804 protein-coding genes, 11 tRNA genes, 21 pseudogenes and 3 riboswitches (2 of these 839 running past the window's edge) are annotated in these 909,239 nt (G+C 69.8%); of the genes and pseudogenes, 393 read left to right on the top strand and 443 right to left on the bottom strand.

Going from position 1 to position 909,239, the window contains the following annotated elements; translation table 11 throughout:
- Together M2165_RS20545 and M2165_RS20540 are read right to left on the bottom strand one after the other, a co-directional pair.
- Positions 1-206, bottom strand: the 5' portion of a protein-coding gene (locus M2165_RS20545; RefSeq protein ID WP_280816433.1) for an SMI1/KNR4 family protein. 1,516 nt of this gene lie to the left of the window's left edge; the window shows 206 of its 1,722 coding nt (coding positions 1-206); the start codon lies at positions 204-206; the stop codon falls past the left edge of the window.
- Between the two features lie 384 nt (positions 207-590).
- Positions 591-848 (bottom strand): TIGR04438 family Trp-rich protein, encoded by a 258-nt coding sequence (locus tag M2165_RS20540; RefSeq protein ID WP_280816432.1) that lies wholly within the window; start codon positions 846-848, stop codon positions 591-593.
- Positions 849-952: 104 nt separating this feature from the next.
- On the opposite strand from M2165_RS20540, the gene M2165_RS20535 reads away from it, so the two are divergent.
- Positions 953-1,258: a c-type cytochrome gene (locus M2165_RS20535; RefSeq protein ID WP_280816431.1), complete on the top strand. Its 306-nt coding sequence runs from the start codon at positions 953-955 to the stop codon at positions 1,256-1,258.
- A 45-nt stretch (positions 1,259-1,303) separates the two neighbouring features.
- Here M2165_RS20535 and M2165_RS20530 read toward each other — a convergent pair whose 3' ends face one another.
- Complete coding sequence (locus tag M2165_RS20530) at positions 1,304-1,804, bottom strand: LapA family protein (protein ID WP_280816430.1); 501 nt, start codon at positions 1,802-1,804, stop codon at positions 1,304-1,306.
- A gap of 139 nt (positions 1,805-1,943) precedes the next feature.
- Positions 1,944-3,944 (bottom strand): acetate--CoA ligase, encoded by a 2,001-nt coding sequence (acs, locus tag M2165_RS20525; protein ID WP_280816429.1) that lies wholly within the window; start codon positions 3,942-3,944, stop codon positions 1,944-1,946.
- A gap of 154 nt (positions 3,945-4,098) precedes the next feature.
- On the opposite strand from acs, the gene M2165_RS20520 reads away from it, so the two are divergent.
- Positions 4,099-4,731 carry a YqhA family protein gene (locus M2165_RS20520; protein ID WP_280816428.1) on the top strand — a complete coding sequence of 211 codons (633 nt, stop codon included), beginning with the start codon at positions 4,099-4,101 and terminating at the stop codon, positions 4,729-4,731.
- Positions 4,732-4,750: 19 nt separating this feature from the next.
- Here the strand turns inward: M2165_RS20520 and M2165_RS20515 are convergent, their stop codons facing one another.
- Complete coding sequence (locus tag M2165_RS20515; RefSeq protein ID WP_280816427.1) at positions 4,751-5,668, bottom strand: LysR family transcriptional regulator; 918 nt, start codon at positions 5,666-5,668, stop codon at positions 4,751-4,753.
- A gap of 110 nt (positions 5,669-5,778) precedes the next feature.
- Between M2165_RS20515 and M2165_RS20510 the strand changes: the two genes are divergently transcribed.
- Entirely contained in the window at positions 5,779-6,396 is a 618-nt protein-coding gene (locus M2165_RS20510) for an NAD(P)-dependent oxidoreductase (RefSeq protein ID WP_280816426.1), read from the top strand.
- A 138-nt stretch (positions 6,397-6,534) separates the two neighbouring features.
- Here the strand turns inward: M2165_RS20510 and fumC are convergent, their stop codons facing one another.
- Positions 6,535-7,932, bottom strand: coding sequence for a class II fumarate hydratase (gene fumC, locus M2165_RS20505; protein ID WP_280816425.1), 1,398 nt, complete (start codon positions 7,930-7,932; stop codon positions 6,535-6,537).
- 402 nt (positions 7,933-8,334) lie between these two features.
- Between fumC and proV the strand changes: the two genes are divergently transcribed.
- The 7 genes from proV to M2165_RS20470 all read left to right on the top strand — a co-directional run bounded on the left by proV (position 8,335) and on the right by M2165_RS20470 (position 17,320).
- Positions 8,335-9,588 carry a glycine betaine/L-proline ABC transporter ATP-binding protein ProV gene (gene proV, locus M2165_RS20500; RefSeq protein WP_280816424.1) on the top strand — a complete coding sequence of 418 codons (1,254 nt, stop codon included), beginning with the start codon at positions 8,335-8,337 and terminating at the stop codon, positions 9,586-9,588.
- Between the two features lie 26 nt (positions 9,589-9,614).
- The gene (gene proW / locus M2165_RS20495; protein WP_280816423.1) at positions 9,615-10,766 is read left to right on the top strand and encodes a glycine betaine/L-proline ABC transporter permease ProW; all 1,152 of its coding nucleotides are present in this window, start codon (positions 9,615-9,617) and stop codon (positions 10,764-10,766) included.
- A gap of 17 nt (positions 10,767-10,783) precedes the next feature.
- Positions 10,784-11,797, top strand: a complete 1,014-nt coding sequence (gene proX / locus M2165_RS20490; protein WP_280816422.1) for a glycine betaine/L-proline ABC transporter substrate-binding protein ProX — start codon at positions 10,784-10,786, stop codon at positions 11,795-11,797.
- An 81-nt stretch (positions 11,798-11,878) separates the two neighbouring features.
- On the top strand, positions 11,879-13,432 hold the full coding sequence (locus M2165_RS20485) for a fumarate hydratase (protein ID WP_280816421.1): 1,554 nt from the start codon (positions 11,879-11,881) through the stop codon (positions 13,430-13,432).
- 2 nt (positions 13,433-13,434) lie between these two features.
- Positions 13,435-14,250: a glutamate racemase gene (gene murI, locus M2165_RS20480; protein ID WP_280816420.1), complete on the top strand. Its 816-nt coding sequence runs from the start codon at positions 13,435-13,437 to the stop codon at positions 14,248-14,250.
- A gap of 1 nt (position 14,251) precedes the next feature.
- Complete coding sequence (locus M2165_RS20475) at positions 14,252-15,025, top strand: hypothetical protein (RefSeq protein WP_280816419.1); 774 nt, start codon at positions 14,252-14,254, stop codon at positions 15,023-15,025.
- 81 nt (positions 15,026-15,106) lie between these two features.
- The gene (locus tag M2165_RS20470; RefSeq protein WP_280816418.1) at positions 15,107-17,320 is read left to right on the top strand and encodes an Ig-like domain-containing protein; all 2,214 of its coding nucleotides are present in this window, start codon (positions 15,107-15,109) and stop codon (positions 17,318-17,320) included.
- A 6-nt stretch (positions 17,321-17,326) separates the two neighbouring features.
- On the opposite strand, the gene M2165_RS20465 is transcribed toward M2165_RS20470, so the two are convergent.
- The 12 genes from M2165_RS20465 to M2165_RS20410 all read right to left on the bottom strand — a co-directional run bounded on the left by M2165_RS20465 (position 17,327) and on the right by M2165_RS20410 (position 30,439).
- Positions 17,327-18,634 (bottom strand): MFS transporter, encoded by a 1,308-nt coding sequence (locus M2165_RS20465; RefSeq protein ID WP_280816417.1) that lies wholly within the window; start codon positions 18,632-18,634, stop codon positions 17,327-17,329.
- 65 nt (positions 18,635-18,699) lie between these two features.
- On the bottom strand, positions 18,700-19,326 hold the full coding sequence (locus tag M2165_RS20460) for a DUF6806 family protein (RefSeq protein ID WP_280816416.1): 627 nt from the start codon (positions 19,324-19,326) through the stop codon (positions 18,700-18,702).
- Positions 19,327-19,348: 22 nt separating this feature from the next.
- Positions 19,349-19,440 (bottom strand) — tRNA-Leu (locus M2165_RS20455).
- 101 nt (positions 19,441-19,541) lie between these two features.
- Positions 19,542-19,615: transfer RNA gene (locus tag M2165_RS20450), tRNA-Cys, on the bottom strand.
- A 58-nt stretch (positions 19,616-19,673) separates the two neighbouring features.
- Positions 19,674-19,749 (bottom strand) — tRNA-Gly (locus M2165_RS20445).
- Between the two features lie 55 nt (positions 19,750-19,804).
- Positions 19,805-22,243, bottom strand: coding sequence for an endopeptidase La (lon, locus tag M2165_RS20440; protein ID WP_280816415.1), 2,439 nt, complete (start codon positions 22,241-22,243; stop codon positions 19,805-19,807).
- 122 nt (positions 22,244-22,365) lie between these two features.
- Complete coding sequence (gene clpX / locus M2165_RS20435) at positions 22,366-23,631, bottom strand: ATP-dependent Clp protease ATP-binding subunit ClpX (protein ID WP_280816414.1); 1,266 nt, start codon at positions 23,629-23,631, stop codon at positions 22,366-22,368.
- Between the two features lie 111 nt (positions 23,632-23,742).
- Entirely contained in the window at positions 23,743-24,351 is a 609-nt protein-coding gene (gene clpP / locus M2165_RS20430) for an ATP-dependent Clp endopeptidase proteolytic subunit ClpP (RefSeq protein WP_280816413.1), read from the bottom strand.
- A 114-nt stretch (positions 24,352-24,465) separates the two neighbouring features.
- Positions 24,466-25,782, bottom strand: coding sequence for a trigger factor (gene tig, locus M2165_RS20425; protein WP_280816412.1), 1,317 nt, complete (start codon positions 25,780-25,782; stop codon positions 24,466-24,468).
- Between the two features lie 26 nt (positions 25,783-25,808).
- A tRNA-Leu gene (locus M2165_RS20420) sits at positions 25,809-25,895 on the bottom strand.
- 150 nt (positions 25,896-26,045) lie between these two features.
- Positions 26,046-29,246, bottom strand: coding sequence for an efflux RND transporter permease subunit (locus M2165_RS20415; protein WP_280816411.1), 3,201 nt, complete (start codon positions 29,244-29,246; stop codon positions 26,046-26,048).
- Entirely contained in the window at positions 29,243-30,439 is a 1,197-nt protein-coding gene (locus M2165_RS20410; RefSeq protein WP_280816410.1) for an efflux RND transporter periplasmic adaptor subunit, read from the bottom strand. The genes M2165_RS20415 and M2165_RS20410 overlap by 4 nt, the downstream gene beginning before the upstream one ends.
- A 96-nt stretch (positions 30,440-30,535) precedes the next feature.
- Between M2165_RS20410 and hpnC the strand changes: the two genes are divergently transcribed.
- Genes hpnC through M2165_RS20385 form a run of 5 tightly spaced genes read left to right on the top strand, consistent with a single transcriptional unit; the run spans position 30,536 to position 34,280 of the window.
- Positions 30,536-31,492, top strand: coding sequence for a squalene synthase HpnC (hpnC, locus tag M2165_RS20405; RefSeq protein WP_280816409.1), 957 nt, complete (start codon positions 30,536-30,538; stop codon positions 31,490-31,492).
- A complete protein-coding gene (gene hpnD / locus M2165_RS20400) occupies positions 31,489-32,328 on the top strand; it encodes a presqualene diphosphate synthase HpnD (protein WP_280816408.1) in 840 nt (279 codons plus the stop codon). Before hpnC ends, hpnD begins: the two co-directional genes overlap by 4 nt.
- A gap of 43 nt (positions 32,329-32,371) precedes the next feature.
- On the top strand, positions 32,372-33,628 hold the full coding sequence (hpnE, locus tag M2165_RS20395) for a hydroxysqualene dehydroxylase HpnE (RefSeq protein WP_280816407.1): 1,257 nt from the start codon (positions 32,372-32,374) through the stop codon (positions 33,626-33,628).
- A complete protein-coding gene (locus M2165_RS20390; protein WP_280816406.1) occupies positions 33,625-33,927 on the top strand; it encodes a hypothetical protein in 303 nt (100 codons plus the stop codon). Before hpnE ends, M2165_RS20390 begins: the two co-directional genes overlap by 4 nt.
- A gap of 47 nt (positions 33,928-33,974) precedes the next feature.
- The gene (locus tag M2165_RS20385) at positions 33,975-34,280 is read left to right on the top strand and encodes an NIPSNAP family protein (RefSeq protein ID WP_280816405.1); all 306 of its coding nucleotides are present in this window, start codon (positions 33,975-33,977) and stop codon (positions 34,278-34,280) included.
- 3 nt (positions 34,281-34,283) lie between these two features.
- On the opposite strand, the gene M2165_RS20380 is transcribed toward M2165_RS20385, so the two are convergent.
- Positions 34,284-35,015 carry an HAD-IA family hydrolase gene (locus tag M2165_RS20380; protein WP_280816404.1) on the bottom strand — a complete coding sequence of 244 codons (732 nt, stop codon included), beginning with the start codon at positions 35,013-35,015 and terminating at the stop codon, positions 34,284-34,286.
- Positions 35,016-35,030: 15 nt separating this feature from the next.
- Between M2165_RS20380 and hemH the strand changes: the two genes are divergently transcribed.
- Positions 35,031-36,080: a ferrochelatase gene (gene hemH, locus M2165_RS20375; RefSeq protein ID WP_280816403.1), complete on the top strand. Its 1,050-nt coding sequence runs from the start codon at positions 35,031-35,033 to the stop codon at positions 36,078-36,080.
- Here hemH and M2165_RS20370 read toward each other — a convergent pair.
- From M2165_RS20370 to M2165_RS20330, 9 genes are all read right to left on the bottom strand, one after another.
- Positions 36,062-36,568, bottom strand: a complete 507-nt coding sequence (locus M2165_RS20370) for a DUF1993 domain-containing protein (RefSeq protein WP_280816402.1) — start codon at positions 36,566-36,568, stop codon at positions 36,062-36,064. The genes hemH and M2165_RS20370 overlap by 19 nt on opposite strands.
- 53 nt (positions 36,569-36,621) lie before the next feature.
- Positions 36,622-37,494: an alpha/beta hydrolase gene (locus tag M2165_RS20365; RefSeq protein WP_280816401.1), complete on the bottom strand. Its 873-nt coding sequence runs from the start codon at positions 37,492-37,494 to the stop codon at positions 36,622-36,624.
- Complete coding sequence (locus M2165_RS20360) at positions 37,491-38,555, bottom strand: branched-chain amino acid ABC transporter permease (protein WP_280816400.1); 1,065 nt, start codon at positions 38,553-38,555, stop codon at positions 37,491-37,493. Before M2165_RS20360 ends, M2165_RS20365 begins: the two co-directional genes overlap by 4 nt.
- Positions 38,556-38,706: 151 nt before the next feature.
- A complete protein-coding gene (locus tag M2165_RS20355; protein ID WP_280816399.1) occupies positions 38,707-39,690 on the bottom strand; it encodes a branched-chain amino acid ABC transporter permease in 984 nt (327 codons plus the stop codon).
- Positions 39,687-40,418 (bottom strand): ABC transporter ATP-binding protein, encoded by a 732-nt coding sequence (locus tag M2165_RS20350; protein ID WP_280816398.1) that lies wholly within the window; start codon positions 40,416-40,418, stop codon positions 39,687-39,689. Before M2165_RS20350 ends, M2165_RS20355 begins: the two co-directional genes overlap by 4 nt.
- On the bottom strand, positions 40,415-41,179 hold the full coding sequence (locus tag M2165_RS20345; protein ID WP_280816397.1) for an ABC transporter ATP-binding protein: 765 nt from the start codon (positions 41,177-41,179) through the stop codon (positions 40,415-40,417). Before M2165_RS20345 ends, M2165_RS20350 begins: the two co-directional genes overlap by 4 nt.
- Before the next feature lie 40 nt (positions 41,180-41,219).
- Positions 41,220-42,674 carry a PHB depolymerase family esterase gene (locus M2165_RS20340; protein WP_280816396.1) on the bottom strand — a complete coding sequence of 485 codons (1,455 nt, stop codon included), beginning with the start codon at positions 42,672-42,674 and terminating at the stop codon, positions 41,220-41,222.
- A gap of 119 nt (positions 42,675-42,793) precedes the next feature.
- Positions 42,794-43,978, bottom strand: coding sequence for a substrate-binding domain-containing protein (locus M2165_RS20335; protein ID WP_280816395.1), 1,185 nt, complete (start codon positions 43,976-43,978; stop codon positions 42,794-42,796).
- A 302-nt stretch (positions 43,979-44,280) separates the two neighbouring features.
- On the bottom strand, positions 44,281-45,816 hold the full coding sequence (locus M2165_RS20330; RefSeq protein ID WP_280816394.1) for a sigma 54-interacting transcriptional regulator: 1,536 nt from the start codon (positions 45,814-45,816) through the stop codon (positions 44,281-44,283).
- 152 nt (positions 45,817-45,968) lie between these two features.
- Here M2165_RS20330 and M2165_RS20325 point away from each other — a divergent pair, with 152 nt between their 5' ends.
- Genes M2165_RS20325 through M2165_RS20310 form a run of 4 tightly spaced genes read left to right on the top strand, consistent with a single transcriptional unit; the run spans position 45,969 to position 52,550 of the window.
- Entirely contained in the window at positions 45,969-46,700 is a 732-nt protein-coding gene (locus M2165_RS20325; protein WP_280816393.1) for a CerR family C-terminal domain-containing protein, read from the top strand.
- The gene (locus M2165_RS20320) at positions 46,697-48,217 is read left to right on the top strand and encodes an efflux transporter outer membrane subunit (RefSeq protein WP_280816392.1); all 1,521 of its coding nucleotides are present in this window, start codon (positions 46,697-46,699) and stop codon (positions 48,215-48,217) included. The genes M2165_RS20325 and M2165_RS20320 overlap by 4 nt, the downstream gene beginning before the upstream one ends.
- A complete protein-coding gene (locus tag M2165_RS20315) occupies positions 48,214-49,440 on the top strand; it encodes an efflux RND transporter periplasmic adaptor subunit (protein WP_280816391.1) in 1,227 nt (408 codons plus the stop codon). Before M2165_RS20320 ends, M2165_RS20315 begins: the two co-directional genes overlap by 4 nt.
- The gene (locus M2165_RS20310; protein ID WP_280816390.1) at positions 49,437-52,550 is read left to right on the top strand and encodes an efflux RND transporter permease subunit; all 3,114 of its coding nucleotides are present in this window, start codon (positions 49,437-49,439) and stop codon (positions 52,548-52,550) included. Before M2165_RS20315 ends, M2165_RS20310 begins: the two co-directional genes overlap by 4 nt.
- A 601-nt stretch (positions 52,551-53,151) precedes the next feature.
- Here the strand turns inward: M2165_RS20310 and M2165_RS20305 are convergent.
- The 3 genes from M2165_RS20305 to M2165_RS20295 form a co-directional block, all read right to left on the bottom strand.
- Complete coding sequence (locus M2165_RS20305; protein ID WP_280816389.1) at positions 53,152-54,666, bottom strand: tripartite tricarboxylate transporter permease; 1,515 nt, start codon at positions 54,664-54,666, stop codon at positions 53,152-53,154.
- Positions 54,667-54,678: 12 nt separating this feature from the next.
- A complete protein-coding gene (locus tag M2165_RS20300) occupies positions 54,679-55,215 on the bottom strand; it encodes a tripartite tricarboxylate transporter TctB family protein (protein WP_280816388.1) in 537 nt (178 codons plus the stop codon).
- A 132-nt stretch (positions 55,216-55,347) separates the two neighbouring features.
- A complete protein-coding gene (locus tag M2165_RS20295) occupies positions 55,348-56,307 on the bottom strand; it encodes a tripartite tricarboxylate transporter substrate binding protein (protein ID WP_280816387.1) in 960 nt (319 codons plus the stop codon).
- Between the two features lie 125 nt (positions 56,308-56,432).
- Between M2165_RS20295 and M2165_RS20290 the strand changes: the two genes are divergently transcribed.
- Genes M2165_RS20290 through M2165_RS20275 form a run of 4 tightly spaced genes read left to right on the top strand, consistent with a single transcriptional unit; the run spans position 56,433 to position 59,889 of the window.
- The gene (locus M2165_RS20290; protein ID WP_280816386.1) at positions 56,433-57,119 is read left to right on the top strand and encodes a response regulator transcription factor; all 687 of its coding nucleotides are present in this window, start codon (positions 56,433-56,435) and stop codon (positions 57,117-57,119) included.
- 31 nt (positions 57,120-57,150) lie between these two features.
- Positions 57,151-58,587, top strand: coding sequence for a sensor histidine kinase N-terminal domain-containing protein (locus tag M2165_RS20285; protein ID WP_280816385.1), 1,437 nt, complete (start codon positions 57,151-57,153; stop codon positions 58,585-58,587).
- 2 nt (positions 58,588-58,589) lie between these two features.
- Complete coding sequence (locus tag M2165_RS20280; RefSeq protein WP_280816384.1) at positions 58,590-59,024, top strand: RNA-binding S4 domain-containing protein; 435 nt, start codon at positions 58,590-58,592, stop codon at positions 59,022-59,024.
- Between the two features lie 58 nt (positions 59,025-59,082).
- On the top strand, positions 59,083-59,889 hold the full coding sequence (locus M2165_RS20275; protein ID WP_280816383.1) for a PPK2 family polyphosphate kinase: 807 nt from the start codon (positions 59,083-59,085) through the stop codon (positions 59,887-59,889).
- A 9-nt stretch (positions 59,890-59,898) separates the two neighbouring features.
- Here the strand turns inward: M2165_RS20275 and M2165_RS20270 are convergent, their stop codons facing one another.
- On the bottom strand, positions 59,899-60,567 hold the full coding sequence (locus M2165_RS20270) for a hypothetical protein (protein WP_280816382.1): 669 nt from the start codon (positions 60,565-60,567) through the stop codon (positions 59,899-59,901).
- A gap of 129 nt (positions 60,568-60,696) precedes the next feature.
- Between M2165_RS20270 and M2165_RS20265 the strand changes: the two genes are divergently transcribed.
- Entirely contained in the window at positions 60,697-62,520 is a 1,824-nt protein-coding gene (locus tag M2165_RS20265; protein ID WP_280816381.1) for an ABC transporter ATP-binding protein, read from the top strand.
- Here M2165_RS20265 and M2165_RS20260 read toward each other — a convergent pair.
- Entirely contained in the window at positions 62,515-63,627 is a 1,113-nt protein-coding gene (locus M2165_RS20260) for a substrate-binding domain-containing protein (RefSeq protein WP_280816380.1), read from the bottom strand. The two genes, M2165_RS20265 and M2165_RS20260, sit on opposite strands and share 6 nt — an antisense overlap.
- A 123-nt stretch (positions 63,628-63,750) precedes the next feature.
- Between M2165_RS20260 and M2165_RS20255 the strand changes: the two genes are divergently transcribed.
- The 5 genes from M2165_RS20255 (at position 63,751) to M2165_RS20235 (ending at position 69,937) form a co-directional block, all read left to right on the top strand.
- Complete coding sequence (locus M2165_RS20255) at positions 63,751-64,233, top strand: formate dehydrogenase subunit gamma (protein WP_280816379.1); 483 nt, start codon at positions 63,751-63,753, stop codon at positions 64,231-64,233.
- On the top strand, positions 64,230-65,792 hold the full coding sequence (locus M2165_RS20250) for a formate dehydrogenase beta subunit (protein WP_280816378.1): 1,563 nt from the start codon (positions 64,230-64,232) through the stop codon (positions 65,790-65,792). Before M2165_RS20255 ends, M2165_RS20250 begins: the two co-directional genes overlap by 4 nt.
- 167 nt (positions 65,793-65,959) lie before the next feature.
- Positions 65,960-68,842 carry a formate dehydrogenase subunit alpha gene (fdhF, locus tag M2165_RS20245; protein ID WP_280816376.1) on the top strand — a complete coding sequence of 961 codons (2,883 nt, stop codon included), beginning with the start codon at positions 65,960-65,962 and terminating at the stop codon, positions 68,840-68,842.
- The gene (gene fdhD / locus M2165_RS20240; RefSeq protein WP_280816375.1) at positions 68,839-69,693 is read left to right on the top strand and encodes a formate dehydrogenase accessory sulfurtransferase FdhD; all 855 of its coding nucleotides are present in this window, start codon (positions 68,839-68,841) and stop codon (positions 69,691-69,693) included. The genes fdhF and fdhD overlap by 4 nt, the downstream gene beginning before the upstream one ends.
- 19 nt (positions 69,694-69,712) lie before the next feature.
- Positions 69,713-69,937 carry a formate dehydrogenase subunit delta gene (locus M2165_RS20235; protein ID WP_280816374.1) on the top strand — a complete coding sequence of 75 codons (225 nt, stop codon included), beginning with the start codon at positions 69,713-69,715 and terminating at the stop codon, positions 69,935-69,937.
- A 53-nt stretch (positions 69,938-69,990) separates the two neighbouring features.
- Here the strand turns inward: M2165_RS20235 and pqqE are convergent, their stop codons facing one another.
- The 6 genes from pqqE to M2165_RS20205 form a co-directional block, all read right to left on the bottom strand.
- A complete protein-coding gene (gene pqqE / locus M2165_RS20230; protein ID WP_280816373.1) occupies positions 69,991-71,145 on the bottom strand; it encodes a pyrroloquinoline quinone biosynthesis protein PqqE in 1,155 nt (384 codons plus the stop codon).
- A gap of 56 nt (positions 71,146-71,201) precedes the next feature.
- Complete coding sequence (gene pqqD / locus M2165_RS20225) at positions 71,202-71,486, bottom strand: pyrroloquinoline quinone biosynthesis peptide chaperone PqqD (RefSeq protein WP_280816372.1); 285 nt, start codon at positions 71,484-71,486, stop codon at positions 71,202-71,204.
- Positions 71,483-72,235: a pyrroloquinoline-quinone synthase PqqC gene (gene pqqC, locus M2165_RS20220; protein WP_280816371.1), complete on the bottom strand. Its 753-nt coding sequence runs from the start codon at positions 72,233-72,235 to the stop codon at positions 71,483-71,485. Before pqqC ends, pqqD begins: the two co-directional genes overlap by 4 nt.
- Positions 72,236-72,245: 10 nt before the next feature.
- Positions 72,246-73,169 (bottom strand): pyrroloquinoline quinone biosynthesis protein PqqB, encoded by a 924-nt coding sequence (gene pqqB / locus M2165_RS20215; RefSeq protein WP_280816370.1) that lies wholly within the window; start codon positions 73,167-73,169, stop codon positions 72,246-72,248.
- A gap of 78 nt (positions 73,170-73,247) precedes the next feature.
- The gene (gene pqqA, locus M2165_RS20210) at positions 73,248-73,322 is read right to left on the bottom strand and encodes a pyrroloquinoline quinone precursor peptide PqqA (RefSeq protein ID WP_280817586.1); all 75 of its coding nucleotides are present in this window, start codon (positions 73,320-73,322) and stop codon (positions 73,248-73,250) included.
- 223 nt (positions 73,323-73,545) lie between these two features.
- Entirely contained in the window at positions 73,546-74,298 is a 753-nt protein-coding gene (locus M2165_RS20205) for a hypothetical protein (protein ID WP_280816369.1), read from the bottom strand.
- Here M2165_RS20205 and M2165_RS20200 point away from each other — a divergent pair.
- Both M2165_RS20200 and M2165_RS20195 read left to right on the top strand, forming a co-directional pair.
- Positions 74,273-75,400: a cation:proton antiporter gene (locus tag M2165_RS20200; protein ID WP_280816368.1), complete on the top strand. Its 1,128-nt coding sequence runs from the start codon at positions 74,273-74,275 to the stop codon at positions 75,398-75,400. The two genes, M2165_RS20205 and M2165_RS20200, sit on opposite strands and share 26 nt — an antisense overlap.
- A gap of 31 nt (positions 75,401-75,431) precedes the next feature.
- Positions 75,432-76,397, top strand: a complete 966-nt coding sequence (locus M2165_RS20195; protein WP_280816367.1) for a LysR substrate-binding domain-containing protein — start codon at positions 75,432-75,434, stop codon at positions 76,395-76,397.
- 12 nt (positions 76,398-76,409) lie between these two features.
- Here M2165_RS20195 and M2165_RS20190 read toward each other — a convergent pair whose 3' ends face one another.
- Complete coding sequence (locus tag M2165_RS20190) at positions 76,410-77,402, bottom strand: tripartite tricarboxylate transporter substrate binding protein (RefSeq protein WP_280816366.1); 993 nt, start codon at positions 77,400-77,402, stop codon at positions 76,410-76,412.
- A gap of 64 nt (positions 77,403-77,466) precedes the next feature.
- Positions 77,467-79,302 carry a CocE/NonD family hydrolase gene (locus tag M2165_RS20185; RefSeq protein ID WP_280816365.1) on the bottom strand — a complete coding sequence of 612 codons (1,836 nt, stop codon included), beginning with the start codon at positions 79,300-79,302 and terminating at the stop codon, positions 77,467-77,469.
- Positions 79,303-79,473: 171 nt separating this feature from the next.
- On the opposite strand from M2165_RS20185, the gene M2165_RS20180 reads away from it, so the two are divergent.
- Genes M2165_RS20180 through M2165_RS20170 form a run of 3 tightly spaced genes read left to right on the top strand, consistent with a single transcriptional unit; the run spans position 79,474 to position 82,522 of the window.
- A complete protein-coding gene (locus M2165_RS20180; protein ID WP_280816364.1) occupies positions 79,474-80,490 on the top strand; it encodes an alpha/beta fold hydrolase in 1,017 nt (338 codons plus the stop codon).
- A complete protein-coding gene (locus M2165_RS20175; RefSeq protein WP_280816363.1) occupies positions 80,487-81,869 on the top strand; it encodes an ATP-binding protein in 1,383 nt (460 codons plus the stop codon). The genes M2165_RS20180 and M2165_RS20175 overlap by 4 nt, the downstream gene beginning before the upstream one ends.
- 23 nt (positions 81,870-81,892) lie before the next feature.
- Positions 81,893-82,522: a response regulator gene (locus M2165_RS20170; RefSeq protein WP_280817585.1), complete on the top strand. Its 630-nt coding sequence runs from the start codon at positions 81,893-81,895 to the stop codon at positions 82,520-82,522.
- Here the strand turns inward: M2165_RS20170 and pabB are convergent.
- The 8 genes from pabB to cysS form a co-directional block, all read right to left on the bottom strand.
- Positions 82,446-84,410 carry an aminodeoxychorismate synthase component I gene (pabB, locus tag M2165_RS20165; protein WP_280816362.1) on the bottom strand — a complete coding sequence of 655 codons (1,965 nt, stop codon included), beginning with the start codon at positions 84,408-84,410 and terminating at the stop codon, positions 82,446-82,448. The two genes, M2165_RS20170 and pabB, sit on opposite strands and share 77 nt — an antisense overlap.
- A gap of 119 nt (positions 84,411-84,529) precedes the next feature.
- A complete protein-coding gene (locus tag M2165_RS20160; RefSeq protein ID WP_280816361.1) occupies positions 84,530-85,165 on the bottom strand; it encodes a winged helix-turn-helix domain-containing protein in 636 nt (211 codons plus the stop codon).
- 504 nt (positions 85,166-85,669) lie between these two features.
- A tRNA-Ser gene (locus M2165_RS20155) sits at positions 85,670-85,762 on the bottom strand.
- Positions 85,763-85,788: 26 nt separating this feature from the next.
- Complete coding sequence (locus M2165_RS20150) at positions 85,789-87,057, bottom strand: aspartate kinase (protein WP_280816360.1); 1,269 nt, start codon at positions 87,055-87,057, stop codon at positions 85,789-85,791.
- 75 nt (positions 87,058-87,132) lie between these two features.
- Positions 87,133-88,110 (bottom strand): tRNA lysidine(34) synthetase TilS, encoded by a 978-nt coding sequence (gene tilS, locus M2165_RS20145; RefSeq protein WP_280816359.1) that lies wholly within the window; start codon positions 88,108-88,110, stop codon positions 87,133-87,135.
- 21 nt (positions 88,111-88,131) lie between these two features.
- Positions 88,132-89,112, bottom strand: coding sequence for an acetyl-CoA carboxylase carboxyltransferase subunit alpha (locus M2165_RS20140; protein ID WP_280816358.1), 981 nt, complete (start codon positions 89,110-89,112; stop codon positions 88,132-88,134).
- An 18-nt stretch (positions 89,113-89,130) separates the two neighbouring features.
- Positions 89,131-89,781, bottom strand: coding sequence for a DNA-3-methyladenine glycosylase 2 family protein (locus tag M2165_RS20135; protein WP_280816357.1), 651 nt, complete (start codon positions 89,779-89,781; stop codon positions 89,131-89,133).
- Between the two features lie 17 nt (positions 89,782-89,798).
- Positions 89,799-91,175, bottom strand: coding sequence for a cysteine--tRNA ligase (gene cysS, locus M2165_RS20130; protein ID WP_280816355.1), 1,377 nt, complete (start codon positions 91,173-91,175; stop codon positions 89,799-89,801).
- A gap of 194 nt (positions 91,176-91,369) precedes the next feature.
- On the opposite strand from cysS, the gene M2165_RS20125 reads away from it, so the two are divergent.
- From M2165_RS20125 to M2165_RS20105, 5 genes are all read left to right on the top strand, one after another.
- Positions 91,370-91,963 carry a tetratricopeptide repeat protein gene (locus M2165_RS20125; RefSeq protein ID WP_280816353.1) on the top strand — a complete coding sequence of 198 codons (594 nt, stop codon included), beginning with the start codon at positions 91,370-91,372 and terminating at the stop codon, positions 91,961-91,963.
- Positions 91,964-92,037: 74 nt separating this feature from the next.
- Complete coding sequence (locus M2165_RS20120; RefSeq protein WP_280816352.1) at positions 92,038-92,637, top strand: peptidylprolyl isomerase; 600 nt, start codon at positions 92,038-92,040, stop codon at positions 92,635-92,637.
- Positions 92,638-92,666: 29 nt separating this feature from the next.
- Entirely contained in the window at positions 92,667-93,179 is a 513-nt protein-coding gene (locus M2165_RS20115; RefSeq protein ID WP_280816351.1) for a peptidylprolyl isomerase, read from the top strand.
- Positions 93,180-93,214: 35 nt separating this feature from the next.
- Entirely contained in the window at positions 93,215-93,985 is a 771-nt protein-coding gene (locus M2165_RS20110) for a UDP-2,3-diacylglucosamine diphosphatase (protein WP_280816350.1), read from the top strand.
- A gap of 14 nt (positions 93,986-93,999) precedes the next feature.
- Entirely contained in the window at positions 94,000-94,794 is a 795-nt protein-coding gene (locus tag M2165_RS20105; RefSeq protein ID WP_280816349.1) for a zinc-dependent peptidase, read from the top strand.
- A gap of 81 nt (positions 94,795-94,875) precedes the next feature.
- Here the strand turns inward: M2165_RS20105 and M2165_RS20100 are convergent, their stop codons facing one another.
- Together M2165_RS20100 and M2165_RS20095 are read right to left on the bottom strand one after the other, a co-directional pair.
- Positions 94,876-97,743 carry a DUF349 domain-containing protein gene (locus M2165_RS20100; RefSeq protein ID WP_280816348.1) on the bottom strand — a complete coding sequence of 956 codons (2,868 nt, stop codon included), beginning with the start codon at positions 97,741-97,743 and terminating at the stop codon, positions 94,876-94,878.
- A gap of 157 nt (positions 97,744-97,900) precedes the next feature.
- Positions 97,901-101,725, bottom strand: coding sequence for a DUF748 domain-containing protein (locus tag M2165_RS20095; protein ID WP_280816347.1), 3,825 nt, complete (start codon positions 101,723-101,725; stop codon positions 97,901-97,903).
- Between the two features lie 581 nt (positions 101,726-102,306).
- On the opposite strand from M2165_RS20095, the gene M2165_RS20090 reads away from it, so the two are divergent.
- From M2165_RS20090 to nrdR, 3 genes are all read left to right on the top strand, one after another.
- Positions 102,307-103,164 carry a lytic transglycosylase domain-containing protein gene (locus M2165_RS20090; protein ID WP_280816346.1) on the top strand — a complete coding sequence of 286 codons (858 nt, stop codon included), beginning with the start codon at positions 102,307-102,309 and terminating at the stop codon, positions 103,162-103,164.
- A 41-nt stretch (positions 103,165-103,205) separates the two neighbouring features.
- Positions 103,206-103,332, top strand: a riboswitch (ZMP/ZTP riboswitch).
- 41 nt (positions 103,333-103,373) lie between these two features.
- Positions 103,374-104,618, top strand: a complete 1,245-nt coding sequence (gene glyA / locus M2165_RS20085) for a serine hydroxymethyltransferase (protein ID WP_280816345.1) — start codon at positions 103,374-103,376, stop codon at positions 104,616-104,618.
- Between the two features lie 34 nt (positions 104,619-104,652).
- Positions 104,653-105,096: a transcriptional regulator NrdR gene (nrdR, locus tag M2165_RS20080; RefSeq protein WP_057594475.1), complete on the top strand. Its 444-nt coding sequence runs from the start codon at positions 104,653-104,655 to the stop codon at positions 105,094-105,096.
- Positions 105,097-105,111: 15 nt separating this feature from the next.
- On the opposite strand, the gene M2165_RS20075 is transcribed toward nrdR, so the two are convergent.
- The 6 genes from M2165_RS20075 to M2165_RS20050 form a co-directional block, all read right to left on the bottom strand.
- Positions 105,112-105,573, bottom strand: coding sequence for a type IV pilin protein (locus M2165_RS20075; RefSeq protein WP_280816342.1), 462 nt, complete (start codon positions 105,571-105,573; stop codon positions 105,112-105,114).
- Positions 105,574-105,591: 18 nt separating this feature from the next.
- Entirely contained in the window at positions 105,592-108,750 is a 3,159-nt protein-coding gene (locus M2165_RS20070) for a PilC/PilY family type IV pilus protein (protein WP_280816341.1), read from the bottom strand.
- A 260-nt stretch (positions 108,751-109,010) separates the two neighbouring features.
- The gene (locus M2165_RS20065) at positions 109,011-109,703 is read right to left on the bottom strand and encodes a PilX N-terminal domain-containing pilus assembly protein (RefSeq protein ID WP_280816340.1); all 693 of its coding nucleotides are present in this window, start codon (positions 109,701-109,703) and stop codon (positions 109,011-109,013) included.
- Positions 109,700-110,503, bottom strand: a complete 804-nt coding sequence (locus M2165_RS20060) for a PilW family protein (RefSeq protein ID WP_280816339.1) — start codon at positions 110,501-110,503, stop codon at positions 109,700-109,702. Before M2165_RS20060 ends, M2165_RS20065 begins: the two co-directional genes overlap by 4 nt.
- Positions 110,500-111,039 carry a type IV pilus modification protein PilV gene (gene pilV / locus M2165_RS20055; protein ID WP_280816338.1) on the bottom strand — a complete coding sequence of 180 codons (540 nt, stop codon included), beginning with the start codon at positions 111,037-111,039 and terminating at the stop codon, positions 110,500-110,502. The genes M2165_RS20060 and pilV overlap by 4 nt, the downstream gene beginning before the upstream one ends.
- The gene (locus M2165_RS20050) at positions 111,024-111,560 is read right to left on the bottom strand and encodes a GspH/FimT family pseudopilin (protein WP_280816337.1); all 537 of its coding nucleotides are present in this window, start codon (positions 111,558-111,560) and stop codon (positions 111,024-111,026) included. Before M2165_RS20050 ends, pilV begins: the two co-directional genes overlap by 16 nt.
- A gap of 203 nt (positions 111,561-111,763) precedes the next feature.
- On the opposite strand from M2165_RS20050, the gene ribD reads away from it, so the two are divergent.
- The 10 genes from ribD to tolA are packed head-to-tail and all read left to right on the top strand — an operon-like array spanning position 111,764 to position 119,568.
- Positions 111,764-112,882, top strand: coding sequence for a bifunctional diaminohydroxyphosphoribosylaminopyrimidine deaminase/5-amino-6-(5-phosphoribosylamino)uracil reductase RibD (gene ribD, locus M2165_RS20045; protein WP_280816336.1), 1,119 nt, complete (start codon positions 111,764-111,766; stop codon positions 112,880-112,882).
- Positions 112,883-112,936: 54 nt separating this feature from the next.
- Positions 112,937-113,602 (top strand): riboflavin synthase, encoded by a 666-nt coding sequence (locus M2165_RS20040; protein WP_280816335.1) that lies wholly within the window; start codon positions 112,937-112,939, stop codon positions 113,600-113,602.
- Positions 113,599-114,756: a bifunctional 3,4-dihydroxy-2-butanone-4-phosphate synthase/GTP cyclohydrolase II gene (gene ribBA, locus M2165_RS20035; protein ID WP_280816334.1), complete on the top strand. Its 1,158-nt coding sequence runs from the start codon at positions 113,599-113,601 to the stop codon at positions 114,754-114,756. The genes M2165_RS20040 and ribBA overlap by 4 nt, the downstream gene beginning before the upstream one ends.
- 15 nt (positions 114,757-114,771) lie before the next feature.
- On the top strand, positions 114,772-115,233 hold the full coding sequence (gene ribH, locus M2165_RS20030) for a 6,7-dimethyl-8-ribityllumazine synthase (protein ID WP_280816333.1): 462 nt from the start codon (positions 114,772-114,774) through the stop codon (positions 115,231-115,233).
- Positions 115,230-115,775, top strand: coding sequence for a transcription antitermination factor NusB (nusB, locus tag M2165_RS20025; protein WP_280816332.1), 546 nt, complete (start codon positions 115,230-115,232; stop codon positions 115,773-115,775). Before ribH ends, nusB begins: the two co-directional genes overlap by 4 nt.
- 52 nt (positions 115,776-115,827) lie before the next feature.
- Positions 115,828-117,015: a pyridoxal phosphate-dependent aminotransferase gene (locus M2165_RS20020; protein WP_280816331.1), complete on the top strand. Its 1,188-nt coding sequence runs from the start codon at positions 115,828-115,830 to the stop codon at positions 117,013-117,015.
- Entirely contained in the window at positions 117,012-117,449 is a 438-nt protein-coding gene (gene ybgC, locus M2165_RS20015) for a tol-pal system-associated acyl-CoA thioesterase (protein WP_280816330.1), read from the top strand. Before M2165_RS20020 ends, ybgC begins: the two co-directional genes overlap by 4 nt.
- A 16-nt stretch (positions 117,450-117,465) precedes the next feature.
- Positions 117,466-118,185: a protein TolQ gene (gene tolQ / locus M2165_RS20010; protein WP_280816329.1), complete on the top strand. Its 720-nt coding sequence runs from the start codon at positions 117,466-117,468 to the stop codon at positions 118,183-118,185.
- Between the two features lie 15 nt (positions 118,186-118,200).
- Positions 118,201-118,638 (top strand): biopolymer transporter ExbD, encoded by a 438-nt coding sequence (locus M2165_RS20005; protein ID WP_280816328.1) that lies wholly within the window; start codon positions 118,201-118,203, stop codon positions 118,636-118,638.
- Positions 118,639-118,641: 3 nt separating this feature from the next.
- Complete coding sequence (tolA, locus tag M2165_RS20000) at positions 118,642-119,568, top strand: cell envelope integrity protein TolA (protein WP_280816327.1); 927 nt, start codon at positions 118,642-118,644, stop codon at positions 119,566-119,568.
- A gap of 60 nt (positions 119,569-119,628) precedes the next feature.
- On the opposite strand, the gene dnaE is transcribed toward tolA, so the two are convergent.
- On the bottom strand, positions 119,629-123,147 hold the full coding sequence (dnaE, locus tag M2165_RS19995) for a DNA polymerase III subunit alpha (protein WP_280816326.1): 3,519 nt from the start codon (positions 123,145-123,147) through the stop codon (positions 119,629-119,631).
- 92 nt (positions 123,148-123,239) lie between these two features.
- Here dnaE and M2165_RS19990 point away from each other — a divergent pair, with 92 nt between their 5' ends.
- On the top strand, positions 123,240-124,028 hold the full coding sequence (locus M2165_RS19990) for a sulfurtransferase (protein WP_280816325.1): 789 nt from the start codon (positions 123,240-123,242) through the stop codon (positions 124,026-124,028).
- Positions 124,029-124,035: 7 nt separating this feature from the next.
- On the opposite strand, the gene M2165_RS19985 is transcribed toward M2165_RS19990, so the two are convergent.
- From M2165_RS19985 to M2165_RS19970, 4 genes are all read right to left on the bottom strand, one after another.
- Positions 124,036-124,968, bottom strand: a complete 933-nt coding sequence (locus tag M2165_RS19985) for a pirin family protein (protein ID WP_280816324.1) — start codon at positions 124,966-124,968, stop codon at positions 124,036-124,038.
- A 25-nt stretch (positions 124,969-124,993) separates the two neighbouring features.
- On the bottom strand, positions 124,994-125,545 hold the full coding sequence (locus M2165_RS19980) for a flavodoxin family protein (protein WP_280816323.1): 552 nt from the start codon (positions 125,543-125,545) through the stop codon (positions 124,994-124,996).
- 43 nt (positions 125,546-125,588) lie between these two features.
- The gene (locus M2165_RS19975) at positions 125,589-126,029 is read right to left on the bottom strand and encodes a DoxX family protein (protein ID WP_280816322.1); all 441 of its coding nucleotides are present in this window, start codon (positions 126,027-126,029) and stop codon (positions 125,589-125,591) included.
- 92 nt (positions 126,030-126,121) lie between these two features.
- Positions 126,122-126,823 carry a pirin family protein gene (locus tag M2165_RS19970; protein WP_280816321.1) on the bottom strand — a complete coding sequence of 234 codons (702 nt, stop codon included), beginning with the start codon at positions 126,821-126,823 and terminating at the stop codon, positions 126,122-126,124.
- Positions 126,824-126,994: 171 nt separating this feature from the next.
- Here M2165_RS19970 and M2165_RS19965 point away from each other — a divergent pair, with 171 nt between their 5' ends.
- The 5 genes from M2165_RS19965 to M2165_RS19945 all read left to right on the top strand — a co-directional run bounded on the left by M2165_RS19965 (position 126,995) and on the right by M2165_RS19945 (position 132,088).
- Positions 126,995-127,948, top strand: a complete 954-nt coding sequence (locus tag M2165_RS19965; RefSeq protein ID WP_280816320.1) for a LysR family transcriptional regulator — start codon at positions 126,995-126,997, stop codon at positions 127,946-127,948.
- Positions 127,949-128,035: 87 nt separating this feature from the next.
- Positions 128,036-129,118, top strand: coding sequence for an FAD-dependent oxidoreductase (locus tag M2165_RS19960; protein ID WP_280816319.1), 1,083 nt, complete (start codon positions 128,036-128,038; stop codon positions 129,116-129,118).
- A gap of 15 nt (positions 129,119-129,133) precedes the next feature.
- Positions 129,134-130,051 carry a tRNA glutamyl-Q(34) synthetase GluQRS gene (gene gluQRS / locus M2165_RS19955; protein WP_280816318.1) on the top strand — a complete coding sequence of 306 codons (918 nt, stop codon included), beginning with the start codon at positions 129,134-129,136 and terminating at the stop codon, positions 130,049-130,051.
- Positions 130,048-130,782, top strand: a complete 735-nt coding sequence (gene trmB, locus M2165_RS19950) for a tRNA (guanosine(46)-N7)-methyltransferase TrmB (protein WP_280816317.1) — start codon at positions 130,048-130,050, stop codon at positions 130,780-130,782. The genes gluQRS and trmB overlap by 4 nt, the downstream gene beginning before the upstream one ends.
- Before the next feature lie 148 nt (positions 130,783-130,930).
- Positions 130,931-132,088 (top strand): ABC transporter substrate-binding protein, encoded by a 1,158-nt coding sequence (locus M2165_RS19945; protein ID WP_280816316.1) that lies wholly within the window; start codon positions 130,931-130,933, stop codon positions 132,086-132,088.
- Between the two features lie 7 nt (positions 132,089-132,095).
- On the opposite strand, the gene M2165_RS19940 is transcribed toward M2165_RS19945, so the two are convergent.
- A complete protein-coding gene (locus M2165_RS19940; RefSeq protein WP_280816315.1) occupies positions 132,096-132,815 on the bottom strand; it encodes a Crp/Fnr family transcriptional regulator in 720 nt (239 codons plus the stop codon).
- Between the two features lie 124 nt (positions 132,816-132,939).
- Between M2165_RS19940 and M2165_RS19935 the strand changes: the two genes are divergently transcribed.
- The 4 genes from M2165_RS19935 (at position 132,940) to M2165_RS19920 (ending at position 137,864) form a co-directional block, all read left to right on the top strand.
- The gene (locus M2165_RS19935; protein WP_280816314.1) at positions 132,940-133,530 is read left to right on the top strand and encodes an HD domain-containing protein; all 591 of its coding nucleotides are present in this window, start codon (positions 132,940-132,942) and stop codon (positions 133,528-133,530) included.
- Positions 133,531-133,685: 155 nt separating this feature from the next.
- Positions 133,686-134,453, top strand: coding sequence for a class II aldolase/adducin family protein (locus M2165_RS19930; protein ID WP_280816313.1), 768 nt, complete (start codon positions 133,686-133,688; stop codon positions 134,451-134,453).
- A gap of 64 nt (positions 134,454-134,517) precedes the next feature.
- On the top strand, positions 134,518-135,435 hold the full coding sequence (locus M2165_RS19925; RefSeq protein ID WP_280816312.1) for a bile acid:sodium symporter family protein: 918 nt from the start codon (positions 134,518-134,520) through the stop codon (positions 135,433-135,435).
- A 170-nt stretch (positions 135,436-135,605) separates the two neighbouring features.
- Positions 135,606-137,864, top strand: a complete 2,259-nt coding sequence (locus tag M2165_RS19920) for a glycoside hydrolase family 3 N-terminal domain-containing protein (protein WP_280816311.1) — start codon at positions 135,606-135,608, stop codon at positions 137,862-137,864.
- A 272-nt stretch (positions 137,865-138,136) separates the two neighbouring features.
- Here M2165_RS19920 and M2165_RS19915 read toward each other — a convergent pair whose 3' ends face one another.
- The 8 genes and pseudogenes from M2165_RS19915 to urtA all read right to left on the bottom strand — a co-directional run bounded on the left by M2165_RS19915 (position 138,137) and on the right by urtA (position 145,252).
- Positions 138,137-138,487 carry an alpha/beta hydrolase gene (locus M2165_RS19915; RefSeq protein WP_280816310.1) on the bottom strand — a complete coding sequence of 117 codons (351 nt, stop codon included), beginning with the start codon at positions 138,485-138,487 and terminating at the stop codon, positions 138,137-138,139.
- A 130-nt stretch (positions 138,488-138,617) separates the two neighbouring features.
- Positions 138,618-138,971, bottom strand: coding sequence for a zinc ribbon domain-containing protein (locus tag M2165_RS19910; RefSeq protein WP_280816309.1), 354 nt, complete (start codon positions 138,969-138,971; stop codon positions 138,618-138,620).
- 13 nt (positions 138,972-138,984) lie between these two features.
- Positions 138,985-140,217, bottom strand: a complete 1,233-nt coding sequence (fmdA, locus tag M2165_RS19905) for a formamidase (RefSeq protein ID WP_280816308.1) — start codon at positions 140,215-140,217, stop codon at positions 138,985-138,987.
- Between the two features lie 45 nt (positions 140,218-140,262).
- Positions 140,263-140,952, bottom strand: coding sequence for an urea ABC transporter ATP-binding subunit UrtE (urtE, locus tag M2165_RS19900; protein ID WP_280816307.1), 690 nt, complete (start codon positions 140,950-140,952; stop codon positions 140,263-140,265).
- Positions 140,953-140,967: 15 nt separating this feature from the next.
- On the bottom strand, positions 140,968-141,711 hold the full coding sequence (urtD, locus tag M2165_RS19895; RefSeq protein ID WP_280816305.1) for an urea ABC transporter ATP-binding protein UrtD: 744 nt from the start codon (positions 141,709-141,711) through the stop codon (positions 140,968-140,970).
- A gap of 16 nt (positions 141,712-141,727) precedes the next feature.
- Positions 141,728-142,909, bottom strand: coding sequence for an urea ABC transporter permease subunit UrtC (gene urtC / locus M2165_RS19890; RefSeq protein ID WP_280816304.1), 1,182 nt, complete (start codon positions 142,907-142,909; stop codon positions 141,728-141,730).
- Between the two features lie 28 nt (positions 142,910-142,937).
- Positions 142,938-143,852, bottom strand: coding sequence for an urea ABC transporter permease subunit UrtB (gene urtB, locus M2165_RS19885; RefSeq protein ID WP_280816303.1), 915 nt, complete (start codon positions 143,850-143,852; stop codon positions 142,938-142,940).
- Positions 143,853-143,985: 133 nt separating this feature from the next.
- A pseudogene (urtA, locus tag M2165_RS19880) lies at positions 143,986-145,252 on the bottom strand (urea ABC transporter substrate-binding protein).
- Positions 145,253-145,498: 246 nt separating this feature from the next.
- Between urtA and M2165_RS19875 the strand changes: the two are divergent.
- Complete coding sequence (locus M2165_RS19875; protein WP_280816302.1) at positions 145,499-148,888, top strand: ATP-binding protein; 3,390 nt, start codon at positions 145,499-145,501, stop codon at positions 148,886-148,888.
- Positions 148,866-149,777, top strand: a complete 912-nt coding sequence (locus tag M2165_RS19870) for a response regulator transcription factor (protein WP_280816301.1) — start codon at positions 148,866-148,868, stop codon at positions 149,775-149,777. Before M2165_RS19875 ends, M2165_RS19870 begins: the two co-directional genes overlap by 23 nt.
- A 13-nt stretch (positions 149,778-149,790) precedes the next feature.
- Here the strand turns inward: M2165_RS19870 and M2165_RS19865 are convergent, their stop codons facing one another.
- Complete coding sequence (locus tag M2165_RS19865) at positions 149,791-150,237, bottom strand: hypothetical protein (RefSeq protein WP_280816300.1); 447 nt, start codon at positions 150,235-150,237, stop codon at positions 149,791-149,793.
- A 188-nt stretch (positions 150,238-150,425) separates the two neighbouring features.
- Between M2165_RS19865 and M2165_RS19860 the strand changes: the two genes are divergently transcribed.
- Complete coding sequence (locus tag M2165_RS19860) at positions 150,426-151,244, top strand: substrate-binding domain-containing protein (protein WP_280816299.1); 819 nt, start codon at positions 150,426-150,428, stop codon at positions 151,242-151,244.
- 18 nt (positions 151,245-151,262) lie between these two features.
- Here M2165_RS19860 and M2165_RS19855 read toward each other — a convergent pair whose 3' ends face one another.
- The 9 genes from M2165_RS19855 to alaS form a co-directional block, all read right to left on the bottom strand.
- Positions 151,263-153,458, bottom strand: coding sequence for a response regulator (locus tag M2165_RS19855; RefSeq protein ID WP_280816298.1), 2,196 nt, complete (start codon positions 153,456-153,458; stop codon positions 151,263-151,265).
- Positions 153,451-153,909 (bottom strand): response regulator, encoded by a 459-nt coding sequence (locus tag M2165_RS19850; RefSeq protein WP_280816297.1) that lies wholly within the window; start codon positions 153,907-153,909, stop codon positions 153,451-153,453. Before M2165_RS19850 ends, M2165_RS19855 begins: the two co-directional genes overlap by 8 nt.
- On the bottom strand, positions 153,902-156,178 hold the full coding sequence (locus M2165_RS19845; protein WP_280816296.1) for an ATP-binding protein: 2,277 nt from the start codon (positions 156,176-156,178) through the stop codon (positions 153,902-153,904). Before M2165_RS19845 ends, M2165_RS19850 begins: the two co-directional genes overlap by 8 nt.
- A 9-nt stretch (positions 156,179-156,187) precedes the next feature.
- Positions 156,188-156,805: a biliverdin-producing heme oxygenase gene (locus tag M2165_RS19840; protein ID WP_280816294.1), complete on the bottom strand. Its 618-nt coding sequence runs from the start codon at positions 156,803-156,805 to the stop codon at positions 156,188-156,190.
- A 119-nt stretch (positions 156,806-156,924) separates the two neighbouring features.
- Positions 156,925-157,359 (bottom strand): hypothetical protein, encoded by a 435-nt coding sequence (locus M2165_RS19835; RefSeq protein WP_280816293.1) that lies wholly within the window; start codon positions 157,357-157,359, stop codon positions 156,925-156,927.
- A gap of 11 nt (positions 157,360-157,370) precedes the next feature.
- Positions 157,371-159,584 (bottom strand): M1 family metallopeptidase, encoded by a 2,214-nt coding sequence (locus M2165_RS19830; RefSeq protein WP_280816292.1) that lies wholly within the window; start codon positions 159,582-159,584, stop codon positions 157,371-157,373.
- Positions 159,585-160,275: 691 nt separating this feature from the next.
- Positions 160,276-160,770, bottom strand: a complete 495-nt coding sequence (locus M2165_RS19825) for a pentapeptide repeat-containing protein (RefSeq protein ID WP_280816291.1) — start codon at positions 160,768-160,770, stop codon at positions 160,276-160,278.
- A gap of 161 nt (positions 160,771-160,931) precedes the next feature.
- Entirely contained in the window at positions 160,932-161,948 is a 1,017-nt protein-coding gene (locus tag M2165_RS19820) for a 2-dehydropantoate 2-reductase (RefSeq protein WP_280816290.1), read from the bottom strand.
- A gap of 24 nt (positions 161,949-161,972) precedes the next feature.
- Complete coding sequence (gene alaS, locus M2165_RS19815) at positions 161,973-164,597, bottom strand: alanine--tRNA ligase (RefSeq protein WP_280816289.1); 2,625 nt, start codon at positions 164,595-164,597, stop codon at positions 161,973-161,975.
- A gap of 246 nt (positions 164,598-164,843) precedes the next feature.
- On the opposite strand from alaS, the gene M2165_RS19810 reads away from it, so the two are divergent.
- From M2165_RS19810 to M2165_RS19795, 4 genes are all read left to right on the top strand, one after another.
- Entirely contained in the window at positions 164,844-165,665 is an 822-nt protein-coding gene (locus M2165_RS19810; RefSeq protein ID WP_280816288.1) for a ferritin-like domain-containing protein, read from the top strand.
- A gap of 103 nt (positions 165,666-165,768) precedes the next feature.
- On the top strand, positions 165,769-166,167 hold the full coding sequence (locus tag M2165_RS19805) for a hypothetical protein (RefSeq protein ID WP_280816287.1): 399 nt from the start codon (positions 165,769-165,771) through the stop codon (positions 166,165-166,167).
- 196 nt (positions 166,168-166,363) lie between these two features.
- A complete protein-coding gene (locus tag M2165_RS19800) occupies positions 166,364-166,894 on the top strand; it encodes a hypothetical protein (RefSeq protein WP_280816286.1) in 531 nt (176 codons plus the stop codon).
- Between the two features lie 88 nt (positions 166,895-166,982).
- Positions 166,983-167,498: a DUF1579 family protein gene (locus tag M2165_RS19795; RefSeq protein ID WP_280816285.1), complete on the top strand. Its 516-nt coding sequence runs from the start codon at positions 166,983-166,985 to the stop codon at positions 167,496-167,498.
- 184 nt (positions 167,499-167,682) lie between these two features.
- On the opposite strand, the gene M2165_RS19790 is transcribed toward M2165_RS19795, so the two are convergent.
- Positions 167,683-167,919, bottom strand: coding sequence for a hypothetical protein (locus tag M2165_RS19790; protein WP_280816284.1), 237 nt, complete (start codon positions 167,917-167,919; stop codon positions 167,683-167,685).
- 482 nt (positions 167,920-168,401) lie between these two features.
- On the opposite strand from M2165_RS19790, the gene M2165_RS19785 reads away from it, so the two are divergent.
- Both M2165_RS19785 and M2165_RS19780 read left to right on the top strand, forming a co-directional pair.
- Positions 168,402-168,475, top strand: a tRNA-Gly gene (locus tag M2165_RS19785).
- 161 nt (positions 168,476-168,636) lie between these two features.
- A complete protein-coding gene (locus M2165_RS19780; protein ID WP_280816283.1) occupies positions 168,637-169,062 on the top strand; it encodes a GFA family protein in 426 nt (141 codons plus the stop codon).
- Positions 169,063-169,081: 19 nt separating this feature from the next.
- Here M2165_RS19780 and M2165_RS19775 read toward each other — a convergent pair whose 3' ends face one another.
- Together M2165_RS19775 and M2165_RS19770 are read right to left on the bottom strand one after the other, a co-directional pair.
- Entirely contained in the window at positions 169,082-169,849 is a 768-nt protein-coding gene (locus M2165_RS19775) for a TIGR04325 family methyltransferase (RefSeq protein ID WP_280816282.1), read from the bottom strand.
- Between the two features lie 30 nt (positions 169,850-169,879).
- Positions 169,880-170,779 (bottom strand): class I SAM-dependent methyltransferase, encoded by a 900-nt coding sequence (locus M2165_RS19770; protein WP_280816281.1) that lies wholly within the window; start codon positions 170,777-170,779, stop codon positions 169,880-169,882.
- A gap of 821 nt (positions 170,780-171,600) precedes the next feature.
- Between M2165_RS19770 and M2165_RS19765 the strand changes: the two genes are divergently transcribed.
- The 21 genes and pseudogenes from M2165_RS19765 to M2165_RS19660 all read left to right on the top strand — a co-directional run bounded on the left by M2165_RS19765 (position 171,601) and on the right by M2165_RS19660 (position 204,698).
- Positions 171,601-178,794 carry a polyketide synthase gene (locus tag M2165_RS19765; protein WP_280816279.1) on the top strand — a complete coding sequence of 2,398 codons (7,194 nt, stop codon included), beginning with the start codon at positions 171,601-171,603 and terminating at the stop codon, positions 178,792-178,794.
- Positions 178,791-181,199, top strand: a pseudogene (locus M2165_RS19760) (condensation domain-containing protein); the annotation flags it as partial. The gene M2165_RS19765 and the pseudogene M2165_RS19760, both read left to right, overlap by 4 nt.
- 223 nt (positions 181,200-181,422) lie before the next feature.
- Complete coding sequence (locus M2165_RS19750) at positions 181,423-183,786, top strand: condensation domain-containing protein (protein ID WP_280816278.1); 2,364 nt, start codon at positions 181,423-181,425, stop codon at positions 183,784-183,786.
- A 5-nt stretch (positions 183,787-183,791) separates the two neighbouring features.
- On the top strand, positions 183,792-184,508 hold the full coding sequence (locus tag M2165_RS19745) for a 4'-phosphopantetheinyl transferase superfamily protein (protein WP_280817584.1): 717 nt from the start codon (positions 183,792-183,794) through the stop codon (positions 184,506-184,508).
- Entirely contained in the window at positions 184,505-185,335 is an 831-nt protein-coding gene (locus tag M2165_RS19740; protein ID WP_280816277.1) for an alpha/beta fold hydrolase, read from the top strand. The genes M2165_RS19745 and M2165_RS19740 overlap by 4 nt, the downstream gene beginning before the upstream one ends.
- Entirely contained in the window at positions 185,328-186,257 is a 930-nt protein-coding gene (locus M2165_RS19735) for a hypothetical protein (protein WP_280816276.1), read from the top strand. Before M2165_RS19740 ends, M2165_RS19735 begins: the two co-directional genes overlap by 8 nt.
- Before the next feature lie 27 nt (positions 186,258-186,284).
- Positions 186,285-187,502, top strand: a complete 1,218-nt coding sequence (locus M2165_RS19730; RefSeq protein WP_280816275.1) for a polysaccharide biosynthesis/export family protein — start codon at positions 186,285-186,287, stop codon at positions 187,500-187,502.
- Positions 187,503-187,528: 26 nt separating this feature from the next.
- Entirely contained in the window at positions 187,529-189,820 is a 2,292-nt protein-coding gene (locus M2165_RS19725) for a polysaccharide biosynthesis tyrosine autokinase (RefSeq protein ID WP_280816274.1), read from the top strand.
- Positions 189,817-190,482 (top strand): sugar transferase, encoded by a 666-nt coding sequence (locus M2165_RS19720; protein WP_280816273.1) that lies wholly within the window; start codon positions 189,817-189,819, stop codon positions 190,480-190,482. The genes M2165_RS19725 and M2165_RS19720 overlap by 4 nt, the downstream gene beginning before the upstream one ends.
- Before the next feature lie 44 nt (positions 190,483-190,526).
- Positions 190,527-191,504: a GDP-L-fucose synthase gene (locus M2165_RS19715; RefSeq protein WP_280816272.1), complete on the top strand. Its 978-nt coding sequence runs from the start codon at positions 190,527-190,529 to the stop codon at positions 191,502-191,504.
- Positions 191,505-191,537: 33 nt separating this feature from the next.
- Positions 191,538-192,857, top strand: coding sequence for a hypothetical protein (locus M2165_RS19710; RefSeq protein ID WP_280816271.1), 1,320 nt, complete (start codon positions 191,538-191,540; stop codon positions 192,855-192,857).
- A gap of 8 nt (positions 192,858-192,865) precedes the next feature.
- Entirely contained in the window at positions 192,866-193,942 is a 1,077-nt protein-coding gene (locus M2165_RS19705; RefSeq protein ID WP_280816270.1) for a glycosyltransferase, read from the top strand.
- Complete coding sequence (locus M2165_RS19700) at positions 193,939-194,898, top strand: hypothetical protein (RefSeq protein WP_280816269.1); 960 nt, start codon at positions 193,939-193,941, stop codon at positions 194,896-194,898. Before M2165_RS19705 ends, M2165_RS19700 begins: the two co-directional genes overlap by 4 nt.
- Positions 194,899-194,923: 25 nt before the next feature.
- Entirely contained in the window at positions 194,924-195,859 is a 936-nt protein-coding gene (locus M2165_RS19695) for a hypothetical protein (RefSeq protein ID WP_280816268.1), read from the top strand.
- Positions 195,860-195,862: 3 nt separating this feature from the next.
- A complete protein-coding gene (locus M2165_RS19690) occupies positions 195,863-197,152 on the top strand; it encodes a polysaccharide biosynthesis protein (protein WP_280816267.1) in 1,290 nt (429 codons plus the stop codon).
- Positions 197,149-198,378 (top strand): glycosyltransferase WbuB, encoded by a 1,230-nt coding sequence (locus M2165_RS19685; RefSeq protein WP_280816266.1) that lies wholly within the window; start codon positions 197,149-197,151, stop codon positions 198,376-198,378. The genes M2165_RS19690 and M2165_RS19685 overlap by 4 nt, the downstream gene beginning before the upstream one ends.
- Before the next feature lie 90 nt (positions 198,379-198,468).
- A complete protein-coding gene (locus tag M2165_RS19680; RefSeq protein ID WP_280816265.1) occupies positions 198,469-199,260 on the top strand; it encodes a response regulator transcription factor in 792 nt (263 codons plus the stop codon).
- Between the two features lie 31 nt (positions 199,261-199,291).
- On the top strand, positions 199,292-200,800 hold the full coding sequence (locus M2165_RS19675) for a mannose-1-phosphate guanylyltransferase/mannose-6-phosphate isomerase (protein WP_280816264.1): 1,509 nt from the start codon (positions 199,292-199,294) through the stop codon (positions 200,798-200,800).
- 1,024 nt (positions 200,801-201,824) lie between these two features.
- Positions 201,825-203,591, top strand: coding sequence for a hypothetical protein (locus M2165_RS19670; RefSeq protein WP_280816263.1), 1,767 nt, complete (start codon positions 201,825-201,827; stop codon positions 203,589-203,591).
- A 252-nt stretch (positions 203,592-203,843) separates the two neighbouring features.
- The gene (locus M2165_RS19665) at positions 203,844-204,083 is read left to right on the top strand and encodes a hypothetical protein (RefSeq protein ID WP_280816262.1); all 240 of its coding nucleotides are present in this window, start codon (positions 203,844-203,846) and stop codon (positions 204,081-204,083) included.
- Between the two features lie 123 nt (positions 204,084-204,206).
- A complete protein-coding gene (locus M2165_RS19660) occupies positions 204,207-204,698 on the top strand; it encodes a 2'-5' RNA ligase family protein (RefSeq protein ID WP_280816261.1) in 492 nt (163 codons plus the stop codon).
- A 12-nt stretch (positions 204,699-204,710) separates the two neighbouring features.
- On the opposite strand, the gene M2165_RS19655 is transcribed toward M2165_RS19660, so the two are convergent.
- Positions 204,711-205,706 (bottom strand): NADP-dependent oxidoreductase, encoded by a 996-nt coding sequence (locus tag M2165_RS19655; RefSeq protein ID WP_280816260.1) that lies wholly within the window; start codon positions 205,704-205,706, stop codon positions 204,711-204,713.
- 141 nt (positions 205,707-205,847) lie between these two features.
- Between M2165_RS19655 and M2165_RS19650 the strand changes: the two genes are divergently transcribed.
- Together M2165_RS19650 and M2165_RS19645 are read left to right on the top strand one after the other, a co-directional pair.
- A complete protein-coding gene (locus tag M2165_RS19650) occupies positions 205,848-206,624 on the top strand; it encodes a helix-turn-helix domain-containing protein (protein ID WP_280816259.1) in 777 nt (258 codons plus the stop codon).
- A 154-nt stretch (positions 206,625-206,778) separates the two neighbouring features.
- Complete coding sequence (locus tag M2165_RS19645; RefSeq protein ID WP_280816258.1) at positions 206,779-207,657, top strand: arginase family protein; 879 nt, start codon at positions 206,779-206,781, stop codon at positions 207,655-207,657.
- 12 nt (positions 207,658-207,669) lie between these two features.
- On the opposite strand, the gene M2165_RS19640 is transcribed toward M2165_RS19645, so the two are convergent.
- From M2165_RS19640 to M2165_RS19620, 5 genes are all read right to left on the bottom strand, one after another.
- Positions 207,670-208,611, bottom strand: coding sequence for a hypothetical protein (locus M2165_RS19640; protein WP_280816257.1), 942 nt, complete (start codon positions 208,609-208,611; stop codon positions 207,670-207,672).
- A 79-nt stretch (positions 208,612-208,690) separates the two neighbouring features.
- Positions 208,691-212,053, bottom strand: a complete 3,363-nt coding sequence (locus tag M2165_RS19635; protein ID WP_280816256.1) for an error-prone DNA polymerase — start codon at positions 212,051-212,053, stop codon at positions 208,691-208,693.
- Positions 212,046-213,437, bottom strand: coding sequence for a DNA polymerase Y family protein (locus M2165_RS19630; RefSeq protein ID WP_280816255.1), 1,392 nt, complete (start codon positions 213,435-213,437; stop codon positions 212,046-212,048). The genes M2165_RS19635 and M2165_RS19630 overlap by 8 nt, the downstream gene beginning before the upstream one ends.
- The gene (imuA, locus tag M2165_RS19625; protein ID WP_280816254.1) at positions 213,406-214,233 is read right to left on the bottom strand and encodes a translesion DNA synthesis-associated protein ImuA; all 828 of its coding nucleotides are present in this window, start codon (positions 214,231-214,233) and stop codon (positions 213,406-213,408) included. The genes M2165_RS19630 and imuA overlap by 32 nt, the downstream gene beginning before the upstream one ends.
- Before the next feature lie 114 nt (positions 214,234-214,347).
- Complete coding sequence (locus M2165_RS19620) at positions 214,348-214,932, bottom strand: DUF308 domain-containing protein (RefSeq protein WP_280816253.1); 585 nt, start codon at positions 214,930-214,932, stop codon at positions 214,348-214,350.
- A gap of 106 nt (positions 214,933-215,038) precedes the next feature.
- Here M2165_RS19620 and M2165_RS19615 point away from each other — a divergent pair, with 106 nt between their 5' ends.
- Together M2165_RS19615 and M2165_RS19610 are read left to right on the top strand one after the other, a co-directional pair.
- Positions 215,039-216,511: an HD domain-containing phosphohydrolase gene (locus M2165_RS19615; protein ID WP_280816252.1), complete on the top strand. Its 1,473-nt coding sequence runs from the start codon at positions 215,039-215,041 to the stop codon at positions 216,509-216,511.
- Positions 216,512-216,579: 68 nt separating this feature from the next.
- Positions 216,580-217,552, top strand: a pseudogene (locus M2165_RS19610) (aldo/keto reductase).
- A 13-nt stretch (positions 217,553-217,565) separates the two neighbouring features.
- Here the strand turns inward: M2165_RS19610 and M2165_RS19605 are convergent.
- The 7 genes from M2165_RS19605 to M2165_RS19575 all read right to left on the bottom strand — a co-directional run bounded on the left by M2165_RS19605 (position 217,566) and on the right by M2165_RS19575 (position 225,734).
- Positions 217,566-218,531: a tripartite tricarboxylate transporter substrate binding protein gene (locus tag M2165_RS19605; RefSeq protein ID WP_280816251.1), complete on the bottom strand. Its 966-nt coding sequence runs from the start codon at positions 218,529-218,531 to the stop codon at positions 217,566-217,568.
- Positions 218,532-218,544: 13 nt separating this feature from the next.
- Positions 218,545-219,672 (bottom strand): porin, encoded by a 1,128-nt coding sequence (locus M2165_RS19600; RefSeq protein WP_280816250.1) that lies wholly within the window; start codon positions 219,670-219,672, stop codon positions 218,545-218,547.
- 113 nt (positions 219,673-219,785) lie between these two features.
- Positions 219,786-221,474: a dihydroxy-acid dehydratase gene (ilvD, locus tag M2165_RS19595; protein ID WP_280816249.1), complete on the bottom strand. Its 1,689-nt coding sequence runs from the start codon at positions 221,472-221,474 to the stop codon at positions 219,786-219,788.
- Positions 221,471-221,923, bottom strand: a complete 453-nt coding sequence (locus tag M2165_RS19590; protein WP_280816248.1) for a DUF126 domain-containing protein — start codon at positions 221,921-221,923, stop codon at positions 221,471-221,473. Before M2165_RS19590 ends, ilvD begins: the two co-directional genes overlap by 4 nt.
- Positions 221,924-222,044: 121 nt before the next feature.
- Positions 222,045-223,340 carry an aconitase X catalytic domain-containing protein gene (locus M2165_RS19585; protein ID WP_280816246.1) on the bottom strand — a complete coding sequence of 432 codons (1,296 nt, stop codon included), beginning with the start codon at positions 223,338-223,340 and terminating at the stop codon, positions 222,045-222,047.
- A gap of 55 nt (positions 223,341-223,395) precedes the next feature.
- A complete protein-coding gene (locus M2165_RS19580) occupies positions 223,396-224,241 on the bottom strand; it encodes an IclR family transcriptional regulator (RefSeq protein ID WP_280816245.1) in 846 nt (281 codons plus the stop codon).
- Positions 224,242-224,282: 41 nt separating this feature from the next.
- Positions 224,283-225,734, bottom strand: a complete 1,452-nt coding sequence (locus tag M2165_RS19575) for an FAD-dependent oxidoreductase (RefSeq protein ID WP_280816244.1) — start codon at positions 225,732-225,734, stop codon at positions 224,283-224,285.
- A 154-nt stretch (positions 225,735-225,888) separates the two neighbouring features.
- Between M2165_RS19575 and M2165_RS19570 the strand changes: the two genes are divergently transcribed.
- Together M2165_RS19570 and M2165_RS19565 are read left to right on the top strand one after the other, a co-directional pair.
- The gene (locus M2165_RS19570) at positions 225,889-226,884 is read left to right on the top strand and encodes a tripartite tricarboxylate transporter substrate binding protein (protein ID WP_280816243.1); all 996 of its coding nucleotides are present in this window, start codon (positions 225,889-225,891) and stop codon (positions 226,882-226,884) included.
- Complete coding sequence (locus M2165_RS19565; protein ID WP_280816242.1) at positions 226,881-227,870, top strand: tripartite tricarboxylate transporter substrate binding protein; 990 nt, start codon at positions 226,881-226,883, stop codon at positions 227,868-227,870. The genes M2165_RS19570 and M2165_RS19565 overlap by 4 nt, the downstream gene beginning before the upstream one ends.
- A 3-nt stretch (positions 227,871-227,873) precedes the next feature.
- Here M2165_RS19565 and M2165_RS19560 read toward each other — a convergent pair whose 3' ends face one another.
- Together M2165_RS19560 and M2165_RS19555 are read right to left on the bottom strand one after the other, a co-directional pair.
- Complete coding sequence (locus tag M2165_RS19560) at positions 227,874-228,761, bottom strand: alpha/beta fold hydrolase (RefSeq protein WP_280816241.1); 888 nt, start codon at positions 228,759-228,761, stop codon at positions 227,874-227,876.
- A gap of 23 nt (positions 228,762-228,784) precedes the next feature.
- Entirely contained in the window at positions 228,785-229,618 is an 834-nt protein-coding gene (locus tag M2165_RS19555; protein WP_280816240.1) for a class III extradiol ring-cleavage dioxygenase, read from the bottom strand.
- A gap of 102 nt (positions 229,619-229,720) precedes the next feature.
- Between M2165_RS19555 and M2165_RS19550 the strand changes: the two genes are divergently transcribed.
- The 8 genes from M2165_RS19550 to M2165_RS19515 all read left to right on the top strand — a co-directional run bounded on the left by M2165_RS19550 (position 229,721) and on the right by M2165_RS19515 (position 238,804).
- On the top strand, positions 229,721-230,626 hold the full coding sequence (locus tag M2165_RS19550) for a LysR family transcriptional regulator (protein WP_280816239.1): 906 nt from the start codon (positions 229,721-229,723) through the stop codon (positions 230,624-230,626).
- A 71-nt stretch (positions 230,627-230,697) separates the two neighbouring features.
- On the top strand, positions 230,698-232,563 hold the full coding sequence (locus tag M2165_RS19545; protein ID WP_280817583.1) for an ABC transporter ATP-binding protein: 1,866 nt from the start codon (positions 230,698-230,700) through the stop codon (positions 232,561-232,563).
- 373 nt (positions 232,564-232,936) lie between these two features.
- The gene (locus tag M2165_RS19540; protein WP_280816238.1) at positions 232,937-234,331 is read left to right on the top strand and encodes a DUF2868 domain-containing protein; all 1,395 of its coding nucleotides are present in this window, start codon (positions 232,937-232,939) and stop codon (positions 234,329-234,331) included.
- Positions 234,328-235,749 (top strand): GTPase/DUF3482 domain-containing protein, encoded by a 1,422-nt coding sequence (locus M2165_RS19535; RefSeq protein WP_280816237.1) that lies wholly within the window; start codon positions 234,328-234,330, stop codon positions 235,747-235,749. The genes M2165_RS19540 and M2165_RS19535 overlap by 4 nt, the downstream gene beginning before the upstream one ends.
- Before the next feature lie 129 nt (positions 235,750-235,878).
- Complete coding sequence (locus M2165_RS19530) at positions 235,879-236,238, top strand: hypothetical protein (protein ID WP_280816236.1); 360 nt, start codon at positions 235,879-235,881, stop codon at positions 236,236-236,238.
- A gap of 93 nt (positions 236,239-236,331) precedes the next feature.
- Positions 236,332-236,952 carry a hemolysin III family protein gene (locus M2165_RS19525; protein ID WP_280816235.1) on the top strand — a complete coding sequence of 207 codons (621 nt, stop codon included), beginning with the start codon at positions 236,332-236,334 and terminating at the stop codon, positions 236,950-236,952.
- A gap of 94 nt (positions 236,953-237,046) precedes the next feature.
- A complete protein-coding gene (locus M2165_RS19520) occupies positions 237,047-237,487 on the top strand; it encodes a helix-turn-helix transcriptional regulator (protein ID WP_280816234.1) in 441 nt (146 codons plus the stop codon).
- A gap of 15 nt (positions 237,488-237,502) precedes the next feature.
- Complete coding sequence (locus M2165_RS19515) at positions 237,503-238,804, top strand: UDP-N-acetylglucosamine 1-carboxyvinyltransferase (RefSeq protein WP_280816233.1); 1,302 nt, start codon at positions 237,503-237,505, stop codon at positions 238,802-238,804.
- A 33-nt stretch (positions 238,805-238,837) separates the two neighbouring features.
- Here the strand turns inward: M2165_RS19515 and bla are convergent, their stop codons facing one another.
- Positions 238,838-239,731: a class A beta-lactamase gene (bla, locus tag M2165_RS19510; protein WP_280816232.1), complete on the bottom strand. Its 894-nt coding sequence runs from the start codon at positions 239,729-239,731 to the stop codon at positions 238,838-238,840.
- Between the two features lie 214 nt (positions 239,732-239,945).
- Here bla and M2165_RS19505 point away from each other — a divergent pair, with 214 nt between their 5' ends.
- From M2165_RS19505 to M2165_RS19485, 5 genes are read left to right on the top strand one after another with little or no spacing between them, the layout of a single operon-like run.
- The gene (locus M2165_RS19505; protein WP_280816231.1) at positions 239,946-240,584 is read left to right on the top strand and encodes a CDP-alcohol phosphatidyltransferase family protein; all 639 of its coding nucleotides are present in this window, start codon (positions 239,946-239,948) and stop codon (positions 240,582-240,584) included.
- Between the two features lie 23 nt (positions 240,585-240,607).
- A complete protein-coding gene (locus tag M2165_RS19500; protein WP_280816230.1) occupies positions 240,608-241,189 on the top strand; it encodes a glutathione S-transferase family protein in 582 nt (193 codons plus the stop codon).
- Between the two features lie 16 nt (positions 241,190-241,205).
- Positions 241,206-241,856 (top strand): histidine phosphatase family protein, encoded by a 651-nt coding sequence (locus M2165_RS19495; RefSeq protein ID WP_280816229.1) that lies wholly within the window; start codon positions 241,206-241,208, stop codon positions 241,854-241,856.
- 55 nt (positions 241,857-241,911) lie between these two features.
- Entirely contained in the window at positions 241,912-242,874 is a 963-nt protein-coding gene (locus tag M2165_RS19490; RefSeq protein WP_280816228.1) for a DnaJ C-terminal domain-containing protein, read from the top strand.
- Positions 242,871-243,185, top strand: coding sequence for a chaperone modulator CbpM (locus tag M2165_RS19485; RefSeq protein ID WP_280817582.1), 315 nt, complete (start codon positions 242,871-242,873; stop codon positions 243,183-243,185). Before M2165_RS19490 ends, M2165_RS19485 begins: the two co-directional genes overlap by 4 nt.
- A 12-nt stretch (positions 243,186-243,197) precedes the next feature.
- Here the strand turns inward: M2165_RS19485 and M2165_RS19480 are convergent, their stop codons facing one another.
- From M2165_RS19480 to M2165_RS19445, 8 genes are all read right to left on the bottom strand, one after another.
- Positions 243,198-243,872 carry a DUF2894 domain-containing protein gene (locus M2165_RS19480; RefSeq protein WP_280816227.1) on the bottom strand — a complete coding sequence of 225 codons (675 nt, stop codon included), beginning with the start codon at positions 243,870-243,872 and terminating at the stop codon, positions 243,198-243,200.
- A complete protein-coding gene (locus tag M2165_RS19475) occupies positions 243,847-244,530 on the bottom strand; it encodes an OmpA family protein (protein WP_280817581.1) in 684 nt (227 codons plus the stop codon). The genes M2165_RS19480 and M2165_RS19475 overlap by 26 nt, the downstream gene beginning before the upstream one ends.
- Before the next feature lie 2 nt (positions 244,531-244,532).
- Positions 244,533-246,629, bottom strand: coding sequence for a DUF802 domain-containing protein (locus M2165_RS19470; protein ID WP_280816226.1), 2,097 nt, complete (start codon positions 246,627-246,629; stop codon positions 244,533-244,535).
- On the bottom strand, positions 246,622-247,353 hold the full coding sequence (locus M2165_RS19465; protein WP_280817580.1) for a DUF3348 domain-containing protein: 732 nt from the start codon (positions 247,351-247,353) through the stop codon (positions 246,622-246,624). Before M2165_RS19465 ends, M2165_RS19470 begins: the two co-directional genes overlap by 8 nt.
- 210 nt (positions 247,354-247,563) lie before the next feature.
- Complete coding sequence (locus M2165_RS19460) at positions 247,564-247,905, bottom strand: alpha/beta hydrolase (RefSeq protein ID WP_280816225.1); 342 nt, start codon at positions 247,903-247,905, stop codon at positions 247,564-247,566.
- A 255-nt stretch (positions 247,906-248,160) separates the two neighbouring features.
- Positions 248,161-249,615, bottom strand: coding sequence for a bifunctional 2-methylcitrate dehydratase/aconitate hydratase (locus tag M2165_RS19455; protein WP_280816224.1), 1,455 nt, complete (start codon positions 249,613-249,615; stop codon positions 248,161-248,163).
- 45 nt (positions 249,616-249,660) lie between these two features.
- Complete coding sequence (gene prpC / locus M2165_RS19450) at positions 249,661-250,818, bottom strand: 2-methylcitrate synthase (RefSeq protein WP_280816223.1); 1,158 nt, start codon at positions 250,816-250,818, stop codon at positions 249,661-249,663.
- On the bottom strand, positions 250,815-251,228 hold the full coding sequence (locus tag M2165_RS19445) for a hotdog domain-containing protein (protein WP_280816222.1): 414 nt from the start codon (positions 251,226-251,228) through the stop codon (positions 250,815-250,817). The genes prpC and M2165_RS19445 overlap by 4 nt, the downstream gene beginning before the upstream one ends.
- Before the next feature lie 119 nt (positions 251,229-251,347).
- On the opposite strand from M2165_RS19445, the gene M2165_RS19440 reads away from it, so the two are divergent.
- Positions 251,348-252,853 carry a short-chain fatty acyl-CoA regulator family protein gene (locus M2165_RS19440; RefSeq protein ID WP_280816221.1) on the top strand — a complete coding sequence of 502 codons (1,506 nt, stop codon included), beginning with the start codon at positions 251,348-251,350 and terminating at the stop codon, positions 252,851-252,853.
- On the opposite strand, the gene M2165_RS19435 is transcribed toward M2165_RS19440, so the two are convergent.
- Both M2165_RS19435 and metE read right to left on the bottom strand, forming a co-directional pair.
- Entirely contained in the window at positions 252,795-253,652 is an 858-nt protein-coding gene (locus M2165_RS19435; RefSeq protein ID WP_280816220.1) for a hypothetical protein, read from the bottom strand. The genes M2165_RS19440 and M2165_RS19435 overlap by 59 nt on opposite strands.
- Before the next feature lie 42 nt (positions 253,653-253,694).
- Entirely contained in the window at positions 253,695-256,031 is a 2,337-nt protein-coding gene (metE, locus tag M2165_RS19430) for a 5-methyltetrahydropteroyltriglutamate--homocysteine S-methyltransferase (RefSeq protein ID WP_280816219.1), read from the bottom strand.
- Between the two features lie 101 nt (positions 256,032-256,132).
- On the opposite strand from metE, the gene M2165_RS19425 reads away from it, so the two are divergent.
- Both M2165_RS19425 and M2165_RS19420 read left to right on the top strand, forming a co-directional pair.
- On the top strand, positions 256,133-257,059 hold the full coding sequence (locus tag M2165_RS19425) for a LysR family transcriptional regulator (RefSeq protein WP_280816218.1): 927 nt from the start codon (positions 256,133-256,135) through the stop codon (positions 257,057-257,059).
- Between the two features lie 58 nt (positions 257,060-257,117).
- Complete coding sequence (locus M2165_RS19420; protein WP_280816217.1) at positions 257,118-257,558, top strand: hypothetical protein; 441 nt, start codon at positions 257,118-257,120, stop codon at positions 257,556-257,558.
- Between the two features lie 115 nt (positions 257,559-257,673).
- On the opposite strand, the gene mmsB is transcribed toward M2165_RS19420, so the two are convergent.
- The 4 genes from mmsB to M2165_RS19400 all read right to left on the bottom strand — a co-directional run bounded on the left by mmsB (position 257,674) and on the right by M2165_RS19400 (position 262,819).
- Complete coding sequence (mmsB, locus tag M2165_RS19415; RefSeq protein ID WP_280816216.1) at positions 257,674-258,567, bottom strand: 3-hydroxyisobutyrate dehydrogenase; 894 nt, start codon at positions 258,565-258,567, stop codon at positions 257,674-257,676.
- A gap of 148 nt (positions 258,568-258,715) precedes the next feature.
- Complete coding sequence (locus M2165_RS19410) at positions 258,716-259,834, bottom strand: enoyl-CoA hydratase/isomerase family protein (RefSeq protein ID WP_280816215.1); 1,119 nt, start codon at positions 259,832-259,834, stop codon at positions 258,716-258,718.
- A 153-nt stretch (positions 259,835-259,987) separates the two neighbouring features.
- A complete protein-coding gene (locus tag M2165_RS19405) occupies positions 259,988-261,142 on the bottom strand; it encodes an acyl-CoA dehydrogenase family protein (protein WP_280816214.1) in 1,155 nt (384 codons plus the stop codon).
- Between the two features lie 153 nt (positions 261,143-261,295).
- Entirely contained in the window at positions 261,296-262,819 is a 1,524-nt protein-coding gene (locus M2165_RS19400; protein ID WP_280816213.1) for a CoA-acylating methylmalonate-semialdehyde dehydrogenase, read from the bottom strand.
- A 239-nt stretch (positions 262,820-263,058) separates the two neighbouring features.
- Here M2165_RS19400 and M2165_RS19395 point away from each other — a divergent pair, with 239 nt between their 5' ends.
- Positions 263,059-264,021 carry a LysR family transcriptional regulator gene (locus M2165_RS19395; RefSeq protein WP_280816212.1) on the top strand — a complete coding sequence of 321 codons (963 nt, stop codon included), beginning with the start codon at positions 263,059-263,061 and terminating at the stop codon, positions 264,019-264,021.
- A gap of 96 nt (positions 264,022-264,117) precedes the next feature.
- On the opposite strand, the gene M2165_RS19390 is transcribed toward M2165_RS19395, so the two are convergent.
- Positions 264,118-264,756: a 3-oxoacid CoA-transferase subunit B gene (locus M2165_RS19390; RefSeq protein ID WP_280816211.1), complete on the bottom strand. Its 639-nt coding sequence runs from the start codon at positions 264,754-264,756 to the stop codon at positions 264,118-264,120.
- Between the two features lies 1 nt (position 264,757).
- Complete coding sequence (locus tag M2165_RS19385; RefSeq protein ID WP_280816210.1) at positions 264,758-265,564, bottom strand: CoA transferase subunit A; 807 nt, start codon at positions 265,562-265,564, stop codon at positions 264,758-264,760.
- Positions 265,565-265,672: 108 nt separating this feature from the next.
- On the opposite strand from M2165_RS19385, the gene M2165_RS19380 reads away from it, so the two are divergent.
- Both M2165_RS19380 and M2165_RS19375 read left to right on the top strand, forming a co-directional pair.
- Positions 265,673-266,239, top strand: a complete 567-nt coding sequence (locus M2165_RS19380) for a LuxR C-terminal-related transcriptional regulator (RefSeq protein ID WP_280817579.1) — start codon at positions 265,673-265,675, stop codon at positions 266,237-266,239.
- Positions 266,240-266,363: 124 nt separating this feature from the next.
- Positions 266,364-266,510, top strand: a complete 147-nt coding sequence (locus M2165_RS19375) for a hypothetical protein (RefSeq protein WP_280816209.1) — start codon at positions 266,364-266,366, stop codon at positions 266,508-266,510.
- A gap of 7 nt (positions 266,511-266,517) precedes the next feature.
- Here the strand turns inward: M2165_RS19375 and M2165_RS19370 are convergent, their stop codons facing one another.
- The 4 genes from M2165_RS19370 to M2165_RS19355 are packed head-to-tail and all read right to left on the bottom strand — an operon-like array spanning position 266,518 to position 270,072.
- Complete coding sequence (locus M2165_RS19370; RefSeq protein ID WP_280816208.1) at positions 266,518-267,483, bottom strand: tripartite tricarboxylate transporter substrate binding protein; 966 nt, start codon at positions 267,481-267,483, stop codon at positions 266,518-266,520.
- A gap of 50 nt (positions 267,484-267,533) precedes the next feature.
- Positions 267,534-267,914: a VOC family protein gene (locus M2165_RS19365; protein WP_280816207.1), complete on the bottom strand. Its 381-nt coding sequence runs from the start codon at positions 267,912-267,914 to the stop codon at positions 267,534-267,536.
- Complete coding sequence (locus M2165_RS19360; RefSeq protein WP_280816206.1) at positions 267,911-268,897, bottom strand: hydroxymethylglutaryl-CoA lyase; 987 nt, start codon at positions 268,895-268,897, stop codon at positions 267,911-267,913. Before M2165_RS19360 ends, M2165_RS19365 begins: the two co-directional genes overlap by 4 nt.
- On the bottom strand, positions 268,894-270,072 hold the full coding sequence (locus M2165_RS19355; protein ID WP_280816205.1) for a CoA transferase: 1,179 nt from the start codon (positions 270,070-270,072) through the stop codon (positions 268,894-268,896). The genes M2165_RS19360 and M2165_RS19355 overlap by 4 nt, the downstream gene beginning before the upstream one ends.
- A 120-nt stretch (positions 270,073-270,192) precedes the next feature.
- Here M2165_RS19355 and M2165_RS19350 point away from each other — a divergent pair, with 120 nt between their 5' ends.
- On the top strand, positions 270,193-271,110 hold the full coding sequence (locus M2165_RS19350) for a LysR family transcriptional regulator (RefSeq protein WP_280816204.1): 918 nt from the start codon (positions 270,193-270,195) through the stop codon (positions 271,108-271,110).
- 15 nt (positions 271,111-271,125) lie between these two features.
- On the opposite strand, the gene M2165_RS19345 is transcribed toward M2165_RS19350, so the two are convergent.
- Complete coding sequence (locus tag M2165_RS19345) at positions 271,126-272,070, bottom strand: LysR family transcriptional regulator (protein WP_280816203.1); 945 nt, start codon at positions 272,068-272,070, stop codon at positions 271,126-271,128.
- A gap of 105 nt (positions 272,071-272,175) precedes the next feature.
- Here M2165_RS19345 and M2165_RS19340 point away from each other — a divergent pair, with 105 nt between their 5' ends.
- From M2165_RS19340 to M2165_RS19330, 3 genes are all read left to right on the top strand, one after another.
- Entirely contained in the window at positions 272,176-273,702 is a 1,527-nt protein-coding gene (locus M2165_RS19340; RefSeq protein ID WP_280816202.1) for a CoA-acylating methylmalonate-semialdehyde dehydrogenase, read from the top strand.
- Positions 273,703-273,802: 100 nt separating this feature from the next.
- Positions 273,803-274,645 carry a class I SAM-dependent methyltransferase gene (locus M2165_RS19335; RefSeq protein ID WP_280816201.1) on the top strand — a complete coding sequence of 281 codons (843 nt, stop codon included), beginning with the start codon at positions 273,803-273,805 and terminating at the stop codon, positions 274,643-274,645.
- A 241-nt stretch (positions 274,646-274,886) separates the two neighbouring features.
- The gene (locus tag M2165_RS19330; RefSeq protein ID WP_280816200.1) at positions 274,887-276,485 is read left to right on the top strand and encodes a glucan biosynthesis protein D; all 1,599 of its coding nucleotides are present in this window, start codon (positions 274,887-274,889) and stop codon (positions 276,483-276,485) included.
- On the opposite strand, the gene M2165_RS19325 is transcribed toward M2165_RS19330, so the two are convergent.
- Positions 276,486-277,403, bottom strand: a complete 918-nt coding sequence (locus M2165_RS19325; protein WP_280816199.1) for a LysR family transcriptional regulator — start codon at positions 277,401-277,403, stop codon at positions 276,486-276,488. It lies immediately after the preceding gene.
- A 130-nt stretch (positions 277,404-277,533) separates the two neighbouring features.
- On the opposite strand from M2165_RS19325, the gene M2165_RS19320 reads away from it, so the two are divergent.
- Positions 277,534-278,289 carry a glucose 1-dehydrogenase gene (locus M2165_RS19320; RefSeq protein WP_280816198.1) on the top strand — a complete coding sequence of 252 codons (756 nt, stop codon included), beginning with the start codon at positions 277,534-277,536 and terminating at the stop codon, positions 278,287-278,289.
- Positions 278,290-278,306: 17 nt separating this feature from the next.
- Here the strand turns inward: M2165_RS19320 and M2165_RS19315 are convergent, their stop codons facing one another.
- On the bottom strand, positions 278,307-278,675 hold the full coding sequence (locus tag M2165_RS19315; protein ID WP_348541053.1) for an FKBP-type peptidyl-prolyl cis-trans isomerase: 369 nt from the start codon (positions 278,673-278,675) through the stop codon (positions 278,307-278,309).
- A 160-nt stretch (positions 278,676-278,835) separates the two neighbouring features.
- Between M2165_RS19315 and eat the strand changes: the two genes are divergently transcribed.
- Genes eat through M2165_RS19295 form a run of 4 tightly spaced genes read left to right on the top strand, consistent with a single transcriptional unit; the run spans position 278,836 to position 283,062 of the window.
- Positions 278,836-280,260, top strand: a complete 1,425-nt coding sequence (gene eat, locus M2165_RS19310; RefSeq protein ID WP_280816197.1) for an ethanolamine permease — start codon at positions 278,836-278,838, stop codon at positions 280,258-280,260.
- Between the two features lie 6 nt (positions 280,261-280,266).
- Positions 280,267-281,661, top strand: a complete 1,395-nt coding sequence (locus tag M2165_RS19305; RefSeq protein WP_280816196.1) for an ethanolamine ammonia-lyase subunit EutB — start codon at positions 280,267-280,269, stop codon at positions 281,659-281,661.
- Entirely contained in the window at positions 281,658-282,443 is a 786-nt protein-coding gene (gene eutC / locus M2165_RS19300; RefSeq protein WP_280816195.1) for an ethanolamine ammonia-lyase subunit EutC, read from the top strand. Before M2165_RS19305 ends, eutC begins: the two co-directional genes overlap by 4 nt.
- A gap of 40 nt (positions 282,444-282,483) precedes the next feature.
- Positions 282,484-283,062, top strand: coding sequence for a peroxidase-related enzyme (locus M2165_RS19295; protein ID WP_280816194.1), 579 nt, complete (start codon positions 282,484-282,486; stop codon positions 283,060-283,062).
- 1 nt (position 283,063) lies between these two features.
- Here M2165_RS19295 and M2165_RS19290 read toward each other — a convergent pair whose 3' ends face one another.
- The 3 genes from M2165_RS19290 to M2165_RS19280 form a co-directional block, all read right to left on the bottom strand.
- Positions 283,064-284,815 (bottom strand): phosphoethanolamine--lipid A transferase, encoded by a 1,752-nt coding sequence (locus M2165_RS19290; protein WP_280816193.1) that lies wholly within the window; start codon positions 284,813-284,815, stop codon positions 283,064-283,066.
- Between the two features lie 77 nt (positions 284,816-284,892).
- Positions 284,893-285,465: a phosphatase PAP2 family protein gene (locus M2165_RS19285; RefSeq protein WP_280816192.1), complete on the bottom strand. Its 573-nt coding sequence runs from the start codon at positions 285,463-285,465 to the stop codon at positions 284,893-284,895.
- A complete protein-coding gene (locus tag M2165_RS19280) occupies positions 285,452-286,123 on the bottom strand; it encodes a phosphatase PAP2 family protein (protein ID WP_280816191.1) in 672 nt (223 codons plus the stop codon). Before M2165_RS19280 ends, M2165_RS19285 begins: the two co-directional genes overlap by 14 nt.
- 218 nt (positions 286,124-286,341) lie before the next feature.
- Between M2165_RS19280 and M2165_RS19275 the strand changes: the two genes are divergently transcribed.
- The gene (locus M2165_RS19275; RefSeq protein ID WP_280816190.1) at positions 286,342-287,016 is read left to right on the top strand and encodes a response regulator transcription factor; all 675 of its coding nucleotides are present in this window, start codon (positions 286,342-286,344) and stop codon (positions 287,014-287,016) included.
- Positions 287,013-288,362, top strand: a complete 1,350-nt coding sequence (locus tag M2165_RS19270; protein WP_280816189.1) for an ATP-binding protein — start codon at positions 287,013-287,015, stop codon at positions 288,360-288,362. The genes M2165_RS19275 and M2165_RS19270 overlap by 4 nt, the downstream gene beginning before the upstream one ends.
- Before the next feature lie 24 nt (positions 288,363-288,386).
- Here M2165_RS19270 and M2165_RS19265 read toward each other — a convergent pair whose 3' ends face one another.
- From M2165_RS19265 to M2165_RS19255, 3 genes are read right to left on the bottom strand one after another with little or no spacing between them, the layout of a single operon-like run.
- Complete coding sequence (locus M2165_RS19265) at positions 288,387-288,809, bottom strand: thioesterase family protein (RefSeq protein ID WP_280816188.1); 423 nt, start codon at positions 288,807-288,809, stop codon at positions 288,387-288,389.
- Positions 288,806-289,687, bottom strand: a complete 882-nt coding sequence (locus M2165_RS19260) for a DMT family transporter (RefSeq protein WP_280817577.1) — start codon at positions 289,685-289,687, stop codon at positions 288,806-288,808. Before M2165_RS19260 ends, M2165_RS19265 begins: the two co-directional genes overlap by 4 nt.
- A gap of 20 nt (positions 289,688-289,707) precedes the next feature.
- Positions 289,708-290,490: an SDR family oxidoreductase gene (locus tag M2165_RS19255; RefSeq protein WP_280816187.1), complete on the bottom strand. Its 783-nt coding sequence runs from the start codon at positions 290,488-290,490 to the stop codon at positions 289,708-289,710.
- Between the two features lie 106 nt (positions 290,491-290,596).
- On the opposite strand from M2165_RS19255, the gene M2165_RS19250 reads away from it, so the two are divergent.
- The 14 genes from M2165_RS19250 to gcvP all read left to right on the top strand — a co-directional run bounded on the left by M2165_RS19250 (position 290,597) and on the right by gcvP (position 307,974).
- Positions 290,597-292,300, top strand: coding sequence for an electron transfer flavoprotein-ubiquinone oxidoreductase (locus tag M2165_RS19250; protein ID WP_280816186.1), 1,704 nt, complete (start codon positions 290,597-290,599; stop codon positions 292,298-292,300).
- Between the two features lie 408 nt (positions 292,301-292,708).
- Positions 292,709-293,239 carry a spore coat U domain-containing protein gene (locus M2165_RS19245; RefSeq protein ID WP_280816185.1) on the top strand — a complete coding sequence of 177 codons (531 nt, stop codon included), beginning with the start codon at positions 292,709-292,711 and terminating at the stop codon, positions 293,237-293,239.
- Positions 293,240-293,255: 16 nt separating this feature from the next.
- Positions 293,256-293,972, top strand: coding sequence for a molecular chaperone (locus tag M2165_RS19240; RefSeq protein WP_280816184.1), 717 nt, complete (start codon positions 293,256-293,258; stop codon positions 293,970-293,972).
- Between the two features lie 154 nt (positions 293,973-294,126).
- Positions 294,127-296,421 carry a fimbria/pilus outer membrane usher protein gene (locus tag M2165_RS19235; protein WP_280816183.1) on the top strand — a complete coding sequence of 765 codons (2,295 nt, stop codon included), beginning with the start codon at positions 294,127-294,129 and terminating at the stop codon, positions 296,419-296,421.
- Complete coding sequence (locus tag M2165_RS19230) at positions 296,393-297,403, top strand: spore coat U domain-containing protein (RefSeq protein ID WP_280816182.1); 1,011 nt, start codon at positions 296,393-296,395, stop codon at positions 297,401-297,403. Before M2165_RS19235 ends, M2165_RS19230 begins: the two co-directional genes overlap by 29 nt.
- A gap of 70 nt (positions 297,404-297,473) precedes the next feature.
- The gene (gene denD, locus M2165_RS19225) at positions 297,474-298,490 is read left to right on the top strand and encodes a D-erythronate dehydrogenase (protein ID WP_280816181.1); all 1,017 of its coding nucleotides are present in this window, start codon (positions 297,474-297,476) and stop codon (positions 298,488-298,490) included.
- 70 nt (positions 298,491-298,560) lie between these two features.
- Positions 298,561-299,532: a TRAP transporter substrate-binding protein gene (locus M2165_RS19220; protein WP_280816180.1), complete on the top strand. Its 972-nt coding sequence runs from the start codon at positions 298,561-298,563 to the stop codon at positions 299,530-299,532.
- 85 nt (positions 299,533-299,617) lie between these two features.
- Complete coding sequence (locus M2165_RS19215) at positions 299,618-300,112, top strand: TRAP transporter small permease subunit (protein ID WP_280816179.1); 495 nt, start codon at positions 299,618-299,620, stop codon at positions 300,110-300,112.
- The gene (locus tag M2165_RS19210; RefSeq protein WP_280816178.1) at positions 300,109-301,386 is read left to right on the top strand and encodes a TRAP transporter large permease; all 1,278 of its coding nucleotides are present in this window, start codon (positions 300,109-300,111) and stop codon (positions 301,384-301,386) included. The genes M2165_RS19215 and M2165_RS19210 overlap by 4 nt, the downstream gene beginning before the upstream one ends.
- Before the next feature lie 86 nt (positions 301,387-301,472).
- Positions 301,473-302,354 carry a DUF4019 domain-containing protein gene (locus M2165_RS19205; RefSeq protein WP_280816177.1) on the top strand — a complete coding sequence of 294 codons (882 nt, stop codon included), beginning with the start codon at positions 301,473-301,475 and terminating at the stop codon, positions 302,352-302,354.
- A 110-nt stretch (positions 302,355-302,464) separates the two neighbouring features.
- On the top strand, positions 302,465-303,010 hold the full coding sequence (locus tag M2165_RS19200) for a hypothetical protein (protein WP_280816176.1): 546 nt from the start codon (positions 302,465-302,467) through the stop codon (positions 303,008-303,010).
- Between the two features lie 51 nt (positions 303,011-303,061).
- A riboswitch (glycine riboswitch) is annotated at positions 303,062-303,152 on the top strand.
- A 12-nt stretch (positions 303,153-303,164) separates the two neighbouring features.
- A riboswitch (glycine riboswitch) is annotated at positions 303,165-303,277 on the top strand.
- 48 nt (positions 303,278-303,325) lie between these two features.
- Complete coding sequence (gene gcvT / locus M2165_RS19195; RefSeq protein WP_280816175.1) at positions 303,326-304,495, top strand: glycine cleavage system aminomethyltransferase GcvT; 1,170 nt, start codon at positions 303,326-303,328, stop codon at positions 304,493-304,495.
- 51 nt (positions 304,496-304,546) lie between these two features.
- On the top strand, positions 304,547-304,918 hold the full coding sequence (gene gcvH, locus M2165_RS19190; RefSeq protein WP_126182265.1) for a glycine cleavage system protein GcvH: 372 nt from the start codon (positions 304,547-304,549) through the stop codon (positions 304,916-304,918).
- 158 nt (positions 304,919-305,076) lie between these two features.
- Entirely contained in the window at positions 305,077-307,974 is a 2,898-nt protein-coding gene (gcvP, locus tag M2165_RS19185; protein ID WP_280816174.1) for an aminomethyl-transferring glycine dehydrogenase, read from the top strand.
- On the opposite strand, the gene M2165_RS19180 is transcribed toward gcvP, so the two are convergent.
- The 15 genes and pseudogenes from M2165_RS19180 to M2165_RS19110 all read right to left on the bottom strand — a co-directional run bounded on the left by M2165_RS19180 (position 307,975) and on the right by M2165_RS19110 (position 322,316).
- Positions 307,975-308,223 carry a hypothetical protein gene (locus tag M2165_RS19180; protein WP_280816173.1) on the bottom strand — a complete coding sequence of 83 codons (249 nt, stop codon included), beginning with the start codon at positions 308,221-308,223 and terminating at the stop codon, positions 307,975-307,977.
- Between the two features lie 142 nt (positions 308,224-308,365).
- Positions 308,366-309,316 carry a DUF3014 domain-containing protein gene (locus tag M2165_RS19175; RefSeq protein WP_280816172.1) on the bottom strand — a complete coding sequence of 317 codons (951 nt, stop codon included), beginning with the start codon at positions 309,314-309,316 and terminating at the stop codon, positions 308,366-308,368.
- 135 nt (positions 309,317-309,451) lie between these two features.
- Positions 309,452-310,132, bottom strand: coding sequence for a dienelactone hydrolase family protein (locus M2165_RS19170; protein WP_280816171.1), 681 nt, complete (start codon positions 310,130-310,132; stop codon positions 309,452-309,454).
- Positions 310,133-310,142: 10 nt separating this feature from the next.
- The gene (locus M2165_RS19165) at positions 310,143-311,186 is read right to left on the bottom strand and encodes a nitronate monooxygenase (protein ID WP_280816170.1); all 1,044 of its coding nucleotides are present in this window, start codon (positions 311,184-311,186) and stop codon (positions 310,143-310,145) included.
- Between the two features lie 55 nt (positions 311,187-311,241).
- Positions 311,242-311,856, bottom strand: coding sequence for a Pr6Pr family membrane protein (locus M2165_RS19160; RefSeq protein WP_280816169.1), 615 nt, complete (start codon positions 311,854-311,856; stop codon positions 311,242-311,244).
- 204 nt (positions 311,857-312,060) lie between these two features.
- Positions 312,061-312,447, bottom strand: a complete 387-nt coding sequence (locus M2165_RS19155; RefSeq protein WP_280816168.1) for a hypothetical protein — start codon at positions 312,445-312,447, stop codon at positions 312,061-312,063.
- A gap of 77 nt (positions 312,448-312,524) precedes the next feature.
- Positions 312,525-313,199, bottom strand: coding sequence for a DsbA family oxidoreductase (locus M2165_RS19150; protein ID WP_280816167.1), 675 nt, complete (start codon positions 313,197-313,199; stop codon positions 312,525-312,527).
- A gap of 46 nt (positions 313,200-313,245) precedes the next feature.
- A complete protein-coding gene (locus M2165_RS19145) occupies positions 313,246-314,655 on the bottom strand; it encodes an MFS transporter (RefSeq protein ID WP_280816166.1) in 1,410 nt (469 codons plus the stop codon).
- 42 nt (positions 314,656-314,697) lie between these two features.
- A pseudogene (locus tag M2165_RS19140) lies at positions 314,698-316,579 on the bottom strand (TIM barrel protein).
- A gap of 142 nt (positions 316,580-316,721) precedes the next feature.
- A complete protein-coding gene (locus tag M2165_RS19135; protein WP_280816165.1) occupies positions 316,722-317,486 on the bottom strand; it encodes an alpha/beta fold hydrolase in 765 nt (254 codons plus the stop codon).
- Positions 317,483-318,718, bottom strand: a complete 1,236-nt coding sequence (locus M2165_RS19130) for a multidrug effflux MFS transporter (RefSeq protein ID WP_280816164.1) — start codon at positions 318,716-318,718, stop codon at positions 317,483-317,485. The genes M2165_RS19135 and M2165_RS19130 overlap by 4 nt, the downstream gene beginning before the upstream one ends.
- The gene (locus M2165_RS19125; RefSeq protein WP_280816163.1) at positions 318,715-319,143 is read right to left on the bottom strand and encodes a carboxymuconolactone decarboxylase family protein; all 429 of its coding nucleotides are present in this window, start codon (positions 319,141-319,143) and stop codon (positions 318,715-318,717) included. The genes M2165_RS19130 and M2165_RS19125 overlap by 4 nt, the downstream gene beginning before the upstream one ends.
- Positions 319,140-320,353 (bottom strand): annotated as a pseudogene (pcaB, locus tag M2165_RS19120) (3-carboxy-cis,cis-muconate cycloisomerase). Before pcaB ends, M2165_RS19125 begins: the two are co-directional and overlap by 4 nt.
- A 168-nt stretch (positions 320,354-320,521) precedes the next feature.
- On the bottom strand, positions 320,522-321,355 hold the full coding sequence (locus tag M2165_RS19115) for a shikimate dehydrogenase (protein ID WP_280816162.1): 834 nt from the start codon (positions 321,353-321,355) through the stop codon (positions 320,522-320,524).
- A gap of 37 nt (positions 321,356-321,392) precedes the next feature.
- Positions 321,393-322,316: a shikimate dehydrogenase gene (locus tag M2165_RS19110; RefSeq protein WP_280816161.1), complete on the bottom strand. Its 924-nt coding sequence runs from the start codon at positions 322,314-322,316 to the stop codon at positions 321,393-321,395.
- A gap of 150 nt (positions 322,317-322,466) precedes the next feature.
- Between M2165_RS19110 and M2165_RS19105 the strand changes: the two genes are divergently transcribed.
- From M2165_RS19105 to M2165_RS19085, 5 genes are all read left to right on the top strand, one after another.
- Entirely contained in the window at positions 322,467-323,261 is a 795-nt protein-coding gene (locus tag M2165_RS19105; RefSeq protein ID WP_280816160.1) for an IclR family transcriptional regulator C-terminal domain-containing protein, read from the top strand.
- Positions 323,262-323,328: 67 nt separating this feature from the next.
- Positions 323,329-324,348, top strand: coding sequence for a tripartite tricarboxylate transporter substrate binding protein (locus tag M2165_RS19100; protein ID WP_280816159.1), 1,020 nt, complete (start codon positions 323,329-323,331; stop codon positions 324,346-324,348).
- Positions 324,349-324,514: 166 nt separating this feature from the next.
- Positions 324,515-325,186: a response regulator gene (locus M2165_RS19095; RefSeq protein WP_280816158.1), complete on the top strand. Its 672-nt coding sequence runs from the start codon at positions 324,515-324,517 to the stop codon at positions 325,184-325,186.
- Between the two features lie 12 nt (positions 325,187-325,198).
- Complete coding sequence (locus M2165_RS19090) at positions 325,199-326,617, top strand: sensor histidine kinase (RefSeq protein ID WP_280816157.1); 1,419 nt, start codon at positions 325,199-325,201, stop codon at positions 326,615-326,617.
- Positions 326,618-326,639: 22 nt separating this feature from the next.
- Positions 326,640-327,659 (top strand): tripartite tricarboxylate transporter substrate-binding protein, encoded by a 1,020-nt coding sequence (locus tag M2165_RS19085; RefSeq protein WP_280816156.1) that lies wholly within the window; start codon positions 326,640-326,642, stop codon positions 327,657-327,659.
- A gap of 3 nt (positions 327,660-327,662) precedes the next feature.
- Here M2165_RS19085 and M2165_RS19080 read toward each other — a convergent pair whose 3' ends face one another.
- From M2165_RS19080 to M2165_RS18925, 32 genes are all read right to left on the bottom strand, one after another.
- Positions 327,663-328,667: a hypothetical protein gene (locus M2165_RS19080; protein WP_280816155.1), complete on the bottom strand. Its 1,005-nt coding sequence runs from the start codon at positions 328,665-328,667 to the stop codon at positions 327,663-327,665.
- A gap of 238 nt (positions 328,668-328,905) precedes the next feature.
- On the bottom strand, positions 328,906-330,135 hold the full coding sequence (locus M2165_RS19075) for an ROK family transcriptional regulator (RefSeq protein WP_280816154.1): 1,230 nt from the start codon (positions 330,133-330,135) through the stop codon (positions 328,906-328,908).
- Positions 330,128-330,925, bottom strand: coding sequence for an ATP-binding cassette domain-containing protein (locus M2165_RS19070; RefSeq protein WP_280816153.1), 798 nt, complete (start codon positions 330,923-330,925; stop codon positions 330,128-330,130). The genes M2165_RS19075 and M2165_RS19070 overlap by 8 nt, the downstream gene beginning before the upstream one ends.
- On the bottom strand, positions 330,925-331,887 hold the full coding sequence (locus tag M2165_RS19065; RefSeq protein ID WP_280816152.1) for an ABC transporter permease: 963 nt from the start codon (positions 331,885-331,887) through the stop codon (positions 330,925-330,927). The genes M2165_RS19070 and M2165_RS19065 overlap by 1 nt, the downstream gene beginning before the upstream one ends.
- A 32-nt stretch (positions 331,888-331,919) precedes the next feature.
- On the bottom strand, positions 331,920-332,930 hold the full coding sequence (locus M2165_RS19060; protein ID WP_280816151.1) for a sugar ABC transporter substrate-binding protein: 1,011 nt from the start codon (positions 332,928-332,930) through the stop codon (positions 331,920-331,922).
- Positions 332,931-333,138: 208 nt separating this feature from the next.
- A complete protein-coding gene (locus M2165_RS19055) occupies positions 333,139-333,474 on the bottom strand; it encodes a hypothetical protein (RefSeq protein WP_280816150.1) in 336 nt (111 codons plus the stop codon).
- A 77-nt stretch (positions 333,475-333,551) separates the two neighbouring features.
- On the bottom strand, positions 333,552-333,920 hold the full coding sequence (locus tag M2165_RS19050; protein ID WP_280816149.1) for a hypothetical protein: 369 nt from the start codon (positions 333,918-333,920) through the stop codon (positions 333,552-333,554).
- 169 nt (positions 333,921-334,089) lie between these two features.
- A complete protein-coding gene (locus M2165_RS19045) occupies positions 334,090-334,482 on the bottom strand; it encodes a hypothetical protein (RefSeq protein ID WP_280816148.1) in 393 nt (130 codons plus the stop codon).
- A 152-nt stretch (positions 334,483-334,634) separates the two neighbouring features.
- Positions 334,635-334,895, bottom strand: a complete 261-nt coding sequence (locus tag M2165_RS19040) for a hypothetical protein (protein WP_280816147.1) — start codon at positions 334,893-334,895, stop codon at positions 334,635-334,637.
- A 100-nt stretch (positions 334,896-334,995) separates the two neighbouring features.
- Positions 334,996-335,478 (bottom strand): hypothetical protein, encoded by a 483-nt coding sequence (locus M2165_RS19035; protein WP_280816146.1) that lies wholly within the window; start codon positions 335,476-335,478, stop codon positions 334,996-334,998.
- A 36-nt stretch (positions 335,479-335,514) separates the two neighbouring features.
- On the bottom strand, positions 335,515-336,015 hold the full coding sequence (locus M2165_RS19030) for a hypothetical protein (RefSeq protein ID WP_280816145.1): 501 nt from the start codon (positions 336,013-336,015) through the stop codon (positions 335,515-335,517).
- A gap of 289 nt (positions 336,016-336,304) precedes the next feature.
- Positions 336,305-336,664: a hypothetical protein gene (locus M2165_RS19025; protein WP_280816144.1), complete on the bottom strand. Its 360-nt coding sequence runs from the start codon at positions 336,662-336,664 to the stop codon at positions 336,305-336,307.
- Between the two features lie 47 nt (positions 336,665-336,711).
- Complete coding sequence (locus M2165_RS19020) at positions 336,712-337,032, bottom strand: hypothetical protein (protein ID WP_280816143.1); 321 nt, start codon at positions 337,030-337,032, stop codon at positions 336,712-336,714.
- A 23-nt stretch (positions 337,033-337,055) separates the two neighbouring features.
- A complete protein-coding gene (locus M2165_RS19015; protein WP_280816142.1) occupies positions 337,056-337,526 on the bottom strand; it encodes a hypothetical protein in 471 nt (156 codons plus the stop codon).
- Positions 337,523-342,232, bottom strand: coding sequence for an RHS repeat-associated core domain-containing protein (locus M2165_RS19010; protein WP_280816141.1), 4,710 nt, complete (start codon positions 342,230-342,232; stop codon positions 337,523-337,525). Before M2165_RS19010 ends, M2165_RS19015 begins: the two co-directional genes overlap by 4 nt.
- A gap of 18 nt (positions 342,233-342,250) precedes the next feature.
- Positions 342,251-343,216 carry a hypothetical protein gene (locus M2165_RS19005; RefSeq protein WP_280816140.1) on the bottom strand — a complete coding sequence of 322 codons (966 nt, stop codon included), beginning with the start codon at positions 343,214-343,216 and terminating at the stop codon, positions 342,251-342,253.
- Between the two features lie 83 nt (positions 343,217-343,299).
- Complete coding sequence (locus tag M2165_RS19000; RefSeq protein ID WP_280816139.1) at positions 343,300-348,024, bottom strand: RHS repeat-associated core domain-containing protein; 4,725 nt, start codon at positions 348,022-348,024, stop codon at positions 343,300-343,302.
- 15 nt (positions 348,025-348,039) lie between these two features.
- Positions 348,040-348,534, bottom strand: a complete 495-nt coding sequence (locus M2165_RS18995) for a pentapeptide repeat-containing protein (protein ID WP_280816138.1) — start codon at positions 348,532-348,534, stop codon at positions 348,040-348,042.
- Between the two features lie 16 nt (positions 348,535-348,550).
- Entirely contained in the window at positions 348,551-351,568 is a 3,018-nt protein-coding gene (gene tssI, locus M2165_RS18990; protein WP_280816137.1) for a type VI secretion system tip protein TssI/VgrG, read from the bottom strand.
- A gap of 329 nt (positions 351,569-351,897) precedes the next feature.
- Positions 351,898-354,081 (bottom strand): LamG-like jellyroll fold domain-containing protein, encoded by a 2,184-nt coding sequence (locus tag M2165_RS18985; RefSeq protein WP_280816136.1) that lies wholly within the window; start codon positions 354,079-354,081, stop codon positions 351,898-351,900.
- 143 nt (positions 354,082-354,224) lie between these two features.
- Entirely contained in the window at positions 354,225-355,400 is a 1,176-nt protein-coding gene (locus M2165_RS18980) for an MFS transporter (protein WP_280816135.1), read from the bottom strand.
- A 17-nt stretch (positions 355,401-355,417) separates the two neighbouring features.
- The gene (gene aroC / locus M2165_RS18975) at positions 355,418-356,539 is read right to left on the bottom strand and encodes a chorismate synthase (protein ID WP_280816134.1); all 1,122 of its coding nucleotides are present in this window, start codon (positions 356,537-356,539) and stop codon (positions 355,418-355,420) included.
- A 33-nt stretch (positions 356,540-356,572) separates the two neighbouring features.
- On the bottom strand, positions 356,573-356,764 hold the full coding sequence (locus M2165_RS18970) for a hypothetical protein (protein ID WP_280816133.1): 192 nt from the start codon (positions 356,762-356,764) through the stop codon (positions 356,573-356,575).
- Positions 356,765-356,829: 65 nt separating this feature from the next.
- Positions 356,830-357,291 (bottom strand): SRPBCC domain-containing protein, encoded by a 462-nt coding sequence (locus M2165_RS18965; protein ID WP_280816132.1) that lies wholly within the window; start codon positions 357,289-357,291, stop codon positions 356,830-356,832.
- Positions 357,180-357,629, bottom strand: a complete 450-nt coding sequence (locus M2165_RS18960; protein WP_280816131.1) for a metalloregulator ArsR/SmtB family transcription factor — start codon at positions 357,627-357,629, stop codon at positions 357,180-357,182. Before M2165_RS18960 ends, M2165_RS18965 begins: the two co-directional genes overlap by 112 nt.
- Positions 357,630-357,686: 57 nt before the next feature.
- Positions 357,687-358,802, bottom strand: a complete 1,116-nt coding sequence (locus M2165_RS18955) for an acyltransferase (protein WP_280817576.1) — start codon at positions 358,800-358,802, stop codon at positions 357,687-357,689.
- Positions 358,803-358,852: 50 nt separating this feature from the next.
- A complete protein-coding gene (locus tag M2165_RS18950) occupies positions 358,853-359,815 on the bottom strand; it encodes a nitronate monooxygenase family protein (RefSeq protein ID WP_280816130.1) in 963 nt (320 codons plus the stop codon).
- A gap of 162 nt (positions 359,816-359,977) precedes the next feature.
- Positions 359,978-361,768: an acyl-CoA dehydrogenase gene (locus M2165_RS18945; RefSeq protein WP_280816129.1), complete on the bottom strand. Its 1,791-nt coding sequence runs from the start codon at positions 361,766-361,768 to the stop codon at positions 359,978-359,980.
- 73 nt (positions 361,769-361,841) lie between these two features.
- Positions 361,842-362,774, bottom strand: coding sequence for an electron transfer flavoprotein subunit alpha/FixB family protein (locus M2165_RS18940; RefSeq protein WP_280816128.1), 933 nt, complete (start codon positions 362,772-362,774; stop codon positions 361,842-361,844).
- A 147-nt stretch (positions 362,775-362,921) separates the two neighbouring features.
- Positions 362,922-363,671, bottom strand: coding sequence for an electron transfer flavoprotein subunit beta/FixA family protein (locus M2165_RS18935; RefSeq protein WP_280816127.1), 750 nt, complete (start codon positions 363,669-363,671; stop codon positions 362,922-362,924).
- Positions 363,672-363,809: 138 nt separating this feature from the next.
- Entirely contained in the window at positions 363,810-365,090 is a 1,281-nt protein-coding gene (locus M2165_RS18930; protein ID WP_280816126.1) for a mechanosensitive ion channel domain-containing protein, read from the bottom strand.
- A 41-nt stretch (positions 365,091-365,131) separates the two neighbouring features.
- Positions 365,132-366,085, bottom strand: coding sequence for a histone deacetylase family protein (locus M2165_RS18925; RefSeq protein WP_280816125.1), 954 nt, complete (start codon positions 366,083-366,085; stop codon positions 365,132-365,134).
- Positions 366,086-366,156: 71 nt separating this feature from the next.
- On the opposite strand from M2165_RS18925, the pseudogene M2165_RS18920 reads away from it, so the two are divergent.
- From M2165_RS18920 to M2165_RS18900, 5 genes and pseudogenes are all read left to right on the top strand, one after another.
- Positions 366,157-367,078, top strand: a pseudogene (locus M2165_RS18920) (MoxR family ATPase).
- 10 nt (positions 367,079-367,088) lie between these two features.
- Positions 367,089-368,060 carry a DUF58 domain-containing protein gene (locus M2165_RS18915; protein WP_280816124.1) on the top strand — a complete coding sequence of 324 codons (972 nt, stop codon included), beginning with the start codon at positions 367,089-367,091 and terminating at the stop codon, positions 368,058-368,060.
- Positions 368,057-370,075 carry a DUF3488 and transglutaminase-like domain-containing protein gene (locus M2165_RS18910; RefSeq protein WP_280817575.1) on the top strand — a complete coding sequence of 673 codons (2,019 nt, stop codon included), beginning with the start codon at positions 368,057-368,059 and terminating at the stop codon, positions 370,073-370,075. The genes M2165_RS18915 and M2165_RS18910 overlap by 4 nt, the downstream gene beginning before the upstream one ends.
- Before the next feature lie 46 nt (positions 370,076-370,121).
- The gene (gene mltB, locus M2165_RS18905) at positions 370,122-371,222 is read left to right on the top strand and encodes a lytic murein transglycosylase B (protein ID WP_280816123.1); all 1,101 of its coding nucleotides are present in this window, start codon (positions 370,122-370,124) and stop codon (positions 371,220-371,222) included.
- A gap of 16 nt (positions 371,223-371,238) precedes the next feature.
- Positions 371,239-371,874, top strand: a complete 636-nt coding sequence (locus tag M2165_RS18900) for an N-methyl-D-aspartate receptor NMDAR2C subunit (protein WP_280816122.1) — start codon at positions 371,239-371,241, stop codon at positions 371,872-371,874.
- A 7-nt stretch (positions 371,875-371,881) separates the two neighbouring features.
- Here the strand turns inward: M2165_RS18900 and M2165_RS18895 are convergent, their stop codons facing one another.
- The 16 genes from M2165_RS18895 to glpD form a co-directional block, all read right to left on the bottom strand.
- Complete coding sequence (locus M2165_RS18895; RefSeq protein ID WP_280816121.1) at positions 371,882-372,391, bottom strand: hypothetical protein; 510 nt, start codon at positions 372,389-372,391, stop codon at positions 371,882-371,884.
- Positions 372,388-373,470 carry a beta-ketoacyl synthase N-terminal-like domain-containing protein gene (locus tag M2165_RS18890; RefSeq protein WP_280816120.1) on the bottom strand — a complete coding sequence of 361 codons (1,083 nt, stop codon included), beginning with the start codon at positions 373,468-373,470 and terminating at the stop codon, positions 372,388-372,390. Before M2165_RS18890 ends, M2165_RS18895 begins: the two co-directional genes overlap by 4 nt.
- On the bottom strand, positions 373,467-373,742 hold the full coding sequence (locus M2165_RS18885) for a phosphopantetheine-binding protein (RefSeq protein ID WP_280816119.1): 276 nt from the start codon (positions 373,740-373,742) through the stop codon (positions 373,467-373,469). The genes M2165_RS18890 and M2165_RS18885 overlap by 4 nt, the downstream gene beginning before the upstream one ends.
- Positions 373,739-374,896 carry an ABC transporter permease gene (locus M2165_RS18880; RefSeq protein ID WP_280816118.1) on the bottom strand — a complete coding sequence of 386 codons (1,158 nt, stop codon included), beginning with the start codon at positions 374,894-374,896 and terminating at the stop codon, positions 373,739-373,741. Before M2165_RS18880 ends, M2165_RS18885 begins: the two co-directional genes overlap by 4 nt.
- Before the next feature lie 5 nt (positions 374,897-374,901).
- Entirely contained in the window at positions 374,902-375,768 is an 867-nt protein-coding gene (locus tag M2165_RS18875; RefSeq protein WP_280816116.1) for an ABC transporter ATP-binding protein, read from the bottom strand.
- A 376-nt stretch (positions 375,769-376,144) separates the two neighbouring features.
- A complete protein-coding gene (locus M2165_RS18870; protein WP_280816115.1) occupies positions 376,145-377,125 on the bottom strand; it encodes a BtrH N-terminal domain-containing protein in 981 nt (326 codons plus the stop codon).
- Entirely contained in the window at positions 377,122-377,517 is a 396-nt protein-coding gene (locus tag M2165_RS18865) for a hypothetical protein (protein WP_280816114.1), read from the bottom strand. The genes M2165_RS18870 and M2165_RS18865 overlap by 4 nt, the downstream gene beginning before the upstream one ends.
- 2 nt (positions 377,518-377,519) lie before the next feature.
- Positions 377,520-378,656 (bottom strand): beta-ketoacyl-ACP synthase III, encoded by a 1,137-nt coding sequence (locus M2165_RS18860; protein WP_280816113.1) that lies wholly within the window; start codon positions 378,654-378,656, stop codon positions 377,520-377,522.
- The gene (locus M2165_RS18855) at positions 378,646-379,626 is read right to left on the bottom strand and encodes a dialkylrecorsinol condensing enzyme (protein ID WP_280816112.1); all 981 of its coding nucleotides are present in this window, start codon (positions 379,624-379,626) and stop codon (positions 378,646-378,648) included. The genes M2165_RS18860 and M2165_RS18855 overlap by 11 nt, the downstream gene beginning before the upstream one ends.
- A gap of 204 nt (positions 379,627-379,830) precedes the next feature.
- Positions 379,831-381,561, bottom strand: a complete 1,731-nt coding sequence (locus tag M2165_RS18850; RefSeq protein WP_280817574.1) for an ABC transporter substrate-binding protein — start codon at positions 381,559-381,561, stop codon at positions 379,831-379,833.
- 102 nt (positions 381,562-381,663) lie between these two features.
- Positions 381,664-381,972: a DUF2160 domain-containing protein gene (locus M2165_RS18845; RefSeq protein WP_280816111.1), complete on the bottom strand. Its 309-nt coding sequence runs from the start codon at positions 381,970-381,972 to the stop codon at positions 381,664-381,666.
- A gap of 134 nt (positions 381,973-382,106) precedes the next feature.
- Positions 382,107-382,919: a carbohydrate ABC transporter permease gene (locus M2165_RS18840; protein WP_280816110.1), complete on the bottom strand. Its 813-nt coding sequence runs from the start codon at positions 382,917-382,919 to the stop codon at positions 382,107-382,109.
- Positions 382,920-383,208: 289 nt separating this feature from the next.
- Positions 383,209-384,099 carry a sugar ABC transporter permease gene (locus M2165_RS18835; protein ID WP_280816109.1) on the bottom strand — a complete coding sequence of 297 codons (891 nt, stop codon included), beginning with the start codon at positions 384,097-384,099 and terminating at the stop codon, positions 383,209-383,211.
- Positions 384,096-385,166 (bottom strand): ABC transporter ATP-binding protein, encoded by a 1,071-nt coding sequence (locus M2165_RS18830; protein ID WP_280816108.1) that lies wholly within the window; start codon positions 385,164-385,166, stop codon positions 384,096-384,098. The genes M2165_RS18835 and M2165_RS18830 overlap by 4 nt, the downstream gene beginning before the upstream one ends.
- 2 nt (positions 385,167-385,168) lie before the next feature.
- Positions 385,169-386,242 (bottom strand): ABC transporter ATP-binding protein, encoded by a 1,074-nt coding sequence (locus M2165_RS18825; RefSeq protein ID WP_280816107.1) that lies wholly within the window; start codon positions 386,240-386,242, stop codon positions 385,169-385,171.
- Complete coding sequence (gene glpD, locus M2165_RS18820; protein ID WP_280816106.1) at positions 386,242-387,918, bottom strand: glycerol-3-phosphate dehydrogenase; 1,677 nt, start codon at positions 387,916-387,918, stop codon at positions 386,242-386,244. The genes M2165_RS18825 and glpD overlap by 1 nt, the downstream gene beginning before the upstream one ends.
- Before the next feature lie 122 nt (positions 387,919-388,040).
- On the opposite strand from glpD, the gene M2165_RS18815 reads away from it, so the two are divergent.
- Positions 388,041-388,808, top strand: a complete 768-nt coding sequence (locus M2165_RS18815; protein ID WP_280816105.1) for a DeoR/GlpR family DNA-binding transcription regulator — start codon at positions 388,041-388,043, stop codon at positions 388,806-388,808.
- Between the two features lie 154 nt (positions 388,809-388,962).
- On the top strand, positions 388,963-390,462 hold the full coding sequence (gene glpK / locus M2165_RS18810) for a glycerol kinase GlpK (protein ID WP_280816104.1): 1,500 nt from the start codon (positions 388,963-388,965) through the stop codon (positions 390,460-390,462).
- A gap of 28 nt (positions 390,463-390,490) precedes the next feature.
- Here glpK and M2165_RS18805 read toward each other — a convergent pair whose 3' ends face one another.
- The 6 genes from M2165_RS18805 to M2165_RS18780 all read right to left on the bottom strand — a co-directional run bounded on the left by M2165_RS18805 (position 390,491) and on the right by M2165_RS18780 (position 397,630).
- Positions 390,491-390,946, bottom strand: coding sequence for an SH3 domain-containing protein (locus M2165_RS18805; protein WP_280816103.1), 456 nt, complete (start codon positions 390,944-390,946; stop codon positions 390,491-390,493).
- Between the two features lie 211 nt (positions 390,947-391,157).
- Positions 391,158-391,685, bottom strand: coding sequence for a 2OG-Fe(II) oxygenase (locus M2165_RS18800; protein ID WP_280816102.1), 528 nt, complete (start codon positions 391,683-391,685; stop codon positions 391,158-391,160).
- A gap of 34 nt (positions 391,686-391,719) precedes the next feature.
- Positions 391,720-392,676: an alpha-E domain-containing protein gene (locus M2165_RS18795; RefSeq protein ID WP_280816101.1), complete on the bottom strand. Its 957-nt coding sequence runs from the start codon at positions 392,674-392,676 to the stop codon at positions 391,720-391,722.
- A 27-nt stretch (positions 392,677-392,703) separates the two neighbouring features.
- Entirely contained in the window at positions 392,704-394,203 is a 1,500-nt protein-coding gene (locus M2165_RS18790; RefSeq protein WP_280816100.1) for a circularly permuted type 2 ATP-grasp protein, read from the bottom strand.
- Positions 394,204-394,271: 68 nt separating this feature from the next.
- On the bottom strand, positions 394,272-396,683 hold the full coding sequence (locus M2165_RS18785; RefSeq protein ID WP_280816099.1) for a DNA internalization-related competence protein ComEC/Rec2: 2,412 nt from the start codon (positions 396,681-396,683) through the stop codon (positions 394,272-394,274).
- Between the two features lie 86 nt (positions 396,684-396,769).
- Positions 396,770-397,630 (bottom strand): LysR substrate-binding domain-containing protein, encoded by an 861-nt coding sequence (locus M2165_RS18780; RefSeq protein ID WP_280816098.1) that lies wholly within the window; start codon positions 397,628-397,630, stop codon positions 396,770-396,772.
- Positions 397,631-397,800: 170 nt separating this feature from the next.
- Here M2165_RS18780 and M2165_RS18775 point away from each other — a divergent pair, with 170 nt between their 5' ends.
- From M2165_RS18775 to M2165_RS18740, 8 genes are all read left to right on the top strand, one after another.
- On the top strand, positions 397,801-398,391 hold the full coding sequence (locus M2165_RS18775; protein ID WP_280816097.1) for a cysteine dioxygenase family protein: 591 nt from the start codon (positions 397,801-397,803) through the stop codon (positions 398,389-398,391).
- A complete protein-coding gene (locus M2165_RS18770) occupies positions 398,388-399,986 on the top strand; it encodes a rhodanese-like domain-containing protein (RefSeq protein ID WP_280816096.1) in 1,599 nt (532 codons plus the stop codon). Before M2165_RS18775 ends, M2165_RS18770 begins: the two co-directional genes overlap by 4 nt.
- Complete coding sequence (gene metC / locus M2165_RS18765; protein ID WP_280816095.1) at positions 399,983-401,173, top strand: cystathionine beta-lyase; 1,191 nt, start codon at positions 399,983-399,985, stop codon at positions 401,171-401,173. Before M2165_RS18770 ends, metC begins: the two co-directional genes overlap by 4 nt.
- Positions 401,174-401,244: 71 nt before the next feature.
- Positions 401,245-402,228 (top strand): tripartite tricarboxylate transporter substrate binding protein, encoded by a 984-nt coding sequence (locus tag M2165_RS18760; RefSeq protein ID WP_280816094.1) that lies wholly within the window; start codon positions 401,245-401,247, stop codon positions 402,226-402,228.
- A gap of 100 nt (positions 402,229-402,328) precedes the next feature.
- On the top strand, positions 402,329-405,820 hold the full coding sequence (locus M2165_RS18755; protein WP_280816093.1) for a transglutaminase family protein: 3,492 nt from the start codon (positions 402,329-402,331) through the stop codon (positions 405,818-405,820).
- Positions 405,821-405,996: 176 nt separating this feature from the next.
- The gene (locus M2165_RS18750; protein WP_280816092.1) at positions 405,997-408,597 is read left to right on the top strand and encodes a circularly permuted type 2 ATP-grasp protein; all 2,601 of its coding nucleotides are present in this window, start codon (positions 405,997-405,999) and stop codon (positions 408,595-408,597) included.
- 6 nt (positions 408,598-408,603) lie between these two features.
- Positions 408,604-409,578 (top strand): transglutaminase family protein, encoded by a 975-nt coding sequence (locus M2165_RS18745; RefSeq protein WP_280816091.1) that lies wholly within the window; start codon positions 408,604-408,606, stop codon positions 409,576-409,578.
- On the top strand, positions 409,575-410,033 hold the full coding sequence (locus M2165_RS18740) for a RidA family protein (protein WP_280816090.1): 459 nt from the start codon (positions 409,575-409,577) through the stop codon (positions 410,031-410,033). Before M2165_RS18745 ends, M2165_RS18740 begins: the two co-directional genes overlap by 4 nt.
- A gap of 41 nt (positions 410,034-410,074) precedes the next feature.
- On the opposite strand, the gene M2165_RS18735 is transcribed toward M2165_RS18740, so the two are convergent.
- The 6 genes and pseudogenes from M2165_RS18735 to M2165_RS18710 form a co-directional block, all read right to left on the bottom strand.
- Positions 410,075-412,444: a phospholipase C, phosphocholine-specific gene (locus M2165_RS18735; RefSeq protein ID WP_280816089.1), complete on the bottom strand. Its 2,370-nt coding sequence runs from the start codon at positions 412,442-412,444 to the stop codon at positions 410,075-410,077.
- A 28-nt stretch (positions 412,445-412,472) separates the two neighbouring features.
- Complete coding sequence (locus M2165_RS18730) at positions 412,473-412,670, bottom strand: hypothetical protein (RefSeq protein ID WP_280816088.1); 198 nt, start codon at positions 412,668-412,670, stop codon at positions 412,473-412,475.
- A 155-nt stretch (positions 412,671-412,825) separates the two neighbouring features.
- Positions 412,826-414,449 (bottom strand): annotated as a pseudogene (locus M2165_RS18725) (GMC family oxidoreductase N-terminal domain-containing protein).
- 16 nt (positions 414,450-414,465) lie between these two features.
- Entirely contained in the window at positions 414,466-415,479 is a 1,014-nt protein-coding gene (locus tag M2165_RS18720) for an ABC transporter substrate-binding protein (RefSeq protein WP_280816087.1), read from the bottom strand.
- A 34-nt stretch (positions 415,480-415,513) separates the two neighbouring features.
- Positions 415,514-416,335 (bottom strand): ABC transporter ATP-binding protein, encoded by an 822-nt coding sequence (locus M2165_RS18715; RefSeq protein ID WP_280816086.1) that lies wholly within the window; start codon positions 416,333-416,335, stop codon positions 415,514-415,516.
- On the bottom strand, positions 416,332-417,111 hold the full coding sequence (locus M2165_RS18710) for an ABC transporter permease (RefSeq protein ID WP_280816085.1): 780 nt from the start codon (positions 417,109-417,111) through the stop codon (positions 416,332-416,334). The genes M2165_RS18715 and M2165_RS18710 overlap by 4 nt, the downstream gene beginning before the upstream one ends.
- Before the next feature lie 127 nt (positions 417,112-417,238).
- Here M2165_RS18710 and M2165_RS18705 point away from each other — a divergent pair, with 127 nt between their 5' ends.
- Both M2165_RS18705 and M2165_RS18700 read left to right on the top strand, forming a co-directional pair.
- Positions 417,239-417,973 (top strand): GntR family transcriptional regulator, encoded by a 735-nt coding sequence (locus M2165_RS18705; RefSeq protein WP_280816084.1) that lies wholly within the window; start codon positions 417,239-417,241, stop codon positions 417,971-417,973.
- On the top strand, positions 417,970-419,151 hold the full coding sequence (locus M2165_RS18700; protein ID WP_280816083.1) for a mandelate racemase/muconate lactonizing enzyme family protein: 1,182 nt from the start codon (positions 417,970-417,972) through the stop codon (positions 419,149-419,151). The genes M2165_RS18705 and M2165_RS18700 overlap by 4 nt, the downstream gene beginning before the upstream one ends.
- Positions 419,152-419,162: 11 nt before the next feature.
- On the opposite strand, the gene M2165_RS18695 is transcribed toward M2165_RS18700, so the two are convergent.
- The 9 genes from M2165_RS18695 to M2165_RS18655 all read right to left on the bottom strand — a co-directional run bounded on the left by M2165_RS18695 (position 419,163) and on the right by M2165_RS18655 (position 427,211).
- Complete coding sequence (locus M2165_RS18695; protein WP_280816082.1) at positions 419,163-420,065, bottom strand: NAD(P)-dependent oxidoreductase; 903 nt, start codon at positions 420,063-420,065, stop codon at positions 419,163-419,165.
- Between the two features lie 39 nt (positions 420,066-420,104).
- Positions 420,105-421,130, bottom strand: coding sequence for a LacI family DNA-binding transcriptional regulator (locus M2165_RS18690; RefSeq protein ID WP_280816081.1), 1,026 nt, complete (start codon positions 421,128-421,130; stop codon positions 420,105-420,107).
- Between the two features lie 136 nt (positions 421,131-421,266).
- Positions 421,267-422,253, bottom strand: coding sequence for a D-glycerate dehydrogenase (locus tag M2165_RS18685; protein ID WP_280816080.1), 987 nt, complete (start codon positions 422,251-422,253; stop codon positions 421,267-421,269).
- A gap of 2 nt (positions 422,254-422,255) precedes the next feature.
- Positions 422,256-423,209 carry a sugar kinase gene (locus M2165_RS18680; RefSeq protein WP_280816079.1) on the bottom strand — a complete coding sequence of 318 codons (954 nt, stop codon included), beginning with the start codon at positions 423,207-423,209 and terminating at the stop codon, positions 422,256-422,258.
- The gene (locus tag M2165_RS18675; RefSeq protein ID WP_280816078.1) at positions 423,206-423,961 is read right to left on the bottom strand and encodes a TIM barrel protein; all 756 of its coding nucleotides are present in this window, start codon (positions 423,959-423,961) and stop codon (positions 423,206-423,208) included. Before M2165_RS18675 ends, M2165_RS18680 begins: the two co-directional genes overlap by 4 nt.
- Positions 423,962-424,717 (bottom strand): amino acid ABC transporter ATP-binding protein, encoded by a 756-nt coding sequence (locus tag M2165_RS18670; protein WP_280816077.1) that lies wholly within the window; start codon positions 424,715-424,717, stop codon positions 423,962-423,964. It lies immediately after the preceding gene.
- Between the two features lie 157 nt (positions 424,718-424,874).
- A complete protein-coding gene (locus M2165_RS18665; protein WP_280816076.1) occupies positions 424,875-425,672 on the bottom strand; it encodes a transporter substrate-binding domain-containing protein in 798 nt (265 codons plus the stop codon).
- A gap of 54 nt (positions 425,673-425,726) precedes the next feature.
- Positions 425,727-426,380, bottom strand: coding sequence for an amino acid ABC transporter permease (locus M2165_RS18660; RefSeq protein WP_280816075.1), 654 nt, complete (start codon positions 426,378-426,380; stop codon positions 425,727-425,729).
- Between the two features lie 159 nt (positions 426,381-426,539).
- Complete coding sequence (locus M2165_RS18655) at positions 426,540-427,211, bottom strand: amino acid ABC transporter permease (RefSeq protein WP_280816074.1); 672 nt, start codon at positions 427,209-427,211, stop codon at positions 426,540-426,542.
- A gap of 157 nt (positions 427,212-427,368) precedes the next feature.
- On the opposite strand from M2165_RS18655, the gene M2165_RS18650 reads away from it, so the two are divergent.
- A complete protein-coding gene (locus M2165_RS18650) occupies positions 427,369-428,106 on the top strand; it encodes a metallophosphoesterase family protein (protein ID WP_280816073.1) in 738 nt (245 codons plus the stop codon).
- Between the two features lie 6 nt (positions 428,107-428,112).
- Here M2165_RS18650 and M2165_RS18645 read toward each other — a convergent pair whose 3' ends face one another.
- Positions 428,113-428,649 (bottom strand): cysteine hydrolase family protein, encoded by a 537-nt coding sequence (locus M2165_RS18645; protein ID WP_280816072.1) that lies wholly within the window; start codon positions 428,647-428,649, stop codon positions 428,113-428,115.
- A 33-nt stretch (positions 428,650-428,682) separates the two neighbouring features.
- Positions 428,683-430,281: a hypothetical protein gene (locus tag M2165_RS18640; protein WP_280816071.1), complete on the bottom strand. Its 1,599-nt coding sequence runs from the start codon at positions 430,279-430,281 to the stop codon at positions 428,683-428,685.
- Between the two features lie 215 nt (positions 430,282-430,496).
- Here M2165_RS18640 and M2165_RS18635 point away from each other — a divergent pair, with 215 nt between their 5' ends.
- Entirely contained in the window at positions 430,497-431,618 is a 1,122-nt protein-coding gene (locus M2165_RS18635) for an MBL fold metallo-hydrolase (protein WP_280816070.1), read from the top strand.
- A 9-nt stretch (positions 431,619-431,627) separates the two neighbouring features.
- Here the strand turns inward: M2165_RS18635 and M2165_RS18630 are convergent, their stop codons facing one another.
- From M2165_RS18630 to M2165_RS18590, 9 genes are all read right to left on the bottom strand, one after another.
- Entirely contained in the window at positions 431,628-432,527 is a 900-nt protein-coding gene (locus M2165_RS18630) for an NADP-dependent oxidoreductase (protein WP_280816069.1), read from the bottom strand.
- Positions 432,528-432,646: 119 nt separating this feature from the next.
- Positions 432,647-433,528, bottom strand: coding sequence for an IclR family transcriptional regulator (locus tag M2165_RS18625; RefSeq protein WP_280816068.1), 882 nt, complete (start codon positions 433,526-433,528; stop codon positions 432,647-432,649).
- Positions 433,525-434,511, bottom strand: a complete 987-nt coding sequence (locus M2165_RS18620) for a nitronate monooxygenase family protein (RefSeq protein ID WP_280816067.1) — start codon at positions 434,509-434,511, stop codon at positions 433,525-433,527. The genes M2165_RS18625 and M2165_RS18620 overlap by 4 nt, the downstream gene beginning before the upstream one ends.
- Positions 434,512-434,514: 3 nt before the next feature.
- Positions 434,515-435,138 (bottom strand): 2-hydroxychromene-2-carboxylate isomerase, encoded by a 624-nt coding sequence (locus M2165_RS18615; RefSeq protein WP_280816066.1) that lies wholly within the window; start codon positions 435,136-435,138, stop codon positions 434,515-434,517.
- A 2-nt stretch (positions 435,139-435,140) separates the two neighbouring features.
- The gene (locus M2165_RS18610; protein ID WP_280816065.1) at positions 435,141-435,869 is read right to left on the bottom strand and encodes an SDR family oxidoreductase; all 729 of its coding nucleotides are present in this window, start codon (positions 435,867-435,869) and stop codon (positions 435,141-435,143) included.
- Between the two features lie 244 nt (positions 435,870-436,113).
- A complete protein-coding gene (locus tag M2165_RS18605) occupies positions 436,114-436,302 on the bottom strand; it encodes a hypothetical protein (RefSeq protein ID WP_280816064.1) in 189 nt (62 codons plus the stop codon).
- Positions 436,302-438,686 carry a DNA topoisomerase IV subunit A gene (gene parC, locus M2165_RS18600; protein ID WP_280816063.1) on the bottom strand — a complete coding sequence of 795 codons (2,385 nt, stop codon included), beginning with the start codon at positions 438,684-438,686 and terminating at the stop codon, positions 436,302-436,304. Before parC ends, M2165_RS18605 begins: the two co-directional genes overlap by 1 nt.
- A gap of 60 nt (positions 438,687-438,746) precedes the next feature.
- Complete coding sequence (locus M2165_RS18595; RefSeq protein WP_280816062.1) at positions 438,747-439,640, bottom strand: lytic transglycosylase domain-containing protein; 894 nt, start codon at positions 439,638-439,640, stop codon at positions 438,747-438,749.
- An 11-nt stretch (positions 439,641-439,651) separates the two neighbouring features.
- Positions 439,652-441,640, bottom strand: a complete 1,989-nt coding sequence (locus tag M2165_RS18590) for a DNA topoisomerase IV subunit B (protein WP_280816061.1) — start codon at positions 441,638-441,640, stop codon at positions 439,652-439,654.
- 167 nt (positions 441,641-441,807) lie between these two features.
- Between M2165_RS18590 and M2165_RS18585 the strand changes: the two genes are divergently transcribed.
- From M2165_RS18585 to M2165_RS18560, 6 genes are all read left to right on the top strand, one after another.
- Positions 441,808-443,034 carry an MFS transporter gene (locus tag M2165_RS18585; RefSeq protein WP_280816060.1) on the top strand — a complete coding sequence of 409 codons (1,227 nt, stop codon included), beginning with the start codon at positions 441,808-441,810 and terminating at the stop codon, positions 443,032-443,034.
- Positions 443,035-443,054: 20 nt separating this feature from the next.
- Positions 443,055-443,195, top strand: coding sequence for a hypothetical protein (locus M2165_RS18580; protein WP_280816059.1), 141 nt, complete (start codon positions 443,055-443,057; stop codon positions 443,193-443,195).
- 16 nt (positions 443,196-443,211) lie between these two features.
- On the top strand, positions 443,212-443,781 hold the full coding sequence (locus M2165_RS18575; protein WP_280816058.1) for a class I SAM-dependent methyltransferase: 570 nt from the start codon (positions 443,212-443,214) through the stop codon (positions 443,779-443,781).
- Between the two features lie 77 nt (positions 443,782-443,858).
- Positions 443,859-444,749: a 4-hydroxy-tetrahydrodipicolinate synthase gene (dapA, locus tag M2165_RS18570; RefSeq protein ID WP_280816057.1), complete on the top strand. Its 891-nt coding sequence runs from the start codon at positions 443,859-443,861 to the stop codon at positions 444,747-444,749.
- Between the two features lie 156 nt (positions 444,750-444,905).
- Positions 444,906-445,988 (top strand): outer membrane protein assembly factor BamC, encoded by a 1,083-nt coding sequence (bamC, locus tag M2165_RS18565; protein WP_280817573.1) that lies wholly within the window; start codon positions 444,906-444,908, stop codon positions 445,986-445,988.
- 5 nt (positions 445,989-445,993) lie between these two features.
- Positions 445,994-446,770: an MBL fold metallo-hydrolase gene (locus M2165_RS18560; RefSeq protein WP_280816056.1), complete on the top strand. Its 777-nt coding sequence runs from the start codon at positions 445,994-445,996 to the stop codon at positions 446,768-446,770.
- A gap of 113 nt (positions 446,771-446,883) precedes the next feature.
- Here M2165_RS18560 and M2165_RS18555 read toward each other — a convergent pair whose 3' ends face one another.
- From M2165_RS18555 to M2165_RS18545, 3 genes are all read right to left on the bottom strand, one after another.
- Positions 446,884-447,162, bottom strand: a complete 279-nt coding sequence (locus tag M2165_RS18555) for a hypothetical protein (RefSeq protein WP_280816055.1) — start codon at positions 447,160-447,162, stop codon at positions 446,884-446,886.
- 93 nt (positions 447,163-447,255) lie between these two features.
- On the bottom strand, positions 447,256-447,771 hold the full coding sequence (locus M2165_RS18550; protein WP_280816054.1) for a hypothetical protein: 516 nt from the start codon (positions 447,769-447,771) through the stop codon (positions 447,256-447,258).
- Complete coding sequence (locus M2165_RS18545) at positions 447,761-448,900, bottom strand: cupin domain-containing protein (protein ID WP_280816053.1); 1,140 nt, start codon at positions 448,898-448,900, stop codon at positions 447,761-447,763. The genes M2165_RS18550 and M2165_RS18545 overlap by 11 nt, the downstream gene beginning before the upstream one ends.
- A 14-nt stretch (positions 448,901-448,914) precedes the next feature.
- Here M2165_RS18545 and M2165_RS18540 point away from each other — a divergent pair, with 14 nt between their 5' ends.
- The gene (locus M2165_RS18540) at positions 448,915-449,439 is read left to right on the top strand and encodes a peptidylprolyl isomerase (protein ID WP_280816052.1); all 525 of its coding nucleotides are present in this window, start codon (positions 448,915-448,917) and stop codon (positions 449,437-449,439) included.
- Positions 449,440-449,517: 78 nt separating this feature from the next.
- On the opposite strand, the gene M2165_RS18535 is transcribed toward M2165_RS18540, so the two are convergent.
- The 4 genes from M2165_RS18535 to coaBC form a co-directional block, all read right to left on the bottom strand.
- Positions 449,518-450,018 (bottom strand): hypothetical protein, encoded by a 501-nt coding sequence (locus M2165_RS18535; RefSeq protein WP_280816051.1) that lies wholly within the window; start codon positions 450,016-450,018, stop codon positions 449,518-449,520.
- 169 nt (positions 450,019-450,187) lie between these two features.
- A complete protein-coding gene (gene dut, locus M2165_RS18530; RefSeq protein WP_280816050.1) occupies positions 450,188-450,634 on the bottom strand; it encodes a dUTP diphosphatase in 447 nt (148 codons plus the stop codon).
- Positions 450,635-451,114 carry a hypothetical protein gene (locus tag M2165_RS18525; protein ID WP_280816049.1) on the bottom strand — a complete coding sequence of 160 codons (480 nt, stop codon included), beginning with the start codon at positions 451,112-451,114 and terminating at the stop codon, positions 450,635-450,637.
- Positions 451,111-452,337: a bifunctional phosphopantothenoylcysteine decarboxylase/phosphopantothenate--cysteine ligase CoaBC gene (gene coaBC, locus M2165_RS18520; RefSeq protein ID WP_280816048.1), complete on the bottom strand. Its 1,227-nt coding sequence runs from the start codon at positions 452,335-452,337 to the stop codon at positions 451,111-451,113. Before coaBC ends, M2165_RS18525 begins: the two co-directional genes overlap by 4 nt.
- Positions 452,338-452,514: 177 nt before the next feature.
- Between coaBC and M2165_RS18515 the strand changes: the two genes are divergently transcribed.
- The 8 genes from M2165_RS18515 to M2165_RS18480 are packed head-to-tail and all read left to right on the top strand — an operon-like array spanning position 452,515 to position 459,369.
- Positions 452,515-454,194 (top strand): CTP synthase, encoded by a 1,680-nt coding sequence (locus tag M2165_RS18515; protein ID WP_280816047.1) that lies wholly within the window; start codon positions 452,515-452,517, stop codon positions 454,192-454,194.
- Between the two features lie 49 nt (positions 454,195-454,243).
- Complete coding sequence (kdsA, locus tag M2165_RS18510; RefSeq protein ID WP_280816046.1) at positions 454,244-455,101, top strand: 3-deoxy-8-phosphooctulonate synthase; 858 nt, start codon at positions 454,244-454,246, stop codon at positions 455,099-455,101.
- Positions 455,098-455,388, top strand: coding sequence for a DUF1330 domain-containing protein (locus M2165_RS18505; protein WP_280816045.1), 291 nt, complete (start codon positions 455,098-455,100; stop codon positions 455,386-455,388). The genes kdsA and M2165_RS18505 overlap by 4 nt, the downstream gene beginning before the upstream one ends.
- 47 nt (positions 455,389-455,435) lie before the next feature.
- On the top strand, positions 455,436-456,719 hold the full coding sequence (gene eno, locus M2165_RS18500; protein ID WP_280816044.1) for a phosphopyruvate hydratase: 1,284 nt from the start codon (positions 455,436-455,438) through the stop codon (positions 456,717-456,719).
- A gap of 21 nt (positions 456,720-456,740) precedes the next feature.
- The gene (ftsB, locus tag M2165_RS18495; protein WP_280816043.1) at positions 456,741-457,019 is read left to right on the top strand and encodes a cell division protein FtsB; all 279 of its coding nucleotides are present in this window, start codon (positions 456,741-456,743) and stop codon (positions 457,017-457,019) included.
- Positions 457,020-457,079: 60 nt separating this feature from the next.
- The gene (gene pnuC, locus M2165_RS18490; protein ID WP_280816042.1) at positions 457,080-457,700 is read left to right on the top strand and encodes a nicotinamide riboside transporter PnuC; all 621 of its coding nucleotides are present in this window, start codon (positions 457,080-457,082) and stop codon (positions 457,698-457,700) included.
- Positions 457,697-458,398 carry an ATP-binding protein gene (locus M2165_RS18485; RefSeq protein ID WP_280816041.1) on the top strand — a complete coding sequence of 234 codons (702 nt, stop codon included), beginning with the start codon at positions 457,697-457,699 and terminating at the stop codon, positions 458,396-458,398. Before pnuC ends, M2165_RS18485 begins: the two co-directional genes overlap by 4 nt.
- Positions 458,398-459,369 carry a hypothetical protein gene (locus tag M2165_RS18480; RefSeq protein ID WP_280816040.1) on the top strand — a complete coding sequence of 324 codons (972 nt, stop codon included), beginning with the start codon at positions 458,398-458,400 and terminating at the stop codon, positions 459,367-459,369. The genes M2165_RS18485 and M2165_RS18480 overlap by 1 nt, the downstream gene beginning before the upstream one ends.
- Positions 459,370-459,388: 19 nt before the next feature.
- Here M2165_RS18480 and M2165_RS18475 read toward each other — a convergent pair whose 3' ends face one another.
- Entirely contained in the window at positions 459,389-459,760 is a 372-nt protein-coding gene (locus tag M2165_RS18475) for an AraC family transcriptional regulator (RefSeq protein WP_280816039.1), read from the bottom strand.
- Between the two features lie 622 nt (positions 459,761-460,382).
- On the opposite strand from M2165_RS18475, the gene M2165_RS18470 reads away from it, so the two are divergent.
- Together M2165_RS18470 and M2165_RS18465 are read left to right on the top strand one after the other, a co-directional pair.
- Positions 460,383-461,171, top strand: coding sequence for an SDR family oxidoreductase (locus tag M2165_RS18470; protein WP_280816038.1), 789 nt, complete (start codon positions 460,383-460,385; stop codon positions 461,169-461,171).
- Positions 461,172-461,203: 32 nt separating this feature from the next.
- On the top strand, positions 461,204-462,067 hold the full coding sequence (locus M2165_RS18465; RefSeq protein WP_280816037.1) for an NAD(P)-binding domain-containing protein: 864 nt from the start codon (positions 461,204-461,206) through the stop codon (positions 462,065-462,067).
- A 12-nt stretch (positions 462,068-462,079) separates the two neighbouring features.
- On the opposite strand, the gene M2165_RS18460 is transcribed toward M2165_RS18465, so the two are convergent.
- Positions 462,080-463,078, bottom strand: coding sequence for an Hsp33 family molecular chaperone HslO (locus M2165_RS18460; protein WP_280816036.1), 999 nt, complete (start codon positions 463,076-463,078; stop codon positions 462,080-462,082).
- Between the two features lie 120 nt (positions 463,079-463,198).
- Positions 463,199-463,723, bottom strand: a complete 525-nt coding sequence (locus M2165_RS18455) for a gamma carbonic anhydrase family protein (RefSeq protein ID WP_280816035.1) — start codon at positions 463,721-463,723, stop codon at positions 463,199-463,201.
- A gap of 39 nt (positions 463,724-463,762) precedes the next feature.
- On the opposite strand from M2165_RS18455, the gene M2165_RS18450 reads away from it, so the two are divergent.
- On the top strand, positions 463,763-464,578 hold the full coding sequence (locus M2165_RS18450; RefSeq protein ID WP_280816034.1) for a ferritin-like domain-containing protein: 816 nt from the start codon (positions 463,763-463,765) through the stop codon (positions 464,576-464,578).
- Here the strand turns inward: M2165_RS18450 and M2165_RS18445 are convergent.
- The 7 genes from M2165_RS18445 to M2165_RS18415 form a co-directional block, all read right to left on the bottom strand.
- Positions 464,575-465,048: a MaoC family dehydratase gene (locus M2165_RS18445; RefSeq protein ID WP_280816033.1), complete on the bottom strand. Its 474-nt coding sequence runs from the start codon at positions 465,046-465,048 to the stop codon at positions 464,575-464,577. The two genes, M2165_RS18450 and M2165_RS18445, sit on opposite strands and share 4 nt — an antisense overlap.
- Before the next feature lie 37 nt (positions 465,049-465,085).
- Positions 465,086-466,219, bottom strand: a complete 1,134-nt coding sequence (locus tag M2165_RS18440; RefSeq protein WP_280816032.1) for a thiolase family protein — start codon at positions 466,217-466,219, stop codon at positions 465,086-465,088.
- Positions 466,220-466,311: 92 nt separating this feature from the next.
- Positions 466,312-466,911, bottom strand: a complete 600-nt coding sequence (locus tag M2165_RS18435) for a TetR/AcrR family transcriptional regulator (protein WP_280816031.1) — start codon at positions 466,909-466,911, stop codon at positions 466,312-466,314.
- Positions 466,912-466,956: 45 nt separating this feature from the next.
- On the bottom strand, positions 466,957-467,976 hold the full coding sequence (locus M2165_RS18430; RefSeq protein ID WP_280816030.1) for a tripartite tricarboxylate transporter substrate binding protein: 1,020 nt from the start codon (positions 467,974-467,976) through the stop codon (positions 466,957-466,959).
- Positions 467,973-468,770, bottom strand: coding sequence for a DUF72 domain-containing protein (locus M2165_RS18425; protein WP_280816028.1), 798 nt, complete (start codon positions 468,768-468,770; stop codon positions 467,973-467,975). Before M2165_RS18425 ends, M2165_RS18430 begins: the two co-directional genes overlap by 4 nt.
- Positions 468,771-468,796: 26 nt before the next feature.
- Positions 468,797-469,714: a site-specific tyrosine recombinase XerD gene (gene xerD, locus M2165_RS18420; RefSeq protein ID WP_280816027.1), complete on the bottom strand. Its 918-nt coding sequence runs from the start codon at positions 469,712-469,714 to the stop codon at positions 468,797-468,799.
- A gap of 83 nt (positions 469,715-469,797) precedes the next feature.
- Positions 469,798-470,772 carry a tripartite tricarboxylate transporter substrate binding protein BugE gene (locus M2165_RS18415; protein WP_280816026.1) on the bottom strand — a complete coding sequence of 325 codons (975 nt, stop codon included), beginning with the start codon at positions 470,770-470,772 and terminating at the stop codon, positions 469,798-469,800.
- A 103-nt stretch (positions 470,773-470,875) separates the two neighbouring features.
- Here M2165_RS18415 and M2165_RS18410 point away from each other — a divergent pair, with 103 nt between their 5' ends.
- Positions 470,876-471,793, top strand: a complete 918-nt coding sequence (locus M2165_RS18410) for an AEC family transporter (RefSeq protein WP_280816024.1) — start codon at positions 470,876-470,878, stop codon at positions 471,791-471,793.
- Here M2165_RS18410 and queG read toward each other — a convergent pair.
- Positions 471,741-472,871, bottom strand: coding sequence for a tRNA epoxyqueuosine(34) reductase QueG (queG, locus tag M2165_RS18405; RefSeq protein ID WP_280816023.1), 1,131 nt, complete (start codon positions 472,869-472,871; stop codon positions 471,741-471,743). The genes M2165_RS18410 and queG overlap by 53 nt on opposite strands.
- On the opposite strand from queG, the gene tsaE reads away from it, so the two are divergent.
- The 3 genes from tsaE (at position 472,857) to M2165_RS18390 (ending at position 475,360) form a co-directional block, all read left to right on the top strand.
- Positions 472,857-473,369, top strand: coding sequence for a tRNA (adenosine(37)-N6)-threonylcarbamoyltransferase complex ATPase subunit type 1 TsaE (gene tsaE, locus M2165_RS18400; protein WP_280816022.1), 513 nt, complete (start codon positions 472,857-472,859; stop codon positions 473,367-473,369). The two genes, queG and tsaE, sit on opposite strands and share 15 nt — an antisense overlap.
- Complete coding sequence (locus tag M2165_RS18395; protein ID WP_280816021.1) at positions 473,366-474,943, top strand: N-acetylmuramoyl-L-alanine amidase; 1,578 nt, start codon at positions 473,366-473,368, stop codon at positions 474,941-474,943. Before tsaE ends, M2165_RS18395 begins: the two co-directional genes overlap by 4 nt.
- Before the next feature lie 132 nt (positions 474,944-475,075).
- Entirely contained in the window at positions 475,076-475,360 is a 285-nt protein-coding gene (locus M2165_RS18390) for a glycine zipper domain-containing protein (RefSeq protein WP_280816020.1), read from the top strand.
- 66 nt (positions 475,361-475,426) lie between these two features.
- Here the strand turns inward: M2165_RS18390 and M2165_RS18385 are convergent, their stop codons facing one another.
- Positions 475,427-476,095 (bottom strand): DedA family protein, encoded by a 669-nt coding sequence (locus M2165_RS18385; RefSeq protein WP_280816019.1) that lies wholly within the window; start codon positions 476,093-476,095, stop codon positions 475,427-475,429.
- Between the two features lie 61 nt (positions 476,096-476,156).
- Between M2165_RS18385 and M2165_RS18380 the strand changes: the two genes are divergently transcribed.
- The 5 genes from M2165_RS18380 (at position 476,157) to M2165_RS18360 (ending at position 481,302) form a co-directional block, all read left to right on the top strand.
- On the top strand, positions 476,157-477,374 hold the full coding sequence (locus M2165_RS18380; RefSeq protein ID WP_280816018.1) for a dienelactone hydrolase family protein: 1,218 nt from the start codon (positions 476,157-476,159) through the stop codon (positions 477,372-477,374).
- 46 nt (positions 477,375-477,420) lie between these two features.
- The gene (mutL, locus tag M2165_RS18375) at positions 477,421-479,340 is read left to right on the top strand and encodes a DNA mismatch repair endonuclease MutL (RefSeq protein WP_280816017.1); all 1,920 of its coding nucleotides are present in this window, start codon (positions 477,421-477,423) and stop codon (positions 479,338-479,340) included.
- 192 nt (positions 479,341-479,532) lie between these two features.
- On the top strand, positions 479,533-480,495 hold the full coding sequence (locus tag M2165_RS18370; protein ID WP_280816016.1) for an alpha/beta fold hydrolase: 963 nt from the start codon (positions 479,533-479,535) through the stop codon (positions 480,493-480,495).
- A 103-nt stretch (positions 480,496-480,598) separates the two neighbouring features.
- Entirely contained in the window at positions 480,599-480,862 is a 264-nt protein-coding gene (locus M2165_RS18365) for a type II toxin-antitoxin system Phd/YefM family antitoxin (protein WP_280816015.1), read from the top strand.
- A 29-nt stretch (positions 480,863-480,891) separates the two neighbouring features.
- The gene (locus M2165_RS18360; RefSeq protein WP_280816014.1) at positions 480,892-481,302 is read left to right on the top strand and encodes a type II toxin-antitoxin system VapC family toxin; all 411 of its coding nucleotides are present in this window, start codon (positions 480,892-480,894) and stop codon (positions 481,300-481,302) included.
- A gap of 24 nt (positions 481,303-481,326) precedes the next feature.
- On the opposite strand, the gene M2165_RS18355 is transcribed toward M2165_RS18360, so the two are convergent.
- Genes M2165_RS18355 through M2165_RS18345 form a run of 3 tightly spaced genes read right to left on the bottom strand, consistent with a single transcriptional unit; the run spans position 481,327 to position 484,453 of the window.
- Positions 481,327-483,576 (bottom strand): xanthine dehydrogenase family protein molybdopterin-binding subunit, encoded by a 2,250-nt coding sequence (locus M2165_RS18355; protein ID WP_280816013.1) that lies wholly within the window; start codon positions 483,574-483,576, stop codon positions 481,327-481,329.
- A 13-nt stretch (positions 483,577-483,589) separates the two neighbouring features.
- A complete protein-coding gene (locus tag M2165_RS18350) occupies positions 483,590-484,063 on the bottom strand; it encodes a 2Fe-2S iron-sulfur cluster-binding protein (RefSeq protein WP_280816012.1) in 474 nt (157 codons plus the stop codon).
- Positions 484,064-484,108: 45 nt separating this feature from the next.
- Positions 484,109-484,453 (bottom strand): c-type cytochrome, encoded by a 345-nt coding sequence (locus M2165_RS18345; protein WP_280816011.1) that lies wholly within the window; start codon positions 484,451-484,453, stop codon positions 484,109-484,111.
- 208 nt (positions 484,454-484,661) lie between these two features.
- Here M2165_RS18345 and M2165_RS18340 point away from each other — a divergent pair, with 208 nt between their 5' ends.
- The 3 genes from M2165_RS18340 to M2165_RS18330 all read left to right on the top strand — a co-directional run bounded on the left by M2165_RS18340 (position 484,662) and on the right by M2165_RS18330 (position 487,385).
- A complete protein-coding gene (locus M2165_RS18340) occupies positions 484,662-485,579 on the top strand; it encodes an AraC family transcriptional regulator (RefSeq protein WP_280816010.1) in 918 nt (305 codons plus the stop codon).
- Positions 485,580-485,745: 166 nt separating this feature from the next.
- Positions 485,746-486,735 (top strand): tRNA (adenosine(37)-N6)-dimethylallyltransferase MiaA, encoded by a 990-nt coding sequence (gene miaA / locus M2165_RS18335; RefSeq protein ID WP_280816009.1) that lies wholly within the window; start codon positions 485,746-485,748, stop codon positions 486,733-486,735.
- Positions 486,732-487,385, top strand: a complete 654-nt coding sequence (locus M2165_RS18330) for an ABC transporter ATP-binding protein (RefSeq protein WP_280816008.1) — start codon at positions 486,732-486,734, stop codon at positions 487,383-487,385. The genes miaA and M2165_RS18330 overlap by 4 nt, the downstream gene beginning before the upstream one ends.
- A 6-nt stretch (positions 487,386-487,391) precedes the next feature.
- On the opposite strand, the gene M2165_RS18325 is transcribed toward M2165_RS18330, so the two are convergent.
- Positions 487,392-488,357: a threo-3-hydroxy-L-aspartate ammonia-lyase gene (locus M2165_RS18325; protein WP_280816007.1), complete on the bottom strand. Its 966-nt coding sequence runs from the start codon at positions 488,355-488,357 to the stop codon at positions 487,392-487,394.
- 112 nt (positions 488,358-488,469) lie between these two features.
- On the opposite strand from M2165_RS18325, the gene M2165_RS18320 reads away from it, so the two are divergent.
- The 6 genes from M2165_RS18320 to M2165_RS18295 all read left to right on the top strand — a co-directional run bounded on the left by M2165_RS18320 (position 488,470) and on the right by M2165_RS18295 (position 495,855).
- The gene (locus M2165_RS18320) at positions 488,470-489,201 is read left to right on the top strand and encodes a GntR family transcriptional regulator (RefSeq protein WP_280816006.1); all 732 of its coding nucleotides are present in this window, start codon (positions 488,470-488,472) and stop codon (positions 489,199-489,201) included.
- Entirely contained in the window at positions 489,198-490,073 is an 876-nt protein-coding gene (locus M2165_RS18315; protein ID WP_280816005.1) for a phytanoyl-CoA dioxygenase family protein, read from the top strand. The genes M2165_RS18320 and M2165_RS18315 overlap by 4 nt, the downstream gene beginning before the upstream one ends.
- A 3-nt stretch (positions 490,074-490,076) precedes the next feature.
- Complete coding sequence (locus tag M2165_RS18310; RefSeq protein ID WP_280816004.1) at positions 490,077-491,438, top strand: Gfo/Idh/MocA family oxidoreductase; 1,362 nt, start codon at positions 490,077-490,079, stop codon at positions 491,436-491,438.
- A gap of 168 nt (positions 491,439-491,606) precedes the next feature.
- The gene (locus tag M2165_RS18305) at positions 491,607-491,969 is read left to right on the top strand and encodes a YciI family protein (RefSeq protein WP_280816003.1); all 363 of its coding nucleotides are present in this window, start codon (positions 491,607-491,609) and stop codon (positions 491,967-491,969) included.
- 14 nt (positions 491,970-491,983) lie between these two features.
- Positions 491,984-493,216 carry a DUF6596 domain-containing protein gene (locus M2165_RS18300; protein ID WP_280816002.1) on the top strand — a complete coding sequence of 411 codons (1,233 nt, stop codon included), beginning with the start codon at positions 491,984-491,986 and terminating at the stop codon, positions 493,214-493,216.
- 41 nt (positions 493,217-493,257) lie between these two features.
- Positions 493,258-495,855 carry an ABC transporter permease gene (locus M2165_RS18295; RefSeq protein ID WP_280816001.1) on the top strand — a complete coding sequence of 866 codons (2,598 nt, stop codon included), beginning with the start codon at positions 493,258-493,260 and terminating at the stop codon, positions 495,853-495,855.
- 12 nt (positions 495,856-495,867) lie between these two features.
- Here the strand turns inward: M2165_RS18295 and M2165_RS18290 are convergent.
- Positions 495,868-498,376: pseudogene (locus M2165_RS18290) on the bottom strand (penicillin acylase family protein).
- Positions 498,377-498,553: 177 nt separating this feature from the next.
- Here M2165_RS18290 and M2165_RS18285 point away from each other — a divergent pair.
- The 4 genes from M2165_RS18285 to M2165_RS18270 all read left to right on the top strand — a co-directional run bounded on the left by M2165_RS18285 (position 498,554) and on the right by M2165_RS18270 (position 503,123).
- Positions 498,554-499,579, top strand: a complete 1,026-nt coding sequence (locus M2165_RS18285) for a PLP-dependent cysteine synthase family protein (protein ID WP_280817572.1) — start codon at positions 498,554-498,556, stop codon at positions 499,577-499,579.
- Between the two features lie 7 nt (positions 499,580-499,586).
- A complete protein-coding gene (locus M2165_RS18280) occupies positions 499,587-500,672 on the top strand; it encodes a carotenoid 1,2-hydratase (RefSeq protein WP_280816000.1) in 1,086 nt (361 codons plus the stop codon).
- 89 nt (positions 500,673-500,761) lie between these two features.
- Complete coding sequence (locus M2165_RS18275) at positions 500,762-501,223, top strand: hypothetical protein (protein ID WP_280815999.1); 462 nt, start codon at positions 500,762-500,764, stop codon at positions 501,221-501,223.
- 79 nt (positions 501,224-501,302) lie between these two features.
- A complete protein-coding gene (locus tag M2165_RS18270) occupies positions 501,303-503,123 on the top strand; it encodes a bifunctional metallophosphatase/5'-nucleotidase (protein ID WP_280815998.1) in 1,821 nt (606 codons plus the stop codon).
- 20 nt (positions 503,124-503,143) lie between these two features.
- Here M2165_RS18270 and M2165_RS18265 read toward each other — a convergent pair whose 3' ends face one another.
- The 5 genes from M2165_RS18265 to M2165_RS18245 form a co-directional block, all read right to left on the bottom strand.
- Positions 503,144-504,124: a branched-chain amino acid ABC transporter permease gene (locus M2165_RS18265; RefSeq protein WP_280815997.1), complete on the bottom strand. Its 981-nt coding sequence runs from the start codon at positions 504,122-504,124 to the stop codon at positions 503,144-503,146.
- A gap of 16 nt (positions 504,125-504,140) precedes the next feature.
- Entirely contained in the window at positions 504,141-505,016 is an 876-nt protein-coding gene (locus M2165_RS18260) for a branched-chain amino acid ABC transporter permease (RefSeq protein ID WP_280815996.1), read from the bottom strand.
- 157 nt (positions 505,017-505,173) lie between these two features.
- On the bottom strand, positions 505,174-506,370 hold the full coding sequence (locus M2165_RS18255; protein WP_280815995.1) for an ABC transporter substrate-binding protein: 1,197 nt from the start codon (positions 506,368-506,370) through the stop codon (positions 505,174-505,176).
- 57 nt (positions 506,371-506,427) lie between these two features.
- Positions 506,428-507,138, bottom strand: coding sequence for an ABC transporter ATP-binding protein (locus M2165_RS18250; protein WP_280815994.1), 711 nt, complete (start codon positions 507,136-507,138; stop codon positions 506,428-506,430).
- Entirely contained in the window at positions 507,138-507,908 is a 771-nt protein-coding gene (locus M2165_RS18245; protein ID WP_280815993.1) for an ABC transporter ATP-binding protein, read from the bottom strand. Before M2165_RS18245 ends, M2165_RS18250 begins: the two co-directional genes overlap by 1 nt.
- A gap of 248 nt (positions 507,909-508,156) precedes the next feature.
- Here M2165_RS18245 and M2165_RS18240 point away from each other — a divergent pair, with 248 nt between their 5' ends.
- A complete protein-coding gene (locus M2165_RS18240) occupies positions 508,157-509,359 on the top strand; it encodes an AGE family epimerase/isomerase (protein WP_280815992.1) in 1,203 nt (400 codons plus the stop codon).
- Positions 509,360-509,505: 146 nt separating this feature from the next.
- Here M2165_RS18240 and M2165_RS18235 read toward each other — a convergent pair whose 3' ends face one another.
- From M2165_RS18235 to M2165_RS18220, 4 genes and pseudogenes are all read right to left on the bottom strand, one after another.
- The gene (locus M2165_RS18235) at positions 509,506-511,068 is read right to left on the bottom strand and encodes a DHA2 family efflux MFS transporter permease subunit (RefSeq protein ID WP_280815991.1); all 1,563 of its coding nucleotides are present in this window, start codon (positions 511,066-511,068) and stop codon (positions 509,506-509,508) included.
- Positions 511,069-511,101: 33 nt separating this feature from the next.
- Entirely contained in the window at positions 511,102-512,421 is a 1,320-nt protein-coding gene (locus tag M2165_RS18230; RefSeq protein ID WP_280815990.1) for an efflux RND transporter periplasmic adaptor subunit, read from the bottom strand.
- Between the two features lie 40 nt (positions 512,422-512,461).
- Positions 512,462-513,947, bottom strand: a pseudogene (locus M2165_RS18225) (efflux transporter outer membrane subunit).
- Positions 513,944-514,474 (bottom strand): MarR family transcriptional regulator, encoded by a 531-nt coding sequence (locus M2165_RS18220; protein ID WP_280815989.1) that lies wholly within the window; start codon positions 514,472-514,474, stop codon positions 513,944-513,946. The pseudogene M2165_RS18225 and the gene M2165_RS18220 overlap by 4 nt, the downstream one beginning before the upstream one ends.
- Positions 514,475-514,554: 80 nt before the next feature.
- On the opposite strand from M2165_RS18220, the gene M2165_RS18215 reads away from it, so the two are divergent.
- Positions 514,555-516,339, top strand: a complete 1,785-nt coding sequence (locus tag M2165_RS18215) for an ABC transporter transmembrane domain-containing protein (RefSeq protein WP_280815988.1) — start codon at positions 514,555-514,557, stop codon at positions 516,337-516,339.
- Between the two features lie 126 nt (positions 516,340-516,465).
- Here M2165_RS18215 and M2165_RS18210 read toward each other — a convergent pair whose 3' ends face one another.
- The 25 genes and pseudogenes from M2165_RS18210 to M2165_RS18090 all read right to left on the bottom strand — a co-directional run bounded on the left by M2165_RS18210 (position 516,466) and on the right by M2165_RS18090 (position 540,416).
- Entirely contained in the window at positions 516,466-516,924 is a 459-nt protein-coding gene (locus M2165_RS18210; RefSeq protein WP_280815987.1) for a DUF1178 family protein, read from the bottom strand.
- 7 nt (positions 516,925-516,931) lie between these two features.
- On the bottom strand, positions 516,932-517,540 hold the full coding sequence (locus M2165_RS18205; RefSeq protein WP_280815986.1) for an NUDIX hydrolase: 609 nt from the start codon (positions 517,538-517,540) through the stop codon (positions 516,932-516,934).
- A gap of 117 nt (positions 517,541-517,657) precedes the next feature.
- Entirely contained in the window at positions 517,658-517,963 is a 306-nt protein-coding gene (locus M2165_RS18200) for a DUF2818 family protein (protein ID WP_280815985.1), read from the bottom strand.
- Between the two features lie 15 nt (positions 517,964-517,978).
- Positions 517,979-519,466 carry an NADH-quinone oxidoreductase subunit NuoN gene (gene nuoN, locus M2165_RS18195; protein WP_280815984.1) on the bottom strand — a complete coding sequence of 496 codons (1,488 nt, stop codon included), beginning with the start codon at positions 519,464-519,466 and terminating at the stop codon, positions 517,979-517,981.
- A 28-nt stretch (positions 519,467-519,494) separates the two neighbouring features.
- Complete coding sequence (locus tag M2165_RS18190) at positions 519,495-520,970, bottom strand: NADH-quinone oxidoreductase subunit M (protein WP_280815983.1); 1,476 nt, start codon at positions 520,968-520,970, stop codon at positions 519,495-519,497.
- Between the two features lie 25 nt (positions 520,971-520,995).
- Positions 520,996-523,026, bottom strand: coding sequence for an NADH-quinone oxidoreductase subunit L (gene nuoL / locus M2165_RS18185; protein WP_280815982.1), 2,031 nt, complete (start codon positions 523,024-523,026; stop codon positions 520,996-520,998).
- Positions 523,027-523,041: 15 nt separating this feature from the next.
- On the bottom strand, positions 523,042-523,350 hold the full coding sequence (gene nuoK / locus M2165_RS18180) for an NADH-quinone oxidoreductase subunit NuoK (RefSeq protein ID WP_280815981.1): 309 nt from the start codon (positions 523,348-523,350) through the stop codon (positions 523,042-523,044).
- Entirely contained in the window at positions 523,347-524,006 is a 660-nt protein-coding gene (locus M2165_RS18175) for an NADH-quinone oxidoreductase subunit J (protein ID WP_280815980.1), read from the bottom strand. The genes nuoK and M2165_RS18175 overlap by 4 nt, the downstream gene beginning before the upstream one ends.
- A 35-nt stretch (positions 524,007-524,041) precedes the next feature.
- Entirely contained in the window at positions 524,042-524,563 is a 522-nt protein-coding gene (gene nuoI, locus M2165_RS18170; protein WP_280815979.1) for an NADH-quinone oxidoreductase subunit NuoI, read from the bottom strand.
- Positions 524,564-524,580: 17 nt separating this feature from the next.
- On the bottom strand, positions 524,581-525,657 hold the full coding sequence (nuoH, locus tag M2165_RS18165) for an NADH-quinone oxidoreductase subunit NuoH (RefSeq protein WP_280815978.1): 1,077 nt from the start codon (positions 525,655-525,657) through the stop codon (positions 524,581-524,583).
- The gene (gene nuoG, locus M2165_RS18160; protein ID WP_280815977.1) at positions 525,654-527,819 is read right to left on the bottom strand and encodes an NADH-quinone oxidoreductase subunit NuoG; all 2,166 of its coding nucleotides are present in this window, start codon (positions 527,817-527,819) and stop codon (positions 525,654-525,656) included. The genes nuoH and nuoG overlap by 4 nt, the downstream gene beginning before the upstream one ends.
- A gap of 17 nt (positions 527,820-527,836) precedes the next feature.
- Positions 527,837-529,177: an NADH-quinone oxidoreductase subunit NuoF gene (gene nuoF, locus M2165_RS18155; RefSeq protein ID WP_280815976.1), complete on the bottom strand. Its 1,341-nt coding sequence runs from the start codon at positions 529,175-529,177 to the stop codon at positions 527,837-527,839.
- The gene (locus tag M2165_RS18150; RefSeq protein WP_280815975.1) at positions 529,177-529,722 is read right to left on the bottom strand and encodes an NAD(P)H-dependent oxidoreductase subunit E; all 546 of its coding nucleotides are present in this window, start codon (positions 529,720-529,722) and stop codon (positions 529,177-529,179) included. Before M2165_RS18150 ends, nuoF begins: the two co-directional genes overlap by 1 nt.
- 10 nt (positions 529,723-529,732) lie before the next feature.
- A complete protein-coding gene (locus M2165_RS18145) occupies positions 529,733-530,986 on the bottom strand; it encodes an NADH-quinone oxidoreductase subunit D (RefSeq protein WP_280815974.1) in 1,254 nt (417 codons plus the stop codon).
- Positions 530,987-530,991: 5 nt separating this feature from the next.
- Entirely contained in the window at positions 530,992-531,603 is a 612-nt protein-coding gene (locus M2165_RS18140) for an NADH-quinone oxidoreductase subunit C (RefSeq protein ID WP_280815973.1), read from the bottom strand.
- A gap of 12 nt (positions 531,604-531,615) precedes the next feature.
- Entirely contained in the window at positions 531,616-532,095 is a 480-nt protein-coding gene (locus M2165_RS18135) for an NADH-quinone oxidoreductase subunit B family protein (protein ID WP_280815972.1), read from the bottom strand.
- 15 nt (positions 532,096-532,110) lie between these two features.
- A complete protein-coding gene (locus tag M2165_RS18130; protein WP_012748607.1) occupies positions 532,111-532,470 on the bottom strand; it encodes an NADH-quinone oxidoreductase subunit A in 360 nt (119 codons plus the stop codon).
- Between the two features lie 66 nt (positions 532,471-532,536).
- Positions 532,537-532,621: transfer RNA gene (locus M2165_RS18125), tRNA-Leu, on the bottom strand.
- Between the two features lie 118 nt (positions 532,622-532,739).
- Entirely contained in the window at positions 532,740-533,144 is a 405-nt protein-coding gene (gene secG, locus M2165_RS18120) for a preprotein translocase subunit SecG (RefSeq protein WP_280815971.1), read from the bottom strand.
- 37 nt (positions 533,145-533,181) lie between these two features.
- Positions 533,182-533,949 carry a triose-phosphate isomerase gene (gene tpiA / locus M2165_RS18115; protein ID WP_280815970.1) on the bottom strand — a complete coding sequence of 256 codons (768 nt, stop codon included), beginning with the start codon at positions 533,947-533,949 and terminating at the stop codon, positions 533,182-533,184.
- 23 nt (positions 533,950-533,972) lie between these two features.
- On the bottom strand, positions 533,973-534,971 hold the full coding sequence (locus tag M2165_RS18110) for an NAD(P)H-quinone oxidoreductase (RefSeq protein WP_280815969.1): 999 nt from the start codon (positions 534,969-534,971) through the stop codon (positions 533,973-533,975).
- 95 nt (positions 534,972-535,066) lie between these two features.
- Entirely contained in the window at positions 535,067-537,370 is a 2,304-nt protein-coding gene (pnp, locus tag M2165_RS18105; protein WP_280815968.1) for a polyribonucleotide nucleotidyltransferase, read from the bottom strand.
- A gap of 216 nt (positions 537,371-537,586) precedes the next feature.
- Positions 537,587-537,854: pseudogene (gene rpsO, locus M2165_RS18100) on the bottom strand (30S ribosomal protein S15).
- Between the two features lie 90 nt (positions 537,855-537,944).
- Positions 537,945-539,123 carry a pyridoxal phosphate-dependent aminotransferase gene (locus tag M2165_RS18095; RefSeq protein WP_280815967.1) on the bottom strand — a complete coding sequence of 393 codons (1,179 nt, stop codon included), beginning with the start codon at positions 539,121-539,123 and terminating at the stop codon, positions 537,945-537,947.
- 12 nt (positions 539,124-539,135) lie between these two features.
- Complete coding sequence (locus M2165_RS18090; RefSeq protein ID WP_280815966.1) at positions 539,136-540,416, bottom strand: branched-chain amino acid ABC transporter substrate-binding protein; 1,281 nt, start codon at positions 540,414-540,416, stop codon at positions 539,136-539,138.
- Positions 540,417-540,541: 125 nt separating this feature from the next.
- Here M2165_RS18090 and M2165_RS18085 point away from each other — a divergent pair, with 125 nt between their 5' ends.
- Together M2165_RS18085 and M2165_RS18080 are read left to right on the top strand one after the other, a co-directional pair.
- Positions 540,542-540,913: an Hsp20/alpha crystallin family protein gene (locus M2165_RS18085; RefSeq protein ID WP_280815965.1), complete on the top strand. Its 372-nt coding sequence runs from the start codon at positions 540,542-540,544 to the stop codon at positions 540,911-540,913.
- A gap of 205 nt (positions 540,914-541,118) precedes the next feature.
- Positions 541,119-541,874 carry an alpha/beta hydrolase-fold protein gene (locus M2165_RS18080; RefSeq protein ID WP_280815964.1) on the top strand — a complete coding sequence of 252 codons (756 nt, stop codon included), beginning with the start codon at positions 541,119-541,121 and terminating at the stop codon, positions 541,872-541,874.
- On the opposite strand, the gene tsaD is transcribed toward M2165_RS18080, so the two are convergent.
- A complete protein-coding gene (gene tsaD / locus M2165_RS18075) occupies positions 541,813-542,871 on the bottom strand; it encodes a tRNA (adenosine(37)-N6)-threonylcarbamoyltransferase complex transferase subunit TsaD (RefSeq protein WP_280815963.1) in 1,059 nt (352 codons plus the stop codon). The genes M2165_RS18080 and tsaD overlap by 62 nt on opposite strands.
- Positions 542,872-543,076: 205 nt before the next feature.
- Here tsaD and M2165_RS18070 point away from each other — a divergent pair, with 205 nt between their 5' ends.
- The 4 genes from M2165_RS18070 to M2165_RS18055 all read left to right on the top strand — a co-directional run bounded on the left by M2165_RS18070 (position 543,077) and on the right by M2165_RS18055 (position 547,749).
- A complete protein-coding gene (locus M2165_RS18070) occupies positions 543,077-544,354 on the top strand; it encodes a nitrate regulatory protein (protein WP_280815962.1) in 1,278 nt (425 codons plus the stop codon).
- A 338-nt stretch (positions 544,355-544,692) separates the two neighbouring features.
- Positions 544,693-545,937 carry a CmpA/NrtA family ABC transporter substrate-binding protein gene (locus tag M2165_RS18065; protein WP_280815961.1) on the top strand — a complete coding sequence of 415 codons (1,245 nt, stop codon included), beginning with the start codon at positions 544,693-544,695 and terminating at the stop codon, positions 545,935-545,937.
- Between the two features lie 10 nt (positions 545,938-545,947).
- Positions 545,948-546,910, top strand: coding sequence for a nitrate ABC transporter permease (gene ntrB / locus M2165_RS18060; RefSeq protein ID WP_280815960.1), 963 nt, complete (start codon positions 545,948-545,950; stop codon positions 546,908-546,910).
- Between the two features lie 32 nt (positions 546,911-546,942).
- Positions 546,943-547,749, top strand: coding sequence for an ABC transporter ATP-binding protein (locus M2165_RS18055; RefSeq protein ID WP_280815959.1), 807 nt, complete (start codon positions 546,943-546,945; stop codon positions 547,747-547,749).
- A 40-nt stretch (positions 547,750-547,789) separates the two neighbouring features.
- On the opposite strand, the gene M2165_RS18050 is transcribed toward M2165_RS18055, so the two are convergent.
- The gene (locus tag M2165_RS18050) at positions 547,790-549,076 is read right to left on the bottom strand and encodes an ANTAR domain-containing protein (protein ID WP_280815958.1); all 1,287 of its coding nucleotides are present in this window, start codon (positions 549,074-549,076) and stop codon (positions 547,790-547,792) included.
- Between the two features lie 278 nt (positions 549,077-549,354).
- Here M2165_RS18050 and M2165_RS18045 point away from each other — a divergent pair, with 278 nt between their 5' ends.
- On the top strand, positions 549,355-550,620 hold the full coding sequence (locus M2165_RS18045) for an MFS transporter (RefSeq protein ID WP_280815957.1): 1,266 nt from the start codon (positions 549,355-549,357) through the stop codon (positions 550,618-550,620).
- Between the two features lie 17 nt (positions 550,621-550,637).
- On the opposite strand, the gene M2165_RS18040 is transcribed toward M2165_RS18045, so the two are convergent.
- Positions 550,638-552,338 (bottom strand): bifunctional protein-serine/threonine kinase/phosphatase, encoded by a 1,701-nt coding sequence (locus M2165_RS18040; protein ID WP_280815956.1) that lies wholly within the window; start codon positions 552,336-552,338, stop codon positions 550,638-550,640.
- Positions 552,339-552,392: 54 nt separating this feature from the next.
- On the opposite strand from M2165_RS18040, the gene nirB reads away from it, so the two are divergent.
- The 11 genes and pseudogenes from nirB (at position 552,393) to M2165_RS17985 (ending at position 564,525) form a co-directional block, all read left to right on the top strand.
- Positions 552,393-554,858, top strand: coding sequence for a nitrite reductase large subunit NirB (gene nirB, locus M2165_RS18035; RefSeq protein ID WP_280815955.1), 2,466 nt, complete (start codon positions 552,393-552,395; stop codon positions 554,856-554,858).
- Between the two features lie 19 nt (positions 554,859-554,877).
- Complete coding sequence (gene nirD, locus M2165_RS18030; protein WP_280815954.1) at positions 554,878-555,333, top strand: nitrite reductase small subunit NirD; 456 nt, start codon at positions 554,878-554,880, stop codon at positions 555,331-555,333.
- A 20-nt stretch (positions 555,334-555,353) separates the two neighbouring features.
- The gene (locus M2165_RS18025) at positions 555,354-558,149 is read left to right on the top strand and encodes a nitrate reductase (protein ID WP_280815953.1); all 2,796 of its coding nucleotides are present in this window, start codon (positions 555,354-555,356) and stop codon (positions 558,147-558,149) included.
- 47 nt (positions 558,150-558,196) lie between these two features.
- Positions 558,197-559,102 (top strand): DNA-binding protein YbiB, encoded by a 906-nt coding sequence (gene ybiB, locus M2165_RS18020; protein ID WP_280815952.1) that lies wholly within the window; start codon positions 558,197-558,199, stop codon positions 559,100-559,102.
- On the top strand, positions 559,099-559,914 hold the full coding sequence (gene cobA / locus M2165_RS18015) for a uroporphyrinogen-III C-methyltransferase (RefSeq protein ID WP_280815951.1): 816 nt from the start codon (positions 559,099-559,101) through the stop codon (positions 559,912-559,914). Before ybiB ends, cobA begins: the two co-directional genes overlap by 4 nt.
- Positions 559,915-560,011: 97 nt before the next feature.
- Positions 560,012-561,138, top strand: a pseudogene (locus M2165_RS18010) (sterol desaturase family protein).
- The gene (locus M2165_RS18005; protein ID WP_280815950.1) at positions 561,135-561,926 is read left to right on the top strand and encodes a YaeF family permuted papain-like enzyme; all 792 of its coding nucleotides are present in this window, start codon (positions 561,135-561,137) and stop codon (positions 561,924-561,926) included. Before M2165_RS18010 ends, M2165_RS18005 begins: the two are co-directional and overlap by 4 nt.
- A gap of 5 nt (positions 561,927-561,931) precedes the next feature.
- Entirely contained in the window at positions 561,932-563,164 is a 1,233-nt protein-coding gene (locus M2165_RS18000) for an NAD(P)/FAD-dependent oxidoreductase (RefSeq protein WP_280815949.1), read from the top strand.
- A gap of 129 nt (positions 563,165-563,293) precedes the next feature.
- Positions 563,294-563,506 (top strand): 30S ribosomal protein S21, encoded by a 213-nt coding sequence (rpsU, locus tag M2165_RS17995; RefSeq protein ID WP_007833691.1) that lies wholly within the window; start codon positions 563,294-563,296, stop codon positions 563,504-563,506.
- Between the two features lie 96 nt (positions 563,507-563,602).
- Complete coding sequence (locus tag M2165_RS17990; protein ID WP_280815948.1) at positions 563,603-564,052, top strand: GatB/YqeY domain-containing protein; 450 nt, start codon at positions 563,603-563,605, stop codon at positions 564,050-564,052.
- Entirely contained in the window at positions 564,052-564,525 is a 474-nt protein-coding gene (locus M2165_RS17985; RefSeq protein WP_280815947.1) for an NUDIX domain-containing protein, read from the top strand. The genes M2165_RS17990 and M2165_RS17985 overlap by 1 nt, the downstream gene beginning before the upstream one ends.
- A 23-nt stretch (positions 564,526-564,548) precedes the next feature.
- On the opposite strand, the gene M2165_RS17980 is transcribed toward M2165_RS17985, so the two are convergent.
- A complete protein-coding gene (locus tag M2165_RS17980; RefSeq protein ID WP_280817571.1) occupies positions 564,549-565,307 on the bottom strand; it encodes a sulfite exporter TauE/SafE family protein in 759 nt (252 codons plus the stop codon).
- Between the two features lie 104 nt (positions 565,308-565,411).
- Between M2165_RS17980 and M2165_RS17975 the strand changes: the two genes are divergently transcribed.
- Positions 565,412-566,419, top strand: a complete 1,008-nt coding sequence (locus M2165_RS17975) for a LysR family transcriptional regulator (protein WP_280815945.1) — start codon at positions 565,412-565,414, stop codon at positions 566,417-566,419.
- Here M2165_RS17975 and M2165_RS17970 read toward each other — a convergent pair.
- Together M2165_RS17970 and M2165_RS17965 are read right to left on the bottom strand one after the other, a co-directional pair.
- Positions 566,331-566,897, bottom strand: coding sequence for a nucleoside 2-deoxyribosyltransferase (locus M2165_RS17970; RefSeq protein WP_280815944.1), 567 nt, complete (start codon positions 566,895-566,897; stop codon positions 566,331-566,333). The two genes, M2165_RS17975 and M2165_RS17970, sit on opposite strands and share 89 nt — an antisense overlap.
- Positions 566,894-567,793: an AraC family transcriptional regulator gene (locus tag M2165_RS17965; protein WP_280817570.1), complete on the bottom strand. Its 900-nt coding sequence runs from the start codon at positions 567,791-567,793 to the stop codon at positions 566,894-566,896. Before M2165_RS17965 ends, M2165_RS17970 begins: the two co-directional genes overlap by 4 nt.
- A gap of 179 nt (positions 567,794-567,972) precedes the next feature.
- Here M2165_RS17965 and M2165_RS17960 point away from each other — a divergent pair, with 179 nt between their 5' ends.
- Complete coding sequence (locus tag M2165_RS17960) at positions 567,973-568,770, top strand: fumarylacetoacetate hydrolase family protein (RefSeq protein WP_280815943.1); 798 nt, start codon at positions 567,973-567,975, stop codon at positions 568,768-568,770.
- Positions 568,771-568,777: 7 nt separating this feature from the next.
- On the opposite strand, the gene pmbA is transcribed toward M2165_RS17960, so the two are convergent.
- Positions 568,778-570,148, bottom strand: a complete 1,371-nt coding sequence (gene pmbA / locus M2165_RS17955; protein WP_280815942.1) for a metalloprotease PmbA — start codon at positions 570,146-570,148, stop codon at positions 568,778-568,780.
- 97 nt (positions 570,149-570,245) lie between these two features.
- Here pmbA and yjgA point away from each other — a divergent pair, with 97 nt between their 5' ends.
- The 3 genes from yjgA (at position 570,246) to M2165_RS17940 (ending at position 572,300) form a co-directional block, all read left to right on the top strand.
- Positions 570,246-570,902, top strand: coding sequence for a ribosome biogenesis factor YjgA (yjgA, locus tag M2165_RS17950; protein WP_280815941.1), 657 nt, complete (start codon positions 570,246-570,248; stop codon positions 570,900-570,902).
- The gene (gene mog, locus M2165_RS17945; protein WP_280815940.1) at positions 570,899-571,522 is read left to right on the top strand and encodes a molybdopterin adenylyltransferase; all 624 of its coding nucleotides are present in this window, start codon (positions 570,899-570,901) and stop codon (positions 571,520-571,522) included. Before yjgA ends, mog begins: the two co-directional genes overlap by 4 nt.
- Positions 571,523-571,628: 106 nt before the next feature.
- A complete protein-coding gene (locus M2165_RS17940; protein ID WP_280815939.1) occupies positions 571,629-572,300 on the top strand; it encodes a winged helix-turn-helix domain-containing protein in 672 nt (223 codons plus the stop codon).
- Here M2165_RS17940 and M2165_RS17935 read toward each other — a convergent pair.
- Together M2165_RS17935 and M2165_RS17930 are read right to left on the bottom strand one after the other, a co-directional pair.
- On the bottom strand, positions 572,276-573,538 hold the full coding sequence (locus M2165_RS17935) for a cation:proton antiporter (RefSeq protein WP_280815938.1): 1,263 nt from the start codon (positions 573,536-573,538) through the stop codon (positions 572,276-572,278). The two genes, M2165_RS17940 and M2165_RS17935, sit on opposite strands and share 25 nt — an antisense overlap.
- Positions 573,539-573,697: 159 nt before the next feature.
- Positions 573,698-575,959, bottom strand: coding sequence for a heavy metal translocating P-type ATPase (locus tag M2165_RS17930; RefSeq protein ID WP_280815937.1), 2,262 nt, complete (start codon positions 575,957-575,959; stop codon positions 573,698-573,700).
- A 72-nt stretch (positions 575,960-576,031) separates the two neighbouring features.
- Between M2165_RS17930 and cadR the strand changes: the two genes are divergently transcribed.
- The gene (cadR, locus tag M2165_RS17925) at positions 576,032-576,502 is read left to right on the top strand and encodes a Cd(II)/Pb(II)-responsive transcriptional regulator (protein WP_280815936.1); all 471 of its coding nucleotides are present in this window, start codon (positions 576,032-576,034) and stop codon (positions 576,500-576,502) included.
- A 15-nt stretch (positions 576,503-576,517) separates the two neighbouring features.
- Here cadR and cysE read toward each other — a convergent pair whose 3' ends face one another.
- Both cysE and M2165_RS17915 read right to left on the bottom strand, forming a co-directional pair.
- Positions 576,518-577,309, bottom strand: coding sequence for a serine O-acetyltransferase (gene cysE, locus M2165_RS17920; protein ID WP_280817569.1), 792 nt, complete (start codon positions 577,307-577,309; stop codon positions 576,518-576,520).
- Between the two features lie 19 nt (positions 577,310-577,328).
- Positions 577,329-578,087, bottom strand: a complete 759-nt coding sequence (locus tag M2165_RS17915; RefSeq protein ID WP_280815935.1) for an RNA methyltransferase — start codon at positions 578,085-578,087, stop codon at positions 577,329-577,331.
- A 119-nt stretch (positions 578,088-578,206) separates the two neighbouring features.
- On the opposite strand from M2165_RS17915, the gene M2165_RS17910 reads away from it, so the two are divergent.
- From M2165_RS17910 to M2165_RS17900, 3 genes are read left to right on the top strand one after another with little or no spacing between them, the layout of a single operon-like run.
- Positions 578,207-579,265, top strand: a complete 1,059-nt coding sequence (locus M2165_RS17910) for an inositol monophosphatase family protein (RefSeq protein WP_280815934.1) — start codon at positions 578,207-578,209, stop codon at positions 579,263-579,265.
- Positions 579,265-581,514, top strand: a complete 2,250-nt coding sequence (locus M2165_RS17905; protein WP_280815933.1) for an FUSC family membrane protein — start codon at positions 579,265-579,267, stop codon at positions 581,512-581,514. Before M2165_RS17910 ends, M2165_RS17905 begins: the two co-directional genes overlap by 1 nt.
- Positions 581,514-582,608 (top strand): mechanosensitive ion channel domain-containing protein, encoded by a 1,095-nt coding sequence (locus M2165_RS17900; protein WP_280815932.1) that lies wholly within the window; start codon positions 581,514-581,516, stop codon positions 582,606-582,608. The genes M2165_RS17905 and M2165_RS17900 overlap by 1 nt, the downstream gene beginning before the upstream one ends.
- Here the strand turns inward: M2165_RS17900 and M2165_RS17895 are convergent.
- Positions 582,584-583,831 carry a DUF418 domain-containing protein gene (locus M2165_RS17895; protein WP_280815931.1) on the bottom strand — a complete coding sequence of 416 codons (1,248 nt, stop codon included), beginning with the start codon at positions 583,829-583,831 and terminating at the stop codon, positions 582,584-582,586. The two genes, M2165_RS17900 and M2165_RS17895, sit on opposite strands and share 25 nt — an antisense overlap.
- 17 nt (positions 583,832-583,848) lie before the next feature.
- Positions 583,849-584,784 (bottom strand): pca operon transcription factor PcaQ, encoded by a 936-nt coding sequence (gene pcaQ, locus M2165_RS17890; RefSeq protein WP_280815930.1) that lies wholly within the window; start codon positions 584,782-584,784, stop codon positions 583,849-583,851.
- Positions 584,785-584,913: 129 nt separating this feature from the next.
- Between pcaQ and M2165_RS17885 the strand changes: the two genes are divergently transcribed.
- Positions 584,914-585,948 carry a tripartite tricarboxylate transporter substrate binding protein gene (locus tag M2165_RS17885; protein WP_280815929.1) on the top strand — a complete coding sequence of 345 codons (1,035 nt, stop codon included), beginning with the start codon at positions 584,914-584,916 and terminating at the stop codon, positions 585,946-585,948.
- On the opposite strand, the gene M2165_RS17880 is transcribed toward M2165_RS17885, so the two are convergent.
- The gene (locus tag M2165_RS17880; RefSeq protein ID WP_280815928.1) at positions 585,920-586,447 is read right to left on the bottom strand and encodes a MarR family transcriptional regulator; all 528 of its coding nucleotides are present in this window, start codon (positions 586,445-586,447) and stop codon (positions 585,920-585,922) included. The two genes, M2165_RS17885 and M2165_RS17880, sit on opposite strands and share 29 nt — an antisense overlap.
- Positions 586,448-586,541: 94 nt before the next feature.
- Between M2165_RS17880 and M2165_RS17875 the strand changes: the two genes are divergently transcribed.
- From M2165_RS17875 to M2165_RS17820, 12 genes and pseudogenes are all read left to right on the top strand, one after another.
- Positions 586,542-587,537 (top strand): tripartite tricarboxylate transporter substrate binding protein, encoded by a 996-nt coding sequence (locus M2165_RS17875; RefSeq protein ID WP_280815927.1) that lies wholly within the window; start codon positions 586,542-586,544, stop codon positions 587,535-587,537.
- 29 nt (positions 587,538-587,566) lie between these two features.
- On the top strand, positions 587,567-588,553 hold the full coding sequence (locus tag M2165_RS17870) for a Bug family tripartite tricarboxylate transporter substrate binding protein (protein ID WP_280815926.1): 987 nt from the start codon (positions 587,567-587,569) through the stop codon (positions 588,551-588,553).
- Positions 588,554-588,692: 139 nt separating this feature from the next.
- Positions 588,693-590,009: a sulfatase-like hydrolase/transferase gene (locus M2165_RS17865; RefSeq protein WP_280815925.1), complete on the top strand. Its 1,317-nt coding sequence runs from the start codon at positions 588,693-588,695 to the stop codon at positions 590,007-590,009.
- A 70-nt stretch (positions 590,010-590,079) separates the two neighbouring features.
- Positions 590,080-590,640, top strand: coding sequence for a hypothetical protein (locus M2165_RS17860; protein WP_280815923.1), 561 nt, complete (start codon positions 590,080-590,082; stop codon positions 590,638-590,640).
- The gene (locus tag M2165_RS17855; protein WP_280815922.1) at positions 590,637-591,827 is read left to right on the top strand and encodes a PrsW family glutamic-type intramembrane protease; all 1,191 of its coding nucleotides are present in this window, start codon (positions 590,637-590,639) and stop codon (positions 591,825-591,827) included. The genes M2165_RS17860 and M2165_RS17855 overlap by 4 nt, the downstream gene beginning before the upstream one ends.
- Positions 591,828-591,920: 93 nt before the next feature.
- Positions 591,921-592,496 (top strand): PadR family transcriptional regulator, encoded by a 576-nt coding sequence (locus M2165_RS17850; RefSeq protein ID WP_280815921.1) that lies wholly within the window; start codon positions 591,921-591,923, stop codon positions 592,494-592,496.
- Between the two features lie 25 nt (positions 592,497-592,521).
- Complete coding sequence (locus M2165_RS17845; protein ID WP_280815920.1) at positions 592,522-593,343, top strand: siderophore-interacting protein; 822 nt, start codon at positions 592,522-592,524, stop codon at positions 593,341-593,343.
- 171 nt (positions 593,344-593,514) lie between these two features.
- Positions 593,515-593,850, top strand: coding sequence for a type II toxin-antitoxin system RelE/ParE family toxin (locus M2165_RS17840; RefSeq protein ID WP_280815919.1), 336 nt, complete (start codon positions 593,515-593,517; stop codon positions 593,848-593,850).
- Positions 593,851-593,852: 2 nt separating this feature from the next.
- Positions 593,853-594,185: an XRE family transcriptional regulator gene (locus M2165_RS17835; RefSeq protein ID WP_280815918.1), complete on the top strand. Its 333-nt coding sequence runs from the start codon at positions 593,853-593,855 to the stop codon at positions 594,183-594,185.
- Between the two features lie 86 nt (positions 594,186-594,271).
- Positions 594,272-596,869: a DNA mismatch repair protein MutS gene (mutS, locus tag M2165_RS17830; RefSeq protein ID WP_280817568.1), complete on the top strand. Its 2,598-nt coding sequence runs from the start codon at positions 594,272-594,274 to the stop codon at positions 596,867-596,869.
- Positions 596,870-596,897: 28 nt separating this feature from the next.
- The gene (locus M2165_RS17825) at positions 596,898-597,737 is read left to right on the top strand and encodes a proteasome-type protease (protein WP_280815917.1); all 840 of its coding nucleotides are present in this window, start codon (positions 596,898-596,900) and stop codon (positions 597,735-597,737) included.
- 4 nt (positions 597,738-597,741) lie between these two features.
- Positions 597,742-598,552, top strand: a pseudogene (locus M2165_RS17820) (alpha/beta hydrolase).
- Here the strand turns inward: M2165_RS17820 and M2165_RS17815 are convergent.
- Positions 598,535-599,062, bottom strand: a complete 528-nt coding sequence (locus M2165_RS17815; RefSeq protein WP_280815916.1) for an MOSC domain-containing protein — start codon at positions 599,060-599,062, stop codon at positions 598,535-598,537. The pseudogene M2165_RS17820 and the gene M2165_RS17815 overlap by 18 nt on opposite strands.
- Positions 599,063-599,211: 149 nt before the next feature.
- Between M2165_RS17815 and M2165_RS17810 the strand changes: the two genes are divergently transcribed.
- On the top strand, positions 599,212-599,877 hold the full coding sequence (locus M2165_RS17810) for a response regulator transcription factor (protein ID WP_280815915.1): 666 nt from the start codon (positions 599,212-599,214) through the stop codon (positions 599,875-599,877).
- Between the two features lie 10 nt (positions 599,878-599,887).
- On the opposite strand, the gene M2165_RS17805 is transcribed toward M2165_RS17810, so the two are convergent.
- Together M2165_RS17805 and M2165_RS17800 are read right to left on the bottom strand one after the other, a co-directional pair.
- Positions 599,888-602,236 (bottom strand): cytochrome P450/oxidoreductase, encoded by a 2,349-nt coding sequence (locus M2165_RS17805; RefSeq protein WP_280815914.1) that lies wholly within the window; start codon positions 602,234-602,236, stop codon positions 599,888-599,890.
- 23 nt (positions 602,237-602,259) lie between these two features.
- Positions 602,260-603,231 (bottom strand): tripartite tricarboxylate transporter substrate binding protein, encoded by a 972-nt coding sequence (locus tag M2165_RS17800; RefSeq protein WP_280815913.1) that lies wholly within the window; start codon positions 603,229-603,231, stop codon positions 602,260-602,262.
- Between the two features lie 113 nt (positions 603,232-603,344).
- On the opposite strand from M2165_RS17800, the gene M2165_RS17795 reads away from it, so the two are divergent.
- Positions 603,345-604,169, top strand: a complete 825-nt coding sequence (locus M2165_RS17795) for an IclR family transcriptional regulator (protein WP_280815912.1) — start codon at positions 603,345-603,347, stop codon at positions 604,167-604,169.
- 21 nt (positions 604,170-604,190) lie between these two features.
- Here the strand turns inward: M2165_RS17795 and M2165_RS17790 are convergent, their stop codons facing one another.
- The 4 genes from M2165_RS17790 to M2165_RS17775 all read right to left on the bottom strand — a co-directional run bounded on the left by M2165_RS17790 (position 604,191) and on the right by M2165_RS17775 (position 608,073).
- On the bottom strand, positions 604,191-605,015 hold the full coding sequence (locus M2165_RS17790) for an undecaprenyl-diphosphate phosphatase (protein WP_280815911.1): 825 nt from the start codon (positions 605,013-605,015) through the stop codon (positions 604,191-604,193).
- Between the two features lie 81 nt (positions 605,016-605,096).
- Positions 605,097-605,753 carry an aspartate/glutamate racemase family protein gene (locus tag M2165_RS17785; protein WP_280815910.1) on the bottom strand — a complete coding sequence of 219 codons (657 nt, stop codon included), beginning with the start codon at positions 605,751-605,753 and terminating at the stop codon, positions 605,097-605,099.
- 16 nt (positions 605,754-605,769) lie between these two features.
- Positions 605,770-606,690, bottom strand: a complete 921-nt coding sequence (locus tag M2165_RS17780; protein WP_280815909.1) for a transporter substrate-binding domain-containing protein — start codon at positions 606,688-606,690, stop codon at positions 605,770-605,772.
- Positions 606,691-606,738: 48 nt separating this feature from the next.
- Positions 606,739-608,073 carry an aspartate aminotransferase family protein gene (locus tag M2165_RS17775; RefSeq protein ID WP_280815908.1) on the bottom strand — a complete coding sequence of 445 codons (1,335 nt, stop codon included), beginning with the start codon at positions 608,071-608,073 and terminating at the stop codon, positions 606,739-606,741.
- A gap of 138 nt (positions 608,074-608,211) precedes the next feature.
- Between M2165_RS17775 and M2165_RS17770 the strand changes: the two genes are divergently transcribed.
- Together M2165_RS17770 and M2165_RS17765 are read left to right on the top strand one after the other, a co-directional pair.
- Positions 608,212-609,075, top strand: coding sequence for a MurR/RpiR family transcriptional regulator (locus M2165_RS17770; RefSeq protein ID WP_280815907.1), 864 nt, complete (start codon positions 608,212-608,214; stop codon positions 609,073-609,075).
- A gap of 92 nt (positions 609,076-609,167) precedes the next feature.
- Positions 609,168-609,533, top strand: coding sequence for an SPW repeat protein (locus M2165_RS17765; protein WP_280815906.1), 366 nt, complete (start codon positions 609,168-609,170; stop codon positions 609,531-609,533).
- Positions 609,534-609,647: 114 nt separating this feature from the next.
- Here M2165_RS17765 and M2165_RS17760 read toward each other — a convergent pair whose 3' ends face one another.
- The 4 genes from M2165_RS17760 to M2165_RS17745 are packed head-to-tail and all read right to left on the bottom strand — an operon-like array spanning position 609,648 to position 618,799.
- The gene (locus M2165_RS17760) at positions 609,648-611,129 is read right to left on the bottom strand and encodes an efflux transporter outer membrane subunit (protein ID WP_280815905.1); all 1,482 of its coding nucleotides are present in this window, start codon (positions 611,127-611,129) and stop codon (positions 609,648-609,650) included.
- Between the two features lie 5 nt (positions 611,130-611,134).
- Complete coding sequence (locus M2165_RS17755) at positions 611,135-614,377, bottom strand: efflux RND transporter permease subunit (protein WP_280815904.1); 3,243 nt, start codon at positions 614,375-614,377, stop codon at positions 611,135-611,137.
- Entirely contained in the window at positions 614,374-617,481 is a 3,108-nt protein-coding gene (locus M2165_RS17750) for an efflux RND transporter permease subunit (protein ID WP_280815903.1), read from the bottom strand. The genes M2165_RS17755 and M2165_RS17750 overlap by 4 nt, the downstream gene beginning before the upstream one ends.
- Positions 617,482-617,485: 4 nt before the next feature.
- Positions 617,486-618,799, bottom strand: a complete 1,314-nt coding sequence (locus tag M2165_RS17745; RefSeq protein WP_280815902.1) for an efflux RND transporter periplasmic adaptor subunit — start codon at positions 618,797-618,799, stop codon at positions 617,486-617,488.
- Positions 618,800-619,019: 220 nt separating this feature from the next.
- Here M2165_RS17745 and M2165_RS17740 point away from each other — a divergent pair, with 220 nt between their 5' ends.
- Genes M2165_RS17740 through M2165_RS17725 form a run of 4 tightly spaced genes read left to right on the top strand, consistent with a single transcriptional unit; the run spans position 619,020 to position 621,849 of the window.
- A complete protein-coding gene (locus tag M2165_RS17740; RefSeq protein ID WP_280815901.1) occupies positions 619,020-619,541 on the top strand; it encodes a DUF6622 family protein in 522 nt (173 codons plus the stop codon).
- A 54-nt stretch (positions 619,542-619,595) separates the two neighbouring features.
- The gene (locus M2165_RS17735; RefSeq protein WP_280815900.1) at positions 619,596-619,895 is read left to right on the top strand and encodes a 2TM domain-containing protein; all 300 of its coding nucleotides are present in this window, start codon (positions 619,596-619,598) and stop codon (positions 619,893-619,895) included.
- The gene (locus M2165_RS17730) at positions 619,892-620,992 is read left to right on the top strand and encodes a histidine kinase (protein ID WP_280815899.1); all 1,101 of its coding nucleotides are present in this window, start codon (positions 619,892-619,894) and stop codon (positions 620,990-620,992) included. Before M2165_RS17735 ends, M2165_RS17730 begins: the two co-directional genes overlap by 4 nt.
- Positions 620,989-621,849 (top strand): LytTR family DNA-binding domain-containing protein, encoded by an 861-nt coding sequence (locus M2165_RS17725; RefSeq protein ID WP_280815898.1) that lies wholly within the window; start codon positions 620,989-620,991, stop codon positions 621,847-621,849. Before M2165_RS17730 ends, M2165_RS17725 begins: the two co-directional genes overlap by 4 nt.
- Positions 621,850-621,956: 107 nt before the next feature.
- Here the strand turns inward: M2165_RS17725 and M2165_RS17720 are convergent, their stop codons facing one another.
- Entirely contained in the window at positions 621,957-622,292 is a 336-nt protein-coding gene (locus tag M2165_RS17720) for a hypothetical protein (RefSeq protein ID WP_280815897.1), read from the bottom strand.
- Between the two features lie 132 nt (positions 622,293-622,424).
- Between M2165_RS17720 and M2165_RS17715 the strand changes: the two genes are divergently transcribed.
- Together M2165_RS17715 and M2165_RS17710 are read left to right on the top strand one after the other, a co-directional pair.
- Positions 622,425-624,242 carry a glutamine--tRNA ligase/YqeY domain fusion protein gene (locus M2165_RS17715; RefSeq protein WP_280815896.1) on the top strand — a complete coding sequence of 606 codons (1,818 nt, stop codon included), beginning with the start codon at positions 622,425-622,427 and terminating at the stop codon, positions 624,240-624,242.
- On the top strand, positions 624,239-625,129 hold the full coding sequence (locus tag M2165_RS17710) for a M23 family metallopeptidase (RefSeq protein ID WP_280815895.1): 891 nt from the start codon (positions 624,239-624,241) through the stop codon (positions 625,127-625,129). Before M2165_RS17715 ends, M2165_RS17710 begins: the two co-directional genes overlap by 4 nt.
- A 24-nt stretch (positions 625,130-625,153) precedes the next feature.
- Here the strand turns inward: M2165_RS17710 and M2165_RS17705 are convergent, their stop codons facing one another.
- Both M2165_RS17705 and M2165_RS17700 read right to left on the bottom strand, forming a co-directional pair.
- The gene (locus M2165_RS17705; protein ID WP_280815894.1) at positions 625,154-626,092 is read right to left on the bottom strand and encodes a succinylglutamate desuccinylase/aspartoacylase family protein; all 939 of its coding nucleotides are present in this window, start codon (positions 626,090-626,092) and stop codon (positions 625,154-625,156) included.
- Positions 626,093-626,196: 104 nt separating this feature from the next.
- Positions 626,197-627,249: a GNAT family N-acetyltransferase gene (locus tag M2165_RS17700; protein WP_280815893.1), complete on the bottom strand. Its 1,053-nt coding sequence runs from the start codon at positions 627,247-627,249 to the stop codon at positions 626,197-626,199.
- A 187-nt stretch (positions 627,250-627,436) separates the two neighbouring features.
- On the opposite strand from M2165_RS17700, the gene M2165_RS17695 reads away from it, so the two are divergent.
- Positions 627,437-627,796, top strand: a complete 360-nt coding sequence (locus tag M2165_RS17695; protein WP_280815892.1) for a hypothetical protein — start codon at positions 627,437-627,439, stop codon at positions 627,794-627,796.
- Between the two features lie 18 nt (positions 627,797-627,814).
- On the opposite strand, the gene M2165_RS17690 is transcribed toward M2165_RS17695, so the two are convergent.
- A complete protein-coding gene (locus tag M2165_RS17690) occupies positions 627,815-629,017 on the bottom strand; it encodes an ammonium transporter (protein ID WP_280815891.1) in 1,203 nt (400 codons plus the stop codon).
- A gap of 206 nt (positions 629,018-629,223) precedes the next feature.
- A complete protein-coding gene (locus M2165_RS17685) occupies positions 629,224-630,120 on the bottom strand; it encodes a LytTR family DNA-binding domain-containing protein (protein WP_280815890.1) in 897 nt (298 codons plus the stop codon).
- A gap of 151 nt (positions 630,121-630,271) precedes the next feature.
- Between M2165_RS17685 and M2165_RS17680 the strand changes: the two genes are divergently transcribed.
- Positions 630,272-631,498, top strand: a complete 1,227-nt coding sequence (locus M2165_RS17680; protein ID WP_280815889.1) for an acyltransferase family protein — start codon at positions 630,272-630,274, stop codon at positions 631,496-631,498.
- Here the strand turns inward: M2165_RS17680 and M2165_RS17675 are convergent.
- Entirely contained in the window at positions 631,422-631,853 is a 432-nt protein-coding gene (locus M2165_RS17675) for a PaaI family thioesterase (protein ID WP_280815888.1), read from the bottom strand. The two genes, M2165_RS17680 and M2165_RS17675, sit on opposite strands and share 77 nt — an antisense overlap.
- Before the next feature lie 211 nt (positions 631,854-632,064).
- Here M2165_RS17675 and M2165_RS17670 point away from each other — a divergent pair, with 211 nt between their 5' ends.
- Entirely contained in the window at positions 632,065-633,729 is a 1,665-nt protein-coding gene (locus M2165_RS17670; RefSeq protein WP_280815887.1) for a mucoidy inhibitor MuiA family protein, read from the top strand.
- A gap of 18 nt (positions 633,730-633,747) precedes the next feature.
- Here the strand turns inward: M2165_RS17670 and M2165_RS17665 are convergent, their stop codons facing one another.
- The 7 genes and pseudogenes from M2165_RS17665 to ylqF all read right to left on the bottom strand — a co-directional run bounded on the left by M2165_RS17665 (position 633,748) and on the right by ylqF (position 640,950).
- On the bottom strand, positions 633,748-635,931 hold the full coding sequence (locus tag M2165_RS17665; protein ID WP_280815886.1) for a TonB-dependent receptor: 2,184 nt from the start codon (positions 635,929-635,931) through the stop codon (positions 633,748-633,750).
- A 46-nt stretch (positions 635,932-635,977) separates the two neighbouring features.
- Positions 635,978-636,259, bottom strand: coding sequence for a DUF3526 domain-containing protein (locus M2165_RS17660; protein ID WP_280817567.1), 282 nt, complete (start codon positions 636,257-636,259; stop codon positions 635,978-635,980).
- A 343-nt stretch (positions 636,260-636,602) separates the two neighbouring features.
- Positions 636,603-637,388, bottom strand: a pseudogene (locus M2165_RS17655) (ABC transporter permease); the annotation flags it as partial.
- A 76-nt stretch (positions 637,389-637,464) separates the two neighbouring features.
- Positions 637,465-638,871: an ABC transporter permease subunit gene (locus M2165_RS17650; RefSeq protein WP_280817566.1), complete on the bottom strand. Its 1,407-nt coding sequence runs from the start codon at positions 638,869-638,871 to the stop codon at positions 637,465-637,467.
- A 13-nt stretch (positions 638,872-638,884) separates the two neighbouring features.
- A complete protein-coding gene (locus M2165_RS17645; RefSeq protein ID WP_280815885.1) occupies positions 638,885-639,592 on the bottom strand; it encodes an ABC transporter ATP-binding protein in 708 nt (235 codons plus the stop codon).
- Between the two features lie 110 nt (positions 639,593-639,702).
- On the bottom strand, positions 639,703-639,867 hold the full coding sequence (locus M2165_RS17640; RefSeq protein ID WP_280815884.1) for a hypothetical protein: 165 nt from the start codon (positions 639,865-639,867) through the stop codon (positions 639,703-639,705).
- 114 nt (positions 639,868-639,981) lie between these two features.
- Complete coding sequence (gene ylqF, locus M2165_RS17635; protein WP_280815883.1) at positions 639,982-640,950, bottom strand: ribosome biogenesis GTPase YlqF; 969 nt, start codon at positions 640,948-640,950, stop codon at positions 639,982-639,984.
- Positions 640,951-641,109: 159 nt separating this feature from the next.
- Between ylqF and bamE the strand changes: the two genes are divergently transcribed.
- From bamE to M2165_RS17620, 3 genes are all read left to right on the top strand, one after another.
- Complete coding sequence (bamE, locus tag M2165_RS17630) at positions 641,110-641,709, top strand: outer membrane protein assembly factor BamE (protein WP_280815882.1); 600 nt, start codon at positions 641,110-641,112, stop codon at positions 641,707-641,709.
- Positions 641,710-641,845: 136 nt separating this feature from the next.
- On the top strand, positions 641,846-642,274 hold the full coding sequence (locus M2165_RS17625; RefSeq protein ID WP_280815881.1) for a CBS domain-containing protein: 429 nt from the start codon (positions 641,846-641,848) through the stop codon (positions 642,272-642,274).
- Between the two features lie 101 nt (positions 642,275-642,375).
- Entirely contained in the window at positions 642,376-642,738 is a 363-nt protein-coding gene (locus M2165_RS17620; RefSeq protein WP_280815880.1) for an HPF/RaiA family ribosome-associated protein, read from the top strand.
- Here M2165_RS17620 and M2165_RS17615 read toward each other — a convergent pair.
- The 6 genes from M2165_RS17615 to M2165_RS17590 all read right to left on the bottom strand — a co-directional run bounded on the left by M2165_RS17615 (position 642,725) and on the right by M2165_RS17590 (position 647,709).
- Complete coding sequence (locus M2165_RS17615; RefSeq protein WP_280815879.1) at positions 642,725-643,207, bottom strand: MerR family transcriptional regulator; 483 nt, start codon at positions 643,205-643,207, stop codon at positions 642,725-642,727. The two genes, M2165_RS17620 and M2165_RS17615, sit on opposite strands and share 14 nt — an antisense overlap.
- On the bottom strand, positions 643,197-643,625 hold the full coding sequence (locus M2165_RS17610) for a nuclear transport factor 2 family protein (protein WP_280815878.1): 429 nt from the start codon (positions 643,623-643,625) through the stop codon (positions 643,197-643,199). The genes M2165_RS17615 and M2165_RS17610 overlap by 11 nt, the downstream gene beginning before the upstream one ends.
- A gap of 113 nt (positions 643,626-643,738) precedes the next feature.
- Complete coding sequence (locus tag M2165_RS17605) at positions 643,739-644,668, bottom strand: SDR family NAD(P)-dependent oxidoreductase (RefSeq protein ID WP_280815877.1); 930 nt, start codon at positions 644,666-644,668, stop codon at positions 643,739-643,741.
- A 116-nt stretch (positions 644,669-644,784) separates the two neighbouring features.
- Positions 644,785-645,165, bottom strand: a complete 381-nt coding sequence (locus M2165_RS17600; protein ID WP_280815876.1) for a response regulator transcription factor — start codon at positions 645,163-645,165, stop codon at positions 644,785-644,787.
- Positions 645,166-645,354: 189 nt separating this feature from the next.
- The gene (gshA, locus tag M2165_RS17595) at positions 645,355-646,911 is read right to left on the bottom strand and encodes a glutamate--cysteine ligase (RefSeq protein ID WP_280815875.1); all 1,557 of its coding nucleotides are present in this window, start codon (positions 646,909-646,911) and stop codon (positions 645,355-645,357) included.
- Between the two features lie 132 nt (positions 646,912-647,043).
- On the bottom strand, positions 647,044-647,709 hold the full coding sequence (locus M2165_RS17590) for a dienelactone hydrolase family protein (protein ID WP_280815874.1): 666 nt from the start codon (positions 647,707-647,709) through the stop codon (positions 647,044-647,046).
- 120 nt (positions 647,710-647,829) lie between these two features.
- Here M2165_RS17590 and M2165_RS17585 point away from each other — a divergent pair, with 120 nt between their 5' ends.
- The 6 genes from M2165_RS17585 to M2165_RS17560 all read left to right on the top strand — a co-directional run bounded on the left by M2165_RS17585 (position 647,830) and on the right by M2165_RS17560 (position 653,078).
- Positions 647,830-648,294, top strand: a complete 465-nt coding sequence (locus tag M2165_RS17585) for a transcriptional repressor (protein ID WP_280815873.1) — start codon at positions 647,830-647,832, stop codon at positions 648,292-648,294.
- Between the two features lie 37 nt (positions 648,295-648,331).
- Entirely contained in the window at positions 648,332-648,988 is a 657-nt protein-coding gene (locus tag M2165_RS17580; protein WP_280815872.1) for a glutathione S-transferase, read from the top strand.
- A gap of 59 nt (positions 648,989-649,047) precedes the next feature.
- On the top strand, positions 649,048-649,986 hold the full coding sequence (locus M2165_RS17575) for a LysR family transcriptional regulator (RefSeq protein ID WP_280815871.1): 939 nt from the start codon (positions 649,048-649,050) through the stop codon (positions 649,984-649,986).
- Between the two features lie 68 nt (positions 649,987-650,054).
- Complete coding sequence (locus tag M2165_RS17570; RefSeq protein ID WP_280815870.1) at positions 650,055-651,041, top strand: tripartite tricarboxylate transporter substrate binding protein; 987 nt, start codon at positions 650,055-650,057, stop codon at positions 651,039-651,041.
- Between the two features lie 37 nt (positions 651,042-651,078).
- Positions 651,079-652,302 carry a CoA transferase gene (locus M2165_RS17565; RefSeq protein ID WP_280815869.1) on the top strand — a complete coding sequence of 408 codons (1,224 nt, stop codon included), beginning with the start codon at positions 651,079-651,081 and terminating at the stop codon, positions 652,300-652,302.
- Positions 652,299-653,078 carry an enoyl-CoA hydratase/isomerase family protein gene (locus M2165_RS17560; protein WP_280815868.1) on the top strand — a complete coding sequence of 260 codons (780 nt, stop codon included), beginning with the start codon at positions 652,299-652,301 and terminating at the stop codon, positions 653,076-653,078. The genes M2165_RS17565 and M2165_RS17560 overlap by 4 nt, the downstream gene beginning before the upstream one ends.
- Here M2165_RS17560 and M2165_RS17555 read toward each other — a convergent pair.
- The gene (locus M2165_RS17555) at positions 653,041-653,979 is read right to left on the bottom strand and encodes a LysR substrate-binding domain-containing protein (protein WP_280815867.1); all 939 of its coding nucleotides are present in this window, start codon (positions 653,977-653,979) and stop codon (positions 653,041-653,043) included. The two genes, M2165_RS17560 and M2165_RS17555, sit on opposite strands and share 38 nt — an antisense overlap.
- 124 nt (positions 653,980-654,103) lie before the next feature.
- Between M2165_RS17555 and M2165_RS17550 the strand changes: the two genes are divergently transcribed.
- Positions 654,104-655,423, top strand: a complete 1,320-nt coding sequence (locus M2165_RS17550) for an MFS transporter (RefSeq protein ID WP_280815866.1) — start codon at positions 654,104-654,106, stop codon at positions 655,421-655,423.
- A 31-nt stretch (positions 655,424-655,454) separates the two neighbouring features.
- Entirely contained in the window at positions 655,455-656,558 is a 1,104-nt protein-coding gene (locus M2165_RS17545) for a M14 family metallopeptidase (RefSeq protein ID WP_280815865.1), read from the top strand.
- Here M2165_RS17545 and M2165_RS17540 read toward each other — a convergent pair.
- The 3 genes from M2165_RS17540 to M2165_RS17530 form a co-directional block, all read right to left on the bottom strand.
- Positions 656,468-657,496 (bottom strand): enoyl-CoA hydratase/isomerase family protein, encoded by a 1,029-nt coding sequence (locus M2165_RS17540; RefSeq protein ID WP_280815864.1) that lies wholly within the window; start codon positions 657,494-657,496, stop codon positions 656,468-656,470. The two genes, M2165_RS17545 and M2165_RS17540, sit on opposite strands and share 91 nt — an antisense overlap.
- Before the next feature lie 79 nt (positions 657,497-657,575).
- Positions 657,576-658,025, bottom strand: a complete 450-nt coding sequence (locus M2165_RS17535; RefSeq protein WP_280815863.1) for a hypothetical protein — start codon at positions 658,023-658,025, stop codon at positions 657,576-657,578.
- A gap of 50 nt (positions 658,026-658,075) precedes the next feature.
- On the bottom strand, positions 658,076-658,348 hold the full coding sequence (locus M2165_RS17530) for a DUF2164 domain-containing protein (RefSeq protein WP_280815862.1): 273 nt from the start codon (positions 658,346-658,348) through the stop codon (positions 658,076-658,078).
- Positions 658,349-658,451: 103 nt separating this feature from the next.
- Here M2165_RS17530 and M2165_RS17525 point away from each other — a divergent pair, with 103 nt between their 5' ends.
- Positions 658,452-658,661, top strand: coding sequence for a hypothetical protein (locus tag M2165_RS17525; protein ID WP_280815861.1), 210 nt, complete (start codon positions 658,452-658,454; stop codon positions 658,659-658,661).
- 13 nt (positions 658,662-658,674) lie between these two features.
- Here the strand turns inward: M2165_RS17525 and M2165_RS17520 are convergent, their stop codons facing one another.
- Both M2165_RS17520 and M2165_RS17515 read right to left on the bottom strand, forming a co-directional pair.
- Complete coding sequence (locus tag M2165_RS17520) at positions 658,675-659,574, bottom strand: DUF808 domain-containing protein (protein WP_280815860.1); 900 nt, start codon at positions 659,572-659,574, stop codon at positions 658,675-658,677.
- Positions 659,575-659,662: 88 nt separating this feature from the next.
- Positions 659,663-660,181, bottom strand: coding sequence for a GNAT family N-acetyltransferase (locus M2165_RS17515; RefSeq protein WP_280815859.1), 519 nt, complete (start codon positions 660,179-660,181; stop codon positions 659,663-659,665).
- Positions 660,182-660,272: 91 nt separating this feature from the next.
- Here M2165_RS17515 and M2165_RS17510 point away from each other — a divergent pair, with 91 nt between their 5' ends.
- Genes M2165_RS17510 through M2165_RS17500 form a run of 3 tightly spaced genes read left to right on the top strand, consistent with a single transcriptional unit; the run spans position 660,273 to position 660,975 of the window.
- Positions 660,273-660,419 carry a hypothetical protein gene (locus M2165_RS17510; RefSeq protein WP_280815858.1) on the top strand — a complete coding sequence of 49 codons (147 nt, stop codon included), beginning with the start codon at positions 660,273-660,275 and terminating at the stop codon, positions 660,417-660,419.
- Entirely contained in the window at positions 660,416-660,697 is a 282-nt protein-coding gene (locus M2165_RS17505; RefSeq protein ID WP_280815857.1) for a VF530 family protein, read from the top strand. Before M2165_RS17510 ends, M2165_RS17505 begins: the two co-directional genes overlap by 4 nt.
- Positions 660,694-660,975 (top strand): 2Fe-2S iron-sulfur cluster-binding protein, encoded by a 282-nt coding sequence (locus tag M2165_RS17500; protein ID WP_280815856.1) that lies wholly within the window; start codon positions 660,694-660,696, stop codon positions 660,973-660,975. The genes M2165_RS17505 and M2165_RS17500 overlap by 4 nt, the downstream gene beginning before the upstream one ends.
- A 15-nt stretch (positions 660,976-660,990) precedes the next feature.
- On the opposite strand, the pseudogene M2165_RS17495 reads toward M2165_RS17500, so the two are convergent.
- Positions 660,991-662,191: pseudogene (locus tag M2165_RS17495) on the bottom strand (MFS transporter).
- Positions 662,192-662,357: 166 nt separating this feature from the next.
- Here M2165_RS17495 and M2165_RS17490 point away from each other — a divergent pair.
- Positions 662,358-663,035, top strand: coding sequence for an RluA family pseudouridine synthase (locus M2165_RS17490; protein ID WP_280815855.1), 678 nt, complete (start codon positions 662,358-662,360; stop codon positions 663,033-663,035).
- Here the strand turns inward: M2165_RS17490 and M2165_RS17485 are convergent.
- The 5 genes from M2165_RS17485 to egtB form a co-directional block, all read right to left on the bottom strand.
- Positions 663,019-663,462 (bottom strand): universal stress protein, encoded by a 444-nt coding sequence (locus tag M2165_RS17485; RefSeq protein ID WP_015866434.1) that lies wholly within the window; start codon positions 663,460-663,462, stop codon positions 663,019-663,021. The two genes, M2165_RS17490 and M2165_RS17485, sit on opposite strands and share 17 nt — an antisense overlap.
- Before the next feature lie 110 nt (positions 663,463-663,572).
- Positions 663,573-664,322 (bottom strand): 2OG-Fe dioxygenase family protein, encoded by a 750-nt coding sequence (locus tag M2165_RS17480; RefSeq protein WP_280815854.1) that lies wholly within the window; start codon positions 664,320-664,322, stop codon positions 663,573-663,575.
- Positions 664,319-664,603: a DUF427 domain-containing protein gene (locus M2165_RS17475; RefSeq protein ID WP_280815853.1), complete on the bottom strand. Its 285-nt coding sequence runs from the start codon at positions 664,601-664,603 to the stop codon at positions 664,319-664,321. Before M2165_RS17475 ends, M2165_RS17480 begins: the two co-directional genes overlap by 4 nt.
- Before the next feature lie 106 nt (positions 664,604-664,709).
- A complete protein-coding gene (egtD, locus tag M2165_RS17470) occupies positions 664,710-665,741 on the bottom strand; it encodes an L-histidine N(alpha)-methyltransferase (RefSeq protein WP_280815852.1) in 1,032 nt (343 codons plus the stop codon).
- Between the two features lie 2 nt (positions 665,742-665,743).
- Positions 665,744-667,009 carry an ergothioneine biosynthesis protein EgtB gene (egtB, locus tag M2165_RS17465; RefSeq protein ID WP_280815851.1) on the bottom strand — a complete coding sequence of 422 codons (1,266 nt, stop codon included), beginning with the start codon at positions 667,007-667,009 and terminating at the stop codon, positions 665,744-665,746.
- 175 nt (positions 667,010-667,184) lie between these two features.
- On the opposite strand from egtB, the gene M2165_RS17460 reads away from it, so the two are divergent.
- Complete coding sequence (locus tag M2165_RS17460; protein ID WP_280815850.1) at positions 667,185-668,531, top strand: NAD(P)/FAD-dependent oxidoreductase; 1,347 nt, start codon at positions 667,185-667,187, stop codon at positions 668,529-668,531.
- Positions 668,532-668,541: 10 nt separating this feature from the next.
- Here the strand turns inward: M2165_RS17460 and M2165_RS17455 are convergent, their stop codons facing one another.
- Both M2165_RS17455 and M2165_RS17450 read right to left on the bottom strand, forming a co-directional pair.
- On the bottom strand, positions 668,542-669,063 hold the full coding sequence (locus M2165_RS17455) for a thermonuclease family protein (RefSeq protein WP_280815849.1): 522 nt from the start codon (positions 669,061-669,063) through the stop codon (positions 668,542-668,544).
- An 82-nt stretch (positions 669,064-669,145) separates the two neighbouring features.
- Positions 669,146-670,846: a long-chain fatty acid--CoA ligase gene (locus tag M2165_RS17450; RefSeq protein ID WP_280815848.1), complete on the bottom strand. Its 1,701-nt coding sequence runs from the start codon at positions 670,844-670,846 to the stop codon at positions 669,146-669,148.
- Between the two features lie 175 nt (positions 670,847-671,021).
- On the opposite strand from M2165_RS17450, the gene M2165_RS17445 reads away from it, so the two are divergent.
- The 6 genes from M2165_RS17445 (at position 671,022) to M2165_RS17420 (ending at position 675,766) form a co-directional block, all read left to right on the top strand.
- Positions 671,022-672,002 carry a tripartite tricarboxylate transporter substrate binding protein gene (locus M2165_RS17445; RefSeq protein WP_280815847.1) on the top strand — a complete coding sequence of 327 codons (981 nt, stop codon included), beginning with the start codon at positions 671,022-671,024 and terminating at the stop codon, positions 672,000-672,002.
- Between the two features lie 100 nt (positions 672,003-672,102).
- Positions 672,103-672,861, top strand: a complete 759-nt coding sequence (locus M2165_RS17440) for a GntR family transcriptional regulator (RefSeq protein WP_280815846.1) — start codon at positions 672,103-672,105, stop codon at positions 672,859-672,861.
- Positions 672,858-673,664 (top strand): transporter substrate-binding domain-containing protein, encoded by an 807-nt coding sequence (locus M2165_RS17435; RefSeq protein ID WP_280815845.1) that lies wholly within the window; start codon positions 672,858-672,860, stop codon positions 673,662-673,664. Before M2165_RS17440 ends, M2165_RS17435 begins: the two co-directional genes overlap by 4 nt.
- Before the next feature lie 12 nt (positions 673,665-673,676).
- Positions 673,677-674,333 carry an amino acid ABC transporter permease gene (locus tag M2165_RS17430; RefSeq protein WP_280815844.1) on the top strand — a complete coding sequence of 219 codons (657 nt, stop codon included), beginning with the start codon at positions 673,677-673,679 and terminating at the stop codon, positions 674,331-674,333.
- 10 nt (positions 674,334-674,343) lie between these two features.
- Complete coding sequence (locus M2165_RS17425) at positions 674,344-674,997, top strand: amino acid ABC transporter permease (protein WP_280815843.1); 654 nt, start codon at positions 674,344-674,346, stop codon at positions 674,995-674,997.
- Positions 674,981-675,766 carry an amino acid ABC transporter ATP-binding protein gene (locus M2165_RS17420; protein WP_280815842.1) on the top strand — a complete coding sequence of 262 codons (786 nt, stop codon included), beginning with the start codon at positions 674,981-674,983 and terminating at the stop codon, positions 675,764-675,766. Before M2165_RS17425 ends, M2165_RS17420 begins: the two co-directional genes overlap by 17 nt.
- A 27-nt stretch (positions 675,767-675,793) precedes the next feature.
- Here M2165_RS17420 and M2165_RS17415 read toward each other — a convergent pair whose 3' ends face one another.
- Positions 675,794-676,753 carry a DUF72 domain-containing protein gene (locus M2165_RS17415; RefSeq protein WP_280815841.1) on the bottom strand — a complete coding sequence of 320 codons (960 nt, stop codon included), beginning with the start codon at positions 676,751-676,753 and terminating at the stop codon, positions 675,794-675,796.
- 122 nt (positions 676,754-676,875) lie between these two features.
- On the opposite strand from M2165_RS17415, the gene M2165_RS17410 reads away from it, so the two are divergent.
- The 4 genes from M2165_RS17410 to M2165_RS17395 are packed head-to-tail and all read left to right on the top strand — an operon-like array spanning position 676,876 to position 679,241.
- Positions 676,876-677,457: a DUF1439 domain-containing protein gene (locus M2165_RS17410; RefSeq protein WP_280815840.1), complete on the top strand. Its 582-nt coding sequence runs from the start codon at positions 676,876-676,878 to the stop codon at positions 677,455-677,457.
- Positions 677,454-678,470 (top strand): glycerophosphodiester phosphodiesterase, encoded by a 1,017-nt coding sequence (locus tag M2165_RS17405; RefSeq protein WP_280815839.1) that lies wholly within the window; start codon positions 677,454-677,456, stop codon positions 678,468-678,470. The genes M2165_RS17410 and M2165_RS17405 overlap by 4 nt, the downstream gene beginning before the upstream one ends.
- On the top strand, positions 678,467-678,763 hold the full coding sequence (locus tag M2165_RS17400) for a hypothetical protein (protein ID WP_280815838.1): 297 nt from the start codon (positions 678,467-678,469) through the stop codon (positions 678,761-678,763). The genes M2165_RS17405 and M2165_RS17400 overlap by 4 nt, the downstream gene beginning before the upstream one ends.
- A 1-nt stretch (position 678,764) precedes the next feature.
- Entirely contained in the window at positions 678,765-679,241 is a 477-nt protein-coding gene (locus M2165_RS17395) for a DUF411 domain-containing protein (RefSeq protein WP_280815837.1), read from the top strand.
- Positions 679,242-679,253: 12 nt separating this feature from the next.
- Here the strand turns inward: M2165_RS17395 and M2165_RS17390 are convergent, their stop codons facing one another.
- Positions 679,254-680,546, bottom strand: coding sequence for an FAD-dependent oxidoreductase (locus M2165_RS17390; RefSeq protein ID WP_280815836.1), 1,293 nt, complete (start codon positions 680,544-680,546; stop codon positions 679,254-679,256).
- A 96-nt stretch (positions 680,547-680,642) separates the two neighbouring features.
- Between M2165_RS17390 and M2165_RS17385 the strand changes: the two genes are divergently transcribed.
- Genes M2165_RS17385 through M2165_RS17370 form a run of 4 tightly spaced genes read left to right on the top strand, consistent with a single transcriptional unit; the run spans position 680,643 to position 684,013 of the window.
- Positions 680,643-681,695: a P1 family peptidase gene (locus M2165_RS17385; protein WP_280815835.1), complete on the top strand. Its 1,053-nt coding sequence runs from the start codon at positions 680,643-680,645 to the stop codon at positions 681,693-681,695.
- A 6-nt stretch (positions 681,696-681,701) separates the two neighbouring features.
- Positions 681,702-683,096, top strand: a complete 1,395-nt coding sequence (locus M2165_RS17380) for a TAXI family TRAP transporter solute-binding subunit (RefSeq protein WP_280815834.1) — start codon at positions 681,702-681,704, stop codon at positions 683,094-683,096.
- Between the two features lie 34 nt (positions 683,097-683,130).
- Positions 683,131-683,631, top strand: coding sequence for a MerR family transcriptional regulator (locus tag M2165_RS17375; RefSeq protein ID WP_280815833.1), 501 nt, complete (start codon positions 683,131-683,133; stop codon positions 683,629-683,631).
- Positions 683,546-684,013, top strand: a complete 468-nt coding sequence (locus tag M2165_RS17370) for a carboxymuconolactone decarboxylase family protein (protein WP_280815832.1) — start codon at positions 683,546-683,548, stop codon at positions 684,011-684,013. The genes M2165_RS17375 and M2165_RS17370 overlap by 86 nt, the downstream gene beginning before the upstream one ends.
- Positions 684,014-684,149: 136 nt before the next feature.
- Here the strand turns inward: M2165_RS17370 and ettA are convergent.
- Positions 684,150-685,812 (bottom strand): annotated as a pseudogene (gene ettA, locus M2165_RS17365) (energy-dependent translational throttle protein EttA).
- Positions 685,813-686,143: 331 nt separating this feature from the next.
- Between ettA and M2165_RS17360 the strand changes: the two are divergent.
- Together M2165_RS17360 and M2165_RS17355 are read left to right on the top strand one after the other, a co-directional pair.
- A complete protein-coding gene (locus tag M2165_RS17360) occupies positions 686,144-686,923 on the top strand; it encodes an SGNH/GDSL hydrolase family protein (RefSeq protein WP_280815831.1) in 780 nt (259 codons plus the stop codon).
- Positions 686,924-687,158: 235 nt separating this feature from the next.
- On the top strand, positions 687,159-688,934 hold the full coding sequence (locus tag M2165_RS17355; protein ID WP_280815830.1) for a DEAD/DEAH box helicase: 1,776 nt from the start codon (positions 687,159-687,161) through the stop codon (positions 688,932-688,934).
- A gap of 112 nt (positions 688,935-689,046) precedes the next feature.
- On the opposite strand, the gene M2165_RS17350 is transcribed toward M2165_RS17355, so the two are convergent.
- On the bottom strand, positions 689,047-689,478 hold the full coding sequence (locus M2165_RS17350) for a hypothetical protein (RefSeq protein ID WP_280815829.1): 432 nt from the start codon (positions 689,476-689,478) through the stop codon (positions 689,047-689,049).
- Positions 689,479-689,657: 179 nt separating this feature from the next.
- Here M2165_RS17350 and M2165_RS17345 point away from each other — a divergent pair, with 179 nt between their 5' ends.
- Positions 689,658-690,671 (top strand): endonuclease/exonuclease/phosphatase family protein, encoded by a 1,014-nt coding sequence (locus M2165_RS17345; RefSeq protein WP_280815828.1) that lies wholly within the window; start codon positions 689,658-689,660, stop codon positions 690,669-690,671.
- 142 nt (positions 690,672-690,813) lie between these two features.
- Here M2165_RS17345 and M2165_RS17340 read toward each other — a convergent pair whose 3' ends face one another.
- The 5 genes from M2165_RS17340 to M2165_RS17320 all read right to left on the bottom strand — a co-directional run bounded on the left by M2165_RS17340 (position 690,814) and on the right by M2165_RS17320 (position 695,794).
- Positions 690,814-692,010, bottom strand: a complete 1,197-nt coding sequence (locus tag M2165_RS17340) for a mandelate racemase/muconate lactonizing enzyme family protein (protein WP_280815827.1) — start codon at positions 692,008-692,010, stop codon at positions 690,814-690,816.
- Positions 692,011-692,093: 83 nt separating this feature from the next.
- Positions 692,094-693,104, bottom strand: coding sequence for a TRAP transporter substrate-binding protein (locus M2165_RS17335; protein WP_280815826.1), 1,011 nt, complete (start codon positions 693,102-693,104; stop codon positions 692,094-692,096).
- 54 nt (positions 693,105-693,158) lie between these two features.
- Positions 693,159-694,460: a TRAP transporter large permease subunit gene (locus M2165_RS17330; RefSeq protein ID WP_280815825.1), complete on the bottom strand. Its 1,302-nt coding sequence runs from the start codon at positions 694,458-694,460 to the stop codon at positions 693,159-693,161.
- Complete coding sequence (locus M2165_RS17325; protein ID WP_280815824.1) at positions 694,457-695,002, bottom strand: TRAP transporter small permease; 546 nt, start codon at positions 695,000-695,002, stop codon at positions 694,457-694,459. Before M2165_RS17325 ends, M2165_RS17330 begins: the two co-directional genes overlap by 4 nt.
- 42 nt (positions 695,003-695,044) lie before the next feature.
- Positions 695,045-695,794 carry a FadR/GntR family transcriptional regulator gene (locus M2165_RS17320; protein WP_280815823.1) on the bottom strand — a complete coding sequence of 250 codons (750 nt, stop codon included), beginning with the start codon at positions 695,792-695,794 and terminating at the stop codon, positions 695,045-695,047.
- Between the two features lie 158 nt (positions 695,795-695,952).
- Here M2165_RS17320 and M2165_RS17315 point away from each other — a divergent pair, with 158 nt between their 5' ends.
- From M2165_RS17315 to M2165_RS17295, 5 genes and pseudogenes are all read left to right on the top strand, one after another.
- A complete protein-coding gene (locus M2165_RS17315; protein WP_280815822.1) occupies positions 695,953-697,692 on the top strand; it encodes an IlvD/Edd family dehydratase in 1,740 nt (579 codons plus the stop codon).
- A gap of 2 nt (positions 697,693-697,694) precedes the next feature.
- Positions 697,695-698,609: a 2-dehydro-3-deoxygalactonokinase gene (locus tag M2165_RS17310; protein ID WP_280817565.1), complete on the top strand. Its 915-nt coding sequence runs from the start codon at positions 697,695-697,697 to the stop codon at positions 698,607-698,609.
- Positions 698,606-699,248, top strand: a pseudogene (locus tag M2165_RS17305) (2-dehydro-3-deoxy-6-phosphogalactonate aldolase). The gene M2165_RS17310 and the pseudogene M2165_RS17305 overlap by 4 nt, the downstream one beginning before the upstream one ends.
- Positions 699,249-699,288: 40 nt before the next feature.
- Positions 699,289-700,023 carry an aldolase gene (locus M2165_RS17300; RefSeq protein ID WP_280815821.1) on the top strand — a complete coding sequence of 245 codons (735 nt, stop codon included), beginning with the start codon at positions 699,289-699,291 and terminating at the stop codon, positions 700,021-700,023.
- Positions 700,024-700,135: 112 nt separating this feature from the next.
- A complete protein-coding gene (locus M2165_RS17295; RefSeq protein WP_280815820.1) occupies positions 700,136-700,453 on the top strand; it encodes a hypothetical protein in 318 nt (105 codons plus the stop codon).
- On the opposite strand, the gene M2165_RS17290 is transcribed toward M2165_RS17295, so the two are convergent.
- The 4 genes from M2165_RS17290 to M2165_RS17275 all read right to left on the bottom strand — a co-directional run bounded on the left by M2165_RS17290 (position 700,447) and on the right by M2165_RS17275 (position 704,475).
- Positions 700,447-701,154 (bottom strand): SDR family oxidoreductase, encoded by a 708-nt coding sequence (locus tag M2165_RS17290; RefSeq protein ID WP_280815819.1) that lies wholly within the window; start codon positions 701,152-701,154, stop codon positions 700,447-700,449. The two genes, M2165_RS17295 and M2165_RS17290, sit on opposite strands and share 7 nt — an antisense overlap.
- Positions 701,155-701,233: 79 nt before the next feature.
- Entirely contained in the window at positions 701,234-702,655 is a 1,422-nt protein-coding gene (locus tag M2165_RS17285) for an MATE family efflux transporter (RefSeq protein ID WP_280815818.1), read from the bottom strand.
- 26 nt (positions 702,656-702,681) lie between these two features.
- Complete coding sequence (locus tag M2165_RS17280) at positions 702,682-704,001, bottom strand: MFS transporter (RefSeq protein WP_280815817.1); 1,320 nt, start codon at positions 703,999-704,001, stop codon at positions 702,682-702,684.
- 15 nt (positions 704,002-704,016) lie between these two features.
- Positions 704,017-704,475 carry a MarR family winged helix-turn-helix transcriptional regulator gene (locus M2165_RS17275; protein ID WP_280815816.1) on the bottom strand — a complete coding sequence of 153 codons (459 nt, stop codon included), beginning with the start codon at positions 704,473-704,475 and terminating at the stop codon, positions 704,017-704,019.
- Between the two features lie 74 nt (positions 704,476-704,549).
- Here M2165_RS17275 and M2165_RS17270 point away from each other — a divergent pair, with 74 nt between their 5' ends.
- From M2165_RS17270 to gloA, 7 genes are all read left to right on the top strand, one after another.
- Positions 704,550-705,098 (top strand): PaaI family thioesterase, encoded by a 549-nt coding sequence (locus M2165_RS17270; RefSeq protein ID WP_280815815.1) that lies wholly within the window; start codon positions 704,550-704,552, stop codon positions 705,096-705,098.
- A gap of 13 nt (positions 705,099-705,111) precedes the next feature.
- A complete protein-coding gene (locus M2165_RS17265) occupies positions 705,112-705,807 on the top strand; it encodes a nitroreductase (RefSeq protein ID WP_280815814.1) in 696 nt (231 codons plus the stop codon).
- Positions 705,808-705,931: 124 nt separating this feature from the next.
- Entirely contained in the window at positions 705,932-706,993 is a 1,062-nt protein-coding gene (locus M2165_RS17260; RefSeq protein ID WP_280815813.1) for a Fe(3+) ABC transporter substrate-binding protein, read from the top strand.
- A 53-nt stretch (positions 706,994-707,046) separates the two neighbouring features.
- The gene (locus M2165_RS17255; RefSeq protein WP_280817564.1) at positions 707,047-708,654 is read left to right on the top strand and encodes an iron ABC transporter permease; all 1,608 of its coding nucleotides are present in this window, start codon (positions 707,047-707,049) and stop codon (positions 708,652-708,654) included.
- Positions 708,651-709,340, top strand: a complete 690-nt coding sequence (locus M2165_RS17250) for an ABC transporter ATP-binding protein (RefSeq protein ID WP_280815812.1) — start codon at positions 708,651-708,653, stop codon at positions 709,338-709,340. Before M2165_RS17255 ends, M2165_RS17250 begins: the two co-directional genes overlap by 4 nt.
- Before the next feature lie 104 nt (positions 709,341-709,444).
- A complete protein-coding gene (locus M2165_RS17245) occupies positions 709,445-710,137 on the top strand; it encodes a glutathione S-transferase family protein (RefSeq protein WP_280815811.1) in 693 nt (230 codons plus the stop codon).
- Positions 710,138-710,172: 35 nt separating this feature from the next.
- Positions 710,173-710,586, top strand: coding sequence for a lactoylglutathione lyase (gene gloA / locus M2165_RS17240; RefSeq protein ID WP_280815810.1), 414 nt, complete (start codon positions 710,173-710,175; stop codon positions 710,584-710,586).
- A gap of 31 nt (positions 710,587-710,617) precedes the next feature.
- On the opposite strand, the gene M2165_RS17235 is transcribed toward gloA, so the two are convergent.
- The 4 genes from M2165_RS17235 to M2165_RS17220 form a co-directional block, all read right to left on the bottom strand.
- Positions 710,618-711,349 carry a haloacid dehalogenase type II gene (locus M2165_RS17235; RefSeq protein WP_280815809.1) on the bottom strand — a complete coding sequence of 244 codons (732 nt, stop codon included), beginning with the start codon at positions 711,347-711,349 and terminating at the stop codon, positions 710,618-710,620.
- Between the two features lie 2 nt (positions 711,350-711,351).
- On the bottom strand, positions 711,352-711,993 hold the full coding sequence (gene eda / locus M2165_RS17230; protein ID WP_280815808.1) for a bifunctional 4-hydroxy-2-oxoglutarate aldolase/2-dehydro-3-deoxy-phosphogluconate aldolase: 642 nt from the start codon (positions 711,991-711,993) through the stop codon (positions 711,352-711,354).
- Positions 711,984-713,837 carry a phosphogluconate dehydratase gene (gene edd / locus M2165_RS17225; protein WP_280815807.1) on the bottom strand — a complete coding sequence of 618 codons (1,854 nt, stop codon included), beginning with the start codon at positions 713,835-713,837 and terminating at the stop codon, positions 711,984-711,986. Before edd ends, eda begins: the two co-directional genes overlap by 10 nt.
- 150 nt (positions 713,838-713,987) lie before the next feature.
- Positions 713,988-714,539 (bottom strand): OmpA family protein, encoded by a 552-nt coding sequence (locus tag M2165_RS17220; protein WP_280815806.1) that lies wholly within the window; start codon positions 714,537-714,539, stop codon positions 713,988-713,990.
- 132 nt (positions 714,540-714,671) lie between these two features.
- Here M2165_RS17220 and M2165_RS17215 point away from each other — a divergent pair, with 132 nt between their 5' ends.
- Positions 714,672-715,382, top strand: a complete 711-nt coding sequence (locus M2165_RS17215; protein WP_280815805.1) for a gamma-glutamylcyclotransferase — start codon at positions 714,672-714,674, stop codon at positions 715,380-715,382.
- Positions 715,379-715,921, top strand: a complete 543-nt coding sequence (locus M2165_RS17210; protein WP_280815804.1) for a superoxide dismutase family protein — start codon at positions 715,379-715,381, stop codon at positions 715,919-715,921. The genes M2165_RS17215 and M2165_RS17210 overlap by 4 nt, the downstream gene beginning before the upstream one ends.
- Here the strand turns inward: M2165_RS17210 and M2165_RS17205 are convergent.
- A complete protein-coding gene (locus tag M2165_RS17205) occupies positions 715,908-716,501 on the bottom strand; it encodes an NTP transferase domain-containing protein (RefSeq protein ID WP_280815803.1) in 594 nt (197 codons plus the stop codon). The genes M2165_RS17210 and M2165_RS17205 overlap by 14 nt on opposite strands.
- 56 nt (positions 716,502-716,557) lie before the next feature.
- Between M2165_RS17205 and pdxH the strand changes: the two genes are divergently transcribed.
- Complete coding sequence (pdxH, locus tag M2165_RS17200) at positions 716,558-717,211, top strand: pyridoxamine 5'-phosphate oxidase (RefSeq protein WP_280815802.1); 654 nt, start codon at positions 716,558-716,560, stop codon at positions 717,209-717,211.
- Between the two features lie 6 nt (positions 717,212-717,217).
- Here the strand turns inward: pdxH and M2165_RS17195 are convergent, their stop codons facing one another.
- Positions 717,218-718,423 (bottom strand): OmpA family protein, encoded by a 1,206-nt coding sequence (locus M2165_RS17195; protein ID WP_280815801.1) that lies wholly within the window; start codon positions 718,421-718,423, stop codon positions 717,218-717,220.
- A 24-nt stretch (positions 718,424-718,447) separates the two neighbouring features.
- Between M2165_RS17195 and M2165_RS17190 the strand changes: the two genes are divergently transcribed.
- Positions 718,448-718,789, top strand: a complete 342-nt coding sequence (locus M2165_RS17190; RefSeq protein WP_280815800.1) for a hypothetical protein — start codon at positions 718,448-718,450, stop codon at positions 718,787-718,789.
- A gap of 117 nt (positions 718,790-718,906) precedes the next feature.
- Here M2165_RS17190 and M2165_RS17185 read toward each other — a convergent pair whose 3' ends face one another.
- The 4 genes from M2165_RS17185 to msrA all read right to left on the bottom strand — a co-directional run bounded on the left by M2165_RS17185 (position 718,907) and on the right by msrA (position 723,061).
- Positions 718,907-719,857, bottom strand: a complete 951-nt coding sequence (locus M2165_RS17185) for an AEC family transporter (protein ID WP_280815799.1) — start codon at positions 719,855-719,857, stop codon at positions 718,907-718,909.
- Positions 719,858-719,897: 40 nt separating this feature from the next.
- On the bottom strand, positions 719,898-722,003 hold the full coding sequence (locus M2165_RS17180) for a TonB-dependent receptor (protein WP_280815798.1): 2,106 nt from the start codon (positions 722,001-722,003) through the stop codon (positions 719,898-719,900).
- A 76-nt stretch (positions 722,004-722,079) separates the two neighbouring features.
- On the bottom strand, positions 722,080-722,481 hold the full coding sequence (locus M2165_RS17175) for a hypothetical protein (RefSeq protein WP_280815797.1): 402 nt from the start codon (positions 722,479-722,481) through the stop codon (positions 722,080-722,082).
- A gap of 19 nt (positions 722,482-722,500) precedes the next feature.
- Entirely contained in the window at positions 722,501-723,061 is a 561-nt protein-coding gene (gene msrA / locus M2165_RS17170; RefSeq protein ID WP_280815796.1) for a peptide-methionine (S)-S-oxide reductase MsrA, read from the bottom strand.
- Between the two features lie 99 nt (positions 723,062-723,160).
- On the opposite strand from msrA, the gene M2165_RS17165 reads away from it, so the two are divergent.
- From M2165_RS17165 to M2165_RS17150, 4 genes are read left to right on the top strand one after another with little or no spacing between them, the layout of a single operon-like run.
- On the top strand, positions 723,161-723,841 hold the full coding sequence (locus M2165_RS17165) for a TetR/AcrR family transcriptional regulator (RefSeq protein ID WP_280815795.1): 681 nt from the start codon (positions 723,161-723,163) through the stop codon (positions 723,839-723,841).
- Positions 723,842-723,893: 52 nt separating this feature from the next.
- Entirely contained in the window at positions 723,894-724,571 is a 678-nt protein-coding gene (locus tag M2165_RS17160) for a protein-L-isoaspartate O-methyltransferase (protein WP_280815794.1), read from the top strand.
- Between the two features lie 11 nt (positions 724,572-724,582).
- Positions 724,583-724,921 carry a rhodanese-like domain-containing protein gene (locus M2165_RS17155; RefSeq protein ID WP_280815793.1) on the top strand — a complete coding sequence of 113 codons (339 nt, stop codon included), beginning with the start codon at positions 724,583-724,585 and terminating at the stop codon, positions 724,919-724,921.
- A gap of 43 nt (positions 724,922-724,964) precedes the next feature.
- The gene (locus M2165_RS17150) at positions 724,965-726,503 is read left to right on the top strand and encodes a TolC family outer membrane protein (protein WP_280815792.1); all 1,539 of its coding nucleotides are present in this window, start codon (positions 724,965-724,967) and stop codon (positions 726,501-726,503) included.
- 12 nt (positions 726,504-726,515) lie between these two features.
- On the opposite strand, the gene M2165_RS17145 is transcribed toward M2165_RS17150, so the two are convergent.
- The gene (locus M2165_RS17145) at positions 726,516-727,895 is read right to left on the bottom strand and encodes a 3-deoxy-D-manno-octulosonic acid transferase (RefSeq protein ID WP_280817563.1); all 1,380 of its coding nucleotides are present in this window, start codon (positions 727,893-727,895) and stop codon (positions 726,516-726,518) included.
- Positions 727,896-727,909: 14 nt separating this feature from the next.
- Positions 727,910-729,292, bottom strand: a complete 1,383-nt coding sequence (locus M2165_RS17140; RefSeq protein WP_280815791.1) for a phosphomannomutase/phosphoglucomutase — start codon at positions 729,290-729,292, stop codon at positions 727,910-727,912.
- 112 nt (positions 729,293-729,404) lie between these two features.
- Between M2165_RS17140 and M2165_RS17135 the strand changes: the two genes are divergently transcribed.
- The 3 genes from M2165_RS17135 to M2165_RS17125 are packed head-to-tail and all read left to right on the top strand — an operon-like array spanning position 729,405 to position 732,517.
- The gene (locus M2165_RS17135) at positions 729,405-730,985 is read left to right on the top strand and encodes an Ada metal-binding domain-containing protein (protein ID WP_280815790.1); all 1,581 of its coding nucleotides are present in this window, start codon (positions 729,405-729,407) and stop codon (positions 730,983-730,985) included.
- A 6-nt stretch (positions 730,986-730,991) separates the two neighbouring features.
- Entirely contained in the window at positions 730,992-731,534 is a 543-nt protein-coding gene (locus M2165_RS17130; protein WP_280815789.1) for a methylated-DNA--[protein]-cysteine S-methyltransferase, read from the top strand.
- A complete protein-coding gene (locus M2165_RS17125) occupies positions 731,531-732,517 on the top strand; it encodes a DMT family transporter (RefSeq protein WP_280815788.1) in 987 nt (328 codons plus the stop codon). Before M2165_RS17130 ends, M2165_RS17125 begins: the two co-directional genes overlap by 4 nt.
- Here the strand turns inward: M2165_RS17125 and M2165_RS17120 are convergent.
- Entirely contained in the window at positions 732,492-733,145 is a 654-nt protein-coding gene (locus tag M2165_RS17120; RefSeq protein ID WP_280815787.1) for a DUF1345 domain-containing protein, read from the bottom strand. The two genes, M2165_RS17125 and M2165_RS17120, sit on opposite strands and share 26 nt — an antisense overlap.
- Positions 733,146-733,371: 226 nt before the next feature.
- Between M2165_RS17120 and M2165_RS17115 the strand changes: the two genes are divergently transcribed.
- From M2165_RS17115 to M2165_RS17095, 5 genes are all read left to right on the top strand, one after another.
- Positions 733,372-734,214 carry a hypothetical protein gene (locus tag M2165_RS17115; RefSeq protein ID WP_280815786.1) on the top strand — a complete coding sequence of 281 codons (843 nt, stop codon included), beginning with the start codon at positions 733,372-733,374 and terminating at the stop codon, positions 734,212-734,214.
- Between the two features lie 97 nt (positions 734,215-734,311).
- Positions 734,312-735,163 (top strand): PhnD/SsuA/transferrin family substrate-binding protein, encoded by an 852-nt coding sequence (locus tag M2165_RS17110; protein ID WP_280815785.1) that lies wholly within the window; start codon positions 734,312-734,314, stop codon positions 735,161-735,163.
- Between the two features lie 63 nt (positions 735,164-735,226).
- The gene (locus M2165_RS17105) at positions 735,227-735,931 is read left to right on the top strand and encodes a glutathione S-transferase N-terminal domain-containing protein (RefSeq protein WP_280815784.1); all 705 of its coding nucleotides are present in this window, start codon (positions 735,227-735,229) and stop codon (positions 735,929-735,931) included.
- A gap of 232 nt (positions 735,932-736,163) precedes the next feature.
- Positions 736,164-736,781 (top strand): RNA polymerase sigma factor, encoded by a 618-nt coding sequence (locus M2165_RS17100; protein ID WP_280815783.1) that lies wholly within the window; start codon positions 736,164-736,166, stop codon positions 736,779-736,781.
- Positions 736,782-736,794: 13 nt separating this feature from the next.
- On the top strand, positions 736,795-737,010 hold the full coding sequence (locus tag M2165_RS17095; RefSeq protein ID WP_280815782.1) for an iron dicitrate transport regulator FecR: 216 nt from the start codon (positions 736,795-736,797) through the stop codon (positions 737,008-737,010).
- Between the two features lie 23 nt (positions 737,011-737,033).
- Here the strand turns inward: M2165_RS17095 and M2165_RS17090 are convergent, their stop codons facing one another.
- A complete protein-coding gene (locus M2165_RS17090) occupies positions 737,034-737,273 on the bottom strand; it encodes a hypothetical protein (RefSeq protein ID WP_280815781.1) in 240 nt (79 codons plus the stop codon).
- A gap of 9 nt (positions 737,274-737,282) precedes the next feature.
- Positions 737,283-738,975: pseudogene (locus M2165_RS17085) on the bottom strand (cyclic peptide export ABC transporter).
- Between the two features lie 161 nt (positions 738,976-739,136).
- Between M2165_RS17085 and fhuF the strand changes: the two are divergent.
- The 7 genes and pseudogenes from fhuF to M2165_RS17050 all read left to right on the top strand — a co-directional run bounded on the left by fhuF (position 739,137) and on the right by M2165_RS17050 (position 746,731).
- A complete protein-coding gene (gene fhuF / locus M2165_RS17080; RefSeq protein WP_280815780.1) occupies positions 739,137-739,877 on the top strand; it encodes a siderophore-iron reductase FhuF in 741 nt (246 codons plus the stop codon).
- Positions 739,878-739,926: 49 nt separating this feature from the next.
- Positions 739,927-740,778 carry a formyltransferase family protein gene (locus tag M2165_RS17075; RefSeq protein WP_280815779.1) on the top strand — a complete coding sequence of 284 codons (852 nt, stop codon included), beginning with the start codon at positions 739,927-739,929 and terminating at the stop codon, positions 740,776-740,778.
- Positions 740,775-741,815, top strand: a complete 1,041-nt coding sequence (locus M2165_RS17070) for a GNAT family N-acetyltransferase (RefSeq protein ID WP_280815778.1) — start codon at positions 740,775-740,777, stop codon at positions 741,813-741,815. The genes M2165_RS17075 and M2165_RS17070 overlap by 4 nt, the downstream gene beginning before the upstream one ends.
- A gap of 12 nt (positions 741,816-741,827) precedes the next feature.
- Complete coding sequence (locus M2165_RS17065) at positions 741,828-743,153, top strand: lysine N(6)-hydroxylase/L-ornithine N(5)-oxygenase family protein (RefSeq protein ID WP_280815777.1); 1,326 nt, start codon at positions 741,828-741,830, stop codon at positions 743,151-743,153.
- A gap of 183 nt (positions 743,154-743,336) precedes the next feature.
- Positions 743,337-743,699, top strand: a pseudogene (locus M2165_RS17060) (TonB-dependent receptor plug domain-containing protein); the annotation flags it as partial.
- Positions 743,700-743,745: 46 nt separating this feature from the next.
- Positions 743,746-745,545: a TonB-dependent siderophore receptor gene (locus M2165_RS17055; protein ID WP_280815776.1), complete on the top strand. Its 1,800-nt coding sequence runs from the start codon at positions 743,746-743,748 to the stop codon at positions 745,543-745,545.
- A 502-nt stretch (positions 745,546-746,047) separates the two neighbouring features.
- On the top strand, positions 746,048-746,731 hold the full coding sequence (locus tag M2165_RS17050; RefSeq protein ID WP_280815775.1) for a hypothetical protein: 684 nt from the start codon (positions 746,048-746,050) through the stop codon (positions 746,729-746,731).
- Positions 746,732-746,893: 162 nt separating this feature from the next.
- Here the strand turns inward: M2165_RS17050 and M2165_RS17045 are convergent, their stop codons facing one another.
- The 10 genes from M2165_RS17045 to M2165_RS17000 all read right to left on the bottom strand — a co-directional run bounded on the left by M2165_RS17045 (position 746,894) and on the right by M2165_RS17000 (position 774,622).
- On the bottom strand, positions 746,894-750,979 hold the full coding sequence (locus M2165_RS17045; RefSeq protein WP_280815774.1) for an amino acid adenylation domain-containing protein: 4,086 nt from the start codon (positions 750,977-750,979) through the stop codon (positions 746,894-746,896).
- A complete protein-coding gene (locus M2165_RS17040; protein WP_280815773.1) occupies positions 750,979-758,826 on the bottom strand; it encodes a non-ribosomal peptide synthetase in 7,848 nt (2,615 codons plus the stop codon). Before M2165_RS17040 ends, M2165_RS17045 begins: the two co-directional genes overlap by 1 nt.
- On the bottom strand, positions 758,826-762,170 hold the full coding sequence (locus tag M2165_RS17035; protein ID WP_280815772.1) for an amino acid adenylation domain-containing protein: 3,345 nt from the start codon (positions 762,168-762,170) through the stop codon (positions 758,826-758,828). The genes M2165_RS17040 and M2165_RS17035 overlap by 1 nt, the downstream gene beginning before the upstream one ends.
- Positions 762,167-766,747, bottom strand: a complete 4,581-nt coding sequence (locus M2165_RS17030) for a type I polyketide synthase (RefSeq protein ID WP_280815771.1) — start codon at positions 766,745-766,747, stop codon at positions 762,167-762,169. Before M2165_RS17030 ends, M2165_RS17035 begins: the two co-directional genes overlap by 4 nt.
- A complete protein-coding gene (locus M2165_RS17025; protein WP_280815770.1) occupies positions 766,747-772,029 on the bottom strand; it encodes a non-ribosomal peptide synthetase in 5,283 nt (1,760 codons plus the stop codon). Before M2165_RS17025 ends, M2165_RS17030 begins: the two co-directional genes overlap by 1 nt.
- Positions 772,026-772,721: a 4'-phosphopantetheinyl transferase superfamily protein gene (locus tag M2165_RS17020; protein WP_280815769.1), complete on the bottom strand. Its 696-nt coding sequence runs from the start codon at positions 772,719-772,721 to the stop codon at positions 772,026-772,028. The genes M2165_RS17025 and M2165_RS17020 overlap by 4 nt, the downstream gene beginning before the upstream one ends.
- Entirely contained in the window at positions 772,696-773,439 is a 744-nt protein-coding gene (locus M2165_RS17015) for an alpha/beta fold hydrolase (protein WP_280815768.1), read from the bottom strand. Before M2165_RS17015 ends, M2165_RS17020 begins: the two co-directional genes overlap by 26 nt.
- A 5-nt stretch (positions 773,440-773,444) precedes the next feature.
- Positions 773,445-773,696 carry an MbtH family NRPS accessory protein gene (locus M2165_RS17010; RefSeq protein WP_280815767.1) on the bottom strand — a complete coding sequence of 84 codons (252 nt, stop codon included), beginning with the start codon at positions 773,694-773,696 and terminating at the stop codon, positions 773,445-773,447.
- Between the two features lie 83 nt (positions 773,697-773,779).
- Positions 773,780-773,986: a DUF4880 domain-containing protein gene (locus tag M2165_RS17005; RefSeq protein WP_280815766.1), complete on the bottom strand. Its 207-nt coding sequence runs from the start codon at positions 773,984-773,986 to the stop codon at positions 773,780-773,782.
- Positions 773,987-774,073: 87 nt separating this feature from the next.
- Positions 774,074-774,622: a sigma-70 family RNA polymerase sigma factor gene (locus tag M2165_RS17000; protein ID WP_280815765.1), complete on the bottom strand. Its 549-nt coding sequence runs from the start codon at positions 774,620-774,622 to the stop codon at positions 774,074-774,076.
- A gap of 341 nt (positions 774,623-774,963) precedes the next feature.
- On the opposite strand from M2165_RS17000, the gene M2165_RS16995 reads away from it, so the two are divergent.
- Positions 774,964-775,797: a plasmid replication/partition related protein gene (locus tag M2165_RS16995; protein ID WP_280815764.1), complete on the top strand. Its 834-nt coding sequence runs from the start codon at positions 774,964-774,966 to the stop codon at positions 775,795-775,797.
- Between the two features lie 6 nt (positions 775,798-775,803).
- Here M2165_RS16995 and M2165_RS16990 read toward each other — a convergent pair whose 3' ends face one another.
- Positions 775,804-776,388: a YSC84-related protein gene (locus M2165_RS16990; RefSeq protein WP_280815763.1), complete on the bottom strand. Its 585-nt coding sequence runs from the start codon at positions 776,386-776,388 to the stop codon at positions 775,804-775,806.
- Positions 776,389-776,630: 242 nt separating this feature from the next.
- On the opposite strand from M2165_RS16990, the gene M2165_RS16985 reads away from it, so the two are divergent.
- The 5 genes from M2165_RS16985 (at position 776,631) to M2165_RS16965 (ending at position 791,510) form a co-directional block, all read left to right on the top strand.
- Positions 776,631-777,770 (top strand): phosphatase PAP2 family protein, encoded by a 1,140-nt coding sequence (locus M2165_RS16985; RefSeq protein WP_280815762.1) that lies wholly within the window; start codon positions 776,631-776,633, stop codon positions 777,768-777,770.
- A gap of 247 nt (positions 777,771-778,017) precedes the next feature.
- On the top strand, positions 778,018-778,644 hold the full coding sequence (locus tag M2165_RS16980) for a hypothetical protein (RefSeq protein ID WP_280815761.1): 627 nt from the start codon (positions 778,018-778,020) through the stop codon (positions 778,642-778,644).
- 81 nt (positions 778,645-778,725) lie between these two features.
- A complete protein-coding gene (locus M2165_RS16975; RefSeq protein ID WP_280817562.1) occupies positions 778,726-781,623 on the top strand; it encodes a hypothetical protein in 2,898 nt (965 codons plus the stop codon).
- A gap of 150 nt (positions 781,624-781,773) precedes the next feature.
- Positions 781,774-788,904, top strand: coding sequence for a DUF11 domain-containing protein (locus tag M2165_RS16970; RefSeq protein ID WP_280815760.1), 7,131 nt, complete (start codon positions 781,774-781,776; stop codon positions 788,902-788,904).
- Positions 788,901-791,510: a hypothetical protein gene (locus M2165_RS16965; protein ID WP_280815759.1), complete on the top strand. Its 2,610-nt coding sequence runs from the start codon at positions 788,901-788,903 to the stop codon at positions 791,508-791,510. Before M2165_RS16970 ends, M2165_RS16965 begins: the two co-directional genes overlap by 4 nt.
- 272 nt (positions 791,511-791,782) lie before the next feature.
- Here M2165_RS16965 and M2165_RS16960 read toward each other — a convergent pair whose 3' ends face one another.
- The 11 genes and pseudogenes from M2165_RS16960 to folC form a co-directional block, all read right to left on the bottom strand.
- Positions 791,783-793,546 (bottom strand): reverse transcriptase domain-containing protein, encoded by a 1,764-nt coding sequence (locus M2165_RS16960; protein WP_280815758.1) that lies wholly within the window; start codon positions 793,544-793,546, stop codon positions 791,783-791,785.
- A 351-nt stretch (positions 793,547-793,897) separates the two neighbouring features.
- Positions 793,898-794,866 carry a hypothetical protein gene (locus M2165_RS16955; RefSeq protein WP_280815757.1) on the bottom strand — a complete coding sequence of 323 codons (969 nt, stop codon included), beginning with the start codon at positions 794,864-794,866 and terminating at the stop codon, positions 793,898-793,900.
- 272 nt (positions 794,867-795,138) lie between these two features.
- A tRNA-Asp gene (locus M2165_RS16950) sits at positions 795,139-795,215 on the bottom strand.
- Positions 795,216-795,284: 69 nt separating this feature from the next.
- Positions 795,285-795,360: transfer RNA gene (locus tag M2165_RS16945), tRNA-Glu, on the bottom strand.
- 48 nt (positions 795,361-795,408) lie between these two features.
- Positions 795,409-795,484 (bottom strand) — tRNA-Ala (locus M2165_RS16940).
- 73 nt (positions 795,485-795,557) lie between these two features.
- On the bottom strand, positions 795,558-796,949 hold the full coding sequence (gltX, locus tag M2165_RS16935; protein ID WP_280815756.1) for a glutamate--tRNA ligase: 1,392 nt from the start codon (positions 796,947-796,949) through the stop codon (positions 795,558-795,560).
- A 10-nt stretch (positions 796,950-796,959) separates the two neighbouring features.
- Positions 796,960-798,190, bottom strand: a pseudogene (locus M2165_RS16930) (O-succinylhomoserine sulfhydrylase).
- 7 nt (positions 798,191-798,197) lie between these two features.
- On the bottom strand, positions 798,198-799,700 hold the full coding sequence (gene purF, locus M2165_RS16925) for an amidophosphoribosyltransferase (protein WP_280815755.1): 1,503 nt from the start codon (positions 799,698-799,700) through the stop codon (positions 798,198-798,200).
- A gap of 12 nt (positions 799,701-799,712) precedes the next feature.
- Positions 799,713-800,198, bottom strand: a complete 486-nt coding sequence (locus M2165_RS16920) for a CvpA family protein (RefSeq protein WP_280815754.1) — start codon at positions 800,196-800,198, stop codon at positions 799,713-799,715.
- Between the two features lie 21 nt (positions 800,199-800,219).
- Positions 800,220-801,095 carry an SPOR domain-containing protein gene (locus tag M2165_RS16915; protein WP_280815753.1) on the bottom strand — a complete coding sequence of 292 codons (876 nt, stop codon included), beginning with the start codon at positions 801,093-801,095 and terminating at the stop codon, positions 800,220-800,222.
- A 59-nt stretch (positions 801,096-801,154) separates the two neighbouring features.
- A complete protein-coding gene (gene folC / locus M2165_RS16910; RefSeq protein ID WP_280815752.1) occupies positions 801,155-802,462 on the bottom strand; it encodes a bifunctional tetrahydrofolate synthase/dihydrofolate synthase in 1,308 nt (435 codons plus the stop codon).
- 36 nt (positions 802,463-802,498) lie between these two features.
- Here folC and M2165_RS16905 point away from each other — a divergent pair, with 36 nt between their 5' ends.
- The 4 genes from M2165_RS16905 to argG all read left to right on the top strand — a co-directional run bounded on the left by M2165_RS16905 (position 802,499) and on the right by argG (position 805,294).
- The gene (locus tag M2165_RS16905) at positions 802,499-802,852 is read left to right on the top strand and encodes an ArsC family reductase (RefSeq protein WP_280815751.1); all 354 of its coding nucleotides are present in this window, start codon (positions 802,499-802,501) and stop codon (positions 802,850-802,852) included.
- Between the two features lie 57 nt (positions 802,853-802,909).
- Positions 802,910-803,521 (top strand): hypothetical protein, encoded by a 612-nt coding sequence (locus M2165_RS16900; RefSeq protein ID WP_280815750.1) that lies wholly within the window; start codon positions 802,910-802,912, stop codon positions 803,519-803,521.
- A gap of 84 nt (positions 803,522-803,605) precedes the next feature.
- Complete coding sequence (locus M2165_RS16895; RefSeq protein WP_280815749.1) at positions 803,606-803,932, top strand: pyrimidine/purine nucleoside phosphorylase; 327 nt, start codon at positions 803,606-803,608, stop codon at positions 803,930-803,932.
- A gap of 21 nt (positions 803,933-803,953) precedes the next feature.
- On the top strand, positions 803,954-805,294 hold the full coding sequence (argG, locus tag M2165_RS16890; RefSeq protein WP_280815748.1) for an argininosuccinate synthase: 1,341 nt from the start codon (positions 803,954-803,956) through the stop codon (positions 805,292-805,294).
- 74 nt (positions 805,295-805,368) lie between these two features.
- Here argG and M2165_RS16885 read toward each other — a convergent pair whose 3' ends face one another.
- Together M2165_RS16885 and murB are read right to left on the bottom strand one after the other, a co-directional pair.
- Positions 805,369-806,208: a hypothetical protein gene (locus M2165_RS16885; protein WP_280815747.1), complete on the bottom strand. Its 840-nt coding sequence runs from the start codon at positions 806,206-806,208 to the stop codon at positions 805,369-805,371.
- A gap of 4 nt (positions 806,209-806,212) precedes the next feature.
- On the bottom strand, positions 806,213-807,265 hold the full coding sequence (murB, locus tag M2165_RS16880) for a UDP-N-acetylmuramate dehydrogenase (protein WP_280815746.1): 1,053 nt from the start codon (positions 807,263-807,265) through the stop codon (positions 806,213-806,215).
- A 46-nt stretch (positions 807,266-807,311) separates the two neighbouring features.
- Here murB and M2165_RS16875 point away from each other — a divergent pair, with 46 nt between their 5' ends.
- Both M2165_RS16875 and M2165_RS16870 read left to right on the top strand, forming a co-directional pair.
- Positions 807,312-807,797 (top strand): YajQ family cyclic di-GMP-binding protein, encoded by a 486-nt coding sequence (locus tag M2165_RS16875; RefSeq protein WP_176667230.1) that lies wholly within the window; start codon positions 807,312-807,314, stop codon positions 807,795-807,797.
- A 103-nt stretch (positions 807,798-807,900) separates the two neighbouring features.
- Positions 807,901-808,545, top strand: coding sequence for a retropepsin-like aspartic protease (locus M2165_RS16870; protein WP_280815745.1), 645 nt, complete (start codon positions 807,901-807,903; stop codon positions 808,543-808,545).
- A gap of 10 nt (positions 808,546-808,555) precedes the next feature.
- Here M2165_RS16870 and M2165_RS16865 read toward each other — a convergent pair whose 3' ends face one another.
- The 4 genes from M2165_RS16865 to M2165_RS16850 all read right to left on the bottom strand — a co-directional run bounded on the left by M2165_RS16865 (position 808,556) and on the right by M2165_RS16850 (position 811,221).
- Positions 808,556-808,909, bottom strand: a complete 354-nt coding sequence (locus M2165_RS16865) for a RidA family protein (protein ID WP_280815744.1) — start codon at positions 808,907-808,909, stop codon at positions 808,556-808,558.
- Between the two features lie 17 nt (positions 808,910-808,926).
- Positions 808,927-809,562 (bottom strand): glycerol-3-phosphate 1-O-acyltransferase PlsY, encoded by a 636-nt coding sequence (gene plsY, locus M2165_RS16860; RefSeq protein WP_280815743.1) that lies wholly within the window; start codon positions 809,560-809,562, stop codon positions 808,927-808,929.
- A gap of 70 nt (positions 809,563-809,632) precedes the next feature.
- Positions 809,633-810,127 carry an aminoacyl-tRNA deacylase gene (locus tag M2165_RS16855; protein ID WP_280815742.1) on the bottom strand — a complete coding sequence of 165 codons (495 nt, stop codon included), beginning with the start codon at positions 810,125-810,127 and terminating at the stop codon, positions 809,633-809,635.
- A 32-nt stretch (positions 810,128-810,159) separates the two neighbouring features.
- Entirely contained in the window at positions 810,160-811,221 is a 1,062-nt protein-coding gene (locus tag M2165_RS16850) for an aldo/keto reductase (protein ID WP_280815741.1), read from the bottom strand.
- Between the two features lie 64 nt (positions 811,222-811,285).
- Between M2165_RS16850 and M2165_RS16845 the strand changes: the two genes are divergently transcribed.
- Complete coding sequence (locus M2165_RS16845; protein ID WP_280815740.1) at positions 811,286-812,212, top strand: alpha/beta hydrolase; 927 nt, start codon at positions 811,286-811,288, stop codon at positions 812,210-812,212.
- On the opposite strand, the gene M2165_RS16840 is transcribed toward M2165_RS16845, so the two are convergent.
- Genes M2165_RS16840 through M2165_RS16825 form a run of 4 tightly spaced genes read right to left on the bottom strand, consistent with a single transcriptional unit; the run spans position 812,209 to position 815,353 of the window.
- Positions 812,209-812,913: an amino acid racemase gene (locus tag M2165_RS16840; RefSeq protein ID WP_280815739.1), complete on the bottom strand. Its 705-nt coding sequence runs from the start codon at positions 812,911-812,913 to the stop codon at positions 812,209-812,211. The genes M2165_RS16845 and M2165_RS16840 overlap by 4 nt on opposite strands.
- 46 nt (positions 812,914-812,959) lie before the next feature.
- Positions 812,960-813,781, bottom strand: a complete 822-nt coding sequence (locus M2165_RS16835) for a MetQ/NlpA family ABC transporter substrate-binding protein (protein ID WP_280815738.1) — start codon at positions 813,779-813,781, stop codon at positions 812,960-812,962.
- A gap of 41 nt (positions 813,782-813,822) precedes the next feature.
- Entirely contained in the window at positions 813,823-814,485 is a 663-nt protein-coding gene (locus tag M2165_RS16830; protein ID WP_280815737.1) for a methionine ABC transporter permease, read from the bottom strand.
- Positions 814,478-815,353, bottom strand: coding sequence for an ATP-binding cassette domain-containing protein (locus M2165_RS16825; RefSeq protein WP_280815736.1), 876 nt, complete (start codon positions 815,351-815,353; stop codon positions 814,478-814,480). Before M2165_RS16825 ends, M2165_RS16830 begins: the two co-directional genes overlap by 8 nt.
- Positions 815,354-815,601: 248 nt before the next feature.
- Here M2165_RS16825 and M2165_RS16820 point away from each other — a divergent pair, with 248 nt between their 5' ends.
- The 7 genes from M2165_RS16820 (at position 815,602) to M2165_RS16790 (ending at position 823,208) form a co-directional block, all read left to right on the top strand.
- A complete protein-coding gene (locus tag M2165_RS16820; protein WP_280815735.1) occupies positions 815,602-816,420 on the top strand; it encodes a MetQ/NlpA family ABC transporter substrate-binding protein in 819 nt (272 codons plus the stop codon).
- Between the two features lie 108 nt (positions 816,421-816,528).
- A protein-coding gene (gene prfB / locus M2165_RS16815; protein ID WP_280815734.1) for a peptide chain release factor 2 occupies positions 816,529-817,633 on the top strand; the annotation gives its coding sequence in 2 pieces (ribosomal slippage) (positions 816,529-816,609 and positions 816,611-817,633; 1,104 coding nt in all).
- Positions 817,633-818,307, top strand: coding sequence for an HAD family phosphatase (locus tag M2165_RS16810; protein WP_280815733.1), 675 nt, complete (start codon positions 817,633-817,635; stop codon positions 818,305-818,307). Before prfB ends, M2165_RS16810 begins: the two co-directional genes overlap by 1 nt.
- The gene (gene pepN, locus M2165_RS16805) at positions 818,291-820,987 is read left to right on the top strand and encodes an aminopeptidase N (protein ID WP_280815732.1); all 2,697 of its coding nucleotides are present in this window, start codon (positions 818,291-818,293) and stop codon (positions 820,985-820,987) included. Before M2165_RS16810 ends, pepN begins: the two co-directional genes overlap by 17 nt.
- Before the next feature lie 22 nt (positions 820,988-821,009).
- Positions 821,010-822,026 (top strand): class 1 fructose-bisphosphatase, encoded by a 1,017-nt coding sequence (locus tag M2165_RS16800; RefSeq protein ID WP_280815731.1) that lies wholly within the window; start codon positions 821,010-821,012, stop codon positions 822,024-822,026.
- A gap of 25 nt (positions 822,027-822,051) precedes the next feature.
- A tRNA-Thr gene (locus M2165_RS16795) sits at positions 822,052-822,127 on the top strand.
- 115 nt (positions 822,128-822,242) lie between these two features.
- Positions 822,243-823,208 (top strand): bifunctional enoyl-CoA hydratase/phosphate acetyltransferase, encoded by a 966-nt coding sequence (locus M2165_RS16790; protein WP_280815730.1) that lies wholly within the window; start codon positions 822,243-822,245, stop codon positions 823,206-823,208.
- A gap of 3 nt (positions 823,209-823,211) precedes the next feature.
- On the opposite strand, the gene M2165_RS16785 is transcribed toward M2165_RS16790, so the two are convergent.
- From M2165_RS16785 to M2165_RS16775, 3 genes are all read right to left on the bottom strand, one after another.
- On the bottom strand, positions 823,212-824,132 hold the full coding sequence (locus M2165_RS16785; RefSeq protein WP_280815729.1) for an NAD(P)-dependent oxidoreductase: 921 nt from the start codon (positions 824,130-824,132) through the stop codon (positions 823,212-823,214).
- An 86-nt stretch (positions 824,133-824,218) separates the two neighbouring features.
- Positions 824,219-824,536: a hypothetical protein gene (locus tag M2165_RS16780; RefSeq protein ID WP_280815728.1), complete on the bottom strand. Its 318-nt coding sequence runs from the start codon at positions 824,534-824,536 to the stop codon at positions 824,219-824,221.
- Positions 824,533-825,195, bottom strand: coding sequence for an alpha/beta hydrolase (locus tag M2165_RS16775; RefSeq protein ID WP_280815727.1), 663 nt, complete (start codon positions 825,193-825,195; stop codon positions 824,533-824,535). The genes M2165_RS16780 and M2165_RS16775 overlap by 4 nt, the downstream gene beginning before the upstream one ends.
- 108 nt (positions 825,196-825,303) lie before the next feature.
- Here M2165_RS16775 and M2165_RS16770 point away from each other — a divergent pair, with 108 nt between their 5' ends.
- Positions 825,304-826,233, top strand: a complete 930-nt coding sequence (locus tag M2165_RS16770) for an SMP-30/gluconolactonase/LRE family protein (RefSeq protein ID WP_280815726.1) — start codon at positions 825,304-825,306, stop codon at positions 826,231-826,233.
- Positions 826,234-826,237: 4 nt separating this feature from the next.
- Here M2165_RS16770 and M2165_RS16765 read toward each other — a convergent pair whose 3' ends face one another.
- The 3 genes and pseudogenes from M2165_RS16765 to M2165_RS16755 form a co-directional block, all read right to left on the bottom strand.
- Positions 826,238-827,170, bottom strand: coding sequence for a DmsC/YnfH family molybdoenzyme membrane anchor subunit (locus M2165_RS16765; RefSeq protein WP_280815725.1), 933 nt, complete (start codon positions 827,168-827,170; stop codon positions 826,238-826,240).
- Positions 827,171-827,174: 4 nt separating this feature from the next.
- The gene (locus M2165_RS16760) at positions 827,175-827,987 is read right to left on the bottom strand and encodes a 4Fe-4S dicluster domain-containing protein (protein ID WP_280817561.1); all 813 of its coding nucleotides are present in this window, start codon (positions 827,985-827,987) and stop codon (positions 827,175-827,177) included.
- 47 nt (positions 827,988-828,034) lie between these two features.
- A pseudogene (locus M2165_RS16755) lies at positions 828,035-830,975 on the bottom strand (molybdopterin oxidoreductase family protein).
- A gap of 89 nt (positions 830,976-831,064) precedes the next feature.
- Between M2165_RS16755 and M2165_RS16750 the strand changes: the two are divergent.
- Positions 831,065-832,000 (top strand): LysR family transcriptional regulator, encoded by a 936-nt coding sequence (locus M2165_RS16750; RefSeq protein ID WP_280815724.1) that lies wholly within the window; start codon positions 831,065-831,067, stop codon positions 831,998-832,000.
- A gap of 9 nt (positions 832,001-832,009) precedes the next feature.
- Here the strand turns inward: M2165_RS16750 and M2165_RS16745 are convergent, their stop codons facing one another.
- The gene (locus M2165_RS16745) at positions 832,010-832,789 is read right to left on the bottom strand and encodes a GntR family transcriptional regulator (RefSeq protein WP_280815723.1); all 780 of its coding nucleotides are present in this window, start codon (positions 832,787-832,789) and stop codon (positions 832,010-832,012) included.
- A gap of 117 nt (positions 832,790-832,906) precedes the next feature.
- Between M2165_RS16745 and M2165_RS16740 the strand changes: the two genes are divergently transcribed.
- Genes M2165_RS16740 through M2165_RS16720 form a run of 5 tightly spaced genes read left to right on the top strand, consistent with a single transcriptional unit; the run spans position 832,907 to position 837,392 of the window.
- Entirely contained in the window at positions 832,907-833,188 is a 282-nt protein-coding gene (locus M2165_RS16740) for a UxaA family hydrolase (protein WP_280815722.1), read from the top strand.
- A gap of 54 nt (positions 833,189-833,242) precedes the next feature.
- The gene (locus M2165_RS16735) at positions 833,243-834,418 is read left to right on the top strand and encodes a UxaA family hydrolase (RefSeq protein ID WP_280815721.1); all 1,176 of its coding nucleotides are present in this window, start codon (positions 833,243-833,245) and stop codon (positions 834,416-834,418) included.
- Between the two features lie 15 nt (positions 834,419-834,433).
- The gene (locus M2165_RS16730; RefSeq protein WP_280815720.1) at positions 834,434-835,363 is read left to right on the top strand and encodes a hydroxyacid dehydrogenase; all 930 of its coding nucleotides are present in this window, start codon (positions 834,434-834,436) and stop codon (positions 835,361-835,363) included.
- Positions 835,360-836,370, top strand: a complete 1,011-nt coding sequence (locus M2165_RS16725) for an Ldh family oxidoreductase (protein ID WP_280815719.1) — start codon at positions 835,360-835,362, stop codon at positions 836,368-836,370. The genes M2165_RS16730 and M2165_RS16725 overlap by 4 nt, the downstream gene beginning before the upstream one ends.
- A gap of 26 nt (positions 836,371-836,396) precedes the next feature.
- Entirely contained in the window at positions 836,397-837,392 is a 996-nt protein-coding gene (locus M2165_RS16720) for a tripartite tricarboxylate transporter substrate binding protein (protein WP_280815718.1), read from the top strand.
- Here the strand turns inward: M2165_RS16720 and M2165_RS16715 are convergent.
- Positions 837,380-838,585: an acetate/propionate family kinase gene (locus tag M2165_RS16715; protein WP_280815717.1), complete on the bottom strand. Its 1,206-nt coding sequence runs from the start codon at positions 838,583-838,585 to the stop codon at positions 837,380-837,382. The two genes, M2165_RS16720 and M2165_RS16715, sit on opposite strands and share 13 nt — an antisense overlap.
- A gap of 4 nt (positions 838,586-838,589) precedes the next feature.
- Entirely contained in the window at positions 838,590-840,413 is a 1,824-nt protein-coding gene (gene xsc, locus M2165_RS16710; protein ID WP_280815716.1) for a sulfoacetaldehyde acetyltransferase, read from the bottom strand.
- A gap of 171 nt (positions 840,414-840,584) precedes the next feature.
- On the opposite strand from xsc, the gene M2165_RS16705 reads away from it, so the two are divergent.
- The 9 genes and pseudogenes from M2165_RS16705 (at position 840,585) to M2165_RS16665 (ending at position 850,880) form a co-directional block, all read left to right on the top strand.
- A complete protein-coding gene (locus M2165_RS16705; protein WP_280815715.1) occupies positions 840,585-841,406 on the top strand; it encodes an IclR family transcriptional regulator in 822 nt (273 codons plus the stop codon).
- A 38-nt stretch (positions 841,407-841,444) separates the two neighbouring features.
- Positions 841,445-842,392 carry an AAA family ATPase gene (locus M2165_RS16700; protein ID WP_280815714.1) on the top strand — a complete coding sequence of 316 codons (948 nt, stop codon included), beginning with the start codon at positions 841,445-841,447 and terminating at the stop codon, positions 842,390-842,392.
- Positions 842,389-844,113 carry a cobalt chelatase gene (locus tag M2165_RS16695; RefSeq protein WP_280815713.1) on the top strand — a complete coding sequence of 575 codons (1,725 nt, stop codon included), beginning with the start codon at positions 842,389-842,391 and terminating at the stop codon, positions 844,111-844,113. Before M2165_RS16700 ends, M2165_RS16695 begins: the two co-directional genes overlap by 4 nt.
- A gap of 135 nt (positions 844,114-844,248) precedes the next feature.
- Positions 844,249-845,049: an IclR family transcriptional regulator gene (locus M2165_RS16690; protein WP_280815712.1), complete on the top strand. Its 801-nt coding sequence runs from the start codon at positions 844,249-844,251 to the stop codon at positions 845,047-845,049.
- Positions 845,046-846,039, top strand: a pseudogene (locus M2165_RS16685) (tripartite tricarboxylate transporter substrate binding protein). The gene M2165_RS16690 and the pseudogene M2165_RS16685 overlap by 4 nt, the downstream one beginning before the upstream one ends.
- Before the next feature lie 17 nt (positions 846,040-846,056).
- Positions 846,057-847,499: an aldehyde dehydrogenase family protein gene (locus tag M2165_RS16680; protein WP_280815711.1), complete on the top strand. Its 1,443-nt coding sequence runs from the start codon at positions 846,057-846,059 to the stop codon at positions 847,497-847,499.
- 2 nt (positions 847,500-847,501) lie between these two features.
- Positions 847,502-849,025, top strand: coding sequence for an AMP-binding protein (locus M2165_RS16675; RefSeq protein WP_280817560.1), 1,524 nt, complete (start codon positions 847,502-847,504; stop codon positions 849,023-849,025).
- The gene (locus M2165_RS16670; RefSeq protein WP_280815710.1) at positions 849,022-849,822 is read left to right on the top strand and encodes a sulfite exporter TauE/SafE family protein; all 801 of its coding nucleotides are present in this window, start codon (positions 849,022-849,024) and stop codon (positions 849,820-849,822) included. The genes M2165_RS16675 and M2165_RS16670 overlap by 4 nt, the downstream gene beginning before the upstream one ends.
- Before the next feature lie 164 nt (positions 849,823-849,986).
- Positions 849,987-850,880, top strand: coding sequence for a DUF2272 domain-containing protein (locus M2165_RS16665; RefSeq protein WP_280815709.1), 894 nt, complete (start codon positions 849,987-849,989; stop codon positions 850,878-850,880).
- Between the two features lie 16 nt (positions 850,881-850,896).
- On the opposite strand, the gene M2165_RS16660 is transcribed toward M2165_RS16665, so the two are convergent.
- The 3 genes from M2165_RS16660 to M2165_RS16650 form a co-directional block, all read right to left on the bottom strand.
- On the bottom strand, positions 850,897-851,217 hold the full coding sequence (locus M2165_RS16660; RefSeq protein WP_280815708.1) for a type II toxin-antitoxin system RelE/ParE family toxin: 321 nt from the start codon (positions 851,215-851,217) through the stop codon (positions 850,897-850,899).
- A complete protein-coding gene (locus M2165_RS16655; RefSeq protein WP_280815707.1) occupies positions 851,214-851,489 on the bottom strand; it encodes a type II toxin-antitoxin system Phd/YefM family antitoxin in 276 nt (91 codons plus the stop codon). Before M2165_RS16655 ends, M2165_RS16660 begins: the two co-directional genes overlap by 4 nt.
- 65 nt (positions 851,490-851,554) lie before the next feature.
- Positions 851,555-852,367, bottom strand: a complete 813-nt coding sequence (locus M2165_RS16650) for an IclR family transcriptional regulator (protein WP_280815706.1) — start codon at positions 852,365-852,367, stop codon at positions 851,555-851,557.
- A 99-nt stretch (positions 852,368-852,466) separates the two neighbouring features.
- Between M2165_RS16650 and M2165_RS16645 the strand changes: the two genes are divergently transcribed.
- Together M2165_RS16645 and M2165_RS16640 are read left to right on the top strand one after the other, a co-directional pair.
- Positions 852,467-854,113, top strand: a complete 1,647-nt coding sequence (locus tag M2165_RS16645) for a choline dehydrogenase (RefSeq protein ID WP_280815705.1) — start codon at positions 852,467-852,469, stop codon at positions 854,111-854,113.
- A gap of 61 nt (positions 854,114-854,174) precedes the next feature.
- Entirely contained in the window at positions 854,175-855,500 is a 1,326-nt protein-coding gene (locus M2165_RS16640) for an MFS transporter (protein WP_280815704.1), read from the top strand.
- Between the two features lie 15 nt (positions 855,501-855,515).
- On the opposite strand, the gene M2165_RS16635 is transcribed toward M2165_RS16640, so the two are convergent.
- From M2165_RS16635 to M2165_RS16625, 3 genes are read right to left on the bottom strand one after another with little or no spacing between them, the layout of a single operon-like run.
- Entirely contained in the window at positions 855,516-856,793 is a 1,278-nt protein-coding gene (locus M2165_RS16635; RefSeq protein ID WP_280815703.1) for a cyclopropane-fatty-acyl-phospholipid synthase family protein, read from the bottom strand.
- A complete protein-coding gene (locus tag M2165_RS16630; RefSeq protein WP_280815702.1) occupies positions 856,790-857,587 on the bottom strand; it encodes a DUF1365 family protein in 798 nt (265 codons plus the stop codon). Before M2165_RS16630 ends, M2165_RS16635 begins: the two co-directional genes overlap by 4 nt.
- A complete protein-coding gene (locus M2165_RS16625; protein ID WP_280815701.1) occupies positions 857,584-858,963 on the bottom strand; it encodes an FAD-dependent oxidoreductase in 1,380 nt (459 codons plus the stop codon). Before M2165_RS16625 ends, M2165_RS16630 begins: the two co-directional genes overlap by 4 nt.
- 116 nt (positions 858,964-859,079) lie before the next feature.
- Between M2165_RS16625 and M2165_RS16620 the strand changes: the two genes are divergently transcribed.
- Positions 859,080-859,745, top strand: coding sequence for a sigma-70 family RNA polymerase sigma factor (locus M2165_RS16620; RefSeq protein WP_280815700.1), 666 nt, complete (start codon positions 859,080-859,082; stop codon positions 859,743-859,745).
- Positions 859,742-860,404: a ChrR family anti-sigma-E factor gene (locus tag M2165_RS16615; protein ID WP_280815699.1), complete on the top strand. Its 663-nt coding sequence runs from the start codon at positions 859,742-859,744 to the stop codon at positions 860,402-860,404. The genes M2165_RS16620 and M2165_RS16615 overlap by 4 nt, the downstream gene beginning before the upstream one ends.
- Before the next feature lie 82 nt (positions 860,405-860,486).
- On the opposite strand, the gene M2165_RS16610 is transcribed toward M2165_RS16615, so the two are convergent.
- The 8 genes from M2165_RS16610 to M2165_RS16575 all read right to left on the bottom strand — a co-directional run bounded on the left by M2165_RS16610 (position 860,487) and on the right by M2165_RS16575 (position 865,702).
- Positions 860,487-861,002: a hypothetical protein gene (locus tag M2165_RS16610; protein WP_280815698.1), complete on the bottom strand. Its 516-nt coding sequence runs from the start codon at positions 861,000-861,002 to the stop codon at positions 860,487-860,489.
- Between the two features lie 53 nt (positions 861,003-861,055).
- Positions 861,056-861,463 carry a hypothetical protein gene (locus tag M2165_RS16605; protein WP_280815697.1) on the bottom strand — a complete coding sequence of 136 codons (408 nt, stop codon included), beginning with the start codon at positions 861,461-861,463 and terminating at the stop codon, positions 861,056-861,058.
- Positions 861,464-861,835: 372 nt separating this feature from the next.
- Positions 861,836-862,237 (bottom strand): DUF2845 domain-containing protein, encoded by a 402-nt coding sequence (locus tag M2165_RS16600; protein WP_280815696.1) that lies wholly within the window; start codon positions 862,235-862,237, stop codon positions 861,836-861,838.
- A 110-nt stretch (positions 862,238-862,347) separates the two neighbouring features.
- The gene (locus tag M2165_RS16595) at positions 862,348-862,773 is read right to left on the bottom strand and encodes a DUF2177 family protein (RefSeq protein WP_280815695.1); all 426 of its coding nucleotides are present in this window, start codon (positions 862,771-862,773) and stop codon (positions 862,348-862,350) included.
- A gap of 68 nt (positions 862,774-862,841) precedes the next feature.
- Entirely contained in the window at positions 862,842-863,474 is a 633-nt protein-coding gene (locus M2165_RS16590) for a DUF6134 family protein (protein ID WP_280815694.1), read from the bottom strand.
- Positions 863,471-864,277 (bottom strand): DUF1295 domain-containing protein, encoded by an 807-nt coding sequence (locus M2165_RS16585; RefSeq protein WP_280815693.1) that lies wholly within the window; start codon positions 864,275-864,277, stop codon positions 863,471-863,473. Before M2165_RS16585 ends, M2165_RS16590 begins: the two co-directional genes overlap by 4 nt.
- Entirely contained in the window at positions 864,270-864,884 is a 615-nt protein-coding gene (locus M2165_RS16580; protein WP_280815692.1) for a DUF2878 domain-containing protein, read from the bottom strand. The genes M2165_RS16585 and M2165_RS16580 overlap by 8 nt, the downstream gene beginning before the upstream one ends.
- Positions 864,881-865,702, bottom strand: a complete 822-nt coding sequence (locus tag M2165_RS16575) for a cyclopropane-fatty-acyl-phospholipid synthase family protein (RefSeq protein WP_348541052.1) — start codon at positions 865,700-865,702, stop codon at positions 864,881-864,883. Before M2165_RS16575 ends, M2165_RS16580 begins: the two co-directional genes overlap by 4 nt.
- A 335-nt stretch (positions 865,703-866,037) precedes the next feature.
- Between M2165_RS16575 and M2165_RS16570 the strand changes: the two genes are divergently transcribed.
- Positions 866,038-867,036, top strand: coding sequence for a LysR family transcriptional regulator (locus M2165_RS16570; protein ID WP_280815691.1), 999 nt, complete (start codon positions 866,038-866,040; stop codon positions 867,034-867,036).
- 9 nt (positions 867,037-867,045) lie between these two features.
- On the top strand, positions 867,046-867,477 hold the full coding sequence (locus M2165_RS16565) for a hypothetical protein (RefSeq protein WP_280815690.1): 432 nt from the start codon (positions 867,046-867,048) through the stop codon (positions 867,475-867,477).
- 16 nt (positions 867,478-867,493) lie between these two features.
- On the opposite strand, the gene M2165_RS16560 is transcribed toward M2165_RS16565, so the two are convergent.
- The 4 genes from M2165_RS16560 to M2165_RS16545 all read right to left on the bottom strand — a co-directional run bounded on the left by M2165_RS16560 (position 867,494) and on the right by M2165_RS16545 (position 871,864).
- Entirely contained in the window at positions 867,494-868,384 is an 891-nt protein-coding gene (locus M2165_RS16560; protein ID WP_280815689.1) for an ABC transporter permease subunit, read from the bottom strand.
- Positions 868,377-869,165, bottom strand: coding sequence for an ATP-binding cassette domain-containing protein (locus tag M2165_RS16555; protein ID WP_280815688.1), 789 nt, complete (start codon positions 869,163-869,165; stop codon positions 868,377-868,379). The genes M2165_RS16560 and M2165_RS16555 overlap by 8 nt, the downstream gene beginning before the upstream one ends.
- A 5-nt stretch (positions 869,166-869,170) precedes the next feature.
- Positions 869,171-870,187 carry a taurine ABC transporter substrate-binding protein gene (tauA, locus tag M2165_RS16550; protein WP_280815687.1) on the bottom strand — a complete coding sequence of 339 codons (1,017 nt, stop codon included), beginning with the start codon at positions 870,185-870,187 and terminating at the stop codon, positions 869,171-869,173.
- Between the two features lie 156 nt (positions 870,188-870,343).
- Positions 870,344-871,864: a PLP-dependent aminotransferase family protein gene (locus M2165_RS16545; protein WP_280815686.1), complete on the bottom strand. Its 1,521-nt coding sequence runs from the start codon at positions 871,862-871,864 to the stop codon at positions 870,344-870,346.
- 124 nt (positions 871,865-871,988) lie between these two features.
- Here M2165_RS16545 and M2165_RS16540 point away from each other — a divergent pair, with 124 nt between their 5' ends.
- The 10 genes from M2165_RS16540 (at position 871,989) to M2165_RS16495 (ending at position 883,017) form a co-directional block, all read left to right on the top strand.
- Positions 871,989-872,411 carry a nuclear transport factor 2 family protein gene (locus M2165_RS16540; RefSeq protein WP_280815685.1) on the top strand — a complete coding sequence of 141 codons (423 nt, stop codon included), beginning with the start codon at positions 871,989-871,991 and terminating at the stop codon, positions 872,409-872,411.
- A gap of 22 nt (positions 872,412-872,433) precedes the next feature.
- Entirely contained in the window at positions 872,434-873,882 is a 1,449-nt protein-coding gene (locus tag M2165_RS16535) for an FAD-dependent oxidoreductase (protein ID WP_280817559.1), read from the top strand.
- 214 nt (positions 873,883-874,096) lie between these two features.
- Positions 874,097-875,689, top strand: a complete 1,593-nt coding sequence (locus tag M2165_RS16530; protein ID WP_280815684.1) for an ABC transporter substrate-binding protein — start codon at positions 874,097-874,099, stop codon at positions 875,687-875,689.
- Positions 875,686-876,654, top strand: a complete 969-nt coding sequence (locus tag M2165_RS16525; RefSeq protein WP_280815683.1) for an ABC transporter permease — start codon at positions 875,686-875,688, stop codon at positions 876,652-876,654. Before M2165_RS16530 ends, M2165_RS16525 begins: the two co-directional genes overlap by 4 nt.
- On the top strand, positions 876,651-877,532 hold the full coding sequence (locus tag M2165_RS16520) for an ABC transporter permease (protein WP_280815682.1): 882 nt from the start codon (positions 876,651-876,653) through the stop codon (positions 877,530-877,532). Before M2165_RS16525 ends, M2165_RS16520 begins: the two co-directional genes overlap by 4 nt.
- Positions 877,532-878,578 (top strand): ABC transporter ATP-binding protein, encoded by a 1,047-nt coding sequence (locus M2165_RS16515; RefSeq protein ID WP_280815681.1) that lies wholly within the window; start codon positions 877,532-877,534, stop codon positions 878,576-878,578. Before M2165_RS16520 ends, M2165_RS16515 begins: the two co-directional genes overlap by 1 nt.
- Before the next feature lie 14 nt (positions 878,579-878,592).
- A complete protein-coding gene (locus M2165_RS16510; RefSeq protein ID WP_280817558.1) occupies positions 878,593-879,645 on the top strand; it encodes an oligopeptide/dipeptide ABC transporter ATP-binding protein in 1,053 nt (350 codons plus the stop codon).
- A gap of 32 nt (positions 879,646-879,677) precedes the next feature.
- Positions 879,678-881,342 (top strand): amidohydrolase, encoded by a 1,665-nt coding sequence (locus M2165_RS16505; RefSeq protein ID WP_280815680.1) that lies wholly within the window; start codon positions 879,678-879,680, stop codon positions 881,340-881,342.
- Positions 881,343-881,499: 157 nt separating this feature from the next.
- Positions 881,500-882,471, top strand: coding sequence for a GTP-binding protein (locus M2165_RS16500; RefSeq protein WP_280815679.1), 972 nt, complete (start codon positions 881,500-881,502; stop codon positions 882,469-882,471).
- Positions 882,472-882,549: 78 nt separating this feature from the next.
- Positions 882,550-883,017: a GNAT family N-acetyltransferase gene (locus M2165_RS16495; RefSeq protein ID WP_280815677.1), complete on the top strand. Its 468-nt coding sequence runs from the start codon at positions 882,550-882,552 to the stop codon at positions 883,015-883,017.
- A 36-nt stretch (positions 883,018-883,053) separates the two neighbouring features.
- Here the strand turns inward: M2165_RS16495 and M2165_RS16490 are convergent, their stop codons facing one another.
- Positions 883,054-883,410: a hypothetical protein gene (locus M2165_RS16490; RefSeq protein WP_280815676.1), complete on the bottom strand. Its 357-nt coding sequence runs from the start codon at positions 883,408-883,410 to the stop codon at positions 883,054-883,056.
- Between the two features lie 260 nt (positions 883,411-883,670).
- Here M2165_RS16490 and M2165_RS16485 point away from each other — a divergent pair, with 260 nt between their 5' ends.
- The 4 genes from M2165_RS16485 (at position 883,671) to M2165_RS16470 (ending at position 888,307) form a co-directional block, all read left to right on the top strand.
- Positions 883,671-884,552, top strand: a complete 882-nt coding sequence (locus M2165_RS16485; RefSeq protein WP_280815675.1) for an ESPR domain-containing protein — start codon at positions 883,671-883,673, stop codon at positions 884,550-884,552.
- Between the two features lie 17 nt (positions 884,553-884,569).
- Entirely contained in the window at positions 884,570-886,831 is a 2,262-nt protein-coding gene (locus M2165_RS16480; RefSeq protein WP_280815674.1) for an autotransporter outer membrane beta-barrel domain-containing protein, read from the top strand.
- A 76-nt stretch (positions 886,832-886,907) separates the two neighbouring features.
- Positions 886,908-887,657, top strand: coding sequence for an ABC transporter substrate-binding protein (locus M2165_RS16475; protein ID WP_280815673.1), 750 nt, complete (start codon positions 886,908-886,910; stop codon positions 887,655-887,657).
- 5 nt (positions 887,658-887,662) lie between these two features.
- Positions 887,663-888,307: a hypothetical protein gene (locus M2165_RS16470; protein ID WP_280815672.1), complete on the top strand. Its 645-nt coding sequence runs from the start codon at positions 887,663-887,665 to the stop codon at positions 888,305-888,307.
- Between the two features lie 18 nt (positions 888,308-888,325).
- Here M2165_RS16470 and M2165_RS16465 read toward each other — a convergent pair whose 3' ends face one another.
- Genes M2165_RS16465 through M2165_RS16445 form a run of 5 tightly spaced genes read right to left on the bottom strand, consistent with a single transcriptional unit; the run spans position 888,326 to position 893,656 of the window.
- Entirely contained in the window at positions 888,326-888,964 is a 639-nt protein-coding gene (locus tag M2165_RS16465) for a heme-binding beta-barrel domain-containing protein (RefSeq protein WP_280815671.1), read from the bottom strand.
- A gap of 35 nt (positions 888,965-888,999) precedes the next feature.
- Positions 889,000-890,355, bottom strand: coding sequence for an adenylosuccinate synthetase (locus tag M2165_RS16460; RefSeq protein WP_280815670.1), 1,356 nt, complete (start codon positions 890,353-890,355; stop codon positions 889,000-889,002).
- A 7-nt stretch (positions 890,356-890,362) separates the two neighbouring features.
- Positions 890,363-891,340, bottom strand: coding sequence for a VWA domain-containing protein (locus M2165_RS16455; protein WP_280815669.1), 978 nt, complete (start codon positions 891,338-891,340; stop codon positions 890,363-890,365).
- Positions 891,341-891,376: 36 nt separating this feature from the next.
- Positions 891,377-892,354: a protein kinase family protein gene (locus tag M2165_RS16450; protein ID WP_280815668.1), complete on the bottom strand. Its 978-nt coding sequence runs from the start codon at positions 892,352-892,354 to the stop codon at positions 891,377-891,379.
- A gap of 3 nt (positions 892,355-892,357) precedes the next feature.
- Positions 892,358-893,656, bottom strand: a complete 1,299-nt coding sequence (locus M2165_RS16445; protein WP_280815667.1) for a hemolysin family protein — start codon at positions 893,654-893,656, stop codon at positions 892,358-892,360.
- Between the two features lie 23 nt (positions 893,657-893,679).
- Between M2165_RS16445 and M2165_RS16440 the strand changes: the two genes are divergently transcribed.
- On the top strand, positions 893,680-894,525 hold the full coding sequence (locus M2165_RS16440) for a symmetrical bis(5'-nucleosyl)-tetraphosphatase (protein ID WP_280815665.1): 846 nt from the start codon (positions 893,680-893,682) through the stop codon (positions 894,523-894,525).
- A 15-nt stretch (positions 894,526-894,540) separates the two neighbouring features.
- Here M2165_RS16440 and M2165_RS16435 read toward each other — a convergent pair whose 3' ends face one another.
- From M2165_RS16435 to M2165_RS16400, 8 genes are all read right to left on the bottom strand, one after another.
- Positions 894,541-895,512, bottom strand: a complete 972-nt coding sequence (locus M2165_RS16435; RefSeq protein WP_280815664.1) for an ABC transporter substrate-binding protein — start codon at positions 895,510-895,512, stop codon at positions 894,541-894,543.
- Positions 895,513-895,538: 26 nt separating this feature from the next.
- Complete coding sequence (locus M2165_RS16430; RefSeq protein WP_280815663.1) at positions 895,539-896,711, bottom strand: c-type cytochrome; 1,173 nt, start codon at positions 896,709-896,711, stop codon at positions 895,539-895,541.
- Positions 896,698-897,480: an ABC transporter ATP-binding protein gene (locus tag M2165_RS16425; protein ID WP_280815662.1), complete on the bottom strand. Its 783-nt coding sequence runs from the start codon at positions 897,478-897,480 to the stop codon at positions 896,698-896,700. Before M2165_RS16425 ends, M2165_RS16430 begins: the two co-directional genes overlap by 14 nt.
- Positions 897,474-898,556 (bottom strand): ABC transporter permease subunit, encoded by a 1,083-nt coding sequence (locus M2165_RS16420; RefSeq protein WP_280815661.1) that lies wholly within the window; start codon positions 898,554-898,556, stop codon positions 897,474-897,476. Before M2165_RS16420 ends, M2165_RS16425 begins: the two co-directional genes overlap by 7 nt.
- Before the next feature lie 2 nt (positions 898,557-898,558).
- Positions 898,559-899,560, bottom strand: coding sequence for an ABC transporter substrate-binding protein (locus M2165_RS16415; protein ID WP_280815660.1), 1,002 nt, complete (start codon positions 899,558-899,560; stop codon positions 898,559-898,561).
- A 28-nt stretch (positions 899,561-899,588) separates the two neighbouring features.
- Complete coding sequence (locus M2165_RS16410; protein ID WP_280815659.1) at positions 899,589-900,407, bottom strand: class II aldolase/adducin family protein; 819 nt, start codon at positions 900,405-900,407, stop codon at positions 899,589-899,591.
- A gap of 144 nt (positions 900,408-900,551) precedes the next feature.
- Positions 900,552-901,664: an LLM class flavin-dependent oxidoreductase gene (locus M2165_RS16405; protein ID WP_280815658.1), complete on the bottom strand. Its 1,113-nt coding sequence runs from the start codon at positions 901,662-901,664 to the stop codon at positions 900,552-900,554.
- A 41-nt stretch (positions 901,665-901,705) separates the two neighbouring features.
- Positions 901,706-902,719, bottom strand: coding sequence for an ABC transporter substrate-binding protein (locus M2165_RS16400; RefSeq protein WP_280815657.1), 1,014 nt, complete (start codon positions 902,717-902,719; stop codon positions 901,706-901,708).
- Positions 902,720-902,862: 143 nt separating this feature from the next.
- Here M2165_RS16400 and M2165_RS16395 point away from each other — a divergent pair, with 143 nt between their 5' ends.
- Genes M2165_RS16395 through M2165_RS16380 form a run of 4 tightly spaced genes read left to right on the top strand, consistent with a single transcriptional unit; the run spans position 902,863 to position 907,329 of the window.
- Positions 902,863-904,110 carry an acyl-CoA dehydrogenase family protein gene (locus M2165_RS16395; protein WP_280815656.1) on the top strand — a complete coding sequence of 416 codons (1,248 nt, stop codon included), beginning with the start codon at positions 902,863-902,865 and terminating at the stop codon, positions 904,108-904,110.
- Positions 904,107-905,099: an ABC transporter substrate-binding protein gene (locus M2165_RS16390; RefSeq protein WP_280815655.1), complete on the top strand. Its 993-nt coding sequence runs from the start codon at positions 904,107-904,109 to the stop codon at positions 905,097-905,099. The genes M2165_RS16395 and M2165_RS16390 overlap by 4 nt, the downstream gene beginning before the upstream one ends.
- Entirely contained in the window at positions 905,096-905,698 is a 603-nt protein-coding gene (locus tag M2165_RS16385; RefSeq protein ID WP_280815654.1) for a cysteine dioxygenase, read from the top strand. Before M2165_RS16390 ends, M2165_RS16385 begins: the two co-directional genes overlap by 4 nt.
- A complete protein-coding gene (locus tag M2165_RS16380) occupies positions 905,695-907,329 on the top strand; it encodes a rhodanese-related sulfurtransferase (RefSeq protein WP_280815653.1) in 1,635 nt (544 codons plus the stop codon). The genes M2165_RS16385 and M2165_RS16380 overlap by 4 nt, the downstream gene beginning before the upstream one ends.
- Before the next feature lie 39 nt (positions 907,330-907,368).
- On the opposite strand, the gene M2165_RS16375 is transcribed toward M2165_RS16380, so the two are convergent.
- Complete coding sequence (locus tag M2165_RS16375) at positions 907,369-908,370, bottom strand: FecR domain-containing protein (RefSeq protein WP_280815652.1); 1,002 nt, start codon at positions 908,368-908,370, stop codon at positions 907,369-907,371.
- Positions 908,367-908,924, bottom strand: a complete 558-nt coding sequence (locus tag M2165_RS16370; protein ID WP_280815651.1) for a sigma-70 family RNA polymerase sigma factor — start codon at positions 908,922-908,924, stop codon at positions 908,367-908,369. The genes M2165_RS16375 and M2165_RS16370 overlap by 4 nt, the downstream gene beginning before the upstream one ends.
- A 195-nt stretch (positions 908,925-909,119) precedes the next feature.
- On the opposite strand from M2165_RS16370, the gene M2165_RS16365 reads away from it, so the two are divergent.
- Positions 909,120-909,239: the beginning of a TonB-dependent receptor gene (locus tag M2165_RS16365; RefSeq protein WP_280815650.1), read on the top strand. It continues 2,373 nt past the right edge of the window; only the first 120 of its 2,493 coding nucleotides appear in the window; the start codon lies at positions 909,120-909,122; its stop codon lies beyond the right edge, outside the window.

Raw genomic sequence — 909,239 nt, 5'->3', positions numbered from 1 at the left:
GCGGGAATCTCGCCGGCCCGCCGAGCGAGTTTGCTGGCGCTGACTGCCTGCCACGCACGAACCACCGCGAAAAGCAACATCGCGAGCGCGATCGTCCAAGGCGATCGCCGCACCGCACCAGCCATCGCGGCTGCCAGCGCAATCGCCAGATCCGCCACAAGACGCCGGTTGCCCGCAGAAGCGAGCGCAGGCCACGCTGGTGACATGAATATTCCTCCCTGAATCGCTGATTGCGATCGCCGGCTAATTCTTGTTGGCGACCGATCCGCGATTTTCCCTCAGCTATGCATGGACAAAAATTGCATTGCGAGGGGATGCAGCGCCATTCTTAACATCTCTCCACCTGGATGCGCGAGAACAGCTGCATCGTCACGGCCACGCCGCGGCGACCGAGCAGCAGCGGGCGGGCATGCTCGGCTTCACCCCAGGAAAAGGGCGTGCTCAGACATGCGTGATGCCATTGGGGATGATCGCGATCGGCGGCACTCGGCTCGGCAGCCACGTGCCCGAAGCTGAGGTCCGAAAACCGCCCTGGCCGTGAATGTCTTCCTGGTCAGGCGTTTCGTCGCTGCTGCCGACCCGGTCTGCGGTCAGCGGCGCGGCCGCTGACCGCCCTTGCTGCCCGGCAGGCCCATGTTGCTGCGCTGGCGGTCGATGCGGGCCTGGCGGCGCGCCTCTTCGCGCTCGACGACCTTGCGCTTCGTGTAGCCCGACCAGTCGGCCCAGGCCCACCACGCCACGGCCATCGCGAAAGGCGAGAGCACGATCCACCAGCTCCATTCGGCGACCATGCCGATCTCGAAATACTTCAGGGCCACGCCCAGCAGGCCCAACAGCAGAAACAACATCGCGAGTCCCTCCGGTTCTGTCGGCAACGCATCCGGACTCTGTGCACGGCGCTACCTACAATCGCGTTGCATCGAATGTAACCCAGCCATTACGAAACAACCCCATGAAAAGACTTCTGTCGTTCGCGCTTCTGGGCCTTGGCCTTGCGGCGCCCGCTTTCGCAGACCTGGCGCTCGCCACGTCGAAGAACTGCATGAGCTGCCACGCGGTGGACCGCAAGGTGCTCGGCCCCTCCTTCAAGGACGTGGCGGCCAAGTACAAGGGCAATGCCGGCGCGGCCGACATGCTGGCGGCCAAGATCATCAAGGGGGGGTCGGGGGTCTGGGGGCCGGTGCCGATGCCGGCGAACAACCAGGTCAGCGAAGCGGATGCGAAGAAGCTCGCCGCCTGGGTGCTGACGACGAAGTAGCCGCCGCCCCGAACCAAGCGCGTCCGGCGCCCGCCCGGACGCGCGTCAGACGCGCGGGTCGATGTCGGTGGGCAGCGGCCGGCGCTCGATGCGGTCCTCGAGCTGGCCGATGTGCGCCGCCACGATGTTGTCGGATTGCTCCGAGCGCTGGCGGATCACGTTCTCGACCTGCCCCAGCCGTGCGAGCAGCGCCGCGTGGTTCTCGGCGTTCTGCGCCATGTGCTTGTTTTCCTGCGCTTCGAGGAAATTGCGCAGCTCGGTGAAGCGCGAGGCCTCGGCCTTGTCGGCGAGATCGCGCTGAACCTGCATCTCGCGGTTGTGGCGCTTGGCATCCATCATCACCGTGCTGTGCAGGTACAGCACATAGACGAGGAAGAACACGCCCAGTGCCGCCGTGAGCCCCAGCATCACCAGGCCGAGCGGCGCGGACAGCGTCATGAAGCCGAGCGACATCGGCACGGGCGCCGACAAGGTGCCCCAGTTGAGCGCGGCCAGCGCCGCGATCAGCAGCAGAACGGCAAAAACGAAAGCAGATCTCACGCCCATTTTGGCGCCTCCTTGGCAAAGATCGAACACGATGAACGCGCCCGCGCGGAGGCGCAGGGCGACCCGCCGGTTGTACCTCAGGCCAGGGGCCCCGAGCGGCCCCGCTTCCTAGTAAAGCCGATGTCCTACAGATCGAAAATCAGTTGGTCTGTGACAACTGTTCCAGAATCGCGGGATTTTCGAGGGTCGAGGTGTCCTGGGTGATCGCCTCGCCCTTGGCGATGCTGCGCAGCAGGCGGCGCATGATCTTGCCGCTGCGCGTCTTGGGCAGGTTCTCGCCGAAGCGGATGTCCTTCGGCTTGGCGATCGGCCCGATCTCCTTGGCCACCCAGTTGCGCAGCTCGTTGGCGATCTGCTTGGCCTCCTCGCCGGTCGGGCGCGCGCGCTTGAGCACCACGAAGGCGCACACCGCTTCGCCCGTCACGTCGTCGGGCCGGCCGACCACGGCGGCCTCGGCCACGAGGTCGGTCTTGGACACCAGCGCCGACTCGATCTCCATCGTGCCGAGCCGGTGGCCGGAAACGTTGAGCACGTCGTCGATCCGGCCGGTGATGCGGAAGTAGCCGCGGTCGGCGCTGCGCACCGCGCCGTCGCCGGCGAGGTAGATCGTGCCGCCCATCTCCTCGGGGAAATAGCTCTTCTTGAAGCGTTCGGGGTCGTTCCAGATCGTGCGGATCATCGAAGGCCAGGGCCGCTTGATGACCAGCATGCCGCCCGCGCCGTTCGGTAGGTCCTTGCCGGTCTCGTCGACGATCGCGGCCATGATGCCCGGCAGCGGCAGGGTGCAGGAGCCCGGCACCAGCGGCGTGGCGCCCGGCAGTGGCGTGATCACGTGGCCGCCAGTCTCGGTCTGCCAGAAGGTGTCGACGATCGGGCACTGCTCGTTGCCGATGTTCCGGTGGTACCACATCCACGCTTCGGGATTGATCGGCTCGCCGACCGAGCCGAGGATGCGCAGGCTCGAGAGGTTCCAGTTCCTCGGATGCACCTTCTCGTCGCTTTCGGCCGCCTTGATGAGCGAACGGATCGCGGTCGGCGCGGTGTAGAACACCGTCACGCCGTGCTTCTCGATCATCTGCCAGAAGCGGCCTGCATGCGGGAAGGTGGGAATGCCCTCGAACACCACCTGCGTGGCGCCGGCCGCGAGCGGCCCGTAGGCCACGTAGGTGTGGCCGGTGATCCAGCCGATGTCGGCGGTGCACCAGAACACGTCTTCCGGGCGGATGTCGAAGGTCCATTCCATCGTCATCTTCGCCCACAGCAGATAGCCGCCGGTGGCGTGCTGCACGCCCTTGGGCTTGCCGGTGGAACCCGAGGTGTAGAGGATGAAGAGCGGATGCTCGGCATTCACCGGCTCGGGGGCGCATTCGGTCGACTGCCCCTGCAGCGCTTCCGCAAAGGTCTTGTCGCGGCCTTCGACGCGGTTCCATGCGGTCGCGGTGCGCTCGTAGACGAACACGGTCTTGATCGACTCGCAGCCGCCGAGCGCGATGCCGTCGTCGACGATCGCCTTGAGCGGCAGTTCCTTGCCGCCGCGCAGCTGGTAGTTGGCGGTGATCACGGCCACCGCGCCGGCGTCGATGATCCGCTCCTGCAGCGCCTTGGCCGAGAAGCCGCCGAACACCACGCTGTGCGTGGCGCCGATGCGCGCGCAGGCCTGCATCGCGACCACGCCCTCGACGGTCATCGGCATGTAGATGATGACGCGGTCGCCCTTGCGGATGCCCGCGGCCTTGAGCGCGTTGGCGAACTGGCTCACGCGGGAAAGCAGTTCCCTGTAGCTCACCTGGGTGACGCTGCCGTCGTCGGCTTCGAAGATGATGGCGGTCTTGTTCTCGACCGGCGTGCCGATGTGCTTGTCGAGGCAGTTGGCGCTGGCGTTGAGTTCGCCGTCGCCGAACCACTGGTAGAACGGCGCGTTCGATTCGTCGAGCGTCCGGGTGAAGGGCCGGGTCCACTTCAGGTGGCTCCGGGCCTGGCGGCTCCAGAAGCCTTCGAAATCCTGTTCCGCTTCCTTGCACAGCGCCTCGTAGGCGGCCATGCCGGCAATGCGGGCGCCGGCGGTGGCGCGGGAATCGGGGGGGAACACGCGGTTCTCCACCAGAACGGATTCGATGTTCTTCGATGCGCTGCTGCTCATTCGCTTGTCTCCTGGATAGGTGCGGCCGTAATGTCGGCGGGCCCACTTACGGATCACTGACGTGACGGCCAGGTTGCGATGTTAGTTCTCAGGGTTATCACGAGTCGGACGCGGGGACACCCTAGAATCGCCGGTCGTTTCCAATCGACCTCCGATGTCCGCTCCCGAATCCTTCGATCCCCCGACCACGCCCGTTCCCGGCCGAGGCTCGCCGCTTCGCCCGCTGCCCAAGCTGATCTTCGCGAGCCGCTGGCTGCAGCTGCCGCTGTACCTGGGCCTGATCGTGGCGCAGGCCGTCTATGTGGTGCACTTCCTCGTCGAACTGCTGCACCTCGTCGAAGCGGCCTTCGGCAGCAAGGACGCGCTGCAGGCGCTGATCACGAGCATCGGCTACAAGACCACCGCGCCCGTCACCTCGCTCAACGAGACCGTGATCATGCTGGTGGTGCTGGCGCTGATCGACGTGGTGATGATCTCCAACCTGCTGATCATGGTGATCGTGGGCGGCTACGAGACCTTCGTGAGCCGCATGGACCTAGAAGGCCACCGCGACCAGCCCGAGTGGCTGAGCCACGTGAACGCCTCGGTGCTCAAGGTCAAGCTGGCCACCGCGATCATCGGCATCAGCTCGATCCATCTGCTCAAGACCTTCATCAACGCCGACAACTACACCGACCGCGTGCTGATCGCGCAGACGGTGATCCACATCGCCTTCCTGCTCTCGGCCATGGCCATCGCGTACACCGACCGCCTGATGGGGCCCGCGCCGCACGGCGGCAAGCACTGAGGGCGAACCCGGCGCCGCCTCAACCCGCGTGCGGCAGGTCCCACGCGGGCTGGTCGGCGAAGCGTTCCGCGAGAAAGTCGAGCATCGTGCGCAGCGTGGCCGGCATGTGCTTGCGCGAGGCGTAGACCGCATAGATGCCCACCACCTGCGGCTCGCAATCCTCGAAGAGCCGCACCAGTTCCCCTCGCTGCAAGAGCGGTGCGGCCAGGTAGGTCGGCAGCATCGCAATGCCAGCACCGGCCCTGGCCAGGCACATCAGGGTGGCCGCATCGTTGGCCGAGACATTGCCGCCGACCGCCACCGATACGGGCTCCCCGGTCGCGCCGCGCGTGAAGTTCCAGAGGCTGCGGCCGAAGTAGAAATGCGTGAGGCAGTTGCGCTGCGCCAGCTCCTCCACGGCCAGCGGCCGTCCGTGCAGCCCCAGGTAGTCGGGTGACGCGCACACCACCGAGTGGCAGTCGCTGAGCCGGCGCGCGATCAGGTTCGGATCGATCTCCGCAGCCACGCGGATGGCGAGGTCGATGCGCTCGTCGACGAGGTTGACCGCGCGGTCCAGCAGCACCAGGTCGACCGCCACGCCGGGGTGAATTCGCACGTAGTCGGCCACCGCATCGGCCAGCTGGGCCTGCGCGAACGAGGTGCTGGCCGTGATGCGCAGCTGCCCGCGCGGCGCCTCGGCGGGATGGCGCACCGCGGCCTGCATGTCGCCCGCGAGTTCGAGCACCTGCCGGCAGCGCGGCAGCAGCTCCTCGCCGGCGGCCGTGAGGCTCAGGCGGCGTGTCGTGCGGTGCAGCAGCCGGGCGCCGGTCCATTGTTCGAGCTCGGCCACGTAGCGCGTGACCACCGGCCGCGACATGTCGAGCTTGTCGGCCGCGGCTGAGAGGCTGCCCGCGTCGACCACGGCCACGAACACTCGCATTGCGTTCAATCGGTCCATTCGACCGATTCTAGAAACAAACACGCGCGAATCCTGGGGTATTTCTTTCAAAACCAGAAACCTAAGATGCGTGGCGTTCCCTTCCACACTTCTTTGTTCTGGAGTCACTCATGAGCCACATCGCCATCATCGGCGCCACCGGACGGGCCGGCAGCCGCCTGCTCGAGGAAGCGCTTCGCCGCGGCCACACCGTCACCGCCATCGCGCGCAAAGCGAGCGCCAAGCTCGCGGGACGTCCCAACGTCCAGGCGGTCGACCTCGACGTGCTCGACGGCGCGGCGCTCGAAAAAGCCGTGGCAGGCCACGACGCGGTGTTCAGCGCGGCGCATTTCGCGACCGTGCCGCCCGCCGCCATCATCGAACCCGTCAAGCGCGCGGGCGTGAAGCGCCTGCTCGTGGTGGGCGGCGCCGGCAGCCTGTTCGCGGCGCCCGGCCTCAAGGTGATCGACACGCCCGACTTCCCCGACGCCTACCGCGCCGAAGCGTCCGCCGGCGGCGTGTTCCTCGAGGCGCTGCGCAACGAAAAGGACCTGGACTGGACCTTCCTCTCGCCCTCGGCCGAGTTCGTCGAAGGCGAGCGCACCGGCAAGTTCCGCCTCGGCAAGGACGACCTGCTCGTGAGCGAACAAGGCCGCAGCTGGATCACTTTCGAGGATTACGCGATCGCGTTCATCGACGAGCTGGAAAAGCCGGCCCATTCACGCCAGCGCTACACCATCGGGTACTGAACGCGGGATCGGGCAGCCGAACGCAGAACGAAGATAAAAAGAGACGCAGAAGTCGCAGAAGAAACCGGAAACAAGATTTGGTTTTCCTTCTGCGACCTCTGCGAAATCTTCGCGCCCTCTGCGTTCGGTCGTCCGTCTTCAGCGGCCCGTCATGTTCTCCGGCACCACCCACTGGTCGAACTGTTCGGCCGTGAGGTGCCCCGAGGCGATCGCCGCCTCGCGCAGGCTGGTGCCTTCCTTGTGCGCCTTCTTCGCGATGAAGGCCGCCTTGTCGTAGCCGATGTGGGTGTTGAGCGCGGTCACGAGCATCAGCGAGCGCTGCACGAGCTCGGTGATGCGCTCGCGGTTCGGCTCGATGCCCACGGCGCAGTGGTCGTTGAAGCTCACCATGCCGTCGGCCAGCAGGCGCACGCTCTGCAGGAAGTTGTGCGCCACCATCGGGCGGAACACGTTCAGCTCGAAGTTGCCCGAGGCGCCGCCGATGTTGATCGCCACGTCGTTGCCGAACACCTGCGCGGCCAGCATGGTGACGGCTTCGCTCTGCGTCGGGTTGACCTTGCCGGGCATGATCGAGGAGCCCGGTTCGTTCTCGGGAATGCTGAGTTCGCCGATGCCGCTGCGCGGGCCGCTCGCGAGCCAGCGCACGTCGTTGGCGATCTTGGTCATGCTCGCGGCCAGCGTCTTGAGCGCGCCGTGCGCATGCACCAGCGCATCGACGCTCGCCATCGCCTCGAACTTGTTCGGCGCGGTCAGGAACGGCAGGCCCGTGAGCTTCGCGAGTTCGGCCGCCACCTGCTCCGCATAGCCCTTGGGCGCGTTGAGGCCGGTGCCCACGGCCGTGCCGCCGAGCGCCAGTTCGCACAGGTGTGGCAGCGCGGCGCGCACATGCGCCTCGCCATGCGCGAGCTGCGCCACGTAGCCCGAGAATTCCTGGCCCAGCGTGAGTGGCGTCGCATCCTGCAGGTGGGTGCGGCCAATCTTCACGATGTCGGCGAAGTCTTTCGATTTCTGCTCCAGCGTGCCGCGCAGCCTGGCGATCGCGGGCAGCAGCCGGTGCGTGATTGCCTCGACGGCCGCCACGTGCATCGCGGTCGGGAACACGTCGTTGCTCGACTGGCTGCGGTTCACGTCGTCATTGGGATGCACCAGGCGCCCTTCCCCGCGCTCGCCGCCGAGCAGCTCGCTCGCGCGGTTGGCCAGCACCTCGTTGACGTTCATGTTGGTCTGGGTGCCCGAGCCGGTCTGCCACACGACCAGCGGGAACTCGTCGGCATGCCGGCCGGCGATGACCTCGTCGGCGGCCGCGACGATGGCCTGCGTCTTCTTCTCGTCCTGCAGGCCGAGGGCATGGTTCACCACCGCCGAGGCGCGCTTCACCTGCGCCAGCGCCTTGATGATCTCGCGCGGCTGGCGCTCGCCAGAGATGTCGAAGTTCTGCAGCGAGCGCTGCGTCTGCGCGCCCCACAGCTTGTCGGCCGGCACGTCGATCGGTCCGAAGGTGTCGCGCTCGGCACGGGTCTTGGGGGATGTGGTCATGTCAGGAAGCTCCGCTGTCTTGGTGGGGTGAGTATCCGTCAATAAGAATAGCTCGCATTTGAAGAAGCCCTTTTCCAAGCCCACCGCCCTCGAAACAGTGCGGGTTGACCTTCTTCATGCTCAAAAGTTATAATCGAGGGCTTCAGTCGATCAACAACGCCATGTTGATCGCCCCTGCACTACTCGCGGATCTTCGAATCCCGTCGCGGCGCAGGGCTCTGGTGCCGGGCCCAGCCCGGCCATCGGCCGGATCGTTCCGGCCCCCTTGCCAAGCCACGCACATCGAGCGGGCGCCCTGAACCGGCGCCGCGCTGGCCTCCTGCTTCCAAAGGACCGATGGCGTGGCCGCAGCCGCCCCTGGGGCGGCGCCCGTGTCCAACCTTCGCACAAGGAGCCCCGGCTATGGCCAAAGCAATTCTCATCGACCATGTCTTCAAGGTGTTCGGCGACGCGCCCGAGCAGGCGCTCGAACTGGCGCGCCAGGGTCTCTCGAAAAAGGAGATCCTCGCGCGCACCGGCCAGTCGATCGGCGTGTTCGACGCCACCTTCGAGATCCAGGCCGGCGAGATCTTCGTGATCATGGGCCTTTCGGGCTCCGGCAAGTCGACGCTGGTGCGCCTGCTGAACCGGCTCATCGAGCCGACCGCGGGGCGCATCGTGATCGACGGCGCCGACATCAACGAACATTCCGACGCCCGACTGCGCGCGCTGCGCCGCAAGGACATCAGCATGGTGTTCCAGTCCTTCGCGCTGATGCCGCACATGACGGTGCGCGAGAACACCGCCTTCGGCCTCGAGCTTTCGGGCACCAGCAAGAAGGAGCGCCTCGCGCAGGCGGACCTCGCGCTCGCGCAGGTCGGCCTCGCGGGTTGGGGCGACAGCTACCCCGACGAGCTCTCGGGCGGCATGCAGCAGCGCGTGGGCCTGGCGCGCGCGCTGGCTTCCGACCCGTCGATCCTGCTGATGGACGAGGCCTTCTCGGCGCTCGATCCGATCATCCGCACCGAGATGCAGTCGGAACTGCTGCGGCTGCAGCAACAGCAGCGCCGCACCATCGTCTTCATCTCGCACGACCTCGACGAGGCGATGCGCATCGGCGACCGCATCGCGATCATGAAGGACGGCCACGTGATCCAGGTCGGCACGCCCGACGAGATCCTGCGCAGCCCCGCCGACGACTACGTGCGCAGCTTCGTGCGCGGCGTGGACGCGGCGGCCGTGTTCAAGGCCGCGGACATCGCGCGCAAGTCGCTCACCGTCGTCAGCGAGCATCCCGAACGCGGCGCGCGCGCGGCGCTGCAGCTGCTCGAGGACCAGGACCGCGACTTCGCCTACGTGGTCAGCCCGAACAAGCGCTTCCTCGGCGTGGTCTCGGCCGACACGCTGCGCAGCGCGCTCGACGGCCGCTCGGGTCCGCTCGGCCTGCAGCACGCCTTTCTCGGCGACCTGCCTTCGATCGATGCCGACGCGCCCGTCGCCGGGCTCATCGGCACGCTCGCCCAGGCGCCCTGCGCGCTGCCGGTGGTGGCGGCGGACGGCCGCTTCTGCGGCGCGATCAGCAAGACCACGCTGCTGAGGTTCCTCGACCGCGACACGCCGCCGATCGAACCCGCCCTGCCCCACGCCGCCCCCGCGCTCGCCGCCGAAGCGCACTGACTGCACATCTGGAGAAAACCGAACCGATGAACGACAACGCACTCCCCTCCGAACTGGGCCACGACGCCATCGCTGCTGCCGTCTACACCGACCCGTGGCAGGCACTCTCCGCCGCACCCGATGCCTCGGCCACGAGCGCCTGGCTCGACGCACCGGCCCAGGGGGCCGCCGCTGCCACCACGAATGCCGCCGATCCCGCCACCACGGGTCTTGCACTGCACCGCCTGTGGGACGGCTCGCTGCCGGTCGAAGCCTGGATCAACCAGGGCCTCGGCTGGGTGGTCGAGCACTTCCGCCCCTTCTTCCAGACCGTGCGGCTGCCGATCGACGGCACGCTGAACTGGGTGCAGGGCCTGCTCACCGGCCTGCCCACGCTGGCGATGATCGCGCTCGTGGGCCTGCTGGCTTGGCAGTTCGCGGGCCGTGCCTTGGCGATCGGCACCACCGTCGCGCTGCTGCTGGTGGCCATGCTCGGCATCTGGCCCGAGGCGATGGTCACGCTGTCGCTGGTGCTGACCTCGCTGGTGTTCTGCATGCTGATCGGCCTGCCGCTCGGCGTGCTGCTGGCCAGCAGCGACCGCGCCCAGCGCGTGATGCGCCCGGTGCTCGACGCGATGCAGACCACGCCCGCCTTCGTCTACCTGGTGCCGGTGGTGATGCTGTTCGGCATCGGCAACGTGCCGGGCGTGATCGTGACCATCATCTTCGCGCTGGCGCCGCTGGTGCGCCTGACCAACCTGGGCCTGCGCCAGGTGCGCCCCGACCTCATCGAAGCCGCGCGCGCCTATGGCGCCTCGCCGTGGCAGATGCTCGTGAAGGTGCAGCTGCCGCTCGCCATGCCGTCGATCATGGCGGGCATCAACCAGGCGCTGATGCTGTCGCTCTCGATGGTGGTGATCGCCTCGATGATCGCGGTCGGCGGCCTGGGGCAGATGGTGCTGCGCGGCATCGGGCGGCTCGACATGGGCCTGGCGACCGTCGGCGGCCTGGGCATCGTGCTGCTGGCCATTTCGCTCGACCGCTTGACGCAGGCCATGGGCCGCTCGCGCCGTGCCGCCGGCCGCCGCTGGTGGCACACCGGCCCGGCAGGCCTGGTGCTGCGCCTGCTGCAGCACGCCGTGGCGCCGGGCCGACCGGCGGACGAACCGGCGCCCGCCCTGTCGACCCAGGCGCAATGAGAAGGAAGGGAACACGCATGACAAAGCTCACGACCCGTCTCTTCGCACGCGGCCTGCTCGCCCTCGCCTTCGCCACCACGGCCCTCGCCGCCCTGGCGGCCGACGACCTCCCCGGCCAGGGCGTGACCGTGCGGCCGCTCAAGAGCTCGCTCGCCGAAGAGGCTTTCCAGACGCTGCTCGTGATGCGCGGGCTCGAGAAGCTCGGCTACACCGTGGAGCCGATGCGCGACCTCGAACCCGCCACCGAGCACCTGGCCATCGCCAACGGCGACGCCACCTTCATGGCCCACCACTGGAGCCTGCTGCATGCCGACTTCTACCGGAACAGCGGCGGCGACGCGAAGCTGTGGCGCGAGGGCGTGTACTCGGAAGGCGCGGTGCAGGGCTATCTGATCGACCGCAAGACCGCCGAGCAGTACGGCATCACCAACATCGCGCAGCTCAGAGACCCCGCCATCGCCCGACTGTTCGATGCGGACGGCGACGGCAAGGCCGACCTCACAGGCTGCAATCCCGGCTGGGGCTGCGAACTGGCGATCGAGAACCACCTCACCGCCTACCACCTGCGCGACACCGTCACCCACAAGCAGGGCAGCTACGCCGCGCTGATGGCCGACACCATCGCGCGCTTCAAACAGGACAAGCCAGTCCTCTACTACACCTGGACGCCCTACTGGGTCAGCGCGGTGCTGCGCCCTGGCGCGGACGTGGTGTGGCTGCAGGTGCCCTTCTCGTCCTCGCAGGACGGCGGGAACGTCGACACGCAGTTGCCGAACGGCCGGAACTACGGCTTCCTCGCGAACGAAGAACGGATCGTGGCCAACCGCGCCTTCATCGAAAAGAACCCGGCCGCGGCGAAGCTGTTCGAGCTGATGAAGCTGCCGATCGGCGACATCAACGCCCAGAACCTGCGCATGAGCCAGGGCGCCAGTTCGCCGCAGGACGTGGCGCGCCACGCGGACGGCTGGATCCGGGCGCACCAGCAGCTCTTCGACGGCTGGATCGCCGAGGCGCGGGCCGCGGCGCGGTAGCGTCCGCCCCGGTCCGGCGGGGGCTGGCGGCGGCTGAGATAATCGGGGAGCGTTTCCACACTCCAAAAGCACTCCCCCACCATGACGACCACGATCCAGCAGGCCGACCTGATCGAATCGATCAGCGCCGCGCTGCAGTACATCAGCTACTACCACCCCGCCGACTACATCGCCCACCTCGCCAAGGCCTACGAGCGCGAGCAGAGCCCGGCCGCCAAGGACGCGATCGCGCAGATCCTGACCAACAGCAAGATGAGCGCCACGGGCCACCGCCCGATCTGCCAGGACACCGGCATCGTCAACGTGTTCCTCAAGGTGGGCATGGACGTGCGCTGGGGCGGCTTCACCGGCAGCCTCGACGACGCGATCAACGAAGGCGTGCGCCGCGGCTACAACCATCCGGACAACACGCTGCGCGCCTCGGTCGTGGCCGATCCGCAGTTCGAGCGCAAGAACACCAAGGACAACACGCCCGCGGTGATCTTCACCGAGATCGTGCCCGGCAACACGGTGGAAGTGACGGTCGCGGCCAAGGGCGGCGGCAGCGAGAACAAGAGCAAGCTCGTGATGCTGAACCCCGGCGACAGCGTGGTCGACTGGGTGCTCAAGACCGTGCCGACCATGGGCGCCGGCTGGTGCCCGCCGGGCATGCTGGGCATCGGCATCGGCGGCACCGCAGAGAAGGCGGCGCTGATGGCCAAGGAAAGCCTGATGGACGACCTCGACATGCACGAGCTGCAGGCCAAGGCCGCGCGCAAGGAGCCGCTCTCCAAGGTCGAGGAACTGCGCCTGGAGCTCTACGAGAAGGTCAATGCGCTCGGCATCGGCGCGCAGGGCCTGGGCGGCCTGTCGACCGTGCTCGACATCAAGATCAAGATGTACCCCACGCACGCGGCCAGCAAGCCGGTGGCGATGATCCCGAACTGCGCCGCGACGCGCCATGCGCACTTCGTGCTCGACGGCAGCGGCGCGGTGTACCTCGACCCGCCCTCGCTCGACCTGTGGCCCGAGGTGAACTGGGCGCCCGACGAGAAGAAGAGCAAGCGCGTCGACCTCGACCGCCTCACGCCCGCCGAGGTCGCGAGCTGGAAGCCTGGCGACACCCTGCTGCTCAACGGCAAGATGCTCACCGGCCGCGACGCGGCGCACAAGCGCATCCAGGGCATGCTGGCCAAGGGCGAGAAGCTGCCGGTCGACTTCACGAACCGCGTCATCTACTACGTCGGCCCCGTCGACCCGGTGGGCGACGAGGCCGTGGGCCCGGCGGGCCCGACCACGGCCACGCGCATGGACGGCTTCACCGAGATGATGCTGGCCCAGACCGGCCTGATCGCGATGATCGGCAAGGCCGAGCGCGGCCCCGTCGCGATCGAGGCGATCAAGAAGCACAAGAGCGCCTACCTCATGGCCGTGGGCGGCGCCGCCTACCTCGTGAGCAAGGCGATCAAGACCGCCAAGGTGGTGGGCTTCGAGGACCTCGGCATGGAAGCCATCTACGAATTCGACGTGGTCGACATGCCGGTGACGGTGGCGGTCGACGCCGGCGGCACCAGCGCGCACATCACCGGCCCGGCCGAGTGGCAGAAGCGCATCGCCAGCGGCGAGTTCAAGACCATCATGATGGAAGAAGCCTGAGCTTGAACCCCGTCGGCGTCTTCGACAGCGGGGTCGGCGGGCTCAGCGTGCTGGCCGCGCTGCGCGCGGAGCTGCCGCACGAGCGCTTCGTCTATTTCGCCGACACCGCATTCGCGCCCTACGGCGAGCGCGGCGATGCCTACGTGATCGAGCGCTCGCGCGCCGTGACCGGCCAGCTGATCCGCGAACACGGCATCAAGGCGCTGGTGGTGGCCTGCAACACGGCCACCACGGCGGCGATCCACCTGCTGCGCGCCGAGCATCCCGCGCTGCCGATCGTGGGCCTGGAGCCCGCGCTCAAGCCGGCAGTGGCGGCAAGCCGCACCGGGCACATCGCGGTGCTCGCCACGCGCGGGACGCTCGCCAGCGCCAAGTACGCCGCCCTGCGCGAGACCTTCGCCGGCGCCGCGACGGTGCGGCCGGTGCCCTGCGACGGCCTCGTGAAGGCGATCGAAGGCTTCGACGCCGCGGCCATCGAAACCCTCTGCGCGCGCTACATGGCCGAGGCCGGCCCGTTTGGAACGGGTGCCGGCGAGGTCGACACGGTGGTGCTCGGCTGCACGCACTATCCGCTCGTGCAGCATGTGCTTCAGCGCCATGCGCCATCGGCGCTGCGCTTCATCGACACCGGTGCCGCCGTGGCGCTGCAGACGCGCCGCGTGCTCTCAGCCCTCAGCCGGCTGGCGGCGGATGGCGACGACGGCGCGCTGCTGCTCGCGGGCAGCGGCGACCTGGCCGCGCTCGAGGCCGCGGCCGCGCACTGGCTGCCGCCGCAGGCGCGGCCCATCGCCGTGCCTGCGGCAACGATTCCCGGCTGAGATGCTGCGTCGCATCCTGATGCTCCTGCTGGGCGTGGCGGCCGCGGGCGCCGGCCATGCCGCCTGCGAAAGCGGCCTCGCCGAGCGCATGCATGCCAAGCTGTACCCGAACCGGGCGCTCGACGAGCGGCTGGCCGCCTGCAAGCCCTGGCCGGCCTTCCCCGACCGCAGCATCGTGGTGCTGCCGATACGGCACGAGACCAGCAGTGCCGGCGCCAAGGTGTTCGACCTCGAGCTGCTGCTGATCCAGCGCCCCGACAACGGCAACACCGAGCGCGACACCGTCATCGGCCGCATCTTTCAGCCCGAAGCGCTCGACGAGGACAGCGCCACCGCGATCCAGGACATCCGCATCGACACCTCGCGCTACGTGCTCGCGGCCGGCACGCGCGCCTTCGGCCTGCGCGTGCGCTACCGCGGCACCGCACCGGGCAGCTCGGTCGCGATCGAGACCTTGCGGCTCTACGTGCCGCAGGGCGGCAAGCTGCGCCAGGTGCTGCAGGAGATCGAGCTCGACCACGACAGCGGCGAGTGGGACCACAGCTGCACCGGCCGCTTCGAGAAGCTGCGCTCGATGCTGTCGGTGGCGAAGTCGACGAGCAACGGCTGGCACGACCTGCAGCTGTCGCGCACCCGCGTGCAGAGCCGTGCGCAGCTGCAGGAGGACCAGAGCTGCACCGAGAAGCCGCTGCCCGCGCGCTTCGACACCGTGACGCTTCGCTACGACGGCGAGCGCTACCGGGTGCCCAGGTCCTTGCGCGAACAGGTGCCCTGAGCGGCGCGCCGGCGCCGGTCTTCACGGCGCTGTCATACCAAAGCATCAGCATGCGCGGTTTGTTTGCAACCACCGCGCACCATGAACCCGACCCCGACCGCCGCCCTTCCCTTCAAGCCGCTGCTGCTCGCCAGCGCCCTCGGCGTTCTGCTGGCCGCGTGCGGCGGCGGCAGCGGAGGTGGCGGTGCCTTCTTCGCGCCGATCGCGCCGCCGGTCGCCGCTGCGCCGGTGCCGCCAGCGGCCGAGCCGCCCGCCACGGAACCGCCGGCCACGGAGCCCGACCCGCTCGTATCGAAGGCGCAGTTCACCCCAAACGCCGGCACCACCGAAGGCTCGTCCGACGCCTCCACCGCCATCGCACTGCCCGGCGGCTACATGATCGTGGCCGATGACGAGGCCAACGTGCTGCGCGTCTACCCGCGCGCCGGCGGCGCGGCGGTCAACGAGTGGAGCTACAAGCTCAATGGCCCCAAGCTCGCGAAGGAGCTCGACCTCGAAGCCGGCACCCGCGTGGGCGACACGCTCTACTTCACCGGCTCGAACAGCAACAAGAAGGACGGCGCCGACACGCCCGACCGTTCGCATCTGTTCGCGGTGAAGGTCGTCGGCACCGGCGCCGCGACCGTCTTCAGCTACATCGGCCAGTTCTCGCTGCTCGAAAGCCAGCTGGTGGCCTGGGACAGCGGCAACGTCCACGGCCTGGGCGCCAACCACTTCGGCTTCGCGGCATCGGCCGGCGCGGGCGTGGCGCCCGAGCAGGTCAACGGCTTCTCGATCGAAGGCATGGCCACCGCACCGGGCGACGGCGCGCTCTGGCTGGGCTTCCGTGCGCCGCAGGTCGGCGGCGCAGCCCGCACGCACGCGCTGATCGTGCCGGTGCAGAACTACGCCGCGCTGGTCGCGGGCACCGAGACGCAGGCAAGCTTCGGCGCGCCGATCGAGATCGATCTCGGCGGCCGCGGCATCCGCTCGATCGACAAGGGCAGCGACGGCCGCTACCTCATCGTCGCCGGCCCCGCGGGTCCGGCGAGCGAACTGGTCGACCGCAACTTCGCCCTCTTCGCCTGGAGCGGTCGTGCGGGCGAAGCGCCCGTGGAGCTGTCGAACGACCTGGACAGCCTGCGCAAGGCCACGGGCGGCAGCTTCGAGTCGGCCGTCGAGGTGCCCGGCCCCGTGGCCGCGGGCACGGAGGTGCAATTGCTGCTCGACAACGGCGACACCAAATGGGACGGCGCCACCGTGTCGAAGGATCTTCCGCCCGCGGACCAGAAATTCGAAGGCTTCGTCGTGCGGCTCGGCCAGCCCCTGGCCGACACCGCCGGCCCGAAGCTGAAGCTCGCCACGCCCGCGGCCGGTCGCGTGGGCGTGAACACCGACGCACCGATCGTGCTGAGCCTCAACGAAGCCGTTCGCCTCGGCACCGGCCACATCGTGTTGCACAAGGCCGATGGCAGCGTGGTCGAGACCTTCAACGCAGCCAGCACGGCAGCCCGGGTCCGGCTCGCCTTCAACGTGCTCACGCTGCTGCCGAGCGCCAGGCTCGAGAACGGGACCGGCTACTACCTCACGGTCGATGCCAATGCGATCGTCGATGCGGCCGGCAATGCCTACGCGGGCATCTCGGACCCGAGCCAATTGAGCTTCGTGACGGCCGCCGGACCGACGGCGCTGGCCGCGGGCGACCTGCTCTTCATGGCAGGCAATGCCGAAGCGCCGGATGCCTTCGCCTTCGTGCTGCTCAAGGCCGTGAACGGCGGAACGCAGGTGATGTTCACCGACCGCGACCGCAAGGCGGGCACGCTCGAATTCAGCGGCCTCACGAACGAGTCTGCCTACGTCTGGACCGCCGATCAGAACCTGCCGGCCGGCACCATCGTGACGATCCAGACCGACGTCACCGGCAATCCCGTCGCCGACAAGGGCACCACGCTCGGCGCGCCGGGCGGTGTCGGCAAGTCCGAAACGATCTATGCCTTCACGGGCGGCGCCATCGCCGGACTCGACAACGGCAAGGCCGGTGAGATCACCTCGGTCGGCAACTTCCTCGCGAGCCTCACGCTCGGCGGCCCCGCCGGCACCATTCCCGATGCGGTCACCAGCGCCGGCACCGGCTTCTCGTTCACCGTGTCCCCTGCCAATCAGACCAACGCGATCTACACCGGCTCGCTCGACCGCTCGGACCTCGCGGCCTTCGCGGCGCGCGTGAAGGACCCGGCCAACTGGACCGTGCGCTATGCACCGGCCGCCGGCTGGCCCTTGACCAACGACAGCCTGTTCGGCGACCGGCAGCCCTGACCTGCGTCAGCGGCTGCGCAGCGCGGCCTCGCGGCCGCGCGCCATGTCGATCGGCAGCAGCAGCAGGAGCCCGGCGACGAACAGTGCCGCGGTCGACAGGATCGCGATGCGCTGGTTGCCGCCCGTGGCCCAGGTGATGGCGCCGAACATCAGCGGGCCGACGATGCTCGCCAACCGCGTCGCGAAGGTCCAGAGGCCGAAGAACTCGGCCAGCTGCCGCGGCGGTGCGAGATAGCCCGTCATCGCGCGGCCGGCCGACTGGCTCGAGCCCATGGACAAGCCGGCGATCGCGGCCGCCCACCAGAAGGCGCCCTTGGTCGTGGCCGCTGCGGCGATCACGCACACCGCGATCCAGGCCACCAGCGTGCCGGCGAGAGAGATCTTGTGGCCGATGCGGTCCTGCAGGTAGCCGAAGCCGAAGGCGCCGAGCGCGGCCGCGAGGTTGAGCACGAAGATCAGCACCATGGTCTCGCTCGCCACGAAGCCGATCACCTGCTCGGCATAGATCGCCGCCAGCGCGATCGCCACCGCCACGCCGCCCTGGTAGCAGACGGTGCAGATCAGCAGCTGCATGAAGTCGCGGTAGCCGCGCGCCTCCCGCAGCGTGGCGCGCAACTGCAGCCATGCGCCTTGGGCGCGCCGCGCGGGCTGGGGCCGCGCGCGCTCGGGCAGCAGCACGAAGGTCGCGCAGGCGGCGCTGCCGTAGATCGCGGCCGTGATCAGCATCGTGACCGGCACGAAATGCGACGCCGGCAGACCCTTCGCCTGTGCCGACAGCACATAGGCCAGGCACAGACCGAGCGCGAGCATCCCGCCGATGTAGCCGAAGCCCCAGCCCCATCCGCTGACCTTGCCCATGCCCTCGGCCGTCGCGAGCTCGGGCAGGAAGGCGCCGGTGAGCGACTCGCCGTAGGAATAGAAGGTGTTCGAGACGATGACCAGTGCCATCGCGAGCGCCACGCCCGTTGGCCCGGCGAATCCTGGCGTCAGCGCCAGCGCCGCGGTGGCCGCCACGCAGCCCGCCGTCACGGTGACGAGCACGCGCTTCTTCGCCGCGCGCGCGTCGGCCCAGGCGCCGATCGCGGGCATCGAGAGCATCACGATCGCATAGGAGATGCTGAGCGCGGCCGTCCATGCGAAGGTCGCCCACGGTGCGCCCTTGGCGATGCCGCCGACGAAGTACGCGGCGAACACCGCCGTGATCACCACGGTGGTGTAGCCGGAGTTGGCGAAGTCGTACATCGCCCAGCCGAACACCTCGCGCTTGCGCACGCCGGTGTTGAGGGCGGAGGAAGGAAAGAGCTGGAGGGTCATGCGGCCATCGTGAATGCGCCGCATGGCAGGCGTGTTGCGCGCCCGCCGGTGCGGACGCGAAGGGATCAGTGCAGGTGGCGCGGACGGCGGCCGCCGCCGTGACCGCCGCTGCTGCCGCCGGTGCCGCGCGGACGCTTGCCGATCTCGAGCGAATTCACGAGCGCATCGAAGCGGTCGCTGAAGAGGCGGTCGATCTCCGACACCACGCCGCCGAGCTCGGCGCCGTCGAAGTGGCGCTCCATGAGGTTGACGACGTCTTCCACGAGCAGGTCGCGCTGCACCTGCATGATCGCGGCCGGATTGGGACCGACGAACAGCATCAGGAAGTCGTCGCGCGATTCCTCTTCGGGGTCGCTCTCTTCCTCGTCGAAATCGGTGTCGTAGAAGGTGACCTCGATCGCAGCGCCGCGCTCCGACAGTTCGTTGAGCCCCATGCACATCTCGTCGAGCGCCTGGCGGAAGTCTTCGTCGCCCGCGACGGTCCAGCAGATCTGGAGCATGTGTTCCTTCTGCTCGAAGCGGATGCCCGGCTCTTCTTCATAGCTGCTCGTGGCGCCATCGGCCAGCGACTTGGCGCCCGCGTAGACCCACAGCGGCTTGAGTGCTTCCTGGATCTGCTCGAAGCTGACGTCGGAGCGCAGCGGCACGTCGCCGTGCACATGGATTTCGAATGGAGCGTTGTAACGAGGCATGGTGTGCTCCCTTGTCTAAATGTGGTGCCCGGAACGGGGGTCGAACCCGTATGCCCCGATTAAGGAAGCGGCGGATTTTAAGTCCGATGTGTCTACCAATTTCACCATCCGGGCTTCGGGTTGGACATCGACGATAACCCAAACGAAAACAGCCCCGGCAACGCAGGTTGGCGGGGCGATTTTTCGATAGGGGTGGATCAAGCTGAGCAGGAGGATGGAGGCGCGATCCGGAGTCGAACCGGACTAGACGGATTTGCAATCCGTTGCATAACCGCTTTGCTATCGCGCCACGCTGCTAAAACCGAACTTGCGAAAAAAAGGGAAGCAGTGCTTCCCTTTTTCAAAACTGGAGCGGGAAAAGAGTCTCGAACTCTCGACCTCAACCTTGGCAAGGTTGCGCTCTACCAACTGAGCTATTCCCGCGTTTCGAGCCTCGAATTATAGAACACTTTTTCGAGGCTCTGCAAGTTCTGCAGGCTCAATGTTTGACCGAACCTTCCGAGGCCTGCGACTCGCGCTGCTTCGCGAGCTCGGCCACCGCCGCGGCCGAAGCGGCGACCTCCTCGTCGGAGAGCGGCTCGGGCATCTTCTCGAGCGCGATCTCGAGCACCTTGTCGATCCACTTGACCGGAACGATCTCGAGCCCGTTCTTCACGTTCTCGGGAATGTCCTGCAGGTCCTTGGCGTTCTCCTCGGGAATCAGCACGGTTTTGATGCCGCCGCGCAGCGCGGCCAGCAGCTTCTCCTTGAGGCCGCCGATGGCCGTGACCTCGCCGCGCAGCGTGATCTCGCCCGTCATCGCGACGTCGCTGCGCACCGGAATGCCCGTGAGCGCCGACACGAAGGCGGTCGTCATCGCGGCACCGGCGCTCGGGCCGTCCTTGGGCGTGGCGCCGTCGGGCACGTGGATATGGATGTCGCGCTTCTCGAACACCTCGTCCTTGATGCCCAGGCGCCGTGCGCGGCTGCGCACCACGGTGCGCGCGGCCTCGACCGATTCCTTCATCACGTCGCCGAGCGAGCCGGTGCGGCTGATCACGCCCTTGCCGGGCATCGTCACCGCCTCGATGGTGAGCAGATCGCCGCCGACCTCGGTCCACGCGAGGCCGACCACCTGGCCGACCTGGCTCTGCTTCTCGGCCAGGCCGAAGCTGTACTTGCGCACGCCCAGGAATTCGTTGAGGTTCGCACCGTCCACCAAGACCTGCGGCGTCAGCTGCTTGAGCAGCAGGCCCTTCACCACCTTGCGGCAGATCTTCGACAGCTCGCGCTCGAGCGAACGCACGCCCGCCTCGCGGGTGTAGTAGCGCACGATGTCGCGCACGGCCTCTTCAGTGACGAGCAGTTCGTCGGCCTTCACGCCGTTGTTCGTCATCTGCTTGGGCAGCAGGTACTTGATCGCGATGTTGGTCTTCTCGTCCTCGGTATAGCCCGAGAGGCGGATGACCTCCATCCGGTCGAGCAGCGCCGGCGGGATGTTCATCGAGTTCGAGGTCGCGACGAACATCACGTCGCTCAGGTCGAAGTCGACCTCGACGTAGTGGTCGCCGAAGGTGTGGTTCTGCTCGGGGTCGAGCACCTCGAGCAGCGCGCTCGACGGATCGCCGCGGAAGTCGGTGCCGAGCTTGTCGATCTCGTCGAGCAGGAACAGCGGATTGCGCGTGCCGATCTTGCTCAGGCCCTGCAGCACCTTGCCCGGCAGCGCGCCGATGTAGGTGCGGCGATGGCCGCGGATCTCGGCCTCGTCGCGCATGCCGCCGAGCGCCATGCGGGTGTACTTGCGGCCGGTCGCCTTGGCGATCGACTGGCCGAGCGAGGTCTTGCCCACGCCCGGCGGGCCCACGAGGCACAGGATCGGCGCCTTGACCTTGTCGACGCGCTGCTGCACCGCGAGGTACTCGAGGATGCGGTCCTTGACCTTCTCGAGGCCGTAGTGGTCGGCATTGAGCACCGCCTCGGCGTTGGCGAGGTCGTGCTTGATCTTGGTGCGCTTGCTCCAGGGCAGGCCGACGAGCACGTCGATGTAGTTGCGCACCACGGTGGCCTCGGCCGACATGGGCGACATCAGCTTGAGCTTCTTGAGCTCGCCCTCGGCCTTCTTGAGCGCTTCCTTGGGCATCTTGGCGAGCTTGATCTTCTTCTCGATCTCCTCGATGTCCGCGCCCTCTTCGCCTTCGCCGAGCTCCTTCTGGATCGCCTTGACCTGCTCGTTGAGGTAGAAGTCGCGCTGGTTCTTTTCCATCTGGCGCTTCACGCGGCCGCGGATCTTCTTGTCGACGTTGAGGATGTCGACTTCGCGCTCGAGCTGCCCGAACAGGTTCTCGAGCCGCGCCTTCACGTCGTCGAGGTCGAGCACCGCCTGCTTGTTGTCGAGCTTGAGCGGCAGGTGCGCGGCGATGGTGTCGGCCAGGCGGCCCGGGTCGTCGATGCTGGAGATCGAGGTCAGGATCTCGGGCGGGATCTTCTTGTTGAGCTTCACGTACTGGTCGAACTGCTGCATCACCGCGCGGCGCAGCGCCTCGACCTCGGTGCCCTTCTCGCCGCCCCCGGGCATCGCCACCGGCGTGACGTTGGCGGTGAAATGGGTCTCGCCGTCGTCGATGCGGTTCACGCGGGCGCGCTGCTGGCCCTCGACCAGCACCTTCACGGTGCCGTCGGGCAGCTTGAGCATCTGCAGGATGGTCGACACGCAGCCGACCTCGAACATGTCCTCGACCGAGGGCTCATCCTTGGCGGCGGCCTTCTGGGCCACCAGCATGATGCGGCGCTCGGCTTCCATGGCCAGTTCGAGCGCCTTGATGCTCTTGGGGCGCCCCACGAACAGCGGGATCACCATGTGGGGAAAGACGACGACGTCGCGCAGCGGCAACAGCGGCAGGTCGATCGCTTCGGCGGGCAGAGGGGTATGACCGGACATGAATATCCTTTGATTGATCAAGCAAAGATGGATGGGCGGGCGGGCATTTCAAGCCCGCGCGCCCGGTCTTTGTCGAAGGCGCCGGGAGCCTTGCTGGATGGAAGCGCCGGCGCCGCGCTCACTCAGGCCTTCTTGGCCGCCTCGCGGTACACGAGCAGCGGCGGCTTGTTTTCATCGATTGTGGATTCTTCGACCACAACCTTGTCGACGTTGGTGGCATTCGGCAGCTCGAACATGGTGTCGATCAGCGACTGCTCGAGGATCGAGCGCAGGCCGCGCGCGCCGGTCTTGCGGGCCAGCGCCTTGCGCGCGATGGCCTTGAGCGCCGCAGGACGGATCTCCAGGTCGACGCCTTCCATCTGCAGCAGCTTGGTGAACTGCTTGACCACCGCGTTCTTGGGTTCGGTCAGGATCTGCACCAGCGCGTCTTCCGTGAGCTCGGCGAGCGAGGCCACCACGGGCATGCGGCCGACGAGTTCGGGGATCAGGCCGAACTTGATCAGGTCTTCGGGCTCGACCTCGCGGAACACCTCGGTGACGCTGCGCTGCGCCTTGCTCTTGACCGAGGCACCGAAGCCGATGCCCGAGGCTTCGGTGCGGTTCTCGATGACCTTCTCGAGCCCGGCGAAGGCGCCGCCGCAGATGAACAGGATGTTGGTCGTGTCGATCTGCAGGAAGTCCTGGTTCGGATGCTTGCGCCCGCCCTGCGGCGGCACGCTCGCCATCGTGCCCTCGATGAGCTTCAGCAGCGCCTGCTGCACGCCCTCGCCCGACACGTCGCGCGTGATCGAGGGGTTGTCGGACTTGCGCGAGATCTTGTCGATCTCGTCGATGTAGACGATGCCGCGCTGCGCGCGCTCGACCTCGTAGTTGCAGCTCTGCAGCAGCTTCTGGATGATGTTCTCGACGTCCTCGCCCACGTAGCCGGCCTCGGTCAGCGTGGTGGCGTCGGCCATCACGAAGGGCACGTCGAGCATGCGCGCGAGCGTTTGCGCGAGCAGCGTCTTGCCGGAGCCCGTGGGGCCGATCAGCAGGATGTTGCTCTTGCTGAGTTCGACGTCGTCGCCCTTGGCCTTGTCCTTGTGGCGCAGGCGCTTGTAGTGGTTGTAGACGGCCACCGACAGCATGCGCTTGGCCGGCTCCTGGCCGATCACGTAGTTGTCGAGGTTGGTCTTGATCTCGAGCGGCGTCGGCAGGTCGCTGCGCGCCTCGCGCGACTCCTCACCGGCGGGGAGTTCGTCGCGGATGATCTCGTTGCACAGGTCGATGCACTCGTCGCAGATGAAGACCGAAGGGCCCGCGATCAGCTTCTTGACCTCATGCTGGCTCTTGCCGCAGAACGAGCAATAAAGCGTTTTTTCGCTGGAGGAGCCTTTTTTCTCGGCCATGGACAGATGCCTCGTTACAGGGTAGGGACAATGATAACTAAACAAAAACGGCGTTTCCCGTGGGGAAAACGCCGTTTTTGCCTTTTGGCGCCACCGGCGCCGCAGCCGGAATCAACCGCGCTTCGCGATGACCTGGTCGACCAGGCCGTATTCCTTGGCTTCGTCGGCGGTCAGGAAGTAGTCGCGCTCGGTGTCGGCCTTGACCTTTTCCAGCGGCTGGCCGGTGCGTTCGGCCAGGATCCGGTTCATCTGGTCCTTGGTGCGCAGGATGTCCCGGGCATGGATCTCGATGTCGGTCGCCTGGCCGCGCGCGCCGCCGAGCACCTGGTGGATCATGATCTTCGAGTTGGGCAGCGAGAAGCGCTTGCCCTTCTCGCCGGCCGCCAGCAGGAAGGCGCCCATGCTGGCCGCGAAGCCGATGCACATGGTCGATACGTCGGGTTTGATGAACTGCATGGTGTCGTAGATCGCCATGCCGGCGCTCACGCTGCCGCCGGGCGAGTTGATGTAGAACGAAATGTCCTTGTCCGGGTTCTCGCTCTCGAGGAACAGCAGCTGCGCAACCACGAGGTTGGCCGTCTGGTCGTTCACCTCGCCCACCAGAAAGATGATGCGTTCCTTGAGGAGACGCGAGTAGATGTCATACGACCGCTCGCCGCGGCCCGACTGCTCGATGACCATCGGGATCATGCCGAGGTTCTGGATGTCCTGTGCGCTCATGAAATTGCTCTCCGGGAAAGGATTCGTTCGTGTGGGTTTTCGACTGTACGCCTGAGTGAAATGGGGCTCGTGCCGCAAAGCACAAGCCCCATTCGCATAGCGGGCGGCGGCGGATCAGCCCTGCTGCTGCGCCATCAGTTCGTCGAAGGTCACCGACTTTTCCTTGACCTTGGCCTTGCCGAGCACGAAGTCGGTCACGTTGTTCTCGATGACGACGGCCTCGACCTCGGCCAGGCGGTTGTTGTCGCTGAAGTACCAGCGCACCACGTCGGCCGGGCGCTCGTAGCTGGCGGCGAGTTCGTCGACGTGGGCCTTGATCTGCTCGGGCTTGGCCTGCAGGTTGTTGGCACGCACGAGTTCGGCCACGACCAGGCCCAGGCGCACGCGGCGCTCGGCTTGCGGACGGAACACTTCCTCGGGGATCGGCGCCTTGTCGGCGTCCTTGATGCCGCGCTGCTTCAGCTCGGCGCGGGCGCCTTCGACCATGCGGTTCACTTCGGCATGCACGCTGGCGTTCGGGAGGTCGAGCTCGGCGTTGGCGACCAGGGCGTCCATCACGGCGTTCTTGTTGCGCGCGAGCAGGCGGAACTTGACTTCGCGCTCGAGGTTCTTCTTGATGTCGGCGCGCAGGCCTTCGACCGTGGCGTCGGGGATGCCGAGCGACTTGGCGAGCTGTTCGTTGACTTCGGGCAGGTGCGAGGCTTCGATCTTCTTCACGGTGACCATGAAGTCGGCCTGCTTGCCGGCCACGTCCTTGCCGTGGTAGTCGGCCGGGAACGACAGCGGGAAGGTGCGGCTGTCGCCGGACTTCATGCCGCGCACGGCGTCTTCGAATTCCTTAAGCATCTGGCCTTCGCCGACCACGAACTGGAAGTCCTCGGCCTTGCCGCCCTGGAACGGCTCGCCGTCGATCTTGCCCTCGAAGTCCACCGTCACGCGGTCGCCGTCCTGGGCCACGGCGTCCTGCGCGCGCTGTGCGAAGGTGCGGCGCTGCTTGCGCAGGATCTCGAGCGTCTTGTCGATGGCCTCGTCGCCCACTTCGGCCGAGAGCTTCTCGACCTCGGCATTCGACAGGTCGTTGATCTTGACTTCAGGGAACACCTCGAACACCGCGTCGAAGGCGAGCTGGCCTTCGGGCGACTCTTCCTTCTCGGTGATGCGCGGCTGACCGGCCACGCGCAGCTTGGCTTCGTTGGCGGCCTGGGAGAAGGCTTCGCCGACCTTGTCGTTCATGACCTCGTAGTGCACCGAGTAGCCGTAGCGCTGGGCGACCACGTTCATCGGCACCTTGCCGGGCCGGAAACCATCCATCTTGACGGTGCGCGCGAGCTTCTTGAGGCGCGAATCGACTTCGGACTGGATGAGGCCGACCGGCAGGGTCAGCGTGATCTTGCGCTCGAGCTTCTCGAGGGTTTCAACGGTCACGGTCATGGTGTCTTCCTTGTGAGGGGTGTGGCTGGTGCGCGGGGCCGGACTCGAACCGGCACGTTCTTGCGAACGTCAGGACCTAAACCTGGTGCGTCTACCAATTTCGCCACCCGCGCTATTGCCATTTTTCAGGTGAATGCAAAAGCGGACGGCCTTCCGGCGCCGCGGGATGCCCGCTGGCCGAAGACCGTCCGCTTGAAATCGGTCAACCGCGTATTTTAGTCGCAAAGTTCGGGCCTTCCGGCCGCGAACCGTGCGGGCTTTCTTCAGGCCGGCTGCGAATGCAGCGGCGCGCTGGGCGCGGCGTCCGGGTCCGCATCCGCGGGCGACCCGGGTTCGCGCTTCACCCGGAACGCCGCCGCATACATCGCCGGCAGCGCGAGCAGCGTCAGCACGGTGGCAACGATCAGCCCGCCCATGATGGCCACCGCCATCGGTCCCCAGAACACGCTGCGCGAGAGCGGGATCATCGCGAGCACCGCCGCCGCCGCGGTCAGCACGATCGGCCGCAGCCGGCGCACCGCCGACTCGACGATCGCGTTCCAGGCCGGCACGCCGGCCGCGCGGTCGTGCTCGATCTGGTCGATCAGGATCACCGCGTTGCGCTGGATCATGCCCATGAGCGCGATCACGCCCAGCAACGCCACGAAGCCGAACGGCCGGTTCAGCAGCAGCAGCGCGCCCGCCACGCCGGCGATGCCCATCGGCCCGGTGATGAACACCAGCAGCGAGCGGCTGAAGCTGTGCAGCTGCAGCATCAGCAGCGTGAACACCAGGAACAGCATGATCGGCACGCCCGCGACGATCGAGGCCGAGCCCTTGCTGCTTTCCTCGACCGCGCCGGCCACCTCGATGCGGTAGACGCCCTGCCCGGCCGCATGCCAGCCGGCCTCGAGCTTGCGCAGTTCGGGCAGCAGCTGCTCGGTCACGGTGGCGCCCTGCAGGCCCTCGACCACGTCGCCCTGCACCGTGATCGCGTAGTTGCGGTTCTCGCGCCACATCACGCCGGGCTCCCAGGTGAACACCGGGCGCGCGATCTGCGTGAGCGGGATCGAACGGCCCGAGGCCGTGGGCAGGTATGCGTTACCGATGTCCGAGATCGCCTCGCGCTCGTCCGCCGACTGGCGCAGCACGATATCGATCAGCAGGTCGTTCTCGCGGTACTGCCCGACGGTGGTGCCCGAGAACATCGTGCGCGAGGCCTGCGCGATGGCCTGGCTGGTCACGCCGAGCGCGCGCGCCTTGGCCTGGTCGATCTCGAGCCGGATCACCTTGACCGATTCGTTCCAGTTGTCGTTCACGCCGCGCATGTTGGCGTTCTCGCGCAGCACGGCCTTGACCTCGTCGGCATGCGTGCGCAGTTGGGCCGGGTCGGTGCCGATCACGCGGAACTGCACCGGGTACGGCACCGGCGGCCCGTTGGGCAGCAGCTTCACGCGGCCGCGCACCTCGGGGAACTCCTGCGCGAGCATCGCGGGCAGCGAGATGCGCAGCTTCTCGCGCACCTTCAGGTCGCTCGCGAGCACGATGAACTGCGACACGTTGCTCTGCGGGAACACCTGGTCCAGCGGCAGGTAGAAGCGCGGCACGCCCGAGCCGACCCAACTGCTGACCGTCTTCACGCCCGCCTGCTGCATCATGCGCTGCTCGACCCGCTTGGCGACCTCTTCGTTGGCCGCGAACGAGGTGCCTTCGGGGAACCAGATGTCCACGAGGATCTCGGGCCGGCTCGAATCGGGGAAGAACTGCTGCTGCACCTTGCCCATGCCGACGATGCCGAGCGCGAAGATCAGGACCGTGGCGCCGATGGTCATCCAGCGGTGCTGCACGCACCAGTCCACGGTACGGCGGAAACGGTTGTAGAACGGGGTGTCGAACAGCTCGTGCGGCGGCGCGTCCGGGTCGTGCGGCTTCACCTTGAGCAGCAGCGTGCCGAGGTAGGGCACGAAGTACACCGAGACGATCCACGAGAGCACGAGCGCGATCACCGTCACCGCGAAGATCGCGAAGGTGTATTCGCCCGTCACCGACTTCGCGATGCCGATCGGCAGAAAGCCCGCGGCCGTGATCAGCGTACCGGTCAGCATCGGCTTGGCCGTGACGTCGTAGGCGAAGGTGGCGGCGCGCACCTTGTCGTAGCCCTCCTCCATCTTCCGCACCATCATCTCGACCGCGATGATCGCGTCGTCCACCAGCAGGCCGAGCGCGATGATCAGCGAGCCGAGCGATATCTTGTGCAGGCCGATGCCGAAGTAGTTCATGGCCAGGAAGGTCACGGCCAGCACCAGCGGGATCGTGATCGCCACCACCAGGCCGGGCCGCATGTCGATGTACCAGCCGAAGCGCCCGCCCTTGTGCAGCCCGAGCGAGATGATGCTCACCGCCAGCACGATCGCCACCGCCTCGATCAGCACGCCGACGAATTCGTTGACCGAACTGGCCACCGCCACCGGCTGGTCCTGCACCTGCGCGAGCTTGACGCCCGCGGGCAGCTGCTGGTCGATCTGCACGGTCGCGGCACGCAGTGCCTCGCCGAGCGCGATGATGTCGCCGCCCTTGGCCATCGAGACCCCGAGCGCGATCACTTCCTTGCCCTGGTGGCGCACCTTGACCGCGGGCGGATCGACGTAGCCACGGCGGATCTCGGCGATGTCGCCGAGCCGCAATTGATTGCCCGAGCTGCCGCGGATCGGCATCTCGCGCAGTTGCTCGACGCTCGTGAACTGGCCGCCCACGCGCACCTGCACCACGTCGAGCGGCGACTGGATCGCGCCCGCGCTCTCCACCGCGTTCTGCGAGCCGAGCTGCTGCAGCACCGCGTTGAAGTCGAGCCCGAGCTGCGCCAGGCGCTTCTGCGAGATCTCGATGTAGACCTTCTCGTCCTGCACGCCGAACTGCTCGACCTTGGCCACGTCCTTCACGCGCAGCAACTGCTGGCGCACGTCGTCGGCCATGGACTTGAGCTCGGCGTAGCTGAAGCCCTCGCTCTCGAGGGCGTAGATCACGCCGTAGACGTCGCCGAACTCGTCATTGAAGAACGGCCCCTGCACGCCCGGCGGCAGCGTGGCGCGCATGTCGCCGATCTTCTTGCGCACCGTGTACCAGACGTTCGCCACCTCGCCGGGCTTGGACGAGTCCTTGATGTTGAAGATGATCTGCGACTCGCCCGGCTTGGAATAGCTGCGGATCTTGTCCGCATAGGGCGCCTCCTGCAGCGTGCGCTCGAGCTTGTCGGTCACCTGCTCGGCCACCTGCTGCGCGGTCGCGCCGGGCCAGTAGGTGCGCACCACCATCGCGCGGAAGGTGAAGGGCGGATCCTCGTCCTGCCCGAGCTGGAAATAGGCGAAGGTGCCCAGCACCATCAGCACCACCATCAGGTAGCGCGTGAGCGGCGCGTGGTCCAGCGCCCATTTGGAGAGATTGAAGCCTGCGGGCTTGCCGTTGGTGGTGGCCGCGGGCTGCGTCATTTGGCGGCACCTGCTGCGGCTTCCTTCTTCGTCGCGGCGACCGGCACCGCGGGCTGCTGCACAGGCGCCTTCGCGTTGGCGGCCATGGCGGCCGCCTCCTTCGACTGGTAGATCGTGACCTTCTGGCCCGGCGAGAGCACGTGCACGCCGGCGGCCACGACCATCATGCCCGGCGAGAGCCCGGCGCTGATCACTGCCTCGTTGCCGTCAGCCGTCGCCACCTGCACCGGCTGCGAGCGGACCGTCATGGTCGACTTGTCGAGCACCCAGACCGCCGTGCCCTTGCCTTCCTGGCGCAGCGCGCTGGTCGGCAGCTTGATGACCGGGTTGCCCGCACGCGCGAGCGCCTGCGGCCGCGCATAGACCGTGGCGCCCAGCGCAGGCGCGTCGGCCGCGTCGATCGCCACCTTGACGGTGTAGGTCCGCGTGACCGCGTCGGCGCTGGCGGCGACTTCGCGCACCTGGCCCTCGAGCTCGCTGCCGCCCGACCAGCCGCGCACCGTCACCGGCGTGCCGGGCTTGATGAGGCCGGCGCGGTCCTCGGGCACCGCGAACACCACGTCGCGCGCGCCGTCCTGCGCGATGCGCACCACCGGCGTGCCGGCCTGCACCACCTGCCCCGGCTCGGCCTCGACGGCCGTGACGACGCCCGCCACGTCGGCCACCAGCGTGGTGTAGCTCGCCTGGTTGCCCTGCGACGTCAGTTGCGCCTGCGCCTGCTCGAACTGGGCCTGCGCGGCCTTCCAGGTCGATTCGCGGCGCTCGAGCTCGGCGCCGCTGATGAAGTTCTGTTCGCGCAGCTCGCGGTAGCGCTTCAGGTCGGCGGCCGCGAGGTCGCGGTTGGTCTGCGCCGCGGCCAGCTGCGCACGCGCCGCTTCGGCCGCGAGCCGGTAGTCCTGCGGATCGAGCTGCGCAAGCGCCTGGCCCGCCTGCACATGCTGGCCCAGTTCGGCCTGCCGCTTCGTGATCTTGCCCGCGACGCGGAAGCCCAGGCGCGACTCCACCCGCGCGCGCACCTCGGCCGAAAACTCGGGCTGGGTGTCGAACTCGCTCGTTCCCACGGTCACGAGCTTGACCGCGCGGACCGGCTCCTCGGCGGGTTGGGACTGCGAACAGCCGGCCAGGAACAAGGCGGGAAGCAGCAGCCAGGCGGCGCTGCGCACGAGGGGGGAAAGGCCGGAAGAGGCGGTCATGAGGCACCCAGGAAAAGGTCGAACCGGGCCATTACTGACCCACCGGTTAGTAATCTAGGGTAAACCTCAGGCACTGTCAATCGCGGCGACGCGGCAATGGACGATGGCGGAGGCGTGCCGCGCCTCGCGGACAATCGCCGCGTGTCCGCACCATCCCCCACCGCCGCGCCCCCCGCGCACTACGAAAACTTTCCCGTGGCCTCCTGGCTGTGCCCGCCGCATCTGCGCGCGCCGATCGCCGCGATCTACCACTTCGCCCGCACCGCCGACGACATCGCCGACGAGGGCGATGCCTCCCCCGACGAGCGGCTCGCCGACCTGCATGCCTACCGGCAGGAGCTCGCCGCCGCGGCGCAGGGCGGCGTGCGCGCCGATTCGCGCTGGCCGCAGGTGTTCGCGCCGCTGGTGCACGAGATGGCGCGCTTCTCGCTGCCCGAGGCGCTGCTCGCCGACCTGCTGAGCGCCTTCGTGCAGGACATCGAGAAGACCCGCGACCGCGGCAGCTACGCGGACCGCGCCGAGCTGCTCGACTACTGCCGCCGCTCCGCCAATCCGGTCGGCCGGCTGCTGCTGCACCTGTACGGCGTGCACGACCCGGAGGCGCTGGCACAGAGCGACGCGATCTGCAGCGCGCTGCAGCTGATCAATTTCTGGCAGGACCCGAGCGTGGACCTGCCGCGCGAGCGCTTCTATTTCCCGCTCGCCGACTGCGCACGGCGCGGCCTGGCGCGCGAGCACTTCAAGGTATTCCAGCCGCTGGCCGACGCGCCGCCGCCGCAGGAGGCGATCAACCTGGTCGCGGTCGAGAGCGCCTGGGCGCGCGAACTCATGATGCAGGGCGCACCGCTGGTGCACCGGCTGCCGGGCCGCGCGGGCTGGGAACTGCGCTTCGTGGTCCAGGGCGGGCTGCGCATCCTCGACAAGATCGAGGATCTGGGCTTCGACACCTTCTCGCAGCGCCCGAAGATCACCCGGTTCGACGCGCCCCTGCTCGCCTGGCGCGCGCTGCGGATGCGGAGACAATGGCCGCCCATGAAAGCGCTCCATCGATGAATCCCGAGCAATACGTCCAGGACAAGGCCGCCGCCTCGGGCAGCAGTTTCTATTACGCGTTCCTGTTCCTGCCCAAGCCGCGGCGCGCCGCGATCACCGCCTTCTACGCCTTCTGCCGCGAGATCGACGACGTGGTCGACGAGGTCAGCGACCCCGGCGTGGCCGCGACCAAGCTCGCCTGGTGGCGCACCGAGGTGGCGCAGTCCTTCGCCGGCACCCCGCGCCATCCGGTCATGCAGGCCCTGATGCCGCACGCCGCGACCTACGGCATCGAGGCCCGCCAGCTCGACGAGGTGATCGACGGCTGCCAGATGGACCTCGACCAGACGCGCTACCTCGACTTCCCCGGCCTCGCGCGCTACTGCCACCTGGTGGCCGGCGTGGTGGGCGAAGTCGCGGCCCGCATCTTCGGCCAGAGCGACGCCGGCACCACCGCCTACGCGCACAAGCTCGGCCTCGCGCTGCAGCTCACCAACATCATCCGCGACGTGGGCGAGGACGCGATGCGCGGACGCATCTACCTGCCGGTCAACGAACTGCAGCAGTTCGACGTGAAGGCGCACGAGATCCTCAACCGCGTGCACTCGGACCGCTTCGTCGCACTGATGAAGTTCCAGGCCGCCCGCGCGCACGCCGCCTACGACGACGCCCTCGCGCGGCTGCCCGCCGCCGACCGGCGCGCGCAGAAGCCCGGGCTCATGATGGCGAGCATCTACCGCACGCTGCTGCGCGAGATCGAGCGCGACGACTTCCAGGTGCTCCACCAGCGCGTGAGCCTGACGCCGGTGCGCAAGTTCTGGCTGGCGTGGAAGGTGCAGGCGCTCGGGCGGATATGAGCATGCCGCCCGCGGCCGCGGGACTCGTCCGGATGCACCGTTCATGAAGACCGCCATCGTCGGCGCCGGCTGGGCCGGCCTGGCCTGCGCGGTCGAGGCCGTGCGTCTGGGCCACGCCGTCACGTTGTTCGAGGCGGCCCCCACCGCCGGCGGCCGCGCGCGCCGTGTCGACCACATGCACGGCATGGCGCTCGACAATGGCCAGCACATCCTGATCGGCGCCTACACCGCCACGCTGACGCTGATGCGCGAACTGGGCGTGGACCCGGAGCGCACGCTGCTGCGAATGCCGCTGTCGCTGCGCTTCGCCGATGGCGGCGGCCTGGCACTGCCGAAGTTGCCGCCGCCCTTCGACCTGCTGGCCGGCATCGTCACCGCACGCGGCTGGACCTGGCGCGACAAGGCCGCGTTGCTGCGCACCGCCACGCGATGGCGGCTTGCGGGTTTCCGCTGCGATGCCGACACCACCGTGGCCGCGCTCTGCGCCGGCCTCACGCAGCGCGTGATGCAGGAACTGATCGAGCCGCTCTGCGTCTCGGCGCTCAACACGCCGGTCGCGCAATCGAGCGGGCAGGTGTTCCTGCGCGTGCTGAACGACGCGCTCTTCAGCGGCCGCGGCGGTGCCGACCTGCTGCTGCCGCGCACCGACCTCGGCGCGCTGCTGCCCGATGCAGCGCTCGCCTGGCTGGCGCGGCACGGCGCCGCGCTGCGCATCGGCACGCGCGTGCGCACGATCGCGCCCGCGGGCGGACGCTGGCAGGTCGATGGCGAAAGCTTCGACCGCGTGGTCCTGGCCTGCGCGCCCTGGGACGCCGCCCGGCTCGTGCGCGCCGCAGGCGTGCCGGCCGAGCACTGGTGCACCGCCGCCGAGGCGTTGCGCTTCGAGGCCATCGCCACCGTCTACCTGTGCGGCGCCTCGCCGCTCGCGGCGCCGATGCTCGCGCTGCGCAGCGACCCCGCGCGCGCGCCGGCGCAGTTCGTGTTCGATCGCGGCCAGCTCGGCGGCCCGGAGGGCGTGCTCGCGATGGTCGTCAGCGCCAACGCCACGGCGCGCGAAACGCTCGAGCGGCAGACGCTCGCGCAGGCCGACTGGCAGCTCGGCCAGTCGGGCCTGCAGATCGTGCAGACCGTGGTCGAGAAGCGCGCCACTTTCGCCTGCCTGCCCGGCCTCGCGCGCCCGCCGATGGCGATCGCGCCGGGCCTTGCGGCCTGCGGCGACTACATCGAAGGCCCCTACCCTGCTACGCTCGAAGGCGCCGTCCTCAGCGGACTGGCGGCCGCGCGCGCCACCCCACCATGACTGCCCTGCGATACCTCGATTTCGACTACAGCGAAGACACCGAAGGCCACGGCACCTTCGACGCCATGGCCACCACCGCGCCCGCCAAGACGAGCGAAGTGCTCGCCGAGGTCGCCCACGTGCTGGCCTGGGCGGACAGCGCCTTTCCCGATGCACGCGGCCCGCTCGACGATGGCAACCGCTGGGACTTCGACCTGCAGCAGACGCGCGAGGCGCCCGATCTCGACACCGTGACCTTCTCGCTCGGCGGCACCGCGGATTTCTGCGCCGCGCTGCGCGAGCGGTTCGGACTCGACTGAGGCAGTCCTCCGGCGCCGCCGCTCCCCCTTCTTTTTGGAGAACCGACATGGTCACCTGCTACCTGCGCTACATCGTCGATCCCTACAAGCTCAAGGAATTCGAACACTACGGCAAGCTGTGGATCCCGCTGGTCGAGAAGTTCGGCGGCCGGCACCACGGCTACTTCCTGCCGTCGGAAGGCGCGAACAACGTGGCGCTCGCGATGTTCAGTTTTCCGAGCCTCGCGGCCTACGAGACCTACCGCAGCGATTCGATGCAGGACGCCGAATGCCAGGCCGCATTCCGCTATGCCGAAGAGACCCGCTGCATCCTCAGCTACGAGCGCAGCTTCTTCCGGCCGGTGTTCGCGTAGCGCTCAGGCGCCGAGCGCCACGCACAGCGCGTGCAGGTTCGGCACGATCAGCTGCGGGCGCGCCCCGTGCGCCCACGGCCGCTCGTCGCGCACGAGCCACGCGGCCTGCATGCCGGCGTTGAGGGCGCCGACCACGTCGAGCTCGGCGTCGTCACCCACGTGCAGCACGTCCTTGGGCAGCAGCCCGACCGATGCCGCCGCGGCGCGGAAGATCGGCGCATGCGGCTTGCCGCTGCCGAAGGCGCGCGCGTTGAAGGCGGTGCGGAACCAGCGTCCGACACCCGTCTGGTGGATGTCGGCGTTGCCGTTGGAAATGGCGACCAGCGGATAGCGCTCGCTGAGCCACTTGAGCGCAGGCAGCGCATCGTCGTACAGCGTCACGCGCTGGCGTTCGGCAAAGAAGGCGTCGAAGGCCGGGTCGGCGAGCGCCGGGTCTTCCCCCGCGTGGCGCAGCGCGGTGCGGATCGATTCGCGGCGCAGCGCGCTGAGGTCGTGCGCCAGGTCCGAACGCTCCTTGGCGGTGGCCTCGCGCAACTGGCGCAGCACGCCCGGCGTGACCAGCAGCGCGGCGGTCTTGGGCGCCTCGCGCAGCAGCCACTGGTGCAGCACCGCCTCGGCGCGTTCGATGGTCGGCCAGATCGGCCAGAGGGTGTCGTCCAGGTCGAGCGAGATCGCGGAAATGCGCTGGATGTCGAGGGGCTCTGCGTTCGCGAGCGCCGAGGAGGCGGAGGTCATGCCCGAGAATATCGCATGCCTCAAGACCCCGGGAACCACGCTTCCATCCCCTCGCGCACCGCCGTTCTCTGGTGCAACCTGGGCTCGCCCGATGCCCCCACCGCCGCGGCCGTCCGCCCCTACCTCGCGGAGTTCCTGGGCGACCCGCGCGTGGTCGAGATTCCCCGGCTGCTCTGGGCGCCGATCCTGTACGGCGTCATCCTGCGCACCCGGCCTGCCAAGTCGGCCGCCAAGTACGCGAGCATCTGGATGCCCGAGGGTTCGCCGCTCAAGGTGTGGACCGAGAAGCAGGCCACGCTGCTCGCGGGCTGGCTCGGCGAGCGCGGCCATCGGCTGACGGTGCGCGACGCGATGCGCTACGCCAGCCCCTCGATCGCCTCGCGCCTCGATGCGCTCCAGGCCGCGGGCGTGTCGCGCGTGCTGGTGCTGCAGGCCTACCCGCAGTATTCGGCCACCACCACCGCGAGCGTGCTCGATGCCGTGGCCGACTGGAGCCGCGGGCAGCGGCGCATCCCGGAGTTCCGCTTCGTCAATGACTACCACGACGATCCCGGCTACATCGAAGCCCTCGCGCTGCGCATCGAGCAGCACTGGAAGACCGAAGGCCGCGGCGAAGTGCTGTTGATGAGCTTCCACGGCATTCCGGCGCGCAACATCGCGCTCGGCGATCCGTACCAGGTCCAGTGCCTCGAGACCGCGCGCCTGCTCGGCGGGCGGCTCGGGCTGCCGGAGGCGCAGTACCGCGTGACCTTCCAGTCGCGCTTCGGCCGCGCCAGGTGGCTCGAGCCCTACACCGAACCCACGCTGCGCGAACTCGGCGCGAGCGGCGTGAAGCGGGTCGACGTCGTGTGCCCCGGCTTCCCGGCCGACTGCCTCGAAACCCTCGAGGAGATCGCCATGGAGGGCCGCGAGGCCTTCCTGCATGCGGGCGGCCAGGCCTTCAGCTACATCCCCTGCCTCAACGACAGCCCGGCCTGGATCACCGCGCTCGCGGGCATCGCCGAGCGCAACCTCGCGGGCTGGCCGACCGCGCCGCCGGCCGAGGCTCAGAACCGGCCCAGATAGTCCAACTTTCCGATCGGCATGCCCTTGTGGCGCAGCACGCCGTAGGCGGTGGTCACGTGGAAGAAGAAGTTGGGCAGCGCGAACTGCAGCAGGTAGCGCTCGGCCGTGAAGTGCGCCTCGCCCTCGCGCGCCTTGATGGTCACGGGGCGGTCCTCATGGCCGTCGATCAGCGTGCGGTCCACGGTGGCCAGGAAATCCTGCGTCTTCGCGATGCGCGCGAACAGCTCGTCGTAGCTTTTCTCCTCGTCGGCAAAGCTCGGTGCCGTGATGCCCGCGATGCGCGCCACGCCGAGCTTCGACGCATCGCTCGCGCGCTGGATCTGGCCCGCGAGCGTGAGCATGTCGGGCGCGAGCCGCGCGTCCACCAGGGTCTGCGGATCGATGTCGTTGGCGCGGGCATGCGCCAGGCTCTTCTCGAGCAGGTGGGTGAGCTGGCCGAGCCCGCGCGAGAAAACCGGAACGGACAGGTCGTACATCGAAAGCGCCATGGTGTGCAGTCCTCGTGGTTGGATTGGGCGGCGATTGTCTCGCCGGCCTCCGCTCAGCGACGGGCGGCGCGGATAAACCCTTCGACCAGCTCCAGTTGTTCGGGCACGTTGAGCGCGGGCGCGTGGCCGCAACCCTCGATCTCGACCACCTTCAGCAGGCCGGCGGCCCCGGGTCCGCGCTGCTGCATCCGGGCGGTCACCGCGGGCAGCACCAGGTCCGATTCGGCGCCGCGCAGGCACAGCACGGGCACGTCGATGGCGTCGTAGTGCGGCCAGATCAGGTAGTCGTCGTCGTGCGCGCTGAACTGCCGGACCATGGCCGGGTCGTAGTGCGGCGTGACCCGGCCGTCGGACAGGCGGCGCGTGGAGCTTTCGGTCAGGCGGCGCCACTGCGCGTCGCTGAGCCAGCCGTAGGGCTTGTAGACGGTGCGGAAGAAGGCTTCGAGCTCGGCCACGGTGGCGAAGGCCGGCGGCTCGCCGGCATAGGCGCGGATCCGTTCGATCGCCGGCTGCGCGAGCTCGGGCGCGTTGTCGTTGAGCACCAGGCTGGCGATGCGCGCCTTCATGCGCGGCTCGAACAGGCCCGACGCGCAGACCGTACCGATCGCGCCGCCCATCGAGGTGCCGACCCAGTGCACGCTGTCGAGCGCCAGTTCGTCGCACAGCGCGGCCGCGAGGCGGGCATAGAACGAGAGCTTGTATTCCTCGTCGGGCCGCGCGCTCCACTGGCTCAGACCGCGGCCGATGGTGTCGGGGCAGATCACGCGGAAGCCGCGCACCGCGAAGTGCTGGGCGAGCTCGTCCATGTCGCGGCAGGTGCGCGCGAGGCCGTGCCAGGCGATGACCGCGGGCGCATCGGCCACGCCCCATTCGAGCCAGTGGACTTCGAGGCCCGCGAGCTGCGCATAGTTCGAACGTGGATTCATCGTGCCGCCCTCGCCCGCAGCTTGCCGACGATGCCGGTCGGGAAGTAGTACACCGAGAGCACGAACAGCACCCCCAGCCACAGCAGCCAGCGGTCGGGCGACAGCAGCGCCGCGAGCCACGGCAGCCCGCTCGCCGCCTCGCTGCCGACGCGCAACAGGTCCTGCAGGTAGCTCTGCGCCACCACGAACAGCACCGCGCCGATGGCCGCGCCGTAGACCGTGCCCATGCCGCCGATCACCACGATCAGCAGCACGTCGATCATGATCTCGAAGCTCAGCGAGGTGTCGGGCCCGTTGTAGCGCAGCCAGATGGCGAGCATCGCGCCCGCCAGCGTGGCGAACAGCGCCGACAGCACCGCGGCCGTGGTGCGGTAGACCACCACGCGGTAGCCGATCGCCTCGGCGCGGAACTCGTTCTCGCGGATCGCCTGCAGCACGCGGCCGAACGGCGAATTGACGATGCGCAGCAGCGCGAGCACCAGCACCACCGCGGTCACAAAGAGCAGGTAGTAGCACAGCAGCCGGCCGTCGAGCGAGACGCCGAGGAAGGGTTCCTCCGAGAACTCGAAGCTCGGCGACAGCAGCTCGGGCAGCTTGAAGGTGAGGCCGTCCTCGCCGCCCGTGAAGTCCGACAGCTGCGAGGCCAGCGTCTGGAAGGCCGAGGCCACGGCCAGCGTGATCATCGCGAAGAAGATCGCGCGCACCCGCAGCGAGAACAGCCCGATCGCGAGCGAGAGCACCAGCGAGATCGCGAGCGCGGCGCCGAGGCCCGCGAGCATCGCGCCCCAGTTCGGCCCGAGCCGCGAGGCCGAGATCGCGATGCCGTACGCGCCGATGCCGAAGAACATGGTGTGCGCGAAGCTCACGATGCCGGTGTAGCCCAGCAGCAGGTCGAAGCTCGCGACCAGCACCACGAACACCAGGATCTTGGCCGCGACGCTGAGCGCCTTCACCCCCGGAAAGATGAACGGCGCGAAGGCCAGCGCAAGGAACAGCGCCACCAGCAGCACCGCCAGCAGGCGGCTTTGGGGCATGTCGTTGGAAAGAATTCGTCTCAGCATGGGAAGGCTCTCGAATGCGGGAACGGGGACCGAACGCAGAAGAAATACAAAAGTCGCGCAGAAGTCGCAGAAGAAACCCTCAGATTTTTCTCGTCTCGCTTTTGCGACTTCTGCGAAACCTCCGCGTTCGGCTGTCCGATTTCGGCGGTCCTCATCGGTTCGCCACCGGATAAACGCCCTGCGGCCGCCACAGCAGCACCGCGACCATCAGGAAGATGCTCGCGAACTGCGTGAGCGTGGGCAGCAGGAAGCCGACGTAGTTCGTCATCAGCCCCACGAGCAACGCACCCAGCAGCGCACCGCCGGTCGAGCCCAGTCCGCCGATGATGATCACGATGAAGATCAGCACGTTGACCTGCGCGCCCATCTGCGGCACCAGGTTCTGCTGGAACAGCCCCCACATCACGCCGCCCAGGCCCGCGAGCGCGCTGCCCGCGACGAACACGCCCACGAACAGCCGGCCGATGCGGTAGCCGAGCGACTCCACCATCTCGCGGTCCTGCACGCCGGCGCGGATCAGCAGGCCGATCTTGGTGCGGCCCAGCGTCCAGGCGAGCAGCCCGAACACCACCACGCCCACCGCCACCGCGAGCAGCCGGTACTTGCTGATCGCCGCATCGCCCACCAGCAGCGAGCCGCGCAGCGCATCGGGCAGCGGCAGCGGCACCTGCGCGGGGCCCCAGATCACCTTGATGAGCTCCTCGCCGATGATCATGCCGCCCATGGTGATGAGGATCTGCTTCAGGTGCTGGCCGTAGACTGGCCGCACGATGAAGCGCTCGAAGGCCAGGCCCACGGCGCCCGCGGCCGCCATCGCCACCAGCATGGCCGGGAACACCGCCACCAGGTTGCGCCAGAGTTCCTGCGAGCCGGTCCAGTCGCCCATCAGCCCCAGCACGCTGCTCGCCACGAAGGCACCGAGCGCGATGAACACGCCGTGGCCGAAGTTCAGCACGTCCATGAGCCCGAACACCAGCGTGAGGCCCGAGGCGATGATGAAGACGATCATGCCCATCGCGAGGCCCGCGACCGTGAGCGTGAGCCAGGTCGAGAACGAGCCCGTGAGCGGCAGCGCGACGAGCGCGAGCACGGGCACGAGAAGCAGCGGCTTCCAGTCGAATTCCATGGTTTTCATAGCGCCAGTCCCAACAGCGACTGCTGCAGTTGCGAATCGGCGGAGAACGCCGCCATCGGGCCGCTGTGCACCACGCGGCCGTTGTCCATCACCGCGACGGTGTCGCCCAGCCGCTGGGCGAAGTGGATGTTTTGCTCCACCAGCAGCACGGTGACGCCGCTGCGCTTGAGCTCGGCGAACGCATCGATCATGTTGTTGATGATGGCCGGCGCGAGGCCCTTGCTGGGCTCGTCGACGATCAGCAGCTCGCGCGGCTCCACGATCGCGCGCGACACCGCGAGCATCTGCTTCTGCCCGCCCGAGAGCTTGCCGGCCGGATGGTTCCAGAACTTCTCGACCGCGGGGAAGAGCTGGAAGATCCACTTCAGGCGCGTGTCGTCGATCTGCGCAGCGTTCTTCGCGCCGCGCGCGGCGAGCAGCATGTTCTCCTTCACCGTGAGGTCGGAGAAGATTCCCATGTTCTCGGGCACGTAGGCGATGCCGAGTTCGGCGATCTGCGGCGTGCGCATCGCGGTGATGTCGCGCTCGCCGAAGCGCACCCTGCCCTGCGACGCATGCCACAGGCCGATGATGGTCCGCAGCGTGGTGGTCTTGCCCGCGCCGTTGCGGCCGAGCAGCATCGTGAGCTGGCCCCTCGGCACGACGAGGTCGACGCCGTGGAGGATGTGATAAGCCCCGATGTGCGTGTGCACGCCTTCGAGGGTCAACAGGTTCGTGCCGGCGCTCATGTGGCCTCCTTCGCAACGCCCAGGTAGGCCTCCTGCACCACCGGCGAGGCGATCACGGTGGCGGGATCGCCGTCGGCCACCAGCGTGCCGTTGTGCAGCACGATGATGCGGTCGGCCAGTTCGCGCACCACGTCCATCTTGTGCTCGACCAGCAGGATGGTCTTGGTGCGGTCCTTCTTGAGCCGGCGGATCAGGTCGAGGATGACGGGCGCCTCGGCCGCGTTCATGCCGGCCGTGGGTTCGTCGAACATGAACACCTTCGGCTCGAGCGCCATCAGGAGCGCCACTTCGAGCTTGCGCTGGTCGCCGTGCGGCAGGCTCGCCACCGTGGCGTGCTCGCGCGACTTCAGCGCCACCTCGGCGAGGATCTGGTCCGCGCGCTCGGTCAGGCCGCGGTGGTCGCTCCAGATGCTCCACAGGTTGAGCCCGCGCCGGTGCGCGCCTTCGCGCGTGGCCTGCACCGCGAGGCGCACGTTCTCCAGCACCGTGAGGTTGGGGAACAGGTTGGTGAGCTGGAAGGCCCGGCCCAGCCCCGCGCGCGTGCGCGCCGAGGGCGAGAGCCCCGAGAGCGGCTGCCCGTCGAGCCACACCGTGCCCGCACTCGCCTTGAGTTGGCCCGAGATCAGGTTGAAGTACGTGGTCTTGCCCGCGCCGTTCGGGCCGACGATGGCCGTCAGCGTGCCGGGCGCGAACGAACAGCTCACGCCGTTCACGGCCACGTGCCCGCCGAAGCGGATGGTCAGGTCGCGGGTCTCAAGCATCGTGGTTCATGAGGAATGAAAGATCGCAAAGAAAGTGGCCTCAGCAGCTGCCGATGACGTAGTAGCCCGGCGCCGTTTCCTTCAGCGTGGTCGTGACGTAGATGTTCCACAGCCCCATGGCCTGCCCCGAGCCGTAGGCATAGGTGAAGCCGTAGAGCGCATAGGCCCGGCCGGCGATGGTGTGCGTGTAGTTGCTCGTGGTGTAGCAGGTGCCGCCGCCGCTGCCGCCGGTGGTGGTGCCCGTGGCCGCGGCCGACATCGCGCCCTGCACGTTGTTCGCGTCGAGCGCCGCGACGGTCCAGCTGTAGCTGGTCGAGGGCGCGAGGCCGGTGTCGGTGAAGCTGGTGGCCGCAACGGGCGATGCATTGACCTTGCTGCCGCCGCGGTACACGTTGTAGCCGCTCGCGCCCGAGACGCCGGCCCAGCCGATCACCATGCTGGTGCTGGTGGCGCCCGAGGTGCCGACGCCGGTCGGCGCGGGCAGCCCGCTGCCGCCCGAAGAACCCGTGAGGCGATCGATCATCGCCTTCATCGCCATCATCTGCGGCCCCGACTTCTTCGCATAGTTGAGGCTGTCGTAGCCCCACCAGTCCCAGCAGCTGTTGATGGCCGCGGTGCTGGTCTGCGGGTAGACCAGCACGATGTTGTTGGTGTCGGCCCAGCGGTTGTAGCCGGTCTTGCGAACGTACTGGTCGCCCACGTCGGTGTAGTTCTGCTTGCAGCCGTGCAGCACCAGGTGCACGCGGCACGAGACGGTGGTGCAGGCCTGCGGCACGTAGATCCAGCCCGTGGCGGCCATGCCGTGGCCCGAGATGAACTCCGACTGGTTGAACTCGGTGAAGCTGCCGCCGAGCGTGCCGTTGTTGCGCGGGTTCAGCGGGCCGTAGATCTGCTTCAGGATCTCGCCCGCGAGGTCGAAGCCGCAGTTGTTGATGTAGGGCGCGGCGGTGGTGCCGCAGGCCGCGCCGTAGTCGTCCGTCACCATCGCATGGCCTGCGCCGAGGTTGTTCTTGTAGACCGTGTTCGCGGCCGGCACGAAGCTCTGGTAGTAGGTTTTCAGGTCGTCCATCACCGCCTGCTTGACGGTGTTGTCCGAGGTGCCCGAGAACATGTAGACCTTCGAGCTCGCGAGGTTCGAGACGGGGTCGATCGTGCCGTTCGCGGCCCAGCTGTTGGTGGTGCTCACGAGTGACGACACCGGGATGCTGCTCGAATGCGTCATGCAGCGGCCCGTGGCATTGAGCACCGAGCCCTCCGCGCAGTAGTACGGTCCGCCCGCGACGATGCCCGCGCCGCGCTTGAAGGTGGCCGAATAGGCCACGTGCAATTGCACCGCCATGAAGCCGCCGGCCGACAGGCCCGACACGCTCACCTCGGCCGGGTTGGCGCCGAGCGCCGGCAGCGGCACCGCGGCGCCCGCGGTGTGCGCCGCCATCGCCACGGCGGCGGCCGCGGCAAATCCCTTCCAGTTCATCAACAACTTCTTCGCTGGCATGGCTGTCTCCTTCGGTTGTGGGTATGTCGAACGGAAAAAAGGCGCAGGCAGGTCCGCCGTCCCGCAACATCGCGGGACGGGAAGGAAGTGGTTCGAGGCGGTGGCGATCGGCGCTGTGCTCAGCGCTTATTCTTGATGGGGATGTCCATCTCTTCGGGCTTGATCTCGCGCACCAGCTCGGGCACGCCCCAGGCGAAGGCCGGGTCCGCCTTGATCTTGAAGTGGTACATCGACTGCATCGCCTGGTGGTCTTCCTTGCGGAAGGTCATCTTGCCCTTGGGCGTGTCGAAGCTCATGCCTTCCATCGCGGCGATGAGCTTGTTGGTGCCGGTGTCGCCGTTGGTCTTCTTGAGCGCCGTGACCACCGCCATCGCGGCCGAGAAGCCGCCTGCGGTGAAGAAGTCCGGCGGCGTCTTGAATTCCTTGTAGTGCGCCGAGACCATCGCCTCGTTCACCGGGTTCTTCGGGATGCCGAAGTAGTAGTAGGCCGCGCCTTCCATGCCCGGCAGGTTCTTGTAGGCCGCCATGGCCGGCAGGATGTTGCCGCCGGTGGCGATCTCGATGCCGTAGCGCTTCAGGTCGAGGTCGACGATCTTGAACGGATTGCCCGCGCCGGCCCAGACGATCCAGATGATCTTGCGACCCGGCTGGTCCTTGAGCTTGTCGATCAGGCGCTGCGCGCCGGCCGTGAAGTCGGTGGTCGCGGGCGGCAGGTATTCCTCGTGCACCAGCTTGGCTTTCTTGAGCGCGGCGCCGAAGGCCTTCACGCCGTCGCGGCCGAAGGCGTTGTCCTGCGCCAGCGTGGCGACGGTGACGCCGGCCTTGTCGATCGCGACCGCGTTCGAGATCGCGTCCTGGCTCGAATTGCGGCCGGTGCGGAAGATGTACTTGTTCCACTTCTCGCCCGTGATCGAATCGGCCACCGCGGGTTCGACGATCAGGATCTTCTTGTATTCCTCGGCCACCGGCAGCATGGCCAGCGCCACGCCCGATGCGGTCGGCCCCACTGCGAGCGCGGCCTTGTCGTCCGAGTACGCCGCCGCGAGCAGCGACTTGCCGAGGTCGGGCTTGCCCTGGTCGTCCTTCTCGATCACCACGAGCTTCTTGCCGTTGACGGTCATCGTGCCGCCGGTGGCGTAGTCCAGGCCCATCATCAGACCGGTCTGGGTCTGCTTGCCATAGGCCTCGAGCGGGCCGGTCTTGCTGTAGATGTGGGCGATGCGGATCTCGTTGGACTGGGCCCAGGCGGGTGCGCCGACACAGGCGGCGAGCGCGGCCAGGGCGACGAGGTGGCGACGGTTCATTTTTTGTCTCCTTGAAAAGGTGACTGAATATTGCACAGTTCGTGCCATGCGCTAAACCCTTGAAAGCAAAGGCTTCTTCATTCGGGAACGCGATGGATCGGCTGGATTCAGGACAGTTGATTTGTCTTGTTTTCAGACAGATGCCTGATAGTCAGACAGGGTTTACGCGGGGAGGAAAGCGGCATCCGGACGCAGAGGACGCGAAAAGAAAGCCCAAAGGTTTGGAGCCTCCTTCAAGGCTGTTCTTTCGCGTCCTTCGCGAAACCTTCGCGTCCTCTGCGTCCGGCCGTCCGATCCCGCATTCACGCCCCGCCAGCAGCACTCGTCATCCGCTCATACAGCGTCGCCCGCGAAATCCCCAGCAGCCTCGACGTCGCGAGCTTGTTGCCCCCCGTCGCCGCCAGCGCAGCGGCGATCGCGCGGCGCTCCAGCTCGGCCACCTGCTGCGCGAGCGGGCGCAGCAACGCAGCCTGCGCGTCGGCATCGCTCTCGGGCGGTTGGGCTTCGGGCGGCGCGATCTGTTCGAGGCCGGCCTCGCGCAGGATGCGCTCGAGCTGCGCCGCGTCGATGCGCTGCGAATCGCTGCGCATGGTCACCTGCTCGAGCACGTTGCGCAGCTCGCGGATGTTGCCGCGCCAGTGCTGGCCCGCGAGCAGCGCCAGGGCATCGGGGGTGAGCTCGGGCGGAGCCTCGCCGCTGCGCAGCGCCATGTCCTCGCCGAGCGCCTCGACGAGCGCGGGAATGTCGGCGCGCCGCTCGCGCAGGGGCGGCACGCGCAGCGGCAGCACGTTGAGGCGGTAGTACAGGTCCTCGCGGAACTGGCCGCGCCGCACCAGCTCGGGCAGGTCGCGCGAGGTGGCGGCGATCACGCGGGCGTCGAAGGGAATCAGCTTGTTCGAACCGAGCGGCTCGATCTCGCCCTCCTGCAGCGCGCGCAGCAGCTTGGCCTGGAGCCCGAGCGGCATGTCGCCGATCTCGTCGAGGAAGAGGCTGCCGCCGTCGGCCAGCTTGAACTTGCCCTCGCGCCCGCGCTTGTCGGCGCCGGTGAAGGCGCCGGGCGCCACGCCGAAGAACTCGGCCTCGAGCAGCGTGTCGGGCACGGCCGCGATGTTGAGGCTGACGAACGGGCCCTTCGCGCGCGACGAGGTCGCATGGATCGCATGCGCGAGCAGTTCCTTGCCGGTGCCGGTTTCGCCGAGCAGCAGCACCGGGCTGGTCGACTGCGCGGCGCGGCGCGCATGGCGCTTGACCTCCACCGCCGCGGGGCTGCTGCCGATGAAGCTCGCGAAGGTGTACTTGGAGCGCCGCTGGCCGTCGGCCGCATGCTGGTAGAGCGGGTTGTTGCGCTGGCTCGCCAGCTCGCGCCGCGCATCGTCGAGGTCGCGCTGCAGCAGCGCGAACTTGCTGATGAGCGGCTGCAGCGTGGTCTCGGGCTGGTCGAAGAGCACGATGCCGATCGCGCCGATGACTGCGCCCGCGCCGCCCTCGCCTTCCTCGCGCAGCGGAATGCGGCTGACGACGAAGGTGCCCGCCTTGTTGGTCAGCAGGTCCACGAGGATCGGCTCGCCGGTCTCGAGCACGCGCCGCATCTGCGTGTTCGGGATCACGTCCTCCACCATGTGGCCGAGGAACTGGTCGATCGACGAGAAGCCCAGCGCCGGCAGGAAGCGGCGGTAACCCTCGTTCACCCAGACGATGCGCCCCGTGCTGTCGACCAGGAACATGCCCTGGCTGATGCTCGAAAACAAATGAAACATCGAGCGCGCGGCCAGCGCGAGAATGCCCTCCGCGTCGAGCGGCAGGGCGGAAGGTGCGGCAGCGGGAGGGACGGCGGACATGCCCGGAACTGTAGCGCGCCTCCCCGTCCGCCCACCTCGCAGCGGCGCTGGCAAATGTGCCGATGGCACATTGGCGCGGCGGTACAAAGAAAGCCCACACGGCGCCTTAAGTAAATCAAACGTTTGATTTGCCGCATGGTGTAATGCGGGCCATGAGCGCCACCGCCCTGCAGGTCATTTCTTCCGCCCGCGCCCCGCGCAGCGACGGCGTGGAGGCACGCCAGCGGCTTCTCTACGCCGCCCTCGCCCTCTTCGCCGCCAAGGGCTACGCCAAGACCTCCACGCGCGAGATCGCGCGTTCGGCCGGCGTGAACATCTCGGCCATCAGCTACTACTTCGGCGACAAGGCCGGGCTCTATGCCGCCACCTTCGGCGAGCCGATGGGCGGCAACGCGGGCGATTTCGTCTCTCTGTATGCCGCGCCCGAGCTGCCGATCGAAGAGGCGCTGCACATCTACTTCACGCGCATGATCGAGCCGCTCAAGCAGGGCGAGATCGTGCGCCAATGCATCCAGCTGCACCTGCGCGAGATGCTCGAGCCCACGAGCCAGTGGGCCAAGGAGATGGAACGCGACATCAAGGCGCCGCACCAGGCGATCGCGGGCGTGCTGTGCCGGCATCTCGGCCTGGCGCGGGCCGACGACGACGTGCATCGCCTGACATTCGCCATCACCGGCCTCGCGATGCAGCTCTTCGTGAGCCAGGACCTGGTCGACGCGATCCGTCCCTCGCTGCTGAACACGGCGCGCAGCGTGGACGCCTGGGCGCAGCGGCTCACGGGCTATGCGATCGCGCTGGTCGAGGCCGAGGTGCTGCGCCGCCAGGCCGCGGCTCCTGCAAAGCCTGCGTCCACGCCCCCCCGTACCCGGAGAAAGAAGACATGAACCGACTTCGATGGATGGCTGCCGCCCTCTGCGCGCCGCTGGTGCTCGCGGGCTGCGGCTTCGCGCGCCCGCCCGCGCAAGTGGAGGCGCCGCTGCCCGCGCAGTGGCATGCGCCGCTGCCGCACGGCGGCTCGCTCGCGTCGCTGGCCGCATGGTGGCGCCAGCTCGACGATCCGCTGCTCGACGAACTCATCGCGGCGGCCGAAGCCGCCAGCCCGAACGTGGCGAGCGCTGCAGCGCGCGTGGCCGAGGCGCGCTCGACGCGCGTCGCGGCCGGCGCGGCGCTGCTGCCGAACCTCGACGGCTCGCTGTCGGCGAGCCGCGGGGTCTCGGGCTCGTCCTTCGGCTCGGGCGCGTCGGGCGGCACCGGCGGCGCGGCTTCGGGCAGCACCGGCGGCGGCAGCGGCAGCGCCCTCTCGGCCGCCGCGCCGATCACCACGCTGCAGGCCGGCCTGCAGTCGCAGTGGGAGATCGACCTGTTCGGCCGCCTGCGCGCCGACCGCGACGCGGCGCAGCGCCGGCAGGAAAGCGCCGATGCCAAGTGGCACGAGGCGCGCGTGGCCGTGGCCGCCGAGACCGCCAATGCCTACTTCGCCGAACGCGCCTGCCAGCAGCAGCTGCGCGTGGCCGAATCCGACGCACGCTCGCGCGGCGAGACGGCGCGGCTCACCGACCTGTCCGCACGCGCGGGTTTCACGGCGCCGGCCGATGCCGCCCTGGCCCGCGCCAGCGCCTCGGACGCCTCGGGCCGGCTGACGCAGCAGCGCGCGCTCTGCGCCGTGCAGCGCAAGGCGCTGGTGGCGCTCAGCGGCATCGACGAAACCGCGCTCGAACAGAAGCTCGCCGCCGCGCCCGCGCAGCGCGCGCTGCCGGCGGTGGGCAGCGTCGCCAGCGTGCCCGCGCAGGCGATCTCGCAGCGCCCCGACGTCTACGCCGCCGAACTCGGCGTGGCCGCGGCGAGCGCCGACGTGGGCGCCGCCGAGGCCGCGCGCTATCCGCGGCTGTCGCTCTCGGGCTCGATCGGGCGCATGCAGTTCCGCACCAGCGGCTTCCGCGAGACGCTCGACACCTGGACCATCGGGCCGGTCGCGCTCACCGTGCCGCTGTTCGACGGCGGCACGCGGGCCGCGAACGCCGAGGCCGCGAAGGCGCGCTACACCGAAGCCGTGGCGCTCTACAAGGCGAACGTGCGGCAGGCGGTGCGCGAGGTCGAGGAGGCGCTCGTCAACCTCGACAGCACCAACGCGCGCGCCGCCGATGCCGACGCCGCCGTGCAGAACTACCAGGCCTCGTTCGATGCCACGCAGGCGCGCTACCAGAGCGGCCTCGCGAGCCTGTTCGAACTGGAGGATTCGCGCCGCACGCTGTTCGCCGCGCAGACGGCGCGCGTGTCGCTGCAACGCGAGCGCACCGAAGCCTGGGTCGCGCTCTACCGCTCGATGGGCGGCGGCTGGAACCGCCCCGAATCGCCCGCAATGACTTCCAACCCGGCCCACAAGGTCGCGACGACGCCATGAAAAGAATCAAACGCTCCACCCTGGTCATCGCCGTGCTGGCGGTCCTCATCCTCGCTGCCGCGGCCGTGTGGCTGACGCGCAAGCCGGCGAACGAGGCCGCCGACGCCAAGGGCAAGGACGGCGCCGCCGCGGCCCGGCCCGCGCTCACGGTCACCGTCGCGAAGCCCGAGCCCACCGAGCTGATGCTCACGCTCGCGGCCAACGGCAACGTCGCGGCCTGGCAGGAGGCGCTCGTCGGCTCCGAGTCCAACGGCCTGCGGCTCGCCGAAGTGCGCGTGAACGTGGGCGACGTGGTGAAGAAGGGCCAGGTACTGGCGGTCTTCTCGCCCGAGACGGTGCAGGCCGACATCGCGCAGGCGCGGGCCTCGCTCGCCGAAGCCCGGGCCACGGCGGCCGATGCCGCCGCCAACGCGGCCCGCGCCCGCACGCTGCAGGCCACCGGGGCGCTGAGCCAGCAGCAGATCAACCAGTACCAGACCACCGAGCAGACCGCGAAGGCGCGCGTCGAGGCGGCCGAGGCGGTGCTGAAGGCGCAGGAGGTGCGCGGCCGCAACACGCAGGTGCTGGCGCCCGACGACGGCGTGATCTCGTCGCGCACCGCCACCGTCGGCAGCGTGGTGGCCGCGGGCACCGAGCTGTTCCGGCTGATCCGCCAGGGCCGGCTCGAATGGCGCGCCGAAGTCACCTCGGCCGAACTCAGCCGCGTCGCGGTCGGCACGCCGGCCTTCGTGGTCGGCGCGAGCGGCGCGCAGGTGCGCGGCAAGGTGCGCAGCATCGCGCCCACGGTCGATCCGCAGACGCGCGCCGCGCTGGTCTACGTCGACCTGCCGAACGTGCAGCAGAACACCGGCATCAAGGCCGGCATGTTCGCGCGCGGCGACTTCGAGCTCGGCCGCAGCACCGCGCCCACGGTGCCGCAGAGCGCCATCGTGCCGCGCGACGGCTTCAACAACGTCTTCGTGCTGCGGCCCGACAACCGCGTCACGCAGCTGAAGGTGCAGACCGGCCGGCGCCTCGCCGAACGCGTGGAGATCACGAGCGCGCTGCCCGAGGGCGCGCAGGTCGTGGTGCAGGGCGCGGGCTTCCTGAACGACGGCGACCTGGTGCGCGTCGTCGCCGCGACCGCCCCGGCCGCCACGCCCGAGGAAGCGGCAGCCCGGCCCGCCGCGGCACCGGCCTCGGCGCCCGGCGCCGGCAGCACCGAAACGAAGGTCCGCCCATGAACGTTTCCGCATGGTCCATCCGCAACCCGATCCCGGCGGTGATGCTGTTCGTGCTGCTCACCTTCGGCGGGCTGCTCTCGTTCAGCGCGATGAAGGTGCAGAACTTTCCCGACATCGACCTGCCGACCGTCACGGTCTCCGCGGCGCTGCCGGGCGCCGCGCCTTCGCAGCTCGAGAACGACGTCGCGCGCAAGCTCGAGAACTCCATCGCCACCATCCAGGGCCTGAAGCACATCACGACCAAGGTGCAGGACGGCGCCGCCACGCTGATCGTCGAGTTCCGCCTCGAGAAGCCGGTGCAGGAAGCCGTGGACGACGTGCGCTCCGCGGTGCAGAAGGTGCGCTCCGACCTGCCCGCGGACGTGCGCGACCCGGTGGTCACCAAGCTCGACTTCGCGGCGCAGCCGGTGCTGGCCTTCACCATCGCCTCCTCGCGCATGGACATCGAGGCGCTGAGCTGGTTCGTCGACAACGACGTCAGCAAGAAGCTGCTCGCGCTGCCTGGCGTGGGCGCGGTCAACCGCGTGGGCGGCGTCACGCGCCAGGTGCACGTGGACCTCGATCCCGCGAAGCTGCAGGCGCTCGGCGCCTCGGCGGCCGACATCTCGCGCCAGCTGCGCCAGGTGCAGACCGAAAGCGCGGGCGGCCGCATCGACCTCGGCGGCAGCGAGCAGCCGGTGCGCACGCTGGCCACCGTGCAGTCAGCCGACCAGCTGGCAGACATGCAGATCGCGCTGTCCGACGGCCGGCGCATCCGGCTCGACCAGGTGGCGCGCATCAGCGACACCATCGCCGAGCCGCGCGCCGCCGCGCTGCTCAACGGCAAGCCTGTGGTCGGCTTCGAGGTGGCCCGCAGCCGCGGCGCGAGCGAGGTCGAGGTGGGCCGCGCGATCCAGAAGGCGCTGGGCGAGATGCGGGCGCAGCGCCCCGACCTCGAACTGACCGAGGCCTTCAACTTCGTCGACCCGGTCGAGGAGGAATACGACGGCTCGCTGCACCTGCTGTACGAGGGCGCGATCCTGGCCGTGGTGGTGGTGTGGCTGTTCCTGCGCGACTGGCGCGCCACCTTCGTCTCGGCGGTGGCGCTGCCCATGTCGGTGATCCCGGCCTTCATCGGCATGCACCTGCTGGGCTTCTCGGTCAACGTGATCTCGCTGCTCGCGCTCTCGCTGGTGGTCGGCATATTGGTCGACGACGCGATCGTGGAGGTGGAGAACATCGTGCGCCACCTGCGCATGGGCAAGTCGCCGTATGAAGCGGCGATGGAGGCGGCCGACGAGATCGGCCTCGCGGTGATCGCCACCACCTTCACGCTGATCGCGGTGTTCCTGCCCACGGCCTTCATGAGCGGCGTGGCCGGCAAGTTCTTCAAGCAGTTCGGCTGGACCGCCTCGCTCGCGGTGTTCGCCTCGCTGGTGGTGGCGCGGATGCTCACGCCGATGATGGCCGCCTACATCCTGAAGCCGATCGTCGGTGCCGAGAAGGAGCCGGGCTGGCTCAGGGCCTACATGCGCGCCGTGGAATGGAGCACGCACCACCGCTTCAAGACGATGGTGCTCGCCACTCTCTTCTTCTTCGGCTCGCTCGCGATGATCCCGCTGCTCAAGACCGGCTTCATCCCGCCCGACGACAACTCGCAGACGCAGGTGTACCTGTCGCTCGCACCCGGCTCCACGCTGGCGCAGACCACCGCCGCGGCGGAGGAAACGCGCCGCCGCGTGATGCAGATCCCGCACGTGAAGAGCGTCTACACCACCGTGGCCGGCGGCAGCGCGGGCGGCGATCCGTTCGCCAACTTCGGCACGCCCGAGACGCGCAAGGCCACGCTGACCATCAAGCTCGACGACCGCGGCGACCGGCCGCGCAAGCAGGTGATCGAGAACCAGATCCGCGAGGCGATGCAGACCCTGCCCGGCGTGCGCAGCACCGTCGGCCTGGGCGGCTCGGGCGAGAAGTACATCCTGGCGCTCACCGGCGAGGACCCGGCCGCGCTGTCGGCCGCCGCGAGCGCGGTCGAGAAGGACCTGCGCACCGTGCCCGGCCTGGGCAACATCACCTCCACCGCGAGCCTCGTGCGCCCCGAGATCGCGGTGCGCCCCGACTTCGCGCGCGCCGCCGACCTGGGCGTGACGAGCTCGGCCATCGCCGAGACGCTGCGCGTCGCCACGCTCGGCGACTACGACCAGGCGCTCGCCAAGCTCAACCTCGCGCAGCGGCAGGTGCCCATCGTGGTGAAGCTCGAGGACTCGGCGCGCCAGGACCTCGACCTGATCGGCCGCCTCTCGGTGCCCGGCGCCCGCGGCCCGGTGATGCTGAGCCAGGTGGCCTCGCTGACGATGGAGGGCGGCCCCGCCGTCATCGACCGCTACGACCGCTCGCGCAACGTCAACTTCGAGATCGAGCTCTCGGGCGTCGGCCTGGGCGATGCGAAGACGGCCGTCACCAGCCTGCCCTCGATCCAGAAGCTGCCGCCCGGCGTGCGCGTGACCGAGATCGGCGACGCCGAGGTCATGACCGAGCTGTTCGCGAGCTTCGGCCTCGCGATGCTCACGGGCGTGCTGTGCATCTACATCGTGCTGGTGCTGCTGTTCAAGGACTTCCTGCACCCGGTGACGATCCTCTGCGCGCTGCCACTGGCGCTCGGCGGTGCCTTCGTCGGCCTGCTGATCGGGCAGAAGGCCTTGTCGATGCCGTCGCTGATCGGCCTGATCATGCTCATGGGCATTGCGACCAAGAACTCGATCCTGCTGGTGGAATACGCGATCGTGGCGCGCCGCGACCACGGCATGAGCCGCTGGGACGCGCTGCGCGACGCCTGCCACAAGCGCGCGCGGCCGATCATCATGACCACGCTGGCCATGGGCGCCGGCATGGCCCCGATCGCGCTGGGGCTCAGCGCCGCCGACTCCAGCTTCCGCTCGCCGATGGCGATGGCGGTGATCGGAGGGCTCATCACCTCCACGGTGTTGAGCCTGCTGGTGGTGCCGGCCGTGTTCACCTACGTGGACGACATCGAGCACTGGATTCGGCGGACCGTGCGGCGCTTGCGCGGGTTGCCGGCGGATCCGCACATCGACGACGATCTGGTGGAGCGGCCGGCTTCTTCTTGATGGTGGCTGTGCTGGTTTGGGGGCGGGGGCCGGGTCTCGCCCCGGCGGGCGACTCACTTTCTTTGCTTCGCCAAAGAAAGTAAGCAAAGAAAGGCGACCCCCACTGTCTGCGACCCCTCCGCTGCGCTACGGGGCAACCTGCGGTGCTCGCGTTTCGCGGGGTCTCGCAGAACTCGCTTCGCTCAAACAGCTGCGAGCCCTGATCCGCGAAACGCTCCGCTCCTCGGCGCAGCCAGAGGGGGAGGGAAACCGACGGGCCATCGCTTCGCTTGGCCCCAAACACAAGCGCGCACGCTGCGCGTGCGCGCGTTGCTGGCCGAGCGAAGCGATGGCCCGGCTGGGCTCCCACTCCCTTCTGGCTGTGCCGAGGAGCGGAGATGGAGGCGGGATCAGGGCCGCAGCTGTCTGAGCGCAGCGCAGCGGAGCGAGTTCTGCGGACCCCCGCCGGAGTCGAGCACCGCAGGTTGCCCGCAGCGAAGCGGAGGGACGCAGACAGTAGGGTCGCCTTTTCTTTGCTTACTTTCTTTTCGCGAAGCAAAAGAAAGTGAGTCGCCCGCCGGGGCGAGACCCGGCCCCGGAAAAGCAATCCCCAAACAAAGACTCAAGCCGCCAGCCGGGCCAGCTTCCGATCGCTCATGCGCTTCGCCACCCGCGGCAGCACCAGCACGGCCACGATCACCACCACCAGCACGATCGACATCGGCCGCTGGAAGAAGATCGAAGCACTGCCCTCGCCGATCGACAGCGCATTGCGCATCTGCGCTTCGGCCAGCGGCCCGAGGATCATGCCCACCACCACCGGTGCCGTCGGGAAGTCGAAGCGCCGCATCAGCACGCCGAGCAGACCGATGCCGTACAGCAGGAACAGGTCGAACGCGCTCTGGCGCATGCCGTAGGCGCCCACGGTCGCGAAGATCAGGATGCCCGCATAGAGCTGCGGCTTCGGGATCTTGAGCAGCTTGACCCAGAGACCCACCATCGGCAGGTTCAGCACCAGCAGCATCACGTTGCCGATGTAGAGCGAGGCGATCAGCGCCCACACCAGCGCGGCGGAGGTGGTGAACAGCTGCGGACCGGGCTGGATGCCGTAGTTCTGGAACGCGCCGAGCAGGATGGCGGTGGTGTTCGAGGTCGGGATGCCCAGCGTGAGCAGCGGGATCAGCGCCGCGGTCACGGTGGCATTGTTCGCGGCCTCGGGGCCGGCCACGCCTTCGATCGCGCCCTTGGTGCCGAACTCGGCGCGGGCGTCCTCGTCCTTGGCGAGCTTCTTCTCGGTGGCATAGCTCAGGAAGGTCGGGATCTCGGTGCCGCCCGCCGGGATGCAGCCGAAGGGCGTGCCGATCGCGGTACCGCGCAGCCACGCGGGGATCGAGCGCTTCCAGTCGCGCGCGGTCATGTGCACGCGGCTGAGCTTGTTCTGGCCCTCGACCACGCGGCCTTCGTAGAGCACCGCATAGAGCACCTCGGCCACCGCGAACAGGCCGACCGCCACGAGCACGATCTCGATGCCGTCGAGCAGCTCGGGGACGCCGCCGGTGTAGCGGCCCTGGCCCGAGATCTGGTCGAGGCCGATGCAGCCGGCCGCGAGGCCGACGAACAGCGCCGTCATGCCGCGCAGCGTGCTCTTGCCGAGCACCGCGCTCACGGTGGTGAAGGCCAGCAGCATCAGCAGGAAATACTCGGGCGGGCCGAGCTTGACCGCGAATTCGGCCACGAAGGGCGCGAACATCGTGACGATCACCGTGGCGATGGTGCCCGCCACGAAGGAGCCGATGGCCGCCGTCGCGAGCGCGGCGCCCGCGCGCCCGCTCTTGGCCATCTTGTTGCCTTCCATCGCCGTGACCATGCTCGCGGTCTCGCCGGGCGTGTTCAGCAGGATCGAGGTGGTCGAGCCGCCGTACATCGCGCCGTAGTAGATGCCCGAGAAGAAGATCATCGAGGCGGTGATGTCGACCTTGCCGGTGATCGGCAGCAGCATCGCCACCGCCACCGCAGGGCCGATGCCCGGCAGCACGCCGACGGCCGTGCCGAGGGCGCAGCCCACGAGGCACCAGATCAGGTTGATGGGGGTGATCGCGGCGGCGAAGCCCGCCATGAGTGCGTTGAAGATTTCCATGTCAGGCCTCCCTCAGAGCCAGCCGGTGCTGGTCAGGCCCGGCAGGTTGATCGCCAGGAACTTGGTGAACGTCCAGAACACCGGCGCCGAGATCAGCAGCCCCGTCAGAAGGTCGATCGCCCAGGTGCGCGGGCTGCCGGCCGAGGGCTGGCCGCTCGCGCGGCGCAGGCCCTGCACCGCGAGCAGGTAGCACAGGGTGCAGCTCAGGATGAAGCCCAGCGTGGTGATCAGCGCCGCATTGAGCAGCAGGCCGGCCGAGACCCAGACGAAGCCAGGCCAGTAGGCGTGCTCGGCGCCCGAGGGCGGGTCGAGTTCGCGGAAGCCGCCGGTGCGCGCCTCCCACAGGATCCAGGCGCCGCACAGCGTGAGCACGGCCGAGACCAGCCAGGGCAGAAAGTTGGGGCCGACGCCGCCGTAGCCCGCGTCGGAGGAGATGCCGATGGCACCGAAGCCGAGCGCCACGCCGGTCAGCAGCACGCCGGCGCCGACCAGGGTTTGCGGCCAGGTGGCCGCGGGTTGCGGCACGGCCGAGGAATCTGTCGTTGTCATTTCTAACTCCCGGTCAAAGGAAAACCCCGCCGGGAACACCGCGGAACCGGCTCCGCCGGGCCGCAGGTGTTGCCCCCGGTAGGGGGTTGGCGCAGCGACACGAAGTGCGCGCAGCCTGGGGGCGAGCCAGGTTTAAATCATTCCGGACTTGGCCATGATGGCGCGCAGGCTCGCGAAGTCGTCGTCGACGAACTTGGCGAAGGCCTCGCCCGAGAGCACGGCCGGCGTCCAGTCGTTCTTCTTGAGCGACTCGGCCCACGAGGGCGACTTGAGCGTGGCCAGCACCAGGTCGGTCAGGGCCTTGCGCTGCTCGGCGCTGATGCCGGGCGCGCCGTACACGCCGCGCCAGTTGCCGATCTCCACGTCGATGCCCTGCTCCTTGAGCGTGGGCACGTTGATGCCGGGCAGGCGCTGCGCCGAGGTGACGGCGATCGGCTTCATCTTGCCGGCGGCGATGTACTCGGCGAACTCGCTGTAGCCGCTGCCGCCGATGGTGACGTTGCCGCCCAGGATGGCCGCGGTGGCTTCACCGCCTCCGCGGAAGGCCACGTAGTTGATCTTCGAGGGGTCGGCGCCGACCTTCTGCGCGATCATGGCCGCGGCGATGTGCTCGGTGGAGCCGCGCGAACCGCCGCCCCACTTGACGCTGCCCGGGTCCTTCTTGAGCTGTTCGACCACGTCCTTCATGGTCTTGAACGGCGAGTTGGCCGGCAGCACGAAGACGTTGTATTCGGTGGTCAGGCGCGCGATCGGCGTGGCCTGCGAAAGGTTCACCGGCGGCTTGCCGGTGATGATGCCGCCGAGCATGACCGAGCCCATGACCATCAACGCGTTCGGGTCGCCCTTGGAGCCGTTCACGAATTGGGCCAGGCCCAGCGCGCCCGCGGCGCCGCCCTTGTTGTCGTAGGTGACCGTGTCGGCCAGCTTGGCGTCGGTCATGGCCTTGCCCAGCGCGCGGCCGGTGGTGTCCCATCCACCGCCGGGGTTGGCCGGGATCATCATCTTGACGTTGGCTGCGGCGCGTGCCGACAGCGGCAGTGCTCCGACGGCGGCCAGCGCGGCCAATGACTTCAGAAAAGTGTCGCGACGCATCGTTGTCTCCTGATAACGAAAGAAACCCTGACGAGGGCCTGAGCCGCTATCATGCGCCGCCCCGCTGTCAGTTGGCTGTCGCCCGGACTGGGGAAAACACCGAAGCCCCTCCGCCCTCCCGTCGCATGAAGCTGCTGCTGATCGAAGACGACCCCTCGATGCAGGTCACGCTGCAGCGCGCGCTCGCACGCAACAGGATCGACGTGCGCATCTGCGGCGACGGCGCCCAGGCCGTCGAGCAATGGCGCGCCATCGAGCCCGACGTGGTGGCGCTGGACCTGAGCCTGCCCAACCTGGACGGCCTGCAGGTGCTGGCCCAGGCGCGCGCGAGCGGGCTGCGCACGCCCGTGCTGCTGCTCACGGCGCGCGGCACCGTGGGCGACCGCATCATGGGCCTGAACGCGGGGGCCGACGACTACCTGCCCAAGCCCTTCGACCTCGACGAACTCGAGGCCCGGCTGCGCGCGCTGCGCCGGCGCAACCAGAATGCCGCCGGCGGCATCGACCCCGTGCTGCATCCTCAAGAGGTGGGCGACCTGCGCTTCGACCCCGAGAGCGGCGCGGTCTACCACCGCGGCGCCGTGCTCGAACTCACGCCGCGCGAGCTCTCGCTGCTGAAGGCGCTGATGATGAAGCCGGGCCATGCGCTGACCAAGGAGCGGCTGTTCGAACTCGTGTTCCCCGGCGAGACCGACGTGCAGTACGAGGCCGTCGAGGTGGTGGTGTACCGGCTGCGCAAGAAGCTCGCAGGCACCGGCGCCGCCTTGATGACGCTGCGCGGCCTGGGCTACCTGCTGCGTGCCGAGACATGACGAGGCGCCGCCGGACCGGCGTGCCGGCCCCATGATGCGCAGTGGTGGCACCCCCGCTTCGCTGCGCGCCCGGCTGCTGCTGGGCATCCTCGCGCCGGTGGCGCTGTTCGTCGTGATCAACAGCGTGAGCCTCTACCGCCAGAGCCTGGCCGCGGCCACCACCGCCTACGACCGCACGCTGCTCGCCTCGGCCAAGACCATCGGCGAGCAGCTCGACGTGGAAGGCTACGACGACCACGCACGGCTGCGCGCGATCGTGCCCTACTCCGCGCTCGAAGCCTTCGAGGCCGACAACAAGAGCCGGCTCTTCTACCGCGTGTCGGCGCTCGACGGCGAGATGGTCTCGGGCTTCGCGGAGCTGCCGTTCTGGCGCGGCCGCATTCCCGACCGCGGCGCCTATGCGGCGCTGGTCGACTTCTACGATGCGCGCTTTCGCGACCAGCCGGTGCGCGTGGCCGTGCTGCTGCAGCCGGTGGCCAGCGCGCGCGGCCGCGGCATGGCCGTGGTGCAGGTGGCCGAGACGCTCGAACTGCGCGAGACGCTGGTGCGCAAGCTGCTTGTCGACATGCTCTGGCGCCAATTGCTGCTGATGGGCGTGATCGCACTCGTCACGGTGTTCGTGGTGCAGCGCGCGACGCGGCCGGTGCGGCAGCTCGGCGAGGCGATCGAGAAGCGCGCCGCCGACGACCTCTCCCCCATCGATGCGCCCGACGCACCGCGCGAGCTGCGGCCGCTGGTCGATGCCACCACCGAGGTCATGGGCCGGCTGCAGCGGCTGCTCGACCACCAGAAGCGCTTCGTGCGCGACAGCGCCCACCAGTTGCGCACGCCGCTCGCGGTGCTGAAGGCGCAGGTGCAGTCGGCGCGCCGCGGCGATCTGCCGGCCGACCAGGCGCTCGGCGAGATCAGCCACACGGTCGAACGCGCCACCACCCTTGCCAACCAGATGCTGTCGCTCGCCAAGGTCGAGCAGTTGCGCCAGCAGCCCGAGTCGGTGCCGCTCGAACTCGGCGAGGTGGCGCGGCAGATCGCGCTCGACCTGTCGCCGCTGATCGCCGACAAGGCGCTGGACTTCGAACTCGCCATCGACGCCGAGCCCGTCACGGTGCGCGCGCACCGCTGGATGCTGCAGGAGCTCACGCGCAACCTGCTGCACAACGCGATCAAGCAGAGCCCCGCCGGCGCCGCCTTGTCGGTGATGGTGCGCGCGGAAGGCGGCGAGGCCGTGCTGACGGTGCGCGACGCCGGGCCCGGCATCTCGCCCGAGCTGCGCCAGCGCCTGTTCGCGCCCTTCTCGGCCGGCGACAGTTCGAGCGGCTCCGGCCTCGGCCTCGCCATCTGCCGCGAGATCGTGCAGGCGCTCGGCGGTCGCATCGACCTTCACAACCGCGGCCCGCAGGACAATGCCGCACAGGTGGACGGGCTGGACGCCGTCGTGCGGCTGCCCCTGCACCACCACAATTCCTGAATATGGATCGCTTGCGCATCGACAAATGGCTCTGGGCTGCACGCTTCTTCAAGACGCGTTCGCTCGCCGCGGAAGAAATCGGCAAGAACCGGGTGCAGGTGAACGGCGACATCGCCAAGGCCTCGCGCGAGGTCAAGGCCGGCGACACGGTGGCGCTCCGCCTCGGCCCGGTCACGCGCACGGTCGTCGTGCGCGGCCTCAGCGGCCAGCGCGGCCCGGCGCCGGTGGCGCAGCAGCTCTACGAAGAAACCGCCGAGAGCCTCGCCGCGGTGGCACGGATGCGCGAGCAGCGCCGCATGGGCAGCGAGCCCGCGCTGGCGATTTCGCAGGGCCGCCCCACCAAGCGCGACCGCCGCGAACTCGACGGCGCGGCGCGGCATGCCGAATGGGACAGCCGCTGGAGCGCCTCCATCGATCCCGACGACACCGACCGCTGATTCGGCCCGGCCGGCGGCCGATCGCGTACGCTGCGGCTTTTTGCACGGAGCCGGTGTCATGCCCAGTCTGAAGAAGTACCGCGTCGACAGCCATTTCCAGCTCGCGAAGGTGAATCCGAGCGACTCGCCCTTCCTCGAAGGCGACCAGGCGGCGCAGCTCGAGGAGATCGACGCCCTGGCGATCGAGCTCGACGAGATGCAGAACCTGCTGCACGCCGAGGGCCGCCGCAAGGTGCTGCTGGTGCTGCAGGGCATGGACACCAGCGGCAAGGACGGCACCGTGCGCTGGGTCTTCTCGCGCACCTCGCCGCTGGGCGTGCGCGTGACGGCCTTCAAGGCGCCTTCGGAGGACGAGCGCGCGCGCGACTACCTCTGGCGCTGCCATGCGGTGGTGCCGCGCAACGGCGAGATCGCGGTGTGGAACCGCAGCCACTACGAGGACGTGCTCGTGCCCGTGGTCGAGGCCTGGATCGACAAGGCCGAGACCCGCCGGCGCTACGCGCAGATCAACGACTTCGAGCGCCTGCTCGTCGAGACCGGCACCGTGATCGTCAAGTGCATGCTGCACATCGGCAAGGACGAGCAGCGCGAGCGGCTGCAGGCGCGCGTCGACACGCCCGGCAAGCAATGGAAGTTCAGCATGGGCGACCTCGAGGTGCGCACCAAGTGGGAAGCCTACCAGCGCGCCTACGACCAGGCGCTGCGCGCCACCTCGACCGAGCATGCGCCGTGGTACGTGATCCCGGCCAACAACAAGCGGCACCGCAACCTGATGATCGCGCGGCTGCTGATGAAGACGCTGCGGCAGATGAAGCTGGAAACGCCGCCCGCGGACCCCGCGCTGCGGGGCATGATCATCAAGTGAGCCGAGGGCTCAGGAGCGGCGCACGGGCGACTGGCCGAGCACGCGGCACTTGCCGAATTCGCAGCGCACCGCCCAGGTGGCGCCGTTCGCGCAGGGCACGTCGTAGGCCTCGTAGCCGGGGCCCTTGGCCGTCAGCTCGGCGCGGGGCAGCGCGTGGCACTGGCCGGCCTTCGCGAGCCGCTCGGCGTTGTAGGTGTCCACGCCAGTGCGGCGCGGCGCCAGCACGACCTCGGGATTGAAGGAATGGCCGTAGAACGAATCGCGCACGTTCGGATCGAGGTTGCGGTAGCCGCGCTTGGCCATGCAGTGGACGATGGCGGTCTGCTGATGCTCGGCGATGACGTCGGCGCTCGGCCGGTACGACATGTCGATCGCGGCCGCCGAGATGCCCGTGTACGAGGCTGCCGCCACAATGCCCTGTCCATGCACGGTGATGAGCCCCAGCCCCAGCGCGAGCCACATGGCGTCGCCCGACTCGCTGCGCGCGGTGATCCGCGTCGCGGCGCCGCGGCAGTCGGCCACGTCGCTGTCGTAGCGCGCCCGGTCCACGCCGTCCATGGCCATCATCGGCACGTACGACAGGCCCGAACCGGTGCCGGGTTGCGTGGGCGTGGGCGGCGTGCTGACGCACCCGGCCAACGCCACCACGCCGCACACGATGCTCAACAGCAGCTTCATGGAATCCCTCGTCCTCTTCGCGATAGTTGGGCCGATTTAACCATACACATCGTTACTTTTGACCCCGTTTTGTCGCAATGTCGCGACGCCGCGCGATTGAGTTCTTTTTGCTGACAGATGCCCGGAACCTTGAACACGCCCACCAGGAACACCACGCCCGGCCGGGCGATCCGCGAGCTCTACGCGGCGCTGTGGCATTTCGCCGAGGGCGCGCGCCTGCAGCTACTCGGCGCCACCGCGCTGCTCGGCGTCTCGCAGCTGATCCGCCTCGCGCTGCCCTATCTCGCCGGACAGGCGATCAATGCGCTGCAGCGCAACGAGTTCGCGAGCGCCGGCCGCTGGATCGGCACGCTCGCGGGCGTCTACGTGGGCGCCTGGGCGCTGCACGGGCCCGGCCGCATCCTCGAGCGCAACGTGGGCGTGAAGGTGCGCGAGGCATTGGCCGACCGGCTCTATGCGCGCATCGCCGCGGCGCCGCTCGCCTGGCACGACGGCCACCATTCGGGCGAGCTGCAGCACCGCGTGCACCAGGCGAGCCGCGCGCTCGCCGACTTCGCGCAGAACCAGTTCATCTGGCTCACCAACGCGGTCAACTTCGTGGGGCCGCTGGTGGCGCTGGCGCTGCTGTCGCGCACCAGCGGCCTCACGGCGCTCGCGGGCTACGTGCTGATCGCGATCGTGATCCTGCGCATCGACCAGGCGCTGATGCGCCTCGCGCGCGCCGAGAACGACGCAGACCGCCGCTACGTGGCCGCGCTGCTCGACTTCCTCGGCAATGCCTCGACCGTGATCGGGCTGCGGCTGCAGGGCGCCTCGCGGCTGCTGCTGCGCCGGCGCATGGCGGCGGTGTCGGCGCCGCTCAAGCGCACGGTGGTGCTCAACGAGGGCAAGTGGTTCGCGGTCGACCTGATGGGCCTGGCGCTGACCTGGGGCCTGGTCGTGATCTACGTCTGGCAGGCGCGCACGCCCGGGCAGGCCGTGATGCTGGGCGCGGTGTTCATGATCTACCAGTACGCGCAGCAGGCCGCGGGCGTGGTGACCTCGGTGGCGGCGAACTTCAGCTTCTTCGCGCGCATGCACACCGACTACGGCAGCGCCGATCCGATCTGGCAGGCGCCCGCGGCCCATCCGGGCATCGCGGAAGCCCCGCCCGGCGAAGTGCCCGCGCACGAGCAAATCGCGCACGATGCGGCATGGCGCACGCTCGAGGTCGCGCAGTTGCGGTGGCGCTATGACCGGCGCGAGGACGACGCGACGGCCGCCGACAAGCCGCCGCGCGGCGGCCTGCACGACGTGAGCCTCGCGCTCAGGCGCGGCGCACGCATCGCGCTCGTCGGCCCGAGCGGCGGCGGCAAGAGCACGCTGCTGCGCGTGCTCGCGGGCCTGTACGCGCCGCACGGCGGCACGCTCGCCATCGACGGCCAGCCGGCCGAATGGAGCCAACTGCGCCGCATCGCCACGCTGATCCCGCAGGAGACCGAAGTGTTCGAGGCCAGCGTGCGCGAGAACCTGTCGTTCGGCCAGCCATGCAGCGACGAGGCGCTGCATGCCGCGCTGCGCGTGAGCGCCTTCGACGAGGTGCTCGCGGCCTCGCGCGGCGACCTCGACAGCGCCGTGTCAGAACGCGGCTTCAACCTCTCGGGCGGGCAGCGCCAGCGGCTGTGCCTCGCGCGCGGCGTGCTCGCGGCCCGCGGCAGTTCGCTGCTGCTGCTCGACGAGCCCACGAGCGCGCTCGATGCCCGCACCGAGGCGAAGGTGCTCGGCCGCATCGCCGATGCCTTTCCGGATGCCTGCGTGATCGCCTCGATCCACCGCCTGAGCCTGCTCGACCGCTTCGACACCGTGGTGGTGATGGAGGCCGGCCGCGTGCTCGACGCCGGCGCACGCGATGCGGTGCTCGCGCGGCAGCCGCTGCTGCGGCGGCTGGTGGCGCCGGACGACGGCGACTCATGAGCGGCGGGTGGTCCTGCGCTTTGCCGCGGGCGCCGGCCGCAGCGACTCGAAGGCCTCGCCCAGCGACAGCACCCGTCCGCAATCCACCGCCTCGTAGCCCGGCAGCCGGTTCACCGCCTGCCGATACGCCTCGCCCTGCAGGATCGCGAGCATGCGCTGCACGATCGGCGCCGCGAGCGAGCGCTCGTCGCAGAGCAGGAAATAGCGCTCGACCTGGTTCGAGATGAAGTCGAGCTTGAACTGTCGCGCGGGCGTCTCGACGCCGTAGCCGGCATCGGCCATGCCGCTGGCGACGAAGGCGGCAACGGCCGCATGCGTGAACTCGCACTGCTCGTAGCCGCGGATCGATTCGGGCGCGATGCCCTGCTCGCGCAGCTGCAGGTCGAACAGGTAGCGCGTGCCGGAACCGGGCTGCCGGTTGATGAAGCGCACGTCGGGCCGCGCGAGGTCGGCCAGCGTGTAGATCTTCTTCGGATTGCCCGGCGCGACCATCAGCCCCTGGTGCCGCGTCGCCATGCCGATCAGCTTCTGCGTGCCGCTGTCGAGCCAGGCGTGGTAGTGGGCCACGGCCTCGGCCTCGAAGGCGCCGAGCGGCACGTGGAAGCCCGCCACGTCGCAGCTGCCGTGGTGCAGCGAGGCCACCGCCTCCTCGCTGCCGCAGTAGCGCAGGTCGGAAGGCACCTGCGCCGCGGCGAGGTAACCGTGCAGCGCCTCGATCGCGAAGCCGTGGCTCGCATGGATGCGCAGCAGCGAGGGCGAGGTGGGAATCAGCTTCTCGATCTCGGCGCCGAGTTCCGATGCCAGCGAATCGAGCAGCGGCGACAGCCGCGCCTCGATGCGGCGGTCGGCCCACACCAGCTTCTCGCCCAGCGGCGTGAGGCTGGAACCCTTGCCGCGCTGCATCGCGACCAGTGGCTGGCCGAACATCGCCTCGCCCTGCCGCACCAGTTCCCAGGCATGGCGATAGGACACGCCGCAGGCCGCGCAGGCGCTCGACAGGCTGCCGTGCTCCAGCACCTTCACGAGCAGTTCGATGACCCGGGGCGGCAGCGTGGCGCCGTCGGGCTGGCGGATGGTCCATTGCGGCCGGATCTGCACTTCATGCATGTCTTTAGGCTTTCAAAAGCATATTTATCGGGCGGAGCGCTTCATATTGTGGCTTCAACTTGTCGTTCATACACTCGCGCCAACCCGATGAACGCGGCAGCACATTTAGGAGACCCACAGCATATGCAAGCCCTCGACGTCGCCAACGCCATTGCCGCGGCCCACAAGGACGTGCCGGGCGGGCTGCTGCCCGCGCTGCACGGCATCCAGGACGCGCTCGGCCATGTGCCGGCCGAGGCGGTGCCTGCCATCGCCGGACAGTTCAATCTCTCGCGCGCCGAAGTGCACGGCGTGGTGAGCTACTACCACCACTTCCGGTCCGCCCCGGCTGGCCGCCTGCTGGTGCAGGTCTGCCGCGCCGAAGCCTGCAAAGCCATGGGGGCCGACGCGCTGCTCGACCATGCGGCGGCGCACCTGGGCTGCGAGGTGCACGGCACCACGGCCGACGGCCGCTCATCGCTGGAACCGGTGTTCTGCCTGGGGCTGTGCGCCTCGTCGCCAGCGATGGCGATCAACGGCGAGGTGCATGCGCGCCTCACGCCGGCACGCTTCGATGCCATCGTCGCGGCCGCCGACGCCGCCGCGCCAGCGAGGGCTGCGTCGTGAGCGGCGTCGTCACCGTCTACGTGCCGCGCGACTCGGCCGCGCTCGCGGTCGGCGCCGATGCCGTGGCCCGCGAGATCGCCGCGCAGGCCGAGGCCCGCAACGCCGAACTGCGCATCGTGCGCAACGGCTCGCGCGGCCTGTTCTGGCTCGAACCGCTGGTCGAGGTGCAGACGCCGCAGGGCCGCATCGCCTACGGCCCGGTCTCGGCCGCGGACGTGGCGGGGCTGTTCAACGCCGGCTTCCTCTCGGGCGGCGCCCACGCGCTGAACCTGGGCCCGACCGAAGAGCTCGCGTACCTGAGGAAACAGGAGCGCCTGACCTTCGCGCGCATGGGCATCACCGATCCGGTCTCGGTCGCCGACTACGAAGCGCACGAAGGCTTTGCCGGTTTGCGCCGCGCGCTCGCCATGGCGCCCGCCGAGGTGGTGCAGCAGGTGCTCGATTCCGGCCTGCGCGGCCGCGGCGGCGCGGCGTTCCCGGCCGGCATCAAGTGGCGGACCGTGCTGGCGGCCGAGGCGGCGCAGAAGTACATCGTCTGCAACGCCGACGAGGGCGACTCGGGCACCTTCTCCGACCGCATGGTGATGGAAGGCGATCCGCTGATGCTGCTCGAAGGCATGGCGATCGCCGGGCTCGCGACCGGCGCGACCGAGGGCTACATCTACGTGCGCTCCGAGTACCCGCATTCGATCGCGACGCTCCAGGAGGCGATCCGCCATGCCGAGCAGGCCGGCTTCATCGGCGACGACATCCTCGACTCGGGCCGGCGCTTCCGCATCACGGTGCGCAAGGCGGCCGGCGCCTACGTCTGCGGCGAGGAGACCGCACTGCTCGAAAGTCTGGAAGGCCGGCGCGGCATCGTGCGCGCCAAGCCGCCGCTGCCGGCGCTCCAGGGGCTGTTCGGCCAGCCGACGGTGATCAACAACGTGATCACGCTGGCCTCGGTGCCGATCATCCTCGCGCGCGGCGCGGACTTCTACCGCGACTTCGGCATGGGCCGCTCGCGCGGCACGCTGCCCTTCCAGCTCGCGGGCAACGTCCGCCAGGGCGGCCTGGTCGAGAAGGCCTTCGGCCTCACGCTGCGCGAACTGCTGTACGACTTCGGCGGCGGCAGCGCGAGCGGCCGGCCGATCAAGGCGGTGCAGGTCGGCGGCCCGCTCGGCGCCTATGTGCCGGAGTCGCAATGGGACCTGCCGCTCGACTACGAGGCCTATGCGGCCGTCGGCGCGGTGCTCGGCCACGGCGGCATCGTGGTGCACGACGACACGGCCGACATGTCGCAGCTCGCGCGCTACGCCATGGAGTTCTGCGCACTCGAGTCCTGCGGCAAGTGCACGCCCTGCCGCATCGGCTCCACGCGCGGCGTCGAAGTGATCGACAAGATCACGCGCTACCAGAACCGGCCGCAGCAGGTGATGCTGCTGCGCGACCTCTGCGACACCATGCTGCACGGCTCGCTCTGCGCCATGGGCGGCATGACGCCCTACCCCGTGCTCTCGGCGCTGGACCACTACCCCGAGGACTTCGGTGTTTCGGTGCCGGACCGCGAGGCGGCCTGAATGACGCACTCGAACACGGACCGCCGAACGCAGAAGAAATACAAAAGTTGCGCAGAAGTCGCAGAAGGAAATTTCGATCTTTCTGTCTTCCTTCTGCGACCTTCGCGAAACCTTCGCGCCCTCTGCGTTCGGCTGTCCGCTCCCCGCTCCCCCAGAAAGGCAACCCCATGCTGAATCACCTGAACGAGATCGACCACGGCACGCCGCGGCGCGAATCCACCGAGGAAGTCACGCTCGAGATCGACGGCATGCCGGTCAGCGTGCCCAAGGGCACCTCGCTGATGCGCGCCGCAATCGACGCCGGCGTGCAGGTGCCCAAGCTCTGCGCCACCGACAGCCTCGAGCCCTTCGGCTCCTGCCGGCTCTGCCTGGTCGAGATCGAGGGCCGCCGCGGCTACCCGGCCTCGTGCACCACGCCGGCCGAGGCCGGCATGAAGGTGCGCACCCAGAGCTCCAAGCTGCAGGAGCTGCGCAAGGGCGTGATGGAGCTCTACATCTCCGACCATCCGCTCGACTGCCTCACCTGCGCCGCCAATGGCGACTGCGAGCTGCAGGACATGGCCGGCGTGACCGGGCTGCGCAACGTGCGCTACGGCTACGACGGCGCCAACCACCTGAAGAGCGCCAAGGACGAGTCGAACCCCTACTTCACCTACGACCCCGCCAAGTGCATCGTCTGCAACCGCTGCGTGCGCGCCTGCGAGGAGACGCAGGGCACCTTCGCGCTCACGATCAGCGGCCGCGGCTTCGAGTCGCGCGTGTCGCCGGGCCAGGACCAGCCCTTCATGGAATCGGAGTGCGTGAGCTGCGGCGCCTGCGTGCAGGCCTGCCCCACCGCCACGCTGCAGGAGAAGTCGGTGATCTGGCTCGGCCAGGCCGAGCACAGCGCCATCACCACCTGCGCCTACTGCGGCGTGGGCTGCGGCTTCAAGGCCGAGATGAAGGGCAACGAGGTGGTGCGCATGGTGCCGTGGAAGGACGGCAAGGCCAACGAGGGCCACTCCTGCGTCAAGGGCCGCTTCGCCTGGGGCTACGCCACGCACAAGGACCGCGTGCTCAAGCCGATGATCCGCGCTAGGATCACCGACCCCTGGCGCGAAGTGAGCTGGGAGGAAGCCATCGGCTACGCGGCCAGCGAGTTCCGCCGCATCCAGGCCAAGCACGGCACCGATTCCATCGGCGGGCTGGTGTCCTCGCGCTGCACCAACGAGGAAGGCTACCTGGTGCAGAAGCTGGTGCGCGCCGCCTTCGGCAACAACAACGTCGACACCTGCGCGCGCGTGTGCCATTCGCCCACCGGCTACGGGCTCAAGCAGACGATGGGCGAATCGGCCGGCACGCAGACCTTCAAGTCGGTCGAGAAGTCCGACGTGATCATGGTCATCGGCGCCAACCCCTCCGACGGCCATCCGGTGTTCGCCTCGCGCATGAAGAAGCGGCTGCGCGCGGGCGCGCGGCTGATCGTGATCGATCCGCGCACCATCGACCTCGTCAAGTCGCCGCACATCCGGGCCGACCACCATCTCAAGCTCCGGCCCGGCACCAACGTCGCGGTCATCAGCGCGATGGCGCACGTGATCGTGACCGAGGGCCTGGTCGACGAGGCCTTCGTGGCCGAGCGCTGCGAGCCGAAGTCCTTCAACGAATGGCGCGAGTTCGTCGCGCGCCCCGCCAACTCGCCCGAGGCGATGGAGGAAGTGACCGGCGTGCCCGCGGCAGAGCTGCGCGCCGCGGCGCGGCTCTTTGCCAAGGGGCACGACGGCAAGCGCAACGCCGCCATCTACTACGGCCTGGGCGTGACCGAGCACAGCCAGGGCTCGACCATGGTGATGGGCATCGCCAACCTCGCGATGGCCACCGGCAACGTGGGCCGCGAAGGCGTGGGCGTGAACCCGCTGCGCGGCCAGAACAACGTGCAGGGTTCGTGCGACATGGGCTCGTTCCCGCACGAGCTGCCGGGCTACCGCCACGTCTCCGACAGCATCGCGCGCGGCAGCTTCGAGGAAGCCTGGGGCGTGACGCTGCGGCCCGAACCCGGCCTGCGCATTCCCAACATGTTCGACGCCGCGATCACCGGCAGCTTCAAGGGCCTGTACTGCGAGGGCGAGGACGTGGTGCAGTCCGACCCGAACACGCAGCACGTGGCCGAGGCGATGATGGCGATGGAATGCATCGTGGTGCAGGACCTGTTCCTCAACGAGACCGCCAAGTACGCGCACGTGTTCCTGCCGGGATCGTCCTTCCTCGAGAAGGACGGCACCTTCACCAACGCCGAGCGCCGCATCTCGCGCGTCACCAAGGTGATGCCGCCGAAGGCGGGCTACGCCGACTGGGAGGTGACGCAGATGCTCGCCAATGCGCTCGGCTATCCCATGAACTACGCGAGCCCCGAGGAGATCATGGCCGAGATCGCCTCGCTGACGCCCACCTTCGCGGGCGTGAGCTATGCCAAGCTCGCGCAGTTCGGCAGCTTGCAGTGGCCCTGCAACGAGGCCGCGCCCGAGGGCACGCCGACCATGCACATCGGCGAGTTCGTGCGCGGCAAGGGCCGCTTCATCATCACGCAGTACGTGCCGACCGACGAGAAGGTCACGCGCATGTACCCGCTGATCCTGACCACCGGCCGCATCCTGTCGCAGTACAACGTGGGCGCCCAGACGCGCCGCACCGACAACAACCGCTGGCACAGCGAGGACCGGCTCGAGATCCATCCGAGCGACGCCGAGGACCGCGGCATCTCCGAGGGCGACTGGGTCGGCATCCGGAGCCGCGCGGGCGAGACGGTGCTGCGCGCCACCGTGACCGAGCGGGTGCAGCCGGGCGTGGTCTACACCACCTTCCACTTCCCCGAGTCGGGCGCCAACGTGATCACCACCGACAACTCCGACTGGGCCACCAACTGCCCCGAGTTCAAGGTCACCGCGGTGCAGGTGATGCCGGTGATGCAGCCTTCGGAATGGCAGCAGGCCTACAGCCGCTTCAACGCGCTGCAGGAGGAACTGCTGGCGCGCCGGCTCGACGAGACCGCGGCCGCGGCGGGGACGCCATGAACCTCGCCGACCTGCCGCCGCGCCCGGGCGGCGCCGAGCTGCTGCCGGTGCGCGGCCTGCGCGCGCGCCTGCCCTTCGACCACCGCGACTGGGTGGCCGAGGAAGTGCCGGTGGCGCTCGAATTCAACGGCATCGCGCATGCGGTGATGCTCGCGACGCCGCTCGACCTGGCCGACTTCGCGCTCGGCTTCTCGCTCGCCGAGGGCATCCTCGCGCACCGCGGCGAGCTCTACGGCATCGACGAGGAGTACGGGGCCGACGGCATCACGCTGAGGATGGAGGTCGCCAGCGCCGCCTTCGCGCGCCTCAAGGACCGGCGCCGCAGCATGGCCGGGCGCACGGGCTGCGGCCTCTGCGGCGCCGAGAGCCTGGCGCACGTGACGCGCACGCTGGCGCCGCTGCCCGCGCCCGCCGAGCACATGCGGCTCGCGCCCGAGGCGGTCGCGCGCGGCATGCGCGAGCTCGCCGCCGCCCAGGTGCTGCAGAAGATCACCGGCGCCGTGCATGCCGCCGCCTGGTGCAGCGCCGACGGCGAGCTGCGCCTGATGCGCGAGGACGTGGGCCGCCACAACGCGCTCGACAAGCTCGTGGGTGCGCTCGCGAAGGCCGAAGCGCTCGATCCCGCCTCGGGCTTCGTCGCGGTCACGAGCCGCGCGAGCTTCGAGATGGTGCAGAAGACGGTCGCGGCCGGCGTGCCGCTGCTGGCCGCGGTGTCGGCCTCCACCTCCATGGCCGCCGCGGTGGCGCAGGCCGCGGGCCTCACGCTCGCGGGCTTCGTGCGCGGCGACGATCTCGTGGTCTACACCCACCCGGGCCGGCTGCGCGGCCTGCCCGCCCAGCCTGCGTTCTGAAAGAAGAAAGCCGCACGCAATGCACATCGATCACCTGATCCGCATGGTCAACCAGATCGGCAGCTTCTTCGAGGCCATGCCGGACCGCGACGAGGCGCTGCGCGACCTTGCGCTGCACCTGCAGCGCTTCTGGGAGCCGCGCATGCGCCGCGAACTGCTCGCACACCTCGACGCGGCGGGCACGGACGCATTGAATCCGGTGTCGGCCGAGGCCATCCGGGTGCACCGCGCGATGCTCGCGTAGCCTCACGGCCGAATCGCCGATGCGCGGAACCGTGCGCGCGGCAGCAGCCGGGCTCAGTCGCGCGGCGTGGCGGATGCACTGAGCCGGCGCGAATTGGCCGGATCGCGGAACACCAGCGGATGCACCACGGGCGCGTCCGCGGCGCCGCGCGCGGCCGCTCGTTCCACGGCCTCGGCCACGCGGTGGTGCGCGGGGCTCTTCACGCACACCGGGTCGGCCGCCGCCGGGTCCTGCGCCAGCAGCCACGCCTGGCAGCGGCAGCCGCCGAGGTCCTGCTCGCGCTGCTCGCAGCTCGCGCACGGCTCCTTCATCCAGCCCGTGCCGCGGTAGCGGTTGAAGCCTTCCGAATCGAACCAGATCTCGCGCAGGCCGTGGTCCTTCACGTTCGTGAATTCGAGCCCCGGCAGCATGCGCGCGGTGTGGCAAGGCAGCGCGGTGCCGTCGGGCGCCACGGTCAGGAACATGCTGCCCCAGCCGTTCACGCATTTCTTGGCCTTGCCTTCGTGGTAGTCGGGCGCGACGAAGAAGATGCGCATGCGCTCGCCGAGCCGCGCGCGCCAGCCGTCGGTCACCTGCTCCGCCTGCCGCAGCTGCGCGTGCGTGGGCAGCAGCTGGTCGCGGTTCAGGAAGGCCCAGGCGTAGTACTGGGTGTTGGCAAGCTCCAGGTACTCGGCGCCCATCTCGTGCGCCATGGCGATGATGCGGTCGACGTGGTCGATGTTCATGCGGTGGATCACCACGTTCAGCACCATCGGCCAGCCCTGGTCCTTGATGATCTTCGCGACCCGGCTCTTGAGGGCGAAGGTCTTCGTGTGCGAGAGGAAGTCGTTCATCTCGCGCGTGGAATCCTGGAACGAGAGCTGCACGTGGTCGAGCCCGGCCTGGCGGAGCGCCGCGGCGCGCGCCGCCGTGAGGCCGACGCCCGAGGTCAGCAGGTTGGTGTAGTAGCCCAGCCGGTGCGCCTCGGCGACGATGATTTCGAGGTCGTCGCGCAGCAGCGGCTCGCCGCCCGAGAGGCCGAGCTGCACCGCGCCGAGTTCGCGGCCCTCGCGCAGCACGCGCAGCCAGTCTTCGGTGCCGAGCTCCTTCTCCTGCGTGGCGAAGTCCAGCGGGTTGAAGCAGAACACGCAATGCAGCGGACAGCGGTAGGTCAGCTCGGCCAGCAGCCAGAGCGGCGGACCGGGCCGCGGCGGCGCGTTCGCGCTCACTGGAGTACCTTCGCCTGCGGCTGCGGTGCGAGCCCCTTCGGGCGGCCGGGCGGGGCTCATGCCCGGTCCCAGCGCAGCCAGTTCTGCTGCGCGGCCATTTCGACGAAGCCGCGCACCTGCGGTTCGAGGCCGGTGGTGTCGAAGGCGCTTTCCAGCTCGGCCACGATGGCCGCGAGGCTGCGCTGGCCGTCGCAGCGCTTCATGATCTCGCCGGCGCTGCCGTTGAGCTTGACCATGCCCTCGGGATAGAGCAGCACATGGCAGTCCTGCGCCGGCTCCCACTGCAGGCGGAAGCCCGGGCCGATGCGCGGGCGGCTGTCGGGGGTCAGGGCCGCCGTCATGCCGCGCTCACGCCGTAGCGCGTCGCCATCGCGTCGTTCATGGCCCAGAGGATGTCGAGCTTGAACTGCAGCACCTCGAGGGCGCGCTCCTGCAGGGCGCGGGTGTCGAAATGGTCGAGCGTGATCGCGAGGCCCTGTTCCACGTCGCGCCGCGCCTGGCTCACGCGGCCGCGGAAATAGCCCAGGCCCTCGGGTTCGATCCACGGGTAGTGCGCGGGCCATGTCGACAGGCGCTGCTTGTGGATCTCGGGCGCGAAGAGCTCGGTCAGCGACGAGCACACCGCCTCCTGCCACGGCGCGCGGCGCGCGAAGTTCACGTAGGCGTCCACGGCAAAGCGCACCGCCGGGACCACGTGGCGCAGGTCGTGCACTTCGTCGCGCGAGAGGCCCACGGCCTCGGCGAGCCGCAGCCAGGCCTCGATGCCGCCCGCGTCCCGGACGCCGCCGAGCTCGAAGCCGTCATGGTCGAGGATGCGCTGCACCCAGCCGCGGCGCACCGCCGGGTCCGGGCAGTTCGAGAGCACGGCCGCATCCTTGATCGGGATCGCGATCTGGTAGTAGAAGCGGTTGGCCACCCAGCCGCGGATCTGCTCGGGCGTGGCCCGGCCGCTGTTGAGCATCACGTTGAACGGATGGTGGATGTGGTAGCTGCGGCCGCGCTCGCGCAGCTTGGCCTCGAACTCCGCGCGGCCCCATGCGGGCGCAGCGGCGTCGGGGCGGCGGGGTTGCTGGATGCGGTCGGCGTGCATGCGTGGGGCCTCAAAGCTGGATCGTCATGCCGTCCTCGCAGACCTCGATGCCCGCGTGCCGCAGCGCCGCGTGCTCGGCGGAGTCTTCGTCGAGGATGGGATTGGTGTTGTTGATGTGGATCAGCATGCGCCGCGCGGTGCTCGCGGGCAGGCGCGCGAGCCATTCGATCATCCCGCCCTCGCCCGCCTGCGGCAGGTGGCCGATCTCGCGCGCGCGCTTGCTGCTCACGCCGAGGCGCGGCATCTCGTCGTCGCGCCAGAAGGTGCCGTCGACCATCACCGCGTCGGCGCCTGCCATCGCATCGAACACCGGCGGCGTGATCGCGCCCAGGCCCGGGGCGTAGAACAGGCGGCCGCCGCTGCGGCGGTCGGTGATGGTCACGCCGATGTTGTCGCCCGCCACCGGATGCTCGCGGTGCGGCGAGTACGGCGCGGCCTTGCCCGTGAGCGCCAGCGCGCGAAATTCCAGGTCGGGCACGCCGGGCACCTCGAAGCTGCCGCCGTCGAGCGGCACCGCATGGCGCGCCACGCCGCAGTAGTGCGACAGCACGCCGAGCACCGGGTTGCCGCGGCTCAGGTCCTCGGCCACCGGATCGGTGCACCACAGCGGCAGCAGCGAGCCGCGTTCGCGCAGCATGAAGAGGCCGGTGGCGTGGTCGACCTGCCCGTCGATCAGCACCACGCCCGCGATCGCGGTGTCGCGCAGCGCACGCGCGGGCTGCAGCACCGGGCTGGCGCGGATCTGCTCCAGGATGTCGGGCGAGGCGTTGAAGAGCACCCCGTCCACGCCGTCATCGGGCCGCACGAAGATCGACGACTGCGTGCGCGGCTTCGCACGGATGCGGCCCGCGCGCACACCGGCGCAGTTCGGACAGTTGCAGTTCCACTGCGGAAAGCCGCCGCCGGCGGCCGAGCCCAGGACGGTAATGCGCATCGGCGAATAGAAGAAATGCGGTGTGGTTCGAAACAGCCCGCTCCGGCGAGCGGAGCGGGCTGGATGGATGCGCCGGTGTTACCGGGCGCTGACGTACATCGTGATTTCGAAGCCGAAGCGGAAATCGACGGCCGTCGGGGTTTCCCATTTCATGCGGAGTCTCCTGATGAAGTGGCGCAGCGCCGGGCGGCGGCTGCGGGGCGCCCGAAGGCACCCATGGCCATCTTGAACCCGCGGGCCGCCGAGACGCGGCGCTGAAATCATGAAACGCGCTTCATGATTTTCATGAAAGCGTGCACATTCCACGGGCCGGCCCCGCGGCTTGTCCGGGGACACCGGGAGCCAAGGGTTTCCACTGTAGGCTCCGCGACTTTGTTCACACCGAGTTCTTCGCCTCCCGCACGTGCACACCGCCTCCCTGCTCCTCATCGTCCTGTGCGCCGGCCTCGCGAGCCAATGGCTGGCCGCGCAGATCCGCCTGCCCGCGATCGTGATCCTGATCGCCGTCGGGCTGCTGCTCGGGCCCGTCGCGGGCATCGTCCAGCCCAGCATCGGGGGCGAGCAGCTGGGCGAGCTGATCGGGCTCGGCGTCGCCATCATCCTGTTCGAAGGCGGCATGGACCTGAAGATCGGCGAGTTCAAGCGCGTGGGCCGCGGCATCGGCCGCCTCACGGTGGTCGCGCCGCCGCTGGCCTGGCTGTTCGGCAGCGTCGCGGCGCACTACATCGGCGGCCTGAGCTGGCCGGTGGCGATCGTGCTGGCGGCGATCCTGGTCGTGACCGGCCCCACGGTGATCCTGCCGCTGCTGCGCCAGGCGCGCCTGAACAAGGAGACCGCCGCGCTGCTCAAGTGGGAGGGCATCGTCAACGACCCCGTCGGCGTGCTGATGGCGGTGCTGGCCTTCCAGTACTTCACGGTCTCGGGCGGCGGCCTGCGCACCACGCTGACGGCGCTCGGCGCCGCGGTGGCGGTGGCGCTGCTGCTCGGCGGCGCGGGCGGCTGGCTGATCGGCTGGCTCTACCGCCGCGGCGGCGCGCCCGAGCACCTGAAGGCGCCGATCCTGATGGTGCTGGTGCTCGCCGCCTACTGGGCCCAGCAACCTGGTGCAGCACGAGGCGGGGCTGCTCACGGTGACCGTGATGGGCGTGGTGATCGGCAACATGGAGCTGGTCGAGCGCGAATCGCTTCAGCACTTCAAGGAAAGCCTGACGGTGGTGCTGCTGTCGGTGCTGTTCATCGTGATCCCGAGCCAGCTCCAGCCGAGCCAGCTCGGGCTGGTCGACTGGCGCATGGCGGCTTTCGTGCTGGCGGTGATGCTGCTGGTGCGCCCGCTCGCGATCGGCCTGGCCACCGTGGGCGCGCCGATGCGCAGGCAGGACCGGCTGCTGCTCGCCTGGATCGCGCCGCGCGGCATCGTGGCCGTGGCCACCGCGGGCCTCTTCGGCCCGGCGCTGGTGCAGGCCGGCCATGCGGACGCGGAAAAGCTGCTGCCGACCACCTTCCTGATCGTGATGGCGACCGTGCTGTGCCACGGCCTGAGCCTGGGCCGCATCGCGCGCCGGCTCGGGCTGGCGGCGGGCCGCGAGACGGGGCTGCTGATCGTGGGCGCCTCGCCCTGGACCTGTGCGCTCGCGCGGATGCTGCAGCGCCTGCAGATCGAGGTGCTGGTGGTCGACCGCCAGTACGAAGCGCTGAAGCGGGCCCGCATGCAGGGCATCGAGGTGTTCTACGGCGAGTTCCTGTCGGAGCAGACCGAGGAATCGCTCGAGGTGCAGCACCTGAGCTACCTGCTCTGCGCGACCGAGAACGACTCGTACAACGCGCTGGTCTGCAAGGCGCAGGGGCGCCGCATGGGCCACCACCGCACCTTCCAGCTCGCGGCCGGGCGCGGCTCCGGCCAGGCCGCCGGGGCGCTCTCGCTGCAGCAGCGCGGCTACCTGGCCTTCCACGAAGGCGTGACCTACGCGGCACTCGAGGCGCGGCTGGAGGCCGGCTGGACGATCCAGGCCACGAACCTCACCAGGGCCTACGGCTGGGCCGAGCTGACCGAACGCATGGGCAAGCCGGGCGAGGACTGGTGGCTGATCGGCGGCGTCTCGCCCGGCGGCGCCTTCCGCATCTATTCGAGCGAACAGCCCTTCAAGGCGGATGCGGGCTGGACGGTGATCTGCTTCGCGCCGCAGGAGCGCCAGGCTGCAGCCGATCATCCTTCGGCGGCGCGCGGCGACTAGCCGCCGCCCTTTCACCACGCGCCGCACCACCATGGACCTGCGTCATCTGCGTTACTTCGTGAAGGTGGTCGAGCTTCGCAGCATCACCGCCGCCGCCGAGGCATTGTTCATCGCGCAGCCTTCGCTGAGCCAGCACATGGCCAACCTGGAGTCGGAGCTCGGCGTGGCGCTGCTCGAGCGCAGCGTGCAGGGCACGCGTCCTACCGCCATGGGCGAGCTGCTCTACCGGCATGCCAAGGGCATCCTGCGCCAGGTGGACGATGCGCGATCGGCCATCCGCAGCGGCAGCGAAGCGCCCGCGGGGCGCGTGGCGATCGGGCTGCCGACCAGCACCTCGCGGGTGCTGGCCGCGCCGCTGCTGGCGCGGCTGCAGGAACACTATCCGCTGATCGAGCTGGAGCTGGTCGAGGCCTCCAGCGGCGATCTGGCGGGCCAGGTGGCGGTGGACCGGCTGGCCCTCGCCGTGACCATGGACGCGCGCGAGGACGCGCGGCTGCGCATCGAGCGCCTGCTGGAGGAAGAACTGTTCGTCGTGGTCGGCGCCGACCGGCGCACGCCCAAGGCGCTGGGGCTGCATGCCCTGGCCGCGATGCCGCTGCTGCTGCCCACGCATCCGAACTCGGTGCGCGTGGCCGTCGAGCGCCTGCTGCAGCCGCACGGCCTGCGCTGCCAGCTGGTGGCGGAAACCAGCGCGGTCGAGATCCTGCTGCTGGCGGTCGAGCGCGGCCTGGGCGCCACCATCCTGCCCATGTCGGCCTTCACGCTGGCCGAGCAGATGCATCGGGTGCGCGGCGTGCCGATCTCGGGCCGGCCGCTCACGCGCGAGGTGTCGCTGAGCGTCTCGGTCTCCGCCGCCCGCAGCCCCGCGGTGCAATGCGTGCGCGAGTCGCTGCTGCAGACCGTGCACGACGAAGTCGCGCAGGGCCGCTGGCCAGGTGTGCGGCGCTTCGGCACCGCGACCCGCGCGCGGCGCGGCGGTACTGCACGGACGGAGTGACCGCCCTGCGCCTCACTCGACCCGGATGTCGTGCCGGCGGATGAACTCGCCCCAGAACGCCGTGTCGGCCACTGCGCGCTGGCGGATCTCGGCCTCGCCGCCGGTCATCGGCGACAGCGAGAGTTCGGTCAGCCTCGCCGTGATGGCGGGTTCGGCCATCACCTTGCGCAGCGCGGCATCGAAGCGGGTCGCGATGGCGGAATCCAGGCCCGCCGGTGCGGCCAGGGCGTACCAGCCCGGCATGGGCGGCACGTCGAGCCCGGCCTCCCGGACCGTCGGCACCCGGGGCCATTGCGGGACGCGCGTGCCGCCCAGCACGGCCACGGCCTTCACCCGGCCCGCCTCGACTTGGCCGAGCGAGGGGCCGACCACGTTGACCATCGCGTCCACCTCGCCCGACAGGACCGCGGTGAAGGCCGCCGCCGAGCCCTTGTACGGAATGTGTTCCAGCTTCACGCCGGCGGTGGCGGCGATCAGCTCCATCGCGATGTGGGTCGAATTGCCGATGCCGGCACTGCCGAAGGTCATGCGGCCCTTCTTGCGCTTCGCCGTCTCGACGAACTGCGCGAAGGTCTGGATGCCGCTGGCGTTGCTCGCGACCAGGACGAAGGGCGTGTCGGCCACGGGCGCGAGGTAGCGGAAGTCCTTCGCCGGGTCGTAGGGCAGGTTCTTGTACAGGGCGGGATTGAAGGCGACCTGCGACACGCCCACCAGGACCAGCGTGTATCCGTCGGCGGCGGCCTTGGCCGCGGACCCGAGCGCCACCAGGCCGTTGGCGGCCGGCTGGTTGTCCACCACCACGGGCTGGCCGAGATGCTGCGCCAGCCGGTCGCCGAGCAGACGCGCGATCACGTCGGAACCGGAGCCCGGCCCCTGCGGCACGACCAGGCGGATGGCGCGCGTGGGCCAGGCCGGCTGCGCGCCGGCCTGCATCGGGAACCATGCGGCGCCGGCACCGGCCGCTGCGAGCAGGGAAAGGAAGGAGCGTCGGCTGGGATGGGGCATGGGGAACTCCGCAAGAGAAAAGAAAGGTGAAACGAATGCGGTGCAATCGGTCTGGGCGCGCGCCTCAGGCGGGCTGATGCCGCAGCGGCAGGTCGAACCAGGTCGCCTCCGGGCCGCGCAGGATCTCGATCCGGGGCGGCCGGCCGTGCGGCACCTGCGGGCCGTGCCCGAAGTCGCTGCCGCCGATCGACAGCCGGATGCGGCTGCCGGCCGCGAAGGTCCATGACACGGGCAGCAGCGCGAAGGTGAGCCGCGCGGGTTCGCCCGGCACGAGCAGCTTCGCCGAGGCCCGGTCGAAGGTGTTGACCGGCCAGCTCGCGACGTAGTCGGGCGAGGTCGACAGGCCCTCGCGGTGCAGCGCGCGCAGCGTTCCCTCGGTCACGTAGCGGCAACTGCCGTCGGCCAGCACCTCCGTGAGGTACACGTACAGCGCCGCATCGGTCTCGGACGCGGTGACGAGCAGTTGCGCGGTGACGTGGCCCGTCAGCTCGGCCGGCGCGTCCAGCGGCGCGCTCGTGTAGTGCAGGTACTGGACCTGGCGCTCGGTCCAGTCCGGGTAGTAGTGCTCGACGCCCGCGGCGCCGAGCCGTTCCAGCCGCGTCTGCGTGCCGGTGCCGACCGTGAAGTCGACCTGGTACGCGTCGCGTGCCGCTTCGCCGGGCCGGCGCGACAGCATGCCGTCTGCATCGGGGTGAAAACGGGTGGCGTGCGGCACCGGCGGCCAGGCATCGGCCGCCTGCCAGCGCTCGTCGTGCATGGTGAAGTAGTGCACCGGCTGCTCGTCGTCCAGGCCGTTGTCGTGGCCGCACAGATGGCGGTCGAAGAACCGGAGCACTTCCGCCAGCAGCGGGAACTGCGCGTCGGCCTGTTCGCGCCAGGGCGAGACATTGCTCCGGGCGCCATGGTCCCACGGCCCCAGCAGCAGGCGGTGCCGGTGCCCCGCGAGCGTCAGGAAGCGGGTGATGGCCGAGTTGCTGTAGCCGGCGCCGTCGTACCAGCCCGAGACGGAGTAGATCGCCACGTCCTCGGGGATCAGCCGCGCGTAGTGCCCGGGGCTGCAGGCATCGAGCGTCAGCGCCGGGTCGTGCAGCACCGCATCGCGCTGGAACGGCACCTCGCGCGCCCAGTCGCCGAGCCGGCAGTTGTTGCGGTGCTGGCGCAGCGCCGCGGCCAGCAGGCTGCCGTCGGCGTCGTCGTCGACCGGCTGCGGGCCTTCGAGCGCCGGGTCGCCGTAGTACGCGAACTTCGCGAGGGCGGGACGGTCGTCGTGGTCGAGCGCCGTCATCAGCTCGTCGTAGCGGCCGGTCCAGATGGTGGACAGCACGCCGCCGACGTAGAGCTGGTCGGTGTAGATGTCGGTGACGGCGAACAGCGGCGCGATCGCCTTGACGGCCGGGTGGCCGGTGCTGGCCAGGAAGACGGCCGCCGCGCCGAGGTAGGAGATGCCGGTGGCGCCGATGCAGCCGTCGCTCCAGGGCTGCTGCACGATCCAGTCCGCGATCTCCCGGTAGTCGTCGCGCTCCTTGGGCGAGCGCAACGCATCGCGCGTGCCGAAGCTGGCGCCGGTGCCGCGCACGTCCACCACCACCACCGCATAGCCGCGCGGCACGAAGAAGTCGCGGTAGCGCCCGCAGTTGGGGCTGGGCTCCACGCCCGCGCTGGCGGTGGCGAAGCGCCGGTAGTACGGCGTGAAGACGGCGATCGTCGGCACGCGGGCGGGTGCTGCCGTACCGGCCGCGTCCTGCGGCAGATAGACGTCGACCGCCAGCCGGCAGCCGTCGCGCATGGTGACGTAGACCGAGCGCGGCCGTTGGGGCAGCGCCAGCACCGCGGGGCGGCGCGCCAGATAGCTGCCGGGCGGCACACGCCAGGCGCTGGAAGAGGTGTCTTGGTCGGACATGGAAGGTCGGCTTTCCGGGGATTCGAGGGTTCTCGCTGGCCCCGATTCTGGGAAAGGCGCGGCGCGCTGAAAAATGCTTAATACCGATGCATGCATAGGCACAACCTATGCCCTTGGGTCGCCGTCCGCGGCCGAGGACCCGGGGCCTGCCGCCCCGGCGATCCCCTTACCATGGCCTCCGTGCTCCCCTCCACCGGCCTGTACACCGACCCTCCACCCTGGCGCACCGATGCACTGGCGGTGTCGCACGGCCACGTGCTGCACGTGGCGCAGAGCGGCAACCCGGCGGGCCTCTGCGCGGTGGTGCTGCATGGCGGCCCCGGCTCGGGCAGCTCGCCGCTGCTGCGGCGCTTCTTCGATCCGGCGCGCTACCGCATCGTCGCCATCGACCAGCGCGGCGCCGGTCGCAGCCGTCCGCGCGGCGCCACGGCGCACAACCGGACGGCCGATCTGCTCGACGACCTGCGCCATGTGCGCGGACAGCTCGGCATCGCGCGCTGGCTCGTCGTCGGCGGCTCCTGGGGCGCCACGCTGGCGCTCGCGCATGCGGCTTCCGAGCCGAAAGCCGTAGCCGGGCTGCTGCTGCGCGCGGTCTTCGTACCCTGCGCTGATGGCATCGCGGACTTCTTCCAGGACCGTGCGGGCCGCGCGCCCGCAGCGTGGGAGCGCTTCGCCGCGAGCGCGCCCGCGGACCAGCGCCACGACATGCTCGGCTTTCTGGCGCGCGGCCTCGGCGCGCGCGGCGACGGCAGCGGCGATGCAGCCGAAGCGCGGCGGCTCGCGCTCGCCTGGTGGCGCTGGGAACGCACGCTGGCCGGCGGCATGCCCGCGCCGGACGACAACGAACCCGGTGCCGAGGCGCTCGATGCCCTCGTCGACCGCTACCGCGTACAGAGCCACTACCTGCTGCAACGCTGCTGGCTCGATGCGCCGCCGCTGCTCGACCGGCTGCACGCGTTGCCGCGCGTGCCCACCCTGCTGCTGCATGCGCGCGACGACCGCGTGTGCCCGCCCGAGGGCGCGCAGGCGGTGCACGGCCGCATCGCGCACAGCCGGCTGCAATGGATCGGCGAGGGCGCCGGTCACGATCCTGCGCATCCGGCGATGGCGCGTGCGATGGTGGCCGCGCTCGACCGCTTCGCGGGCCACGGCGACTTCGGCGCCGAAGAGGAGACCGCCGCGCCATGACGCTGCGCCTGCGGATCAACCTGATCGTGAGCCTGCTCGCGCTGCTCTCGCTGGCCGCCATGTTCGGGCTGCAGCTGCGCAGCATGCGCGAATCGGTCCATGAAGAGGTCGTGGCCGCCAACCGCGTGGCCGCGCAATTGCTCAACCGCACGGCCTGGCTCTACGCCGCCCAGGGCACGCCCGCGATGCTGGCTTTTCTGCAGGGCGTGGGCCGCGTGCGCTCCAACGACATCACGCTGTTCGATGCCGAGGAGCGCGTGCTCTACAGCTCGCCCGTTTCGCCGTACAAGGCGGGCCGCGACGCGCCCGGCTGGTTCGCGGGGCTGATCTCTCCGCCGCCCAGGCAGATGTCGATCGCCTTTCCCGACGGCAGGCTGGTGATCCGCGCCAACGCCTCGCGCGCGGTGCTCGACGCCTGGGACGATGCGCTGCTGCTCGTGCTGAGCGCGCTGCTGCTGCTGACCGTCGTCAACGCGGGCGTGTTCTGGCTCGTGGGGCGCGCGACAAGGCCGTTCGGCGAGATCGTCGATGCGCTCAACCGGCTCGAGAGCGGGCGCTTCGACGTGGCGCTCGGCGCCCTGCCCGGCACCGAGGCCGCGGCCATCGGCGCGGCCTTCAACCGCATGGTCGGCATGCTGCAGCAGCACATCGAGACCGAGCGCCGCGCCGTGCGCGCCGAGAGCCGCCTCTCGGAAAGCCGCGAACTCGGCCGCTGGGTCGACCAGAAGATCGAGCAGGAGCGGCGCCTCATCGCGCGCGAACTGCACGACGAACTCGGCCAGTCGGTCACCGCGATGCGCAGCATGGCGCTGTCGATCGCGCAGCGCATGCAGTCGGTCGATCCGCAGGCCGAACAGGCGGCGCGGCTGATCGCCGACGAATCGGCGCGGCTCTACACCGCGATGCACGGCATGATCCCGCGCCTCACGCCGCTGGTGCTCGACAAGTTCGGACTCGTGGCCGCGCTCGAGGACCTGGTGGAGCGCACGCGCAGCAGCCATTCCGGGGTGCAGATCGAGTGGCAGCTCGATCTCGACCTCGAGCGTGCCCGGCTCGACACCGACACCGCCCTGGTGCTCTACCGCGCCGCGCAGGAAGGCATCACCAACGCGCTGCGGCACGGCGAGGCAAAGCGGATCGTGCTCGCACTCGAAGGCGCCGGAGATGCCGTCGCGCTCACGCTCACGGACGACGGTCGCGGCATCCTTGCCCCCGATGCCGCGAGGGAGACCGGCACCGGGCACTATGGCCTGCGCTGGCTCGCCGAGCGCGTCGACAGCCTGGGCGGCGAACTGCGCCTCGAACCCGCGCTGCCGCGCGGTGCACGGTTGACGGTACGTCTGCCGCTGCGCGCGGCTGCCGCCACGGAGAACCCATGACATCGACGATGACCCTCGAACGAATGATCCGCGTGATGCTGGTGGACGACCATGCGCTCGTGCGCATGGGCTTTCGCATGCTGCTGGCCGACGCGCAGATCGAGGTGGCGGCCGAGGCCGACACCGGCGAACAGGCCTGCCAGGACTATCCGCAGGTGCGGCCCGACCTCGTGGTCATGGACCTGTCGATGCCCGGCATGGGCGGCCTCGAAGCCTTGCGGCGCCTGCTGGCCCACGATGCGAAGGCGCGCGTGCTCGCGCTGTCGGCGCACGAGGACACGGTCCATCCGCGCCGCGTGCTGCGCGCGGGGGCGCTCGGCTACCTCGCCAAGCGCAGCGCGCCCGATGCGCTGATCGCCGCGGTCAGGGCGGTGGCGCGCGGCGAGCGCTACATCGACGCCGGCACCGCGCAGGCGCTGGCCACCGCGCAGATCGAGGGCGAGGCCAACCCGGCCGACCTGCTCAGCGAACGCGAGTTCTCGGTCTTCCTCCAGCTCGCGCGCGGCATGACGGTGGCGCAGATCGCGGGCACGCTGAATCTCTCGCTGAGCACCGTCGGATCGCACCTCTACCGCATCAAGCAGAAGCTGGGCGCCGCGAACCAGGCGGAGCTGACGTGGGTGGCGCTGCGGTGGGGGTTGGTGCAGGTGTGAGGGGCTGCAGCCCTCGCTCGTGCGCGGTGTCGTGCACCAGCTGCGCGGGCAGCACGCCACGCAGCGCATTGCACACCACGAGCTTCTGCGCGCCGCGCAGGTCGTCGAGCGAGAGGCTGCGCTCGGCCGGCTGCCAGATGGCGTCCTCCATCAGCACGCCGCGCATCACGCCGGGCAGCGCGCCGTCGGCCACGGGCGGCGTCCACCAGCGCCCGTCGATGCGCGCGAACAGCGTGCTGCGGCCGCCTTCGACCAGGCGGCCGTCGGCGGTGAAGAACAGGCTGTCGAAGGCGCCGGCCTGCTCGGCCGCGCGCACCCCGGCGTCGTAGTGCTGGCGCCAGGTGGTCTTGAAGGCGCCGAGCGGATTGGCGTCGGGCAGCCGTTCGCCGGCAAGCACCAGCTTCACCGCGCCGGGCGGCAGCGGCGGCAGCGCCGAATGGGTGATTGCCATGCGTCCGCCGTGTGCGAGCGCGAGGCGCAGCCGCGAGGGTTGCCCTGGTGCGAGCGCGGGCAGCGCATCGCGCAGCGCCTGCACTGCGGCTTCGTGGTCGAAGGCAAAGCCGAGCGCCTGTGCGCTGTGCGCGAGCCGCGCCAGATGCCGGTCGAGGTAGCGAATGCCGCCGGCGGGGGTCGCGAGCATGGTCTCGAACAGCTCGAAACCCGGGTCGAGCGCGGCGAGGAAGCGCGCCTTGAGGCGGCATTCCTCGAACTCGTCGGTCGCGCGGCTGTCCTGCACGATGCCGGCGCCGACGCCCATGCGCAACGGCCGGAGGCCACGCACCGGCGCACCGAGCGTCAGCGTGCGGATCGCGACCGAGAGGCAGAAGTCGCCGACGGCCGCACCGTCGGTCGGCGCATCGACCCAGCCGATGGCGCCGCAGTAGAGGCCGCGCAGGCTGCCTTCGAGCTGCGCGATCCATTCCATGGTGCGGTGCTTGGGCGCGCCCGTGATCGAGCCGCAGGGAAAGGTCGCGCGCAGCAACGCGGGCATGCCGACCTCCGGACGCAGCGCGGCCTCGACGGTGGAAGTCATCTGGAACACCGTGGCATACGGCTCGACGGCGAAGAGCGCTGGCACCTTGACCGAGCCGGTGCGCGCCACGCGGCCGATGTCGTTGCGCAGCAGGTCGACGATCATCACGTTCTCTGCGCGGTTCTTGGCGTCCACTGCGAGCCGGCGCGCCGTTTCGCCGTCGCTCGCGGCCTCGTCGGCGCGCGCCGCGGTGCCCTTCATCGGCCGTGCGGTGAGCACGCCGCCGTCGTTGCGCAGAAAGAGTTCGGGCGAGCACGAGAGCACGTGCGTGGTCTCCTCACCCGCGGGCAGCGCGATCAGCGCGCCATAGGCCACCGGCTGCCGTTCGCGCAGCCGCCGGTACAGCGCTACGGGCGAGCCGTAGCAATGGCCATGCAGCCGGTAGGTGAAGTTGACCTGGTAGGTCTCGCCCGCGGCAATGGCTTCGTGGATGCGCGCGATGGCGTCGGTGAAGGCGGCCTCATCGATGTCCGGCTGCAACGCCGTCACGCCCGCAGGCTGCGGCAGGCCGCCCATGTGCGAGGCGTCCGCGGCTTCGGCCGTCTCGAGCCAGGCGCCGACCTCGTCGGCCGAGAGCTTCGCGCAGTCGCGGAACATCAGCACGCGCAATGACGAGGCATCACTGGCGGCGAGCCGCCCCTGCCCTGCGTGCAGGAGCTTGGCGCCCCATTCGTAGTCGACCAGAAGCACCGCATGCAGCCCCTGCCGCTGGTCGGCTTCGACGCGCCCCCAGACGAAGTCGAGTTCGGCCGGGTTCGTGCAGCGGTGCTCGCGCGTAAAGCCGGTGCAAAGGCGGCTGGTCGGGCGACCGGGCGTCGAGCCGCAGTCGTCGAGCAGCGCGAAGGAAGTTTGCAAGTTCAAGTCCTGTCGTCCATGTCGTTCCGCCTCGATTCTCGTGCCTCGGTGCGGAGGACATGGCCGAGCGGCCGCCGATGTCCCGGCGCGGGACGATCCGTTACGGCCGCCAGCAGCCTCTAGAACGGGCGCCGGTTCGGCGCTTCCATCGGGTCGGGCATCTCGCTCAGCTGATAACCCTGCCCCCAGATCGCCTGCAGGCTCGGCCCCTTCGAACGCACATGCAGCCCGAGCTTGCGGCGCAGACCCGACACGCTGACGTCGAGCGAGCGCGAAACGGGATGGTCGCAGTCCTTGCGGCCCCAGACGTTCCGGAAGAGCCACTCGCGCGTGAGCGGGCGGTTGATGTTCCGGAAGAAGGCCACCGCGAGATCGAACTCGAGCGGACGCAGCTTGATCGCCGAGCCGGCGCGCTCGGCCTTGTCCTGGTGCAGGACGAAGCGGTAATCGCGCCACTGCATCACGCGGTCGGCGATCGGCACCTTGCGGCGCTGCAGGTAGGTCTCGAGCAGACGGTAGGTTTCCTCGAAACACGACGGCGCATGCGCCACGGTCGAGGCCGGGTCCGAATGAAGCACCGAAATGACCCGGTATTGGCTTTTGCTGGCGCAAAGAATCACCGGGAAATGCCGTCCCATGATTTCCCGCACCTGCGCAATGAGCGGCTGAAAAACGGCGGGATCCCGCGGGCATGTCAGCAACAGGACTTCGAATTCAATCTTTGCCTCGCCTTGTTGCTTTTGCAGTTCTTCCACACTGCTAAAAACGATTGGGACATGACCCAGTCTGCAGATCGCACGGCGGGCGATTTCTCTGGATCGAAGCATTGGATCTAGTACAGCAATTTGCACGACAGGACTCTCTTACGTAGATCAACAGATCGAACGCTCCCTGGAGCGAACGCCAATCGGTCAAACCCGTCCTGTGGCCGTCGTGATGAATTCAAGCGTTAACGGAGTCTGACCTTAGGGGGGAATCTAAAGAAGCGAAGCGATGAAGTCCGCAAATTTCGCGCACCTCATATATGGAATTTGTGCATCCCCCGCATAATCTGCCGAAAGTGCAAATTAATTCCGCCGTAGCGGAGCACGGCGGATTTTGCAGAACGATGACAGACCCGGCTTTGACGAATAAGGCCGATCGTTCGCAAATGGAATGGCAAGCTGCGGCGATGCGGCCTGTCCGGGCGAAGGCGCGCAATGGCAATGCCCAATGAAAAAAGCCCTGTCGATCCGAAGATCGACAGGGCTTCATCAGCTTGGCGGAACCGGAGGGATTCGAACCCTCGATGAGGCTCTACACCCCATACTCCCTTAGCAGGGGAGCACCTTCGGCCACTCGGTCACAGTTCCTGAAAGAAGCCGAGATTATGCCACCATCAGGAGGCCGGTTGATCCAGATCGAAGGCTTTATGCAGCGCGCGGACCGCAAGTTCCATGTATTTCTCGTCGATCACGACCGAGGTCTTGATCTCGCTGGTCGAAATCATCTGGATGTTGATGCCTTCCTCGCTCAGCACGCGGAACATCTTGCTCGCCACGCCCACGTGGCTGCGCATGCCGATGCCGACGATGCTGACCTTGCAGATCTTGGTGTCGCCCACGATCTCGGTCGCGCCGAGCGAGGGCATGACCTTCGACTGCAGCAGGTCGACGGTCTTTGCGTACTCGTTGCGATGCACCGTGAAGCTGAAGTCGGTGCGGCCGTCCTTGCTGAGGTTCTGGATGATCACGTCGACCTCGATGTTGGCATCGGCCACGGCACCGAGGATGTGGTACGCGATGCCCGGCTTGTCGGGCACGCCGAGCACCGAGATCTTGGCTTCGTCGCGGTTGAAAGCGATGCCGGATACGACGGCTTGTTCCATGTTTTCGTCTTCCTCGAAAGTGATCAGGGTGCCGGACTTGGCCTCTTCGTTGATGTCGATGTCCCAGGGCGTGAAGCTCGAAAGCACGCGCAGCGGGACCTTGTACTTGCCGGCGAACTCCACCGAGCGGATCTGCAGCACCTTGGAGCCCAGGCTCGCCATCTCGAGCATTTCCTCGAAGCTCACGGTGGTGAGGCGCCGGGCATCGGGCTCGACGCGCGGATCGGTGGTGTAGACGCCGTCGACGTCGGTGTAGATCAGGCACTCGTTGGCCTTCATCGCGGCCGCGATGGCCACGGCCGAGGTGTCGCTGCCGCCGCGGCCGAGCGTGGTGATGTTGCCCGCGTCGTCCACGCCCTGGAAGCCGGTGATGACGACCACCCTGCCGGCGTCGAGGTCGGCGCGCACGCGTGCGTCGTCGATGCTCTCGATGCGGGCCTTGGTGTAGGAACTGTCGGTGCGCACCGACACCTGCCAGCCCGCATAGCTCACGGCTTCGACGCCCTCGGCCTGCAGCGCGATGGCGAGCAGCGCGGACGAGGCCTGTTCGCCGGTGGCGGCGAGCATGTCGAGCTCACGGCCGTGGGCTTCGCCGGGTTTGCTCGGGGCCAGTTCCTTGGCCAGGCCGAGCAGGCGATTGGTTTCGCCGCTCATGGCACTCGGGACCACGATCATCTGGTGGCCGGCGCGCGCCCACTTGGCGACGCGCTTGGCGACATTCTTGATGCGCTCGGTCGAGCCCATCGACGTACCGCCGTATTTGTGAACGATCAATGCCATGGGTGAATTCAGAGAAAAGAAAGAAGCCGCCCCGCCCCGGCATGTCCGGTTTCCGAGTGCGCGCCCTGCAAGCCGTCAGCGCGAAGCCTTGGGCGAGGGCCGGAAATTGTACCAATGCAGCCGGTCGCCCTGCCGCTCGACGTGGCCGCTGCCCACCTTGAGGTGGATCCGGTGGCCGCGCGTGGTGCAGGCGCGCAACTGGTCGAGCAGCTGCTCGAGCTGCGCCGCGCTCGGTGCGCAGCCATGCGCCTGCATGAGCCAGTGCCGCAGCACGTTGGCCTGCCGCGCGCGCGACAGCGCCTGCAGGCCGGCAATGCGCGGCGGATCGCCCACCGCGCCGAGGTCCTGCGCCGCGAGTTCCCCGAGCAGCTGCTGCGCTTGCGCTGCGTGGCCGATGCTGCGCGCGAAGGTGGTGCGGAACTGCGGAAAGCTCCGCTCAAGCGCCGGCAGCAGCACGGCGCGGATGCGGTTGCGCGTGTAGCGCTCGTCTCCGTTGCTCGGGTCCTCGATCCACGGCAGATCGACACCCCGGAGCCATTCGCGGATCGCCGCGCCGGGCACGCCCAGCAGCGGCCGGTGGATGTCGAGGCCGTGCCGCCGGGCATGTGCAGGCATCGCGGCCAGCCCCGGCAGACCCGCGCCCCGCGAGAGCGCGAGCAGCAGCGTCTCGACCTGGTCGTCGGCATGGTGGCCGAGCGCGATCGAACGCACCGTGCCGAGCGTGCTGTCGCTGCGCGCCATGGCAGCGAAGGCTTCGTAGCGCGCGCGGCGCGCTGCGTCTTCGGGACTGTCGCCCGGCGCATGCCGCGCGTCGACGCGGTGCACCAGGAGCGGCACGCCGAGGCATTCGCACACGGCGGCGCAATGGCGCTCGAAGTCGTCGGCCGCGGCCTGCAGGCCGTGGTGCACGTGGAAGGCGATCACCTGCCCCGGCCATGCGGAGGCGCAGGCGGCCAGCAAGGCCGTCGAGTCCGCACCGCCGCTGAAGCCCACCGCCAGCGGCAGATGCGCCGGCTCGAACGCGGCCATGGCGCGTTCGAAGGCTTCGTTCACGGGAGGCTTGCCTGCGCCGGCCTACCTGCCGGTATCGGCCTTGGTGTCGTTGTAGCGCCCGTAGCTCTGCAGGCGCTCGTAGCGGCGTTCGACCAGTTCCTTCGGCTTCAGGTCGCTGACCTGGCGGAAGGCGTCGTTGAGCGCGCGCTTCAGGAAGGCGGCCATCTGGCGATGGTCGCGGTGGGCGCCGCCGACGGGCTCGTTCACGATCTTGTCGACGAGGCCCAGGGCCTTGAGGCGGTGCGCGGTGATGCCGAGCGCATCGGCCGCTTCCTGCGCCTTGTCGCTGGTCTTCCAGAGGATCGAGGCGCAGCCTTCGGGGCTGATCACCGAGTAGACCGAATACTGCAGCATCAGCACCTGGTCGCCCACCGAGATCGCGAGCGCGCCGCCGGAGCCGCCCTCGCCGATGATGGTGACGATGATCGGCACTTCGAGCTGCGCCATCTCGTAGATGTTGCGGCCGATGGCTTCCGACTGGCCGCGCTCTTCGGCGTCGATGCCGGGATAGGCGCCGGGCGTGTCCACGAAGGTGAAGACCGGCAGCTTGAACTTCTCGGCCGTCTTCATGAGGCGCAGCGCCTTGCGGTAGCCCTCGGGCTTGCTCATGCCGAAGTTGCGCGCGGTGCGCTCCTTGGTGTCGCGGCCCTTCTGGTGGCCGATGACCATGCACGGCGAGCCGTTGAAGCGCGCGAGGCCGCCCACGATCGAAAGATCGTCCGAGAAGTGCCGGTCGCCGTGCAGTTCGACGAAGTCGGTGAAGATCTCGTTGACGTAGTCCAGCGTGTAGGGCCGCTCGGTGTGGCGCGCGATCTTGGTGATCTGCCAGGGCGTCAGGTCGCTGTAGATGTCCTTGGTGAGCTGCAGGCTCTTCTTGCCGAGCTGGTCGATTTCCTCCGAGATGTCGACCGCGGATTCGGTCTGTACATAGCGCAGTTCTTCGATCTTTGTTTCGAGTTCAGCGATGGGCTGCTCGAAGTCGAGGAAGGTTCGTTTCGCCAACGTCTTCTCCTGTTTTGTTCAATACGCGACCGGCACGGGGTCCAGCGATCGCCAAATATACCAAGTCGCCACGCTGCAAAAAGGCGCCCAGGCCACGGCGACGTCACGGGCATCGCTGCGGCTCACGGGATCGCCCGAAAAGTAGTTCACGCTGATGCCGTTGAGCAGGCCCAGGTCGTCGACCGGCAGCACGTTGGGGCGCATCAGGTGAAAGATGAGGAACATCTCGGCGGTCCAGCGGCCGATGCCGCGGATCGCGACGAGCTCCTCGATGATGAGCTCGTCCGACATGTCCTTCCACGCGTCGACGTGCACCGCGCCCGAGTCGAAATGGATCGCGAGGTCGACCAGGTACTCGATCTTGCGGGCCGAGAGCCCGGCCGCGCGCATGTCGTCGACCTTGAGCTTGAGCACGTTGCCCGGCGTCATCTTGCGCGGCAGCGCCGCGAAGCGGTCCCAGACCGACTGCGCTGCCTTGACCGAGATCTGCTGGCCCACGATGCTGCGCGCGAGCGTGGTGAACGCATCGCCGCGCGATTCGAGGCAGGCGTTGCCGAACTTCGGGATCAACCGCTTCATCACGCGGTCTTTCTTCGCCAGGTGCGTGCAGGCCTCCTCCCAGTAGTCCGGCGTGTAGATGCGCACGGTGGACTTGCTGGAGGCAGGCACGGGATTGGTGGTTCCGTTCACTGCGCTGCGGCCCAGGTGGTGCCGGTGGGCGAGTCCTTGAGCACGATGCCCTGCGCGAGAAGGTCGTTGCGGATGCGGTCCGCTTCGGCGAAGTTCTTCGCGGCCTTGGCGGCTGCGCGCGCGGCGATCAGCGACTGGATGGTGGCTTCGTCGAGCGTGGTGCCCGCCTGCAGGAACGCCTTCGGGTCGCCTTGCAGCAGGCCCAGCGTGCCGGCGAGCGCCTTCAGCAGCCCCGCGGTCTCGGCGGACTTCGTGCGGTTGACCTCGCCGGCCAGCTCGAACAGCACGGCGATGGCTTCGGGTGTGCCGAAATCCTCGTCCATCGCGGCCTTGAAACGCATCGCGTGCGGCAGCGTCCAGTCGATGGCCACTGTGGCGGGCGCCACCAGATCGAGGGCGGTGTACAGGCGCTTGAGCGAGTTGCGCGCGTCGTCCAGGTGCGCATCGCTGTAGTTGAGCGCGCTGCGGTAATGCGTGCGCACCAGGAAGAAGCGCAGGCTTTCCGCGTCGTACTTCTGCAGCACTTCGCGAATGGTGAAGAAGTTGCCCAGGCTCTTGGACATCTTCTCGTTGTCCACGCGAACGAAACCGTTGTGCACCCAGAGGCGAGCGAGCGGCTTGCCGTTGGCGCCCTCGCTTTGCGCGATCTCATTCTCGTGGTGCGGAAACTGCAGGTCCGCACCGCCGCCATGGATGTCGAAGGTCTCGCCGAGCGTGGCGCAGCTCATGGCCGAGCACTCGATGTGCCAGCCCGGTCGGCCGATGCCAAAGGGGCTCTCCCATTTGGCGTCGGCGGGCTCGGCCGGCTTGGCGGATTTCCAGAGCACGAAGTCGAGCGGGTCCTGCTTGCCGTCGAGCACCGCAACGCGTTCGCCCGCGTGCAGCTCGTCGAGCGACTTGCCGGAGAGCTTGCCGTAGCCCGGGAACTTGCGCACCGCGTAGTTCACGTCGCCGTTGTCGGCGCGGTAGGCAAGGCCCTTCTGCTCCAGCGTCTCGATGATGCCGAGCATCTGCGGCACATATTCGGTGGCGCGCGGCTCGATGGTGGGCGGCTCGATCCGAAGCGCGCCGATGTCCTCGTGCATGGCCGCAATCACTTCGTCGGTGAGTTGGCGGATGCTGATGCCGCGCTGGACTGCCCGGGTGATGATCTTGTCGTCGATGTCGGTGATGTTGCGCACGTAGGTCACGTCGTAGCCGCTCGCGCGCAGCCAGCGCTGTACCACGTCGAATGCCATCATCATGCGGGCGTGGCCGATGTGGCAGAGGTCGTAGACCGTCATGCCGCAGACGTACATGCGCACCCGGCCCGGTTGCAATGGGGAGAACTCCTCCAGTTCACGCGAGAGCGTGTTGTAGATGCGCAGACTCATGAGGCTCGAAAAGCGTCGCTTCGCGCTCGTGCGACACGGGCGAACGACAGGGGATTTCAGGGGTGACGGGGGCGGTGGCCGCGAGGGGTTGGACATGGCCCCTCGGCTACAATGCACCGCAGTATAAACGGCTGCCTGCCGTGTGCATGCCGGGTGTTTTCGAGGCCCGCGTTCCCCAACCCTGCCGAGGCTTCATGAAGCACGTCGCGTTCACCAGACTCTCCGCCATCGCCCTTGCACTGCTCCTCGGCCTGCTCGGTTCGGCCGCGCACGCCAACGACTACGACGACGTCAACCAGCTGCTGCGCCAGGGCAAGTCGAACGAGGCGCTCGCCAAGGCCGACGCCTACATCGTCGGCAAGCCGCGCGATCCGCAGATGCGCTTCCTGCGCGGCGTGATCCTCACCGAACAGAAGAAGCAGAACGAGGCGATCGCCGCGTTCACGCAGCTCACGCAGGACTTCCCCGAACTGCCCGAGCCCTACAACAACCTGGCCGCGCTCTATGCCGCGCAGAGCAAGTTCGACCAGGCCCGCGCCGCGCTCGAGCAGGCGCTCCGGCTCAACCCGAACTACGCCACCGCGCACGAGAACCTGGGCGACGTCTACGCCAGGCTCGCCGCGCAGGAGTACGTCCGCGCGCAGCAGTTCGCGAGCACCAACGCCAGCGTCGCGCCCAAGCTCTCGCTGATCCGCCAGATTTTCAATCCCAAGACCGAAGCCGAAGCCGCCGCCCTGCCGGCCGCGCCGCCCGAGGTCCGCAAGCCCGTCGGCCGCATCAGCAAGTAGTCGCCGTCCGCGCGGAGCGGCCGCCCTTGTGGTGCCGGGCCCGCGCCCTACATCATCTGCACACGGAGCCATCCTTGACGATCCAAGCCCTTTCCCTGTCCGCCCGCTTCAACCGCCGCGGCGCGCTCGCGCTGGCCGCCGCACTGGCCTTCGCCGGTGCCGTGCATGCGCAGCAGGCCGCGCCGCGCGTGAAGCTCGCCACCTCGGCCGGCGACATCGTGGTCGAACTCGATGCGGCCAAGGCGCCGAAGACGGTCGAGAACTTCCTGCAGTACGTGAAGGACAAGCACTACGACGGCACGGTGTTCCACCGCGTGATCGACGGCTTCATGATCCAGGGCGGCGGCTTCACGGCCGAGATGCAACAAAAGCCTACGCGCGCACCGGTCCCGCTGGAGGCCTCGAACGGCCTCAAGAACGACCGCTACACCATCGCGATGGCGCGCACCGGCAACCCCAACTCGGCCACCTCGCAGTTCTTCATCAACGTGAAGAACAACGATTCGCTCAACGCGCCCAATCCCGACGGCTACGGCTATACCGTGTTCGGCAAGGTCGTGGCCGGCACCGACGTGGTCGACAAGATCCGCGCCGTGCCAACCGGTAACAAGGGCGGCATGCAGAACGTGCCGCTCGACCCCATCATCATCAAGTCCGCCGCGCTGGCGAACTGATCTTTCCCCACATCAAAGAAGGACCTCCCATGAGCAACCCCAAAGTCGAACTGCACATCAAGAACTTCGGCGTGATCACGCTCGAACTCGACAGCGCCAAGGCGCCGAAGTCGGCCGAGAACTTCGTCAGCTACGTGAAGAACGGTCACTACGACAACACCGTGTTCCATCGCGTGATCCCCGGCTTCATGGTGCAGGGCGGCGGTTTCGAGCCCGGCATGAAGCAGAAGCCCACCGGCGCCGAGATCGAGAACGAGGCCAACAACGGCCTCAAGAACGACGTCTACACCGTGGCCATGGCACGCACCAGCGCACCGCACTCGGCCACGGCCCAGTTCTTCATCAACGTGGCGGACAACGGCTTCCTGAACCACACCGCGCCGTCGGCCCAGGGCTGGGGCTATGCGGTATTCGGCAAGGTCACCGGCGGCACCGACGTGGTCGACAAGATCAAGGCCGTGAAGACGGGCCGCAAGGGCTTCCACGACGACGTGCCGCTCGAGGACGTGGTGATCGAGAAGGCCGTCCTGGTCTCCGAGTAAGCAACGCGCGAACCGGCGAAGGGCACGGCAAGGGCATGACGGCGAATCCGACGTTCCAGGAACTCATCGCCCCGCCCGCCTGGCGCACCGTCGACCTGATCTCCGACCTGCATCTGCAGGCCGGCGAGCCCGCCACCTTCGAGGCATGGCGCGGCTACCTCGAAACCACGCCGGCCGATGCGCTGATCATCCTCGGCGACCTGTTCGAGGTGTGGGTGGGCGACGACGCCGCCGCCCTGCCCGGCTTCGAGGCCGACTGCGCCGAACTGCTGCGCCGCACAGCCGCGCGGCTGCCGGTGTACTTCATGCACGGCAACCGCGATTTCCTCGTCGGCCCGCCGCTCGCCGAAAGATGCGGCTTCACGCTGCTCGGCGATCCGACGGTGCTCGTGCTGCACGGCGAACGCTGGCTGCTGAGCCACGGCGACATCCTCTGCCTCGACGACACCGACTACCTGCGCTTCCGGGCCCAGGTGCGCACGCCCGAGTGGCAGGCCGCGTTCCTCGCGCGCCCGCTCGCCGAGCGCCGCGCGCTCGCGCGCTCGATGCGCACGCAAAGCGAGGACCGCAAGCGCGATCCGTCCGCCGTCTGGGCCGACGTCGATGGCGATGCCGCGCGCGAATGGCTGCGGCAGGCGCGCGCAAGCACGCTGGTGCACGGTCACACGCACCGGCCCGCCGATCACGACCTGGGCGACGGCCTGCGCCGCATGGTGCTCAGCGACTGGGACGTGGCCGCGCATCCGCCGCGCGCGCAGCTGCTGTGCCTTTCCCCGGCCGGCGCGCAACGCGTCGATCTGCGCTAGCGCCCGCACCGCCGATGTTCAAGTGGCTGCGCCGTCTGCGCGCCCTGCCCCCGATCCCGGAGGCCGCCTGGCAGGCGACGCTCGATCGCTACACCTTCCTGCGCGAGCTGCCCGCGGCCGACCGCGAGCGGCTGCGCACCTTGTCGGCCGAATTCCTGCGCGACAAGGAATTCCACGGCACGCAGGGATTCGTGATCACCGACGAGGTCGCACTCGCGATCGCGGCCCAGGCGGTGCTGCCCGTGCTGCACCTCGAAGGCGGCCTGGACTGGTACGACGATTTCGTTGGCATCGTCGTCCATCCCTCCGAGGTGGTCGCGCGCCGCAAGGTGGTCGACGACGCGCAGGTGGTGCACGAATACGACGAAGTCGTGGCCGGCGAAGCCATGGACCGCGGCCCCGTCATGCTGAGCTGGCAGGACGTGCTCGCGAGCGGCATCACGCGCAACGGCGGCTACAACGTGGTGATCCACGAGTTCGCGCACAAGATCGACATGCGCGGCGGCGACGCCGACGGCTGCCCGCCGCTGCCGCCCGGCTTTGCCGGCCAACGCAGCGCGCGCGAAGCCCGTGCCGCCTGGCTGGCGGTGCTGCAGCCCGCCTACGAGGACTTCCGCGAAAAGACGATTCTTGCGGAGCGCTTCGGCGCCGAGCCGCCGTGGCTCGACGACTATGCAGCCACGTCGATCAGCGAATTCTTCGCGGTGGCCTGCGAGGCCTACTTCGTGAATCGCGCGGCTTTTGAACGGGACTTTCCCGCGGTGCTCGCGCTGTTCGACGCGTTCTTCGGCCGCCGCCGCAAGGGCTGACCGGCGCACACGCGCAGCGATCAGCAAAGAAAAAAGGCGCCCATCGGGCGCCTTTGTCGTTGCAGCGCGGCGAAGGCCTGCTTACTTGCGCAGCAGGGCCTTCAGCGCGTTCTGCAGGCGGCGTGCGCTCGCGGGATCGTGCGGCGCGGCCAGCACCTTGCCGGCATCCTGGCCCCAGGTCTGTGCCGGCGTCGGATCGCCGCGCTTGGTGAGCAGCTTGAGTTGCAGCGCGCGGCGTGCGTCGAGCTGCTCGGCCGGGGTCGGCACCTCGGCCGCCATTTCGAGCCGCAGCAGCGCTTCGGCGGCTTCGTCGGCGGCCGCCTTGGGCGCCGCGCCGAGCGCCTGCGACCAGCCGCTGCGCACCGCGGGCGTCACCGCGCGGCCCAGTTCCTGCACGCTCGGCAGCCGCGAGGCATCGCGCTGCTCCCAGGCGCCGAGCACCTGCGTGAGCGCTTCGCCATGCGCCTGCGCCGCGAGCTTGCGCAGCGCGAGGTCGGCACGCTCGAGCGCCTCGCGCTGGGCGCGGAAGGCCGCATCGCCGAGGCGCGGACCGCGGTCCTCGAAACGCGGCGGCCGGTCGCCGAAACGCCCGCCCGGCGCGCCGCGATCGCCACCACGCGCATCGCCGCGCGGTGCGCCGCGGTCGCCCGCGCGGCCCGGACCGCCGGCGCCCGGACGGCCACCGTCGCGGCGATCGCCGAAACGGCCGCCGGCACCGCGGCCTGCGGGTGCGGCTTCGGTCTTGCGACTGCCGGGGCGGTCGTCGCCGCGCATGGCGACCACGGGCTTCGGAGCCGGCTTCGGCGGTGCCTTGGCTTCCTCGGATCCCGCGGGCTCGGCGGCGTCGTGCGCGCCGCTGTCGGCGCGCGCGGAGGCATCGGCACCATCGGCGGGCGCCACCAGGTCGACGCTCGCGGCGGGTGCGGGCGCGACGGGCGTGCCGGGCTGGGCCTCGGCATCGCCCGGCGCGGGCGCCTGCTCGGCGCTCTCGCCGAACTCGGCAGCGGCTTGGCCGGGTGCCACCACCTCGGTGGCGCCGACCGGCGGGCCGTCGTTCGATGCAGCAGCTGCGGGCCTGGCGGCGGCCGGTGCCGGCGGCGGCACCTCGCCGCGCACCGCGGCTTCGAGGCGCGCGACGGCGGCGCGGATCTTCTGCGCGTCGCCCTCGGCATTGGCGGCATCGAGGGCCTTGGAGGCCTCGAGCACATGGCGATCGTGTTCGCTCATCGCGGCCGAGGCCTTCTCGCGCTCGGCCGTCTTGCGGTTGAAGGCTTCGTCGATGGGGGCGCGGAAGGCGTCCCACAGCTTCTGTTCATGGCGCCGGTCGAGCGGCACGCTCTGCGCCTCGGCCTGCCAGCGCTGCTGCAGCGACTTCACGGCATCGATGCGCAGCACCGGCTGCGCGCCCAGCTCCGTCGCCTCGGCGATCATGGCCTGGCGCCGCTCGATGCTGGCCTTCTGCGCCGCATCGACGGGCGCGCGCGCAGCGCCGAACACCTCGTTCCATTGCGGTTGCAGTTCGGCGAACACCTTCTCGCCCACGTGGCCCGCTTCGCGCCAGCGGTCGGCGAACTGATGCAGCGCGCGGTTGTGCGCCTTCAGGTCGGTGGGCTGTGAATTGGCGGCGGCCCAGGCGCGGACCTCCTCGATCAGCGCCACGCGGTGGGCGCGGTGCTCGGCCGCGTCGGCGCGCACCTTCTCGAGCCATGCCTCGACCACCTTGTGGGCTTCGTTGCAGGCCTCGTCGAAGCGCTTCCACAGCGCATGGTTCGGCACGCCGCCCTGGTCGGCCTGCTTCCACTGGTCGCGCAGCGAGCGCAGCGTTTCCTGCATCTTGCGGCCGCCGAGTGCCTGGCCCTCGGGCCGCTTGAGCAGGCCTTCGGCCTTGGCGACGAGGTCTTCGCGCACCTTGTCGGCGCTCCAGCGCTGCCAGCCTTCGAGCTCGCCGGCCGCGACCAGCGCCGCATGCACGCGGGCTTCGAGCGCTGCGTCGACCAGCTTGCCGTGTTCCTTCAGCACCGCGCGCAGCGCGGCGGCGGCGCCGGCGCTCGCCTTGCCGTGGCCTTCGGCGGTTTCCTGCTCGAGCTTGGCGAGCGCTGCCAGAACGGCCTCCTGCGCGGCGGCGCGCACGGCCGGATCGACCTTGGGCGCCGCGGGCTTGGGCGGCGCCGCCTTGGGTGCGACCACCTCGCCGCGCGCGGCGCGCAGCTCGTCGGCCCAGACCGGCACCGGCGGCAGCGGCGCGGCCGCGTCGGCCGCTGCCGCCTGGGCCTGCGCGAGGGCGGCGTGGAAGGCATCGGACACGACGAGCAGCTGGGCCTTGGAGGCTTCGAGCTGCGGCGCGAAGCGGGCGTCGAGGCTGCCCCAGTTGGGATCGGCGGTGATCTCGTCCGCCTGCTGCTGCCAGTGGCCGACGTCGGTGCGCAGCGACTCCTCGGCCGTCTGGGCATCCTGCCAGCCCTTGGTCGACAGCACTTCGAAACGCTGCGCCAGCAGCACGGCGGCTTCGCGGTGCACCTGCGCGCGGTGCTGCAGGTCTTCGATGCCCTTGACGCGTTCGGCGAGCTGCACCTTGAAGCCCGCGAGCGGTTCGCGCGAGAGCGGCGCGCCGGCTTTGGCGGCGTCGCGCTGCCAGGCGAGCGCATCGGCGATGTTGAGCTTGGCCTGCGCCAGCAGCGCCTGGGCCTTCTGCGCCCATTCGGCGGCGATCGCCTCCTGGCCTTTGGCACGCTTGAGTTCGTCGAGTTTTTCGCGCAGCAGGCGCGCCGCGCCCTTGTCGCGACCGCTCAGCTCCTTGAAGACTTCCTGCATCTGCTCGGGCGCGGGATTGCCCGCGAGCCATTCGCGGATGCGCGCGGCGCGCTCGCCGGAGGTGGGCGCGGTGAAGGCGCCGCCGGTGAGCGTGTCGAGGGCCTGGAGGTCGTTGGGCTTGGAAGAAGTAGAGGTCACTTGCGCGAAGTCGTTGTCTTGAAGAGAGAAAGCGAAGGCGCCGGCAGAGGCCGGCGCACATCGACATTTTCACCCACTTGGGGCGGGTGGTTGAATTCCATGCCGCAACTGCAGCCAAAAGTCGGCCGATCGTGGCCGACCGCGGCTTCTCTGCCGGCTATTTCATGGCCAGATCGAGCTCGGCCCCGGGCTTCCAGTCGGTGCCCGTGGCCCTGGTCTTGACCGCGCCGAGGAACAGGCGCTCGCTCGGGAGCTTCTGGGCCAGCAGGTAGTCGCGCACCGCGGCGCCGCGTTCCACGGCCAGCTGGCGCATCGACTCCTCGTCCACCGGAATGCTCGCGAGCAGCAGGTTTTCCATCTCCTTCACCGGCAGGTCCTTGGTCAGGCCGACCATGTTGCGCGGCTTGGTGATGTCGGCGCGCTTGTAGACGGCGGTCAGCAGCTCGGGGTATTCGGCATCGGTGACCGGCGGCACGTCGGTGCCGGCCTGGCCGCCGCGCACCGCGATGCGCCGCTTCTCGGCCTGGGCGAGCTGGCGCAGGCGCTGGCGCTGGTAGGCGTCGCGCTCGCGCTCCAGGCTGGCGGTGCCGACCACGGTCATCTGCAGCGTGGGACGGTCGGTCAGCGCCTTGGCGACCTTGTCGAGGCTCTGCCGGGCCGCATCGCCGAGCACGGCGCTGCCGGGCTCGAAGGCGATGGTGCTCGACTCGCCGCTGCCGCCGCCCAGCCCGCCCGTCAGCAGGCTGAACGGCGCCGTCACCGCCTTGACGATCAGATTGACCACCGCCTTGAAGATCAGCGGGCCGATGCTGAACTGCGGATCGTTGAGCGAGCCGCTGAGCGGCAGGTCGACGTCGATGACGCCGTTGCGGTCGGCCAGCAGCGCCACCGCGAGGCGCACCGGCAGGCTGTTGGGCGCGCCCTGCACTTCCTCGCCGAACTGCAGCTGGTTGAGCACCAGCTTGTTGGTGGCCGTGAGCTGGCCATCGGGCGCGACCTTGTAGTTGACGTCCATGCTCATCTTGCCGCGCTCGATGCCGTGACCCGCGTAGCGCACCGAATACGGCGAGAGCGGCGCCAGGTCGAGGTCGCGCATCTTCGCGGTGATGTCGAGTTCGAGCGGCTTGGCGAGCGGGTTGAGCTTGCCCGTGATCTCCAGCGCCGCCGTCTGCTGCGCCTTGCCGCGCAGCTCGAGGTCGGCGAGCGCCGGCCGGCCGCTCTCGCCCTTGGGCGGGTTCGACGAGAAGGCACTGAGCTTGCCGGTCAGCTCGCTCAGGTCGGCCGAGTAGTTGGGCTTGACGAACAGGTCGGTGAAATCGATCTTGCCGTTCACCAGGCTCATGGGACCGAAGTTGATGACGGGCTTCGGTCCGGGGTCGGCATCGGCGGGCGCAGCGGCCACCGGCGCGGGCGCCGCGGTCGCGGCCTCGGGAGCCCCGCCCACCATGGCTTCGGCCGAGACCGGCGTGCCGGCCGAACGCTGCTGCGGCTGCGTCGGCCCGCGCGTGGTGGTCGTGGTGCCGCCCAGGCCGCGGCGCGAGCGGGTTTCGGCGGCGGCGGCCGTGGCGGCGTTGGCCTCGGCCTCGCCCTTCTTGGTCAGGCTCAAGAGGTTGAGCTGACCGTTGGGGTCGACGATGACGCGGGCGAAGAAATCGGTCAGCGTGGTCTCGCGCACGTCGACCGTGGGCGCCGCGTTGGGCGCCAGGCCCACCTGCAGGCCGCGCAGGCTCAGCGTCTTCCAGCTCAGCAGCTGGTTGTTGCTGCGGTCGAAGCCGGGCGACTGCGTCAGCGAGACGCTGTTCGCGCGGAAGTCGTCGAGGGCGGTGTCGCCCGCGAGCCTGAGGCTCATGCCGGCCGGCGCGCTCGCGTAGTTCACGGTGCCGCGGTAGCTCACGAAGGCACGCCGGATGTCCACGTTGAGCGCATCGGCGTAGTAGGCCTTGAACGCGTGGGCCGGGAACGAGGCCACTTCGAGCCGCCCCTCCGCGGCCAGCGGCTTCAGCACGACGTGGCCCTTGTAGTCGAAGCGCCCCGGATCGGCCCGCCGCCCCGCACCGATGCGACCCGACACCTGCAGCGGCGACTTTGCGGCCGTCTCGGGCGCGAGCTTCTGGGCCTCGAGCTTGAAGGCGGTGATCTCGACCGCCACCGGCGTGGCGCTGGCCTTGTCCGCATAGGACAGCGTGCCGTTGGCCACGGCCAGCGTGCCGATCGTCAGCGCCCACGGCTTGGTGTTGGCGCCCGGCGGGGCCGCCGCGGGGCCCGCGGCCGCGGGCTTGGGCGCGGCCACCTTGGCCTCGGCCGTGGCGCCGCCGGCCGGCGTCTTGAGCCAGCGCTCGAACATCCAGCGCTTCTCGCTGTCGCGCTCGATGTGGATCTTGGGATCGGTGGCGGTGAACGAGGCCACGTCGAGCGTGTGCTTCGTCATGTCGGCCTCGGCGTCGATCAGCTCGAAGCGGCCCACGCTCGCGAGCGCGGTCTTCTGCTGCGTGAGCGCCAGCCCGTCGGCGGCGAGGCGACGCGCCTTGAACTTGAGATGGGGTTCGGCCCAGGCGATGTCGATCTGCCCGCTGAGCTTGCCGTCGAGCGTGGGTTCGAGGCTGTGCGCAAGATAAGGCGCCGCGAGCGACAGCGGCAGCGCCTCGACCTCGGTCTGGACGTTGGCGACCTTGTCCGTGGCATCGCCCTTGAACTTGAGCGTTGCACCGGCGACGGCGGTGCTGCCGCTGAATTCGGCCGCCTTGTCCATCGGCCACGAAACGCCGGTGGCATCGACGCCGAGCGCGGTCAGCTGGACCGCGGCCGCGGGCTGCACGGTCTCGTCGCGCCAGCCGATGCGGCCGCCGGCGAGCGCGATCTTGTCGACCCGGACCTGGAGCTTCGGCTTCTCGGGCGCCTGGCCATTGGGCGCACTGGCGGCGGGCGCCGGGACGGCCGCCACCTTCTCGGCCGATCCGCTGGCCGGATCGGTGGCCAGCAGGTTGAGCTGGCCCTGCGCATCGCGCGCGACCGCGAGTTCCGGATTGGAAAGCGCCACCTCGCTCAGATGGAACACCGATTCGAGCGGACGCACGTCCGCCAGCGCCAGCTTCAGCGACTCGAAGGCCAGCAGGTCGCGGCCCCTGGCATCGCCGAGCTTGGCGCCATGGGCCTCCACGGTGCCGGTGATCTTGAGGCCGGCGGTTGCCGCCCGCTGGAAATCGATCTTCAGGTCGGCGTCCAGGCTGCCCGCCTGCAACTTGACCGGCAGGCCGCCCGGGATGTAACCGAGGTACGGCGCCAGGTCGAGCCCCTTGAACCGGACATGGGCATCGGTCTTGCGGCTTTCGGCGAAAGGCGTGGTGAGCGCGGCCGAATCGAACTTGCTGCCGTTGAGCGAGAACGCGAGCTTGGGCTCCGTGTTGATGTCGCGCTGGGAGGCGAGATTGCTCAGGAACGGCACCTTGAGCTCGAAATCGCGCAGCTCGTGCCTGCGCTTGACGCTCTGGTCGTCGAAATCGACCGCGCCGTGCGTGATGGCGATGTTGTAGATCGCGAAGCGCGCAGGCTCGGCCTTCGGATCGGGCGGCGGCCCGGCGGCGAGTCGCTGCAGGATGTCGTCGATGTCGTACTTGCCGTCGGCCAGGTGCGTGAGCAGGATCGCGGGCGACTCGACCGACACCGCATCGATCACCGGCGCGAGGCGCAGGATCGACTGCAGTTCCGCATCGGCATAGATGCGCTTGACCACCACCTGCGGCCGGGCGCCGTCGGCCGTGGCGATGCGCAGGTCGTTCAGCGCCAGTTCGAGCGTCCAGGGCTTGAAGTCGATCTTGCCCACCGTGACCTGCCGGCCCAGTTTCTCGCTGGCGATCTTCTGGAGCTGGCTTTTAGCGATCGGCGGGACGGCGAGCCAGGCAACAAGCCAGAGGCCCAGAAGAATCAGCAAGGCGACGATCCCACGTCGCAGCCATTTGTTTTGCCTGAGCGAAGCTGCATCCATCGCGGGAGTGTGCCGCAAAGAAGTGCAAGCAAAGAAACAAGAAAGCCCGGTAACGCGACGTTATGTCTTGTTACCGGGCCTGATGGCGGGCACGAGACCCATGCCATCGTTTCGTCGACCGGAAGTCAATGGTTCCTGCCGAACTGGCAGCAAGAGATTGCCGCCGTGGATCCTCCATCGTTCGAGCCCTTGACTTGCACCTCGGGTCGACTGACTTCGGAAAGCCGCCTGAGAACTCAGGCGGGATCCAGATTAGGCGCCCCGGCGGGCCATTGCAATGGTCACCTATCAGGGATTTCACTAGGACATTGTTTAATCTTGTAATAGCATAAAGATCGAGAACGTTATTCTTGACCGAGTATTTAGCCACGCTAGAATCCCGCCTGCTCCTGGCTGCCGAGACCCAGCAGGAGCCTCTTGAATCCGCCGCCGAATTCCCCCGGCTTGATCAGGTCGCCGCGCTCGCACCCCACCCCCTCCTCATGCGCGGAGCCTGATTCGTACCAATCCAAGCGCCGCCGCCTTCCTTCCATCGCCCGACCAGGCGCTGAGAACAGGTGCCGCATAAGAAAGGAAGAGCGATGAACAAGGCGTTCGATGCCACAGCCCGAGGGCTCCGGACTTTTCTGTCCGACGTGGCAGACGGCTTTTTTGAAATCACCCACAACGGCTTCGCCCTGGTCGGCCTGGCGATCGTCTTCGTGGTGCTGGCACTCGCGGCACGGCCCGACCTGCGCCAGACCGGCGAGCAACAGCTCATGGGCTGGCTGGAGTCGCGCAAGCCAGCGCCCGAAGCCACCGACCTGGAGCCGACCGCCATCGTGCGCACCACGGCCGCGAGCCCGGACGACCTGCCCAAGCAGCAGGCGGCCGTGGCCTACTGGCTCAGCAAGAAGTACCGCGTCGCGCCCGAGCCGCTGAGCGTGCTGGTGGCGGAGGCCTACAACCTCGGCAAGCGCACCAAGCTCGACCCGACGCTGATCCTCGCCATCATGGCCGTGGAATCGAGCTTCAACCCGTTCGCGCAGAGCCACGTGGGCGCTCAGGGCCTGATGCAGGTCATGACGCGCGTGCATGGCGACAAGTACGAAAGCGCGGGCGGCACCCTCACCGCCTTCGACCCGGTGACCAACATGCGCGTCGGCGTGAAGGTGCTGCAGGAGTGCATCTCCCGCGCCGGCTCGCTCGAGGGCGGCCTGCGCTACTACGTCGGCGCGGCCAATCTCGACGACGACGGCGGCTACGCGGGCAAGGTGCTGGCCGAGCGCGACCGACTGCAGCAGGTCGCCAATGGCCGCAATCCCTCGACCACCACCGTGGTGACGCCGCCCGTCGTGCGTGCGCAGGCCATCCCGGTCGCCGCGCCGCCCAAGTCCGAACAGCCTGCCGAGCCTGCGGCCGACCACCAGAAGGTCGCCCTGCTTTCGGACGTTTCCTGAGTCCCGCCCATGGCTGCGGCCATGGGGTGTGCGCTACACTTGGCGCCGTACGCGACTGGCGATAGGCGCAGCATCCTCCAAGATGCCACGCGCTGACGTGGAATACCACTGGGAAGCGTGCCGCCTGGCATCCAATCAGGCGTTCAGCCGTTCGCCTGGGCAGCCCTTGTTTGGTTGAAGAACAAGGACCTCGTCTTCAAAGGACTGCCATGTACCAACGCAACATCCTGGTCGAACAGACCGATCCCGAAATCTGGGCTGCCATCCAGGCCGAGCACGCGCGCCAGGAACACCACATCGAGCTGATCGCGAGCGAGAACTACGCCTCGCCGGCCGTGATGGCCGCACAGGGCTCGCAGCTCACCAACAAGTACGCCGAAGGCTATCCAGGCAAGCGCTATTACGGCGGCTGCGAGCACGTGGACGTGGCCGAGCAGCTCGCGATCGACCGCATCAAGCAGATCTTCGGTGCCGACGCCGCGAACGTGCAGCCGCACTGCGGCGCCTCGGCCAACGAGGCCGTGATGCTGGCCTTCCTCAAGCCCGGCGACACCATCATGGGCATGAGCCTGGCCGAAGGCGGCCACCTCACGCACGGCATGCCGCTCAACATGAGCGGCAAGTGGTTCAACGTGGTGAGCTACGGCCTGAACGAGAAGGAAGAGATCGACTACGACGCGATGGAGCGCAAGGCGCACGAGCACATGCCCAAGCTCATCATCGCCGGCGCCTCGGCCTATTCGCTGCGCATCGACTTCGAGCGCTTCGCCAAGGTGGCCAAGGACGTGGGCGCCATCTTCATGGTCGACATCGCCCACTACGCCGGCCTCGTGGCCGCGGGCGTGTACCCCAACCCGGTGCCGCATGCCGACGTGGTGACCTCCACCACCCACAAGAGCCTGCGCGGCCCGCGCGGCGGCATCATCCTGATGAAGTCGCAGCACGAGAAGGCCATCAACAGCGCCATCTTCCCGGGCCTGCAGGGCGGCCCGCTGATGCACGTGATCGCCGCCAAGGCCGTCGCGTTCAAGGAAGCGATGACGCCGGAGTTCAAGGCCTACCAGCAGCAGGTGGTCAAGAACGCCCAGATCGTCGCCGACACCCTCACGCAGCGCGGCCTGCGCATCGTGAGCGGACGCACCGAAAGCCACGTCATGCTGGTCGACCTGCGCGCCAAGGGCATCACCGGCAAGGAAGCCGAAGCCGTGCTCGGCAGCGCCCACATGACGATCAACAAGAACGCGATCCCCAACGACCCCGAGAAGCCGATGGTGACCAGCGGCGTGCGCATCGGCACGCCCGCCATGACCACGCGCGGCTTCAAGGACGAAGAGGCGCGCCTGACCGCGAACCTGATCGCCGACGTGCTCGAGAACCCGCGCGACGCGGCCAACATCGACGCGGTGCGCGCCAAGGTGCACGCGCTCACGAGCCGCTTCCCGGTCTACCGCTGATCGCCGCCGCCATCGCCAGCGAAGAGGTGGCCGCATGAAATGCCCTTTTTGCGGTCATCTCGAAACGCAGGTCGTCGAGACCCGCGTCTCGGAAGACGCCGACTTCGTGCGCCGGCGCCGCCAGTGCGGTGCCTGCGACAAGCGCTTCACCACCTACGAGCGGCCGGACGTCAACTTCCCGGTGGTGGTCAAGAAGGACGGCAGCCGCGCCGACTTCGACTCGACCAAAGTCCGCGCCTCGATGATGCTCGCGCTGCGCAAGCGCCCGGTCAGCATCGAGCAGATCGACAACGCCCTCCTGCGCATCGAGCAGAAGCTGCTGGCGAGCGGCCTGCGCGAGATCGAATCGACCAAGGTCGGCGAACTCGTGATGCGCGAGCTCAAGAAGCTCGACAAGGTGGCCTACGTGCGCTTTGCCTCGGTGTACCGCAGCTTCGAGGACGTGGACGAGTTCAGGCAGTTGCTGCGCGACATCTGAGGCGCGGCCGCCGGCTCAGCGGTCCCAGCAGGCCTGCATCTGCGCCGCCGAGGCCTCTGCGCCGGTGTTGGACAGTTTGGCGCCCTGGTGGTTGATCGAGAGCGTCCCGCAATCGTCGGCCGTCGATGCGCCCTGCGGCACCGCTTGCAGGACGTAGGTGGTCGCGGTTCTCGCCGCATATCCGATCCTGTAGCTCGCAGCGCCCGACGGCGGCGAACGTTGCAGCCCGGCCGGCAGGTCGACCGTCTCCGGCGGATACCGGCCGTTCGCCGTCATGTAGCGCTCGCTCCATTGCGCCGCCTGCAGCAGCTGCTGCTTGGCATCCGCGCGCTTCGCCCTCAGCACATAGCGCGTGTAGCTCGGGTAGGCGATCGATGCGAGGACGGCAATGACCGCGGCGACGATCATGAGTTCGATCAGGGTGAAGCCGTGCGCGTGGTCGGGCGCTTGCCTCCGGGCTGCGGTCTTCCTTTTCATGGCCATGACTCGATCCGCTCAATGGGGCAGGAACAGATCGCGCCAGCCGAAGCGCCGCACCACGTCCGGCCGCTTCGCGGTGAGGCAATCGCCTGCCGCGTTGCAGATCACGTCCACGTTCTTAGCATCGCCCGAGGGTCTGAAGACAATGTCGTCGCGGCCCGAACGATTGCGAAAGCCCAGGTAGGTGCCTGCGGCGGCGAAGTCGCCGTAGACGATGCCGTCGGGCGCCGCGCCACTGAAGAAATCCACCACCATCGTCCAGCCGTCGTCCGCCGTACCGGGCGTGCAATCGATCGAGTTGCTGGAGGCACCCGGGATGGTCGTCGAGAACAGGCCCACGCTGTTGCCGAGCACGTCGCCCGGATACACGATTCGCTCCTTGCTGCTTGGCAGCTGGACATACCAGCCGCGCTTGCCACTCGAACCTCCGTAGCTCACGCCGTTGTTCGATGCGGTACGGAATTCGGTATCGCCCTGCGCGACGGTCTTGTCTGCAATGGTCTGCTGGACCAGTTCGGTCCATGCCGCCGTGGCCGTGCCGGCGTTGGCGGGATCCCAGATGCCGTAGAGATACTGGGCGTGGGTGGTGCCTTCGTCACCCTCGGCAAACAGTCGCCCCGTACCGAAAACCACCATGTAGCCGCCCCTCGGGTGCCCGACCACCACCGGCGCAGCCGTGATGGGCTGCGTGGCACCGGATCTGAACAGCGGCACACCATCCAGTTTCGACGGGGTCGCGCTCGAACCCATGGTGGCTTTCCACTTGCTGCTCTCCGCGGCGCTGAGGTCGAACTTCCAGAGGTTTCCCAGAAGGTCGCCGGCATAGACAAGATCGATCTTGCCGTCACCGTTGCGGTCGACCGGCACCGGGGCCGAGAGCCCATTGCCGGTGTCCAGGTCCTGCCCGGGCGGCGCGGGAATCTTCAGGATCGACCTGTCACCGTCGAGATATTGGATCCAGAGCACCGCCCTTTCACTCGCGCTGTTGTAGCCGTTGCCCAGGATCACGGCCGTGCGGCCGTTGTTCAGCAACGCCACCTGCAAAGCCCGCCGCGAGAAGGAATCGACTGCAGGTTGCTGAAACTGGTGGCCGAGGTCTTCGTCGGCGAGCGCCGTCGTGTCGATCAAGGCCACTGCGGCAGCGCCGCTCTCGCGGATGTCTTGAGGCCATGTGACGTCGAGCACGAAGTACCCCTTGCCGCCCGCACCCAAGGTGCCAACGAGCAGGGACTTCCACTCTCCGGACTTGTCGGTGGCCGGAGCGCCTGGCTGCAGGTAGACGTCGGCGACGAAAGGACTGCCGTCGACGTAGTACCTGTGCTTGTAGCCGGACTCGCTGAGGGCCCGGAGGGGAGACTTCGCTGCCGTGCCGTAGAGACCTTCCGGCACGTAGGCGAAGACCTCCTTGCCGCCATCCGCTGCAACGTCGGTGCCGGCATTGAAGGCATGCAACATGCCGTCGTTGGCACCCACGTAGACCATCGGCGGGCGGGCGATCTTGGCGAACGCCGCATAGCCGTCGCGCGTGAAGCCGCTCCTGGGCTGGCCCGCGTACCAGACGCTGGAACCCACGATGTCGCCGAGCAGGTGGTCACGCCTGCGCAGCTTCTGGCCGGCAGCGCCCTCGTTGCTGCGATCACCGCGGAGAAAAGCGAGCACGGCCTGGCCGCGCGCGGTGCCTTCCGCTTTGGCATCGGCGGAGCCCGCGAGGGCCGCACGCTGCGCATCGCTCAGGCTGTCCCACCGAAACGGCACGCCAGAACCGATCACTGTGCCCGCGTCGGCCGTGCCCACCACGGTGCCCGAGAAGCTCAGCACCTGGCGATCGATGTCGTAGGCACCGGGCTGCGCCATGCGGGCGTCGAGCAGGGCACCCGCGGACCACAGGGGGGTGTCGGCCAGTTTGCCATCGCTTCCGAACCGAACAGCGTTGAGGGTGCCCGACCAGTTGGCCGTGTCATAGCCGGCCTGGTAGGTCGCCGTGTCCGCGGACACCTTCGACGCGCTGGCGGCGAGCGAGCTCAGCGGAGCGCTCGTGTTCGAGATGATCTGCGCGAGGATCGACTTGAATGCGTTATCGAGTGCCGCCTCGTTCACGGCTGGCGTGAAGCTGCCGCGGCTGTTGAGCGCCGCGTGCCAGAGATCCATGCGCAACGCCTCGAAGGTCAATGGATTTTCATGGTGGTAGCCGCCGGACCCGGTTTCGGACTTCCAACCCTGGAATCCGTTGCTGCCCGTGGCGCCGGGCAAGGTCCCGCTCAGCGGATCGGGCCAGGCGATCGAACCATCGACCAGACCCGCGTAGTCGCCGCTGTAGGTCGGTTGTGCTGCTGTTGCCGAAATGCGCGGTGCGCCGTTCCAGGACGAGGCGCTGCCGAAGCCGATGACGTAGGTGTTCAGATGCTGCCAGGTCGCCGGATCGTTCTTTGGATTCCAGTACCGGGATATCTTTTTCGCTCCTACAACCGTCTCCTGCGGCTCCTTGAACACCGGCTGGAGCCTGTCCGGCAAGTCGGGCTGCAGGTCGGTGGCCCAGTACTCGAAGGCCATGTCCGCCAGCGTGGGCCGGTATTCCGCCGTGGGCGTCCAGACGCCGGTCGGGGACTCCTTCCAACTTGTCACCCTGTTGACTGCACCCACGCCGTCCATGTACGGCGCGCGCGGCTCATACGTCGTGCCGTCGGGCAGGTCACGCCCCGTTCCATCCGCATTCCCGATCGGCGGCATGCCGAGCTGTTTGGGATTCCGCTGGAATCCGAACATGGTGTACTCGCCGTCCGTCATGAAGATGTGGAAGGATCTGCGGCAGCTCGACCGGGTGGCACCCTCCACGCCCGGATCGTCGGAATAGGGACTGAGTGGCCCTGTGGTCTTCATGTACTCCCCTGCGCGGGTCATCATCGCGTGCGACGGCGTGCGACCACCCCAGCCTAGGTCTGCGGCCCACGCCAGGAAGTTGGTCCGGTGGGCCGCGTCCAACGTGCGCATCCGGTTCGCGTTCGCAATGCCGTTGATCTTGCATTCGGTAGCGCCGAAAGGGGGCGGCGAGCTGCCGTCGGCGAAACCGACGCAGGTGTTCTTGTTCGGGATGGCGTTCATCTCCTGCCAGGCGAGGCGGATCCTGCCGTCGGGAATCTTCGCCTCCGTGAAGTTGTCCGCGATGGCCGCCTTCAACGCTCGCATCCCGGTTGGGTATTCCGGACCCGGCGGCCGGGTTGACGTTGCCATCCGACGCCAGCGACGAATAGCCCATGCTGGCCGAGTTGTCGATCGAGACGATCACATTCGGCGCCGGCTCCCTGACCGCGGCGTTGCGCGGCTCCTCGGCCAGTGGATACGGCGCGCATTGGGCACCGGCGTGCGCCAGGACCCATCCGCATGCCATGGCGCCTTTCGACAGCCGCGCGATGTTCATATGCCTGGTCTCCCTCTGCTCAATTCACATTCCTCACGGGATCCGGATCGAAGGCCATCTGCAGCACCACCCGCGTCCCCCCGGCCGTGCCCGCACTGCGCGCGCCCGTGGAAAGCGCCGTGATCCGGTAGAGCGGCCGGCTGTTCGGGCGGTCGATCACCTCGATCCAGTACCGGGTGTTCTCCAGCGCAAGGCTGCCTGCCTTGGGTGCGCCCGTGTACCTTCCATATGCGGTGTGCGCCTTGGCATGGGCGTCGCGTGTCCAGAACCCGTAGGCTTCGCTGCCGGAGGCGGCCGATGCCGACGCGGCGCCGGCGAAGAAGCAGATGCCCTGCGCGCAGCTGTTGTCGCCCTCCGCCGCGTAAACCGTCACGCCGCCGGTGTCCGCCTCAGGGAACACGCGGTCGATGCCGGGCTTGCGGCATGGCGAGGCGGCCAGCGCACTGCAGTGCACGTAGGTCTGCGTGGCGGGGTCGTAAGCCAGTTGCCGGATGTCCCGCTCCGCATCCACCAGCGCCGCCTCGGCCGCCTCGAAGGCGCGCTGGTACTCGCGCTGATTGCCGGCCATCGATTCGAGCAGCGCGGCAACGCGCGCGCCGCCGACGGCGAGCAGCGCCGACAGCAGCAGCATGACCACAACGATGAACAGCGAGAACCCGCGCTCACGCGGTTCAAGGGCATGAAGGTGGCGCGGGCGCTCGATGGGCTTCATTGGTTCCTCAGCGCGAACACCGCCGTGTAGACGCGCCGCAGCCTGCCGTCGCTGCCGGTCTGCACCTTGCCGTCGCAATCGGTGTAGCTGGCGTTCGGATTGGCACGCGAACTTCCCGCCAGTTGCAGGCACACGCGAACGGTACGCACCCCGGCGAAGTCGGTCACCCCATTGGCCGCGACATAGCGCACCACCGGCTCGCCGCCGCCCGCCCCCGCGATGCCGTACAGCACGTCGAAGCGCTCCACGCCGTCGATGATCGGCTGCGCGGCTTTGCCGCCGCTGCCCTTGCAGCGCAAGGTTCCGTTCATCACGGAGAACTCGCTGGTGATCAGCCGCACGTTCGACACGTTGGCCGGGTCGGCCGGGTCGTAGGTCTTGTCGCCGTCGCCCTTCGCTTTCTGACCGAGGCAATCGCGAAAGTAGTCGGGCGCCGGCGCATAGCCGACGACCAGCGTGTCGTTCACGGCGCCCTTCGGCGCCTCCTGGCCCTGGATGGCAAAGAAGGCGGGCGCGCCATCGAGGTTCGTCTTCAGGCGCACGTCGAAATACGACAGCGGCCCGCCCGGATCGATCGGCAGATAGCCGGCCTGGCGGATCTCCTGGCCCAGCAACCGCAACGCAAGCACCGAGGATTCGTTCAGGGTGTTGAGCTCGCCCACCGTCACGGCGGTGGCGCGCGTGCCGAGCAGGCTGGCGACGGCGGCCAGCATCACCAGCATGCCGATGATCAGCGCGACGAGAAACTCGATCAGCGTGAAGCCCGAGCGCGGCCGGCGGCGAAGGATGGTCCTGTTCATGGCTGAGGGACCGCAACGATGAGTTCCTGGCAGGTCTTGCCCTCCGGGCAGCCCCAGGCCGTGTCGGGCTGGACCGAGTAGAGGGCCGCGGGTTCGTCCCAGGCGACGTGCACGAACAGAAGCCCCCCGGCCGCGTCCCGGGATTGCACGTCCGCGAGCCCGCCCGGCAGCGCAGCGGCCACCCTGCGCTTCCAGGCCCACAGGTCCCACGCGGCGAGCTGGGCCGGATCGCAGAGTGCACCGGACGCGGCGCAGGAGGGGTCGGGCTCCTTCTCGGGTGCCGGCGAGAAGCCGGTCCTGTAGGGGCTCGCGGCCGTCGCCCCCTGCAGCGGATTGGCCCGAATGCGCTCGGCCATTTCGCCGGCCAGCCGTGCCGCGATGTTCTGGCTGCTCGCGCCCGAGCTGTCGGAGAGCACGCGCAGCTGGAGGCCGGCCAGTGCGAGCAGGCCGAAGGAGAGCAGCAGGATCGAGACAAGGGCTTCGATCATCGAGAACCCGCGCTGCCCCGCCGCGGCGCTGTTCAGGACGCGGGGCATTTCTCAACCCCGGTCGCGAGCAGGACACGGCCGCCGAGCGACATGCACACGACAGCCCTGCGCGGCGATGCCGGATTGGCGGCCGGAAAGAGCTTGAAACCCGCGGCGCTCGGCGTGTGGCCCATCGCGTCGAAGCTCAGGGCTCCGGAGGCGGTCCGCTCGACCTGAACCGCGCCGTCCGGGTCCTGCCGCCGGAGGACCTCCGTGTCCTTTCCGACCTCGACCACCGTCTCCCAGCCGCAGCTCCAATCGGTGCCGCCGCATTGCGCGCCGGGCTGGATGCGCACAGTGCGTCCGCGCCGGATGGCCTCGGAACGCGCGTGGCTCACGCTCGCGACCAGCGCCGTGGACAGGCGCTCGATGCGGTATCGCTCGACCAGTCCGCGAAATCCGGGCAGCGCCAGCCCGGCCATGACGGCCATCAGCACGAGGACGACCATCATCTCGACCAGCGTGAAACCCGCTGGCGATATGCAGGCGCCCCGGAACGCCCGCGCTTCCGCGCAGAATCCGTGATCCATCTTGTACGCTGCGCCCGCTCCGGACCTTGTGCCCGGGCCGACGCATCTCCCTGATTCAATGGACCGGAATCCTATTTTTTTCTTTTCCTTCGAGGGCCCGTGGCGCGACCGGCGGTGCGAACCATCGACCCGGCGGTCTTCGGCACACTCGGACCCGAAGGAAATTTTTCAGATGCATCCGTCGAGAAGAAGAGACGAAAAAAATGAAAGCTGAAAACGATCTCATGGCGCGTGCGCTCGATCTCGCGCGCCAGGCCGGCCCCGGAACCGACCCGAACCCGCGCGTCGGCTGCGTGCTGGCAGCGCCCGACGGCACCGTGCTCGGCGAAGGCCGGACCCAGCAGGTCGGCGGCCCGCATGCCGAGGTGATGGCGCTGCGCGACGCGGCGGCGCGCGGAAATTCGGTGGTCGGCGCCACGGCCTGGGTGACGCTCGAACCCTGCGCCCACCACGGCCGGACCGGCCCCTGCTGCGACGCACTGATCGCGGCCGGCGTCGGCCGGGTCGTGGCAGCGATGGCCGATCCCAACCCGCTGGTCGCGGGCCAGGGCTTCGAGCGGCTGCGCGCCGCAGGCGTCGCGGTCGAGGTGGGCGCCGGTGCCGACGCGGCACGGGAACTCAACATCGGCTTCTTCAGCCGCATGGTCCGCAAGACGCCGTGGCTCAGGCTCAAGGCCGCGGCTTCGCTCGACGGCAAGACCGCGCTGCGCAACGGGGTGAGCCAGTGGATCACCGGCGAGGCGGCGCGGGCCGACGGCCACGCCTGGCGCGCGCGCGCCAGCGCGGTGCTCACCGGCGTGGGCACGGTGCTCGAGGACGATCCGCGGCTCGACGTGCGGCTGGTGCCGACCACGCGGCAGCCGCATCTGGTGGTGGTCGACAGCCGGCTGCAGACGCCCCCCGATGCGCGCATCTTCGACGCGGGCCGCGCGGTCTGGATCTACGCCGCTACCGAGGACCGCGCCGCAGCTGCCGCGCTGGAGGCCCGCGGCGCCACCATCACCTGCCTGCCGAACGCACAGGGCAAGGTCGAACTCGCGGCGATGCTCGCCGACCTGGCCCGGCGCGAGGTCAACGAGCTGCACGTCGAGGCCGGCCACAAGCTCAACGGTTCGCTGCTGCGCGAGGGGCTGGTCGACGAGCTGCTGCTGTACCTGGCGCCGAAGCTCATCGGCGACGGCCTCGAGATCGCCTCGGGCATGCATCGGGGCGGCCCGCTCGCCGAGCTGGCGGGCGCGCTGCCGCTCGACTTCCGGTCGGTCGACCTGCTCGGACCGGACCTGCGGATCGTGGCGCGGGTCCGCGGCCGGGACGCTTTCTAGCGACCGAAGCCCCGGCCGGGCCGCCCCGGCCGGGATGTCTGCGAAAATACGCGGATGTTCACCGGAATCATCACCGGCGTGGGGCGCATCGCCGCCGTCCACGACCTCGGCCCCTCCCCCACCCACGGCAAGAGACTCACCATCGCCGCGCCCGGGGGCTACCTCGACGACGTCGGCCTCGGCGACAGCATCGCGCTCAACGGCGCCTGCATGACCGTGACCGGCCTCGACCTGGCAGAGCGGCAGTTCACCATCGACATCTCGGCCGAATCGCTCGACAAGACCGCGGGCCTGGTCGCGCAGGACGCGCGCATCAACCTCGAGAAGGCGCTGCGCGCGAACGACCGGCTCGGCGGCCACATCGTCTCGGGCCACGTCGACGGCATCGGCACCGTGAGCCGCTTCGCGCCGGTCGGCGAAAGCTGGGAACTGCGCGTGGTCGCGCCGCCCGCGCTGGCGCGCTTCCTGGCCTACAAGGGCTCGATCACCGTGAACGGCGTGAGCCTCACGGTCAACAGCGTGGCCGACATCGCCGACGGCGCCGAGATCAGCATCAACCTGATCCCGCACACCGTCGAGAACACCTCCCTCGGCAGCCTGCAGGCCGGCTCGAAGGTCAACCTCGAAATCGACACCGTGGCGCGCTACGTGGAGCGCATGCTCCAGGCCGGCGTGCTGGTGCCGCCCACTTCCACGTATTCCAAGGACACCGCCGAATGAACGCCTCCGTCACGCCCATCGGCGCAGCCTCCCGCGGCACGCGGGCACCCGCGCCGATCTCCCCGGTCGAGGAGATCGTCGCCGAGCTGGCCGCGGGCCGCATGGTCATCCTCGTGGACGAGGAAGACCGCGAGAACGAAGGCGACATCGTCATCGCGGCCGACCACATCACGCCCGAGGCGATCAACTTCATGGCGCGCCACGCGCGCGGCCTGATCTGCCTCACGCTCTCACGCGAGATGTGCGAGCGGCTGCAATTGCCGCCGATGGTGTCGCGCAACGGCGCCAAGCATTCGACCGCCTTCACCGTCTCGATCGAGGCCGCCGAAGGCGTGACCACCGGCATCTCGGCCGCCGACCGCGCGCGCACCGTGCAGGCGGCCGTGGCGCGCAACGCGGTCGCGAGCGACCTGGTCCAGCCGGGCCACATCTTCCCGCTGCAGGCGGTCGACGGCGGCGTGCTGATGCGCGCCGGCCATACCGAAGCCGGCTGCGACCTCGCGGCGATGGCCGGCTGCTCGCCCGCCTCGGTGATCTGCGAGGTCATGAACGAGGACGGCACCATGGCCCGCCTGCCGGACCTGCAGCTGTTCGCGGCCGAGCACGGGCTCAAGATCGGCACCATCGCCGCCCTTATCGAGCACCGCAGCCGGACCGAATCGCTGATCGAGAAGGTCGGCTGCCGCGAGATCCAGACCGCCTGGGGCAGCTTCACCGCCCATGCCTTCACCGACAAGCCGAGCCGCGGGGTGCACCTCGCGCTGGTGCGCGGCCGCTGGGCGCCCGAAGAAACCGTGTCGGTGCGCGTGCACGAGCCGCTGTCGGTGCTCGACGCGCTCGAGATCAACCGCTCGCTGCACTCGTGGAGCCTCGATGCCAGCCTCGCGCACATCGCGAAGGAAGACAAGGGCGTGGCGGTGCTGCTCAACTGCGGCGAGACCGGCGCCGAGCTGCTCGCCCAGTTCGACGGCACCGCCCGCCCCGCGCAGGCGCCCGAGCGCGGCCGCATGGACCTGCGCAGCTACGGCATCGGCGCGCAGATCCTGCGCGAATGCGGCGTGCACCGCATGAACCTGCTCGGCACGCCGCGCCGCATGCCGAGCATGGCGGCGGGCTACGGCCTCGAGATCGCCGGCTACCTCACCAAAGACTGACAACACGGACACGACATGCAAGGTGCAAACAAGGGAGCCAAGGCGCTCGACGGCAAAGGACTGCGCATCGGCATCGTGCAGGCGCGCTTCAACGCCGACATCACCGACGCGCTGGCCCACGCCTGCCTTTCGGAACTCGAGGCGCTCGGCGTGGCCGCCGCCGACATCCACCACGTGCAGGTGCCCGGCGCGCTCGAAGTGCCGGTCGCGCTGCAGGCCATGGCCGAGCGCGGCGGCTACCACGCGCTGGTGGCGCTGGGCTGCATCATCCGCGGCGAGACCTACCACTTCGAGCTCGTGGCCAACGAATCGGGCGCGAGCGTGAGCCGCATCGCACTCGACTACCGCCTTCCCATCGCCAACGCGATCCTCACCACCGAGAACCTCGAGCAGGCCGTGGCCCGCCAGACCGACAAGGGCCGCGACGCGGCGCAAGTGGCGGTCGAGATGGCGCAACTGCTGGCCTCCCTCCAATGACCGACGACCACAACGACAACAACAAGGCCGCCAGCGCCAAGCCGCGCCAGTCGCGCACCGGCCTCAAGAGCACGGGCGCGCGCAAGGCCTCGGCCAAGTCGAACCGCAGCCGCGCGCGCGAGTTCGCGCTGCAGGCGCTCTACCAGCATCTGGTGGGCCGCAACGACCCGACCGACATCGACCATTTCACGCGCGACCTCGCGGGCTTCCACAAGGCCGATGCCGCGCACTACGACGCGCTGCTCCACGGCTCGATCGAAAGCGCCGAGCAGCTCGACGCCCTCATCCGGCCGCTGCTCGACCGCAAGTTCGAGGAAATCTCGCCCATCGAGCATGCGGTGATGTGGATCGGCGCCTACGAGTTCCAGCACTGCCTGGACGTGCCGTGGCGCGTGGTGCTCAACGAATGCATCGAGCTCGCGAAGGAATTCGGCGGCACCGACGGCCACAAATACGTCAACGCGGTGCTCAACGGCCTGGCGCCGCAGCTGCGCGCCACCGAGGTCGAGGCCGACCGCGCCGCAGGCAAGGCCAGGACGTGAGGAGCGCCGCCCGGTCGCCCGAAGGCGCGCAGCGCCGCAGCCTGGGGGTGCGATGAGAATCTCGCAGCGCGCACAGCGCATCGAACCCTTCTACGTGATGGAGGTCGCCAAGGCCGCCGGCGCGCTCGCGCGCGAGGTGGCCCACACCGACCGGCCGATGATCTTCCTCAACATCGGCGAGCCCGACTTCACTGCGCCGCCGCTGGTGCAGGAAGCCGCGGCACGCGCGGTGCGCGCCGGCGCCACGCAGTACACGCAGGCCACCGGCCTGGAGCCGCTGCGCGAGCGCATCGCCGCCTGGTATGCGCAGCGCTTCGGCGTCGCGGTGCCGGCGCGGCGCATCGTGGTGACGGCCGGGGCCTCGGCGGCGCTGCAGCTCGCCTGCCTCGCGCTGATCGAGGCGGGCGACGAGATCCTCATGCCGGACCCGAGCTACCCCTGCAACCGCCACTTCGTGAGCGCGGCCGAGGGCAAGGCCGTGATGGTGCCGACCACGGCCGCGGAGCGCTTCCAGCTCACGGCCGACAAGGTCGAAGCCGCCTGGACCGCGAAGACGCGCGGCGTGCTGCTGGCCTCGCCTTCCAACCCCACCGGCACCTCGATCGCGCCCGACGAGCTGCGCCGCATCCACCGGCTGGTGTCGCAGCGCGGCGGCATCACCCTGGTCGACGAGATCTACCTCGGCCTCTCCTACGACGACGCCTTCGGCCACACCGCGCTCGCGATCGACGAGAACGTCATCAGCATCAACAGCTTCAGCAAGTACTTCAACATGACCGGCTGGCGCCTCGGCTGGCTCGTGGTGCCCGAGGCGCTGGTCCCGGTGGTCGAACGGCTGGCGCAGAACCTCTTCATCTGCGCGAGCACCGTGTCGCAGTACGCGGCGCTCGCCTGCTTCGAGGACGCGAGCATCGCCGAGTACGAGCGGCGCCGGGCCGAGTTCAAGGCGCGGCGCGACTGGTTCATCCCGCAGCTGAACGCGCTCGGCCTCACGGTGCCCGTGGTGCCCGACGGCGCCTTCTACGCCTGGGCCGACTGCACCCGCGTGGCGCAGCAGCTCGGCATCGAGGGCAGCTGGGACTTCGCCTTCGAGACCATGAAGCGTGCGCACGTCGCCGTCACGCCGGGCCGCGACTTCGGCAGCGCCGACACCTCGCGCTTCGTGCGCTTCTCCACCGCCAGTTCGATGGCGCACCTCGAGACGTCGATCGAACGCCTGCGGGCCATGATCGCGCAATGAGCTACGCCTTCCCGATCCGCGTCTACTGGGAGGACACCGACGCCGGCGGCATCGTGTTCTACGCCAACTACCTCAAGTTCATGGAGCGCGGCCGCACCGAATGGCTGCGCTCGCTCGGCGTGGAGCAGCGCAAGCTGCGCGAGCAAACCGGCGGCCAGTTCGTGGTGAGCGAGACCCAGCTCAAATACCATCGGCCTTCCCGGCTCGACGACGAACTGCTGGTGACGGCAGAACTCCGACAATTGGGAAGTGCATCATTGACAATCGGTCAGCAGGTGCTATCAAAAACAGAGCAAGAGCGGACGGGCGCAGCGGCACCCGTTCTGCTGTGCGAGGGAACGATCCGCATCGGCTGGGTGGATGCCGCCACCCTGCGCCCCGCGCGCATACCGGGCCAGGTGGCGGGAACCCTCGAGCGCCGCGCGGCTCCATGACTCAAACTTTCAAGCCATGAACCAAGACCTTTCCATCATCAATCTCCTGCTCCATGCGAGCTTCGTGGTGCAGCTCGTCGTGGCGCTGCTCGTGATCGTCTCGATCGCGAGCTGGGCCGCGATCATCCGCAAGTACTTCGCGCTGCGCCGCATGCGCGCGCTCAACGACGACTTCGAGCGCGAATTCTGGTCGGGCACCAGCCTCAACGAGCTGTTCGCCTCGGCCGCCCAGAACGCCAAGTTCGCGGGCCCGATGGAGCGCATCTTCGCCTCCGGCATGCGCGAATACCAGAAGCTGCGCGAGCGCCACGTGAGCGACCCCGGCACGCTGCTCGACGGCGCCCGCCGCGCCATGCGCGCGAGCTTCCAGCGCGAGCTCGACGCGGCCGAGCAGAACCTCTCGTTCCTCGCCACCGTCGGCTCGGTCTCGCCCTACGTCGGCCTGTTCGGCACGGTCTGGGGGATCATGCATGCCTTCACCGGCCTGGCCGCGCTCGCGCAGGTGACGCTCGCCACCGTGGCGCCCGGCATCGCCGAGGCGCTCGTGGCCACCGCGATCGGCCTGTTCGCCGCCATTCCGGCGGTGGTGGGCTACAACCGCTTCGCGCGCGAGATCGACAAGATCGCCATCGCCCTCGAGACCTACATCGAGGAGTTCTCCAACATCCTGCAGCGCAACCTGTCGGCCAACCCGGCCGCCGCGACGGCGGCCTCGGCCACGCCGGGCAGCCGCTGAGCGGAGTTCCAGCCCATGCCAGCCGTTTCATCCCGGGGCCGCGGCCGCCGCACGATCAACGAGATCAACATGGTCCCGTTCATCGACGTGATGCTGGTGCTGCTGATCATCTTCATGGTCACGGCGCCGCTGATCACGCCGAGCGTGATCAACCTGCCCTCGGTCGACCGCGCCAACAAGCAGCCCGACAAGCCGATCGAGATCGTCATCAAGAGCGACGACGAGGTGCAGATCAAGAAGGACCCGTCCACCGGCAGCGGCGGCACCTCGGTCCCGATGACACAGATCGGTTCCGCCGCGAAGACCGCGCAGGGCGGCGACGACCAGCGCCCGGTGGTCATCAGCGCCGACAAATCCGTCAAGTACGAAACCGTCGTGAAGGCGATGAACCAGCTCAAGCGCAGCGGCATCGAGCGCGTGGGCCTGTCCGTCACCACCACGGGCGGCAGATAAGGCATGTCGCTCGCCCTCGACCGTCCCGAATTCGCACCGCCGCCGCAGCGCGGCACGCCGCGGGCCGTGCTGCTGGCACTGGTCGCGCATGCGCTCCTGATCGCGGCCCTGACCTGGGGCGTGCGCTGGCGCAGCGAGACCGACGAAGGCGCGGTCGACGCGGAGCTCTGGTCCTCGACGGTGCAGCAGGCCGCGCCGCGCCTGTCGGTGCCGGAGCCGCCGCAGCCCACGCCGGCGCCGCCGCCGCCCGCACCGCCGCCCCCGCCTCCCCCGCCGCCGCAGGTCAGGGCCCCCGAGCCCGCCCCCGCGCCGAAGGCGCCCGACATCGCGCTCGAACGCGAGAAGAAGCTCAAGGAGCAGAAGGAACAGAAGGAGCGCGAACTCGAGCGCCAGCGCCAGGAGCAGCGCAAGAAGGAGCTCGAGGCCAAGCAGCGCGCCGAGGAAGAAGCCGAGCGCAAGCAGGAACAGCAGAAGAAGCTGGCCGAGCAGAAGAAGCGCCAGGAAGCCGAGGCCAAGCAGGCCGAGGCGAAGAAGGCCGAAGCCGCCGCCAAGCAGGCTGCGGCCGACCGCGCCGCGGTGCTCAAGCGCATGCAGGGCATGGCCGGCGCGAGCGGCGGCGACGAGGCCCAGGGCAACGCGCTGCGTTCGGCGGGTCCGTCGAGCGGCTATGCGGGCCGCATCGCCGCCGCGGTGCGGCCGAACATCACCTTCCCCGAGGCCGACACGGTGAGCGGCAACCCGGCCGCGGAGTTCGAGGTCAAGCTCGCGCCCGACGGCACCATCGTCGGCGTGCGGCTCACCAAGTCGAGCGGCCTGCCGAGCTGGGACGAAGCCGCCGAGCGCGGCCTGCACAAGACCGACAAGCTGCCGCGCGACACCGACGGACGGATCTTCCCGTCGCTGATCGTGTCGCTCAGGCCCAAGCGCTAGCCGTCAGCCGGATCGCCGGCCGCGGCCGTCCCACGGGGCGGCCGCCTCGCCGGCGCCTTCTCACTCGTAGACCACCGAGGCCTTGCCCGCCTCCGCCTGCGCCGTCCAGCTCGCGAGTGCGGCATCGGTCGGGAAGAACTTCGCGCGCTCGCCGAGCTGCAGTTCCACCTGTGCGCCGCCGCGTGCCATCGACAGCCGCACCGGCAGGCCCTGCACCAGGTCGCCGTGCTCGCTCTGCTCGGTGCGCGGCGGAAAGTCCTTCACGAGCCGCGCGATGTCGGGCGCCTTGCCGTTGACCGCCACGCGCAGGAACTTGCCGAAGCGGCAGCGCGCCGAGGCCAGGTCCCAGACCTGCTGCACCTGGAAGCGCGCCTCGAAGCCGCCGCGGCCCGGCTGCAGCCGGCCGCTCACGATCACCAGCTCGTCGTCCTTGAGCGTGTTGCGGTTGGCATTGATCAGCGCCTCGTCGGCCGTGGCCTCGATCGAATCGGACTTGTCGTCGAGTTTGAAGATCGCGAGCCGGCCGCGCTGGCCGTTGATGATGCGCAAGTCGCTCACGATGCCTGCGATCACCTGCTGTTCGCGCGTGTCCATCAGGTCGCCGATCTCGCGCTTGCAGAAACGCCGCACCTCGTGCGCCACCTCGTCGAACAGATGGCCCGAGAGATAGAAGCCGATCGCCGTCTTCTCGAAGGTCAGCCGCTCCTTCACGCCCCATGGCGTGGCGTCGACGAGCTCGGGCTCGGCCGTGGCCGAGCCGTGTTCGCTGTCGCCGAAGATGTCGACCTGCGCCGCGTTGGCCTCGGTGGCGGCCGCGAATTCGAAGGCGCGGTCGACCGAGGCCACGAGCGAGGCGCGGTTCTGCTGGATCGAGTCGAAGGCGCCGGCCTTGATCAGCGCCTCGACCGTGCGCTTGTTGATGCGCTGGCGGTCGATGCGCACGCAGAAGTCGTACAGGCTCTTGAACGGACCGCCCTCCTCGCGCGCGCGTACCAGCGCCTCGACCGCGAGCTGGCCCGTGCCCTTGACGGCGCCGAGTCCGTAGCGGATCACCTTGTCGGTCACCGGCTCGAAGCGGTAGTTGCCGCGGTTCACGTCCGGCGGCTCGAAAGTGATGCCGAAGTTCTTCTGCGCGTCCTCGAACAGCACCTTGAGCTTGTCGGTGTTGTCCATTTCCACGGTCATGTTGGCGCAGAAGAACTCGGCCGTGTAGTGGACCTTGAGCCAGCCCGTGTGGTACGCGAGCAGCGAGTACGCGGCGGCATGCGACTTGTTGAAGCCATAGCCCGCGAACTTCTCCATCAAGTCGAAGATCTCGTCGGCCTTGTCCTGCGGAATGCCGTGCGTCGCGAGCGCGCCCGCGCGGAACTTCTCGCGGTGCTCGGCCATTTCCTCGGCCTTCTTCTTGCCCATCGCGCGGCGCAGCAGGTCGGCGCCGCCCAGCGAGTAGCCGCCCAGGATCTGCGCCGTCTGCATCACCTGCTCCTGGTAGACCATGATCCCGTAGGTCTCGGAGAGCATCTCGGCCACAGCCGGGTGCGGGTACTCGACCTCTTCGCGGCCGTGCTTGCGCGCCACGAAGCTGGGGATCAGGTCCATCGGGCCCGGGCGGTACAGCGCGTTGAGCGCGATCAGATCCTCCAGCCGCGTCGGCCGCGCGTCCTTCAGCATGCCCTGCATGCCGCGGCTTTCGAACTGGAACACGGCTTCGGTCTTGCCTTCGGAGAACAGCCGGTAGGTCTCGCGGTCGTCGAGCCGGATGTTCTCGTAGGCGAAGTTCTCCTGGCCCTTGTGGCGCTTGACGATGAATTCCTTCGCGATCTCGAGGATGGTCAGCGTCGCCAACCCCAGGAAGTCGAACTTCACGAGGCCGATGGCCTCCACGTCGTCCTTGTCGTACTGGCTCACGGCCGAGTCGCTGCCGGGCTGCTGGTACAACGGGCAGAAGTCGGTCAGCTTGCCGGGCGCGATCAGCACGCCGCCCGCGTGCATGCCGATGTTGCGTGTCATGCCTTCGAGCTTCTGCGCCATCTCGACCAGCGACTTGACCTCTTCCTCGCGCTCGATGCGCTGCGCGAGCTGCGGCTCGGCCGCGATGGCGTACTTCTCCTTGTCCTCTTCCGACAGGTCGCTCGGCGGGTACTGCAGCGTGACGGGCTTGCCCGGCTTGTTGGGAATGAGCTTGCTGATGCCGTCGCAGAACATGTAGCTCATGTCCATCACGCGGCCCACGTCGCGGATCGCGGCGCGCGCGGCCATGGTGCCGAAGGTGGCGATCTGGCTCACGGCGTCGCGGCCGTACTTGTCCTTCACGTAGTCGATCACGCGGTCGCGATTGCCCTGGCAGAAGTCGATGTCGAAGTCGGGCATCGACACGCGCTCCGGGTTCAGGAAGCGTTCGAACAGCAGCTTGTATTCGAGCGGATCGAGGTCGGTGATCTTGAGCGCATAGGCCACCAGCGAACCGGCGCCCGAGCCCCGGCCCGGACCCACCGGGCAGCCGTTGTTCTTGGCCCACTTGATGAAGTCGCCCACGATCAGGAAGTAGCCGGGGAACCCCATCTTCAGGATGGTGTTGATCTCGAACTCCAGGCGCTCGACGTAGCGCGGCCGCTCGGCGTCGCGCTTGGCCGCGTCGGGGTACAGGTGCGCGAGGCGCTCCTCCAGGCCGGCGTAGGACTCCTGGCGGAAGAACTCCTCGATCGGCATGCGCACGCCTTCGCTGATGAAAGGCGTCGGAAAATCGGGCAGCTGCGGCTTGCCGAGCACCAGCGTGAGGCTGCAGCGCTTGGCGATCTCCACCGTGTTGGCGATGGCGCTCGGTACGTCGGCGAACAGCGCCTCCATCTCGGCGGCCGACTTGAAGTACTGCTCCTCGGTGAACTTGCGCACGCGGCGCGGGTTGCCGAGGATCTCGCCTTCGGAGATGCACACGCGCGCCTCGTGCGCCTCGTAGTCCTCGCGTTCGGCGAACTGCACCGGATGCGTCGCGACCACCGGCAGCCTGAGCCGCGCCGCGAGCTTGACGGCCGCGACCACGTGCGGCTCGTCGTCGGCGCGGCCGGCACGCTGCAGCTCGATGTAGAAGCGGTGCGGAAAGATGCCCGCGAGCTGCAGCGCCAGTTCGGCGGCGCGCTCGTCCTGCCCCTGCAGCAGCGGCTGGCCGAGCGGCCCCGCCTGGGCGCCCGACAGCGCGATCAGCCCGCCCTGCAGCTCCTCCAGCCATTCGAGCCGGCAGGCGGCCTGCGACTGGCCGCGGCCCACGTTCTGCGTCCAGGCGCGCGCGAGCAGCTCGCACAGGTGCAGATAGCCTTCCATGTTCTGCACCAGCAGCACGATGCGCGTGAGCGCGCCGGGCTCCTTGCCGAGCCCGTCGACGAAGACCTCGGCGCCGATGATCGGTTTGACGCCCTTGCCGCGCCCCTGCTTGTAGAACTTGATGGCCCCGAACAGGTTGTTCAGGTCGGTGATGGCGAGCGCGGGCTGCTTGTCGGCAGCGGCGGCCTTGACGACGTCGTCGATGCGGATGGTGCCGTCGACGACGGAAAACTCGGTGTGCAGGCGCAGGTGAACGAACATCCGTCGATTGTAGGAAGGGCCCGCTCCACGATGTGGGTTGGCAATCCCTGAAACCCGGTCCGCCCCGGGGGCGGCACCTACAATCGCCCCCCGTGGAACAAGAGATTCTGAATATCGCGGCCTACAAGTTCGTGGCCATCGACGACGCGCCCGCGCTGCGCGAACGGCTGCTCGACAGCACCCGGTCGCTCGGCCTGATGGGCACCATCCTGCTCGCGCCCGAGGGCATCAACCTGTTCCTCGCGGGCACCGCCGAGGCGATCCACACCTTCGTGGCCGAACTGCGCGCCGATGCGCGCTTCTCGGACCTCGAAACCAAGGAAAGCTGGTCGGCCGCGCAGCCCTTCCGCCGCATGCTCGTGAAATTGAAGCGCGAGATCATCCGCATGGACCATCCCGCGATCCAGCCCGCGGCCGGCCGCGCGCCCGGCGTGGATGCGCCCACGCTCAAGCGCTGGCTCGACCAGGGCCACGACGACGAAGGCCGCGAGATCGCGCTGCTCGACACGCGCAACGCCTTCGAGGTCGACCACGGCAGCTTCGAGGGCGCGATCGACTGGCGCATCGGCAAGTTCACCGAGTTCCCGCCCGCGCTGCGCGAACACCGCGCGGAGTTCGCGGGCAAGACGGTCGTGAGCTTCTGCACCGGCGGCATCCGCTGCGAGAAGGCCGCGATCCTGATGCGCGAGGAAGGCGTGGAGAACGTGCTGCAGCTCGAGGGCGGCATCCTCAAGTACTTCGAGCTCGTCGGCGGCGCGCACTACCGCGGCGACTGCTTCGTCTTCGACGGCCGCGAGGCGCTGGCGCCCGACCTCAGCGCGCGCGCCAACAAGGCCTCGGCGCGCGCGGCCGAAGACCCCGACCTCGCGCGCAAGCGCTGAAGGGCGCTCAGACCGGCGTGGTGCCCACGTCGGGCTCGCGCACGCCGAAGGGCTTGCCGGGCAGCGGGATGAACTCGGTCTCGCCGGGCACGTGGCCCATGCGCTGCGCGGCCCAGTCCTCGCCGGCCTGCAGGATGCGCTCGCGCCGGCTCGAGACGAAGTTCCAGGTGATGTAGCGCGGGCCGTCGAGCGGCTCGCCGCCGATCGCCACGAGCCGCACCGGCGTGGTCGCGGGCGCGGTGAGCATCGCGCCCTGCCCGTCGGGCAGCACCGCCATGGTGTGCGCCGGCACCGTGGCGCCATCGACGCCCACGTCGCCGTCGATCGGGTACACGGCCAGCTCAGGCGCCAGCGCGGGCAAGGCGAAGCTCGCGCCGGCAGGCAGCGCGAGGTCGAGGTACACGGTCTGCGCGAAGGTCTTGACCGGCGAGCGTGCGCCGAAGGCCTCGCCCACGAGCACCCGCACGCCCACGCCCTGCTCCGTCAACGCGGGGATCGCGTCCGCCGGCGTGTGCTCGAAGCTCGGCGCGGCCTCTTCGTAGGCCTGCGGCAGCGCAGCCCAGAGTTGCAGGCCGTGGTTCACGTAGTGCTCGGCCAGCAGGCGCTCGGGCTTGCGCTCCGAATGCACGATGCCGCGGCCCGCGGTCATCCAGTTGATCGCGCCCGGCAGGATCTCCTGCACGCTGCCGATGCTGTCGCGGTGCATCATCGCGCCCTCGAACAGGTAGGTCACCGTGGTCAGCCCGATGTGCGGATGCGGGCGCACGTCGTGCGCATTGCCCGGCTGCTCGGTGGCCGGGCCGAAATGGTCGAAGAACACGAAGGGGCCGACCGACCGGCGCACCGCCGCGGGCAGCAGGCGCCGGACGCTGAAGCCCCCGCCCAGGTCCTTGTCATGGGGTTGCAGCAGGCGGGTGGCAGGTGTCGCGTCGGTGGTCATCGTGTGCTCCGTGGTTTCAGGCGGTTCAGCCGCGCGATGCTGCGACTGCGGCGATGCGCTCGCCGAAGGCGCGCGCGGTCTCCAGGTCGCCCTTCGGGATCTCGGCCGGGCTCGCGTCCGACGGCGACTGCGTCAGCAGGCCGCCGTAGCCGCCCACGTAGTTGGTCGAATCGCGCGTCGCGGCCTTGTTGTTGGTCGGCATGATGCCCATGCTGACCCAGAGGCCGCTGTGCTGCATCGCGAGCGTCCAGAGGTAGGCCAGCGTCGTGACCTTGTCGCCGTTCATCGTGGCGCTGTTGGTGAAGCCGGCGAAGAGCTTGTCCTTCCAGCCCTGCGTGAACCAGACCTTCGACGAGGCGTCGGCGAATTTCTTGAACTGCCAGCTCACGCCGCCCATGTAGGTCGGCGAGCCGAAGATGATCGCGTCGGCCGCGGCCAGGGTTTCCCAGCCGCCCGCGGGCAGGTTGCCGTCGGCGTCGATCGCGAGCAGCTGGGCGCCCGCCCCCTCGGCCACGGCCTGCGCCACGCGCTGGGTGTGGCCGTAGCCGGAATGGAAGACAACGACGATGTCGGCCATGGATGTTTTCTCCTGAAATCGGTGGATGGGGGGATGAACGAGCTTACTTCCTGTCGATGCCGAAACGGCCGGCGCCGAGGGCTGCGATCACGAACAGGCCGCCGGCCACTGCGATGTTCTTGAAGAACATCAGCTGGTTCACGAAGGCCTTGTCGGCGGGCATGCTCCAGTAGTTGTGGAACAGCACCGAGGCCGCCAGGGTGAACAGCGCCAGCACCACGGCCGCGAAGCGCGTCTTGAAACCGACCAGCAGCATCAGGCCCACGCCCAGTTCGACCAGGATCGCGATCACGGCGGCCACCTGCGGCAGCGGTGCGCCCACGGACGCGATGTAGCCCACGGTGCCCGCGAAGCCCGTGAGCTTGGCGAAGCCCGCCGGCACGAACAGCAGTGCGATCAGGATGCGGCCGACCAGCGCGAGCGTGTCCTGCAGGGCGTTGGGGTTGGCGGTGGCGGGGGTGGTGGCGATGGAAGCGGTGGTCATGGTGAAACTCCTCGGTATGAATGAATGAATGAATGAAAGGAAAAAAGAAGGAAGAAAAAGGCCGGGCCGGCAGGCGCCCGGCAAGGGGGTGATCAGGCGGCCAGGTCGAACACCAGCACTTCGGCGTCCTTGCCGGCGCCGAGCGTGAGCTGCGATTCGCCTTCGAGCATCGCGGCGTCGCCGCCCGAGAGCTTCCGGCCGTTGACTTCGAGCTCGCCGCGCACGAGGTGCACGTAGCTCTTGCGCGCCGGGTCGAGCGCCAGGCTCGCGGTCTCGTCGCCGTCGAACAGCCCGGCCATGAGGCGCGCATCGGCATGCACGGTCACGGAACCGTCGGCACCGTCGGGCGAGGCCACCAGGCGCAGCTTGCCGCGCTTCTCGGCGTCGCCGAACTTCTTCTGCTCGTAGCCGGGCTCGATGCCGCGCACGTTCGGCTCGATCCAGATCTGCAGGAAGTGCGTGGTCTCGTCGGCCTTGTGGTTGAACTCGCTGTGCATCACGCCGCGGCCGGCGCTCATGCGCTGCACGTCGCCGGGCGGGATGGATTCCACGTTGCCCAGGCTGTCCTTGTGCGCCAGCTCGCCCGAAAGCACGTAGCTGATGATCTCCATGTCGCGGTGCCCGTGGGTGCCGAAACCGGCGCCCGCGGCCACGCGGTCTTCGTTGATCACGCGCAGGTTGCCGAAGCCCATGTAGGCCGGGTCGTAGTAGCCCGCGAACGAGAAACTGTGGAACGAGCGCAGCCAGCCGTGGTCGGCATAACCGCGTTCCTGGGACTTGCGAACTTGCAACATCGTCGAACTCCTTTTGAGGCCCTGTCCCGTCGCGGGAGCTTCGGGCCTTTGCTTGATGCCGCGCCGGATGCGCAGCGGATGGGAAGAACTTTAGGTCCGCACCCCCGAGCGAAAAGCGCCGTGTTTTGATGGCATCATTCAAATTTTTTGAATGATCGGAAACCGCTCCAAATGCCCAGCGCCAGAGACGTACTGACCCCCGATGCACTCGCCATGCTGCAGACGGTGGCGAGCACCGGCAGCTTCGCCGCGGCCGCGCGCGCGCTCGACCTCGTGCCGAGTGCGCTGAGCTATCGCGTGCGGCAGGTGGAGGACGCGCTCGACGTGCTGCTGTTCGACCGCAGCGCGCGCCAGGCCCGCCTCACCGAGGCCGGCGCCGAGCTGCTGCGCGAGGCCGCGCGGCTGCTCGGCGAGATCGATGCGGTCGCCAACCGCGTGAAGCGCGTGGCCACCGGCTGGGAGCCGATGCTCACGATCGCGGTCGACGGGGTGATCGCGCGCGATCCGCTGCTCGACCTCGCCACCGCCTTCTTCGCGCTCGAACCGCCCACGCGGCTCAAGCTGCGCGACGAGACGCTGCTCGGCACCATCGAGGCGCTCACGAGCGGCGAGGCGGACCTGGCCGTGGGCGCGGTGCTCGATGCCGCGAGCCTCGCCTTCACCGCCACCGGCATCCGCAGCCGCCCGATCGGCGAACTCTGCTTCGTCTATGCGGTGGCGCCGCACCATCCGCTGGCGCGGCTCGACGAACCGCTGAGCGATGCGGTGCTGCGGCAGTACCGCGCGGTGGCCGCGGCCGACTCGGTGCGCAGCGGGCCGAGCATGACCGTGAACCTCGTCGGCGGGCAGGACGTGCTGACCGTGCCGACGATGCAGGCCAAGCTGGCGGCGCAGCTGCACGGGCTCGGCGGCGGCTTCCTGCCCGAGCCCATGGCCCGGCCGTACATCGAGGCCGGCCACCTGGTCGAACGCAAGACGGAACGCCAGCCGCCGCTCGCCACCATGCACTGCGCCTGGCGCGTGCGCAGCGCCGGGCGGCCCGGTCGCGCGCTCGAATGGTGGCTGGCGCAGTTCGAGCACGAGGCCACGCGGCGCGCGCTGCTCGAACGCCACCGCGGGCGCTGAGGCGCGGTGCGCGGCAGGCCCCTCGGCAGACCGTTGTAGAGTCGCTCCCACATCCAAACGTCTCCCCGCCAAAGAAAAGAGTCCCTCATGAGCACTCGCGCCGCGTCGAAGTCCACCGACCGCCACCGAACCCCGGCCGCACCGCGCCACTACGCCGTCATCGGCGCCGGCATCGCCGGCGTCGCCTGCGCACGCACGCTGGTGCAGGCCGGCCACCAGGTCACCGTGTTCGAACGCGAGGCCGCGCCGGGCGGGCGCATGGCCAGCGTGGACACCGCCTTCGGCCGCTTCGACAGCGGCGCGCAGTACTTCACCGTGCGCGATCCGCGCTTCGCGCTGGCGCTCGAACCCACGCCGGGCCTCTGCCGGCCGTGGAGCGCCAACCTCGTGCGCGTGCTCGATGCGCATGGCCGCGTCGCCGAGGCCGCCTTGCCGGGGCACGAATCGCACTGGGTCGCGCAGCCCGGCATGGACGCGCTGGTGGCGCACTGGGCCGCGCCGCTGGGCGAGCGCCTGGTGCTGAACACGCAGGTCACGCAGATCGAGCGCGATGCGCTCGACGCCAGGCGCTGGCAGTTGCGCACCGTGGGCGCCGACGATTCGCAGCATGTGTACTCGGGCTTCGATGCCGTGCTGCTCGCGGTGCCGCCGCTGCGCACGCGCGCGCTGCTCGGTGACGGCCGGCTCTCCGCCGGCATCAGCCAGAAGATCGAGCCGGTGCGCATCGCGCCCTGCTGGACGCTGATGATCGCCTTCCCGCAGGCCAACCAGCCGACCATGTCGCACCTCGGTCCGCAGTGGAACGCGGCGCGCAGCACCCACCACCGCGTGGCCTGGCTCGCGCGCGAATCGTCCAAGCCCGGCCGCGAGCGCATCGAGCGCTGGACGCTGCAGGCCAGCGCCGCCTGGTCGCAGGAGCATCTGCGCGACGACCCCGCGCGCGTGCAGGCCAAGCTGCTGCGCGCCTTCGCCGAGATCACCGGCATCCATGCCGCGCCCACGCATGCCCAGGCGCGCTGCTGGACCGAAGCCCAGACCCAGGTGCCGGTCGGCAAGACCCACCTGTGGGACGCCAAGGCGCGCATCGGCGTGGCCGGCGACTGGTGCACCGGCCACCGCGTGGAGGACGCCTTCCTCTCGGGCCTTTCGCTCGCACTGGCGGTGATCTGACGCGCTGAACGCACGATGCGTGAAACCGGCCGTTTCGCGCCCTCGCCCACCGGTGCGCTGCATGCCGGCTCGCTCGTGGCCGCGCTCGCGAGCTGGCTCGACGTGCGTGCGCGCGGCGCACGGGCACGCTGGCTGGTCCGCATCGAGGACGCCGACACCGAGCGCTGCCTGCCCGGCATGGGCGAACACATCCTGCGCCAGCTCGCCGACTGCGGCCTCGTGCCCGACGAGGCGCCCGTGTGGCAGACGCAGCGCACCGCGTCGTACGAAGCGGCACTCGCGAAGCTGCAGGCCCTCGGCCTCGCCTACCCCTGCGGCTGTTCGCGCAAGGACATCGACCTGGCGCTCGAGCGGCTCGGGCAGCGGCACGCGCGCCATGGCGAGCGCGTGTACCCCGGCACCTGCCGCAGCGGCCTGCACGGCAAGCCCGCGAGGGCATGGCGCTTCGCGGTCGAGAAGTTCCAGGCCCTGCAGCCGGCGCCGGTGCTCGCGTGGACCGACCGCCGCCTCGGCCGCCAGCAGCAGGACGTGGCGCGCGAGGTCGGCGACTTCGTGCTGCGCCGCGCCGACGGCCCCTGGGCGTACCAGCTCGCGGTGGTGGTCGACGATGCCGCGCAGGGCGTGACCGACGTGGTCCGCGGCGAGGACCTGGCCGACAACACCGCGCGCCAGATCCTGCTGCAGCGCGCGCTCGGCCTGCCCACGCCGGGCTACCTGCACACGCCGCTGGTGCGTGGCGCCGACGGCGAGAAGCTCTCGAAGCAGAACGGCGCCAGCGCCATCGACACCGCCACGCCCGCGGCCGCGCGGGCCGCGCTCGATGCTGCCGCGCGGGTGCTCGGCCTGGGCGCCGCGCAGGGCGCCAGCTGCGCCGAAGCGCTCGCGGGCTGGGTGCCGCAATGGCGCGCTCTCTACAATCCGCGGGCCTCATGAACATTCCCGACAATCCAGATTCCCCGCCCGGCGACGCGCCGGACGACGACAAGCCGCATCCGCTGCACCGCCGCCTCAAGAGCTTCGTGAAGCGCGGCGGCCGCACCACCGAAGGCCAGGCCCGCGCCTTCGCCGAGCTGGGCCCGCTGTTCCTGCTGCCCTACAAGCCCGAGCCGCTCGACCTGACCGCCGCCTTCGGCGGCCGCGCCGCGCCGACCGTGCTCGAGATCGGCTTCGGCATGGGCGAGGCCACCGCGCACATCGCGACCGTGCGGCCCGACACCAACTTCCTGTGCTGCGAAGTGCACGAGCCCGGCGTGGGCGCGCTGCTCAAGCGCATCGGCGAACAGTCCATTCCCAACATCCGCATCTGCGCGCACGACGCGGTCGACGTGCTCGACCACATGCTGCAGCCCGGCACGCTCGCCGGCGTGCACGTGTTCTTTCCCGATCCCTGGCACAAGAAGCGCCACAACAAGCGCCGGCTGATCCAGCCCGGCTTCGTGAAGAAGCTCGCCGAGCACCTGCGCCCCGGCGGCTACATCCACTGCGCGACCGACTGGCAGCCCTATGCCGAGCAGATGCTCGAAGTGCTCGCCGCCGAGCCGCTGCTGCGCAACACGGCCGAGGGCTATGCGCCCAAGCCCGACTACCGGCCACTGACCAAGTTCGAGAACCGCGGCCTCAAGCTGGGCCACGGCGTCTGGGACCTGGTGTTCGAGCGCGCCTGAGTCCTCTCTCCTTCCCGCCCCGCCCGCCTCGCGCGGCGGGGCGTCGCACAGGCCCCCCGCCTAGGTGTAAGCACCGCATGCCCGCGCTTTGCGGCAGGCATCGGAATTGCTACACTTTTTCTTACACTTTTGTCACCAGGGGGTCCTCATGGGAATCGCACGCAGGGAATGGTTGAAGGCATGCGGTGCGGCACTGCTCGGCAGCGGCGTCCATCTGCCCTCGCTGGCGCAGGCCGGTCGAGGCGCCGGCGCCAGGGTCGTGGTGCTGGGACAGTCGGTGCCGCTCACCGGCGCGGCGAGCGAGATCGGCCTCGCCTTCGCGGGCGGCAGCCGGCTCGGCGTGAACGACTTCAACGAGCGCCACGCCGACAGCGGCCTGCAGCTCAAGCTGGTGCAGCTCGACGACGGCTACGACGCCGCCACGGCCGCGCGCAACGCCCAGACGCTGCTTGCCAAGGACAAGGCCGACCTGCTGTTCGGCTTCGTCGGCACCGCGAGCAGCAGCGCCGGCGCCGATGTCGCCGCGCGCCAGGGCAACCTGCTGTTCGCCCCCTTCGCGGCCGCCGACACGCTGCGCGACGCGAGCCATCCCCATGTCTTCCACGTGCGCCCCGGCATGATCGACGAGGCGCTCAAGATCGTGCGCCAGTGCGCCACCGTGGGGCAGACGCGCATCGCGCTCGTGGGCGACGACAACGCCATGGGCCAGGCGGGCCGCACCGCGGTCGAACAGGCGCTGGCCGAACTCAAGATGCCCGCGCTGGTCGCCACCGCGATGGTGCCGCCGGGCGGCGACGACAAGCTCGACGCGCTGCTGAAGCCGGTGCTCGCGCAGAAGCCCCAGGCCGTGGTGCTGGTCTCGCTCTCGGGCGTCACGGCCGGCGCGATCCGCTCGCTGCGCAAGAGCGGCTACAGCAGCAGCTTCATGGCCTTCTCGATCGTCGGCACCGATCCGCTCTATTCGCAGCTCGGCAAGGACGCCGGCGGCGTCGTGATCACGCAGGTGGTGCCCTCGCCGCGACCCTCGGCCATTCCGATCGTCAAGGAATACCGCGCCGCGCTCGACAACTCCGACGAGACGCCCTCCTATGCCGGCCTCGAAGGCTTCATCGCCGTCAAGACGCTCGGCGAAGCGGTGCGCCGCGCGGGGCGCGGCTTCACCAGCGCGAGCCTGCAGAAGGTGATGAGCGCGATGACCGACTACGACGTCGGCGGCTTCCGCATCAACCTGCGCCCAGGCCTGCGCGATCCTTCGCGCAGCATCGACCTGATCAGCATCTCGGCCGACGGGCGCGTGCTGCGGTAGGCAGCGGTCAACCGGCACTCACCAGCGCCTGCAGCGCATCGGGCGACGAAAGCGCGATGCGCCCGTAGCCCAGCGCGATCACGCCTTCGGCAGCCAGGGCATTGAGTTCCTTCGAAAGCGTCTGGCGCGTCACGCCGAGCATCATCGCGAGCGCCTCCTGCGGCAGCATCAGCTCGCGCCGCAGGTGCACCGACTGCGTGGCGTCGCCGCGCGCCAGCACCAGCAGCCGGTGCGCCACGCGCGCGCGCAGGCTGCGCAGCGTCGCGTCCTCGGCCAGTCCGTAGAGCATGCGCACGCGCGCCGACAGCAGCGCGGCCATGGCGTTGGCGAACACCACGTCGCGCATCTGCTGCGCGAAGGCCGCGGGCGGCACCACGAGCAGGTCGAGCGCCTCGAGCGCGGTCGCATCGTGCGTGCGCGGGGAGCCGTCGATCAGCGTGATCTCGCCGAACCAGTTGCCGGGTTCGAGCACCGCGAGGATCGCCTCGCGCCCGTCGCGCCGCAGCGAGGAGATCTTGATCGAGCCCGCCACCAGCCCGTAGAAGCCGCCGCCCGCGGCATGGATCGGGTCGCCCTGGCGAAACACCATCGCGCCGCGCCGCACGTGGATCAGCTCGGCCGCGGCGAGCAGCGTGTCGCGCTGCGCGCGCGGCAGGCTCATGAACCACGGATTGCGTTCCAGCGCGGCCCGGTGCGGGGCGGAAAGGCGCGGCTTGGGGGCTGGCATGCGGAAGGACGCCGCTTCGGGGGCGGGGTTAACCAGGGCCTTGCATTGTCAAATTCTTGACAGTTGATGGTCAAGCGCCGGTCTACAGTGGCCGCCATCCCCCACAACACACGGAGACGACACGATGGGCGAACGCGCGGGTTTCACGAGCATGCAGCACAGCACGCGCGAGGACTGGCAGCTGATCGGCGGCGAGTTCAGGCAGTTCGCGGGCGGCCTGCCCGCCCGCGTGATCCAGCACCTGCAGCTGCTCGAAGGCGACTACGGCGGCTTTCCGGTCGACCGCTACACCCATTCGCTGCAGACCGCCACGCGCGCGCTGCGCGACGGACGCGACGAGGAGTACGTGGTGTGCGCGCTGCTGCACGACATCGGCGACACGCTCGGCAGCTTCAACCACCCCGACGTCGCCGCGGCCATCCTCAAGCCCTTCGTGAGCGAGGCCAACCTCTGGATGGTGCAGCACCACGGCATCTTCCAGGGCCACTACTTCTTCCACCACATCGGCCTCGACCGCGACATGCGCGACGGCTTCAAGGACCATCCGCACTACGAGCGCACGGCCGAGTTCTGCGCGCTCTACGACAACCCCGCCTTCGATCCCAAGGCCGAGACCCTGCCGATCGCCGAGTTCGAACCGATGCTGCGGCGCCTGATGGCGCAGCCCCGGCAGAGCATCTACAAGGCGGCGCTGCAGGCGCCCGCGGCGGCTTGAGATAAGGCGGACAGCCGAACGCAGAGTGCGCGAGGTTTCGCGAAGGACGCAAAAGCAAAACCAAATTTTTCCTGGATTTCTTCTGCGACTTCTGCGGAACCTTCGCGCCCTCTGCGTTCGGAAACCCGAATTCGACAACCTCCAAAGGACACCCCATGAACGCCACCACCCCCTCCGAAGTTCAGCAGCTCGTCTCCGCCGAGGAATGGCAGCTGCGCGTCGATCTCGCGGCCTGCTACCGCCTCGTGGCGCTGCACGGCTGGAGCGACCTGGTGTTCACCCACATCAGCGCGCGCATTCCGGGCCCGGAGCACCACTTCCTCATCAATCCCTATGGCCTGATGTTCGACGAGATCACCGCTTCGAGCCTGGTGAAGGTCGACCAGCAGTGCAACAAGGTGATCGACTCGCCCTACCCCGTCAACCCGGCCGGCTTCGTGATCCACAGCGCGGTGCATGCCGCGCGCGAGGACATCCAGTGCGTGCTGCACACGCACACGCGCGCCGGCATCGCGGTCAGCGCGCAGAAGAACGGCGTGCTGCCGATCAGCCAGCAGTCGACCTTCGTGCTGGCCTCGCTCGCCTACCACGACTACGAGGGCGTGGCCTTCCGCGACGACGAGAAGCCGCGGCTGCAGGCCGACCTGGGCAGCGCGAACTTCCTGATGCTGCGCAACCACGGCCTGCTGACCTGCGGCAAGACCATCGCCGACGCCTTCCTGTCGATGTACACCTTCGAGAACACCTGCCAGATCCAGATCGCGGCCCAGGCCGGCGGCGGCGAACTCACGCAGGTGGACCCGCGCATCGTCGAAGGCGTGGGCCATGCGATGAAGGTCCAGACCGGCGGCCTGGGCGGCCAGTTCGTCTGGCCCGCGCTCATCCGCAAGCTCGACCGCATCGATCCGGGGTACAGGCAGTAAGGCGGTCCGGAATCCGGGTTTCACGGCTGCCGGGGCCTGCGCGACAGGTGCCGGCGGCTTTTTTTTGGCCCGCCAGCAACCAACATCGAGGAGACAACGAAACATGGATGCCGCCCTCATCGTGACCCGATTCCTGTTCGGCGCGCTCGCGCTCGTGATGTTCGGACTCGGACTGTCGCTGTCGCTCGACGACTTCCGGCGCCTCTTCCGGCATCCCAAAGCGGTGACCATTGCGCTCCTGCTCCAGGTCGTCGGCCTGCCGCTGGCCTGCTGGGCGATCATCGCGGGCTTCGGCCTCCCACCGGTGTTCGCGGTCGGGCTGATGCTGCTGGCGGCGTCCCCCGGCGGCATCTCGGCCAACCTTTTCTCGCACCTCTTCGGCGGCAACGTGGCGATGAACATCTCGCTCACGGCGGTGAACACGCTGCTGTCGATCGTCACGCTGCCACTGATCGCCAACTGGGCGATCGGACACTTCGCCGACGGCGGCCAGGTGGTGCCGCTGCAGACGCGCAAGCTGGTCGAGGTGATCGCCATCGTGCTGGTGCCGGTGGCCATCGGCATGTACGTGGCCGCGCGCCGGCCGGCCTTCGCGGCGCGCATGGAAAAGCCCACCAAGATCTTCAGCGCCGTGGTGCTGGCCGTGGTCACGGTGCTCGCGATCGCCAGCGAGTGGAAGACGCTCACCGGCACCTTCGCCCAGATCGGCGCGCCCGTGCTGCTGTTCAACCTGCTGAGCCTCTTCGCCGGCTATTACCTGAGCCGCGCGGTGGGCCTCGACAAGCCGCTCGCCACGGCCATCAGCTACGAGATCGGCATCCACAATTCCACGCTCGCCATCTTCATCGCGGTCAGCGTGCTCGGAAGCTTTCCGCTTGCGCTGCCGGCGGCGATCTACTCGGTCGTGATGTACGTCACCGCGCCGCTCTTCGGATGGCTGTTGCTGCGCCGGCGGCAGTCCGGCGCTGCCGCGGCGGGTTGACCAGGGGAGCGGACAGCCGGACGCAGAGGACGCGAAGATTTTGCTGCCTTGCTCCTTCCCCCTCCGGGGGAAGGCCGGGATGGGGCAAGCGGCGTTTCCACTCAAGCGCCGCGGCCTTTCAGGGCTGAATTTCCGGCCCGCTCCCGCACGATGGTTTAAAAATAGGCCCGATGCGCCTCCGTTTCCCCGCCCTTCTGCTTGCCCTCCCCCTTCTCTTCACCGCCTGCGCCACCCCCACGGCGCCGCCCGCGGCCGATGCCGACGCCCGCATCGAGGCGCTGATCGCACGCATGACCGTGGAGGAAAAGGTCGGCCAGCTGAGCCTATACGGCCCGGCCGACACCAACATCCCGGGCAACCCCGCCGCCAACCAGCGCAATGCCCAGCGCGAGATCGACGACGTGCGTGCGGGCCGCGTCACGGGGCTGTTCAACAACGAGGGGCTGGCGCGCAAGCGCCGGCTGCAGGAGGTGGCGGTGCGCGAGTCGCGGCTCGGCATTCCGCTGCTCTACGGCGCGGACGTGATCCACGGCTTTCGCACCATCTTTCCGATGCCGCTGGCCGAGACAGCGAGCTGGGAGCCCGGGCTCGCGGAGCGCACCGCGCGCGCGGCGGCGGTCGAAGCGAGTGCCGACGGCTTCCGCTGGACCTTCGCGCCGATGCTCGACATCGCACGCGATGCGCGCTGGGGCCGCGGCATCGAAGGCATCGGCGAGGACCCGTACCTCGGCAGCCTGTTCGCCGCGGCGCGCGTGCGCGGCTTCCAGGGCAACGACCTGTCGCGCGGCGACGCGCTGCTCGCCACGCCCAAGCACTTCGCGGCCTACGGCGCGGCCGAGGGCGGGCTGGACTACAACACCACCGACATCTCCGAGCGCACGCTGCGCGAGGTCTACCTGCCGCCCTTCAAGGCCGCGGTGGACGCGGGCGCGCTCTCGATGATGAGCGCCTTCAACGAGATCGCGGGCATCCCCTCGATCGCCAATCCCGCACTGCTCAGGGACGTGCTGCACCGCGAGTGGAAGTTCCAGGGCTTCGTGGTGTCGGACTACACCGCGGACGAGGAACTGATCGCGCACGGCTATGCCGCCGACGGCCGCGAGGCCGCGAAGCAGGCCTTTCTCGCGGGCACCGACGTGAGCATGCAGAGCGGCCTCTACATGCGCGAGCTGCCCGGCCTGGTGGCCTCGGGCGAGGTGCCGATGGCGCGGCTCGACGACGCGGTGCGCCGCGTGCTGCGCGTGAAGCAGAAGCTCGGCCTGTTCGACGACCCCTTCCGCGGGCTCGACGGCGCGCCGGCGGCGGAGCGCCCTTCCGATCCCGCCACGGTGGCGCTCGCGCGCGAGAGCGCGCGCCGCTCGATCGTGCTGCTGCGCAACGAGGACAACCTGCTGCCGCTGAAGAAGAGCGGCCAGAAGATCGCGCTCGTCGGGCCCTTCGCCTCGGGCACGCACGATCTGCTCGGCGCCTGGAGCCTGTTCCCGGGCCAGCAGGCGCCGGTCGGCATCGACGAGGGCCTGCGCGCCGCGCTGGGCGATGCGGCCTCGCTCACGGTGGTGCGCGGCTCGGCCATCGATGCCGCCCTGCCCGGCGGCATCGAGGCCGCGGTGGCCGCCGCGCGCGCGGCCGACGTGGTGGTGCTCGCGGTCGGCGAGAGCGAGCGCATGTCGGGCGAGTCGCGCTCGCGCACCGACATCGGCCTGCCGCAGGCGCAGCAGGATCTGGCCGAAGCCGTGGCCGCCACCGGCAAGCCGGTGGTGGTGCTGCTGAGCAACGGGCGCGCGATGGCGCTCAAGGGCGCGGTGCGCCAGGCGCGCGCGATCCTCGTGACGTGGTTCCTCGGCGTGCAGACCGGCAACGCCATCGCCGACGTGGTGTTCGGCGACTTCAATCCCTCGGCCCGGCTGCCGGTGAGCTTTCCGCAGACGGCGGGCCAGGTGCCGTTCTACTACGCGCACAAGCGCACCGGGCGGCCGCTGCCGGACAGCGATCCGCAGATGGCCTTCCGCACCCGCTACATCGATGCGACGAACGAGGCGCTCTATCCCTTCGGCTGGGGCATGGGCTACGCGCCGGTGCGCTACGACGGCGTGGCGCTGGACCGCGACCGCATGCCGCCCGGCGGCGCGATCGAGGTGCGCGCCAAGGTCACCAACACCGGCAACCGCGAGGCCGAGGAAGTGGTGCAGCTCTACGTGGCGCAGCGCGCGGCGAGCGTGACGCGGCCGGTGCGCGAGCTCAAGGCCTTCCGCAAGGTGCGCGTCGCGCCGGGCGCGACGACCGAGGTGGACTTCCGCCTCACGGCCGACGAATTGCGCTTCCTCGGGCGCGACCTGCGGCCGCAGGTGGAGCCGGGCGCGTTCGACCTCTGGGTCGGGCCGTCGGCGGCGGGCGGCATCCGCAAGAGCTTCGTGCTGGCGCGCGAGTAGCGGCGCGCAAGGGCCGAGGACGCGAGGTCAGTTGCCGTCGTCCCGCCGCAGCGCCGAACCGGCATGTCGCCAGTCTCGCAGCCAGACGGCGTTTCGTGCGGCAATGCCGGCACCAGCAGCACGCCGCACGTCGAGGGCGAACTGCTCAAGCTACGCACCGGCGCCGACTCGTGCCGACGGTGGTCGAGCCGGTCCAGGGTCGACGGATTCCCTCGAAGCACAAAGCCCTCCGGCCATGGGGCGGGAGGGCCTGCGCGCGGTGCGCGAAGGGCTTAGAGGCCGGCTTGGCGCGTGAACGACACGCTGGGCTTCTTGTAGGCTTGCGGCACTTCGTCGCGGTAGAAGGCGCGGCGGTCGAGGCTCGCGAGCGGGTCGTGTGCCTTGGCCACGGCTTCGGCCTGGATCACCGAGCGGTCGGCGGTCGAGGTGAAGCGCTGGGCGCCGGCGGCAGAGGCTTCGCTGTACTCGTTGCCGGCACGTGCGGCGGCCACGGCCTGCGGTGCGACTTCGGCGCGCGAGATGCCCGAGTTCACGGACATCACGCCTTCGTAGGTTTCGGCTTGGGCGCCGGCGGCGGCGAGGAGCGAGAGGGCCGCAGCGGCGAGGATCTTCGAGGCATTCATTTCAATCTCCTTCAATCGGTTGGTTGGTGAGGAGAAGTTTGATCCTGAACACCCTCGAAAAAACGCCGCAAAAAGAATCGCGGCGTTCACGGGATTGAAACAATGCGGCCCCGGCGGGCGCGCCTGAAGATCAGTGAGAAATCATCCACGGCCGCCGCGACGGCGCCGCCTTGGCGCCGTTCGCGGCCGTCACGGTGGCGCCGCGCCGCCCGCTGCCGGACGCGGACGAGCAGCAGCCGCAGCCCGCCGGATGCCGCAGCCGCGCATAGTCGCGCGAACTCGCGGGCTCGTGGCGCGCGCGCTCGTTGGTCGCCATCGCGCGGCGCGTGTCGGAGGCCATCAGCGCCAGCCGCGGCGCGGCCGTGAGCACGCGCGGCGCGGCCGCGCCGCAGTCGGGGCAGACGGCGGGTTCGTCGCGCAGGCCAGAAGGCCGCAGCGCCTCGAAGCCGCCGCACCGGCCGCAGGCGTAGTCGTAGGTGGGCATCGCGCGGGGTCCTTCAGCGCAGGTCGTGCGACAGCGGCATCTGGATGCTGCCGTCGATCATCTTCACCGGGCCTGCCGCGCTCGGGTTGATGTCGAAGTCGAAGATGCCCGTGGGCAGCCACAGCGTGGCGCAGGAATTCGGCACGTCGACCACGCCGCTGATGTGGCCCTGCACCGGCGCGGTGCCGAGGATCGAATAGGCCTGCGCGCCCGAGTAGCCGAACTTCTTCAGGTACTCGATGGCGTTGAGGCAGGCCTGGCGGTAGGCCACGTTCACGTCGAGGTAGTGCTGCCTGCCGCTCTCGTCGACCGAGATGCCTTCGAAGATCAGGTAGTCGTTGTACTGCGGCGTGATCGGGCTCGGCTTGAAGATCGGATTCCTGATGCCGTACTTGGCCATGCCGCCCTTGATCAGCGTCACCCGCATGTGCACCCAGCCCGCCATCTCGATCGCGCCGCAGAAGGTGATCTCGCCGTCGCCCTGGCTGAAGTGCAGGTCGCCCACGCTGAGGCCCGCGCCGTCGACGTAGACCGGGAAGAACACCTTCGCGCCGCGCGACAGGTCCTTGATGTCGCAGTTGCCGCCGTGCTCGCGCGGCGGCACGGTGCGCGCGCCCTCGGTCGCGGCCTTCGCCCTCGCCTCGCCGGTCATCTTGCCCATGTGCGCGGTGCCCGCGAAGGGCGGGTTGGCGAGGCCGGGCACGCGCTCGGGGTCGGTGGCGATCAGCGCCTTCTCGCGCGCGTTCCACATCTCGAGCATCGGCTTGTCGGGAAGGCAGCCGATCAGGCCGGGATGGATCAGCCCCGCGAAGTTGACGCCCGGCACGTGGCGCGAACTCGTGAACATGCCCTTGAAGTCCCAGATCGATTTCTGCGCCTCGGGGAAGTGATCGGTCAGGAAGCCGCCGCCGTTCTTCTTCGAGAAGAAGCCGTTGAAGCCCCAGAGGCTGTCGGGCTTGGCGCCGATGTCGAGCAGGTCCACCACCAGCAGGTCGCCGGGCTCGGCGCCCTTCACGCCCACCGGGCCCGAGAGGTAGTGCACCGTACTCAGGTCGATGTCGCGCACGTCGTCGGCGCTGTCGTTGTTCTTGATGAAGCCGCCGGTCCAGTCGAAGGTCTCGAGGATGAAGTCATCGCCCGGGTCGACCCAGCAGGCCATCGGGATGTCGGGATGCCAGCGGTTGTGGATCATCTCGTTCTCGGTCGGCGGGCGGGTCAGGTCGACCTTGATCAGGGTGTCGGTCATGGGCAGTGGCTCCTGGGTTGTGGTGAAACGGGAATCGGACGGAGGTCAGACGGAGAGATAGGCCTTGATGCGCTCGACGTCGGTCTTGTCGCGCGCGGTCTCGTGCACGAGCCGGCCGCCTTCGATCACGAACAGCCGGTCGGCCACGTCGAGCGCGAAGCTGAGCACCTGCTCGGACACGACGATGGTGATGCCGCGCAGCTTGCGGATCTCGTTGAGCGCCTTGGCGATGTCCTTGATGATCGAAGGCTGGATGCCCTCGGTGGGCTCGTCGAGCAGCAGCACCTTGGGGTCGGTGACGAGCGCGCGCGCGATCGCGAGCTGCTGCTGCTGGCCGCCCGAGAGATTGCCGCCCTTGCGGCGCTTCATGTCCCACAGCACCGGGAACAGCGCGTAGATCTCGTCGGGAATGCGGCGCGTGGCGGAATTCTCCAGGCCGGTCTGGATGTTCTCCTCGACCGTGAGCGCCGGAAAGATCATGCGCCCCTGCGGCACGTAGGCGATGCCCTTGGCCACGCGGCGGAAGCTCTCGTCGCGCGACACATCCTGCCCCGCGACCTCGATGCGCCCGCTCCTGAGCGGCAGCACGCCCATCAGGCTCTTGAACAGCGTGGTCTTGCCCATGCCGTTGCGGCCCATGATGGCCACGGTCTCGTTGGCACGGCCCTCGAACGAAATGCCGTGCAGCGCTTCGCTCTGGCCGTAGGCGACGTGGAGGTCGGTGACTTTCAGCATGATGTTGCTCATGGTTCAGTGCCCCAGGTACACATCGATGACCTTCGGATCGGCCTGCACCTTCTCCATCGGCCCTTCGGCCAGGATCCTTCCCTGGTGCATCACCGTGACCTTGTGCGCGATCTGCTTCACGAAAGCCATGTCGTGCTCGATCACGATGACCGCGCGGTTGCGGCAGATGCGCTTGAGCAGCTCGGCCGTGAGCTCGCGTTCGCGCGCGCTCATGCCGGCGATCGGCTCGTCGAGCATCAGCAGCTCGGGCTCCTGCATCAGCAGCATGCCGATCTCCAGCCACTGCTTCTGCCCGTGGCTCAGGAGCCCGGCTTCGGTGCCCAGGCGGTCGCCCAGGCCGATGTCCGCGGCCACCGCATGCACCCTGGCCTTCACCTCGTCGTCGCAGCGGAACGCCAGCGCGCCCAGGACCGAGCGGCCCTTCGGGAACGACACCTCGAGGTTCTGGAACACGCTCAGGTTCTCGTAGATCGACGGGGTCTGGAACTTGCGCCCGATGCCGAGCCGCACGCGCTTGTGCTCGGCCATGCGCGTGAGTTCGGTGTTCTTGAACTTGATGCTGCCCGCGCTCGCGCGCGTCTTGCCGCAGATCAGGTCGAGCAGCGTGGTCTTGCCGGCGCCGTTGGGCCCGATGATCACGCGCAGCTCGTTGCGGTCGATGTAGAGCGTCAGGTCGTCGATCGCCTTGAAACCGTCGAAGGAAACGCTCAGGTCTTCCACCGCGAGCGCGAAGTCGGTATTGCTCATGGCTGTGCTCCGGCGGTCAGGCGCGCTGGCTGCCGACACCGTCGGGCAGCTGGGGTTCGACCACGGGCGCCGGCGCATGCGCGGCGGGCGGCGGCTTCACCGCGGCGTCGCGCAGCGCCTGGCGGCGCGCCTTCCACCACGGCCGGATCTTCTCGTCCCACAGGCCGGCCAGGCCCATCGGGAAGGCCATCGTCACGCCGATGAAGAGCGCAGCCATCAGGAACAGCCACAGGTCCGGAAAGCTCTCGGAGAACAGCGTCTTGCCCGCGTTCACCAGCAGCGCGCCGTAGACCGCGCCGACCAGGCTCATGCGCCCGCCCACGGCGCAGAAGATCACCATCTCGATCGAGGGCACGATGCCCACGAAGCTCGGCGACATGAAGCCCACCTGCAGCGCGAACAGCGCGCCGCCGATGCCCGAGAGCGCCGCCGCCAGGCAGAAGGTGAAGACCTTGAAGTTCGACACGTCGTAGCCCGAGAAGCGCACCCGGTCCTCCTTGTCGCGCATCGCGAGCAGCAGCGTGCCGAGCTTGCTGGTCTGGATCCAGCGGCACAGCACGATGCTCGCCACCAGCAGCCCCACGCAGACGTAGTAGAGGACGTACTTCGCGCCGTCGGTGCGCGTGTCCCAGCCCAGCATCGTCTTCAGGTCGGTCATGCCGTTCACGCCGCCGGTGTAGCCCTGCTGGCCGATGATCAGCACCGTGAGGATCAGCGCCACCGCCTGCGTGATGATCGCGAAGTACACGCCGCCCACGCGGCGCTTGAACATCGCGAAGCTGATCAGCCAGGCGAGCGCCATCGGCGCCAGCACCACCAGCGCGAGGCTCAGCGGCAGGCTCCGGAAGGGCAGCCACAGCGCAGGGAGCTCGGTGATCTGGTTCCAGTCCATGAAGTCCGGGATGCCGGGCGTGGTCTGGATCTTCGTGGACACGGGATCGGAGGCCTCGAGCTTGAGGAACATCGCCATCGCGTAGCCGCCGATGCCGAAGAAAACGCCCTGCCCCAGGCTCAGCACGCCGCCGTAGCCCCACACCATCACCAGGCCGACGGCGACGAAGGCATAGGTGAGGTACTTGCCCACCAGGTTGAGGCGGAAGATGTCGAGCGTGAGCGGCAGCACCACCGCGAGCAGCAGCACCAGCAGCAACAGGCTGCCGAGCTGGTAGCGCCGGATCGAGGCCTTGATGAAATTCATCGGTGGGTTCTCCAGGAGGGTGACGTTTTCAACGGCGGACTTTCACGGCGAACAGGCCCTGGGGACGCAGCATGAGGATCAGCACGATCAGCGAGAGCGTCAGCACCTTGGCCATCGAGCCGGTCATGAAGAACTCCGACACCGATTGCGTCTGCGCGATGCCGAAGGCCGAGACCACGGTGCCCAGCAGGCTCGCGGCGCCGCCGAAGGTCACGACCAGAAAGGCATCGACGATGTAGAGCGAGCCCGAGGTCGGCCCGGTCGAGCCGATGGTGGTGAAGGCCGCGCCCGCCACGCCCGCGATGCCACAGCCGATGGCGAAGGTCAGGCGGTCGGTCTTCTTCGTGTCGATGCCGGTGGCGTTGGCCATGGTGCGGTTGGCGACCGTGGCGCGCACCCTGAGGCCCCAGCGGCTCTTGTGCAGCGCGAGCAGCACGCCGAGCGTGGCCAATGCCGTGAGCGCGAGCACGAACAGGCCGTTGATCGGGATGTCCAGGCCTTCGTGCGGCGTCCACGACCCCATGAGCCAGTCGGGCAGCGTGGGGCTCACCTCCTTCGGCCCGATGAAGGTGCGGAAGACCTGCTGCAGCCCCAGGCTCACGCCCCAGGTGGCGAGCAGCGTGTCGAGCGGCCGGCGGTACAGGTGCCGGATCAGCAGCCATTCGACAATCCAGCCGACCACGAAGGCGAACACGAAGGCCAGCGCGATCGCAACCGGGAAGTAGTACGGCATCCAGGCCGGCGAGAGCCGCTCGGTCACCTGCGCCGCGAGGTAGATCGAATAGGCCCCGATGGTCATGAACTCGCCATGCGCCATGTTGATCACGCCCATCTGGCCGAAGATGATCGCGAGGCCCAGGCCCATGAGCAGCAGCACCGCGAAGAGGCTGAGCCCCGCGAAGCCCTGCATCAGGCCGATGTTCCACATGTCCGAGAGCGTCATGGCGATGTCCGTTGCTGGTTTTCTGGCTCCTTCCCCCTCTGGGGGAAGGTCGGGATGGGGGCATGCGGCGGTGACGATGGAAGCGTCGCTTGCCCCCACCCCTGCCCTCCCCCAGCGGGGGAGGGAGAAAAGGTCACTGGTAGCCCTTGGGGAACGGATCCGGCTTGATCAGCTCGCTCGACTCCGCCACCACCTTGAAGCTGCCGTCCGGCTGCCCCTGCCCGATGCGCGCCTTGCTCCACAGGTGGTGGTTCGCATCGAGCTTCACGTAGCCTTCGGGCGCGGTCTTGAGCTCGATGCCCGGCGAGCCGGCCACCACCTTGTCGACGTCGAAGCTGCCGGCCTTCTCGACCGCGGCCTTCCAGAGCCAGGGGCCGAGGTAGCCCGCCTGCGTGACGTCGCCGATCAACCGCATCCTTGCCGTACTTGGCCTTGAAGGCCTCGACGAACTTCTTGTTGTTCGGGTTGTCCAGCGACTGGAAGTACTTCATCGACGAATAGAAGCCCGCGAAGTTCTCGCCGCCCACGCCGGTCATCTCGTCCTCGGTCACGGCCAGCGTCAGCAGGAACTGCTTGTCGCCCGTGATGCCCGCGGCCTTGAGCTGCTTGTAGAACGCCACGTTCGAGCCGCCCACCACCGCCGCGAAGATGCAGTCGGGCTTCGCGACCTTGATCTTGTTGATCAGCGAGTTGAAGTTGGTGTGGCCCAGCGGGTAGTACTCCTCGCCCTTGACCGTGCCCTTCTGGAAGTTCTCGATGTGCTTGCGCGCGATCTTCATCGAGGTGCGCGGCCAGATGTAGTCGGAGCCCACGAGGAAGAAGGTCTTCGCCTTCTTCTCCTTGGCGCCCCAGTCCAGGCCCCAGATGATCTGCTGCGTGGCCTCCTGGCCGGTGTAGATCACGTTCTTGCTCTGCTCGAGGCCCTCGTAGAAGGTCGGGTAGTACAGCAGGCCGTTCTCCTTCTCGAACACCGGCAGCACGGCCTTGCGCGAGGCGCTGGTCCAGCAGCCGAACACGGCCGCGACCTTGTCGTTGACCAGCAGCTTCTTCGACTTCTCGGCGAAGGTGGGCCAGTCGGAGGCGCCGTCCTCCTTGATGACCTTGATCTTGCGGCCGAGGATGCCGCCCATCGCGTTGATCTGGTCGATCGCGAGCTGCTCGGCCTGGATCGAGCCGGTCTCCGAGATCGCCATGGTGCCGGTGGACGAATGCAGCTGGCCCACCGTGACCTCGGTGTCGGTCACCGCGAGCTTGGTGGTGTTGACCTTGGCCGTGGGGAACTGGCCCTGGCCGAAGCTCAGGCCGCTCAGGCCCATCACCGGCAGTGCGGCCGCGCCCTGCAGCAGGCGGCGGCGGCGCAATGCGAGGGCATCGAGGGAAGGATCGGAATCACGCGACATCAGGAAGCTCCAGCAGGTTGAAGAACAGCGGGTGGACCGCGCACCATCGCAGTGCATCGGACGGTGCCCCGAGCACCATGGCTGGAACTTTAGAAATCAGTGGCGCCGGCGCGAATACGTCATTCAACGTAGCAGCAGAAGCGCGCGCGGGCCGCACACTCGCAGGCCGGCGCGGTCCGGAGCGGGCACAGGGAGCGCTTCTTGCTCTGCTGCCGCATGCCATCCCCGCCGCCGCGAGAAACCGCCATGCCCTCCGTCTCCGGACAGAAGATCTTCCGCATCCGCCGCGACTACAACGCCTGGGTCGCGAACGAGACGCTGGAGGACTACGCGCTGCGCTACACGCCGCGCAGCTTCCGCAAGTGGTCGGAGTTCCGCGTCGCCAACGCGGCCTTCGGCGCCACCTCCTTCCTGGCGCTGGAGGCCATCGGCGGCGCGATCGCACTGAGCTACGGCTTCTGGAATGCGCTCTGGGCGATCCTGGTGGTGGGCCTCGTCACCTTCTTCACCGGGCTGCCGATCTCCTACTACGCAGCGCGCCACGGCGTGGACATGGACCTGCTCACGCGCGGCGCCGGCTTCGGCTACCTGGGCTCGACGCTCACCTCGCTGATCTACGCGAGCTTCACCTTCATCTTCTTCGCGCTCGAGGCCGCGATCCTCGCGCTCGCGCTGCAGATGTACCTGGACTGGCCGCTGTGGCTGCTCTACCTGGTGTCCTCGATCGTGATCATTCCGCTGGTGGCGCGCGGCATCACGCTGATCTCGGGGCTGCAGCTGTGGACGCAGCCGATCTGGATCGTGCTGTTCGTCTGCCCCTTCGTCGCGGTGCTCGTGAAGCAGCCCGCGCTGTACGCCGACTTCACCGGCCTGATCGGACGCAGCGCCGACAGCAGCGGCTTCGACCCGCTGCTGTTCGGCGCCGCCGCCACCGTGGCCTTCTCGCTCGTGGTGCAGATCGGCGAGCAGGTGGACTACCTGCGCTTCCTGCCCGAGAAGACCGCCGCCAACCGCGTGCGCTGGTGGAGCGCGGTGCTGGTCGCGGGCCCGGGCTGGATCGTGCCCGGCATGCTCAAGATGATGGGCGGCGCCTTCCTGGCCTTCCTGGCGCTGCAGCACGAGATACCGCCCGCGCATGCGGTCGAGCCGACGCAGATGTACCTCACGGGCTTCTCCTACGTGCTGCGCGACCCCGCCTGGGTGCTCGGCGTCACGGTGCTGTTCGTGGTGGTGTCGCAGATGAAGATCAACCTCACGAACGCCTATGCCGGCTCGCTCGCCTGGTCGAACTTCTTCGCGCGGCTCACCCACAGCCATCCGGGGCGCGTGGTGTGGCTGGTGTTCAACGTGGTGATCGCCATCCTGCTGATGACGCTCGGCGTGTTCGCGGCGCTGGAGCATGTGCTGGGCTTCTACAGCAACATCGCGATCGCCTGGGTCGGCGCGCTGGTGGCCGACCTGGTCATCAACAAGCCGCTGGGCTGGAGCCCGAAGGCGGTCGAGTTCAAGCGCGCGCACCTCTACGACATCAACCCGGTGGGCCTGGGCGCGATGCTGGTGGCGGCCGCCTTCGCGATGCTGGCCTACTCCGGCCTGCTCGGGCATGCGGCACGCGCGTTCTCGCCGTTCATCGCGCTCGCCACCGCGCTCGCGGTGTCGCCGCTGCTGGCCTGGCGCACGCGCGGGCGCTACTACCTCGCGCGCACCGACCTGCAGCGCTGGACGCCGGGCCAGCTCGTCAAGTGTTCGGTCTGCGACAACAGCTTCGAGTCGGAGGACATGGCGCACTGCCCGGCCTACAGCGCGCCGATCTGCTCGCTGTGCTGCACGCTCGAATCGCGCTGCCACGACCGCTGCAAGACCGATTCGCGCGCGGCCGAGCAGATGAGCGGCTGGCTCGACGCCCTGCTGCCGCCCGCGCTGTCGGGCCGGCTCAACTTCCGGGTCGCGCACTACCTGATGGTCGCCGCCTCGCTGGTGGCGCTGCTCGCCACCGTGATGGGCGTGGTGTACGCGCAGGAGACCATCGTCGGCGCCGATGCGCTCGACCCGGCACTGCGCAATGCCTTCCTCAAGGTCTTCGCGCTGCTGTCGCTGGTGGCCGCGGTGGCGGCCTGGTGGATCGTGCTCGGCAGCGAGAGCCGGCAGATGGCGCAGGAGGAATCGAACCGGCACAACCACCTGCTCACGGTCGAGATCGAGGCGCACCGGCGCACCGATGCCGCGCTGCAGGCCGCCAAGGAAGCGGCCGAGGCCGCGAACCAGGCCAAGACCCGCTACGTCGCGGGCATGACGCACGAGCTGCGCACGCCGCTGAACAGCATCCTCGGCTACTCGCAGATCCTGCTCAAGGGCGAGGCCGCGGCGCCGCCGCGCGAGGCGGTGCAGACCATCCAGCGCAGCGGCGAGCACATGCTCGGCCTGATCGACGGCCTGCTCGACCTCGCGCGCATCGAGGCCGGCCGGCTGCAGCTCGAGCCGGCGCCGCTCGCGCTGCCGGCCTTCCTCGACGAGCTGGTCCACATGGTGCGCCCGCAGGCCGAGAACAAGGGCCTGGCCTTTGTCCACACGCGCAGCGGCCGGCTGCCGCCCTGGGTGCATGCCGACGCCAAGCGGCTGCGCCAGATCCTCATCAACCTGCTGGCCAACGCGGTGCGCTTCACCGACAGCGGCACGGTCACGCTGCACGTGGACGCGCGGCGCGAGGTGCTGCGCTTCGACGTGGTCGACACCGGCATCGGCGTGGCGCCGCAGGACCACCAGCGCATCTTCCTGCCCTTCGAGCGCGGCGCCGCGGGCCGCCGGCGCGGCGAGCCGGGCACCGGGCTCGGCCTCACCATCACCGGCCTGCTGACCTCGCTCATGGGCGGCGAGCTGCGGCTCGCGGCCAGCTCGCCCGCGGGCAGCACCTTCAGCGTGCGCGTCTACCTGCGCGAGGTGGCCGACCCGGGCCCGCAGGCCGAGACCCGGCGGCCGGTCTCGGGCTACCTCGGCGCGCGGCGCACGCTGCTCGTTGTCGACGACCAGCCGGTGCAGCGCCAGATGCTCGCGGGCATGCTCGCGCCGCTGGGCTTCGAGGTGCGCGAGGCCGCGAGCGGCACCGAATGCCTCGACAGCCTGCGCGAGCACCTGCCGGCCGCGATCCTGCTCGACCTCAGCATGGACGACATGGACGGCTGGCAGACCGCGGCGCAGGTGCGCGCCGCGGGCTTCGACGGCATCCCGATCATCATCGTCTCGGCCAACATGTTCGAGAACCAGGGCGAGCTGCTGCGCGCGGCCGGCTGCCAGGCCTTCGTGGGCAAGCCGGTCATCGAATCGGAGCTGATCGCCACGCTCGAGCGCCACCTCGGCCTCGAATGGCTGGCCGCCGCCGATGCGATGCCGCCGTCCGTCGATGCGGCCCCGCGGCCGCCGCGGCTCGCGCTCTCGGAAGACGACCGCGCCGAGCTGATGCGGCTGGTGCAGATGGGCCACGTGCGCGGCCTGCACCAGGCGCTGGACCGGCTCGCGGCCGCCTCGCCCGCGGCGGCCGCGAGCTGCACCTGGCTGCGCGGCATGCTCGCGCGCTTCGACCTCGATGCCCTCCGCAAGACCCTTGCCGAAACCGAAGATGCCGACACCTTCACACCCTGACGACAGCGAACGCCCCGTGGTGCTGGTCGTGGACGACGCGCCCAGCAGCCTCGGCATGCTCTGCGACACGCTCGAGGCCAGCGGCTACACCGTGCTGGTGGCCGGCGACGGCGAGGCCGCGCTGCAGCGGCTCGAGCTGGTGGTGCCCGACGCCATCCTGCTCGACGGCATGATGCCCGGCCTCTCGGGCTTCGAGACCTGCCGCCGCATCAAGGCCAATGCCGCGCTCGCGCACGTGCCGGTGCTGTTCATGACCGGGCTCTCCGAGACCTCGCACGTGGTCGAGGGCTTCGAATGCGGCGGCGTGGACTACGTGGTGAAGCCGATCCGCGCGCAGGAGGTGCTCGCGCGGCTGCACACGCATGCGCGCAACGCGCGCATCACCCGCATGGCGCGCGACGCGGTCGACGTGGCCGGCATGGGCGTGGTGTTCGTCGATGCGCACGGACGCATCGCGTGGCGTTCGCCGCAGGCCGCGCGCTGGCTGCAGGCGCTGGGCGTGCCCTCCGCGAGCGGGCTGCTGCCGGACTCGCTCGAGCCCGTGCTCGCGCCTGGCGCCGCCGCGGCCATCACGACAGCCGACGGGACCCGGCTCTCGGTGCGCAACCTCGGAGCCGCTGCGCTCGGCGAGACCATGCTGCTGCTGGCGCTGCAGCGCGACGGCGCGGCCGGCAGCGGCCCCTCGGCGCGGCTGGCCGAGGCCGCGCTCACGCCGCGCGAGACCGAAGTGCTCTCGTGGCTCGCCAAGGGCAAGACCAACCGCGACATCGGCGAGATTCTCGGCACCAGCCCGCGCACCGTGAACAAGCACCTCGAACACATCTTCGAGAAGCTCGGCGTGGAGACGCGGGCCGCGGCCGCCGCGCTGGCGAGCGGGCGGCTGGACTGAGCCCTGCGGCCGGCTACTGCTTGCTGCCCGGCGTGGCCGGGACCGCGGGCGTGGTCTTGCCGGTCGACGATTTCGAGGCCGGCACCGCGGGCGTCGCAGGCGTGGTCGACATCGTCGAGGTGGACGAGGTCGAAGAGGACGACTGCGGCGAAGGCGTGGCCGGTGTCGCAGGCGTGGCCGGCGTCGCGGGCGACGTGGCCGTGGCGGGTGTCGCAGGCGTGGCCGGGGTGGCGGGGGTGGCCGCATTGGCCGAAGCGTTGGAGCTGCCCGAGGCGCCCGCGCCGTTGCCGTTCGCGCCGGCGGAGGCGCTGCTGCCCGCACCGCTGCCGCCGCCCCCTGCACCACCGCCACCGCCGCCGCCACCACCACCAGCGCCACCCGCGGCCAGGGCCAGCGGCGCGACACAGGCGCCCATCAGGAGGGCCACCACGGTCGGGGCCATGCGTTTCGTGAGCTTCATCGGAATCTCCTTGGGTTGTTGTCGATGAATGCAAGCTAGGACCGCCCTTTGGGGGCCCTTGTAGGCCAAAGTCGTTACCCCGCGCCGGCCCGGTCGCATCGGGTCCGTGAATACCCCCACGCGGCTGAAAGCCCTTTGACAGCCTTGCGGCCTAAGGTGGCCGGCACCACACAAGGAGACACCAGACCATGACGACCACACCCGCTCCCTCCCTCGCCCGCCTGACCCGCCGCGCCGCGCTGTTCGCCGCAGCGGCGGTGCTGGCCGGCTGCGGCAGCCTCGGCGGCCAGCACGCGGCCGGCGATCTGCACGTGATGACCTCGGGCGGCTTCACCGCGGCCTACAACGACCTGCGCCCCGGCTTCGAGCGCGCGAGCGGGCGCACGGTCAAGACCGCCTACGGCGCCTCGATGGGCAATGCGCAGGATTCGATCCCGAGCCGCCTCGCGCGCAACGAGCCGGCCGACGTGGTGATCCTCGCGCGGCCCGCGCTCGATGCGCTGGTCGCGCAGGGCAAGGTGGTGCCGGGCAGCCAGGTCGACCTGGTGCGCTCGTCGATCGGCTTCGCGGTGAGGAAGGGTGCGCCCCGGCCCGACATCGGCACCGTCGAGGCGCTCAGGCGCACGCTGCTGGCCGCGCCCTCGATCGCCTACTCCGCCAGCGCGAGCGGCACCTACTACGAGACCGAGCTGCTCAAGAAGCTCGGCATCGAGTCCGAGGTCAAGCCGAAGAGCAAGCGCATCCTCAGCGAGCGCGTGGGTGCGGTGGTGGCGCGCGGCGACGCGGCGCTCGGCCTGCAGCAGGTCAGCGAGCTGCTGCCGATCGAGGGCATCGACTACATCGGTCCGCTGCCGGCCGAGGTGCAGCGCGTGACGGTGTTCTCGGCCGGCATCGCGACCGCCTCGAAGCAGCCCGAGGCGGCGCGCCAATTGATCCGCTACCTGCAGTCGCCCGAGGCCGCGCCGACCATCGCGAAGACCGGCCTGGAGCCGATCGCGGCACGCTGAGGGCGCCGGCGGCCCTGCCTAGGGCCCCGCCTCGATCAGCGCCTTGACGCGCCGCGCGAGCATGTCCATCTCGAAGGGCTTGGTCATCACGTGCATGCCCGGGTCGAGGTGGCCGTGGCTCAGCACCGCGTTCTCGGCATAGCCCGTGATGAACAGCACCTTGAGCCCGGGCCGCGCGCTGCGCGCCGCGTCCGCCACCTGGCGGCCGTTCATGCCGCCGGGCAGGCCCACGTCGGTCACGAGCAGGTCGATGCGCTGGCGCGGCGCCTGCAGGATGCGCAGCGCCGCCGCGCCGTCGCCGGCCTCGAGCGTGGCGTAGCCCAGGCCGCGCATCACCTCGGCGATGATCATGCGCAGCGCGGGCTCGTCGTCCACCACCAGCACCGTGTCGCCCTGGTCGGCGCGTGGCGCGAGCGTGGCCTCGGCCGGTTCGCTCGCGGCTTCCTCCTGCGCGTCGTGGCGCGGCAGGTAGATGCTGACCGCCGTGCCGCGGCCGAGCTCCGAATAGATGCGCACCTGGCCGCCCGACTGCTTCGCGAAGCCGTAGATCATCGACAGCCCGAGGCCGGTGCCCATGCCGATCGGCTTGGTCGTGAAGAAGGGATCAAAGGCGCGCGCCGCCACCTCGGGCGCCATGCCCACGCCGTTGTCGCTGACGGTGAGCGAGACGTAGCGCCCCATCGGCATGTCGCGCTCCTGCGCGGTGCGCGCGTCGATCCAGCGGTTGGCGGTCTCGATCACCAGCTTGCCGCCTTCGGGCATGGCGTCGCGCGCATTGATGCAGAGGTTGAGCAGCGCGTTCTCGAGCTGGCTCGGGTCGGCATGCACGTTCCACAGGCCCACCGCCGCCACCACCTCGAGCGCGATCTGCGGGCCGAGCGTGCGCCGCAGCAGTTCCTCCATGCCGGCCACGAGCCGGTTGGGGTTGAGTGGCTTGGGCTCCAGCGTCTGCCGCCGCGAGAACGCGAGCAGCCTGTGCGTGAGCGCGGCCGCGCGCTTGACCGCGCCCTGGGCCACGCCGATGTAGCGCTCCATCTCGCTGCGCTGGCCGTCGAGCCCGCGCCGCTGCATCAGTTCCAGGCTGCCGCTGATGGCGGCCAGCAGGTTGTTGAAGTCGTGCGCGAGACCGCCGGTGAGCTGGCCCACGGCCTCGAGCTTCTGGCTCTGGCGCAGCTGGTCGCGCGCGGCCTCGAGTTCGGCCGCGCGCTCCTCGACCTGGCGCTCCAGCGATTCGGCGAAGGCCTCGAGCTCGATCTGCGCCTCGCGCCGCGCGATGGCCGAGCGCACGCGTTCGCCGGTCTCGCGCACGAAGTCGAGCTCGTCGCGCGTCCAGTGGCGCACCTGGCCGTGGTTCAGGTACAGCAGCCCCACCAGGCCGCCGCGCTCGGTCAGCGGCATGTTGACCACCGCGCGCGCGGTGATGGCGTCGAGCGCGTCTGCGTTGTCGCGCGTGCGCGGGTCGGTGCGCGCATCGGCGAAGGCCACGGTCAGGCCGCGCCGCAGGTCCTCGATGTAGGAGCCGTAGTCGCGGAAATGCAGCAGGCCCGCGAGGCTGGCCACGCCGGGCGCGGTCCAGTCGCGCTCGATCACGATGGTTTCGGCCACCTTGTCCACCAGCCCGTAGCCCGCGCGGTCCACGCCCAGGCGCTGGCCCAGCATGGTCGAGGCCACGTAGGCGATCTCGCCCGGATCGTCGATGTCGCGGATCCGGTCGCCCAGTTCCATCAGCGCGAGCCGGCGCGACTCCGCCTCGCGGAAGGCCTCGCTCGCCACCTGGAGCTGGAACTCGGCCACCCGCTTCGCGCGCCGGTCGGCGGCTTCCTTGAGCGCGCGGTCCAGCACCAGCGGCAGGCGCGCGAGCCGTCCCTTGCTCACGTAGTCGACCGCGCCGCGGCGCAGCAGCTCGACCGCGTTGTCCTCGCCGATCACGCCCGAGACGAAGATGAAGGGCGTCTCGGGCGCGAGCCGCCGCGCGATCTCCAGCGCCTCCTCGCCCGAGAAGCCCGGCAGCTCGTAGTCCGACAGGATCAGCGCATAGCGGCCCTCGACCAGCGCCGCGGTCAGGCCGTGCTCGTCGCGCACGACGTGCGTGCGCGACGCGGGCAGCGCGGTCGAGAGCGCCTCGGTCAGCAGCTCGACGTCGAAGCGCGAGTCCTCGACGATGAGCACGTCGATCGCATCGGCCGCCGCGTCCGCGGGCTCCCGCTCATTCATGTCGGCGCGCGGCCTTCAGCGAGCCGGGCGGCGGCTCGTTCAGCACGGCCCAGAAGACGCCGAGCTCGGCGATCGCCGAGACGAACTGGTCGAAGGCCACGGGCTTGACCACGTAGGCGTTGACCCCGAGTTCGTAGCTGCGCAGCACGTCCGATTCCTCCTGCGACGAGGTCAGCATGACCACCGGGATGCTGCGCAGCGCCACGTCGGCGCGCACCGCCTGCAGCACCTCCAGGCCCGTGACCTTGGGCAGCTTGAGGTCGAGCAGGATCACGGCCGGGTTGCCTTCGGGCCGCCGGGCGTACTCGCCCTCGCGGCGCAGGTAGTCGAGCGCCTGCGCGCCGTCGCGCAGCACGATCACGTCGTTCGCGAGCTGGCTGCGCTCGAGCGCGATCAGGGTGAGTTCCAGGTCTCGCTTGTCGTCCTCGACGAGCAGGATCGGCTTAAGCATGTCCTTCTCCGTTGTGCTGCGGCGTGCCCGCCGCGTTGTCGCTGCCCGGCTCCACGTGCGGCAGGACGAAGCCGAAGGTCGCACCCTCGCCCGTCGCCCCCTTGGCCCAGACCCTGCCGCCGTGGCGCTCGACGATCCGCTTCACGTTGGCCAGGCCGATGCCCGTGCCCTCGAATTCCTCGGCCTGGTGCAGCCGCTGGAACACGCCGAACAGCTTGTCGACGTACTTCATCTGGAAGCCCACGCCGTTGTCCTCGACCTCCAGCCCGCTGCCCAGGTCGCCGTGGATCGCGCGCACCGCGATGCGCTGCGGATCGCGCGTGCGCGAGTACTTGACGGCGTTGGCGAGCAGGTTGCGCACCGCCACCTGCAGCAGCAGCGGATCGGCATGCAGCGCGGGCAGCTCGGGGTCGATCTGCCACTCCACGCGCCGCGAAGGCTCGATGCGCCCGAGCTCGCGCACCAGTCCCTCGACCAGCGAGCCGGTGTCCACCATGCGCCGCTTGAGCGCGGCGCGCCCCATGCGCGAGAAGTCCAGCAGCGCATCGACCATCTGCCCCGCGAAGGCCGCCGCGTCCTTCACGTGGCCGAGGTAGCGGTGGGCGCGCTCGCTGAGCTGCCGGCCCTCGGTCTGCGCCACCAGGTCGACGTAGCCCGCGATGTGCCGCATCGGCGCGCGCAGGTCGTGCGAGACGGTGTACGAGAAGGCCTCGAGCTCCTTGTTGACGCGGCCGAGTTCGGTGGCCACGGCCGCCAGTTCCTCGGCGCGGCGCAGCACCACGCCGATCAGCGCCTGCCGCAGCTCGCCGGCCACGGCCACCTCGGCCGGCGACCAGGGCACCGAGCGGCCGCGCACCTCCTCGACCCAGCTCGCGAAGCTGCGCCGCGGATGGATGCGGCCGCTGGCGGCGGCCTTCGGCTTCTTCGGATCGCCGGCCCACTGGATGGTCTGCACGACCTCGGGGCGGAACCAGAGGATCAGGTGCCGGTGCACCTGCGAGATCGAGATCGCGAGCACGCCCGCCGCGACCTCGCGGAACTCGGCGGCCGGCGCGAAGTGCGTGAGCAGCGTGCTGCTCTCGTAGACCTCCACGCCGAGGCCGGCGATCCAGTCGGCCATCTCCAGCACCTGCGCGCGCGCCGGCACGTCACCCACGCTCCAGACCTCGTCGTCGAGCACCACGGCCGCGCCGCTGGCGCGCGCGAGCCGCAGCATCAGCGAGGACTCGGCCACCAGCCGCTGCAGCGTGGCGTCGCTGTCGGCCAGGTGCGAGACGATCTGCAGCGTGAGCTGGCGCAGTTCGAGCCGCTCGGCCACGGCGATGTTGCTTTCCTTCGACTGGATCTGCAGCGACAGCAGCTGGCCCAGGTGCTCGCAGGCCAGCCGGGTGCCGGTGTCGAGGAAGCGCGGCGCATGGTCGTGGCAGGAGATCAGCCCCCAGAGCCGGCCGTCGATCACGATCGAGACCGACATGGAGGCCAGCGTGCCCATGTTGCGCATGTACTCGAGGTGGATCGGCGAGACGCTGCGCAGCTGCGCCTGCGACAGGTCGAGGTCGGCCGCGGTGAGCGCCGGGTCGGCCGCGCACAGCGGCACCGGCACGTAGTTCGCGTCGGCGATGAGCCGGAAGTGGTTGACCAGGTAGAGCGCACGCGCCTGCGGCGGAATGTCGGCGGCCGGGAAGCGGTGGCCGACGTAGCTGTCGTAGCCGGGGTCGGCCTCCTCGGCCAGCACCTCGCCGTGGCCGTCGGCATCGAAGCGGTAGACCAGGCAGCGGCCGAAGCCGGTGAGCCGCTTCATCTCGGCCGCGGCGCATTGCGCGAGCTGCTCCAGCGTGGCGGCCTCCTGCAGCCGCGGCAGGAAGACGCGGCCGAGCGAGTAGATCGGCGCGTCGTAGCCGGCCGCGGGGCGCGTGGCCTCGAACTCGACGAACAGATGGCGCTCGCTGCGGTGCGCGGCCACGTCGAAGGCCTCGCCCGCCACGTCGAGCGCGCCCAGCGACACCGGCGAAGCGCCCGGTTCGAGCGCGGGCAGCGCGAGGCCGCGCAGCATCTCGCGCGCGGCCGCGAGCCGGTCGCCGGGCCAGTTGGCACTCCAGGCCACGAGGGCCATGTCGTCGGGCGCGAGCACCAGCATGCGGCCGTGCGGCTGGATCGAGCCCGGCACGCGGATCGGCTCGAGCTCGCAGGAGGACAGGTCGACCGCGGGCGGCTGCAGCGCGTGCGCGGCGGGCGGGACGGCGGATGGGGAGGCGGGGGTCGGGGACACGGCCGCTTCCTACAGGCCGAAGCGCGGCAGGAGGCTGCGAAAGCCGGCGACCGCGCCGCGCCGGGCGGCCTCGACCGAGGCCGTGTCGGCCAGCGCGGCGCCGAGCTGGCTCACGAAGTCCTTCCATTGCGCGGCCATGCTGCCGGGCGCGCCGGGCGGCTGGAAATAGCGCATCGGATGCGGCGCGAAGCGCGGGCCGAGCCGCTTGTGCATCGCCGCGCCGCCGAGCTGCGAGCCTTCGAGCACGTAGGCCAGGCCCCAGGCGAAGGCCGGCGTGCGCGCGGCTTCCTGCGCGAGCCCCGGCGACGCGTCGGCACCGCGGGCCGGCGCAGTGCCGTCGAGGCGGGCGCCGATGTCGTCGAGGTCGTCGAGGTCGAGCACCAGCGCCGCAAGGCGGCGGTCGGCGCGCGCCGCGGCGCGGTCGAGCCCGGGCAGCCCGGGGGCGGCCAGCGCCTCGCGCAGCGACTGCAGCCAGGGCCGCAGGGCGCGCAGGTGCGCCGCGTAGTCGGCCAGCGTCGCATCCTCGCGGGCGATCGGCAGACGGCGGTCCAGGCGTTCGTGGAGTTCGTGGGTGGCGGCGCGCAGCGGGCGCAGCACCTCGGCGATGGCGATCGGAGGGGTCGTCATGAAACGGGGAAGGCGGAACTTCGCCGAGCCTACGCGAAAGCCCGCCGGCGCCGGTGGGCGCCTCTCCCCTGTTCTCGTAGGAAATCCGGCCGCGGGTCGCCCCGCGGCCGGTGGCGGGGCTACAGCTTGTGGGCCTCGACCGGCCCGCGCGAGTAGACGAGGAAGTAGCCGGTCCCGGTGCGGAACCCGTTCTTCTCCCAGCCCGGCGGCACCTTGAAGACCGCGAGCTGCTCGCTCGACACGCCGACGAAGGGCGTGTCGCCGCTGTCGGTGGTGATGCGCCGCCAGCCTTCGCGCGTCACGGGCTGCAGCTGCATCTTCGGCGCGCTCCAGTCGGGCGTGCGCACCTTGTCGCGCAGCACGTAGCGCCCGCCCTGGCGCTCGATCTTCACGAGCTCGCGCAGCGTGCCGTCGCCCTCCTTCCTCACCGCGTAGACGCCGACCAGCTCGGCCTCGGGCCCGGGGCCCGGGCCGCAGCCGGCCAGCAGCAGCGACGAGAGCGCGGCGCAAGCGGCGGCCGCGCGGACCTTCTTCAGCGAGTTCTTCATGGTCATGGCGGCTCCGTTCAGCGCTTCTGGTTCTGGCGCAGCTTCAGGCTGCCCTGGTAGCGCAGCGCATGCGGGTATTCCTCCTTCGCGCCCGCGGCCACCGCCAGCGTCTTCTGCTCGCTCGCCTCGGTCTTGGCGAGCAGCGCGGCCGGCAGGTTGACGATGTTCTTGATCTCGTCGTACTGCGCCTGCGTGATGCGGCCCACCGACAGCAGCCGGAAGGCGTCGCGCTCGATGTTGAGCAGCAGCGGCTTGTTGTCGGCGAAGTTCTGCGCCTTGGCGAGCAGCTCGCTCCACGACTGCGTGCTGTAGTTGCTCACGTAGTAGTCCTGCCCGGTCGGTCCGGCGAGCACCGCGGTGCAGCCGGGCAGCTCCACCTGCGTGGTGCTCGACGCCATCACGAAGGTCTTGCGCTCCTGCATCGCGTCGCCATAGGCCAGCGTGACCGGGATGGTCCACGAGGAGGCCGGGAAGGCATTCTGGTTCGGGAACGGCTCCTGGCTGATCGACACGTAGGTGCGGTCGCCCGCGCACTGCGCATCCACCGTCAGCAGCGGCACGCCCGTCTGGCGGATGAAGCTGTCGCCGATGTCGGCCACGCGCTTGCCGCCGCTCGCCTTCTCGAGCGAGGTCCACAGCCGCGTGGGCGTGACGTTGCCGAAGGCATAGTCCTTGAGATAGATCTGCAGGCCCTTCTGCATCGCCTCCTCGCCGATGTAGTTCTGGATCATCTCGAGCACGTGGCTGCCCTTGTTGTAGACGAAGATCGACGGGCTGATGAAGCCGAACGAGCCCGCGTCGTTGAGGTTGCGCTGCACCGGCACCGCGGTGTTCTTCAGGTCGGCCACCACCACCGCATGCTTGTCGAGCACGTAGTCCGAGAAGCTGTAGTAGTCGGGATGGAATTTGATCGTGGTGCGGCGGTCGAACCAGCGCGCGAACGATTCGTTCAGCCACACGTTGTCCCACCAGTCGAGCGTGACCAGGTCGCCGAACCACTGGTGCGCGATCTCGTGCGTGACCACCGTCACCGAGTAGAGCGTGGGCTTGTCGCCCGGCTTGGTCAGCACGCGGTCGGCGAACTCGAAGATCGAGCCCCAGTTCTCCATGCCGCCGAAGCCGGTGTTGGGCTTGTTGTCGTAGCTGTCGTTGGCCGCGACGGTGTCGAACTTCTTGAACGGCAGCGGGATGCCGGTGTAGTTGTAGTAGTAGTCCATCGCCACCTTGGTCCAGTCCATCGCGAACGTGGCCCAGCTCGAGCGCCCCGGCGGCGTGAACCAGCGCAGCGGCATCTCGCTGCCGTCGAGCGGGCTCTTGAAGGTGTCGGCCAGGATGTCGAACTTGCCGCCGCCGAAGAAGGTCAGGTACATCGGCATCGAGGGGGTGCGCTCGAAGGAGACGCGCTGGTAGCCGTCGGGCAGCTTGACCGAGTCGATCTGCGCCGCGTTCGACACCGTCTTCCAGTCGCCCGGCACCTCGGCCGAGATCTCGAAGGTATGGCGGAAGGCCGGCTCGTCCCAGCCCGGGAACCACTGGCGCGCGAAGTTGGTCTCGCCCTGGGTCACGATCGCGTCGCTGCTCACGCCCTCGGGCGTGGAGAGGCCGACCTTGAAGATGCCGGTCGCGGCCGAGCAGAAGGGGTTGCGCGCCATCTCGTCGGGCGGGCAGTACTCGGCGTCGGAGAACTGGATCTTGCCGTCCCATTCCATGTGCAGCAGGTACTTGCCCTTGGCGATCTGGCCGTCGCTCATCCGCAGCTGCACGAAGTCGCCGAGCGTCTGCGGCGTGGGCGTGAGCGGAATCGCCTCGCCCGGGTTCGACACCTTGCGCAGCGTGGTGCGGCCCCTGGCGAAGTTGAGATCGTGCGCGGCGACCACGATCGCATCGACCGGCTTGAGCACGTCGATCTCGACGTCGGCGCGGCCCACGAAGGTCTTGAGCGCCGCATCGGGCCGGAACCACAGCTTGTAGTTGCGCGGCCAGACGGTGTCGGGCAGTTCCATCGGCCGCGCCGAGCTGTCGACGGCCGCCACGCGGTCGTCGGGCGACTTCGAGGTGTCGGAGCCGGCCACGGCCAGGTTGTCCGAGGGCGCGGCGAGCCCGGCGCCGCCCGCGCCGAGCGAGGCCCCGCCGCCGCCGTCGCCGCCGCCGCCGCATGCGGTCAGCACCGCGAGCGCGACCGCGCCGAGGGCCAGGTGATGGAAGGCCGAGGGAGTGATGAGTCTTTGCATGATTGCCTCTGATCGTCTTGGTAAGAACATGCGCCGCACCGCCGCCGCCGGCGGATGGCCGGCGATGCGCATGACGCGCGCGGGAATGGGATGGGAACGGGAGACACGCTCGGCGAAACCGCGGGCAGCACCGCGCCCTCCCGCCGAACGCACGGTTCGTCAGGAACAGGCACGCACCCACGCCGCAACCCGCCGCGCTGCATGCGGCGGCCCCAGGATGCGGGGGATCGGCGGTTTCATTCCCTTCGACACGCGAGGTGCAGGAAGGCGGAGGAAGGCGCTGGGCTTTTCTGTGTCGGCTCAGTGCCCGTGCGGTGTCGCGCGGCGCGGCCTGCGCGCATGGGCGAAGCGCGCCACGGCGGCTGCGGCCGCGGCGGAGATGGCAAGAACTGGTGCGGCTCTTCTCGTTGGTGTCACGCGCATTCCCTCGTCCGTGGAAGTGCGCACATTGTTAGGCCGCCATTCGCGCGGCTCACCGAACCGCGGAACTTTTCCCTCTCAAAATGTTCGCGCGCCATAGGCCGAATGGCGTCATCGCATGTCGGGCGGCACCTGCGATACGAAGATGGTTTCGCCACAGCTCGCCGCGGGCCATCGAAGGGCGTGTGCACTGTGACCCCACGGCCACAGTACGAAAGATTCAAGTGGAGCGCACAGCCGCAAAAACCGCACACTGCCACGGCGAATGACTTCAGTTGATCCTGGCGTTGGTCAGCGACATGTCGTTGAAGTTGCTGCCAGTGAAGTCCACCCGCTCGCCTTGCAGATCGGTGGCGTCGATGCCCGTGCCGTTGCAGTCCAGCACGTCGACGCTCGACCATTGGGCCGAATCGAAGTTCAGGTCGCTCCACGTGCATTGGCTGAACCGGGTTCCGCTCATGCGGCTGCCGCGAAACTGAGATCTGGCGAACGTGCAATGGGTGAACGTGCATCCCGAGATGGCGATGCCTTCCAAGTCACAGAGCTCGAAGCTGCAGTTGCTGAAATGGCAGGCCGTCCAGCCAGCCTGCCTGAAGCTCGTGGCCGAGAAACTGCTGCCTGTGAACGTCGACGCCATGAACTGCGCGAGATTCAGGTCAAGTCCGGCGTAGGCGCTGGCGTCGCTCATGCCGGACAGCCCCGCGGGCGCGCCGCCCGCGCCTTTGCGCCAGAGGTCGTGGTTGATGATGATTGCCTGTGCCGACATGATGCCTCCCTTGGAACAGTGGACAACGAATATAAGCCGGCGCGCGCTGCAGCGGAGAACGGCCGTCGCGCTCCGCCCTGCTGCGCATCACCCGATCGTCGGTCCGCATATCCTCCGGAATCTCTGGGCTGCAAACACGATCAGCAGCGGGAACCCGTGCCTCAGAGACCGAGCGCGTCCTGCAGTTGCCGCGCGCTCCACTGCCGGGGCTGCTGCGGCCAGGCCCCGAGCAGCTCGACCATCCGCGCATTGCGCGGCGCAGGCAGGCCGTGCGCCTGCGCGAGCCGCACGACCTCGCCGCTGAGTGCGTCGATCTCGGTGCGGCGGCCGAGCGCGAGGTCGTCGGCCATGCTTGAACGGGCCTTGGCGTCGATGCGCAGCATGCGCGCCGCGACGATGCGGAACAGCCAGTCGGGCAGGCGCAGCAGCATCGGCAGGCGGTGCGCGGGCACGGCGGCCACTTGCGCGGGCGCGATGCCGGCCGCGGCCAGCACGCCGAGCGCCTCCTCGATCAGTGCGGCGAAGCAGCGCCGATAGCCGCGCAGCATCAGCTCCTCGCGCAGCGGCAGGCCCGAGAGCGCATTGACCGGGTTGTTGAGGTTGAGCATGAGCTTGCCCCACTGCACCGGCAGCAGGTCGGCGACCAGATCGAGCGGCACGCCGGCCCGCTCGAACACGGGCACCCAGGGGCGCAGCGCCGCATCGTCCTCCGCCGCGAGCCGGCCCGGGGTGCCGCGATGGAAGGCGCCGGCGCCGATCTCGGCCACGTTGTACGGGACCATGCCGGCGCGCACGTCGAGCGTGGGCCCCACCTCGGCGGCCGCCGCGCGGTTGGAGATGCCGTTCTGCAGCGACAGCACCACGGCACCCGCGGGCAGCGAGAAGGCCAGTTCGCGCGCCGCTTCGGCGGTGGCGCCGCTCTTCACGCACAGCAGCACCAGCGCGGGCCGCGCGCCCGCGGGCACCTGCTCGCCGAGCCGCAGCGAAGCGGCCGGCAGCCGGTGCGCGGCGCCGTCGATGTCGGTGAGCGTGAGGCCGTGCTGCGCGAGCTTGCCGAGCACGCGCGGCCGGCCGATGAAGGTGACCGGCACGCCGGCCGCCGCGAGGCTGCCGCCGACGAAGCAGCCGATCGTGCCGGCGCCCATCACGAGCACTTCACCGGGGGCTTCGCCTCGCATGAAGTGCTCGCGGCGGGTGGTGCGTCAGGCCCGTTCCGCGACCCAGGCCTGCACCGACTGCAGCGCGGCCGGAAGGCCTGCCGCATCGGTGCCGCCCGCCATGGCCATGTCGGCCTTGCCGCCGCCCTTGCCGCCGACCTGCTGGGCGACGAAGTTGACCAGTTCGCCGGCCTTGAGCCTGGCCGTGCTGTCGGCCGTGACGCCGGCGGCGATCTGCACCTTGTCGCCGTCGACGGCGGCAAGCACGATCGCCGCGGTCTTGAGCTTGTCCTTGAGCTTGTCCATGGTGTCGCGCAGCGTCTTGGCATCGGCACCGTCGAGCTTGGCCGCGAGCACCTTGATGCCCTTGACCTCGACGGCCTGCGCCACGAGCTCGTCGCCCTTCGAGGATGCGAGCTTGCCCTTGAGCGCGCCCACTTCGCGTTCGAGCGCCCTCACCTGCTCGAGCACCTGCGCGAGCCGGCCCTGCAGTTCCGCGGCCGGCGACTTGAGCGTGGCGGCCACGCTCTGCACCGTGGCTTCGAGCTCCTGCGTGTAGTGCAGCGCGTTGGCGCCGGTGATGGCTTCGATGCGGCGCACGCCCGCGGCCACGCCGCCTTCGCTCACGACCTTGAACAGGCCGATGTCGCCGGTGCGGCCGACGTGGGTGCCGCCGCAGAGTTCGCGGCTGGAGCCGATGTCGAGCACGCGCACGGTCTCGCCGTACTTCTCGCCGAACAGCATCATCGCGCCGGTCTTCTGGGCCGATTCCATGTCCATCACGCGCGCATGGGTCTCGGTGTTGGCGAGGATCTCGGCATTCACGCGCTGCTCGATCTCGAGGATCTGCTCGTGCGTGACCGGCGCGTTGTGCGCGAAGTCGAAGCGGGTCTTGTCGGCATCGACCAGCGAGCCCTTCTGCTGCACGTGGCTGCCGAGCACTTCGCGCAGCGCCTTGTGCATCAGGTGGGTGACCGAGTGGTTGCGCATGGTCGCGGCACGGCGCGCGGTGTCGACCGCGGCCTTGACCGCGTCGCCGACCTTGAGCGTGCCCTGGGTCTGGGTCCCGTGGTGGCCGAACACGTCGGCCTTGATCTTCTGCGTGTCGTCCACGCCGAACTGCACGCCCTCGGCCACGAGCACGCCCTGGTCGCCGACCTGGCCGCCGCTCTCCGAATAGAAGGGCGTGGTGTCGAGCACCACGATGCCGGGCTGGCCTTCCCGGAGTTCCTGCACCGGCGCGCCCTCGAAGTACAGCGCCACCACCCTGGCCTGTGCTTCGAGCTGCTCGTAGCCCGTGAAGACGTTGCCCGCGCCGGTGTACTCGACGTTGCGGTCCATCTTGAACTTACCGGCGGCGCGGCCCGCGGCCTTCTGCTTTTCCATCGCGGCGTTGAAGCCGGCCTCGTCCACGCTCACGCCGCGCTCGCGGCAGACGTCGGCCGAGAGGTCGAGCGGGAAGCCGTAGGTGTCGTGCAGCTTGAAGGCCACGTCGCCCGGCAGCGTCGTCGCGCCGCCCGCGAGCGCCGCGTCGAGGATCTCCATGCCGTTGGCGAGCGTCTCGAAGAAGCGCTCCTCCTCGGCCTTGAGCGTGTCGGTGATGCGCTTCTCGTCGGCCACGAGCTTGGGATAGGCCTCGCCCATCAGCCTGGCCAGGTCGGCCACCAGCTTGTGGAAGAAGGGCTTCTTTTGGCCCAGCTTGTAGCCGTGGCGGATCGCGCGGCGGATGATGCGGCGCTGCACGTAGCCGCGGCCCTCGTTCGAGGGGATCACGCCGTCGGCCACGAGGAAGGAGGTGGCGCGGATGTGGTCGGCGATCACCTTGAGCGAGTTGTTGGCGAGGTCGGTGGTGCCGGTCTCGCGCGCGGCGGCCTTGATCAGCGCGTCGAAGATGTCGATCTCGTAGTTGCTGTGCACGTGCTGCAGGATCGCGGCCAGGCGCTCCAGGCCCATGCCGGTGTCGACGCAGGGCGCGGGCAGCTTCTTCACCGAGCCGTCGGGCTGCATGTCGAACTGCATGAACACGTTGTTCCAGATCTCGATGTAGCGGTCGCCGTCCTCGTCCGGGCTGCCGGGCGGGCCGCCGGGGATCTCGGGGCCGTGGTCATAGAAGATCTCGGAGCACGGGCCGCAGGGGCCGGTGTCGGCCATCATCCAGAAGTTGTCGGACATGTAGCGCCCGCCCTTGTTGTCGCCGATGCGCACCACGCGCTCGGGCGGCAGGCCGATCTCCTTGGTCCAGATGTCGTAGGCCTCGTCGTCCTCGATGTAGACCGTGGCCCAGAGCTTTTCGGCCGGCAGCTTGTAGACCTGCGTCAGCAGCTCGAAGGCCCACTTGAGCGAATCGCGCTTGAAGTAGTCGCCGAAGCTCCAGTTGCCCAGCATCTCGAAGAAGGTGTGATGCCGCGCGGTGTAGCCCACGTTCTCGAGGTCGTTGTGCTTGCCGCCGGCGCGCAGGCAGGCCTGGACCGAAGCCGCGCGCACGTAGGGACGCTTGTCTTCGCCGAGGAACACGTCCTTGAACTGCACCATGCCCGAGTTGGTGAACATGAGCGTCGGGTCGTTGCCCGGCACCAGCGAGCTCGAGGCCACCACCGTGTGGCCCTTGGAGGCGAAGAAATCGAGAAAGGTCTTGCGGATGTCCGCGACCGTGAATGTGGGCTGGCTCATCTTTGGATTTCGTCTTCTGTCGAGGCGGCGCGGCGATGGCGACCCTCTTGTCGAACCCACTGCGGCGAACCGGCCCGGCTGCTTGATTTGCTTGAACGAACGATTATAGGTTTGGCCACCACCGTTGCCGCCCGGCCCGCCTGCGGGGAACGGGCGCCAGGGCTAACATGACGCTGGCGCGGCAGAACCAAACGCGCCCGGCTTCGTCCTATTCGTCACGGCTGATCATCGAATCAAGGAGCATGCATGGCAGGTCAAGAGGCGGCACATTGGAAGATCGAGGACCTGGACTTCTCCCGCATCGCGGTCGACGAGGTCCGCCAGGACGAGAACCTGTTCTACCTCGTCGCTTCCGCGTCCTTCATCGAGAGCGGCTCGGACCTCTACACGCAGAACCTCATCGACTTCTTTCGCGGCGACGACGAAGTGACCGCCTGGCTCGCCCACCACTGGGAGGCCGAGGAACTGCAGCACGGCCAGGCGCTGCGCGCCTACATCCGGCACGTGTGGCCCGAGTTCGACTGGGAAACCGCCTACCGCGGCTTCCTCGAGGAATACGCCACCTACTGCAAGGTCGAGCTGCTTGCACCCACGCGCGGGCTCGAGCTCAGCGCGCGCTGCGTGGTCGAGACCGGCACCGCCACCTACTACCGTGCCATGGCGCGCTGCACCAGCGAGCCCGTGCTGCGCGAACTCGCGAGCCGGATCGCGGCCGACGAGGTCAGCCACTACAAGCACTTCTACCGCTTCTTCCGCCGCTATCGGCAGCAGGAGAGGCTCGGCCGGCTGCGCGTGCTGCGCACCATCGGGCGGCGAACGCTCGAACTCAAGAGCGAAGACGCCGACTGCGCCGTGCGCCACGCGGTGCGCGGCCGGGCGCCCGAGCGCGCCGCCGACACCGCCTACGTCCAGCGGCTCAGCGGCCGCCTGAACAGCACCATCCGGACCAACCTCAGCGCCGGCACCACGCTCAAGATGCTGATGCGCCCGCTCGAACTGCCGGCGCGCGTGCAGACCGTGATCCAGTATCCGATCAGGCAGTTCATGGACCATGTGTTCCTGCGCTGAAGCCCCGGCGCGCAAATTGCGCTTGACTGCGTTCGCGACCGGGGATTGAGCCCGCGTCGGCGGTGGCATCCGTATACTTTCGGCCTAATTCTTGGGGCCCGACATGCCAGAATTCATCCCACGGAATGCCAGCCTGGAATGGGCGTCGCTGTTCGCCGCCGAATGGACGCGCTTGGCTGGCGGGCGCGCCGATCACGAGTTCCTGATCGACCAGGGCCTCACGCTGGTGCGCGTGGTCGGCGACCGCCCCGCGGCCGACGTGGCGCGCCAGCACTTCGAGAACACCCCCGAACCCGAGCAGCTGGTGCGCGACTTCGAGGCCGACTTCACCGCGCTGGCCGCCGAACTCGGCATCATCCAGCCCGGCGACCGGCTCGATGCCGCGCACATCGCCTTCGCCCACGGCGTGGCCGAGCTCTGTGCCGCGGTCGGCGAAGGCTATGGCGATTCGGCCTGCACGCACGCGGGCCGGCACATCAAGGCGCTGTACGGGCCGATCTGAGGTGTCGAGCGTGGCCGCGTCGGCCCCGCCGCGGCGGACCACAGCTGACGCGCGACGGCCGCGCCAGGAGCCATGTCACGCAGCGTTTCAATCTGTTGGCCGGCAGAGCCGGCGCTTCCAAACACAAAGTCTTTTGTCCTACACGGCTGCCATTTGTCGAAACGAAGAATGTGAATTTTTCACATACGAGGAAACGATGGCCGCGAAGAGCCCACAGCCCAAGTTGGCCGATGACCGTGTACCGGCCACCCCCGTCGCTTATCTGCTGCATCTGATGCAGATGCGCCTGCCCGCCGACATCGTCGACCCGCGCGAGCTGAAGCTGATCTCGCTGCTCAAGGCCACGGAGCTGATCGAGGCCGAGGTCTATACCGCCGGCAGTTCGCGGCCTCGCTACTGGGAAACCCGGGCCGCGACCGTCACCCGAATCACCGAGAACGGACTGGCCGAACTGGCGAGGATGAGCCTCGACCTGCTCAGGTCGGCACGACGGGCCGTCGGCAAGCCGATCAGCCCGCTCGAATATCTGTCCCTGATCGAGAACTCCCCCTTCCCGATCCGCGTCGAGGGGTCGGCCGCGATCACGAACATCATGGTGCTCAAGGCCGCAGGCCTGATCGACGCGACCATCACCCCGGCTGCGCCTGGCCACGCCGACACCGTGCGGCAGGCGCTGATCATCCGCATCACGGCGCTGGGGCGGGACGAGCTGGACCGGCAGAAGTAGCAGGCAGGAGCCATCACCGTCCGGTCCTTAAGATGACGGCCCGGCAACTTCTGCGCGTCCAGGCGGCGCGCCGGTCACGCGAGGCCTCATGAGCAAAGAAGCGTTCGAACGGTCCGCCGCCCCCGGCGGCATGCATCACCGGCTGGCCGCGATGGTGGGCGATTGGAAAGGCCGCTTTCGGCTCTGGTTCGAGCCCGGCGAGCCGGCCGAGGACTCGGTGCAGCACGGGCGGATCCGCTTGGTCGGCCGCGGCAGGTTCCTCCTGCACGAGTACGAGGGCCGCTGCAGCGGCGAACCCTTCGAGGGGGTGGCGCTGTGGGCCTACCATCTCGATGAAAACGCCTTCGAGTGCGCCTGGGGCGAGAGCTTTGGCACGGGCACGTCGATCATGTTCAGCAGCGGCCGGATGGAAGACGGCCGGTTAGCCGCGCTGGGCGGTTACGGCAGCGGTGCTGACGGTGAGCGCTGGGGCTGGCGCACCGAGTTGTCTCAGCCCGACGCCGAACACCTGGACATCCGCATGTTCAACATCACGCCGGGCGGCCAGGAAGCACTGGCCGTCGAGGTCAACTACGCCCGAGCCCTCGGCTCGCCCGTCGCCTGACGCCGCTCCACGTGCACCGCCCTCTGGGCATCCGCGAGTGTTGCCGCGGCCCGTGGCATGGCGCTGCGGCGGCCCCAAAAAAAAAGCCCAGCGCGAAGGCTGGGCGGAAATCATGACGCGAGGATTCGACGTCAAGGCCCGCAATCAAGGATCGGGGCAACTGCAAATCGGGTGGGCGGGTCCGTCAGACCGGGGTGGCTTTCAGACGCGATGTCGTCGCGGTGCCAGTGCCATTGCGCGGTGCAGTGATCGGCCGGAGCCAATCCGCGGCGGCTTCGGCCGGAGACATGGCCCGCAACCTTGCATCACGCCATAGCTCGCGAGCGACATCCTCGAGTTCGAGTGGGTCCACGGTGTGCCACCGCTGCTGCAGCCGATGCGCGCAGGCGGCGATCCAGAGGGTGGCGGGCAGTGGTTCCATGGCAAGGCATTAATACTGTACGAACATACAGTATATCCTTTACTGGCTCCGTTCCACGGTCGTTGGAGCCCTTCAGACGCGGCACCACACATGGACTACCGTCCAAATATGTAAACTCCGCAGCAGGTGATGTGAACTTTTTATTTCATTTTCAGCCCGGCCGTTTACAGTTGAGGCATGACGAAACGCCGAGTTCACATGTGCATCCTGCTGGCGGAGCTCACCGAGCTCCAGAGCAGCGCCGACGCCGGCGATCGGGCCGCGATGCGTGTACTCAACAAGGCAGGCAGCCGCGAAGCAAGGTCGCCACGCTCGCTGTTCACGAACCCAAGACTTGCCAAGCAGCCGCGTGTCCGCGTGCCTGCGTGGTCCGTCTGAATCCAGACCAAGACAGCTGAATTCCAGCGCTGGCCAGAAGTCGTTCTGCGCCGGGTCGGTTGCCGCGGGTGCGCGCCGGAGACACGCTAGAATCCGCGCCTGCTGCGGGTGTAGTTCAATGGTAGAACGGCAGCTTCCCAAGCTTCATACGAGGGTTCGATTCCCTTCACCCGCTCCATCCGCCCCGTCACGCCGCGCCGCGTGACGCCGGCCCCCGCGAATTCGACGGCATCGCCCACTCATTCGCGACGATCTTGTTACTCCCACCTCGCGTCCCGCGCCGTCTAGATTTGCCCTCACGCGGCCATCCGGCAAGCGACGTTGAAGGACACACAAGACATGCCCCACACCCCCTACACCGGCGGCTGCGCCTGCGGCGCGATCCGCTACGAGATTCCCGGCGAGCCGATCATGCAGAACGACTGCCAGTGCCGCGACTGCCAGCACAAGAGCGGCACGGGCCACGGCTCGTACCTGAGCTTCGTGCGCAGCGGCAGCACGCTCTCCGGCAAGGCCACGCAGTGGGACATCGTGGCCGACAGCGGCCATGTGAAGACGCGCGCGTTCTGCCCGACCTGCGGATCGCCGGTCTACATGAGCTATGCGGCGATGCCCGACGTGATCACCGTGCATGCCGCGAGCCTCGACGATCCGGCGCGCTACCGGCCGCAGGTCGTCACGCATGCGGCGCGTGCGCACGCCTGGGACCGCGTCGACGCTGCGCTGCCGAAGTTCGACGGCATGCCGCCGCCGCCCGCCGCGTGAACGGCGACGGCTGCGGCGCTCAACCCGCGAGGTCGAAGCAGCAGCCGGCGTAGTACGCCTTGTCGCCGCCCTCGACGAAAGGCACCTCGATCGGCTTGCCTTCGTTGCGCCAGGCGTCGCGGCGCTTGTAGCCCGACTGGCGCAGGTCGGCCCAGAGTTCCTCGTCGTGCTGGATGCGGTAGGGGCACACCGCGAAGCCGATGCTGTTGAGCGTGTAGATCGTGCGCTCGGGATGCACGGCCGTGGTGTTCATGACGATGCGCTTGGGCTTTACCGCAAGCGCGCCGAGCACCTCGGAGATGCGCGTCGGCAAGTACTGCAGGCTGCCCGAGACGTACAGCACATCGCAGCCGCTCGCGTCGCGATAGTCGGTGGTGAAGCCCAGTTGCGCGGTGACGCTGCGCTGCGCCGCGATTTCGCGGCCGGTCTGCACCACGCCGGGCACGTCGCAGACGGTCCATTGCAGGGCCTCGGGATACGGCAGCACGCGGCGGAACGCGTAGTACTTGATGCCCACATGGCCGCCCAGGTCGAACACGCGCGTCATGCCCGCGTCGAGCGAACGCGAGAGCCAGAACAGCCCCGGATAGTCGTAGAAGTAGATCTGGTGGCTGTAGATCTCCCAGGCGGCCTGGGCGTTGTCGTAGCCCACCGCTTTCGATTCGGGCGCGCCGGCCTCGGCGGCGGCGAAGCTCTCGAACGAGCCCATGAAGAGGTTCTCGTCCTGGTTGTCCAGGAACTTGCGCCGGTAGGCGCTCGGGGTCATCGGCAGCAGGTTCGCAAGCATGGCTTCTCCTCTCTTCTCCTCGTGGATCAATCAATCGATCGGTCGCTCGTGTGCGGCAGGCTGTGAGGGGGCGCGCCGCGTGGCCACGCACATGAGCGACAGCGCGCTGGTCGGCGACGAGGGCCGGCGGCCCGAGAGCATGTTGCCGATGCGGTACTTCCATTGCGCCGGTCCGACCACGCCGCTCAACGCCTCGGCGCCGATGCGGTGGTTGTGCGGATACACGCGCACGTCGAAATCGAGCGGCTCGAGCGTCGAGCGGAAGAACTCCTTCGTGACCCCGTCGCCCGGCTGGTGATGCACCTCGGTCCTCAGGCCCCACGACTGCTGGCTGCCGGTCTTGTGGAAGCCGTGGCGGATCGCCCGGTACACCCACAGCCGCGCGTCCCACATGAGCTTCGCGAGGCCCTTGTAGTCCCAGGCGCTGAGCTGCGGATCGTGGTCGGTCACGAGCACGCCCTGCGGCTTGACGAGCCGCGCGCCCTCGCGCAGCACCGCGGCCATGTCGTCGCAGTGGTGCAGCGATGCATTGATCGCCACGATGTCCGCCACCTGCGAGCGAAAGGGCGTGTGGGCCGCATCCGCGAGCACCGCGGTGTAGCCCAGCTTGGCGGCCAGTTCGAGCGAGCCGGGCGCCACGTCCACGCCGACCAGCAGGCGCGGCTTTCCGCCCAGCGTCGCGAAGATGTTGCCCGGGCCGCAGCCGAGGTCGATCACGACCTTGTCCGTCCAATCGCCCGCCGCCGCCAGCCACCGGCTTCTGAAATGGGCGTCGCGATGACAGAAATCCAGGTATTCCTGGGCCCATTGAGGGTTCCCGAAATACGTGGCATTGGCCTGGATCGCCTCCGTCTGTCTGTGAGGTTCTGATTCAAAGTAGGCCCCGGAATGCTTCAAAGTCACATTTGGCAATAGGATGTCGCCGAACATTTGGACTCCTCTGGAACGGTCAGGCCACGGGCGGCTATTGCATAAGAATTACACGGCGTCGACGCGCTGAGCGGAGTTTTTTAATAAGGTTACAAGCTCGGCTGATTAATAACAGGCCTGTTCTCCCCATCCCCATTTAGGCCCAAAGTACTCTGTTTCAGTCTTGTGGCGCCGGAGCCACTCGTGTTGCGCGCCAGCTTGCCTCGTGCGCCGCGGCGCGTGTGCCCGCCCCTTGGGTCCGACCCCGTTTGTACGCCTGTTCGCTCTGCATTTCTGCAGGCGCTTTGTCATGGATCGGGGGCGGCAAAAGGGGGCGATTGTCTCCCCTGCGAGGGGGCGCAGCGCTCATGCATGAACGTCCCCTGCTTCCTACATTGAAGCCCTGGTCACGCCGGTTCGATGCGTTTCGCGAAGCCCTCGAACGGTGTTTTTCCAGCTCGCGCGGCGCCCGGAATTGGCTATGGCTACCCACTCTGAGCGATATCGGGTAGTACGTCTATGTAACATTTGATTCACGTTTGTAACTTGACCAACATTTGCACCCAACGGCCCTGGCAAAGCCCCTAGGATCGCCAACCCAAATATGACCAAACGTACTACGCGACCAATCCCTTTCCGCATGGCTCTATTCCGACTCCGATTTATTGGTACGTATTACCGACCCAGGCTTATTCATGAAACTCGCAACTGTTTCTCCGGCCCAATTCGAAGTCCCCCCGCCCTCCGTGGGCGACCTGTTCGCGACGCCATTGAATGTCGGAAATTCAGAGGATCTTGATGAGAATTCATTGATGCTTCCGGCGCCGGACGCCCGGCGTCGGTTGCAACAGGTTGCAGACCGCGGGCACCTGCCCGACACCCCTTTCGCGGCGGCCTGGCTGCTGCTGCAGGCCCGCTGGCTCGGCATGGACCGGCCAGTGCTGCACGAAGGTCTGCCGGGCGAACACGGCCTTGCCGTCCTCGCCGTCCCGGCAGCCTTCGACCCTGCGCTGCCGGCGAGCACCTGGCTCGCAGCGCTCGACGAAGCAAGGCGCCAGCCCCCCGCCACCAACGACACGCCCGAACCGTCGGCCACCGCCCTCTGGCTGCGCGGCGACGGCACCCTGCCTCGGCCCGGCGCGCCGCTCGCCCTCCGGTTCATCGCCGACGCCGATGCACCCCGCCTCGAACTCGCCTCCGCCGCAGCCCTGCTCGACGCCGCATCGGCCGCGCAGCTGCTCGCCGCGGTGGCGGACACCGCCGCCGACCTGCTCGACCGCCCCGATGCTCCGCTCGGCGACATCCGCACCCTGCCGGCCGCCGACCGCGCGCAGCAGCTGTTCGCGTGGAACAGCGCCCCTGCACCCGTGGACAGCAGCCTCACCGTCACCGGCCTGTTCACCCGCCAGGCCGCGGCCACGCCCGATGCGGTGGCGCTCGCGCAGGGCGACGAGCAGGTGCGCTACGCCGAGCTCGAACGCCGCGCCGGCCGGCTCGCGCACCGCTTGCAGCAACTGGGCGTGCAGCCGGGCGACAGCGTCGGACTGCTGCTGGACCGTTCGATCGCGGCCGTGGTGGCGCAGCTCGGCGTGCTGAAGGCGGGCGCGGCCTACGTGCCGCTCTCGCCGGAGTTCCCGCCCCAGCGCATCGCCCACATGCTCGACGAAACCGGCGTGCGGCAGGTGCTCGCCGCGCCCGAGCACCGGCACCTCGTGCCCGCGTCGGTGGCCGCGCTGCCGCCCGAGGCCCTCGAAGGCGAAGCGCGCGCGGACAGCCTCTCGCCGTGGCACACGCCCGCGATCGACGGCGAATCGGCCGCCTACGTCATGTACACCTCGGGCTCGACCGGCACGCCCAAGGGCATCGAGATCAGCCATCGCGCGATCCTGCGCCTGGTCGTCGATGCGCCCTACGCCGAACTCGTGCCCGGCCGCGCGGTGCTGCACGCCGCGCCGCTCGCCTTCGATGCGGCCACCTTCGAGATCTGGGGCCCGCTGCTCAACGGCGGCGTGTGCGTGGTGCACGGCGAGCGCGTGCCCACGGGCGCGGGCCTCGCGCAGACCATCGCGCGCCACGAGGTGCACACCGCCTGGCTCACCGCCGCGCTCTTCAACGCGGTGATCGACGACGACCCGCGGCATCTCGCGGGCCTGCGCCATCTGCTCACGGGCGGCGAGGCGCTGTCGGTGCCGCACGTGCGGCGCGCGCTCGCAGCGCTGCCCGCGCTCACGCTCAGCAATGGCTACGGCCCGACCGAATGCACCACCTTCGCGGCCACCCACCGCATCCCGCGCGTGCTGCCGCCGGAACTGCGCTCGATCCCGCTCGGCCGTCCGATCAAGGACACCGTGCTGCGCGTGCTGAGCCCCACCATGGCGCTGCTGCCGACCGGCCTGGTCGGCGAGCTCTGCATCGGCGGCCACGGGCTCGCGCGCGGCTACCTGCGGCAGCCCGCGCTCACGCAGGATCGTTTCGTGCCCGACCCCTTCGGCGCGCCCGGCGAGCGCCTCTACCGCACCGGCGACCTCGCGCGCTGGCTGCCCGACGGCACCATCGAGTTCATCGGCCGCCGCGACGGGCAGGTCAAGATCCACGGCCACCGCATCGAGACGGGCGAGGTCGAGGCGGCGATCCTCGCGCATCCGGCGATCCAGTCCTGCGCCGTCGTCGCGCGGCCCGACGCCGAAGGCCAGCTGCGCCTCGTGGCCTACCTCGTGGCGCGCACGCACAAGCTCTCGTGGGACGCGCTGCGCGCGCACCTCGCCACGCGCCTGCCCGCGGCGCTGCTGCCCGCGGCGCAGGTCTGGCTCGCCGCGCTGCCGGTCACGCCCAACGGCAAGCTCGACCGCCGCGCGCTGCCCGAACCCGCGGCCGAGCGGCCGGCGCTCGCGCAACCCTTCGAGGAAGCGCGCAGCGCCGCAGAGCAGCGCGTGTGCGATGCCTTCGCGCGTGCGCTGCACATCGGCAATGTCGGGCGCAACGACAACTTCTTCGACCTCGGCGGCGATTCGGTGCGGGTGCTGCAGGTGCTGGCCGAGCTGCAGCGCGAGAGCACGCGCGTGCTCTCGACCAACCTCTTCTTCCGCCAGCCCACGCCGGCCGCGATCGCGGCCGAAATCGAAGCGCCCGCCGCCGATGCGCCCGCGGCCGGCACCACGCCCGCGCCGCGCGCCACGCCGGCCGACATGACGGAAGCCATCGCGCTGATCGGCACCGCAGGCCGCTTTCCGGGCGCGGCCGACGTCGAGCAGTTCTGGGACAACCTCGTCGCCGGCCGCGACACCATCAGCTTCTTCGACGACGAGACGCTCGATGCCGGCGTGAGCGACGCGCTGCGCCGCGACCCCGCCTACGTGCGGGCGCGCGGCGTGGTCGAGGGCATCGAGAACTTCGACGCCGCCTTCTTCGGCATCGGCCCGAAGGAAGCCGCGCTGATGGACCCGCAGCAGCGCATCTTCCTCGAGATCTGCTGGGAATGCCTCGAACGCGCGGGCTACGTGCCCGACGACGCGCCCGGCCCCGTGGGCGTGTACGCCGGCATGTACAACGCGACCTACTTCCAGCGCCACGTCGCCACCCGGCCCGATCTGGTCGAGGCGGTCGGCGAGTTCCAGGTGATGCTGGCGAACGAGAAGGACTACATCACCACCCGCGTCGCGAACCGGCTCAACCTCACCGGGCCCGCGGTCAGCGTGCACACCGCCTGCTCCACCTCGCTCGTGGCCGTGGCCCATGCCTTCCATGCGCTGCGCACGGGGCAGTGCTACATGGCGCTCGCGGGCGGCGCCTCGGTCACCTGCCCGCCGCGCAGCGGCTACCTCTACAACGAGGGCTCGATGCTCTCGCCCGACGGTCACACGCGCAGCTTCGACGCGCGGGCCCAGGGCACCGTCTTCAGCGACGGCGCCGCGGTCGTTCTGCTCAAGCGGCTGGCCGACGCGCAGGCCGACGGCGACACCATCTACGCCGTGCTGCGCAGCGCCTGCGTCAACAACGACGGCGGCACCAAGGCCAGCTTCACCGCGCCGAGCGTGGACGGCCAGGCGGCCGTGATCCGCGCCGCGCTGGCGGCCGCCAACGTCGATGCGCGCAGCATCTCCTATGTCGAGGCCCACGGCACCGCCACGCCGATGGGCGACCCGGTCGAGGTGGAGGCGCTGACCTGCGCCTATGCCGAGCACACCGACGCGCGCGGCTACTGCACCCTCGGCTCGCTCAAGAGCAACGTGGGCCACATGGTCACGGCCGCGGGCGTGGCCGGCCTGATCAAGACCGCGCTCGCGCTGCACCACGAGCAGATTCCGCCGACCGCCCACTTCAGCGCGCCCAACCCCGCGATCGACTTCGCGCGCACGCCGTTCTACGTCACGCGCAGCCTGCAGCGCTGGCCGCGCACGGCCGAGGCGCCGCGGCGCGCCGGCGTCAGCGCCTTCGGCGTGGGCGGCACCAACGCGCACGTGGTGGTGGAGGAAGCGCCCACGCGCCCCGCCCCCGCTGCCGCGCGCGGCCCGCAGGTGCTGCCGCTGTCGGCGCGCTCGGAGGCCGCGCTCGCCATCGCCACCGAGCAGCTCGCCGCGCACCTCGAAGCCGCGCCCGGACTGCCGCTGGCCGACGTGGCCTACACGCTCGGCGTCGGCCGCAAGGCGCACGCCTTCCGCCGCGCGATCGTCGCCAACGATGCGGCCGAGGCCGTGGCCGCGCTGCGCGCCGCCGACAGCCCCTGGCGCGCCAGCGGCCAGGTCGATGCGCGCGCGCCGCAGCCGGTGCTGGTGTTCCCGGGCCAGGGCGCGCAGTACGCGGGCATGGGCAAGGTGCTGCATGCCAACGACCCGGTCTTCGCCGCCGCCTTCGACACCTGCCTCAAGGCCTTCGGCGGCGCGCTCGACTTCGACCTGCGCGAGCGCATCTTCTGCGGCGGCGACGACGCGCTGCGGCCCACGGCGGTCACCCAGCCCGCGCTCTTCGCGGTCGAGTACGCGCTCGCGCGCCGGCTGCTGTCGCTCGGCGTGCGGCCGCATGCGCTGATCGGCCACAGCGTCGGCGAATTCGTCGCCGCCGTGGTCGCGGGCGTGATGCGCCTCGAGGACGCCGCCCGGCTCGTCGCGCGCCGCGGCGCGCTGATGCAGGCGCAGCCGCCCGGCGCGATGCTGTCGGTGCGCCTGGCCGCCGACGCGCTCGCCGGCCGGCTCGACCCCGCGCTCTCGCTCGCGGCCGACAACGGGCCCACGGCCGCGGTGGTCGCGGGCCCCTTCGAGGCGGTCGCCGCGCTCGAAGCGGCGCTGCAGGAGGAAGGCATCGCCTGCCGCGCGCTCCAGACCTCGCACGCCTTTCATTCCTCGATGATGGACGCCGCCGTCGCGCCCTTCGAGGCGCTGGTGGCCGAGGTGGCGCTGCATCCGCCCACGGTGCCGATCTTCTCCACGCTCACCGGCCGCCGGCTCGAAGACGCCGAGGCCGCCAGCCCCGCCTACTGGGCGCGCCACCTGCGCGGCACCGTGCGCTTCTCGCCCGCGGTGAAGAGCGCCATGGCCGATGCCGCACGGCCGCTCTTCGTCGAGGTCGGCCCGCGCAACACGCTCGCCACCCTGCTGCGCCAGCACGGCGCGCGCGAAACCGTGTCGCTGCTGCACGGCGAGCCGGCCGACGAGGCGCGCCACGTGCGGCTCGCGCTGGCACGCCTCTGGGCCTGCGGCACCGACCTCGAGCTCTCGCGGCTCGCCCTGCGGCCCGGCGCACAGCGCGTGCGCCTGCCCACCTATCCCTTCGAGCGCAAGCGCTTCTGGGTCGACATCGCGGCCCCGCGCACGCCTGCGGCCGATGCGCCCGCGCTCGTTCCTTCCGTCCAACCCACCCCTTTCCTGGAGCCGAACGTGACAGCTGCTGCGCCCCCGCCACTCATCGCCCCCGCCTCCCCGGTCGCGCCGCCTTCGCCGGCGCTCGACGCGCGGCTGCGGTCCCTGTTCGAGGACATCTCCGGCATCGACATGGCCCAGGCCGAGGGCCATGCCGCCTTCGGCGAGCTCGGGCTCGATTCGCTGACGCTGACCCAGGTCGCGACCCAGATCAAGAAGCACTTCAAGGTCAACCTGAGCTTTCGCCAGCTGATGGAGAACTACCGCAGCTTCGATGCGCTCTCCGCCTTCCTGCGCGAGAGCCTGCCGGCGGAGGCCGCGCCCGTGGCAGCGGTTGCCGCGCCGGCCCCGGCGGCCGTCGCGCCTGTGCAGCCTGTGCCACAGCCGGCGGTCGTCCAGCCGATGGTCGCCGGACCCGGCCTGGCGGCGAACACGCCGATCGCGCAGCTGGTCGCGCAGCAGATGGAACTCATGCGCCAGCAGCTCGCGCTGCTCTCGGGCGCCGCCGGCACGCCGCTGCCGGCCGCCGCGGCCGCGCCGATCGAACTGCCGCGCGAGCCCGCGCAGCCGGCCGCCGCCGCAGTCCCCGCCGACGATGCCGCGCCCTCGAAGGAGCCGCAGCGCTACGACGTCACCAAGGCCTTCGGCGCCATCGCGCGCATCCACACGCAGCGCACCGCCGAGCCCAGCGGCCGGCAGAAGGCGCGCCTGGCGGCCTTCATGCGGCGCTACGTGGCGCGCACGCAGAAGAGCAAGGAGTTCACCGAGGCCAACCGCGCCCACATGGCCGATCCGCGCGTGGTCAACGGCTTCCGTCCGATCACCAAGGAGATCACCTACCAGATCGTGATCGAGCGCTCCAAGGGCGCGCGGCTCTGGGACATCGACGGCAACGAATACGTCGACGCGCTCAACGGCTTCGGCATGAACATGTTCGGCTGGCAGCCCGACTTCGTGCTGGATGCCGTGCGGCGCCAGCTCGACGAGGGCTACGAGATCGGCCCGCAGCATCCGCTCGCGGCCGACGTCACGCGGCTGGTCTGCGAACTCACGGGCAACGACCGGGCCGCGCTCTGCAATACCGGCTCCGAGGCGGTGATGGCCGCGCTGCGCATCGCGCGCACGGTCACCGGGCGCAGCACCGTGGTCGTGTTCACCGGCTCCTACCACGGCACCTTCGACGAAGTGCTGGTGCGCGCCGGCAAGGGCCACCGCGGCCTGTCCGCCGCGCCCGGCGTGATGAGCGGCATGTTCGGCGACATCCGCGTGCTCGACTACGGCACCGCCGAGGCGCTGGCCTTCATCCGCGAGAACGCCGACGACCTCGCCGCGGTGCTGTGCGAGCCGGTGCAGAGCCGCCGCCCCGACTTCCAGCCGCGCGAGTTCCTGCAGGAGGTGCGCGCCGTGACCGAGCAGCACGGCGCCTGCCTGATCTTCGACGAGGTCATCACCGGCTTCCGCGTCGGCCTCGGCGGTGCGCAGGAACTCTTCGGCGTGCGCGCCGACCTCGCGACCTACGGCAAGGTGATCGGCGGCGGCATGCCCGTGGGCGTGATCGCGGGCAAGCGCGCCTTCATGGATGCGCTCGACGGCGGCGCCTGGCAGTACGGCGACGACTCGATCCCCGGCGTGGGCGTGACCTACTTCGCCGGCACCTTCGTGCGGCATCCGCTCGCGCTGGCCGCATCGAAGGCCGCGCTCCTGCACCTGAAGGAGTGCGGCCCGGCGCTGCAGGCCGGCCTCAGCGCGAACACCGCGGCCATGGCCGACGAGCTCACGGCATGGTGCGCCGAGGTGGGTGCGCCGATCGCGGTGCGCCACTTCGCCTCGCTCTGGCGCGTGAGCTGGCTCGAGGACCATCCGCTGCAGGACCTGCTGTTCGCCATGATGCGCAGCCGCGGCGTGCACATCCTCGACAACTTCCCGTGCTTCCTCACCAGCGCGCACGGCGCCGAGGAGATCGCGCTGATCCAGCGCGCCTTCAAGGACTCGGTGGCCGAGATGCAGGAGTCCGGCTTCCTGCCGCGCCGCGCGACCGTGGTGACGGGCTTCGACCACCGCAGGCCGCGCGACGAAGACGGCTCCATCCTGGCCCGCGACGTCGACGGCCAGCCCTTCTGGTACGTGCCCGACACCGCCGGCACCAGCGCCGGCTCCCTCATCAATGGAAAGGCTGCAGCATGAACGCCGTTCTCCGCCCCACCGCCGCGAGCGGCTTCGTCGAGTGCGTGATTCCGACCACGGAATCGCAGCGCGAGGTCTGGCTCGGTGCCACCATGAGCACCGAGGCCTCGCTCGCCTACAACGAATCGGTGCTGCTGCGCCTGCGCGGCGCGCTCGACGCCGATGCGCTCGCGCGCGCCATCGAGCGGCTGGTCGAGCGCCACCAGGCGCTGCGCGCCACGATCTCGCCCGACGGCGGCTGCATGCTCGTGGGCCAGCAGGGCGAGGTCCGGCTCGCCCGCCACGACCTGAGCGGCCTCGCCCCCGAGCTGCGCGCGCAGGCTCTGACGCGCGCGCACGAGGAAGCCGTGTGCACGCCCTTCGCGCTCGAGCACGGCCCGCTGTTCCGCGCCGCGCTCTACCGGCTCGGCGAGGCCGAGCACGAGCTCGTCATGTCGGCCCACCACGTGGTCTGCGACGGCTGGTCGTGGATGGTCATCACCGAGCAGCTCGGCCAGCTCTATGCGGAGCAGGCGGGCCACGGCGGCACGCCGCTCAAGCCGGCGCCGAGCTATGCCGCCTTCGCCGCCAGCGAAGCCGCCGAGGCCGCGCATCCCGACATGCAGCCGCACGTGGACTACTGGCTCGAGCGCTTCTCGGGCAGCACCCTGCCCGTGCTGGAACTGCCGGTGGACCATCCGCGCCCGGCCGCGCGCACCTTCGCCTCGCGCCGCACCGAGCGCCTGCTCGACCGCAAGCTCGTGGCCGCCGTGCGCGCGATGAGCGCGAAGACCGGCGCGAGCCTTTTCGCGGGCCTGCTCGGCGGCTTCGTGGCCACCCTGCACCGCCTCACCGCGCAGGACGACATCGTGGTCGGCATCCCGGCCTCGGGCCAGGTCGCGCGCGACATGCCGGGCCTGGTGGGCCATTGCGTCAACCTGCTGCCGCTGCGCATCGCCGCGAACGGCCAGCTGCGCTTCGACGCGCTGATGGGCGCCTGCGGCACCGCGGTGCTCGACGCCTTCGACCACCAGGCGCTCACCTACGGCGCGCTGCTCGGCAAGCTCTCGCTGCAGCGCGACCCGAGCCGGCTGCCGCTGGTGAGCGTGGCGTTCAACGTCGATCCCGACGTGGCCGGCGGCGCGCAGACCTTCCGGGGCCTGGAGGTCGTGCAGGACACGATCCCGCGCCGCTACGAGAACTTCGAGCTGTTCCTGAACCTGCGCCCGCTCGACGGCGGCCTGCAGATCGAGGCGCAGTACAACGCCGACCTGTTCGACGAGGCCAGCGTCGCGCGCTGGCTCGACATGTACGAGTGCATCCTGCGCTCGGCAGTGCGCGAACCCGGCGAGGCCGTCGGGCGGCTCGAACTGCTGTCCGCCGAGGCCACGCAGGCGCTGCTCGCGCTGCAGCCGCCGCCCGTCGCGCTGAAGGGCGCGCCGCATGCGCTGGCCGGCTTCCTCGCGCGCGTGCCGCAGCAGCCCGACCGGCCCGCGGTGCGCGACGGTGCGCGCGTGTGCAGCTATGCCGAGCTCGATGCGCAGTCGAACCGCCTCGCCCGGGCGCTGCGCGCGCGCGGCGTCGGCCGCGGCCGGCGCGTGGGGCTGTGCCTGGAGCGCAGCCTGGAAATGATCGTCGGCCTGCTGGCCGTGCTCAAGGCCGGCGCGGCCTACGTGCCGCTCGACCCGGCCTTCCCGCAGGCGCGGCTCGACCACTATGCGCAGGACGCCGACCTCTGCCTGCTGCTGACCACCGCCGACATCGCGGCCGCGCCGCGCGGCGCCGGCGCGCCGGTGTTCGAGATCGACCGCGACACCGCCTGGCAGCAGGAATCGGGCGAAGCGCTCGCGCCGAGCGACGAGGATGCCGGCCCCGACGACGGCGCCTACGTGATCTACACCTCGGGCTCCACCGGCCTGCCCAAGGGCGTGAGCGCGCTGCACCGCTCGGTGGCCAACCTGCTGCAGTGGATGCAGCGCAAGTCCGGCCTCGTGCCCGAGGACCGGCTGGCCGCCGTGACCACGCTGTCCTTCGACATGGCGGTGCCCGACCTGCTGCTGCCGCTCGCGGCCGGCGCCGAGATCGTGATGGTGCAGCGCGAGGTCGCACAGGACGGCGAGCGCCTGAGCCGGCTGCTGCAGGAGGAGCGCATCAGCTTCCTGCAGGCCACGCCAGGCATGTGGCAGATGCTGCTCGACGCGCAATGGCCCGGCGCGCCCGGCTTCCGCGGCTGGATCGGGGGCGAGCCGCTGCGGCCCAGCTTCGCGCTCGCGCTGTGCGAGCGGCTCGACGAACTCTGGAACGGCTACGGCCCGACCGAGACCACCGTCTATTCCACCGCCTGGCTGGTGCGGCCCGACGTGGTCGCCTCGCGCGGCGTGTCGATCGGCCTGCCGGTGGACAACACCGAGATCTGGATCCTCGACCCCGCGCTGCAGCCCTGCCCCGTCGGCGTGCCCGGCGAGATCTGCATCGCGGGCGAGGGCCCTGGCCGACGGCTACATCGAGCGGCCCGAGCTCACGGCCGAGCGCTTCGTCACCACGCGCATCCTCGGCAGCGCCCGCACGATCTACCGCACCGGCGACCGCGGCCGCTGGCGCAACGACGGGCTGATCGAGCACCTCGGCCGGCTCGACTTCCAGCTCAAGGTGCGCGGCTACCGCATCGAGCCCGGCGAGATCGAGGCGCGCTGCCGCGAGGTGGCCGGCGTCTCGCGCTCGGTGGTGGTGGCGCGCGAGGACAGCCCGGGCGACGTGCGCCTGGTGGCCTACCTCGCGCTCACGCCGGGCGTGGACTTCAGCCTCGACGCGCTGATGCTGCACCTGCGCGAGCACCTGCCGGCCTTCATGCTGCCGCAGCACGTGGTGGCCCTGAAGTCGCTGCCCACGCTGCCCAACGGCAAGGTCGACCGCGTCGCGCTGCCGCCGCCGCAGGCGGTCTCGCGCGAGGAGGCGCGGCGCGGCGCCGGCCCGCGCAACGACTGCGAGCGCCGCGTGCTCGAAGCGATGGAGAAGGTGCTGAGCCTGCCCGGCCTCGACATGCAGGACGACTTCTTCACCATGGGCGGCCATTCGCTGCTGGCCTCGCGCCTCACCACGCTGCTGGGCCGCGAGTTCCAGGTCACGCTGCCGCTGCGCACGCTGTTCGAGGCGCCCACGGCCGAGCGCCTCGCCGCCGCCATCGAGCGGCTGCAGGGCGCGGGCGCCGGCCGCCAGGCGCCGCTGCCCTGCCGGCTCGACCGCACGAGCGCGCCGCTCACGCTGGCGCAGGAGCGCATCCGCTTCATGGAAGACCTGCACCCGGGCCGCTCGGTCTACAACGCGCCCTCGGCGCAGCGCCTGCTCGGCAGCTTCGACGCGGCGCGCTTCGAGGCCGCGTTCCAGGAGATCATCCGCCGCCAGCCCGCGCTGCGCACCCGCATGGGAACCGATCCGGACACCGGCCGCCCGGTGCAGCTGATCGCGGAGGCGGTCGAGTTCTCGCTGCCGGTGATCGACCTGCGCAAGCTGCCGGCCGACCAGCGCGAGGCCGAGCTCGCCGAGCTGATGCAGGAGATCGCCGACGAACCGATCGACATCCACCGCGCGCCGATGATCCATGCGGCCGTGTTCCAGCTCGATGCGCACGACCATGTGTTCCTGTTCGTGCCGCACCACCTGATCTGGGACGGCTGGTCCTTCGACCTGCTGCAGCGCGAGCTGTCGGCCATCTACGACGCCGCCGAGCGCGGCCGGCCGCACGGCCTGCCCGCGCTCACCACCACGCACGGCGACTACGCCGAATGGCTGGAAGGCTGGATGAAGGAGCCCGCGTTCCAGCCGCAGCTCGACTTCTGGCTCGAGCGCTTCGCCAGGTCGCCGCTGCCGCGCCTGCCCCGCACCGACATGCCGCGCCGCGCGGGCAAGAGCGGCCAGGGCGGCGCGCAGTGGATCCGGGTCGATCTCTCGGTCACGCAGCAGCTGCGCAGGATCGCGCGCGACATGGACGTGACGCTCAGCATGCTGACCTTCGGCATCTATGCGCTCACCATGAGCCGCGTCATCGGCTCGGAGACCATCGTCATCGCCAACCCGGTGCGCGGCCGCCAGCAGCCCGAGACCGAGGACGTGATGGGCTTCTTCAACAACGTGCTGCCGGTGTCGCTCACCGTCGACGCCAGCCTCCCGCTGCCCGACTTCATGCGCTACGTGAAGGGCGAGCTGCTCGCGCTGATGAACTACCAGCAGGTGCCCTTCGAGCGGCTGATGGCCGAGCCCGCGCTCGCCAACCGGATCCGCTCGGTCGGACCCTACCAGTCGATGTTCTCGTTCCAGGATGCGCGCGACCGCGCACGGCGCCTCGGCAGCCTGCAGACGCGGCAATTGCACCTGATGCAGCGCGGCGCCACCGACGACATCGGCGTCTGGCTCATGGACAAGCCGCACGGTCTCGAAGGCGCGCTGATCTACAACGCCGACGTCTACCTGCGCGAGACCGGCGCACAGCTGCGCGACCGCTACCTCGAGGTGCTGCACCGCGTGGTCGAGCGGCCGGAGGCCACGCTCGCCACGCTCGCGAGCGAGGAGGGCTCGACCAGCGCGCTCTACCTGCGCCGGCTCTCCGCGGCCGATCCGCAGAAGGCCGCGCCCGCGGCCGACGGCGCGGCGGCCGGCGCCAAGGCCGAGGACATCCTGCTCAACCCCGAGCACGCCAAGCTCGCGCAGATCTGGGCCTCGGTGATCGGCATCGACGTCAACGACATCCGGCCCACCGACAACTTCTTCGACCTGGGCGGCGATTCGCTGCTGGTGCTGCGCGCCATCGAGCAGGCCGAGCGCACGCTGGGCTACCGCGTGGCCTCGCGCCGCTACCTGTTCGAGAACTTGGGCCAGATCGCGGCCTCGGCCCATGTCCCGGCCGACGAGGCCGACGGCGCCGAGCTGCCGCGCGTGCCGCTCGCGCAGCTCAAGAGCGCGCCGCGCGGCGACGGCCTGCTGAGCCGCGCCCTCAGCGGCTGGCTGCGCAGGGAGTAGCCGCCATGGGCTCCGCCGTTTTTTCCCTGTCCGCCGTCGAGGCGCCGCTGTGCCGCTACCTCGACCTCGACGAGCGCGCGAGCGACGACGCCGAGCAGATGCTGTCCGACGAGGAGCGCGAGCGCGCCGCGCAGTTCCGCTTCAACGCCGACCGCCGGCGCTTCGTGGCCGCCCATGCCGCGCTGCGCCGCGCGCTGGCCGAGCAGACCGGCGAGCGCCCCGATGCGCTGCACTTCACGCGCAGCGCCTTCGGCAAGCCCTCGCTCGCCCGCGGATCGCGCGTGCACTTCTCGCTCAGCCACAGCCATGGGCTGGGCCTGATCGCCATCGGACGGCGCGGCCCGCTGGGCGCCGACGTCGAGCAGCTGCGCCCGGTGCCCGATGCGCTGGCGCTCGCCGAGCGCCACTTCACGCGGCAGGAGGCCGAGACGCTCGCCGCCCTGCCCGCCGGCGAGCGCGAGCGCGCCTTCCTGGTCTGCTGGACGCGCAAGGAGGCCTGCCTCAAGGCCATCGGCCTGGGGCTGATCGTGCCGCCCGACCGCTTCGAGGTCGGCGTGGTGGCCGACTGCCGCGGCGTCGAGGTGCCGGTGGCCGGCCGCATCCTGTGGCTGGCGCTGCAGCCCGCGCCCGCGCGCATGGACAGCGTCGGCGCGATCGCGGAATGGCGCCACACGCACGTGCGCGCCTGCGCGCCGAGCAGCGCCGCGGAGCTCTGCGCATGAACGCCCTGCCCTTCATGTTCGGGCCGGCCTCGCGCCAGCTCTTCGGCGTGTTCCATCCGGCCGCCGAGGCGCGCGAGGCGCAGGCCGGCCTGCGCACCGCGGTGCTGCTGTGCCCGCCCTTCGGCCAGGAGGGGCTGCGCACGCACCGCTTCTACAAGGTGCTGGCCGAGCGCCTGGCGCGCACCGGCTGCGCCACGCTGCGCTTCGATTTCCACGGCGCGGGCGACTCGCCGGGCGACGAGGCCGAGGGCGAGCTCGACGGCTGGCGGCGCGACCTGTGCACCGCGCACGAGGAGCTGCGCCGGCGCGCCCCGACGAGCCGCATCGTCTGGATCGGCGCGCGCCTGGGCGCCACGCTCGCGGTGCTGGCGGCGCGCAACGGCCGCTGCGATCCCTCGCGGCTGGTGCTGTGGGAGCCGGTGATCGACGGCCGGCGCTATGCGCGCCACCTGCGCGAGCAGCATGTGGCGGCGATCGACACCACCTTCTGCATTCCCGACCTGCGCTGGCGCCGCGCCCTGGTGCGCGAGCCCGACGCCATGCCCGAGGAAGCGCTCGGCACCGTGCTCTCGCCCGCGCTGCGCCAGCAGCTCGGCGCGCTGGCGCCGTCCTCGCTGCCGCTCACCGCGCTGTACGAGACGCTGGTGCTGACCGGCCCGGAGGACGAGGCCACCGCGCAATGGGCGGCCGAGCAGCAGTCGCGCCACATGCCGGTGCGGCTCGCCTACCTCCAGCACCGGCTCGACTGGACCTCGGACCCGTACCCCAACAGCGCGATGGTTCCGGCCGACGCGCTCAACCGCCTGCAGGGAGCCCTTCATGAATGAGATGTCGCAGATGCCGGTGCGCTTCGGCCCCGGCGATTCGCTGGTGGGCATGCTGACCGCGCCCGTGCACCAGGTGCCGGCCGGCGTCGCCTGCCTGATGTTCAACATGGGCGCCAACCACCGCGTGGGGCCGCGTCGCATCAACGTGAAGCTCGCGCACCTGCTGGCCGCGCGCGGCGTGAGCAGCCTGCGCTTCGACCTCGGCGGCGTGGGCGACAGCGAGGCCATGGGCGCCGCGCACGACCTGCAGACCCGTGCCCTGCGCGACCTGCAGGCGGCGATGGACCTGGTCGAGCGCCAGCTCGGCGTGCGCCAGTTCGTGATCGTCGGCATGTGCTCGGGCGTGGAGCACGCCATGGCCGCGGGCGTGGCCGACACGCGCGTGGTGGCGCTCTCGCTGTTCGACGGCTTCGCCTTTCCCGAGCGGCGCGCGCGCTGGGAGCGCACGCTGCGGCGCGCGCTCGCGGCGCCCGCGCATCCCTCGTTCCCGGGCAAGGCCCGGCGCTGGCTGCTGCGCCACCTGCTGCCGGGCCGCTCGGCGGCGCCGCTGCCGGGCTTCTTCTCCGAGCCGCGGCCGGCCGAAGTGAACGCCGCCTGGTTCGGCGCCAACATGCGGCGCCTGGCCGAGCGCAAGGTGGCGATGCAGCTGCTCTACTCGGGCTCGCTGCACGTCGGCGACCGCGGCCGCGACCAGCTCGGCGCCTTCGCGCGCGAACCCTTCGCCGAGGGCGTGCAGTACGCGTTCATGCGCGAGGTCGACCACACCTTCTGCACCGCCGAGGGGCAGCAGCTCTACCTGCGCGCCGTGGGCGACTGGGTCGGTGCCCGCGCCTTCGGCGCCGGCGCCGAGCGCCGCAGCCCCGCACCGCCCCTCACCCCCGCCGCCGGGCACCCGCTGCACGGCGCCTACGTCCCGCAGTGATCCGTTCCAAGGAGCAAAGGACATCCCATGGCACACCTCGATCCCGCCCGTTCCCCGAGCGGCGCCCGCGCCGCCTCCGCCACCTTCGCAGCCGGCCTGCGAGAGCGCCTGCGCGGCCGGCGCCGGCTGGCAGCGCTGGCCGCGCTGGTGCTGCCGGTCGCGCTCGCGCTCGGCGGCTGCGGCGCACCCGGCTTCGGCTCGCCGACCAGCGGCAGCTACACCGTGCCCGCCAGCGACGGCAGCGGCAAGCGCGTGGCGCCGAAGATCACGACCATCACGCCCGAACTGGTGCGCAGCCGCGCCGGACAGAACCTGCAGGCGCTGCCCGAGGACGTGCAGCGCCTCTTCGGCAAGGCGCCGGGCTACACCATCGCGCCCGGCGACGTGGTCGGCATCGTGGTCTACCGCCATCCCGAGCTGATGCCCGCCGCGGGCGCGGTGATCTCCCAGCAGGCCGACCCGACCGGCGTCAGCGTGGCGCCGGGCTTCATCGTCGATGCCGAGGGCGAGATCAGCTTCCCGTACATCGGCCGCACCAAGCTCGAAGGCATGACCGAGCGCACCGCGGCCGAGTTCATCACCCAGCGCATCGCGCCCTACGTGAAGGACCCGCTGGTCAGCGTGCGCATCCAGACCTTCCGCGGCCGCCGCGTCTATGTGGAGGGCGAGGTGCGCAACCCCGGCCTGCAGATCTTCACCGACGTGCCGATGACGCTGGCCGAGGCGATCGGCCGCGCCGGCAGCGTCACCACCAGCGGCGACCGCTCGCGCGTGACGCTCACGCGCGGCGGCCGCACGATGGCGATCGACCTGGCGCAGCTGCAGCGCGCCGGCTACGACGCGAGCCGCATTCCGCTGCAGAACGGCGACATCGTCAACGTCGGCACGCGCGAGGACACGCGCGTCTACGTGATGGGCGAGATCCGCAACCCCTCGCCGCTGCTGATGCGCAACGGCCGCCTGAGCCTCGGCGAGGCGCTCGGCGACGCCGGCGGGCCCGACCTCACCACCTCGTCGCCGGGCCAGATCTACGTGATCCGCAACGCCGGCGACGAGGTGCCCGAGGTCTACCACCTCGACGCGAAGAACCCGGTCGCACTCGCGCTGGCCGACCGCTTCGAGCTGCGGCCGCGCGACGTGGTCTACGTCGACCACGTGCCGCTGGTGAACTGGAACCGGGTGATCAGCCTGATCCTGCCCTCGGCGCAGATCGTGAACCTCGGCGGCACCGTCAACCGGCGCTGAAGCCCCCAAAACCAAAGGTGGACCCCATGAATGCGCACATCCAACCCCTGATCCCCGCGCCCGCCGACGTCGTCACCCTGGCCGAGCGTCCGCCCTCGCGGCTGCGCGAGCACGTCGACCTGCTGCTCGACAACCGATGGAAGATCGCCAGGTTCACGGCCGTGGCGCTGCTGCTCGGCGCGGCCTATGCGATGTTCGGCCCGCGCGTGTACGAGGCCAACGTGCTGATCCAGGTCGAGGACCCCGAGCGCTCGGGCGGCACGCTGGTCGGCGATTCGGCGAGCAGCGCGCTCAACGCCAAGACGCCGACCGCGGGCGAGGCCGAGATCCTGAAGTCGCGGCTGGTGCTCGGCCAGGCGATCGAGAACACCAAGCTCTACATCGAGGCCGAGCCGCTCTACGTGCCGGTGGTCGGCCCGTGGCTCGCGCGGCGCGCCAAGGCGCTCTCGGAGCCCGGTTTCCTCGGCATGTCGGGCTACGTGAGCGGCAACGAGCGCATCACGGTCGCGCAGTTCGACGTGCCCGCCGAGCTCGAAGGCACGCGCTTTCGCCTGAACGCGCTCGCCGACGGCGCCTACACGCTGAGCCATCCGAAGCTCGACCAGCCGCTCGCCGGCCGCGTCGGCACGCCGCTGGAAGCCGAAACGCCGCTCGGGCCGGTGAACCTGCTCGTCGCCTCGTTCTCGGCCCGGCCGGGCGCCGCCTTCAAGCTGGTGCGCGAGTCGAAGCAGCTCACGCTGCTCGAGCTGCAGAAGGACATGCGCGTGGTCGAGAAGGGCAAGCAGTCCTCGGTCATGGACGTGAGCTGGCGCAGCGGCAACCCGGCGCAGCTGACCAACCTGCTGAACGAGGTGGCGCGGCTCTACGTGCGGGTCAACATCGACCAGAAGACGGCCCAGGCGCAGCGCGCGCTCAACTTCCTCGGCACCGAGCTGCCCAAGCTCAAGCAGCAGCTGGAGGATTCGGAAGAGGTCTACAACCGCTACCGCAACCAGCACGGCACGATCAGCCTCGACGACGAGGCGCGCAACGCGCTCGCGCAGAACGTCGACCTGCAGGCGCGGCTGCTCGACGCGACGCAGAAGCGCCACGAGCTGACCGAGCGCTTCACCTTCCGCGACCCGAGCGTGGTGACCATCGACACGCAGATCGCCACGCTCAAGCGTGCGCTCGGCACGGTGGAGGGGCGCATCCGCCGCATGCCGATGCTGCAGCAGGACTCGCTGCGCATGCAGCGCGACATCAAGGTCAACACCGAGCTCTACGTCTCGCTCCTGAACAGCTCGCTGCAGATGCGGCTCGCGAAGGAAGGCCGCATCGGCAACGTGCGCGTGCTCGACCAGGCGCTGCTGCCCGAGAAGCCGATCCGTCCGAAGGCCGTGATCACGATGGGGCTTGCGCTACTCGGCGGGCTGTTCCTCGGCGCGGCATCGACCTTCCTGCGGCGCTCGTGGCGCACCACCATCGCGAGCCCGGCCGAGATCGAGAGCCACACCGGGCTCGACGTCTACAGCACGGTGCCGCTGAGCGCGCTGCAGCGCAAGCTCGACCGCGACGTGCGCCACGGCCGCCCCGGCGTGCACGTGCTCGCGGCGCAGCATCCGGACGATCCCGCGCTCGAAGGGCTGCGGCGGCTGCGCACCGCGCTCAAGTTCGCGGTGCCGCGCGCGCCCAACAACCGCATCATGATCTCCAGCGCCACGCCCGGCGCGGGCAAGACCTTCGTCTCGTCGAACCTGGCGGTGGTGCTCGCCTCGACCGGCCGCCGGGTGCTGCTGATCGACGCCGACCTGCGGCGCAGCAGCCTCGCGCCCCGCTTCGGCCTGAAGCGCAAGGGCGGGCTGTCGGAGCTGATCGAGGGCACGCTCGACATCGACTCGGCGACCCACAAGAACGTGCTGCCGCACCTCGACGTGATGACCACGGGCGCACTGCCCGCGGACCCCTCGGGCCTGCTCACGAGCGATGCCTTCTCGCGCGTGCTGGAGAAGGTCTCGGGCAGCTACGAAGTGGTGATCATCGACACGCCGCCCGCGCTGCTGGCCTCGGAGGCGGCCGAGATGGCCACCTGCATGGGCACGCTGCTGATGGTGGCGCGCGCCGGCGACAACGAGCTCGGCGACCTGACCGAGAGCGCCAAGCAGCTGCGCCATGCCGGCGCGCATTTCCAGGGCGTGGTGCTCAACGCGCTCGACACGCGCCGCCGCTACTACGGCAGCCTCGCCTATCGCTACGGCGGCTACCGGCTGCGCGCGCACGAGTACCCGGGCCTGCCACCCGAGCTGCCGCGGCCCGCCGCGACGGGAGCCGCGACATGACCACGCTGCGCAGCAACGCCGCGGTGCACCCCGCGGCCGGCTCGCGCCGGCTGCTCATGGCGACCAAGCGCGGCATGGACATCGTGCTCGCGAGCGCGTTCTTCCTCTTCCTCGGATGGGCCTATGCGCTGGTGTGGCTCGGCGTGCTGATGACCTCGGGCCGGCCCGCGATCTACAAGCAGCCGCGCTACGGGCGCGACGGCCGGATCTTCAGCTTCTACAAGTTCCGCTCCATGGCGCACGACGCCGACGCGGTGCTGGCGCGCCACCTGCGCGAGAACGAGGAGGCGCGGCGGCAGTGGGACAAGTACCAGAAGCTCGATCCCGATCCGCGCATCACCCGCTTCGGCGCCTTCCTGCGCAAGTACAGCCTCGACGAGCTGCCGCAGTTCTGGAACGTGCTCAAGGGCGACATGAGCATGGTCGGCCCGCGGCCCTGCATGTTCGCGCAGAAGGTGCTCTACGGCAGCTACTGGCACAGCTACTGCGCGGTGCGGCCGGGCATCACCGGGCTGTGGCAGGTCAGCGGCCGCAACGAGGTCAGCTACCGGCGCCGCGCGGCGATGGATGCCGACTACGTCGCCACGCTCTCGCTGCACCAGGACGTGGCCATCCTGCTCAAGACCTTCGCGGTGGTGGCCGGCGGCCACGGCTCGCGCTAGGGCCTTCTCCCCACGGACTCCCTTCAACCCAACCGAAAGAACATATGCGTATCTACGTTGCTGGTCATCGCGGCATGGTGGGACAGGCGCTCATGCGGCGCCTGCTGGACCTCGGGCACGAGGTCGTCACGCGCAGCCATGAGGAACTGGACCTGCTCGACCAGGAGGCCGTGCGCCGCTTCTTCGCCGCCGAGCCCGTCGACCAGGTCTACCTGGCCGCGGCCAAGGTCGGCGGCATCCATGCCAACATGACCTATCCCGCGGAGTTCATCTATCGCAACCTGATGATCGCCGCCAATGTCACGCACCAGGCGTTCCTCGCGGGCGTCCGGCGTCTCCTGTTCCTCGGCTCGAGCTGCATCTACCCGCGGCTTGCCGAGCAGCCGATCCACGAGAACGCGCTGCTCGGCGGCAAGCTCGAGCCGACGAACGAACCCTACGCGATCGCCAAGATCGCGGGCATCAAGCTCTGCGAAAGCTACAACCGGCAGTACGGCGCCTCGCACGGCGTCGACTACCGCAGCGTGATGCCCACCAACCTCTACGGCCCGGGCGACAACTACCACATCGAGAACAGCCACGTGGTGCCGGCGCTGATCCGGCGCTTCCACCTGGCCAAGACCACCGATGCGCCCGAGGTGCTGATCTGGGGCACCGGGCGCGCGCGGCGCGAGTTCCTCTACGTGGACGACATGGCCGAGGGCTGCATCCAGGTGATGGGCCTCGCGCGCGAGCGCTACGAGCAGCTCACCACGCCGATGTGCGCGCACATCAACCTGGGCACGGGCGAGGACCTGTCGATCGCCGAGCTCGCGCAGCTGATCGGCGAGGTGGTGGGCTACCGCGGGCGCATCCGCTTCGACACCTCGCAGCCCGACGGCGCGCCGCGCAAGCTGCTCGACGTGTCGTGCGCGGCCTCGTTCGGCTGGCGCGCGACGGTGCCGCTGGCCGACGGGCTGCGCCGCACCTACGCCGACTACCAGCAGGCGCTGCGGCCGATCCAGGAAATCGCGCACGCCTGAACCCGACGCCGCCCACCAACGACGAGGCCCACCATGAGAACACTCTGCTTCTGGTTCGGCATTGCCGCCGCCTTCTTCTGCGGCTGGCTCGATCCGGTCTGGGGCTACATGGCGGTGTGCGCCCTGGCGCTGGTTCAGATCGCGGTGCTGACGGTGCCCGGGGCGAGCGCGTTCCTGCTGATCCACTACGCCACGATCCTCACCTACTTCTCGCTCGCGCCGGCCCTGCAGATCGCCGCCGACGTCTCGTTCTGGGACGCCGGCGTGCTGGACGCGCAGGCGCACCGGCAGGCGCTGACGCTGCTGCTGCTCTACATGGCGGGCGTGGAGGCCGCGCGCATCGGCATGGCCGGCCCGCCCGGGCGGCAGCCGGCCTACACCGGGCTGCAGTCCTCCGGCGTGGCGCATCCCTTCCTGCTGCTGCTGAGCGGCTCGCTCGCGGCCTTCGCCTCGCTGTTCATCCGGCCCGAGCTCAACTTCGTCGCGCGCGGCATCGTCGGCGAGGAGACCACCCTGCCGGTCGACTACATCGTCTATTCGACCCTGCCGAAGCTCATCGTGCTGATGTGCTTCGTGGCGCTCGCGATCCATGCGGTGCACCGCCGCACGGTGTGGGCCTGGTGCGCCGCGGCCATTTCCTTCGCGCTGGCGGCGCTGGCGGCCAACCCGGTCAACACGCCGCGGCAGATCCTGCTCGTGGGCCTGCTGCCGCTCTTCATCCACGGCTTCGGCCAGAAGTGGCGCTGGGCGCTGCCGGTGCTGATCTTCGGCGCGATCGCGGGGCTGGGGCCGGTGCTCAACCTGGTCTCGCGCGGCAGCTTCTGGGGCGAAACGCTCACCACCTTCCCGTACAGCCAGGACTTCGACGCCATGTTCATCGTGGCCGCGATCCTCGAGCGGGCGCCCTCGCCCGACCTGGGCATGGGCCGCTACCTGCTGTCCGCGTTCTCGTTCTTCCTGCCGCGCGACCTGAAGATGTTCCCGGACTTCGATCCGCTCGGCTGGCCCGAGATCCTGAACAACTTCTCGCAGGCCAACCTCTCGCTGCCGCCCTTCACCACCGCGTACTTCGACTTCGGCCTGCTCGGTCCGGTGCTGCTCGGCCTGGCGATCTCGGCCGGCTCGCGCGTGCTCGACCGGCTGGTCGACCGGCCGGTCGCCGTCTCGGGCAGCTATCTCTCGGCGCTGGTGCTGCTGGCCGCCTACGTGCCGTTCATGCGCGGGCCAATCCTGGGCTGGGGTCCGTTCGCGGCCTCGGGGCTGATCGCGGCGGTGCTCGCGGGCGTGCTGAGCGCGCGCGTGCGGCGGCTGCGCCGCGCCGCCGCGCCGCTGGGCGCGGCCCGCACCGCATGAGGACCGCCATGGCGACCTACCTGTTCTACGACACGATCCGCCTGAACCGCGGCGCGGGCGGCGTGCTGAACGTGTCCGAGCTGCTGCTGCGCGGCATGCGGCTCGCGGAGGGCGACCGCATCGAGGCGATCAGCGAGCGGCATCCGCGCCTTTTTGCCGCGGCCAGGCGCGTGGGCTTCAGCCGCTTCCTGCTCGAGACGCTGCTCTACAACTACCACGGGCTGCGCAGGCTGGCCTCGGGCGAGCGGGTGTTCTCGCTGTTCCCGAACTACTTCCTGCCGTTCTCGCCGCTCGGGCGGCACCGCGACTCGATCGTGATCGTGCACGACCTGCAGTACAAGTCGTACCCGCAGTACTTCAGCCGCACCAAGCGGCTGTGGCTCGACTGGAGCCTGCGGCGCGCGGCGCGCAGCGAGGCCGACGTGGTCTTCATCAGCCAGAGCAGCCAGCAGGACTTCGAGCGCCACTTCCCGCCCTGCCGGCATGCCGCGGTGATCTTCAATCCCGTGGACGCGCCGCGCGCGCCCGCACCCGCGCCCGCGCCGGCCTGCGGGCGCTACCTGATCGCGGCCTACCACTACTACCCGCACAAGAACTTCAGCGGCACGCTCGCGCTGTTCGTGCGCATGAAGCAGGCCGGCCTCGTCGACTGGCTCGACATCACGGGCAACGGCGCGGCCGAGGTCAAGCGCATGGTCGCAGGCCTGGACCCCGCGCTGCGCGACTGCATCCGCCACCGCGGGCTGGTCTCGCGCGAGGCACTGATCCGGCTCTATGGGGGCGCCACGGCCTTCATCTCGCTCTCGACCTTCGAGGGCTTCAACCTCTCGGCCGCCGAGGCGGCCACGCTGGGCGTGCCGCTGGTGCTGTCGGACATTCCGGTGCACCGCGAGCTGTTCGGCGGCTATGCCTTCCTCGTCGGCGACGCGGCCTGCGACCTGGACGAACTCGGGCGCTACCTCGCCGGGCACCGCGGCGCGCACGCGGCCTGGCCGCATGCCGAGGCCTGCGCCCCGGCCGCGGTGGCCGGGCGCTACCTGACGCTCAAGCGCGAAGCCGTCGCGCTCGCGGGAGCGATGCAATGAGGCGGCGCCTCGTCGCCCTCCGGCGCCTCGCGGCGGCCGCGCTGCTCGGCGCCGCGGCTGCCTGCGGCTTCGCGCAGGAGGCGCCCGCGCCGGGCTTCGGCGTGATGCTGCACTTCCTGCCCGACAAGCAATCGGTCGCGGCCGAGTCCGCAGCGCTCGACGTGGAGGCGCTGGCCGCCGCGCTCGCGCGCATGCGGGCCTCCTACCTGATCCTCACGCTCGGCCAGAACAACGGCCAGTTCATCGCGCCCAATGCCGCGCTGGAGGCGCTCTGCCCCGCCAGCGTGCGGCACCGGGCGCCGCGCGACCTGCCGCTGGAGATCGGCCGCGCGCTGCAGCGCCGCGGCATCGCGCTGGTGCTGTACCTGCCGTTCCGCGCGCCGCAGGAAGACGCCTATCTGATGGACTGCCTCGGCGACGTGTCCGAGCAGAAGCCGCCGCCCGCGCGCTTCACCGCCGCCTGGGCCGAGGTGGTGCGCCACTGGTCCGCGCACTACGGCCCGCTGGTGCGCGGATGGTGGTTCGACGGCACCTACAACACCGAGGGCATGTCGCCCGAGCGCTGGGCCGCGCTCTGCGCCGCGGCGCGAAGCGGCGGCACCGAGCGCTGGCTCGCCTTCAACCCGGGCGAAGGGCCGGCGCGCTTCAGCCGGCGCGCCGCGCCGTGCCAGAACCTGATGGCGGGCGAGTTCATGCAGCCGCCGGCGCCGGCCTCGCTTTCGGCGCTGCTCGACCGGCGGCCCGGCGAGCTGATGTTCCACCTGCTCACGCCGCTGGGCGCCTCGTGGGCGCAGCCGACCGCGCCGCGCTTCAGCGCCGCCCAGCTGCGCGACTGGATCGCCGAGGCCCAGGCGCGCGGCGGCCTCTTCACGCTCGACATGCCGCTCGACGCCGGCCTGCGCTTCCTGCCCGCGCACGTGGCGCTGGTGCGCAGCGCCACCGCGGCGCGGCCCTGAACCCAACCATCGATCGAACCTGAACATGAACAACACGCCGCTCGTCTTCATCGTGGTGGAAGACCGCCAGAACAAATCGCTGCTGCTGTGCCGGGAGTCGGCCGCGCGCGCGGAGGAACCGCTGGTGGTGCTCGCGGGCACCGACGCGGGGCCGGACTACGAGCGCCTGTGCCGCAGCTACGTGCACCTGTCGAGCAACCCGCCCGAGTTCGAGAAGATCTGCTTCCGGCGCTACTTCCTGCTGGCCGAGCACCTCCGGCACCACCCCGACTGCCGCGAGTTCGTGCTGATCGACAGCGACGTGCTGCTGTTCCGCGGCATCGGCGCGCACATCCGCCGAGTCGTCGGCAAGGCGGACTTCTCGGGCTCGTACATGCAGCCCCGCGACGGCTGGGATCCGTGCCAGATCTCGCCGCACGTGAGCTACTGGACGGCCGAGGGCCTGCAGCGCTTCGTGGCCTTCGTGCTCAACACCTATGCCACGCCCTCGGGCCGGCGCAAGCTGCGCGCCATCGCGGCGCGCTTTGCCGCGCGCGGGGTGCGCGGCGGCGTGTCGGACATGACGCTGCTGCACCTGTGGGCACAGGCGAGCGGCAATGCCGAGCCGATCAACCGCGTGTTCGGCGGCCGCGTGATCGACCACAACATCAACGGCGGCCACAACCTGAACGCCGACGAGTTCGAGGTGCGCGGCGGTGCCAAGCGCATCGTCCACGTCGACGGCCAGCCCTGCGTGGTCACGCCGCGCGGCGAGATGGTCAACGTGCTCGCGCTGCACTTCCAGGGCAGCGCCAAGCTGGCCATGGGGCATGCGCTGCACGGCCGCGTGCGCATGGTGGCGCTGCTGACCTATGCGCTGCTGCTCGCGCGGCGCGCCAAGAACTGGGCCTTCGTCTGCGGCCTGCTCGCGCAGCGCGCCGTGGGCGCGGGCCGCCTCGCCGATGCGCCCGCATCGAAATGAGCCATGACGACCGGAGGCACGCGCATGAACCCGCTGCTGCACCGCGCCATCGGCCTTGCCGGCATGCGTGCCGTGCCGCTGCGCGGCCTGGGTGCGCTGGCTTCGCGGCTCTACGTGTACCTCTCGGGCTTCGTCGCGCTGTTCGCGATGGCGGCCTACGTGCCGCCGGCGGAGTTCGGCGCCTATTCGATCTACCAGTCGGTGCTCGAGGTCGCGCTGGTCCTGGGCACGCTGGGCAGTTCGCTGCTGTTCTCGCGCGAGGCCGCGGCCGTGCCGCCGGGGGTGCGCGCGGGTGACGTGCGGCGCACGCTCGCAATCGGGCTGCCACTCGGCACGCTGCTGATCGCCGCGATCCTGCAGGTCCAGCACCTGCCCGTGGTGGGCACGCCCTTCCTGCTGATGGTCGCGATGCTCGCGGTGTTCTCGTTCATCGGCCTGCGGCTCGCCTACAGCCGCGGCCTGGGCCATGCCGGGCTGCTGAACCTGGAGGCGGGCATCCGCGCGACCGTGCTCTTCCTTGGCGTGGCGGCGCTCGCGGCGCTGGGCCTGGAGATGAGCGCCTCGCACCTGCTGCTCATCAACCTGGTGGCGCTGCTGGTGGTGGGTGCGGCCTGCCTGCGCCGCGGCTGGGCCGCGGGTCCGCCGCCCGGGCCGGCGCTGCTCGCACTGGGCGCGCAGGCGCGCGGGACCGGCTATTCGCTGCTGATGTTCCTGCTGCGCAAGTCGGACCTGCTCATCGTGGCCTTCTTCATGCCGCTGGGCTACGTGGGCGCCTTCAAGATCGCCTTCCTGCTCGCCGAGGCGCCCTCGCAGTTCGTGCAGGCCTTTCTCTATACCCGCACCCGCGCGATGCTCGGCACCGAGGACGGCGGCGCCGATGCGTCGACGCTGCGCTTGGCCCGGCAGTCGTTCTGGCTCGGCTGCTTCCTGTTCGCGGGCCTCGCGGTGGTCATCACCGTGGCCGCGCCGCTGCTGAAGGTGGGGCGCGAGGCGCTGGAGATCTTTCTCTGTCTGGTGCCCTACTTCCTGTTGCGCACGTACACCATCCACCACGAGATGCAGCTCTCGCTCGTCACGCCGATGGGCATGCTGGGGCGATGGGCGCTGCTCGAGGTGGCGCTGCGGCTGCTGTCCTACGCACTGGTCGTGCCGCTCTTTCCGGGCAAGCCGCACTACGTGTTCTTTCTCGCCTGCGTGACCGACTTCGTGCTGTACGAGGTGCGCATGCGCCGGCAGTTCGGCTTCTATCCCATCGTCCGGCTGGTCCGCGGCGCCTGCGGGAGCGCATCGTGAAGATCCTTCTCTATTCGATGAACTTCTCGCCCGAGCTCGTGGGCATCGGCAAGTACTCGGGCGAGATGGCCCAGTGGCTGCATGCCAAGGGCCACGAGGTGCGCGTGATCGCGTCGCCGCCCTTCTTTCCGCACTGGGCGCTGTTCGACGGCCACTCGGCCTGGGCCTGGCGCAAGACCGACTGCGACGGCATCACCGTGTGGCGCGCGCCCACTTGGGTGCCGGCGCGGCCGCGTGCGCTGGCGCGGCTGGCGCACCTGCTGTCGTTCATGGTGTCGAGCATGCCGCTGCTCTTCGCGCAGATCCGCTGGAAGCCGGACCTGGTGTTCGTCGTCGAGCCGCCGCTGATGTGCGCGCCCGCGGTGCTGTTCTTCTCGCGTCTGCTCGGCATCAAGTCGTGGCTGCACATCCAGGACTACGAGGTCGACGCGGCCTTCGACCTGGGCCTGGTGCGCGGCACGCGCGCGCGGCGCCTTGCGCTGTCGGTCGAACGCTGGCTGCTGGGCCGCTTCCATCGCGTATCGACCATCTCGGCCGCCATGCTCGACAAGGCGCGCGCCAAGGGCATCGACGCCACCCGCCTCGTGCTGCTGCCCAACTGGGTGGACGTGCGCTCGATCTTCCCGCAGCCCGCCGCCGCGGCCGGCGGCTACCGCGCGATGCTCGGCATTCCGGCCGACGAGGTGGTGGTGCTCTATGCCGGCAGCCTGGGCAGCAAGCAGGGCATCGAGCTGCTCGCCGAAGCGGCGCACCGCCTGGTGGCGGCGGCGCACATCCACTTCGTCTTCTGCGGCGAAGGCCCGAGCCGCGAGCCGCTCGAGGCCGCCTGTGCCGACCTGCCGCGGGTTCATTTCCTCGACCTCCAGCCCGTCGAGCGGCTCAACGAGCTGCTCGGCACGGCCGACATCCACGTGCTGCCGCAGCGCGCCGACGCCGCCGACCTGGTGATGCCCTCCAAGCTCGCCGGCATGCTCGCGAGCGGCAAGGCCGTGATCGTCACCGCCCATGCCGGCACCGAGCTGAGCCGCGTGGTCTCCGGCCGCGGCCTGGTGGTCGCGCCCGGCGATGCCGATGCGCTGGCCGATGCCATCGCCCATCTCGCGGTGTCGCGCCCGCAACGCGAAGCGCTGGGCGCCGCCGCCCGCGCCTTTGCGGAAACGGAGCTGGACCGCAACGCCATCCTGCTGCGGCTCGAGCAGGAGCTGCTGCGCTGCGTGGCCGACTGACCGGCAGCAGCGCCGCTCTTTCTTCCAGACGAGCCAAGTATCCCAAGGCCTATGACACCCCGTCCAACCTCCATCAAACAGGGAAACCACATGCCCGATACCGCGCCCCACTCTGCCGACGCCCCCGACTCCGCGCGGGTGTCCGAGCGCCGCCCGGTGTACACCACTGGCGTCTGTCCGCCGCCCGAACCGCTCTGGCCGCACTTTCTCACCGGCCAGGAAGACGCGCCGGTGCGCGTGCTGCTGGTCGACGACGACGAATTCATGCGCCGCGTCATCGCGCAGGAGCTGCTCTCGGACCTGCGCATCCACCTCGAAGCCCAGGCCGGCAGCGTGCGCGACGGCCGGCGCCTGCTGGCCACCCACCAGTTCGACGTGCTCATGGTCGACCTGCGGCTCGGCGACGGATCGGGCTTCGACCTGATCCGCGAGGCGCGCAAGCTGCACCGCTACTGCGAGATCATCGTCATCTCCGCGCTGGAGGACGACGCCCACGTGATCCACGCCTTCGAGCTCGGCGCCACCGGCTACCTGCTCAAGCACGCTTGGCTGCAGAGCTTCGCCCAGGCCGTGCTGCACGTGGTGAACGGCGGCGCCGTCATCACGCCCAAGCTCACGCGGCGGCTGCTCGCGCGCATGAACCTGCAGGGCACCGAGGAGCCGCCCATGCCCGAGGCGCCCGCGCGCGAGGTGACCCTGACCGCGCGCGAGCGCGAGGTGCTGCGCTGCGTGGCGCGCGGCTGCGTGTCGAAGGAGATCAGCCTGCGGCTCGGCATCTCGGGGCAGACCGTCAATGCCCACATCAAGAACATCTACAAGAAGCTGCAGGTGCACTCGCGCGCGCAGGCCGTGAGCTTTGCCACCCACACCGGTCAGCTCTGAAGCAACAGCACAGCAGAACAAGGACAACGCCATGACCACGCTTCCGCTCCCCCTCATCCACCCCGTCGTGCTCTGCGGCGGCAACGGCACGCGCCTGTGGCCGCTCTCGCGCAAGGCGCTGCCCAAGCAGTTCGCGCCGCTGATCGGCGACAAGAGCCTGCTGCAGCTCACCCTCGAACGGCTCTCCAGCCTCAACCGCGAAGTCACCTGCATCGCCTCGGAAGACCACCGTTTTCTCGTGCGCGAGGCAGCCGACAAGGCCGGCACCACCGGCCGGCAGATCCTCGAGCCCGTGGCGCGAAACACGGCCGCGGCCATCGCCGCGGCCGCGCTGCTCGCGCCCGGGCCCGAGGCGCTGCTCCTCTTCGCGCCGTCGGACCACCACATTCCCGACACCGAGCTCTTCGCCGAGACCGTGCGCAGCGGCATCGACGCCGCGCTCGCGGGCCACATCGTCACCTTCGGCATCGCGCCCAGCTTTGCCAGCACCGCCTACGGCTACATCGAGGCCGGCCCCGACCTGGCCGACGGCCGCAGCCGCGCCGTGACCCGCTTCATGGAAAAACCCAGCGCCGAGGTCGCAGAGGCGCTCATCCTGCACGGCGGCTACTGGTGGAACGCCGGCATCTTCCTTGCGCGTGCGAGCACCCTGCTGGCCGCGCTGCGCACGCATGCACCCGACATCCTCGAAGCCTGCGAACGCGCCGCCGCCGGCGTGACCGTGGACGGCAGCTTCCACCGCCTCGACCCCGAGGCCTTTGCCGCCTGCCGCAGCGACAGCATCGACTACGCCGTGATGGAAAAGCATGCCGGCGTCGCCGTCGTCAAGTTCAACGGCAACTGGAGCGACGTCGGCAGCTGGAACGCCGTCGCCAAGCTGCACGGGGCCGACGACACCGGCAACCGCCTCAGCGGCAAGGCCCGCGCCCTGGGCGCGCGCGACACCTTCATCCACGCCCCGCACCGCCCCGTGGTCGCCCTAGGCACCGAGCACCTCATCATCGTCGACACCCTCGACGCCGTGCTCGTGGCCAATGCCGATTGCGCCGAACAGGTCGGCGAGGTCGTGAAGATGCTCAGCCGCGAAGGTCACCCCGAAGCCACCGAACACCGCCGCGTGGTGCGCCCCTGGGGCGACTACGACAGCCTGGACACCGGCGAGCGCTTTCAGGTCAAGCGCATCACCGTCAAGCCCGGCTGCAAGCTTTCACTGCAGATGCACCACCACCGCTCCGAGCACTGGATCGTGGTGAAGGGCACCGCCAAGGCCACCTGCGACGGACAGGTCAGCCTGGTGCGCGAGAACGAATCGATCTACCTGCCCCTCGGCGCCATCCACCGGCTGGAGAACCCCGGCAAGACCATCCTCGAAGTCATCGAGGTGCAGACCGGCGGGTATCTGGGCGAGGACGACATCGTGCGCTTCGACGATACGTATGGCCGCTGCGCGACCGCGCCTGCGAAGGAGAAAGGCGAGGCGGTGGTGGATCCGGTGTTGTTGCAGGTGGCGACGCAGCAGGGGGCGGGGGAGAGGCATTGACGAGCAGTGGGCGGTCAATCGAAAACGGCAATCACTTCTCCAATCGATCGACCGAACACGTCAGCACCATGCGGCTCTCGATCGGCGAGTTCTTCCAGTCCGGCCGTTCACGCTTTTCATAGGCTTCGACCGTCTGGTAGCCATACGCCGTCCAGCCCCACTCCTGCGTCTGCTCGAGCGCATCACCTGAAAGGCGCAGCTCGGATTTTGCCCCTCATGGCGACGCGCTCATCGCCCGGCGTCAACGTGTTCTCCAGCCCGTCAATGCGCCATCCGATAGACCAGACACGACAGCACCATGCGACTCTCCAAAGGAGAATTCTTCCACTCTGGCAGTTCGCGCTTCTGGTACTTGTCAAGAGTTCAAATGCCTAGGCGAAATCCCTGGACTGCCAAGTAACAAAAAAGTGGGAGAGCATCGCACAATTACATTCTTTTTCCGACCGTTAATCCAAATGGCAAGTAAGTTTCTGGGCGTTGACGGCAAGTACCACCCTGCAGGCTCCTTTCTCGGTATAGATGGTAAGTATCATCCTGCCGGCTATTTTGCTGGCATAGACGGCAAGTACCATCCATCTGGATCATTCGTTGGAACTGATGGCAAATATCATCGGGCGGGGGAGTTCGCCGGGGCCGACGGAAAGTACCACCCAAGTGGGCACTTTGTAGGAGTCGACGGAAAGTACCACCCCGCCGGATCATTTGTTGGAGTCGATGGAAAGTACCATCCTCCGGGCGCATTCCTAGGGTCCGATGGCAAATACCACCCCCAAAACAGTTTCCTTGGGAACGATGGTCGCTTCCATGCCCAAGGATCCTTTTTAGGCGCCGATCATCAGTACCATCTTCCTGGGGCATTTCTGGGAATGGACGGAAAATATCACCCTGAAGGATCATTCCTGGGTGCACACGGCAGTTATGTTGAACCGGAGGGTTCTGCCGCGAGGGAACGCGCGAACCAGAATGGCCTAGACTGCTAGCAATGTCTACATTGCTCCATATAGCTTCAACTACATCGTAGCCTATGCGTTTCCGAAAATTAACAAAATGGGATGACGCGGCAAAAACCCCGGCTCTGCTTTTTGTAGTTCAACTTATTGACGAGATGCTCTTCGAGTACTCTCTCGACACGTACAAAGCATCCGTAATGCATACAGGGTTGCTTTGCCAAGAGGCTATTTCCACAATTTCAGATGTAGAGGCAGGAAACATCAAGGCTCCCAATGTTGCACATGTGGCCGCTGAACTGGCCAGCAACTTTGAACGAGATCCTGTTGCTCAGTCTTTAGTGCCTCTCCCAACAGCAGCATTTCTCCCTACGCTAAAGAATCCAAAAATCTCCCATAAGGAACTTCAAATCGCACTCGAGCTTCTCGCTGTCCAGCTTCGTTCGGAAAAGTATCGCCAGAGAAACGAAGAGCTTCTGCTAGAGGCAGTTCGCGCAGGTGCGCCCTACGGTCGGCTTCGCCGATTAACAAGAACCTACATCACGGCGCTCACAGCGATTGGTTTAAGCAGCAGGTTTTTGGAGGAAAAAGCGCGGCAAACATTTCACTATGGCCCGGGACGGGTGACGGGGCCAGAGACGCTAAACGAGTTTTTCAAGCTCTTCTCCGGCGGGGCCAATGAGTATGTGGTCGTCTTTCGAGTCGACAAAATCTTCGAACATGCCATACCTGCCTTTTCCGAGCTGAAGATGACGGTCCATCGCACCTTGCCAGATGATCTGGGTCATTTGAAGCTTCCTGGCTCCTTTAGTTCAAACGATGGGAGCTTGTCAGCCGTAGTTCGCGACGTGCGTGCACCCGATCCTTATTCAGCACGAACCGTTGCGGAACGCCTTTTGAATCTTACCGCTACGCTCCTGACGCTCTTCCACCATCGCGAACGCTCATCGTGGTTACCGGAGTGTGTTGTATATGAAAAAAATGCTGAGCAGCACTATACAATTTCCGAGCCGACGAATTCGATGCAAAAATGCACCGATTTACTTGAGACCGTAGCCAGCCGACGTCTCCAAGAGTTTGCCAACAATTTTTCTTTGGAACGAGAATCCTTTTCGAAATTCATCCGGAGCGCGGAACTCCATGCTCTGGCGGTTCGCAGTAACGCAGATGAAAATCAAATTTTGAACCTTTGGATTGCACTAGAATCATTAGTGCCTTCTGAGTCGAAGTCAGACGACACCTCCAATATCGAGCACATTACCAAATGCTTGATCCCGTTCTTAAATTATTGCTACATCGAGCGACTCATAAATAACCTTGTCAAGGATCTTCTTTACTGGAACGCGGATTTCACTAGAAAAGTGTTTAAAACAATCTCTGGCAAGAAGTTCACTGATCGACTGGTGCGGCTTGCAGCATTGCCCGAGTTCGAGGTTCCTAGACGTCGTCTTGAAGATTCATTCAAGGATTTTCATCTTTTGCGAGATCGATTCAACTATTTCAAGCAGATGCTCTCATCAGCCAACTCGGTACGCGCTGCATTGGATGCACATAGCCAGCGCTTAGAGTGGCAGATCCGTAGAATTTATAGAACTAGAAATATCATTGTGCATAGCGGCGTAACGCCTCGCTACACAAAAATGCTAATAGAACATACGCACGACTACTTAGACTCAGTTCTAAGCTTACTTGTGCGTTTAGCGTCCAATCCTAGGCAGGTTCATTCAGTTGCCCAAGGATTCAAATTTGTCGAGCTCCGTTACAAGACATACTACGAAAATCTTTCAGACAAGCACCTTGTATTCGATAATGAAAATATCGATCGCATCGTATTTTGCCGTTGAGTACTATTAGCAGCTGTCAATTAAGCAGGTTTTCTCCCCATTCAACACTAAATCTGTTCTCGCGATTTAGCACCTACACGACCTTGGACCTCTCCTTTGGGAGCACGGTGCAGACGTTTGGCCTTCCCATGTAGGGTTGTGAGAACCCGCACGTGGCACTAAGACGACCTTGGCCGCATCATTACACTGTACTTTCATACAGTATTATTGCTAGAATACGTCGTCTCCAAGAGCAACATTCAAGGCGACACCATGACCACCGCCACCCCGCCGGCGCCCTCTTCTTCTCCTCCTTCTGCGCGGATCCTGTTCTTCTCATCGCCGCTGCTTCGCCAGCTCCCGCGCGCGCATGCGGCCGCGCGGCTTTCGACCTGGCCGTTCCGCGTCGCTGCGGACAAAGGCAGCAAGAAGCTCCAGCCCTGCGACCTCCGGGTCGAGGCCGCGCGCGTGATCCGCACCACGGCGATGCAGTGGTGGCCGCCGGCCGAGTGAGCAAGCAGCGGTCCGCGCGCGTGCAGCATGTTCGAGCAAAGCATTGCCCTCGACGCGGCTTGGCAGGCTGAAGAAGAACGAAATCGCCCGCACCTCCTGATCGCCCTCTTCCCCGGCCCTGCAGTGCAGGCCGCGATCCAGGCGCACCGCGCCCAATGGCTGTGGCCGCGCGGTCACTACTTGCCGCGGCTGGACCGCCTTCATCTCACGCTGCTCGACCTCGTAGAAAAAGAAGAAGACAGCACGGCCGAAGAGCGCCTGCGCGAAGCCCTCGCGAATACGCCGACGCAGCATTCCTTCGAACTCGCGCTGAACACCTCGCGCACCTGGAACAACGACGTCTCCGTCGTTCAACCCGCCGAGCACGAAGCGCTGCACGCATTGCATGAAGGCATCCTGCGCGCGGTGCGCAGCATCGGCCTCATGGCAGCGCGCCCGGCCTGGAATCCGCACGTGACCATCGCGCGCGAGAGCGCCCACGCCGCGCGCCCGCCCACGCTCGCGCCGATCCGCTGGCAGGTGCGCGAGTTCAGGCTCGTGCGCTCGCACCGCGCGCCGCCCTACCTGCACGAGCCGCTGGCCGCGTACCCGCTCGCAGCCGCGCACCGCGCATGAGCGGCGCGGCGGCTACCAGCCGCCTTCCACGTCGATGACGACCTTGCCGATCGTGTGCCCGCCCTCGATCTGCCGATGCGCAAGCGCGAGGTCGCGCACGGGCCAGCGCTGGCTGATGTGCGGGCGGATGCCGTGGCGTAGCGCCATCTCGACGACGCGGCCGAGGGCGCGGCCCTGGCTGTGCTCGATGCCCCACATCGACGCGGCGCCCATGACGTGGTGCACGAGCGTGGCGGCCTTGGGAAAGAGCTGGCCGGCCACGGGCACGGCGGTGGGCACGATGGAGACCAGGGTGCCGAGCGGCGCGAGCGCCTCCATGGAGCGGGTGAAGACTTCGCCGCCGACGTTGTCCATGATGATCGGCATGCCGTGCGGGCCGGCCTCTTCGCGGCAGAGGGCGACGAAGTCCTCGCGGCGGTAGTCGATGACGCGCTCGGCGCCGTGGCGGCGGCAGGCCTCGATGGTTTCGGGCGAGCCGGCGGTGGCCCAGGCGCGCAGGCCGAGGGCGCGCGCGAACTGCAGCTGCAGGTGGCCGACGCCGCCCGCGCCCGCATGCACGAGCAAGCGGCGCGCGGGCGTGATGGCCAGGGCGCGCTCCAGGCATTCGAGCGCGGTCACGCCGGCGAGCGAGAGCGCGGCGGCCTCGGCATGCGAAAGCTCGGGCGGCTTGCGCTGCAGCGAGCGGTGGTCGACGAGCACCTGCTCGGCGTTGGCGCCGTGCTGGCCCGTGAGGCTGGGCGAGCCGAAGACCTCGTCGCCGGGCGCGAAGCCTGTGACAAACTCGCCCACGCGCTCGACCACGCCCGAGACGTCGTAGCCCAGCACGAGCGGAAAGCGCCGCTCGATCACGCGCTCGGCCGAGGGCCGGCGCGCGCGGATGTCCGCGGGGTTGACGCTGCTGCAGACCACGCGCACGCGCACCTCGTGCGGCCCGGGCCGCGGCACCGGGAGTTCCAGCTGCTGCAGTTCCGAGACCGTTCCATGCCGATGAATTCCAATCGCTCTCACGCTCGCTCCGAGATTCCAGTCAAAGCGACGGAAGCTACCGCGCGCACGCCGCACGGTCTTGAACGAAAACGACATGCGCGCGCGGCGGCGCTGGAAATCCGCACCCGCAAGCCGGCGGGGCCGCGCGCGCTGCCCGGCCTGGTGTCGGTGCTGGACGTGAGCGGGCGCATGGATGCGGCGGCCGACTGGCAGGGCCACACGCTGCCGGCCAACGTGGTGGTGCTGAGCGTCACGACGGGCGGCGAGATCGCGAGCGACAAGGACGACCGCGCCGCGCCGGTGCTCGCGCTCACGGGGGTGGCGACGCGGGCGGCGGGCTATGCGGTCTCGCGCGAGGTGACGGCGACGCTGGGGCTGCTCGATCCGCGCTGGCTGCATGCGGTGTTCGGCGTGGAGGCGCAGGCGCTGACCGACCGGCGCCTCGGCCTGGGCGACGTGGTGCCGGCCGGGCGCCGCGCGGCACTGCAGTCGGCGATGCGCGCGGCGGCGGGGGCGCAGGGCCGCATCGAGGTGCTGGAGCAATGGCTGCGCGAGCTGGCGCGCGAGGCGCATGCGGCGCGCGCGCTATCGCAGCAGCAGCAGCAGCACCAGCCGCCGCAGCACGACCGCGGCCACGGCCCGGACCCGCTGCTGTCGCAGCGCCAGCGCGAGCGGCCCTTCCTGCGCGAGCACGGCCTCTCGCGATCGCGCCACGTGGGCGTCGAACGCTTCCAGCGCACGGTGACGGGACTGGCGGCCGACGCACCGGGCGCGGCGCTGGCGCTCGATGCGGGCTACACCGACCAGAGCCACATGTGCCGTTCGGTGCGCGCGTTCTCGGGGCTGTCGCCCACGCAGCTGAAAGAGCGGCTGTCGACGGGCGTGTTCACCGCCACCTACGCGGCGATCCAGGGCTTCGGCAAGCAGCTGGTGCTCTGAAGAAGAGGCCGCACCCGCACCGTGCGAACGGCACGGCAGGGTCGCAGCGCGGCGTCAACCCATGACCCGGATGCCCGCATGGGACGGCGCTGCCCGCAGACCCGCGTGCTAAGCTGAAACGGACGTCAAGAGGCCATCGGAGGTTCGTTCAGCCATGCCCGATTGTGCAATCATCGAAGCCCCCTCCTCGCTCGGCCTCGCCACCGAAGGCGTCGAGCAACTGCCCGCCCGGCTGCTGGAATTCGGGCTCGCCGAGCGGATCGGCGCACGCCATGCGGGCCGCTTGCAGGTGCCCTCGAAGCAGCCCGGGCCAGACCCCGGCACCGGCGTGCTCAATGCGCCAGCGATCGCGAGCTGGTCGCCCAGGCTGGCCGATGCGGTGGCGGCGGTGCTGGATGCCGGGGAGTTCCCGCTCGTGCTGGGCGGCGACTGCACGATCCTGCTGGGGCCGATGCTCGCGCTGCGGCGGCGTGGGCGCTACGGGCTGCTCTTCATCGACGGCAATGCCGATTTCTTCCAGCCCGAGGCCGAGCCCAAAGGCGAAGGCGCTTCGATGGACCTGGCCTGGGCGACGGGCCACGGGCCCGCGCTGCTGACGAACATCGAGGGGCGCGCGCCGCTGGTCCGGGCGGAGGACACGGTGGCCTTCGGCTACCGCGATCACGAGGACCAGGAAGAGGCCGGCAGCCAGATGCCGCCGCCCGAACTGAAGACGATCGACCTGCCCGCGATCCGCGCCATGGGCATCGCTGCGGGCGCACGCGCGGCGGTGGCGCATCTGAGCCGGCCGGCGCTCGACGGCTTCTTCATCCACCTGGACGCCGACGTGCTCGACGACGCGATCATGCCGGCCGTCGATTTCCGCGTGCCGGGCGGGCTGGGCTGGGACGAACTCGAGACGGTGCTGCGCGCGGCGCTGGAGAGCGGCAAGGCGGTCGGACTGGAGATCGCGATCTACAACCCGACGCTGGACGAAGACCGCAGCGCCGGTCGCAGGCTGGCCGACCTGCTGGTGGCGGTGCTGGCGAACTGAACGGCCGCGCGCTCAGCACGCCGCGGCGTCGAGGCCGCCGAGCATGTCCTGCGCATCGTCGTCGAAGCCCGCGATGGGCTGGGCCTTGGCGAGCGCCATCCACACGCCGAAGGGAATGCGCTCGAAGGCGCGGTGCACGGCGGCGCGGGCGACGACGAGCCTTTCGCCTTCGAGCACGAGCACGCCGCATTCGGGCGGAATCTCCTCGGGCCTGGCGATGCAGCGGCCGCGCGCGTCGTTGCCGAGCACGTACCAGCATTCGCCGCCCAGGTCGAGGTAGGCGGCGCGCTTGTCGGGCTTGCGCAGGTCGCCGAGCAGGTCGGCGCGGCTGACCTTGACCTCGTGCACGATCGGGTGCGCATAGGCCTCGACGCTGGTGTTGCGGATCGAGAACACGTCGGGCCTGGCCATGCACCAGCGCGGCTTGCCGCCCTCTTCCGATGGAGGCAGGCGCGCGCGCAGGCTCAGGCCGCGCCATGCGATGCGGCCGCCGCGCGTCATCTCGCGCGCGACGCGCTCGACCAGCGCCTCGTGCGGCGAGAGCGCGGCGCGGTTGATGGTGAGCGTGGTGGCAATGCGCGCAATGCCGGCATCGGTGACGCGCAGGGTCTCGTGGCCGTGCGCGGTGCGCACGCGTTCGAGCCAGCCGCCGGCGAGCAGCTCGACCTCGATGCCGTCGCAGCAGGGCCAGCCGGCCGAGCGATAGATCTCGCGCAGGCGCCGCGCATGGAGCTTGCCGAACGGCACCTCGCCGGCCTTCTGCATCGGCGGCGGCGGGTCGCCCACGGGCGGCGGAAAGCCGGGGTCGGTGATGGGCGGTTCGACGGGCGGCGGATCGCCTTCGGGCGGCAGCCCGGGCGGCGGCGGCGGAGGCATGGGAACCGGCACGTCGGGTGCGGGCGGCGGCGGCCCGATGGGCGTGGCCACGGCAGGATCAAGGGCGAGTGCGGACATGGGAGAAACAGGTTAGCGAAAACTGTTGGGGCGCGCGAGCCATGGAACGATCGGTTGCATTCGGCGGGCCATGGACGGTTCAGTGGAAGTCGCGGCTGGTGTTGCTCTGCGCGAGCCGTCCCATGAGCGGCGTGAGGTCCTTGAAGCCGGTGGCGATCAGGTGCTGCACCTTGCCGCCGCTGTCGTCGTCGCGCTGCCAGGTGCCCTGCACCGCGAGCAGGTGCGACTTGAGCAGCGGCTCGCGCCAGGCCTCGATGACGTGGCTCCAGACGATGACGTTGACGTTGCCGGTCTCGTCCTCCAGCGTGACGAAGATGGTGCCGTTGGCGGTGCCGGGCCGCTGCCGGCCCTTGACGATGCCGCAGGCGCGCACGGTCTGTCCGCTGGCCGACTGGCGCAGCTGTTCGGCGCTCATGAGCTTCATGCGTGCGAGGCGCGGGCGCAGCAGCGCGAGCGGATGGCGGCGCAGCGTGAGGCCGAGCGCGGCGTAGTCGCCGACGATCTCCTCGCCCTCGGGCGCGGCGGGCAATTGCAGGGCCTCTTCGTTGACCGGCACGCCGCGCAGCAGCGCGGGCGCGCGGCCGCCCATGTCGCGCGTGGCGGTGGCGTCCCACACCTGCTGGCGCCGATGGCCCGAAAGCGACATCAGCGCGTCGGCGGCGGCGAGCGCGGCCATGTCCTTGCCGTCGAGCGCGGCGCGCAGCGCGAGGTCTTCGGTGCTGCAAAAAGGCGCCTGGGCCCGGGCTTCGAGCAGGCGCTTCGCACCGGCTTCGCTCAGGCCTGCGATGCGGTTGAGGCCGAGCCGCACCGCGGGCTGGTTCTCGCGGCCGAGGCGATGGGCGTAGCGCGCATCGGTGCCCGCGGGCATGCGCGGCGCATCGGGCGCACGGGCTTCGAGCGTGGTGTCGATCTCGCTGCACGCCACGTCGACCGGCCGCACCTCGACGCCGTGGCGGCGCGCATCCTGCACGAGCTGCGAGGGGCTGTAGAAGCCCATCGGCTGCGAATCGAGCAGCGCGGCCAGGAAGCACGCGGGCTCGTGGCACTTGAGCCAGCTGCTCACGGTGACCAGCCGGGCAAAGCTGGCGGCATGGCTTTCGGGAAAGCCGTAGTCGCCGAAGCCGAGGATCTGCTTGAAGATGGCTTCGGCGAACTCGGCCTTGTAGTCGCGGTCGGTCATGCCCTTCACGAGCTTCTCGTGGAACTTCTCGAGCCCGCCCTTGCGCTTCCACGCTGCCATGGCACGGCGCAGCTGGTCGGCCTCGTCGGCAGTGAATTTGGCCGCGATCATCGCGATCTGCATCACCTGCTCCTGGAAGATGGGCACGCCGAGCGTGCGTTCGAGCGCGGGGCGGAGTTCTTCCTTCTCGTAGTGGATCGCCAGGCCCTTGGCCACGCGCTCGCGCTGCTTGAGGTAGGGATGCACCATGCCGCCCTGGATGGGCCCGGGGCGCACGATCGCGACCTCGATGATGAGATCTTCGAAGCGGCGCGGCTTGAGGCGCGGCAGCATCGACATCTGCGCGCGGCTCTCGATCTGGAACACGCCCACGGTGTCGGCGTCGCAGATCATGTCGTACACCGTCTCGTCGTCGTGCGGCAGCTGGTGCATCTCGACCGTGGACGCGCGCCAGCGGTTCATGTGGTCGAGGCCGCGGCGGATGGCGCTGAGCATGCCGAGCGCGAGCACGTCGACCTTGAGCATGCCCATGGCTTCGAGGTCGTCCTTTTCCCACTGGATGACGGAGCGGTCCTTCATCGAGGCCTTCTCGACCGGCACCAGCCGCGTGAGCTTGGTGTGGGTGAGCACGAAGCCGCCGACGTGCTGGCTCAGGTGGCGCGGAAAGCCCTTGAGCCGCCGCGTCATCTCGATCCAGTGTTCGAGCTTGAGTTCGTCCTCCACCACGCCCACGCGCGCCGCAGCCTTCTGCAACTGCTCGCCGAGCACGGTGTCGTCGAACCAGTAGTGGTCCTTGGCGAACTCGTCGATCAGCCGCTCGTCGATGCCGACGGCCTTGCCCACGTCGCGCAGGGCGCTGCGCGCGCGGTAGCAGATGACGACGGCGGCGATGGCGGCGCGCTCGCGGCCGTACTTCTCATAGATGTACTGGATCACATCCTCGCGCCGCTGGTGCTCGAAGTCGACGTCGATGTCGGGCGGCTCGTTGCGGTGGCGGCTCAGGAAGCGCTCGAACAGCAGGTGGCCCTTCTCGGGATCGACGGCGGTGATGCCGAGGCAGAAGCAGACGGCCGAGTTGGCCGAGGAGCCGCGGCCCTGGCAGAGGATGTTCTGCGAGCGCGCGAAGCGCACGATGTCCTCCACGGTGAGAAAGAACATCTCGTACTTCATCTCGATGATGAGCGAGAGCTCCTTCTCGACCTGCGCGCGCACCTTGTCGGGAATGCCTTCGGGGTAGCGCGCCGCCGCGCCCTCCCAGGTCTTGCGCACCAGGGTCTGCACGGGGGTTTCGTGGCTGCCGACGGTTTCGAGCGGGTACTTGTAGTTCTCGCGGATCACGTCCGGATCGAAGCGGCAGCGTTCGGCCACGACCAGCGTGTTCTGCAGCATCTGCGGCAGATAGAGCTCGGCGAGCCGCACGCGCTGGCGCAGGTGGCGCTCGGCATTGGCCTGCAGCGCGAAGCCGCATTCGGCGATGGTCCTGCCCTCGCGCACGGCGGTGAGCACGTCGTGCAGCGGCTTGATGGAGCGCGCATGCATGTGCACGTCGCCGGCCGCGACCAGCGGCACGCCGGCCTGCTCGCCCGCCTCCACGAGCGTGACGAACCAGAGGTCGTCGTCGAGCTCGTTGAAGAGTTCGAGCGCGAGCCAGAGGTTCCGGCCGTACAGCGCCTTGGCGGCCATGAGGTCGTCGTGCAGCGTGGCGGCATCCAGCGCCTGGCCGGGCTGGCGATGGGGCACGAAGAGCACCTGGCAGTGCTGCAGCGAGGCGACGTCGCTCTGCGTCCAGCTCACGCGGTATTCGCCCTTGGGCAGTTCGGTGTTGCGCGCGGCGGTGATGAACTCGCAGAGGTTGCCCCAGCCCTCGGTGTCGTCGGCGATCACCACGAGGCGAAAGCGCTCGAAGCGGAACTCGCTGCCGAAGAGCAGGCGGAAACCGGGGTTGCGCGGGATCTCGGGCTCGTCGGGATGCTCGCGCTCGTATTCGTCGAGCTTGGCCGGCAGCTCGCGCAGGGCGACGTGCGCGCGAACGATGCCGGCGACCGAGCATTCGTCGGTGATGGCGAGCGCCTTGTAGCCGAGCTGGTAGGCGCGCTCGACCACTTCCTCGGGCGTGGAGGCGCCGCGCTGGAAGCTGAAGTTGGTCAGGCAGTGCAGCTCGGCATAGTCGGGCAGCCCCGGCAACTGCCTGGTGCGCGGTGCGAGCGCCTGCACGGGGGCGGCATTGCGGCCGCGCAACTGCTTTTCGCTGAGGTCAGGCATAGAAGCCCTGCAGGTACCAGCGCACCTCGCCCGAGGCCGAGAAGCGCGCCGAGGGCCGTTCGCGGAAGATCCACACCAGGCCGGCCTCGGGACTTTCGGCGATGTAGTAGTCGCGCATGGCGGGCTGGCCGCCCTCTTCCTTGTCGCCCCACCAGCCGGCCTCGATGCGCTGCGGCCCGACCAGCTTGCCGAGCGGGCCGCGGTAGCAGGGGCGTTCGCCGTCCATCTCGAGCAGCAGGGGTTCGGGCAGGAGCCATGCGGGGTAGAGGGCGTCGGGCTGCTGTTGCTGCTGCTGCGAGGCATCGGGCTTCGGCTGCTTGCGCGCCTTGCTGCCGGACGGCGCCGCGGGCTTCGCGTTCGCCTGCAGCGCGGGGCGCCACGACTGGGTGCGCTCGGGCCGGTGGTCGGCCTGCGCCTCGGGCACCACCACCTGCTGCGGGCCGAGCCGGGCGCTGAGCCGCTCGACCATTTCATGGAGCTTGTCGCCCTTGCGGTTGTCCTCGGGCAGGAAGCTGGTGCTGGCGCCGGCCCATGGGTCGGTCTCGAGGGTGCGCAGCCGGATCCAGCTGGCGGGCGCGGCGAGCGTGGCGAGGGCGAGCTTTTCCGACAGCAGGCGGCGCAGGTGCGCCATGTCCTGCGTGGGCTCGGCGGTGCGCACGGTGAGCTGCTGGTGCGTGGGCAGGTTCACGCCGTTCAGGCGCTTGAGGTCGAGCGTCCACTGCAGTTCGAGCGAGCGCGCGCCGCGCTGGCGCGCGCGCAGCCAGATCTGCAGCGCCGACAGCAGCCGGTTGGCCGACCACATGAGTTCGGGCGCGGTCTCGGCCAGCGCGGGCAGTTCGAGCCGCTGCTCGAACACGTCGGGCAGCGTGAGCCAGTCGTGGCTTTCGGGGCGCAGGCCCCAGGCGACGTCGAGCGCATCGCGCAGTTCGGTGCCGAAGCGCCGCACGAAGCCGCCGCGCGGCAGCGCCGCGACCTCGCCCCAGGTGCGGCAGCCCAGGCGCGCGAGCAGGTCGAGGTGCGCGCGCGCGGCGCTCAGGGTGTCGAGCGGCAGGCCGGCGGGCAGCTCGCGCGGCCGCTTCTCGCCGCGCGCGAAGAGCCGCAGCCGCGCCAGCGCCTCCAGGCTGGTGGCGCCCGGCGCGCCGCGCAGCGTGGCGCCGGCGGCCGGCTGCTCGTGCACCAGCTGGCGCATCAGCGACAGGCGCCCGCCCCAGAGGCGCTCGCAGGCCGAGACCTCGAGCATCAGCGCCTCGTCGATCCAGACCACGTGCGGCGTGTAGCGCAGCGCCCACCAGCCCAGCGCCTCGGGCGTGGGCAGCGCGGCGGCTTCGGCGCCCTCCGCGGGGTCGGCGCTCTCAGGCGACCACTGCAAGGCGATCCAGTGCATTGGCGCCTCCTCCTGCCTTCCATGCGTCGATGCGCACCACGTTGCCCTCGCCCGCGGTGGACGGCACGGCCTGTTGCGCCGGCACGGCGCTGCCCTGCTGCTGCGCGCGCAGCCGGCGCCGCAGCCGCGCCGCGGCGAGCAGCGCCGCCATGCGCTCGCCACGCGCCGGCAGCACGACCGGCGCCGCCAGCGGCGGACCGCGGCGCTTGAGGATGTGCAGCTCGATCTGCGCCGTGTCGGCCGCGCCGTTGGCGATGCGCAGCCGCAGCCGCGCGGGCGAGGCCGACTGCGCCACCGACTCGGGCCGGCAGACGAACAGCAGCGCCTCATGCTGCGCGGCCGCGAGCTGCAGCCGCCGCAATTCGCCCACGCGCGCCTGCGGCAGCCAGGCCAGCACCGCGCCCACCTCGGCGCAGCGCAGCGCCTGCTCGCAGGCCCAGAGGCGCGCGGCCGGAGTCTCGCTGCGCACCCACATCAGCGCCTCGGGCCCGAGGCCGTGCGCCGCGAGCGCGGCGGCAAAGGGTTCGCGCGGCGGCCCGACCAGCACCACCGGCCCGCCGCGCGCCTGGACCGCCTGCACCAGCGCGGGCAGCAGCAGGCGCCAGACGTGGTCCTCGGGCGCCGCCTGCAGCAGCTCGGTCATGGCGCCCACCGGCCAGCCGCCCCCGGGCAGCTGCGCGTCGAGCGCATCGTGCCCGGTGCCGATGACCTGCGCGTCGGCGCTGCCGAGCTCGTCGGCATGCCACACGCCGCGGCCGGCGGCGGAGGAAAGGGAGGCGGGGAAAGGAAGGCCCATGGCGGCAGTGAATGTTAACTGTATTTTTATACAGTATTCCGATCGCTGCAAGGCGGGGGGATTCCCCCTCTGCCCGGACTGCTGACGGGCCGGGCTGCCGGCCGGCGCCGGCCCTCAGGCGCTCGACGAGGCCGCGCGCGCGCCCTGCGCCCCCCTGCGAAACAGCATCCACAACCCGGAGATCAGGAAATAGACCGCACCCACCGCCGCATAGCCGGCGAGCGTCTGGAGGACCGGCGCACCGGTGCCCTGCCGCGCGATGAACAAGCCGCCGGCGAGCGCGGACTGCGCGCCGCTGAGCATCATGACCCATTGCCCGCGGTCGCCCTTGCGGCGGCGAATGGCGGTCGCGAGCTGGAGCAGGCCCGAGACGATGGCCCAGGCGCCGAAGATCACGAGATCGATCCGCGCTTCGAGCACGAGGGAGACCGCCACGGCCACCGTGACGATGGTGCTGATCCAGGCGTTCAGCATCTGGGTCGGATTGGCCCTGGCGCCGCCCGTCATCCGGGCGTCCAGCAGGTTCGCCAGGGCGTCCCATGCGGGATAGACGATCAGCAGCACGGCGGTGAACGCAGGCGATCGCCCGGCCACGGTGAAGGCCAGTGCGACCCACGCGAACGAGAAGGCCGCGCGGACCAGGTAGAGCTTGCGCAGCCAGGCGGCGCGCTGGAGGGAGGTTGGGATGGGATGGGACATGGCGTCGATTCTTCCCACGCGCCGCGGCCCGCGGTATCGGTCGAATGACCGACAGGCGGCCGCCCGGCGAAGACTGTGCGATGCTGTGCCCCGCCACGACGATCCCATGTCCGAAGAGACCACCATTTCCGTTTTCGACGCGGTCCGCGCGCTCGCCTTCATCGGCGACCTGAGCATGGGCCAGCCGATCGATCATTCCCTGCGCACGGCGTGGCTGGCCGGAATGATCGCGACCGAAGCCGGCTGCGACGCGCCGCAGGTCGAGGTCGCGCGGCATGTGGCGCTGCTGCGCTGGTCGGGTTGCACGGCCAACGCCCAGGAGTTCGCGGATTTCCTCGAGGACGACGTGCTGGGCCGGCGCGCGCTGCTGGCATCGCCGCAGCCGCGCATGCGCCAGCCGCAGCAGGCGCCGGTCCCCGCGCCGGTGCTGGCCATGGCCCAAATCCATTGCGAGATCGCGGGCGACATCGCGCACATGCTCGGCCTGCGCTCCGACACCGAAGCGGCGCTGCGCACGGTCTTCGAGGCCTACGACGGCAGCGGCGTGCCGGGCCTGCTGCAGGGCGATGAGGTGCCGCTCGCGACCTATGTGGTGGCGCTGGCGAGCGATCTCGAGATCTTCGGCCGGCTCTACGGCATCGACGAGGCCCTCGCGCTGACGAAGGGACGCGCCGACAGCCTTTACCCCGCCTTTCTCGTCGATGCCTGCGCGCCGCACGCCAGGGCATGGATGGAACGGCTCGATGCCCCGGTCGCGCCATGGGCCGACGGCATCGACCCGCCGGCCTCGATGCTGGGCCGCATCGGGCTCGAACTCGTGGGCGACGTGAGCGACCTCAAGCTGCCCTGGATGACGGGGTACTCGCGGCGCGTGGCCCGGCTGGCGCGCGACTGCGGCGCGCGGCTCGGCATGGACGAAGGGCTGTGCCGGCGCACCTACCGGGCGGGCCTGATCCACGGCATCGGCCGCGCCGCGGTGCCCAACGCGATCTGGAACGCGCCCGAGCCGCTGCCGGCCGCGTCGATGGAGCGTCTGCGGCTGGTGCCGTACTGGACCTCGCGCGCGGCGGGGCAGATCGACGGTCTCGCGGCCGAGGCGGAAATCGCATCGTTCGCGTTCGAGCGGCGCGACGGCTCGGGCTACTTCCGCGGTCGCTCGGGCATGTCGATGCCACTCGAAGGGCAGATCGTGGCGGCGGCCGAGCAATGGGTCTCGCACCGCACCCGCCGCCCCTGGCGGCCCGAGCTGACGGAAGCGGAATCGCTCGATCGCCTGCACGCGGACGTGGCGGCCGGCCGCTTCGACCGCGAGGTGGTCACCGCACTGCTCGCCTGCGCCATGCCAGGCACGCCATCGAAGCCCGTCGTCCCGCCCGCACCGGACGACCTGCAGCTCTCGCAGCGCGAACTGGAGGTTCTGCGCTGCATCAGCCAGGGCGACAACACGAAGCAGGTCGCGCGTGCGCTCGGCGTCAGCCCGAGCACGGTGCGCACGCATGTCGAGCGCGTGTTCCGCAAGCTCGGCTGCTCGACGCGCGCGGCCGCCACGCTGAAGGCGTCGGCCAAGGGGCTGCTGTAGCGACGCGGATCCGCTCCGGTGCTATCGTTGCCGCGGCTTCCCGCCCGGACCCATGGAGACCCCTTCCCATGAAGCGCTTCATTCCGCCCGCCCTGCCGCCAGCGCCGCCTGCCGGCGTGCCCATGAACCGCGCCAACTTCCTGCGGCTCGCCGCGGCACTGCCGATGGCGGCGGCGGTGAACGCCGTGGCGCAGCAACAGCCACCCGCCACTCCGATGAACACCCGCCCCATCCCCTCCACCCAGGAAGACCCTGCCCGTGATCGGCTGCGGCACCTGGATCGGCTTCGACCGCCGCCCCGGTAGCGAGGAATACAAGCGCCTGCCGGGCGTGCTCGACGCCCTCTTCGCCGCCGGCGGCAAGGTGATCGACAGTTCGCCGATGTACGGCCGCTCCGAGGAGACCACCGGCGAGCTGCTGGCCGCGGCAAGGCTGCGCGAGCGGGCCTTCCTCGCCACCAAGGTCTGGACCACGGGGCGGCAGGCCGGCATCGCGCAGATGGAGCAGTCGTTCGCGCGGCTGCGCACCGACCGCATCGACCTGATGCAGGTGCACAACCTGGTCGACTGGAAGACCCAGCTTGCGACCCTGCGCGCCTGGAAGAAGAAGGGCCGCATCCGCTACATCGGCATCACGCACTACACGGCCTCGGCCTACGGCGAGGTCGAGGCGGTGCTGCGCGCGGAGAAGCAGCTCGACTTCCTGCAGATCAACTACTCGCTCGATGCGCGCGACGCCGAGCACCGGCTGCTGCCGCTCGCGGCCGATCTCGGCGTGGCGGTGATCGTCAACATGCCCTTCGGCGGCGGCGGGCTGCTGCGCCGGCTGCGCGACCGGCCGCTGCCGGCCTGGGCCGCCGAGATCGGCTGCACGAGCTGGGCGCAGGTGCTGCTGAAGTTCGTGCTGAGCCATCCGGCCGTGACCTGCGTGATCCCGGGCACGAGCCGGGCCGAGCACATGGCCGACAACGCCGCCGCGGGCGCGGGGCCGATCCCCGACGCGGCGTTCTGGCGCAGCAACGCGGCCTCGATCGAACGCTGAAGGCCGCCCCGCGCTACTCGAACTTGACGTTGTGCTGCCGCACGGTGGCGCCGAAGGCCTCGTACTGCGTGCGGAAGAACTCGGCGAACTTCGCGGGGCTCATGCCGTAGCCCTCGAAGCCCTGCTGCACCAGTTGGGCATGCACCTCGGGCCGCTTCAAGGTGTTCTGCAGTTCCTGCGAGAGCCGCTCGGTGATGGCCTGCGGCAGCCCCGGCGGGCCGAAGAAGCCGGCCCAGGGCGTGATCGTGAGCTTGCCGAGGCCCAGCTCGCCGCCCGTGGGCACCTCGGGCAGCAAGGCGCTGCGCTGCGGCAGCAGCGTGACCAGCGCGCGGATGCGCCCTTCCTTCACGAAGCCCGGCGCCAGCGTGCCGGTGGTGAACATCATGTGGATCTGGCCGCCGAGCAGGTCGGTCATGGCCTGCATGTCGCCCTTGTAGCGCGCATTGACCACCTTGCGCTCGCCCAGCAGCTGCAGCATCGCGAGCTCGGAGGCGCTGTTGCTCGAGGCCGAGTTGTAGGCGCCGGGCTTCGCGGCGACGAGCGCGAGCAGTTCGTTCACGCTCTTCGCGGGCAGGCTCGCGGGCACCACGAGGAACATCGAGAACTGCCCGGCCGAGCTGATCGGCGTGAAGGCCTTGAACGGATCGTAGGGCGGCGTGGGCCGGAGCGTGGGCGCGGCCACCATCGCGGTGTTGGTGCCCATCAGCAGCGTGTAGCCGTCGGGCCTGGCCGACGAGGTGGCCTGCGCCGCGAGCACGCCGTCGGCGCCCGGGCGGTTCTCCACGATCACCTGCTGGCCGAGCTGCTTGGAGAGCCCTTCGGCAATGATGCGCGTGAGCGCGTCGGCGCCGCCGCCGGGCGCGAAGCCGACGATCAGGCGCAGCGGCTTGTCGGGGTAGCCGCCGGCCGCGCCCCAGGCGGCGGCGCCGGGCAAGGTGGCGGCCGCGAGCGCCGCGAGGTTCAGGTGTCTGCGTTGCATGGTGTCGCTCCTTTCAGAACAGGTGGCGCACGCCCAGCTCCCAGCCCGACGAGCGCCGCCCGCCCGCGGGCGCCACGCCGCCGCTGACCACGTAGCGCGCCTGGCCGCTGTTCATGAGCCGCGCGTAGGTGCCGTAGAGCGCGGTGCGCTTCGAGAGGTTGTGCACGTAGCCGATGCCGAACTGGCGCGCGTCGTCGCGATGCCGCGGCAGGCCGTTGGCGTTGCGCAGGCTCTCGTCGCTGCGGTCGTCGAGGTAGGCGTAGCTCAGGCGGATGCGGCCGACCTCGAAGGCCGGGATGTGGGCGCCGATCTCGGCGGTGTTCTTGCGCACCGTGCCGGCCGCGAGCTTCACCGTCACCTTGTTGTAGAGCGCGAAGAACTTCGCGAAGCCCGCGTCCCAGCTCGCACCGATGTTGGCGTGGGTGTAGTTGCCGATGGCGGCGGTGGCGTCGAAGTGCGTGCGCGTCACGGCCGCGGCGATGTCGAAGGCCCCCGCGGCAAAGCCGATGCGCGCGCCCGCGAAGTTGCCGTCGTCGCGGTTGGGTGCGGTGGAGTCGTTCTCGCCGGTGCCGATCATCGCCATGCCGTAGACCCCGCCGAGGCCGGCCGGCAGCCAGTAGCTCACGGTGTTGCTGCCGGTGATGGCGGTGGGCAGCGGCCCGGTGCCCGCCCCTGCGAAGGTGAGGTTGCCCGCGCGCGCCACGCCGTTGGCGTTGAAGGGATCGAAGTAGATGCTGTTGTAGTGCGTGGGAATGAAGTCGCGGCCCAGGCGCAGTTCGCCGAACTTCTGGTGCGAGAGGCTCACGAAGGACATGCGGTCGAAGGTGATCGGCCCCGCGGGCCCGCCGCCGTTCGCCTGGTTGTTGCTGTTGCTCGGCCGGCCGCCGCCGGTGTCGGGGTTCAGGCTGGCCTCGAGCCAGAAGCCCGCGCGCAGGCCGCCGCCGAGGTCCTCGGTGCCGCGAAAGCCGATGCGGCTGGTCGAGAGGCCGCCGTTCGACAGCGCCTTGACCGAGCCGCCGCCCCCGCTGGAGGTGTACTGCACGCCCACGTCCATCACGCCGAACACGGTCACGCTCGACTGGGCGTGCGCCGCGCCGCCGGCCAGCCCGAGGGCCGAACACATGGTCAAAAGTCGCTTCATGGTGGTCTTGTCTCCTGCTTCTTCTCTGGTTGAAAAACTCGGAACGCGCGCAGGGCTGCGCCACCGGGCGCGCGCAGGCGCAGCCGGTTGCGGGAGCCGGGGTGAAGAAAGGCCTAGGGGTCGGTGCGCACGAGCACCGCGCCCTTGGAGAGCGGGCTCACGTTGCGCCGGTACTGCTGCAGCCAGCCGGTGTCGAAGGCGGGCGGCGGCGCCTGCCAGTCGGCGCGGCGGGCCTGCAGCTCGGCGTCGCTCAGGGCGACGTCGAGGCGCCGTGCGTCGAGGTCGATGGTGATCACGTCGCCGTCGCGCACCAGCCCCAGCGGCCCGCCGAGCGCGGCCTCGGGCGAGACCTCGGCCACCACCAGCCCCTTGCAGACCAGGCCCGAGAGATGGCCGTCGGTCAGGATCGCCACCTGGTCGCCGAGCCCCGCGCCATCGACCGCGAACACCACGCGCGAGGCGCCGCCGCCCATGGCCGGGCCGCCGCAGGCGCCGGCACCGCGCATCACCACCACCTGACCCGGCACGATCTCGCCCTTCTTCAATGCCGCGATGGCGGCGTCGGAGGTCCAGAAGCACACCGCCGGCCCGGTGAAGCGGCGCACCTTGCGCGGCGCGATGCCGGCCTTGACCAGCCCCGACTCGGGCGCGAGGTTGCCGCGCAGCAGCACGATCGCGGGCAGCGGCGCGACCGGGCGGTCGATCGGGCGGATCACCTCGGCATCGGCCACGGCCGCGTCGCGCAGGTTGTCCGCCACGGTGCCGCCGGTGACGGTGCGTGCGCCGGTGTCGAGCAGCGGCGCCAGCTGCTTCATGAGCGCGCGGGCGCCGCCCGCGGCCTCGAACTGCTCGACGCTGTGCTCGCCGATCGGCCGCACGCCCGCGAGCACCGGCGTTTCGGGGCCGAGGCGCTCGAACAGACCGTACACGTCGACGCCGCATTCGCCCTCGGTCGCCACCGCCTGCAGATGCTTGGCGGTGTTGAGCGAGGCGCCGATCGCGAGCACCGCGCGCACCGCGTTGGCGAAGGCGCCGGGCGAGAGGATGTCGCGCGGCTTGAGGTCGTCCCACACCATCTGCACGATGCGCGCGCCGGCGGCGCGCACGTCGGCCATCATCTTGTCGCTGAGCGCGGCCACGGGCGCGCTGCCCGGCAGCGCCATGCCGAGCGCCTCGCAGACGATGTGCATCGAGTTGGCCGTGCCCAGGCCCGAGCACACGCCGGGGCCGCGGATCGCCTCGCGGCTCATGCCCACGAGTTCGTCCACCGGCAGGTGGCCGGTGACGGCATGCATGGCGCCGATGAACACTTCCTCGATGTCCATGTGCCGGCCGCGGTACTCGCCGCTGGGCTGGTAGCCGCAGGGCACGAGCAGCGTCGGGATGTTGAGCCGCGCGGCCGCCATGAGCTGGCCCGGCACGGTCTTGTCGCAGGAAGTGAGGCAGACCATGCCGTCGAGCTGCGCGCCCTCGACCGCCACCTCGATGTCGTTGGTGACGAGGTCGCGCGCGCCGAGCATGTAGGCGCCGCGCGCGCCCGCGCCGGTGATGAAGTCGCTCGGCGCCGCCGTGCGGATCTCGAAGGGCACGCCGCCCGCAGCGCGGATCGCGGTCTTGATCTCGGCCGCCACGCGGTCGAGGTGGCTGAAGCACGCGGCCAGTTCGGAGGAACTGTTGACGATGGCGATCTTGGGCTTCTCGCAGTCCTCCTCCGGAATGCCGAGCGCGCGCCAGTGGGCGTTGCGCACCGACCAGAGGTAGGAGCCGCGCGGGAAGTTGCTGCGCAGGGGGCGGGTGGTCATGGACGGTCTCCGGGTGTGTCGTTCTTTTTCTTCGTGATCTCGATCACGCCGCGGTCGGCGTCCACGCGCACCCAGTCGCCGGTGGCGATGCATTCGAGCGGGTCGCGTTCGAAATCGGTCATCGCGGGTGCATGCGTGACCACTGCGCCGAGCGCCATCTTGGTCGTCATCTCGTTGAACAGGAATGCGGCGGGCGCGACGTTCATGAGCCGCGTCATGTGGAACATGGCCGACCAGCCCGACGATCCCTTGGCGCCCGGGAACACCAGCACCTTGCCCGCGAAGCTCTGGCCGCGCAGCGCATGCCGCGTCTCGATGACCGTGCCGGTGCGCGGATCGATGCCGCCCCAACCCGAGATGCGGTCGCGCGTGACCAGCGCCTCGCCTTCGGCGACGCCGCCGACGACCTTGCGGCCGTGGATGACGAGAGGGATCTCGATCTGGGTCATGGCTTGGCTCCTTCCCCCGCTGGGGGAAGGTTGGGATGGGGGCAGGCAGGGCGTTCGATGGATGCGCCGCTTGCCCCCACCCCTGCCCTCCCCCAGAGGGGGAGGGAGAAATGCCGGGGGTTCATTGCAGGCCTCCGTTCCACCGCCCCGTGCACGCCGCATCGATGCACTCCGCCGTGCTGCCGAACCAGGCCTGCACGCCCAGGATCGCCGGCAGGTAGTGCGCCTGCTTCGCCGAATCGAGCGCGACGGTCTTGGTGCCCTTGGGCACGGCGCGGCTCATGGCCGAGCAGCTGTCGGTCATGAGGATGCCGCCCGCGTCTTCGATGATCCTGGTGTAGCCGTTGCGGTCGGCCAGCGACTTGATCGCGCGCGGCGTGAAGATCCAGAGTTCGCAGCCGTCATGCACCTTGCGGCCTTCGATCAGCTGCGCGGCCTCCCAGATCTGCTCGATGGTGTAGTGCGGGCAGCCGAGCATCACGTACTGGACCTCGGCCTCCTTCGCGGTGGCGTTGATCTTCTCGTAGGTGGCGCGGCGCTCGGCCGCGCCGTAGCGCAGCACCTCGACGGGCCGGCGCCCGCCGAGCGCCTGCTCGAGCGTCAGCGCCTCGGGCGTGACGCCGACGACGTGGTACATCTCCACGCCGCCCGAGGACGAGGCCGCGGCGCCGAAGTGCTTGAGCCGCGGCAGGTTGGGCACCCGGCCGATGCCGCGGCGCGCATGCACCACCGGCACGCGCTCCTGCACCCGCTCGCCGATGAAGTAGCCGAGCAGCCCCCAGTCCTGCACCGACTCGACCTCCACCTCGAGCTCGACCACGTGCGTGCCGTGGCGGTTCTCGTCGAGGTGGTAGCCCCAGTACGGAATGCGGCCGGTGAGCATGGCCGCGCCGGTGCTCTCGCGGCCTTCGGTGTTGGTGCGCGCGCCCAGCACCGAATTGCAGTACACCACCGCCGACGATTCCATCCACGCGCAGTGCTCGCCGCGCGTCGGGATGTTGCCGACCTGGTAGGGCGTGCAGGTGTTCATGATCTGCGCGCCGAGGCCGGCCGCATGGCGCTCGCTGCGCTCGTAGAACTGCACGATCTCCTCGCTCACGCCCATGCGCTCGGGCTGGCCCGGGTCGAAGCCCAGCTGCAGGTGGCTGGTGAAGACCTTGAACTTCGGGATCTCCACCGTCTCCGCGCTGTCGAGGCTGAATTCGGAGAACACCGCGTCCATGCCGCCGCCCTTGGCGAGCGCGAAGTCGCGCTGGAACGGCGTGGTCGAGGTGATGGAGGCGCAGACGTTGCGCGTCTCGACCAGCCGCTCGGCGCCGAGCGCCTCGCCGTAGCGCAGCAGCAGGTCCATCGCCTTCTGCACGGCCGGGCCGTCGCGGCCGTCGTGCATGGCTTTTTCTTCGTCGCTCAGGTGCATGGCCTGTTGTCTCTCTTTCTTTTTTCTTGGCGGGTCGTGGGGATGCGCGCGGCCGCTAGCCCGAGGTGGGCGTGGGCACGTGCCCGCCGATGTCGCGCGCGATGCCGAGCGCGATGTCGTGCAGCCGCGGCGCGAGTTCGTTGCGCAGGCGCTCCTCGGTGAAGACGAAGGCCGCGCCGCCGCCGTTGAGCGCCATCACTTCGCCGTCGGGGCCGACGAGCGGCACCGAGACCGAATTGATCTCGCGGTGGAATTCGCCGAGCGAGAGGCAGTAGCCGAGCCGCTTCGCCTCGGCAATGGCGCGGTTCATCGGCACGGCGATGCCGTCCCACTCGGGGCCGCGCAAGAGGCGCAGCGAATCGACCAGCTGCGTGCGCTCGACCTCGGGCAGCGCCGAGAGATACGCGCGGCCGAGCGCCGAATTGGGCAGCGGCGTGCGCGAGCCCACGTCGAGCCGCGCCGACAGCATCGAGGAGCGCGGCCGGCAGGCCTCGATCAGCACCATCTCCATGCCGTCGCGCACGGCCAGGTAGACCGAGGCGCCGAGCTCCTCGGCCAGCATCTGCATGCTGGGCCGCGCGGCCGCGCGCACGTCGAGGCTGCCGAGGAACACGCGCGACAGCGAGACCACGCCCGGCCCGAGCATGAAGCGGTCGGCCGCCTGCGCCGGCTTGAGCATGCCCAGCGAGAGCAGCGTGGCGACCAGCCGGTTGACCGTGGGGCGCGGAATGCCGGTCATGCGCGCGATGTCGGCATGCCCCAGCACCGGCCGCTCCTCGCTGAAGCAGCGCAGCACCGAGATGCCGCGCTCGAGCGCGCTCACGGTGTCGGAGCGGTCGGCGCGCGCGTCGGCGGCGCCTTCGGAAGTGGACAGGGGAGCGTCGTTTCTTTCAGTGGACATGGCGGAACCCGTTGGCAAGGACCATGCAATGTAGAGGAGGCTCAGGCACCCGCTTCGGCCGCGGCCGGCGCGGCGGCGCCCTGCCCCGCACACGCGCGCAGGTACACGCCCTGCGCGAGCAGCGCCGACTGCAGCGCGCCCACGTCCACCAAGCGCGGCTGGATGCCGCCCTGCGAAGCCAGCGCCGCCGCCACGCCCCCGGCCTGGCCGGTGATCCAGCACTGCGGGATCTCGCGCATGAAGCCGTGCGAGTTGCGGTCGCACGAGATGTGGCGGCCGCAGGCCAGCAGGCCGTCGAGCTGCTGCGGCACCAGCGCGCCGTAGGGAATGGAGATGTTCGGGAACTTGGGCGACACCGCGGGCGTGACGCCGATCTCGTCGGCCAGCGCCACGCCGTCGGGCCACTGGCTGCGCAGCACCGCGCCCACGCCGGTGAGGCGGCGCGCATGGCGCACGCCGATCTGCGGCGCGCTGAGCATCAGGTAGGCGTTCTCGAAGCCGGGCGCATGGGCGCGGAAGTAGTCGAGGTGCGCGGCCATGGCGCGGTGCGAGCGCACCTCCACCGCCGTCAGGTCGTCCACGTCGAGCGCCGAGTAGCCCGACTGGCGCGGCCCCATGAACAGCGCCACGTCGTTGCGCCACGAGACGAAGGGCCGCTCGAACAGCCCGCACTGCGCGCGCCCCTCGGCCATGAAGGCGCTGAAGGCCTCGGGCTGGCCGGCCTTGAACTCGATCCAGCGGTTCATGTCCACGCCGCCGAAGAGCCAGGAGGTGTTCATGCAGTGGTGCACGTCGGCCTCCTCGATGTCGTTGACATAGGCGGCGCCGGCGCGCGCGAACAGGTCGCCGTCGCCGGTGGCGTCGACCACCACGTCGGCCATGATCGCCATGCGGCCTTCCTTGCTCTCGAACACCACGCCCTTGACCACGCCGTCCTCCACGATGGGGATCGCGGCCCACGAGTGGTAGATCAGCTTGACCTTGCGCTCGAGCACGATCTCCTGCGACAGCAGCTTGAGCCGCTCGGGGTCGACGGTGGGCGACCAGGTGACCACGCCGTGGTAGGCCGCGGTGCGCTGCGACCAGTGCGCGGCCTTGGCGGCATCCTGCGAGCCCCAGTCCTCGCGCGCCGGGCCGGCGATCGCCTCGGCCGGCAGCCGGTCGAACAGTTCCTCGGCGAAGCCGCGGATCACGAGCTGGCCTTCCCAGTCGGTCATGCGGTCGATCCAGATCACGAGGCCGCCGGTCGAGAGGCCGCCCAGGTGGTTGTAGCGCTCGAGCAGCGCCACGTCGGCGCCCGCCCGCGCGGCGGCCGCGGCCGCGGCCGTGCCCGAGGGCCCGCCGCCCACCACCAGCACGCCGCAGCGGTGGTAGACGGGAATCGTCTTGCCGGGCTCCGCCCACTGGCCGTGGTCGGGCCGCTTGACGCGGCTGTCGCGGTCGAAGATGTCGGAGGAGAGGATGCGCTCGTCGGTGCGGACGACTGTTTTCATGGGAGGGCGTTGAGTTCCGGTGTTTCGTTGTATTTTGATTTCACTTTCCATTTTGTCAAAGCAAATACGATGAACTTTGGGGTATTCCCTAGCTGATATGGCGTTTTGTGATTTTGAAGATCAATATACGCGCCGCATTCCAACGGAGACAAAGATGAAACGACTACGGGGCACGCGCCGTGCCTTCGGCGCGGCGCTGGGTGCCGCAGCCTGGCTGGGACTGGCGCCGCTGGCGCTGGCGCAGGACTTTCCGGCGCGCGGCAAGCCGATCCGCATCGTCGTGGGCTTCACGGCCGGCGGCGGCACCGACGCGCAGGCGCGCATCGTGGCGCAGAAACTCGGCGAGCTGCTGGGCACCAGCGTGATCGTCGACAACCGGCCGGGCGCGAGCACCATGCTCGCCGCGGGCGAAGTGGCGCGCGCCCTGCCCGACGGCTACACGCTGCTCTATGCGCCCTCTTCCACCATGGCGCAGAACCCGCACACCTTCGCCCAGGTGCCCTACGACCCGTTCAAGGACTTCACGCCCATCTCGATGGGCGGGCGCGGGCCGCTGGTGCTCTCGGTCAGCACTACCGTGCCGGCCGCGAACGTGAAGGAGCTGGTGGCCTACGTGAAGTCGCGTCCCGGGCAGGTGAGCTATGCCTCCTTCGGCGCGGGCACTTCGTCGCACATCTACGGCGAGGCCTTCGTCAAGAAGACCGGCATCGACGCGGTCCACATTCCCTACAAGGGCGGCTCCGACGCGGCCAAGGACCTGATCGGCGGGCGCGTGCAGTACATGTTCGACTCGGCCTCGTCGGCGGTCATCACCTCGGGCACCGGCAAGGTCAGGATCCTCGCTGTCGCGGCCAACGCGCGGATCGCGGCGCTGCCGAACGTGCCGACCTTCGCCGAGCAGGGCTATGCCGGCCTCGACCTGCCGAGCTGGCTCGGCTTCTACGGGCCGGCGCGCATGCCGCCGCAGGTGGTCGCCACGCTCAACGGCGCGCTCGCCAAGGTGCTGGCGATGCCGCAGGTGCAGGAGTTCTACCGCAACGGCGGCTACGAGGCCGGCGGTTCCACGCCCGAGGAATTCGCCGGCGTCACGCGCACCACCTACGAGCGCTGGGGCGCGATGGTGCAGCAGGTGGGGCTGGCCAAGCAATGAACGGCACCACCGACCTCCGCCGCCGCCGGCTCGCGGCCGCGCTCGCGCTGCTGCCTTTCGCCGCGCGCGCGGCCGACGCGCCCTTTCCCGACAAGGGCCGCACGGTCCGCATCGTGCTCGGCCTCGCGGCGGGCGGCGCCTCGGACGCGCAGGCGCGCTTCGTCGCCGGCAGGCTCGGCGAGGTGCTGGGCACGCCGGTGATCGTGGAGAACCGACCCGGCGCGAGCTTCATCCTCGCGACCGAGGAAGTGATCCGCGCCGCGCCCGACGGCTACACGCTGATGTACGCGCCCTCCTCGGTGGTGGCGCAGAACCCGCAGACGCTCGCCCAGGTGCGCTACGACCCGTTCAAGGACCTGACGCCGATCTCGCTCGGCGCGCGCGGTCCGCTCGTGCTCACGGTGCATGCGAGCGTGCCGGCGCGCAACGTGCAGGAGCTCGTGGCCTGGATCAAGGCCAACCCGGGCAAGGCGGCGTACGCCTCCTTCGGCACCGGCACCTCCTCGCACATCTACGGCGAGGCCTTCGCGCAGCAGGCCGGGCTCGACGTCGTGCACGTGCCCTACAAGGGCGGCGCCGACGCGGCGAAGGACTTTCTCGCGGGCCGCGTGCAGTTCTACTTCGACGCGGCGCCCAACGCGATCCAGAACAGCGCCACCGGCCGCGTGCGCATGCTCGCGGTGGCGGCGCCGAAGCGCAGCGCCATGCTGCCCGAGGTGCCCACGATGGGCGAACAGGGCGTGAGCGGCGTCGACATGGCGAGCTGGCTCGGCTTCTACGGCCCGGCGCGCATGCCGCCGCAGGTGGTCGCCAGGCTCAACGCCGCGCTCGCGCAGGTGCTCGCGATGCCGGCGACGCGCGACTTCTTCCGCCAGGGCGCCTACGAGGCCGAATCGTCGACGCCGCAGCAGCTGGCCGAGCTCACGCGCGCCACCTACGACCAGTGGGGCGCGACGATCCGCAAGCTCGGGCTCGCGAAGCAGTGAGACTCAGCCGAGGAAACGCAGCACGCGGCGGTTGAATTCCTCGGCGCGCTCGTATTGCGCCCAATGCCCTGCGCCGTCGATCACCACGCCTTCGCGCTCCGGCCGCCCCGCGACCAGCGACGCGACGAGCGGGCGCGGATCGGCGGTCACGTCGTACGCGCCCCAGAGCAGCAGCTGCGGCCCGCCGAGCGTGTCGAGCGCCGCCTGCAGCCCGCCCGCCTGCGACACCTCCTTGCTGCGAAAGCGCGTGCCGTGGCAGGCGATGTCGTGGATCTCGAAGGCCACCGGGTCGATCGCGGCCCTGTCGTGCAGCATCAGCGCGGCCAGGTTGTGCAGCAGCGCCGCGCGTTCTTCCGCACGGTCGGGCGCGGCGCGCCAGTTGATCATCTGCGCCGACATGCGCCGGAGCGTGCCGTGGCCGCCGCTGCCCACGAGCAGCAGGCGCCGGATCGCGCCGCGCCGCACCGCGAAGCGCGCGGCCGTGAGGCCGCCGAACGAGAAGCCGCCGAGGTCGATGGGCGTGCCGGCACCGATCAGCCGGTCGAGCGAGCCGCCGAGCGCATCGAGCAGCGGACCGAGCGGATCGCCGCCCGGCGCGGCGGCCGGCGGTGCGTCGGAATCATGGAAGCCGGGCATGTCGGGCAGCCACAGCGTGCGCTCGGCCGAGAGCGCCTCGACGTTGCGCAGCCAGTGCATCCAGCTGCCGTGGCCGCCGTGCAGCAGCACCAGCGGCGTCGCGGCGCCGCTGCCGCTCGCGGGGCCGAAGCGGCGCCAGCAGACGCGCACGCCCGCATGTTCCACGTCGTGGCGGGTGCCGAGTGCGGCGATGCGGTCGATGGCGGCGCGAGCGGCGCGGGCTTCGGCGGTGGAATCGGGAATGAAGGAAGCCATCGCCCGATTCTGCCCGCAGGCGCTCAGGCCGCGGCGGCGCCGAAGCGGTAGCTCGACACCACCAGGCCGCCCATGAAGGCCTCCTCGTGGTAGACCCGCTCGCCGCGTTCCTGCTCGGCCGCGCCCACCGCCACCATCAGCGGGATCAGGTGCTCCTCGCGCGGATGCGCCATGCGCGCCGAGGGTGCCGCCGCCCAGTCGGCGAGCCGCTGCACGCGCTCGGCCGGCGCCGACTGCACGGCCGTGTGGTCGAGCCAGTCGCCGAAGGCCTTGGAGACCTCGTGCGCCTGCGGGCCGAAGTTGCGCAGGTTGTGATAGCTCAGCCCGCTGCCGACGATGAGCACGTTCTCGTCGCGCAGCGGCGCGATCGCGCGGCCGAGCGCAAGATGCTCGGCCGGATCGAGCCCGCGCCGGAGCGACAGCTGCACCACCGGCACGCGCGCGTCGGGATAGATCGCGGCCATGGGCGAGAACATGCCGTGGTCGAAGCCGCGTTCGGGGTCGATGGCCGCGGGCAGCCCGGCCGCCTCGATCAGCGCGGCCACGCGCTGTGCCAGTGCAGGCGAACCGGGCGCGTCGTAGCGCACCTGGTAGGTGTGGGCCGGAAAGCCGCCGTAGTCGTAGACCATCGGCGGCTGCGGATGGCCCTGCACCATGAAGACCGGCGCCTCCCAGTGCGCCGAGACCATGAGGATGGCCGCGGGCGTGCGGCCGATCTGGCGCGGCATGTCGGCGAGCGCGGCCGCGAGCCGGTCGTAGGCGCCGCCCATCTCCTTCTTCATCCAGGGCCAGGGGCCGCCGCCATGGGAGATGAAATAGGTGGGCAGGCGCGGGGTGGTGGCGTGGTCGGGGGTCATGTCGTGAGGCTCCTTCGGGCGTTGCAGCCACTGTAGACATTTCCCTTGAAGAAATCGACAGGCTACGATGCATCGATTCGTTTCTTCACAGGAAATCTCGCCATGGACCGCCTGACCAGCCTGCGCGTGTTCCGCGAAGTCGTCGAAGCGGGCAGCTTCGCGGCCGCGGCCGGGCGCCTGTCGATGTCGCCGCCGATGGCGAGCAAGCATGTGGCGCAGCTCGAGAAGTCGCTCGGCGCACGGCTTCTGCACCGGTCGAGCCGCCACCTGAGCCTGACCGAGGCCGGCACCGCCTGGTACGAACAGAGCCGCCGCGCGCTCGACCTGCTCGACGCCGCCGAGGCCGCCATCGGCCAGAAGAGCGAGGCGCCGCGCGGCCAGCTCAAAGTGAGCGCGCCCGTGTGGTGCGCCACGCCGCGCTTCGCGCGCGTGCTGGCCGACTACCGCGCGCGCTTTCCCGAGGTGCTGGTCGACATCCACCTGGAGAACCGCAAGGTCGATCTCGCGGCCGACGGCTACGACCTGGCGCTGCGCGCCACGCAGGAGCCCTCGCCGGCGCTGATCGCGCGGCCGCTGTGCCGCGTGCCCTTCCATCTCGCGGCCACGCCCGCGCTGCTGCGCCGCATGGGCGGCAGCCCGGCGCTGCCGGCCGACGTGGCGCGGCTCGGCGCCATCGTGCCGAGCTACGTCAACCTCGACAACCTGGCGCTCAAGGGGCCGGGCGGGCGCATGTTCGCGCTGCGGCTGACGCCGGTGATGCGCTCGGACGACACCACGCTCACGCTGCATGCGGTGCGCGCGGACATGGGCATCGCCTTCCTGCCCGAATGGCTGATCGACGAGGACCTGGCCGCCGGCCGGCTGGTGCGGTTGCTGCCCGACCATGCGCCGCACCCGGTCACGCTGTTCGCGGTCTACACCAGCCGGCAGTACATGGCGCCCAAGCTGCGCAGCTTCATCGACTTCCTGGGCGAGCGGCTCGGCGGCCCGCCGGCCGCTGCGGCCTAACGCACCTTTACGGTGCAAGGACATGCGGCGCCGGCTAGAGTCGCAGCTTCGCCAGGAGATCGCCCGCCTTGATGTTCCGCTTCTTCGAGAAACTGCTCCACCCCTATCCCGCCGCCGAACCCGCGCTGCCGCCCACGGGCTTCTTCGCGTTCCTCTGGTCCTGCACGCGGGGCGTGCGCCTGAAGATCGCCGTGATGGCCGTGCTCACGGCGGCGATCTCGGGCTTCGAGGCGCTGCTGTTCGCGGTGCTCGGGCGCGTGGTCGACTGGCTCGGCGGGCAGGAGCCCTCGCGGCTGTGGGTCGACCGCGGCGGTGCGTTGGCCTGGCTGGCCGCGCTGCTAGCGATCAGCATCGGCGTGGTCGCGCTGCAGACCATCGTCAAGCACCAGACGCTCGCGATCAACCTGCCGATGCGGCTGCGCTGGAACTTCCACCGGCTGATGCTGGGCCAGAGCATGGCCTTCTACCAGGACGAGTTTGCGGGCCGCATCACGGCCAAGGTGATGCAGACCGCGCTCGCGGTGCGCGACACGGTGTTCGTGCTGGCCGACGTGGTGACGGCCATGGGCGTGTACGTGGTGACCATCGTCGTGCTGGTGAGCGTGCTCGACGTCCAGCTGGTGCTGCCCTTCCTGGTCTGGCTGGTGCTCTATGCCTGCTCGCTGGCCTACTTCGTGCCGCGGCTCGGCAAGGTCGGCAAGGCGCAGGCCGATGCGCGCGCGCTGATGACCGGCCGCGTGACCGACGCCTACACCAACATCGCCACCGTCAAGCTGTTCTCGCACACGCAGCGCGAGGCCGGCTTCGCGCGCGAGGCGATGCGCGAGTTCATGCACACCGGCTACGGCCAGATGCGGCTCGTGAGCGCCTTCGAGATCGTCAACCACACGCTCAGCATGGGCCTGACCGCGGGCATGGCCGGCACCGCGCTGTGGCTGTGGTCGCAGGGCGCGGTCGGCGTGGGCGCGGTCGCTGCGGCCACCGCGATGGCGCTGCGGCTGCAAGGCATGTCGCACTGGATCATGTGGGAGATGACCAGCCTGTTCGAGAACATCGGCACGGTGCAGGACGGCATGAAGACGCTGTCGCGCCCGCGCACGGTGCTCGACGCGCCGAATGCCGCGGTGCTCGAGGTGCCGCGCGGCGAGGTGCGCTTCGAGCATGCGAGCTTCCGCTACGCCGACGCGGGCCGGCGCGTGATCGACGACCTGAGCCTGGTGGTGCGGCCCGGCGAGAAGATCGGACTGGTCGGCCGCTCGGGCGCGGGCAAGTCCACGCTGGTGAACCTGCTGCTGCGCTTTCACGACCTCGAGAGCGGCCGCATCCTGATCGACGGGCAGGACATTGCACGGGTGACGCAGGATTCGCTGCGCAGCCACATCGGCATGGTGACGCAGGACACCTCGCTGCTGCACCGCTCGGTGGCCGACAACATCGCCTACGGCCGGCCCGACGCCACGCGCGAGCAGATCGAGGCCGCCGCGCGCCGCGCCGAGGCGCACGACTTCATCCAGACGCTCGGCGACGCGCACGGCCGCCACGGCTACGACGCGCACGTGGGCGAACGCGGCGTCAAGCTCTCGGGCGGCCAGCGCCAGCGGGTGGCGATCGCGCGCGTGATGCTCAAGGACGCGCCGATCCTGCTGCTCGACGAGGCCACGAGCGCGCTCGATTCCGAGGTCGAGGCCGCGATCCAGCAGAGCCTCTACCGGCTGATGGAAGGCAAGACCGTGATCGCGATCGCGCACCGGCTCTCGACCATCGCGGCCATGGACCGGCTGGTGGTGCTCGACGAGGGCCGCGTGGTGGAAGAAGGCGACCACCGCACGCTGATGGCCAAGGGCGGGCTCTACGCGCGGCTCTGGGCGCACCAGAGCGGCGGCTTCCTCGGCGACGACCTCGACGACGAGGACGAAGCCGAGGCACTGCGCGCCTGACCAGGACCCCCCTGATCCCGGGCAGGCCGGCGCGGATGCGGGCGGCCGGCTCTTCGCGAGTCCTACAGCACGGGCCGCCTCTTGCCGACAGCCCCGGCCCACCCCCGGCGCGATGCTGAAGCTGTCGTCAACAACGAGGAGTCCTCGCGTGAATTCCATCATCTACATCGTCGGTCTGGTTGTCGTGGTCGTCGCCGTGCTTTCGTTCTTCGGCCTTCGCTAAGACCGCACGCGCTCTCGACTCGCGCCAACTGCCACGGGGCCGCGTTCGCGCGCGGCCCCGTTTCGCTTGGGAATGCACCGCGCACCGCAGGGCCGCGGGCATAATTCGCGCGGCCCCGGCAATGGCGGGGCCTGAAGCGAAGGGACCCTGTTGATCAAGAACGCGCGGCGCGAACCAGCCCTTTCCGATGCGGTCGTCACCGAAGCGATCCGCTGGGCCGAGCAGCCCGGTCCGCTCGACGATGCGCAGGCCATGCGCACCGCCCTCTTCCGCGGCAACAGCAGCAGCACCACCACCGACCACCGTGCGCAGATCACGGCCCGTGCGCTCGCGCTCGGCGAACGCATCGGCCTCGCGGCCGAACTCGCCCGTGCGCACCAGTGGGCGCCCTGGATTCTGCTCGGGCTGGTGGCGCTGATCGTCGCGGCCGGGCTCGGGCTGGCCGGCAACGTGGTGGGCGGCGGCGAGCGGCACATCAACGTCATCGTCGCGCTGGTGAGCCTGCTCGGGCTGCATGCGATCACGCTGCTGCTGTGGCTGGCCGGACTGTGGCTGCCGGGTGCCTTCAATGGCGCCTCGCTCGGCTGGATCTGGCTCTCGCTGACCGCGCGCGTGGCCGGCGGAAAGCGCGGGCAGGCCCCGCTGCTGCTGCGCGCGGCCACGGGGCTGCTCACGCGCGCGCGGCTGCTGCCCTGGGCCTTCGGGCTCGTGAGCCACGGCATCTGGGCGCTCTCCTTCGCGGTGGTGCTCGCGGCGATGCTGTTCGCGCTCGCGTTCCGCAGCTACACGCTGAGCTGGGAAACGACCATCCTCGACCCGGCCTTCTTCGTGCGTGCGGTGCAGCTGCTGGGCTGGGCGCCGGCGCAGCTCGGCTTTCCGGTGCCCGATGCGGCCACCGTGCTGGCGCCCGCGCCGGGCGCGGCGGGCCAGCGCAGCTGGGCGCTGTGGCTCACGGGCTGCATCGTGGTCTACGGCCTGCTGCCGCGCCTCGCGCTGGTGCTCTGGAGCGCGCTCGTGTGGCGCCGCCGCCGCGGCGCGCTGCAGCCGGACTGGCAGGCGCCCTACTACCGGCGGCTGGCCGACCGCTTCGCCGCGCTCGCGCCGCCGGCGATCGTCGACGCGGACCCGGGCCGCACGCCCGCCGACCTGCCGCCCGGCCTCGCGCCCGCGGCGCTGCGCGACGGGCTCGTCGTGGTCGGCTTCGAGCTGCCGCCCGACCTGCCCTGGCCGCCGGCGGGCCTGCCTGCCGCGGCCGAGGTGCGGCGGATCGACGGCAGCGCCTCCGCGCGCCGCGCGCTGCTCGACCTGCTCGCGCAGGCGCATCCGCGCAGCGTGCTGCTGGTCTGCCATGCCGCATCGAGCCCCGACCGCGGCACCGAACGCTTCGTGCGCGAACTGCTGGCGCACAGCGGCGAATGCCGGCTCTGGCTGGCCGGCGCCGGGCCGGCGCAGCGCTGGACCGACTGGCTGCGCGACACCGGCCTCGCGCCGCGCGTGACGGCCGCGCAGCGCCTGGAGGACGCCCTGCAGGGCGCGACTGCATGAACGCTCAGCGGGACGCCATCCGCATCGCCGTGGTCGGCCACACCAACGCGGGCAAGACCTCGCTGCTGCGCACGCTCACGCGGCGCGCGGCCTTCGGCGAGGTCTCGCAGCGGCCGGGCACCACGCGCCACGTCGAATCGGTCGACCTCGACGTGGACGGCCGGCCGGTGGTCCGCTTCTTCGACACGCCGGGCCTGGAGGATGCGGTCGCGCTGCGCGAGCACCTCGCGGGCCTGGGCGCCCCGGCCACCACGCCGCCCGAGCGCATCCGCCGGTTCCTGCAGGGGCCCGAGGCCCACGGCGTGTTCGAGCAGGAGGCGAAGGTGCTGCGCACCATGCTCGAGATCGATGCGGCCTTTCTGGTCATCGACGTGCGCGAGCCGGTGCTGCCGAAGTTCCGCGACGAGATCGAACTGCTCAATGCCTGCGGACGGCCGGTGCTGCCGGTGCTCAACTTCGTGCGCGACGCCGCGAGCCGCGAGCCGGCATGGAAGGAGCTGCTCTCGGCCTACGGGCTGCACGTGCAGGTGCGCTTCGATGCCGCGGCGCCCTTCGTGGGCGCGGAGCGCGAGCTGTACACCGACCTCGCCACGCTGCTGCGCGACCGGCGCGAATTGCTGCGCGGCGTGGTGGAGGCGCTCGCGACCGAGGCCGAGGCGCGCCGCGGCGCGGCCTGCACGCGGATCGCGCAGCTGCTGGTCGATGCCGCCGCGCTGCGCCGCACCGTGCCCGCCGAGACTTTCGCCGATGCCGCGCGCCGGCAGGCGATCGTCGCGGCGCTGCGCAAGGACGTCTTCGACAAGGCGCAGCGCTGCACCGACGACCTGCTCGCGCTGTTCGGCTTCCGGCAGGACGATGCGGGCGAGGCGCCGCTGCCGCTGGTCGAGGGCCGCTGGTCGCTCGACTTCTTCAGCCCCGAGGCGATGAAGGAAGCCGGGCTGCGGCTCGGCAAGGGCGCGGTGATCGGCGCGGCGGTGGGCGTGGTGGCCGATCTCGCGCTGGCCGGCATCTCGCTCGGCGCGGGCGCGGCGATGGGGGGCGCGATCGGCGGTGCGGTCTCGCAGGGCTGGGGCCCGCTCGGCCGCAAGCTCGCCAACCGGCTGCGCGACCTGCACGAGCTCACGGCCGAGGACGGCGTGCTGTTCGCGCTGGTCGCATGGCAGCTCGAGCTCACGCGCGCGCTCGAACAGCGCGGGCATGCCGCCACCACGCGCATCGAGACCGCCGAAGCGGCCGCCGCCGAGGACGCACCGGCCCGCGCCGCCGCCGCCGCCGTGCGCGCGGCACGCCCCGCGCGCAGCCACCCCGAGTGGGAAGCGACGGGCAGCGCGACGCGCGCCTTCTGGCGCCCCATGCCGCAGCGCGAGGCGCTGGTGGCCGAGATCGCGCACGGGCTGCAGGACGCCTTCCCCCGCTGAGCCCCTCGCCCGGCCGCGCTGCCGCGCACTTGCAGGCGGAGGCGACGCATTCCTACGCCGCGGCCGTCGGCGCGGCGCGAATCTGCGGCGGCCTCTCTCTCTCCATCCCCACGCAAAGGAGCAACCCCCATGGCCGTCGAATGCAAACTGCTCGCCACGCCGCTCGTCGGGCGCATCTGGCAAGGCCGCACGCCGATCGCGCGCGCCGACGAATACCTGCGCTACAGCTTCGAGCACGGCATTCAGGAGATCGCGAAGAAGCCGCAATGCCTGGGCGTGCAGTACTTCCGCAAGCTCAACGGCGAGCATGCCGAGTTCAGGACGGTTTCGTACTGGCGCTCGATCGAGGACATGCAGGCGATGCACGCGAACGGCGGCGATCCGCGGCGCGTGGCGCCGCTCGCGCGCGATCCCGAGTTCCTGCTCGAGCTGCCGGAGTTCGTCGACCTGGTCGAAGTGCACGTCAATTCCTTCGGCGGCAGCCGCTAGCTGCGTCACTGCGCGGTCATGCGCGCTGCCTAGCATGCGCAGGCTTCACCACCCGGCCATCCAGCCATTCACCACGAGGACTGCGCAAGCCCGATGTACCCCGGCGAACGGCTCAACGGATACAGCCATCTGCTGGGCCTGCTGCTCGCGCTGGCGGCCACGGCGCTGCTGCTCGCCAAGACCCTGCCCACGGGCGATGCCGCGCGCATCGCGGGCGCGGCGGTGTTCTCGCTCTCCGCGGTGGCGCTCTATGCCGCGTCGACGCTGTTCCACAGCACGCGCGGGCAGCGCAAGCGCTTCTGGGAGCGCGCCGACCACTGCGCCATCTACCTGCTGATCGCGGGCACCTACACGCCGTTCGCGCTGGTCACGCTCCAAGGTCCGTGGGGCTGGCTGCTGCTGAGCCTCGCCTGGGGCGCCGCGCTCTTCGGCATTGCGCGCGAACTGCGGCAGCCGGAGGGCGCGGCCTCGAAGCCGCCGCTGGCGCTCTACCTCGGCATGGGATGGCTCGGCGTGCTGGCCGCCGCGCCGCTGGCCGCGCGGCTCGACGGCGGCGGGCTGGCCTGGCTGCTGGCGGGCGGCGTGCTCTACAGCGTGGGCACGGTCTTCTATAGAAACAGCCGCGGCTTCCGTCATGCGCACGGCACCTGGCATCTGTTCGTGCTCGGCGGCACCACGAGCCATTTCATCGCCGTGGGCTGGTTCGTGCTCTGAGTGCGGCGGCGGCCGGCAGCGCCTAGCGGCGGTGGCCGCGCTTGCCACATCTGGTAAAAATTAGATGCATCCCGCGAATGTGCAAAATGCGCACATGCCAAATATCGCATCCATCCTGAAAGCAGAGATCTCCCGTGTGGCCCGCAAGGAAGTCCGCTCGGAAATCGAGACACTGCGAAAAGCGTCCACGCTGCACCGTGCCTCGATCGCCGCGCTGCGTCGGCAGGTCGACAAGCTCGAGAAGGAACTGCGCCGTGCCGGCAAGGGCACCGCGCGCACGCAGGCCGAGGATGCGGACGGCGAAGGTGCCGATGCCGCACCGGCACGGCGCTTCAGCGCCACGCGCCTGGCCTCGCACCGCGAGAAGCTCGGCCTCTCCGCGGCCGCCTACGGCAAGCTGGTGGGCGTGACCGGCCAGACCATCTACAAGTGGGAACAGGGCAAGGCGCGCCCGCGCAAAGCCCAGCTCGAATGCCTGGCCTCGGTACGCGGCCTGAGCCGTCGCGAGGCGGAGCAGCAGCTCGAAGCCGCTTAAGACCACCCGCCTGCCATGTCCAACCTGATCGTGCACGGCGGTACGCCGCTCCGGGGCCGCATCACGCCCTCCGCCAACAAGAATGCCGTGCTGCCGGTGCTGTGCGCCACGCTGCTCACGCGCGAGCCGCTGCGCCTGCACGGCGTGCCCGACATCACCGACGTGCGCAAGATCCTCGACATCTTCCGCAGCCTCGGCAGCGAGGCGCGCATGGACCATGCCACCGGCACCCTCGAACTGCACCACCGCGACACGGCCTTCGACGCCGCGCGCGACCGGCTGCCCGAGGAGATGCGCTCCTCCATCATGCTGGTGCCGCCGCTGCTCGCGCGCTTCGGCATCGCGCGGCTCGAGGACAACGTCAAGGGCTGCACGCTGGGCGTGCGCGAGATCGATCCGCACGTCGACGTGTTCCGGCGCTTCGGCGGCGAGGTGGAGCGTGCGAGCGGCTCGCTGCTGGTGCGCCGCGGCGCGCGGCTCACGCCGACGGAGCACTGGCTCGACTACGCCTCGGTGACCACCACCGAGAACTTCGTGCTCTGCGCGGCCGCGGCCGAGGGCGTCTCCACGCTCACCAATGCCGCGTCCGAACCGCACGTGCAGGAGTTCTGCCGCTTCATGACGATGCTGGGCGTGCGCATCGAAGGCATCGGCACCTCGCGCCTCACGGTGCATGGCGGGAGCGCACTCGGCGGCGGCGAGTTCCGCTTCGACGAGGACTTCCACGAGATCACCACCTTCCTCGCGCTCGGCGCGATCACCGGCGGCGACGTGGTGGTGCGCAACAGCGCGCCGGCCAACTTTCCGCTGATTGACCGCACCTTCGCCAAGTTCGGCGTCACGGTCACGCACGAGGACGGCTGGTCGCGCGCCACCTCCACGGGACCGCTGAAGGTGCAGACGCCGTTCACGAGCAACGTGCTCACCAAGGTGGAGGCGGCGCCCTGGCCCTACTTTCCGGTCGACCTGCTGCCGATCTTCATCGCGCTGGGCGTGCGCGCCCAGGGCAATGCGATGTTCTGGAACAAGGTGTACGACGGCGCACTCGGCTGGACCGGCGAGCTGTCGAAGTTCGGCGCGCACGTGTTCTCGTCCGATCCGCACCGGCTCATCACCTTCGGCGGCAGCCCGCTGACGCCCGCGGTGGTCGAGAGCCCCTACATCATCCGCGTGGCGATCGCGCTCTTCATGGTGGCGGCCAGCATCGAGGGCCGCTCCGAGATCCGCAATGCCACGCCGATCCGCCGCGCCCATCCGCGCTTCGTCGAGAACCTGCGCAGCCTGGGCGTGCAGGTGGAATGGACCAGCGAGGAGTGAGCTGAGCGCGGCCCGCGCGCGGAAGGCCGGAGCTCAACCGCGCAGCGCACCGACCGCGATGCGCACGGCCGCGGCGACGACGTCGTTGCGGTACGGCGCGTCCTTGGCCGGAAAGGTCAGGTACACGGCCACCACCAGGGGCGCCCCCGCGGGCGGCCAGAGCACGCCGGCGTCGTTGTTGGTGCCGTAGTCGCCGCCACCGGTCTTGTCGCCCACCTTCCAGCCCGCGGGCACGCCCGCGCGCATGCGCGTGGCGCTCGTGGTGTTGCCGAGCAGCCATTCCTGCAGCTGCCCGCGCTGCGCGCTGCCGAGCGCGTCGCCGAGCACCAGCCGCTGCACCGTCGCGGCCATCGCCTCGGGCGTGGTGGTGTCGCGCGGATCGCCGGGGATCGCGGTGTTGAGCTCGGTCTCCCAGCGATCGAGCCTGAAGGTGCCGTCGCCGATCGAACGCGCATAGGCCGTCACCGCCGACGGTCCGCCGAGGATCTTCATCAGCAGGTTGGCGGCGGCGTTGTCGCTGTACTGGATGGTCGCGGCGCAGAGCGCGGCCACGCTCATGCCCTGGTCGAGATGCCTGCCGGTGATCGGCGAGTTGGGCTGCAGGTCGCCGCGGGCATAGCGCACATGGCGCTCCAGCAGGCCGTTCTCGCGGGCACTGCGCGCGAGGATGGCCGCGGCCAGCACGGTCTTGAAGGTGCTGCACATCGGGAAGCGCTCGGCGGCGCGGTGGTTCACGCGCGCGCCGCTGCCGGTGTCGAGGGCGGCCACGCCGAGCCGGGCGCCGGCCGCGCTTTCGAGTGCGGCCAGTTCGGCCTCGGCCGAGCCGCTGCCCGGCAGCTTCGCGGACCATGCGGTGCAGGCGCTCGCGAGCGGCACGGCGGAGGCGGCGAGCAGGAAGGTGCGGCGGTGGGTGGAGAAGGAGGTCATGGGCGCTTGCTTTCGATGCGAGTGGAGGGAACGAGCGGCATCGTAGGAGCGCCCCCGCGCCGGCTCCAGCGCCAGCCGGCGCGAGGGCGTCCCGGGTGTATCGCCTGTAACCCGCCGGTGCGCGCCGCGGCGCCCGCCCGGAGTCGGATGGCGACTACAGGCAAGCCCTGCCGCTTGCGTTAAGGTTCGGCATTCGCCGACTCCGGAGCCCCCCATGACCACACCTTCCGCCGCGCCGGTCCGCAGGCATTTCTCGATGATCCGCGGCTTCCACCTGGCCGACGTCTTCACGCTCGGCAACGCGGCATGCGGCGTGGGCGCGGTCTTCCTCGCGATGGCCTTCATGGCGAGCCGGTCGCTCTCGCAGTTCTACTGGGCCGCCGCGCTCGCGCCCGCGGCCTTCATCTTCGACGTGTTCGACGGCCGCATCGCACGCTGGCGCCAGACGCACTCCGCCCTCGGCCGCGAGCTCGATTCGCTGGCCGACGTGATCTCCTTCGGCGTGGCGCCCGCTGCGCTCGGCTTCGCGGCGGGCCTCGACGGCGGCTGGGACTGCGTGCTGCTGATCTACTTCGTCGGCTGCGGCGTGAGCCGGCTCGCGCGCTACAACGTGACGGCCGAGGCGCTCTCGGCCGGCGCCGACAAGGTCAAGTACTTCGAGGGCACGCCCATTCCCACCAGCGTGGTGCTGGTCGGCGTGCTGGCCTGGGCCGCCTCGCAGGGCCGCATCGGCGACGCGGTCTGGGGCGGCGCCTGGGTGCTCGGGCCGTGGCAGCTGCATCCGCTGTCGCTGCTGTTCGCGCTGTCGGGCACGCTGATGATCAGCAAGACCCTTCGCATTCCCAAGTTCTGAAGAAAAGCAGGAAAGAAACCGCGATGACCATGAAGCTGTACTTCGATCCGCAGAGCCGCGCGCAGGTCGCCAAATGGATGCTCGACGAAGCCGGCGTGGACTACGAGATCGTGCCCACGCTGATCCGCGAGAAGGCGCACAAGAAGCCCGACTACCTGAAGATCAATCCCGCCGGCAAGCTGCCCGCACTGGTCGACGGCCGCACGCGCGTGTTCGAGAACGCGGCGATCTGCATGTACGTGGCCGAGAAGTTTCCGCAGGCGAGGCTCGCGCCCTCCCCGGGCTCGCCCGAGCGCGGGCGCTACCTGTCGCTGATGGTCTATTCGACCGCGCAGCTCGAACCCGCGATGGGCGACAGCCTGCTCGGCCTGCGCAGCAACAACAGCGCACGCGGCTGGACCGACTTCGAGCGGGCCAAGGACGCGGTCGAGCGCGAACTGGGCTACGGCCCGTACCTCTTCGGCGCGCAGTTCACCGCGGCCGACGTGATGATCGGCTCGATGTTCATCTGGCACCGCGCCTTCGGCGGCCGTTCCAACCGGCCCAAGATCGACGCCTACATCGACCGCCTGCAGGCCCGCCCGAAGGGCATGCGCTTCGGCTGAGCGCGGCGCACCACCGATGCAGGCACAGGCCTCCTCCCACGTTGCGCACGCCGCGCCCCCCGGGCTCGACGAACTGATCCGCCTCGCCGCCGCGCAACCGCTGGCGCCGGACTGCGACCACTTCTACTTCCTGCGCCACGGCCAGACCGGCCGCAACGCGCAGCGCATCTTCCAGGCGGTGGACGAGCCGCTGAGCGAACTCGGCCTGCAGCAGGCGGCGCGCGCCGCGCAGCTGCTCGCGGGCGAGCCGATCCGCACCATCGTCTGCAGCGATGCGCGCCGCGCACACGACACCGCGCAGACGGTGGCCACCGCGCTGCGGCTCGTGCCCACGCCGCACGAGGCGCTGCGCGAGCGCAACTTCGGCGCGCTGATCGGCACCTCCTCGGCCCAGATCGACTGGGCCTGCGAACCCGAGGGCGGCGAGACGCTCGCGCAGTTCGTGGCGCGCAAGCGGCGCGGCCTGGCGGCGGCGCTGGCCGAGCCCGGGCCGGTGCTGGTGGTGGCGCATGGCGGCACGCTGTATGCGCTGGCGGCGCTGCTCGGCGTGCCGGTCGACCTCGGGCTGCTTGGCAATGCGCAGCCATTGCGTTTTTTCAGGAGCGGCCCCACATGGGCGGTAACGCCGCTCCTGCGGCAGGCCGACGGGGATTCGGCCCTGGCCTGACGACCTGGGCTGTGCGCCGTCCGGCATCGACCCACACACCCTCAGCCAGCCAGCCATGGAATTCAAGGACTACTACAGCGCCCTCGGGCTCGAACGCACCGCGTCGGAAGACGAGGTGCGCAAGGCCTACCGCAAGCTCGCGCGCAAGTACCACCCCGACGTCAGCAAGGAAGCCGACGCCGAGACGCGCATGCGCGACATCAACGAAGCCTACGACGTGCTGCGCGACAAGGAGAAGCGCGCCGCCTACGACGCGCTGGCCGACCGCGTCGCGCGCGGCGGCCATGCCGAGCGCGACTTCCAGCCGCCGCCGGGCTGGGACACCGGCTTCGAGTTCCACCGCGGCCCGAACCAGGGGCCGGCCGACCACGCCGACTTCAGCGAGTTCTTCTCCTCGCTGTTCGGCGAGGCCGAGCGCCGCGGCGCGGCCCGGCGCAACCACCGCGCGCGCGGCGAGGACCACCACGCGGCGATCGAGATCGCGCTCGAAGACGCGATCAACGGCGCCGAACGCGAGATCACGCTGCGTTCGCAGAAGCTCGACGCCCAGGGCCGTCCGTCCTTCGAGACGCGCACCCTCAGCGTCAAGATTCCGCCCGGCATGCATCCGGGGCAGTTCATCCGCCTCGCGGGCCAGGGCATGCCGGGCCATGGCGGCGAGCCGGCCGGCGACCTGTACCTGGAGGTGCGCATCGCGCCGCATGCGCTCTACCGCGTCGAGCAGCGCGACCTCTACATGACGCTGCCGGTCACGCCCACCGAAGCCGCGCTCGGCGCGCAGGTGAAGGTGCCGGTGCCCGCCGGCGGCGCGGTCGAGGTGACGGTGCCGCGCAATGCGCGCAGCGGCCTGAAGCTGCGGCTCAAGGGCCGCGGCCTCGGCGGCAGGCAGCCCGGCGACCTGTACCTGCTGCTCGAGATCGCGCTGCCGCCGGCCGACACCGAGGCCGCGCGCCGCGCCTACGAGCAGCTCGCGCAGGCCGCCGCTTCGTTCAACCCGCGCCAGCACCTGGGAGTCTGAGCATGGCGACAGTTTCCGTGACCACGGCCGTGGGCACCTCGCATCCGCTCGCCGCGAGCGAGCTCGCGCATGCCTGCGGCGCCGACACCGAATGGGTGGTGCAGCTCGTCGAGGTGGGCATCGTGCAGATCGCCGCCACCGAGCCGCCCGAGCAATGGCGCTTCTCGGGCGCCGACCTGCGCTGCGCGCTCGAAGCGCGGCGGCTCGAGCGCGACTTCGGCGTGGGCCTCGATGCCGCGGCGCTGATCCTCGACCTGCAGCACGAGGTGCGGCGGCTCAAGGCGACGCTGCATGCGCACGGGCTGCGCTAGCAGCCGTCGCTGCTAGGACTTCGCGCGCTTCTTCTGCGCGCCCTCGGCGCGCGGCGGGTTCGGCGCGGCGGGCGTGGTGCCGCCGCCGCCCTGCATCTGCTCCAGCCACAGCAGCGCATCGACGTGCGACATGAAGCGGTTCAGGTACTCGGGCGAGAGTTCGTGCATCAGCACCAGCGCGCGGTGCACGAGGTGGTGCGAGTTCAGCGGCCCCGCGTTCTCGGGCACCTTGGCGAGCGACTGCGTGAGCCGCCGGTCGGCGCTCAGCCGCGACCAGGTGCTCTTGAAGAGGCGCACGGCCTTGAGTTCGGCTGCGGGCGCCGCGCGGAGCGTGGTTCCCGCCGCCGGCTGCGCCGCAGGCGCGGGCGCATGGCGCGCGATGTGGGCGAGCAGTGCCGCCAGCCCTTCGGAGCGGCCGTCCTGCGCGCCGGCACCGGGCGCGGCGGACTGTGCCGCGGCGCGGTCCTCGATCGCGCGGCCATAGGCCTCGATCAGCGCCGCGAGCCGCCGGTCGAGCAGCTGCCGCGCCGCGCCGCCGTGGCCGGCCGCGCGCCGCGCCATCGCTTCGAGGAAGCGGAAGCGCACCGGGTCGACCCGGTGCTGGCCGCGCGCGCGCCAGGCGTCGAGCGTGGCCGCCGCATCGAAGGCGGGGCTGCCGTCGTTATCCACGGGGCCGGGTGCCGGCATCGGGAACGGCGGCCGGGTTGTTGGACTGGCGCGGCGTGGGCGCCATCTCCACGCGGCGGTTGCGGGCCCGGCCCTCGGCATCGGCGTTGGACGCCACCGGCTGCTCGGCGCCGAAGGCCGCGGCGAACACCGAGCCCGACGGCACGCCCTCCTCGATCAACGCGCGCGTCACGGTCAGCGCCCGCTGGGCCGAGAGCTCCCAGTTGTCGGCGAACGGCCGGTTGCCGTCGCGCGAGGGCCGCATCTGGCGGTCGTCCGTGAAGCCGCTGACCATCAGCACCTCGTCGCGCCCGCGCAGGTAGGCGGCCACCGGCCCGGCCAGGCTGCGGAGCACCTGCCGGCCCTCGGGCTGCAGCTCGGCGGAATTGAAGGCGAACAGCACGCTGCCGCTGATGCCGATGCGGCCGTTGTGGAGCGTGACGCGGCCCGCGGCCAGCGGACCGGCCAGTGCTTTCTCGAGCGCCTCGCGGCGCTGGGTCTCGGCCTGGCGCTGCTGCACCTCGGCCTGCAGCTTCGCGGCCAGGTCGAGCTGCATGCCGAGCGCGCCGACCAGGATCAGCACGAAGGCGCCGACCAGCCCCGACATCAGGTCGCCGAAGACCGCCCAGACCGGCACGCCCGAATCCGCGCCCGCGTCGATGTCGATCTCGTCGCGCATCGTCATGCCTCGCCGGCCACCGCCACCGCCGCCTGCCGGCCGGCGATCTGCTGCAGGTCTTCGACGATCTGCTTCTGCGACATGATGCTCAGGTCGATGACTTCGCGCGCCTGCGCCACGTAGTAGGCCAGCTGCTCGTCGCTGCGCGCGATCGACTTGCCGAGCGCGCCTTCGACGCGCTGCAGGTGCGCCACCAGCTTGTCGTTCGATTCGCTGAACAGCTGCACCGCATGGCCGAAGGCCTCGCCCAGGCTCGCGACCTCGACCGCGCTGCCGGTGATCTGCGCCGCCACCTCGGCCATGCGGCCGGTCTGGGCCTCGACCTTCTCGGTGAAGCGGCTGCCGACGCGCTCGAGCACGTCGGCCGAGGCGCCGACCAGCGCGTCGACCGCGGAGCGCTGCTCGGTGGAGGCATGGTTGACCGCATCGAGCAGCGTGCCCAGGGTTTCCATCAGGCGGCTGCGCTCCTCGAGCATGGCGTTGTCGCGCGCCATGCTGTCGGAGAGCTTCTGGCGCAGTTCCGCCACCACCTCGGCCGCGACGCGCGGCGCCTCGGCGGCGGCCTGCAGCAGCTTGGCGATCTCGGCCACGGTGGTCTTCGCATGGTCCTCGGCCTGCGCCGACATGCCGCGCGCGCTTTCGGCGAGGGTTTCGAAGAGCTGCTGCTGGCGCAGCTCGGCCTGCGCGCCGGCCTGCTGCCACTGCTGTTCGAGCGATGCGGCGGTGGCGGACAGCGCCGCCGTCCAGGCCGCGAGCCGCTCCTCGTCGCGCGATGCGATGCGCGCCTGCAGATCGGCCTGCGCCTCGCCCACGCTGCGCAGCAGCGCCGCGGCCTGGGCCTCGGCATGGGCGGCGGCGGCGGCCAGCGACTGCTTCGCTTCGGCCGACAGCTGCTCGCTCGCGCGCTGCTGCTCGGCGAGCGCGCGGTGCCAGGTGCCGGACACTTCTTCCGAGGCCTGGCCGAGGCGCGCCGAGACCTGCTCCACCAGCGCGGCCGAGCGCTGCGCGAAGGTGTCGGCAAAGCGTTCGTGCGTGCTGCGCAGGTCCGAGGCCAGCGCCTGCGAGCTGCCGCGGTGCTCGGCCAGGGCGCCCTTCCAGGTCTCGGCCACGCCCGCGGTCGCGGCTTCGAAGCGGCTCGACAGGCCGTCGAGCTGCTGCTGCACGGTGCGCGCGACGGTGTCGTGCAGGGCGGCGGTCTCGCGCGCGATGCCGGCCATGGTGGCCTCCACCACCGGCTGGATCGTGGCGCCCGCGATGCGCGCGCTTTCGGTCAGGCTGTGCTTGAGGGATGCGTCGACCGAGGAGGCCAGCCCGGCATACGCCGCTTCGGCCTGGCTGTGGAACTGCGACTGCCCCGCGACGAGGCGTTCGCCGAGCGCCTGCCCCTGCCGCTCCAGCGCGGTCATCAGGGCCTGCATCTGTTCGACCAGCTGCGGCATCAGCCGCGCCTGCTGCTCGAGCAGCTGGAACGAGGCCTCGCGCTGGTGCGCACGCGAGTAGCTGCGCAGCGTGGTGGCGATGCGGCTGTCGAGCATCTGCCCGGCCTGCAGCCGCTCGCGCCGGCACAGCGCCGAGGCCAGGCCCAGCGCCGCGGAAGCCGCCACGCCCGCCACCGAGGTGCCGAACGCCAGCCCCAGGCCCTTCACCGGCGCGGACAGCGAGGCGCGGATCGATGCCAGGTCGGCCGCGCTGTCGAGCGCCAGGCCGGTGCCGTTGAGCGTGACCACCATCCCCATGAAGGTGCCCAGCATGCCGAGGAGCACCAGCAGGCCCGCCAGGTACGGTGCGAGGACCGGCGCCGGCAGGCCGACGCGCTCTCCTTCGATGCGCAGGCGCACCGCGTTGCGCAGCGACGGATGCAGGCCGCCGAGCCAGCCTGCGAGGTCGGCGGGCGCGGCGGCGAGGTCGTCCACTGCGCGCGAGAGCGTGGCGGTCGCCTGCCGGAAGCGGTGCAGTTCGAACGCGCCGACGACGTAGAACGCGCCCACGAGCACGGTGACGGCGAAGGCGAGCGGGTGCGAACCGGCGTATCCGGCGCCGACCCAGCCCACCACGGCCAGGCCGGCGGCGAAAACAGCGTAGTGAAGAAATCTATTCATGGCACCCTGGTGGCCTCATGCGAAGGGCTTCGAGCAGCCCCTCGACCGGTTGAAATCGAAAGTCCAGTTCGGCGAGCAGCACGTTCCGGATATCCCCGTGGAAGACCTCGAGCCAGGCGCCGGACTGGCCGCCTTCCCCAGCCTCCCCGCCCTCCCCGGCGTCGCCGGGCGCCTCCGCCCCGGCCGTCCGCAGACGGCCGAAATGCTTTTCGAGCATGCCGGGCACGGACGCGAGGAAGCTGCGTTCGCGCGCCGCGAGCACCTGCTCCATCACCACGTCCACCGCCGCGAGCCGCGCCATCGCGGGCGACCGGCCCGCGAGCACCGCGCGCAGCCGGCCGCGCAGCGAACCCACCGCGGCATCGAGCGCCTGTTGCTGGGCGAGGTAGCGCCGGCGGTAGGGCGCGAAATCCGCCACCGCGGCCGGGGCTTCCTTGCCGCCCTGCCAGGCGCCGTCCTCGGCGATGGCTTTGGCGAGCGCGCTGCGCACCCGCAGGCATTCGCGCGCTTCGGCCTCGGCCGGTCGCAGCCGCCCGCCGGCGGGCGCGGCGGCATTGCCGTCGAGCGCTGCCGACAGCGAGATGGCGTCGGTCCAGCCGAACCATTGGCTCAACTGGTCCGCGGAGGCCTGCCGGGGCGCGCGAAGCTCGGTGCCGGCGAGGCCCTGGAGCAAGCGAACGAGCGCCGAGTGGCTGAAACCTGTGCGCTGTGAAACTTGCGCCATACCGCCTGAACGAAAAACCCGGCAGTCTACACCGGCCCCTCCCCGGAAGCCCGGCATCGCGCCTGCGCGAGGAAACCACCGGTAACGCCGCGCGGACGCGCCAAAAAGCCAGAGCCGGGCGGCGCTTTCGCACCGTCCGGCTCTGGCTTCATGGAGGGTATGACACGCCGGCCGCGAAGGCCGCCGGCGTTCCAACCGGCTGCCTGCGGATTACAGGCCGGCCTGGCGCGTGAAGCTGCGTGCCTGCTCGGGGATCACGCTGCCGGCGAAGGCTTCGCGGCGGAGGTTCTGGCCGGGTGCGTGGGCAGCGGCCACGGCTTCGTTGCGCACGGTGGCGCGGTCGGTCGAGCTGGCGAGCACCGGTGCGACGGCGGCCGAGGCGGCTTCGCCGTAGGCATCACCGGCACGGGCTGCGGCCACGGCCTGGGGCGCCACGTCGGCGCGGCTGTAGCCGGCGGTCAGGGGCTGCACGCCCTCGTAGGTTTCCGCATGGGCGCCAGCGGCGGCGAGCAGGGAAAGAGCGGCGGCGGCGAGGATGTTCGAGGTCTTCATTTCAGGTTCCTTCTTGATCGGGCTTTGGATGACCTGAAGTTTGCACCACGATTCAAGGGAAAACCCTAGCCAAAATGAACTGCAGTGTTCATGAAACTGAAACAATAACGAGGAACTTTCTGGCGAGCAGTCGAAAGTGAACATCTCGCCGGGCTTTTGACCCCTTGCGCGCACGGCATTGCGCCGGCGGGCGGCGAGTATCGCGCAATCCCGCCATGCATGTCGCATGCCAGCCAATTCCCGGCTGCGCCGGGGTCAGGCGGCGTAGAGATCGACGTACGCATGCACCGGCATCGCGTCGAGCCGCGCGGGATCGAGCGACACGTCGAGGATCACCTGCTGCTGCTTGGGCGCGAAGCGGCGCGCGAGGTTGGTGCGGAACTTGGCTTCGAGCAGCGGAATGCCCTCGGCCCGTCGCCGCCTGTGGCCGATCGGGTACTCGACCGCCACTTCCGCGAGCCGGCTGCCGTCCTTGAACTCGACGGTGAGCGCGTTGGCGATGCTGCGCTTGTCGGGGTCGTGGTAGTCGGCGGTGTAGCGCGGCTCCTCAACGCAGACGATGCGCTCGCGCAGCGCATCGATGCGCGGGTCGCGCGCCAGCTCGTCCTCGTAGTCGGCCGCCGTCAGCCGGCCAAAGATCAGCGGCACCGCCACCATGTACTGGATGCAGTGGTCGCGGTCGGCCGGGTTCGCGAGCGGGCCCTTCTTGTCGATGATGCGGATGCAGGCCTCGTGCGTGCGGATGGTCACGCGCGCGATGTCCTCGACCGCCCTGCCCGCCGCCCGCAGCTGCGCATGCAGCGCCATCGCGGCCTCGACCGCGGTCTGGCTGTGGAACTCGGCCGGGAAGCTGATCTTGAACAGCACGTTCTCCATCACGTAGCTGCCGTACGGGCGCTGGAAGCGGAAAGGCTCTCCCTTGAACAGCACGTCGTAGAAGCCCCAGGTCCTGGCGGTGAGCACGCCCGGGTAGCCCATCTCGCCGGTCTTCGCGATCAGCGCCAGGCGCACCGCGCGGCTGGTGGCGTCGCCCGCGGCCCAGCTCTTGCGGCTGCCGGTGTTGGGCGCATGGCGGTAGGTGCGCAGGCTCTGGCCGTCGACCCAGGCCAGCGACACCGCATTGACGATCTCGTCGCGCGAGAGCCCGAGCAGCCGCGCCACCACCGCGGTGGACGCCACCTTCACCAGCACCACGTGGTCGAGCCCGACCTTGTTGAACGAGTTCTCGAGCGCGAGGCAGCCCTGGATCTCGTGCGCCTGGATCATCGCGGTGAGCACGTCGCGCATCACGAGCGGCGGGCGCCCGTCCGCCACCGCGTTGCGGCTCAGCCAGTCGGCCACGGCGAGGATGCCGCCCAGGTTGTCGCTCGGATGGCCCCACTCGGCCGCGAGCCAGGTGTCGTTGAAATCGAGCCAGCGGATCATCGTGCCGATGTTGAAGGCCGCCTGCACCGGATCGAGCTGGTACGGCGTGCCGGGCACCTTCGCGCCGTGCGGCACCACCGTGCCCGGAACCACCGGCCCGAGCAGCTTGGTGCAGGCCGGGTACTCGAGCGCCTCCAGGCCGCAGCCCAGCGTGTCGATCAGGCAGTGGCGGGCGGTCTCGAAGGCGAGCGGGCTCGCGATGCGTTCGTGGCCGAGCACGTAGTCGACGATGTCGACGAGGACCTGGTCGGGTTCGGGGCGGACGTTCTGGATGGCAGCGGACATGGTCGGTTCTTCTTTTCGATGCGGTGGCTGGAGGAAAGGGGTCGGTCAGAGGCGGTCGGCCAGCGGCACGAAGACCAGGTCCTCGGGCCCGGTGTAGTTGGCGCTGGGGCGGATGATCTTGTTGTCCTGCCGCTGCTCGATGATGTGCGCGGCCCAGCCGCTGGTGCGCGCGATCACGAAGAGCGGCGTGAACATCGCCGTCGGCACGCCGAGCATGTGGTAGCTCACGGCGCTGAACCAGTCGAGGTTGGGGAACATCCTCTTCGCGTCCCACATCACGCGCTCGAGCCGCTCGGCGATGTCGTACATGCGCATGGAGCCGGCTTCCTCGGAGAGCTGCCGCGCGACGCGCTTGATGACCGCGTTGCGCGGGTCCGAGACGGTGTAGACCGGGTGGCCGAAGCCGATCACCACCTCGCCCGCGGCCACGCGGCGGCGGATGTCGGCCTCGGCCTGGTCGGGCGCGTCGTAGCGCTTCTGGATTTCGAAGGCCACCTCGTTGGCGCCGCCGTGCTTGGGGCCGCGCAGCGCGCCGATGGCGCCGGTGATCGCCGAGTACACGTCAGAGCCGGTGCCCGCCACCACGCGCGCGGTGAAGGTCGAGGCATTGAACTCGTGCTCCGCATAGAGGTTCAGCGAGGTGTGCATCGCGCGCGCCCAGCTCGCCGAGGGCGCCCGGCCGTGCAGCAGGTGCAGGAAGTGCGCGCCGATCGAGTCGTCGTCGGTCTCGACCTCGATGCGGCGCCCCTGCGTGGACCAGTGGTACCAGTAGAGCAGCATCGAGCCGAGCGAGGCCAGCAGCCGGTCGGCGATGTCGCGCGCACCGGGCAGCGAATGGTCGTCCTTCTCGGGCAGCACGCAGCCGAGCGCGGAGACGCCGGTGCGCATCACGTCCATCGGATGCGCGCCCGCGGGCAGGCGCTCGAGCGCTTCCTTCACGCTCGCCGGCAGGCCGCGCAGCGACCGGAGCCGGCCCTTGTAGGCGCGCAGTTCGGACGCGCTCGGCAGCTTGCCGTGCACCAGCAGGTGCGCGATCTCCTCGAACTCGCAGACGTCGGCGATGTCGAGGATGTCGTAGCCGCGGTAGTGCAGGTCGTTGCCGGTGCGCCCCACGGTGCACAGCGCGGTGTTGCCCGCCGCCACGCCCGAGAGCGCGACGGATTTCTTGGGCCTGAAGCCCGGGGCCTGGGTCGTCTCCGTCATGCGGTCTCCTCGGTTGTTGCGTTGCCATGGCGCGGCACGCCGTCGAGGCGCACCGGCCGTCCGGCGGCGTCCACCGCCACCATCTCGAATTCGGCGTCGAGCACGCGCGCGAGCGTGTGCGTGGCGACGTCCTGCACGCTGCCGGCCACGCGCACCGTGAGCGAGCTGCGGCCGATGCGCGAGACCTGCGTGTCGAGCACCAGCGTGCTGCCGAGCCGCACCGGCGCATGGAACAGCACTTCGCCGCAGCGCGCCATCACCACGTCGCCGCGCACGAAATCGCGCCCGCCGAGGAAGGCCGCCTTCGACAGCAGCTGCAGCGCCTGGCCGCCGAACAGCGTGCCGTAGTGGTTGGTGTGTTCCGGGAACACCACCTCGATCAGGCGGACCGTGCCGCGCGTGTCTTGCATGCTTCGCAATCTACGCAACATCGTGCCCATAATGAAGAACTGAATTGGCGAATGATTGCGAAGGAGCCGGCCTTGATCTTGCGAATCTTGCGAATCCCCAGGGCGCGAAAGGACCGGCGATGAAGAAGACCTTCATGGGCGTGCGGCTGCGCAGCCTGCGCGAGGAACGCGGCATGAGCCAGGCCGCGCTGGCGCAGCAGCTCGGGCTGTCGCCGAGCTACCTGAACCAGATCGAGCAGAACCAGCGGCCGCTCACGGTGCCGGTGCTGCTGCGGCTGCATGCCACGCTCGGCGTGGACATCCAGGCCTTCTCCGAGGACGAGGAGGCGCGGCTGCTCGCGGGGCTGCGCGAGGCGCTGGCGGACAACCCCGGCGGCGAACCCGTGGCGCTGGCCGAACTGCGCGAAGTGGCAACGCAGATGCCCGCCGTGGGGCGCGCGCTCGTGGCGCTGCACCAGCGGCACCGCGATGCGACGGAGCGGCTCGAAGCGCTCGCGGCCCAGCTCGGCGACGGACGCGGCGATCTCGCGCGGCTGCCGCAGGCGCGGCCGATGCCGTTCGAGGAAGTGCGCGACTTCTTCTTCGCGCACCAGAACCACATCGCGCCGCTCGACGACGCGGCCGAAGCCTTCAGCGCGCAATGGAAGCTGCGCGAAGGCAGCCCCGGCGACCGCCTGGCGCAGCGGCTGCTCGATGCGCACGGCGTGCGCGTGGTGCCGGCCGACGACGACGATGCGGGCGGCGCCCAGCGCCGCTACGACCCGGCCACGCGCGTGCTGCGGCTCTCGCGCTACCTGGAACCGGGCCAGCATGCGTTCCAGCTCGCCACGCAGCTCGCCTTCCTCGAAGCGGGCGGCACCATCGACCGCCTGGTCGCCGCCGCGCCGCTGTCGAGCGACACCGCGCGCTCGCTCGCGCGCATCGGCCTGGCGAACTACTTCGCGGCCGCGCTGCTGCTGCCCTACGGCCTCTTCCTGGCGGCCGCCGAGCAGCTGCGCTACGACATCGACCAGCTCGCGCGGCGCTTCGGCGTGGGCTTCGAGACCATCTGCCACCGGCTCAGCTCGCTGCAGCGGCCGCAGGCGCGCGGCGTGCCCTTCTTCCTCGTGCGCGTCGACCGCGCGGGCAACATCTCGAAGCGCCAGTCGGCCACGCACTTCCATTTCTCGAAGACCGGCGGCACCTGCCCGCTGTGGAACGTGTACGAAGCCTTCGGGCAGCCGGGCCGCGTGCTCACGCAGCTCGCGCGCATGCCCGACGGCCGCGCCTACCTCTGGATCGCGCGCACGGTGTCGCACGGCTTTCGCGGCTACGGCTCGCCGAACAAGACCTTCTCGATCGGCCTGGGCTGCGACATCAGCCACGCGACGCGGCTGGTCTACTCGAAGGGGCTGGACCTGCGCGACCCCGAGGTGCCGACGCCCATCGGCGCGGGCTGCAAGGTCTGCGAGCGCGAAGCCTGCCCGCAGCGCGCCTTTCCCTTCGTCGGCCGCCCGCTGGAGGTGGACGAGAACCTGAGCCGGTTCATGCCCTACGCGGCCGCGCCCGAGCGCACCGCCGCCGCGCTCAGGAACGCGGCCAGGCGCGCACCAGCGTCCGTATCGCCACCGCGCCGCTCGCCTTGACCTCGGCGCGGTAGGCCCCGACCAGCGCCTCGCGCTCGGCCGCGGCCTGCGGGTCGCTGCGCCACGCGAGCAGCGCTGCGACGTCGGCATCGGACAGCGCCGCGAGCAGCGCCTGCGTGACCTGGCGCTCGAACTCTCGCGCCACCGTGAGCAGGTTGCGCGGACGCGGCGAGGTGACGCCGCGCGACCACAGCGTGTCGAGCGCCATGTCGAGCATGTGGTCCGGCAGCGCGGTGTACTGGCCCGCATTGCCGCGCGCCAGCTGCTTGACGACCGCGCTCAGCAGCAGCTGGCTCGAGAAGTCGACCTCGCGCAGCTCGGCCACGGCCATGCGTTCGAGCAGTTCGGTGCGCGGCGCGTCGGCCGGCTTCGCACGCTCGCGGTTGAAGAACGCCACCTTGGCGGCATCGTCCATCGCGGCGTAGTCGGCGCGCAGCTGCGCGAACCGCGCCACCGCCTCCAGCACCGGCGCGCCCGGTGCCGCGGCGCCCTTGCCGGCCGCGGCCACCTCCTGCCGGATCGCGGCCACGGAGTCCTTGACGTCGAAGGCGCGCGAGGCGGCGGCGTCGAGTGCCGCGAGCGCCTTGTCGGCGATGGCCTGGTCCGGCGGCTCCAGCAGTTGCCGGGCCTCGCGCGACACCGCGCCCGGCGTGTACGCGGCCTGGTAGCGCGCCTGCACGCCTTCGAACTGCATGAGCGCCTGCGCGCGGTCCTGGGCGCTGGCGACGGCGGGTGCCAGCAGTGCGAACGCCGCCAGCAGCAGCGCGGCGAAGAAAGGTCTCGGGGAAGCGGAATGCATGGCGCCATTATTGGCGCGCCTGCATGGCCGTCTTCTTCCGCCTCAGGCCGCCGCGATTTCGCTGCGCAGCAGCCTGGCCGCCGCCACCATGTTCGAGAGGGCCGCCTCGGTCTCGGGCCAGCCGCGGGTCTTGAGGCCGCAATCGGGGTTGATCCACAGGTTCTCGAGCGGCACCACGCCGGCGGCCTTGCGCATCAGGCGCACGATCTCGTCGACCGAAGGCACGCGCGGCGAATGGATGTCGTAGACGCCCGGGCCGATCTCGTTGGGATAGCGGAAACCCTGCGCCCCGCCGAAACCGCGCAGCAGTTCCATGTCGGAGCGGCTGGTCTCGATGGTGATCACGTCGGCATCCATCGCGGCGATCTCGGGCAGGATGTCGTTGAACTCCGAATAGCACATGTGGGTGTGGATCTGCGTCTCGTCGCGCACGCCCGCGGCGCTGATGCGAAACGCGCGCGTGGCCCACGCCAGGTAGGCGGGCCAGCCGGCACGCCGCAGCGGCAGGCCTTCGCGGATCGCGGGCTCGTCGATCTGGATGATGCCGATGCCGGCGCCTTCGAGGTCCACCACCTCGTCGCGGATCGCCCAGGCGATCTGCTCGCAGGTGACGCTGCGCGGCTGGTCGTCGCGCACGAAGGACCATTGCAGGATGGTCACCGGGCCGGTCAGCATGCCCTTCATCGGCCGCGTGGTGAGGCTCTGCGCATAGGCGGTCCATTCGACCGTCATCGCCGCGGGCCGCGCGACGTCGCCGAAGATGACCGGCGGCTTCACGCAGCGCGAGCCGTACGACTGCACCCAGCCGTTGGCCGTGAACGCGAAGCCGTCGAGCTGCTCGCCGAAGTACTCGACCATGTCGTTGCGCTCGGCCTCGCCGTGCACCAGCACGTCGATGCCGAGTTCTTCCTGCTTGCGCACGGCGAGCGCGATCTCGGCGCGCATCTTCTCGCGGTAGCCGGCCGCGTCGAGCTCGCCGCGCCTGAACGCGGCGCGCGCGGCGCGGATCTGCGCGGTCTGCGGAAAGGAGCCGATGGTGGTGGTCGGCAGCGCCGGGAACGCAAAGCGCGCTCGCTGCACCCGCTGGCGCTCCGCGAAGGCGGAGGCGCGCCGGTCGTCGCCGGCCACGCTGCGTGCCAGCCGCAGCGCCACCTCGGCGCGGTGCACGCGCGGGCTGCCGCGCCGTGCGGCGGCCGCAGCGCGCGCTTCGCGGAGCTCGCCGGCCACCGTGTCTTCATGGCCGTCGAGCACCGCGCGCAGCATGCGCAGTTCGCCCAGCTTCTCGACCGCGAAAGCGAGCCAGGACTTGAGTTCGGCATCGAGCCGGTTCTCGGCCGCGAGGCTGAACGGCACGTGCAGCAGCGAGCACGAAGGCGCGAGCCAGAGTTCGCTGCGGCGCTTCTCGACCACCGGCCGCAGCGCGGCGAGCGCCGCATCCGGGTCGGTGCGCCAGATGTTGCGGCCGTCGACGATGCCGATGGAGAGCACCTTGTGCGCCGGCAGCCAGTCGGCGACGCCGGTCAGCTCCTGCGGCGCGCGCACCGCATCCACGTGCAGCCCCGCCACCGGCAGCTGGCACGCGAGGCGCAGGTTCTCGGCCAGCGGCGAGAAGTAGGTCGCGAGCAGCAGCTTCGGCGCGCTGCGCGCGAGTTGCCAGTAGGCGCGCTCGAAGGCATTGCGCCAGGCGTCGGGCAGGTCGAGGCCGAGGATCGGTTCGTCGATCTGCACCCATTCCACGCCCTGCTGCTTCAGGCGGTTCAGCACCTCTTCGTAGACCGGGAGCAGCGCATCGAGCAGCGAGAAGCGGTCGAAGCCCGCCGCCTTCTCCTTGCCGAGGTACAGGAAGCTCAACGGCCCGAGCAGCACGGCCTTGACCGCATGCCCGGCCTGCTGCGCCTGCGCCACCTCGTCGAAGAGCCGCGTCGAGGACAGCTTGAAATCCGTGGCCGCGTCGAACTCCGGCACGAGGTAGTGGTAGTTGGTGTCGAACCACTTGGTCATCTCGAGCGCGAAGGTGCCGCCGGCCGCGTAGCTGCAGCCTTCGCCGTGCGCATGGCCGGCCTCGCTTTCCACGCCGCGCGCCATCTTGAAGTAGCGCGCGAGTTCGGGCTCGTCGCCGCCGAAGCCGAAGCGCGCGGGCTCGCAGCCGAGCAGCTGGATGTGGTTGGCCACATGGTCGTAGAAGGCGAAGTCGCCGACCGTCACATGGTCGAGGCCCGCATCGCGCTGGGCCTGCCAGTGGCGCTCGCGCAGCGCTTCGCCGACGGCTTCGAGCGCGGCGCGGTCGGTCTCGCCGCGCCAGTGTTTTTCGAGGGCGAACTTCAGTTCCCGGTGGGCGCCCATGCGCGGAAAGCCGAGGGTGTGAATGCGGGTGGTCATTGCGGTGGTCCGGTCGCTGTGTCTTTGAGAATCCGCAATGGTCGGGCTTCGGCGCGTATGATTCAAACGAAACCTTTTGCCCGTTCGCTTGAATTCCATTCATGTTCCAGTCCATCCTCGAAATACGGCACCTGCGCACGCTGGTCGCGCTGCGCGACACCGGCAGCCTGGTGCGCGCGGCGCAATTGCTCAATCTCACGCAGTCGGCGCTGTCGCACCAGGTCAAGCTGCTGGAGGACCGCTATGGCGCGCAGCTCTTCGAGCGCAAGTCGGTGCCACCGCAGTTCAGCACCACCGGCCTGCGGCTGCTGCAGCTCGCCGATGCGGCGCTGCCGCTGGTCGAGGAGGCGGAGCGCGACGTCGCGCGGCTGGCGCTGGGGCGCAGCGGGCAACTGCGCATCGTGGTCGAGTGCCACACCTGCTTCGACTGGCTGATGCCTGCGATGGATGCCTTTCGCCAGCGCTGGCCCGAGATCGAGCTCGACATCGTCTCGGGCTTCCATCCCGACCCGATCGCGCTGGTGATGCAGAACCGCGCCGAGGTGGCGATCGTGTCCGAAGCCGACCCCGACGAAAGCGTGGACTACCACGCGCTGTTCCGCTTCGAGATCATGGCGCTGGTCGCGAACGAGCATCCCCTCGCGGCGAAGACGCACCTCACTGCGCGGCACTTCGCCGGCCAGACGCTGATCACCTATCCGGTGCCCGACGAGATGCTCGACATCGTGCGCCAGGTGCTCGCCCCCGCCGGCATCGAACCCGCGCACCGGCGCACCACCGAACTCACCGTGGCGATGCTGCAGCTGGTCGCCAGCGGCCGCGGCATCGCGACGCTGCCGCTATGGGCAGTGCAGAACTACCTCGACCGCGGCTACGTGACCGCGCGCCGAGTGGGCCGCAAGGGCCTGACCGGCCGGCTCTACATGGCCTGCGCCGAACGCACGTCGGCGCAGCCCTGGCTCGCGGACTTCGTGCGCATCACGCGCGAGAGCTGCTTCAAGAGCCTGCCGGGGATCGAGCTGCTGTAGCGCAGGCGCGGCAGAATCCTCGCAATCCCAGCCCTCCACCCCAAACAGGAAGAACCTCATGCCCCTGAGAAAGAAAGGCCGCTACCGGTATGGCGACGGACCGGAAGACATCCGGACCGAGGTCGAGCGCTACAGCAAGTCCAACGCCTACCCGGCCACGCGTTTCGCCGCTTCGGCCTGCGCCTGTGGCCACCACGTGTTCAGCCTCGAAAGCGACGAGGAAGCGGGCGCGGCACGGCGCATCTGCACGGCCTGCGGCCACGTGCACCTGATGGGCGACAGCGCCGACTACGCCGACGAAGCCGAGTTCGGGGCCCATTCGTGCGTCTGCGGCGAAGAGGCGTTCGAGCTGCTGTCGGGCGTGGCGCTCTACGCCGACAGCAACGACGTGCGCTGGCTCTACATCGGCTGCCGCTGCACCCAATGCAGCCTGGTCGGCGTCTTTGCCGACTGGAAGAGCGAAAGCGGCGACGCCGACGCCTTCCTTGCGGCGGTCTGACCGCCGCGTCGGCGAAGGCGCGCCGGGCGCCGAAGATTTGGAGAAGGCCGGGAAGACGGCGCACCAAAGAAAACAGCGGCACGGAGGCCGCTGCATCCGGGCTGCCTGAAACGCCTCAGGCCTTCTGCACCAGCTTCAGCACGCTCGAAAAATCCAGCGCGCCATGCCCCGCGAGGCTGTGCGCCGCGTACAGGCTGCGCGCGAGGCCGCCGAGCGGCGTGGCGGCGCGCACGGCCGTCGCGTTCTCCTGCGCGAGGCCCAGGTCCTTGAGCATCAGGTCGGTGCCGAAGCCGCCGGCGTAGTTCTTCGACGCGGGCGCGGTCTCCATCACGCCCGGCATCGGGTTGTATTTTTCGAGCGCCCAGTTGCCGCCGGAACTGCGGCGCATGATCTCGGACAGCACCTTGGGATCGAGCCCGTTGGCCACGCCGAGCGCGAGCGCCTCGGCGGTGCCGATCATCAGGATGCCGAGCAGCATGTTGTTGCAGATCTTCGCGGTCTGCCCCGCACCCGCGGCGCCGGCATGGAAGATGTTGGCGCCCATCTTCTCGAGCACCGGGCGCGCGCGCTCGAGGTCCTTGGCCTCGCCGCCGACCATGAAGGTCAGCGTGCCCGCGATCGCGCCGCCGGTGCCGCCCGAGACCGGCGCATCGATCATCGCGATGCCCTTGGCCGCCGCGGCGGCAGCCACCTTCTGCGAGGTGGCGGCGGCGATGGTGCTGCTGTCGATCACGAGCGTGCCGGGCTGGATGCTCTCGAGCAGCCCGGGCCGCCCGGCGCTGCCGAGGAACAGGCCCTCGACGTGCGCGCTGGCCGGCAACATGCTGATCACGACCTCGGCGCCCGCCACCGCATCGGCCGCCGACCTGGCGATCGGCAGGCCTTCGGCCGCGTACTTGCCGCAGGCATCGGCAGAGAGGTCGAAAGCGCTGAGCGCGTGGCCGGCCTTGCGCAGGTTCATGGCCATAGGGCCGCCCATGTTGCCGAGTCCGATGAATGCGATCTTCATGTGTTGTCTCCAAATAAGGGGCAGGAATGCGGGGCAGAACGCAGAGGACGCGAAGGTTTCGCAGAAGTCGCGAAAGGGAACCAGAAAGCTTTCTTTTCTTCTGCGATCTCTGCGCAACTTTCGCGACTTCTGCGTTCGGCTGTCCGGCTTAGGTCAGCCTCGCCAGCTCCACCGGCATCTCGCCGCGCGGACGCAGATGGTCTTCGATGAATTCGGGCGTGATCTCCTCGATGCTCGCGGGCGACCACTTGGGATTGCGGTCCTTGTCGATCAGCACTGCGCGGATGCCCTCGGCGAAGTCCTTGTGGGCGCAGAAGCCGAGCGAGGCCCAGTACTCGAGCCGGAACACCTCGGCCAGGGACATGCGCGGCACGCGCTGCCAGAGTTCGAAGCTCAGCGCGGCCGAGCTCGGCGCGCCCTTCATGAAGGTCTTGGCCGCGGTCTGCAGCCAGGGGTCCTCGCTCTGCAGCGCGCGCAGGCGCTTGGCGATGTCGAGCAGGTCGTCGCCGGCCATCAGCGCGTTGATGGTGTCGTAGTGCTCGCGCACCTTCGAAGCCGGCATCCCGGCGCCCTCGCCCGCGTTGGCAAGGATGCGCGACAGCGTGGCGCGGTCGGCCTTGGCCTCGCCGGCCCATGGAGCGGCGGCGATCGCCTCGATCACCGCGCCCTTGCGCGCCTGCGGCACGAGCACGTCGGCCAGGCCGCAGAAGATCGCATCGGCGGCATTGAGGTTGGCCGCGGTGAGCGCCAGGAACAGGCCGGTGCGCCCGGGCGTGCGGCGCAGGAACCAGCTGCCGCCCACGTCGGGGTAGAGGCCGATGGCGATCTCGGGCATGGCAATGCGGCTCTCGGCCGTGACCACGCGGTGCGAGCAGCCCGACATCAGCCCGACGCCGCCGCCCATCACGATGCCGTGGCCCCAGCAGAGGAAGGGCTTGGGGAAGGTGTGGATCAGGTGGTCGAGTTCGTACTCCTCGCGGAAAAAGTCCTCGGCATAGGTGTTGCGCGCCGGGCCGCATTCCAGCAGCGTCTGGTAAAGCTGGCGCAGGTCGCCGCCCGCGCAGAAGGCCTTCTCGCCGGCCGCCTGCAGCAGCACGCCGACGATGCCGGGATCGGCCGCCCATTCGCGCAGCCTGGGCGTGAGCAGGCGCACCATGTCGACCGACAGCGCATTGAGCGAAGCGGGTGCGTTGAGGGTGGCGGTCGCAAAGCGCCGGCCGCCGGCGGTCTTGATTTCGTCGAAGAGAACTACTGCGGTGTCGGTCATGATGAGGTTGCTTGAATACGGAGGCAGGACGCAGAGGACGCGAAGGTTTCGCGAAGAGCGCGAAAGAGATCCAAAGAAAAACGATTCTGTATTTCTTTTGCGACCTTCGCGAAACCTTCGCGCCCTTCGCGTACGGCTGTCCGCTTTCGGGCTTCAGCGGATATCGCTGTCCCCCTCCAGCAATTTTCGCGCAACGATCACGCGCATGATCTCGTTGGTGCCTTCGAGGATCTGGTGCACGCGGGCATCGCGCACCAAGCGCTCGAGCGGAAACTCGGCCAGGTAGCCGTAGCCGCCGTGCAGTTGCAGCGCCTCGTTGCAGACGTTGAAGCCGGCATCGGTCGCGAAGCGCTTGGCCATCGCGCAGTAGGTGCTGGCGTCGGCATGGCCGGCATCGAGCTTGCTCGCGGCAAGCCGCACCATCTGGCGCGCGGCGACGAGTTCGGTCGCCATGTCGGCGAGCTTGAACTGCAGCGCCTGGAAGCTCGCGAGCGGCTTGCCGAACTGCTGGCGCTCATGCAGGTAGCGGCGCGCGGCGTCGAGCGCGCCCTGTGCGGCGCCGACCGAGCAGGTCGCGATGTTGATGCGCCCGCCGTCGAGCCCTTTCATCGCGATGCGGAAGCCCTCGCCTTCGGCGCCGAGCAGGTTCTCGGCCGGAATGCGCACGTTGTCGAAGCTGATGGTGCGCGTGGGCTGGCTGTTCCAGCCCATCTTGTGCTCCTTCTTGCCGTAGCCGATGCCCGGCGCGTCGGCCGGCACCGCGAAGGCCGAGATGCCGCCCGCGCCGCCGCCGCCGGTGCGCGCCATCAGCACCAGCACGTCGGTCGCGCCCGCGCCAGAGATGAAGGCCTTGCCGCCGTTGATCACGTACTCGCCGCCCTGCAGCTCGGCCCGCGTCTTGAGCGAGCCCGCGTCCGAGCCGGCGCCGGGCTCGGTGAGGCAGTACGAGGCCAGCTTGCGGCCGCTGGTCAGGTCTTCGCCCCATTGCGCCGCGACCGCGTCGGTGGCCCAGGTGCCGAGCATCCAGGTCGCCATGTTGTGGATCGTGATGAAGGCGGTGGTCGAGGGATCGACCGCGGCCATCTCCTCGAACACCAGCGCCGCATCGAGCCGCGGCAGGCCGAGGCCGCCGATGCGCTCGGGCGCGTAGAGGCCGCAGAAGCCGAGCTCGCCGGCCTTGGCGATCGCTTCCTTCGGAAAGATCGCCTCGGCGTCCCATCGCGCGGCATGCGGCGCGAACTCGGCTTGCGCGAAATCGCGCGCCGAGTCGGCGAAGGCGCGTTGCTCTTCGGTCAGTTCAAAGTCCATCGTTTGGGATGCCTGAATGCGGGAACCGGACGCAGAGGACGCGAAGGTTTCGCGAAGGGCGCGAAAGAGAACCAGAAAAGGATTTTTTTGGTTTTCTCTTCGCGACTTCTGCGGAACCTTCGCGAACTCTGCGTTCGGCTTTGGTGTTGGGTCTTACTTGAGGCTGATTGTCGTGTTCACGCCGTGCGAGACGGTGCTGTCGTCGAACCAGCGCGCGGTGACCGTCTTGGTCTGGGTATAGAACAGCACCACCTGCTTGCCGTAGGGGCCGAGGTCGCCGAGCTTGGAGGCGCGCGAGCCGGTGAAGGAGAACATCGGCACCGGAACCGGGATCGGCACGTTGATGCCGACCTGGCCCACGTCGATGTCCTCCTGGAAGCGGCGCGCCGCAGCGCCCGACTGCGTGAAGATCGCGGTGCCGTTGCCGTTGGGGTTGCTGTTGATCAGCGCGATGGCGTCGTCGAGGGTCTCGGCCTCGGCCACGCACAGCACCGGTCCGAAGATTTCCTGGTCGTAGATCGTCATGCCGGGCTTGACGCCGGTGAAGATCGTCGGCCCGACGAAGTTGCCCTTCTCGAAGCCGGGCACGGTGGGCTTGCGGCCGTCGAGCTCGAGCTTCGCGCCGTCGGCGAGGCCGCGTTCGATCAGGCCCGTGACGCGCTCGTAGGCCGCGCACGACACCAGCGGCCCCACGTCCACGCCCTTCTCGGTGCCGGCGCCGACCTTGAGCGTCTTGGCCTTCTCGATCAGCTCGGGCACCCATTGGCGCGCCTCGCCCACCAGCACCGCGACCGACACCGCCATGCAGCGCTGGCCCGCGGCGCCGAAGCTCGCGCCCGCGAGCGCGTTGAGCGTCTGCTCCTTGTTGGCGTCGGGCATCACGATCGCGTGGTTCTTCGCGCCCATCATGCATTGCACGCGCTTGCCCGCGAGCGTGGCGCGGTTGTAGACGTGCGTGCCGACCTTGGTCGAGCCGACGAAGCTGATCGCCTTGATGTCCGGGTGGTCGCAGATGCCGTTGACCACCGCCTCGCCGCCGTGCACCACGTTGAGCACGCCGGGCGGAATGCCGGCTTCGAGCGCGAGTTCGGCGAGCCGCATCGTGACCATCGGGTCCTGCTCGGAAGGCTTGAGCACGAAGGTGTTGCCGGTGACGATGGCCATCGGGAACATCCACAGCGGAATCATGGCGGGGAAGTTGAACGGCGTGATGCCTGCGCACACGCCGAGCGGCTGCAGCAGCGTGTAGGTGTCGACGCCGTTGGCCACGTTGTTCGCGAGTTCGCCGAGCTGCAGGTTGCCGATGTTCGAGGCATGCTCGACCACCTCGAGGCCGCGGAACACGTCGCCCTCGGCGTCGGGCAGCGTCTTGCCCTGCTCGGCAGTGAGGATCGCGGCCAGCTCGGCCATGTTCTCGCGGATGAGCTGCTGGTACTTGAGGAAGATGCGCGCCCGTGCGCCGATCGGCGTCTTGCGCCAGGTCTTGAAGGCGTCCTTGGCCGAGGCCACGGCCGCATCGAGTTCGGCCTGCGTCGCGAAGGGCACGCGCGCCAGCACCTGCTGCGTGGCCGGGTTGACGATGTCGCGCCACTCGGTGGTGGTCGATTCGACGAACTTGCCGCCGATCAAGAGCTTGACGGTGGCGACCTGGGTGGGCGTGGTGGTGGTGGCGTCCATGGGTTTGTCTCCTGTGAATCAGGGCATCCTAGCTTTGCAGATTTGCGATGACAATAGACAAATCTGCGCTTGGGTTTTGCAAAAATGCAGAATGCGGGGAGCGAACGCAGAAGACGCGAAGGTTTCGCGAAAGGCGCAGAAAAGAGAAATCATTTTCTGGATTCCTTCTGCGACTTCTGCGAAACCTTCGCGTCCTCTGCGTTCGGCTGCCCGCCTTCATCGGCCTCGAAAAGACCTCCATGGACTGGGACAACCTCCGCTACTTCCTCGAACTGGCGCGCTCCGGCACGCTGATGAGCGCCGCGCGGCGGCTCATGGTCGACCACACCACGGTGGCGCGGCGCATCCAGGCGCTCGAGAAGGAAGTCGGCGCGCCGCTCTTCTCGCGCGAGGCCGGCGGCCACCGGCTCACCGAGGCGGGGCGCCGGCTGCAGCCGCAGGTGGAGGCGATGGAGAGCGCCTTCCTCACCGTCGAGAGCGCCGCGCCCGCATCGCAGGAAGGCCTCTCGGGGCTGGTGCGCATCGGCGCCACCGAGGGCTTCGGCACCATGGTGCTGGCGCCGCAGCTCGCGCTGTTCGCGCGCGGGCATCCGAAGCTGACCATCGACCTGCTCGCGATGCCGCGCCTCGTGCACCTGTCGCGGCGCGAGGCCGACATCGTGATCTCGCTCGAGCGGCCGGCGCGCGGACCGGTGGTGGTGAGCAAGCTGACCGACTACACGCTGCGCCTGTACGCATCGCGGCAGTACCTGTCGGCGCACAAGCCGATCCGCACCCGCGACGACCTGCGCGGCCACAGCTTCGTGAGCTACGTCGACGACCTGCTGTTCAGCAAGGAGCTGCAGTACCTCGACGAACTGCACCGCCCCGACGCCTTCGCGCTGCGCAGCACCAGCGTGCTCGCGCAGCACCGCGCGGTGGCGGCCGGCGCCGGCATCGCGGTGCTGCCGGCCTTCGTGGCCGAGGGCGACCGCACGCTCAAGCCGGTGCTCGCGGGGCAGGCACAGTTCACGCGCACCTTCTGGATGTCGATGCCCGCCGAGACCAAGCACCTGGCGCGCATGCAGGCGGTGTGGAACTTCCTGCGCGAGACGGCCGAGGCGCAGCGGTCCCGGTTGCTCCTGCCACTGGCCGACAACGGGATTGGCGCGGACGGCTCGGCCCAGCGCCCGACCCACCGCGGGACCGGAGGCCGCCGCTGACTCTTGCAGTCGGGAGCGGCCGTCTGCTTGTGGTCGGCGTTGGAGAGCAAGAAGCGGTTCTGCCCGCCGTCGACCGCCGTCCCTTCACGAGACAGCCTACTGGATCAGCTTCGCGCCCGTCTTCGCCTGCAGCGCATCGAAGCTCACGCCGGGCGCGAGCTCCACCACCTTCAGGCCCTCGGGCACCACGTCCATCACGGCCAGGTCGGTGATGATGCGGTCGACCACGCCCACGCCGGTCAGCGGCAGCGTGCACTGCTCGAGGATCTTGAGGTCCTCGGTGCCGTCCTTCTTGCGCGCCACGTGCTCCATGAGCACGATCACGCGCTTCACGCCGGCCACGAGGTCCATGGCGCCGCCCATGCCCTTGACCATCTTGCCGGGGATCATCCAGTTGGCGAGGTCGCCCTTCACGCTGACCTGCATCGCGCCCAGGATCGAGAGGTTGATCTTGCCGCCGCGGATCATCGCGAAGCTGTCGTGGCTGCCGAAGATCGCCGAGCCCGGCAGCGTGGTGACGGTCTGCTTGCCGGCGTTGATCAGGTCGGCGTCGACCTGGTCCTCGGTCGGGAACGGGCCGATGCCGAGCATGCCGTTCTCGCTCTGCAGCCACACTTCCTTGTCGCCGACGAAGTTGGCCACCAGCGTGGGAATGCCGATGCCGAGGTTGACGTAGAAGCCGTCTTCGAGTTCTTGGGCCGCGCGTGCGGCCATCTGGTCCTGGGTCCAGGGCATGTCAGGCTCCTTTGCTGCTGTTCTTGACGGGCGCGGGCACTTCGCTGCCGGCGGCGGCTTGCGCGATCGCGGCCTGGGCCTCGACCTTGGCGGCCACGGGGTCGGTGGGCGCGGCGGCGCTCAGGGTGCGCTTCTCGATGCGCTTCTCGGGGCTGGCGTTGAGCACGATGCGGTGCACGTAGATGCCCGGCAGGTGGATGTCGTCGGGCGCGAGCTCGCCGACCTCGACGATCTTCTCGACCTCGACGATGCAGACCTTGCCGGCCATGGCGGCGGCCGGGTTGAAGTTGCGTGCCGTGAGGCGGAAGCGCAGGTTGCCGGCCTTGTCGGCCACGTCGGCCTTCACCAGGGCCACGTCGGGCACCAGCGAACGTTCCATCACGTAGGTCTCGCCGTCGAACTCGCGCAGTTCCTTGCCTTCGGCGACCTGCGTGCCGACGCCGGTCTTGGTGAAGAAGGCCGGAATGCCGGCGCCGCCCGCGCGCAGCTTCTCGGCCAGCGTGCCCTGCGGCGTGAACTCCAGCGCGAGTTCGCCCGCGAGGTACTGGCGCTCGAACTCCTTGTTCTCGCCCACGTAGGACGCGATCATCTTCTTGATCTGCCGCGTCTCGAGCAGCTTGCCGAGGCCGAAGCCGTCGACGCCGGCGTTGTTCGAGATCACGGTGAGGTTCTGCACGCCGCTGTCCTTGAGCGCCTCGATCAGCGCCTCGGGAATGCCGCACAGGCCGAAGCCGCCGACCGCGAGCATCTGCCCGTCGGCCACGACCCCCTTGAGCGCCGCATCTGCGGAGGGATAAATCTTGTTCACTCGGACTCCTTGGTGGATGAATGGAGGGTGGAGGGGAAGCCCTGAACGATACTACGTACCCGCATACGTAGTATTTCGTAATGGTGACCCCCGATGCCTGACCGCCCGATGCCCGAGATCGACTACCGGCTGGCTTTCGAGCATGCGCCGATCGGCATGGTGGTGTCGCGCAACCGCACCATCGTGGCCTGCAACCTGCGGGTGTGCGAGATCTTCGGCGCAGCGCCCCCGGCGCTGGTGGGGCATTCGTTCAGCATCCTCTACCCCAGCGTGGCCGAGTTCGAGCGCATCGGCAAGCGCATGGAGCCGTTCCTGAACGCCAGCGGCCACTATGCCGACAACCGCATGATGCGGCGGCTCGGCGGGCTGCACGGCGCGATCGCGGGCGAGACCTTCTGGTGCCACGTCACCGGTCATGCGCTGAACCGCGAGGCGCCGCACGAGGCCGGCATCTGGACCTTCGAGGACCTGGGCTCGCGCCGCGCCGACAAGGCCGAGCTCACGCCGCGCGAGCGCGAGGTCGCGGCGCAGGTGATGCGCGGGCTCACCTCGAAGGAGATCGGCAAGGCGCTGGGCATCAGCCACCGTACGGTCGAGCTGCACCGCGCCCGGCTGATGCGCAAGTACGCGGCGGGCACGACGGCGGAACTGGTTCAGAAGCTGATCGCCGGCTGACGATCGTTGCAGAAACGGAAACGCCGTGTCGCCGAAAGGCCCGCGCCGGCCTGCGCGCACAGGCCTATCGTGGAGGCATGCATGCGGACACCCCGCCCGCAGCCACTCTCAAGGAGTCTTTGCCATGTCCACCGCTCTTCATTCCGAACGCAGCCAATTGCTCGCCCCCAAGCTGTCCGTCGCGCGCCTGCGCGGGCTGGCCGCGCGCCAGTTGCCGGTCACGCTGTCTCTCGGCGCCGTGATCCTCTCGGTGCTCGGGGTCCGGCTCTAGGCAAGCCTCAGGCCGGCTTGATGTCCGCCGCCCGGATCACCTTCGACCAGCTCGCGAGCTCCTGCTCGACGAACCTGCCGAGGGCGGCGGAATCCATGTAGGTCGCGAAGGCGCCCTGCTCGTCCACTTTCCTGCGGAACGATTCGCTCTCGACGATCTTGCGGATCTCGGCACTGAGCTTCGCCACCACCTCGGGCGGCGTCTTCGCCGGCGCGAACACCGCGAACCAGGACTCGACCTCGTAGCCCGGCAGCCCCGCCTCGGCCGAGGTCGGCACGTCGGGCATCGACGGATGGCGCTTGCTGCCGGTATAGGCCAGCGCCTTCATGCGCCCGCTCGCGATGTGGCCGATGACCGAAGGCGGCGTGGTGATGAACATGTCGACGTTGCCCGCGATCAGGTCGTTGATCGCCGGCCCCGAGCCCTTGTAGGGCACGTGCGTCATCGGCTGCTTCGACTGGCGCGCGAGCAGCTCGCCCGCGATGTGCTGGATCGAGCCGTTGCCCGCCGAGGCATAGAACAGCCCGCCCTCCTTCTTGCGGCCGTAGGCGATCAGTTCCTTCATCGAGCCGGCCGGCACCTTGCCGCTCACGGCGACCACGTGCGGCGCGCGCATCACCATCGCCACGGGCAAGAAGTCCTTGGTCGGGCTCCATTTGATCTGCGGAAAGAGCGCCGGATTGCCGACGTGGTAGCCCGAGTACTGCATCAGCAGCGTGTAGCCGTCGGGTGCCGCGCGCGCCACCGCCTCGGTGCCGATGTTGCCGCTGGCGCCGGGCCGGTTGTCGACCACGATCGGCTGGCCCAGCGCGCGCTGCAGCGGATCGGCCACCATGCGCGCCATGATGTCGGTCGAGCCCGCCGGCGCGGTGGGCACGATGAAGGTGATGGGTCTGGACGGCCAGGTGTCGGCGCCCGCCGCGGTGGCCACCAGCGCGAGCGCGGTGGCGAGGAGTCGATGGATGGTTGTCATGGTGTCTGTCTCCGGTTTTCGTGGATTCGTTCGTCCCGCAGTCCGCCCCGTCAGGGCGCAGGTTCCGAGATCTCGATGAGGTTCATGTCGGGGTCGCGCACATAGACCGAGCGGATGCGCGAGACGGCGCCGGTGCGCATCACCGGGCCTTCGAGAATCGGCACGCCGTGCCGCGCCAGCCGCGCGATCACATCGTCGAGCGGCACGCGCGCGATGAAGCACAGGTCCAGCGAGCCCGGCGTCGGCCGGTGCGCCTTGGGCTCGAACTCGTGGCCTTGCACATGCAGGTTGATCTTCTGCTGGCCGAAGCGAAAAGCCTTGCGGCCGGCGCCGAAGGTCTCGAGCGCCATGCCCAGCACGTCGACGTAGAAGCGCGTGCAGGCCGCCTCGTCGGCGGTGGTGAGCACGAGGTGGTCCAGGTGGTCGATCATGCGTGCAGCTCCCCGGCGCCACGCGCATGGGCGCGTGCCGCGATGTCGTCGAAATCGGCCGGCGGCGCATGGCGCACCAGCCGATGCCCGGCGCGCGAGACCTGGCTCGGCAGTTCGTGCTGCACCAGGGTCTGGAGCTCGGCGGCGGCCGCGATCAGGCCGTCGAGGTCCATGCCGGTGTCATGCCCCATGCACTGCAGCATGTGGACCACGTCCTCGGTCGCCACGTTGCCCGTGGCGCCAGGCGCGTAGGGGCAGCCGCCGATGCCGCCGAGCGACATGTCGAAGCGCGCGATGCCGGCCTCGACCGCCGCCACCACGTTCGCGAGCCCCATGCCGCGCGTGTTGTGGAAGTGCGCGGTCCATGGCAGCGCCGGGTGGCGCGCGCGCACCGCCTCGCAGATCGCACGCACCTGCGTGGGAAAGGCCATGCCCGTGGTATCGCACAGCGTGATGCCCTGCACCGACAGCGCCGCGAAGCGATCGATCCATGCCAGCACGCCGGAAAGCGGCACCTCGCCCTCCATCGGACAGCCGAACACGCACGACAGCGAGACGTTCACCGGCACGCCGGCCCGTCGTGCCAGGGCAATGACCTCCGCCAGCTGCGCGAACGACTGCGCGCGCGTCATGCGCAGGTTCGCGAGGTTGTGGGTCTCGCTCACCGACATGACGATGTTGAACTCGTCGACGCGGCTTTCGAGCGCGCGCTCGGCCCCGCGCAGGTTCGGCACCAGCGCGGTGTAGACCACGCCCGGGCGGCGCACGATGCGCTGCATCACCGCCTCGCCGTCGCGCAGCGCGGGAATCGCCTTCGCCGAGGTGAACGAGGTCACCTCGATCCTGGCATAGCCCAGCAGGCTCAGCCGATCGATGAGCGCGACCTTGTCGTCGGTGGGAATGAAGCGGCTTTCCATCTGGAAGCCGTCGCGCGTGGCCACCTCGTTGACGAAGAGGCGCCTGCCGGTTGCCCCGCCGCTCATGCGCCCACCTTGCAGTCTTCATGGCGCCGGCGCGGCCAGCCCGCGCCGCTGAGGTCGTCGTTGTGTTCGCCGAGCCTCGGCGCCGGATGCGCGATGCGCCCCGGCGTCGCGCTGAGCTTGGGCACCACGCCCGGCACCTTGAGCCGTTCCCCGTCGGCCGTCTCGGCTTCCACGATCATCTGCCGCGCCAGGTATTGCGGATCGGCCGCGATGTCGGCCACGGTGTAGATGCGCCCCACAGGCACGCCGGCGGCGTCGAGCAGCGCAAGCACCTCGTCGCGGCTGCGCCCGAGCGTCCAGGCCTCGATGGCCGCGTCGATCTCTTCCACCCGCTGCACGCGGCCGTCGTTGTGCGCCAGCTGCGGATCGCGTGCGAGGTCGGTGCGCCCGATCGCGCCCATCAGGCGGCGGAAGATGCTGTCGCCGTTGCCGGCCACGAGCACGTAGTGGCCGTCGCTGCAGCGGTAGGCGTTGGTCGGCGCGATGCCGGGCAGCGCGCTCCCCGCACGCTCGCGCACCACGCCGAAGGCGTCGTATTCGGGCAGCAGGCTTTCCATCACGTTGAAGACCGATTCGTAGAGCGCCACGTCGATGAACTGCCCCTCCCCGCCGTGCGCCGTGCGGTGGTGCAGCGCCGTGAGCACGCCGATCACGCCGTGCAGCGCGGCCAGCGTGTCGCCGAGCGAGACGCCCACCCGCACCGGCACCCGGCCCGGCTCGCCGCTCAGGTAGCGCAGCCCGCCCATCGATTCGCCGAGCACGCCGAAGCCCGGCTTGTCGCGGTACGGCCCGGTCTGGCCGTAGCCCGAGATGCGCAGCATGATGAGCCGCGGGTTGAGCGCGTGCAGCTGCTCCCAGCCCAGGCCCCAGCCTTCGAGCGTGCCGGGCTTGAAGTTCTCGATCAGCACGTCGGCCTCGGCCGCCAGCGCGCGCACCGCCGCCTGGCCTTCGGCGCTGCGCAGGTCGAGGCAGACCGAGCGCTTGTTGCGCGACTGCACCTCCCACCACACCGACGTGCCCTCGCGCAGCAGCCGCCACTTGCGCAGCGGATCGCCGACGCCCGCAGGCTCGACCTTGATCACGTCGGCACCGAATTCGGCGAGCGTCTTGCCGGCGAAGGGGCCGGCGATGAGCTGGCCGAGTTCGAGCACCTTGAGGCCTTCGAGTGCGTTCATAGGTCGTGTCTCTGCTTTCGTAGGGGTGTTGCCCGCACTTTAGGAACGGACGGCGCGCAGCGGAATTGCTCTGATCGCAGAGCCCCTTCGCAGAATGCGAAGGCTTCCTAGAATGGCGCCATGCCGCGCCCGCATCCCATCAACCCCGCCCGCGTCGACTTCGTCACCCTGCGCCTGTTCTGCGCCGTGGCCCAGTCGGGCAGCATCACCAAGGGCGCCGAGGCCTGCCACCTCGCGCTCTCGGCGGCGAGCCGCCGCCTGTCCGATTTCGAGGCCGCCACCGGCTCGAAGCTGCTCGAGCGCAGTTCGCAGGGGATCGCGCTCACGCCGGCCGGGCACGTGGCGATGCAGCATGCGATGCGGCTGTTCCAGGGCTTCGAGCAGTTCAGCAGCGAGCTCGGCGACTATTCGAGCGGCGTGCGCGGCCATGTGCGGCTCTGGGCCAACATGTCGGCGCTGACCGAGTTCCTGCCGGCCACGCTGGCCGCGTTCCTCGGCCGGCACCCGGACATCCGGGTCGAAGTGGAAGAGCAGCTCAGCGGCGACATCGTGCGTGCGCTGGTCGACGGGCTGGCGGACGTGGGCGTGTTCGCCGAGAACACGCCCGCCTACGGGCTCGACGTGGCGCCGTTCCAGACCGATGAACTCGTGGTGCTGTGCGCGCGCCAGCATCCGCTCGCGCGCACCCGGCGTACCGATTTCAAGACCTGCCTCGCGCACGAGTTCGTGGGGCTCAACCGCAGCAGCTCGCTGCTCGAGCTCACCTCGCGCGCGGCTGAGCAGGCCGGCATTCCGATGCGGCTGCGCGTGCAGGTGCGCAGCTTCGACGCCATGTGCCACATGATCGCGGCCAACCTGGGCATCGGCGTGGTGCCGCTGGCGGCCTGCAAGGCACAGGTGAGCGCGCTCGGGCTCAAGGTGGTACGGCTGCAGGACGCCTGGGCCGTGCGCCGCCTGCTGATGGCCACCAGGACCGGCGAGACGCTCTCGCCGGCCGCGCAGCTGCTGGTGCAGCAACTGCTCGCCTCCTCGAACTGAGGGCCCGGCGGCGCCTCAGGCCAGCGGAAAGCCCGCCTTGAGCGTCTCCCGCAGGTGGCGCACGAACAGGTCGACCGCGCGCGGAATGTGCAGCGAGTACGGCCGAATCGCGTAGATCTGGTCGGCGAAGGCGCCGGTGGGCTGCCAGTCGGGCAGCACCTCGACCAGCTTGCCGGCCTGCAGGCCCGACTGCGCGCTGAAGTCGGGCAGCAGCGCAATGCCCAGCCCCGCCTGGGCGGCATCGCGCAGTGCCTCGCTGTTGTTCGCGGCCAGGGGACCGGCGATCGGCACCGTCACGCGCTCGGCCTGGCGCGCGCGGCCGCCGCGTCGCTCGAAGGACCAGACGTTGGTCTCCTGCCCGCGCGGATAGTGCAGGCAGTCGTGCTCGGCCAGCATCGCGGGCTGCTGCGGCGTGCCGCGGCGGCGCAGGTAGGCGCGGCTCGCCACCAGCACCGAGCGCGTGTCGCACAGCCGCCAGGCCACGTGGGTGTCGGGCGGCGAGGCCGCATGCCGCACCGCGAGGTCGAAGCCCTCGGTCGCGAGCGAGCTGAGCCGGTCCGAGAGCTCCATCTCGACGCGGATCGCCGGATGCGCGAGCAGGAAGTCGGCCAGGCGCGGCAGCAGCTGCTGCCGGCCGAGCGCCACCGGCGCCGTCACGCGCACCAGCCCGCGCGGCTCGCCCGCATGGTCCTGTGCCTTGAGAAAGCTGTGCGCGATCTGCTCGAAGGGCTCGCGCGTCTGGTCGACGAGCTGCTGCCCGGCCTCGGTGAGCCGCATGCTGCGCGTGGTGCGGCGCACCAGCGGCACGCCGGCCGCGCGCTCGAGCTCGGCGATGCGCTGGCTCATGGCCGCCTTGCTCACGCCCAGGCGCGCGGCGGCGGCGGTGTAGCTGCCCTGCTGGCCGAGCACGATGAGCCAGTGCAGGTGGGTCCAGAGCGATTCGGCTTTTTGCTGATCCATGGCCCCATTGTTCACCATGGCGAACAAACAGTTCATTCCTGGCGCCTAGGCAGGCGGGCGGCGCTTTCCTAGACTGGACGGATCACACCTCCATCGGCGACAACCATGACCAACGCTTCCACGAAGCCCGCGCAGATTGCCCACTTCATCGGCGGCCAGCATGCCGCAGGCGGCTCCGGCCGCACGCAGGACGTCACCAACCCGGCCTCCGGCAAGGTCACGGGCCAGGTGGCGCTGGCCGCCGCGGCCGACGTCGACGCGGCCGTGGCCGCGGCGCAGGCCGCGTTTCCCAAGTGGGCCGACACGCCGCCGCTGCGCCGCGCGCGCGTGATGTTCAAGTTCCTCGAACTGCTGAACCAGCACAAGGACGAGCTCGCGCACATGATCACGGCCGAGCACGGCAAGGTGTTCACCGACGCGCAGGGCGAGGTCTCGCGCGGCATCGACATCGTCGAGTTCGCCTGCGGCATCCCGCAGCTGCTCAAGGGCGACTTCACCGACCAGGTCTCGACCGGCATCGACAACTGGACGCTGCGCCAGCCGCTCGGCGTGGTCGCGGGCATCACGCCCTTCAACTTCCCGGTGATGGTGCCGATGTGGATGTTCCCGGTCGCCATCGCCGCGGGCAACACCTTCGTGCTCAAGCCCAGCCCGACCGATCCGACGCCCTCGCTGCGCATCGCCGAGCTGCTGAAGGAGGCGGGCCTGCCCGACGGCGTGTTCAACGTGGTGCAGGGCGACAAGGTCGCGGTCGATGCGCTGCTCGAGCACCCGGACGTCAAGGCCGTGAGCTTCGTCGGATCGACGCCGATCGCCAACTACATCTACGAGACCGGCGCCCGCCACGGCAAGCGCGTGCAGGCGCTCGGCGGCGCGAAGAACCACATGGTGGTGATGCCCGACGCCGACATCGACCAGACCGTCGACGCGCTGATCGGCGCGGGCTACGGCTCGGCCGGCGAGCGCTGCATGGCGATCAGCGTGGCCGTGCTCGTGGGCGACGTGGCCGACAAGATCATCCCCAAGCTGATCGAGCGCACGAAGACGCTCAAGGTGCTCGACGGCGAGAACCTCGCGGCCGAGATGGGCCCGATCGTCACCCGCGCCGCGCACGAGCGCATCACGGGCTACATCGCGCTGGGCGAGAAGGAAGGCGCGAAGCTGCTGGTCGATGGCCGCAACTTCGACGCCGGCAGCGCCGGCGAAGGCTGCGGCGACGGCTTCTGGATGGGCGGCACGCTGTTCGACCACGTCACGCCCGAGATGCGCATCTACAAGGAAGAGATCTTCGGCCCGGTGCTCTCCTGCGTGCGCGTGGCGAGCTTCGGCGAGGCGGTGGACCTGGTCAACGACCACGAGTTCGGCAACGGCGTGAGCTGCTTCACGCGCGACGGCAACGTGGCGCGCGAGTTCAGCCGCCGCATCCAGGTGGGCATGGTCGGCATCAACGTGCCGATCCCGGTGCCGATGGCCTGGCACGGCTTCGGCGGCTGGAAGCGTTCGCTCTTCGGCGACATGCATGCCTACGGCGAGGAAGGCGTGCGCTTCTACACCAAGCAGAAGTCGATCATGCAGCGCTGGCCCGAGAGCACGCCCAAGGGCGCCGAGTTCGTGATGCCGACCGCCAAGTAAGAAGCAGGACCCGTTCCCGGCCGGACGGCGCACACCAAAGTCTGACTTGCCGCCCGCGGCGGCAGCGCCCAGACTTGTGCATGGCCCTGTTCGACCGTCCATGACTTCCTGCAAGGCCGCGCGGCACCTTTCGGCGGTGCCCTCCACCTTGCGCATTCCGCTGGCCGCGCGCGCAAGCGGCGATGCGCTGTTTCCGCAGCTCGCCGTGCGCGACGCCTACGCCGCCTCGATCCTCGAAAGGATCCGCGACGACGGCGATGCGCTGCCCGAGGACCGGTCGACGATCTACGGCATCCTCAATCGCACGCGGCGCTTTCGCAGCCTCGCGCAGGAATTCCTGCAGCAGCATCCGGGCGGTCGCGTGGTCAACATGGGCTGCGGCCTGAGCCACTACTTCCAGTGGCTCGACGACGGCAGGGCGCGGCTCACCGACGCCGACCTGCCCGAAGTGCTCGACCTGCGGCGCGAACTCATCCCCGACATCGACCCCCGCCACGACGAGCGCGCGCTCGACCTGACGGCCGCCGACTGGTGGGAGCAGCTCGCGCTGCCGCGCCGGCGCCGCGCATCGCCGGTCTTTCTGTTCACCGAAGGCGTGCTCATGTACCTCGCGCCCGACCGGGTGCGCGCGGTGCTCAAGACCTTCGGAGAGCGCGCGCCCGCGGGCTCGGTGCTGGCTTTCGACGCCATCTGCTGGCTCGCGGTCGGGCATGCGGCCAGGCATCCGTCGGTGCGCGCCACGGGTGCGGAATTCCTCTGGGGCGTGCGCCGGCCGGCCGAGCTCGCGCAGGCCCATCCGCGGCTGCGGCTCGAATCCACGCACCGCGTGCTCGACGGCATCGGCCTGCCGTATGCGGTGGTCGCGCCGCTCGCGATGCTGCTGTTCGGCGTGCCGCTCTATGCGGTCTATGCGCTGCGCGCGGTGGATGCGCGCGAAACATAAACCTACAAATTTTTCAGGATCGGCGCTTGTCCGGCTGCAAAACCGCAGGTTGGCTGACGCAGCGCCCGTGCAAGGCAGGGCATGCTCGCCGCAACGCCTCTGCGCTCGGCCGGGCATGACGCAGCACCACCACGTGCTGCATTAGGATGACCCGGCCAGCGCCTTGCGCCCCGCTTCCGCTTCCGTGCGCTGCTTTCGTTTTCCTCCTCACTCCCAGACCGCAACCTTCAAGAAAACCTACATGCTTGATCGCCGATCCTTCCTTGCCGCAGGTGGTGCCGCCGCCGCACTCGCCGCCCTTGGACTGCCCGAAGAGGCGCTGGCCGCGAACGGCCTGCAACTGAGCCAGCCATCGCCCTTCTCCTTCGACGGTCTGGTGGCCCAGGCCAAGCGCCTCGCGGGCCAGCCCTATGCCGGTCCCAAGCCGCTCGCGCCCGAGGTGCTCGAGAAGATCGACTACGACGCGCACGGCAGGATCAGGTTCGATCCCGCCAATGCCCTCTTCCGCGACGGCCCGGGCGCCTTCCCCGTCACCTTCTTCCACCTCGGCCGCTTCTTCCAGACGCCGGTGCGCATGCACGTGCTCGAGAACGCCGGCGGCGACGTCTTCGCGCGCGAGGTGCGCTACAGCCCTTCGTACTTCTCGATGCCCGCCGACAGCCCGGCGCGCGCGCTCCCCGCGGGCGCGGGCTTCGCGGGCTTCCGGCTGCAGGAAAGCCGGCTCGGCGACCAGGCCAAGCTCGACTGGCAGAAGAACGACTGGGTGGCCTTCCTCGGCGCCTCGTACTTCCGCGCCATCGGCGAGCTCTACCAGTACGGCCTCTCCGCGCGCGGCATCGCGCTCGACGTGGCGGTGCCCGACAAGCCCGAGGAATTCCCGAACTTCACGCGCTTCTACTTCGAGACGCCGGCGGCCGACAACACCAGTTCGATGACCGTCTATGCGCTGCTCGAAGGGCCGAGCATCACCGGCGTCTTCAAGTTCGTGATGCAGCGCGGCAAGGCCGTGATCATGGACATCGACTCGCGCCTCTTCCTGCGCCGCGACGTTTCGCGCCTGGGCCTGGTGCCGCTCACCTCGATGTACTGGTATTCGGAGACCGTCAAGCCGACGGCCATCGACTGGCGGCCCGAGGTGCACGACTCCGACGGCCTCGCGATCTGGAACGGTGCGGGCGAGCGCATCTGGCGCCCGCTCAACAACCCGACGCAGACGCGCGCCTCGGCCTTCGCCGACACGCGCCCGCGCGGCTTCGGCCTGCTGCAGCGCGACCGCGCCTTCGACCACTACCAGGACGGCGTCAACTACGAGAAGCGCCCGAGCCTCTGGATCGAACCGATCGGCGACTGGGGCGAGGGTTCGGTGCAGCTGATCGAGATCCCGACCGACGACGAGATCCACGACAACATCGTCGCCTTCTGGGTGCCCAAGGCCGAGGCCAAGGCGGGCACGAGCTACAGCCTGCAGTACCGGCTGCACTGGACCGACCAGGAGCCCTTCCCCTCCCCGCTCGCGCAATGCGTGGCCACGCGCATCGGCCGCGGCGGACAGCCGGGCCAGCCGCGGCCCCAGGGCGTGCGCAAGTTCATGGTGGAGTTCATCGGCCAGCCGCTGACCACGGTGCCCTTCGGCGTCAAGCCCGAACTGGTGCTCACGGCGCCGCGCGGCAAATTCTCGTACGTCTTCGCCGAGGCCGTGCCCAACGGCGTGCCGGGGCACTGGCGCGCGCAGTTCGACTTCACGCCCGAAGGCACCGAGCCGATCGACATGCGGCTCTATCTGAAGATCGGCGACAAGACGCTGACCGAGACCTGGCTCTACCAGCTGCAGCCGGGCTGATCAGCGCGCCGCGCGCCGGTTGTAGGGAGCGAACAGCTCCACCGCCCAGTCGACGAACACCCGCAGCTTGGCGCTCAGGTGCCGGTTGGCGGGGTACACCACGTGCAGCGGATAGGGCTGCGGCGCCCAGTCCTGCAGCACCTCCACCAGCGCGCCGCTCGCGAGATGCGGCCCCGCCATCACGTCGAAGGTCTGCGCCACGCCCATGCCGGTGAGCAGGGCCGTGAGGTGCGCGGTGCTCTCGTTCACGCCCACCACGGCGTGGCCGTGGACCTCGATGCGCTCCTCGCCGCGCGCGTAGCGCAGCGGCACCGGCCTGTTGCTCAGCGACGAGAAGTAGCCCACCACGCGGTGCCCGCCGTCGCCGAGATCGGCCGGCGTCCGCGGAATGCCGTGGCGCTCGAAGTACGCGGGCGTGGCGCAGGTCACGAAATTCAGGGTCGCGATGCGGCGCGCCACCAGCGACTGGTCGGTGAGCTCGCCGGCGCGCACCACGCAATCGACCGCATCGCCGATCAGGTTGACCGGCCGGTCGCTCACGCCGATCTCGAGCGCGATCTCCGGATAGCGCGCATGGAAGGCGGGCAATTGCGGAATCAGGATCGTGTTGGCGAACGAGGAGCCGATGTCCACCCGCAGCCGCCCGCGCGGCTGGGCCTGCGCGCTCGTGAGGTCCGACTCGATGCCTTCGAGCTCCGCGAGCACGCGGGCCGTGCGCTCGTAGTACGCCGCGCCCTCGGGCGTGACCGTCACGCGCCGCGTCGTGCGCTGCAGCAGCTTCACGCGCAGGTGCGTCTCGAGCTGCTGCACCAGTTTGGTCACGGTGGGCTTGGGCATCTGCAGCGAATCGGCTGCGCGGGTGAAGGTGCCGGCCTCGACCACGCGGGCGAAGACCCGCATGGCGGCGATCTGGTCCATCGCCGGATTATTGGTGATTCATAAACAAACAACTGCCGTGGGGCATCTTGGTGCGTGCGGCGGCGGCGCCCAGACTCCGGACCATCGTCAACGCTGCCTCGCAGCCCACCCAAGGAAGGAAGAAGCAACCATGTCCCAACCCAAACTCGCCGACAAGATCGCCCTCGTCACCGGCGGCACCAGCGGCATCGGCCTCGCCACCGCGCAGCGCTTCGTGGCCGAAGGCGCCCACGTGTTCGTCACCGGCCGCCGCCAGGCCGAGCTCGATGCGGCCGTGAACACCATCGGCCGCAACGTCACCGGCGTGCTCGGCGACGTGTCCAGGCCGGCCGACCTCGACCGGCTCTACGCGACCATCAAGGAACAGAAAGGCCGCCTCGACGTGCTGTTCGCGAATGCCGGCGGCGGCAGCCTGCTGCCGCTCGGGCAGATCACCGAGGAGCATTTCGACCGCATCTTCGGCACCAACGTGCGAGGGCTGCTATTCACCGTGCAGAAGGCGCTGCCGCTGATGCCGCGCGGCGCATCGATCGTGCTCAATGCATCGATCACCAGCATCAAGGGCACGCCGGCCTTCAGCGTCTACAGCGCCAGCAAGGCGGCGGTGCGCAGCTTCGCGCGCAGCTGGGCGGTGGACCTGAAGGATGCCGGCATCCGCGTCAACGCGGTCAGCCCCGGCGTGGTGCCCACGCCGGCCTACGAGCTGCTCGGCCTCAGCCCGGAGCAGATCGCGGGCTTCATCGAGGCGCAGGCCCAAGGCATTCCGCTCGGCCGCGTCGGCACGCCCGACGAGATCGCCAAGGCCGTGCTGTTCCTGGCCTCCGACGACAGCAGCTTCGTGAACGGCACCGAGCTCTTCGTCGACGGCGGCGGCGCCCAGATCTAGCGGGCGCGCCGGGCGCGTCAGCGCTTCTTGACCGAGACCAGCTCGACCTCGAAGTTCAGCGTCGCGTTGGGCGGGATCACGCCGCCCGCGCCGCGCGAGCCGTAGGCGATCGACGGTGGGCAGGTCAGCTTGGCCTTGCCGCCCGGCTTCATCTTCTGCACGCCCTCGGTCCAGCACGGGATCACGCCGTTGAGCGGGAACTCGGTGGGTTCGCCGCGGCTGTAGGAGCTGTCGAATTCCTTGCCGCTGTCGGGGAAGGTGCCGCGGTAGTGCACCTTGACCACGTCGGTGGCCGCGGGCGATGCGCCGCTGCCTTCCTTGAGCGACTGGTAGACCAGGCCGCTCGGCGTGGTGACGGGCGCGGACTGCGCCCACGCGGCGGACACGGCGCACAGCGATGCAAACGCGGCACACAGGAGCGACGAAGAAGAGGAAAACTTCACTGGACACCTCGGGTGATTGGAAAGCCACGATTATGGCGAGCGATGGAACGGGCCTTGCTTTGACGGTGGCGCACTGTCAACATCCGTCCGGAGAGGAAGCCCCATGCATTCCATCGAAGCCGCACCGCCCGCGTCCGCCGCGCCACCCGCGGGCACCGGCCAGCTCAAGAAGGTTCTCGGCCCGCTCCAGCTCTGGGGCATCGCGGTCGGCCTCGTCATCTCCGGTGAGTACTTTGGTTGGAGCTACGGCTGGAACACGGCGGGCACGCTCGGCTTCCTCGTGGCCACGGTGCTGGTGGCTACGATGTACACCACCTTCATCTTCAGCTTCACCGAGCTTTCGACCGCCATTCCGCATGCGGGCGGCCCGTTCGCGTACGCGCGCCGCGCCTTCGGGCCCACGGGCGGCTTCGTCGCGGGCTTCGCCACGCTGGTGGAGTTCGTCTTCGCGCCGCCGGCGATCGCGCTCGCCATCGGCGCCTACCTCAACGTGCAGTTTCCGGGCATCAACCCGAAGTGGTTCGCGCTCGGCGCGTACGTGATCTTCATCGGCCTCAACTGGATCGGCATCGGCATCGCCGCGGCCTTCGAGCTCTTCGTCACGGTGCTCGCGATCTTCGAGCTCTTCGTGTTCATGGGCGTGGTCACGCCGGGCTGGTCGATGGCGAACTTCGTCGCCAACGGCTGGGCCGGCGGCAGCGTGCTCGACGGCGCGGCGGTGGCGGGGATCTTCGCCTCGATCCCCTTCGCGATCTGGTTCTTCCTCGCGATCGAGGGCGCGGCCATGGCGGCCGAGGAAGCGCGCGACCCGCACCGCACCATCCCGGTCGCCTACATCGCCGGCATCGTCACGCTCGTGGTGCTGGCCTTCGGCGTGATGATCTTCGCGGGCGGCGTGGGCGACTGGCGCAAGCTCGCGAACATCAACGACCCGCTGCCGCAGGCGATGAAGGCGGTGGTGGGCGAGAACAGCGGCTGGCTGCACATGCTGGTGTGGATCGGCCTGTTCGGCCTGGTCGCGTCGTTCCACGGGATCATCATGGGCTACTCGCGGCAGATCTTCGCGCTCGCGCGCGCGGGCTACCTGCCGCGCTATTTCGCGGGCCTGAGCCCGCGCTTCGACACGCCGCACCGCGCGCTGCTGGCCGGCGGCGTGGTGGGCGTGGCGGCGATTTTCAGCGACGAGTGGGTGCAGTTCGGCGGGCAGACGCTCACGGCCAACATCGTCACGATGGCGGTGCTCGGCGCGATCGTGATGTACCTAGTCTCGATGGCCGCGCTCTTCAGGCTGCGCCGCAGCGAGCCAGGCCTGCCCCGGCCCTACCGCGCGCCCTTCTACCCGGCCTTTCCGGCCATCGCGCTGGCGCTCGGCGTGGTGTGCCTCGGCGCGATGGTCTGGTTCAACCCCATGCTCACGCTGTTGTTCGCGGTGCTGATGGCGGCGGCCTACGGCTACTTCCTGCTGACCTCGGCGCAGCGCACGGCGGCGGCACCCGACGAGATGCTGACCGCGGCGCCGAAGGCCTGAACGCGCATGCGCTACCGCACCGCCATCGCCGGCCAGGTCTTCGCTTTCGACGATCTGCGGCAGGTCATGGCCGTGGCGAGCCCGGCGCGCTCCGGCGACTACCTCGCGGGCATCGGCGCTGCGACCGCGCAGCAGCGCATGGCGGCGCGCCACGTGCTGGCCGAGACGCCGCTCAAGCAGTTCCTGAACGAGGCGCTGATCCCCTACGAACGCGACAACATCACGCGGCTCATCATCGACGGGCACGATGCGGCGGCCTTCGCGCCGGTGTCGCACCTGACGGTCGGCGATTTCCGCAACTGGCTGCTGTCGGAACGCGCCACGACCGAGGCGCTCGCCGCGCTCGCGCCCGGGCTCACGCCCGAGATGGTGGCGGCCGTCTCCAAGCTCATGCGCAACCAGGACCTGGTGGCGGTCGCGAAGAAGTGCCGCGTGGTCACGCGCTTTCGCGACACCATCGGCCTGCCCGGCCATCTGGCGGTGCGGCTGCAGCCCAACCATCCGACCGACGACCTGCGCGGCGTGGCGGCCTCCACGCTCGACGGGCTGCTCTACGGCGCGGGCGACGCGGTGATCGGCATCAACCCGGTGTCCGACAGCCTCTCGGTGCTGGGCCGGCTGCTGCACATGCTCGACGAGGTGATCCAGCGCTTCGAGATTCCCACGCAGAGCTGCGTGCTCACGCACGTGACCAACACGCTGCGGCTCGCCGAAGCCGGTGCGCCGGTGGACCTGGTGTTCCAGTCGATTGCGGGCACCGAGCAGGCCAACCTCTCGTTCGGCGTCACGCCCGCGCTGCTCGACGAGGCCCATGCCGCGGCGCAGGCGCTGAACCGCGGCACCGTGGGCAACAACCTGATGTACTTCGAGACCGGCCAGGGCAGCGCGCTGTCGGCCAACGCCAACTTCGGCGTCGACCAGCAGACCTGCGAGGTGCGTGCCTATGCGCTCGCGCGGCGCTACCGGCCGCTGCTCATCAACACCGTGGTGGGCTTCATCGGGCCCGAATACCTCTTCGACGGCAAGCAGATCATCCGCGCCGGCCTCGAGGACCACTGCTGCGGCAAGCTGCTCGGCCTGCCGATCGGCTGCGACATCTGCTACACCAACCATGCCGAGGCCGACCAGGACGACATGGACAACCTGCTCGTGCTGCTGGGCACCGCGGGCATCAACTTCATCATGGGCGTGCCGGGCGCGGACGACGTGATGCTCAACTACCAGAGCACCTCCTTCCACGACGCGCTGTTCCTGCGCGAGACGCTGGGGCTGAAACGCGCACCGGAGTTCGAAGCCTGGCTGCAGCGCATGCAGATCACGGACGCGGCGGGCCGGCTCGCACCGCCCGCGGGCAACCGGCTGCTCGCCGACATGGGCGGCCTCGCCGCGCTGTCGCCATGAGCGACGACGATGTCGTCACGCCCAACCCGTGGGCACCATGGCGCGCGGCCACGCCCGCGCGGCTGGCGCTCGGGCGCGCGGGCGCGGGCATGCCGACCGACGAGACGCTGCGCTTCGGCTGGGCGCATGCGATGGCGCGCGACGCGATCCATGCGGCGCTCGACGTCGATGCGCTCCAAGCGGCGCTACGCGCGCAGGCCTGGGAGGTCGCGCGCGTGCGCAGCCGCGCCGAAGACCGCACCACCTACCTGCGCCGCCCCGACCTCGGCCGCCAGCTCGAACCCGCCGATGCCGAGCGCCTGCGCGCGGCGGCCCACGGACCCTGCGACGTCTGCCTGGTGATCGGCGACGGGCTGTCCTCGCTCGCGGTGGCGCGCCATGCCGCGCCGCTGCTCGCCGCGCTGCGCCCGCTGCTGCCGCCCGACACGCGCTTCGCGCCGGTGGTGATCGCCACGCAGGCGCGCGTGGCGCTGGCCGACGAGGTGGGCGAGCTGTTCGGCGCCGCGCTGTCGGTGATGCTGATCGGCGAGCGGCCGGGGCTCAGCTCGCCCGACAGCCTCGGCATCTATCTCACCCATTCGCCCCGGCGCGGCCGGCACGACGCCGAGCGCAACTGCATCTCGAACGTGCGGCCCGAGGGCCTGCCCTGCGATGCCGCGGCCTTCAGGCTGGCGTGGCTGATGCGCGAAGCGCTGCGACGCGGGCTCACGGGCGTGGCGCTCAAGGACGAGAGCGATCGCGCGGTGCTCGAGGAGAAGCAGGCGCCGCCGCTCCCACCCTGAGCTGCCTATGATCCTGGCACCGCATCCAGGAGACAAAGCCATGGCCGACCGCTATCCCCTTGCCGAACTCGACAACCTGCCCGACGACATCCGCGCCGCGATCCTCGCGGTGCAGGAGAAGGCCGGCTTCGTGCCCAACGTGTTCCTCGCGCTCGCGCGCCGGCCTGCCGAATGGCGCGCCTTCTTCGCCTACCACGACGCGCTGATGCTGAAGGAGGAAGGCTCGCTCACCAAGGGCGACCGCGAGATGATCGTCACCACCACCAGCGCGGCCAACCAGTGCCTCTACTGCGTGGTGGCGCACGGCGCGCTGCTGCGCATCTACGAGAAGAAGCCGCTGGTGGCCGACCAGGTGACGGTGAACTACCGCAAGGCCGACATCACGCCGCGCCAGCGCGCGATGCTCGACTTCGCGATGAAGGTCTGCGAGCGCTCGCACGAGATCGAGGACGCCGACTTCGACGCGCTGCATGCGCACGGCTTCGACGACGAGGACATCTGGGACATCGCCTCGATCACCGCCTTCTTCGGCCTGAGCAACCGGCTCGCGAGCTTCAGCGGCATGCAGCCGAACACCGAGTTCTTCCTCATGGGGCGGCTGCCCCGCGAGAAGAAGTAGCTCAGGCGCTGTTCCTGCACGAGGCCAGCGCGTCGAGCGCCGGGCGGTAGGTGGGCGTCTTCACGTCCATCAGCCCGAGCACCGTGTGATAGAGGTTGTCGTGCGTGAGCGGCGCGTCGAGCCCCGACGCCATGCAGGCGCGCGAGAGCCCGCGCCGATCGCTCATGCCGGCGCCGAACCAGGTGATCATCGGCACGTGCTTCTGCGCCTCCGGCGCGAAGCTGTAGGGCACGCCGTGCAGGAACAGGCCGTACTCGCCGAGCGACTCGCCGTGGTCGCTCACGTAGAGCAGCGCCGGGTCGTAGCGGCCCGACTGGGCCTGGAGCCAGTCGATCGTCCGCGCGAGGAAACGGTCGGTCTGGGCGATGGAGTTGTCGTACACGTTCTGCAGTTCCGCATGGCCGCACTCGGCGAGTGCATTGGTCTTGCACTCGGGCAGGAAGCGCTTCACGTCGGCGGCCGACCGCTTGTAGTAGGCCGGCCCGTGGCTGCCCATCTGGTGCATCACCAGCACCACGCCCTTGGCGCGGCGCTCCGCCGGCAGCGCGGCGATGCGCGCGTCGAGCCCCTGGAGCATCACGTCGTCGAGGCATTCCTCGCCGTCGCACAGCGTCGACTTCTGCGCCGGCGTGAGGCTGTCGAAGGCCGAGGCGTTCGGAATGCGCGTGCAGACACCCTTGCAGCCGGCCTGGTTGTCGAGCCACAGCACCGCCAGCCCGGCCGCCTGCAGCACGTCGACGAGGTTCTCGTGCTCGTCCTTGCGCGATTCGTAGCCCTGCTTGCCCAGGTGCGAGAACATGCACGGCACCGATGCGAGCGTGTTGGTGCCGCAGGAATGCACCTCGCGGTAGCTCAGCACGCCGCGCGCCGCGAGCTCGGGCGTGGTGTTGCGCGCATAGCCGTTCAGGCCGAAATGGTCGGCACGCGCCGTCTCGCCGACCACCAGCACGAACATCGGCGGGCGGGCCTGGCCCGCATAGCTCGCACCCAGCGCGGTGCCGGCGGTGATGGGCAGCAGCTTGCGGCTGCGCTTGAACATCGGCTTGATCAGCACCGAGCCGGCCGAGTACAGGCTGGCGACCGGGTTCATCATGTAGCGCAGGTGGACGTTGTTGCGCATCAAGGGCGCGAGCTGGCGGTTCATCGCCACCGCCGCCGCCAGCGCGACCGCCACCGACAGCAGCAGCAGCGCCGCGTTGCGCCAGAGCTTGGCGACTGCGCGCATCGGCGCGATGTTCGCGCGCCAGAGCGCGATCGCCGGCAGCAGCGCCACCAGCAGCACGTGGAACGCCATGCGCCAGCTCAGCAGGTCGCGCACCTCGTTCGGGTCGGTCTGCAGCACGTTCGCGATCATGGTCGGGTCCATCACCACGCGGTACTCGATCATGTAGTGCTGCACGAAGGCCGCCAGCAGCACCACCGCGAACCACAGCGGCTTCATCCAGCGCGACCATGCGGTGAAGGACAGCAGCGCCACCGTGGCGCAGACCATGAGCACCGCCATCGCCGCGCTCGTCGGCAGGTACGCACTGGGCGCGCCGCCGATGCGCGCCAGTTCGTTCCACAGCGGCCAGTTGGCGGTCACGGCGAGGTAGATGCCCAGCCACACCACCACCTGCTGCGCCGAGCGCGGGCGCGCGAGCCAGGTGTCGATGCGCGTCCACAACGCGCGTGCGGAGTCCAGGTGGGGCGCCGCGGCCGAAGGCAGGCCGGGCGCCCGCACGGGTGCGGGTTCGATTCGTGTCAGGGACATGCGCCAACTGTAGAAAGCGCATCTGAAGGAAGCCTGAATCGCGCGTTCAGCCGGCGTTCAGGCTCGGGGCCGGCATGCTAGCCGGCGCGCGCCCTGCGCGCCCGCAGCCGGGGCCGCATCCAGGCCCGCAGCGCGAGATTCAGCGGCCGGCTGACGCCGCGCTCCACAGCGATCGCCACCACGGCCGCGAGCATCGCGCCCACGACGACGTCGAGCGGAAAGTGCAGGCCCAGGAACACGCGGCTCCATGCGACCACCGCGGCCACCGCCAGCGCCGCGCGCATCGGCGCGCGCCGCGGCAGGCACCAGAGCGAGAACGCCGCCGCGAAGGTGCCCGCGGCATGCAGGCTGGGAAAGCCCGGCCGCGCGCCCTGCGGCGCCCACTGGATGCCGAGCCCGTAGAACGCGGGCCGCTGGAACGGCATGACGGAGCGGAACACGTTCACCAGCACCCAGACCACCAGCACGCTCACCAGTGCGGTGAAGCAGGCATAGCGAAGGCGGCGATCGAACATCGCGCCGCAGAGGATGGCCGCCGCCAGCAGCGTGGGCAGCAGGTCGGAGGCGAAGCGTGCGAAATGGATGCTCCACGCGGGCGCCGTGGCCCCGGCGTTGATCAGTTCGAAGAGTGCCGAATCAAGTTCCTGCATGCATGACGGCCGGCTCGGCGGCCGGCGAGGAGGAAGAAGACCGCGGCGCGGCGACCAGGTCGATGGCAAAGCCGACCACCCAGCAGATCCAGCCGGTCCACAGCGTGTGGCTCATGTAGTGCGCGCCCCGCAACTGCTGCGCGAGCCCGAGCGCCAGCCCGGCCGCGACAGCCGCGCCGAGCCAGACCGCGGCGGTGCGGTGCGACACCCGCCGCAGCACGAAGTACCCGCCCACGTAGGCGAAGGCCGCGGACGCATGGCCGGCCGGAAAGCATCCCCCCGGCCCGCCGTCGTAGAGCCTCCAGGCCCAGTGCGACACATGGCTCGCCATGCCGCCGAACTCCCTCAGGTCCCAGGGACAGCTCGTGTGGCTGGCATGCTTGATCGCACTCACCGCGATCACCGAAAGCAGCACGGTGAATGCCAGCTGCGCACGCGCGCGCACGGGCAACCGCCGCAGGATGCCCAACGGCCAGCGGATGGCGGCGAACAGCGCGATCACGAGCAGCCAGCTCAGGTTCTTTGCGCCTTCGTGCATGACGCGGACCAGAAAGGCGTTGTCGCGCCACGGAAAACCCACGGGCGAACCCGCAAGGCGTGCCAGCGCAAGATCGCCGCCCGTGGCGTCCCATGCCAGCAGCAGCGCCAGCGCGGCCAAGGTCAGCCCGGCCGGGCGGAGATTCGGGGAACTCGGAAGATTCGGAACGCGCGTCATGAGCGGGAAACCAGCAAGCCTGAAAAATCCGTGAGGCTACGTGGCCGGCCTGAACCGAGCCTGAAGCGGTCTGAACGAAAGCTGACACCGCTCCGGCGGGCCTGCAGCGGTCGGCGCTAGACTGCCGTTCTGTTTTTTTTCCTCTGTGAAGGCGTTCCGGCGTGCGCATATTGCTTGTCGAAGATGACAGTTCGTTGGCAGATGCGGTCCGCGGCTACCTGCAGGCCAAGGCCTTCGTGGTCGACCTGGCGCCCGGCCTGGCCGAGGCGCGCACGGCGCTGCGCTCGGTGCAGTACGCGGCCGTGCTGCTCGACCTGCACCTGGGCGACGGCGACGGGCTCTCGCTGCTGCCGCAGGTGCGCGCGCTGCGCGAGCCGCCGATCGTCATCGTGCTGACCGCGCGCGACCAGGTCACCGACCGCATCCGCGGGCTCGATGCCGGCGCCGACGACTACCTCATCAAGCCGTACGACCCGGCCGAGCTGCTCGCGCGGCTGCGCGCGGTGGAGCGGCGGCGCAACGCGGGCAGCGCGCCGGTGCTGCAATTGGGCACGCTGGAGATCGACTTGGCGCACGACCGCGTGCGCAAGGACGGGAACTCGGTCGTGCTGACGCAGAAGGAATGGGCCCTGCTGCGCGTGATGGCAACGCGACCGGACCGCATCCACACGCGCGAGAACCTGGCCGATGCGCTCTACGGCTTCGGCGACGAGGCCGACAGCAACACGCTCGAGGTGTTCATCAGCCGGCTGCGGCGCAAGCTCGGCAAGAGCCACATCCAGACCCTGCGCGGCCTCGGCTATCGGCTGTCGACCTCGGCGGGCGACGAGGAATGAGCCCGGTCCTTTCGAATGCGGGCCGCGACACGCTGGCCGGCCGGCTGACCCGCACGCTGATCCTCTGGGTCGCGGGCGTGTGGCTGCTGTGCGTGCTGGCGGTGGTCTGGTATGTGGACCGCGAGATCAACCACAACTTCGACAACGAGCTGATCGAGGTCTCGCACCGCATGTTCGACATGGCGCTGCAGGAACTCGACAAGCAGCACCCGGGCGCCACGCCCGACCGGCCGATGATCGCGCCGAAGCAGCTGTTCTCGGAAGACGCCGTGATGTACCAGGTGGTCGACATCCATGAGCGCGTGGTGCTGCGCTCGGCGGAGGCCCCCATCGACGCCTTCGACGTGCCGCTGGCGGCCGGCTTCGCGAACAACCAGACCTGGCGCATCTACACCGTGCGGCATCCCACGCGGGGCCTGTACTTCCAGGTGGCCGATCCGCTCGACGAAAGGCGCTCGGCGCTCAACCGCACGCTCTTCGGCCTCATCATCCCGCTCGGGGCGGTGCTGCCGCTGCTGGCGCTCGTGCTGCGCAACGTGGCGCGCACCGAACTGCGCGTGCTGCAACAACTCGCCGGCGAGATCGAGAAGCGCAGCGGCGCCGACCTGCGCCCCATCACCCTGCCCGGTCTGCCGCGCGAGCTGCGCGCGGTGGGCGACCATGTCAACAGCCTGCTGGAGCGGCTGTCGCAGTCGCTCGACGTGGAACGCGCGCTGGCCGCCAACGCCGCGCACGAGCTGCGCACGCCGCTGGCCGCGGCACGGCTGCGGCTGCAGACCGCGCTCGAGCACGATCTCCAGCGCGGCGACGTCCAGGCCGCGCTCGATGCGCTGCAGATGCTCAGCCACCGCACCGAGAAGCTGCTGCAGCTCTCGCGCGCCGAGTCGGGCGCGTCGCTCGCACGCACGCGCGTCGACCTCGTTCAGCTCGCGGGCGCGGTGGCGCAGGAGTTCTGGAAGGACCCGCAGATCAGCGAGCGCCTGGCGCTCAAGGTGCCCGATGCGGTCGCGCCCGCGGCATCGGGCGACGTGGACGCGCTCGCGATCGCGCTGCGCAACCTGGTGGAAAACGCGCTGCGCTACGGCGGCAGCGGCCGCGTCGTCATCGAGGTGATGGCGCCCAGCACCATCGCCGTGCGCGACTTCGGCGCCGGCGTGAACGCGGAGCAGCTCGCCACGCTGCAGCAGCGCCATGTGCGCCACAGCGCCGACCGCGCGGGCTACGGGCTGGGTCTGTCGATCGTGGCCACGATCGTCGAGAAGCACAACGCGAAGCTCGAACTCGCATCGCCGCCGGCGGGCGCCGCGAGCGGCTTCGAAGCGCGCATCGTGCTGCGGCCGGCGTAGCGCGGCATCTCCGGCCTGCGCCTCCTAGGCGCTCACGAGCGCGCGCAGCCAATCGGGCAGCGGCATCGCCTTCTGCTTCGGGAAATCGACCCAGATCGTGGTCGCGCCGCCCGCGGCGCAGATCACCTCCGGTGCCTCGGCGCGTGCCATCGTGGCCCAGCTCTCGAAGGTGGTGCGCGCAGGATCGCTCACGTACATCTTCAGCAGCACGTCGCCGGGATACTCGATCTGGCGGTAGAAGTTGCAGAAGGCGTTGACGATCACCATGCCCTCGCCACCCGGGTCCGGCTCGAAGCCGATCGATCGCATCCAGTCGATGCGCGCGGTCTCCATGTAGCGGAAGTAGGTGCCGTTGTTCAGGTGCCCCATGGCGTCCATGTCGCCCCAGCGGATCGGGATCGCCATTTCGTACACGAGCTTCTTCTTTTCGGGGATGTCGATTCTCATCGGTGGGCCTTGATGGATGCGAGGATGCCGAGGACGAACAGCAGCGCCGCGAGCCATTCGGCGGCCTGCGGCCAGCGGCCGTCCCAGAGGAAGGAATAGAGCAAGGCGAACAGCGTCTCGCTCACGATCAACTGGCCGCACAGGCTCGCCGAAAGCCGCTGGCTCGCGACGTTCCAGAGGATGGTGGCGAGCCACGACGAGCCGAAGCCGCCCGCCAGCGCCAGCCAGAGGAACAGCTGGCCCTCGGGCTGGGCGCGAAAGCTCGCGAGGTCGCTGCCGGCCGCGAGCCACATCAGCAGCGCGCCCAGGCCGGTGGCGATGCCGAGCCAGTTGGCCCAGTCAGCCGCGTGCACTTCCGGGTGGCGCTTCAGCCAGGCCGCGTTGAGCAGGCCGTACACCGTCCAGCTCGCCATGGCGCAGAGCGCGAGCGCAATGCCGAGGCCGAAGCGGCCGCCGCCGCCGCCCTGCTGGGCCGACCACGCGCCGTGCACCATCAGCGCAATGCCCGCGCCCGTGAGCGCGAGCCCCGGGAGCAGCGCGCGCATCCGCAGCCCCGGCGGCCGGCCGAGCAGCATCATCCAGACCGGAATGGTGCCGATGATGAGACTGGGCACCTCGGTACCGGCTGCCGCGATGCCGAAGGCCAGCAGCAGGTAGTAGCCGCTGAAGCCGAGCACGCTGAGGCCCAGCGCGGCCAGCGCCTGCCGCGGCGTCGGCCAGCGCAGCGAAGCCGGACGCGCGAACACCGCGAGCCCCGAGATCGCGCCGAAGACCGCGAAGCGCGCCGCCGTGATGTCGACCATGCCGAAATGCCCCACCATGCGCGGCGCGACGAACACCAGCCCCCAGAGCGCACCCGCGCCCAGGCCGGCGGCAATGCCGATCCACGCGCGCGGGCTCAGAGCGCGAACCCGTCGTCGGCGGCGATCACCGCGCCGTTCACGAAATGGCTCTGCCCGCTCGCCAGCAGCACGATCAGGCCGTCGAGGTCCTCGGGCTTGCCCACGCGCTTGCGCGGCAGCATGTTGACGAGCTTGGCGCCGCCCTCGGTGACCCAGTGGTCCTCGTTGAGCTCGGTCTCGATGTAGCCCGGACAGAGCGCGTTCACGTTGATGCCGAAGCGGCCCCATTCGAGCGCCATGGCCTTGGTCATCTGCACCACCGCGGCCTTGCTCATGCAGTAGGTGCCGATCTGCGGCAGCACCTTGAGCGCCGCCACCGAGGCGATGTTGACGATGCGCCCGCCGACGTAGGTGCCCGGGGCCGAACCCCTGGCACGCGCGAGCATGCGCTTGCCGACCTCCTGCGCCACGAAGAACGAGCCCTTGACGTTGGTGTCGAAGATGTAGTCGTAGTCTTCGGGCGAGACGTCCTGCAGGCGCTGCGTGGTGCTCACGCCCGAGTTGTTGACGAGGACGTCGATCGGCCCCACCTCGGTCTCGGCCCGCGCCACGGCGGCCTTGATGCTGCCGAGATCGGTGACGTCGAGTTCGACCACGTGCGCGTCGCCGCCCTCGCCCTCGATGCGCGCGCGCAGTTCCTTGAGTTTCTCGACGCGGCGGCTCGCGAGCACCACCGCGGCGCCGGCGCGCGCGAGCGTCTTCGCGAACTGTGCCCCGAGACCGCTCGAAGCGCCGGTGACGAGGGCCACGCGGCCGGAGAGGTCGATGGTGTAAGCCATGAAGCAGGGTCCTGTTGAGTCGCCGAGGTGACGCCCTGCACTCCACATAAAATGTTTCGCGCCTTCAAGAAGCGTCCGAGCCTCAAACATTATCGACGAGACCCACATGACCCACGACGAAATCCTCGCCCAGTTCGGCCCCCGCGAATCCATGGAGTACGACGTCGTCGTCGTCGGCGGCGGCCCGGCTGGCCTTTCGACCGCGATCCGACTCAAGCAGCTGGCCGCGCAGCACGAAAAGGAGATCTCGGTCGTGGTGCTCGAAAAGGGCTCCGAGCCCGGCGCCCACATCCTCTCGGGCGCCATCATGGATCCGCGCGCCCTCAACGAACTGCTGCCCGACTGGAAGGAACTGGGCGCACCGCTCAACCAGCCCGTGACCGACGACGCGATGGTGTTCCTCGGCGAGAACTCGGGGCTGCGCACACCCGGCTTCCTGCTGCCCGAGTGCTTCCAGAACCACGGCAACTACATCATCAGCCTCGGCGCCTTCACCAAGTGGCTGGCGCAGCAGGCCGAGAATCTCGGCGTCGAGATCTTCCCGGGCTTCCCCGCCGCCGAGGTGCTCTACAACGAAAACGGTTCGGTGCGCGGCGTGGCCACCGGCAACATGGGGGTGGGCAAGGACGGCGAACCGACCGAGAACTTCCAGCTCGGCATGGAACTGCTCGGCAAGTACACCGTGTTCGCCGAAGGCGCGCGCGGCCACCTGGGCCGCCAGCTCATCAGCCGCTTCAAGCTCGACGAGGGCAAGGACCCGCAGACCTACGGCATCGGCGTGAAGGAAGTGTGGGAGATCGACCCGCAACGCCACCAGCCCGGCTTCGTGCTGCACACGGCCGGCTGGCCGATGAAGAGCGACACCTACGGCGGCGCGTTCCTCTATCACATGGAGGACAACAAGGTCACGCTGGGTTTCATCACGGGCCTGGACTACAGCAACCCCTACCTGAGCCCCTTCGAGGAAATGCAGCGCTGGAAGCTGCACCCGAACATCCGCTGGTACCTCGAAGGCGATGAGGCCAAGGGCATCAAGCCGGCCAAGCGCATCGGCTACGGCGCGCGCGCGATCACGGCGGGCGGGCTGATGTCGCTGCCGAAGACGGTGTTCCCGGGCGGCGCGCTGGTCGGCTGCGAGGCCGGCTACCTCAACGTGAGCCGCATCAAGGGCAGCCATGCCGCGATCAAGACCGGCATGCTCTGCGCCGAGGCCGCCTTCGATGCGGTGACGGCGGGCCGCCAGCACGACGAGCTAGTCGCCTATCCGGCGGCTTTCGAGAAGAGCTGGCTCTACACCGAACTCAACAAGGCGCGCAACTTCAAGACCTGGTTCAAGAAGGGGCTGGGCGTGGCCACGTTCATGAACGGCGTCGAGCAATGGCTGCTCAAGGGCCACATCCCGTGGACCCTGCACCGCAACAAGCCGGACCACCTGTACCTGAAGCCTGCCGCCGAGTGCAAGCCGATCGCGTACCCGAAACCGGATGGCAAGCTCACTTTCGATCGGCTCTCCAGCGTGTTCATCAGCAACACCAACCATGAAGAGCACCAGCCCGCGCACCTGACGCTCAAGGACCCGACGGTGCCGGTCAACATCAACCTCTCCAAGTTCGCGGGGCCGGAAAGCCGCTACTGCCCGGCCGGCGTCTACGAATTCGTGCCTGACGAAGCGCATGCCGGCAAGGAGCGCCTGCAGATCAATGCGCAGAACTGCGTGCACTGCAAGACCTGCGACATCAAGGACCCGACGCAGAACATCGTCTGGGTCACGCCCGAAGGGGGCGGCGGGCCGAACTACGTCGGCATGTAAGACGATCCACGGATCGGGCTCGAGCGCGCCGGAGGCATTGCCCCGGCCGCCTGAACGCGCGCGTCACGGGTGTGGGCCCCAAAGGGGCAACGACCCTATTGGCAAATTACGCCTGAACGCTACACTTTGTATTTGCGATCAATTGCAATTGTTAAAGAAATTGAATTAAAGCAGCGCAATTACAACCGCAAGGAAAAAAGTCACACGCCAAAGGAAAATATCAAAATTGGAGCAAATTTTGTTGAATTTGCTTCATTTGTGCTTCTCTTTCGTGCTCTCTGCTTATCCAATGTGCGCAAAAGCCATTTGGAAGACTAATATACAAGTTCTAACTTGTTGGTCTTAATTCGTCCGTGAGGGCGCAGCAAAGGTAAGGAGAAAGTGAAAGTGGCGAATATCAGAAAGTCCATGTTCCTGTCGCTCGCGCTCGCGGCGACTGGAGGGGCGCAGGTTGTGGGTGCCGCAACGGCCACCGGCAACATGACGGTCCAGATGACGATCACCCAGGAATGCCAGGTCAACGCCGGCACCGGCGGCTCCGGCGGCGGCAATGCCGTTCTCGATTTCGGCAGCCACGGCGTTCTGAATGCCAACATCGACGGCACCACGGCCGTCAGCGGCACGGGCTCGATCCAGGTGCAGTGCACCAACGGCACGCCCTACGAGATCGGTCTCAACGCGGGCGCCAACCCCACCACGGCGGGCGACGTCAATACGCGGCGCATGACCAACAGCGGCGCGTTCGTCGCCTATCAGCTGTATCGGGATGCCGGCCGCACCCTTGTCTGGGGCAATACCACGGGCGCAGGCGGCAATACGGTCTCGAAGACGGCCGACGGAACGGTGCAGAGCGCGCAGGTCTTTGGCCGCGTGCCGCCGCAAACGACGCCGGCGGCCGGAACCTACCTCGACACCGTTGTCATCACCGTGACGTACTGAGTCTGGCGGCGACCGGATGCAGAGGCTTCTCGCGCTCTCGGCCGCAGTTCTCGGTCTGGCCATTGCAGGAACCGGCCATGCCGCCTCGTTGCAGGTGGCCCCCGTGTCCATCGACCTGAACGCGCCCGCGCAGGCGGCGGCGATTCATCTGCGCAATCGTGGCACCGAGCCGGTCAACGTTCAGGTCCGCGTCTTCAAATGGTCGCAGGACGGCGGCGAAGAGCAACTGACGCCGACGACCCAGGTGGTCGCGAGCCCTCCCGCCGCCTCGCTGCAACCGGGCACCACCTACACCATCCGCATCGCACGCACGGCCGCTCCGGTGACCCGCGGCGAGGAAAGCTACCGGCTGCTGATCGACGAGCTCCCAGCGACCAACCTCGTGCGGCCCGACACCGGCGTCAACATGGTCATTCGCTATTCGATCCCGGTGTTTTTCGCAGAGCGCACCGCCGGCGCGATGCTGCGCTGGGAGGTGCGGCGCCAAGGAGACGAACTCGTGGCAAAGGCGATCAACACGGGCGACCGCCACGCGAAGATCGTCGACCTCGCGGTCGAGGAGCCCGGCGGGCGCATCAGCTTCGGAGACGGGCTCAACGGCTACGTTCTGCCGGGCAGCACCAAGGAATGGGTCGTCAAGGCGCGCCCGATCGCGCCCGGAAGCCGGGTCACCATCACCGCCAAGGGAAACGACCATGCGGTTAACGAGACGACCATCGTCGAAGGGCGCTAGGACGCCGCTCGTTCACCTGCAACGGTCCGTCGTCCTCTGCCTTGCAGGCCTGTCGGCGATCGCAACGGCCCAGGAGGTGCCGCCCCCGGACATCGCGGCGGCGGTTGGTCGGGATCTGCTGCTGAACGTTGTCGTCAACGATCGCGATACCGGCATGCTGGTCGCCTTCAAGCGCCTGCCGAACAACAAGCTGGCCGCCACGCCGGGCGATCTGCAGGCCGTCGGCATCCGGCCTGGCGCCGGAAGCGTGAATCACGACGGGCTGGTCCCGCTCGACAGCCTGAGCGGCATCTCCTGGCGCTACGACGAGCCGCGGCAGCTCATGCTCTTTCGTGCGGCGGACGAAGCCCGCCTGCCGACCAACCTCGACATCGGGGCCGGCGAGCGTCCGGTCGATTTCTCCAAGGTCCGCTCCGATTTCGGCCTTGTCCTGAACTACACCTTGTACGGTACCTGGCAGCGCGACCGCACGCCCAGCGGCGTGGCGAACACGCTCAACGGCAGCTTCAACGCACGCCTTCTGACGCCCTACGGCGTCGCCTCCACCACCGCCCTCGCGCGCTTCAAGCCATCGGACGGGCTCGGCGACCAGGGCAAGGACTACATCCGGCTCGATTCGAACTGGCGCTACACCGATCCCGCCAACCTGCTCGTGTACCAGGCCGGCGACAGCGTGTCCGGCGCCTTGTCATGGAGTTCCTCCTACCGCTTCGGCGGCTTCCAGTTCCGCCGCAACTTCGAGATCCGCCCGGACCTCGTCACCACGCCGACGCCGAACCTGACCGGCACGGCATCGGTGCCCTCGACGCTCGACCTCTACCTCAACAACATCAAGGTGTTCTCGGGCGAAGTCCCGGCCGGCCCCTTCGATTTCCGCGGCCTACCGTTCCTTGGCGGCGGCGGCGACGCCCGCATCGTGATGAAGGATGCGCTCGGCCGCGAGGTCGTCACCCAGCGCTCCTATTTCTTCGCACCGGACATGCTGGGCAAGGGCCTGCTCGACTTCTCCGTCGAGGCGGGCTTCCCGCGCCTCGGCTACGGGAGCGTGTCGTCCCGCTACGACCACAGCCTCGCGGCGTCGGGCAGCGTGCGCTACGGCTGGAGCGACGACCTGACGCTCGAAGGACATCTCGAAATGACTCGGGGCCTGTTGAACGGGGGAGCCGGCCTGGCGAAGAGCCTCGGCGCCTACGGCGCTGTGCGCGCCGCCGGATCGTTCAGCCGCTACAACGCCGTCACCGGCCGCGAAACGGGCGGCAAGGTCTCGACCTCCTACCAGGTCGCGCGCAACGGCTATTCGTTCTACGTCGGCGCGGACCGGACGTTCGGGCGCTACAACGACGTGGGCCTCGTGGTCGATCGTCGCCACGGCAACGATGCGCCCGTGTTCTCGCGCGCGCGCGAGGTGCTTCGCGCCGGCCTGTCCTTCCCGCTCGGCTTCGATCCTTCCTCCGTCAGCTTCGGCGTCTCGCGCGTGCGCGGCATGGGCAGCAGCATCGGCCTCAATGGGAACGTCAACAGCAACGGCCTCGACACCACGATCGTCAGCGCCTCCTGGTCGCGGACCCTGTTCGGCAATGCCTCGGTCTACGCCACCGCCTACAGCGATCTCGACAAGCACAACGCCTACGGCCTGTTCGCCGGCCTGACCATCCCGCTCGACAGCAACCTGACCTTTTCAACGGGCGCATCGCGTTCGGAACGCGGAGGCGTCAGCGTCGACACCAGCCTGACCAAGAGCGCCCGGGCCGCGGAAGGCGAGCTCGGCTGGTCCCTGCGCGGCCGCACCGACAACCAGGGGCCCGAGACCGTGGCCGCCTCGGCGGTCTACAGGGCGCCCTTCGGCGAGTTCGCGGGCTCGGTGCAGCGCTCGGGCTCGGCCAGCCTCGTGACCGGCACGGTCGATGGCGCGATCGTGGTCGCCGGCAGCGACCTGTTCTTCGCCAACCGCGTCGACGATGCCTTCGCCGTCATCAAGGCCGGCGGCTCCGGCATCGACGTCAATCTCAACGGCCGGACCGTCGCCACGACCAACGCCAGCGGCCGCGCCCTCGTGCCCTCCTTGCGCTCGTACCAGAACAACACGGTGGCGATCGACCCGAAGAACCTGTCGCTGGACTTTCAGCCCACGCAGACGCAGGCCACCGTGGTGCCAGCCGACCGCTCCGGCGTGGTGATCGACTTCGGCGTCAAGAAGGTCGATGGCGCGGTGCTGGTCCTGAAACGCCGAGACGGCACGGCCGTGCCGGTGGGGTCGGAAGTCCGGCTCGAGGGCACGGACCAGGTCACCGTGGTCGGTTACGACGGGCGCGCCTATCTCACGCAGCTCGACGCGCGCAACAATGTCATGGTCACGCTCCCGGAAGCCGCTGGAACCTGCCGGGCCAGCTTCGACTACGCATCGCAGAAGGAGACACAGCTTGAAATCGGCCCCATCACCTGCCGCTGACAATCATCTTCTCGTCCGGCTCGCGGCGCTGGCGCTGCTGCTCGCGCCCGCCTACGCCTGGGCGCAAAGCTGCACTTCGGCGAGCTTTCGGTCCGGATTCGGCCCGACCACGGTCGATATCGTGCCGGACACCACGGCCAGCGCCGGGGTGGTTTTCGAAGCGAGATGCACCTCCGGCAGCAACACCCTCGTCACCTATTGCCTCTATGTCGCTCCCGTCGGAACACAGCAGCGGGACAACAACACCTACTACGTCACTGCGACACCCGACTCGCGTCTCGCATGGCGGATGACCGGCGGCAGCGGCGGCGTCCAGGTTTCGAGAGACGGCGCGGGCATCGCAACCACGGGCCAAACCTGTGGAGGCGGTGCGAATGCGCCCTGCAGCACCAACACGACCTACACCATCACCTATCTTCCGCGCCAGCAACAGGATCGCGTTCGGCCGGGCATCTACACCCAGACCTTCAACGCGAAGGCGCTCGTCGGCGCCGCTGCGACGGGAGGGGGCACCGCCGCCTATTGTTCAACCCCGCCGCCGGGCACCCAGGTCGTCAACTCGACATTCACCGTCAACGCCAACGTCCTGACCAACTGCCAGATCGAGAACGTCGCCAACATCGACTTCGGCTCCCAGGGATCGGTCTCGACGGCCAATTCGGGCGCCACCGCCCTGCGCGCCTTCGGGAACGTCGGCGTGCGCTGCACCTACGAGACGCCCTACACCCTCACGATCGACAACGGCCAGCATGCCAGTGCCGGCGTGCGGAGGATGCAGAGCGGCAGCAATTTCCTCAGCTACCAGCTGTTCCAGCCCGGCTGCACGACGGCGTGGAACGCGACCTCGTCGCTCTCGGGCACGGGCAACACGGTGAATGCGATCAACAACCATCAGGTCTGCGCCCAGTTGACGGCGCCGCTCGCCGTCGCGCCGCCGGCGGGAACCTACACCGACACCGTCGTCATCACGGCGACCTTCTGATCGCCCCTGGCGCGGGGTCGGTCGGCCGCGGCGGGCTGCGCTATGCTCGCCGGCCAAGGAGACACCACGGATGCAGATCATCATCACGGGCGGCGCCGGCTTCCTGGGCGCGCGCCTGGCCCGCACGCTGCTCGCGTCGGGTCGGCTGTCGCTCGCGGGCGCACCGGCCGCCACCATTTCGCGCATCACGCTGGTCGACCGCGCTGCGCCGCCGGCCGATCTGGCGGCCGACCCGCGCATCGCGGTCGCGATCGGCGACCTGAACGAACAGCTCGCCGCACCCAGCGCCACCTTCTGGCGCGAGGCCGATGCGGTCTTCCACCTCGCCGCGGCCGTCAGCGGCGAGTGCGAGGCCGACTTCGACCTCGGCATGCGCAGCAACTTCGCCGCCACGCATGGCCTGCTCGAGAAGCTGCGCGCCCTCGGCACGCGGCCGCTCCTGGTGTTCGCGAGTTCGCTCGCGGTCTTCGGTGATTCCCCCGAGCAGCCGCTGCCGCCGGTGATCGAAGACCACACGCTGCCCACGCCGCAGACCAGCTACGGCATCCAGAAGTTCATCGGCGAGCAGCTGGTGGCCGACTACACCCGCAAGGGCTTCGTGCGCGGGCGCAGCGTGCGGCTCATGACGGTCAGCGTGCGGCCGGGCCGCCCGAACGGCGCTGCCTCCGGGTTCTTCAGCGGGATGATCCGCGAACCGCTCGCGGGCATTCGTGCCGCCTGCCCGGTGCCCGACGAGACGCCGGTGGCGATCGCTTCGCCCGCGCGCACCGTCGAAGGCATCCTGCGCGCGGCCGAGGCCGGCGACGCCGAATGGGGCCCGCGCACCGCGCTCAACCTGCCCTCGCTGGCCACCACCGTGGGCGAGATGGCCGCTGCGCTCGAACGCGTCGCTGGCAAGGCCGCGACCGAGCTGCTCGACCGCACGCCGGACCCCGCGATCCGGCGCATCGTGAAGACCTGGCCCGGCCGCATCGAAACGGCGCGCGCCCGCGCCCTCGGCCTGGCGCCCGACGCGAGCTTCGAGGCCGTGATCCGCGATTACGTCCGTGAAAATCCCGACGCAGTCAAACTGATTATTCGGGCATAGTCGCCCCTTTGCGTGAAACCGGTCTCACGGTTCCTTGCGCCTTTTTTCTTTCCAACCGAGGAGACACACAATGAAGTTGACCCGACTGGCCGCCGGCCTGGTTCTGGGCCTGGGCATGGCCTGCGCAGCCTTCGCGCAGACGACCATGAAGATCAGCATCTCGACCTCGCAGAACTCGCACCAGGGCGTGGCGATCGACACCTTCGCGAAGGAAGTCGAGAAGCGCACCAATGGCCGCTACAAGGTCCAGACCTTCTACAACGGCTCGCTCGGCGGCGAGCGCGAATCGATCGAGGCGGTGCAGCTCGGCACGCAGGAACTGGCCTTCTCCTCGACCGGCCCGATCCCCAACTTCGTGCCCGAGACCAAGATCCTCGACGTGCCCTTCCTGTTCCGCGACAAGGCCCATGCGCGCGCCGTGCTCGACGGCCCGATCGGCCAGGAACTGCTGACCAAGTTCGAAGCCAAGGGCTTCAAGGCGCTGGCCTGGGCCGAGAACGGCTTCCGCCACATGACCAACAGCAAGCGCGACGTGAAGGCTCCGGAAGATCTCAAGGGCCTGAAGATGCGCACCATGGAGAACCCGGTGCACATCGCGGCCTACAAGGGCTTCGGCATCATCACCACGCCCATGGCCTTCCCCGAAGTCTTCACCGCGCTCCAGCAGGGCACGGTCGACGGCCAGGAGAACCCGCTGCCGGTCATCATCTCGGCCAAGTTCGACCAGGTGCAGAAGCACCTCTCGCTCACGGGGCACGTCTATTCGCCCTGCATCTTCGTGATGAACAAGGCCACCTTCGACAAGCTCAGCGCCGCCGACAAGCAGGCCTTCCTCGACGCCGCGAAGGAAGGCACCAAGGCGAACCGCGCGCGCGTGGACGAAGACGACGCCAAGGGCGTGGCCGACCTGCGCGCCAAGGGCATGACGGTGATCGACAACGTCGACAAGGCCAAGTTCGTGGCTGCGCTCGCACCCGTGAACGCGCAGTTCGAGAAGGACTTCGGCAAGGCCAACCTCGACAAGATCCGCAACTACAAGTAGTTCGCAACCGGCTGCCGCCGCTCGACGGCCGGCCCGCCCGCACAGACTGGTCTGGCGGGCTTTTTTTGTTTTGAAGCAGGTGCAGATGAAAGAAAGATTCCTTGGCATCGAACGCTGGACCACCGGCATCTCGATGTTCGCGGCCTGTCTGATGCTCGTCGTCGCGGCGAGCCTCGGCATGTTCCAGATCGTCACGCGCTTCGTGCTCGAGCAGCCGGCCGAATGGAGCGAGATCCTGATCCGCGTGAGCCTGATCTGGATGGTGTTCCTCGGCATCCCGATGGCCTTCCGCCAGGGCGCGATGGTCAGCGTGGACGTGCTCTACCGCTGGAGTTCGCCCAAGGTGCGCCGCCTGCTCGACGCCGCCGTGAGCGTGGCCGCGCTCGCGCTCATGCTGGTGATCCTGCGCTGGGGCTGGGACTACGCGATCCGCGGCAGCGTGCAGAGCATGGCGGGCCTCGAGAGCATCTCGATGATCTGGGCCTACATGGCGCTGCCCGTGGGCGCGGTGTTCTCGCTGTTCGGCATCGTCGGCAACTACCTCGATCCCAAGCGCATGGAACTGGAGACCGCGCAATGACCACCACCATGATCGCCACGATGGTGCTGTGCTTTGCACTGTCGGTCTCCGTCGCCGTCTCGATCGGCCTCGCCTCGGTGCTGGGCATCCAGGTCACGAACGCCAACATGCTGATCTCCGCCAAGGAGATCTTCAACTCGATCAACAAGTTTCCGCTCGCGGCGATCCCGTTCTTCATCCTCGCCGGCAACCTGATGGAAACCGGCGGCATCTCGCGCCGGCTGGTCGAGTTCGCCAAGAGCATCGTGGGCGGCGTCCAGGGCGGCCTGCCGATGACCTGCGTGCTCACCTGCATGATCTTCGCGGCAGTGTCGGGCTCCTCGGTAGCCACCACCTTCGCGATCGGCGCGATCCTGATTCCCGCGCTCATCAAGCATGGCTATCCCACCTCGTACGCCGCCGCGCTGCAGGCCACGAGCGCGGAACTGGGCGTGATCATCCCGCCCTCGATCCCGATGATCCTCTACGGCGTGAGCGCCGAGGTGTCGATCGGCGAGCTGTTCATCGCCGGCTTCGGCCCGGGCATCCTGATCAGCGGCGCGCTCATGCTCTTCGTCTGGCTCTTCTGCAAGTGGAAGGGCTGGGGCAAGAACGACGGCGACGGCCGCATGCCCTTCGGCCGCGCGCTGTGGCAGGCAGGCTGGGCGCTGCTGATGCCGGTGATCATCCTCGGCGGCATCTACGGCGGCATCTTCACGCCGACGGAGGCGTCGGCGGTGGCGGTGTTCTACGCGCTGATCGTGGGCGTCGTGATCTACCGCGAGATCAAGCCGTCCGACCTGTTCGCGATCCTGCGCAAGTCGGTGCTGTCGTCGGCGGTGATCATGTTCGTGATCGCCAACGCGGGGCTGTTCGCGTTCCTGATCACGCGTGCGGGCGTGCCCGATGCGATCGGCCACTGGCTGCAAGAGGTGCTGAAGTCGCCGGCGATGTTCCTGCTCGGCGTGAACGCGGCGCTCTTCATCATCGGCATGTTCATCGAGACCAGCGCGGCCATCATCGTGCTCGCGCCGATCCTCGCGCCGGTGGCGGTGCACTTCGGCATCGACCCGGTGCATTTCGGTCTCATCATGGTGGTGAACCTCGCGCTCGGCATGATCACGCCGCCCTTCGGCGTGAACCTGTTCGCGGCCTGCACGGTGGCGCGCATCTCGCTCGACCGGATCGTGAAGCACCTGGTGCCGTTCGTGCTCGTGATCCTGGGCTGTCTGCTGGTGATCACGTACGTGCCGTGGATCTCGCTTTCGCTGCGCGATCTGGTGTACGCGAGGTAGCCGTCAGGCGGGCCGGGCGCACCCGGCCGGTGGGCGAGAATCTCTCCCGGCGCCCCCGCGGCGCCAGCAACCAAGGGAGAGAAAAAATGCAACGCTTCTGGATGAAGCTCGCCGGCGCATGGCTGCTGGCGAGCGCGGCGCTCTGCGCCCGTGCCGCCGGCGAACCGCTCGCCGAATCGGCCGACGAACTGCTGCGCGAGGCGCGCAGCGCGCTACGGAAAGTCGACGAGGACCGCCTCGGCAATCTTTGGAACGATGCGTCGAGCGTGCTCAAGGCGCGCGTGCCGCAGGCGGTGTTCATCGACACCACGCGCCGGGCGCGCCAGACGGTCGGCACCGTCAGCCGCCGCACCTGGCTCGGCGTGAACCGACGTTCCATCGCCGCCGGCGGCGACCAGCAACTGCCCGCGGGCATCTACGCGAATGTGGAGTTCGCCTCCGTCCGCATCGATGGCAAGCCGGGCGCCGAAAGGCTCAGCTTCTCGCTCGACGAAACCGGCCGATGGCGCTTCACGGGCTATGTGGCCAATCCGCCGGAGCTCGCCGGCGCGGAGGTCGCTCCCGCGCCGGTGGCCGCCACGCCTGCGCCTGCGACTGCGGCATCCATCGATGCGGCTGCACAGAGCGGCGCCGTGATCGCCGAGGTCGAAGCCGCCGTGCGCGCCTGGGCGCAAGCCTGGTCGGCCCGGGATGTCGAGCGCTACTTCGCCGCCTACGTGCCCGACTTCGTTCCGAACCAGCGGGTCGACCATGCCGCCTGGGAAGCCGAACGCCGCCGGCGCATCGCGAACCGGTCGCGCATCGAGGTGAACATCGAGAACCTCGTCATTCGCATCCACGGCGCCACCGCCACCGCCCGCTTCACGCAGCACTACCGCGCCGACGCGTTGAGCCAGACCGGACCCAAGACACTGGAGCTGCAGCGCGTGGACAAGCGCTGGCTCATCCGCAAGGAAGTCGCGGGCTGAGCGAAAAATCCGGCAGGCGGCCTCTCGACGCCGTGTAAGGCGAAAAGGTTCATGAAGATGTCACCGCCCGCCGCGATGCTTCAGCCCTCGAATTCCAGGGCTGTTGCGCCATGTTTCCAATCAAGACCGACAAGGCACGCGACGAACTCCAGGGCGGTCAGCGCACGCTGAGCCAGCGCGAACGCGCGCTGCTGCTGATGGCCGACGGCCGCCGTTCGCTGACGGACTTCGTGCCCCTCTTCGCGAGCCGCGCCGATGCCGAGCAGGCGCTGCAGGCGCTCGCGCACCGCGGCTATCTGCAGGTGGCGGCGCCCGCCGCGCCGATCGCGGCGCCCGCCCCCGTGCCGGCCCCCGTGGAAGAGACCGAGCCCGCGCCGCCGCCCGCTGCGGCCGACAACTTCGACGGCAAGCGCTCCCTCGCCACCACCCGCATGTTCCTGTTCGACATCTGCGAGCGCATGTTCGTGCGGCGCGATCCGAAGTTCGCAACGCAGATGCGCGATGCGCTGCGCGAGGCGCGCGACCGCGGCGCGATGCTGAGCATCGCCGCGCTGATGCTCACCGAGATCGAGAAGACCGCCGGCGCCGAGCGCGCGGAATCGCTGCGCCAGCGCATCGACAAGCTGCTGCCGCCGGCGACGGAAGCCATGCACTGAACCGGCCCGCGCCGGCCGTGCCCCGCGACCGGGGCGCCGCGATCCACTACACTCGCCGGGTCAGGAGAGAGCTTCGCGTCGCGGAGCCGCCGAAGGCGCAGGGACTTCCCGAACGCTCAGGCAAAAGGACTGACACAGCGCCGGCGGATGCCGTCGCTTCCTTGCTGGAGAGAGGCCCCCGCACCCATGCGGACGCGGCGGCCCACCGAAGGAGCAAACCCCGATCGTGGGGCGAATCTCTCAGGTAAAGCGGACAGCAGGGGTGGCCCATGGTTTGCGCCATGGAATTCGACTGCCCCTTTGGAGTGCCTCCCGGTGACTTCTGCCGCTTCCGCCGAACAACTTCTCAAGACCCCGCTGCACGACCTGCATGTGGAACTGGGCGCCCGCATGGTGCCGTTCGCCGGCTATTCGATGCCGGTGCAGTACCCCGCGGGCCTGATGGCCGAGCACCGGCACACGCGCGAGGCCGCCGGCCTGTTCGACATCTCCCACATGGGCCAGCTGCGCCTGGTCGGGCCCGATGCCGCCGCGGCATTCGAGACGCTGATGCCGGTCGACGTGATCGACCTGCCGCCCGGCAAGCAGCGCTACGGCCTGCTGCTCGACGACACGGGCGGCATCCTCGACGACCTGATGTTCTTCAACGAGGGGCATGGGTCGATCTTCGTGATCGTCAACGGCGCGTGCAAGGTGGCCGACCTGGCCCACATCCAACGGAAGATCGGCGCGCGCTGCGAGGTGCAGTCGCTCGCCGACCATGCGCTGCTCGCGCTGCAGGGTCCGCAGGCCGCGGCGGTGCTCGCGCGGCTTTCGCCGGGCATCGAACGCTTCGTGTTCATGACGGGCGGCGCGGTGCAGATCGGCGGCATTGCGGCCTTCGCCACGCGCAGCGGCTACACCGGGGAAGACGGCTTCGAAATCTCGGTGGCCGGCAAGGATGCCGACGCCCTCGCCCGCCTGCTGCTCGCGCAGCCCGAGGTCAAGCCCATCGGCCTGGGCGCGCGCAATTCGCTGCGGCTCGAGGCCGGCCTGTGCCTCTACGGCAACGACATCGACACCACCACCACGCCGGTCGAAGCCTCGCTGAACTGGGCGATCCAGAAGGTCCGCCGCGCGGGCGGCGCGCGCGAAGGCGGCTTTCCCGGCGCGGCCCGGGTGCTGGGCCAGCTCGCGGCAGCCACCGCGGGCGCGGCGGGCCGCACCGACCATGAGACGCTCACGCGCAAGCGCGTCGGCCTCGTGGCGCTGGAACGCATTCCGGTGCGCGACGGCACGGTGCTGCAGTCCTTCGAGGGCCAGGACATCGGCCTGGTGACGAGCGGCCTGCTCGGCCCCACGGCCGACCGGCCGATCGCGATGGGCTACGTCGCCACCGCCTTCGCCGAGCCCGGCACGCGCGTGCAGGCCATCGTGCGCGGCAAGCCGGTGCCGATGGAAGTCTCGACCATGCCTTTCGTGCCCACCCGCTACTACCGCGGCTGAAGCCAGCCGGCCGACCCACCTTTTGTTTTTTCCACGAGGAGTTTCTTCACCATGAGCATCAAGTACACCAAGGACCATGAATGGGTCTCGGCCGAAGGCGACGCGGCCACCGTCGGCATCACCGTGCATGCGCAGGACGCGCTCGGCGACGTGGTGTTCGTCGACCTGCCCGAAGTCGGCAAGACCTTCGCGCAGGGCGAGGTCGCCGGTGTCGTCGAATCGGTCAAGGCCGCGGCCGACGTGTTCATGCCGGTCTCGGGCGAGATCACCGAAGTCAACGAGGCCCTGCGCGCCGACCCCTCGCTCGCCAACAGCGACCCGCTCGCAGCCGGCTGGTTCTTCAAGGTGAAGCTCAGCGACCCGTCGCAGCTCGATGCGCTGCTCGACGCGGCCTCGTACGACAAGTTCGCGGCCGAGTCTTGATGCGCTGCTGAATACGGACAGCCGGACGCAGAAGGAAGACAAAAACTTCGCAGAAGTCGCAGAAGGAATTCATTTTTCTGTCTGCTTTCGCGACTTCTGCGAAACCTCTGCGGCCTCTGCGTTCTGGCCCCGATCCCGCCTTTTTCCCGACACCCGCCATGCCCACTCCCTCCCTCCCCTCCCTGCAAGAACTCGAGAACGCCGAAGAATTCCTCGCCCGCCACATCGGCATCGATGCGGCCGACGAGGCGCGCATGCTGCCGGTGATCGGCTCCGAGACGCGCGCGGAACTCATCGACGGCATCGTGCCCGCGGCCATCCGCCGCGCCAGGCCGATGCGGCTGCCGGCCCCGGTCACCGAGGCGGACGCGCTGGCCGAGCTGAAGGCGATCGCGGCGAAGAACAAGGTGTTCAAGAGCTTCATCGGTCAGGGCTACTACGGCACCCACACGCCGGGCGTGATCCTGCGCAACGTGCTCGAGAACCCCGCCTGGTACACCGCCTACACGCCCTACCAGGCCGAGATCTCGCAGGGCCGCATGGAGGCGCTGCTGAACTTCCAGACCATGGTCTGCGACCTGACCGGCATGGCGATCGCCAACGCCTCGATGCTCGACGAGGCCACGGCCGCGGCCGAGGCCATGACGCTCGCCCGGCGCAGCGTTAGAGCCAAGAGCAACGTGTTCCTGGTCTCGGGCGACTGCCATCCGCAGACCATCGAGGTCATCAAGACCCGCGCCGCGCCGCTGGGCATCGAGGTCAAGGTCAGCACCGTCTCCGAGACGCTGCCGCACCTGATGGTGAGCGGCGAATTCTTCGGCGTGCTCGCGCAGTACCCGGCCACCACCGGCCACGTGCACGACCTGCGCCCGCTCGCGGGCCATGCGCACCAGTGCGACGCCGCCTTCTGCGTGGCTGCCGACCTGCTGGCGCTCACGCTGCTCGCGCCGCCCGGCGAATGGGACGCCGACATCGTCTGCGGCACCACGCAACGCTTCGGCATGCCGCTGTGCAACGGCGGTCCGCATGCGGCCTACCTGGCCTGCCGCGACGAATTCAAGCGCTCGCTGCCGGGCCGCCTGGTGGGCGTGAGCGTGGACGCGCACGGCCAGAGCGCCTACCGCCTCGCGCTGCAGACGCGCGAGCAGCACATCCGCCGCGAGAAGGCGACCTCGAACATCTGCACTGCGCAGGTGCTGCCGGCCGTGGTGGCGAGCATGTACGCCGTCTACCACGGGCCCGATGGCCTGACCCGCATCGCGCAGCGCGTGGCGGCGCTCACCGCCATCCTCGCGCAGGGCCTCACGCAGATGGGCCGCGAGCCGGTCAACGCCACCGCCTTCGACTCGCTGACCATCCGCACCGGCGAAGACACCGCGAGGATCGTCGAGCGCGCGCAGGCCGCCGGCATCAACCTGCGCCAGCGGCTGCAGCAGCACCTGGGCATCTCGCTCGACGAGACCACCACGCGCGCCGACATCGAGGCGCTGTGGGCGCTGTTCGTGCCCGCCGGCACGCCGATGCCGCGCTTCGACGACCTGGCCGGCACCGCGCCGCGGCTGCCCGAGGACCTGCGCCGCACCAGCGCCTTTCTCACGCACCCGGTGTTCAACACCCACAAGAGCGAGACGGCGATGCTGCGCTACATCCGCAGCCTCTCGGACAAGGATCTCGCGCTCGACCGCAGCATGATCCCGCTCGGCAGCTGCACCATGAAGCTCAACGCGACCAGCGAGATGATCCCGATCACCTGGCCCGAGTTCGCGAACATCCATCCCTTCGCACCGGCCGAGCAGCTCGTGGGCTATGCCCAGCTCGACGCCCAGCTGCGCGCCTGGCTCTGCGAAGCCACCGGCTATGCCGGCATCAGCCTGCAGCCCAACGCCGGCTCGCAGGGCGAGTACGCGGGCCTGCTTGCGATCCGCGCCTTCCACGAGGCCAACGGCCAGGGGCATCGCGACATCTGCCTGATCCCCTCGTCGGCGCACGGCACCAACCCCGCGAGCGCACAGATGGTGGGCCTGCAGGTGGTGGTCACGGCCTGCGACGCGCAGGGCAACGTCGACATGGACGACCTGAAGCGCGCCTGCGAGAAGCACAGCGAGCGGCTCGCGGCGGTGATGATCACCTACCCCAGCACGCACGGCGTGTTCGAGACCCGGGTGAAGGAGCTGTGCGAGCTCGTGCACGAACACGGCGGCCGCGTGTACGTGGACGGCGCCAACATGAACGCGCTGGTCGGCGTGGCCGCGCCGGGCGAGTTCGGCGGCGACGTGAGCCACCTGAACCTGCACAAGACCTTCTGCATCCCGCACGGCGGCGGCGGCCCGGGCGTGGGACCGGTCTGCGTGGTCGAGGACCTCGTGCCCTACCTGCCGGGCCATGCGACCGCGGGTTCCACGGGCCACGGCGTTGGCGCGGTTTCGGCCGCGCCGCTCGGCAATGCGGCCGTGCTGCCGATCAGCTGGATGTACTGCCGGATGATGGGCGCCAAGGGCCTGCAGGCCGCGACCGAGACCGCGATCCTGAGCGCCAACTACATCAGCGCGCGGCTCAAGGACCACTATCCGACGCTGTACGCGAGCCCCAACGGGCACGTGGCGCACGAGTGCATCCTCGACCTGCGCCCGCTCAAGGAGACCAGCGGCGTCACCGCCGAGGACGTCGCCAAGCGGCTGATCGACTACGGCTTCCATGCGCCCACGCTAAGCTTTCCGGTGCCGGGCACGCTGATGGTGGAGCCCACCGAGAGCGAGCCGCTGGCCGAGCTCGACCGCTTCGTCGACGCGATGATCGCGATCCGCGGCGAGATCCGGCGCGTCGAGGAAGGCGTCTGGCCGCGCGACGACAACCCGCTCAAGCATGCGCCGCACACCGCCGCCAGCCTGCTGGGCAGCGAATGGACGCATCCGTACTCGCGCGAGCTCGGCGCCTATCCGCTCGCCGCGCTCAAGCAGGCCAAGTACTGGCCGCCGGTGGGCCGGGTCGACAACGTCTACGGCGACCGCAACCTGTTCTGCAGCTGCGTGCCGGTCGGCGACTACCAGGAAGCCTGATCAGGATTCGCGGCGGTAGATCGCCCACTTCACGGTGAGCAGGTCCGCCGCGATCTTGGCGGCATTGACGCCGGCATAGTCCTGCGCGGGGTCGAACTCGAAGCCTTCCTGGTAACGCTTGACCTCCGCATAGTCCTGGTCGAAGGTCATCGGACCCATAAGTTCGCTCGGGTCGGTGCCGGCGGGCAGCGCCAGGAATTTCTCGGGATCGGTGGCACTCTGGTAGAGGTCGACGCTCATCAGGCTCATACGGTGGTCCTCGAAATCTTTGCAGCAAATCGTGAAGGCCAGGCGCGGTGCCGTCCGGCGGCCGCGCCCTCGTGGGTCGGCCGATCATCTGCGCCATCGGCGCCGCGCGCAATCGGTCCGCGCCTACAGGCGCCGCCCGGCGTCAGGACTGCGGCTGCGACGACGGCTGCTTCTGCTTCTTCGCGATGTCGCCCGTGGCGATCTGCGCGCGAAAGCCGCGCAGGCTGGCCTTGAGCCGGCGCTCGTTCTCGAGGCCGACGCGCACCATGATCTTCTGGCCCGACGAGAGCGCTTCGAGTTCGGGGTCGGCGTATTCGTAGCGCACCCAGGGCCGCTGCGAGGGCACGCTGCCCTTGACCTCGACCAGGCGCACCCGCACCGGCCCGGCGGGCTCGGGCGCCTGCAGCAGGTGGTCGATCACGGCCACGAGCCGGTCGTTGAAGTAGCGGCCCGGGTAGCCGAGCTCTTCATAGGCCTGCTGGAACAGCGGATAGAGCCGCGCATACGCCTTGGCCGCCTTGGCCGCGTCGACCGACTGCGCGAGCTGCACCAGCGGCGCGTAGCGCGCGGCATTGCGGGCATCGATGACTTCGGCACCGCCCTGCTGCCCGGTGATGAAGCGCTGCTTGGCCGGATGCACGGGCCAACGGCTCGCGGGCGCGTGCTCGCGCGGAAGGTTGTCCACCGTGGCGACGAAGCGGCGCACCACGCCGTCGGGCAGCAGGAATTCCGAGACGTTGCGGCTGCCGAACACCTCGGCCAGCGCCTTCGCCACGCGCGAATCGGAATCCGCCACCGCGGGCAGTCCGGCATCGGGCGGCGCCAGGCCTTCCAGCGGGTTGTGCGGTTCCAGCAATTCCGGCAGCGGCGAAAGCGGGGGCACCACCGGGCCGTCGTTCGGTGCGGCCGCCACCGCTGGCGCCGGTTCGGCCGGCACCGGCTGCTGTTGCTGGTACCAGCGCCATCCCAGGAAAGCCGCCGCGAGCGCCAGCAGCACGATCACGACCATCGTGCCCGTCGAACTCTCGCGGCGCGGTCTGAATGCGGGCGCTTCGGCGGTGTCGCGAATCTCGGGGATGTCTGGTTCGGGCATGTCGGCGGTTTCCTTTTGCAAAGCGCAGTGGGAGACGAACGCCGATGGTGCATCAATCGAGGCCGCACCCGGCGTCCGTGCTCGTAACGCCGTGTGACGTCTGCCAGCCGCCGAAGTTCAGCCAGCGGCTGCGACCTATTGCACGTTGTGACTCGCCGTGAGCGACTGCAACCAGACCAGCGTGCCCTGCAGCTCGGCGGGCCGGATCTCGTGCCCGCCCGGGAAGTCGGCGCCCGAGAGCGCCAGCGGCAGGCCGCGCGCCAGCGCACGCGTGGCCTCGGCCGCACTCGCCGGGATCACGCTGTCGGCGCTGCCGTGACTGACCCAGAGCGCCCTGCCCTCGAAGGCTTCGGGCGGCGCGACGTGCGGCACCACCTGCTGCAGCAGCCGGCCGTGCCAGACCATCGCCGCGCCCACCTTGCCCGGCTGGGTCAGCAGCAGCGAAAGCGCCATGATCCCGCCCTGACTGAAGCCGCCGACCACCACGCGTTCGGCCGGCACGCCGAGCTGCTGCGCGGCCGAGGCCACCATCTCGCCGACCAGGAAGCGGCTCTCGCGCTCCTGTTCCTCGTCGATGCGCCGCTCGCCGCCGGGCAGTTGCTGGAACTCGAACCAGGCATAGGCATCGGGCGACAGCACGTACGGCGCGCGCAGGCTCAGCACGTGGAACTGCGGCGGCATCAGCCGCGCGAGGCCGAACAGGTCCTGCTCGTTGCTGCCCACGCCGTGCATCAGCACCAGCAGCCACGGCTCGCGCACGTTCGCACCCGCGGGCTGCTCGAGAAACTTCAGGGGCAGATGAAGCTGCTGCGCCATGCGCGGCCTCTCAGGCAAAGCCGCGCGCCAGCGCGCGCGTGATCTCGGCGGCCGGCAGCTCGCGGCAGCCGGTGGTGTTCTGGCCCGACCAGAGCGGAGAGAAGTCCCCGCTGCCCTGCGCCTCGGCCTTGGCGCGCAGCGGCGCGATGCCCGAGGTGGCGAGCGGGAATTCGGGCGCCGCGGCACCGATGGGTCCGAGGTCGCGCATTACGCGGTTGACTATCCCGCGCGCGGGCCGTCCGGTGAAGAGGTTGGTCAGCGCCGTGTGGCGCGCCGCCTCGCTCTGGAGCGCCGCGCGGTGCACGGCACTCGTCGTGGCTTCGGGCGCGAGCATGTAGGCCGTGCCCACCTGCACGCCCGCCGCGCCCAGCTTCATCGCGGCGGCCACGCCGGCGGCATCGACGATGCCGCCGGCCGCGATCACCGGCACGCGCACCGCGCGCACCAGCTGCGGCAGGAGCGCGAAGGTGCCGAGCTGCTTCGTGAGGTCGTGCGAGAGGAAGTGCCCGCGGTGCCCGCCCGCCTCAAGGCCCTGCGCGATGACGGCATCGACGCCGTGCGCCTCGAGCCACAGCGCCTCGTCGACCGTGGTGGCGGAGCCCAGGATCTTCGAACCCCATCCGCGCACCTGCGCCAGCAGCGCCTCGGGCGGCAGCCCGAAATGGAAGCTCACCACCGGCGGCCGGAATTCGGCGAGCACCTCGGCCACCGCGGCGCTGAAGGGATTGCGCCCCGGCCCGGCCGGAATGGCGGCCGCATCGATGCCGAACTCGCGGTAGTACGGCGACAGCGCCTCGCGCCACGTCGCCTCGCGCGCCGCATCGGGTGCGGGCGAAACATGCGCGAAGAAGTTGAGGTTGTAGGGCTTGCCGGTGCCCGCGCGGATCGCGGCGACCTCGCTGCGGATCGCGTCGTTGCCGAGCATCGCGCAGGGCAGCGAGCCGAGCCCGCCCGCATTGCTGACGGCGATCGCCATGGCGCTGCCCTGCACGCCGGCCATCGGGGCCTGGATCAATGGAAGCTCGGTGCCGAGGAGTTGCTGCAGTGTGGTCATTCGGAGGTCCTGTTTGTCGGCGGCCATTCTGCGACGAGCGGCAAACCCGGTGCGTTCAGGGGGCCGGCGCCGCCGGCAGCCGCCGCTCGAGCCAGCGCAGGCCGAAGGCCATCGCGAGAAAGACCGCGGCGACCCCGGCCGAATTGAGCACGGCGCGCGCGAGACCGATCCTCGCCACGTCCATGAAGGGATAGGGATACCAGTCGACGAACGCGCCGCGCACGAAGGTGTAGACGATCCAGGCCAGGGGCAGCAGCACCGCGCGGCCGATGGTGCCGCGATCGGTGCGCGGGCGCGGGCCCACGAGCAGCCAGCCGAGCACCGCGCCGAGCGGCGTCACGGTGTGCAGCAGGAAATTGGCGAGTTCCCCCGACGGCGTGAGCTCGCGCAAGCCGGTGAGCAGCGCATGGAACACGACGCCCGTGACCGCGATGCACAGCAGCGCCGTGAGCCGCAGCACGCGGAACAGCGCGCCGTCGTGCGCAGGCCGGAAGACCAGCAGCGCGCAGACGCCGCCGATCAGCAGGTTCGAATCGATCGTGAAATAGCTGAACAGGCGCACCAGTCGCTCGAACTGCGTCGGCGCGAGGCCCGGCCCATGGAGGATCGCGCTCGCGAGCTCGAGCCCCACACCCCCAGCCGCCGCAAGCGCGACCACGGCGTGCAGCACGCGCGCCAGCGCCAGTGGGCCCCGGGCGGCCCTGGGGGGTGTCGATGTGGTGGGTTGAGGCATCGGGTTCAGGCGCCGCTTCGCGTGTCCAGCGCCTGCATCCATGCCGCTATGTCATGCTGGCTGCGGGGGACACGCCGGGCGTCGATCGCGGGCGGCTTCGGGACGGCAGGCGGCGCGGCAGTCCTCGCCACCTCGTCGTCCTCAGTCCCCGGCGAGGCGCTTGTACGCCGCCTGGAGCCAGCCGAGGTTCGAGAACTCCGTGGTCACAGTGTCGCGACGGAACGAACTGCTGTCGAAGCGCGAATAGCCGGTCATCGGGTTGTCGATGGCCGGGCGAACCGGCACGACATAGGTGCGAACCTTTCCGTCGAAGCTGTACCGCGCGTTGTTGCGCGGAAGCGGCTTCAGCACCGAGTCCTCCGCCAGGGTGCTGGCGAGATGCTGCCGGATGGTTTCTGCGCCGACGCCGTCGCCCGCGCTTGCCGCCTGGTGCGCGAGTTCGCCCGCACTGACCGAAGCCGCGGCCGACAGCAGCGCACCGACGCAGAGGGCGAACGCCGTGCGGCCGAACTGGGAACTCAAATCCATCGGGAACTCCTTTGCCGGGATGGCACTACGGAAGCCGAGGTTATAGCCGATCTGTGACGCGACCCGGCCACTCCGCCTCAGGCCGAAACGACCCCGCTCGGCTGCGCCCCCGCAATCTGCCGCAGCGCGCGCTCGAACACCTCGACCGGCTGGCCGCCCGAGATCAGGTGGTGGTCGTTGATGATGATCGCAGGCACCGAGTGGATGCCCGCGTCGGTGTACATGCGCTCGCGTTCGCGGGTCTCCTGCGCGAACTCGTCGCTGGCGAGGATCTCGCGCGCCCGCGCGGCGTCGAGCCCGACCTCGCCGGCCAGGCGCACCAGCACCGCGTGATCGGAAGGATTCTCGCGGTCGGTGAAGAAGGCCTTGAGCAGCCGCTTCTTGAGCGCCAGCTGCCTGCCCGCATCTTCGAGCCCGGCCCAGTGCAGCAGCCGGTGCGCATCGAAGGTGTTGTAGACGCGCGGACGGCCTTCGGGATGGAACTCGAAGCCCACCTCGGCGCCGCGCGCGCGGATCATCTCGCGCGACTGTTCCTGCTGCTCGCGCGTGGAACCGTACTTCTGGTTCAGGTGCTCGAAGGTGTCCTGGCCCTCGGGGGGCATCTGCGGATTGAGCTCGAAGGGCTGGAAATGCAGTTCGGCCGTGACGTCGGGCGCCACGCGCCGGAGCGCGGCTTCCAGCGAGCCGAGGCCCACGGCGCACCAGGGGCAGGCCACGTCGGAGACGAAGTCGATCTTGAGATGGGAGGTCATGCCGCCATTCTTCATCACGCCGCCGGCCTTGGTGCGCGCAGGGGATTCAGGCCGCGGCGCGTGCCATGCGCGCATCCGTCAGCGTCTGTTCGCGCAGGCGGTCGTACTCGGCCTTGTCGACCGGCACCGCGTCCGGCTTGCCCAGGTCGTTCATGTGCACGCGGTAGGTTTCGCGTGCGCTCATGGCCGCGAGCGCCGCGAGCACGGTGATCGCGAAGGTGATCGCGCCCACGGTCAGCCAGATGTTGTTCGCGCCGGGAGGCGCCACGGCCGCGAACAGCGCCGGCAGCAGGGCCGTGACGGTGGTGCCGAGGTTCTGCGAGACCGCCATGGCCGAGACCCGGCTGCGGGTGCGGAACAGTTCCGGATAGAAGCTCGGGAAGGTCGCGTTGTAGCCCTGGTAGACCACGCCCCACATCAGCAGTGACATGCAGATCGCGAGCGGCACGTTCTTGATGCTGATGGCATACAGGTAGACGAACGACAGCAGCCCCGAGGCCAGCGCGCCGACGATGATCGGCGGCTTGCGGCCGATGCGGTCCGAGAGGTTGCCCACGAACGGGATCACCAGCACCGCCACGATGTTGCCGAGCACCGGAATCCACAGGTACACGTCCTTCTGGAAGCCGATGCCGTAGGCGGCCTGCACCGCGTAGGCGCCGCCGAACACGGTGGCCACCACGGGGATCACGTTCATCAGCGCCATGCAGATCACGCGCAGCATGTCGCGCCAGCTGTCGGTGAAGGCCTGGATGATCGGCGCACGGGGCACCTCGCCCTTCTTGTCGACCTCGGCGAAGGCCGGCGTCTCGTCGACCTCGCGGCGGATGATGTAGCCCGCGACGATCACCAGGAAGCTCAGCAGGAACGGAATGCGCCAGCCCCACGAGTTGAAGGCCTCCTCGGGCATGTAGTGCGCGAGCGGCAGGAACACGGCCGCGGCCATGATCTGGCCGGCCTGCACGCCCTGCAGCGTGAAGCTCGCGAAGAAGCCGCGCCGGCCGAAGGGCGCGTGCTCGAGGATCATCGAGCTCGCGCCCGAGATCTCGCCCGCCACCGCGAAGCCCTGGATCAGCCGCATCAGCACCAGCAGCGCAGGCGCCAGCAGGCCGACCTGGTCGTAGGTCGGCAGCAGCCCGACGGCCACGGTCGAGAAGCCCATCAGGAACATGCACAGCACCAGCACCTGCTTGCGCCCGTGCGTGTCGCCCCAGTGGCCGAGCACGAAGGCGCCGATGGGCCGCGCGATGTAGCCCACGCCGTAGGTCGCGAGCGAGGCGATGATGGCCGTCTTCGGATCGCCCTTGGGAAAGAAGATCTGCGGAAAGATCAGCGCCGCCGCGGTGGCGTAGATGAAGAAGTCGTAGTACTCGAGCGCCGAGCCGATCCAGCCGCTCGCGGCGGCCTTCTTCGACTGGTGCCGGCCTTGGGGCTCGTGGGCCATGGGGTTTGCCATGCGTGTCTCCGGGTTGAGGAAAGAAAAACGGAAAGAAGGAAATCAGTCCTGCGCCTGCGAGGCCATGCGCGCGGGGGCATTGAGCGCGCCGTAGGCGTCGTAGCCCGCGGTGCGCTGCGCGAGTTCGAAGAAGAGCCCGCCGTCGAGGCTCTCGGTGTAGATGTGCAGGTAGTCGCCGGCCGGCGAGCGATCGAAGAGCACGCCGGCGTCGCGCATGCGCGCGAGCAGCGCGGGGTCGAGTTCGATGCGCGTGCCGAGGTCGTCGTAGTAGTTGTCCGAGATCGGCACGAAGCGCGTGCCGCGCGCACGCAGCTGCGCCACGGTGTCGAAGATGTCCGCGCAGGCCAGCGCGATGTGGTGCACCGCGCCGCCGCCCGTGCGGCTCAAGGTGCGCGCGGTGCGCGTGCGCTGGCTCAGCGAGACGTTGAGCACCAGCCGCACGCTGCGGTCGGCATTGGCGACGCCGCGGCTGCGGATCAGTCCGAAGGGATCGGCCAGCTCCAGGCTCTCGCCAGGCGAGAGGCCGAGCACCGCGCGCGTGAACAGCACCCAGGTGTCGAGCTGGTCGAGCGCGAGGCCGAGCGCCACGTGGTCGATGCGCACGAGGCCGGCGCCGCGAACCTCTGCCGCATCGTCGCGCACGAAGTCGGCTTCGTAGAGGCCGTCCGCCCCGAGCGACTCGGCGACGAAGTGAATCAGGTTGCCGCCCGGCGCCACGATCGCGGGCACCCGCAGTTCGCCCGGTCCCACGGGGCTGTCGTGGCGCTGCGAGCACATCGCGGTGGCGCGGTCGACGGCCGCCTGCGGATCGGCGCAGCGCACGCCGAGCGCGCAGACCGAAGTCCCATGCGCCTCGAAGCGGCCGCGCGCGAACGAGTCGGGCTCGGCATTGACCAGCAGGTTGATCTCGCCCTGGCGGTACAGCGCCACGGCCTTGGAGCGGTGCCGGCCGATGCGGCGGAAGCCGAGCTGCTCGAACAGCGTGCCCAGCGTCGCGGCGGCGGCCTCGTCGGCCGCGAATTCGATGAACGACAGGCCCGAGAGCGCAGGCGCCGGCGGCGGCGCGAACAGAGCGACGGCGGGCGTCGGTTCGACGGCCGCGGGCCGCGAGCCGGCGCCGCGCCTCGCTCTCGAGGTACAGCAGCGAGCGCATCGCATCCACCGCGGTGCGGCGGTTCGGCGTCTCGCGGAACAGGTCGTTGAAGATCTCGAGCGACAGCGGCCCGGCATAGCCCGCGCGCAGCACCTGCTCGAAGAAGCCGATCACCTCGAGCTCGCCCTGGCCCGGAAACGAACGGTGGTGGCGCGCCCACTGCAGCACGTCCATCGAGAGCAGCGGCGCATCGGCCATCTGCAGGAAGAAGATCTTCTCGCCCGGGATGCGCGCGATGCTCGCGGGATCGTCCTTCAGCGATAGCGTGTGGAAGCTGTCGAGGATCAGCCCGAGCGCGGGATGATCGGCCTGGCGCACGATCTCCCAGGCCTGGCCGTAACGCGAAGTGAAGCGACCCCAGGCCAGCGCCTCGAAGCCCACGCGCAGCCCCCGGCGCGCGGCGCGCTCGGCGAGTTCGTGCAGCTGCGCGGCCGCCAGCGCCGGGTCGTCGACGGCGAGCGGCGAGGTGTTCGAGCAGCACAGCATCAGCGGCGCGCCCATCGCCGCCATCAGATCGAACTTGCGCTCGGCGCGATCCAGGCTGCGGCGGAACTGCGCCTCGGGCATCGCCTCGAAGTCGCGGAACGGCTGGTAGAGGTCGATCGAAAGGCCCAGGTCCGCGGCAATGCGGCGCAGCTCGGCGGCCGAACCCCTGAAATTGACGAAGTCGCTCTCGAACAGCTCGATGCCCTGGAAACCCGCGGCCGCGACGGCCTCGAGCTTCTGGCGAAGCGTGCCGCTGAGGGAGACGGTGGCGATGGCGCGGTGCATGGGACGTGACTGTAGGAACAGCCTGCGCCCGCTACAACGCTTCGCATGCATGTAGCGTTCGATGATCGAACGCAAACGTGCACTGTTCGGACGTAATAGGGGTTAGACCTAGGCGTGGGCCGGGTGGCCCGAAGCCGTTTCCTCAAAGGCTGCGCCAGTAATCGATCAGCAGCTGACTGAACTCCACCGGCCGCTCCACCGCGCTCAGGTGCGCCGCGTCGATGGTCGCGAGCCGTGCACCAGGAATCGCCGCCGCGATGGCTTCGGACATCGCGAGCGGCGTGGCCTCGTCCTGCACGCCCGCGATCACCAGCGTGGGCACGGCGATGCGGCGGTTGCTGTCGCGGAAATCGATCGCCGCCACCGCCTGGCAGGCCTCGATGTAGCCCTGCGGACCGGTGCGCACCAGCACCTCGTGGAGCGCCTGGGCCGCGGCCTTGCCCTCGCCGGTCGTCACGTAGCCGGGCGTGAGCCAGCGTGCCACCGCGCCCTGCGCGATGGCCGCCACGCCCTGCGAGGCGACGGTCTCGACGCGCGCGCGCCATGGCGAGCGGTCGGGGTAGTGGGCCGACGAGTTCGCGATCACGATGCTGCGCAACAGCTCGGGATGCCGCACCGCGAGCGCCTGGGCGGTCATGCCGCCCATCGACAGGCCGACGAAGTGCACCGGCTCGCCGCCGGCCTCGCGCCGGATCAGCTCGGCCGCGTCCTGCGCCAGCGTTTCCACGTGCAGCGCGCCCGGCACGACTTCGGAGCCGCCATGGTTGCGGTGGTCGTAGCGGATCACGGTGTGGCCGCGCGCGAGCTGCTCGGCCACGCCGTCCCACATGTGCAGGTCGCAGCCGAGCGCATGGCTCAGCACGACGAAGGGACCGCTGCCTTCGCGGACGACGTTCAAACGGGTCATGGTGTTTCCTTCCTGGTCGGATGGGGTGGTTGGTGGAGGCGCGGCAGCCACAGGAACGCGATGGCCAGCAGCACGCCGCCCGCGAGCAGCATCGGCACGACCATCGGCCACGCGCCGTTCGAATAGCCCGTGTCGACGAACTGTGCCGCGATCTGGCCGACGCCGAAAGCCACCATCATCATGCCGAAACCCGACCACGAGACGGCGCGGCCGGCAAGATGCGGCAGGTCGCCCACGGCGCCGGCCTGGCCGCAGGGCTGGTGGATGCCATGGCCCAGGCAGTAGACCGCATGGCCCGCGAGCAGCGGCAGCGCGCTCTGCGGCGCGAGCCAGCAGCCCAGCGCCTGGATCGCCGCGCCCGCGATGCTCAGCATGGCGCCGAGCTGCACGGTGCGCACCGGTCCGTGGCGGCGCAGCAGGCGCCGGCACATGGTGGTGCTGAAGATGTAGACCAGCGAGCCGCCCGCGGGAATCCAGCCGTACCACGCGGGCGACCAGCCGAGGTAGCCGATGTAGACCATCGGCGAGAGCAGCAGGAAGCAGAACAGCCCGCCGTAGGTGGCCGCGGCCACCGAAGCCCAGGCGCGGAAGCTGCGGCTCGCGAACACCGCGCGCGTGCTGCCGCGCTGCGTCGCGGGCGCGCCTTCGGCGAGCGGCTGCCGCGTTTCGCCGAAGGCGCGCCAGCACAGCGCGAACAGCACCAGCGCATAGAGCGCCATCAGCCCCATCACCCAGCGCCAGCCCGCGCCCTGCACCAGCCATGCGCCGACGAGCGGCGCGAGCAGCCCCACCACGCCCAGGCCCGTGAGCCCGCGCGCCATCACGTGCGGCCCTTCGTGCGCGGGATAGAGGTCGCGCACCGCGGCGCGCGCGCAGACCAGGATGGCGGCCATCGAGAAGCCCTGCAGCGTGCGGCAGGCCGCGAGCATCGCCACGCTGTGCGCAAAGGCGCCGCCGAGCGCCGCGACCACGTAGCAGGCCAGCCCCGCGAGCAGCACCGGCCGGCGGCCGAAGCGGTCGGCCAGCGGCCCGCAGAGCAGCTGCGCGCAGCCGAAGGCCAGCACGAACAGCGTGAGGCTGGTGCTGGCCGAGCCGAGCTCGTTCGCGATCGCGGGCAGCGCCGGCAGGTAGCTGTCGGTCGCCACCGGCTGGGCCGCGAGCAGCAGGGGCAGCAGCAGCGTGAAGCCGGGCCGAAAAAGGCGGCCGCCGCCCCCGGGGCGCGGCGCGCTCACTGCGCCGCCGCTGGCGGCAGCAGGCCCTTTTCGCGCAGGATGCCGGTGGCGATGCCGAAGGCATGGTTGGCCACCGGCACGCCGCAGTAGATGGCGGCCATCATGATGACTTCCTTGATGTCATCGGGCGTGAGGCGCGATTCGGGCGGGCCGTCGAGCGCGGCGCGCACGTGCATCGCGAACTCCTCGTAGGCATGGATGCCGAGCATCATCGACAGCACCATGAAGCGGCGCGTCTTGTCGCCGAGCGCGGGCCGGCCCCAGATGTCGTTCCACGCATGGCGCGTGATGAGTTCCTGGAACTCGGCGTTGAAGGCGTTGCGGTTCGCGAGCGAGCGGTCGACCCAGGCATCGCCGAGCACGCGGCGGCGGTTGACGAGGCCGGCTTCGTAGTCGGCGGAGCCCGGTTGTTCGGGTGCGGTCATGCAGAGAGTTCCTTGTCTGAGAGTTGGGCCTGGAGCGCCTCGGCTTCGGCGCGCGCGGTCTGCCCGGCCCCGGCGGCGAGCGCCGGATCGAACCATTCGTCGGCGGCGCTGCGCGGCAGCTCGGCGCGCAGCCGGTCGATGTTGGCGCGCATGCGCGCGGCGTCCACCTGCAGGCCCGGCAATGCGGCCGCCATCGCACGCACGCTGCCGTGCGCCGACATCAAGAGCTGCGGCCATTCGGCCAGCTCCGCCTGCCAGGCGCCGAGGGCGCGCTCGTGCTGCTGCGGCATCGCGCCGAGCAAGGCGGCCACGCGCTGCGGCGCGCGGTGCGCGGCGGCGATCGCGACCATCGAGGCCACCGGGTTGCGCTTGTGCGGCATCGCCGACGAGCCGCCGCGGCCGGGCTCGCTGGGCTCGGTGACTTCGCCGACCTCGTACTGCCCGAGCAGCGCGATGTCGACCGCGATCTTGCCCAGGCTGCCGGTGAGGAGGCCGAGTTCGCAGCCGAGCGCCACCCATTCGTCGCGCTGCGTGTGCCAGGTCGCGCCAGGATCGCCGAGCTTGAGTTCGGCGGCCATGCGCCTGCGCACCGCCGCGCCCTGCCCCTTCATCTGCGCCAGCGTGCCGACCGCGCCGCCCAGCTGCAGCTGCAGCGCATGGCTCGCCGCCGCACGCAGGCGGACGCGGCTGCGCACCAGCGGCGCCGCCCAGCCCGCGCACTTGAAGCCGAAGCTGGTGACCGAGGCCGGCTGCATCAGCGTGCGCGCGAGCATCGGCGTCTCGGCATGCTGCACCGCGAGCCGCAGCAGCGCGCCGGCCGCCTTGGCGAGGTCGGCCTCGACCAGCGCCACCGCTTCGCGCGTGACCAGCGCCATCGCGCTGTCGATCACGTCCTGGCTGGTGCTGCCGAAATGCACGAAGGGCGCGGCCTCGGCGTTGAACAGGCCCACCGCCTCGCGCAGCGCCTTGACGAGCGGAATCGCGACGCTGCCGGCGCGCCCGCTCTCGCGCACGATCTTGGCGACATCGAACAGCTCGACCTTGCAGCTGCCGACGATGGAATGCGCCGCGCTCTCGGGGATCAACCCCTCGGCGGCCTGGGCGCGCGAGAGCGCGCGGCCTCGAAGCGCAGCATCGCGTCGACGAAGGCGCGGTCGCTGAAGGCGCCGAGCGTCTCGGACGTGGAAAGAAAACCTTCGAAGATGCTCATGGTTGGAAGCGACGGTTAAGGCGAATACGGGATCGGACAGCCGAACGCAGAAGGAATACAAAAATCACGCAGAAGCCGCAAAAGAAACCGGAATCATTTTTTTGGATTTACTTCTGCGACTTCTGCGAGACCTTTGCGACTTCTGCGTCCGGCTGCCCGTATTTCATGTCAGTAGCTCAGCCGCGCCACCGCCCGCAGCTCGTCCGGCGAGGCGGTGCCGAAGCCGAAGAACTCGAGGTACGCCGGGATCATCTCGAACAGCATGTCGGTGCCGACCTGCACCGCGCAGCCCTTGGCCTTCGCGGCCTGCAGCAGCGGCGTGTATTCGGTCTTCATCACGACCTCGCCGACGAAGGTACCGGGGTCGATCCGGTCCACGTCGAAGGGCAGCGGGTCGTCGTCCTTCATGCCGAGCGGCGTCGCATTGACGATCACGTCGAAGCCCGCCGGGTCCTTCGCGCCGGTGGCGACCTTCATCTGCGGATGGTGTTCGCGCAGCCGCGCGGCGAGCGCCTCGGCCGAGGCCGGGTTGGCATCGAAGAGCATCAGCTCCGCCGCGCCGGCCGCGGCGATCGAAGCCGCGATGGCCGAACCCACGCCGCCTGCGCCCGAGACCAGCACGCGCGTGCCCTTGAACAGGCGCCCCTTGCGCTCCACGCCGCGCACGAAGCCGGCGCCGTCGAACTGGTCGCCCAGCAGCGTGCCGTCGGGCCGCCTGAGGATCGCGTTGCAGGCGCCCGCGATGCGCGCCGTGGGCGTGACCTCGTCCACCAGCGCCATGGTCGTGACCTTGTGCGGCATGGTGACGAGCGCGCCGCGCAGGTTCGAGAAGCGGAAGATCTGCGCGAGCGAGGCCGCGTAGTCCTCGGGCTTCACGCCCATCGGCACCACCATCGCGTCGATGCCCTGCTTCTCGAACCAGGGGTTGTAGATCATCGGCGCCTTGAAGGCCTCGGTCGGATAGCCCAGGTGGGCGATGAGGGTGGTCTTGCCGGAAAGCATGAAGGTGGTCGTCGGTTCTCGGAGAAAAAGAAGGGCGTCAGGCGACGTTGGCCGAGCGGTAGCGCAGCGGATGGGCGATCTCGTCGCGCATCGCGCTCGGATAGATGATCTCGCGCAGGAAGTCCGCATCGGCCTGCATGGCCGCGGCCGCGTCGAGGTGGCCGAAGTAGCGGAAGTAGTGCGGCATCTGCTGGATCAGCATCTCGAAGCCCGCCTGCGCATTGAGCCCGCGCGCGCGCGCCGCCTGCACCAGCGGCGTGGGCTGGTTGCGCAGCAGGATGTCGAACAGCGCCGCATGGCTGTCCATGCGCGACACGTCGAGCGGCAGCGCATCGCCCTCGACCAGCCCGAGCGGCGTGGCGTTGATCACGAGGTCGTAGCCCTCGGGCGCGTTGCTCTCGACCGCGGTCACGCTGGCGTCGAAGAAGGCGTCGAGCTTGGCCGCCACGCCGGCGGCCCGGCCGGCCGAGGTGTCGTAGAAGGCGATGTGCTCGGCGCCGTCGACGGTGCCGCCTTCGGCCAGCGCCACCCCGATGGCCGCGGCGCTCACGCCCGCGCCGAGGATCAGCACGCGCTTGCCGCGGAACGGGATGTTGTAGTGATCGAGCGCGCCGATCAGGCCCTCGCCGTCGAACAGGTCGCCCTCGAGTTCGTTGTTCTCGATGCGGCGCACCACGTTGACCGAGCCCGCCACGCGGCCGAAGAGGCCGCAGCCGTCGAGCAGGTCGACCGCCATCGGCTTGTGCGGCGGCGCGATCACCATGCCGAGCACGTTGCGCGCGAGGAAGGCGGCCTTGAAGAACACCGCGAAGTCGCGCAGCGGCACCTGCACCGGCACCAGCACCGCATCGATGCCGAAGCGCTCGAAGGCCGCGTTGAACATGCGCGGCAGCCGCACGTTGCGCACCGGATCGCCAGGGATCAGGTAGGCCTGGGTGCTGCCGTTGATGGAGTGGCTCATGGGCTTGCTTCCGTTCGTCAATCGCCCTATGGACGGGCCGATGCAGGGCTTTATAGTCCCATCGCGCCGACCGCGCAGCCGCCAAGCCGCCCAAACGTTCGATAATCGATCTCGATTAATCGACGATCGATCAAACCTAGGGTTAACACCATGGCAAAACCACCCGCGGACGACGCACCCCCCCCCGCCGGCCTTGACAAGCGCGACTGGATCGCAGGCCTGGAACGCGGCGTGAGCATCATCGAGGCCTTCGACGACGCGCACCCCCGCCTGACCGCCAGCCAAGCCGGCGAGCGCACCGGCATGACCCGCACCGCCGCGCGGCGCTACCTGCTGACGCTGCAGCACATGGGCTACGTCGCGAGCGACGGCAAGCTGTTCTGGCTCACGCCGCGCGTGCTGCGGCTGGGCCAGTCGTACCTCGAGTCGGCGCGGCTGCCGCGCGTGGTGCAGCCCTTCCTGCAGCGCGTGGCGGCCGGCACCAACGAGATCGCCTACCTCAGCGTGATGGACGGCGACGAGGTGGTCTACATCGCGCGCAACGGCCCCAACCGCAGCATGAGCACCGGCTACGTGCTCGGCGCGCGCGTGCCGGCGCAGGTCACGGCCTCCGGCATGCTGATGCTCGCGCTGCGCAGCGAGGCCGAGATCGCCGACTGGCTCGCGACCCGGCAGCTCACGGTCTTCACCTCGCACACCATCGCGAGCATGGAGCGCATGAAGCTCGAGCTCGCGCGCATCCGGGCCCAGGGCTGGGCGCTGTCGGAGCAGCAGCTCGACCTCAACTCGCGCGGTATCGCGGTGCCGCTGCGCGACCGGCACGGCACGCTCGTGGGTGCGCTCAACATCACGATGCCGATGGGCCACGAAAGCTCCGAAGATGCCGTGGCGCGCGTGCTGCCGGTGCTGCGCGAAACGGCGCAGGCGATGCGCAACCTGATCTGACAGCATTCCGACAGCATCGCGCGCGCACGATGCCGGCTTCTCGAACACCAAGACGGAGACGCTCGCCATGCCCCACCCCTTCACCGACCACCTCTTCCACGATGCCTCGCCCACGCGCCGCCGCTGGCTGCAGCAGGGCTCGGCGCTCGCGCTCGGCGGCCTGCTGCCCCCGCTGGCCTCGGCCCAGGCCGCGTGGCCCAGCAAGTCGGTGCGCTTCGTCGTGCCCTTCGCGCCCGGCGGCAGCTCGGAGATCGTGGCGCGCTCGACCGCCGCCGAACTCTCGCGCACGCTGGGCCAGAGCGTGTTCGTCGACAACAAGCCCGGCGCGGCCGGCAACATCGCGATGAGCGAGGTGGCGCGTGCGAACGACCAGCACACGCTGATCCTCGGCCACATCGGCACGCTGGCCGTCAATCCCTACATCTTCCCGAAGCTGCCCTACGACCCGAACAAGGACTTCAAGCCGGTGAGCCTGCTCGCGAAGGTGCCGAGCCTGTACGTGGTGCATCCCGACGTGCCGGCGCAGAACCTCAAGGAGTTCATCGCCTATGCCAAGTCGAAGCCGGGCAAGCTCAGCTACGGCTCGGCGGGCAACGGCAGCGCGGGGCACCTGGCCTTCGAGTACCTGAAGATGACGGCCGGCGTGTTCATGCTGCACGTGCCCTACCGCGGCACCGGGCCGATGGTGACCGACCTGCTCTCGGGCCGGCTCGACGCCTCGGCCATCGGCGCGGCGGCGATCATCCCCTTCATCAAGGCCGGCAAGGTGCGCTGCATCGCCACCGGCTCGGCCAGGCGCCTGGCGCAGCTGCCCGACGTGCCGACGGTGGCCGAGCAGGGCTTCCCGGGCTTCGAGATGACGCAGTGGTACGGCATGCTCGCGCCCGCGAGCATCGAGCCCGCGCACCTCGCGAAGCTCTCGACCGAGACGATGAAGGCCGTGAAGTCGCCCGACGCGATGCAGCGGCTGACGGCCGACGCCGCCGAGGCCGTGGGCGGCACGCCCGAGCAGTTCGCGCAGTTCATCGCGGCCGAGCAGGCGCGCTGGCAGAAGGTCATCGCCAGGGCCAACATCAAGCCGGATTGAAGGCGGGAACGGGCAGCCGAACGCAGAAGAAATACAAAAGTCGCGCAGAAGTCGCAGAAGGAATCCCAAAAGATCTTTCGATCCTGCTTCTGCGTCTTCTGCGAACTCTTCGCGACTTCTGCGTTCGGCTGTCCGATCCCGCCTTCCGGCCCTAGGATCACCCCCCATGCGCATCCTGCTGGTCGAAGACGAACACACCCTGGGCACCTGGCTCAGCAAGGCGCTCGAGCATGCGGGCATCCAGGTCGAATGGGTCGACGACGGCCGGCTGGCCGACCGGGCGCTGCAGCAGCGCGAGCACGATGCGCTGGTGCTCGACCTGGGCCTGCCGGGCATGGACGGGCACACGGTGCTGCAGCGGCTGCGCGAGCGCGACCAGCGGCTGCCGGCGCTGATCCTCACCGCGCGCGATTCGCTCGGCGAGCGCGTGGCCTCGCTCAACGAAGGCGCCGACGACTTCCTCGCCAAGCCCTTCGCGCTGGCCGAGCTCGAGGCGCGGCTGCATGCGCTGGTGCGGCGCGCGCGCGGCGTGGAGCATCCGCGGCTGGCCTGCGGGCCGCTGGCCTACGACGGCGCGCGGCGGCAGTTCGTGCTGCAGGGCGAGGCGCTGCCGCTCTCGCCGCGCGAGGCGGCGGTGCTGCGCGTGCTGCTGCAGCGCAGCGGCGAGCCGCTGTCGAAGCAGCAGATCCTGGAGCGCGTGTTCTCCGACGACGACGACGTGCATCCCGAGGCGGTCGAGGTCTTCGTCTACCGGCTGCGCAAGCGGCTCGACGGCACGGGCGTGCGCATCGTCACGCTGCGCGGCCTGGGCTACATGCTCGAGGCGGAAGCGGGTTGAGAAGCTGAGCGCATGCGCACCCTCCGCGCCCTCGCCGACCGGCTGCGCCGCGCGAGCCTGCTGCAGCGGCTCGCGCTGCTGCTGTTTCCGGCGCTGCTGGCCGTGACCGGACTCGAACTGTGGATGACGCGGCACGACGCGCTCGCGGCGGCCAACGCCGCCTACGACCGCTCGCTGCTCGGTGCGCTCAAGTCCATCGATGCCAACATCTCGACCGCCTCGGGCGGCCTCTCGGTCGAGCTGCCGTATGCGATGTTCGAGTTCTTCGAGCTCACCGCGAGCGGCCAGGTGTTCTTTCGCGTCGCGAGCTCCGACGGGCTGGTCGAGCTCGGCAGCGCCGACCTGCCCGCGCCGCCCGGCGAACTCGCGCTCGGCGTGCCGACCTTCTACGACGCCAGCTACTTCGGCGAGGCGGTGCGGCTCGCAGCCTACCGGCGCGACCTCGACCGCACGCCGGCGGGCAGCACCGGCCGCAGCGTGCTGGTCCAGGTCGGCGAGAGCACGCGGTCGCGCGAGGCCTTCACCGCGCGCTTCGTGCGCAGCGCGGCGCTGCGCGATGCGCTGGTGCTGGCGCTGCTGCTGTGCGGCACCGCGCTGGCGCTCGCGGCGGCGCTGCGGCCGCTGTCGCGGCTCGCGCGCGAGGTGCGGCAGCGCGCGAGCGACGACCTCCGGCACATCCCCGAAGCGGGGCTGCCCGCCGAGGTGCGCCCGCTGGTGGAGGCGGTCAACCAGCAGATGGCACGCACGCAGGAACTGGTGGCGCAGCAGCGCGAGTTCCTCGACGATGCCTCGCACCAGCTGCGCACGCACCTGACCACGCTGCAGATGCAGGCCGACTACGCCAGGCGCGCCGACGACCCGGCGCAGGTGCGCGCCGCCCTCGATGCGCTGGGCGCCGAGATCGGCCGCGCCACGCGCAGTGCGCAGCAGCTGCTCGCGCTGGGACGCAGCGACACCGTGGCTTTCGCGCCCGCGGCCTTCGAACTCGATGCCCTGCTGCGCGAAGTCGCGCTGGACCTGCTGCCGCTCGCGCGCGCCAAGCGCATCGACCTCGGCCTCCAGGCGGGCGTGCCCGGGCTCGTCGCAGTCGCGGACCGGGCGCTGCTGCGCGAAGCGCTCGGCAACCTGGTCGCGAACGCCATCGCCTACACGCCGGCCGAGGGCACGGTCACCTTGTTCGCGACCGGCGACGCCGCCGGCTGGAGCCTGCACGTGGAAGACGATGGTCCGGGCCTGGCCGAGGAGGAGCGCGCGGTGCTGGGCCAGCGCTTCCGCCGCGGCGCGCGCGCCGGCAAGGGCGGCTTCGGCCTCGGGCTCGCGATCGCGCGCTCGATCGCCGAGCGGCACCATGGCGAGCTCCGGCTGGAGGCGCGCGCCGCCGGCCCCGGGCTCCATGCGATCATCCGCTGGCCGCGGCCGGCCGCCGGCTGAGCGGCTTCGGCGCCACTTCCCCATGAAGCCCACCTTCGCCAATCGACGCCAGGCGCTGCGCACGCTCGCCGCGCTGCTCGTGCCCGGTGCGGCGCAGATCGCCGCGGCGCAGGGTGGCGATCCCGCGGCCGGCCCGGCCGACTGCGTGATTCCCGCCAAGCCCGGTGGCGGCTTCGACCTCACCTGCGCGCTCGCGCGCGATGCGCTGCAGGCGGTGCGCCCGATGCGGCCGCCGCTGGCGCAGCGCTACCTGCCGGGCGGCATCGGCGCGGTCGCCTTCGACCGCGTCGCCACCGGCCGGCTCGGCGGACCGTCCACCCTGGTGGCGTTCTCCAGCGGCTCGCTGCTCAACCTCGCGCAGGGCCGCTTCGGCCCGCATACGCCCACGGCCGTGCGCTGGATCGCCACGCTTGGCACCGACTACGGCGTGATCGCGGTGCACCGCGATTCGCCGCTGCGCCGGCTGCAGGACCTGCTCGCGGCGCTGCGGCAGGACGGTTCCCGGCTGGTCTTCGGCGCCGGCGGCACCGTGGGCAGCCAGGACTGGGTCAAGGCCGCGCTGCTGGTGCGCGCGGCCGGGCGCGACCACCGCGCCATGCGCTTCGTCTCGTTCGAAGGCGGCGGCGATGCATTGACCGCGCTGCAGGGCCGGCATGTGGATGTCTTCCCGGGCGATGCGGCCGAGGCGCAGCAGGCCATCGCCGGCGGCGCGGCGGTGCGCCTGCTCGCGGTGCTGTCCGAGACGCGGCTCGGCGGGGCCCTGAGCGGCGTGCCGACCGCGCGCGAGCAAGGTGTGGACATCGTCTGGCCCACCGTGCGCGGGCTGTACCTGAGCGCGAACGTTCCCGATGCGGCCGTCGAGGCCTGGCGCGCCGCGCTGGCCGAGGCCACGGCCGCGCCGGGCTATGCGGCGCTGCGCGAGCGGCACGGCCTGCATCCGTTCGCGCTCACGGGCGCCGCGCTCGAAAGCTACGTGCAGGCGCGCATCGAGGCCTATCGCCGGCTGGCCGACGAACTGGGACTGCGGCGCTGGAAGCCCTGAAGCCTAGGCTTCGACGCGCGCATCCGGCCCGGCCACGCGGTAGTGCGACCACGAGCCCGACGGCCACTCGAAGTCGGCGATCCCGGCATCGAGCGCCTGGGCGAAGAGCGCCTGCGCCTCTGGCGGTACCTCGCCTTCGAAGCGCTCGGCATCATGGATCGCGAAGCCGCGCGGATCGCTCGCGGACCGGAAGGGGAATGCGACGGTGAGCGCGAGCGGCGCATCGCCATGGCAGCGCAGTTCGACGAGCACCGCATCGCTCGCCCGCCCCGAAGGCAGCATCACGTGCGCATGGTGTGCGAAGGCCGCGTAGGGATGGTTCTGCGCCGCGTCGGCCAGCGCATCGCGGCCCTGCCGCAGCGCGCTGCCGCTGCCGTCGTCGGGCAGCGGCACGAAGGTCGTGCACTCGCCGCGCGCATCCGGCAGCAACACCGTGGGCGGGAAGGCCTCGCCCCACGAGAGAAGGTACAGCGCATGCGAGGCCAGCAACCCGGCGCAGCGTGCGCCGGCGGCCCAGACGAAGGGGCCGGCATGGTCGAGTTGCGCCGCGGCCTCCGCGAGGTAGTCGGTGCAATCGGGCACGGCCCCGCCGCCAAACAGTTTTTCCTCGATCCAGCCGAGCGGCAGCAGCGCCACGCCGGCGTCGCCAGCGATGGCGACGATGCGCGACATCGACGCCTGCGGCAGCCGCGCTTCGGTCCCGAGCACCTGCTGCGCCGCCGCCGCGTCGTGCCAGTCGAAGCGCGCGCCCGAGCGCTTCGCGACATAGGCGACCAGGTAGTACGCGAGCAGCGCGCAGAAGTTGCGCGCGCCCGGCATGGCGAGGAAGGCATCGCGCTGCGGACTCAGCCGCGCGCGTATCTCGTCGAGCAGCAGGTTCACGCGCTGCAGGCTCGCGGGTGTGTAGTCGAGTTGTGCCTGTCGCAGCGCCTTGGGGAAGGTCCAGCCGCCGTCGGGCTCGGCGCCGCGCATGTAGCAGTCCAGGAAATGATGTGCCGTCTCGTTCATGCTTGCTCGCCCCTTGGTTCCGTCGCAGAAGTGCTCGGGGGTCGCCACGCCCCCTTGCTGCAGGCGCAATATGCGTGCCGATGCGCCGTGCCGTTCGCCCGGCGCAAAAAATAGCCAGCAAGTATTCAAAAAGCCGCGCGACCCGGCACGCTCGCAACCGGACGTTCCGCCACGTTACGACCGCACGTGATGCAACACCCCCGTTACACGCACGGGGGCCTGCGCACAATCCACAGGCTCAGGCGGCCTTCAGGAACACATCCGGATCGGGCGCGAAGTTGGCATGCAGCGGCAGCATCGCGCCGCCGAGCGCGCTGGCCTGGGCACCGACGCGGCCGCCGTGCAGCTGGGGCGGCCACAGTCCCTCCCAGTTGCAGCGCCCGAGCGCGGCGCGGGTCTGGTCGAGCAGCGCCTGCAGCAGCGCGCGCGACATGGAGCCGTCCATCACCACGTCGGCCAGGTCGAGCACCGCGGTGCTGCTCACGATGGCGTGCGCGAGCGCCAGCGAGGCGGAGCCGAGCCATGCCTGCGTGGCGGGCGCGAACGGCGGCTGCAGCGCGCGGTCGTCGTAGGCGGCGGTGGGATCGAGCCCTTCGCGCTGCAGGCGCTGCTCGAGCTCCCACAGCGAGGCCTCGGCCATGACCTGCGGCGGCATCGCCGAGCCTTGCCGGGCCGGCACCGACTGCATCGGCAGCGACGCCAGCGCGCCCGCGTTGCCGTGCGCGCCGGTGTGCAGGTGCGAGTTGATGACCAGCCCGCCGCCGACGAAGGTGTCGACGAAGATGTAGAGGAAGCTCTTCAAATCGTGCCCACGCCCGCCGACGAGCTCGGCCACGCAGGCCGCCACCGTGTCGCGCGCGAAGCTCACGGGCACGGCCGTGCGCGCACGCACTTCGGCGGCCAGGTCCATCTGGTTCCAGCGGTCGGCCTGCGCCTTGGAGAGGCCGAGCGTGCGGTGCCAGCCGCCGAGCTGGAACGGCGCCGCCAAGCCCACGCCGACGTTGCGCGCGGCCAGCGGGCCGAGGCCTTCGCGCAGCCGCTCGATGTGCTGCGCGATCGCGGGCAGCAGCGCCTCGGCGTCCGGAAAGTCGTAGCTGATCGCATGGCGCTCGCGCACCTGCGCGGCGAAGTCGATCAGCAGCCATTCGGCGCCGCGCCGCCCGACCTTGATGCCGATCGCGAAGGCGCCGTCGGGGTTGAGCGCCAGCGGCACCGAGGGCTGGCCGATGCGGCCGCGCACGCGGCTCTGCTTGACGATGAGCCCGTCTTCCTCGAGCCGCGCGGTGATGAGCCCGATGGTCTGTGCGCTCAGCCCCGTGAAGCGCGCGAGCTCGGCCTTGGGCAGGCTGGCGTGAACGCGCAGCGCCTGCAGCACCACGCGCTCGTTGAACTGGCGCATGCCGACCTGGTTGGAGCCGCGCGGGCGCAGCAGATCGGGCGCGCGCACGGCCGCTTCGGCATCAGGCATGGGCCTCCGCGGGGAGCTGGTCGGGGTTCATCGCGCCGGTCATCACCGCCACGGTGTCGCTCATGCTGATCTTCTTCGGATCGAGCACGGCCGCGCGCTTGCCGAGGCGCGCCACGTGGATGCGATCGGCCACCTCGAACACGTGCGGCATGTTGTGGCTGATGAGCACCACCGGCAGCCCGCGCTCGCGCACGCGGCGGATCAGCTCGAGCACCATGTTGCCCTCCTTCACGCCGAGTGCGGCCGTGGGCTCGTCCATGATGACCACGTGGCGCGCGAAGGCCGCGCTGCGCGCCACCGCCACGCACTGGCGCTGGCCGCCCGAGAGCGTCTCGACCGCCTGCGTCATCGACTGGATGCCCACCTTCAGGTCGGCCATGCGCGCGGCGCTCTCGGCGAGCATCTTCTTCTTGTCGAGCATGCGCAGCACGCGGCCCATGAAGCCGGGCCGGCGCAGCTCGCGCCCGAGGAAGAGGTTCTCGTAGATGGTCATCGCGGGCGCGACCGCGAGGTCCTGGTACACCGTCTCGATGCCCGCACGGCGCGCGTCGAGCGGATTGCGGAAATGCACCGGCGCCCCGTCGAGCAGGATCTCTCCCTCGTCGGGCACCAGCGCACCCGACAGTGCCTTGATCAGCGAGGACTTGCCCGCGCCGTTGTCGCCGATCACCGCGAGGATCTCGCCCTCGCGCAGTTCGAAGTCGACGCCATTGAGCGCCGTGACCTGGCCGTAGCGCTTCACCAGGCCCTTCGCCTGCATCACGACCTTGGAGTTGGCAACGGCGTTCATCAGCGGGCCCCCTTGCGCGAGAGTTGGTCGGCCGTGACGGCGAGGATCACGAGCACGCCCGTCACCAGCACCTGGTAGATCGACGACACGCCCATCAGCGTGAGCCCGTTGCGGAACACGCCCACGATCAGCACGCCGATCAGCGAGCCCAGCACGATGCCGCGGCCGCCGAACAGGCTGGTGCCGCCGAGCACCACCGCCGTGATCGCGTCGAGGTTCTCGGTCTGGCCCGCGTTCGGGTCGCCCACGCCGGTGCGCGCCACCGACAGCAGCGAGGCGATGCCGTAGAGCACGCCCGCCGCCACGTACACGCCCAGCAGCACGCGCTGCGTGGGAATGCCCACCAGCCGCGTCGCTTCGGCGTTGTTGCCGACCGCATAGATGTGGCGGCCCGCCGCGGTTTCGCGCAGCACGAACCAGGCGAGCAGGTACAGCACGAGCATCAGCACCGCGCCCCAGGCGACCGCGGTGCTGCCGATGGAGAACGTGGTGCCCAGGCCCGTGAGGCCCGCGGGCAGGTCGGTGATGGTCTGCGAGGACGAGTACAGCTGCGTGATCGCGAACGCGATGTTCAGCGTGCCCAGCGTCACGATGAAGGGCGGCAGCTTGATGCGCGTGACCAGCAGGCCGTTGACCAGGCCGAACAGCGTGGTCACGGCCACGCCGCAGAGGATGGCCACCGGCACCGGCAACCCGAGTTCGGTGGCGAACTTGCTCATCACGATGCCGCCGAGCGCCATCACCATGCCGCACGACAGGTCGATGCCTGCCGTGAGGATGATCAGCGTCTGGCCGATCGCGATCACGCCGACCACCATCACCTGCTGCAGGATCAGCGAGAGGTTCTCGCCCGTGAGGAAGCGGTCGGACTGGGTCGCGAAGAAGATGCAGGCGCCTAGCAGGGCCAGCCAGGGCCCGAGCGCGTGCCAGGGGATGCGGTGGGTCGCGGATGAATTCGCCATCGGATGTGCTCCCTGCGTGCCTCGACGGCCTTCTACTTCTTGCCCCAGCAGAGCTCGGCACCGGTCTTGGTGTCCTTGCTCTCGACCCCCGGCACGCTCTTGCCCGCGATCAGCGTCACGCCGGTGTCGACGTAGCCCGAGGCCTTCTTGCCCGTCTTCGCGAACTCCACGCCCGCGGCCACGCCCATCGCCGCCATCTTGAGCGGGTACTGCTGCGAGGTCGCGGCGATGATGCCGGCGTTGGTGTCCTTGATGCCCTGGCAGCCGCCGTCGACCGAGACGATCAGCACGCCCTTCTCCTTGCCCGCGCGCTTGAGCGCGTTGTAGGCACCCGCCGCCGCGGGCTCGTTGATCGTGTAGACCAGGTTCACCTCGGGGGCGCGCTGCAGGCAGTTCTCCATCGCCGTCTGCGCCTTGGCCTGGTCGCCGTAGCTGTCGGCCATGCAGACGATCTCGGGCGCCTTCGACAGCTCGTTCGACTTCGCGTCGTTGGCCGGCAGGCCGAAGCCCTTCATGAAGCCGTTGTGGCGCTGCGCGCCCACCGGATGGCCCGGCAGCAGGTCGAGCGCGACGATCTTCGCGGGCTTGCCCGCCATCGCGGCCTTGGCGTATTCGCCGATCAGCACCCCGGCCGTGTAGTTGTTGGTGGCGAACAGCGCATCGGTCGCATCCGGCGGATCGGCCGGGCTGTCGAGCGCGATCACCATCACGCCGCGGTCGCGCGCCTTCTTGATCGCCGGCACGATCGCCTTCGCGTCGCTCGGCGTGATCAGGATCGTCTTCGCGCCGGCCGCGATCATGTTCTCCATCGCCGTGATCTGGCCCGCGTTGTCGCCGTCGGCCTTGCCCGCGCCCGAGAGCAGCTTGGCGCCGAGCTTCTTCGCCTCTTCCTGCGCGCCCTCCTTCATCTTCACGAAGAAGGGATTGGTCTCGGTCTTCGTGACCAGGCCGATGACCGGCTGATCGGCCGCGAGTGCGGCCGTGGTCGACACGGCAATCAGGGAAGCGGCCGCCATGGCCAGGATGGAGCGGGAGCTGAGCATCGTTTGTCTCCTTGCGGCGCGGAGCGCCTGCGGGCGGTTGTGGTGGAACCGGCGCTCGGGCGGCAGGGCTCGAGGTCGGGCGCAGGGAGACTATCGGGGAGCGGGACGACTAAATCAAGTGGATTTAGTTATCGGAAACCCGGAGGGTTGTATCGGGCTGGTGCAGCGACAGCCATGCCACGGCGCGTCCTCCCGACAGGAGTGAGACTTATCGACTGAGGTACTCGCGAAGGATCTCACCGGTGGACACGGAGGCGATGTAGACGATCGACCGGCCGCCGCGCCCGGCATTGCCCAGGCCTTTGGTGCCACGCGGCAGCTTGGCGGAGAAGGCAATTTCGATCGTGTTCTCGCCGTTGTCTTCGTCTGCCTCTTGCGTCTTGCGTTCGCTGATGTGGATTTCGAAGTGCTTCGGATCCTGCCCGGTGGCGGCGAACCTTGCATAGGCTTGGCCGAGCGCCGCGACAAGAGGTGGGTTCAGTTGGAGGCGGTCGCCAGGGGGCTCGATCTCGAAGAGTGCGGTGACCGGAGGCTGGATGTTCATGTGCTGGCTCAACTCCTATTCTTCTCCGAAGACTGCGAAGGGAAAGCGCCCGCCGGTGACACTGAAAACCCCAAAAGTCATTCATGCCGGACCGCCTTGCTTCGTGCCATCCCACGCTTGACGCGATCAGATGATTTCAGCCTGAACATGGCAACGCGTGCCACGTCCTCATCGCTGCCCAAGGCGAGCTTTTTCACGCTGTCGATCGGCGACTTGGCATTGGCCGCAATCTTCTTTCGGACGAGTGAGCTCGGATCATCGGACAAGGACCTCAGAAGATCTTCCGGAAGACGTCGCTTGTCCGCCCATGTCGCGCGCACGGCCTCGTTTCCGTGTTGGCACAGCAATCTCATCACCTCCGGCGGGATCGTCCGGTTTTGGGCGACATCCATATGATGAGACCGGTAGCTGGATATCACGTCTTCCCAAACACTCGAACGCTTCATCGCAGAGTGACCTCGCTGAATCCTCCGGATCTTCGGAAGCGCAAAGGGCGAGGAATTCGTTTGTCGAAGAGATCATGCAGAGTTTGAATCTCGGGCGTGCGGCTCAGCCCTGCCAGGCCTCCGAACTGAGCACGTTCAAATGGATCCATTTCCAATGGTGTCTACGCGCTTATCGTTGCAGATTGAACCGAGCAACCCTGGCCACGTCCTCGTCCGAATCACGGCTCAATTTCTCCAGGACTTCGCGTGGTGCCTTTTTGTTCGCTGCGACCTGTTGCCTGACGACAGCGTCATCGTCCTGCGACAGCCGGTGGAAAAGAGTCGGAGACAAGGACCTTTTCATGGCGACGAAGACTCGGACGTCGGCGCCGAATGCACAAAGGTCCGCCAGGATCTCGAGAGGCACGGTCTTGTTGTGCGCCACCCATTTCCTCCAGGAAGGGTATCCGGCAATCACGTCACGCCACACGGACACCGGTGCTTCTTCCAGCGCCGCGCGCTCGTAGTCAGCCTTGTGCTCGCTGGATCGGAGACGTACAAATTCTTCTGCCGAATAGATCATGTGCTTGTCTGGCGGATCAGGACTGAAGCGTCGTCATAGGGGCGTAACGCGCTCACCCGTGAGCACCGCACGATGCTTTGGCGTCACATGCTTCGTGGCGGAGAGCACTTCGAACTTCTGCACGCACTGTCTTTCAAATCTCGGGCTGAAGCTCAGCCCTTGCTCATACCTTCAAGATATCCGATCAGCATTGAAATGATCTCCTCTTGCGCGATGAAAAACTCGTCGCCGGCATCCATACCTGACACCTCATCGATGATTCTGTTCAACTCTTCGTCATTGAATCTATATATTTTCTCATCCAATTTTTGAGCGTAGAAGTATTTGGCGCACTTCATCGGATCGAAGGGCTTTTCTCGCGCATACTCGAGAAGATGAGAGACAAGATCTTTTTTGTCGCCGTACGTGTTCATGGGCGCCTGCAATTACATTGACGGTGATCAGCCGGCGCGGCGATGCTCCAGCAATTTGTCTTTTTCGTTGACGACACTGCTTCTTGCACTTGGCCTACGTCTACCATACGGTAGTTTTGCAGATTTCTTCGTCTGTGCCCTCAATTTCCGGATTTCCGGCGTAAACATCCAAAACCACACCGTGCTTGAGATCTTCGGAGGCCAGAGCGAGGTAATCAAACGTGTCGAACTTGACCTTTACCAAATTCAGCAGAAAAGGCAACATCCTAGACTCCACCTTGATTGCAGGGTATTTCGCGTAGACAAATCCAACCTGAGGAGACAGACCTGGGAGCAAGAGGATGCATTTTCCATTTTGATTTTTAGCAAAATCAACAAGGCCATCAAACGATTGCGCGACCCCTCGCGTCACATCCCCGCCTCTCGAATCGGTGATTTGTTTGATTTCATCAAGGAGCATCGAGGAATCCGGAAACTGGATCAACTCAAAATCGAAGCTCGAATCTGGGAACAATCTTTCAAAGCTCAGCCTTTGAAGAAGCGCAAGCCTCTTTTCCTGTGCTTTTGTGAGTTCGGGCATCATTTTTGTGAGGCATTGGCGGCGTCGAGGCGAAAAGTCTCATCGCTCAAGTGGAGGCAGGCGGGCGTCTGACGGAACGGGGGCCGAAGATTCGATCAGTTCCCAGGCGTTGGGCGCGGTGGCGACTTTTCTCAAGCGCCCCTGCGATTCCAGAGCCCTCAAACCTTGTTCGAATCTGGCATGCAGATCTTGAACGCCGTGCGCGGTTCCGGGCAGCGCGGCGAGAAAATATTCGGCGAGTCGATGTGCGTCAATGATCCGGCAGGAGTTCTTGAAATGGTTGTGCACATCGATCACGCACCCCCACGAAGCGGAGAAGCGGTATCCGAGTCCATGCTTCGTGTAAGTCCAGCGCTCGCCTCGGACGGCCAAGGTTCCGGTCTTGGGAAAATCCAGCAGCCATTGGAAGTCGACGGCATGAGGGTGCTGATCGAAGAACGCGTCCAGCAGTTCTCGCTGCCATGCTTCGACCTCGAGAGCGATGGCTAGGATCTCGCCGGGATCAGGCGGACGCGGCTGCGAGATGAAAGAGTTGCGCATGCGAATCTAGGACGTCCGACCCGAAATACGAACGGACGTATGCATCATGTGCGCGTAAGGCACCTGCCGATCAATGAGCAACTCCTCGATGGCATCGAGTGCTCTTTCCTCTTCCTCTTCCTCTTCCGGGGTATACGGTCCAGTCATTTTTCCGCTCCATCACAGCCCCCCCGACTGTGTACGCGGCAGGACGAGCAATAGGGAAGTAGCTTTTCCCACCGTTCCTTCATGTCCTCACGTGGCCCACGCATAAACGTCGGGAGCCTCGCAGTTTTTGGCGGCGGAGAAACTACTCGCGCACGTCAACGCCATGTGGCCCGGCGCTCTTGACCAACTCCACGTCCGGGCCGAAGTCTCTGTGCGATGGTTCATGGCCTGATAGCTTTTCGTAAAGGGCGCACAAGTAGCCACGCTTGTCCTCGATTTCATCAAGGTCCAAAGCTTGCGGTACGACCCAACCCCAGAGCTTCTCGATCTGACCAGACGACCAGATGTACTCCAGAGCTGCCAGCGCTCTTTGCTTGCTCAATGGGCCGAAGTTATCGAAGTCCGCCTTCATTGCGTTGAACAGCTCGGCGCGAGAACGATCTTCGTTGATGTGGAACTCGTCGAGTTCGTTATCGCTCATGGCGAGCAGGTAGTGATACATCTTGTGGATGCAACGAGGAAATATTTGCTGTGTCATGGGTTGCAAACTCAACGGCAATCACAGTCACCGCCCGCTCCAACCTCGACGATCGTGTGAAGGCAACAGGAGCAAACCGGCTGCAAGGTGCCGAGCACAGTATCGAAGACTTCCGCGTCGTCGGTGCCCAAGTTGCCGTCTTTCAATTCCGTTTCCGGCAATGGGAGTTCCGAATCCAGGGCGGCCAGAGGAAAACTCACGCCGTCCCAGTTCAGGTCAAGAAGTACCACTCTCTCGGGCCCCGCGCCGCCTTCGGCGACCCGTTCGCTGACAGCTGCCGTTGTGAGCTCCGCTTCTCGCCACCCGTGCTGCGCGCAGTTGATCATCGGCATGGTCAGTCGTTCCGCAGCCAGCTCTAGAGGTTAAAGCAGGAGCGGACATATGCTAAAAATTCCACTCCAATTTCTGAATCCACTCGCTTTAGCAGAAGAAGGTAGAGCGGGACAGGAGTTGGACTTTCTTTTTCGTCCGGATTCCACCCGGAATCCTCATAGAAGCAGCAGACGGCACAGCGAGCTAGCGCCGACAAGAGCGGCTGCTCCTTCTCCGCGGCCTGTACGAGGGACCATAGTTCCCTCCGCCCTGGCTTTCGGAGTTCCGTGCCATCGGGAAGTTCGAAGGTCTCATTCACCTTGCGAAGATGCTCCGCAACGAGCGTCAAATCCGTCGACGAAATCGAGGTGTCAAAGCGTCCTGCAGAGATGCAGTCCAGCAGGAACCCCGCGTACATCTTCATCATCTGCGCATAAGACACCTGCTGATCGACGAGCAGCTCCTCGATGGCATCGAGTGCTCTTTCCTCTTCCGGGGTATACGGTCCAGTCATTTTTTCGCCCCATCACAGACCCCCAACCGCCCCATGACGACACTGCAGGACGAGCAATAGGGAAGTCGCTTTCCATCGTTCCTCAAGGTAGTCGACGTGCCCCCCTGAACAACGTCGCGAAGCTCATCCACGCTAGTGACATTGCGTGAATGAGCAATCGCGCTCAACGCATCCGGTTCGCCGCACCAAGGGTGCTGTTCAGATCGTTGGTCAATCGAGACATCGTCATACATTTGCTTTACCACTGGATGGGCCGGCCCATTCCCGCCAGCGCTACCACTGTATCCAACGACCGGTTCCTGAAGTCTTCCTCCCTCGACCGTGGTACGAGCCCCTCGATTATTTGGAGTGATGCCCTTCACGCGGGCAAGACCTAGCGGGTCGATCCATTCGATGGGATTGGAAGCGAATCCATGAAGATTGACGCCGCCAAATAGGCGAATCGGATCGCTCGACACGAACCGCCCCGCCTGCGGGTCGTAATACCGATACCGGTTGTAATGCAGCCCCGTCTCTTCATCGAAGTACTGCCCCTGGAACCGTATCGGATTCCTGAACCCCGCCCGGCGCCCCGCCTCGCTGATGGCCTCCTTCGCCTCGCCCCACGCCTTGTACTGCGCCGACCAGGCCACCTGGCCTATGTGGTCCGTGAGTTCCTGCGGGGTGCCGAGGTGGTCGCACTGGTAGAACGCGATCTGCTTTCGATCGAACGCACGCGGCACGCGTCGCGCCTGGCCGTTCCACAGCGGATCGAGGTCGATGTCGTACACGCCGCCGTTGGCCGCCATCAACGCCTTCACATCCGGCGTTTCGCAAAGCGCCAGCGCGCGCGGCTGGTGCACCTGCAGCAGCGGCACGAAGGAGTCGGGCTCGTGGATGTAGTGCACGCTGGAGCCGTGCTCGCCGCCCTCCTCCTGGGCTGAGCGGCTCTGCGTGGTCTCGAAGGCGAGCACGTCGCCGTCCCAGCCGAACAGGGTCGTCTCGTCGCCCGACTGCTTGAGGATGCGCCGGCCGAGCGGGTCGTAGCCGAAGCGCGTGGTGATGCCGCTTGCATCGGTGGCCGTGCGCATGCGGTTGAAGCCGTCCCATTCGAAGACGGTGCGCCAGCCGTTGCGGACGCGCTCGGTCATGTTGCCGCGCTCGTCGTAGCTGTAGCGGGTTCCGGCGTACTGCCTGAGCAGGTTGTCGAGCAGCTTGTGGGTGGTGGTAGATGCGGCCTTGGCTGCCGCCTCGGGCGGCGCGGGGTCAACGATGTTGCCCGCGGGATCGAAGGCGAACACCTCGCGACCGATGCGGCTGTGAGCTTCGAGCAGGCGCCCCACGGGGTCGTAGCGGTAGCTCAGGTTGCCGCGCCGGCTGTCGCCGATCGCGACGAGCTGACCGGCCTTGTCGTAGCCGTAGCTGCGGCGGATGCCTGCGGCCGTGCCCGCTTCGATGGCGCCGGGCCGGGTGCGGCCGATGCGTTGTTCGAGCAGCCGGCCCGCGGGATCGTAGGCCTGCTGCTGGTTCAGGCCGTTGCGCTGCTCGCGCAGCACCTCGCGGTGCAGGTCGTCGCGCTCGAAGCCGAGCACGTCCTCGCCGTCGATCAGCAGCCCATGCACATGGCCCGAGCCGTAGGTCAGCCATTGCGTGGTGTGACCGTCGGGCCGGATGGTGGCGATGCGCTGGTTGAGCTCGTCGTAGCGGTGCTGCCACACGGCCGTGCGGCCGTTCGCGAGGTAGTGGTGGTGTTCGCGCGTGAGGTTGCCTGCCGCGTCGTGGAACCAATGCAGCCGCGCGTCGCCGTTGACGGCCTCGATCATGCGGCCGTTGCGGTCGTAGGCGAAGCGCTCCGACTGCGCGCCGGCGCGGCGTTCGCGCAGGCGCCCGAGCGGGTCGAATTCCAGCGCGGTGCGATGGCCCGCCTCGACCACTTCGGCGAGCACGCCGGTGGCGGGGTCGTGGACGTAGGCGGTGGTCTTGCGGTCGAAGCCGGTCTCCTCGAGCAGCCGGCCGACCGGGTCGTAGCGGAAGTCGTAGCGCGCGCCGTTCTCGTTGTGCAGTTCGCTGAGCCGGCCGAGCAGGTCCCAGTGGTAGCGCAGCGAACGGCCGGCCGCGTCGGTGCGGCTCGCGATGAGGCCGGCGCGCGTGTAGCCGTAGCGCGTGGTGCGCTCCAGCGCATCGGTGTGCGCGAGCAGGCGGCCTTCGGCGTCGTGCACGAAGCGCTCGCTGGTCTGGTCGGGCAGCACGATGCGTTCGAGCTGGCCCGCGGCATAACGGTAGTGCGTGGCGTTGCCGGCGGCATCGATGGCCTTCGCGAGCAGGCCGCGCGCATCGTATTCCCAGCGGCTGGTCTTGCCCGAGCAGTCGGTGTAGCTCAGCAACTGGCCCGAAGGCGCATAGGCAAGCTGCTTGACGCCGCCCTTGGCATCGGTGATGCGCACCGGCCGCCCGGCCTTGTCGTAGGTGTATTCGGTCTTGTGGCCCAGCGGATCGATCTCTTCGACCAGGTGGCCCTCGGCGTCGTAATCGCGCTTCCACACGCTACCCTCGCCGTCGCGGATGCCGGTGATGCGGTGCCTGGCGTCATACTCGAAGTGCACCCGGCTGCCGTCGGGCCGCGTGTGCACCTGCAGGTTGCCGTCGGCGTCGTAGCGGTAGTCGTCGGTGCTGCCGTCGGTGTGGATGTGGCGCGTGATGTTCTTCGCTTCATCACGGAAGAACCATTCCTCGAGCTTGTCGGGGTGGATGATGCGGTAGGTGTAGCCGTCGATGTCGTAGTAGTACCAGGTCTCGCCGCCGAGCGCGTCGGTGACGTAGGTCAGGCGGATGTTGCGGTCCCATTCGAGCTTCAGGGCAAAGCTGCCGTCGTCGCTCCACTCGCGCACGGCCTTGGCATCGGCGCCGGTGCCGTCGTATTCGAGGTTCATGCCGCGGCCGGTGCGGTCGGTGTAGCGGGTGATGAGGTGGTGGCTGTAGCTGTAGCGCCAGCTCGCGCCGTCCTCGTCGCGCGCTTCGACGAGGTCGCGTTCGGCGTCATGCGTGTACGCGGCAAGCTGCCGCACGACCTGTCCGTCCTTGAGCTCCCAGAGCGACTCGATCAGGCCGGTCTTCGCATCGGGCCGCGTGCCCACGTGCGCCATCACCTGCTCGCCCTGCTTGCTGATGATGTCGCTGAGTACGCGCTCGCCGGTCGCAGCGATCACGTGGTCGTAGCGCAAGCCCACCGAGAGGCCGTCGCGCGCCTGCTGCGCCACCAGGCGGTAGTGCGAGCCGTCTTCCGCTTGCTCGTACAGCTCGCGCCAGTCGCCCTGCTCGCCGAAGGGCAGCGGCTTGCCGAAATCGAGCGCGAGCAGGCCGTCGGCGAGGCGCGTGATCGTGATCTCCTCGACCGCGTCGCGGTGCGCCTGCCCCGGCTTGAGCAGCGGCCAGGCCAGGCTGCGTCCGTCGCTCGCGCGGTAGACCAGGCTCTCGCGGCCCTGGCGCGCGCCCCTGGCGGGCGTGGCGATGTCCACGCGCGTGGTGTAGGCGCTGATCCAGCGCGCGCCGAGGCAGCCGCGGTCGAGGGCATCGAGCTGGCTGCGGTAGGTGCGCGCCCATTCGATCGGCAGCGGCGCCGCCAGCACGAAGTCGGTGTGCGTGAAGCTCTCGGCCCCGGTCGCCAAGCCGATCGCGCCGCCCACCGCGCAGGGTGCGCAGTTCTTTCCACCCGGATCGTTGTTGGCGGGCGCCTGCTTGTTGATGTGACCGAGCTGGCCGCCGGGCCGATCCTGCTCGGCCACCGCCCCCTTGGCCGGCGGCACGATCGCCGCGCGCTGCCCCTTCTTGCGCTTGATCGCATCCAAGAGCTTGTGCAGCAACCACATGATGCTGGCCTGCGCCTCCTTGTCGGCCAGCTTCACGAGCTGGTTGCGGAAGCTGGACTTGAAATTCGTCAGGCTGCCGATCACGCCCTCGACCTGCGTGACCATGGCCTCCGGCAACCGCCCCGCGGCAGCCTTCGCCACGTAGTTGGCCGACTGTTTGGAATAGCGCACCGCGCTGCCCCACATGCGGTTCCAGGTGCTCTGCGTCTTCGGGTCGTAGACCTTGTTCTCGGGCGCGGGCGCGGGCGCGCTGCCGACGCTGAACAGGTCCTTGCGGCCGAGCACACGCTGCAGGATGTCGACGAGGTTGTCGACGATGTCGTCGGCCAGGTCGGCGCAGGCCTTGAGCATCTCCCCGAGCTTGGCGATCGCCTTGTCGATGAAGGTCTCGAGTTCGCCGACGATGGTGGCGTTCAGGTGGCCGACCAGCGTCACGACGATGGCTTCGCCGAGGTTCGACGCCGCGCTCTTGAGCTGCTGGCGCACCAGGTGCAGCGTGGGCCGAAGGCTCATGCGCGCCGCGGCCATGGTCGGCGGCGCGGGGATCAGGCCGATCAGGTTGATGCCGAGGCTGACCCAGTCGAGGAACTGGCCGACGCTGTCCTTGGCCTTCTTCTCGACGATATGGATGATGTCGAGGAACACGTCGACCAGCGCCATGATGTTGCCGACGATCGGCAGGCTGCCGAGCACCATCGTGAGCCGCTCGAGCGTGACGTAGCCACCGGTGAACGAGCGCAGCCAGTCGTCGACCGCCTTGCTCGCGGCGGCGATGTCCTCCTCGCCGATGGTGTTGAGCGGCGCGACGGCGGTCTGCGGCTCACGTTCGGCGGGTGTGTTCTTCTCTTCCGTCCCTGCCATCGTTCGTCTCTTCTTCTCTTACCGGCCCGGCTGCCCCGGCGCGCCGCTGCGCAGGGCCTCGATGCGCTGCAGCAGCCGGCCCGCGTCGGCATCGCCGTTCTTGCGGGCTTCCGCGGCCCAGCGCGCGGCTTCGGCGAGCGCGTTGCCATCGAGCTGCAGCACGGTCGCGAGGTCGTACTGCGCGGTCGCCTGTCCGCCCTCTGCAGCCCGAACCAGCCAGCGCCGCCCGCGCACGCGGCCGTCCTGGTGCACGAAGTGGTAGTACTTCGAAAGACGGAACGCGGCCTCGGCATCGCCGGCCTCGGCCTTCGCGACCAGCGCGGCCTCCTGGTCGGGCGTGAGCGCGGGCGACTGCAGCGCCTCGATCTCGCGCAGCAGCCGGGCGGCATCCGCGTCGCCATTCCGGCGGGCCTCGGCGGCCCAGTGCGCGGCCTGGGCGAGGTCCTTGCCGTTGCGGTAGAGGTCGACCGCCAGTTCGTACTGCGCCGCCGGCTGACCGCCCTCGGCCGCCAGCTTGCGCCAGCGTCGTTCCGCGCCGCGGTCCTGCAGCACGTAGTTGAAATAGCGCGAGAGGCGGAACGCGGCCCCGGCATCGCCGGCCTGGGCCTTGGCCGCCAGCTCGGCCTGCGCCTCGGGCGTGAGCATGGCCGCGCGCGCGGCCTCGATCTCCACCAGCAGCCGTTCGGCCCCCGGGTCGCCGCCCTTGCGGGCCTCGGCGGCCCAGTGCGCAGCGCCGGCCAGGTCCTTGCCGTCCCGGCTCAGGTCCACAGCCAGGTTGTGCTGCGCCGTCCGGTGCCCGAGCCGCGCCGCGACCAGCAGCCAGCGCTCGCGCTGAGCTTCGTTGTTCTGCGTGAAGGTGTGGTACTGCACGAGCCGGAAGGCTGCCTCCGCATCGCCGGCTTCGGCCTTCTTCTCGAGTTCGGCGCGCTCTTGCTCGCCGAGCGAGTAGATCTGCCCGCTCGAGGTGGGTGTGTCCTTGTCCATCGAATGTGTCTCCGTCGCGTGAGAGAGAAAAAAGCCCAGCGCGAGCAGCGCCGGCACCGCGCGCAAAGGGTGGCGGACTCGCATCATGGCTCGGGCCTGAAAGTGCGCCATCGGCCGAGGTCCGAGGTGTCCATCTTCCGGTCGGCCGTCATGCCCGCGGGCTGAACCCGGCCGTCGGGCCAGATCCAGAGGAACTTGTCGGGCGCGCTGACGGGCGCGTCGAGCTCGTTCGCGAGGTGCTGCGCGAACGGCGCATCGCCCTTCCCCGTCTCGCAGGACATCAGCACCACATGCTGCCCGTCCCTGTACGACGGATGGGCGCGGATCTGCTCCGCCAGTTCGGCCGGCCGCACGGTCTGCCGCGAAGCGTTCTGCATGATCGACGCGTTGCCGTGGCCGCCCACCGTGAAGCTGCCCGGCGGGTTGGGGATGTTGTCGCCCGAGGCCCGGATCGCCTCGTCGTGCGGGAACATGTTGATGTCCACCAGCCCGAGCGGGTCGATGCCGCGCACCGGGTTGTTGCCCACGTACACGTGCAGGTTGCGCCCGCCCGCGAGCCCCAGCGGATCGCGCGAGACGTAGCGGCCGCTCGCGGGGTCGTAGTAGCGGTGGCGGTTGTAGTGCAGGCCGGTCTCGGCGTCGAAGTACTGGCCCTGGAAGCGGATCGGGTTCGCGAAGCCCGCGCGGCGCCCCGCCTCGCTGATGGCTTCGCGCGCCTCGCCCCAGGCCTTGTACCGCGCGGACCAGGCCAGGCGGCCTTCATGGTCGGTGAGCTCGCGCGGCGTGCCGAGGTGGTCGCAGTGGTAGAAGGCGATCTCGTCGGGCGTGAAGCGCAACGGCGCGGGCTGCGCCTCGCCGTTCCACAGCGGGTCCTGCGCGATGTCGTAGACGCCGCCGTTGGCCGCCATCAGCGCCTTCACGTCGGTGGTCCTGCCGAGCGTGACGGCATGGGCCTGGCGCACCTGCAGCAGCGGCGTGAAGGCATCGCGCTCGTGAACGTAGTGCACGCTGAAGCCGCGGCCTTCCTGCTCCTGCTCGCCGGCCAGGCTCTGCGTGCTCTCGAAGGCCAGCGTGTTGCCGTCCCAGCCGAACAGCGTCACGCGGTCGTGCGCGCGCTTGGCGATGCGCCGGCCCATCGGGTCGTAGCTGTAGCGAACGCCGGTGCCGTCCTCGTCGGTGGCCGCGGTCATGCGGTCGAAGCCGTCCCAGGCGAAGGTGGTCCTGCGCCCGTTGTGGACGCGCTCGACCATCCGGCCGTGCTCGTCGTAGCGGTAGCGGGTGCCGGCGTACTGCTTGAGCAGGTTGTCGAGCAGCTTGTGGACCGCGCCCTGACGCAACGCCGGTTCGGCCTGCGCGGGGTCGACGATGTTGCCCGCAGGATCGAAGGCGAACACCTCGCGCCCGAGCCGGCTCGAGGCCTCGACGAGCCGGCCCACCGGGTCGTAGCGGAAGCTGAAGTTGCCCTGCCGGCTGTCGCCGATGCCGACCAGCTGCCCGGTGCGGTCGTAGCTGTAGCTGCGGCGCAGCTCGAACGCCTCGATGGCGCCCGGGCGGGTCTGCGAGATCGCCTGTTCACGCAGGCGCCCGCCCTCGTCGTAGCGCAGGCGCTGGCTCAGGCCGTTGCGCTGCTCGCGCAGCACCTCGCGGTGCAGGTCGTCGCGCTCGAAGCCGAGCACGTCCTCGCCGTCGATCAGCAGCCCATGCACATGGCCCGAACCGTAGGTCAGCCATTGCGTGGTGTGGCCGTCGGGGCGGATGGTGGCGATGCGCTGGTTGAGCTCGTCGTAGCGGTGCTGCCAGACGGCCGTGCGGCCGTTCGCGAGGTAGTGGTGGTGTTCGCGCGTGAGATTGCCCGCCGCGTCGTAGAACCACTGCAGCCGTGCATCGCCGTTGACGGCCTCGATCATTCGGCCGTTGCGGTCGTAGGCGAAGCGCTCGGCCTGCGCGCCGGCCGCGCGCTCGACCATCCGGCCCATCGCGTCGCTCTCCATCCGCAGCACGCGTTCGCCCTCGGCGGCTTCGCGCAGCCGGCCCGTGCTTTCGTCGTAGCGGTAGCGGATGGTCTTGCCGTCGAAGCCGGTTTCCTCGAGCAGCCGGCCCGCGGGGTCGTAGCGGAACTCGTAGCGGCTGCCGTTCTCGTTGCGCAGCTCGGTCAGGCGACCCAGCAGGTCCCATTCGTAGCGCAGCGACTGGCCTGCGGCGTCGACGCGGCCCGCCACCAGTCCGGCGCGGTTGAAGCTGTAACGCGTGCGGCGGCCGAGCGCATCGACGTGTGCGAGCAGGCGGCCTTCCGCGTCGTGCACGAAATGCGTGCGCGTCGCATCCGGCCAAGTGATCTCTTCCAGCCGGCCGGGGCTGTTGGCGTCGCCGCGCTGAACGATACCTTCGCCCGAGGCGCTGTAGCGATAGCGCGTGGTCTGGCCCGCAGCGTCGATCTCCTTGACCGTGCGGCCGCGGCTGTCGTATTCCCATCGGCGCGTCTTGCCCGAGCAGTCGGTGTAGCTCGCGAGGCGGCCGGCCGGCGTGTAGCTCAGCAGCTTGGTGCCGCCCTTGGCATCGGTGATGCGCACCGGCCGCCCGGCCTTGTCGTAGGCGTATTCGGTCTTGTGGCCCAGCGGATCGATCTCTTCGACCAGGTGGCCCTCGGCGTCGTAATCGCGCTTCCACACGCCACCCTCGCCGTCGCGGATGCCGGTGATGCGGTGCCTGGCGTCATACTCGAAATGCACCCGGCTACCGTCGGGCCGCGTGTGCACCTGCAGGTTGCCGTCGGCGTCGTAGCGGTAGTCGTCGGTGCTGCCGTCGGTGTGGATGTGGCGCGTGATGTTCTTCGCTTCATCACGGAAGAACCATTCCTCGAGCTTGTCGGGGTGGATGATGCGGTAGGTGTAGCCGTCGATGTCGTAGTAGTACCAGGTCTCGCCGCCGAGCGCGTCGGTGACGTAGGTCAGGCGGATGTTGCGGTCCCATTCGAGCTTCAGGGCAAAGCTGCCGTCGTCGCTCCACTCGCGCACGGCCTTGGCATCGGCGCCGGTGCCGTCGTATTCGAGGTTCATGCCGCGGCCGGTGCGGTCGGTGTAGCGGGTGATGAGGTGGTGGCTGTAGCTGTAGCGCCAGCTCGCGCCGTCCTCGTCGCGCGCTTCGACGAGGTCGCGTTCGGCGTCATGCGTGTACACGGCAAGCTGCCGCACGATCTGGCCGTCCTTGAGCTCCCAGAGCGACTCGATCAGGCCGGTCTTCGCATCGGGCCGCGTGCCCACGTGCGCCATCACCTGCTCGCCCTGCTTGCTGATGATGTCGCTGAGCACGCGCTCGCCGGTCGCAGCGATCACGTGGTCGTAGCGCAGGCCCACCGAGAGGCCGTCGCGCGCCTGCTGCGCCACCAGGCGGTAGTGCGAGCCGTCTTCCGCTTGCTCGTACAGCTCGCGCCAGTCGCCTTGCAGGCCGAAGTCGAGTGCGAGCAGCGTGTCGCCGAGCCGCGTCAGCGTGAAGTCTTCGGCCGCGTCGCGGTGCGATTGGCCGACCGCGAGCCGCGCACAGGCATGGCTGCGGCCATCCGCGGCGCGGTAGACCAGGTCGCCCGCGGGCGTGATGTCGATGCGCGTGGTGTACGGGCCGGTCCAGCGCGCGCCGAGCACGCCGCGGTCATAGGCATCGAACTGGCTGCGGTAGACGCGCGACCAGGTGATCGCGAGCGGCGCGGCGAGTACGAAGTCGGTGTGCACGAAGCTCTCGCTGCCGGTCGCAAGGCTGATCGAGCCGCCGACCGCCGCGCGGGCCGGCTTGTTGCGGCGGCAGTTGGGATCGTTGCGCGCGGGCGCCTGCTTGTTGATGTGGCCGAGCTGGCCGCCGGGCCGATCCTGCTCGGCCACCGCCCCCTTGGCCGGCGGCACGATCGCCGCGCGCTGCCCCTTCTTGCGCTTGATCGCATCCAAGAGCTTGTGCAGCAGCCACATGATGCTGGCCTGCGCCTCCTTGTCGGCCAGCTTCACGAGCTGGTTGCGGAAGCTCGCCTTGAAGTCCAGCATCTGCGCAACCACCGCATTGACCTGCGAGGCTACGCCCGCCGGCAGCTGGCCCGCGGCCTTCTTCGCCACGTAGTTGGCCGACTGCTTGCTGAAGCGCACCGCGCTGCCCCACATGCGGTCCCAGGTGCTCTCGGTCTTCGAGTCGTGCACCCGCGTCTCGGGCGTGGCCGGCGTGCCGACCGCGAACAGATCCTTCTGCCCGAGCACGCGCCGCAGCACGTCCACGAGGTTGTCGATGATGCTGTCCGAGAGCTTGGCGCAGTTCTTCAGCATCTCGTCGAGCTTGGCGATCGCGCCCTCGATGAACTTGTCGAGTTCGCCCACAATGGTTGCGTTCAGGTGCCCCACCAGCGTGACGACGATGGTCTCGCCGAGGTTCGACGCCGCGCTCTTGAGTTGCTGGCGCACCAGGTGCAGCGTGGGCCGCAGGCTCATGCGCGCCGCCGCCATGGTGGGCGGCAGCGGGATCAGCCCGATCAGGTTGATGCCCAGGCTCACCCAGTTGAGGAAGCTCTCGACGCCGTCGCGCGCCTTCTTCTCGACGATGTGGATGATGTCGAGGAACACATCCACCAGCGCCATGATGTTGCCCACGACCGGGATGCTGCCGAGCACCATCGTGAGCCGTTCCAGCGTGACGTAGCCGCCGCTGAACGAGCGCAGCCAGTCGTCGACCGCCTTGCTCGCGGCCGCGATGTCCTCGCCCACGATGGTGTTCAGCGGTGCGACCGCGGTCTGGGGTTCTCGCTCAGCGGGTTTCGAGCCAGCCGTCTCTGCCATTCTTCTTCGTGTCCCTCAATTGATGTTCGCGTTGCGGAACTCGAGCTGCTCGAAGCGGCTGCCCGTGAAGTCCACGCTGCGTCCCTGCAGCCCCTGCGCATGCACCACGGTGCCGCTGCAGTCGAGCACGCCCACGTCGTTCCACTGCCCGCGCTCGAAGCTGATGTCGTCCCAGTGGCAGCGCGTGAAGGTGCTCGCGCTGATGCTCGCGCCGTCGAAGTTCGCGCGGGTGAAGCGGCAGTCGACGAAGGTGCAGCCGCTGACCGCGATCGCGCCGAAGTCGCACTGCGTGAAGCTGCAGCCGGTGAAGCGGCAGCCGGTCCAGCCCGCCTGCCGGAAGCTGGTGCCGGTGAAGCTGCTGCCGCTGAAGCTCGAAACGGCGAACTGCGCGAGCCCGAGGTCGAGCCCGGCGTAGGCGAAGCTGTCGGCCTGCCCCACGAGGCCGGCCGGTGCGCCGCCCGCGCCTTTGCGCCACATGTCGTGGGCGAGGATGATGACCTGGGAACTCATCGCGCCGGTTGCCGCCTCAACCCGCGAAGCCGGGCGTGCGGCCCGTGAGCGCGGGCGCGGCACCGGCCGACGCAGCGCCGCCCGGCAGCCCGCCCTTGGCGATGCCGCCCGCCATGTTCGCCATCGCCACGGCCTGGGTGCCCGCCGGCCCGAGCCGCGCGCCCGCGGCCTGCATCGCCATGCCGGTCGCCGCCTGGCTCGCCTGGCCGAGCAGCGCCTTGGCGCCGCCCTGCTGGATCGCCTGTGCCGCGCTCACGGCCTGTTGCGCCATGCCCGCGGCCTCGGCGACCTGGCCGAGCCGGCTCGCGGCTTGGCTGCCGGTGCCCGCCACGCCAGCCAGCGCAGCCGCGGCGCCGCCGGCCGAGCCGGCCATGCCCGCGAAGCCGCCCGCGCCGCCGAGCAGGCCGGAGACGCCCGATGCCGCGCCCGCCATGTCGAAGCCTCCCGCGGCCGGCGGCTTGCCCTTCCAGTCCTGCGGCGTGCCGAAGTAGCTGCCCTCCTCCCACGGGTCGCGCGGGTCCTGGCCGAAGGTCACCTTGGCGGCGCCGATCGGCAGGCCCGAGACCGACGCGAAGCCGTTGCGGTCGAAGGTGCCCGCATGCGTGCCGCCCTCCGAGTCGACCACGGTGAAGTCGCCCTGCGCCACGCCCTGGTGCTTCTCGCCCGTGGGCAAGATGTACTGGTGGTAGAGGTCGAGCTGCCCGCGCGGCAGTTGCGGCGGGTTGGGCAGCGAAGGCTTGCCTTCGCTCGCCGGGCCGACGAGGCTGTGCACCGCCGCATGCTCGCGCCAGGTGCCCGAGGTGCCGTGTTCGATGCCGCCCGAGCTCCAGCGGCTGTAGCTCGAGCCGCCGTTGATCACCACCTCTTCCTTGGCCTGGATCGTGATCCGGTTCGCCGTCTGCGTGATGTTGAGCTTGGCGAGCACGTTGACGCTCTCCTTGAGCGCCTTGATGTCGATGTCGGCGCCGGCCGCCACCAGCCGCATGCCGGCCTTCGAGGCGAACATGCGGATCGCGCTCTGCACGCTCACGAGGAAGCTCTTGCCGGCGCTCACGCTGGTGTGGCCGCCGCTGGTCAGCGCGTTGTGCTCGTTGCTCACCACGTGGGTCGAGCCCTGCGCGACGGTCTGCAGGCCCTTGGCGCTCGCGAGCGTGAGGTGCGCCTCCTCGAACTCCGGGAACTCGCCCTGTTCGCGGTCGCCGCCGCCCTGGCCCTTGATGGCGTCGTTCTGCGCCTTCAGCTCGGCCGCGACTTCGTCCTGGTCGCCGGCATCGTGCGCCTGCGTGGCCCGGGCCGCTTCGCTCAGGCCTTCGTGCAGGTCGCGTGCCTGCGTGAGGCGGCCGACGGTCTCGCCCATGTCGGTGATGTGCGCGCGCGCGGCGGGCCGCGCCTCGGTCGTCACGAGCAGGCCCTTGGCCGCGCGCGCCACGCCATGCCCGTCGGTGCGCAGCTCGAATCCCTGGCCGCGGCTGTCCTTGCGCCCTGCCGTGTCCTCGATGCGCCCGATGTGGCCCACGCTCAGTTGGCTGGCCTGGTGGTCGCTGCGCAGTTGCGCCTGGATCCTGCCCTGGGTGTCGTCGAGCACCACGTGGTTGCTGCGCCCGCCGCCGAGTTCGCGGCTGCGGATGCCCGAGAGGTGCTTCTGCTCGGGCAGCTGCCACGCGGGCATGGTGTCGGCGTTGTGCACGCAGCCGGTGACGATGGGATGGTCCGGGTCGCCGTTGAGGAAGTCGACGATCACCTCCATGCCGATGCGCGGCACCGAGGTCATGCCGAAGGTGCCACCGGCCCAGGCGGTGGACACGCGCACCCAGCAGCTCGAGTTCTCGTTCTTCTGGCCGAGGCGGTCCCAGTGGAACTGCACCTTGATGCGGCCGTAGGCATCGGTCCAGATCTCCTGGCCAGCGGGGCCGACCACCATGGCGGTCTGCGGGCCGCGGGTGCGCGGCTTGGGCGTGGTGCGCGCCGGCCGCCACGGGTAGCTGGTGGGCTGCACGTCGAAGGCGAAGCGCTGCACCGAGCCTTCGCCGGCCTCGGCGCCTTCGCTCGCCTGCAGGTTCTCCTGCAGGTGGTAGCTGACGGCGACGAGCAGGTACTGCTGGTTCTGGTCGGCCCTGGGGTGGCCGGCGAGCCGGATCGTGTGGCCGGTGGCGAGCGCGCGCAGGTTGGAGCGCCCGCTCGCGCGGTGGCGCTGGCTCAGCTGCTCTTCGTTGCGGATGCGCGCGTAGGTCTCGCCGTCGGCATGCTGCACGAAGCCGCCGGGCCATTCGTAGTTCTCGTAGCTGTCATGGTCATGCCCGGGCGGCATCTGCCGCAGGTGCGAGAGGTCGGCCTGCGGCTTCTCGAAGTCGTAGTCGTCGTTGTAGTGGTGGCCGGCGCGCACTTCCTCGGCGGTGTCCCAGGCGTAGATGCGCTCGCGCTGGCCCATGCCGGATTTCTCGAGCGGATGGAAGCGCACGGTCTCGCCACCGGGCAGCGGCGGATGCGAACTCGCGATGTCGTCCGCGAACACGAGCACCTGCTGCGCGGCCTCATGGCGGAAGTAGTAGTAGATGCCTTCGAGCGCGCACAGGCGCGAGACGAACTGGAAGTCGCTCTCGTGGTACTGCACGCAGTAATCCCAGCGGCGGTAGTCGCTGCGGCTGAGCTTCTTCTCGACCGGCTGGCCGTAGCGCCCGAGCACTTCGTCGAGGATGTCGGGCACGCTGCGGCCCTGGAAGATGCGGAAGTCGCTGCGCCGGGTGGCGAGCCACAGCCAGGGGCGCAACTGCATCCGGTAGAACGCATGGCGCGCGTCCTCCTGCTGCAGCCCGAAGCGCGTGACGATGCCGCCCAGATGGCGCACGCCGCCGCTCTCGGTTTCCACGGCCACGGTCGCCGTCTTGCCGAGCAGCGACTTGGCCTCGAGCGCGTTGCTCTGGCCCAGCAGGTCGACCTCGAAGCTGTAGAGCTGGCTCAGCGCCTCGCGGCCCACCAGCTGACGGAATTGCAGCGCCTCGCCCAGAGGCGTCTGCACGCTGACCCGGCGCTTCATTGCAGCGCGGGAAACGGCCTATAAGCCGAATCAATTAATAAGAATTGACGAAATAAGAATATTGTTTTAAAGGCGGCAATCATGCTTACCTCCCTATTGCATGTTTTCACAATTATTTTAATTGTTGTCTAGTCGTAAAAAACATTGCAATCACCCTGCACGCCATCAATTCTCAAAAAGAGAAAAAGTGCGCAATCTGGAGAGGCCCTGGCGCCGCGCATGCATGCGCGCGCCGGACGCGGTCACAAAAAAGCCGCGCCGGCATCGCTCGATGGCGATGCCGGCGCGGCTCCCGGTTTCGACGGTGAGGTCTCGGTGGGCGTTACCTGTCAGTTCGCCTTCCGCGCCGTCAGCCACTGCGCGGGCGGCAGCGCCGCAGCCACCACGCGCACTTCGCCGATGTTGCCGAAGAAGCCGTCGGCGCGGCCGCCATCCCAGGAACCGCCGCCCACCACCCACGGCGAATCGGCCGAGAGCGTCGCCAGGCCCGGAATCGCCGACGCGTTGCGCAGCACCGGTGCACCCTCGACGTACATCGTGGTGTCGTGGGACACCGGATCGTTGACGATCGCGATGTGCACCCAGCGGCCGGCGATCACCTCGCCCGACCAGTTGGCCTTGGGCGAGCGCGTGCCCGACGCGCTCGGCACCACCTCCCACTGGATTTCGCGCAGGCTCGAGACGGCGAACAGCATCGGCGGGGATTCCGGATCGCCGCCGTCGTAGCCCGCCAGCTCGCCGCGCCTGCCGTCGCGCGTCATGATGTTCATCCACGCATGGTCGCCGCGGGTCCAGCCCGGATCGATCTTGACGAAGGCCTCGATGGTGTAGCCGTTCTCCAGCGTCTGCCCGTTGATCGGTGCCGTGGCTTCGGTCAGGAAGTAGCTCAGGCGCGGCGTGTTCTTGTTGGTGTTGAGGAAGCGCACCGAACCCGGCGCGGCCGACAGGTGGTGACGGTCGTCGCTCCACACGATGTCGCCGTCGGCGGCGCCGACCACGCCGCCCTGGTTCAGCGCGTCGCGGTGCAGCGGGTTGTTGCCCGTCACGTCGGCCACCACGGTGCCCGGCAGCACCGGCTGGTTGACCTGGCCGCCGAAGAAGCGCCAGTGCGCCACGGTGTTCGCGACCTTGGGATAGTCGTCGGCGTTCGTGGCCGGGCGCTGCGCCACGGTCTCGGGGTTCTCGTAGTTCGCGAGGATCATCGTCTTGGCGCGGTCCACCAGCGAGCCCTCGACGGTGGCACTGCCGGCGCCGAAGGTCTTGTTGAAGCCCGAGAAGCGCTGCGCGAAGTCCATCTCGATGACGAATTCCTCGTTGGACCCGGTGAGCACCGCCTGGTCGAAGCTGTTGCGCGTCTCGGCGGGCTTCTGCGGCACCCACGGCGAGAAGGACAGCACCTTGATCTTCTTGTTCGTGAGGTCGAACTCATAGAGGCGCATCAGCCCGTTGCCGCCCTGGTAGGCCATCTGGTAGTCGACCACCATCTCCTCGACCTTGCGGCCGAAGTCGTTGGTCTTCGTGAGATGCGCGGCGCCGTGATGGTGGCCGTTGAGCGTCATGAAGATCTGGTCGTTGTCGCGGATCAGCTTGTCCCAGAGCATCTTGCCGTAGTCGGTCTCGAGCGGGCTGACGCCGTCGGTGTCGATGTTGAGCAGCTGGTGGTTCGACAGAATGACCGGCAGCGTCGGGTTCTTGGCGATCACCCCGCGCGCCCAGGCAATGCCGGCCTCCGAAATGCGCCACGAAAGCGACAGCACCATGAACTTCTGGCCCTGTGCCTCGAACACGTGGTATTCATGGAAGCCGCTGGGATCGCGCCCGCCGAAGGTGGCCTGCTTCTTGGCGCGCTCGGTGCCGAACCACTGCAGGTACGGCTCCTTGGTCAGGTCGCGGGTGGCTTCCGTGCCGCCCACGGGGTCGATGCTGTAGTCGACGTCCTTGAGCACGTCGTGGTTGCCGGCCAGCACGCTGTAGGGCAGCTTCGCGTCCTCGAGCGTTTTCATGGCGGCGTCGGCCACCTTCCATTGGTCCGGTTTGCCGACCTGGTCGACCACGTCGCCGAGGTGGATGGTGAACGGGATGTTCAACGCCTGGGCGTTGTCGGCGATCCACTTCGTCTGCGCGGCGAAGGGCGCGCTGCCGAAGCGCTTGTTGTACTGGTCGCTCTCGGCGGCGGTGGCGTAGCGCGCATAGAACTGCGTGTCGGGCATCACTGCGAGCGCGAAGCTCGAGATCTTGGTTTGGACCGGGGGCGAAGGCGGTGCGGGCGCAGGAGCAGGAGCAGGCGCCGGTGCGGCCGCAGTCGCGGGCAGCGGACCGAAGCCCGGCCCGCCACCGCCGCCGCCACCACCGCAGGCGGCCAGCAAGGCGCCGCTGCTGCCGACGGTCAGCAGCGAGGCGCCGAGCTTGAGCACGTCGCGGCGCGGCGTGGCATTCGGTTCGGAACGGGTGTCGGCGGGAGAAGAGGAAGGATGCGAAGGGCGTGTGCCGCGGGAGCTGTCGGAAGTGGACATGTCGAAGAGCGCGTTGAAAAGCCGACAGCGTAGAAACGCACAGTGACACGGCCATGGAGAGCACGTGAAACTTTCGTCTCAACTCAATGACTCGGCCTGTCCCCTCGCTGCATTGACATTTGCAATGCCGGCAGCGGACGACTTCAGACGCCGGCGGCCCGCTCCGCCTGCTCCAGCTTGACCACCCGCCAGGCACACAAGCTGCCAAGCACCGCCAGCAAGGCCGCCGCCGCAAACATCGTGCGGTAGCCGAACTCCTGCGCCACCGCCCCGCCGAGCAGCACGCCGAGCACCCCGCCGAAGCCGTAGCCGATCACGGTGAACAGCGCCTGCCCGCGCCCGCGCAGCCGGCCCGGAAAACGCCGCGAGACCACCGCGATGCAGGTCGTGTGATGCGCCGCGAAGCTCAGCGCGTGCAGCCACTGCGCCACCACCAGCGCAGCGATCCAGCCGCCCAGCCCTGCGGTCAGGCCCAGGCGCGCGACCGCCGCGATGCCGCACACCAGCATCCAGCGCGGCATCGGCAGCAGCCCGATCAGCCGCCCCTGCAGGAAGAACCAGACGATCTCGGCCACCACCGACAGCGCCCACAGCAGGCCGATGGTGCTCTTGCCGTAGCCGAGTGCATCGAGGTAGAGCGAGAAGAAGGCGTACACCGAGAAGTGCGACATCACCTGGAAGAACAGCGACGCGAAGAACCAGCGCACCGCCGGAATGCGCAGCACCGGCCCGATCGGCTCGCTGGCGGCGTCATGCGCCGTGACCGGATCGCGCACGTCGGGCAGCTTGAGCGTCGCGATCAACACCACGGCGAGCGTGCCCGCCGCCCAGGCCGGAAAGTGCTTCATGCCGAAATGCTCGAACCATTCGCCCGCGATGAACACCGTCACCAGGAAGCCCGCCGACCCGCACAGCCGGATGCGTCCGTAGCGGCCCCAGTCGCCGGCCACCAGCTGCGCCATGGCCGCCTCGGTGAGCGACATCATCGAGCTGGTGTGGGTGAACATCACCAGCAGCACCAGCGCCAGCCACCACGCGCCGCCATGCCACCAGAGGCCGAAGGAGCTGGCCAGCGCCACCGCCGCGCTGATGCGCAGCAGCATCACGCGGTGGCCGGTGTGGTCGCTGAGCGCGCCCCAGGCGTAGGGCGCGAACACGCGCGTGATCGACTGCACCGAGGCCAGCAGGCTGATCGTGAAGATCGGCAGGCCGAGGTCCTTCAGCCAGAGCGGCAGGTAGGGATTGAAGAAGCCGATGTGCGCGAAATAGCTGGCCGACAGGCCAGCGAATGCCAGCAGGTGGCCGCGCCCGGCAGCCACGGGTGGCTGCGTCGACACTAGAGGAAGGACGCCTTGGGCGACGCCGCCGCGGCTTCCGCCGCGTCGGCCCTGTCATGCTGCACGTCGCCGCATTGGGCGCGGTGGCGCAGCACGTGCTCCATGACGACGAGCGCGAGCATGGCCTCGGCGATGGGCGTGGCGCGGATGCCGACGCAGGGATCGTGGCGGCCCTTGGTGACCACCTCGACGGGGTTGTTGTGGATGTCGACCGACTGGCGCGGGCTGATGATCGAGCTCGTCGGCTTGATCGCGATGCTCACCTCGAGATCCTGCCCCGTGCTGATGCCGCCGAGGATGCCGCCCGCGTTGTTGGTGACGAAGCCGCTCGGCGTGATCGAGTCGCCGTGCGTGGTGCCGCGCTGCGTCACGCTGTCGAAGCCGGCGCCGATCTCCACCGCCTTGACCGCGTTGATGCCCATCATCGCGTAGGCGATCTCGGCGTCGAGCTTGTCGAACAGCGGCTCGCCCAGGCCCACCGGCATGCCGGTGGCGGTGACGCGCAGGCGCGCGCCGCAGGAGTCGCCGGCCTTGCGCAGCCGGTCCATGTAGGCCTCGAGTTCGCTCACGTCGGCGATCGGCGCGAAGAAGGGGTTGTGGGGCACATGGTCCCAACTCTCGAACGGGATCGCGATCTCGCCGATCTGCGTCATGCAGCCGCGGAACGCGATGCCGTGCCGCTCGGCCAGCCACTTCTTGGCGACCGCGCCGGCCGCGACCATGGGCGCCGTGAGGCGCGCCGAGGAGCGCCCGCCGCCGCGCGGATCGCGGATGCCGTATTTCTTCCAGTAGGTGTAGTCGGCATGCCCGGGGCGGAACTGCTGGGCGATCTGGCCGTAGTCCTTGCTGCGCTGGTCGGTGTTCTGGATCAGCAGCGCGATCGGGGTGCCGGTGGTCTTGCCTTCGTAGACGCCCGAGAGGATCTGCACCGCGTCGGGTTCGTTGCGCTGGGTGACGTGGCGGCTGGTGCCCGGGCGGCGGCGGTCGAGGTCGCCCTGGATGTCGGCTTCGCTGAGCGCCATGCCCGGCGGGCAACCGTCGATCACGCAGCCGATGGCCGGGCCGTGCGACTCGCCGAAATTGGTGACCGCGAAGAGAGTTCCGAAGGTGTTGCCGCTCATGGGGAGGGATTATCCCCACAAAGCGGCGGCCCCTCAGCCGGGTGCGTCTTCCGTGCCCATGCGCCGCGCGAGCGCGTTGACCTGCAGTTCGATGGCGAAGAGCCGCTCGTTCAGCACGGCCGTCTGCAGCCGTATGGCCTCGATGATGGCCCTCGTCTGCGGGTCCGCGGTGTTCTCGGCGAGTTCCGCCAGGTCGTGCAGCTTCTTGCGAAGTTCGTTGCTCATGGAAGGCTCCCGTCGTGGAGCCGCCAGTATGGGTGTTTGCCGGCGCGCGGGCAATGCGCCCGCGCTCAGCCCGCCTGCACGAGCCAGCGGCCGAGCTTGTCGATCGCGCCGGTCCAGCCGTGGCGATGCCCTTCGCGCGCGGCCTCGTCGAAGAACTGCTCGTGCAGCAGCACGAGTTCGCAGCCGCTGCCGTCGGGCTCCACGCGCACCGTCACGCGCGATTCGCGTTCGGGCGTGCTGCGCCAGGCCCAGCTGAAGACCAGCTTGCGGTTCGGCACGATCTCCAGGTAGGTGCCGCCCACCTCGTGCGTCTCGCCGTCGGCCGCATGCATGCGCACGCGAAACCGCCCGCCGACGCGCAGGTCGACCTCGGCGATCGGCACCTCGACGATTTCTTCGGGCCCGAACCAGGCCTTCAGCGCTTGCGGCTCGGTCCAGGCGCGCCAGACTTTTTCCGCGGCGACGGGGTAGTGCCGGCGGAGCGTGAGCGAGGGGCGCTCGGTGGCGGGGGCGGCAGGTTTTTCCATTCGGTTTCCTCTTGCTGGTAGAGAAAGCGCGCCAGTGCATCGAGGTGCCCGGTCCAGAATTTCTCGTAGCGCGACAACCACACGGCGGCCTCCTGCATCGGCTGCGGCGACAGCTCGCAGCGCACGATACGGCCCGCCTTCGTGCGCGAGATGAGACCGGCGTCCTCGAGCACCCGCAGGTGCTTCATGAAGCCGGTCAGCGACATGCCGTGCGGCTCGGCGAGTTCGGTCACGCTGAGACTGCGCTCGCCCAGGGTTTCGAGCACGGCGCGCCGGGTCGGGTCCGACAGCGCGGCGAACACCGCATCGAGGGTGGCTTGATCTTCTGAGTGAACCATGAGGTTAAGTATCGAGTGCCCGGGCGCCGGCGTCAACCCCAAGGAACGGCCGGCCGCTCAGGCGGAGACGACCATCCCGCTCAGCATCAGCGCCGCGAACAGCGCGGCCACCGCGCGCCACGAGGCCGGGCGCGCTTCCACCCGGCGGTAGAGCATTTGCGCAGCCGCCACCGAGAGCGCAAAGGTGGCGAGCAGGCCCAGCGCGTCGACCCAGGGCGCGTGCGGGCCCCAGGCCGCCGCCACGGCATTGGTCGCGAGCAGCACCGGAAAGTGGATCAGGAACAGCGAGTAGGAGATCCGCCCGAGACGCTGCAGCGGCATGGCGAAATCCGGCCGACCTGCGAGCGACAGCCAGTTCCTGCGCTGCGCGATCGCGATCAGCAGCGCGCTCACCAGCGCCAGCGCGATGCGGCTGCGCCAGTCGACCAGGAGCGCGCCCGCTCCCGTGAGCGCCAGCAGCGCGACCGCGCTCTGCCAGGTGCTCGTGCGCGTGGCGCGGCCGATCCAGAAGACCAGCATGCCGAGCCCGTAGGCGCCGAAGAAATAGAACGCCGTGTCGTCGAGGTCGGCGCGCCGGTTGAAGAGCAGCAGCGAGGCCAGCGCCGCGCCGAGCACCAGCGCCACGGCGCCCCAGCGCGCCCGGCCCGCGACCGGTCCGGCCGCCGGCGCGCGCCGCCACATCGCCGGCAGGCTCACCAATGCCAGCGCCAGCACGAAGAGCTGGAAGTCGATCGCGACGTACCACACGCCGGTGGAGAGCGATTCGTAGTCGAGCAGGTCCTGCAGCAGGAAGCCGTGTGCGAGCAACTGGCCCATGCTGGGCGAGGCCGGCACGTCGTCGCTGCCGAGCCACGGCCGCGCGAACGCCGCGACGAGCACGCACACCGTGAGCGCGGCCAGGTACGGCATGGCGAGCCGGCCGTAGCGCTGCAGGATGCGGGCGGCGGGCGAGCGGTCGGCGCGCAGCATGCCGTCGGGCGCCAGGCTGGCGGCCGCGAGGAAGCCCGCGATCACGAGGAAGACCTGCACCGCGAGCCGGCCGTCCTCGGCCAGCCAGCCGAGGAAGCCGGGCATGACGGCGAAGGCACCCGCGGGCATCGTGCCGTAGCGTGCCAGGTGATGGCCGACGATCACCGCGCAGGCCACGCCCTTGGCGATGTCGAGCAGCGGCATGCGCCCGCGCTGCGCGGGCTCCGCGGCGGGCGCCGCAAGCGACACCGGGTTCAAAGCGCGAGCCGCTGCCTTGCTTCCTGGTATTCGCGCTTGAGCTTCTCGATGTAGGCGGCCGCGCTCGCCACCTCGGAAATGGCGCCGATGCCCTGGCCCGAACCCCAGATGTCCTTCCAGGCCTTGGCCTTGCTGCCCTCGCCGCCGCCGAAGTTCATGGTCTTCACGTCGCCTTCGGGCAGGTTGGCCGGGTCCATGCCGGCCTTGACGATGCTCGGCGCGAGGTAGTTGCCGTGCACGCCGGTGAAGAGGTTCGAGTAGACGATGTCGTCCGAGGTGCCGTCGACGATGGCCTGCTTGTACTCGTCGCTCGCGCGCGCTTCCTCGGTGGCGATGAAGGCGGTGCCGATGTAGGCGAAGTCGGCGCCCATCGCCTGTGCCGCGAGCACTGCGCCCCCGGTGGCGATGGAGCCCGACAGCGCGAGCGGGCCGTCGAACCACTGGCGGATCTCCTGCACCAGGGCGAACGGGCTCTTCACGCCCGCGTGGCCGCCGGCACCGGCCGCCACCGCGATGATGCCGTCGGCGCCCTTCTCGATCGCCTTCTGCGCGAACTTGTTGTTGATGATGTCGTGCAGCGTGACGCCGCCGTAGCTGTGCACCGCGTCGTTCACGTCGGTGCGCGCGCCCAGCGAGGTGATGACGATCGGCACCTTGTACTTCACGACCATCTCCATGTCGTGCTCGAGCCGGTCATTGCTCTTGTGCACGATCTGGTTGATCGCGAACGGCGCCGCGGGCCTGTCCGGGTTGGCCTTGTTGTAGGCCGCGAGTTCCTCGGTGATCTCGGCCAGCCAGTCCTCGAGCTGCGCCGCGGGGCGCGCATTGAGCGCCGGCATCGAGCCGACCACGCCCGCCTTGCATTGCGCGATCACGAGCTTGGGATTGCTGATGATGAACAGCGGCGAGCCGATGATGGGCAGCGGCAGGTTGGCGAGGACCGGGGGTAGCTTGGACATGTGCTTGTCTCTGGAAGGTTGTGGAATGCGGGATCGGACAGCCGAACGCAGAAGGAAGACAAAAACGACGCGAAAGTCGCAGAAAAGACCGAAAACAAATTTTGGTTTTTCTTCTGCGACTTCTGCGTAACCTTCGCGACCTCTGCGTTCGGATGTCCGATTTCAGAAGGCCTCGAGCGCCAGCCCCGTCACGCTCTCGGCGCCGTCGACGATGCTGTCGCGCAGGCCCGGCGCCTTGTTCAGGATGTGCTCGGCATAGAAGCGCGCGGTCGCGATCTTGGCCTGCATGAAGTCGGTGTCGACGCTGCGCGAGGCGAGTTCGCGCGCGATGATCAGCGAGCGCGCGAGCTGCCAGCCGGCCACCAGGTTGCCCGCGAGCATCAGGTAGGGCACGCTGCCCGCGAACACCGCGTTGGGCGACGCCTTGGTCTGGCCCGCGACGAAGTCCACCACTTCGAGGAAGGCCTCGCGCGCGGCCTTCAGGCGCCGGTGCATCGCGGCCGCGGCCGGATCGTCGAGCCGCGAGAGCTCGACCTCGGTGGTCTCGATCTGCGCCGCGATCGCCTTCGCGGTCTGGCCGCCGTCGCGCGCGGTCTTGCGGCCGACCAGGTCGTTGGCCTGGATCGCGGTGGTGCCTTCGTAGATCGTGAGGATCTTGGCGTCGCGGTAGTACTGCGCGGCGCCGGTCTCCTCGATGAAGCCCATTCCGCCGTGCACCTGCACGCCCAGCGAGGTGACCTCCAGGCTCATCTCGGTGCTGTAGCCCTTCACGAGCGGCACCATGAATTCGTAGAAGGCCTGGTTCTGCTTGCGCGTCTCGGCGTCGGGATGGTGGTGCGCGGCGTCGTAGGCGGCGGCGGCCACCGAGGCCATGGCGCGGCAGCCCTCGGTGTAGGCGCGCATGGTCATGAGCATGCGCTTGACGTCGGGGTGGTGGATGATGGGCGCGCTCGCGTTCATCGAGCCGTCGACCGGGCGGCTCTGCACGCGGTCCTTGGCATAGGCCACGGCGTGCTGGTAGGCGCGCTCGGCGATCGCGATGCCCTGCATGCCGACCGCATAGCGGGCCGAGTTCATCATGATGAACATGTACTCGAGCCCGCGGTTCTCCTGGCCGACGAGGTAGCCCACCGCGCCCCCGTGGTCGCCGTACTGCAGCACGGCGGTCGGCGAGGCCTTGATGCCCATCTTGTGCTCGATGCTCACGCAGTGCACGTCGTTGCGCGCGCCGAGCGAGCCGTCGGCATTGACCAGGAACTTCGGCACCACGAACAGGCTGATGCCCTTCACGCCCTCGGGCGCGCCGCTCACGCGCGCGAGCACGAGGTGCACGATGTTCTCGGCCATGTCGTGCTCGCCGTAGGTGATGAAGATCTTGGTGCCGAAGACCTTGTAGGTGCCGTCGGGCTGCGGCTCGGCGCGGCTGCGCACCAGCGCGAGGTCGCTGCCGGCCTGCGGCTCGGTGAGGTTCATGGTGCCGGTCCACTGGCCGCTCACGAGCTTCTCGAGGTAGGTGGCCTTGAGTTCGTCGGAGCCCGCGGTGAGCAGCGCCTCGATGGCGCCGTCGCTCAAGAGCGGGCAGAGCGCGAAGCTCATGTTGGCCGAATTGAGCATCTCGCCGCAGGCCGCGCCGATGGTCTTGGGCAGGCCCTGGCCGCCGAAGTCCGCCGGATGCTGCAGCCCCTGCCAGCCGCCGGCCACGTACTGCGCGAAGGCTTCCTTGAAGCCCTTCGTGGTCGTGACGGCGCCGTCCTTGAAGGACGAGGGTTCGCGGTCGCCCGCCACGTTCAGCGGCGCGACCACGTCCTGGTTGAAGCGCGCGCATTCCTCCAGCACCGCCTGCGCGGTTTCGAGGCCGGCGTCCTCGAAGCCGGGCAGCCTGGCGATCTCGCCGATGTTGGCCAGGTGCTCGATGTCGAACAGCATGTCCTTGAGGGGGGCGGTGTAGCTCATGGTCTTGTCTCCAGATACGGCGGATGCGAAAAGGGCATCGCGAACGATGCCCTCGGCTCGGCGCAGCAATGCGTCAGAGCGCCTTGGTCAGTTCCGGCACGGCCGTGAACAGGTCGGCCACGAGGCCGTAGTCGGCCACCGAGAAGATCGGCGCCTCTTCGTCCTTGTTGATCGCGACGATGACCTTCGAGTCCTTCATGCCGGCCAGATGCTGGATGGCGCCCGAGATGCCCGCGGCGATGTAGAGCTGCGGCGCGACGATCTTGCCGGTCTGGCCGACCTGCCAGTCGTTGGGCGCATAGCCTGCATCCACCGCGGCGCGGCTCGCGCCCAGGCCGGCGTTGAGCTTGTCGGCCAAAGGCGTCATGACTTCGGTGAACTTCTCGGCGCTGCCGAGTGCGCGGCCGCCCGAGACGATGATCTTCGCGGCCGTGAGTTCGGGCCGGTCGCTCTTCGTGACCTCGCGGCCGACGAAGCTCGACTTGCCGCTGTCGGCCACGCCTTCGGCGTTCTCGACGGCGGCGCTGCCACCGGTCGCGGCGGCTGCATCGAAGCCGGTGGTGCGCACCGTGATCACCTTGACGGCATCGCTGCTCTGCACGGTGGCGATGGCATTGCCGGCGTAGATCGGACGCTCGAAGGTGTCGGGGCTCTCGACCTTGGTGATGTCGCTGATCTGCGCGACGTCGAGCTTGGCAGCCACGCGCGGCGCGACGTTCTTGCCGTTGGCGGTCGAGGGGAACAGGATGTGGCTGTAGTTGGAGGCGATCGCGAGCACCTGCGCCGCGACGTTCTCCGCGAGGTTCTCGGCCAGGCTCGGGCTGTCAGCGGCGATGACCTTGGTCACGCCCGCGATCTGCGCGGCGGCCTTGGCGGCTTCGGCCGCGTTGGCGCCGGCCACGAGCACGTGGACGTCGCCACCGCAGGCAAGCGCGGCGGTCACGGTGTTGAGGGTGGCCGGCTTGATGCTGGCGTGGTCGTGTTCGGCAATCACGAGTGCAGTCATTTCATTTCTCCTGTGCGGCAATTTGCGGCACGCAATTCAACGAGGCTTTTCGGGGAACACCGCGGAACCGGCTTTGCCGGGCCGCGGGTGTTGCCCCCGGAAGGGGGTCGGCGTAGCGACACGAAGTGCGCGAAGCCTGGGGGCGAGTCAAATGACTTTGGCTTCGTTCTTGAGCTTGTCCACCAGCGTGGCGACGTCGGGCACCTTGATGCCGGCGCCGCGCTTGGGCGGCTCGCTGACCTTGAGGGTCTTGAGGCGGGGCTTGACGTCCACGCCCAGGTCTTCGGGCTTGAAGGTGTCGAGCTGCTTCTTCTTGGCCTTCATGATGTTCGGCAGCGTGACGTAGCGCGGCTCGTTCAGGCGCAGGTCGGTGGTGATGACGGCCGGCAGCGTGAGCGCCACCGTCTCGAGGCCGCCGTCGACCTCGCGCGTCACCGTGGCCTTGCCGTCCGCGACTTCGACCTTCGAGGCGAAGGTGGCCTGCGGCAGGTCGGCCAGCGCGGCGAGCATCTGGCCGGTCTGGTTGGCGTCGTCGTCGATCGCCTGCTTGCCGAGGATCACGAGCTGGGGCTGCTCCTTCTCGACCAATGCCTTGAGCAGCTTGGCGACGGCCAGCGGCTGGAGTTCTTCCGAGGTCTCGACCAGGATGCCGCGGTCGGCGCCGATGGCCATGGCGGTGCGCAGCGTTTCCTGGCACTTGGCGTCGCCGCAGGAGACGGCGACCACCTCGGTGACCACGCCCTTCTCCTTCAACCGCACGGCTTCCTCGACGGCGATCTCGTCGAAGGGGTTCATGCTCATCTTGACATTGGCGATGTCCACCCCGGTGCCGTCGCTCTTCACGCGCACCTTGACGTTGTAATCGACGACCCGTTTGACAGGCACTAGAACCTTCATTGACTTGACTCCATTGGGATTGCAAAAAGGGGGCTTCGAGAGCAACCGGTCATTCTAGAGTCCGGCCCGCGCCGGCTCCGCCTTCGCCTCGCTCAGTACTGCAGTGCAGCAAAAAAGAACGGTCGTGCTTTTTCGGGATTATACGGCAGGGTCGCGCGGCGCCGAAAGCCCCTCGGGCAGCGATTCGACGCGCAGCACGCGCTGCGGGTACGGAATGTCCACGCCCGCGGCGCGCAGGCCCTCGAGGATGGCGATGTTGACCGCCGAGCGCACGTTGTCCTTGCCCTTGTCGGGGTCGGCGATCCAGAAGTTGAGGACGAATTCCAGCCCGTCGGGCGCGAAGCTCGCCAGGTAGGTCACGGGCTCCGGGTCGCTCATCACGCGCGGCTGGGCCTTGGCCGCGCCGCAGAGGACGGACTGCACCTGCGCCACGTCGCTGTCGTAGCCCACCACCACGCTGGTCGTGAGGTTGAACTTGCGGTCGGCCATCGAGAGGTTCTCGACCCGGCTCGTGATCAGCGACTCGTTCGGCACGATGGCCTCGCGGCCGTTGCCGGCGCGGACCAGGGTGTAGCGGGTCTTGATGTCGGTGACGCGGCCCTCGAAGGTGTCAACCTTGACGTTGTCGCCGATGCGGATCGAGCGCTCCAGCAGGATCACGAAGCCGCTCACGTAGTTGGCCGCGAGCTTCTGCAGGCCGAAGCCCAGGCCCACGCCGAGCGCGCCGCCGAGCACCGAGAGCGCCGTCAGGTCCACCCCCACCGCCGAGAGCGCGAACAGCAGCCCGACCAGCAGCAGGAAGGCGCGCACCGCGTTCGACGCCACCTTGCGCATCGAGAGATCGGTCACGGCCTCGCGCAGGATGCGCTTCTCGATCGTGGCGGCGATCCACAGCGCGATCACCATCACCAGGCCCGCCGAGAGCACGCCCTGGAAGATGGTCTGCAGGCTCACCCGCGTCTTGCCGAATGCCAGCGTGATCTGGTCGAGCTCGGCCAGCACCGGCGGCAGCAGTCCGACGATCCAGAGGATGGCGCCGATCCATGCCAGCCACGAGATCGTGCGCTCGATCAGCCGCACCACGTTGGACGCGGGGAACACCGCCCGCATCACGCGCGCGAACAGGCGGATGACCGCGAGCGAGAGGAACACCGAGACGCCGATGCGCAGCAGCAGGATCGTCTGGTACTCGGCCACCGCGCGCCGCGCGAGTTCGGCGAAGACCAGCGCGAGCAGCGGGAACAGCACGCCGTCGAAGGTGTGCTCGCCGAACCAGATCGAGTCCTTGGGCTGGTCGCGGCCGAACCAGCGGCTGATCAGCCAGGCCAGCGCCACGCAGGCCGCGAGCGCGGCGAGTTCGATGCCGATGCCGCGCGCGTCGACCAGCGTCAGCCGTTGAGTGAAATCGTGGAAATTCATGGAATCGGGAAAAAGCGCCGCGCCTGCGCCGCGGCCGGCGTTCAGAGGCTCGCCAAGACGCGAATGTGGGCTTCGACGCTGCGCGCGAGCGCATCGAGGTTGTAGCCGCCCTCGAGCATCGAGACGATGCGGCCCTGCGCATGCCGCCGCGCCACGTCGTGGATGCGGCTCGTGATCCAGCTGAAGTCGCTCTCGGTCAGGCCGAGCTGCCCCAGATCGTCCTCGCGGTGGGCGTCGAAGCCGGCGCTCACGAAGACCATCTGCGGCGCGAACTCCTCGAGCCGCGGCATCCAGAGCGCCTCGATCAGTTCGCGCACGTCCATGCCCTTGGTGTAGGCGGGGACCGGCAGGTTCAGCATGTTCGAGGCCGGGTTCGCCGTGCCGCTGTACGGATAGAACGGATGCTGGAAGAAGCCCACCATCAGCACGCGCGGATCGTCGGAAAGAATGTTCTCGGTGCCGTTGCCGTGGTGCACGTCGAAGTCGACCACCGCCACGCGCTCCAGCCCGTGCACTTCCAGCGCATGGCGCGCGGCGATCGCCACGTTGTTGAGGAAGCAGAAGCCCATCGCCTGCTCGCGGCAGGCATGGTGGCCGGGTGGGCGCACCGAGCAGAACGCGTTCTCGATCTCGCCCGACATCACCGCGTCGGTGGCGGCGACCGCGGCGCCGGCGGCGCGGCGCGCGGCCAGCAGCGTGAAGCGGTTCAGCATGGTGTCGGGATCGATCATCGCGTGCGCCGGGCCGCCGGCGGGCTCGTCGGCCACCAGGCGCTGGTTCAGCGATTCGAGGTATTCGAGGTGTTCCTCGGTGTGCGCCCGCGTGATCTGCGCCAGCGTCGCCAGCGGCACGTCGCGCCGCTCGAGCGCATCGCCCACGCCCGAGAGCAGCAGCCTGTCCTCGATGGCGTCGAGCCGCTCCGGGCATTCGGGATGGCCCGGGCCCATGTCGTGCTTCCAGCAGTCGCGATGTGTGAAGTAGCCGGTCTTGCCCATGACTCTTATCTAGACCTCACACGGCATGGGGCCGCGCGGTCTTCATGTATCGTTTGCATATGGATACAAATATGGACGTTGCTGCGAAGCTTGCCACTTTGCTAAACCAGCTTAACACGGTGATCGTCGGCAAGGAGGCCCAGGTGCGCGACTGCGTGGCCTGCCTGCTGGCCGGCCGGCCACCTGCTGATCGAGGACGTGCCGGGGGTCGGCAAGACCACCCTCGCCCATGCGCTGTCGCACACCTTCGGGCTGCAGTTCTCGCGCGTGCAGTTCACGGCCGACCTGATGCCGGGCGACCTGTCGGGCGTGGCGATCTACGACCGCGGCCAGCAGTCCTTCGTGTTCCACCCGGGCCCGATCTTCGCGCAGGTGCTCCTGGCCGACGAGATCAACCGCGCCAGTCCGAAGACGCAGAGCGCACTGCTCGAAGCCATGGAGGAGAAGCAGGTCACGATCGAAGGCGAGACCCGGCCGCTGCCCACGCCCTTCTTCGTGATCGCCACGCAGAATCCGCAGGACCAGCTCGGCACCTTCGCGCTGCCCGAATCGCAGCTCGACCGCTTCCTGATGCGCATCTCGCTCGGCTACCCCGACCGCGCCGCCGAGCGCGAGCTGCTCGCGGGCGCCGACCGCCGCGAGATGCTCGCCACCCTGCCCGCCCTGCTCACGGCGGGCGAGCTCACCGCCATCCAACAGCGCGTGCAGCAGGTGCATGCGGCCGAGCCGCTGCTCAACTACGTGCAGGACCTGATCGCCGCCACGCGCTCGGGCCGCTGGTTCCTGCAGGGGCTGTCGCCGCGCGCGGGCATCGCGGTGCTGCGCGCGGCCAAGGCGCAGGCGCTGCTGGCCAACCGCGCCTATGTAGCGCCCGACGACGTGCAGGCGATCCTGCCGCAGACCATCGCCCACCGCCTCACGCCCGTCGGCGACGCGGGCCGCGGCGCGGTCGAGCAGGTGCGCGCGATGATCGCGGACGTGCCGCTGCCGTAGGCCCGCAGCGATGATCGCGTCCCTGCGCTCGCGCATCGACGGCTGGTTCCTCTCGCGCCGGCCGCCCTCGGACACGCTGGACCTGACGCAGCGCAATGTCTACATCGTCCCGACGCGTGCCGGCTGGACGCTGGCCGCCACGCTGCTGGTGCTGCTGGTGGCCTCGATCAACTACCAGCTCAACCTCGGCTACCTGCTGACCTTCCTGCTCGCGGGCAGCGTGGCCGTGGGCATGCACGTGAGCCACGCGACCCTGCGCGGCCTGGCGCTGCACATGATGCCGCCCGAGCCGCACTACGCGGGCGCGGCCGCCGTCTTCCGCGTGGTGCTGCACAACACGCGCCGCAGCGTGCGTTACGGCATCGGCATGGCGGTGCGCGGCAGCGGCCAGTGGGCCTGGACCGACGTGCCGGCCGAAGGCAGCGCCACGGTCGAGATCGCCTTCCTGCCCGAACGGCGCGGGCTGCATCCGGTGCCGCCGCTCACCGCCGAGACCCGCTTCCCGCTCGGCACCTTCCGCGTCTGGACGGTCTGGCGGCCCGCCGCGCAGATGCTGGTCTATCCCGCGCCCGAACTCCATCCGCCGCCGCTGCCGCCGGGCCAGCCGCTCGCCGGGCCCGCCGCGATCTCGTCGGCGCTGCGCGCGCAGGCGGCCGGCGAGTACGACGGCCTGCGCGCCTACCGGCGCGGCGATCCGCTCAAGCTCGTGGTCTGGAAACGGGCCGCCCGGGCGCAGGCCACGGGCTCGGAGGAGCTCGTGAGCCGCGACCTGCAGCAGACGCAGCGCGAAGAACTCTGGCTCGACGCGCAGGCCGCCGCCCTCCCCGACACCGAGGCGCGGCTGTCGCGGCTGTGCGCCTGGGTGTTGATGGCGGACCGCCTGGGCGTGGACTACGGCCTGCGCGTGGCAGGGCGCGTGGTGCAGCCCTCGCAGGGCGAGGCACATCGCCGGGCCTGCCTGGAGGCGCTGGCCCTATGTTGAAGAAGCTCAGGCGCGAGATGGCGGCGCTGCCGCGCGACGCGCGCGACACGCTGTTCCTGCTCGCCGTGATCGCGCTGATCGTGCTGCCGCAGGCGCAGAACCTGCCCTGGTGGTGCTCCGCCATCACCGCCATGGTGCTGGTGTGGCGCGGCATGCTGGCGATCGAGGCCAAGCCGCTGCCGGGCAAGTGGTGGCGCGCCGGCCTACTGGTGGTCACGGTGGCCGCCACCTACGCCACCCACCGCACGCTGCTCGGCCGCGATGCCGGCGTGACGCTGGTGGTGATCCTGCTCGCGCTCAAGACGCTGGAGCTGCGCGCCCGCCGCGATGCCTTCGTGCTGTTCTTCCTGGGCTTCTTCGCGATGCTCACGAACTTCTTCTATTCGCAGTCGCTCATGACCGCCTTCATGATGCTGCTCGCGCTGCTCGGCCTGCTGACCGCGCTGGTCAATGCGCACATGCCCGTGGGCCGGCCGCCGCTGATGCAGGCGGCGCGCACCGCCAGCTGGATGGCACTGGCCGGCGCGCCGATCATGCTCGCGCTGTTCATGCTCTTTCCGCGCTTCGCGCCGCTGTGGGGCACGCCCGGCGACGCGATGGCGGGGCGCACCGGCCTGTCTAATACGATGCGCGTGGGCACCATCGCCGAACTGGCGCTCGACGACGGCATCGCGGCGCGCATCCGCTTCGAGAACGACCGCATCCCGCCGCAGAGCCAGCTCTATTTCCGTGGACCGGTGCTGGCGCAGTTCGACGGCCGCGAATGGACCGCGCTGCCGTCGTGGCTTCGCACCGCGCAGGGCGCCGGCAACCTGCGCACCAGCGGCGAGCCGGTGCGCTACGAGGTGACGCTCGAACCCAGCCACCGCCCCTGGCTGCTCACGCTCGACGTGGCGGCCAGCGCGCCGCAGCTGCCCGGCTTCGAGGTCAACGGCACCACCGACCTGCAGTGGCTCGCGAGCCGGCCGATTTCCGACCTGGTGCGCTACAGCGCCGAGAGCTTCACGCGCTTCGAGAGCGGCCCGACGCGGCCGAGCGGCGCGCTGCGCGCCTACCTCGCGCTGCCGCCCGGCAGCAATCCGCGCACCGCCGCGCTCGCGGCCCAGATGCGCGCCGACCCCGCGCTCGCCGGCGCCGACGCCGCGGCCTTCGTGCGCGCCGCGCTGCAGCGGCTGCGCACGGGCGGCTACACCTACACGCTCGAACCCGGCGTCTACGGCAACGAAACGGCCGACGAGTTCTGGTTCGACCGCAAAGAGGGCTTCTGCGAGCACATCGCCTCGGCCTTCGTGGTGCTGATGCGCAACCTCGGCATTCCCGCGCGCATCGTCACCGGCTACCAGGGCGGCGACCTCAACACCATCGACAACTACTGGGTGGTGCGCCAGAGCGACGCCCATGCCTGGGCCGAGGTCTGGCAGGAGGGCAAGGGCTGGGTGCGCGTCGATCCCACGGCCGCGGTCGCGCCGGGCCGCGTCGGCCAGCTGCAGCGGCTGGTGCCGCAGCCGGGGCTGTTCGCGGGCGCCATCGGCGCGATGAGCCCCACGCTCGCACAGACCGTGCGCGCGGCCTGGGAGGCGGTCAACAACGGCTGGAACCAGTGGGTGCTCAACTACACCCAGAGCCGGCAGCTCAACCTGTTGAAGACGCTGGGCTTCGACGCGCCCAGCCTCGAGGACCTGGCCTACGTGCTGCTCTACCTGCTCGTGGGCGCGAGCCTTGCGGGTGCGGCCTGGACACTGTGGGAGCGCAGCCAGCACGACCCCTGGTTGCGCCTGCTCGGCGAAGCGCGCACGCGCCTCGCCAAGGCCGGTCTGGTGCTGCCCGCCACCGCGCCGCCGCGCCAGATGGCGCAGCAGGCCGAGGCGCGCTTCGGTCCCGCCGCGCGCACGCTGCGCGACTGGCTGCTGAAGCTCGAGGCCCAGCGCTATGCGAAGGCGTCGCCCGCCTCGCTGGGTGCGCTGCGCGCCGAGTTCCGGCGCATCGAGTGGCCGGCGGCGCCGCCGCGGCGCTGAAGTCGGGCGCGAGAACGGGCCGCGGCCGGCGGCACAATCGCACCCCATGCGATCTTCTCTTTCCGCGCCGCCGCGCGCCGCCGCCCTTCTTCTGCTCGCCGCCTGCTGTGCCTGGCCCCTGGGTGCCGCGGCCCAGAAGAAGACCTCCGCCGCCGCCGCGCGCCCGGTGAAGGCCGTGACCGGCAGCACGCCCTATGCGACGCGCGAGGACGCGATGCACTTTGCCGACCAAGTTGCCGAGCGCCGCGGCCTCGACCGCGAATGGGTGCGCGCCACCATCGGCAGCGCGCGCTTCCTGCCCGGCGTGCCACGCCTGATGCTGCCCGGGCCGCCCGGCGGCGTGAAGAACTGGCAGGTCTACCGCAGCCGCTTCATCGACGCCACGCGCATCGCCGCGGGCGTGCGCTTCTGGCGCGCCAACGCCGAGACGCTGGCGCGGGCCGAGGCCACCTACGGCGTGCCGGCCGAGATCATCGTCGGCATCGTCGGCGTGGAGACCATCTACGGCCGCAACATGGGCAACTTCCGCGTGATCGACGCGCTCGCCACGCTCTCCTTCGACTTTCCGCAGGGCCATCCGCGCGCCGCCGAGCGCGAAGCCTTCTTCCGCGGCGAGCTCGAGAACTTCCTGTCCGACGAGGGCCGCACCGCGCGCAACCCACTCGTGCCCGTGGGCAGCTACGCGGGCGCGATGGGCATGCCGCAGTTCATGCCGAGCAGCATCGCGAAGTACGCGGTCGACTTCGACGGCGACGGCCGCATCGACCTGGTCGACAACCCCGCCGACGTGATCGGCTCGGTCGCGAACTACTTCAAGGCCTTCGGCTGGACGCCCGGCATGCCCGCGACCTATCCGGTGCACTTCGAGGAAGAGCGGCTCAAGAAGGCGCTGCTGCTCGCGCCCGACATCCGTCCCACCTTCAGCGCCGACAGCTTCGTGGCCGCCGGCGCGGTGCCCGAGGGCGACGGCCTCCGGCACCAGGGCCTGCTCGCGTTGATCGAACTGCAGAACGGCCCCGACGCGCCGCCCACCTACGTGGCGGGCACGCGCAACTTCTACGTGATCACGCGCTACAACTGGAGCAGCTACTACGCGATGTCGGTGCTCGATCTCGGCCAGGAGATCAAGGCCGCGATGGCGCAGTAGCCCGCGCGCGACCGTCATGCAGCCGCTCGCCCCCGATGCCCGGCGCGCCAACTGGCAAGCGGCCTGGCGCGCGCTCGGCGTCGTTGCGGTCGACGAGGCGCTGCGCGCGGAGATCGAACGCCGCTACACCGAGCCGCAGCGCCACTACCACACGCTGCAGCACCTCGGCGAATGCCTGGCCTGGTTCGAGCGCGAAAAGGCCCAGGCCGAACGCCCCGCCGAAGTCGCGATCGCACTCTGGTTCCACGACGCGGTCTACGACGTGCATGCGCACGACAACGAGGCGAAGAGCGCCGACTGGGCGCGCGACGCGATGCACGCCGCCGGCGTAGCGCCCGAGGCGGCCGCGCGCGTGCATGCGCTGGTGATGGCAACGCGGCACGATGCGGTGCCGGTGGGGCGCGATGCCGAGCTGCTGATCGACATCGATCTTTCGATTCTCGGCGCCGAGCCCGCGCGCTTCGTCGAGTACGAGCGCCAGGTGCATGCGGAATACGGCTTCGTGCCGCCCGAGGTGCGCCGGCCGCGGCGCCGGGAGATTCTGCAGCGCTTCCTTGCGCGCCCGGCGATCTATGCCACGCCGCGCATGCACGCACTGCTCGAAGACCGGGCGCGCGCCAACCTCGCGCGCTCGATCGCGGCGCTCGGCTGAAGCCCGTTCAGGCGGGCACGAGGCGCCACCATTCGGAGCGCGCGGCCTCGCCCTCGCGCCCCTCCTCCACCACGCCGAAAAGCAGCCCCGCGGCGCCCGTGCCGTGCGCCGCGAGCCGCGGCAGCCGACGGGCCTCGCGCCCGAGCATGAAACTCGCATCGCCCTGCCAGCCGAGGCAGCGTCCGACCTCCGCGAGCATCAGCGCGGGCTGGCCCTGCATGAAGGTGAAGGGCATCGGCATGCCCGCGTCGAGCTGCGCCAGGCCCGCCTGCATCGCGCCCAGCGGCCCGCGCAGGCTGGTCGCGCGCAGGCGTGCGCCGGCCGGCAGCGCGGCTTCGCCGGCCGCGTCGAGGCAGCGGCGCGCGCCGTACATCGCGAGTTCGGTCCACAGGCCCACGCGCCGCGGCCGCTGGCCGAGCCGCGCGGCGAGGCGGTCGCGCCAGTCCTCGGGCAGCGCGTCGGCGCCCACGTGCGCAAGGGTGCGCCAGCCCGCAAGGTCGAGGTCGTCGATCGTCATGCGTGGTCCCCCGCGAGCAGCAGCGCGGCATGCCCGCCGCCGAAGCCCACGAGATTGAGCAGCAGATGGCGCAGCCGCGCGGGCGCCTCGGCCGCGAGCGCCACGCCGAGCCCAGCATCGAGCGCGTGCTCCGCGCGCGGCCATGCGCCGGCTTCGATGCAGGCCAGCAGCAATGCGAGCTCGGCCGCGCCCGAGGCGCCGAGCGTGTGGCCGATCTGCGCCTTGAGCGAGACCAGCGGCGGCAGCGTGCCGAACAGCTGCTTCAGCGCCTCGGCCTCGATCGCATCGTTCGCCGGGCCGCCGGCGGCCTGGACCTTGACGAGGTCGACGTCGGCGGTGGCCAGCCCGGCCTGCGCGAGCGCGCCCTCGCACATCGCGCGCACCGCGCTTGCCTCGGCGCCCGAGGGATTGCGCCCGTCCACCACGTTGGCGCCGCCCGCGATGCGCCAGCGCCCCGCCGGTGCGCGCGCGAGCCGCAGCGCGGCCACGGCCTCGCCGAGCACCAGGCCGTTGCGCGCGGCGCCGAAAGGCCGCGCGGCATCAGGCGACAGCAGCTGCATCGCGCCGAAGCCCGCCACCGTGAAGCGGTTGCCGAGCTCGGCGCCGATCACCAGCGCCTCGGCGGCTTCGCCGGCACGCAGCAGGTCGCAGGCCGCGAACACCGCGTTGAAGGCCGAGGTGCAGGCGGTCGAGACCGTGAAGACCGGCCCGCGCCAGTCGAGCGCGTGCGCGACGATGTCCGCGAAGTCGTCGAAGTCGCCGCCGAAGCGCGCGGCCGGCGGCACCTGTTCCATCTCGCCGACGTCGAGCGAGGACGAGGCCACGAAGAGCGGCGCATCGCGCGCCGCATCGTCCACGCCGGCTTCCGCGGCCACCGCGCGCACCGTGCGCACGAGCCGCGCCCGCCAGTCGCCCTCGCCGGCAGGGAGCCGGTAGACCGGCCACTGCACCTCGGGCGAGATGCGCACCGGTTCGGGCCGCACGCCGCCGCGGCGCAGCGCGGCCACGGCCGCGCGCAGGTCGCCGCCGAGCGCGCAGGCCAGGCCGGTGCCCGCCAGATGAACCGGCGCGAGGCTCATGCCTTGCCCGCTTGCGCGAGATGCCGTGCGAGGTGCGCGATCGATGTCAGCGCGCGGCGCGTCTCCTTGCTGTCGGGCATGCGCACGCCGAAGCGCTGCTGGATCGCCATCGACACCTGCAGCGCGTCGAGCGAGTCGAGGTCGAGCCGGGCCTCGGGGCCGAACAGCGGCTCGTCGTCGCCGAGGCCGCCGGGCGGCGCCTCCTTCTCGACGGCTTCGAGCACCATGGCCTTCAGGCCGGCGATGAATTCGGGGGAGACGGAAGCGGTCACGTTGCGGGTCTGCGAAACAGGAGAACGGCGAGCAGGAACATGGCGGCCGCGAACAGCACGAGCCGGCCGACCTGCGGCAGCGTGTCGGCCACGGTGCCGCCGCGCAGCAGCACCGTGAGCAGCGCCTCCAGGCCCCAGTTCATCGGCGACACCTCGACCACGCGCTGCATGAAGCCCGGCATGACGAACTTCGGCACCATGATGCCGCCGGCCGCCGCCATCAGCACGTTGACCATCGGCCCGATGGTCGCGGCCTGCGCGTGGCTGCGCACCGCGCAGGCGATCGCCAGCGAGAGGCTGACCGCGGCCAGGCTCACGGCGGCGAGCGCGACCGCGAGCGCGCCCCAGTGGATGCCGGCGAGCGAGAGCGCGTCGCCGCCGAGCAGCGGCATCAGCCAGATGCCGGCGGCGAGCATCAGCGCCGCCTGCAGCGCATTCACGCCGAGGTACGGCAGCGCCTTCGACAGCAGCAGCATGGTGCGCGACACGCCGAGGCTGCGCAGCCGCCCGAGCGCGCCGGAACCGCGCTCCTGCACGAACAGGCTCGAGAGCGAGGCCACCACGAAGAACATGCCGAACACCAGCCAGGCCGGCACGTTCTGCTGCACCGAGGTGGGCCGCGGTCCGCTGGTGGCGTGGCGCTCGGCATGCACCAGCGCCTGGATGGAGGCGTCCGGCGGCGGGCTGGCGGTGCCGGGTACGGCAAGCGCGAGCCGGGCCTTGAGTTCGCCCGACGCGCCGATGAGTTCGGCGCGCACGGCGTTGAAGAGGTTGGCGTCGATGCCGGGTTCGGCGAGCAGGCGGATGTGCGCGCGCGTCGGGAGCGCGGCCGATTCGAGCTCTTCGGACAGGCCCGGTTCGAGCACGATCACGTACTTGAGGCTTCCGCTGCGCAGCCGCTCCTGCCAGTCGGCGCCCAGCGGCTGCGGCGTGCCATGGCTGCGCTGCCAGAGCTGCCGCAGCCATTGCGCGGGCGTGCCGGTGTCGCGCATGTCGACGGCATAGCGCAGCTCGGCGAGCGGCGGGCGGTAGATGTCCTTCAGGGTCAGCGACATCAGCACGATGAAGACCATCGGCATCAGGAACAGCGCCGCGAGGCCGTGCATGTCGCGCACGAGGGCGAGCAGTTCCTTCCTGATGAGCGCGATCAGCATGGGCCTCAGTCGCGCAGCGAGCGGTGGGTGAGCGTCATGAAGAGCTGCTCGAGGTCGTGCCGGCCGAATTCGGCATGGCGCACGGCGATGCCCTCGGCCTCGAGCGCGGCGAGCACCGGCGCGGGGCCGACGCCTTCGTTCAGATGCACGCGCCAGTGCACGCCGCCCTCTTCCACGGTGCCGAAGCGCGCGAGCATGGCGGAATCGAGACCGTCGGCGGCGAGCGTGAGCAGCATGGCGCTTTTGGACAGCAGCGCGTCGAGCGGTCCTTCGCGCAGCACGCGGCCGCGGTCGAGGATGGCGACGCGGTCGGCGATGGCCTCGACCTCCTCCATGTAGTGCGAGGCGTAGACGACGGCCGCGCCCTGCTGCGCGAGGCTCTTGATGGCGTCGAGGATGAAGGCGCGCGATTGCGGATCGACGCCGACGGTGGGCTCGTCGAACAGCATGAGTTCGGGCTCGGGCAGGAGCGCGATGGCGAGGTTGAGCCTGCGCTTGAGGCCGCCGGAGAGGCGCTCGGCGCGCACGCCGGCGAAGGCTTCGAGCTGGGCGAAGCGCATGCAGTCGTCGATGCGCGCCTTCTTGCGTGCGCCGGAAAGCCGGCCGGCCGCGGCGAAGCAAGCGAGGTTCTCGGCGACGCTGAGCATGGGATAGAAGGCATGCTCCTGCGGCGCGACGGCGATGCGTGTGGGGGTCTTGGCGCGCACCTGATCGAGCGGCTGACCGTCGATGCGGATCTCGCCGGACTGGACGTGGAGCGCGCCCGACAGATGCGAGATGAGCGTGGTCTTGCCCGCGCCATTGGGACCGAGCAGGCCCATGACGGAGCCCCTGGGCACCGCGAGCGAGACTTCGTCGAGTGCGGGGGGCATCGGCGTGGGGGTAGCGGTGGCCCAGGCGCTTCAGTTCGAGCATGGCGCGGGGTGCCGTTGTGCTTGGCGCTGGTGTTCTGGGGGCTGCTGTTCGGGGCGCGCCCCCGCCGATGGTGGGCTCCCCTCCGCGAATGTCCCCCGGCCTGCGGCCTCCTCCTTTATTTCGCTGCGGGGAGCCCACCATCGACGGGAGCGGATCAGAGCACTCGTTGATCGGCCGCAAACCACGAGCGTGCCCTGTGCCCAGGGCACCGGGTGCTCCCCGCAGCGAAATAAAGGAGGAGCCGAAGGCGGGGGACATTCGCGGAGGGGAGCACCCGGTGGCCTGGGCACGCGCCCCGAAGCTCCACGCCACATCGACAGACAAAACCCCATTTCAGCCGACAGCCGCCTTGAGGTCGCGGAAAAAGCCCTCTTCCTGCTGCGCCAGCGCGCGCAGCAGCCCCGCGAGCCGCGCCGGATCGACCGCCTCGCGGCCCTTGACCATGCGGGCGGCCTTGAGTGCGAAGGCGCGCCAGTCGTCGCCGATGGCGATCAGCCGTTCGGACATCTGCTGCAGTTGCGGCTTGTCGAGCAGCTGCGCGGCCTCCTGCAGGAAGCCCGCGTAGATGAAGCGGAAGCCCGCGCCGCCGGTGCCGATCTCTTCCTGCATGCGCACCACGTGGCCGATGTAGTCCACCGTGTGCGCCTCGCCCACCGGCAGCCGGTCGATGCGCTTGGCGAGGGCGCGCATGCCGCGCACGCCGACGATCGGGATCGGCGCGAGCATGGTGCGCACGGTGCGGCGGATGGCCTTGCGCACCGCGTCGGGGGCGACGGCCTGGCGCTCGATCGCTTCCGGGTAGTACATGAGCCCCTTGGGCGCGAGCACGCCCTTGGCGAAGCGCGCGCGGGCCAGGTCGGCGCTGGCGCAGCGCACCGGCTCCTCGAACACGGGGTCGCTGATCAGGTAGTCGTCGCCCTCCTTGCCGTAGACCAGCAGGTTGTGCGCGTTGAAGTGGAAGCGCATGTTGGGCGGGAAGTACGGCAGCCAGTAGACCGAGGTCTGCAGGCCGACGAGCCGGCCGTCGGCGAGCAGCGCGTCGAGCCGCTGCTGGCCGGCCTCGGCGCTGCGGAAGGTCTCGAAGCGGAAGCGCGCGGCCATCGGCGCCAGCAGGCCCTTGATGATCGCCTTGGGCGGCATGCGGTACGAGATGAGCGGCAGGCCCGAGAGCTTGATGAACGGCAGGTACGCGAACGACAGCGCCGACGAGAGGCCGAAGGCCATGGCCTCGGTCATCGGCGCGCCGTGGTGGCGCATGAGGCTGGAGATGACGCCGCTTTCGCAATGCGCCGCTTGCTGGTGCTCGAAGTTCACGGCAGGCTCCGCAGGGTGGCGACGGGCAGGCCCAGTGCGTCGGCATAGCGCGCGAGCTGGCGCGCACCGAGCGCCGCGAAGTGCCGCGGCTGCAGATGGCGCCGCACGCGCCACTGCCAGAAGCCGCTGGTCTGCGAGAGCAGCGCCACGTCCATGCGGCGTTCGTACATCCAGTATTCGAGCGGCGACGCGAGCCCGGCCGCAACGCGCGCCCTGGCGGCCCGGGCCTGTTCGACCAGCACGTCGACCGCATGGCTGGTGACGATCTCCTCCGCCTCCCAGCCGCGCGAGCGCGTGGTGACCACGCGGCCCTCGGCGTCGCGCGCGTACATGAGCTTGGAATGCCCGTCGAGCGTGGCATTGCCCTCCTGGGGAACGGCGTCGAGGTCCATGGCTATACGGCGGTCAGGTGGATGAAGCCGCTCGAGAAGCGTCCGCTCTCGGGCACGAACATCAGCAGCCGGTGGCCCGGCCGGATGCGGCCGGAGCGGAACAGCTCGTCGAGCATGATGTACGGCGAGGCCGAGCCGGTGTTGCCCTTGGTCAGCAGGTTGCTGAACCAGCGCTCGCGCGGGATCGCGAAGCCGATCTCCTCGAGGCAGCGGGCCACGGGTTCGAAGAAGTAGCTCGACGACAGGTGCGGAAGGAACCAGTCGATCTCGGCCGCCTTCAGCGCGCGCTTGTCGATCAGCGCGGCGAGGGGCTCGCCGAGGGTGGCGCGCACGATGTGCTGGTTGAGCAGGCGCACGTCCTGCTTCACGGCGAAGGTGGAGGCGCGCGCCCAGTCCTCGGGCGCGGTGCGGGCCCAGCCTTCGAAGGCGCCCTCGGCGTTCCGGTCGCCGCCGGCGTACATGCAGACCGGCAGTTCGTGCGCGGCCGAGGACAGGTCGATCCAGTCGATGCGCAGCGACAGCGGCCCGCGCGGCGTGCGCTCGAGCAGCACGGCGCCGGCGCCGTCGGAGAGCATCCAGCGCAGGAAGTCCTTCTCGAACGCGAGCTCGGGCCGCTCCTCGAGCGCCGCGAGCTTGTGCTCGACCTCGGCCTCGAAGCGGTCGCCGCGCATCACGGCCGAGGCCAGTTCCGAGCCCGTGGCCACCGCGCGCTGCGCATCCCCCGCGCGCACCGAGAGCCAGGCGTGCTTGAGCGCTGCGGCGCCCGCGAGGCAGATGCCGGCGCAGGCCACCGCCTCGAGCCGGGGCCAGCCCAGTTCGCCATGCACCATGACCGCATGGTTGGGCATCAGCTGGTCGGGCAGCGAGGTGCCGGTCGCAAGGCAGTCGACCGGGCCGATGTCGTCGCCGAGCGCGCGGATCGCCTCGGCCGTGAGCTGGGCGTTGCTCATCGCGAGCTGCCCGGTGGCGCGGTCGATGGCGTAGTGGCGCGAACGGATGCCGTTGCTGCGCAGGATCAGCCGCCGCGCGCGCGAGGCCTTGCCGCCGATGCGGCCGAGGACCTCTTCGATGTCTTCGTTGCCGACCGCGGAAAAGGGCAGGAAGGCGGCGGTGCGGGTCAGGAAGACTTCAGTCGTCATAAAGGGGAACACGGTCCACGGCCGAGCCCGAAGGGCACTCGAAATGGGCCGTCATTCTAGTCAGCCACCCCTTGAACAGCGGCCGCAGCAGCGCCTGCAGGGTCAGGCTCACCGGCACCACGGTGACGATCAGCGCCAGCAGGAACAGCACGTAGAGCACCAGCAGCGGCTTGCGCTGCCATGCGCCCGGCCGGCCGGCCGCCATGATCAGCTTGCCCCAGAGGAAGAAGCTGCGCGTGCCGGCCTTCTCGCTGATGAGCAGCCGCGCATCGGCCCGGACGGCGCCGAGGCCCGCGAGCAGCGGACCGGCGCCGCGCTCCCGGTCCTCGTGCAGCGCGTCGCGCAGGGCGCGGCCGAAACGGGCGCTGCCCTCGATCTGCGCGGCATTCAGGCCCGCGTCGGGCATGCCCCAGAAGCCGCGCTTGCGGCCCCAGATCAGCCAGGCGGGCGTGGTGAAGAAGGTGGCGAGGGTCGGGCCGGGGTCGGTGAAGACCACGTTGTCGATCAGCCGTGCGCCCACCGCGTCGAGCAGGCCCTTGAGCTTCTCGTGCGCCAGCAGCCACATGTTGCGGCAGGCGATCACCGTGACCACGGGCTTGCCGCGCAGCAGCCGGGCCGCGACGGGATGCTTCAGGAAGGCCACCACCGGCTGCGACGGAGCGAGGAACCAGACCTGGTAGGGCAGGATGACGAGGTCGAAGTCCTCCTCGCCCGTGAGCGAGAGCGGCGCCAGCGGCGCCGGCTTCATGTGCGCCGACTCCGGAAAGGCGTCGAAGAAGCGCAGGAAGGGCCAGGGAAAGGGAAATTCCGCCGCCGGCCGCAGCACCTCCACATGCACCGAGATCCCGGGGTCGGCCGCGAGCGGCGCCACGATCTGCCCGGCGACGCTCGACAGCTGCCCCGTCTGGGAATAGTGGACGACCAGGACGCGCTTGGGGTGCGCGGCGGGACTGGAAATGCTTGAGGTCACTTGCAGGGGCGAAACGAGGGCCGTCGAATGTAAGCCAAACAGTGCAACCGGCGCATCTGCTATTGGTCATGCCGTCGTATCGGCCCCACGGATAGGCCCGGGAACAGGCAAAAAAGGGCCGCGCCTCGCGACGCGGCCCCTCTCAGGCCGTCGGCAGCCCCGAGGCGGCGCCGGTGCGGACCGGCGGCGCTCCGGGAGGCGTCCTCAACGGACCTTGCCTTCCTTCCAGGCGGTCAGCAGCTTGTTGTAGTCGATCGTTTCGCCCTTCGGCTTCTCGTTCGCCAGCTTCTTCCAGGGGGCGTTCTTGTCGCTGAGCCACTTGTTCGGATCGCCCTTGGCATTGAGCTTGGGCGCGCAATGGGCCATGCCGGCGCGCTGCAGGCGGGCCATCACGTTGTCCATCTCGTCGGCCAGGTTGTCCATGGCCTTCTGCGGGGTCTTCTCGCCCGTCACGGCCTCGGCCACGTTCTTCCACCAGAGCTGGGCCAGCTTGGGGTAGTCGGGCACGTTGGTGCCGGTCGGCGTCCAGGCCACGCGCGCGGGGCTGCGGTAGAACTCGACCAGGCCGCCGAGCTTGGGCGCCATGTCGGTCATGGCCTTCGACTGGATGTCCGACTCGCGGATCGGCGTCAGGCCCACGATCGTCTTCTTGAGCGAGACGCTCTTGGAGGTCACGAACTGGGCGTAGAGCCAGGCGGCGGCGGTCTTGTTGGCGTCATGGCCGTTGAAGAACGACCACGAACCCACGTCCTGGTAGCCGTTCTGCATGCCCTGCTTCCAGTACGGACCGTTCGGGCCGGGCGCCATGCGCCACTTGGGCGTGCCGTCCTCGTTGACCACCGGCAGGCCCTTCTTGGTCATGTCGGCCGTGAAGGCCGTGTACCAGAAGATCTGCTGCGCGATCTGGCCCTGGGCCGGCACCGGGCCGGCCTCGCCGAAGGTCATGCCCATGGCTTCCTTGGGCGCGTACTTCTTCATCCAGTCGATGTACTTGGTAAGGGCGTAGACGGCGGCCGGCGAATTGGTCGCGCCGCCGCGCGCCACCGAGGCACCCACCGGCGTGCACTTGTCGTCGGCCACGCGGATGCCCCATTCGTCGATCGGCATACCGTTCGGGTTGCCGATGTCGGCGGTGCCGGCCATCGAGAGCCAGGCGTCGGTGAAGCGCCAGCCGAGCGACGGGTCCTTCTTGCCGTAGTCCATGTGGCCGTAGATCGGCTTGCCGTCGATGGTCTTCACGTCGACGCTGAAGAACTCGGCGATGTCCTCGTAGGCGCTCCAGTTGAGCGGCACGCCGAGGTCGTAGCCGTACTTGGCCTTGAACTTGTCCTTCAGGTCCTTGCGGTCGAACAGGTCGGCGCGGAACCAGTAGAGGTTGGCGAACTGCTGGTCGGGCAGCTGGTAGAGCTTGCCGTCGGGCGCGGTGGTGAACTTGGTGCCGATGAAGTCCTTGATGTCGAGCCCGGGGTTGGTGTACTCCTTGCCCGCGCCGGCCATGTAGTCGGTCAGGTTCATCATCTTGCCGTAGCGGTAGTGCGTGCCGATCAGGTCGGAGTCGGAGATCCAGCCGTCGTAGATCGACTTGCCCGACTGCATCGAGGTCTGCAGCTTCTCGACCACGTCGCCTTCCTGGATCAGGTCGTGCTTGACCTTGATGCCGGTGATCTCCTCGAAGGCCTTGGCGAGCGTCTTCGACTCGTATTCATGCGTGGTGATGGTTTCCGACACCACCGAGATCTCCTTCACGCCCTTGGCCTGCAGCTTCTTGGCCGCATCGATGAACCACTTCATCTCGGCGGTCTGCTGGTCCTTGCTCAGCGTGGAAGGCTGGAACTCGCTGTCGATCCATTTCTTGGCCTCGGGCTCTCCGGCCCATGCACCGTGCGCGGCGAACATCGCCGCCGCCATTGCCAATGCCGTGTAGCGCATCTTCATCATGAACGTGTCTCCTCGGTTGAAAGCTTCCCCGGTTCTTTCGATCGCGGCTCCGGGGAGGCAGAGAGCCGGTCGCGTCTCACAACAACAGAAAACTTCGCCCTAGCCCTTGCGCATGATCAGCGCGAGCAGGCACATCGACAGCACGAAGCTGATCCAGATCGAGGGCTCGGCCTCGAGGCTCATCCATTCCTGGAACTTGCCGGCCAGGCCGACGAAGATCAGGTTGACGTAGGCCGCGGCCAGCAGCCCGATGAAGAGCCGGTCGCCGCGCGTGGTCGCCATCGGCAGCCAGCCGCGGCGCATGGTGGTGGGCGACTTGATCTCCCACACGGTCATGCCGATCAGCATCAGCACGATGCAGGTGAAGAAAATGGCCACGGGTGTGGTCCATACCATCCAGTCGAACATTCTTTATCTCCTTGTCTTCTCTTGCGCCTTCCCCCTCTGGGGGAAGGTTGGGATGGGGGCATCGGCGTCCGATGGATACGCCGCTTGCCCCCACCCCTGCCCTCCCCCAGAGGGGGAGGGAGAAAAACCGAACCTCACACCCGGCCCATCGCAAAGCCTTTTGCGATGTAGTGGCGGACGAACCAGATGACAATCGCGCCCGGCACGATGGTCAGCACACCGGCCGCCGCAAGCGTCGCCCAGTCCATGCCCGATGCGCTCACGGTGCGCGTCATGGTGGCGACGATCGGCTTGGCGTTGACGCTGGTGAGCGTGCGCGCGAGCAGCAGCTCGACCCAGCTGAACATGAAGCAGAAGAACGCCGCCACGCCGACGCCGGCCTTGATGAGCGGCAGGAAAATCCTGACGAAGAAGCGCGGGAACGAGTAGCCGTCGATGTAGGCCGTTTCGTCGATCTCGCGCGGGATGCCGCTCATGAAGCCTTCGAGAATCCACACCGCGAGCGGCACGTTGAAGAGCAGGTGCGCGAGCGCCACGCCGAGGTGCGTGTCCATGAGCCCGACGGTGCTGTAGAGCTGGAAGAACGGCAGCAGGAACACCGCGGGCGGGGTCATGCGGTTGGTTAGCAGCCAGAAGAACACGTGCTTGTCGCCGAGGAACGAATAGCGCGAGAAGGCGTACGCCGCGGGCAGCGCCACGGTGAGCGAGATCACGGTGTTGATCGCGACGTAGATCAGGCTGTTGATGTAGCCCGAGTACCACGACTCGTCGGTGAAGATGCGCGCGTAGTTGGCCCAGGTGAGCTGCTGCGGAAAGAACGAGAAGCTCGAGAGGATCTCCTCGTTGGTCTTGAAGCTCATGTTGACCATCCAGTAGATGGGCAGCAGCGCGAACAGGATGTACAGCACCAGGAAGATGCTGCGTTTGCGGAATCTGTTGTCGTTCATTTCTGGTTCCTCCAACGCGTATCCAGGGCGCGTGCACAGGCCACCGGGTACTCCCCTCCGCGAATGTCCCCCGCCTTCGGCTCCTCCTTTATTTCGCTGCGGGGAGCACCCGATGCCCTGTGCACGGGGCACGCTCGTTGTTTGCGGCCGATCAACGACCGCTCTGTGCAACGAGCACGCCGACGGGGTGCCTTGCGCAGCGAAATAAAGGAGGAGGCCGAAGGCCGGGGGACATTCGCGGAGCAAGGTACCCCGTCGGCGTGATCGCGCCCCGAAGACAGCACTCGAATCATTGCTCCACCTCCGGCGTCTGCGTCCCAACCCGCTGCATCCAGTTGTAGAGCACGAAACAGAACAACAGGATGATGAGGAAGTAGATCAGCGAGAACGCCGCCGCCGGCCCGAGGTCGAACTGCCCCACCGCCTTCTGCGTCAGGTACTGGCTCAGGAAGGTCGTGGCGTTGCCGGGTCCGCCGCCCGTCAGAACGAAGGGCTCCGTGTAGATCATGAAGCTGTCCATGAAGCGCAGCAGCACCGCGATCATCAGCACGCCGCGCATCTTGGGCAGCTGGATGTAGCGGAACACCGCGAACTTGCTCGCGCCGTCGATCCGCGCCGCCTGGTAGTACGCGTCCGGAATCGAGCGCAGCCCCGCGAAGCACAGCAGCGCCACCAGCGGCGTCCAGTGCCACACGTCCATCACCAGCACCGTCAGCCAGGCGTCGGCCGCGCTGCCGGTGTAGTTGTAGTCCACGCCGAGCTTCTGCAGCGCATGGCCCAGGAGACCGATGTCCGCCCGGCCGTAGATCTGCCAGATCGTGCCCACCACGTTCCACGGGATCAGCAGCGACAGCGCCACCACCACCAGCACCGCCGACGACTTCCAGCCCTTCGCCGGCATCGACAGCGCCAGGCAGATCCCGAGCGGAATCTCCACCAGCAGCACCGACAGCGAGAAGCCCAGCTGGCGCCACAGCGCCTGGTGCAGCTCGTCGTCGCGCATCACCGAGGCGAACCACTCCGTGCCGACGAACACCCGCCGGTCGGGCGAGATGATGTCCTGCACCGAATAGTTGACCACCGTCATCAACGGCACGATGGCCGAGAAGGCCACGCACAGCAGCACCGGCAGCACCAGCCACCAGGCCTTCTGGTTGATCGGCTTGTTCGTCGGGTTCATGCCACCAGTTCCTCGTCCTTGTAGTAGCAGGTGTGCGTGTCCAGCACGCGCAGCCACACCGTGTCGCCGGCCGCGGGCGGCGTCTCACCGCCGTGCAGCCGCACCTTCACCGTGCTGCCGTCGGCGTCCGCGCTCAGCATCGTGTGCGTGCCCACGTCCTGCACCAGCGTCACGACCGCTGGCACCGCACCGGGCGCGCCGGCGCTCGCGAGGCGCAGGTACTCCGGGCGGATGCCGATCTTCAGCGCGCCCGGCGGCAGTTCGCGCGTCGGCTTGAGCGAGGTGCCGCCGACTTCGAGCGCGCCGTTCGCGCATTCGGCCGAAAGAAAGTTCATGCCCGGCGAGCCGATGAAATGGCCCACGAAGGTGTGCGCCGGCCGCTCGAACAGCGCCTCGGCGCTGCCCACCTGCACTGCCTTGCCGCGCGTCATCACCACCACCTCTTCGGCGAAGGTCAATGCCTCGACCTGGTCGTGCGTCACGTAGATCAGCGTGAGCTTGAGCTCGCGGTGGATCTGCTTGAGCTTGCGCCGCAGCTGCCACTTGAGGTGCGGATCGATCACCGTGAGCGGCTCGTCGAACAGCACCGCCGAGACGTCGCTGCGCACCAGGCCGCGGCCGAGCGAGATCTTCTGCTTGGCATCGGCCGCGAGGTTCGCGGCGCGCTGGTCGAGCTGGCCGCTCATGTCGAGCATCTCGGCGATCTCGCCCACGCGCTTCCTGATCTGGTCCTCGGGCACCTTGCGGTTGCGCAGCGGGAACGCGAGGTTCTCGGCCACGGTCATGGTGTCGTAGATCACCGGAAACTGGAACACCTGCGCGATGTTGCGCTCCTGCGGCGTGGCACGCGTCACGTCGCGGCCGTCGAACTTCACGCTGCCCTGCGAGGGCACGAGCAGGCCCGAGATGATGTTGAGCATGGTCGTCTTGCCGCAGCCCGAAGGGCCGAGCAAGGCATAGGCGCCGCCGTCGCGGAAGCTCATCTGCAGCGGCAGCAGCGCATAGTCGCTGTCCTGCTTCGGGTTCGGGCGGTAGGCGTGGGCCAGGTCGAGGTCGATGCGTGCCATGACTAGTTTCCTTTGCGCCAGGCCGGCGCGAGCGCCAGCTTTTCGCCGGCATCGAACACATAGGCTTGGGATGCGCTGAAGTAGAGCGTGATCGCGGTGCCCAGCTCGAACCGATGCACGCCCGTGAGCTGCGCCACCAGTTCGCCCACCGCGGTCTCGACGTGCACGAAGGTGTCGGAGCCCGAGATCTCGGCCAGCTCCACCTTGCCCGGCAAGGCGATGTCGCCCTCCCCCGCGCCCACGTTCAGTGCGCTCGCGCGCAGGCCGACCGTCACCGCGCCCGAGATGCCTTCGGGCAGCGGCAGCGCGAGCGCGGGGCCGCCCGCGAGCTGCACGCGGCCGGCCGATGCGGTGGCCGGCAGCAGGTTCATCGGCGGATCGCTGAAGGCGCGCGCCACGCGCAGCGACTGCGGCGCATGGAACACCTCGGCCGTGGGGCCGTACTGCAGCAGCTCGCCCGCGTCCATGACCGCGGTGTAGCCGCCGAGCAGCAGCGCCTCGCCCGGTTCGGTGGTGGCGTAGATCACGGTCGAATCGCCGGTCGCGAACAGCTGCGTGAGCTCTTCGCGCAGGCCTTCGCGCAGCTTGTAGTCGAGGTTCACCAGCGGCTCGTCGAGCAGCATCAGCGGCGCGTTCTTGGCGAGAGCGCGCGCGAGCGCCACGCGCTGCTGCTGGCCGCCCGAGAGCTCCGAGGGATAGCGGTCGAGGAACATGCCGATGTGCAACTTGTCGGCCAGCGCCTTCACGCGTGCATCGATGTTCGCCTCGCCGCGCAGCTTCAGCGGCGAGGCGATGTTGTCGGCCACCTTGAGCGAGGGATAGTTGATGAACTGCTGGTACACCATGGCGACGTTGCGCTCGCGCACCGGCATGCCGGTCACGTCCTGCCCATCGACCAGCACGCGGCCGCTGCTCGGCGCATCGAGCCCCGCCATCAGGCGCATCAGGCTGGTCTTGCCGGCCTGCGTGGCGCCCAGCAGCACGGTCACCGCGCCGCTCTTCGGTGCGATGCTCTGCTCGTAGAGCCAGGTCTGCGCGCCGACCTTCTTGGTCACGCGCTCCAAAGTCAGTTGCATCAACGCTCCCCGTGAATCGTGGTGTGGCTGTCGTTCTTCGCGCGCGCCTGCAGCCAGGCTGCGACCTGCGCGCGCTGTTCGTCGGTGTAGTGCAGGCCGAGCTTGGAGCGGCGCCAGAGCACGTCGTCGGCGTTCGCCGCCCACTCCTCCTGCTGCAGGAACCGCAGTTCGCGCTCGTGCAGCCCCGGCGCCACGGCCGCGCCCATGTCCGCCATCGACCGTGCGTCGCCGAGCAGCCCGTCGATGCGCGCACCGTAGGCACGCGCCAGGCGGCGCGCGAGCTTCGGATCGAGCCAGGGATGGCGCGCCTGCACCGCGGCCACGAAGCGCTCGAAGTCGTCGTCCGGCCGCGTCGCGGCGCCGATCCAGGCCGAGAGATCGCCGCCCGGCAGGAAGGCGCCTTCGGTCCATGCGGCGCGCTGCGCGCCGGCATCGCCGAGCATGCGGCAGACCTCGTCGGCGGCGTCTTCCGCGAGCTTGCGGAAGGTGGTGATCTTGCCGCCCCAGACCGACAGCAGCGGCGCCGCCGCGGTGTTCGACTCGAGCATGTAGTCGCGCGTCACGGCCGAGGGATCGCCCGAGGCGTCGTCGAGCAGCGGGCGCACGCCCGAGTAGGTCCAGACCACGTCGGCCGGCGCCACCGGCTGCGCGAAATAGCGGCTCGCCTGCGTGCAGAGGTAGGCGATCTCGTCCTCCGAGATGCGCGCCGCGCCGGGATCGTCGGCGTTGAGTTCGATGTCGGTGGTGCCGATCAGCGTGAAGTCGTCCTGGTACGGGATCGCGAAGATGATCCGCTTGTCGGGGTTCTGGAAGATGTAGGCATGGTCGTGGGCGAACAGGCGCGGCACCACGATGTGGCTGCCCTTGACCAGCCGCAGGTGCCGTGTCGCGAGCGCCTCGCCCTTGGCCGATTGCGCCACGCCGCGCAGGAACGATTCGGCCCACGGGCCCGCGGCATTGACCACGGCGCGCGCGCGCACCACGCGGATGCCGCCGTCCGCGGCCTCGAGCGTCGCGGTCCATCCGTCGGCGTCGCGCTGCGCATGGACGCAGCGGGTGCGCGTCAGCACTTCGGCGCCGCGCGCCCTCGCATCCACGGCATTGAGCACCACCAGCCGCGCATCGTCGACCCAGCCGTCCGAATAGACGAAGCCGCGCCCGAACTGCGGCTTGAGCGGCGCGCCCGCCGCGTGGCTGCGCAGGTCCACGCTGCGCGAGCCCGGCAGCACCTCGCGGCGCGCCAGATGGTCGTACATGAAGAGGCCGATGCGGATCATCCAGGCCGGCCGCATCGACGGATCGTGCGGCATCACGAAGCGCAGCGGCCACATGATGTGCGGCGCGCTCTTGAGCAGCACCTCGCGCTCCTGCAGCGCCTTGCGCACCAGCGAGAACTCGTAGTACTCCAGGTAGCGCAGGCCGCCGTGGATGAGCTTGGTGGAGGCCGACGAGGTGTGCGAGGCGAGGTCGTCCTTCTCGCACAGCACCACGCGCCAGCCGCGGCCCGCGAGGTCGCGTGCGATGCCGCAGCCGTTGATGCCGCCGCCGACGATCAGCACGTCGCAATCGGTGGCCGGCGCCGGCGGTCGGGAGGAGAAATCGCTCACAGAAGATGGCCCATTGAGTTCGTGACTTCGATCACGGAAGGGCGCCATTGTATTTTCGTGTTTTTTCATTTGGATTCCTTTTGACGCGATTTTCCCCCGAGTTTTCCCTTAGTAGGATTCGTTTTAGTTCGTTTTAAAGTCGGCCGCCCTGTACCCTTTGCGCGAGTCTTCCCTCGCTTCGCGACGCTTCCGTGAATTCCAATCCGCGCCAGATCAACCTCCTCGACACCGTTCGCATGCGCGGCTCGGTCACCGTCGAGCAGCTCGCCGACATGCTTGGCGTCACGCTGCAGACCGTCCGCCGCGACGTGCAGCGGCTGGCCGACCAGGGGCTGCTCACGCGCTTCCACGGCGGCGTGCGCGTGCCGAGCTCCACCACCGAGAACATCGGCTACCAGCAGCGCGAGACCCTGAATGCGGAAGGCAAGGCGCGCATCGCACGCCGCGTGGCCGAGCTGGTGCCCAACGACTGTTCGCTGATCCTCAACATCGGCACCACCACCGAGGCGATCGCGAAGGCGCTCTCGCGCCACACCGGGCTGCGCGTGATCACCAACAACCTCAACGTCGCGACCATCCTGAGCGGCAACACCTCGTGCGAGGTGATCGTGGCGGGCGGCTCGGTGCGCCCGCGCGACCGCGCGATCGTGGGCGAGGCCACGATCGACTTCATCCGCCAGTTCAAGGTCGACATCGCGCTGATCGGCGTGTCGAGCATCGAGGCCGACGGTTCGCTGCGCGACTTCGACCTGCGCGAGGTGAAGGTGGCGCAGACCATCATCGCCCAGGCGCGCGAGGTGTGGCTCGCGGCCGACGCGAGCAAGTTCAACCGGCCTGCGATGATCCAGCTCGGCACGCTCTCGCAGATCGACCGCCTGTTCACCGACGCCGAGCCGCCGCCGCCGTTCGCGGACCTGCTGCATGCGGCGCAGGTGCGCCTGGAGATCGCAAAGCCATGAATCCCCCGGCATTCCTCCCTCCCCTCCCGGGGGAAGGCCGGGGTGGGGGCACGGCGGCGCCTGCAGACGCGTTGCCGCTGATCGACGGCCCAATGCCCCCATCCCAGCCTTCCCCCAGCGGGGGAAGGAGCAAGACCCAGAGGAAGATGAATCCATGACCACCTCTTACCTCCTCGCCCTCGACCAGGGCACCTCCAGCTCGCGCAGCATCGTCTTCGACCGCGAAGGCCGCATCGTCGCGATCGCGCAGAGGGAGCTCACGCAGATCTACCCGCAACCCGGCTGGGTCGAGCACGACCCGATGGAGATCTGGCAGAGCCAGCTCGCCACCGCGCGCGAGGTGCTGGCCAAGGCGAAGCTGAAGCCGGCCGACATCCATGCCATCGGCATCACCAACCAGCGCGAGACCACGGTGCTGTGGAACCGCAAGACGGGCCAGCCGGTGCACCACGCGATCGTCTGGCAGGACCGGCGCGCCGAGCCGCTGTGCGCGCAGCTGCGCGACGAAGGCATGGCCGAGACCATCCAGCAGAAGACCGGCCTCGTGATCGATGCGTATTTCTCGGGCACCAAGCTGCGCTGGCTGCTCGACAACGTGCCGGGCGCACGCGCGCAGGCCGAGCGCGGCGAACTGGCCTTCGGCACGGTCGACAGCTGGCTCATGTGGCAGCTCACGGGCGGGAAGGTGCATGTGACGGACGTGAGCAACGCCTCGCGCACCATGCTCTTCGACGTGCACCGCAACGCGTGGGACGCCGAGCTGCTGAAGACGCTCCACATCCCCGCTTCGCTGATGCCGTCGGTGCAGCCGTCGAGCTCGCATTTCGTCGACACCGACGAGGCGCTGCTCGGCCGCAGCCTGCCGGTCGGCGGCGTGGCGGGCGACCAGCAGAGCGCCCTCTTCGGCCAGGCCTGCTTCGGCCCCGGCATGGCCAAGAACACCTACGGCACCGGCTGCTTCCTGCTGATGCACACGGGCGGCGCGTTCCAGCCCTCGCACAACGGCCTGCTCGTGACCAGCGCCGCCCAGACCGACGCCACGCCGCAGTACGCGATGGAAGGCAGCGTCTTCGTCGGCGGCGCCGTGGTGCAGTGGCTGCGCGACGGCCTGAAGGCCATCAAGGGCAGCGCCGAGGTGCAGTCGCTCGCCGAGAGCGTGCCCGACGCGGGCGGCGTGATGATGGTGCCCGCCTTCACCGGCCTGGGCGCGCCCTACTGGGACGCCGAGGCGCGCGGCACCATCACCGGCCTGACGCGCGGCACCACGGTCGCGCACATCGCACGCGCCGCGCTCGAGAGCATCGCCTACCAGAGCGCCGCGCTGCTGCAGGCCATGAGCCGCGACGCGGTGGCCGCCGGCGGCACGCCCGTGGCCGAGCTGCGCGTGGACGGCGGCGCGAGCGTGAACGACCTCTTGATGCAGTTCCAGGCCGACCTGCTCGGCATTCCGGTGGTGCGGCCCGAAGTGATCGAGACCACCGCGCTCGGCGCGGCCTACCTCGCGGGCCTGTCGACGGGCTTCTACAGCGACGTGCGCGAACTCTCGAAGCTGTGGAAGGTCGAGCGGCGCTTCATGCCCACCATGGGCCGCGCCCAGGCCGAGGAATCGATGGCGCGCTGGGAGCGCGCGGTGCGGCAGGCGACGCGGACCTGAGCGGCACGCACCACCTGCCCTGCCGCCGTCACCAGCCCCAGGTCAGGCGCGTCGCGATCCAGCCGACCGGGCCGTCCTCGTGGCGCACCTTGGTCCAGCTGCCGCGCTGCTCGAGCGTGCGCAGCACGTCGCCGTAGCCGGCCTTCAGCACGACGCGCGCACGCGTGCTCGGCGTGCTGCGCAGGTTCGCGGTGGTGGACTTGACGACGCGGTGCGGCACCTTGTTGGTCAGCGAGCGCGAGATCCATGCGCGGTCGTTCTCGAAGTCGCGCACCTGCAGCCAGTTGCCCTTGCGCTGGATCACCTGGAACGGATAGCCGCGCGACACCGTCCAGTGCGCGGGATGGTTCAGGCCCGGGCCGGTGCGCATGTTCAGCGTCCTGGCCGCGGAGGCCACCATCTCGCGCGCCCAGGCGGCAGGCGTGGCGGTGACGAGCAGGGACAGGGCGAGCAGGCAGGCGGACAGGCGGCTGATTCCATTCATGGATGAGGGGTCCTTTCTTCGGTGGTGCACAGGGATGGGCGCCCGGCGCGGCCGGGCGGGGAACCTTTCTGGGCGCCATGGGCGCGATAAGTTCCGCAACTGCCTGCTGCTTCCGCCGGCGCGGCCGGCCGCTCGCGCAGCTGTCCGAAGGACGACGCCATCCGGCGTGCGACTCCTGGCGCACCACCCCGACCTCGCGCAGCGATGCCCGCTAGCCGTACATCACGTCCGAGCGCAGCACGTACTTCGTGCCCTCTTCCACCGCCGCGCCTTCATGCCAGGTGTCATGGATGAAAAGCAGGGCCGAGCCCGCTTCGGGCCTGACCCGGAACTCGCGGAAGTCGGTGTCGCCGCCGGCGAAGCCATCGTTCAAGTACACCAGCATGGTGAGCCGGCTCGTGAGGCCGTCTTCGTGCCAGGGCCCGTCCTTGTGCATCTTGAAGCGCTGGCCGGGCGCATACCTGTAGAAGCGCAGCTCTCGCGGCAGGCACCGCGGGGCCTGCCCGTCGAGCTGCGGCAGCGGCGCCTGCTGCAGCCGCTGCCAGAGCAGGTCCACCCAATGGGGCGACGGCAGCATCGCGCGGTCGTTGTTGCGGATGGCCGGCATCGCCTTCGGACCGTCGACGGTGCGCACGCCGGCCGAGGCAAAGCCTTCGCGCTCGGCGAGCGCGATCAGCGCCTCGCATTCCTCGGGCTCGAGAAAGCCCTCGATCGAGAACGCGCGCGGCGAGTGGGCCACGAACCGCATCCGGGTAGCCGCTTTCCGTGCCGCCTCAGTGCGCCGGCACCAGGAAGTCCTGGCTGATCCGCACGCCGAGTTCGTTCACCCGGTCGAGGAACTGCGTCAGGTAGGCGTGCAGCCCGGTCGCGAGGATCTCGTCCACGCGCGCGTACTGCAGGTCGGCCAGCAGCTTGCCGGCGCGGCGCTGCGTCTCGGCGCTCTGCTCGTTCTGCACCTTCGCGAGGTTGTTGACCACCTCGACGAGGCTCGCATGCAGCGAGCGCGGCATGTCGGCGCGCAGGATCAGCAGTTCGGCCACGCGCTCGGGCTTGATCACGTCGCGGTACACCTTGCGGTAGACCTCGAAGGCCGAGACGCTGCGCAGGATCGCGCTCCAGTGATAGAAGTCGTACTCCTGGTCTTCCTCGGTGGCGGTGCCGAAGAACTCGCTGTTGAGGGCGTGGAATTTCACGTCCACGAGGCGCGCGGTGTTGTCGGCGCGTTCGAGGAAGGTGCCCAGGCGCGAGAAGTAGAAGGCCTCGTCCTGCAGCATGGTGCCGAGCGTGACGCCGCGCGAGAGGTGCGAGCGGAACTTGACCCATTCGAAGAACTGCGCCGGATCGCGCTCGAAGTCGCCGGCGCGCAGCATGCGGTTGACCTCGAGCCAGGTGGTGTTCTGGGTCTCCCAGGCCTCGGTGGTCAGCGCGCCGCGCACGGCGCGGGCGTTCTCGCGCGCGGCCTTGAGGCAGGAGACGATCGAGGATGGATTGCTCTCGTCCTTGACCATGAACTCCATCACCTCGTTGGGCGCGATCTGCTCGTACTTCTGGTTGTACCAGGGCAGCAGTTCGCTGATCGACAGCACGCCCTGCCAGCCGTACTTGGCCACTTCGGCCGACTGGGGCAGGAGCGAGGTCTGGTAGTTGACATCGAGCATGCGCGCGGTGTTCTCGGCCCGCTCGGTGTAGCGCGACATCCAGTAGAGATGGTCGGCGGTGCGTGACAGCATCGTTGTTCTCCTGATTCCTGGGGGCTGCTAGTCGGACTGCGACTGGCTCTGCGACTGTGACGGCCGGGGCTTCGCGCCGCGGTCCGCCTCGAGGATCCAGGTGTCCTTGGTGCCGCCGCCCTGCGACGAATTGACCACCAGCGAGCCCTCCTTGAGCGCCACGCGCGTGAGGCCGCCGGGCACCATCTGCACCTCGCTGCCCGACAGCACGAAGGGCCGCAGGTCGATGTGGCGCGGCGCGATGCCGGCATCGACGAAGGTCGGCGAGGTCGACAGGCTCAGCGTGGGCTGCGCGATGTAGCCGTCGGGCTTGGCGAGCACCGCCTGCTTGAACTCCTCGATCTCCGCGTGCGTGGCGGCCGGGCCGATCAGCATGCCGTAACCGCCGGCACCGTGCACTTCCTTGACCACGAGGTCCTTCATGTTGTCGAGCGTGTATTGCAGCTCGTCCTTGTTGCGGCACATGTAGGTGGGCACGTTCTTCAGGATCGGCTGCTCGCCGAGGTAGAACTCGATCATCTTCGGCACGTAGGGGTAGATCGACTTGTCGTCGGCCACGCCGGTGCCCACCGCATTGCAGATCACGACGTTGCCTTCGCGGTAGGCGCGCATCAGGCCGGCGCATCCGAGCGTGGAGGTGGGGCGGAACACCTCGGGATCGAGGAAGTCGTCGTCCACGCGGCGGTAGATCACGTCGACGCGCTTCGGCCCGCGCGTGGTGCGCATGTAGACGAAGTTGTCCCTGACGAAGAGGTCCTGCCCCTCGACCAGTTCCACGCCCATCTGCTGCGCGAGGAAGGCATGCTCGAAATAGGCGCTGTTGTACATGCCGGGCGTGAGCACCACCACCGTGGGCTCGGCGGTCGCGGGCGGCGCGCTGGCGCGCAGGGTCTCGAGCAGCAGGTCGGGGTAGTGCGCGACAGGGGCGATGCGGTTCTGGTTGAACAGCTCGGGGAAGAGCCGCATCATCATCTTGCGGTTCTCGAGCATGTAGCTCACGCCGCTGGGCACGCGCAGGTTGTCCTCGAGCACGTAGTACTCGCCGTTGCCGCTCGCATCGGGCGCGCGCACGATGTCGATGCCGGAGATGTTGGAGTACACGTCGTGCGGCACGTTCACGCCCATCATCTCGGGCCGGAACTGCGCGTTGTTCAGGATCTGCTCGGCCGGGATGATGCCGGCCTTGATGATCTCCTGGTCGTGGTAGACGTCATGCAGGAAGCGGTTGAGCGCCGTCACGCGCTGTACCAGGCCCTTCTCCATGCTTTCCCACTCGTGCGCGGGGATGATGCGCGGCAGCAGGTCGAAAGGGATGAGCCGCTCGGTGCCGGAGCCGTCCTCGTCCTTGGCGCCATACACGGCGAAGGTGATGCCGACCCGGCGGAAGATCATTTCCGCTTCTTCGCGCCGCGAACGCATCACCTCGGGAGGCTGTTTCGCGAGCCATTGGTCGTACCGCTTGTAGTGCTGCCGGATCGCAGCGCCCGCGTAGGGCAGCTGCTCGTACATCTCGTCGAATTTGTGCATTGAACGACCGATCTCCTTGAACCATAGCTTAGCAAGTTCGAGGCCAGTGAAAGCCCTAGCTTGGCGGCTCAGGGAAGGCGGTGCTGCCAATAACGCCCGCTTTTCCGGTCGCGTTCGCAAGTGACCTGGTCGGGCGAGAGGCTGCGCCACGCGGCGGCGCCGCAGCGAACGTTCTCCACCAGCCTCGTGCCGCGTTCTGCATAACGCGCCGCCACCTCGGGCGCCGGATGGCCGAAACGGTTGCGGTAGCCGGCCTGGACCAGCGCGATGCGCGGGCGCACGGCGTCGAGCAGCGCGGCGCTCGACGAGGTCTTGCTGCCGTGGTGTGGAACCAGCAGCAGGTCCGCGCGCAGCGCCGGCGTGCGCGCCACCAGCGCGGCCTCCTGCAGCCGCTCGATGTCGCCGGCCAGCAGGGCCGTCGCACGGCCGTTGCCGACGCGCAGCACGCACGACACCGCGTTCGGCTTCGTGAAAGCGACGTAGTCCTCCGCTGCGGGGTGCAGGACTTCGAAGTCCACGCCGTCCCAGGTCCAGCGCTGGCCCGCCTCGCAGCGCTTCGCCGGCCGCACCGACTGCAGCGGATGCGTGGCCTCGATGGAGCTCAGCAGCGCGGCCTTCGGCTGCATCGCCAGCACCGCCGCCGCGCCGCCCGTGTGGTCGCTGTCGCGGTGGCTCAGCACCAGCATGTCGAGCCGCTCGTCGAAGGCGCGCAGCAGCGGCACGAGCACGCGGTGGCCGGCATCGCTTTCCAGCCCGTAGCGCGGACCGGCGTCGTACAGCAGGCCGTGCGTGGCAGTGCGCACCAGCACCGCGTTGCCCTGCCCCACGTCCGCGGCCAGCAGTTCGAACTCGCCCATTGGCGGCCGCGGCGCCTGCCAGAGCAGCACCGGCAGCAGCAGCGGGAGCCCGAGGGACCGTACCGACCACGGCAGCCGCATCGCGAGCAGCACCCCGCCCGCCACGCCGCATGCGGCCATCCACGCCGGCGCCGCGGCCACCGACCACGTGGCCCAGGGCCAGGCGGCCAGCCACCCGAGCAGCGCACCGAGCCCACGTACCGACCACGCCGCCAGGTCCCACAGCGGCGGCGCCGCGGCGCCCAGCATCGACAGCGGGGTGACCACCAGCGTCACCCACGGGATCGCCACCAGGTTGGCGACCAGGCCCACCAGCGAGACCTGCTGGAAGAACAGCATGCCCAGCGGCGCCAGTGCCAGCGTGACCACCCATTGCTCGCGCAGGAAGGCGAGCAGCCGGGCCGCACGCCCTGCCTGTTCATGGCCAGGCTGCGCGAAGCCGGTCGTGAACAGCACGCCGACGGCCGCGAAGCTGAGCCAGAAGCCCGCCTGCATCAGGGCCCATGGGTCCATTGCCACCACCACCGCGGCGATCATCAGCCACACGTGCGGCCAGGGCCAGCGCCGGCCCGTGAGCCGAAGCAGGGCCGCGACGGCGAGCATCCAGACCGTGCGCTGCGAAGGCACGCCCCAGCCGCTGAACAGCGCATAGAGGCCCGCCAGCAGCACGCCGCCGACGAGCGCCGCCTGCGGCGCGGGGAACCGCAGCATCAGCCGGCCGCTGCGCCGCCACAGCACGCCGGCCAGATGCGCGGCCAGCCAGGCGAACATCGTCACGTGCAGGCCCGAGATCGACATCAGGTGCGCCACGCCGGTGGCGCGGAAGACGTCCCAGTCGGCGCGGTCGATCGCCGCCTGGTCGCCCGTGACGAGCGCGGCGATCACGCCGGCCTGCCGCGCGTCGGCCACGCGGGCGAACACCGCGTCGCGCACCGCCTCGCGCGCACGCTCGACCGGATGCCGCCAGGTGCGCTGCAGTCGCTCGGGCGCCGCGTCGGCACCGATGCCTGCGCGCACATGGCCGGTGGCCTGCACGCCCTGCTCCCAGAGCCACAGCTCGCCGTCGTAGCCGTGCGGGTTGAGGTTGCCGTGCGGCGCCTTGAGCCGCACCGGCAGGCGCCAGCGTTCGCCGGCATGCAGCGCGGCGCCCGCGCCTTCGCCCGCCTCGTCGCGGTACCAGCCGAGCGCGATGCGCGCCGGCAGGCGCGGCGGCGCGACGAGGCGGTCGTCGGCCGGCGGGCGCCATTGCACGGATTCGACGTCGAGCCGGAAGCGCGTGCCGCCCTCGTCGTGCTGCGGCATCTGCGCCACCACGCCGACCACCTGCAGATCGCGGCCCTCGACCAGCGGATCGAGCGCGCCCGCCAGAAAGAGGCCGCCGCGCAGCCCCGCCAAGCCGGCGCCGCCGCAGGCGCCCGCGAGCAGCGCCGCCGCGAGCGCGCCACGCCGCCATCGGGGGCGCAGCGACAGCACCGCCCAAAGGCCGAGCCCCGCCGCGCACAGCGCCGCGTAGACCGGCCAAGCCCACAGCGCCGCCTGCTGCAACTGCAGCGCGCTGCCGAGCACCCAGCCGCCCATCGCCACGAAGGGCCATGCCGCGCGCGCGGCCTGCCTGTCTGCCATTCCCGCCTGCTCCCTGACCGCGCCTCGCTGGGCGCTTCGATGATGTGGCGGCGAGTATGCGCCCTCGGCGCCCGGCGGTGCGGGCTCTAGGAGACCACCAGCCCGAGGTCGTCGCGCAGCATCTCGAACACGCGCCGCGTCAGCGGGTTGACCACATGGCGCCGCACATACAGGAAGTACGGCACGTCGGGCAGCGGCGGCAGGCCCTCGCGCGCGCCGAGCACGCGCGTGTACGAATCGACGAACTCGATGCCGCGCGCCGCCACGCCGAGCCCCGCGCGCAGCGCGGCCTTCACCCCGAGCACGTTCGAGGTGGTGTAGCTCGCGGTCCAGCCCAGGCCCGCGCCCTGCAGCGCCTCGACGGCGAGCCGGTGGAACAGGCTCGGCCCGTCGATCACGATCAGCGGCACGGGCTTGGACGGATCGTGCTGGTAGCCCGCGGCGCAGAGCCACACGGTGGGATGCATGCGCAGCAGCGCGCCTTCGGCCTCGGGATCGACGCGGTTGGCGATGACGATGTCGAGCCGCCCCTGCGCCAGCGCGGTCATCAGGTGCGGGCTGCGCGAAATCTCGATGTCGATCTGCATGCGCGGCATGGTCTGCGCGATCTGGGCGAGCACGCGCGGCAGCAGCAGGTCCGCCATGTCGTGCGCCGCGCCGATGCGCACGCGCCCCTGCTCGCCCGCATCGGCCATGCCGCGCAGCGCCTCGTCGTGCACCGCGAGCAGACGGCGCGCATACACCAACAGGCGCAGCGCATGGCCGCTCGGGCGCCGGCCGCGGCCGGCCTTCTCGAACAAGGCGTGGCCGATGCGGCGCTCCAGCCGCTGCATCTGCTGCGTCACGGCCGACTGCGTCAGGTCCAGCTTCGCGGCCGCGGCGGCGAAGGAGCCGCATTCCTCGATGGCCACCAGGGTTCTCAGCTGATCCAGATCCAGTGCACTCATGGTTCACGAAGTCTAATGCTTCGAAGCCGCCGACTGGATTGATCCCGCCTGCCCCTGAGGCGCACCATGGCAGCGTTCAAGAGGAAGGCCCGGCCGCGCGACAAGCCGGCGCCATGCCGCGGGCCCGCCCAGAAACATCAGCATTGCTAACTATCGAAAGGAAACACCGCATGTCCCTCACCGTCCAGCGCCAGGAGGCGGTCTCGCGCACCGTCACCGAGGTCAGGCAACGCCTCGAGGGCGGTCTCACGCGGGAGGCGCTGCAGCAGGTTCGCGACGAGCTCATGGCGCTGGCCAGCCAGCCCTCGCTGTGGTCGGCGCAGGATTTCCCGCCGCCGGCCGAGGGCGACCTGCAGGCGCGCTACCTGATCAGCGCCGATGCCGACCAGCGTTACGCGCTCTACCTCAACGTGATGCGTCCGGGCAAGCGCATCGTTCCCCACAACCACACCACCTGGGCCTGCATCGCCGCGGTCCAGGGCATGGAGATCAACCGCCTCTACGAGCGCACCGACGGCGGCAGCGAGCCCGGCCCGGCCACGCTGCGCCAGAGCGGCGAGGTGGTGGTGGAGCCCGGCACCGGCATCGCGCTGATGCCCGACGACATCCACTCGGTCGAGATCCCGCCGGGCCAGGAAATCCGTCACCTGCACATGTACGGTCGCGCGCTCGAGACGCTCTCGGAGCGCCTCGCCTACGACATGGAGCGCGGCACCTGCGAGCGCATGGCCATGGCCGTGAAGACGACGGTGCGCGCATGAATGCCCCCACGCTGATCGGCGCGCGCACGCTCAAGCGCTGGCTGCACGACGGCGCCGAACTCGCGCTCTTCGACGTGCGCGAGCGCGGTCCGTTCGCCGAGTCGCACCTGCTGTTCGCGGTGCCGCTGCCCTACAGCCGGCTCGAACTGGAGGTCGCACGGCTCGCGCCGCGGCGCGACGTGCGGCTGGTGGTTTGCGACGCCGACGGCCGCGGCCCGGCGCTGTCCGCCGCACGCCGGCTGGAGGCGCTCGGCTACCGCGAGGTGCATGTGCTCGAAGGCGGCACCGCGACCTGGGCCGCGCAGGGCCACGGCCTGTTTGCGGGCGTCAACGTGCCCTCGAAGGTGTTCGGCGAGCTCGCCGAGCAGGCCTACGGCACGCCGCACATCGGCGCCGCCGAGCTCGCGCGCCGCATGGCGGCGGGCGAGCCGCTGGTGGTGCTCGACGGACGGCCTCTGGCCGAGTTCCGCAAGATGAGCATTCCGGGCGCGCGCTGCTGTCCGAACGGCGAGCTGGCCTACCGCATCCAGTCGCTGGTGCCCGATGCCAGCACGCCGGTGGTCGTCAACTGCGCCGGGCGAACGCGCAGCATCATCGGCGCACAGACGTTGATCAGCCTCGGCCTGCCCAATCCCGTGATGGCGCTCGAGAACGGCACGCAGGGCTGGATGCTGAGCGAGCTGCCGCTCGACCACGGCCGCAGCCTGGGCTACCCGCCCGGATCGGGCGGCGGCGGCCTGCGCGAACAGGCCGCGGCGCTGGCGCGCAGGCACGGCGTGCAGACCGTCTCCGCCGGCACCGTGCGCGACTGGGCGAGCGATCCCGCGCGCACGCTGTACTTGTGCGACGTGCGCACGCCCGAGGAATTCGCCGCCGGCAGCCTGCCCGGCGCGCAGCACACGCCCGGAGGCCAGCTGGTCCAGGCGACCGACGAATACGTGGGCGTGCGCCATGCGCGCCTGGTGCTGTTCGACGACGACGGCGTGCGCGCGCCCACGGTCGCGAGCTGGTTGCGCCAGATGGGCCACGACGCGCATGTGCTCGCCGGCGGCCTGGGCAGCGGGCTCGCCCTGCCTTCGCCCGAGGCTGCCGCGCTGCCGCCCGCGCCGCCCGAGGTCGAAGCCGCCGCGCTCGCCGATGCATGGCGTGCCGGCACCGTGCGCATGATCGACCTGCGGCCGAGCCCCTCGTACCGTGCCTCGCGCATTCCGGGCTCGCAGTGGTCGGTGCGCCCGCGGGTGCGGCAGGCCCTCGAGGGCGACGGCGATGCGCGCGAGGTGGTGTTCGTGGCGGAGCATCCGGCTGTCGCCGCGCTCGCCGCCTCCGAGCTCGCCGCACCGGCTCGGCCGCCGCTGCGCATGCTGCGCGGCGGCCTGGAGGCCTGGGCCGCGGCCGGACTGCCGGTCGACGCCGCTCCGCTCGCGCCGTCGCAGGAGGAACACATCGATTTCGTGTTCTTCGTGCACGACCGGCACGACGGCAACAAGGAAGCGGCGCGGCGCTACCTGGCCTGGGAGATCGGCCTGGTGGCGCAGCTCGATGCCGAGGAGCGCGCGGTGTTCCGGCTGCCGGGCGACGCGCGGGGGCGGCCATGACCACGCCACCGCCGGGCGCCACCCGCCTCGTCCACGGCGGCAAGCAGCCGCGCTACGAAGGCGGCCGGCCGGTCAACCCGCCCGTGGTGCGCGCGAGCACGGTGCTGTTCGACAGCGTCGCGCAGCAGCTCGAGCTGCGCGCACGGCGCGACAGCGAGCGCAACTTCATCTACGGTGCGCGCGGCAACCCGACCAACTTCGCGCTCGAGGACCTGGTCACCGAACTCGAGGGCGGCTTCCGCACCCGCCTCTTCCCGACCGGGCTGGCGGCCATCGGCATGGTGCTGCTGGCCTGCCTGAAACCCGGCGACCACCTGCTGATGAGCGACGGCGTCTACGAGCCGACGCGCCACCTGGTGCGCAGCTTCCTCGTGCCGCGTGGCATCGAATGCAGCTTCTTTGCGGCCGACGGCAGCGATGCCGCACGCCTGATGCGGCCGAACACGCGGGTGGTCTATGCCGAATGCCCCGGCTCGCTGCTCTACGAGATGTGCGACCTGCCCGCGCTCGCGGCGCTCGCGCACGAGGCGGGCGCGCTGCTGGTGGCCGACAACACCTGGGGTTCGGGCCTGCAGTACCGCCCGCTCGCGCTCGGCGCGGACATCTCGGTGATGGCCGCCACCAAGTACCTCGGCGGTCACTCCGACGTGATGATGGGCACCGCCTGCGCCACCGAGGCGGCCTGGGCGCCGCTCAACCAGACCTGCGACGCCTTCGGCATGACGGTGAGCCCGGACGACGCCTGGCTGGTGCTGCGCGGCGCGCGCACCATGGGCGTGCGGCTCGCGCAGCACCAGCGGCAGGCGCTCGAGGTCGCGCGCTGGCTGCAGCGGCGCAGCGAAGTCGCGCGCGTCTTCCATCCGGCCCTGCCCGGCGATGCGGCCCATGCGCTCTGGCTGCGCGACTGCCACGGCAGCAACGGCCTGCTCTCCTTCGAGTTCGCGCCCGCCATCGGCCACGACAGCGCCAGCCGGTGGATGGACGCGCTCGGGCTGTTCGGCATCGGCGCCTCGTGGGGCGGCTACGAAAGCATGGTCGGCCTCTACGACCTCGGCCACAGCCGCGGCGCAGCCTGGACCGGGCGCGGGCTGCTGGTCCGGCTGCACATCGGGCTGGAGGAGGTCGAGGCGCTGCTGGCAGACCTGGCGCAGGCCTTCGACGCGCTGGCATCCCAGCGGGCGGGCTGAGCCGCACCGCGAAGCGCACGCATCCGCGCACATCCACGCACATCCACGCAACCAAGGAAGGAGACGAAAAAATGAACGAGTTCCACCCGAACCGCAGGAAGCTGCTGCTGTCGGCCGCGGCCCTCGGCCTGCATCCGCTCGCCGCGCGCGCGGCGCAGGCGCCCTACCCGTCGCTCAAGCCCGTGCGGCTGATCGTGCCCTTCGCCGCGGGCGGCAGTTCCGACGTGGTGGGCCGCACCATCGGCGAATGGATGGCGAAGGACCTCCAGCAGACGGTGCTGATCGAGAACAAGGCCGGCGCCGCGGGCGCGATCGGCAGCGACTTCGTCGCCAGGGCCGAGCCCGACGGCTACACCCTGCTGCTCGTGGATGCGAACCACATGACCAATCCGGTGTTCACGCGCAACATCCCCTTCGATCCGGTGAAGGACTTCACTGCCGTCGGCGGCATTGCGAAGACGCCGCTGTTCCTCGTCTGCCGGCCCGACTTTCCCGCCACGTCCATCGCCGGGATGCTGGACCATGCGCACAAGCACCCCGGCAAGCTCAATATCGGCATCCCGGGCAACGGCAGCATCGTGTTCGAGATGATCCGGCACCTCGGCAAGGCCACGGTGACCGTGGTGCCGTACAAGGGCACTGCGCCCGCGCTGGTCGACCTCGTCGCGGGCCAGCTCGACCTGATGGTCATCTCCATCGCCTCGGGCGCGAGCTTCGTGAAGAACGGCCAGGTGCGCATGCTCGCGAACACGGCGCCGGTTCGCCATCCCGACTACCCCGACGTGCCGACCTTCGCCGAGGCAGGATTGCCCGGGGTGGAATACGAGCAGTGGTTCGGCATCCTCGGCCCCGCGGGCCTGCCTGCGCCGGTGTCCGCGCGCATCAGCCGGTCGATCGGCCACGCGCTCGCGCAGCCGCCGATGAAGGAGCGCCTGCGGGCGCTGGCGCTCGACCCCTATGAGGCCGATGCCGAGGCCTTCCGCGCGCGCGTCGAAGACGATGCGCGGCGCTGGAAGAAGCTCGCGAAGGAGGCGCACATCCGGCCCGTGGGCTGAAGCGGCAGCGGCGCCGGCTGGCGCATTCCTTGCATTCTTCTGGGCTAGTATGTGCCGGCCCGGCCCTCGCCGGCGCCTTCGAAGACCAGCCGGGAGAACCATGTCCATCCACGCCGCGCTCCACCACGTCACGCACTACAGGTACGACCGCCCGGTGCAACTGGGTCCGCAGGTCGTGCGCCTGCGCCCCGCGCCGCACTGCCGCAGCAACGTCATCTCGTATTCGCTGCGCGTCGAGCCCGAGAACCACTTCATCAACTGGATGCAGGACCCGTTCGCCAACTACCAGGCGCGGCTCGTGTTTCCGGAGAAGACGCGCGAGTTCAAGGTCACGGTCGATCTCGTGGTCGAGATGGCGGTCTACAACCCCTTCGACTTCTTTCTCGAGCCGCATGCCGAGAACTTTCCGTTCGCCTACACGCCCTCGCAGGCCGAGGAGCTCGCCCCCTACCTCGTGACCGAGGAACCCACGCCGCTGCTTGCGGCCTACCTCGCCAAGGTGGACCGCAAAGCGCAGCGCACCATCGACTTCCTGGTCCGGCTCAACCAGCAGGTCCAGCAGGACGTCAACTACCTGATCCGCATGGAGCCCGGCGTGCAGACGCCGGAAGAAACGCTCGCCAACGGCAGCGGCTCGTGCCGCGACTCGGGCTGGCTGCTGGTGCAGCTGCTGCGCCACTGCGGCCTGGCGGCGCGCTTCGTCTCGGGCTACCTGATCCAGCTCACGCCCGACGTGAAGGCGCTCGACGGCCCGAGCGGCACCACGGTCGACTTCACCGACCTGCATGCCTGGTGCGAGGTGTTCCTGCCCGGCGCGGGCTGGATCGGCCTCGACGCCACCTCGGGCCTGCTGGCCGGCGAAGGCCACATTCCGCTCGCCTGCACGCCCACGCCCTCGAGCGCCGCGCCGATCGAAGGCGGCGTGGACGAATCGGAGGTCGAGTTCGGCCATGAGATGAAGGTCACGCGCGTGCACGAATCGCCGCGCGTCACCAAGCCCTACACCGAGGACCAGTGGGCCGAGGTGCTGGCGCTCGGCGAGGCCGTCGATGCGCGGCTTGCGGCCGGCGACGTGCGGCTCACCATGGGCGGCGAGCCGACCTACGTGGCGGTGAGCGACCGCGATGCGCCCGAATGGAACACCGACGCGCTCGGCCCCACCAAGCGCGGCTACGCGACCGAGCTGGTGCACAAGCTGCGCGCCGAGTACGGCCAGGGTGGCTTCCTGCACTTCGGGCAGGGCAAGTGGTATCCGGGCGAGCAGCTGCCGCGCTGGGCGCTGTCGATCTTCTGGCGCGCCGACGGCCAGGCGCTGTGGGACGACCCCTCGCTCTTCGCCGACGAACGCGTGCCCACCCACTACACCAGCGAGGACGCGCGCCGCTTCACCGCGCTGCTGGCGCGCAAGCTCGGCATCACCGAGCGCTTCATGCTGCCCGGCTACGAGGACGTCTACTACTACCTCTGGCGCGAGCGCCGCCTGCCGGTGAACGTCGATCCCTTCGACTCCAAGCTCGACGACGAACTCGAGCGCGTGCGGCTGCGCCGCGTGTTCACGCAGAAGCTCGACGCGGTGATCGGCTACATGCTGCCGCTCGAGCCCGGCAACGCCGAGCGCGATGCGCCCGCGCTCGAAGGCCCGGGCTGGAAGACCGGCCCCTGGTTCCTGCGCGACGACCGCCTCTACCTGATCCCCGGCGATTCGCCGATGGGCTACCGCCTGCCGCTCGATTCGCAGCCCTGGGCCAGCAAGGGCGACTACCCGTACCTCGTCGAACGCGACCCGACCGCGCCGCGCGCCGCGCTGCCGAGCTCGGCCGACTATCGCGCGCGCCATGCCGCCGCGTCCGCCCGCGACCTCGGCGAGGTGCCCTACGACTTCGGCGCGCCCGAGGCGGTGCCCGCCGCGCTGCGCATGCAGTCGCCCGGCGATCCCGCGGCGGCCGGCGATGCCGCCAGCCATTTCGCCGCCCAGCAGACCACGCGCCAGCCGCGGCGCGGCGAGTCGGCGCACTGGGTCACGCGCACCGCGCTCTGCGTGGAGGTGCGCGACCCGCGCCGCGCCAACGGCCCCGCGGCCGAGAAGAAGGGCAGCGCCTCGGGCGTGCTCTACGTCTTCATGCCGCCGCTCGCGCGCCTGGAGGACTACCTCGACCTCGTCGCGGCCGTGGAGGCGACCGCGCGCGAGCTCGGCGTGCGCATCGTGATGGAAGGCTATCCGCCGCCGCGCGATCCGCGCCTGAAGATGCTGCAGGTCACGCCCGACCCCGGCGTGATCGAGGTCAACATCCATCCCGCGCACAACTGGAAGGAACTGGTCGCGCACACCGAGTTCCTCTACAACGCGGCCTTCGAGACGCGGCTGTCGGCCGAGAAGTTCATGACCGACGGGCGCCACACCGGCACCGGCGGCGGCAACCACTTCGTGTTGGGCGGCGCCACGCCCGCGGACAGCCCGTTCCTGCGCCGGCCCGAACTGCTCGCGAGCCTGCTGCTCTACTGGCACAACCATCCGTCGCTGAGCTACCTGTTCTCCGGCATGTTCATCGGCCCGACGAGCCAGGCGCCGCGCGTGGACGAGGCGCGCAACGACCAGGTCTACGAGCTCGAGATCGCGCTGCGGCAGATCGCGCGCAACCGAGAGATCCATGGCCAGCACATGCCGGCCTGGCTGGTCGACCGCACGCTGCGCAACATCCTGATCGACGTCACCGGCAACACGCACCGCAGCGAGTTCTGCATCGACAAGCTCTACTCGCCCGATTCGAGCACCGGCCGCCTCGGCCTGCTCGAGCTGCGCGCCTTCGAGATGCCGCCGCACGCCCGCATGAGCATCGTGCAGCAGCTGCTGATCCGCGCGCTCGTGGCGCGCTTCTGGAACGAGCCCTACCAGGCGCCCGTCACGCGCTGGGGCACCGAGCTGCACGACCGCTTCCTGCTGCCGACCTTCGTGAAGATGGACTTCGAGGACGTCATCGCCGAGATGCGGCAGGCCGGCTTCGCCTTCGAGGCCGAGTGGTTCGCGCCGCACCTGGAGTTCCGCTTCCCGCTCGTGGGCCAGGTGCAGGCCATGGGCGTGGAGCTGTCGCTGCGCAACGCCCTCGAACCCTGGCACGTGATGGGCGAGGAAGGCTCGGCCGGCGGCACGGTGCGCTACGTGGACTCGTCGCTCGAGCGCATCGAGGTGCGCGTGACCGGCCTCAACGAGAGCCGCCATGCCGTGACCGTCAACGGCAAGGTGCTGCCGCTGCAGCCCACGGGCACCGCCGGCGAGTTCGTCGCGGGCGTGCGCTACAAGGCCTGGAACCCGCCCTCGTCGCTGCACCCGACCATCGGCGCCCATGCGCCGCTGACCTTCGACATCGTCGACACCTGGATGCAGCGCTCGCTCGGCGGCTGCCAGTACTTCGTGGCCCACCCGGGCGGCCGCAACTACGACACCTTCCCGGTCAATGCCTACGAGGCCGAGAGCCGCCGCCTGTCGCGCTTCACGCGCATGGGCCACACGCCGGGGCCGATGCGCACGCCGCCGGCCACGATCGAGATCGTCGGCAGCCGCGAGTTTCCTTTCACGCTGGATCTGCGGCGCTGAAAGCGGGAACGGGGACCGAACGCAGAAGTCGCGAAGGTTCCGCAGAAGTCGCAGAGGAAAACCAAAAAATATTCCTTTTGGTTCTTTCTGCGACCTCTGCGTCACTTTTGTCTTTCTTCTGCGTTCGGCTGTTCGATCCCCAGCCCGCATGACGACGGTGTGACAATCCACCCCCTGTGGAACCCCTGAACGAATCCCTGTTCGACGCCCAGACGCCGGAATCGCCGGCCGCGCTGGCGTCGGCGCTCGCGCCCGCGGTGCGGCCCGGCCATTTCGACGAGCTGCGCGGGCAGGCGGCGCAGGCCTCGGCCGACAAGCCGCCGCTCACCCCGGCCTGGAACGCCTTCTTCGACCAGCTCGGCCCCGGCGGCTTCGCCGACCTTCCGCGGCGCGCGGTGAGCCTGGAGCGGCAGATCCGCGACAACGGCGTCACCTACAACGTCTATGCCGACGCCGACGGCCCGCAGCGCCCGTGGTCGCTCGACCTGTTCCCGCTGATCGTCTCGCCCGAGAGCTGGAGCCAGATCGAGGCCGGCGTGCTGCAGCGCGTGCGCGTGCTCGACCGGGTGATGGCCGACGTCTACGGCCCGCAGCAGATGCTCGCCGAAGGCCTGCTGCCCGACGCGCTGGTGCGCGGCCATCCGGGCTACCTGCGCGCGCTGCACGGCGTGCGGCCGCCCGGCGACACCTGGCTGCACATCGCGGCCTTCGACCTCGCGCGCGGCCCCGACGGCAACTGGTGGGTGGTGTCGCAGCGCACGCAGGCGCCTTCGGGCCTGGGCTACCTGCTCGAGAACCGGCTGGCGATCACGCGGCAGTTTCCGCAGGCCTTCGAGGCGCTGCACGTGCAGCGCCTGGCCGCCACCTACAGCGCGATGATGGACGGCCTGCAGCGCATGTGCCCGTCGGGCGCGCCGCCGCACATCGCGCTGCTGACGCCCGGCCCCTACAACGAGACCTACTTCGAGCATGCGTACCTCGCGCGCTACCTCGGCCTCACGCTGGTCGAGGGCAACGACCTCACGGTGCGCGACCAGCGGCTCTACCTCAAGACGCTGCAGGGGCTGCGGCCGGTGCACGGGCTCATCAAGCGGCTCGACGACCAGTTCCTCGACCCGCTCGAGCTGCGCCCCGACTCCACGCTCGGCGTGCCCGGGCTGCTGCAGGCGATCCGCGCGGGCAACGTGCTGGTGGCCAACATGCCGGGCTCGGCCTTCCTCGAATCGCCCGCGCTGCTGGGCTTCCTGCCCGGCCTCGCGCGCCGGCTGATCGGCGAGAAGCTCAAGCTGCCGGCGCTGCCCACCTGGTGGTGCGGCGAACGCGCGGCGCTCGAAGCGGTGCTGCCGCAGCTCGGCGAATGCGCCATCAAGCCCACCTACCCCGGCATCGACGGCCAGACCAGCTTCGACGCGGTGCTCGGCAGCAGGCTCGGCCGGCGCGAGCTCGACGAATGGGCCGGGCGCATCGTGCGCGACGGCGACGCCCACACGGTGCAGAGCTACCTGCCGCTGTCGCAGATGCCGACCTGGGCCAGCGACATGGGCCCGGGCCACATCTCGCCGCGTGCGATGCTCTTGCGCGTGTTCGCGGTGAGCGACGGTGCGCGCTCGTGGCGCGTGCTGCCCGGCGGACTCGCGCGGCTCGCGGGCCGCAATGCGCAGATCGCCTCGATGCAGCGCGGCGGCAGCAGCGCCGACGTGTGGGTGCAGACGCACGGCGAGGTCGACCGCACCACGCTGCTGCAGCCGCATGCCACGCCGGCCTCGCTCGCGCGCCATCGCGCGCCCGTGACCAGCCGCGCGGCCGAGAACATGTTCTGGCTCGGCCGCTACACCGAGCGTGCCGAGAACGCGGTGCGGCTCGCGCGGCTCACGCTCAACCTGCTGGGCAGCGAGGACCAGTCCTCGCGCCCGTTGCTCGACTGGCTGCACCGCATGGCGCTGCGCAATGCGCTGGTGCCCGCCGGCGTGCCGAGCGCGCCGCAGTCGCGGCGGGTGTTCGAGCGCGCGCTCGTGGCCGAGCTCGGCGACGTGGCGCGCGGCGGCAGCGTGGGCTTCAGCCTGCGCTGCATCCGGCAGGCGGCGGCCGCGGTGCGCGAGCGGCTCTCGCAGGACACCTGGAACCAGATCGTGCGCACCGAGGCCGAATTCCTGCGCCGTGCCGCCGAGCAGGCCGGCGAAGGCAGCTTCGCGACCGCCGCGGCGCTGCGCGCGCTCGAATCGGCCAGCACCGCGCTCGCCGCCATGACCGGCGCCCAGACCGACCGCATGACGCGCGACGACGCCTGGCGCCTGCTGTCGATCGGCCGCCACATCGAGCGCCTGGGCTTTCTCTCGAGCGCGCTCGCGGCCGGCTTCGACGGCGGCGCGGTGCACGAGGTGAGCGGCTTCGAGGCGATGGTGGCGCTGTTCGACAGCACCATCACCTTCCATGCGCGCTACCAGCAGCGGCGCGACGTCGCCACGCTGGTCGACCTGCTGGTGCTCGACACCGAGAATCCGCGCTCGCTGGCCTGGGTCACGCAGACGCTGCGCGGGCGCATCGCGCGGCTCGCGGGCAGCGCGCCGGGCAAGCTCACCGCGCTGTCGTACGAGCTGCCCGACCCCGCCACCTGGACGCTGGAGCATCTCTGCGCCACGGGCGACGACCCCGCCACGCATCCCGCGCTGGCGCAGCTGCTCGCCGGTTGCGAAACCGCGGCCTACCACGTGTCCGATGCCATCGGCACACGCTACTTCACGCTCACCTCCGAGTCGCTGCGCTCGGTGGGCGCCTGACGATCCATGCGCCTTCACGTCACCCACGAAACCCGCTACGCCTATTCGCCGCCGGTCGAGACCGCGCAGCACCTGGCCCATCTGAAGCCGCTGGTCACCGATTCGCAACGGCTGCTGAGCCACCGGCTCCTGATCGAGCCGGCGCCCGCGCAGCGCAACGAGGTGCCCGACGTCTACGGCAACACGCGCGCCTTCTTCGCGCTCGAGGCCACGCACGACAGCCTCGTGGTCACGGCCGAGAGCGTGGTCGAGACCTCGGTGCCGCAGCTCGCACCGGGCGTGGCGCGCGACCTGCCCTGGGAGGCCGTGCGCGAGCGCTTCCGCTACCGCAAGGGCGCCGTGTTCGATGCAGCCTCGGAGTTCGTCTTCCCGTCGCCCTACGTGCCGCGCCACGACGACTTCGCGGCCTACGCGCGCGCGAGCTTCGCGCCGGGGCGGCCCACCTTCGACGTGGCGATGGACCTGACCGAGCGCATGTACCGCGACTTCGCCTACGACGCCGACAGCACCGAGATCAGCACGCCCGCCGTCGAGGCCCTCGCGCAGCGCAAGGGCGTGTGCCAGGACTTCGCGCACATCATGATCGCCTGCTTCCGCACCATGGGCCTGCCCGCGCGCTACGTGAGCGGCTACCTGCTGACGCAGCCGCCGCCCGGCCGACCGCGGCTGGTGGGCGCCGACGCCTCGCACGCCTGGGTCTCGGTGTACCTGCCGGGCGAAGGCGACGGGCCCGGCAGCGCCGGCGGCTGGGCCGGCTTCGACCCGACCAACGGCCGCCAGCCGGGCGAGGACTACGTGGCGCTGGCCATCGGCCGCGACTATTCCGACGTCTCGCCGATGCGCGGCGTGCTGCACGGCGGCGCGCGCCACACGCTCGACGTGGGCGTGACGGTGCGGCCGGTCGAGGAGCTGCAGGCCCAGGCGGCGCAGTCACAATCGCAGACCACTCTTCCGCAACCCCCGCACAAGGATCCATCATGAGCGTTTACGACAAGCTTTCCAGCCTCGGCATCACCCTGCCCCCGGTGGCCGCGCCCGCCGCCGCCTACGTGCCCTTCGTGCGCACCGGCAACCTCGTGTTCCTGTCGGGCCACATCGCGAAGAAGGACGGCAAGGTCTGGGCCGGGCAGCTCGGCGCCGGCATCGGCACCGAGGAAGGCAAGCAGGCCGCACGCGCCATCGCCATCGACCTGCTCGGCACGCTGCATGCGGCCGTGGGCGACCTGAACAAGGTCAAGCGCATCGTCAAGGTGATGAGCCTGGTCAACTCGGTCGGCAGCTTCACCGAGCAGCACCTCGTGACCAACGGCGCGAGCGAATTCTTCGCCGAGGTCTTCGGCCCCGAGAAGGGCGCGCATGCGCGCAGCGCCTTCGGCGTGGCGCAGGTGCCGATGGGCGCCTGCGTCGAGATCGAACTGATCGCCGAAGTCGAATGACGACAGGGGCGGCGGCCGCCGCCCCGTAGCCGCTCAGCCGCTCAGAACCTGTCGGCCATGCCCATCGCCGGATCGCTCACCGTGTGGCGGCCGGTCTCGAGCCGGCCGGCAAGGCGCCGGTAGAAGGCGGCGTCGGCATCGCAGGTGACGGCCAGGTCGTACCACTGGCCGGCGTCGTCGAGGCTGAAGCGCATCGTGGTCTCGCCGCCGCCTTCGACGCGCACCGTCCAGTCGTCGTCGGGGCGGCCGCCGCCGTGGCCGTGCCCGAAGCCGCGGCCCTTGCCCGGGCCTTCGTCGCGGTCGCGGTCGCCATGCACCCAGCGCCCGCCGCCGAGCACCTTCGGACGCGGATAGGCCTTGTTCGACCGCACGGTGAAGACGGCATCGCGCCGCCCTTCGTTGCGCAGCTGCAGATAGAGATCGCCGCGGCGCGCGTCGTAGCCGACGCGGATCTCGGGCGCCGGTGCGCCGTTGGCGCGCAGCGGGTTGAGGTTGCCCTTGAACTGCCGGTGGTAGCCGTTGGGGCCGAGCACCCAGAGATCGTAGAGGCCGGCATCGTCGGTCATCGCATTCCACGCGCCTTCGAGGCGCTTGCCCGATTCGACCATGTAGCGGCGCGGCAGCCGGTCCGCGAGATGCAGCTTGTCGTAGACGTGGAACACCGCCGCGGCGCGTCCGCTGTTGGCGAACAGCAGCTGGATGCGGCCGTTCGCGATGTCGCTGCGCGCGCTGGTGTGCAGCTCGTAGGGCAAGGCGCGCGAGGGACGCACGCCGGTCGCCTGCTGCGGCAGCGCGGCATCGGCCGCGGGCACGATCTTCGGCAGCGCCTGCTGCTCGGCCGTGATCGCATCGACCTCGGCCTTGGTGCGGCGGCCGGCCAGCACGGGCAGCGGCTCGTCGTTGGGGCGGTCGAAGTTGAAGGCGCTCGTCAGGTCGCCGCACACGGCGCGGCGGTAGGCGCTGATCTGCGGTTCCATCACGCCGAAGCACTTCTCGAGGAACATCAGCGTCGAGGTGTGGTCGCAGACCTGCGAGTTGACCCAGCCGCCGCGGCTCCAGGGCGAGACCACCCAGAGCGGCACGCGCGGGCCGGGGCCGTAGGGCCGGCCGTCCCTGGCGGGCTGCTTCTCGGTGGCGGGCGTGAAGTCGTGGTACTCGACGGCCACGTCGGCGCTGGCCATGGTGGTGCCGCCCGCGAGCGTGCCGTCCGCTTCGCGCGAGGGTGCCGCGGGCGACGGCAGGTGGTCGAAGAAGCCGTCGTTCTCGTCGTAGTTGATGAGCAGCACGGTCTTGCTCCAGACCTCGGGGTTGGCGGTCAGCGCGTCCAGCACCTCCTGCACGTACCAGCCGCCCTTGACCGGACTCGACGGCCCCGGATGCTCGCTGTAGACCGAGGGCGAGATGATCCACGACACCGCCGGTAGCGTGCCGTTGCGGATGTCCTCGCGGAAGGTCTCGAGGAAGCCATGCGGCATCGTGTTGCCGAAGCCCTTGGCGAGCGGGCTCAGCGCATCGTCGATCGCCGGATCGTAGAACGGGCCCGCGGCCGTGACGGGCTGCGTGATGTCGGTCGCGGGCACGTAGACCGGGCGGCGCGCAGGCGGCATCTGCTCGACGGCGGCACGCCAGTGGCGGAAGCTCATCATCTCGTTGCAGCCGAAGTTGTCGACCAGGCTCTGGTAGACCTTCCACTTCACGCCCGCCTTTTCCAGGCGGTCGGCGTAGGTGGTCCAGGTCCAGCCTTCGGTGGAGGCGCCGATGTCGTTGCCGGCATTGAACTGGTTGTTGAGCGCCGCCACCGCCACGCGGCTGCCGTCGACCGGGCTGATGCCGTTCGGCCCGTTGGTGCCGCTCCAGTAGAAGAGCCGGTTGGCGATGGTGCCGGTGTGCATGCCGCAGTGGTAGTGGTCGCACAGCGTGAACGCATCGGCCAGCGCGCGCTGGAACGAAACCTCGGCGGCTTCGTAGTAGCCCAGCGACAGCAGGTTCTTCGCGTCGGGCCACTTGTACATGCGCCCGTGGTCCCAGGCGGCCTGCGAGTCCGACCAGCTGTGCGGCGTGCTGCCGGCGCGCTGTGCGTTGCCCTTGCTCTCGTCGAGGTGGTAGGGCACGTAGGTCGCCGGCGGCGTGACCTTGGTGTAGGTCTGGTGGAAGATGGTCTTGCCGTTGGGCGACGGCACGGCGAAGCGGTCGCCGAAACCGCGCACGCCCTTGAAGGTGCCGAAGTAGCTGTCGAAGGAGCGGTTCTCCTGCATCAGCAGCACCACGTGCTTGACGTCCTTGATGGTGCCGGTCTCGCGGTGCGCGGGAATCGCGAGGGCGCGGCGGATGCTCGGCGGAAAGGCGGCCAGCGTGGCGGCGGCGATGCCGGTGCCGGCAGCGCTCTGGAGGAAATTGCGGCGTGAGGTCATGGTTGTCGTGGGGATGGCTGGAAGAGGTTCAGGGGGCGTAGCTCACGGTGGGCTCGGGCTCGGCGGACGTGGTGGTCGGCGCGAGCGTCCGGGCCTCGGCTTTGGCGGAGGCTGCGCCGGCGAGGCCGGCCGCACTGCCGCCGCCGCCGTTGCCGCCGCCGCAGGCGGCCAGGCACGCGAGCAGCGACAGCGCGACGCAGGCACGCCACGAAATGAATTTGCGCATGGGAACGGACTCCTTGTTGGAACTGTGTGGCCCCTCCGTCGGGGCGGTCCAAGACTAGGAATTCGCGGTGACAGGTCAACGAAGACGCGCGGATTTCCGCGCCGCCGATGCGCGCATCCGACGAAGCGTTGCGAGTTGCAACGAAGCGTGCGAACTTAGGAATTCAACGATGCGCGCAGCACGAGGTCGGCGCCCTTCTCGCCGATCATGATCGCGGCCGCGTTCGTGTTGGCCGAGGTCATGGTCGGCATCACCGACGCGTCGATCACGCGCAGGCCGTCGATGCCGCGCACGCGCAGTTGCGCATCGACCACCGAGCGCTCGTCGCCGCCCATGCGGCAGGTGCCCACCGGATGGAACACCGTGCCGCCGCGCGTGCGTGCGAAGGCCGCGAGCCCCGCCTCGTCCTGCACCGCATTGCCGGGCATGTACTCGATGCCGCTCACGAGGCCGCGGAACGAGGGCTGCGCGTAGATGTCGCGCAGCATCTTGAGCCCCTCCACGAGCACCTTCAGGTCGTGCGGCTCGACGAGGTAGTTGGTGGTGATGCGCGGCGGCGCGAGCGGGTCGCCGCTGCGCAGCGCCACCCGGCCCGCGCGAGGCAGGGCGGCATTGCGCCGCCGAGGCCGAGAAGCCCGAGAAGCCGTGCAGCGGATCGCCGGGCTTGTCGACCGACAGCGGCATCACGTTGAACAGCACGTCGGCGCGCGCGTCCTTCGCCACCGGCGTGCGCACCATGCCGCCCACCTGCCCCGCGCCCACGGTCAGCGGGCCGCTCTGCGAGAACAGCCACTGCGCGCCCATCTTCGCGAGCCCGAAGGGGCTTCGCACCTGGTCGTTGAGCGACATGCGCTCGCGCAGTTTGACGATGACGCGGGCCTGGTAATGGTCCTGCAGGTTGGCGCCGACCTCGGGCGCATCGGCATGCACCGCAATGCCCATCGCACGCAACGCATCGGCGGAGCCGACGCCGGACAGCTGCAGCAACTGCGGCGTCTGCAGTGCGCCGGCGGCCAGGAGCACCTCGCCGTCCGCGCGCGCGCTGCACGGCTGCCCGCGCTCGTCGAGCCATGCCACGCCCACCGCGCGACCGTTCTCGATCAGCACGCGCGTCACCCGCACGCCGCAGCGCACCTGCAGGTTGGGCCGATGCCGCACCGGCGCGAGGAAGGCGGTCGCGGCATCGCAGCGCCAGCGGCCGCCGAGCGTGAGCTGGTAGGTGCCGAGGCCCTCGTCCTGCGCACCGTTGAAATCGTCGCTGCGCGCGAAGCCCGCCTCGCTGCCTGCCTGCAGCCAGGCCGCGCAGTAGGGATGGTCGTTGCGCAGGTCGGACACGCGCAGCTCGCCCGCGCCGCCGTGGTAGGCCGTCTCGCCGCCGTCGTAGCGCTCCGACTTCTTGAAGAAGGGCAGCAGCTCGCGGTAGCTCCAGCCGGTGGCGCCCGCCGCCGCCCAGTCGTCGAAATCCGCGCGCTGGCCGCGGATGTAGATCAGGCCGTTGATCGCGCTCGATCCGCCCACCACCTTGCCGCGCGGCCACACGATGCGGCGGTTGCCGGTCTCGGTCTGCGGCTCGGTCTCGAACTGCCACGAGAAGCGCGGGTCGTAGATCGAGCGGAAGTAGCCCACCGGCAGCCGCAGCCAGAAATGCCGGCTGTCCTTGCCCGCCTCGAGCAGCAGCACGCGCCGGCCACTGTCGGCGCTGAGCCGGTTGGCGAGCACGCAGCCGGCCGAGCCCGCGCCGACGATGATGTGGTCGAAGCCTTCGGCGGGTGCGCTCATCGTGGCCCGGTCTGCATCAGGCTTTCACCAGGCCGGTGAACAGCGCGGGATCGAAGTACTGCTTCGCGCTCAGCGCGTTCTGGATGTTCGCGTTGCTGACGAAGAAGTCCGTCACCTGCTGCAGCCAGTTCGTGACCGTGCCGTCGGCATACTTCGCGCGCCACTCGGCCGAGGAGTAGTACTTGCTCGCCTTGAACTGTTCCTTGAACTGGTCGAGCGGCACTTCCTTGTACTGCGACTTCTGCAGCGCCGTGGCGGCGCCTTCGGGGTCGTTGATCATGCGCTCGTTGGCCGGCAGCCAGCCGGCGATGAGCTTCTGCAGCACCGGCTTGTTCTTCTCGTAGAAGTCGTTGCGCGCGGCCCAGCCGCCGACGATCGCGGCCTGCGGAAAGAAGGCCGAGGCGTCGATGAGCTTCTTCGCGCCCGGCGCCTTGTCGCGCACCGTGGTGTCGAACGGCGACCACAGCGCCACCGCCGGCACGGCGCCAGAGATGAAGGAGGTGACCGCCTCCGACATGCGCTGGTTGACGAGCCGCACGTCCTTCGCCGGATCGAGCTGCGCCGAGCGCAGCGCGCGGTCGAGGAACACGTGCGCCGTGGTGCCGGTGGTGGTGGAGATCTGCTTGCCCTTCAGGTCCGCCAGCGTCTTCACGCCCGCGTCCTCGCGCACCCACAGCTGCGCGGTCGCGTACTCGATGTTGTTGATGAGGAACACCTTGCCCTGCCCGCGTGCCGGAAAGTTCGACAGCACCGCGCCGGTGGCCAGCACGTCGAGGCTGCCGCCCACCATGGCCTGGAAGATCTCCAGCCCGGTGGTGAACTGGCGCAGCTGCAGGTCGAGCCCCTGCTTGGCGAAGCTGCCCATCTCCTGGCCGAGCCAGATCTGGCCGTCGACCGCGGGCGTGTGCAGATAGCCCACGTTGACCTTGGTGCGCGACTGCGCCCAGGCCGGCAGCGCGAGGCTCGAAGCCGCCGTGGCGGCGATGGCAGCGGCGCCGCCGCCGAGGAGTTTTCTGCGTTGGAGGGACATGTCGCTCTTCCTTTCAGGCTCAACCAAGAATCTTTCAGTCGGACAGGCGCAGCTGCTGCTTCGACTGCGCCGCGTACTCCTGCATCACGAGTTCGCGGATCTGCGCGCGCAACTGCGCGAAGCGCGGGTCCTCGTGCACCGCCTCGCCGCGCGGATAGCCGAAGGGCACGTCGATCACCGTGCGGATGCGCGCGGGCCGCGCCGTGACCACCACGATGCGCGACGAGAGATAGATCGCCTCGTCCACCGAGTGGGTGATCAGCATCACCGTCTTGCCCTCGGCCTGCAGCACCTCGAGCAGCAGGTCCTGCATGGCGCTGCGCGTCTGCGCGTCGAGCGCGCCGAAGGGCTCGTCCATCAGCAGGAACTGCGGCCGCACGGCGTACGCGCGCGCGATCGCGAGCCGCTGGCGCATGCCGCCCGAGAGGTGCTTGGGATGGTGGTTCGCGAAGTCCGAGAGCCCCATCAGGCGCATGTAGCGCTCCACGATGCCGGCATGCTCGGACTTCGGCGTGCGATTTGCCGACAGGCCCAGGCCGAACGCGATGTTCTGGCGCACCGTGAGCCACGGGAAGACGCCGTACTCCTGGAAGATCACGCCGCGGTCCGGCCCCGGCCCCGCGACCGGCTGGCCGTCGAGCAGCACCCGGCCCGCGGTGGGCTGCACGAAGCCCGCGAGCATGTTCATCAGCGTGGTCTTGCCGCAGCCCGAGGGTCCAATGATCGAGACGAACTCGCCCTGGTGGATGTCGAGGCTCACGCCGTCGAGCACCCGCATCGGGCCCTGCGCGGTCGGGAACTCGACCGCCACGTTCTCGAAGCGGATGCGCGGCGTGCCGGTGGCGATGGTGTTCATGCGAGTCGGTCCTGCCAGGCCACGAGCCGGCGCGTCGCGGCGCGCAGCAGGAGGTCCATCGCGAGCGCGATGAAGCCGATCGAGATGATGCCGACGTAGATGATGTCGAGCTGGAAGAAGGCCGACGCGTTCTGGATCAGCGCGCCGAGCCCCTGCTGTGCCGCGATCAGCTCCGATGCCACCAGCGTGGCCCACGCCACGCCGAGCGCCACGCGCACCGCCGTCAGGATGTGCGGCACCGTGAGCGGCACGATCACGCGGCCGAAGATCTCGAGGTCGCTCGCGCCCAGCGTGCGCGCCACGCGCACGTAGATCGGGCTGATCTGCGCGATGCCCTCGTACATCACGATCACGCCCGCGAAGAAGGAGGCGTAGAACAGGATCACCGTCTTCGCCACCTCGCCGATGCCGAAGTAGACGATGACGAGCGGAATCAGCGCGATGGGCGGCAGCGCGCGGAAGAAGTTGATCACCGGATCGATGAAGCTGCGCACGCCGCGGTACCAGCCCAGGCAGAAGCCCACGGGCACCGCCGCCAGCGTGCCCAGCGCCACGCCGATGAACACGCGCTGCGTGGACATGAAGATGTCCATCGGCAGGCGGTCGCCCATGAGCGAGACGAAGCGTTCGGCCACCTCGTGCGGCGCCGGCACCAGCGCGGGATTGACGAGGCCGCTGTAGCGCAGCCCATACCAGAGCGCCAGCAGCAGGAGCCACGGGACGAAGATCAGTGCGATTCTCGATGCGGTCGGGCGCGCGGCCGTGCTTTGGGGCATGGGCGTTTTTCCTCTCCTGCCGGGTGCGGCGTATGGGCTCTGGCGCATGAAAGAAGTGGCGCCCCGCCGCTTCCTTCTGCTATATTGGTTCAAACGTGCTATAGACCATACCTTTAGAACACCATCGATGGCAAGTGCGGATTTCCCGCCATTCGGCGACAGCCCCATTCCCCGCTACCTGCAGCTCGCCGACCTGATGCGACAGCGCATCGCGCGCGGCATCTGGCCGCAGGGCCATCGCCTGCCGTCGCTCGACGAACTGGGGCAGGAATTCGGCGTCGCACGCGTCACCGTGCGCCAGGCGGTCGACCTGCTCGCGCGCGACGGGCTGCTGTCGCCGCAGCAGGGCCGCGGCACCTTCGTCACCGGGCAGGCCAGCGAGCGCTGGCTCAGCGTCGAGACCTCGCTCGAAGCGCTGTCGCGCATGTACCGCGACACCGTGCCGCAGCTCGTCAACATCGACGAATCGACCGCCGCGCCCGCGCTGCGGCCCGGCGAGGGGCATGCCGCCGAGCGCTACGTCTTCATGCGCCGCGTGCATTCGCGCGAAGGCGCGCCCTACTGCGTGATCAACATCCACCTCGCGGAGCCGGTGTTCCGCCGCACGCCGAAGCGCTTCCGCGACGAACCGGTGATCCCCATCCTCGTCGGCCTGAAGAGCGTGCGCATCGCCAAGGCCCACCAGGTGCTGACCATCGGCGCCGCCGACATGGAGGTCTCGCGCCTGCTCGGCGTGCCGGTCAATTCGCCCGTGGCCGAGGTGCGCCGCGTGTTCCGCGACGAGAACGACTGCGTGCTCTACCTCGGCGAAGTCACCTACCGCGGCGACGCGGTCCACGTCGAAATGAACCTGCTGCCATGAACCCCGACGCCGCCCCTTCCCTGCCCGCGCTGCCGCGCGCGCCGCTGCGCATCGCGCGGCTGCGTGCGCATGTGTTCCGCTATCCGGTGAAGGTGCCGGTGCGCACCTCCTTCGGCACCATGCGCGACCGGCCCGCGGTCTTCATCGAGGCGACGGACGACGACGGCGCGACCGGCTGGGGCGAGGTCTGGTGCAACTTCCCGGGCTGCGGCGCCGAGCACCGCGCGAGGCTGGTGCACAGCGTGATGGCGCCGCTCGTCGAAGGCCGGCGCTTCGACGAAGGCCCGCGCGAGGCCTGGGAGGCGCTCACGCGCGGGACCGCGGTGCTCGCGATCCAATCCGGCGAGCCCGGTCCCATGGCGCAGGCGATCGCGGGCATCGACCTCGCGCTCTGGGACCTGGCCGCACGCCGCGCCGGCCAGCCGCTGTGGCGCCATCTGGGCGGCCGGCAGGCGCGCATTCCCCTCTATGCGAGCGGCATCAACCCCGACGGCGCGGAAGAAACCGCGCTGCGCATGCGCGCCGAAGGCCACCGCGCCTTCAAGCTCAAGGTGGGCTTCGGCGCCGAGCGCGACCTGGCGAACCTGCAGGCGCTGCGCGCCGCACTGGGCGAGGCCGCCATGCTCGCGGTCGATGCCAACCAGGCCTGGACCCTGGCGGAGGCGCTCGCGACGATGCCGCGGCTCGCGCCCTTCGGCCTCGCCTGGCTCGAGGAGCCGCTGCGCGCCGACCGCCCCTGGTCCGAATGGCAGCAGCTGCGCGCCGAAGCGCCGCTGCCGCTCGCAGGCGGCGAGAACGTCGCGGGCATCGAGGCCTTCGACGCCGCGATCGCGGCCCGCGTGTTCTCCGTGCTGCAACCCGATGCCGCCAAGTGGGGCGGCATCTCGGGCTGCTGGCCCGTGGTGCAGCGCGCCCGCGCCGCCGGCCTGCGCTACTGCCCGCACTACCTCGGCGGCGGCATCGGCCTGCTCGCCTCCGCGCACCTGCTCGCGGCCGCGGGCGGCGACGGGCTGCTGGAGATCGATTCGAACGACAACCCGCTGCGCAGCGCATTGAGCGGCGCGACCGCGCGCGTCGACGAGGGCCGGGTCACGCTCGACGAGGCGCCGGGTGTCGGCGCGCCGGGCGATGTGCTCGGCCTCGCGCGCTCGGTGGCGAAGGCGATCGACCCGCGCTAGCGGGCCGCCGCTCAACCCTGCTCGCCGCGCTCCGCGAGCAGCGCCACGAGTTCGGGCACGAAGCGCTGCGCCCCGCCCTGCTGCACCGCGCCGGCATAGGTGCCGAGCACCGCATCCGCGATCGCGTGCGCCGCGCCGGCGCCGCCGGCCATCTCAGCGTAGTAGCCGAGGTCCTTCTGCGCATTGCTCATCGCGAAGCGCAGGCCGCTGGGATCCTGCTGCGTGATGAAGGAGCGCAGGCGCTCGAGCGCCACGCCGCCGCCGCCGCCCTTGGCGAGCACGTCAACGAACACGGCGGGCTCCACCCCCGCGCGCTGCGCGCAGGCGGCGGCCTCGGCGATCAGCGCCACGGTGCCGAGCGAGACGTAGTTGTGCAGCAGCTTCATGCCGTGGCCCGTGCCCACCGCGCCGGTGTGCACGATGTTCTCGGCGAAGCAGGAAAGGATCGGCCGGCAGGTCTCGAGCAGCGCGGCGTCGCCGCCCACGAGCAGGTTGAGGCGGCCTTCGGCGGCCTCCCTGGGAGTGCGCGTCATCGGCGCATCGAGAAAGCGGCCGCCCGCGCGCTCGACCGCCTGCGCCACGCGCTCGGTGGAGCCGGGGATCGCGGTGGAGCAGTCGATCACGATCGTGCCCGGCTTCATGCCCGAGAGCAGGCCCCCTTCGCCGAGCACCACGGCCTCGACCTGCGGCGAGCCCGTGACGCAGAGGATCAGCACCTCGGCGCCGCGCGCGAGATCGGCCAGGCTCGCCACGCTCGTCGCGCCCGCGGCCCGCAGCGCGTCGAGCGGCTGGTTGCCCGGGTGCTCGAGCACGGTGAGCGCATGGCCATGCTTGACCAGGTTGCTGGCGATGCCGTGGCCCATGAGGCCGATGCCGACCATGCCGATTGAATACCTCTTGTTGTCGTCGTTCATTGCGCGAGTCTCCGGTGTGCGTTCGTCGTGTGCCGATTGTCAGCCAGCGGCCGAGGAGCCGCGCACGAGCAGTTCGCCCGGCAGCAGCAGTTGGCGCGCCGGCCCTTCGAAGCCGCGCAGCCGTTCGATCAGACAGGTGGCGGCCGTGCGGCCGATGGCGTCGGTGGGCTGGGCGATGGTCGAGAGGCCGGGCCCGATCAGCGGCGCCCACTCGGTGTCGTCGAAGCCGACGAAGCCGAGCTCCTGCCCGAACTGCCAGCCCAGCCGCGCCATCGCCTGCGCCACGCGCAGCGTGACCACCGCATTGCCCGCGACCACCGCGGCGCGGCGCCCGCGCCTGGCGCGGCGGCGCAGTGCGCGCAGGGCTTCGTCGAGCGCCTCGTTGTCGCCTTCGACACTCTCGAAGACCTCGCCCGCCACGCGCGGCTCGTGCGCCGCCACGCAGGCGCCGAAGGCGGCCGTGCGCTCGCGCCGCGAGCTCACGCCCTTCTGCGGCTCGGTCACGTAGAGCAGTTCGCGGTAGCCGCCCTCCAGCAGATGGGCGCAGGTGTTCTTCATCGCGTCCTCGTTGTCGAGCGAGACGAAGTCGGTGTGCATGCCCGCATGCCGCCGGTCGACCAGCACCGCGGGCTTGCCGTGCAGCGTGACCGCATCGACCACGTTGCTGCCGCGGCCCAGGGTGTTGAGGATGAAGCCGTCGACCTGGTAGCCCGCCAGCGCATCGATGGCCTCGCGCTCGCGCTCGCTCTCGTTGCCGAGGTTGAACAGCATCACCAGGTAGCCCGCGTCCTGGCAGGCCTTCTCGGCACCGCGCAGCACCGCCACCGAATAGGGATTGGTGATGTCGGCCACGATCAGCCCGATCAGGCGCGAGCGGCCGTGGCTCAGCGCCTGCGCCATCGGGCTCGGCGTGTAGGCGAGCTGCGCGATCGCCGCTTCGACGCGCGCCGCGATGTCGTGGCTCAGCAGGCGCTCGCGGTGATTGAGGAAGCGCGAGACGGTGGCCTTGGAGACGCCCGCGGCCTTGGCCACGTCGGCGATGGTCGCGCGGCCGGTGGGCTTCATGGCCTTGCTTCTTCCCCCGTTGGGGGAAGGTAGGGATGGGGGCGCGCGGCGGCGGATGAGGCCGCGCGGGTGCGGCAGCTCGGAGCCCCCACCCCTGCCCTCCCCCGGAGGGTGAGGGAGAAAGACCGGGTCGGGCTCATGCGGCCGCGGTGTCGTAGGGTGCCGTCGGCTTCTCGCCGGCCAGCACCTGCAGCAGGTTGGTCGTCGCGAGCTCGGCCATCGCATGCCGCGTCTCGTGCGTGGCCGAGCCGATGTGCGGCAGCGGCGTCACGCGCGGATGGGTGCGCAGCGGCGAATCGGCCGCGAGCGGTTCCTTCGCGAACACGTCGAGGCCGGCGGCGCGCAGCGTGCCGTGGTCGAGCGCATGGAGCAGCGCGGCCTCGTCGACCGTGGCGCCGCGGCCGCCGTTGATGAAGGCCGCGTGCGGCTTCATGCGCGCGAAGAAGCCGGCATCGATCATGCCGCGCGTGGCCTCGGTCAGCGGCAGCATCGCGAGCACGATGTCCGAGCGCGCGAGCAGTTCGTCGAGCGGCACGTGGGTGGCGCGGCCCTGCAGCTCGGGCGCCTGCGCGGCCAGGTCCACCGGGCGGCGCGCGTGATAGAGCACCGGCATGCCGAAACCGAGCGCGGCGCGCCGCGCCACGGCCTGGCCGATGCGGCCGAAGCCGAGGATGCCGAGGGTCTTGCCGTGCACGTCGGTGCCGAAGAATTCCTCGCCGATGTTCTTCGTCCAGCGGCCTTCGCGCACCAGGTTCGACAGCTCGACCACGCGCCGCTGCGTGGCCATGAGGATCGCGAACACGGTGTCGGCCACGGTCTCGGTGAGCACGTCGGGCGTGTGGCACAGCACGATGCCGCGGCGGTGCAGTTCGGCGAGCGGATAGTTGTCCACGCCGACCGAGACGCTCGAGATCACCTGGAGCCGCGGCGCGGCATCGAGCAGCGCCGCATCGACCGGGTGGCTCGATCCGATCAGGCCATGCGCGCTGCCGAGCGCGGTCGCGAAGGCTGCCGGCTCCTTGCGCGGATCGGCCACGGTCACATGGTGCGCGGCCGAGAGGCGCGCCAGCTGGTCTTCGGGCAGCGCCCGGAACACCAGCACGTTCTTCTTTTCGCTGGTCATCGTCAAAGCCCCGCTTCCTCGAGTTCGGCGCGCGTGGGCAGCCCTTCGGTATCGCCGAGCACCTGCACGGCGCGCGCGCCGATCCATGCGCCGCGGCGCACCGCCTCGGGCACGCTGCGGCCTTCGAGCAGCGCGCTCACCACGCCGGCCGCGAATCCGTCGCCCGCGCCCACGGTATCGATCACTTCCTTGACCGGAAAGCCCTCGACGCGGCCGGTGCCGGCCACGTCGCTGTCGTAGTAGGCGCCGTCGGCGCCGAGCTTCACGACCACCAGCTTCGCGCCGCGCTCGCGGTAGAAGCGCGCCACGCCCTCGGGCTCGCCGTGGCCCGTGAGCAGCAGCCCTTCCTCGATGCCGGGCAGCACCCAGTCGGCGCGCGCGGCGAGTTCGTTGATCCAGTGGCGCATGGTCTCGGTCGAGGACCACAGCGTGGGGCGCAGGTTGGTGTCGAACGAGATGGTGCGGCCGGCGGCGCGCATGATCTCCATCGACTTCAGCGCGGCCTGCAGGCTGGTCTCGGAGATGGCGGCGAACACGCCCGTGGCATGCAGGTGGCGCGCCGAGCGCAGCCAGGGCTCGTCGATGTCGGCCGGGCCCATGTGGCTCGCGGCCGAGCCCTTGCGGTGGTATTCGACCGGCGGGTCGCTGCCGTCGGTGACGCGGCCCTTGAACTGGAAGCCGGTGCGCTGCGTCGGATCGCAGATCACGTGCGAGCAGTCGATGCCTTCGGCCTGCATGGTCGCGAGCAGCGCGCGGCCCATCGAGTCGGTGCCGAGACGGCTGGCCCAGCCCACCTTGAGGCCGAGTCGCGAAAGGCCGATGGCCACGTTGGTCTCGGCGCCGGCGGTGCGCTTGTGGAAGGCCTGCGCATTCTCGATCGGCCCCGGCCGGTCGGCGACCAGCAGCAGCATGGCTTCGCCGAACAGCGCGACGTCGAAGGCGGTGGGTTCTGTCATGAAGTCTCCAGGGTCCGTGCGGCGCGGATGAAGTCGATCTGCGTGCGCGTGACGGCCGCCAGGTCATCGCCGACGAGCGGGTATTCGATGGCATGCGGCACGTCGGCCGGCAGCGCGCGCAGCACCGCGCGCCAGGGTGCGGCGGATTCGCCCATCGGCACCGCCACCCACTTGTGCGCGAGGCGCTGCGCGCCCTTGCAATGCACGTAGCGCACGCGGTGGCCGAGCGCCTGCGCCGCCTGCAGCGGGCACTCGCCGAGCCAGTGCCAGTTGCCCATGTCGAAGGTCATGCCCAGATCGAGGCCGGCGCCGTCGGCCGCCGCGAAGAAGGCCTGCAGCGCGGCCAGCGTGCCGGCGCGCGGCGTCTGGTCGTTCTCGATCAGCAGTTCGACCTCGGCTTCGGCGAGCAGCATGCCGAGCTCGCGCAGCGAGCCGTGCGACGCAGCGCCAAAGCCGCCGATCGCCATCTTGAGCCGCTTCGCGCCCAGGCGCGTGGCGCATGCGACGCCGCGCAGCAGCGCATCGGCGTCGAGTGCGCCGTCATCGGCCCAGAGGCCTTCAGGACTCGAGAACACCGAAGCGAGCCCCGCGAGCGCGGGCAGCTCGGCCTCGGCATCGCGCAGCATCTCGCCGCGCACCTCGACCGAATCGGCACCCGCCGCGCGCGCCAGCTGCGAGCACCACAGCTGGCCGTGCCGGCCCACCTCGGCGGCCCCGAAGGACGAGAGGGAAATCAGGACCTCGAACGGCATTCAGTGCTGCGCTTGATGGGAACTGAGGATCTGGCCGAGGAACTGGCGCGTCTTCTCGTGCTGCGGATGGCCGAAGAACTGTTCGGGCGGCGCCTGCTCGACGATGCGGCCGTCGGCCATGAAGATCACGCGGTCGGCCACGCTGCGCGCGAAGCCCATCTCGTGCGTCACGCAGAGCATGGTCATGCCGTCCTCGGCGAGGCCGATCATGGTGTCGAGCACTTCCTTGACCATCTCGGGGTCGAGCGCGGAGGTGGGCTCGTCGAACAGCATGATCTTGGGCGCCATGCACAGCGCCCGCGCGATCGCCACGCGCTGCTGCTGGCCGCCCGAGAGCTGGCTGGGGTACTTGCTTGCCTGCTCGGGAATGCGCACGCGCGTGAGGTACTTCATCGCGACCTCCTCGGCCTCGGCGCGGCTCATGCCGCGCGAGCGCATCGGCGCCAGCGTGCAGTTCTCGAGGATGGTGAGGTGCGGAAACAGGTTGAACTGCTGGAACACCATGCCGACCTCGGCGCGCACCGCGTCGACGTTCTTCCCGCCCGCGGTCAGCTCGATGCCGTCGACCACGATGCGGCCCTTCTGCACCGTCTCGAGGCGGTTGATGCAGCGGATCAGCGTCGACTTGCCCGAACCCGAAGGCCCGCAGATCACGATGCGCTCGCCCGCGCGCACGCTCAGGTCGATGCCGGTCAGCACCTGGAATTCGCCGTACCACTTGTTGACGGCTTCCATGCGGATGATGGGGTCGGTCATCGGTGTGTTTGCTGTTGAAGGTTCATGAAATCGGGCTTGGCCGAACGCAGAAGTCGCGAAGGTTTCGCAGAGGTCGCAAAAGGAGAAACAAAGACGGATGTTCCCTTCTGCGACTTCTGCGTAACTTTTGTCTTCCTTCTGCGTTCTGACCCCGCATTTACTGCATCTTGGGCAGGTCGGCCTGTAGCCACTTCTGGTAGAGCTTGTTGAGCTCGCCGTTGGCGGTGTTCTTCTGCACGAACTCGTTCACGGCCTTGGTCAGTTCGTCCTGGCCGGGGCGCATGGCGATGCCCATGTTCTGCTGCTTCAGGGTGAACTTGTTCTCGAAGGTGTTGGCGGGCACGCGCTTGGCGATCTGCGCCGCCACGGTCACCGAGCAGCCGATCGCATCGACCTGGCCCGAGATCAGCGCCTGCATGGCCGAGGCGTCGTCGTCGAAGCGGCGGATCTCGGTGCCTTCGGGTGCCGACTGGGTCACCGTCACGTCCTGCGTGGACGCACGGGCGACGCCGACGCGCAGGCCCTTGAGGTCGGCGGGCGACTTGATCGGCGTCTTGGTCGCGCCGTAGAGCACGATGGTCGCGGCCGCATAGGGCTGCGAGAACGTGACCTGCTTCGCGCGCTCGGGCGTGATCGCGAGCGAGGCCACGAGCAGGTCGACCTTGTTGGTCAGCAGGAAGGGAATGCGGTTCGGGCCGGTCACGGGCACGATGTTGGCCTTGACGCCCCAGTCCTTGGCGAGCAGCTTGGCCACGTCGGCGTCGTAGCCGTCGGGCTGGTTCTGCGCATTGGTGGTGCCGTAGGGCGGGAAGTCGACCAGCATGCCGATCGTGATCTCGCCCTTCTTCTTGATGTCGGCAACCGACTGGGCCGAAGCGAAGGGTGCGAACACGGTCAGCGCGGCGCCGAGGCCGAGGGCTGCGAGCGCGGCGCGGCGGGTGGTGGTACGGGTCATGAATGTGTCTCCTGAAAAGAACGAAGAGAAAAGAAAGGCGGGAAATGGATGGGCTCAGCGTGCTAACGCACGAGCGCGCTTGCGCTCCATGCGCCCGGCGAGCAGCGACAGCGGCCAGCAGATCACGAAGTAGATCGCCGCGACGACCGAGAACACGATGAGCGGCTGGAAGGTCGCGTTGTTGACGATCTGGCCGGCGCGCGTGACCTCGACGAAGCCGATGATGGCGGCGAGCGAGGTGCCCTTGATGATCTGCACCAGGTAGCCCACCGTGGGCGCGAGCGCGATCTTGAAGGCCTGGGGCAGCACCACGTCGCGCATGCGGTCGCGCCAGCGCAGGTTCAGCGCCTCGGCCGCCTCCCACTGGCCGCGCGGAATGGCCTCGATGCAGCCGCGCCAGATCTCGCCGAGGAAGGCGCCGCTGTTGAGCACCAGCGCCACGCCCGCGGCGACCCACGGGTTGATGTCGAGCCCGAGCACCGGCGCGCCGAAGAACACCAGGAACAACTGCAGCAGCAGCGGCGTGCCCTGGAAGATCTGGATGAACACCGTCGAGATGCCGCGCGCCCACCCCGACTCGGAGGTGCGCATCAGCGCGATCGCGAGCCCGAGGATGGCACCGCCGACGAAGGCAATGGCCGACAGCGCCAGCGTCCACTTGGCCGCTTCGAGGATGAAAAGGAATTCGGGAAAGCCGAAGGTACGCATATCAGTGATACCCGGTGCATTGCGTCGCGTGCAACGCGTGAGACTGACGCAGCAGAGGCGGGAAACACCGCGGAACCGGCTTTGCCGGGCCGCTGGTGTTGTCCCCTTGAGGGGGGGTCCGGAGCGACACGAAGTGCGCGGAGATTCGGGGGTGGGCCATTACCTGCGGTCCGGGTAGTTGAGCGTGCGCTTGTAGATCAGCTTGAACAGCGCCGAGAACGCCAGTGCGAGCGCGAGGTAGATGGCGGCCACGACGATGTAGATCTCGAAGCTGCGGAAGGTCTGCGACTGCAGGTTCGCGGCCACCGAGGTCAGGTCGTCGGCCGAGATCACCGAGACCACGGCCGAGCTCAGCATCAGCAGGATGAACTGGCTCGTGAGCGCCGGGTAGATGGCCTTGAGCGCGGGCTTGATGATCACGAAGCGGAAGATCTCCCAGGGCTTGAGGTTGATCGCCCTGCCCGCCTCGATCTGCCCTTTGGGAATGGACTCGATGCCCGCGCGGATGATCTCCGTCGCGTAGGCGCCGAGGTTCACCACCATGGCCACCAGCGCGGCCGTCTGCGGCGACCAGCGCAGGCCGATGGCCGGCAGCGCGAAAAAGAAGAAGAACAGCTGCACCAGGAAGGGCGTGTTGCGGATCACCTCGATGTAGGCATTGATGATGAAGCGCAGCCAGCCCGGCCCCGAGGTCTTGCCCCAGGCGCAGAAGATGGCAACCACCAGGCCCAGCAGCGTGGCCGAGAGCGAGAGCTGGACCGTGATCCAGGTGCCCTTGAGCAGCAACGGCCAGGCGGCGAAGACGGCGTCGAATTGGAATTGGTAATTCATGTCGGCGGCTGGCACGGCGTGGCTGTGCGCGGGCCTCGAAAGCAATGCTTGCAGCTTATATGAAACCGGTTTCAGTTCGACCAAGGGATTACCCTAATCAGGATTTGCCGCGCCCGCGGATGGCTCGGGGAGCGGCACCGTCCCGCAGAATCGACGCATGCGCATTGCCATCGTCTCCGACATCCACGGAAACCTCGCCGCCCTCGAAGCCGTGGTCGAGGACATCGGGCGCCGCGGCGTGGACGCGGTCGTCAACCTGGGCGACAGCCTCTCGGGCCCGCTGAAGCCGCTGGAAACGGCGCGTTTCCTGATGGCGCAGGACTGGACCCATCTCGCGGGCAACCACGAGCGCCAGCTGCTCGCCGAGCCCAGCGGCGGGCGCGGTGCCTCCGATGCGTTCGCCCATGCGCGGCTCGGGCCGGCGGAGTTCGCGTGGATGGCCTCGCTGCGCCCCCGCCTCCGCTGGAGCGACGAGGTCCTGCTCTGCCACGGCACGCCGGACAGCGACCTCCACTACTTCCTCGAAACGGTCGAGCCCTCGCGGCTGCGGCCGGCCACGATGCCCGAGATCGATGCGCGGCTCGGCCCGGTCGATGCGCAGCTCGTCGCATGCGGGCACACGCACGTGCCCCGGGTCGTGCGTGCCTCGGGCGGGCAGCTGATCGTCAACCCGGGCAGCGTGGGACTGCAGGCCTACGACGACATCCACCCGCATCCGCACGTCGTCGAGACGGGTTCGCCCGATGCGCGCTATGCCGTCGTCGAACGCCGGGCCGCGGGCTGGACCGCGATGCTGGTTTCGGTGCCCTACGACCACGCCGGCATGGCGGCGCTCGCCATGGCGAACGGCCGGCCCGACTGGGCGGCCGCCCTCGCCACCGGCCGCCTTTGCTGAGCGGCGTCAGCCGCCGAGCGCGATCTGCGCGCTCTCGATCGCGCGGATCGGCACGCCGAAGCTCGTGATGCCCGCGAGCGTCGCGTTGTGGTGAGCGCGGATGAAGGCGCCCGTGGCATGCGGCTTGTCGTGCGAGGTGTGGGCATCGGCCGCGAGCACCACGTGATGGCCCAGCGCGGCGGCGCGCCGTGCGGTGGTGTCGACGCAGAACTCCGACGCGTAGCCGCAGATCACCACCCGCTTCACGCCGTGCGTCGAGAGCCAGGCTTCGAGCGGCGTGCGCAGGAAGGCGTCGGGCGTGGTCTTGCGGATGCGCGCATCGGTCGCATCGACCTCGAGCGCACCGGCGAGCTGCCAGCGTTCGGAATCGAATTCGAGGTCGACGTCGTTCTCGTGCTGGACGAAGGCCACGGGCACGCCCGCGAGTCGGGCGCGCGCGGTGAGCGCATTGATGCGGCGGATCACTTCGTCGGCCTCGTGCGGACGCGGCGGGTCGTCGCAGAGGCCGCGCTGCATGTCGATGACGAGGACGGCAGTTTTCATGGTGCCGCGAGTATGAGGCCGCGCGCCGGCGCGCTACTGCCAGGCGCTCACCTCCAGCCGCACCCTGCCCGTGATCCCCGGCGCCGCGGCCGCCGCGCCCAGGCTCGACAGCGGCACGGTGAACTGCACCCTGCCGTCGGCCAGCTGCTTCGGGCTGATCGGCAGCGAGGCCCTGCCCGCGGTGTCGGTCTGCCAGCCGTACTTGACGTTCCAGTCCTGCGCCGCCGCGTCGTCGCCGGTGCGCGGCGGCTCGATCTCGACGATCAGCGTGTCGCGGAACAGCGAGCTGCCTTCGTAGTGGCCGTCGAGCCAGAACTTCTTGTTCACCTGGTAGTCGGGCACGCGCACGCCGAGCGTCATCGCATAGGCCAGCGTGGGACGGTCCTGCTTCACCCGGGCCCTGTTGGCGAGGAACACCGTCGACAGGTAGATGGCGCGGCGCTCGGCCCTGACGGGGTCGGTCAGCTCCTTGTGCGTGCGGCAGGCGGGCGAGTCCTCCTCGGCCACGCGCCGGCTCAGGTACCAGCGCTTGCCGCGCGGGGCGGCGAGCAGCTCGATCTGGTAGAGCGCGTCGACGTCGGCATCCTTCGGCAGTTCGGGCGGCAGTACCACGCCCTCGACATCGAACCAGAGGTCCACGCGAACGTCGCCGAACAGGAAGCGCACCAGGTTCTGGTAGGCCTCCTCCGAGTTGACGATGCCGAAATAGCCCGAGTGGGACCGGAAAGCGTAGGCCGTGGCCACCGGCCGGCTGCGCCGCGCCTCGTCGATGGACCACAGCGAGGCGTTCTCGATGCGCACCAGCCCGTCGCTGCCGTGGCCCGCGAACATGCGCGACAGGCCCTTGGCGGCTTCGTAGTCGCCGCGGTTGGAGCCGACCATGCAGAAGAAGCGCTCGGCCGGAAAGGCGGCGGCCGGCAGGTAGTCCATGCGGCCCTCGACCGGCGCAGTGCCGAGGAACTCCGCCATGCGCTCGCGGTTGAAGGTGTTCATCTCGGCCGCCGACAGCCACGAAGGCACGTTGATGCCGCCCACGTCGATGCCGTTGTGCGGCGTGGCGTAGGTGAACACCTTGTCGACGCAGGCGCGCGCCTCGGCCGGGCCGAGCGCCGGGTTCTGCAGGAAGGCCCGCACGACCAGGCCGCCCATCGAATGCGCCACGAGGTAGCAGCGGAAGTCCTCGCGCGAGAACCCGGGCCCCTCGCGCTCGGCCACGAGATCGCGCACGCGCAGGATCAGCCGCCCCAGGCCCTGGGCATAGGTCTTGATGTCGCGCGCACTGCCGTCGCCCAGCAGCGCCGAGCCGCTGTCGTAGTAGCGGTAGATCACGATCGAGGCGGAGGGAATGCCGTCCACGTCCTTGCCGGTCTCGTCCGGCGAGGGCTTCCAGTCGTTGTCGAGGATGTCGAGGCCGTTCTGGTAGACGCTCTGGTACTGGAAGTCGGCCAGCAGCCGCACCACCGGCGATTCGAAGACGAACTTCTGCGCCGGCGCGTCCTTCTTGACCGTGGCGCGGTAGACCGTGGAGCCCACGTTGAAGCCGCAGAACGGATCGGCCGCGGTGTCGTCGCGCTCGGCCTCCGTCATGGCATAGCCGCGCACGTAGATGATGGGATGGCGGTTGTGGCTCATCGGTCGTCTCTTCCCCTGCCGGATGAATGGTGGGTGGCGGCAGTGTGCGGCGCTGCCGGCGCGGGCGCCATACCGCATACGGGATATGGCGCCCGAATGCGCCCTCCCGGGCGGAATGGCCCCGCGCGCCGAATGTTTCTGCAGCTGAAACCATCGCAGGGCGCCGAGCCGCTAGCCTCTCGCTCCAAGACCAACACACACCAGAGGTTTTCCCCATGCCCGACCCATCGGATCCGCAAGGCACCTACCTGCCCCGCCTGTTGCGGCGCGGCACCGCGCTCGCGGCCGCGGGCTGCGCCCTCATGGCAGGCTGCAGCGCAGCCGGCGGCGGCGAGAACCGCTACGAGGCATCGCCGCAGTTCAAGGAAGGCCAGTTCCGCAACATGGCGAACCCCGAGGCGCTTCCTTCGGCGAGCGCCTGGCGCATCTGGTCGCGCTTCCTGGTCGCGAAGAAGGTCGACACGGTGCCGGTCGATCCCATTCCGGTGCAGCCGCTCGGCACGGCGCAGCTCGAAGCGCTCGACGCGAACGCCAACCACGTGGTGCGGCTCGGCCACTCCTCGCACCTGCTCAAGCTGCAGGGCAAGTACTGGCTGATCGATCCGGTCTTCAGCGAGCGCGCCTCGCCGTTCACCTGGGCCGGCCCGAAGCGCTTCCACAAGCCGCCGATCACGCTCGAGGAACTGCCGCCGATCGAGGCGGTGATCCTCTCGCACGACCACTACGACCACCTCGACGTGGCGACGATCGAATACCTCGCCCAGCGCGTGCAGCGCTACTTCGTCCCGCTGGGCGTGCGCGCGCGGCTCATCGACATGGGCGTGCCCGCGGAGCGCGTGATGGAGTTCGACTGGTGGCAGGGCACCGAGCACGCGGGCGTGAAGCTCACGGCCACGCCGGCGCAGCACTTCTCGGGCCGCACGCTCAACGACCGCGACCGCACGCTGTGGGCCTCGTGGGTGGTGCACAGCGGCGCGCAGCGCATCTTCTTCAGCGGCGACTCGGGGTACTTTCCGGGCTTCCGGCAGATCGGCGAGCGCTTCGGCGGCTTCGACCTCGCGCTGATGGAGAACGGCGCCTACGACGCCTACTGGCCCGCCGTGCACATGACGCCCGAACAGAGCGTGAAGGCCTTCGAGGACCTGCGCGGCAAGGTGCTCTATTCGGTGCACAACAGCACCTTCGACCTCGCCTTCCACGGCTGGCGCGATCCGCTCGACCGCATCGCGAAGCTCGCCGAGGAAAAGAAGATCGAGCTCGCGACCCCGCTGATCGGCGAGGTGCTCACGGTGGGCAAGGCGCGCACCAATGCACGCTGGTGGGAGGCGCTGCGCTAGGGCGCGTGCTCAGAACACCAGGGCGCTCTTGCCGCGCGTGTGGCCGTCCAGGACCGCGGTGTAGGCGTCGGCGGCCTTGGCGAAAGGGAAGGTCGCGCTCACGGTCCACCTCATCCGGCCTTCGGCCACGGCCTGGACCACGTGTTCGAGGTTGGCCCGGTTGCGCTTGACCCAGGCGGGCTTGATGCGGGGCGACGAGACCTTGCGGCCTGCGATGGTGACCAGCGGGCCGTCGGCCTTGACCCTGGCCAGGGCGGCCTGCGTGGCTTCCTCGGTGCCGGCCATGTCGATCGAGGCATCGAAGGGTGCCGGATGGACCTGTTCGAGGCGCGCGATCAGGCCGTCGCCATAGGGCACCGCGATGGCGCCGAGCTCGCGCAGGTAGCCGAGGTTCTTTTCGGAAGCCGTTGCCACCACGGTGATGCCACGCTCCCGGGCGAGCTGGATGGCGATCGAGCCTACACCGCCGGAGGCGCCGTGGATCAGCAGTGTCTTGAGCTCGCCGAGTTCGTCGAGCACCGTCGTGGCCGTCTGCGCCACGCCGGCCAGCGTGCCGGCGACGGGCCACGCCATCGCGGGCGGACGCGCAACGAGGTTGCCGATCGGCACGTCGATCACGCTCGCGTGCGTGAACCCGTCGCCCGAACCCAGCACCTCGTCGCCCACTTTCCAGTCGGTGCTCCCGGGCGGCACCTCGACGATGACGCCCGCGAACTCGGTGCCGAAGGTCTGCGGCAGGCCGCCGTGCCGGAATTCGCCCGTCATCCGCCGCGCATCGATCGGATTGATGCCGGCGGCCTTGACCTGGACGCGGACCTTGGCCCGATCGAGCGATGGCAGATCCACCGCCACGAATTCGAGAACGTCCGGCGGACCGTATTCGGCGGCCATGAGAATCGTGCTTTGCATTGTGTGCTCCCCTTTTGTTGAATGTTCTTCAGGATGCCGACGGCGCCTTGGCCTCGGCGGCGGGCCCTGCGTCGGAAGGCCGCTCGAACGGGGCCACGCGATCGCACGGCCCCGTGCTTCTATTCGCGAAAAGAGCGCGTCGGGTTACGCGGCGTCGACGGAAGCTCGGCGGCCGTGCGGAAATGCCGCTCGATCGCCTCCACCGTCTCGCACAGCTTCGGGCGAATCTCTTGCATGAACACCTCGGGCGCCATCGAGCGTGGGCCCGCGGCACTCAGCACCATCAGCGGCATGCCCTTGCCCACGCGCAGCGGCGACGCGATGGCGTTGACCTCGCCGCGCCAGTCGCCGAACGAGCAGCAGCAGCCGTGGCGCTCGAAGTCGTCGAGCGCCTGCCGGATGCCGCGCTCGATGCGCGGCCAGTTCGCCGCGTCGAGCGTGCGGATGCGCTCCTCGAGCCCGCGGCGCGCGGCCGGCTTGGCGCCTGCCAGGTAGGCCCGCCCCATCGCCGTGGTGGCGAGCGGAATGCGCGAGCCGATGTTGAGGCGGATGGTCACGATCGAATCGCTGCGGCAGGTTTCGACGTAGAGCATCGACATGCCGTCGCGCATGCCGAGCGACACCAGGCAGCCGGTGTCGTTGGCGAGCTGCTGCATCAGCGGCCGGCTCACCTCCTTGGCATCGAGCCGCGAGAGCGTGGTGCCGCCGAGCCGCAGGGTCGCCATGCCCAGCCGGTAGCGGCCCGACTCGGCCACGTGGTGCAGGAAGCCGAGCTTGGTCAGCGTGTAGGTGAGCCGCGTCACCGTGGACTTCGGCAGCCCGCAGCGCTCGGCCAGGTCCTGGTTGCCGAGCCGCTCCTCGCCCGACGAGAAGCACTGCAGCACCTGCAGGCCGCGCGCGAGCGCGGTCACGAAATGGCGGTCTTCCTTGGCGTGCGGCCGGTGCTCGACGTCCTCGTACTCGCCGAGCTGGCGCTTGGAATGGACTTCCGCGCGTTTCACGCCCCGGCGCCCTGGAGCAGCCGCGCGAGCCGCTGCGAGACGATGTCCTCGGCCTCGCGCATGATCCGCGCCACCAGCTCGGCGACCGTGGGCACGTCGTGGATCAGGCCCGCGACCATGCCGCAGCTCCAGGCGCCGGCGTCCATGTCGCCCTCGACCATCACCTTGGGATAGACGCCGGCCACCAGGCCGTGGATGTCGTCGATGGTGGTCTGCGCGCCTTTTTCCTTCTCGATCGCGAGCAGCGCATCGACGCCCGCATTGCGCAGCACGCGCTCGGTGTTGCGCAGCGGGCGCATCACGAGCCGGGTGTCGAGCTCGCTGGCCGCGACGATCGCCGCCTTCACGTTCGCATGCACCGGCGCCTCCTGCGTGGCGATGAAGCGCGTGCCCATGTTGATGCCCTCGGCGCCGAGGGCCAGCGCCGCGACCAGGCTGCGGCCGTCGGCCATGCCGCCCGAGCCGACGAAGGGAATGTCGAGCGCCTCGGCCGCGCGCGGCAGCAGGATGAAGTTGGGCACGTCGTCCTCGCCCGGATGGCCGCCGCATTCGAAGCCGTCGACGCTCACCGCATCGCAGCCGATGGCCTGCGCCTTGAGCGAATGGCGTACCGAGGTGCACTTGTGGATCACCTTCACGCCCGCCTTCTTCAGGAGCGGCATGTACTGCTCGGGGCTGCGGCCCGCGGTCTCGACGATGCGCACGCCGCCCTGCACGATGGCGTCGATGTACTCGGGATACGGCGGCGAGGCGAAGGTCGGCAGGAAGGTGAGGTTCACGCCGAAGGGCTTGTCGGTCATCTCCCTGCAGCGCGCGATCTCGCGCGCCAGCAGCTCGGGCGTCTTCTGCGTCAGGCCGGTGATGATGCCGAGCCCGCCCGCGTTGGAAACGGCCGACGCCAGTTCGGCGAGGCCGACGAAATGCATGCCGCCCTGGATGATGGGATGTGCGATGCCGAAGAGTTGGGTGATTCTGGTTTGCATGGTTCAGTCTCTGTGATCTCGTTGCCGGATGATTTCTTCCTCGACCTCGCGCAGCCGGTCCTTGCCGAAGAAGATCTGGTCGCCGACGAAGAAGGTCGGCGAGCCGAAGGCGCCGCGCTCGAAGGCCTGCTGCGTGTTGGCGAGCAGCGCCTGCTTGACGTCGGGCTCCTGGATGGCCGCGGCAATCTCCGCCGCAGGCAGGCCGGCCGATGCCAGCGCGGTGTGCATGACGTCCGCATCGGCCATGTTCAGGCTCTGCTCCCACATGCATGAGAACACCGCGTCGAGGTAGGGCGCGAAGCAGCCGAGCTTCTGCGCCGCCACGGCGCCGCGCATGATGGCCAGCGTGTTGACCGGAAAGAACGCATTCGGCCGATAGCGCGTGAGGCCATGCCTGGCGACGAAGCGCTGCGTCTCGAGCGCCTCGTAGGCCCGCTTGTTGGCAATGCCCGCGAAGGCCTCGGCCGGCGACCGGTTGTTGGTGAGCTTGAACAGGCCGCCCAGCAGGATCGGCACGTATTCGACCTCGACGCCCGTGCGCGCTTCCATCGCCGGCAGGACCTGGTGACAGAGGTAGGCGTTCGGACTGCCGAAGTCGAAGAGAAACTCGACTTTCACTTCGCGCATGTTCACCACGCCTCCATCCACGGGCGCAGTTCCGTCTCGTGCGTCCACGCGTTGCGCGGCTGCTGGTGGATCTGCCAGTAGGCTTCGCCGATGCTTTCGGGCGAGACGATGCCGCCCTGCTCGAGCAGCGCATAGCGCTCGGGGAAGTTGGTGCGGATGAACTCGGTGTCGATGGCCCCGTCGATCACCGGATGCGCGACGTGGATGCCCTTGGGCCAGAGTTCACGCGCCATGCTCTGCGCGAGTGCGCGCAGCGCGTGCTTGGCCCCGGCGAAGGCCGCGAAGCCCTCGCGGCCGCGCAGGCTGGCGGTGGCGCCGGTGAAGATGATCGTGCCGCGCCCGCGTTCGAGCATGCGCTTGGCCACTTCGCGGCCCATGAGGAAGCCGCCGAAGCAGGCCATCTCCCAGACCTTGAAGTACACGCGCGCCGTGGTCTCGGTGATGCCGAAGCGCACGTTGGCGCCGATGTTGAACACGGCCACTTCGATGGGGGCGATGCGGGTCTCGATGTTCTCGACCAGCGCGACCATTTCCTCTTCCTTGCGCGCATCGCTGCCGAAGCCGTGGGCTTCGCCGCCCGCGGCGCGGATCTCTTCCACCAGCGGCTGGAGCTTGTCGGCGCTGCGCCGGGTGACGCAGGCGATGTAGCCCTCGCGGGCGAATCGCCTGGCGATGGCGCCGCCGGTGGCGTCTCCGGCGCCGATCACGAGGATGGCTTTCTTGTCGGTCATGCGGTTCTTTCGTCTTCGTCGGTCGAACGGTCGGGGTGCCGCGCACCGACGGCGCGCGGCCCCGCCATTCTGGGATGCAGTCCGCCGCCGCGGCGGCATCGCGGTCAATCCCGGAACTGCATGGCGGAACTCCGCGCAACGGCGCGGGGGCCTTTGCGCGGGATTCCGGTGACGAAAGAAATGCACCGCAGCACGCACGGAACCGGGCATCGGTTCCGCACAGCGGTTCGCGGTGCCGGCCTGTCTAGCCGCGTTCGCGCCGCTCGCGCGCGCGGCGCTGCTGGCGGGTTTCGCTCGCCTGCGCCGCGATGCGATCCTTCTCGCGGCGCTTCTCGCCCTGCTTCATGCGGATGCGCCGGCCGAACCAGAAGCTGCCGATGCCGGTGACGACCGCGATCACGAGGCCGATGGTGCTGATGTCGAAATCGCCCATCACTGCACCCGCACGATGGTCGAGGGCTTGAAGCCGAGGTCGGCCGCCTTGCCCTTGCGCGCCCTGGCGCCGCGCGCGTTGTTCAGCGTGCGGATCTCGAGCGTCTCGTCGCGCGCCTTGCCGCCGCGGCCGATGCCTTCGATGCGCACGCTGCGCGTGTAGGCCGCGGCACCCGCGAGCGTGTCCTTGGGGTCGAGGTCGATCAGCGTCAGGCCCCGGCCGCCCTTGGGCAGGCTCTTGAGTTCGGCGATCTCGAAGGTCAGGATGCGGCCGCCGGTCGAGGCGCACGCCACGTGGGTGGCGGCGGGCATGGGTTCGGCGCCGCCGGCACCGCCGACGAGCGAGGGGCGGCAGAGCTGCTCGCCCTCGCCCACGTCGATGAAGGCCTTGCCGCCGCGCTGGCGGGACATCATGTTCTCGACGGTGGCGATGAAGCCGTAGCCGCCGGTGTTGGACAGCAGCAGGCTCGCGCCCAAGGGGCCGGCGAAGAAATGCGTGACGTGCGTGCCGGCCTCCAGCTCGATCAGCGTGGTCACGGGCTGGCCGTCGCCGCGCGCGCCCGGCAGCGAGGCCACGGGCACGGTGTAGACGCGCACGGTCTTGTCCTTGGCGCTGCCGAAGACCAGCAGCGTGTCGACGCTGCGGCATTCGAAGGCGCCGTAGAGCGCATCGCCGGACTTGAAGCTGTATTCGGGGGCGGCACCGCCGTTGGCCGTCGGCCAGCCCTTCTGCGCGCGCACCCAGCCCTTCTGCGACACGATGACGGTGACGGGCTCGTCGACCACCTTCACCTCGGCCACGGCGCGCTTCTCGGCCTGGATCAGCGTGCGGCGCGGGTCCTCGAAGGTCTTGGCGTCGGCCTCGATCTCCTTCACCAGCAGCCGGCGCAGCGCGGCGGGGCTGGCGAGGATGTCCTCGAGCTTCTTCTTCTCGTCGCGCAGGTTCGACAGTTCCTGCTCGATCTTGATCGCCTCGAGCCGCGCGAGCTGGCGCAGCCGGATCTCGAGGATGTCCTCGGCCTGGCGCTCGCTGAGGTTGAAGCGCGCGATCAGCGCGGCCTTCGGATCCTCGGCCGCGCGGATGATCGCGATCACCTCGTCGATGTTCAGCAGCACCAGCTGCCGGCCCTCGAGGATGTGGATGCGGTCCTGCACCTTGCCCAGGCGGTGCTGCGAGCGCTTCTCGACCGTGACCGCGCGGAACGCGATCCACTCGTTGAGCATCTGGCGCAGCGATTTCTGCGTCGGCTTGCCGTCGATGCCGACCATCGTGAGGTTGATCGGCGACGAGGTCTCGAGCGAGGTCTGCGCGAGCAGCGTGGTGATGAATTCTTCCTGGCTGATGCGCGAGGTCTTGGGTTCGAACACGAGGCGCACCGCGGCGTCCTTGCTCGACTCGTCGCGCACCACGTCGAGCACCGAGAGCATGGCGGCCTTGAGCTGCGTCTGCTCGGCCGTGAGCGCCTTCTTGCCGGCCTTGACCTTGGGATTGGTGATCTCCTCGATCTCCTCGAGCACGCGCTGCGTGCTCACGCCCGGCGGCAGTTCGTTCACCACGAGCTGCCACTGGCCGCGCGCGAGGTCCTCGATCTTCCAGCGCGCGCGCACCTTGAGCGAGCCGCGGCCGGTGCGGTAGGCCTCGGCGATGTCGCCGGCGCTGCTGATGATCTGGGCGCCGCCCGGATAGTCGGGGCCGGGCACGATCGCGAACAACTCTTCCTCGCTGAGCTGGCCGTTCGACTTGATCAGCGCCACGCAGGCGTCCGCGATCTCGCGCAGGTTGTGGCTCGGGATCTCGGTGGCCAGGCCCACGGCGATGCCGCTCGCGCCGTTGAGCAGCGTGAACGGCAGCCGCGCGGGCAGCAGGCGCGGCTCCTCGGTGCTGCCGTCGTAGTTGGGGATGAAGTCGACCGTGCCTTCGTCGATCTCGTCGAGCAGCAGGCTGGTGATGCGCGCGAGGCGCGCTTCGGTGTAGCGCATGGCCGCGGCGCCGTCGCCGTCGCGGCTGCCGAAGTTGCCCTGGCCGTCGACCAGCGGATAGCGCTGCGAGAAGTCCTGCGCCATGCGCACCAGCGCGTCGTAGGCGGCCTGGTCGCTGTGCGGATGGAAGCGGCCGAGCACGTCGCCCACCACGCGCGCGCTCTTGACCGGCTTGGCGCCCACGGTGCCGTTGGCGCCGCCGTAGCCCAGTCCCATGCGCGACATCGAGTACAGGATGCGGCGCTGGACCGGCTTCTGGCCGTCCGACACGTCGGGCAGCGCGCGGCCCTTGACCACGCTGAGCGCGTATTCGAGGTAGGCCGTCTGGGCGTAGTCGGCCAGCGTGAGGGTGGTGTCGCCGTCGGTGGGGCCGTTGAGATCGAGCGGAGGTTGGGAATCGTCCATGGAGAAAAAAGAGAAAAACCGTGGGTTCGCCTGTGCGTGCCGGTCGCGGACCGCGGTCGGTCAGGACATGGGGGCGTCGGTGCCGCCGGACGGCACGGCCGGCGACTCGGGGATGTCGGGCATGGCGGGCAGGCCGGGCGGCGTTTCGGACGGCATGTTGCCACGGCCGAGCGCGCCGCCCTTCGGCGCCGCGAGTTCCATGCGGATGCGCCCCGGCGCCTTGCCGCCGCGCCCGCCGGCGGCCATGTCCATGCCCGCCGACGGCTTCAGGTAGGCATAGAGCTGCAGCACCGTGCGCACGTAGTTCTGCGTTTCCTTGTAGTTCGGGATCTTGTTGCCGGCGCGCTGCACCGCGCCCTCGCCCGCGTTGTAGGCGGCCAGCGCGAGTTCGAGCTGGCCGGGAAACATCGCGATCAGGTCGCGCAGGTAGCGGGAACCGGCGGCGATGTTGACGCGCGGGTCGAACAGCTTCTTCTCGATGCTGCCGCGCTTGTCGGCCGCCACGCCATAGCGCTGGGCCGTGGCCGGCATGAGCTGCATGAGCCCCATCGCGCCCTTGGGCGACACCGCCTGGGCATCGAAGCCGGATTCGGTGGCGATCAGCGCCTGCAGCAGTTCGTAGTCGATCGCATGCCGGCTCGACGCATCGCGCAGCGCGCTCTTGGCGGTCTTGTAGCTCGGGGAGGCCTCGAAGAGCGCCAGCAGGCTTTGCGAGGCGGCCGGCACCTTGCCGTCCAGCTTGCGCGCGCCGCGCCCGGGCGGCGACAGGCCCTGCGCCGTGTCGAAGCTCTGGCCGCCGCGGAAGAAGAGCTGGTAGCGCTCGTCGATCTTCTCGGCGGCGAAGTGCGCCACGCCCTTGGCGTCGATGTAGCCGTAGATGTCAGCGGCGCGCGCAACCGCCTGCTGCGCGAGCAGCACGAGTGCGAGGAGCAGCGAACGCTTGAAAGCTGACATGCGGGGTGGGGTCAAACATCGATGTCGACGTCGTCGGCGCGAAGTTCCATGAGCTCGCGCCGCGCCGCCGCTTCGCCCTTGCCCATGAGCTTGGTGATCTCGCCCTGGGTGGACGTGAAGTCGAACCGGCCCAATTGGACCTGCATCAGGCGCCGGGTGTCTGGATTGAGCGTGGTTTCCCACAATTGTTCCGCGCTCATTTCGCCCAGGCCCTTGAAGCGGCTGATGCTCCAGGCGCCCTCGCGCACCCCGTCCTTGCGCAATTTGTCGAGCGTGGCGGTCAGTTCGCCCTCGTCGAGCGCATAGACCTTGGAGGCCGGCTTCTTGCCGCGCGCGGGGGCGTCGACCCGGAAAAGTGGCGGCTTTGCGACATACACATGGCCGGCCTCTATCAATTTCGGAAAGTGGCGGAAGAACAGCGTCAGCAAGAGCACCTGGATGTGCGAGCCATCCACGTCGGCATCCGAGAGGATGCAGATCTTCCCGTAGCGCAGGCCGCTCAGGTCGGGCGAATCGTTCGGCCCGTGCGGGTCGACGCCCACGGCCACCGAGATGTCGTGGATCTCGGTGTTGGCGAACAGGCGGTCGCGTTCCACCTCCCAGGTGTTGAGCACCTTGCCGCGCAGCGGCAGGATGGCCTGGCTCTCCTTGTCGCGGCCCATCTTGGCGCTGCCGCCGGCGGAGTCGCCCTCGACCAGGAAGACCTCGTTGTGGCTGATGTCGCGGCTTTCGCAGTCGGTCAGCTTGCCGGGCAGCACCGCCACGCCCGAGCCCTTGCGCTTCTCGACCTTCTGGCCGGCGCGCTGGCGCGTCTGCGCGGCCTTGATGGCCAGTTCGGCGAGCTTCTTCCCGTAGTCGACGTGCTGGTTGAGCCAGAGTTCGAGCGCCGGCCGCACGAAGCTCGACACCAGCCGCACCGCGTCGCGCGAATTCAGGCGCTCCTTGATCTGGCCCTGGAACTGCGGGTCGAGCACCTTGGCGCTCAGCACGTAGGAGGCGCGCGCGAACACGTCCTCGGGCAGCAGCTTCACGCCCTTGGGCAGCAGCGAATGCAGTTCGATGAAGCCCTTCACCGCGGTGAAGAGGCCGTCGCGCAGGCCGCTCTCGTGCGTCCCGCCGGCGCTGGTGGGAATCAGGTTGACGTAGCTCTCGCGCACCGGCTGGCCGTCTTCCGTGAAGGCCACGGCCCACTCGGCGCCCTCGCCCTCGGCGAAGTTGTCGGCGTTCTTGTCGGCATGGCCGCTGCCCTCGAACAGCGGGATCACCGGATCGCCGCTGAGCGTCTGCATCAGATAGTCGCTCAGGCCGCCCTTGTAGAGCCACTGCTGCGTGTCCTTGGTCTTCTCGTTCACCAGCGTGACGCTCACGCCCGGCATCAGCACGGCCTTGCTGCGCAGCAGGTGGGTGAGCTCGCCCATGGGCAGCGCGGCGGTCTCGAAGTACTTGGCATCGGGCCAGGCGCGCACCGTGGTGCCCTGCTTGCGCTCGCCGGCCTCGAGCTTGCGGACTTCGAGCGCCTCGATCACGTCGCCGCCGCCGAAGGCGAGCTTCGCCACCGAGCCCTCGCGGTGCGAGCTGACTTCGAGCCGCTTCGACAGCGCGTTGGTCACCGACACGCCCACGCCGTGCAGGCCGCCCGAGAAGCTGTAAGCGCCGCCCGAGCCCTTGTCGAACTTGCCGCCCGCATGCAGCCGGGTGTAGACCAGTTCGATCACGGGCGCCTTTTCCTCGGGATGCAGGCCGAAGGGAATGCCCCGGCCGTCGTCCTCCACGCTGACCGAGCCGTCGGCATGCAGCGTGACCTTGATCTTCTTGCCGTGACCCGCGAGCGCCTCGTCGGCGGCGTTGTCGAGCACTTCCTGGATGATGTGCAGCGGGTTGTCGGTCCGGGTGTACATGCCCGGGCGCTGCTTCACGGGCTCGAGGCCCTTGAGCACGCGGATGGAGCCTTCCGAATAGCCGGAAGCGGAGTCTGAAGAAGTCTTGGGGGAAGTCGCCATGGGGGCGGATTGTAGTCAGTCCCCGGCCAAACAACTGGATGTACGTACAGGAGACGGCGAGCGCCGGCCGCTGATGCGCGCAGCGCATCGAAAGTGCGCGCACAAATCATCAATGCCGATTCCCCGCCGCGGCGCGCGTTCCGGCACGAATCGCTACATTCGACCCAATGCAAACGACAACAGCCCCTGCCCTTTCGATCAAGCAAGTCCTGTTCTGCGGGGCGATGATCGTCACGCTCTCGATGGGCATCCGCCACGGCTTCGGGCTCTGGCTGCAGCCGATCACCCAGGCGCAGGACTGGAGCCGGCAGACCTTCTCGTTCGCGCTCGCGATCCAGAACCTCTCCTGGGGCGTGTTCGGCGTGTTCGCGGGCATGCTGGCGGACCGCTTCGGCGCCTTCCGCGTGCTGATCGGCGGTGCGGTGTTCTATGCGCTCGGCCTTTTCGGCATGGCGCATTCCCCCACGCCGCTGCTCTTCACGCTCAGCGCCGGCCTGCTGATCGGCGCGGCGCAGGCGGGCACCACCTACGCGGTGATCTACGGCGTGATCGGGCGGCAGATCCCGGTCGAGCGGCGCTCGTGGGCGATGGGCGTGGCCGCGGCGGCCGGCTCCTTCGGCCAGTTCCTGATGGCGCCGATCGAGGGCCGCCTGATCGGCACCCTCGGCTGGCAGACGGCGCTCGCGGTGGTGGCGGTGCTGGCGCTGGTGATCATTCCGCTGGCCTTCGGGCTGCGTGAACCGCGCACCGCCGCGCTGGCCGGGCATCGCGAGCAGTCGGTGCTGCAGGCGGTGGGCGAGGCCTTCCGCTATCCGAGCTTCGGGCTGCTGATGGCCGGGTACTTCGTCTGCGGCTTCCAGCTGGCCTTCATCGGCATCCACATGCCCACCTACCTGCGCGACCGCGCGCTGCCGGCCGAGGTGGCAGGCTACGCGCTGGCGCTGATCGGGCTCTTCAACGTGTTCGGCACCTACACCGTCGGGCTGCTGGGCCAGAAGCTCGCCAAGCGCAAGATCCTCGCGACCATCTATTTCGCCCGGGCGGTGTCGATCGCGCTCTTCCTGGTGGCGCCGCTCTCGCCCCTGAGCGTCTACCTGTTCTCGGCCGCGATGGGCTTCCTGTGGCTCTCGACCGTGCCCGCGACCAATGCGATCGTGGCCGGCATCTTCGGCGTGGCGCACCTCTCGATGCTCAGCGGCTTCGTGTTCCTGAGCCACCAGGTGGGCTCGTTCCTGGGCGTGTGGCTCGGCGGCTATCTCTACGACAGCACGGGCAGCTACGACGTGGTCTGGTACCTGGCGATCGCGCTCGGCGTGTTCGCGGCGCTGGTGAACCTGCCGGTCAAGGAAGGCGCGATCGCACGCGGCGCGCGGCCCGCCGCGGTGCCGGGCTGAAGGCGGACGGAGCACGCGCAATGGGCCCGCAGCTGCGCCGCCACCTCGTCCACGCCGGCTGGCTCACCGCCGCGCTCGTGGCGCTGGGCGGCGTGTTCGCGCTCTACGTGCATCCGAGCTTCCTGGTCACGCTGGTGGACCAGGTCTGGTCCTGTTTCTGAAGCTTCTTCCCCTCCCATGAAAGATGCAGTCTCCTCGCACGGCGGCGCGGCGCCGTCGGAATGGATCGTGCGCTGGTCGCACCTCTGCGCACCGGGCGCCACGGTGCTCGACGTGGCCTGCGGCCGCGGGCGGCACATGCGCTGGTTCGCCGGGCGCGGGCATGCGGTGACCGGCGTGGACCGCGACCCCGAGGCCGCGCGCGAAGCCGGCGCCTTCGGCCAGGTGCTGACCGCCGACATCGAAGGCGGCCCCTGGCCGTTCGCGGGCCGGGGCTTCGGCGCGGTGGTCGTCACCAACTACCTGTGGCGACCCCGCCTGGCCGACATCGTGGCCGCGGTCGCACCGGGCGGCGTGCTGCTCTACGAAACCTTCGCGGCCGGCAACGAGACGGTCGGCAAGCCTTCGCGGCCCGACTTCCTGCTGCAGCCCGGCGAACTGCTCGCGGCCTGCCGCGGGTTGCGCGTGGTCGCCTACGAGGACGGGTTCCTGGACGCGCCGGCGCGCTTCGTGCAGCGCGTCGCGGCCGTGAGGGAGGCGGCGGACGCTTCGGGGGCGCCCGCGCGCCATCCGCTGCAGGGAAACTGAGCCCGCCGGGCCGGCGTTTCCCGGGGCGCCGGAGTAAGTAGAATCGGCGCTTTCGTCCACCGACAGAGAGATTCCCCTTGGAGCAACTGACAGGCAGCATCGTCGCTCTCGTCACGCCGATGCACGACGACGGCAGTGTCGACTATCCCGCCCTGCGCCGGCTGATCGATTGGCACATCGACGAAGGCACCGACTGCCTCGGCATTGTCGGCACCACGGGCGAATCGCCCACGGTCGACGTGGAAGAGCATTGCGAGATCATCCGCGTGGCGGTCGAGCAGGCCAAGGGCCGTGTGCCCGTGATGGCCGGCTGCGGCGCCAACTCCACCAAGGAGGCGATCGAGCTTGCCAAGTTCGCCAAGGGCGTGGGCGCCGACTCGCAGCTGCAGGTGGTGCCCTACTACAACAAGCCGACGCAGGAAGGCCAGTACCAGCACTTCAAGGCGATCGCCGAGGCGGTGGGCGACCTCCCCGTCGTGCTCTACAACGTGCCCGGCCGCACCGTGGCCGATATGGCGCACGACACCGTGCTGCGGCTCGCGCAGGTGCCGGGCATCATCGGCATCAAGGAAGCCACCGGCAACATCGAACGCGCGCAGTGGCTGATCCGCGACCTGCCGAAGCACTTCGCGGTGTATTCCGGCGACGACCCGACCGCGGTGGCGCTCATGCTCTGCGGCGGCCAGGGCAACATCAGCGTCACGGCCAACATCGCACCGCGCAAGATGCACGAACTCTGCGTGGCCGCCCTCGCCGGCGACGTGCGCCGCGCGATGCAGATCCAGTTCGAGCTGATGCCGCTGCACAAGAACCTGTTCGTCGAACCCAACCCCATTCCGCTGAAGTGGGCCATGGCCCGGCTCGGGCTCTGCGGCGGCACGCTGCGGCTGCCGCTCACCGAGCTGTCGAGCGCCTACCACCCCGTGGTCGAGGCGGCCCTGCGCGCCAGCGGACTGCTCAAGGGCTGACGCGAGCCCTTCCAATCCCAGACCCAAGCCCGCCCCTTTTCCCGTGCCGCACCGAGGTGACGCAACCTTTTGCCCGGACCGTGCTCTGAGAGTGCGGGCCGTGCGGCCCACAGACTGACCGAACCCATTCCAACAAGGAAGACGACGTTGAAGAACATTTCGCACATTTCGCGAGCTGCACTGCTGACCACCCTCGTTGTCGGCCTCGCCGCCTGCTCCGTCCTCGAGAGCGACAAGATCGACTACAAGAGCGCCGGCAAGGCCCCGACGCTCGAAGTGCCGCCCGACCTTTCGCAGCTCTCGCGCGAAAACCGCTACGCGATCCCTGGCGGCGCGGTCACGGCCAATGCCTACCAGGCCGGCGTGGCCAATGCACCGGGCATTCCCACCGCGGTCGCCAACATCGGCGACGTGCGCATGGAGCGCTCGGGCACGCAGCGCTGGATCGTCGTCAACCGCTCGCCCGACCAGCTCTGGGACCCGGTGAAGGACTTCTGGCAGGAGAACGGCTTCCTGCTGACCACGGAGCAGCGCAACCTCGGCATCATGGAAACCGACTGGGCCGAGAACCGCGCCAAGCTGCCCCAGGACATCATCCGCGGCACGCTCGGCAAGCTGGTCGATTCGGTCTACTCGACCGGCGAACTCGACCGCTTCCGCACCCGCATCGAGCGCACGCCGAACGGCACCGAGATCTTCGTCAGCCACCGCGGCATGCAGGAGGTCTACAACAACAGCCGCCAGGACCAGACCGTGTGGCAGCCCCGCCCCAGCGACCCCGAACTCGAGACCGAGTTCCTGCGCCGCCTGATGGTCAAGCTCGGCGTCTCGCAGGAGCAGTCGAAGATCCTCGCCGCCACCACGGCACCGAGCCGGACCGCGACCATCGCCAACGTCGGCGGCCAGCCGGTCGTGCAGATCAGCGAAGGCTTCGACCGCGCATGGCGCCGCGTCGGCCTCGCGCTCGACCGCACCGGCTTCACCGTGGAAGACCGCGACCGCAGCGCCGGCATCTACTTCGTGCGCTACGTGACGCCGAACCCCGACAAGAAGGAGCCCGGCTTCTTCGGCAAGCTGTTCGGCGGCTCGAGCAAGGCCGAGGCGCCGGTCAAGTTCCGCATCTCGGTGAAGGGCCAGGGCGAAACGACCACCGTCTCGGTGCTCAACGAATCCGGTGCGCCCGAAGCTTCGGCCAACGCCGAGCGCATCGTCAAGGTCATCGCCGACGACCTGAAGTAAGCCCCATGCTCCGCTTCCGAAGCCTCGGCAGCGGCAGCACGGGCAATGCCGCGCTGGTCGAGGCGACCAGCGCCGGCCGCACCTCGCGGCTCCTGGTCGACTGCGGCTTCGGCCTCAAGCAGCTCGACCTGCGGCTCGCCAAGGCCGGCCTCGCGGCGTCCGACATCGACGCCATCTTCATCACCCACGAGCACGGCGACCACATCGGCTGCGCGCATGCGCTGTCGCGGCGGGAACGCATCCCGGTCTGGATGAGCGAAGGCACCTGGCTCGCCACCGGCGCACGCGACTTCGAGGGCCGGCTCCATCTGGCGCGCGACGACGCGGCCTTCGAGGTCGGCGATCTCTCGGTGCAGCCCTTCACCGTGCCGCACGACGCGCGCGAGCCGCTGCAGCTGCGCTGCTCCGACGGCGCGAGGACGCTCGGCGTCCTCACCGACCTGGGCCACGCCACCGCGCACGTGCTCGCACGGCTGAGCGGCGTGCATGCGCTGCTGCTGGAGTTCAACCACGACAGCGAACTGCTCGCCAACTCGTCCTATCCGCCGTTCCTGAAGCTGCGCGTGGGCGGCAGGCACGGCCACCTGTCGAACACGGCCGCCGCCGAGATCGCGCGTGCGGTGCACCACGACGGGCTGCGCCACGTGGTGGCGGCGCATCTGAGCGAACAGAACAACCGGCCCGAGATCGTGCGCCGCCTCATGGCCGAGGCCCTCGGCGCGCACGAGGCCGAGATGCTCACCGCGAGCGCGCTCGACGGCTCGCCGTGGCTCGACGTCTGACGGCTGCCGCGTCCCACCCGCCCCATGCAAAAAGCCGCCCTCGGGCGGCTTTTCTTCTGGCGTTCGTTCTTTCCCGCCGGGCCAATGACGCGCCGGCGGCAGAAGCGAACCGATTACTGCTTGGGCGCTTCGTTCTTCTTGGCGGCCTCGGTGGCGGCATTGGCCGCATCGAGCGCCGACGAAGCGCTCGGCGAAGGCGACGTGGCCGCCGGATCGCTGCTGCTGGTCGAAGGTGCCGGGGTGGCCGCGGGCGGCGTGGCCGGTGCGGGTTCGGTCACCGGCGCGGGCGGCGGGGTCACGACCGCCGGCGCGGCATCCTCTTTCTTTCCGCAGGCCGTGAGTGCGGCGACGGCGATCAACGAAGCGAGCAGGACGGAAGACGACTTCTTCATGGAAACTCCTTTGCAATGGGATGTCAGAACGAAAAAATTCTAGACCCCCATCGTCATCCGTTTGTGTCTCGCGGCCTCATTCGCGGCATTGGCTTACAAGCCCAATGTGGACGCGGGAAACGCGGGCCGCCCCACCCGCCACGATTCGTCGAAGCTTTCGCGCAGTTCGCGCCGCGCGCGAGGGTCGGCACCGCAAAGGCCGCGGCTGCGCTCGGGATCGATGCGGTGCGCGAACCAGTCGGGCGTCCAGATGGCGCTCGGCACCACCTGGCTCCCCGCTTCGCCGCGCACCATGCGGCATTCGACGATGTGGTCCCACATGCGGCGCCACGGCACGAAGCGCGCATGCACCCGCTCGATCACGTCGAAGCGCTGCGCCAGCAGCACGAAGCGGCGCCCGGAGGCCGACCAGGCCTTGAGCGCCTCGATGCTGGAGCGTTCGCCGAGCGGCCAGTCGGCGAAGTCGGGATCGCTGAAGACCAGTTCCTTCCACCCGCGGTGGGCCGCCGCCGCAAGCGCCGCGCGCACGATGCCTTCGAAGGCCTCGCGGCCGTCGAACCGGCCTTCGGGCAGCACCGGTGCGTCGTCGATCTTCGGCTCATCGGGCATGGACCCACCCCGCCTCGCACCATTCGGCAAGCAGCGCCCGCGCGCCCTCGCTCGCCCGCGCGAGTTCGCGCGGACCGAGCGCGCGCCGGTCGGCCAGCCGGCGCATCAGCGTGGCGTCGGCGCCGCCGGCGCGGAAGCTCTCGCCGTTGATGTAGACATGCCGCGCGTCGTAGAGCATGCGCGTGCGGCGGTCGAGCGCCACCTGCTGCAGCAGGTCGGGCGCCTCGCCTTCGTCGAACCAGACGTTGGCCTTCGGCTCCGTGAGCGATTCGCCGAGCGCGCGGTCGATGGTATCGGGGTCGCGCAGCGCCGCCTCGACCGCCTTGCGCGCGAAGGCCTGAAGCGCTGCCGGCATGGCGGCTGGCGTTTCCACGGCGGGCTGCGAGGGATCGCAGTAGCGGGCGAGTTCGGCGGGGCCGGCCTCCTCCAGGTCCTCGGCATAGCCCTGCGCCATGCGCGCGAGCAGATCGGCGCCGAGCTCGCCCACGGCCGCGGAACGCAGGCCGATCGAACAGGTCATGCAGTCGTCGCCGAGCGCCACGCCGTCGTGCGCGTACTTGGGCGGCAGGTAGAGCATGTCGCCGGGCTCGAGCACGAAGGTCTCTTCGGGCTCGAAGTGCGCCAGGATCTTCAGCGGCACGCCGGGCGAAAGCCGCAGGTCGCTCTGCTTGCCGATCGACCAGCGGCGGCGGCCCTGGGCCTGCAGCAGGAACACGTCGTAGCTGTCGAAATGCGGGCCGACCCCGCCCTGGTCGCTCGCGTAGCTGATCATCAGGTCGTCGAGCCGTGCATCGGGCAGGAAGCGGAACTGCTGCAGCAGCGCATGCACGCCGTCGTGGTGCAGGTCGACACCCTGCACCAGCAGCGTCCAGGCGGCCTGGTTGAGCGGCGGCAGCGCGCGCCGCGCGAACGGGCCGTGCCGCAGCGTCCAGCCGGCCTTGCCATGGCGGATGAGCCGCGACTCCACGTCCTCCCGCGCGGCAAGGGCAAAGAGCGCGCTGCGCTCGATCGGTGGCACCATGGCGGGTACGGCCTGGCGCACCAGCAAGGGTTTCTTCTGCCAATGCCGCCGCATGAACTGCGCGGCGCTCAGGCCGCCGAGCAGCGGCAGCGGTTGTGTGATCTCCATGGGAGAATTCTGCAATGGAAATCTCTGAACAATGCGTGGTCGGCCTGACCTGGACGATGAAAGACACCCTCGGCGAAGTGCTCGACGTGCTCGACGAGCCGGTGGAGTTCCTGGTCGGCGGCGACGACCTCTTCGACGTGATCGAAGCCGCCCTGCAGGGCCATGAACCCGGCGCGCGCGTGCAACTGCAGCTCGAGCCCGAGCAGGGCTTCGGCGACTTCAACGACCAGCTGCTGTTTCTCGAACCGCGTTCGCTGTTCCCCGAAGGCACCGAGGAAGGCATGACCTTCGACGGCGCGGCGCTGCCCGAAGGCGTGAGCGAGGCGATGCCCAAGGACGCCATCTACACCGTGGCCGAGATCTACCCCGAGCACCTCGTGCTCGACGGCAACCATCCGCTCGCGGGCATCGCGGTGCGGCTCGACATCACGGTGCGCTCGGTGCGCGAAGCCACCGAGGACGAGATCGGCCGCGGCACCGCGGGCACCGGCTTCTTCAAGGTGCCGCCCACGGCGCCAGGCAACGATCTGCTGCACTGACGTCAACCGCGGGGCACGGGCCAAAAAAGAAGCCGGGCACTGCCCGGCTTTTTCGTTGGCGGCCGAAGCGGCCTTCGGCTACATGCGCGAGATGTGGCCGTTGTCGATGCGCACGCGGTCGCCGATGCGCAGGTCGCCGGGATGCGGCACGTCGAAGGCACGGTAGCCGCCGCGGTCGGTCTGCACCGAGATGCGATAGCTCTCGTAGGCACGCGGGCCGTTGTTCTGGCCCTCGATGGTGTTGCCGAGCAGCGCACCGCCCACGATGCCGAGCGCCGTGGCCGCCGCCCTGCCGCTGCCGTGGCCGAACTGGTTGCCGACCACACCGCCGATCAGGCCGCCTGCCACCGCACCGCCGCCCGTGGTGCCGGTGCCCGCGGTCTCGCTGCGCAGCACCTCGATGTTGGCCACATGGCCGTATTCGACATAGGCCGCTTCCTGGTAGGGAACGGCCTGCGGCGGCGCCTGGTAGGGATAGCGGGTCGTGTGATAGACCGGCGCGGGAGCAACGCAGGCCGTGAGCGTGGCCAGGGCCACCATGGAAGCGGCAAGGGAAATGAAGCGCGTTGAAATTTTCATGTTGAGGGCTCCTCGAAGTAAGCGGCGCATCCGGATGCGCCGCACCGGTGTCTAACGCTCGCGCAGCACGCGGGATGACGCCTGACACATACCGAAACCTTGGAGCCGCGGCGCTTGGCCGAGGTTCCGGCCTTTACCGCTGCGACACGAATCGGCCGGGCGCCGAAGCTCAGTGCTTGCCGGTCGAGCCGTAGCCGCCCTCGCCGCGTTGCGAAGCTGCAAATTCCGTGACAACGCGAAACTGCGCCTGCACCACCGGCACGATCACCAGTTGCGCGAGCCGCTCCATCGGCTGCAGCACGAAGGGCGTGCCGCTGCGGTTCCATGCGCTGACCTTGAGTTCGCCCTGGTAGTCGCTGTCGATCAGGCCCACGAGGTTGCCGAGCACGATGCCGTGCTTGTGGCCCAGGCCCGAGCGCGGAAGGATCAGCGCTGCGTAGGCCGGGTCGGCCAGGTGGATCGCGATGCCGGTGCCCACGAGCTGCCAGGCGTTGGGCTCCAGCGTGAGGGGCGCATCGAGGCAGGCCCGCAGGTCGAGGCCTGCGCTGCCGGGGGTGGCGTATTCGGGCAGTTGATCCACCATGCGCGGATCGAGGATGCGGACGTCGACTTTCACTTAATTGCTGCCTTGTTGGGGTTGGGTGTCTCTTTGCCTGCGGTTCGCTTCTTCGAGCACCTGCTGCCACTTGGCGGCACCGGGCGAAGCCAGGCCCTTCAGGAGGCTCTTGCCGAACCAGAGCACCATGCCGAGCCCCGCGAGCAGCGCGATCACCGGCATGCCGGCGGCCCAGAGCACGAGGAACACGACTGCCGCCATGCCGATGAGCACCTTGAGCGCGGAGGGCGGCAGGCCCGGCTTCGCCGCCGCGGCGCCGGCGGACTGGGCGGCCGCCTGCACGCGGCGGCGCTGGGCCGTCGTGGGCACCGCGCCCGGTGCGCCCTCCGCCTGCACGAGGCCGCCGGCGTCGATCGGATGGCCGCCCTGCTGCTGCGTCGCCGTCACGCGGCGCGCGGCCTGTGCCGAGAGCTGCTCCACGTAGCGCGCGAAGTCGCCGTTGGGCGGCGTGTTCCAGTCGGTGTTGTTGTTCGCGTTCATGAGGCGCTCCAGTCGGGAAGTCGTGCGGCAATTTCCGTCATCAGCTCGCGCGCGAGCCTGAGCTTGGGCGCGCGCGGCAGTTCGCGCACGCCGTTCGCATCCACGAGCAGCAGCGCGTTGTCGTCCTGCCCGAAGGTGAGCGGGCCGATGTTGCCGACCAGCAGCGGAATGCCCTTGCGCTCGCGCTTGGCCTTGGCATGTTCGACGAGGTTCTCGCTCTCGGCCGCGAAGCCGACGCAGAAGAGCTTCCGGCTCTTCGCGCGTTCGCTGCTCGCCACGGTGAGCAGGATGTCGGCGTTCTCGACGAAGTTCAGGACCGGCGTCTTGCCGCTGCCGTCCTTCTTGATCTTCTGCTCGCTGTGCGTCGCCGGGCGCCAGTCGGCAACGGCCGCCGTCGCTACGAAAATGCTAGCACCGAGCGCGGCGCGGGTGGTGGCTTCGAGCATCTGCTGCGCCGAGAGCACGTCGATGCGGTTCACGCCGCGCGGGGTCGGCAGATGGACGGGGCCGGCAACGAGCGTGACCTCGGCGCCGGCCTCGCGCGCTGCCCGCGCGATGGCAAAGCCCATCTTGCCCGACGAGTGGTTGGTGATGCCGCGGATCGGATCGAGCGCCTCGAAGGTCGGGCCCGCGGTGACCAGCAGCTTTTGGCCCGCGAGCACCTTGGGCTGAAAGAAGGCCGTGACGTCCTCCAGCAGTTGCGCGGGCTCGAGCATGCGGCCGTCGCCCGTCTCGCCGCAGGCCTGCCAGCCGCTGCCCACGCCGAGCACCGTGGCGCCGTCGGCCGCCACCTGCATCAGGTTGCGCTGGGTGGCGGGATGGGCCCACATCTCGCGGTTCATCGCGGGCGCGATCAGGAGCGGCACGCGCTCCATCGGCCGTGCCAGGCACATCAGGCTCAGCAGGTCGTCGGACCGGCCCTGCACCAGCCGCGCGATGAAGTCGGCGCTGCAGGGCGCGAGCACGATCGCATCGGCCTCGCGGCTCAGGTTGATGTGCGGCATGTTGTTGGGCTCGCGCGCGTCCCACTGCGAGGTGTAGACGCTGCGGCCCGAGAGCGCCTGCATGGTGACCGGCGTGATGAACTGTTCCGCCGCCTCGGTCATCACGACCTGCACGGTCGCGCCCGCCTTGACGAAGAGCCGGCACAGCTCGGCCGACTTGTAGCAGGCGATGCCGCCCGTGAGACCGAGAACGATGTGCTTGCCGGCGAGATCTTGCATATCGCCGGAGTGTAATGACCCCGCCTGCGCGCAGGGGCCCGCGATCGTGGCCGCCCGCGGCGGCCGATCCGGCCCCGGAAGCCGGAAGGACAAGCGCCCTTCCGTTCGCGGCGCCCCTGAGCCGCCATATACAATCGCAATTTCCCACTGCCCGGATTCACAGCGTCCGGAACTGGCATGACCAAATTTGTCTTCGTCACCGGTGGTGTCGTATCTTCCCTTGGCAAGGGAATCGCATCCGCCTCCCTCGCCGCGATCCTCGAATCGCGCGGCCTCAAGGTCACCCTCATCAAGCTCGATCCGTACATCAATGTCGACCCCGGCACGATGTCGCCGTTCCAGCATGGCGAGGTGTTCGTCACCGACGACGGCGCAGAGACCGACCTCGACCTCGGCCACTACGAGCGCTTCATCACCACGAAGATGCGCAAGGCCAACAACTTCACCACCGGCCAGATCTACAAGACCGTGCTCGAGAAGGAGCGCCGCGGCGACTACCTCGGCAAGACGGTGCAGGTGATTCCGCACATCACCAACGAGATCCAGGAATACATCAAGCGCGGCGCCGGCCTCGGCACCGCGCACGAGGTGGACGTCGCCATCGTCGAGATCGGCGGCACGGTGGGCGACATCGAATCGCTGCCCTTCCTCGAGGCCGTGCGCCAGATGAGCCTGCGCATGGGCCCGAACAACTCGGCCTTCGTGCATCTGAGCTACGTGCCGTGGATCGCCGCCGCCGGCGAACTCAAGACCAAGCCCACGCAGCACACGGCGCAGAAGCTGCGCGAGATCGGCATCCAGGCCGACGCGCTGCTGTGCCGCGCCGACCGCCCGATCCCCGACGACGAGCGCGCCAAGATCTCGCTGTTCTCGAACGTGCCCGAATGGGGCGTGATCTCCATGTGGGACGTGGACACCATCTACAAGGTGCCGCGCATGCTGCACGAGCAGGGCCTCGACGGCCTGATCTGCGACAAGCTGCGCATCAACACGCCGCCGGCCAAGCTCACGCGCTGGGACGAGCTGGTCTACGAGGTCGAGCATCCGCAGCAGGAAGTGTCGATCGCGATGGTCGGCAAGTACGTCGACCTCTCCGACAGCTACAAGTCGCTCAACGAGGCGCTGCGCCACGCCGGCATGAAGAACCATGCGCGCGTGAAGATCGACTACATCGACTCCGAGACCATCTCGCCGCAGGACGTCTCGCGCCTCGCCAAGTACGACGCGATCCTGGTGCCCGGCGGCTTCGGCCAGCGCGGCGTCGAGGGCAAGATCTCGGCCGCGCGCTACGCCCGCGAGAGCAAGGTGCCCTACCTGGGCATCTGCCTCGGCATGCAGGTGGCCACGATCGAGTACGCGCGCCACGTGGCGGGCCTCAAGAACGCCAACAGCACCGAATTCGACCCCGAGACGCCCTGCCCCGTGATCGCGCTGATCACCGAGTGGAAGGACGCCGACGGCACGGTCAAGACGCGCAACGAGAAGTCCGACCTCGGCGGCACCATGCGCCTGGGCGCGCAGAGTTCCGACGTGACCGCCGGCACGCTGGCCCACAGCATCTACGGCGACGTGGTCACCGAGCGCCACCGCCACCGCTACGAAGCCAACGTCAACTACCTCGACGAGCTGCGCGCCGCCGGCCTCGTGATCTCCGCGATCACCCAGCGCGAGCACCTGACCGAGATCGTCGAGCTGCCGCAGGACGTGCACCCCTGGTACATGGGCGTGCAGTTCCACCCCGAGTTCAAGTCCACGCCGTGGAGCGGCCATCCGCTCTTCAATGCCTTCATCAAGGCCGCGCTCGACCACAAGGCGCGCAGCGCGGGCGGCGCCAAGAGCCTGAAGGCCGTGGCATGAGCCAGCGGTCCCCAGCCACCACCGTCGCGCCCGGCGCAAAGGCCACCCCATGAAACTCTGCGGATTCGACATCGGGCTCGACAAGCCCTTCTTCCTGATCGCCGGACCCTGCGTGGTCGAGAGCGAGCAGCTGCAGATGGACACGGCCGGCACGCTGAAGGAGATCACCGCCTCGCTCGGCATTCCGTTCATCTTCAAGAGCAGCTTCGACAAGGCCAACCGCTCCTCGGGCACCAGCTTTCGCGGCCCGGGCCGCGACAAGGGCCTGGAGATCCTCGCCAAGGTCAAGCGCGAGCTCGGCCTGCCGGTGCTGACCGACGTGCACACCGAGGACGACATCGCCGAGGCCGCCAAGGTGGTCGACGTGCTGCAGACGCCCGCCTTCCTGTGCCGCCAGACCGACTTCATCCGCGCCGCGGCGCAGTCGGGCAAGCCGGTGAACATCAAGAAGGGCCAGTTCCTCGCGCCGCACGACATGAAGAACGTGATCGACAAGGCGCGCGCGGCCGCGAAGGAAGCCGGCCTCGACGAAGACAGCTTCATGGCCTGCGAACGCGGCGCGAGCTTCGGCTACAACAACCTCGTCTCGGACATGCGCTCGCTCGCGATCATGCGCGAGACGAAGGCGCCCGTGGTGTTCGACGCCACCCACTCGGTGCAGCTGCCCGGCGGCCAGGGCACGAGCTCGGGCGGCCAGCGCGAAATGGTGCCGGTGCTCTCGCGCGCCGCGGTGGCGGTGGGCGTGGCCGGCCTGTTCATGGAGACGCACCCCGATCCCGCCAAGGCACTGAGCGACGGCCCCAACGCGGTGCCGCTCAAGCACATGAAGGCCCTGCTCGAAACGCTGCTGGCGCTCGACGGGGTCGCGAAGAAGAACGCTTTTCTAGAGGACATCTTTCAATCATGAGCAGTGGTTACGTCATCGCCCACGTCGAGGTCACCAATCCGACGCAGTACGAGGAATACAAGAAGTGGTCGAGCGCCGCGATGCAGGCGCACGGCGCCGAAGTCTGCGTGCGCGGCGGCCAGGTCGAGGCGCTCGAGGGCGACTGGACGCCCTCGCGCATCGTGATCCTCAAGTTCCCGAGCTTCGAGAAGGCGAAGGCCTTCTACGAGACGCCCGAGTACCTCAAGGCGCGCGAAGCCCGCGCCGGTGCCGCCGTGATGCGCATGATCGCCGTCGAAGGCGTGTGACCATCTGCTGAATACGAATTCGAGACTGCAAGGAAAGAGAAAAACGCATGAGTGCAATCGTTGACATCGTCGGCCGAGAAATCCTCGACAGCCGCGGCAATCCCACCGTCGAATGCGACGTGCTGCTCGAATCGGGCACCATGGGCCGCGCGGCCGTGCCCTCGGGCGCATCGACCGGTTCGCGCGAAGCCATCGAGCTGCGCGACGGCGACAAGAAGCGCTATCTCGGCAAGGGCGTGCTCAAGGCAGTGGAGAACATCAACACCGAGATCTCCGAAGCCGTGCTCGGCCTCGACGCCAGCGAGCAGGCCTTCCTCGACCGCACGATGATCGACCTCGACGGCACCGACAACAAGGGCCGCCTGGGCGCCAACGCGACGCTCGCGGTGTCGATGGCCGTGGCCCGCGCCGCAGCCGAAGAGTCGGGCCTGCCGCTGTACCGCTACTTCGGCGGCATGGGCGGCATGCAGCTGCCGGTGCCGATGATGAACGTCATCAACGGCGGCGCGCATGCCAACAACAGCCTGGACCTGCAGGAATTCATGATCATCCCCGTGGGCGCTCCGAGCTTCCGCGAGGCCGTGCGCTACGGCGCCGAGGTGTTCCATGCGCTCAAGAAGATCCTCGGCGACCGCGGCATCAGCACGGCCGTCGGCGACGAAGGCGGCTTCGCGCCCAGCGTCGAAAGCCACGAGGCGGCGATCCAGCTGATCCTCGAGGCCATCGACAAGGCCGGCTTCGTGGCGGGCGAGCAGATCGCGCTCGGCCTCGACTGCGCCGCGAGCGAGTTCTACAAGGACGGCAGCTACGTGCTGTCGGGCGAGAAGCTCACGCTCTCGGCCGGCAACTGGGCCGACATGCTCGCGACCTGGGTCGACAAGTACCCGATCATCAGCATCGAGGACGGCATGCACGAAGGCGACTGGGACGGCTGGAAGCTGCTGACCGAACGCCTCGGCAAGCGCGTGCAGCTCGTGGGCGACGACCTGTTCGTCACCAACACCAAGATCCTGCAGGAAGGCATCGACAAGGGCATCGCCAACTCGATCCTGATCAAGATCAACCAGATCGGCACGCTGACCGAGACCTTCGCCGCCATCGAGATGGCCAAGCGTGCGGGCTACACCGCCGTGATCTCGCACCGTTCGGGCGAGACCGAGGACAGCACCATCGCCGACATCGCGGTGGGCACCAACGCGGGCCAGATCAAGACCGGCTCGCTCTCGCGCTCGGACCGCATCGCCAAGTACAACCAGCTGCTGCGCATCGAGGAAGACCTCGGCGACATCGCCAGCTACCCGGGCCGCGGCGCGTTCTACAACCTCAAGTAACGCCCCGAAGCCGGCGGCAGCATGCGCTCGCGCCTCGTTCCACCCCTCGTGCTGTTGCTGCTGCTGGTCATCCTGCAGTGGCAGCTGTGGAATGGACGCGGCAGCGTGCCCGACGTGTCGCAGCTGCAGGACCGGCTCGCGCAGCAGAAAGAGGCGAACGCCAAGGCCGCCGTGGCCAACGAGCGGCTGGCCTCCGAGGTCAACGACCTCAAGGTCGGGCTCGAGATGGTCGAGGAGCGCGCGCGGCAGGAGCTCGGCATGGTCAAGCCGAACGAAGTGTTCGTGCAGATCACGCACTGACATGCTGGCCGCCACGCCCGGCACTGCGCGTTCTCGCGGCCCCGCGGCGCGCGTGCGCTGATGCTCGACTTCTTCTCGGCCTCGGCCTTCATGCTGTGGGGCGCCCCCGTCAGCTGGCTCGAACTCGTGGCCGCCGTGCTGGCGCTCGCGATGGTCGGCTGCAACATGCGCGAGATCCATTGGGGCTGGCCGCTCGCCATCGTGAGCTCGCTGCTCTACGTGGCGGTCTTCGCGAAGGCGCGGATCTACGGCGATGCCTCGCTGCAGGTGTTCTTCGCCATCGTCGCGTTCTGGGGTTGGTTCCAGTGGCTGCGCGGGCATCGCGCCGACGGCAGCGCATTGCGCGTCGGCCGGCTGTCGCCGCGCGGCCTCGTGCTGGCGCTCGCGGCCTGCGCGCTCGCCTGGCCCGCCGTCGCCCTCTTCCTGCATCGCTTCACCGACACCGACGTGCCCTGGTGGGACGGTTTCGCGACCGGGCTCAGCCTGGTCGGCCAGTTCCTGCTCGGGCGCAAGTTCATCGAGAACTGGCTGGTGTGGCTCGCGGTCAACGTGGTCAGCGTGGGACTCTTCATCCACAAGGGCCTCTGGCTCACGGTCGGGCTCTATGCCGTCTTCGCGGTGCTGAGCGTGGCCGGCTTCCTGGCCTGGCGCACGCGCCTGCACGAGGCCGCGCGCGCATGACGCCGATGCTGCCCCAGGGATGCGTGATCGCGCTCGTGGGCGCCGAGAGCACGGGCAAGACCGAGCTCTCGCAGGCGCTCGCGCGGCGGCTGCGCGAACGCGGCGTCGCCGTCACGCTGGTCGGCGAATACCTGCGCGAATGGTGCGAGCGCGAAGGCCGCACGCCGCGCCCGCACGAACAGCAGGCGATCGCCGACGAACAGGCGCGCCGCATCGAAGCCGCGGCGGCCGCGGACGTGGTGGTGGCCGACACCACGGCGCTGATGACCGCGGTCTACAGCGAGCAGCTGTTCGGCGACAGCTCGCTCTACCCCGCCGCGCTCGCGGCCCAGCGCCGCTGCGCGATCACGCTGCTCACCGCGCTCGACATCCCCTGGGTGGCCGACGCCCTGCGCGACGGCGACCATGCGCGCGAGCCCACCGACCGGCTGCTGCGCGCGGCGCTCTCGGGCGCGGGCATCTCCTTCGCCGTGGTCCACGGCAGCGGGGGCGAAAGGCTCGCCAATGCCTGGAACGCGATCAATGCGATCGCCGGCAGCGAGGCCCAGGTCCACGCGCGCGGCCGCGCCGACGCCAAGCCCGCCGCGTGGTCGTGGTCCTGCGACAAATGCTCCGATCCGGCGTGCGAGCACCGGCTCTTCAGCGACCTGCTGCTCGAACGCCGCGACGGCCCTTCCACCCACAGCACGAAGATCTGATGTTCCCACGCCGCCCCCACATCCTCGCGAGCCTCGCGCTCGGCACGCTGCTTTCCGCCGCGGGCATGGCCATGGCCGCGCCCATCGCGGCGACGGTGGAGAACGGCACCACCGCCACCGCCTGCGCGGAAGAGGACAACGTCTCGCTGGTGCTGCGCGGCGCGGGCATCCGCCGCATGCGCATCGAGGCGCTGCAGCCCGGCTACCTCGGCGGCATCGACAAGGACGTCACGGCGCCGGACTTCTCGGGCTGCAACTTCGACGGCGGCGCGCATCCCACTGACCCGGCCTACAAGTTCAAGGAGCGCCGCGTGGTGCTGCACGAGGACGCGCAGTGGCGCATCGTGGGCATGACGCTGCCGACCTTCTGGCGACCGCAGCAGGTGCCGGTGCGCGTGGGTGCGCGCACCGACCGCGGCTTTCACCTGCTGCAGGTCTTCCGCAAGGAAGACGACAAGGTGCTCGAGGCCATGGTGCTCTACCCCGCCGACGGCTACTGGCGCATCAAGCCGCTGCCCGAGGAGCGCTTCGGCGACGGCGTCTACGGCTCGTCGTTCCTGCTCGGGCCGGTCGAACAGGCCGGCCGGCCGGTGGTCGACATCGCCTCGATCCGCATCGTGCCGAAGCCGCTGTCGATCCATCTGCGCTTCACCCGCGGCGGCAGCGCCGTGGCGAGGGTGAGCGAGATCAGCCGCGCGCGGACCGCGCTCGACGTGCGGCTGTCGTCGCCGACCACCGATGCGCGGCCCTTCGCGGTGCTGCGTTCGATGTACGTCGCGGCCGACAACGCCGACGTGAGCGAGGTGCGCTGGCGCGAATCGCCCGAGGCGAACGAGCAGGCCTTGCCGCTGCCGGAAGTGAAGACGCTGAGCGGCACGCAGTTCCGCTTCGGGCGCAGCCTGCCTTCGAAGCACAACACCAGCGCGCCCGACATCTTCTTCGGCGGCTTCGACGGCGCACCCGCGCGCTGACGCGCTTGCCGGGCCGCAGCTAGCGCGCGCGCCGCACCTCGCCCGGCGTGGCGCCGAGCACCCGGCGCATGCAGCGCGCCATGTGGCTCTGGTGCGAGAAGCCGCTTTCGAGCGCGACGAGGCTGGCCGGCAGATCGCTGCTCAGGAGCAGATGCCGCGCGCGGTCGACGCGGCGATGCACCACGTACTCGTGCACCGGCAGACCCGTCGATCGCTTGAACTGCGTCTTCAGATGCGAAGCGCTCAGGCCCGCCACCTCGGCCAGCGCGGCCAGTGACAGGTCGCCGTCGAGGTGGGCCTCGATGAACTCGGTGACGCGCTTCAGCTGCAGCCGCGTGAGGCCTTGCGCATCCGCGCGTGCGATGCGCGGACCGTCGGCGATCAGCTGCACCCGCGAGCGCGGTGCCGAGGCTGTCGGTGTAGAGCCGGCCGTTGGGAAAGCCCGCGCGCCGTTCGGCATCGAGCGCCCAGGCGATGTGCTCGATCTGCGCATTGCGGAACTGGTGGCGCTCGCCAAGCTCCGCGCGCTCGGCCGGCAGGCCCATCTCGTCGGCGGTGCGCCGCAGCAAGGCGGGCGCCATGCGCACGACGACCGAGGTGCTCGGCGATTCCTCGTGCCAGATGTCGGTGGTGCCGGCGGGCACGATGTCGAGGTCGCCGCGCGTGTAGAGGAAGTGGTGGAACTGGCAGGCGCCCGCCACGGGCGCGCCCGCGTGCAGCTTGATGCGGTGGTCGGGCAGCGCCTCGTAGCCCACCACGCCGCCGGGCGTCTGCCGCAGGTCGACCGCCAGACCGCCCGGCGCGGGCGACGCGGCCGGCGTCACGAAGCTGTCGCCGCCGAAGGCCGCGACGGCCTCGTCGCCGCGCGCGCCGCGTTCGAGGTACGGATCGGTGTCGCTCGTGGTCATCGGCGCATTATCGGACGACCCCGTCGTGCATGTCGCCGCCCGTTTGTGCTCGCGCGCGGCCGAACGTGCGCGACCGCCGCGCCCGCGGTCCGGATCATCGCGGTCATGAACACAACGCATCACGCACATCAGCCCTTCGCGGGCAAGAAGGCCGTCATCACCGGCGGCACCATCGGCATGGGTCTCGCGACCGCGCAGCTGCTGCTCGCGGGCGGCGCCGAGGTCCTCGTGACCGGGCGCAATCCCCGCAACCTCGAGGCGGCGCGCGCGCAGCTCGGTCCGCGCGCCCACGTGCTCGCCTCCGACGCGGCCCGGCTCGCCGACATCGACGCCCTCGCGGCCGCGGCGCGCGAACGCCTGGGCCGCATCGACCTGCTGCACGTCAACGCGGGCGTCTCCACGCTCGAGCCCTTCGAGCAGGTGACCGAGGCCGGCTACGACGAGGCCTTCGCGATCAACACCCGGGGGCCCTTCTTCACCGTGCAGCGGCTGGTGCCGCTGATGCCCGCGGGCAGCGCGATCGTCTTCACCTCGTCGATCGCGGACGAAGGCGGCATGCACGGCCTGAGCGTCTACAGCGCGACCAAGGCCGCGCTGCGCTCGCTCGCCTCGGGCTTCGCGGCGGAACTCGTGGGTCGCGGCATCCGCGTGAACGTGGTGAGCCCCGGCTTCATCGACACGCCCACCCTCGGCGTGGCGGGTGCGACGGCCGCGGAGCGCGCCGAGTTCATGCGGCTCGGCGACCAGATCACGCCGATGCGCCGCCACGGCACCGCCGAGGAAGTGGCGCGTGCGGTGCTGTTCCTCGCCTTCGAGGCCACCTTCACCACCGGCGCGCGGCTCACCGTCGACGGCGGCCTGGGGCAGAACCTCACGCCCGCGCCCTCCGCTTGATCAAACACCACACGCACGAAAGATCGAAAGACATGACCGACGTCTCCCTCATCGGGCTCGGGCCCATGGGCATCGCGCTCGCGCGCGCCCTGCAACAGAAATTCACGCTCACGCTGTGGAACCGCACCGCGGAGCGCGCAAAGCCGCTGCTGAACCAGGGCACGCTGCTCGCGCCCGATGCGCGCGCCGCCGTCGAAGCCAGCCCGGTGGTGCTGGTCTGCGTGGCGGACTACGCGGCGAGCCGCGCGATCCTCGCCCAGCCGGGCGTTTCCGAGGCGCTGCGCGGCAAGGTGCTGGTGCAGCTGAGCACCGGCACGCCGCAGGACGCGCGCGAGGCCTGGGCCGCAGCCGACGGCCATGCGTACCTCGACGGCGCGCTGCTCGCCACGCCGGGGCAGATCGGCCGCCCCGACACGCCGCTCTTCATCTCGGGCGAGGAACGCGCGCTCGCCGCCTGCCGACCCGTGCTCGAGGCGATCGCGGGCAACATCCAGTACATGGGCGAAGCCATCGGCAATGCCGCCGCCTGGGACCTCGCCACGCTCTCCTGCATGTTCGGCGCGATGAGCGGCTTCTTCCACGGCGTGCGCATCTGCGAGACCGAGGGGCTGCCGGTGGACGCCTTCGCGCAGATGATCGGTGCGATCTCGCCGGTGCTCGGCGAGATGATCCTCGACGAGGGCGAGGCGATCCATGCCGGAGGCTACGGCGAGCCGGAGAGCTCCATGGCGACCTGCGCGAGTTCGGGCCGGCTCTTCGTGCGGCAGGCGCGCGAGGCGGCGCTCGACCCGAGCTTTCCGGATTTCCTGATGCGGCTCTTCGAACGTTCGCTCGACGCGGGCCTGGCGCAGGAGCGCCTGGCCGCGATGATCAAGGTGCTGCGTTCGCCGCGCTGAGGGCCCGCGCCCTCACTGGACGACGGAGCTGCCCGGCATCTGGTCGCCGGGCGACTTGAAGAGCTGCGCCGCATCGACCGCGTCGAAGCGGTACTGCTTGCCGCAGAAATCGCAGCCGACCTCGATGTCACCGCGCTCGGCGAGGATCTCCTCGGCCTCCTGCACGCCGAGGCCCCGGATCATCTGCGCCACCCGGTCGCGGCCGCAGGTGCAGGCGAAATGCGGGCCGAGCATGCCGGCCTGCGGCTCGAAGCGCAGCAGCTTCTCTTCCCAGAACAGCCGGCGCAGGATGGTCTCGACGTCGAGCGTCAGCAACTCGTCGCGCGTGAGGCTCGATGCGAGGATCGAGATGCGGTTGTAGTCCTCGTTGCGTCCGATCTGGTCTTCGTTGGCCTGGTCGTGGTCCTTGCCCGAGGTGCCTTCGAGGTTGCTCTCGCCCTTCACCGGCAGCCGCTGGATCAGCAGGCCGGCCGCCACCTTGTCGTCGGCCGCGAGCACCAGCGTGGTGTCGAGCTGCTCGCTCTGCAGCATGTAGTGCTGCAGCACGTCGCTGAGCTTGCCGAGCTTCTCGCCGTTGTCGTCGAACAGCGGCACCACGCCCTGGTAGGGCGTGGTGCCGGGCAGCTTGTCCTTGGGGTCGAGCGTGATCGCGCAACGGCCCTTGTTGTTCACATTGACCATGTCGGGCAGCCGCGCATCGGCCGCCAGCTCGCCGATCACCTTGGCGGTGGCGCGCAGGCTCAGGTCGGGCTTGGATTCCGCCACCACCACCTTCAACGGACCGTCGCCGAAGATCTGCAGGATCAGCGCGCCGTTGAACTTGATGTTGGCCTGCATCAGCGTGGCCGCGGCCGTCATCTCGCCGAGCAGCTCGGCCACCGGCGGCGGGTAGGCGCCGGTCGTGGTGTTGGAGGCGCGCCGCGCAAGGATCTCCTGCCACGCATCGGTCAGGCGCACGATCATGCCGCGCACCGGCAGGCCATCGAACAGGAATTTGTGCAGCTCGCTCAAGACATCATCCTTCTTTAAATGCAGTCTTCGCGCGGAACACCGCGGAACCGGCTCCGCCGGGCCGCTGGTGTTGCCCCCTGCAAGGGGGTGGAGGCCACACGAAGTGGGCAAGCCTGGGGGTTAGCCAATCCTTTTGAGGCCCTTCGCGTAGCGAACGGCGTTCTTGACGTAGTGCTCGGACCCGTGGCGCAGGCGCTCGGCGTCTTCGTCGCTGAGCGTGCGCACCACTTTCGCGGGCGCGCCGAGGATCAGGGAATTGTCGGGAAACTCCTTGCCCTCGGTCACGACGCTGCCGGCGCCAACGATCGAGTTGCGGCCGATCCTCGCGTTATTCAAGACCACCGCCTGGATGCCGATCAGCGAGTTGTCGCCCACGGTGCAGCCGTGCAGCATCACCGAATGGCCGATGGTGACGTTCTCGCCGATGGTGAGCGGGCTGCCGGGGTCGGAGTGCAGCATCGACATGTCCTGCACGTTGCTGTTGCGCCCGATGGTCATGGTCTCGTTGTCGCCGCGCAGCACGGCGCCGAACCAGATGCTTGCGTTCTCGCCCAGCGTCACGTTGCCGATCACCTCGGCGCTGTCGGCGACCCAGGCGCCGGTGCCGAGTTGCGGCGCAACGCCGTCGAGTTCATAAAGGGCCATCGTGGGGTCTCCGGAAGGGGCAAAACTAGAATTGTAGGGATGCACCCCCGATTGAGCGCGCTGGCCGCGCTGCGACTCACCGACCCGGGCGAGAAGGTCGCCGCAACGCGCGCCCTCGCTGCGGCCGCAGCTACCGATTCCATAGCAGCAGTGGATGTCCGCACGGCCGGCGACGACACGGGCGTGCCCGGGCGCCCCGAACGGCCGCTGCGCGTGGGCGCCACCGAGGTGCAGAAGCGCTCGCCCTTCACGCCCGAGGGCCGCGCCGCGCTGATCCATTCCATCTGCCACATCGAGTTCAACGCGATCAACCTCGCGCTCGATGCGGTCTGGCGCTTCGACGGCATGCCCGAGGCCTACTACCGCGACTGGCTGCGCGTGGCCGACGAGGAGGCGCAGCACTTCACGCTGCTGCATGCGCACCTGCAGGCGATGGGCTGGCGCTACGGCGACTTTCCGGGCCACGACGGCCTCTGGACCATGTGCGAGCGCACGCGCGACGACGTGCTCGCGCGCATGGCGCTGGTGCCGCGCACGCTCGAGGCGCGCGGCCTCGACGCCACGCCGCTGATCCAGGCCAAGCTGCGGCGCGTGAACACGCCCGACGCACTGCGCGCGGTCGAGATCCTCGACATCATCCTGCGCGACGAAGTGGGCCACGTGGCGATCGGCAACCGCTGGTACCGCTGGCTCTGCGAGCGCGCCGGCCGCGATCCCGAGGCCAGCTATCCCGAGCTGGTCGCAAAGTACGAGGCGCCGCGGCTGAAGCCGCCGTTCAACCTCGAGGCGCGCGGCCGCGCGGGCTTCAGCGACGAGGAACTGCGCGCGCTGTCGGCCGCCGCGGCCAGGCCCTAGGCCGGCCGCGCGTGCACCACCAGCTTCGGCCGGAAGTCCTGCAGCACCTCGCCGCGCTGGTTCAGCGTGCGGCAATGCATCGACACCATCGCGCGGCCCGGCTTCGAGCGCGAGGGCACGATGCCGGTCACCTCGCTCTCGACGCGCAGCACGTCGCCGGGCCGGGTCGGCTGCGGCCACTGCAGTTCGCCGCCCGAGCCGATGATGCCGTTGGCGAGCGGAATGCCGCTTTCCACCAGCAGCTTCATCGTGAGCGCCGCCGTGTGCCAGCCGCTCGCGGCGAGCCCGCCGAAGAAGCTGCCGTGGGCGGCCTCCTCGTCGGTGTGGAACGGCTGCGGATCGAACTGGAAGGCGAAGGCCTTGATCTGCGCCGCATCGAGCGCATGCGTGCCGCTCACGAAGCGGTCTCCGACCGCGAGGTCCTGGAGAAAGAGCCGTCGCGCCGCGCCGGGATCGGGATAGGCAGCCATGGGGCCTCCGTCGGATGGGTCCGCCATTGTCCGGCGCTCAGGCGCGTTCGAGCACCGTCGCGATGCCCTGTCCGCCGCCGATGCACTGCGTGGCGAGCGCATAGCGCCCGTTCTCGCGCGCCAGCAGCGCCGCTGCCTTGCCCGTGATGCGCGCGCCGGTCGCGCCGAGCGGATGGCCGATCGAGAGGCCGCCGCCGTCGAGATTGATGCGCGAGGCATCGAGGCCGAGATCGCGGATGCAGGCCAGCGCCTGCGAGGAAAACGCTTCGTTGAGTTCGATCACGTCGAGCTGGTCCGCGCCGAGGCCCGCGCGCGCGAGCGCCTTGCGGGTCGCCGGGATCGGGCCGATGCCCATGACCGCCGGATCGACGCCCACGGTCGCGAACGCTCGGATGCGCGCGAGCGGCTGCAGCCCGTGCCGTGCGGCGAAGGCATCGCTGGTCACGAGCACGGCCGCGGCGCCGTCGGTCAGCGGCGAGGACGTGCCCGCCGTCACCATGCCGTCGGGGCGGAACGCCGGCTTCAGGCCCGCGAGCGCCTCGGCCGAGGTCGTGGGGCGGATGCAGCCGTCGGCATCGACCACCTCGCCGGAGGCGAGCCGCACCGGCACGATCTCGCCCGCCAGCCGGCCCTCCGCGCGCGCTGCCGCGGCCTTGCGGTGCGACTCGACGGCGAAGGCCTCCTGGTCCGCGCGGCTCACGTGCCAGCGCGCGGCCACGTTCTCGGCGGTCTCGCCCATCGAGATGTAGGCGTCGGTGCCTGCATGCAGTTCGGGATTCGGCGAGAAGTTGAAGCCGCCCTGCGGCACCATCGTCATCGACTCGACGCCCACGCAGAGAAAGGCCTCGCCCATGCCGGCCTCGATCTGCGCCGCGGCGATGTGCACCGCCTGCATCGACGAGCCGCAGAAGCGGTTGACCGTCATGCCGCCCACTTCGTGCGGCAGCCCGGCCAGCAGCCCGACGATGCGCGCGAGGTTGTTGCCCTGCGAAGCCTCGGGGTAGGCGCAGCCGAGGATCACGTCCTCCAGCAGTGCGGGATCGAGGTCGGTGCGCTGCAAGAGGCCTTTGACCGCGCCGGCCGCGAGCGTATCGGGGCGCACCTCGGCGAGCGCGCCTTTCTTCGCGAAGTGGAACGGCGAGCGGGCGTAGGCGGAAATCACGGCTTTCATCGGGAGGCTCCTTCTTGAATACCTACCATCCAATCGGTAGGCTTGCGGGTCAAAAAATAGGCACGCCCTGCGTGCCTGCGATCCGCCCGGGCTCAGCCGGGCAATGAACTCCTGAGCTGGGCGATGGCCGCGTCGAAATCCTCCGCGCGCCCGGTCATGCGCGCCGCGACCATCGCGCCCTGGCAGACCGAGAACACGTAGGCGGCGAGCGCCGCCGCCGAAGCCGCGCCCTTCTCCTCCTTCGCCTTCTTCTTCGGCCCGCCCTGCGCCAGCGCACCGATCACGCCGGTGAGCCACAGCACCTGGGTGTTGCGCAGATCCTGCACGGCCTGGCGCAACTCGGCGTCGATGCAGTCCCAGCCGCCGGTGAGCGCCCCCGCGGGGCACATGCCGGATCCGGCCTTCAGCGTCTTGCGGTACATGCGGAAATAGGATTCGAGCGCGTCCTGCGGCGTGCGCACCCGCGCCGCCTCCCAGTCCTTGAACACCCGGGTCGCGTCGCGGATGACCGCGACGCCCAGCGCCTCCTTGGTGGGAAAGTGGTGGTACAGGCTCGCCTTGCGGATGCCGACTGCATCGGCCACGTCCTGGAAGCTGAAGCCGAGGTACGAGCGGGTCTCGATCAGCTGGCGCGCCACCGCGAGGATCTGCTCGCGGGTGCTGCCGGTGGCGAGTGCGATGGCGCTGGACATCTACCTACTATAAGGTAGGCAACTGCGGGCCTGCAAGGCGTGGGGTCAATCGGCCTTGATGTTGGCGGCCTTGATGATGCGGCCGTTGCTCTCGAACTCCGAGGCGATCTCCTTCGCGAAGGCCGCCGATGTTCCGCCGGTCGGCACGTTGTCGGTGGCCGTGAGCTTGGCGCGCAGTTCGGGGCTCGCGAGCGCCTTGTTGATCTCGGCGTTGTAACGCGCAACCAGCGCAGGCGGCGTGGCGCCGGGCGCGAAGACGCCGAAGAGCGAGTTGATGTTGGCCGCCGCATAGCCCAGTTCGCCGAGCGTGGGCACCTGCGGCAGGCTTTCGAGCCGGGCCGGCGCGCCCGCCGCGAGCGGCCGCAGCTTGCCGGACTGGATGTGCGACGTGAGCGTGGGACTGGCGTTGGTCGACAGGATCTCGAACTGGCCGCCGAGCGCATCGTTGAGCTGCTGCCCGCCGCCCTTGTACGGCACGTGCGTGATGTCCACGCCGGCCGCGGCGCGCAGCTGCTCGAGCACGATGTGCCCGAGCGACGCCGGCCCCGAGGTAGCCCAGCGCACCGCGCCCGGCTGCGCCTTGGCCTCGGCCACCAGCGCGCGGAAGTCGCGCGCCTTGCTCGCGGGCGTGGCCACCAGCAGCACCGGCGAGTACATCACGCTGGCCACGGGCGCCACGTCCTTCAGCGGGTCGAAGGGCAGCTTGCCGAGGTGCGGGCTCAGCACCAGCGGGCTGATGGCCGAGAAGCCCAGCGTGGCGCCATCCGGCGCGGCCTTGGCCACGGCGTCCATGCCGATGGCGCCGCTTGCGCCGGCGCGGTTCTCGACGACCACGGTGATGCCCATCTGCGCCGCGAGCCGGTCGCCGAGTGCGCGCGCGACCACGTCGCTGACGCCGCCGGCCGGATAGGCCACGATGAGCCGTAGCGTCTTGGGAACGGGCGGCGCGGATTGCGCGAACGCGCCAGCGCCGCAGAAGGCGCCGGCCGCGGCGAGCAGCGCGAACACGGCGCCGCGCCGCGTGGAAGAAGAAGAGGAAGAAGGGGAAAGGGTCGGTGCAGTCATGTCGGGCGGGATTCTGCCGGATCGCCGTGCTGCGGTTGCTGCGCCCGCGGTGACGGCGCCAGCAGCCGCGCGAGCGTCAGCGCATTGCCCACGGCTTCGCCGCCCGCGGTGTTGTCGAAGATGCACCAGCACCGGGCGCCCTCCTCCTGCGCGCGCTGCAGGCGCAGGGCGAGCCGCGCGAGCAGCGCGTCGTCGTAGGCCGACCAGTAGCGCCGCGGCGATCCATGCAGCCGCAGGTAGACCAGGCCCGGCCATCCGCCGGGCGCCGCGGCCTCGTCGAACAGCACCGGATCGGCGAGCACGCGCGCGATCTCGAAGCGCGCGAGCAGCGCCTCGGCCGCGGGCAGGAACCAGCTGCGGTGCCGCGGCTCCAGCACCACCGCGCCCGCATGCCTGCGCCGCAATGCCGAAAGAAAGCGCCGCGCCACGCCGGCATCGAAGGCCAGGCTCGGCGGCAGTTGCACGACGAGGCAGCCGAGCCGCGCCCCCAGCCCGGCGACCTGCGCGAGGAAGGCCTCGAAGGCCGGCATCGCATCCACCAGCCGCCGTTCGTGCGTGATGGTCTTCGGCAGCTTGACCGCGAAGCGAAAGCCCGCGGGTGTCGCCGCGGCCCAGCGCTCGTAGGTCTCGCGCCGGTGCGGCCGGTAGAAGGCGGTGTTGATCTCGACCGCATCGAAGCGCTGCGCATAGCGCGCAAGGTGCGAGCCTTCGGCCGGAAACTGCGGCCACGTTGCGCGCGGCAGGCTCCAGCCTGCGCATCCGACGCGGGGCGGCTCGGGAGTGGCGGGGTTCATCCCGCCATGGTAGACAAGCCGGGGCTTCAGCCGCGCGGATGGTGCTGCGCATGCAGCTGCTTGAGCCGCTCGCGCGCCACGTGGGTGTAGATGGTGGTGGTCGAGATGTCGGCGTGCCCCAGCAGCAGTTGCACCGCGCGCAGGTCGGCGCCGTGGTTCAGCAGATGGGTCGCGAACGCATGGCGCAGCGTGTGCGGCGAGAGCGGCACGTGAATGCCGGCCGCGGCGGCCTGCTTCTTCACGATGACCCAGAACATCACGCGCGTCATGCCGGCGCCGCGCGCGGTCACGAACAGGTCCTGCGTCTGCTGGCCGTCGAGGATGGCGGGTCGCGATTCCTCGAGGTAGCGCTCGATCCAACGCCGGGCCTCGCCGCCGAAGGGCACGAGGCGTTCCTTGCTGCCCTTGCCGAGCACGCGCAGCACGCCGTCGTTGAGGCTCAGGTCGGTGGCCTTGAGCGCGACCAGCTCGCTCACGCGCAGACCGCTCGCATACATCAGCTCGAGCATCGCGCGGTCGCGCAGGCCCAGGGGCGTTTCCACGTCGGGGGCCGCCAGCAGGTCGTCGACCTGCTTCTCCGACAGCGTCTTGATGGCGCGCGGCATCTGGCGCGCCGGCGCGAGCCGCAGGCTCGGATCGGCCGTGATGCGCCGCTCGCGCAGCGCCCAGCGGTAGTAGCGCTTGAACACGGTGAGCCGGCGGTTGGCCGAAGTCGCCTTGCCCTTGGTGGACAGGCGCGCGCCCATGTAGGCCTGCAGGTCGCTTTCCTTCGCGGCGTCGAGTGCCAGCCCGGCGCGCTCGGTGCGAAGCCACTGCGCGAACACCGCCAGGTCGCGCCGATAGGCCGCCAGCGTGTTCTTCGACAGCCCGTCCTCGAGCCACAGGGCGTCGATGAAGTCGTCGATCTCGGGAGTCTGCGCAGCGGCGGGGGCGGCCTCGGTCATGGCGGCAAGATAGCAAATGGACGGGCAACGAAAAAAGAAAAGGCCGCCCGTGGTGCGGGCGGCCCTGCGTCAGGCGCGGCGGATCAGTCGAGCTTGAGCTTCTGCTTCGCGACGACCTGCTTGTAGACGTCGTACTCGGCCTTGATCTGCGCCGAGAACTGGTCGGGCGTGTTCGCGACGATCAGCGAACCGGTGTCCTCGATGCGCTTCTTCACGGCCGGATCTTCCACCGCCTTCTTCACGCCGGCGCTGATCTTGTCGACCACCTCCTTCGGCAGGCCCTTGGGACCGAGGATGCCGTAGTAGGCCATGCGGTTGACCGGCTCCAGGCCGACTTCCTTGAAGGTGGGCACGTTGGGCAGCGCGGCGAGGCGCTGCGGCGCAGAGACCACGATCGGCACCAGGCGGCCGCTCTGGATGAACGGCATGGCCGAGGGGATGTTGTCGAACATGATCGGCACTTGGCCGGCCACCACGTCGTTGAGCGCCGGGCCCGCGCCGCGGTACGGGATGTGCGTGACGAAGGTGTTGGTCAGGCTCTTGTAAAGCTCCATCAGCAGATGGCCGATGCCGCCCGTGCCCGACGAGGCGTACGAGTACTTGCCGGGGTTCTTCTTGAGCTCGGCCACGAACTCGGCGTAGTTCTTGGCCGGGAAGCTCGGGTTCACCGCGATGATGTTCGGCGTGGCCGCGATGTTGATGATCGGGGTGAAGTCGTTGATCGGGTCGTACGGCACCTTGGGGTTGATGGCCGGATTGGCCGCCGTGCTCGAGACCGTGGCCACGCCGAGCTTGTAGCCGTCGGGCGTGGCACGCGCGGTTTCGGCCGCGCCCACGATGCCGCCGCCGCCTGCGCGGTTGATCACCACCACGGGCTGGCCCAGCACCTTGCCCAGCGGATCGGCAATCACGCGCGCCACGATGTCGGTCGTGCCGCCCGGTGCGAAGGGCACGCTCAGTTCGACCGGCTTGTTGGGATAGCCCTGCGCGAAACTCTGGCCCGTGACCGCGAGCAGTGCGGCAGCCCCCACCATGGCGCTCCATTGACGACGTTGCATCTATAACTCCTTGAATCGCTGTTGTCGGAAAAGCAAAGCCCCGGATGCTAGCCGCACCGACGAAGGGCCCGTGCTGTGGAATACCCATGGTTTGCTACGGTTTATGCTCGAAGCGGTGAACTTCGCCCAGCTGCTCTTTCCCGATTTCTCGCTCATCGCCATCGGCTGGCTGCTCTGCCGCTACACCGCCCTCGACCGCCGCGTGTGGGACCAGGTCGAAAGCCTGGTGTACTACTTTCTGTTTCCGGTGCTGCTGTTCCATTCGATCGTGCGCAGCCCGCTCGATTTCGGCGCCACGTCGAGCCTGCTCACCGCGGGCGTGGGCATCGGCCTGTGCGGCATCGCGCTGGCCTATGCGCTGCCCTTCCTGCCGTGGCTCGGCGCGCACATCGACCGCCGCGACCATGCGGCCAGCGCGCAGATCGCGTTCCGCTTCAACTCCTTCATCTGCCTCGCGCTCGCCGAGCGGCTGGCGGGGCCGCAGGGGCTCCTGATGATCGCTGTGCTCATCGGCGTGTGCGTGCCCATGTTCAACATCGCGGCGGTGTGGCCGATGGCGCGGCATGCCAAGGCCGGCTTCGCGCGCCAGCTCGTGCGCAATCCGCTGATCGTCGCCACGCTCGCCGGGCTGCTGGCGAACGTGCTGGGCTTCGGCATTCCGAACTGGGCCACGCCCACGCTCACGCGCATCGGTGCCGCCTCGCTCGCACTCGGCCTGCTGGCCGCCGGCGCGGGCATGCAGTTCGCAACGCTCGGGCGCGGCAAGGTGCTTGCGATCTCTGTGCTGTCGATCCGGCATCTGCTGCTGCCGCTCGTCGCATGGGGGCTCTCGCTGGCGCTGCGGCTGGATGCGACCCAGGCCGCGGTGCTGATGGCCTTCTCCGCCGTTCCGACCGCGTCGAGCGCCTACGTGCTCGCGGCGCGCATGGGCTACAACGGGCCGTACGTCGCGGGCCTGGTGACGCTCTCTACGCTGCTGGGGGTGGCGAGCCTGCCGTTCGCGCTGGCGCTGCCGCGCTAGCCTCGTTGCCCGGGCGCTGCGCCAGCGCCCACGCGACATGCTCGCGCACCAGCGCGCTCTCGTGCGAGGCGCGCGTGGCCAGCGCCTCGGCGGCCCCTGGTTCGCCGGCGCGCAGTGCGTTGCCGAGCGCCACGGCGATGTTGCGCAGCCACCGCTCGTGGCCGATGCGGCGGATCGGACTGCCCTCGGTGAAGCGCAGGAACTCCTCTTCGCTCCAGGCGAAGAGCGACGCCAGCGCCTGGCCGGTCAGCCCTTCGCGCGCATCGAAGTCGGGCAGCGCGCTCTTCTTCGCGAACTTGTTCCAGGGGCAGATCAGCTGGCAGTCGTCGCAGCCGTAGATGCGGTTGGCCATCAGCGGACGCAGTTCGAGCGGTATCGCACCGCCGTGTTCGATCGTGAGGTAGGAGATGCAGCGCCGCGCATCGAGCCGGTGCGGCGCGACGATGGCGCCCGTCGGGCACACCTCGATGCAGGCGCTGCAGCTGCCGCAATGCGCGCTCACCGGCGCGCTCTCGGGCAGCGCCATGTCGACGTAGATCTCGCCGAGGAAGAACATCGAGCCCGCCGCGCGGTCGAGCACCAGCGTGTGCTTGCCGCGCCAGCCCTGGCCGCTGCGGGAGGCGAGCTCGGCCTCGAGCACCGGCGCCGAATCGGTGAAGGCGCGGTGGCCGAAGGGCCCCACTTCCTCGGCGATGCGCTCGGCCAGCTTCGCGAGGCGCGTGCGCATCACCTTGTGGTAGTCGCGGCCGCGCGCATAGACCGAGACGATGGCTTCGCCGGGGCGCGCCAGGCGCTCGAACTCGCGCGCCTGCCAGTCGCCGAGCGGCGTGTCGCGCGGCAGGTAGTCCATGCGCGCGGTGATCACGCTGACGGTGCCCGGCACCAGTTCGGCGGGCCGTGCACGCCGCGCGCCATGCGCGGCCATGTATTTCATCTCGCCATGGAACCCATGGGCCAGCCATTGCATCAGACCGTCCTCGGCGCTCGACAGATCGACGCCCGCGATTCCGATTTGGGAGAATCCGAGTTCCCGGGCCAAGGCCTGAATACGAGCAACGAGTGGATGGCTGACGATCACTTGCCGATTGTAGAAACGCAGAAGCAGAACGCCGGCCGCAAGCTGCAGTGGCGCAGCGAGGACGACACCGACACCTTCGCGCGCGCGCTCGCCGCCTCGCCCGCGCTGCGCGATGCCTTCATCGCGCTGCATGGCGACCTCGGCGCCGGCAAGACCACCTTCGTGCGCCATCTGCTGCGCGCGCTCGGCATCGAGGGCCGCATCAAGAGCCCGACCTACGCCGTGGTCGAGCCCCACGAAGCGCCCGACGGCCTCGCGATTTTCCATTTCGACTTCTACCGCTTCAACGACCCGCGCGAGTGGGAGGACGCAGGCTTCCGCGACATCTTCGCGGGCCCCGGGCTCAAGCTCGCCGAATGGCCCGGCAACGCCGCCGGCCATATCCCGGTGGCCGACCTCGCTATTAAAATCGAAGCAATGACCGACGACACCCGCAGCGTGACCCTTCTGGCCCACACCCCCCGCGGCAGCGAACTGCTGGCGCACACCGGCGCATGAAGGCGAGCGGGCTCAAGCGGCGCGTGCTGCTGCAGGGCGGCAGCATCGCGCTGATGCTCGGCGTGCACCAGATCGCGCGTGGCGCCACCATCCTCGCGGTGCGCGTGTGGCCGGCGGCCGACTACACGCGTGTGACCATCGAGTCCGACGCGCGGCTCAAGTCGCAGCAGCTCGTGGTCGGCAGCCCGCCGCGCCTCGCGGTCGACATCGAGGGCATCGACCTCAATCCCGAACTGCGCGAACTGGTCGGCAAGATCAAGCCGGGCGATCCGTACATCAACGGGCTGCGCGTGGGCCAGAACGCGCCGAAGGTGGTGCGCATCGTCTTCGACCTCAAGCAGTCGGTGGTGCCACAGGTCTTCTCGCTCGCGCCCATCGCGGCCTACAAGCACCGGCTCGTGCTCGACCTCTATCCCGAGCAGCCCGTCGACCCGATGGAAGCGCTGATCGCCGAGCGCCTGCGCGACGCGCCGCGCGCGCGCGGCAATGGCAACAGCAGCAACGGCGGCGACACCGCCGTCGCGGCCGCCCCGCCCGCGGCGCCCTACACCGGCTACACCGGCCTCGCGCCCGACGGCGGCCCGCCGATCCTCGTGCGGCCCTCGCCCAACGTGCCCGCGCCGCGGCCCGCGCCCGGCGCGCCGGTGCCCGTGCCGGCCGCGCCGGCGCCACGGCCGCCGGCCGTGGCCGACGCGCCGCAGCCCGATCCGCTCGGCGACCTGATGGCGCAGCAGGCAACGCGTCCCACGCCGCCCGCCGCGCCCGCGCCGGCTGCCACCCCGACGCGCCCCGCGGCATCCCCGCCCCCAGTCGCGGTGGCGCGCGGCGGTGCCACTGCGAGCCGCACCGACCGCATCATCATCGTGGCGCTCGACCCCGGCCATGGCGGCGAAGACCCCGGCGCGATCGGCCCGAACGGCACGCGCGAGAAGGACATCGTGCTGCAGATCGCGCACCGGCTGCGCGACCGCATCAACGCGAGCAGCGTCAACGGCAACCCGATGCGCGCCTTCCTCACGCGCGACGCCGACTTCTTCGTGCCGCTCGGCGTGCGCGTGCAGAAGGCGCGGCGCGTGCAGGCCGACCTCTTCGTGAGCATCCACGCCGATGCGTTCACCACGCCGGCCGCGCGCGGCGCGAGCGTGTTCGCGCTGAGCCAGAGCGGCGCCTCGAGCAGTGCCGCGCGCTGGCTCGCCAACAAGGAGAACGAGGCCGACAAGGTCGGCGGCGTGAACGTCGGCAACCACGAGGCGCAGGTCCAGCGCGCGCTGCTCGACATGAGCACCACCGCGCAGATCAACGACAGCCTCAAGCTCGGCGGCGCGATGCTCGGCGAGATCCGCGGCATCGGCGCGCGGCTGCACAAGCCCCAGGTCGAGCAGGCCGGCTTCGCGGTGCTGAAGGCGCCCGACATTCCGAGCGTGCTGGTCGAGACGGCCTTCATCAGCAACCCGGAAGAAGAATCCAAGCTGCGCAGCGCAAGCTACCAGGAAGACCTCTCCGATGCGCTCATGCGCGGCATCCAGCGCTACTTCGCGCAGAATCCGCCGCTCGCGCGCAGCCGTCAGCTCTGAACCCGTTGGCGCCGCCCTGCTGTCCCACGCCGCGCGGCCCGGGACACCGCACACCCATGTGCGGCAGGCTCCTACACGGGCGGAATGCGACTTTTGCCCATCATGAGCCATCACTCAAGAAAGGTGGACATCATGAAGGCACGAATCTGGATGACTGCAGCGGCGGCCACGACGGTCCTCACGCTCGCGGGTTGCGCCTCCGGACCCAACCAGAACCTGGGCACCGGCGTCGGCGCACTCGGCGGCGCGGCGGTCGGCCACGCGATCGGCGGCAACACGGCCAGCACGCTGGGCGGCGCTGCCATCGGCGGCGTGATCGGCAACCAGGTGGGTCGCAGCGTCGACGAGCGCAACTACTACAACCAGCAGGCCTATCCTCCGGGCAGCTACTACCCGCGCAACGGCCCGAACTACTGAGTCCGAGCGGCCTGCGGCCTGAAAAAAAGCGCGCCCGCGGGCGCGCTTTTTTCGTGCGGCCGGCGATCAGGCCTTGGCGGCGAGTTCCGCGCGGGCCTTCTCCGCGCGCGATGCACGCCAGGCGCCGAAGATCGCGAGCAGGCCGGGCACGAAGATCAGCGCCCAGATGATCTTGTCGAGGTGCTCGCGCACGAAGGGCAGGTTGCCGAAGAAGTAACCGGCGGTGGCGATGCCGAGCACCCAGATCAGCGCACCGACGACGTTGTACATGGTGAACTTGGCGCGGTTCATCTCCGCCACGCCGGCGACGAAGGGCGCGAAGGTGCGGATGAAGGGCATGAAGCGCGCGAGGATGATCGTGATGCCGCCGTAGCGCTCGTAGAACGCATGGGCCTGGTCGAAGGCCTTGCGGTTGAAGAAGCGCGAGCTCTCCCACTTGAAGACCTTGGGCCCGAAGTAGCGGCCGATGCTGTAGTTGCACTGGTCGCCCAGGATGGCCGCGGCGATCAGGACCGCGCAGGCCAGCGGATAGCTCATCAGCCCTGCGCCGCAGAGCGCGCCGACGATGAAGAGCAGCGAGTCGCCCGGCAGGAAGGGCATCACCACCGCGCCGGTCTCCACGAACACGATCAGGAAGAGCAGCGCATAGACCCAGGGGCCGTAGGCGATGACGAAGGCCTCGAGGTGTTTGTCGACGTGCAGGATGAAGTCGACGAGAAAGCTGATGATTTCCATGGGGCCGGATTATCCTTGCTGCGCGCCGCACGGCGTTCCATGACGAATTCGGAGATCCCACATGACAGGTCGATACATCCAGGTCGAGGCCCGCGACGGCAGCGGCAGTTTCCGCGGTTATCTTGCAGTGCCGGAGGCGGGCAGCGGCCCGGGCCTCGTGATCGCGCAGGAGATCTTCGGCGTCAACCACACGATGCGCGAGGTGGCCGACTACTACGCCGAGGAAGGCTACGTGGTGCTCGTGCCCGACCTGTTCTGGCGCCAGGCACCGGAGGTCGAACTCGGCTACAGCGAAGCCGACTGGCAGCGCGCCTTCGGCTTCTACCAGGGCTTCGACGAAGCCAAGGGCATGGAGGACATGCAGTCCGCCATCGACGTGCTGCGCGCGCGGCCCGAGGTCGGTGGCGGCAAGGTCGGCGTGCTCGGCTTCTGCCTCGGCGGCAAGCTCGCGTACCTCGCGGCCTGCCGCACCGATGCGGACGTGGCGGTGGGCTACTACGGCGTGGGCATCGACGCCGCGCTCGACGAGGCCGAGAAGATCCGCCGCCCGCTGATGCTGCACATCGCCGAACTCGACAAGTTCTGCCCGCCCGAGGCGCGCGAACGCATCGTGCAGGCGCTCGGCGGCCGGCCCGGCGTGACGCTGCACGTCTACCCCGGCGTGGACCATGCCTTCGCGCGCGCCGGCGGCGAGCATTTCCACAAGCCCTCGGCACTGATGGCGCACGAGCGCAGCATCGCCGCGCTCAAGGCCGCGATCGGCCCGCACTACGACCTGTCGGCGCTCTGGGACAAGCACTGCGAGTACGAGTTCGCCACGCGCAACGTCGACGACACCATGTCGACCATGGTGGCCGAGCCCTACGTCAACCACATCCCCACCATGACCGGCGGCGTGGGCTACAAGGCGCTGCATGCGTTCTACAGCAACCACTTCGTCAACAGCAATCCGCCCGATACCACGCTGACCTCGATCTCGCGCACCGTGGGCGCCACGCAGGTGGTCGACGAGCTGCTGTTCAGCTTCACCCACACGACAGAGATTCCGTGGATGCTGCCCGGCGTGGCGCCCACCGGCCGGCGTGTCGAGATTCCGCTGCTGGCCGTCATCAAGTTCCGCGGCAACAAGCTCTACCACGAGCACATCTACTGGGACCAGGCCAGCGTGCTGGTGCAGGTGGGACTGCTTGATCCCGGGCTGCTGCCCGTGGCGGGCGTGGAAACGGCGCGCAAGCTGCTCGACGAAACCCTGCCGTCCAACACGCTGATGCGGCGCTGAAGGGCTTGCGCGAGCCGCCGCCGGCGCCGGCGGCCGCGCTTCTAGAATGCCCCTCGTGAGCGCCCTTCCCTCCTCCTTTTCCCCTGTTGCAGAACGACGGCCGATCCGCGAGCTGCCCGACGAGCTGATCAGCCAGATCGCCGCCGGCGAGGTCGTCGAGCGCCCGGCCTCGGTGGTGCGCGAGCTGCTCGACAACGCGCTCGATGCGGGCGCGCGCCAGGTCACGGTGCGGCTCGCATCGGGCGGCGTGCGGTTGATCTCGGTGGAAGACGACGGCCTGGGCATTCCGCGCGAAGAACTCACGGTGGCGCTGCGCCGCCATGCCACGAGCAAGATCGCGAGCCTGAACGACCTCGAAACCGTCGGCACCATGGGCTTTCGCGGCGAGGCGCTGGCCGCCATCAACGCGATCGCCGAGCTCAGCATCCTCTCGCGCTTCGCGGGTGCCGACGGCGCCTTTGCGCTCGACGGCCGCACGGGCGAGCTGCGCCCGGTGGCGCGCGGCGTGGGCACCACGGTGGAAGTGCGCGAGCTCTTCTTCGCGACGCCGGCGCGCCGCAAGTTCCTGAAGACCGACGCCACCGAGCTCGCCCACTGCATCGAGGCGGTGCGCCGCCATGCGCTCGCGCGGCCGGAGGTCGGCTTCTCGGTCTGGCACGACGGCAAGCTCATGGAGCAGTGGCGGGCCGCCGAGCGGCGCGAGCAGCGGCTCGCCGATGCGCTCAGCGACGACTTCGTCGCGCAGAGCGTGGCGGTCGAGCACATCGGCGGCGCGGTGCGCGTGGTGGGACGCGCGGGCATTCCCGACGCCGCGCGCTCGCGCGCCGACCAGCAGTTCTTCTACGTCAACGGCCGCTTCGTGCGCGACAAGGTGCTCTCGCATGCGGTGCGCAGCGCCTACGAAGACGTGCTGCACGGACAGCGCCAGCCCGTCTATGCGCTCTACCTCGAGATCGATCCCTCGCGCGTGGACGTGAACGTGCATCCGACCAAGATCGAGGTGCGCTTCCGCGACGGCCGCGAGGTGCACCAGGCGGTGCGCCATGCGATCGAGAACGCGCTGGCCGCACCGCGCGCGGGCGATGCCGTGGCGGCCGCCGCACCCGCGGCGCCGTTCTTCAAGCCCGCCGTGCCGGCCACCGGCGAGAACTGGACCCAGCCGGGCATCCACTTCAGGGCCGCCGAGCGCGGCATCGGCGATTTCGACGCGATGTGGCCGCGGCGCGCCGATACGGCCGATGCGTCGGGACAGGGCGCGCCCCAGCCTGCCGGCGTGCGCTGGTCCACCGCCGAAGCCGCCCCGCTGCCGTTCCGCGCGCCCCCGAGCCTGACCGCAGCGCCGCGCGACGACGCCGCTGCGACGGCCGTCGACAGCGGACAGGCCTGGCCGCTGGGCCGCGCACTGGCGCAGCTGCAGGGCATCTACATCCTGGCGGAGAACACCCAGGGGCTGGTGGTGGTCGACATGCATGCGGCGCACGAACGCATCGTCTACGAGCGCCTCAAGACCCAGCTCGACGGCGCCGCCATTGCGAGCCAGCCGCTGCTGATCCCCGCCACCTTCGCGGCCACGCCGCAGGAAGTGGCCACCGCCGAGGCCTGCGCCGCGGTGCTGTCCACGTTGGGGCTGGAGGTCACGCCGTTCTCGCCGCGCACCTTGGCGGTGCGTGCGGTGCCCGCCACGCTGGCGGACGGCGACCCGGTCGAGCTCGCGCGCAGCGTGCTGGCCGAACTGGCCCAGCACGACGCCAGCACCGTGGTCCAGCGCGCGCAGAACGAGCTGCTCTCCACCATGGCCTGCCACGGCGCGGTGCGGGCCAACCGCAAGCTCACCATCGACGAGATGAACGCGCTGCTGCGCCAGATGGAAGCCACCGAGCGCTCCGACCAGTGCAACCACGGCCGGCCGACCTGGCGCCAACTCTCGATCCGGGAACTGGACGCGCTGTTCCTGCGCGGTCGGTAGACCAGCGGTTACAAGTTTTTCAGGGTTTTTCCCTGGCTGTCACGCGTCATCCGGAAACCGGGCACGGACGTTGCCTGTGAGGACCAAAGTCTCCATAGAGGGCATTGGCGGGAGGGTTCGGAACGCAGTGTCGGCGCGTTCCGGACGTTGGAACATGAACTTTCCGCCGGCTTCGCTGTCTGTCCTCTGCCCATGAAACGCTGGTCCCTGCTCGCCTCCGTTCTTTCGCTCTGCGCCCTGCTGGCCGCCGGCTGCTCCACATTCGACGAGCAGCAGCGCGAATGGATCTTCCAGCCCAGCGACCGCAGCTGGGGCAACACCGCCAGCATGACGGCGGGCATGCAGGACGTCTGGATCGACTTCCAGTCCTCGATCACCGGCGAGCCCGCGCGGTTGCACGGTCTCTGGCTCGGCGGCGAACCCGAGACCACCGACCGGCCCGTGATGCTCTACCTGCATGGCGCGCGCTACAACGTCGCCGGCTCGGCACCGCGCATCCAGCGCATGCACGAACTGGGCTTCTCGGTGCTGGCCATCGACTACCGCGGCTTCGGCAAGAGCACCAAGGGCCTGCCGTCCGAGGAATCGGCGCGCGAGGACGCCCGCGCCGCCTGGACCTGGCTGGCCGCACGGCATCCGAAGCAGCACCGCTACATCTTCGGCCACTCGCTCGGCGGCGCGATCGGCATCGACCTCGCCTCGCGCGTGGGCGACGAGAGCGGCACCATCGTCGAGAGCACCTTCACCTCCATCGCCGACGTGGTCAGCGGCTTCAAGTGGGGCTGGCTGCCCTTTGGCCCGTTCATCACGCAGCGCTTCGAGGCGATCAACAAGGTCAGGGACATCGGCGCGCCGCTGCTGGTGGTGCACGGCACCGCCGACAGCCTCATCAACCCCACGCTCGGCCGCAAGCTCTACGAGGCCGCCATCGTGCCGAAGATGTTCGTGCTGGTCGAAGGCGGCTCGCACCACAACACCAATTCGGTCGGCGAGGTGCAGTACCGCGCGGCGCTCACGCAGCTGTTCCGCATGAACCCCGACAACATGGTCGCGCGCAACCAGCCGAAGCTGTCGCCGCTCGTGCCCGTGCTGCCGCCGGCCCCGCGCGAGCTCCGCGACGAGGCGCGCGCGCCCGGCGCGCCGGCGGCGATCTAGCAGGCAGCGCCCGTTGCGCGCCGGCGGCCCGCCGGCCCCCTTCGCCGAACATGCGCTTGATGGATGTTAGTAATGTCGCTAACATTCGGCCCAAGGACGCACCATGGGAAACACTACCATCAAGACGGTCACGAGCCGCGAATTCGTGCACAACGTGAGCGCGGCCAAGCGCGTGGCCGCCGAGGGAGGCCACGTCATCATCACCGACCGTGGGCAACCCGCGCTCGCACTCGTGCCGATCGCGCTGTACCGTCGCCTGACGAACACGGACAAGACCCTGGTCGATCTGCTGCGCATGCCGGAGGCCGATGGCATCGAGATCGACTTCGAGCCGATCCGCATCGGCGCCAGGGACTTCGACGCCTGAATCCGAGCAGCCCCCCGATCGTGACAGTGATGCTGCTGCTCGACACTAACGTCATTTCCGAGGTTCGCAAGCGCAACTGCCATCCGAACGTGCTGGCGTGGATGGCCACCGAACCGACCGAGGCGATGCACATCAGCGCAATCACCGTGCTGGAGATCCAGCGCGGCATCAGCCAACTGGCGCTGCGCGGCGATGAAACGCAGGCCGCGATCCTGAACCGCTGGCTCGAAGAGATGGTGCTGCCGGCATTCGAAGGGCGGATTCTGCCCATCGATCACCGCGTTGCGCGTCGCGCAGCACAGCTGCCATGGGCCGATGCGCGCGACTACCGCGACCCGATCATCGCGGCCACCGCGCTGCTGCACGGTGCGAGGGTCGTGACGCGCAACACCAGGCACTTCGAGGCCTCGGGGGTGCCGTTGGTCAACCCCTGGGACTGACCTCGCCCCCGAGCCCTCTGCACCTCAGGCCAGATTGAACGGCAGCTGCCGCAAGGGCTTGCCGGTCAGTTGCGCCACGGCATTCGCGAACGCGGGCGCGAGCGGCGGCAGCCCCGGCTCTCCCATGCCCTTGGGCGCATCGGCACTCGGCACGATGTGGACGTCGAACGCCGGCACCTGCGTGATGCGCGCGACCGTGAAGTCGCCGAAGTTGCCCTGCTGCACCACGCCGTCCTTCAGGGTGATGGCGCTGCCGGCGAGGCAGGTCGACAGCCCCATCACCGCCGCGCCTTGCACCTGCGCCTCGATGCTGCGCGGATTCACGGCGAGGTTGCAGTGCACGCCGCTGGTCACGCGGTGCAGCACCGGCTGGCCGTCCTTGACCGAGGCCTCGACCACGTAGGCCACCACCGACTCGAAGGACTCGTGCACCGCCACGCCCCAGGCGCGGCCCTCGGGCAGCTTCTTCTTGCCGTAGCCGCTCTTGTCCACGGCCAGCTGCAACGCCGCGCGGTGGCGCGGATGCTTGTCGCCGAAGAGCTGCATGCGGTAGGCCACCGGGTCCTGCCGGGTGCTGCGCGCGATCTCGTCGATCAGCGTCTCCATCACGAAGGCGGTGTGGGTGGAACCCACGCTGCGCCACCAGAGCACCGGCACGTTCTGCTGCGGATGGTGCACCGTGAGGCGCATCGGCACCGGGTACGGATCGCGCATGCCCTCGACCGCGGTGGCATCGATGCCGTCCTTGACCATCATGCCCGCGAACACCGTGCCCGCCGTGATCGACTGGCCCACGATGACGTGGTCCCAGGCCAGGATCTTGCCGCCCTCGTCGAAGCCGATGCGCGCGCGGTGCAGGTGCATGGGCCGGTAGTAGCCGCCCTTGATATCGTCCTCGCGGCTCCACAGCAGCCGCACCGGCGCGTCGAGCCCCGCGGCGCGCGTAGCCTTGGCGATCTCGCAGGCCTCGACCACGAAGTCGCTGCTGCCCACGAAGCGCCGGCCGAAGCCGCCGCCCGCCATCTGCACGTTGACCTTCACCTGTGCGGGCTCGAGCTTCAGCGCGCGCGCCGCGGCGATGCCGTCGAGGTCGGCCGACTGGGTGCCGACCCAGAGTTCGGCGCGCCCGGCTTCGAGCTTGACGGTGCAGTTGATCGGCTCCATCGGCGCATGCGCGAGGTAGGGGAAGACGAACTCGGCCTCGAGCTTGCGCGGCGCATTCGCGAGCGGCGCCATGTCGGCGTCGAACTTGCGCGGGCCGGGGCGGCCTGCCAGTTCGCGGTACTGGGCCAGCTGGCGCTCGGAATCGACCTTCTCGACGGCGGCCGTGTCCCATTGCAGCTTCAGCGCATCGCGGCCTTGCTTGGCCGGCCAGTAGCCGTCGGCCACCACGGCCACGCCCTCGGCACCGCGGTCGAGCGGAATGCGCACCACGGCCTTCACGCCCTTGACCGCGCGCGCGGCGCTGTCGTCCACCGAGGCGAGTCGCGCGCCGAACACCGGCGGATGCGCCACCACGGCCGTGAGCTGGCCCGGCAGCCGCACGTCGATGCCGAAGTCCTGCCGGCCGCTGCTCTTGGCGGCCGCATCGAGGCGCGTGGTCGCACGGCCGATGATGCGGAAGTCCTTCGGGTCCTTGAGCACCACCTTCTCGGGCACCGGCAGCGCCATCGCCGCCTCGGCCAGTTCGCCATAGCCGGCCTTGCGCCCCCCCGGGCCGATCACCATGCCGGCCTGCGTGCGCAGCGTGGCCGGGTCGACCTTCCAGCGCGCCGCGGCGGCCGACAGCAGCATCGCGCGGGCACGCGCGCCGAGCTCGCGGTACTGCAGGTAGCTGTTCTTGATGGTGTTCGAGCCGCCGGTCAGGTGCATGCCGAACAGCGGGTCGGCATAGGCCGCGTCGTTGGTGCCGCTGCGGCTGCGCACCAGCGCCCAGTCGGCATCGAGCTCCTCGGCCAGGATCATCGGCAGGCCGGTCTGCACGCCCTGGCCGAATTCGAGCCGGTTGATGGTGACCGTGACCTCGCCGTTCGGCGCGATCCGCACGAAGGCCGAAGGCTGCTGCGTCGGCTTCAGGCCGCCGGCCGCGGGCGCGGCGCCGCCGGCCTGCGCGAGCGCGAGCTGCGGAAAGGCGCCGAGCGCGAGCCCGCCCGCGCCGACGATCTTGAGGAAGCTGCGGCGCGGCAGCGCGGCGGCCTCGTCGGACGTCTGGGATTGCGCCAGCAGGCGCTGCAGCGCGCGGGGCATCTGGTGGTATTCGATGTGGGGCAGCATGGCGGCTCCTTCTTCAGGCGAGTTGGCTGGCCGCATCGGCCACGGCGGCACGGATGCGGGCATAGGTGCCGCAGCGGCAGATGTTGCCGGCCATGGCCGAGTCGATCTCTTCCGCGCTGGGCTTCTTGCCCGGCGGCAGCGATTGCAGGAAGGCCGTCGCGCTCATGATCTGGCCGCTCTGGCAGTAGCCGCACTGCGCGACGTCGTGCCGCACCCAGGCGGCATGCACGGCGGCGCCGACGCGGTCGCTGCCATCGGTCACGCGTTCGACGGTGGTGATCTTCTTGCCTTCGGCGGCGGCGATCGGCGTGACGCACGAGCGGATCGCCTGCCCGTCGAGGTGCACCGTGCAGGCGCCGCACAGCGCGGCGCCGCAGCCGAACTTGGTGCCGGTCATGCCCAGCGTGTCGCGCAGGGCCCAGAGGATGGGCGTGCCGGGATCGACATCGACCGTGTGTTCACGGCCATTGACGTGGAGTGCAGTCATTTCTTGTTTTCTCCGTGGGGTGGATGGATGAAGAGGGAAGCCGTCTCACTTGGCGCCGTCGAGCAGCCACTGCGCGAGCGCCTGCAGGTCGGCATCGGGCACCTGGGGCTGCGGCGGCATCGGCATCGGGCCCCATTTGCCCGAGCTGCCGCCCTTGATGCTGGCCGCGAGCTGCGCCGCCGTGCCCTTGCCGTCGCCGTACTTCGCGCCGATCTCCTTCCAGGACGGGCCTACCACCTTGGTGGCGGGCTGATGGCAGGCGACGCATGAATACTTCTGCGCCAGCGCCTGGCTCGCGGCGGCCTCGCGCGGCATGGCGGCAGCGGCGCCGAGGCCCAGCACCAGCGCGAGCGAAGCGGAGATGGAAGCGATCTTTTTTTCTGTGTTCATCGTGGGAGTGGTGGGTTGCCTGATTCGACGGAGGGCCCTCGGCGCGCGAAGCGGCATGCACGCGGGCCCATCGCCCGCGAGTGTCGGGTGAAGACCGGCCGCGCGCTTGCCCAATTCGCGCGAGTTCTTGCCTGAATCGCCGAATGTGCGGCGGAAACGCATGCGGCGCGGATAGACTTTTCGCGGCGTGTACTTCGAAAGGATCCAGATGGAAGCGGCACAACCGGCGCGGCGCGATGCCTCGGCCGTGCTGAACGAATTGCAGCGCGCGGTGGCGCGCACCGCGCAGGCCGATGGCGACTACCTCACGGCCATTCCCGAACTCTCGCTGCACCGGCGCAGCGCCGCGACCGCGCCGCTGCACTGCATGTATGGCTTCGGCGTGGGCATCACGGTCAGCGGGCAGAAGCGGGTCGCGCTCGGCGGCGAGGTGTTCGACTATGCCGCGGGCCAGTCGCTGCTCACGACCGCCGAGCTTCCCGTGGTCTCGCACATCCTCAGCGCCAGCACCGCGCAGCCCTTCATCGGGCTGATGCTGCGGCTCGATCCCCGCACGGTCCTGCAGCTCGCAGCCGAGATGGCCCTGCCGCCGCCGGCCAGGGACGGCAGCCATCGCGCCATGTCGCTCGGCGACCTCGATCCGACGCTGCTCGGCGCGGTGACGCGGCTCGTCGACCTGCTGGCCGAACCGCGGCTGATCCCGCAGCTCGCGCCGCTCCTGCAGCGCGAGATCCTGGTGCGGCTGCTCGCGGGCCCGCACGGGCCGCAGCTGCAGCGCCTGGTGGCGATCGGCTCGCCGAGCCAGCAGGTGGCGCAGAGCATGGCCTGGCTCAAGATGAACTTCACGCGCACCGTGCTCGCCGACGAACTGGCCGCCTCGGCGAACATGAGTCCCTCGACCTTCCGGCAGCACTTCCGCGCGGTGGCGGGCATGAGCCCGATGCAGTACCTGAAGCAGCTGCGCCTGCAGGAGGCCCGGCAGCTGATGCTGAACCAGGGCCTCGACGCCGGCACCGCGGGCGTGCGCGTGGGCTACGAAAGCGCTTCGCAGTTCAGCCGCGAGTACGCACGGCTCTTCGGCGCGCCGCCCTCGCGCGACATACGGCGGATGCGGGAGACGAGCTGAAAAGCGGAATCGGGCAGCCGAACGCAGAAGGAATACAAAAACACGCAGAGGTCGCAGAAGGAACGCAAAGAATTTTTCGAGATTCTTTTCTGCGCCTTCTGCGAAACCTTCGCGCCCTCTGCGTTCGGCTGTCCGATCCCGGACCATTTGCTACGCTCGACGCATCATGTGTCCCCCTTCCCCAACCGCCTGTCCGCCGCGCTTCCTGGCCCTGGCCGGGCCGACCGCTTCGGGCAAGACCGCCGTCGCGCTGGCGCTCGCGCGGGAACATCCGGTGGAGATCGTCAGCGTCGACTCGGCCCTGGTCTACCGCGGCATGGACATCGGCAGCGCCAAGCCCAGCGCCGAGGAACGCCGCGCGGTGCCGCACCACCTGATCGACATCCTCGACCCGCGCGAGCGCTACAGCGCCGCGGCCTTCGCGGCCGACGCCTCGCGGCTGATCGCCGAGATCCGCGCGCGCGGCGCGTTGCCGCTGCTGGTGGGCGGCACCATGCTGTATTTCAAGGCGCTGTTCGACGGCATCGATGCGATGCCCGCGGCCGATCCTGCGGTGCGCGCGCGCATCGATGCCGACGCCGCTGCGCTGGGCTGGCCTGCGATGCATGCGCGGCTCGCGCAGGTCGATCCGGAGACCGCCGCGCGCCTCGCGCCGCAGGACAGCCAGCGCATCCAGCGCGCGCTCGAGGTCTGGGAAAGCAGCGGCCGGCCGCTCTCGCACTTCCATGCGAGCGCGCGCAAGACGCTGCCCGCCGCGGAAGGCGGCCTCCTGTTCTCGCTCGAGCCCGAGGACCGCGGCTGGCTGCATGCACGCATCGCCGAGCGTTTCGACGCCATGCTGGCCGCGGGCTTTCTCGACGAGGTGCGTGCGCTGCGCGCGCGCGGCGACCTGTCGCCGGAACTGCCGTCGATGCGCTGCGTGGGCTACCGGCAGGCGTGGGAGATGTTCGAGGCGCTCGAGGCCGAGGGCCGGGTCGCGCCCGATGCCGCCGCGCTGCAGTCGCTGCGCGAGCGCGGCATCGCGGCCACGCGCCAGCTCGCCAAGCGCCAGATCACCTGGCTGCGCAGCATGCCCGCGCGCCGCGTGATCGCTTGCGATGCACCCGATGCCGCACGGACCGCGGTCGAACAGATGCGCCGGGCGGTGCCGGCATGACGCTGCACATCGAAGGGCTGGCCAAGCACTACGGCGAGGTGCCGGTGTTCGAGAACGTGACGCTCACCGTCGCGCCGGGCGAGTTCGTCGCGATCGTCGGCGAATCGGGCGTGGGCAAGTCGACGCTGCTCAACTGCATGGCCGGGCTCGACCGCTGGGACGCCGGCACGGTGACGCACGACGGCACCGACATCGGCGCGCTCGACGGCGAGGCCTGCGCGCTCTGGCGCAGGCGCCACGTGGGCTTCGTGTTCCAGGCCTTCCACGTGCTGCCGCACCTCGACGTGGCGCAGAACGTCGCGCTGCCGCTGATGCTGCTCGGGCGCGGCCGCGACGACGAGCCGCGCGTGGCGCGCATGCTCGAGGCCGTGGGCCTTGCGGGCATGGGCGCGCGGCTGCCGCAGACGCTCTCGGGCGGGCAGTTGCAGCGCGTGGCGATCGCACGCGCGCTGGTGCACGGCCCGGCGCTGCTGCTCGCCGACGAGCCCACCGGCAACCTCGATCCGGGCACGGCCGCGAAGGTGATGGAACTGCTGATCGCGCAGACGCGCGAGCACGGCGCCTCGCTGGTGCTGGTCACGCATTCCGAAAGCGCCGCGGCGCGCGCGGACCGCCTGCTGCACCTCACGGCGCAGGGCATCCGCGCCTGAGGCGCGTCACTGCGCCGGTGCGATCAGCGCGGCGAAGCGCGACAGGTCGACGTTGCCGCCGCTCACCACGATGCCCACGCGCTGCCCCTCGATCGCACGCCCGGCCGCGATCGCGCCCGCGAAGGCGAGGCAGCCGGTGGGTTCCACCACCATCTTCATGCGCTCGGCGAAGAAGCGCATCGCCTCGACCAGCTGCAGGTCGCTGACCGTGAAGATGTCGTCCACGTCGCGGCGGATGATGCCGAAGGTGTATTCGCCGAGGTGCTGCGTCTGCGCGCCGTCGGCGATGGTCTTCGGCGTCTCGATGTGCACGATGCGCCCTGCGCGCAGCGACTGCTGGCCGTCGTTGCCGGCCTCGGGCTCGACGCCGTAGACCTTGCAGCCGGGCGCGAGCGCGCGAGCCGAGAGCGCCGAGCCCGACAGCAGCCCGCCGCCGCCGAGGCAGACGAACAGATGGTCGAGCGGCCCGGTCTCCTCGACCAGTTCCTTCACCGCCGTGCCCTGCCCCGCGAGCACGTCGGGATGGTCGTAGGGCGGGATCATCGTCATGCCGCGTTCCTGCGCGAGCCGCTTCGTCAGCGCCTCGCGGTCTTCGGCGAAGCGGTCGTACATCACGACCTCGGCGCCGTAGCCTTTGGTCGCGGCCACCTTCGCGGCCGGCGCGTCGCTGGGCATCACGATCACGGCCGGCATCGACAGCAACCGCGCCGACAGCGCGACCGCCTGCGCATGGTTGCCCGACGAGAACGCGATCACGCCGCCCTGGCGCTGCGCCGCGTCGAACCGGGAGAGCGCATTGAAGGCGCCGCGGAACTTGAAGGCCCCCATGCGCTGGAAGTTCTCGCACTTGAAGAAGAACTGCGCGCCCCAGCGTGCATCGGCGGTGCTGGAACGCAGCACCGGCGTGCGGTGGGCATGGCCCTGGAGCCGCGCGGCCGCGGCAATGACGTCGTCGTAGGTGGGGAGTTGCATGCGGCTAGCTTAGCGAGTTGCGTCCTGTTGCCGCCCGGATGGGTGAAAACCCGCTGGCCGTGGCGCCCCGGATGTTCGTACTCTGTATACAGAGTTCAAAAACGGAGCCCCCATGCCCGCCCAGCTCGTCAGCATCGAAGCCGCCCCCGACCTCGTGGACCAGGTGTACCGCGCCCTGCTCGGCGCCATCAGCAGCGGCGCGCTCGCGCCCGGCGAGCGGCTCACGCAGGAGGACATCGCGCAGCGGCTCGGGGTGTCGCGCCAGCCGGTGCTGCAGGCGCTGCGCCTGCTCAAGAAGGACGGCTTCGTGCACGACGCCCCCGGGCGCGGCGTGCTCGTGGCGCCGCTCGATGCCGAGCAGATGCGCCAGGTCTACCAGGTGCGCGGTGCGCTCGACGTGCTGGCCGCGCGGCTCGCGGCCGGGCAGCGCTTCTGCATCGACCCGAAGCTCATGGAGCGCGGCCGGCGCGCCGCGCGCGGGCGCAATGTCGAGGCCATGATCGATGCCGACATGGCCTTTCACCAGGCCATCTACGCGGCCTCGGGCAATCCGCTGATCGGCCGGAGCGCCGACCAGCACTGGCGCCACCTGCGCCGCGCGATGGGTGCGGTGCTGCAGGCCGAGCCCCAGCGCGAGTCGCTCTGGGACGAGCACGAGGCCATCGCGAAGGCCATCGCCGCGGGCGACGAAGCACGCGCGGCGCGCCTGAGCGAGGCGCACGTGGCGCAGGCGAGCGAGGCGCTGGCCCGCCGGCTCGCCGAACAGCTGGCGCGCGGCGCGGCCGCGGCCGGGCGCACGCATTCCGCTTCCCCACCCCGCCACCGACAAGGAGACACCGCATGAAGCTGACACCCGAGCAACGCGCGCAGTTCGAGCGCGACGGCTACCTGTTCTTTCCCAGCCATTTCTCGCCCGAGGAGACGCGGGTGCTGACCGATGCCGTGCCCGATCTCTACAGCCGGCGCGAGGCCTTCAACGTGCGCGAGAAGGGCTCCGACGCGGTGCGCACGAACTTTGCGGCGCACCTGATCAGCGAGCCCTTCGCGAAGCTGGCGCGCCATCCGCGCATGGTCGGGCCGGTGATGGACCTGTTCGACGAAGCGGTCTACATGCACCAGTTCAAGATCAACGGCAAGATGGCCTTCGAAGGCGAGGTCTGGCAATGGCACCAGGACTACGGCACCTGGCTCAACGACGACCTGATGCCGACCGAGCGCGCGATGAACGTCGCGATCTTTCTCGACGACGTGACCGAGCACAACGGCCCGCTGATGTTCATCCCCGGCAGCCACAGGAAGGGCGTGGTGGAGGCGAAGCACGACCTCACGACCACCAGCTATCCGCTGTGGACGGTCGACAACGACCTGATCCGCCAGCTGGTCGAGCGCGCGGGCGGCAAGCACGGCGGCATCGTCTCGCCCAAGGGCCCGGCCGGTTCGATGATCCTGTTCCACAGCTGCCTGGTGCATGCCTCGGGCAGCAACCTCTCGCCCTTCAACCGCGTGGCGGTGTACCTGAGCCTGTGCGCGGTCAGCAACCACATCCGGCGCCACAAGCGGCCCGAGTACATCGCGCACCGCGACTTCACGCCGATCGAGATGCTGCCCGACGACTGCCTGCTGAAGCCCTACCCCGTCGACCTGCCGTGGAAGAACGGCCTGCCCGCGAGCGCACTGCAGACCTCGCTCGAACTGCTCGACGGCGTGGAGGCCTGAACCATGAGCCTCCATGCCCGCCTGCAGCAGCGCGCCGCCGAAGGGCGCCCCGTCCGCATCGGCCTGATCGGCGCCGGTAAATTTGGCTCGATGTACCTTGCGCAGATCCCGCGCACGCCCGGCGTGCAGCTGGTCGCGATCGCCGATCTCTCGCCGGCCGCCGCGCGCGCGAACCTCGAACGCGTGGGCTGGCAGCCCGCGCGAAGCGCGGCCGGCTCGGTGCAGGAGGCGCTGAAGACCGGCAGCACCTGGATCACCGACGACTGGCAGGCCGTGACGCGCGAGCCCACCATCGACGTCGTGGTCGAGTGCACCGGCCATCCCGTCGCGGCCGTGGACCATTGCCTCGATGCCTTCGCGCACGGCAAGCACGTGGTCAACGTCACGGTCGAGGCCGACGCCTTCTGCGGCCCGCTGCTCGCGCGCCGCGCCCAGCAGGCCGGCGTGCTGTATTCGCTCGCCTTCGGCGACCAGCCGGCGCTGATCTGCGACCTCGTCGACTGGGCACGCACCTGCGGCTTCCCGGTGGTGGCGGCCGGGCGCGGCCACAAGTGGCTGCCGCACTTCAGCGAATCCACGCCCGAGACGGTCTGGGGCCACTACGGCCTCACGCCCGAGCAGGCGAAGCGCGGCGGCCTCAACCCGAAGATGTTCAACAGCTTCCTCGACGGCTCCAAGCCCTCGATCGAAAGCTCGGCCGTGGCCAACGCCACCGGCCTGGGCGTGCCCTCCGACGGCCTGCTCTATCCGCCCGCGAGCGTGGAGGACATCCCCTTCGTGACGCGGCCGAAGACCGAGGGCGGCGTGCTCGAGCGCAAGGGCATGGTGGAAGTGGTGTCCTCGCTCGAAGCCGACGGCCGGAAGATCCCCTACGACATCCGCATGGGCGTGTGGGTCACGGTCGAGGCCGAGACCGACTACATCAGGAACTGCTTCGAGGAATACAACGCCCACACCGATCCGAGCGGGCGCTACTTCACGCTCTACAAGCGCTGGCACCTGATCGGGCTCGAAGTGGGCATGTCGGTCGCAAGCGTGGCGCTGCGCGGCGAACCGACCGGCGTCGCCACCTGCTGGAACGCCGACGTGGTCGCCACCGCCAAGCGCGACCTCGCGGCCGGCGAGATGCTCGACGGCGAGGGCGGCTACACCGTCTGGGGCAAGCTGCTGCCGGCCGAGCGCTCGCTGCGCCTCGGCGGACTGCCGCTCGGGCTGGCGCACGACGTCAGGCTGGTGCGGCCCGTGAAGAAGGGGCAGAGCCTCTGCTGGGACGACGTGGCGATCGACACCTCCACCGCGGCCTACCGGCTGCGCAGCGAGCTCGAAACCATGTTCGCGCCGGCCGCGCCGGCCAGGGCCGCGTAGCCGCGGTGCCCGCCGGCGCTGCCCGGCGGTGCCTTCCCCTGGGCAAGCGGCATTGCGCCGCCGCCCGGGCCGTCAAAAAATGTGCTGCTTGCTGTCGAAATGACGGACCGGTGGCCGTCATGGGTACGAGCGATCCTGCTCAATCCACTTTCATGACGGAGTTTCACCATGCAGTACATGCTGATGTTCTACCAGACGGCCGCCGAGTTCGAGCGCAGCGACGACCCCGCCGCCCAGGCCCATCGCAGCAGCTGGATCGCCTATGCCGATGCGGTGCGCAAGGCCGGCATCTCGCTCGGCGGCCACGGCCTGATGCCGCCGGTGACCGGCACCACGCTGCGCATCCGCGGTGACAAGCGCCAGGTGCAGGACGGACCCTTCGCCGACACCAAGGAGCAGCTCGGCGGCTACTTCGTGATCGACGTGCCGGACCTGGACGCCGCGCTCGAATGGGCCGCGCGCGCGCCCTGCGCGAGCACCGGCGGCGTCGAAGTGCGGCCGGCGTTCACCGCGACCGCGCAGGCCGCCTGAGGCGGGGGCCGGCCATGAACGACACGGCCGCCCTCGCGGCCGCCGAGCGGGCGGCCCGCCTGTCCTATGGCCGGCTGCTGGCGATCCTGTCGGCGCGCACGCACGACATCGCCGGCTCCGAGGACGCGCTCGCCGACGCCTTCGCGCGCGCGCTCGAACGCTGGCCCGTCGACGGCGTGCCCGAACGCCCCGACGCCTGGCTGCTGAGCGTGGCGCGCAACCGCCGGCTCGACGCCTGGCGCCATACGCGCGTGCAGGACGCCGCCACCCAGACGCTGCTCCTGCTCGCCGGCGAGATGGACACCGCCGAGGCCGGCGGCCAGGCGGTGCCCGACGACCGGCTGCGCCTGTTCTTCGTCTGCGCCCATCCGGCCATCGACGCCGCCGCGCGCACGCCGCTGATGCTGCAGACCGTGCTCGGCCTGGACGCCGCGCGCATGGCCGGCGCCTTCCTCACCGCGCCGGCCACGCTCGGCCAGCGGCTGGTGCGCGCCAAGGCGCGCATCCGCAGCGCCGGCATTCCTTTCGAATACCCCGAGGCGCGCGACCTGCCGCATCGGCTGCAGGACGTGCTCGACGGCATCTATGCCGCCTACGGCACCGGCTGGGACGACGTGGACGGTGCCGATGCGCGCCCGGACGGCCTGACCGCCGAGGCCATCGACCTCGGCCGCATCCTGTGCCGGCTGATGCCCGACGAGCCCGAGCCGCTCGGCCTGCTGGCGCTGATGCTGTTCTGCGAGAGCCGCGCCGAGGCGCGCCGCAGCGCCAGCGGCGCCTACGTGCCGCTCGACCAGCAGGACACCGCGCGCTGGAACCCCGACCTGCTCGCCGAAGCCGAGCAATGCCTCGCGCAGGCCTCGCGCATGCAGCGCCTCGGCCCCTACCAGCTCGAGGCCGCGATCCAGTCGGCGCACTGCGAGCGCCGCGTGGGCGCGCCGGTCCCGCCCGAGACGCTGGTGGCGCTCTACAACGGGCTCCTCGCGCTGCGGCCCAGCATCGGGGCGCAGGTCAGCCTCGCATGCGCGCTCGCGAACGCGCGCGGCCACGACGCCGGGCTGCGCGCGCTCGAAGCCATTGCGCCCGCCGACGTGGCGAACTACCAGCCGTTCTGGGCCGCGCGGGCGCACCTGCTCGCCGCCGGGGGCGCACGGGCCGCCGCACGCCAGGCCTACGAACGCGCAATCGGGCTCAGCGCCAGCGCGGCCGTGCGCACCTACCTGGGGGCGATGGCGCAGCGCCTGTGAGCGGGCGCCGGCGCCGCCGGCAGCCCGCGCACAATCGCCCCATGCGCGCCTTGCTCACCACCTTCTCCTGGCAGGAACTCCGCCACCACCCCTGGCGCAATGCGGCGGCGGTGCTCGCGGTGATGCTGGGCGTGGCGCTCGCGTTCTCGGTCCAGCTCATCAATGCCTCCGCGCTCGACGAGTTCTCGAGCGCCGTGCGCTCGGTCAACGGCCAGCCCGACCTGGAGGTGCGCGCGGTGCAGGGCGGCTTCGACGAGGCGGTGTTCGCGCGGCTGGCGCAGCATCCGCAGGTGACGCTCGCGAGCCCGGTGCTCGAGGTGCAGGGCCTCGCGCGCGCGGCCGACCGGCAACTGCCGCTGCGCGTGGTCGGCGTGGATGCGCTCGCGCTGCCCACCATCGCGCCCGCGCTGATGCCGCAGCCGCGCGGCCATGCCGCGCGCTTCGCGCTGCTGGCGCCGGGGCATGTGTTCCTGAATGCCGCGGCGCGCCGGCTGCTCGCGCTGCCCGCCGAAGCGCCGGCGGACGGCGCCGAGACGGTGCAGCTGCGCAGCGGCGGCGGCCCCTGGCACACGCTCGAGGTGGCGGGCCACGTGGCCGCCACCGGGCCGGCGATCGCGGTGATGGACATCGGCGCGGCGCAGGATCTCTTCGACCAGCTGGGGCGCCTGAGCCGCATCGACCTGCGGCTCGCGCCCGGCACCGACCGCGCCGCCTTCACCGAAGCGCTGCGCAGCGCGCCCGACTGGCCCGCCGGCCTGCAGTTCGCCGAGCCCGGCGATGCGGCCGAGCGCGTGAGCAACCTGTCGCGCGCCTACCGCGTGAACCTCACGGTGCTGGCGCTGGTCGCGCTCTTCACCGGCGCCTTCCTGGTGTTCTCGGTGCTCGCGCTCAGCGTCGCCAAGCGTGCGCAGCAGTTCGCATTGCTCGGCGTGCTCGGCCTCACGCCGCGCGAGCGGCTGCGCCTGGTGCTGGCCGAGTCGCTGGTGCTGGGCCTGATCGGCAGCGCGGCGGGACTGGCGCTGGGCACCGCGCTCGCGGCCTTCGCGCTGCGCGTGCTCGGTGGCGACCTGGGCGGCGGCTACTTCGAAGGCGTGGCGCCCACGCTGCACTGGAGCGGCAGCGCGGCCCTGCTCTACGGCGCGCTCGGCGTGCTGGCGGCGCTGGTCGGCGGCTGGTGGCCGGCGCGCGCGGCCGAGGCGCTGCCCGAGGCGCAGACGCTCAAGGGCCTGGGCGCCGCCCCCTCGCGCGGCGGCGGCCACTGGCTCGCGTTCGGACTCATCGCCGCGGGCGCATTGCTGGCGAAGCTTCCGGCCATCGAGGGCATTCCGGTCGCAGCCTATCTGTCGGTGGGCTGCCTGCTGGTCGGCGGCATCACCGCCCTGCCCTGGTTCGTGGCGCTGCTCTACGACCGCATCGCGCCGGCGCTGTCGCGCCGCGTGCTGCCGATGCTCGCGATCGAACGCGCGCGGCGCATGCGCGGCACGGCGGCGGTGGCCGTGAGCGGCGTGGTCGCGAGCCTGAGCCTGGCGGTGGCGCTCACGGTGATGGTGGCGAGCTTTCGCGATTCGGTCACGAGCTGGCTCGGCGTGGTGCTGCCGGCCGACCTCTACCTGCGCGCCACCTCCAGCGGCCGCTCGACCAATGCCGGCGCCGGCAGCAGCAGCGACACCGCGACCTTCGAACCCGCCTTCGTGCAGGCGCTGGCGCAACTGCCGGGCGTGGCGCGCGCCGGCACGCTGCGCACGCGGCCGCTGCAGCTCGACCCGGCGCAGCCGGCGGTCACGCTGATCGCGCGCAGCTTCGACGGCAGCCCGGCGCAGGCGCTGCCGCTCACCGGGCCGGCGCTGCCGGTGCCCGCGGGGCAGATCGGCATCTACGTGAGCGAGCCGATGGTCGACCTGTATGGCGCCAGGCCGGGCACCACCTTCGCGCCGCTGTCGGCCGCGCTCGGCGGCGCGCGAGAACCGGCGCGCTTCTTCGTCGCGGGCGTGTGGCGCGACTACGCGCGGCAGTTCGGCGCCATCACCATCGATGCGCGCGACTTCGAGCGGCTCACGGGCGAGCGCGACGTGAGCGACGTGTCGCTCTGGCTCGCGCCGGGCGCATCGGAGCGCGCGGTCGAGGCGGCGGTGCGCGAACTCGCGGCGCGGCGCGGCTCGGCGGCCGAACAGGGCATCGAGATCGCCTCGGTCGCGCAGATCCGCGCGACCTCGCTGCGCATCTTCGACCGCAGCTTCGCGGTGACCTACTGGCTGCAGGCGGTGGCGATCGCGATCGGCCTGTTCGGCATCGCGGCGAGCTTCAGCGCGCAGGTGCTCGCACGGCGCAAGGAGTTCGGCCTGCTCGCGCACCTGGGCTTCACGCGGCGGCAGGTGCTCGCGGTGGTGGCGGGCGAAGGCGCGGCGTGGACCGCGATCGGCGCCGTGGCCGGGCTGGGCCTCGGGCTCGCGGTGTCGGTGGTGCTCGTGAAGGTGGTCAACCCGCAGAGCTTCCACTGGACGATGGACCTGCTCGTGCCCTGGGGCCGCCTGCTCGCGCTCTGCGCGGCGGTGGTGGCCGCCGGCACCGTCACCGCCTGGATGGCGGGACGGGCCGCGGCCGGGCGCGACGCGGTGCTGGCGGTCAAGGAAGACTGGTAGCGGGACGCGGGCTCAGCGCGCCGGCACCAGCCGGATGCGCTCCACCGTCTCCTTCTCGACCGCGCCGCGGCTGTAGAGCAGCGGCACGTACTTGCCCTCGAGCCAGAGCGGCGCCAGGTCGCGGTAGTTCGGGCTCGCGGGGTTGCCCGACTGGCCCGGCGTGTTGATGGCGCGCGAGGCGTCCCAGTTGCCGACGTCGAGCACCATGCGGAACGATGCGCCCGAGCTCAGCCGGTAGTCGCTCGCGCGGTAACTCGCGGCCATCGGCGTGAAGGCCGAGCCCGACATCGGCCAGTCGCCCACCTCGAGCTTCTGCCGCGTGGCGGCATCGACCACGCTGCCGAGCGGGTGGCGGAACTCGGCGCGGTGCAGCGCGCCCCACTTCCACGCCGCGGGGTCGGGGCCGAGCCGGGTCGAGAGCTCCTGCATGGCCGCGGGCAGCGTGCCGAGCAGCAGCGCATCGCGCTGGGCTTCGCTGACCCAGCCCGAGGGGTTCTCGAGCAGCAGGATCATGCGCGTGTTGTCGCCCGGCGCGGCCAGCGCGGCACCGGACTCGCCCGCGCCGGCCTTGAGCACGGCGGCGCGCAGCGGCTTGCTGCTCCAGACCTCGTAGAGCGCGGCGGCGGCGCTGTCGCGGTGCATGCTGCCGTCCCAGCCCTGCAGCATGCGCAGCGCCGCGGCGGTCTGCGCGTCGTCGCTGCGCAGCGGCGCGAGCAGCTTCAGCAGGCGCTGCGCGGGCGTGGCGACGATGTCGTTCTGCATGCGCTCGGAGTCCTCGAGCGTGAAGCGCCCGCCCGCCGCCGCCCTGGTCGCGAACAGTTCCTTGAGCCGGCGTGCGCGCGCCGCATCGCTCCACTCGTAGCCCACGCCCTTCTTCGCGGCCGGATGGTCGGGCGGGATGTTGTTTCTCGTTGGCGGTCACGACGTAGCCGCGCGCCGGGTTGAACTCGAACGGCAGCTCGTCGCCGTTGCGGAAGCCCGACCATTCGTAGCGCCCGTCGCCCGGCACCGGCATCAGCCCGTCCCAGTTGGGGCGGATCGGCGTGAGGCCGCCCGGAATCCAGCCGACGTTGCCGCTGGTGTCCGCATAGACCTGGTTCTCGCCCGGCGCGCCCCAGCGGTTCATGGCGGCGCGGAACTGGTCCCAGTTGCGCGCGCGCATGTAGTCCATCGATCCGAAATACGGCGCCATGCCGGGCTCGAGCCAGGCCGCGCGCAAGGCCCAGGCGCGCTGCCTGCCGGGTTCGGACACCAGCACCGGGCCGTGCCGCGTGAAGCTGTTGACCAGCTCGCGCGGCGCGGCCTCGCCCTTGACCTCGATGCGCTCGGTCACGCGCAGCATCGGCTCCCAGCGGCCCTGGTAGCGGTACTCGGCGGGGTTGGCCGGGTTGAGCTCGTACACGTACAGGTCCTCCTGGTCCATGTAGAAGCGCGTGAGGCCGAAGGCGATGGTGCCGTTGTGGCCGATGGAGAGCCCGGGCAGGAAGGGCTCGCCCGCGCCGATGGCGTCCATGCCCGGCGCGCTCAGGTGCGCCATGTAGCGCAGGCTCGGCGCGCCGTGGGCGCGGTGCGGATCGTTGGCGAGGATCGGGCGGCCGGTGGCGCTGAGCCGCGGCGCGATCACCCAGTTGTTGCTGCCGTAGGCGGCGGTGGGGTCGCCGGCCTCGGCCTGCAGCGGTGCCGCGGCGTCGCCGTCCGGCTGCGGCGCCATCGCGACGGCGAGTGGCGTGTTCGACTTGGTGAACTGCGGCGATGCGGTGGCCAGCTGGTAGGCCGCGCGCAGTTCCGCATGCGGCACGGCGCAGGGGTCGAGCCCCGGCGGCACGGTGGGCGTGACCGGCGGATCGAGTTCGCGCCGCAGCCAGTCGGCCTTCGCGCCCGCGGCGCCGGCGCAGAAGGCGCGGGCGCGCTCGATCTCGGAGGTGAAGTTGAGCGTGAGGCCGTGGTGCCGGATGCGCACGATGTCCTCGGGCGACCAGACCGCCGGCTGGTAGCCGAGCAGCGCGAACTCGGGCGGCAGCAGCGCGGGCTGCGCGCGCACCTGCGCCACGTAGGCGTTGACGCCGGCCGTGAAGGCCTCGGCCACGCGCTTGGCGTCGGAGCCGTAGGCCAGCCACTCGCGGTACATGTCGCCGCGGTAGAGCACGGCGCGCGCGGCGCGGTCGTGCTCAACCCAGGCGGGCCCGAAGTCCTTCGCCATCTCGCCGAGCCCGCGCTTGCGCCACAGGTCCATCTGCCAGAGGCGGTCGCGCGCGGCGATGAAGCCCTGCGCCACGAAGGCGTCGTAGAGCGTGCCCGCGTAGAGGTGCGGCACGCCGAAGCGGTCCACCAGCACCTCGGCCGGCTGCTCGAGGCCGGGCACGGCGAACGACGACGGCGGGCGCGGCGGCGTCTGCGGGCCGGGGGGCGACGAGGCGCAGCCCGCGAGCACGAGCGCTGCGAGCGCGACCGCGCCGATGGAATGCCGTGGACGGATGGGCGAGCGCCGCGCTGCGGTGCGCGGCTGGCGTGTCGTTCTCATGCGTTGTGTCTCCTGCCGAATGGATGGCGGCGCACAGTATCCCGATTTGCCGGGCGTTGGGGCGCGATGCGCGATGACTTGTAGACTGCCTCCTACATGGCACAGCACACACCCGTACTTTCTTCTACGCCTGCACCGGGCAGCGGCATCGACGGCAGCGGATGGACCGCCGCCGCGATGCGCCGCATCGAGGCCGACTACCAGCGCAGCGCCGACACGCACCTGATCCCGCTGCCCCTGCCCGCGCTCGCGGCCGCGGGCATCGACCTCTACCTGAAGGACGAATCCACCCATCCCTCGGGCAGCCTCAAGCACCGGCTCGCGCGCTCGCTGTTCCTCTACGCGCTGTGCAACGGCTGGGTGCGCGAAGGCACGACGATCGTCGAGGCCTCCAGCGGCTCGACCGCCGTGAGCGAGGCCTACTTCGCGCGCCTGCTCGGCCTGCCCTTCATCGCCGTGATGCCGCGCAGCACCTCGCCCGAGAAAGTGGCGCAGATCGCCTTCTACGGGGCGCGCTGCCATTTTGTCGATCACGCGGCCGAGGTCTACGACCAGGCCCGCGCGCTCGCCGAGCAGACCGGCGGCCACTACATGGACCAGTTCACCTACGCCGAGCGCGCGACCGACTGGCGCGGCAACAACAACATCGCCGAGAGCATGTTCCAGCAGATGGCGCGCGAGCGGCATCCGGTGCCGGCGTGGATCGTGGTGGGCGCGGGCACCGGCGGCACCAGCGCCACCATCGGGCGCTACGTGCGCTTCCGCGGCCACGACACGCGCGTCTGCGTGCCCGACCCCGAGGGCTCGGTGTTCTCGGCCTTCCACGCGAGCGGCGACGCCGCGCTCACGGCGCCCGGTTCGCGCATCGAGGGCATCGGCCGCCCGCGCGTGGAGCCCAGCTTCATCCGCACGCTGGTCGACCGCATGATCGAGGTGCCCAACCTCGATTCGGTCGCGGCGATGCATGCGCTCTCTGCGCTGCTCGGGCGCAAGGTCGGTCCTTCGACCGGCACCAACTTCGTCGGCATGCTCGCGATCGCGCACGAGATGCGCGCCGCGGGGCGGCAGGGTTCGATCCTTTCGCTGCTCTGCGACGCGGGCGAGCGCTACCTGCCGAGCTACCACGACGCGGACTGGGTGCGCAACGCCTTCGGCGACATCGCGCCCGCGCGGCAGCGCATCGATGCGCTGGTGGCGCACTGAGACCGGCATGGCCGCCGCGCCCGCGATCGCCGCCGGCCTGCTGTCCAGGCGCAGCCTGCTGCTGGCCGCGCTGGCGGCCGCGCCCGCGGCCCGGGCCCTGCCCGCGCGCGCGCTGCAGTTCCCGCGCGACTTCGGCAGCCACCCCGAGATGCAGACCGAATGGTGGTACGTCACCGGCCACGGCCGGACGCGCGCGGGGCGCGAATTCGGCTTCCAGGTGACCTTCTTCCGCTCCCGCGTCCAGGCGACGCAGGCGCTGCGCTCGGCCTTCGCCGCGAAGCATCTCGTGTTCGCCCATGCCGCGGTCACCGACCTCCAGGCGCGCGTGCTGCACCACGACCAGCGCATCGCGCGCGCGGGCTTCGGCGTCGCCGCGGCCAGCGAGGCCGACACCGACGTGCGCCTGCGCGACTGGTCGCTGGTGCGCAAGAACGGCCGCTATGCGGCCCGCGTTCCGGCCGGCGAATTCACGCTCGACCTGCACTTCACGCCCACGCAGCCCGTGCTGCTGCAGGGCAAGGCCGGGCTCTCGCGCAAGGGGCCGGAAGAAGCGCAGGCGAGCTACTACTACAGCGAGCCGCAACTGCGCACGCAGGGCCGGCTGGTGCTCGGCAAGGCGCGCGAGGTCTTCGAGCTCGAGGGCAGCGCCTGGCTCGACCACGAATGGAGCGAGGCGCTGCTGCATCCCGAGGCCGTGGGCTGGGACTGGATCGGCATGAACCTCGACGACGGCAGCGCGCTCACCGCCTTTCATCTGCGCCGGCGCGACGGCAGCGCGCTGTGGGCCGGCGGCTCCTTTCGCACGCGCGACGGCGTGCTGCGCACCTTCGGCCACGACGAGGTGCGCTTCGAGGCCGGCGCGCCCTGGACCAGCCCGCGCACGCAGGCGCGCTATCCCACGCAGTGGCGCGTGCACACGCCCGCGGGCGCGTTCGAGGTGCGCGCGCTGCTCGACGACCAGGAGCTCGACAGCCGCGGCTCGACCGGCGGCGTGTACTGGGAAGGGCTGAGCGAGCTGCGCGATGCAGCGGGCCGGCGCGTGGGCCGCGGCTACCTCGAGATGACGGGCTACGCCGCGCCGCTGCGGCTCTAAGCGCGGCCCTGCCCCCGGCGTCATCACGCGGTCATGCCGCGCCCTTGAACTCGGCGCATTCCCAACCGCACCATGAACCTGTTTCCCCGATGAGCCAACGACGAATCGCCGTGTGGGTGCTGGCGGTGGTGCTCCTGTCCGCCGCCGCGGGCGCCGCCTGGCTGGCTGCGCGCGTGCAACCCGCTTCGCCCCCGGCCAGCGCCGCGCTCGAGATCCGCTGGCACGGCAACGGCATCGTGCTGCAGGGCGCGGTGCGGGATGCGGCCACGCAGCAGGCGCTGGTGCAAGGCGCGATCGCGCGGCTCGGCGGCGAGAGCAACCAGGTGGTCGACTGGCTCGACATCACGCCCACCGCCCTGCCCGTGGCCGATCCCGCGGCGCTCGCGAGCCTGATCCGGCTTGGCGAGGAAGGCTGGCACCTGCAGCGGCGCGCGGCCGAAGGCGCGCTCGCGATGCCGGCCTCGGCCCAGCCGCAGGGCGCACGCGCCGCCGAGCTGTTGCAACGCGCCTTCGGCCCCGGACTGCCGGTGCGCCTGATCGCGCTGCCCTGATCGGCTGGCGGGCGCCGTCACGGCGACGTCATCTGCCCTGGCCAGCATCCGCGCATTCCATTTCACAGAGGAGCGGCACGTGCACGCATCGATCAAACATCTCGCCACCGCAGGCACGGTCCTGGCCATGCTGTCGGCTTGCGGCGGCAACGGCGGCGGCTCGAACGGCTTCATTCCGTTCCTGCCGCCGGCCCCGGCACCCGCCCCGGCACCGGCCGCACCTGCCAGCGTGGAGGTGAAGATCATTGCCTTCAACGACCTGCACGGCAACCTCGAGCCACCGCGGCTTTCCATCACCGCGCCGGCCAGCGGCGGCGGCACGGTGCCGGTGCCCGCGGGCGGCGCCGCCTACCTCGCGTCGGCCGTCGCGGCGCTCAAGGCCAAGAACGAGAACAACGCCGTGGTCTCGGCCGGCGACATGATCGGCGCCTCGCCGCTGGTGTCGGCGCTCTTCCTCGACGAGCCCACGATCGAGGCCGTGAACATGATGAAGATCGACTTCAACGCGGTCGGCAACCATGAGTTCGACAAGGGCCAGAACGAGCTGCTGCGCATGAAGAACGGCGGCTGCGCCAAGAACACGCCGCTCGAGCCCTGCCGCGTCAACAAGTCCTTCCCGGGCGCGAACTTCGGCTTCCTCGCGGCCAACACGGTGAAGAGCGACGGCAAGACGCTGTTCCCCGCCACCGGCATGAAGACCTTCACGAAGGACGGCGCCACGGTCAAGGTGGGCTTCATCGGCATGACGCTCAAGGGCACGCCGAGCATCGTGACGCCGGCCGGCGTCGCGGGCCTGAGCTTCAAGGACGAGGCCGACACCGCCAACGCGCTGATCCCGCAGCTCAAGGCCGAAGGCGCCGATGCGATCGTCGTCGTGGTGCACGAAGGCGGCACCACCACGGTAGGCTACAACGACAAGAGCTGCGCGGGCCTGAGCGGCGACATCCTGCCGATCCTCGACAAGCTCGATCCGGCGGTCGACGTGGTGGTCTCGGGCCACACGCACCGCTCCTACGTCTGCGACTACGCCAGGACCAATCCGGCCAGGCCCTTCCTGCTGACCAGCGCCGGCCAGTACGGCACCCTGCTGACCGACATCAACCTCACGATCAACACGCGCACGCGCAAGGTCTCGGCCAAGTCGGCCGACAACGTGATCGTGCAGGGCGAGGGCTACACCAGCGGTGCCACCACGGTCGCGGTGACCGACCAGTACCCGGTGTTCGGCAAGAACCAGGAAGTGGCGGCGCTCGTCAGCCAGTACCTCGCGGTCGCCGCGCCGCTGGTGCAGCGCGTCGTCGGCACGCTCTCGGCGCCGGCCACGCGCACGCAGACCGCATCGCGCGAAAGCGTGCTCGGCAACCTGATCGCCGACGCGCAGCTCGCCGCGACCAGCGCCAGCGACAAGGGCGGCGCACAGATCGCCTTCATGAATCCGGGCGGCGTGCGCGCCGACCTCACGCCCGCCGGCGACGGCAGCGTGACCTACGGCCAGATCTTCAGCGTGCAGCCCTTCGGCAACAGCCTGGTGGTGAAGACGATGACGGGGGCGCAGATCAGGGCCGTGCTGGAGCAGCAGTTCAACAGCGGCAGCAACACGGTCTCCTCGCCGCGCGTGCTGCTGCCCTCGCGCAGCCTGAGCTACAGCTACAGCCTCTCGGCGCCGGCCGGCTCGCGCATTTCCAACATGGCGCTCAACGGCACCGCGATGAGCGACAGCGCGAGCTACCGCGTCACGATGAACAGCTTCCTGGCAACCGGCGGCGACAACTTCACGGCCTTCAACCAGGGCACCGACACGCTCGGCGGCGACCAGGACGTGGATGCGCTGGAGGCCTACATCAAGGCCAACAGCCCGCTCGCGCCGCCCGCGGCGAACCGGATCACCGCGCTGCCCTGAGCCCGACCGGCGGCGGCCGCCTACCTGGCGCGCCGCCGCTCGAAGAACGCGACGATCTCGCCCATGATGCCGCGTCGGAACGCGAGCACGCAGATCACGAAGATCAGGCCGGTGACCATGGTCACCGACTCGCCGAGCGTGTTGAACCAGTCGACGCCCGTGAGCCGTGCCATGAAGGCACCGAAGTCGCCGACCTTGTTCTCGAGCAGCACCACCACCGCCGAACCGACCAGCGGACCCGACAGCGTGCCGAGGCCGCCCACCAGCGTCATCAGGATCACGTGGCCCGAGGCGGTCCAGTGCACGTCGCTCAACGAGGCGAAGCCGAGCACCAGCGTCTTGAGCGAACCCGCGAGCCCCGACAGCGCGGCCGAGATCACGAAGGCCAGCAGCTTGAAGCGGTTCACGTCGTAGCCGAGCGAGATGGCGCGCGGCTCGTTCTCCTTGATGCCCTTGAGCACCTGGCCGAACGGCGAATGCACGGTGCGCGCGATGAGCAGGAAGGCCGCCACCACGATCACCAGCGCCACGTAGTACATGGTGAGGTCGTTGCGCAGGTCTACCAGGCCGAAGAGCTTGCCGCGCGGCACGCCCTGCAGCCCGTCCTCGCCGCCCGTGAAGCGCGCCTGCAGCGCGACGAAGTACATCATCTGCGCGAGCGCGAGCGTGATCATCGAGAAGTAGATGCCCTGGCGGCGGATCGCGAGCCAGCCGAACACCAGCCCGAGCAGCGCGCCGGTCGCCGTGCCGGCGAGCAGGCCCAGTTCGGGCGTGAAGTGCCAGACCTTGAGCGCCTGACCCGTGAGGTAGGCCGCCCCGCCGAGGAAGGCGGCATGGCCGAAGGACAGCATGCCGGTATAGCCCAGCAGCAGGTTGAAGGCGCAGGCGAACAGTGCGAAGCACAGCACCTTCATCACGAACACCGGATAGAAGCCGATGAACGGCGCGGCAATGAGCGCCAGCAGCAGCACGGCGTAGGCGACGGTGGAGATCTTCTTCATTTTGCTGGGCGCCCGTTCACTTCTCGCTGCCGAACAGGCCGGCCGGCCGGATCAGCAGCACCACGACCATGATCACGAAGACCACGGTCGACGACGCCTCGGGATAGAACACCTTGGTGAGCCCCTCGATCACGCCGAGCGACAGCCCGGTGAGGATGGCGCCCATGATCGAGCCCATGCCGCCGATGACCACCACCGCGAACACGATGATGATGAGGTTCTGGCCCATCAGCGGCGAGATCTGGATCACCGGCGCGGCGAGCACGCCCGCAAAGGCCGCGAGCGCCACGCCGAAGCCGTAGGTCAGCGTGACCATCAGCGGCACGTTGACGCCGAAGGCCTCGACCAGCCGCGGGTTCTCGGTGCCGGCGCGCAGGTAGGCGCCGAGCCGCGTCTTCTCGATCGCATACCAGGTCGCGAAGCAGACGACCAGCGATGCGATCACCACCCAGGCGCGGTAGTTGGGCAGGAACATGAAGCCCAGGTTGGTGCCGCCGCTCAGGGCCTCCGGCGTGTTGTAGGCGAGGCCGGACACGCCGTACACCGAGCGGAAGCCGCCCTCGATCAGCAGCGTGAGGCCGAGCGTGAGCAGCAGGCCGTAAAGGTGGTCGAGCTTGTAGATCCAGCGCAGCAGCAGCCGCTCGATCAGCACGCCGAACAGGCCCACGATGAGCGGCGCCGCGACCAGCATGACCCAGTAGTCGACGTTGAAGTAGTTCATCGCCATCCACGACAGCACCGCGCCCATCATGAACAGCGCGCCGTGCGCGAAGTTGATGACGTTGAGCAAGCCGAAGATCACCGCCAGCCCCAGGCTCAGGATCGCGTAGAACGAGCCGTTGACCAGCCCCAGCAGGAGCTGGCTCAACAACGCAGGAAGTGAAATGTTCATAGATGCATCAAACAGGTCCGGAGCTCAGTTCTAAGGGCCGGCGCAGCCAGGCCCGGTCGCAGGCACCCGCGGAACCGGCTTCGCCGGGCCGCCGGGGTGCGCCCCCGGCCAGGAGGTTGGCGAAGCGACACGCAGTGCGCGAAGACCGGGGGCGAGCCTACTTCCAGAGCGCGCAGGTGCTTTCTTCCTTGGTCGTGTAGACCTGGTCGCCTGGCACCTTCTTCACGATCTTCAGCAGGTCCCATGGGCCCTTGGACTCCGACGGCTTCTTGACCTCGGCCAGCAGCATGTCGTGCACCATGCGGCCGTCGGGGCGGATCACGCCCTTGGCGTAGAAGTCGTTGATCGGCGTCTTCTTGAGGTGCGCCATGACCTTGTCGGCGTCGGTGCTCTTCACCGCCTCGACGGCCTTGAGGTAGGCCATGGTGGCCGAGTAGTCGGCGGCCTGGATGTCGGTCGGCTTGTTCTTGGTCTTGGCCTCGTAGCGCGCGGCCCACTTGCGCGACTCGTCGTCGGCGTCCCAGTACCAGCTGGTGGTGTGCAGCAGGCCCTGCGTGGCCTGCAGGCCCAGGCTCTTCACGTCGGTCAGGAACACCAGCAGGCCCGCGACCTTCATCGACTTGTCGATGCCGAACTCCTTCGAGGCCTTCATCGAGTTGATGAAGTCGCCGCCCGCATTGGCCAGGCCCAGCACCTGCGCCTTGGAGTTCTGCGCCTGCAGCAGGAACGAGGAGAAGTCCGAGGCGTTGAGCGGCGCGCGCACCCCGCCGACCACCGAGCCGCCCTTGGCCTTGACGACCTTGGCGGTGTCGGCCTCGAGCGCATGGCCGAAGGCGTAGTCGGCCGTGAGGAAGAACCAGCTCTTGCCGCCGGTGTCGACCACGGCGCCGCCGGTGCTCTTGGCGAGCGCCACGGTGTCGTAGGCGTAGTGCACGGTGTAGGGGCTGCACTGCGCGTTGGTCAGTGCCGAGGTCGCGGCGCCGTTGGTGAAGAACACGCGCTTCTTCTCCTGCGCCACCTTGGCGGTCGCGAGCGCCACGCCCGAATTGGTGCCCGCGAAGATCATCGTCGCACCCGCCGTGTCGATCCATTCGCGCGCCTTCGACGCCGCGATGTCGGGCTTGTTCTGGTGGTCCACCGTCAGCACCTCGACCGGCTGGCCCAGCACCTTGCCGCCCATGTCCTCGATCGCCATCTGGATCGCCGTGGCGCCGCCCTTGCCTTCGAGGTCGGCGTACAGGCCCGACAGGTCGCTGATGTAGCCGATGACGACCTTCTCCTGCGCCTGCACCGCATGGCTGGCAAGCCCCGCGGCCCCGAGCATGAGAGCAATGATCTTGAGCTTGTTTGGCATGGTGTCTCCTGGATGGTTGAGAGAGAGTCAGCGGAAAAATCGGGGGCCCGCGCGCGGCTACACGCCCAGCAGTTCGCCGAGCACCGGCATCTTGGCGTCGAGCTCCCGCGCGCCGAAGGCCTCGACCATGCGGCCGTGCTCCATGACGTAGAAGCGGTCGGCCAGCGGCGCGGCGAAGCGGAAGTTCTGCTCCACCATCACGATGGTGTAGCCCTTGGCGCGCAGCGTCTGGATCATGCGCGCGAGGGCCTGCACGATCACGGGCGCGAGGCCCTCGGAGATCTCGTCGAGCAGCAGCAGCCTGGCGCCGGTGCGCAGGATGCGCGCCACCGCGAGCATCTGCTGCTCGCCGCCCGACAGCCGCGTGCCAGGGCTGTGGCGGCGCTCGGCGAGGTTGGGGAACATCTCGTAGATCTCGGCCACCGACATGCCCTGCCCCGCGCCCTTGAGCGCCGGCGGCAGCAGCAGGTTCTCTTCGGCCGACAGGCTCGCGAAGATGCCGCGCTCCTCGGGGCAGTAGCCGATGCCGAGGTGCGCGATGCGGTGGGTCGGCATGCCGATGGTCTGCACGCCGTTGACTTCGATGCTGCCCTTGCGCGCACCGGTCAGGCCCATGATCGCGCGCAGCGTGCTGGTGCGGCCCGCGCCGTTGCGGCCGAGCAGCGTGACGACCTCGCCGGGCTGCACCACCATGTCCACGCCGTGCAGCACGTGCGATTCGCCGTACCAGGCGTGCAGTCCCTTGATCTGGAGTGCGGGCACGGCCATCAATGCGCCCCCTGCAGCTGTCCGTCGGTGGTGCCCATGTAGGCCTCCATCACCTGCGGGTTGCGCGAGACCTCGGCATACGGCCCCTCGGCCAGCACCGCGCCGCGCTGCAGCACCGTGATGGTGTCGGCGATGGTCGAGACCACGCTCATGTTGTGCTCGACCATCAGCACGGTACGCCCGGCCGACACGCGCTTGATGAGGTCCGCCACGCGGTGCACGTCCTCGTGGCCCATGCCCTGCGTGGGCTCGTCGAGCAGCATCAGCTCGGGGTCCATCGCGAGCGTGGTCGCGATCTCGAGCGCACGCTTGTGGCCGTAAGGCAGGTTCACCGTGAGTTCGTCCGCCTCCTGCGCGAGCCCGACCTCGGCGAGCAGCTCGCGCGCACGCGCATCGAGCGGCCGGAGCGACTTCTCGCTCTTCCAGAAGTGGTAAGAGGTGCCGAGCGCGCGCTGCAGGCCGAGGCGCACGTTCTCCAGCAGCGTGAGATGCGGGAACACCGCCGAGATCTGGAACGAGCGGATGATGCCGCGGCGCGCGATCTGCGCCGGCCGCTCGCCCGTGATGTCCTGCCCGTTGAAGAGGATGGTGCCGCTCGTCGGTTCGAGGAACTTGGTGAGCAGGTTGAAGCAGGTGGTCTTGCCCGCGCCGTTGGGCCCGATGAGCGCATGGATCGACCCGCGCACCACCGACAGGTTGACCTTGCTGACCGCGGTGAAGCCCTTGAATTCCTTGGTGAGCTCGCGTGTTTCGAGAATGACGTCGCTCATCTCGCGGAGTCGCCCGGATTCGAAAGGGTAAAGCGGTTCATAGGTCCATCTTTGGTTCACAGCCTCGACGCGGACCGATTGTTGGGGGGCGCCTCCCGCTTGCATACTGGGGCAAATGCCTATGCTGCAGTGCAACCGTGCACGCGGCCGGCCGCCGTTGTGGAGCGACTGTCGTTGCAATGACAATGCGCTTCGCCGCGACCCTGCCGCGCCTGTGCAGACACCCGATCATTCAACGTATGCCGCCCATGCCCGACTTCCGCTCGCCCGACTTCCTGACCGGCCACATCCGCCACACGCTCGACTTCTACGAACCCGTGAGCCGCGATTCCTCGGGCGGCTTCTTCCACTTCTTCAAGGACGACGGCACGGTGTACGACCGGCGCACGCGGCACCTCGTGAGCAGCACGCGCTTCGTCTTCAACCATGCGATGGCCGCGCGGCGCTTCGGCGACGCGAAGCACCTCGACCATGCGCGCCACGCGCTGGCCTTCGTGCGGCAGGCGCATGCGCAGTCCGCGGGCGGCTACGCCTGGCAGATCGACTGGCACGACGGCCGCGCGCAGGTGCAGGACGGCACGCAGCACTGCTACGGGCTCGCCTTCGTGCTGCTCGCGCATGCGCATGCGCTGATGGCGGGCGTGGACGAGGCGCGCGCGGGCCTCGACGACACCTGGCAGCTGATGGAGCGCCGCTTCTGGGAGCCGCAGCATGCGCTCTATGCGGACGAAGCCTCACCCGACTGGCGCGTGGCGCCCTACCGCGGCCAGAACGCCAACATGCATGCCTGCGAGGCGATGCTCGCCGCCTTCGAGGCCACGCGCGAGACGCGCTTCATCGAGCGCGCGCTCGCGCTCGCCGAATCGATCACCGGACGGCAGGCCGCGCTCGCCGACGGCCTGGTCTGGGAGCACTACCGCGAGGACTGGTCGATCGACTGGGACTACAACCGCGGCGACAAGAGCAACATCTTCAGGCCCTGGGGCTTCCAGACCGGCCACCTGACCGAATGGGCCAAGCTGCTGCTGCAGCTGGAGCGCGCGCTAGTTGACGCGGGACGCGAGGCGCCCGGATGGATCGTGCCGCGCGCGAAGCATTTCTTCGACACCGCGATGGCGCGCGGCTGGGACGCGGCCCACGGCGGGCTGGTCTACGGCTTCGGCCCCGACGGCGCGGTGTGCGACGGCGACAAGTATTTCTGGGTGCAGGCCGAGAGCTTCGCCGCCGCCGCGCTGCTGGCCGTGCGCACCGGCGACGCCGCGTACTGGCACTGGTACGACCGCATCTGGACCTACAGCTGGGCGCATTTCGTCGACCACCGGCACGGCGCGTGGTACCGCATCCTCACGCCCGACAACCGCAAGATCAGCGACGAGAAGAGCCCCGCCGGCAAGACCGACTACCACACCATGGGCGCATGCCACGACGTGCTGCGCGCCCTGGGCGCCTAGAAAGACGACAGAGCGCTCAACCGGCAAGGACCGGCGCAGCCAGGTCCCTTCGCGAACACCGCGGAACCGGCTCCGCCGGGCCGCTGGTGTTGCCCCCTCGAGGGGGGAGTCGAGCGACACGCAGTGCGCGAGGGACGGGGGTGGGCTTAATGCGCCCCCGCGGCCGCGTCGCCGCCGGCGCCGCCGCGCTGCGGCTTCGCGAGCCACACCAGCGGGATCAGCAGCAGGAACAGCAGCGCCGATGCATAGAAGATGTCGTTCGTCGCGAGCATGAACGACTGCTGGTCCACCAGCCGGTTGATCTGCCCCAGCACCTGCTCGCTGCTCAGGCCGCTGCTCGCCAGGCCCGACATCGCGCTCGTCGCCGCGGCGTTGCCCTGGTTCACCGACTCCGCGAGCTGCGAGTGGTGCAGCGCGGCGCGGTTCTCCCACAGCGTGGTGGTGATCGAGGTGCCCATCGCACCCGCGGTGATGCGCAGGAAGTTCGACAGCCCCGACGCGGCCGGGATGCGGTCGGGCGTGAGGCCCGAGAGCGTGATGGTCACCAGCGGAATGAAGAAGAACGCCATCGCGATGCCCTGGATGATCGTCGGGATGATGATCGTCACGAAGTCGGCCTGCGTGTTGAAGTTCGAGCGCATCCACAGCACCAGCGCGAACACCAGGAACGAGAAGGCCGCATAGCGGCGCGGATCGATCTTCGCCACCGTGAGCCCCACCACCGGCGAGAAGAAGATCGCCAGCAGCCCCACCGGCGCCATGATCATGCCGGCCTGCGTGGCGGTGTAGCCCATCCACTGCTGCAGCCACAGCGGCAGCAGCACCACGTTGCCGAAGAACAGGCCGTAGGCCACCGCCGTCGCCACCGCGCCCGACCAGAAGTTGCGGCGCTTGAAGAGCGAGAGGTCGACCACCGGATGCTTGTCGGTCAGCTCCCAGATCAGGAAGAAGGCGAAGCCCACGGCGGAGACCACGGCCATCGCCACGATCTCGGGCGAATGGAACCAGTCGAGCTCCTTGCCCTTGTCGAGCATGAGCTGCAGCGCACCCACCCACAGCACCAGCAGCGCGAGGCCGATGGCGTCGATCGGCACCTTGTGCGTGCCGCTCTCGCGCTTGCGGTAGAGCGCCCAGGTGATCACCGCGGCGACGATGCCGACCGGGATGTTGATGTAGAAGATCCACGGCCACGAGATGTTGTCGGTGATCCAGCCGCCGAGCAGCGGCCCCATCACCGGCGCGACCAGCGTGGTCATCGACCACATGGCCATCGCGAGGCCGGCCTTGGCGCGCGGATAGCTCGACAGCAGCAGCGTCTGCGACAGCGGGATCATGGGACCGGCGACGAAGCCTTGCAGCGCGCGGAACGCGATCAGCATCGTCATGTTCGGCGCCAGGCCGCACAGCAGCGAACTGACCATGAACAGGATCACGCTCGCCATGAACAGGCGGACCTGGCCGAAGCGCTGGGTCATGAAGCCGGTGAGCGGCACCGCGATGGCATTGGCCACCGCGAAGCTGGTGATGACCCAGGTGCCTTGCGTGGTGCTCACGCCCAGGTCACCGGAGATGGCCGGCAGCGACACGTTCGCGATCGACGAGTCGAGCACGTTCATGAAGGTGGCGGCCGAGAGCGCGATCGTGCCCCAGACGCGGGCGGCGCCCTCGAGCGGCGGATGCGCGACGTAGGCGGGAGCAGCAGTGGCCATGGGCTTTGCCTCTAGAACCGGAAACCGCGGCGATCAGCCGGGCTGCGATTGCGATGCGAGCTGCTGCTGCGAGTGCTGCGCGCCGGCCGGCCTGGCGGCCACCGCCGCACCGCGCCCGAGGTTGGCCGCGATGATGCGGTTCACTTCGGCATCGGCGCCGTCGTCGAGCTTGCTGTAGACCTGCGTCTGCGAGAGCGGCGTGGCGCGCGGTGCGTCGGCGAGCATCTTGCCGCTCTTCTGCGTGATGTCGACCTCGGCCACCATCGACAGGCCGATGCGCAGCGGGTTGGCCTTGAGCTGCTCGGGATCGAGCGCGATGCGCACCGGCACGCGCTGCACCACCTTGATCCAGTTGCCGGTGGCGTTCTGCGCCGGCAGCAGTGCGAAGGCGGCGCCGGTGCCCACGCCGAGGCCGGCCACCTTGCCGGTGTACTCGACCTTCTTGCCGTAGACGTCGGCCGTGAGCTTCACGGGCTGGTCGATACGGATGTTGCGCAGCTGCACTTCCTTGAAGTTGGCATCGACCCAGAGCTGGTGGAGCGGCACGATCGACATCATCGGCGTGCCGGCGGCCACGCGCTGGCCGAGCTGCACCGTGCGCTTGGCGACGTAGCCGTCGACCGGCGCCGGCATCGCGACGCGCTGCGTGGCGAGGTAGGCCTCGCGCACCTTCGCGGCGGCGGCCAGCACGCTCGGATGCTCGGCCACGGTGGTGCCCTCGGTCAGCGACTGGTTGCTCGCGAGCTGCTCGCGCGCGGCGACCACGCCGGCCTGCGCCGCGGCCAGCGCGCTCTTCGCGTTGGCGAGCTGCGTCTCGGCGTGGTTGAGTTCTTCCTTCGAGACCGCGCCGTTGCCCGACAGCGCGCGGCGGCGCTGCAGGTCGTCCTGCGCCTTAGCGATGTCGCTCTGGGCCTTGACGATGTCGGCCTGGCGCAGCGACACCTGGGCGGCCAGCGAGCCGTTGTTGGCGTAGAGCGTGCGCACCTGGCGCACCGCCTGCGCGAGCGCGGCCTCGGCCTGCTCGAGCGCGACCTTCGCATCGGCGGGGTCGAGCTGCACCAGCGGCTGGCCGGCCTTCACGAAGTCGGTGTCGTCGGCGTTGATGGCCATGACCGTGCCGCCGATCTGCGGCGTGATCTGGATCACGTTGCCCTGCACGTAGGCGTTGTCGGTGTCCTCGTAGTGGCTGGCGACCAGCCATTCGTAGAGGCCCCAGCCGCCGCCGGCGACGATCACCAGCGCGGCGAGCGCGGTCAGCGCGCGCCGCCGCTTGCCGTTGCCGGCGGGTGCTGCGGGTGCGGGTGCGGGAGAGGCTGCGGCTGCAGCGGGCGTCGGAGTGTTGTTGTCGCTCATGATGAAGTTCTTTCCGAAGACGAAGAGGAAGCCGGCCGGCTCAGTTCAATGCGCCACCGGCCGAAGACGGCGCGGCAGCCGTGGCCGCGGACGGCGCCTGCCAGCCGCCGCCGAGTGCGCGCGCCAGGCCCACCTGGGTGTCGAGGGCGCGCGCGGCCAGGTCGACGGCGAGCCGGCGCTGCGCGAGCACGGCGGTCTCGGCCGTCAGCACGTTGAGGTAGTTGCCCAGACCCGCGCGGTAGCGCTGCACCGCGATCTCGTAGGCGCCCTCGGCCGCGGTCTGGGCGGCGCGCTGCTCGGCCTGCTGGCGTGCGATCGACTGTGCGCTCGAGACCTGGTCGGGCCGCGTCGCGCACCGCGTCGATCACAGTGGCGTTGTAGCTCTCGATGGCGGCATCGAGGTCGGCCGACTTGCCGCGCAGGTTCGCGCGCAGCCGGCCACCCTCGAAGATCGGCAGGTGGATCGCAGGGCCCACGCCCCACTGCTCGCTGCCCGACTTGAGCAGCTTGCCGAAACCCAGGCTCTGGAAGCCGACGAAGGCCGTGAGGTTCACGTTGGGATAGAACTGGGTCTTGGCATTGGCCACGTCGCTCGTCGCGGCCTCGACGCGCCAGCGTGCGGCGGCGATGTCGGCGCGGCGGCCGAGCAGGTCGGCCGGTATCTCGGGCTGCAGCGCGATCGGCTTGACGGCCGAGAGCATCGGCGGCTTCAGCGCCGCGCTCGCGTTGGGCTGACCCACGAGCGCGTCGAGCGCATGCTGCTGCAGCGCGATCTGCTCGTTGAGCGCCTCGATCTGCTGGCGCGCCTCGGGCAGCCCGCCTTCGCTCTGGCGCAGTTCGAGGCGCGTGTCGAGACCGGCCGAGACGCGGTCGCGCACGAGCTGGAGGGTTTCGTCGCGCTGGGCCAGCGTGCGCTGCGCCACGCCGAGCTGCTCGTTGAGGCGCGCCCACTGCAAGTAGCTGCGCGCCACGTTGCTCGCGAGCAGCACGCGCGCGGCGTCGGCATCGGCGGCCGCGGCATTGGCGCTGCCGATCGCGGCGTCGAGCGCGGTGCGGTTCTTGCCGAAGAAGTCGAGTTCCCAGCTCGCGCCGAGCTGCAGCAGGCCGATGTTCTGCGTCGAGCCGCCGAGCGGCGCGGGATAGATGTAGTTGGTGTTGAACTTCTGCCGGTTGAGGTCGAGCTCGCCGCTGACCTTGGGCTTCAGTGCGGCGCCGGCGATGTCGGCCGTGGCCTGCGCGCGTGCGAGCCGGGCCTGCGCCACCTGCAGGTTGGGATTGCCGGCCAGGGCCTGGTCGATCAGGCCGTCGAGCTGCGCGTCGCCGAAGGCGTGCCACCACTGGCTGTCCACGCTCGAGACGGCCGCGGCACGGGTGTCGGCCGCGATGCCGAGCGAGGTGGCGTCGCGCATCTTCGCGTGGGCGCCGATGCCGGTCATGTCGGCACAGCCGGCCAGCGCCACCATGAGGAGCGCGGCAGCAACGACGGGAGCACGGCGCATGGCGCGCGCAGCGAGGGAATCGGTCATTCTTTGTCTCCACGGGCCGCGAGGGCCTGTGCGTTGTCGAGGATGCGGCGCAGGTAGCCCTTGAGCTGTTCCCACTCCTGCGGGTTGAAGTCGGACAAGAGCTCGTTCTGCACCCGGCACAGCACGTGCGGCACTTCCTTGGCGGCGGCGCGGCCTTCGTCGGTGAGCTCGATGTTGACCACGCGGCGGTCTTCGAGCGAGCGCACGCGGCGGCACAGGCCCTTGACCTCGAGGCGGTCGAGCAGGCGCGTCATGGCGCCGGTGTCGAGCTCGCAGGCGCGCGCCAGCTCGGCCACCGTGGTGGCGGCGCCGACGTGCAGCTTGTAGAGCGGCAGCCACTGCGGATAGGTCGGGCCGCCGGGTTCGCACAGCCGGGTCTCGACCGACTGCGCGACGGCGCTCACGATGCGGCGCATCAGATAGCCGACGCTCTCCTCGGCCTTGTAGGTCTCGGGGCGATAGAAGTCGACCCGCGGGCGGTCGGCCGGCCGGGAAGCTTCGCTCTGCGGAGTGTCTGTATCGCTCATGGCCCGAATATTAGCTGCCGAGGCAATTATTGTCAAGGCTGCTTTTGTAGGGGCAAGGGTCGGTCGTTAGAATCGCCGCCATGGCTTCCTCTCCCCTGTCCTCGCCGGCCAAGGGCTCACCCCGATCGTTGTCGGGCCTGGGCCCTTTTCTTCGCCCTTATCGCGTGCAGATCGTGCTGGCGGGCATCTTTCTCGTGATGGCGGCGGTCACCACGCTGGTGTTCCCGATGGCGCTGCGCAGCCTGATCGACGGCGGACTGATCAGCGCCGACAAGGGCGCGCAGACCATGGCGCTGCGCGAGCACTTCGGCGCTCTGTTCGCGGTGGCGGTGGCGCTCGGCATCTTTTCGGCGGCGCGCTTCTACACCGTCAGCTGGCTCGGCGAGCGCGTCACCGCGGATCTGCGCAACGCGGTCTACGAACGCGTGCTGCGGCAGAGCCCGGTCTTCTTCGAGACCACCCAGACCGGCGAAGTGCTGTCGCGCCTGACGGCCGACACCACGCTGGTGCAGACGGTGGTGGGCTCCTCGCTCAGCATGGGGCTGCGCAACGCGGTGATGGGCGTGGGTGCGCTCGCGGTGCTGATCTGGACCAATCCCTACGTGATGGTCCAGGTGATGGGCATCCTGGTGCTGGTGGTGCTGCCGAGCATGTGGTTCGGACGGCGCGTGCGCAAGCTCTCGCGCGCGAGCCAGGACCGGGTGGCCGACGCGAGCGCGATCGCGGCCGAGGTGCTGAACGCGATTCCGGTGGTGCAGAGCTACACGGCCGAGGCGCGCGAGGCGGCGCGCTTCCACGGCTCGACCGAGAACGCCTTCCGCACGGCCGTGCGGCGCACCCGTGCGCGATCGGTGCTCGTGGCCTTCATCATCATCGCCACTTCGGCGGCGCTGCTCTGGGGCCTGTACCAGGGCACGCAGGCGGTGCTGCGCGGCGACATCACGGCCGGCCATCTCGGGCAGACCGTGGTGTACGTGGCCATCCTCGCGGCCGCGACGGCGGTGCTCGGCGAGGTCTACGGCGACCTGCTGCGCGCGGCGGGCGCCACCGAGCGGCTGATGGAGCTGCTGCATGCGCCGGCAGCGATCGTCTCGCCGCCGCATCCCGCCACCACGCCGACGGCGGCGGCGGGCAGCGCGATCCGCTTCGAGGCGGTGAACTTCCACTATCCGTCGCGGCCCGGCACGCCGGCGCTCAGGGACTTCAGCCTCGACGTGACGCCGGGCGAGACGGTGGCGCTGGTGGGTTCGAGCGGCGCGGGCAAGAGCACGGTGTTCCAGCTGCTGCTGCGCTACTACGATCCGCAGTCGGGCCGGCTGCTGCTCGACGGCGCCCCGCTCTCTTCGCTCGCGCTGGCCGACCTGCGCACCCGCATCGGCCTGGTGCCGCAGGACGCGGTGATCTTCTCCGCCAGCGCCTTCGAGAACATCCGCTACGGCCGGCCAGATGCCAGCGCGGACGAGGTGCATGCCGCGGCGCGCGCGGCCTTCGCGCACGACTTCCTGCAGGCGCTGCCCGAGGGCTACGACACCTTCCTCGGCGAGCGCGGCGTGCGCCTGTCGGGCGGCCAGCGCCAGCGCATCGCAATCGCGCGCGCCATCCTCAAGAACCCGCCGCTGCTGCTGCTCGACGAGGCCACGAGCGCGCTCGACGCGGAGAGCGAGCGGATGGTGCAGGCCGCACTCGAATCGGCCATGGAAGGCCGCACGACGCTGGTGATTGCGCACCGCCTCGCGACGGTACAGCGCGCGGAACGCATCGTGGTGCTCGACCATGGCGGCATCGTCGAACAGGGCACCCATGCGACGCTGGTGGCGCAGGGCGGGGTCTATGCGAGGCTGGCGGCGCTGCAGTTCACGAGCTGAGGTCGGGAGCGGGTACCGGACGCAGAGGACGCAAAGGTTTCGCGAAGGGCGCGAAAGGGGTGCAAGAAGCAGAAAAGGAGAGCTGGTTGGCTCTCCTTTTCTTTTTTGCGGCTTGCGGTGCGGTTATTACTGCAGGGTTTCCTTGAGCGCGGCGGGGATCGGCAGCGGCATCACGGGAATGCCTTCCTCGAGCAGCGCGACGGTCTGTTCGGGCGTGGCGTGGCCGCGGATGCCGCGTTCCTCGGCTTCGCCGTAGTGCATCCTGCGCGCCTCGTCGGCAAAGCGGTCGCCGACGTCCTCGGTCTTGGCGAGCACCTCGCGCACGGCGCGCATCCAGCGCGCCTCGGGCGACTGCTCGGTCGAAGGGACGGCAGCCTTTGCCGGTGCGGGCGCCGCGGCCTCGGGCGCTTTCGCGTTGCCGAGGAGATTGAGGCGCGGCGCGCTCAGCAGCTTGACGATGCGCGTGTCGGCGCAGATCGGGCATTCGACCAGGCCGGCGGCGAGTTGGGATTCGAATGCTTCAGTGGACGCGAACCAGCCTTCGAAGCCATGGCCGTGCGCGCAGCGGAGATCGAGAACCTTCATGCGCGGATTATCCCGCGCCGCCCTGCGCCGGCGCCGGCTGCCAATCGAGAGCCCATGCCCCCGAGAGGACGTTCTGCAGCCAGAGCGCGCAGGTCAGCGATTTCGCGTCGGTGATGGTGCCGTCGCGGCACCAGCCGGCCACTTCCGCGGGCTTGGCCGTGAACACGTCGAGGAACTCGCCATGATCGAGCTGCCGCTCGCCGAGCGAGAGGCCGCGCGCAAAGTAGATGTGGATGATCTCGGTGGAGTACGCGACGGCGAGGTGCATGGCGCCGGCATGGGCCCATTCGCGCGCGGTGTAGCCGGTCTCCTCGAGCAGCTCGCGCCGGCCGCAGACGAAGGGGTCCTCGCCCGCATCGAGCTTGCCGGCCGGGAACTCGACCATCACATGGCCGACCGGGTAGCGGTACTGGCGCTCGAGCACCACGCGGCCGTCGTCGAGCAGTGGCACCACGACCACCGCGCCCGGATGCACCACGTACTCGCGCGTCGCGCTGTGGCCGTCGGGCAGGCGCACCGTGTCGCGGCGGACCTGGAGGAAGTTGCCGCGCAGCAGCGTCTCGCTGGCGGTGCATTCTTCGCGCAGATGCGAATCGGCGAGCGGTGAAGAAGTCATATCTCTCTTCCCCCCAGCCAGGAACACCGCGGAACCGGCTTCGCCGGGCCGCTGGTGTTGCCCCCTCGAGGGGGAAGTCGAGCCACACGGAGTGAGCGAGGGACGGGGGTGGGTCATCTAGTGTCGGTGCTTCATCAGGTAGCGCCAGGTGAAGCCGGGAAAGGCCAGCACGATGAAGAGCGCGCCGGTCACGGCATAGAACTCCCAGCCCTGCGGCGCGATCTGCCCTGCCTTGCGCTCGAACAGCAGGCCGATGCCGCCGGCGATGAAGTACAGCACCACGAGCTCGGCAAAGCGGATCGCGAGCGACTTGGCGCCGCCGGGCAGCGCCACCGCGCCGAACAGCCGTTCGTTGAGGAACGGCAGGTTGGCGGCGAGCAGCGCCACCAGCAGCACGACCCAGACCGATGCGGTTTGCGACACCGTCCGCGGCCGGGATCAGTTGGCCAGGGTGGCGACGATCGCCTTGGCGCACAGCGCCATCAGGCCACCGGGCACGATGCCCAGCACGAGGATCAGCAGCCCGTTGATCGACAGCACGGTGCGCACGTCGCGCGGCGCGGAGACGGTGCTGACCGTGACGGGTGCGTCGAAGTACATGACCTTGACCACGCGCAGGTAGTAGAAGGCACCGATCAGCGACATCACGACGGCGAACACCGCCAGGCCGATGTAGAGCGCCTGGCCGGATGCAACGAGTGCCTGGAGCACCGCGAGCTTGGCATAGAAGCCGACCAGCGGCGGCAGGCCCGCGAGCGAGAACATCGCGATCGCCATCACGCCGGCGTAGAGCGGGCTGCGCTGGTTGAGGCCGGCGAGGTCGGTGATCTCCTCGCTCTCGAAGCCTTCGCGTGCCAGCAGCAGGATGATGCCGAAGCTCGCGAGCGTGGTCAGCACGTAGGTCACGATGTAGAACATCGAGGCGCTGTACGCGAACTGGGCGTTGTAGGTGTTGCCGTTGACCACGCCGGCCACCAGGCCGAGCAGCATGAAGCCCATCTGCGCGATCGTCGAGTACGCCAGCATGCGCTTGAGGTTGGTCTGCGCGATGGCGGCCAGGTTGCCGACCAGCAGCGAGGCGATGGCGAGCAGCGCGAGCATCTGCTGCCAGTCGAAGGCGAGCGGCAGCAGGCCCTCGACCAGCAGGCGGATGATGATCGCGAAGGCAGCCAGCTCGGGCGCCGCGCCGATCAGCAGCGTGACGGCCGTGGGCGCGCCCTGGTAGACGTCGGGCACCCACATGTGGAACGGCGCCGCGCCGACCTTGAATGCGAGGCCCGCGACGATGAACACCAGGCCGAACACCAGCACCTGGTGGTTCACCTTGCCGCTCGCAATGATCTTGAACACCTCGTTGACGTCGAGCGAGCCGGTGGCGCCGTACATCATCGAGAGGCCGTAGAGCAGGAAGCCGCTGGCCATCGCGCCGAGCACGAAGTACTTCATGGCCGCCTCGCTGGCCACCGCATGGTCGCGGCGCAGTGCCACGAGGGCGTAGCTCGACAGCGTGAGCAGTTCGAGCCCGAGGTAGATCAGCAGGAAGTTGCTGCCCGAGATCATCACGAACATGCCGAGCAGCGCGAACATGCTGATGGTGAACAGTTCGCCGCCGCGCAGCATCGCGCGGTCGGCCGCATACGGGCGGCCGTAGACCAGGGTGACCATCAGCGCCACGGTGGCGAAGCACTTGAGCCAGTTGCCCATCGGGTCGCTCACGACCATGCCGCCGAAACCGTAGATCGTCTTGCCGTCGTTGGCGGCCAGGCCGGTCAGCACCGCCACCACGGCCAGCGTGAGCAGCGTCAAAACGTAGGTGCGCGTGCGGCGGGCGCTGGTGGTCGACAGGTCGACCAGCGCAATGATGCAGGCCATGACCAGCAGCACGATTTCAGGGTAGATCGCGACCCAGCTGAGTTTGTCAATCATCTCGTTCTCTTGTTCAGCGTCGCATCAATCAAGGCAGTTTCGACACGGCCACGTGGCGCAGCAGTTCGACCACGGACGCGTCCATCGCATCGGTGAAGGGCTTCGGATAGAGGCCCATCCACAGCACCGCGATCGCGAGCAGCGAGAGCATCAGGAACTCGCGCGCATTGATGTCGCTGAGTTCCTTGACGTGGTCGTTGCCCACCGGGCCGAGGTACACGCGCTTGTACATCCACAGGGTGTACGCCGCGCCGAAGATCAGCGCCGTGGCAGCCGCCAGGCCGATCCAGAAGTTGGCCTTGACCGCGCCCAGGATGACCATCCATTCGCCCACGAAGCCGGCGGTGCCCGGCAGGCCGCAGTTGGCCATGGCGAACAGCAGCGCGAAGGCCGCGAACTTGGGCATGGTGTTGACCACGCCGCCGTAGTCGGCGATCTGGCGCGAATGCACGCGGTCGTACAGCACGCCGATGCCCAGGAACATCGCGCCCGAGACGAAGCCGTGCGCGATCATCTGCACGATGCCGCCCGAGACGCCGAGTTCGTTGAAGATGAAGAAGCCGAGCGTCACGAAGCCCATGTGCGCGACCGACGAATAGGCCACGAGCTTCTTCATGTCCTGCTGCACCAGCGCCACCAGGCCGACGTAGATCACTGCGATCAGCGAGAGCGCGATCATGAGCCAGGCCCATTCGTGCGAGGCGTCGGGCGCGATCGGCATCGAGAAGCGCAGGAAGCCGTAGGCGCCGAGCTTCAGCATGATCGCGGCCAGCACGGCCGAACCGCCGGTGGGCGCCTCGACGTGCACGTCGGGCAGCCAGGTGTGGACCGGCCACATCGGCACCTTGACGGCAAAGGCCGCGAAGAAGGCGAAGAACAGGAAGGTCTGCGCCGTCGAACCGAGCTTGAGCTTGTGCCAGCCCAGGATGTCGAAGCTGCCGCCCGAGGTGTTGTACAGGTAGATCAGCGCCACCAGCATCAGCAGCGAGCCGAGCAGCGTGTAGAGGAAGAACTTGAAGGCCGCGTAGATCTTGTTGGGGCCGCCCCAGATGCCGATGATCAGGTACATCGGGATCAGCGTGGCCTCGAAGAACACGTAGAACAGGATGCCGTCGAGCGCGGCGAACACGCCGATCATCAGGCCCGACAGGATCAGGAACGCGCCCATGTACTGGTTCACGCGCTCGGTGATCACTTCCCAGGCCGAGATCACCACCACGACGGTGATGAACGAGGTCAGCAGCACCATCCAGAGCGAGAACCCGTCGATGCCCAGGTGGTAGCTGACGTTGAAGCGCGTGATCCAGCTCGCCTTCTCGACGAACTGCATGGCGGCGGTGCCGTTCTGGAAACCGGTGAACAGCGGCACCGTGACCAGGAAGCTCGCGATCGCACCGATGAGCGCAACCCAGCGCACGCCTCGGGCGTTTTCGTCGCGGCCGAACGCCAGCAGCGCGGTGCCGAATGCGATCGGCACCCAGATGGCAAGGCTCAACAAACCCATTTTTCTTTTTCTCCAGCGCTTGGACTCAGCGTTTGAACCAGACGAAGTACGTCATCAGGATGAAGATGCCGAGCAGCATCGCGAAGGCGTAGTGATAGATGTAGCCCGACTGCAGCCAGCGCACGACGCCGGAGATGCGGCCGACCACCTTCCACGAGCCGTTGACCAGGGCGCCGTCGATCAGCGCCTGGTCGCCGCCCTTCCAGAGGCCGGTGCCGAGCGCGCGCGCGCCGCGCGCCACGATGTTCTCGTTGATCCAGTCGAGGTAGTACTTGTTCTCGAGCAGGCGGTAGACCGGGCCGAAGGCGCGCTTGATCGCGGCCGGCACGGCCGGGAACTGCATGTACATCAGGTACGAGACCACCACGCCCGCGAGCGCGAGCCAGAACGGCGGCGTCTGCAGGCCGTGCAGCGCCATCGCCATCGGGCCGTGGAAGGCTTCGCCGAGTTCCTTCATCGCATGGTGCTTGGCAGCGTCGACGACGATCGCATCCTTGAAGAAGTCGCCGAAGAGCATCGGCTCGATCGTCATGTAGCCGATCACCACCGACGGGATCGCGAGCAGCACCAGCGGCAGCCACACCACCCAGGGCGACTCGTGCGGCTTGTGGTCGTGGTGGCCATGGCCGTGGTCGTCGTGCGCATGGTCGTCGTGGTGCGCGTCGGGGTTCTGGTCGTAGCGCTCCTTGCCGTGGAAGACCAGGAAGTACATGCGGAACGAGTAGAACGCCGTCACGAACACGCCGGCCAGCACCGCCCAGTAGGCGAACTGCGCGCCCCAGAGGTGGCTTTCCTTGACCGCCTCGATGATGCTGTCCTTCGAGTAGAAGCCCGAGAACAGCGGCGTGCCGATCAGCGCGAGCGAGCCGAGCAGCGAAGTGATCCAGGTGATCGGCATGTACTTGCGCACGCCGCCCATCCAGCGGATGTCCTGGTTGTGGTGCATGCCGATGATGACCGAGCCCGCGCCGAGGAACAGCAGCGCCTTGAAGAAGGCGTGCGTCATCAGGTGGAACACCGCGACCGAATAGGCCGATGCACCGAGCGCCACCGTCATGTAGCCGAGCTGCGAGAGCGTGGAGTACGCGACCACGCGCTTGATGTCGTTCTGGATGATGCCCAGGAAGCCCATGAAGAGCGCGGTGATCGCGCCGATCACGAGGATGAACGAGAGCGCCGTGTCGCTGAGCTCGAACAGCGGCGACATGCGCGCCACCATGAAGATGCCCGCGGTCACCATGGTGGCCGCGTGAATCAGCGCCGAGATCGGCGTGGGGCCTTCCATCGAGTCCGGCAGCCACACGTGCAGCGGGAACTGCGCGCTCTTGCCCATCGCGCCGATGAACAGGCAGATGCAGATCACCGTGATGAGCATCCACTCGGTGCCCGGGAAGGTGATGCCGGCCAGCGTGCCGGCCTTGGCGAAGGCTTCGCCGTAGTTCAGCGTGCCGGCATAGGCGGCGATCAGGCCGATGCCCAGGATGAAGCCGAAGTCGCCCACGCGGTTGACCAGGAAGGCCTTCATGTTCGCGAAGATCGCGGTCGGCTTGTTGAACCAGAAGCCGATCAGCAGGTACGACACCAGGCCCACCGCTTCCCAGCCGAAGAACAGCTGGAGCATGTTGTTGCTCATCACGAGCATCAGCATCGAGAAGGTGAAGAGCGAGATGTAGGCGAAGAAGCGGTTGTAGCCCTCGTCTTCCTCCATGTAGCCGATGGTGTAGATGTGCACCATCAGCGAGACGAAGGTCACGACGCACATCATCATGGCCGTGAGGCCGTCGACCAGGAAGCCGACTTCCATGCGCAGGCCGCCGACGGTCATCCATTCGTAGATCGTCTGGTTGAAGCGGGCGCCGTCGACGATGACCGACTGCAGCGTCATGGCCGAGATGACGAAGGCGACGAACACGCCGAGGATCGTCAGCGAGTGCGTGACCTTGCGGCCGATGTGGTTGCCACCGAACTTGGTGCCGAAGAGGCCGGCCGCGGCGGCGCCGACCAGGGGTGCCAGCGGAACGGCCAGCAGCGTGGATGCGGAGAGAGTTGCGCTCATGGTCAGTTCTTGTCGTTATCCCTTGAGCGCATTCAGCTCGTCGACGTTGATGTTGGACTTGTTGCGGAACAACAGGACCAGCAGCGCCAGGCCGATGGCCGATTCGGCCGCCGCCACCGTCAGGATGAAGAACACGAAGATCTGGCCGTGCATGTCGCCCAGGTAGTACGAGAAGGCGACGAAGTTCATGTTGACCGCGAGCAGCATCAGCTCGATCGCCATCAGCAGCACGATCAGGTTCTTGCGGTTCAGGAAGATGCCGATCACCGACAGCGCGAAGAGCATCGCGCCGAGCGAGAGGAAGTGTCCGAGCGTGAGCGTCATGCTTTGTTTTCCTTTGCCGCCTCGACCGGGGCCTCGACCACGGGCGCGGCCGCGCGCGTGACCGGCATCTGCACGATGCGCACGCGGTCGCGCGCCTTCACGCGCACCTGGTCGGCCGGGTCGACGTACTTGCTGTCCTTGCGGGTGCGCAGCGTGAGCGCGATCGCGGCGACGATGGCCACGAGCAGGATCACGGCCGCGATCTCGAGCGGGTACAGGTATTCGGAGTACAGCAGCTTGCCGAGGTCGAGCGTGTTCGAGCTGTTGGGCGCGGCAGCCGCCGCGGCGGCGGCGCGCGGCGCCTCGGCCAGGCGGAAGCCGCCCATCAGAACGGCCGCCATTTCGAGCGCGATCAGCGCACCCACGCCCGCGGCGAGCGGGAAGTGCTTCCAGAAGCCCTGGCGCAGGCTGTCGACGTTGATGTCGAGCATCATCACCACGAACAGGAACAGCACCATCACCGCACCCACGTAGACGAGCACCAGCGAGATCGCGAGGAACTCGGCGCGCAGCAGCAGCCAGATGGCCGAGGCCTGGAAGAAGGCCAGCACCAGGTACAGCGCGGCGTACACGGGGTTGCGGGCAGTGATGACGCGGAAGGCCGCGAACAGCAGCACCGCGGCAAACAGATAGAACAGACCGGTCTTGACGTCCATTGGAATTCGGATGGGTACGGGGTGGGCCGATCGGATCAGCGGTACTTGGCGTCGGCCGCCTTGTTGGCCGCGATTTCTTTTTCGTAGCGGTCGCCCACTGCCAGGAGCATGTCCTTGGTGAAGTAGAGGTCGCCGCGCTTCTCGCCGTGGTATTCGAAGATGTGGGTCTCGACGATCGAATCGACCGGGCAGCTCTCTTCGCAGAAGCCGCAGAAGATGCACTTGGTCAGGTCGATGTCGTAGCGCGTGGTGCGGCGCGAACCGTCGTCGCGCACGTCGGACTCGATCGTGATCGCGAGCGCGGGGCACACGGCCTCGCAGAGCTTGCAGGCGATGCAGCGCTCTTCGCCGTTGTCGTAGCGGCGCAGCGCGTGCAGGCCGCGGAAGCGCGGCGACAGCGGCGTCTTCTCTTCGGGGAACTGCACCGTGATCTTGCGGGCGAAGGCGTATTTGCCGGTGATCGCCAGGCCCTTGAACAGTTCGAACAGCATGAAGCTGCCGAGGAAGTCCTTGAGCGAGAACGGTGCCGACGGGGTGGTTGCGGTATGCGCAGACATGATGTTGGCGCTTCCAGTTATTTCCAGATGTTGAACGGGGTCTGCATCCAGGCGCCCACCACCACCAGCCACACGAGCGTGACCGGGATGAAGATCTTCCAGCCGAGCCGCATGATCTGGTCATAGCGGAAGCGCGGGAAGGTGGAGCGGACCCACAGGAACATGGTGACCACGCAGAAGGTCTTGATGCCGAGCCAGATCCAGCCCGGGATGAAGCTCAGGAACTCGAAGGGCGGCAGCCATCCGCCGAGGAACAGCACGACGCACAGGATCGAGACCAGCCACATGTTGGCGTACTCGGCCAGGAAGAACATCGCGAAGCTCATGCCCGAGTACTCGATCATGTGGCCGGCAACGATTTCGGACTCGCCCTCGACCACGTCGAACGGGTGGCGGTTGGTTTCGGCCAGGCCCGAGATGAAGTAGACGACGAAGATCGGCAGCAGCGAGAGCCAGTTCCACGACAGGAAGCCGATGCCCATGTCCGCGAAGGTGCCCTTGCCCTGCCCCGTCACGATGTCGGTCATGTTGAGGCTCGCGGAGACCATCAGCACCACGACGAAGCAGAAGCCCATCGCGATCTCGTAGCTCACCATCTGCGCCGAGGCACGCAGCGCGCCGAGGAAGGCGTACTTCGAGTTCGACGCCCAGCCGGCGATGATCACGCCGTAGACCTCGAGCGAGGTGATGGCCATCACGAACAGCAGGCCGGCGTTGATGTTGGCGAGCGCCACGTCGGGGCCGAAGGGAATCACGGCCCATGCGGCGAGCGCCGGCATGATGGTCATGATCGGGCCGAGCAGGAACAGGCCCTTGTTGGCGACCGTCGGAAGGATGATTTCCTTGGTCATCAGCTTGAGCGCGTCGGCGATCGGCTGCAGCAGGCCCAGCGGCCCGATGCGGTTCGGGCCCAGGCGGATCTGCGTGAAGCCGATGGCCTTGCGCTCCCAGAGCGTGAGGTAGGCCACGGCGAGCATCAGCGGGATCACGACCACGATGATCTTGACCAGCGTCCAGATCACGGGCCAGGCCACGGCCGTCCACCAGCCGGCGTGGATCAGCCCCTGGCCGAAAGCGTGCACTGCGTCGATCATGCCAATGCCTCCTCGGCACGGGCCGCCGGTTGTGCGAGCGCGCCGCGCGCGTCGGCGGTGAGCTGCAGCGAAGGCGCGCGGCGCACGATCGCATCGAGTTGGTAGATGCTCGCGACCACGGGCGCGGGCAGCTCGCCATCGGCAGCCAGCGGCTTCGCGGCCGTGGCGTTCGAGAGCGCATCGGCGGGCACGGCGCCCTTGTCGCCCACGGTGGCGAGCACCTCGGCGGTCGACTCGAAGCCGAAGCCCGGCAGGCCGAGCAGGTTGGCGAGCACGCGCAGCACCTTCCAGGCCGGGCGCGTTTCGCCCTGCGGCTTGACGACCGCATGGAAGCTCTGCGCGCGGCCTTCGGCGTTGACGAAGGTGCCCGGCGTTTCGGTGAAGGGCGCGATCGGCAGCAGCACGTCGCTGAATTCGAGGTTGGCCTTGAAGGGGCTCAGCGTCACGACCATCTGCGCGTTGCCGATGGCCTCGGCGGCTGCGGCACCCGCGGCCGAGTCGAACACCGGCTCGTTGTTCAGCAGCAGCACGGCCTGGAGGCCCGAGCCGGCCGACAGCATGCGGCCCGCATCGAGGCCGCCGTTCTTCGGGAACGCGCCCGCGAGCTGTGCGCCCACGGTGTTGGCGGCCTCGGTCAGGTAGCCGACGGTCGCGCCGGTCTGCGCGCCGATCCAGTTCGCGAGCGCCAGCAGGCTGCTGGCCTGCGCATGGTGCGCGGCGGCGTTGCCGAGCAGGATGGCCTTGCGCTCGCCGCCGAGCAGCGAAGCGGCGATCGCCTTCGCGACGTCGTCGGGGGCATTGGCGGGTGCGAGCGGCGCGGCGGCGCCGGTGGTCTGGCCGATGGCGGCGGCGATGCCGGCCAGCGCCTCGACCCATGCGCCGGGTTCGGCGATGGTGGCTTGCGCCGCGGTCATCGCCCAGGCTTCGGGATCGGCCATGAGGTTCTGCGAGGTCAGCACCGACAGCGCGGCGCCCTTGCGCACGGCTTCGCGGATGCGCAGCGCGAACAGCGGATGGTCCTTGCGCAGGTTGGAGCCGATCACGAACGCGCGCTGCAGTTGCGACAGCGACGCGATCGAGGTGCCGAGCCAGCGCACGCCCTCGAACGCCGGGAACTCGGCGTTGCGCAGGCGGTAGTCGATGTTGTCGCTGCCGAGTTCGCGCGTGAGCATGGCCGCGAGCTTGAGCTCCTCGAGCGTGCTGTGCGGGCTCACCAGCGTGCCGATGCTCTGCGCACCGTGGTCGGCCTTGATCTGCTTGAGACCGTTGGCCACGTACTCGAGCGCGGTCTGCCAGTCGACCTGCTGCCACTGGCCGCCCTGCTTGAGCATCGGCTGCGTGAGGCGTTCGGGACCGTTGAGGGCCTCGTACGAGAAGCGGTCGCGGTCGGCGATCCAGCATTCGTTGACGTCGTCGTTCTCGAGCGGCACCACGCGCATCACGCGGTTGTTCTTGACCTGGACGATCAGGTTCGCACCGGTGGAATCGTGCGGGCTCACCGACTTGCGGCGCGACAGCTCCCAGGTGCGGGCGCTGTAGCGGAACGGCTTGCTCGTGAGCGCGCCGACCGGGCACAGGTCGATCATGTTGCCCGAGAGTTCGGAATCCACGGTCTCGCCGAGGATGGTGGTGATCTCGGAGTGCTCGCCGCGGTGGATCATGCCGAGCTCCATCACGCCGGCCACCTCCTGGCCGAAGCGGACGCAGCGCGTGCAGTGGATGCAGCGGCTCATCTCTTCCATGCTGATCAGCGGGCCGACGTCCTTGTGGAAGACGACGCGCTTCTCTTCCTCGTAGCGCGAGGAAGAACCGCCGTAGCCCACGGCCAGATCCTGCAGCTGGCATTCGCCGCCCTGGTCGCAGATCGGGCAGTCGAGCGGATGGTTGATCAGCAGGAACTCCATCACGGACTGCTGCGCCTTGATGGCCTTTTCGCTCTTGGTGCGCACGATCATGCCCTGGGTGACGGGCGTGGCGCAGGCCGGCATCGGCTTGGGCGCCTTCTCCACGTCGACCAGGCACATGCGGCAGTTGGCCGCGATGCTGAGCTTCTTGTGATAGCAGAAGTGCGGGATGTAGGTGCCCGCCTTGTCGGCCGCATGCATCACCATGCTGCCTTCGGTCACTTCGACCTTCTTGCCGTCGAGTTCGATTTCGATCATGGGTGTGTTTCTCGCCCTCAGGCCTTGACGGGCGCTTGCGGGACGTAGCCCGGAATCAGCGCCTCGAACTCGTGGCGGAAGTGCTTGATCATGGCGCGCACCGGCATGGCCGCGGCGTCGCCGAGCGCACAGATGGTGCGGCCCTGGATGTTGTCGGCCACGGAATTGAGCAGGTCCATGTCGGACGCCCTGCCCTGCCCGTTGTGGATGCGGTCGACCACGCGGTACAGCCAGCCCGTGCCTTCGCGGCAGGGCGTGCACTGGCCGCAGGACTCGTGCATGTAGAAGTACGACAGGCGGCGCAGCGACTCGACCATCGAGCGGCTGTCGTCCATCACGATCACCGCGCCCGAGCCCAGCATCGAGCCGGCCTTGGCGATGGAGTCGTAGTCCATCGTGCACTGCATCATGATCTCGGCCGGCAGCACCGGTGCCGACGATCCGCCGGGAATCACCGCCTTGAGCGTGCGGCCCTTGCGCACGCCGCCGGCGAGCTCGAGCAGCTTGGAGAACGGCGTGCCCATCGGCACTTCGTAGTTGCCGGGCAGCTCGACGTCGCCGCTGACCGAGTAGATCTTGGTGCCGCCGTTGTTCGGCTTGCCGCATTCGAGGTAGGCCTGGCCGCCGTTGCGGATGATCCAGGGCACCGCCGCGAAGGTCTCGGTGTTGTTGATCGTGGTCGGCTTGCCGTAGAGGCCGAAGCTCGCCGGGAACGGCGGCTTGAAGCGCGGCTGGCCCTTCTTGCCTTCGAGCGATTCGAGCAGCGCGGTTTCCTCGCCGCAGATGTAGGCGCCGAAGCCGTGGGAGGCGTGCAGCTGGAAGCTGTACGTGCTGCCCATGATGTTGTCGCCGAGGTAGCCGGCGGCGCGCGCTTCCTCGAGCGCCTCTTCGAAGCGCTCGTAGCTCTGGAAGATCTCGCCGTGGATGTAGTTGTAGCCCACGCTGATGCCCATCGCGTAGGCCGCGATGGCCATGCCTTCGATCACGATGTGCGGGTTGAACTGCAGGATGTCGCGGTCCTTGCAGGTGCCCGGCTCGCCCTCGTCGGAATTGCAGACGAGGTATTTCTGGCCCGGGAACTGGCGGGGCATGAAGCTCCACTTCAGGCCCGTGGGGAAACCCGCGCCGCCGCGGCCGCGCAGGCCCGAGGCCTTGACTTCGGCGATCACCTGGTCGGGCGTCAGGCCTTCGGTGAGGATCTTGCGCAGCGCCTGGTAGCCGCCGCGCGCTTCGTAGTCGGCCAGGCGCCAGTTGGTGCCGTCGAGGCCGGCATAGATCTGCGGCTCGATGTGCCGGCCGTGGAAGCAGGTCTGCACGCCGGTGGCGCGGAACTGCTGGAGCACTTGTTCGGGTGACATCAGGCAGCCTCTCCCTTGGCCGAATCGCGCAGGCCGTCGACGAGCTGGTCGAGCTTCTCGTTGCTCATGAAGCTGCACATGGTGCGGTCGTTGACCAGCATCACGGGCGAATCGGCGCAGGCGCCCAGGCATTCGCTCTGCTGCAGCGTGAACAGGCCGTCGGCCGTGGTCTCGCCCATCCTGATGCCGAGCTTCTTCTCGAGGTGCACGAGCGCGGTGACGCCGTCGCGCAGCTGGCACGGCAGGTTGGTGCACACGTTGAGCTTGAAGCGGCCCACCGGATGCTGGTTGTACATGTTGTAGAAGGTCGTGACCTCGTGCACCGCGATCGGCGCCATGCCGAGGTATTCGGCGATCTCGCGCTCGCGCTGGATGCTCACGAAGCCTTCGTCCTGCTGGACGATCGACAGGCAGGCCATCACGGCCGACTGCTTGCCCGCCTCGGGGTACTTGGCGACCTCGCGCGCGAAGCGCTCGAGAATTTCGGCCCTCAAAGGGGCAGAAGGCGCCGAGGGCGCCGTGTCATGGTGGGTCGAGGAAGTCATTCGCTCTTTCTCACCTGTCGATTTCGCCGAACACGATGTCCATCGTGCCGATCACCGCGACAGCGTCGGCGATCATGTGGCCGCGCGACATTTCGTCGAGGGCGGCGAGATGCGGGAAGCCGGGCGCGCGGATCTTCAGGCGATACGGCTTGTTGGCGCCGTCGCTCACGAGATAGATGCCGAACTCGCCCTTCGGGTGCTCGACGGCGGCATACGCCTCGCCTTCGGGCACGTGGAAGCCTTCGGTGAAGAGCTTGAAATGGTGGATCAGCTCCTCCATGTTCGCCTTCATCGATTCGCGCGCGGGCGCGGCGACCTTGTGGTTGTCGGTGATGACCGGACCCGGGTTGGCGCGCAGCCACTGCACGCATTGCTGGATGATCCGGTTGGCCTGGCGCATTTCTTCCACGCGCACGAGGTAGCGGTCGTAGCAGTCGCCGGTGCGGCCGACCGGCACGTCGAACTGCATCTGGTCGTAGACGTCGTAGGGCTGCTTCTTGCGCAGGTCCCATTCGATGCCTGAGCCGCGCAGCATCGGACCGGTGAAGCCGAGGTTCAGCGCGCGCTCCGGCGACACCACGCCGATGCCCACGGTGCGCTGCTTCCAGATCCGGTTGTCGGTGAGCAGCGTCTCGTACTCGTCGACCATCTTCGGGAAGCGCTTGCAGAAGTCGTCGATGAAGTCGAGCAGCGAGCCCTGGCGGTTCTCGTTGAGCTTCTCGATCGCCTTCGCGTTCTTGATCTTGCTGACCTTGTACTGCGGCATCGCATCCGGCAGGTCGCGGTAGACGCCGCCCGGACGGAAGTAGGCCGCATGCATGCGCGCGCCCGAGACCGCCTCGTACATGTCGAACAGGTCTTCGCGTTCGCGGAAGCAGTAGATGAGCATGTTCATCGCACCGCAGTCGAGGCCGTGCGCGCCGAGCCACAGCAGGTGGTTCAGCAGGCGGGTGATCTCGGCGAACATCACGCGGATGTACTGCGCGCGCAGCGGCACCTCGAGGCCGAGCATCTTCTCGATCGCGAGGCAGTAGGCGTGCTCGTTGCTCATCATCGACACGTAGTCGAGACGGTCCATGTACGGCAGCGACTGGATGAAGGTGCGCGTCTCCGCGAGCTTCTCGGTTGCGCGGTGCAGCAGGCCGATGTGCGGATCGGCACGCTGGATCACTTCGCCGTCGAGCTCCAGCACGAGGCGCAGCACGCCGTGCGCTGCGGGATGCTGGGGACCGAAGTTGAGGGTGTAGTTCTTGATTTCGGCCATATCAGTCAGTGCAAGCCGGCGCCGTACTTGTCTTCGCGGATCACGCGCGGCGTGATTTCACGCGGCTCGATCGACACCGGCTGGTAGACCACGCGCTTCTGCTCCTCGTCGTAGCGCATCTCGACATGCCCGGAGACCGGGAAGTCCTTGCGGAACGGATGGCCGATGAAGCCGTAGTCGGTCAGGATGCGGCGCAGGTCGTCGTGACCTTCGAACACGATGCCGTAGAGGTCGAAGGCTTCGCGCTCGAACCAGGTGGCGGAATTCCACACCTGCTGCAGCGAATCGACGACCGGCAGGTCTTCGCTCGGCGCGAACACCTTGAGGCGCACGCGCTGGTTGAGGCTCACCGAAAGCAGGTGCGAGACCACGCCGTAGCGCGCGCCTTCCCACTCGCCTTCGCGGTAGTCGGAATAGTCCATGCCGCAGAGATCGATCAGCTGCTCGAAGCGGCAGCCGGGCGCATCGCGCAGCAGCAGCGCGGCGTCGATGTAGTCGGCAGCGCCGACCACCACGGTCACCTCGCCGAGCGCGACGGTCACGCTCTTCGCCTTGGCACCCAGGGTCTGCACCAGAGTCGCCTGGAGCGCCTCTGGAGAAATCGCAAAATCGGTCATCAGGGCAATTCCTCAGGCGCGCGCGATGGTGTTGGTGCGGCGGATCTTCTGCTGCAGCTGGATGATTCCGTAGAGCAGCGCCTCGGCGGTGGGCGGACAGCCCGGCACGTAGACATCGACCGGCACGATGCGGTCGCAGCCGCGCACTACGGAATAGCTGTAGTGGTAGTAGCCGCCGCCGTTCGCGCACGAACCCATGGAAAGCACCCAGCGCGGCTCGGGCATCTGGTCGTAGACCTTGCGCAGCGCCGGCGCCATCTTGTTGCACAGCGTGCCGGCCACGATCATCAGGTCGGACTGGCGCGGGCTCGGGCGGAACAGCATGCCGAAACGGTCGATGTCGTAGCGGGCCGCGCCCGCGTGCATCATTTCGACGGCACAGCATGCGAGGCCGAACGTCATCGGCCAGAGGGATCCGGTCTTCGCCCAGTTCACCACCGTGTCGTAGGTGGTGGTGACGAAGCCTTCTTTCATGACGCCTTCAATGGCCATTTTGTAGCTTCCTTGTCATTCCCAGTCGAGCGCACCCTTTTTCCACTCGTAGGCGAAGCCCACGACGAGGATGGCGAGAAAGATCATCATGGCCCAGAAGCCGACGGCGCCGATTTCCTTGAGTGCAATCGCCCACGGAAAGAGGAAGGCGATCTCGAGGTCGAACAGGATGAAGAGAATCGCGACGAGGTAATAGCGCACGTCGAATTTCATGCGCGCATCCTCGAAGGCCTCGAAGCCGCACTCGTACGGTGCGTTCTTGGCCGCGTCGGGCCGGTTGGGCCCCAGGATGTAGCCGATGACCTGTGGCGCGACGCCTACACCGACACCGACCAGAATAAACAACAGGACGGGGAGATAGGAATCGAGGTTCATCGGGAATTTTCACCGCTTGCCACCGGCAGAAGAACGCTCTGAACGAGGTTTTCTGCCGGTGAGATTTGGTGCGGTCGGCGAGACTCGAACTCGCACAGCTTTCGCCACTACCCCCTCAAGATAGCGTGTCTACCAATTTCACCACGACCGCGGTTTTGACTGTCCGGATGGCATGAGGTACCTGTGAAGGTGTTTGGCTTTCCGAACAGCTTTAGAGTTTACCCTGAAATGAAGCCGTTTTCACCGAGGCTTCAATGAAAACAACTTGATTATTTGTTCGGAATCTCGCCGGCGCCCGCAGCGGGTGCGGCAGGTGCCGAAGCCGGCGCGCCCGCCGGCGCTGCGCCGGAAGGAATCTGCCCTGCCGCGCCCGAAGCGGGCGTGGCCGGCACACCGATCGCGGCCCGCTCCAGCAGGCTGCCGCCGCCCGTGGGGCGCGCATGGCTGAAGTAGGCCAGCAGCAGCGTGCAGGCGAAGAACACCGCCGCCAGCACCGCCGTGGTGCGCGAGAGGAAGTTGGCACTGCCGCTGGCGCCGAACAGGCTGCCGGCGCTGCCGCTGCCGAAGGCCGCGCCCATGTCGGCGCCCTTGCCGTGCTGGATCAGGATCAGCCCGATCATCGCGAGCGACGCCAGCATCTGCACGCCGACCAAGAGATTGAGGACCACATTCATTCGTTCTTACTCCTAATTTGATGGCTGCCCGCGCGCCTCAGCGTGCGGCAGCCGAGATGATCTGCAGAAAGTCGGGCGCCTTGAGCGACGCGCCGCCGATCAGGCCGCCGTCGATGTCGGGCTGGGCCAGCAGCTCGGCCGCGTTGGCCGCGTTCATGCTGCCGCCGTAGAGGATGCGGATGCCGGCGGCATGGTCGCTCGCGGCATGGTGCAGCTGCGCGCGCAGCACCGCGTGCACGGCCTGCGCCTGTGCCGGCGTGGCGGTCTTGCCGGTGCCGATGGCCCAGACGGGTTCGTAGGCGACCACGATCTCGCTGATGCAGTGGCCGTTGAGGTGGATCACCGCGGCCAGCTGGCGCTTGACCACTTCCTCGGTGTGCCCCGCCTCGCGCTCGGCGAGCGTCTCGCCGACGCAGACGATCGGCGTGATGCCGTTCGCCAGTGCCGCGGCGGTCTTCGCCGCCACCGCGTCGTCGGTCTCGCCGTGGTACTGGCGCCGTTCGGAGTGGCCCACGATCGCGTAGCGCACGCCGAAGTCCTTGAGCATGGCCGCCGACTGCTCGCCCGTGAACGCGCCCTGCGGATGCGCCGAGACGTCCTGCGCACCCAGCGCCATGCCCGGCGATGCGGCCAGCAGCGCCTGCAGCTGCGCGAAGTACGGCGCAGGCGCGCACAGTGCCACGTCGCAGCCGGCCGGCGCCGCGGCGAGGCCCTGCTGGAGTGCCTTCACGAGCGCCTCGTTGGCAGCGAGGCTGCCGTTCATCTTCCAGTTGCCGGCGATCAGTTTCTTTTTCGTCGTCGTCATCGTCGTCGTGTGTTGTTCGCTCGTCACCAGGTCAGCACGATCTTGCCGATGTGCTGGTTCGATTCCATCAGTGCATGGGCCTGCGCCGCGCCACTGGGTTCGCCCGCGGCGGCAAAGGTGCTGTGGATCACGGGCTTGACCGCACCGCCCTCGAGCAGCGGCCAGACCTTCTCGCGCAGCGCCTTCGCGATGGCGCCCTTGAATTCGACCGGCCGCGGCCGCAGCGTGGAGCCCGTGATCACGAGCCGCCTGCGCAGCACCAGCCCCGCATTGAATTCGCTCTTCACGCCGCCCTGCACCGCGATGATCACGAGCCGGCCGTCCTCGGCCATGCACTCGATCTCGCGTGCGACATAGTCGCCCGCGACCATGTCGAGGATCACGTCCACGCCCTTGCCGCCCGTGAGCTTCTTCGCCTCTTCGACGAAGTCGCTGGTGCGGTAGTTGATCGCATGGTCGGCGCCGAGCTTCCTGCAGGCCTCGCACTTGTCGTCGCTGCCGGCGGTCACGATCACGGTCGCGCCCATCGCCTTGGCGATCTGGATCGCCGTCACGCCGATGCCGCTCGAGCCGCCCTGGATCAGCAGGGTCTCGCCCTTCTGGAGGCGGCCGCGATCGAACACGTTGCTCCAGACGGTGAAGAAGGTCTCGGGCAGCGAAGCGGCCTCGACGTCGCTCCAACCCTTCGGCACCGGCAGGCACTGCGCCACGGGCGCCACGCAGAGCTCGGCATAGCCGCCGCCCGCGATCAGCGCGCAGACGCGATCGCCGACCCGCAGCCCCGCCTCGGCCAGCGCCGCGGCATCGCCCGAGACGATCTCGCCGGCCACTTCGAGACCGGGCAGGTCGGAAGCACCCGGCGGCACCGGATAGTGCCCCTTGCGCTGCAGCACGTCGGGTCGGTTGACGCCACTGGCCGCGACGCGGATCAGCAGCTCGCCCACGCCGGCCACCGGATCGGGGCGCTCCACGGTGCGCAGCACCTCGGGGGCGCCGTACGAAGTGATTTCAATGGCTTTCATGGTCCTGGCCTGCAACGCCCGCCGAGCGGGCGCGGTTCGCGGTTCAAAAAGAACGAGGGCGGCGGCACGCGGCCGCCGCACGCTTGCGTTCCTGCTTACTCTTCGCGCGGCGCGTAGGGCTGCTCGCCGGCCGGAACCTGCGGCTGCTCGTTGCGCGGCTGCTGTGGCTGCTCGAAGCGCGGGGCGCGCTCGCCGCCACGCTCGCCACGGTCCCCGCGATCGCCACGGTCCGAACGCTCGCGGCGCTCGCCGCCGCGGTCGCCACGGTCTTCACGCGGCGGGCGCTCGCTGAACTCCATGCCGGCCGGACGCTCGGCCAGGGCCTTCATCGACAGCTTCACGCGGCCCTTCTCGTCGGTCTCGAGCACCTTGACCTTCACGATCTGGCCTTCGCTCAGGTAGTCGGTCACCTTCTCGACGCGTTCGTGCGCGATCTGGCTGATGTGCAGCAGGCCGTCCTTGCCGGGCAGCAGGTTGATGAGCGCGCCGAAGTCCAGGATCTTGGTGACCGGGCCTTCGTAGACCTTGCCGATCTCGACCTCGGCCGTGATCTGCTCGATGCGCTTCTTCGCCTCTTCGGCCTTGGCCGGATCGGTCGAGGCGATGGTGATGGTGCCGTCCTCGTCGATGTTGATCGTGGTGCCGGTCTCTTCCTGCAGGCCGCGGATGACCGCGCCGCCCTTGCCGATCACGTCGCGGATCTTCTCGGGGTTGATCTTCAGCGTGGTCAGGCGCGGCGCGAACTGCGACACGTCGGCCTTGGCCTCGCCCATCGCTTCCTGCATCTTGCCGAGGATGTGCATGCGCGCTTCCTTGGCCTGCGCCAGCGCGACCTGCATGATTTCCTTGGTGATGCCCTGGATCTTGATGTCCATCTGCAGCGCGGTGATGCCGTTGGTCGTGCCGGCCACCTTGAAGTCCATGTCGCCGAGGTGGTCCTCGTCACCGAGGATGTCGGTCAGCACCGCGAAGCGGTTGTCTTCCTTGATCAGGCCCATGGCGATGCCCGCGACGTGCGCCTTCATCGGCACGCCGGCGTCCATCATCGAGAGGCAGCCGCCGCAGACCGAAGCCATCGACGAGGAACCGTTCGACTCGGTGATCTCCGACACCACGCGGATCGTGTAGGGGAACTCTTCCTTGGTCGGCAGCACCGCGACGAGCGCACGCTTGGCGAGGCGGCCGTGGCCGATCTCGCGACGCTTGGTGGAGCCCATGCGGCCCACTTCGCCGGTGGCGAAGGGAGGCATGTTGTAGTGGAACAGGAAGCGGTCTTCGTACTCGCCGGCCAGTGCGTCGATGCGCTGCGCGTCGCGTTCGGTGCCGAGCGTGGTCACGACCAGGCCCTGCGTCTCGCCGCGCGTGAACAGCGCCGAGCCGTGGGTGCGCGGCAGCACGGAGTTGCGGATCTCGATGGGACGCACGGTGCGCGTGTCGCGGCCGTCGATGCGCGGCTCGCCCGAGAGGATCTGGCCGCGCACGATCTTCGATTCGATCGCGAACAGCAGGTCGTTGACCTTGCCGGCGTCGAAGGGCTCGCCGCTTTCCTTGAGCGCTTCCATCACGCTGGCGTTGGCTTCGCGCAGGGCCTGGGTGCGGGCCTGCTTGCTGCGGATCTGGTAGACCGCGCGCAGCTTCTCTTCGGCCAGGCCCTTGACCTTGGCGACGAAGGCCTCGTCCTCGGCCGGCGGCTGCCAGTCCCACACCGGCTTGCCGGCGTCGCGGACGAGTTCATGGATCGCGTTGATCGCGATCCTGGCCTGCTCGTGGCCGAACACCACGCCGCCCAGCATGACTTCTTCGCTGAGCTGCAGGGCTTCGGATTCAACCATCAGCACGGCGGCTTCGGTGCCGGCGACCACGAGGTCCATCTGCGAATCCTTGCGGGCGGTCTGGCCCGGATTCAGCACGTACTGGCCGTTGATGTAGCCCACGCGCGCGGCGCCGATCGGGCCGCTGAACGGAATGCCGGAAATCGACAGCGCAGCGCTCACGCCGATCATGGCGGCGATGTCGGCGTCGACTTCGGGATTGAGCGACAGCGTGTGGATGACCACGTGCACTTCATTCAGGAAGCCTTCGGGGAACAGCGGGCGGATCGGACGGTCGATCAGGCGGCTGGTCAGCGTTTCGTGCTCGCTGGGCTTGGCTTCGCGCTTGAAGAAGCTGCCGGGGATCTTGCCCGCGGCATAGGTCTTCTCGATGTAGTCGACGGTCAGCGGGAAGAAATCCTGGCCGGGCTTGGCCGACTTGGAGGCGACCACGGTGGCGAGGATCACGGTGCCGTCGATGTCGACCACCACGGCGCCGGTGGCTTGGCGGGCGATTTCGCCCGTTTCCATGACGACGGTCTTGTCGCCCCACTGGAAGGACTTGGTGACTTTGTTGAAGAGGCTCATGTTTGCTCCTGTTTTAATAGCGGGCACCCTGCAGGGGCTGCAGGTTCCGCGGGGCCGGAGGCTTCTCAGAACACGATGCCATTCCAGCGAAGCTCGGGAGGAACTTCATTGGAATGACACAGCTTCGCTCTGCTTGGGCACTCCGAAAAGTGGATCGCGAAGTAAAAAACGCCTGAGCTAGCGGACTAACCCAGGCGTTTTTTCATGCGATTCGGTTTACTTGCGCAGACCCAGCTTGGCGATCAGCGCGGTGTAACGGTCGGCATCCTTGGACTTGAGGTAGTCCAGGAGCTTGCGGCGGCGGCTCACCATGCGCAGCAGGCCGCGGCGACCGTGGTGGTCCTTGGCATGCGTCTTGAAGTGGGGGGTGAGCTCGTTGATGCGGGCGGGTGAGCAGTGCGACCTGGACTTCGGGGCTGCCGGTGTCGTTGGCGGCGCGGGCGTTGTCCTTGACGACTTCGGCCTTGATGGAGGCTGCGATCATTTGAATTTCCTGTTTGTTCCGGGATGTTTGACTTGCGGTGGGCGCTGGAACTGCACCCACCGTGCGCCTTGCGGCATGCAAAGCAGAAGATTATAGCTCGACCCCAGGCTGCGCGCATTTCGTGAGCCAGGCCCGGAGGCGCTCGACGCCCTGGACCAGGCGATCCGGGTCCTTGGAGGCGAAGCACCAGCGCAGCCAGCCCTCCGCTTCGGGCGCGAAGGCGTTGCCGGGGGCGAGCCCGAGGCCGGCTTCGACGACCAGGCGCTTGGCGAGTGCGAGCGAATCGCCGAAGCCCTCGAGCCGGAAGAAGGCGTACATGCCGCCCTTGGCGGGAGCGACCTGCACGCCGGGCAGCGCGGCGAGCAGCGGCACCAGGGTGTCGCGGCAGCGCTGGAGGTGGGCCACGACGCGCGGCGTGATCTCGGCGGTGTGCGCGATGGCCGCGATGGCGGCGCGCTGGGTGAAGACGCTGGCGCAGGAGGTGTTGAACTCGATCAGCTTGCCGATGCCGTCGACCAGCGCAGGCGGCAGCACCAGCCAGCCGAGGCGCCAGCCGGTCATCAGGAAGCTCTTCGAGAAGCTGTGCGTCACGACCAGCCGGTCGTCCGGCCGCGCGATGTCGAGGAAGCTCGGCGCGCAGCCGTTCGGCGTCGGCTCGAAGTAGAGCCGCTCGTAGACCTCGTCGGCCAGGATCCAGGTGCCGGTGGCGCGGCAATGGTCGAGCACGGCCTGCTGCTCCTCGCGCGTCATGGTCCAGCCGGTCGGGTTGTTGGGCGCGTTGACGATCAGCAGCCGGGTCGCCGGCGTGACCGCGCGGCGCAGCGCCGCGAGGTCCAGGGTCCACTCGCCGCCCGTGGGCACGAGCGGCACGGTGCGCACGCGCGCGCCCAGGATCGCGGGCTGCGCCGTCAGGTTCGGCCACACCGGCGTGACGGCGATCACGTCGTCGCCCGCCTCGACGAGGGCCTGCACCGCGAGCATCAGCGCGCTGACGCCGCCCGAGGTCACGGCGATCCGCGAGGCGTCGACCGCCGGATGCAGCGCGCTGGTGTAGCGCGCGATCGCCTCGCGCAGCTCGGGCAGTCCGAGGTTGTGGGCATAGAAGGTCTCGCCGCGCTGCAGCGATTCGATCGCGGCCTGCCGGATCACCTCGGGGGTGACCTCGTCGCTTTCGCCGAACCAGAAGGCGAGCACGTCGTCGCGGCCGAGCCCGGCATTGGCGACTTCGCGGATCTTGGAGGCTTCGAGGTTTTGGATGGCTTCACGCATGGGTTTCGGTTCCTAGGGCCTTTTCATCTTGCAGGTCGTCGGCAGCTCGGCGCGTTCCGGCGCGATGGTCCTGACCACGCGGAAGCCGTAGCCGGAGCCTTCGACGTCGAACTGCACGCCGGGCCGGCCCTGCCTGTCCATCACGCCCACGACGAGCGGCTGCTGGAACTGGTGGTCGGCCGCGCGCATGCGGCCGCGCTGGCCGTGGAGCGTCACGTCGGCGTTCTCGAGCGCGCGCGCCACGGCCACCGCGTCGGTGCTGCCGGCGCGTTCGAGCGCCTGCGCGAGCGACTCCACGAGCAGTTGCATGCGCATGTGCACGTAGTCGTCGGCGGGCTTCGGAAAGCGCGCGCGGAAGGCGCGGTAGAAGGCTTCGGAAGGCGCCGTCTGCACGTTCGGCAGCCAGTCGGCCACCGCGACCACGCGGCCGATGCCGGCGTCGCCGATCGCCGCGGGCGCGCCGAGCGCATTGCCGTAGAAGGTATAGAAGGTGCCGTTGAAGCCGGCCTCGCGCGCGGCCTTCACCAGCAGCGTGAGATCGTTGCCCCAGTTGCCTGTGAACACCGCCTGCGCGCCGCTCGCGACGATCTTGCCGGCATAGGGCGCGAAGTCCTTGACCTTGCCGATCGGATGAAGCTCGTCGCCGACGATCTCCACGTCCTGGCGCTGTGCGCCGAGCTGGCGGCGCGTCTCGCGCAGCACCGCCTGGCCGAAGCTGTAGTCCTGGCCGATCAGGTATGCGCGCTTGAGCGTCGCGTCGTCCTTCACCACTTCCATCAGCGCGGCCACGCGCATGTCGGCGTGGGCGTCGAAGCGGAAGTGCCAGAAGCTGCAGCGCTCGTTGGTCAGCACCGGATCGACCGCGGCGTAGTTGAGGAAAATCACGCGCCGCGACGGATCGCGCTCGTTGTTCTTCTCGATCGCGTCGACGAGCGCCGCGGCCGTGGCCGACGAGTTGCCCTGCAGCACGATGCGCGCGCCGTCGTCGATGGCCGCGCGCAACGCCGAGAGCGCCTCTTCGTTCTGCCCCTTGCTGTCGTAGCGGTCGAGCTGCAGCGGCCGCGCGCCGCCCGGCAGCTTGATGCCGCCGCGCGCGTTCACGCGCTCCACGGCCCACAGCAGGTTGCGGAAGACGGCTTCGCCGGTGTTCGCGAACGGTCCGCTCATGCTCTCGATCAGCGCGAGGCGAATGGGCGCGGGCGGTGTCTGCGCCTGCACCGCCAGGGCCGGGGTGCATAGCGCCAGCGCCGCGAATTTCAAGGCCTTGCGACGCCAAATAAAGCTGGGATTCATTGTCTTGAAACAGGTGCGGCTGCGCCTAGATGAGGTGGCAAGCGGCACTCAGGATTGAACGGCCGCGCAGTGTAAGGGACACACATTCCTTGTCCCCATTGTGTTCATCCATTCAGGAGTCTCAGATGTTCTTCGCCCCCACCCTTCGCACCGCCCGCTTCGCACCGCGCGCCTACGACCGTGCCTTCGAGCGCTTCGTCGCCGATGCGTTCTCGACCGTGCAGCGCTCGCCGCTCGTCGAACAGGACGACAAGAGCTGGACCCTCTCGATCGACGTGCCCGGCCTCTCGCGCGAAGATCTCACGATCGGCATCGAGGGCGCCGTGGTCCGCATCGAAAGCAAGGCCGAAGCCAAGCGCCAGCTCAAGGCCGCCTACGAGCTGCCGCAGGACATCGACGTGAGCGCCAGCGATGCCCGGCTCGAGAACGGCGTGCTCACGCTGAAGCTCGGCAAGCAGGTCCCCGTGAGCCAGGTCTCGCAATTGCAGATCAACTGACACACGCCTGCAATGCCCACGGAGGGAAAGTGCGTTATCTATTGTTTTTGACTTTGAACAAGTTCATTAATCACAATAGGACGGCGGATAACGTCACATCATGTGATGTTTTCCCATTTTTTCTCTACGTGGGCGGCTCGCAAACGCACTTCTTTTCATGACGCATTCATGACGGTGCGGATACGGCTGCCCTTCAAGGCACGCCATGATCACGCACCTCAAGTCAGCCAAAGACAATGAACGGTCCGACACGCTCCTGGTCTTCCTGCCCGGCGCCTACCTGAAACCGGACGAGTTCGAACGCGAAGGATTCATCAGCGCGGTGCGCGAGCGCCATCTGGCTGCCGATGCGCTGCTGGTGGATGCCGACGTGTCCTACTACTACGACCAGACGCTGAGCGAACGCCTGCATGCCGACGTCATCGAGCCGCAGCGGGCCCTCGGCTACAAGTCGATCTGGCTGGTCGGCATCTCCATCGGCGGCTTCGGCGCGCTGATCCATGAACTCTCCAAGCCGGGCTCGGTCGACGGCATCGTCGCCCTCGCCCCCTACCTCGGCAGACGCATCCTCGGCGCCGAGATCCTCAAGGCCGGCGGGCTGCGCACCTGGCAGGCGCCCGCGGGCCCGCAGCCCGACGAGGAACCCGACCGCAAGCTGTGGCCCTGGTTCCAGCAATATCTCGAACCGCAGAAATCGAAGAACCTGCCGCAGCTGTACCTCGGCTTCGGCCTGAGCGACCGCTTCGCGAGCAACCACAAGCTGCTCGCGGACGCGCTGCCCGAAGGCCGGGTCTTCACCACCGAGGGCGGCCACGACTGGCCGCAGTGGCGGCAGCTCTGGCGCAACGTGCTCGACGTGCTGCCGCTGCCCTCGCTCGGACGCGCCCGCCCGGCCGGCGCTACGCCGGCAGCGGCGGCGACTCCGGCGTCGCCAGCGAAGCCATGGGCCATCGCGGTTTGACGTCGAAGGCGTAGCGCGCGTTCGCCTGCGAGAGCCCCGACTGCAGCCGCATGGCGGCGGCCATCGCGATCATGGCGCCGTTGTCGGTGCACAGGTGCAGCTCGGGATAGTGCACGCGCACGCGGCGCCTGGCGCAGGCGGCATTCAGCTGCTCGCGCAGGCTGCGGTTCGCCCCCACCCCGCCGGCCACGACGAGCCGCTTCAGGCCCGTCCGGTCGAGCGCCGCGAGCGACTTCTTCAGCAGCACCTCGACGATCGCCGCCTGCGTGGAGGCCGCGAGGTCGGCCTTGCGCGCCTCGAGCGCATCGCCGAGCTTCTTGGCCTGCGTCAGCACCGCGGTCTTGAGTCCCGCGAACGAGAAGTCGAGGTCGCCGCTGTGCAGCAGCGGCCGCGGCAGCTTGAAGGCCGCGGCATCGCCCGTTTCGGCGAGCTTGGCGAGCCAGGGGCCGCCGGGGTACGGCAGGCCCATGAGCTTGGCGCTCTTGTCGAAGGCCTCGCCGGCCGCGTCGTCGATGGTTTCGCCGAGCAGTTCGTAGCGGCCCACGCCGTCCACCTGCATCAGCTGGGTGTGGCCGCCCGAGACGAGCAGCGCGACGAACGGGAATTCGGGCGGATCGGCGCTCAGGAACGGCGACAGCAGATGCCCCTCGAGGTGGTGCACGCCGAGCACCGGCTTGCCGAGCGCCGCGCCGAGCGCACAGGCCACGCCCGCGCCCACGAGCAGCGCACCCGCGAGGCCGGGGCCGCGCGTGTAGGCCACCACGTCGATTTCCGCCAGCGACCGCCCTGCCTCCTTCATCACGCTGTCGGTCAGCGGCAGCACGCGGCGGATGTGGTCCCGGCTCGCGAGCTCGGGCACCACGCCGCCATACGCCTGATGCATGGCGATCTGGCTGTGCAGCGCGTGGGCCTTCAGGAGCGGCAGCGCGCGGCCATGCGCCTCGACCAGCGCCACGCCGGTCTCGTCGCAGGAGGATTCGATTCCCAACAAGAGCATGGGGCGAGTTTAGGCGCGGGGTGGCGCTGGCGCCGACGTAGGGATACAGAAGACCGAACGCAGAAGGAATACAAAGATCACGCAGAAGTCGCGAAAAAGACCGGATGAATTTCGGTTTTCCTTCTGCGACTTCTGCGAAACCTTCGCGACTTCTGCGTTCGGCTGCCCGCACCCGACGGCACAGATGTTGCGACAGCTGCCGAAGATGAAATCCGGCCTCAGCTTCCTCATCGCCGCCAGAAAGTGCGAAATCGACGAGCTGGACCAGCTCGCGCGCACCAGCGACCTGGTCGGCCTGATCGCGCGCCTGGTCCATGCGCTGCAGCGCGAGCGCGGCATGTCGAACGTGTTCCTCGCCTCGCGCGGCGCACGCTTCGCCGACCAGCGCGATCCGCAGATCGCCGAATGCCTGGCGCTCGAGCAGGCGGTGCGCGCCGGTTTCGACGAACTGGAAGCCGAGGTGCGCCCCGCGGGCGCGGGCAACAGCGCGCGTCTGTTCAGCCGCATCGCCTGGGTGCTGCCGGGCCTGGACGGCCTGCCGGCCCTGCGGCGGCGCATCGGCGCGCTCGAACTCACGCCCGCGCAGGCCACCGCCGCCTTCGCGAAGCTCGTGGCCGGCCTGCTGGCGGTGGTGTTCGAGGCGGCCGACGGTGCGACCGACCCCGAGATCTCCCGCCTGCTGGTCGCGATGTTCAACTTCATGCAGGGCAAGGAATTCGCCGGCCAGGAGCGTGCCTTCGGCGCCGCGTCGCTGGCGGTCGGCCGCAGCGGCGAGGCGCAGCAGCGCCAGCAGTGGCTGCATCTGATCGAACTGCAGGAACGCTGCTTCCAGGTCTTCACCGACTTCTCGCGCGGCGAGGTGCTGGCGCTCTGGCACCGCACGCAGTCCGAGGCGGCGATGGCCGAGATCGAGCGCCTGCGCCGCATGAGCGTCACTTCGGTACAGCCGCCCGCCGCCGTACCCGATCCGCGGCTGAGCCAGGCCTGGTTCGACTGCTGCACGCGCCGCATCGATGCGATGAAGGCGGTGGAAGACCGCCTGGCCGCGGACCTGCGCGGGCTCTGTGCGCAGAAGATCGCCCAGGCGCACGGCGAGCTGCAGCAGTACCGGCAGGTGCTCGGCACGCTCCAGCCGCAGTCCGAGGGCGCGAGCTTCTTCGAGGATGCCGACACCCGCGCCGCCGAGCCCGCCCAGTACGGCCGGCATCTGGAGCGCTCGGTGCTCGACATGGTCCGGGAGCAGTCGCGCCGGCTGCAGGCCATGAGCGACGAACTCGAAACCGTCCGGGCTTCCCTCAACGAGCGCAAGCTGGTCGAACGCGCCAAGGGCCTGCTGATGGCGCACCGCCGCATGAGCGAGGACGAGGCCCACAAGATGCTGCTGCAGACCGCCATGAACCAGAAGCGCCGGCTCGTCGACGTGGCCGAGTCGATGCTCGCGATGGCCGACTACCTGCCCCTGCCGGCCGCGCCGCGGCACTGAGCGCGCGGTGCGCGCGCGCACTGTTTGGTGCAGCGCACAAGAATCGTGCACGCCGTCGCCGGGCCGCCCGGCCAGCCGCGAAGCCTCGAAGGCCGTCGCTTCGCTGCTGTCGATTCGATAGCAGCAGCGGGCCCCACAAAGCTGGCACGCCGCTTGCTCAAGTAGCGCATGGACCTTCGGGTCCGGCAGGCGGCATCCAACGGCGGGTGCTTCCGGCCACCATCGGACAAAGGCGTCCCCCATCCCGCAAGGGCTCGTTCGCGAGCAGCCCCTTGCGTGGTGCGGGACGCCTTTTTTGTTTTTCGTCTGTTCCTTTTTCTTCAACCGGAGCCCGCCCCATGACCGACCCGCTGAAAACCCGCCTCAGCCGCCGCCGCATCCTGCAAGCCGCCGCCCTCGGCGCGGTCGGCATCGATCCGGCCCTGCGCGCCGCCGTCTGGGCGCAGGGTTCCGACAAGCCCGAGAAGAGCGAGGTGAAGATCGGCTTCATCCCGCTGACCGACTGCGCGAGCGTGGTGATGGCCTCGGTGCTCGGCTTCGACAAGAAGTACGGCGTGAAGATCGTGCCCAGCAAGGAGGCCAGCTGGGCCGGCGTGCGCGACAAGCTGGTCAACGGCGAGCTCGACATGGCCCACGTGCTCTACGGCCTGGTCTACGGCGTGCACGTGGGCGCCGGCGGTCCGAAGAAGGACATGGCCGTGCTCATGGGACTGAACCGCAACGGCCAGGCCATCACGCTGTCGAAGGCGCTGGCCGACAAGGGCGCGGTGGACGCGCCTTCGCTCGCCAAGCTCATGGCGAAGGAGAAGCGCGAATACACCTTCGCCGGCACCTTTCCCACCAGCACCCACACCATGTGGCTCAACTACTGGCTGGCCTCCGCGGGCATCAGCCCGGTGGACGATGCCAAGGTGATCGTCGTGCCGCCGCCGCAGATGGTGGCCAACATGCGCGTGGGCAACATGGACGGCTTCTGCGTCGGCGAGCCCTGGGGCCAGCGCGCCATCATGGACAAGATCGGCGTGACCGCGATCACCACGCAGGACATCTGGCGGGACCATCCCGAGAAGGTGCTCGGCACGCGCGCCGAGTTCGTGAAGGCCAATCCCAACACCTGCCGCGCCGTGATGATGGCCGTGCTGGAGGCCGGCAAGTGGATCGACGCCAACCTCCAGAACAAGGCGAAGATGGCCGAGACGGTGGCCGAGAAGAGCTACGTCAACACCAGCGCGGACGCCATCAACCAGCGCATCCTCGGCCGCTACGAGAACGGCATGGGCAAGACCTGGGACGACCCCAACCACATGAAGTTCTTCGACGACGGCGCGGTCAACTTCCCGTACCTGTCGGACGGCATGTGGTTCCTCACGCAGCACAAGCGCTGGGGCATCCTGAAGGAACACCCCGACTACCTGGCGGTCGCGAAGCAGATCAACCAGATCGACATGTACAAGGACGTCGCCGGCGCGATGAAGGTCAGCGTGCCGAAGGATCCGATGCGCACCAGCAAGCTGCTCGACGGCGTGGTCTGGGACGGCAAGGACCCGAAGAAGTACGCCGATTCGTTCAAGGTCCACGCCTGAGGAGCCCGCCATGGTCAGCGCCGTCTTCCACTCGCCGCTCGACGCCTCGCGCGTCGCTTCCGCCACCACCGCCGCGCAGGCCCCGGCGCAGCCGGCCCGCGGCGCCATGCCCGCCGCCGCCGTGCAGGCACCGCCGCCCGCGCGCGCTGCAGCGGCCGCCTCGAGCGTGCCGCGCACGCGCAAGACCCTCGACCTGCGCGCCTTCTGGATGCGCGTGCTGCCGCCGCTCGCGGGCTTTAGCCTGCTGGTGCTGATCTGGGAGCTGGTCGCGATGAAGAGCACCACCGGCTTCCCCTCGCCGCTCGCCACCTGGCAGCAGGCCGTGACGGTGTTCGGCGATCCGTTCTACAGCAAGGGGCCGAACGACCAGGGCGTGGGCTGGAACGTGCTCTCGTCGCTGCAGCGCGTGGCGCTGGGCTTCGGCCTCGCGGCCGCGGTCGGCATCCCGGCGGGCTTCGCGATCGGTCGCTTCGAGTTCCTCTCGCGCATGTTCAACCCGCTGATCAGCCTGCTGCGGCCGGTGTCGCCGCTGGCCTGGCTGCCGATCGGCCTGCTGGTGTTCAAGGGCGCCAACCCGGCCGCGATCTGGACCATCTTCATCTGCTCGATCTGGCCGATGGTGATCAACACCGCCGTCGGCGTGCAGCGCGTGCCCACCGACTACATGAACGTGGCCCGGGTGCTGAACCTCTCGGAGTGGAAGATCTTCACGCGCATCCTCTTCCCGGCCGTGCTGCCCTACATGCTGACGGGCGTGCGCCTGGCCGTCGGCACCGCCTGGCTGGTGATCGTCGCGGCCGAGATGCTGACGGGCGGCGTCGGCATCGGCTTCTGGGTGTGGGACGAGTGGAACAACCTCAACGTCGCCAACATCATCATCGCGATCTTCGTGATCGGCATCGTCGGGCTGGTGCTGGAGTTCGCGCTGATCCGGCTGGCGACGGCGTTCACCTTCGACGAAGTGAAAAGCTGAGAAAACGGACAGCCGAACCCGAGCACATCACCATGAACGACACCAAATACATCGAGATCCACGGCGTCGAGCAGGCCTTCAAGACGCCCAAGGGCCGCTTCGTCGCGCTGAAGGGCGTGAACCTGAACGTCGCCAAAGGCGAGTTCGTCACGCTGATCGGGCACTCGGGCTGCGGCAAGTCGACGCTGCTGAACCTGATCGCCGGGCTGACCACGCCCACGGAAGGCGCGCTGCTGTGCGCGAACAAGGAGATCCGGGGCCCGGGCCCGGAGCGCGCGGTGGTGTTCCAGAACCACTCGCTGCTGCCCTGGCTCACCTGCTTCGAGAACGTGTACCTCGCGGTCGAGCGCGTGTTCGCGGCCACCGAGGGCAAGGCGCAGCTGCGCGCACGCACGGACGCGGCGCTCGCGATGGTGGGCCTCACCGCCGCGGCGCAGAAGCGGCCCGGCGAGATCTCCGGCGGCATGAAGCAGCGCGTGGGCATCGCGCGCGCGCTGTCGATGGAACCCAAGGTGCTGCTGATGGACGAGCCCTTCGGCGCGCTGGATGCGCTCACGCGCGCCAAGCTCCAGGACGAACTGCTCGCCATCGTGCAGAAGACGCAGAGCACGGTGGTCATGGTCACGCACGACGTCGACGAGGCGGTGCTGCTGAGCGACCGCATCGTGATGCTCACCAACGGCCCGGCTGCGACCATCGGCGAAGTGCTGGCGGTGGACATCCCGCGCCCGCGCAGCCGCGTCGAGCTCGCCGAGGACCCGGCCTACGTGCACGCGCGCAAGGCCGTGATCGACTTCCTCTACACGCGCCAGGCGCACGTGGAGAAAGCCGCGGCCTGAGCGCCACACGAAGTGCGCGAAGCCTAGGGTTTGCCAGTCTTCAAGACATGATGACCTGCAGGCTGTGTTCGTACCAGCCGGTCAGGCGCTCGAAGGTGTCGAGCAGCGTCTCGCTCGCGCGCACCAGGGTGGCGCGGCCCTCGGCACTGTCGAGCATGCGCACGCCGCCCACCAGCCGCAGCCACTCGTCGCGCGCATTCGCGAGCGCGGCGCGGATCTCGGTGCTGCTGAGCGGCGCCTGCTCCAGTTCGGCGAGCGCGCTCTCGAATTCGCTCATCGTCGGCAGCAGCCGCGCGTTGGCGGCCTGTGCCTTGAGCACCGAGACCAGCAGCGCATCCTTCGCGAGCCGCTGCGCGCGCATGCGCTGGCGGCCGCAGATGTTCACGATGCGCAGCGCGCGCCGCCCGCCCGAGGCTTCGAGCGCCTCGGTCAGCGCCTCGGCCGCGGCGAGCAGCATCTCGGCGCGCTGGTCGATCTCGGCCAGGCCGGCCGCGCTCGAACGCGCCGCGAGCGCGGCCGAGAGTGCCTGCCATGCGTCCTGCGCCTCGGCGAGCGCCTGCGCACCGGTGCCTTCCAGCCCGAGGGCGGCGAGATGATCGAGGTTCTGCTGCACCCGCTCGGCCGACTGCGTCCGCAGCAGCCGTGCGCGCTGGGCCTCGACGTTGCCGAGCAGCTGCGCCGCCAGCCGCACCAGCCGCTGCGACAGCATGCGCAGCTGGCCCGCGCGGTTGATGGCATCGGCCCACTGCGCGGCCTCGATCACCGAGCGCGAGACCTCGCCGAGCCGCAGGTTGGCGTGCATCGCGGCGCCGCGCAGCAGGCCGAAAGCCTCGTCCTCGCCGATCCCGCGCGCCGACATCAGCAGGCCCTTGGCGCGATCGACCCATTTGCGCTCGTCCATGCGGGTGCGCAGGTTCTCCAGTTCGGTGCGCAATGCGCTCTCGCGCTGCCAGCGCGCCTGCGCGCGGACCACGAGCGCCGCGAACGAAGCGGCGTCGACGGCCTCCCCCGCATCGAGCCGCAGCCAGGCATGCAGCCCGAGCGCGGCCAGTTCCTCGTGCTGCGCGGCATCGAGCGGCGCGCTCGCCAGGCTCAGCGCGCAGGGCGGCCGGCCGGCCCATGCGCGCAGGCATTCGAGCAGCGCGGGCGTCGGCCGGGGCTGGCAGATCAGCGCCTGCCGCGGGGCGAGCGCCTCGACCTGCCGCGCGAAGCCGGCCGCATCGGTGCAGCCGCAGACCGCGAGGCCGGCCTCCGACAGCGCATGTGCGAGCGCCTCGGGCAGCGCGGCGCCGGCAGGTTCATCGGGCAGGACAACGAGAAGGGACATCGTGGCAACGGAGGATGGGAGCGCAGCCCGAGCATAGGCCAGGCCAGCGCCGGTCCGCGGGCACGCCTCTTGCATGAAACGGGCCGCGGTGTAACGAAGCACCGCTTTGGTGAAGCCGCCGCAGCAGCAACAGCCTGCGGCATCCGTCCCGGCGATGCACACGCCGGAACGCACCGCCACGCCGACGGCATCCGCCGCCGGCACCCCGTTTCCACCCCCTTCCGCCGACGCGTCCTCCCCCGAGGCCGCGCGGCGGCTTTTTTGCATCGTTGAACGCCATGTCCAGTTTCAAGAACTTCTTGCAGTCCGGCCACAGCCCGACGCTGTTCGCGGCCTTTCTGTACTTCTCGTTCTCCTGCTGCATCTGGGTGCTCAACGGCGCGATGGCGCCGTTCATCGGCGAGAGCTTCGACCTCTCGCCGGCGCAGAAGGGGCTGATGCTCTCGGTGCCGATCATCGCGGGCGCGCTGATGCGCTTCCCGCTCGGCATCCTCTCGCAGTACATCGGCCGCAAGAAGGCCACGCTGGTCGAGATGGGCCTGATCGCGGTGGCGATGCTGTTCGGCTTCTTCTTCGTCAAGAGCTTCAACGACCTGCTCGCGATGGGCGTGCTGCTGGGCATCGCGGGCGCGAGCTTCGGCGTGGCGCTGTCGCTGGGCTCGGGCTGGTTCCCGCCGCAGCACAAGGGCCTGGCGATGGGCCTGGTGGGCGCGGGCAACGTGGGCACCGCGGTGTCGGTGCTGGTGGCGCCGCCGCTCGCGCAATGGCTGGGCTGGCAGAGCGTCTACGGCGTGGCCGCGGGCGCGATCCTGCTGCCGATGGTGGTGATGATCCTGTTCGCGAAGGAGCCGCCCGACGTGGACAGCCATGCGAGCTTTCGCGAACACATCGCCTGCCTGTTCGAGAAGGACGGCTGGGTGTTCAGCCTGATCTACGGCGTGACCTTCGGCGGCTTCATCGGGCTCACCACCTTCCTGCCCTCCTACTACTACGAACAGTTCGGCGTCAGCAAGGTGCAGGCGGGCCAGCTCACGATGCTCGCGGCCTTCATGGGCGCGGCGGTGCGCATCGTCGGCGGCTGGATCTCCGACCGCTGGGGCGGCGTGAACACGCTCACCGTGGTGCTGCTGGTGGTGGCGATCGGGCTCGCGCTGGTGGGCGTGTCGTCGGCCTCGCTCACGCTCACCACGCTGCTCCTGATCGTGTGCTTCGCGGCGCTGGGCGCGGGCAACGGCGCGCTGTTCCAGCTGGTGCCGCTGCGCTGGCCCATGAGCACCGCGGTGGCCGGCTCGATGATCGGCGAGATCGGCGCGCTCGGCGGCGGCCTGGTGCCCAACGCCATGGGCCTGTCGAAGCAGTACCTCGGCAGCTACGTCTGGGGCTTCGTGTTCTTCGCGGCGCTCTCGCTCGTGATGCTCGGCGTCATGCGCGTGATGCAGATCCGCTGGACCCGCACCTGGGCCGAGAAAGGCGGTCGCGCACGCACCTCGCCCGCGCCCGCCGACGCTGCTTACGGCGCCGCGCGAAAGGCGGCCCGGCCATGAACGCGCCGCGCCCGCCCTCAGCGCGGCAGGAACAGCAGCCAGAGCACGAGCAGTGCGTTGAACAGCAGCGACACGGCCAGCGCGATCTTCCAGAGCGCGGCCGGATCGCGCCGGATCAGCGGCGTGGCGGCGGGCGCGCTCACGGGGCGCGAGGCGCCGCGCTCGAGCGCCAGCAGCATTTCCTCGGCAGTCTCGAAGCGCTCGCGCGGATCGCGTGCCACCGCCTTGCGCACCAGGTGGTCGAGCCACACCGGCACGTCGGGCCGCAGACGCGAGAGCGCCACGGGGTCGCGCCGGTAGCGCGCCACCTGGTAGGGCTCGATCTCGCCGTACGGCAGATGGCCGCCGAGCCACTGGTAGAGCGTGGCGCCGAGCGCGAACAGGTCGCTGCCGGCATCGGCCGGCGCGCCCTCCCACTGCTCCGGGTTGATGTAGCTCGGCGTGCCGGCATGCAGCTCGCGCTGCGCCGCGCCTTCGCGGCCGGAGAGCGCCACGCCCAGGTCGAGGATGCGCCAGCGGCCGTCGTCGCCCAGGTGCAGGTTCGCGGGCTTGATGTCGCGATGCACCACGCCGTGGCGGTGCAGCCGGCCCAGGGCCTTGGTGATCTCGATGGCGGCCGCGACCACCTCGGCCACGTTGCCGCGCGCGCCGGACTTGCGCATCTGCTCCAGCGTGCGCCCGCCATGCCAGTCGAACACGACGTAGAGCGCGCTCGCGTCCCCGGCCCGCTCGTGCACGCGCACCAGGCCGCTGCTGCCGACGCGCAGGCCGAGCCAGGCCTCGTGCGCGAGCATCGCGCGCTCCTGCGGGTCGCTCGCGCGCGAGGGATGCAGGGTCTTGATCGCGACCAGCTCGCGGCTGCCCGCCTTGCGCGCCTGGTAGAGCAGGTGCACGCCGGTGTCGGCCACGAGCGCGGTGATCACATGGCCGTCGAGCACGTCGCCCACCTTCAGGAGCGGCGGCGGCGCGAGCCGGCGGCCATCGCCGAGTTCGTCGTCGAGCTGCCGCGCGTCGAGGCCGACCACGCGGATCACCAGCGCGGTCGCGTTGTCGCGCGTGCCGGCCTCGAGCGCCGCCTGCACCAGCGCCCCGCTCGCCTCCCCGGCGCTGCCGCGCAGTGCCAGCGCGGCAAGGCGCTGCGGCTTGAGCACGCCGTGCACGCCGTCGGAGGTGAGCACGAAGCAGTCGCCCACGCGCACGTCGCCCTGCGCATAGTCCACGCGCACCTGGTCGTCGAGGCCGATCGCGCGCGTGAGGCGGCTGCGCATGTCCGGATGCTCGAAGGCATGGTCCTGCGTGAGCGGCAGCGCCGGCTCGTCCGCGTCGCGCACGCGCCATGCGCGCGTGTCGCCCACGTGCGCGAGCGTGTAGCTCTGGCCGTGCAGCACGAGGGCGGTCAGCGTGGTCAGTGCGGTCGCGCCGCCCTGGCGGCGGCGGTTGTGGTCGGCGAGCCAGGCGTTCTGCGCGGCGATCAGCCGGTCGAGCGCGGCCGTCGGCTCCCAGGTGGCCGGCGTCGCGAAGTAGTCGGCCAGCAGCCCCATCACCGTGGTCTGCGCCGCCTCCTGGCCGCGGCCGCCCGTGGACACGCCGTCGGCAATGGCCGCGATGAGCCCGCGCGACTCGTCGCCCGGCGGCGCATCGACCGCGCCGGCGAAGTCCTCGTTCACCTCGCGCGGCCCGCGCTGGCTGCTGTAGCCGATGTCCACTTCAAAGCTCATGGCGCCATTGTCCATGGGCGTCCCCTGCCCTGATTCCTCGAAAGGCCCCACCCCATGACTCAAAAGCTCAAGCTCGTGATGGTCGGCAACGGCATGGCCGGCGTGCGCACGCTGGAGGAGCTGCTCAAGCTCGCGCCCGAGCTCTACGACATCACCGTCTTCGGTGCCGAGCCGCATCCCAACTACAACCGCATCCTCCTGTCGCCCGTGCTCGCGGGCGAGCAGACCCTCGACGAGATCGTGCTCAACGACTGGGCCTGGTACCGCGACAACGGCATCACCCTGCATGCGGGCAAGAAGGTCGTCGAGGTCGACCGCGTCAAGCGCATCGTGCGCGCCGTGGACGCCGAAGGCGCCGTCACCGAAGCCGCCTACGACCGCCTGCTGCTGTGCACCGGCTCCAACCCCTTCATGCTGCCCGTGCCCGGCAAGGACCTGAAGGGCGTCATCGCCTACCGCGACATCGCCGACACCGACTACATGATCGAGGCCGCGCGCACCCACAAGAACGCCGTCGTCATCGGCGGCGGCCTGCTCGGCCTCGAAGCCGCCAACGGCCTCATGCTGCGCGGCATGAACGTCACCGTCGTGCACGTCATGCCCTGGCTCATGGAGCGCCAGCTCGACGACGTCGCGGGCCGGCTGCTGCAGAAGTCGCTCGAGGACCGCGGCCTGAAGTTCATGATGGGTGCGCAGACGCAGGAGCTGGTGGGTGGCGAGGACGGCCGCGTCAAGGCCATCCGCTTCAAGGACGGCACCGAGCTGCCCGCCGACCTCGTCGTCATGGCCGTGGGCATCCGCCCCAACACCGAACTCGCCGAGAAGATGCGGCTGCACTGCAACCGCGGCATCGTCGTCACCGACACCATGCAGACCGTGACCGATGCGCGCATCTACTCGGTCGGCGAATGCGCCGCCCACCGCGGGATCGCCTACGGGCTCGTCGCCCCGCTCTTCGAGCAGGCCAAGGTCGCAGCCAATCACCTCGCGCAGTTCGGCATCGGCCGCTACCTGGGCTCGCTCACCTCCACCAAGCTCAAGGTCACGGGCATCGACCTCTTCTCCGCGGGCGAGTTCATGGGCGGCGAAGGCACCGAGGAGATCGTCATGAGCGACCCCTTCGGCGGGGTCTACAAGAAGCTCGTCATCAAGGACGACAAGCTCGTGGGCGCCTGCCTGTACGGCGACACGGTGGACGGCAGCTGGTACTTCAAGCTCCTGCGCGACGGGCGCAGCGTGAGCGACATCCGCGACAAGCTGATGTTCGGCGAGTCGAACATCGGCGACACCGGCCACGAGGGCCACAACAAGGCCGCCAGCATGCCCGACGAGGCCGAGGTGTGCGGCTGCAACGGTGTGACCAAGGGCACGATCTGCAAGGCGATCAAGGAGAAGGGCCTCTTCACGCTCGACGAGGTGAAGAAGCACACCAAGGCGAGCGCGAGCTGCGGCTCCTGCACCGGGCTGGTGGAGCAGATCCTGATGTTCACCGCCGGCGGCGACTACTCGGCCACGCCGAAGAAGAAGGCGGTCTGCGGCTGCACCGATGCGAGCCACCAGGACGTGCGCGAGGCGATCCGCCGCGAGCACTGGCTCACCCACGAGGCGGTGTACCGCGGCATGGGCTGGCGCACCCCGGACGGCTGCGCGACCTGCCGCCCGGCGATCAACTACTACCTGATCAGCACCTGGCCCAAGGAGGCGAAGGACGATCCGCAGAGCCGCTTCGTCAACGAGCGCAGCCACGCGAACATCCAGAAGGACGGCACCTACTCGGTGATCCCGCGCATGTGGGGCGGCCACACCACGCCCGACGAGCTGCGCCGCATCGCGGATGCGGCCGACAAATACAAGATTCCGACGGTGAAGGTGACGGGCGGCCAGCGCATCGACCTCTTGGGGGTGAAGAAGGAGGACCTGGCCGGGGTGTGGAAGGACATCGGCATGCCCTCGGGCTTCGCGTACGCGAAGAGCCTGCGCACGGTGAAGACCTGCGTGGGCAGCGAGTGGTGCCGCTTCGGCACGCAGGACTCCACGCAGATGGGCAAGGACCTGGAGCGCGCGCTGTGGGCGATGTACGCGCCGCACAAGGTGAAGCTGGCGGTCTCGGGCTGCCCGCGCAACTGCGCGGAGGCGGGCATCAAGGACGTGGGCGTGATCGGGGTGGATTCGGGCTGGGAGCTGTACGTGGGCGGCAACGGCGGGATCAAGACCGAGGTGGCGCAGTTCCTGGTGAAGGTGAAGACGGCCGCGGAGGTGATGGAGTACTCGGGGGCCTTCCTGCAGCTCTACCGCGAGGAGGGCTGGTACCTGGAGCGCACGGTGCACTACATCGGGCGCGTGGGGCTGGACTACGTGAAGAAGAAGATCCTGGAGGATGAGGCCGGGCGCAAGGCGCTGTGGGAGCGGCTGCAGTTCGCGCTGGACGGGGAGCCCGATCCGTGGTTCGCCTCGGCGGAGGCGTCGGTGGACGTGCGGCAGTTCACGCCGGTGGCGGTGGTGGAGCCGCAGACGGCGTGACAAGCACAAGGAGCGAACGATGAACAACAGCAACAACGACAGCAACAACAACCACGGCTGGCAGGTGATCTGCCGGGTGGAGGACATTCCGAAGCTCGGTGCGCGCCGGGTGGCGCGGCCGGTGGGGGTGGACGTGGCGGTGTTCCGCAATGCGGAGGATCAGGTCTTCGCGCTGCTGGACCGGTGCCCGCACAAGGGCGGGCCGCTCTCCCAGGGGATCGTGTTCGGCACCAGCGTGGCCTGCCCGCTGCACAACTGGGCGATCGGGCTGGACGACGGCTGCGCGAAGTCGCCCGACGAGGGCTGCACGCCGAGGTTCGCGGTGAAGGTGCGGGAGGGGCAGGTGTGGATGGACCCGAACGAGCTTGCGACGCATGCGGTGGAGCTGGAGCGGCCCCGCGCGGGTCCGGGCGCCGCCACGGCCGGCAAGCTCGGCGACCAGAGCTTCGACGTGCAGGCGCCGCACGGCGGCTGAAGAGCGCAAAGGACCGACGCATGCAAGAAACCCGCTCCACCTGCCCCTACTGCGGCGTGGGCTGTGGTGTCGTCATCGAATCCGATGGCGCGCAGATCACCGGCGTGCGCGGCGATCCCGACCATCCGGCCAACTTCGGGCGCCTGTGCACCAAGGGCTCGACGCTGCATCTCACGGCCAGCGCCGCGGTCACGCGCCAGACGCGGCTGCTGCAGCCGATGCGGCGTGCCGCGCGCGGCGCGGCGCCGGCACCGCTCGCGTGGGATGCCGCGCTCGACGGTGCGGTCGACAAGTTCGGCCAGGTCATCCGCGACCACGGCCCCGACGCCGTGGGCTTCTACGTCTCGGGCCAGCTGCTGACCGAGGACTACTACGTCTTCAACAAGCTCGCCAAGGGCCTGATCGGCACCAACAACATCGACACCAACTCGCGCCTGTGCATGAGCAGCGCCGTGGCCGGCTACAAGCAGACGCTGGGCGCCGACGCCCCGCCCGCCTGCTACGACGACCTGAAGCATGCGAGCTGCCTGTTCATCGTGGGCAGCAATGCCGCCTGGGCGCACCCGATCCTGTTCCGCCGCATCGAGGACGCGAAGGCGGCGAACCCCGCCATGAAGATCATCGTGGCCGATCCGCGCCGCACCGACACGGTGGAGATCGCCGACCTGTTCCTGCCGATCCAGCCCGGCACCGACGTGATGCTGTTCAACGGCATGCTGCACCTGATGCTGTGGGAGGGCTGGACCGACCCCGCCTACATCGCGGCGCACACCACGGGCTTCGATGCGCTCAAGGCCACGGTGCGCGAATGCACGCCCGACAAGGTGGCGCAGGTCTGCGGCATCTCGAAGGACGACCTGCTCGCTGCCGCGCGGCTGTTCGCGACCTCCCCCGCCACCCTGAGCCTCTACTGCCAGGGCCTGAACCAGTCGTCGAGCGGCACCGCGAAGAACGCGGCGCTGATCAACCTGCACCTCGCCACCGGCCAGATCGGCAAGCCCGGCGCGGGCCCGTTCTCGCTGACCGGCCAGCCCAACGCGATGGGCGGACGCGAGGTGGGCGGCCTCGCCAACCTGCTGAGCGCGCACCGCGACCTGGCCAACCCCGCGCACCGCGCGGAGGTCGCCGCGCTGTGGAACCTGCCCTCGGTGCCCGAGAAGCCCGGCAAGACCGCGGTCGAGATGTTCCAGGCCGCGGCCGACGGCGAGATCCGCGCGCTCTGGATCGCCTGCACCAACCCCGCCCAGTCGATGCCCGACCAGACCACGGTGCGGCGCGCGCTCGAGCGCGCCGAGTTCGTGGTGGTGCAGGAAGCCTTCGTCACCACCGCCACCTGCACCTTCGCCGACCTGCTGCTGCCCGCCACCACCTGGGGCGAGAAGGAAGGCACCGTGACCAACAGCGAACGCCGCATCTCGCGCGTGCGCCCGGCGGTGCCGGCGCCCGGCGAGGCGCGCAACGACTGGTCGATCGCCGTCGACTTCGCGCGGCGGCTCGAGGCGCGGCTGGGCCGCGCGCCCACGCTCTTCCCCTACGCCTCGGCCGAGCAGGTCTGGAACGAGCACCGCGAATCCACGCGCGGCCGCGACCTCGACATCACCGGCCTGAGCTACGCGATGCTCGACAGCGCCGGCCCGCAGCAATGGCCGCTGAAGGAAGGCGAGACCACCGGCCGCGCGCGGCTCTACGAGAACGGCATCTTCCCCACGCCGGACGGCCGCGCCCGCTTCGTCGACACGGTCTACAAACCCGTGGCCGAGGCCCGCGAGGCGCGCTACCCCTTCTCGCTCAACACCGGCCGCCTGCGCGACCAGTGGCACGGCATGAGCCGCACCGGCACCGTCGGCCGCCTGTTCGGCCACGTCGCCGAGCCGGTGGTGCAGATGAACCCGCAGGACATGGCACGCCGCCAGCTGAAGGACGGCGACCTGGTGCACCTGACCTCGAAGCGCGGCTCGATCCTGCTGCCCGCGCAGGGCAGCGGGGAGATCGGACTGAGCCAGGCCTTCGTCGGCATGCACTGGGGGGAGGAATACCTGAGCGGCTGCTCGTCGACCGGCACGCGGGTCGCGGGCATCAACGCGCTGACCAGCCCCGTCTACTGCCCCACGTCGAAGCAGCCCGAGCTCAAGCACACGCCGGTCAAGATCCTCAAGGCCGAGCTGCCATGGTCGCTGCTCGCGATGGCGTGGCTGCCGCCCGGTGCAGCGCTCTCCGCGCACGAGGCGCTCAAGCCGCTGATGGCGCTGTTCCCGTTCGCGACCTGCGTGCCGTTCTCGGGCAGCGCGGCGGGCGAGGAGCGCACCGGCGTGCTGTTCCGCGCGGCCGCGCATGACACGCCCGAGGACGCGCTCGTCGACCGCATCGAAGCCGCGCTCGGCCTGCGCGCCGCCGATGCACTGCGCTATGCCGACCGCCGCCGCGGACAGCGGCGCGTGGCCCGGCTGGTGCGGCGCGCCGACGGCAACGCCGGCCTCGAGGCCTTCCTGCTCGGCGGCGACACCAGCGCCGAAGCCTGGATCGGCACCCTGCTGCGCGAGGAAATGCCCGCGCAGAGCTACGGCCGGCTGCTGCTCTCGCCCGGTGCGCGCGCCCCGCTGGCGGTGCAGTCGCGCGGCCATCCGGTGTGCACCTGCTTCAACGTGACCGACCTGGCCATCCAGGCCGAACTGGGCCGCCACGACGGCACGCCGGAGGAGCGCCTCGCCGCGCTGCAGGGCGCGCTGAAATGCGGCACCAACTGCGGCTCCTGCCTGCCCGAACTCAAGCGCATGGTGCGCGCCACGCCGGCCGAAACGGTGGCCGGAGGGGCATAAGCCGACATGGATTCCGGCATAAGCATTGCGGGACAATCCGTGCACCCATGGGAATCAGCCACTACATCAAGGAAATCGGCCGCGGCGCGCGGGGCGCGAAGCCGCTCTCGCGCGAGCAGGCCGCCGACCTGTTCGGCCAGGTGCTGGACGGCACGGTCACCGACCTCGAGATCGGCGGCTTCTGCCTGGCCATGCGCATCAAGGGCGAGACGCCCGAGGAGATGGCCGGCTTCCTCGACGCCACCCACGCACGGCTGAACCGCCTGCCCGCGGGCGACCGGCCGCTCGTGGTGCTGCCGAGCTACAACGGCGCGCGCAAGCTGCCGGTGCTCACGCCGCTGCTGGCGCTGCTCGTCGCGCGCGAAGGCCTGCCGGTGCTGGTGCACGGCAGCGCCACCGAGACCTCGCGCGTGCTGGCCTCGAACGTGCTGCAGGCGCTCGACGTGCCGGTGCTGTCGCAGATCGGGTCCATCGCCTCCGGCGAGGCGGCCTTCGCGCCGACCGAACTGCTCAACCCCGCGCTCAAGCGGCTGCTCGACGTGCGCCGCGTGGTGGGCCTGCGCAACCCCGGCCACAGCGTGGTCAAGCTGATGCAGCCGAGCGACGGTCCCTCGGTGGTCGTGGCAAGCTACACCCATCCCGAATACGCACGCACCATGGCCGAGACCTTCGAGCTCACCGGCATGACCGCCCTGCTCTCGCGCGGGCTCGAAGGCGAGGTGGTGTCGGACCCGCGCCGCACCGCGCAGATCCTCGGATTCGTGCGCGGCGCGCGCAGCGAGCTTCAGGCCCAGGCGCCCGGCACGGCCAGCGAGGTGCCGGGCCTGCCGCAGGACATCGACGTCGCGACCACGGCCGGCTACACGCGCCGGGTCTTGAATGGCGAGCTTCCCGTGCCCGAAGCCATCGCCGTGCAGGTGAGGCACATCACGCAACTGGCGTCCCACGCATGAAGAAGCAGACACCGATCTCTCCCACTGCCGCCGCCGGCCGCTGCACGCTGGTGGGCGCCGGCCCCGGCGACCCCGAACTGCTGACCCTCAAGGCCGTGAAGGCGATCCGCGCGGCCACGGTGCTGCTGGTGGACGACCTCGTGAACGAGCGCATCCTGAGCGAGCATGCCCGCCCCGATGCGCGCATCGTCCACGTGGGCAAGCGCGGCGGCTGCAAGAGCACGCCGCAGGCCTTCATCGAGCGGCTCATGATCACCGCGGTGCGCGAGGGCGAGACCGTGGTCCGGCTCAAGGGCGGCGATCCCTTCATCTTCGGCCGCGGCGGCGAGGAGGTCGAGCACCTGCGCGAGGCCGGCATCGAATGCACCGTGGTCAACGGCGTCACCGCAGGCCTGGCGGCCGTGACCTCGCTCGGCGTGCCGCTCACGCACCGCGACCACGCGCAGGGCGTGGTGTTCGTCACCGGCCATGCCAAGACCGGCGCCGGCGCGCACGAGGACGCCACCGACTGGCGCGCGCTCGCGGCCACCGCGCACAGCGCCCGGCTCACGCTGGTGATCTACATGGGTGTCGCGGGCGCGGCGCACATCGAACGCGAACTTCTGCACGGCCTGCCGGGCGACACGCCGGTGGCGGTGGTGCAGCACGCGAGCCTGCCCCAGCAGCGCCACGTGGTCGCCACGCTGGGCCGGCTGCAGGCCGCCATCGCCGAGGCCGGGCTCGCGAGCCCCGCGGTGATCGTGGTGGGCGACGTGCTGCAAGGGCTGGCGGCGGCGTCGGTCGACGCGGGCGCCGGGCGCTTCGGCACCTGACCAGCGCCGCCATCCGGCCCGCTCGGAGGCGTGAGACTTTTCCTACACCCGCCTAGAATCGCGCTCCAACAAAAGCGCAAGCAAGAGAGAGGCGGAAATGCTCGAAAAACTGAACGAATTCACGGAAAGCCACGGCGAACTGCGCCCCGGGCGCGGCCTGGTCACGGGCACCATCGCACTGAGCCTCGGCATCCTGTGCTTCCTGGGCGTGCTGGCCTTCCACTTTCCGCAGTACCTCACCACGCCGGAGCTGCGCAAGAGCTACGACGTCGAGCTGATGCGCTTCATCCTGCTGGCGGCGATGGTCGTGTCGGGCGGGCTGGCGCTGGTGAACATCATCTTCAACCGCTCGCGCTGGCTGTCCTCGGCCGCCTTCCTGCTGGTGGCCGCGGCGGCGCTGCTCGGCGGCCACAAGGTGCCGGTGAACGACTTCGCCGACAACACGCCCTACATCGGCCTGGACTGGTTCATCCTCGACCTGCTGGGCTCCTCGCTGATCTTCATCTTCATCGAGAAGCTGTTCGCGCTGCGCAAGGACCAGCCGGTGTTCCGCGCCGAATGGCAGACCGACTTCCACCATTTCGTGGTCAACCACATGATCGTGGGCTTCGTGCTGCTGGCCACCAACCTGATGGTGCACAAGTTCTTCGGCTGGGCCGCCAACGACGGCGTGCGCGGCTGGGTCGGCAACCTGCCGTTCTGGGCCGGGCTGCTGCTGATCATCCTGGTGGCCGACCTGGTGCAGTACTGGACACACCGCGCCTACCACGAGGTGCCGGTGCTCTGGCGCCTGCATGCGGTGCACCACAGCGTAAAGAGCATGGACTGGATGGCGGGCTCGCGCGCCAGCACATCCTCGAGCTGCTGATCACGCGCACGCTGGTGCTCGCGCCGATCTACGTGCTCGGCTTCAGCAAGGAAGTGATCGATGCCTACATCGTGGTGGTGGGCTTCCAGGCGGTCTTCAACCACTGCAACGTGAGCGTGCGGCTCGGGCCGCTGCGCTACCTGATCGTGACGCCCAACTTCCACCACTGGCACCACAGCCAGGACCAGGAGGCGCTCGACAAGAACTATGCGGCGCACTACGCCTTCCTCGACTACCTCTTCGGCACCGCGGTGAAGAGCACCAAGCTCTGGCCCGAGAAATACGGCGTGCTCGGCGACTACGTGCCCAACGGCTTCTTCAAGCAGTTGAAGTTCCCGTTCGTCTGGAAGGGATGAGGCGGCCCGCACGTCTTGCGGCGGTGCTGCCGGCCGCCGCGCTGCTGCTGTTGCTGCTGCCGGGCTGCGCCACGCGGCTCGACCTGCCCTCGGAAGACGCGGGGCTGCGCCTGCGCGTGCAGAGTTCGGTGATCGCGCCGGGCAATGGCGGCGAGCTGATCGCGGCCGATGCGCTCGCGCCGGGCGACATCCTGCTGACCTCGATCGCGACGGTCAATTCCTTCGGCATCCGGCTCGGCACCTTCTCGCCCGTGAGCCATGCGGTGCTCTACCTCGGCGACGGCCGCATCGCCGAGGCGGTGGGCAGCGGCGTGCGCGCCCGCGCGCTCGACGAGGTGCTGAACGAAGAGCAGATGGTGGTCGCCTTCCGCGTGCCGGGCATCGACCCGGCCGGCGCCGAGCGGCTGCGCGCCTGGGCCGAATCGCAGGTGGGCACGCGCTACAACACGGCGGGCGTGATGCTCAACGCGCCCTTCGTGCTGAACCGGCGGCTGTGCGAGCTGCCGCTGATGCCGGCCTCGGTCAGCAGCTTCTGCATCAGCGGGATGGCCACGGTGCAGCTCGGCGCGAGCCGCGACGACCAGTTCTTCTGCTCGCAGTTCGTGCTCGAAGCCTATCGCCGCGCCGGCCTGCCGATCACCGACGCCGATCCGCGCTGGGTCAGCCCCGCCGACCTGCTGCACATGCGCGAGGGCGACGTGCCCTCGATCGCCGCCCGGCAGCCGCTGCGCTACGTCGGCCACCTCAAGTACAACCCGCCGCCGCTCTTGGCCGCGGACGGGCCCTGAGCATCTTGAGCACGCCCCATCGCTTCGACGTGGTCGTGGTCGGCGCCGGCGCCGCCGGGCTGTTCTGCGCCGGGCTCGCGGGACAGCGCGGCCTGCGGGTGCTGCTGGTGGACCACGCCGAGCGCATCGCCGAGAAGATCCGCATCTCGGGCGGCGGCCGCGCCAACTTCACCAACCGCGACCTCGACGTGCGCGCGCCGCAGCGCCACTACATCGGCGACAACCCGAATTTCTGCCGCTCGGCGCTCTCGCGCTATGCGCCGCAGCAGTTCATCGACCTGGTGCAGAAGCATGGCATCGCCTTCCACGAGAAGCACAAGGGCCAGCTGTTCTGCGACGGTTCCTCGCAGCAGATCATCGACATGCTGCTGGCCGAGTGCGCCGCCGGCGGCGTGACGCACTGGCAGCCCTGCCGGCTCGGCGAGATCGTCTTTTCCGCGCCGGAAGCAGGCGCAACGGGCCCGGGCTGCTACCGGATCGAGAGCAGCAAGGGGCCGATCGAAACGCCGAAGCTCGTGATCGCGACCGGCGGCCTGTCGATCCCGCAGATCGGCGCGAGCGACTTCGGCTACCGCATCGCCGGGCAGTTCGGCCTGCGCGTGGTGCCGCCGCGTCCGGCGCTGGTGCCGCTGACCTTCGGCGGCGAGGCCTGGGCGCCCTACGCCGCGCTCGCCGGCCTGGCGCTGCCGGTGCGCATCGAGACCGGTGCGAAGAAGGAGAAGACGGCCTTCCTCGAGGACCTGCTGTTCACCCACCGCGGGCTCTCGGGCCCGGCGGTGCTGCAGATCTCGAGCTACTGGAAGCCCGGCGCGCCGCTGGTGCTCGACTTCGCGCCCGGCGTCGACGTGGCCGAGGCCCTGGGCGACGCCAAGCGGCGCTCGAAGAAGCTGATCGCCAACGAGCTCGCCGCACTGGTCCCCGCACGGCTCGCCGACGCCTGGGTCGGCCAGGACCCGGCCCTGCAGCGCCCCGTCAACGAAGCCGCCGACAAGGCCCTGGCCGCCCTCGCCGAGCGGATCGCGCGCTGGCAGATCGTGCCGAGCGGCACCGAGGGCTACAAGAAGGCCGAAGTCACCGCGGGCGGCGTCGACACGCGCGACCTTTCCTCCCAGACCATGGAATCGAAGCAGCCGGGGCTGTATTTCATCGGCGAAGTGGTCGACGTGACCGGCTGGCTCGGCGGCTACAACTTCCAGTGGGCCTGGGCCAGCGCCCATGCCTGCGCGATGGCCCTGTGAAAGCCTGAAAAGTGCTATACTCGCGGGCTAACTTTTGGCCTTCCCTCAACGGCCGCAAAAAATCTCAGTTGAGGAACCCCGGCCCGGGGCCTCGATCTCTCCGGGCCAAATTCAGTTCAACGATCATCAATGACCACCATCCGCGTTAAAGAAAACGAGCCTTTCGACGTCGCCCTGCGCCGCTTCAAGCGCACCATCGAAAAGCTCGGCCTGCTGACCGACCTGCGCGCCCGCGAGTTCTACGAAAAGCCGACCGCCGAGCGCAAGCGCAAGAAGGCAGCGGCCGTCAAGCGCCACTACAAGCGCGTGCGCAGCATGCAGCTGCCCAAGAAGCTGTACTGAGCCAGCAACGTTCGGGGCGTCCCGGACATCCGTTGCCACAGCCGCGCCAGGGAAACCTGCCGCGGCTTTTGTTTTTTTCCAACAAGGTTGCATCGAATGACCCTCAAAGAACAGATCACCGAAGACATGAAGACCGCTATGCGCGCCAAGGACTCGGAGCGCCTCGGCACCATCCGCCTGCTGCTCGCCGCGCTGAAGCAGAAGGAAGTCGACGAGCGCGTGGAGCTCGACGACGCCATGGTGGTCGCGATCGTCGACAAGCTGGTCAAGCAGCGCAAGGACTCGGTCGCCGCCTTCACCCAGGGCGGCCGCACCGACCTGGCCGAGAAGGAAGCCGCCGAGATCAAGGTGCTCGAGGTCTACCTGCCGCAGCGCATGAGCGCCGACGAAGTGGCCGCCGAAGTCAAGGCCATCGTGGCCGAACTCGGCGCCAAGGGCCCGGGCGACATGGGCAAGGTGATGGGCGCGGTCAAGACGCGCCTTGCCGGCAAGGCCGACATGGGCCAGGTGAGCGCGGCGGTCAAGGCTGCCCTCGCGAGCGCCTGATGCAAGGCGGCGGCGACTGCACCACGGTGATCCCGAAGGCCTGCGCCTGCCTCGTGGACGCGGGCGGCCGGCTGCTGGTGTTCCGCCATCCCGGCGACGGCAACATGCAGCTGCCCAAGGGCACCATCGAGCCCGGCGAAGCACCGGAGGTCGCGGCGCGGCGCGAGCTGCTCGAGGAATCGGGCATCGACCACGTCGGCCCGCTGCAGCCGCTCGGCACCCTCGAGCGCGAATGCGAGGCCGGCATCGAAGGCAACACCATCCGCCATGCGCAGCGCTGGCACCTGTTCCTGATGCGCGCCGACCGCCCGCTGCCCGAGACCTTCGAGCACGTGGCCATGGGCAGCCCCGAGGAAGACGGGCTCGTGTTCTCGTTCAGCTGGCTCTCGGCCGGCGACGACATCAGCCAGTTCACCCCGCCCTACCGGCAGACCATCGAGCGCGTGCGCGAGGCGCTGGCCGCCGCGCGCTGAGCGGCCGGCGGCGCGCCGCCGCGTCAGGCGAGCGCGTGCGCCACCATGTACGCGCCCAGCAGGGCGAGCCCCGCGAGAAAGCAGCGCCGGAACACCGCCACCGGCAGGCGCCTGCGCCACCAGGTGCCGATCGCCATGCCGCCGAGCGCCGGCAACAGCATCAGCGCCGATCCTCCCGCCACGGCGAGCGGATAGCCGCCGTTGACCATGAGCCCGAGCGCCAGCGCGACGGTCGAGGTGGTGAAGGAGATGCCCATCGCCTGGATCAGCGCATCGCGCTCGAAGCCCAGCGCCTGCAGGTACGGCACCGCCGGCACCGCGAACACGCCGGTCGCGGCCGTGACCAGCCCCGTCGCCGCGCCGACCAGCGGCCCGAGCCAGCGCGCACGCGCCGCATCCACGTGCCACTGTCGGCCCGAGAGGCCCCAGAGCGCATAGGCCAGCAGCGCCACGCCCAGCGCCACCGAGGCCCAGGCGCCGGCCGGCACCCCGAGCCAGCATGCGCCGCCGAGCGTGCCCGCCACCACCCCCGCCTGCATGCCGCCGATGCGCCGCAGCACCGGCATGAAGCTGGCGCGCGGGCCGGTCTGCCAGAGGTTGGTCACGAGCGAAGGCACGACCAGCAGCGCGGCCGCGCGCGCGGGCGGCATCCACAGCGCGAGCAGCGCCATCGAGACCGTCGGCAGGCCGAGGCCGATCACGCCCTTGATGACGCCGGCCAGCAGAAAGACCGCGGCGGCCGCCGCCCCGTGGCCTGCGAGTTCGTTCGGGATGATCGTCATCATGCCGGCGAAGTCTGCCGGCGGCCCGCGCGCCTGCAAATGCGGCTTTGGCGCAGCCGGGCTCAGGCTCAGGCTGAGGCTCCCGTGCTACCTTGCGGCCCACCATGCGATTCGATCTCACCGACCTGCGGCTCTTTCTCCACGTGGTCGAGGCCGGCAGCCTCACGGCGGGCGCGGCGCGCTCGCACATGACGCTCGCCTCGGCCAGCCAGCGCGTGCGCGGCATGGAAGACGCGCTCGGCAGCCCGCTGCTCACGCGCCATGCGCAGGGCGTGCGCCCGACCGAGGCCGGCCGCACGCTGCTGCACCATGCCCGCGTCGTGCTGCAGCAGATGGAGCGGCTGCGCGGCGAACTCGGCGAGTACGGCCAGGGCCTCAAGGGCCATGTGCGCTTCATGTGCGGCACCTCCGCGCTGACCGAGCACCTGCCCGAGGTGCTGAGCCGCTTCCTGGCCGCGCATCCGCGCATCTCGGTCGACCTGGAGGAGCGCGCCAGCCCGGACACGGTGGAAGCGCTGCGCGGCGGCCTGTGCGACATCGGCATCGTCTCGGATGCCATCGACAGCGAAGGCCTCGAATGCCATCCGTTCCGGCGCGACGACCTGGTGCTCGTGATGCCGCGCGGCCACGCCCTGGCCGGCCGTCGGCGCGTGCGGCTGGCCGAGGTGGTCGACAGCGAATTCGTCGGCCTGCCCGCCGACAGCGCGCTGCAGCAGCTGATCACCCAGCATGTGCGCGCACTCGGCAGGCACCTCGCCTACCGCGTGCGGGTGGGCAACTTCGAGGCCGTGTGCCGCATGGTGGCGTACGGCATCGGCGTGGGCATCGTGCCGCAGACCGCCGCCGAGCGCTGCGCCCGCTCGATGAAGATCGCGCGCGCCTCGCTCGCCGACGCCTGGGCCGAGCGCACGCTGATGGCCTGCGTGCGCTCCTCGCACGACCTGCCGCTCAATGCGCGGCGCATGCTCGAACACCTGATCGCGCAGCCGGACGAAGAAGAGGAAGCCGCGCGCGGCGTGGCACTCACGCCTGGGGAACGGCGAGCAGCTCCGCCACCTTCCGCAGCGCCGCTTCGGGCGTCGGCGCGAGGTGGACCGAACAGGCCAGCATGAGGTTCAGCGGCTGGCCGAAGTCCTCGACCGCCAGACCACTGCCGATCTCGCGCAGCACCCCGGTCGCATCCGGCGCGCACTGCAGCGCGGACCGGACCCGCTCCGCGTAGCTGCCCGCAGGCACGCCATAGGCCACCACCGGGATCTGCAGCGCCACGGCGGCGCCGACCTCGAACACCGTGCCCGAATCGGGCTCCTGGCCGCGGAAGCACGCGAGGTTGGCGACCACGCCATCGGCGCCGCGAAGACGCAGCATGTTGGCCTGGAAGATCTGCATTTCCGGCGCATCCGCGTTCTGCTCCTCGTTGCCGTCGGCTGGCAGCAAGGCCGCAAGCCCCAGCGCATCGCAAGCCGCCGAGAGCCGCACGAAATGGTCCCTGGCATCGGGGCGGAAGACGTCGGGGCCCGCCAGGTAGATGCGCGGACGGCCTGCCGGCCGTGGAGGCCGGGCGCGGGTCTGCGCAGGCTGAGGCGTCATTGGACGCGCGGTTCGCGGGACGGTGAAGGAAGGCCGGCCCCGCCGCGGAACTGCCGCGGCGTGAGGCCGTTGCGCAGCCGGAAGCGGCGGCTGAAGTAGACCGCGTCGCTGAAGCCGCACTGCCGGGCGATGTCGCCGATGCGCGCGTTCGACGTCAGCAGCAGTTCCTTTGCGCGCTCGAGCCGGCGCTCGGTCACGAGTTCGGTGAAGGTGCGCTGGGTCTGCTTCTTGAGCAGGTGCGCGAGGTAGTTGGGCGACAGCATCGCGGCCGCGGCGGCGTCGTTGAGCGACATCTTCTCCTCGCCGAGGTGCTCGCGCACGTAGCGCATCACGCGCTGCAGCGCATCGCCGCCGGGGCTGCGGCTGCTCTGCTGGGCCGCCTGCGCGAGCAGCGGCGCCTCGTGCCGTTCGCAGGTGAGCGCCATCAGCTGCAGCAGGATGCCGCGGATCGCGCCCATGCTGCCGAAGCGGCGCTCGCGGTTGAGTACCGCGAGTTCGTCGAGCCAGCCGAGGATGCGCGCGAAGTCCACGTCCCCGAAATGGAAGTCCATCGACTCCTGGAACAGGAACGGCGCGAGCTCGGGCTGGCGCGAGACCGGCATGGCTTCGAGCTCGAGCGGCTCGACCGCGAGTTCGGGCCACAGAAAGCCCTGGTCGAAGTTGACGATCGCATAGCGCGCGCCGGGCGGATGCGGCACCACATGCACCCGGTAGGGCCGCACGAAGCTCAGGTGCCCCGTGGTGAACGGACGCACCGCACCGCCGATCACCTGCTGCGAACCGCCGTGGATGCTGACCTGAATCTGAAAGTATTCGTGCCGGTGCGGCCGCGCGAGCACGTCGCGTGCGCCTTCGAAGCGGATGTCGAAGTCGAGGTGGTTCGCGCGCTCCTGCATGCCGTAGAGGCGCAGGCTAGATCGAAGGGCCGACATGGGCGCATGGTACGCCCGAGGCGGTGTGGGCTGCGTCCTGTTTTTGCGTAGATGCGTCCGCAAACGTGGCGGCGGCGCGCTCCAGAATGGGCCGGCCGGCCCGGCCGGCATTCCCCATGACCCAGATTCAGGAGACACCAGACATGTCCAGTTCACGACGCGGCCTGCTGGCCGGTTCGGCCGCCATCGCCACGGGCGCGATCGCCGGCTGCGCGCTGCCCGCCGGCGGCAAGTCCGCCGGCAGCCAGAAGACGCCGTTCACGGTGGCACAGGCCGCGGTGCCGATCGCCGGCACCGACCAGGTGTTCCCGGTGCGCCGCATCTACTGCATCGGGCGCAACTACGCGGCCCATGCGCGCGAGATGGGCTCCGACCCCACGCGCGAGCCGCCCTTCTTCTTCCAGAAGCCGGCCGATGCGATCCAGGTGGTGACGCCGGGCACGGTGGCCGACCATCCGTATCCGACGCTGACGAAGAACTACCACTACGAGGTGGAGCTTGTGGTCGCCCTGGCCAAGGGCGGCCGCAACGTGTCGACCGCGGACGCGCTGGGCCTGGTCTACGGCTATTCGCTGGGCCTGGACATGACGCGCCGCGACCTGCAGCGCGAGATGGGCGACCAGAAGAAGCCGTGGGAGATCGGCAAGAGCTTCGACCACTCGGCGCCGATCGGACCGATCCATCCGGTGGCGAGCGTCGGCCATTTCACCGACGGCGCGATCTGGCTCAAGGTGAACGGCCAGACGAAGCAGAACGCGACGCTCAAGCACATGATCTGGTCGGTGGCCGAGCAGATCAGCCGGCTGTCGCAGGCCTTCGAGCTGATGCCCGGCGACATCATCTACTCGGGCACGCCCGAGAACGTGGGTCCGGTGGTGCGCGACGACCTGATCGAGATCCACATCGACAAGCTGCCGGAGCTGTCGGTGCGGATCGTCTGAAGCGCGATCAGCTGCCGGCGACCTTCATTCGGTTGATCAGGATCGAGCCGGTGGTCTTGGCGCCGAAGGTGTAGGCGTCGGCGCCCACGGCCTCGATGCCGCGCAGCATGTCCTTGAGGTTGCCCGCGATCGTGATCTCCTGCACCGGGAACGCGATCCGGCCCTTCTCGACCCAGAAGCCGCTCGCGCCGCGCGAGTAGTCGCCGGTCACGTAGTTCACGCCCTGGCCCATGAGCTCGATCACGAAGAGGCCGGTGCCGAGCTTGGCCAGCATGGCGTCGAGGTCGTCGCCGGCCTTCGTGAGGCGCGAGCTCAGGATCAGGTTGTGCGAGCCGCCGGCATTGCCGGTGGTCTTCATGCCGAGCTTGCGCGCCGAGTAGGTCGAGAGGAAATAGCCTTCGAGCCGGCCGGCATCGACCACCTTGCGCGCGCGGGTGGTCACGCCTTCGTCGTCGAACGGGGCGCTGCCCTTGCCGCGCGGGATGTGCGGGTCCTCCCGCACGTCGACGTGGGCCGGCAGCACCGGCTTGCCGAGCGAGTCGAGCAGGAAGCTGCTCTTGCGGTAGAGCGCACCGCCGCTCACGGCCTGCACCAGCCCGCCGAGCAGGCCCACGGCCAGCGGCGACTCGAACAGCACCGGGCACTCGGTGGTCTTGATCTTGCGCGCCTTGAGCCGGCTCAGCGCGCGCTCGGCGGCATAGCGGCCCACGGCCTGCGGGCTCGCGAGCTCGGCGGCGGAACGCATCGAGCTGTACCAGGAGTCGCGCTGCATGTCGTCGCCCCTGCCCGCGATCGGCGCGACCGAGATCGAATGGCGCGAACTCGCATAGCCGCCGCGGAAGCCGTGGGTGTGGGCGCTGAAGAAATGGCTCTGCTGGGCCGAGACGCCGGCGCCTTCGCTGTTGGTGATGCGCCGGTCGGTGGAAAGCGCCGCCGCCTCGCATTCGAGCGCCAGCCTGGCGGCCTCCTCGCTCGTCACGTCCCAGGGGTGGAAGAGGTCGAGCTCGGGGTAGTCCTTCGCGATGTCGTCCTCGTCGGGCAGGCCGCTGACCGGGTCCTCGGCCGTGAAGCGCGCGATGTCGTAGGCCGCCTGCACGGTCTGGGCGATCGCGCCCTCGGAGAAATCGGAAGTGCTGGCGTTGCCGCGGCGATGGCCCACGTAGACCGTGACGCCCAGCGACTTGTCGCGGTTGCGCTCCACGTTCTCGAGTTCGCCCTTGCGCACCGAGACGCTGAGGCCGCAGCCCTCGGAGGCCTCGGCGCCGGCATCGGTGGCACCCAGCTTTTTGGCATGGGCCAGTGCGGTGTCGACCAGGTTTTCGAAGAAGGATCGGCTGTAGGCGAAGCCGGAATCGGCGCGCGAGGAGGATGTCGTCATGTGGTGGCTATGATACTTGCGCCCTCCATCCCGTATCGCCCTCCGGCCTTCGCGCTGCGCGTTGCAGCGCCGCACGGTGCGGCCCAGAATCCACCCCATGTCCCGCAAACCCAAAAAAGGCTATTTCGTCCGTGGCCAGTTCGTCGCCGAAGGCAGCGAACTCGACCTCGAGCTCAAGCGCGAGCTCAAGGGCACCGACGAGGCCAGCCGAACCGAACTCAAGCGCGAAAGCGCCGAACTGCAGAAGCTCGGCCAGGAACTGCTCGGCCTGCGCGCCGGCCTCTTCGATGCGCTGCCGCTCGGGGAAAAGCTCGTCGAAGCCATCGCCGACGCCAAGCGCATCACCAACTTCGAAGGCAAGCGCCGCCAGATGCAGTTCATCGGCAAGCTGATGCGCGCGCTGGAGCCCGAGGTGCTCGACGCCGTGCGCGCGGCGCTGCAGGAACAGAACAGCGTGCCTGCCGCCGAGACCGCGGCGCTGCACGAGGCCGAACGCTGGCGCGACCGGCTCATCGCCGACGACGACGCGCTCGGCGGCTGGATCGAGACCCATCCGGGCACCGATTCCCAGCAGCTGCGCGCACTGGTGCGGCAGGCGCGCAAGGACATGAAGGCCGGCCCGCCCGGCGAAGCGCCGCGCCAGGGCAAGGCCTACCGCGAGATCTTCCAGCTCGTGCGCGCGCAGCTCGCGGTGCACGGCAGCGACGACCATGCCGCCGCCGCCGCGGCGCAGGACCGGGAGGAAGACGCATGAACGCCCCCGTGACGCCGGCGGACCAGGGCCCGGGCGCGTTCGATGCCGTGCGCATTGGCATCGTCTCGGTCAGCGACCGCGCCTCCAGCGGCACCTACGAGGACAAGGGCCTGCCCGCGCTGCAGGACTGGCTCGGCAGGGCGCTGAAGAACCCGATCACCTTCGAGGCTCGGCTGATTCCCGACGAGGCGGCGCTGATCAGCGCCACGCTGATCGAACTCGTGGACGCGGGCTGCGCGCTGGTGCTGACCACGGGCGGCACCGGCCCGGCGCTGCGCGACGTGACGCCCGAGGCCACGCTGGCCGTCGCGCACAAGGAAATGCCCGGCTTCGGCGAGCAGATGCGCCAGATCAGCCTGCGCTTCGTGCCGACGGCGATCCTCTCGCGCCAGGTGGCGGTGATCCGCGACCGGAGCCTGATCATCAACCTGCCGGGCCAGCCCAAATCGATCGCCGAGACGCTCGAAGGCCTGAAGGATGCCGACGGCACGCAGCAGGTGCCCGGCATCTTCGCGGCCGTTCCCTACTGCATCGACCTGATCGGCGGCCCCTACCTCGAGACCCACGACGCGGTCTGCAAGGCGTTCCGGCCCAAGTCGGCGATCCGCCCCGGCCGCTGAGGCCGCGCCTTCGGGCCTCGGGACCACAGGCGCTCGGCGCCCCGTCCGGCGTGCGGACGGACGCCCGGCACCCGTCGATGAGCATCCGGATCGCTAACATTCCTGAATGCGAATCCTTGTCATCGAAGGTGAGCCGGCGCTGCGTGACTACCTGAAGCAGGGCCTGGAGGGAAACGGCTATGCGGTCGACGTCGCACGCGACGGTGCCGAAGGCCGCCTGCTGGCCGCCGAGGGCCGGCATGCGCTGGTGCTGCTGGACGTGATGTCCCCGGGCGCCGACGGCTTCGCGGTGCTGCAGGCGATCCGCCGCAGCAGCAGCCTGCCGGTGCTGGTGCTCACCGCCCGCGACCGGGTCGCGCACCGCGTCAGCGGCCTGCGGCTCGGCGCCGACGACTACCTGGTGAAGCCTTTTTCCTTTTCCGAGCTGCTGGCCCGCGTGCAGGCGCTGCTGCGCCGCGGCAAGCGGCCGGCCTCCAACCTGCTGCGGCTCGCGGACCTGGAACTGGACCTCGCCAGCCGCAGCTGCGCGCGCGGCCAGGCGGACATCGAACTCACCGCCAAGGAGTTCGCGCTGCTCGCGGTGCTGCTGCGCCACCGGGGCGAGGTTCTTTCGCGCGCCGCGCTGAGCGCGCAGGTGTGGGAGGACAAGCTCGGCAGCGACACCAACGTGATCGAGGTCGCGATCCGCCGGCTGCGCGCCAAGATCGACGAGCCCTTCCCCGTCAAGCTGCTGCACACGGTGCGCGGCCAGGGCTACGTGCTGGAAGACCGCTCCTGAGCCTGCGCCGCGGCCGCCGGCCTGGCGCGGCCCATGACCAGGTTGATCAGCGGCCCGGTCATCGCGGTGGTGGCGAGCGCCATCACCAGCAGCATGGTGAAGAGTTCGGGCCCGATCAGGCCGGCGTCGAGGCCGATCTTCATCACGATCAGCTCCATCAGCCCGCGCGCATTCATCAGCGAGCCCGTGGCGAGGCTGTCGCGCCAGCCGTAGCCCGCCATGCGCGCGCCGATCGCGCCGCCCGCGAGCTTGCCGAAGGTGGCCACGGCGACGATCAGCAGCATCGCGCCGATGCTCGCGCCCGAAAAGGCGTCGGCCGTGGTGCCGAGCCCCGCGAGCGCGAAGAACAGCGGCATCAGCACCACGATGGAGATCGGCTCGATGCGCTCGGTGAGCGAGCGCAGCAGACGGTCGTCGCGCGGCAGGCAGGCGCCGAACAGGAAGGCGCCGAACACCGCATGCAGATGCAGCCATTCGGTCGCGAGCGCGCAGGCGAGCAGCCCGATCATCAGCGAGGCCATTTCGGTGGTCGAGGGCTCGCCGTCGGGCGCGCGGGTGCGCAGCAGCCACGCGAAGGCCGGCTTCAGGCCGAAGAACAGCACCGCCAGCAGCACCGCCACGCCGGCCGTGGTCTTGAGCAGGCCGGCATAGCCCTCGCCCGCACCGGCCAGCGCGACCACCAGCGCGAGCAGGATCCAGGCGAACACGTCGACCACGGCCGCGGCGCTCAGCGACAGCTGCCCGAACGGCGTGCGCGTGAGGCCGCGGTCCTTGAGGATGCGCGCCATGACCGGAAAGGCCGTGATGGAGAGCGCCGCCGCCATGAACAGCGCGAACGGCCAGAAGCCCGTGCCCGCGGGCGCCAGCGCCGGATGCAGCGCCGGCGAGATCGCGATGCCCAGCACCATCGGCACCGCGACGCTGAGCGCGCCCACGTAGCCCGCCGCCTTGAGCTGCGCGCGCACGCCCTCGGTCGCACGCAGCTCGAGCCCCACCACGAACATGAAGAGCACCAGGCCGACCGTCGAGAGCGACGAGAGCCCGTCGAGGTGGCTCTTGGAGAACAGCTGGGCATGCAGTTCCGGGAACAGCGCGCCCATGACCACCGGCCCGAGCATCAGCCCCGCCGCCATCTCGCCGACCACGCTCGGCTGGCCGACGTGGCGCAGCACCCAGCCGCAGATGCGGGCCGTGCTCAGGATGACGATGAGTTGCAGCAGAAGCGAGGTGGCGGACATGGAGACGGGCGAATGGCGCGGCGGCGAAGCGCCCGATCTTAGTTTTGTTCGGGGGACTCGAACCAGCGGTCGGCCCATTGGTTGAGCGGTTTCAGCCGCTTCACGAGCTCGGCGCAGCGCCCTGAAGCTCTGCGGCGCGCCGGCGAACGCCGCTCCCGCTCAGCCGCCCCTGGGCGCGCGCATCAGCCGCAGCCCGTTCGCCACCACGAGCAGGCTCGCGCCCATGTCGGCGAAAACGGCCATCCACATGGTCGCGTTGCCGAACACCGCGAGCACGAAGAACACGCCCTTGATGCCGAGCGCGAGCGTGATGTTCTGCCACAGCACCGCATGGGCCCGGCGCGAAAGCCGGATGGTCTCGGCCACGCGGCGCAGGTCGTCGTTCATGACGACCACGTCGGCCGCCTCCATGGCGACGTCGGTGCCCGCGCCGCCCATCGCGAAGCCGATGTCGGCCTGCGCCAGCGCGGGTGCGTCGTTGATGCCGTCGCCCGCCATGCCGGCCCTGCCGTAGCGCTGCTGCAGCGCCTTCACCGCATCGCGCTTTTCCTCGGGCAGCAGGTTGCCGCGCACGTCGTCGATGCCCGCCTGTGCGCCGATCGCGCGGGCCGTGGCGGCGTTGTCGCCGGTCAGCATCACGGGCGCGACGCCGAGCGCGCGCAGTTCGGCCAGCGCGGCCCGGGAGGCGGGCCGGATGGTGTCGGCCACCGCGAACAGCGCGAGCACCGCCTCGTCCGACGCCAGCAGCGTGACGGTGCGGCCCGCTTCCTCGTGCGCCTTCAGCGCGGCCTCGAGCGCGGGGCTGCACAGGCCCTTCTCCTCGATCAGCCGGTGGTTGGCGAGCACGTAGCCGCGCCCCGCGAGCTCGGCCTGCACGCCGCGGCCCGGCAGCGCGCGGAAGCCCTCGACCGGCGCCGCATCCTGCGCGGCGAGCCCCTCGGCGATCGCCTTCGAGACCGGATGGTCGGAGCGGGCCGCGAGGCTCGCGGCGATCGCGAACACCGCGCGCTCGTCGGCGCCGCCGGCCGCATTCACCAGCGCCGACGCGACCAGCCGCGGCCGGCCCTCGGTGAGCGTGCCGGTCTTGTCGAAGGCCACGGCGCGCAGCCGGCGCGCCTCCTCGAGGTAGGTGCCGCCCTTGATCAGGATGCCGCGCCGCGCGGCCGAGGCGAGCGCGCTGACCACCGTGACCGGCGTCGAGATCACGAGCGCGCACGGGCAGGCGATGACCAGCAGCACCAGCGCCTTGTAGGCCGCCTGCAGCCAGCTCCAGCCCATGAGCCAGGGCGTGAGGAGCGCCACCGCGAGCGCGAGCACGAAGACCGCCGGCGTGTAGACCGCGGCAAAGCGGTCGACGAAGCGCTGCGTGGGCGCGCGCGTGCTCTGCGCCTCCTCGACCGCATGGATGATGCGCGCGAGCGTGGTGTCGGCGGCCGCCGCGGTGACGCGGAACTCCAGCGCCGCCGCCTGGTTGATGGTGCCCGCGAAGACCGCGTCGCCCACCGTCTTGTCGACCGGGATGCTCTCGCCCGTCACCGGCGACTGGTCGATCGCGCTCGCGCCCGCGGTCACCACGCCGTCGAGCGGCACGCGCTCGCCGGGGCGGATGCGCACGATCGCGTCGAGCGCCACCGCGTCCGCCCTCACGGCCTGCCAACTGCCGTCGGGCTGCCTGAGCTCCGCGGTCTCCGGCGCGAGCGCGAGCAGGCCCTGGATGGCGTTGCGCGCGCGGTCGACGGCGCGGGCCTCGATCAGTTCGGCGATGGCGTAGAGCGCCATCACCATCGCGGCCTCGGGCCACTGGCCGATGAGGAAGGCGCCGGTCACGGCCACGGCCATCAGCGCATTGATGTTGAGGCGGCCGCGCAGCAGCGCCGCGAAGCCCTTGCGGTAGGTGTCGAGCCCCGCGAGCGCGATGGCGCCGAGCGCGAGTGCCATCTCGGCCACGGTGGACGCCGTGCCCTCGGGTGCGAAGAAGGCGACCGACTCCGCCGCGATCGCGAGCAGGAGCGCGGCCAGCAGGCGCATGAATTCGCCGTTCACCAGGCCGCCCGGCCCTGCGCCCGTCGCCGCGGCGCGGGGCGGCGCATCGTCGAGTGCCTCGGGCTTGAAGCCCGCCTTGCGGATGGCGGCGAGCGCATCCGGCAGCGCCGCCTCGTCGGCCGAGATCGCCAGCGTCCGCTCGCCGAGCCGGAAGCGCAGGCTGCGGATGCCCGCCACCGGCTCGAGCGCGCGGCGGATCTCGGATTCCTCGACGGCGCAGTCCATGGTCGGAATGCGGAAGCGCCGCGCGCCGTTCGGCAGATCGGTGATGCCCGCGGCAGGGGCGGCGGGCGCTGCGCCGCAGCCGCCACCGCAGCACGAGGGCGCCGCGGCCTCGCCGCCGTGCGCATGGGCCTTCAAGGTGTTCGGGTTCGTCATGGATTCGATTGGAAACCCTGAAGCAGGTGTAGAGTCAAACGCCTTCTTCCGCTCTTTTTGGGTGAGCACATCATGAAAATCGGAGAGCTGGCCCGGGCCGCGGCCACGCCGGTCGAAACCATCCGGTACTACGAGCGCGAGCAGTTGCTGCCCGCACCCGCGCGCACCGACGGCAACTACCGCATCTACGACGACAGCCATGCGCAGCGCCTCGGCTTCATCCGGCGCTGCCGCTCGCTCGACATGACGCTCGACGAGATCCGCGTGCTGCTGCGCTTCCGCGACGCGCCCGGCGAGGACTGCGGCGAGGTCAACCGGCTGCTCGACGACCACATCGGCCACGTGGCCGCGCGCATCGCCGAGCTGCGCACGCTCGAGAAGCAGTTGAAGGCGCTGCGCGAACAATGCCGCGGTGGCGAGTCGGCGCAGCACTGCGGCATCCTGCACGAACTCGACACCGCCGCGCTCGCGGCCGAATCCTTGGGCGGGCATGCGGGCCACGTGCACGGCTCGCTGCACGGTGGCGCCAAGCGCCCGGGCTGAGAAAAAGCGCGCGGCCTACTTGCCGACGAGCTGCGCGAGCTTCTCGGCCTCGAAGCTCTCGTCGCGCGCCGCGTCGCAGGGCACGCAGTCCTTGCTGCCGGGGTGCACCGAGAGCTTCTCGATCGCCTGCCAGAGCAGCGCGATCTGGTGCTCCTGGCTCGCGGCGTTGTCGATCAGGCCGCGCATCGCCTGGCTCAGCGGATCGTCCTCCTGCGTGATGCCGTAGGCGGAGAACTTCTGCGGCGCGGCCACGTCGGCGCTCTCGCCCGCCTTCGACGGGATGATGCGCGCCGGAATGCCCACCGCGGTCGCGCCCGCCGGCACCGGCTTGATGACCACCGCATTGCTGCCGATCTTGGCCCCGTCGCCGACGACGAAGCCGCCCAGCACCTTCGCGCCCGCGCTCACCACCACGTTGCGGCCCAGCGTCGGATGCCGCTTGGTGCCCTTGTAGAGCGAGGTGCCGCCGAGCGTGACGCCCTGGTAGATGGTGCAGCCGTCGCCGATCTCTGCCGTCTCGCCGACCACCACGCCCATTGCGTGGTCGAAGAACACCCGCTCGCCGATCTTCGCGGCCGGATGGATCTCGATGCCGGTCATCCAGCGTGCGACGTGCGCGATGAAGCGGGCCGGCCACTTGAAGCCGTGGGTCCAGCAGGCGTGCGCCCAGCGATGCAGCACCACGGCATGGAAGCCGGGATAGAGCGTGATCACTTCCCAGGCGCTGCGCGCGGCGGGATCGCGTTCGAGAATGCACCGGATGTCGGCGCGCAACCGAGAGAACATCGCTGCCTTTGTTGTCGTTATATCGAAAGGGCCGGGCAGTCTAAGGCCGGGAATCTTCGCTTACGGACGATGGGGTTTTAGATACTTTCGCAGCATCCGCCATCGCCTTGGCGATGCCGCGCAGGATGTGGATCTCCTCCGGCGTGGGCTGCGCGCGGTTGAAGAGCTGCGCCAGGCGCGGCATGAGCTTCTTGGGCGCCTGCGGATCGAGAAAGCCGATCTCCACCAGCGAGCGCTCCCAATGTTCGAGCATGCCGGCCAGCGCCTTCGCATCGGCGGCCTGCACCGGCGCCGTGGCATCGCGCACGGCGTAGCCGCCGAGCGCCAGCCGCCATTCGTAGGCCAGCACCTGCACCGCCGCGCCGAGGTTGAGCGAGCCGAACTCCGGGTCGGTCGGAATGCTCAGCGCCACGTGGCAGCGGTAGACGTCCTCGTTGCGCATGCCGAAACGCTCCGAGCCGAACAGGAAGGCGACGTGCTGGTCCCCCTGCCTCGCGAGCGGTTCGAGGTGCTCGCGCGGGCTGCGCGTGGGCGGGCCGAAGTCGCGCGGGATCATGGCGGTGGCGCACAGGTGGGTCACGCCGTCGAGCGCCTCGTCGAGCGTCTCCACGATGCGCGCGTTGGCCAGCACGTCGAGCGCGCCGCTCGCGCGCTGGATGGTCTCTTCCCGCCGCAGCACGTTGGGCCAGCGCGGCGCGACCAGCACGAGGTCGTCGAAACCCATGGTCTTCATGGCGCGCGCGGCGGCGCCCACATTGCCGGCGTGGCTGGTCTGGATCAGGATGAAACGGGTGCGCATGGCGGTCGAAAGGCACGGAACGGCCCAAGCCGGTAAAATCCCCGATTCTCGCCGCCCGCATCGCCGGGCCGCTCGCCGGGGCGCCAGCCGCTCCTTTTGCCGTTCTTCCCCACAATCCAATGTCGTCCCCCAACCTGCATCCCATGCTCAATGTGGCCGTCAAGGCCGCACGCGCCGCCGGCGCGATCATCAACCGCGCCGCCCTCGACGTCGAGGCCGTGCGCATCTCGCAGAAGCAGGTCAACGACTTCGTCACCGAAGTCGACCACGCGAGCGAGCAGGCGATCATCGAAACGCTGCTCGGCGCGTATCCGGGGCACGGCATCCTGGCCGAGGAATCGGGCACCCAGCACGGTGCCAAGGATTCGGACTACGTCTGGATCATCGATCCGCTCGACGGCACCACCAACTTCATCCACGGCTTCCCGGTCTACTGCGTCTCGATCGCGCTGTCGGTGCGCGGCAAGATCGAGCAGGCGGTGATCTACGATCCCACGCGCAACGACCTGTTCACCGCCACCAAGGGCCGCGGCGCCTACATGAACGAGCGCCGCATCCGCGTCTCGAAGCGCACCCGGCTCAGCGAATGCCTGGTCTCGACCGGCTTTCCGTTCCGCACCGGCGACAACTTCAAGCAGTACCTCGCGATCATGGCCGACATGATGCCGCGCATGGCGGGCCTGCGCCGCCCCGGCGCCGCGGCGCTCGACCTGGCCTACGTGGCGGCGGGCTTCACCGACGCCTTCTTCGAGACCGGCCTCAACCCCTGGGACGTGGCCGCGGGCTCGCTGCTGGTCACCGAGGCCGGCGGCCTGATCGGCAACTTCACGGGCGAGCCCGAGTTCCTCGACCAGCGCGAATGCCTGGCCGGTGCGCCGCGCGTCTACGGCCAACTGGTGCCGCTGCTCGCCAAGTACTCGAAGTTCGCGGGCCTCGACGACAAGCTGCGCGCCAGCGACCGCGTGCGCGCCGTGTCGGCCTCGACCAAGCCCGAAGGCGAAGCCTCGGCCGACCTCTACGCGCGCAGCACCGTGCCCGACCTGCCGGCCGCCCCGCTCGAGGGCGATGCGGCCGCAGCGGCGCCCGCCGCGGCCCCGGCACCGCGCAAGCTCACCCGCGTGCGCCGCGACGCGCCGGCCGCGGGCGGCGCCTCCGAAGGCGAGGCCGACGGGCGGTGATGGGGGGCCAGGCCGACGCGGCGCACGGCGCCTGGGGCCGCGAGGCCCTGCGCGTGGTGCTGAGCCACTACGTTGCGAGCGGCCTCACGGTCGCGGTCGGCCTGCTGCTGATCTCGGCCGGCGTGCACCTCTGGCTCGGCGCCGTCGCGGCCTCGACCGCGGCGGTCGGCGTGATCGTCACCGCGCCGCCCGACCTGCCGGGCCCGCGCCGCGGCAAGTTCTTCCAGATGCTGCCGGCGCCGCTGATCGGCCTGCCGCTCTTCTTCCTGGTGCAGGTGCTGCACACGGCGCCGATCCGCCTCGGCCTGGTGCTGGTGCCGGCCACCTTCGTCGCGTTCCTGGCCATGGCCTGGGGCAAGCGGGGCATCCCGATCGCGATCGCGGTGATGTTCTCGATGATCTTCTCGATGGCCACGCCCGCGCCCAGCGGCATGGCCGAGGCGCTCGAGCGCACCTGGCATTTCGGCCTCGGTGCCGCGCTCTACGTGCTCTGGGCCACGCTGGCCAGCCACGCGCTCAACGGCCGCCTGCGCACGCAGTCGATCTCGGACGTGCTGTATTCCCTTGCCGCGCTCATGCGCACCGAGGCGAGCCAGTTCACGCCGCGCGACGACACCAGCGACGTGCGCGAAACGCCCGCGCCGCTGCTCGGCCGGCTGCTGCGCGAGCAGGCGGCGCTGGCGGACCAGCTGCAGGCGACGCGCGACATCGTGCTCGAATCGCCGCGCACGCCGCGCCGGCAGCGGCTGGCGGCGATGCTGGTGATCGTGCTCGAGATGCGCGACCAGCTGCTCGCGAGCGAGCTCGACCTCGATGCGCTCAAGAGCCATCCCGACCATGCCGAGGCGCTGATCGAAATGCGCCGCGTGCTCGAGGAGCTCGCCGACGACACCGCGGCCCTCGGCGATGCGCTGCTGCTGCGCCGCCAGCCCGAGGCGCTGGCGGACCGCAGGCCGCGGCTCGCCGCGATCCACCTCGCGGGCGAGGACCATGCGCCCGGCCACGGCCTGCCCGGCCCGAATGCCGCCATGCTCGCGCGCGGCCTCGCGAGCCGCATCGGCCACATCAACGACGAGGTGCTGCGCCTGTCGGCGATGGCGCGCGGCGATGCGCAGCCCGACCTCGCGGTGGTGCGCGCCAACTGGCAGCTCTTCGTGAGCCCCACCGACTGGTCGATCCGGCCCTTCCTCACGCTGTGGCGCTGGGACGCGCCGCCGCTGCGGCATGCGATCCGCGCCGCGCTCGCCATCGCGGCGGGCTACCTGATCGCGGTCTCCCTGCCCTGGGGCTCGCACGACTACTGGATCCTGCTGACCATCGTGGTGGTGCTGCGCGGCAGCCTTTCGCAGACGCTGGAGCGGCGCAACCACCGGGTCGCCGGCACGCTGCTGGGCAGCGTGCTCGCGGTGGGGCTGCTGGCGGCGCACCCGTCGCCGCTCGCGCTGCTGGCCATCGTCACGGTGTCGCAGGCCATCGCCCACAGCTTCGCCGTGCGGCGCTACCTGATCACCGCGGTGGCGGCCACGGTGCTGGGGCTGGTGCAGGCGCACATGCTCAACACCGGCACCGCGCCGATCTTCGCGCTGTTCGAGCGCATCGCCGACACGCTGATCGGCGCCGCGCTCGCGTGGGGCTTCTGCTACGTGCTGCCTTCGTGGGAGCGCGGCCAGATCCCGGCGCTGGTGGCGCGCGTGCTGACCGCGCAGGCGCGCCATGCGCGGCTCGCGCTCGGCCTCGGCCAGCTGAAGGCGATCGACAGCAGCCCCGAGCTCGAATGGCGGCTCGCGCGCCGCGAGGCCTACGACAGCCTCTCGGCGCTGGTGCAGGCCACGCAGCGTTCGCTCTCCGAGCCGCGCGCGGTGCAGCCGCCGCTCGAGCCGCTCGAGCACCTGCAGGCGCACAGCTACCAGCTGCTCGCGCAGCTCAGCGCGGTCAAGTCGATGCTCGTGCTGCGGCGCGACCGGCTCACGCCGAGCGAGGTCGAGGGACCGATCGGCCGCACCGCGCAAAGAATCGAGGCCGCGATCGGAACGCTGCCGACCACCGGCCCCTCGCAGCCCGAGAGTCCGGGTTCGACCACCGTCGGCGGTCCGATCCCGCTGCCCGATCCCTTCGACAACGACATCAGCCCCTGGCTGCTGCGCCGGCTCGACCTGGCCACGGCCCTCTCCACGCAGCTGCGCGACGACGCGGCGCGCATTCTTCAACATCTGCACGAGACCACCGCCGCGAAGACCATCCCCGCCTGATGAAACAAGAGATCCTCGCCCATCCCTGGTTCGGCACCTGGATTGCCGTTCTCATCGCCGTTCCGCTTGCGCTGCTGGTCCACCGCGTCGGCGGCCTGGTTCTGAAGCGGATCACCCGCCCGGCGCCCGCGCTGCATTCGACGGTGCTCGCCTGCCATGCGCCCGCGCGCCTGGTGCTGCCGCTGATCGCGCTGCTGATGGTGTTCCAGGCCGCGCCCGAGGACCTGCGCTTCATCGGCAGCGTGCGGCATCTGAACGGCCTGCTGCTGATCGCCGCCACCACCTGGCTCGCCACGCGCGCCATCAGCGGCTTCGCCGACGGCGTGCTCGCGAAGCATCCCTACGACGTGTCCGACAACCTGCAGGCGCGGCGCGTGCTGACGCAGACGCGCGTGCTCTCTCGCACCGCCATCAGCATCGTGCTGGTGGCCGGCGGCGCGATGATGCTCATGACCTTTCCGGGCGCGCGCCAGGTCGGCGCGAGCCTGCTGGCCTCGGCCGGGGTGATCGGCATCGTGGCGGGCCTGGCGGCCAAGCCCGTGTTCAGCAACCTGATCGCCGGCCTGCAGATCGCGCTCGCGCAGCCGATCCGCATCGACGACGTGCTGGTGGTCGAGGGCGAATGGGGCCGCGTCGAGGAGATCACCGGCACTTTCGTGGTGCTGAAGATCTGGGACGACCGGCGGCTGATCCTGCCGCTGAGCTACTTCATCGAGAAGCCGTTCCAGAACTGGACGCGGCATTCGGCGCAGCTGCTCGGCTCGGTCTTCCTCTACCTCGACTACGGCATGCCGCTCGGCCCGCTGCGCGAGGAGGCCGAGCGCATCGTCAAGGCCGCGCCCGAATGGGACGGCCGCTTCTTCAACCTGCGCGTGACCGACGCCACCGAGCGCACCATGCAGGTCCGCGTGCTCTGCACCGCCGCGACGTCGGGCCTGGCCTTCGACCTGCGCTGCACGGTGCGCGAGGGCCTGATCGACTTCGTGCAGCGCGAGTACCCGCAGTTCCTGCCGAAGATGCGCTTCGAGGGCGAGGCCGCGCAGGCCGCGCGCGCAGGCGGCCTGCCGGGTCAGGAAGCCGCGCCGGCGCGCTGATCCCCCGCGCGGTGGCGCCGCCGCAGCGGCGGCCGCCGGAGGTTGGTGAACGCACGCAGCAGCCACTCCGCCGGGCCGTAGGCGAAGCGGCTCATCCACCACCGGCTCAGCACCAGGTTGCCCGCGAAGATGACGAAGGCGATGCCCAGGCTCGCGAGCGGACCGACGGTGCCGATCCACCGCAGCCCGTAGGCCAGGAAGAGCCAGGCGCAGACCAGCGACTGCAGCAGGTAGTTCGACAGCGCCATGCGGCCCGCGGGCGCGAGCAGCCGCGCCAGCCAGGCGCCGCGCGCCGACTGGAACAGGAGCAGCATGCCGGCCGCATACGCCGCCGAGAGGAACGGCGCCGTCAGCAGCGTGACCGCGAGGCCCTGGATCTCGCGCACCGCGTCGTTCGCCCGCAGCGTGGGATAGGCGTAGGCCAGCGCGCCCGGCACGCCCACCAGCAGGCCCCATGCCAGCACCCGCCGCAGCAGGCCGCGGTGCGCCGCGGGGTTCGCGAGCATTCCGCGCCGCCCGGCGATGAAGCCGGCGAAGAACATCGCGAGCGCCTGCGGCGCCTGCACCAGGCCGGTGATCCACCAGATCTGCGAGAGGTCGTGCAGATGCTGCGCGATCACCGTGGCGGCCGTCCCGCGGTAGGCCGCGAGCGCCGCGGCGGCGTCGTCGTAGGCGCTGGCCGCCACGCCCGCCATGCCCGCTTGCGCGAAAAAGTAGCCGACGCCGGCCCACAGCAGCGAAAACACCAGCACCAGCGCGATCGCCGCGCAGGCGAGGAACACGTCGCCGCGCCGGCGCAGCATGAGCAGCACGGCGCCCAGCACCGCGTAGGTGGTGAGGATGTCGCCGAAGTAGAGCAGCACCCCGTGCAACACGCCCAGCACCCACAGCCCCACGAGCCGGCGCGCCATGCGCGGCGCGAAGGCGCTGCCCTCGCGTTCGGCCGCACGCATCTGCAGCGTGAAGCTGTAGCCGAACAGGAACGAGAACAGCAGGTAGAACTTGGTTTCGAACAGGAAGGCGCGGACGAAGGCGCCCAGGCGGGCGGCGAGCGAGACGTCCATCGGATCCGGAATGCCCAGGCCGTAGTAGGTCGACGCGAAGCTCGCGATGTTGACCACCAGGATGCCCAGCAGCGCGAAGCCGCGCAGCGCGTCGACCATCTGCTGGCGTTGCGGCGCGGTATCGGCCGCATCGGGCGCGGGGCCGGCGGGAGATGCCATGGGTTGCGTGGGGCGGGTCATGCGGAGCGCCCGAGTCTCGCATCCGCCGCCACGATGCCGCGGATCGCCTCGATCAGCAGCCGCGCGCCGTCGCCGGGTTCGGCGCTGCGCCGCACGGTGAAGCCCACCGGCCCGTCGGTGCGCGTGGTGTCGATGGCCACGCGCCGCAGCGCGCCGCGCGCGATGAAGCCTTCCACCGCGCCCTGCGGCGCGAACCACACCGCGTCGGAGCGCTGCAGCAGCCCGACCACGAAGCTGGTGTCGGTGGCCTCCACGAGGCGACGGGGCAGCGCCATGCCCTGCGCGATCAGGAAGGCATCGGCCATGTGCCGGATCAGCGTGCCCGAGACCGGCAGCACCAGCGGATGCGCGGCCAGCGCGTCGAGCGTGGGCCGGCGGCGCGCCGCGAGCGGATGGCCGGGCCGCACCACGAGCAGCAGCGGCTCGCTGTAGAGCTGCTCGAAGGCCAGGTCGGCCATCGCCGACGCCTGCGCGAGCCGGCCGAGCACGAGGTCGATCTCGCCCTGGCGCAGCTGCGTCATCAGTTGCGCGTTGGTGCCGCTGACCACGCGCACGCGCAGCGACGGATGCGCCGCGTTGAGCCGCGCCACCGCCTCCGGCAGCAGGTTGGCCGCCATGTTCGGCAAGGCGCCGACCGCCACCCGCAGCTGGTCGGCCTCGGGTTGGTCCATGGCAAGGCCCAGGCCCTCGCGCAGTCCGCGCATCGCCGAGACCGCGTGGCGCACCAGCACCTCGGCCGCCGGCGTGAGCTCCACGCCGCGGCGACGGCGCACCAGCAGTTGCCGGCCGACGATCTCCTCCAGCTCCGCGACCGTCTTGGACACCGCCGGCTGCGTCAGCGACAGCGCCTCCGCCGCACGCACGAGGTTGCGCTCCTGCGCCACCATCACGAGGCACTGCAGGTGGCGCAGCTTGAGCCGCGCAAAGTTCATGGCTGACATCCGTCTTCCCCTGTGAGATGGCCGTTCAAATATAACCATCCGGAATAGCTGCCGGAAGAGCTTTCAGTTGTGCGCGTCCGGCGTCCCTCCTAGAGTGCCGCGACAGGAGACAAGCACGACATGAACGCCGCCATCCCGAAGAAGACCCCGCGACAGCAGCAGAAAACCGGCGCCCCGGGCATGCCGCGCCGGCTGGCGCTCGCCGCCGCGGCCTGCACGGCGTTCTGCCTCGGCCTGGGCCCCGCGAGCGCGCTGGCCGAGGCGGCCTATCCCGCGAAACCGGTGAAGTTCGTCACCAACTTTCCCGCGGGCGGGCCGCTCGACATCCTCGGGCGCGCGCTCGGCGACGTGCTGCAGAAGGAACTGAAGCAGCCCTTCGTGGTCGACAACCGCCCCGGCGCGGGCGGCAACATCGGCGCCGACCTCGTGGCCAAGAGCCCCGCCGACGGCTACACGGTGCTGCTGGGCATCGACAGCACCTTCACCATCAATCCGCACCTCTACGCCGCGATGCCGTTCGCGCCCGGCGATCTGAAGCCGCTGATGATCTTCAGCTCCTCGGGCCTGAGCTTCGGCGTGTCGCAGGGCGTCAAGGCGAAGACGCTGCCCGAGTTCGTCGCGCAGGCGAAGGCCGAGCCCGCGACCTTCAGCTCGGCCGGCAACGGCAGCCCGGGCCACATCGCGGCCGAGATCTTCGCGGGCGCGACCGGCGCGAAGATCACGCACGTGCCCTACAAGGGCAACGCGCCCGCGGTGCTGGCGCTGATGGGCGGCGAAGTGCAGGCCGGCATCCTCGCCACGCCGGGCCTGCTGCCTCAGCTGCAGGCCGGCAAGCTGCGGGCGCTGGCGGTCACGGGCCGGCAGCGCTCGCCGCTCCTGCCCGAAGTGCCGACCGTCGGCGAGCTGGGCCTGAAGGACATGGAGTTCGAGGTGCTCTACCTCGCGATGGTGCCCGCCGCCACGCCCGAGCCGGTGCTGCAGACGCTGCGCCAGTCGCTCGCGAAGGCACTCGCGCTGCCCGAACTGCGGTCGCGCCTGGCCACGCTCGACATGGTGCCGCTCGCCGAAACCGGCGCCGCCGCCGCCGACCGGCTGGCGGCGAACCGGGCGCGCTACGGCCGCATCGTCAAGGCGACCGGGATGAAGGTGGATTGACCGCAGCCGCGCCGCGGCGGCCGCGGTCGGCCTTGGGCAGCACCGCTTCCTCGACCATGCGCTCGGCCTTCGCCTGCAGCCGGTGCAGCGCGGCATCGAAGCGCTGCGCTTCGTCCGCATCGAGCGCGCCCAGCAGCTCGGCATTGATCGCGGTGACCAGCGGAAAGAGTGCCTCGTACAGCGCCTGCCCGGCATCGGTGAGGCCCAGCCGCACCTGCCGCCGGTCGCCCGCGCGCGCGGTGCGCGAGACCAGCTGCTTCGCGACCAGCGAACCCACCGCCTTGGAGGTGCGCGCCCGGTCGAGCTGCGCATGCTCGGCGAGCGCCGACGAGCTCAGTTCGCCGCGGCTCGCGAGCGTGGCCACGAGCCGCCATTCGCGCCGCGTGATACCGAAGCGCCCCTCGCAGAGCCGGATCACCATGCTGCCCGCCACCGACAGCAGCCGCGACAGCCGGTACAGCAGCAGGTCGTCCAGCGGACGGCGGGGCGTGGCGCTCATCTGGGGTTAGCCCGGGGAATGGTTGATTAGATCAATCGACTGTAGCGTCTCTACAGTCGTCAAAGACACCCCAAAGAACACGGAGACACGCCCCATGACCCGCCCTGCCCTCGACCGCCGCCAGGCCATCGCCACGCTTGCCGCCCTGGGCGGCGGCCTCGCGCTCGCCCCGCTCGCACGCGCCCAGGCCTTCACGCCCGGCCAGCCGGTCAAGGTGCTGATCGGCGTGCCGGCCGGCGGCACGCAGGACGTGCTGACCCGCGCGATCGCGCAGCAGGTGCGCGAGTCGCTCGGGCCGCTGATCATCGACAACCGCGCGGGCGCCGCGGGCCGCATCGCGGCCGAGGCCGTGAAGACCGCAGCACCCGACGGCCACACGCTGCTGCTCGGCACCGCGAGCATGATGACCATGTTCCCGAGCGCCTACCGCAGCCTCTCGTACGACCCGATCAGGGACTTCGTGCCGATCATGAACGCGGCACGCTTCGAGCTTGCGCTGGCGGTGCACAAGGGCGTGCCCGCGAACAACCTCGCCGAGTTCGTCGCCTGGGCCAAGGCGCAGGGCGACAAGGTGAGCTTCGGCTCCTATGGCGCGGGCACGCCCTCGCACTTCCTCGGCGAAATACTCAACCGCGCAGCCGGCCTGAAGATGGTGCACGTGCCCTACCGCGGCTCCACGCCCGCGCGGCAGGACCTGATGGGCGGCACCGTGCCCGTGTACTTCGACACCGTGGGCGGCGCCCAGCAGATGCTGCCCACCGGCCGCGTGAAGGTGCTCGCCACCAGCGGCGACAAGCGCTCGCCGCTGATGCCGAACCTGCCCTGCTTCGTCGAGGCCGGCTACAAGGACGTGGTCGCGACCGCCTGGTTCGCGTACTACGCGCCGCTGAAGACGCCGCAGGCCACCGTCGACAGGCTGCGCGCCGAACTCATCCGCGCCGTCAACGTGCGCGAGGTGCGCCAGCTGCTGCTGCAGAACGGCATGTACCCCGTGGCCGACGGCCACGAGGCCCTGCTGAAGACCATGCGCGAGGACACGGCGCGCTGGGCAGGCATCATGAAGGCCGTGAATTTCCAGGCCAACGATTGACCGATTTCATCGAAGAGGAGGAACCCACCATGCTGAAGAACCACACCCCCATCACCCGCCGCTTCGCCGCGCTGCTTGCCGCGGCCGGCGTGCTGGCCGCCGTCGCGCCGCTCGCGCAGGCGCAGGCCCCCGACAGCCCGCTGCGCATCGTGGTCGGCTACGCGCCCGGCGGCGCCACCGACCGCGTGGCACGGATCGTCGGCGAGAAGCTCGGCGCCAAGCTCGGCACCCCCGTGATCGTCGACAACAAGCCCGGTGCGGGCGGCCGCCTGGCCGCGCAGCAGGTCAAGGCCACGCCCGCCAGCCAGAACGTGCTGATGCTCGCCAACCCCGCCGTGATGGTGGTGGCGCCGCTGGTGTTCAAGGACAACGGCTACGACCCCGAGCGCGACTTCGTGCCGGTGTCGCACGTCAATGCCTACGACTTCGCGCTCTCGGTCTCGCCCGCGCTGCCGGTGCGCGAGCTCAACCACCTGCTCGCCTGGATGCGCGCCAATCCGCAGCAGGCCAACGTCGGCGTGCCGGCCACCGGAAGCCTGCCGCACTTCTTCGGCCTGATGGTCGGCGAGAAGGCCAAGGTACAGACGCAGGTGATCGGCTACCGCGGCTCGGCGCCGCTCTTGAACGACCTGCTCGGCGGGCAGGTTCCGATCGCGATCGACACCGAGGACGTGGTGCTGCCGCAGCACCAGGCCGGCAAGCTGCGCATCCTCGCGCTCTCGGGCGAGAAGCGCTCGCCGTTCGCACCCAACATCCCGACCTTCAAGGAAGCCGGCCTCGACCTGGCCGCCTCGGGCTGGAACACCTTCTTCGCGCCGGCCACGATGCCCAAGGACAAGGCCCAGCGCCTGGCCGTGGCGATCCGCGAAGTGATGCAGGACCCCGACACCCAGCGCAAGTTCAAGGACGCCGGCATGACGCCGGTGGTCAGCACGCAGGCGCAGACCGTCGCGATGCTCAAGGCCTACAAGGCGCAGTGGGCGCCCGTGGTCCAAAAATCCGGCTACCAGCCCTGAAACAGGTCCACCTCCGTCCCTCGCTCACTTCGCGTAGCTCGACTCCCCCCTCCAGGGCGCAACACCAGCGGCCCGGCCAAGCCGGTTCCGCGGTGTTCCCCGAAGGGATCCGCGGAGCACCCCAGTCAACCGACCGTTCATGAACAGACCCAACATCATCTTCATCGTCGCCGACGACCTCGGCTATGCGGACCTCGGCTGCTACGGCGGCCGCGACGCCGCGTTCGGCCCCGTCTCGCCCGTGCTCGACGGCCTGGCGGCCAACGGCCTGAAGCTCACGCAGGGCTACTCGAACTCGCCCGTGTGCTCGCCCACGCGCTTCGCGATGATCACCGCGCGCTACCAGTACCGCCTGCGCGGCGCGGCCGAGGAGCCGATCAACAGCAGGAGCCGCGGCAGCACCACGCTCGGCCTGCCGACCGAGCATCCCACGCTGCCCTCGCTGCTGAAGAAGAGCGGCTACAGGACGGCCCTGATCGGCAAGTGGCACCTGGGCTATCCGCCGAGCTTCGGACCGCTGCGTTCGGGCTACGAGGAATTCTTCGGGCCGATGTCGGGCGGCGTCGACTACTTCACGCACTGCGACTCCACCGGCCGCCACGACCTCTGGTTCGGCGAGGAGGACCGGCAGGAAGAGGGCTACCTCACCGACATCCTCTCGAAGCGCGCGGTCGACTACGTGGAGCGCATGGCCGGCCAGGACGCCCCCTTCTTCCTGAGCCTGCACTACACCGCGCCGCACTGGCCCTGGGAGACGCGCGACGACGCCGGCAAGGCGCCGCTCGTGAAGGACAACCTGTTCGACTTGGCCGGCGGCAACATCCACGTGTACCGCCGCATGATCCATCACATGGACGAGGGCATCGGCTGGATCATGGCCGCGCTCGAGAAGCACGGCATCGCCGACAACACGCTGGTGGTGTTCACCAGCGATAACGGCGGCGAGCGCTTCTCCGACAACTGGCCGCTGGTCGGCGGCAAGATGGACCTGACCGAAGGCGGCATCCGCGTGCCCTGGATCGCGCACTGGCCCGCCGTGATCGCCAAGGGCGGCGAGAGCCGGCAGCTGTGCATGACGATGGACTGGTCGGCCACCATGCTCGATGCGGCCGGCGCCGAGCCCGACCCGGCGTATCCGCTCGACGGCGTGTCGCTGATGCCGGTGCTGCGCGACGCGAAGCACGCCTTCCGCCGCCCGCTGCACTGGCGCATGAACCACCGCGGCCAGGAGGCGCTGCGCGACGGCGACTGGAAGTACCTCAAGGTCGACGGCAACGAGTACCTGTTCAACATCCCGGCCGACGAGCGCGAGCGCGCGAACCTCGCGAAGAAGGAGCCCGAAAGGCTCGCCGCGATGCGCGAGGACTGGCGCGCCTGGAACGCGACGATGCCGCCCATTCCGGCAGACGCGACGGTGAGCCTCGGCTACTCGGTCAAGGACATGCCGCAGCGCTGACGACCCGGCCGCGCGCGCGGCGCCGCGCCCGCCGGCATCGCGCTTTCCGTATGGCACGATCCGGCCTGCCATGCTCGAGCCCTCCCGCCGCGTCCCCTACCGCACCTGGCCCGGTGCGCTCGCGGTGCTTCTCGCCATCGCCGCCTACGTGGGCGGCCTCACCTTGTGGGACCGCCGCACGCCGGGCGCACGGCCCCTGCCCGCGGGCGAGACGGTGGAAGTGGGCCACGCGCGCTTCGTTCCCGCCGAAGGATGGGAGATGGACGTGTCGCGCTCGAAGGCCGGCCGGTCGCTGATGCTCTTCAAGGGCGGCCACAAGTTCCTGGTCACCACCCAGCCCTGGGCCGGCGGGCCCGACGGGCCGATGCTGCGGCAGCAGCGGCTCATGGAGCGCGGCCAGGGGCTGCAGGTCGACGGCGACGTGTCCGACTTCATCACCGCCTGGGGCCTGCAGGGCAAGACCTTCGCCTACTACAGCCCCAAGCTCGCCGGCCGGTTCTGGCAGGTGGTCGACGTCCGGCGCCGGTCGCTGGTGCAGATCGATGTCTACGGCGCGAGCGACGGCCTCAACGAGGCGCTGGCCGAGGCCCGCGCGATGCTCGACTCCATGGACCTGGAAGCCCCGCAGTGAACCTGCCCTCCTTCGATGCCGCGGTACAGCCGGCCTGGCCGGTCGGCACCGACTCCTTCTTCCAGCCGCGCCGCGCGGCCTTCTGGCTGCTGGCGGCACTGATCGTCAACGGCCTGTTCTACGTGCTGCAGCTGTTCGCGGTCGGCGTGCGCGTGGTGCCGGTCACGGCGCTGCTCGGGCTCCTGGTGTGGACCAGCTACACCCTGGCCTTCCTGCTCGCCTTCCGTGCGCTCGACCTGCTGGAGCAGCATCCGCCCGAAGCCTTCGTGCTCGCCTTCGCATGGGGCGGCATGGGCGCGGTGTACTTCGCCGCGCCGGCCAACATCGCGATCCAGAGCCTGTGCGCCAAGCTGGTGTCGCCCGAGTTCGTGGCCGTCTGGGGCCCTGCCGTCGCAGGGCCGATCACCGAGGAGTTCCTCAAGCTCGCGGGCGTGGTGCTGCTGGTGCTGGTCGCGCGCAACCAGTTCCAGACCTACCTCTCGGTGCTGATCGTCGGCGCGCTCGTCGGGCTGGGCTTCCAGGTGATCGAGAACCTGAGCTACACCGTCAACGCCTCCATCCACTTTCCGCTCGAGAACCAGGTCTACCCGGTGCTGCTCAACCTGCTCACGCGCGGGCTGCTGAGCGGACTGTGGAGCCATGCGGCCTACACCATGATCGCCTCCTTCGGCGTCGCCTGGTTCCTGCTGCATCCCGAGCGGCCGATGGCGCAGCGGCTGGGCTTCGCCTTCCTCTGCTTCGCGCTCGCTTGGGCCATGCACTTCGCCTGGAACTCGCCCTGGCTCGAGGACCTGTTCGACGGCGGCTACGGCGAGATGGCGGTGCTGCTCGTCGTCAAGGGCGTGCCCGCGATGATCGCGGCCGGCCTCTTCTGGCGCGTGGCCGCGCGCGAGAACGGCACCTACCTGCATGCGCTCGCCGCCTGGTTCGTGCCCGAGCGCGAGCTGATCCGCGACGACGAATGGGTGCGGCTCGGCGCTCCGCTCGCGCGCTACCGGGTGCGCCGCGAGATGGGCAAGGCCTTCGGCCGCCGCGCAAGGCAGTTGAAGACCCAGTTGCAGCGCGAGCAGCTGCGGCTGATCCGCAAGGCCGGCACCTACGGCCGCGGGCCGCAGACGCTGCCGCACGAACGCAAGGTGCGGCGGCTGCGCGCCGCGCTCGATTCGCTGATCACCCGAAGTCCCTGAAACGGCCGGCCGCAGCCGGAAAACCCTGTCGCTTTGACTTTTATTTCGATATATCTAGAATAGATCTAGATACGATTTCGAAAGGACCCCGTCATGCGACATTTCCACTTCGGCCATCCTCCGCATCACCCCCATTGCCACGCCCCGCGCGGCGAGCATGAAGACGGCTTCTCCTCGGGCGGCCGCGGCGGGCGCGGCGGCGGCCGCGTGTTCGGCCACGGCGGCCTGCGCTTCGTGCTGCTGCGGCTCATCGCCGAGAAGCCCTCGCACGGCTACGAGCTCATCAAGGCCATCGAAGACCGGCTCGGCGGCAGCTATGCGCCGAGCCCCGGCGTGGTCTACCCCACGCTGACCCTGCTCGAGGAGCTTGGCCACCTGCGCGTGGCAAATGCCGACGACGGCGGCCGCAAGCGCTACAGCATCACCGACAGCGGCCGCGAGTTCCTGGACGCCAACCGCGACACCGCCGACGCGATGATGGCCCGCATGAACGGCGGCGTCGACGGCGCCGGCCCGCGCGGCGGCCGCCCGCCGCAGGTCACGCGCGCGATCGAGAACCTCAAGCTCGCGATGCGCATGCGGCTCGCGGGCGCGCCCCTCACCGAACAACAGGCCCACGATTTCGCCGCGGTGCTCGACAACGCCGCCCAGCAGCTGGAACGCATCTGAACCTTTTTCTTCTTCTCCTTCATCCATGACCGACCTCTCTCCCCCCGACCGCACGCCGCGCCGCGTGCGCCATGAACTGCGCTTCCGGCGCCTCACGGTGCAGGCCGTGCAGCGCGTCACGCCGCACCTGATCCGCATCACGCTCGCCGGCGACGATCTCGCCGACTTCACGAGTCCCGGCTTCGACGACCATGCGAAGCTCTTCTTCCCCGACCCCGCCACCGGTCGGCTGACGCTGCCCACCGTCGGCCCCGAAGGCCCCGTGTGGCCCGAGGGCGCCCGCCCCACCATGCGCGACTACACCCCGCGCCGCTACAACCCCGCCGCGCGCACCCTCGAGATCGACTTCGCGCTGCACGATGCCGGCCCCGCCACGCAGTGGGCCGAGCGCGCGCAGCCCGGCGACATCCTCGGCGTGGGCGGCCCGCGCGGCTCCTTCATCGTGCCGACGGATTTCGACTGGCACCTGCTGATCGGCGACGACACCGCCCTGCCCGCCATCGCGCGCCGCCTCGCCGAACTGCCGGCCGGCGCGCGCGCCGTGGTGCTGGCCGAAGTGGACGCAGCGGCCGACGAGCAGCCGTTCGCGACCGAGGCCGAACTCACGCTGCAATGGGTGCACCGCCAGGGCGCCGAGCCGGGCACCGGCACCGCGCTGCTCGATGCGCTCCAGGCCATGCCGCTGCCGGCCGGTGACTTCCACGCCTGGGTCGCCTGCGAATCCGCCATCGCGAAGGCGCTGCGCGCGCACCTCGTGGGCCAGCGCGGCGCCAACCCGAAATGGGTCCGCGCCTCGGGCTACTGGCGGCGCGGGGCGGCGGCGACGCACGACACGCACGACGAGTAGGCCGGGTCGGCCGCACTCGCACGGCCCCGCGACCAACAAAGTAACGATCGGTCCGAGCGAGGCCGGCCGACGCGATCCTCGGCACTGGCGCGATGGAGACAATCCAGCTTCAGGGAGGCACGGCGCAAAAACGCCGGCCCATGTATAAAATCTTATACAGGCAACCAGGCGATGGGCGACAAAGAAATCCGCTGGGTCGGGTCTTCCCATGCGGATCTGCTGGCTTTTCCTGTGGAGACGCGGCGCACGGCCGGTTTCGAACTGGGCAAGGTCCAGGCCGGACTCGACCCGACGGATTGGAAGCCCTTCGGCGAGGTGGGGCCAGGCACACGGGAAATCCGGCTCCGAGATGCGAGCGGCATCTATCGAGTGATGTACGTGGCCAACTTCGAGGAAGCGATCTATGTCCTGCATTGCTTCCAGAAGAAGACCCAGGCCACCAGCGCGCAGGACAAGGCCATTGCACGGGCGCGCTATCGCGCAGTGCGCGAAGCAAGGAAGAAGTAGACATGAAGATCGACACCGCCGTCCGCCACGTCACCCGTCCCGGGGCCAATCTTTTTCTCGAGCTGGGCTTTCCGCCCGCCGAAGCGAAACAACTGCAAGCCGCTTCGCAGAAGCAGATCAACGACACGCGACAGCTGAAGCAGCAGCTCATGGAAGCGCTTTCGAGCTGGATCGCCGAGCATCAGCTGAAGCAGGCGGAAGCTGCCGAAATCCTCATGGTCTCGCGCCCCCGCGTTTCCGACGTGGTCAACAAGAAGACGGCCAAGTTCACGATCGACACGCTGGTTGAAATGCTCAGCCGCATCGGCAAGCCGGTCCGGCTGGTGATCGGCTGAGCCGTCACCAGTCCCCGATAATCGCCCGAGTGAAAATCGCCACAGACCCCGCACTCGCCAGCGCCGACTTCTCCGCCCACACGCCCATGATGGCGCAGTACCTGCGCCTCAAGGCCGACCATCCGGACACCCTGCTGTTCTACCGGATGGGCGATTTCTACGAGCTGTTCTGGGCCGATGCCGAGAAGGCCGCGCGGCTGCTCGACATCACGCTCACGCAGCGCGGGCAGTCGGCCGGGCAGCCGGTGGTGATGTGCGGCGTGCCCTTCCATGCGGTCGACACCTACCTCTCCCGCCTGATCAAGCTCGGCGAATCGGTGGCCATCTGCGAACAGGTGGGCGAAGTCGGCGCCAGCAAGGGGCCGGTGGAGCGCAAGGTGGTGCGGGTGGTCACGCCCGGCACGCTGACCGATTCGGAGCTGCTCAACGACAAGAGCGACTCGCTGCTGCTGGCGGTGCATGCGGGCGCGCGCAACTTCTGCGGCCTGGCCTGGCTCAGCGTGACCGGGGCCGAGCTGCGCCTGGCGGAATGCCCGGCCGATGCGCTCGAAGCCTGGATCGCGCGCATCGCGCCGAGCGAACTGCTCTACAGCGCCGAAGTCACGCCCGCGTTCGAGCAGCGCCTGAAGGCCGCGCGCGCCGCCACGCCGTTCACGCTGTCGGTGCGGCCGGCCTGGCAGTTCGACGGGGGCCTGGGCGAACGCAAGCTCAGCGAGCAGATGGGCAGCCAGAGCCTCGCCGCCTGGAATGCCGAATCGCTCGCCAATGCGCATGCCGCGGCCGCGGCGCTGCTGGGCTATGCCGAACACACGCAGGGGCGCGCGCTGTCGCATGTGCAGCGCCTGTCCGTGGAGCGCGACGGCGACCTGATCGAGCTGCCGCCGACGACGCGGCGCAACCTCGAGCTGGTGCAGACGCTGCGGGGCGAGGATGCGCCCACGCTGTTCTCGCTGCTCGACACCTGCATGACCGGCATGGGCAGCCGGCTGCTCAAGCGCTGGCTGCTGTCGCCGCGGCGCGACCGCAGCGAGGCGCAGGCGCGGCTCGAAGCGATCGGCGCGCTGCAGTCGACGGTGCTCGGCGGCACGGCGGCGCCCTGGCGCACGCTGCGCGAACAGCTCAAGAACACCAGCGACGTGGAGCGCATCGCGGCGCGCATCGCGCTGCGCCAGGTGCGCCCGCGCGAACTGCTGGCGCTGCGCCTCGCGCTCGCCAAGGCCGAGCAGCTCGCGCCGCTGCTGCCGCCCGCGGCCGCGCTGCTCGAGCGCATCGCGGAACGGCTCGCGCCGCCGCCGGGCTGCGCCGAACTGCTGGCGAGCGCGATCAAGGCCGAACCGTCGGCGCTGGTGCGCGACGGCGGGGTGATCGCGACGGGCCACGATGCGGAGCTCGACGAGCTGCGCGCCATCAGCGAGAACTGCGACGACTTCCTGCTGCAGCTCGAGGTCAGCGAGCGCGAGCGCACCGGCATCAGCAACCTGCGCGTGCAGTTCAACCGCGTGCACGGCTTCTACATCGAGGTGACGCAGAGCGCGCTGTCGAAGGTGCCCGACAACTACCGCCGCCGCCAGACGCTGAAGAACGCCGAGCGCTTCATCACGCCCGAGCTCAAGGCTTTCGAGGACAAGGCCCTGAGCGCGCAGGACCGCGCGCTGGCGCGCGAGAAGTGGCTCTACGAGCAGCTGCTCGACGCGCTGCAGCCCTCGGTGCCCGCGCTCACCCAGCTCGCGGGCGCGCTCGCGACGCTCGACGCGCTGTGCGCGCTGGCCGAGCGCTCGCACACGCTGCACTGGCGCGCGCCGAGCTTCGTCGCGCACCCCTGCATCGAGATCCAGCAGGGCCGCCATCCAGTGGTGGAGGCGCGGCTGGCCGAAAAGTCCTCGGGCGGCTTCATCGCCAACGACACGCAGCTCGGGCCGCAACAGCGCATGCAGGTCATCACCGGCCCCAACATGGGCGGCAAGTCGACGTACATGCGGCAGGTGGCGATCATCGTGCTGCTGGCGTCCATCGGCTCGCACGTGCCGGCGGCGGCCTGCCGGCTCGGTCCGATCGACGCGATCCACACGCGCATCGGCGCGGCGGACGACCTGGCCAACGCACAGTCGACCTTCATGCTCGAGATGACCGAGGCGGCGCAGATCCTGCACAGCGCGACCGCGCAGTCGCTGGTGCTGATGGACGAGATCGGCCGCGGCACCAGCACCTTCGACGGGCTGGCGCTGGCCGCGGGCATCGCGGCGCAACTGCACGACCGCGCCAAGGCCTTCACGCTGTTCGCCACGCACTACTTCGAGCTGACCGAATTTCCAGCCACGCACCACTGCGCGGTCAACATGCACGTGAGCGCGACCGAGGCCGGCCGCGACATCGTGTTCCTGCACGAGATGCAGCCCGGCCCCGCGAGCAAGAGCTACGGCATCCAGGTCGCGCGGCTCGCGGGCATGCCGGCCGCGGTGGTCAACCATGCGCGCCAGGCGCTCGAAGCGCTGGAATCGCAGCATGCGCAGACGCGCGCCCAGGTCGACCTGTTCGCGCCGCCGCCCGCGGCCGAGGCGCCGATGGCCAGCGCCGTAGAATCCGCGCTGGCCGCGCTCGATCCCGATGCGATGACGCCGCGGGAGGCGCTCGATGCGCTCTATGCACTGCAAAAACTGAACGCGCGCGAACGCGGTGCCGCATGAGGCGGCATCCCTCGAGCGGGGTGAAAAAATGACTTACTGCGTAGGCATCAAACTCAACGCCGGACTGGTGTTCCTGTCCGACTCCCGCACCAATGCGGGCGTGGACCACATCAGCATCTTCCGCAAGATGATCGTCTACGAGCAGCCCGGCGACCGCGTCATGGTGCTGCTGTCCTCGGGCAACCTCAGCATCTCGCAGTCGGTGCGTGAGATCCTGCAGATCGAGGAGCTGCGCGAGACCCGCGAGGACGGCTCGCAGGGCGATCCGATCACCATCTGGAACGCCAAGAGCATGTTCGACGCCGCGCGCGTGCTCGGCTCGGCGGTGCGCCACGTCTACGACCGCGACGCCGAGGCGCTCAAGCATGCGGGCCTGGACTTCAACGTGTCGTTCATCTTCGGCGGCCAGGTCAAGGGCGAAGGCATGCGGCTCTTCCTGGTCTACGCGGCCGGCAACTTCATCGAGGCCACCACCGAGACGCCCTACTTCCAGATCGGCGAGTCGAAGTACGGCAAGCCCGTGCTCGACCGCGTGCTCACGCCCGAAACGCCGCTCGACGAGGCCGCCAAGTGCGCGCTGGTGTCGATGGACTCGACCATGAAGTCGAACCTGTCGGTAGGCCTGCCGCTGGACCTGGTGGTGTACGAAGCCAACAGGCTCGAGACCGACCGCGTGATCTGCATCGACCACGACAACCCCTACTACCGGATGATGCACAGCAGCTGGGGCCAGAAGCTGCGCGAAGTGTTCGACAGCATCGAGGACCCGGTGTGGGACGACTCGGCCACGGCGCATCCGCTGCGGATGCCCGCGACGCGGCACAGCCCGCTGCGCAAGATCTCCACCCCGGACGAAAAGCTGATCTGAACTGATGGCCCTGCCCCCGGTCGTCTTCTCCCACGGCAACAGCTTTCCCGCGAGCACCTACCGCGTGGTGCTCGACAGCCTGCGCAGCCGCGGCTTCGAGGTCCATGCGATCGAGAAGTTCGGGCATGACCCGAAGTACCCCGTCACCGACAACTGGCCGCACCTGGTGCGGCAGCTCGCCGATTTCGCGCAGCCGCATGCCGACCGCACCGGCGGGCCGGTGTTCCTGGTCGGCCATTCGCTCGGCGGCTTCCTGAGCCTGATGTGCGCGGCGCAGCATCCGGCGCTCGCGCGCGGCGTGGTGCTGATCGACTCGCCGATCCTCGGCGGCTGGCGTGCCAACACGCTCAACGTGGTGAAGCGCACGCCGCTCATGAAGAGCATCTCGCCGGGCGCCATCAGCCGCAAGCGCAAGAACACCTGGGCCCATCGCGAGGCGGTGTTCGAGCATTTCCGCAGCAAGAAGGCCTTCGCCCGCTGGGACGAACAGGTGCTGCACGATTACATCGACCACGGCACCTTCTGACGGCGGCGACAACGACCGCCAGCTGAGCTTCGACCGCGACGTCGAGACGGCGATCTACAACACCCTGCCGCACAACCTCGCCGCGATGCTGCGCAAGCATCCGCTGCAGTGCAAGGCGGCCTTCATCGGCGGGCGCCAGTCGGTCGAGATGAAGCAGGTCGGCATGGCGATGACCGAACAGGTGACCAAGGGGCGGATCACGATGCTCGACGGCAGCCACCTGTTCCCGATGGAAAAGCCGCTCGCCACGGCCGCGGCGATCGAAGCCTCGCTACGCAACCTGCTCTGAGGCCGGGCGGCAGGCGACCGCGTCGCCCACGCGCAGCATCCCGCCGCGCAGCACCCGCGCCGTCACGCCGCCGTGGCCGCGCATCGCGTTGTAGCCGCCGTCGCCGAGCACCTCTTCCATGCGCGAGCACGGCTCGCACGGGCCGCTGATCTCGACCAGCACCTCGTCGCCGATCGCGAGCACCAGCGGCTGGTCGCGGAACAGCGTGCGTGCCGCGAGCAGGTTCAGCCCCGAGACCACGAGATTGCGCCGCAATGCGGCGGCATCGACGCGCGCCATGCCCGCCAGTGCGGCGACCACGTCCAGATGCTCCTGCTGGATCAGCGTGAGCTGCCGCTTGCCGCCCGGCCGCGCACCGGCACTCGCGCGGTCGCCCTCGAGGCCGCGGCCCGCGAGCGCCAGGGCCTGCGGCACCGAACGCACGGGTTCGCGCCGCGCGGGCCGCAGGAGGATGGCCGACAGCCGGCCGTCGCGCGGGAATCGTCGGGTCAGCGCATGGAGATCGGGCATGCGGGCGATTGTCGATGCGGCGCCAGCGTTCGAACTTTTCCCTTATCGCAACGCGGTTGGTTGGATACAAATGGCGGCATTCTGTCAAAATGCCGCAAAAATCGATAACAACGGCCTACACAACGCGCGACCGATTGGAGCGCCGTCCCATGCCAGAGCACTTGCTCGAAGAAATTGCGGTTGAAGCCGTCTCCCTGAGCCCCCCGCTGGTCGTCGAGGACGATCCGGCCATGCGCGAGCGGCTCGGCTACGTGCTCTCCACGCTCGGTTGCGACGAGCCCCAGATCGCCTGGGCCGACAGCGCCGTCTCCGCGCGCGAACGGCTCGATGCACAGCCCTACGGCATCGCGCTGGTCGATGCCGGCCTGCCCGAGGCCGTCGAACTGATCGGCTGGATGCAGGCACGCCATCCGCAGGTTCCCGTGGTGGTCATCGCCGACCGGCGCACCGAAGAAGCCGTGTTCGCCGCGCTGCGTGCCGGCGCGATCGGCTATCTGCAGAAGGAAAACGACGATCTCGAGCTCAGCATCACGCTGCGCAGCATCGAACAGGGCGGCGCGCCGATCGATCCGACGATCGCGCGCCGCATCCTCGGCTGGCTCGCGACGCAGCCCGCGCCGGCCGCCGCGGCCGAACCCGCCGAAGCGCCGCTGGCGCTGAGCTGGCAGGAACGCAAGATCCTCGAGCTGGTGTCGCAGAAGCTCAGCAAGCACGACATGGCCGAGATGCTCGCGATTCCGAAGCTCACGGTGGAATGCCACACGCGCAACATCTACCGCAAGCTGGCGGTCGCGCCGCAGGTACTGGTGCGCTGAACGCGCGCCCTCAGAGTTCGAGCACCAGCCGCCCGTCGCAGGCGCGCGAGCAGCAGGCCATCATCTTCGTGTTCGCCTCGCGCTCGGTGCGCGTGAGCACCACGTCGCGGTGGTCCACCCGGCCCGCCAGCACGCGCACCTCGCACGAGCCGCAAAGCCCCTCCTCGCAGTCGCTCTGCACGTCGACGTTCGCCGCGCGCAGCGCCGACAGCAGCGTCTGGTCGGGCGCCACCGCGATCACGAGGCCGGAATCCTTGAGCTCGACCTCGAAGGCGCGCTCCTTCGAGGGATCGAGCGTGGCCAGCGTCGATTCGAAATGCTCCACGCGCAGCGAACCCTCGGGCCAGCCGGCGCAGCAGTCTTCCAGGGCCTCGAGCATGCGCAGCGGACCGCAGGCATAGACCTGCGCGCCCGCCACCGGCTGCGCCAGCAGCGCGCGCAGGTCGCAGCGCCGGCCCTCGTCGCCCGCATGCACGTGCAGGCGCTCGCCATGCAGCGCCGCGAGTTCGTCGAGGAAGGCCATGCGCGCGCGGCTGCGGCCGCTGTAGTGCAGTTCGTAGTCCATGCCCAGCGCCTTGGCGCGACGCGCCATCGCGCTCACGGGCGTGATGCCGATGCCGCCCGCGATGAAGATCGCCTTCTTCGCCGACTCGTCGAGCCGGAAGTGGTTGCGCGGGCCGCGGATGCGCAAACGGTCGCCGGCCTTCACCTGCGTGTGCACCCAATTGGAGCCGCCGCGGCCTTCGGCCTCGTGCAGCACCGCGATCTCGAACACGCCGGCCTCGTCCGGGTCGCCGCAGAGCGAATACTGGCGCGACCGCTCGGGCGAGCCGCATTCCACGTCGATGTGCGACCCGGGCGTCCAGCGCGGCAGCGGCTTGCCGTCGGGCGACGCCAGCCGCAGCTTGACGATGCCGTCGGCGACCTGCGTCACGCGCTCCACCACCACCGGCCGCGTGACCGCATGCCGCGACGGTTCGCCGATGCGCACCGGCACCTGCAGCTCGCGCAGCGCCGGGTCGCGGCGCTCGGGGTTCGCGGCCGGGTCCCATTCGACCCACAGGTGCTCGGGCCCGCGGAACGAGGTGTTCGGCAGGTAGGTGAAGCGCTGCGGCGCGAGCCGCATGTGCGGCAGCCGCCGCGTGAACTCCGACAGGAAGACCTGCATCTCCATGCGCGCAAGGTTCTTGCCCATGCACTGGTGCGAGCCGTAGCCGAAGGTCAGGTGGTCGCTCGCGTTGTCGCGGCGGATGTCGAACAGGTCGGCGTCGGCGAAGTGCGCCTGGTCATGGTTGGCCGACGAGGTGACGATCAGCAGCTTCGAGCCCGCCGGCAGGTCTACGCCGCCGAGCTGCGTGTCGCGGGTGACGAGGCGCCGCCACGCGGCCACCGAGCCGTTGTGGCGCAGGCATTCCTCCACCGCGTTGGGGATGAGGCCCGGGTCTTCGCAGAGCTCCTGCCACGCCTGCGGATGCTGCAGCAGCAGCTTCATGGCGTTGGCGGTGGCGTTGGCCGTGGTCTCGTGGGCCGCGACGATGCCGGCCATCATCATCGAGTGCAGGTACGAGTCGGTCACGATCTCGGGATGCAGCTTCTGCTTGCGGATGCCGTACTGCATCCAGCCGGGCGCATCGGGGTTCTGGCGCATCTTCTCGAGCACCTTGCCGGCGTACTGCCAGAAGTTGCCGACCGCATGCGCCACCGCCACCTGCTCCTCGGGCTTCGGCCGGCCCCAGGTGTTGACGGTGTGCGCGATCGAATACTTGCGCAGCGTGTCCATGTCCTCCTCGGGCACGCCGAGAAAATGCAGCGCCACGGTGAGCGGAATCTCCCACAGCATCTGGTCGACCAGGTCGGCCCGGCCGTCGTCGATGAAGCGGTCGACGTATTCGCGCGCGAGCTTGCGCACCAGCGGCTCGTGGTGCCTGAGCGCCTCGGGCGTGAACGGGTCCATCAGCACGCGGCGGCGCGGCATGTGCGCGGGCTCGTCCTCGTTGACCAGCGTGCGGTTGAGCGCGAAGCCGTACGAGGCGAGCACCGCATTGGCCTCCTCGCCCGTGGGCGTGATCTTCTCGAGCGCGTTCGAGGGGCTGAAGGTGATGTTGTCGCGGAACACCGCCTTGATGTCGTCGTAGCGCGTGACCACCCAGTAGCCCAGCTTCGGGCTGTAGAAGATCGGCTCCTTTTCGCGCGCCCAGCGCACGTACTCGGGCGGATCCTGCTGGTAGCCGTCCTCGAAGGGATCAAACGCGGCCGCGCGCTGGCTCACCGGGCAGCCGGTGGGCGTGCGCTCGGACGACAGCGGGCCGTGCGCGACGGGGCAGCCGGTGGTGCGGGCGGGCGTGGCGGTATCGGACATGGCGTGCTCCGGGAACGGCGTCTTCAATCCAGCGTGATCTTCAGGTCGCGGATCAGCTTGTGCCAGCGCACGGTCTCGCTCTTGAGCAGCGCGGCGTACTGCGCGGACGTGTTGGCCACGGGCTCGACGCCGAAGTCGATCATTCGCGTGCGCACCGAGGGCTCGTTGATCGCTGCCACCAGCTGGCGGTTGAGCGTGTTCACCACCTCGGCCGGCGTGGCCGAGGGCACTACCACGCCGACCAGCGCGGCGGCCTCGACGTTCTTGTAGCCGAGCTCGGCGAAGGTGGGCACGTCGGGCAATTGCGGCAGGCGCGTCGGGTTGGCCACGGCCAGCGCGCGCACCTTGCCGCCCTTGATGAAGCCCGCGCCCGCGGCCAGGTCGACCATCATCGCGGGCAACTGGCCGCCCGCCACGTCGGCGAGCGCAGGTGCGGCGCCGCGGTACGGCACGTGCACCATGAACAGGCCGGCTTCCACCTTGAGCAGTTCCATCGCCAAGTGATGCGGGCTACCGGCGCCCGCCGACGCGTAGCTCAGGTCGCCGGGCTTGGCCTTGGCCTTGGCGATGAAATCCTTGGCCGAGGCGATGCCGGAATTGGCACCGACCACGAGGATCATCGGGAACTTGCCCATCAGCGTGACGGGCGTCAGGTCCTTGGTCGGGTTGTAGCTCAGCGACTTGTAGAGCGCCGGATTGAACACCAGCGTGCCGTTGTCGGCCGACAGTACCGTGTAGCCGTCGGCCGGCGCGCGGGCCGTCTCGGCTGCAGCCAGCGCGGTGTTGCCGCCAGGCTTGTTGTCGACCAGCACCGGCTGGCCCACCTGCGTCGAGAGCGTCTGCGCCACCGTGCGCGCGAGAAAGTCGGAGCCACCGCCCGCCGCATAGGGAACGAGCCAGCGGATCGGCTTGACGGGATAGGTCTGCGCGCCGGCGCCTGCGGCGGCGGCAACGAGTGAAAGCGCTGCGATGCAGCGAAGGAAATGCTTCTTCATGGGGTCTGCCTCGGTTATGGTTCCGTATTGCGTAAGTATCATACGCATTGCGTAATCACTGCCTCGGGTCTAACCCTGGCTGGCGAGCGCCGTGCACTTAACATCCCGCCCACATGACCAAAGCCCCGGAAGCCTCCCCGGCCCCTCCCGCCGCGACCCGCGAGCGGCGCCAGCGCGTCCAGTCGGCCGAGACCGGCATGGCGGTGCTCAAGGGCCTCGCCCACCTGGGCGGCCGCAGCAGCCTCACCGCGCTCGCGGCGCACGTGGGAGAAAGCCCGGCCAAGGTGCACCGCTACCTCGCGAGCCTGATGGAGGAAGGCCTGGTGCTGCAGGACGCCGCCTCGCAGCACTACTACCTGGGCACCGAGGCGATCCAGATCGGCCTCGCGGCGATGCGCCAGGCCGACCCGATCCGCGCGGCCGAGCCCTGCCTGATCCGGCTGCGCGAATCGCTGGAGGTGACCTGCTTCGTCGCGGTCATGGGCAACAAGGGACCGACCATCGTGCGCTTCGAGGAGCCCGGCCTGCCGGTCACGGTCAACGTGCGCGCCGGCTCGGTGATGTCGATGCTGTGGTCGGCCACCGGCCGCGCCTTCCTCGGCCTGCTCGACGAATCCCGCGTGCTCGCGCTGGCCGAGCAGGAACTCGCCGAGGCCACGCCGGAGATGCGCGCCACGCTCGATGCCGCCGACCCGATCGGCCGGCTGCGGCGCGAGGTGCAGCAGGCGCGCTGCGCGAGCGTGCGCGACACCTACCTGCGCGGCATCAGCGCCGTGGCGGCGCCGGTGTACGACTATGCGGGTCGCGTCTGCGCGGTGCTGACCGCCCTCGGGGCCACGGGGGGCTTCGATCCGGCGATCGATGGCGAGATCGCACGCGCGGTGCGGCGCGAAGCCGATGCGGCGAGCGCCCTGCTCGGCCACACCCCGACGGCCTGAGAAAGCGCGCGGACTTTCCGCCTACTCGGCCCAGACCACCGCGCCCGTCCACGCGGTCGCCAGCACCACGATGCCGAACGCGATGCGATACCACGCGAACGGAACGAAGCTGTGCGTACTGATGTAGCGCAGCAGCCAGCGCACGCAGAGCCAGGCGCTCGCGAACGAGAACACCAGGCCCACGGCGAAGAGCGGAATGTCGGCCACCGACAGCAGCGCGCGTTCCTTGTAGAGGCTGTAGGCGCCGGCGCCGATCAGCGTCGGGATCGCGAGGAAGAACGAGAAGTCGGTCGCCGCCTGGCGCGAGAGGCCGAGCAGCATGCCGCCGATGATGGTCGAGCCGCTGCGGCTGGTGCCGGGGATCATCGCGAAGCACTGCACCAGGCCGACCTTGAGCGCATCCCACATCGTCATGTCGTCCACGTGCTCGATGCGCACCGAGCCCGGCGGGCGCTTCTCGGCCCAGAGGATGATGAAGCCGCCGATGATGAAGGTGCTCGCCACGACCACCGGCGTGAACAGGTGTTCCTTGATCATCTTGCCGAAGACCAGCCCCAGCACCACCGCGGGCAGAAAGCCCAGCACCACGTTGATCGCGAGCCGCCGCGCCTTCGGCTGCCGCGGCAGCGCCACCACGGTGGAATGGATCTTCTGCCAGTACACCAGGATCACCGCGAAGATCGCACCGGTCTGGATGGCAATGTCGAAGACCTTGGCCTTCGCGTCGTCGAAGCCGAGCAGAGAGCCCGCAAGAATCAGATGTCCTGTCGACGAGATCGGCAGAAACTCGGTCAGCCCCTCGACGATGCCCATGACGGCGGCCTTCACCAGCAAAACGATGTCCACGCTTACTCCTTTTCAAGAGCGGCAATTATGGCGAGGCATCGCGTCAGGGCCCGTTCAGGCGGCCCTGCGTGGTAACAGGCTTTAAGCCGCGGCTTGACGCGTGCGGAAGCGCAGCGCCCGCACCGCGCTGTCGACGGTGGTCAGCACCGGCAGTCCGCTGGCCTGCTCGCAGGCGCCGCGTGCGCGCGCCATGCTGAACTGCGCGAGCGCGACGCGCGTGCAGCCGCGTTCGCGCAGCACGGCCGCCTGCGCGGCGATCAGCGCGTCGTGGCGTTCGGTGTCGCCCGCGTTCAGCGCGTCGAGCGCGCCCTCGGCCAGCACCGCTTCGAGCGCGGTGCCCGGCGGAAACTCGGGCGGCATCGACACCAGCGTGGCCGCGAAGGTCGCGATGAGCCCGAGCCGGCCCTGCGGCCCCTGCATGGCCTCCTCGATCATCGCCTCGTTGGGCTTGAGCACCGGGATGCCCGCATGCCGCTGCGCCACCGCCTCGATGCAGGGCCCGAAGGCCGAGCAGGTGAAGAGGATGCCTTGCGCGCCGGTGTCGACCGCGTACTGCGCGAGCCGCTGGAAGCGCTCGTGCATCGCGGCATCGAGCCCGCGGCCACCGCGCGCGAGGTCGGCCGAAAGGCTGTCGTCGAGCAGGTTCATGCGCTCGGCCTCGGGCCAGTCGCGCGCGAAGGCGGCGTTGACGGGCGCGACCGAATGCGAAAGTGCGTGGATCAGGGCGATGCGGGTCATGCGAAGACGGAGGATCTCAAATGCCCTTCGACGAGGGATTGGCAAAGGCCTCCTTCGTCTCGGCATTGAGCGGATAGTTGATGTTGATGCCCTTGGGCGGAATCGGCGACATGAACCACTTGCTGTAGAGCTTCTCCATCTCGCCGGACTTCATCATGCCCGAGACGACGCGATCCACCAGCGCCTTGAAGGGCGCATCGTCCTTGCGGAACATCAGCGACTGGTTCTCGGTGCGCAGGCTCTCGCCCACGATCGTGAAGTCCTTGGGATTGCGCGCATTGGCGATCTGCCCGGCAAGCAGGATGTCGTCGAGCACGAAGGCCTGCGCACGGCCGCTCTCCACCAGCAGGAACGAGTCGCTGTGGTCCTTGCCCGCGAGGTTCGTCACCTCGAGGTTGCGGCCCTTGTCCGCCTCGCGCAGCAGGCGGAACGAGGTGGTGCCGGTGGTCGTGACCACCGTCTTGCCCTGCAGGTCGGCGATGCTGCGGATGCCCGAATCGGCCTTGACCAGCATGCGCACGTTGTAGCGGAAGATGTCGGGCGAGAAAGCCACCTGCTTCTGCCGCTCGACGAGGTTGGTGGTGGAACCGCATTCGATGTCCACCGTGCCGTTCTGCACCAGCGGCATGCGGTTGGCCGAGGTCACGGCCTGGTACTTGATCTCGATCGCCGGCAGCTTGAGTTCGCTCTTCAAGGCTTCGACGATGCGGTTGCAGATGTCGATGCTGTAGCCCACCGGCTTGAGGTTGGCATCGAGGTAGGAGAAACCGAACGAGGACTCGCGGTAGCCGAAGGTGATGGCGCCACTCGCCTTGATCTTCGCGAGCGTGTCGCTGCCATTGTCCTGGGCGTGTGCCGCGGTGTGCGGCAGCAGGCCGACGAAGAGCGCCGCGAGGGCGGCGGCGGCAAAGGGGATCGGCAGGCGAAGCTGGGGCATGGGGCACTCCTCGGAACGGCTTGGGGAAGAAAAAGAAAGAGAAGGTGTTCAGCGCACGGCACCGCGCGTGACCGCATCGATCGCGTCCGCGAGCCGCGCCGCGATCTCCTGCAGGTCCGCGCGGGTGGCGATGAAGGGCGGCGCGAGCAGCACGTGGTCGCCCTGGCGGCCGTCGACCGTGCCGCCGAACGGATAGCACAGCAGCCCGCGCGCCATCGCCGCCTTCTTGATCGCGGCGTTCACCCGCAGCGCCGGATCGAACGGCACCTTGCCGGCACGCTCGGCCACGAGCTCGATGCCCCAGAAGAAGCCGCGGCCGCGGACGTCGCCCACGTGCGGATGCGCGCCGAGCGCCTCGGCCAGCATCGCGCCGAATGCGATGCCGTCCTCGCGCACCTTGGCGACCAGCCCGTCGCGCCGGATCACCTGCTGCACCGCGAGCGCCGCGGCGCAGGCCACCGGATGGCCGAGGTAGGTGTGGCCGTGCTGGAAAAAGCCGCTGCCCTGCGACATCGCCTCGACGATGCGCTGCTGCGCGAACACCGCGCCGATCGGCTGGTAGCCGCCGCCCAGGCCCTTGGCGACGGTCATCAAGTCGGGCACCACGCCCTCCTGCTCGCAGGCGTGCAGCGTGCCGGTGCGGCCCATGCCGCACATCACCTCGTCGAGGATCAGCAGCACGCCGTAGCGGTCGCAGACCGCACGCACCGCCTGGAAGTAGCCCGGCACCGGCGTGAGCACGCCGGCCGTGGCGCCGCCGACGGTCTCGGCAACGAAGGCGATCACCCGGTCCGCGCCGTGCGCGAGGATGGCGGCCTCCAGCTCGGCCGCGAGCCGCAACCCGTACTGCTCGGCGCTCTCGCCGGCCTGCTGCTCGCGGTACGGGTAGCAGGGCGACACATGCGTGGCCGGCACCAGGATCGGCGCGAAGGGCTCGCGGCGCCAGGCGTTGCCGCCCACCGCCAGCGCGCCGAGCGTGTTGCCGTGGTAGCTCTGGCGGCGCGCGATGAAATGCGTGCGCTGCGGCTGGCCGATCTCGACGAAGTACTGGCGCGCCATCTTGAGCGCCGCCTCCACCGCCTCGGAACCGCCGCTCACCAGGTAGACGTGGTCCATGCCCTGCGGCGCGGACGCCACCAGCTCGTCGGCGAGCTGCTCGGCCGCTTCGCTCGTGAAGAAGCTGGTGTGCGCATAGGCGAGCCGGTCGATCTGCGCATGCATCGCGGCCAGCACCTCGGGATGCGCATGGCCGAGCGACGAGACCGCCGCGCCGCCCGAGGCGTCGAGGTAGTCGCGGCCCTCCGCGTCGCGGATGAACATGCCCCGCGCGCCGGCGGCAACCGGCGGCGTCTGGCGAAGGTGGCGATGGAACACGTGCGTCATGGGGATGGATGATTGGAACTAACGTTGCATCGAATTATTGTTTGGAACATTTGTTCCGTCAACCGTCTTCTGCCGCGGCGCGCTGTTCCGGGTCCGGTACATTCGTTCCAACCACAGCCAGCCGAGGAAAGAGCCGCCATGGGCGCCAGAGACCAGATCCGCCAGCGCTTCAATGAACTGAGCCCTGCGATGCAGCAGGTGGCGCGCTATGTGCTCGACCATCCGAACGAGGTGGTCACGGGCTCGATGCGCGGCGTGGGCGCGCGCGCGCAGAGCACGCCCGCCACGCTGGTGCGCTTCGCGCAGCACCTGGGCTATGCCGGCTGGCCGCAGCTCAAGGAAGCCTTCGCGGGCGACATGGGCCTGGGCGCCGACACCTACGGCGGGCGCGCCAAGCAGCTGATCGGCCGCGCGCAGGACGGCGGCCTCACGGGCGAGATGTTCGAGGTGCAGCGCCGCAACCTCGAGGCCACGCAGCAGCAGAGCGGCCAGGCGCTGCAGAAGGCCTGCGCGCTGATCGAGAAGGCGCCGGCGGTGCATGCGGCGGGCTTCCGGGCCTGCTTTCCGATCGCGTTCTCCTTCGTCTACGTGTACCGGCTCTTCCGCAACGGCGTGCATCTGGTCGACGGCCAGGGCGGCTCGCTCGAGATGCAGCAGCGCGCCTTCGCGAAGGGCGATGCGCTGGTGGTCGCGAGCTTCGCGCCCTACTCGCGCGAGGCGCTGCAGGTCGCCGAGGCGGCCAGGGCGGCGGGGCTGCGCATCGTGGCTCTGACCGACAGCACCGCCTCGCCGCTGTCGCTGCTGGCGGACGAGACGCTGCTTTTCACCATCCACAGTCCCTCGTTCTTCCCCTCGGTCGCGGCCGGCGTGGCGCTCGCAGAGGCGCTGGTCGAACTGCTCGCGAGCCGCGCCGGCAAGGCCGGCATCCGGCGCATCGACCAGGCGGAGGCGCAGCTGTTCGAATCGGGCGCCTACCTGTCGCCGCCCGGCCCGCGCGGCTGATTCATGCTGCGCCGCGGCATCGCGGAACCATGGCCCGTGCGCCCCGGTCCAACGCCTGTTGCGGCGCCGTGTCGCAACAGGAGGTAATGACCATGAAGCAAGTGAAGCATTGGCAAGACCCCGTCAGCATCGCCCTCGGTGTCTGGCTCGTCGTCTCGCCGTGGGTCCTGGGCTTCCAGGACGTGATGCCTGCGATGTGGGCTGCCGTGGGAACCGGGGTCGTCCTGGGTGCCGTGGCGCTGGGGGCGACCCTGACGCCGCGCGCCTGGGAAGAGTGGACCGAAGGCGCGCTCGCGATCTGGCTGGCCGTGTCGCCCTGGGTGCTCGGCTACGCCGCGGTCGAGAACGCGATGGTCAACGCCGTGCTCGTGGCCGCGGCGATCCTCGTGCTCGCGCTGTGGGTGCTGGTGACCGACAAGGATTACCTTGGCGGCACCATGGACCGCCACGCGCACTAGGACGCCCCCGAAGCGGCTCACTTCGTGTAGCCGCCTCCCCCCACTGGGGGGCGCACCCGGCGGCCTGGCGGAGCCAGTTCCGCGGGTGCCCTGGGCTGGGACTGTCGCGCCATCTCACTCCGCTTGACGGAGGGTGGCGGGTTGCGTCGCCTGCGGCGTCCCGCCCTCGCCGGTCCACCCGGCCTGCCAGCCGCCGCCGAGCGCCTGGATGAGCGCCACGGCGGCGGTCTGGCGGCTGACCTGCACCTGCACCAGCGCGCGCCGGGCGCTGAGCGCGGCCGCCTGCGCGGTCACGACCTCGGTGTAGCCGACCTGGGCGGCGCGGTAGCGGTTGAGCATCTGCTGCTCGGTCTTGTCGGCCGCGGCCGAGGCTTCGCGCCGCAGGCCTTCCTGCTGCGCGAGCGCGGCGCCGGCCGTGAGCTGGTCTTCCACGGCCTGGAAGGCCGTGAGGACCGTCTGCCGGTAGCGCGCCACGCTGGCCTCGTGCGCCGCCTTGGCCGAATCGACCGAAGCGCCGATCGCGCCCGCATCGAACACCACCTGCGCCACCGACAGGCCGAGCGCCCAGAGCGTGTTGGACGCGTCGAACAGGTCCTTGACGCGGCTCGCGCTGCCGCCCACCGAGGCGCTGAGACCGAAGCTGGGGAAGTACGCCGAACGCGCGATGCCGATCTGCGCGTTGGCCGCGGCCACCGACCGCTCGGCCGCCGCGATGTCGGGCCGGCGCTGCAGCAGCGTCGACGGCACGCCGGCGGGAACGCCCGGCACGGTGGGGGTCCACTGCGCGGGCGGCAGGCTGAAGTCGGCCGGCGCCGCGCCCACGAGCGTGGCGATCGCATGCTCGAGCGTCGCGCGCGTGCGCTGCAGGCCCACGCGCTCGGCCTGCGCGCTCACGAGCTGGGTCTGCGCCTGCAGCACGTCGGTCTGCGCCGCGACGCCGGCCGCATAGCGGTTGCGCGTGATCTCGAGGGCGCGCTGGTAGCCCTCGATGGTCTGGTCGAGCAGCACGATCTCGGCATCGGTCTCGCGCAGCGAGAAGTAGTTGGTGGCCAGGTCGCCGATGGCCGAGAGCCGTGCCGAGGCCAGGTCGGCTTCGCTGGCCTGCGCATTGGCCTGCGCGCTGCTCACCGCCTCGCGCAGGCGGCCCCAGACGTCGGGCGCCCAGTCGACGCCGAGCGTCGCCGCGAAGGCGCTCGACGCGTTGCTGCTGCCGCCGGCGTTGCCGCTGCGCCGGCCGCTGCCGTCGAGCGTGACGCGCGGGAACAGCGCCGCGCGCTCGCCGCGCACCAGCGCCTGGGCCTGCGCGTAGTTCGCCACCGCGGCGGCGATGTTCTGGTTCGAGACCTGCACGCGCGCGGCGAGTTCGTCGAGCGTGGGGTCGCCGAAGAGCTTCCACCATTCGCCGCGGTCGAGCGCATCGGCCGGTGCGGCGGGCAGCCAGCCTTCGGCGGTCTGCTGCGCCTTCCAGCCGGACGGTAGGGCCGTGCCCGGCTTCTGGTAGGCGGGGCCGACGGCGCAGCCGGCGAGCAGGGCCGCCAGGGCCAGCGCCGAAAGCGAAAGGATGCGGGGTCGGTGGTTCATCACGGAGGCGTTCATTCTTTTCAGGTCGACGAACCCGCGGCGCGGCTCAGGTGCCGCTCGTCGGGCGCGCGCCGGCGCAGCTTGTCGAGCAGCACGTACACCACCGGCGTGGTCAGCAGCGTGAGCAGCTGGCTCGCGACCAGGCCGCCGATGATCGCCACGCCCAGCGGCTGGCGCAGCTCCGCGCCCTGGCCGAAGCCGATCGCGAGCGGCAGCGCGCCGAGCGCGGCCGCGAGCGTGGTCATGAGGATCGGCCGGAATCGCAGCAGGCAGGCCTCGCGCACCGCCTCGACGGCCGAGATGCCGCGCGCGCGCTCGGCCTCGAGCGCGAAGTCGATGATCAGGATCGCGTTCTTCTTGACGATGCCGATCAAGAGGAAGAGCCCGATCAGCGCGATGATCGAGAACTCCATGTTGAACAGCAGCAGCGCGAGCACCGCGCCCACGCCGGCCGAGGGCAGCGTGGTCAGCACCGTGACCGGGTGCACCAGGCTCTCGTAGAGCACGCCCAGCACGATGTAGATCACCACGATCGCCGCCAGGATCAGCGCCAGCTGCTGCCCCTGCGACTGCTGCGCCGCGAGCGCCGTGCCCTGGAAGCTGCCGCGCACGTTGGTCGGCATGGCGATGTCGGCCTCGGCCTGGGCGACGATGCGGCGCGCGTCCTGCAGGGTCACGCCCTCGCCCAGGTTGAACGAGACGGTGCTCGCGAGCTCGGTGTCCTGGTGGTCGATCGAGCTCGGCACCGCGCGCTCGCTGATCTTCGCGATCGCCGCGAGCGGCACCATCAGCGTGGTGTTCGACGCCAGCGCCTGCCCGGTCGAGGCGGTGCGCAGCCCCGGGTTGGCCGAGGTGGTGGTGGAGGTGCCGGTGCTCGCGTCGGTGGTGTTGGCGAGCGAGCTCACGGTGGCGGCGCCGCTGGCGCTGGTGGCGGTGGTGAGCGTCGAGGGCACGTAGAGGTCCTTCAGCACCACCGGCGCGCGCTGGTAGCGCGGCGCCCATTCCATGATCACCGAGTACTGGTTGAGCTCGTCGTAGATGGTCGCGACCGAGCGCTGGCCGTAGGCGTTGTAGAGCGCGCTGTCGACCGCGCTCGAACTCACGCCCAGCCGCGCGGCGCTCTCGCGGTCGACCTCGACGTAGGTCTCCACGCCGTTGTCGGACTGGTCGCTGTCCACGTCGGTCAGCGCGGTCTCCTGGCGCAGCCGGTCGGCGAGCCGGGCGGTCCAGGTGCGCAGGTCGGCCAGGTTGTCGCCCTTGAGCGTGTACTGGTAGGTCGAGTTGCTCGAGCGCCCGCCCATGCGAAGGTCCTGCACCGGGCTCAGGAACACGCGCAGGCCCGTGAGCTGGTTGAGCTGCGGCCGCAGCCGGTTGATGACCGCGGCCGTCTTCTCGGTGCGCTGCGAGGCCGGCTTCAGGTTCACGAACATGAAGCCGCCGCCCGAGCGGCTGCCGCCCGAGAAGCCCACCACCGTGTCGACCGCCGGATCCTTGTGGATGATGTCGACCGCCTGGCGCAGCTTCTCGGCGAGCGCGACCGAGGAGATGCTCTGGTCGGCGCGCAGGCCGGCGTTGAGCTGGCCGTTGTCCTGCTCGGGGAAGTAGCCCTTGGGGATGGCGGCGAACAGGTAGACGTTGAGGCCGACCACGGCGAGCAGCACCACGACCACCACCGCCTTGCTCGCGAGCGCCCAGTCGAGGCTGTGGGCATAGGTGCGCAGGCTCCACTGGTAGGCGCGCTCCGCGATCCGCGCCAGCCGCCCGGGCGGCTTGCCGCCGGGCACCTCGGGCCGCAGCAGCATCGCGCAGAGCATCGGCGTGGTGGTCAGCGAGATCACGAGCGAGATCAGCACCGCCACCGACAGCGTGACCGCGAACTCGCGGAACAGCCGCCCGATCTGCCCGTCCATGAACAGCAGCGGAATGAACACAGCGACGAGCGACAGGCTGATCGAGAGCACCGTGAAGCCGACCTCGCGCGCGCCGCGCAGCGCGGCCTCCATGCGGCCCATGCCGGCCTCGATGTGGCGGCTGGTGTTCTCGAGCACCACGATCGCGTCGTCCACCACGAAGCCCGTGGCCACGGTCAGCGCCATCAGGCTCAGGTTGTTGAGGCTGTAGCCCAGCAGGTGCATCACGCCGAAGGTGCCGAGCAGCGACACCACGGTGGCCACGGCCGGGATGATCGTCGCGCGCGCACGGCGCAGGAACAGCCCGACCACCAGCACCACGAGCGCGACCGAGATCATCAGCGTGGCCTCGATCTCGCGCAGCGAGGCGCGGATCGAGTTGGTGCGGTCCGAGGCGACCTGCACCTCGATGTCCTGCGGCAGCTGCGCGCGCAGCTCGGGCAGCAGTTCGCGCACGCCGTCCACCGTCTCGATGATGTTGGCGCCCGGCTCCTGCGTGACCAGCACGATCACCGCCGGCTGGCCGTTGAACAGGCCCAGCGTGCGCGTGTTCTCCACGCTGTCGATCACGCGCGCCACGTCGCCGAGCCGCACCGCCGCGCCGTTGCGCCAGGCGATCACCATGTCGCGGTATTCCACCGCATGGCGGCCGGGGGCCGGCGTATAGATCTGCAGCCGGCGGTCCTCGCTCTCGATCGCGCCCTTGGGCCGGTTGGCGTTGTTGGCCTGGATCGCGGCGCGCACGTCCTCGGTGCTGATGCCATAGCGGTTCAGCGAGAAGGGTTCGAGCTCCACGCGCACCGCCGGCAGCGAGCCGCCGCCGATCTCGACCTCGCCCACGCCCTCGACCTGCGAGAGCTTCTGGCTCACGATGTTCGACACCGCTTCGTAGATCTGGCCCGGCGTGCGCGTCTTGGAGGTGAGCGCGAGGATTGCGATCGGCGCGGCCGTCGGGTTGCGTTTGCGGTAGCTCGGGTTGCTGCGCAGCGTGGCTGGCAGGTCGGCGCGCGCGGCGTTGATCGCGGCCTGCACCTCGCGCGCGGCGCTGTCGATGTTGCGCGAGAGGTCGAACTGCAGGCTGATGCGGGTCGAGCCGTTGGAACTGGTCGAGGTCAGCTCGTTGACGCCCGCGATCACGCCGAGCCTTCGCTCCAGCGGCGTGGCGACGCTCGATGCCATGGTGCTCGGGCTCGCACCGGAAAGGCTGGCCGTGACCGAGATGGTCGGAAAGTCCACCTGCGGCAGCGGCGACACCGGCAGCACGAAGAAGGCCGCGATGCCGGCCAGCGCGATGCCGATGGTCAGCAGCACCGTCGCGATCGGACGCTCGACGAACGGCCTCGACAGGTTCATGCCGCTTCGGCCTCCTGCCTGCGCCCGAAGCGGCGGCCCAGCCGGTGGAAGGCCAGGTAGACCACGGGCGTGGTGAAGAGCGTGAGCACCTGGCTCACGACCAGGCCGCCGAAGATCGCGAGGCCCAGCGGCCGGCGCAGCTCCGCGCCCTCGCCCCAGCCGAACATCAGCGGCAGCGCCGCGAACAGCGCCGCCAGCGTGGTCATCAGGATCGGGCGGAAGCGCAGCAGCGCGGCCTGGTGGATCGCCTCCTGCGGCGACTTGCCCTCGCGCCGCTCGGCATCGATCGCGAAGTCGATCATCATGATCGCGTTCTTCTTGACGATGCCGATCAGCAGGATGATGCCGATGATCCCGATCACGCCCAGGTCGTTGCCCGTGAGCATCAGCGCGAGCAGCGCGCCCACGCCGGCCGAGGGCAGCGTGGAGAGGATCGTCAGCGGATGGATGTAGCTCTCGTACAGCACGCCGAGCACGATGTACACGCACACCACCGCCGCCAGGATCAGCCAGAGCTGGTTGGTGAGCGACTTCTCATAGGCGCCGGCGGCGCCGAGGAAGGTCATGGTCATGCTCGCGGGCATGCCGATCTCCTTCGCGGCCGCGCGGATGGCCGCGACCGACTTGCCGAGCGCCACGCCTTCGGCCGTGTCGAAGCCGACCGTGGCCGATGGGTACTGCGCCACGTGGGTGACGGCGAGCGGCGCGGGCTGCTCGCGCACCGTGGCGATCGACGACAGCGTGGTCGCGGCGCCGCTGCCGGTGCGCAGCTGCAGGTTGCCGAGCAGCTGCGGCGACGACAGCGCCTCGCGCTGTGCTTCGAGGATCACCCGGTACTGGTTGGTCTCGGTGAAGATGGTCGAGACGATGCGCTGGCCGAAGGCGCTGTAGAGCGTGTCGTCCACCGAACTCGCGGTGACCGAGAGGCGCGAGGCGGTGTTGCGGTCGATGTCGACGTAGGCCGCCAGCCCCTTCGCGCCCGCGGTGGTGGTGGCGTTGCGCACCAGCGGCTCGCTGCGCAGCCGTGCGACCAGCTTCTGCGCCCAGGTGTCGACGGTGTTGGTGTCCACGCCTTCGAGCGAGACGCGGAACTCGGTCGGGCCGGTCTCGGCGTCGATGGTCAGGTCCTGCGTGGGCTGCAGGTAGAGCGTCACGCCGGCCACCGCGCGCACGCGCTCTCGCAGCCGCGCCATGGTCTGCTGCTGGTCGCCGCGGTCGGGGCGCATGTTGATGAGCATGCTGCCCGTGTTGAGGGCCGTGTTGTTGGCCGCGTCCACGCCGACCACCGAGCTCACGCTCGCGACCTCGGGGTCGGCCAGGATCGCGTTGGCGGCCTGCTGCTGCAGCTCGGCCATGCGCGTGTACGAGACGTCCTGCGCCGCCTCGATGCGCGCCTGCAGCTGGCCGGTGTCCTGCGTCGGGAACAGGCCCTTGGGAATCACAACGTAGAGCAGCACCGTGAGCGCGAGCGTGGCGACCGCCACCACCAGCGTGAGCGGCTGGTGGCGCAGCACCCACTGCAGCCACACGTCGTAGCGTGCGATCACCCTGTCGAAGAAGCGCTGCACGCCGGCACCGAAGCGGCCGCCCTCCTCGGCCTGAGGCTTGAGCCAGCGCGCCGACATCATCGGCACCAGCGTGAGCGAGACCACGGCAGAGATCAGGATCGTGATCGCGAGCGTGACCGCGAATTCGCGGAACAGGCGCCCCACCACGTCGCCCATGAACAGGAGCGGGATCAGCACCGCGATCAGCGACACCGTGAGCGAGATGATGGTGAAGCCGATCTGTGTCGCCCCCTTGAGCGCGGCCTTGAACGGCGGATCGCCCTCCTCGAGGTAGCGCGCGATGTTCTCGATCATCACGATCGCGTCGTCCACCACGAAGCCGGTGGCGATGGTCAGCGCCATCAGGCTCAGGTTGTTGAGGCTGTAGCCGAGCAGGTACATCAGCCCGCAGGTGCCGATCAGCGAGATCGGCACCGCGAGGCTGGCGATCACGGTGGCGCGCACGCTGTGCAGGAAGAAGAAGATCACCAGCACCACCATCACCACCGCGAGCGCGAGTTCGAGCTGCACGTGCGAGACCGAGGCGCGGATGCCGGTGGTGCGGTCGCTCAGCACCTCGAGCTTGAGCGAGCCCGGCAGCGAGGCCGCGAGTTCCGGCAGCTGGCGCTTGATGGCATCGACCGTGCCGATCACGTTGGCGCCGGGCTGGCGCTGCACGTTCAGGATGATGGCCGGGTAGAGGGTCGGCGTCGCGTCGCCCGCGCGCAGCGCGGCCCAGGCGCCGAGCTGCGTGTTCTCTGCGCCGTCGACTACGCGCGCCACGTCGGTCATGCGGATCGGCGCGCCGTTCTTCCACGCGACGATCAGGTTCTTGTAGTCGTCCGCCGTCACGAGCTGGTCGTTGGCGTTGATGGTGTAGGCGCGCCGCGGCCCGTCGAAGCTGCCCTTGGCGCTGTTGGCATTGGCCGCGCTGATCGCGCTGCGCAGCGTGTCGAGGCCGATGCCCACCGATGCGAGCGCGTTGGTGTCGGCCTGGATGCGCACCGCCGGCCGCTGCCCGCCCGAGAGCGACACCAGCCCCACCCCGCCAACCTGGCTGATCTTCTGCGCGAGCCGCGTGTTCACGAGGTTCTGCACCTCTGTGAGCGGCATGGTCTCGGAGCTCACGGCCAGCGTGAGGATGGGCGCATCGGCCGGGTTGACCTTGGCATAGACCGGCGGCGCCGGCAGGTCGGCCGGCAGCAGCGAGCCGCCGGCGTTGATCGCGGCCTGCACCTGCTGCTCGGCCACGTCGAGCGTCTGATCGAGCGCGAACTGCAGCGTGACGATGGACACGCCCGCCGAGCTCACCGAGCTCATGCGGTTGAGCCCCGCCATCTGGCCGAACTGGCGTTCCAGCGGCGCCGTGACGGTGCGGCTCATGACCTCGGGGCTCGCGCCCGGGTAGAGCGTCTGGACCTGGATCGTCGGGTAGTCGACCTGCGGCAGCGCGGCCAGCGGCAGCAGGCGCAGGCCGACGAAGCCCGCGAGCACGATCGCCACCATCAGCAGCGCCGTGGCCACCGGCCTCTCGATGAACGGACGGGAAGGACTCATCGCGTCACTGCGGCGGACGCTGGCGCCGCCGCTCTCCACCGCCCTCCCCGCGCGCGCCGCGCGGACCGGAGGCGGCGCCGCGCGGGCCCGCCGCGGGGCGGTCGCCCTGCAGCTGCACCACCGCGCCGTCCTTGATGCGGTCGCCGCCTTCGGTCACCACGTTCTCGCCGGCGCGCAGGCCCGAGGTGATCGCCACCACCTCCGCATTGGCCTCGCCGCGCTTGACCGCGCGCATCGAGACCGTGCGGTCCTCGTTGATCACGTAGACGTAGTCGCCGTTCGGGCCGGTGCGCACCGCGGTCACCGGCACCACCACCGCGCGCAGCTTGCGCAGCAGCAGTTGCACGTTGACGAACTGGCTCGGGAACAGCGTGGTCTGCGCATTGCCGAAGCGCGCCTTGGCCTTGACGGTGCCGGTGGTGGTGTCGACCACGTTGTCGAGCGTGGAGAAGGTGCCGGTGTCGAGCGTCGCGGCGCGGGTGCGGTCGAAGGCGGTCACCGGCAGCGGCTCGCCGCGGGCCAGTTGCGCCTGGATGTCCGGCACGCGGTCCTGCGGCACCGAGAACTGCACGTCGATCGGGTTCATCTGCGTGATGACCGCGATGCCGGTGGTCGCGTTGGCCGTGATGGTGTTGCCGGGGTCCACCGCGCGCAGGCCGATGCGGCCCGCCACGGGCGCGGTGATGCGGGTGTAGTCGAGGTTGAGCCGGGCCGCGGCCTCGGCGGCCTGGTCGGTGGTGACGGTGCCTTCGAGCTGGCGCACCAGCGCGGCCTGGGTGTCGACCTCCTGCCGCGCGATCGAGTCCTGCCCGAGCAGCGTGCGGTAGCGCGCGAGCGTGACGCGCGCGGCCTCGAGCTGGGCCTCGTCGCGCTGGCGCGTGCCGCGCGCCTGCATCAGCGCCTGCTCGTAGGGGCGCGGGTCGATGCGGGCGAGCAGCTGGTTCTTCGCGACCGTCTGGCCTTCGGTGAACAGCACCTCGGTCAGCACCCCGCCGACCTGCGCCTTGAGCGTGATGGTCGCGAGCGGCGTGACGGTGCCGAGCGCATCGATGGTCACGGGCAGCTCGGTTTCGCGCGCGGCCGCATGGCCGACCGTGACCGTCGCGCCGCCGAAGCCCGGGCCGCCCGCGGCGCGGTCCTTGCGGTGGATGAGATACCAGGCGCCTGCGGCCAGCGCCGCGAGCAAGAGCAGCGCGAGCAGGCTTCCGAGCCAGAGTCTGCGGCGCGAGGGCTGCCGCGGCGGGGGGGATGAAACGGGGTGTGCCGGTGGGACAGCAGGCGAATCGCCGGAAGAAGACTCGGGGGTCGGTGATTCCATGGGGTGTGCAGTGCGCAAGAACAGCCGCTAGTGGAGCGCCGGATCGTAGCGCGCCTGTCTTACGAAGCGTAAAGCGGCGGTAAAGCTGGCCGAAAGAGCGGCATTTCGCGCCCGCGCAGCGCATCCCGCGCCGCCGTGGCGCATTCCGTCGCAGCGCGGTGGTGCCGCGGCGGGGGCGGCGGCACAGTCCGCCCATCGAACCCCTCACTGGAGAACCACCATGCTGCTGCAGATCATCGTTCACACGCCCAAGTGGGTTTTTGCCGTCTTCGCGCTGCTGCTGTGGCTGGGTGCCAAACAGCTCCGGGCCGGCCGCGCCGGACTCGGCCGGATCACCGCGACGTCGCTGGGCATGACGGGGCTGTCGCTCGCCGGCGTGATCTCGGCCTTCGGCGAATCGGCCGGCGCGCTGCTCGGCTGGGGCGTGGCAGCGCTCGCGCTGGCGCTGCTGGTGCTGCAGGCGCCGGTGCCCGCGGGCATCCGCTACGCGCCGGCCACCCGCAGCTTCGAGCTGCCCGGCAGCGCCGTGCCGCTGGCGCTGATGATGGGCGTGTTCTTCACCAAATATGCCGTGGGCGTGGCGCTCGCCATGCACCCCGAACTGCAGCGGCAGGCCGCCTTCGCGGTCGGCATTCCGATGCTGTACGGCGCCTTCAGCGGCATCTTCGCGGCGCGGGCCCTGCGCCTGTGGAAGCTCGCCGCCCGCAGCGCCGCCCTCACGGCCGAAGCGCGCTCGGCCTAAGATCGCCGACCGCTTCATCGACTTCCCCTCAACCTTCGTTCCTGGAGAACCGTCATGAACCCCGCACAACGCCTCGACACCGCTTCCGCCACCGAACTCGAGAGAACCGCTCGCCGCCGTGCCGGCGCCAAGATGGGCTGGTACATCCATGCCTTCGTCTACGTGCTGGTCAACCTCGGACTGGTCGGACTCTCGGCCTCGCGCGGCCACAACTGGGCGGTGTACCCGCTCATGGGCTGGGGCCTGGGCCTGCTGATCCACGGCGCGGTGGTCTGGTCGGTCGCGACCGGCGGCGGCCTGTACGACCGGCTGGTGGCGCGCGAGCGCCGCGCGCTGCAGAAGGAGAAGGCTTGACCCAGACCGGGGCGCCCGCCGCGGAGCCGCGCTTCGGCGCGCGCGACCTGCACGACCTGCTGCGGCACGGCCTGATCACCGCGGCGTGCTGCTGCGTCATCGCCGCGGTGATGGTCGGGACGATGAATTCGCCCGACGGCACCTGGAGCCGGCAGCTCGTCTATTCGCTCTCGATCGGGCTCATCAGTTGGCTCCTGATCGACGTGGGCCGGCTGCTGCTGAGCGGCAACGACGGCTCCCGCTGGCCGAGCGGCGCGCGCGGCGTGGTGCTGGTGGCGGTGAGCGTGACCATCGGCTTCTTTGCCGGCCAGGCGATCGGCGACGCCTTCAGCGGCCGGCCGATCCTGGCGTTCTACAAGCTCGGCAAGGCGCGCACGGTCGCCACCATCACCGTCACGCTGGCGGCCACGGCCGGCATGACCTACCTTTTCTACAGCCTGGGCAAGAGCCGGCACATGCAGAACCAGCTCGACCTCGCGCGGCGCAATGCCACCGAGGCGCGGCTCAAGCTGCTCGAGACCCAGCTCGAACCGCACATGCTGTTCAACACGCTGGCCAACCTGCGCGTGCTGATCACCACCGACCCGCCGCGCGCCGTTGCGATGCTCGACCGGCTCAACAGCTACCTGCGCATGACGCTGGCCGGGTCGCGCGCGCTCGCGCATCCGCTCGCAGCCGAGTTCGACCGCCTTGCCGACTACCTCGAACTGATGTCGGTGCGCATGGGCGAGCGCCTGCGCTACACGCTCGAGCTGCCGGACGACCTGCGCGATGCGCCCGTGCCGCCGCTGCTTTTGCAGCCGCTGGTGGAGAACAGCATCCGCCACGGCCTCGAACCCCAGGTCGAAGGCGGCGAGATCGCGGTGCGGGCGCGCCGCATCGACGGAGAGCTCGTGATCGAGGTCAGCGACACCGGCGTCGGCTTCGACCCGGCGGTGCCGGCCGCCCCCCGGCAGGAAGGCGGCGGCTTCGGCCTCGACCAGGTCCGCGAGCGGCTGGCCGCCATGTACGGCGAGGCGGGCCGCATCGAACTGGCCGCCGCTCCCGCGGGCGGCACCCGTGCCGTCCTGCACCTGCCCCTGCAGCCATCCGCATGAACCTGCCCACCCCCACCACTCCCACCGCCCTGATCGCCGAGGACGAGCCCCTGCTCGCCCAGGCGCTGCGTGCCGAACTGGCCGCGGCCTGGCCCGAACTCCAGGTGCTCGCGGTCGCCGGCGACGGCAGGAGCGCCGTGCGCGAGGCGCTGCGCCTCCTGCCGCAGGTGCTGTTCTTCGACATCCGCATGCCCGGGCTCGACGGCCTGGGCGCCGCCGCCGAACTGGCCGACAGCTGGCCCGCCGACCGGGCGCCGCTGCCGCAGCTCGTCTTCGTGACCGCCTACGACGAATACGCCGCCCGCGCCTTCGATGCCCAGGCCATCGACTACGTGCTCAAGCCCGTGCAGGCCGCTCGCCTGCACAGGACCGTGCAGCGGCTGCAGCAGGCGCTGCATGCGCAACGCCCCGCCGCGCCCACGCCGGCCGGCGAGGAGATGCTCGAGCAGACCCTGGCGCAGTGGCGCCGCCTGCTCTCGGCCGCGGCCGGCCAGGACGGCACCGCGCCGCCGCAGCCCGTCGCCGCGCCGCTGCGGATGATTGCCGCGAGCGACACCGGCGGCGCCACCGTGCGCATGGTGCCGATCGACGAGGTGCTGTATTTCGAAGCCGCGGACAAGTACGTGCGGGTGCTCACCGCCACGCAGGAATACCTGATCCGCACCCCGCTGAAGCAGCTGCTGCCCCAGCTCGACGCGCAGACCTTCTGGCAGGTGCACCGCGCGGTGGTGGTGCGCAGTTCGGCCATCGAGGCCGTGCACCGCGACGAGGCCGGCAAGCTGCACCTGGACCTGCGCGGCCGGGCCGAGAAGATCCCGGTGAGCCGGCTCTACGCCCATCTGTTTCGCGCCATGTGAAACGGCGGCGCGGCTTCGGAGCGCCGCCGCGCACGAAAAAAAGCCGGTCCCGCAAAGGACCGGCTCTTGTCGGCAGGCTGGTGCCGGCGGGCTGCCCCGCCGCGCGCTCAACGCCAGTGGCGATGGCCGCGGTAGTAGCCGCGCGGGCCGTAGTAGTAGGCCGGCGGCGCGTAGTACACCGGGGCCGGACGGTAGTAGACCGGCGGCGGCGGGCGGTAGTACACCGGGGGCGGCGGCGCGTAGTACACCGGCGCGGGCGCCGCGTAGACCGGGGCCGGATAGTAGGCGGGGCTGCCCACGCCGACGGCCACGCCCGGCACGCCCACGCCGATCGACCAGCTCACGTCGCCACGGGCACTGGCCGACGTGGCACCGAACAGCGCGCCGGCTGCCACGACACCCGCGGCAGCCCATTTGAAGAAGGTTGAACGTGTGAGGCTCATGATGTGGAACTCCTGGTTGGGGCGTTGCCGCCCATGTGCGTATTGAACGCGCCAAATGCAAACCGGTTGCCCGCCGCAATGTGAAGAACGTTGCCAAAGGTAACTGCGCTGACAGCCTCCTAGAATGCCGCAATGACCTCCCCGAACGACAAAGACAGCGCGAAAACCGCCGCTGCCCCGAGCAATTTCCTGCGCCACGTGATCGAGAACGACCTGGCGCAGGGCGCCTATTCCGGCCGCAAATGGGGTGGCTCGCCCGGCGACGCCGCCCACCACGCCCAGGGCATGCACGACCCCGCCAAGGTGCGCCTGCGCTTCCCGCCCGAGCCCAACGGCTACCTGCACATCGGCCATGCCAAGAGCATCTGGCTCAATTTCGAGCTTGCCCGGGAATACGGCGGCGTGTGCCACCTGCGCTTCGACGACACCAACCCCGAGAAGGAAGAGCAGGAATACGTCGATTCGATCCGCGACGCGGTCCGCTGGCTCGGCTACGAAACCTACCTGGCCGACCGCCCGAGCGCGCCCGGCACGATGCAGCCGCACGAATACTTCGCGAGCGACTACTTCGACTTCATGTACCGCGCGGCCGAATACCTGATCGGCGCCGGCCTCGCCTACGTGGACGAACAGAGCGCCGACGAGGTGCGCGCCAACCGCGGCGACTTCAACACGCCCGGCACCGACAGCCCGTTCCGCAACCGCACGCCCGAAGAGAACCTCGCGCGCTTCCGCGAGATGCGCGATGGCAAGCTTCCCGACGGCGCCGCCACGCTGCGCGCGAAGATCGACATGGCGAGCCCCAACATCAACATGCGCGACCCGGCGCTCTACCGCATCCGCCGGGCCACGCACCACAACACCGGCGACAAGTGGTGCATCTACCCGATGTACACCTACGCCCATCCGATCGAGGACGCGCTCGAGCAGATCACCCATTCGATCTGCACGCTCGAATTCGAGGACCAGCGCCCGTTCTACGACTGGCTGCTCGACCGCCTCGCCGAAGGCGGCCTGATCGCGAGCCCGCATCCGCGCCAGTACGAGTTCGCGCGCCTCAACGTGACGCACGTGCTCACGAGCAAGCGCAAGCTGCGCCAGCTGGTCGAGGAAAAGCACGTCGACGGCTGGGACGACCCGCGCATGCCCACGCTCGCCGGTCTGCGCCGGCGCGGCTACACGCCCGAGGCGCTGCGGCTGTTCTGCGAACGCAGCGGCACCACCAAGTCGGGCGGCTGGATCGACTACGCGAGCCTGGAGGCCGCCCTGCGCGACACCCTCGACCCGGTCGCGCCGCGCGCGATGGCCGTGCTCGACCCGGTCAGGCTCGTCATCACCAATTGGGGCGAACTGATGGGTGGCGATGAGGTGCTCGACGACTGCTCGGCCCCCGTGCATCCGCACCACCCCGAGATGGGCAAGCGCAGCTTCAAGCTCGGCCGCGAGGTCTGGATCGAGCGCACCGACTACGAGGACGTGCAGCCCAAGGGCTTCTTCCGCCTGTTCCCGGGCAACAAGGTGCGGCTCAAGTACGGCCACGTCATCGAATGCACCGGCGCCACGCGCGATGCCGACGGCCGCCTGGTCGAGGTGCAGGCCACGCTCGTGCCCGACACCAAGAGCGGCACGCCCGGCGCCGACGCGATCAAGGTCAAGGGCAACATCACCTGGGTGGCCGCGGCCGACGCGGTGCAGGCCGAGGTGCGGCTGTACGAGCGGCTGTTCGCCGAAGCCCATCCGGGCAGCGGCGAGCTGCTCGAGGAACTGAACCGCGACAGCCTCCAGGTCTGCCATGCCTACGTCGAACCCTCGCTCGCCGACGCGAAGCCCGAGGCGGCGTTCCAGTTCGAGCGCCACGGCTACTTCGTGCGCGACGCCAAGGCCGCTGCCGAAGGCCAGCGCGTGGTGTTCAACCGGGCGGCCGGCATGCGGGACAGCTGGAGCAAATGAGCAGGCTGCCCATGGACCGCCGCCGTCTCCTGCTGGGCGGCGCCGCGCTGCTCGCCCTGCCCGCCGGTGCCGCGAGCACGCGCAAGTCCCGTTCCGCCGCGGCCCCGCCCCCGGTCTGGCCCCGCGCCTCGCCGGTGCCCGGCGGCGTGGCCCGCCTGTCGCTCGGCCCCGCGGCCGCGCGCCCGCTCGCAAGCGTCGGCGGCAGCGATCCCGCCCAGCCGGTGCTGGTGCTCGGCGATGCCATCGAATGGACTGCCATCGTCGGCATTCCGCTGTCGGCCGAGCCGGGTGAAGCGAGCATCTCGGTGCAGGCCCGGCCCGACGCCGCGCCGCGCCGGATCGCCTACACCGTCGCGCCCAAGCAGTACCGCGAGCAGCACCTGAGCGTCGCGCCGCGCACCGTCGACCTCTCGGCCGAGGACCAGGCCCGCTACGAGCGCGAGCGCGACCACCTCGCCACCGTGACCGCCACCCGCACCGAGCTGCGCCCCGATGCGTCGCTGCAGATGCGGGTGCCCGTGCCCGGCCGCCGATCGAGTTCCTTCGGCCTGCGCCGCGTGTTCAACGGCCAGGCGCGCAATCCCCACAGCGGCATGGACATCGCCGCCGCCACCGGCACGCCCGTGCTCGCGCCGCTCCCCGGCCGCGTGATCGACACCGGCGACTACTTCTTCAACGGCGGCACCGTCTGGCTCGACCATGGCGGCGGCCTGCTCACCATGTACTGCCACCTGAGCCGCATCGACGTGAAGGCCGGCGACCAGCTCAAGACCGGCGAACAGCTCGCCGCCGTGGGCGCCACCGGCCGCGTGACCGGGCCGCACCTGCACTGGTCGGTGATGCTCAACCGGGCGATGGTGGATCCGGCGCTGTTCGTGGCGGGTTGAAGGTCGACGCGCACGCGGCGCCGCTCAGATCGGCTTCGTCAGATACACCGCCTCCCGCCCCACGATCACGCGCTGCGCGGGCATGAACACGGTGCAGCCGTCGACCGGCGCGCGGATTTCCTCGGCTCCGTTGGTCGCGATCAGCTCGCCCTTCGCGAAGGTCTCGAAGCCGATCAGAGGACGCACGAAGGCGAAGTCCTCGCGCTGGATCACATGCGTCTGCAGCAGCTCGAAGCGGCGCTGCGGTTCGGGTGCGGGTGCGGCCGGCTCCACGGGGTCGACGAGGCCGAAATGGGCGAGGAAGTCGTATGCCACCGCAGTCGCCAGCTCCGATGCCGAGCGCCGGAAGTGCTGGCCGCATTCGACCACCAGCGCCACGCCATCGCCCTCGGGGCCGCCGTGGCGGCCGTACTGGATCAGCGGCGTGCCCGAGCCGAGGCCCTCGGGCATCACCAGATGCACCGGCGGCCGGCCGACGGCCATGGCCACCGCGGCGTTGCGCTCGAAGGCCGGGTAGACCCAGAACGGCACGACGTCCTGGCTGGTCGAGTGGATGTCGAGGATGTGGTCGGCCGCTTCGACCACGGGGCGCAGGATGCGCGCGCGGCGCAGCTCGGGGCTGTCCTCGCTGCCGTCGAGCCAATCGGGCGACCAGATGCGGTTGAGGTTGTGCACGATCTGGCGGCTGTCGTAGGGCGCCTCCTGGCTGAACGATTCGTAGGCCTCGATGTTCGCGAAGCTCACGGTCAGCGTGCCGATCTTCGGGCGCACGCCCTGGTCGAGCAGGTGGGTGGCGGCCGTCATGCCGCAGATCTCGTTGCCGTGCGTGAGGGCGTTGATCAGCACGTGCGGGCCGGGCTTGCCGGATTCGAAGCGGTGCACGTAGTCGATGCCGATGTTGCCCTGGCGGTAGGCCGAGAGATCGCGCGGCAGGACTTCGAAGGCGGGGGGCGTGAGGGTCATGGTGGCGTGAGGCGGGCGAAGCGGAGGTGGGGCGAGTTTGCTACAGCCCGCATGTTCGTGCCGGGCGCCGCTTTCAGCCGGGTTCCGCACCGACGCGCGCGCCCTCACGCCGCCGGTTCGCCGCGCCGCGCCATGTATGCCGCAAGCGCTTCGACCCCCAGCTGGTAGAAGCCCTGCCGCCGATGCACCTCGAAGCCCAGCCGCCGGTTGATCGCGAGGATCGGCGCGTTGACCTCCGCGTTGTAGGTGATGACGGTGCGCAGCCCGGGATGCCGTGCGCGCACGTTCTCGAGCATCGCGGCCTTCACCGCCTTGGCCAGCGAGCGGCCGCGCCAGGCCCGCGCCACGCCGGTCAGGCGCTGGTACAGGCGCTCCGGCGTGCGGGCGTCCCAGTAGGCCTCGCACATCGCGGCCAGCATGCCGTCGGCGTCGACCAGCAGCACGAGGTGGTGCTCGCCGCCGCTGCGGTCCAGTTCGCGGTACCAGTCGGCATAGCCATCGAGCTCGTAGCGCGCGGGCGGCAGTTCGAGTTCGCCGAGCGGCATGTCGTTGAACATGTCCGAGAACGGTGTCATCAGTTGCGCGAGGCGCTCCATCGGCGTGCGGCCGGCATGGATCTCGAACTGCAGCGCGCCGCCTGCATTGCCCTCGGCCTTCCAGCGCGCGAGTTGCCCGGCATCGAGGCGGTCGATCTGCATCCGGCTTTCCACCGCGCGGTGCTTGAGGACCGCGCCCGCGGCGGCCAGGAAGGCGTGCCCGTCGGGATGAAAGGTGTTCATCGTGGCGACCGTCTTGCCATGCGTACGCATGAAGGCCAGGAGCGGCTGCAGCAGCCGGCTGCCGATGCCGCGGCGCCGGTGCGCCTCCAGCACGCCGAGCCATGCGTCCGCATGCGGCGCAAAAGGCTCGCTGTTCGGCGCATCGGGCCGCCGCCGCCAGATCATCAGGTTGCCGACCTGCTCGGCGCCTTCGAGGGCCACGAAGCGCTCGGCCTCGAAGAAGGGCATGCGGCGGCGCGCCGCGTGCTCGAAATCGGCGTCGGTGGACTGCGGCTCGCCGGGGTGCAGCTCCTCGTCGCGAAGGCGCCGGTAGCGATGAAAGCGCGCCCACTCGGCCGGGCCGGCCGTGTCGACGTCGAAACGTTGGATGTCGGTCATGGTCTCTCTCCCTGAGGTCCCGGTGCGGCGTACGTCGCCGCATTCGCGGGGCGGCGATTGTGCAGAAGCCAAGCTTTGGCAAAGCCAAAGCCGAGAAGAAAGAAGAAAGGCCGACCGGCCTTTGGCGGCGCCGAAGGTCGGGCGCGCCAGAATGGGCTTCCCGCGCCTTCGGACAAGGAGCCTGCGCATGCCCTTCTCGCCATCACATCACCTGGCCCTGGCCGCCCTGGGCCTGAGCCTCATCGCCGGACCCGCCGCCGCGCAGCCCACGCCGGCCCCGGCCGCTGGCGAGACCCAGCCCGTCTACACCCGCGCCCGATTCAAGTCGGCGCACGAGGAAGCCGGCAAGCCCTACGTCCGGCTCACGCTGGTGCCGCGCGCGAAGCTGCCGTTCAGCACGCAGACCTTCCGGCTCGCCGACCGCGCGCTGCTGGACGGCATCGCCGACGACTCGCCGGTGGAGTTCGTCTCGCGCCGCATCGACGGCGAGAACACGGTGGTGGCGATCCGCGCGGTGCCCGCATGCAGGCGCTTCCAGAAGTGCTGAGGCCGCCGCCCTGCCCGGTCACCAGTTGACTTCGCGCTCCGGCGTGGCCGAGATGTGGTGGATCGACAGGTCGGCGCCGTCGAACTCCTCTTCCTGCGACAGCCTGAGCCCCATGGTGGCCTTGAGCGCGCCGTACACCGCGAAGCCGCCCGCGAGCGCCCACACCACGCCCATCAAGGTGCCGATGAGTTGCGCGCCGAGGTTCACGCCGCCGATGCCGCCAAGCGCCTGGGTGCCGAAGAGGCCGGCCGCGATGCCGCCCCAGGTGCCGCACAGGCCGTGCAGCGGCCAGACGCCGAGCACGTCGTCGACCTTCCATTTGTTCTGCGTGAGCGTGAACATGAAGACGAAGATCGCGCCGGCCACGCCGCCCACCACCAGCGCGCCGATCGGGTGCATCAGGTCGGAGCCCGCGCACACGGCCACCAGGCCCGCCAGCGGTCCGTTGTAGACGAAGCCCGGGTCGTTGCGGCCCATCGCCAGCGCCACCAGCGTGCCGCCGACCATCGCCATCAGCGAATTGACGGCCACCAGGCCCGAGATCTTGTCGATGGTCTGCGCGCTCATCACGTTGAAGCCGAACCAGCCCACGCAGAGCACCCAGGCGCCGAGCGCGAGGAAGGGAATGTTCGACGGCGGATGCGCAGACAGCGAGCCGTCGCCGCGGTAGCGGTTGCGGCGCGCGCCGAGCAGCAGCACCGCGGGCAGCGCGAGCCAGCCGCCCACCGCATGCACCACCACCGAGCCCGCGAAATCGTGGAACTCGTGGCCGGTGACCGAGGCGATCCATTCCTGGATGCCGAAGTGCTTGTTCCAGGCGATGCCCTCGAAGAAGGGATACACCAGCCCGACGATGACGGCGGTGGCGATGAGCTGCGGCCAGAACTTGGCGCGCTCGGCGATGCCGCCGGAGATGATGGCCGGAATGGCGGCCGCGAAGGTCAGCAGGAAGAAGAACTTCACGAGCTCGAAGCCGCTCCTGGCGGCCAGCTCGCCCGCGCCCACGAAGAAATGCGTGCCGTAGGCCACGCCGTAGCCGACGACGAAGTACACGATGGTCGAGACCGAGAAGTCGACCAGGATCTTCACCAGCGCATTGACCTGGTTCTTCTTGCGCACGGTGCCCAGTTCCAGAAAGGCAAAGCCGGCATGCATGGCCAGGACCATGATGGCGCCGAGGAGGATGAACAGCGCATCTGCGCCCTGTTTGAGTGCGTCCATGGGAGCTTCTTGCAGTTTTTGGGATTGAATTGGTGCATCGCACCCGAATCGATCGGGCCGGCGCCGCAGGCAAGCAAAAACGGTGCCTGAAAGCGCGTAGATGGTGCATGCCGAGCCATTCCGGGGCCTGAAGCGGGCACCTCGCACCGGAACGGGACGCACCGCCGCGCACCCGGATGGCGCTGCCGGCAGGGCGGGGCGCCGCCTCAGCCCGCCGCGGCGCGCAGCGCGTCGCGGTAGCGGCGGCTGCAGGGCACGGTGGTGCCGTCGTGCATGTGCAGCCGGGCGTCGCCGCCGTCGAGCGGCTCGATCTCGCGGATGCGCCCGAGGTTCACCGCATGGCTGCGGTGCACCCGCACGAAGCGGGCGGGATCGAGCTGGGTCAGAAAGTCGGTCAGCGTGGCGCGCAGCAGGTAGTCGTGGCCGTTGACGTGCAGGCCGACGTAGTTGCCCTCGGCCTGCAGCCAGTCGATGTCGCCTGCGGCGATGAGGAACTCGCGCCGCAGCTTGCGCACCAGGAAGCGCTCCGGCCGCGCCGGCGGCGCGGGCGGGCTCCGTTCGGCGGCCGCAGCGGCGGGCGCCGCCTCGGGCGGATCGAGCAGCCGCGCCTCGCCCTGCAGCCGCAGCATGAAGACGCCGTAGACCCAGATGCCGAACACCATCGACAGGTAGGCGCGCACGTCCTTGAGGTATTCGTAGCCCCAGCGGCCGGTCCAGCCCGCGAAGTCGTAGCGCTCGCCGGCGGCCGCGTAGACCAGGGCCCGCAGCGCGAACATCGCGGCCACGTGCACCAGGCTGAACATCACGCTGCCGGCCAGATGCCAGGCCAGGTAGTGCAGCAGCCGGGTCCGCGCGAGCGGCGCGAGCCGGCGCTGGAGCGCCACCACGGCCGGCACCAGCGCCAGCAGCACGAGGTGGCTCGACACCTCCCAGGTCACGATCTCCCAGGCGGCGCGCGGCACCGCGCGATCGCGCGCGTCGACCAGCGCCACGCTGGTGTTGAACAGCGCCTGCAGCGCCATGAAGACGATCCAGAAGCCGACTTCCACGCGGCGGCGGACCGGTTCGTAGCGTTCGTACAGGTTCTTCGGGGAATCTCCCATGGGCGGGATTCTCGCGATCCGCGTGCCGCGCGGGGAAATTTCGTCCCGCGGGGCCGCCGCTCGTCACAAAAAGCGCGCGGCTGGTCCCGCGGACGCGCCGCGGGCGGCGGGGCACCGCAACCATGGGCGCTCGCGTTCCCAAGGAACTTCCATGCACCCCCCGTCCGCCCTCGCCGCCCCATCGGCTCGCCGCCACGACATCGACGCGCTGCGCGCGCTCGCCTTCCTGCTCGTCATCCTCTACCACGTCGCCATGTACTACGTGGCCGGCTGGCCCTGGCACCTCAAGAGCCCGCATGCGGCCGAATGGCTGCAATGGCCGATGCGGATGCTCAACCTCTGGCGCATGGACCTGGTGTTCCTGATCTCGGGCGTGTCGCTGGCCCTGCTCAGCCGCGGCCGGAGCCCCTGGCAGCTGCTGCGCGGCCGCGGCATGCGGCTGCTGCTGCCGCTGGTCTTCGGCATGGCGGTCGTGGTGCCCTACCAGGCCTATGCGGAAGGGGTGGCCAATGGGCTGGTGGCGCCCGGCTTCGGCACCTTCCTGCTGCGCTACCTGCCGATGCGCGAGCCCTGGCCGCGGCAGGCCTTCACCGGCGCGGCATTCGGCATCACCTGGAACCACCTCTGGTACCTGCCCTACCTGTTCGCCTACACCGCGGTCGTGGCGCTCACGCTGCCGCTGTGGCGCTCGCGCGCCGGCCAGGCGATCCGCCGCGGCTTCGACGGCCTGCGCGGATGGCGCCTGCTGGTGCTGCCCGCGCTGCCGCTGATCGCCTGGACGATGCTGCTGGCGCCGCACTTTCCGCCCACGCACGACCTGGTGCGCGACTTCCACCTGCACAGCATCTACTTCACCGTGTTCCTCTACGGCTGGTGGATGGGCACGGACGCCGGCATCTGGCACGAGCTGGCGCGCCTGCGGCGGGTGTCGCTGCTGCTCGCGGCGGCGGCGTTCGGTGCCTTCGTCGCGCTGCGGCTCGGCCCGCGAGGGCCGCTTTCCGGCGCGGCGATCGACGTGCTGCGCATGCTCTACCTGTGGCTCGCGGTCGCCACCCTGCTGGGCCACGGCCATCGCCACCTGAACCGGCCATGGCCATGGCTGCGCTGGGCCAACGCGTCGGTCTATCCCTGGTACGTGCTGCACCAGACGCTGATCGTCGCGGGCATCGTGCTGCTCGCGCCGCTGGCGCTGGGGCCGGTGCTCGAGCCCGCACTGCTCGTGCTGCTGACCATCGCCGGCTGCGCGCTGCTGACCGACGGGCTGACCCGCCGCGTCGGCTGGCTGCGGCCCTGCTTCGGGCTCAGGCGCGCGGCGGCGTCGCGGGCGGCGCCTCTTCCACCGGAACCAGGATGGCGCTCCCCGTCGCCAGGAGCTTGAGGCTGTCGCCCTCGCCCTGGCCATGGAGCTCGGCCGTGGCGAAGACCTGCTTGCGCCCGGCCTTCACCACCCGGCCGCGCGCCACGAAGACACGGCCGATCGCGGGCGAGAGGCAGTTGACCGAGAAGTGCGAGGCCAGCACCCGCCCCGCCACCGTCGCGGCCGCAAAGCCGCAGGCGGTGTCGAGCATGGCGCCGATCAGCCCCGCGTGCAGGAAGCCGGCGTACTGGCCCATGTCCTCCTCGCGCCAGGCCATGCGCAGCTCGGCCTCGCCGTCGGCGGCGCGCGTGACCTCGAAGCCGGCCCAGCGGTTGAACGCGGCGGTCCGGTTGATGGCCTGGATGGTGTCGAGCATGGCGGTCCTTCTTTCTCTTCGGCGGGAATGAACGAATGGGGCGTCGGGTCCCGCGGCCACTCTACGAACGGCAGGCCGCGCGCGCCGTCGCGACTGCGACGCGCGCGGCCGCGGGAGTTGCCTGCGCGACAGTTTTTTTGAAGGAGCGTCAACCCCGTTCGCCGAAGCCGGCCGTAGGAGTGGAGGAACGAACCACCAACGAGGCTTTTCGATGACCGCCATCTCCCGTCCCTCCCCCCTTCTTCCGCTGCGCGCCGGCTGGCGCACCACCGCCCTCGTGGCGGCCGCGGCCGTGTTCGGCACGCTCGCCCATGCGCAGACCCTCGCGGGCGCCGCGGCGGCCACGCCTTCGCGCATCACGCAGGTCAAGGTCTATCCCGGCAGCGCCACGGTCGAACGCGTGGCACGCGTCGCGGCCGGCAGCCGCTCGGTCACCTTCGCCTGCCTGCCCGCCGGGCTGGACGTGCAGAGCCTGCAGGTCGAGGCCGGTGCCGCGGTGCGCGTCGGCGAGACCTCGGTGCTCACCGAGCCGCGCGAGCGCTCGGCGCGCTGCGCGACCAGCGCGCTCGACGGCCGCATCCGCGAACTCGAGGACCAGAAGGCGGCGCTGCAGGCCGAGAACGATGCCCTGGGCCTGGTGACCGGCTACCTCCGCGGCCTGGCCGGCGGCAGCGGCGAAGCGGCCCAGGGCGCGCGGCCGCCGGCCGATGCGCGCGGCCTGGCGGCCATGACCGACGCGATGCGCCGCACCGGCCAGGACGCGCTGCAGAAGCAGCACCAGCTCCAGCGCCGGCAGGCCGACATCGACCGCCAGCTCGATCCGCTGCTGGCCGAGCGCAAGCGCACGCAGGGCCAGGGGGCGCAGGTGATGGCGGTGACGGTGACGCTCGCCGCCAGCGCCGACGCCGACGTGAAGCTCAGCTACCAGGTCAACGGCCCCGGCTGGACGCCGAGCTACCGCGCGCTGCTCGACACCGCCACGCGCAAGGTGCGCATCGAGCGTCAGGCGCTGGTGGCGCAGGCCACGGGCGAGGACTGGCAGGGCGTGAAGCTGGTGCTCTCGACCGGCCAGCCGCGCCGCGAGACCGCGGGCCGCACGCCGGGCGCATGGCGCATCGGCATCGAGCCGCCGCCGCGGCCCCAGGCCAGGAGCACCGATGCGATGGCGCCGATGATGGCCGCGCCGGCGCCCGCCGCCGTGGCCGAGCGGCGCGCGATCGCCGAGGCGCCGCCGCTCTTCGACGTGAACGTGTTCGACAACAGCTTCGCCACCGAATTCGCGCCGGGGCAGCTGATCGACGTGCCCTCCAACGGCCAGCGCGTCACGCTGGCGCTCGGCCACCATGAAGACACCGCCAGGCTCGCCGCGCGCACCAGCCCGCGCATCGACCCGAGCGCCTTCCTGGTCGCCGAGCTGCCGCAGCCCGCGGGCGTGTGGCCGGCCGGGCCGCTGCAGCTCTACCGCGACGGCAGCTACGTGGGCAACGGCCGCTGGAGCGCGCCCGACGACGCCCGGCTCACGCTCTCCTTCGGCCGCGACGAACTGGTGCGCGTGCAAGCCGAGCCCGAGAACGACAGCCAGGGCACGGGCGGCTTCGCGGGCACCCGCGCCGAGCGCAAGGTGCAGCGTGCCTACGTGGTCGAGAACCGCCACCGCACGCCGATCGAGGTGCAGGTGCTCGAGGCGGCGCCGGTCTCGGTCGACGAGCAGGTGCGCGTGGCGGCGCAGTTCTCGCCGCAGCCCGGCGACCTGGCCTGGAACAAGCAGCCGGGCCTGGCGATGTGGCGGCTGACGCTCGACGCGGGCCGCAGCGCGCGCGTGGCGGCCGACTACACGATCAGCTATCCCAAGGACGCGCGGCTGCAGACGCGCTGAGCACGCCGCGCCGCAGCGTCAGAAGTCGAACCTGGCCGCCACCTCGAAGGTCCGCCGCGGCGCGAGCAGCACCTGGCTCGTGCTGCGTCCGACCCAGGTGGCGTAGAGCTTGTCGGTCAGGTTGCGCACGCGAAAGCTCAGCAATGCGTTCTTCAACCGGTAGCTCATCGCCGCATCGAGGGTGGTGTGGCCGTTGATGCGGATCTCGTTGGCGTTGTCGGTGAACATATGGCCGGTGCGGTTCAGCGAGACGAAGTATTCGAACTTCGAGCCGTCCGGCCGGTAGGTCGCGAACAGGTTCGCCACGCGCTCCGGCACGTTCGGCGGCGTCATGCCCACGCGCGAGACGTTGCCCGCCTCCACCAGCGTGTCGAAGCGCGCGTCGAGCACCGCCAGATTGCCCGCCAGCGTCCATTCGCGCGCGGGCTTCCAGACCGCCGACAGCTCCAGGCCGCGCGAGGACTGGCGCCCGTTGTTCACCGTGTTGGAGGGGTTGGTCGGATCGCGCGAGAGCACGTTGTCGAGTTCGATCCTGTAGGCCGCCGCGGTCCACGACAGGTTGGCCTCGGGCAGGCTCTGCTTGAAGCCCACCTCGGCCTGCCTGCCGCGCGACATCGGAAATGCCGCGCTCGAGGCCGACAGCAGGAACAGCGAACTCACCGGCAGCGTGGCGTTGGTGTACTGCGCATAGACGCTCGATGAGGGCGTGAGGTCGTACACCGCGCCCAGGCGCCCCGAGGTGGCGCGGTAGCTGGCGCCGTAGCGCGTCGAGCTTCCCAGGTTCAGGTCGACGACGCCGCGGTCGACCTCGGTGCGGTCGTGGCGCAGGCCGGCGACGAGCGTGAGGTTTCGCGTGGGCTTGAGCGCGTCTTCCACGAAGACCGAACTCACCCGCGCCTTGGTGAAGGTGTCGGTGCGGTTGCCGCCGCCGGTGCTGAGCGCCGGGTCGTCGTTGAACAGGCCCACGTAGGGGTCGAACACCGAAACGCGCAGCGCATTCGCAGTGAAAGCGCTGCGGTCGGAGAAGCGGCGCTGGCTGCCGAAGCGCGTCTCGCTGTACTCGCCGCCGATCACGAAGCGGTTGTCCATCCCGCCGAGCGTGCCCTTGTGCGTGGCATCGAAGCGCTCGAGCCAGAAGTCCTGGTCGTGGGTGATCAGCGTCTGGTCGCGCGCGATGTGGGCCGGTGCCACGAAGGTGGCGCTCTCCGAGTTGCGGAACACGCGGTTCGACCTGTTGGCCGACAGCTCGTTGCGCCACGACCAGCCGCCGCCGAGCTGCCCGGTCAGGCGCGCGCGCAGCCAGTAGGTCTCGGAGGCGTTCTCGTCGTCGAGCACGTTGTAGTTGGTGCGCGTCATGCGCGCGTCGATCACGCGGCCGTCGGGCGTGCTGACCACGCCGGTCGGCTGCGTGGCGAAGCTGCGCGGCACGAGCGGCGTGCCCCAGTAGGCGCGGTTGTCGTCGCGCAGGTAGTCGAACGAGAGGTCGAGCTTCACCGAGCCGCCGAGGTCGAGCAGCAGCCCGCTGGTGAGATGGTCGATCCGCTCGCCGTTGCGGTCGATGCTGCCGACCTTGCCGTCGTTGCGGCTGTAGTCGATGCGGTAGGCGCTGCTGTCGCCCAGCCCTCCGCCGAAGCCGAAGGCCGTGCGCGTGGAGCCGTGGCTGCCGTACGAGAGCAGCGCCTCCTTGTTCGGATTGCTGCGGTCGGGCCGCTTGGTCACGAAGTTGACGACGCCGCCGATTGCGCCTTCGCCGTCGAGCACCGAGGCCGGGCCCTTCAGCACTTCGATGCGCTCGTAGTTCCAGGTGTCCTGCACCCGGTTGACCACGCCCGCGCCGGAACTGCGCACGCCGTCGTAGAGGTACTGCAGGCTGGTGAAGCCGCGGGTGGAGAGCGTGGTGGGCGCCGACGGCGGACCGCCGCCCGACAGGCCCGCCATGCCGCGCAGCGCTTCGCTGAAGGTGCGTGCGCCGCGCTGCTGCATCGCCTCCTGCGAAAGAATCTCCACCGAGGCCGGCGTCTCGCGCACCGACAGGCCGAGCCGCGAGGCGGCCCCGCTGGGCGCCTCGAGGTTCAGGCTGCCGGGGTCGCGGCTGCCTTCGACGGTGATGGTGCCGAGCTCGCCGCTGCTGCCCTGCGCATGGACCGCCTGCAAGGCGGCGACCGCGGCGAGCGCGATGGCGGTGCGATGGCATCTGGTCATTGTTGGAATCTCCCTGGTTGCGATTGAAGTGAAAACGGACGCGGCCTCACGCGACCGAGAAACGGCGCAGGCGCCATGCGGCGAGCGCGAGCAGCAGCAGGCCCGGCACCAGCAGCTGCAGCACCGCGATGGCAGCCTGGCCGCGCAGCAGGCCGGCGGGCTCCTCGCGCCAGGCGAAGGCCGGGATGCGGTCGAAGTCCGTCGGCGTGAGCGCGTCGCGCGCATCGATGCGTGGGAAGAAGAAGGCTTTCCAGGCCTCGTGGAAGGCCACGGTCTGCGCGTCGAAGCGCGCGTGGCGCCGTGCGCCGTTGCCCGCCAGCGCGGTCATTGCCCTCGTAGGCCACCGCGGCTGGCGACACCGCGCCGAAGCGGCCCAGCAGCGCCTGCTGCCGTGCCTGCTGCGCCTCGAAGCGCTCCAGCAGCGGACGGATGGCCTCGTCCACCTCGCGCTCGATCCGGTAGTTGGCGAGCGCACGGCCGGCGATCTCGATCTTGCCGTCGCGCGGCACCAGCACCGCGCCGCGGCCGACGTGCTGGTACTCGGTGCCCAGCAGGTCCTGGTGGCGCTTCATCGCCTCGGCCGTGAGAACGCGCTGTCGCGTGGCGAGTTCGGTGCGCGAGGGCGCCGGGCTGAACTGCGTGACCGCCAGGTTGAGCAGCACCGGCGCCACCAGCACCAGCAGCACCCATGCGATCACGAGCACCATCGCATTCGTGGCCGAGGAGGCGCCGAAGGCATTGACCGCCACCACCAGCGCGAACCAGAACAGCGCATAGGCGCCCACGAGCAGCGCCCACCACAGCGTGGCGCTGCCGGCGCCGCCGGCCAGCCCCGCGTGGCGCGCCATCCAGAGCACCGCCACCGGCAGCAGCACGGCCGGCCCCAGCAGCACCGCGGCGCGCACCGTGAGCTTGCCGGCGAGCAGCGTGCGCAGCCGCAGCGGCTGCGAGAGCAGAAGCCGCAGGGTGCCGTTCTCGCGCTCCGCCGACAGCAGGTTGTAGCTGAGCGCGAAGATCAGCAGCGGCAGCAGGTAGACGATGACGAAGGCCAGGTCGAAATGCCCGCTCAGCAGATGCCACGGGTTCTCGATGTCGCTCGGGTTCATGAACGTCACGCGGCTCTGGTTGGTGACCTTGTACTGGCTCGGGAACAGGTCGCTCTGGCCCAGCGCGACCGGACCGAGCGGCGCGCTCGGCAGCAGCACGTGCGGGCCGCCGTAGCCGCTCGCCATGCGCGCCGGATCGGCGGGGTTCTCGAACGGCGTGGGCTGCGCGGTGCCGGCGAGGATGGCCTCGAGCTGCACGCGCTGCGCGGCGCGCGTGTCGCGGTCGGCCTGCGCGACGGCCGCCTGCGCGCGATCGCGCCGCGCGGTCTGCTGCAGGCCGTTGCCGAGCGCATAGGCCACGAGCAGCAGGAACAGCGCGCCGACGACCCACAGGCCGCGCTCGGCCAGCATCAGGCGGATTTCCTGGCGCATCACGGCCAGCAGGCGGCGGCCCTGGGGAGGATGGATCTGCATGCCGATCTCCCTTTCAGAGTGCGCGCTGGCGCTGGGTGGCGAAAGCCGCGAAGGCGGCCGCGAGCAGCAGACCGGCACACAGCACGGCGAAGCTGCGCGCCTGCCGCGCGAGCGCCCAGCCCGCGCCCGGCGGCCGGTAGTCGAACGGCGGCACGGTGGCCCAGAGCTCGGGCGGCGCCTGGTAGGAGAAATGGCGGTCGCCGAGCGGATCGGCATGCGCCACCAGGTCCCTGCTCATCAGGTCCTGGATCTGGCGGCGGTGCCCTTCGGCCGCGGTGGTGAAGCGGCGGTGGTGCGCGAAGTCGGTGCCCGCCATGCCCATCGAGAAGCTGCGCACCGCGAGGATCGGCAGCACGAGTCCGCTCCACTCCTGCATCGCCTGCTGGCGCTCCCAGGTGTCCCAGAGGCGGTTGTAGTGCCGGTCGTACACCGGGTAGGAGGCCTGGTCGTCGAGCCGCAGCGCGATGCCCCATTTGCTCAGCGGCACGTCGCGGCCCCAGCGCTCGGTGGTGCCGAAGTTCTGCTGCCAGACCCGGTCCGACACGGCCTTGAGTTCCGCGCCGAGCTGCTGGTTGAATACCAGCCGAGTCGGGCTCGGGAACCAGTTGCGCGAGAGTTCGGACAGCACGCGCGGCGCCATCACCGCCTGCCCGATCCAGAGCGCGAGCAGCACGGTGATCGCCATGCGCGAGCTCGACGCGAGGGCCGACACCCCCAGCACCACGAAGACGAAGATGCCCAGGTACACCGCATAGCCGAGCGACCACGCGGCCAGCCGCAGCAGCGCATCGGCGCGCTCGCCCGGTGCCGCGCCCGCCGCCACCGCGATGGCCGCGACGACGGCCGCCGGCGCCAGCAGCGCCGCGAGCGATGCCGCCAGCGCCAGCGCCTTGCCCGCGAGCAGCCGCAGCGGTGCCACGCCCAGGCTCAGCGTCTGCCGCAGGATGCCCTGCTCGCGCTCGCCCGCGAAGGCGTTGAAGCCCAGCACGATCACCAGCAGCGGCCCGAGCACCTGCAGCACCCAGCCGACCGAGAGGCTGCCGAAGCGCTGCAGGCCGGTGGCGTCCTGTGCGGCGTTGAACTTCACTTCGCTCTGGCGGTGCGCCTGCAGCCACACGGTGCTGCCGATGAAGGGATCGATGCCGGAGTCGACCATCGACAGCGGCGGCTCGGGCTTGAAGGCATGCATGCCCTGGTGGGCCGCGTCGTGCGGATGGCGGCTGTCCTGGTGCAGCCAGTCGTGGTAGTCCATGGCCTGCGCGGCGACCTGCTCGGCGCGCGCGGCGCGCTGGTGCGACCAGCCCACGGCGAGCGCGGTGAGGAGCAGCACCACCACGAGCCCGCCGGCCCAGTACAGGCGCCCGTCGCGCAGGCGTTCGAGGAATTCGCGCCGCGCGATCCAGTGCGGCAGCAGCAGCATTTCGGTCCTCATCTCAAGCCCTCATGTGCTGCAGGTAGAGCGACTGCAGGTCGGTGCGCGCGATCTGCGCCTCGCCGTCGAGGCTGTCCACCAGGCGCCCGCTCTTCATGATGCCGACGCGCGTGGCGGTCTGCTGCGCGTGGAACAGGTCGTGCGTGGTGGTGAGCACGGCCACGCCGCTGTCGGCCGCGCGGCGCAGCAGGTCCGAGAATTCGGCGGCCGCATGCGGATCGAGCCCGGAGGTGGGTTCGTCGAGCAGCAGCGCCTTGGCCTCCTTCGCGAGCGCCACCGCGATCCACACCTTCTGCCGCATGCCCTTGGAGTACGCCGACACGCGCTTGTCGGCCGCCGCGGTGTCGAGCCCGACCTCGGTCATGAGTTCCAGCAGGCGCGCGCGCGGCAGCTCGCGCCCGAGCGCGAGCCCCGCGAAGAAGCGCAGGTTCTCCAGCCCAGAGAGGGTGCCGTAGAGCGTGACCTGCTCGGGGATGTACGCCACGTCCTGCTTGGTCGCGACCGGATGGCGCGTGACGTCGACGCCGTTGATCTCCACCGTGCCGCCGCTGGGCGCGATGAAGTTGAGGAACAGGTTGATCGTGGTCGTCTTGCCCGCGCCGTTCGCGCCCAGCAGGCAGTAGATGTCGCCGCCGCGCACGTCGAGGTCGAGACGGTCGAGCGCGGTGTGCGTGCCGTAGTGTTTGGTGAGGCCGATGGCTCGGAGCATGGGGGATCGGGTCCAGTGAAAAAGCAGGCGACGTGCGCGGGCCTGCGCCGGCGCGCGCGCCGATGCAGGGCTGTTCGGTCGTGGGAAAGCGGCGGAAGGCCCGCCGGGGGTCAGCGTTCGTTCAACGCCTGTTGTGCTCGTTCTTCGCGCCGGCCTGCCGCGCCTGGACGCAAGGGCCAGGTGGACCGGCGTCGCGGAAGCGGCCGCGCCGCATCACGGGCGGGCAGATCGCGGTCGCCGTCTTTGGCTTCCTGGAGGGAGGTCAGGATGTGCATGGGCTCGGTCGAAAACTCGAAGAGCCCGGATCATACGTTGTTGCTAATCAATTCTCAATAGCAGTTTGAACGGACTGCAGCCTGACCGCGCATCCGGCGCGACGCCCCGCCGCGTCAGCCGTCCTGCCCGGGCTCCGCCTCAGGCTGCGGCTGCGGCTTGCCGCCCTTCTTCCCGCGCGCCGCCTTCTTCGCGGCGCGCTCGGCATCGGCGCGCTGGCCCTCCGCGAGCCAGCGGCCGAACTCCTCCGGCGTTTCGAGCGTGATGCGCCCGAGGTTGCCGGCGCGGAATTCGTGCATCACGATCTCGGCCGCCTTCTGCAGGTTGACGCGCCCCTTGCCGAGCAGCGCGCCGCGCTTGCGGCCGATGGCTTCGAGCAGTTCCTCGTCCTTCATGGCCGCGATCGCCGCCGCATCGTGCGCGAGCTTGAAGCGCTCGGCGACCCCACTCGCGTAGTTCGCCTTCAGGTAGCCGAGCAGTTCGAGCGCCACCTCTTCCTCGTCGAAGGCGTTGCGCCCGACCGCGCCGCTCGCCGCGAGGTTGTAGCCGCTCTTCGGCACGATGATGCGCGGCCACAGCATGCCGGGCGTGTCCCAGAGGTAGAAGTCGTCGGCCAGCGTGATGCGCTGCTCCAGCTTGGTGATGCCGGCCTCGTCGCCGGTCTTGGCCTTGCGGCTGCCGGTGAGCGTGTTGATGAGCGTGGACTTGCCCACGTTCGGAATGCCGCAGATCAGCACGCGCATGGGCTTGGCGAGGCCCCCGCGCTGGGGCGAGAGCGCGTGGCAGGCGCGCACGATGGCCTGCGCGGGCGTGGTCTGGCTGGCGTCGAGCGCGATGGCGCGCGTGTCCGGCAGCGCGTTGTAGTGCGCGAGCCAGAGCGCCGTGCGATCGGGGTCCGCGAGGTCCTGCTTGTTGAGCACCTTGAGCGCCGGGCGCCCGGCCGTGAGCCCGGCCAGCATCGGGTTGGCGCTCGAGCCCGGCAGCCGCGCGTCGAGCAGCTCGATGACCACGTCGATGTCCTTCACGCGTTCGGTGATGGCCTTCTGGGTCGAGTGCATGTGACCGGGGAACCACTGGATCGCCATCGGAGGTGTTCTTTCTCTTTCGCTGGGAGGGCCTGCATTGTGAACGGTGCGCGCGGCCCGGCCGGCGGCGCTACGCTTTCGATAGCTGCGCGGGGCACGGCCTCTAGAATCCGCGCGGGCCGCACGCCGCGCGTCCGCCATAACCACAGAGGGAAATCCATGTTCAAGCGCCTTGCCGCTGCCGCCCTGCTGGCAGCCACCGCCGTGTCCGCGCCCGTCGCCCATGCCCAGCGCCCGTCGCCGCCCCAGGGGCCGATGATCGACGGCTATCTGTGCTGCAACATGCGCAGCTACGGCAGCGCGATCAGCGACATCAACTACGACGAGCAGGGCACGCACGTCGTGGCCGTGGGCACGCCGGCGCGCATCACGGCCTACGACTTCCGCTTCTTCAAGCTCGACCTCGCGGGCAAGCCGCAGCGGATCAACAACGACTACAGCCGCAACATCACGCTGATCGACTTCGCGAAGCGCTACGTGGTGGCCGAAGACCCGAAGCAGAAGATCGCCGCCTTCTCCGGCCCGGTCCGCGACGCCATCCTCGCGGGCAAGGTCATGCCCGGCATGACGCGCGAACAGGTGCTGATGGCGATCGGCTATCCCATCGCCAGCGAAACGCCGAACCTGGAAGCGCCCACCTGGCGCTACTGGCGCGACAGCTGGTCGGAGTACCAGGTGAGCTTCGACGACCAGGGCCTCGTGAAAGCGGTGGTGGGCGACCCGGTGTCGCTCGCGCGGGTGCGCGCGACGGCACCCTGAGCGGCGTGCGCGCGGGCGCGCGCACTGAAGAAGTTTTTTACATCGAGGCGGGCAGTTCCGCCCCTATCATTTGTTCGAGGGCGGCGCATGGGCGCGTCGGTCGAAGCTAGAACTTTTGATGGATGGAGTGAACGCGATGAAACCCGTCTCCGAACTGCTCAAACGCCATGATTCCGCCGCCTGGCGCACCTCGCCGAACGCCACGGTGTTCGATGCGCTCGAAACGCTGGCCCGCTTCGAGGTCGGCGCGCTGATGGTGATGGAGGGCGAGAAGCTGGTGGGCTTTCTCTCCGAGCGCGACTACACCCGCAAGGTGGCGCTGCAGGGCAAGAACTCCAAGGAAGTGAAGGTCGCGGAGATCATGACGCCCGACGTGATGACCGTGACGCCGCAGACGCGCACCCGCGCCTGCATGGCGCTGATGAGCCAGCGCAAGTTCCGCCACCTGCCGGTGGTCGATGGCGACAGGGTCGTGGGCATGATCTCGATCCAGGACCTGATGGACGACATCATTTCCGACCACGAGGAAACCATCGCGCAGCTCACCACCTACATCCAGAGCTGAACGCCGCCTCCCTCGGCAGCATGGGGCACACGCCTACGCGCCGCGGCAGCGAACCGGGTCCACAGTAGGGGCTCGTCCATCTCATCGACAGGGAGACATGCATGCAGATTCAGGTCAACACGGGCAACGGCGTCGACAACAAGGAGGCGCTCGAGCGCTGGGCCGATGCGGAGATCAAGCAGCAGCTCGGCCGCTTCGTCGACGACGTGACGCGCGTCGAGGTGCATCTGAGCGACGAGAACCATGAGAAGGCCGGCCCCGCCGGCAAGTGCTGCGTGATGGAGGCCCGCCTCGCGCACCACCAGCCGCTGGTCGTGACCCAGCACGCCACCGGCCTCGACGAGGCGTTCCGCGGCGCGGCCGACAAGCTCAAGCGGCTGCTCGACCACACGCTGGGCCGGCTGAACAGCCACCGCGACCGCGAGTCGATCCGCAAGGACAGCTCGGGCTTCATCGCCGAATAGCCTTGCCGGGCTGGCGGGCGCCGCGGGCCCTGCGCGCAGGCGGCGGGGCGGGCGCTTCGTCCGTCTGCGGGAGCAGCGGCGGCCGCTGGCCGGTCTGCATCCAGGCGTCGTAGAAATCGATCTTGCGGTCGACCAGCGACAGCGCCCGCTTCCACTCGCCGATGGTCTCCAGCACGCGTGCGCGGTGCGCCGCGAGCATCTGCCGGCGTTCGTGCAGCGTGGTCCTGCCCTGCAGCGCGAGCGCGGTGTAGGCGCGCATCTCGGCGATCGACATGCCGGTGCGGCGCAGCCGGTCCATCAGGTCGAGCCAGCCGACGTGCAGCTCGCCGTAGAGGCGCCGTCCGCCCTGGTCGCGCACCACGCCGGGCACCAGCCCCTGCGCCTCGTACCAGCGGATCGCATGCACCGTGCGGCCGGTGCGCGTGGCGAGCTCGCCGATGTGGAACGGCGCCCCGCGCTCAGCCGGCATGGGCGGGCGCGGGCGGCGCCTCGAGCGCCTGCTGCACCAGGGCGGTGTCGAAGTATTCGGTCAGTTCCTTCACCTTGCCTCCTTCGATTCGGTAGACGTAGCAATAGCGCTTGTTGTAGCGCTTGCCGGCCTTGGTGGGCACGTCGCCGCTGAACAGCACCACCACCCGGTCGTCCTCGGCAATGATGCGCTCGGTGCGGCTCACGTAGGGCGCGGCGAACTGCGCGAACAGCGGCCTGATGAGCTCTTCGCGGATGGCCGCCTTGCCGTCGTAGGTGCGCGACCACGGCGTGGTGCCCTCCAGCGTCCAGCGCGCGTCATCGGCCAGGCTGTCGATGAAGGCCTGCCCGTTCCCCTTGTCCAGCTCCGAATGGATGTGCGCGACCAGCGCCTTGTTCTCTTGCGTCGTGTGCTTCATGGCTGCTTTCCTCGATGTCAATGAATGGATGGGCCGGCATTGCGCCGGCGTTTTCATTGGAAATGCTCGAGTGCACGCGAGGTCAAGCGCCCTGTGCGCGGGCCGCGCCGCGCTCAGCCGCGCGAGGCGCGGGCCTTCATCGCCTGGCCGACCCCGTTGGTGCCCTGCGCGGCACCGCTCTGCGGCACGGTCTCGCCCTCGCGCGAGCTCACTTCGGCCAGGCGCGCGGCGAGCTGCTCGGGCGTGTCGGGGCCGACGCCGAGCCATGCGCCCTGCGTCAGCGTGATGTGGGCCGCCTCGAAGGTGCCGGCCCCGGCGCACAGGATGGTGCGGTTCGGCGCATTCTCCGCGGCCAGCACCAGCATCGCGGGCACGACGGCTTCGGGCCTGAGCGCGTCCAGCACTTCCTGCGGCATCAGGCCCTCGGTCATGCGCGTGGCGGCGGTCGGCGCGAGGCAGTTCACGCGGATGTCGTTCTTCGCACCCTCGATGCTCAAGGTCTGCATCAGCCCGACCAGCGCGAGCTTGGCCGCGCCGTAGTTGCTCTGGCCGAAGTTGCCGTACAGGCCCGAGGACGACGTGGTCATCACGATGCGGCCGTACTTCTGCGCGTTCATCAGGCCCCAGACGGCCTTGGTGCAGTGGACCGCGCCCATCAGGTGCACGTCGACCACGAGCCTGAAGTCGGCCAGGTCCATCTTGGCGAAGCTCTTGTCGCGCAGGATGCCGGCGTTGTTGACGAGGATGTCGACCCGCCCCCAGGCGTCCACGGCCTGCTGCACCATCGCCTCCACCGCGGCGAAGTCGGTCACCGAGGCACCGTTGGCGATGGCCTCGCCGCCCGCGGCGCGGATCTCCTCGACCACCGCCTGCGCGGCGCTCGCCGAGCCGCCCGAGCCGTCGGCCGCGCCGCCGAGGTCGTTGACCACCACCCGGGCGCCGCGCGCCGCGAGGGCCAGTGCATGCTGGCGGCCCAGGCCGCCGCCCGCGCCCGTGACGATGGCCACGCGGCCCTTGAAATCGATGGTGTTGCCGTTGCTCATGGTTGCTCTCGCTGCTTCTCTGGGGGAGGAATCGGGTGTGCGGCCGCCGCGGCCTGCGGCGGCCGCGTGCGTTTTACCCCAGAAAGGCGCGGCGGACCGGCCGCCCCGGCGTGCGCTCAGTCGCGCGCGTGACGCAGGCTTTCGCAGTACACCACCAGCTGGTCGAGCTCGGCCGACTTGTCGAAGAAGGCGTCGGCGCCGAGCTGGGCCGAGCGCCGGCGCATGTCGGAGGTGGCGTAGTTGCTCAGCACCACCACCTTCTGCCGCGCCCGGCGGTTGCGGCAGGCCCGCACCACGCCCAGGCCGTTGCCGCGCTCCAGGAACAGGTCGACGATCGCCAGGTCCCAGTCGTCCCGATGGTGCTGCAGCCACTTCACCGCCTCTTCCTCGGTGCTGGCGCAGGCCACCACGTCGGCGTCGGCCACGTCATGCAGGAACCCGACGAGGTTCTCGCGGATGAGCGCGCTGTCCTCGACGAGATAGGCCTTGAAAGTCATGCCGGCACCTCCGGCGCGGCCCGGCGCCGAAAGGGGGAAAAACTGGTACTTGGCGGATGCATGGAACCGATGGTCGCCGCCGTGGCGACGCCTGCGGTGAGCCATGCCGGCCAATGCCTGTAGGCCATTGGCGACCTCGATTGTCGTCAGGCCGGCGGGGCGCCGGTGAGACGCGGAGGACAGGAAAACTCAGGCCGCGACGGCCATCCGCCCGTGGCCGATGCCGAGCCGCGCGGGCGACACGTACTGCTCGCGGTAGATCTCGAAGGGCATGGTGTCGGCGGCCTCGATGCGCTTCTGCTCCTGGATCGAATCCTCGGTCATGCGCTCGAATTCCGCCTGCTGCGCGGCCGAGAACGGCAGCGCGAGCATGGCGGCGCGCGTCTGCTCCGACTGGGCGCGCACGAAGCCGATGAAGGAATTGCCGTGCCGCGACGCCACCGCCGCGAGCACGCGCGCCGACGGCAGGCTGTCGGGTGCCTGCAGCGCGGCCAGCGCGGCGCGCACGGCCTCGGCATGCAGCGTGCCGCCGTGCGCGGCATCGAGCGCGGCGGCGATCGGCAGGCACTGCTCGACCAGCTCCACGCCCCAGTCGGCGAGCGCCACCTCGCGGCCGCCGCGCAGCAGCTTCAGGCCCGGCTCGCGTCCGCATGCGGCCGTGAGGTGCTGGTTGTGGGCGAGTTCGGCGATCTCCTGCGGCGTGTCGTCGGGGCTGTCGCCGAGCAGGCAGTGCAGCAGGAACACGTCGAGGAAACGCATGGTCTGCGCGCTGATGCCCACGGGCTCGAAGGGATCGAGGTCCATCAGCCGCACCTCGACGTATTCCACGCCGCGTTCGCGCAGCGCATGCAGCGGGCGCTCGCCGGGGTTGATGACGCGCTTCGGGCGGATGGTGCCGTAGAACTCGTTCTCGATCTGCAGCAGGCTGGTGGCGAGCTGGTTGTAGTCGCCGCCGAGGTTGCGGATGCCGATGGCCTCGTAGGCCGGCCAGGGCCGCGTCAGCGCATCCTGCAGCGAGGCGCCGTAGCCCTCGAGGCTGTTGTAGCTCACCGCGAGCGAGGCCTGGGCGTCGCTCTGGTAGCCGAGCCGCCCCATGCGCAGCGAGGTGCCGTGCGGCATGAACATGCTGCCGTCGCCGAGCGGCTGCAGCTGGTGCGGCCGGCCCGCGACGAAGCTCGAGCACAGCGCGGGCGAGGCGCCGAACAGGTAGAGCAGGAGGAAGGCGTGGCGGCGGAAGTTGCGGATGAGCGCGAAGTATTCGTCGCTCGACACCTCGGGCAGCGACCAGTTGTAGTGGATGCCGGAGATGGTCTGCATGCGCCGGCCGTAGCGGTGGCTCAGGCCCATGCGGTAGACGCTCTTCGCGCGCCCCACGTTCGACGAACCGTAGCGCCCGATCGGGATGGTCTCGTCGGTCGGCAGGCCGCAGGGCATGCTCGACACCCAGAGCCGCTCGTCGCCGAGCGAATCGAGCACGCGGTAGGTGAACTGGTGCACGCGCGTCAGTTCCTCGAGCGCCGCATCCACGTCGGCATGCACGCCGGTGATGAGCTCGAGCTGCGATTCGCTGAAGTCGGTCGTGATGTGCGGATGGGTCAGCGCCGATCCCAGGGCGGCCGGATGGGGCGTGAGCGCGAGCTTGCCGTCGGGATCCGCACGCAGGCTCTCCTTCTCGATGCCCCGGCGCATGCCCTTCAACCGCCCCGCCGAGAGCGCACCCAACCGCTCCTGCAATCTGCTGCTCATATTGTTATGACCCGTCAATCTCTGAGGGGCTGGAAGGTAGCACGGCGGCGCGGGCACTGCTCGTGCAGGGAATCCCTGCATCGGCTATGCTGCGCGCCGCTCCGATTTCGATAGCAGCAGCCACGATGCACCTCAGGGCACGAGCACGCGCAGCAGGAAGCGGTTGAGGTCGGCGATCTCCTCCATGCAGACCGAATGCGCCATCGGGTACTCGTGCCATTCGACCGCATGGCCCAGCGCCGCGAGCGCATCGCGCGACTGCAGCGCGCGTGCGATCGGCACCACCGGATCCTGCCGCCCGTGCGCGAGGAACACCGGCGTCTCGTGGTTGGCCGCATGCCGCTCGGCCGCGGTGGTGGCCGCGATCGGCAGGTAGCCCGAGAGGCCGACGATGCCCGCGAGCCGCTCGGTGTGGCGCAGCCCCGTCATCAGCGCCATCGCGCAGCCCTGCGAGAAGCCCGCCACCACGATGCGCCCGGCCGGGATGCCGCGCGCCTTCTCGTTCGCGATCAGCGCCTCGATCGCGGCCTGCGAGCGGCGCAGGCCGGCCTCGTCCTCGCGCACGACGAGGTCGGCCACGGCGATGTCGTACCAGGCCGGCATCTGGTAGCCGCCGTTGATGGTCACGGGAATCACCGGCGCATTGGGGAACACGAAACGCACCGGGCCCACGCTCGACAGGTCGAGTTCGCTCGCGATCGGCACGAAGTCGTTGCCGTCGGCGCCGAGGCCGTGCATCACGATCACCGCGGCGGTGGGGTGGGGGGCGGTTTCGATTTCGATCGGAGGACGGGACATGGTCGGCAGAAGGTATTCGGAAAATCGGCGAAAACCGGACCTTAGCGCATTCGGACCCCTTGGCGCGCGGGGTTGCGGAATGCAACACAATGGCGGTTCTCCGCCAAGCCCATGCGCCCGATGCCGAAGCCCTCCTCAGCCGCCGCTGCCACGCCCTTCGACGGCGACGCCCTGCTGCGCGCGGCCGGCCTGCGCGTGACGCGCGCCGCGCAGACCGTGCTCGCGCTGCTCGAGCACGCGGCCCAGCCGCTCACGCACGACGAGGTGGTCGCCGCCTACACCGCCGCCGCCGGCGAACGGCCCGACCGCGTGACCATCTACCGCGTGCTCGACCGGCTCGTCGAAGCCGGCCTGTGCGACCGCCGCGTGGCCGCCGACCGGGTCAACCGCTTCTCGCGCCACGTGGAAGCCGCCTCCGGCCATGTCTTCGAGTGCGACCAGTGCCACAAGGTGCTCGCGCTGCCGGCCGACCCGGCGCTGCCCAGGGTCATGAGCCGGCTCGGCCGCGAGCTGCGCAAGCACGGCATCGACGCGCGCCGGGCCGCGCTCACGCTGCACGGGACCTGCGGGGACTGCAGGACCTGAGGCGCCGCGGCCGGCGCGTCTTAGACTCGGACGCCCGATGCCCGCCACCGCCCTGCCCGTCCTCTACAGCTTCCGGCGCTGTCCGTATGCGATGCGCGCGCGGCTCGCGCTGCTGGCGAGCGGCCAGCGCTGCGAGCTGCGCGAAGTGGTGCTGAAGAACAAGCCCGCCGAGATGCTCGCCGCCTCGCCCGAGGGCACGGTGCCGGTGCTGGTGCTGGCCGACGGCTCGGTGCTCGCGCAGAGCCTGGAGATCATGCGCTGGGCGCTCGGCCGCAGCGATCCGCTGCGCTGGCTCGCGCCCGAGGCGGGCACGCTCGACGAGATGCTCGCGCTCGTGACGGCCTGCGACGACGGCTTCAAGCCCGAACTCGATCGCTACAAGTACCCCGAGCGCTTCGACGGCGCCGCGCCCGCGGAAGCGCGCGCGCGAGGTGCGCAGTTCCTGCTGCGGCTCGAACAGAGGCTGGCCGCGACGCCGCAGCTCTTCGGCACCGAGGCCGCGCTCGCCGATGCGGCCGTCATGCCTTTCGTGCGGCAGTTCGCGATGGTCGAGCCCGGCTGGTTCGCGCAGCAGCCGTGGCCGCAGCTGCGCGCCTGGCTCGCGGGCTGGACCGCCTCGGCGCTGTTCGAGCGCGCGATGCACAAGCATGCGCCGTGGCGGTCGGGCGAGGCGGGCGTGGTCTTTCCTTCATGAGCCCCGCCCGGCCGCCCGAAGGGGCTCGCACCGCAGCCCGTACGGGCGAAGGTCGTCCTGTGACTGCAAGGCTGCACTTCGACCTCACGACGGTCCAGCTCTTCATCGCGACCGCCGAGCTCGGCGGCGTGACGCGCGGCGCCGAGCGGCTGCACATGGCGCCGGCCGCGGCCTCGCGCCGCATCCTCGAGCTCGAATCGCAGTTCGGCGTGGCGCTGTTCGAGCGCCGGCCGCACGGCATGGTGCTGACCGACGCGGGCCGCGCGATGCTCGCGCATGCGCGCAGCATCACGCACACGGTGCTGCGCATGCAGGACGACGCGGCCTCCTACCTCGGCGGCGAGCAGGGCGTGGTGCGCGTGGCGGCGCCGAAGTCGGCGGTGATCCAGTTCATGCCGCAGGACATCGAGCGCTGCGCCGCCGCCTGCCCTGGCGTGCGCATCGACCTGCAGGAAATGAACAGCCAGGTGGTGCAGCAGGCGCTGCGGCGCGGCACGGTGGACATCGGCATCTACGAGGCCGGCCTCGGCGCGATCGAGCTGCCGACGCTGCCCTACCGCAGCGACGAACTCGTCGCGGTGACCGCGCGCGCGCATCCGCTCGCGCGGCGGCGCCAGGTGGCGATCGAGGACATCCTGGGCTGCGACCTGATCGTGCTCAGCGAAGGCTCCGCGATCTCGCTCATGCTGGAACGGCTTGCCGACGAAGCCGGCCAGCTGCTGCGCATGCGCATGCGCGTGGGCGGCTTCGACAGCATCGCGGCGCTGGTGGCGCAGAACCTCGGCATCGGCGTGATGCCCGCGGCCATCGCGCGCCATGTGGCCGGCGGCAGCCGCTTCGCGCGGCTCGCGATCCGCGGCGACTGGGCACGGCGCCAGTTCGTGCTGTGCCACCGCGCGCCCGAGGCGCTCTCGCGCGCGGCGGCCGGCGTGGCCGCGGTGCTCGCGCGGCCGCCGGGCGCGGATACGCAAAACGCGAATCCTGCTTCGCCCAAATAGCGATGGCGCCCGGTGCGGCCCTTGCGCACCATCCGTCGACCTTCCAAGGAAAAAGACGGAGACACGCCATGCAACGCAGAAGCTTCAACCTCGCGGCCGCCGCTGCCGCCCTCGCCGCACCGGCGCTCGTGCGCGCGGCCGCCGCCGACACGGCGGCACCGCCCGGCGCCGTGAAGATCGTCGTGGGCTTCGCACCCGGCGGCGGCACCGACGTGCTGGCGCGCGTCATCGGCCAGAAGCTCGGCGCGCTCTGGAACGCCACGGTGGTGGTCGAGAACAAGCCCGGCGCCACCGGCGTGATCGCGGCCGACCACGTGAGCAAGCAGCCCGCCGACGGCGCCACGCTGCTGATGGCGCACGTCAACAGCCACGCGATCGCGCCCGCGCTGCTTTCGGGCGTGAAGTACGACCCGCGGCGCGACTTCACGCCGCTCGCGCTGGTCGGCGTCACGCCGAACATGCTGACCTGCGCGCCGGCGCAGAAGGCGCGCACCCTGCCCGAGATCGTCGCGCTCTGCCGCGAGCGGCCGGGCCGCGTGTCCTTCGGCTCCTCGGGCATCGGCTCGGCGCAGCATCTGGCGTTCGAGATGTTCAAGCTGCAGGCCAAGGTCGACGCCGTGCACGTGCCGTACAAGGGATCGAGCGCACTCGTGGTGGACCTGCTCGGCGGGCAGATCGACTACGCCTTCGACACCATGACCGCCGCCACGCCCTTCGTGAAGCAGGGCAAGGTGATCGCGATCGCGCAGACGCGGCTCGAGCGCGCGCGCAGCCATCCCGCGGTGCCCACGCTCGCGGAGTCGGGCTTTCCCGGCCTCGACGCGGCCTCGTGGTACGGCCTGGTCGGCCCGCGCGGGCTGCCCGCGCCGCTGGTGCAGCGCATGAACGAGGACATCAACCGCGTGCTCGCGCTGCCCGACATCGCGCAGCGGCTCGACGAGTTCGGCGCCGAGGACGCGGGCGGCAGCGCCGCGAAGTTCGGCGCCTTCATCGCAGCCGAGCACGCCAAGTGGGCGCGCATCGTCAAGGAGGCCGGCGTGCGCGCCGATGCCTGAAGCCGCGCCGCCTTTTCTTCCACCAAAGACTTCACCGATGAGCGACTCCCCCTCCTCCACTTCCAGGCCCCTGCCGCTCGCCGGCGTGCGCGTGCTCGACGTCAGCCAGGTCATGGCCGGCCCCTATGCCTGCATGCTGCTGGCCGACCTCGGCGCCGACGTGATCAAGATCGAGCCGCCGCAGGGCGGCGACCAGACGCGCGGCGCCATGGGCTTCAAGCTCAAGGGCACGGACAGCATGGGCTTCCTCAACATGAACCGCAACAAGCGCAGCATCGCGCTCGACCTGAAGTCCGAGAGCGGGCGCGAGGTGCTCTACAAGCTGGTGGCCGAGGCCGACATCCTGGTCGAGAACTACCGCCCCGGCGTGATGCAGCGGCTCGGCGCCGGCTACGAGACGCTGGCCGCGATCAACCCGCGGCTGGTGTACGTGAGCATCTCGGGCTTCGGCCAGAGCGGGCCCTGGGCCGGGCGGCCGGGCTTCGACCTGATGGCGCAGGCGATGTCGGGAATCATGCGCGTGACCGGCCATCCCGGCGGTCCGCCGGCCAAGGCGGGCGTGCCGGTGGCCGACATCGGCTGCGCGCTGTTCGCCACCTACGGCATGCTCTCGGCCTACATCGGCGCCAAGGCGACCGGGCGCGGGCAGTACGTCGACGCCTCGCTGTTCGATTCGGCGCTCGCCTTCTCCATCTGGGACATGAGCGAGTACTGGGGCACCGGCCGCGAGCCCGAGCAGCTCGGCACCGCCAACCGCATGAGCGCGCCCTACCAGGCGGTGAAGGCGGCCGACGGCCACTTCGTGATGGGCGCGACCAACCAGAAGCTCTGGCAGACGCTGTGCCGCACGCTCGCGCGGCCCGACCTGCTGGACGACGAGCGCTTCGCCACCGTGTCGCTGCGGCTCGCCAACCGCCATGCGCTGGTCGAGAGCCTGGAGCGCAGCTTCGCCGAGGCGGATTGCGCGCACTGGATCGAGCGGCTGCTCGCGGTGGGCATCCCGGCGGGCCCGATCCTGAGCTATCCCGAGGCCTTCGAGAGCGCGCACGGCCGGCACCGCCGCATGCGCATCGAGATCGATCATCCGGTCGAGGGCAAGGTGCCGAACATCGGCTTCGCGGTGAAGATGGGCGGCACGCCGCAGCAGGTGCGCCGGCCGCCGCCGCTGCTCGGCGAGCACACGGCCGAGGTGCTGGCCGAGCTCGGCATCGATGCGCAGGCGCAGCGCGCGCTGGCCGCTGCGGGGGCCTTCGGTTCATGAGCGAAGGCAGCGTCCGCCTGGCGGTGGCGAACGGCATCGCCACGCTGGTCTTCGACCGCCCCGCCGCGCGCAATGCGATGACCTGGGCCATGTACGAACAGCTCGGCGCGCACTGCGAAGCGCTCGCGGCGCGCGCGGGCGAGGTGCGCGTGGTGGTGATGCGCGGCGCCGGCGGCCAGGCCTTCGTCGCGGGCACCGACATCGCGCAGTTCCGCGACTTCGCGGGCGGCGACGACGGCGTGGCCTACGAACGGCGCATCGACGCCGGCATCGGCCTGATCGAGGCGCTGCCGATGCCCACGCTCGCGGTGGTCGAGGGCTGGGCCGTGGGCGGCGGACTCGCGATCGCGACCGCCTGCGACTTCCGCATCGCGACGCCGGGTGCGCGCTTCGGCGTGCCGATCGCGCGCACGCTGGGCAACACGCTGTCCTCGCTCAACTTCGCGCGGCTGCGCGCGGCCTGGGGCCTGCAGCCGGTGCGGCGCATGCTGCTGCTGTCGCAGATCCTCGGCGCGGACGAAGCGCTTGCCTGCGGCTTTCTCGAACAGGTCTGCGAAGCGGATGCGCTCGATACCGCGGTCGAGGCCCTGTGCGGCCGCCTCGCCGCATTGGCGCCGGTGACGCAGGCAGCGGCCAAGGAGGCGCTGCGCCGCGGCACGGTGCAGGGCGCGCCCGACAGCGACGACCTCGTGCGGCGCTGCTACGGTAGCGCGGATTTCGCCGAGGGCGTGGCGGCGTTCACCGCAGGGCGGGCGCCGGCCTGGCGCGGCCGCTGAGGCCCGCGCCGCCCGCTTCCGCGGCACGCTGGATGCACTCGACGAAGTGCTGCGCGGCCGGCGTGAGCGACTGCCCCTGGCGCTTGAGCACGCAGACGCTGAGGGCGGGCAGCGTCTCGGCGACCTCCACGCGCCGGATGCCGTGGCGCTGGAAGCTCAGCGCCGCGAGCGGCTCGACGAAGAGCCCGATCAGGTCCATCTGCCCCACGAGCGACAGCGCCACCGTGACCGAATGGCCCTGGATCACGCGCGCGGGCGCCGGCAGCCCGAGCGGCAGCAGCGCCGACGCCGAGTCGCGGCCGCTGAAATGGTCGTCGCCGGGCAGGATCCACTCGGCCTTCAGCAGTTCGGCGATCGAGCGGCTCGCGCGCAGCGGATGCCGATGGCGCAGCCCCACCACCAGCTGCACCGGGAAAAGCGCGATCGCCTCGAACTGCGGATCGAGCCGGCCCGGCACCACGTGGGCCACCGCGAAGTCGAGCGCGCCCTCGCGCAGGCGCGCGAGCATCGAGGGCAGCACTGCCTCGCTGAACTGCACGTCGACCGCCGGCAGCCGCGCATGGAAGTCCTTGAACGCCGCGGGCAGCACGGTGAGCGCGAAGGAGGTGCTGACGGCCAGCGACACCCTGCCCGTGAGGCCGTCGCGGATCTGCGCGATCTCGTCGCGTGCGCGGCGCATGTCCGCGAGCAGCAGCCGCGCGCGCGGCGCGAAGGCCTCGCCGTAGGCGGTGAGCCGCACGCCCTTCACGCTGCGCTCCACGAGCGGCGCGCCCACTTCGCGCTCGAGCTCGCGCACGATCTTGGTCACCGCCGGCTGCGAAATCCCGAGCACGCGCGCCGCGGCGCGGATACTCATCTGCTCGACCACGGCCACGAAGGCGTGCAACTGATTGGGCTTCATGAAAACCAAAAGTTATCGCTGTCGACCAATTATTGTCTTTTCATGACCGCGGCGAGTCTCTAGCATCCGCCGCGGCCGACGGCCCGCGAACGCCCTCCCACACAACTCACACATCCAAAGAGACATGCGCAATCCCGACACGCCGCCCCCGGCCGCCAGCCGGCGCCGGACCATCGTCGCCACCACCATCGGCAACGGCCTCGAGTTCTTCGACTTCACGGTCTACGGCTTTCTCGCGCTCGTGATCGGCAAGCTCTTCTTCCCGACCTTCACCTCGTACGGCCAGCTGCTGCTGACGGTCGCGAGCTTCGGCGTCGGCTTCATCATGCGGCCGCTGGGCGGCATCGTGATCGGCGCGTATGCGGACCGCGCGGGCCGCAAGAAGGCGATGACGCTCACCATCTTCCTGATGGCCCTGGGCTGCGCGCTGATCGCCTTCACGCCCACCTACGCAGCCATCGGCGTGGCGGCGCCCATCGTCATCGTGGTGGCGCGGCTGATCCAGGGCTTCTCGGCCGGCGGCGAGGTCGGCGCCTCGACTACGCTGCTGGTCGAGCACGCCACGCCGGCCAACCGCGGCTACATGGCGAGCTGGCAGTTCGCGAGCCAGGGCCTGGGCGTGCTGATGGGCGCGGTGGTGGTGGGTGGCCTCACGCTCGCGCTCACGCCCGAGGCCATGCAGGACTGGGGCTGGCGCCTGCCCTTCGTGATCGGCATGCTGATCGCGCCCGTGGGCATGTACATCCGCCGCCATCTCGAGGAGTCGCTGCACGTCGCGCCGCAAACCGCCGCCCGCGCGCCGCGCGAGAGCAGCCTCAAGGTGGTCTGCACGCAGCACGGTCGCACGGTGCTGGCCGCGATCCTGCTGCTGGTCGGCGGCACCACCGCGGCCTACGTCGTCACCTTCTACATGGCGACCTACGCGGTGCGCGAGCTCGGGCTGGCGCCTTCGGTGGCGCTGCTCGGCGCGGGGCTCACGGGGCTGATCTCGTTCGTGCTCGCGCCCTTCGTCGGCCGGCTCTCGGACGTGGTGGGCCGCAAGCCGCTGATCCTCTGGAGCCGCATCGCGATGGCCATCGTGATCTATCCCTGCTTCCTCTGGCTCAACGCCTCGCCGACGCCCGCGGTGCTGTTCACCGTGCTCGGGCTCCTGAGCGTGGGCCTGGTGGCGCAGACCGTGCCCGGCATCACGATGCTGCCCGAGATGTTCCCGAAGGCGGTGCGCGCGAGCGGCATGTCGCTGGTCTACAGCGTGGGCGTGGCGCTGTTCGGCGGCTTCGCGCCGTTCATCAGCACCTGGCTGCTCAACGCCACCGGCAGCAAGCTCGCGCCGGCCTGGTACCTGGTGGCGATGACCGTGGTCTCGCTGCTGGGCCTGCTCTGGCTGCGCGACCACACGGGCCGCGACATCGATGCCGCGGGCGCGCATGCGCCGGCGCGCTGACCGGTCATCTTTCCCCACACTGGAGTACTCCATGCAGACATCCGCCGGCGGCAGCGTCCGCCACTTCTCCGGGACCTATGCCGAAGCACGCGCGAAGTTCCTCGACGCGGCGGCTGCGCGCGGCGCCGCGATCGAGAGCTTCGTGCATCCCGCGCACCGCGGCGCGCTCGGCGAGGAGCTGGCGACCGACCTCGCGCTGCTCGGCGCGAAGGACGCGAAGAAGCTGCTGCTCGTGAGCTCGGGCACGCACGGCCCCGAGGGCTTCTGCGGCTCCGGCGCGCAGGTCGCGACGCTGCACGACGCCGAGCTGCTGGCCCGCTTCGAGCAGGCCGGCGTGGCGCTGCTGCTCGTGCATGCCGTCAATCCGCACGGCTTCTCGCACCTGCACCGCACCAACGAGGACAACATCGACCTCAACCGCAACCACATCGACTTCGGCGCGCCGCTGCCGGTGAACGCCGACTATGCGGAGGTCGAGCCGCTGGTGCTGCCGGCCACCTGGCCGCCGACGCCGGCCGACGAGGCCGCGATGGCCGCCTACATCGCGCGGCGCGGCATGCGCGCCTTCCGCGAGGCCGTGACCAAGGGCCAGTACAGCTCGCCCAACGGGCTCTTCTACGGCGGCACCGCACCTTCGTGGAGCAACCGCACGATGCGCGGCATCCTGCGCAGCTACGGCGCGTCGGCCACGCACCTCGGATGGATCGACATCCACACCGGCCTCGGCCCCTACGGTCACGGCGAGAAGATCTACCCCGGCCGCAACACGCCCGAGGACCTCGCGCTCGCCCATGCCTGGTGGGGCGCCGACGTGTTCGCGCCGTTCGCGGGCGACTCGGCCTCGGCCGACGTCTCCGGCCCGGTGGTGTCGATCGCCTACGACGAATGCCCCGCCGCCCGCATCGCGCCCATGGGCCTGGAGTTCGGCACCCTGCCCGACCAGGAAGTGCTCACGCGCCTGCGCGCCGACACCTGGCTGCGCCGCCATCCCGAAGCGCCCGATGCGCAGAAGCGCGAGATCCGCCGCCATCTGCGCGACGCGTTCTACTGCGACAACGACGAGTGGAAGGGCATGGTGCTCGGGCAGGCGCGGGTGGTGCTGCTGCAGACCCTGCAGGGGCTGCGCAAGGCGTAATGAAAGCGGACAGCCGTACGCAGAGGACGCGAAGGATTCGCGAAGGTCGCAAAAGGAACAGCCAAGAAGGTTTTCTTGTCTCTTTCGCGTCCTCTGCGGAACCTTCGCGTCCTCTGCGTCCGGAAATCGGCGTTTCGCCTCAACCGAAGTTCGGCGCCCGCTTCTCGCGCAATGAGGCCACGCCCTCGCGCACGTCGCGCGCCCGCGAAGCCCATGAACTCGAGCGCGAGCGAGGCATCGAAGGTCGGGCCGGCCTGGCGCAGCCAGTTGTTGAGCGCGTACTTGGTGTAGCGGATCGCGCTCTGGCTGCCGGCCGCGAGCCGGTCGGCGACCTCGTAGGCGCGCGGCAGCAGGTCGGCCTCATCGACCGCAAGCGACACCAGCCCGATGCGCTCGGCTTCCTCGCCGCTCACGGGCTCGCACAGCAGCAGGTGGTACTTGGCCTTGGCCATGCCGCACAGCAGCGGCCAGACGATGGCCGCATGGTCGCCCGCGGCCACGCCGAGGCGCGTATGGCCGTCGACGATCTTCGCGCCCCGGGCCGCGATCGAGATGTCGGCCAGCAGCCCCGCCACCAGCCCCGCGCCCACGGCAGGACCGTGCATCGCGCTCACGATCGGCTTGTCGCAGTTGATGAGGTTGTAGACCAGGTCGCGCGCCTCTTTCCACACGCGCTGGCGCACCCCGTCGTCGGTGGTCATGTCCTGCACCATCGCGAGGTCGCCGCCGCCCGAGAAGCCCAGCCCCTCGCCGCGCAGCACCGCGCAGCGCACGCTGTCGTCGGCCGCCACGTCGCGCCAGATCTCGGCGAGTTCGCGGTGCCCGTCATGGCCCGCGGTCGGCAGCTTGCCGTTGGCGGCGCGCATCTGGATGTCGAGCACCGCGCCGTTGGCACCGCGGCGCTGGATGGACAGGGTCTGGTAGCGGTCGTAGTGCATGCGTGTCTCCGTCGTGCCGGCGCGCGGGCGGGTGCTTTCCTGGTTTCCGATTCCGCGCCCGTGCGGGCGCGAACGCGATCTATTTTCGCGCGGCCAGTTCGCGGCAGCGCTGCACATTGGCCGCGAAGCGCGCCGCGAGGCCGGGCTCGCAGGCGTCGTCGCCGGGCGTGAGCCTGCACATGCCGACCACCGCGTAGTCCATGACCGCGGAAGTGCACATCGGATAGGCCGCGAGCTCCGGATTGGCCTTGACCTTGAAGCCCCAGCGCTCCGTGAAGTCCACCGTGCGCGCCATCGCACCGTGGAAGAAGCTGCGGTCCCTGGCGGCCACGGCGGCTTCCATGCGCGGCAGTTCCTCGTTCAGGTAGCCGACCGCATCGAGCGGAAAGGTCGAAGGATCCTGCTGGCCGACGGCCGCCGAGGCCGCGAGCACCAGCGGCAGCGCGGCGAGCGCGCGCCGCAGCCGGCAGGAGAAGAGGAAAAAGGAGGACGAAGCCACGGAGCGGTCGGACGGGCGTTGGTGTTGCATGGCCCCGGATTCTGCAACGTCCGGATGCATCTTCGGCAGCCGCCCGGCGCCTACCGGCTCTTTTTCTGCCGCTCGAACTTGCGCCAGTACTGGAACTCGTCCTCGTGCACCTCGAGGTCGACCTCCGACACCCGCGCCTGCAGCCGTTCCTGCACGTCGGCCACGGCCTTGTTGTAGACCAGCGGCCCGACCTCCTCGAGGAAGAAGCCGAGCAGCGCGCCCGCGGCGACGTTGCCGATCGGCTCTTCCATGTTCTCGCGGAAGTAGCGTTCGATGGACTGGATGGCCTCCTGGCGGGCTTCCCGGGATATCTCGATGGTCATGGGTTCTTCCTTGCGGCGATGGGCTGGATTCTGCAATGCGCCGTCCTTGCGACAATGGCGCCCGCCTTCCGGCTTCAACCCACCGACCTCGCGACAACCCACCATGGCCTCTAGACAACTCCGCACCCTCGAACGCGGCATCCTCTGCATCGTGATCGGCGCCGCCGTGCTGCTGGGCCCGCGCTTCCTCCAGGGCTCGGCCTGGTTCGAGATGATCGCGGGCGCCTACCTGGTCGGCTGGTTCGCGGTGGTGCTCGGGGTGGCGCTGGTCGTGGTCGATCTGGTGCAGCGCGCGAAGAACACGCGGCGCTGATGCTAGGCGCCGCTCAGCGGCGCAGCTTCTTGACGAGCTCGACCACGGCAAGCACCACGGCGCCGGCCACGAGTCCGACGACCGCGTTGGCCGCCATCGAGCCGAGCGTGCCGAACACGCCGCCGGCGGCATGGGCCCAGTCCTCCACCGCATGGCCGAGCGCCGGGACGCCGTGCACCAGGATGCCGCCGCCGACGAGGAACATGGCCGCGGTGCCCGCGATCGAAAGGCCCTTCATGAGCCAGGGCGCCGCCGCCAGGATGCCGCGGCCCAGGCCGCGCGCAGCGGCGCTGCCGCTCCTGCTCAGGTGCAGGCCCGCGTCGTCGAGCTTGACGATGCCGGCCACGAGGCCGTAGACGCCCACGGTCATGATGAGCGCGATGCCCACCAGCACGCTGAGCTGCGTGGTGAAGGGCTGGCCCTGCACCGTGCCGAGCGTGATCGCGATGATCTCGGCCGAGAGGATGAAGTCGGTGCGGACCGCGCCCTTGATCTTGTCCTTCTCGACCGCGACCACGTCGACCGCCTCGTCGGCCACCGCATGCTCGTGGCGGGCGACGTCGGCCGCGTGCTCCTCCTTGTGCAGGAACTTGTGGGCCAGCTTCTCGCAGCCTTCGAAGCACAGGAACGCGCCGCCGATCATCAGGAGCGGCGTGACGAGCCAGGGCAGCCAGGTGCCGATGGCGAGCGCCGCGGGCACCAGGATGGCCTTGTTGATGAACGAGCCCTTGCAGACGGCCCACACCACCGGCAGTTCGCGGTCGGCCTTGACGCCCGACACCTGCTGCGCGTTCAGCGCCAGATCGTCGCCGAGCACGCCGGCCGTCTTCTTGGCGGCAACCTTGGTGAGGATGGAGACGTCGTCGAGGACGGTGGCGATATCGTCAAGCAGCAGAAGCAGGCTGGTGGCCATGGCGATCCGGGTGTGGGATGAAGGAAAGCGGCGAGCTTATCCGCAACCGGTGACGGCGCGGCAATAACCGCACGCGGGCGGCGCCGGTTCAGGCGACGTTGCGCTTGAGGCGTATCTCTTCGATGCGGACCGTGCCGATCGCGGTGGTCTTGGCGGTCTTCATCTCGCGCTTGAAGCCGGCGAGCTCGTGGAAGCGCATGGCGCGGTCGTTGCGGATCGGCACCCAGATCGTCACGGTGGTGCAGCCCTCTTCCTCGAGGCCTTCGCGCGCGGCGTCCCAGAGCGCCACGCCGACGCCCTTGCCCCAGTGCTCGGGCAGCACGTAGATGGCCCAGATCTCACCCGTGGTGGACGGCGTCTTGGGATCGCGCGAGCGGTCGAAACCGACGAAGCCGACGACCTGGCCCTCGTGCACCGCCACCTGCACCTGGGGTTCGCTGAACTCGATGGCTTCGCGCCACTTGGCTTCGCGCGAGGCGGGTGCCAGCGCGCGCAGCTCGTCTTCGGGCAGGATGCCTTCGTAGGCGGCCTTGGCGGCCAGGGCATGGACTTCGGCGACGGCCTTGGCATCGCGCATCGTGGCGGGGCGGACTTCGTAATCGGACATGAATGCGGGGGAATCAAATGGAACCGCGTATTGTCGCCGCACCGCTAAACTGCCCGCTCTCAATACCGGCGACATCAACAAGGAGGTCCAGATGGCCAAGGGTCAACAGCGCTCGAACAAGGAAGCCAAGAAACCGAAGAAGGACACCGCGCCGCCCAAGGCGCCGGGTGCCGGCATCGAGCCGGTGCGCACCGTCACCACCGCGGTCATTCCGCGCGGCAAGCTCAAGAACAAGTGAGCGACGCGCCCGCGCCGCCGCCGCAGGCCCGGCCCCAGCCGCGCAATCCGCTGCACGGGGTGACGCTCGAGGCCATCGTCAAGGCGCTGGCCGAGCATTACGGCTGGCAGCGCCTGGGCGAAATGGTGCCGGTGCGCTGCTTCACGACCGACCCGAGCGTGAGCTCCAGCCTCAAGTTCCTGCGCAAGACGCCCTGGGCGCGCGAGAAGGTCGAGAGCCTGTACCTGTTCATGCTGCGCGAACAGCGGCGCGCCGGCCAGCCGCAGGCCCCGCGGTGAAGGTCCGGCTCGAACCCTCGGGCCTGGTCTTCGACACCGAGGCCGGCGCCACGCTCCTGAAATCGGCCGAGGCGGCGGGCATCGAGATGCCGAGCTCGTGCCGCAACGGCACCTGCCGCACCTGCATCTGCCAGCGGCTGTCGGGCGCCACGCGCCATTTCATCGAATGGCCGGGCCTGAGCGCCGAGGAAAAGGCCGAAGGCTGGATCCTGCCCTGCGTGGCCGAGGCGCAGAGCGACCTCGTGCTCCGGGCGCCCGCGGCGTTCCCGCTGTTCTGAAGCGCGCCGCCTGGCTCAGGGGGCCCGCAGCGGCGCCTGCTGGGCCACCACCATGCGGTCGCGCTGCGCGAGCGACGGGAACAGCCTGAACCAGCCGAGCGCCACCAGCATCGTGCCCACGCCGCCCACCACCACCGAGCCGACCGGCCCGAGCAGTGCCGCGGTGGCGCCCGACTCGAACTCGCCGAGCTGGTTGCTCGCGCCGATGAAGATCGAGTTGACCGCGCTCACGCGGCCGCGCATCGCGTCGGGCGTTTCGAGCTGCACCAGCGTCTGGCGGGATCACGACGTTGACCATGTCCGCGCCGCCCGAGACCGCCAGCGCGACCAGCGACACGAAGAAGCTGCGCGAGATGCCGAACACCACCATGCACAGGCCGAACAGTCCCACCGCCATCAGCAGCGTGCGGCCGATGCGGCGCTCGATCGGCCGGCGCGTGAGCGCGATCGACATCACGAGCGCGCCCACGGCCGGCGCGCTGCGCAGCAGGCCGAGGCCCCAGGGCCCGGTGTGCAGGATGTCCTTGGCGTAGATCGGCAGCAGCGCCACCGCGCCGCCCAGCAGCACCGCGAACAGGTCGAGCGAGACCGCGCCGAGCACGGGCTTGCGCTTCCAGATGAAGTCGACGCCCGCGAACACCGTGGCCAGCGTGACCGGCTCGCGCGCCGCGGGCGTGTAGGCGTAGCGCAGCCGCAGCACGAGCGCGCAGGCGACCACGAAGCACAGCACGCTGGCGCCGTACACCACCGCCATGCCCGCGACGAACAGCAGCCCGCCGAGCGCCGGCCCGCCGATGATGGCGCCCTGCATGCCCGCCGAACTGAAGGCCATCGCGCGCGCGAGCAGCGTGGGCGGCACCAGCAGCGGCGTGAGCGCCTGCTGCGCCGGCATCTGAAAGGCGCGCACCGCACCGAGCACCAGCGAGAGCCCCAGCAGCAGGCCGCGCGAATCGCCGTGCCGCACCACCGCGAACAGCAGCACCAGCGCCACGGCGCCCTGCACCGCGAAGCAGGCGGCCACGATGCGGCCGCGGTGGTGGCGGTCGACCACGTGGCCCGCCAGGAGCGCGAGCAGCAGCGCGGGCACGAACTGGTAGAGGCCGACGAGCCCGAGGTCCCAGGCGCTGCCGGTGAGCTCGTACATGTGCCAGCCGATCGCGACGAGCAGCATCTGCGCCGCCGCGGTGCCGAAGAGCCGCGCCACCCAGAGCTGCATGAAGGGCCGCTCGCGCCGGAGGTCGGCAAAGCTCGGCGGCGGCAGGGGAACGGAAGCGGGAATCGACGAAGCGGGGCCGGACATCGCTTCGAGGATAGCCGAGGCCCCATGCGCCGCGCCGGCGTGCGGGCTCTGGCGTCTCTAACGTCTCTACACTCGCGGCTCCATGCCCGCCATCGACCATCCGGACCTCGTCGTCCACGAAGACGCCCACCTGCTGGTGCTGAACAAGCCCGCCGGCCTGCTGTGCGTGCCCGGGCGCGGCGAGGACAAGCAGGACTGCCTGAGCGCCCGCGCGATGCGGCGCTGGCCCGACGCGCTGGTCGTGCACCGCCTCGACATGGCGACGAGCGGGCTGGTGCTGATGGCGCGCAACCCGGCGATGCAGCGGGCGCTCGGCGACGCCTTCGCGGGCCGCCTGGTGCACAAGCGCTACGAGGCGATCGTGGACGGTGCGCTGCCGGTGAAGGCGGAATGGTCCGTCATCGACGAACCGCTGATGGCCGACTGGCCGCGCCGTCCGCTGCAGAAGGTGGACCCGGCGGGCAAGCCGAGCCTCACGCGCTGGCGCGCGGTCTCATCCGCGCAAGGCGCCGATGGCGCCCTGGCCACGCACCTGCTGCTGGAGCCGCTCACGGGGCGCTCGCACCAGCTGCGGGTGCATCTGCTGTCGATCGGGCATCCGATCCTCGGCGATGCGCTCTACGGCAGCGACGCGGTCCGCGCACGCGCGCCGCGGCTGCTGCTGCATGCGAGCGAACTGGGTTTCGTGCATCCGGCGACGGGGCAGCCCGTGCGCTTTGCGAGCGCGCCGGCGTTCGGGTTGTCTACAGCCCGCCCTTGACCACGAGCACCGGCATCGGCGCGTCCTGCAGCACGCGCTGCGTGACGCTGCCGAGCAGCAGCTTCTCGATGCCGCTGCGGCCGTGGGAGCCCATCACGATCAGGTCGGCCGCGATCGCGATCGCGGTGTCGACGATGCCTTCATGCACCACGTGGCCGTCGATCACGCGCTGGTCGCTGTGCAGGCCCTCGGCCGCGAGCGCGGCCACGCCGCGCGCGAGCGCCGCATTGGCGCTGGCCGTGGCCGCGGCCAGGTATTCGTTCTGGCCGAGCGCATAGTCCGCGCCCACGCCGATGAAGGGGTAGTTGTCGATCACGTGGATCAGCGTGATCCGGCTGCCGAAGGCCAATGCCAGGCCGCTGGCCTTGCTGACGGCGAGCATGGAAGTTTCGGAGCCGTCGATCGGAACCAGGATGTGATTGAACATTGGCGGGCCTCACTTTCGTTCGCATACAGACAGGCGCGGCTCGCGCTCGAGCCGGCCTTTGAATTTAACCTCAGTACCGGGGGGAGACTGTAGGACTCGGGCGGGCGGGGTCAATCCCCCTGAAAACCCTCGGCGCGGCAGGTGACCACGAGCGTGTCGCGCCATCCGGTGCCGCCTTCCTCGAGCGGCTGGATCGGCGTGGATTCATGGATCACGCGCGCGTCGTCGAGCAGCAGCAGTGTCCACGGCTCGGTCATGGTGAAGCGCTCGCCGCGCCTTCCGTTGGCTTCGAAGACGCGCGTCTCGCCGCCCTTGATGCCATGGCGCCCGACCAGCGCCACCGCCACCAGGTCCACGCCGTCGCGGTGCGCGCCTTCGGGCGTGGGCCGGCCGATGCCGCCCGCGGTGTCGATGCGGAACTGGTGCGCCTCGACGAACCAGGGCCGCGCCGCGCCGCCGCGCATGTCGCTCGCCGCGCCGGCCAGGCGCTGCAGCAGCCGCTGCCATGCCGGGCGGGCCACGGTGGCCTCGTGCATCGGCGCGAACCAGCGCTGCATGCCGCCGTGCAGGGCGTTGTATTCGACCGGCTGCCAGTGCGCGCGGTGCGGCACCTGCGCCACGGCCTCGCCCTCGACGGTGAAGCAGGCGTGGCGCCGGGTGCGGTAGCGCCCGCCGTCCTTGAGGTATTCGTCGGGCGGCAGATCGTCCCAGTCGGGGTGCAGCGCCTCGAGCGCTGCGAGCGGCATGCCGAGCCAGTCGCTCACGCCCTCTGGGCCGAGCACCGCATAGCCCTGTTCGCGCAGCGCGGCCGGCAGTTCGGCCGGTGCGACGAACGGCGGCACGAATGCGGCCGTGGTCACGACGCGGTGACTTTCACGTCCTTCCAGAACGCCACGCGGTCGCGGATCTCCTCGGCCTCGGGCTTCGGATCGGCGTAGTACCAGGCGGCGTCGGCGTGCATCTCGCCGTTCACGAGCAGCGAGTAGTAGCTCGCGGTGCCCTTCCAGGGGCAGGTGGTCTTGTGGTTGCTGAAGGTGACGTAGTCGCGGTTGAGCGCGCTCGTCGGGAAATAGTGGTTGCCTTCGACGAGCACGGTGTCGTCGCTTTCGGCGATGGTGACGCCGTTCCAGGTTGCTTTCATGTCTTGCTCTCCAGGGGGCGGGCGGCGGCTTCCTGCGCCGTGCCGCGGACGGCTATTGTGCCCCGATGGGCGCCCTGCCCTCCGGGGCCCGCCCCCGGCGCGCCGCTCAGGCCTGCAGCCAGTGCACGCTGAACAGCCCCTCCGGATCGACCCAGACCGCCCCGGGCCGGAACCCGGCCTTCACCGCCAGCGCGCGCAGGCCGTCCACGGTGAACTTGTGCGAGTACTCGGTATGGATGGTCTCGCCCTCCTCGAAGCTGAAGCGCTGGCCGTTCAGCGTCACGGCCTGGGCGCGGCGGCTCACGAGGTGCATCTCGATGCGCCGCTTCGGCGCGTTGTAGAACGCCGCATGCGCAAAGCCGTCCATGTCGAAGTCGGCATCGAGCTCGGCATTCGCGCGGCGCAGCAGATTGAGGTTGAACGCGGCGGTCACGCCGGCCGCATCGTTGTAGGCCGCATGCAGCCGATCCGGCGCCTTCACCAGGTCGACGCCGATCAAGAGCCCGCCGCCGCGCAGCATGCGCGCCGCGAGCTGCAGAAAGGCCAGGGCTTCGTCGGGCTCGAAATTGCCGATCGTCGAACCGGGAAAGAAGCCCACGCGCTTGCCCGCGCCGGGCAGCGGCGCCGGCAGCACCAGCGGCATCGTGTAGTCGGCCGCGATCGGCTGCACCGCGAGCGCCGGGTAGTCGGCCCGGAGCCGCTCGGCGGCGGCCTCGAGGTGCTCGCCGGAGATGTCGATCGGCAGGTAGCGCTTCGGTGCCTCGAGCGCGTCGAGCAGCAGCCGCACCTTGGTCAGCGAACCGGCGCCGAACTCCACGATCTCGGCGGCCGGCCCGACCTGGCCGGCGATCTCCGCGGCGCATTCGGCGAGGATGCGCAGCTCGGTGCGCGTGGGGTAGTACTCGGGCAGCTCGCAGATGCGGTCGAACAGCTGCGAGCCGGCCGCGTCGTAGAAGAACTTGGGCGAGATGCTGCGCGGGCGGCGCGAGAGACCTGCGAGCATCTCGCGGCCGAATTCGGAAAGCGGCGTGCCCGGCGTGGCCGCGGCGGGCGCCACGGGCTGGCGCAACTGCTGCACGGCGGCCGCCGCGGCGGCGGCGAAGGAACGCGAAGGCGGGGTCGTCGTTGGATTGCGCATGTTCAGAGATCCTTTGCGAGCCGCAGCCCCGTGAACTGCCAGCGCGCCGCCGGCGGAAAGAAATTGCGGTAGCTGGGCCGCGTGTGCCCGGCCGGCGTGGCCACGCTGCCGCCGCGCAGCACCAGCTGCCCGACCATGAACTTGCCGTTGTACTCGGCCGCGATGCCGGGCAAGGGCCTGAAGCCCGGGTACGGGTCATACGAGGAACGCGTCCACTGCCAGACATGGCCGGTCATCTGCGAGATGCCGGGCGCGTCGAAGGCCGCCTCCCATTCGAACTCGGTCGGCAGCCGCGCGCCGGCCCATTCCGCGTATGCGGCGGCTTCGTAGAAGCTCAGCTGCGACACCGGCGCATCGGCTTCCATCGGCCGCACGCTATGCAGGCCGAACACATGCCAGCCGGCCTGCTGCTGCGACGGCACGCCGAGCCGCGGATCGTCGGCCGCGAGCCAGTACGCCGGATGCCGCCAGCCCTGCGACTGCACCGCGGCCCAGCCGTCGGAGAGCCAGAGCTCGGGCCGCTGGTAGCCGCCGTCGGCAATGAACTGCGCGTACTCGCCGCAGTTCACGAGCCGGTCGGCGATGGCATAGGGCCGCAGCAGCGCCTCGTGGCGCGGCGTCTCGTTGTCGAACGCAAAGCCCCGGTGCGGCCCTTCGTGGCCCACCTGCACCACGCCGCCCGGCCGCGACAGCCAGCGCATGGGCGGCGGCACGGCGGCCAGCCGCAGCGCGGGGCCGGCGGCGGGCTTGTAGGCCGGCAGCAGCGGATTGCACGACAGCGCATGCAGGATGTCGGTGAGCAGCAGCTCCTGGTGCTGCTGCTCGTGGTGCAGCCCGAGCGTGAGGATCGGCTCGATCGTGGCGGCCCAGGCCTGTTCTTCGCCGATGCCGCTGTCCAGCCACGCGAGCACCGCCTTGTCGACGTGGCGGCGGTAGGCATGCACCTCGTCGAGCGAAGGCCGCGTGAGCAGCCCGCGCTGCGGCCGCGGATGGCGCGGGCCGAGCGCCTCGTAGTACGAATTGAAGAGGTAGTGCAGCCGGGTGTCGAAGGGCCGGTAGCCCGCGGCGTGCGGCTGGAGCAGCACGGTCTCGAAGAACCAGGTGGTGTGCGCGAGATGCCATTTGGTCGGGCTCGCATCGGGCATCGATTGGATGCACTGGTCTTCGGCCGAGAGCGGCGCGGCGAGCGCCAGGCTGGCGGCACGCACTTCGCGGAACCTGTCGCGCAGTGCACTGGCCGCCGGGGTGATCGGCCGGGAAAGCGTCATGGAGTCTCCAGTCGGGTCAGCCGGAAGTTGTAGCCGATCGGCGTGACGCGGGCGCGTAGGACAAGTTCTCGCGCTCGCTCACTCGCCGCGTGCCGGGCGGCGCAGGGATCGGGGAAGGAAGCACTTTCGCACAACACGCGCTGCGGTGCAGGGCCGCTGCGTATCATCCATTCATATGCAAACGACCAACGCCTCCGCCCGCCCGCATGTCGTCATCGTCGGTTGCGGATTCGGCGGACTCGAAGCCGCACGCAAGCTCGAACGCGCCGACGTGGACGTGACGGTGATCGAGAAGACCAACCACCATCTGTTCCAGCCCCTGCTCTACCAGGTGGCGACCGCCGGGCTCGCGGCGCCGTCGATCGCGGCGCCGGTGCGTTCGCTGTTCCGCAGGCAGCCGCGCATCACCACGCTGCTCGGCGAGGTGAACGCGATCGACCCCGCGGTCCGCAGCGTCGGGCTGACCGACGGCAGCCGGGTGGGCTACGACCACCTGATCGTCGCGGCGGGCGCCACGCACAGCTATTTCGGGCACGACGAATGGGCGCCGCTCGCGCCGGGCCTCAAGACCCTGGCCGATGCCTTCGAGATCCGCCGCCGCGTGCTGATGTCCTTCGAAGCCGCCGAGACCGAGACCGACCCCGAGCGCCGCCGCGCGCTGCTGACCTTCGCCGTGATCGGCGCGGGCCCCACGGGCGTCGAGATGGCCGGCACGCTGGCCGAGATCGCGCGCCACACGCTCGAGGGCGAATTCCGCCGCATCGACCCCGGCAGCGCGCAGGTGCTGCTGATCGAGGGCGGCCCGCGCGTGCTGCAGGCCATGCCCGAGAGCCTGAGCCGGAAGGCGCTGGACCAGCTGGTCCGGCTGGGCGTGGACGTGCGGCTCAACGCGCGCGTGACCGCGATCGACGCCGACGGGCTCGAAGTGCAGGCCGGCGGCGGCGCCGACGGCTCAGCGGCCACGAGCTACCGCATCGGCAGCAGCTGCGTGGTGTGGGCCGCGGGCGTCGCGGCCTCGCCGCTCGGACGCATGCTCGCCGAGGCCACCGGCGCCGAATGCGACCGCGCGGGCCGCATCAAGGTGGAACCCGACCTGAGCCTCCCCGGCCATCCCGAGATCAGCGTGGTCGGCGACCTCGCGGCCGCGCTGAGCCATGCCCCCGGCAAGCCGCCGAAGCCGGTGCCCGGCGTGTCGCCCGGCGCCAAGCAGATGGGCCGCGCCGCCGCGGCGAACATCCTGCGCCGCATCGCGGGCACGCCGACCGTGCCGTTCCGCTACCGCGACTACGGCAACCTCGCCACCATCGGGCGCAACTCGGCCGTGGTCGACCTGGGCACGCCCTTCGGGCCGCTGCGCTTCAGCGGCCGGCTCGCATGGCTGTTCTGGCTGTTCGCGCATGCGTACTTCCTGATCGGCTTCCGCAACCGCATCGTCGTGATGATGGACTGGGCCAGCGCCTACTGGAGCTTCCAGCGCAATGCGCGCGTGGTAGCCGACGTGCAGGGCCGCAGCGAGTCCTGATGCGCGCGGCTCAGAACGGGAAGCCGCTCGAGGCGTTCTCGCGCTGGCGCTGACGCCACTTCCAGGGCGGCGTGGGCCTGGCGCCCGCCCACAGGCCCTGGCGCTGCGTGCGCGCGCCGCGCTGCAGTTCCTCCAGCCGGCCGCCGTACCGTTCGGCGCTGCCGCGGTAGTCGTAGACCCAGGCCCAGCCCTCGCTCACCATCCACGTCGCGACGTCCTGCCCGTCGCAGTTGACGTCGGCCACGGTGCGGCCATAGCGGTCGGTGTCGCGCTCGGTGATGAGCGCGCGCTCGAAGTAGCACAGCTTGCTCAGCGCCTGCCGGGCGCGGCGGCCGTAGGGCTGCGCCGATTCGGGCGCGTCGATGGCGGCGATGCGCACCCGCACCTCCTCGTACGAGCCGATGCGCCCGCAGCGCGCGGTGAGGGTGTCGCCATCGCTGATGCCAACGACCAGGCAGGTGCGGGCGGCGGCGGCCTGCGACAGCAGGGGCAAGGAGAGCAGGCAGGCGGACAGGAACGGGCGCAGGCGCATGGAGAGCGGGAAGACGGCGGCAACGACGGGGAGCGCCGATTCTCCCCGCGAAGGCCCGGCCGCCGCGCGCGCGAACCTGCTGTTACGCGGCGGCCTTGTTCTCGTCCTCCTGCAGCAGCCGCCACATCACCTTGCCGCTGCCGCTCTTGGGCAGCGCATCGACGAACTGCACCTTGCGCGGGATCTTGTAGACCGCCATGTTCTCGCGGCACCAGTCGATGATCTCCTGCTCGGTGGTGTGCTTGTGCGTGGGCCGCAGCACCACCACCGCCTTGACCGACTCGCCGCGGTAGCTGTCCCTGGTCGAGATCACGCAGGCCTCCTGGATCGCGGGATGGCGGAACATCAGCAGCTCGACCTCGGCCGGCCAGACCTTGAAGCCGCTCGCGTTGATCATGCGCTTCAGGCGGTCGGTGATGAAGAAGTAGCCGTCCTCGTCCATGCGGCCCATGTCGCCCGAACGGAAGAAGCGCTTGCCCTCGAATTCGACGAACGCGGCCCGCGTGGCATCGGGCCGCTTCCAGTAGCCCTGGAACACCTCGGGGCCGTGGATGATGATCTCGCCCGATTCGCCGACCGGCATCTCCACCAGCGTGTCCGGGTCGACCACGCGCGCATCGGTGCTCATGAACGGGATGCCCAGGCACTGCTGCTTCGGATGGTCCGAGGGGTTGGTGTGCGAGGGCGCGGCGGTTTCGGTCAGGCCATAGCCTTCCTGATACTTGAGGCCGTACTGCTCGAACAGGCGCTGCGCCACCGCCTGCGGCATGGCCGCACCGCCGCCGCCGATGTGGGTGAGGCTCGAGAGGTCGTAGCTCGCGAAGTTCGGGCTCGCCATGAGGTCGATCACCATCGTCGGGATGTTGGTCCAGCTCGTGACCTTCCAGCGCGAGATCAGCCGCCCGGCCACGTCGCGGTCCCAGCGCGGCATGATGACCAGCGTGGCGGCCGCGAGGATGGAGGTGTGCATCATGCTCACCACGCCGGTGATGTGGAACATCGGCACCACCGCCAGCACCACCGTCTCGGAGGTGGCCTGGCCCCAGAGCTGCCCGGACACCGCGTTGTGCATCAGGCTCGAATGGTGGTGCACGCAGCCCTTGGGCAGCCCGGTGGTGCCGCTGGTGTAGGGCAGGAGCGCCATGTCGTTCGCGCCCACCACGTGCGCGGGCGCAGGATGGCCGGCCTCGAGCGCCTCGGTCCATGCCAGCGCCTGGCCGCCCTCGAGCTCGGGCAGCGGATGGCGCGTGGTGAGCCAGTCCTTCCAGGCCGGGGCGGGTGCGTCGTCGCCGGACGCGTCGGCGTCGAAGGCGTCGGTGAACTGGGTCACGACGAGGTGCGCGAGCCGCTCTTCGGGCGGCAGTGCGTTGCTCGCCCTCGCGAGCTCGGCCGCGAGGTCGCCGGTGGTGATCGCCACCTTGGCATCGGGATCGACGATGTAGTGCTTGAGCTCCTCGGCGCGGTTCATCGGATTGACCGGCACCACCACCGCGTTGGCGCGCAGGATCGCGAAATGCGCGATCACGAGCTGCGGGCAGTTCTGCATGTCGAGCAGCACGCGGTCGCCGCGCTGCACGCCGAGTGCATGCAGCGCGCCGGCCAGCCGCTCGACCTGTTCGGCCAGCATGCGGTAGCTCATCACCCGGCCGAAGAACACCAGCGCCGCCTTGTCCGGATAGCGCGCCGCCGAGGTCGCGAGGTTGTGCCACAGCGAGGTGGCGGGCACGGTGATCGAATGCGGCAGGCGCTTGGGCCAGAACTTGTGGTGCGGGCGTTCTTGCATGGTCGGGCGGGTGGAGGAAGGGAGGTGGAAAAAGCCAGGCCGCAGCCTAAGCCGCGCCGCGCGCCGCTCCCATCGGGGAAGCCCCCTGGGGCGTCACCTTGGCGACGCCGCGCGCGCCGTGGGGCGCTGCTTATGATCGCTTTGGTTCACAACGACAAGGTAGAGGAGACCGTCCATGACCCATCCGTTCCGCGCCGCCCTGCTGGCGGCTTGCTCGATCGCTGCGGCCTTCGGCCTCGGCGGCCCTGCCCTCGCGGCCTACCCCGACAAGCCGATCAAGGTCGTCGTCGGCTTCCCCGCCGGCGGGCCGCTCGACCAGCACGCGCGCCTGCTCGCCGACAAGCTGCAGGCGGTGCTGGGCCAGCCGCTGATCATCGACTACAAGCCCGGCGCGGGCGGCTCGGTCGGCGCCGACGCGGTGGCCAAGAGCCCGGCCGACGGCTACACGCTGATGCTCGCCAACACCGGCGTGGCGGTGATCAACGGTGCGCTCTACAGCAAGCTGCCCTACAACACCCAGCGCGACTTCGTGCCGATCGCGCGCACCGCAATGCAGCCGCTCGCGCTGCTGGTCACGCCGAAGCTGCCGGTGCAGAACCTGAAGCAGTTCGTCGACTACGCCCGCGCGCGTCCGGGGCAGGTCAACTACGGCTCGGCCGGCAATGGCGGCATCAGCCACCTGGTGCCCGAGATGTTCAAGACCGCCACCGGCATCTTCATGGTGCACATCCCCTACCGCGGCAGCGCGCCGGCCTTCACCGACCTGATGGCGGGCCAGGTGCAGTTCATGGCCGAGTCGATCCCGCAGGCGGCCAGCTACCACAAGCAGGGCAAGGTGCGCGCCCTGGCCGTGACGAGCCGCGAGCGCAACCCCGCGCTGCCCGACATCCCCACGGTCATCGAGTCGGGGGTCAAGGGCTTCGAGGTGGTGGGCTTCTACGGCTTCTTCGCGCCGAAGGACACGCCGCGCGAGGTGGTCGCGAAGCTCGGCGACGCCTTCCGCCAGGTGCTGACCAGCCCGGAGGTGCGCGAGCGCATGGTGAGCCAGGGCGCCGATCCGGCCTACCTCGGCAGCGAGGACTTCGCACGTTTCCTCGCGGCCGAGACGCCGCGCTGGGACAAGGCAGTCAAGGCCTCGGGCGCCAGGATGGACTGAGCGCCGCCCGTTTACGGGCGTGCTGTGCACCACGACGGGTCATTTTCGGTGCACATGGCTTGCATACCAGTTGGCACGGAAGCTGCTGGCATGAAGCCGAATGTCTACATCCGCCTCCGAAATCAGTGCACGCATCGTCGAAGCGGTGATGGCGCAGAAGCTCGCGCCGGGCGCGCGCCTGGGCGAGCAGCAGCTCGCGATGCTGTTCGACTGCAGCCGCACCATCGTGCGGGAGGCGCTCACGCGGCTGGCCGCACGCGGCATCGTCACGGTGAGTTCGCGCCGCGGCTGGTTCGTGATCGAGCCGTCGCAGGACGAGGCCCGCGAGGCCTTTGAAGCCCGGCGCGTCATCGAGCTCGGGCTGATCCGCAGCACCGGCCGCATCGACAAGGCGGCGCTGCGCCAGCTCAAGACCCACCTGCAGCGCGAGAAGGCCGCGCTGAAAGGGAGCGACGTCGGCCACCGCAGCTACCTGCTGGGCGACTTCCACGTCTGCCTGGCCGAATGCCTGGGCAACACGCTGCTGGCCGACACGCTGCGCGACTTCACCGCGCGCACCACGCTGATCGCGATGCTCTACCAGAGCACGCACGACGCGGTGCAGTCCTGCGAGGACCACGTACGCATCGTCGCGGCGCTGGAGCGCGGCGACCCTGCCGCGGCCGAGGCGCTGATGGCCGAGCACCTGGGCACGGTGCAGTCGGCGCTGCGCGTGCAGGCGCCGGCCGATCCGCTCGCGCAGCTGCGCGACGCGCTGGCACCGCTGCAGCCTCCCGCCGCCGAAGCCCGGCGCCCGAAGCCCGCGCGCCGCGGCCCCGACACCCCCGATCCATCGACCTACCTAGGAGCATTGCTATGAACCCCACCAAGCGCCTTTTCAGCGCCGGCCTCGCGTCGGCCGCCCTCCTCGCCGCGCTGCTCGGCGCCGCCGGCACGGTGCATGCGCAGAACGCGCTCGACAACGTCATGAAGTCGAAGACGCTGAAGGTGGCCATTCCCACCGACTACCCGCCCTACGGCTTCGTCGGCACCGACATGGCGCCGCAGGGCCTGGACATCGACATGGCGCGCCTGATCGCCGCCAGGCTCGGCGTGAAGGTGGAGCTGGTGCCGGTCAACAGCGCCAACCGCATTCCCTACCTGCAGACGAAGAAGGCCGACCTCGTGATCTCCACCCTCGGCAAGAACGCCGAGCGCGAGAAGGTGATCGACTTCACCGCCGCCTATGCGCCCTTCTTCCAGGGCGTGTTCGCCAAGAAGACCCTGGGCGTGAAGGACTTCAAGGACCTCGCGGGCAAGACCGTGGCCGTGACGCGCGGCGCGATGGAGGACCAGGAGCTCAACAAGGTGGCGCCCGCGGGCGTGGACTACCGCCGCTTCGAGGACAACAACGCCACCGTCGCGGCCTACGTGGCGGGCCAGACCCAGGCGATCGCGATGAGCGGCGCGGTGGCGGCCGAGATGATCCGCAAGAACCCGCAGATCAACACCGAGTTCAAGCTGCTGCTCAAGGACAGCCCCTGCTTCGTCGGCGTGGCCAAGGGCGAGGATGCGCTCAAGGCCAAGGTCAACGAGATCATCGCCGCGGCCAAGAAGGACGGCACGCTCGACGCCATGTCGAAGAAGTGGCTCGGCAAGGCCGCGGGCGACCTGCCGGTCTGATCGGAAGCGGCCGTGAGCTTCGATTTCTGGGCCGTTCTGGTCGACTGGCCGCTGCTCGCCAAGGGCGTGGCCTGGACGCTCGGGCTCACGGCGGTCGCGACCGTGGTCGGCATGGTGGTGGGCGTGGCCTGCGCCTGGGCGCGGGCCTCGGGACCGACGTGGCTGCGCTGGCTGGTCGGCAGCTATGTCGAGCTGATCCGCAACACGCCCTTCATCGTGCAGCTGTTCTTCATCTTCTTCGGGCTTCCGGCGAGCGGCGTGATGCTCTCGCCCGAGGCCGCCTCGCTGATCGCGATGGTGCTGAACCTCGGCGCCTATGCCACCGAGATCATCCGCGCCGGCATCGAGGCCACGCCCAAGGGGCAGATCGAGGCCGCGGTGAGCCTCGCGCTCAGCCGCGCCCAGGTCTTCCTGCGCGTGGTGCTGCCGCCGGCCATGAAGAAGGTGTGGCCCGCGATGGTGAGCCAGATCATCATCGTGATGCTGGGCTCGGCGGTGTGCGGGCAGATCTCGGTCGAGGAACTGAGCTACGCCGCCAACCTGATCCAGAGCCGCAACTTCCGCGCCTTCGAGGCCTTCATCGTCGCCACGCTGGTCTACCTGGCGCTCGCGGTCGGGGCACGGCGCCTGTTCAACTGGGCCGGCCCCCGGTTCTTCTTCGGCAAGTGAGCGCAGCATCATGGGCGAATTCACCCTCTGGGACATCCTGCGCAACCTGCTGCTGGCGCTGCGCTGGACGGTGGTGCTGTCGCTGATCGCCTTCTTCGGCGGCGGGCTCGTGGGCGGTGCGCTGCTTGCGCTGCGGCTGCGCGCGGGGCGGCTGGTCGAAGCGATCGTTGCGGGCTACGTGCAGCTCTTCCAGGGCACGCCGCTGCTGATGCAGCTGTTCCTGGCCTACTTCGGGCTGGCGCTGCTCGGCATCGAGGTGTCGGCCTGGACCGCGGCCACCGTCGCGCTCACGCTCTACACCAGCGCCTTCCTGACCGAGATCTGGCGCGGCTGCGTGGCCGCGATTCCCAAGGGCCAGTGGGAGGCCTCGGGCAGCCTCGCCCTGAGCTTCGGCGAGCAGCTGCGCCACGTGATCCTGCCGCAGGCCGTGAAGATCGCGATCGCGCCGACGGTCGGCTTCCTGGTGCAGGTCATCAAGGGCACCGCGCTCGCCTCGGTGCTCGGCTTCGTGGAGGTGACGAAGGCCGGCAGCATGATCGCCAACGTGACCTTCCGGCCCTTCACCGTCTTCGCCTGCGTGGCGCTGCTGTATTTCGTGCTGTGCTTCCCCGTGAGCCTGTACGCCAAGAAACTCGAGAGGAAGACCCATGGCCGCCGTGCTTGACGCCCCGAAGAACCACGCCGCGGCGCCCGAGGGTGCGCCCATCGTGCGCATCACCGCGCTGCGCAAGTCCTACGGCACGAACGAGGTGCTCAAGGGCATCGACCTCGACGTGAAGCGCGGCGAGGTGATCGCGATCATCGGCAAGAGCGGCTCGGGCAAGAGCACGCTCCTGCGCTGCATCAACGGGCTCGAGGAATTCCAGGAAGGCGCGCTCACGGTCGACGGCAAGCCGCTGCTGCACGACAGCGCGATGGCGATGCGCGCACTGCGCCAGCGCGTGGGCATGATCTTCCAGAGCTTCAACCTGTTCCCGCACCTGACGGTGGGCCGCAACGTGATGCTCGCGCCCACGCTGGTGAAGAAGCGTTCGTCGCTGGAAGCCGCCGCACAGGCGCGCAAGCTGCTCGAGCGCGTGGGCCTGGCCGAGAAGTTCGACGCCATGCCCGACCAGCTCTCGGGCGGGCAGCAGCAGCGCGTGGCGATCGCGCGCGCGCTCGCGATGGAGCCTGCCGTGCTGCTGTGCGACGAGATCACCTCGGCGCTCGACCCCGAACTGGTGGGCGAGGTGCTGCGCGTGGTGGAGTCGCTGGCCGACGAGGGCATGACGCTGCTGATGGTCACGCACGAGATGAGCTTCGCGCGCAAGGTCAGCGACCGCGTGATCTTCATGCACCAGGGCCGCGTGCACGAGATGGGACCGCCGGCCGAACTGTTCGGCGATCCGAAGACGCCGGAGCTCAGGCAGTTCCTGTCGTCGCTGCACGACTGAGGGGCGGCCGCCGCCCTTCTGCGGCGCTCACTTGCGCGCAGCGACGCCGCGGCGGCCGCGCACCGCCATGCCGGGCGGCAGCGCGAAGGCATCGTCGGCCCCGAGCCCCGTCTCGACGCCGAGCCGCGCCGCGAGGTGCGCGGCGTCGTACGGCGCGTGCACCTTCACGTCGTTGTCGAAATAGCAGTACACGTCGCGCGGCTTGCGCCCGGTCATCTTGCGCCTGGGTTCGGCGAGGCGGGCGTCCTTCACCTGCCGTCCATGGCGCCAGGCGTCGATGCGCTCGGCCCAGCGGTCGAGCGCCGCGGCGTCGTAGCCGCTGGCATAGAGCTCCTTGTCGCCATGCAGCCGCATGTAGACGAAGTCGGCGCAGAGGTCTTCGAGCAGCGGCCAGCGCCCGGCCGTGTCGGCCACCACCAGCGCCACGCCGTGCCGGCGCAGCAGCGCGATGAACTCGGGCGTCTCGAAGCTCGCATGCCGGACCTCGACCGCATGCCGCAGCCGCTGCCTGGCGGGCACCTTGAGGAAGCTGCGGTCATTGAGCCTTTCGTCGTGCTGGCGCGCGAGCGCGAGCGCGGCGCGGCCGTCCCGCGGCAGCAGCGAGAAGAACGCATCGAGCCGCTCGGCATCGAAGGCGAACGAAGGCGGCAGCTGCCACAGGATGGGGCCGAGCTTGTCGCGCAGCGCGAACACGCCCGAAGCGAAGAAATTGGCGAGCGGCGTGCGCACGTCCTTCAGCCGCAGGATGTGCGTGACGTAGCGCGGCCCCTTCACCGCGAACACGAAGCCCTCGGGCGTCGCGTCGTGCCACGCCTGGTACGAGACCGGGCGCTGCAACGAGTAGAACGAACCGTTGATCTCGATGGTGGGCAGCATGCGCGAGGCGAACTCCAGCTCCTGGCGCTGCGCCAGCCCCGCGGGATAGAAGCGGCCCCGCCACGGCGCATAGCGCCAGCCCGAGATACCGATTCGCGTCTCGCCTTGCATCGTTCGCCGTTTGTCGCGCCGCGGCCGATGCCCCGGCGTAGGAAGATGCCCTGTGGCGGCGCCGGCCGCCCGCCAGCCGAAAATGCCGGAACCGCGCCGCCTGTGGCAAGCTCCGAATCCGTATGCAGACCCCCTTCCCGCCTTCCGCTTCCCGCCGCCTGCTGCTGCGCGCCCTCTGCGGCGCCGCGGCCCTGCCGCTGCCGCTCTCGGCGCTGGCGGGCTTCAACTTCTTCACCAGCGAATACACCGCGACGCGCGACGAACTGCAGGCGCAGATCGCCAGGCGCTTCCCGGTCGCCGAGCGCTATGCCGAGATCTTCATGGTGGGCCTGCGCGATCCCCAACTGGGCCTCGATGCGCGCAGCAACCGCGCGGCCATCACCGCCGCGCTGACGATCGCGAGCCCGCTGCTCGCCACCTCGCCGGTGCAGGGCGTGGTGTCGGTCAGCAGCGCGCTGCGCTACGACGCGCCGGCCCGCGCCCTCCGGCTCGACCAGCCGCGGGCCGAGCGGCTCGAACTGCAGGGCGTGCAAGGCCGCGATGCCGAACGGCTGCAGAAGATCGGCGCCGTGGTGGCGCAGGAGCTGCTGCACGGCCAGGTGCTGCGCAGCTTCACCGCCGAAGAGCTCACGGTCGGGCGCAAGACCTACGAGATCGGCGACATCACGGTCGAGGACAACGGCATCAAGGTACAACTCAAATGAAGAGCTTCCCATCGCGCAGCCTGCTCGCCGCCTGCCTGGCCGGCGCCCTGCTCGCCGCGGGCTGCACCGCGATCACGCAGCACCCGAGGCAGCACTTCGACCTGCAGGCCCACCGCGGCGGCCGCGGCCTGGCGCCGGAGAACACGCTGGCCGCGTTCTCGAACGCGATCGACCTGGGCGTGAGTACGCTCGAACTCGACATCGGCCTCACGGCCGACGGCGTGGTCGTGATCTCGCACGACACCCGCCTGAACCCCGACCACACGCGCGACGCGAACGGCGCCTGGCTCGCGCCGAAGAGCGGCCCCGCGATCCGCGCGCTCACGCTCGCGCAGCTGCAGCGCTACGACGTCGGCCGCCTCGATCCCGCGAGCAACTACGGCAAGCAGTTCGCGCTGCAGATACCGCGCGACGGCGAGCGCATTCCGACGCTCGCCGCGCTCTTCGAGCAGGTGCGCGCACGCGGTGCCGGCGCCGAGACGGTGCGGTTCAACATCGAAACCAAGATCGACCCCACCCGGCCCGACGAAACCGCGGCGCCCGAGCCGATGGTGCGCGCGCTGCTCGCGGAGATCGACAAGGCGCAGATGGGCGGCCGCGTGAGCATCCAGAGCTTCGACTGGCGCACGCTCGCGCTGGTCGGGCAGCTTGCGCCGCAGCTGCCGCGCGCCTACCTGAGCTCGCCACGCACGCTCAAGGACAGCCGCTGGACGGCCGGGCTCGATGCCGCGGCCTTCGCCTCGACGCCGCAGCTCGTCAAGGCCGCTGCGGGCACCGCGTCCGGGCCTGTGATCTGGTCGCCGGCGCACAACGACCTCACGCCCGCCGCCGTGCGCGAAGCGCAAGGCCTGGGCTTCAAGGTGATGCCCTGGACCGTGAACCAGCGCGCCGACATGATGCGGCTGATGGACTGGGGCGTGGACGGCCTCATCACCGACTACCCCGACGTGCTGCGCGACCTGATGCGCGAGCGCGGGCTGGCGCTGCCGCCGCCCGGAAGGCCGTCGCGATGAGCGCCCCTGCATCGCAGCTCGACGCGATCGCCGGGCGCATCGAGGCGCTCCGCAACGGCAGCGGCGGCCCGGTGACCGCTCTGTCGGACGAGGCCCGCGCGAGCGCCGAGCTGCTCGCGGCCCTACCGCCGCGCTATGGCGAGGTGCTGCTGAACCTGCTCGACCGGCTCGAATCGAGCGCGCTGTTCAGCGAGGAAAGCTGCTCCTTCAGCCAGAAGGACCTGCTCGACAATCTGCAGGCCTGGGCCGACAAGGCCCGCGGCCGATTGAACGAATCCTCCCGGGAGAACTGAGATGCAAAGACGCACCCTTCTGCTGCGCGCCGCGCCGATGCTGGGGCTGGCATCGGCCACGGCATGGCCCTGGGCCGTTTCGGCCGCCCCGGCCGCCGCACCGACGATCGAGGTCTGGAAGGACCCGAACTGCGGCTGCTGCGAGGACTGGGTGAAGCACCTCGAAGCGCACGGCTTCACGACCCGCGTGCACGCCGACGGCAACGCGGCCGTGCGTGCACGGCTGGGCGTGCCCGAGCGCATGGGCGGCTGCCACACGGGCGTGGTGGGCGGCTACGCGGTCGAAGGCCACGTTCCCGCGCGCGAGATCCAGCGGCTGCTGCGTGAGAAGCCGAAGGCCGTCGGCCTCGCGGTGCCGGGCATGCCGATCGGTTCGCCGGGGATGGACGGCCCCGCCTACGGCGGCCGGCGCGATCCCTACGACGTGCTGCTGGTGCAGGCCGACGGCCGCGCCAGCGTCTACCAGCGCTACCGCTGAGCGCTCGGCGCCTCAGCCGAAACGCCGCGGATCGAAGGGCGCGAGCGCGATCTCCGGTGCGGCGCCCGCGAGCAGTTGCGCGGCGAGGCGGCCGGTGCGCGCCGAACCGCAGAGGCCCACGTGGCCATGTCCGAAGGCGAGCACCACGTCGGCGCTCGCCGCCGCGCTGCCGATGCAGGGCAGCCCGTCGGGCAGGCTGGGCCGATGGCCGAGCCAGTGCTTCGCCGAAGCCGCCGGCGCTGACGCCAGCGCCGGGAACATCGCGCGCAGATGACGCAGCAGGATCTCGGCGCGGCGCCAGTCGGGCGCGGCCTCGAGCCCGCCGATCTCCACCTGTCCCGCCGCGCGCAGGCCCCCGTCCATCCAGTGTGCGATGAGCTTGCCGTCGGCCACCATCATCGGCGTGCGCGGCCCGGCCGTGGTGCCTTCGACGACCACGTGGTAGCCGCGCTCCGATTCGAGCGGCACCGGCGAACCCGCCGCCGCGGCCAGCGGCCCGGAGCGCGCGCCGGCGCAGATGGCGGCGGCATCGCAGGCGATCTCGCCGGCCTCGGTGCGCACCGCACGCAGCCGGCCGCCCTCGATGCGAAAACCCGTCGCACGCGCGGCCACCCGCCCGGCGCCGGCCGCCTGCGCATGGGCCGCGAGCGCGGCCACGTAGGCGCCCGGGTTGCGGCAGTGGCCCGCCTCCGGCACGAAGATGCCGAGCGTGTAGCGCGCATCGAGGTCGGGTTCGCGCTGCCGCAACTGCGCCGCGGACCATTCCTCCCACTGCACGCCGGTGCGCCCGCGCACGCGCCAGGCGAGCGCATCGCCCTCCAACTCCGCGCGCGAGCGATAGGCATGCAACAGCCCGCGCCGCTCGATGAGCTGCGGCACGCCGGCCTCGCCCGCGAGCCGCGCATGCAGCGCCGGCGCGTCGGCCAGCAGGGTGCGCAGCGCATCGGCCGTGCGCTGCACGCGCGCCTCGGTCCAGCCCGAGGCGAGATAGCGCAGCAGCCAGGGCAGCGCGCGCGGCAGATGGCGCCAGCGCACCGCGAGCGGACCGAGCGGATCGGCGAGCCAGCCCGGCACCTTGCGCCATGCGCCGGGCAGCGCGGGCGGCACCACCGAATGCGACGACAACCAGCCCGCGTTGCCGTAGCTCGTGGCCTGCGGGCCGCCGGGTTCGCCGGGCTCGATCACCGTGACGCGCAGGCCCGCGCGCAGCGCTTCGATGGCGGTGGCGCTGCCCACGGCGCCCGCGCCGATCACCACGACGTGGCGCGCGGCGCCGCCGGTGGCGGAATTGCTTTCGACTGTCATGCGGCGATCGTAGGGCCTGCGGCACGATGCGGCGGCGCCCGCGCTCCTTACATCGCGTAAACAGGCTCGGCGGACGCCGTCCCATAATCGGCCGCCATGCCCCTCCCGTCCTCCGCACCTTCCGCTTCGGCGCCGCCGTCTTCCGGCGCCATCACCGACGTTCCCGGCATCGAGGTCGGCCATTTCTCGGACACGCGCCGGCCCACCGGCTGCACCGTGGTCCTCGCGCGCGAGGGCGCGGTGGCCGGCGTGGACGTGCGCGGCGCGGCGCCCGGCACGCGCGAGACCGACCTGCTCTCGCCCGGCAACCTGGTGCAGCAGGTGCACGGCGTCATGCTCGCGGGCGGCAGCGCCTGGGGCCTTGCGGCGGCCGAGGGCGCGATGCGCTGGCTCGAGGAACGCGGCATCGGCATGGACGTGCGCTTCGGCACGTTGCCGATCGTGCCGGCCGCCGTGCTGTTCGACCTGCCGATGGGCGACGCCCGCATCCGCCCCGATGCCGCCGCGGGCTACGCGGCCTGCGAAGCGGCCCGCGCCGCCATGCCGGCCGAAGGCAACGTGGGCGCCGGCAGCGGCGCGCTGGTGGGCAAGCTGTTCGGCCTGCACTGCGCGATGAAGGGCGGCATCGGCACCGCCTCGGTCACCGTGAGCGGCGTGACGGTGGGCGCGCTGATCGCGGTCAACGCGCTCGGCGACGTGATCGACCCCGACACCGCGCGGCCCGTGGCCGGCGCCCGCACCGACGACGGCCGCGCGCTGCGCGACACCCGCCGCGCGCTGCTGCAGGGCGATGCGCCGCGACCGCTGCTCGCCGGCACCAACACCACGATCGGCGTGGTCGCGACCGACGCCGTGCTCACGAAGGTGCAGGCCAGCCGCCTCGCGAACGTCGCGCACGACGGCCTCGCGCGCGCGATCAACCCGGTGCACACGATGAGCGACGGCGACACGCTGTTCGCGCTCGCCACCGGCCGCGTGCCGCTCGACGGCCCCGGCGCCGAAGCCCGGCCCGGCATGACGGTGCTCGGCACCATGGCCGCCGAGGCGGTGGCGCGCGCCACGCTGCGCGCCGTGCTGGCCGCGCGCGCGGTCACCGTCGGCGAACTGCATGTTCCCTGCGCGGCCGACCTGGCCGCAGCGAAAGGCTGATTCCCCATGGCGATGCCCAAGACACTGAAGCTGATCCTGCTGTCCATCCGCGACCTGATCGCCTCCGCGGGACCGGTCGTCTTCCTCGTGATCGGCCTGCTGATCGCGGCCTACTGGTGGCTCGACCCGCAGCCGCCGCGGCATGTGACGCTCGCCACCGGGCCCACCGGCAGCGCCTATTCGCAGTTCGGCAAGCGCTATGCCGAGCTGCTGAAGGCGAGCGGGATCGAGGTCGAACTGAAGGCGACCTCGGGCTCCTCGGAGAACCTGGAGCTGCTGCGCAACGGCGGCGCCGACGTCGGCTTCGTGCGCGGCGGCAGCGCCGACCCGGTGGCCGACGAGGAAGCCGGCCTCACCTCGCTCGGCAGCCTGTTCTTCGAGCCGATCTGGCTCTTCTACCGCGCCGATTCCGCGCAGAAGATCGACCGCAAGACAGGCACGCTGACTTCGCTCACGCAGCTGCGCGGCCTGCGCGTCAACGTCGACATGCCGGGCAGCGGGCTGCCCGAGATCATGGACAGGCTCTTCCGCGCCAACCACATCGAAGCGGGCGCGATGCAGCTCTCGAACCTCGAGCAGGCGGCGGCCACCGAGGCGCTGCAGGCGGGCCTGCTCGATGCGATCGTGCTGGCCTCGGCGCCCGAATCGCCGCAGGTGCAGCGGCTGCTGCGCGCGGGCGACATCAAGCTGATGGACTTCGGCCAGGCCGATGCGTACTCGCGCCGCTTTCCGTTCCTCTCGGCGGTCACGCTGCCGCGCGGCGTGGTCGACCTCGCGCGCGACCTGCCCGCGTCCGACGTCGCGCTGCTCGCCGCCACGACCTCGCTGCTGTCGCGCGAGCACACGCATTCGGCCCTGCGGCAGCTGTTCGCCCAGGCCGCGCAGGGCGTGCACAGCGATGCGGGCTGGTTCAACCGCGCGCGCGACTTCCCCAACACGCGCACCAGCGAACTGCCGGTGAGCCCCGAGGGCGACCGGGCGATCAACGGCACGCCGCCGTTCTGGCAGCGCTACCTGCCCTTCTGGGCCAGCAACCTGATCGAACGCATGTGGCTGGTGCTCGGCGGCCTGCTGGTGCTGATGCTGCCGCTGAGCCGCGTGGTGCCGCCGCTCTACCAGTTCCGCGTGCGGCGGCGCGTGTTCCGCTGGTACGCGCGGCTGCGCGACATCGAGGCCAAGGTCGATGCGCGGCAGGGCGAGCGCGACGAGCTGCTGAAGGAGCTCGACGAGCTCGACCGCGTGGTCAACAAGGTGGCGGTGCCGCTGTCCTACGCCGACGAGCTCTATGCGCTGCGCAACAACATCCACACGGTGCAGAAGCGCGTGCAGATGCGCTGGCCGCAGCCGGGCGATTTCGCGCCGCGCGCGGCAGCTTCGACCGAAGCCGCAAAAACCGCTTGACCTGGAGCGCGCTCCAACTTCGAGAATTCACGCCATGGAAGCCCCACTGACCATTGCGGAAGTCGCGCGGCGCACCGGCCTCTCGGCCGACACGCTGCGCTACTACGAACGCATCGGCCTGCTCGCCGCGGTGCCGCGCGCACCCGGCGGCCAGCGCCGCTATGCGAGCGCGGACATGGACTTGCTGGCCTTCCTGTTGCGCCTGCGCGAGACCGGCATGTCCATCCAGGGCATGCAGGCCTTCGTCAGGCTTCGAAGCCAGGGGGACGCCAGCGTCGGCGAACGGCGCGAGATGCTCGAGCGGCATCTGGCCGAGGTTCAGGCCAAGGTGGCGGCGCTGCAGCAATCCATGCAGGCGCTGTCGCTCAAGATCGACCACTACCGCAAGGTCGAGAAGACGAACGAGCGTCCTCCTCTGTCGGGCAAGGCCCGGAAAGGAAAGACGAGCGATGACGAACACACAACAACAACAACGGCAAGACCCGGTTCAGGGCGAAAGCCAGCGCTACGCGCGTGGCCTGGCCAAGCTTCATGAGATCGACGGCGAAGGCGGCGTCAAGGTGGTCGAGAGCCTGGCCGGCATCGCTCCGGACTTCGGCCGACTGGTGATCGAGTTCCCGTTCGGCGACATCTATTCGCGCCCCGGCCTCGACCTGCGCTCCCGCGAGATCGCGACGGTGGCCGCGCTCACCGCCATGGGCAATGCCACGCCGCAGCTGAAGGTGCACATCCAGGCCGCGCTGAACGTGGGCGTGACACGCGACGAGGTGGTCGAGGTCATGATGCAGATGGCGGTGTACGCGGGATTCCCGGCCGCGCTCAACGGCCTCTTCGCGGCGCGCGACGTGTTCGCGGCGGACGATGAAAAAAGCGCGCGGTCCGGACAGGAACCACGCGCTGCGACGGAGACGGCCTGAGCGGCTTCCCGCGCCGACCCGCTCAGAACGGGGTGCGGCCAAACCGGGAACACCGCGGAACCGGCTTCGCCGGGCCGCAGGTGTTGCCCCCTTTGAGGGGGAGCGGCTACACGAAGTGAGCCGCATGGGGGTGGACCTACTTCAAGGCCTTGTAGCGCATGCGCTTGGGCTTGGCGCCCTCTTCGCCCAGGCGCTTCTTCTTGTCGGCTTCGTACTCCTGGTAGTTGCCGTCGAAGAAGGTCCACTGGCTGTCGCCTTCGGCCGCGAGGATGTGGGTGGCGATGCGGTCGAGGAACCAGCGGTCGTGGCTGATGACGAGCACGCTGCCGGCGAATTCGAGCAGGGCGTCTTCGAGCGCGCGCAGCGTTTCCACGTCGAGGTCGTTCGAGGGCTCGTCCAGCAGCAGCACGTTGCCGCCCGCGATCAGCGTCTTGGCCAGGTGCAGGCGGCCGCGTTCACCGCCCGACAGCGTGCCGACCTTCTTCTGCTGGTCGGCACCGTTGAAGTTGAAGCGGCCCGCATAGGCGCGGCTGGCCATCTGGAATTTGCCGACGTTGATGATGTCGAGGCCGTTCGAGATGTCTTCCCAGACGGTCTTCTGGTCGGCCAGCGCATCGCGCGTCTGGTCGACGAAGGCCATCTTCACGGTCTGGCCGATCACGACCTCGCCCGAATCCGGCGTTTCCTTGCCCGCGATCAGCTTGAACAGCGTCGACTTGCCGGCGCCGTTCGGGCCGATGATGCCGACGATCGCGCCGGCCGGGATGTTGAAGCTCAGGTTGTCGATCAGCACGCGGTCGCCGAAGGACTTGGTGACGTTCTTGAACTCGATCACCTGGCTGCCCAGGCGCTCCGCCACGGGAATGAAGATTTCCTGCGTCTCGTTGCGCTTCTGGTATTCGACGTCGCTCAGCTCCTCGAAGCGGGCCAGGCGCGACTTGCTCTTGGCCTGGCGCGCCTTGGGGTTCTGGCGCGACCACTCGAGTTCCTTCTTCAGGGCCTTGGCGTGGGCTTCCTCGCTCTTCTGCTCCTGCGCCAGGCGCTCGCCCTTCTGCTCCAGCCAGGTGCTGTAGTTGCCCTTCCATGGAATGCCGCGGCCGCGGTCCAGTTCGAGGATCCACTCGGCGGCGTTGTCGAGGAAGTAGCGGTCGTGGGTGATGGCCACCACGGTGCCCGGAAAGCGCTGCAGGAACACTTCGAGCCATTCGACCGATTCGGCGTCCAGGTGGTTGGTCGGCTCGTCGAGCAGCAGCATGTCGGGCTTCGACAGCAGCAGGCGGCACAGCGCGACGCGGCGCTTTTCGCCGCCCGAAAGCAGGCCGATCTTGGCGTCCCACGGCGGCAGGCGCAGCGCGTCGGCGGCGATCTCGAGCTGGTGCTCGGAATCGGTGCCGGCGGTGGCAATGACGGCTTCGAGCTCGGCCTGCTCGGCCGCCAGCGCGTCGAAATCGGCGTCTTCGGCGGCGTACAGCTCGTACACCTCCTCGAGGCGCTTCTTGGCCGCATTGACCGCGCCCATCGATTCCTCGACCGACTCGCGCACGGTGTGCTCGGGATTGAGCTTGGGCTCCTGCTCCAGGTAGCCGATGGTGAGGCCCGGCATCGGCAGGGCTTCGCCCTCGATCTCCTTGTCGACGCCGGCCATGATCTTCAGCAGCGTGGACTTGCCCGAGCCGTTGAGGCCGAGCACGCCGATCTTGGCGCCCGGGAAGAAGGAGAGGGAAATGTCCTTCAAGATCTGCCCGCTTGGGCGGCACGGTCTTGCTGACACGGTTCATCGAATAGACGTATTGAGCCATGGTTCTTTGGGTGAAATCGGTTGGAGCTTTGGGGGAAATTATGCCGGGCGACGGTGGAGGGCCTGCCGCCGGCCTCGACTCGCTCTTGTGGTCAAAGCCATGAAGCTCGGGCCTGAATCTGGCCGCAATTGAAAAATCCCTACTGATTCGCGATCGGATCTTTGCATTTTCGCAGCACCATCCGTGAAAAACATCCGCATCCGCAACCCTGCACGCCGGAACGCTCCCGGACAGCGTTGGTAGGCTCAAGTCACAGAGTCTGCTGCGCGCTCGAAGCACGGCCGATGAGGCGCCGAAATCCGGCGAATCAATCGCTCAACAGGGAAGCAAAATGTCCAAAGAAGTCAGGCTGCGCGGGACGCAGTCTTCGTTGCACGCGCCTCGCCGCGCGACCTCATCCAAGCTAGTGGCGCTGATCTGCGCCGGATTGTTCACGCTATGTGGCTGCGGCGGCGGTGGCGGGACGAGCCCCACCGCGGTCTCTTCGCCGCCAAGCTTTCAAGCTAACGATCTGAGCGTCGCAGCACCGGCCACATCTTCGGCTGCGTCAATGACAGTGCTCGACTGCACAATAGACGTCTATGGGGACAGCATCATGGCGAATAACGGTACGGCGGAAAGACCGCTGGCAGCGCTGCAGAGAAAGCATCCTTACCTGACTTTCATCGACCATTCCATACCCGGAACGCTATTGACAGACCTGCGCCGCGAATTCAATGGACTTCCACGCAGCGGCCGCTGGGTTGTGATCGAAAACGGCGTGATCGATGCTTGGCGCAACGTCGATGCGAGACTGTTCGTCCATACGCTGAAATCCATGCTCGAGCAGGCGCGATCCGAAGGGCGCGAGCCCATCTTGACCGGATTTTCGCGGCAGGTTGCCACGCCCGCGCTGTACATCAACGACGCGGAGCTGATCCGGCGCGACCAGTACGACGAACTCACGCGCATCACGGCAGCCCAGATGAAGGTGGCCTTCGTCGACTGGGGCTCGGTGCGCTTCGACGGCCGCGACGACCTGCAGGACGGCATCCATCCCAACCTCGACTACAGCAACCGGCTGTTCGAGAAACTGCTCTCGACCCTGGATCGCGTGACCCAATGCAGGTAGCCCGAGGCGTTTCGCCGGACTCGTGCGACAATAGCGACGTTGCCGGGTCCAGTTGCCCGCAACGCCGGCTCTCTGCCGGGGACGAAGAAAATCCATCAGCCTTTCGGCAACCCTCTTGCGAGGCTGGACTTTCCGGCTCCCACCCCTGACCTTCATCTGCCTTGACTGGCTCGGCGTCACCCAGACGCCAAGCGGGCCGATGCCACTGCGCCGTGTATGGCGCTTATTGTTTCCAATGAATTTTGACGAACTGAAGCTGGCCCCTGCCATCTTGAAGGCTGTGCACGAGCACGGTTACGACACCCCCACCCCCATCCAGGCGCAGGCGATCCCCGCGGTGCTCGAGGGCCACGACCTGCTCGGCGGCGCCCAGACCGGCACCGGCAAGACGGCCGCCTTCACGCTGCCGATGCTGCACAAGCTCAGCGAAGGCGGTCGCGCGACCAACAAGTTCGGCGGCGTCGGCGTCCGCGCCCTCGTGCTCACGCCCACGCGCGAACTCGCGGCGCAGGTCGAGGAATCGGTGCGCACCTACGGCAAGTACCTGCAGCTGAGCTCGACCGTGATCTTCGGCGGCGTCGGCATGAACCCGCAGATCAGCAAGCTCAAGAGCGGCGTCGACATCCTCGTGGCCACGCCCGGCCGCCTGCTCGACCTGCAGCAGCAAGGCATGCTCGACCTGAGCCAGGTCCAGATGCTGATCCTCGACGAAGCCGACCGCATGCTCGACATGGGCTTCATCCACGACGTGAAGAAGATCCTCGCGCTGGTGCCCAGGGAAAAGCAGAGCCTGCTGTTCTCGGCCACCTTCAGCGACGAGATCCGCGATCTCGCGGCCACGCTGCTCAGGAACCCGCAGAGCATCCAGGTCACGCCGCGCAACACCACCGTGCAGCGCATCACGCAGGTGATCCATCCGGTGGGCCGCGGCAAGAAGAAGGCGCTGCTCGCGCACATCATCAACGAGAACAAGTGGAGCCAGGTGCTCGTGTTCACGCGCACCAAGTTCGGCGCCAACAGCGTGGCCGAGTTCCTGACCAAGAACGGCATCGAGGCGATGGCGCTGCACGGCAACAAGAGCCAGAGCGCGCGCACGCAGGCGCTGGCCGGCTTCAAGAGCGGCGAGATCCGCGCGCTCGTGGCCACCGACATCGCGGCCCGCGGCATCGACATCGACGAGCTGCCGCACGTGGTGAACTACGAGATCCCCAACGTCAGCGAAGACTACGTGCACCGCATCGGCCGCACCGGCCGCGCCGGCTCGAGCGGCGAGGCCGTGAGCTTCGTCTGCATGGACGAGGAAGGCTTCATGCAGGAGATCGAGCGCTTCACCAAGCAGACGATCCCCGTGCAGTTCATCGAAGGCTTCGGTCCTGAAGAAGGCGAGCGCGCCGAACCAATCGCCATGGGTCGCCAGACGATCTGGGGCGGTGCCGGTCGTCCGCCGAGCCGCGAAGTGATGCAGGCGGCCGCGAAGGCCGCGCGCACCGAGATGCTGCAGCGCATGCGCGAGAACAAGGCCGGCCAGGGTGGCGGCGGCAATGGCGGTGGCCAGCGCCGCGGGGGCGGCGGCCAGCAAGGCCGCAATGCCAACGCAGGCGGTCAGGCACAGGGCCAGGGTCCGCGCGGCCAGGGCCCGCGCCCGGCCCAGGGCCGCGGTCCGCAGGGTCCGGCCCGCACGCCGCACCACGCACCGCATCAGCATGCGCCGCAGGGCCACCTGCCGCACGAGGAGCGCCAGCCGCGCCACCACGGCAACAGCCACAGCCCGACGCAGGCCAACCAGGTGGCGCATCTGCGCGCCGAAGCGGTCGCGGGCGGCGCAGGCCAGCCCGATCCGCTGCGCACCAGCGTCGACCACATGGGCGGCGGCCGCGGACGCGGCGGCCGTTCGGGCGGCGGTGGCTACGGCGGCAATCGCTCGGGTGGCGGTGGCCGCTCGGGTGGTGGCGGCGGTGGCTATGGCGGCGGCGGCCGCTCGGGCGGCGGCGGTCGTTCGTTCGGTCGCTGAAGTCAAGTGCGGACGAACCGTCCGCGCTGGCCATAAAACAAAAGGGCACCTCGGTGCCCTTTGTTCTTTTTAGCCGCGGCCTCTTCGCGAGTCAGCGCTGCGGCGGCGCGCTTCAGAGCTTCCCGCTGTCAGCCGGGTTGTGCACGATCTGGATCAGCACGTCGGGCGTGTAGGCCCGGGTGCGCGAGATCTCGGCGATCTCGCCGCCTGCGGCGCCCGCGAAGACCAGCACGCCCTGGCCCTTGTAGGCGAGGTAGTGGCGCCAGCGGTCGGTTCCGTTGTAGGTCGGGATCCAGGCCTTGCCGGTGTTCCTGACCGTCTCGGCGTTCGGCTTGCCCGCGATGCGGATCACCTCGGCGTAGCTCATGCTCGGCCGGAGCTTGGCGAACGCGGTGCCCGGCACCGGCTGGCCGACCTCGGTGCGTTCCTCGTCCTCTTCGGCCGCGATCAGCGCGCGCCGCCCGGGCTCGTACAGCGGGGCGGACTGGCAGGCCGCGAGCAGGGCGGCCGCGAGCAGCACCGCGCAGGTCGATCGAAACTTCATCAGATTTCCTCCCATCGGCAAAAGAATTCGATGCTGGATTCTCCTTTCACGACTGCACGTGTCCCATCGAGACACGCGCAAATCCAACACATTTCCGAGCCGTTTTGTCAGCTGCGGCACAAATCTGCGCAGATCGTGTTTCCGTCCGCGCCCGGACGGGCCCGGCCACAATCCGCCCCATGCCCTATATCCCGCCCAACTACGCCACCCTCTTCGTCGCCACCTGCAACCTGCTGAACCTCGCCAACCCGCACCGCGTGTACTACGAGAACCAGGACCCCTACGACGCGCGCGACTACGAGCGCAAGGTCGAGTGGACCGGCGAGCGCTTCCGCGCGCTGAATGCCGACGTGCTCGCGGTGCAGGAGGTCTGGGACGAAAGCGCGCTCAAGGCCGCGATCGCGCGCAGCGGTCTGCGCTACGACTTCGTCTCGGTGCCGGGCGCGGAGAACACGCCGCCGCTCGCGGGCGCGCAGGGCACGCCGCGGGTCGGCATCGCGACGCGGCTGCACGTCGAGCATGCGCAGTCCTTCGTGGACTTTCCGCCCGGCTTTGCGGTCGAGGTGCCGGGCCTCGGGGTGCACGCGCGCTTCGAGCGGCCGCCGTTCCTCGTCACGGTGCGCATGAAGCACGGGCAGCAGGTGCATGTGCTGACGGTGCATCTCAAGTCCAAGCGGCCGAAGTTCCTGCTCGATGCAGAGGGCCGGCCGCTCGAGGACCGCGACGACCGCAAGGTCGGCGTGATGGCGTCGCTGCGCTCGCTGCTGATGCGCGGCGCCGAGGCGGCCGCGCTGCGCTGCATCGTGATCGACCTGCTCGAACGCACCCGCGATCCGCTGGTGGTGATGGGCGACTTCAACGACGATCCGCACAGCGTCACCACGCAGCTGGTGGCGGCGACTTCGGAGGTGGCCTACGACAAGGCCGCGCGCGACGTGGCGCTGTTCAACGCCTACGAGATGCAGGGCGAGTCGGCGCTCAAGAAGGATGTGGCCTATTCGCACATCCACCAGGGGTTCCCGGCCGTGCTCGATCAGATCTTCGTGAGCGAGGAGTTCGTGGCGACGAGCCGCAACAGCCTGGGCGACGTGCGCCGGGTCGACTACTTCAACGACCACCTGCACGAAGGCCGCGACCGGTCACGCTCGGACCACGGCTTCGTGCGGGCGCTGCTGCGGCTGCGGACGGACTGAATGCGGGATCGGGCAGCCGAACGCAGAAGAGAGACAAAAGCGCGCAGAAGTCGCAGAAGCAAAACTGGTTCTTTTCTGATCGTTCCTTTGCGGCTTCTGCGAGATTTTTTCGACTTCTGCGTCCGGCTGTCCGCTCCAACTTTCAGACCTTGGAAACACGCACCATCGCATCCGCCCGCTTGTGCAGGTCGGGCAGCAGCTCGAGCCCCAGGCCGGGCTTGTCGTTGAGGCTGATCATGCCGTTCTCCACCTTCGGCAGTTCGGTGACCAGCTCCTTGTACCAGCCGGTGAAGAAGGCGCGCACGCTCTCCTGGATCAGCGCATTGGGCGCATGCAGGCTCAGGTGGGTGGACGCGGCCCAGACCACCGGGCCGGTGCAGTCGTGCGGTGCCACGGGCAGCTGCCAGGCGTCGGCCATGGCGGCGATCTTGCGCGCCTCGGTCAGGCCGCCGCACCAGCTCAGGTCGAGCATCGCGACGCCGGCGACGCCGGTCTGCAGGTAGTCCTTGAAGCCCCACTTGTAGCTCAGCGTCTCGCTCGCGCAGACGAGCGCCTGGCAGTCCTTCGCATACTGCTTGAGCAGGTCGAGGCTGTCCATGCGGATCGCGTCCTCGTGCCAGAAGGTGTCGAACTCCTGGAGCGCACGCGCGATCTTCTGCGCCATCGGCAGCCGCCAGAGGCTGTGGAACTCGACCATGATGTCCATCCTGCCGCCCACGGCCTTGCGGATCTTGCGGAAGGGTTCGAGGGCCGTGTCGAGGTCGGCGTTGCTGATGTACTGGCCGTGGCTCTTCTCGGCCGCGGGATCGAATGGCCAGATCTTCATCGCCGTGATGCCTTCGGAGAGCAGCGACTCGGCCAGCTCGTCGGCATGGTGCAGGAAGCCCTGCAGGTCCTCGTAGGGGCCGTTGTTGTTCGCGAGCCCCCAGTTGGAACTGGTCTGGTTGGCGGCGCTGCGGATGTACTGGTAGCCGGCACAGGTGTTGTAGATGCGGATCGCGTCGCGGCTCTTGCCGCCGAGCGCGGTGTGCACCGGCATGTTCGCGGCCTTGCCGAACAGGTCCCACAGCGCGATGTCGACGGCCGAGTTGCCACGCGTCTCCACGCCAGATCCGCGCCATCCGAGATAGCCCGTGATGTCGCGGTTGCGCGCCTCGATCTGCAGCGGATCGGCGCCGAGCAGCTTCTGCGCGGCCCATTCGTGCAGGTAGGCCTCGACCGCCTCGGCGCCCATGAAGGTCTCGCCGAGGCCGACCAGGCCTTCGTCGGTGTGCAGGCGGACCCAGAGGATGTTGGGAAACTCGCCGAGCCGTATGGTTTCGACTTGGGTGATTTTCATGAAAGGATTCCGGAAAAGAAAAAGAGCCGCGGCGGCTCGCGCCGCGCGGCTCCTGCAAAGGCTCAGCGCATGCCGGGGCCTCGTCAGCCTCCGCGGGCCTTCTTCAGCGCTTCGGTCACCACGCCCACGGCTTCCGCGCCGATGGTCGGCACGTTCTTGTCGTACACCGGCTTGACCTTCTCGAGCATGCGCTTCTGCTCGGCGGCCGAGACCTCGTTGACCGTCATGGTCTTGCGCAGGTTGGCGAGCGACTTCTCGTTGAGCGCGCGGTTGGCTTCGCGCTGGACCTTCTGGCCCTCCTTCGCGGCCTCGCGCAGCACGGCCTGCTCCTGCGGGTTGAGCTGGTCCCAGAGCTTCTTGCTGTAGAGGATCAGGAACGGCGTGTACGCATGGCGCGTGACGCTCAGGTACTTCTGCACTTCGCTGAACTTCGAGGTCTCGATGGTCACGAAGGGGTTCTCCTGGCCGTCGATGGTGCGGGTCTCGAGCGCGGTGAACACCTCGCCGAAGGCCATCGGCACCGCATTGGCGCCCAGCGTCTTGAATGAGTCGAGGAAGATGTTGTTCTGCATCACGCGCAGCTTCACGCCTTCGAAGTCCTCGGCCTTCGCGACCGGTTTCTTGCTGTTGGTGAGGTTGCGGAAGCCGTTCTCCCAGTACGCCAGGTTCACGAGGCCGGCGGCTTCGAGCTTCTTGTTGAAGTACTCGCCCGCGGGGCCGTCGAGCACCGCGTCGGCTTCCTTCTCGTTGGCGAAGAGGAACGGCAGGTCGAAGGCGCCGAGTTCCTTCACGATGCCCACGAGCGGCGAGCTGGAGGTGCACACCATCTCCTGCGTGCCCGCGCGCAGCGCCTGCGTGGCCGGCAGGTCGCCGCCCGCGGCGCCGCCCCAGAAGGCCACGATCTTCATCTTGCCGCCGGTCTTGGCGGCGAGCACCTCCTGCATCTTCTTCACGCCCACGCCCACCGGGTGGTCCTCGTTCACGCCGTTGGTGAACTTGATCGTGCGCTCGGCGAACTGCGCGAGCGCGCCGGTCGATGCCAGCAGGCCGCCGGCCACGAGGGCGGCGGTCATCAGGGTTCTGCGAAACAACATGCTTGTCTCCTTCGATTGCGAGGTTGGTTGATTGAAAAACTGACCGGGGAAAAATTACCGCCCCATCCACCACTGGAGCGGAACGGTCACGAGCTGCGGGAAGAACACCAGCGCGAACAGCACCACCAGGTGGGCGATGAAGAAGGGCATCACGCCCTTGAACGCATCGTCCATCGAGATGCGCGCCACGCCGCTCACCACGTTGAGCACCGTGCCCACGGGCGGCGTGATCAGGCCGATCGCGTTGTTCATGATGAACAGCACGCCGAAGTACACCGGATCGATGCCGGCCTTGAGCACCACGGGCATCAGCACCGGCGTGAGGATCAGCACCGTGGGCGTGAAGTCGAGCGCCGTGCCCACGATGACGATCAGCACCATCATCACGAACATCAGCAGGATCTTGTTGTCGAGGAAGGGCTCGAGCAGCGACACCACCTCGGCCGGGATGTTCGCCACGGTGATCAGCCAGGCGCTGACCATCGCGGCCGCCACGAGGAACATCACCACCGCCGTGGTCTTGCCGGCCGCGAGCGTGAGGCGGTAGAGGTCCCGCACTTTCAGCTCGCCGTAGACGAAGAGCCCGACCAGCAGCGAATAGACCGCGGCCACCACGGCCGCTTCGGTCGGCGTGAAGATGCCGAACTTCATGCCGCCGATGATGATGACCGGCAGCGCCAGCGCCAGACCGCCCTGCGCCGTGACCTTGAGCCGCTCGCCCCAGGGCACGCGCGGCGAGGACTTGACGTTCTCCTTCTTGGCCACGAGCCACCAGGCGACGCCCACAGCGAGGCCCATCAGGACGCCCGGCACGATGCCCGCGAGGAACAGCTTGGTGATCGACACGTTGCCGGCCACGCCGAACACGATGAGGCCGATCGACGGCGGAATGACGGGCGCGATGATGCCGCCCGCGGCGATCAGGCCGGCCGAGCGGTTCACCTGGTAGCCGGCGGCCTTCATCATCGGAATGAGCAGCGCGGCGAGCGCCGCGGTGTCGGCCACGGCCGAACCCGACAGCGAGGCCATGATGATCGCGGCCAGCACCGCCACGTAGCCCATGCCGCCGCGGTAGTGGCCGACCCATGCCATCGCCAGGTTCACGATGCGCCGGCTCAGCCCGCCCGCGTTCATGAACTCGCCCGCCAGCAGGAAGAATGGCACTGCGAGCAGCGGGAAGTTGTCGGCGCCGTCGACGAAGCGCTGCGCGATGATCTGGCTGTCGAAGGCCGGCAGGCCGCCGGTGCCCGCGAGCCACGCCATCAGCGCGACGCCGCACACCAGCAGCGAGTAGGCGATCGGAATGCCCAGCGCCATGGCACCGAGCAGCGAGACGACGAAGATCGTGACGGTCATTGGGCCACCTTCCCGTGCGCGGCCACCTCGAGCACCTGCTCTTCGGATTCCATGACCTGGATCAGTTCCTGGTCGGGCACCCTGCCCGTGAAGAGCCGCCACAGCTTGTCGATGTTGAAGATGCCCATCACCACCGCCACCACGTAGCCGATGCCGTAGATCCAGATCATCGAGATGCCGACCACGGGCGAGACGTTGGTGACCTGCAGCTCGTGCATCTCGTAGGTGCCCATGAAGAAGAGCACGTTGCAGAACAGCATCAGCGACTGGCTCAGGAAGAAGCAGACCTTCTTGCCCGTGCGCGGCAGGTGCTTGATCATCGTGTCCACGCCCAGGTGCGCGCCTTCGCGCATGGCCACCATGGCGCCGATGTAGGTGAGCCAGATAAAGCAGTAGCGCGACATCTCGTCGGAGACCGAAATACCCGAATTGAAGCCGTAGCGCAGCACCACGTTGCCGAACACCATGACGACCATCGCCACCATGCACACGACCACGAGGAATTCCAGCACGCGGAAGAACCCGTCGATTGCTCTCTTCATCACCATCTCCTAAGTGTTGTTATGGATTCGAGGCGGCCGCGCTCAGAGCGGAAGCGCCTTGAGCCGCGTGGCCGGCAGGCTGATGCGCGGCAGCTTCCTGCGCGAGGCCAGCACCTGCTCGATGTCGTCGCGCGCGCCGTCGATCAGCACCAGCACCGCCTTCTCGGCACCGGTCGAATCGCGCGCGATCACGGCGTCGAGCACGGCGCGATGCAGCGGCAGTGACGTCGCGGGCCCGTTCTTGCGGCTGGTCGAGATCTCGAAGCTGGTGCGCAGCAGCGCGCCCAGGGCCCGGCTCATCTGCACCAGCATGCGGTTGTGGCTGGAGCGGATCAGCCCCTGGTGGAAGCGCAGGTCGGGCGTGATGTAGTCGCCGCCGAACTCGATCGCGCGCTTCATGCCTGCGTAGGCGTCTTCCATCTCGGCGATGTCTTCGGCCGTGGCACGCGTGGCGGCCAGCCCCACGGCCGCCGGCTCGACCACGCGGCGCAGGTCCTGCAGGTCGCGCAGGAACTCGGCCGAGAGGCCCGCCTGCGTCTGCCACACGATCACGTCGGCGTCGAACCAGTTCCACTGGTCCGGCGGCTGCACGCGCGTGCCCACCTTCGGCCCGCTGGTGACCAGTCCCTTGGCGATCAGCGACTTGATCGACTCGCGCACCACGGTGCGGCTCACGCCCAGTTCCTCGCACAGCAGCGGCTCCGGCGGAATCGACGCGCCGGGCGCATAGCGGCCCGCGACGATGTCGCTGCCGATGCGGTCGACCGTGTTGCCGTGGACGTTCTTGATCATGCCTGTGTGGATGTTTCTTCTGATTCTTCCCTGCGCCGGCCACTCGGAAACCCTGAATGGAAGACGGCTTGGTCGCGCTTATCATATGATGATTGCCAATTCTTTCCGGCAGGAAAAACCCTGACCTGCCGGGCACACTTCCAGCCACGGAGACAACGATGAGCACCCCGCCGAAAAAGAAGAACCCCGAAGACCTGCGCAGCCAGCAATGGTTCGGCCGCACCGACCGCGACGGCTTCATCTACCGCAGCTGGGTCAAGGGCAAGGGCGTGCCGCACGACCAGTTCGAGGGGCGCCCGGTGATCGGCATCTGCAACACCTTCAGCGAACTCACGCCCTGCAACTCGCATTTCCGCACGCTCGCCGAACAGGTGAAGATCGGCGTCTACGAAGCCGGCGGCTTTCCGCTCGAATTCCCGGTGATGTCGCTCGGCGAAACGCTGCTGCGCCCGACCGCCATGCTGTATCGCAACCTCGCGAGCATGGACGTGGAGGAAAGCATCCGCGGCAATCCGCTCGACGGTGTGGTGCTGCTGATGGGCTGCGACAAGACCACGCCCGCACTGATGATGGGCGCGGCCAGCGTCGACCTGCCGACCATCGGCGTCTCGGGCGGCCCGATGCTCTCGGGCAAGTGGCGCGGCCAGGAGCTCGGCTCGGGCACCGGCGTGTGGCAGATGAGCGAGCAGGTGCGCGCCGGCACGCTCAAGCTGCAGGACTTCTTCGAGGCCGAGAGCTGCATGCACCGCAGCCACGGCCACTGCATGACCATGGGCACCGCGAGCACGATGGCGAGCATGGTCGAGTCGATCGGCATCGGCCTGCCGGGCAACGCCGCCTACCCGGCCGTGGACGGTCGCCGCAACGTGCTCGCGCGCATGGCGGGCCGGCGCATCGTCGACATGGTGCACGAGGACATGAACATGTCGAAGATCCTCACGCGCCAGGCGATCGAGAACGCGATCAAGGTCAACGCGGCCATCGGCGGCTCCACCAACCTCGTGATCCACCTGCTCGCGATCGCGGGCCGCATCGGCGTCGACCTCACGCTCGACGACTTCGACCGCCTCGCCTCCGAGCTGCCCTGCCTGGTGAACCTGCAGCCCTCGGGCCAGTTCCTGATGGAGGACTTCTGCTACGCCGGCGGCCTGCCCGTGGTGATGAAGGAGATCGCCGAGCACCTGCACAAGGACGTGATCACCGCGAGCGGAAAGACGCTGTGGGAGAACGTGAAGGACGCCGAGAACTACAACCCGCAGGTCATCCGCACGCTGGCCGAGCCCTTCAAGGACAAGGCCGGCATCTGCGTGCTGCGCGGCAACCTCGCGCCCAACGGCGCCATCATCAAGCCCAGCGCCGCCACGCCCGAGCTGCTGGTGCACAAGGGCCGCGCGGTGGTGTTCGAGAACGCCGACGACCTGCACAAGCGCATCGACGACGAGAACCTCGACATCGACGAGCACTGCATCATGGTGCTCAAGAACTGCGGCCCCAAGGGCTACCCCGGCATGGCCGAGGCCGGCAACATGCCGCTGCCGCCGAAGGTGCTCCGGAAGGGCATCACCGACATGGTCCGCATCAGCGACGCGCGCATGAGCGGCACCGCCTACGGCACCGTGGTGCTGCACACCGCGCCCGAGGCCGCGGCGGGCGGTCCGCTCGCGCTGGTGCAGGACGGCGACATCGTCGAGCTCGACGTGCCCAACCGCCGCCTGCACCTGCACGTGAGCGACGAGGAACTCGCCGCGCGCCGCGCGAAATGGGTCGCGCCGAAGGCGCCGCTCGACTCGGGCTACTGGAAGCTCTATGTCGACACCGTGCTGCAGGCCGACCAGGGCGCCGACCTGGCCTTCCTGCGCGGGCGGCGCGGCAGCTTCGTGCCACGCGACAACCATTGACCATGACGAACCGGCTGGTCGCGATCGACTGGGGCACGAGCTCGCTGCGCGGCGCGCTGCTCGATGCGGGCGGCACGGTGCTCGAGGAGCGCAGCGACGCGCGCGGCATCCTCAAGGTGCCGGCGGGCGGCTTTCCCGCCGTGTTCGAGGCGCTGTTCGCCGACTGGATGCAGCCCGCGGGCACGCGCTGCCTGATCTCGGGCATGGCCGGCAGCCGGCAGGGCTGGGTCGAGGCGCCCTATTGCGCCTGCCCGGCGGGCCGGGTGGAGATCGGCCGCCGCATCATCGACATCGATGCGGTGCCCGGCGCGCGCATCTCGATCGTGCCGGGGCTCAGCGACGAGCACGACGGCGTGCCCGACGTGATGCGCGGCGAAGAGGTGCAGATCCTCGGCGCGATGACGCGCATGGGCGTGGACGAAGGCATCTTCGTGCTGCCCGGCACCCACAACAAGTGGGCCACGGTCCGGAAGGGCCGCGTGACGGGCTTCCGCACCTTCATGACGGGCGAGTTCTACGCGTTGCTGAGCCAGCACTCGATCCTCGCGCGCACGCTCGAGGCCGATGCGCCGCTCGACGAAGCCGCCTTCGTGCAGGGCGTGGCGCGCGCCGACAACGGCCAGGGCCTGCTGCACAACGCCTTCGGCGCACGCACGCTGGCGCTGTTCGAGCGCATGCCCGCGCAGGAGCTCTCGAGCTACCTCTCGGGCCTCCTGATCGGCGAAGAGCTGCGCACGCAGTCGCTGCACGCCGCGGGCGAAGTGGTGCTGATCGGCGCCCCCGCGCTCACCCAGCGCTACGCGCTCGCGCTGCACGCCACCGGCATCGGCACGCGCACGCTCGGCGCCGAAGCCACCTGGGCCGGACTGCACCTGCTGTCGGGCTTTCTCGATACCGACAGGAGTTCCACCCCATGACCACGCCCCGCGACAAGTTCGATGCGGCCATGCGCGCACTGCCGCTGGTCGCGATCCTGCGCGGCCTCACGCCGCCGGAAGCCGCCGAGGTCGGCGACGCGATCGTCGGATCGGGCTTCCGGCTGCTCGAGGTGCCGCTCAATTCGGCCCGAGCCCTACGCCAGCATCGCGCTGATGCGCACGCGCTTTCCCGATGCGCTGGTGGGCGCCGGCACGGTGCTCGACGTGCAGCAGGTGCGCCATGTGCACGACGCCGGCGGCGAGCTGGTGGTGTCGCCCAACTTCGATGCCGGCGTGATCGCCGAAGCGGTGCGGCTCGGCATGGTCTGCCTGCCCGGCGTGATGACGCCGACCGAGGCCTTCGGCGCGCTCGCCGCGGGCGCGAGCGGGCTCAAGCTGTTCCCGGCCGAGCTCGCCTCGCCCGCGGTCGTCAAGGCGCTGCTCGCGGTGCTGCCCCGGGGCACGCCGCTGATGCCGGTGGGCGGCATCACGCCCGCCAACATGGCCGAATGGCGCGCGGCCGGCGCGGCCGGCTTCGGCATCGGCTCCGCGCTCTACAAGCCGGGCAAGCCGGCCGCCGAGGTGCGCGCCGATGCCGAGCGCTTCGTCGCCGCCTTCACCGGCACGGCGCGCGCCTGAACCTTTCCTTTTTTTGTCTCCACGTTCACGAGGAACCTCGATGTCCGCAGATTCGGAATACGCCAGCCCCGCCGTGCGCACCCTGCGCGAAGACCTTGCGCTCGCCTTGCGCGCGGCCGCCCACCACGGGCTGTCGGAAGGCGTCTGCAACCACTTCAGCGTGATGCTGCCGGGCGCGCAGGACCGCTACCTGATCAACCCGCGCGGCCTGCACTGGAGCGAGGTCGGCGCCGACGACATCGTGCTGATCGACGTGCACGGCGAAGTGCTCGCCGGGCGCCACCGCGTGGAGCCGACCGCCCTCTTCATCCATGGCGCGGTGCACCGCCTGACGGGCCATGCCGTGGTGCTGCACTGCCACATGCCCTATGCCACCGCGCTCACGCTCACGGCCGACCGCGCGCTCGATCCCACGCTGAGCCAGAACGCGATGCGCTTCATGAACCGCATCGCGATCGACGCGGTCTACAACGGGCTCGCGCTCGACGACGCCGAAGGCGAGCGCATTGCGCGCGCGATGACGGGCAAGGACGTGGCCTTCCTCGCGAACCATGGCGTCGTCGTGGCCGGCGCGACGATCGCGCATGCCTACGACGACCTCTACTACCTGGAGCGCGCCTGCCTGCACCAGGTCATCGCGCAATCGACCGGACGGCCGCTGGTGCCGGTCGACGAGAAGATGGCCGCGCACGTCGCGGCGCAGATCCAGGGCGAGCGCGAGCAGTCCGACCTGTTCTTCGAGGCGCTGCGGCGGCTGCTGCCCGCGCCGCGCTGAAAAGCGCACGGCGCGGCGGCTTACAGCTCTTCATGGGATTTCGCTCCAGCCTTACAAAGCGTTCACATGCGGGTACGACGATAGGGCTTCCAACCACTCCATCGGAGTTGCCATGAAAAAGCTCGCTTTCGCCACCGGCGCCGCCATCCTGCTTTCGCTGGCCGCACTCAGCGCCCCCGCGCAGGCCCAGACCGGCGGCAGCTTCATCCAGGCCCAGGTCTACGTGGTGCCCGGACCGCCGCCGCCGCCGCGCCATCACTACTACGCGCCGCCGCCTCCGCCGCACCACTACTACGGCCCGCGCTACCACCGCGACTACCATCACCGTCCGCGTCACTGGGAGCACCGCCACTACGGCCGCCGCGACTACGACCGCGACGGCGTGCCGGACCGCTACGACCGCCGCCCGGCCAATCCCTACCGCTACTGAGCCGGCACGGCCGCGTAGGCCGGCGTCTCGCTCGACAGGCTCTGCTTGAGCTGCCGCGAGACCGCATCGGCCAGCACTTCGGGCTGGCCGGCCTCCACCCCGGCGAGCGCCAGCGCGGCCACTTCGTCGGGCGAGGTCTTGGGGCCCGGCACGTGCGAGGCCATGTCGGTGTCCATGTAGCCGACGTGCACGCTCGTGACGTGCGTGCCCTGTCCGGCGAGTTCGTTGCGCAGGCCGTTGCTCAGCGACCAGGCCGCGGACTTGGTGGCGCTGTAGGTGGCCACCACCGGGAAGGTGGTCCAGCTCAGCGCCGACAGCACGTTGACGATGGCGCCGCCGCCGTTCGCCGCAAGCACCGGCGCGAAGGCCTTCGACAGCGCCCACACGCCGAAGAAATTGGTCTCGAACTCCGCACGCGCCGCCTCGACCGCGCCGTCGCCGAGCAGGTTGCTGCCGCGCGAGATGCCGGCGTTGTTGACCAGCAGCGTGACGTCGCCGCAGGCGCGCACCGCCGCCTCGACCTGCGCGGGCTGCGTCACGTCCAGCGCCACCGGCACCACGCCGGGCAGCGTCACGCTCTTCGGGTCGCGCGCCGCCGCATAGACCTTGCGCGCTCCCGCGGCCAGTGCCGCCTTGGCGAAAGCGAGGCCGAGGCCGCGGTTGGCGCCGGTGATGAAGACGACGGAATCCTTGATTTTCATGAGAGTCTTTCAGCGGGACGCAGGGTCCCCGGGTTGGTCGAACGCGAGAAAAGAGAAGGAAGAGGCGGAAGGAAAGCCGTCAGGCCTGCGCGAGCCGCCGCAGGAGGCCGCCCGGCGTGCGCGGCCAGCCCACGCGGCCGAACCATGCGCCGCCCGCAATGGCCGATGCGATGACCAGGCCGTACACCGCGAGCGCCGCGCCCTGCGCCGCGAACACGCCGCCGAGTCCGGCGCCCCAGCGCAGCGCCAGCCAGCCGCCGACGCCCGCCACCGCCAGCCGCGCGAGGTTGCCCAGCACCGGCCACAGCAGCCGCCCCGCACCCTGCGAGGCGAAATACAGCACCAGCCCGACGCCGAAGAAGCCGTAGAGCGGCCCCACCACGCGCAGGTAGTGCGCGCCGGTCTCGAGCATCGCCGGATCGTTGCCGAAGAGCAGCAGCCACGGCCGCGGGAACAGCGCCGCCGCGAGGCCGATGGTCTCGGTGAGCGCGAAGGCCAGCGCCGCGCCGGCCCATGTGGCGCGCAGCGCGCGCTCGCGCTGGCCCGCGCCCATGCAGGTGCCCACCATCGCCACCAGCGGCGCGCCCAGGCCGAACACCAGCGGCACCAGCAGGTATTCGAGCCGCGAGGCCGTGCCATAGCCCGCCAGCGCACCCGATCCGAAGTGGCCGGTCAGTGCGGTCGCGATGCCGATCGACAGGTTGGTCGCCACCGTCGACACCGCACCCACCAGCCCGATGCGCAGGATGTCGCGGAACAGCGGCCAGCGCAGCTGCAGCGCGGCCAGCGTCGGCCGCAGCAGGCTGCGCGGCGAGCGCAGGTAGACGATGAGCGCGATCGAACCGAGCAGGTAGTACAGCAGCAGCGCGACCGCACCGCCCGCGATGCCCATGCCCGGCAGCGGCCCCCAGCCGAAGATCAGCAGCGGCGACACGGGAACGAGAAAGACCACGCCCGCCACCGTCACGTTCGCCGGCACCGCCATGTTGCCGGTGCCGCGGAGGATGGCCGAGAGCGAATTGAAGAGCCACACCAGCACCGCGCCAGCGAACACCCAGTTGGAATACGTCAGCGCCGCCTCGAGCGCGGCGCCCCTGCCGCCCATCAGGCCGTACAGCCAGCGTCCGCCGCCGAGCAGCGCCAGCGAGAAGAACAGGCCGAAGCCGATCGCGATCACGATCGCATGCCACACCAGCGCATCGGCGTCGGCGCGGCGCCGTGCGCCCAGCGCACGCGCGATGGACGAGGCGATGCCGCCGCCCATCGCGCCGCTCGAAGTCATCTGCATCAGCATGACGATCGGAAACACCAACGCCATGCCGGCGAGCGCCTCGGTGCCGAGCTTGCCGACGAAGTAGGTCTCGATCAGGCCGACCGAGGCCTGGGCCACCATCACCAGCACATTGGGCGCTGCGAGCCGCAGCAGCGTGGGAACGATGGGGGCCTCGAGCAGGCGGCGCGTGCGCGGGTCGAGTTCGGCGGCCGAAGCGGGCGTGGTCATGAGGGATGTCCGTGTCGTGGTTCGGGCTAGGCGCGCGCTGCCGCGGCGGCGATGGTCGGTGCGGCCTTGGCCGGACGGCGGATCGCCAGCACCACCACGGCCGCCACCAGGCAGGCCGCGCCCGCCGCGTACAGAGCCGGCGTGTAGGTGAGCAGCAGCGTGCGCACGAAGCCCGCGCCGTAGGCCGCCGTGGCGGCACCGAGCTGATGCGCCGCGAAGACCCAGCCGAACACCATCCCCACCTTCGCCGGGCCGAACTCGGCGCCTGCCAGCTTCACCGTGGGCGGCACGGTGGCGATCCAGTCGAGCCCGTAGAACATCGCGAAGAGGCCGAGGCCGTAGATCGTGAATTCCGAATGCGGCAGCCAGAAGAGCGACAGCCCGCGCAGGCCGTAGTACCAGAAGAGCAGCTTGCGGTTGTCGTAGCGGTCCGAGAGCCAGCCCGAGAGGATGGTGCCCACGAAGTCGAAGGCGCCCATCATCGCGAGCACCGAGGCGGCGGGCACCGCGGCCATGCCGAAGTCGCCGCACAGCGAGATGAAGTGCGTCTGCACCAGGCCGTTGGTGCTGAGGCCGCAGATGAAGAAGGTGCCGGCGAGGATCAGGAAGGTGCGGTTGGTCGAGACCTCCTTCAGCACCCGGAACGGCGTGGCGAAGTTCATCGCGACGGCGGGCGCCGCCGGCGCCGCGGGCGGCGTGCCCGGGGCCGGCGGCTTCTCGCCGAAGGGCAGCAGGCCCACGTCCGATGGACGGTCGCGCATCAGCGTGAAGGCGAGCAGCGCGATCAGCACCGTGCCGATCACCACCGGCACGATGGCCGAGCGCCAGCCCCAGTGCTCGATCATCCAGGCCGCGAGCGGCAGGAAGGCGAGCTGACCGGTCGCCGCGCTGGCCGTGAGCATGCCGACGACGAGTCCGCGCCGCGCCACGAACCAGCGGTTGGCCACCACGGCGCCGAGCACCAGTGCCGTCAGGCCGGTGCCGAGCCCGAGCATCAGGCTCCAGAGCAGGAAGAGCTGCCACAGCTGCGAGGCCATCGTGACCAGCGCCATCCCCAGGCCGACCAGCGCCAGGCCGGTACAGATCACGGCCCGCAGGCCCCAGCGCTCCATCAGCACCGCGGCAAAGGGCCCCATGAGTCCGAACAGCGCGAAGCGCAGCGCCAGCGCCGAGGAGATCTGCTCGGTGCTCCAGCCGAACTCCTTGCCGAGCGGCTGCAGCATCGCGCCGGGCAGGCCCAGCGCCGCCGACATCGTCAGCATGGTGAGGAAGGTGATCGCGGCAACGACCCAGCCGTAGTGGATGCCGCGGCGCTGCAGCCACGCGGAAACGGAATTGGCGAACATGGAATTCTCTTTTTTTCAGTCGTGGAGGTCGGCTGCGGCGTCGTCGGCGCCCAGCAGTTCGAGGGATTCGTCGATCAGTTGATGCAGCGCCAGCACGCGCTCCACGCCGAGCAGCGCGTTGAGCTTCTGCTGCGCGGTCTTCCAGTGCGCCTGCGCCTCGCGCCACTTGGCCTCGCCCTCGGGCGTGAGCACCAGCAGCCGGCTGCGCGCATCGGTGCCCGCGCCCTGCTCCACCCAGCCCGCGGCGATCAGCGGCTGCAGGTTGCGGCTCAGCGTGGAGGCGGTCATCTTGAGCTCGGCCGCAAAATCGACCGGGCGCACCGGACCCAGCCGCTTCAGGTTCGACAGCAGCGAGAACTGCGTGGTCTTGAGGCCGCTCTGCGAGACCTCGGCGTCGTAGTGCTGCGAGAGTCGTCGCTGCAGCTGTCGCACCTTGAAGCTGGTGCAGCCGCGGGGTCGGGTCGGAGTGTCCATGGCTTATGATTGTAGATGCAACCGTTGCATATGCAACTCATTGACTTCGCAATGACCACAGGAGAGACCCAGGAATGACGACCACCACCAGCCAGCTCGACGCCTGGCTCGCCGAGGAACAGCAGATCGCCGAACGCATCGCGCAAGGCCCCGGGCCGGGACTCGCGCGCCCCGAGCAGATCGCGGGCAAGACCGGGCTCGAGACGATGCAGGCCATGCTGAACGGCGAGATCCCCTTCGCCGCCATCGCGAAGACGCTCGACTTCATGCTGCTCTCGGTGAGCCCCGGCGTGGCGGTGTTCCAGGGCACGCCGCTCGCGCAGCACCTGAACCCGCTCGGCACCATCCACGGCGGCTGGGTCGCCACGCTGCTCGACTCCGCGCTGGGCTGCTCGGTCCACACCATGATGCCGGCCGGCCGGGCCTACACCACGGCCGAACTGAGCGTGAACTACGTGAAGGGCCTCACGCCCAAGGTGCCGCGCGTGCGCGCCGAAGGCAAGGTGATCCATTGCGGCCGGCAGCTCGCCACCGCCGAGGCGCGGCTCTTCGGGCCCGACGGCACGCTCTACGCGCATGCCACGACCACCTGCCTGGTCTTCGAGATTCCGCCGGCGCGCTGACCGGGGCGCGGCCATGTCCTCCATGCCCCGTCCTGCCTCCTCGCCCGCATCCGCGTTCCAGGCGCTGCTCGCCGAGCGCTACAGCTGCCGCGGCTACCTGCCGGACCCGGTGCCGCGCGAGACGATCGACGCGATCCTGCAGGCGGCGCAGCGCACCGCCTCGTGGTGCAACTCGCAGCCGTGGCAGGTGATCGTGACCAGCGCCGCGGCCACCGAGCGGCTGCGCCAGGCCTTCGACACGCCGGAAGCCGCGGCCGGCGACGGCTTCGACATCGCGCCGCCCGCGGAATACCGCGGCGTCTACCAGGAGCGCCGCCGCGCCTGCGGCTTCCAGCTCTACGAGGCCGTCGGCGTGGCGCGCGGCGACCGCGCCGCCTCGCAGCGGCAGGCGCAGCAGAACTTCAGGTTCTTCGGCGCGCCGCACCTGGCGCTGGTCACCACCGAGGCGGTGCTCGGCAGCTACGGCGTGCTGGACTGCGGCGCCTACGTGCACAACTTCATGCTGGCGGCGCGCAGCCTCGGCGTGGCCAGCATCGCCCAGGCGGCCGTGGCCTCGCGCGCGCGCTTCCTGCACCGGTGGTTCGAGATCCCGGACGATCGCCACGTGGTCTGCGGCATCGCGTTCGGCTACGAGGACCGCTCGCATCCGGCCAACGGTTTCCGGACCTCGCGCGCGGCACCGGCCGAGGCCGGCCGCTGGGTCGATTAATCCCCCGCCATGTAAGTGCAAGGACATCAAAAGCCGCTTTTGGCAGTGATAATGATTCGCATCGTCGCCTTCGCGGCGGCGATGCTTTTTCAGAACACACATCCCTGCACTGGAGGATTCCTTCATGACCGACCGCTTCGGCATTCAAGGCCGCGCCGCGCGCGCACTGATCGGCGTCAGCGCCGCCTGGCTGGCCGCGGCCGCGCTGCCCGCCCATGCCGCCAACGACGAACTCACGCTCTACACGACGCGCGAGCCGGGCCTGATCCAGCCGCTGATCTCGGCCTTCAGCGCCCAGAGCAAGATCAAGGTGAACACCGTGTTCGTGAAGGACGGCCTGCTCGAACGCGTCAAGGCGGAGGGCGCGCGCTCGCCGGCCGACGTGCTCATGACGGTCGACATCGGCAACCTGATGGACCTCGTGGACGGCGGCGTGACGCAGCCCGTGAAGTCGGCCGCGCTCGAATCGGCCGTGCCGGCCAACCTGCGCGGCGCCGACGGCCAGTGGTTCGCGCTCTCGCTGCGCGCGCGCGTGCTCTATGCCGACAAGAACCAGCCGATCACCAGCTTCCGCTACGAAGACCTGGCCAATCCCAAGTGGAAGGGCAAGGTCTGCATCCGCGCCGGGCAGCATCCCTACAACACCGCGCTGATCGCGGCCATGATCGCGCACGACGGCGAGGCCAAGACCGAGCAGTGGCTGCGCGGCGTGAAGGCCAACCTGGCGCGCAAGGCCACGGGCGGCGACCGCGACGTGGCGCGCGACATCCTCGGCGGCATCTGCGACGTGGGCCTGGCCAACTCGTACTACGTCGGCCAGATGAAGAGCGCCAAGGAAGGCACCGACGCGCGCAAGTGGGGCGACGCGATCAAGGTGATCCGCCCGACCTTCGCCAACGCGAAGAGTGGCGGCACGCACGTCAACATCAGCGGCGCGGCGGTGGCGAAGAACGCGCCGCAGCGCGAGAACGCGGTCAAGCTGCTCGAGTTCCTGGTGTCCGAACCGGCGCAGGCGCTCTATGCCCAGGCCAACTACGAGTACCCGGTGCGCAAGGGCGTGGCGCTCGATCCGATCATCGGCCAGACCATCGGCGAGCTGAAGGTCGATCCGCTGCCGCTGACCGAGATCGCGAAGCACCGCAAGCAGGCCAGCGCCCTCGTCGACAAGGTCGGCTTCGATCAGTGAGTCCCCGCGGGCTGCAAGCCGCAGGGCCGGCCTGGCGCCTTGCTTCGCTCGCGATCGCCCTCGGCGTGCTTGCGCCGGTGCTCGTGCTCGCCTGGCTGGCGCTCGGCGCCGGGCTCGCGCAATGGGGCCCGCTGTTCGCGCACGTGCTGCCGCAGGCCGCGCTCAACACGGCCTTGCTGCTGGCTGGCGTGGGCGCGCTGGTGCTGGTGATCGGCACCGGCTGCGCGTGGCTGGTCACGGCCTGCGACTTTCCGGGCCGGCGCGTCCTGCACTGGGCGCTGCTGCTGCCGCTCGCGATGCCGACCTACATCGTCGCCTTCGCCTACCTCGACCTGCTGCATCCGATCGGCCCGGTGCAGGGCGCGATCCGCTGGATGCTGGGCTTCGACAGTCCGCGGCAGTTCCGCCTGCCCGACCTGCGCTCGATGGCGGGCGCGATCTTCGTGCTCGGCTTCGTGCTGTATCCCTACGTCTACATGACCGCGCGCGCGATGTTCATGACGCAGCCCGCGCATCTGCTGGAGGCCGCGCGCACGCTCGGTGAAAGCGGCCGGGGGGCGTTCTTCCGCGTGGCGCTGCCGCTCGCGCGGCCCGCGCTCGCGGTGGGCCTAAGCCTGGCGCTGCTCGAAACGCTCAACGACATCGGCGCCTCCGAATTCCTCGGCGTGAACACGCTGACGGTGGCGGTCTACACCACCTGGATCACGCGCTCCGACCTCGCGGGCGCGGCCCAGATCGCCTGCGCCATGCTGGTCGTGGTGGTGGCGCTGGTCTGGCTCGAACGCAACGGCCGCCGGCACCAGCGCTTCGGCTCGGCACAGCGCATGCGCGCGATGCAGCCGCGGCGGCTGCACGGCGCCGCCGGCTGGCTCGCGACCGTGGCCGCTTCGCTGCCTGTGATCCTCGGCTTCGTCGCGCCGGCGCTCTACCTGCTCTGGGAAAGCGCCAAGCGGCTGCGCCAGGGCGGCGGCATCTCGCACGGTCTGCTCGCGAGCCTCGGCAACACGATCACGCTCGCGGCCGGTGTGACGGTGGTCGCCGTGGCGGCCGGCCTCGTGGTCGCCTGGGCCACGCGCAGCCAGGGCAGCCATCCCAACCGCGCACGCTGGCAGGCGCGGCTGGCCTCGCTGGGCTATGCGCTGCCGGGCACGGTGCTGGCGATCGGCCTGCTCACGCCGGCGCTCGCCTTCGACGCGGCGCTCGCGGGGCTGCTCGGCCTGCAGGGCCTGCCGCTGATGGCGGCGGGCGTGGTGCTGGTGGTGGCCTGCGCGATCCGCTTTCTCGCGATGCCGGTGGGCGGCATCGAGGCCGGGCTCGCGCGCATTCCGCCCGCCATCGAGCAGGCCGCGCGCCTGCTCGGCGAGACCACCGGCGGCACGCTGCGGCGCGTGCACCTGCCGCTGCTGCAGCCCGCCATCGCCACCGGCGCGCTGCTGGTGTTCGTCGACGCGATGAAGGAACTGCCCGCGACGCTGCTGCTGCGCCCCGCCAATTTCGACACGCTGGCCACCTGGCTCTACGCGGAGGCCGCACGCGGCACCTACGAGGAAGGCGCGATCGCCGCGCTCGCGATCGTGGCCGCGGGCCTGCTGCCCGTGGTGCTGCTGGCGCGCCATCAACTCGGCACGCCCTCGGCGCTGCCGCCGACCGACAAGACATGAGCGTTCCCCTCTTCATCGATGCGATCACGCTCGGCTACGACACGCCGCGCGGCCGCCTGCACACCGTGGTGAGCGACTTCTCGCTCACGCTGCCCGCGGGCGAGATCGCCTGCCTGTTCGGCCCCTCGGGCTGCGGCAAGACTACGGTGCTGCGCGCGATCGCGGGCTTCGAGCCGCTGCGCGCGGGCAGCATCCGGCTCGGCGAGGTGCTGCTGTCCTCGACCGAACGGCACCTGCCGCCCGAGGAGCGTCACGTGGGCATGATGTTCCAGGAGTACGCGCTGTTCCCGCATCTGTCGGCCGGCCGCAACGTGGCCTTCGGGCTGCGGCGCCTGCCGCGCACCGAGCAGCAGGCGCGCGTGGCCGAGATGCTCGCGCTCGTGGGTCTGGCCGACGCGGGCGAGCGCTTTCCGCACGAGCTCTCGGGCGGCCAGCAGCAGCGCATCGCGCTGGCACGTGCGCTCGCGCCCTCGCCCGCGCTGCTGCTGCTCGACGAGCCGTTCTCGAACCTCGACGGCCGCACGCGCGAGCGCCTGACGCAGGAGGTGCGCGGCATCCTCCAGCGCGCGGGGCAGACCGCGATCCTCGTCACCCACAACGAGGCCGAAGCGCATGCGATGGCCGACCGCACCGGCGTGATGCACGGCGGGCGCATCACGCACTGGCTCGAGCGGGGCGCCGTTTGACGCGCGCCTAGCACAAGCGGCCCGTTCGGCGAATGGGCTTTTCGGGAAAAGGTTGTTCGGCGCCGGAAGAATCGGCCGCCTGTTCATTCCTTCGCCACGACACCATGCCGACCCCATCGCTCACCCTCGTCAGCCACCTGCTGTGCCCCTACGTCCAGCGCGCCGCGATCGCGCTGGCCGAGAAGAACGTGCCCTTCGAACGCGTGGTGATCGACCTCGCGGACAAGCCCCAATGGTTCCTCGACATCTCGCCGCTCGGCAAGGTGCCGCTGCTGCGCCTGGCGCGGCCCGACGGCAGCGAAGCCGTGCTGTTCGAGAGCAACGTGATCTGCGAGTACCTCGAGGAAACGCAGCCGGGCCCGCGGCTCCACCCCGAAGACCCGCTCACCCGCGCCGAGCACCGCGCGTGGATGGAATTCGGCTCCGCGATCCTCGGCGACCTCTGGGGCTACGAGACCACGCGCGACGCCGAGGTGTTCGCGCAGAAGCGCGCCGCGCTCGCGGCCAAGTTCGAGCGCGTCGAAGCCGCGCTCGGCGCCGGCCCCTATTTCGCGGGCGCCGATTTCAGCCTCGTCGATGCGGTGTTCGCGCCGGTCTTCCGCTACTTCGAGCTGTTCGACCAGATCAGCGATTCCCACATCTTCGATGCCTTGCCCAAGGTGAACGCATGGCGGCGCGCACTCGCCGAGCGGCCCAGCGTGCGCGGCGCGGTCGTGCCCGAATACCCGCAGCACCTGCGCGAGTTCCTGCGCAAGCACGAGGCGCACTTGCTGACGCTGGCCGAGGAACGAAAATAGGTTCTTTCTTCCCCCACGATCACAGGCCCCACGAGATGCGACTTCTCCACACCATGCTGCGCGTCGGCAACCTCCAGCGCTCCATCGACTTCTACACCAAGGTGCTCGGCATGAACCTGCTGCGCACTTCGGAAAACCCCGAGTACAAGTACAGCCTCGCCTTCGTCGGCTACGGCAACGGCAACCCGGACCAGGCCGAGATCGAGCTCACCTACAACTGGGGCACCGAGAGCTACGAGCTCGGCACCGCCTACGGCCACATCGCACTCGGCGTGCCCGATGCCTACGCGGCCTGCGAGAAGATCAAGGCGTCGGGCGGCAACGTCACGCGCGAGGCCGGGCCGGTGAAGGGCGGCACGACGGTGATCGCGTTCGTGACGGACCCGGACGGCTACAAGGTCGAGCTGATCCAGCGCGACGAGGGCGCGGCGGGCGGCGGCCTGCGTTGAGAGAAGTGCCGCGCACGCGCGGCAGCGGCCCTCAGCAGCCCAGCAGATCGGCCAGTTCGCCGATGTCCCGCGCGTGCAGGCTGTTCTCGGGATTCGGCGACACGTCCTTCGGCTGTGCGCGGCCGTGCTCGAACGGGCGTTCGATGTAGGCGGTCTTGAGGCCGCACACGCGCGCGGCGGCCAGGTCGTCGTGGTGCGCGGCCGCGAGCATCACCTGTCCGGGCGTGGCATCGAACACGCCGGCCACGCCGAGGTAGGTGCGCGGGTCGGGCTTGTAGGCCTTGAACACCTCGGCCGAGAGCACGCAGTCCCAGGGCAGGCCAGCGCGCTTGGCCATCTCGGTCAGCAGGCCGATGTTGCCGTTCGACAGCGTGCAGATGGTGAACTTCCTCTTGAGCCGCGTGAGCCCTTCCACCGCGTCGGGCCATGCGGGCAGGCGGTGCCAGGCGCGGCTCAGGTGGCGGCGCGCGGCCATGTCGAGCCGGTCGCTGAGACCGAAGTCCTGCAGCACGTGGTCGAGCATGCTCAGGTGCAGTTCGTCGAGCAGCGTGAAGCCGCCCTCGCCCGCCGCGATGCGTTCCATCACCGCCTTCATCGCTGGCTGGTAGCCGGCGCGCCACGCGAGCGCGAAGCTCGCGCCGTCGACGCCCGGCAGGGCTTGCGCCACCTCGGCGCTGATGCCGCTGTGCCAGTCGACCACGGTGCCGAACACGTCGAACGCGATGACCCGGAGGTCGCTCGCATCGAACGGTGCCGCGCGCATGGTCAGCGCGGCAGCTGGCTCGCGGCGCGTGCCAGCTGCTCGATCTGCGCCCAGTCGCCGTCGCGGATCGCGTCGGTCGGCACGATCCACGAACCGCCCACGCAGGCCACGTTCGACAGCGCGAGGAACTCGGCCGCGTTGCCCGCATGGATGCCGCCCGTCGGGCAGAAGGTGACGTCGCCGAACGGCCCCTGCCAGGCCTTGAGCATCGGCAGGCCGCCGGCCTGCATGGCGGGGAAGAACTTCAGTTCGGTGTAGCCGTCTTCCTGTGCGGTCATGATCTCGCTGCCCGTTGCCACGCCCGGCAGCAGCGGCAGGCCGAGGTCGTGGCAGGCCTTGCCGACGGCGCGCGTGTAGCCCGGGCTCACGCCGAACTTCGCGCCCGCCAGCGCCGAGGCCTGCGCATCGGCCGCGCTGCGGATGGTGCCGGCACCGGCCACGGCCTCGGGCACCTCCTTCGCGATCGCCTCGATGCATTCGAGCGCCTGCGGCGTGCGCAGCGTGACCTCGAGCATGCGGATGCCGCCGGCCACGAGGGCGCGTGCAAGCGGGACCGCGTGCTTCACGTCGTGCAGCACGATCACCGGGATCACCGGCGCGTCGCGCATCACTTGGAGCGCGGTGAGTGGGTTCGTCATAGCCATGTGCAGGCTCCTTCTTCTGCAGTCAATGCATTGCGCCGCATGCCGGCGAACAGTTCGCGTCCGAGCCCGTGGCCGTCGGCGATGCGCTGGGCCTCGGGCAGGGTCGCGGTCTCGCGCTCGGCCCATTCGTCGTCGGGCACCAGCACCCGGAGCGTGCCCGCCACGGCGTCGAGCCGGATCACGTCGCCGTCGCGCACCTTGGCGAGCGGGCCGCCGACCGCGGCCTCGGGCGAGACGTGGATTGCCGCGGGCACCTTGCCCGAGGCGCCGCTCATGCGGCCGTCGGTGACCAGCGCGACGCGGAAGCCCTTGCCCTGCAGCACCGACAGCGGCGGCGTGAGCTTGTGCAGCTCGGGCATGCCGTTGGCCTGCGGGCCCTGCCAGCGCACCACGCAGACCACGTCACGCTCGAGCTCGCCCGCGGTGAAGGCCTTCTGCAGCGCGGCCTGCGAGTCGAAGACGCGCGCGGGCGCTTCGATCACGTGGCGGTCGTCGGGCACCGAAGACACCTTGATCACGCTGCGCCCGAGGTTGCCGTTGAGCAGCTTGAGGCCGCCCGTGGCGCTGAAGGGATTGCCGGCCGGCCGCGCGATGCTCTCGTCCTTCGAGGGCGCAGCGGCATGCCAGACGAGCCGCCCTTCGCCTTCGAGCGAGGGAATGGCTGCGAACTCGCGGATGCCGCCGGCGCGCACGGTCAGCACGTCGGCATGCATGAGACCCGCGTCGAGCAGCTCGCCGATCACGAAGCCCGGGCCGCCCGCGGCCTGGAAGGCGTTCACGTCGGCGCTGCCGTTGGGATAGACGCGCGTGAGCAGCGGCACGATGTCGGAGAGCTGCGAGAAGTCGTCCCAGTCGATCACGATGCCGGCCGAACGCGCCACGGCGACCCAGTGGATCAGGTGGTTGGTCGAGCCGCCCGTGGCGAGCAGCGCCGCCATCGCGTTGACGATGCAGCGCTCGTCGACGATCTCGCCGATCGGCGGGCAGGACCAGGCCGCCACGCCCGGCGCGGCGTCGGGCGCGACCCCGCCCGCCTTGCCGAGCACCGTGCGCACCGCCTCGCGCGTGAGCGTCTCGCGCATCGCCTCGCCGGGCTGGATGAAGGCGCTGCCGGGCACATGCAGGCCCATGGCCTCCAGCAGCATCTGGTTGCTGTTGGCGGTGCCGTAGAAGGTGCAGGTGCCGAGCGTGTGGTAGGCCGCCATCTCGGCCTCGAGCAGGCCCTGCCGCCCGACGAGGCCCTGGGCCGCCTGCTCGCGCACCTTCGACTTCTCGCCGTTCGAGAGGCCCGACGGCATCGGGCCGGCGGGCACGAACACCGTCGGCAGATGCCCGAAGTGCAGCGCGCCGATCAGGAGGCCGGGCACGATCTTGTCGCACACGCCGAGCATCAGCGCCGCATCGAACATGTCGTGCGTGAGCGCCACCGCGGTGCCCATGGCGATCACGTCGCGGCTGAAGAGGCTCAGCTCCATGCCGGGCGTGCCCTGCGTGACGCCGTCGCACATCGCGGGCACGCCGCCGGCCACCTGCGCGGTGGCGCCGAGGCCCCGCGCCTCGTGCTTGACGATGTCGGGATAGCCCTGGTACGGCGCATGGGCCGAAAGCATGTCGTTGTAGGCGGTGACGATGCCGATGTTGGGTGCGCGTTCGGCAACCACGCGGAACTTGTCGCTGGCCGGGATGCCGGCCACCGCGTGCGCGACGTTGGCGCAGCCCATGCGGTCGGCGCCGCGGTCTCGCTGGCGGATCTCGCGCAGGCGCTCGAGGTACGCGCTGCGCGTCCCCCGGCTGCGTTCGCGAATGCGATCGGTGACGTCAAGGACGGTGGGGTGTGTGCTCATGGGGATTTGTTCGGTCGCGCTGCCGGCATGCCGCCACTGTCGCGTCGGCGACGTCCGGCCTGGCATTCAATAGTACCAACATGACGGCATCGAGGCCGATGGAAATCCACCACCCCGGCGATACGGATTTACGCGGCGGGCGCGTCTCAATCAATCCACCAGGCGGACCTCGACCCGGCGCGCCTCGGCGTCGTTGCCCGAGCCGGCCGTGACCGCGGGCTTCTGCAGGTCCACCTTGGAGGCCGGCACGCCCAGGCCCACGAGCACGTCGCGCACGGTGTCGGCGCGCTGCTTCGCGAGCTGCTCGTTCAGGACCGGGTCGCCCGTGGTGTCGTGGAAGCCCGAGACCACCGCCCGGCGGCCGCTCTCCACGCCCTTGATGACCGCCGCCAGCGCCTCGGCCGCACGCGGCGCGAGGTCGGCGCTGCCGGTGGCGAAGTAGAAGTTCACCACCCCGTCGGCGACGCGGATGCTCGCGCCGTCGGGAATCACCACGGTGACCGTCTCGGTCACTTCGGCCACGCTGGTGGTCGTGGCGGGCGCCGCGGCCGGCGCCGCCGCCGCCGCGGGCCTGGCGCCGGCGGGGACCGCGCGCGCGCCCTGGTGCCAGAACGCGATGCCGACCACGAAGAGGATGACCAGCGCGATCAGGGCCACGAGGAATCCGAGTACGAAATTCTGCTGCTGGTCGTGGTCGCTCATGGGGGAACGTTCTCCGTGGGAAAGAGGCGAAAGAGGCCGGTGAATAATGGTGCGGTGAACCATGATCGCGAAATTGTAGGCGCCGCCCCCCCGGGCCCCGTGTCGGACCCGGGCCCGCCCGGACTGGATCCGATGCCCCGTCCGCTGCGCGACCCGCAGCCCATGCTGGCGCAGGCCATCGCCGACTGGGGCGGCCGAGACGACCTCTGGCTCTTCGGCTACGGCTCGCTGATCTGGCGGCCGGAGTTCGACTTCGCCGAGCGGCGGCCGGCCTGGGTGCACGGCTGGCACCGCGCGCTGAAGATGTGGAGCCGCGTGAACCGCGGCAGCGTGCAGACGCCCGGCCTGGTCTTCGGCCTGCTCTCGGGCGGCAGCTGCCGTGGCATGGTGTTCCGCGTGCCGGCGCACCAGGGGCTGGAAACGCTGCGCAGGCTGTGGCTGCGCGAGATGCCGACCGGCGTTTACGACCCCAAGTGGCTGCGCTGCAACACGCCCGAAGGCCCGGTGCGCGCGCTGGCCTTCACGCTCTCGCGCCGCAGCCCCAACTTCACGGGCGAGCTCAGCGACGAGCGCTATCGCCACATCTTCACGCATGCCGTGGGCCGCTACGGCAGCTCGCTCGACTACGCGCGCCAGACGCTGCTCGAGCTGCGCCGGCATTCGATCCACGACGCCGCGCTGGCACGGCTGGTGGCGCTGGCCCAGGAGGCGCAGGCGCAGTCCGAGGCCCCGGCCGATTGCGGGACGCCGCCGGCTACGGTATACGTTCCGGGGTCTGCGGACACAAAGAACGACAACCCTTCCCCCCAGCCCTCCTCCGGATCGTCCAAGGAAAACACATGAACCAACGTCTTTTCATCGCCACCGGCACCGCCCTTCTCGCCAGCGCCCTGCTCTCGGCCTGCGGCAGCATGATGGGCGGCAAGCCGCAGGCGGCCGCCGAGCTGACGCCCACCGCGGCGATCTCGCCCAACCCCACGCGCGGCACGGTGACCTTCACCGCGCTGGAGCACGGCGTGCGCGTGGCCGGCGAAGTGCGCGGCCTCGCGCCCGGCAGCGAGCACGGGTTCCACATCCACGAAAAGGGCGACTGCGGCGACAACGGCAACGCCTCGGGCGGACACTTCAATCCCGCAGGCGGCACGCACGGCAAGTTCGCGGCGCCCGGCAGCCATGCGGGCGAGCTGCCGAGCCTGGTGGCCGACGCCAACGGCGTGGCGCGCTTCAGCGTCGACAACCATGCGATCTCGCTGACCGAAGGCGCGACCAACAACGTGGTCGGCCGCGCGCTCGTGGTGCACCGCGACCGCGACGACTTCACGACCCAGCCGGCCGGCAACTCGGGCCCGCGCACCGCCTGCGCGGTGATCACGCGGCGCTGATCCGCGCCTGCCAGAGCGCCTCGGCGCGCGCGAGCGCGTCGGGCGTGTCGACGTCGGTGACGATGCCCTCGTCGTCCACCGCGAGCTCGACCACCGCGTCGGCGGTGCGCAGCGCCTTCAGTACCGACGCGGCACCCGCGGCCCCCTGCAGCGCGGCGAGCTGCGCCCCGCTCGCGGCAGCGAATCCGACCGGATGGCCGCGCTCGCCGCGGTAGTTCGGCTGCACCGCACCCACACCCACACCCGCATCGCGGCGCGTCAGCGCATCCGCCACGCTGCGCAGCGTCTGCGGCCGCACCAGCGGCAGGTCGCCCGGCAGGATCAGCCAGCCCGCGGCATCGCGCGTGGCGCGCACCGCCGCGGCGATCGAATCGCCCATGCCCGGGTGCCCGGCGTCCTCGAGGTGCCATGGCAGGCCGCTCTGGCGCACCGCGTCGAGCGTGCGCTCGAGCATCGGCCGCCCCGCGAGCAGCGCCTGGAGCTTGGGGCCCGTTCCGCCCGCCGCCAGAAAGCGCTCGCCGCGGCCCGAGGCCAGCACGATCACCACCGGAGAGGCCGTCGCATTCGTCGTCGTTGCCATGCGCCGAGTATCCATGCGCGCACCGCTTGCGGCGGCACATGCGCAACAATGCCGCCATGACTGCCCCCCTCACCAACGAAAGCCTGGCGGCGCTGCGCAAGAGCTACGAGCGCGCCGAACTCGACGAGACCCACAGCGCGGAGGATCCGCTGAAGCAGTTCGAGCGCTGGCTCGGCGAAGCCATCGACGCGAAGGTGCCCGAACCCAACGCGATGACGCTCAGCACCGTGGGCGGCGACCTGCGGCCGTCGAGCCGCATCGTGCTCATCAAGGGCTACGACGCGCGCGGCATCGTCTGGTACACCAACTACGAAAGCCGCAAGGGCCGCGAGCTCGCGGGCAATCCCTATGCGGCGCTGCAGTTCCACTGGGTCGAGCTCGAGCGCGTGGTCCGCATCGAGGGCCGGGTCGAGAAGGCCGGCGCGGAGGAAAGCGACGCCTACTTCGCGAGCCGGCCGCTCGATTCGCGCATCGGCGCCTGGGCCAGCCCGCAGAGCGAGGTCATCAGCGGCCGCGACGTGCTGGTGAAGAACGCCGCGCTGGCCGCCGCGAAGCACATGCTCTCGCCGCCGCGCCCGCCGCACTGGGGCGGCTTCCGGCTGGTGCCCGACCGCTGGGAGTTCTGGCAGGGCCGCAAGAGCCGGCTGCACGACCGGCTGCGCTACCGGCTCGAGGATGGCAAATGGGTGCGCGAGCGCCTCGCTCCCTGAGCCGGCTCAGGCCTCGCAGCCTGCGACCTTGAACTCGACCCGGCGGTCCAGCGCATCGCTCGCGTCGTCGGCGCCGGTGCCCACGATGTTCTCGCGAAAGCCCATGCCCGATTCGCGCAGCTTCTTCGCGAGCGGCGGCGCCTCGCTCGCGAGCCGGTTCTTCACGTAGACCGCGCGCTGCAGCGACAGGCGCTCGTTCACCGCCTCGGAGCCGGTGCGGCTCGTGTGGCCGGTGACGACCACGCAGGCATCGATCTGTGCCGCCTGGCGCGCGATCTGCCGCAGCCACATCGGATAGGCGGCGCTGATCTTCGGGTCGGCCATGAAGTCGGTCGAGCCGGGCTTGAACAGGAACTTCACGCTGAGGTTGTTGGTTTCGAGCCCGAGCCGCGCCAGCGTGCCGAAGGTCTTCTCCGCATCGGCGCTGCGCCCGAGCTGCGCCTGCGTGAGGTAGAGCCCGCTGTAGATGCGCAGCTGCTGGCCGTCGGGCCGGCGCGCGGCGGCCTCGTAGCGGCTGAGCGCCTCGCTCATGCGGCCGGCCTCGTAGGCCGCCGTGGCTTCCTGCAGCACGGTCGAGGTCGGCAGGCGTTCGAGGTACAGGGCATCGGCCGCCTGGCCCGGCTGCGTCTCGGCGGTGCGGATGTAGCCTTCCACGCCGCGGTCCTTGCCGTTCACCGGGCTGTCGCGGAAGAAGGCCGTGGGCCGCGTGTCGAGGCTGGCGTCGCTGATGCGCGCCACCGACTGCGCGACCACCACGCCGCTCCTGATCTCGGTCAGCGCGAGGTTCAGGCGATAGCGCCCCTCGGTCGCGTCCTTGTCGCGCACCAGCGTGCCGTTGAGCACGTACTGGGCGCGCTCGATCTCGTCCTTGTTGAAGGGCGTGACGACGAACTGCCTGAACTGCGACTGCATGCGCTGCACGATGCGCTGTTCGGCCACGCGCGTCACCTCGGTCTGCTGGCCGCTCGAGCCTTCGAGCAGCGGATCGATCACGATGCGGCTCTGCTTGATCGACGACTCCACCTTGGCCAGGAAGGCCGGCAGCTTCTGCGTCTGCACGATCAGGTCGTCCACGGCCTGGTTCACGGCCTGCTCGAACGGCATGGCATTGCCGGGCGCGGGCCGATGCGCGCAGGCGGCGCACAGCAGCACCACGGCGCCGAGCGCTAAGGCGCGCAGCGCCGTCCGGATCGGATGCGGGGTCTTCATCATCAGCATTGGCTCCTCAAGATCTTCATGTCCTCGTCCGACAACGGCTCACCCACCGCTGCGCGCATGTTGATGTCGGTGCAGCGCTTCGAGGGCGGCGGCCTCTTCGCGACTTCCACCGGCGGCGGCGCTGGCGGCGGCGGCGTCGCGACCGCCGCCGTGGCCGGCGGATGCTGCTGCGGCCGGGGCCGCGGCGCGGGCTTCGGCGCCGGCGCGGCCTGCGCGGGCTTCTCGGGCTGCACGTCGGCCGAAAGGCACGGCGTCCGGCACGGCTTGGCCTGGGCTGCGGCCGGCGGGGCGGCACCGCACAGCGCGATCACCATCGCGATCGACGCCATGGCGGAAAACGGCGAGGACCGCGCCTGGTGATTCATCATCAGCGCAGAAATGTAAGACCGCATGCGCCGCCTGCCATCCCGCCAAACGGCCGACCCGGCCGAATGGCATAGGCGCCGCGCAGCGCGTCCTTTTATGTGCGGCGGACGTTCAGGGCAGCCACTGCACCAGCGTCATCACGAGCGTGAGCGTGGCGAGCGCGAGCACGGTCGACATCGCGACGCTGGCGGTCACCAGGTCCTCGCAGGTGCGATAGCGCTGCGAGAAGAGGAACACGTTGGCGCCGATCGGCAGGGCCGCCGCGACCACCATCACGGTGAGCGGAATGCCGCGCACGCCGAGCAGCAGCCCGATGCCGGCCACCAGCAGCGGATGCAGCAGGTTCTTCACCAGCGCCTGCACCAGCGCGCCGCGCCAGTGGCGGCCGATCGGCGTCAGCGCCACCGTGATGCCCACCATCACCAGCGCCACCGGCCCGAAGGCCTGGCCGAGCAGCTGGATCGGCTTGTCGATGGCCTCGGGCAGCGCGAGCCCCGTCTGCGCGAACAGCAGCCCCGCGATGATCGGCATCGGCACCGGATGGATGATCGCGTTGCGCAGCGCGCGCAGCACCGTGCCCGCCATCGGGCGCTTCGCGGCGCCGCTGTGCGCGGCCTGCTCGCGCGCCACGGCCAGTTCGAGCACCACGGTGGCGCTGGTCAGGAGCACCAGCGAATGCAGCGAGATCAGCGTGAGCAGCACCACCATGTCCTGCCCGCCGTAGGCCAGGCCCACGAGCGCGATGCCGATCATCACGGTGTTGCTGTAGGTGTTGGCAAGCGCGAGCACCGCGCCCGGTCGGTTGAAGCCGCGCAGCGCGAGCGTGCCCGCGAACAGCAGGCCCGAGGCGATGAAGTACGCCGCCACCGGCTTCAGGCTCAGTTCCTCCACGCGCACCGTGCTCATCGCGCGGAACAGCAGCGCCGGCGCGAGCAGCAGGAAGATCAGGTTGGAGAGGTCCTTCACGGCCGCGCCGCCGATCCAGCGGCGCCGGCCTGCCAGGTAGCCCGCCGCGATCAGCAGCACCACCGGCAGGAGCGAGGAGATGACGAAGGATTTCACCGGGCGAGGATAGCCGAGCGCCCGCCCGGTGCCCGCGCGGTCAGAAGGTCACGCGCAGACCCACCTTCAGCGTGCGGCCCGGCAGCGGCGCGGCCGGATAGACCGTCGTGGTCAGGATCGAGGTCGGGCTGTAGGCGAGCTTGTTCGTGATGTTGTCGATGCGCGCATACCAGGTCAGGTTGGCGCGCTGCACCTTCATGCGGTAGGCGATCGAGGCGTTCCACAGCGTGTACGCATCGGTCTCTCGCGCGCCGACGCTCGGCACGCGGCGCTGGGCGGCGTTGTAGTCGAAGCCGAAGCGCGCGCTCCACGGGCCGTTGCCGTAGGCCAGCGTGGCGCCCACGCGCAGCGGTGCGATGCGCGGCAGCGGCTCGCCGGTGTCGAGGTTCTTCGCGCGCACGATGTCGCCGCGCCATTCGAGGTCGAGCGTGCCCGCGTCGCTCATGCGCGCGAAGCCGTCGGTGCCGAGCAGGCGCAGGTTGCCGTTGGCTTCGATGCCGGTGAAGCGCGCGCGCACGCCGCCGTAGCGGTACTCGGCCAGCGTGTCGGTCGCCTCGGGGTCGGTCACGACCTCGCCCTCCTCGTCGAGCGTGCGGCCCGAGGCCGTCAGGCCGATGTAGTTGCGAAAGTGCGTGACGTAGGCATTGACGCGTGCGGTGTTGGGGCCCGACTTCCATTGCGCGCCGAGGTCGAAGCCGGTCGACTTCTCCTTCGACAGCGTCGGATCGCCGATTTCCCACGCACCCGTCGCCACGTGCGGACCGTTGGCCAGCAGCTCGTAGTCCTTGGGCGCGCGCTCGGTGTAGGCGAGGTTCGAGGTCAGCTGCCACTGCGGCGACAGGTTGACCAGCGCGCCCAGGGCCGCGCTGTGCGGGTTGAACGTCCGCTCGCCCACGGCGAAGCGCGTCACGCTCGGATCGTCGGGATAGCCGAACGAGGTCACGCGGACCTTCTCGGTGCGCGCGCCGAAGCTCAGCCGCCCCCACGAGGTGCCGAGCTCCTCGTGCAGGAACAGCGCGTCCGAGCGCGTGCGGCTGTGCGGCGCGAAGGCCTCCTCGCCGTCGGCGGCGAAGCGGTTGCGCTCGCTGCTGAAGCCGATCAGGCCCTCGAGGTTGCCGATCCTGCGGTGGCGCGCCTCGATGCGCAGGTCGTTGCCCCAGTTCGAGAAGGTGGTGCCGGGCTCGCGGCCTTCGAATTCGGTGTGGCGGTAGTCCGTGTGGCTCAGCTTGGCGTGGATGCTCGTGAAGAAGCCGCCCGGGCGCCACTCGCCCTCGATCGCGTAGCGGTCGGACTTCATGCCGATGCTCACGTCGTCTTCGGCCACCGTGCCGTAGTTGCTGCGGTAGGTGCTGGCCGAGGCGCCGATCCAACCCTGGTCGAAGAACAGCGTGCCGCCGAGCGCGCCGCCGTGCGCCTCGTTGGCGGAGTTGCAGATCCGGCGCGCGAGCCAGGGGCGGCCGGGCTTGCTGCATTCGAGGTCGATCGGCACCGAGACGTCCTTCGAATCGCGGCTGAAGGCGTCGACGTGCAGCGCCAGCCGGCCGTTGCCGCCTTCGAGCAGCACGCCGCCGTTCTTCTCCTTGTTGCCGGTCGAATAGCCGAAGTCGGCGCGGCCGCCGAAGCCGTCGATCGGCTCGGTCGGGATGCGGTTGTCGATCACGTTGACCACGCCGCCGACGGCGCTGCCGCCGTACTGCAGCGCCGACGGTCCGCGCAGCACCTCCACGCGCTCGGTGACCAGCGCATCCACCGGCACGGCATGGTCGTAGCTCAGCGATGACACATCGGACAGTCCGCCGCCGTTCTGCAGGATGCGGATGCGGTCGCCGTCGAGGCCGCGGATGATCGGACGGCTCGCGTTCGGGCCGAAGTAGCTGCTGCTCACGCCGGGCAGCCTGTCGAGCGTTTCGCCGAGCGTCGATTCGGAACGCATCAGCAGCCGGTCGCCCGACAGCGTGGTGGTGGGCGCGATGAGATCGCTGGCGCCGAGCGGATTGCCGGTCACCGCGATCTCGGGCAGGGAGGCCGCGGACGCGGCGGCGGGCTGCACCGCGGGTGCGGGCGACGGGGTCTGGGCCATGCCCGCGAGCGGGGCGAGCGAAAGAACGGCAGCGCCGATGGCGTTGCGACGGAAGTGGGGAATCATGATGAACACTCGTTGAACCAAGGGGGCGACCGGCCGCCCCGCGCCTTCGCGCGAGCGGCCGTCGAACACGGGGGATTCAGCGAGTGGAAGGCGGGCCGCGCGCGTCGAACAGCGCCACCCAGCGCGCCAGCGCCTCTCCCTGCAGGTAGGCGAAGGTGGCCGAGGGCAGCAGCACCGGCAGCACCACCATGGGCACGCCCAGGGCGCCCGCGCCGTGCGAGAGCTGGTCGTAGAGCCGGCAGTCCGCGTCGGAGTGGCTGCCGAACAGGCCGGCGATGCCGCCATGCGACGCATGCCCATGCGCGTCGCCGTGGTGCGCCGCAGGCACCGTGGCCGCGGCCTGCGCCAGCCCGTGCACGTGGACCGACCGGTGCATCAGCCCGAGCGTGCCCGCGAACCACAGCGCCACCACCAGCAGGGCGGCGAGCAGGCGCACCGGCAAGGCCGGGCGCTGGGCGAGGGAACGGGCGAGTTGCACGGCAGCGAAGCGGGTGAGCTCAGGCCTTCACGCGCGAGGCGAAGGTCTTCTGGAACTTCTCGACCTTCGGCCCGACGACGAAGGCGCAGTAGCCCTGGTTCGGGTTGTTCAGGAAGTAGTCCTGGTGGTAGGCCTCGGCGGTCGAGTAGTTGGCGAGCGGCGCCACCTCGGTCACGACCGGGTCGCGGTAGGTCTTGCTCGCTTCGATCTCGCGGATGACCTCTTCGGCCACCTGCTTCTGCGCTTCGCCCGTGTAGTAGATGCCGCTGCGGTACTGGGTGCCGACGTCGTTGCCCTGGCGGTTCAGTGTCGTGGGGTCGTGCACCACGAAGAAGATCTCCAGGATCTGGCGCAGGCCGATGACCGCCGGGTCGAAACTCACTTTCACCACCTCCGCATGGCCGGTGCGGCCGGTGCAGACCTGTTCGTAGGTCGGCTTCACCACCTGGCCGTTGCTGTAGCCCGACTCCACGTCGACCACTCCCTGCACGCGGTCGAACACGGCTTCGGTGCACCAGAAGCAGCCGCCGCCGAGCACGATGCTCTCGGTGGACGCGGACGAGGAAGAAGACGCATTCATGTGTTGGTACTCCCGTGATGGAAAGCGAGCCCGATATTGTCGCGGCTTGACGGGCCCGGCGCCGTTCACTACATTACTAACCCGCGAGTCATTAATCTCATGCCAACGCCCCGCTTCCTTGCCGACAAGATCTGTCCGGTGCGCGCCAAACGCGAGCGCCGCAAGGAAGCGCGCCCGGGCGAACTGCTGGCAGCCGCGCTCGACCTGTTCGTCGAGAAAGGCTTCGCCGCCACGCGCTCGGAGGAAGTCGCGGCGCGCGCGGGGGTGTCCAAGGGCACCCTCTTCCTCTATTTCCCGAGCAAGGAAGAGCTCTTCAAGGCCGTGGTGGTCGAGAACCTCAGCGGCCGCTTCTCGGAGTGGAACCAGGAGTTCGAGGCTTTCGAGGGCACCACCGCCGACATGCTGCGCTACTGCATGCGCGTCTGGTGGGAGCGCGTGGGCATGACCAAGGCCTCGGGGCTGACCAAGCTCATGATGAGCGAAGGCGCCAATTTTCCCGAACTGGCCGAGTTCTACCGCCAGGAGGTGGTCCGGCCGGGCCACCAGCTGCTGCGGCGCATCCTGCAGCGCGGCGTCGACAGCGGCGAGTTCGCGCCGGTCGACGTCGACCACGCGATCTATGCCGTGGTCGCGCCCATGCTCTTCCTCATGCTCTGGAAGCACTCGGCCATGATCTGCGTCGACGGCGAGGCGGCCCTCGATCCCGAGAAATTCATTGCCACCCAGGCCGAGACCGTGCTCCACGGCCTCACCCGGCGGACCGGCCCGGCGCCCACCTAGAATTGAAGGTTTGTCCCGAGCCCCTCCAGAGCCTCCCAAGGAAAAGCCCTCCATGAATCCCACCCCCAACCTCGAGCGCTTGCGCTTCAACATGATCGAACAGCAGATCCGGCCCTGGGATGTGCTGGACCTGGAAATCCTCGACCTGCTGGCCGCCATCCGGCGCGAGGACTACGTGCCGCCCGCGCACCGCGGGCTGGCCTTCTTCGACATGGAGATTCCGCTCGGCGACGGCAGCGTGCCGGGCCAGGTGATGCTCTCGCCCAAGGTCGAGGCGCGCATGCTGCAGGACCTGCACGTGCAGAAGCACGAGTCCGTGCTCGAGATCGGCACCGGCTCCGGCTTCATGGCCGCCCTGCTCGCGCACCGCGCGGCCCAGGTGCTCACGCTCGAGATCGATCCGGTGCTCGCCGCCCGCGCCGCCGAGACGCTGCGCCAGAACGGCGTGGGCAACGTCGAGGTGCGCTGCGCCGACGGGGCGGTGCCGCTGCCGAGCGGCCCGAGCTTCGACGTGATCGTGCTCAGCGGCTCGGTCGCGCGCATTCCGCAGAACCTGCTCGGCTCGCTCAAGGTCGGCGGCCGACTCGCCGCCATCGTGGGCGAGGAGCCGATGATGCGCGCCCACTTCGTCACCCGCACCAGCGAAAGCAAGTGGGACACGATCCAGCCCTGGGACACCGTGGCGCCGCGCCTGCTGAATTTCCCCGAGCCCTCGCGCTTCTCCTTCTGAACGGCCCCAGGATGATCGATCAAGTCCGCCCCGCCGAGCTGGCCGCCTGGTTCGCGCAGAACCCCGATGCGCCGGCCGTGCTGCTCGACGTGCGCGAGCCCTGGGAGCTGCAGACCGCGAGCGTCGTGCCGCAGGGCTTCACGCTGGTCGCGATCCCGATGAACGAGATCCCGGCGCGGCTCTCCGAACTCGGCGAGGACCAGCGCATCGCCTGCCTGTGCCACCACGGCGCGCGCAGCCAGCGCGTGGCAGCCTTCCTGAGCCAGAACGGCTTTGCCGAGCTGGCCAACGTGGCCGGCGGCATCGACGCCTGGTCGGCCCAGCACGATCCCTCGGTGCCCAGGTACTGAGGGCGGCCCGCGAAGAATCTCCAACCCTCCCCAAGGACGTTCAATGCCTCCCAGGCCCCGGCTTCTGCCTCTTTCCGCAGCATTCGCGAGCGCCTTCGCGACCCTGCTCGCACTGCCGGCCCAGGGCCAGACACTGAGCGAACTCTACGAATCCGCGCGCGGCTTCGACGCCTCCTACCAGGGTGCGCGCGCCCAGTACGAGGCCAACCTCGCGCGCGCCGCGCAGGCCAAGGCCGGCATCCTGCCCGCGGTGGGACTCACGGCCGGCGCGTCGCGCAGCAACCTCGACATCGACACCCTCACGGGCGCCGGCCGCGGTACCACCACGCCGCGCGACTTCAGCACGCAGAACATCGGCATCAACGCCACGCAGCCGCTCTACCGGCCGGCCAACTGGGCCACCTACGAGCAGGGCAAGCGCCAAGCCGAGATCGCCGAGGCGGTGTTCACCCAGGCCGAGCAGGACCTGATCGTGCGCGTGAGCCAGGCCTACTTCGACGTGCTCGCGAGCCAGGACAGCCTGACGCTGGTGCGCGCGCAGAAGGTCGCGGTCGGCGAGCAGCTCGCCTCGGCCAAGCGCAACTTCGAGGTCGGCACCTCGACCATCACCGACACCCGCGAGGCGCAGGCGCGCTACGACCTCGTGACGGCCCAGGAGATCGCGGCCGAGAACGACCTGCAGGTCAAGAAGGTGGTGCTCGACCAGCTCGTCGGCCGTCCGGGCAGCGTGCCCGTGCCGCTCGCGCAGCCGGTGGTGCTGCCGACCGCGACGCCCGCCAACATCGAGGCCTGGGTCGCGCAGGCCCAGGAGGTGCACCCCGCGATCCGCCAGGCCCGACTCGGCGTCGACGTCGCGGGCCTGGAGACCGAGAAGGCCAAGGCCGGTCACAAGCCCACGCTCGACGCCAACCTCGGCTACAACGTCACGCGCAACCCCGACGGCACGAGCACCAGCACCGTCGGCACCCGCATCAACGCCGCGACGGTGGGCGTGGTGTTCAACCTGCCGCTCTTCGCGGGCTTCGCGACCGAGAACCGGATCAAGGAGACGCTGGCGCTCGAAGACCAGTCGCGCAGCGTGCTCGAGGGCACGCGCCGCAGCGTGGCGCAGGCCACGCGCGCGGCGTACCTCGGCCTGGTGTCGGGCGCGGGGCAGGTCAAGGCGCTCGAAGCCGCCGAGGCCTCGAGCCAGAGCGCGCTCGATGCCAACCGGCTCGGCTACCAGGTCGGCGTGCGCATCAACATCGACGTGCTCAACTCGCAGAGCCAGCTCTACCAGACCAAGCGCGACCTCGCGCAGGCGCGCTACAACGTGCTGCTCGGCAATCTCAAGCTACGGCAGGCCAACGGCACGCTGACGGTGGACGACCTCAACGCGATCAACGCAACGCTCTCGAAGAACGGCGCCGCGCCCGCACCTTCGTTCGGCGATCGCCCGGCGACGGGCGCACCCGTGGTGCCGGTCACGCCGCCGAGCGTGCCGGTGGTGCCGCCGGTGCCGGTGCAGCCCTTCAATCCGCCGGCACCCACGATCCCCTCGGCGCCGCCGCCGCCGGTGATCCTGAATCCGCCGGCGCGCTGAGGCGGGCGGCGGCTAGTCGAGCGTGGGCTCGGGCCGCGAATCGTCGAGCGGCAGCGGCTCGCTCGCGAGCACCGGGTCCGCGGCCTGCGCGATCGCGAGCAGCGCGGTGGCGGTGCGCTCGGCGGCACCGCGGTTGGCCGACGAGAAGGCCAGCGCGGCCTCCGCCATGGCGGCGCGGCGCTCGGGGTTCTCGACCAGCTTGAGCGCCGCGGTCACGGCCTGCTCCATGCTCTCCACGCGCAGCGCGGCGCCGGCCGCGAGCGAGAGCTGCGCGGCCTCGGCGAAGTTGAAGGTGGAAGGCCCCATGATCACCGGGCAGCCGCAGGCCGCGGGTTCGATCAGGTTCTGCCCGCCGAGCGGCTCGAAGCTGCCGCCGAGCAGCGCGACGTCGGCCAGGCCGTAGTACAGCGCCATCTCGCCGAGCGAATCGCCGAGCCAGATCTCGGCCTCGGCCGGCTCGCCCGCGGCGCTGCGGCGCGCGACCGCGAAGCCCTGCGCCTCGATCAGCGCGGCCACCTCGTCGAAGCGCTGCGGATGCCGCGGCACGATCATCCACTGCACGTCGTGCACGCGCTTGGCGATCGAGCGCACCGCGCCCTGCTCCGGCGGCACCGGCTCGGTGGCGCCGAAGCGCTTGAGCACTTCGAGCAGCATGCGCTCCTCGCCATCGCGCGAACTCGCGAGCACCACCATCGGCTTGGGCAGCCGCGCACGCAGCGTGGCCGCGGCAGCGAGCTGACGGGCGTCGGGCGTGGCGTCGAACTTGAGGTTGCCGTAGATCCCCGCGACCTTGGCGCCGAGCGACACCAGCCGGTGCGCATCGGCCTCGGTCTGCGCCCAGACGGCCGCGAGCGCCGAGTAGGCCGGCCGCGCGAGCCACGACAGGCGCTCGGCCGCGGCCAGCGACTTCTCGTTGAGCCGCGCATTGGCGAGCACCAGCGGAATGCGGCGCTCGGCGCAGGCCGCGGCCATCTCGGGCCAGACCTCGGTCTCCATCAGCACGCCGATGCGCGGCTGGAAGCGGTCGAGGAAGCGCGCCACCGCGCCCGGCGTGTCCCAGGGCTGCCAGACCTGCGTGTCGCCGGGCTCGAGCAGCTTGGCGCCTTCCTCGCGCCCGGTGGCCGTGCCATGGGTGAGCAGGATCGGGATGCCGGGGTACTGGCGGCGCAGCTCGGCGATCAGGATCGCGGCGGCGCGCGTTTCGCCGAGCGACACCGCATGCACCCAGCACTGGCCCTCGCCGGTGACCGCATCGTCGTAATGCCCGAAGCGTTCCTCCACGGCCACGGCATAGCCCGGCTCGGCCACCGCGCGCCGCCGCAGCTTGCGGCGCACCAGCGGTTGCACGAGGGTGGTGAACGCGCCATAGAGGCGCAGCGGCAGCGAACGCACGGGCACGGCGGGCGTCAGTGGGACGCTTCGGCCAGCGCGGCGTCGGGCTTGGCGGTGCGCAGCAACGCGAGCATCTCGGCCTGGATGCGCTGAAGCGCCGCGTCGTTCTGGCCTTCGAAGCGCAGCACCAGCACCGGCGTGGTGTTGGAGGCGCGGATCAGGCCGAAGCCGTCGGGCCAGTCGACGCGCAGGCCGTCGATGGTCGAGACCACCGCGGGCGGCGCGAACCTGGCACCGCGCACCAGCTGCTCGACCACCGCATGCGGCTCGCCCTCGGCGCACTTCACGTTGAGCTCGGGCGTCGAGAAGCTGGTCGGCAGCGCGTTGAGCGCGGCGCTCGCGTTGGGCGTCTTGCTCAAAATCTCGAGCAGGCGGCAGCCCGCATAGGTGCCGTCGTCGAAGCCGTACCAGCGCTCCTTGAAGAAGATGTGGCCGCTCATCTCGCCGCCCAGCGGCGAATCGATCTCCTTCATCTTGGCCTTGATCAGCGAGTGGCCGGTCTTGAAGATCATCGGCTTGCCGCCCGCGGCCTCGATGGCGGGACCGAGGCGCTGCGAGCACTTCACGTCGTACACGATGGTGCCGCCCGGCACGCGCGAGAGCACGTCCTGCGCGAACAGCTGCATCTGGCGGTCGGGGAAGATGTTCTGCCCGTCCTTGGTGACGATGCCGAGGCGGTCGCCGTCGCCGTCGAAGGCGAGGCCCAGCTCCGCGTCGCCCGCGGCCAGCGCGGCCATCAGATCGCGCAGGTTCTCGTGCTTGCTCGGGTCGGGATGGTGGTTGGGGAAGTTGCCGTCGACCTCGCTGTAGAGCTCGGTCACCTCGCAGCCGAGGGCGCGGAAGATCGCCGGGGCCGAAGCGCCCGCGATGCCGTTGCCCGAATCGACCACGATCTTGAGCGGACGCGCGAGCTTGACGTCGCCCACGATGCGCGCCGTGTAGGCCTCGGTCACGTCGACGTGGCGCACGCTGCCGCCCGCCGCGAGCTTCGCGCTGCCTTCCTCCATCACCTTGCGCAGGCCCTGGATCTCCTCGCCGTAGATCGCGCGCCCCGCGAGCACCATCTTGAAGCCGTTGTAGTCCTTGGGGTTGTGGCTGCCCGTGACCTGGATGCCGCTGGTGCAGAGCGTGTGCGCGGCGAAGTACAGCATCGGCGTGGTGACCGCGCCGACGTCGATCACCTCGACGCCGGTGGCGACCAGGCCCTTGATCAGTGCTTCGGCGAGCGACGGTCCCGAGAGGCGGCCGTCGCGGCCCACGGCCACGGCCTTCTCGCCGGCCGCGCGCGCGGCGCTGCCGAAGGCCCGGCCGAGCGCTTCTGCGATCTCGGGGTCGAGCGTGGAAGGCACCACGCCGCGGATGTCATAGGCCTTGAAGATCGACGCACTGAGTTGCATGAAGAGGCGTTTCCTATCGGTTTCGAAGACCGGCCATTGTAGGCAAGCGCTCCGGTGGCCACATGTCCGAAAACGGCCAGTTGAAACCACTCGAAACCATATCATTCGACGCATGCCCGACGCCCAAGCACCCACCACCGACGCGCTCGAGAGCGACGCCTGCTACCTGGCGATGAAGACGCACGACGCGCGCTTCGACGGCAGCTTCTTCACGGCCGTGACCTCCACCGGCATCTACTGCCGGCCGGTCTGCCGCGTGAAGCTGCCGCGGCGCGAGAACTGCCGCTTCTTCCGCCATGCGGCGCAGGCCGAGGCCGCGGGCTTCCGCCCCTGCCTGCGCTGCCGGCCCGAACTCGCGCCGCGCGCGGCGAGCTGGTCCACCGAGGACGCCTCGCGCATCCTCGCGCTGCAGGCGGCGCGCCTGATCGACGAGCCCGATGCCTGGTCCGACGAGGGCCCGGGCGCGGCGCAGATCGCGGCGCGCCTGGGCGTGAGCGACCGCCACCTGCGGCGCATCTTCGAAGCGCAGTTCGGCGTCTCGCCGCTGCAATACCTGCAGACGCGGCGCCTGCTCGCGGCCAAGCAGCTGATCGCGGACACGCGGCTGCCGATGACGCAGGTCGCGCTGGCCAGCGGCTTCGCGAGCGTGCGGCGCTTCAACGCGGCCTTCCTCGAACACTACGGCCTCAACCCGAGTGCGCTGCGGCGCGCCGGCGCGGCCGAGGGCGGCGACGGCCGCGCGATCGAGGTGCGGCTCGGTTTCCGGCCGCCCTACGACGTGCCGGCGATGCTCGGCTTCTTCGCGCGGCGTGCGCTGCAGGGCGTCGAGGTCGCCGCCGCGGCCGACGGCACGCTGCCGCCCAAGGGCAGCACGACGCCCTTCGTGCGGCTCGCGCGCACCCTGCGCGTGCAGCAGGGCGCGCAGTCGCACACCGGCTGGCTGCAGCTGCGCTTCGACGCCGAGCGCGAGCAGATGCTGCTGTCGGTCAGCGACTCGCTCGCCGCGGTGCTGCCGATCGTGATCAGCCGCGCCCGCGCGATGCTCGACCTCGATGCCGAGCCGATGGCGATCAATGCCGCGCTGCACGCGGCCTTTCCGCACGGCGACGGCCTGCGCGTGCCGGGCACGCTCGACGGTTTCGAACTCGCGGTGCGCGCGGTGCTGGGCCAGCAGATCACCGTGGCCGCGGCGCGCACGCTGGGCTCGCGGCTGGTCGCCGCCTTCGGCGAGCCGATCGCCACGCCCGTCGAGGGTCTCGACCGGCTGTTCCCCACGCCGGCCGCATTGGCTGAAGCGAGCGGCGATGCGCTCGGCGGCCTCGGCATCGTGCGCCAGCGCCAGGCCGCGCTGCAGGCGATCGCGCGCGAGGTGGCCGCGGGCCGGCTCGCGCTGCATGCGGGGGCCGACGTGCCCTCGACCATCGCGGCGCTGCAGGAACTTCCCGGCATCGGCGCCTGGACCGCGCAGTACATCGCGATGCGCGCGCTGCGCTGGCCCGACGCCTTTCCGGCCGGCGACGTGGCGCTGCAGAAGGCGCTCGGCGTGACGACCGCGCGCGCGGCCAGCGAGGCCTCGCAGGCCTGGCGGCCCTGGCGCAGCTATGCGGTGCTGCGTGCCTGGCATGCGCCTTCGGTCCCGCCGGCCGCGGCGCCCGACTCCCCTCCACTTTCAACGGCAGGCCTCGCGGCCTGAAGAGCCATGAAGTTCAAGAGCAAGACCATCTACACCTCGCACATCGACACGCCGCTCGGCGGCATCACGATGGCGGCCACCGACCAGGGCCTGGCCGGCGTCTGGTTCGACCAGCAGCGCCACTGGCCCGACACCACGGGCTGGCAGACGCGCGACGACCATCCGGTGCTGGTCGAGGCCGGCACCCAGCTGCGCGACTACTTCGCGGGCCGGCGCAAGGTCTTCGACATGCCGCTCGACCTGTCGCATGGCACCGCGTTCCAGCAGAGCGTGTGGCAGGCGCTGCGCGCGATTCCCGCGGGCCAGACGCTGAGCTACGGCGCGCTGAGCGCAAGCCTCGGCAATCCGGCCGCGGTGCGCGCGGTGGGCGCGGCCGTGGGCCGCAACCCGATCAGCGTGATCGTGCCCTGCCACCGCGTGCTCGGCGCCGACGGTTCGCTGACCGGCTACGCGGGCGGGCTCGAGCGCAAGACCGCGCTGCTCGAGCTGGAGCAGGCGGCACGGCCTGCACGCGGTGCGGCGAGCCGTGCGATATTCGAGGACGTATGAGCGCCACAACCGACAACAACACTGCTTCTCCCACGCCCACGCCCACGCCCACGCCGAACAAGCCGAAGGCCTGGGTCGTCGACCTGGTGCTGCTCGGCGCGCTGTGGGGCGCCTCGTTCCTGTTCATGCGCATCGGCGCGGCCGAGTTCGGCGCCCTGCCGGCCGCGGCCGTGCGCGTCGGCGTCGCCACGCTGTTCCTGCTGCCGCTGCTGTTCATGCGCGGCCATGGCCCGGCGCTCGCGACCCACTGGAAGGCCTCGATGGCGATCGGCGTGCTCAATTCGGGCATCCCGTTCGCGCTGTTCTGCTTTGCGCTCCTCACCATCAACAGCGGCCTGGCTGCGGTGATCAATGCCACGGTGCCGATGTTCGGCGCGCTGGTGGCCTGGGCCTGGTTCCGCGACCGGCCCGACGGTTCGCGCATCGTGGGCCTGGTCATCGGCTTCGCGGGCGTCGCGATGCTCGCGAGCCGCAGCGCCGGCCTGCATTCGAACGCCGAAGGCCATGCCGCCCTCTGGGCCGTGCTCGCCTGCCTCGGCGCCTGCGCGAGCTACGGCGTGGCGGCCAGCGCCACGCGGCGCTACCTCGGCGGCGTGCCGGCGCTCGCCACGGCCACCGGCAGCCAGATCGGCGCCACGCTGTTCCTCGCGCTGCCCGCGCTGTGGTTCTGGCCCGCGCAGATGCCGAGCCTGCGCGCATGGCTCGCGCTGCTGGCACTGGGCATTGCCTGCACCGGCCTCGCCTACATCCTGTTCTTCCGGCTCATCGCCAATGCGGGGCCGGCGCGGGCGCTGACCGTCACCTTCCTGGTGCCGGTGTTCGCGGTGTTCTACGGCGCGGTGTTCCTGGGCGAACGCATCACGCAGTGGATGCTGATCTGCGCGGCCGTCATCGTGTGCGGCGTGGCGCTGTCCACCGGACTCGTGAAGCTCTGGTCCGGCACACGCGGCGCGGCCGCTACATCGCCCCCGCCACCACGTTGACCGAGAGCGCGAGCACCAGCATGTTGAATGCGAAGGCCAGCACGCTGTGCACCAGCGTGAGGCGCCGCATCTCGCGCGAGGTGGCCTGCACGTCGGACACCTGCGAGGTCATGCCGACCACGTAGGCGTAGTAGAGAAAGTCGAAATAGTCCGGCGCCTGCCGGCCCGGAAAGTCGAGCCCGCCGTCGACCGCGCCGTCGCGCTGGTCGATGTAGTAGCGGTGGGCATAGTGGAAGGCGTAGATCGTGTGCATCATCAGCCACGATCCGACCAGCGCCACCAGGCCCAGCACGATGTGCCCGGCGCGCTCGACGCCGCTCATGAGCCGGACCTGCTGCAGCAGCATCGCGATGGCCACCACGCTCGCACCGATGGCCACCAGCATCGTGACGAGGATCACCACGTTCGGCTGGTCGAGCGACTGCGCGCGCTCGCGCGTGCGCTGCGCGTCGAAGGTGTCGGCCAGCCACCAGGTGAGCAGCTGGTAGACGGTCACCGCGGCGCACCAGCCCGCGAGGCCGCGCGCCATCGGGTCGAGCGGCCAGGCCAGCGCGGCCGTCGCGACGCCGGCGATGCCGCCATAGAGCAGGCGCTGGGGTCCGGTGGTGGTCGAGAGATGTCTGCGCATGGTGCGGAGCTTACGACGCGCGTCCTTCTACTACTTTCTCGCTCGCACGCGAGGCGCGCGTCAACCACGTCCTACAACCACAGCGGCAATCGGCGCATGGGATGCCCCCCGGCGCGCCAGTAGGCTGGGGGTCATCAAAAGGGGAGCGGTCGCCCGGAAGCATTGCGTGCATGAAAGCGGCACGCGAGCCCGAGGCATTTTTTTTGCCCATCTGAAGGACTCATTCATGCTGTTGCTCCGCTCTCGCCCGTTCGCCAGCCCTGCACGGCTGACGGCACTGGGCGCATTGGCCGGCGTCGGTTTTCTCTTCGCACCCGCGCTGGCCTGGGCCGAACCTTCGCCCGCGCTCGACCGGTTCAGCTTCTCGGTCGGCGCCTTCAATGCCGACCCGAAGTTCAATGCCTCGGTGACCTCGCCCTACACGGGTACGCTGCGCACGCGCGACCTCGAACCGGGCCGCGTGACCATGCCGCGCATCACGGCCGACCTGCTCCTGGGCGACAGCCACGGCATCTCCTTCGACTACTACCGCTACAAGCGCGACTACTTCGGCTCGGCCGCGGGCAGCGACTCCTTCGGCGGCTTCGGCACCGTGAGCGCGCTCGGCAACGCCAGCATCAACACCAAGCTGGAATTCGCCAAGCTCTCGTACAAGTGGTGGCTCGGCTCGGGCAACACGGTGTTCGGCCTCGGCGCCGGTGCGGCCTACTACCGCATCGAGAGCAACGCGAGTGCGCTGGTGGCCGTCAACGGCCGGGTCAACACCATCAACGAGGGCGGCAGCGACAACGCGGTCGCGCCCATGCTCGAGCTCGGCGTGCGGCATGCGATCAGCCCGGACCTGCGGCTCTTCGCCGATGTGTCGGGCGTGCGCAAGGGCGGCGGCCGGCTCCACGGCAACATCTACAACGCCAGCGCGGGCGTGGAGTGGTTCCCGGTGAAGAACGTCGGCGTGGTGCTGGCCTACGGCGTCACCAACATCGACCTGGAACGCGAAAGCCGCACGGCCGAGACGCGACTGCGGGTCAAGATGCACGGGCCCTCGGCCTTCGTCAAGGCGCGCTTCTGAGGCGGCGCGGCCGCGCGCCGCCTGCCATGCGCCGGGCGCGGCGCGCAACGGTGCTTGCGATCATCGGGGGCCGGGGGCCGGCTCCTATGATCGCCCGATGGCATTCCGCACCCACGGCCGCAAGGCGCTGCTCCCCCTTCGTTCCGTCGCGCTCGCCGCGACGGCATGGCTGCTCGCGGCGGCCGCGCCCGCGGCGCATGCACTCGTCATCGGCATCACCGAGGGCGTGAGCTACCAGGTCACCGAAAGCCAGATCGCGCCGCGCTTCGAGCCGATCGCCGAGGCCCTCGCCAAGGCGCTGAAGCAGCCGGTGACCGTCAAGGTGCTGATCTCGTACGACAGCGCGCGCGCGGCGCTGAAGGAGCAGCAGGTCGACCTCGCCTTCATCCATCCGGCCCACGTCGCGCTCGAGGCCGTGAAGAGCGGCCGCTACCAGGCGCTGGCCTGGACCTCGGGCTACACCGCCTACAAGGTCTCGCTGCTGTGCAAGGAGCCGCAGCCGATCTCCAACTGGAAGAGCGTGGCCGACAAATCGCTCGTCATGCCCGATCCGGACTCGATCACCTCGGTGATCACGCGCGCGATGCTGCGCGAACACGGGCTTTCGCCGGGCGCGCTCAAGCTCACCAACACCCGCTACCAGGACGCCGTGCCCTTCTACGTGCAGAACGGCTTTGCGGCCTATGGCGCCACCGCGGCCGCGGGCGTGATCAAGACCTGGAAGGACGGCGGCGGCAACGTCTGCGCCGAGTCGCGGCCGGTGCCGATCAAGCAGTGGCTGGCGTCGCGCAAGCTCGACGCGGCCACGGCGAGCACGGTGCGCGAAACCCTGCTCGGACTCGCCCAAAGCGAAGCGGGCAAGCGCGCGCTCGCCACATCGACCTACACTGGCTTCGTCGCACCCTCGGCCGACGTCGAGACCGCCCTGATGAGCTGGCTCGGCATCTGATCCGGCGTCCACGCCCCGCGTGACGGGCGGTGCGGTCCATCCACCCGCATTTCACGAAGCAACATGACCGATCTCTCCAGCTTTCCCATCACGCGCAAATGGCCCGCGAGCCAGCCCGAGCGGCTGCAGCTCTATTCGCTGCCCACGCCCAACGGCGTGAAGGTCTCGATCATGCTGGAGGAAACCGGCCTGCCCTACGAGCCGCATCTGGTCAGCTTCGAGACCAACGACCAGATGTCGCCCGAGTTCCTCTCGCTGAACCCGAACAACAAGATCCCCGCGATCCTCGATCCCGACGGACCGGGCGGCAAACCGCTGGCGCTGTTCGAATCGGGTGCGATCCTCGTCTACCTCGCGGACAAGACCGGTCAGTTCATTCCGGTCGATGCCGCCGAGCGCTACCAGACCCTGCAGTGGCTGATGTTCCAGATGGGCGGCATCGGCCCGATGTTCGGCCAGCTCGGCTTCTTCCACCGCTTCGCCGGCAAGGACTACGAGGACAAGCGCCCGCGCGACCGCTACGTGGCGGAGTCGAAGCGCCTGCTCGGCGTGCTCGACCAGCGCCTCGCCGACCGCGCCTGGGTGATGGGCGACAGCTACACCATCGCCGACATCGCGATCTTCCCGTGGGTGCGCAATCTGATCGGCTTCTACGAGGCGCGCGAACTCGTGGGCTTCGACGACTTCCGTCACGTGGCGCGCGTGCTGGAGGCCTTCGTCGCGCGGCCGGCGGTGGTGCGCGGCCTGGGCATCCCCCGGCGCGGCTGAGCGGCGCTGCAGCCCGGGGCCTCCGGGTCGCAAACAGAAGAATTCACTTTTTCGCGGAGTGTCTCTTTCGAGGCACGTTCGCGCGCATTCGCGTCGCGCGATGCGCGGCATCCGGCGGGTTGTGGTTACACTTCAATAAGAATAGTTCTTATTCAACCATCCGCGCCGCCCTTCGCATTGCACCGGGCCAGCCGCGCGGAACCATCACGGCAGCTTGGGAGAAGGCGATCGGATGCGCGACCTGGTCCAGGAATTGGTAGCTCACTATGCGGACTTGCGCCGGCAGCTGACGCGCGACCTGCGCGACCCGCACTATGCGGCCGACATCGCGCAGTCGAGCTTCGAGCGCGTGTACGCGCATGCGCTCAAGCTCGGCAAGGGCGACATCCGCATCGACGATCCGTCTGGGGTGGCGCCGGGCGCGGAGATCGAATCGCCGCGCGCGCTGCTGTTCCGCGTGGCGCGCAACCTCTGCGTGGACGACGCGCGCCGCCGCAAGGTGGCGCAGGACTGGATCGGCTCGCATTTCAGCACCGGCGCGCGGCAAACGGCGCCCTCCTGCGAATGCATCGCGTCCCAGCAGCAGGTGCTGGCACAGGTGGTCCGGACGCTCGAGGCGCTGCCGCCGCGGCGGCGCGAGGTGTTCCTGCTGTTCCGCGCCTATGGCCACACGCGCGCCGAGATCGCCGAGCAGCTCGGCATCACCGAGATGGCGGTCGCCAAGCATCTGCTGCGCGCCGCGATCGACTGCTCGCGCGCCTTCGCGCGGCTGCGCGCGGAACTGGTGGAGACCACCGCGGTCTCGTCGCGCGCAAGCTTCCACGCCGCGCTCGCCGAAGACTTCGGCTGAGCGGCGCCGCACCGTGTCCGGCATTCCCGACGAGAAGCTGATCGAGCGCGCGCTCGCGCTGATCGTCGAGAGCGAAAGCGCCGCACCCGATGCCGCGGTGGCCGCGCGCCTCGCGCTGGCGCGCTGGCGTGCCCGATCGGGCGCGCATGCCGCGGCGGCACAGGAAGCGCGGCGCCGCTGGGATGCGATCGGCGGCATGGCGGCCGAACTGCGCAAACTGGGCAAGTAGCGCGGTACCGGGCCGCGCGCGGGTCACTGCAGGCGCCCTTCCTCGTGCCGCGCGTCCTCGAGCGCGGGGCGGATCAGCGCGGCACCCGTGAGCGCCCACAGGGTCAGCACGTCGTCCAGCGCGCAGACGTTCTGCGGCCCCGCGCCGAGCCAGCGCACGAGCGCTTCGGCGCGCTCGGGCGAGGGCGCGTCATGCAGCGTGCAGAACAGCGTCCAGGCGGCGCTGAAGGCGGGATCCTCGGGCGTCAGTGTCTTGTGCTTCATTCGCCCCCTTCACGCGGCGAGGCTTTCCCGCGAGGCGCGCACGCGGTCTTCGGCGATGCGGCCCGCGCGCATGGTGATCACGCGGTCGGCCAGGTGGAAGTAGCGGTCGTCGTGCGAGATCACGACCAGCAGGTGCCCCTTGGCGCGCAGTTCGGGCAGCAGTTCGGTGTAGAACAGGTGGCGGAAGGTCGGGTCCTGGTCGGCCGCCCACTCGTCGAACACCAGCACCGGCCGCCCTTCCAGGTAGGCATGCACCAGCGCCAGGCGCTTGCGCTGGCCGGTGGAGAGGTCGGTGGTGGTGAAGGCGCCGTTCTTCAGGCTCACCTTGTGCGCGATCTCCAGGCGCTCCAGGTAGGGCTTCGCGGCCTCGGGCAGCACCTGCATGCCCGCGCCGCCCTCGCTTTCCTCGCCGGCCACGAGGTCTTCGAACAGGTAGAAGTCCGAGAACACCGTGGTGAAGAGCTGGCGGTAGTCGTCGCGCACCCTCGGGCCTGACGACCGCACCGTCGATCAGCACCTCGCCGGCCTGCGGCGCATAGAGCCCGAGCAGCAGCTTGATCAGCGTGGTCTTGCCCGAGCCGTTGTCGCCCACCACGAACACCATCTCGCCGCGACGCAGCGTGAGGTCGATCGGCCCGAGCGTGAAGCCCTCGCCGCCTTCGGGCGCATCGAAGGCATAGCGCACGCCGCGCAGGCCGATCTCTTTCTTCAGGATCACGCCGTTCGACGCGCGTTCGAGGTGCAGGTGCGGCTCGGGCGTGGCGAAGCGCGCCGACAGGTCGCCGATGCGCTGGAACGCGACCTTCGCGCGGCCCACGCCAGGCAGGGTGAGCGCGATCTGGTCCAGCGGCCCCTTGAGGAACAGCAGCACCAGCACGAAGCCGCTGACCACCGCGGGCTCGGTGGTGCGGAACGCGGCCCAGCCGAGGATCAGCGCGATCAGCAGGAAGAACAGCGCCGAGCCGAACGCCGTCGCGATCACGTAGGTGTTGATGGCGCGGCTGTTGACCGTGCGGATGGTGTCGACGATGCGCTCGATCTGCCCCGCGAACATGCGCGTGCGGCGCGTGCGGTGCATGCGCAGCTCCTTCGCGCCCTCGCTGATCGCGCGGTAGGCCTTGTGCAGCTGGTCCTCCTGCTCGCGGGCCTTCCAGAAGCCGGCCTCGCCGCGGATCTGCGCCATGAGCTGCACCGTGATGCCGATCGCCAGCGCCAGCAGCATCAGGCCGAAGAGCGGCAGCGAGAGGTAGGCCAGGTAACCGAGGCAGCCGAGCGCCACGGCCAGCGCGATCAGCGTGCCCGAGAGCGCGAAGGCCACGTCGCTGATCATGTCCACGTCCTGCGAGAGCACCGGCATCAGGCGGTGCGTGCGGTAGCGCTCCAGCGCGTCGATCGGCGCCGAGAGGATCTTCTGCGCCAGGCTCTTGCGCACCTGGGCCACGAGCCGCTGGCCGACGAAGTTGGTCGACACGTCGGACGCCATGCGCCCGAACAGCGCCACGCCGCAGAGCCCGACGAAGGTCAGCAGCAGCCCGCCTGCGAGGCCGCCGGGCTGGTTCAGCACGCCGTTGATGGTGCCGAGCAGCGCGACCGTGGCGCCGCCGGCGGCCACGCCCGTGACCGCGGACAGCACGATCCACGGGAGAAAGGGTTTCAGCAGGCGCCCGATCTCGGCGCTGTTGCCAGCGGTGGTAGTGGTCATGAAAGGCTCTTTCCGCCCCGGGGGCGACAGCTTGCAAACGGCCCTGCCCGCGCGGCATGGCCCTCCCTGCCTAGACGGATCAGGCTGCGGGATGTTCAGCGCCGGTGAACAGGCGCGGCCCCAATCCGTCTCCAGGGGATGACCGCGCCGCGCACCGCCCCATGATTCCCCTGCTCGAACCGCTGTTCCCGGGCGAACTCGCGGTGCACGGCGAAAAGCTCCACTGCGCCGACACGGTGCCGCCCGATGCGGTGCGCGTGGCCGAGCTGCTGCGCGCGCCCGCGCTGCTGGCCGAGGTGCTGGAGCGCCATGCGCACGCACGGGGCGCGCACGGCGCGGACCGGCGCGCGGTCGCGTCGGCCTGGAGCCTCGAATACATCGCGATGCTGCTGCCGCCCGTGATGGCGGCCGCGAGCATGCTGCAGCACGTGTTCCCGATCGCGGCCGAGCACACCTGGGTACGCTTCGATGCGCGCGGCGCGCCCGCGGGCTTCCACCTGCGGCAGCTCGGCCAGCCGCGGCCGGGCAGCGGCACCGCCGAACGCTATGCACCGCTCTTGTGGCTGCACCTCGCGCCGCTGTTCGAGGCGCTGACCGGCCTCACGCGGCTCGCGCCCAAGATCCTCTGGAGCAACACCGCGCGCCTGATGGAGCCGGTGTTCGACGTGGCGCTGGCCGCCACGGGCGGCGCGAGCGCCATCGCCGACGACCGCGCGCGGCTGCTGCACGCCCCCGTGTGGCCCGGTGCGCAAGGTCCGCGCGAGAACCCGCTGCAGGACCGCCGCGGCCACCGCGCGCTGAAGCTGCACCGCGAGTGCTGCCTCAACCACCTGCTGCCGCACGAGCACTGGTGCGACGCCTGCCCGCTCGCGCCGGCGCAGGGCGCCCGCACGGCCGAATGAACAGATCGCGCGCCATTGCGTCTTCCTCTTATCCACCCCGCCCCACACCATGCCCAAGGCCAAGCTCGTCTACATCCTGTCTTTGAGAAACGCCGCCGCCGACAAGGCCGGCCAGCACATCGCCTACAAGGGCGAGCGGCGCTACATGGCCTCGCCGCTCGAATACCTCGCCCGTGCGCTCGACGAGACGCCGCTCGGCGACGCCTATTCGCTCGAAGGCATCGTCATCGACGACGACCCGGGCTCGCCGAGGGACCAGGCCGTGCTGCAGGACTACGGCTTCGCCTTCCGGCCCGGACGGCCATGGATCTTTCCGGGCGAACTCACGGCGCAGGGCCGCAGGCTCACCGACCTGTTCCATGCGGTGCCGTCCGACTACCGCCGCCTGCCGCGCGATGCGGCCGAGCGGCCCGCGGCCAAGAGCCGCTTCGAGCGCACGCTGCTCGACAAGCTGCTGACGCTGCAGGCCGACATCGTGGTGCTCGATGGACTGCTCGTGATCCTCGACGAACTCGTGCGGCCGGGCGCGGCCTTCCACCGCCGCATCGTCAACATCCACCCCGGCATCACGCGCGCCGAATCGCCCTACGAACGCCGCGGCGCATACGCCACGCTCGACGCGCTGCACGGCGCGCAGGGCCGCAGGATCGTGGACTGGACGACGATGGAGAGCGTGCCGGTCGCGCCGCTCCTGAAGACCGGCGCCTCGCTGCACTATGTGGACAACGGCATCGACTCCGGCGAGGTGATCCACGACGTGCTCGCCACCGACATCGACCCCGGCGACACCATCCTCGAACTGCGCTGGAACAACTTCAACCGCAGCCTCTTCCCCGCACTGCACGAGGGCCTCGCGCTGCTCGCACGGCAACGCCCGCAGCCCACCGAAGGAAACGCATGACCACCACCTCCCACGTCTCCTACGCAGGCGGCCAGCCGCATGCCGTCACGCACGAGGCCGGCACGCTGGACGTGCGCAACACGCACGACGGCTCGCGCTCGCTCTGGAAGCTCCGGCAGGATGCGACGCTCGAATGGCTCGACGGCAGCGACGCCTCGACGGACCACCTGCTCGCGGCGCTCGAGGCCGCCTTTGAGCAGCATCCGGGCCACAAGCACTTCACCGTCGCGGCCGGCCATGCGGCCGCCGCGCTCGTGCAAGCGGGCGTGCTGCTGCCGGCCGCAGACGGCCGCGCCACCTGCTGGCGCGACATGCTGTGGCAGCAGCCCGCGCTCTGGCTGCCCGCGGTGCAGCCGCCGATGGCGCTGCGCTACGCGCTCACCCACGGCAAGTACCACCCGCTGCGGCCGCCGAAGCGCGAGGGCGTGCTCTACCAGCGCTTCATTCCCTGGCTCGGCAAGACCTTCTCGTTCCGCAGCTTCGACCCCGAGGCCGACCTCGCGCGCTTCAACCGCTGGATGAACGACCCCGACGTGGCCGTGATCTGGGAGGAGCAAGGCGACCTCGACAAGCACCGCGCCTACCTCGCGGCCATCGACCGCGATCCGCACATGCAGTCGATGGTCGCCTGCCTCGACGGCGAGCCCTTCGGCTACTTCGAGACCTACTGGGCCAAGGAAAGCCGCATCGCCCCCTTCTACGACGTGGACGACCACGACCGCGGCTGGCACGTGCTGATCGGCGAGCCCGCGTTCCGCGGCCGGGCCTTCGCGACCGCATGGCTCACCTCGATCTCGCACTACATCTTCCTGTGCGATCCGCGCACGCGGCGCGCCGTCGGCGAGCCGCGCATCGACCACGTGCAGCAGATCCGCAACCTCGACAAGTCCGGCTACGCCAAGGTGAAGGAGTTCGACCTGCCGCACAAGCGCGCGCTGCTGGTGGTGATGCTGCGCGAACGCTACTTCATCGACGCCCTCTGGCTGCCCCGCAGCGACGGGGCCGCTGCCGCCACGCCCGCCCAACACACTGCGTAAAGGAAATCCGTCATGGTGATTCACGACCTCATCGGCATCGGCTTCGGCCCCTCGAACATCGCGCTGGCCATCGCGCTCGACGAGAAGCGCCGCGACGGCCGCCGCGTCGATGCGATGTTCATCGAGAAGCAGGCCGGCTTCGCGTGGCACCGCGACATGATGCTCGACCAGGCGCACATGCAGATCTCCTTCCTCAAGGACCTGGCCACGCTGCGCAACCCGACGAGCCGCTTCACCTTCATCAACTACCTGCACGAGAAGCAGCGGCTGCAGGACTTCATCAACCTCAAGACCTTCTTCCCGAGCCGGCACGAGTTCAACGACTACCTGGGCTGGGCCGCGGCCCAGTTCGAGGATGCCTGCGTCTACGGCGAGGAGGTGTTCGAGGTGCTGCCCGAGACCGAGGGCCGCGGCGAGGTCTCGCTGCTGCGCGTGCGCTCGCGCGACGCCGCCGGCCGCGTGACCGAGCGGCTCGCGCGCAACCTCGTGGTCGGCATCGGCGGCACGCCGAACATCCCCGATGCCTTCCGCCCGCTGCGCGGCGACCCGCGCGTGTTCCATTCGAGCAGCTACCTGCGCAGCATGGACGGGCTGGCCGCGGCCGGCCGCATCGCGATCGTCGGCGCGGGTCAGAGCGCGGCCGAGATCTTCATGGACCTGCAGGGCCGGCCGCACGCCCCGCAGGTGGACCTGATCATGCGCGCACGATCGATCCGTCCCTCGGACGACAGCCCTTTCGTCAACGAAGTCTTCAACGTCGAGTTCACCGACTACATCTACGGCCGGCCGGCGGACGAGCGCGCGGCGCTGATCGAGGAATTCGCCCACACCAACTACGCGGTGGCCGACCTCGACCTGATCCAGCAGATCTTCAAGATGTTCTACGAGCAGAAGGTCCGCGGCGAGGAGCGCATGCGCTTCCTGCGCCGCCACGCGATCCGCGAGGTCGAGGCCGCGGCCGACGGCGTGCACCTCACGCTCGTGGACCAGAACACCGGCCGCGCGCACGCCGCGCGCTACGACGCCGTGGTGCTCGCCACCGGCTATGCGCGCGAGCAGCACCGGGCGCTGCTCACGCCGCTCGCGCCCTACCTCGGCGATTTCTCGGTCGACCGCCACTACCGGGTCGCGAGCACGCCGGACTTCCATCCCGCGGTGTTCCTGCAGGGCGCCTGCGAGGACTCGCACGGCCTGAGCGACACGCTGCTGTCGGTCACCTCGGTGCGCACGGGCGAGATCGGCAACGCCCTGCTGCAGACGATCCCGGCCGGCGCCGCGCCCCTGGCCGCCCACGCCGCGAACAGCGCGCGCCACGAGCGGCAGCCGGTCCAGGCCTAGCCCAGACCGCGCGCCCCGGCGGCGCGGGACCGGCAAGGAACACAGCCCGAGGAGACAGGCCGCGCGCCTGTCTCCTTTTTTTTAAGTCAAACGTCTCATGGTTGGGAGCGCCAGGGCCGGCATCGGGCCGGCCCGGGCGCCTGGATGTAAACAAGTCGTATTCAAGCTGGAGTAACCAACCCTATGCCTCGCCTGCCCCGCCAACGCCTTCTGAATGCCGCGCTCGCCGCCGCCTTCGGAACGGCCTTCTCCTTCTGCAGCCTGAGCGCCTCGGCCCAGTCCGCGGAGCAGCAGCCACAGCCCCAGGCCGCCAGCCCGACGCTGCCCGCGATCACCGTCAATGCCAACACGGAGGAATCGGCCACCGGCCGCGTCAACGGCTACCTCGCCAAGCGCAGCACGGCCGGCAGCAAGACCGACACCCCCGTCGTCGAGACGCCGCAGTCGATCTCGGTCATCACGGCCGACCGCATCGACGTCATCGGCGCCACCAACGTCAAGGACGCGCTCGGCTACACGCCCGGCGTCAGCATCTCGCCCTTCGGCGCCGATTCGCGCTACGACTGGATCACCATCCGCGGCTTCGACGGCTATGCGCCCGGTTTTCTACCTCGACGGCATGCCGCTGCGCAACAACGGCACCTGGGGCGTCTGGAAGACCGAGAACTACGGCTCCGAGCGCATCGAGGTGCTGCGCGGACCGGCCTCGGTGCTCTACGGCATGGCCAGCCCCGGCGGCGTGGTCAACATCGTGAGCAAGCTGCCCACGGCCGAACCCGTGCGCGAGATCCAGCTGCAGTACGGCAACGATGCGCGCCGCCAGATCGCCGGCGACTTCTCGGGCGCGCTCGACGCCGAAGGCAAGGTGCTCTACCGCATCACCGGCGTGCTGCGCGACGCCCAGCTGCCGGGCGGCAGCTCGCGCGACGACCGCACCTACATCGCGCCCTCGATCACCTGGAAGCCCTCGGCCGACACCACCTTCACGCTGCTGGGCCAGTACCAGAAGAACCGCGCCGGCGCCTATTCGCGCATCCGCCCGATGGAAGGCTCGCTGAAACCGACGCGCATCGGCACCATCGTTCCGCCCGACCTCAACACCGGCGATCCGAACTTCGATCACTTCAACCACGACCAGAAGATGATCGGCTACCAGCTCGAGCATCGCATCAACGACACCTGGACCGTGCGCCAGAAGCTGCGCTACGGCAAGCTCGAGGTCGACTACCGGGCGCTGCAGGCGCCGACCTTCGCGCCGCTGGACCCGAGCAACGCACTGAACCCGATCAACTACCGCTACCTCGCGCGCGGACCGTTCGGCAGCCAGGAGAGCACCAGCTCCGTCACCATGGACAACCAGGTGCAGGCCAAGCTGCGCTCGGGCGACTGGCAGCACACGCTGCTCATGGGCCTGGACTACCAGCGCACCCGCATCGACCAGTACACCTACAGCGGCGGGCCCGGCCTGCCGCTGCTCGACATCTATGCGCCGGTCTACGGCGCGCCGATCGACATCCCCAGCCCCTACGTCAACGGCGTGAGCCGCCTCACCCAGACCGGCTTCTACCTGCAGGACCAGATCAAGTGGGGCGACCGCTGGTCGCTCACGCTGGGCGGGCGCTACGACAGCGCGCGCAGCAGCGCCTACAGCCGCTTCGACGGCACCACGCAGCAGATCTCGGAGCACAAGTTCACCAAGCGCGCGGGCCTGGTGTACCTGATGCCCAACGGCATCGCGCCGTACCTGAGCTATGCCGAATCCTTCGCGCCCACGGGCACCGTCGATCCGACCACCAGGACGCCGTTCAAGCCCGAGAGCGGCCGCCAGTACGAGGCCGGCGTGCGCTACCAGCCGCCGGGCGGCAAGTCGCTCTACAGCGCGGCCATCTTCGACCTGCGCCGCAAGAACTACATCACCTATGACGCGAACTTCATGCCGAAGCAGACCGGCGAGATCTCGGTGCGCGGCCTCGAACTCGAGGCCACCACCGAGCTCATGCCGCGCCTGAACCTCACGGCCTCCTATGCCTACACGCCGCGCGCGATCGTCACCGCCAGCAGCCGCGAATCGGAGATCGGCAAGCAGGCCACCGCGGTGCCGCGCAACCGCCTCTCGGTGTGGGCCGACTACCGCTTCAGCAACGGCGTGAAGGTGGGCCTGGGCGCGCGCTTCAACGGCTCCACCCGTGGCGACGGCGAAGTGGCCGCACCGGCCAAGCTGCCGGCGTACACGCTGATCGACGCGATGATCGGCTACGACATCGACCGCTGGACGCTCGCGCTCAACCTGCGCAACCTGACCAACAAGACCTACATCGCCAACTGCGCCTACGCCTACTGCTACTACGGCACGCAGCGCACGGCGGTGGCGACGGCGACGTACCGCTGGTAAGCCCCGGCTTCCACGCATGAAAAAAGCCGGATGCCTTCGCGGGCATCCGGCTTTTGTTTTCAACGGGTCCAGGCGTGCATACCGCTTGCAATTGCTAAGCCTCGCGCACCGATGTTGTCGAATCTGCCCCGATTCGTGACCGACTTCCTCTGAAGAGCAACGCATTCCTCCCAGAATCCCGCGGCCTCGTCACCTCGAAGAGGCCACAGGGGAGGAAGAAGAAGTGAATCGCGATCTGTACCGCATGGTCCGAACAACACTTGCATTTGCGATGTTATATGGATGCTGGTCGGATGCGAAAACACCTCGGGAATTCGAGGTTTTGGTTCTGATCGGGCTCGCGAGATCTTAAATTCAGACATAACTGCCCAGATTGAGTGGCGCCTACTTTTATCACATCACGCGTTTTAATGATGGAGGTAGCAGCAGACCGATTCCTATCTAGGCAGGGTCCATTCGGTGAGCAATTATGCGATCGGCATTCTATATAGAAATCGCACTCATGATGGCATCGTCGTGCGGATGCGTGAGCGTCGGGCGACTATCAACGCAGCAGTTGGATTGGAATCCGCCGATGCTAAGTGCAACAGGATGCCCCGATCTAAAAGGCGACTACATTTATGAAATCACTTATTACTCGGACGGAGGATTTTCAACAAACTTGATACCCATTTATTCGGGATCCCCCGACGAATTGTGGAGAACCGCGGCGTTCAGCCCCACAACTGGCCTTTCTCAGCCGCCAAACGCCAAGGACCTGCCAAGATACCAGTCGTACTATATTGACACGAAGAGGAACAAATTCGCGGAAGGGAGTACCCGTACTCAGACGCAACGCAAAGCCCACGGCGTCCTTCACATTGAACAGACCGGATCTCAATTAATTCAGGGAAAATCCGGAGAGACCCAATTGATAACCAACCTGGGAACCGAGATGGCCGGGTGCCACAAAGGCAGGCTCATTTTGAGGCAGGCAAAGGTGAGCGGAGCGGGTGATTTTGTGCCGCGCACAATCTCTTACGGGGAATTGGAAATCGAGAAAACCTCCAATGGCTCGCTGGCGATCACTCAGCGGAGGCGAGAGAAAAACGTTTCGATCCTGAATGTTGTGACGCCTGGTCACAAGGAGCATTTGCCTTCTACTCGGATCTATCCCGCATTGGGGCGACGAGGCACCTCCGAATAGAGAGTTCATCCGATGAAGACGATATTTGCACTTGGCCGGTGCGGTGATCGGCGTGCGCGGCCAGTGGCGCAAGCCGAGCCACGACTTCTTCGCGGGCGCGCGGATCAAGCCTGAGGGGCCATCGCATGGCGGACGCACTCGCATGGCTCGGTCGCATACTGCTCAGGCGTGCTCCGCTTCCAGCAGCCGCCGCTTCACCGTCGCGCCGAAGCCCGCGTCCCGGATGATGTCGAGGTGGCCGGTGCGCTCGACCACCTCGGTCGAGAGCACGCGCGCGCGCTCGGGCCAGCGGCGCAGCACGCCGGGGGCGCGCAGGGAGGCCTCGGCATGGAAGACCTGCACCGGCAGCTCGGTCTTGGCTTCGGCATACCGCGCGGACTGCACGCGGCTGTCGAGCGTGGCCCAGAGCAGGTACTCGTAGGCTTCGTCGCCCGCGCCGTCGAGCGGCGACACCCAGGTGGGCGCGAGCAGCTGCTCGGCCACCCAGCTGCGCTCGGCTTCGCTCATGCGGCCCAGCAGCTCATGCCACTGCGCCGCCATCTCCGACCTTGCGAGCCAGTCGGCGAGCACCGCGTCGGCTTGCGCGCGCTCGGCCGGCGAGAGCGTGCCTGCGGGCACCATCGGCTCGGCCTCGAACACGTCGACCGCGCCGAAGAACACGATCTCGATGCGGCCCTGGAGCTGGCGCGCGACCTCGAAGGCCAGGTCGCCGCCGAGCGACCAGCCGAGCAGCGCGCAGCGGCCGCCGGTCGCGGTGGCGACGATGAAGTCCGCGTACTCGGCCGCGAGCTCGCGGATCGCGAAGCCGCGCCAGCGCTTCTGCGTGTAGACATGGCTCACGAAGGCATAGACCGGCCGGTCGTCCTGCACGGCGCGCGCCAACGGCTGGAACTCGCGCGTGTTGACGATCAGCCCCGGCAGGCAGAACAGCGGCACGCCCGCACCGCCCGCATGCAGGCACACCGCATCGTGGGCGCCGCCGGCCTGCCGCTGCACGCGCGCGGCGAGTTCCTGCAGGCTGCCGGCCTGCATCACGTCGGCCAGGCCGAGGTGGCTGCCGCCGGGCAGTCGCTTTCGGGCCTGCGCGATCAGCCGGAGGCTCAGCAGCGAATCGCCACCGAGTTCGAAGAAGTTGTCGCCGCGGCCGACCTGCGCGACGCCGAGCACTTCGCGCCAGATCGCGGCGAGCGCTTCCTCGGTCTCGCCCCGTGGCGGTTCATGGTCGCGCTCGCCTGCAAACGTGACCTCGGGCAGCGCCTTGCGATCGACCTTGCCGTTGGCATTGAGCGGCAGCGCATCGAGCACCACGCAGGCGCGCGGCACCATGTAGTCGGGCAGCCGCTTCGCGAGCCGTTCCCGGAGCGCCTGCGTGTCGATGGCTTGCCCGGCATGCGGTGCGAGGTAGGCCACGAGCCGCGCGCCCGTGGGCGCCTCCTGCGCCACCACCACCGCCTCGCGCACCTCGGGCTGCGCGAGCAGTTGCGCCTCGATCTCGCCGAGCTCGATGCGAAGCCCCCGGATCTTCACCTGGTGGTCGATGCGCCCGAGATACTCGATCTGGCCTTCGGTGTTCCAGCGCACGAGGTCGCCGGTGCGGTAGAGCCGCCCTCCTCCTTGGCCATGGTCGAACGGATCGGCCACGAAGCGCTCCGCCGTGAGCCCCGCCCGGTTCAGGTACCCACGCGCCAGGCTCACGCCACCCAGGTACAGCTCCCCCGCCACGCCCCTCGGCACCCGGTTCAGCTCGGCATCGAGCACATGCGCGCTCGTGTGGCTGATCGGCCGGCCGATCGGCACCAGCGGCTGGCCGTCGTCACGGCAGGTCCACTGGGTGACGTGGATCGTGGTCTCGGTCGGGCCGTAGAGGTTCTGCAGGGTGGCGGCCTGGAGCCGTTGCAGGGTCTCGCGCTGGGTCTCCGCGGGCATGGCCTCGCCGCCGCAGATGATGTGGCGCAGCCGGGTGTGGGCCTCGATGCCCTCGTGGGCGAGAAAGGCCTGCAGCATGGCGGGCACGAAGTTGAGGGTGGTGACCTGGTGGCGCCGGATCAGCGCGACGATGCGCGCGGGGTCGCGCTGGTCGCCGGGCTGGGCCACCACCAGCCGGGCGCCGGCGGTGAGCGGCCAGAAGATCTCCCAGCAGGACACGTCGAAGCCGAAGGGGGCCTTGTGCAGCACGGCGTCTTCAGCCCCGAGTCCGTAGGTGCGCTGCATCCAGGCCATGCAGCTCGCGAGCGCGGCATGGCGGATGGCGGCGCCCTTGGGGCGGCCGGTGGAGCCGGAGGTGTAGATGACGTAGGCGAGGTGTTCGCCGTGCAGGGGGACCTGGGGGTCGGAGTCGGGTTCGCTGGCGAGGTCGAGGCGGTCGAGGTCGAGGGTGGCGATGGCGGTGGAAAGGCTGTCTCGCGTGGGCTGGTGCACGAGCAGCAGCGCGAGGCCGCTGTCCTCGGCGATGTAGGCGAGGCGATCGGCGGGATAGTCGGGGTCGAGCGGCACGTAGGCGGCGCCGGCCTTGAGCACGGCGAGGATGGCGACGACGAGTTCGAGGCTCCTTTCCATGGCGATGCCGACGCGCTGCTCGGGCTGGATGCCGAGGGCGATCAGGCGGTGGGCGAGGCGGTTGGCGCGGGCTTCGAGGTCGGCGCGGCTCAGGGTCCGGTCGGCGAAGCACAGCGCCGTGGCCTCGGGCCGCAGTAGCGCCTGTCGCGCGATGGTGCGGTGCACCGGCTCGTCGACGGGCTCGCGCTGCGGGTTCACGCCCCAGGCGTCGAGCTGCGATCGGTCGGCGGCATCGAGCAGCGCCACGTCGCCCACGGCCCGCGCATCGTCGCCGGCCAGCGCCGCGAGCATCGCGACGTAGTGCGCCGTCATACGTTCGATGGTCGCGCGCTCGAACAGCTCGGCCGCATGGATGAAGCTCGCATGCACCCGCCCGTCGGCATCCTCGCGCGTGTTGAGCACCAGCTCGAACTGCGCCGCGGGCGCCGCGAGCGCGTAGTCCTTGATCGCGAGCCCGGGCAGTTGCGCGAGCGCGCGCCCGTCGGTGCGCTCGTGGCTGAACATCACCTGGAACAGCGGGCTCACGCTCCGGCTGCGCTCGGGCTGCAAGGCATCGACGAGCTGCTCGAACGGCAGGTCCTGGTGCGCCTGCGCGCCCGTGGCGGCCTCCCTGGCCTGGGCCAGCACCGCCGCGAGGCTGGTGCGGCTGTCGACGATGCCGCGCAGCACCTGCGTGTTCACGAAGAGCCCGATCACGCCTTCGGTCTCGGCGCGATGGCGGTTCGCGACCGACACGCCCACGCGGATGTCCCGCTGGCCGCTGTAGCGGTGCAGCAGCGCCTGGAAGGCGGCCAGCAGCACCATGAAGAGCGTCGCGCCCTGCGCCCGGGCGCGGCGCTGCAGGGCCTGCACCAGCGCGGGCGGCAGATCCACGCCATGCCGCGCCGCGGTGTAGTGCCCGTCCGGCCGCCGGCTGTGGTCGGTCGCGAGCTGCAGCACCGGCTGCGCGCCGCCGAGCCGCTCGGTCCAGTAGGCGAGCTGCTTCTGCTTCTCGCCGGCCTCGAGCCAGTTGCGCTGCCAGGCCGCGTAGTCGGCATAGCGGATTTCGAGCGGCGCCAGCGCCGGCACGCCGCCCTGCACCCGCGCGCGGTACTGCGCCACGAACTCGCCGACCAGAAGCTGCATCGAGCCGCCGTCCGAGACGATGTGGTGCATCACCAGCACGAGCACATGCGTCTGCGGGGCGAGCCGGATCACGCCCACGCGCATGAGCGGGCCGGCCGTCAGGTCGAAGGGCGTGGCACCGAGGCGGCACGCCGCCTCGCGTGCGAGCGCCTCCACGTCGCCTGCCGCGCCCGTGAGGTCGGTCAGCGCCACGTCGGCCTTCGCGTGGTCCTGCACATGCTGCTCGCACTGCCCCTCGGCATCGGGCCGGAACACCGTGCGCAGCGAGGCGTGGCGCTCGACGATCGCATCGAAGCTCGCGCGCAGCGCCGTCACGTCGAGCGCGCCCTGCAGCCGCAGCGCACCCGAGATGTGATAGGCCGTGCTCTGCGGATCGAGCTGCCAGAGAAACCACTGCCGCAGCTGGGCGTACGAAAGCTCGGCCTTCTGCGCCGCCGGCAGCGGCACGATCGGGAGCTTCGCGAAGTCCACGCCCTGCGCCTGCAGCAGCGCGAGAAAGGCCTTCTGCTTCTCGCGCGGCAGGCGCGCGAAACGCTCGGCGATGCCGTGTCTGTCGATCTGCGCCATCAGTCCTCCAGAAGGTCGAGCATCGCGGCCATCTGCGCGAGTTCGTCCGGCCCGTCGGCGCTCGCCGCGTCGGCCGCTTGCCGCACCACGGCGGCCATGGCCGCCAGCGAGGGGTTCTCGAAAAAGCGCTGCAGCGGCAGCTGAACCGCGAACCGTTTCTGCACCCTGGACTGCACCGCGAGCAGGCTCAGCGAGTGGCCGCCGAGTTCGAAGAAGTTGTCGTCGCGGCCCACGCGCGCCACCTCGAGCACCTCGGCCCAGATCGCCGCGAGCGCGGTCTCGGTCTCGCCGCGCGGCGCCACCTGCGCACCGCCGCCCGTGCGTTCCGGCTCGGGCAGCGCCTGGCGGTCGACCTTGCCGTTCGCATTGAGCGGCACGGCGTCGAGCACCACGATGGCCGCGGGCACCATGTAGTCGGGCAGCGTCTGCGCGAGCCGCCCGCGCAGTGCCGCGGATTCCAGCGCATGGCCTGCGCGCGCGGAGAGGTAGGCGACCAGCCGCGCGCCGCCGGCGCCGTCCTTCGCGAGCACCACCGCCTCGCGCACGCCGTCCTGCGCGAGAAGCTGCGCCTCGATCTCGCCGAGCTCGATGCGGAAGCCGCGGATCTTCACCTGATGGTCGATGCGCCCGAGATAGTCGAGCCCGCCGTCCGCGCGCCAGCGCACCAGGTCGCCGGTGCGGTAGAGCCGCCCGCCCGGCGGGCCGAAGGGTGCGGCCACGAAGCGCTCCGCGCTCAGGCCCGCGCGGTTCAGGTAGCCGCGCGCGAGGCCCGCGCCCGACACGTGCAGCTCGCCCGCCACGCCGGCGGGCAGCGGGTTCAGGTCGCCGTCGAGCACCCACATGCCGAGGTCCGGGATGCAGGCGCCCACCGGGCTGCTCTGCGTCTCGAGGTCGGCGCGCACGATCGGCCGGTAGGTCACGTGCACCGTGGTCTCGGTGATGCCGTACATGTTGACGAGCTGCGGCTGCGCATCGCCGAAGCGGTCCATCCAGGGCCGCAGGCTTTCGGGTTCGAGCGCCTCGCCGCCGAAGATCACGCAACGCAGCGGCAGGCGAGCGCCGGCCGCGAGCGCCGGGCTGTGCACCAGCTGACGGAACGCCGAGGGCGTCTGGTTCAGCACCGTGACGCGCTGCGCGCGCAGCAGCGCCACGAAGTCGTCGGGCGAGCGGCTGACGCCGTACGGCACGACCACGAGCCGGCCGCCGGTGCACAGCGCACCGAAGATCTCCCACACCGAGAAGTCGAAGGCGTAGGAGTGGAAGTTCGTCCATACGTCGGCGGGGCCGAAACCGAACCACTGCTGCGTCTGGTCGAGCAGCCGCACGACGTTGCGGTGCGTGAGCTGCGCGCCCTTGGGCCGGCCCGTCGAGCCCGAGGTGTAGATCACGTAGGCCAGGTGGTCGGCATGCACCTCGACGGCCGGCGCCTGCGCGGGGCCGGCCGAGAGATCGAGGGTGTCGAGCGCGAGCACGTGCACCCCCTCCTGCGAAGGCAGCGCGGCCAGCACCCGTTCGTGCGCGAGCAGCAGGCGGATGCCGCTGTCGGCCACCATGTAGGCGAGGCGGTCGGCCGGGTAGTCGGGATCGAGCGGCACGTAGGCGCCGCCGGCCTTGAGGATGCCGAGCAGGCCGACCACCATCTCGAGCGAGCGCTCGACCGCGATGCCGACCCGGACCTCGGGCCCCACGCCCAGGCCCGCGAGCCGGTGCGCGAGCCGGTTGGCGCGCGCGTCGAGTTCGCGGTAGCTCAGCGCTTTGTCGCCGAAGACCACGGCGATCGCGTCGGGATGCGCCGCGGCCCGGGCCTCGAAGCGGCGGTGCAGCGAGGGCGCACCGGCCCCCGCGGTCGAGGCCGGCACGGGCGCCGGCGCGTGTTCACCGGGCAGTCCGAGATCGCCGACCCGCGCCGCCGGTGCATCGGCCAGGCCGAAGAGCAGCGCCTCCATGCGCTCTGCGAGCAATGCGACGGCCGCATCGCCGAAACGCTCGCGCGCATGGCTGTAGCTCAGCACCAGCGTCTCGCCCAGGTGCACCGAGAGCGTCATCGCGTAGTTGGTCTCCTCGCGGATGCGCACCTCGCCGAAGCGCAGCCGCTCGGGCGCGCCCTGCTTCAGCGCCTGGTCGAGCGGATAGTTCTCGAACACCAGGATGCTGTCGAACAGCTCCTGCCCGCCCTGCCCGGCCCAGCGCTGGATCTCGTAGAGCGGCGTGTGCTCGTGCTCCTGCGCACCGAGGTTCTGCGCCTGCAGCGCGCGCAGCCAGTCGCCCACCTTCTGCGCGGGCGCGAGCGTCGCCACCACCGGCAGCGTGTTGATGAAGAGGCCGAGCAGCTGCTGCGCGCCGGGCAGGTCCACCGGACGGCCCGCCACGGTGGCGCCGAAGCTCACGGTGCGCTGCCCGGTGTGGCGCGCGAGCAGCAGCGCCCAGGCGGCCTGCACCAGCGTGTTGACGGTGACGCGTTCGCGCTTCGCGGCGGTCAGCAGCGCGCGCGTGCGGGCGGCATCGATCGCCACGCGCCGCATGCCGTGGCCCGGCGCGGCGTCGCGCGGCCGGGGCAGCGCATCGGCGAGCCGCGTGGGCCCTTCGAGGCGGGCCGTCTGCGCGCGCCAGTAGGCCTCGTCGGCCGCGGCATCGCGCCGCTGCAGCCAGCCGATGTAGTCCGCATAGCGGCCGGCCGGAGCCGCGAGCTGTTCGCCCGCATGGTGCCGCAGCACCTCGCCGAGCAGCTGCGAAGTGCTCCAGCCGTCGAGCAGCAGGTGGTGCATGGTCCAGACGAAGTGGTGCCGCGCCTCCGCCGTGCGCACCAGCGCGAGCCGCATCAGCGGCGGCCGTGCGAGGTCGAAGCCCTGCGCGAGCTCCGCCTGCGCCAGCCCGTCCAGCGCGGCCGCGAGATCGTCCCGGCCGCGCCAGTCGTGCGCGGCCACCGGCAGTTCGAGTTCGCGCGCCACCCATTGCAGCGCGGGTTCGCCGGCCAGAAAGCCGGTGCGCAGCACCTCGTGGCGCGCCATCGCCGCGCGCCATGCGGCCATGAAGCGCCCGGCGTCGAGGCCGTCGATGTCCACGCGCATCTGGTTCAGGTAGGCGCTCGCGCCGGGAGCGTAGAGGCTGTGGAACAGCATGCCCGACTGCATCGGCGACAGCGGATACAGGTCGGCCAGGTTGGCCGCCGGCAGCGCGAGCGCATCGAGCTGCGGCTGCGCCGCAATGCGCGCGAGCGGAAAGTCCGAAGGCGAAACGCCCGCGGCGCCGCTCGTGCAGTGCGCCACCAGCGCCTCCAGCTCCTCGCGGAAGCGCTGCATCCAGCCTTCCACCGCGCCACGCGCATGCCGCGCGCCGCTGTAGCTCACGCGCAGCCTCAGCATGCCCTCGTAGACCTGCCCGTTGACCGCGAACTCGTGGGTGAGCGGCGCGCGCGCGTCCACGGGCGCGCCGCCGCGCTCCGCTGCGGGCACCCAGGGCGAGCGGCCGTCGAAGCCGCCGTCGAACTGCCCGAGGTAGTTGAAGACCACCTGCGCGCGCGGCAGCGAGCGCATCGCCGCACGCTGTTCGGCGCTGCCGAGGTAGCTCAGCACGCCATGGCCGAGCCCCTTGTCGGGAATGCGGCGCAGGCTTTCCTTCACGCGCCGGATCGCCTCGCCCGGCGCGCCGAGCGGATCGAGCGCCACCGGGAACAGCGTGGTGAACCAGCCCACGGTGCGCGACAGATCGATGTGCGCGAACAGATCCTCGCGGCCATGGCCTTCGAGATCGACCAGCAGCCGCGCGTGCCCGGCCCAGGCGCAGAGCGCGCGGCCCAGTGCGGTGAGCAGCAGGTCGTTGACCTGCGTGCGGTAGGCCGCGGGCGCATCCTTCAGGAGCGCCTGCGTGGTGGCGCGGTCGAGCCGGAACTCGACCTGCCGTTCTTCGGCGACGGTGTTCGGCGCCTCGGGGTGCGCGCACGGCAGCGCCGCGGGCACGCCGGCCAGCGACTGCCAGTGGCCGATGCCCTCGCCCTGCGCACGGGCGTAGTCCTGCAAGGCCACGGTCCAGTCCTTGTAGCTGCTGCTCTTGGCGGGCAGCGCGATCGCCTCGCCGGCCAGCTGCCGGCAGTACGCGGCCTGCAGGTCCTCGAGCAGGATGCGCCACGAGACGCCGTCGACCACCAGGTGATGCACCGCCAGCAGCAGCCGCGACTCGCCGCCCGGCAGTTCGACCGCGAGCGCGCGCAGCAGCGGCCCCCGCTCGATGCAGAGGCTGCGCTGCGCCTCGTCGCACAGCGCCTCGCAGTGCGCCGCGTCGCGGGCCTGGCGCACCCAGAGCAGTTCCTCGAGTTCGTCGCGCGGCATGGCGGTGTAGCGCTGGCGCCAATGGCCGTCGGCATCGCGCGCATAGCGCAGCGACAGCGCATCGTGGTGCCGCACCACGGCCTGCAGCGCCACGCGCAGGGCCGCCGGCTGCAGCGGCTCGCGGCAGGCCAGCAGCACCGACTGGTTCCAGTGCCCGCGCACCGGCATCGCCATCTCGAAGAAGGCCTGCTGGAACGGCAGCAGCGGCACCTCGCCCGCGACGTCGCCGCCGGGCATGGGCTTCGCGTCGTCGGCCGCCTCGGCCACCGCCGCGAGCTGCGCCACGGTCTGGCGCTCGAAGAGCTGGCGCGGCGTGAGCTTCCAGCCGGCGAGCCGCAGCCGGGCGACGATCTGCAGGCTCAGGATCGAATCGCCGCCCAATTCGAAGAAGTTGTCGTCGCGCCCTACCCGCGGGAGTCCGAGCACGCCGGCCCAGACCGCCGCGACCGCCTGCTCGGCCGGACCCTGCGGCGCCTCGAAGGCCCGCGCCTCGTTCGCCGCCGGCGCGGGTTCGGGCAGCGCCTGGCGGTCGACCTTGCCCGCGGGGCCGATCGGCAGCGCGTCGAGCACGACGATGGCCGCGGGCACCATGTGGTCGGGCAGCGCGCGCGCGAGCCGCTCCTTGAGCGCCGCCGCGTCGATCGAGCGGCCGGGCTGCATCGACACATAGGCCGCGAGCCGCCCGCCGCGCGCCACCGCCACGGCCTCGCGCAGCTCGGGCTGGGCGAGCAGTTGCGCCTCGATCTCGCCGAGTTCGATGCGGAAGCCGCGCACCTTGACCTGGTGGTCGATGCGCCCGAGGTATTCGAGCTGGCCGTCCTCGCGCCAGCGCACCCAGTCGCCGGTGCGGTAGAGGCGCCCGCCGTTGTCGTCGAAGGGATCGGCGACGAAGCGTTCGGCCGTGAGCGCGGCGCGGTGCAGGTAGCCGCGCGCGAGGCCTTCGCCGCCGAGGTAGAGCTCGCCCGCGACGTGGCGCGGCACCAGGTTGAGGTCGGCATCGAGCACGCGCGCGCTGCGGTCGCCCACGGGGCGGCCGATAGGCGCATAGCCCGCGTCGAAGCCCGCGTTCGCATCGACCTTCCAGAGCATCGGCGTGACCACCGCCTCGGTGGGGCCGTAGCCGTTGATCAGCAAGGCGGGCTTCAGATGCCGGCGCACCGCGTCGAAGCCTTCGCGCGGCATCGCCTCGCCGCCGAAGGAATACAGCTGCACCGGCGGGCAGCGGCCGGTGTCGCGCGCCCAGTCGGCCAGCTGGCGCAGGTAGGCCGGCGGAAAGCCGGCGTTGGTCACGCCATGGCGCTGCATCTCGGCCAGCGTCTGCTCGGCGCTCCAGAGAGAGGCGTCGCGCAGCAGCAGCGAGGCGCCGCAGCCGAGCGCGGTGAACAGCCGCTCGTGCGCGCCGTCGAAGGAGAACGAGAGAAAGTGCAGCTCGCGCGAGTGCGGCCCCATCTCGTAGAGCACCGCGGTCTCGACGCAGTGCGCGGCAAAGGGGCCGTGCGCCACCATCACGCCCTTGGGCATGCCGGTCGAGCCCGAGGTGTAGATCACGTAGGCGAGGTGGCCCGCCTGCACCTCGAAGGCGGGCGCATGCGCGGGGCCGGCCGCCAGGTCGGTGGTGTCGAGTTCGAGCACGCGCACCTGTTCGCCGCAGGGAATGCGCGGCCGCACGTGGCTTTGGGTCACAAGCAGTTCGATGCCGCTGTCGGCCGCCATGTAGGCCAGCCGGTCGGCCGGGTATTCGGGGTCGAGCGGCACGTAGGCGCCGCCGGCCTTGAGGATGCCGAGCAGCCCGACCACGGCCTCGAAGGAGCGCTCGACCGCGATGCCGACGCGCGTATCGGGCCCCACGCCGAGCGCGACGAGCCGGTGCGCGAGGCCGTTGGCACGGCGGTCGAGTTCGCCGTAGCTCAGGCGCTGCTCGCCGAAGAGCAGCGCAGTGGCCCCGGGCTGCGCGCGCGCATGGCGCTCGAACAGCCGGTGCACCGGCGCGCAGCCGCGCCGCGCCGGCGGGTTGACGCCCCATTGCGCGAGCTGCGCGCGCTCGGCCGGCGCCAGCAGCTCGATCTCGCCCACGGTGCGCGCCGGGTCCTCGGCCAGCGCCGCGAGCACCGCGAGGTAGTGCCCCGCCATGTTCGCCACGGTCTGCGGCGTGAACAGCTCCTGCGCACAGTGGAAGCTCGCCTGGAGCCCGCCCTGCGCATCCTCGATCACGCTCAGCGTGAGTTCGAACTGCGCGGCCTGCCCGCCGAGTTCGTGCGGGCGCAGCCTGAGGCCCGGCAGGCTGTCGAGCGCGCGGTGGTCGCGCCGCTGGTGGTTGAACATCACCTGGAACAGCGGCGCGGTGCCGAGGCTGCGCTCGGGCTGCAGCGCTTCCACCAGCTGCTCGAAGGGCAGGTCCTGGTGCGACTGCGCGGCCAGCGCCGCGGCGCGCGTGGCGGCCAGCGCCTGCCGCAGCGTGGTGCGGCTCGCGAGCACATTGCGCAGCACCTGCGTGTTGACGAAGAAGCCGATGACCTTCTCGGTCTCGACGCGGTGGCGGTTGGCCACCGGCACGCCGACGCGGATGTCGGGCTGCGCCGTGTAGCGGTGCAGCAGCACCTGCAGCCCGGTGAGCAGCACCATGAAGAGCGTGGCGCCCTGCGCTTCGGCGCGGCGCTGCAGTGCGTCCGCGAGCCGCTGGGGCAGCGCGACGTCGTGCCGCGCGGCGTGGTAGCGGCCGTCGGCGCGGCGCGGCCGGTCGGTCGGCAGCTGCAGCACCGGATGCTCGGTACCGAACGCGGCCTTCCAGTGTTCGAGCTGGCGCTCCTTCTCGCCGGCCTCGAGCCACTGGCGCTGCCAGACGGCGTAGTCGGCGTACTGGACCGGCAGCGGTGGCAGGCGCGCGGGCTCGCCGCCGACACGCGCGCGGTACTGCGCCGCGAACTCGTCCACCACGATCTGCAGCGACCAGCCGTCGGAGACGATGTGGTGCATCACGACCACCATCAGGTGCGTGCGCGCATCGAGGCGGATCAGCGCCACGCGCAGCAGCGCGTCGGCGGTGAGGTCGAACGGCGCTTCGACGATGCGGCGCGCTTCCTCGTGCGCGCGCGGCTCGCGTTCCCCGGGCGCGAGCGCGGCAAGGTCCACGAACGGAATCTCCAGCGCCGCGGGCGGGCGCACCACCTGCTCGACCATTCCCTCGGCGTTCGCGCGGAACACGGTGCGCAGCGCCTCGTGGCGCTCGACCAGCGCATCGAAGCCGGCCTGCAGCGCCGCGCGGTCGAGCGTCCCTTCGAGCCGCAGCGCGCCGGCGATGTGATAGGCGGCGCTGCCGGGCTCGAGCTGCCAGAGGAACCACTGCCGCATCTGGGCGTACGAGGGCGCGCAGGCGGGACGCGCCTCGGCGCCGCGTTCGAGGATCGGGAACTGGCCGATCGTGAGCCCCTCGGCGCGGATCTTCTGGTACACCGCGCGGCGCTGCGCCGGGTTGAGCCGCGCGAAGCGGCGGCCGATCTGGTCGTGGGTGGCGATCGTGTCCATCAGGCCGTTTCCTCGAGGCTGTTCATGAAGTCGTCGATGTCGGCGAGGGAGCGGCCGACCGCTTTGCCCGCAGCCGCATCGGCCACGCGCGCCGCCATGTCCTTCAGCACCGGCTGGCGGAACACGTCGGCCACCGTGAGCTCGGCATGGAGCGCCGCCTGCACGCGCGCGACCACCTGCACCGACATCAGCGAATGCCCGCCGAGCGCGAAGAAGTGGTCATGGCGGCCCACGCGCGGCACGCCGAGCACCTCGGCCCAGATCGCGGCGAGCGCCTCTTCCGTGCCGGGCTGCGGCGGCTCCCAGGCCGCCGCGCCCGCGGGTCCGGGTTCGGGCAGCGCCTGGCGGTCCACCTTGCCGTTGGGGTTGAGCGGCAGGCTGTCGAGCACCACGATGAAGGCGGGCACCATGTACTCGGGCAGCGCGCGGCCGAGGCATTCGCGCAGCCGCGCGGTGTCGATCGCCCGGCCGGCATGCGGCGACACGTAGGCCGCGAGCCGCGCGCCGCCCGCGTCCTGCCGCGCGACCACCACCGCCTCGCGCACCTCGGGCTCGGCCAGCAGCCGCGCCTCGACTTCGCCGAGCTCGATGCGGAAGCCGCGGATCTTCACCTGGTGGTCGATGCGGCCGAGGTACTCGAGCTGGCCCTCGGCATTCCAGCGCACCAGGTCGCCGGTGCGGTAGAGGCGTCCCCCGCCTTCGGTGTCGAAGGGATCGGCCACGAAGCGCTCGGCGCTCAGGCCGGGGCGCTGCGCATAGCCGCGCGCGAGTCCCGCGCCGCCGAGGTACAGCTCGCCCGCGGCGCCCGCCGGCAGCAGGTTCAGCGCGGCATCGAGCACATGCACGCGCGTGTCGTCGATCGGCCGTCCGATCGGCACCTGGGCGCGGCCGTCGTCGCGGCAGGTCCAGTGCGTGACGTCGATCGCGGCCTCGGTGGGGCCGTAGAGGTTGTGCAGCGCCACCTGCGGCAGGCGGCGGAAGACCTCGTTCTGCACTTCGGCCGGCAGCGCCTCGCCGCTGCAGACGATGCGCCGCAGGCCGGTGCAGGCCTCCACGCCGGGATGCGCGAGGAAGGCCTGCAGCATCGAGGGCACGAAATGCAGCGTGCTCACCGCATGCGCGCGGATCGCCTGCACCAGGCGCGCGGGCTCGCGGTGGTCGCCGGGCTGCGCCACCGCCAGGCGGGCGCCGAACATCAGCGGCCAGAAGAACTCCCACACCGACACGTCGAAGCTGAACGGCGTCTTCTGCAGCACCGTGTCGGCCTCGCCGAGCGCATAGGCCTGCTGCATCCACACCAGCCGGTTGTAGAGCGCACCGTGGCGGTTGGCCGCGCCCTTGGGCCTGCCCGTCGAGCCCGAGGTGAAGATCACGTAGGCGAGGTTCTCGGCATGGACCGGCACGCCCGGGTCATGCGCCGCAGAGGCCGAGAGGTCGAGCCCGTCGAGCGCGAGCACGCGCGGGAACGCGGCGCCCGCCGGCAGGCGGTCCTTCAGGTGCTCCTGCGTCAGCACGAGCGCGAGCGCGCTGTCCTCGATCATGCAGGCGATGCGCTCGGCCGGGTATTCGGGGTCGAGCGGCACGTAGGCGCCGCCGGCCTTGAGGATCGCGAGCAGCCCCACCACCAGCGCGATGCTGCGCTCCAGCGCCACGCCGACCCTGGTCTCGGGCCGCACGCCCTCGGCGATGAGCCGATGCGCAAGCCGGTTGGCGCGGCGGTTGAGTTCGCCATAGCTCAGCGCCTCGCTGCCGAACACCAGCGCGGTCGCCTCCGGCAGCTCGGCCGCCTGCCGCTCGATCAGCCGGTGCACCAGCTGCGCATCGCCGCGGCGGTGGGTGTTGACGCCCCATTGCGCGAGCTGCGCGCGCTCGGCGTCGGCCAGCAGCTCGACGGCGCCGAGCCGGCCCTCGGGCGCATGCGCCATCGCTTCGAGCAGGCGCCGGTAGTGGCCCGCCATGCGCGCGACGGTGTCGGCCTCGAACAGTTCGGCCGCATAGCGGAAGTTGGCCTGGATGCCGCCGTCCTCGCGCTCGATGGTCTCGAGCGTGAGTTCGAACGGCGCGGCCCGTTCCGCGAGGTCGATGCGCCGCACGCGCAGGCCGGGCCAGCCGCGCAGCGGGCGGTCGCCCGGCCCCAGGTGGTTGAACATCACCTGGAACAGCGGCGCCGCGCCGTGGCCCTGGTCGGCGCGCAGCGCCTGCACCAGGCATTCGAAGGGCAGGTCCTGGTGCGCCTGCGCCTCGATGGCGGTGTCGCGCACTTGCGCGAGCAGATCGGCAAGGCAGGTCTGCGCATCGAGGCGTGCATCGAGCACCAGCGTGTTGATGAAGGCGCCGACCACGCCCGCCGTCTCGGGCCGCCCCCGGCCCGCGACCGGCACGCCGACGCGGATCGCGGGCTGGCCAGTGTGGCGGAACAGCAGGCCATGGAAGGCCGCGAGCAGCACCATGAACAGCGTGCCGCCCTGCGCGCGCGCGCGCTGCCGCAGCGCCTGCGCGAGTTCCGCAGGCACCTCGAGCGCATGCTGCGCCGCGCTGTAGCGCGCCTCGGCCGGGCGCGGCCGGTCGGTCGCGAGCGCGAGCACCGGCTGGCTGCCGCCGAGCCGCCGGCGCCACCAGGCCAGCTGCCGCTCGCCTTCGCCCTCGGCGAGCCATCGGCGCTGCCAGCGCGAGAAATCCACATAGCCGATCTCGGGCGCGGGCAGCGCGATCGCCGCGCCCTGCAGGCGCATCGCATAGCCCTGCGCGAGTTCGTCGAGCATGCATTCCACCGACCAGGCGTCGGAGACGATGTGATGCATCATCAGCAGCAGCTGGTGTTCGCCCTCGCTCATCTTCAGCAGCGTGCAGCGCAGCAGCGGGCCCGTCGTCAGGTCGAAGGGCGCGCGGCACGACTGCAGCGCGGCCTCGCGGTAGCGCGACGCGCGCGCGCCGGCATCGAGGGCGCTCAGGTCGAGGAAGGGCATGTCGATGCGCACCTCGGCCAGCACGCGCTGCACCGGCAGCCCGTCGGGACCGGGGCCGAACACGGTGCGCAGCGCCTCATGGCGCCGCGCGAGCGCCTGCATCGCATCGTGCAGCGCCGCCGCGTCCAGCGGACCCGAGAAGCCCAGCGCGCCGCCGATGTGATAGGCCGTGTTGCCGGGGTCGAGCTGCCACAGGAACCACTGGCCCTGCTGCGCGAAGGACACGGGCGCGGGCCCGTCGACGGGCATGCGCGCGATGGTGTCGCGCGCCGCGGGCGGCGCGCCGCCGGCGTCGCGTTTCAGCCGGCTTTGCAGCAGGCTCAGTTGCGCGGGCGACAGCTTCGCGCGGCGTTCGGAAAGAGGGGACATCTCGCTCATGGGGTTGAAAGACTTGCAGGAATGCCGGCCGTGGCGGCTTCGCCGGCGCCCGGGGCCTCGCGCTCGATCTGCTCGATCAGCCGCAGCTCGACCAGCGCCGCGAGTTCGGCCACGGTCGGGGCCTTGAAGAAATCGGCCGGCTGGAGCTCCACGCCGTAGGCCTTGCGCACGCGCGACAGCAGCCGGATCGCGAGCAGCGAATCGCCGCCCAGTTCGAACAGGTTGTCGTGCGCGCCCACGGGCGCGATGCCGAGCGCGTCGGTCCAGAGTTCGGCCAGGCCGGTCTCGAGCTCGCCTTCGGGTTCGGCGAAGGGCGTGGAGAGTGCGGGCCGCGCATGGCTGCCACCGCCTGCGCGCGCATCGGCCGCGGGCGCGGCATCGAGCGCAGCGAGCAGTTCGCCGACCGGGCGCAGCCGTGCCGCGAGCGGCGAGGCGGAGACCACGGTGTGCGGCAGGTCCGCGCCGTCGACGATGCGCTCGAAGGCCTGCACGCCGGTGCGCTCGTCGAGGCCCATGCCCTCGGGCAGGTCCATGTCGGCCGCGGCGCCGAGGTCGCGCCATGCGTCCCAGGCGACCGAGAACACGGGCAGCGCCGAAGCGCGCCGGTTCGCGGCCGCGAAGGCATCGAGAAAGGCGTTGGCCGCGGCATAGTCGGCGCGGCCGAGGCCGCCGAGCAGCGTGGCGATCGACGAGCACAGCAGCACGAAGTCGAGCGGCTCGCCGCCGAGCGCCTCGAACAGGATGCGGGTGCCGGCGACCTTGGGCGCGAACGCGGCCTCGACCTGCGCGCGGGTGCGCTGCGCGATCATGCCGAGGCCCGGGTCCATCACGGCATGGACCGCGCCGTGGATGGCGCCGAAGCGCGCATGCACCGCCGCGACCGCATCGCGCATCTGCGCGGCGTCGGTGACGTCGGCCGCGAGCGTCAGCACCTCGGCGCCTTCGGCTTCGAGTTCGGCCAGTTGCCGGAGCCGGCGGCGCAGCGCGGCAGGCTGGCCGGCGTCGGCGACGATCCCGTCCCACGCAGCGCGCGCGGGCAGCGGCGTGCGGCCGAGCAGCACCAGCCGCGCCTTCCAGCGGCGGCTCAGCTGCCGCGCGAGCGCGAGGCCCACGCTGCCCAGGCCGCCGGTGATCAGGTACACGCCGCCCTCGCGCAGCCGCGGCGTGGCGGGCCGCGCGGGCAGCGGCTCGTAGCGCCGCGTCCACCGATGCGGACCGCGCCATGCGACCACGAAGTCGTCGTGCGCGGCGGCCGCTTCGTCGGCCACGCGGCGCGCGAGTTCGGTCTCGGCCGCACTCTCGGGCGCGGGCAGCACCACGTCGATCACGCGGCAGGCGACAGACGGGTATTCCTGCCCCAGCACCTTCGCGAAGCCGGTCAGCGTGGCCTTCGCAGGCACCAGCGGCTCGGTGCCCGCGACGTCTTCGAGGCCGTCGGCCACGATGCTCAGCGCGAGCGGCGGCCGGCCCGAGGCACCGAGCGCGTCGAGCGCCTGCGCGAAGGCGAGCAGGCTCAGGCAGCCGGCTTCGAACACCTCGGCATCGGGCGCATGCCGCGCACCGTCGAGGCTCCAGAGATGGTGGAGCCGCCGCAGCGGGCCCGCCTCGGCCTCGACCGCGCGCAGCAGCGCCGCGTGGTCGGCGCGCTCGGCGGGGCGCAGCGTGTACTGCCCCGGCGCGGTGCGCGCGAAGCGGCTGCCGCGCAGCGCGAGCACCACGGTCTCGCCGCGTTCGCGCAGCGTGCGCGCGAGCCGGTCGGTGAAGCTGTTCGCATCGCCGAGCACCAGGGTGCAGCCCGCATGGTCGTGCGCCGCCGCTGCAGGCGGGGCCGCGCCGCGCTGCCACACCGGCGCATGCAGCAGTTCGGCTTCCGCAGCCGGCGCGGACCGCGCGACGGCACCGGGCTCGACCCAGAAGCGCTGGCGCTGGAAGGCATAGGTCGGCAGCGGCACGCGGCGCCGCGCGGCGCCTTCGAGCGCCGCGGTCCAGTCGATCTCGACGCCGGCGCACCAGAGCCCCGCGACCGCATTCGCGAGCTGCTGGCTGTTGCGCGCGGTCTGCTGCGCATGCGCCTGGCTGGCCCAGAGGCCGGCGGCCGTGCGGCTCGCGGGATGCTGGCGCGCCAGGGCGCTGAGCGTCTCGCCCGGCCCCACCTCGAGCAGCACGCGCCCGGGCGTCTCGAAGATGTGGCGCAGCCCTTCGGCGAAGCGCACCGTGTGGCGCAGGTGCCGGCCCCAGTAGGCGGGGCTGGTGGCCTCCGCGGCCGTGATCGGCAGGCCCGTGAGGTTGGAGATGAAGGGAATGCGCGGCGCATGGCGCGGCACCGAGCCCACGAGCCGCTCGAGCGCCGCCACCGCCGGATCGACGATGCGCGAATGGAAGGCCACGGCCACATGCAGGCGGCGCGGCAGCTGCTCGCGCGCGCGCAGCGCGGCCTCGGCCTGCGCGATCGACTCCGGGCTGCCGGCGAGCACGCAGAGCGCCTCGCCGTTGACGGCCGCGAGATCGCAGCCCAGCGCGAGCAGGGGTTCAAGTTCGTCCGCCGGCAGCGGCACCGCGAGCATCGCGCCCGCGGGCAGCGCCTTCACCAGCCGCGCGCGGCCGGCCACGATGCGCAGCGCATCGCCGAGCGAGAACACGCCGGCCACGCAGGCCGCCACGTATTCGCCGAGGCTGTGGCCCATCATCAGCGCGGGCTTCACGCCGCGGTGCAGCCACCACTGCGCGAGCGCGTACTCGATGGCGAACAGCGCGGGCTGCGCCGCGTCGATCTGGAACAGGCGCGCGTCCACGCCGGCCTCTTCGCCGGGCGTGGGAAACAGCAGCGGATGCAGGTCGATGCCGCTCTCGTCGCGCAGCAGGGCCATGCAGCGGTCGAGCGCGTCGCGGAACACGGCGCTCTCGCGGTACAGCGCCGCGCCCATGCCGGCATGCTGGCTGCCGCTGCCCGGAAAGAGGAACACCACCTCGGGCGCCGCAGCCGGCGCCTGCCGCGACGCGGCCGCGGGCGATGCGAGGAGGCGCGCCGCGGTGCCCGCATCGTTCGCCACCACCGCGCTGCGCCAGGCGAAGGCGCGGCGGCCGGTCTGCAGCGTGTGGGCCACGTCGTGGAGCGCCTGGTCGGGCCGCGCCTCCAGGTGCGCGGCGAGCCGCGCGCGGCCCTGCGCGAGCGCCGCCTCGCTGCGCGCCGACAGCGGCAGCACCTGCCAGGCCAGCGCGCCCGGGGCGGCGGGCGCGGCGGCGGCCGGTGCTTCTTCCAGCACCACGTGCGCGTTGGTGCCGCCGATGCCGAACGAGCTCACGCCCGCGCGGCGCGGCGTGCCTGCCGCGGGCCATGGCCGGGCTTCGGTGTTGACGTAGAAGGGGCTGGCCGCAAAATCGATCTGCGGATTGGCCTGTTCGAAGTTCAGGCTCGGCGGCAGCACGCGGTGCCGGAGCGCCATCGCGGCCTTGATGAGCCCCGCCACGCCGGCCGCGGCATCGAGATGGCCGATGTTCGTCTTGACCGAGCCCACGGCGCAGAAGCCGCGCCGCGCGGTGTCGGCGCGGAAGGCCTGCGTGAGCGCGGCGATCTCGATCGGATCGCCGAGCGTGGTGCCGGTGCCGTGCGCTTCGATGTAGCCGATGCTCTCGGCCGGCACGCCGGCGATAAAGCGCGCCGTGCGGATCACCTCGGCCTGGCCGTCGATGCCCGGCGCGGTGAAGCCGACCTTGGCCGCGCCGTCGTTGTTGACGGCGGAGCCCTTGATCACCGCATGGATGGTGTCGCCGTCGCGCAGCGCATCGTCGAGGCGCTTGAGCACCACCACGCCGGCGCCGCTGCCGATCAGCGTGCCGCCGGCCCGGGCGTCGAAGGCGCGGCAGTGGCCGTCGGGCGAGAGGATGGCACCGGCCTGGTAGCGGTAGCCGCCCTCCTGCAGCAGGTTGAGCCACACGCCGCCCGCGAGCGCCATGTCGCACTCCAGCCCGATGAGCGCCTGGCAGGCGGCATGCACCGCGACCAGCGAGGTCGAGCAGGCCGTCTGAACCGTGACGGCCGGGCCGCGCAGGTCGAGCTTGTAGGCGACGCGGGTGCAGAGCGAGTTGCCCGAGTTGCCGTTCATCAGGCCGAGCAGGTCGGCGATGCCGCTGTCGGCGCCAAGGCCGAACGCCGGCAGCAGGTGCCGCATCAGGTAGAGGTTGGCGCCCTCGCCCGCGTAGACGCCGACCTTGCCGGGCCAGCGCGCCGGGTCGCAGCCCGCATGTTCGAGCGCGGTCCAGGCGCATTCGAGAAAGATGCGCTGCTGCGGATCGAGCGTCTCGGCCTCGCGCGGGGTGTAGCCGAAGAAGGCGGCATCGAACTGGTCGAAGCCGTCGAAGCGCACGCCGGCCTTCACGTAGTCGGGGTCGTCGATCAGATGCTGCGGCACGCCGCGCGCGCGCAGTTCCTCGTCGGTGAAGCGCGTGACCGACTCTACGCCGCCCTGCACGTTGCGCCAGAAGGCGTCGACGTCGTCGGCGCCCGGAAAGCGGCCGGCCATGCCGACGATGGCGATCTCGATGCCCGAAGGCTCGGCGGGATTCTGGAAAGCGGACATCAATGCACTCTTTCTGCCGCCTTGCGGCGTTGAAGCATCGCGGCGCGCTGGCGCAGCGCGCGGTCGTCGCCGGCGGCGGCGGCTGCGGCGGCCGATGCCGCCGCGTCGGGCGCCTCGGCGAGCCAGCGCGCGAGCGATGCCACGGTCGGGTACTTGAACAGCTGCACCAGCGGGACCGCCACCTGCAGCCGGTCTTCGAGCAGGCGGTGCGCGCGGATCAGCAGCAGCGAATGGCCGCCAAGGTCGAAGAAGTTGTCGTGCAGGCCGACCCGCGGCACTTGCAGCAGCTCGGACCAGACGGCGGCCACGGCCTGCGCCACATCGCCCTGCGGCGCCTCGTAGGCCTGCTGGCTGCCGCCCTCGGGCGCCGGCAGCGCCTTGCGATCGACCTTGCCGTTGGCATTGAGCGGCAGCGCATCGAGCACCACGCAGGCGCGCGGCACCATGTAGTCGGGCAGCCGCTTCGCAAGCCGCTCCCGGAGCGCCTGCGTGTCGATGGCTTGCCCGGCATGCGGTGCGAGATAGGCCACGAGCCGCGCGCCCGTGGGCGCCTCCTGCGCCACCACCACCGCCTCGCGCACCTCGGGCTGCGCGAGCAGTTGCGCCTCGATCTCGCCGAGCTCGATGCGAAGCCCCCGGATCTTCACCTGGTGGTCGATGCGCCCGAGGTACTCGATCTGGCCTTCCAGGTTCCAGCGCACGAGGTCGCCGGTGCGGTACAGGCGGCCTCCGCCTCCCTCTGCATCGAACGGATCGGCCACGAAGCGCTCCGCCGTGAGCCCGGCCCGGTTCAGGTACCCACGCGCCAGGCTCACGCCACCCAGGTACAGCTCCCCCGCCACGCCCCTCGGCACCCGGTTCAGCTCGGCATCGAGCACATGCGCACTCGTGTGGCTGATCGGCCGGCCGATCGGCACCAGCGGCTGGCCGTCGTCGCGGCAGGTCCACTGGGTGACGTGGATCGTGGTCTCGGTCGGGCCGTAGAGGTTCTGCAGGGTGGCGCCCTGGAGCCGTTGCAGGGTCTCGCGCTGGGTCTCCGCGGGCATGGCCTCGCCGCCGCAGATGATGTGGCGCAGCCGGGTGTGGGCCTCGATGCCCTCGTGGGCGAGAAAGGCCTGCAGCATGGCGGGCACGAAGTTGAGGGTGGTGACCTGGTGGCGCCGGATCAGCTCGACGATGCGCGCGGGGTCGCGCTGGTCGCCGGGCTGGGCCACCACCAGCCGGGCGCCGGCGGTGAGCGGCCAGAAGATCTCCCAGCAGGAGACGTCGAAGCCGAAGGGGGCCTTGTGCAGCACGGCGTCGTCGGCGGCGAGTCCGTAGGTGCGCTGCATCCAGGCCATGCAGCTCGCGAGCGCGGCATGGCGGATGGCGGCGCCCTTGGGGCGGCCGGTGGAGCCGGAGGTGTAGATGACGTAGGCGAGGTGTTCGCCGTGCAGGGGGACCTGGGGGTCGGTGTCGGGTTCGCTGGCGAGGTCGAGGCGGTCGAGGTCGAGGGTGGCGATGGCGGTGGAAAGGCTGTCGCGCGTGGGCTGGTGCACGAGCAGCAGTGCGAGGCCGCTGTCCTCGGCGATGTAGGCGAGGCGCTCGGCGGGGTAGTCGGGGTCGAGCGGCACGTAGGCGGCGCCGGCCTTGAGCACGGCGAGGATGGCGACGACGAGTTCGAGGCTCCTTTCCATGGCGATGCCGACGCGCTGCTCGGGCTGGATGCCGAGGGCGATCAGGCGGTGGGCGAGGCGGTTGGCGCGGGCTTCGAGGTCGGCGCGGCTGAGGGTCCGGTCGGCGAGGCACAGCGCCGTGGCCTTGGGCCGCAGCCGCGCCTGTCGCGCGATGGTGCGGTGCACCGGCTCGTCGACGGGCTCGCGCTGCGGGTTCACGCCCCAGGCGTCGAGCTGCGACTGCTCGGGCGCGCCCAGCAAGGCGATCGCGCCCACGGGCTGCTCGGGCGCCGCGACCAGCGCCTGCAGCACCGCGACGTAGTGGCCGGCCATGCGCGCGATGGTCTCGGGCTCGAACAGCTCGGCCGCGTAGATGAAGGCCAGCGACAGCGCGCCTTCGGGCCGCTCGCGCGCCTCGAGCGTGAGTTCGAACTGCGCCCCGAGATCGGGCAGCGCATGGCGCTCGACCGCAAGGCCGGGCAGCGCGGCCAGTGCGCGGTAGTCCTCGAACAGGTGGTTGAACATCACCTGGAACAGCGGCGTGTGGCTCAGGCTGCGCTCGGGCTGCAGCATCTGCACCACCTGCTCGAAGGGCACGTCCTGGTGCGCCTGCGCACCGAGCACCGCCTCGCGCGCCTGCGCGAGCACGCGCGATGCGCCGAGCCGGCCATGGACCGCGTTGCGCAGCACCAGCGTGTTGACGAAGAGGCCGACCACGCCTTCGAGTTCGATGCGCTGGCGATTCGCGATCGGCACGCCGATGCGGATATCCTCCTGCCCCGTCGCGCGGTGCAGCAGCGTCTGGAATCCCGCGAGCAGCGCCATGAAGAGCGTGGCGCCGTGGCGGTCCGCGCATGCGCGCAGGCCGTCGAGCAGCCCCGCCGGCAGTTCGAAGGCATGCCGCGCGGCGCTGTAGCCGCCCTCGGGCCGCCGCGGATGGTCGGTGCGCAGTTCGAGCACCGCCTGCGCATCGCCGAGCTGCGAGCGCCACCATGCGAGCTGCCGCTCGCCCTCGCCGGCCGCGAGCCACGCGCGCTGCCAGCCGGCGTAGTCGGCGTACTGGAGGCGCGGTGCGGGCACCGGCGCGGAGGCCGCGCCCAGCTGCGCCGCATAGGCCGCGGCGAGCTCGTCGATCAGCAGCTGCATCGAAGCGCCGTCGGACACGATGTGGTGCATCACCACCACCAGCAGATGGCTGTCCTCGCCGGTGCGGATCAGGCCGGCGCGCAGCAGCGGCCCCTGCGTGAGGTCGAAGGGCTCGGCCTTGAGATGCCGCGCCGCCTCGTCGACGCGCCGGGCGTCCGCACCGCGCAGGTCGGCCTGCGTGAACGGCACGGCGGCCGCGGGCCGCACCCACTGCGCGACGCCGTCGGCCGTGGCGCCGAACACCGTGCGCAGCGATTCGTGCCGCGCGACCAGCACGTCGAGCGCGGCGCGCAGCGCATCGGCCTGCAGCGCGCCCGTGAGGCGCAGCGCGCCGCTCACATGGTAGGCGGCGCTCGCGGGATCGATCTGCCACAGGAACCACTGCCGTTCCTGCGCGTGCGACAGCGGCATCGGCAGCAGCCGGTGCTCGGCGGCGCGCACGGGAATGGCCGCCTCTTGCGGCCGGCGCGCGCCCTGCGCCTGCAACTGCCGGATCCAGGCCGCGCATTCGCGCAGGCGCGGCTTCTCGAACAGCATGCGCGGGGCGAAGTCGATCTGCCAGCGTGCGCCGATGCGCGCAGCGGCCTGCGTGGCCGTGAGCGAACTGCCGCCGCGGTTGAAGAAGTGGGTGTCCGGGCCCACGGGGCTGTCGATGCCGTGCCGCCACACCGCACGCCAGATCCCGGCCACCGCTTCTTCGACCTCGTCGAGCCGGGCTTCGGCGACGGCCTCGGCCGGGCCGCCGCGCACGAAGCCGCCGAACTGCCACACCGCGTAGGCATCGGCCGTGCCGTCGCGCCAGCCGGCGCGGCAGGCGCTGCGCTGCAGCTTGCCGCTGGTGGTCTTGGGCAGTCCGCCGGGGTTGAGCAGCACCACCACCGACAGCGGCTCGCCGAACATCTCGCTGACGGCGGCGCCGAGCGCATCGACCAGCGCCTGCGGCGGTACCAGCTTCTGCATGCTGCGCGAGACCTCGGCGGCCACGCCGATGCCCTCGCCCCCGGGCCTCTCGACCGAGAACACCGCGACGCGGCTCTTGCGCACCGCATCGACCTCGGCCTCGATCAGCCGCTCGACGTCCTGCGGATAGATGTTGTGGCCGCGCACGATGATCAGGTCCTTGATGCGGCCGGTCACGTAGAGCTGGCCCTCGTGCATGAAGCCCAGGTCGCCGGTGCGCAGCCAGCGCCCGCCGCCCTGCTCGACGAAGGTCTCGCGGCTCTCGCGCGCCTTGCCCCAGTAGCCCGCGCAGACGCTCGGGCCCTGGGCCCATATCTCGCCGATCCGTCCGGGCGCCGCGGGCGACAGCGTTGCCACGTCGACGATCTCGACCCGGTGCCCCGGCGCGGGCCGGCCGCAGCCGACCAGCAGCGTGCCGCCCTCGGCGCGGGTGCCGATGCCGCGCGCCAGGTCGTCGGCAGCGAACGACTGCGCGACCATGCCGCTGCCGACCGTGCCGCCGGTGACGAAGAGCGTGCCTTCGGCGAGCCCGTAGCAGGGATAGGCCGCGCGCGCATCGAAGCCCGCGGCGGCGAAGCGCGCGATGAACGCGCGCTCGGTGTCCTCGCGCACCGGCTCGGCGCCGGTGTAGGCCACGCGCCAGCTCGAGAGATCGAGCTGCGCGAGCCGCGCATCGTTCACGCGCTCCAGGCAGAGGCGGAACGAGAAGTCGGGCCCGCCGCTGTGCGTGGCGCGGTGGCGCGAGATCAGCTCGAGCCAGCGCACCGGCCGCTCGAGAAAGTAGCCCGGCGAGGTGAGCACCAGCGGAATGCCCGCGTAGAGCGGCAGCAGCATGCCGCCGATCAGGCCCATGTCGTGGTAGAGCGGCGCCCAGCTGACGAAGCTGTCGGCGGGCCGCACGTCCATGCAGTGCTGCATCGCCGCCTCGTTGGCCATCAGGCTGCCGTGCGTCACCATCACGCCCTTGGGCGCGGAGGTGGAGCCGGAGGTGTACTGCAGGAAGGCGACGTCGCCGTCGGCCGGATCGAAGGGCACCCATGCCTCGGCGAGCGCGGCATCCACCGCATCGACCGCGATGAACTCGGCCGCACCGAACTGGCCGGCGCCCTCGCCGATCGCCTGCGCGATGGCGGTCGAGGTGAGCACGCAGCGCGCCTGCGAATCGTCGGCGATGCCGGTGAGCCGCGCGAGGTGCTGGGGCCGCATCGATTCGGGCGGAAACACGGGCACCGCGATCACGCCGCAGTAGAAGCAGGCCAGCATGCCGACGACGTAGTGGTCGCCGTTGTCGAGCATGATCAGCGCGCGCTCGCCGGGCGCGAAGCGCTGCTGCAGCCGCGCGGCGAGCGCGCGCACGCGGCGTTCGAGCGCGCCGTAGCTGATCGGCTCCTCGCGGTAGGCGCCGTCGGCCATGCCGGCGACGGTGAGCCAGGTCTCGTCGGCGCGCGCACGTGCGAGTGCGCGCAGGTGCGCCACGAAGTTCTTCGGCGGCAGATGGGCCGGGGGCGGCATTGCAGTCATGTCGATTCCTTTGCGGCACGCCAGGCGAGCGCGGCGGCGTAGCCGGGCGGCGCGGCGAGCGCCTGGACTTGAAGACGTATCCATCCGGGCACGGCGCATTCGAGGGCGAACCGCCCTTCGGCGCCGGCATGGATGGCGGTGGATGGCAGGTGCCGGGCCACGCCGGTGCCGATGGCCTTGAGCACGGCCTCCTTCGCGGCCCAGCGGTCGTAGAGCGCCCGCAGCGGGTCCGCGGCCTCGCGCACGGCGCGGCATTCGTGCGCGGTGAAGGCGATCGCGAGAACGGCCTCGGCATCGATGTCGCCACGGCGCTGCTCGATGTCGATGCCCACCGCATCCACGCGCTCCGGATCGCCGATCGCGATCAGGGCGTGGTCGCCCGAGTGCGAGACGTTGAAGGACGGTGCATCGCCGCCCAGGTCGAGGAAGGGCTTGCCGTGCGGACCAACGGCGATCGGCACGTCGGCGGGCGCACAGCCGATGCGCTCGGCGAGCAGGCGGCGCAGCGCCGCGCGCGCGGCCGTGAAGCGCACGCGGTCGGCGGTCCTGGCGAACCTGTCGGCGCGGGCGCATTCGGCGGGCGCGAGCCATCGGCGCGCCGAGGCATCCTCGGCCGCGGTGTCGAGGTCGAGGCGATGCACCTCGATGCCCGGCGGCAGCGTGGATTCAGGCCAGCGCACGGTGGGCAGCATCGGCGTCGCCGCAGGCCATGGCCTGGCCGAGGCGCCGAGTCAGCGCCGCCAGGAAGCCGGTCTCCTGCTGGCGCAGGAAGAAATGGCCGCCGTCGAACCAGTCGAGCGAGAACTCGCCGCCGGCCTCCGCCGACCATGCCTGCATGCGCGCGGCGGCGATGTCGTCGTCGCGGCCCGCGAAGACGTGCAGCGGCATCGGGAGCGGCGTTTCGCCGCGGTGGCGGAAGCCCGCGCAGACGCGGTAGTCGGCCGCGAGCACGTCGAGCGTGATGCGCAGCAGCTCGGGACTCGCGAACACCGCGTCGGGCGTGCCGCCCTGCCGGCGCAGGTCGGCGACGAGCGATGCGTCGTCGTCCTTGCCGGCGAAGCGCGCCGGATCGCGCTGCGAGGGCGCGGGGCTGCCCGCGGCCAGCAGCGCGAGCGGCAGCGGCCGGCCGGCCGAACGCAGCCGGCAGGCGACGCCGTAGGCGAGCAAGGCGCCCATGCTGTGGCCGAAGAGCGCGAAGCGGCCGCGCATCGCCTCGGCCTGCTCGATGCAGAGGCGGGCGACGAGCGCATCGAAGTCGGGCTCCAGCCGCTCGGCGAGCCGGCCGCCGCGGCCGGGCAGTTCCACCGGCACGACGCGGACCCACTGCGGCAGCAGGCGGCGCCAGCGCAGGTACATCGTGGCGCTGGCGCCGGCGCAGGGCAGGCACAGCAGCGAGACGCTCGGCTCCACGCGCGTCAGCCGGCGGCGGTGTGGGTCGCGGGGCGCTGTTCCTGCTGCGCCATCCACTCACGCAGCGAGCGCGGCCGCATGTCGGTCCACGCCTGCTCGACGTGGGCGAGCACCGTCTTCTTGTCGCCCTTCACGCCTTCGACCGCGGTCCAGCCCTTGGGCACGGCCTTCCAGTGGGGCCAGATGGAGTACTGGTCTTCGTGATTGACCAGAACGATGAAGGTCTCGTCTTCGCGATCGAAGCAGCTCGTCGACATGGGTGCGTCCTTGTGCGGTTGAACAGAAGGAAGCGGACCATTGCCGCTCCCCTGTCAACAAGACGCTTCGGGACGCGATCTGTTCATTCGGCCGCGGCGGGCGGCACGATGCCGGCGAGCAGCCAGAGCCTCGCGGCGCGGTCGTAGGCCTTGCGATGGCGCGGATCGGCCACGAGCCAGGCCGTCATCTCCTTCTGCGCAGCCGCGTCGAAGCGCTCGCGGTCGTATTCGCGCTGCACCCATTGCCATGCGGTGCTCCAGATGGGGTCGTCCTGTTCGTCCTGAGTCATGTGCGTGAAGGATGCGATGCATCGCGCCGCGGCGCAATGCATGCGAGGGTAAAGCTTTTACCCTACACCATCCGCGCGCGGCGGCGCTCAATCGTCGTCGTCGAGCAGCCGGCCGCAGGCCTTGATGGCCTGCGCGGCCTCGGCGATGAGGCCGTTCACGAGCCCAAGCGCACAGCCCAGGCGCTGTGCGATCTCGCGCTGCGTGAGCCCTTCGAGCCGGTAGAGCTCGAACACGAGCCGCGTGCGCGCGGGCAGTCCGGCGAGCACCCGGTCGATCGCATGGATAGCCTGCCGCTCGCGCATCAGGCGGTCGGGCGAAGGCGGCCCGGCGACGTCGAGCGCCTCCACGTCCACGTCGAAGCTGCGGTAGTTGGCCTCGACGGTGTGGCGGCGACAGCAGTCGAGCGCCACGTTGCGCACCACCTGGCAGCAATAGCCGATCGGCCGCTCGGCCTTGCGCACGCTCGCGCCGTCGACGATGCGCAGGTAGGCGTCCTGCAGCACGTCGTCGGCCAGCTCCGCGGTGCGCACGATCTTGCGCGCCACGCGCAGCAGCTGCGGACGGTTGGCGATGAAGACCTCGGCCAGCGAAGGCTCGGGCAGATGCAGGGCCATGTCGATCGGCTCCCGCCTCATGCGAAGAAGCGGGGCGCCAAAGGCCCGGAGAAAGAACGTCGGCGCGCATGCAGGCACATGAACATGAGAGCAGTACTCCTGAAGCGTTCAATACAAATGAGAATTATTACTACTTGTGGATACACATCGGCCCTGGTTCTGTCCCATCTCGCGCTCCATGCCCTTAAGACGTTCGAGCGCGCCAAAGCGAGACAGCCGCGGCGCCTGCGCATCGCATCCGCGCCTCCTTCGCCTCGCGGATGGTGGGCGGGCCGCATGACAGCAGGATGATCGTGCGAACGCCCGCGGCGGGGGCCCTAGAATTCCGCCCCTTTGCCTCTACGCACCGCTTCCCTTTCCCCATGAACATCGTCGTCAACGAAGAACTCAAGGCCTACATCGATCCATTGACGCCGGAGGAATACGAGGCGCTGGAGCGCAGCATCCTCGCCGAAGGCTGCCGCGACGCGCTGGTGCTCTGGGGCGACGTGCTGGTGGACGGCCACAACCGCTACGGCATCTGCCAGAAGCACGGGCTGCCGTTCCAGACGGTGCAGAACACGCGCTTCCAGACCATCGAGGACGTGCACCTCTGGATGATCGACCAGCACCTGGGCCGGCGCAGCATCTCCGACTTCCTGCGCGGCGTGCTGGCGCTGCGCAAGAAGGACATCGTCGACAACCGCCGCGCGCGCACGATGACGGAGGCGGCGCCGCGCGACGACGATCCGCCCTTCGACGTCGACACGCCCTCCGCGGCCGAGCCGGGCGCCGCCCTGCCCCCGCCCGCGCCGCTCAACAGCCGCGAAGCCATTGCGCGCGCGGCACGCCTGAGCAGCAACCAGGTGGTGATGATCGAGAAGATCCAGAAGCAGGCCGCGCCCGAGCTGGTGGCCGCGGTGAAGTCGGGCGTGATCTCGATCAACACCGCGGCCGCCGTGGCCACGCTGCCGGCCGAGCAGCAGGTGTCGGCGGCCAACGCCGGCAAGGACGAGCTCAGGCAGGCCGCGAAACGCGTGCGCGAGGCGAAGCGCAAGCCGCGCGATGCGCAGGCGGAAGCCGCCGACGCCGGCGATCAGCCGCAGGAGGCCGACGCGCTCGCCGCACTGGAACAGCGCGTGGCCGAACTCACGGCCGAGAACGAAGCGCTGCGCCGGCAGGTGGCGGAACTGCAGGCGCAGCTCGCCACCGCTTGAAGCCGCTCAGAGCCGGATTTCGGTGATCTTCGCGCCCGAGAGCGAGACGCCCGCCTCCAGGCCCACGTTGGTGAGCACGAAGCCCACCACCGGCTGGCGGATCGTGTTGGTGTCGATGCTGCCGTTCGCGCCGATTGTGGCCGCCGCCACGGTGGCGTCGGCGCCCGCGGTCCAGCCCTTGCTGTTGCGGAACTTGTCGAGCGCGGCCGGCGTGTTGAACACGTAGATCACCGCCTTCGACTGCGCGCCGGCCTGGAAGCCGACCGAGCCCGCAGTGGTGCTGTAGTAGGCCTGGGTGCGACCGTTCATGCGCAGCGCGCCGCGGCCGTATTCGGCGCCGACGCCCATGCTCGCGCCGACCACGGCCGGGAACACCAGCACCCCGCTCGACGCGGCGACCATCTCGCGCGAGCCCTTGACGTTGCTGTACAGCTTGGACAGTGCGGCATCGACCTGCGCATCGATCGACGCGCGCGACGACGTGGCGCTCGCCTGGTTGTCGGGCCGCGTGGTGGTGCAGCCCACGACCGCGAAGCCGCCGACTGCGACGGCGCATGCGATGGCGAGGCTGCGGAAATGAATGGATGGCATGGCGTTCTCCTCTTCTGCTTGCTGTGATGACGAAAGACCGGGCGCCCGAGTCCTGCCCGCGCCCGGCCGCCTGTTGGCCGTTTCATGCTACGACGCCCGGACGGCCCCGCCGGCAGGTCTGGAAAAGCGCCTACGCCAACTCGCGCCGCGCAAGAAGCGCAAGCGCGGCCTCTGATCCCCGCCGCCGGGAGCCGGCCGTAGGATGGAGGCCCCTCTGTCCAAGGACGAAAACGACCGCTTCGATGCATGCGCTGAATCTCACCCTCTTCGACGCGCTGGCCGCGGGCTTCTCGCCGTCGCCGGCGTGGCTGCGGTTCGCCTCGGCGATCGCCGTGGGATCGTCGTGGGCCTGCGCCGCGGCGCTCGCCTGGATCGGCTGGCGCCGCGCGCCGGAGCGCCTCCATCTCCTTGCGGCGGTCGCAGCCGGCGGGGCCGCCTCGCTGATCTCGCACGAGGTCGCGGCCGCCATCGGCATGCCGCGGCCCTTCGTCCTCGGACTCAGCCCGCCGCACGTGCCGCACGGCGTGCGCGCGGGGCTTCCGAGCACGCATGCCTCGGTGATGTTCACTATGGCCTTCGTGCTCCTGGGGCGGCGTCCGCTGCGCGACGCCGGCCTTCTGATGCTGGGCGCGGCCTTGCTCACCGGGTGGGCGCGCATCCATGTCGGCATTCACTTTCCGCTCGACATCGCGGCCGGCGCGCTGCTGGCGGCGACGCTCGCCACCGGGCTGCTCGGCCTGCGGCTACTGCTGGCGCGGGGCGCGCCGCAGCTCGCGGGCATGGGGGCCGCGGCGCTGCGGCTGTTCGCGGGCAGCGCGGCGGCACCGTGCGTGGTGCTGGTCTTCGCGGCGGCAGCGGCCTGGATCGGGCTGCGCCTGCCGCATGCGCCCGTGCTGCTGGAAGAGAACGGCCCGATCGAGCTCGGAACGATGCAGCTCTACCTCGCCGCGGCGCTCTGCTTCCTGCTGGTCCGCGTGCGCGCGCTCTCGCGCCTCGACCGCAGTGCCATCTGCGCCGTGCTGCTCGCCTTGGCCGCGCGCGAAGCCGACTGGCACCTGGCGCCTTCGGGCGCCAAAGCCGCCTGGGCGGTGTTCGCGGCCTCCGCCGCCGCTGCCGCCTGGCTCGCGGCGCGCGCCTGGGCGCAACGGCCGGCGCTGGGCATCTGGCTGCGGCGATGCCCCGAAGCCGCGACCTGGCTGACCTTTCTCGTGGTGGTGAGCACGGCGGTGATGCTCGACCAGATGCCGGCACCGCCCGCGACCGGTGCAACGCTGCGCGCCCATGTGGCGCTGAGCTTCGAGGAAGTGCTGGAGCTGGTGCTGCCGGTGCTGGCGCTCTTGGCCGTGTTGCAGGCGAGGCTGGGGGCGGGCCGCGGAGTCTGATTAAACATTTGCCATTCAAATGATTTTTTTTGAATTCACGAAAATCATTTCACGCACACCCTGATCCGCCCGACCTGCATTCTCCTCACGTCAATTCACATTTTCAAATCGAATTGACATTTCAAAAAAACAAAGCGTGAATTTATTCACACAACAATTAACCTCAATGTTAAAAAATCAAAAAACGATTTTTTGATTGTGACAAGACAATTGGCACTTCTGTATTTCACCAACGACAGAGGTGCATGTGTTTCTGCTCCAGCATGTTTCCCGGAAGGCGCCTTCCACCCGGACGGCAATTCCGCCGTCGACGCGCCTGAACACCTTCACGGGCGCCCGCGGGCTCTGTGGCGCCGCAGCCGCCGCCCTGCTGATGCTCGGTGCCCCGGCCCTCGCCCAGACGAGCGCCGCCGCGCCGGCCGCCGAAAAGAAGAGTCCCCTCGCCGTTGCCCTGACCCAGCACAAGGTTGAAAAGGACTCGGCCGGCAAAGAACGGCTGGTCGATGCGAGTTCGGTCAAGCCCGGCGACATCCTCGAATACAGGGCCACCTACACCAACCAGACGGCTAAGCCGATCGCGGGATTGACGGCGGATCTGCCAATTCCCGAGCAACTCGAATACCTGCCCCGGAGCGCCAGGCCCGGCGCAGGCCTGGTCAAAGCGGCCGCGCGCGACGGCCTGTTCGGGCCCGAACCGCTGACTCGCACGGTGAACGGCAAATCGGAGCCCGTTCCCTATGACGAATACCGCCGATTGCGCTGGGCGCTGGGCTCGCTGCCTGCGAACGGCAGCACGGCGGTGAGCGCGCGCGCGCGGGTGCGGGCGGCGGCACCGCCGGTGCCAGCGCAACAGCCCGTCAAAGCCGGGCCCTGAGGCCCCGCCCGGAGGCTCGCCAGGCCGAGCCCCTCACCCCATAAAAACTTCAGGGAGCAGCAAATGATTTTCTTCTTGCCAATGCGCACGGCCGGGTTCCGGCGCGCCTGGACCATGGCGGCCGTCCTGGCGCTGGGCCTGCTGTTCGGCAGCACCGGCGCCCTGGCCCAGTCGCCGCCCGCCAACACCGTGATCGGCAACCAGGCCTCCGCGAGCTACCTGGATCCGAACGGCGTGCGCCAGGTCGCCACCTCCAACCTCGTGCAGACCACGGTCCAGCAGGTGGGTTCGTTCATGCTCGACGGCCAGAGCACCGTCACCACCACGGTGGTCAACAACAAGACCGGCGCCGCGGGCGCGACGGTGTACGCACCGCACACGCTGGTCAACACCGGCAACGGCAGCGACACCTTCACGGTGAACGTGAGCGCACCGGCGAGCCCGAACGGCTTCTCGAAGGTCGAGGTGTTCGCCGACGCGAACGCCGACGGCCAGCCCGACAGCACGGCCACGCTCTGCTCGGCAGTGCCCAGCGCTTCGTGCAGCGTGCCGGCCCAGACGGTGGCCGGCAACAACGGCGCCTTCCACTTCGTGGTGGCCTATTCGATCCCGGCGACCGCGAGTTCAAGCAGCTTCACCTCGCCGGTGACCGCGACGGTCACGGCAACACCGGGCACGCCGTCGCTGTACGCATCCTCGAACCAGTCCGTGGCCGACCGCGATCAGGTGAACCTCACGACCGGCGCGGCCTTCAACGCCTCCAAGGCCCTCAGCGTTCCGGCGGTCGCCTGGTCGGCCAACGGCGGCAACTGGCCGGCGGCCTCGACCAGCGGGCCGGCCGCATTCTCGACCTGCCAGGCGACGGTCGCGGCCGCCGCCGCGCCGGCATCAGGCTGTACCTACACCACCTACACGCTGCGCTTCAACAACACCGGCGCCTCGGGCGGCAAGTTCGCGATGACCGACACGCTGCCGAGCGGCTTCACCTACGTGCCGGGTTCGGCGGTCTGGAGCAACGCATCGGGTACGGCGCTCGGCGACGGCGCGGGCGGCGATCCGGCCGGCATCGACTATGCGGCGTCGGGCAACACGCTGAGCTTCGTCGTCAATTCGCTGCCCGCGAACACCTCGCAGACCGTGAGCTTCGTCGTGCTGGTCAACAGCACGGCGGCCATCGGCACCTCGACCACCACCAACGCGGCGAACTACACCCCGGTCGACTCGCCCAATGCGACCACCTCATCGCCGGGCAGCTCGCTGACGCGCACGAACAATGCCGCTTTCACCGTGACCGGCACCTACGGCATCGTGCTGGGCTCCGCCACCGGCAACACCACGGCGTCGAACGACACCAACCCCGGCGTGCCGAACGACAACGCGGCGGACACCACCACGATCGCCAGCGCACCCGCAGGCAGCACGATCCGGTTCCCGCAAAAGGTCTTCAACGCGGGCAACGGGTCCGATCTCGTGAACCTGACGGTCGCCGCCGGGAGCTTTCCCACGGGCACCACCTTCGCCCTCTTCGCGAGCGACGGCACGAGGCCGCTGCGGGACAACAACGGCGACGGCATCGTCGACACCGGGCCGATTCCGGCGCAAGGGAGCGTCGACATCGTGCTGGCCGCAACGCTGCCTTCACCGGCAACGCTGCCGACGGGACCCTTCAGCGCCATCGTCACGGGCCGCTCGACCGCCGACAGCACCGAGCTCGATTCGACGCGCGACACGCTGACCGCCATGACGGGCACGCTGGTGGACCTGACCAACACCGCCAGCGGCAACGGCGTTGCAGGCAACACGGGCAACGGCGACGTGGGCACGGGCCCGAGCCCGCAACCGACGACGACCAACTCGACCGCGGCCGGCACCGGCACGGTGTTCAACCTGTTCGTGCGCAACAACGACACGGCGGAGAAGACCTTCAGCCTGGCGGCCAGCCAGACCAACGACTTCCCGGGCAGCCTGCCGCCGGGCTGGACGGTGAAATTCGTCGAAGCGGGCGGCAACTGCAGCGCCGCGGCGATCACCACCGTGACCGTGGCGAGCGGTGCGCAGACGGCCTTCAACGCCTGCGTCACGCCGCCCGCCTCCCAGGTGCCCGTGACCGCGCAGCGCATCTACTTCCAGGTGCGCTCGACGAGCGGCACCGTGGCGATCGACACCAAGACCGATGCCGTGACGGTCACGGCAGCCAGCAGCTACAGCGCCACCCTGACCCCGAGCAACAGCGGCCAGGTGGCACCGGGCGGCTCGGTGGTGTACGCCCACACGCTGACCAACACCGGCAGCCAGAGCTGTGCCGGGCCCTACAGCTTCACGGCAACGCTCCCGCCGGCCGACAGCTCGGCGGGCTGGACGACGGCACTCTATGTGGACAACAACGGGGACGGCCAGATCGACGGCGGGGACACGCTGGTGACGGACACCATCGCCGGCCCGCTGGCGGCGGGCGCAGCCCAGAAGCTGCTGGTCAAGGTGTTCGCCCCGGGCGGCGCCACGGCCGGCAGCGCGAACACGGCGACGGTCACGGTGACCTTTCCTTCGGGCGCCACCTCCTGCGGTGCGCCTTCGGCCACCGACACCACCACGGTCATCACCGGCCAGATCCGCCTCGTCAAGACGCAGGCGCTCGACGTCAACTGCGACGGGACCGAGGTGCCCTCGTCGGCGGCCGCATTGACCGCCAAGCCCGGCGAATGCCTGGTCTACCGCGTCGTGGCGACCAACGAAGGCTCGGCGCCGGTCTCCAACCTGGTCATCAGCGACACCGTGCCCGCCTACACCCGGCTGGCCGGCGCCACGCCGCCGCCGGCGGCAAGCCGGTGCTTCTCCAGCGGCGTGTCGCCCGCCTTCGGGGCCGCGAACTACTCGGCCTCGTCGACCACCGCCAACTGCGGCACCTTGTCGAACACGGTGTCGCCGGGTGGAACGGCAACGATGACCTTCTCGGTCAAGGTCGACAGCACCACGCCCTGACCGGGGCGTCACCGGTCGCCGGCGACCGAACTGCAGCACCTGCCCTTTCGCGTCCGCGAAGCACGCGCGCGCCAGAAAGCAGCGCCTTCGCCGACGCAGCCATTTTTCTTTCGATCGGCTCGCCATCGAGGATCACGCCCCCTTCGACCCATGCTGCCCACGTCGAGGACTCCACGCACCCCTGCCCGCGCAAGACGCGGATGGCTGGCCGCGCGCGCCGCGAGCCTCGCGCTGGCTTGCCTGCTCGGCCACGCGCCAGGTGCCGCGGCCGCCGCGCCGCGCGAAGGCGCGGTGATCCGCAACGTGGCGCGGGCCACCTACGTTCCCCCCGGCAACACGCAGCAGCCCGAGACGGTCTACTCCAACCCCGTCGATGCCACGGTGCTGCCCGTGGAGGCGCTGTCGCTCACGCAGGACCAGGCGGTCTCGCGGCCGCCGAACAGCACCCTCGCGCTGAGCCATCTGCTCGTCAACACCGGCAACACCGTGTCGAGCTACAGCTTCACGCTGGCCAACGACGGCGCCGGCTGCGCGGCCGACACGATGGACCTGGGCGCGCTGCGCCTGGTGCGCGACGTCAACGGCAACGGCGTGGTCGACGGGGACGAAAGCGCGGTCGCCCTCGGTGCGCCCGGCGCGATCACGCTGCAGCCGCAGGAAGCGGCCGCGCTGCTGGTGCAGGGCACCGTCGGCAACGTCGCCACGGGATCGGCCTGCGTCGCACTGACGGCGACCACGGCCAGGCAGGGGGTGAGCGCCACCAACCGCGACACCGTGACGGTGAGCCGCACGGCGGCGCTGCGGCTGCGCAAATCCGCGAGCTTCCCGCCAGGACCGGCCTCGGGCCAGCGGCGGGTGGACTTCACCATCTCGGGGAGCAACATCGGCGCGCAGGACGCCCGCCCGAGCGACACCGTGGCGCCTTCGGCCACCCCGCTGCGCGTGAACGGCGCGCCGATGGCGCTGGTGCTCGTGCGCGATCCGATTCCCACGGGCACGCAATACATTTCCGGCACGCTGAGCACCACCACGCCCGACGCGATCCGACTCTTCCGGTTGCCGAACGATCCGCCCTTCAGCTACCGCACGGCCGAGGATGCGTCGGCCATCGAGGTGGCGATCGGGTTCACCCGGCCGGTGGCACGCAATGCCTCGGTGGCGATGAGCTTCGCGGTGCAGGAGCTCGCCGGCGCGCGCGCAGAGATCCGCAACACCGCGCACACCCACTACCACGACGGCGCGGTCGACGTCACCGAGCCGTCGAACACGGTGCTCGTGCCCGGCACGCGTGCGCTGATCGGCGTGTCGAAGTCGGCCTCGCTGCCGCGCGCCAACCGGAACGCCGACAACATTCCCGACGGCACGGCCAATTTCCGCTTCACGGTGTACATCCAGAACTACGGGCCGACCACGCTCTACGACGTCGGGGCCACCGACGTCATGGAGGGCGCGGGCGAGTTCGAGTTCGGTTCGTACACGCGCAACGCCGTGCCCGGGCCGTTCCAGTACACCATCCTGCCCGGCACGATCACGATCACGCGGCCACGGTCCTTGCCGGCGGGCGGCGTGGTGGCCGCCGTGAATCCCGCCTTCAACGGCACGGCCGCCGCGTCGCAACTGCTCGCCGAAGGTGCGGTTCTGCCGCCGGGCGAGCAGCTGGTGCTCGCGTTCGATGCGCGCATCAATTTCACCGAGCGCCCGCTGGCACTCGACAACACCGTCCGCGTCTCGGCCGCACAGGCGCCCGGCGGGCCGGTCGTCGCCAGCGACGTCTCGATCTACAGCAGCAACCCCGACCTCAACGGCGACGGCGACCCCACCAACGACACCGGGCCGACCCCCGTGTGGGCGCCGGTGCCGTACCTGCGGGCGGAAGAACGCGTGAGCTCGCGGCGCATCGCCGAAGGCGTCTACGACCTCGACTACACGATCTCGGTGACCAACTACGGCACCGTGCGGGCGCCGACGGTGCATGTGTTCAACAACCTGAACTGCACCTTCGAAATGGACCGGAGCGACGGCAGGATCGCGAGCTGGGAAATCACCACCCGGCCGACGGCCGTCAACGGACTCCTGACCGCGGCCGAAGACTTCACCGGCCGCTCGCCCTGCGACACCTCGGCCTATGAGGACAACGGCAATTCCTACCACCTCCAGGCCGAGCACCGGCTGAGCCTGGTCGACGGCACCCGGCCGCTGGCGTCCGGCGAGACCGAGACGCTCACGTTCACCGTGCGCGTCACCGTCAAGCCCGAATTCGTCGGCCAGCAGATCAGGCTCGTGAACAAGGTCTGGGCCGCCTCCTACGACGACAGCGTGTGGGAAGGCCGGCTGGAAGAGCCCGCGGCCGCCGACCACGCCACGGTGGAGTCGCTGCTGCTGGACCCGGAAGGCGTGGTCTACGACGCGCGCACGCGCCTGCCGGTGCCGGGCGCCACCGTGACCTTCCGGCGCCTGTCGTGCGAAAGCGGCCCGGTCACGCCGGTCCTCGCCGCCGAGCTCTACAGGGGCGACTCGGGCACCTACACCTACCATGCGGACGGCAGCGCCTCCATGGCGACCAACGCCGAGGGCCGCTATGAATTCATCCTGCTGTCGCCGCCCGCGGCGCCCGGGCTGTGCATCTATTCGCTCGAAGTCGCGCCGCCCGCAGGCAGCGGCTATCTGTCGCCCTCGCTGCTGATCCCGCCGCAGCCCTCCGTCTTCGAGCGCTGCGGGCCGGTCGTGCCGCACAGCGCGGCGCCGCAGGCGGACCAGCCCACCACCTACCACCTGCGCCTGGTCGTGGGCATCCGATCCGACGGGCAGGCCTGCGAGGTCACGCACAACCACATCCCGCTCGACCCGGCCGACCTGACCGGGCTGGTGCTGCGCAAGGACGGCAGCAAGCGGCAGGTGGAGTTCGGCGACTTTCTCGACTACGCGCTGACGCTCACCAACCGCACCGGTGTTCGCCTCGCCGGCGTGCGCTTCGACGACGCGCTGCCGCCGGGCTTCGCCTACGTGGCCGGCAGCGCGAGGCTGAACGGCGCGCCCGCGGCCGATCCGACGGGCGGTGCGGGGCCGGCGCTCGGCTTCGGTTTCCCGACGCTCGCGCTCGGACCCGGCGAGTCGGCCATGGTGCGCTACCGCGTGCGCATCGGCGTGGGTGCGCCCACGAACGGCAGCGCGGTCAACCGCGCGCGCGCCAGCGCCGGGCGCGCGCAGTCGAACCTCGCGCAGTGGACCGTGCGCGTGACCGGCGGCGTGTTCTCGGACGAGGCCTACGCCTTCGGCAAGGTCTACATGGACTGCAGGCGCGACGGCCGGCAGCAGGGCGTCGACGAGATCGGCGTGCCGGGCGTGCGCCTCTACATGGAAGACGGCACCCACGTGGTCACCGACGTCGAGGGCAAGTGGAGCCTCTACGGCCTCAAGCCCGTGACGCACGTGCTGCGCCTCGACCAGACCACCCTGCCGCGCGGCGCCCGGCTCGAAGTGCTCGACAACCGCAACGCCGGTACCCCCGAGAGCCGTTTCCTCGACCTGAAGAAGGGCGAGTTTCACAAGGCGAACTTCGTGATCGGCAACTGCGGCGACAAGGCCGTGCTCGCCGAGGTCGCCGCGCGGCGCACCGCCATGGCGGCGCGCCCCGACGCCGAAGCCGACGCGCAGGTCCGCCTGCGCCTGGACCCCCAGGGGAAAGTGGCGCCGCCCGGGGACCTGCGCAGCCTGCCTGCCGCCGGCCAGGCGCTCGCGAGCGGCAGCGCGGGCACGGTGCAGAACGCCGCCGCGCCGCTGATCGCGCTGCCCGCCCCACGCGCCGACACCAGCAGCTACGTGAACGGCGCCGCCGGTACGCTGGGCGGCACCATCGGCAACCGGTCTGACGCGCCGCTCGCCACCGCGGCGCCCGCGGGCAGCCTGTTCGCTGCGCCGAGGACGCCGGTCGCCGGGGCGGCCAGCGCACCGCCACCCCGCCCCGCGGCGCCTCCGGTCGAACTCGAAGCCCTGCTGCCGCAGCTCGAAAACAATGCGCTCGCCTTCATCGAACCGAAGGACGGCGAGACGGCGCCGGGCCGATCGATCAACGTGCGCGTCAAGGGCGACGCCGACGCGAGCTTCCGCCTCGCCGTCAACGGCACGGCAATCGACGGGCGCCGCGTGGGCAAGAAGACGCGGCTGGTCTCCCGGAAGATCGCCGCCTGGGAGTTCATCGGCGTGCCACTTCGGCCCGGCCGCAACCTGCTGCGGCTCGAGGCGGTCGACGCCTTCGGCAACGTGCGCGGCGAGGCGGTCGAGATCGCCGTCGTGGCGCCCGACCGGCTGGGCGCGATCGAGATCGGACTGCCCGCTGCCGCGCAGGCCGACCTGCGCACCCCCGTGCCCGTGACGGTGCGGCTGGTCGACGCCGCCGGCGTGCCCGTCACCGCGCGCACGCAGCTCACGCTGCAGTCCGACCGCGGCCGCTGGCTCAGCGAAGACCTGAACGCCACGGAGCCCGGCACCCAGGTCTTCATGGAGGGAGGCAGTGCGGAATTCCAGCTGCTGCCGCCTGGCGAGGCGGGCGATGCGCGCATCCGCATCGCGGCCGGGGACGTCGTCAACGAAGCGCGGCTCACCCTGCTGCCGGAACAGCGCCCGATGATCGGCCTGGGCATCGTCGAAGGCGTGCTCGACTTCACGCGGCGCGGCAAGGTGCCCATCGGCGCGGCGCCGGCCGGCGCGGCCTTCGAGTCGGAATTGCGCAGCCTGCAGGGCGACGGCAGCAGCGACGGCCGGCGTGCCGGCGGCCGCGCGGCCTTCTTCCTCAAGGGCACGGTCAAGGGCGAGTACCTGCTGACCGCCGCCTTCGACTCCGACAAGTCGCAGAAGGAACGGCTGTTCCGGGACATCCGCCCCGACGAGTTCTATCCGATCTACGGCGACTCCTCGGTCAAGGGCTTCGACGCCCAGAGCACGCAGAAGCTCTTCGTGCGCATCGACAAGAACCGCTCCTACCTGCTGTACGGCGACTTCTCCACCGCCAGCAGCAGCGAGGTGCGCAACCTCAGCCAGAGCAACCGTTCGCTGACCGGGCTCAAGCACGTGTACGAGAGTGACCGCGTGCGCGCGACCACCTATGCCTCGCGCACGGCGCAGACGCAGCAGACCGAGGAGTTCCGCGCGCTGGGCACCTCGGGGCCCTACTACCTGAGCGGGGCCACGGGCGAATTCGTCGAGAACAGCGAGCAGCTCGAGATCGTGGTGCGCGACCGCAACCAGCCCGGCATCGTGCTGCAGCGCACGGCGATGACCCGCTTCGTCGACTACACGCTCGAACCGCTCACGCGGCGCCTTCTGTTCACGCACGCCATCGCCTCGGCCGATGCGAACCTCAATCCGCAATCGATCCGCGTGACCTACGAGGTCGACGCCGGCGGACCGAAGTTCGCCGTGGCCGGCGTCGACGTGCAGGCGAAGGTCGGCGAGGCGCTGCAGCTCGGCGTGGTGGTCGGCACCGACGAGAACCCGCGCAACAAGCGCCAGCTCCGGGCGCTCACCGGGCTTGCGCGCCTGGGCGAGAACACCACCGTGGCGGCCGAGGTGGTCGCGACCGAATCGGACGAGAAGGGCAAGGGCAAGGGCGCACGCCTGGAGGCACGCTACCAGGACGACAAGCTCGCGGCCGTGGCGCTCGCGACGCGGACGGACGACGGCTTCGACAACCCCGGTGCGAGCTTTGCGGCGGGCCGCACCGAGGCCGCCGCCCGTGCCGAATACAAGCTCGACCCCGGCTTGAGCGTGCGTGCGGAAGCGCTCTACGGCAAGGATGCCGCGCAGGCCGACGAGCGCCGCGGCGCGAGCGTGAGCGCGCAGAAGAAGCTCGGCGAGACCAGCGCCGTCGAAGTGGGCGTGCGCCACGGCCGGGGCGGCAACTTGACCGGCTCGAACCCCGGCTTCGACTACGGCCAGATCTCCACCTACGACGGACGCTTGGGCAGCAGCATCGGCGCCAACAGCGTCACGGCGCTCGGCGCGGATGCCGCGGCGGGCAGCGTCGACCCCCGAAGCCAGACCACCGTGCGCGCGCGCTTCTCGACGCAGATGCCCGGCGTGCCGAATGCGCAGGTCTTCGTCGAAGGCGAGCAGGACGTGGCCGACGGCGATCGCCGGGTGCTGGCGATCGGCGGCAACTACGCCATCACCGACAAGACCCGCGCCTACGGGCGCTACGAGCTGATCTCCTCGCTGTACGGCCCGTATGCGCTCGACGACGGCAGGCGCAACAACGTGGGCATCGTCGGCCTCGAGAGCGCCTACATGGAGGGCGGCCGCGCCTACAACGAGTACCGCCTCAGCGATGGCGCGGACGGCCGCGGCGTGCAGGCCGCGATCGGCGTGCGCAACACCGTGAAGCTCACGGAACGGCTTCGCGTGACGGGCGGCGTCGAACACACCCGCGATCTCAGCGGCTACAGCAACAGCGTCAACACCGGCACCGGCTATGCCGGCGGGCTGGGCGAATCCACGGCCCTGACCAGCGGCATCGAGTACTTCACCGATCGCGTGAAGACCAGCGGCGTGCTCGAAGCGCGGCGCGGCGAGGATGCGAACACGCGCCTGTTCGCCGCGGGCTTTGCGTACAAGCTCAGCCCGTCGTGGAGCCTGCTCGCGCGCAGCATCGCGAGTTCGAGCGAAGGCCAGGGCCAGAACGCCGGCAACGAGCGCCACCTGCAGCGCCATCAGGTGGGCGTGGCCTACCGCCCGGTGGACGACGACACCTGGAACGCGCTAGCGCGCTATGAGCGCCGCTCCGAAAAGGTCGTGGGCGCCGGCAACGCGGCGGGTGCGCTGCAGGGCGGCAGCGTGTTCGGCGCGCACAACGGCGCCGACCTGCCCGGCAAGACCAGCGCCGACATCGTCTCGGCGCACCTGCACTACAACCCGCAGCCGGGGCGCGCGGTGATGGGGCGCTATGCGGGCAAGATCAGCCGCTTCGGCGACGGCACGTTGGCCAGCCGGTACTGGGCGCACCTGCTGCAGGGACGCTACACGCACGACATCGACCGCGACTGGGACATGTCCGTGCAGGCCGGCATGCTGTTCGGCAAGGGCGGCGGGCTGCAGAAGAGCTTCGGCATCGAGGTGGGCTATCAGCTCTACAGGAACACCTGGCTCTCCGTGGGCTACAACTTCGTCGGCCTGCACGACCGCGACCTGACGGCCAACGAATACACGAGCAAGGGCGCATTCATCCGCCTCCGCTTCAAGTTCGATGAAACGAACCTGGGCTTTGCGCCCACCGCGGAGGCGCCATGAGCACAGCGGCGACGACGCACCGCATCGGGCGCTTCGCAAAGAACGCCTGGCGCGGCATGGCCGCGGCATCGGCCGTGGCCGGCGCGCTGCTGCTGGCACTCTGCGCGCCCCAGACCGCACGGGCCGCCGTGACCGGCACCTGGACCATCGACGACAACACCGACACCGCCACCGCCACGGCGGGCGACTTCACCGTCACGCACGAAGGGCCGCTCGCCACCGGGCAGAACTATTCCAACACCGCCTTCGCCACCAGCTCGACTTGGTGGACCAATCCCTACAGCGGCACGGTCAGCGGCGGCCAGGGACTGACGGGACTGTTCAATCCCCTGACGACGACCACGGTCACCGTGTCCTTCAGCCAGCCCGTCAACAACCCCGTTCTGCACGTCAGCCGCATCGGCGTGGAGCAAGGCAACCGGATCAAGAGTGCGCGCTGGACCCTGAACAGTTCGGTCCAGCAGAGCGCGAGCGTGACGCTGACGAAGCTCAGCGACAACGGAAAGCTGGAGGTCACCGGAAGCTACTTCCAGCGCAGCGACGTCGACAGCACCATCAGCGGCGCCGTTCAAAATTGCACGGACGCCAGCGATTCGACGGGGATGGGCTGCGGCTCGATCCGCTTCAACGGCACCGGCATCACCCAACTGAGCTTCGCGGTGACCGGCGTGGGCAATCTGAACGCATCCAACGACGGCCTCGAACTGATCTGGAGCCTGCCCGACAAGCCGAGGCTGACGCTCAAGAAGCAGGTGATCAACGACAACGGCGGCACCGCCACGGCCGCGGACTTCACGCTCAGCGCGACCCGCGGCAGCACCACGATCAGCGGCAAGACGAACGACCCCGCGATCACCAACGCCTCCGTCCTCCCGGGCACGTACACGCTCGGCGAGACTGCGCTGGCCGGCTACACCGCCGGCACCTACGCCTGCGTGCTCAATGGCGGCGCCCCGGTCTCGGGCAACAGCATCAGCCTGGTCCATGGCGACACCGCGGTCTGCACCATCAAGAACGACGACAAGGCGCCGACCCTCGCGCTCAGCAAGGCCCTCGGCGGCACGCGCGTGCGCACGGGCGACAACTTCACCGTCGCCATCCGCACCGGCGGCGCCAGCGGCACGATTGTGAGTTCGACCGCGAAGGCCACCACCAGCGGCAGCGGCTCGACAGTGACCGCCGGGACCGGCACCACCGGCGACTTCAACGCGGTCGCCGGTACGACCTACACCTTGACGGAGACCGGAACCTCCGGCACCCAGCTCGCCGACTACGACGCGAAGCTCAGCTGCACCGATGCCAACGCCCTCACGCCGGCCGGCAGCCTGCCCACGAACGAAGCCTTCAACCCGGCCCAGGGCCGTGCGATCACCCCGGTGGTCGGTGCCAAGCTGCGCTGCACGATCACCAACACGCCATCCGCGCGGCGGGTGAACGGCCGGGTGTTCCTCGACAACGGCGCGGGCAGCGGGACTGCCAACGACGGCATCCCCAATGGCGGCGAAGGGCCGCTGGCGGGCGTGGGCATTCGGCTGACGAACTGCGGGTCCACCGTGCTCGCACGCACCGTCACCGATGCAGCCGGTCGCTACAGCCTCGCGGTGCCCACGGGCACGGCCACCGGTGCGGCGCTCTGCGTGGAGGAGACGAACCCCTTCGACCGCATCTCGACCGGCGCTTCGGTCAGCGGCACCGCGCTGCCCTCCGGCAGCGCCGTCAGCGCCGGCGGCAGCAGCTACACCTACACGCGCAGCGGCACGCCCGACCGCATCGCCTTCCAGTGGAACGGCACGGGCCACAACGCGCTCGACTTCGGCGACGTCGCCACCAGCCGCTTCGCGGCCAGCGGCATCAAGACCGGCGTGCCGGGCAACACCGTCACCTATCCCCACACCTTCACCGCGGGCACGGCCGGAACGGTGCGCTTCAGCATCGCCGGCGAGACGGCGACCCCTGCCGTCGGCGGATGGAGCGCGAGGATCCTTGCCGACCCGGGCTGCACGGGCACCCTGCAGGCCGGCGCGGCGCAGTTGTACCCGCCCGCGGGACCGGGCACGGCAGTCACCGCCAACGGCAACGTGTGCGTGATCGTGCAGCAGTTCATTCCCCTCGGCGCCCCCGAAGGCGCGACCAACAGGGTGACGGTCCGCGCCGACTTCGATCACGCCAACGCCAACCCCGCATTGGCCGTCAGCTTCACGCTCGACGACCTCACCACCGTGTCGTCCGTGGCCATGGCCCTGAAAAAAGAGGTCCGCAACCTGACGCAGGGCACCGCCTTCGCCATCACCAACCAGGCGCGCCCCGGCGAGACGCTCGAGTACCGCATCACCTACGCCAACAACGCCGAGACCCCCGTGCGCAGCATGACCATCAGCGACAGCACGCCGAGCTACACCACCTTCGTGAGCGCCACCGCCGGCACCACGCCGGCCACATTGAGCAACTGCATGAAGACCACGCCGGCGAATCCGCCACCCGCGGCCGCGGTGGCCTGCGCAACCGCACAGGCCGCGGGCATGACGGGCGCGATCGAATGGACCTTCACCGGCCCGCTCGCGCCCGGGGCGACGGGATCCGTGCTGTTTCAGGTGAAGGTGAATTGAGGCGCGGAAAAGAAAAAAGGGTTGCGGCATTTCTGGTGCAACCCGTTGCTTTGTTTGGCGGAGTGGACGGGACTCGAACCCGCGACGCCCGGCGTGACATGCCGGTCCGAGAAGCCAGCACTGGCGCGCCATAACAGGCCTCTTGATATCCCAAACCCTACTTGAAATGCAACTTTTTATGCCTAAGGGCAACGCTCCTATTCCAAAATTTCAGTCCGCGGGCCGATAGACGAGAGTGCCTCTTTCAACATTCGGACGCGCATAGGCTTTAACTATGAGGGACCAAGCCAGCGATCCAGTTCGACAACGCAAAGACATTCATCGTTTCCGCTGGTTTGTGAAGCCCCTTGCTGTGCAACGCCGGCCAATCTGTACGATGTGTCTACCAACGGGCCACCGGAATTTCCTTGCCTGATCGTGCTCCCCCCGATTTCGATTCGTTGGAGGCCGTGTCGAGGGTATTTTTGCAAAACTGAAACCGGCACATTATTTGCCATACGACCTCGGCTCCAATTTGGAAATCCAATTAAATGCGCCTTGGCGCCGTGCTCTAACGGCTCTAAACGGCCGTCAAAATGTCGTTCTGCCTTTGCATCCTGATCGATGGGCTCTAGGACTGCCAAATCTCGATGCGCATCTCGTTTTGTCACGCGCACATAAATATCCACCCGTGTGTGCGGATTTTTTAATACGATGCTCAGGTTCGTTAGAAGTGGGTCATAAACGTCAACTTTACCCGAGCCCGACTGCCCCTGAAGTACGTGATCACAAGTAACGAATCGCCGCCCTGTTCCATAAGCGAATGCAGTGCCTTGTGACAGGATTGGCTCAGAGTCCACGGTACCCGGCGCCACATAATCTGCACTCCATTCCAATACGAAGGTTGCGTAGTCAATATCTAAGATATTTTTTACTTGCAGCTCGATCGGGAGCGACGCAACCCGGAACGTCGGATCAATCGCTTTATGAGTGCGGCAAAGATGGTTGTACTTTTCAGCTAAACGCGTATAAAGAGGGTCATCATTTCCCCTAATCATGCGAACGAAAAGCAGACGCCCCCACAGGACATTTTGCAGAGAGGGGATGTTCCCGGTACGCGTTTGCCGAGCCCACACTTTCGCGGACCTTGCTTCGGCTACGTTTCCCGCTACACGGGCGTTCCAATTAGCTTCAGCTGCGATAAACCCATACTTCTCCCACGCGTGCAACGCACCTCTAATTTTATCTATAAATTTCCTGCTAACATTAGGAAATTGATTGACTATAACTCCAGTGACTTCCATTCGCCGATGACGCATGGAGATTCGAGTTTTTTCTTCGTTTATTCGGAATGAATTAGACTCAATTATCGATCTCAGCTCGCGGCCTATACTTACGCTGCCGCCATCAAACGTGACTATGTTTGCCGGAAGTCGATTAGAGTTTCTATGAGAGAAGCTAAAGGTTAAATCATCAGCATAACGCGTGTATGTGGCTCTATGGCGCTTCGAGAGCAGCGTCAACTGTGAGTCGAGCGATCTGCAGATCAAATTCGCCAGAAAGGGGGAAGTCGGAGCACCTTGTGGCAATCTGCCTTCATGCGTGCATAGATGCGCAAGCATGGATGCCACGTTAAAAGAAAACTTCATCGGAGGCGCCATCAATGCACCTCGCACTCGGTAAAAAGTTATCGAAGGGAAGAAATCTGACAAATCTAGGTTCAGGATATGGTACGGCTGTCGATCTAGGTGCTTTTTCGCATTCGTAAGAATGCTCCTACCCTCAACAAAGCCATGCACACAGGCCTTAGGTTTTGGCACTGCTTCCTCAAGAAAGGCTAGAGCTCGATATTGAAGCTCTTTCACCTTGCTGGACGGTTCTGCAATAATACGATTTGCGCCGTTAGCCTTCGCCAACACGAAGCTAGTGTAACGAGGACGAGGGTAGATAACCCGCTCTACTTTGGAGTAATCAATTCCTAAGATGTGCTTGGAGAAATAGGGAACATCCGACCGAACAAAAAGGTCGTGGAATTCTTTAATACCAAGTATTGCCATCAGGAAGGTGCCGCCTCGGAATCTTTCACCTTTACGACCTGCGATAATTTAGGTTACACGTTTAGATCGTCTAGCAGCGGGGTTACTATGCTGCAATGCCTGCGTTAACGCGGGCAAGATTAAGTATCTGCCGAGGCGGCAAACAAAGTGTAACCGTTCCTTGCTGAATGGCGTCGCAAGTTGCAAAAGATTGATGAGGGATTACCCAGGCCCAAATTATCCATCGACCCCCAATCCCCTGTGTTTCGTTCAGCTCTTCAAGTCTAGGGCTACACCCAAACAATGCGGAAGCCGCCGCCTACGCTTCGCCTGAGGACTAGAGGTCACAGAAACTCAATCAGGCGACGAGGCTCACGATTGCATGTCTTGAGCTTCTTCGCCGTTAGTGTCGGCGGGGACGCCAGGGTGGTTGTGCCAGTCGCAGGCCCCACAACTGAGGAAGTAATCGCCGTCTGGAGGGATATCGATGTCGAAGAATGTTCGGATGTTTCTCGAATGACACGATGGGCACTCTTCCGCCCCGCCCGTTCTCTGCCGCTCAAGGAGCTGAATAAACGTGCGCAACGTGACATCGCTGCCGTCTACCGCAATCTCAGTTGCTATCCTGTCCGCACTTCGAGAGTGTGTCAGCCAATTCACGAGTTGCCATGTTTCTTTCGCTTGGCTCTTAAGGTACTGGCGCAGTCGCTCGTTGCTTCCTCCGGCACATAGGACATTCAACAACACATCCGTCCAGGCTACAAAGTTGGCAACTTGCGGAACCTCGACTCCCTGAGGCAGGACGACCCTTCGATGCACCGCGGTAGTTAGTGAGATCAAGCCCTCGCGTAAAAGCATCCCGATTGCCTGCAGGTCCTCGACTTCGATCGCATGTCCGAATCGGTCGCGCGCCTGCTCGAAACGTCTTAGAACTTCATCGAACGGCGTCGGGTCGTTTCCATCCGGCGAAACCGAGCGACTGCGAACCCTCGCCATCAGGCCAACATGGAAGGAGAAGGTGTAGTCAAGACTCGCAAAGTGCTGCTGCGAGTAGAGGTTAGTAGGGTTCGTGATGACCCACCACCGGCCCTGGTCGGTAGTCACGTCCCAAATCTCGTAGGGCTCGCCCATCACGACCTCGCGCTTCACGCGCTCAACGTGATTGACAACCTCATCACGCGCCTGGCTGTGGACATAGTCAGCAATATCCTGCTCGGCGAACGCGTCGCGCTCAACCGAATAGCGTCCAAGGAGTTCGGCCGGGATCGGACGATCGGGCGGCACCACGCAGGCGTCGTCCGGCTTTATGAATGCGTTCGGTTTAACGACGTCGTCCGTCAAGTGGTCGCCTCGCTACGCCAATCGTTCGTCTTCTGCGTGAGAGCGGATTGCATCGATGAACTTTTTGTGGGGGCGCCCCGCGCCGCCGGGGACGCTTGGATGGCATTCTGCCCAAGTTCGCACGTAGTCGAGAAGCGGGTTTGCATGTCCACCACGGAAACGCATGTCTCCATCGCGCCTACCCCGCATCAACCATATTCCAAAGTCCATGGAATCAGATTCCAAAAAGACAAACGGGTTACGTGATTTCTCACGTAACCCGTTGCTTTGTTTGGCGGAGTGGACGGGACTCGAACCCGCGACCCCCGGCGTGACAGGCCGGTATTCTAACCAACTGAACTACCACTCCTGGTAGACAACGTTCGCTCCTTGCGGAACCGAGTGTTGACGACTCGTGCCGGCTTCACCGAAGTGAAACTGGCGACCCTACGGGGATTCGAACCCCGGTAGCCACCGTGAAAGGGTGGTGTCCTAGGCCTCTAGACGATAGGGTCAAAACCTTGGACGTGCTGCGATCAGCACTTCATACCTTCTCGACACTCTGGTGGAGGTAAGCGGGATCGAACCGCTGACCTCTTGCATGCCATGCAAGCGCTCTCCCAGCTGAGCTATACCCCCGTTTTGACTTCCCGGTGCTTCTTTTCAGAATCACCGCGTTGTCGGTGTCGAGCCTCAAATTATAGAACGATTTTTAGGCCACTTTCAAACGCTCGATCACTTTTTCTTTGGAAAAGATCGCGAGCACTGCATCGAGCGACGGCGTCTGTGGCGTTCCCATCACAAGAACGCGCACCGGCATCGCCAATGCGGGCATCTTGAGCGAGTGCGCGGCCAGGGTTTCCTTGATGACCGCGGCGATCGCCGCCTTGTCCCACGTGACGAGGGATGCGAGTTTATCCGCAAGCGTGGCGATCGCGGGCTTCACCGCATCGGTGACGTGCTGCGCACGCTCCGCTTCGTTCGCGGTCACGTCGGCATAGAAGGCCGCGGCCCAGTCGGCGAGCGCGACGGTGGTTTCGCAGCGGTCCTTGAACAGCGCGCAGATGGCAACGAGCCGGTCGTCGGCCTCGATGCCGCGCTTCTTGAGTTGCGCGGCGACGAGCGGCGCGAGCTCCGCATCGGGCTTCGCCTTGATGTACTGCGCATTGACCCAGGCGAGCTTGGCCGCATCCCACTGCGCCGGGCTCTTCGACAGATGCGAGCCGTCGAACCAGCCCACCATCTGCTCGCGCGTGAACAGCTCGTCGTCGCCGTGGCTCCAGCCGAGGCGCGCGAGGTAGTTGAGCATGGCCTCGGGCAGGTAGCCGTTGTCTTCATAGGCGGTGACGCTGACCGCGCCGCGGCGCTTCGAAAGCTTCTGGCCGTCGTCGCCGAGGATCACGGGCACATGGCCGAACTGCGGCAGCGGCGCGCCGAGCGCGCGGAAGATGTTGATCTGCCACGGCGTGTTGTTGATGTGCTCGTCGCCGCGGAACACGTGCGTGATGGCCATGTCCCAGTCGTCCACCACGACGGCGAAGTTGTAGGTGGGCACACCGTCGGGCCGCAGGATGATCAGGTCGTCGATCTCGCGGTTGTTGATCGTGATCTCGCCCTTGACGAGGTCGTTCCAGGTCACGTCGCCTTCGGGCGGGTTGCAGAAGCGCACCACCGGCGGCACGCCTTCGGGCACGGGCGGCAGCGTCTTGCCGGGCTCGGGGCGCCAGCGGCGGTCGTAGAGCGTCTTCTCGCCGCGCGCGCGCTGCGCCTCGCGCATCTCGTCGAGTTCGGCGGGCGTGCAGTAGCAGTAATAGGCCGTACCGGCCGCGAACATCTGGGTGATGACTTCGCGGTAGCGCTCGAGCCGCTGCATCTGGTAGATCGGGCCCTCGTCGTAGTCGAGGCCGAGCCAGTGCATCGAGGCCAGGATCTGGTCGGTCGAGTCCTGCGTGGAGCGGGCCACGTCGGTGTCCTCGATGCGCAGCACGAACTCGCCGCCGTGGTGGCGCGCATAGGCCCACGAGTAGAGCGCGGTGCGGGCCGTGCCCAGATGAAGAAAGCCGGTGGGAGACGGAGCGATGCGGGTGCGAACTTTGCCGGTCATGGATCGGTGATCAGGATTTCTGAAGGCCCAGGGTGCCGAGGCCGCGCTGCAGGTCGGCCGTGATGTCGTCGATGTGCTCGAGGCCCACGGCGACGCGGATCAGCCCCTGGCTGATGCCTGCCGCCTGCCGCTGCACCTCGGTGAGGCGCCCGTGCGAGGTCGTGCCGGGATGCGTGACGATGGTCTTGGTGTCGCCGAGGTTGGTGGCGATGCTCAGCACGCGCGTGCTGTTGATCACGTGGAAGGCGTTGGCGCGCGCGGTCTCGGGCGTGTCGCCGACCACGTCGAACGACACCACCGCCCCGCCCTGCCCCGACTGCTGCCGCATCGCGAGTTCGTGCTGCGCATGCGAGGCAAGGCCGGGATAGTAGACGCGCGCAACGCCGGGCTGCCGTTCGAGCCACTGCGCCACGGCGAGCGCGTTGGCGCACTGCGCCTTCATGCGGATGCCGAGCGTCTCCAGGCCCTTGAGCACGACCCAGGCGTTGAACGGCGACAGCGCCATGCCGGCGGTGCGGACCACCGGGCCGAACACGTCGACGATGAGCTTCGACGGCCCGCAGATCGCACCGGCCATCACGCGGCCCTGGCCGTCGAGGTACTTGGTGCCCGAATGGATGATCAGGTCGGCGCCGAGTTCGGCCGGGCGCTGCAGGATCGGCGTGCAGAAGCAGTTGTCGACCGCGAGCAGCGCGCCGGCGCCATGGGCCATGTCAGCGAGCGCGCGGATGTCGCAGACCTCGGTCAGCGGGTTGGTCGGCGTCTCGGCGAAGAACAGGCGGGTGTTGGGCTTGATCGCCGCGCGCCCATTCGGCCACGTCGGTCTGCGAGACGAAGCTGGTCTCGACGCCGAACTTGGCGAACTCCTTGCCGAACAGGTTGAGCGTGGAGCCGAATACCGAGCGCGAGCAGATCACATGATCGCCGGCCTTGAGCAGGCCCATGCACATCATGAGGATCGCGCCCATGCCGGTGGAGGCGCCGATCGCGGCCTCGGTGCCTTCGAGCGCGGCGAGGCGCTGCTCGAAGCTCGCCACCGTGGGGTTGGAAGTGCGCGAGTAGGTGAAGCCCGCTTCGGTGCCGGCGAAGCGGCGCGCCGAGGTCTCGGCGTCGGGCTGCACGAAGCCGCTGGTCAGAAACAGCGCTTCGGAATGCTCGCCATGCTGGCTCGGCGCCAGCCCGGTGCGCAGCGCGAGCGTGTCGCGGTGCAGCCCGGGCGGCAGGGTGCGTTCATCGGTCAATTCGCGCTCACTCGCTCAGGTTGGGCAGCGCGAGGCGCGAGGAGTCTTCCTCGGTTTCCTCGATGCGCGGACGGTTGCCGTTCATGCGCGTGATGGCCTCGGTGTCGATGTCGCCGGTCACGTACACGCCGTCGAAGCAGGAAGCGTCGAAGCCGTCGAGCTTGGGGTTGAGCGAACCGACGGCGCGCTTCATCGCATCGACGTCCTGGTAGATCAGCGCATCGCAGCCGATCAGTTCGCGCACCTCTTCCACGGTGCGGTCGTGTGCCACGAGCTCGTCCTTGGTCGGCATGTCGATGCCGTAGACGTTCGGGTAGCGCACCGGCGGCGCCGCGCTCGCGAGGTAGACCTTGCGTGCGCCCGCGTCGCGCGCCATCTGCACGATCTCGCGGCTGGTGGTGCCGCGCACGATGGAGTCGTCGACCAGCAGCACGTTGCGGCCCTTGAACTCGCTCGCGATCACGTTGAGCTTCTGGCGCACCGACTTCTTGCGCACGCCCTGCCCCGGCATGATGAAGGTGCGGCCGACGTAGCGGTTCTTCACGAAGCCTTCGCGGTAGGGAATGCCCAGCAGGTGCGCGAGCTGCGTGGCGCTCGGGCGGCTCGATTCGGGGATCGGAATGATCACGTCGATCTGGTTCGGCGGCACGGTGGACACCACGCGCTTGGCCAGCGTCTCGCCGAGGTTCAGGCGCGCCTGGTAGACCGAGATGCCGTCGAGCACCGAGTCGGGCCGCGCGAGATACACGAACTCGAAGATGCAGGGGTTGAGCGTGGCCGCCTCGGCGCACTGCATCGAATGCACATTGCCCTGCAGGTCGATGAACACCGCTTCGCCCGGCGCGATATTGCGCTCGAAGGTGTGGCCCGAGCCTTCGAGCGCCACCGATTCGCTCGCCACCATCACGGTGCCGTCGGCGCTGCGGCCCATGCACAGCGGGCGGATGCCGTGGGGATCGCGGAAGGCCAGCAGCCCGTGGCCGGCGATCAGCGAGACCACCGCATACGAACCGCGCAGCCGCTTGTACACGCTCCTGACCGCGGCGAACACCTCGGCCGGATTCAGCGGCACGCCGCGCGAGGCGCGCTCGAGCTCGTGCGCGAGCACGTTGAGCAGCACTTCGGAGTCGCTCTCGGTGTTGGTGTGGCGGTGGTCGGTGGAGAACAGCTCCGAGCGCAGCGCATGCGCATTGGTCAGGTTGCCGTTGTGCACCAGCACGATGCCGAAGGGCGCGTTCACGTAGAAGGGCTGCGCTTCTTCCTCGCTGTAGGCGTTGCCCGCCGTCGGATAGCGCACCTGGCCCAGGCCCACGTTGCCCGGCAGCGCGCGCATGTTGCGCGTGCGGAACACGTCGCGCACCATGCCTTTGGCCTTGTGCATGAAGAACTTGCGTTCCAGCAGGGTGACGATGCCGGCCGCGTCCTGGCCGCGATGCTGCAGCAGCAGCAAGGCGTCATAGAGCAGCTGGTTGACGGGTGCGTTGCTGACAACGCCGACGATTCCACACATGACCGATTCCTCTCAGGGCAGGTAGCTTGCCAACTTTTCAGGCAGCGCGGGTTTCAGGCCCTGCAATGCCGCATCGAGAACACTGGCACTGATCGATTCGCGCCACCAGGCACTGTCGCTCAACGCCAGCAAATGAACAACGACCGCCAGCACGAGCAGGGCTACCACGCCGCGCGCCGCTCCGAAGGCCCCACCCAACATCCGGTCCACCGGCCGGAGGCCGACAGCCGCGATCAACTTCCGCGTCAGCGCCGCCAGCAGGCCCACGCCGAACGCCACCGCCACGAACACCAGCACGAAGGCCAGCGGATAGCGCCAGGTCGCCTGCGGGTCGCCGAACGGCAGCCATGCCGCCACGTCCGACGCGAGCCACTGGGCCGCGATGAAGGCCGCGACCCAGCCGGCCAGCGAAATCACCTCGAACACCAGCCCGCGCACCAGGCCGAACAGCATCGACACGAAGACGAGCGTGACGGCGATCCAGTCGAGCAGGGCCACGGCGGCAGCAGGCGACGGCCACTACAACGTGAGGACCGCAGCCGGCAAAGACAAGCCCTTGACGCGTTCCGCCGCACGATCGGCCTCCGCGCGCGAGGCGAACGGGCCGACGCGCACGCGCGTGCGCTCGCCGGACGAGGTCTTGGCCACGTGCACGTAGGTCTTCAGGCCCGCCTTCTCGAGTTTCTGCCGCACTTCGCGGGCCTTGTCGGCCTCCGCGAACGCGCCGACCTGCACCACGAAGCGGCCCGCTTCCTCGGAAGCCGCCGGCTTGGCGGCCGCGGCCGCCGGCGGCTTGCCTTCGAGCAGCGCGCGTGCGCGGCTGCCGTCGTCGGTCGACGCCGGCTTGGCGGGCTTCGGTTCCGGCTTGGGCTCGGGTTTGGGTTCGGGTTTCGGCTCGGGCTTGGGTTCCGGCTTGGGCTCGGGCTTCGGTTTCGGTTCGGGCTTCGGCTCGGGTTTGGGCTCGGGCTTCGGTTCCGGTTTGGCCGCGGGCGCGGTCGCCGCGGGCGAGGTGCTGGCCGCCGGCTTGGCGGGATCGATCTCGGTGCCGTCGGCGGTCTCGGTGATCATGCCGCCGACCGACGACGCCACTCGCGAACCGCCGTCGCCCGCGCTCTGGTTGCCGGTCGCGGGCGCCGGCGTGGCCGGCACCGGTAGCGGCTTGACCTTGTTGCGGTCGGGAATCTCGATCGGGATGTCGACCGCCACGGGCCGCGGCTGGGTGTCGAACAGCAGCGGAAAGCCGATCACGCCCAGCAGCACCAGGACCGCCGCGCCCACCAGCCGGTGCCGCGCGCGGCGACGCAGGGTTTCGACACTTTCCGCCGGCACCGCAGCCGGTGCGCCGCGTCCTTCGTTGCCTTGAGGGCCGCGCGTGCGGAACTTGAAAAACGCCATGAAGTTCGATCCCTGAGGAGTGCAGCGAGGTAAGGCAGATGGTGCGACGGCTCGACGTTTCAGCCGCCCGGCGGCAGGTGTCTGGCTTGCAGCCGCGGGGTGCCGTTTTCGAGCACGCCACCCACGGTGAAGAACGATCCGAAGACCACGATTCTATCAGCGGGGTCCGCACGCTCGACCGCGGCGCGCAGCGCCTCCATGGGCCCCGCATGCACGCTGCCGGAGGCGTCCGCGCGGGTGTTCTGCGCCTGCCAGCGCGCGAGCAGATCGCCGGCCTTGGCGGCGCGCGGGGTGGGCAGGTCGGTGAAGTACCAGCGGTCGATCAGCGGCCCGATGCGCGCGAGGATCGGCGCGAGGTCCTTGTCGGCCATCACGCCGAACACGGCGTGCGTGGTGGGGTAGAAGCCCATCGCGTCGAGGTTCTCGGCCAGCGCCGCGACCGCGTGCGCGTTGTGCGCCACGTCGAGCACCAGCGCCGGCTCACCCGGCACGATCTGGAAGCGCCCCGGCAGCTCGACCATCGCGAGCCCGTTGCGCACGGCCTGGGCGGTGATCGGCAACTGCGGCCGCAGTGCCTCGAGGGCCGCGAGCACGCCCGCGGCGTTCAGCAGCTGGTTCGCGCCGCGCAGCGCCGGATAGGCCAGCCCGCTGTAGCGACGCCCGCGGCCCGACCAGCCCCACTGCTGCTTGTCGCCCGACACGTTGAAGTCGTGGCCGAAGCGCCAGAGGTCGGCGCCGATGGCGCCCGCATGGTCGATCACGCTCTGCGGCGGCATCGGGTCGCTCACGATCGCGGGCTTGCCGGCGCGCATGATGCCGGCCTTCTCGAAACCGATGCTTTCGCGGTCGGGGCCGAGGTAGTCCATGTGGTCGAGGTCGATGCTCGTGATGACGGCGCAGTCGGTGTCGATGATGTTGACCGCGTCGAGCCGGCCGCCGAGCCCCACTTCGAGGATCGCCACGTCGGGCTTCTCCTCGATCATGCAGCGCAGGATGCCGAGCGTGGTGAACTCGAAGTACGTCAGCGCCAGGTCGCCGCGCGCGGCCTCGACGGCCTCGAAGTTTGCTATCAGTTTGGAAGCGTCGACAGCCTCGCCCGCGAGCCGCAGCCGCTCCTCGAAGCGCACCAGGTGCGGCGAGGTGAAGACCGCCGTGCGGTAGCCCGCATGGGTGAGGATCGATTCGAGCATGGCGCAGGTCGAGCCCTTGCCGTTGGTGCCGGCCACGGTGATGACCGGGCAGTCGAAGCGCAGGCCCATGCGCCCGGCCATTTCCCTGGCGCGGTCGAGGCCGAGCTCGATGTTCTTCGGATGGAGTTGCTCGGCGCGCGCGAGCCAGTCGTCAAGGGTTTGCATGGAGGCCGGCATTGTCGCCGACCGGGCGCAGCGGGCATCATCGCGGTCATGACAACCCTTTACGGCATTCCCAACTGCGACACCGTCAAGCGCGCCCGCGCCTGGCTCGACGAACACGGCGTCGCCTACACCTTCCACGATTTCAAGAAGCAGGGCGTGCCCGAGGATCAACTCGACCGGTGGCTGACGGCGCCCGGCTGGGAGGCCCTGGTCAACCGCCGCGGCACCACCTGGCGCGGGCTCGACGAGGCCACGCGCAACGCGGTGGTCGATGCGGCCTCGGCACGCGCGGTGCTGCTCGCCAACCCGAGCCTGATCAAGCGGCCGGTGGTCAACTGGGGCCCGAAAAAGGGCGTTACCACGGGATTCGACGCCGAAGCCTGGGCTGTCAACGCCGTGTAAACCCCGGAACCGTCGCCGTCCGCCGGCCTCCAAATTCGATCCGCAGGAGAGAACACCATGCACAGACACCTCATTCGAAGCTTCGCGGGCCTGTCGGCCGCCGGCCTGCTCGCCGCGGGCGCCGGCATCGCGCAGGCACAGCAGCAGCAAGTGGTCCAGGCCCGGGTGATCTCGGCCACGCCGATCCGCGAAACCACCGGCAGCGACGTCAGCTACAACGTCACCTACGAATACAACGGCCGCCAGTACACCACCCGCATGAACAGCCGGCCCGGCGCGACGATCCCGATCCAGGCCAATGCCTACGGCGTGACCACCTCGCCCGTGGCACCGCAGCCGCAGTTGCAGGCCTATCCGGTGGAGGCCGGCAGCGCCCAGCCCTATGCGCAGAACCAGCCTTACCCGCAGCAGTACCAGCAACCCGAGGACGGGCGCTGGGACGACGTCGTGCCCGAGCCCGGCGTGGTGGTGTCGAACGCGCCCGCGCCGGCACCGGTGTACGTGCGGCCGGCGCCGGTCTATGCCGCGCCGGTCTACGTGCAGCCCGCCTACCCCTATCCCTACGCGCAGCCCTACGTCTATCCGCCGGTCGGCATCTCGCTGAACCTCGGCTATTCGCGCGGCTGGGGCGGCTACCGCGGCGGCTGGCATCACCGGCACTGGCGCTGAGGCCGCCGGGGGCGGGCACCGGGCAAGCCCTAAAATCGGGGACTTTCCAACCCCTCGGGCTGCGCCGCGCGCCGGCGCCTTCCAATGACGACGACTACCGACACCCTCAACAGCGCCGCAGTGGCCACCAAGGCCAATGTGTATTTCGACGGCAAATGCGTGAGCCACAGCCTCACGCTCGCGGACGGCACCAAGAAATCGGTCGGCGTGATCCTGCCGTCCACCCTCACCTTCAACACCGGCGCGCCCGAGATCATGGAAGGCACGGCCGGCAGCTGCGAATACCAGCTCGCGGGAAGCACCGAATGGGTCCGCTCCGGCGCCGGCGAGAAGTTCAGCGTTCCGGGCAACTCGAGCTTCCAGATCCGCGTCAGCGGCGAGCCCTACAGCTACATCTGCCACTTCGGCTGAACCGAGACGGACACGCACCCCATGTCGACCATTCTTCAGAACGTTCCCGCCGGCCAGAAGGTCGGCATCGCCTTCTCGGGCGGCCTCGATACCAGCGCGGCGCTGCACTGGATGCGCAACAAGGGCGCGATCCCCTACGCCTACACCGCCAACCTCGGCCAGCCCGATGAGCCCGACTACGACGAGATCCCGCGCAAGGCGATGCTCTACGGCGCCGAGAACGCGCGCCTGATCGACTGCCGCGCCCAGCTCGCGAACGAAGGCATCGCCGCGCTGCAGGCCGGCGCGTTCCACGTCACGACCGCGGGCGTGACCTACTTCAACACCACGCCGCTGGGCCGCGCCGTCACGGGCACGATGCTGGTGTCGGCCATGAAGGAAGACGACGTCCACATCTGGGGCGACGGCAGCACCTACAAGGGCAACGACATCGAGCGCTTCTACCGCTACGGCCTGCTGACCAACCCGAGCCTCAAGATCTACAAGCCCTGGCTCGACCAGGTCTTCATCGACGAGCTCGGCGGCCGCGCCGAAATGTCCGCCTTCATGCAGAAGGCCGGCTTCGCCTACAAGATGTCGGCCGAGAAGGCCTACTCCACCGACTCGAACATGCTCGGTGCCACGCACGAGGCCAAGGACCTCGAGCACCTGAACAGCGGCATCCAGATCGTGCAGCCCATCATGGGCGTGGCGTTCTGGAAGGACGAGGTCGAGGTCAAGCGCGAGACCGTCTCGGTGCGCTTCGAGCAGGGGGTGCCGGTCGCGCTCAACGGCGTGAGCTACCCGAACCTGGTCGAGCTGATCCTCGAGGCCAACCGCATCGGCGGCCGCCACGGCCTGGGCATGAGCGACCAGATCGAGAACCGCATCATCGAGGCCAAGAGCCGCGGCATCTACGAGGCGCCCGGCCTCGCGCTGCTGTTCATCGCCTACGAGCGCCTGGTCACGGGCATCCACAATGAAGACACGATCGAGCAGTACCGCGACCACGGCCGCAAGCTCGGCCGCCTGCTCTACCAGGGCCGCTGGTTCGACCCGCAGGCGATCATGCTGCGCGAGACGGCCCAGCGCTGGGTGGCGCGCGCGATCACCGGCGAAGTGACCGTCGAGCTGCGCCGCGGCAACGACTATTCGATCCTCAACACCGAGTCGCCCAACCTCACCTACAAGCCCGAGCGCCTGAGCATGGAAAAGGTCGAGGGCGCCTTCACGCCGCTGGACCGCATCGGCCAGCTGACCATGCGCAACCTCGACATCGTCGACACGCGCGAGAAGCTCGCGATCTACACGCAGACCGGGCTGCTGTCGTCCGGCCAGGGCGCCTCGTTGCCCAAGCTCGCGAACGACGAAGACGCCAAGTGACGGCGGCCGCCGCGCGGCGATGAAGAAAACGGGCCCGCGTGGCCCGTTTTTCTTTTGCCTGCCGCGGGCGGCGCTCAGTCCCCGCCGCCGCCTCCGCAGCCGCCGCCGCAACCACCGCCGTCGCCACCCGAGGAATCCCCGCCTCCGCCGTCGCCACCGCCGCCGCCCGACTCGCTGCCGCCGAAGCCCGCCGCATCGCCCGCGCTGCCGCCGTCCGAGGACGAGGAATCGCCGAAGCTGGTGCCGCAATGCGCGCCCGAGCCGCTCTGCCGGTCGATGTCGCGGCAGTCGGGCACGTAGGCGAAGCCGCCCGGAATGCCGAACTTGGCGTCGAGCGCGAACAGCAGCGGCAGCCGCGCCGGCCGGCGTGGGTCGATGCTCTCCTCCTTGCAGGCCCAGTACCAGCTGCGGCGCAGCCCGTCGTTGCGCCGCGCGTCGCGCCCGAGCACCTCGGCCGGGCTGTGGTGCAGCATGCCGCCGAAGGCCGCCTGGCACCAGTGCTGGTAGCCCTGCGTGTGCAGGATGAACTCGTGCCAGGCGGTGTCGACCACCTTCGAGGGCATCGCCACGAACCTGCGGCCGCTGCGCAGGTGGGCCATGAAGAACTGCCGCAGTCCGCGCAGCACCAGCTCGGCGTCGCGCCGGCCGAGCCCCGGATGCGCCGCCATCAGCTTGCCGAGCAGGAACGGCGGCAGCCGCGCCTCGCGGATGAACTGCCGGCGCAGGCTGCCCTGCATGTAGCCCAGCGCGGCCGCGAGCGCCCAGGCCGCCAGCACCAGCGGCAGCATCGCCCAGCCCCGGCGCGCGAAGAAGAAGGCCAGCGCCGCCAGGCCGGCGAGCAGCACGGCGCGCCGGGCCCAGACCAGGGCCGCGATGCGGCGGCGGAAATTCAGGTGCAGGAAGTCCAGTTCCATGCGGTCAGACCACCACCGGCTCCGGCTCGAGCCGGATGCCGAAGCGCTCGTAGACGCTGGTCTGGATCGCCTTCGCGAGCGTCATCACCTCGCCGCCGGTGACCGGGTTCTCGAGGCCGCCGCGGTTCACCAGCACCAGCGCCTGCTTCTCGTAGACGCCGGCATTGCCGACCGACTTGCCCTTCCAGCCGCAGGCGTCGATGAGCCAGCCGGCCGCGAGCTTGATGCTGCCGTCGTCCATCGGGTAGTGCACGATCTTCGGATCGCGCGCGATGATGTCCGCGCACTGCTCCGGCGTGACCGTCGGGTTCTTGAAGAAGCTGCCGGCGTTGCCGAGCACGCGCCAGTCGGGCAGCTTGGCGCGGCGGATGGCGCAAATCCAGTCGAACACGTCGCTGGCGCTGGGCGTGAAGTTGCCCGTTTCCTCCATCTTGCGTTCGAGATCGAGGTAGCCCACCACCGGCTTCCACGGCTTGGGCAGCCGGAAGCGCACGCGCGTGATCAGCGCGCGGCCCGAGAGCCCGAAATCGTTCGGCCCGGCCGGCACGTGCTTGAACACCGAATCGCGGTAGCCGAAGGCGCACTGCGCCGCATCGAGCGTGAACGTGCGGCCGGTGTCGAGGTCGATCGCGTCGAGCGAATCGAAGCGGTCCTGCAGCTCCACGCCGTAGGCGCCGATGTTCTGCACCGGCGCGCCGCCCACGGTGCCCGGGATCAGCGCGAGGTTCTCGAGGCCGGGATAGCCGTGGTCGAGCATCCACTTCACCGCGTCGTGCCAGATCTCGCCCGCGCCGGCCTCGACGATCCAGGCGCGCGGGGTCTCCTCGACCAGCCGCAGGCCCTTGATCTCGACCTTGAGCACCAGCGGCTTGACGTCGCCCGTGATCACGATGTTGCTGCCCCCGCCGAGCACGAAGCGCGGCGCATCGCGCCAGCGGGGGTCGGCCCGCAGCGCGGCCACGTCGGCCTCGCTCGCGATGCGCGCCAGGTGCAGCGCGCGCGCGGCGATGCCGAAGCTGTTGTACGGCTGCAGCGGGACGTTGTTCTCCACGATCATGGGAGAATTGTCGCATCCAGCTACCGTGAATCAGGAGAGAGAGTCCATGCCGTCCTTCGATACCGTCTGCGAACCCAACCTGCCCGAAGTGAAGAACGCGGTCGAGAACACCGCCAAGGAAATCGCGACGCGCTTCGACTTCAAGGGCACCGCCGCCGCGGTCGAGCTCAAGGACAAGGAAATCACCATGATCGGCGATGCCGAGTTCCAGCTCGTGCAGGTCGAGGACATCCTTCGCAACAAGCTCACCAAGCGCAGCGTCGACGTGCGCTTCCTCGACAAGGGCGACGTGCAGAAGATGGGCGGCGACAAGGTCAAGCAGGTGATCAAGATCAAGAGCGGCATCGAGAGCGAGCAGGCCAAGAAGATCACCCGCATCGTCAAGGACAGCAAGCTCAAGGTGCAGGCCGCGATCCAGGGCGACGCGGTGCGCATCACCGGCGCCAAGCGCGACGACCTGCAGGCGGCGATGGCGCTCATCAAGAAGGATGTGCCCGACATGCCCTTGACTTTCAACAACTTCCGCGATTGATGAGACGCCCCCCGAAGCGCCTGCGGCGCCTCCCCCCACTGGGGGGCGCACCCGGCGGCCCGGCAAAGCCGGTTCCGCGGGTGCCCTCGCATGGACACCTCGGATGAAAAGCCTGGTTGTCGCCGCGCAGTTGCTGCTCGCCACGGCGGGCGCCTACGCGGCCGATTCGGTCATGCTGACCGGCACCATCGGCAGCCGCGCGATCCTGATCGTCAACGGCGCACCGCCCAAGACGGTGGCGGTCGGCGAGACTTTCCAGGGCGTGAAGCTCGTGTCGCTGCAGGCCGAGCAGGCCGTCGTCGAATCGGGCGGCAAGCGCGTCACGCTGCGCATGGACACGCCCGTGAGCATCGGCGCCGGTGCCGGCACCGGCGCGGGCGGCAACCGCATCGTGCTGCCGGCCGACAGCCGCGGGCATTTCATGACGCAAGGGGCGATCAACGGGCGGCCCGTCACCTTCATGCTCGACACCGGCGCGACCACCGTGGCGCTTTCGGCGGCCGACGCGCAGCGCATCGGGCTCGACTACAGCAAAGGGCAGCGGGTGCAGATGAACACCGCCAACGGCGTGGCCCTGGGCTATCGGCTGCGGCTGCAGTCGGTGCGGGTGGGCGACGTCGAGGTCTACGACATCGACGCCATCGTCTCGCAGCAGCCCATGCCCTTCGTGCTGCTGGGCAACAGCTTCATCAACCGCTTCTCGATGCGCCGAGACGCGGACCAGATGGTCCTGGAAAAGCGATTCTGACCCTGGCCGCTCAGGCCTGCGCAGCCGTGACGACGATCTCGATCTTGTAGGCGGCGTTGGCCATCTTGGCCTGCACCGTCGCGCGCGGCGGGGTGTTGCCGGCGGGAATCCAGGCGTCCCAGACCTCGTTCATCGCCGCGATGTCGCCGATGTCGGCCAGAAAGATCTGCGTCATCAGGATGCGCGACTTGTCGCTGCCGACCTCGGCCAGCAGGCGGTCGACCATCGCCAGCACCTGGGCGGTCTGGCCGCGGATGTCCTGCGTGGTGTCGTCGGGCACCTGGCCCGCAAGGTAGACGGTGCCGTTGTGCACGGCCGTTTCCGAGAGGCGCGGGCCGACGTGGTGGCGGGTGATGGAGGCCATGGGTTTCCTTAGGGTGTTCAAGCTTTTTTCTTGGCGCCGAGCTTCGACTCGGTGCCGGCCGCCAAGCGGCGGATGTTCTCTCGATGCCGCCACACGAGCAGCAGGCTCATGACGACGATCGCGATCAGCGCCGTGCGGTCGAGCGGCCAGGCGATGTTGCCGCCGAGCAGGTAGTAGGCCGGCGCGAAGAAGGCCGCCACCAGCGAAGCGAGCGACGAGTAGCGGAAGAACACCGCGATGATCAGCCATGTCGCGCCGGTGGCGAGCCCGAGCCAGGGCGAGACGCCCACGAGCACGCCCGCCGCGGTGGCCACGCCCTTGCCGCCCTGGAAGCCGAAGAACACCGGATAGAGGTGGCCGAGGAAAGCCGCCAGGCCCGCGAGCGCGGCCACGCCTTCGCCCAGCCCCCACTGCGCGCCGAAATGCCGGATCAGGAACACCGGCAGCCAGCCCTTGAGCGCGTCGAGCAGCAGCGTCGCGAGCGCCGCGCCCTTGTTGCCCGAGCGCAGCACGTTGGTGGCGCCCGGGTTCTTGCTGCCGTAGCTGCGCGGATCGGCCATGCCGAGCGCCTTGCTCACGATGACGGCGAAGGAGAGCGACCCGATCAGGTACGAGACGACGATCGCGACGAGGGAAGGCAGGTCAAGGCTCAAGGCAGGGCTCCACGGAGGATGGATGTTCTTCGTTCTGGTTCTGGCGGCCGGCGCATCGCCGGCGGGCCGGCTATTCTGCCAGCGCGCATTCCACCGGCTTCGCGCCGAGCAGCCGCACGCAGACCTGCGGATCGATGCCGATCAGGTAGCCGCGCCGGCCGCCGTTGAGCACGATGCGCGGCAGCGCGAGGGCGCTGGCTTCGATGTAGACCGGCATCTCGCGCCGGGTGCCGAACGGCGAGGTGCCGCCCACCATGTAGCCGCTGTGGCGCTGCGCCACCTCGGGCTTGCAGGGCTCGACCGACTTGGCGCCGATCTGCCGCGCGAGGTTCTTGGTCGACACCGTGCGGTTGCCGTGCATCAGCACGATCAGCGGCTTCGCGTCCTGGTCCTGCATCACCAGCGTCTTGATGACCATGAACGGATCGAGCCCGAGCATCTCGGCGCCGCGCTGGGCGCCGCCGTGCTCCATGTACTCGTAGGGATGCTCGGTGAATTCGACCTTCGCCGCGCGCAGCAGCTGGGTCGCGGGGGTTTCGGAGACGTGGACGTTCTTCTTGGCCATGGCGGGCGCCGAGCGTAGCAGCGTCTGCGGCCTCAGTTCGCCGGGTCGCGCATCTCCCAGCGGATGCGGTCGATCTCTTCCAGCAGCGCCGGCGAAATCCCGGTGCCCCAGGCGTCGATGTCCTCGTCGAGCTGCGCCAGCGTGGTCACGCCGATGATCGTGCTCGCCACCTGCCACTTGGCGCGGCAGAAGCCGAGCGCGAGCTGCACCGGCGTGAGGCCGTGGTCGCGCGCGAGCTGGTTGTAGCGCCGCGCCGCGGCGAGCGCCTCGGGCCGGCCCCAGCGCAGCTTGCGCACCGATTCGTAGCGCGCGATGCGCCCCTCCTGCGGCGCCTCGGGGCCCACGATGCCGCTCTGGTCGTACTTACCCGTCAGCAGGCCGTAGGCCAGCGGCGAGTAGGCGAGCAGCGACACGCCGAGGCGGTGCATCGTCTCGTCGAGGCCGTTCTCGACGAAGCGGCTCGCGAGGTTGTAGACGTTCTGCACCGAGGCCACGCGCGGCAGACCGTGCTGCTCGGCCAGGCGCACGAACTCGTGCACACCGTAGGGCGTCTCGTTCGACAGGCCGATCGCGCGCACCTTGCCCGCCTTCACCAGCCCCGCGAAGGCTTCGAGCTGCTCGCGGATCGGGGTCTGCGAACGCTCCTTCTGCGGGTCGTAGTAGAGGTTGCCGAAGGCCGGCACATGGCGCTCGGGCCAGTGGATCTGGTAGAGGTCGATCACGTCGGTGCGCAGCCGCTTCAGGCTCGCATCGCACGAGGCCACGATGTCGGCCGCCGTCATGCCCTCGCCTTCGCGCACCCAGGGCGTGTTGCGCGCGGGCCCGGCCACCTTGGTCGCGAGCACCACGCGCTGGCGCACGCCGGGATTGGCGGCGAACCAGTTGCCGATGATGGTCTCGGTCGCGCCGTAGGTCTCGCGGCGCGTGGGCACGGCGTACATCTCGGCGGTGTCGATGAAATCCACGCCGCGTTCGAGCGCGCGGCTCAGGATGGCGTGGGCGGAGGCTTCGTCGACCTGCTCGCCGAAGGTCATGGTGCCGAGGCAGACGGGGGTGACGTGGAGGTCGCTCTGACCGAGTTGGATTTTCTGCATCGCCCGAATGTACTGTCGTCTGCCGGACTTCGCCGGCGCGCCGCGCTCCGTATCATCGGCCCCCATGTACCCAGCCCTCCGTCTCTCGCGCAGCGAATTCGTGCCCGTGCGCAACCTCCAGTACCACGTGCGCGTCTGGGGCAGCCCTTCCGCCGCACGCCCGCCGCTGGTGCTGCTGCACGGCTGGATGGACGTGGCCGCCTCGTGGCAGTTCGTGGTCGACGCCATGGCCGAGGAGCGCTTCATCGTCGCGCCCGACTGGCGCGGCTTCGGCCTCACCGCGGGCGGCGGCGTCGACAACTACTGGACGCCCGACTACCTCGCCGACCTCGAATGGCTGCTCGACCACTACGCCGGCGAAGGCGAGGCCGCGCAGGCGGTGGACCTCGTGGGCCACAGCATGGGCGGCAACGTCGCGATGCACTACGCGGGCGTGCGCCCGGGCCGCATCCGCCGGCTCGTGAACCTCGAAGGCTTCGGCATGCCCGCGCGCCAGCCCGAGGAAGCGCCCGCGCGCTACGGCCAGTGGATCGAAGAACTCAAGCGGCTGCACCGCGGCGAACTGGCACTCGCGACCTATTCCGCCGTCGACGGCGTGGCGCGCCGCCTCATGAAGACCAATCCGCGCCTCTCGTCCGACAAGGCGCAGTGGCTCGCCAGCCACTGGTCGGCCGGCCAGGCACAGCCCGACGGCAACGCGCGCTGGCAGATCCTCGGCGACGCGGCACACAAGATCGTCAATGCGAACATCTTCCGCGTCGACGAGACGCTCGCGCTCTATGCGCGCATCACGGCGCCCACGCTGATGGTGGAGGCCTCGGACGACAGCCTGCAGGGCTGGTGGAAGAACCGCTACACGCTCGACGAATTCCACCAGCGGCTCGCGTCGGTGGCCTCCGTGCGCATCGAGCGGCTGGCCGACGCGGGCCACATGCTGCACCACGACCAGCCCGAGCGCGTGGCGCGGCTGATCGAAGACTTCACCGCCTAGGCGTTCTGCCGCCCGGTCGCGCGGCGCAGCGCCGCGCGCGCGAGCAGCCGCGTCGAATCGAGCGTCGGCAGCGGCGAATTCACGTCGTTCATGATCAGCGGGATCTCGGTGCAGCCGAGGATGACCGCATCGCAGCCATCGTGCTCGCGCATGCGCTGGATCACGCGGCGAAAGGTGGCGATAGCCTCGGGCTTGAAGACGCCGCAGACCAGCTCGTCCATGATGATGCGGTTGATCTCCTCGCGCTCCTCGGCGGTGGGGCGGACGCATTCGAGCCCCATGGCCGAGAGCTTCTCGGGATAGACCTCGCTCTCGACCAGCCAGCGCGTACCCGTGAGCGCGAGGCGGCGGAAGCCGCGGCGCGACGCCTCCTCGGCCACGCAGCCCGCGATGTGCAGCCAGGGCAGCGGCGAACGCGCCTCGATGAAGGGCAGCGCCTGGTGGATGGTGTTGTCGGGGCAGACCAGAAAGTCGGCGCCCGTCTTCGCGAGCTTGTTCGCGGAAGCGAGCATCACCTCGCCCACGCCGCGCCAGTCGTCCTCGTAGATGTGCGTCATGTAATCGGCGAGCGAGGGCGTGTGCATCGACACCTCGGGGTGCGCATGCGGGCCGAGCAGCGCCGCGCCCTCCACGCAGATGGTCTGATAGCAGAGCGCCGCGCCTTCGGCGGAGCAGCCGACGATTCCGATGTGCTGGGTCATCCGCACATCCTACAAGCGGCCCGAGCGCGACGGCAACCGCGCGGGCCTACTGCAGGAAGGCCGGCTTCGCGTAGCCCGGGAACTTGCTGTCGACCACGGCCTTGAACTCCTTCGAGCGGTAGGCGTCGGCGATGTCGCGCGCCCAGGGCGTGTTCTTGTCCGCGCTCTTCACGGCGACCACGTTCAGGTAATAGTCGGGCGTCTTCTCGAGCACCACGGCCTCGGTGAGCTTCAGGCCCGACGAGATCGCGAAGTTGCCGTTGACGATGGCGTATTCGGTGTCGCCGAGCGAGCGCGGCAGCTGCGCGGCCTCCAGCGGGATGAACTTGAGCTTCTTCGGGTTCTCGGCCACGTCGCGCTCGGTGGCGCGCAGCGCGTCGATGCCCGGCTTGAGCGTGAGGAGCTTGTTCTGCTCGAGCAGCACGAGCGCGCGCGCGAGGTTGCTCGGGTCGTTCGGCAGCGTCACGCGGTCGCCCTCCTTCGCCTCGGCCAGCGACTTGCGCTTGGTCGAGTAGATGCCCATCGGCGCGATCGGGCCCTGCACGAGTTCGGCGAGGTCGAGCTTCTGGTCGGCCGCGAACTTCTTCAGGTAGACCTGGTGCTGGAAGAAGTTGGCGTCGAGCGAACCCTGCGCGAGCGCGAGATTGGGCTGCACGTAGTCGTTGAACTCGACCAGCTTCACCTTGTAGCCCTTCTTCTCGAGGATGGGCACGATGCCGACCTTGAGCTGATCGGCATTGGAGCCGGCGGTGCCGCCGATCACCAGGTTCTTCTTGGCCTCCTGGGCCTGGGCGAGCGAAGCGCCGCCGAGCGCGAAGGCGGCGAGCGAAAGGGCGAGAACGGAGCGGCGCAGCAGTGCGGTTTTCATGGAATCAGAAAGAAAAGAACAGAGGGGGAAGGAAAGAGAAATCAGCGCTTGTCGAGCCGGCGCGCGGTGCTGTTGCCCACGAACTGCAGGATCTGCACCAGCACCACGAGCAGCGCCACGGTGAGCACCATCACGTCGGTCTGGAAGCGGTAGTAGCCGTAGCGGATCGCGAGATCGCCGATGCCGCCGCCGCCCACCACGCCGGCGATCGCCGAGTAGGAGAGGAAGCTCACCGCCAGCACCGTGAGCGCGAGCACCAGGCCCGAGCGCGCCTCGACGATCAGCACGCGCCAGACGATCTGCAGCTCCGAGGCGCCCATCGCATGCGCGGCCTCGATCACGCCGCGCGGCACTTCGCGCAGGCACTGGTCGACCAGCCGCGCGAAGTACGGAATGGCCGCGAACGACAGCGGCACCGCGGCCGCGAGCGGCCCGATCGAGGTGCCCGCGATCACGCGCGTGAACGGCACCAGCGCCACCAGCAGGATGATGAACGGGAACGAACGCACGGTGTTCACCAGCCAGTTGAGCACCAGGAACGCCGGCTTGTTGGCGAGCGATTGCCCCGGCCCGAGCAGGAACAGCAGGATGCCGAGCGGCCCGCCGACGAGCACCGCGGCCGAGAGGCCGATGGCCAGCATCATGAAGGTCTGCCCGGTGGCGACCCACAGCTCCGGCAGGATCGGCGCGATGTTCTCAAACATAGGCCACCTCCAGCGCGCCCTGGGGCGCCGGCGCCAGTGCGCGCTCGCGGTCTTCGCGCGCCTCGCGTTCGCGGCGGCGCACCAGCGCGTCGATCTCGCGGCCCAGCGCGGTGCGGCGCTCGGCCCTGGGTGCGTCCTCCACCGCGAACTGCTCCACGAGGCGGCCCTTCTCCAGGATCGCCACGTTGCGGCACAGCACCTCGACCACCGAGAGCTCGTGCGTGACGATCACGATGGTCACGCCGATCTTCTGGTTGATGTCGCGCAGCGTCTCGAGCAGCGCGCGCGTGGTTTCGGAATCGAGCGCCGAGGTCGGCTCGTCGCACAGGAGCACCTGCGGCCGCGGCGCGAGCGCGCGCGCGATGGCCACGCGCTGCTTCTGCCCGCCCGAGAGCTGGGCCGGGTAGGTGTCGATCTTTTCCGACAGGCCCACGAGCGCGAGGCACTCGCGCACGCGCGCATCGATCTCGGCGCGCGAATGGCGGCCATGGATCTTGAGCGGAAAGGCCACGTTGTCGAACACCGTGGCGTTCTGCAGCAGGTTGAACTGCTGGAAGATCATGCCGATGTTCTGGCGCGTGTCGCGCAGCTCGCGGCGCGAGAGCGTGGTCAGGTCGCGCCCGCCCACGAACACCCGGCCCGCGTCGGGCCGCTCGAGCAGGTTGATCAGGCGCAGCAGCGTCGACTTGCCGGCGCCGCTCTTGCCGATCAGGCCGAACACGTCGCCCGGCTGGATGTCGAGCGACAGCGAATGCACCGCGTCGAACACCTCGCCGCTGGGCAGGGCGAAGGATTTCTGCACCGATTGAAGACGGATGACGGGTTCCGCGCCCACCGCGCGGCCCGCATCGGGCGAAGACTGGGTCATGAGGAAAAAAAGAACGGCCCACGCGAGGCAGGCCGCGAAGTTCGCAAAGGGTGCCGAGTATGTAAACAAAGGCAGCAAAAGGGAACGAACAAATCGGCGCTTGCTTATGCATGAAAACGCATAAGACTTTTTACGAGCGGACGGCAGGCCCCATATCGCCCATATCCATATGCGCATTCGTTCGTTCCCAAACGGCGGCGGCCCTGCCACAGTCGCGCCTCCTTTTTTCTTCCGCTTTCCGTCACACCATGCACTCCGCTCTCCACCGCCGCACCCTTGTCCTCGCCACGCTGGCCACCGCCCTCCTCGCCGGCGGCAGCGCCTTCGCACAGGGTGCCGACAAGAACAACATCAAGGTCGGCGTCTCGGTCGGCAACGGCGAACAGATCTTCGAGGTCGTCAGGAAGGTGGCCGCGCGCGACGGCCTGAACATCCAGGTGGTGGTTTTCAACGACTACCAGCTGCCGAATGCCGCGCTGGCTGCGGGCGACCTCGATGCGAACGCCTTCCAGCACCAGCCCTTCCTCGACAACCAGAACAAGGCCCGGGGCTTCGACATCGTGCCCGTCGGCCTCACGATCACCGCGCCGCTGGGCTTCTACTCGCGCAAGATCAAGGACATTGCCCAATTGCCCGACGGCGCCGCGGTCGGCATCCAGAACGATCCGTCGAACGGCAACCGCGCCCTGCTGCTGCTGCAGTCGGCCGGGCTCGTCACGCTGAAGCCCGAGGCGGTGAGGAACAACACCGCCACGCCGTTCGACGTGGTGGGCAACCCCAGGAAGCTCAAGCTGGTGCCGCTCGACGCCGCGCAGCTGCCGCGCTCCCTCGACGACCTGACGATCGCCGCGATCAACAACGACTACGCCGAGAAGGCCGGCCTCTCGCTGGCGAAGGACGCGGTGATCAGGGAGGGCGCCAAGGGTCCCTACGCCAACCTGATCGCCGTGCGCCGCGCCGACAAGGACAAGCCCTGGGCCAAGCGCCTCGTGGCAGCCTACCAGTCGCCCGAGGTCAAGCGCTTCATCGAGGAGAAGTTCAACGGCTCGCTGATCCCCGCGTTCTGAGGATGGTCCTTCCCCTGCCCGGGGGAAGGCGCAATCCGCGCCGATCTGCGGGCGGGCGACGGGGCATGAGAAAATGCCCGGTTTCCCCCGAACAGATCAGGACACCCCATGGACGCAGAACAAATCAACCAGATCGGCGCAACGCTTGCGGACCTGAGCGCCCGCACGGCTGATTTACGGAGGTATCTTTGACTACGATGCCAAGGCCGAACGTCTGAGGACGGTCAACGCATCGCTCGAAGATCCCAACGTCTGGAACGACCCCAAGAAGGCCCAGGAGCTGGGCAAGGAAAAGAAGTCGCTCGACGATGTCGTCGTCACGCTCGACCGGCTCACCAGCGGGCTCTCGGACAACACCGAGCTCTACGAAATGTCGAAGGAGGAAGGCGACGTCGACGGCCTGCAGGCCATCGCCGATGACGCCGCCCTGCTCGAAGCCGACATCAAGCAGCTCGAATTCCGCCGGATGTTCAACAACCCGGCCGATCCGCTCAACGCCTTCGTCGACATCCAGGCCGGCGCCGGCGGCACCGAGGCCTGCGACTGGGCCAGCATGCTGCTGCGCCAGTACACCAAGTACGCCGAGCGCAAGGGCTTCAAGACCCAGCTCGAGGACGAGACCCCGGGCGACACGGCCGGCATCAAGAGCGCGACCATCAAGGTCGAGGGCGAGTACGCCTTCGGCCTGCTGCGCACCGAGACCGGCGTGCACCGCCTGGTGCGCAAGTCGCCGTTCGACTCCTCGGGCGGGCGCCACACCAGCTTCGCGAGCATCTTCGTGTACCCGGAAATCGACGACTCGATCGAGATCGAGATCAACCCGGCCGACGTGCGCACCGACACCTTCCGCGCCAGCGGCGCAGGCGGCCAGCACATCAACAAGACCGACTCCGCGGTGCGCCTGACGCACATCCCGACCGGGATCGTGGTGCAGTGCCAGGACGGCCGCAGCCAGCACAGCAACCGCGACGTGGCCTGGAAGCGCCTGCGCTCGCGCCTGTACGACTTCGAGATGCGCAAGCGCATGGAAGAGCAGCAGAAGCTCGAGGACAGCAAGACCGACGTCGGCTGGGGCCACCAGATCCGCAGCTACGTGCTCGACAACAGCCGCATCAAGGACCTGCGCACCAACGTCGAAGTCTCGGCCACCCAGAAGGTGCTCGACGGCGACCTCGACGTGTTCATCGAAGCCTCGCTCAAGCAAGGCGTCTGATGAAGGCCGAAGCGCTGATCTTCGACATGGACGGCACCATGATCGACTCCATGCCCTGGCATGCGCGGTCGTGGGTCGAGTTCGTGGCGCGCCACGGGCTCGCGCTCGACGTGAGCGACATCCTCGCGCGCACCACGGGCCGCACCGGCGCCGAGTGCATGCGCGAGCTGTTCGCCCGGCCGCTGTCCGATGCCGAATGCCAGGCCCTGGTGCACGAGAAGGAAGAGATCTACCGCGCCCTGTTCAGCGACAACTTCGCCGAGGTCGCGGGTTTCGGCGCCTTCGCCAGGGCCGCCGTCGCGCGCGGCCTGAAGGTGGCGGTGGGCACGGCCGGCGACCGGCACAACATCGAGTTCGCGATGTCGCGCCTCAAGATGGACCCGCTGCCGCTCGCGATCGTGGGCGGCGACGAAGGCTTCGCCGGCAAGCCCACGCCCGAGATCTTCCTCGAAGCCGCACGCCGCATCGGCGTGGCGCCCGAACGCTGCATCGTCTTCGAAGATGCGCCCTTCGGCATCGAGGCCGCGCGCCGCGGCGGCATGCATGCCGTGGCCGTGTGCAGCACCCATTCCGCCGCCGAACTCGCCGGACCCCATGTGATCGCCGCGGTTCGCGACTACCACGAACTCGCCCATTCGAATTTTCTGGAGACCCTCGATGCTGCTGCAGCGTGACGCCCAAGGGCAACCCATTGCCATTCGCCGCGAAGACTATGCCGCCCCGGCCTTCTGGATCGACACCGTCGACCTGACCTTCGACCTCGACCCCGCCAAGACGCGCGTGCTCAACCGCATGCAGCTGCGCCGCAATCCCGAGGTGCCCGCGCAGCCGCTGCGCCTCGACGGCGACGAGCTCAACCTCGCGCGCGTGCTCGTGAACGGCCAGGGTGCCTCGTTCCGCATGGAAGGCGACCAGCTCGTGATCGACGGCCTGCCCGACAGCTTCGAGCTCGAGATCTTCACCACCTGCTGCCCGGTCAAGAACACCAAGCTCATGGGCCTGTTCGTGAGCGAGGACACCTTCTTCACGCAGTGCGAGGCCGAGGGCTTCCGCCGCATCACCTACTTCCTCGACCGGCCCGACGTGATGTCGACCTACACCGTCACGCTGCGCGCCGCCAAGGCCGCCTACCCGGTGCTGCTGTCGAACGGCAACCTCGTCGAGCAGGGCGAACTGCCCGAGGGCCGCCACTTCGCGAAATGGGTCGACCCGTTCCGCAAGCCCAGCTACCTGTTCGCGCTCGTCGCGGGCAAGCTGGTGGCGCGCGAGCAGCGCATCAAGGCGCGCAACGGCCGCGAGCACCTGCTGCAGGTGTACGTGCGCGCCGGCGACCTCGACAAGACCGAGCATGCGATGAACTCGCTGATCAACTCGGTGCTTTGGGACGAGGCGCGCTTCGGCCTGCCGCTGGACCTCGACCGCTTCATGATCGTCGCCACCAGCGACTTCAACATGGGCGCGATGGAGAACAAGGGCCTGAACATCTTCAACACGAAGTACGTCCTGGCCAACCAGGCCACCGCCACCGACGCCGACTACAGCAACATCGAGAGCGTGGTCGGCCACGAGTACTTCCACAACTGGAGCGGCGACCGCGTGACCTGCCGCGACTGGTTCCAGCTGTCGCTCAAGGAAGGCCTCACGGTCTTCCGCGACCAGGAGTTCAGCCAGGACCTCTGCGCCGACGCCTCGGCGCGCGCCGTCAAGCGCATCGAGGACGTGCGCGTGCTGCGCACCGCCCAGTTCCCCGAGGACGCGGGCCCGATGGCCCACCCGGTGCGGCCCGACAGCTACATCGAGATCAGCAACTTCTACACCGTCACCATCTACGAGAAGGGTGCCGAGGTGGTGCGCATGATGCAGACGCTGGTCGGCCGCAAGGGCTTCGAGAAGGGCATCACGCTCTACTTCGAGCGCCACGACGGCCAGGCCGTGACCTGCGACGACTTCGCGCAGGCGATCGCCGACGCGAATCCCGATTCGGAACTCGCGCGCCTGCTGCCGCAGTTCAAGCGCTGGTACAGCCAGGCCGGCACGCCGCGCCTCGCTGCGCACGGCGTGTACGACGCGCAGAACCGCAGCTACACCCTGAGCGTGGTGCAGAGCTGCCCGCCCACGCCGGGGCAGCCGACCAAGGAGCCCTTCGTCATCCCCGTCAACATCGGCCTGCTCGATGCGAACGGGCGCGAACTGCCGGTGCAGCTCGAAGGCGAGGCCGAAGCGACGCAGGGCACGCGCACCGTGGTGCTCTCGCGCGCGGGCGAGCAGATCACCTTCACCGGGCTCGATGCCGAGCCCGTGCCCTCGATCCTGCGCGGCTTCAGCGCGCCCGTGATCCTCGATTTCGAGTACAGCGACGCGCAGCTGCTCACGCTGCTGGCCAACGACCCCGACCCCTTCAACCGCTGGGAAGCCGGCCAGCGCCTCGGCCTGCGCGCCGCGCTGCGCGGCATTGCCGCGGTCGCGACCGACACCACGCCGGTGCTCGACGAGGCCTACCTCGAGGCGATGCGCAGCGTGCTGCGCCATCCGCAGCTCGACGCCGCCTTCAAGGAGCTGGTGCTCACGCTGCCGTCGGAGACCTACATCGCCGAACAGCTCGACGTGGTCGATCCGCAGCGCGTGCACCTGGTGCGCGAGGCCATGCGCGCCCAGCTCGCGACCGCCCTCTTCGCCGACTGGCAGTGGGCCTACGAAGCGCACCATGACACCGGCGCCTACACGCCCGACCCGACCTCCTCGGGCCGCCGCGCGCTCGCGGGCATGGCGCTCAACTTCCTGTGCCTCGCGGCGCGCGCCTCGGGCGACACCGTGTGGCCGGGCAAGACGCTGCAGCGCTTCAAGGACGCGGGCAACATGACCGACCGCTTCAATGCGCTCAACGCGCTCGTGTCCTCGGGCCACAGCCTCGCGGGCCAGGCGCTCGCGCGCTTCCATGCGATCTTCAAGGACGAGGCGCTGGTCATCGACAAGTGGTTCTCGCTGCAGGCCGGCGCCCCCGACCGCGGCGGCGACATCCTGCCGGTGGTCAAGCAGCTCATGAAGCACCCCGACTTCTCGCTCAAGAACCCGAACCGCGCGCGCAGCGTGATCTTCAGCTACTGCAGCGCGAACCCGGGCGCCTTCCACCGCCCCGATGCCGCCGGCTACGTGTTCTGGAGCGAGCGCGTGATCGAGCTCGACGCGATCAACCCGCAGGTGGCCGCCCGCCTCGCGCGCGCGCTCGACCGCTGGAGCAAGCTCGCCGAGCCCTACCGCAGCGCCGCACGCGAGGCGATCGCCCGCGTGGCGGCCAAGCCCGACCTGAGCAAGGACACGCACGAGGTCGTGACGCGTGCATTGGCCGGGAACTGAAGCAACCGAACACAGAAAGCATATGGCTCAACAACAGAAGATCTCCCTCACCCGCTACCTCGTCGAACAGCAGCGCGCCGACGGCCTCATCCCCGGCCAGCTGCGGCTGCTGCTCGAAGTGGTGGCCCGCGCCTGCAAGAGCATCAGCCAGGCCGTCAACAAGGGCGCGCTCGGCGGCGTGCTGGGCACGGCCGAGAGCGAGAACGTGCAGGGCGAGATCCAGAAGAAGCTCGACATCATCGCCAACGAGGTGCTGATCGAGGCCAACGAATGGGGCGGCCACCTCGCGGCCATGGCCAGCGAGGAGATGGACAGCATCTACGTGGTGCCCAACCGCTATCCCCAGGGCGAGTACCTGCTGATGTTCGACCCGCTCGACGGCAGCAGCAACATCGACGTGAACGTGAGCATCGGCACCATCTTCAGCGTGCTCAAGAAGCCGGACGACACGCCCGGCGTGCAGGAGGCCGACTTCCTGCAGCCCGGCACCCAGCAGGTGGCGGCCGGCTACTGCATTTACGGCCCGCAGACCACGCTGGTGCTCACCGTGGGCAACGGCGTCGCCATGTTCACGCTCGACCGCGAGCAGGGCAGCTTCGTGCTCACGCAGGAAGACATCCAGATCCCGGCCGACACCAAGGAATTCGCGATCAACATGAGCAACATGCGCCACTGGGACGAACCCGTGAAGCGCTACATCGACGAATGCCTGGCCGGCAAGGAAGGCCCGCGCGGCAAGGACTTCAACATGCGCTGGATCGCCAGCATGGTGGCCGACGTGCACCGCATCCTGATGCGCGGCGGCGTCTTCATGTACCCCTGGGACAAGCGCGAGCCCGAAAAGGCCGGCAAGCTGCGCCTGATGTACGAGGCCAATCCGATGAGCTGGCTGGTCGAACAGGCCGGCGGCGCGGCCACCAACGGCAAGCAGCGCATCCTCGAACTGAAGCCCGCCAAGCTGCACGAGCGCGTGAGCGTGATGTTGGGTTCGCGAAACGAAGTCGAGCGCCTGACCAGGTACCACGCCGAGAAGCCTTGATTTCTTGGCTATAATCTGAGGCTTCGCCGGTGTAGCTCAGTCGGTAGAGCAGCTCATTCGTAATGAGAAGGTCGGGTGTTCGATTCATCTCTCCGGCACCAAAAATCGAAAGCCCCGCTATTTTTTTGATAGCGGGGCTTTTTCGTTAAGCCTTCCGATCCGCGCGAGCGGTCGGCTATTGCAAACTCCATCGAACCATCATTCCTCGGAGCCCGCATGGCGATTTCATCCTCACACCAGCCTGAGGGCGCGCACCCGCATTACGACCGGCTGATCGCCGCGGCCCGCGCGCTGCCGCCGCTGCGCGTCGCCGTGGTCCACCCCGCCAACGCGCTCGCGATCGAGGCCGCGCTCGCCTCGGCCGCCATGGGCCTGATCGCGCCCACGCTGGTCGGCCCGCGCGAAAGGATCGAAGCCGCGGCCGGGGAAGCGGGGGCCGACCTCGAGGGCATCGCCATCGTCGATACCCCCCACAGCCACGCTGCCGCCGATGCCGCCGTCGCCATGGCCCTGCGCGGCGAAGTCGATGCGCTGATGAAGGGCAGCCTGCACACCGACGAACTCATGGGGGCGGTGGTGCGCCGCGACGACGGGCTGCGCACCTCGCGCCGCATCAGCCATTGCTTCGTGATGGACGTGCCCGGCCATCCGCAGCCGCTGATCATTTCGGACGCTGCGATCAACATCGCGCCCACGCTCGACGAGAAGGTCGACATCGTGCAGAACGCGATCGACCTCGCGCATGCGCTGCAGATGCCGGCCGTGCGCGTGGCCATCCTCTCTGCCACCGAGACGGTGAACACCAAGGTGCCCTCCACGCTCGACGCGGCCGCGCTCTGCAAGATGGCCGACCGCGGCCAGATCACCGGCGCCGAACTCGACGGCCCGCTGGCGATGGACAACGCCATCGACCCCGAGGCCGCGCGCATCAAGGGCATCGTCTCGCCGGTGGCGGGCCGCGCCAACGTGCTGATCGTGCCGGACCTCGACGCGGGCAACATGCTCGCGAAGAGCCTCACCTTCCTCGGCAACGCCTGTGCGGCCGGCATCGTGCTCGGCACGAAGGTGCCGGTGATCCTCACGAGCCGCGCCGATTCCGAAGCGGCGCGGCTCGCATCGTGCGCGGTCGCGTCGATGCTCGCGAAGGCGGGGCGCGAACGGCGGATCAAGGCCGTCGGCTGAGGCTCAGGCGCGGGTCTGTTCGCGCGCGGGACGCTGGAAGCCGTCGAACTGCAGCATCAGCTCCGCCACCTGCGCATCGCCCAGGCCCGCCGCCACGAAGGTGCGCAGCAGGTCCGCCACCGTGCTCGACAGCGGCAGCGCCAGGCGGCTGGCATGCGCCAGCGCCTGCACGCCCTCCATGTCCTTGACCATGTTGCGCATCGCGCCCGTGGGCGGCGCCTCGCGCGCGGCCATCTGCGGGCCGAACTCCTGCAGCGCCGCGCTGTCGGCCCGGCCGCCGGCCAGGGCGGCGGGCAGCTTGCGCGCGTCGACCCCGCCGGCTTCGGCCAGGCGCACCGCCTCGGCCACCGCCTGGTTGTTCAGCGCGCACAGCACCTGGTTCACGAGCTTGGTGGTCTGGCCGGCGCCCGACGGGCCCATGTGCGTGTAGTTGGCGCACAGGTCGCGCATCAGTTCATGGGCATGCGCCACCGCTTCGGCAGTGCCGCCCGCCATCACCGTGAGCTTGCCGATCAGCGCCTTCGGCGCGCCGCCCGACAGGGGCGCGTCCACCCAGGCGGCACCGCAGCGCTCCTCGAGCATCTGCGCAAGGCGGCGCGTGGCGGGCGGGTTGATCGACGACATGTCGATCAGCACCGCCGAACGCTCCATCGAAGCGGCCGCGCCGTCCGCGCCGAACACCGCCTGCTCGACGATCTCGGCGGAATTGAGGCAGGTGATGACGAATTCGCAGCCGCGCGCCGCCTCGGCGGCCGTGGCCGCGGCGACACCGCCGCGCTCGACCAGCGGCTTGAGCTTGTCGGGGCTGCGCGTGTGCAGCCGCACCGAATGGCCGCAGTCGAGAAAGCGCTGCGCGATGGCGCTGCCCATCATGCCGACGCCGATGATGGCGACGGTGCGGGGCGTGGAAGCAAGAGTGGTCATGAAGCAGATCCCTGGGAATTGATATAGCAGTCGCTTTGGAAGCAGCCTCGATTCTCGGCCAGCCGCAAGCAGATCGATGTCGCCGATCACTTGCGGCGGTAGCTCTTCGCACCGCTGTCGCTGAGGCAGTACTCGCCGCCGCGCGGCCCCACGCAGATCCGCCCCGAGCGGCAACTGCATTCCGTGTCGCCCGGGCTGCGCGCGGCAGGCGGCGCAAACGCACGCGCCGCACCACCCATCTCGGCGGCGCAGCTCTTTTTGGACCCGCTGATCGAGCCGTCGTTGCAGACGAACAATTCGCCGTTGCAATGGGCGACGCCACCCTTGCGCCCCGAGCATGGGTAGTTGGCCGCATGCACGGACAGGGCCAACGCACCCACGGCGGCGAACCAGGCCAGTCTCATGGCACACCGCTCAGCAGAATCTTCCCGAACGCCTCCGGTGCCAGCCGCGGAATGTCGTGCGCGCAGTCGAGACCGTGCGTCTCCCATGCAGGGTCGCGCCGCAGCCGCTCGTACAGCGCGAGGAAGGGGCTCCCCTCCCAGCCCAGTGCCGCGACATAGACCTTGTGGCGCACCTGCCGCCAATCGCCGGTCAACGTGACGGCCTGCAGAAAGGTCGCGATCGGATGCGGCCGGCATCGCTGGTCGAGATGTCCCGGCGCGGCGCAGTTCAGGCCGTCGGCGGCCACGCCCGCGATGAAGCGGTCGCGGTAGCTCTGGCTCGTGAGCGACCACAGCGATTCGCCGTGCGCGGGCACATAGGCGTCGGCATAGACGATCGTGTCGACGCGCGACGGCAGCCGGTCGGCCGCGCCGGTGATGACCATGCCCGCATACGAATGGCCGACGAGCACCGAGGGCGCATCGCCCGCCGCCAGCGCCTCGACCACCTCGCCGATGTGCGTCGCGAGATTGAGGGCGCCGTGCGCAGGCCTGTCGTCGCCCAGCCCCGAGAGCGTGAGCGCCTGCACGTCGTGGCCCGCGCCGCGCAGCACCTGCCCCACCGCATCGAAAGCCCAGCCGCCATGCCAGCCGCCCGGCACCAGAACGAATCTCGCCATCTGCCTGCTCCTCGATCGATCCGAGCGCCGGATTGTCGCTTCGGGGCCGTGCCCGCACAATGAACGCGCACGCGCCGTTCACACCGCCCCCATCGAAGGAGACACCCGATGAAGTTCCGCGAACTCGCCACCGGCCTGCAGTTCCCCGAAGGCCCCGTCGCCATGGACGACGGCTCGGTGCTGCTGGTCGAGATCGCGCGCGGCACGCTCACGCGTGTGCGGCACGACGGGCTGGTGCAGGTGGTGGCCGACCTCGGCGGCGGACCGAACGGCGCGGCGATGGGGCCGGACGGCGCGGTGTACGTCTGCAACAACGGCGGCTTCCGCTGGCACACTGAAGCCGACGGCTGCCAGCGCCCCGTGGGCCAGGCCGACGACTATTCGGGCGGCCGCATCGAGCGCGTGAACCTCGCCACCGGCCGCGCCGAGCGGCTCTTCGAGAGCGTCGACGGCGCGCCGCTGCGCGGGCCCAACGACCTGGTGTTCGACGAACACGGCGGCTTCTACTTCACCGACCTCGGCAAGGTGCGCGAGCGCGACATGGACCGCGGCGGCGTGTTCTACGGCCTGGCCGACGGCAGCGGCGCGCATGCAGTGGCGCGGCCGGTGATGACGCCCAACGGCATCGCGCTCTCGCCCGACGGCCGCACGCTCTACTACGCCGAGACCGAGGGCGCGCGGCTCTGGGCCTTCGACGTCACCGCGCCGGGCCGCGTGCGCAAGGACGGCTGGCCCTCGCCGCATGGCGGACGCATGCTCTGCGCTTCACCGGGCGGGCACTACCAGCGCTTCGATTCGATGGCGGCCGATGCGCTTGGCAACCTCTGCGTGGCGACGCTGCTGCACGGCGGCATCACCATCGTCGCGCCCGACGGCAGCAGCTGCGAACACGTGCCGCTGCCCGACCGCTACACCACCAACATCTGCTTTGGCGGGCGCGACATGCGCACGGCCTACGTCACGCTCTCGGGCAGCGGGCGGCTGATCGCGATCGACGACTGGCCCACGCCGGGGCTGCGCCTGCACGCTCAGGCCTGAAGGCTCAGGACACCACCTGGTAGTACAGGTTCTGCGGATGCCGGGCCTGCGCGAAGAAGAACCAGCGCTCGGCCAGCAGCCCGGGCGCCTGCACCAGCACCGCGAGCAGCCAGGGCCATGCCGCGGCGGTGGCGATGCCTCCCACCAGCAGCAGCGAAGGCAGCGCGAAGGCCAGCAGCAGAAAGCCGAGCCTGACGTTCCTGAGCGCCAGCAACGAAGCGCCGTGGAAGAACTCGCGCGTGTTGAAGGCCCCGGCCGACATGCCCATCGACTTCTGCACCAACCGTTCGCTGCGGATGCCGGTCGCCGACTGCAGGCTGGAGCGGTGGCGCAGCCCCGCGTTGCGCCGCAGCGCCTGCACGCGCGCGGCCCAGGCGCCGAGCGTGACCGCGAGCGCCCAGGGACCGAACAGTTGCACGAAACGCGCCTCCCCCGCCGCCGCGGCCATCGCGCAGGCGAGCACCAGGCCCGACGAGAGCCCGATCAGCGTGAAGTTGAGCACCGTGAGCGGATGCGCCCATTCCTCGATGAAGCGCAGGCAGGCGTAGATCATCGCGGTGCAGTACCAGAGCGCGAGTGCGCCGGCCACCAGCAGCAGCGGCAGCAGCCACGACCACGGCCCGCCGGCACCGAAGCGCAGCGCCAGCCACCAGGCGGCCACGAGCGCGATGAAGGCCGGCAGCACGATCACCTCGCGCGACATCCACGAGGTGCGCCACATCAGCACCGCGCGCCAGGCGCGCATCTTGCGCCCGAGGTGCATGAACGAGGCGGCAAGCCCCGCGACCAGCAGCACTTCGGCGACGGCGAGCGCGTCGCGCTGGAAGCCGGGCGCGAGTTCGAGCCCGAACAGGGCCGCGAGCGCGAGCGCCACCACCAGCCCCTGGGCGGCGCCCGCCAGCGTGGTGAAGAAGAGGATCGAGAACGCGGGATGCATGCGCTCAGTCCTCCTGCGCGGCCGACGGCGTGACGCGCCGCGGCAGGTAGCGGTTGGCGGGGCGGGTCTCCCACTCGGGCATCAGCGCATAGCCGCCGCGTTCGCGGATCGCCTGCGAGACTTCCGAGGCGGGGTCCTTCACGTCGCCGAACAGCCGCGCACCGGTCGGGCAGGCCTTGACGCAGGCGGGCTTGCGGTCTTCCTTCGGCAACTGCTCGTCGTAGATGCGATCGACGCATAGCGTGCACTTGGTCATGACCTGGCGCTCCTCGTCAAGCTCGCGCGCGCCGTAGGGGCAGGCCCAGGCGCAGTACTTGCAGCCGATGCACTTGTCGTAGTCGACCAGCACGATACCGTCCTCCTTGCGCTTGTAGCTCGCGCCCGTGGGGCACACCGGCACGCAGGGCGGGTCTTCGCAGTGCAGGCAGCTCTTCGGAAAGTGGACGGTGTCGGTCGACGGAAAGGCGCCGGCCTCGAAGGTCTGCACGCGGTTGAAGAAGGTGCCGGTGGGATTGGCGCCATAGGGCCGCGCATCGGCCAGCGGCCCGGCGCTGCCCGAGGTGTTCCATTGCTTGCACGAGGTCACGCAGGCATGGCAGCCGACGCAGACGTTGAGATCGATGACCAGCGCGAGCTGCTTCGCAAGCGTTTCGCCCGATTCCGCCCGCACCGTCTTGCCCCCTCCCCCGCTGGGGGAGGGTGGGGGTGGGGGCACGGCAGCCTTCGAAGTGGCCGTGCGCCCGGTGGCATCCCCGCGGCCCCCACCCCCGCCCTCCCCCAGCGGGGGAGGGAGAAAGGCACCGGCGGCTTCCGGCATGGGCAACGGCTGCGCGGCACTCGCGAGCAGATCCTTCAACCACTGCATCATTTCTTCGCCCTCCCCGCGAAATACGCCACCACGTTCGCCGCCTTGCCGAGCACGCCCGGCGCCGCCGGCATGCGCGCGAACTGCGGAAAGCTCTCTTCGGGCTCGCCGGGTTCGGCCGGCCGGATGCGCACGCGCACGTCGTACCAGCCCGCCTGTCCGGTGACCGGATCGGAGTTGCTGATGCGGCCGCTCGCGGTGCCCGCGCACGGCAGCTCCTCGCTGATCAGGTGGTTGAGCAGGAAGCCCTTGCGCGCCTCGTCCGCGCCAGGCGCGAGCTGCCAGGCGCCGTCGGCCTTGCCGATCGCGTTCCAGGTCCACACGGTGCCGGGCTCGACCGCCTCGCTGTAGCGCAGCATGCAGCGCACGCGGCCCCACTGGCTCTCGACCCAGCACCAGCCGCCGTCCGCGATGCCCGCGGCGGTGGCGGTGGCGGGGTTCACATGCAGGTAGTTGTGGCTGTGGATCTGCCGCAGCCACGCGTTCTGCGAATCCCAGGAGTGGTACATCGCCATCGGCCGCTGGGTGATCGCGTTGAGCGGAAAGGCCGCGAGGTCGGTCGATGCCTCTTCGAGCGGCGGATACCAGAAAGGCAGCGGATCGAAGTAGGTGGCGATGCGCTCGCGCAGGGCCTCGGGGGGTTGGCGCCCGGGGGTCTTGCCCTGGGCCGCGAGGCGGAAGCTCTGAAGCGTGTCGGAGTAGAGCGCGAGCTGCACCGCGGTCGTTGCGCTGTCGCCAGCCCTTGTCCTTCGCGAAGTCGAGGTAGGCGCGGTTCCAGTTGCGCATGTAGTGCATGGCCTCGGGCATGTGGTACTGGAACACGCAGTTGTTCTGCGCATAAGCCTCCCACTGCTTCGGATTGGGCTCGCCGCGCAGGTGCTCGGTGCCGTCCTTGCCGCGCCAGCCCATCAGGAAGCCGATGCCGGGCTGCGGCTGGAAGTTGACGACGAAGTCGGGATAGTCGGCGAACCTGCGGCCGCCCTCGGGCGTGGTGAAGGCCGGAAGCCGGAGCCGCGAGGCGAGCTCGATCAGCACCTCCTGGAAGGGCTTGCACTGCCCCGTCGGCGGCACCACCGGGATGCGCACCGAATCGACCGGCCCGTCGAACTCCGAGATCGGCCGGTCGAGCATGCTCATCACGTCGTGCCGCTCGAGGTAGGTGGTGTCGGGCAGCACCAGGTCGGCGAAAGCCACGGTCTCGCTCTGGAAGGCGTCGCAGACCACGAGGAAGGGGATCATGTACTCGCCCGCCTCGTCCTTGCGGTTGAGCATCTCGCGCACCGCCGTGGTGTTCATGCTCGAGTTCCAGGCCATGTTGGCCATGAAGATCAGCAGCGTGTCGATGCGGTACGGGTCGCCTTTCACGGCGTTGGTGATCACGTTGTGCATCAGCCCGTGCGCCGACAGCGGATGCTCCCACGAGAACGCATGGTCGATGCGGATCGGCGAGCCGTCGGGGTTGATCGCCAGCTCGTCCGGGCTGGCCGGAAAGCCCAGCGGCGCGGCATTGAGCGGCGTGTTCGGCTGGATCATGCCGGGGTCGTTGAAGGCCCGGTAGTTGGGCACGATGTGGCGCGGGTACGGCGCCTTGTGGCGGAAGCCGCCCGGCGCGTCGATGGTGCCGAGCACGCTCATCAGCACCGCGAGCGCGCGCACGGTCTGGAAGCCGTTGGAATGCGCCGCCAGCCCGCGCATCGCATGGAAGGCCACGGGCCGCGCCTGCGTGGTCGCATGCTGCTTGCCCCAGGCGTCGGTCCAGGGGATCGGCAGCTCGAAGGCCTGCTGCAGCGCGGTCTCGCCCATCTCGCGCGCGAGCTTGCGGATGCGCGCGGCATCGATGCCCGTGATCGCCTCGGCCCATTCCGGCGTGCAGCTCGCCACGCGCTCGCGCAGCAGCTGGAACGAAGGCGCCACGCGCGTGCCGTCGGCCAGCGTGTAGTGGCCTTCGAGCGCGGGATCGCACCATTCGCCGATGCCTTCGGGGTAGGCCGGCTTGGCGGTGCCGTCGGCGCGGTCCCAGATCAGCTTGTTGTGCGGGTTGCGCCCGTCGCCCGGCGGACCGCGCTCGGGATCGAAGGCGAACAGGCCCTCGCGCTCGCCCTCGTCGAGCACCACGAGCTGCGGCGCGTTGGTGAAGCGCTTCAGGAAGGCATGGTCGATCAGGTTCGCCGCGATCAGTTCGTGCAGCAGCGCCATGAAGAGCGCGCCGTCGGTGCCGGGCTTGATCGGGATCCATTCGTCGGCAATCGCCGAATAGCCGGTGCGCACCGGATTGATCGAGATGAAGCGCCCGCCCTCGCGCTTGAACTTGCCGAGCGCGATCTTCATCGGGTTGCTGTGGTGGTCCTCGGCGGTGCCGATCATCACGAACAGCTTGGCGCGGTCGAGGTCGGGCCCGCCGAACTCCCAGAAGCTGCCGCCCACGGTGTAGATCATGCCGGCCGCCATGTTGACCGAGCAGAAGCCGCCGTGCGCCGCGTAGTTGGGCGTGCCGAACTGGCGCGCGAACAGGCCCGTGAGCGCCTGCATCTGGTCGCGCCCGGTGAAGAGCGCGAACCTCTTCGGGTCGGTGGCCCGGATCTTCGCGAGCCGCTCGGTCAGCAATTCGAACGCGCGCTCCCAGCTGATCGGTTCGAACTCGCCGGCACCGCGTTCGCTGCCGGGCTTGCGCAAGAGCGGCTGCGTGAGCCGCGCGGGCGAGACCTGCTTCATGATGCCCGACGAGCCCTTGGCGCAGATCACGCCCTTGTTGAGCGGATGCGCGGGGTTGCCGTCGATGTAGCGCACCTCCGGCCCGTGCTCGCCCTCGCGCAGGTGCACGCGGATGCCGCAGCGGCAGGCGCACATGTAGCAGGTGGTGGTCTTGACCTCGGTCTGGTCGGTCGGCGTGGGCGCCGCCAGCGGATCGTGCACGGGCTCGCGGGACAGGAAGCTGAACACGGGTGGCGCTCCTTCTTTTGTTTTCAGGCGTGGCGCAGCCAATCGTAGGCAGCATCGATCGAACGGAAAAGCGCAGAATATTGCTTACGATGACCGGAAAACCAGATCAGCCCACCAGCCGCCTGCGCCTCAACCTGCGCCAGCTCGAAGTCTTCGTCGCCACCGCGCGCGAGGGCAGCACGCGCGCCGCGGCCGACCGCATCGCGCGCTCGCAGTCGGCCGCGAGCAGCGCGCTGGCCGACCTCGAGGCCTCGGTCGGCGCGCTGCTCTTCGACCGCATCGGCCGACGGCTGGCACTCAACGAGAACGGCCGCGCGCTGCTGCCCAAGGCGCAGGCGCTGCTCGACCAGGCCACCGAGGTGCAGGCGCTCTTCAGCGGCGAACATGCGGCGCCGCTGCGCGTGGCGGCCAGCTTCACCATCGGCGAGTACCTGCTGCCCGAGCGCGTCTCGCAATGGACCGCGCTGCATCCGCAGAGCCAGGTGCACCTGCACATCGCCAACACGCGCGACGTGATCGACGCGGTCGCGCGCTTCGACGTGGACGTGGGCTTCATCGAGGGGCCGCAGACCCACCCCGACCTCGTGGTGCGCGCCTGGCGCACCGACGAGCTCGTGATCGTGGCCGCACCCGGCCATCCGCTCGCGGGCCGCGTCGCCACGCACCGGCAGCTGTCGCAGGCCACCTGGGTGCTGCGCGAGCACGGCTCGGGCACGCGGCAGGTCACCGACGCCTGGCTGATCCAGAACCTCGAGCAGGTGCACGTGGGCTTCGAGCTCGGCAGCACCGAGGCGATCAAGCGCGTGGTGGCCTCCGGCACCGGCCTGGCCTGCCTCTCGCGCTACACGGTCGCGCAGGCGCTCGAGGACGGCCACCTGATCGAGCTGCGCACCAAGCTGCCCGCCGGCACCCGCAGGCTCGCCACCGTGATGCACCGCGACAAGCTGCTCGGCCGCGCGACCACCGATTTCCTGCGCCACTGCGGCGCGAGCGTGCCGCGCGGGGCCGTCGCACCGCTGCCCTGAAGCCCGCGCTCAGGCCGGGCGCGACAGCAGCTGCACGTACTCGTGGTGCGCCGTGTTGATGGTCGAGACGCGGTACTCCACCGGCTTGTCGCCGAAGCTCAACGCGGTGCGCCGCACCTGCATCACGGCCGCGCCCGGCGCGACGCCGAGCATGCGCACCGCCTGCCGGTCGGCGATCACCGCGCGCGTGCGCTCGCTGGCGCGCGTCACCGTGATGCCGAACTCGGTCTGGTAGAGGTGGTAGATGGTGCTCGCGCGCTCGCGGAAGCGCTTCTCGGTCAGGCCCTTGAACAGCAGCGCGGGCAGCGTGAGCCGGTCGTGGATCACCGCGCGCCCCTGCAGCAGCAGCCGGTTGTCGATCTGGATCGCGGGTTCGCCCGTCCTCAGGCCCAGCGCCTGCGCGGGCTCTTCCTCCATGCGCACGCGCTCGTAGGCCACGAGCTCGACCTGCGGCGCCTGCCGGAGCCCGTCGCCGCGTTCGACGTGGAAGAACTGGAACATGAAGCGGTCGGCGTTGTGCACCGCGACGAAGGTTCCCCTGCCCTGCCGCCGCACGAGGATGTGCTCGGCCACGAGGTCGTCGGTGGCATGGCGCAGCGTGCCGATCGACACGCCGAAGGCCGCGGCCAGCTCGGCCTCGCTCGGCAGCGCCGCGCCGGCCGGGCAGCGCCCCGACTCGATGGCCTGCAGCAGCGCGCGCTTGACCGCGCGGTACAGCGGCGCGCCCGCCGCATCGGGCGATATCGGCGCGAAGCCGCAGGCGGCGGGGGCAGGCGCTGGGCGAGGCATGGCGCGATTGTGTGGGTGGGGCCGAGGTCCTTCAAGTCATCTAGATGACCCGTTTGACTCTCGGAAAAGGGCCGCCCGACACTGCCCGCACCCCCACATCAACAGGAGACAAGAGCGATGATTCATTTCGTATTGCACGACGCGCGCGACACCGTGGCCGTCGTGGTGGTCGAGGGCGTGAAGGCCGGCATGGCGCTCAACGGCTGGATCATGGACGAGGACAAGATGACCAGCGTGGACGCGCGCCAGGACATCCCGATCGGCCACAAGGTCGCGCTCAAGGACATGTCACCGGGCGACACGGTGTGGAAGTACGGCATCGACATGGGCCGCGTGGTCGCACCGATCAAGGCCGGCGAGCACGCCCACGTGCAGAACATCAAGACCAAGCGCTGGTAACCCGCCGCACGCCCTCCCTCCCCTCCCCACGAACCGAACCCTGAGAGAAAAGCCATGTCCGCCATTTCCAACGACACCACCTTCCTCGGCTACCGCCGCGAAAACGGCCGCGTCGGCGTGCGCAACCACGTGATCGTGCTGCCGCTCGACGACCTGTCCAATGCCGCGGCCGAGGCCGTGGCGCACAACATCAAGGGCACGCTCGCGATCCCGCATCCCTATGGCCGGCTGCAGTTCGGCGCCGACCTCGAACTGCACTTCCGCACCCTGATCGGCACCGGCTGCAACCCGAACGTGGCGGCGGTGGTGGTGATCGGCATCGAGGACGGCTGGACGAAGAAGGTGGTCGACGGCATCGCCGCCACCGGCAAGCCGGTGGTGGGCTTCGGCATCGAGGGCCACGGCGACCACGAGACGATCATGAAGGCGTCGAAGGCCGCGCGCAAGTACGTGCAGTGGGCCAGCGAGAAGCAGCGCGAGGTCTGCGCCATCGGCGAGCTCTGGGTCTCGACCAAGTGCGGCGAGAGCGACACCACCTCGGGCTGCGGCTCCAATCCCACCGTGGGCAACGCCTTCGACAAGCTCTACGAGACCGGCAACACGCTGGTCTTCGGCGAAACCTCCGAGATCACGGGCGGCGAACGCATCGTGGCCGAGCGCTGCCGCACGCCCGACGTGAAGGAGCGCTTCATGTTCATGTTCAACCGCTACCAGGACATGATCAACCGCCATAAGACCAGCGACCTGTCGGACTCGCAGCCCACCAAGGGCAACATCGCGGGCGGCCTCACCACCATCGAGGAAAAGGCGCTCGGCAACATCCAGAAGATCGGCAAGAAGTGCATGGTCGACGGCGTGCTCGACAAGGCCGAGGTGCCCACCGGCCCGGGCCTGTGGTTCATGGACTCATCGAGCGCGGCGGCCGAGATGGTGACGCTGTGCGCGGCCTCGGGCTATGCGGTGCACTTCTTCCCCACGGGCCAGGGCAACGTGATCGGCAACCCGATCCTGCCGGTCATCAAGATCTGCGCCAACCCGCGCACCGTGCGGCTGATGAGCGAGCACATCGACGTCGACACCTCGGGCCTGCTGCAGCGCGAGATCACGCTCGACCAGGCTGGCGACCGGTTGCTCGAGTGCATGCTGCGCACCGCCAACGGCCGGCTCACCGCGGCCGAGGCGCTGGGCCATCGCGAGTTCGTGCTGACGCGGCTCTACGAATCGGCCTGAGGCCGGAGCGGCATCATGCAGAGAATCGTGATCGCGGAGTTCATGGACGCCGCGGCCGTCGAGCGGCTGCGCGCGCAGCACGACGTGCACTACGACCCGGCGCTGGTCGACGACCCCGCGCGGCTCTTCGACGAGGCGCGCCGCGCGCGGGCGCTGATCGTGCGCAACCGCACGCAGGTGCGCGGCGAACTGCTGGCGGCGCTCGCGCACTGCAAGGTGGTCGGCCGCCTGGGCGTCGGGCTCGACAACATCGACGTGGCGGCCTGCGAGGCGCGCGGCATCCGCGTGATCCCGGCCACGGGCGCGAATGCGCTGAGCGTGGCCGAGTACGTGATCGCGAGCGCGATGCTGCTGCTGCGCGGTGCCTACGCCTCGACCGCCGAGGTGGCGGCCGGCCGCTGGCCGCGCACCGCGCTCTCGAACGGCCGCGAGACCGCGGGCAAGACGCTCGGCCTCGTGGGCTTCGGCGCCATCGGCCAGCTGACCGCGCGGCTCGCGCAGGCGCTGGGCATGCGCACCGTGGCCTTCGACGCGATGATGGACGCCGGCCATCCGGCCTTCGCCGCCGCGCGCACGCAGCCGCTCGGGCTCGAGGCCCTGCTCGCGCAGAGCGACGTGGTCAGCCTGCACGTGCCGCTGGTCGAGGGCACGCGCAACCTGTTCCACGCCGCGCGCATCGCGGCCATGAAGGACGGCGCGGTGCTGGTCAACACCTCGCGCGGCGGCATCGTCGACGAGCAGGCGGTGGCCGGGGCGCTCCGCGCCGGCCGGCTCGGCGGCGCGGCGCTCGACGTGTTCGATGCCGAGCCGCTCGCCGCGAGCCCGCACTTCGAGGGCTGCCCGAACCTGCTCTTGACGCCGCACATCGCCGGCGTGACCGCGGAATCGAACGAGCGCGTGAGCGGCCTGATCGCCGACCGCGTGCTGGAGGCGCTCGCGCCATGACGGCCGTGCGGATGACGCTGGCGCAGGCGCGCCAGGTGGTGGCCGGCGCATTGCGCGCCGCCGGCGCGAACGAGGCGATGGCCGCGGCCGCGGCGCGCGCGCTGGTGCTCGCCGAGGCGCAGGGGCTGGGCTCGCACGGCCTCGGCCGCGTCGCGCAGTACGCCACCCACCTGCGCAACGGCCGCGTGAACGGCGCGGCACGGCCCACGGTGCGGCACGCCCGGGGCGGCGCGGTGCTGATCGATGCGCACGAGGGCCTGGCCTTCGAAGCCTGCGAGATGGCGGTGGCCGAGGCGATCGGCCGCGCACGCACGCACGGCATCGCCATCGCGGGCGTCACCGCGAGCCATCACTGCGGCGTGGTGGTCGACCATCTGCGTCCCGTGGCCGCGGCCGGCATGGTCGGCCTGGGCTTTGCGAACTCGCCCGCGGCGATGCCGGCCGCGGGTGGGCGCCATCCGGTCTTCGGCACCAACCCGGTGGCCGCGGTGTTCGCGCGTCGCGGCGCACTGCCGCTGATGATCGACCTGAGCCTGTCGGAGGTGGCGCGCGGCAAGGTGATGATGGCTGCGAAGGAAGGCCGGCCGATCCCGACCGGCTGGGCGCTCGACCGCGGCGGGCGACCGACCACCGATGCGCAGGCCGCGCTCGCCGGATCGATGCTGCCGATCGGCGCCGCCACCAGCCCCAAGGGCGCGATGCTGGCGCTGGTGGTCGAGCTGCTGGTCACCGCGCTGATCGGCGCGCAGTTCGGCTTCGAGGCGTCGAGCTTCTTCGAGGACGAAGGCAACCGGCCGCGCATCGGCCAGGTCTTCATCGCCATCGATCCCGGTGCGCTCGCGGGCTCGGCCAGCTACCTCGACCGCGTCGAGGTGCTGGTGGCCGAGATGATGCGCGACGAGGGCGTGCGCCTGCCGGGTGCGCGCCGCGAACGGCTGCGCCTCGCGGCCGAGGCCGAGGGCATCGACGTGCCCGAGGCATTGCGCGCGCACGGGCGCGATGCATGACGAGCGACAACAACAGGAGACCCACGATGAAAAGACGCGATTGGATGCAAGGGACCGCCGCCCTGGCTGCGGCGGGTTCGATGAGTGCCGCACTGTGGCCGGCGCTCGCGCGCGCACAGGGCGGCGACTATCCGAAGCCGGACGCCACGCTGCGCTACGTGGTGCCCTTTCCGCCCGGCGGGCTCACCGATGCGATGGCGCGCCAGATCGGCCAGCAGCTCGGCGAACGCTGGAAGCTCAACGTGGTGATCGACAACCGCCCCGGCGGCAACGGCCAGATAGGCGCCGACGTGGTGGCCAAGGCGCCCGGCGACGGCTACACGCTGCTCGCGATCACGCTCACGCATGCGGCCAACGTCACGCTGTTCCCGAAGTCGCCCTTCAATTTCCAGAAGGATTTGCGGCCGGTGGCGCTGCTCGCGGGCAGCCCGATGCTGATCGTGGTGCCGGCGGCGAGCCCGATCCGCGACATGAAGGGCCTGATCGCCGCGGCCAGGGAGCGCAAGCTCAATGCGGGCTCCAGCGGCAGCGGCACGCCGCCGCATCTCACGCTCGCGCTCTTCAACAGCCTCAACAAGTCGGCCATCCAGCATGTGCCCTACAAGGGCGGCGCGCCCTGCATGACCGACCTGATCGGCGGCCAACTCGACGTGGTGTTCTCGAACATCCCCGAATCCATTCCGCACGTGAAGGCCGGCAAGCTGCGCGCGCTTGCGATCGCGAGCAAGGCACGCTATGCGCTGCTGCCCGAGGTGCCGACCACCGCGGAGGCCGGCATGCCCGAGCTGCAGGTCGAGAACTGGACCGGCATCATGGCGCCGGCCGCCACGCCCGATACCGCGGTGCAGAAGCTCGGCGCCGAAGTGCTGAAGATCCTCGCGCAGCCCGGCCTCGACGAGCGCATGCGCCAGCAGGGCTTCGTGATCGATGCGCGCGGGCCGGACCGCTTCGCGCCCTTTCTTACGGAAGAGATCGCGCGCTGGGCGCAGGTGATCAAGGCGGCGGATATTCAGCCGAGCTGAGCGTCCAGCACCCGCGCGGTATGCCGCGCGATGACCGCTTCCTCGTCCGTGCGCAGCACCCAGGCGCCGATGCGGCTCGCGGCGGTCGAGATCTTCGGCCGGCCGGCCGCATTGGCCGCCGCATCGGGTTCGACGCCGAGCCACGCGCAGGCTTCGAGCACGCGCGCCCGCAGGCCCGCGGCGTTCTCGCCGATGCCGCCGGTGAACACGATCGCATCGAGACCGCGCAGCGCCGCCGCGAGCAGGCCCATGTGCTGCACCACCTGCTCGACGAAGTGCGCGACCGCCTCGGCCGCGGCGGGTTCGGCCGAGGCTTCGAGCGCGCGCATGTCGCTGGAGACGCCCGACATGCCGAGCAGGCCCGATTCGCGGAACAGCAGCTTCTCGACCTGGTCGAGCGACATGCCGAGCGAACGCTGCAGATAGAACACCACGGCGGCATCGAGGCGACCGCAGCGCGTGCCCATGGTCAGGCCGTCGAGCGGCGAGAAGCTCATGGTGGTGGCGATCGAACGCCCCTGCGCCATGCCGCACATCGAGGCGCCGTTGCCCAGGTGCGCGACGATCACGCGGCCCTCGGCGAGCTCGGGCGCCTCGCGCGCCAGCTGGTGCACGATCGATTCGTACGAGAGCCCATGAAAGCCGTAGCGCCGCACGCCCGCGTCGTGCAGCGACCGCGGCAGCGCGAAGCGCCGGTTGAGCGCGGGCTGCACCGCATGGAAGGCGGTGTCGAAGCAGGCCACCTGCGGTACACCCTGGAAAGCCGCCATCGCGGCGCGCACGCCCGCGAGGTTGTGCGGCTGGTGCAGCGGCGCCAGCGGTTCGAGCGCGGCAAGCCCGTCGAGCACCGCGTCGTCGATGCGCACCGGCGCGACGAAGTCCATGCCGCCATGCACGATGCGGTGGCCCACGCCGGCGATGCGGCCGCCCCCGCGCTGCCGTGCATGCCAGTCGAGCAGCGCGGCGAGTGCACCCTGGTGCGTGCGCGCCTCGCCTTCGTCGAGCTTCGCATCGTGCAGCGTGCGGCCTTCCGCGTCGCGCACGCGCAGCCGGGCGTCGAGCCCGCCGCCGAGCCCGTCGGCCTGGCCCGACCAGTGCGCAACGGGCAGCGCGCCGTCGGCCGCGCCCGCGTCGAACAGCGCGACCTTGATCGACGAGGAGCCGGCGTTGAGCGTGAGCAGCTGGTCGGTCATGCGGTCAGACGTAGTCCTTGTACTTGTCGAGGAAGCGCACGGGCTTGGACAGCGCATCGCGGCGGAACGGATCGCCGAGCTCGCGCGTGCACATGATCTCGATCACGCAGGTCTTCTTCTGGTTCATCTGCATGTCGATGGCCTTCTTGAGCGCCGGGCCGACGTCCTCGATGCGGTCGACCACGATGCCCTCGGCGCCCATGGCCTTCGCGATGCCGGCGAAGCTCTCGCTCTCGAGCTCGCCCGCGACGAAGCGGCGGTTGTAGAAGTCGACCTGGTTCTTCTTCTCCGCGCCCCACTGGCGGTTGTGGAAGACCACCGCGGTCACCGGAATGTCGTGCCGCACGGCCGTCATGACCTCGACCATGCTCATGCCCCAGGCGCCGTCGCCGGCATAGGCCACGGCCGGGCGATCGGGTGCGGCGCACTTGGCGCCGATCATGGTCGGCAGCGAATAGCCGCAGTTGCCGAAGCTCATCGGCGCGAAGAAGCTGCGTGGCTCCTCGAAGCGCAGGTAGCTGTTGGCCACCGCGTTGATGTTGCCGATGTCGGTCGAGACCATCACGCGCGGCGGCATGGCCTTCTCGAGTTCGCGCAGCACCTGGCGCGGATGCAGGTAGGTGCCGCCGGTGGGCGTCTTCTCGCCCTTGGCTTCCTCGATCACGTCGAGGCTGAAGGGATCGCGCTCGTGCGTCCACTCGTCGAGCTCCTTCTCCCAGGCCGCTTTTTCCGACTTGATCTTCTCGGCGCGCTCGGCCTTGGTGGCGTCGCAGGCGAGCGTCTTGCCCTGCAGGCGCTTGAGCAGTTCCTTGGCCGTGGCCTTGGCGTCGCCGTGGATGCCGACGGTGATCTTCTTCACGAGGCCGAGGTTGGTGTGGTCGGCCTCCACCTGGATGATCTTCGCGTCCTTTGGCCAGTAGTCCATGCCGTGCTGCGGCAGCGTGCCGAACGGGCCCATGCGCGAACCGAGCGCGAGCACCACGTCGGCCTGCGCGATCAGCTTCATCGCGGCCTTGCTGCCCTGGTAGCCGAGCGGGCCGGCCCACAGCGGATGGCTCGCGGGGAAGGAGTCGTTGCGCAGGTAGCCGTTGGCCACGGGCGCGCCCAGGCGCTCGGCCAGCGCCTTGCACTCTTCCACCGCATCGCCCATGACCACGCCGCCGCCCGAGAGGATGACGGGGAATTTCGCCGAGGCCAGCAGCTCGACCGCGGCGCTCAGGCTGTTCTCGCCGCCCGCGCCGCGCTCCACGCGCATCGGGCGCGGGATCTCGCACTGGACCTCGCCGTAGAAGTAGTCGCGCGGGATGTTGAGCTGCGTCGGCCCCATCTCGGAAATGGCGCGGTCGAAGCAGCGCGCGGTGTATTCGGCCATGCGCTTGGGGTTGTTCACGTGGCCCTGGTATTTGGTGAACTCCTGGAACATCGGCAGCTGGTTGGCTTCCTGGAAGCCGCCCAGGCCCATGCCCATGGTGCCGGTCTCGGGCGTGATCATCACGACCGGGCTGTGCGCCCAGTAGGCGGCCGCAATCGCCGTCACGCAGTTGCTGATGCCGGGGCCGTTCTGCCCGATCACCACGCCGTGGCGGCCCGACACGCGCGCATAGCCGTCGGCCATGTGGGCGCCGCCCTGCTCGTGCACCACCGGAATCAGGCGGATGCCCGCGGGCGCGAAGATGTCCATCGCGTCCATGAAGGCGGAGCCCATGATGCCGAAGATGTCGGTCACGCCGTTGGCGACCATGGTTTCGACGAAGGCCTCCGAAGGCGTCATCTTCTGCACGCCGGTGACGGCTTCGCGGGGGGCGGCGGCGGGTTGCTTCTGGCTCATGGAAGGCGTCTCCTGAAGAAGTGGTGCGGATGGCGGCGTCTCGAAAGCCGGAACATTCCGTTCCGTATTTCGTGTTCGCGGAATATAGGTCGCGCAGGCTGCGGCGTCAAACAATTTACAGAAAACGAGACAACATGTCTTGTTTTTTGTGAAAAGACTATGATCCGCGCCATGAAGATCGTCCAAGCGCCCATTGCCGAACTGCCGGAACCGGCCGCGGCCGACACCCCCACCATGCGGCTGTTCGGGCTGCTCGAAGTCATGGCGGCGAAGGACCAGCGCTACTCGCTGCAGGGCCTGGTCGAGGAGACCGGCATGCCCAAGCCCACGCTGCACCGCATGCTCCAGCAGCTCGAAGGCGCAGGCCTGCTGCAGCGCGAGAGCGACGGCCGGCACTACGGCATCGGCACGCGGCTGCGGCGGCTGGCCGAGAACCTGCTGCTCAACGACAGCCTGCACGGCGCGCGCCACACGGTGCTGCGCCAGCTCGTCGAGGAGATCGGCGAGAGCTGCAACCTCACGGCCCTGTCGGGCAGCGAGGTGGTGTACCTCGACCGCGTGGAGACCGCGGCGCCGCTGCGCTTCTACCTGCATTCCGGCTCGCGCGTTCCGGTGCACTGCTCGGCCAGCGGCAAGGTGTTCCTGTCGCAGATGAGCCCCGCGCAGCGGCGCCGGCTGCTGTCGAACGCGCCGCTCGAGCCCTACACCGCGAGGACGCTCACCGATCCCGCCGCGCTCGAGAAGGAAGTGCAGCGCGTGCGCAAGGACGGCTATGCGATCGACAACGAGGAATTCCTGCCCGGCCTGCTGTGCATCGCGGCACTCGTGCCTTCGGGCGATGGCGCACCCTCGAACCTGTGCATCGCGGTGCAGGCGCCCGTCATGCGGCTCGATGCCGCGAAGGCACGCGCGCTGCTGCCCGCGCTGCAGCGAGCCGCGCGCGCACTGAGCCGCATCGACGCCGACGCGGGCTCCGGGCCGGCGCAGGCCTGAGTCCCCTTCCTTCTCTTCTTTTTTTGCGAAAGCCCGCCGTGACCGACATTGCCGAACACCGACCCACCCGGATGCTGAGCGTGCGCGAGGTGTTCGGCATCGACAGCCCGCTGCAGGTGCCCGCGTTCACGGAGCGCGACGACCATGTGCCCGAGATCGACGCGGTGTACCGCTTCAACCCCGACGTGACGCTCGCGATCCTCGCGGGCTTCATGCGCGACCGGCGCGTGATGGTGCAGGGGCTGCACGGCACCGGCAAGTCGACGCACATCGAGCAGGTGGCCGCGCGCCTCAACTGGCCCTGCGTGCGCCTGAACCTCGACGGCCACATCAGCCGGCTCGACCTCGTGGGCAAGGATGCGGTGGTGCTGCGCGAGGGGCAGCAGGTCACCGAGTTCCAGGAGGGCATCGTGCCCTGGGCGCTGCAGCGGCCCGTGGCGCTGATCTTCGACGAGTACGACGCGGGCCGGCCCGACGTGATGTTCGTGATCCAGCGCATCCTCGAGCAGGGCGGCAAGTTCACGCTCATGGACCAGAACCGCGTGCTGCGCCCGCACCCCTTCTTCCGCCTGTTCGCGACGGCCAACACGGTGGGCCTGGGCAACCTCAACGGCCTCTACCACGGCGCGCAGCGGCTCAACCATGCGCAGATCGACCGCTGGAACATCGTGGCCTCGCTCGACTACCTGCCGCCCGACGAGGAGATCGCGATCGTGCAGGCGCGCGTGCCCTCGCTCGCCGGCGACGCGGGCCGTGCGATGGTGGCGCAGATGGTGGCCGTGGCCGCGCTCACGCGCCAGGGCTTCGCGGCCGGCGACCTGTCGACGCTGATGTCGCCGCGCACCGTCATCACCTGGGCCGAGAACATCGAGATCTTCAAGGACCCGGCGCTCGCGTTCCGGCTCTCGTTCGTCAACAAGTGCGACGAGGCCGAACGGCCGCTCGTCGCCGAATACTTCCAGCGCTGCTTCGACCAGGCGCCATGACCGACGCGCAGCAGCAGCGGGCCCGGCAGGAAGAACGCATCTACGAGCTCTGCGCGGGCGTGGTGCGCGCCTTCAGCGGCGAGCGCGACCTGCACTTCCGCGGCCGCAGGCTGCACCGCGGACGCGTCGCGCTGCCGTGGTTCGCACCGCACCTGCATCCCTCGCCCGAGCACGACGACTTCGGCTCCTTCCGCGGCGTGGCCGACGGGCTGGCGCTGCGGCTGGTCGAATCCGATGCGGCGCTGCACGCGCGGCTGCGGCCCGAGGAAGCGGTCGAGCGCATGCTGTTCGAGATGCTCGAGCAGTTCCGCGTGGAGGCGCTCGCCCCCGACGCCATGCCCGGCATGCGGCACAACCTGCGGCATCGCCACGAACAGTGGTCGCTGGGCTTCCACCATTCGGGGCTGACCGACACCGCGCGCGGGCTGCTGCTCTATGCGGTGGCGCAGATCTGCCGCGCGCGCGTCGCGGGCGAGCAGGTGGTGGAACAGACCGAGGACATGCTCGAGGCCACGCGCTTCGCGCTCGCGCCGCTGATCGGCCATGCGCTCGCGGGCCTGCGCCGCGACCGCGCGGACCAGGCCGCCTATGCGGTGCATGCGCTCGCCATCGCGCGCACCGTCGCCCGGATGCTGCATGAAGCGGGCGAAGACGGGACCGAAGCCGCACGCGACCCGCACGTCGACGACAAGCGCAGCGTCTTCGCGCTGGTGGCCGACATGGACGAGGAGATCATCGAGCGCTTCACCACCGCCGAGTCCGGCCGCAGCGCGGTGCTCGACGGCGCGGGCGGCAGCTACCGCGTCTTCACCACCGTGCACGACCGCGAGCACGATGCCGCCGCGCTCGCGCGCAAGGAGGTGCTCGCGGGCCATCGGGAAACGCTGGACCGCCGCATCGCCGCGCAGGGCGTGAACATCGCGCGGCTCGCGCGCGAACTGCGTGCGCTGCTGGCCGCGCCCGAGCGCGACGGCTGGGACGGCGCGCAGGAGGAAGGCCTGATCGACGGCCGGCGGCTCGCGCAGCTGATCGCCTCGCCGACCGAGCGGCGCCTGTTCCGCACCGAGCGCATGGAGCCCGTGGCCGACTGCGTCGTGAGCTTCCTGATCGACTGCTCGGGCTCGATGAAGGCGCATGCCGAAGCGGTCGCGATGATGGCCGACGTGTTCGCGCGCGCGCTCGAGCAGGCGGGCGTGGCGAACGAAGTGCTGGGCTTCACCACGGGCGCATGGAACGGCGGTCGCGCGCACCGCGAATGGGTGCGCGCCGGCCGGCCGGCACACCCCGGACGGCTCAACGAGCGCAGCCACATCGTCTTCAAGGCCGCGGCCACGCCCTGGCGCCGCGCACGGCCCGCGATGGCCGCGCTGCTCAAGGCCGACCTGTTCCGCGAAGGCATCGACGGCGAGGCGGTGGACTGGGCCTGCGCCCGGCTGCGCCAGCGCACCGAGGCGCGCAAGCTGCTGCTCGTGGTCTCCGACGGCTCGCCGATGGACAGCGCCACGAACCTCGCCAACGACGCGCACTACCTCGACCACCATCTGCGCGACGTGGTGGCGCGGCAGGAGCAGCAGCGCGACATCGAGATCGCGGGCATCGGCGTCGGGCTCGACCTGAGCCCCTTCTACAGCCGCAGCCATGTGCTCGACCTCGCCAATGCCCGCGGCAACGCCCTGTTCCGCGAGGTAGTCGCGCTGATGGCGGGACGCCACCGGCGCTGAACGCCTGCGTGCCGGATGCCATGAGGCATTTGGAACTACATCCGAATCCCCATTGACAAAGGCAAAGCCGCGTCCTTACATTGCGTTTCACATCCGGGAACCACGTTCCAATATTTGGAACACGCGAAAGGTCTCATGGATTCCACGCTCGCCAAGGGCCTTGCGGCCATCGAATGGATGACGCGCCAGCAGCGCGACTGCCGCGTGACGGAGCTGGCGCAGGCCTTCGGCATGGCGCGCAGCAACGCGCACCGCACGCTGCAGACGCTGGTGGAATGCGGCTGGGCCGTGCAGGACCCGGCCACCAGCGCCTACCGCCCGAGCCTGCGCCTGTTCGAACTGGGCGCCCTGGTCTCGGAGGCGGCCGACCTCGGCGCCTTGATGCGGCCGCACCTCGCGGCGCTCGCGCAGGCCACGGGCGAGACCATCCACCTCGCGGTGCTCGACGGACCCGAGATCGTGTACCTCGACAAGTTCGACAGCCCGCTGCCCGTGGCCGCCTACTCGCGCATCGGCGGGCGCGCCGCGGCCTGCTGCGTGGCCGCGGGCAAGGCACTGCTGGCCGCGAACCGGCTCGACGAATCCGCGCTGCGCGAACTCTTCGGTACCCTGCAGGCGCACACGCCGCACAGCATCACCGGCTTCGAGGCGCTGCACGCCGAGCTCGAGCGCACCCGCGCGCGCGGCTACGCCGAGAACCGCGAGGAATGGCGCCTCGGCGTCTGCGGCCTCGGCGCGCCGGTGTTCGATGCGCGCGGCCACGCGGTGGCCGCCATCGGCATGAGCGTGCCGTCGATCCGCTTCGCGCGCACCCAGGCACGCACGCTCGCCGAGCACACCCTGGCCTGCGCACGCGACGCCAGCGCCACGCTCGGCTACCGGCCCGGCGCATCCGCGGCCGCACCCGCTACCACCAAGAGAAGGAGACTCGAATGAAGACGTTCGCCCCCTGGATGCGCGCGGTGCTCATGGCCGCCGCGCTGCCCTGCCTTGCGCTTCCGCTCGCCGCCCAGGCACAGGGCGGCGCCGACTATCCGAACAAGCCGATCCGCCTCGTGGTGCCCTACCCGCCCGGCGGCGGCACCGACGTGATCGCGCGCATCGTGCAGGAGCGCTTCCAGACGCTGCTGGGCCAGCCGGGTGCTGATCGACAACCGCGGCGGCGCGGCCGGCTCCATCGGCACCGAGATCGTCGCCAAGTCGGCGCCCGACGGCTACACGGTGCTCTTCACGCTCTCATCGCACACCATCAACCCGGCGATCTACACCAAGCTCTCGTTCGACACCGCGCGCGACTTCGCCCCCGTGGGACTGGTCGCCTCGCTGCCGCAGATCCTGGTGGCCAACACGCAGTTCGCGCCCAACACCGTGGCCGAGCTCGTGAAGCTCGCGAAGGCCAAGCCCGGTGCGCTCTCGTTCGCCTCGGTCGGCAACGGCTCGCCCGGTCACCTCGCGGGCGAGTTGCTGAAGCTGCGCACCGGCACCGAGATGACGCACATTCCCTACCGCGGCGGCGGCCCGGCCGTGACCGACGTGATGGGCGGACAGGTGCCGCTGCTGTGGGTGTCGATCCCCGCCGCCGCGCAGTTCGTCAAAGCCGGCAAGCTCAAGGCGCTCGCGGTCTCGACCACCAAGCGCAGCGCGGCCTTCCCCGACGTGCCGACGATGCAGGAGGCCGGCATCGCCGACTTCGACGTCGATTCCTGGTACGCGGTCTTCGTGCCCGCGAAGACGCCGCAGCCCGCGATCGATCGGCTCAACCGCGTGATCAACACCGTGGTGAAGGAGCCCGAGATCCGCGACAAGCTGCTGGCCCAGGGCAGCGAAGGCGTGGGCGGCACGCCCGAGCAGCTCGGCAAGGTGGTCGCGACCGAACTGGTGCGCTGGCAGAAGCTCGCCAAGGAAGCCAACATCAAAGTGGACTGAGCACAGACGGACATCTCATGGAAAACGCCCAACCCTCCCCCTCCTCTCCCATCGCCGAACTCGTGGCCCGCGCGCGCGCCGCGCAGCGCATTGCCGACGGCTGGTCGCAGGCGCAGGCCGACACCGCCGTGGCGGCCGCGGGCTGGGCCATCATCGAGCCCGCGCGCAACCGCGAACTGGCCGAGCTCGCGGTGGCCGACACCGGCGTGGGCAACGTCGAGGACAAGGTGCGCAAGAACCACCGCAAGACCTTCGGCCTGCTGCGCGACCTGCGCGGCGCGCGCTCGGTCGGCGTGATCGCCGAGGACCCGGCGCGCGGCATCGTCGAGATCGCGCGGCCGGTGGGCGTGGTGTGCGCGATCACGCCCTCGACCAACCCGGGCGCGACGCCGGCGAACAAGATCATCAACGCGATCAAGGGGCGCAACGCGGTGATCGTCGCGCCCTCGCCCAAGGGCTGGTCGACCGCGGCGCGGCTCATCGAATTCATCCACCGGCAGTTCGACCGCATCGGCGCGCCGCGCGACCTGGTGCAGCTGCTGCCCCCGCCGGTCAACAAGCAGGCGACGGCCGAGCTGATGCGGCTGTGCGACCTCGTGGTGGCCACCGGCTCGCAGGCCAACGTGCGCGCCGCCTACGCGAGCGGCACGCCGGCCTTCGGCGTGGGTGCGGGCAACGTGGCGGGCATCGTGGACGAGACCGCCGACGTCGAAGCCGCGGCCGACCGCATCCTGCTGTCGAAGACCTTCGACAACGCGACCAGCTGCTCGTCGGAGAACAGCCTGGTGATCGTCGATGCGGTGCGCGCGAAGATGCTCGCGGCGCTCAAGGACCGCGGCGCCGTGATGCTCGCGACCGCGCAGAAGGCCACGCTGCAGGCGCTGATGTGGCCCGAGGGCAAGCTCTCGGCCGCGGTCATCGGCCAGTCGGCGCAGGCGATCGCCGAACGCGCGGCGGCGCAGGACGGCGCCGGGCGCGAGGCCTGGCTCGCGATCGCGGCCGCGAAGCCGCGCGTGCTGATGGTCGCCGAGGACGGCTTCGGCGAGGCGCATCCGTTCTCGGGCGAGAAGCTCAGCCCGGTGCTCGCGGTCTATGCGGCGCGCGACTTCGCGGAGGCGGCCGCGACCGTCGAGCGCATCTATGCCCACCAGGGCGCGGGCCACTCGGTGGGCCTGCACAGCGCCGTTCCGGAACGCGCGATGGCGCTCGGCCACACGCTGCCCGTCTCGCGCGTGATCGTCGACCAGGCGCACTGCATCGCCACCGGCGGCAGCTTCGACAACGGCCTGCCGTTCTCGCTCTCGATGGGCTGCGGCACCTGGGGCAGGAACAACTTCTCCGACAACATGAACTACCGGCACTACCTCAACATCACGCGCGTGTCGCGGCCGATTCCCGAGCGGGTGCCGAGCGAGCAAGAGATCTTCGGCGACTTCTTCGCACAGTACGGAGCGCAGTGAGCATGGCGGCCGGCAGCGACACCGTCCACGGCCTGATCGAGCGCGCAGCCGCGCACCATCCGCGCGCGGTGTACGCGCTGTCGACCGAGCACGGCACGGTCATCGACTTCGGCTCGCTGGCGGAGGGATGCCGGCGCGTGGCGGCGGTGCTGCAGCGCGCGGGCGCGCGGCGCGGCGACACGGTCTCGCTGGTCATGCCCAACGGCCTGCAGACGCTGCGGCTTCTGCTCGGCGCGATGCATGCGGGCTTCGTCGTGCATCCGGTCAACCTGCTGTCGCAGCCCGAGCAGATGCGCTACGTGCTGCTGCATTCGGACTGCCGCGTGGTCTGCGTCGCGCCCGAATGGGCCGAGCGCGTGCGCACGATGCTGGTCGATGCGGGCCGTCCGGTGGACCTCCTCGTGGTCGATGCCGACGCGCCGGCGCTGCCCGGCGAGCGCGAAGGCGACGGCAGCGCGCCGACGGCGGCGCCCTCGCCCGACGACGTCGCGCTGCTGATGTACACCTCGGGCACCACCGGCAACCCCAAGGGCGTGATGCTCACGCAGGCCAACCTGGCCGCGAACGCGCATGCGATCAGCGCGGAGCATGCGCTCGGTCCCGCCGACCGCGTGCTCGCGGTGCTGCCGCTCTACCACATCAATGCCTTCTGCGTGACCATGCTCGCGCCGCTCGCGCACGGCGGCAGCCTGGCCATGCCGCCGAAGTTCTCGGCCGGCCGCTTCTGGGAACAGGCCGCGGCCACGCAGTGCAGCTGGATCAACGTGGTGCCCACGATGATCTCGTACCTGCTCGAAGGCGCGTCCCCTGCGCGCGCGCAGACCGCCGCGATCCGCTTCTGCCGCTCGGCTTCGGCCGCGCTGCCGCCCGAGCACCACCGCGCCTTCGAGCAGAAGTTCGGCATCGGCATCGTCGAAACCATGGGGCTCACCGAGACCGCCGCGCCTTCTTTCTCGAACCCGATGGACCCGGCACGGCGCAAGCTCGGTTCCGTCGGCCGCGCCTCGGGCTGCGAGGCGCGCGTGATCGACGCGGCGCTGGCCGAAGTGCCCGACGGCCACACCGGCGAGCTCGCGATCCGCGGGCCCCACGTGATGCGCGGCTACTACAAGAACGACGCGGCCACGCGCGCCAGCTTCACGCCCGACGGCTGGCTGCGCACCGGCGACCTCGGCCACCGCGACAGCGACGGCTTCTTCTTCGTCACCGGCCGCATCAAGGAACTGATCATCAAGGGCGGCGAGAACATCGCGCCGCGCGAGATCGACGAGGCGCTGCTGCAGCATCCGTCGGTGCGCGATGCCGCGGCCGTGGGCGTGCCCGACCGGCACTACGGCCAGGAGATCGGCGTGTGCGTCGTGCTGCGCGAAGGCTGCGCCTGCACCGAGGACGAGCTGCGCGCCTTCGCCGCCGCCGCGCTCGGGCGCTACAAGGCGCCCGGCCACTACCGCTTCGTGGCCGAGCTGCCGCGCGGGCCCTCGGGCAAGGTGCAGCGGCTCAAGCTGCTGCCGCTGTTCGAGGCATGACGGCCGCCGAACTGCTGGTTCCGCCGCTCTCGCCGGTCCTGCTGGCCTACAGCCTCTGCGTGGTGTTCGCGGCCGGCGTGGTGCGCGGCTTCGCGGGTTTCGGCTTCTCGGCCATCACGGTGGCGGGCATGTCGCTGGTGATCTCGCCCGCGCTCGTGGTGCCCGCGATCTTCATGCTCGAGGTGCTCGCGAGCCTGAGCCAGCTGCGCGGCATCTCGCGCGACGTCGACATGCCGTGGCTCGGCTGGCTCGTGCTCGGCAACCTGCTGTTCATCCCGCTCGGCGTGGCGCTGCTCGCCTGGTTGCCCGAGACCCCGCTGCGCCTGCTGATCGGCGCGCTGCTGATGGCCGCGGCCCTGCTGCTGCGTGCGGGCGCGCGGGCCGCGCTGGTACCCACGCGCGCGGTGCGCTTCGCGGCCGGGCTGGTCTCGGGCTTCATCAACGGCGTGGCGGCGATCGGCGGCATCGCGCTCGCGGTGCTGCTGAGCACCACCGCCATGCCGCCAGCGACGCTGCGCGCCACGATGATCGCGCTGCTGCTCTTCAGCGATCTGGTGTCGCTCGCGAGCGCCGCGCTCATGCCCACCGGCCCGCACGCCGCCGGCCAGCTGCTCGGCACCGACACCGTGCGCTGGGCGCTCTGGCTCGCGCCGGCGATGCTCGCGGGCATCTGGTGGGGGCAGCGCTCGTTTCGCGGGGTGTCGCCGGCGCAGTTTCGGCGCCATGTGCTGAACCTGCTGATCGTGCTGGCGGCGGTGAGCGTGCTGCGTTCGATCGCGGCGCTGGCATGGGGCTGAGCCGCGGCGGTGACGACGGCGCGTGGCGCAGGTCCGGCACGGCGCCGTCGCCGGCTGGCTATGCTGCGGGCTGCATGCCGGTTCTTCCTCTTTCTTTTCTGCGCTGGGCGCCGCTTCTGCTGCTCGCTCCCGCGGCCATGGCGTCGGTCTGCCACGACACCGCCATGCAGCCGCCGCCCGCACGCGCGCTCGCGATGGCCGCCGCGGCGCAGCGCGAGCACCTCGCCTTCGGCGAGCAGACCATGGACGCCGAGGGCCGGCTCGTCGAATCGGGCCGCGCCGAGGCCGACGACGGACGCGCCGCGGCTTTCGCGCCCGCGCCATGGCAGCGCGTGCTCGGCTACTGGCAGGCGGTCGATCGGCCCGGTGCGCGGCTGCCTTCGCTGGTGCGCTTCGGCGCGCTGCGCCCGGCCGACCGCACGCTGCTGCTGCAGGCGCTCAACCAGGCCAGCGCCACGCGGCTGCAGGGCCTGGGCGTCGGCCCCGACCAGGGCCTCGACGCGGCCGAGCTGCGCGCGGCGGCCACTGCCGTGAACCGCGTCGCGGTGATCGACACGCCGTGGTCGGCCGCCTTCGTCAGTTGGCTCGCGCGCGAGGCCGGCCTGGGCGCGGGCGAGTTCGCGTTCTCCGAAGCGCATGTCGACTACGCGGGCGCCGCATGGCAGGCAGGCGCCGCCGAAGCCGCGGGCGGCGGGACGCGCTACGCCATGCGCGCCTGCGACATCGCGCGCACGGCGCCGCGCGTGGGCGACCTCGTCTGCCACGCGCGCGGCGCACGCCCGGCGCCGGACAGCTTCGCGGCGATCGGCGCGGTGCTCGCGACGCGGCCCACGGGCGGCGAGCCCCTGCCGATGCACTGCGACGTGGTGGTGAAGGTGGACGCGCGCGGCTTCGGGGCCATCGGCGGCAACGTGCTGCAGTCGGTCACCGCACGCCGGCTCGACTTCGCGCCGGGCACGCGCGTGCTCGATCCGAGCTACTTCGTCGAAGGCTGCACGGGCTGCGTCGATCGGCACATGAGCCGGCAGCCGTGGTCGTTGCTGCTGCAGTGGCGTTGACGATCCAAGGCGAGGCTCAGGCCCGCACGATCCGCTTCATCAACAGGCTTTTCAGATCCCTTCGGGTATCGCAAACCAGATGGATGTAGGCCGTGTCGTCCCGCACCTCGTAGATGATGCGGTTCATGCCCGAGAGCATTTGCCTGTACTGCGCGATGTTCAGGTTCCGGAACTCGTCGGGCACCTTGCCCGACAGCGGATGCGCTTCGATCAGGGCCACGGCGTCCTTGAGCTTCCGGTAGCTCGTCGACCAGGTGCCCGCCCCGAAGTTCTTCACGACGTAGGCGCGCAGGTCTTGCAGGTCTGCCTCCGCGGAACGGAGGAAGACGACCCTCATGCCTTGTCTTCCTCGTCATCGAGGTCGGCGAACACCTCGGCCGCGGAGCGAAACTGCCCCTGCTCGATCTCGCGATGGCCCAGGGCGAGGATCTTGAGCAGCGCCAGCGTTTCCTCGTGCTCTTCGTAGGAGCGCACGTCCATCACGACGAGCTTCGCCTCGCCGTTCTGGGTGATCAGCATCGGCTCGCGGCTTTCCGACAGTTCCTTGACGATCTCGGCCGCATGGCTCTTGAGGTAGCTGATGGGTTTGACTTGCGTGGAGAGCTTCATGTCGCGATCCTTCCGAAGATTCGGACCGATTATGGTTCGAATTCAGTTCGATCGAAGTCGGGCGTTCAAAGAAGCCCCGTCATCCGCCCCGCCGCCGCCTGAAGCGCCCCGATGCGCCGCTCCGCATCGTCCATCGACATGCGCGCCGTCGGCGCATGCACCGCGAGCGCGGCGCGCACCGCACCGGCTGCGTCGCGCACCGGCACGGCCACGGCGACGAGGCCGGCGATGAACTCTTCGCGGTCGCGCGAATGGCCGCGGCGCGCGATCTCGTCGCACTCGGCGCGCAGCGCCTCGGCAGTGACGAGGGTGTTGGCGGTCATGCGTTCGAGCGGCAACCGGTCGATGACCGCGTCGCGCGCCTTCCCGGGCATCAGCGCGAGAAAGAGCTTGCCGCTCGCGGTGCAGTGCAGCGGCACGTGGGAGCCGACGTCGAGCGTGAGCCGAAGCGGCCACTGCGCCTCGACGCGGTCGAGATAGAGCACCTGCGCGCCGTCGAGCGTGGTGAGGTTGCAGGTCTCGCCGACCTCGCGCACCAGGGCGGCCAGCACCTCGTGGCGCAGGCCGCGCACGGTGCCGTGGTTCAGCGTGTCGAAGGCGAGCTGGCGCAGCGCGGGGCCGACGACGAAGGAGCGTTCGTCCACGTCGCGCGCCAGGAAACCCGTGGCCGTGAGCTGCGTGCAGATGCGGTGCGCCGTGCCCTTGGGCAGGCCGAGCTGCGCCGCCAGGTCGGCCAGCGTGAGCGCGCGGCCCTGGTTCGCGAGCAGCGCCAGCAGCCGCAGGCTGCGCTCGGCGGAAGAGCCGGAAGACGGCTCCTCGCTGGCGGCGGGAACGGCGTCGGACGCCGGGGCGGCAGGCACGCGCGCGGAACGTGGCATACGGGTAAACCTTAAAAATGGAACGTTGCGTTCCGAAAAACATTGTCCTAGGATGCATCGCATCGCCGGATGCCGATTGTTCCACCCTCAAGGAGTGCCATGCAGCGCGACGCGGAGTTCGATTACATCGTGGTGGGCGCCGGCTCCGCGGGCTGCGTGCTCGCGGGGCGCCTGAGCGAGGACCCGGCCACGCGCGTGCTGCTGCTCGAGGCGGGTCCGGCCGACCGGTCGCTGTGGATCCACCTGCCGATCGGCTACGGCAAGACGATGTGGAGCCCCACCTACAACTGGCGCTTCGAGACCGACCCCGATCCGAACATGAACGGCCGGCGCATCTACTGGCCGCGCGGCAAGACGCTGGGCGGATCGAGCTCGATCAACGGGCTGATCTACATCCGCGGCCAGCGCGAGGACTACGACCACTGGGCCGCGCTCGGCAACGCGGGCTGGGGCTACGAGGACGTGCTGCCCTACTTCATCCGCTCCGAAGGCAACCAGCGCGGCAGCGATGCCTTCCACGGCGGCGACGGCCCGCTCAAGGTGTCGGACATCGGCGCGAAGCACGAGCTGATCGAGGCCTTCATCGACGGCGCGGCGCAGATCGGCGTGCCGCGCACCGACGACTTCAACGGCACGGCGCAGGAAGGCGCGGGCTACTACCAGCTCACCACGCACCGGGGCTGGCGCTGCAGCACGGCCAAGGCCTATCTCGGGCCGGCGAAGAACCGGCCGAACCTGCGCATCGAGACCGAGGCGCTCGCCTCGCGGGTGGTGTTCGAGGGCCGGCGCGCGGTGGGCGTGCGCTTTCGCCAGGGCGGCGTCGAGAAGACCGCGCGCTGCCGCGCCGAGGTGCTGCTCGCGGCGGGCTCGATCCAGTCGCCGCAGCTGCTGCAGCTCTCGGGCGTCGGGCCGCGCGAGCTGCTCGGGCGCTTCGGCATTCCGGTGGTGCACGCACTGCCGGGCGTGGGCGAGAACCTGCAGGACCATCTGCAGATCCGCCTCGGCTACGAATGCGCCAAGCCGATCACCACCAACGACCAGCTCAACTCCTGGTTCGGCCAGGCGAGCATGGGCATGGAGTGGCTGATGCACCGCACGGGGCCGCTCGCGGTGGGCATCAACCAGGGCGGCTGCTTCATGCGCGCGCTGAAGGACGAACACGGCCGGCCGGTGGCGGCCACGCCCGACATCCAGTTCCACGTCGCCACGCTGTCGGCCGACATGGCGGGCGGCAAGGTGCATCCGTACTCGGGCTTCACGATGTCGGTGTGCCAGCTGCGGCCGGAATCGCGCGGGCATGTGCGCATCCGTTCGCTCGACGCGGCCGAGCCGCCCGAGATGCAGCCCAACTACCTCTCGACCGAACTCGACCGCGCGACCACAGTCGCCGGCGTGAAGGCCGCACGCGCCATCGCCGCCTCGCCCGCGATGCGCTCCTACGTCACGCGCGAGGTGAAGCCCGGCCCCGGCGCGGCGAGCGACGCCGACCTGCTGGAGTTCTGCCGCAACAACGGCGCCACCATCTTCCATCCCACCGGCACCTGCCGCATGGGCCGCGATGCGCTCGCGGTGGTCGACGCGCGGCTGCGCGTGCACGGCGTCGCGGGGCTGCGCGTGATTGACTGCTCGGCCATGCCCACGCTGGTGTCGGGCAACACCAACGCGCCGGCCGTGATGATGGCCGAGAAGGCCGTCGACATGATCCGGGAGGACGCCCTCGCGGCGGCCCCGGCGCTTCAGATCTAGTTCCGCAAACGGCGAACGGCCCGCAGAGGCCGCGACGACAAAACCCATAGGAGACAGACAAATGAGCGCAGCAACGAGCGACGAGAAATCGGTCCGCAGGGTCGTGGTGTCGGCCCTGGTGGGCGCCACCATCGAGTGGTACGACTTCTTCCTCTACGGCGTGGTGGCTGGCATCGTGTTCAACAAGCTCTACTTCCCGGGCAGCGATCCGGTGGTGTCGACCTTGCTGGCCTATACCACCTTCGCCGTCGGCTTCGTCACGCGGCCGCTGGGCGGCGTGATCTTCGGCCACTTCGGCGACAAGATCGGCCGCAAGAGCATGCTGGTCATCACGCTGATGATCATGGGCGTGGCCACCTTCCTGATCGGGCTGGTGCCCACCTATGCGCAGATCGGCATCGCGGCGCCGTTGCTGCTGCTTCTGCTGCGCATCGCACAGGGCATCGGCCTGGGCGGCGAATGGGGCGGCGCGGTGCTCATGGCCTACGAGTACGCGCCGAAGGAGAAACGCGGCTTCTACGCCTCGCTCCCGCAGATCGGCCTGGCGATCGGCCTGTGCATGGCCTCGGGCGTGGTGGCGCTGCTGTCTTGGCTGCTGACGGACGAGCAGTTCCTCTCGTGGGGCTGGCGCATCGCCTTCCTGCTCTCGGGCGTGATGGTGATCGTGGGCATGTACATCCGGCTGCACGTGCAGGAGACGCCGGAGTTCACCGCCGTGAAGGCGCGCAATGCCGAGCTGCGGATTCCGTTCATGGACATGCTGCGGCGCTATCCCGGCAACGTGCTCAAGGGCATGGGCGCGCGCTACATCGACGGCGTGTTCTTCAACGTGTTCGGCGTGTTCTCGATCAACTACCTCACGAGCACGCTGAAGCTCGACCGCACCGACGCGCTGCTCGGCGTGATGGCGGCGGCGGTGGTGATGTGCTTCGCGATCCCGTTTTTCGGTCGCATGTCCGACCGGCTCGGGCGGCCGAAGGTCTACATGTGGGGCTCGCTGATCACCGCGGTGTCGGCGTTCCCGGGCTTCTGGCTGATGACGCACAGCGGCGGCAACGTGCTGCTGGTGTGGCTCGCGATCATCATTCCGTTCGGCATCCTCTACGCGTCGGTGTACGGGCCCGAGGCCGCCCTCTTCTGCGACCTGTTCGATGCCAAGGTGCGCTACACCGGCATCTCCTTCGTCTACCAGTTCTCGGGCATCTTCGCCTCGGGCATCACGCCGATCATCGCCACCGCGCTGCTCAAGTCGGGCGGCGGCGATCCCTGGCAGATCTGCATGTACGTGCTGTTCGCGGGCGTGGTGTCGGCGGCCTGCGCCTGGATGATCGGCCGCTCGCCGGTGGCCGGGGAGGCGCCCGCGGACGCGGTGCAGCCTGCGCGCTAGCGGCCCGCTCCTGCTTCAGGTGCAGGCTGCGGATGCGCGGTGCTTCAGCGTGAAGAGGCCGACGTCGACCCGCTCGGCCATGAAGCCTGCCTCGCAGTAGCAGAGGTAGTACTCCCACAGCCGCTTGAACGCGGCATCGAAGCCCAGCGGTTCGATCGAGGGCCAGGCCGCGAGGAAGCGATGCCGCCATTCGGCGAGCGTGGCCGCATAGCTGGCGCCGAAGGATTCGGCCCGGGCCAGCGTGAGGCCGGCGCGGGCCGCCTCCGCTTCGAGGGCGCTCACCGAAGGCAGCATGCCGCCCGGGAAGATGAAGCGCTGGATGAAGTCGGGGCTGCGGCGGTAGCGCTCGAAGTGCGTATCGGCCATGGTGATCACCTGCACCACCGCCACGCCGCCCGGTGCGAGACGCCGGCGCAGCGTGTCGAAGTACACCGGCCAGTAGCGCTCGCCCACGGCCTCGAGCATCTCGATCGACACGATGCGGTCGTAGCTTCCTTCGGCATCGCGGTAATCCTGCAGCCGCAGGTCGACGCGCGAGCCCAGGCCCTGCGCATCCACGCGCTGCCGCGCATGCGCGAGCTGCTCGGTCGAGAGCGTGAGGCCGGTCACGCGTGCGCCGTGCCGGTCGGCCAGCGCGAGGGCGAGCGCGCCCCAGCCGCATCCGATCTCGAGCACGCGGTCGTCCGCCGCAGGCGCGAGCAGTTCGGCAATGCGCGCGATCTTGGCCGCCTGCGCTTCTTCGAGCGTCTCGTCGCCGGTGGCGTAGAGCGCGCTCGAATAGATCAGGTCGGGATCGAGCCACTTGGCGTAGAACGCGTTGCCCATGTCGTAGTGGAAGGCGATGTTGCGGCGGCTGCCGCGGCGCGTGTTGGCGCGCAGGCCGTGCACCGCGCGGCCGAACCAGCGGGCGGGCAGCGCGGCTTCGAAGGCGCGCCCCCAGGCCGCTTCGTTGCGGATGCCGAATTCGAGCAGCGCCGTGAGGTCCGGGCTCGACCAGTCGCCGTCGCGGTACGACTCCGCCAGGCCGATGTCGCCGCGCAGCAGCAGGCGTGCGAGCGGACGCCAGCGATGCAGGCTGATGGCCGCGTGCGGCCCGTCGGCGGCGCCGCGGCCTTCCACGCGCTCGCCGCCCGGCAGTTCGACCGCGACGCTGCCGCAGCGCACGCGGCGCAGCAGGCGCGCCAGCAGCCGCCGCAGCGGCCGGCGCGTCCACGCCGCAGGGGCGAAGGCGGCGGCGGGGTCCAGGGCCTCGGCGTTCAGACCGTTCGGCGATGAGGAAGAAGAGGTGTTCATGAGTCCTTGGTTCCAGCAACGATGCTCACCGGCTGCGCCGGCGCGGGCGGGCAGCTGCGCACGCGCGCGCCCTTGATCCACAGCCGCAGCGCTTCCCAGTGGATGGCGGCGACCACCTTCAGGGTCAGCAGCGGATGGGTGAAGAACACGCGCGCCAGCGCCGCGTCGCCGAGCGGGCGGCGCGCGGCATCGAAGCGCGCCACGAGCACCGGCCCTTCGGCGTCCGACACCGTGATGCCGATGCCGAGCCCCGGCCGCGCGGCATCGGGCGGCTCGACGCGGAAGTCGTAGCGCATCTCGAGATCGAGGAACGGCGAGACATGGAAGTGCTTGCCGCACTGTTGCGCGACAGGCCCGCCATGGCGTTGGTCTTCGCGCACCGGAATCAGGTAGCCGTGGCGCTGGCCGAAGGTGTTGTTCACCTCGTAGAGCACCGCCTGCAGCCCGCCTCCGGGGTGGTCGCAGAAATACACGCTCAACGGGTTGAACACGTGGCCCAGGATGCGCGGCATCGTCAGCAGGCGGATCGCGCCGCCGGTGACCAGGCCCGCGGCCTGCAGCTGGCGCTCCACGTGCGGGCGCAGGCCGTCGTCGCTGCCTGCGCCGTAGTCGCGTGCGTGCAGGCTGAACAGGTTGAAGCGGTCGAACGAAAAAAGCCGCAGCCGCGCGGAGAGCGCCGGCAACGCATCGACGTCCACCAGCATCGAGAACATGCGGTACGCCAGGCGATGGCGCGCCGGGCGCAGCCGCTGGTGCATGACGCGGCCGACGTAGAGGGCGGCCTCGTCGTTCAAGCGAGGGCCTCCGCCGCCAAGGTGGAGCGCAGCCGGATGCGGCCCGACTCGTCGGCCACCGTCCAGGGCCGGCGCACGCCGCCGAGCGCCTCGGCCACCGCCAGGCCGGCCTGCAGCCCGTCCTCATGGAAACCGGCGCCGAAGTAGGCCCCGCAGAACCAGGTGCGGCGCTGCCCCTGCAGCGACCACAGTTCGTCCTGCGCGCGCATGGCGTGGGGGTCGAACACCGGGTGCTCGTAGACCTCGCTGCGGATCAGGTGCTCGCGCGCCGGCTCCTGCGCCGGGTTCAGCGTGAGAAAGAGCGGCGTGTCGTCCGCAATGCCCTGCAGCCGGTTCATCCAGTAGGTGACGCACGGCGCGCCGTCGCGGCGGCGGTCGGCGGCGTAGTTCCAGCTCGACCAGACCGCGCGGCGCCGCGGCATCAGCGCCGGGTCGCTGTGCAGCACCGCGCGGTTGCGGCTGTAGCCGAAGGCGCCCAGCAGCCGCGTCTCGTCGGCAGTCGCGTCGGGCAGCAGGCGCAGCGCCTGATCGGCATGCGCGGCGATCACCACATGGTCGAAGCGCCGGGGCGCCGCCGCACGCTCGGTGCGCACGAAGACGCCGCCGGCCTCGCGCCGCAGTTCGAGCACGGCGCTGTCGAGCCGCAGCGGTTCGCCGATGCCCTCGGCCAGCCGCGCCACATAGCGCGCGCTGCCGCCGGTCACCGTGCGCCACGCGGGCCGGTCGCCCAGGTTCAGCAGATGGTGGTTCTCGCAGAAGCGGACGAAGGCTTCGGTCGGATAGTCGCCGATGCGCGCGGCGGGCGTGGACCAGATGGCCGCGGCCATCGGGTACAGGTGGTCTTCGCGGAAGGCGCGGCCGTAGCCGCGTGCATCCAGGTAGCTGTCGAGCGGCGCGAGCCCGAAGCGCGCCGCTTCGCCGGGCGCCTGCCGGTAGAAGCGCACCAGCTCGCGCAGCATCGACCAGAAGCGCGGCCGCACGAGATTGGCGCGCTGCGCGAACAGCCCCCGCAGCCCGCTGCCCGAATACTCCAGTGCGCCGCCGTCCAGGCTCACCGCGAACGACATCTCCGCGGGCTGCGTCGCCACGCCCAGGTGCGCGAACAGCGCCGTGAGGTTCGGGTACGCCGATTCGTTGTAGACGATGAAGCCGGTGTCCACCGCGATCGCCCCGGGGCCGGCGCCCACCTGCACGGTGTTGCTGTGGCCGCCGGCGCGGCTGTCGGCCTCGTACACCGTGACGCGGTGCCGCTGCGACAGCAGCCAGCCCGCCGCAAGGCCCGAGATGCCGCTCCCGACGACGGCGATGTCGAGCACCGGCCCGCCGGGTGCATGCGTGGGCGGCAGGGGCGCCTCGGGGGCGGCGGCAACGGTCATGAGGGCTCCGGAAAGAAGATGTAGCCGCTTGTACGCAGCCCTTTCCGGTTTGGATTTACCGGGCTCTTCCGTTTCCGCGCTGTGATCTAATCCCGCCGGCGGTGCGTAGGAGCAGCATGAACACCGTCCGACATCCCCAGGCACCGGTCCGTTCGCGCGCCGCGCCGCGCGCGCCCTGGCTGTCGATCGTGACACTGCATCAGGGCCGCGACGCGATGCCGACAAGCGAAGAACTCACCCGCCTGGCCGAAGCCATGGCACGCCACGGCGACAGGCAGGCCTTCGCCGCGCTGTTCAAGCATTTCGCGCCGCGCGTCAAGTCGTACCTGATCCGGCTCGGCACCTCCGAGGGCCTGGCCGAAGAGCTGGCGCAGGAGGCCATGGTCAACGTGTGGCGCAAGGCCGCGAGCTTCGACGCCCGCCGCGCCGGCGTCTCGACCTGGATCTTCACCATCGCGCGCAACCTGCGGGTGGACCATTTCCGGCGCGCGGGCAACCGCACGGCGGAGATCGGCGTGTCCGAGGACGAGGGCGACGATGCGCCGGACCCCCTGCCCCAGCCCGACGAGCTGCTGCTCGCCCGGCAGCGCGAGGCCGGCGTGCGCGAAGCCATGGCCCAGCTGCCGCCCGAACAGGCGCACGTGCTGCGCCTTTCCTTCTACGAAGAGCAGCCGCATGCGCAGATCGCCGCCACGCTCGGCCTTCCGCTCGGCACCGTCAAATCGCGCGTGCGCCTGGCCGTTCGCCATCTGCGCCGGCTGCTCGACCGACTCGAACCATGACCATCCAACACCATCCCGGCGACGAACTGCTGCTGGCCCATGCGGCCGGCAGCCTCGAGCGCGGACATTCGGTGGTCGTTGCCGCCCACCTCGAAGGCTGCGCGCACTGCCGCGAGCGCATGCGCGTCTTCGAGACGGTCGGCGGCGCGCTGCTGGAAGAACTGCCGCCCCACGCCATGGCGCCCGATGCGCTCGCGCGCACCATCGCCGCCATCGACGCGGCAGCGAGCTCGCCATCCCCCCCGGAGCAAGCCGCCCCGCTCCGGCGCCCCGCCCTGCCGCCCGGCATGGCCTGGCCGCGCTCGCTGGCCGACTGCCCCGCCACGCCCTGGCGCTGGCTCGGCCCCGGCATGCGCTGGAGCCGCGTCACCCTGCCGGACGACCCCGCGGCCAACGTCTTCCTGCTGCGCATCGGCGCGGGCAAGAACCTGCCGATGCACACCCACAGCGATTCCGAGCTCACGCAGGTGATGTACGGCACCTTCCACGACGGCCGCGCACTGTTCGGCCCCGGTGATTTCGACGAAGGCGACGGCAGCTTTCACCACCAGCCGGTGGTGCAGGCCGCCAGCGAATGCATCTGCCTGGCCTCGGTGCGCGGGCGGGTGCTGTTCAATGGGGTCATTGCGCGGACGCTGGGGGCGTTGGTGGGGATGTGAGGTGTGGGGGGGTGCCGTTGTGGGCTGTTGAGGGGGTGGGGCAAGGGCTGCTTTGGGCCCCTAAGCCGACCTCTGGATTTCTCTAAAGCAGTCGTTCTTTCCAATCGCGCAGAAGCTCCGCGTCGATGCGAAGCATCTCCAAGCCACCCCCATTCGGGTTGCTCACGCGCCACCAAGAACCGTCAGGGTCTTCGTAGTAGCCCATCAGGTGCTCACCGTCTCGCTCACCGAGGTAAGGCGAGGGATGGCGGGCGGAAACCTGAAATTGGTCAATCTGTCGCATGTGACGACGAATCAGCCACTGCGCTCGGTAGTAATCGAGGATGCTTCGCTCGTCAGGCGATGGCGGTCGCTGCGGCTCCTCTAGCCGAGCGCGACGCTCTGCAACAGACGGCGGGAGGGTTCCATCATCGACATAGGCAAAGAACCCTGCCCAATCTCGCGGCTCGCGCCATGAAGTCTGATAGACGCGGCGTTCGTCCGCTGAACGTGCTTGATACCAGGCGGTCCAGCGTTGCATATACGGCTCACCGTGGCCCATGCGCCAGCCGGCGCTCCCCATCGGAATGTCGGGAAACTCAACCCAAGGTGGATTCATGGCGCGCAATGAAAGTCTGGTTGTGACCGGCTTCGGTCCGCCAACCCGCTCGGTCAACGATACTCGATGATGAGCTTCCAGGGATGATTTTGGGAAGCGGCCGGTTGGCCGGCATGCGAACGGAAACATACCGAGAACCTGGTGTACCCATACTCATCTGAACCGTCCCTGGTTTCGAAATACAGACCGACGAGATAGTCACACTCGTATCGCTGCGCCTCTGGTCCAACGTCGAGTTCGATGAGGTGCCAATCGCCCTCATCCTTCATGAAGCTGTCCGCCATCTCGATGGCCTTCCGGCGTACTTCGCTAAGGGCGTCCACGACGGCCTTGGCTTGCTGAATCGCAACCGGGTCAGGCCCTTCTTCAGTCCCGCGAACGCACAAGCTGATGCCCTCGGAGCTTTCACCGTTCCATTCGGGTTTGCCGTCCGCCTTCGCTAGCGCTGTGTAGTTGAACAACTGTATTTCCCTTCGATTGGGGTTCGATGCCAACCATCTGGTTGTGGCCGCGTGCGGCCGCTCATCGTTCGGTCTCGTTCGTCTGCTTTCCAGTGACGACCGAGCCAACGAGCTCAACCGCAATCGACAATCCAAAGGCGAAAGCTGCTGCTCCGGATGCTCCAGCAGCAAGCAGCCCTATTGCGGCAACGACACAGGCCATTGAAAAGCAGTGGACGAACTTCACGACAGTCTCCGATCAAACGTCGAATCATCATTGTCCGGGAGCGAGGCGCTCGTGCCAACTTCCGGTTCCGACCGCTTGCACACGGGCATCAGGACTGCCATGTCAGGCGGTGTGTCGGATCGTGCTTCGTCCGCGGCGACGAGGCCTCATCGGTTGCGCTCACCATCGCGTACGGATTCGATCGCACCGTTGTAGATGCGAACAACCCCGTAGAACGTGCCTGGCCCTCGGTCGTAGGTCCACTCCTCCATGGGCACGCATTGATTCGCGAGCATCGCAGCAGGACTCCCTGGACGATAAGGCGTCACCACCCAGCCGAGCTGCAGCATCGAGACGCAGACGCCCTGGCGATGGATCGGCTCGCCGCACTTTTGGAGCAACGAGACGGGCGAGTCACCTTTGCTCACGAGCGCCCCGTTGCAACCCAAGGATTGGGAGGCCTCGACGGGCGAAACATGGATGGTCAGAAGCGCCGCCGCGAGCCAGCAGGCCGAACGGAGATGAGCCGATGCCGCAGGCTGGGGAGGAGCGCTGTTCATGCCGATCATCAGGAAAGGGACGCGATGCCGCCACTCTACCGCCTCACCGTCGCAGTGTGTGTTTTTGGTCGTTCCGCCTCCGCCGACGCAGCCGGCCGCACCCCGCGCCCATGCCCTCATCACCCCGATCGCGACACCACCCCCACCCCCAGCGCGACCTTCGCCGCCACGCCCGCAGTCACCGCAGTGACGAAGCTGCCCCAGCACAGGTCCGCCGCCGTCACCATCCACGGCCAGCCCTTCAGCGTGGCCTGGTTGGTCAGGTCGTAGGTGGCGTAGGCGACGAGGCCGAGCAGCGCGCCGTGCCCCAGCGCGGTGAGCCAGCGGCCGCTGGCGAGTGCGGGCAAGACCGCGAACACCACCACGCCGACCAGGTAGATCGCATAGAAGAGCGCGGCGGGGCCCAGCGAGAAGCGATCGAGCATCAGGTGGCCGAGCGCGGGGCGGTACAGCCGGTCGGCCATGGTGCTGAGCCAGATGGCGTCGAGCACCAGAAAGACGACGGCCGAGGCGAGGTAGGCGATGGCGAATTGCCGGAGGGACATGGGATGCTCCTGTTCGGAAGAATTGAAGAAGAAAAACGGATCAGGGCCGGCGCATCGCTGCCACCGCATCACTTCAGGCGATAGCTGAGCCGGCGCCCGCCATCGACGGTCGAATCGAGCGCGAGCCATTCGCCGCCCTCGGCCGCGTACCAGACGTCGATCGGCTGCGCCGGACCGTCGATGCGCCACCGCGTCGCGGCAACGGGCCGGCCGCGCACCTCGACCGTGCCGCCGCCCATGGCGCGCACCTGCACGTTCTCGCTGCGGCCGGTCTGCGCATTGAGAAGCCGTGCCTGCCGCTGGATGGCGGGGTTCCAGTAGGCGAAGCTCATCACGCAGCCCTTCAACGCCTGGGTGCCCGTGAGCGTAACCACGGCGAGGCCGGCGTCGCCCTGGGGCTGCGCGCGCACGCGGCTGGCTTCGCCGTCGTCGTCGGTGCTCGCTTCGAGTTCGCTCAGGCAATCGCCCTGCCATTGCTCGACCGCGCGGTGGCGGTAGCGGTAGACCGTCAGGCCCAGCAACTTGACGCGGAAGCTGGCCTCGCTGATCACCTTGCGCGCATCGGCCGGACCCGTGACGCTGAAGCGGTGCTCGCCGATCGGCTGATCGTCGAGGAAGACGCCGAAGTTCCAGGCCTCGGCTTGGGCGGTGCCGGCCAGCGCGGCCGATGCGGCCAGCACGAAGGGCAAGCGCGCCTTCATCGCGGCGCCTTTCGCACGGGGCCCGGCACGAAGGCATTGGTGCGGGCGATGTACTCGCGGTACGCGGGGCGGCGCTCGGCGATGTCCTGCTCCAGCAGGCGAACGCCCGACACCCTGAGCAGCAGCACCGTCATGAGCACCGGCGACACCGCGCTCCACGCACCGCCCCAGCCGGCACCGCCCACCGCCACGAGCCACAGCCCCCACCAGACGCAGGCCTCGCCGAAATAGTTCGGATGCCGCGTGTAGCGCCAGAGGCCGCGGTCCATCACCTGTCCTTCGTTCCCGCGGTCGGCTTTGAAGCGCGCCATCTGCGCATCGGCCACGGCCTCGAAGACCAGGCCGAAGAGCGCGAGCGCGAAGCCGGCCGCATCGAGCGCGTTCAGCGGGCGTGCTTCGGACATGCCGGCAAGCAACGGCGCCGAGACCACCCAGGCCAGCACGGCCTGGAGCCCGAACACGAGGTACAGGCTCTTGAACCCGAAGTTCGGCTGGTTGCGCGCGCGGATCCGGCGGTAGCGCCGGTCTTCGCCGTGACCCCAGTTGCGCCAGGTGATGAACAGGCTGAGCCGCAGGGCCCAGGCGCCGGCGAGCAGCAGCATGCCCATCCCGCGCAGCCCGACCTGCGGCCGCAGCCAGACGAAGTACATCGCCCCGGCGCCCGCGATGCACAGCGACCAGACGCGGTCGACCAGGCTCGCATCGCTGCGTGCAAGGCTCGCGCCCCAGGTCGCGAACGCCAGCGCGGCCGTGAAGGCCAGCCCGGCCAGCGCCGCGCCGAAGAAGCCGGCTTCCTCAGCCATGGTGCGTGCCGCCGGGCGCGCTCACGCCGTCGAAGCGGACCGACAGGCGCATCAGCACCGGCATGAGCACCGCCCACACCAGCGCCAGCGTCAGCAGCGCGGGCACGGCATGCACGAACTGCGCACCGCCCAGCCGCACGCCGGAGACGAAGGCCAGCGGCCCCAGCGCCGCACCGAGCGCCGCCGCCAGCCACGGCCGCCCGCGAAGCCATCGCATCGTCACGTTGAGCGCGATGGCGAGCAGGCCCCAGAGTGCGACCATCCAGTACGGTGCGAGCTGCGGCACCGGCTGGCCTGAGGGATAAACCACATGGCCCTGCTGCACGATCGCGGTCTCGACGACCAAGCCGATGAGGCAGGCCAGCGCCACGAGCCGCGCCTCGCGTGCCGGCCGGGCCGACACGAAGAGATGCCAGCCGATCGCGGCGGCCACGCAGGCCGTGCCGGCGAGCGGCTGGCCGTGGGCCGCCCCCACCACCGCGGCAAACCATGCGAGCTGGAACACGGCGAAGTTCGACAGCTGGATCGCGCGCGTCGGCCCGGCATGCAGCGGTGCGCGCGCCAAGGTGGCGGTGACGGCGGCCGGCAGATCGGCGCTGCGCATCATGCGCGCCGCTCGAAAAGATAGTGGCTCACCCACCACCGCTGCCCGCCCTCGAAGCCGAACAGCTCGGCCACCGACATGAAGAACAGCCGCCAGCGGGTCCACCAGACCTCGGCCTCGTCGCCGTAGGTGGCCTGGAAGAGCGGCAGCAGCATGCTGCGCCGCTCGTCCATGTTGCGCAGCCAGGCCTCGGCGGTGCGCTGGTAGTGGATGCCGTCCCAGCGCCACTGGTCGCGCAGGCGCAGGTCGTCCTGGCAGCGCAGGGCCAGGTCGTCGCTCGGCATCATGCCGCCGGAGAAGAAATGGCGGCTCATCCAGTCGCTCGCGTCGCGCTCGACGAAGGCGTACGGCGCGCCGCGGTGCGCGAAGACATGCATGAAGAACCGCCCCTCCGGGCGCAACCAGCGCGCCACGTTGGCGAAGGCGCGCGGCCAGTTGCGCAGGTGTTCGAACATCTCGACCGAGACGATGCGGTCGAAACGCGCCGGGGTGTCGAAGACGTTGAAGTCCTGGGTGATCACGCGAAGGTTGCGCAACCCCTGGCGCTCGGCTTCGCGCTCGATGTGGTCGCGCTGCGAGTGCGAGTTGGAGAGCGCAGTGATGCGGCTCGCCGGATAGTGCCGCGCCATCCACAGCGACAGCGAGCCCCAGCCGCAGCCCAGTTCGAGCACGTCCTGCCCGTCCGCCAGGCCGGCGCGCTCGCAGGTAGCCGCCAGTGCCGCGGTTTCGGCCTGCGGCAGCGTCGCGGCGCCCTCGGGCCAGAAGCAGCTGCTGTACTTGCGGTGCGGGCCCAGCACCGCGCCGAAGAAGCCCGCGGGCACTTCGTAGTGCTGCTCGTTGGCCTTCTCGGCCAGCGGCGCCAGCTCGGCCGCGCGCGCATGCCGTGCACGAACGCCCGCGTGATCTCGGCGGTCTCGGCGGCGGCGCCGTCGTGCAGCTCGGCCAGCCGCGCCTTCAGCAGGCGGCGGATGCCCAGCCGCACCAGGCGGTCGGGCACCAGCCCCTGTTCGACGGATCGGATGGCGAGTTCGGTGGTTTGCGGCATGCGCGTGGGTCCTTGTCCGCGGCTCGAAAAAGGGTGCCGCCACGCGCTATACGCAGGAAGCGGCCGGCTGGATCTGCGGCGGTCGGCGAGAACTGGAACAATGCGGCCACCATGGACGGCCTCGACCTCATCAAAACATTCCGCGAAGTTGCGTTCCGCCGCAGCTTCTCCCGCGCAGCCATTTCGCTGGGCATGTCGAAAGCCACCGTCAGCCGCTACGTCGCCGAACTCGAGGACCGCAGCGGCGTGCGCCTGCTGAACCGCTCCACCCGGTCGCTCAGCCTGACCGATGCCGGCCAGGTGCTGCTCGACCGCAGCACCGAACTGGTGGCGATGGCCGAGAACACGCTCAACGACCTGCAGGCGCACGGCGCCCATCCGCGCGGGCGGCTGCGCATGAGCGCGCCGCACGGGCTGATCGCGGGCTGGCTCTCGGACGTGATCGCCGATTTCATCAAGCGCTACCCCGACGTGTACGTGAGCCTGGTCTTCACCAACAGCGCGATCGACCTGATCGAGGAAGGCATCGACATCCACCTGACCGGCGGACGCATCGACGACATGAACCTGATCGTGCGCCGGCTGGTGCAGTTCGAGATGGTGGTCTGCGCGAGCCCGTCGTACTGGGCGCAGCGCGGCATGCCGCAGGTGCCCGAGGACCTGTCGCGCCACGACGTGCTGAGCTATTCGGCCGCGCCCACCACCCACCTGCGCTTCGAGGCCGGCGGCGAGGGCTACGAAGTGCCGGTGCACAGCCGCATGGAAGCCAACGACGCGGTCGCGCTGATCGAGCTCGCGCTGCGCGGCGCGGGCGTGGCCTACGTGCCCGAGCCGCTCGCGCAGTCGCATCTGGAGCGCGGCGCGCTGGTGCCGGTGCTGCGCGACCACATGCCGCACGACCACTGGCTCTATGCCGCCTATTCGCAGCGGCGCCACAACAGCGCGGCCATGCGCGCGATGCTCGATTTCCTGGAGCAGTCGGTGGCCTCGAATGGCGGCGGGCTGCCGGTGCTGCCGCCGGCCGTGCCCGTGGCGCCGCTCACGTGCGCCCTTTCCAGGCCGTCAGGTATCGCCCGTGCCAGTGCGTCGGTCGGCCGGTCCGCTTCGTAAGATGGCGTGATGAACGCTTCCATCCTCACCCCCGGGGGCGGGTTGTACCCGCTGCTCGGCGTCATGCTCTTCTGCGCCGGCACCTTGCTTGGCATTCCGCACGGGCTCTGCAAACGCAGCGGGGATGCCAAGCGGACCGAGTTGTGGCGCGTCGCGCACCTGTCGACCTGCGTTGGCGGCGTCTCGCTGATCGCCCTGTCCGCCGCACTGGAGCGGCTGTTCGGCGCCGCCGCAAGCTACACGCTCGCGCCGTTCAGCGCCGCTGCCTATTGCTTCTTCCTCGCCTGCACGCTCAGCGGCTGGCTCAACAGGGCATGGGACGACGACCGCGCCGAGCCCAGCGTCGCCTGGGTCTACCGCCTGCAGATCGTGGCTTCCGCGCTGTCCGTCGCCGCGGTGGCCACCTTTGCGGCCACCTTGGCCATCAAGCTCCTGCGCTGACCGCGGCGGCGGCGCCTCACATGCGCCCCTTCCACGGCACCAGCCGCCGCTCGAGCCAGCGCATCAGCAGGTCGAACAGGTACGCCACCACCCCGATGACGATGATGCCCATGATCACGATGTCGGTGCGCAGGAAGTTCGAGGCGTTGAGCACCATCTGACCCAGGCCCATGTTGGCGGCCACCATCTCGGCCGCCACGAGGGTGGTCCAGCCGAAGCCGATCGCGATGCGCATGCCCACGAGGATGTCCGGCAGGGCCGAGGGCAGGATCACGTGGCGGATCACCTGGGTGTAGCTCGCGCCCATCGAGTAGGCGGCGTTGATCTGCTCCTGCGAGGCGCTGCGCATGCCCGAGCGCGCGGCCAGCGCGAGCGGCGCGAAGCAGCTCAGGAAGATCAGCAGCACCTTGGGCAGTTCGTCGATGCCGAACCAGATGATGATCAGCGGCAGGTAGGCCAGCGGCGGCAGCGGGCGGTAGAACTCCAGCGGCGGATCGAAGATGCCGCGCCAGAAGCGGCTCATGCCCATCGCGATGCCGACCGGAATGGCCGTGACGCAGGCCAGCAGGAAGGCCGAGAACACGCGGAACATGCTCGCGAGGAAGTGCTGCCACAGCGGCTTGTCGTTGGCCTGGCCCGTGAGGTATTCGTGGAACTGCTGGAACACCGCCTGCGGCGTGGGCAGGAAGAGCGGCTTGACCCAGCCCATGTTCGTCACGAGGAACCAGAGCGCGATCAGCGCCGCCACGGTGACCACGCTGATGGTCACGCTCGAGCCTTCGCCCGGCACCTTGAAGGCGCTGGTCTTGAGCTTGGCGCCGGCCGGCACGGGCGCCGGCGCAGCGGGTCGGGTGGGCGGCGTCACGACCGTGGCTGCAGGTGGGGTTGCCATGGTGGCCTCATGCATGTTCCGCCTCGCGATGATGAATGATGGACAGGACTTCCTCGCGCATGCGGATGAACTCCGGCTCCGACTTGACCCTGCGCGAATCGCCGTGCGCGAGGTACTGGCGCGAGAACGGCACCTCGTCGTAGACGTGGGAGATGCGCCCCGGGCTCGGGCTCATCACGATCAGCCGCGTGGCGAGGAACAGCGCCTCCTCGACCGAATGGGTGATGAAGAACACCATCTTGTTCGAGGTCGACCAGGCCTTGAGCAGGATCTCCTGCACCTGCTCGCGCGTGAAGGCGTCGAGCGCGCCCATGGGCTCGTCCATCAGCAGCACGGCCGGGTCGCTCGCGAGCGCGCGCGCGATGCCCACGCGCTGCTGCATGCCGCCCGAGAGCTCGTACACCGCGCGGTCCGCGTACTTCTGCAGCCCGACGAGCGCGAGCTTCTCCTCGGCGATGCGGTCGCGCGCGGCCTTGTCGACGCCCGCGAGCCGCAGCCCGAGCGCCACGTTGTCGCGCACATCGAGCCAGGGCATCAGCGCATGCTTCTGGAACACCACGCCGCGGTCCGCGCCGGGCCCCGCCACGGGGCGGCCGTCGAGCAGGATCTCGCCGGTCGAGGGCGGCAGAAAGCCCGCGATGCAGTTCAGCAGCGTGGTCTTGCCGCAGCCCGAGGCGCCGAGCGCGACCACGAAGTCGCCGTCGCGCATGCGCAGGTTCACAGGCGCCAGCGCCTGCAGCGTGCCGCCCTTGACGGCGTAGTTGACCGTGAGGTCGCGGATGTCGAGCGTCGGCATGCGGCCTACTTTCCCATCGCCTTCTCGACGTACGCGGTGGTCACGTAGGCCGAATAGTCGGGCTTGACCTCCTGCACCCGGCCCTGCTCCTTGAGGAACACCGCGGTGTTCGCCATCGCCTTGGCCGCGCCGCCGCCGAGCCAGGTCGGCGAGACCTGCTCGGCCAGCGTCGGAAAGGTGTAGAGCGCCATCGCCGGGCCCACGTCCTTGGGGTCGGCCTTGGTCCACTTGGCCATGGCCTTGGTCTGCGGCGAATCGGGGGTCCAGCTCTTCCCGGAGGCCTTGTACTCCTCGTTGGCGCGGTTCAGCGCCTTCACGAAGGCGACCATGAAGGCCTCGTTCTCGGCCGCCCACTTGGCGTTGACCACGATGCCCTCGAAGGTCGGCGCGCCGCGCTTGCCGATGCTGCCCGAGGTGGCGATCACCTTGCCGCTGGCACGGATCTTCGAGAGCACCGGGTCCCAGATGAAGGTGGCGTCGATGTCGCCGCGCTCCCAGGCGGCCGCGATCTCGGGCGGGCGCATGTTCATCACGTTGACCTTCTTCGCATCGACGCCGTCCATCTTCATGCCGGCCATCAGCTGGTAGTGCGCGGTGGAGACGAAGGGCGTGGCCACCTTCTTGCCCGCGAGGTCCTTGATGCTCGAGATGCCCGAGGCGTTGCGCGCCACGAGCGCCTCGGCGTCGGCGATGTCGGCCGAGATCCAGAACAGCTTGATGTCCTGCCCCTGGCTGGCCGCGGCCGTGAGCGGGCTCGAGCCGGTCTCGCCCATCTGCACGTCGCCCGAGGCCATGGCGCGGATCACGTCGCCGCCGCCCGAGAACATGCGCCAGTTGATCTTGTAGCCCGTGGCCTTCTCGACCTCGCCGGACTCCATGACCAGGCGCAGCGGCACCAGCATGTCCTGGTGGGCGAAGGTGAGTTCCTTGGACTTGCTCTGCGCCGAGGCGCCGGTCGCGAACAGGCAGAGGATGGCAACCGCGGTTGCGCATTTCAGGGAAAGACGGCGGGACGAGGTCATGCTGATTTCTCCGGTGGTGAAACTGGCCTGGGCCGACTTTGCACCGGTTGCCCCGCAGGAGGAAGTACCAGCGGCGCGAGCAGGATGGAGCCAGCGGGTCGGGAAATACCCTTGTTCTGGTGCGGCGCGCACGGTTGCGGTGCCCGCCGGCGCCGATCAGTGCGCCCGCACTTCCCCGCGCGCCAGCGCCAGTTCCTCGACCGCCGCGCCCAAGGCCTGGATGCCCGCCGGAATCTGCCCCGCCGCGATCGACGACAGGCGCAGCCGGAAGAAGGGGCACGGATAGGGCGGGTGCGCAAAGAACACGTCGCCCGCCTCGATCAGCACGCCGTGGCTGCGCGCCATCAGCGACAGTTCGGCCGCATCGACCCAGGCCGGTGCGCGCACCCAGAGCGAGGCGCCGCCCTGCGGCAGCGTGAACTGGAACTCGGGCAGATGCTCGCGCAGCGCCCTGGCGGCGATCGCCAGCCGCTCCTGCATGGCCGCGTTGACGCGCCGCGCATGCGATTCGTGATGGCCGAGCGAAAGAAACAGCGCATAGGCATGCTGCAGGAACGCGCTCGGGTGCCGCACCATCGCGTGGCGGATGCCGCGCAGTTCCTTGATCAGCGCGCGCGGCGCGACGATGAAGCCGAGCCGCAATGCGGGCGACAGGCTCTTCGACACCGAACCCACGTAGATCACGCGCCCGGTCTTGTCGAGGCTCTTGAGCGCCGGCATCGGCGTGCCCTCATAGAGGTTCTCGGCCTCGTAGTCGTCCTCGATGATCACGAAGTCCTGCAGCTCGGCCTTGCGCAGCAGCCACTGCCGGCGCTCCAGGCTCATGGTGGCCGTGGTCGGGCTCTGGTGCGAGGGCGTGACGAACAGGTAGTCGGCCGCGGGCAGCGCATCGACCACCAGGCCCTCCTCGTCCACCGCGACCTCGACCCACTTCGGATTGCGCATCGAGAAGCTGTTGCGCGCATGCGGATGGCCCGGCTCCTCGAGGCCGACGCGGGTGTTCTCGCCGAAGAGCGCGTCGGCCAGCAGGTAGTAGGCATGCTGCGCGCCGAGCGTGACGAGGATCTCCTCCTTGAGCGCGAACACGCCGCGCTTGGGCAGCAGGCGGGTGCGGATCTGCTCGATCAGGTCGGGCACGTCGTCGGTCTCGAAGTCGGGCGTCCAGTGCGGCAGCTGCGAACGCGCGAGGCTGCGCGCGCAGCATTCGCGGAAGTCCTCGGTCGGGAACAGCTGCGGGTCGTAGTTGCCGTAGACGAAGGGATAGGGATAGTCGCGCCAGCGGTCCGGCTTGGAGAGCGTGGGCTTGTCGAGCAGCGAGCGCAGCACGCGCGACGACCAGTCGGGCGGCTGGCAGGGCTGGCCGCTGCGGCCCACGAGCGGCTCGGCATGCGCGGCCGGCTGCGGCCTGGCATTGCGCGCCACGAACACGCCACTGCGCGGACGCGCTTCGAGAAAGCCTTCGTCGATCAGTTGCAGGTAGGCCGAGGTCACGGTGTTGCGGCTCAGCCCGAGCAGTGCCGCGAGCTCGCGCGACGAGGGCAGCGAGGCGCCCGGCACCAGATGGTCCTCGAGGATCGCCTGCACCACCGCGGCGCGCAGGCGGCCCTGCAGCGGCAGGGCGGGCTGGTCGGGCAGCGCGAACAGCTGCGCCCATTGGATCGCTCTGGGATTGGCCATGGTGCGCCGCAGTTTAGGGCAGCCCAGCCGTTTCTGGCTCGGTCGAATCCCCGGAACTGGCCCTATCGCGCGGGCCGCGCGCTGCCTACGCTCCGCACATTCCTTTGCTTTCCGGAGCCGCCGCGTGACCAACGCCCCATCCTCTTCTTCGTCTTCCTCCGTCGTCACCACCGAGACCCTCGCCGCCTTCAGCGATGCGTGGAACCGGCACGACATCGACGCTCTCATGGGCTTCATGACCGACGACTGCATCTTCCAGACCGCCGCCGGCCCCGAGGCCTGCGGCACCCGGCACGTCGGCGCCGAGGCGGTGCGCCGCGCCTTCGCCGCGGCCTGGGAGACGGTGCCCGATGCGCAGTGGCGCAACGGCCGGCATTTCGTGCACGGCGACTTCGGCACCTCGCAGTGGACCTTCACCGGCACGGCCGCTGACGGCAGCCGCATCGAGACCGACGGCATCGACGTCTTCACCTTCAGGGGCGGCAAGATCCATCTGAAGAACGTGTTCCGCAAGGCGCGCCCCAACCTGCCGGCCGCCGCCCGGTAGCCCGCGGAGCCTTCCGATGAAGATGTCCTCCGGCACCGCCGCCTTCGCCGTTCCGCCGCCGTCGTCCTCGCCGGCCGCGAACAGGCCCTACGACCCACGCTACGACCCGCTGGTCGCGGCCGATCCCGGCGCGGGCCGCGCCTACGCGCCCACCTGGTGGGTGGCGAGCGCGGGCACCCCGCCCGAGGACGACGGCCCGCTGCTGCACGACGTCGACGTCGACGTGGCCGTGATCGGCTCGGGCGCCACGGGCATGTCGACCGCGCTCTACCTCGCGCAGGAGCACGGCATCCGGGCCACGGTGCTCGAGGCCAACCAGGCCGCATGGGGTTGCTCCAGCCGCAGCGGCGGCCAGGGGCAGAACGCGAGCGGCAGGCTCAAGCGCTCGCAATGGATCGGCCGCTGGGGCCTCGACACCGCGAAGCGGCTCGACGCCGAGATCCGCTGCGGCTTCGAGAACTTCCGGCACCTCACGACGCAGATCGACTGCGACGCCTTCGACGGCGGCCATCTCTACGTGGCGCACCGTCCCGAGAAGCTGCCGGTGCTCGCGGCCGAGGCGCGGCTGATGCGCGAGCAGTTCGGCTACGGCACGCGCATGCTCACGGCCGAGGAACTCCGGCGCGAGTACTGCGACGAGCGCGAGGCGGCCGGCGCGATGTTCGAACCCGAAGGCGTGGGCATCCACCCTCTGAAGTTCACCTTCGGCCTGCTGCGCAAGGCGCGCGGGCTCGGCGTGACGGTGCACACCTCGAGCCCGGTGCAGGGCTGGCAGACCATCGGCGGCGTGCACCACCTGCAGACGCCCGGCGGCGTGGTGCGCGCGCGCCGCGTGGCGGTGTGCACCGGCGGCTACACCGGCCAGGCGCTGAGCCCGCTGCTGAAGAACCGCATCATGCCGATCCTCTCGAACTCGGTCGTCACGCGCCCGCTGACGGATTCGGAACTGCAGGCCACGAACTTCCGCTCGAAGACCTTCCTCACCGACACGCGCACGCTGCGCTTCTACTACCGGCTGCTCGCGGGCAACCGGCTGCAGATCGGAAGCCGCAGCGCGGTCAGCGGCGCCGATGCCGAGCACCCGGTGCACCTGAAGCTGCTCACCGACGCCATCGCGCGCAAGTTTCCGCCGCTCGCGGGCATCGACATCGACTACTCGTGGTGGGGCTGGGTCGACATGAGCCACGACATGATGCCGCGCATCACGCAGCCCGATGCCGACCGCACCATCTGGTACGCGGTGGGCTACGGCGGCAACGGCGTGTCGTTCTCGACCTGGGCCGGCAAGCGGCTGGCCGAGCGCGTGGCCGGCGCGGATGCGAGCAGGCATGTGTTCGAGCTGCCGATCTACCACTCGCCGCTGCCCTTCCCCAACGTGCTCGGGCTCGTGGAGTCGCGCGCCTTCGCGCCGTTCCGGCGCATCGGCCAGCGCATGCTCTACAAGTGGTATTGGCTGCGCGACGAGAAATAGAACAAGCGAAAACGCGCGGCGCGCGGTGCACCGCCGCCGCGCATTCACCGAAGTGGCGCACCGCACCGCCGCACAACGGGGCAAACCCGCGCCTTCTGGCCCTTCGACTTGCAGGCCGTTGGCTCTTCGTCATGCATCGGCCTTGGCCTATCTTCGAGCGACGGGCCCGGCCGGGCCCGCACCAACCGCCGAAGAAGATTCAGGAGGTCCGTTCATGTCCCGCTTTCCCTTGCTCTCCACCCGCCGAGACGCCCTGCTGTCGGCGGCCTGGCTCGGCGCCGGTGCGCTCGCGCTGCCGCTGCCCTCGTTCGCACAGACTCCCAAGCGCGGCGGCACGCTCGTGGTCGGTTCGGAACAGGTGCCGCGGCATCTGAACGGCGCCGTGCAGTCGGGCTACGCCACGGCGCTGCCCTCGACCCAACTCTTCGCCAGTCCGCTGCGCTTCGACGACCAGTGGAAGCCGCAGCCCTACCTGGCCGAGAAGTGGCAGCTCGCCGAAGACGGCAAGACCCTCACGCTGAACCTGCGCAAGGACGCGGTGTTCCACGACGGCAAGCCGATCACGAGCGCCGACGTGGCGTTCAGCATCATGGCGATCAAGGCCAACCATCCGTTCCAGACCATGTTCGCGCCGGTCGAGAAGGTGGAGACGCCCGATGCGCACACCGCCGTCGTCCGCATGAGCACGCCGCATCCGGGCATCGTGCTGGCGATGTCGCCCGCGCTGTGCCCGATCCTGCCGAAGCACGTCTACGGCGACGGCGCCGACCTCAAGTCGCATCCGCGCAATACCAGGGACGTGGTGGGCTCGGGGCCCTTCAAGCTGGTGGAGTTCTCGCCCTCGCAGCGCATCGTGCTGGAGCGCAACGAGAAGTTCTTCCTCTCCGGCCGGCCCTACCTCGACCGGCTGGTCATCAACATCAACACCGACTTCGCCAGCCTGCTGCTCGGGCTGGAGCGCGGCGACAACCACCTGATCGGCTTCGTCTCGAACCCGGTCGACCTGCGGCGCCTGCAGGCGAACAAGAGCCTCGACATGAGCAACCGCGGCTACGAAGGCATCGGCCCGATCGAATGGCTGGCCTTCAACATGGCCAAGAAGCCGCTCGACGACAAGCGCGTGCGCCATGCCATCGCCTATGCGCTCGACAAGAAGTTCCTGCTCAAGGTGCTCAAGGGCGGCTTCGCGCAGCGCGACCTCGGCCCCATCGTGCCCACCAGCCCCTTCGCGGAAGCGGGTCTGGAGCCCTACGACGTCGACCTCAAGAAATCGATGGCGCTGCTCGACGAGGCCGGCCTGAAGCCGGGCGCGAACGGCGAGCGCCTCCGGCTCACGCTCGACAACTACACCGCCACCACCCTGCCCTCGGCCGAATACATCCGCGCCCAGCTGCGCAAGGTCGGCATCACCGTCGACCTGCGGCCTTCCGACTTTCCGACCTGGGCCAAGCGCGTGTCGGCGCACGATTTCGACATGACCATGGATTCGGTCTGGAACTGGGGCGACCCGGTGATCGGCGTGCACCGCACCTACCTCTCCACCAACATCCGCCCGGTGGTGTGGACCAACACGCAGTCCTACAACAACCCGAAGGTCGACGAGCTGCTCGCGCAGGCCGGCGGCCTGATCGATCCCACCCAGCGCAAGGCCTACTACGCGACCTTCCAGAAGCTGGTGGTGGACGACATGCCGATCCACTACCTGAACGTGTTCCCCTACCACACGGTGACGAGCAAGAAGGTCGGCAACGTGCCGGCCACCATCTGGGGAATGCTCTCGCCGATGGACGAAGTGTTCCTCAAATGATCCGCACCGTGCTGCGCCAGGTCGCGCAAGGCCTGCTGCTCGTGCTGGCGGTGGTGGTGCTCAACTTCCTGCTGCTGCTCGCCGCGCCCGGCGATCCGGTCGAGACCATCGCCGGCGCCAGCGGCGGCATGAGCGAAGCGCTCAAGAACGAGCTGCGGGCGCAGTACGGCCTCGACCGGCCCGCGCTGGTGCAGCTGGGCGTGTACGTCGGCAAGGTGCTGCAGGGCGACCTGGGCCACTCGTACTACTTCAACCTGCCGGTCAGCGGGCTGATCCTGGAGCGGCTGCCGGCCACGCTGCTGCTGGTGCTGGCGGCGGTGTCGGTGGCCTTCCTGGTCGGCACCACGCTGGGCGTGCTGGCCTCGCGCGCGCCCAACAGCTGGCTCTCGCAGGCCATCACCGCGCTCTCGCTCGCGGGCTTTGCGGCGCCGATCTTCTGGACCGGCATGATGCTGATCATCCTGTTCTCCTTCGTGCTGCCGGTCTTTCCGGTCTCGGACATGCGCGACGTGACCTCCACCGGCCAGGGCTGGGCCGACGTGCTCGACGTCGCGCACCACCTGGTGCTGCCGGCCGCGACGCTGGCGCTCGTCTACATCGCGCAGTACAGCCGGCTCGCGCGCGCCTCGATGCTCGACGTGCTGGGCTCCGACTACATCCGCACCGCGCGCGCCAAGGGCCTGTCGGGCCGCGCGGTGCTCTACAAGCATGCGCTGCGCAACGCGGTGCTGCCGGTGGTCACGATGCTGGGCCTGCAGTTCGGCAACGTGCTGGCCGGCGCGGTGCTGGTGGAGACGGTGTTCAACTGGCCCGGCCTCGGGCGGCTGGCCTTCGACTCGGTGCTGCGGCGCGACTATCCGACGATCATGGGCGTGCTGCTGTTCTCGTCCGTGGTGGTGGTGGTGATGAACCTGCTCACCGACCTGTGCTATCGCCTGATCGACCCCCGCATCAAGACCGCATGACCACCGCTGCCGCCGCCTCTTCCTCCCTTCCGGCCGCCGAAAGCCCCTGGCGCGAAGCCTGGCGCATGTTCGCGCGCAATCCCTCGTCGATCGCCGGCATGCTGATCCTGCTGCTGGTGCTGCTGGTGTCCATCGCCGGGCCGTGGGTCCACCCGGCCGATCCGTTCGAGATCCGCAATGCGCCGATGACGCCGCCGCTCGACGCGGAGTCCCTGCTCGGCACCGACTACCTCGGCCGCGACGTGCTGACCACGCTGATCCACGGCGGACGCGCCACGCTGACCGTCGGCGCCATCGCCGCGCTGCTGTCGGTGCTGATCGGCATCACGGTGGGCGCGCTCGCGGGCTTCTACGGCGGGCGCGTCGATGCGGTGCTGATGCGCATCACGGAGTTCTTCCAGGTGCTGCCGGCGCTGCTGTTCGCGATGGTGGTCGTGACGCTGTTCGAGCCGAGCATGCTGACCGTCACCACGGCCATCGGCGCGGTGATCTGGCCCGGCACGGCGCGGCTCACGCGCGCCGAGTTCCTCAAGCTGCGCCAGCTCGAGTACGTGCGTGCCGAACGCGCCATCGGCGCGGGCAACGCACGCATCATCTGGAAGGTGATCCTGCCCAACGCGCTGCCGCCGCTCGTGGTCTCGGCCACGCTGGCCGTGGGCAGCGCGATCCTGTTCGAGGCCGGGCTGTCCTTCCTCGGCCTGTCGGACCAGAACCAGATGAGCTGGGGCCTGATGATCGGCGCCAGCCGCGCCTACCTGCTCACCAGCTGGTGGGCCGTCACCCTGCCGGGCGCCGCGATCTTCGTCACCGTGCTGGCCGTGAGCCTGATCGGCGACGGCCTGAACGACGCGCTCAATCCCAAGCTGAGGGAACGCTGATGGCCGACGACAAGACCCCGGCCGCGAACGCGCCGCTGCTGCACGTGCAGGACCTGCGCGTGGAATTCCGCGGCCGCCGCGGCGCGGCCACCGTGCTCAACGGCGTCGACTTCTCGCTCGCGCGCGGCGAGACGCTGTGCGTGGTGGGCGAATCGGGCTGCGGCAAGAGCATGACGGCGCTGGCGCTGCTGCGGCTGATTCCCTCGCCGCCCGGCCGCATCTCGGGCGGGCGCGTGCTGTTCCAGGGCGAGGACCTGGTGCAGGCCGACGAGGCCCGCATGCGCGCGGTGCGCGGCAACCGCATCTCGATGATCTTCCAGGAGCCGATGACCTCGCTGAACCCCGTCTACACCGTGGGCGACCAGATCGGCGAGGCGCTGCGCCTGCACGCCGGCCTCGACGCCGCCACCGCGCGCGAACGCGCCATCGAGATGCTGCGCCAGGTCGGCATTCCCGCGCCCGAGCGGCGCGTGGACGAGTACCCGCACCAGCTCTCGGGCGGCATGCGCCAGCGCGTGATGATCGGCATGGCGCTGGCCTGCGAGCCCGACATCCTGATCGCCGACGAGCCGACGACCGCGCTCGACGTCACGGTGCAGGCGCAGATCTTCGACCTGCTGCGCGAGCTGCAGGCCAAGCGCGGCACGGCGATCCTGCTGATCACGCACGACATGGGCGCGGTGGCCGAGATGGCCGACCGCGTGATGGTCATGTACGCGGGGCGCGTGGTCGAACAGGGCAGCACCGCGCAGGTGCTGCGCGCGCCGCGCCATCCGTACACCCAGGGCCTGATCCGCTGCCTGCCCGAACTCGGCAGCAGCGTGGCGGGCACGCGCGACGACCTGGTCGAGATCCCCGGCGTGGTGCCCTCGATCTGGGCGCTGGGCCAGGGCTGCGCCTTCCGCGAGCGCTGCCCGCTCGCGCAGGCGCGCTGCGCGGAGGAAGTGCCGCCGCTGTTCGAGGTCGGCGACGGCCACGGCGCGGCCTGCTGGTGCCTGCCGGCCACGGCGGCGCCGGTGGTCGCCTTCGAAGGTGCCGAGGTATGAGCGCGCTGCCGGTCATGGCCGCGGAACCCGCGCCGCCGGTGGCGCAGCCCGCGCCCACGCTGCTGTCGGTGCGCGACCTGAAGGTGCACTTCGCGCGCGGCGGCGGCTGGTGGCGGCGCGGCGGCGGCAGCGTGGTGCAGGCGGTCGACGGCGTGAGCTTCGAGATCGCGCGCGGGCGCACGCTCGCCATCGTGGGCGAATCGGGCTCCGGCAAGACCACCACCGCGCTCGCGGTGATGCGGCTCGGCCCGATCACCGCGGGCACGCTGCAGCTCGGCGGCCTGGACCTCGGAACGCTCGAGGGCGAGGCGCTGCGCGAGGCGCGGCGGCGCTTCCAGATCGTGTTCCAGGACCCGTTCAGCTCGCTCAACCCGCGCCAGCGCGCCGGCGACGCCGTGCGCGCGCCGCTCGACCTGATGCGCATCGGCACGCCGTCCGAGCGCGAGGCGCGCGTGGCCGAACTGTTCGCGCAGGTCGGCCTGCGCCCCGAGCAGCGGCACCTGTTCCCGCACCAGTTCTCGGGCGGGCAGCGCCAGCGCATCAACATCGCGCGCGCGCTCGCCACCCAGCCCGACCTGGTGGTCTGCGACGAACCGGTGTCGGCGCTCGACGTCGCCATCCGCGCGCAGATCCTGAACCTGCTCGCGCGCCTGCAGCGCGAGCTGGGCCTGACCTACCTCTTCATCTCGCACGACATGGCCGTGGTCGAGCACATCTGCGACGACATCGCGGTGATGTACCTGGGCCAGATCGTCGAGCGCGCGCCGCGCCAGGCCTTCTTCGCGCGGCCGCTGCATCCCTACAGCGTGGCACTGATGTCGGCGGTGCCGACGGTGCACGGTGGCCGCCAGCGCGCGGCCCGGCGCATCAAGCTCAGCGGCGACCCGCCGAGCCCCATCGATCCGCCGCCGGGCTGCCGCTTCGCCGGGCGCTGCCCCGTCGCCGTGCCGGCCTGCGCGGCCGAACTGCCGCCGCTGCGCGAGGCCGCGCCCGGCCACTGGGTGCGCTGCATCCGCGTGGACGGCGGCTACGGCGCGCCCGTGCCGCCGCTGTCCCTGTCCGACTGAACACCGCCCGCCAGCAAAGCCCAAGACCGCGAATGACCACCACCATCTACACCGCCCGCGCCATCCTCACCATGAACCCCATGCAGCCGCGCGCCAAGCACGTGGCGGTGCGCGACGGCCGCATCCTCGCCGTGGGCGACCTCGAACGCTGCGCCGCCTGGGGTGCCTACACGCTCGACGAGCGCTTCGCGGACAAGGTGCTGATGCCCGGCCTGGTCGAAGGCCACTGCCACCTCAAGGAAGGCAGCATGTGGGAGTGGACGTACACCGGCTGGTTCGACCGGCGCGATCCCGAGGGCAAGGTGTGGGCCGGCCTGCGCTCGATGGAGGAAGTGGTCGCGCGGCTCGCCGAGGCCGACGCGCGCATGACGGCCGAGGGCCTGCCGCCCACGCAGCCGCTGATCGCCTGGGGCTTCGATCCGATCTACTTCGGCGGCGAGCGCATGACCGTGGCGCACGTGGACCGCGCGAGCGCCACGCGGCCGATCGTGATCTCGCATGCCAACGGCCACCTGATGAACGTCAACAGCGCGATGCTGCGGCTGGCCGAGATCACGCGCGACAACGACGTCGAGGGCGTGGTCAAGTTCCCGGCCGGCCACGCGCAGGCCGGCGAGCCCACGGGCGAGCTGCAGGAGCCGGCCGCCATGTTCCTGGTGCTGCGCCGGATCAACAACGCCGGCCTGCTCGCGCCCATGACCGAGGCCGGCGTGCGCTCCTTCGCGCGCCTGGCCTGCCGCCAGGGCGTGACCACCGCGACCGACCTCGTCAACAAGCTCGGCGAGAACGACACCCGGGTGCTCGAAGCCGCGCTGGCCGACGACGCGGTGTCGATCCGCCTGCTGCCGGCCTTCCAGGCCTTCCACGGCACGCATGCGGCGGCCGCCGGCGCCGAGCACGTGCGCGCGCTGATGCCGCGCAACACCGACCGCCTGCGCTACGGTCTGGTGAAGATGATGCTCGACGGCTCGATCCAGGGCTTCTCGGCGCGGCTGCGCTGGCCCGGGCATTTCAACGGCGCGCCCAACGGCATCTGGGTCACGGCGCCGGCGCAGTACGAGGCCGACTTCGAGACCTACCACCGCGCCGGACTCACGATCCACACCCACACCAACGGCGACGAGGCGAGCGAGGCCGCGATCGACGCCATCGAGCGTGTGCTCGCGCGCGCGCCGCGCGCCGACCACCGCCACACGCTGCAGCACGGCCAGATGATCGATGCGCCGCTGTTCCGCCGCATGGCCGCGCTCGGCCTGTGCGCGAACCTCTTCGCCAACCACATCTGGTACTGGGGCGACCAGCACTACGAGATGACCATGGGCCCCGACCGCGCCCACCGCCTCGACGCCTGCGGCAGCGCGCTCGCCGCGGGCGTGCCGCTCGCGATCCATTCCGATGCGCCGGTCACGCCGCTGGGCCCGCTCTTCACCGCCTGGTGCGCGGTCAACCGCCTCACGCCGCAGGGCCGCGTGCTCGGCGAGGCGGAGCGCCTCACGGTGCCGCAGGCGCTGCACGCCGTCACGCTTGGCGCCGCCTGGACGCTGAAGCTCGACGGCGAGATCGGCAGCATCGAATGCGGCAAGCGCGCCGACTTCTGCGTGCTCGAGGACGATCCGCTGGCCGTCGATCCGATGGCGCTGAAGGACGTGCGCGTGTGGGGCACGGTGCTGTCGGGCCGCGTCTTCCCGGCGCAATGAACGCCCCCCGTTTGGCCGGCCTCACTTCGTGTAGCCGGCCCATCCCCCCCACTGGGGGGCGCACTCGGCGGCCTGGCGAAGCCAGTTCCGCGAGTGCACTGGCATGGCCTGCTCCGCGGCCGCCGGAGCAGCGCCGCGTCTCGAAGGCCATCGAACCATGAAGAACATTCGCCTGCCGCTCACCGTCGTCGGCGGCTTCCTGGGCGCGGGCAAGACCACGCTGCTCAACCGCTGGCTGCGCGAGGCGCACGGGCTGCGCATGGCGGTGCTGGTCAACGACTTCGGCGCGCTCAACATCGACGCCGACCTGATCGCCGCCACGCACGGCGACACGCTGGCGCTGACCAACGGCTGCGTGTGCTGCCAGATCGGCGACGACCTGGGCCGCGCGCTGGTGCAGGTGATCGAATCGGCCACGCCCTTCGATGCGGTGGTGATCGAGGCCAGCGGCGTCTCCGATCCCTGGCGCATCGCGCAGATCGGCATGGCCGCGCCCGAACTGAGCCTCGAGGCCGTGGTGGTGCTGGTCGATGCGGCCGCGGTGGCGCAGCAGTCGCGCGATCCGCTGCTGGCCGACACGCTCGCGAGGCAGCTGCGGTCGGCCGATCTGGTGGTGCTCAACAAGGCGGACCTCGCCGACGCCGCCACGCGCGCGGCCGCGGACGCCTGGGTCGAAGCCACGGCGCCGGGCACGCCGCGCCTCGAGGCGACGCAATCGGCGGTGCCGCTGGCGCTGCTCTCGGGCCTGCCGGGGCCGGCCGCCGCAGCGGGCGCATGCAGCGTGGCGGGCTGCACGCACGGCCATGCGCACGAACATGCGCACGACCACCACCCGCCCGACCACGGCGCGCTGTTCCAGACCTGGAGCGCGCAGCCGGCTGCGGCGTTCGGCATCGACGCGCTGCGCGACTTTCTGCGCGAGGCGCCGCCCGGCCTGCTGCGGCTCAAGGGATGGCTGCGCACCGGCGAGGCCGAGGATGGCGAGGCGGCCTGGTGCGAACTGCAGTACGCCGGCCGCCACGGCAGCGTGCGCCGCACCGCGCCCCCGCGCGACGGCCGCGCCGCGGTGGTCGCGATCGGCCTGCGGGGGCAGCTGCCGGCGCAGGCGCTGGCGCGCTTCTTCGGCTGAGCGCGCCGGCGCGGTGGCGCGGTCGGCGCGCGTGTTGCAATGGCGGGTCTTTCCAACCTGCCTGCTGGCCACCGCCCGATGACCACCACACCCGCACTGCTGATCCGCCCGCCCGTTCCCGAGGACTTCGCCGCCTGGAAGCCGCTCTGGGACGGCTACAACGCCTTCTACGGGCGCGAGGGGCCGACGGCCCTGCCGGATGCGATCACGCACGCCACGTGGCAGCGCTTCTTCGATGCCTACGAGCCGGTGCATGCGCTCGTGGCCGAACGCGACGGCGCGCTCGTGGGCCTGGCGCACTACCTGTTCCACCGCAGCACCACGCGCATCGAGCCGACCTGCTACATGCAGGACCTGTTCACGCGCGACACGGAACGCGGCCGCGGCGTCGGCCGGCAACTGATCGAAGGCGTTTACGCGCATGTGCGGCGCGTGGGCGCGCACCGCGTCTACTGGCAGACGCACACCACCAATGCCGCGGGGCGCGCGCTGTACGACAAGCTGGCCACGCACGACGGCTTCATCGTGTACGGCACCCTGGTCTGAGGGGTCCGAGGCGCCGCTGCGCCCGCGCCCTCTTCTTCAGTACTTGATCCTGATGCCGGCCTTCACGCCGTTGTTGGCCTTGCCGTCGGTCGACACGCCGCCCGTGAGCGAGACCGTGCCGCCCGTGCTCGCACCGAGCGAATAGGTCGGCCGCGGCGTGGAGGTGTCGGTCCCCAGATAGGTCTCGCTGCCGTCGGGACGCTGCACGCCGACGGTCGCGCCCTTGGTGTAGGCCGAGGTCTCGGTGGGCGTGACGTTGGGCGCGATGTAGACGGTGCCCTTCTCGTCGCTGTCCACGGGCAGCTTCAGCGGTTCCGCCGTCGCGGCGGCGGCGGCCGCGCAGCAGGCGGCCGCACCGATCCACCCCAGGTTCTTCTTGGATCTGCTCTTCATGCCCCGATCCTCGCGGCAGGGTCCGCGTCCTGCCTGTAGGACGAAAGGCAGAACCCGGCGGGCGCGCAGGCGCTTTGTCATGGTTGCAACAGCGGCGGCCGGGGCGCTTGTCTCCCGGCCGAAGGGGCGCACCGCTCATGTGCGCGCACGGCGCCGTTCCTACAGTGGTTTCCAACGCGAAGCGCTTCGGCCGGAGGGGCCGCAGGCGCCGTCGCCGGTTGGCGATCCGTTCGAAACAAGTCGTGAAAAAGGTAAGCCCCATGAACAAGACCTTCCGAACCCTGTGGAATCCGGCCCTCAGTGCCTGGGTGGCCGCGCCCGAGACCGCGCGCGGCCATGCCCGCGCGACCTGCGCGCATGCCGTGGCCGCCTCGCTGCTCTTCCTGGGCGCCGGCCCGGCCCTCGCGGCCGGCGGCGCGGGCGGCCAGCCGGTCGACAGCACCGCCCTGCATGCGGGCAGCGGCGGCAGCGAAGGCAGCGGCGGCGCGGGCGGGCTCAACGACAGCTCGGTCAACGCGCACGGCGGCGACGGCGGCGCCTCGACCGAGGCCGGCGCGAGCGCGGGCGCCGCGGCCGACATCGGCGGCTTCGCGGGCGCGACGCCGGGCGCGGGCGGCGCCGCGGGAGCCTCGACCACCCTCGTGGTGCCGGGCGTGCTGCAGGGCGACGCCGGCGGCGCGGGCCAATCGCAGACCGGCGATTTCGCGAACGGCAACGGCTATGGCGGCGGCGGGGGCGGCGGCCACATGGGCTTCGCGCTGCCTTCGAACGCCAACCTGGCGTCCGGCAGCTACACCGGCGGTGCCGGCGGCGCGGGCGGCAACGGCTACTGGGCCGCGGGCGCGGCGGCGGCGCCGGCGGCCATGGCGCCACGCTGCTCGACCCGAGCGGCGGCCTCGGCTTCACGGGCAGCGCGACCGGCGGCGCGGGCGGCGCCGGCGGCAACGCCTACTCGCAGGCCGGCGGCGGCGGCAGCGGCGGCGGCGGCTTCTTCCTGCGCGCGGCGACGCCCGGGCTGGGTTTCGACAACAGCGGCACGCTCGCGGGCGGCGCTGGCGGCACGGGCGGTTCCGAACTGCTGCCGGCCCGCAGCAACGCCGCGGGCGGCGGCGGCGGCGCGGGGGGCGACGGCCTCACGCTGACCGGCCGCACGGTCGGCGTGGTCAACAGCGGCCTGATCACGGGCGGCGCGGGCGGCGCCGGGGGTGCGGGCGGCGGCGGCGCGGGCGGCACCGGCGCGCCGGGCGGCGGCGGCGACGGGGGCGCCGGGCTGCGTTCCGTCGGCGACGGCGCCACCATCGCCAACAGCGGCACCATCGCCGGCGGCGCGGGCGGCAGCGGGGGCGCCAACAGCAATGGCGGCGCCAGCGGTGCGCCCGGCGCCGGTGGCGCGGGCATCACCGGCGCGAACCTCGGCATCGCCAACAGCGGCGCCATCGCGGGCGGCCTGGGCGGCGACGGCGTCACGCGCGCACCGGCGGTGCAGTTCACCGGCGGCAGCAACAGCCTCACCGTCAATGCGGGCGCATCGATGCAGGGCGCCGTCGCCATCGAGGCCGGCGCGGCCGCCCGCGTCGTCGCCGGGGCCGACGGCCTCGATCTGCCGAACGCGCTGCTGCTCGGCGGCACGGCGACCATCGACACCAACGGCCACGGCATGGGCTGGTCGGGCCCCGTCTCGGGCGCCGGCAGCCTCGTGAAGGACGGCGCCGGCGTGCTGACGCTGGGCGGCGCCAACACCTACACCGGCAGCACCGCGGTGGCCGCCGGCACGCTGCGCGCCGGCGCGGCCGGCGCGCTCAGCCCGGCGAGCGCCGTCACCGTCGCCGCGGGCGCCACGCTGGACCTGGCCGGCCACAGCCAGGCCATCGCCGCCATGACGAACGCCGGCACCGTCTCGGTGCAGGGCGCCGCACCGGGCGCCACGCTCACCGTGCAGGGCCCCTGGGTCGGCAACGGCGGCACGCTGCGCCTGGGCACGGCGCTCGGCGCGAGCAACAGCCTCAGCGACCGGCTGATCCTCTGCGGCAGCACCGCCATCGCGAGCGGCACGACCTTCGTGCAGATCACCAACCTCGGCGGCCTGGGCGCGCTGACCACCGGCAACGGCATCGAGGTGGTGACCGCGAGGAACGGCGCCACCACCACCGCGCAGACCACCCGCGACGCCTTCGTGCTGGCGGGCGGCCACGTCGACGCGGGCGCCTACGAATACCGCCTGCATGCCGCGGACGCTGCGGGCGCGGGCGAGAACTGGTACCTGCGCTCGGGCCTCGTGGTGCCGCCGCCCCCGCCGCCTCCGCCGCCGCCCGGACCTCCGGCTCCGCCCGCTCCGCCGGCACCGCCCGCACCGCCCGCGCCACCGCCCGCCGCCGGCGACCCGCCACCGAGCGGCGGCAACGGCACGCCGCAGGGTGCGCCGGTCGCGCCCGCCGGCGCGACGATCCCGACCTACCGCACCGAAGTGCCGCTGCTCGCGGCGCTGCCCGAGCAGTTTCGCCAGGGCAACCTCGCGATGGTGGGCAACCTGCACCAGCGCGTGGGCGACGACGGCGCGGCCGGCGTGAACACCGCGGCGCCCGGTGCCGGCAGCCCCCGGCAGGGCTGGGCGCGCCTGATCCGCATCGACCGCCAGCTCGGCCAGGCCGGCACCGCCAGCCCTGCGAGCGACGGCCATCTCACGGGCGTCCAGGCCGGCAACGACCTCTGGGCCGATCCGAACTGGCGCGTCGGCATCTACGTCGGCCAGCTCGAAGGGCGCATGGGCGTTTCGGGCTTCGCGCGCGGGCTGCCGGACTATCCGGTCGGCAGCAGCGAACTGCGCAGCCAGTACCTCGGCGCCTACGCGACCTGGAAGAACGACGGCGGCCTCTACGTCGACGGCGTGCTGCAGGCCGGCCGCCACCGCTACACCGCCGCCACCACGCTGGGCGGCGCGAGTTCGGGCAAGGGCCACAGCCTGCTCGCCTCGGTCGAGGTCGGGCAGGCCTTCCGCATCTCGCCCGAATGGCTGGTCGAGCCGCAGCTGCAGCTGGTGCACCAGCGCATCAGCCTGGACGACGCCGGCATCGTGGGCGCGCTGGTGCAGCAGCACAGCCACAGCGGCTGGCTCGTGCGCGCGGGCGTGCGGGTGAAGGGCGACATCACCACCGGCGCCGGGCCGCTGCAGCCCTACGTGCGCGCCAATCTCTACCGCAGCAGCAGCGGCACCGATGTGACGCGCTTCGTCGGCCCCTCGGGCAGCACCGACATCGCCACGCGCACCGGCGGCACCAGCGCCGAACTGGCGGCCGGCGCGACGCTGCAGCTCACGCCCGCGATGAGCCTCTACGGCGAGGTCGGCAAGCTCTGGGCCGTGGGCGGCGACGCGCGCACGAAGAGCGGCATCAATGCCAGCGTGGGGCTGAAGTTCCGCTGGTGAGGGCGTGCACGGGCGGCCGCGGAGCGCGACAAAGTTCACGGCCACGCGAGGCTGAAATGAAATCAAAATCGGGCCCATGCCCTTCCCCCTCACCACCGACCTCGTCCAGGCCCTCGCGCCGACCGGCGTGCTGCGCGCCTCCATCAACCTCGGCAACCCGATCCTCGCGGGCCGCGACGCGGCCAGCGGCGAGCCGGCCGGCGTGTCGATCGACCTCGCGCGCGCCTTCGGCGAGCGCCTCGGCGTGCCGGTCGAGCTCGTGGTCTTCGACACCGCGGGCAAGTCGGTCGAGGCCGTGGCGGCGGACGACGCCGACATCGGCTTCTTCGCCATCGATCCGGTGCGCGGCGCCGAGATCGCGTTCACTGCGCCTTACGTGCTGATCGAGGGCAGCTACCTCGTCCGCCAGGATTCGCCGCTCGCCGCCAACGAAGAGGTGGACCGCGCGGGCGTGCGCGTGGCGGTCGGCAAGGGCAGCGCCTACGACCTGTATCTCACGCGCGAGCTGAAGCAGGCGCAGATCGTGCGCGCGCCCTCCTCGCCCGCGGTGGTGCAGACCTTCCTCGACGAGAAGCTCGAGGTGGCCGCCGGCGTGAAGCAGCAGCTCGAAGCCGACCAGGCGCGCCATGCCGGCCTGCGCCTGCTGCCGGGCCGCTTCATGGTGATCCGGCAGGCCATGGGCACGCCCAAGCGCCGCGGCGCGGCCGCGGCCGGCGCACTGGCCGCCTTCGTCGAGGACATGAAGGCCGCGGGCTTCGTGGCCGAGGCGCTCGCGCGGCACGGCATCCAGGGCGCGTCGGTGGCGCCCGCCGCATCGTCGTCCTGAGCGCGATGCGCAAGAACCTGCTGTTCTTCGTGCTCGGCGGCGCCATGGCCGCCGCCGTCATCGGCGGCTGGTTCCGCCTGAACGCCACGCTCGGCGGCACGGCCGGGCAGCAGGTGCAACTGCTCGATCCCGCGCGCATCGAACTGATCCGCACGCCCGGCGGCCACCTGCAGGTCAGCGAGATGGCCAAGGTCGAGGAGTTCGGCTGGCAGACCTCGTGGGACTGTCCGCTGGTGGACTGCAGCCGGCTGCCGAAGACCGTGTCGCGCGTGCGCGTGCAGGCGCGCTACGTCTACCGCATTCCGCTCGCGGCCGAATGGCGCCTGCGGCCCGAGGGCGACCACTACGTGCTCACGCTGCCGCCGCTGCAGCTGCAGGCGCCGGTGGGCTTCGACACCGCGAACATGGAGATCGTCACCACCGAGCAGAGCGTGCTCTCGCCCGCCGCGCCCGCCAACCGCGAGAAGGCGCTGCGCCATCTGGGCCCCGAACTCGCGCGGCGCGGCGCGAGCCCGGCCTACCTGGCGGCGCAGCGGCAGAACGCCGAACAGACGGTGCGCGAATTCGCGCAGCAGTGGATGCGCGAGCAGAACGGCCGGCCGATCGCACGGCCGATCCGCGTGGAGTGGCGCGGGCCCGACCCGATGTAGGGTGCGGCCCCGCGCGCTTCAGGCCGCCCGGGCCGCCAGCGCCAACGGATTGAGCCCCGGCCCTTCGACCCGCGTGAGCGTGTTGCGGTCGGTGTGGTGGAAGGGCTCGGCCTGGCCCTGGATCTGCATGACCGTGTCCTGGTCGTAGGACCAGGTGCCGTCGGCGTTGAGGGTCACGGTGATGTTCCATGCGAGCGTGGTGAAGGCGCGCTCGATGAAGGGATTCGAGACGATGCCGTTGACCAGGCTGCCGCGCTCGGCGCTGAGCGTGAAGCGCGTGGCGTCGGCCGTCGCATGGCCGACCGCCATCGCCACCTGGCCGCGCGGGATCGCGAGCGTGTGCATCACGGTGCCGGTGGCCGGCTCCCAGAGCCAGTAGCCGACCTGGTCGTGGTACATCTTCGTGAGGCCGGGCTTGTGGATGTAGGTGTGGTAGCGCAGGCCGTAGAGCAGCTGCGGGCCGTTGGTCTGCGCGTCGATCGGCTGCAGTTCGATGCGCTCGACGTAGACCTGGGTCTTGGGGCCTTCGCGCTTGGGCTTCACGTCCACGCCGCGCGTGCCCTCCCACACGCCCGCCATGGCGCGCAGCGGGCCGAGGTTGGCCAGCGTGTCAGGGTCGGCGGGCGGTTCGGTGTAGATGTCTTCGGTCGGGTTCATGTCTTCAGGCGTCTTCGTGGGTCGAGGGTCAAAGGTCAGGGATTCTGCGCGAAGGCATGCAAGCTTCGCACCGCCTCGCGCGTGGGGCCGAAGGCGCCATAGCGCACCGGCAGTCCGCTCGCGGCTTCGATCCTTTCGATCCAGGCCGCGGGCGTGGCGATGGCTTCGGCCTCGTAGCGCGGCTCGGCGGCGTGCAGTAGCCGCGTCAGCGCCTGCTGGTGGTCGAGGTCGGGCGCGGAGGCGAGCGGCAGCGCCTCGATGCGCGCACCATCGGCGCCGCGGTAGCCGCCGCACCAGCGCAGGCGCGTGCGCTCGAAGGCGTCGAGATGGCTCGCCACCAGCCCGTCGAGCCGCCCCGCCGCGGCGAGCGCATGGCGCAGCAGCACCGCATCGGGATGGCCGCGCCGGAACGCGCCCTGCCAGCCGTCGTCGGCGTTGTGCGGCTCGGCCAGCCGGGCATCGAGCGCGCGGTCGTGCGTGGGCAGCGGGCCCGGACCGTGGCGCGTGAGATAGCTGCGCAGCACGCCCAGGTGGCGCACCGCGGGCGTGCCGATGCCCGCATCGTGCAGCACGGCTTCGACCGCGGCGGTGGAGATGGTGCTCCAGGTGGTGTGCGGATGAAAGCCGCGCCACTCGTCGAGTAGCACGCCCTGCGCGCCCTCGAACAGCACGGTGCCCGGCTGCGCGAGGCGAGCGCCGATGGCATCGGCGCTCGCGGGCGGCGCCAGCCGCACGCAGGGCGCGGCGGCATCGAGCCAGCGCCGGGCGAGCGCGTCGTCTCCGAGCAGCGCCAGTTCCTGTGCCGCTTCCGCATGGGGCGGCGAAAAATCGGCGAACTCGCGCTGCAGCGCGGCGCGCAGCGCCTGGAGCTTGTCGAGGGCGCGCGCCGGATGCGGCAGGTCGCCGTAGCGCAGCGCCGCCTCGGGCGCCGCGAGCGCCTGCCGCACGGTCTCGCCGACGCCGACGCCGCAGCTGCCGTGCCGGGCCGCGCCCCGGGCCCATTCGCGCAGCCGGCCGGCGGCCTGGTGGTAAGGCGTGGTGACGCGGCAGCGCGCATCGATGCGCAGCCGCGCGAACGCGTCGCCCACGCCCGCGCGGCGCAGCGCCGCTTCCTCCACCCGCAGCGCGGTCGGATGGACCACCACCGGGCTCGCGAGCACGGTCGCGACATCGGCATGGAAGCTGCCGGCGCCGAACTGCGAGAAGGTGTGGTGGCGGCCGTCGGCCAGCACCACGTTGTGGCCCGCCTGCGCGCCGCCGTTGAAGCGCACCACCGTGTGCGCCCGCAGCTCGCCGCAGAGGTGGTCGGTGTAGAGGCCCTTGCCGCAGTCGCCGAAGCCGAGGCCGAGCAGCGAGACGTAGCGCGTGGCAGGTGCCGCGGTGGCGCTCACCCGGCGCTCAGCCGAAGAGCCGCTTCCACCACGACGAGCGCGGCGCCGCATCGGCGACGTTGGCCGGCGGCGCGCGGCGCGGCGCGTTCGGGTCGAGCAGCGCGGCATAGCCGTCGAGCGCATGCAGCACGCCGTTGACGCGCTGCGGCTCCATGCCGGTGGCGGCCATCACGCCCGCGAGCGCATCGAGGCCGGGCACGGCCTTCTCGGTCAGCGCGACGATGCCGGCGGCCACGGCGCAGGCGTCGTCGGGCGAGTCCATGCAGATCACGTGATCGCCCAGCAGCTCGCGCCAGCGCGCCTCGCAGCGGCGGCGGCGCTGCGCGTCGGGGATCAGGAAGAACAGGTGGCAGGTCTCGGCCGCGGCGGCGATGACCTCCTCGATCGGAATGTCCTCGTCGAGCTTCTCGCCGATCAGGCCCTCGACCTGCCGGCGCGACACGGCCGGATACGGCAGCTCGTCACCGGTGACGAAGAGGTAGCCGCGCTTGCGGCGCTTGACCCAGCAGTCCATGTCGGTGTGCTGGGCCATGACGTAGAAGGCCAGCTCGTAGCTCTCCTCGCCGCTGCCGCCGCCACCGCCTTCGAGGTAGCTCCAGGTGAGCCACTGGTCCATCAGGTCGGCGGTGGATTCGAATTGGCCCACCTGCAGCGGCGCCTGGTCGGAATTGGCGTCGCCGATCGCCATGAACATGAGCTGCGGGTCGGCCACGCCGCAGTCGGTCAAAAGCTTCATGAACGTCGGCAATTCGCGGCGCGCGAGGATCTGCGGGATGTCGCCCATCGACCCGGTGACGTCGAGCGCGAACGCGATGCCCAGCGAATTCGGATGGTCGGCGTTGTCGCGCGACTCGCGCACCTTGAGCCCGTGCGGGTTCATCAGCGGATGCGTGGAGGTCTGCGTGAACACCTCGGCGCCGGGCCGGGCGGCGCGGTCGGCGATGAGCGCCGTGTGCGCGGCGTGCGAATAGTTTCCGTAGCCCATGGATTCTCTCCTCGTCGTTTGTTTGTCTGTCGTGGCTCAGGCCCGCGGCGCGGGGTCGAAGGGCACGAAGCGCGGCGCGCCGAAGGCTTCGCGCGAAGCCGCCGAGAGCGCCTGCTCGATGCCGCGCGCGCCCAGGCGTTCGCAGGCGGCCACATCTTCGCTGCACTGGCGCAGCAGCGCGGCCAGCGGCGCCGGCGTGTGTGCGCCCAGGCCCGGCTGCTCGCCGGGCTCGCCGCCATGCAGCACCGCGCGCACCGTCCAGGCGCTCTGGGCGAGGTCGCGCGCCGCCGCGGCGGCCTGCGCCGCGCCCGCGGCCTGCCGCGCCCGCGACCAGCCGACGATCAGCACGCCGTGGTCGCGCGGATGCACCAGCGCATGCGGGGGCGCGAGCGCGCCATGGCTCCAGCCGGCGTCGTGCACGAAAGCCAGCACCTCGAGCATGCGGCGCCAGAGCCACACCGCATGGCGCGGATCGATGCCGTGCGGATGGGCCTGCCGCACGTCGTGCAGGCTGCCCCAGAAGCCCGGCGGATGGCGCAGCACCAGCGCCTGGCGCGCACCGTCGGCCAGGCCTTCGGCGAGCCCGGCGCCCACCGGCTGCGGCAGGCGGCGCGTGAAGTAGGCGCTGCCCGGCAGCGAGAGCGCCTGCAGCGCGTCGAGCACCGCGGCTTCGCGCCGCAGCACCGCATCGTCGGCCGCTTCGCGCGCGAGCTTGATCGTCACACGCTCGGGCAAGGCCCCGAGCCGCTCGGCCAGCAGCACCTCGCTGTGTTCGCCCGCGGCGAGCGGCGCGAGCACCCGGTAGCGCGCGCCGCGCCAGTGCAGCATGCGGGCCGCATCGCCGTTCTGGGCGTTGGCGCGGCGCAGCGCGGCGCGGAAGCTCTCGCGTTCCACCGTCTCCTCGCCGCGCGTGATGGTGGCGCCGCAGTAGCTGCAGTTGACGGTGCGCCAGCGCGCCGCGCGCGGCAGCGGCGCGGCGCACTGCGGGCAGTCAAGAGCCAGCAGCGGCAGCATCGGCTAGGCCGGCTTCTCGGGCGAGGCCAGCACGCGGTCGATGCGGCGCCCGTCGAGCGCGGCCACCTCGAACTGCCAGCCCGCGCAGTCGATCACCTCGCCCGACTCGGGCAGGTGGCCCGAGACCGCCATCAGCAGCCCCGCCACCGTGTTGTAGCGTCCGCGCTCCTCGTCGGGCAGCTCGCGGATGCCGAGGCGCGCGCGCAGCTCCGACACCGGCATCAGGCCGTCGAGCTCCCACACGCCGTCGGGCCGCTGGCGCGCCCAGGCTTCGGTCAGCGTGCCGGGCTGCAGCTCGCCGGTGATGGCTTCGAGCAGGTCGCGCGGCGTCATCAGGCCCTGCACCACGCCGTATTCGTCGACCACGAACACCAGCCGCCCGCCGCGCTCGCGGAACTGCTCGAGCAGCTCCATGCCGGTGAGCGTCTCGGGCACGAACACGGCCGGCGCGGCCTCTTCGCCGAGCACGCCCGCATGGCCGGCGCCGAGCCGCAGCAGGTGCGCCACGCTGATCACGCCGACCACGTCGTCGAGCGAGTTGCGGCACACCGGATACCAGGAGTGCACGAGGTTGAGCGCGCCCGCATCGGCCACCTTCTGCAGCGCCTCGGCCACGGTGTCGGCGGCGTCGAGCCATTCGATGTCGGCGCGCGGGATCATCAGCGAGGACAGCCGGCGGTCGTCGAGGTGGAACACGTTGCGCACCATCTGGTGCTCGTGCTGCTCGATCACGCCCGCGTCCACGCCTTCCTCGAGGCTGGCCGAGATCTCTTCCTCGGTCATGGAGCGCGCGGCGTTGGCGTCGATGCGCAGCAGCTTCAGCACCGCCGCGGTCGCGCTCGCGAGCAGCCAGACGAAGGGCTTGGCGCCCTTGGCGAGCCCGCGCATCGGTCGCGAGACCCAGCGCGCCACGGGCTCGGGATAGAGCTGGCCGATGCGCTTGGGCACCAGTTCGCCGAAGATGATGGTGAAGAAGGTGATGCCGGTCACGACCAGCGCGGTGGAGGCCACGCTCGCGGTGCCGCCGCCGAGGCCGAGCCCCTCCATCCACACCGCGAGCGGCGCCGCGAACGCGGCCTCGCCCACGATGCCGCTGAGCATGCCGATCGAGGTGATGCCGATCTGCACCGTGGAAAGGAAGTGCGTGGGCTCCTCCATCAGCCGCAGCGCCGCCTCGGCGCCTGCGTCTCCCGTTTCCGCCAGTGCCGCGAGGCGCGCGCGCCGGCTGGTCGAAAGGGCCATTTCGGACATTGCGAACAGCGCGTTGAGCGTGGTCAGCAAGGCCAGCAGGAAGACATCCATGTACAGGGGGTGAAAATGAGGAGATGGCACTTTACTTGATCGGCGATATCCAGGGCTGCGACGCCGCCCTCCAGCGGCTGCTCGACGAGATCGGCTTTTCCCCGAGCCGCGACACCGTGGTGCTGCTCGGCGACCTGGTGAACCGCGGGCCGGATTCGGCCGCCGTGCTGCGGCGCGTGCAGGGCTACGGCGCCTCGGCGCTGAGCCTGCTCGGCAACCACGACCTGCACCTGCTCGGCGTGGCGCACGGCGCGCGCAAGCCGGGCCGCAAGGACACGCTGGCCGGCCTGCTGGCCGCGCCCGACCGCGAGGCCATGCTCGACTGGCTGCGCCGCCAGCACATGGCGCTGCACATGCGCATCGGCGACGGCGAGCTGCTGATGGTGCATGCGGGCGTGCTGCCGCAGTGGACGGTGGGCGACACGCTTGCGCTCGCGGCGGAGCTCGAATCGGTGCTGCGCGGCCCGGCGCTGGGCGCGTTCCTGCACGAGATGTACGGCAACGAGCCCGCGCAGTGGAACGATTTGCTCGCGGGCAGCGCGCGGCTGCGCGTGGTGGTGAACGCGCTCACGCGCATGCGCTTCTGCACGGCCGCGGGCGCCATGGATTTCGGCAGCAGCGACAGCGCGGACTCGCCGCCCGAGGGCTTCCTGCCCTGGTTCGACGTGCCGGGCCGCAAGACCGCCGGCGCCACCGTCGCCTTCGGCCACTGGTCGACGCTGGGCTGGCTGTCGCGCCCCGACCTGCTCTCCACCGACACCGGCTGCGTCTGGGGCGGCTGCCTCAGCGCGGTGCGCATCGGCGCCACGCTGGCCGAGCGCGAGCTGGTGCAGGTGAAGTGCGCGCAGGCGCAGAAACCCGGCCAGTGAACGCGCGGGCGCGGCTCAGCCCGAGACGCCGAAGCCCGTGTCGAAGGTGGCCTTGACGTCGAGCGGCTGCCGGATGAGCCCCACCTGCCGGTAGAAATCCGCCGTGCGCTGCTGGTCGGCGACCACCTGCGCATCGATGGGCACCCACTTCTGCTGCCGCCGCTCGAACTGCAGCTTCGCGGCCTCGGGCGGAATGCCGATGATGCGTGCGAGCGCGGCCGAGTAGGTCTCGACGTTGCGGTAGGACCAGCGCTGCGCCTTCACCACGCGCTGCAGGAAGTCCTGCAGCACGGGGCGCTTGGCGGCAATGGCCGCATCCGTCGCCGCGAGGTAGCTGAGCCCCGGCAGCAGGCCGCGTCCGCCGACGAGCACGCGCGCATGACCACTGACTTCCGCGAGCGCGGTGTACGGCTCCCAGGTGGCCCAGGCATCGACCGAGCCCTGCGTGAGCGCGAGCTTGGCGTCGGCCGGCGCGAGGAAGCGGAAGTTCACGTCCTCCGGCCGGAGCCCCGCCGCGGTCACGGCCTTGAGCGTGACGTAGTGGCCGATCGAGCCGCGATTGGTCGCGATGCTGCGGCCCTTGAGATCGGCCGCGCCGCGCAGCGGCGAATCGGGCCGCACGAGCACCGCCGTGCCGTAGGCGTCGGAGCGGTTCGCGCCGATGGCCTTGACCCGGGTGCCCGCGGCGAGCGCGAAGATCAGCGGCGCATCGCCGATCGGCCCCGAATCGACGGCCGCGGCATTGAGCGCCTCGGCCAGCGGCGCCGCGGCCGGGAATTCCGACCACTGGATGTCGTAGTCCAGCCCTTCGAGCGCGCCCGCCGCTTCGAGCAGCGCGCGCAGGCCGCCCTTCTGGTCGCCGGCCTTGAGCAGCGGCCGGCCCTGGGCGTGCACACGCATCGGCAGCGCGGGCAGCGCGGTGGCCGCCGCGATGGCGGCGCCTTGAACGAGGAGTTTCCGGCGCGAGGGCCCGGGCGTGAGGTTCATGGTTTTCTCCGAAGGTGAAAAAGAAGTCAGTGGATGAAGCCGCCCTTGACCAGGCGCACCGGCTGCGCGTCCATGCGCGCGATCAGTGCGCCGAGGCCGTCGGCGGCCGGCGCCGGGGGCGGCGCCGCGCCGTCGCTGCGGCACAGCAGGTCGTCGTCGGACCAGCCCGCCTTGCCGGGCTCGCCGAGCGCGCGCAGCCAGCCGTCGCGGTCGGCGATGAACTGCGTGCCCGCGAGCCGCGCGGTGGCGGCGATCAGCGCCAGCGCCTCCCAGGCGGCGGGCGAATCGGCGACGCAGTCGGCGGCGCCGGCCAGCGTGCCCGCGCCCTGCGGCGGCAGCAGCTGCACGGTGACGAGCCGCGGGTCCTCGGCCGGGGCCGCATCGCCGGCCACGAGGCGCAGGCGCTGGCCGCGCCAGCTCGCGAGCGCACGCGCCGGCCGCGCGCCGCAGCGCACGGCCATGTCGGGCAGGCCCACGGGCTGGGTCCAGCGCCCGAGCGTGCGCAGGCTGCGGCCCGCGCCCTGCGCCTTCATGTAGTCGATCAGCGCCCAGGCGTCGTCGGCATCGAGCGTGGCGGCGAAGCCGGGCATCGTGGGCCGGCCGTCCGGCCCCGCGTCGCGCATGCCGTGCAGGATGCGCCAGAGCAGATCGCCGTCGGCGCGCCGCCAGAGCAGCGGCCCGCCGAGGTCGGGCGGCCACATCGGCAGCGCGGCCGCGAGCGGCCCCTCGCCGCGCCCGTCGGCGCCGTGGCAGGCCGCGCAGTGGGCCGCATAGAGCACGCGGCCGCGCACGATCGACGCCGCGGTGAAGCCGGTCGGCGAGGCATGGAAGCTCGCAGGCGTGGCCGGCACCGCCAGCACCCGCGGCGCCGGCCAGGGCGCGGCGAGCAGCAGCATCGGCACCAGCGCGAGCAGATGCCAGCGCGCGCGCCGCCACGGCAGCGCCAGGGCCAGCACGAGCAGCGCGGCGCCGATGCAGGCGAGCGTCCATGCGAGGTTCCGCGCCTGGCCGGCATCGATCAGCAGGTTCTCGCCCGACAGCCGCCAGGCCCAGGGCCAGGCCGGCTGGCCGTGCACCTGCGGCACGAGACCGAGCGCATCGAGCACGCGCAGCAGCTGCAGCTGCGCCGCCTGCAGCAGGCCGATCAGGCGCTCGATGCCGGCGGCACCTGGCGCGGCGCTGAGCTCACCAGGTGGCATCGAGCCCCAGGTGCCGCAGCGCCTCGTGCCGCAGCGCGGCAAGCCGCGCGTCGCCGCGGTGGCGCGGATACGGCAGGTCCACCACGATCTCCGCCGCCACGCGCGCGGGCCGGTCGCTCAGCACGATCACGCGGTTGGCCAGGAACAGCGCCTCCTCCACGTCGTGCGTGACCAGCAGCGCCGAGAAGCCGGCGCGCTGCCACAGGTTGACGAGCTCGCTCTGCATCGCGATGCGGGTGAGCGAATCGAGCTTGCCGAGCGGCTCGTCGAGCACCAGCAGCTGCGGGTCGTTGACCAGCGCCCGCGCGAGCGCCACGCGCTGCGCCATGCCGCCCGAGAGCTGGTGCGGAAAGGCCCTGGCGAAATCGGCCAGGCCGACGAGCTTCAGCGCCTCGTCCACGCGGGCGCGCTGCGCGCGGAGCACGCCACGCGCCTGCAGGCCGAGCGCCACGTTGTCCCACACGCTGCGCCAGGGATAGAGGGTCGGGTCCTGGAACACCACGATGCGCGACGGATCGGGCCGGGTGATCGGCGCGCCGTCCTGCGCGATGCGTCCGGCGGTCGCGGGCTCCAGCCCGGCCACGAGCCGCAGCAGCGTCGACTTGCCGCAGCCGCTCGGCCCGAGCAGCGCGACGAATTCGCCGGGCGCGACGCTCAGATCGATGTCGTCGAGCACCTGCAGCGGCCCCGCGGCCACGTCGAACCAGTGGCTCACGCCGCGGATGTCGATGCGCGCGCCGGCGCGCCCGGCGGTGACGGCGGCTACCACTTCACGGTCCCCTTCTGCCACGAGAGCACGCGGTCGCGCACCTTGAAGAGCAGCGTCACGAGCCCCGAGCACAGTCCCGCCATCACGATCAGCGCCGCGTACATGTTCGAGTACGAGGCCCAGCCCTGCGCCCACGAGAGATAGAAGCCGAGCCCGGCCTTCACGCCCATCATCTCGGCCGTGACCAGCACCGAGAATGCCGCGCCCAGCCCCATGAAGAGGCCCACGAAGACCTGCGGCAGCGCCGCGGGCACGGCCACCCGCAGCACCAGGAAGCGCTCGCTCGCGCCCATGGTGCGCGCCACGTCGTAGTAGTTGCGGTTGACGCCGGCCACGCCGGACCAGGTGAGCACCGCCACAGGGAAGCCCGTGGCGAGCGCGATCAGGAACACCGCGGCCGCATAGCTCGATGGAAAGAAGAAGAACGCCAGCGGCAGCAGCGCCGAAGCCGGCACCGGGCCCACGAAGCGCAGCACCGGATGCACCCAGTAGCCCGCGATGCGCGACCAGCCGATGGTCACGCCGGTGAGGAAGCCCGCGAGCGCGCCCAGCACGAAGCCGTGCGCCAGCAGCCGCGCCGAATGCCAGAGGCTCTCGCCGAGCCGGCGCCAGTCGTCGACGTAGGTCTCGACCAGGCTCTGCGGCGGCGCGAAGAAGGGCGTGGGCAGCAGCGCGAGCTTGGCGGTGGCGATCTCCCAGGCCGCGAGCAGCAGCGCCAGGGCCACGAGCCACGGCCCTGCCGGGCGCAGCGTGCTCGCGACCCGACCCGCGCGCGCACCGAGCAGCGCGACCGCGAGCAGCAGCGCACCGGCCGCGACGGCGGCGAGGCCGAACGCGTCGGTGTAGGCCCAGTCGCCGAAGCCCACGGGCTTGTTCGGCCATTGCAGCGTCAGCACGCCGAGCGCGAACCATGCGACGGCGGCCGCGAAGCCGCTGCGCCACGCGCCCGGCGAGGCGGCGCGGCGCGGCGCCGGCGCTTCGACGCGCGGCGTGCGCAGGGGAAGGGATGCGCCCTCGGCACCGCCGCCGCGGAAGGCGAGCGTGCCGAGGCCGAAAGCGGGTTCGGGTGCACTCATGATCAGGCCAGCGGATCGAACGAGACGTGGTCGGCGAAGCGCACCGGATCGGTGGTCTTCCTGAGCACGCCGACGCCGCGGAAATCGCGCGCATAGAACTCGACCTCGTCGCGCAGCTTGCGCCCGAGCGGATGGTGCGCATGCGTGAGCGTGCCCAGCAGCGCCCGCAGGTCTTCCACCGGCACCTTGGGCGAGTACTTCGCGAAGAGCCTGGCCGATTCGTTCGGGTTCTCGGCCACGTAGTCGGAAGCCTGCACGATCGCGCGCACGAGCGCGGCCACGGTGGGCTTGTCCTTGCGCACCAGCTCGCCGCGCGCGCCCACGATGCAGCAGACCTTGTCCTTGTATTCACCGCTCAAGTTGCTCGCGAGCTCGACGAAGGCGCCCTTGTTGCGCTTCTCGATCAGGTAGACGTTCGGGTCGCCGTCGGCGATGGCGTGGATCTCGCCCTTCTGCACCGCGATGTCGAGCAGGTCGGCCGGATACTGGCGCCAGGTCACGTCGCGCTCGACGTCGATGCCGTTCTTCGCGAGCAGGATCGAGAAGAAGTTCTTGCCCGGGCTCGCGATGTCCGACACGCCGATGATCTTGCCCCGGAGGCTCGCGAGGCTCGTGGCGCCGGCGCTCTTGGCGCCGACGAGGCGCACGCAGCCGCCGTGCGAGCTGCCGACGATCTTCACGTCGAAACCCGATTCCAGCGGCTTGAGCCAGCGGTGGATCATGCCGACCGCGGCGTCGGCCTTGGCGGTGGCGAGCGATTCCAGCAGCTGGTCGGTGGAGCCGGTGTAGTTGATCAGCTCCACCTGCAGGCCGTTGCGCTCGAAGTAGCCGCGCTCCTGCGCCACCACCACGGGCGAGAGGCAGAAGGCGGCGGCGTTCCATGCGAATGTGAGCTTGCGCGCAGACTGCGAGAACGCCTGCGACGCGATCAGGCCGCCGGCGGCGACCACGGCGGCGGCGCCGCCGGCGCGCAGCACGCTGCGGCGGGAAGGGAATGCGGTCATCGGGGACTCCGTGGGGTGTTTTTTCGGTTCAGAGCAGCAGTTCGGGCTCGGCCTCGACCAGGCCCTGGTAGAGGCTGTCGAAGGCATGGATCGCCCCTTCGGGGCCGCCGATCTGGGTGTGGGTGTGGCGCGCGGTCGCCTCGTCGATGGGCTGCGGCCTGCCCGCGGCCTCGGCGAGCAGCTGCGTGTGGCAGGCGTTGTCGAGCGCGATGTACCACCAGGCGGCCGCCTCCACCGAAGGCCCGGCGGTCAGGATGCCGTGGTTCTTGAGGATCGCGCCCTTGCGGTCGCCGAGCGCCCGCGCGATGCGCCCGCCCTCGTCGGTGTCGACCACCATGCCGGTGAAGTCGTCGAACAGCGCCACGTCGTCGTGGAACACGCAGGCGTCCTGCGTGATGGTGTCGAGCCCGCGGCCGAGCGCGGACCAGGCCTTGCCGTAGGTCGAATGCGTGTGGGCCGCGGCCACGATCCTCGGGTTGTACTCGTGGATCGCGGCATGGATCGCGAAGGCCGCCTTGTTGAGCGGCCGCTCGCCGATCACCGTCTCGCCGCGCGCATTGACGAGCAGCAGGTCGGACACCTTGATGCGCGAGAAGTGGATGCCCAGCGGGTTGACCCAGAAGTGGTCGACGAGCTCGGGATCGCGCGCGGTGATGTGGCCCGCGAGCCCCTGCGCGAAACCGAAGCGCGCGAACAGGCGGAAGGCGCCGGCGAGGCGCTCCTGCCGGTGGCGGCGCTCGGCCTGCACGGAGCGCGGCGGCACCGGGTCGAACCAGTATTTCTGCTGCGGGTTCGGGTTGAGCTTCAGGGGCGAGGTGTGGCGGTCGATGGAAAGAACGGCGCTCATTGGAAAAGTCCTGTGGGGGTCTTGCTCCTTCCCCCTCCGGGGGAAGGCTGGGATGGGGGCATGCGGCGATGACGGCGGTGCAGGGGTGGATGCGCCGCGCGCCCCCACCCCTGCCCTCCCCCGGAAGGGGAGGGAGCCAGACCGTCAAGCCGCCTTGCGCTGCGAAGCCGCGCGCGCGGCCACGAGTTCGCGCGTGCGCGGGATCAGTTCGCGGCCGTAGTCGATCGCGTCCTCGAGCGGATCGAAGCCGCGGATCAGGAAGGTGGTCACGCCCAGGTCGTGGTAGTCGAGCAGCGCATCCGCCACCTGTTCGGGCGTGCCGACGAGCGCGGTGCTGTTGGAGCGTCCGCCGATCTCCTGCGCGACCGCGGTCCACAGCCGCTTGTCGAGCCGCGTGCCTTTCTCCGCCGCCGCCAGCAGGCGCCGGGCGCCCTCGCTCTGCTGCGGGCCGCCGCGGTTGTAGCCCTGCGCCACGCGCAGGCGCCGGGTCTCGGCCAGGATCGCGTCGGCGCGCGCCCATGCGGCGGCCTCGGTCTGCGCGAGGATCGGCCGGAACGACACCGAGAAGCGCACGCTGCGCCCGTGCTTCGCGGCCTCGGCGCGCACGCGCGTCGTGAGCTCGCGCGCCTGCTCGAGCGACTCGCCCCAGAGCGCGTACACGTCGGCGTACTTGCCGGCCACCGGGATCGCGGCTTCGGAGGCGCCGCCGAAGTACACCGGCACGTGCGGCCGGCCGTTGCGCGTCTGCAGCGGCTTCACTTCCGAGAAGGCGTTCTGGAAGCGGTAGTGCGCGCCCTCGTGGTCGAAGGGCTTCTCGCTCGTCCACACCTTGTGCAGCACCTCCAGGTACTCGTCGGTGCGCGCATAGCGCTGGTCGTGGTCGAGCCAGTCGCCGTCGCGGCGCTGTTCCTCGTCGGAGCCGCCCGAGATGTAGTGCACCGCGAGACGGCCGCCGCTGAAGCGGTCGAGCGAAGCGAACTGCCGCGCCGCCAGCGTGGGCGCCACGAAGCCCGGCCGGTGCGCGAGCATGAAGTGGATGCGCTCGGTGACCGAGGCCGCATAGGCCACGGTGAGCGTGGCGTCCGGGCTCGTCGAATGGTGCGGCACGAGCACGCGGTCGAAGCCGGCCTGCTCGTGCGCCTGCGCGAAGGCGCGCACGTAGTCGCGGTCGATCGCGGGGCCCTGGGGCGCATGGATCTCCGAGACCTTCTGGGCCTGGATCATGCCGATGAATTCAACGTCGTGGTTCTGGCTCATGGTGTCCTCTTGGGGTCTAAAGGCTGGATGGGGTGGATGGTTCAGGCGGCGCCCGGGCGCAGCAGCAGCGGCTCGAAGCGGCGGTCCCAGAGCGGCTTCACGTCGGCCGGGCCGTCGAGCACGCCGATCTTCAGGAAGGTGTCGGCCACGTCCTGGTGGCTGCGGACCACCGCGTCCGTGACGGGGCCGAGGCTGTAGTCGCCGCTGCGGCCGTTGAAGAGTTCGACCAGGTCGCCGACCGGCACGCGCGTCTCGGCCGACTGGGCGCGCGCATAGGCGAGGAAGTTGCCGTTGATCCATGCGAACGAACGCTGCAGCCGCTGCAGCAGGTCGCCGAGCGCCGCACGGCGCGGCGCATCGTCGAGCGTGCGCGGGTTGGCGTAGATCGGGAAGTTGCCCGAGAGATAGCCCACGCCGGTCTTCAGCGTGCGCGCGCCGTGCAGGGTGCGCGCGAGCTGGCCGTTGTAGCCGTAGATCGCCCAGGCATCGAGGTCGCCGCGCGCGAAGGCCGAGAGGCCGTCCGCGGGCGTGAGGCTCACGGCCTGGATGTCGTTGAACGAGAGCCCCGCCTCCGCCAGCTGCTTGGCCAGGTAGTAGTGCGAGGTGGTGGCGCGCACGTAGCCCACGCGCCGGCCCCTGAGGTCGGCGATGCTGCGGATCGGCGCGTCCCGGCGCGCGAGCGTGGTCTGGTTGTTCAGGTCCTCGTGCGTCACGGCCACCAGCCGCACGCTCGACTTCTGGCGCGCCGCGAACACCGGCGGGATCTCGCTGCCCGAGCCGAGGTCGAGCGCATCGCCGTTGATCGCCTCGATGTGCAGCACGCCGTTGTTGAGCTCGCGCCAGTCGATGCGGTAGGGCGTGTCGGCCTGGCCCGAGGCCTGCAGCAGCGGCCGCCAGAGCCCCTTGTAGGTGCCGACGCGCAGCGTCACGCCGGAGAGGTCCGGCGCCCTCGGCGCCGCCAGCGCGGCGGGCCCGGCCCAGGCAGCCGCGGCAGCGCCCGCGGCGGCGGCCTGCAGCAGTCGCCGGCGGCCCAGCGGGAGATCGGTCGTGGTCATGCGTCGCTTTCTTTCTTCTTCGCTTTTCGGCAGAGGAGCGAGACCGTACCGGCTGGCCGCGCGAAAGCGAACGCAGAAAAACGAGTTTGCATATGCGGGATGCGTCGTTTCCCACCCGCCCGCCTGCCGCTACCGTGCAGCCCATGAGTGCCCTACCCTTGCGCCGCCCGTCGGCCGCGGCTTCCGCTTCTTCTTCCGTCTCTTCTGCACCGCCTGCCGTGGACGACGCGCTGCTCGCGCGGCTTTCGGCGCAGTTCGCCAGCACCGCGGCCGACCACGACCGCAGCGGCGCCTTTCCGCATGCCAACTTCGAGCTGCTGCAGGCCCACGGCCTCATCGGGCTGGTCGCGCCCGCGGCCCTGGGCGGCGGCGGCGCCACGCTCGCGACGGCACGCCGCGTGATCGCGGCGGTGGCGCGCGGCGAGCCCGCCACCGCGCTGATCCTCACCATGACCTGGCTGCAGCACCATGCGCTCGGGCGCGGCGACAGCCGCTGGCCGGCGCCGCTGCGCGAGCGCGTGCTGCGCGACGCGGTGGCGCACGGCGCGCTGATCAATTCGCTGCGGGTGGAACCCGTGCTCGGCTCCCCGGCCCGCGGCGGGCTGCCCGCCACCGTGGCGCGGCGCGAGGGCGGCCAGTGGCGGATCAGCGGCCACAAGCTCTACACCACCGGCATCGAAGGCCTCTCGTGGCTCGCGGTCTGGGCGCGCACCGACGAACCCGCGCCGCGCACGGGCATCGTCCTGGTGCCGCGCCGCGCGCCCGGCGTGCGCGTGATCGCGAGCTGGGACCACCTGGGCCTGCGCGCCTCGGGCAGCCATGAGGTGGTGTTCGAGGACGTCGCGGTGCCGCTCGACCATGCGGTGGACCTGCGCGCGCCCGCGGCGTGGGCCGCCGACGCCGGCAGCCAGACCGACATCGACGCGCACGCCGCGCAGCAGGCCTGGATGGTGGTGCTGCTGGGCAGCCTCTACGACGCGGTGGCGCAGGCCGCGCGCGACTGGCTTGTGGATTTCCTGAACCAGCGCGCGCCCGGCAGCCTGGGCGCGCCGCTCGCGAGCCTGCCGCGCGTGCAGGAGCACGTGGGCGAGATCGAGGCGCTGCTGCGCACCAACCGCGTGCTGCTCGACGAGGCCGCGCGCGCGGTCGACGAGGGCCATGCGCCCGCGGCCGCCGACAGCGGACTCGCCAAGTACACTGTGACGAACAACGCCATCCGCGCGGTCGAGATCGCGCTGCAGCTGAGCGGCAACCACGGCCTCGCGCGGCAGAACCCGCTCGAGCGCCACCACCGCGACGTGCTGTGCGGACGCATCCACACGCCGCAGAACGATGCGGTGCTGATCGCCGCGGGCCGGCGCGCACTGAACACGCAAGGAGCCGCCGCATGAGCGATTTGCCGTTCCTCACCTCGCGCCGCCGCTGGCTGCGGCAGGCGGCGGTGCTCCCTGCCCTCGCGGCCGCCGCGCCGCTGCGCGCACTGGCGCAGGCACCTTCCTCCACCGCCGCCACGCTGGTGCTCGGCGACCAGGCCGGCGGCCTGCGCGCGCTCTTCGAGGCCTCGCGCGCGCTCGAGGACGCGCCCTTCGGCTACCGCTGGGCCAACTTCCAGGGCGCGGCGCCGCTGTTCGAGGCGCAGCGCAGCGCGGCCGTCGACACCGCAGTGGCAGGCGACCTGCCGGTGCTCGCCGCGGCCGTCGGCCGGACGCCGCTCAAGATCGTCGCCACGCGCGTCGGCCAGCCCGATGCGCTCGGCATCGTGGTGCAGCCGGAGTCGACGCTGCGGCGCGTGGCCGACCTGCGCGGGCGGACCGTGATCGTCTCGTCGGCGCGCGGCAGCATCTCGCAGTACCAGCTCTACGGCGCGCTCGAAGAGGCCGGCGTGCGGCGCGACGAGGTGACCGTCAAGTTCGTGCTGCCCACCGACGCCGCGGCCGCCTTCGCCTCGAAGCAGATCGAGGCCTGGGCGGTGTTCGACCCCTACTACGCCATCGCGCTGCAGCAGGGCGGCCGCATCCTGCGCGACGGGCGCGGCATCAACACCGCGCTGGGCTTCATCACCGCGAGCGAACCCGCGCTGGCCGATGCCGCCAAGCGCGCGGCGATCGTGCAGTTCCTCGACCGGCTCGCGCGCGCGGGCGAATGGGCGCTCGCGAACCCCGAGGCCTATGCGCGCGCCTACAGCCAGCTCACGCGGCTGCCGATCGAATCGGCCCGCATCATCACGGCGCGCACCGCGGTCACGGCGCGGCCGGTCACCGAGGCCGACATCGCGGCGCTGCAGGCGGTGGCCGACCGCTCGGCGCAGACCGGCATCCTGCCGCTGCGCGTGGACGTGCGCGCGGTCACCGACGCCCGGCTCTGGAGCCGCGCCGCATGATCGCCCCGCTGCGCGAGTTCGTCGGCGCCTTCGGGCGGCTGCTCGACGGCCGGCCCGACGAGGCACGCATCCTGCGCGAGGGCGGTGCGCTGCTTCGCACGCTGGTCGCGCGCGACGACTGGCTGCCCGAGGCCTTCGCAGAGCCCGATCCGGCGCGCTACCAGCAGTTCCTGCTGCATGCGGACAGCACCGAGCGCTTCTCGGTCGTGAGCTTCGTCTGGGGGCCGGGGCAGGCCACGCCGGTGCACGACCACACGGTGTGGGGCTTGATCGGCATGTTGCGCGGCGCGGAATACAGCCAGGCCTATGCGATCGACGATGCCGGCCGCGCGCAGCCGCAGGGCGCGCCGGTGCGGCTCGACCCGGGCCAGGTGGAGGCGGTGTCGCCGACCGTGGGCGACCTGCACCGCGTGCACAACGCGCATGCGGACCGCGCGTCGATCAGCATCCACGTCTACGGCGCGAACATCGGCGCCGTGCGCCGGCATACTTACCCGGCCGAGGGTGGGCGCAAGCCCTTCGTCTCGGGCTATTCCAATACGCTGCTGCCCAACCTCTGGGACCGCTCCGAAGAACTCCGACAGACGCCCGCCGCATGACGACCGCCGACCGCTCCTTTCCCACCGTGTCCTTCGCCGCCGTGCGCGAGCGGCTCCTCGCGCGCGAGGAAACGGCCCTTCTCGACGTGCGCGAGGAAGATCCTTTCGCGCAGGCGCATCCGCTCTGGGCCGCGAACCTGCCGCTGTCGCGCATCGAGATCGAGGCCTGGCGGCGCATTCCGCGGCGCGACACCTTCATCGTGCTCTACGGCGAGCACGCGGGCAGCGACCTCGCACCGCAGGCCGCGCGCACGCTCGCATCGCTGGGCTACACGCAGCTGCATCTGCTCGAGGGCGGCCTCGAAGGCTGGCGCGCCGCGGGCGGCGAACTGTTCCGCGACGTGAACGTGCCGAGCAAGGCCTTCGGCGAACTGGTGGAGCACGAGCGGCACACGCCGTCGCTGTCGGCGCCGGAAGTCAAGGCGCTGCTCGATGCGAAGGCCGACGTGGTGGTGCTCGACGCGCGCCGCTTCGACGAATACCAGACCATGAGCATTCCCTCGGCCACCAGCGTGCCGGGTGCCGAACTGGTGCTGCGCGTGCGCGAACTCGCGCCCGACCCGGCGACGCGCGTCATCGTCAATTGCGCCGGCCGCACGCGCAGCATCATCGGCACGCAGTCGCTCGTGAACGCCGGCATTCCGAACCCGGTGGCGGCACTGCGCAACGGCACCATCGGCTGGAAGCTCGCGGGCCAGACGCTCGACCATGGCGCCGCGCGCCGGGCACCGGCGTCGGTTGCGGAAGAACACCGCGCAAGCGCCCGCGCCGATGCGCGCCGCGTGGCCGACGCGGCCGGCGTGCGCCGCATTGCCTTCGATGCGCTCGCCACGCTCGAAGCGCCCGGGCGCACCGTCTACCGCTTCGACGTGCGCACGCCCGAGGAATACGCGGCCGGCCACCTGCCCGGCTTCGCGAGTGCGCCGGGCGGGCAGCTCGTGCAGGAGACCGACCACCAGGTGCCGGTGCGCGGCGCGCGCATCGTGCTCGCGGACGACGACGGCGTGCGCGCGTCGATGAGCGCCTCGTGGCTCGCGCAGATGGGCTGGGAGGTGCATGTGGTCGACCCGGTGCCGCCGGCCGCCGCATGGCGCGAAACGGGCACGCCGGCGGTCGCCTACCCGCCGGTGGCGCAAGCGGCCGGCGAGATCGCGCCGCTGGAACTGGCCGCGCTGCTGAACAAGAAGGACCCGGGCACAGCGGTGATCGACGTGACCACCAGCGCCAACTACGTCAAGCGCCACATCCCGAGCGCCTGGTACGCCGTCCGCGCCCAATTGGCCGCGGCGATCGACGGCGCCATCCCCCGCGCGCAGCGCTACGTGCTGACCTGCGGCAGCAGCCTGCTCGCGCGCTATGCCGCGGCCGACCTGCGCGCGCTGCTCGATGCGCGCGGCCAGCGCGACGCCGAAGTGCTGGTGCTCGCCGGCGGCAACGCCGCATGGTTCGCGGCCGGCCTCGAGGCCGAGTCGGGCGAGACCCGGCTCGCGACGCCGCGCACCGACCGCTACCGCCGTCCGTACGAAGGCACCGACGCGCCGGCCGAGGCGATGCAGGCCTACCTGGACTGGGAATTCGGGCTCGTCGAGCAGCTGGGGCGCGACGGCACGCATCACTTCAGGGTGGTCTGAGCCGCGCCGCCAGGCGGCCCGCCCGCGAACGCCTCCTGCTCAACCCGCCGGCTCGATGCGCGTCCACCAGGGCATGGGCTGCTCGATGCGTATCGGCAGCGCAGACGCCAGCATCCGCAGCACGCGATCGGTATCGAGGACCGGGAAGCTGCCATAGACCGTGAGATCGCCGAGCCCGTCGGCCAGGCCCAGGTACCCGCTGCGGTAGCGGCGCAGTTCGTGCACCACCTCGCGCAGGGAGATGTTGTCGGCGACGAGCAGGCCCCGGGTCCAGGCTTCGCGCGCGAGGTCGGCCGATCGCTCCGACACGATGCGCTGCGCCCCGAAGCACGCCTGCTCTCCGGCACGCACGGTGCGGGCGGCGCCGCTGTCGGCGGTGCGGATCTCGACGGCACCCTCGAACACGGTACATCGGGTCTCGCGGGCCTCGCGCAGCACATTGAAGCGCGCCCCGAGCGCGCGCATATCGCCGTGCACGCTGCGCAGCAGGAACGGGCGCGAGGGGTCCGGCGAGGTGGCGACGAAGACTTCGCCCGCCACGAGAACGATGCGCCGCGAGCCGGCGTCGACGTTGACCGCGGTGGCGGTGTTGAGCCAGAGGCGGCTGCCGTCGGCGAGTGCGATCTGCGCCTGCTCGCCCGTGGCGGTGCGATGGTCCGCCGACCAGGCGGTGAGCGCGGACGGCAGCCGCTCTTCGCGCCAGGCCAGCGCGCCGAGCAGGCCTGCGCCGGCGAATGCCGCTGCGCCTGCGAGCAGGTTGCGACGCGTGTGCATGCGGGCATTGGCGGCCGTGAGCACGTCGGCCGCCGCGCGGCGGTCGGCGAGTTGCTGCAGCGGGTCGAATCCCTGCCGGATCTCCTCGATGTAGCGCCAGGCGATCCGGTGTTCCTCGGCCGCTTGCAGCCAGGCCAGCCAGGCTTCCTGGTGCCGGGCGCCGTGCCTTCCGTCGCGCAGGCGGGCATACCAGCCGGCCGCCTGCTCGAGCACGGCGGCGGAGGGTTCAGGCCCGGAGGGCAGCCGGGGCGCGACGGCAGGCCTCATGCGCCCTCGGGGCCGAGGCGCAGCTCGCTCGCCGTCTGCCGCGCGCGCAGGCTCAGGCAGCCCAGCATGGCCCGGGCGACATGCTTGCGGACCATGCGGCCGGAGATGCCGAGCTCCGCGCCCACTTCATCGTCGCCCATGCCGCAGACCACGGCCAGCACGAAAGCGCGTGCGGTCCTGGGCGGCAGCGCCTGCAGCATCGCGCAGACCTCCTCCAGCGCCTGCAGCACCATGGACTGGCGCTCGGCGGAGGGGTAGTGCGCCTCGGGCGCGGCGGCCAGCGTATCGAGCCACGCCCGTTCTATCTCCTGGCGGCGCCACAGGTTGATGCACAGGTTGTGCGCGGTCTTGCATAGGTAGGCGCGGGCTTCGGCGCTGCTGTCGAAACGCGGGCGCGAGGGGGCGCCGATCAGGCGCAGGAAGGTGTCGTGCGCGAGATCGGCCGCCCGGGCCTCGCAGCCGAGGCGGCGCCGCAGCCAGCCCTGCAGCCAGCCGTGGTGGTCGCGATAGAGGGCATGGAAGCGCTGCTGGAGCGCAGCGGCGTCGGCTGGCATTGGGGGGATTTCCGGCTTTCGGATCGATGGTGCGCAAACGCGAATTGTTCTCGATACGCGCAGCCTCCTTCGGCTGCCCGGGGACGCATTGTGCCAATTCGTGAAAAAGTTCACACAAAAGCGGTTCCGGGTTTGGGCGCCTCATTGGTTCTAGAGCTTGAGAACTACCCGAGCCTTTCTTCAGGAGATCCATCCATGTCACCTCACCGCTCGACGCATGCGGCCCCGGGCCCGCGTCTGCCCGCCACGCGCCCGCTGGCGCTGGCCGTTCACATTGCGCTGCTCGCCGGCGCCGCAGCCCTCGGCGGCCATGCC

This window comes from Variovorax sp. TBS-050B (assembly GCF_029893635.1).
Lineage (GTDB): Bacteria > Pseudomonadota > Gammaproteobacteria > Burkholderiales > Burkholderiaceae_C > Variovorax.
Note: the sequence above shows the minus strand (reverse complement) of the source record. Positions and strands in the feature narration are given on the sequence as shown.

Coding starts and splice junctions, on each gene's coding strand:
- M2165_RS20540 (WP_280816432.1), bottom strand. CDS start 848: ATGTTGTTTCTGCTGTTGGGCCTGCTGGGCGTGGCCCTGAAGTATTTC.
- M2165_RS20535 (WP_280816431.1), top strand. CDS start 953: ATGAAAAGACTTCTGTCGTTCGCGCTTCTGGGCCTTGGCCTTGCGGCG.
- M2165_RS20530 (WP_280816430.1), bottom strand. CDS start 1,804: ATGGGCGTGAGATCTGCTTTCGTTTTTGCCGTTCTGCTGCTGATCGCG.
- acs (WP_280816429.1), bottom strand. CDS start 3,944: ATGAGCAGCAGCGCATCGAAGAACATCGAATCCGTTCTGGTGGAGAAC.
- M2165_RS20520 (WP_280816428.1), top strand. CDS start 4,099: ATGTCCGCTCCCGAATCCTTCGATCCCCCGACCACGCCCGTTCCCGGC.
- M2165_RS20515 (WP_280816427.1), bottom strand. CDS start 5,668: ATGGACCGATTGAACGCAATGCGAGTGTTCGTGGCCGTGGTCGACGCG.
- M2165_RS20510 (WP_280816426.1), top strand. CDS start 5,779: ATGAGCCACATCGCCATCATCGGCGCCACCGGACGGGCCGGCAGCCGC.
- fumC (WP_280816425.1), bottom strand. CDS start 7,932: ATGACCACATCCCCCAAGACCCGTGCCGAGCGCGACACCTTCGGACCG.
- proV (WP_280816424.1), top strand. CDS start 8,335: ATGGCCAAAGCAATTCTCATCGACCATGTCTTCAAGGTGTTCGGCGAC.
- proW (WP_280816423.1), top strand. CDS start 9,615: ATGAACGACAACGCACTCCCCTCCGAACTGGGCCACGACGCCATCGCT.
- proX (WP_280816422.1), top strand. CDS start 10,784: ATGACAAAGCTCACGACCCGTCTCTTCGCACGCGGCCTGCTCGCCCTC.
- M2165_RS20485 (WP_280816421.1), top strand. CDS start 11,879: ATGACGACCACGATCCAGCAGGCCGACCTGATCGAATCGATCAGCGCC.
- M2165_RS20475 (WP_280816419.1), top strand. CDS start 14,252: ATGCTGCGTCGCATCCTGATGCTCCTGCTGGGCGTGGCGGCCGCGGGC.
- M2165_RS20470 (WP_280816418.1), top strand. CDS start 15,107: ATGAACCCGACCCCGACCGCCGCCCTTCCCTTCAAGCCGCTGCTGCTC.
- M2165_RS20465 (WP_280816417.1), bottom strand. CDS start 18,634: ATGACCCTCCAGCTCTTTCCTTCCTCCGCCCTCAACACCGGCGTGCGC.
- M2165_RS20460 (WP_280816416.1), bottom strand. CDS start 19,326: ATGCCTCGTTACAACGCTCCATTCGAAATCCATGTGCACGGCGACGTG.
- lon (WP_280816415.1), bottom strand. CDS start 22,243: ATGTCCGGTCATACCCCTCTGCCCGCCGAAGCGATCGACCTGCCGCTG.
- clpX (WP_280816414.1), bottom strand. CDS start 23,631: ATGGCCGAGAAAAAAGGCTCCTCCAGCGAAAAAACGCTTTATTGCTCG.
- clpP (WP_280816413.1), bottom strand. CDS start 24,351: ATGAGCGCACAGGACATCCAGAACCTCGGCATGATCCCGATGGTCATC.
- tig (WP_280816412.1), bottom strand. CDS start 25,782: ATGACCGTGACCGTTGAAACCCTCGAGAAGCTCGAGCGCAAGATCACG.
- M2165_RS20415 (WP_280816411.1), bottom strand. CDS start 29,246: ATGACGCAGCCCGCGGCCACCACCAACGGCAAGCCCGCAGGCTTCAAT.
- M2165_RS20410 (WP_280816410.1), bottom strand. CDS start 30,439: ATGACCGCCTCTTCCGGCCTTTCCCCCCTCGTGCGCAGCGCCGCCTGG.
- hpnC (WP_280816409.1), top strand. CDS start 30,536: ATGGACGATGGCGGAGGCGTGCCGCGCCTCGCGGACAATCGCCGCGTG.
- hpnD (WP_280816408.1), top strand. CDS start 31,489: ATGAATCCCGAGCAATACGTCCAGGACAAGGCCGCCGCCTCGGGCAGC.
- hpnE (WP_280816407.1), top strand. CDS start 32,372: ATGAAGACCGCCATCGTCGGCGCCGGCTGGGCCGGCCTGGCCTGCGCG.
- M2165_RS20390 (WP_280816406.1), top strand. CDS start 33,625: ATGACTGCCCTGCGATACCTCGATTTCGACTACAGCGAAGACACCGAA.
- M2165_RS20385 (WP_280816405.1), top strand. CDS start 33,975: ATGGTCACCTGCTACCTGCGCTACATCGTCGATCCCTACAAGCTCAAG.
- M2165_RS20380 (WP_280816404.1), bottom strand. CDS start 35,015: ATGACCTCCGCCTCCTCGGCGCTCGCGAACGCAGAGCCCCTCGACATC.
- hemH (WP_280816403.1), top strand. CDS start 35,031: ATGCCTCAAGACCCCGGGAACCACGCTTCCATCCCCTCGCGCACCGCC.
- M2165_RS20370 (WP_280816402.1), bottom strand. CDS start 36,568: ATGGCGCTTTCGATGTACGACCTGTCCGTTCCGGTTTTCTCGCGCGGG.
- M2165_RS20365 (WP_280816401.1), bottom strand. CDS start 37,494: ATGAATCCACGTTCGAACTATGCGCAGCTCGCGGGCCTCGAAGTCCAC.
- M2165_RS20360 (WP_280816400.1), bottom strand. CDS start 38,555: ATGCTGAGACGAATTCTTTCCAACGACATGCCCCAAAGCCGCCTGCTG.
- M2165_RS20355 (WP_280816399.1), bottom strand. CDS start 39,690: ATGAAAACCATGGAATTCGACTGGAAGCCGCTGCTTCTCGTGCCCGTG.
- M2165_RS20350 (WP_280816398.1), bottom strand. CDS start 40,418: ATGAGCGCCGGCACGAACCTGTTGACCCTCGAAGGCGTGCACACGCAC.
- M2165_RS20345 (WP_280816397.1), bottom strand. CDS start 41,179: ATGCTTGAGACCCGCGACCTGACCATCCGCTTCGGCGGGCACGTGGCC.
- M2165_RS20340 (WP_280816396.1), bottom strand. CDS start 42,674: ATGCCAGCGAAGAAGTTGTTGATGAACTGGAAGGGATTTGCCGCGGCC.
- M2165_RS20335 (WP_280816395.1), bottom strand. CDS start 43,978: ATGAACCGTCGCCACCTCGTCGCCCTGGCCGCGCTCGCCGCCTGTGTC.
- M2165_RS20330 (WP_280816394.1), bottom strand. CDS start 45,816: ATGTCCGCCGTCCCTCCCGCTGCCGCACCTTCCGCCCTGCCGCTCGAC.
- M2165_RS20325 (WP_280816393.1), top strand. CDS start 45,969: ATGAGCGCCACCGCCCTGCAGGTCATTTCTTCCGCCCGCGCCCCGCGC.
- M2165_RS20320 (WP_280816392.1), top strand. CDS start 46,697: ATGAACCGACTTCGATGGATGGCTGCCGCCCTCTGCGCGCCGCTGGTG.
- M2165_RS20315 (WP_280816391.1), top strand. CDS start 48,214: ATGAAAAGAATCAAACGCTCCACCCTGGTCATCGCCGTGCTGGCGGTC.
- M2165_RS20310 (WP_280816390.1), top strand. CDS start 49,437: ATGAACGTTTCCGCATGGTCCATCCGCAACCCGATCCCGGCGGTGATG.
- M2165_RS20305 (WP_280816389.1), bottom strand. CDS start 54,666: ATGGAAATCTTCAACGCACTCATGGCGGGCTTCGCCGCCGCGATCACC.
- M2165_RS20300 (WP_280816388.1), bottom strand. CDS start 55,215: ATGACAACGACAGATTCCTCGGCCGTGCCGCAACCCGCGGCCACCTGG.
- M2165_RS20295 (WP_280816387.1), bottom strand. CDS start 56,307: ATGCGTCGCGACACTTTTCTGAAGTCATTGGCCGCGCTGGCCGCCGTC.
- M2165_RS20290 (WP_280816386.1), top strand. CDS start 56,433: ATGAAGCTGCTGCTGATCGAAGACGACCCCTCGATGCAGGTCACGCTG.
- M2165_RS20285 (WP_280816385.1), top strand. CDS start 57,151: ATGATGCGCAGTGGTGGCACCCCCGCTTCGCTGCGCGCCCGGCTGCTG.
- M2165_RS20280 (WP_280816384.1), top strand. CDS start 58,590: ATGGATCGCTTGCGCATCGACAAATGGCTCTGGGCTGCACGCTTCTTC.
- M2165_RS20275 (WP_280816383.1), top strand. CDS start 59,083: ATGCCCAGTCTGAAGAAGTACCGCGTCGACAGCCATTTCCAGCTCGCG.
- M2165_RS20270 (WP_280816382.1), bottom strand. CDS start 60,567: ATGAAGCTGCTGTTGAGCATCGTGTGCGGCGTGGTGGCGTTGGCCGGG.
- M2165_RS20260 (WP_280816380.1), bottom strand. CDS start 63,627: ATGCATGAAGTGCAGATCCGGCCGCAATGGACCATCCGCCAGCCCGAC.
- M2165_RS20255 (WP_280816379.1), top strand. CDS start 63,751: ATGCAAGCCCTCGACGTCGCCAACGCCATTGCCGCGGCCCACAAGGAC.
- fdhF (WP_280816376.1), top strand. CDS start 65,960: ATGCTGAATCACCTGAACGAGATCGACCACGGCACGCCGCGGCGCGAA.
- fdhD (WP_280816375.1), top strand. CDS start 68,839: ATGAACCTCGCCGACCTGCCGCCGCGCCCGGGCGGCGCCGAGCTGCTG.
- M2165_RS20235 (WP_280816374.1), top strand. CDS start 69,713: ATGCACATCGATCACCTGATCCGCATGGTCAACCAGATCGGCAGCTTC.
- pqqD (WP_280816372.1), bottom strand. CDS start 71,486: ATGACGGCGGCCCTGACCCCCGACAGCCGCCCGCGCATCGGCCCGGGC.
- pqqC (WP_280816371.1), bottom strand. CDS start 72,235: ATGCACGCCGACCGCATCCAGCAACCCCGCCGCCCCGACGCCGCTGCG.
- pqqB (WP_280816370.1), bottom strand. CDS start 73,169: ATGCGCATTACCGTCCTGGGCTCGGCCGCCGGCGGCGGCTTTCCGCAG.
- M2165_RS20195 (WP_280816367.1), top strand. CDS start 75,432: ATGGACCTGCGTCATCTGCGTTACTTCGTGAAGGTGGTCGAGCTTCGC.
- M2165_RS20190 (WP_280816366.1), bottom strand. CDS start 77,402: ATGCCCCATCCCAGCCGACGCTCCTTCCTTTCCCTGCTCGCAGCGGCC.
- M2165_RS20185 (WP_280816365.1), bottom strand. CDS start 79,302: ATGTCCGACCAAGACACCTCTTCCAGCGCCTGGCGTGTGCCGCCCGGC.
- M2165_RS20180 (WP_280816364.1), top strand. CDS start 79,474: ATGGCCTCCGTGCTCCCCTCCACCGGCCTGTACACCGACCCTCCACCC.
- M2165_RS20175 (WP_280816363.1), top strand. CDS start 80,487: ATGACGCTGCGCCTGCGGATCAACCTGATCGTGAGCCTGCTCGCGCTG.
- M2165_RS20170 (WP_280817585.1), top strand. CDS start 81,893: ATGATCCGCGTGATGCTGGTGGACGACCATGCGCTCGTGCGCATGGGC.
- M2165_RS20150 (WP_280816360.1), bottom strand. CDS start 87,057: ATGGCATTGATCGTTCACAAATACGGCGGTACGTCGATGGGCTCGACC.
- cysS (WP_280816355.1), bottom strand. CDS start 91,175: ATGAGTCTGCGCATCTACAACACGCTCTCGCGTGAACTGGAGGAGTTC.
- M2165_RS20125 (WP_280816353.1), top strand. CDS start 91,370: ATGAAGCACGTCGCGTTCACCAGACTCTCCGCCATCGCCCTTGCACTG.
- M2165_RS20115 (WP_280816351.1), top strand. CDS start 92,667: ATGAGCAACCCCAAAGTCGAACTGCACATCAAGAACTTCGGCGTGATC.
- M2165_RS20110 (WP_280816350.1), top strand. CDS start 93,215: ATGACGGCGAATCCGACGTTCCAGGAACTCATCGCCCCGCCCGCCTGG.
- M2165_RS20105 (WP_280816349.1), top strand. CDS start 94,000: ATGTTCAAGTGGCTGCGCCGTCTGCGCGCCCTGCCCCCGATCCCGGAG.
- M2165_RS20095 (WP_280816347.1), bottom strand. CDS start 101,725: ATGGATGCAGCTTCGCTCAGGCAAAACAAATGGCTGCGACGTGGGATC.
- M2165_RS20090 (WP_280816346.1), top strand. CDS start 102,307: ATGAACAAGGCGTTCGATGCCACAGCCCGAGGGCTCCGGACTTTTCTG.
- glyA (WP_280816345.1), top strand. CDS start 103,374: ATGTACCAACGCAACATCCTGGTCGAACAGACCGATCCCGAAATCTGG.
- nrdR (WP_057594475.1), top strand. CDS start 104,653: ATGAAATGCCCTTTTTGCGGTCATCTCGAAACGCAGGTCGTCGAGACC.
- M2165_RS20075 (WP_280816342.1), bottom strand. CDS start 105,573: ATGAAAAGGAAGACCGCAGCCCGGAGGCAAGCGCCCGACCACGCGCAC.
- M2165_RS20065 (WP_280816340.1), bottom strand. CDS start 109,703: ATGAAGCCCATCGAGCGCCCGCGCCACCTTCATGCCCTTGAACCGCGT.
- M2165_RS20060 (WP_280816339.1), bottom strand. CDS start 110,503: ATGAACAGGACCATCCTTCGCCGCCGGCCGCGCTCGGGCTTCACGCTG.
- pilV (WP_280816338.1), bottom strand. CDS start 111,039: ATGCCCCGCGTCCTGAACAGCGCCGCGGCGGGGCAGCGCGGGTTCTCG.
- M2165_RS20050 (WP_280816337.1), bottom strand. CDS start 111,560: ATGGATCACGGATTCTGCGCGGAAGCGCGGGCGTTCCGGGGCGCCTGC.
- ribD (WP_280816336.1), top strand. CDS start 111,764: ATGAAAGCTGAAAACGATCTCATGGCGCGTGCGCTCGATCTCGCGCGC.
- M2165_RS20040 (WP_280816335.1), top strand. CDS start 112,937: ATGTTCACCGGAATCATCACCGGCGTGGGGCGCATCGCCGCCGTCCAC.
- ribBA (WP_280816334.1), top strand. CDS start 113,599: ATGAACGCCTCCGTCACGCCCATCGGCGCAGCCTCCCGCGGCACGCGG.
- ribH (WP_280816333.1), top strand. CDS start 114,772: ATGCAAGGTGCAAACAAGGGAGCCAAGGCGCTCGACGGCAAAGGACTG.
- nusB (WP_280816332.1), top strand. CDS start 115,230: ATGACCGACGACCACAACGACAACAACAAGGCCGCCAGCGCCAAGCCG.
- M2165_RS20020 (WP_280816331.1), top strand. CDS start 115,828: ATGAGAATCTCGCAGCGCGCACAGCGCATCGAACCCTTCTACGTGATG.
- ybgC (WP_280816330.1), top strand. CDS start 117,012: ATGAGCTACGCCTTCCCGATCCGCGTCTACTGGGAGGACACCGACGCC.
- tolQ (WP_280816329.1), top strand. CDS start 117,466: ATGAACCAAGACCTTTCCATCATCAATCTCCTGCTCCATGCGAGCTTC.
- M2165_RS20005 (WP_280816328.1), top strand. CDS start 118,201: ATGCCAGCCGTTTCATCCCGGGGCCGCGGCCGCCGCACGATCAACGAG.
- tolA (WP_280816327.1), top strand. CDS start 118,642: ATGTCGCTCGCCCTCGACCGTCCCGAATTCGCACCGCCGCCGCAGCGC.
- dnaE (WP_280816326.1), bottom strand. CDS start 123,147: ATGTTCGTTCACCTGCGCCTGCACACCGAGTTTTCCGTCGTCGACGGC.
- M2165_RS19985 (WP_280816324.1), bottom strand. CDS start 124,968: ATGACCACCGACGCGACACCTGCCACCCGCCTGCTGCAACCCCATGAC.
- M2165_RS19980 (WP_280816323.1), bottom strand. CDS start 125,545: ATGGCCGACATCGTCGTTGTCTTCCATTCCGGCTACGGCCACACCCAG.
- M2165_RS19975 (WP_280816322.1), bottom strand. CDS start 126,029: ATGACCACCGCTTCCATCGCCACCACCCCCGCCACCGCCAACCCCAAC.
- M2165_RS19970 (WP_280816321.1), bottom strand. CDS start 126,823: ATGTTGCAAGTTCGCAAGTCCCAGGAACGCGGTTATGCCGACCACGGC.
- M2165_RS19965 (WP_280816320.1), top strand. CDS start 126,995: ATGCCCAGCGCCAGAGACGTACTGACCCCCGATGCACTCGCCATGCTG.
- M2165_RS19960 (WP_280816319.1), top strand. CDS start 128,036: ATGAGCACTCGCGCCGCGTCGAAGTCCACCGACCGCCACCGAACCCCG.
- gluQRS (WP_280816318.1), top strand. CDS start 129,134: ATGCGTGAAACCGGCCGTTTCGCGCCCTCGCCCACCGGTGCGCTGCAT.
- trmB (WP_280816317.1), top strand. CDS start 130,048: ATGAACATTCCCGACAATCCAGATTCCCCGCCCGGCGACGCGCCGGAC.
- M2165_RS19945 (WP_280816316.1), top strand. CDS start 130,931: ATGGGAATCGCACGCAGGGAATGGTTGAAGGCATGCGGTGCGGCACTG.
- M2165_RS19940 (WP_280816315.1), bottom strand. CDS start 132,815: ATGCCAGCCCCCAAGCCGCGCCTTTCCGCCCCGCACCGGGCCGCGCTG.
- M2165_RS19935 (WP_280816314.1), top strand. CDS start 132,940: ATGGGCGAACGCGCGGGTTTCACGAGCATGCAGCACAGCACGCGCGAG.
- M2165_RS19930 (WP_280816313.1), top strand. CDS start 133,686: ATGAACGCCACCACCCCCTCCGAAGTTCAGCAGCTCGTCTCCGCCGAG.
- M2165_RS19920 (WP_280816311.1), top strand. CDS start 135,606: ATGCGCCTCCGTTTCCCCGCCCTTCTGCTTGCCCTCCCCCTTCTCTTC.
- M2165_RS19915 (WP_280816310.1), bottom strand. CDS start 138,487: ATGAATGCCTCGAAGATCCTCGCCGCTGCGGCCCTCTCGCTCCTCGCC.
- M2165_RS19910 (WP_280816309.1), bottom strand. CDS start 138,971: ATGCCCACCTACGACTACGCCTGCGGCCGGTGCGGCGGCTTCGAGGCG.
- fmdA (WP_280816308.1), bottom strand. CDS start 140,217: ATGACCGACACCCTGATCAAGGTCGACCTGACCCGCCCGCCGACCGAG.
- urtE (WP_280816307.1), bottom strand. CDS start 140,952: ATGCTGAAAGTCACCGACCTCCACGTCGCCTACGGCCAGAGCGAAGCG.
- urtD (WP_280816305.1), bottom strand. CDS start 141,711: ATGAGCAATACCGACTTCGCGCTCGCGGTGGAAGACCTGAGCGTTTCC.
- urtC (WP_280816304.1), bottom strand. CDS start 142,909: ATGAATTTCATCAAGGCCTCGATCCGGCGCTACCAGCTCGGCAGCCTG.
- urtB (WP_280816303.1), bottom strand. CDS start 143,852: ATGACGCTCTCGGACATGTGGAACATCGGCCTGATGCAGGGCTTCGCG.
- M2165_RS19875 (WP_280816302.1), top strand. CDS start 145,499: ATGCCCTCCGTCTCCGGACAGAAGATCTTCCGCATCCGCCGCGACTAC.
- M2165_RS19870 (WP_280816301.1), top strand. CDS start 148,866: ATGCCGACACCTTCACACCCTGACGACAGCGAACGCCCCGTGGTGCTG.
- M2165_RS19865 (WP_280816300.1), bottom strand. CDS start 150,237: ATGAAGCTCACGAAACGCATGGCCCCGACCGTGGTGGCCCTCCTGATG.
- M2165_RS19860 (WP_280816299.1), top strand. CDS start 150,426: ATGACGACCACACCCGCTCCCTCCCTCGCCCGCCTGACCCGCCGCGCC.
- M2165_RS19855 (WP_280816298.1), bottom strand. CDS start 153,458: ATGAATGAGCGGGAGCCCGCGGACGCGGCGGCCGATGCGATCGACGTG.
- M2165_RS19850 (WP_280816297.1), bottom strand. CDS start 153,909: ATGCTTAAGCCGATCCTGCTCGTCGAGGACGACAAGCGAGACCTGGAA.
- M2165_RS19840 (WP_280816294.1), bottom strand. CDS start 156,805: ATGACGACCCCTCCGATCGCCATCGCCGAGGTGCTGCGCCCGCTGCGC.
- M2165_RS19835 (WP_280816293.1), bottom strand. CDS start 157,359: ATGACCATGAAGAACTCGCTGAAGAAGGTCCGCGCGGCCGCCGCTTGC.
- M2165_RS19830 (WP_280816292.1), bottom strand. CDS start 159,584: ATGCAAAGACTCATCACTCCCTCGGCCTTCCATCACCTGGCCCTCGGC.
- M2165_RS19825 (WP_280816291.1), bottom strand. CDS start 160,770: ATGTCGGCACAGGCAATCATCATCAACCACGACCTCTGGCGCAAAGGC.
- M2165_RS19820 (WP_280816290.1), bottom strand. CDS start 161,948: ATGCGAGGCGAAGCCCCCGGTGAAGTGCTCGTGATGGGCGCCGGCACG.
- alaS (WP_280816289.1), bottom strand. CDS start 164,597: ATGAGCCAGCCCACATTCACGGTCGCGGACATCCGCAAGACCTTTCTC.
- M2165_RS19810 (WP_280816288.1), top strand. CDS start 164,844: ATGGCAGGTCAAGAGGCGGCACATTGGAAGATCGAGGACCTGGACTTC.
- M2165_RS19805 (WP_280816287.1), top strand. CDS start 165,769: ATGCCAGAATTCATCCCACGGAATGCCAGCCTGGAATGGGCGTCGCTG.
- M2165_RS19800 (WP_280816286.1), top strand. CDS start 166,364: ATGGCCGCGAAGAGCCCACAGCCCAAGTTGGCCGATGACCGTGTACCG.
- M2165_RS19795 (WP_280816285.1), top strand. CDS start 166,983: ATGAGCAAAGAAGCGTTCGAACGGTCCGCCGCCCCCGGCGGCATGCAT.
- M2165_RS19790 (WP_280816284.1), bottom strand. CDS start 167,919: ATGGAACCACTGCCCGCCACCCTCTGGATCGCCGCCTGCGCGCATCGG.
- M2165_RS19780 (WP_280816283.1), top strand. CDS start 168,637: ATGCCCCACACCCCCTACACCGGCGGCTGCGCCTGCGGCGCGATCCGC.
- M2165_RS19775 (WP_280816282.1), bottom strand. CDS start 169,849: ATGCTTGCGAACCTGCTGCCGATGACCCCGAGCGCCTACCGGCGCAAG.
- M2165_RS19770 (WP_280816281.1), bottom strand. CDS start 170,779: ATGTTCGGCGACATCCTATTGCCAAATGTGACTTTGAAGCATTCCGGG.
- M2165_RS19745 (WP_280817584.1), top strand. CDS start 183,792: ATGGGCTCCGCCGTTTTTTCCCTGTCCGCCGTCGAGGCGCCGCTGTGC.
- M2165_RS19740 (WP_280816277.1), top strand. CDS start 184,505: ATGAACGCCCTGCCCTTCATGTTCGGGCCGGCCTCGCGCCAGCTCTTC.
- M2165_RS19735 (WP_280816276.1), top strand. CDS start 185,328: ATGAATGAGATGTCGCAGATGCCGGTGCGCTTCGGCCCCGGCGATTCG.
- M2165_RS19730 (WP_280816275.1), top strand. CDS start 186,285: ATGGCACACCTCGATCCCGCCCGTTCCCCGAGCGGCGCCCGCGCCGCC.
- M2165_RS19725 (WP_280816274.1), top strand. CDS start 187,529: ATGAATGCGCACATCCAACCCCTGATCCCCGCGCCCGCCGACGTCGTC.
- M2165_RS19720 (WP_280816273.1), top strand. CDS start 189,817: ATGACCACGCTGCGCAGCAACGCCGCGGTGCACCCCGCGGCCGGCTCG.
- M2165_RS19715 (WP_280816272.1), top strand. CDS start 190,527: ATGCGTATCTACGTTGCTGGTCATCGCGGCATGGTGGGACAGGCGCTC.
- M2165_RS19710 (WP_280816271.1), top strand. CDS start 191,538: ATGAGAACACTCTGCTTCTGGTTCGGCATTGCCGCCGCCTTCTTCTGC.
- M2165_RS19705 (WP_280816270.1), top strand. CDS start 192,866: ATGGCGACCTACCTGTTCTACGACACGATCCGCCTGAACCGCGGCGCG.
- M2165_RS19700 (WP_280816269.1), top strand. CDS start 193,939: ATGAGGCGGCGCCTCGTCGCCCTCCGGCGCCTCGCGGCGGCCGCGCTG.
- M2165_RS19695 (WP_280816268.1), top strand. CDS start 194,924: ATGAACAACACGCCGCTCGTCTTCATCGTGGTGGAAGACCGCCAGAAC.
- M2165_RS19690 (WP_280816267.1), top strand. CDS start 195,863: ATGACGACCGGAGGCACGCGCATGAACCCGCTGCTGCACCGCGCCATC.
- M2165_RS19680 (WP_280816265.1), top strand. CDS start 198,469: ATGCCCGATACCGCGCCCCACTCTGCCGACGCCCCCGACTCCGCGCGG.
- M2165_RS19675 (WP_280816264.1), top strand. CDS start 199,292: ATGACCACGCTTCCGCTCCCCCTCATCCACCCCGTCGTGCTCTGCGGC.
- M2165_RS19670 (WP_280816263.1), top strand. CDS start 201,825: ATGCGTTTCCGAAAATTAACAAAATGGGATGACGCGGCAAAAACCCCG.
- M2165_RS19665 (WP_280816262.1), top strand. CDS start 203,844: ATGACCACCGCCACCCCGCCGGCGCCCTCTTCTTCTCCTCCTTCTGCG.
- M2165_RS19645 (WP_280816258.1), top strand. CDS start 206,779: ATGCCCGATTGTGCAATCATCGAAGCCCCCTCCTCGCTCGGCCTCGCC.
- M2165_RS19640 (WP_280816257.1), bottom strand. CDS start 208,611: ATGTCCGCACTCGCCCTTGATCCTGCCGTGGCCACGCCCATCGGGCCG.
- M2165_RS19635 (WP_280816256.1), bottom strand. CDS start 212,053: ATGCCTGACCTCAGCGAAAAGCAGTTGCGCGGCCGCAATGCCGCCCCC.
- M2165_RS19630 (WP_280816255.1), bottom strand. CDS start 213,437: ATGCACTGGATCGCCTTGCAGTGGTCGCCTGAGAGCGCCGACCCCGCG.
- imuA (WP_280816254.1), bottom strand. CDS start 214,233: ATGGGCCTTCCTTTCCCCGCCTCCCTTTCCTCCGCCGCCGGCCGCGGC.
- M2165_RS19620 (WP_280816253.1), bottom strand. CDS start 214,932: ATGTCCCATCCCATCCCAACCTCCCTCCAGCGCGCCGCCTGGCTGCGC.
- M2165_RS19615 (WP_280816252.1), top strand. CDS start 215,039: ATGTCCGAAGAGACCACCATTTCCGTTTTCGACGCGGTCCGCGCGCTC.
- M2165_RS19605 (WP_280816251.1), bottom strand. CDS start 218,531: ATGCAACGCAGACACCTGAACCTCGCGGCGCTCGCGGCCGCCACCTTG.
- M2165_RS19600 (WP_280816250.1), bottom strand. CDS start 219,672: ATGAAGCGACTTTTGACCATGTGTTCGGCCCTCGGGCTGGCCGGCGGC.
- ilvD (WP_280816249.1), bottom strand. CDS start 221,474: ATGACCACCCGCCCCCTGCGCAGCAACTTCCCGCGCGGCTCCTACCTC.
- M2165_RS19590 (WP_280816248.1), bottom strand. CDS start 221,923: ATGACCCAGATCGAGATCCCTCTCGTCATCCACGGCCGCAAGGTCGTC.
- M2165_RS19585 (WP_280816246.1), bottom strand. CDS start 223,340: ATGCACCTGAGCGACGAAGAAAAAGCCATGCACGACGGCCGCGACGGC.
- M2165_RS19580 (WP_280816245.1), bottom strand. CDS start 224,241: ATGTCCACTGAAAGAAACGACGCTCCCCTGTCCACTTCCGAAGGCGCC.
- M2165_RS19575 (WP_280816244.1), bottom strand. CDS start 225,734: ATGAAAACAGTCGTCCGCACCGACGAGCGCATCCTCTCCTCCGACATC.
- M2165_RS19570 (WP_280816243.1), top strand. CDS start 225,889: ATGAAACGACTACGGGGCACGCGCCGTGCCTTCGGCGCGGCGCTGGGT.
- M2165_RS19565 (WP_280816242.1), top strand. CDS start 226,881: ATGAACGGCACCACCGACCTCCGCCGCCGCCGGCTCGCGGCCGCGCTC.
- M2165_RS19560 (WP_280816241.1), bottom strand. CDS start 228,761: ATGGCTTCCTTCATTCCCGATTCCACCGCCGAAGCCCGCGCCGCTCGC.
- M2165_RS19555 (WP_280816240.1), bottom strand. CDS start 229,618: ATGACCCCCGACCACGCCACCACCCCGCGCCTGCCCACCTATTTCATC.
- M2165_RS19550 (WP_280816239.1), top strand. CDS start 229,721: ATGGACCGCCTGACCAGCCTGCGCGTGTTCCGCGAAGTCGTCGAAGCG.
- M2165_RS19545 (WP_280817583.1), top strand. CDS start 230,698: ATGTTCCGCTTCTTCGAGAAACTGCTCCACCCCTATCCCGCCGCCGAA.
- M2165_RS19535 (WP_280816237.1), top strand. CDS start 234,328: ATGAACGCTCAGCGGGACGCCATCCGCATCGCCGTGGTCGGCCACACC.
- M2165_RS19530 (WP_280816236.1), top strand. CDS start 235,879: ATGGCCGTCGAATGCAAACTGCTCGCCACGCCGCTCGTCGGGCGCATC.
- M2165_RS19525 (WP_280816235.1), top strand. CDS start 236,332: ATGTACCCCGGCGAACGGCTCAACGGATACAGCCATCTGCTGGGCCTG.
- M2165_RS19520 (WP_280816234.1), top strand. CDS start 237,047: ATGCCAAATATCGCATCCATCCTGAAAGCAGAGATCTCCCGTGTGGCC.
- M2165_RS19515 (WP_280816233.1), top strand. CDS start 237,503: ATGTCCAACCTGATCGTGCACGGCGGTACGCCGCTCCGGGGCCGCATC.
- bla (WP_280816232.1), bottom strand. CDS start 239,731: ATGACCTCCTTCTCCACCCACCGCCGCACCTTCCTGCTCGCCGCCTCC.
- M2165_RS19505 (WP_280816231.1), top strand. CDS start 239,946: ATGACCACACCTTCCGCCGCGCCGGTCCGCAGGCATTTCTCGATGATC.
- M2165_RS19500 (WP_280816230.1), top strand. CDS start 240,608: ATGACCATGAAGCTGTACTTCGATCCGCAGAGCCGCGCGCAGGTCGCC.
- M2165_RS19495 (WP_280816229.1), top strand. CDS start 241,206: ATGCAGGCACAGGCCTCCTCCCACGTTGCGCACGCCGCGCCCCCCGGG.
- M2165_RS19490 (WP_280816228.1), top strand. CDS start 241,912: ATGGAATTCAAGGACTACTACAGCGCCCTCGGGCTCGAACGCACCGCG.
- M2165_RS19480 (WP_280816227.1), bottom strand. CDS start 243,872: ATGCCGGCACCCGGCCCCGTGGATAACGACGGCAGCCCCGCCTTCGAT.
- M2165_RS19475 (WP_280817581.1), bottom strand. CDS start 244,530: ATGCGCGACGAGATCGACATCGACGCGGGCGCGGATTCGGGCGTGCCG.
- M2165_RS19470 (WP_280816226.1), bottom strand. CDS start 246,629: ATGAATAGATTTCTTCACTACGCTGTTTTCGCCGCCGGCCTGGCCGTG.
- M2165_RS19465 (WP_280817580.1), bottom strand. CDS start 247,353: ATGGCGCAAGTTTCACAGCGCACAGGTTTCAGCCACTCGGCGCTCGTT.
- M2165_RS19460 (WP_280816225.1), bottom strand. CDS start 247,905: ATGAAGACCTCGAACATCCTCGCCGCCGCCGCTCTTTCCCTGCTCGCC.
- M2165_RS19455 (WP_280816224.1), bottom strand. CDS start 249,615: ATGTCCGCTGCCATCCAGAACGTCCGCCCCGAACCCGACCAGGTCCTC.
- prpC (WP_280816223.1), bottom strand. CDS start 250,818: ATGACGGAGACGACCCAGGCCCCGGGCTTCAGGCCCAAGAAATCCGTC.
- M2165_RS19445 (WP_280816222.1), bottom strand. CDS start 251,228: ATGCAAGACACGCGCGGCACGGTCCGCCTGATCGAGGTGGTGTTCCCG.
- M2165_RS19440 (WP_280816221.1), top strand. CDS start 251,348: ATGAAGAAGACCTTCATGGGCGTGCGGCTGCGCAGCCTGCGCGAGGAA.
- M2165_RS19435 (WP_280816220.1), bottom strand. CDS start 253,652: ATGCATTCCGCTTCCCCGAGACCTTTCTTCGCCGCGCTGCTGCTGGCG.
- metE (WP_280816219.1), bottom strand. CDS start 256,031: ATGACCACCCGCATTCACACCCTCGGCTTTCCGCGCATGGGCGCCCAC.
- M2165_RS19425 (WP_280816218.1), top strand. CDS start 256,133: ATGTTCCAGTCCATCCTCGAAATACGGCACCTGCGCACGCTGGTCGCG.
- M2165_RS19420 (WP_280816217.1), top strand. CDS start 257,118: ATGCCCCTGAGAAAGAAAGGCCGCTACCGGTATGGCGACGGACCGGAA.
- mmsB (WP_280816216.1), bottom strand. CDS start 258,567: ATGAAGATCGCATTCATCGGACTCGGCAACATGGGCGGCCCTATGGCC.
- M2165_RS19410 (WP_280816215.1), bottom strand. CDS start 259,834: ATGACCGACACCGCAGTAGTTCTCTTCGACGAAATCAAGACCGCCGGC.
- M2165_RS19405 (WP_280816214.1), bottom strand. CDS start 261,142: ATGGACTTTGAACTGACCGAAGAGCAACGCGCCTTCGCCGACTCGGCG.
- M2165_RS19400 (WP_280816213.1), bottom strand. CDS start 262,819: ATGGACGCCACCACCACCACGCCCACCCAGGTCGCCACCGTCAAGCTC.
- M2165_RS19395 (WP_280816212.1), top strand. CDS start 263,059: ATGGACTGGGACAACCTCCGCTACTTCCTCGAACTGGCGCGCTCCGGC.
- M2165_RS19390 (WP_280816211.1), bottom strand. CDS start 264,756: ATGCCCTGGACCCAGGACCAGATGGCCGCACGCGCGGCCCAAGAACTC.
- M2165_RS19380 (WP_280817579.1), top strand. CDS start 265,673: ATGCCCGAGATCGACTACCGGCTGGCTTTCGAGCATGCGCCGATCGGC.
- M2165_RS19375 (WP_280816209.1), top strand. CDS start 266,364: ATGTCCACCGCTCTTCATTCCGAACGCAGCCAATTGCTCGCCCCCAAG.
- M2165_RS19370 (WP_280816208.1), bottom strand. CDS start 267,483: ATGACAACCATCCATCGACTCCTCGCCACCGCGCTCGCGCTGGTGGCC.
- M2165_RS19365 (WP_280816207.1), bottom strand. CDS start 267,914: ATGATCGACCACCTGGACCACCTCGTGCTCACCACCGCCGACGAGGCG.
- M2165_RS19360 (WP_280816206.1), bottom strand. CDS start 268,897: ATGAGCGGCGGGGCAACCGGCAGGCGCCTCTTCGTCAACGAGGTGGCC.
- M2165_RS19355 (WP_280816205.1), bottom strand. CDS start 270,072: ATGAACGCACTCGAAGGCCTCAAGGTGCTCGAACTCGGCCAGCTCATC.
- M2165_RS19350 (WP_280816204.1), top strand. CDS start 270,193: ATGCCGCGCCCGCATCCCATCAACCCCGCCCGCGTCGACTTCGTCACC.
- M2165_RS19345 (WP_280816203.1), bottom strand. CDS start 272,070: ATGGATCAGCAAAAAGCCGAATCGCTCTGGACCCACCTGCACTGGCTC.
- M2165_RS19340 (WP_280816202.1), top strand. CDS start 272,176: ATGACCAACGCTTCCACGAAGCCCGCGCAGATTGCCCACTTCATCGGC.
- M2165_RS19335 (WP_280816201.1), top strand. CDS start 273,803: ATGACTTCCTGCAAGGCCGCGCGGCACCTTTCGGCGGTGCCCTCCACC.
- M2165_RS19330 (WP_280816200.1), top strand. CDS start 274,887: ATGCTTGATCGCCGATCCTTCCTTGCCGCAGGTGGTGCCGCCGCCGCA.
- M2165_RS19325 (WP_280816199.1), bottom strand. CDS start 277,403: ATGGACCAGATCGCCGCCATGCGGGTCTTCGCCCGCGTGGTCGAGGCC.
- M2165_RS19320 (WP_280816198.1), top strand. CDS start 277,534: ATGTCCCAACCCAAACTCGCCGACAAGATCGCCCTCGTCACCGGCGGC.
- eat (WP_280816197.1), top strand. CDS start 278,836: ATGCATTCCATCGAAGCCGCACCGCCCGCGTCCGCCGCGCCACCCGCG.
- M2165_RS19305 (WP_280816196.1), top strand. CDS start 280,267: ATGCGCTACCGCACCGCCATCGCCGGCCAGGTCTTCGCTTTCGACGAT.
- eutC (WP_280816195.1), top strand. CDS start 281,658: ATGAGCGACGACGATGTCGTCACGCCCAACCCGTGGGCACCATGGCGC.
- M2165_RS19295 (WP_280816194.1), top strand. CDS start 282,484: ATGGCCGACCGCTATCCCCTTGCCGAACTCGACAACCTGCCCGACGAC.
- M2165_RS19290 (WP_280816193.1), bottom strand. CDS start 284,815: ATGTCCCTGACACGAATCGAACCCGCACCCGTGCGGGCGCCCGGCCTG.
- M2165_RS19285 (WP_280816192.1), bottom strand. CDS start 285,465: ATGCAGGAACTTGATTCGGCACTCTTCGAACTGATCAACGCCGGGGCC.
- M2165_RS19270 (WP_280816189.1), top strand. CDS start 287,013: ATGAGCCCGGTCCTTTCGAATGCGGGCCGCGACACGCTGGCCGGCCGG.
- M2165_RS19265 (WP_280816188.1), bottom strand. CDS start 288,809: ATGAGAATCGACATCCCCGAAAAGAAGAAGCTCGTGTACGAAATGGCG.
- M2165_RS19255 (WP_280816187.1), bottom strand. CDS start 290,490: ATGGCTTACACCATCGACCTCTCCGGCCGCGTGGCCCTCGTCACCGGC.
- M2165_RS19250 (WP_280816186.1), top strand. CDS start 290,597: ATGACCCACGACGAAATCCTCGCCCAGTTCGGCCCCCGCGAATCCATG.
- M2165_RS19245 (WP_280816185.1), top strand. CDS start 292,709: ATGTTCCTGTCGCTCGCGCTCGCGGCGACTGGAGGGGCGCAGGTTGTG.
- M2165_RS19240 (WP_280816184.1), top strand. CDS start 293,256: ATGCAGAGGCTTCTCGCGCTCTCGGCCGCAGTTCTCGGTCTGGCCATT.
- M2165_RS19235 (WP_280816183.1), top strand. CDS start 294,127: ATGCTGGTCGCCTTCAAGCGCCTGCCGAACAACAAGCTGGCCGCCACG.
- denD (WP_280816181.1), top strand. CDS start 297,474: ATGCAGATCATCATCACGGGCGGCGCCGGCTTCCTGGGCGCGCGCCTG.
- M2165_RS19220 (WP_280816180.1), top strand. CDS start 298,561: ATGAAGTTGACCCGACTGGCCGCCGGCCTGGTTCTGGGCCTGGGCATG.
- M2165_RS19215 (WP_280816179.1), top strand. CDS start 299,618: ATGAAAGAAAGATTCCTTGGCATCGAACGCTGGACCACCGGCATCTCG.
- M2165_RS19210 (WP_280816178.1), top strand. CDS start 300,109: ATGACCACCACCATGATCGCCACGATGGTGCTGTGCTTTGCACTGTCG.
- M2165_RS19205 (WP_280816177.1), top strand. CDS start 301,473: ATGCAACGCTTCTGGATGAAGCTCGCCGGCGCATGGCTGCTGGCGAGC.
- M2165_RS19200 (WP_280816176.1), top strand. CDS start 302,465: ATGTTTCCAATCAAGACCGACAAGGCACGCGACGAACTCCAGGGCGGT.
- gcvH (WP_126182265.1), top strand. CDS start 304,547: ATGAGCATCAAGTACACCAAGGACCATGAATGGGTCTCGGCCGAAGGC.
- gcvP (WP_280816174.1), top strand. CDS start 305,077: ATGCCCACTCCCTCCCTCCCCTCCCTGCAAGAACTCGAGAACGCCGAA.
- M2165_RS19180 (WP_280816173.1), bottom strand. CDS start 308,223: ATGAGCCTGATGAGCGTCGACCTCTACCAGAGTGCCACCGATCCCGAG.
- M2165_RS19175 (WP_280816172.1), bottom strand. CDS start 309,316: ATGCCCGAACCAGACATCCCCGAGATTCGCGACACCGCCGAAGCGCCC.
- M2165_RS19170 (WP_280816171.1), bottom strand. CDS start 310,132: ATGGCGCAGCAGCTTCATCTGCCCCTGAAGTTTCTCGAGCAGCCCGCG.
- M2165_RS19165 (WP_280816170.1), bottom strand. CDS start 311,186: ATGACCACACTGCAGCAACTCCTCGGCACCGAGCTTCCATTGATCCAG.
- M2165_RS19155 (WP_280816168.1), bottom strand. CDS start 312,447: ATGGATTTGAGTTCCCAGTTCGGCCGCACGGCGTTCGCCCTCTGCGTC.
- M2165_RS19150 (WP_280816167.1), bottom strand. CDS start 313,199: ATGACCTCCCATCTCAAGATCGACTTCGTCTCCGACGTGGCCTGCCCC.
- M2165_RS19145 (WP_280816166.1), bottom strand. CDS start 314,655: ATGGCAAACCCCATGGCCCACGAGCCCCAAGGCCGGCACCAGTCGAAG.
- M2165_RS19135 (WP_280816165.1), bottom strand. CDS start 317,486: ATGACCCGTTTGAACGTCGTCCGCGAAGGCAGCGGTCCCTTCGTCGTG.
- M2165_RS19125 (WP_280816163.1), bottom strand. CDS start 319,143: ATGACCGCACCCGAACAACCGGGCTCCGCCGACTACGAAGCCGGCCTC.
- M2165_RS19115 (WP_280816162.1), bottom strand. CDS start 321,355: ATGCTTTCCGGCAAGACCACCCTCATCGCCCACCTGGGCTATCCGACC.
- M2165_RS19110 (WP_280816161.1), bottom strand. CDS start 322,316: ATGAGCCACTCCATCAACGGCAGCACCCAGGCCTACCTGATCCCTGGC.
- M2165_RS19105 (WP_280816160.1), top strand. CDS start 322,467: ATGGCAAAACCACCCGCGGACGACGCACCCCCCCCCGCCGGCCTTGAC.
- M2165_RS19100 (WP_280816159.1), top strand. CDS start 323,329: ATGCCCCACCCCTTCACCGACCACCTCTTCCACGATGCCTCGCCCACG.
- M2165_RS19095 (WP_280816158.1), top strand. CDS start 324,515: ATGCGCATCCTGCTGGTCGAAGACGAACACACCCTGGGCACCTGGCTC.
- M2165_RS19090 (WP_280816157.1), top strand. CDS start 325,199: ATGCGCACCCTCCGCGCCCTCGCCGACCGGCTGCGCCGCGCGAGCCTG.
- M2165_RS19085 (WP_280816156.1), top strand. CDS start 326,640: ATGAAGCCCACCTTCGCCAATCGACGCCAGGCGCTGCGCACGCTCGCC.
- M2165_RS19080 (WP_280816155.1), bottom strand. CDS start 328,667: ATGAACGAGACGGCACATCATTTCCTGGACTGCTACATGCGCGGCGCC.
- M2165_RS19075 (WP_280816154.1), bottom strand. CDS start 330,135: ATGCCTGATGCCGAAGCGGCCGTGCGCGCGCCCGATCTGCTGCGCCCG.
- M2165_RS19070 (WP_280816153.1), bottom strand. CDS start 330,925: ATGAACGCCGTTGCCAACTCCAAGGTCGTGATGCAGGCGAAGGGCCTG.
- M2165_RS19065 (WP_280816152.1), bottom strand. CDS start 331,887: ATGGCGAATTCATCCGCGACCCACCGCATCCCCTGGCACGCGCTCGGG.
- M2165_RS19060 (WP_280816151.1), bottom strand. CDS start 332,930: ATGCTCAGCTCCCGCTCCATCCTGGCCATGGCGGCCGCTTCCCTGATT.
- M2165_RS19055 (WP_280816150.1), bottom strand. CDS start 333,474: ATGAACATCCAGCCTCCGGTCACCGCACTCTTCGAGATCGAGCCCCCT.
- M2165_RS19050 (WP_280816149.1), bottom strand. CDS start 333,920: ATGAAGCGTTCGAGTGTTTGGGAAGACGTGATATCCAGCTACCGGTCT.
- M2165_RS19045 (WP_280816148.1), bottom strand. CDS start 334,482: ATGATCTATTCGGCAGAAGAATTTGTACGTCTCCGATCCAGCGAGCAC.
- M2165_RS19040 (WP_280816147.1), bottom strand. CDS start 334,895: ATGAACACGTACGGCGACAAAAAAGATCTTGTCTCTCATCTTCTCGAG.
- M2165_RS19035 (WP_280816146.1), bottom strand. CDS start 335,478: ATGATGCCCGAACTCACAAAAGCACAGGAAAAGAGGCTTGCGCTTCTT.
- M2165_RS19030 (WP_280816145.1), bottom strand. CDS start 336,015: ATGCGCAACTCTTTCATCTCGCAGCCGCGTCCGCCTGATCCCGGCGAG.
- M2165_RS19025 (WP_280816144.1), bottom strand. CDS start 336,664: ATGTATCACTACCTGCTCGCCATGAGCGATAACGAACTCGACGAGTTC.
- M2165_RS19020 (WP_280816143.1), bottom strand. CDS start 337,032: ATGCCGATGATCAACTGCGCGCAGCACGGGTGGCGAGAAGCGGAGCTC.
- M2165_RS19015 (WP_280816142.1), bottom strand. CDS start 337,526: ATGACTGGACCGTATACCCCGGAAGAGGAAAGAGCACTCGATGCCATC.
- M2165_RS19010 (WP_280816141.1), bottom strand. CDS start 342,232: ATGGCAGGGACGGAAGAGAAGAACACACCCGCCGAACGTGAGCCGCAG.
- M2165_RS19005 (WP_280816140.1), bottom strand. CDS start 343,216: ATGGACAAGGACACACCCACCTCGAGCGGGCAGATCTACTCGCTCGGC.
- M2165_RS19000 (WP_280816139.1), bottom strand. CDS start 348,024: ATGGCAGAGACGGCTGGCTCGAAACCCGCTGAGCGAGAACCCCAGACC.
- M2165_RS18995 (WP_280816138.1), bottom strand. CDS start 348,534: ATGAGTTCCCAGGTCATCATCCTCGCCCACGACATGTGGCGCAAAGGC.
- tssI (WP_280816137.1), bottom strand. CDS start 351,568: ATGAAGCGCCGGGTCAGCGTGCAGACGCCTCTGGGCGAGGCGCTGCAA.
- M2165_RS18985 (WP_280816136.1), bottom strand. CDS start 354,081: ATGTCCACTTCCGACAGCTCCCGCGGCACACGCCCTTCGCATCCTTCC.
- aroC (WP_280816134.1), bottom strand. CDS start 356,539: ATGAGCGGCAACACCTTCGGAACTCTCTTCGCGGTCACCAATTTCGGC.
- M2165_RS18970 (WP_280816133.1), bottom strand. CDS start 356,764: ATGAGCAACGAACTTCGCAAGAAGCTGCACGACCTGGCGGAACTCGCC.
- M2165_RS18965 (WP_280816132.1), bottom strand. CDS start 357,291: ATGGAAAAACCTGCCGCCCCCGCCACCGAGCGCCCCTCGCTCACGCTC.
- M2165_RS18960 (WP_280816131.1), bottom strand. CDS start 357,629: ATGGTTCACTCAGAAGATCAAGCCACCCTCGATGCGGTGTTCGCCGCG.
- M2165_RS18955 (WP_280817576.1), bottom strand. CDS start 358,802: ATGCCGCTGCTCGACATCGCCAAGGGCGTGGCCTGCGCGGTGATCGTC.
- M2165_RS18950 (WP_280816130.1), bottom strand. CDS start 359,815: ATGTCCAAGCTACCCCCGGTCCTCGCCAACCTGCCGCTGCCCATCATC.
- M2165_RS18945 (WP_280816129.1), bottom strand. CDS start 361,768: ATGAGCTACACCGCCCCCCTCAAGGACATGCTGTTCGACATCGAGCAC.
- M2165_RS18940 (WP_280816128.1), bottom strand. CDS start 362,774: ATGACTGCACTCGTGATTGCCGAACACGACCACGCCAGCATCAAGCCG.
- M2165_RS18935 (WP_280816127.1), bottom strand. CDS start 363,671: ATGAAGGTTCTAGTGCCTGTCAAACGGGTCGTCGATTACAACGTCAAG.
- M2165_RS18930 (WP_280816126.1), bottom strand. CDS start 365,090: ATGAATTTCCACGATTTCACTCAACGGCTGACGCTGGTCGACGCGCGC.
- M2165_RS18925 (WP_280816125.1), bottom strand. CDS start 366,085: ATGGGCAAGACCGGCTACTTCACACATCGCGACTGCTGGAAGCACGAC.
- M2165_RS18915 (WP_280816124.1), top strand. CDS start 367,089: ATGATCGCGTCCCTGCGCTCGCGCATCGACGGCTGGTTCCTCTCGCGC.
- mltB (WP_280816123.1), top strand. CDS start 370,122: ATGCGATCTTCTCTTTCCGCGCCGCCGCGCGCCGCCGCCCTTCTTCTG.
- M2165_RS18900 (WP_280816122.1), top strand. CDS start 371,239: ATGCAGCCGCTCGCCCCCGATGCCCGGCGCGCCAACTGGCAAGCGGCC.
- M2165_RS18895 (WP_280816121.1), bottom strand. CDS start 372,391: ATGACGATCGACGACCTCGACCTTGCGGGCTGGCGCACCCTTGCGCAC.
- M2165_RS18890 (WP_280816120.1), bottom strand. CDS start 373,470: ATGAGCCTCGCGCCGGTTCATCTGGCGGGCACCGGCCTGGCCTGCGCG.
- M2165_RS18880 (WP_280816118.1), bottom strand. CDS start 374,896: ATGCTGATCGCGCTCATCAGGAAGGAACTGCTCGCCCTCGTGCGCGAC.
- M2165_RS18875 (WP_280816116.1), bottom strand. CDS start 375,768: ATGCCCCCCGCACTCGACGAAGTCTCGCTCGCGGTGCCCAGGGGCTCC.
- M2165_RS18865 (WP_280816114.1), bottom strand. CDS start 377,517: ATGGACCTCGACGCCGTTCCCCAGGAGGGCAATGCCACGCTCGACGGG.
- M2165_RS18860 (WP_280816113.1), bottom strand. CDS start 378,656: ATGACGACTGAAGTCTTCCTGACCCGCACCGCCGCCTTCCTGCCCTTT.
- M2165_RS18850 (WP_280817574.1), bottom strand. CDS start 381,561: ATGAAGATGCGCTACACGGCATTGGCAATGGCGGCGGCGATGTTCGCC.
- M2165_RS18845 (WP_280816111.1), bottom strand. CDS start 381,972: ATGTTCGACTGGATGGTATGGACCACACCCGTGGCCATTTTCTTCACC.
- M2165_RS18840 (WP_280816110.1), bottom strand. CDS start 382,919: ATGAACGACAACAGATTCCGCAAACGCAGCATCTTCCTGGTGCTGTAC.
- M2165_RS18835 (WP_280816109.1), bottom strand. CDS start 384,099: ATGAACCCGACGAACAAGCCGATCAACCAGAAGGCCTGGTGGCTGGTG.
- M2165_RS18830 (WP_280816108.1), bottom strand. CDS start 385,166: ATGGCACGCATCGACCTCGACCTGGCCCACGCCTACCGCCCGAACCCG.
- M2165_RS18825 (WP_280816107.1), bottom strand. CDS start 386,242: ATGCAACTGACTTTGGAGCGCGTGACCAAGAAGGTCGGCGCGCAGACC.
- glpD (WP_280816106.1), bottom strand. CDS start 387,918: ATGAAAAAACACGAAAATACAATGGCGCCCTTCCGTGATCGAAGTCAC.
- glpK (WP_280816104.1), top strand. CDS start 388,963: ATGACCACCTCTTACCTCCTCGCCCTCGACCAGGGCACCTCCAGCTCG.
- M2165_RS18805 (WP_280816103.1), bottom strand. CDS start 390,946: ATGAATGGAATCAGCCGCCTGTCCGCCTGCCTGCTCGCCCTGTCCCTG.
- M2165_RS18795 (WP_280816101.1), bottom strand. CDS start 392,676: ATGCTGTCACGCACCGCCGACCATCTCTACTGGATGTCGCGCTACACC.
- M2165_RS18790 (WP_280816100.1), bottom strand. CDS start 394,203: ATGCACAAATTCGACGAGATGTACGAGCAGCTGCCCTACGCGGGCGCT.
- M2165_RS18785 (WP_280816099.1), bottom strand. CDS start 396,683: ATGGCAGACAGGCAGGCCGCGCGCGCGGCATGGCCCTTCGTGGCGATG.
- M2165_RS18780 (WP_280816098.1), bottom strand. CDS start 397,630: ATGAGTGCACTGGATCTGGATCAGCTGAGAACCCTGGTGGCCATCGAG.
- M2165_RS18775 (WP_280816097.1), top strand. CDS start 397,801: ATGTCCCTCACCGTCCAGCGCCAGGAGGCGGTCTCGCGCACCGTCACC.
- M2165_RS18770 (WP_280816096.1), top strand. CDS start 398,388: ATGAATGCCCCCACGCTGATCGGCGCGCGCACGCTCAAGCGCTGGCTG.
- metC (WP_280816095.1), top strand. CDS start 399,983: ATGACCACGCCACCGCCGGGCGCCACCCGCCTCGTCCACGGCGGCAAG.
- M2165_RS18760 (WP_280816094.1), top strand. CDS start 401,245: ATGAACGAGTTCCACCCGAACCGCAGGAAGCTGCTGCTGTCGGCCGCG.
- M2165_RS18755 (WP_280816093.1), top strand. CDS start 402,329: ATGTCCATCCACGCCGCGCTCCACCACGTCACGCACTACAGGTACGAC.
- M2165_RS18745 (WP_280816091.1), top strand. CDS start 408,604: ATGCGCCTTCACGTCACCCACGAAACCCGCTACGCCTATTCGCCGCCG.
- M2165_RS18740 (WP_280816090.1), top strand. CDS start 409,575: ATGAGCGTTTACGACAAGCTTTCCAGCCTCGGCATCACCCTGCCCCCG.
- M2165_RS18735 (WP_280816089.1), bottom strand. CDS start 412,444: ATGACCTCACGCCGCAATTTCCTCCAGAGCGCTGCCGGCACCGGCATC.
- M2165_RS18730 (WP_280816088.1), bottom strand. CDS start 412,670: ATGCGCAAATTCATTTCGTGGCGTGCCTGCGTCGCGCTGTCGCTGCTC.
- M2165_RS18720 (WP_280816087.1), bottom strand. CDS start 415,479: ATGTCCCTCCAACGCAGAAAACTCCTCGGCGGCGGCGCCGCTGCCATC.
- M2165_RS18715 (WP_280816086.1), bottom strand. CDS start 416,335: ATGAACACCATCGCCACCGGCACGCCGCGCATCCGCTTCGAGAACGTG.
- M2165_RS18710 (WP_280816085.1), bottom strand. CDS start 417,111: ATGCCCCAAAGCACGGCCGCGCGCCCGACCGCATCGAGAATCGCACTG.
- M2165_RS18705 (WP_280816084.1), top strand. CDS start 417,239: ATGGCAAGTGCGGATTTCCCGCCATTCGGCGACAGCCCCATTCCCCGC.
- M2165_RS18700 (WP_280816083.1), top strand. CDS start 417,970: ATGAACCCCGACGCCGCCCCTTCCCTGCCCGCGCTGCCGCGCGCGCCG.
- M2165_RS18695 (WP_280816082.1), bottom strand. CDS start 420,065: ATGAACGACGACAACAAGAGGTATTCAATCGGCATGGTCGGCATCGGC.
- M2165_RS18690 (WP_280816081.1), bottom strand. CDS start 421,130: ATGAAGCCCACCGGCCGCGCGACCATCGCCGACGTGGCCAAGGCCGCG.
- M2165_RS18685 (WP_280816080.1), bottom strand. CDS start 422,253: ATGACCAGCGAAAAGAAGAACGTGCTGGTGTTCCGGGCGCTGCCCGAA.
- M2165_RS18680 (WP_280816079.1), bottom strand. CDS start 423,209: ATGACAGAACCCACCGCCTTCGACGTCGCGCTGTTCGGCGAAGCCATG.
- M2165_RS18675 (WP_280816078.1), bottom strand. CDS start 423,961: ATGCCGTTCGAGGTCCTGATTTCCCTCTCGTCCTTCGGGGCCGCCGAG.
- M2165_RS18670 (WP_280816077.1), bottom strand. CDS start 424,717: ATGACCGACCCCATCATCCGCATGGAAGCCGTCAACAAGTGGTACGGC.
- M2165_RS18665 (WP_280816076.1), bottom strand. CDS start 425,672: ATGACCCGTACCACCACCCGCCGCGCCGCGCTCGCAGCCCTCGGCCTC.
- M2165_RS18660 (WP_280816075.1), bottom strand. CDS start 426,380: ATGCGTACCTTCGGCTTTCCCGAATTCCTTTTCATCCTCGAAGCGGCC.
- M2165_RS18655 (WP_280816074.1), bottom strand. CDS start 427,211: ATGAATTACCAATTCCAATTCGACGCCGTCTTCGCCGCCTGGCCGTTG.
- M2165_RS18650 (WP_280816073.1), top strand. CDS start 427,369: ATGCGCATTGCCATCGTCTCCGACATCCACGGAAACCTCGCCGCCCTC.
- M2165_RS18645 (WP_280816072.1), bottom strand. CDS start 428,649: ATGAAAACTGCCGTCCTCGTCATCGACATGCAGCGCGGCCTCTGCGAC.
- M2165_RS18640 (WP_280816071.1), bottom strand. CDS start 430,281: ATGAGCCACAACCGCCATCCCATCATCTACGTGCGCGGCTATGCCATG.
- M2165_RS18635 (WP_280816070.1), top strand. CDS start 430,497: ATGCCCGACCCATCGGATCCGCAAGGCACCTACCTGCCCCGCCTGTTG.
- M2165_RS18630 (WP_280816069.1), bottom strand. CDS start 432,527: ATGCAAAGCACGATTCTCATGGCCGCCGAATACGGTCCGCCGGACGTT.
- M2165_RS18620 (WP_280816067.1), bottom strand. CDS start 434,511: ATGCAAACCAGAATCACCCAACTCTTCGGCATCGCACATCCCATCATC.
- M2165_RS18615 (WP_280816066.1), bottom strand. CDS start 435,138: ATGCGCGAAGTGAAAGTCGAGTTTCTCTTCGACTTCGGCAGTCCGAAC.
- M2165_RS18610 (WP_280816065.1), bottom strand. CDS start 435,869: ATGACCGACAAGAAAGCCATCCTCGTGATCGGCGCCGGAGACGCCACC.
- M2165_RS18605 (WP_280816064.1), bottom strand. CDS start 436,302: ATGGGCGATTTCGACATCAGCACCATCGGCCTCGTGATCGCGGTCGTC.
- parC (WP_280816063.1), bottom strand. CDS start 438,686: ATGGACGATTCCCAACCTCCGCTCGATCTCAACGGCCCCACCGACGGC.
- M2165_RS18595 (WP_280816062.1), bottom strand. CDS start 439,640: ATGTCAGCTTTCAAGCGTTCGCTGCTCCTCGCACTCGTGCTGCTCGCG.
- M2165_RS18590 (WP_280816061.1), bottom strand. CDS start 441,640: ATGGCGACTTCCCCCAAGACTTCTTCAGACTCCGCTTCCGGCTATTCG.
- M2165_RS18585 (WP_280816060.1), top strand. CDS start 441,808: ATGCAAACGACAACAGCCCCTGCCCTTTCGATCAAGCAAGTCCTGTTC.
- M2165_RS18580 (WP_280816059.1), top strand. CDS start 443,055: ATGGGCCCGCAGCTGCGCCGCCACCTCGTCCACGCCGGCTGGCTCACC.
- M2165_RS18575 (WP_280816058.1), top strand. CDS start 443,212: ATGAAAGATGCAGTCTCCTCGCACGGCGGCGCGGCGCCGTCGGAATGG.
- M2165_RS18560 (WP_280816056.1), top strand. CDS start 445,994: ATGCTCCGCTTCCGAAGCCTCGGCAGCGGCAGCACGGGCAATGCCGCG.
- M2165_RS18555 (WP_280816055.1), bottom strand. CDS start 447,162: ATGAAGAAGTCGTCTTCCGTCCTGCTCGCTTCGTTGATCGCCGTCGCC.
- M2165_RS18550 (WP_280816054.1), bottom strand. CDS start 447,771: ATGCCCGATGAGCCGAAGATCGACGACGCACCGGTGCTGCCCGAAGGC.
- M2165_RS18545 (WP_280816053.1), bottom strand. CDS start 448,900: ATGGAGATCACACAACCGCTGCCGCTGCTCGGCGGCCTGAGCGCCGCG.
- M2165_RS18540 (WP_280816052.1), top strand. CDS start 448,915: ATGGAAATCTCTGAACAATGCGTGGTCGGCCTGACCTGGACGATGAAA.
- M2165_RS18535 (WP_280816051.1), bottom strand. CDS start 450,018: ATGAAAATTTCAACGCGCTTCATTTCCCTTGCCGCTTCCATGGTGGCC.
- M2165_RS18525 (WP_280816049.1), bottom strand. CDS start 451,114: ATGAACGCGAACAACAACACCGACTGGAACACGCCGCCCAACGGCGAC.
- coaBC (WP_280816048.1), bottom strand. CDS start 452,337: ATGCAAGATCTCGCCGGCAAGCACATCGTTCTCGGTCTCACGGGCGGC.
- M2165_RS18515 (WP_280816047.1), top strand. CDS start 452,515: ATGACCAAATTTGTCTTCGTCACCGGTGGTGTCGTATCTTCCCTTGGC.
- kdsA (WP_280816046.1), top strand. CDS start 454,244: ATGAAACTCTGCGGATTCGACATCGGGCTCGACAAGCCCTTCTTCCTG.
- M2165_RS18505 (WP_280816045.1), top strand. CDS start 455,098: ATGAGCAGTGGTTACGTCATCGCCCACGTCGAGGTCACCAATCCGACG.
- eno (WP_280816044.1), top strand. CDS start 455,436: ATGAGTGCAATCGTTGACATCGTCGGCCGAGAAATCCTCGACAGCCGC.
- ftsB (WP_280816043.1), top strand. CDS start 456,741: ATGCGCTCGCGCCTCGTTCCACCCCTCGTGCTGTTGCTGCTGCTGGTC.
- pnuC (WP_280816042.1), top strand. CDS start 457,080: ATGCTCGACTTCTTCTCGGCCTCGGCCTTCATGCTGTGGGGCGCCCCC.
- M2165_RS18485 (WP_280816041.1), top strand. CDS start 457,697: ATGACGCCGATGCTGCCCCAGGGATGCGTGATCGCGCTCGTGGGCGCC.
- M2165_RS18480 (WP_280816040.1), top strand. CDS start 458,398: ATGTTCCCACGCCGCCCCCACATCCTCGCGAGCCTCGCGCTCGGCACG.
- M2165_RS18470 (WP_280816038.1), top strand. CDS start 460,383: ATGAACACAACGCATCACGCACATCAGCCCTTCGCGGGCAAGAAGGCC.
- M2165_RS18465 (WP_280816037.1), top strand. CDS start 461,204: ATGACCGACGTCTCCCTCATCGGGCTCGGGCCCATGGGCATCGCGCTC.
- M2165_RS18455 (WP_280816035.1), bottom strand. CDS start 463,723: ATGGCCCTTTATGAACTCGACGGCGTTGCGCCGCAACTCGGCACCGGC.
- M2165_RS18450 (WP_280816034.1), top strand. CDS start 463,763: ATGCACCCCCGATTGAGCGCGCTGGCCGCGCTGCGACTCACCGACCCG.
- M2165_RS18445 (WP_280816033.1), bottom strand. CDS start 465,048: ATGGCTGCCTATCCCGATCCCGGCGCGGCGCGACGGCTCTTTCTCCAG.
- M2165_RS18440 (WP_280816032.1), bottom strand. CDS start 466,219: ATGAAAGCCGTGATTTCCGCCTACGCCCGCTCGCCGTTCCACTTCGCG.
- M2165_RS18435 (WP_280816031.1), bottom strand. CDS start 466,911: ATGTCCAGCGCCATCGCACTCGCCACCGGCAGCACCCGCGAGCAGATC.
- M2165_RS18430 (WP_280816030.1), bottom strand. CDS start 467,976: ATGACTGCACCGACCCTTTCCCCTTCTTCCTCTTCTTCTTCCACGCGG.
- M2165_RS18425 (WP_280816028.1), bottom strand. CDS start 468,770: ATGAACCCCGCCACTCCCGAGCCGCCCCGCGTCGGATGCGCAGGCTGG.
- xerD (WP_280816027.1), bottom strand. CDS start 469,714: ATGACCGAGGCCGCCCCCGCCGCTGCGCAGACTCCCGAGATCGACGAC.
- M2165_RS18415 (WP_280816026.1), bottom strand. CDS start 470,772: ATGCAACGTCGTCAATGGAGCGCCATGGTGGGGGCTGCCGCACTGCTC.
- M2165_RS18410 (WP_280816024.1), top strand. CDS start 470,876: ATGCTCGAAGCGGTGAACTTCGCCCAGCTGCTCTTTCCCGATTTCTCG.
- tsaE (WP_280816022.1), top strand. CDS start 472,857: ATGGCTGACGATCACTTGCCGATTGTAGAAACGCAGAAGCAGAACGCC.
- M2165_RS18395 (WP_280816021.1), top strand. CDS start 473,366: ATGAAGGCGAGCGGGCTCAAGCGGCGCGTGCTGCTGCAGGGCGGCAGC.
- M2165_RS18390 (WP_280816020.1), top strand. CDS start 475,076: ATGAAGGCACGAATCTGGATGACTGCAGCGGCGGCCACGACGGTCCTC.
- M2165_RS18385 (WP_280816019.1), bottom strand. CDS start 476,095: ATGGAAATCATCAGCTTTCTCGTCGACTTCATCCTGCACGTCGACAAA.
- M2165_RS18380 (WP_280816018.1), top strand. CDS start 476,157: ATGACAGGTCGATACATCCAGGTCGAGGCCCGCGACGGCAGCGGCAGT.
- mutL (WP_280816017.1), top strand. CDS start 477,421: ATGCCCCTCGTGAGCGCCCTTCCCTCCTCCTTTTCCCCTGTTGCAGAA.
- M2165_RS18370 (WP_280816016.1), top strand. CDS start 479,533: ATGAAACGCTGGTCCCTGCTCGCCTCCGTTCTTTCGCTCTGCGCCCTG.
- M2165_RS18365 (WP_280816015.1), top strand. CDS start 480,599: ATGGGAAACACTACCATCAAGACGGTCACGAGCCGCGAATTCGTGCAC.
- M2165_RS18360 (WP_280816014.1), top strand. CDS start 480,892: ATGCTGCTGCTCGACACTAACGTCATTTCCGAGGTTCGCAAGCGCAAC.
- M2165_RS18355 (WP_280816013.1), bottom strand. CDS start 483,576: ATGCTGCCCCACATCGAATACCACCAGATGCCCCGCGCGCTGCAGCGC.
- M2165_RS18350 (WP_280816012.1), bottom strand. CDS start 484,063: ATGACTGCACTCCACGTCAATGGCCGTGAACACACGGTCGATGTCGAT.
- M2165_RS18345 (WP_280816011.1), bottom strand. CDS start 484,453: ATGAACACAGAAAAAAAGATCGCTTCCATCTCCGCTTCGCTCGCGCTG.
- M2165_RS18340 (WP_280816010.1), top strand. CDS start 484,662: ATGGAAGCGGCACAACCGGCGCGGCGCGATGCCTCGGCCGTGCTGAAC.
- miaA (WP_280816009.1), top strand. CDS start 485,746: ATGTGTCCCCCTTCCCCAACCGCCTGTCCGCCGCGCTTCCTGGCCCTG.
- M2165_RS18330 (WP_280816008.1), top strand. CDS start 486,732: ATGACGCTGCACATCGAAGGGCTGGCCAAGCACTACGGCGAGGTGCCG.
- M2165_RS18325 (WP_280816007.1), bottom strand. CDS start 488,357: ATGCAACTCCCCACCTACGACGACGTCATTGCCGCGGCCGCGCGGCTC.
- M2165_RS18320 (WP_280816006.1), top strand. CDS start 488,470: ATGCCCGCCCAGCTCGTCAGCATCGAAGCCGCCCCCGACCTCGTGGAC.
- M2165_RS18315 (WP_280816005.1), top strand. CDS start 489,198: ATGAAGCTGACACCCGAGCAACGCGCGCAGTTCGAGCGCGACGGCTAC.
- M2165_RS18310 (WP_280816004.1), top strand. CDS start 490,077: ATGAGCCTCCATGCCCGCCTGCAGCAGCGCGCCGCCGAAGGGCGCCCC.
- M2165_RS18305 (WP_280816003.1), top strand. CDS start 491,607: ATGCAGTACATGCTGATGTTCTACCAGACGGCCGCCGAGTTCGAGCGC.
- M2165_RS18300 (WP_280816002.1), top strand. CDS start 491,984: ATGAACGACACGGCCGCCCTCGCGGCCGCCGAGCGGGCGGCCCGCCTG.
- M2165_RS18295 (WP_280816001.1), top strand. CDS start 493,258: ATGCGCGCCTTGCTCACCACCTTCTCCTGGCAGGAACTCCGCCACCAC.
- M2165_RS18285 (WP_280817572.1), top strand. CDS start 498,554: ATGCGCCGCATCGAGGCCGACTACCAGCGCAGCGCCGACACGCACCTG.
- M2165_RS18280 (WP_280816000.1), top strand. CDS start 499,587: ATGGCCGCCGCGCCCGCGATCGCCGCCGGCCTGCTGTCCAGGCGCAGC.
- M2165_RS18275 (WP_280815999.1), top strand. CDS start 500,762: ATGAGCCAACGACGAATCGCCGTGTGGGTGCTGGCGGTGGTGCTCCTG.
- M2165_RS18265 (WP_280815997.1), bottom strand. CDS start 504,124: ATGAAGAAGATCTCCACCGTCGCCTACGCCGTGCTGCTGCTGGCGCTC.
- M2165_RS18260 (WP_280815996.1), bottom strand. CDS start 505,016: ATGAACATTTCACTTCCTGCGTTGTTGAGCCAGCTCCTGCTGGGGCTG.
- M2165_RS18255 (WP_280815995.1), bottom strand. CDS start 506,370: ATGCCAAACAAGCTCAAGATCATTGCTCTCATGCTCGGGGCCGCGGGG.
- M2165_RS18250 (WP_280815994.1), bottom strand. CDS start 507,138: ATGGCCGTGCCCGCACTCCAGATCAAGGGACTGCACGCCTGGTACGGC.
- M2165_RS18245 (WP_280815993.1), bottom strand. CDS start 507,908: ATGAGCGACGTCATTCTCGAAACACGCGAGCTCACCAAGGAATTCAAG.
- M2165_RS18240 (WP_280815992.1), top strand. CDS start 508,157: ATGCCCGACTTCCGCTCGCCCGACTTCCTGACCGGCCACATCCGCCAC.
- M2165_RS18235 (WP_280815991.1), bottom strand. CDS start 511,068: ATGGCCACTGCTGCTCCCGCCTACGTCGCGCATCCGCCGCTCGAGGGC.
- M2165_RS18230 (WP_280815990.1), bottom strand. CDS start 512,421: ATGAGCGACAACAACACTCCGACGCCCGCTGCAGCCGCAGCCTCTCCC.
- M2165_RS18220 (WP_280815989.1), bottom strand. CDS start 514,474: ATGAGCGATACAGACACTCCGCAGAGCGAAGCTTCCCGGCCGGCCGAC.
- M2165_RS18215 (WP_280815988.1), top strand. CDS start 514,555: ATGGCTTCCTCTCCCCTGTCCTCGCCGGCCAAGGGCTCACCCCGATCG.
- M2165_RS18210 (WP_280815987.1), bottom strand. CDS start 516,924: ATGAAGGTTCTCGATCTCCGCTGCGCGCACGGCCATGGCTTCGAAGGC.
- M2165_RS18205 (WP_280815986.1), bottom strand. CDS start 517,540: ATGACTTCTTCACCGCTCGCCGATTCGCATCTGCGCGAAGAATGCACC.
- nuoN (WP_280815984.1), bottom strand. CDS start 519,466: ATGATTGACAAACTCAGCTGGGTCGCGATCTACCCTGAAATCGTGCTG.
- M2165_RS18190 (WP_280815983.1), bottom strand. CDS start 520,970: ATGGGTTTGTTGAGCCTTGCCATCTGGGTGCCGATCGCATTCGGCACC.
- nuoL (WP_280815982.1), bottom strand. CDS start 523,026: ATGAGCGCAACTCTCTCCGCATCCACGCTGCTGGCCGTTCCGCTGGCA.
- nuoK (WP_280815981.1), bottom strand. CDS start 523,350: ATGACGCTCACGCTCGGACACTTCCTCTCGCTCGGCGCGATGCTCTTC.
- M2165_RS18175 (WP_280815980.1), bottom strand. CDS start 524,006: ATGGACGTCAAGACCGGTCTGTTCTATCTGTTTGCCGCGGTGCTGCTG.
- nuoI (WP_280815979.1), bottom strand. CDS start 524,563: ATGTCTGCGCATACCGCAACCACCCCGTCGGCACCGTTCTCGCTCAAG.
- nuoH (WP_280815978.1), bottom strand. CDS start 525,657: ATGATCGACGCAGTGCACGCTTTCGGCCAGGGGCTGATCCACGCCGGC.
- nuoG (WP_280815977.1), bottom strand. CDS start 527,819: ATGATCGAAATCGAACTCGACGGCAAGAAGGTCGAAGTGACCGAAGGC.
- nuoF (WP_280815976.1), bottom strand. CDS start 529,177: ATGTCACCCGAACAAGTGCTCCAGCAGTTCCGCGCCACCGGCGTGCAG.
- M2165_RS18150 (WP_280815975.1), bottom strand. CDS start 529,722: ATGACTTCCTCGACCCACCATGACACGGCGCCCTCGGCGCCTTCTGCC.
- M2165_RS18145 (WP_280815974.1), bottom strand. CDS start 530,986: ATGGCCGAAATCAAGAACTACACCCTCAACTTCGGTCCCCAGCATCCC.
- M2165_RS18140 (WP_280815973.1), bottom strand. CDS start 531,603: ATGACCGATTTTGCGATTTCTCCAGAGGCGCTCCAGGCGACTCTGGTG.
- M2165_RS18135 (WP_280815972.1), bottom strand. CDS start 532,095: ATGGCCATTGAAGGCGTCATGAAAGAAGGCTTCGTCACCACCACCTAC.
- M2165_RS18130 (WP_012748607.1), bottom strand. CDS start 532,470: ATGAACCTCGATTCCTATCTCCCCGTCCTGTTGTTTATTCTGGTCGGT.
- secG (WP_280815971.1), bottom strand. CDS start 533,144: ATGAATGTGGTCCTCAATCTCTTGGTCGGCGTGCAGATGCTGGCGTCG.
- tpiA (WP_280815970.1), bottom strand. CDS start 533,949: ATGACGACGACGAAAAAGAAACTGATCGCCGGCAACTGGAAGATGAAC.
- M2165_RS18110 (WP_280815969.1), bottom strand. CDS start 534,971: ATGAAAGCCATTGAAATCACTTCGTACGGCGCCCCCGAGGTGCTGCGC.
- pnp (WP_280815968.1), bottom strand. CDS start 537,370: ATGAGCCTCTTCAACAAAGTCACCAAGTCCTTCCAGTGGGGCGACAAG.
- M2165_RS18095 (WP_280815967.1), bottom strand. CDS start 539,123: ATGCGTGAAGCCATCCAAAACCTCGAAGCCTCCAAGATCCGCGAAGTC.
- M2165_RS18090 (WP_280815966.1), bottom strand. CDS start 540,416: ATGAATCCCAGCTTTATTTGGCGTCGCAAGGCCTTGAAATTCGCGGCG.
- M2165_RS18085 (WP_280815965.1), top strand. CDS start 540,542: ATGTTCTTCGCCCCCACCCTTCGCACCGCCCGCTTCGCACCGCGCGCC.
- M2165_RS18080 (WP_280815964.1), top strand. CDS start 541,119: ATGATCACGCACCTCAAGTCAGCCAAAGACAATGAACGGTCCGACACG.
- tsaD (WP_280815963.1), bottom strand. CDS start 542,871: ATGCTCTTGTTGGGAATCGAATCCTCCTGCGACGAGACCGGCGTGGCG.
- M2165_RS18070 (WP_280815962.1), top strand. CDS start 543,077: ATGAAATCCGGCCTCAGCTTCCTCATCGCCGCCAGAAAGTGCGAAATC.
- M2165_RS18065 (WP_280815961.1), top strand. CDS start 544,693: ATGACCGACCCGCTGAAAACCCGCCTCAGCCGCCGCCGCATCCTGCAA.
- ntrB (WP_280815960.1), top strand. CDS start 545,948: ATGGTCAGCGCCGTCTTCCACTCGCCGCTCGACGCCTCGCGCGTCGCT.
- M2165_RS18055 (WP_280815959.1), top strand. CDS start 546,943: ATGAACGACACCAAATACATCGAGATCCACGGCGTCGAGCAGGCCTTC.
- M2165_RS18050 (WP_280815958.1), bottom strand. CDS start 549,076: ATGTCCCTTCTCGTTGTCCTGCCCGATGAACCTGCCGGCGCCGCGCTG.
- M2165_RS18045 (WP_280815957.1), top strand. CDS start 549,355: ATGTCCAGTTTCAAGAACTTCTTGCAGTCCGGCCACAGCCCGACGCTG.
- M2165_RS18040 (WP_280815956.1), bottom strand. CDS start 552,338: ATGAGCTTTGAAGTGGACATCGGCTACAGCAGCCAGCGCGGGCCGCGC.
- nirB (WP_280815955.1), top strand. CDS start 552,393: ATGACTCAAAAGCTCAAGCTCGTGATGGTCGGCAACGGCATGGCCGGC.
- nirD (WP_280815954.1), top strand. CDS start 554,878: ATGAACAACAGCAACAACGACAGCAACAACAACCACGGCTGGCAGGTG.
- M2165_RS18025 (WP_280815953.1), top strand. CDS start 555,354: ATGCAAGAAACCCGCTCCACCTGCCCCTACTGCGGCGTGGGCTGTGGT.
- ybiB (WP_280815952.1), top strand. CDS start 558,197: ATGGGAATCAGCCACTACATCAAGGAAATCGGCCGCGGCGCGCGGGGC.
- cobA (WP_280815951.1), top strand. CDS start 559,099: ATGAAGAAGCAGACACCGATCTCTCCCACTGCCGCCGCCGGCCGCTGC.
- M2165_RS18005 (WP_280815950.1), top strand. CDS start 561,135: ATGAGGCGGCCCGCACGTCTTGCGGCGGTGCTGCCGGCCGCCGCGCTG.
- rpsU (WP_007833691.1), top strand. CDS start 563,294: ATGACCACCATCCGCGTTAAAGAAAACGAGCCTTTCGACGTCGCCCTG.
- M2165_RS17990 (WP_280815948.1), top strand. CDS start 563,603: ATGACCCTCAAAGAACAGATCACCGAAGACATGAAGACCGCTATGCGC.
- M2165_RS17985 (WP_280815947.1), top strand. CDS start 564,052: ATGCAAGGCGGCGGCGACTGCACCACGGTGATCCCGAAGGCCTGCGCC.
- M2165_RS17980 (WP_280817571.1), bottom strand. CDS start 565,307: ATGACGATCATCCCGAACGAACTCGCAGGCCACGGGGCGGCGGCCGCC.
- M2165_RS17975 (WP_280815945.1), top strand. CDS start 565,412: ATGCGATTCGATCTCACCGACCTGCGGCTCTTTCTCCACGTGGTCGAG.
- M2165_RS17970 (WP_280815944.1), bottom strand. CDS start 566,897: ATGACGCCTCAGCCTGCGCAGACCCGCGCCCGGCCTCCACGGCCGGCA.
- M2165_RS17965 (WP_280817570.1), bottom strand. CDS start 567,793: ATGCAGGAGCGCGCGAACCACCTCGACTTCGACATCCGCTTCGAAGGC.
- M2165_RS17960 (WP_280815943.1), top strand. CDS start 567,973: ATGTCCAGTTCACGACGCGGCCTGCTGGCCGGTTCGGCCGCCATCGCC.
- pmbA (WP_280815942.1), bottom strand. CDS start 570,148: ATGACGACATCCTCCTCGCGCGCCGATTCCGGCTTCGCCTACAGCCGA.
- yjgA (WP_280815941.1), top strand. CDS start 570,246: ATGTCCCGCAAACCCAAAAAAGGCTATTTCGTCCGTGGCCAGTTCGTC.
- mog (WP_280815940.1), top strand. CDS start 570,899: ATGAACGCCCCCGTGACGCCGGCGGACCAGGGCCCGGGCGCGTTCGAT.
- M2165_RS17940 (WP_280815939.1), top strand. CDS start 571,629: ATGCGAATCCTTGTCATCGAAGGTGAGCCGGCGCTGCGTGACTACCTG.
- M2165_RS17935 (WP_280815938.1), bottom strand. CDS start 573,538: ATGTCCGCCACCTCGCTTCTGCTGCAACTCATCGTCATCCTGAGCACG.
- M2165_RS17930 (WP_280815937.1), bottom strand. CDS start 575,959: ATGACGAACCCGAACACCTTGAAGGCCCATGCGCACGGCGGCGAGGCC.
- cadR (WP_280815936.1), top strand. CDS start 576,032: ATGAAAATCGGAGAGCTGGCCCGGGCCGCGGCCACGCCGGTCGAAACC.
- M2165_RS17915 (WP_280815935.1), bottom strand. CDS start 578,087: ATGCGCACCCGTTTCATCCTGATCCAGACCAGCCACGCCGGCAATGTG.
- M2165_RS17910 (WP_280815934.1), top strand. CDS start 578,207: ATGTCGTCCCCCAACCTGCATCCCATGCTCAATGTGGCCGTCAAGGCC.
- M2165_RS17905 (WP_280815933.1), top strand. CDS start 579,265: ATGGGGGGCCAGGCCGACGCGGCGCACGGCGCCTGGGGCCGCGAGGCC.
- M2165_RS17900 (WP_280815932.1), top strand. CDS start 581,514: ATGAAACAAGAGATCCTCGCCCATCCCTGGTTCGGCACCTGGATTGCC.
- M2165_RS17895 (WP_280815931.1), bottom strand. CDS start 583,831: ATGGCATCTCCCGCCGGCCCCGCGCCCGATGCGGCCGATACCGCGCCG.
- pcaQ (WP_280815930.1), bottom strand. CDS start 584,784: ATGAACTTTGCGCGGCTCAAGCTGCGCCACCTGCAGTGCCTCGTGATG.
- M2165_RS17885 (WP_280815929.1), top strand. CDS start 584,914: ATGAACGCCGCCATCCCGAAGAAGACCCCGCGACAGCAGCAGAAAACC.
- M2165_RS17880 (WP_280815928.1), bottom strand. CDS start 586,447: ATGAGCGCCACGCCCCGCCGTCCGCTGGACGACCTGCTGCTGTACCGG.
- M2165_RS17875 (WP_280815927.1), top strand. CDS start 586,542: ATGACCCGCCCTGCCCTCGACCGCCGCCAGGCCATCGCCACGCTTGCC.
- M2165_RS17870 (WP_280815926.1), top strand. CDS start 587,567: ATGCTGAAGAACCACACCCCCATCACCCGCCGCTTCGCCGCGCTGCTT.
- M2165_RS17865 (WP_280815925.1), top strand. CDS start 588,693: ATGAACAGACCCAACATCATCTTCATCGTCGCCGACGACCTCGGCTAT.
- M2165_RS17860 (WP_280815923.1), top strand. CDS start 590,080: ATGCTCGAGCCCTCCCGCCGCGTCCCCTACCGCACCTGGCCCGGTGCG.
- M2165_RS17850 (WP_280815921.1), top strand. CDS start 591,921: ATGCGACATTTCCACTTCGGCCATCCTCCGCATCACCCCCATTGCCAC.
- M2165_RS17845 (WP_280815920.1), top strand. CDS start 592,522: ATGACCGACCTCTCTCCCCCCGACCGCACGCCGCGCCGCGTGCGCCAT.
- M2165_RS17840 (WP_280815919.1), top strand. CDS start 593,515: ATGGGCGACAAAGAAATCCGCTGGGTCGGGTCTTCCCATGCGGATCTG.
- M2165_RS17835 (WP_280815918.1), top strand. CDS start 593,853: ATGAAGATCGACACCGCCGTCCGCCACGTCACCCGTCCCGGGGCCAAT.
- mutS (WP_280817568.1), top strand. CDS start 594,272: ATGATGGCGCAGTACCTGCGCCTCAAGGCCGACCATCCGGACACCCTG.
- M2165_RS17825 (WP_280815917.1), top strand. CDS start 596,898: ATGACTTACTGCGTAGGCATCAAACTCAACGCCGGACTGGTGTTCCTG.
- M2165_RS17815 (WP_280815916.1), bottom strand. CDS start 599,062: ATGCCCGATCTCCATGCGCTGACCCGACGATTCCCGCGCGACGGCCGG.
- M2165_RS17810 (WP_280815915.1), top strand. CDS start 599,212: ATGCCAGAGCACTTGCTCGAAGAAATTGCGGTTGAAGCCGTCTCCCTG.
- M2165_RS17805 (WP_280815914.1), bottom strand. CDS start 602,236: ATGTCCGATACCGCCACGCCCGCCCGCACCACCGGCTGCCCCGTCGCG.
- M2165_RS17800 (WP_280815913.1), bottom strand. CDS start 603,231: ATGAAGAAGCATTTCCTTCGCTGCATCGCAGCGCTTTCACTCGTTGCC.
- M2165_RS17795 (WP_280815912.1), top strand. CDS start 603,345: ATGACCAAAGCCCCGGAAGCCTCCCCGGCCCCTCCCGCCGCGACCCGC.
- M2165_RS17785 (WP_280815910.1), bottom strand. CDS start 605,753: ATGACCCGCATCGCCCTGATCCACGCACTTTCGCATTCGGTCGCGCCC.
- M2165_RS17780 (WP_280815909.1), bottom strand. CDS start 606,690: ATGCCCCAGCTTCGCCTGCCGATCCCCTTTGCCGCCGCCGCCCTCGCG.
- M2165_RS17775 (WP_280815908.1), bottom strand. CDS start 608,073: ATGACGCACGTGTTCCATCGCCACCTTCGCCAGACGCCGCCGGTTGCC.
- M2165_RS17770 (WP_280815907.1), top strand. CDS start 608,212: ATGGGCGCCAGAGACCAGATCCGCCAGCGCTTCAATGAACTGAGCCCT.
- M2165_RS17765 (WP_280815906.1), top strand. CDS start 609,168: ATGAAGCAAGTGAAGCATTGGCAAGACCCCGTCAGCATCGCCCTCGGT.
- M2165_RS17760 (WP_280815905.1), bottom strand. CDS start 611,129: ATGAACGCCTCCGTGATGAACCACCGACCCCGCATCCTTTCGCTTTCG.
- M2165_RS17755 (WP_280815904.1), bottom strand. CDS start 614,377: ATGAACCTGTCGAGGCCGTTCGTCGAGCGTCCGATCGCGACGGTGCTG.
- M2165_RS17750 (WP_280815903.1), bottom strand. CDS start 617,481: ATGAGTCCTTCCCGTCCGTTCATCGAGAGGCCGGTGGCCACGGCGCTG.
- M2165_RS17745 (WP_280815902.1), bottom strand. CDS start 618,799: ATGGAATCACCGACCCCCGAGTCTTCTTCCGGCGATTCGCCTGCTGTC.
- M2165_RS17740 (WP_280815901.1), top strand. CDS start 619,020: ATGCTGCTGCAGATCATCGTTCACACGCCCAAGTGGGTTTTTGCCGTC.
- M2165_RS17735 (WP_280815900.1), top strand. CDS start 619,596: ATGAACCCCGCACAACGCCTCGACACCGCTTCCGCCACCGAACTCGAG.
- M2165_RS17725 (WP_280815898.1), top strand. CDS start 620,989: ATGAACCTGCCCACCCCCACCACTCCCACCGCCCTGATCGCCGAGGAC.
- M2165_RS17720 (WP_280815897.1), bottom strand. CDS start 622,292: ATGAGCCTCACACGTTCAACCTTCTTCAAATGGGCTGCCGCGGGTGTC.
- M2165_RS17715 (WP_280815896.1), top strand. CDS start 622,425: ATGACCTCCCCGAACGACAAAGACAGCGCGAAAACCGCCGCTGCCCCG.
- M2165_RS17710 (WP_280815895.1), top strand. CDS start 624,239: ATGAGCAGGCTGCCCATGGACCGCCGCCGTCTCCTGCTGGGCGGCGCC.
- M2165_RS17705 (WP_280815894.1), bottom strand. CDS start 626,092: ATGACCCTCACGCCCCCCGCCTTCGAAGTCCTGCCGCGCGATCTCTCG.
- M2165_RS17700 (WP_280815893.1), bottom strand. CDS start 627,249: ATGACCGACATCCAACGTTTCGACGTCGACACGGCCGGCCCGGCCGAG.
- M2165_RS17695 (WP_280815892.1), top strand. CDS start 627,437: ATGCCCTTCTCGCCATCACATCACCTGGCCCTGGCCGCCCTGGGCCTG.
- M2165_RS17690 (WP_280815891.1), bottom strand. CDS start 629,017: ATGGACGCACTCAAACAGGGCGCAGATGCGCTGTTCATCCTCCTCGGC.
- M2165_RS17685 (WP_280815890.1), bottom strand. CDS start 630,120: ATGGGAGATTCCCCGAAGAACCTGTACGAACGCTACGAACCGGTCCGC.
- M2165_RS17680 (WP_280815889.1), top strand. CDS start 630,272: ATGCACCCCCCGTCCGCCCTCGCCGCCCCATCGGCTCGCCGCCACGAC.
- M2165_RS17675 (WP_280815888.1), bottom strand. CDS start 631,853: ATGCTCGACACCATCCAGGCCATCAACCGGACCGCCGCGTTCAACCGC.
- M2165_RS17670 (WP_280815887.1), top strand. CDS start 632,065: ATGACCGCCATCTCCCGTCCCTCCCCCCTTCTTCCGCTGCGCGCCGGC.
- M2165_RS17665 (WP_280815886.1), bottom strand. CDS start 635,931: ATGACCAGATGCCATCGCACCGCCATCGCGCTCGCCGCGGTCGCCGCC.
- M2165_RS17660 (WP_280817567.1), bottom strand. CDS start 636,259: ATGACCGCGCTGGCGGGCAACGGCGCACGGCGCCACGCGCGCTTCGAC.
- M2165_RS17650 (WP_280817566.1), bottom strand. CDS start 638,871: ATGCTGCTGCTGCCGCACTGGATCGCGCGGCGCGAATTCCTCGAACGC.
- M2165_RS17645 (WP_280815885.1), bottom strand. CDS start 639,592: ATGCTCCGAGCCATCGGCCTCACCAAACACTACGGCACGCACACCGCG.
- M2165_RS17640 (WP_280815884.1), bottom strand. CDS start 639,867: ATGCACATCCTGACCTCCCTCCAGGAAGCCAAAGACGGCGACCGCGAT.
- ylqF (WP_280815883.1), bottom strand. CDS start 640,950: ATGGCGATCCAGTGGTTCCCCGGTCACATGCACTCGACCCAGAAGGCC.
- bamE (WP_280815882.1), top strand. CDS start 641,110: ATGTTCAAGCGCCTTGCCGCTGCCGCCCTGCTGGCAGCCACCGCCGTG.
- M2165_RS17625 (WP_280815881.1), top strand. CDS start 641,846: ATGAAACCCGTCTCCGAACTGCTCAAACGCCATGATTCCGCCGCCTGG.
- M2165_RS17620 (WP_280815880.1), top strand. CDS start 642,376: ATGCAGATTCAGGTCAACACGGGCAACGGCGTCGACAACAAGGAGGCG.
- M2165_RS17615 (WP_280815879.1), bottom strand. CDS start 643,207: ATGCCGGCTGAGCGCGGGGCGCCGTTCCACATCGGCGAGCTCGCCACG.
- M2165_RS17610 (WP_280815878.1), bottom strand. CDS start 643,625: ATGAAGCACACGACGCAAGAGAACAAGGCGCTGGTCGCGCACATCCAT.
- M2165_RS17605 (WP_280815877.1), bottom strand. CDS start 644,668: ATGAGCAACGGCAACACCATCGATTTCAAGGGCCGCGTGGCCATCGTC.
- M2165_RS17600 (WP_280815876.1), bottom strand. CDS start 645,165: ATGACTTTCAAGGCCTATCTCGTCGAGGACAGCGCGCTCATCCGCGAG.
- gshA (WP_280815875.1), bottom strand. CDS start 646,911: ATGAGCAGCAGATTGCAGGAGCGGTTGGGTGCGCTCTCGGCGGGGCGG.
- M2165_RS17590 (WP_280815874.1), bottom strand. CDS start 647,709: ATGTCCCGTCCTCCGATCGAAATCGAAACCGCCCCCCACCCCACCGCC.
- M2165_RS17585 (WP_280815873.1), top strand. CDS start 647,830: ATGCCGAAGCCCTCCTCAGCCGCCGCTGCCACGCCCTTCGACGGCGAC.
- M2165_RS17580 (WP_280815872.1), top strand. CDS start 648,332: ATGCCCGCCACCGCCCTGCCCGTCCTCTACAGCTTCCGGCGCTGTCCG.
- M2165_RS17570 (WP_280815870.1), top strand. CDS start 650,055: ATGCAACGCAGAAGCTTCAACCTCGCGGCCGCCGCTGCCGCCCTCGCC.
- M2165_RS17565 (WP_280815869.1), top strand. CDS start 651,079: ATGAGCGACTCCCCCTCCTCCACTTCCAGGCCCCTGCCGCTCGCCGGC.
- M2165_RS17560 (WP_280815868.1), top strand. CDS start 652,299: ATGAGCGAAGGCAGCGTCCGCCTGGCGGTGGCGAACGGCATCGCCACG.
- M2165_RS17555 (WP_280815867.1), bottom strand. CDS start 653,979: ATGAAGCCCAATCAGTTGCACGCCTTCGTGGCCGTGGTCGAGCAGATG.
- M2165_RS17550 (WP_280815866.1), top strand. CDS start 654,104: ATGCGCAATCCCGACACGCCGCCCCCGGCCGCCAGCCGGCGCCGGACC.
- M2165_RS17545 (WP_280815865.1), top strand. CDS start 655,455: ATGCAGACATCCGCCGGCGGCAGCGTCCGCCACTTCTCCGGGACCTAT.
- M2165_RS17540 (WP_280815864.1), bottom strand. CDS start 657,496: ATGCACTACGACCGCTACCAGACCCTGTCCATCCAGCGCCGCGGTGCC.
- M2165_RS17535 (WP_280815863.1), bottom strand. CDS start 658,025: ATGCAACACCAACGCCCGTCCGACCGCTCCGTGGCTTCGTCCTCCTTT.
- M2165_RS17530 (WP_280815862.1), bottom strand. CDS start 658,348: ATGACCATCGAGATATCCCGGGAAGCCCGCCAGGAGGCCATCCAGTCC.
- M2165_RS17525 (WP_280815861.1), top strand. CDS start 658,452: ATGGCCTCTAGACAACTCCGCACCCTCGAACGCGGCATCCTCTGCATC.
- M2165_RS17520 (WP_280815860.1), bottom strand. CDS start 659,574: ATGGCCACCAGCCTGCTTCTGCTGCTTGACGATATCGCCACCGTCCTC.
- M2165_RS17515 (WP_280815859.1), bottom strand. CDS start 660,181: ATGTCCGATTACGAAGTCCGCCCCGCCACGATGCGCGATGCCAAGGCC.
- M2165_RS17510 (WP_280815858.1), top strand. CDS start 660,273: ATGGCCAAGGGTCAACAGCGCTCGAACAAGGAAGCCAAGAAACCGAAG.
- M2165_RS17490 (WP_280815855.1), top strand. CDS start 662,358: ATGCCCGCCATCGACCATCCGGACCTCGTCGTCCACGAAGACGCCCAC.
- M2165_RS17485 (WP_015866434.1), bottom strand. CDS start 663,462: ATGTTCAATCACATCCTGGTTCCGATCGACGGCTCCGAAACTTCCATG.
- M2165_RS17475 (WP_280815853.1), bottom strand. CDS start 664,603: ATGAAAGCAACCTGGAACGGCGTCACCATCGCCGAAAGCGACGACACC.
- egtD (WP_280815852.1), bottom strand. CDS start 665,741: ATGCGCAATCCAACGACGACCCCGCCTTCGCGTTCCTTCGCCGCCGCC.
- egtB (WP_280815851.1), bottom strand. CDS start 667,009: ATGACGCTTTCCCGGCCGATCACCCCGGCGGCCAGTGCACTGCGCGAC.
- M2165_RS17460 (WP_280815850.1), top strand. CDS start 667,185: ATGCAAACGACCAACGCCTCCGCCCGCCCGCATGTCGTCATCGTCGGT.
- M2165_RS17455 (WP_280815849.1), bottom strand. CDS start 669,063: ATGCGCCTGCGCCCGTTCCTGTCCGCCTGCCTGCTCTCCTTGCCCCTG.
- M2165_RS17450 (WP_280815848.1), bottom strand. CDS start 670,846: ATGCAAGAACGCCCGCACCACAAGTTCTGGCCCAAGCGCCTGCCGCAT.
- M2165_RS17445 (WP_280815847.1), top strand. CDS start 671,022: ATGACCCATCCGTTCCGCGCCGCCCTGCTGGCGGCTTGCTCGATCGCT.
- M2165_RS17440 (WP_280815846.1), top strand. CDS start 672,103: ATGTCTACATCCGCCTCCGAAATCAGTGCACGCATCGTCGAAGCGGTG.
- M2165_RS17435 (WP_280815845.1), top strand. CDS start 672,858: ATGAACCCCACCAAGCGCCTTTTCAGCGCCGGCCTCGCGTCGGCCGCC.
- M2165_RS17425 (WP_280815843.1), top strand. CDS start 674,344: ATGGGCGAATTCACCCTCTGGGACATCCTGCGCAACCTGCTGCTGGCG.
- M2165_RS17420 (WP_280815842.1), top strand. CDS start 674,981: ATGGCCGCCGTGCTTGACGCCCCGAAGAACCACGCCGCGGCGCCCGAG.
- M2165_RS17415 (WP_280815841.1), bottom strand. CDS start 676,753: ATGCAAGGCGAGACGCGAATCGGTATCTCGGGCTGGCGCTATGCGCCG.
- M2165_RS17410 (WP_280815840.1), top strand. CDS start 676,876: ATGCAGACCCCCTTCCCGCCTTCCGCTTCCCGCCGCCTGCTGCTGCGC.
- M2165_RS17405 (WP_280815839.1), top strand. CDS start 677,454: ATGAAGAGCTTCCCATCGCGCAGCCTGCTCGCCGCCTGCCTGGCCGGC.
- M2165_RS17400 (WP_280815838.1), top strand. CDS start 678,467: ATGAGCGCCCCTGCATCGCAGCTCGACGCGATCGCCGGGCGCATCGAG.
- M2165_RS17395 (WP_280815837.1), top strand. CDS start 678,765: ATGCAAAGACGCACCCTTCTGCTGCGCGCCGCGCCGATGCTGGGGCTG.
- M2165_RS17390 (WP_280815836.1), bottom strand. CDS start 680,546: ATGACAGTCGAAAGCAATTCCGCCACCGGCGGCGCCGCGCGCCACGTC.
- M2165_RS17385 (WP_280815835.1), top strand. CDS start 680,643: ATGCCCCTCCCGTCCTCCGCACCTTCCGCTTCGGCGCCGCCGTCTTCC.
- M2165_RS17380 (WP_280815834.1), top strand. CDS start 681,702: ATGGCGATGCCCAAGACACTGAAGCTGATCCTGCTGTCCATCCGCGAC.
- M2165_RS17375 (WP_280815833.1), top strand. CDS start 683,131: ATGGAAGCCCCACTGACCATTGCGGAAGTCGCGCGGCGCACCGGCCTC.
- M2165_RS17370 (WP_280815832.1), top strand. CDS start 683,546: ATGACGAACACACAACAACAACAACGGCAAGACCCGGTTCAGGGCGAA.
- M2165_RS17360 (WP_280815831.1), top strand. CDS start 686,144: ATGTCCAAAGAAGTCAGGCTGCGCGGGACGCAGTCTTCGTTGCACGCG.
- M2165_RS17355 (WP_280815830.1), top strand. CDS start 687,159: ATGAATTTTGACGAACTGAAGCTGGCCCCTGCCATCTTGAAGGCTGTG.
- M2165_RS17350 (WP_280815829.1), bottom strand. CDS start 689,478: ATGAAGTTTCGATCGACCTGCGCGGTGCTGCTCGCGGCCGCCCTGCTC.
- M2165_RS17345 (WP_280815828.1), top strand. CDS start 689,658: ATGCCCTATATCCCGCCCAACTACGCCACCCTCTTCGTCGCCACCTGC.
- M2165_RS17340 (WP_280815827.1), bottom strand. CDS start 692,010: ATGAAAATCACCCAAGTCGAAACCATACGGCTCGGCGAGTTTCCCAAC.
- M2165_RS17335 (WP_280815826.1), bottom strand. CDS start 693,104: ATGTTGTTTCGCAGAACCCTGATGACCGCCGCCCTCGTGGCCGGCGGC.
- M2165_RS17330 (WP_280815825.1), bottom strand. CDS start 694,460: ATGACCGTCACGATCTTCGTCGTCTCGCTGCTCGGTGCCATGGCGCTG.
- M2165_RS17325 (WP_280815824.1), bottom strand. CDS start 695,002: ATGAAGAGAGCAATCGACGGGTTCTTCCGCGTGCTGGAATTCCTCGTG.
- M2165_RS17320 (WP_280815823.1), bottom strand. CDS start 695,794: ATGATCAAGAACGTCCACGGCAACACGGTCGACCGCATCGGCAGCGAC.
- M2165_RS17315 (WP_280815822.1), top strand. CDS start 695,953: ATGAGCACCCCGCCGAAAAAGAAGAACCCCGAAGACCTGCGCAGCCAG.
- M2165_RS17310 (WP_280817565.1), top strand. CDS start 697,695: ATGACGAACCGGCTGGTCGCGATCGACTGGGGCACGAGCTCGCTGCGC.
- M2165_RS17300 (WP_280815821.1), top strand. CDS start 699,289: ATGTCCGCAGATTCGGAATACGCCAGCCCCGCCGTGCGCACCCTGCGC.
- M2165_RS17295 (WP_280815820.1), top strand. CDS start 700,136: ATGAAAAAGCTCGCTTTCGCCACCGGCGCCGCCATCCTGCTTTCGCTG.
- M2165_RS17290 (WP_280815819.1), bottom strand. CDS start 701,154: ATGAAAATCAAGGATTCCGTCGTCTTCATCACCGGCGCCAACCGCGGC.
- M2165_RS17285 (WP_280815818.1), bottom strand. CDS start 702,655: ATGACCACGCCCGCTTCGGCCGCCGAACTCGACCCGCGCACGCGCCGC.
- M2165_RS17280 (WP_280815817.1), bottom strand. CDS start 704,001: ATGTTCGCCAATTCCGTTTCCGCGTGGCTGCAGCGCCGCGGCATCCAC.
- M2165_RS17275 (WP_280815816.1), bottom strand. CDS start 704,475: ATGGACACTCCGACCCGACCCCGCGGCTGCACCAGCTTCAAGGTGCGA.
- M2165_RS17270 (WP_280815815.1), top strand. CDS start 704,550: ATGACGACCACCACCAGCCAGCTCGACGCCTGGCTCGCCGAGGAACAG.
- M2165_RS17265 (WP_280815814.1), top strand. CDS start 705,112: ATGTCCTCCATGCCCCGTCCTGCCTCCTCGCCCGCATCCGCGTTCCAG.
- M2165_RS17260 (WP_280815813.1), top strand. CDS start 705,932: ATGACCGACCGCTTCGGCATTCAAGGCCGCGCCGCGCGCGCACTGATC.
- M2165_RS17250 (WP_280815812.1), top strand. CDS start 708,651: ATGAGCGTTCCCCTCTTCATCGATGCGATCACGCTCGGCTACGACACG.
- M2165_RS17245 (WP_280815811.1), top strand. CDS start 709,445: ATGCCGACCCCATCGCTCACCCTCGTCAGCCACCTGCTGTGCCCCTAC.
- gloA (WP_280815810.1), top strand. CDS start 710,173: ATGCGACTTCTCCACACCATGCTGCGCGTCGGCAACCTCCAGCGCTCC.
- M2165_RS17235 (WP_280815809.1), bottom strand. CDS start 711,349: ATGCGCGCGGCACCGTTCGATGCGAGCGACCTCCGGGTCATCGCGTTC.
- eda (WP_280815808.1), bottom strand. CDS start 711,993: ATGGCTATGACGAACCCACTCACCGCGCTCCAAGTGATGCGCGACGCG.
- edd (WP_280815807.1), bottom strand. CDS start 713,837: ATGAGCACACACCCCACCGTCCTTGACGTCACCGATCGCATTCGCGAA.
- M2165_RS17220 (WP_280815806.1), bottom strand. CDS start 714,539: ATGAGCGACCACGACCAGCAGCAGAATTTCGTACTCGGATTCCTCGTG.
- M2165_RS17215 (WP_280815805.1), top strand. CDS start 714,672: ATGCCCCGTCCGCTGCGCGACCCGCAGCCCATGCTGGCGCAGGCCATC.
- M2165_RS17210 (WP_280815804.1), top strand. CDS start 715,379: ATGAACCAACGTCTTTTCATCGCCACCGGCACCGCCCTTCTCGCCAGC.
- M2165_RS17205 (WP_280815803.1), bottom strand. CDS start 716,501: ATGGCAACGACGACGAATGCGACGGCCTCTCCGGTGGTGATCGTGCTG.
- pdxH (WP_280815802.1), top strand. CDS start 716,558: ATGACTGCCCCCCTCACCAACGAAAGCCTGGCGGCGCTGCGCAAGAGC.
- M2165_RS17195 (WP_280815801.1), bottom strand. CDS start 718,423: ATGATGAAGACCCCGCATCCGATCCGGACGGCGCTGCGCGCCTTAGCG.
- M2165_RS17190 (WP_280815800.1), top strand. CDS start 718,448: ATGTCCTCGTCCGACAACGGCTCACCCACCGCTGCGCGCATGTTGATG.
- M2165_RS17180 (WP_280815798.1), bottom strand. CDS start 722,003: ATGATTCCCCACTTCCGTCGCAACGCCATCGGCGCTGCCGTTCTTTCG.
- msrA (WP_280815796.1), bottom strand. CDS start 723,061: ATGAATGCGTCTTCTTCCTCGTCCGCGTCCACCGAGAGCATCGTGCTC.
- M2165_RS17165 (WP_280815795.1), top strand. CDS start 723,161: ATGCCAACGCCCCGCTTCCTTGCCGACAAGATCTGTCCGGTGCGCGCC.
- M2165_RS17160 (WP_280815794.1), top strand. CDS start 723,894: ATGAATCCCACCCCCAACCTCGAGCGCTTGCGCTTCAACATGATCGAA.
- M2165_RS17155 (WP_280815793.1), top strand. CDS start 724,583: ATGATCGATCAAGTCCGCCCCGCCGAGCTGGCCGCCTGGTTCGCGCAG.
- M2165_RS17150 (WP_280815792.1), top strand. CDS start 724,965: ATGCCTCCCAGGCCCCGGCTTCTGCCTCTTTCCGCAGCATTCGCGAGC.
- M2165_RS17140 (WP_280815791.1), bottom strand. CDS start 729,292: ATGCAACTCAGTGCGTCGATCTTCAAGGCCTATGACATCCGCGGCGTG.
- M2165_RS17135 (WP_280815790.1), top strand. CDS start 729,405: ATGCCCGACGCCCAAGCACCCACCACCGACGCGCTCGAGAGCGACGCC.
- M2165_RS17130 (WP_280815789.1), top strand. CDS start 730,992: ATGAAGTTCAAGAGCAAGACCATCTACACCTCGCACATCGACACGCCG.
- M2165_RS17125 (WP_280815788.1), top strand. CDS start 731,531: ATGAGCGCCACAACCGACAACAACACTGCTTCTCCCACGCCCACGCCC.
- M2165_RS17120 (WP_280815787.1), bottom strand. CDS start 733,145: ATGCGCAGACATCTCTCGACCACCACCGGACCCCAGCGCCTGCTCTAT.
- M2165_RS17115 (WP_280815786.1), top strand. CDS start 733,372: ATGCTGTTGCTCCGCTCTCGCCCGTTCGCCAGCCCTGCACGGCTGACG.
- M2165_RS17110 (WP_280815785.1), top strand. CDS start 734,312: ATGGCATTCCGCACCCACGGCCGCAAGGCGCTGCTCCCCCTTCGTTCC.
- M2165_RS17105 (WP_280815784.1), top strand. CDS start 735,227: ATGACCGATCTCTCCAGCTTTCCCATCACGCGCAAATGGCCCGCGAGC.
- M2165_RS17100 (WP_280815783.1), top strand. CDS start 736,164: ATGCGCGACCTGGTCCAGGAATTGGTAGCTCACTATGCGGACTTGCGC.
- M2165_RS17090 (WP_280815781.1), bottom strand. CDS start 737,273: ATGAAGCACAAGACACTGACGCCCGAGGATCCCGCCTTCAGCGCCGCC.
- fhuF (WP_280815780.1), top strand. CDS start 739,137: ATGATTCCCCTGCTCGAACCGCTGTTCCCGGGCGAACTCGCGGTGCAC.
- M2165_RS17075 (WP_280815779.1), top strand. CDS start 739,927: ATGCCCAAGGCCAAGCTCGTCTACATCCTGTCTTTGAGAAACGCCGCC.
- M2165_RS17070 (WP_280815778.1), top strand. CDS start 740,775: ATGACCACCACCTCCCACGTCTCCTACGCAGGCGGCCAGCCGCATGCC.
- M2165_RS17065 (WP_280815777.1), top strand. CDS start 741,828: ATGGTGATTCACGACCTCATCGGCATCGGCTTCGGCCCCTCGAACATC.
- M2165_RS17055 (WP_280815776.1), top strand. CDS start 743,746: ATGCGCCCGGTTTTCTACCTCGACGGCATGCCGCTGCGCAACAACGGC.
- M2165_RS17050 (WP_280815775.1), top strand. CDS start 746,048: ATGATGGCATCGTCGTGCGGATGCGTGAGCGTCGGGCGACTATCAACG.
- M2165_RS17045 (WP_280815774.1), bottom strand. CDS start 750,979: ATGGCGCAGATCGACAGACACGGCATCGCCGAGCGTTTCGCGCGCCTG.
- M2165_RS17040 (WP_280815773.1), bottom strand. CDS start 758,826: ATGGACACGATCGCCACCCACGACCAGATCGGCCGCCGCTTCGCGCGG.
- M2165_RS17035 (WP_280815772.1), bottom strand. CDS start 762,170: ATGAGCGAGATGTCCCCTCTTTCCGAACGCCGCGCGAAGCTGTCGCCC.
- M2165_RS17030 (WP_280815771.1), bottom strand. CDS start 766,747: ATGTCCGCTTTCCAGAATCCCGCCGAGCCTTCGGGCATCGAGATCGCC.
- M2165_RS17025 (WP_280815770.1), bottom strand. CDS start 772,029: ATGACTGCAATGCCGCCCCCGGCCCATCTGCCGCCGAAGAACTTCGTG.
- M2165_RS17020 (WP_280815769.1), bottom strand. CDS start 772,721: ATGCTGCCCACCGTGCGCTGGCCTGAATCCACGCTGCCGCCGGGCATC.
- M2165_RS17010 (WP_280815767.1), bottom strand. CDS start 773,696: ATGTCGACGAGCTGCTTCGATCGCGAAGACGAGACCTTCATCGTTCTG.
- M2165_RS17005 (WP_280815766.1), bottom strand. CDS start 773,986: ATGACTCAGGACGAACAGGACGACCCCATCTGGAGCACCGCATGGCAA.
- M2165_RS17000 (WP_280815765.1), bottom strand. CDS start 774,622: ATGAGGCGGGAGCCGATCGACATGGCCCTGCATCTGCCCGAGCCTTCG.
- M2165_RS16995 (WP_280815764.1), top strand. CDS start 774,964: ATGAACATCGTCGTCAACGAAGAACTCAAGGCCTACATCGATCCATTG.
- M2165_RS16990 (WP_280815763.1), bottom strand. CDS start 776,388: ATGCCATCCATTCATTTCCGCAGCCTCGCCATCGCATGCGCCGTCGCA.
- M2165_RS16985 (WP_280815762.1), top strand. CDS start 776,631: ATGCATGCGCTGAATCTCACCCTCTTCGACGCGCTGGCCGCGGGCTTC.
- M2165_RS16975 (WP_280817562.1), top strand. CDS start 778,726: ATGCGCACGGCCGGGTTCCGGCGCGCCTGGACCATGGCGGCCGTCCTG.
- M2165_RS16970 (WP_280815760.1), top strand. CDS start 781,774: ATGCTGCCCACGTCGAGGACTCCACGCACCCCTGCCCGCGCAAGACGC.
- M2165_RS16965 (WP_280815759.1), top strand. CDS start 788,901: ATGAGCACAGCGGCGACGACGCACCGCATCGGGCGCTTCGCAAAGAAC.
- M2165_RS16960 (WP_280815758.1), bottom strand. CDS start 793,546: ATGGCAATACTTGGTATTAAAGAATTCCACGACCTTTTTGTTCGGTCG.
- gltX (WP_280815756.1), bottom strand. CDS start 796,949: ATGACCGGCAAAGTTCGCACCCGCATCGCTCCGTCTCCCACCGGCTTT.
- purF (WP_280815755.1), bottom strand. CDS start 799,700: ATGTGTGGAATCGTCGGCGTTGTCAGCAACGCACCCGTCAACCAGCTG.
- M2165_RS16915 (WP_280815753.1), bottom strand. CDS start 801,095: ATGGCGTTTTTCAAGTTCCGCACGCGCGGCCCTCAAGGCAACGAAGGA.
- folC (WP_280815752.1), bottom strand. CDS start 802,462: ATGCCGGCCTCCATGCAAACCCTTGACGACTGGCTCGCGCGCGCCGAG.
- M2165_RS16905 (WP_280815751.1), top strand. CDS start 802,499: ATGACAACCCTTTACGGCATTCCCAACTGCGACACCGTCAAGCGCGCC.
- M2165_RS16900 (WP_280815750.1), top strand. CDS start 802,910: ATGCACAGACACCTCATTCGAAGCTTCGCGGGCCTGTCGGCCGCCGGC.
- M2165_RS16895 (WP_280815749.1), top strand. CDS start 803,606: ATGACGACGACTACCGACACCCTCAACAGCGCCGCAGTGGCCACCAAG.
- argG (WP_280815748.1), top strand. CDS start 803,954: ATGTCGACCATTCTTCAGAACGTTCCCGCCGGCCAGAAGGTCGGCATC.
- M2165_RS16885 (WP_280815747.1), bottom strand. CDS start 806,208: ATGGAACTGGACTTCCTGCACCTGAATTTCCGCCGCCGCATCGCGGCC.
- murB (WP_280815746.1), bottom strand. CDS start 807,265: ATGATCGTGGAGAACAACGTCCCGCTGCAGCCGTACAACAGCTTCGGC.
- M2165_RS16875 (WP_176667230.1), top strand. CDS start 807,312: ATGCCGTCCTTCGATACCGTCTGCGAACCCAACCTGCCCGAAGTGAAG.
- M2165_RS16870 (WP_280815745.1), top strand. CDS start 807,901: ATGAAAAGCCTGGTTGTCGCCGCGCAGTTGCTGCTCGCCACGGCGGGC.
- M2165_RS16865 (WP_280815744.1), bottom strand. CDS start 808,909: ATGGCCTCCATCACCCGCCACCACGTCGGCCCGCGCCTCTCGGAAACG.
- M2165_RS16855 (WP_280815742.1), bottom strand. CDS start 810,127: ATGGCCAAGAAGAACGTCCACGTCTCCGAAACCCCCGCGACCCAGCTG.
- M2165_RS16850 (WP_280815741.1), bottom strand. CDS start 811,221: ATGCAGAAAATCCAACTCGGTCAGAGCGACCTCCACGTCACCCCCGTC.
- M2165_RS16845 (WP_280815740.1), top strand. CDS start 811,286: ATGTACCCAGCCCTCCGTCTCTCGCGCAGCGAATTCGTGCCCGTGCGC.
- M2165_RS16840 (WP_280815739.1), bottom strand. CDS start 812,913: ATGACCCAGCACATCGGAATCGTCGGCTGCTCCGCCGAAGGCGCGGCG.
- M2165_RS16835 (WP_280815738.1), bottom strand. CDS start 813,781: ATGAAAACCGCACTGCTGCGCCGCTCCGTTCTCGCCCTTTCGCTCGCC.
- M2165_RS16830 (WP_280815737.1), bottom strand. CDS start 814,485: ATGTTTGAGAACATCGCGCCGATCCTGCCGGAGCTGTGGGTCGCCACC.
- M2165_RS16825 (WP_280815736.1), bottom strand. CDS start 815,353: ATGACCCAGTCTTCGCCCGATGCGGGCCGCGCGGTGGGCGCGGAACCC.
- M2165_RS16820 (WP_280815735.1), top strand. CDS start 815,602: ATGCACTCCGCTCTCCACCGCCGCACCCTTGTCCTCGCCACGCTGGCC.
- M2165_RS16810 (WP_280815733.1), top strand. CDS start 817,633: ATGAAGGCCGAAGCGCTGATCTTCGACATGGACGGCACCATGATCGAC.
- pepN (WP_280815732.1), top strand. CDS start 818,291: ATGCTGCTGCAGCGTGACGCCCAAGGGCAACCCATTGCCATTCGCCGC.
- M2165_RS16800 (WP_280815731.1), top strand. CDS start 821,010: ATGGCTCAACAACAGAAGATCTCCCTCACCCGCTACCTCGTCGAACAG.
- M2165_RS16790 (WP_280815730.1), top strand. CDS start 822,243: ATGGCGATTTCATCCTCACACCAGCCTGAGGGCGCGCACCCGCATTAC.
- M2165_RS16785 (WP_280815729.1), bottom strand. CDS start 824,132: ATGACCACTCTTGCTTCCACGCCCCGCACCGTCGCCATCATCGGCGTC.
- M2165_RS16780 (WP_280815728.1), bottom strand. CDS start 824,536: ATGAGACTGGCCTGGTTCGCCGCCGTGGGTGCGTTGGCCCTGTCCGTG.
- M2165_RS16775 (WP_280815727.1), bottom strand. CDS start 825,195: ATGGCGAGATTCGTTCTGGTGCCGGGCGGCTGGCATGGCGGCTGGGCT.
- M2165_RS16770 (WP_280815726.1), top strand. CDS start 825,304: ATGAAGTTCCGCGAACTCGCCACCGGCCTGCAGTTCCCCGAAGGCCCC.
- M2165_RS16765 (WP_280815725.1), bottom strand. CDS start 827,170: ATGCATCCCGCGTTCTCGATCCTCTTCTTCACCACGCTGGCGGGCGCC.
- M2165_RS16760 (WP_280817561.1), bottom strand. CDS start 827,987: ATGCCGGAAGCCGCCGGTGCCTTTCTCCCTCCCCCGCTGGGGGAGGGC.
- M2165_RS16750 (WP_280815724.1), top strand. CDS start 831,065: ATGACCGGAAAACCAGATCAGCCCACCAGCCGCCTGCGCCTCAACCTG.
- M2165_RS16745 (WP_280815723.1), bottom strand. CDS start 832,789: ATGCCTCGCCCAGCGCCTGCCCCCGCCGCCTGCGGCTTCGCGCCGATA.
- M2165_RS16740 (WP_280815722.1), top strand. CDS start 832,907: ATGATTCATTTCGTATTGCACGACGCGCGCGACACCGTGGCCGTCGTG.
- M2165_RS16735 (WP_280815721.1), top strand. CDS start 833,243: ATGTCCGCCATTTCCAACGACACCACCTTCCTCGGCTACCGCCGCGAA.
- M2165_RS16730 (WP_280815720.1), top strand. CDS start 834,434: ATGCAGAGAATCGTGATCGCGGAGTTCATGGACGCCGCGGCCGTCGAG.
- M2165_RS16725 (WP_280815719.1), top strand. CDS start 835,360: ATGACGGCCGTGCGGATGACGCTGGCGCAGGCGCGCCAGGTGGTGGCC.
- M2165_RS16720 (WP_280815718.1), top strand. CDS start 836,397: ATGAAAAGACGCGATTGGATGCAAGGGACCGCCGCCCTGGCTGCGGCG.
- M2165_RS16715 (WP_280815717.1), bottom strand. CDS start 838,585: ATGACCGACCAGCTGCTCACGCTCAACGCCGGCTCCTCGTCGATCAAG.
- xsc (WP_280815716.1), bottom strand. CDS start 840,413: ATGAGCCAGAAGCAACCCGCCGCCGCCCCCCGCGAAGCCGTCACCGGC.
- M2165_RS16705 (WP_280815715.1), top strand. CDS start 840,585: ATGAAGATCGTCCAAGCGCCCATTGCCGAACTGCCGGAACCGGCCGCG.
- M2165_RS16695 (WP_280815713.1), top strand. CDS start 842,389: ATGACCGACGCGCAGCAGCAGCGGGCCCGGCAGGAAGAACGCATCTAC.
- M2165_RS16690 (WP_280815712.1), top strand. CDS start 844,249: ATGGATTCCACGCTCGCCAAGGGCCTTGCGGCCATCGAATGGATGACG.
- M2165_RS16680 (WP_280815711.1), top strand. CDS start 846,057: ATGGAAAACGCCCAACCCTCCCCCTCCTCTCCCATCGCCGAACTCGTG.
- M2165_RS16675 (WP_280817560.1), top strand. CDS start 847,502: ATGGCGGCCGGCAGCGACACCGTCCACGGCCTGATCGAGCGCGCAGCC.
- M2165_RS16670 (WP_280815710.1), top strand. CDS start 849,022: ATGACGGCCGCCGAACTGCTGGTTCCGCCGCTCTCGCCGGTCCTGCTG.
- M2165_RS16665 (WP_280815709.1), top strand. CDS start 849,987: ATGCAGCCGCCGCCCGCACGCGCGCTCGCGATGGCCGCCGCGGCGCAG.
- M2165_RS16660 (WP_280815708.1), bottom strand. CDS start 851,217: ATGAGGGTCGTCTTCCTCCGTTCCGCGGAGGCAGACCTGCAAGACCTG.
- M2165_RS16655 (WP_280815707.1), bottom strand. CDS start 851,489: ATGAAGCTCTCCACGCAAGTCAAACCCATCAGCTACCTCAAGAGCCAT.
- M2165_RS16650 (WP_280815706.1), bottom strand. CDS start 852,367: ATGCCACGTTCCGCGCGCGTGCCTGCCGCCCCGGCGTCCGACGCCGTT.
- M2165_RS16645 (WP_280815705.1), top strand. CDS start 852,467: ATGCAGCGCGACGCGGAGTTCGATTACATCGTGGTGGGCGCCGGCTCC.
- M2165_RS16640 (WP_280815704.1), top strand. CDS start 854,175: ATGAGCGCAGCAACGAGCGACGAGAAATCGGTCCGCAGGGTCGTGGTG.
- M2165_RS16635 (WP_280815703.1), bottom strand. CDS start 856,793: ATGAACACCTCTTCTTCCTCATCGCCGAACGGTCTGAACGCCGAGGCC.
- M2165_RS16625 (WP_280815701.1), bottom strand. CDS start 858,963: ATGACCGTTGCCGCCGCCCCCGAGGCGCCCCTGCCGCCCACGCATGCA.
- M2165_RS16620 (WP_280815700.1), top strand. CDS start 859,080: ATGAACACCGTCCGACATCCCCAGGCACCGGTCCGTTCGCGCGCCGCG.
- M2165_RS16615 (WP_280815699.1), top strand. CDS start 859,742: ATGACCATCCAACACCATCCCGGCGACGAACTGCTGCTGGCCCATGCG.
- M2165_RS16610 (WP_280815698.1), bottom strand. CDS start 861,002: ATGAATCCACCTTGGGTTGAGTTTCCCGACATTCCGATGGGGAGCGCC.
- M2165_RS16600 (WP_280815696.1), bottom strand. CDS start 862,237: ATGATCGGCATGAACAGCGCTCCTCCCCAGCCTGCGGCATCGGCTCAT.
- M2165_RS16595 (WP_280815695.1), bottom strand. CDS start 862,773: ATGTCCCTCCGGCAATTCGCCATCGCCTACCTCGCCTCGGCCGTCGTC.
- M2165_RS16590 (WP_280815694.1), bottom strand. CDS start 863,474: ATGAAGGCGCGCTTGCCCTTCGTGCTGGCCGCATCGGCCGCGCTGGCC.
- M2165_RS16585 (WP_280815693.1), bottom strand. CDS start 864,277: ATGGCTGAGGAAGCCGGCTTCTTCGGCGCGGCGCTGGCCGGGCTGGCC.
- M2165_RS16580 (WP_280815692.1), bottom strand. CDS start 864,884: ATGATGCGCAGCGCCGATCTGCCGGCCGCCGTCACCGCCACCTTGGCG.
- M2165_RS16570 (WP_280815691.1), top strand. CDS start 866,038: ATGGACGGCCTCGACCTCATCAAAACATTCCGCGAAGTTGCGTTCCGC.
- M2165_RS16565 (WP_280815690.1), top strand. CDS start 867,046: ATGAACGCTTCCATCCTCACCCCCGGGGGCGGGTTGTACCCGCTGCTC.
- M2165_RS16560 (WP_280815689.1), bottom strand. CDS start 868,384: ATGCATGAGGCCACCATGGCAACCCCACCTGCAGCCACGGTCGTGACG.
- M2165_RS16555 (WP_280815688.1), bottom strand. CDS start 869,165: ATGCCGACGCTCGACATCCGCGACCTCACGGTCAACTACGCCGTCAAG.
- tauA (WP_280815687.1), bottom strand. CDS start 870,187: ATGACCTCGTCCCGCCGTCTTTCCCTGAAATGCGCAACCGCGGTTGCC.
- M2165_RS16545 (WP_280815686.1), bottom strand. CDS start 871,864: ATGGCCAATCCCAGAGCGATCCAATGGGCGCAGCTGTTCGCGCTGCCC.
- M2165_RS16535 (WP_280817559.1), top strand. CDS start 872,434: ATGTCCTCCGGCACCGCCGCCTTCGCCGTTCCGCCGCCGTCGTCCTCG.
- M2165_RS16530 (WP_280815684.1), top strand. CDS start 874,097: ATGTCCCGCTTTCCCTTGCTCTCCACCCGCCGAGACGCCCTGCTGTCG.
- M2165_RS16525 (WP_280815683.1), top strand. CDS start 875,686: ATGATCCGCACCGTGCTGCGCCAGGTCGCGCAAGGCCTGCTGCTCGTG.
- M2165_RS16520 (WP_280815682.1), top strand. CDS start 876,651: ATGACCACCGCTGCCGCCGCCTCTTCCTCCCTTCCGGCCGCCGAAAGC.
- M2165_RS16515 (WP_280815681.1), top strand. CDS start 877,532: ATGGCCGACGACAAGACCCCGGCCGCGAACGCGCCGCTGCTGCACGTG.
- M2165_RS16510 (WP_280817558.1), top strand. CDS start 878,593: ATGGCCGCGGAACCCGCGCCGCCGGTGGCGCAGCCCGCGCCCACGCTG.
- M2165_RS16505 (WP_280815680.1), top strand. CDS start 879,678: ATGACCACCACCATCTACACCGCCCGCGCCATCCTCACCATGAACCCC.
- M2165_RS16500 (WP_280815679.1), top strand. CDS start 881,500: ATGAAGAACATTCGCCTGCCGCTCACCGTCGTCGGCGGCTTCCTGGGC.
- M2165_RS16495 (WP_280815677.1), top strand. CDS start 882,550: ATGACCACCACACCCGCACTGCTGATCCGCCCGCCCGTTCCCGAGGAC.
- M2165_RS16490 (WP_280815676.1), bottom strand. CDS start 883,410: ATGAAGAGCAGATCCAAGAAGAACCTGGGGTGGATCGGTGCGGCCGCC.
- M2165_RS16485 (WP_280815675.1), top strand. CDS start 883,671: ATGAACAAGACCTTCCGAACCCTGTGGAATCCGGCCCTCAGTGCCTGG.
- M2165_RS16475 (WP_280815673.1), top strand. CDS start 886,908: ATGCCCTTCCCCCTCACCACCGACCTCGTCCAGGCCCTCGCGCCGACC.
- M2165_RS16470 (WP_280815672.1), top strand. CDS start 887,663: ATGCGCAAGAACCTGCTGTTCTTCGTGCTCGGCGGCGCCATGGCCGCC.
- M2165_RS16465 (WP_280815671.1), bottom strand. CDS start 888,964: ATGAACCCGACCGAAGACATCTACACCGAACCGCCCGCCGACCCTGAC.
- M2165_RS16455 (WP_280815669.1), bottom strand. CDS start 891,340: ATGGGCTACGGAAACTATTCGCACGCCGCGCACACGGCGCTCATCGCC.
- M2165_RS16450 (WP_280815668.1), bottom strand. CDS start 892,354: ATGCTGCCGCTGCTGGCTCTTGACTGCCCGCAGTGCGCCGCGCCGCTG.
- M2165_RS16445 (WP_280815667.1), bottom strand. CDS start 893,656: ATGGATGTCTTCCTGCTGGCCTTGCTGACCACGCTCAACGCGCTGTTC.
- M2165_RS16440 (WP_280815665.1), top strand. CDS start 893,680: ATGGCACTTTACTTGATCGGCGATATCCAGGGCTGCGACGCCGCCCTC.
- M2165_RS16435 (WP_280815664.1), bottom strand. CDS start 895,512: ATGAACCTCACGCCCGGGCCCTCGCGCCGGAAACTCCTCGTTCAAGGC.
- M2165_RS16430 (WP_280815663.1), bottom strand. CDS start 896,711: ATGCCACCTGGTGAGCTCAGCGCCGCGCCAGGTGCCGCCGGCATCGAG.
- M2165_RS16420 (WP_280815661.1), bottom strand. CDS start 898,556: ATGAGTGCACCCGAACCCGCTTTCGGCCTCGGCACGCTCGCCTTCCGC.
- M2165_RS16415 (WP_280815660.1), bottom strand. CDS start 899,560: ATGACCGCATTCCCTTCCCGCCGCAGCGTGCTGCGCGCCGGCGGCGCC.
- M2165_RS16410 (WP_280815659.1), bottom strand. CDS start 900,407: ATGAGCGCCGTTCTTTCCATCGACCGCCACACCTCGCCCCTGAAGCTC.
- M2165_RS16405 (WP_280815658.1), bottom strand. CDS start 901,664: ATGAGCCAGAACCACGACGTTGAATTCATCGGCATGATCCAGGCCCAG.
- M2165_RS16400 (WP_280815657.1), bottom strand. CDS start 902,719: ATGACCACGACCGATCTCCCGCTGGGCCGCCGGCGACTGCTGCAGGCC.
- M2165_RS16395 (WP_280815656.1), top strand. CDS start 902,863: ATGAGTGCCCTACCCTTGCGCCGCCCGTCGGCCGCGGCTTCCGCTTCT.
- M2165_RS16390 (WP_280815655.1), top strand. CDS start 904,107: ATGAGCGATTTGCCGTTCCTCACCTCGCGCCGCCGCTGGCTGCGGCAG.
- M2165_RS16385 (WP_280815654.1), top strand. CDS start 905,096: ATGATCGCCCCGCTGCGCGAGTTCGTCGGCGCCTTCGGGCGGCTGCTC.
- M2165_RS16380 (WP_280815653.1), top strand. CDS start 905,695: ATGACGACCGCCGACCGCTCCTTTCCCACCGTGTCCTTCGCCGCCGTG.
- M2165_RS16375 (WP_280815652.1), bottom strand. CDS start 908,370: ATGAGGCCTGCCGTCGCGCCCCGGCTGCCCTCCGGGCCTGAACCCTCC.
- M2165_RS16370 (WP_280815651.1), bottom strand. CDS start 908,924: ATGCCAGCCGACGCCGCTGCGCTCCAGCAGCGCTTCCATGCCCTCTAT.